The organism is Streptomyces sp. NBC_00631 (assembly GCF_045206895.1).
Classification (GTDB): Bacteria; Actinomycetota; Actinomycetes; order Streptomycetales; family Streptomycetaceae; genus Streptomyces.
In genome coordinates this window covers 8,668,712-9,591,457 of record NZ_CP107734.1, presented here as the reverse complement: position 1 = coordinate 9,591,457, position 922,746 = coordinate 8,668,712, and the positions used below count along the sequence as shown (strand labels likewise).

Below are 922,746 nucleotides of genomic sequence, written 5' to 3'. Positions count from 1 at the left end.
CCGGGCGCCGTACGCGTCGGTGCCCAGCCCCGGTGTGCCGGCGACCAGGAGGGCGTCGAACTCCACGGACCGGGCGGTGGCGTAGGTGCGCTGCACCGGCACCGCACCGTCGCCGCTGCCGCTGCCGCTGCCGCTGCCGCTGCCGTCGAGCATGCCGCCGGCCGGGGCGACGACCAGCGGCACCATGCCCGCCTCGACCACGGCCTCGCGCACGGCGTGCACGCCGTCGAGGTCGCCGTCCGGGCCCGTGACGATGCCGATGACCCGCCCGTCGGTGGGCCAGGTGCGCCCGACCTGGGACAGGGCGGGGCTGGGCTCGACGTCGGCGAGCGGTACGGTCGGCTCCGGCGTGGGCAGCCCGAGGCCGGCCGCGACCTGGGCGCACAGCTCCGGGTCGATGTTGGCGAGCACCTGGAGTCCGCGTTCCTTGACGGCCTGTTCGTAGCACTTGCCGAGTTCGAAGGTGTAGGCGCCGATGATGTGCTCGCGTTCCACCGGGCTCATGCTGAGCCAGAACCGGCGCGGCTGGCTGAAGTGGTCGGCGAACGACTCGGGCGGCTGCCGGGTCTTGTGCGACTCCGGCACCGGGACGGGCGTCTCGACGTACGCGCCGAGGTCGGTGCCCGGGGCGAACGGGCAGCCGCCGTCAAGGGAGTTGGGCCGGTAGGGGGCGACGCCCCGGTGCACGGCCGTCTGGTGCATGCCGTCACGCAGCATGTCGTTGACGGGGGCGTGGGTCCGGTTGATCGGCAACTGGGCGAAGTTGGGGCCGCCGAGTCGGGTGATCTGGGTGTCGAGGTACGAGAAGAGGCGCCCGGCGAGCAACGGGTCGTCGGTGATGTCGATGCCCGGGACCAGGTGGCCGACGTGGAAGGCGACCTGCTCGGTCTCGGCGAAGTAGTTGGACGGGTTGCGGTTGAGGGTGAGCAGCCCGATCGGCTGCACCGGGGCGAGTTCCTCGGGGACGAGGTTGGTGGGGTCGAGCAGGTCGATGCCCTCGAAGGTCTGGTCCTCGGTGTCGGGGAAGGTCTGGATCCCGAACTCCCACTGCGGGTAGGCGCCGGCCTCGATGGCGTCGGCCAGGTCCCGGCGGTGGAAGTCGGGGTCGACACCGCCTGCGATCTGCGCCTCCTCCCACACCAGGGAGTGCACGCCGAGCTTCGGCTTCCAGTGGAACTTCACCAGCGTGCTCGCGCCGTCGGCGTCGACCAGGCGGAAGGTGTGGACGCCGAAGCCCTCCATGGTGCGGAAGGACCGCGGGATGCCCCGGTCGGACATGTTCCACAGGGTGTGGTGGGTCGCCTCGGTGTGCAGGGTGACGAAGTCCCAGAAAGTGTCGTGGGCGCTCTGCGCCTGCGGGATCTCCCGGTCGGGGTGGGGTTTGCCGGCGTGGATGATGTCCGGGAACTTGATGGCGTCCTGGATGAAGAAGACCGGCATGTTGTTGCCGACCAGGTCGAAGACGCCCTCTGTGGTGTAGAACTTGGTCGCGAAGCCGCGGGTGTCGCGGACCGTGTCGGACGATCCCCTGGACCCGAGCACGGTGGAGAACCGCACGAAGACCGGGGTCTCGACGTCGGCGGCGAGGAACGCGGCCCTGGTGACCGTGGCCGCCGTGCCGTAGCTGTGGAAGACCCCGTGCGCGCCGGCGCCCCGGGCGTGCACCACGCGCTCCGGGATCCGTTCGTGGTCGAAGTGCATGACCTTCTCGCGCAGGTGGTGGTCCTGCAGGAGGACGGGCCCGCGCGGCCCCGCCTTGAGCGAGTGGTCGGTGTCGTGGCGGCGATGGCCCTGGGCGTCGGTCAGATAGGGCTCCGCCTGCGCCGTCCGGGCCTGGTCGACGCCCGTCGGCTGTCCGGTCGGCGAGTAGGTGTCCGGGCCGCTCTGGTCCGGCTTCGGGGGCAGCGGCTCGCGGGGCTCGGTCGGTTCCGCGACCGTGGGTGACTCGGGGCCGGGCTTGCCCGGAATCCCGTCGGCGGGTCCCGTGTGGTCACCCCGGACGGTGTCGGCGACCTTGTCTGCCGCTCGCTTGAGGGGATTGGTCTCGCCCATCGGTACCATTCCTTCGCATCTGGCGGGCCGTCGTACGTCGCGGCCTGCTGTTTTCAAGCGCGGACTGCCCCTGCCCTGAACCGGCTGTGCCCGCGTACCCGGGCGGCCGCGGTCCAGGCACGGATCCAGCGATCGGATCGCGTCGGTTCCGTGGCGGCGGGCGGCTCAGCGCCGTACCACGCGCAGTTCGCGCACCGACGGGTCGGAGGCGTCGGGGATGAGGACGCCGTGGTCGGCGCCGCTGCGCAGGTAGTGGAGGATTTCGTCGGTGATCACCTCGCCGGGGGCGATCACGGGCACGCCCGGCGGGTAGGGAGTGACCATCTCCGCGGCGATCCGGCCCGCCGCCCGCTCCGCGGGCACGTGCTCGGCCTCGGCGAAGAAGGCGTCGCGCGGCAGCATGGCCTGCTCCAGTTCCAGCACGGCCGGCTCGGGAAGGTGCACCCACTCCTGGTGTCCGATGGAGCCGGCGTCCACGACCAGAGCGTGCAGGGCGGTGGTCCATCGTTCCTCCCAGGTAGTCCACCGGTCCGGCGCCCCCGGTTCCCGCCGCGTACACCGACCGTGTGCACCGCGCGGCGAGGTCGAAACACCACGAGAGCGAAGCTATTCACTTTGTTGAATAGCCACCCGCTGTTCGAGCCTGCGCAGGACCAGGTCGCCCCACTGGAGGTTCTCGCGCTCGAAGGCCATCCCGCGCAGCAGGGTGAGGTACGGGCCGACGCGCTCGGCCTCGGCGAAGTAGGCCTCCTCGGAGCGGCCGGCGAGCAGGCGCTGCCGGATCCGTTCGTAGCGGGCCAGCTTGGCGGTGGCCCACTCCATGCGCTCGGCGACGGCGGCGCGGACCGCGCCGAGGTCGCCGGCGTCCGCGCACTGCACCTTGACCAGCAGTTCGTCGCGGACCACGGACGGCCGGGCCGGAGGCTCGGCCGTATAGGCGCGCACGGCGTCGCGACCGGCCGGAGTGAGCGAGAACAGCCGTTTGTTGGGGCGGCGTTCCTGCTCGACGACCCGGGCGGTGACCAGCCCCTCGGCCTCCATGCGCTCCAGTTCGCGGTAGAGCTGCTGGGGAGTCGCCGCCCAGAAGTTGGCGACCGTCGCGTCGAATCCCTTGGCGAGGTCGTAACCGGAGGCCTCGCCCTCCAGGAGGGCGGCCATCACCGCATTCCGCAGAGCCATGGGTGCACGCTAGCATCCGCATACTCAACTTTTTGAATAAATGAGGTGGACTCCATGCAGCCCGTGCACCCCTTCCGCGAGGCCGTCGAGAACGGCGACATGGCCGCCGTGGCCGACCTGCTGGCCGACGATGTCGTCTTCACCAGCCCGGTCGCCTTCAAGCCGTATCCGGGCAAGGCGATCACGGCCGCGATCCTGCGTGCGGTGTCGCAGGTCTTCCAGGACTTCGCCTACGTACGGGAGATCGCGAACCCGGACGGCCGCGACCACGCCTTCGTGTTCACGGCGACGGTCGCCGGGAAGAAGCTCCAGGGCTGCGACTTCCTGCACTTCGACGAGGACGGCAGGATCGACGAGTTCACGGTGATGGTGCGCCCGCTGTCGGCCGCGCAGGCGCTGTCCGAGGCGATGGGCGCCCGCTTCGAGCAGATCGCCCAGGAGGCCGCCGCCGCGCGGTGACCCCGGCCGGGGCGACACCGACGCACCGGGTACGGCTCCCCCACCTCACCCCTTGCCGCCGCTGAAGTTCCGCCACTGGGGCCCGATCCGCCGCCATTCCGCGTCCCATTCGGCGAGGCGGCGGCGCATCAGCCGGCGGCGGACCACCCAGCCGCCGCCCCACACCGCGCCGGCGACGAGCGGGCTCAGGAGAGCGGCGGTCGCCAGGGACTCGCACATGACCTCGGCCTGGCTCGGGGGCGCTCCGACCGGCCGTTCCTCGCGATTCACCCAGACCTGGACCCGGCTGCCCGCCCTGGCCGTGGGCAGGGCCTTGGCCAGGCCGGTGCGGGTGGTGCCGGCCGCGTCCGTCCAGCGCACGGTGACCCACGACTTGCCCACGTCGTAACCGGTGAGGACGGGTGAGCCGGCCGCCGCGTTCTCGGTCAGCCGGGCCGACACCGGGTGGATGGCGGCGCGCCGGTCGGCGAAGTTCCGGTGCACGGCGGCGCCGGCCGCTCCTCCGGCGAGCAGCCCGCCGAGGAGGGCCACGGTCCACACGGCGAGCACGATCCAGGCTTCCACGACGTCGCTGTGGCGGCGCAGCGGATTGCGCCGCCAGCGCCAGAGCGGTCTCCTGGTCACGGGTGTGCGACGCGTCCTGGTCATGGTCCGGCGCCTCCTTCCGGGATCCGGAACGTCCGGCCGCGGGGGCCTCAGGCCGGTGGTACGTGCTCCGGGTCGGGAAGATCGGGGTCGAGGTCCGGGCGGCGCGGCGGCCCCGCGAGCGCGCAGTCCACGGCGACCACGCCGTCGACGCCCCGCACCCACCCGGCGGCCACCGGGATCAGCGCGGTGTCCGAGACGCGGCCGGTGAGAGTGGCGACGCCGTCGCGGACCCGCACCCGCACCGGTTCGGCCGAGGCGTGGAAGAGGTGCGGGACGATCTCACGCCGGATCTCCTCGGCGATGTCCTCGTCGTCCCGCAGGAACACCTTCAGCAGGTCGGCACGGCTCACGACGCCCCGCAGCAGGCCGTCCGCGTCGATCACCGGAAGCCGTTTGACGCCGTGCCGGGCCATCGTGCGCGCCGCCTCGGGCAGTGTGGCCTCGGGGTGGACGGTGACGGCCGGTACGGTCATCAGCTCCCCGGCGGTGACGGCCGTCGCCCTGGCCCGGTCGGCCCCGGCCAGACCGCCGGGAGCGTCACCGCGGGCCTGCTCCTTGCGCAGCAGATCGGCCTCCGAGACGACACCGACGACCCGGCCGTCGTCGTCGAGGACGGGGGCCGCGCTCACCTGCCACCGCTGCATGGCTTTCACGATGTCCTTGAAGGGCGCGCCGTGGCGCAGGGCGAGGACGGTGTGCGTCATCACGTCGTTCACGATGTGCGGAGTGCCGGTCATGGCGACCTCCAGGGTTCGGCTGCCGTGGTCCGACACCCTCAGAATCGGTCATCCGGGCCCTGAGGGCATGGGCCGAACGGTCCCGTCTCCCGATTCCGGTCCGTACCGGACCGAGCAGTGGGCGCGCGTCGGGCAGCGCCGGTAGTTCGACGCTACGGCTCCCCCACCGGCACCCGCCACACCAGAGGCCCGCTGCCGCCGATGCCGGGTGCCCTCCGCCCACAGGACCGGGCCGTCACGCGCCGGGGCGAGGAACCCTTGGGGTGCGCGGTTCCGCGTCGGACAGTACGGTGGCGTCCTGGTGTTCGACCGCGGACATCGGATGGCTCCATGGGCAGGTCATCGGGCGGCGGAGGCGGCATGGCCGGCAAGAAGGCGGCGGAGCTGCCGCGCAAGGCGTACGAGGCGGAACTGCTGCGGTTGCAGACCGAGTTGGTGAAGCTGCAGGAGTGGGTGCGGGCCACGGGGGCACGCCTTGTCGTGATCTTCGAGGGGCGGGACGCGGCCGGCAAGGGCGGCACGATCAAACGCGTGACCGAGCACCTCAATCCGCGTATCGCCCGGATCGCGGCGCTGCCGAAACCCACCGAGCGCGAGCGCTCCCAGTGGTACTTCCAGCGGTACGCGGAGCATCTGCCGGCGGCCGGGGAGATCGTGCTGTTCGACCGGTCCTGGTACAATCGGGCCGGCGTCGAGCATGTGATGGGCTTCTGCACGAAGGAGGAGTACCAGCTCTTCCTGCGGCACTGCCCGATCTTCGAGCGGATGCTGGTGGAGTCCGGGATCCTGCTGCGCAAGTACTGGTTCTCGGTGAGCGACACCGAGCAGCAGGACCGTTTCCGCAAGCGCCTCGCCGATCCGCTGCGGCGCTGGAAGCTCTCGCCGATGGACCTGGAGTCGATCACCCACTGGGAGGCCTACTCCCGGGCGAAGGACGAGATGCTGGTCCACACCGACATCAGCGAGGCGCCCTGGTACATCGTGGAGAGCGACGACAAGCGCCGGGCCCGGCTGAACATGATGGCCCACCTGCTGTCGACCGTGCCGTACCACGACGTGCCGCCGCCGGTGCTGGAGCTCCCGAAGCGGCCGTCGTCGACCGGCTACGAGCGCCCCCCGCGGGATCTGCAGACGTACGTCCCGGACCACGCGGCGAGCCTCTGAGCTCCCGGACCGGGCTGCCCCAGGCGGTCGGCGGCGGATCGCCGGGAGAAGGCGCCGCATGCCGCCGCGTGTCCGCCCGTCCCGATGACGAGCCGCCGGTGGACGCCACCGGCGAGGCCTGGGAGGACCGCGCGCCTCCCGGCGCGCAGCGGTGCTCGTCCCGGGGACCGGGCACAGGGGCGGTGCCTGTCGGCACCCCGGAGTTCGGGTGTGGGCGCTCGCTGCCATCATGATCTCCGGGATCACCGGGCGAAAGGCGGCGCATGACCCACGGTGGAGACGGGCATCCGGGGTGGCACCGGCTCGTGCCCGGCCTCGTCTCGCTGCTCGGCTATCGGCGCGCCTGGCTGAAGGGCGACCTGCTGGCCGGGGTGACGGTCGCCGCGTACCTGGTGCCGCAGGTGATGGCGTACGCCGGGGTGGCCGGGCTGCCCCCGGTCGCCGGTCTGTGGGCGATCCTGCCCGCCCTGGCGCTGTACACGGTGTTCGGCTCCTCGCGGCTGCTGTCGGTCGGCCCGGAGTCGACGACAGCCCTGATGACGGCCACCGTGGTCGCCCCGCTCGCCGCCGGCGACCCCGGCCGCTACGCCGTGCTGGCGGCCACCCTCGCCGCCGCGGTCGGCCTGCTCTGCCTGATCGCGCGGGCGGTCCGGCTGGGCTTTCTGGCGGACCTGCTCTCCCGCCCCGTCCTGATCGGCTACCTGGCCGGGGTCGCTCTGATCATGGTGGTGGACCAGCTGCCGAAACTCACCGGCGTACCGGTGACGGGAACCGAGTTCTTCCCCCAGCTCTGGTCGTTCTTCACCCACGTGAGCGAGGCACAGCCGGCGACCGTGGTCTTCTCGGCGGTGGCGCTGGTCTTCCTTCTCGGCGGCACCCGGTACGTGCCGGCGCTGCCCGGCCCGCTGCTGACCGTGGTCCTGGGCACGGCGGCCGTGGTGGCGTTCGACCTCGACGGCCGGTACGGCATCCGGGTCATCGGCACCGTCCCGGCGGGAGTGCCCGGCGTCGCCCTGCCGGACCTGGCCGAGCTGCCGCGCCTGGTACTGCCCGCGCTCGGCGTCCTCCTGGTGGCCTACACGGACTTCATCCTCACCGCCCGCGCGTTCGCGGGCCAGGGCCCCGAGGACGGTCCGGGGCTCGACGCCGACCAGGAGTTCCTGGCCCTCGGCGCGGCCAACCTCGGGGCGAGCGTCGTCCACGGCTTCCCGGTGAGCAGCAGCGCCAGCCGTACCGCGCTGGCCAACTCGTCGGGGGCCCGCAGCCAGGGGTACTCCCTGGTCGCCGGCGCCCTGGTCCTCGCGGTCCTGCTCTTCCTCAGCCCCCTGCTCACCCGGGCACCCGCCGCGGTGCTCGGCGCCCTGGTCGTCTACGCGGCGACCCGCATGACCGACCTCGCCGGCTTCCGCCGCCTGGCCGCCTTCCGCCGCCGCGAGCTGCTCCTCGCGCTCGGCTGCCTGGCGGGGGTCCTCGCCCTGGACATCCTGTACGGCGTGCTGGTCGCCGTCGGCCTGTCGGTGGCCGAACTGCTGACCCGGGTGGCCCGCCCGCACGACGCGATCGAGGGCCTGGTCCCCGGAGTGGCCGGGATGCACGACGTCGACGACTACCCCACCGCCCGCACGGTCCCCGGTCTCCTGGTCTACCGCTATGACTCGCCTCTGTTCTTCGCCAACGCGGAGAACTTCCACCGCCGGGCCCTGGCCGCCGTCGACGAACAGAGCGAGGCCGTCCGCTGGTTCGTCCTCAACACCGAGGCCAACGTGGAGGTCGACATCACCGCGCTCGACGCGGTCGACGCCCTCCGCCGCGAACTGGAGGCGCGCGGCGTCGTGTTCGCCCTCGCCCGTGTGAAGCAGGATCTCCTGGACAGCCTGGAGGCGTACGGCCTCGCGGACCGGGTCGGCCACGACCGCATCTTCCCGACCCTGCCGACGGCGGTGGCGGCGTACCGGGAGTGGCTGGGGGCGCAGCCGGGCGGGTCCGGGACGTGAAGCCGTACCGAAGGTTCCGGACCGGCGGGCCGCTCGGCCCACGGCCGGAACGGGCCCGGAGCCGCACGCTGACAGGAGAAGGCGCGCCCTGACCTGGGCGCCTGTGCTGACACGAGGGCCGATCCGCTCGACGGTCGTCCACCTCGGTCAGGGGCAGGACGAGTTGATCCGCACGCGAGGCGGGCGGCCGGACCGGACGGGTTCGCATGGTCCCACCGGAACAGCCCCGGCAAGGCGCGGGATCACCGACGTCCCCGGCCGAAGCCGGCTGAGGGGAGGACCAGGAGGAAGGTGCAGCCTTCTTCCGGGGCGGTGTCGAGTTGGAGACGACCGCCGTGGCCCTCCGCGATGGCCGCCGTGACGGCGAGACCGAGGCCACTGCCGCCGTGGGGCTCAGCCGCCGCGCCGCACCCGGGCCGCCTCGCGGGCCTCCGCGAGCTTGCGCGCCTCGCTGCTCTTGCGGGACGGCCTGCCGCCGGAGCCACCCCTCGCGTCCTTGGTGCTGCCCATGCCACGGAACGGGGCGTTGTGGTTCTTGGGACGCGGCACGGCCGGCCCGCCGTCGAGGGGCTTTCCGGAGGGGGCCCTGGCTCCGGTGATCCGGCTCAGCTCCGCCTCGCCGGACCGCACCTTGGTGACCCTGGGGGCTACGTCGGCGTCCGTCATGACCTGGCTGGTCTCGCGGCGCTGTCCCGGCAGGACGAGTGTCACGACGGTGCCGGAGCGGCCGGCCCGGGCCGTGCGGCCCGCTCGGTGCAGATAGTCCTTCGGGTCGGTGGCCGGGTCGACATTGACCACGAGGTCGAGGTCGTCGACGTGCAGGCCGCGTGCGGCGACGTTCGTCGCCACCAGCGTGGTGACCTGGCCGTTCTTGAACTGGGCGAGGGTCCGGGTGCGCTGCGGCTGGGACTTCCCGCTGTGCAGGGCGGCGGCGGCCACACCGCTGGCCCGCAGATGCCGCGTGAGCTGGTCGACGCCGTGCTTGGTGTCGAGGAACAGCAGGACGCGGCCGTCCCGGGCGGCGATCTCGGTGGTCACGGCGTACCGGTCGGGACCGTGCACGACGAAGACGTGGTGGTCGATCGCGGAGACCGCGCCGGAGGAGGGGTCCACGGAGTGGACGGCGGGGTCACGCAGGTAGTCGAGCACCAGCTGGTCGACATCGCGGTCGAGGGTGGCGGAGAACAGCATCCGCTGCCCGTCCGGACGCACCTGGTCCAGGATCTCGGTGACCTGCGGCAGGAACCCCATGTCGCACATCTGGTCGGCCTCGTCCAGGACCGCGATGCGTACCCGTCCCAGTCGGCAGCCCTTGCGCTCGACGAGGTCGTGCAGCCGGCCGGGCGTGGCGACGACGATCTCGGCGCCGTCCCGCAGCACGGCGGTCTGCCGTCCGATGGACACTCCGCCGACCACGGTCGCGAGCCGCAGCCGCAGCGCCTCGGCGTACGGGGTGAGCACCTCACCGATCTGCTGCGCCAGCTCCCTGGTGGGCACCAGAACGAGCGCCAGCGGCTCCTTGGGCTGCGCGCGCCGCCCGGCCGTCCGGGCGAGCATCCCCAGGCCGAAGGCGAGCGTCTTGCCGGATCCGGTGCGGCCCCGGCCCAGGACGTCCCGTCCCGCCAGGGCGTTCGGCAGCGCCGCCGCCTGGATGGGGAAGGGCGCGGTCACACCGTGCTCGTCGAGCACCCGCAGGACCTCGGCCGGCAGCCCCAGCTGCGCGAAGGACACCGCCGCGGACGGCGCCGAAGTGGCGCCCGACGCCTCGGACACATGGTCCCGCTGCCGGGCATCGGCACGTGCTGATTCACTCACAGAAAGCCTTCCTCCAAAGGGACCGTACCGAGGAAGGCGCGGCGGGGACGCGGCCACCAGCCAGGGACACCGAACCGGGCACCGACACAGCGACCCTGCAAACACACGACGCTAGCACAGGGCACGCGCTTATCCAGACCAATGCTCTGAACAGGCCTTTCACGTCGAGTTCGGTACACAGGGCGGATTCAGACGGCCACTCCCACCCTCGGCTGCGCTCCTGCCCGGGCACTGCGAGACGTGGCCGAGAAACGGCCTATGCACCGTCGTTGCCATCGCGCAGGGAACGAATCATGCTCCGCAGGCTCCGGAACGCGGCTGACTGCTCGGTCTCGGTCATGCCGGCCAGCATTCTGACCTCGACGGACCGGACCGCCACGGTCGCCTTCTCCAGGCTCCGTCGGCCGCGAGGCGTGAGCCGCGCGGGAAGAACCTTCCCGACGGGCGCCTCCGCGGGCCGGGTCACGTAGCCGTCTCGTTCCAGGGTCTGCAGCAGCACGTTCATCGTCTGCCGTGTCACGAACGCGCCACGCGCGAGCTCCGAGTTCGACAAGCCCGGCCGTTGAGCCAGCAGCTCAAGGCAGGAGTAGTGCGTCACGCTCATCCCGAGTGGCCGCAGCACCTCCTCCATGGCTGCGCGCAGGGCGCTCGAAGCCTCCTTCAGCAGGTAGCCCAGTGATTTGTCCAGGTCAACGCCGGCACCGTTTTGACTCATGTCAGGATTCTGACATACATTGACCTGTGTCAGTAATCTGACACGAAGAGAAGGAGCACCATCATGCCCGCCACCGGCCCCGACTTCATCTCGCTCCAGGCGCGCGACCTCGACGCTTCGCAGGCGTTCTACGAGCAGTACCTCGGCCTCGTCCGCTCGCAGGCGGGACCTCCGCACGCCGTCGTCTTCGAGACGAAGCCGATCGCGTTCGCACTCCGCGACGTCGTTCCCGGCACCGACCTCGCATCCGTTGCCCAGCCCGGCATCGGTGCCGCGATCTGGCTCCACGCCACCGACGTCCAGGCCATCCACGATGCCCTCGCCGCCGACGGTCACACCATCGTCTCCGCACCGATCGACGGCCCCTTCGGCCGGACATTCACCTTCGCCGACCCCGACGGCTACCACGTCACTCTCCACGACCGCGTCTGACAGGCGAACACCACCGACGGTCACCGTTCCCCCGAAGACCGCCGGTCGCGCCCGAGCCGCGAGAATCCGGGCGACATTTACTGCCTCGACGCCGCCGCGGACAATCGGCTGACCGCCTCCACCCCTGCTGCCGGCACGCCGCGCCCGCTGCGTGATCCGGGCGCGCCACCACTGGGCTCGTTGAGCAGGTGCTGCAGTTCGTCCGCGGCGTTCCTGAGGAGGTGGCCGTCGCGGGTGGCGTGAAGGGTTTCGAGGACGAAGGCGTGCTTCGATCTTCACGAGGGGACGACGCCGGCATCCCGTACCAGGTGAACCGCATCGCCCGCAGGGCCCGCTCGAACGCCGCGTCGCGGCCCGGTTCGTACTCGATCCGTGCCGGCTCGGTGTTGCGCGTCAGGGGTGGCCGACGTAGGCGACGAGTCCGCCGACGGTCAGGCCCCATGCGCATCCGCGGCGGAAGGATTCGTGGCGCATGCCCGGGGTGTGCTGCGCGTCGGTCATCGCGTACGGTGCGCGGATCCCCAGTTCCACGCCGCACAGGCACACGACGTATCCGTGACTCAGGGCGGCGGCCTGCCACTCGGGGTCGTGCGGGACCCAGGTGCGGGAGTAGATCTCACCGTCGGGCGTCCGCAGTTCCAGCCGGGAGCAGGTGTATCCGAGGCGCTGCGCCAGTTTTGGCTGTTCATCGGGTATCTCGTGCAGCTCCCATCCGGGGATCGAGCGCAGGTTGGCGTAGCCGGGCGGCCTGCGTCTCATGCCGAAGTAGACCTCGTCGAGGTCGCGTCGCAGTGCCTCGCGCATGCACAGCTCGTCCAATATGGTGGGCCACTTGTTGTCGGGGCGGCCCCCGTCATCGTCGGATCCTGGCGGGTCGGCCAGGCGCAGGTCGGGGAACTCGGGCGGTAGGCGCCGCATGCCGAACAGGATGGCGCCTTCGATCCGCGGTTCCTCGGGTATCCCGTCGAGCGAGGCTCCCTTCGGCACGACGTACCCGAAGTCGCCCACGCCCAAGGCATGCCTGAACTCGAAGAGGGCAACGGGCATGTGGCGTGTCTGTGCGGGATCGAGGGTGACTGTGCCTTCCGCGGTCTCCAGACCCATCAGCACGCCTTTGAGCCGCAGTGCGGGGTCGTCGCTGAACAGGATCTGCCCGTTGTCGTCGACCTGTTCGAACTGATGCCGGCTCATCTCCTGCAGCCCTCCGGTTGGTTGCCGTTCCGCGTCCGCGAAGCAGACGACTCCATGTTGAACCATCCCATTGAAGGATCGTTGAACAATCCATACATTGGAACGCGTGCACCACCAGGCCGGCGGTTCCATCGAGAGCAGGGGTGACGGTGAGCGCGGAGGAAGCAGGCACCGGGCGGACAGGCGTGGCTTGGCGGGTGCTGGTGGGCGCCGTAAGCACCGGCGCAGCGTTGGCGCTGTGTGCGATCGTGCGTCTGATCGGGCACACGGCCTTCGTCGCGCACGCCCAGTGGATCGACTTGCTGTGCGCGCTGGCGATCCTCCTCGGCTGCGTGTTCCTGTGCACGTGCTGGTACTTGGACCTCCGGTGGCTGCTGTGTGCGGTGTGCCTCTTCGGGGTGCTGATCCTGCAGAACCTGGAGCTGGATCAGCAGGCACTGCACCAGCGCGGGCGTACCGAACACGTCAGGGTCCGGCAGATCCAGTGGTCCGCCGGCGACGGCATGGATCCCGGCGTCCACCGCTACACGGTCACCGTCCTCGACGGCCCACCGCTGGCTCCGTTCGAGGAGAACGGGCTCATGGGCTGGAAGTGGGTGGTGGGCGGCACTTACACGGTGACCGTCGATCCCCAGGGCGATGCCCCGCTCAGTCGGGGGGACAAGCCCGGGCCTCCGGTGATCCAGCAGTTCCTGCAGATCCCGCTCGGCCTCGGCCTGGCCTTCGCCCTGTGGCGGCCCGCAGGCCTGCTCCTGCGCCGGCGACGCGTCCCGTCAGCCGGACCCACTCAGCCGTAGAGGGCTGTGATCGAGCGGCGCCGGGGCGCCGACCATCTCACCCGCTCTGCGCGCACCCCGAAGCCGACCGTACGGCGCACCGCGGGGAAATCCTGACCTCGGCGAAACGCCACGTCATGCCTGACCATGCGCGATCAGGGCTGCGTGGGGCAACACCAGCACGTCACCGGGACCGGCGAACTCGCCGCACAGAAGGTCGAAGTGCTCTTTGATCTTTGCGACGACCGCTGGGGTCTGACTCGTGACGATCTGCCCGATCGTCGCCACTCCGGCCGCCGGTCCGCTCCACCACTCTTCGCGAGTCGTCCGATGGTTCCAGACCATGGTGCTGCACACACCGTTCACCAGTCCGGCCCCGTCCAACAACGCAGCGAACCCCTGCTCAGAGCGCGGGAAATCATCTTCGGGCGCAAGAGTCGGCAGGCCGGCGGGACGGGCTGCGCCAGCCGCCTGGACTGCCCTGCCGAGGAGTGCTTGCCCGGCAGCCGGAGGGGCTGCCCAGATGGTGAGGGCTATCCGGCCACCAGGCCGCGTCACCCGGCGCAGCTCCCGCAGGGTCTCACCGGGCCGTCCGACATGGTTGAGAACGAAGTTACCGACCACGACGTCAAACTCGTCGTCGGAGAACGGAAGACGAGGCAGGGACGCAAGTCGTACCTCGGCTTCTGGAACGGCCCGCGCGGCGCGGGCGACCATGCCTGGCTCGGCGTCCACCGCCGTCACCCTCGCTCCCTGCCTGCACGCGGCTGCGGCAACGGTGCCGGTACCCGTCCCCACATCAAGGACCCGGGCCCCCTGTCGGACCGTGGCAGCTCGGAGGAGCTCGGGCACTGGATACGCGCAGAGTCCGGCAAAACTCGCAGCGTAGGCATCGGCCTGTCCTGCCCACGCCCGCCGCTCGGACTCATCAAACGCCGTCTCCGCCATCGGCACCCTCACAAAGGTCAACGGAAGGAACACCCCGGCCGCCATGCCGCAGCCCATCAGCGTCACGCGCTTCCTGACAGGGGAACAGCGAGTAACCGGAGACCTCGGTGCAGCTGTCTCACGTACCGGCGGCCGGGCAGTACACCGCAGTCATCTGGGGGTGTGACTGCCTGGCCCGCCGGTTCGGGAACGGCACAGGCGATGCTGAACCAGCCGACGAAGCACCGCGGAACCGTCCGGCTCAGCCGCCGCTCTTGCGGCGGAACGAGCGCTGGCTCGCGGCAGGACCGTGCGCCCTACGGACCTTCGACGCATCCGCGTTGGCGGCGGGATCGCCGGCCTCCGCCTGTACACCCCGCTTGCGCGCAAGGGCTTCGCGGAACTTGCGCTTCAGGTCGTAGTGGCCGTCGGCATCGGGCACGAGGTCGGACGTGTCGGACACGGTCGGCTCCGATCCTTCTGGTGGTGCGGACTCCGCGGTCATCGTGACCTCCTGGGTTCGGGCGGCGACAAGCACAGCTTGCCATGCCGTGCGCCGTGCTCGCGCGCCATCAACATCGACTCGGCTCCGCGCCAGCTGACAGCCGGGCTCGTGCTGCTTGCCCGTCCGCACCGGCAGAGCGCCTGCGCGTTGGCCGTCAGGGCATCAGTCACGGCCTGTCCGGCACCGCCGAGAACGATACCCGGGCCGCCTTGAGGGACCCGATGTACCAGCCGTATGCCGCCGATGAAGCGCCAGGGGCCCGATCGGCCCTCGCAGGAGTCACCGGACCATCGCTACCGCATGCCGAGCCCACGGACGTACTGGCACGCCCCCAGGGCTGCTCCTGGGGGCGGGTACGTGCCGCAGAACTCAGCCGACGAACTCGCCGACGGCGGTCTTCAGTTCGGTCAGTCCCTTCTTCGCGTCGGTGCAGAACATGCCGGTCTTCGGATCGGTGTAGAGCTCGTTGTCGATGCCCGCGTAGCCGTGGCCCATCGAGCGCTTGATGACGGCGATGCTCTTCGCCTTGTCCACGTCGAGGACCGGCATGCCGGAGATGGCGTTGCCGGGCTTGCGGGCGGCGGGGTTGGTGACGTCGTCGGCTCCGATGACCAGGGCGACGTCCGCCTGCGGGAACTGCGGGTTGACCTCGTCCATCTCCTTCAGCTGGGTGTAGGGCACGTCGGCCTCGGCCAGGAGCACGTTCATGTGGCCGGGCATCCGGCCGGCGACCGGGTGGACGGCGTAGCTGACGTCGACGCCGTTCCAGCGTGGTGCCAGGTGCGTTGGTGCCGGCCTGGCGCTCCGCCCAGTCCGCTCCCTCGGCGAACCGCATCCGCTCGGCCCGCTCCATGGCTCCGGCGTCCCCCTCGGCCCAGAGCAGGGTGCCGTCGGCGTCGCCGACCGCGAAGACATGCCCGTCGTCGGCCGCACCGGAACCCAGCAGTTCGCGGAACAGCGACGTTACGGCGACCAGCGGATGGGTGCGGCGGTAGGCGTCCAACTCGGTGGAGGACCGCCGCAGCGCGGGCGGGACGCCGTTGTCGGGGCGTACTCCGCTCGCCGCGCAGCGCCGCCAGGAGTCGGCCACCAGGGCCCGCACCCCCGGCTCGCGGTCGGCGGAGGTCACGAACCGCTCGTGGGCGGCACGGAGGACGGAGGACGCGGTGGCGCCCGAATCGTCCATGGCACCTCCCCTGTACCGTCCTGGTGGACCGGTCGATCCAAGGCCGGCCTGTGCCCCGGCCGTGCCCACAGGGGCCGAACGGCCCTGCGCGAAGGCGGCCGGCCCCGGGCAGGGGCTGCCGCGGGCGGGGCTGCCGCGGGCGGGGTGCCCGCCGGGCGGCCGGACCCGCGTCGCGGTGCGGAATCGCGTCGTGTTCCGCGCTCCCTTCTACGTGCCCGAGCCCGGCGAGACCGGTGAACGGGTGCGGCCACACACCGGCAGCGGCCACCGGAGTCCGCCGGGATCCGGGAGCCCCCGGCGCCCCGGACCCCGCGCTGCCGGCATCGCGGGACCAATGGCCCTGGCACCCCGCCCACGCCGAGGGTTTGATGGAATCGGCGGCGCTGCTGTCCACGCCGCCGCGGAGGAGGCGAGGACGATGACCGCTCCCACACCGATCAGGAAGACGGACCAGCGCACCCGCCCCGAGGCCACCGGCGCCTCCATGCGTGCCCGCGTGGGCGACGAGATCGTCGTGCGCGGCACCACGGACGGGGTCGTGGCCCGGGACGGCGAGATCGTCGGGCTGCACCATCCGGACGGGACCCCGCCGTACGACGTGCGCTGGGCCGACGACGGACGGGTGACCCTCTACTTCCCGGGACCCGACGCGTACGTCAGGCGTCTGACAGCCGCACCGGCGGACGGAGCCGGCCATGACCAGGGCAGGTGACCGGCGGCCGATCGTGGTGGGGGTCGCCCCGGATCCCGGCCTGCGGACGGCGCTGGCCTGGGCGGCCGACGAGGCCGCCCGCCGTCGGCTGCCGTTGCGCGTGGTGCACGCCGAGGGCGTGCCGACGCGCGGTTACCGGGGGCGGGAGGTCCCGCCCTCCTGGGAGGAATGGAACGCCGCCCTGCACAAGGCGGGGCGGCACCTGCTCGACGAGGCCGTGGACTTCGTCGCGGCGAGGCATCCGGACGTCGAGACGGACACCCTTCTCGCGGAGGGCGATGCCGTCTGGGTGCTGCGCGAGCAGAGCCGCGGGGCCGAGGCCGTCGTCCTGGGTTCGCGGCACCTGAGCCGGGCCCAGGAGGTGTTCGGCTCCGCCTCGGTCGCCGTGCCGGTCATGGCCCACGCGCGCTGTCCCGTGGTCGTCGTACCGGAACCGGAACACATCACGCAGGAACGCGCGTACTTCGTCGTCGGCGTCGACGGCAGCGAGCACTGTGCCCCCGCCGTCGACCTGGCCTTCGAGGAGGCGGCCCTGCGCGGGGCCGAGCTGCGGGCCCTGTACGTGTGGCAGCCGGGGCCGCTGCGGATCTTCGACGAGTACGAACCTCAGCAGGAGGACCGCCGCCTGCTCTCGGAGATCGTGGCCGGGCGCCACGCCCGCTACCCGGAGGTGGACCTGCGTCACGAACTGGTCGTCGGACATCCCGTGCAGGTGCTCACCGAGGCCTCGGCTCACGCGCTGGGCCTGGTGGTCGGCACCCGGGGGCGCGGCGGCTTCGCCGGGATGCTCCTGGGCTCGGTCAGCCAGGGTGTGCTGCACCATGCCCGGTGCCCCGTACTCGTCGTTCCGACGGCGGCAGCGACGGCGACGGCCTGAGCAGCCGTCGCCATGGGTCCACCTGGCCCCTCGCCGGGTCCATGCGGCCCCTGCCGCGCGGCGCCGGTGATCGCCCACGCTGGAAGCGGGGCCCGGCGAAGGGAGTCACCGTGACCGCTCGATTCGTGGACGCGAACACGCTCACCGCACTGGTGGCCGGCGCCACGGCGGCGCCGTCGCTGCACAACGCGCAACCCTGGAGTTTCCGCTACCTGCCCGCCGACGGCGTCCTGCGTCTGTATGCCGACGTGTCGCGTGCGCTGCCGCGCACCGACCCGGACACCCGCGGCCTGCACATGGGCTGCGGGGCCGCGCTGCTCAACCTGCGCGTGGCCGCCACCGCGGCCGGGCGGGCCCCGCTCGTACGGCTGCTGCCGGATCCGGCGGACCCGACGCTGCTCGCCGAAGTGACCCTGGTCGGCACCGACCGGCCCGATCAGATCCTCGCCGGTCTGTGTCCGGCGATCCCGCGGCGCCACTCCAGCCGCCGTCCCTACAGCGAGCGGCCGATACCGGCCGACCTGCGGGACCGGATGTGCGAGGCCGCGAGTGCCGAGGGCGCGCAGCTGGTCTTCCCCGGTGCCTGGCACGTGCAGGAACTGCTGGAACTGGTGCAGGACGCCGAGGGTCGCGAGGCGCTGGACCCGGAGCTGCGCGCCGAGACCGCCCACTGGACGCGGACCGGGCCCTCGGGCAGCGGCCAGGCGTCGGACGGGATACCCGCCGAGGCGTTCGGCCCCGCCCGGTACGGCCGGGCGACCCCGGTGCGCGACTTCGCCGCCGGACGCACGGTGCCCGGACGCGGCTGGGCGGTGTTCGAGCGCGATCCGCACATCGCCCTGCTGGGTACCGGCCACGACGGACCGGCGGACTGGCTGCGCGCCGGTCAGGCCCTGGAGCGGGTCCTGCTGACGGCCACGGCGGGCGGGCTGGTCACGTCGATGACGTCCCAGACCCTGGAATGGCCGGAGCTGCGGTGGGTGACCCGCGACCCGGGCTCCGGAATCGCCCATGTGCAGATGGTGGTCCGGCTCGGCTACGGCCCGGAGGGCCACCCCAGCCCCCGGCGTCCGGTGACCGAGGTGCTGGACGTCGTCCAGGACGCGGTGAACCGGCCGTGATCCGCGTCCTTCCCTCCCACGATCCGCGATGAGGAGTTGTCGTATGAAGGTCTCCGAGGCGATGACCTCGCCGCCGGTCACGGTCGCTCCGGGCGTGCGGATGACAGAGGCGGCCCGGCGGATGGCCGAGGCGGCCGTCGGGTCGCTGGTCGTCGTCGACGACGAGGGGGCACTGGCCGGTATCGTCACCGACCGCGACATCGCCCTGCGTGGTCTGGGCGGCGGCATGGCCCCGGACGCGACGGTGGACGCGGTCATGTCGTCCCGGGTGGTCACCGTCGACGCGGGCGACGACCTCCAGGCGGCCTACCGGGCCTTCCGCCGCACCGGCGTGCGCCGGCTGCCGGTCCTGGAACTGGGCCGGGTGGTGGGTGTGCTCACCACCGACGACCTGTTCCTGGACCTCTTCCGCCGGCTGGCCGACCTGCTGGGGCCGGTCGCCCGGACCGTGCTCCAGGAACCGTCCGAACGCGACTGCGCGGGCGGAGCGTCGCATGAGTTCTGATCCGGCTCCCGGAACGCCCGCGGTACGCGAACGTTCCTCGGCCGTGGGCGGCAGGTCACCAGCGATCCGGCAACCCCACGAACCCGGCCCTGCCCCCTCCGTCCCCTCCCTCCCCGCCACGGACGTCTTCGCCGCCCTGGGCAGCACCCCCCGCGGTCTCACCCCGGCCGAGGCCGCCGCGCGGCAGACCCGGTACGGCGCCAACGAGCTGCCCGGCGCGGCCCACGGCCAGGTGGGGCAGCGACTGCTCGCGCAGTTCACCGACCTGTTCGCGGTGATGCTGCTGGTCGCCTCGGCGATCACCTTCCTCGCCTACCTGCTCGGGCGGCCGCAGGACCCGGCCACGCTCCAGCTGGCCGTGGCGATCCTCGGTGTGGTGCTGCTGAACGCGGGGATCGGCTTCGCGCAGGAGTACTCCGCCGAGCGCACCGCCGAGTCCCTGCAGGCGATGGTGCCGCACACCTGCCGGGCGCTGCGGGACGGGGAGCCCCGGGAACTGCCCGCACGGGATCTGGTCCCCGGTGACGTGGTGCTCCTGGAGGCCGGGGACGCGGTGCCCGCCGACTGCCGGCTGGTCCAGGCGCAGGAGGTCGCCGTCAACAACGCGGCGCTCACCGGCGAGAGCGACGCCGTCGCGCGGGCCGCCGACCCGGTGCCGGCGGGCGCGCTGCTGGAGGCACGCAACTGCGTGTTCATGGGCACCGACGTGGTGGCCGGGACCGCGGAGGCCGTCGTGTTCGCCACCGGTACCGCCACCGAGTTCGGCCGGATCTTCCGGCTCACGGCGGCGGCGCCGAGGCAGCAGACCCCGTTGCAGCGTCAGGTGGCCGCCATGGCCCGGCGGGTGGCCGGTCTGGCGCTGGCGGCGGGGGGCGTGGTGTTCGCGGTGCGGGTGCCCGGCGGGCAGCCGTTCGTGGACACGTTCGTCTTCGCGCTCGGGGTGATGGTGGCGCTGGTGCCGGAGGGGCTGCCGGCGACGCTGTCCGTGTCCCTGGCGATCGGCGTGCGCCGGATGGCCCGGCGGCACGCGCTGGTGAAGCAGTTGCTGGCGGTGGAGGCACTGGGTTCGACCAGCGTGGTGTGCACGGACAAGACGGGCACTCTCACCCAGGCGGAGATGACCGTCGTACGGCTGTGGGCGGACGGTGTGCCGCACGCGGTGACCGGGGTGGGGTACGGGCCGGACGGCGAGGTCGCCGACGCGGAACCCGTCCGGGAGCTGCTGCGGGCGGCGGCGCTGTGCGGCAACGCCAGGCTGGTGCCGCCGACCGGGCGGGGCGGGTGGCGGGTGCTGGGCGACACCACCGAGGGTGCCCTGGTGGTGGCCGCCCGGAAGTCGGGCCTGGACACAGCGGCGGAGGAGGCGCGCACGCCCCGGGTCGCGGAGTATCCCTTCGACTCCGTGCGCAAGCTGATGAGCACCGTGCACCGCGACACGGACGACACGTTCTTCGCGTACGTCAAGGGCGCGCCGCTGGAACTGCTGGCCCGCTGCACCGCCGTCGACCGGGACGGCGGCCGGATCCGCTGACCGACGCCGCCCGCGCCGAAGTGGCCGCCGCCGCGGACGCCATGGCCGGTCAGGGGCTGCGGGTGCTGGCGGTCGCCCGGCGGCGGGTCTCCGGAACCCGTCCGCCGATCGGCGGCGTGGAGTCGGAGCTGACGCTGCTGGGGCTCGCCGGGATGTACGACCCGCCGCGGCCGGAGGTGCTGGACGCGGTGGACGCGTGCCGGCGGGCCGGGATCCGCATCGTGATGGTCACCGGTGACCATCCGCTGACGGCGGAGGCCGTCGCCCGCCGCGTCGGGATCGTGCGCGGGCCCGACCCGACCGTGGTGACCGGCGCTCAGCTGGACGCGCTGGACGACAGCGGTCTGGACGGGCTGCTGGCGGGCTCTACCGAGCTGCTGCTGTGCCGGGTCAGCCCCGAGCACAAGATGCGGGTGGTCACGGCGTTCCAGCGGCGCGGCGAGGTGGTCGCCGTCACCGGTGACGGCGCCAACGACGCCCCCGCGCTCAAGCACGCCGACATCGGGGTCGCCATGGGCGCCTCCGGCACCGACGTCGCCCGGGAGGCGGCGGTGATGGTGCTGCTGGACGACTCCTTCGCGTCCATCACCACCGCGGTGGGCCTGGGCCGTTCGGTCTACCGGAACATCCGCAAGTTCCTGATCTACCTGTTCAGCCACAACATCGCCGAACTCGTGCCGATCCTCGCGGCGACCTTCGCCGGCTTCCCGCTGGTGCCGATCACCGCCGTCCAGGTCCTCGCCATCGACCTGGGCTCGGACGTGCTGCCCGCGCTGGCGCTCGGCGCCGAGCCGACGGAGCCCGACGTGATGGACAGCCCGCCACGGCCCCGCCGGGAACGGCTGTTCTCGGCGTCCGTCATGGGCCGCATCCTCTTCCTGGGCGGCATCCAGGCGCTCGGCGTGTGCGCCGTGTTCTTCTGGCACATCCACGCCTCCGGCATCCCCTACGCGGACTTCACCAAGAACACCCCCGTCTACCGGGAGGCGATCACCATGGTCCAGGCGGGCATCGTCGTCAGCCAGTTCTTCAACGCCCTCGCGGTGCGCACCGACCGGCAGAGCGTCTTCCGGGCCGGTCTGCTGAGCAACCCCTGGCTGCTGGCCGCCGGCGGGTTCGGCATCGCGCTGATGGCCGCGATCAGCTACGCGCCTCCGCTCCAGGCGGTCTTCCACACCGCCCCGCTGACCGCCGCCGACTGGGCGGTCCTGACCGCCTTCGGTGTCCTGCTGCTGGCCGCCGAGGAATGCCGGAAATGGCTGCTCCGCCGCCGTACGGCGGCCACGAAGGGAGGAACACGATGAGAGTCGTCATCGTGGGCTGCGGCCGCGTGGGGGCCACCCTCGCCGCGCAGCTCGCCACCGAGAACCACGACGTGCGGGTGGTGGACCGGCAGCCCACCGCGGAGCGACTGCTGCCGACGGGCTTCCCCGGCTCCTTCCACGTCGGCAACGGCTTCGGCCGCGCCGTGCTGGAAGCCGCCGGCATCGAACACGCCGACGCCTTCGTCGCGGCCACCTCCACCGACAACACCAACATCGTCAGCGCGCGGACGGCCAAGGAGACCTACCGGGTCCCGATCGTCCTGGCCGGTGTCCACGACCCGCGGCGCGCCGACATCTACCGGGACCTGGGCGTCCCGGCCGTCTCCAGCGTCCGCTGGGCCGTGGGCCGCATCCACCAGATGCTGTTGCACCGCCATCTCACCCCGGAACTCGCGTTCGGCAACGGCGAGACCGTGCTGGTCCGCTCCGAGCTGCCGCCCTACCTCACCGGCAGACCGGTGACGGGGTTCGACGTCGATGGCGAGATCAGGGTCGTGGAGGTCACCCGCGTCGGCCGCTCACTGCTGCCCGCCCACGGCCTCCCGGCCGAACCCGGTGACCTGGTCACCTTCGCCGTCGCCGCGACGGCCCTCGGCAGGCTGCGCGGGTTCCTCGACAAGGAGCTGGGAACATGAAGGTCCTGATCGCCGGCGCGGGCCGCCTCGGCACCCAGATCGCCCAAGTGCTCTCCGCCGCGCGCAACGACGTCACCCTCGTCGAACGCGACGACGAGCGGCTGGCCGAACTCGACGACATGCCCCGGGTGCGAGTGCTGGCGGGTGACGCCTCCGAGCCCGGTTTCCTGGCCGGTGCGGGGGCCCGCGCAGCCGACGTCCTCATCGCCGCCACCGGCCGCGACGAGGACAACCTCGTGATCAGCCTGCTCGCCAAGCGGCGGTTCAGTGTGGCGCGGGTGGCCGCGCGGGTCAACGACGCGGAGAACACCTGGCTCTTCGACGGGCGATGGGGCGTGGACGTCGCGGTCCCGGCCGCCACCCCGCTGGTCTCACTTATCGAGGAGGCCACCGGCGCCACGGACACCGTGGCCCTGCTGCGGCTGAGCAAGGCGGGCGTCGAGGTCATCGAGACCGCGATCACAGAGGACTCCAGGGCCGGCGGACACACCCTCGGTGAGATCGCCCTGCCCGCCGGTACCGTCGTCGCCACCGTCGTGCGCGACGGACAGCCCACGGTCCCCGGCCCGGAGATACGGCTCCGGCCGGGCGACGAAATCCTGCTGGTCTCGCACGAGGCCACCGAGCAGGAGATCCACGCGGCCTTCCAGTAGCCGGGCCCCGTGTCACTTCTGTAACCGGACCTCATGTCGCTCCTGTTCGGCGCGCACGACCACGACCGGGCAGGTGACGTGCCGGGACACCTGCCGGTTGACGGCGCCGGGCGAACCGGCGCAGCGCGCCGAACACGCTGCCGCCGGCCAGGCACGGCCGGCGGCCGCCAGGGCCTCACCCGGGGACGGCCGGCCCGGGGACGGGCAGCTCCGTCCGTCGGGCGGCCTCGCCGGTGGTGCCGGCCTGCCGGCGTTCAGGTCGGCGATGTCACCGCGCGCCGTACGTCGGCCCGGCCATCACGCCTTTTGCGGTACGACGGCCACCGGGCAGTGCGCGTGATGCAGCAGGGCGTGGCCGACCCGGCCGAGTTGCAGGCCTCGGTGGCCATGACGCCGTCGGGCGCCCAGGACCACCAGGTCGGCGGCGGCCGAGCGGTTCAGCAGGACGCGGTGGGCCGGGCCCTCGACCGTCACACTGCGTACCCGGACGCCCGGGTACTCGGCCATGGGTTCGCGCGACAGCGTGTCGAGCAGGTCCGAGGCGTGCCGCTCGGGTGCCCTGGCGGATTCCGCCGCCGTCATGGCCCGGCGCCACGCGCGGACGACGTCCAGGGTGCATCCGCGTGCCGCCGCCTCGCGGAAGGCGAACCGCGCCGCCTCGCCGCCGGTGTCCGGAGCACCGGCGGCGAGCAGGATCCGCTCGTGGGTGCCGGCCAGGCCCGCCTTGTCGCCGCGGACCACGATCACCGGGCAGTGCGCCCGGCCTGCGACCGCGAGGCCGACCGAACCGAGGAGCAATCCGTTGATCTCGCCACGGCCGCGCGAGCCGACCACCAGCGCGCAGGCGTTGTCGCCTTCGCGCAGGAGGGTGTCCACCGCGTCCTCGGGGAGGATGTCGGTGGTGACCTTCACGTCCGGGTCGCGGCGGGCCGCACGGTCCGCCGCGGAGGCGACGATGTGCTCGGCCAGCACACGTTCGGAAGGGCGTTCGGGTCCCACCGTGGGGACACCGCTCTCATAGCGCTCCCACAGAGACGCGTACACCAGCCGCAGCGGCACATCGTTGCGGGCGGCCTCGGCCACCGCCCAGTCGACCGCCCGCAGACTCCCGTCCGATCCGTCGACGCCTGCCACCAGGGGAAGTGTCATCGTCCCCACCGCCTTTCCTCGGACTGCCACGGCACGCGGCAGGTGGGTCCTCCCTTCACCCTCGCACCGGTCGCCATGCACAAGCAGGGGCCGAAGGTCCCGGTGCGCGGACCGCCGGGCCCTGCCCGCGGATCAGGACGGGAGGTCCAGCCCGTACATGCTGCGCCCGCCGACGAGTTGCCGTCCGGTGACCAGTTCGGGCTCGATGCGCACGAAGACCTCGTGCGGCGCGGGCGCCCATGAGCGCGGGCCGGTGCGGGCCAGCCGTTCGTGTACGGCGGGGTCGCTCACCACGGTCGCGGGGCCGGTGACGACAACGCTCCAGCCCGACTGCGCGTCGGCGTCGACCGCGTCACCTTCGAACGCGACCACCGCGCCGTCGACGGCACGCAGCAGGTCCGAGGCCGCGGAGATCCGCAGCAGCACCGCGCCGTCGCCGTCCAGCCCGAAGTTGACGGGCAGCACGGCGGGCAGCGCGTGACGGGTGTAGACGATGCGGCCGACAGGCACCGTGGCGAGCAGGCTCAGGCATTCCCGCGGGTCGAGTTCTCGGAATCCGTCGTTGGCGTGCATGGTCCGCCTCCTGCTGCGGTGCTGCGTTCGTTCCGCCCTGCGCCAGGACCGAGGCCCGGACGAGGGCCGTCGGTCCCGCCTCGCATCAGGCAGCTGGTAGGGCGACCTCGTGCTGCTCCCCACCGAGCACGGCCTTGAGCGCGGCGGTCTCGCCGGCCCGGCGGAAGACGTCGTACGCCTCCTCCATGCGGGCGAGCGGGAACGTGTGGGTGACCATCTGCGCGGTGGGCAGTCGGCCGGCGGCGGCCATCCGCAGCAGGGTGGGGGTGGAGAAGGTGTCCACCAGCCCCGTGGTGATGGTGACGTTCTTGATCCACAGGTCTTCGAGGTGCAGGGTCGCCGGCCTGCCGTGCACGCCGACGTTGGCGACGTGGCCGCCGGGCCGCACCATACGGGTGCACAGCTCGAAGCTCTCCGGCACACCCACCGCCTCGATGACGACGTCGGCACCCAGGCCGTCGGTCAGATCGGCCACCAGTTCTGCGGGGGCCTCGTGGACATCGGCGACCGCGTCGGCCCCGAACCGGTGCGCGGCCTCCAGCCGGGCCGGCGTCAGGTCCACCGCGATGATCCGCTCCGGCGAGAACAGCCGGGCCGTGGCGATCGCCGCGAGCCCGATGGGCCCGGCACCGACGACGGCGACGGTGTCGCCGGGCCGTACGTGACCGTTGAGGACGCCCACCTCGTAGGAGGTCGGGAAGATGTCCGCGAGGAGCACGGCGTCCTTGCTGTCCAGCACGCTTGGCAACGGGTGCACGGACAGGTCGGCGAACGGCACACGGACGTACTCGGCCTGGGTGCCGTCGATCAGGTGGCCGAGGATCCAGCCTCCGCCGCCCAGGCACTGGCCGTACATCCGCTCCCGGCAGTAGCGGCAGCGCCCGCAGGAGCTGATGCAGGAGACCAGGACCCGGTCGCCCGGCCGTACGGTCCGTACGTCACTGCCGACCTCGACGATCTCGCCGACGGCCTCGTGACCGAGGACCGTGCCGGGCTGCACCTCGGGGACGTCGCCCTTCAGGATGTGCAGGTCCGTGCCGCAGATGGTGACCGCCTCGACGCGCACGATCACGTCGGTGGGCTCCTTGACGGCCGGGTCCGGGACCTCCTCCCAGGCGGACTGCCCGGGGCTGTGGAAGACGAAGGCTTTCATGGCACGTTCACCGTCCTTGGTCCGCGCGGGGCCGGAGATCGACGGACGCCGGGGATGCACCGGATCTGCCCCACGGATCCATCCTGTCCCTGGCCCGGAGGACGCCGCTTGGGCCGCCCGGCCCCTGTGGCCGCCGACGAGCCCACAGCCCTGCGGACGGCACGGGCCGTTCGGGCCCGCTCCACCAGGGCCGAAGGGACCGAACGGCCCTTCCGCGCGCTCGGCCGACTCGGCTTGTCTGGCGGTATGGCGGACAACCACACGAGGTCCACGGCACGCCACACGACGCACAGCGTCGGCGGCACGGCGGTCGTGACCCTGCACGGCGAGATGGACGTCCTCGCGGTTCTGGCGCTCCGTCCGGCCCTCGACGCTCTGACGGCCGGCCCGGAATCCGATCTGGTCCTCGACCTTCGCACCGTCTCCTTCATCGACTGCTCCGGGCTCGGCATGCTGTGCCGGGTACGCAACCGGATCCGGTCCCGGCACGGCCGTCTCCATCTCGTCCCACCGGACCACGCCTTCCTGCGGCTGCTGCGCCGCACCGGGCTGAACGGCATCTTCGAACTGTCCCACCCGTTACCCGGACCCGGGCCTCGGCAGCGCTGTCCAAGGCGGGCCGGCACCTCGGCGGGGCACGCTCCGGAGGGGCTGAACGGCCCACTCCTGAGCGTGAGCCGAGTCCGAGCGGCCCAACGGTGACACCTGCCCGGCCCATCCCCCGCCGGCGCACGGGCTGACACCTTCGAAAACGTCACGAGGACGACGAGGAGGAACGGTCCGATGCGTGGAGCCAAGAACGCGAAGAAACGGCTGTGGCGGTGGCGGAGCAACCCGCTGCGGCGACACGACGACATCGTGGAGGCCTGGATCGTCCTGGCCGTGTGGGCGTTCGTCGGGGTGGGCGGCGCCGTCGCCGGTACGGTGACGGCCCGGGCCGCCGACGTGGTGTTCGCCCAGCAGCGGGCCGAACGCCGGCCCGTCCGGGCGGTACTCCTCACCAGTGTGCCGAAGAGCGCCGTGACGGGCGGGGCGGCGGACGATCGCAGGCTCGCCACGGTCCGGTACCCGGCGCCCGACGGATCCAGCCGCTCCGGCCTCACCCGGGTGGACTCGGGCCTGAGCGCAGGCACCTCGGTGATGGCCTGGGAAGACGGCCGCGGCCACCTGGTCTCCGAACCACCGAGCGCGGCAGCGGCCGGGGTCGAGGCCGCGGTGCTGGGTACGGCGGCCGCATGCGCCGTCGCGGGCGCCGTGCTGGGTGCCGGAGCCGTCGCCCGGTGGCGCCTGGACGAGCGGCGGACGGCGCTGTGGGGGCGGGAGTGGGATCTCGTCGGACCGCAGTGGGGCCACAGGACGGGCTGAGCGATGGAACCCGTGATCCTTGCCTGTACCGGCCCTGCGGCTCCCGGCCGGGACACGGCCGACTGGGCCGCCCACGAGGCCCGGCTGCGGGGTGTGCCGCTCCGTGTGAGGCGCGGCCCGCTGCCGGCCACGGATCCTGCCACGACGGTCGTCTGCGAGGTGCGGCGAACGGATGCCGTCCCACCGTTCTTCGACGCCCCGGCCGCCGCGGTGTCCGCCCCCGTGGTCCTGGTTCCCGACGGCGTCGGCCCGTCCCGTCACCGGCCGGACGTCGCCCTCGGCGTCGACGCCCGCGATCCCGCCCCGGCCGCGATCCGCTTCGCCTTCGACAGTGCCCGCGTCCGGGGCGGCCGGCTCCACGCGGTGCACGCCTGGCGGCTACCCCCGGAAGCGGCCCTGCTGCCCTTCGGCCTCCCGGAGACGGACCGCGCCACCTGGGAGGACCAGGAGGTCCAGCTTCTCGCGGACGTACTGCGCCCGTGGCGCGCCCGGTATCCCGAGGTACGAGTCCTCGAAGACGTCCGGCTGTTCACCCCGGCCGAGGCTCTGCTCCATTGCTCGGCGAACGCGGCGCTGACCGTGATCGGCCGGCCGTCCTGTGCCGTCGGCTGGGAAACGCTTGTGGGGAGCTTGCTGACCGGGACGACCTGCCCGGTGGCGGTCGTGACGTCGTAGTCTCCTCGCGACTCGCCCATGGCCCGTCGGTCGGCGGTTGCGGACGTCGCGAACGAACGCGACCGTCAAGTCGGCCACTTGGGTCAGCAGTCCGTGGAAGCGGGTCTCCAGGTCACGGAAGGCGGCCCGGACCTGCGGCTCGCCGTGCAGGTCGAGGTGGACCGCGCGCTCCTGCGTCTTGTGAAGGAGGCCCGGCCCGTGGGCCTTCATCACGACCCGGCCGTCGGCACCCCGCAGCCGTTCCGCGGCGCGTACGGCCTCGTCCTCGGTCCCGGCCCAGCCCCGGCGGATCTGCGGGATGCCGTAGCAGCCGAGCAGGTCGGCGCAGAGCCGGGATCCGTCCAGCCGCCGTCGGGGTGGGCGGCCAGGTAGGCGTCGACCAGTGCCCGGTACCCGGGACGGGGGGGGACGCAGGCCCGGTCGGCGGTCATGGCGGCCGAGCGCCTGCTCACCCCGAAGAACCGCAGACGGAGGTTGTCCGGGGACGTGTCGTCGTAGAACCGCTCCAGCCGGTCGGGGTCGGCCGGCACGACAGGGCGGATACGGATGGTGGTGCCGTCCGCGAGCGGTGCGTGGGCGGGGACTCGGTCGATGACGTCCATGACCAGGCGGGAGCGGTCCAGGTCGTTGCGGACGACCATGTCGAAGGGGGTGGTCGTGGTGCCGGACTCCTTGTAGCCGCGCACGTGCAGGTTCTGGTGGCCGTCGTCCTCACCGTCCCGTGGCGAGGTCGAAGACGATCCGGGCCTTGACCTGGCCGCGCAGCACCTCGTCGATGCACTCGTTGACGGATTCCAGCGGGCGGGTCTCGCTGATGACCTGGGTCTGTCCCGCGGCGTGCAACTGGAAGACCTCGGCGAGGTCCTGCCGGGTGCCGACGATGGAGCCGATGACGCTGGTGCCGTTCAGGACGGTGTCGAAGATCGGGACCCGGACCGTGCCGTGCGCGGGCAGCGCCACCATGACCAGCTTGCCGCCGCGCCGCAGGCCGGAGTTGACGGCCTCGAAGGCCGCGTCGTTCACCGCGAGCGCGATCGCCGCGTGGGCGCCGCCGTGCCGCTTGAGGACCTCCCCGACGTCGTCCTTGCGCGCGTCGATCACGAGGTCGGCGCCGAGCCCGGTGGCGAGTTCGAGTTTCTCGTCGGTGACGTCGATCGCCGCGACGGTGGCTCCGGCGATCTTCGCGTACTGCACGGCGAGGTGGCCGAGCCCGCCGATCCCGGAGATGGCGACGAGCTGGGTGGGCCGCACCCCGGCCACCTTGAGGGCCTTGTACGTCGTCACGCCGGCGCAGGTCAGCGGTGCGGCGTCGAGGGCCGTGACGCCCTCGGGCACGGGCTGGGCGAAGTCGGCCCAGGCCAGCATCTTCTCGGCGTACCCGCCGTCGCAGCCGTAGCCGGTGTTGATCTGCTGCTCGCACAGCGTCTCCCAGCCGGACAGGCAGTGCTCGCACCGCCCGCACGCCTTGCCGAGCCACGGGACCGCGACCCGCTGCCCGAGGCTCAGGTGGGTGACGCCCTCGCCGAGCTTCTCGACGAGTCCGACGCCCTCGTGGCCGGGCACGAACGGCGGGTTCGGCTTGACGGGCCAGTCGCCGTGGGCGGCGTGGATGTCGGTGTGGCAGAGCCCGGAGGCCTCGACGCGGATGCGGACCTGGCCGGGGCCGGGCTCGGGGTCGGGGCGGTCTTCGATGACCAGGGGTTCCCCGAAGGCTCGTACGACCGCTGCCTTCATGATCTGTGCTCCTCAGGGGTGGGTCAGTCGTGCGGGACGACGGCGACGGGGGCGGTGGCGTGGTGCAGAACGGTATGGGTGACGGAGCCGAGGTGGGTGCCGAGCGGGCTGCGGCGGGTGCGTCGGCCGACGACCACGAGGCAGGCTTCGCGGGAGGCGTCGACGAGGTGGTTGCCGGGGGTGCCGTAGGGGGACTGCTCGGTGATCTCGACGGCCGGGAACTTCTCCCGCCAGGGGCGCAGGACCTCGCTCAGCGCGGTGCTTTCCTGCCGGGCCAGCTCTTCACGGAGTCCGAGGTCGGCGGCCACGCCGTAGGTGTCGTAGTAGTAGGGCGGGTTCCAGCCGTGCACGACCCGAAGGGACGTACCCCGGCGGCCGGCCGCGGCGACGGCGAACGCGATCAGATCGTCGTCGGGGCTCTCGATGTCGAGGCCCAGGACGACGGGCCGGAACGCTGTCGCCGCGGACGGGACGCCGGCCGGGTCGGTCTCGTGCTCGTCGGCGGCCTGTTCCCCGGCGCGGACCAGGACGACCGGCCGTTCGGCGTGGGCGACGACGGACAGGCCGACGGAGCCGACCATGAACCCGCCGATACCGCCCAGCGCACGAGAGCCGAGGACGAACAGTTCGGCGTCCTTCGCCACGCCCACGAGGATGTCCGCGGGGCGGCCGGACAACTGCTCGATGCTCACGTCGAGGCCGGGGTGGCTCCGCCGCACGCCCTCCGCCGCCTCGCGCGGTATCCTCCGCCAGCCTTCGGGCTCGGGGCCGAGCAGCGGGGCCTGCGCCATGGGCGCCGGTACGGGCTCCCAGACCTGGACCAGCTTCAACGGCAGTTCGAGCAGCTCTGCCTCGCGGGCCGCCCACTCGGCCGCGGCACGGCTCTCGGGAGAGCCGTCGAGGCCGACGGTGACGGTACGGGTCATGATCTCTACCTCCTGAACGGGGGGTGCGGTATGAGCTTCGTCTTCGGACACGGCGTCCGGCAGGGGCCGCAGGTCCCTGCGCGGGGCCGAGCGGCCCTGGCCGGTGCACGATGCGGCACGCCGCGGGTCTGCGGCGCCGCACCGATGCCGAGCAGGCCGGGCATGAACTGTTCGAGGCCGTGGTCGTCCACGCGGCGACCGCGCACGGATTCACCACGGTGAAGCAGGAGTTCAGGAGGCCCGCAGGCCGTGCTCGCGGAACTGCCCACGGACCCGCTCGGTCAATTCGGGCGTCGGCACCGGGCTGTCGCGCAGCGGAAACGGGATGCCGAGGGCCTCGTACTTCGCGGCGCCGAGTCTGTGGAACGGCAGGACGTCCACCCGGTCGACCGAGTCGAGTCCCGCGACGAACCGGGCTCGCCTCGGTGGCTCTCACTTCGGATGGTGGTCGCTCACGGCGATCACGGGCAGTGCCGCCCGGTCCCGTTCGCGGGCCGGACGCCCCCGGCAGCCGCTCACCGGCCCATGTGGTCCGGGCGGACCAGGGTGCCCGAGCGGCCGTGGACGATCTCGTACGCCGCGTCCAGGGCGCCGATGGCGGCCAGACCGCCGGTGCGCTCGACGAACCGGGCGGCGGCCTCCGTCTTGGGGCCCATCGAGCCGTCCGGGAAGCCGCCCCCGCGCAGCAGGCTCGGGGTGGCGTCGTCCAGCGGGCGCTGCCGCGCGGTGCCGTAGCCCGCGTACACGCACGGCACGTCCGTGAGGATGAGCAGGAAGTCGGCCTTGAGCTCCTCGGCGAGGAGTGCCGCGGTGAGGTCCTTGTCGACGACCGCCTCGACGCCGGTGAGGGCTCCGGTGTCGGGGTCTGTGGTGACGGGGACGCCTCCGCCGCCCGCACAGATCACCGGCGTGCCGCCGGCGAGGAGTTCGTGGACGGTGTCCGTCTCGACGATGCCCTCCGGGCTCGGGGAGGGTACGACGCGCCGCCAGCCGTCGCCGTCCCGCCCGATCTGCCAGCCGCGCAGCCGCGCGAGCGTCGGGACGGCCTTGCCCGAGTACACCTGGCCGACGAACTTGGTGGGCCGGCCGAAGGCCGGATCATCGGCCCGTACGAGGGTATGGGTGACCAGCGTGGCGATTCGGGCCGGGCAGCGCGTTGTGCAGGGCGCGGGCCAGCAGGGAGCCGATCATGCCCTGGGTCTCGGCGCCGAGCAGGTGCAGCGGGTAGGGGGTGGTCAGGGCGGGGTCGGCAGCGCTCTCGACGGCGAGCAGGCCGATCTGGGGGCCGTTGCCGTGGGTGATGACCAGTTCGTGGTCGTGGGCGAGGGCGGCGAGAGCGGTGACGACCCGTTCGACGTTCGCCTCCTGGACGGCCGCGTCGGGGTGGTCGCCCCGGCGCAGCAGGGCGTTGCCCCCGAGGGCGGCGACGATGCGCATGGTTCAGTCCTCCAGGGTGGCGACGAGGATCGCCTTGATGGTGTGCAGCCGGTTCTCCGCCTGGTCGAAGACGATGGAGGCAGGCGAGGAGAACACCTCGTCGGTGACCTCCAGGCCGTCCAGGCCGTGGGCGTCGAAGAGTTCCTGGCCCAGGCGGGTGCTGCGGTCGTGCAGCGCGGGCAGGCAGTGCATGTGCTGGCGACGTCGTCCGCGTTGATCACCTTGGCGTTGCTCTCGTTGGCGTCCCAGGTGGCAGTCGACAACGAGCTTACGACTCAAGATCAGCCACATCACGAAGACCTCCGCGCCTGCTGGGCGCGCGAATGCGCGACGCTAACCTCGGATGACCCGCAGCGCGTGCGTGACCGCGCCTGCCATCGCCTGGCGCGCCGCCTTCAGCGCAAGGCGCGGATCGACCGTCGCGGCGTCCGCCGCCAGGGTCTGCCGGACCGCCCCGGTGAACGCGACGTTCAGCGCCGTCCCGATGTTGATCTTCACCATGCCGCCCGCCACGGCCCGTCGGAGCTCAGTGTCCGGGACACCGGTCGAGCCGTGCAGCACCAAGGCCACCGGAACCGTCTTCGCCAGCCGGCGGATCAGCTCGTGGTCCAGCCGGGCGGTCCGGGTGGTCATCGCGTGCGAACTGCCGACGGCCACCGCCAGCGCGTCCACCTCGGTGGCGGCCACGAACTCGCGGGCCTGATCGGGATCCGTGCGGGCGCCCGGCGCATGCACACCGTCCTTGCCGCCGATCTCGCCCAGTTCGGCCTCCAGCCATAGGTTCCTGGCATGTGCCCAGTCCGCCGCGGCCCGAGTGGCGGCGACATTGGCGGCGTGCGGCAGCGCCGAGGCGTCGAACATGACGGAACCGAAGCCGCAGCCGGCGGCGCGGTGCAGCAGTGCCTCGTCAGTGACGTGATCCAGATGCAGGGCGACCGGCACCCCGGCCGCTTCGGCCACCGCGGCCGTGGCCCGGGCGATCGGTTCGAGCCTGCCCCCGCGGAACCGCACCGCGTTCTCGCTGATCTGGCAGATCACCGGGGAGCCTGCGGCTTCGGCGCCCTCGGCGACCGCCTCGGCGTGCTCCAGGGTGATCACATTGAAGGCGCCGACGGCTTGTCCGCCGAGGCGGGCGGAGCGGACCAGTTCGGCGGTGGGAACCAGGGGCATGGGAATCTGCCGATCTCTCATGGGCGATCGTTCGCGACGCATGAAACTGCTCTTGCATGAAATTGCTCGTTTGGCGGCCATAAGATGCTTAAAGACGCCATGCCCTTCATGGCTTCGCACACAGGCGCGCGGTCCGGCGTGCGTTACCTCGGCGTGCGTGGACCCGCGCTCGCCACCGACAGGGGAGCGACGAACATGGCGGCACCGCAAGCCAGATGGAGCGCGCTGCTGGAGTTGCTGACGCGGGACGGGAGGATCGAGGTGGAGCCGGCGGCCGCCGAACTGAGGGTCTCCGCCGCCACGATCCGGCGCGACCTGGACGAGCTGGCCCGTCAGCAGATGGTCACCCGTACGCACGGCGGAGCGGTGATCAACGCGATCGCGTACGACCTCCCGCTCCGCTACAAGGCCGCCCGCAACGCCCCGGAGAAGGAACGCATCGCCCACGCGGCGGCCGGTCTGGTGAAGGCCGGCGCCGTGGTGGGACTGAACGGGGGCACGACCACCACCGAGGTGGCCCGGGCGCTGGCGACCCGTGCCGATCTGAGTTCCGACGGCACGGAGACCGCCGTCACCGTGGTCACCAACGCGCTGAACATCGCCAACGAGCTGGTCGTGCGACGCCACGTCAAGCTCGTGGTGACCGGCGGGGTGGCGCGCCCGGCGTCGTACGAGCTGATCGGACCGCTGGCCACCGAACTCCTGGCGGAGATCGCGCTGGACCAGGTCTTCATCGGTGTGGACGCCATCGACGTGGCCCACGGGGCCACGGCGCACCACGAGGGTGAGGCGAGCATCAACCGCGCGCTGGCCCGCCGCGCCCAGCAGGTCGTCGTGGTCGCCGACTCCTCGAAGCTGGCCCGGCGGGCCTTCGCCCGGATCTGCCCGGTGACGGACATTCATGTGCTCGTGACGGACAAGGCCGCGTCCGACGCGCTCACCGAGCCGTTCTCGGCGGCCGGTGTGGAAGTGATCCGCGCCTGACGCGTCCGTACCCGCGACCGCCCGCGCGGCCGTACGCCTCACCGTCTCATCCCCGGACCCCGCCGGCGGTCAGACCGCTGATGAGGTAGCGCTCCACGAAGACGAAGAGAATCACCACGGGCACGATCGCGATCAGCGAGGTCGCGAAGAGATACTGCCACTGCTCGTGGTACGAGGTGACGAAGCCCGGGATGGCCCTGGTCAGGGTCATCCGGTCACTTGACGACGTGACGGTGAGCGCCACCACGTACTCGTTCCACGCACCGATGAAGGTGTAGACGAGCGCGGTCACCACACCGGGGAGCGCGAGCGGCAGCGTGACGCGGGTCAGTGCGCCGAACCGCCCGGTGCCGTCGAGCCATGCGGCCTCCTCCAGTTCCTTCGGGATGCTCGCGAAGTACGCGTTGAGGATCCAGACGCAGAACGGGAGGTTGAAGGCCGCGTTGACGAGGATGAGCCCCTCTGCGGTGTCGGTCAGGTCGAGACCGACCAGCTCCCGGTAGATGCCGACCAGCAGCGCGGTCGGCGCGAACATCTGGGTGGTCAGCACCAGCACCAGGAACGCGCCCCGGCCGCGGAACCGGTGCCTGGCCGTGTAGTACGCGGCGGGCAGCGCGGCGGCCAGCGTGAGCAGGGTCGCCGCCCCCGCCACGTACAGGGAGAACAGCAGCGCATCGGTGACCGGCGGGTCGGTGAGCGACCACACGGCCGTGAAGTTCGACCACTCCCACCGTACGGGCAGATAGGACGGCGGGGACTTCATCAGCTCCGAGGTCGGCCGCAGGGCGGTGAGCAGCATCTCCGCGTACGGCGCCAGGAAGGCGAGTGCGACGAGCCAGCCGACGGCGGTGAGCAGGACGGTGCGCAGCCTCATCAGGTGTCCTCCCGCGGTCTGACGACGCGCAGATACACCAGCACGACCAACAGGATCAGCGTGAAGTTGACGACGGCCATGGCCGCCGACTCCCCCACGGCCTGGTTGTCGAAGGCGAGTTTGTAGAGGTAGGTGGTGGTCGTGTCGGTGGCGAACCCCGGCCCGCCGCGCGTCATGGCCCAGATGACGGGGAACGAGTTGAACACGTTGATCACGTTGATGATCGCGGCGACGACCAGCGAAGGCCGCAGCAGCGGCAGGGTGATCCCCAGGTAGGCGCGCACCGGTCCCGCGCCGTCCACCCGGGCCGCCTCGTACACCTCGTCCGGGATGCCCTGCACGCCGGCCAGCAGGACGAAGGAGGTGAACGGCAGCGACACGAACACGGCCACGCCCATCATCGCGGCGAACGCCTGACGGGGGTGGGCCAGCCAGTTGACGGGGGCGTCCAGGATGCCCAGGTCCATGAGCACCCGATTGACCACGCCGTAGAAGTAGTTGAGCATCCAGCGCCAGATGAGGGCCGTCATGAGGACGGACGCGGCCCACGGCACGATCAGCGCCCACCGCACCAGCCGGCGCCCCGGGAACCGGGAGTTCAGCAACTGGGCGAGGCCGAGGGAGAGCAGGAGGGTGACCGCGACCACCCCGACGACCCAGATCATGGTGCGCAGCAGCACACCGGGCAGGTCGTCCTCGGCGAACAGGTCGGAGTAGTTGCCCAGGCCCGCGAAGCCCTGGGAGAGGCCGGTGGAGCTGACCCGCGTCAGGGAGGTGCGGATCATCTCGACCACCGGCCAGACGACCATGGCCAGGATGAGGGCGGTCGCGGGACCGAGCCACAGCAGCGGCTCCCACGCCCGCAGGCGCCTGCGCCCGCGGGGGCGTGGCGGCGTTTCCGGCACTGCCGGGGCACCGTGTCCGGCCCCGGCGGCGCTGACGGTGACGTCGTGCACGGCCACCCCGCTCAGCTTCCCTTCTGCGCGGTCTTCTGGATCTCGTCCAGGACCTTCGCCGGATCGCCGCCCGCGACGGCGCCGCCGATGCGCTGCTTCACGGCACCGTCGACCGCGGCCCAGGCGGGATCGTCGGTGGGCGCGAACTGCGCGTCGGACAGGGCGTCGACGAACGGCTTGTAGTACGCGCCGTTCCGGCTGTCGGAGCTGAGCGCGTCGCCGGCGGACGTGGTGACCGGCAGGAAGCCCTCGGTCGAGACGAACTTCGCGGCGTTCTCCTTCTGGTAGAAGAAGTCGAGGAACTTCCTCACCGCCGGTTTGTCCGCCCCGCCGTTCTTCTTGAACGCGACGAGGTAGTCCTGGACGCCGAGCGTCCTGTGGGTGGTGCCGTCCTTGCTCGGCAGCGCCGCGACGCCGTAGTTCAGCTTCGCGTCGACCGGGTCGATGAAGCCCTTGCGCAGGAACACGGCGCCGTTGAGCATGCCGATCCTGCCCTGCGCGAACTCGTTGAAGACGTCCTTGCGGTCGGTGGTCTCCGGGTTGGGCTGGGTGACCCCCTCCTTCGTCAGTTTCCGCAGGTAGGTGAGTGTGTCGACGTTGGCCTGCTGGTCGATCGCCCACTTCCCCGAACTGTCGGTCCAGCCGCCGCCGTTGTTCATCGCCCAGATCTGGAACTCGGCCTGCGCCTCCTCGGACCCGAGCGGTAACCCGAGGCCGATGTAGCCGGCCTGCTTGATCTTCTTCGCGTCGGCCTCGACCTCGGCCCAGGTGGAGGGGGGCCGGGAGATGTGCGCCTTGGCGAAGATGTCCTTGTTGTAGAAGAACAGCCGCGCGCTGGAGATGAACGGCAGTCCGTACTGGGCGCCCTGGTACTCGGCCTTCTCCTTGAACACCGGAAGGAAGTCGGCCAGCACCTGCGGCGAGACGACGTCCTTCGCCCGGTACACCAGCCCGTCACGGGCGAAGTCGGAGAACTTGTTGTAGTTGAGGACGTCGGGCTGCTGCTTGGTCTGAACGTACGTCTTGACCTTGGAGTCCATCTGCTCCCAGTCGACGACTTCAAGGTTCACCCGGTAACCGGGGTTCTTGGCTTCGAAGTCCTTGATGAGCGCCTCCCAGTAGGCCTGGGTGTCGTCGTCGTACTTCGCCGCGACGAACCTGATCGTCCTGCCGTCGGAGCCGCCGCTGTCGGACGCGCTGCCCTTGCCGCATCCGGTGAGGGCCAGAGCCAGGGTCATCCCCCCGGCGACGCCCACGAGGTGCCGTCTCACGGTGTTCCTCCTCTGCGCGCAGCGATGCACGCACTCACGCGCATCGTTCATGCTTGTTTATGCGCGATTTTCAGTGATATCAATCATCAACAGTCACTGCACATCATGTTCGATGAATCGCGCACGGTGTCAAGAGCCGCTCCATCACGTCTCCGTTACGCCGTGCGCCCGAGACGGGAGACCACCCGATGAGTCAGACCGAGATCGAGATCGCCACGCAGCCCGAGTGCTGGGAACGGGCCGCCGCCCTGGGACGCCGTCCGGGCGGCCCCGCCTCGGCCGCGCTGCCCCGGCGCGGCGAGCGGGTGGCCGTCGTCGGCTGCGGGACGTCCTGGTTCATCGCCCAGGCGTACGCGGTACTGCGCGAGTCGGGCGGCCACGGAGAGACCGACGCCTTCCCCGCATCGGAGATGCCGGAAGGGCGGCCCTACGACCGGGTGCTCGCACTGACCCGCTCCGGCACCACGTCGGAGGTGCTGGAACTGCTCGGCCGGCTGCGCGGGAGGACTCCGACGACCGCGATCACCGCCGACCCGCGGACCCCGGTGACACGGCTGGCGGACGCCATCGTCGTGCTCGACTTCGCCGACGAGACCTCGGTGATCCAGACCCGGTTCCCCAGTACCGAACTGACGCTCCTACGTGCCCACCTGGGCGAGGACCTGGGACATCTGCGGGAGCAGGGGCGCTCCGCGGTGGAGGACCCGCTGCCGGCCGAGCTGACGACGGCGGAGCAGTTCACGTTCCTGGGACGCGGCTGGGCGTACGGGATCGCCCAGGAGGCGGCGCTGAAGATGCGCGAGGCGGCGGGCGCCTGGACGGAGGCCTACCCGGTGATGGAATACCGGCACGGTCCGATCAGCATCACCGGTCCGGGCCGCCTGGCGTGGTGGTTCGGGGACCCGGCGGCCGTGCCGTCCGGTCTCGCCGACGAGATCGCCCGCACGGGCGGGCGGTTGGTGGCGCTCGGCCGCGACCCCCTGGCCGACCTGGTCGTGGTGCAGCGGCTGGCCGTCGCCCTCGGAACGGCCCGCGGACTCGACCCGGACAATCCCCGCCATCTGACCCGTTCGGTGATCCTCACCTGACGCTCGTTCACACAGAATTTACCGTCCGCATCGTTCGGTCCCGGGCCCGTCGGATCGCTTCCACCGGCCCGGCGATCGCCCGCCACCAGCGGCGCGGCCGCTCCGTGACACTCCTCGGACACCTTCCGGAACCTTGTGCACCGCCTGTTGACAGCGGGAGCACCCCGCAAGAACATGAGCGAAATCGTTTGGAATCTTGCATTACTGCGCAGCTTCACGCAGTACTGGTAAGCCACCATGCCATCCGCGTACCGCGCGATCCGCACACCCTCCACGCACCGCCGCTCACTGAGCCACCGTCCTGTCCGACAGGAGGACACGAGTGCACGCCCGACCGAGCAGCCCCGGCGGCATCCTGCTCGCCGCCGCCCTGACCACTGCCTTACTGGCGCCCGGCATCGGCCCGGCGGCCGCGGCACCGGCCCTGGCCCGCCCCGCCGGCGTCGCCACCGGCACGGTGCCGAAGGTGACCCGGGGCACGGACGCGGTCACCGTGTCCGTGCCTGCCTCCCCGGGCGCCCCCGGCTATACCCTCCAACTGGCCACCGACGAGCTGTCGCTCACCACGCGCCACGCCGGCACGACCGTGCTCGCCACCGCCTCCGGCGACACCGGCGCCCTGCGCTTCACGTCGGCCGACGGCACCTGGCAGCACGCCACCGACGTCACCGCCTGGACGTGGAAGAACGGCGTCCTGACCGTCACGGCCGACACCACGCTCCAGGGCGCCACGGTGGAGGCCCGGGTCACCCCGCAGCCCGACCGCTACCAACTCGACTGGGACGTAAGGGGAAACAGCAGCCCGAAGCAGCTGGGCCTCGCCTACGACCTGAAGTCGGCGGGCCACTGGTACGGCCACGGCGAGGCCGAGACCCCGGCCGGCGGCCCCGGCACCGACCAGCCATGGCCCCTGGACAGCGGCCAGGTGGAGCACAGCGGCTTCGGCCCCGCCTCGTACAACATGATCGACCCGTTCTGGTACACGTCCTCGTCCACCGGGCTGCGGGTCGACACCGGCGACACCATGGACGTCGGCATCAACGCCGACAAGGACGGCCTCGGCCGCTTCACCGTCGACTCGGCCGACACCTACAAGGCCACCGTCTTCGTCGAGTCGACGCCGCTCGCCGTCTACCGCGACTACATCGGCATCGTCGGCAAGCCGCGGCAGAGCGACGCCACCTACGAGCAGTACGAGAAGCCGCTGTGGAACTCCTGGGCGCAGTTCTACACCAAGGTCGACCAGCAGAAACTGCTCGACTACGCCACCGAGTTGCACAACAGCGGACTCGACGGGCACACCATCCAGCTGGACGACAAGTGGGAGTCCGAGTACGGCAACCTCACCTTCGACTCCACCACCTTCCCCGACCCCAAGGCCATGTCGCAGAAGATCCACGACATGGGATTCGACTTCGGCATCTGGGTCACCCTCTGGATCAACCTGGACTCCGACAACTACCAGTACGCCGCCGACCACGGCTACCTCCTCAAGGACGCCTCCGACACCACCAAGCCCTGCCAGGTGACCTGGTGGAACGGCACCGCCGGGATCGTCGACCTCGCCAACCCCGAGGCCAAGGCCTGGTACGAGGGCAACCTGAAGAAGCTGATGGGCGCCTATGACATCGACGGCCTGAAGTTCGACACCCGTTTCTTCGACGAGAAGTGCGCCCCGCGCGACGGCTACCAGGCCACCGACTACCAGAAGCTGGGCACCGAACTCGCCGACGAGTACGACCTCCAGGGCGCAGGCATCCGGGTGCACTGGAGCTCCACCGCCCACGAGGCCGGTTTCGTCACGCGGCAGGTCGACAAGGGCACCGGCTGGGAGTCGCTGAAGGCGTCGGTCAGCCAGAACCTGGCGATCTCCACCATCGGCTATCCCTTCGTCGAGTCCGACATGATCGGCGGCTCCGGCTCGCAGCCCGCTCCGAGCAAGGACGTCCTGATCCGGTGGGCGCAGTCGGCGTCGCTGATGCCGCTGATGTACTCCTCCACCTCGCCGGTGGAGACCAACGACGTCACCACCGGCCGGAAGGTGACATACGACCAGCAGACCATCGACCTGTACGCGGCGGCGGTCAGGGCGCACGAACGGCTGGCCCCGTACATCTGGGACCAGGTCCAGGCGACCCTGAGGACCGGCGACCCCGTCATGCGCCCGTTGTTCTTCGACTTCCCGAAGGACCGGGCGAGTTACACGGTGGCCGACGAATGGATGCTGGGCCCCGCGGTGCTGGCCGCGCCCAAGCTCGGCTCCGGCACGACCCGGACCGTGTACCTGCCGTCCGGCGACTGGTACGACGTCAACCACGGCACGGTCCTGCACGGCCCGGCGACACTCAAGGGCTACTCCGCCTCCCTCGGGGTGAACCCCGCGTTCGTGAGACTCGGCGCCAAGGGTGCACTCAAGGCGATCAGGGCGCTGAAGCGCGACGACGTCCCCGCCGCGTCCGTCCTGATCGGCCCCGACGCGCCGAGCACCCGCTCCGGCACACCGTTCGAGGTCACGACCACCGCGACCAACTGGAGCGGCCGTGCCATCGGCGGTGTCACCGCCACCCTCGGTGTACCGGCCGGCTGGACCGCCACGGCCACCACCAAGGCCACCGCCACAACCCTGAAGCCGGGCGCCGCGCTCACCACCACCTGGCGGGTCACCCCGGCCGCCGACGCCAAGTGGGGCGGCCACGACCTCACCGGCACGGTGACCTACGACCGCACCGCCGAGGTCGACGACACCGTCCAGGCCACCGTGGCACCCGCACCGGGCGGCGTCGCGGAACCGTACCGGACGACGCAGACCACGGACGACGCCCAATACGCCCAGGGCGGTGACCAGTTCGCCATCTGGGCGGGCGGCCAGGACCTGTCCGGCTGGAAGGACGAGAAGGGCACGGTCTACCTGCCGGACGCCGCCGGCGAACAGGCCACGGTCCGGACCGAGTTGGTCTCACAGACCGGGACGACGCCTGCCGGGAAGGCCGGGATCGCCCTCGCCGACGACCTGACCGACCCGGCCAAGGGCGGCTACGCGGTGCTCACCATGAGCAACAGCTACGGCCTGGAGTTCATGACCGACAGCAACGGCGACGGCGTCCTCGACACCTGGGCCGGCGGCGGCTCCACCTATCACCCCGCCTATCTGAAGCTGGTCCGCGACGGCACCACGTACACCGCGTACGCCAGCAAGGACGGCGACACCTGGACCACCGTCGGCACCGCCGACGTGCCCTCGGCAGCGGGCGCCGAGGACGCCGGCATGGTCGCCAGCGCCGTCAACGCGTACTACCCCGGCGAGACGCTCGAAGCGGTCTTCGACGGCTTCTCCGTCACCTCCTGAGAGGGCCCCACACCATGGCACGCACTCCCCTGGTCGCCGCTGCCGCCTTCGTCGCCGGAACCCTGGTGGCCGCGACCACGACGGCCATCGCGGGCTCCGGCTCCGGCGGCGGCAGCGACGTCAACTCCCGACAGACGACCACCTGGCTGACCGTCAAGGTCGCCGACGCCATGGGCACCAGGGACACGATCACCTGGGTGCCCACCGGATCCTTCGCCTCCTCCGCCGAGGTACGGGTCCCCCGCTACCCGACCACCGCCATCCAGGGCAGGGACACCAAGGACCTCGCCCTGTCCGCCGTCCGTAACGAGCAGGTGTCCGCGCAGCTCGCCATCGCCTCCGGGCACGACCTGCACGGGGTGCGGGCGAGCGCCGGCGACCTCACCGGCCCCGGCGGGGCGAGGATCTCCGGCAGCAGCACCCAGGTGCGGTTCGTGAGATACGTGCCGGTGCAGCGGTCCAAGAGCGAGATGGACTGGTCGGCCACCATCGACCAGGTCAGCTCCGCGACCGAGGTCTCCGGCGACCGGAACCCGGACGTCGTCGGCGACGCCCTGCAGGAAGGCTCGTCGGTCGACGTGCCCGCCTACGCGGCCCAGCCGCTGTGGTTCACCTTCCACATCCCGAAGGCCGCGAAGGCCGGCACCTACACCGGCGCGGTCAGGGTCACCGCCGACGACGGCACGAAGGTCACCTACCCGCTCTCGGTCCAGGTCGCCGACGCCGCCGTACCGGACCCGAAGGACTACGACTTCTTCCTCGACGTCTGGGCGCAACCCGAGACCATGGCGCTGAACAGCGGCGTGGAACTCTGGTCGGACCGGCACTGGAAGCTGATCGAGGCGTACGACAAGGACCTGGCGAGCCGCGGCCAGAAGGTCATCAACACCACGGTCGTCGACGATCCCTGGCACCACCAGTGGTCGCTGGGCACCCGCCGGTCGCAGACCGCCACCCCGTACTCCAGCATGGTCGCCTGGAAGTGGGACGGCAGCCGGTTCTCCTTCGACTTCTCACGCTGGGACAAGTACGTCCGGACGGCGCTGAAGGCCGGCCTCGGACCGGACATCGGGGCCTTCTCGATGCTGGCCTTCCAGGACGGCGAGCACCTCACCTACACCGACACCCGCACCGGGAAGACCGTCTACGAGAACGTCGACCTGGGCGGCGACCGCTGGCGCGAGGCGTGGGGGGAGTTCCTGCCCGCCTTCGAACAGCACGCGAAGGCGAAGGGCTGGCTGGACCACACCTGGCTGTCCTTCGACGAACGCCCGGCGGACACCATGACCGTGGTCAAGGACTTCGTCCACGAGGTGGCGCCGGCGTTCGACGACCGCATCTCGGTCGCCGGGTCGGTCAACACCGAGAGCATCGCCTCCGACCTCTCGGTCGACTGGGGCGGCATCGACCAGATGACCGCCGAGAAGGCCGAGGAACGCCGCAAGGCGGGCAAGATCACCACCTTCTACGTGTACGGCTCGCCGGCCCATCCCAACACGCTGTCCTACTCGCCCGCCGTCGAGGCACGGATGATCCCGTGGATCTCCGCGCAACGCCACCTCGACGGCTTCCTGCGCTGGTCCTACGACAGCTGGACGTCCGACCCCTTCACCCAGCCGGTGTACATCTTCAGCCAGGGCGACGAGTACCTGGTCTACCCCGGCAAGGACGGCCCGATGTCCAGCATCCGCTGGGAGCAGCTCAAGGAGGGCATCGAGGACTTCGAGCTCGTCGGCGAGCTGCGCAGGAAGGAAGGCGGCAGCGACAGCGCGGCCCTGACCGAGGCTCTCGCCACGGCGACGCGTGACCTGGACGGCCGGACGAAGAACGTCACCGACATCGAGACCGCGCGGGCGGCCGTCGTCAAGGAGCTGACGTCATGAGCAGACGCCGGCTGGCCCTGCTGACCGCCGCCCTGCTGACCGCCGGCACGTTGGCGGCGGCACCCGCGCAGGCCGCGGCCCGGGCGGCGGCCCCTCCCCCGGCCGCATCGCAGGCCCACACCGTCACCTACGACCAGTACTCCGTGAAGATCGACGGCAAGCCGCTGTACATCTGGGGCGCCGAGATCCACTACTTCCGGCTGCCCAGCCCGGACGCCTGGCGCGATGTGTTCCAGAAGGTCAAGGCGGCCGGTTTCAACGCCGTCTCGCTGTACTTCGACTGGGGCTACCACTCCGCCACGCCCGGCTCCTACGACTTCACCGGCATCCGGGACGTCGACCGGCTGCTGGACGAGGCGGAGCGGGCGGGTCTGTACGTGATAGCCCGCCCCGGCCCGTACATCAACGCCGAGCTGTCCGGCGGAGGCTTCCCCGCCTGGCGCAAGACCCGGACGGGCGTCAACCGCACCTCCGAGGAGGGCTATCTGGCCGACGCCCGGGAGTGGATGAGCCGGATCAACCCGATCATCGCCCGGCACCAGCTCACCCGCGGCACCGGCAGCGTGATCCTCTACCAGGTCGAGAACGAGTACCAGGGCGGCCGGCACGACGCCGCCTACATGCAGACGCTCATCGACTGGGCGAAGGCCGACGGCGTCGACGTACCCACCTTCGTCAACGACGGCGGAGCCAACCAGAACTGGGTGAGCGGCGAGGGCGCCCCCGACATCTACGGCTTCGACGCCTATCCGCAGGGCTTCGACTGCAAGGACCCGGACGCCTGGAAGGACCTGCCGGACTACTCCTACGTGAAGGCGTGGAAGCCCGAGTCACCGCTGATCATCCCGGAGGCGCAGGGCGGCGCGTTCGACCCCTGGGGCGGCACCGGCTACCAGAGCTGCGCGAAGCTGACCGGCACCGACTTCACCCGGGTGTTCACCAAGATGAACATCGCCGCCGGGGTGACCGGCCAGTCCTTCTACATGACCTACGGCGGCACCAACTGGGGCTGGCAGGCGGACCCCAACGCCGTCTACACGTCGTACGACTACGGTGCCGCGATCAACGAGTCACGGCAACTCACCGAGAAATACCAGGAGTTCAAGCGGCTCGGCTACCTGGTGAACTCCGTGGGCTCGCTGGCCCGCACCGAGAAGGCCGACGCCCCCGCCCCGGCCGACGACGCGGTGCGCGTCGACCGGCGGGTCAACCCCGACGACGGCACACAGTTCTTCACCATCCGCCACGCCGACACCAGGGTGACGAGCACCGACGCCACGACGTTGTCGGTATCCGGCAAGGACGGCGACTACCCGCGGGTGCCGCAACAGGGCTCCGTCACCGTCGCCGGCCATGACGCCAAACTCCTCGTCGCCGGCTACGACCTGGGCGGCGGCCAGCGCCTGGTGTACTCCACGTCGGAGATCATGACGCACGCTCAGATCGATGACCGGCAGGTGGCGTTGCTGTACGGGCGGCGCGGCGAGGACGGCGAGACCGTGCTGCGGTACGCCAAGAAGCCGAGGGTCACCGTCCTTGCCGGGGACGTCAGCGTCCACTGGGACGCCGACCGGGGCGACCTGCGGCTGAACTACACCCACTCCGGCCTGGCGCGGGTTCTTGTGGACGGCCCGAACGGCAGCCTGGAGCTGCTCCTCGCCGACGACGCCGAGACCGGCCACTGGTGGCGCCAGGACACCACCGCCGGGCCGGTCCTGGTCCGCGGTCCGTCGCTGCTGCGCACCGCGGAGGTGACCGCCGGCGGCACGCTGAAGCTCACCGGCGACTCCACCCGAAAGACGGGGATCGAGGTCCTCGCGAACACCTCGAAGGTGACCCGGACGACCTGGAACGGCACCACCACCGACGTCACCCGGGCGCCCCACGCCGTGGAGCTGCCCACGCTCAGCGGCTGGAAGTACCAGGAGGAGGCGCCGGAGGCGGCCCCCGGCTTCGACGACTCGTCCTGGACGACGGCGGCGAACCTCACCTCGAACAACCCCGATCTGAACGGCTCGTCACCCGTCCTGGCCATGGACGAGTACGGTTACCACCAGGGCAACGTCTGGTATCGGGGCCGGTTCACCACCACCGGACAGGCGACCGCGCTCACGCTGGACGCGAACACGGGGCCGACGGGTCAGTACTCGGTATGGCTGAACGGCACCTACCTGGGCAGTTCGGGCGACGGGGCGCACCCCTTCTCCGTCCCACCAGGGACCCTGCACGCCACCGGTGAGAACAACGTGATCTCCGTGCTGGCCGTGAACGCCGGGAACAACGAGGAGTGGGGCCACGACTACTCGAAGGAGCCGCGCGGCCTGATCAGCGCCGAGCTGGTCGGCGGGGCCTCGACCATCACCTGGAAGATCCAGGGCACGCGAGGTGGCGAGGATCCGGTCGACAGCGTGCGCGGTCCCTACAACAACGGCGGACTGTACGGGGAACGGGCCGGCTGGTCGCTGCCCGGCTACCCGGACGGCGGCTGGACCCGCACCACCCTCGCAGACGCCACGGCGGGGACCGAACCCGGGGTGCGCTGGTACCGCACCACCGCCCGTCTCGACCTGCCGCGCGGCCAGGACACCTCCGTCGGGCTGGAACTCGGTGAGGCGGCGGGCGCGAGCACCGCATACCAGGCGCTGGTCTACGTCAACGGCTGGCTGGTCGGCCGCTACCTCCCTGACGTCGGCCCCCAGCACCGTTTCGTGATCCCCCGGGGTCTGCTGCGTGAGCAGGGCGAGAACACCATCGCCCTGGCCGTCTGGTCCACCGCCGCGCACGCCGGTCCGGGCACGGCGAAGCTCGTGAACCTCGGCAGCGTGGCGGGCGGTATCGACGTCGGCTACGTGAGCGCGCCCTCGTACGACGCGGCGACCTACACCGTCCCCCGGGCCACGGCCCAGGTGACCGTGGACGCCGGGCCGTTCCTGAGCACGGGTGAGGCTGCCGAGGTCCCGGTGTCGTTCACCGTCCCGAAGAGCTCCCCCACCGCCCGCGATGTCGAGCTGTCGCTCGCGGTCCCGGACGGCTGGACGGCACAGGCCACCAGCCCGACCGGCTTCGCCCGGGTCGCACCCGGTGCCACGGCGACGACGACGTACACCGTGACCCCACCCGGCCACACGGTCCCCTACGCCCTGCTCACCGCGAGGGCGAAGCTGCGGCAGGCGGGCCGCGCGGCCACCGTCACCGGAGCCCGCGCCGTTCAGGTCCCACCACCCTCCCCGGCCGGCGACTCCTACGTCAGCGACCTGCCGCTGGTCGCCGCGGTGAACGGCTGGGGCCCGGTCGAGAAGAACTCGTCCAACGGCGAGTCGGCGGCCGGCGACGGCCACCCGATCACCATCTCCGGTACCGCGTACGCCAAGGGCCTGGGCGTGCACGCCGACAGCCGGGTCCGGGTCTACCTGGGCGGCGTGTGCACCCGGTTCACCGCCACCGCCGGGGTGGACGACGAGGTGGGCGACGGCGGCAGCGTCTCCTTCTCGGTGGTGGCCGACGGCCGGACGCTGCTCAACACCCCGGTGCGGTACGGCAGCGACGGCGGCACCGCCGTCGACGTGGACGTCACCGGCGCCCGCTGGCTGGACCTGCTGGTCGACGGCGGCGGTGACATCTCCAGCGATCACGCCGACTGGGCCGACGCCAAGGTGACCTGTACCGGAGCGGCCACATGAAGCGCGCACAACGCCTGCGCACCGCGCCGGTCTCGGCCGCGCCTGTCGTCGACGGCGGCGGCAGCGGCAGCCGGAACGTCTTTTCGCCCGCCGGTCTCTGGCGCGACGTCACCCGGGGCACCACCGTCCGGGGCCCGGTGACGCCGAAGGAATGCCCGGCGCCGCTCGGCGTGACCCCGGCGTTCGTGAACCTCACCGCTGCGGGAGCCGCGAAGGTCCTGGCGGCACTGACCCGAGAGGACGCCTCATGAGATGGTCCCGGTGGCCCCACGCCCTCGCCGCGGCCGTGCTGCTCGCCCTGCTGCCGGCGCCCGCTCAGGCTCAGGCGCACCGCGCGCAGGGCTGGACCGGCACCTGGGCGACAGCCCAGCACGCGTCGTACGACCCGGGCACCTCCGAGGTCACGGTGCGCATACCGGTGCACGTCAGCGCGGGCGGGACGAGCGTACGGATCCGCCTCACCAACGGCTTCACCACAGACCCGCTGACGATCGGTCACGCCACCGTCGGCCGGCGGGCGGGCGACGCCGACGTCGTCGTCGCGCCCCGGCGGCTGGCCTTCGGCGGGAAGGACGAGGTGACGATCCCGGCCGGCGGGCAGGCGGCCAGTGATCCGGTCCGGCTCAACGTACCGGTCGGCGGCGACCTCGTGGTCAGCCTGTACTTCCCCGGCCGGCTGACTCACATCAGCCAGCACTGGTACGGGTTGCAGACCGTGTACTGGACGCCGGACGGCGGCGGCGACCATGCCGCCGACCGGGCCGGGGACGCGTTCTCGGTCACCGACTCCACCTTCCCGTTCCTGACCGGTGTCGACGTCCGGGGCGGTCCGGCGCGGGGCGCGGTGGTCGCGCTCGGCGACTCGATCACCGACGGGGCGGCGTCCACGGCGGACGCCGACCGCCGCTGGCCCGACGACCTGGCCGCCCGGCTCGCAGAGTGCAGCACGCCCGCCGGGGTGCTCAACGCGGGCATCAGCGGCAACCAGGTCACCGCGGGCGTCGACGGCAACCCGTCGGCCCTGGACCGGCTGGACCGGGACGTGCTGTCCCAGCCGGGCGCCCGTACGGTGATCGTCGCCGAGGGCGTCAACGACCTCATCCGCGAGACCGCCACCGCCGACCAACTCATCGACGGCCTCACCGAGATCGCCCACCGCGCCCACGCCCGCGGCCTGCGGGTGGTAGGCGCCACGATCGTCCCCTACCGCGGCTACGGCGACCACTGGACCGAGGCCAAGGAGGCCGAACGGGCCGAGGTCAACGCCTTCGTCCGGAACTCCGGCGGGGTCTTCGACGCGGTCGCCGACTTCGACCGGGCGGTCCGGGACCCGGACGACCCCACGCGCTACGACGCGGACTTCGACTCCGGCGACCACCTCCACCCCAACGACACCGGGCTGAAGGCGCTCGCCGACAGCGTCGGTCTCGACACCCTTGGTGTGGCGGCCGGTTGCCCGGCGGCCCGCGTCCGGCTCACCCCGTACCGGCCGGAACTGCGTCCCGGGCAGGGCACGGACGTCACGGCGACCGTCACCGGCACCGGCGGCGCCGCCGTCACGGGCCTGCACACCCGCCTCGACCTGCCGCCCGGCTGGACCGCGCACCCGCTCGGCCAGGGCCGCCGCACCCTCGAACCCGGCGAGAGCACGACCGTGACCTGGACCGTCACCCCGCCGGCCGACGCGACCTGGGGCACCCGACAGATCAGCGTCACATCGTCCTTCCGCCAGGACGGACGCGTCCGGCACACCGCCGACAGCGTGGACGCCGCGGTCGTCCCCGTCCCCACCGGTGTGCGTGCCCCGTATCGGACCGTCTCCACCGCTCCGGACGCTCAATACGCCCAGAACGGCGGCCAGTTCGCCATCTGGGCGGGCGGCCAGGACCTGTCCGGCTGGAAGGACGAGAAGGCGGCGGTCTACCTGCCCGGCGGCGCACCGGCTGCCGGCAGCGTCACCGCCCGCGTCGTCAGCCAGACCGGCAGCGGCCCGGCCGCGAAGGCCGGGATCGCGGTCGCCGACGATCTGACCGATCCGGGCCGGGGCGGCTACGCCGTGCTGACCATGTCGGCCCAGTACGGCGTGGAGTTCATGACCGACAGCGACGGCGACGGCCGGCTCGACACCTGGGCGGGCGGCGGCGCCTCGTACCACCCCGCCTGGCTGAAGCTGACCCGCGACGGCACCAGCTACACCGCCTACGCGAGCACCGACGGCACCCACTGGCAGCGGGTCGGAACCGCTGACGTCCCCTCGGCGTCCGGCACCGAGGACGCCGGCCTGGTCGCCAGCGCGGTCAATCTCGACTACCCCGGCCAGGTCACCTCAGCCGCCTTCGACACCTTCACCGTCTCCTGAGTCTCCCGACGAGAGGCAGCAACCCCCATGGCAGCAAGCCGCAGACAGTTCCTCGGCACGGCGACCGCGCTCGGCGGAGCCGTCCTGCTCGCCCCGCCAGGTGCCGCCCACGCGATCACCAGCGTCATCCCCGACTACCAGCCGACCAAGCAGTCCCTGGACACCCACCCCGTACCCCGCTGGTACAAGGACGCCAAGTTCGGCATCTTCGTCCACTGGGGCGTGTACTCGGTCCCGGCGGGCTCCGCCCGGCAGATGGCCGCGGAGTGGTACCTCTGGTACCAGAGCTACAAGGACAACCAGACGTGGGCCTACCACCGCGACACCTACGGTGCGGACTTCGTCTACGACGACTTCATCCCGCGGTTCACCGCCGAGAACTACGACCCCGACTCCTGGGTACGCCTCTTCGAGCAGGCCGGCGCCGAGTACTTCGCACTCACGAGCAAGCACCATGACGGTTTCGCCCTGTTCCCCAGCGCGGTGACGGACCGCCACGCCGGGAAGTACGGCCCCAAGCGGGACCTGGTCGGCGAGTTGATGACGGCGGCCCGCAGACGCGGCACCGTACGGCCCGGCCTGTACTACTCGCTCGGCGAGTTCTTCAACCCCGCGCTGGGCAGGCCGATGCGGAACTTCTACACCGACGCCGAGATCCCCATGGCGGGCTACAAGGAGGTCTCCGACTACGTCGGGGACTACGAGCTCAGGCAGCTGTACGAGATCATCGATCGGTACGACCCCGAACTGCTGTGGGCCGACGGCCAGTGGTTCCGCAAGACCGACACCACGCCTTGGCGCAGCGAAGAACCCCTGGCCCACTACTACAACCGGGCCAAGAACCGGCACCGGCCGAAGGGCGTCGTCGTCAACGACCGCTTCGACACGCACTACGACTTCGCGACGTACGAGCAGCGCACGAACCCCACCATGGATCCGCAGAAGTGGGAGTGCTGCATCACCATGGGCTACTCCTGGGGCTACAACAAGTTCGAAGTGGACGAGGACTACAAGACCTCGGAGTACCTGATCCACCTCCTCGCGGACGTCGTGAGCAAGAACGGGAACCTGCTGCTGAACATCGGCCCCAAGCCGGACGGCACGATCCCGGCCGTCATGCAGCAGCGGCTGCGGGACATCGGTGCCTGGCTGGACGTCAACGGCCCCGCGATCTACGGGTCGGCACCGTGGCTGCGGGCCGAGGAGGAGGTCGGCACGCTGGGCATCCGCTACACGGTGACGCCCGGCAGGTTCCACGTGATCGTGCTGGGCGCCCCGAGCGGCACGCTGTCGCTGCCCGGCGACATACCCATCGGCTCCGACTCGCGCATCCGGCTGCTGGGCAGCCGGGAACCGGTGCGGTGGACCCGCTCGGACGGCAGGGTCCACCTCACCGTTCCGTCGTCGCTGCCCAGCGACATCGCCAACACGTTCACCGTCGACTGGGTCCGGTGAGCGCCGTGACGGACACCGCCTTCGACACCCTCGGACCCACGCTGCACGTCACCACCGAGCCCGCCGAGCCGACCGGCGGTGACACGGTCACGGCGACCGCCGTCCTCACCAACGACTGTCCCTTCCCGCTCAGGGGCACCGTGCTGTATCTGGCGGACCCGGGCGCCCGGACGGCCACACGGACGATCCCGCTCGGCGACCTGCGGCACGGCGCCACGGTGACCCGCCGCTGGCGGACGACGATGCCCTCCGACGTCGCGGGTGACGTGTCGTTCACCGCCCACGCCGTGTTCGACGTGGGCGGGCGCAGCAGCGACTGCGCGCGGGCCGCGAAGACGATCAGCGTGCCGTACAGGGCGAACGGTGTGCGGGACCCGTACCGGACCGTCTCCACCACCGATGACGCCCAATACGGCCAGTTCGGCAGCCAGTTGGTGGTGTGGGCGGGTGGCCGGGACCTGTCCGGCGGCACGGACGAGAAGGGCGTGATCTACCTTCCCGGCGCCGCTGCCGAGTCCTGCGTCGTCCAAGCCGAGGTGGTGAGCCTGACCGGCGCCGACAATCCGGTCGCCAAGTCCGGCATCGCGATCGCCGACGACCTCACCGACCCGGCGAAGGGCGGCTACGCGGTACTGACCATGTCGCGGAGCTACGGCGTGGAGTTCATGACCGACAGCGACGGCGACGGCCGGCTCGACACCTGGGCGGGCGGCGGCGGCTCCTACTTCCCCGACCGGCTGCGGCTGGTGCGCTCGGGTACCACCGTCACCGCGTACGCCACCGGCAACGGGCTGTCGTGGGACAAGGTCGGCAGCGCCACCGTGCCGTCGGCGGGCGGCACGGGCGACGCCGGCCTCGTGGCGAGCGCCGTCAACCTCAACTACCCCGGCACGAGGGTCCGTTCGGTCTTCGACCACTTCACCGTGGAGGCATCGTGACGTACCGGGCCGACGAGGACTTCCTGAATCCGCCCGTGTCGCTGACGGTGTCGCCAGAGTCCCCGCGCGCGGGGTCCACGGTGACACTGACGGGGACGTTCACCAACAGCACGGCGATCACGCTGGGCGGCACCGTGATGTACCTGGCCGCGGGCGGCGCGAGACGCGCGATCCGCCTGGGTGACCTCAGGTCCGGCACGTCCGTGACCCGTCACTGGAGCACGACGCTGGCCGACGACGCCGAGGGCGAGATCTCGTTCATCGCACACACCCTGTTCGACGTGCACAGGGCGGGCAGCGACTGCGTCCGCGCCGCTTCCTCCGTACTCCTGCCCTACCGGTCGCTGCCCGGCGCCTTCGACAACGCGGGGATCGCCTCCGACGACGCCCTGACGGTCGCCGACATCGACGGCTCGGGCTCCAGCCTGTCCGCACAGGCGCTCGCGTCGGCGGGGCTCTCCCCGGGCGCGGTGGTGACCTGTGACGGGGTGGACTTCACCTGGCCGGACACCGTGCCCGGCAGCCACGACAACGCCGTCTGCTCCGGTCAGACCGTGCTGCTGTCCGGCTCCGGTTCCCGGCTGGTCCTCCTCGGCACCAGCACCTGGGGCCGGGGCGCGGGGGACGGCACGGTGGCATACGCCGACGGGACCGAACAAACGTTCTCCGTCTCTGTTCCCGACTGGTACGGGGCGAACGCCGCGGCCGCCGTGGTGCTGCCGTACCGGCACACCGTCACCGGCCGGGACGGCACCCCGGTCAGCCTCTTCACCTTCGGAGTCGATCTGCACGACAAGGAGCTGGCCTCCCTGGTGCTGCCGCGGGTCAGCGGCGGCCTGGTGGCGGGGACTCCCGCCCTGCACGTGTTCGCCATGACGGTCGTGTGACCGCGCGGCAGGAAGGACGTTGATGAACGACAAACGATTCACCCGCAGACGGGTGCTCACGGGCGCGGTCGCGCTGGGCGGCGCCGCCTGGCTCACCCACCCGCCGACGGCCTACGCCGCAGGCCCCCCGTTCGACACCGCACCCGCGGCCGCCGCGCTGCGGCGACTGGTGCCCGAGCACCACGATCAGGTCGTCCTGCGGGCGGCCGGCACCACCGAAGGCGGCCCCGACCGGTACCGGGTCACCGGCCGGACGGGGCGGATCACCGTCGAGGGCACCAGTCCGGCGGTGCTGCTCACCGGCTTCCACACGTATCTGCGCAAGGCCGCGTCCGCCTCCGTCTCCTGGAACGGCGGGCAACTGGACCTCCCCCGGCTGCTGCCCGCACCCGTCGACGAGATCGACGGCTCCGCCAACGTTCCGCACCGCTTCGCGTTCAACGACACCAACGAGGGCTACACGGGGCCCTACCGGCACTGGGACGCGTGGGAGCGGGAACTCGACGTGCTCGCGCTGCACGGCGTCAACGCGGTGCTGGTCTACATCGGCGGCGACGCGGTCTACTACGACACCTTCCGGCAGTTCGGCTACTCCGACGCCGAACTGCGGGCCTGGATCCCAGCCCCTGCCCACCAGCCCTGGTGGCTGCTGCAGAACATGTCGGGTTTCGGCGGCCCGGTGTCCCGGCGGCTCATCGAGCAGCGCGCCGACCTCGCCCGGAAGATCATCGGCCGGGTGCGCGAACTCGGTATGACGCCGGTACTGCCGGGCTACTACGGCACCGTACCCGACGGCTTCCCGGCCACGTACGGCGGCGACGCGGCGGTCGTCACCCAGGGCACCTGGGGTGCCTTCAAACGCCCGGACTGGCTCGACCCCCGCACCGACGCGTTCGCCGAGGTCGCGGCAGCCTTCTACCGCAACCAGTCACGACGGTTCGGCGACTCCGGCATGTACAAGATGGACCTGCTGCACGAGGGCGGCAACGCCGGCGACGTGCCGGTCGGCGAGGCCGCCAAGGCAGTCGAAACCGCGCTGCGCAGGGCCCACCCAGGAGCCGTCTGGGCGATCCTGGGCTGGCAGAACAACCCCTCCACCGCCCTGCTGAAGGCGGTCGACAGCAGCAAAATGCTCATCGTCGACGGCCTGTCGGACCGCTACACCACCGTCACCGACCGGGAGAGCGACTGGGACGGCACACCGTACGCCTTCGGCAGCATCTGGAACTTCGGCGGACACACCCCGATCGGCGCCAACGCCCCCGACTGGGTGGACCTCTACCCGAAGTGGCGCGACAAGGAGGGCAGCGCGCTCGCCGGGATCGCGGCGATGCCCGAGGGCGCCGACAACAACGCGCCGGCGCTGGCGCTCCTCACCGATCTGGCGTGGACGCCCGGCAGCATCGACCTGGACGAGTGGTTCACCGCGTACGCCGTCTCCCGGTACGGCGCCGCCGACCCGCACGCCGTGGCGGCCTGGCGTACGATCCGCGCCACCGCGTACGGCATGAGCCGCGCCGATTCCTGGAGCGAGGCGCCCGACGGGCTGTTCGGCGCCCGGCCGAGCCTGGGCGCCGACAAGGCCGCCGCCTGGGGGCCGTCGGCCGACCGCTACGACACCACGGCCTTCGACACCTCGCTCACCGAACTGCTGCGCGTCGCGTCCGCGCTGCGTGACAGCTCGGCCTACCGCTTCGACCTGGCGGACGTCGCCCGGCAGGTACTGTCCAACCGGAGCCGGGTGCTGCTGCCGCAGATCAAGGCCGCGTACGAGGCCGGAGACCGCCACCGCTTCGACCGGCTGAGCTCCGTGTGGCTGGACTGGATGCGGCTGATGGACAAGGTGGTGGGCACCTGCGCGCAGCGTCTGCTGGGACGGTGGCTGGCCAACGCCCGCTCCTGGGGGGCGACCAAGGAGGAGAAGGACCGCCTGGAGTACGACGCGCGATCGATCATCACCACCTGGGGCGGGCAGGCGAGCAGCCAGGAGGGGCTGCACGACTACGCCAACCGCGAGTGGTCGGGGCTGGTCGGCGGACTGTACCTGACCCGCTGGCGGACGTACTTCGGCACGCTGTCACAGGCGTTGAAGGAGGGGCGCGAGCCGGACACCGTCGACTGGTTCCGGCTGGAGGACGACTGGGCGCATCAGCACACCGCGTACCCGGAGACCCCGCGCGGGGACGTGTACGGGCTCGCCCGGCTGGTCCGCGACACCCTGGCCGCCGACCCGAACCAGGTGGCCCTCACCGCGTCCGCCGACCGGGGCGCGGTGGCGGACGGGCGGCCTGCCACCGTCACCGTGACGTTCACCAACCGCAACGGCTTCGCCGCCGCGACCGGTGTGACTCTGTCGGTCGATCCGCCGGACGGCATGACGGCGCGGCCGACCGGCGCGGTGACCACGGCATCCGTCTCACCGGGCAAGTCGTTCTCGGCGGACTTCACCGTCGCCCTGACCGGTACGACCGCCGCCGGAGACCTGGTGTCCCGGATACCGGTGACGGCGGCGTACCGGACGGGCGGCACCGCGGGCTCCGCGGTCGCGGCCGTGAAGCTGCTGGCGGCCACGGGCGTCCGGGCGCCGTACCGTACGGCCTCGTTCAACGACGCGGTGTTCGGCGAGTCGGCGGCGGGCGCGCTGGCCGTCGAGGGTGCGGGGGCCGACCTGTGGGGCGGCACCAACGAGTTCGGCACGGCCTACGAAGCGGGTACCTTCGCCGAGAGGTCGGTCGCGACGGTGACGGTCACCTCCCAGGAGGCCGGAGGCGGCTGGGCACGTGCGGGGATCATCGTACGGAACGACCTGTCGGCGAGCGGCTCCGCCGGGTACGTCAACCTGGCGGTGACGCCGTCCAACGGATGCGCGCTGTCCTGGGACTCCGACGGCAACGGCACATTCGACTCGATCGCGCTGTCCGGGTCGTTCACCGCGCCGGTGCGGCTGCGGCTGACGCGGTCGGGCGGCTCGTACACCGGTGAGTGCAGTACGGACGGCGTCACCTGGACAACCGTCGGCACCGCCGTCCCGGGTGGTCCGGCGGCCGGCCAGGACGTGGGCGTCTTCATGACGGCGGCCAACGGCTGGACCGGCGCCCGGGGCCTCGCGACGTTCGAGGGGTTCACGGTCGGCTGACGGTGCCGGTGCCCCCGGGCCGGCATCTCCAGAGCGAGGCGCGGGCCCCCCGCCGCCCCGAGGTCGTGGTGCGTGCCGGATTCGGTGATCCGGCCGCCGCCCGTCACGGCCACCCGGTCGGCGTCGTGAGCCGCGTGCAGGCGGTACGCGACGGCGACGGACCGTGCTGCCCCGAAGGACGGCGGCCAGTGCGCGTTCGATGTGGCGCGCGGTCGCCGCATCCAGAGGGGCACGGTTGCCTCATCCGGCCGCCACGCTCTCCGCCATGGCGCCCCAGCTCTCCTCGATCGGAACCTCGGGGTCCACGCGGTGCAGCTGGTAGAGGTCGACGTGGTCGGTGCCGAGCCGGGCGAGGCTCTCGTCGATGGACTCGCGGATGTGTTCGGGGCGGCCGTCCGGGCCCAGGGTCCGCGAGGCGACGGGAGCCCCGGCCGCACTGGTGACGACGGAGCCGACCTTGGTGGCCGGCACCGCGCGCTCGCGGTGGCCGCCCGCCGGCGCCCGGCCCACCAACTCCTCGTTGGTGTAAGGGCCGTACACGTCGGCGGTGTCGAGCAGCGTCATGCCCAGGTCGAGCGCCGTGGGGGTCCCCCCGGTCGAGCGAAGCCGAGACCGGGGGAGGATGACCGCGATGGACCTGGCCCCGTCGCGAGGGGCTGCCATGTCGTAGCTGAAGCTCATGCGCATGCAGCCCAGGCCGATGGCACCGGTCTCGGGGCCGCGGGGGCCGAGTGTCCTGGTGCGCATGGTGGCGTGCTCCTCCCGGCCGACGTCAGGGGTGGGTGCGGGTACTGACGCGCGGGCCGTTGTAGTCGTTGTCGGTGACGTGCTCCAGCCAGGTGTTCTCCGGGCCGGCGTCCGGGCCCGGGTTCTCCCACAGGGCGAGGTGGATCATGAACTGGTCGGGGGCGGCGCCGTGCCAGTGCTCCTCGCCCGGGGGCGTGTGGACGACGTCGCCGGGGTGGGCTTCCAGCAGTTCGCCGCCGCGGGACTGGATCAGGGCGATGCCCTCGACGATGTAGAGGGTCTGGCCCAGGCCGTGCGAGTGCCAGGCGGTACGAGCGCCGGGCGCGAACTTGACCATGTTCGCGCGGGCCCGCGAGGGCTCCTCCCCGCGGTAGACGACGTCGAACCAGACGTCACCGGCGAACCATTCGGCGGGGCCCTTGCCGGTCGGCGGCTGCTTGAGGAGTTCCATGGTGCTTCCTTCTTCGTGTGCGCTGCTGTCGGGCTGGTGGGGGGATCGGTGTCAGCCGACCTTGGCGGACTCCTCCGCGATGTCCTTGAGCTGGGTGATCGCGGTCATGGCGTTGGGCCACCCGGCGTAGAAGGCCAGGTGGGTGATGGCCTCGACCAGCTCTTCCTGGGTCAGTCCGTTCTCCAGCGCCTTGCGCAGGTGGAAGCCGAGCTGCTCGGTGCGGTAGAGGGCGGCCAGGGTGGTGACGGTGATCAGGCTGCGGTCGCGCGGGGACAGGCCCGGGCGCTCCCAGACGTCGCCGAACAGGACCTTGTCGGTCAGTTCCACGAGCTTGGGCGCGAACTCGCCGAGGGCCTTCGGGGCGACGGCCTTCTCTTCGGGCATGGGGGAAACTCCTTGGCTGTTGCTGGTGCGACGTCGACGTGGTGGGGTCAGGCCGACTCGCCATGGGCGGCCCGGGTGATGCCGAGCGTGTCCTCGAAGATCCGGTAGGCGGTGCTCAGGCCTCTCCTGACGGCGAAGCGCGCGATGGCCTCGCTGGAGAATTCCGTCCCCGGGTCTTCCTTTCTCCTTCGGGTGCGCTGTCAAGACAGCCATAGGCATGGCATTCGGCACCGAATATCAAAATGCCGAGAACAATTGCGCCGACGGCGGTTTCATGGGAGATGTTTTCTGATGGCCGTCATGCCTCCGCTCGTAGTACCAACCCTGCCAGCGTCTCGCGAGCCCTCAGAGGGGAGAATTCCATCCGGGGAGGGCGGTATCCAGGGAGAGATCTCTCCTACCCTGCCGGCGAGCGAACGGTGCCAGACTGGGCAGCATGACCAGCAACGCGCATCTCAACGAGCTGGGCGAATTCCTCAAGGCCCGGCGTGCCGAGCTGAGCCCCCGTACGGTCGGCCTGCCCGACTCCGACGGACGGCGCCGCGTGGCCGGACTCCGCCGAGAGGAGGTGGCCGTGCTCGCCTCTATCAGCACCGACTACTACACCCGTCTGGAGCAGGGCCGCATCCAGCCGTCCGAGTCCGTGCTGGCCGCCCTGGTCCGAGTCCTGCACCTGAACGACGAGCAGCGGGACTACCTGTGCGGGCTGGCGGGCAGGGAACCCGCCCGGCCGCGCCGCCGGGCGGGTCAGAAGGTGCACCCGCAATTGCGTCTGCTGCTCGACGATCTCACCGCGACTCCCGGAATTGTCCTCGGCCGGTGCATGGACATCCTGGCGTGGAATCCGCTGGCCGCCGCCCTGCTCGACACCGATCTGGCACAGGTCCCGGAAAAGCAGCGCAACTATGTCCGGCTGCTCTTCACCGAGCCCTCCAAGAAGTCGCTGTACGCAGACTGGGAGGGCAACGCCCGCTCGTGCGTGGCCCATCTGCGCATGCAGGCCGCCAAGTTTCCCGACGACCCGCGGCTGACCACCCTCGTCGGTGAGCTGTCGGTGCAGGACGACGACTTCCGACGATGGTGGGGTGCCCACCATGTGACGGCCAGCACCGGGGGCACCAAGGTGTTCCACCACCCTGTCGCCGGCGAACTCACCCTTGAATGGGACATGCTCATCCGCAGCACCGACGCCGATCAGCAACTGGTCATCTGGACCGCGCAACCCGGCACGCCGTCCTACGACGGCCTGCGTTTCCTCTCCTCGTGGGCAGCCGCGCCTCACCACGACCAGTCCGCGTCCGACACGGCCAACTGACGGGCCGGGCCGGTTGTTCACCCGGTGGCCGACGTCACCACCGGGGAGGGGACAACACCGTCGGCCACGGACCCCGTGCCGGCCGCCGCCACGGCGCGATGGTGGCGACAGCCCCCGCACCGAGGGGCTGCCCGACTCCGCCGGGGCACCACGTCGGGTGCCGGGTCTGCGCCGGGAGGAAGTGGCCCTGCTGACCGCGATCACCACCGACTGCTAGTCCCGCCTGGAGAAGGGCCGCATCCAGGCATCCGAGCCCGTGCTGACCACCCTCGCCCCTGTCCTGCACCTGGACGAGGACCAGAGCGAGCACATGTTCGAGCCGGCTGGAAAGGCCGGCGGCCGACCGCGCCCGCACGCCGTGCAGCCGCACCGTAGGCACCAAGACGCTCAACCACCCTGTCGCGGCCCGCTCGTCCTCGAATGGGACACCCTCACCGCCAGTACCGACCCCGACCAGCAGCTCGTCATCAGGACCGCGGCACCCGGCACCCCCACCCACGAGGGACTGCGCGTCCTCGCCTCGTGGGCGGCCCGCAGCCCGCAGTCCACCCCCGGCACCACGAGCTGACGAACGAGCGCCGCACGCGGAGCCGGGCGGCCCACTCCACGCTCCCCGGTCTTCGTGCGGAGCCGTGGCTCAGCGGGGGGTGGGCACGGGCGGGACGAGCGGTCCCCGGCGCCCGAGCGCCCACACGACGAGCGCGAAGCCGCACAGGGCCATCCCCGCGACGGTCACGGCGGTCCACCCGCCGGCGGACCAGAGCACCGTCGCCGCGGCGGAGCCGATGGCACCGCCGATGAAGTTGCCCGTCACGAAGGCGGTGTTCAGCCGGGAGCGGGCATCGGCTGCTATGGCGAACATCCGCAGCTGGTTGAGGATGTTCAGCCCCTGTACGCCGATGTCGAGCACGACGGTCGCGACGAGGACGAGCACGACCGAGTGACCGGCGAAGGCCGCCACGACGAAGGCGACCAGCGCCAGCGTCCACGCCACTCCGGTCGCGGGCAGCGACCAGCCCCTGTCGTGGAGACCGCCCGCACGCCGGGCCGCGACGGCTCCGGCCAGACCGGCGAGTCCGAAGAGCCCGATCACGGTCACCGAGTAGTTGAACGGCTCGGCGCTGAGCAGGAACGTCAGGGCCGTCCAGAACATCGTGAACACCGCGAATCCGGTCGCCCCGAGGACCAGCGTCCACCGCGCCGTCCGTTCCCGCCGGATCACCGAACCGACGGAGGCGATGAGCGCGGGATACGACATGCTGGTCTTCGGAGCGAGGGAGGGGATCGCCCGGTACAGCAGGGCCGCGAACACGACCGCGGTGACCGCCGCGACCGCGAAGATCGCGCGCCACCCGGCGATGTCGGCGATGAGCCCGCTGATCGTCCGGGACGCGAGGATGCCCGTGAGAATGCCTGACACGACGGTTCCCACCACGGCGCCGCGGTTGTCGTCGTCGGCGAGATCACCGGCGAGCGGGGCGAGGATCTGCCCGGAGACGGTCGTCAGCCCCAGCAGGGTGATCGCCCCGAGCAGTACACCGAACGACGGCGCCAGCGCACACCCCAGGAGAGCCGCCGCGGAGCAGAGCATCATCACCGGGACGAGCCGGCGCCGGTTCAGCAGGTCGCCGAGCGGCACGATGAGCAGGACCCCGACCGCGTAGCCGATCTGCGTCATGGTCACCAGCAGACCCGCGGTCTCCGTGGACGCGTGCAGATCGTCCGCGATGAGGTCGAGCAGGGGCTGCGCCCAGTACAGATTGCCGACCGCCACACCGCCGGCCACCGCGAACAGGAACGTCAGCCCGCGGGTCATCACCCGCCGCGTCCTCGGTTGTGCTGTCGCGACGGGCAGCTCGCTGGGGGCCGAAGGCGTCGGCCTGTCCGGTGCCATAGTCGGTTTCTCCATTGTATTCGGGGTATGAAATTCGCCCACGGACGACGCGGCATTCTTTGTCAATGGACCTGTTCAACTCTTGTTCAACTTCAACTGTTGTTCAACCGGACCACATCGCCGGCGTTCGCGCTTCGCGCGAGCCTCGTGAATGGGAGCGTCCCATTCTGGGGCGCGTCTATCCAGGGAGATATCTCTCCTACCCACAGGGCGGCCGGCTGGTGCATTCCGGTGCAATGCTGCAAAGGCAGGACCCGAAACGCCTTTTCGAGGAGCAGCACCGATGTCCACCACTCCCTGCCCCACCGTGGCCGTTGCATTCCACTCCGGGTACGGCCACACCGATGGCGAAGATCCTGTTCGTCGTGACGGCGGCCGACCACTGGACGCTGGCCGACGGCACCAAGCAGCCGACCGGCTACTGGGCCGAGGAGGCGATCGGCCCGTACGAGGTGTTCAAGGCCGCCGGCTACGAGATCGAGGCGGCGACCCCGGGCGGGGGTCCCGCCGACGGTCGACGCCCTGAGCCTGACCGCCGACTTCAACGGTGGCCCTGAGGGCGCCCGGAAGATGCAGGACGCGGTACGTGACGCGACCGAGCTGGCGAACCCGATGCGGCTCGAAGACGTACGGCTGGACGACTACGCCGCCGTCTTCGTCCCGGGCGGCTGGGGCCCGATGGAGGACCTCTCCGTCGACACCGAGGCCGGACGCCTGATGGCCGAGCGGCTGGCCTCGGGCAAGGCGCTGGCCCTGGTCTGCCACGGCCCCGCGGCCCTGCTGACCACCGTCGACGCCGATGGCAAGTCGCCGTTCGCGGGCTATCGCCTCACCAGCCTCACCAACGCCGAGGCGATCGCGAACGGCCTGGCGGAGAAGGCCGAGTGGCTGCTGGAGACCCGTCTCGTCGAGCTGGGCGTGGACTACCGCGTCGGCGAGCCCTGGGGCCCGCACGTCGAGGTCGACCGCAACCTCTACACCGGCCAGAACCCCAACTCGGCCGTCCCGCTCGCCCAGGAAGTGGTCAAGGCTCTCGCCTGAAGCCGCGGCCTCGACTGCGCCATTGCTCCGGCTCCGGCCACACGGCCTCGTGCCTGTCTCCGGAGCCGGGCGGGCAGCGGGCAGCCGTCGGCTCATGGCCTTGAACGCCCCTTCACCTCACTGAGTTCTCCGTGCACCGATCAACGGGTTTGACCGGTCGTCTGAAACTGTGGAGCAACGACAATGCTGTTCGGCGACGCACCCGAGTGATCGCCGTTTCCATGCTGCTGTCCCCAGCACTCGCCACCGCCCGGACGGCGAGCGCCGATTCCCGGCAACCGTGGGTCGGTGGCTGGGCGGCCGGAATGACGGCGGGCGGGCCGAGCTTCTCGGACCAGACGGTGCGGATGGTGGTGCACAGCAACACCGCGTGACCAGCCTCTTTACAGAAGCTCTTCCGCCTGGCAGAAGCCGTCTTGCCGAGCCGACGCAAGTCTCACGACTCTGATTCCAACCACGGCACGCGGGGCGACGGAGCCCCGCCGACAGGGACGGAAACTGCCATGCCGCACATCACCGCTTTCGCCAGGAACCAGTGGTACGTCGCCGCCTACAGCCAAGAGGTCGGGCGTGAGCTGCTCGGGCGGACGATTCTCGGGGAACCGCTCGTGTTCTACCGGGCGGAGGAGGACGGTGCGCCGGTCGCCCTCAGCGACCGCTGTGTGCACCGCCGTTACCCGCTGTCGGAGAGCGGTCTCGACGGCGACCGAATCGTGTGCGGGTACCACGGGTTCACCTACGACCGGACCGGCGCGTGCGTGTACGTGCCGGGGCAGAAACGCATCCCGCGTACCGCCCGGGTCGCCTCCTACCCGGTGGTCGAGCAGGACTCGCTGGTGTGGGTGTGGGTCGGCGACCCGGCGCTCGCCGACCCGGACACCATCCCGCGCGCCCGCCACCTCGACTCCCCCGGCTGGCTGACCGTGCGCGGCATGGAGCCCATCGACGCCGACTACGGCCTCCTCGTCGACAACCTCCTCGACCTCTCCCACGAGACCTACCTGCACGGCGGGTACATAGGCACCCCCGAGGTCGCCGAGACGCCCATCACCACCGAGGTCGACGAGGGCGCCGGGATCGTGCGGGTCAGCCGGCACATGGACGACGCCGAGTGTCCGCCGTTCTACGCCCGTTCGACCGGCATCGAGGGCCGGATCACCCGCTGGCAGGACATCGAGTACCACGCGCCGTGCCTCTACCTGCTGCACAGCCGGATCGCCCCGGTCGGCGTGGTGCCGGAGGCGGACGGCAGCGACCCGAACGGCTTCCACACCGAGATCACCTACGCGATCACCCCGTCCGCGGACGGCAAGGTGTACGACTTCTGGATGGTCTCCCGGGACTGGGCGACCGACGACGCCGAGGTCACCGAGTTCCTGCGCGGCAACAACCACACGGTGGTGATGCAGGACGTGGACGCCCTCAACCTCCTCCAGCGGACACTGGGTTCGGAGCGGACCGGTTACCAGGAACTGAGCATCAACATCGACACCGGCGGCCTCGCCGCCCGCCGTATCCTCGCCCGGCTGGTCGAGGAGGGCGACAAGCCCGTGGAGAAGGTCCTGTGACCGCACCGGCCCGCGAGACCGGCGCGACCGGCGAGGTCTACCGCATCGACTGGCTGCCGGGCACCGACGTGCTGCACGGCACCTGTCACTGCGGCGCCGAGCACACCGCCCAGGACCCGGTCGAGATGTGGGAGTGGATGCTCGGCCACCCCGAAGGCCATCAGCCCCCGGAGCGCACGCCATGAGCCTGTACGAAGCCGAACTCGTCGTCACGGAACGCGTGTCGGCGGCCGAGGAAGTCGTCGCCCTGACCCTGCGGCATCCGCTGGGCGAGGAACTGCCCGGCTGGGAGCCCGGTGCACACGTCGACGTCGTGCTCGGGCCCGGACTGGAGCGGCAGTTCTCGCTCTGCGGGGATCCCGGGGACCGCTCAGGCTGGCGGATCGCGGTGCTCAGGGAGCCGGACGGGCGCGGCGGGTCCGCGTACGTCCACGAGCAGTTGGGCGTGGGTGACAAGGTGCGGGTGCGCGGGCCGCGCAACCACTTCCGGCTCGAATCCGCACCCCGCTACCGGTTCGTCGCGGGCGGTATCGGCATCACCCCGATCCTGCCGATGCTGGCCGCCGCCGAGGCCGCGGGCGCCGAGTGGACGCTGCTGTACGGCGGCCGGACCCGCCGGTCCATGGCGTTCACGGGCGAGTTGGCGCGGTACGGGGACGACCGGGTCGGCATCGCCCCGCAGGACGAGACCGGGCTGCTGGACCTGGCGGCCGTGCTCGACGACGTCCCGGACGGCACGCTCGTGTACTGCTGCGGTCCCGGGGCGTTGCTGGATGCGGTGGAGGAACGCTGCCCGGCCGGCGTGCTGCGGGTCGAGCGGTTCCAGCCGAAGGTTCAACAGCAGGCCGAGGAGCGGGAGTTCGAGGTCGTGCTCGCGCAGAGCGGTCGTACCCTCGCCGTCGCGCCCGGCGTCTCCGTGCTCGACACCGTCCGGGCCGCGGGCGTCGAGGTGCTCTACTCCTGCACCGAGGGCACCTGCGGGACGTGTGAGACGGACGTCCTCGAAGGCGAGCCGGACCACCGTGACTCGGTGCTCTCCGAGGAGGAGCGGGCGGCCGGGGAGACCATGCTCATCTGTGTGTCGCGCTGCCGAGGGGCGCGTCTGGTGCTCGATCTGTGATCCGCAGGTCCGCCTCGATCCGCGCCACCGCCGCCAGCAGGTGGGGCAGCAGATCGCGGCGGGCCGCCACGGCGGACGTCCGGCCGGAGTGCATCGCCAAGGTCACCCCGGCCACCGCTTGGCCGCTCCGGTCCCGGACCGGGGCGGCCAGTGTCGTCACACCCTCCTCGGGGTCGCCGTCGACCAGCACGTACGCCTCGGCGCGTTCGGTTTCCGGCGGGCGCCCCAGCATCGCGCGGCCCACGGCCGTACCGCGCGCCGGGAAGCGCGCCCCCACCGCGACGGCCGCCGCCATGATGCGCCGGGCCGGAACCTGGGCCACGCACACGACCACGTCCCCGTCCAGGACGCACAGCGCCGCCGACTCCCCTGCCAGGGCCGCGAGTTGCCCAAGGTGCGGGACGGCGAGGCGGGGCAGGTCGAGCCCGGAGAGATAGGCGTAGCCGAGTTCCAGGACGCGCGGGGTGAGACGGAACAGACGGCCGTCCGAGCGCACGTATCCCAGGTCGGCGAGGGTGAGCAGCAGGCGGCGGGCGGCGGCGCGGGTCAGGTCGCAGGCGCGGGCCACCTCGCTGAGCGTACGCGCCGGATGGTCGGCGTCGAAGGCGCGGATGACGGCCAGGCCGCGCTCGAAGGACCTCACGAAGTGCGGTGCGCGGGCGTTCACGGGCATCATCGCCTCCCGGTCCGACATGGCCGCCGTCCGGAACACGGTGAGAGCGCGGTTCGGTAACTGTCAACAATTTTGTCAGCCAACCCCATTGACCGGGTCCTCCGGCCGGTTCTACCGTCCCGCTCAGCACCCCCCGATCGAGCACCACTGTGCGCGGTGCGCACACCCTGTCGGAACACCGTTGTCTGCACAGGAGGAGCCATGCGTCGTCTGCTCGCCGGTCTCGCGACCGGCACCCTTCTGCTCGCCACGGCGGCCTGCGGCTCCTCCGGGGGCTCGTCGTCCACCTCGTCCTCGTCGGGCGGCACCACCACCGTCAAGGTGGGGATCATCCCCATCGTGGACGTGGCCCCCCTCTACCTCGGGCAGAAGGAGGGCTTCTTCAGCAAGCGCGGCCTCAAGCTGTCGATGACGCTCGCGCAGGGCGGCGCGGCCATCGTGCCGGGCGTGACGAGCGGTCAGTTCCAGTTCGGGTTCTCCAATGTGACCTCGCTGATGATCGCGCAGTCCAACGGCGTACCGGTCAAGGCGATCGCCAACGGCGTGGCGTCGACAGGCGTGGCCGGCGAGGACTTCGGCGGGCTCGTCGTGAAGAAGGGCAGCAGCATCACGTCGGCGAAGCAGCTGGAGGGCAAGAAGGTCGCCGTCAACACCCTGAAGAACATCAACGAGACCGCCGTGCGCGAGTCGGTCCGCAAGGCCGGTGGGGATCCGGACAAGGTGAACTTCGTCGAGCTGGCCTTCGACCAGATGCCGGCCGCGCTCGACAAGGGCCAGATCGACGCGGCGATGGCGGTCGAGCCGGCCCTTGCGACCATGAAGCTCCAGGGCGCCACCGAGATCGCCTCGCCCCTGGTCGACGTGGCGCAGAAGCTCACCGTCGCCATGTACTTCACCTCGACGTCGTACGCGCGGAAGAACCCCGGCGTCGTGTCGAAGTTCCAGCAGGCCGTCGCGGAGTCGCTGTCCTACGCGGACGCGCACCCGGACCAGGTCCGCCAGATCGTCACCACCTACACCAAGACCCCGGCGGACGTCCTGGCCAAGGTGACCCTGCCCAAGTGGCCCGCCGAGGCGAACCGTTCCTCGATCGAGACGCTGGAGAAGCTCAGCGAGCAGGACGGCCTCTTCAAGACGGCACCCGACCTGGACAAGCTGCTGCCGTGACGAAACCCGTGAAGGGGCTGAACACCGTCCTGGGTGCGGCCGGGCTCGCGGCCTTCCTCGTCCTCGGCGAGGCGGTGCCGCGGCTCGGCCTGGTCAAGGCGGACTACTTCCCGCCGACCAGCCGGATAGCCCGCGCCCTCGGCGCCGAACTCGCGGACGGCGCCTTCTGGTCGGCGCTCGGCGACACCCTCACCGGCTGGGCGGTGGGCCTGGCCGTCGCGGTCGGAGCCGGCATCGTGGCCGGGGTGGTCATCTCGATCGTCCCGCACCTGCGCGAGGCCACCGCCTCCACGATCGAGTTCCTCCGCCCGATCCCCTCGGTCGCCCTGATCCCGCTCGCGATCCTCCTCTACGGCACCGAACTCCGCTCCGTCCTCCTCCTCGTCGTCTACGCCTCGTTCTGGCAGGTGCTGATCCAGGTGATGTACGGCGTCCAGGACGTCGACCCGGTCGCCGAGGAGACGGCACGGTCGTACGGTCTCGGCACCTGGGCCCGGGTCCGCCATGTGCTGTGGCCGACCGCGCTGCCGTACGTGATGACCGGCGTCCGGCTGGCCGCCGCGGTCGCGCTGATCCTCACCATCACCGCCGAACTGGTCATCGGAGCACCGGGGTTGGGGCAGCAGATCGCGGTCGCCCAGACCTCGCAGGCGGTGCCGGACATGTACGCCCTGATCGTGGTGACCGGACTGCTGGGGCTGGTCATCAACGTGGGCGCCCGGTCGGTGGAGCGGCGGGCGCTGGCCTGGCACCAGTCGGTACGCGGGGAGGTGACGGTGTGAAGTCCGTCCTGCTGAGAGCCGGTTACGTCGTCGCCCTGCCCGCCGTCCTGGTCGCGCTGTGGTGGCTGGCCTCCGACGGCAGCACGAACGTCTACTGGCCGCCGCTGCGCACGATCCTGAAGACCTTCCCGGACGTCTGGACCGGTCAGCGGCTCCGCGACGATCTGCTGCGCAGTGTGCTGCGGCTGCTCGCCGGATACGCGTCGGCGGCCGTGGCGGGCGTGGCCCTGGGCACGGTCATCGGCTCCTACCGGCGGGTGCGGGCGGTGTGCGAACCGGTCCTTGAGTTCCTGCGGGCGGTGCCGCCGCCCGTCCTGGTCCCGGTCATCATGCTGTTCGCGGGCATCGGCGACACCATGAAGATCGTGGTGATCGCCAGCGGCTGCGTCTGGCCGGTCCTGCTCAACACGGTCGAGGGCGTCCGGGCGGTCGACCCGGTGATGGCGGAGACGGCCCGCTCCTACGGCATCACGGGTGCGGCCCGGCTCCGTACGCTGGTACTGCGTTCGGCGAGTCCGCAGATCTTCGCGGGCCTGCGGCAGGCGCTGTCGATCGGGATCATCCTGATGGTCATCAGCGAGATGTTCGCGGCCAGCAACGGGCTCGGTTTCACCATCGTGCAGTTCCAGCGCGAGTTCGCGATACCCGGCATGTGGACGGGGATCCTGCTGCTGGGCCTGCTCGGCTTCGCGCTGTCGGTGGTCTTCCAGGTGGTCGAGCGGCGGGTGCTCGGCTGGTACCACGGGCTGCGCGCGACAACCCGGCGGTCCTGAATGAACCTCGCGAAGGGGCGGTCCATGCTCGACGTACGCGGCCTGAAGAAGGTCTACGACGGATCCGGCCGCCGCATCGAGGCGGTACGGGACCTCACCTTCACCGTGGAGGCGGGCGAACTCGTCTGTCTGGTCGGCCCGTCGGGCTGCGGCAAGACCACCCTGCTGAAGTGCATGGGCGGGCTGCTCGCCCCGACCGGCGGTGAAGTCCTCCTGGAGGGGCGGAAGGTGACCGGCCCACCGCCGGGGATGGCGTTCGTGTTCCAGGAGTACGGCCGCAGTCTGTTCCCCTGGATGCGGGTCGCCGGGAACGTGGAACTCCCGCTGAAGCAGAAGCGCCTGCCGCGTGAGCGGCGCAAGGAGCTCGTCGCCGACGCACTCGGCTCGGTCGGTCTCGCGGACGCGGCCGGCGCCTACCCGTGGCAGCTCTCCGGCGGCATGCAGCAACGGGTGGCGATCGCACGCGCCCTCGCCTACGAGCCGCACGTCCTGCTGATGGACGAGCCGTTCGCGGCCGTCGACGCCCAGACCCGGGCCGATCTGGAGGACCTGGTCCGGGGTCTGTGGCGGGAGCGCGGGATCACCGTCCTGTTCGTCACGCACGACATCGACGAGGCGGTCTACCTGGGACAGCGGGTCATCGTCCTGTCCGCGTCCCCGACCGTCGTCCAGGAGCAGCTGAAGGTGGATCTGCCGGACGAGCGCGACCAGCTGCACACGCGGGTCGCCCCGCGCTTCGCCGAGCTGCGGACCCATGTGTACGAGCAGATCCAGGCGGCCAAGCGCGGGGGGACCGTTGCCGGTTCCCCCAACAAGAGCGCGTCCTGAGACACGCCGGCTCAGTCGGTCAGCCAGGCCGCCGTGTCCTGCGGCAGCCGGCCGGCGTCGTCCAGGGGGCCGCTGCGAATCAGGAGGTGGGAGTGGGCGGGGAGTTCGGCGGGAGCTGCGGCGAGGTTGACCACGCAGGTCACGTCCGCGCGGGTGAAGGCGAGGACGCCCTCGGGGGCGGGCAGCCAGGTCAGCGGTGAGTCGCCGAGGCGCGGGCGCAAGGCGATGGCGCGCCGGTAGAGGGCGAGCATCGAGTCGGCGTCGTCCTGCTGGCGGTCGACCGCGTACGACTCCCAGCCGGCCGGCTGCGGCAGCCACGGTTCCTCGCGCGAGCCGAAGCCCGCGTACGGCGCCCCGGCCGACCAGGGCAGCGGCACCCGGCAGCCGTCCCGGCCGGGGTCGGCGCCGCCGGACCGGAAGTACATCGGATCCTGGATGCGGTCCACCGGGATCTCGGCCTCCGGCAGCCCCAGCTCCTCGCCCTGGTAGATGTACACCGCGCCGGGCAGGGCCAGCGACAGCAGGGCGGCCGCGCGGGCCCGCCGGGTTCCGAGGGCGAGGTCCGTCGGGACGCCGAAGGCCTTGGCCGCGAAGTCGAAGCCGGTGTCCTCGCGGCCGTACCGGGTGGCCGTGCGGGTCACGTCGTGGTTGCAGAGCACCCAGGTGGCGGGGGCGCCGACCGGGGCGTGTTCGGCGAGGGTGGTGTCGATCGAGGTGCGCAGCCGGGCCGCGTCCCAGGGGCAGGACAGGAAGGAGAAGTTGAAGGCGGTGTGGAGTTCGTCGGGGCGCAGGTAGCGGGCGAAGCGTTCGGCGTCGGGGAGCCAGACCTCGCCGACGAAGACACCGCCGTGGGTGTCGGCCACGGCCCGCCAGGAGCGGTAGATGTCGTGGAGTTCGTCGCGGTCGACGAACGGGTGCGGGTGCGGGTGGGAGGCCAGGTCGGGCAGGTCCGGGTCCTTGGCGAGCAGGGCGGCCGAGTCGATGCGGACGCCGGCGACGCCCCGCTCGAACCAGAAGCGCAGGATGTCCTCGTGTTCCTGGTGGACGGCCGGGTGGGCCCAGTTGAGGTCGGGCTGTTCCGGGGTGAAGAGGTGCAGGTACCACTCGCCGTCGGGCAGCCGGGTCCACACCGGTTCGGTGGAGCCGACGAACTGCGACGGCCAGTCGTTGGGCGGCAGGTCGCCGCCAGGCCCGCGGCCCGGACGGAAGTGGAAGAGGTCTCGTTCCGGGCTGCCCGGTCCGGCGGCCAACGCGGCCTGGAACCAGGGGTGTTGGTCGGACACGTGGTTGGGGACGATGTCGACGATCGTCCGGATGCCCAGCTCTCCTGCTTCCGCGATGAGTTTCTCGGCCTCGGCGAGGGTGCCGAAGGCCGGGTCGATGGCCCGGTAGTCGGCGACGTCGTAACCGCCGTCCTTCATCGGTGACGGGTACCAGGGGCTGAACCACAGTGCGTCCACGCCGAGTTCGGCGAGGTACGGAAGTCTGGCGCGGACGCCCGCGAGGTCGCCGGTGCCGTCGCCGTCGTTGTCGGCGAAGCTGCGGACGTACACCTGGTAGATGACGGCCGAACGCCACCAGTCGTGGTCCTTCGGGGCATGGCTGGGCTGTCCCACTGGGCGAACCTTTCTGTCGGAGGAAGGGCCGTCAGCCCTTGGTGCCGCCCGCGCTGATCCCGGCGATGATGTGCCGCTGGAAGACGAGGAACAGCGCGACCATCGGGATGCTCGCGATCACCATCGCGGCGATGAGGACGGTGAGCTGGATGTTCTGCGACAGCTGGACCAGGGCCACGCTGATGGGCTGCTTGTCGGTGTCGGAGAAGACCATCAGCGGCCACAGGAAGTCCTGCCAGACCGCGACCAGGGCGAAGATCGAGACGACCCCGAGGACCGGCCGGGACATGGGCAGCACGACCGACCACAGGATCCGCAGCTTTCCGGCGCCGTCGATCTCGGCGGCCTCCAGCACGTCGCGGGGCAGCTGGTCGAAGAACCGCTTGAGGAGATAGAGGTTGAAGGCGTTGGCGACGGCCGGCAGCCAGATGCCGAGCGGGTCGTTGAGCAGGCTGGTGTGGATGAACGGCAGGTCGGCGGCGGTCAGGTACTTGGGTACGACCAGGGCCTGGGCCGGGACCATCAGGGTGGCCAGGATGCCGCCGAGGATCACCTTGCCGAAGGCGGGTCGGAGCCTCGACAGGGCGTAGGCGGCTGCCGTGCAGAACACCAGCTGGAAGGCCCAGGCGCCGGCGGCCTGCACCACCGTGTTCCACAGGTGCTCAGGGAGCTGCATCAGGTCCCAGGCGTCGGTGTAGCCGGTCAGGTGCCAGTGCTCGGGGATGACGGTGGGCGGGGTCCGGGCGACCTCGTCCGGTGACTTCATCGCCCCGGTCACCATCCAGTAGACGGGGAAGAGGAAGGCGAGTGCGAAGAGGACCACGACACCGGTGAAGACGGTCCAGTAGACCGCCCGCCCGCGCGGGCGGGCCAGGGTCGCCGGGGAGATCAGGGTGCGGGTGGCGCTGCTCATCCGTCCTCCCCGGAGCGGGTCAGCCGCAGGTACCCGGCCGAGAAGATGCCGAGCAGCACCAGGAGCATCACGCTGAGCGCGCAGGCGCCGCCGAAGTCGTTGTAGAGGAAGGCGTACTTGTAGATCAGGTAGAGCACGGTGACCGTGGCGTTCTCCGGGCCGCCCCCGGTGATGACGAACGGTTCGGTGAACACCTGCATGGTGGCGATGATCTGAAGGAGCATCAGCATGAGGATGACGAACCTGGTCTGCGGGACCGTCACGTGCCGGACGCGCTGAAGGAGGTTCGCGCCGTCGAGCTCGGCGGCCTCGTACAGCTCGCCGGGGATGGACTGGAGCGCGGCCAGGTAGATCAGGACGGTGCCGCCCATGTTGGCCCAGGTCGCCACGATCACCAGCGAAATGAGGGCGGTGTCGGTGCCGTTGGACCAGTTGGAGGTGGGCAGGTGCAGCAGGCGCAGGGTCTCGTTGGCGAGGCCCGCTCCGGGGTCGTAGAACCACTTCCACAGCAGGGCGCTGACCACCGGCGGGATCATCACCGGGAGGTAGACCACGACCCGGAAGAACGCCTTGGCGTGCCGCAGTTCGTTCAGGACCAGGGCGAGGACGAACGGGATGGCGAAGCCGATCAGGAGGGCAAGCAGGGTGAAGGTGAGGGTGTTGCGCCAGGCCGCCGAGAACTCGGGGTCGTGCAGGACGCGGGTGAAGTTGGCGGCGCCGACCCATTCGGGGGACGAGCCGGGCGTGTACTTCTGGAAGGAGATCACGACGGCGCGGATCGCCGGGTACCAGGAGAACAGGGCGAAGCAGATCAGTCCGCCGAGCAGGAAGCCGTAGGCACGGGCCTGGTCGATGAGCCGGCGCCGCCTCCGGTCCCCTGCCGGGGGCGGCGCCGGGACCTGTCGGACGGCGACCGCCGCCGGGGCGGGCCGTCGTGCGGCCGTCTTGGTCATCGCGGTCAGCCCCGGGCCAGGATGCCGTCGATCTTGTCGTCGGCGTCCTTGAGGAGCTGGTCGATGTCGGCGTCCTTCTTGGTGAGGACGGCGGAGACGGTGCCGTCGAGGACGGAGTAGATCTGCTGGGCGTCCGGCGGCTCGATCTTCATCTGCAGGGACTGGTTGCCGTCCAGGAACGCCTGGTAGTTCTCCACCGGCACGTTGGCGTTGGCCTTCTTGACCTGCTGGTCCCTGGCGTCGGCGGCGCCGGTGAACAGGCGCGGCTCGGGCAGGCCGACCGGGGCGTTGTTCTTCTTGGCGCGGGCGTAGTCGCCGAGGAAGCCGTCGCCCGGCGTGAGGAACATGGAGTCGAGCCACTTCAGTCCGGCGCGGATCTGGGCGGGGGTGTCCTTCTTGTTGAACATGTAGCCGTCGCCGCCGATGAGCGTGCCCTGGCCGCCGGGCATCGGGCCGAGGGCGAGGTCCTTGTAGTTGCCGCCCTTCTCCTTGACCAGGATCGGGATGTTGTCCGGGGCGGAGAGGTACATGCCGAGCTTGCCCGAACCCATCATCTGCTGGACGTCGTTGATGATCAGCAGCTGCTTGCTGCCCATCGAGTCGTCGGTCCAGCGCATGTCGTGCAGGTTCTGCAGGACCGCGTGGCCCTCGGGGGTGTCGACGGTCGCCGACCTGCCGTCGGCGGAGACGACGTCACCGCCCTGGGAGTACATCTCGGCGGTGAAGTGCCAGCCGCCCTGGTTCTGCGCGCTGTAGTCGGCGTACCCGACGGTGCCGTTGCCGAGCGCGGCGATCTTCTTGGCGTCGGTGCGGACCTCGTCCCAGGTGGTGGGCGGCTGGTCGGGGTCGAGACCGGCCTGCTGGAAGAGCTTGCGGTTGTAGATCAGGCCCATCGAGTAGCCGGTGCGCGGGATGCCGTAGACCTTGCCGTCGACGGTGTAGATGTCCCGCAGCTGCTTCTGGATGGTGTCGTAGCTCTTCAGCTCCTTGAGGTACGGCGTGAGATCGGCCGCCTGGTTGATGTCCACGACGTGCTCGGCGTCGGTGAAGTACGTGTAGAAGACGTCCTCCATCTGGCCGCCGGCGAGCTTGGCGTCGAAGGTCTTCGGGTCCTGGCAGGGGAACGCGTCGTGTGCGACGACGTCGATGTCCGGGTTCTTCTTCTCGAAGTCGGCGATGTCCTGTTCGAAGAACGACCGGTCGACCTTGGCGCTCTTGGGCGGCTCGCAGTTGACGGTGATGCGCGTCCTGCCGCTGCCCGCGTCGTCGTCACCCGACCCGCAGGCCGAGGCGGAGAGCGCGAGCGAGGAACAGACGCCGAACGCGACGAGAGCACGGTGGAACCCGGTGCTGGACATCGGTGGACCCCCCAGAACAGGAGCGGTTGGGCGCCGCACCAGGACAGGTGGGCGCCGCACACTCAAGCACCGGCGACACGGCAGCGCAAGATGTCACGCAGACTCTGTAATTATTCGACAGCCAATGGACTCTGTTGAGGCTCAGGCTTTCGGCGCTTGCGCGGTGGACCCCCTGACGACCAGCTCGGGCTCGAACAGCAGCTCCTCCGCCGGTACGGCCGTGCCGCCGATCTGCGCGTTCAGCAGCTCCACGGCGGCCCGGCCCATGGCCTCGATGGGCTGGCGGACGGTGGTGAGCGGGGGTTCGGTGCAGTTCATGAACGCCGAGTCGTCGTAGCCGACGACCGAGACCCGGCCGGGAACCTCGTACCCCTTGCGGCGGGCCGCACGCACGGCGCCCAGGGCGAGGGGGTCGCTGGCACAGATGATGCCGGTGACACCCCGGTCGAGGAGCCGGGACGCGGCCGCGTGACCGCCCTCGATGGAGAAGATCGCGCGGGCCACGAACTCGTCGGGCACGTCGCCGGTCGCGCGCGCGGCGGCCAGCTTCCGGGCCGAGGGAACGTGGTCGCCGGGACCGAGGACCAGCCCGATGCGCTCGTGCCCGAGGGAGGCGAGGTGCCGCCAGGCCTGCTCCACCGCCACCGCGTCGTCGCAGGACACACCCGGGAAGCCGAGGTGTTCGATGGCCGCGTTGACCAGCACCACCGGGATGTTGCGGTCCGCGAGCAGCCGGTAGTGGTCGTGCGGTGCCTCGGCCTGGGCATAGAGACCGCCGGCGAACACCACACCGGAGACCTGCTGCTGCAGCAGCAACTCCACGTAGTCCGCTTCCGAGACCCCGCCCTTGGTCTGGGTGCACAGCACCGGCGTGAGGCCGAGCTGGGCCAGGGCGCCGCCGATGACCTCGGCGAAGGCCGGGAAGATCGGGTTCTGCAGCTCGGGCAGGACCAGACCGACGAGCCGGGCGCGCTCACCGCGCAGCTGGGTGGGACGCTCGTAACCGAGCACGTCGAGGGCCGAGAGCACCGCCTGCCGGGTCGCCTCGGAGACTCCCGGCTTGCCGTTGAGCACCCGGCTGACCGTGGCCTCACTGACCCCGACCTTCTTGGCCACTTCCGCAAGTCGTCGCGTCATGACCGCAAGCGTACCGCAAGTTACGCAAGTATTTTGCGTAACCGCTCGGCGGCCGGATCAGACGCGGCTGGTGGTCGCCGTGTCCGCCGACAGCCTCTGCGCGAGGTAGATCGGGACGACCGACAGCAGGACGAGCACGGCCGCCACCACGTTCACCACCGGCGCCTGCTGCGGACGGGTCATGTTGTCGAAGATCCACAGGGGCAGGGTCTGCACCCCCGGTCCCGCGGTGAACGTCGTCACCACGATCTCGTCGAAGGAGAGCGCGAAGGCGAGCAGCCCGCCCGCGAGCAGTGCCGACCGCACCAGCGGGAAGGTGACGTCCGCGAAGGCGCGGAAGGTGTCGGCGCCCAGGTCGGCCGCGGCCTCCTCGTAGCTGCCGGAGGTGCGGCGCAGCCGGGCCACGACGTTGTTGAAGACGATCACGACACAGAAGGTGGCGTGTCCGACGACCACGGTGAACAGGCCGAGCCCGACGCCGAGCGGTTCGAGGACCGTGCTGAACGCCGAGTTGAGGGCGATGCCGGTGACGATGCCGGGCAGCGCGATCGGCAGCACGACCACGAAGGAGAGCGCGTCCCGGCCAAAGAAGCGGTGGCGGGCGACCGCGAAGGCGACCAGCGTGCCCAGCACCAAGGCGATCGCGGTGGCCCCGAGCCCCGCCTTCACGGAGGTCCACAGCGCCTCCCGGGCACCGGAGCTGCGCCAGGCGGCCGACCACCAGTGGGTGGTCAGGCCGGGCGGCGGCCAGCTCGCGCTGCGGTCGGGGTTGAGGGAGTTGACGAGGACGAGGAGGAGGGGGACGTAGATGACGGCGAAACCGAGGGCGGCGGCGACGCGGACGGCGACACGGGCGGACCGGGAGAGTTGCATGGGACATATCACCCGTCGTCAGAGGCTGCTCAACGCCCCCGTCCGCCGCATCGCCAGCAGGTACAGCACGATGACGACGACCGGGACGGTGGCGAGGGCGGCGGCCATGGGCAGGTTGAGTTCGATGTTGGCGTAGACGAGGTTGCCGATGAGCTGGGTCTTGCCGCCGACGATCTGCACGGTGATGTAGTCGCCGAGGCTGAGCGAGAACGTGAACACCGATCCGGCGGCGACCGACGGCAGCACCATCGGCAGCACCACGGACCACAAGGTCCGCCCGGCGCGGGCGCCCAGGTCCGCCGACGCGTCGAGGAGGTTGTCGGGCAGCTGCTCCAGCGCGGTGTGGATCGGCAGGATCATGTAGGGCAGCCACAGGTACGTCAGGGTCAGCACAGTGGCCGGCAGCCCGAAGCCCGGCCCGCTCAGCCCGAGCGGCTTCAGCAGCCAGTCGGCGAGGCCGCCCTCGGACAGGATCAGCCGCCAGGCGTACACCTTGACCAGGTAACTCGCCCACAGCGGCGTGAGGATGGCGACCACGAGGAGCGGGCGCCTGCTGGGCCTGGCGACCCGGGCGGTGTAGAACGCGACCGGAAAGGCGATCACCGCGCACAGGGCGGTCACCGCGAGGGCGACGCCGACGCTGCGCAGGATCACCTGCCGGAACACCGGCGTGGTGAACAGCTCGTGGAAGTTGTCGGTCGACCACGCCTTCACCACCTCGGAGGTGAAGGAGTCCGTCGTCCAGAACGCGGAGACGAACAGCACGGCCAGCGAGCCGAGATAGAGCACGGCCAGCCACAGCAGCGGGGCGGTCAGCAGCAGCGCGAGGCGGAGCCGGGGGCGCCGGTGCAGCGCCCCCGCGGTCCGGGTGAGCAGGGCCATGGGTCAGCCCTTGATCTCGGTCCAGGCCTGCACCCACTTGGCGTACGGCACGCACGTGACGTCCGTGCGGCCGTCCAGGCACTGCTCGATGGGTGTGTTCCAGAAGGCGATGTTCTTCCAGTAGCTCTCGTCGGCCGCGTGGTAGGTCGCGCAGAAGTTCTTGTCGCTGGTCAGGTCGCAGGCCTTGGCGTTGGCCGGGGCCTCGCCGAAGTACTCGGCGACCTCGGCGTTGACCTTCGGGGAGACGATCCAGTTCAGCCACTTGTAGGCGCAGTTGGGATGCTTGGCCTTGGCGGAGACCATCCAGGTGTCCGACCAGCCGGTGGACCCCTCCTTCGGGACGAAGGCCTTCACCTTGGCGCCCTCGTCGGCGGTGAGGTTGGCGATCACCTGCCAGCTGGTGCCGATGACGGAGTCGCCGCTCTTGAAGGCGGAGATCTCCTTGAGGTAGTCGCTCCAGTACTCGCCGATGTCCGCGTTCTGCCGTTTCAGCAGGGCGACGGCCGCCTCGAACTGCTTCTGGTCGAGCGCGTAGGGGTCCTTGATCTTCAACTCGGGCCTGGTCGCCTTGAGGTACAGGGCCGCGTCGGCGATGTAGATCGGCGAGTCGTAGGCGGTGACATGGCCCTTGTACGTCCCGGCGTCGTCGAAGACGGCGGACCAGGAGGTGGGGGCGGGGCTGACCTTCTGGGTGTTGTACATCAGCAGGTTGGCGCCGCGGCCGTGCGGGATGCCGTACATCTGGCCCTTGACCGAGTTCCAGGCGCCGTTCTTCAGGCCGCTGAAGACGTCCTTGTAGTTCGGTACGAGCTTGGTGTTGACCGGGGCCGCGTCGCCGGAGGCGATCAGCCGCAGGGAGGCGTCGCCGGAGGCCGAGACGGCGTCGTACTCGCCGGTCTTCATCAGCTTGACCATCTCGTCGGAGCTGGCGGCGACCTTGGAGTTGACCTGGCAGCCGGTCTGCTTCTCGAAGTCGGTGACCCAGTCCACCTTGGGGTCGTCGGAACCGTCCTCGACATAGCCGGCCCAGGCGATCAGGTTCACCTCGCCCTCGGACCTGCCCAGCTTGGCCAGGGGTTCGAGGTCGGGCGGGTTGAGGCCGGCCGAGGAGCCGGAGCCGGAGGAGCCGCAGGCGGTGGCGGCCAGCAGCAGCGCGGCGACGGCGGCCGCGGTGAGGGGACGGGTGAGGCGCACGGCGTACTCCAGACGTGAGTGACGGCGGGTCCGGACGTGAGGACGGCGGATCAGTCGGGGACGTGGACGGTGTGCCGGCGCTGCCAGCGCAGCCGGACGCGGGTGCCGCGCAGGGCGGCGACGTCCTCGGCGGAGGTGTCGAGGTTCTGCTGGAACGCGGTGAGCCGGCCGCCGCCATCCAGGTCGACCAGGAAGCGGGTGGCGTCGCCGAGGTAGACCACCTCGGCGACGGTGCCGGCGGCGGTGGCATGCCCTTCCTCGTCCGGGTCGGCGGTCTCCCTGAGGACCCGGATCTTCTCGGGCCGGACGCTGTGGGTGCCGCTCTCGCCGAGCACCCGCAGGGCGGCCTCGCCGGAGAGCAGGTTGGAGGTGCCGACGAAGGAGGCGACGAACGCGGTGGCGGGGCGTTCGTAGATCTCGGCGGGGGTGCCGACCTGTTCGACGCGCCCCTGGTGGAAGACGGCGACGCGGTCGCTCATCGTCAGGGCCTCCTCCTGGTCGTGGGTGACGAAGACGAAGGTGATGCCCACCTCGCGTTGCAGGGCCTTGAGTTCCCTCTGCATCTGCTCGCGGAGCTTCAGGTCGAGGGCGCCGAGCGGTTCGTCGAGGAGCAGCACGCGGGGGCGTCCGACGAGGGCGCGGGCGAGGGCGACGCGCTGGCGCTGGCCGCCGGAGAGCTGGGCGGGGCGGCGGCCGCCGTAGCCGTCGAGGCGGACCTCGGCGAGGGCCTTGCGGGCCCGGACCAGGCGTTCGGCCTTGGGGACCCCCCGGACCTTGAGGGAGTAGGCGACGTTCTGCTCGACGCTCATGTGCGGGAACAGGGCGTAGTCCTGGAAGACGGTGTGCACGTCCCGTTCGAAGGGGGCGCGGCGGGTGACGTCCTGCCCGGCGAGTTCGATCGTGCCCGCGGTGGGCGTCTCGAAGCCGGCGATCAGGCGGAGCACGGTGGTCTTGCCGGAGCCGGAGGGGCCGAGCATCGAGAAGAACTCGCCGTCCCGGATCTCCAGGTCGACCCCGGCCACGGCGCTCGTGTCGCCGAACGACTTCCGCAGATCCCGCAACCGGATCGCACTGGCCTCCATGGGCGGGAACCTTTCTGCCGCTGTTCTGCGTTGCATCTGGTGACCGGAAAGATATGAAGTCATAGTTCACAGCTCAAGACCCTTCCGAGGTAAAGGTTGGGTCAACGCATAGGGTGGTGGGCCGTGAGACAGCACCAGACGGTGGGCGGCGCCCGAAAAGCCGTCTTCGCCCCGGTGGACAGCGGGGCCCGGGTCGCCGCCGTCGTACGCCGCATCGGCGACGCCATCGAGCTCGGCCTGCTCGCCGACGGGGAGCAGCTGCCCGGCGAGACGGAGCTGGCCGGACAGCTCGGGGTGTCCACCGTGACCCTGCGGGAGGCCCTGATGGCGCTGCGCCAGCAGGGTCTCGTCGTCACCCGACGGGGCCGGGGCGGCGGCAGCTTCGTGTCCTCCCCCGAGGTGCCCGACCGTGAGCGGCTCACGGAGCGGCTGCGCGGCTGGAGCCCCGAGGAGCTGCGCGACCTCGGCGACCACTGGGCGGCCCTGTCCGGCACCGCGGCCCACCTCGCCGCCGAGCGCACCGAGGACCACGACCTCGACCAGCTCCGCCGGACCACCGAGGAGCTGCGCGGGGCGCCGGACGCGGCGGCGCGCGGCCGGGTGTACGGCCGCTTCCACGTGGAGCTGGCCGCCGCCGCCCAGTCGGCCCGGCTCACCCGGGAACAGGTCGCGCTCCAGACGGAGATCGGGGCGCTGCTCTGCCTTGTGCTCGGCGACGACGAATATCGTGAAGAGGTGGCGGACCGTCACCGGTCCGTGATCTCCGCGGTGCAGGATGGGGCGCACGCATCGGCCAGGGAGCTGGCCGAGCGGTGCGTACGGGACGCGACAGCACGGCTCATCGCCCTGCGGCTGGCCCTGTAGCCGCGCCGCGCCCGCTCCCCCGTCCGCCGGAGGGCACCATGAGCCGCAGCACCGTCCCCTCCCCCGCGGCGGCGGCCACGCTCGACGCCGCCGAGGAGTACGTGGCCGCGCGGGTGGGCCACGCCCTGGAAGCGGTGTTCGACGCCGTCGCGGCCACCCGCGCCGACACCGCCGCGCTGCTGGCCCGGGTGGCCGCCGAGGGCCGCCGGCCCGTGACCGCCGACCTCGCCGCCCTGCGCCCCGGCCTCCATCTGCGCCTGGCCCGGCAGGAGTTGGTCTCCGGTGTCGGGTTCGTGGCGGCGCCCGGGGTGCTGGCCGACGTCCCGGCCTGGCTGGAGTGGTGGCAGAGCGACGCCTCCGGGGACGTGCGGCCGCTGCTCCTCGACCTCGACCCGCGCACCTCGGCCTACTCCGACTACACGCACTGGGACTGGTTCGCGCTGCCCCGGGACACCGGGCGGCGGGCGGTGGCCGGGCCGTACGTCGACTACCTCTGCTCGGACGAGTACAGCCTCACGCTCTCCGCGCCGGTGGAGGTGGGCGGCCGGTTCCTGGGCGTGGCCGCGGCCGACGTGTATCTGCGGCACTTCGAGGCGGCCGCGCTGCCGCTGCTGCGCGGGCTGCCCGGACCCGCGCGGCTGGTCAACGCCCGCGGCCGGGTGGCGGCGTCGGCCGACCCGGCCCAGCTGGCGGGTTCACTGGCCAAGGGACCGGACTTCGCGGCGGTCCTGGAGAGCGGGCGGCCGGGCACGTTCGGCGGGACGCGACTGGTGCCGTGCCGGGGCGTGCCCCTGGTCCTGATGGTGGCGGGTGGATGAGACGGGGTGGAGGCGGGGCCGCAACGGCGCCGTGGCGGGGCCGGGAGGACGCCGGCGTCCGGCCCGGCGCCGTCGGCGACCTGAACGCCGGCGGTGCCGGGTCAGCCTTCGGGAGCCGGGACGACGGTCAGATGGGCGCCCAGACCGCCGGGCCGCCGGGAGCGGCGCGGGGCGGCGGCGGGGCGGGGGGCGGCGCGCAGCACCAGGGTGTAACGCGCGTAGCCCATGTCCTGAAGGGCCTTGGGGGTTTCGCCGACGACGCGGCACTCGGTGGCGCCCAGCAGCGGGTCCGGGTGCACCAGGGACCGGACGGCTCCGTCGAGCTGTGCGCCCACCTCGCCGACGGCGCGCAGCCAGTGCGGCAGGCCCTGCCGGAAGGCGGCCTCCATGATGGGGTCCTGGGCGATCTCCCGGCGGATCGACTGAAGTTCGTGGTCGTGGCCGTAGCGCTCCAGGGTGCTCTTGAACTGCGCCAGCATCGGCAGGCACCAGCCCGCCTCGTGGGCGTCGAGAATCGTTCCGGCATCCGGATGAAACAGGACGAAGCGCAGGAAGTTGTCCCCCGGCATCGCGGTGGGATGCGGGGCGACCGCCCGGAAAAGTGTCTCGAACGCGCCGTTGGCCAGCACCACGTCCCAGCGGTGGTCCACCACCAGGGACGGGAAGGGGACCGCGTCCACCAGTAACGCGTAGTCCTGGAGGTACGCCTGGGCCTCAAGGCCTTCGGGGACGGGCCGCGGCGCCGGCCGCCGCCCACCTGCCTGATATGCCATCGGGAGGTCACCCCTCTTGCCTATGCGGCCTTCTCGCGGCGATGTGATCCTGCTGCCCCACCCTGAGTCATGTCAACTATCGTGGCATTTCATGCCTGTTGACGTCCGAAATTGGCCACAGTTGTGGCGAGACCTGGATGTGAGTTCGAATGACCGGCTAATCTCCGGGGGGTTCATGCCGGGAAGTCCAGACGGCGCTGCTTGTGAGAAGCCCCTGATTCCCCTGAGAGACGTAGGAGTTCTGTCGGTGACGGATGGCTACGAGGATCCGGGCGCCACGGCGACCGCCCAGCTGCCGGCCGCCGTCGCCCGCGTCACCGCGCTCGCCGACCGGCTCGGTGTCCCGCACGCCGAGGTCTTCCACGTCGGACGGCTCTCCTTCGCCTGCGGTGTCCCCGAGCCCGTGGTCCGGGCCCTGCTGACCGGCCGCCCGGCGGGCGAGCCCGACGTCCAGGCCCGCTTCCTGCAACGCCTGGACCTGCTGCGCCGCACCCGGCTCAAGCCGAACGGCCGCAAGCACACCCAGCAGGAGATCGCCGACGGCGCGGGCATGTCACGGCAGCAGGCCGGCGCCCTGATCAACGGTGACCGGCGGCCGACCATGGAGCACTGCGACGCCCTCCAGCGCTTCTTCCGCGTGCACGCCGGCTTCCTCACCGCCGAGGACCCCGAGGCGCTCGCCGGCGCCCTGCAGCGCGTCGAGCAGGAGCTGCTGCAGAAGCTGGCCGACCGGGAGCGGGCCGCCGCCGAGACCGCCGAGGACCCGCTGGAGCGGCTGCTGCAGGACCACGGGGTGCGCGGTATCGCCTGGCGTGCCGCCCAGCTGCCCACCGACCAGCACCGGGACAAGGTCGCGGAATGGCTGGACATGCTCCTGGAGAGCGTCAAGCGGCCCCAGTCGTGAGCCGAGAGTCGTGAGCCGAGGGAGAAGAGTGGGCATCGGCAGGGACATGCGCCGGCTGAGCGGCGAGCTGGTCGGGGAGCTGAGCGTGCCCGCGCCCGCTCCCCCGCAGGAGCTGTACCGGGCACTGTGCGACGCGCTGGGCCGCCGCCGCGGCCGCCCCGTCCAGTTCCGTACGGCCGTCTTCCCGCCCGGCACGGCCAGCGGGCTCTGGCTCGACCTGGCCGACCGCGACCTGGTCGTCGTCGAGGAACGCACCGTGCCCGACCACCAGTTGGTGATCCTCGGCCACGAGCTGTGGCACATGCACGCCGAGCACTGCGGCCATGACGTGGAGGGGGTCGGGGTGGCCGCGCGGCTGCTCGGCGCGGCCACCGGCACCGGCTTTGACGCGGGCCCCCGTACCGAGGCCGACCAGGCCGCGCTCCAGGCCGCCGTCCAGCGGGTGGCCGCCCGCACCCGTTTCGACCGGGCCGAGGAACGGGACGCGGAGACCTTCGGGCTGCTGCTGGCCAGCAAGTGCCGGACCTGGCTCGCGGGTTCGGTCCTGCGCGGGCCGGTGCGCCGGCACGACGTGGCGGGCCGCATCGAGACGTCGCTGGGCTATCTGGGGAAGTGACGCACCCCCGGCCCGTGGCCGGGGTGCGTGGCCGGGGTCGTGACCACCGCGGCACACGCTCAGGTGGCGCTGCGCTCGCTCGCCTCGCGCAGGTCCCGCTGCGCGGGCGCGCCGGGGCCGGTGTCGGGGCGGCCGTCGAGGAGCAGGGTGCGCCAGTGCTCACGGCTCCAGTCCGCCGGAGCGGTGGCGTCGGTGAACTCCCGGATCAGGGATACGAACCGGGCCGGGTCGGAGTGGAACGGGAAGTGCCCGGCACCCTCGAAGATCTCCAGCCGGGCACCGGGCATCGCCTCACGGGCGTGGTGGGCGTGCCGTACCGGGACCACGCTGTCGCGGTCGCCCCACAGCAGCATGGTCGGCATGCCCTCGGTCAGATAGCAGCGGTCCAGCATGGTGACGACCTGGCCGCGCCAGTCGACGACCGCGCGCAGGGTGCGGATGAAGGCGTTGCGGGAGGTCTCGTCGGGGAGCGCGTCGACCAGGGTGAGCAGTTCCGGCGCGTCCTGGCCGAGGCCGGTGTCCAGAAGCCTCAGCAGGCGCACGGCCAGGCCCACCTGGAGTCGCATACCGGGCAGCCGCAGCGCGGACAGCAGCAGATGGGCACCGGGGAGCGAGACGAGCCGGAGTACCGGGTTGACCTCGCGGCCCACCCCGCCCGCGCTGACCAGGACGAGCCGCTCGGTGCGCTCGGGAAACTGGTAGGCGAACTGCATCGCGACTCCCCCGCCCAGCGAGTGCCCGACGAGGGTGGCGGACTCGATGCCCAGGGTCGTCAGCAGATCCCGCACCCCGTTGGCGTAGGCGGCGACCGAGTAGTCGGCGCGGGGCTTGTCCGACTCGCCGTGGCCGAGGAGGTCGGGGGCGATCACGGTGTGGGTGCGGGCGAGGTCGGGGATGAGCTTCGCCCAGGTCGCCGAGGAGTCCCCGATGCCGTGGATGAGGACCAGGGCGGGCCCGTCGCCGGCGATACGGTAGGCACGCCGGTACCCGTGCACGACCCGGTGGCGCGCCACGAATTCCCCTTCGCCCACCGGGCGCAGGTGCGCGGTGCGCCGTGAACGGCTGGGCATCGCTTCCGACACGGCTCGGCCTCCCCCGCTGTCCCGGGCGCTGCCGCCCGGCCGGATCCCTCTCCTTCCAGGGTAGGAAGACATTTCCCCACGGAGTTTCGGTGAGGTTTCGCCTCCGCTAAGCGGGCGAACCGGGGCCGGGCGCGGGGGCGTTGTCAGTGGTGGACGGCAAGCTGGGGGGTGCGCACCGTACACCCGGTGTGCCCGCGCCGTCCGGGCGCGTGACCACGACGACCGACGGGGAGAGCCGACCGATGCACACCGCCGTACTGACCGACCGTGAACGCGCCGCCGTCCAGGCCTATCTGCGGCTCCTGCACACCGTGCGCGCCGCCTTCGACGGACCGCCCGACGCCCCGCGCCCCTTCGTGGTGCCGCCCGCCGTGCTCGCCGAGGCCGAGGAGGCCCTGGCCGGCGCCGGACTGACGGGCAACGAGGACGCGTTCTTCCGGCTCCTGCACGACTGGTGCCCACCCACCTGAGCCGGCGCGGGGCGTCAGGGGTGCGGCACGACCACGGCGGAGGTCAGCATCCCGTGCGCCACGCTCCAGCGGCCCTCGAAGACCTCCAGCGGCCGCCCGCCGACCTCCGGGCCGGGGACCAGGAGGCGGGCGCGCAGGATGCCGTGAGGCCTCTCACCGGGCTCCGGGACGAGCTCTATGTCGGCCTCCATGAAGTCCAGCCACTTCCCGGTGAGGGGGAACCAGGCCTTGTAGACGGACTCCTTGGCGCTGAACAGCAGGCGGTCCCAGTGCACGCCGGGCCGTTCGGCCGCGAGCAGGGCGAGCCGCTGCCGCTCGGCGGGGAGCAGCACGGACTCGGCGACGCCCTCGGGGAGCGCGGCGTGCGGTTCGGCGTCGATGCCGAGGGAGACCAGGTCGGTGGCGCGGACCAGGGCGGCGGCGCAGTAGCCTTCGCAGTGGGTCATGCTGCCGACCAGCCCGTCCGGCCAGCGCGGGGCGCCGCGCTCGCCGCTCACGATCGGCTGCGGCGGGACTCCGAGCTTCTCCATGGCGCGCCGGGCGCAGGCGCGCACAGCGGAGAACTCACGGCGGCGCTTGGGCACGGCCCGGGCGACCAGCGCCGCCTCCTCGGGGTAGAGCGGGGCCTCGCGGATCGCCTCGTCACCGAGCATCTCCACGGCCACCACCGAGTCCGGGAGCAGCTCCTCGATCACCGGTTCCGACCTCCATCGGCAGAATTCGGCGCAGCCGCCCCGGTTCCTCGGAACGCTTGCGCCACTCTCGGGGATATCCCACGGAGACCTCTTCGAAGCGGACCCCGTCGAGCCAGGTGGTCCGCGGAATGTGCAGGTGACCGTAGACCATGGTCTCCACGCGGAAGCGGCGGTGCCAGTCGGCGGTGCGGGTGGTGCCGCACCACATGGCGAACTCCGGGTACCAGAGCACGTCCGTGGGGTGCCGGTCCAGCGGATAGTGCCCGGCCAGCACGGTCGGCAGCTCGGCCGGCAGCTCGGCGAGCCGGCGCTCGGTCGCCTCGACCCGGGCCCGGCACCAGTCCTCGCGGGTCGGGTAGGGATCGGAGTGCAGCAGGTACTCGTCGTTGCAGACGATGCCGGTGCCGTGCGCGTAGGCGAGGCCCTCCTCCTTGGTGGCGCAGCCGGCCGGCAGGAAGGAGTAGTCGTACAGCAGGAACAGCGGGGCCACGACGACCGGGCCGCCCGGGCCCTCCCAGACCGGGTACGGGTCCTCGGGGGTGACCACGCCCAGCTCCCGGCAGAGGTCGACCAGGTGCTCGTAGCGGGCGACTCCGCGCAGGGTGACCGGGTCCTTGGGATGCGTCCACAGGTCGTGGTTGCCGGGCGCCCACAGCACCTTGCGGAAGCGGCCGGCGAGGGTCTGCAGCACCCAGCGGATGTCGGCGACGGTCTCCGCGATGTCACCGGCGACGATCAGCCAGTCCTCGTCCGTTTCCGGACGCATCTTCTCGACGAGCTCGCGGTTCTCCGGGTACGAGATGTGCAGGTCGCTGATGGCCAGCAACTGCCCGGCACCGGCCGTGGACTCCACCCCGTACCCCTTCCGATCATGTCGTCGGCCCCCACCACAACACACTTCGGGGGGCGGGAACAAGACCACCCGTCCGACGGCCCGTCGGCCACCACCCGGCCGGTCCAGGGCCGGTCGCGGGCCGGCGCCGGAGCGGCGCCGGGGCGGTTCCGGGCCGGTAGCGGCCGTCAAGGAAACCGGCGAAGACGGTGCAGGAAAACGCGCGTGGACAGGACGGGGAAATCCGTAACACTCGTGTTGCACGCGAGGCCCCTTGAAAGCCGTATGATCCCCCCAACACCACCGCCACGAACTTCCCTTCGCACAGGGCGGTTTGGTGTCCCTCCAACCACCCTGCCCGGGCACGGGCCCGCTGAGCCCTGCCCGAAAACCCCGAAAGGCGGCTTTAATGCGCTCTCGCGTACGCGTCTGGCTCAACCGCACGTACGCGGAGAACGTGTTCTTCATGGATCAGCTGCGGAGAAATCCCAGCGACCGGGCGGTCGAGATCCATGCGACGCACGGTGACGCCGACTCCCCCGTGCTGGCCGCCGCCGACACCGCCGACCTGGAGCCGGAGGGCCTGTCCCCGGCCGCCTACGTCGAGTACGCCCTGGACCAGTGCCAGCGCCGGGGCATCGATGTCTTCGTGCCCCGGCTGCACCAGTCGGCGATCGTGGCCCACCGGGCCGACTTCGAGGCGATCGGCACGGCCCTGCTGGCGCCGACGCCCGAGGGCACCGCGGTCTTCGAGGACAAGGCGACCGCGTACCAGGCGGTGAGCTCGGTGGGCGTCCCGGTACCACCCTGGTCGCGGGTCCGCACGGCGGACGAACTCGTCGCCGCGGTGGAGGAGTTGGAGGCGGGCGGGCACAGGGCCTGCTTCAAGCCGGCCGCCGGTGCGGGTGGTGTCGGTTTCCGCGTGATCACGCGCTCCCCCTTCTCGCTCTTTCACCTCAACGGGTTCCCCGGGCCGTACGTCCAGTTCGACCTGGTCGTGGACGCGCTGCGGCGGGCCGAAGAGCCGGTGGACTGGCTGGTGATGCCGCGGCTGGAGGAGCCGGAGGTGTCCGTCGACTGCCTCACCGGGCCGGACAACCGGGTCCGGATGGCCGTGGGCCGCACCAAGAAGGGGCGTCGGCGCGGGTTCACCCTCGACGAGCAGTGGCTGAAGCCGGCGCGGATCATCGCCGAGGGCTTCGGGCTGCACTACCTGTCCAACATCCAGTTCCGGATGTACGGCGACCAGCCCGTGCTGCTCGACGTCAACACGCGGCCGGCCGGCGGGCTGCACCAGCTCTCGCTCTGCGGGGTCAACGCGCCCTGGGCGGCTGTGCAGTTGGCGCTGGGCGAGGACCCCGGGGTGATCGAGCCGCCGTTCCTTGGGCAGGACTACGCGGTGGTGTCGGGGCCGAAGCCTGTACTCCCGTCGGTTCCCGTGCATCGGGAGGAGGCGGAAGAGGTGGTGCTGCAGGCCGCGGTGCCTGCGCCTGTTGCCGTTGGGTCGGTGGAGGCGGCGGAGGTGCTGCCGCTCTAGGGTGTCGGCCGGGTGCTGCGCCGTCGTGGTTTCTCGCGCCCACGCGGCGGAGCCGCATATTCAACACAGCCCCGCGCCCCTTTCGGGGCGCTTCACCTCACCGGTATGGACCAATTCACGTTCCTCTCCTTGACAGGTGGATTGGTCCATACCAACTTGGTTGCGCACCTCCTTGCACCTTCGTGCTACTCCCGAACACCCCCATTCCTTCAGGGAGATCGCGTGCGCAACTCGCTCAGACGTTCAAGACGCCGGATATTCGCCCTGCTCGGGTCCGCCGCTCTCGCGCTCGCCGGGGCCGTCGCGCTGCCCGGTACCGCGCAGGCGGCCAACATCCTGTCCAACCCCGGCTTCGAGTCGGGGAGCCTCTCTCCGTGGTCCTGCTCCGGGAACCTCGGCTCGGTCGTGTCCTCGCCCGTGCACGGCGGCTCCAAGGCGCTCGCGGGGGCCGCGAGTTCCAGTGACACCGCCCAGTGCACGCAGACCGTCGCCGTGCAGCCCAGCACGACGTACTCGCTCAGCGGCTGGGTCCGCGGCTCGTACGTCTACCTCGGGGTGACCGGCGGCGCCTCCACCTGGACGACCTCGGCGTCCCAGTACAGCCGGCTGACGGTCTCCTTCACCACCGGGGCCGCGCAGACCAGCGCCCAGATCTATGTCCACGGGTGGTACGCCCAGGGGACGTACTACGCGGACGACATCAGCCTCGACGGGCCCGGCGGCAGCTCCGACACGCAGGCGCCCACCGCGCCCACGAACCTCACCTCCACCGGGAAGACCTCGTCGAGCGTGTCGCTGTCGTGGTCGGCCTCGACGGACAACGTCGGGGTGGCGGCCTATGACGTCTACCGCGGGTCGACCCTGGCGACGAGCGTCTCCGGGACCTCGGCCACGGTGAGCGGGCTGTCGGCCAGTACGGCGTACACGTTCACGGTGAAGGCGCGGGACGCGGCCGGGAACGTGTCGGCGGCCTCCAACTCGGTGTCCGTGACGACGAGCGCGGGCAGCGGCGGCGGGAGCGGCTTCAAGCAGGCGGCGCCCTACCTCTACGAGGGCTGGGGTGATCCGCCGAGCCCGTCCACCGTGATGAGCGCGACCGGCATCAAGAACTTCACCATGGCCTTCGTGCTGGACTCGGGCGGCTGCACCCCGGCGTGGGACGGCAGCCGGGCACTGACCGGCGGCGCCGACCAGACCGCGATCAACCAGATCAAGGCGGCCGGCGGTGACGTCACGCCGTCCTTCGGCGGCTGGCAGGGCAGCAAGCTCGGCGCCAACTGCTCCTCCGCGAGCGCGCTGGCCGGGGCGATCCAGAAGGTGATCGACGCCTACGGCCTCAAGTCCGTCGACATGGACATCGAGAACACGGACGAGTTCGAGAACGAGGCCGTGCAGGCGAAGATCCTGACCGCCCTGAAGACGGTCAAGGCCAACAACGCCGGCCTGAAGACGATCGTCACCTTCGGGACGTCCACCACCGGCCCGACGTACTACGGCAACCGGCTGATCGAGCAGGCTCAGTCGATCGGCGCCGACATCGACGTCTTCACGATCATGCCGTTCGACTTCGGCGGCGGCTCCGACATGTACGGCAACACGGTCGCCGCGGCCGAGGGGCTGAAGACCAAGCTGAAGTCCACGTTCGGCTGGGACGACGCGACGGCCTACGCGCACATCGGGATCTCCGGCATGAACGGGCTGTCCGACCAGCAGGAGACCACGACCCCGGCGATCTGGACGCAGATCCGTGACTGGGGGAACTCGCACCACATCGCCCGGCTCGCGTTCTGGGCGGTCAACCGGGACCGCGGCTGCGCGGGCGGCGGCGTGGTGAGCAACTGCTCCGGGATCAGCCAGAGCAACTGGCAGTTCACCTCGATCACGGCCGGCTTCACCGGCTGAGCACCGGGGACCGTGGCGTGGGGGTGCCTAGACCGGGTATCCCCACGCCTTCGCTATCTCGGCCAGCCGGGGCGGGAGTTCGGCGGAGGGGTCGGCCTGGCGGGCGGCCTGGATGCGTCCGGACCTGATCTCCTTGCTCCAGTCGCCGAGTTTCGGCCGGAACGTGCCGTGGTCCTGCTTGCCGTAGTCGAGCATGCCGCTCTCCCACGGGACGCCGAGGTACTCGCACAGGCCGCGGGTGATCCGCTCCGGGTCGGCGGTGAGGTCCTCATACGTGATCACGTGGGCGTCGGTGAGGTTCTGGCGGGCGTCTTCGAGCTTCTCCGCGTAGCTCAGGACCTCGGCGCGGATCGCCTCGTGGTCGGGGTCGGCGCGGCGGCTGGTCAGGGACTGGACGACGGCACCGGGGTGGCGCAGCAGCAGGATGAACCGGGCCTCGGGCCAACATCGGTGCAGCCGGGGCCAGATGAGGGTGTTCGGCGGGGTCTTGTCGACGATGACGTCCTTGCCGCTGCGGCTGAGCTCCAGGTGCAGCACCCGGTCCCAGAGCACGTGCTCCAGCTCCTCGCGGTCGAGGGCGAGCTCCTTCATCGCGTCCGCCGTGAACTCCCGGGACATGCGGACGTGGACCGTGCGCAGATGCATCTCGTGCGGGGCGCGGATGCGGCTGTGGCTGTTCAGCAGGACCCGCAGCAGTGTCGAGCCGGAGCGCACCGAGGACAGCACGAAGGCCGGGGACCGGACCAGGCGGGGGGCGAGCGGCGCCGCATAGCCGTCCAAGGCCTGCTGCGGCCGCTCGGCGGGGCGCTGGGTCGGGATGGCGTCCAGGGTCTTGCGTGGCGGGCTCACCGCCTGCGCCATGAGCCGGCCCCGGCGCTTCAGCCCCTTGGCGATCGCGGACATTCGCGGGTCTCGCACGGTGATGCCTTTCTGTCGTCCCTGCCGATCGCATCCCAGGGGTGACAGGCGAACTCAAGATGTCCAAGAGGCAAACCGACAGGGTCACGGCGGCCCGAAAAGCCGCCGCGACCTGCCTACTTACCGTTCTCTTAATTCTTCATATGAGAACTTCGGGCATACCTGAGTGAACCGGATCAGAACCGGCCGGATCCCCGGTACAGCTCCAGCTCGCCGTCCAGTTCGACGGCGAGGACGGTGGCGTACGGGTCGAGGTCGGCCGCGGCAGGCGGGTCGATCCACAGCACGCCGACCGCCTCGTGCAGCCCGCCGATCACCCGGTGGTCCAGTTCGGTGCCGGTGCCCAGCACGGTGACCCTGCGGACCGCCGTCGCCAGGCCCCGGACCCCGATCTCGGTGCGCGGGATGTCGAACAGGGTGAGGTAGAGGGTGCGCCGGTCGGCGGAGAGGGTGCTGGGACCGTAGTGGTGCCCGGCCGGGAGCCCGCGCACCGTCCCGTACACCGCCGCCGCGTGCCTGCGGATCCACTCCCCCAGTCCCTCCAGCCGTTCGACCTGCGGCTGCGGGATGGTGCCGTCCTCCATGGGGCCGACGTCGAGCAGCAGGTTGCCGCCGCCCCCGATGGTCTCGGTGAAGTAGCGGATCAGCTGGGCGAGGGACTTGTGGTTGTGGTCGTGGTGCTGGTAACCCCACGAGTCGTTGATCGTCAGGCACAGCTCCCAGGGGCCGTCCGGCGGCACGATGGGGGCGCCCTGCTCGGGCGTCGCGTAGTCGCCCTCGCTGAGCATGCGCGCGTTGAAGACGACATGCGGCGAGTACGAGCGGATCAGCGCGGCGAGTTCGGGGATCCGCCACTGCTCCTCACTGCGGTCCCACTCCCCGTCGAACCACATCAGGTCCGGCCGGTAGCGCGAGGCCAGCTCCGTCATCTGGCCGTCCCGGTAGGCGATGAAGCGTTCCCAGGCGGCCAGGTCCTCGTCCTCGGCCGCGACCTCCGAGTAGCGGTTGTCCTCCAGCTCCGGCGGACGGCCCGGCTTGCGCGTGGAGGCGTAGTCGGGGTGGTTCCAGTCGGAGTGCGAGTAGTAGAGGCCGACCTTGAGGCCGTTCTCGCGCAGGGCCTCGGCATACGGCCCGAGGTAGTCCCTGCCGAGGTTGAGGTCGCCGTACGCCGTGTCCCACAGGGCCACACCGTCGTGGTGACGGCTCGTCAGCACGGCGTACTTCGCGCCGGCGCGGGCGAACAGGTCCGCCCACGCCTTCGGGTCGTACCGGGCGCCGGTGAAGCGGGGCAGCTGGGACATGTACTGCTCGTGCGGCACGATGTCGTCGTAGAAGGACCAGGACTCCTGGACGCCGTCCACGGCGTAGATGCCCCAGTGCACGAAGATCCCCAACTTGGCGTCGGTGAACCAGGGTTGCATCGGCATCCGGTCAGCTCCTCTGCAGTCGGAGGGTGAGGATCTGGAAGGGGCGCAGCGCGACGGAGACGGTGTCACCGTCCACGTCGGCGTCCTCCAGGGGGCGCTCCAGCAGGTCGGTCACCTGGGCGCCGGCCAGCGGGAAGCCGGTGCGCAGGACGCCCTGGGCGCGGCCGCCCCGGGACTCGTAGAGCCGGACCACGACGTCGCCGGAGGCGTCGTCGGCCAGCTTGACCGCCTCGACCGTCACACCCTCGCCCTCCGCGGAGACCACCGGCTGCGGCTCGCCGGCCGCGTCGGCCACCCGGAGCGGCAGGTTGAGGGCGTAGCCCTCGGCCACCGCGTCACCGATCGTGGCGCCCGGCAGCAACGAGTACGTGAAGCGGTGCCGGCCCTGGTCGGCGCCCGGGTCCGGGACGCGCGGGGCGCGGACCAGTGAGAGGCGGACCGTGGTGGTCGTACCCCCGTCCTCGCGGACCGTGCGGGAGACGTCGTGGCCGTACGTGGAGTCGTTGATGACGGCGACGCCGTAGCCGGGCTCCGCGAGGTGCACCCAGCGGTGGCCGGAGACCTCGAAGCGGGCCGCTTCCCAGGTGGTGTTGGTGTGCGTGGGCCGCTGGACGTGGCCGAACTGGATCTCGGCGGAGGAGTGCGCGGCCCGGATGTCCACCGGGAAGCCGGCCTTGAGGAACTTCTCGGCCTCGTGCCAGTCGATGTCCGTCTCGAAGTCGATCCGGGGGCTGCCGGCGCGGACGGTGATCGTCTGGGTGATCGTCGAGCCGTTGCCGAAGGGGCGCGTGACCCGGATCGAGCCGAGCAGCGGGTCCGCGTCGGCGACCGTGATCTCCGAAGGGTCGAGCAGGTCCGTGTAGCGGTTCTTGTAGTGCTTGTCGACGTCCCAGGCGTCCCAGTAGTTCGGGAGGTCGGTGTGCAGGCGGAGCAGGTTGCCCTGGCCGGCGAGGACCTCGCGGTTCGCGCGGAGGTCGCGGACGGACGACAGGGTGCCGTCCTCGGCGATCTCCACCCGGACGAGTCCGTTGTCGATGACCCGGCCCTCGACGGTCACCGGCAGCGGGGCCTCGGCGGCGGCCGTCAGCGGTGCGCTGCCGTTCGCGGGGACCTCGACGTACGCCGGGGTGCCGGCGGCGTCGCGGACGACCTCGGCGCGGGCGTAGGGGCTGGTGTTGAAGACGCGGGCCGAGCCGCCGCCCAGCGCGGTGATCGCCTCGGCGGTCAGCGCCTCCAGTTCCACGGCGACCCGGGCGTACTCGGCCTCGGCCTCGCGGTGCACCCAGGCGATCGAGGAGCCCGGCAGGATGTCGTGGAACTGGTGGAGCAGGACCGTCTTCCAGAGCCGGTCCAGCTTCTCGTGCGGGTAGCGGTAGCCGGGCGCGTGCAGCGCGGCCGTGGTCGCCCACAGCTCGGCCTCGCGCAGCTTGTGCTCGCTGCGCCGGTTGCCCTGCTTGGTGCGGGCCTGCGAGGTGTAGGTGGCGCGGTGCAGCTCCAGGTAGAGCTCGCCGACCCAGACCGGGGCGTCCTCGTACTCGGCGCGGGCCTTGGCGAAGAACGCGTCCGGGTGCTCGACCTCGACGCGCGGCGAGCCCTCCAGGTCCTTCAGGCGGCGGGCGCGCTCCATGATCTCGCGGGTGGGGCCGCCACCGCCGTCGCCCCAGCCGAACGGGGCCAGCGAGCGGGTGGCGCCGCCCTTCTCCGCGTAGTTGCGGACCGCGCGGGACATCTCCTCGCCGCTGAAGCGGGCGTTGTAGGTGTCGACGGGCGGGAAGTGCGTGAAGATGCGGGTGCCGTCGATGCCCTCCCACCAGAAGGTGTGGTGGGGGAACTTGTTGGTCTGGTTCCAGGAGATCTTCTGGGTGAGGAACCACTCGTTGCCGGCCAGCTTGGCGAGCTGCGGGTAGGCCGCGTTGTAGCCGAAGGAGTCGGGCAGCCAGACGCCCTTGGTCTCGATCCCGAAGTGCTCGATGAAGAACCGCTTGCCGTGCACGAGCTGGCGGGCGATCGCCTCGCCGCCGGGGAGATTGCCGTCGGACTCGACCCACATGCCGCCGACCGGCGCCCACTGGCCCTTCTTCACCGACTCCTGGATCCGGGCCCAGACCTGCGGGTAGTTGTCGCGGACCCACTCGTACTGCTGGGCCTGCGAGCAGGCGAAGACGAACTCCTCGTACTCGTCCGCCAACGATGTCACGTTGGAGAAGGTCCGGGAGGTCTTGCGCTTGGTCTCGCGGATCGGCCACAGCCAGGCCGAGTCGATGTGCGCGTGGCCTACGCCGGAGATGTGGTGGGCGCTCGCGTTGGCGGGCTTGGCGAGGACCGGCTTCAGGACCTCGCGGACGGCGGCCGCCGAACCGGAGATGTCGTCCAGGTCCAGCAGGTCCATCGCGTGGTCGAGGGCGTGCATGATCTCGTGGCGGCGCGGGTCGTGCTCGCCGAGTTCCAGCATCAGTTCGCTCAGCACCTGGACGTCGAGGTCGAGGTGCCAGACGTCCTCGTCGAGGACGGCGATGTCGGCGCGCTGGAAGGTGTACAGCGGCTTGTCGCCGGCGGTCAGGACGTCGCCGAGCGGCGTCGGGGCCGCGAAGTTGTTCGCCAGGATGTCCGGGTTGGAGGCGGCCTCGACCAGGTAGTCGATCACCTCGCCGCCGGCCGCCGGGTTCGCGATCCGGACGTACTGGTTGAGCGGGTTGACCGCCTTGAGCGGGGTCCCGTCGGTGAGGTGGACCAGGGCCTCGGCCTGGTTGCCCGGCCAGTCGCCGACGAAGCCGAGGTCGATGACCGCCTCGACGCGGCGGCCCGCGAACTCGGCGGGCACCTGCCCGTGCATCCGGAACCAGGTGGTGCCCCACGGCGGGCCCCACGGGGTGTCCATGGCGAACGGCTCGTACGTGGCTGCCGCGGCCTCCTCGAAGGGCACCGGCTCCCCGGGGGCCTGCCAGGCGGACACCTCGAAGGGGACGGAGGCCGCATAGACCGCGGGCTTGATGCGCTGGGTGTGGAGGCGCTCTACGCGCTCCTCGATCCGGCGGCGTTCGTCGTGCATGGAAGTCTCCAGAAAAGGATGGAAAGCGCTTTCCGGGCGGCTGACTACTTAAGATACGCGAGGCCGGGGTGGACCTCGGTGTACCCCTCGACCAGCCGGCGGGCGACGTTCACCGAGTCGACCAGCGGGTGCAGCGCGAACGCCTTCACCGCCGTCGTCCGGGAGCCGGACTCGGCCGCGGCGAGCACCTCGCGCTCGACCGCCTTGACCGCGCAGACAAGACCGGTGGCGTGGTCGGGCAGCGGGGCGACGGTGACCGGGTGGGCACCGTTGGCGTCGACCAGGCAGGGCACCTCGATGACGGCGTCGCCGTCGAGCACCGAGAGGGTGTCGCGGTTGCGGACGTTGAGGATCAGGGTGGTGCGCTCGTCGCGGGCGATGGCCCGCATCAGGGCCAGGGCGACCTTCTCGTAGCCGCCGGAGAGGTCGTCGGCGTCGCGTTCGCCGGCGCCGGCCGTCTCCCGGTTCTCCGACATGTAGGTGGCCTCGCGCTCGGCGCGGGTGCGGTCCCAGACGTCCAGGGCCTTGGCACCCGGGTCGGTCACCGCCTCGTAGAAGTGCGCCTGCTGGTCGCGCAGGAAGGCGCCGCGGGTCTTCTCGGCCTGCTGGTAGGCGCGGACGGCCTCGCGGTTGAAGTAGTAGTAGTGCAGGTACTCGTTGGGGATCGCACCGAGGGACTGCAGCCAGTCGACGCCGAAGAGCTTGCCCTCCTCGAAGGAGCCGAGCAGGTCGGGGTCGGCGAGCAGGCGCGGGAGCTCGTCGCGGCCGGCGATGTGCAGGCCGCGCACCCAGCCGAGGTGGTTGAGGCCCACGTAGTCGATCCAGGCCTCCTTCGGGTTCCCGCCGAGCACCCGGGCGATCCGGCGGCCGAGGCCGACCGGGGAGTCGCAGATGCCGATGACGCGGTCGCCGAGGTGCCGGGACATGGCCTCGGTGACCAGTCCGGCGGGGTTGGTGAAGTTGATGACCCAGGCGTCGGGGGCGAGCCGGGCCACCCGCCGGGCGATGTCGACGGCGACGGGCACGGTGCGCAGGCCGTAGGCGATGCCTCCGGCGCCGACCGTCTCCTGGCCGAGGACGCCCTGCGCCAGGGCCACCCGCTCGTCGTCCGCCCTGCCCTCCAGGCCGCCGACCCGGATCGCCGAGAAGACGAAGTCGGCGCCGGTGAGGGCCTCGTCCAGGTCGGTCGTGGCGGTCACGGCGGGGGCGTCGGGGACGCCGGCCGCCTGTTCGGCCAGGACCCGGGTGACCGCGGAGAGCCGGCCTGCGTCGAGGTCGTGCAGCACGACCTCGGTGACCCGCCCCTCGGCCCGGTCCGTCAGCAGTGCGCCGTACACGAGCGGCACGCGGAACCCGCCGCCGCCCAGAATCGTCAGTTTCACGCTTGAGCCTTTCCTGCCAGGACCACCTCGACACCGGCCTCCTCCAGGGCGGCTCGGGTCGCCGGATCCACCGGCGCGTTGGTCACCACCTTGTCCAGGTCCCCGGGACCGCAGACCTTCGCCATGCCCGTGCCCGGGAACTTGGCGGCATCGGCGAGCAGCACGACCTTGTCGCTCGCCCCGATCATGGCGCGCTTGACCGGCACCTCCACGACCGTCGTGTCCATCACCTGCCCGCCGGGGCGCACCCCGCTGGTGCCGAGGAACAGCCAGTCGGCGTGCAGCTGGCGCAGGTTGTCCTCGGTGAGGAAACCGACCAGGGAGCGGTACTCGCGGCGGAGCATGCCGCCGAGCAGCACCAGCTCGATGCCCTCGTCGTCGGCGAGTTCCTCGTAGACCACCAGGTTGCTGGTGATGACGGTGAGCCGGCGGCCGTGCAGCTGCCGGGCCAGCCGGAAGGCGGTGGTGCCGATGTCGAGCAGCACCGACTGGCCGTCCTCGACCAGCGCCGCCGCGCACGCGGCTATCGCGTCCTTCTCGGCCACGCGCACCTCGGCCACCTCGGCGAAGGGCTGGTCGCCCTCCTCGACGACGGCGCCGCCGTGGACACGGGTGAGCAGCCCGTCCTCCTCCAGCTTGACCAGGTCGCGCCGGATCGTGGCCGGGCTCACGCTCAGCTGTTCGGAGAGGTCGGTCACAGAAGCGGGGCCGCCGGCGCGCAGGGCCCGCAGGATGAGTTGGTGTCGTCGTTCTGCCAGCACGCGGCGAACACTACTCGTCATCTTCAATCAAATCCATGCTCAGTTCTGCTCGGGTATTGACCAATCTCGCGGAGCGGCGCACGATTCCGGCATCGAAAATGACGAGTTTTGACGAGAGGCTGCGCACGTGGACGACGAAAGGCCCGATGTGCTGCTGACCGGGCTGCTCTTCTACGACCTCGTCCTCACGGGGCTGGGAAAGCCGCCGACGGCGGGCGAGGAGATCTGGACGGCCGGCATGGGCTGCGGCCCCGGCGGCATCGCGAACCTCGCGGTTGCCGCGGCCCGCTTCGGCCTGCGCACCTCGCTGGCCACGGTCTTCGGGGACGACTTCTACGGCGAGTACTGCCGGGACGTCCTGTGCGACCAGGAGGACATCGACCTCTCGCTGTCCCGCACCGCGGACGGCTGGCCCACCCCCGTCACCGTCTCGCTGGCCACCGGCCACGACCGGGCGCTCGTCACCCACGGCCAGGAGCCCCCGTACTCGCAGGACACGCTGATGGGCGACCCGCCCGAGGCGCGCACGGCGCTCGTGCACATCGAGGCCGAGCCGCGCGAGTGGATCGCCAAGGCAGCCGCGAACGGCACCCACGTCTACGCCGACGTCGGCTGGGACCCCACCCAGGAGTGGTCCCGCGACCTGCTCGACCAGCTCGCCCTGTGCCACGCCTTCCTCCCCAACGAGACCGAGGCGATGGCCTACACCCGCACCGACACCGCGGTCGCGGCCCTCGGTACGCTCGCGGAGCTGGTGCCGGTGGCCGTCGTCACCCGCGGCGGGGACGGCGCGGTGGCCGTCGACCAGACCACCGGCGAGTACGCGGAGGTCCCGGCCCTCCCCGTGGACGTCCTGGACGCGACGGGCGCCGGGGACGTGTTCGGAGCGAGCTTCGTCGCGGCCTCCCTCGGCGGCTGGCCGCTGGCCGAGCGGTTGCGCTTCGCGGTCCTCGCGGCCGGGCTGTCCGTCCGGCACCACGGTGGCGCCCTCGCGGCCCCCGGCTGGTACGGCGTCGACCGCTGGTGGCGCTCCCTGACCGACCCCGGCCTGAAGACGGCGTACGGCTTCCTCGCCGACCGCCTGCCGGCGGACGTGGGCTCCCCGGTGCACCACGCCCCCGTCACCCCGCCCGCCCGGCCCCACTGACCCCACCAGATCCACCGCCCAACGCCCCCACAGCCCAACGCCCCTCAGTACCACGAACAGGAACAACAGGAGTGACCCGTGGACCTTTCACGTAGAGGCTTCCTCCAGGCCGCCGCACTCACCGCGGCCGCGTCCGGACTGACCGTCGCCTGCGGCGGCGGCTCGGGGTCGGGCGGCACCAAGAACGGCAAGAACCTCACCCTGTGGTACTGGGGCGGTGCGCTCAGCGACAAGGTGGTCGCGGAGGCCAAGACGCACTTCAGCAGCGCGGTCACGCTGACCGCCTCGTCCATCGGCGGCGACTTCAAGCAGAAGCTCACCACCACCCTCGCCGCGGGCTCCTCCGTGCCCGACATCACCGGCATCAAGGGCGAGGACATCGCGTCGTTCCTGCCGAACGCCTCCCGCTTCCTCGACCTGAACGACCTGGGCTTCAAGAAGATCTCCTCCCAGTACCTGGGCTGGAAGACCAAGCTCGCCCAGACCACCGACGGCAAGCAGATCGGCTTCCCGATCGACATCGGCCCCACCGCGCTCTTCTACCGCGAGGACCTGTTCGCCAAGGCCGGAATCGCCACCGACCCCGACAAGGTCGCCGCCCTGGTCAAGACCTGGGACGACTACTTCACGCTCGGCACCGAGCTGCAGAAGAAGAACCCCGGCACCTTCCTGGTCAACAACATCAGCTCCGTCTTCAACATCGCGGTCGGCCAGGGCACCCAGCGGTTCATCGACAAGAACAACCACTTCATCGGCGACCAGGACCACATCCGCAGCGCGTGGACCACGGCCGTGCGGCCCTACACCCTGGGCATCGACGCCAAGATCAACGACAACAGCTGGAACGCCGCGGTCGGCAAGAACCTCCTCACCGAGCTCGGTGCGGCCTGGCACGCGCTGGACATCGAGCAGGCCGCGCCCCAGACCAAGGGCAAGTGGCGGGTCTGCGCGAACCCGGTGGGACCGGCCAACCAGGGCGGCTCCTACCTGGCGCTGCCCAAGCAGTGCCGGAACCCCGAGGAAGCCTTCAAGATCATCAGCTGGATCCTCAGCCCCGCCAACGACGCCCGTGGCTTCACCGACGCCGCCATCTTCCCGGCCGCACCGGCCGCGTACGCCATGCCGGCCATGACCGGCCCGGACGCCTTCTTCGGCGGCCAGAAGATCATCGAGGTCTTCGGTCCGGCCGCCAAGGCGATACCGGACAGCTACGAGGCCCCGGCCGACGCGGCCGTCATGGCCCCCTACATGACGGAGCTGACCAACATCGAGGCCAAGGGCAAGAAGCCCGACGACGCCTGGAACGACGCGGTCAGCCAGGCCAAGCAGATCGCCCGGCGGCAGGGGGTGAACTGAGGTGACGTCACCTCCGGTCACCGGTCCCGCCGCGGTGCCCGGGCACCGCGGCGGGCCGGGCCCGGCCCGGTTCCGCCCGCGGCGCGCCACGCCCGCGGGCACCACCGCCCGGCCCAGGGGGCGCGGGCCGCTGTCGTACTGGCGGCAGTACCTGGCGATCTCGCCCTTCTACCTGATCTTCGCCGCCTTCTCCTTCTTCCCCGTCTTCTACTCGCTGTACCTGGCCTTCCAGCGCTGGGACGGCATGGGCACCATGCAGTTCGTGGGCCTGCAGCAGTTCAGGTTCCTGTGGGACGACCCGGTCTTCTGGCTGTCGATCCGCAACACCCTGGTGATCTGGGTGCTGTCCACGGTGCCCACCCTCTTCGGCGCCCTGATGCTGGCGACGCTGCTGCACTCGGTGCGCCGCTTCAAGGGCTTCTACCGCATCGCCCTCTACGTGCCGAACGTCACCTCCATCGTCGCGGTGGCGATCTTCTTCGGCGCGGTGTTCAGCAACAACTTCGGTCTGGTCAACGCGATCCTGGGCACGGTCGGCATCTCGCCGGTGCCGTGGCTGAGCAACCCGTGGCTGATCAAGGTGGTCATCGCGCTGCTGATGACCTGGATGTGGACCGGCTACAACATGATCATCTACCTGGCCGGTCTCCAGGCGATCCCGGCCTCGATCTACGAGGCGGCGAAGGTCGACGGCGCCGGCCCGGTCCGCACCTTCTTCCAGATCACCGTCCCGATCATGCGGCCGATCATCCTGTTCACCGTCGTCATCTCGACGATCAACGGTCTGCAGAGCTTCAGCGAACCCCAGGTCCTGTTCGCCAGCAACGCCGCCAACGCCAACCTCGGCGGCCCGGGACAGGCCGGTCTGACCACGCTGCTGTACTTCTACCAGTCGGCCTTCCTCAACAACGACTACGGCTACGGCGCGGCCATCGTCTGGGCCTTCTTCCTGCTGATCATCGTCCTCGTCGCCGTCAACTGGCGCATCACCCAACGAGGGAGGAAGCCGTGACCGCGGCCGACACCACGCGGCCGGCCCCGCGCGCGAGGCGGCTGCGCCGCCCCAAGGGCCTGACCGCGCACATCATCCTCATGGCGGCCGTCCTGCTCTCGGTCTTCCCCTTCGTGTGGACGATCGTCATGGCGACCAACACCACCCAGGACATCTACAAGAGCCCGCCGAAGTTCACCCCCGGCTCCCACCTGCTGGAGAACATCCGGCATGTGCTGAACACCATCGACTTCTTCGGGTCGATGCTCAACACGCTCGTCGTCGCGTGCGTCACCACCGTCCTGGTGCTGTTCGTCGACTCGCTGGCGGCGTTCACCTTCGCCAAGTTCGACTTCCCCGGCCGCAAGCTGCTCTTCGGAACACTGCTGCTGTTCATGATGCTGCCGCTGCAGCTGGCGATCCTGCCGCAGTTCATCCTCATGTCCAAGATCGGCTGGGTCGGTACGCTCCAGGCGCTGGTGCCGCCCGCGCTGGCCAACGCCTTCGGCATCTTCTGGCTGCGCCAGTACATCGAGAACGGTGTGCCCGACGAACTCCTCGACGCCGCGCGCATCGACGGCGCCGGGTTCTTCCGCCAGTACTGGAACATCGCGCTGCCGATGATCCGGCCCGCGCTGTCCTTCCTCGCCATCTACGCCTTCGTCGGCGCCTGGAACGACTACGTCTGGCCGCTCGTCGTGCTCACCAACCCCGACCACGTGACCCTCCAGGTGGAGCTCGCCCAGCTCAACGTCGGCCACACCACCGACTACAGCATGGTCATGGCCGGTGTCCTGATGGCGGCTCTTCCGCTGGTGCTGGTCTTCGCCGTCTTCGCCCGCGGATTCATCGCGGGCGCCACCGAAGGCGCGGTGCAGGGCACCTGATCCGCGCGGGCCGGCCCGGCCCGCGCGCCACGCGCGAGACAGAGGGAGGGATCCGGTGACGGACGCCGACGCCGAGCGGACGCAGGGAGCGGAGGGTAAGGGGCCCTCCGCCCGCCTGCCGTTCGCCCGGCGCCGTGCCATGCCCGCCGGCCCGGACGGCGCCGCGCGTGACAGGGTTCTCGTGGTGGGCATGGACGGGCTGCGCCCCGACCGGCTGCCCCTGCCCCGGCCATCGGCGGGGGGCACCCCCGGCCCGCTTCGCTCGCCGTCCCACGCCCCCGTCCTGCACGGCCTGCTGACCTCGGGCGCCCACGGCACCAGCCTGCTGCCGTACGGCGAGGCCGACGGCCAGGCCGAGGGCGGGCCGTCGACCAGCATGGCCTACACCGACTCCGGCCCCGGCTGGTCGAGTGTGCTGACCGGGGTGTGGCCGGACCGCCACGGGGTGACCGGCAACGACTTCCACGGCGCCGACTACGCCCGCCACCCCGACTTCCTCACCCGCGCGGTCGCCGCCCGCCCCGGACTGCGCACCGCCACCGTGGTCTCCTGGCCGGAGCTGGTCCACCGCGGCACCCTCGGCCCCGCCATCGGCAGCCGGATCCACTACGACGGCGAGAGCGACGGCTACGCCACCGCGGACGACCTCGTCGCGCGCGCCGCCGTACGCCGGCTCGCCGAACACGACCCGGACCTGCTGTTCGTCTACTTCGGCGGCACCGACGAGGCCGGCCACGCCACCGGCCCGCTCTCCACCGCCTACGACGCCGCCCTCCTCGCCCAGGACACCCACCTCGGACGGCTGCTGGCGGCGATCGGCGCCCGGCGCTCCGACGAGCGGTGGACCGTACTGGTCACCACCGACCACGGACACCTCGACACCGGCGGACACGGCGGCGACACGCGCGCCGAACGAGAGGTCTTCGTCATCCTCGCCGAGCCCGGCACACCCGGCACACCCGGCGGCACCCTGCTCGACACCCCCCGCCTCGTCGACATCGCCCCCACCGTCCTGGACCGGCTCGGCATCCCCGTCGACCCCGCCTGGGGCTGGGAAGGACGCGTCCTGCCCAGGCCCGCCACGTCACCCACCTCACCAGACACGTCACCCCCGTCACCAGAAAAGGGAGCCGTCCGCCGATGAACGATCCGTCGATCCCCGGGCCCCGGCCCGCCGATCCCCTGATCGCCCTCCGCCCCTGGGAGGCACCCGAGGTGACCTCCTGGGGACGGCTCCCCATGAACGCCGTCGACCGGCGCACCGGAGCGCTCCCCCTGGACGGCGACTGGCGTTTCCAGTTGCTGCCGGCTCCGGACGCGCCGGTCGGCGGCTCCTGGTCCACGGCGCACGTCCCCGGCGCCTGGACCGTGCAGGACACCGACGACCTGCCGCAGTACACGAACGTCACCATGCCGTTCCGGGAGTTCCCGCCGTACTCCCCCGCCACCAGTCCGACCGGGGTCTACGAGCGCGAGGTGGACGTCCCCGCGCAGTGGGCCGGCCGGCGGATCGTGCTCCAGGTCGGCGCCGCCGAGAGCGTGCTCCTCGTGCACGTGGACGGGCGGCCGGTGGGCGTCTCCAAGGACTCGCACCTGGCCGCCGAGTTCGACCTGACCGGTGCCGTCCGCCCCGGCGAGCGGTCGGTCCTCAGGCTCACCGTCGTCAAGTGGTCGGACGCCTCGCACATCGAGGACCAGGACCACTGGTGGCACGGCGGGATCACCCGCTCGGTGCTGCTCCACGCGACCGACCCGTTCCGGCTCGCGGACGTGACCGTGCGGGCGCGGCGCGACGGCGAGCTGCGCGTGGACTGCCAGGTCCGGAACGCGGCCGGGGACGGGACACTGCCCGGGGGCTGGTACGTCACCGGCGAACTCGACGGTGAACTCCTCGCCCAGGACGCCGAGTTCGACCGGCTCAACATCGAGGACGACCGGGTCTCCGACTTCCTCGGCGAGGCCCGCATCCACGCCACCGTGCCCGGCGTGCGCACCTGGAACGCGGAACAGCCCGAGCTGTACGGGCTGACCGTCCGGCTGCACCGCGCCGACGGCACGGTCGCCGACACGTCGTACCACCGCGTCGGCTTCCGGGACGTCGAGATCTCGGGCCGGGACCTGCTCGTCAACGGCGAGCGGGTCTTCATCCGGGGCGTCAACCGGCACGACTTCCACCCCCTCACCGGGCGGACGGTGACGTACGACGACATGCGTGCCGACCTGGTGCTGCTGAAGCGGTTCGGGTTCAACGCGATCCGCACCTCGCACTACCCGAACGACCCGGCCCTCTACGATCTCGCCGACGAGCTGGGCTTCTACGTCGTGGACGAGGCGGACATCGAGTCCCACGACCACGCCCACGAGATCGCCGACGACCCGCGCTACCTGAACGCCTTCGTGGACCGGGTCGCGCGCATGGTGCTGCGCGACAAGAACCACCCCTCGATCATCATCTGGTCGCTGGGCAACGAGTCCGACTACGGCGCCAACCACGACGCGGCGGCGGGCTGGGTGCGGCGGCACGACCCGACCCGGCCGGTCCAGTACGAGGGGGCCGCCAAGCGCGGCTGGGCGGCCCCGGACGTGGCCTCCGACATCGCCTGCCCGATGTACGCGCCGCTGGAGGACTGCGTGGCGCACGCCCTGTCCGGTGAGCAGACCAAGCCGTTGATCCAGTGCGAGTACTCGCACGCCATGGGCAACAGCAACGGCACGCTGGCCGACCACTGGGCCGCCATCGAGTCAACTCCGGGGCTTCAGGGCGGGTTCATCTGGGAGTTCTGGGACCACGGAATCCTCCAGCGGGTGAGCGACGGAAGACCGGTCGGGCGCGCGGGCGCCGGACTGTATGACAACGGTGTCGCCGCGCCCGGCCACCGCTGGGCGTACGGCGGCGACTTCGGCGAGGCCCTGCACGACGGGGCGTTCGTCGCGGACGGGGTCGTCTTTCCCGACCGCACCCCGAAGCCCGCGATGTTCGAGCACAGGGAGATCGCGGCACCGGTCCGCATCCGGTGCTTCCGGCACGAGGGCATCGTGCTCGCCAACCACCAGCACTTCCGGGGCTTCGACTGGCTGACCGGCACCTGGGAGCTGGCGCTGGCCGACGGCCGTACCCTGTCCGGCCCGGCCGAGCTGCCCGAGCTGTGCCCCGGCGAGACGGCGGTCGTACCGCTGCCGTTCGAGGTGCCGGCGGACGGCGGTGAGGCGTGGCTGACGCTGCGGGTGACGGTCGCCGAGGACCAGGCGTGGGCGCCGGCCGGTACGGAGATCTGCGCGCCGCAGATCCGGATCCGGGCGGCGGACCCGCTCGGGCCGCCGGTGCCTGCTGGGTCTGCCGTCGAGGTGGACGGTGAGGGGCTGCTGCTGCACCCGCTGCTGACGGCCGCGCCCGCGCTGTCGCTGTGGCGGGCACCCACCGACAACGACGAGCTGGGCGGGATGGCGCTGCGCTGGCGCGCCTGGGGCCTGGACCAGCTGGTGCGCAAGGTGGTCTCGGTACGCCGGGACGGCGACCAGGTGACGGTGCTCGCGGAGTACGCCGGCACGGTCGGGGTCGTACGGCACCGGCAGGAGTTCACACCGGTCGAGGGCGGGGTCCGGATCGACGAGTCGGCCGAGCTGCCGGAGGAGTTCGCGGACGTGGCCCGGGTCGGCTCGGTCTTCGAGACGGTCGGCGGGCTCGATCTGCTGGAGTGGTTCGGTCAGGGTCCCTGGGAGTCGTACCCCGACCGCGCCGCCGGAGCCCCGGTCGGACACCACTCGCTGCCCGTCGACGAGCTGTTCACCCCCTATCTGCGGCCCCAGGAGAGCGGGGGCCGGCACGGCGTCCGGCGGTTCACGCTGTCGGCGCCGGACGCCACCGGACTCGCGGTCGAACTGGACGGGCCCCGCCAGGTCTCCGTCAGCCGCTACCGCGCCGCGGACCTCACCGCCGTCACGCACCACGACGAACTCGTGCCGCGGGCCGGCTGTGTGGTCCACATCGACGCCGCACACCGAGGCCTCGGCACGGCGTCGTGCGGTCCCGACACCTTCCCCTCCTACCTCGTCGCACCGGGCGTCCACCGCTGGAGCTGGACCCTGCGCGTCCTCTGACATCCCCCCACGCCCTTCGCCGTCACTTCTGCTTACCCACGGAGCACTCGTGTGTACTTCGCATGACCACATCCAGGGCGAGGCCGCACAGGCCGGAGCCGGAAGACGCAACTTCCTCAGGGCCACCGCGCTGCTCGGCGCCGCCGCCACCGCCGGGGTCGCCCTGCCGGCCGTCGCCGAGGCGTCCGCCGGCTCCGGCCGGCGGCCCGATCCGGAGAGCCGGCGCTTCACCCTCGCGGTGATGCCCGACACCCAGTACCTCTTCGACGGGCCGAACATCGACCCGGCGCCGATCGAGGCGTCGCTGCGGTACCTGCTGGACCAGGCCGAGGAGGACAACATCGTCTTCCTGTCCCACCTGGGCGACCTGACCCAGAACGGGGCCGTCGAGGAGTTCACCGCGATCAGCAGGGCTTTCGGGATCCTCGACCGGCGCCAGGTCGGCTACAGCGTGCTGGCCGGCAACCACGACATCAGGTCGTCCACGGACGACCAGCGTGGCGCGACGCCGTACCTGGACGCGTTCGGCCCGCAGCGTTTCAAGGACAAGCCGACGTTCGGCGGGGCCTCTTCGGACGGCTACAACACCTACCACCTGTTCAGGGCGGCCGGGCGCGAGTGGCTCGTGCTGGCGCTGGACTGGCGGCTGTCGGCCAAGGGCTACGCCTGGGCGAAGGACGTCATCGCCGCCCACCCGAAGGCGCCGGTCATCCTCACCACGCACGAACTGGTCGTGGACGACGACGAGTTGTCGCCGTACGGACAGCAGCTGTGGGACCAGCTGATCGACGAGCACGACCAGATCTTCCTCACCCTGAACGGCCACTACTGGCCGTCCGGCCGCGCGACCCGCAAGAACGCCGCCGGCAACGAGGTGCACCTGCACCTGACGAACTACCAGAACCGCTACTTCGGCGGCGCGGCGATGATCCGCCTCTACCACTTCGACCTGGACCGCGACGTCATCGACGTGGAGACGGTCTCGCCGTGGATCCTCGGCCGGGCCAGGAAGGGCCTCAACGAGCTGGAGCGCCAGGAGATGGAGCTGAGCGGCGACGCGGACCGCTTCTCCGTCGACATCGACTTCGCGGACCGCTTCGCCGGCTTCGCCCCGGTGCCGGTCCGCCCGGCGCGGCCCGCGTCGCAGATGCTGGTCCGGGGCACGGCCGCCTACTGGCGGTTCGACTCGGCCGTCTCGGGCACCGTCCGTGACCTGTCCGGCAACGGCAACGACCTCACCGTGGTCCCGGTGGGCGGCGGCACCCTCGGCTGGTCGGCGGACCACCACCCGGACCAGCCGGGCCACGGCAGCCTGGAGTTCACGGGTTACAAGTCCCCGCTGAAGGGCGCGTACCTGCGGACGGTCGACGGCGCCCCGCTCAACTCGGCGACCTTCGAGGACGGTTACACCATCGAGGCGTTCTACCGGCTGCCCGCCGACTGGGACCCGGACCACAACGCCTGGTCGGGCCTGGTGAGCCGCACCGGCACCGGCGGCGACGCCGGCAAGACCGCCGACGACCCGGACGAGCCGCTGGCCACCCTCTCGCTGTCCAACGACCGCGAGCCGCAGTGGGCGATGCGCCCGCTCAACCAGCAGGGCATCGCGACCAACTGGGGCCAGGAGACGCCGCTGGAGACCTGGTGGCACCTGGCGGTCGTCAACGACGGCCGGCACACCACCCTCTATGTCGAGGGCTGCCCGGTGGTCCGCAACCCGAAGGCCGCCGCCACCGGCATCACCTCCGCCCAACTGCCCTGGCTGCTCGGCGGCTACGAGTACGCCCACAAGATCGACCAGATCCTGTACGGCCGTCTCGGCGACGTCCGCATCGTCTCGCGGGCCCTGCCCGTCTCCTCCTTCATGACCCACTGACCCCCGTGACGAGGATCATCTTCATGACCGAGCAGCAGCTGCCCACCTGGGCCGATCCCTCCGTCTCCACCGCGGAGCTCGACGCCCAGGGCATGTCGAGACGTGGACTCCTGCGCCGTGCGGGCCTGTTCGGCGCCGCGTTCGCGCTCGGGTCGGCCGCGACCCCCGCGTTCGCCGCCACCGGCCGGGGCCTGGGCGGCGAGGACCCCCGCCTCGCCTACCTCGTCGGCGACCACCACGTCCACTCCGTGTACAGCCACGACGCCAAGTACACGTTCTCCCAGCAGGCCCAGGCCGCCGCCAGGTACGGCCTGGACTGGATGGTGTTCAACGAGCACTCCAACTTCGGGCACGCCTACTACGGCGCGAAGATGGAGCACGCGGAGATCCTCAGGGCACGGGCCGAGAACCCGCGCCAGCTGATCTTCCAGGGCCTGGAGTGGTACATCCCGGCCGCCGAGCACTGCACCGTGTTCGCCGCGCCCGGCCCGCACGAGACGGATCTGCTCACGCAGTTCGAGCTGGCCTACGACGGCAAGCTCCTCGGCTACACCGAGGGGTCGGCGGGTGCGGCCGACACCGCCCGCAACGAGGCGCACGCGGTCAAGGCCATCCAGTGGCTGGCCGAGCAGCGCCGCACGGGCTATGTCGACGACGTCCTCGTCCTCGCCAACCACCCGCTGCGCCTCGGCATCGACTCCCCGCACGAGATGCGCAACTGGCGGGACGCAGGGTGGGGTGGCGGGAATGACGAGGCCGCCGAGATCATGATCGGCATGGAGGGCGCGCCCGGCGCCCAGGGTGCCGCGATCCCCGGCTGGCGCGGGGCCACCTCGATCCGCGGTGAGTACGAGAACAAGCCGTCCGCGCAGTCCTGGTCCGGTTACCCGGCGGACGCGTACCTGACGTACGGCGGCTTCGACTGGGCCACCGCGACGGTCGGCGGTCTGTGGGACGCGATGTTGTCCGAGGGACGCCTGTTCACCATCACCACCAACTCCGACAACCACCGCACGGTCTTCGACACCTGGAAGAACGGCGACTGGCCGGCGGGGCAGAACTTCGACAACACCGGCAAGCTGCCCGACCCGGTGAACACCGACACACCGCAGCCCGGCAGCGACTTCTGGCCCGGCGAGTTCAGCCGGACCCACGTCGGCGTCACCCGCTACGGCTACCGCGCGGTGATGGCGGGCCTGCGGGCGGGCCGGGTCTGGCTGGACCACGGGCACCTGCTCGACGGCCTGGACGTCCGGCTGAAGCGGGACTGCGACCACGGCGCCGGTGTCACGCTGGGCGGCCGGCTGCGCGTCCGCAAGGGCGAGCGGATCACCCTGAACGTGACGGTGACGACCGCTTCCCGGGTCAACGCCGAGGGAATCCTCCCCCAGTTGGCCAACGTCGACGTGATCCGGGGCGCGGTGCGCGGTCCGGTCGCCGACCGCGACACCTGGCAGGCGCCCGACACCAGGGTCGTGCAGTCGAAGGACGTGTCCGGCCGCAAGGGCACGTACACGCTGCGGATCCCGCTCACCGCGGGCGACGAGTCGTTCTACGTCCGGCTGCGCGGCAGCGACGGCAAGCGCAACGGCACGGGCTACCTGGGCGCGGCGATCGACCCGCACGGCCCGATCCCGCACGAGCCGGGCAACGGAGACCCGTGGGCGGACACGTGGTTCTACTCGAACCCGATCTTCGTGGACGTGGTGAACTGAGCTGAGCTGAGCGCCCCGAAGGGGCGCGGGGAACTGCGCGACCAGCCACGACGGTCCCGTAGTTCCCCACCTCAGCAGCCCGGGAACTCGGCCCCCCGGGCGAAGCCCTACGCGTAGAACCGCGACAGGCTCTGCAGCACCGCGGCGGGCTTGGTCCCGCCGTCGATCTCGATCGTCCCGTCGACGGCGATCTGCACCCCGCCCGGCACGTCCTCGACCTCCGCCAGCCTCGCGACCAGCCGGATGCGCGAGCCCACCTTCACCGGGGCGGGGAAACGCACCTTGTTGAGGCCGTAGTTGACCTTCGTGGTGACGCCCTGGACGTCCAGCAGCTCCGTGAACAGGGGGATGAACAGCGACAGGGTGAGGTAGCCGTGGGCGATGGGGGCGCCGAAGGGGCCCTCGGCCGCCCGCTCGGGGTCGACGTGGATCCACTGGTGGTCGCCGGTCGCGTCGGCGAAGGTGTCGATGCGGTCCTGGGTGACCTCGATCCACTCGCTGGTGCCCAGGTCGCTGCCCGCGAGCTTCTTCAGTTCGTCGAGGCCGTTGACGGTGACGGTCATGTGGCTGTCCTTAGTTCAGAAGATCAGGAGTCGGTGCCGTAGCGCTTGCGCACCCGGGACTTGAGGAGCTTTCCGGAGGCGGTGCGCGGGAGTTCGTCGGCGAGCACCACCGATTTGGGGAGCTTGTACTTGGCGAGCCGGCCGGAGAGCGAGGCCAGGACCTCGTCGGGGTCGAGGACGGCGCCTTCGCGGGGCACGATCACCGCGCGCGGCACCTCGCCCCACTTGTCGTCCGGTACGCCGATCACCGCGCACTCGGCGATGCCGGGGTGGGCGAGGAGCAGGTCCTCGATCTCGGCGGGGTAGATGTTCTCGCCCCCGGAGATGATCATGTCCTTGAGCCGGTCGACGATGAAGACGTAGCCGTCCTCGTCGACCCGGGCCGCGTCCCCGCTGCGGAACCAGCCGTCCGCGAAGGAGGCCGCGGTCTCCTCCGGCAGTCCCCAGTAGCCGGGCATGACGTGGGGTCCGCGGACGATGACCTCGCCGGTCTCGCCGACGTCGACCGGGGCCAGGTCGGGCCGTACGACCCGCACGTCGCTGAAGAAGTGCGGTACGCCGGCCGAGCCCGCCTTGCCGATCGCGTGCTCGGCGTCGAGGAACAGGGTGCCGGGGGACGCCTCCGTCATGCCGTAGCCCTGGAGGAAGGTCAGGCCCCGCTCCTGGTACGCGGCGATCAGCGGTGTCGAGACCGGGGAGCCGCCGCAGGTCAGGATGCGGAGGGAGGACAGGTCCGCGCCGCCCCAGCGCGGATGCCGGGCCACCTGCTCGAACATCGTCGGAACCCCGAACATGAAGGTGATCCGGTGCTGTTCGATCAGGTCGAGGGTCGAGGCCGGGTCGAAGGCCTCTACCAGGACACAGGTGCCGCCCTTGAGGAGGACCGGCAGGGTGAGCATGTTCAGGCCCGCGGTGTGGAACAACGGGGCCGAGACCAGGGCGCGTTCGTCGGCGATCAGGTCGGTGTCGACCAGGACGTTGAGCGCGTTCCAGGTGAGGTTGCCGTGCGTGAGCATCGCACCCTTGGGGCGGCCGGTCGTCCCCGAGGTGTACATGATGATGCAGGTGTCGTCGGGGGCGACCGGTTCGTCGATCGGGTCCTCGGCCGCCGCGGCCAGCAACTCCTCGTACTCGGGGCCCACTTCGACATACGTCCGGACGTCACTGGTGCCGGGCAGGCCCGCGACCAGACCGGCGTGCGAGGGGCCGTAGAGGAGGGCCTTGGCGCCGGAGTCGGCGAGCTGGTAGGCGATCTCGGGGCCGGCCAGGCGGGTGTTGAGCGGCACGAAGACCGCGCCGAGGGTGCCGGCCGCGAACAGGGTCTCCAGGTAGGCGGGGTGGTTCGGGCCGAGGTAGCCGATGCGGTCGCCGCGGCGGACTCCCCGGGCGCGCAGGGCGTGGGCCAGGCGGGTGGTGCGTGCGTACAGGGTGCGGTAGTCGGCCGACTGCTCGCCGAACACCAAAGCCGTGCGGTGCGGGGTCTTGCGGGCCCGGCGTGCGGGCCACGAGCCCAGTCCCTCGTTGCGCATCTGCGGCCCCTTATGGCGTGGTCAGCCCGAGCAGGCGGGCGGCGTTCTCCTTGAGGATCTTCGGCCGGACCTCGTCCTTGATCGGCAGCTTCTCGAAGTCGGCGAGCCACCGGTCGGGGGTGAGGACGGGGAAGTCGGAGCCGAACAGCACCTTGTCCTTGAGCAGCGTGTTGGCGTACTGCACCAGCTGCGGCGGGAAGTACTTCGGCGACCAGCCGGACAGGTCGATGTGCACGCCCGGCTTGTGGGTGGCGACTGCAAGGGCCTCGTCCTGCCAGGGGAAGGACGGGTGCGCCAGGATGATCTTCAGGTGCGGGAAGTCGGCCGCCACGTCGTCCACGTGGAGCGGGTTGCTGTACTTCAGCCGGATCCCGCCGCCGCCCGGGACACCGGCGCCGATGCCGGTCTGGCCGGTGTGGAAGAGGGCGATGGTGCCGGTCTCCTCGATCACCTCGTAGAGGCCGTACGCCACCGCGCGGTCGTTCGGGAAGAAGCCCTGGATGCTGGGGTGGAACTTGAAGCCCTTCACCCCGTACTCCTCGACCAGGCGGCGGGCCTGCCTGATGCCGGCCCGGCCGCGGAAGGGGTCGACGGAGGCGAAGGGGATGAGCACGTCGGAGTTGGCGGCCGCGGCCTCGGCGACCTCCTCGTTGGGGACGGGCGCGGTGCCGGTCGCGGACTCGGCGTCCACCGTGAAGATCACGGCGGCCATGTTCCGCTCCCGGTAGTAGGCGGCCGTCTCCTCGATCGTCGGCTTCCGCTTGCCCTCGACCTTGAAGTAGGCGGCGGAGGCGTCGTGCAGGTCGTCGTCGAGGGAGGCGTGGCCCTTGGAGGAGACCTCGGCGTGCGTGTGGACGTCGATCGCCGTCAGGGATGCGATGTCCATCATGCCTCCGGAAGCTTGGGCGCCGGGATGCCGACCGTCTGGAGTTCGGCGCCGACCGAGGTGGCGAAGGTGTCGGCCAGGGTGTCGGGGGTCCAGCCGCCGTCGGCGTAGGCCGCCCTGATCTCCTGCGGATGCGACCAGAGTGCCACCTTGTCGCCGCCGATGCCGATGGCCTGGCCGGTGATCGAGCGGGCAGCCTCGGAGGCCAGGAAGGGGACGAGGGCCGCGCAGTCCTCGGCGGTGCCGAAGCCCTCGCCCTTGCGCAGGAAGTCCGGGAGCGGTTCGCCGTTCTTCATCGCCTCGATGTAGGGGGCGAAGGCGGGGATGGTCTCGGTCATCGCGGTGGCGGCCACCGGCACGATCGCGTTGACGGTGATGCCCGCCCGGCCCAGCTCCATCGACCAGGTGCGGGCCATGGCGGCGATGCCCGCCTTCGCGGCGGCGTAGTTGGTCTGGCCGAAGTTGCCACGCTGGCCGGCCGGGGAGCCGACCAGGATCAGGGTGCCGCCCTCGCCCTGCTCGCGCATCCGGACGGCGGCGGCGCGGGCGCAGGTGAAGGTGCCCTTGAGGTGGGTGGTGACGACGGCGTCGAAGTCGTCGTCGGTCATCTTCCACAGCACCTTGTCGCGCAGGATGCCCGCGTTGGTGACCAGGATGTCGAGGCGGCCGAACTCCTGGACGGCCCTGCTCACGAGCCGGTCCGCGGCCTCGGCGGTACCGACCGGGACGACCTCGGCGACGGCGGTGCCACCGGCCGCGGCGATGGACTTCACGGCCTGCTCGGCGACGGTCTCGTCGACGTCGTTGACGACCACTGAGGCGCCGTGGGCGGCCAGGGCGTGGGCGTAGGCGAGGCCGAGGCCCCGGCCGCTGCCGGTGACGACGGCGGCCTTGCCGGTGAGATCGATGGTGGGCACGGTCGGTCCCTTCACAGAGGACGGTGGTGGCCCCCGGGGGCCACCTGCGGCTTCGAGATCGAAGCTAAGAGCAATAATTGTTGACGTCAATAGTTGTTGTCATCCCATGGGTGCCTCATGCTGGAATCTGCGCGACAGACCGCCCCGCCGCCGGGGCCCGTAGCAGGGAGACCGCCATCACCCGCCAGCACACCGAGAACCCGACCTCGATCGACGCGGACGAGCCGTGGATGCGCGGGCTGCACGCGGACACGGGTTACCTGCTGTACCGCCTGGGCCTGCGCTCGGGGCAGCTCTTCAACACGTTCCTGCAGGAGTCCGGGGTGCGGCTGCGCCACTACGCGGTGCTGCGGTTCCTCGCCACTTCGGAGGGCTCGCTCCAGCGGGAGCTCAGCACCCGGCTCGGCTACGACCCGAGCGCGATCGTCGGCCTGGTCGACGACCTGGAGAAGCTGGGCTTCGCCGAGCGGCGCCCCTCCCCCGACGACCGCCGCAGCCGGATCGTCGTCCTGACCGACACCGGCCGGGCGTTCCTGCGGGACACCGACGAGGCGGGCCAGCGCGTGACGAACGATCTGCTGGGCCCGCTCGACCCGGCCGAGCGGGCCACGCTGCACGCCCTGCTGCTGCGCGTCGCCGACCGGCCATGACCGCCGTCGCCCGCTCGGCACCCGACCGGCTGCTGGCGGTCCTGGCCGCCTTCGACCACGGGCACACGGCGCTGAGCCTGTCCGGCATCAGCCGCCGGGCCGGGCTCTCCCTGACCACCGCGCACCGGCTGGTCGGGGCGCTCACCGCATGGGGCGCGCTGGAGCGGGACGCGGACGGCAACTACCACGTGGGGCTGCGGCTCTGGGAGCTGGCCGCGCTGGCGCCACGCGGTCTGGCGCTGCGTCAGGTCGCGCTGCCGTACCTGGAGGACCTGTACGAAGCGACGCACGAGAACGTGCAGTTGGCCGTCCGGGACGGGTCCGAGGTCGTCTACATCGAGTGGCTGTCGGGGCGTTCGGCGGTGGGCGTGCACATCCGGGTGGGCGCCCGCTGGCCACTGCACGCGACCGGGGTGGGGCTCGCCCTGCTGGCGCACGAGACGCCCGGCTTCCAGCAGGACTACTGCGCTGGCCCGTTGGCGTCCTTCACGCCCTACACCGTCACCGATCCGGCCAGGCTGCGCCGTTCGCTGGCCGAGGTCCGGCGCACCGGTGCGGCGGTGAGCAGCCGTCAGGTCACCGACGACGCGCTGTCGGTGGCGGCTCCGGTGCGCGGGGCGACGGGACAGGTGGTGGCGGCGGTCTCGGTGGTGGTGCCCGAGGCCGATGCCCAGGTGCCGGTGCTGGTCCCGGCGGTGCGGCTGGCGGCCCGCGGGATCTCCCGGGCGCTGGGCTGGCAGCCGGACCGGACGCCGGGCCAGGCCGTGTAGCGTGACCGGGTGACGGCGAGCGAGGTGTACCGGGAGCTGGGCGAAGCCGCCTGGACGTGGGTGCTGGGGCTGGTGCGGGACGACGAGGGTCCCTGGCTGCCGGAGTCGGTGCCGGAGGAGGACACCGGGGACCCCGCGCCCGGGGAGGACCGGGACTCGCTGTACTCGGGCATCGCGGGCCTGGCCCCGGTGCTGGCGGAGATCGCGCGGTACCGGGCACTGAGCGAGCCGGAACAGGCCCTGGCGACCGGGATCGTGAACCGCCTGTCGGCACAGGCACCCGCCGTGACGGAATCCTCGCTCTATCTCGGCCTGGCGGGCCATGCCACGGCGCTGCGGCTCCTCGCCCCCGGCAGCGAGGCGGTCGTGCTGCGGCGGCTGGCCGAGCTCGCGACTCCGGAGGGCTGGCGGACCACCACCACGATCGTGCCGGATTCCGACGCGCCCCTCACCGACATCATCATGGGCGTCGCGGGCGTGGTCATGACCGCGGTCTGGGCGGGCGGCGAGTACGCGGAACCGCTCGCGACGACCGGCGGCGAGGCCCTGCTGCGGATGGCCGACCGCACGGAGGCGGGCCTGGACTGGGGGATCTCGCCGAGCCTGGACTGGCGATGCCCGAACTACTCGCACGGCACCGCCGGAGTGGCCGCCGCGCTGGCGGTGGCGGGCGCGGCGCTGCACCGCGAGGACTTCGTCTCGGCCGCCGTGGCGGGGGCCCGGCACGTGCTGGCCATGGGCTCGCTCGCGGACGGCGGCTTCGTCGTCCCGCACACGATCCCGCCGTCGAAACGGGAGGTGGAACCGGTGACGTACACCTGGTGTCACGGCCCGGCGGGCACCTCGCACCTGTTCACGGCACTGGCGCACGCGGGCGTCGACGAGGTGGCGGGGCACGGCGTCGACGAGTTGCGGCAGCGCTGCCTGGCCTCGGTCCTCGCCTCGGGACTCCCGGAGCGCCTGCGCCCCGGGTTCTGGGACAACGACGGCCGCTGCTGCGGCACCGCGGGGGTCGGGGACGTCCTGCTGGACGCGGCCCAGGACTGCGCGGGGACGCCGAGGGCGGACACGCTGGTGAGTGCCGCCCTGCGGATGGGCGACGCGCTGGTGGAGCGCGCGGTGAGGGACGCGGCGGGCGCCCGCTGGCGGTTCGTGGAGTACCGCATCGACACTCCGCTGCTGCCGCCGGGCACGTCGTGGATGCAGGGCGCGGCGGGCATGGCGGCGTACCTGCTGCGCCTCGCCCGGTACCTCGACACCGGTCCGGACGCGCCGGTGGTGGACCGCCCGGACCAGTGGTGGGCGGTGCCGGCCCGGGTGCGCGGTCAGCAGCCGTCGTGACGGGCCCCGCGCGGCAGCTGCCGAGGGGGCGGTGGCGTCAGCCGATCGCCGCCGTCGCCGTGTAGGTCACCTCGCCGCCCCCGTGGTGGGCGGTGCCCCGGCAGGTGAGCGTCGTGGCGGTGGAGACCTGCGGGCGGACGACCCGCCAGCGGACCGTGAGGCGTTCGCCGGGGTCCAGGCGGGGCGCGCCGGCGGCGTCCCGGGCGTGGGCCGCCCAGCCGCTCGGGGTGTCGAGGGTGAGCCGGACGGCGTTCCAAGCGCGGCCGGAGCCGTTGGCGAGCGTGGTGGTGACCGTGAACTCCGTTCCTCGGCCGCCGACTTCGAGGGTCACGCCGAAGGGCCTGCGCGGGTACACCGGCGCCCATGACGCGTGCATCAGCTGCACCAGCGCGTCCGCCCGGGCGGGCCGGGCGGCGGCGAGGTCGTGCTCCTCGCCGGGGTCCCGGGCGAGGTCGTACAGCTCCACGTCCCACTGGTCGTCCGGGGCCCGGCGGTCCTGACCGGGCGCGAACCGGATCGCCTTGAGGTCACCGTGCCGCAGTGCTTCGGCGGCCCGGTCGCCGCGGCCGTGGTCGGCGGCGTCCTGGCGGGCGGTGACGCCGTCGTGGTTGCGGTAGAAGTAGAGGCTGTCGTGGCGGGCGGCATCGGCCGAGCCGCGCAGGAGCGGGGCGATGGAGAGGCCGTCGAGGTCGGCGGGGGCGGGCGCGCCGGCGAGGTCGGCGAGGGTGGGCAGCAGGTCGGTGAGCGGGGTGGGCCGGTCGGTGGTGCCGGCCTTGACGTGCCGCGGCGACCAGGCGATGAACGGGACGCGGATGCCGCCCTCGTACAGGTTCCGCTTGTAGCCGCGCAACGGGCCGTTGCCGTCGAAGAGGTCGGGGTCGGTGCCGGCTTCCTCGTGCGGCCCGTTGTCACTGGAGACGAGGACGACGGTGCGGTCGGCGAGGCCGAGCGCGGTGAGCTTGTCGGTCACGTCGCCGACGAGGGTGTCGAAGGTGGTGACCTGGGCCGCGTGCCGCTTGTCGGGCCCGGTCCAGGGGCGGTCGGCGTACACGCCGACGTGCGGGTCCTTGCTGGGGGCGTGCGGCACGGTCGGGGCGAGGTAGAGCAGGAACGGCTCGTCGCGGTGGGTGTGGAGGAAGCCGAGGGCGCGTTCGGAGATGAGGTCGGGGGCGTAGACCCGCTGGGCACCGTCCTTGTTGGCCGGGATCTCCTCGCGGGTGCCGTTGTGCCACAGGTAGTCGGGGAAGTAGTCGTGGGCGTGGTGGTGGGTGAGGTAGCCGTAGAACTCCTCGAAACCACGCGCGTTGGGGTGGCTCGGCTGGTCCGGGGCGTTGGGGCCGAAGCCCCACTTGCCGAGCAGGCCGGTGCGGTAGCCGAGCGCCCTGAGCGCCTCGGCGAACGTGAAGTCCCGGTCGGTGAGGGCGCCTTGGCCGCCGGGGCCCCAGGGGTTGGTGCGCACGGTCGCGTGTCCGCCGTGCAGGCCGGTGAGGAGCGAGCAGCGCGACGGCGCGCACACCGGGGCGGCCGCGTAGGCCTGGGTGAAGCGCAGGCCCTCGGCGGCGAGGGTGTCCAGGCGCGGGGTGTGCATCAGCTGCTGGCCGTAGGAGCCGAGTTCGCCGTAGCCGAGGTCGTCGGCGATGATCACGACGAAGTTGAGCCGGTCGGACGGGTGCCGCGCGGCCGGTGCCGCCACGGCGGGTGCGACGGTGTGCCGGGACTGCCCGGCGGCCGGCTGTGCCTCGTCCCCGTCCTCGCACCCCGTGACCGCCGCGAGCGCGACGGGCGCGGCGGCGGCCCCGGTGAGGAATCGGCGGCGGCTGGGCATACGGATCCCCCGGTGTGCGCTGCGAACGCTCTGCTTCGACCAGTGAGAGGGAATCCCGGTGTGTGAGGTTCCCGTTCCACGGCATCAGAAGGATCACATGGTGGAGGCTCTCGCACCGGGCCCGGGGTGTCCGTTCCGGGTGGCCGGGCGACTGCGGGTGCGCGCAGTCCGCGCGCCGGTCAGCCGAACACGAACAGCGCGAGCGCCGACATCGCATGGACGACGAGCAGGGGCAGTGCCACGGGCCTGCCCCGGTCCTCGGGGGCGCTTGCCCCGGTGGGGCGCAGCGCGGGGTCGGCCCGCAGCGCCCGGACCCCGTCGACGGCGCGCAGCGCTTCCGGCCTGCGGCGGAAGCGGCGGGTTGAGCCAGGACGGGGCGACGCCGCCATAGACCTCCGCGCCACGGTCGCCGCCACGGGAGTCGTCGGAGCAGACGAGGCCGGGACGCCGGGGCAGGCGGTGTCCAGCGCGGTCGTGAAGCGGTGGCCGGACGCCTGTGACGAGTCCGTGCGCCTCCTCTCCTTCGGCGTCGGGGCGGCCGTGTGCAGCGGTTGCGTCCGCCGCGAAGTCCCGCTCGCGCTGCGGTCCCCGTCGCCGCCTGTTGCCCGGCGGGGACGGGGACCGGGCCGGTGGCTCAGGTGGGCAGCGCCGCGCGCAACCGCCGGTCCCGCGGCGCGGGTTTGCGGTCCAGCCGGGTGTCCAGCAGGCGCCGGGCGGCGTCGCAGCGGCCGGCCGCGACCAGGGCGTACAGCAACGTCTCCTCGACGACCTCCCGCTGGGCCGCGCTGCCGCCGACCCGGCGCAGCACCGGCAGCAGCGCGTCCAGCCCCCGGGCCGCCTCGTGGAAGCGCTCCTCGACGAGCGCGGCGAACGCCTCGCACAGCGGAGCGACGATCTCGCGCTGCACCTCGTCGGCGTCGGCGGCGTGGTCGCGCAGGCGGCGCAGCGCCGCCAGATCCCCGGCGGCGGTGAGGGCGACGGCCGCGTGCAGGGCGGTGAACGCCGTCTGCGGCCGCTCCAGTACGTCGCGTTCCACCGCCTCCAGAACCCCCGCGACGGGGAAGTCCCCCCGCCAGCTGTCGCTCATCCGGGCCCGCCACAGCAGTGATCCGGAGTCGACCAGGGCTCGCACCCCGCTCACCACCCGGCCCGGCGCGAGCTGCGCGAACCACCGTCTGCGGACGGCGGCCGGGTCGTCGAGGGCGAGTTCGTGCAGGGCGATGTGCCAGGAGAAGTGCGCCCGGTGCACCGCGCCCCGGCCGCGTCCGGACACCCACCCGTCGAGCCAGTCCCGGCCCGCCTCGTGCGCCCCCGACTCGTAGTGGACGTGTGCCAGGGCGTGCACCGCGTGTCCGGAGGCCGGCTCGACGGCCAGCGCCCGGTGGGCGAGTTCGCCCGCCTCGTGCAGCCGCCCCTGCTCCTGGCGCAGGAAGGCCAGCAGCGAGGTGTGGAACCAGTGACCGTCGTACGCGGGCGAGGTCAGGTCGAGCAGCCGCAGGGCGTCGTCGTCCTGGAGGTCGCTGACCCCGGAGAACGCGATGGTCGGGACGGCCGCCGCGAGCGCCAGCGCGTCACCGCGGTGCTCCCGCAGATGCCGTACGAGGGCCTCGTCGCCGTCGTCGCCGGTCACCCGGCGGGTGATCACGTCCACGAAGGACCGCTCGCGTTCGTCCGCGCGTTCGCGGGCGCTGCGCTGGGCGTCGGCGAGGGCGCGGGGCACGTCGACCGCGGCGGCGCACTCGTGGCCCAGCAGGGCGAGGGCCGCGTGTCCGAGGGCGAAGCCGGGGTCGAGGGCGACCGCGCGGGCGAAGGCGTCCTCGGCGCCGGAGCGCACCTTGAGGACCCGGTCGAGTCCGCCGCGGTAGGCGGCGGCCGCCTCGGCGTGGGTGGACAGGGGCAGCCCGTGGCCGTCCACCGGCCGCCGCGAGCCCCGCCGCCGCTCCGGGAGCGGCAGCAGCAGCCGGGCCAGCTCGGCCGCCTGGACGCGGATCTCGGGGATCGCCGTGGTCTCCCACAGTTCGCCCCGGCGCGGGGCGCCCAGGGTGAAGAGCGGCAGCGCGGCCCGGCCCCGCGCGTCGAGGAGCCGGCCGTCGTGGGTGGCCGCGCCCATGCCCAGCGGGCCGGGGACGGCGAGACCGGTGGTGAACAGGGCCTGCCACAGGGGCGTGTCGAGGCGGCGGCCCGGGCCGGTGCAGTCGATCACCCAACCGGTGTGCAGCACATGCCCGTTGGACAACTCGACGGTGAGCGAGCCGGTTTCGGCGGCCGTGACGCGCACCACCGAGCCGGTGTGGACGTGCAGGCGTCGCGCGGTGCGGGCGCGGGAGACGTGTTCGGCGGTGGCGGGGGCCATCCGGTGGCGGTGGGTGTTCCACAGGGCGCCCTCACGGGCCAGGAACTCCTCGCGCTCCTCGGGGGGGAGGCTGCGCCACAGCCGGGCGGTGTGCGGGCGGAGGCTGTCCAGGCCGGGGCGCCAGTCGCCGTGGGTGCGCACGGAGCGGCTCACATGGCGGTAGACCGCGCGCCGGAGCCGGCCGAGCGAGGTGTCGTCGAGGTCGTCGGGGGCGGGCATGGCGCCGGCCGGGCCGAGGGCGTGCGGCTGGGGCAGCAGTCCGCTGCGGGAGAGGGCGTGCACGGTGCGGCCGGGGCGGTCGAGGGTGAGGGCGAGGTCGACGGCGGTCAGGCCGGTGCCCACCAGGAGGATGTCCTCGGGGCTGTCCCGTACGGCGTCCAGGGCGCCCGGTGCCCATGGGGCGCCGATGAACCGGGGCGAGGCGCGCAGGGCGGGCGGGGCCCAGCCGGCCCTCGCCCCGGCGGGGCCGGTGGCAAGGACCGCGCTGTCCACCGGCAGGGGTCCCCCCTCGGCGAGGTGGAGTTCCACCCGGCCGTCGGGGGTGCCGGTACAGCTCTCCGCGCTGGTGCGCAGCCGGCGCACGGCGACCGTGCCGTGGGCGCGGACGAGGGCCTGGCCGAAGGTGTCGGCGAGGTACGCGCCGTAGCGGTAGCGGGTGGCGAAGTCGGCGCCGGTGACGGTGGGTTCGCCGTGCCGGCAGAGCCAGCGCACGAAGTGCCCGGGGTCGTCCGGGTAGGCGCTCATGTTGGCGGCGGGCACGTTGAGCCGGTGCCGGGGGTCGCGGGTGGCGTAGGCGGTGCCCCGGCCCGCCTCCGGGGCCGGGTCGATCAGGACGAGGTCGAGCGGAGTCCGGCGGCGGTGCGCCGTCTCGCAGAGCTGGACGGCGGTGAGGGTGCCCGCCGCGCCTGCTCCCACGATGGCCACGCTGTGCCGCTTGCGGACGTCGGTCACGGAATACCTCCGGCGGATTCGGCTTGCTGCTTCTTCACTGTTCCGATCGGGTAGGTGGGGAAGCCAGGCCGGGAAGGCGATCTCACCGGAAACTCAGGCCGCCGGTCGGGCGTTCATACTCTGTTCACGATCGGTGGGCAGGTCAACCGGGGTTCCGGCCGACTCGCCCCGGTCCGCAGGGGATTGACCACGACCGCGCAGGGTGACCTCTCGGCTCCTCATCGGAATCTCAGCGAGCACCCCCGCGATTCAAAGGAACCACCCATACACGGAGCGCAGGATGCCCTGGCACAGGTGGACAAGTCAGGAAGGCGTGTCGTGGGCGTCCAGCACATATCGAACCGGTTCGGACGGCAGTCGGGGAAGTGGTCCCGGCGCGGGATCCTCGCCGCGCTCGGCGCGGTGCCGGCAGGGGCCGCGCTGGCCGGATGCAGTTCCTCCGCGGACGCCTCGGCCGCCACCGACGGCAAAGGTGCCACGGCCTCCGCGAAGTCCGCGACCAAGAAGGCGACGATCTCGGTCAGCCCCGCCTCCGGCACCAAGAAGGCCGACTTCAGCACACCCGTCGAGGTCACGGTGACCGACGGCACACTGGCCTCCGTGACCGTCGCGGGCAACGACGGGTCGACGCTGGCGGGCACCTTCAACGACGCGAAGACGACGTGGACGTCGGCGAAGAACCCGTACTCCGGCACGAAGTACACGGTGACGGCGAAGGCGCAGGGCGCGACCGACGAGACGGTGGCCACCTTCACCACGAAGTCCCCCGGCGAGACGTTCATCGGCTACTTCACGCCCGAGGCGGAGTCCACGTCCGGCGTCGGCATGCCGGTGTCGATCAACTTCACGCACGCGGTCAAGGACCGGGCAGCGGTGCAGAAGGCGATCACCGTGACCGCCGAGCCGGAGGTCGAGATCGTGGGGCACTGGTTCAGCGACACCCGGCTCGACTTCCGCCCGGAGACGTACTGGGCGAAGGGCACCAAGATCACGCTGAGCCTGAAGCTGAAGGACGTGGAGGGCTCGGACGGCGTCTACGGCGTGCAGTCGAAGGACGTCACCTTCCACATCGGCCGCGAGCAGATCTCGACGGTCGACCTGTCGACCAAGCAGATGGTCGTGAAGCGGGACGGCGCCACCTACGCCACCTACCCGGTCTCCGGCGGGAACGCCCAGCACACCACCTGGTCCGGGATCATGGTGATCAGCGAACGGTTCAAGCAGACCCGGATGGAGTCCTCCACGGTCGGCCTCGGCGACGAGTACGACATCTCCGACGTCCCGCACGCCCAGCGCCTGACCACCTCCGGCACCTTCGTGCACGGCAACTACTGGGCGTCCACGTCGGTCTTCGGCCACGAGAACACCAGCCACGGCTGCGTCGGCCTGCACGACGCCAAGGGCGCGAGCGACACCTCGGTCGACGGCTACAAGTTCTACGAGAGCTCGATGATCGGCGACGTGGTGATCGTCAAGAACTCCGGCGAGAAGACCGTCGAGGCCTCCAACGGCCTCAACGGCTGGAACCTGTCCTGGGCGGAGTGGAAGGCCGGCAGCGCGGTCTAGCAAGCGGCCGGCTTCAGAGCGTGAACTCCCGGGGGAAACAAGGAGATTCTTTGTTTTAACTCTTGACGGCCGCAGGCACGGAGAGCACATTGGGCCCACTTTGAGAGCGCTCTCAGCCAGTCTCAGTCAGTCCTGGCGCTCTCAGAGGCACACCCGCGCACCCCCTCCGTACCCGAGAGGCACCCCCATGAGCGAAACCTCCGGTATACCTGCTGCGGATCACAGACGGCGGCGCTCGCTGCGCCGCGCCCTGCTCGCCGCGTTCGCCACCATGGGTCTGGCGGTCGCGGCCGCCACGACCGCGACCCTCCCCGCCAGCGCCTCGGCGCCCAGCGTGCCGTCCGGCTGGAGCCAGGTCTTCCTGGACGACTTCACCGGCTCGGCCGGCACCGGCGTCAACACCTCCAACTGGCAGTACGACACCGGGACGGCGTATCCCGGAGGCCCCGCGAACTGGGGCACCAGCGAGGTCGAGACGATGACCAGCAGCACGAGCAACGTCGCCCTCGACGGCAGTGGCGATCTGAAGATCACCCCGGTCCGCGACTCGTCCGGCAACTGGACCTCGGGCCGTATCGAGACCCAGCGCACCGACTTCCAGCCCCCGGCGGGAGGAAAGCTGCGCGTCGAGGCCCGTATCCAGATGCCCAACGTCACGGGCGACGCGGCGGCGGGCTACTGGCCGGCGTTCTGGATGCTCGGCGCCCCCTACCGCGGCAACTACCAGAACTGGCCGAGCGTCGGCGAGCTGGACATCATGGAGAACGTCAACGGCATCAACAAGACCTGGGCGACCATGCACTGCGGCACGGCGTCGGGCGGCCCCTGCAACGAGACGACGGGCCTGGGCAATTCGACGGCGTGCCCGAACACCACGTGCCAGTCCGGCTTCCACACCTACACCATGGAGTGGGACCGCTCGGTCAGCCCCGAAGCGATCCGCTTCTACGTCGACGGCGTCAACTACCAGACGGTGACCGCCAGTCAGGTGGACGCCACCACCTGGGCCAACGCCACCAACCACGGCTTCTTCGTCATCCTGAACGTGGCGATGGGCGGCGCCTTCCCGGCCGCGTTCGGCGGCGGCCCGACCAGCAGCACGGAGTCAGGGCACCCGATGCTCGTGGACTACGTCCAGGTGCTGTCGTCCAGTGGGAGCGGTACCACGACCCCGCCGTCCGGCAACCGTGACGCCTACAGCGCGATCCAGGCGGAGTCGTACGACAGCCAGTCCGGCGTGACCGCCGAGACCACCACCGACACCGGTGGCGGCCAGGACATCGGGTACGTCACCAACGGCGACTGGGCCCTGTACAAGGGCGTCGACTTCGGTTCCACGGCGGCCACCCAGTTCTACGCGAGGGTGGCGAGCGGCGCGGCCTCAGGGGTGAGCGGCCTGGTCCAGGTCCGGCTGGACAGCCCCTCCAACTCCCCCATCGGCAGCTTCTCGGTGGCCAACACCGGCGGCTGGCAGACCTGGACGACGGTCCCGGCGAACATCAGCTCGGTGACGGGCACCCACGACGTCTATCTGACCTTCAGCAGCGGTCAGTCGGCGGACTTCGTCAACGTGAACTGGTTCGACTTCGGTCACTGACACGCGAGTCGGGCACGCGGCGCCGGAGGGGATCCCCTCCGGCGCCGCCGCCGTGTCAGCGCAGCTCCGCCCGGAACGCCACCGGGGTCTGTCCGGTGTGCAGATGGAAGAACTTGGAGAAGTTCGCCGCGTCCGGGAAGCCGACCGCCGCGCCGACCCGGCCGATCGGGAGGTCCGTGTGGGCGAGGAGCCGTTTGGCCTCCAGGACGACCCGCTTGTCGATGAAGCCCTTCGGGGTCTCGCCGGTCGCGGCGCGGACCGCGCGGACCAGGGTGCGGCGGGAGTAACCGAGGGCGTCGGCATAGGCGCTGACGCTGTGCTCGGTGGCGAAGTCCTTCTCCACCGCGTCCCTGAAAAGGGTGAATGTCGTGTCGGCCTGCCGGCGGACCGCCTCGGCCGAACTGGCCGCGAGGTGGGCGAGGCGCAGGAGAAGTGCCGTGAGGGAGTGCCGTAGAACCGACGTGTGCAGGCTCAGGGGGAGGGTCTCGGTGTCCTCGTACTCGCGCTGCAGGTTGGCGAGCGACGCCTGGAGCGCGGCCAGTTGCGGCGGGTCGGGGCGGAGCAGGGGCGGCAGGTCGTAGCGGTAGAGACCGGTGGCCTCGACGATGGCCCGCGGCAGGAAGCCGGGCTGCATGGTCAGGACGGTTCCGCGGTACTCGCAGGACCGCGAGAAGCGGTGCACCTGGCCCGGGCGGATCCAGAGCAGGTCGCCGGCCCGGGCCTCGTGCTCGGCGAAGTCGATCATGTGGCGGACCGGGCCCTCGCTGAAGAGCATGACGACATGGAAGTCGATGCGGTGGACGCGCTCCAGCGGGGCGTCGGCGTGCCACAGGCGCTCGGTCCCCATCGGGCCGACCTGGATGCCGACGCCGCCGACGCTCAGATCCACCGGGAAGGGGAAGGTCCTGATTCCGTCACCGTCATCTGCGCCGTTGGGCGTTCTGTCCGCCATGTCCTTCTCGTGCCGTCCCTGTCGAAGATCCGTGTCCCACTTTCACCACAGGCTGACACACTCCGACCTTCCTTCTTAAAAGTCAGACTTTTACTTTTGAACGCGTCAGGCCAGCCAGAACGCTTCGAACAAGGACTTCTTGAAGATGAGCACGCAGACATCAGCCGGCTTCGACGACGACTTCGAGTGGACCGACCTCGACCGGCGGGCCGTGGACACCGCGCGGCTTCTCGCGGCCGACGCCGTGCAGCGGGTCGGCAACGGGCACCCCGGCACCGCGATGAGCCTGGCCCCGGCCGCGTACACGATCTTTCAGAAGGTGATGCGACACGACCCGGCCGACCCCGAGTGGACCGGCCGGGACCGTTTCGTCCTCTCTCCCGGGCACACCTCGCTCACCCTCTACACCCAGCTGTTCCTCGCCGGATACGAGCTGGAGCTGGACGACCTCAAGGCCTTCCGCACCCACGGGTCCAGGACGCCCGGCCACCCCGAGTACGGCCACACCGCCGGCGTCGAGACCACCACCGGTCCCCTCGGCCAGGGCGTCGCCAACGCCGTCGGCATGGCGATGGCCGCCCGCTACGAGCGCGGCCTGTTCGACCCGGAGGCCCCCGAGGGCACCTCCCCCTTCGACCACACCATCTGGGCGATCGTCTCCGACGGCGACCTGGAGGAGGGCGTCTCCGCCGAGGCTTCCTCGCTGGCCGGCCACCAGAAGCTCGGCAACCTGGTCTTCGTCTACGACGACAACCACATCTCCATCGAGGGCGACACCGCGACCGCGTTCTCCGAGGACGTGCTGGGGCGGTACGAGGCCTACGGCTGGCACACCCAGCGCATCGAGCCCACCGCCGAGGGCGACGTCGACGTCCACGCCCTGTACGCGGCTCTCAAGGCGGCGCAGGGCGAGACCGAGCGGCCGTCCATCATCGCGATGCGCACGGTCATCGCCTGGCCCGCTCCGAACGCCCGGAACACCGAGGCCTCCCACGGCTCCGCGCTGGGCGCCGACGAGGTCGCCGCCACCAAGCGCGTCCTCGGCTTCGACCCCGAGCAGAGCTTCCAGGTCGACGCCGACGTCCTGGCCCACACCCACCGGGCCCTGGACCGGGGCGCCGAGGCCCACGCCGCCTGGGACAAGCGCATCGCCGAATGGCGCGGCCGGAACGAGGAGCACGCGCGGCTCTTCGACCGGGTCGTCGCCGGCCGGCTCCCCGAGGGCTGGGAATCGGAGCTCCCCGTCTTCGAGGAGGGCAAGGCCGTCGCCACCCGCGCCGCCTCCGGCAAGGTCCTCCAGGCGCTCGGCCCGGTGCTGCCCGAGCTGTGGGGCGGCTCCGCCGACCTCGCGGGCTCCAACAACACCACCATCGACAAGACGTCCTCCTTCCTGCCGAAGGGCAGCCCGCTGCCCGAGGCGAACCCGTACGGCCGTACCGTCCACTTCGGCATCCGTGAGTTCTCGATGGCCGCCGAGATGAACGGCATCGCCCTGCACGGCAACACCCGGATCTACGGCGGCACCTTCCTGGTGTTCTCCGACTACATGCGCAACGCCGTGCGGATGTCGGCGCTGATGCAGCTGCCCGTGACGTACGTCTGGACGCACGACTCCATCGGGCTGGGCGAGGACGGCCCGACCCACCAGCCGGTCGAGCACCTGGCCGCGCTGCGCGCCATCCCGGGCCTGAACGTCGTCCGCCCGGCCGACGCCAACGAGACCGCGACGGCCTGGGCCGAGATCCTGAAGAGGCACGCCACGCATCCCGCCCCGCACGGGCTCGCGCTGACCCGCCAGGGCGTGCCGACGTACGCGCCGAACCCGGACGCGGCCAAGGGCGGCTACGTGCTGCGCGAGTCGTCGACCGAGACCCCGGAGGTGGTCCTGATCGCCACCGGTTCCGAGGTGCACCTGGCCGTCGAGGCCCGTGACCTCCTGGAGGCCGAGGGGATCGGCACCCGGGTGGTGTCGATGCCGTCCGTGGAGTGGTTCGAGGAGCAGCCCCGCGAGTACCGCGAGAGCGTCCTGCCCCCGGCCGTGAAGGCGCGGGTCGCCGTGGAGGCCGGGATCGGCCTGACCTGGTACCGGTTCGTCGGCGACGCCGGCCGGATCGTCTCGCTGGAGCACTTCGGCGCCTCCGCCGACGCCGGCACCCTGTTCGCCGAGTTCGGCTTCACCCCCGGGAACGTGGCGGCCACGGCCCGCGAGTCCCTGGCCGCCGCCCGCACCGCCTGATCGACCAGCCAGAAACAGTTCAGTAGAGGAAGATGATCACTGTGACCGAAGCAACCGCCACCGCGGGAGCACTCAAGCGCCTCTCCGACGAGGGCGTCTCGATCTGGCTGGACGACCTGTCGCGCAAGCGGATCAGCACCGGCAACCTCGCCGAGCTGGTCGCCACGAAGAACGTCGTGGGCGTCACCACCAACCCCTCGATCTTCCAGGCCGCCATCGGCTCCGGCGAGGGCTACGAGGACCAGCTCGCCGACCTCGCCGTGCGGGGCGTCACGGTCGAGGAGGCCGTGCGGATGATGACCACGCAGGACGTGCGGGCCGCCGCCGACGTGCTGCGCCCGGTGTACGACGCGACGGACGGCCGGGACGGCCGGGTCTCCATCGAGGTCGACCCCCGCCTCGCCCACGACACGGCGGCCACGGTCGCCGAGGCCAAGCAGCTCGCCTGGCTGGTCGACCGCCCCAACGTGATGATCAAGATCCCGGCGACCAGGGCCGGTCTGCCCGCCATCACCGCGGTCATCGCCGAGGGCATCAGCGTCAACGTCACGCTGATCTTCTCCCTGGACCGCTACCGCGAGGTCATGGCCGCCTACCTGTCCGGTCTGGAGCAGGCCGCAGCCAAGGGCCTGGACCTGGCCGCCATCCACTCCGTGGCCTCCTTCTTCGTCTCGCGCGTCGACTCCGAGATCGACAAGCGGCTGACCGTCCTCGGCACGGACGAGGCGCTGGCCCTGAAGGGGAAGGCCGCGCTGGCGAACGCGCGGCTGGCCTACGAGGCGTACGAGGAGGTCTTCGCCGGCGACCGCTGGACCGCGCTCGCCGGCGCGCAGGCCAACCGCCAGCGTCCGCTGTGGGCCTCCACCGGTGTGAAGGACCCCGCGTACAAGGACACCCTGTACGTCGACGAGCTGGTGGCACCCGGCACCGTCAACACCATGCCCGAGGGCACGCTGAACGCGACCGCCGACCACGGTGACATCCATGGGGACACGGTGACCGGCGGCTACGCGCAGGCCCACGCGGATCTGGCGGCGGTGGAGCGGCTGGGCGTCTCCTACGACGAGGTCGTGGGCAAGCTGGAGGACGAGGGCGTCGCCAAGTTCGAGGTGGCCTGGCAGGAGCTGCTGGACGCCGTCACGAAGTCCCTGAACAGCAAGGGAGTTGAGGCGTAATGAGCGAGACCGCCAAGGAGGTGCGGGTGCCGGTGGTGCCCGCCGCCGACTGGGACAACCCGTTGCGCGACGCGCGCGACCGGCGGCTGCCGAGGGTCGCGGGCCCGTCGGGCCTGGTCATCTTCGGGGTGACCGGTGACCTGTCCCGCAAGAAGCTGATGCCGGCCGTCTACGACCTGGCCAACCGCGGTCTGCTGCCGCCGGGCTTCTCGCTCGTCGGCTTCGCCCGCCGGGACTGGGAGGACCAGGACTTCGCCCAGGTCGTCCACGACGCGGTGCGCGAGCACGCCCGGACCCCGTTCCAGGAGGAGGTCTGGCAGCAGCTCGCCGAGGGCATGCGCTTCATCCCCGGCGACTTCGACGACGACACCGCGTTCAAGCAGCTCAAGGCGGCCGTCGACGAGCTGGACGGCTCCCGGGGCACCGGCGGCAACTTCGCGTTCTATCTCTCCGTGCCGCCGAAGTTCTTCCCGAAGGTCGTGCAGCAGCTGAAGAAGGTCGGCCTCGCCACCCCGCCGAAGGGGTCCTGGCGGCGGGCGGTCATCGAGAAGCCGTTCGGCCACGACCTGGCGTCGGCGCAGGACCTGAACGCGGTCGTGCACGACGTGTTCGATCCGGACCAGGTGTTCCGGATCGACCACTACCTGGGCAAGGAGACCGTCCAGAACATCCTGGCGCTGCGCTTCGCCAACCAGATGTACGAGCCGATCTGGAACCGGTCGTACGTCGACCACGTGCAGATCACGATGGCCGAGGACATCGGCATCGGCGGCCGCGCCGGCTACTACGACGGCATCGGCTCGGCCCGTGACGTCATCCAGAACCACCTGCTCCAGCTGATGGCCCTCACCGCGATGGAGGAGCCGATCGCGTTCGACGCGGACGCGCTGCTCACCGAGAAGCTGAAGGTCCTGAAGTCGGTGCGGCTGCCGGAGGACCTGGGCCGGCACACCGTGCGCGGCCAGTACGCCGAGGGCTGGCAGGGCGGCGAGAAGGTGATCGGCTACCTCCAGGAGGACGGTATCGACGCCCGGTCGAAGACCGACACCTACGCGGCCGTCAAGCTCGGCATCGACAACCGCCGCTGGGCGGGCGTCCCCTTCTATCTGCGCACCGGCAAGCGGCTGGGCCGCCGGGTCACGGAGATCGCGGTGGTCTTCAAGCGGGCCCCGCACTCCCCGTTCGACTCCACGGCCACCGAGGAACTCGGCGCCAACGCGATCGTCATCCGCGTCCAGCCCGACGAGGGCATGACCGTCCGGTTCGGCTCCAAGGTGCCGGGCACCTCGATGGAGATCCGGGACGTGACGATGGACTTCGCGTACGGCGAGTCGTTCACGGAGTCCAGCCCGGAGGCGTACGAGCGGCTCATCCTGGACGTGCTGCTCGGCGACGCCAATTTGTTCCCTCGTCACCAGGAAGTGGAAGAGTCCTGGAAGATCCTCGACCCGATCGAGACGTACTGGGCAAAGCATGGTAAGCCCGCACAGTACGAGTCGGGCAGCTGGGGACCGCAGGAAGCCGACGAGATGCTCGCACGAGACGGACGGAGCTGGCGCAGGCCATGAAGATCGACCTGACCGACACCACGGCAAGCAAGATCAACAAGGCGCTGGTGCAGGGTCGCCGCGCCATCGGAACCCCTGCCGTGGGCATGGTCCTGACGATGGTGATCGTCACGGACGAGGAGAACGCCTACGACTCGATCAAGGCCGCCGAGGAGGCCTCGCACGAGCACCCCTCGCGCACCCTGGTCGTCATCAAGCGGCACGCCCGGACCCTGCGCGACCGCACCACGTCCCGCCTGGACGCCGAGGTACGGGTCGGTTCCGAGGCCGGCACCGGCGAGACGGTCGTACTGCGCACGTACGGCGAGGTCTCCGACCACGCCGACTCCGTCGTCCTGCCACTGCTGCTGCCGGACGCCCCGGTGGTCGTGTGGTGGCCGGTGGAGGCCCCCGACACCCCGTCCAAGGACCCGCTGGGCGCGCTCGCCCAGCGCCGGATCACCGACCTGTACGCGGTCGATCGGCCGATGCAGGTCCTGGAGACCCGCGCCCGCAACTACGCGCCCGGTGACACCGACCTCGCCTGGACCCGGCTCACCCTGTGGCGGTCCATGCTGGCCGCCGCCCTCGACCAGGCCCGGGCCGACGTGACCTCGGCGGCCGTCGAGGCCGAGGCGGACAACCCCAGCGCCGAACTCCTCGCCCGCTGGCTGGAGGCGCGGCTGAAGGTCAAGGTGGACCGCGTGGTCTCGCCCGGTCCGGTCGTCACGAAGGTACGGCTCGGGACCGCCACCGGTGAGATCGTCATCGACCGGCCCGAAGGCCCGCTCGCGACCCTCACCCTGCCGGGCCAGCCGCCGCGCACCCTCGCTCTGAAGGTCCGCCCCACCTCCGAACTGATCGCCGAGGAGCTGCGCCGCCTCGACGCGGACGAGATGTACGCCATCGCCCTTCGGGGCGAGGGCACCAAGGAGACCGTCGCCCATGTCTGACACCCCCGAGCTCACCCGGCGGCCTGAGTGGGCCGCCCTGGAGGACCACCGGGCCGAGGGCCGGCCGGTCCTGCGTGAGCTGTTCACGGCCGACCCGGCGCGCGCCGAGCGGTACGTCGTACGGGTCGGCGACCTGTACATCGACTACAGCAAGCACCTGATCACGGACGAGACCCTCGCCCTGCTCCAGGAACTGGCCACCGCCACCGACGTGTTCGGGCTGCGGGACGCCATGTTCCGCGGCGAGAAGATCAACATCACCGAGCGGCGGGCGGTCCTGCACACCGCGCTGCGCGCCCCGCGCGACGCGGTGATCGAGGTCGACGGGGTCGATGTGGTCCCGGCCGTGCACGCCGTGCTCGACAAGATGGGCGACTTCGCCGAGCGCGTCCGCTCCGGTGAGTGGACCGGCCACACCGGCAGGCGCATCCGGAACGTCGTCAACATCGGCATCGGCGGCTCGGACCTGGGTCCGGCGATGGCCTACGAGGCCCTGCGGGCGTTCACCGCACGGGAGTTGACGTTCCGTTTCGTGTCCAACGTGGACGGCGCCGACCTGCACGAGGCGACCCGCGACCTGGACCCGGCGGAGACCCTGTTCATCGTCGCGTCGAAGACGTTCACGACGATCGAGACGATCACCAACGCGACCTCGGCGCGCACCTGGCTGCTCGACGGCCTGGGCGGCGACGAGAAGGCGGTGGCCAAGCACTTCGTGGCGCTTTCGACGAACGCCGGCAAGGTCACGGAGTTCGGCATCGACCCGGACAACATGTTCGAGTTCTGGGACTGGGTCGGCGGCCGCTACTCCTACGACTCGGCGATCGGCCTCTCCCTGATGATCGCGATCGGCCCGGACCGGTTCCGCGAGATGCTCGACGGCTTCCACCTGGTCGACGAGCACTTCCGCACCGCCCCCGCCGAGTCCAACGCGCCGTTGCTCCTGGGCCTGCTGGGTGTCTGGTACGGCAACTTCCACGACGCACAGTCGCACGCGGTGCTGCCGTACTCGCACTACCTCTCCAAGTTCACCGCCTACCTCCAGCAGCTGGACATGGAGTCCAACGGCAAGTCGGTGGACCGGGACGGCCGTCCGGTGCGGTGGCAGACCGGCCCCGTCGTGTGGGGCACGCCCGGCACCAACGGGCAGCACGCGTACTACCAGCTGATCCACCAGGGCACCAAGCTGATCCCGGCCGACTTCATCGGCTTCGCCGAGCCCGTCGCCGAGCTGAGCGGTGAACTCAAGGCACAGCACGACCTGCTGATGGCGAACTTCTTCGCCCAGACCCAGGCGCTGGCCTTCGGCAAGACCGCCGACGAGGTCCGCGCGGAGGGCGTCCCCGAGGAGCAGGTGGCGCACCGCACCTTCCAGGGCAACCACCCCACCACCACGATCCTGGCCCGCGAGCTGACCCCGTCGGTCCTCGGCCAGCTCGTCGCCCTCTACGAGCACAAGGTCTTCGTGCAGGGCGCGATCTGGGACATCGACTCCTTCGACCAGTGGGGCGTGGAGCTGGGCAAGGTGCTCGCCAAGCGCATCGAGCCCGCGCTCACCGAGGGCGCTGCCGTCCCCGGCCTCGACCCGTCCACCACCGCTCTCGTCTCGACGTACCGCACGCTTAGGAAGTGAATGACATGCAGCTCGGACTCATCGGCCTCGGCAAGATGGGCGGCAACATGCGCGAGCGGATCCGCCGCGCAGGCCACACCGTCATCGGCTACGACCGCAACCCCGACGTCTCCGACGTCAAGTCCCTTGAGGAACTGGTCGAGAAGCTCGACGCGCCGCGCACGGTGTGGGTGATGGTCCCGGCCGGCCACGCCACCCAGTCCGTCGTCGACGAGCTCAAGGACCTGCTGTCCGAGGGTGACACGGTGGTCGACGGCGGCAACTCCCGCTGGACGGACGACGAGAAGCACGCCGCCGAACTCGGCATCAAGGGCATCGGCTTCGTCGACGCCGGTGTCTCGGGCGGTGTGTGGGGCCTGCAGAACGGCTACGCCCTGATGGTCGGCGGCGACAAGCAGCACGTCGAGCGGCTCCACCCGATCTTCGAGGCGCTCAAGCCGGAAGGCCCCTACGGCTATGTCCACGCCGGCAGGGTCGGCGCCGGGCACTTCTCCAAGATGGTCCACAACGGCATCGAGTACGCCATGATGCAGGCGTACGCCGAGGGCTGGGAGCTCCTGGAGAAGGTCAAGTCCGTGGACAACGTCCGCGAGGTCTTCCGCTCCTGGCAGGAGGGCACCGTCATCCGCTCCTGGCTGCTCGACCTCGCGGTCAGCGCCCTGGACGACGACGAGCACCTGGACAAGCTGAAGGGCTTCGCGCAGGACTCCGGCGAGGGCCGCTGGACCGTCGAGGCGGCCATCGACAACGCGGTGCCGCTGCCCGCGATCACCGCCTCGCTCTTCGCCCGGTTCGCGTCCCGCCAGGACGACTCCCCGCAGATGAAGATGATCGCGGCGCTGCGCAACCAGTTCGGCGGCCACGCCGTCGAGTCGAAGGAGTAGTGCACCGTGGGGGACCTGCTCCTGGTCCGCCACGGTGAGACCGAGTGGAGCCTGTCGGGACAGCACACCAGCTGGACGGACCTGCCCCTCACCCAGCACGGTGAGGAACAGGCCAAGTCCCTCGCCCCGCTCCTCACCGACCGGACCTACGCACTGGCGCTGTCCAGCCCGCTGGACCGCGCGATACGCACGGCCGAACTGGCCGGCCTGACCGGGGTCGTGCCCGACCCGGACCTGCACGAATGGGACTACGGCGGCTACGAGGGCGTCACCACGGCGGAGATCCACCGCGCCCGCCCCGACTGGTACCTGTGGACCGACGGCGTCCCGCCGGGCCCTCAGGGCCACCCCGGCGAGTCGCCGGAGCAGATCGGCGCGCGGGCCGACCGGGTGCTCAGGAAGGTGGAGCGGGCGCTCACCACCGGCTCGGGCGACGTGATCCTGGTGGCCCATGCCCACTTCCTGCGCGTGCTGACCGCGCGCCGCCTGGGGCTGCCGCCCGCCGAGGGCAGGCTGTTCCAGCTGGCGACCGGGACGGTCAGCCGGCTGTCCACCGAGCACGGGTGGCCCGTGATCACCGAGTGGAACAAGCAGCCGTAGTAATCCTCGGGACGGCCCGCCAGTGACAACTGGCGGGCCGTTTCGACGTATTGGCCCCAGGCAGTCGCCGGCAGCCCGCACCGGGAAGTTTCTACGGCCCCTTTCCTAACCCCTTGTCGAAAGTCCCGCGAAGCCCATAGCCTGACGCGGCGCCGGTGCCGTCGTCCGCCCCGGCCCGGCCGTGACGGGATGGGAGGGGCAACTGCGTGAAGCGCACATCGCGTGACATCCGCACCGCGAACCGCTACGAGGTGCTGCGCCAGATCATCGCCCAGTCCCCCACCTCACGGCAGACGCTGGCGGCCGCGACCGGGCTGAGCGTGGCCACGGTCGCCACCCTCGTCGGCGAACTGCTCGACCTGCGGATGATCACGGAGGTCGGCTTCGAGGACTCGGCGGGCGGCCGCCCCCGCGGCCTCGTCGCCGTCAACGCCTCGGGCGGCGCGCTGATCGGCGTCGACATGGCGGAGACGTACGTCCGGGTGGAGCTGTTCGACCTGGGGCTGAACGTGCTGGCCCGCGCGGTGGAGGACATGCGCCCCGGTGAGAGCCGCCCCGAGCAGGCGGTCGCCCATGTGGCCACGGCCGTCGGGTCGGTGGTGGCCCAGGCCGGGATCGAGGGCGCGCGGGTGCTGGGGGTCGGGGTGAGCGTGCCGGGGCAGGTGGACCGGGCCACCGGCATCGCCGAGTACGCGCCCAACTGGGACTGGCACGACGTGCCGCTGCTCGACCTGCTCTCCAGCCACATCGCCTACCCGCTCCACCTGGACAACCCGCTGCGGGCGAGCGCGGTGGCGGAGCTGTGGTTCGGGGCGGCGCGCGGACGCGAGGACGCCGTGGTGGTGAACCTCGGCACCGGGGTCGGCGCCGGTCTGGTGCTGGGCGGCGGGCTGTACCGCGGGGTGAGCAACAGCGCCGGCGAATGGGGCCACACGACGCTCGTGCTGGACGGGCGGCTGTGCCACTGCGGCAACCACGGCTGCGTCGAGACATACGTCGGCGCCCCCGGGATCATGCTCAACCTGCGCGAACTCAGCCCGCGCAGCACGCTGTTGCACCCCGAGGACCAGACGGCGACCATCGACGCCCTGACCCACGGGGTCGCCGCGGGCGACCCCGTGGCGGTCAAGGTGGTCCGCGACACGGCCCGTTACCTGGGGGCGGGCATCGCGGACCTGGTGAACCTGTACAACCCCGAAGTGGTCGTGCTCAGCAGCTGGGTCGCCAGGAAGCTGGGCGCACCGCTGCTCGACGAAGTGCGCGAGGCCGTCCGGCGGCACGCGCTGCGGCGGCCGTTCGCCGCCACCGAGATCGTCCTCTCCCCCGTCCCCACCGACCCGGTCTGCCTGGGCGCGGCCACGTTCGCGCTGGAGGGCGCCCTGCAGGCCGTGGGACAGAGGACACCGAAACGCACCACCCCCGCAAGGAGCCGTACCGCACCGCCTTCATGACGACGGAAGGGTTGCACGTGTCTCACCCCCACCGCAGCAGATCGGTCCTCCTGTCGGCCGCGGCCGCACTGGCCGTCGCCGGACCCCTGATATCAGTCCCGCCCGCCTCGGCGGCCGACGGCGCCGCCGTGGCCGCCGAGGTCTCCCCGCACGCCGCCCAGACCATCGACGACATCGGCGCCTCGGGCGCCTGGTGGGTCAACGACCTCCAGCACTTCTCCCCCAAGGTCCAGGCCCGGGTGGCGAAACTGCTCTTCTCCAAGCAGGGCCTGGACCTCAGCTCGTACCGCTACAACATCGGCGGCGGCGGGGTCGCGGTCACCACCCCGGCCCGCGCCGCCGAGGACTTCCTGAACTCCGACGGCTCCTACGACTGGAGCAGGGACAAGGGCGGTCAGACGTTCCTCAAGTACGCCGCGAAGTACGGTGTCGAGGACCTGATCGGCTTCGTCAACAGCGCGCCCGCCCAGTGGACCACCAACGGGCAGAGCTGCGGCGGCCGGCTGAAGGCGGAGAACGAGTCCGACTACGCCGACTACATCGCCGACGTCACCGACCACTTCGCCGGCCAGGGCGTGCGGCTGGACTACATCAGCCCCTTCAACGAACCGGACAACGACTTCGGTTCGTGCGGTCAGGAGGGCATGCAGGTCACCGTCGACCAACGCGACGACATCGTGCGGGCGCTCGGCGCCGAGCAGCAGGCCAGGCACCAGAAGACGTCGATCATCGCCGACGAGTCCAGCCAGACGACCCAGTTCGTCTCCGAGCTCCCGCAGTGGATCTCGCAGCCGGACACCGCGCAGTACGTCTCCGCGCTGGCGCACCACACCTACAACAACCCCAGCGACGGCCAGCTCGGCAACGTCTACGAGACGTCGAGGACGGTCGGCCAGAAGTCCTGGGCCTCGGAGATCTGCTGCTTCGGCAAGGGCTCGACCGGCTGGAACCAGGAGTACGACCCGACCATCGACAACGCCCTGCTGCTGTCCCGGATCATCTACAAGGACTTCGCGAGCGCCCACGACTCGGCCTTCCAGTGGTGGGTGGCGCTGGCCAGCGGCTACGGCACCGGCCCCTACGCCAGGAACGACGTCGGCTGGAACGACGGCCTGGTCTACTACGACCCCGACTACGCGACCGACGGCAACCAGACGCTGTACTTCACCAAGCGGTACTACGCGCTCGGCCAGTACAGCAAGTTCGTCAGGCCGGGCTCGGTCGCGCACAACGTGACCGGCGCACCGGACGGGGTCGAGGTGTCGGCGTACGACAGCGACGGCAAGTGGGTGGTCGTGGTCAACAACCAGAACACCACCGACACCCCGCTGAGTCTGCACTTCAACAACGCGACACCGGTACGGGCCAGGGAGGCGGTGCGGACATCGGCCACCGAGGACTGGGCCGACGTCGCGAAACCGTCGGTGAGCGCGGGGACGGTCTCCGCGACCCTGGCGGCCCGCTCCATCACGACGTACGTCTTCGACCAGAAGGGACATGGGAGTTCGGCCGTGACCGGCGCGCTGGCGGGCAAGCAGTCCGGCAAGTGCCTGACGGCGGACGCCTCCGGGGCCGCCATAGCCACCTGCACGGGCGCGGCGGACCAGTCGTGGTCGTACGACGCCAAGGGCACCCTGAAGGGCGCGGGCGGCTATCTGACGGCGTCGGGTTCCGGCCTGACGGCCACCGCCGGCTACACCGGTGACGCGAGCCAACGCTGGCTGCTGAACGCCAACGGGCAGATCCTCAGCGAGGCGTCCGGCAAGTGCCTGGACGTCAGCGGGCAGGCCACCGCCGACGGCAGCAAGGTGATCCTCTACAGCTGCAACAGCGGCAGCAACGAGGCCTGGGCCAGGCAGTAACCGCACCGCACCACCCCAACCGAGGGCCGCCGGCCACTCCCTGACCCGGCGGCCCTCAACTCACCCTGCTTTCCTTTCGGTTCGTCATCCCGAACCGGGTACAACGTTTCGCGCAGACTTCGTCCAACCTCTTGCCGAAGTGTTAGCCGAAGGTTAACGTCCCGCTCCGCAACGCAATTTCAGCCATCTGGTTCCGAGGTCCCACGGGCCGTACAGGCACAGCCGCACTCGACAGACAAGGACGTCAGCATGTCGGCACTCAGCAACAACAACTGGTCCCGCCGGTCTCTCTTCCGGGCGGCAGCGGGCATGGCCGCCGCCGGCACGCTGGCCGCGTGCGGCAGCAACAACGGCAGAGGCGGGGGCAGCGGGTCGGGCACCCAGCTCACCCAGATGTTCCACGCCTACGGCGAGGCGGGCGTGGAGCAGGCGGTCAAGAGGTACCCCACCGCCTACAAGTCCGCCGACGTGACCACGCAGTGGATCACCAGCTCGGACTACGAGAGCAAGCTCTTCGCCACGCTGCTCACCAAGTCCGCCCCCGACGTGTTCGAGTTCCACCCGCAGATCCAGATGGTCAAGAGCGGTCAGGTCGCCGACCTGAGCGACATCATCGACCCGGTCAAGGACGACTTCAACCCGGCCGACATCAAGTCGCACACGGTCGACGGGAAGATCTACGGCGTCCGGATGATCGACGACCCGCAGTTCTTCTTCTACCGGCCCTCACTCTTCGAGAAGGCCGGCGTGAAGGTCCCGGAGACCCTCGACGAGCTGATCGAGATCTCGGCCAAGCTCACCACCAGCAAGATGAAGGGCCTGTACCTCGGCAACGACCTGCACGCCATCATCAGCCCGCTGATCTGGTCCGCGGGCGCCGACACCCTCGACGACAAGAACCAGATCGCCTACCACACGCCCGGCGTCGTCGAGGGCCTGAAGAAGATGCGCAAGCTGTTCACCAGCGGCGACCTGCTCCTCGGCGCCCCGACCGACTACTGGGACCCGTCGGCGCTCAACCAGGGCCTGTGCGCCATCCAGTTCTGCGGTATGTGGGCGATGCCGCAGTTCCAGAAGGCACTCGGCGACGACATCGGGGTCTTCCCCTTCCCGAAGACCGTCGACTCCGGCAAGCAGTCCGTCTACAACGGCGGCTGGTCGATGTTCGTCAACGCCAAGGGCGACAACGTCGACGCGGCCAAGGAGTACGTCAAGTGGCTGTGGATCGACCAGAAGAAGGACCAGGAGGACTTCGCGACGTCGTACGGCTTCCACATCCCGCCGCGCACGTCGATCGCCGCGTCGGCCACCAAGCTCAAGTCCGGTCTGCCCGCGGAGGGCGTGAAGCTCTTCAACGAGTTCGGGCACTTCGACAACATCGGCTGGACCCAGGCGATGATCCAGGCGTCGTGGGACCTCCTCGCCAACTGTGTCCGCAAGGCCGGTGACCCGGAGAAGGCGCTCGACCAGTGCGACACGACCGTCAACCGCGAGCTGAAGAAGCTCTTCGGATAAGTCTCGGACGGACCGGACCCATGTCGACGACCACCACGCGCGACCTCGCGAACCCCGCCCCGGCGAAGGCCAGTCCGGCCAAGCCGCGGCGGGGCCTGCGGGGCAGCCGCACCTTCAACTTCTGGCTCTTCATCAGCCCCTTCCTCATCGGGCTGATCGTCTTCGTCTACGTGCCGATCGGCTGGAGTGTCTACCTCAGCTTCTTCGACGCGCGGTTCACCGTCACGCCGAGCAAGTTCATCGGCTTCGACAACTACACCTACATGCTGACGGACCCCAAGTTCACGGGGTCGCTCGTCACCTTCACCGTGTTCGCCGCGTTCATCGTGCCGACCACCTGGGCGGTGTCGCTGGGTCTCGCCCTGCTGGTCGACCGGATCCGGTTCATGCGGGCGTTCTTCCGGTCGGTGTTCTTCCTGCCGACCGCGTGCAGCTACGTCGCCGCGTCGCTGATCTGGAAGATGTCCATCTTCAGCGGGGTCCGCTTCGGCCTGCTGAACACGGTCCTCGGCTGGTTCGGGGTCGACAGCGTGGCCTGGCTGGCCTCCCCCAGCCCGCCCTGGTACTGGCTCGTCATCGTCACGCTCCGGCTGTGGCTGCAGTCCGGCTTCTACATGATCCTGTTCCTGGCGGCCCTGCAGAACATCCCGGGCGAGCTGTACGAGGCCGCCGCCATCGACGGCGCCAAGCGGGGCTGGCAGACCTTCCGGTACATCACCCTGCCGCAGCTGCGCGCCACCTCGACCGCGGTGGTCCTGCTGCTGCTCATCGCCGCGTACCAGGCCTTCGACGAGTTCTACAACCTGCTCGACAAGACCACCTGGGGCCGGCCACCGCTGGTCGAGCTGTACGCCACCGCCCTCGGTACGTCACAGGACTACGGCGCCGGCAGCGCGGGAGCCGTCATCCTGACCCTGCTGATCATCGTCGTCACCCTGTTCCAGGGCAAGATCATGGGCTTCGGAAGGGGGGACGAGTCCAAGTGACCACCACCACGCCCGACATGAACAAGACCGCGCCCACGAAGGCCAGGCGCCGACGCGGCGGCGGAGTGATGGGCAACACCGGCCTGTACATCGCCACCGGTGTCGCCACCTTCCTCTTCCTGGTCCCGTTCTACATCCTGCTCCGCAACGCCCTCACCACGGACACCGCCATCACCGGGCCGAGCTGGCAGTTCTTCCCCACGCACCTGCAGTGGGGCAACGTCAAGGAACTGTTCGACGACCCGCAGGTGGACTTCGCCCGGTCCATGTGGAACTCGCTGGTCGTCGCCGTCTCCATGACCGTCGGCATCCTGCTGGTGTGCTCGCTGGCCGGCTACGCCCTGGCCCGCATCCCCTACAAGCACGCCAACAAGATCTTCTACCTCGTCCTGGGCACCCTGATGGTCCCCACCTCGGTGACGTTCGTGCCCAGCTTCGTGCTGGTCTCCTCGCTCGGCTGGGTGGACACCTACCGGGGTCTGATCATCCCGGGCCTGTTCAGTGGTTTCACCTGCTTCCTGTTCCGGCAGTACTTCCTGGGGTTCCCGAAGGAGCTGGAGGAGGCGGCACGCGTGGACGGCCTGGGCTACTGGGGCTCGTACTGGCGCGTCGTCGTGCCCAACTCGCTGAACTTCTTCGCGGCGATCGCCACCATCACCTTCATCGGCGCCTGGAACGCCTTCCTGTGGCCCCTGGTCATCGGCCAGGACCCCGGGGCATGGACCGTCCAGGTCGTGCTGTCGTCGTACATGACCAACCAGACGGTCGTCTTCCACACCATCTTCATGGCCACCGCCATCTCCATCCTGCCGCTGGTGTTCGTCTTCCTCTTCCTCCAGCGCTGGCTGGTCCAGGGGATCGCGCAGACCGGCATCAAGGGCTGACCCGCCTCGAAAGACCTGGAGACCGATGTCTTTCCGCTCTGCCACGGCTGTCGACTACGTCGAGGACGTCTCACCCGGCTCCGGGGCCCTGCCGCCCCGCGCCTGGTATCCGGCCTCGGACGCCGCGTCCCTCTCCCTGAACGGCAGCTGGCGTTTCCGGCTGTCGCCCACGGCGGACGCCGAGGACGACGCGTTCGCCGAGCCGGGGTACGACGCCGGCGGCTGGGCGGAGGTGTCGGTCCCGGGTCACTGGGTGCTCCAGGGCCATGGCTCACCGATCTACACGAACCACCTCTACCCGTTCCCGGTCGACCCGCCCAGGGTGCCGACCGAGAACCCCACGGGTGACCACCTGCGCGCCTTCGACCTGCCGGCGGACTGGGACCTGACCGACGGCGGGACGGTCCTGCGCTTCGACGGGGTCGAGTCCTGCGCCCGCGTCTGGCTGAACGGCACGGACATCGGCGAGTTCAAGGGCTCCCGGCTGCCGCACGAGTTCGCGGTCGGGCACCTGCTGAAGCCGGCCGGCAACGTGCTCGCCGTCCGCGTCCACCAGTGGTCGGCCGGCTCCTACCTGGAGGACCAGGACCAGTGGTGGCTGCCCGGCATCTTCCGGGACGTGACCCTGCTGCACCGTCCGGCCGGGAGCGCCCTCGACTTCTTCGTGCACGCCTCCTACGACCACGTCACCGGCGCGGGCACGCTGCGCGTCGACTCCGACGTGGACGGCAGGGTCACCGTGCCGGAGCTGGGCGTCGACATCGCGACCGGCGAGCCGGTCACCGTCCCGGTCGAGGCGTGGACGGCCGAGACCCCGAGGCTGTACGACGGGGTGCTGGCCACCGAGGGCGAGCGGGTGCCGTTGCGGATCGGCTTCCGGACCGTCGTCCTCGACGACGGGCTGATCAAGGTCAACGGCAGGCCGGTCCTCTTCAAGGGCGTCAACCGGCACGAGTGGCACCCCGAGAAGGGCCGGGCCCTCGACCCGGAGACCATGCTCGCTGACGTGCTGCTGATGAAGCGGCACAACATCAACGCGGTCCGCACCTCCCACTACCCGCCGCACCCGGCCTTCCTCGACCTGTGCGACGAGTACGGGCTGTGGGTGATCGACGAGTGCGACCTGGAGACCCACGGCTTCACCGAGCAGGCCTGGCGGGACAACCCCGTCGACGACGACCGCTGGACCCCGGCCCTGCTCGACCGGGCCGCCCGGATGGTCGAGCGCGACAAGAACCATCCGTCGGTGGTGATCTGGTCCCTGGGCAACGAGGCCGGCACCGGCCGGGGCCTGACCGCGATGGCCGAGTGGATCCACGGCCGGGACGCCTCCCGGCTCGTGCACTACGAGGGTGACATCGACTGCCGTGACACGGACGTGTACTCACGGATGTACGCCGACCACGCCGAGGTCGAGCGGATCGGCCGGGGCCTGGACGGCGGCACCCACAAACGCCGTGAACTCCCTTTCATCCTCTGCGAGTACGGGCACGCCATGGGCAACGGCCCCGGTGGACTCGCCGACTACCAGCGGATCTTCGAGTCGTACGACCGGCTCCAGGGCGGCTTCATCTGGGAGTGGATCGACCACGGCATCAAGGACGACCGCTACGGCTACGCGTACGGCGGCGACTTCGGCGAGGAGCTGCACGACGCGAACTTCGTCTGCGACGGGCTGGTCTTCCCCGACCGGCGGCCCTCCCCGGGGCTGGTGGAGTACAAGAAGGTGATCGAGCCCGTCCGTATCGAGGGCGACGGCGCCACCGTCCGCGTCACCAACAGGCAGGACTTCGCCGATCTGTCCGCGCTGGACTTCGAGTGGTCGTACCAGGTCGGCGGCGAGACCGTCGAGTCGGGCCGTCTTGCCGTACCGGCCCTGGCGGCCGGTGAGTCGGCGGAGGTGAAGCTGCCGGAGCCGCCCGTCGCCACCGGCAGCGGCGAGGCGCAGTGGACGGTGCGGGCCGTGCTGGCGGCGGACACCTCCTGGGGGCGTGCGGGCCATGTGGTGGCCTGGGGTCAGCTCCCCGTCTCCGGACGGCAGGTGCCGGCCTTCGCCGCCGCCGCGGGACCGGTGGTGTCCGGCGACGGGGTGATCACCCTCGGCCCGGGCGTCTTCGACGCGCGCAGCGGTGCGCTGCGGAGCGTCGGCGCGGTGCCGGTGACCGGACTGCGGCTGGACGTGTGGCGGGCGACGACCGACAACGACGACGGCGCGGCCTGGCAGAGCGACATCCGCTACGGCACGCTGTGGCGGACGTTCGGTCTGCACCGCATGCGGCACCGCCTGGACGCGGTGGAACCGGCCGGCGGCGCCCTGACCGTGCGCACTCGGGTCGCGCCGGCCGCCTGGGAGTTCGGGCTGGTGACCGTCTACCGCTGGACCACGGACGGCGACCGCCTCCGGCTCACCGTCTCCGTCACCCCGGACGGCGACTGGACGGTGCCGCTGCCCCGGCTCGGGGTCCGTTTCGGACTGCAGGACGCCGACCGGGTGCGGTGGTTCGGCGGCGGGCCGGGCGAGGCATATCCGGACACCAGGTCGGCTTCCATGGTGGGCCGTTGGCAGTCGACGGTGGACGAGCTGCAGACGCCGTACGTCCGCCCGCAGGAGAACGGCGCCCGCGCGGACGTCCGTTGGGCGGAGCTCGGCGGGCTGCGGATCGAGGGCGACCCGGAGTTCTGGTTCACCGCCCGCCGCTGGACCACCGAGCAGCTGGACGCGGCCGCTCACCGTACCGACCTCACTCCGTCCGGCACGGTGTGGGTCAACCTGGACCACGGCCAGCACGGCATCGGCTCGCAGTCCTGCGGCCCGGGCGTCCTGCCGCAGTACCAACTGCACGCTCAGCCGGCCGAGTTCTCCTTCGTGTTCACGGACATCGGCTGATCCGCCCCACCCCGAGGGCCCCGGACCGCGCGCGGTCGGGGGCCTTCGGTGTGCTCAACGCCCGTGCCCGGCACCCCCGCAGCGGTACAGGGTGTAGCGCGAGACACGGACCGGCGAGCAGTGGCCGATGGCCCAGCGGACCAGGGCCCGGCCAGGAGTCTTCGCGCCCCGGGCCCGGTGGGTCAGGTCGGCCGCGGAGAGCAGGACGTAGCGGAGCCGGCCGGTGTCGATCAGGTGGTGGAAGGTACCGGCCGTGGGGTACGGCACACGGGCGGTGAAGCCGCCGAGCGGGAGGATGGCGGCGTTGTCCGAGAGGATGTACGGCGCCGCCATCTGCCAGCGGGGCACCGCGGCCAGGTAGCGGGCGCCGTCCCGGTGGGCGGTGAGGTAGGCGAGGACGCGCCGCTGGGGCGGGTCCAGGGCGGAGGCGCCGTTGCGGGTGGCGATGGATCCCGGGCCGATCCGGCCGAAGCCGCCCGGCTGGTTGTAGCGCAGGGAGGTCGCGGACGCGGACCAGACGGTGGGGACGACCAGGACCGCGGCCAGGGCGACGGCCAGCGCGGTCCTGCGCGGACGCGACCCGCCGACGGCGAGGAGGAGCAGCGCCGGCAGGGCCAGGACCACGGCGAGGGAGACCGACCATGTGAAGAAGCGCGGGTAGTACAGGGTGAGGGCCGCGCACCAGCCGACGTTGACGGCCAGGACCGCGCAGAGCGCGCTCCGGCGCCGCACCCGGGTCACGGCGACCGCGGCCAGGGCCGACAGGGCGACCGCCACCACGCCCATGTAGTAGGTGTGTCCGGTCACGCTGCCGAAGCTGAAGACCAGGAAGAACGTCACCAGCCAGACGCCCCACAGCAGGTAGCCCGCCAGGACGGGGTCGGTGCGCTCCGGGCGGTGGCGCCACAGCGTGTGGAGACCGGCGGCCAGGCCCAGCGCCGCCAGCGGGTACAGCCAGCCCGTCTGGCTGGCGAGCCCGGGGCTGAACATCTTCCAGACGCTGTCCCCCAACCCCGCCGACGCCCTGCCGTGCGCCCGGTCGGCGACGATGCTCCCGGTGCCGGCCGCGTCGACGCCGAGCGCGTGGAAGCGGGTCAGGAAGTTGTAGCCGACGACCAGGGCGATCGGCGAGTTGTCGGTCGTGCCGTCGAGGTAGGGGCGAGCGGCGGCCGGGGTGAGGCCGGCGGCCAGCATCCAGGACAGGGAGACCGCCAGCATGACCGTCCCGGACACGGCAAGGTCCCGGATGCGGCGGCGCACCGTGGTCGGCGCGGCCACCAGGTAGGTCACGGCCAGCGCGGGCAGCACCGCCCAGGCCTCCAGCATCTTGCACTGGAAGGCCACCCCGACCCAGACACCGGCCAGGACGAGAGGGCGCAGCCGGGCGCGGGCGGTGGCCCGCTGGGTGGCCTCGGCGGCCAGCAGCAACAGCAGGACGAACGGGGCGTCCTCGGTGACGGAGCGACCGAGGCCCACGGTCACCGGGGTGAGGGTGAGGAAGGCGGCGGCCAGCAGCCCGGCGGGTACGCCGGCCCAGCGTCGTACCACCACGTGCAGCAGGACCACCGAGGCCACGCCCTCCAGGGCCTGCGGGACCACCAGGGACCACGGGTGGAAGCCGAGCACCAGCGCGGCCAGGGCCTGCGGCCACAGGAAGCCGGGCAGCTTGTCCAGGGTGATGGAGTTGCCCGGGTCGAAGGAGCCGTAGAGGAAGGCGACCGGGTTGTCGGTCATGCTGCGGACCGCGCTCGCGTAGAACGAGTGGTACGCGCTGTGCCAGATGCCCCAGAAGAAGAGCAGCGCGGCGACGGCGGCGATGCCGGCGAGGATCGGGCGCTCGTAGCGCTGGATACGGCTCCGCGCCGGGGCCGGCGGTGGTGGCGCCCCCTCGGCACGGACGAGCGGCTCGGCGCTGACAGGGCTCGGCATCGCGGACGGCCTCCAGGACTCCCGGTGTCCAGGGCTTCCAGAACGCCCCGGACTGCTACGGCCTGTAGGACGACTGGATCTCGATGAACGTCACGTCCGGAATGTCAAGGAACATTCAGGATGTTCGTGAGTATCAGCCGTGAAAGCCGTAGGAATCCTGAACCCTGTCTGTGTCTCACCGGCCTCTCACCGCAAGCTCACCCGGCACCGGTTCAGCGGGCCGGCCGCCCGGCGTGCTGGGCCGCGAGGCGCACCGGCGCGTTCTGGGCGCCGTATCCGCGGTACCCCGGTCCCCGCTCGACCAGTTCGAAGAACACCCGTCCCACCGTCCGTGTGTAGCAGTGCCGGAAGACACCGCCCGCGTCCCGGTCATAGAGGATGCCGAGGTCGCGGTACGTGTCCAGCTCGCCGTCGGCGAACTCGTACCGGGCCGCGAGGTCGTCGTGGTAGTTGGCGGGGATGGGCAGCAGACCGCCGCCGGCCGCACGGAAGGCCCGGGCCGCGGCGACCACGTCCTGGACGGCCAGGGCGATGTGCTGGGCGTGCAGGGTGTCGTCGGCCGGGGCCGCGCCGACGCCGAGGGCGATCCGGACGCTGCCGTCGGCGTTGGTGACGGCGCGGGAGCGCAGCAGCCCGTAGGGGTCGGCGACGTCGACGCTGTCCTGGGCGTGCAGGCCGAGAACGCTGTGGTGGAAGAGGGCCGCCTCGTCGTACTGGTGCCAGGGCTGGGTGAGCGCGAGGTGGTCGATGTGCGCCGGACCCGGCGCCGGTTCATGCGGCACCTCGGCGAAGTCGGCCCGCCAGTCGGGGAGTTCGGCGTCGCGGCCGGTGCCGCAGAAGAACAGTTCGGTGCCGTCGGGGGCGGCGACCGCGTCGAGCGGGGCGTCCTCAGGGGCACGGCGGCGAGGCAGTACGGGGGCGAGCAGGGCCTCGGCGCGGCGGGCGGCGGCCCGCGGGTCGGGTGACTCCAGACCGATCGCGGCGAGCCCGGTGCCGTCGCGGCGGACGGCGGGACCGGTGTTGACCAGGATCCGTGCCTCGCCGCGTTCCCACAGGTCGACGGGCTTGCTCCGATGACGCGCGGTCCGGGCGAAGCCCAGGGCGCCGAGCAGCGCCGAGACGGGTTCGGCGTCCGGCGTGACGAGTTCGGCGAACGCGACTCCCGTCGGTACGACCGGCGGGGGCAACTCCGCCGTGCCGACGGCCTCTTGCAGTATCAGCAGCGAGCGGTGCGCGTCGACGGCGGTCGGGCCGGCCTCGGCCTGCCGGAAGACGTCGTTGAAGACCTCCAGGGAGAGCGGCCCGTCGTACCCGGTCCGCAGCACATGGCGGACGAGCCCGGCCACGTCGAAGCCGCCCTGGCCCGGGAAGCAGCGATAGTGCCGGCTCCACTGGAGCACGTCCATGGCGAGCAGCGGGGCGTCGGCCAGCTGCAGGAAGAAGATCTTCTCGCCGGGGATGTCCTCGATGCCCTTCGGATCGGAGCCCCGGGAGAGGATGTGGAAGCTGTCGAGGCAGGTCCCGAGGGCGGGATGCCCGGCCGCCTCGACGATCCGCCAGGCATGGCCGTACGTGCTGACGTGCCGCCCCCAGGCGAGCGCCTCGTAGGCGACACGGATACCGAAGTCCCGGGCGAGCGAGGCCAGCTGGGAGAGCTGCGCGGCTGCGAGATCGTCGTCGTCGATCGCGGCCGGGGAAACGGAGGAACAGACGAGAACGGTGTCGGCCCCCAGGTCCCGCATGAGCTCGAACTTGTGCCGGGCGCGCCGCAGATTGCGCGCGAACTCGTCGGCGGGGACGGATTCGATGTCCCGCATGGGCTGATAGAGGTCGATGGTCAGCCCCAGATCGGCGCACCGAGCCCGTATCTCGCGGGGCGGGAGCGGGCTGGCGAGCAGATCGTTCTCAAAGATCTCGACCCCGTCGAACCCGGCCCGGGAAGCTGCGGTCAGCTTCTCGGTGAGCGACCCACTGAGCGAGACGGTGGCAATAGAAGTACGCATAACCCTTTTCCTCACCTGCACTACAGCGCCCCGTCAGGGGGGCGGGTCTGCATTGACGTGCGGCTGCCGCCGCGTGGGCGCGACAAGCCACATCCGGCCCGCATCCGTCACACGACCTGCCCCGCCGAGCTCTCCGCCAACTCCCCGATGTCGGCAAGCATCCGCGAGGCATCCGCCTCCCTCCCGGTGAACAACCGAAACGCGTCCGCGGCCTGGAACACGGCCATCCCACCCCCGTCCAGCACCGCACACCCCGACGCCCTCGCGGTCCGCACCAGTTCCGTCTCCAGCGGCCGGTACACCACTTCCGCCACCCACAACCCGGGCCGCAGCAACTCCGCGGGCACCGGCAGCCCCGGATGCGCGGCCATCCCCGTCGGCGTCGCGTGCACCAGCCCGTCCGCTCCGGCCAGCAGTTCCGGCAGCCGATCCAGGCCCGCGGCCACCGCGCGCCCCGCGCCGAAGTACCGGTTCAGGGAACCCGCGAGATCGACGGCCCGGTCGGGCACGGCGTCCACGACAGTGACCCGCTCGGCCCCCAGCGTGAGCGTCGCGTGCGCGACGGCGGCCCCGGCGCCCCCGGCACCGAGCTGCACGACGCTCTCCAGCGAAGCGTCCCGCAGCCCCCGCGCGAACGACGCCGCGAACCCGGTCACGTCCGTGTTGTGGCCGACCGCCCTTCCGTCGGCCTCGAAGACCACCGTGTTGACCGCGCCGAGCGCCTCGGCCTGCGGGGCGAGCGCGTCCAGGTGCTCGATGACCAGCTGCTTGCAGGGGTGCGTGATGTTCAGCCCGTCGAAGCCGAGGTCCCGCGCACCCCGCAGCAGGTCCCCCACGGCCTCGGGCGCCACGCCCAGCACGTCGATGTCGATCAGCCGGTACAGGTACCGGAGCCCCTGCCGGCCGGCCTCACGTTCGTGCAGGGCCGGACTGAGCGACGGGCCGATACCGGAACCGATCAGACCGACGAGATACGAGTCCTTGGCCACGTGGCCCTCCAGAGCGGCATCGCTAATGTACGAACTAGTACGTTAGCTATAGCACCCGGGGTGACAGCCTGGGAAGACCTCGCCGGGACCGCCGCCGCCACGGGCTTCTACAATCTCCGGCACCGGCTGTCCCCCGCAGGAAACCCGATAGGAACCCGATGACCAGCGTCGACGAACCGGCACAGACCAACGGGCGGCTCCGCGACGCCGCCCGCACCCAGGCCGAGATCCTCGACGTGGCCACGCAGGAGTTCGCCCGGGCCGGCTACGACGGGGCCCGCGTCGACGAGATCGCGGCCCGCACCCGTACCACGAAGCGGATGATCTACTACTACTTCGGCGGCAAGGAACAGCTGTTCACGGCGGTCCTGGAGCGCGCGTACGGGGTGATCCGCGAGGCCGAGCAGCAGCTGGACGTGGAGCACCTGGACCCGGTCGCGGCCATCCGCCGGCTAGCCGAGCTGACCTTCGACCACCATGAGCAGCACCCGGACTTCATCCGTCTGGTCAGCATCGAGAACATCCACGGCGCCCAGCACATCGCGGCCTCCGCGAAGCTCGGCAGGATCGGCTCGCCGGCGCTCGGGGTCATCCGCCGGATCCTGGCCGCCGGGCAGGAGTCCGGCCTGTTCACGGCCGACGTCGACGCCGTCGACCTGCACGCGATGATCAGTTCGTTCTGCTTCTTCCGGGTGGCGAACCGGCACACCTTCGGCGTCCTCTTCGGCCGCGACCTCGTGGACCCGGCGCAGCGCGCGCACTACCGGGCCATGCTCGGCGACATGGTGATCGCCTACCTGACCGCGGAGCGCACGGCGGACTGAGCGCGCCCGGGGGCGGACACCGAGCGGGTCCGGCCCGACCTCTTGACACCGGGGAAACGCGAGCGCAACATCCGTACCCATCGCTACTAACTATCCAGTGGGTTAATTAGCACTCGACCCCTGGTCCGCCGACCCCGTCATCCCTGGGAAACCGGCCTTCTCCCCCGCCGCTCACTCCGCTTACGTTGGAGTTCCCCGAAGGAGCACCGCCGTGTCCGTCCCCGCCCAGTCCGCCGCCACCGCCGTACCACCCGGTGGCCAGCCGAGGAAGGCCGCCCTGGCCGCCTGGATCGGCAGCGCCCTGGAGTACTACGACTTCTTCATCTACGGCAGCGCGGCCGCGCTGATCTTCCCGAAGGTCTTCTTCGACGAGTCGGACCCGGCCACCGCGACCCTGCTCTCGCTGGCCACCTTCGGTGTCGCGTACGCGGCCCGTCCGGTCGGCGCGCTGTTCCTCGGACACTTCGGGGACCGGATCGGCCGTAAGAAGATCATGGTCTTCACGCTGCTGCTGATGGGCCTGTCGACGTTCCTGATCGGCTGTCTGCCGACCCGTGCCCAGGTCGGCGGCCTGGCCCCGGTGCTGCTGGTGCTGTGCCGGGTGCTCCAGGGCATCTCGGCCGCGGGTGAGCAGGCCAGTGCCAGTTCGATGAGCCTGGAACACGCGCCGCCGAACCGGCGCGGCTTCTTCACCAGTTTCACGCTCAGCGGCACCCAGGGCGGTCAGCTGATCGCCACCCTGGTCTTCATCGCGGTCTCCCAGCTGCCCGAGGACCAGCTGATGTCCTGGGGCTGGCGGGTGCCGTTCTGGCTGAGTGTCGCGGTTGCCGTGGCCGGCTGGTTCATCCGGCGCAGGCTCCAGGAGACCCCGGCCTTCACCCGGCAGGCGGCGAGCGAGGGTGTCGTACGGCTGCCGCTGGTGACGCTGCTGCGGCATCACTGGGCGGACGTGCTGCGGGTGATCGGGGGCGCGCTGATCGCCTCGGTGAGCACGATCTTCACGGTATGGGCGCTGGCGTACGCGACGAGCGACGCGGTCGGGATGTCCAAGACGTCGATGCTCTGGGTGGGCGCGCTGGCGAACCTGGTGGCGCTGGGCGCGATCCCGGCGTGGGCGACGCTCTCGGACCGGATCGGCCGGCGCCCGGTGTACCTGATCGGGGCGGTGGGCAGCGCGCTGGCGATGTTCGGCTACCTGTGGGCGATCTCCACCGGCTCCTATCCGCTGATCATGCTCCTCGGGATCGTCGCCTTCGGTGTCGTCTACAGCGCGGCGAACGGGGTCTGGCCGTCCTTCTACGGAGAGATGTTCTCGACCCGGGTGCGGCTGTCGGGCATGGCGATCGGCACCCAGATCGGGTTCGCGGTGGCCGGGTTCGCGGTGACCTTCGCGGCGCAGATCGCCGGTCCGGGCGGCGACGACTGGTCGGCGGTGGCACTGTTCACGGCCGCGCTGTGCGTGCCGCCGGTGATCGCGGCGCTGTCGGCCCGCGAGACCCACACGGTGGCGACCGAGCTGCTCGGCGAGCGTCCGGGCGCGGAGGCGGCGCGGCCGGAGACGGTGACGGCCTGACCGCTCGCCAAGGGTCCCCCCGGAGCTCCGGGGGGACCCTTGGCGTCAGCCGGACACCAGCAGCTCTGTCCAGTCCTTCGCCACCCGCTCCAGCGAGAACCCCTCCCGCACCTGTTCGCGGGCCGCCGCCCCGGCGGACCGCCAGTCCTCGTGCTCGGCGAGTCCGGCGATGGCGTCGGCCATCGCCTCGGGGGTGTCGTGGATCCAGCGCCGGTCGTAGATCTCGTCCGCGCCGGGCCACGGCAGCAGCGCGGGTACGGCGCGGGAGGCCATGCCCTCGGCCGGGGAGAGGTGGAAGCTCTCGTCGTCGCTGGTGGACAGGACGTGCCCGACGCGGCGCAGCCAGTTGGGCACGTCGGGGCCGAACTGGTCGAAGACGACGGCCCCTTCGAGCAGCGGCGAGGTCTGCATGCGGCGCAGGATCGCGTCGTAGTGCTCGCGTTCCTCGGGCTTGTTCCAGATCCACCAGTACTCCCACGGCGGCTTGGACTTGACCGAGAGGTGCCAGCGGCGGTCGCGGGCGCGCAGGGCTTCGAGGACGTCGAGGCCGAGGTCGAGGCGTTTGCGGCTGGGCGCGATGCCGATCATGCCGAGCCGGTGGGCGGCACCGGGCGCCTTGGGCCGGTCGAGCTGGTCGACGTCGACCCAGTTGCCGATCGTGGTGATCTTCTCGGCGGGCCAGCCGGTGCGGTCCCGGGTGGCCCGGGCGTAGTACGGGCTCACGCACACCACCCGGTCGACGGCGTCGATGTCGACCTGGCGCGGGTATCCGGCGTCGAGTTCGAAGCGGTGCAGGCGCACGATCAGCCTGCTGCCGCGCCGCTTGTGGCGGCTGTACCAGATCGCCGCCGGACCGCACCACTCGACGACCACCACATCGGCCCAGTCGGCGAGTTCACGGCCGGCCGCCGCGTCGTGGCGGGCGAGCGCGGGCCAGGCGTCGATCCGGACGTCGAGACCGGGCAGCGCCCGGAGGTGGTCGAGGAGTCGGGTGAGGAACTTCAGGTCGTGGCCGGCGACGCCGACCCGCAGCGGGCGGGAGCGGGTGGCGACGGCGGCGGGCGCGGCGGGGAAGGCGCGGTCGAGGTGGCCGCGCCAGCGGGCCGCGGCGGCCTCCATGGTGTACTCCCGGGCGGCCGCCGCGCACCGGCCGGCGGCGAGCTGCCGGGCCTCGGCGTCGCGTACGGCGACACAGACGGCGTCCGCCGCGTCCGCGAGGGTGGCCCCGCCCGGTACGAACAGCGGGTAGTCGGCGCCGAGCAGTGCCTCGTGGGCGGGGGTGCGGTTGAGCACGACGGGCAGGCCGAGGGAGCCGAACTCCAGGACCTTGGTGGAGAGTTCGAGGCTTGCGTCGAGGGAGGCGTCGCGCCAGCCGAGGCCGAGGTCGCAGTCGGCGGCGAGGCGCATGGCCTCCTCGCGCGGCACGCCGCCGTGGTGGACGACGTCGGGGGTGGTGCGCAGCGCCTCGGCCATCGCGGTGTCGAAGCCGGGGTGGGCCGCGTCCTTGTGGATCTTGTCGCCCACGGCGTGCAGTTCGGTCCGGATGCCGCGTTCGGCGAGCAGCGCGGGCAGCCGGGTCATGGGCAGGGTGTTCCAGCGGGGCGCGAACTTGCCGGTGTAGACGAGCCGTACGGGATCGTGCAGGCCCTCGCGGGTCGGGACCGGGAAGCCGGGCTCGGGCACCGCGGGCGGGCTGAGCACGGACCGGCCGCAGGCCTCCGGCACCCAGGCCTCCAGGAAGCAGCGCAACTCCTCGGTCTGGCACAGCAGTTGCCGGGAGACGGTGGCGATGCGGGCGAGGTCGGCGCGGGCCTCCTCGGTCATCTCGGCCGGGGACTGCGGGATGTCCGTGAGATAGGCCCAGATCCGGCCGTCGAAGGCGCCGTCGCCGACGATCTGCTTCACCAGCCTGCGGCCGCGCAGCACCAGCAGGTCGCAGGGCTCCTCCGCGTCGAGCCGGGCGAGCAGCCGCGAGGCCTGGAAGGGCGAGAGGGGGCGCGGCCCCTGGCCGGGGACGAGGTGTTCCTCGTACGGCCGCACCACGGTGACGCCGGGCAGTCCGGCCAGCGGGTCGGTCAGCCGGCCGGTCTCGACCGGGGCCTTGAGGACGAGGCGGGTCCGGCAGCCCGCGCGGGACAGTGCCTGGACCGTCGACTGGGCCCAGACGGCGGAGCCGTCGATGAGGTTGAGATCCACGTCGCCGTAGACGAGCGCCCTGAGGGTGCGGGTCATGACGGTTCCTTTCCACGCACGGCGAACAGGCGGTGCCCGGCGCGCGACCAACTGTCCGGCGGGATGCCGGAGTCCAGGAGCGACCGGCGCACGAGCAGCGGACGCAGGGCCGGTACGAAGGCGTAGTCGTCGGCGGTCGGGGTGTGTCCCACCGCGTCGGCACCCGAGAACTCCTGGGCGCAGAGCAGGTCGAGGAGCAGGGTGTCCGGGCGGTCCTCGGACAGGTCCGTCCAGTCGGCGACCCAGGGGGCGGTGGGCGGTCCCGCGTGCACGGCGACCGAGGCGGCGGTGAGTTCGTCGAGGGCGAGGCCCGCCGGGTCGGCCACGATCACCTCGGCCGGCCGGTGCAGCTGGCCGAGCGCCTGGGCGACGAGCCGGGCCACGTCGGTGGCGTCCCGGGGCGCGGCCAGCACGGCGATCCGGCGTTCGGCGAGCGGGTCGGGGGCGCCGGTGAGCGCGGCGAGCCGGGCCAGCCGGACCCGGGTGCTGTCCTGCTGGAAGACGTCCCGGAGCCGGTCCCGGCCGTCGGTGACCGGGTCGAGGCGGAAGAGGGCCGTCCCGGTGTCACCGTCGAGGACGGCGTCCCAGGGCAGTGCGGACAGGCCCGGGGCTGACGACGCCGGGCCGTCCCGCCACAGCACCGCCGTCCGGCCCAGCCCCCTGGCCTGGGCGATCAGTTCGGCCAGTCGCCGGTCCAGGTCGGGGGCGAGCCCGGTGCCGGTGAGCGACCAGGGGCCGTCATCGGCGGCACAGGCGCCGAGCTGGACCAGGAAGACGTCCGGGTCGGTGCGCTCGATCAGCAGCCGCCCGTCGTGCGGCAGCACCCGGCTGACCACCGCGTCCGCCGCGAAGTCCTGGGCGGTGCCGTCGCGGAGCACGCCGGTGATCACCAGCCGGTCGCGGGGCGCCACGGACAGGGCGCGGTGGGAGAGGTGGAAGCGGTCGTCGGTCTGCGGCTCGGGCGCGGAAGCGGGGGCCACGGACAGGGCGCCGGACGGGCCGCCGCCTCTGACCTTCCGCTGCCGCCACAGCCCGTACAGCTCCCCCGGCAGCCGGACCGCGCGGCGCTTGGGCGACCGGGCCGCCGACACCAGCGCCTTGCCGACCCGCAGCGAGGTGGAGCCCTCCAGCATGGCCACCCGCGACTCCAGCACGCCGGTCCGGGCCTGGGCCCGGCGCAGCGCGGAGGAGAGCTGGTCCTTGTCCCGCAGGGCGGCGGCGAGCCGTTCGGCGAGGCCGTCCTCGCGGGCGGTCTCCAGGGCACGGGCGCTCTCCTCGGCGGCCCGCTCCAGGTCGATCAGGCGGGCCCGCTGGGAGCGGGAGACGAAGTCGGCGAGGACGTACTCGTCGGCGATCCGCAGGGCGGTGGCGAAGCCGTCGGCGGGCAGCGGGCGGCCGAACCAGTCGTGCGGCGGCAGGAGTTCCTCGGTGCACGCGAACACCGCGCCGGCGTGCAGGTGCGTGTAGCCGAGCGAGGCGGCGTGCAGCACCTGGCAGCGGTGTGCCACCAGGGCGTCGAGAAGCCGGTGGTAGGGCAGGTCGGTGCCGGGGTGGCCGAAGACGATCAGGCCGCGGCCGCCGGGCCGCATGCGTTCCAGTGCGGCGAGACAGTCCGCCTCGTCGCCGTGCAGGGCGAGGTCGGGGCCGTAGCAGAGGAGCATCAGCTCCCCTTCGCCGACGGGCTGTTCGTGGCGGGTCGGTTCGACGCCGGGCGGCAGGTGCAGATAGGGGCCGAGACGCAGCCCGCCGCTCGTCGCGTCCACGACGGAGGTCACGTCGTCCAGGTGCGGGTGGAGCAGATCGGTCAGGCGCATCAGCGGGTCCTTGTGAAGACATGGAAGCCGACCCGGTTCTCGCGGAAACCGTACGGCCGGAAGAGGGTGTGGCTCAGGCCCAGGGGTTCGAGTTCCTCCCGGTAGGCGGCGATCGGCCGGTGCAGGATGTAGTCGCCGCGCGGGACGGGGTCGTGGCTGTTCTCGTCGGTGACGATCAGCCGGCCGGTGATCCGGACGAGTGAGGCGAGGTTGCGCAGGCCGGCCGCCCACCGCGCGTCGTCCAGGACGTGGAAGAGGACGTCCACGCACATCACCACGTCGTAGAGCCAGGGGCTGCGCCACTCGTCGAGGGCGGCGACGCGGTAGCGGGGGCCGCCGCCCGCGGCCCGCGCGTGCAGGACGGCCTCCGCGCTGGCGTCGAAGGCGTCGACGTGGTGGCCGCAGCGGGCGAGGGAGCGGGCGAAGTGCCCCTTGCCGCAGCCGGCGTCGAGGACGAACAGCGGGGAGGCGGGGCTGGACAGGTCGCCCATCAGCGTGAGGAGCTGGCCGAGCCGGATCGCGTAGAAGATCTCGTTGCCGGGCCGGTCCAGGCCGATGTGGCCGCCGGACGCGAGATCGTCGCGTTCGCGGTGCCGGGTGTCCCAGTAGGTGAGGGGGGCGTCGGTGTACGTGCCGACAGGGGTGCGGACGGCGTCAGTCATGGCGCTCCAGCCACTCGGTGAGAACGCGGGCGATGCGGGGGCCGGCCTTGCCGTCCCACAGCGGCGGACCCTCGGGGTCGGCCACCGGCTGCCCGTCGAGGACCTTGCGCAGGGCCGGCACCAGTTCGCTGTGCCGGACCAGGCGGTTGGTGCCGTGGGTGACGGTGACCGGGCGTTCGGTCGTGGTGCGCAGCGTCAGGCAGGGCACACCCAGCACGGTGGTCTCCTCCTGGACGCCGCCCGAGTCGGTGATCACGGCGGCGGCCCCGCGGACCAGGCCCATGAACTCGACGTAGCCGAGCGGGTCGAGGAGGTGGATGCCGGGCGCGTCGGCGAGGCCGGCCTTGCGCAGCGCCTGACGGCCGCGCGGGTGCAGGGGCACGGCGAGGTCCAGGTGGCCGGCCGCCTCGGTGAGCGCGCGGGCGGCGGCCGCGGCGGCCTCGGGGTCGTCCACGTTGGCCGGGCGGTGCAGGGTGACCACGCCGTACCGTTCGGGCAGTGCGTGGGCGGCGCGGGCGGCGGCCGGGTCGAAATGCTCCATATGGGTGAGCAGGGTGTCGATCATCGGGTTGCCGACGAAGTGCACCCGGCCGGGGTCGACGCCCTCGCGGGCGAGGTGGCCGACGGCTTCCGGACTGGTGACGAACAGCAGCTCGGCCAGCTGGTCGACGAGCCGCCGGTTGACCTCCTCCGGCATCGCCATGTCGAAGCTGCGCAGCCCCGCCTCGACATGGGCCACCGGGATGCCCAGCTTGGCCGCGACCAGGGCCGCGGCCAGGGTGGAGTTCACGTCGCCGTAGACGACGACCAGGGCCGGGGCACGGGCGAGCAGCTCGCCCTCCAGGGCCACCAGCAGGTCGGCGGTCTGCCGGGCATGGCTGCCCGAGCCGACGCCGAGGTCGGTGTCCGGGGCGGGCAGACCCAGCTCCCGGAAGAAGATGTGCGACATCCGTTCGTCGTAGTGCTGACCGGTGTGCACCAGGACCTGGTCGTGCCCGGTCGCGCGCAGCGCGGCGACCACGGGCGCGGCCTTCACGAAGTTCGGCCTGGTCCCTACGACATGGAGTACACGGCCGTTCATGTCGTACGTTCTCCGCTCTGTCGGCCTACCTTGGCGACATGGCCCGACGTCCGTCCCGGCACCTGCCGCGTGGTGTTTCTCGGTTCCCCCGTGCAATCAGCTTGGCCGCATCCGTCGCCTGGGGCGAGTTGCGGCACGACCCCGCCCGGGCCGCGCTGCTCGGCGTCCGGCTGCTGCCGGGGCGGTTGCGGCGCGGGCTGCGACCCGTCGAGAGACGGCTCGCGGCCCGGGCCCGTACGGCCGGGCCCACCGCCTCCGCGTCCGCCGCCCGGGTACCGGCGCCTGCCGGGCGGCCGGTGCGGCCGGAGCCCGGCCGGGTGCTCCATCTGGTCACCAACGGACTTCCGTTCAAGCACGCCGGCTACACCGTGCGCACCCAGGCGCTCGCCGAGGCCCAGCGGGCCGCCGGGCTCGATCCGCATGTGGTGACCCGCATCGGGTTCCCGGTGGCGCAGGGCGTCCTGGACGCCCGCCCGTTGCAGATCGTGAACGGGGTGCCGCAGCACCGGCTGCTGCCCTACGGGCTGCCCTACGGCCAGGGCGCGGTGCTGGCCCGCAATGCCGAGCTGGCCGGGCGGCTGGTGGAGCGGCTGCGGCCGGCCGTGCTGCACGCGGCGACCGACCACGGCAACGGGCGGGTGGCGCTGGCCCTGCGGGAGGCCTACCGGTTGCCGGTCGTCTACGAGGTGCGGGGCTTCCTGGAGGAGACCTGGCTGACCCAGGCGGCCGGCCGCGGCCCGGCCGACGCGTCCTACCGTGCCCGGCGCGCTCTGGAGACGTACTGCATGCGCGGGGCCGATCTGGTGCTGACGCTGGGCGCGGCGATGAAGGCCGAGATCGTGGGCCGCGGGGTGCCCGAGGAGCGGGTCCTGATCGTGCCCAACGCGGTGGACGACGCCTTCCTCGCCGCGCCGCCGGACGGGGCGGAGCTGCGCGCCCGGCTCGGCATCGCGGCGGACGACTACGTGGTGGGCACCGTGAGCAGCCTTACTCCACACGAGGGAATCGGCACATTGCTCCATGCGGGTGCCGAACTGCGCCGCCGGGGTGTCCCGCTGCGGCTGCTGATCGTCGGTGACGGGCCGGAGCGCGGCAGGCTTGAGGCACTGGCCCGGCGGCTCGGCCTCGGCGCCGGCGTCGCCCTGTTCACCGGTCGTGTGCCGCACCACCAAGTGCGCGCCTACCACGCTGTTCTGGACGTCTTCGCGGTGCCGCGCACGGACGAACGGGTCTGCCATCTGGTCACTCCGCTCAAGCCGGTCGAAGCGATGGCGAGCGGTCTTCCCGTGGCGGCCAGTGATCTCCCGGCACTGCGAGAGCTGGTGAAGGACGGGGTGACCGGGCAGCTGATCCCTCCTGAATCTCCGCAGACTTGGGCAGAAGCTCTCGAAGTATTGCTTTACAGTCGAGATCGGCGGCATGAATGGGGAGCATCCGCCCACGCGCTGGTGGCGCGTGAACGCACCTGGAAAAGGGTCGCTGCCACGACCCGAGAGGCGTATCGCACTCTTGGATGTGTCTGAGGCCCCGTGCCCGGAACCGCTCACCGTCCGGGCTCTTCGGATCCATACGGCATCTGCCGTTGCTGCCGTCGAGGGCGGAGTGAATCCCTATGCAGGTCGAAAAGGCCGTACCGCTCGGGGAATCGAGCGCATCGCTCGGGGATGAGGAACAGACCGACAGTTTCGAACTGGCCGTCATCGGACTCGGCTACGTCGGGCTCCCGCTCGCGCGGGAGGCGTCGCTGGTCGGCCTGAGAGTGGCCGGGCTCGACCTCGACCCACGGGTCGTGGAGGGCCTCAACGCCGGCCACTCCCATGTCGACGACGTCTCCGACGAGGACGTCGCCCGGATGCGGGAGGCCGGGTTCACCGCGTACACCGACGACAAGTGGCTGGCCCGGGCGCAGACCGTCGTGATCTGCGTGCCGACCCCGCTCAGCGAGGACGGCGGCCCCGATCTGAGCGCGGTGACCTCCGCCGCGCGGGCGGTGGCGGGCCGGCTGCGCCCCGGACGGCTCGTCGTCCTGGAGTCGACCACCTATCCCGGCACCACCGAGGAGATCGTCAGACCGATCCTTGAGGAGTCGGGACTGCGGGCCGGCGAGGACTTCGCGCTGGCCTTCTCACCGGAGCGCATCGACCCCGGCAACACCACCCACGGGCTGCGCGAGACACCGAAGGTGGTCGGCGGCTGCACCCCGGCGTGCGCGGCGAAGGCCGCCGCCTTCTACGGCAAGCTCGTCGACACGGTCGTGCAGGCCAAGGGCACGCGCGAGGCCGAGATGGCCAAGCTCCTGGAGAACACCTACCGGCACGTCAACATCGCCCTGGTCAACGAACTGGCCATTCTCTGCCGCGAGTTGCAGGTCGACGTGTGGGACGCGATCCGCTGCGCGGGCACCAAGCCGTTCGGTTTCCAGCCCTTCAGGCCGAGCGCCGGGGTGGGCGGGCACTGCATCCCGATCGATCCCAACTACCTCTCCTACAAGGTGCGTTCGATCGGCTACGAGTTCCGGTTCGTGGAACTCGCCCGGGAGATCAACGCGCACATGCCGGAGTACGTGGTGCGGCGCGCCCAGGACCTGCTCAACCACGAGGGCCGCGCGCTGCACGGCTCCCGGGTGCTGCTCCTCGGCGTCACCTACAAGCCGGACGTCGCCGACCAGCGCGAGGCGCCGGCGGTGCCGGTGGCCCGGCTGCTGCGCGAGCGGGAGGCCGAGATCGCCTTCCACGACCCGTTCGTACCGGCCTGGTTCGTGGACGGGGAGGCCGTGCCGCGGGTCACCGACGTCATGGCCGCCGTGCGCTCGCACGACCTGACGATCCTGCTCCAGGACCACTCGGCGTACGACCTTCCGGCCCTCGGCGACGAGGCCCGCCTGCTCTTCGACACCCGAGGGCGGATCTTCCGGCCCGGCGTCGAGGTGCTGTAGCCGAACCCTGCCGATCTCTGCGGCACTCCCCTTCCGCGGCCCGGAGTCGAAGAGCTCCCGGGCCGCGGAGCCGAAAGGCGCTCAGATGCGGATACTCGTCGTCACCGTCGTCCACCACCCCGAGGACGCGCGCATCCTGCACCGGCAGATCACCGCCCTGCGGGACCGCGGGCACCACGTCGTCTACGCGGCGCCGTTCTCGGCCCGCGAGGTGCGGCCCCGCCCGGACCTCGAAGGCATCGACCTGCCCCGCGCGGCCGGCCGCAGCCGCCGCACGGCGGTGCGCGCGGCCCGGACCCTGCTGGCCGAACGCGGCCACGAGGCGGACGTGATCCTGCTCCACGACCCGGAACTGCTGCTGGCGCTTCCCGGCACCCTGCGCCGCTGGCGGCGGTCCGGCACCGGGCCGGTGGTCGTCTGGGACGTCCACGAGGACACCGCGGCCGCGCTCGCCATGAAACGCTGGGTGCCCTGGCCGCTGCGGTCACCGCTGCGGCTCGGCGTGCGCGCGGCCGAACGGCTGGCGGAACGCCATCTGCGGCTGCTGCTCGCCGAGGACGCCTACCAGGAGCGGTTCAGCCGCACCCATCCGGTGGTGCCGAACTTCACCACCGCCCCGACCCTGGCTCCCGAACCGCCGGACAGCGAACGCGTCGTCTACGTCGGTCACCTGTCGCGGGCGCGCGGCGCGCTGGACCTGATCGAGACGGCCCGGCACCTGGGACCCGGCCTGCGCGTCGAGGTGGCAGGCGCCGCCGACCCCGATGTCCGGGACGCGCTCACGGCGGCCGACCGGGACGGGGTCCTGCGCTGGCACGGCTTCCTGCCCAACGACCGCGCCCTCGCCCTGCTCCCCGGCGCCCTGGCCGGGCTGTCCCTCCTCCACGACCAGCCCAACTACCGCCGGTCACGGCCCACCAAGGTCGTCGAGTACATGGCCCACGGTGTCCCCGTCATCACCACGCCCACCCCGCTGGCCGCGGACATGGTCGAGCAGCACGGCTGCGGGCTCGTCGTCCCGTACGAGGATCCGTACGCGGCGGCGGCGGCGATACGGCGGCTGAGCACCGACGCGATCCTGCGCCACACCGCGGCCCAGCACGGCCGGGAGGCGGCTCTCACCCACTTCAACTGGCCGGACAGGGCGACCGAGTTCACGCGGTGGCTGGAGGCGTGGGTGCGCGAGGAGTCCGGGGCTGGGCGCGCGGATGACGCGGCTCGTACAAGGCGACCTCGCCTCCGCCCGGCAACCGGAAGGCCGTCACCCGGCCCCAGGCCGCGTCCTGGACGGGTCGGCTGAACTCGACTCCTCTGGCGGTGAGTTCGGCGATCGTGTCGTCCAGACCGTCGCACATCAGCATCAGTTCGTGCGACGGCTCGCCGTCGGCCGGATGGCAGGCCACCTCGGCCGGCGGCAGCCGGAAGATCAGCCAGCCATGGCCGACGTCGACGTGCGGCCAGTCCAGCACGTCCCGGAGGAAGGCCCGGTCCGCCTCGGCGTCGCGCGTGTAGATCACCACATGTGCCCCATTGATCACGCGCGGAGGCTAGCGGCCGAGGGGACGGGCGGCAAGCATCCGCCACTGCGCGTCCCGGTCCCGCCGCCGCCCCTGTCGTCAGGCGCGCGGAATGCCGTACGCCCGTTCCACGCGCAGCCGCAGTACCAGCCGCCGGTCGCGGACCATCGCGGCGCGGTAGTCGTCCCAGTCGGGGTGCTCGCCGCGGACGTCACGGTAGAGGCGGACGAGCTCCTCGACGGTCGCGTCGTACGGGTCCTCGGCGACCGGCGAGAGCTCCGCGGTGCCCTCGGCGACCGTGTAGGCCCAGCGGTCGGCGCTGGTCACGTGGTAGGAGGCGCGGGGGTCGCGGCGCAGGTTGCGGGTCTTGGCGCGGTCGTCGGTGATCGAGACGCGCACGGTCCGCTCGTCGGGGTGGTACGCGTGGTTGACATTGGAGAGCTGGGGGCGGCCGTCGCTCCTGAGGGTGACCAGCACCCCGTCGTGTCCTTCGGCAAGCAGCTTCAGAAGAGCGTCCTGGGTCATGTCCGGTGCAACCGTGCCCCGCGCGCCGAGCATTCCCGCCTCCGCTTCCCCGTCCCTCTCACCGGGCGACAGTGCGACCGCGCCGGGCGCACGGCTACGCACCGATGAACCGTCGCGGCCCGCCGCACGGCTACGGTCATCGGTCGCGGCGCCTCTTCTATAGCGTCCGTCACACCACACGTGGATGAGCGGGACCATTCCGCTCTTCCTGCGCGACGATGAGGTCCGAGGTCGGACCGCACCACGGACGACACGACCCAAGGAGAGCGATGGCACAGCTGCGACAGGAAGTCGACCCCGGTGAGGTCGGGCTGGACGTGAAGGCGCTGGACCGCCTCGACCAGCACTTCGCCCACTACGTCGACGAAGGGCGGCTGCCCGGTTACCTGGTGGCGGTGGCACGCGGCGGTCGGGTCGCCCACCTCACCGCACAGGGCCACCGCGACCGCGCGGCCGGACTGCCGGTCGAGGCGGACACCATCTGGCGGATCTACTCCATGACCAAGCCCGTCACCGCGGTCGCCGTCCTGCTGCTCGTCGAGGACGGGCTGCTGTCGCTGGACGACCCGGTCGACCGCCTCCTGCCGGAGTTCGCCGCCCCGCGGGTCCACGTGTCCGGTTCCGGCGACGGCATGGTGACGCGGCCGGCCGACGGCCCGATCCTGATCCGTCATCTGCTCACCCACACCGCCGGGCTGACCTTCGCCTTCTACCACGCGCACCCGGTGGACGCCCGGTACCGCGAGGCGGGCCTGGAGTTCTCGGTACCGGCCGGCGCGGACCTCGCCGAGACGATGGCGGTGTACGCCCGCATGCCCCTCCAGTTCGAGCCGGGCACCCAGTGGAACTACTCCGTCGGTTTCAACGTGCTCAGCCGCGTCATCGAGGTGGTCTCCGGGCAGCGACTGGACGAGTTCTTCGCCGAGCGGATCTTCCGGCCGCTCGGCATGCCCGACGCGGGTCTGTACATCGTGCCCGAACAGGCCGACCGGCTTTCGGAGTTGTACGGTGAGACGGAGGGCGGCGCCATCGAGGCCATCCCCGGCCTGCCGTTGCGCGGCCGCCCCCGCTTCCTCTCCGGCAGCGGCGGCCTCGCGGCGACGGCGTACGACTACCACCGCTTCATGGAGATGCTGCGCCGGGGCGGTGAACTGGACGGCGTCCGGCTGCTGTCCCCCGACTCGGTCGGGCTGCTCTCCAGCAACCACCTTCCCGGCGGGGCCGACCTGCGGGCCCACGGCGCCCCGGTCCACCGGGAACCCGGCAACGAAGGGCTCGGTTTCGGCCTCGGCGTCTCCGTGGTGATCGACCCGGAGCGCACCCTCTCGCCGAGCAGCCCCGGCGCCTACGGCTGGACCGGCGCGGCCACCACCGCGTTCTGGATCGACCCCGCCCACGACCTCACCGTGCAGTTCCACACCCAGGTGCGGCCGAAGACCCTGAAGGTCTTCCCGGAGCTGCGCCGGCTGGTCCACGAGGCGATCCTGAACTGAGTGAACCCGGGCGAGGCGGTCCCGCAGGAGGCGCCGGGTCACACCAGATTGGCCTCCGGGCGTGGGGCGTCGGCCGCGAACCGGCCGGCGCCGAGCGGGCGGACGTCCAGGAAGGGCGCCCGGCCCAGGTACAGGTCGCGGATCACCTCGCCGACCGCCGGAGCCTGGAGGAAGCCGTGGCCGGAGAACCCGGTCGCGTACAGGAACCGGGAGACCGAAGTCGCCTCGCCGATCAGGGCGTTGTGGTCGGGGGTGTTCTCGTACAGGCCCGCCCAGCCGCCGGTGCGCCGCAGGTCGGGCAGGGCCGGGGCCCGGCGTTCCATCGCCGCGTACAGGCGCGGGATCCAGCGGTCGTGGGTGTCGGTGGCGAACCCCGGCCGTTCGTCGGGGTCGGACATGCCGAGCAGCAGCCCCGGGCCCTCGGCGTGGAAGTACAGGCTGGTGGTGAAGTCGATCGTCATGGGAAGCGTCGGCGGCAGCCCCGGCACCGGTTCGGTCACCGCGATCTGGCGGCGCAGCGGCTGCACCGGTAAGTCGACGCCGGCCATCGCGCCCACCGCCCGCGACCAGGCGCCGGCCGCGCAGATCACCGTGTCGGTGGCGATCCGGCCGAGGGTGGTGTGCACGGCGGTGAGGTACGCGCCGTCCCGTTCGATGCCGGTGACCTCGGTGTGGCGCAGTACGCGGGCGCCGTGGGCGCGGGCGGCGGCCGCGTAGCCGTGCACGACGGACTCGGGCGTGCAGTGGCCGTCGTCCGGGGAGTACGCGGCGGCCAGCAGTCCGTCGGTGGCGATCAGCGGGGAGAGCCGGGCCGCCTCTTTCGGGGTGAGCATCCGGCTGGGCACGCCGAGGTGGTTCTGCAGCCGGACGCCCGCCTCGAAGGAGGCGACCTCCTCGGGGGTGGAGAGGAGGAAGAGGTAGCCGACGCGGTGCAGCCCGATGTCGTACCCGATCTCCTCGCCGAAGCGGGCGAAGGCCTCCAGACTGCGCGCGCCCAGCTGGATGTTGAGCTCGTCGGAGAACTGGGCGCGCACACCGCCCGCGGCCTTCGAGGTGGATCCGGCGGCCAGCTCGTCGCGTTCCAGGAGGACGATGTCGCGGACCCCCGCGCGCGCGAGGTGGTAGGCGATGCTGGTGCCGATCACGCCGCCGCCGATGATCACGACCTGGGCCCGAAGGTTCACGCGTGTACCTCCTGTCGGTCTCCCCCGATCCTTCCCATGGAGGCCGCCCGGTACCTCAGGACCAGTGCGCCACCGCGTCCAGGTGCGGCAGCACGTGGTCAAGGCGCTCGCGCTTCGTCCGCAGGTACGTGATGTTGTTCTCGCACGGCTCGATCAGCAGCGGGACCGTTTCAGCGACCTCGATGCCGTGGCGCACCAGGGACTCGCGCTTGCGCGGGTTGTTGGACATCAGACGTACCGAACGCACCCCGAGGTCGCGCAGGATGCCGGCGGCGACGCCGTAGTCGCGGGCGTCGACGGGCAGGCCGAGCGCGAGGTTGGCCTCGACGGTGTCCAGGCCCTCCGCCTGCAGGGCCATCGCGCGCAGCTTGGCGAGCAGTCCGATGCCGCGGCCCTCGTGTCCCCGCAGGTAGACGACGATGCCGCTGCCCGCGGCGACGACCGCGCGCAGCGCGGCGGCCAGCTGGTCGCCGCACTCGCAGTGCTGGGAGCCGAACGCGTCGCCCGTCAGGCACTCGGAGTGCAGCCGGGTCAGCACCCGGTCGCTGTCGATGTCCCCGTAGACCAGCGCCACTTGCTCGTCACCGCGGTCGTGGTCCAGGTAGCCGATCGCCTGGAATTTCCCATACACGGTGGGCAGCGGTGCATTGACGACGCGTTCCACGCCCGAACGCCGTGGGGACTTCGTGCCGAGTACGCCGATGTTTTCTGTCATGATCTGATTCCTAAGCAGAGACGAAAGGCCGTGAAAAGATGAGTGGTTCGGGCGCGCGTACGGCGGCATACGGCTTGTTGCCGACGGACACTACGGAAGAGGTACGGACCAGGGGGGCGGGCGTTTCAACACAGGTCGCCGTCCTTCCCGTGGGGAGCTTCGAACAGCACGGCCGCTACCTTCCGCTCGCGACGGACACCCTCGTCGCCTGCGCCGTCGCCCAGGAGATCGCCGCCGCGTATCCGGTGCACCTCCTTCCCCCGGTGACGGTCTCCTGCTCGCACGAGCACGCGGCCTGGCCGGGGACCGTCAGCATCTCCGCGGTGACACTGCACGCGGTGGTGAACGACATCGCCGCCTCGCTGCGCCGCTCGGGCGTCGAGGCGCTGGTCGTGGTCAACGGCCACGGCGGCAACTACGTGCTGGGCAACGTCGTGCAGGAGGCGTCCGCGCGGGGCGAGCGGCTGGCGCTGTACCCGGCCGTGGAGGACTGGGAGACGGCTCTCACCCGGGCCGGGGTGGAGACCTCGGCGCTCACCGACATGCATGCCGGAGAAATCGAGACCTCCATTCTGCTGCACGCTCATCCTGAATTGGTCCGCCCTGGTTACGAGTCCGCCGATTTCATCGCTGACGACCGTCGTCATCTCCTCACCCTGGGAATGTCCGCCTATACCGAGTCGGGCGTCATCGGCCGTCCTTCCCTGGGGTCGGCGGAAAAGGGGAAGGAACTCCTGTCGAGCCTCGCGGATTCCTTCGGCGCGATTTTCGAACTGCTCACCGCCGGGCGCGAGTAGCGCATGTCGGCATACCAGCGGACGACCAGGACCACCAGGCCGGGCAGGGCCGCCACGAAGCTGAGGACGCCGTAGACGACGGCGGTGGCGAACCCGCTGTCCGCGCCGAGGCCGGCCGCGGCGAACGCCCAGGCGGTGACCCCCTCCCGGGGGCCCCAGCCGCCGACGTTCAACGGCAGGCCCATGGCGACCAGGGCGAGGACGGCGATCGGGACGAGGACCGCCACCGAAGCGGCCGAGCCCGCGACCCGGGCGGCCACCACGAACATCCCGACGTGCGCGGCGAGGATGACCGCCGAGGACAGCGCGACGCCCGGCCCGTTCGCGCGCGACAGCAGCGCCCGGCGGGCCTCGCCGAGGGTGGCGCGCAGGGCGCCGCCCCGCTTGCCCGGGGACTTGTTCATACGGATCGCGATCACGATCGCGCACGCGCCGGTCAGGGCGGCCGCCGCCGGCGGCGCGAAGTTGCGCACCTCGTCGCGGACCGGCGAGGGCAGGATCAGCAGCGCGCCCGCGCCGAACACCGTCAACGCGATCTGCCCCGCGGCGCGTTCGAGGACGACCGCGCGGACTCCGCGTCCGATGTCGCCCTCGCTCTGCCCGTGCCTGACCGCCCGGTGCACGTCGCCGAGCACCCCGCCGGGCAGGGCCGCGTTCAGGAACAGCGCCCGGTAGTAGTCGCCGACGGCGGGTCCGAGGGGCAGCCTGAGACCGAGGCTGCGGGCCACCAACTGCCAGCGCCAGGCGCTCAGCACGGTCGTGGCCGCGCCGACCACCAGGCCGATGACCAGCGTCGGGGTGTCGATCCGGCGCAGTCCGTCGAGGAAGACGCCGGTGCCGAGCCGCCACAGCAGCACGACGATGATGGCGGCTCCCGCGAGGGTGCCCAGATGGGTTCGGACGGCGCGGAGGTTGAGCCGGCGGGGCACGGCGAGCGGGGCGACGGGCGCGGTCTCCCGGACCAGGGTCGGGGTGCTCATGCGGTGCCTCCGGTCGGCCGGGCGAGCGCCAGCAGGTCACTGTGGTGGACGACGGCCCGCAGTTCACCGGCCGCGTTGGCGGCGAGCCGCTCGGCCAGGTAGGCCTCGGCGCGCCCGGCCAGTTCGGGGCGCTCCTCGACGGCCGCCCCGACCCAGCCGCGCAGCCACTGCTCGGTGAGCGCCTTCTCGTCCGGGCCGAGCCGCCACGCGCTGGGGTGCACCTTCACGGTGGCGCCCCGGTCGGCGAACGCCTCGCAGGCGGCGGTGACCGCGTCCGGGCCGAGCAGTCCGCCGCGCCGCTGGTGGGCGTTGAACGCCTCGGCGATCTCCGTGTCCAGCGGGTGCGAGGGGGTCAGCTCGACCCGCCCGGCGACCGAGAGGGTGAGCAGCGCGGGACAGCCCGCGCCGGTGCAGGCCTCGGCGAGTATGTCGACCTCCTCCCGGGTGAGGACGTCGAGGAGCGCGGACGCGGTCACCAGGGAGGCGCCGACCAGCGCGTCCGGGGTGAGCCGGGCGACGTCTCCGCGCCGGGTCTCCACCGTGACCCGGCTGCCGTCGGCGGCCGCGCGGGGCGAGGCGACGGCGGCGAAGTGCAGCAGGTAGGGGTCGCGGTCGTGCAGGATCCAGTGCTGGGAGCCGTCCAGGCGGGGCGCGAGCCAGCGGCCCATCGAGCCGGTGCCGCAGCCCAGGTCGTGCACGACGATCCCGCCCGCCCTGCCGGGCAGGTTGGCCAGCCGGATCCGCAGCGGGTCCAGCAGGTCGTCGGCCCGGGCGGCCGCGTCCGCGCTCTCCCGCAGCTCCAGCCACTCGGGGGCGTACCGCGGCGGTTCCTCGGGCCCGGCCTCGCGCAGCCGTACGGTGGCCCGCTCGCCCGGACGGACGACGGGACCGGCCCCGGCGATCACCTCGGAAGGCATCTGTTCGCTCCCTCGTCCCACTCCTGCATCCGTCACATCGGTCGGCCCCGGCTGCGCGGGGATCGCGCCGGCCGGAGCAGTGGTCGTGGTCTCGCTGGTCATGCCGCCCTCCTGGGTTCGTCGGGGAGCCGCAGCAGGACTCCGGCCAGGCTGCGGGCGGTGGTCGCCCAGCCGTCGAGTGCCGCCCGGCGGCCGCGCGCGGCCGCCTTGAGACGGCGGCGTACGTCCGCCTCGCCGAACCAGCCGCGCAGTTCGACGGCGAGCGCGGCGGGGTCCTCCGGCGGCACGAGGATGCCGGGTACCCCGCCGTCGGGGGCCCGGCCGACCGCTTCCGGCAGGCCGCCGACGTCGGTGGCGAGCACCGGGATGCCGCGGGCGAGGGCCTCGGTGACCGCCATGCCGTAGGTCTCGGCGTAGGAGGTGAGGACCATCAGGTCGGCGGCCGCGTAGCTGGCGTCGAGGTCGGCGCCGGCGCGCGGGCCCGCGAGGTGCAGCCGGTCGGTCAGTCCGTGCTCCGCGATCAGCGACCGCAGATGGGCGACGTACTCGGGAGCCTGGTCGAGCCCGCCGACACAGGTGCAGGTCCACGGCAGGTCGCGGACCGCCGCGAGCGCCTCGACCAGCCGGTGCTGGCCCTTGCGCGGGGTGACGGCGGCGACGCACAGCAGGTGCGAGACGCCGTCGGTGCCTGCGGCCAGCGGGGCGATGTCGGCGCCCGGGGCGGCCACATGGACCCGTTCGGGGGCCAGGCCGTGGTGCGAGACCAGCCGGCGTACCGCCCAGTCGCTGGTCGCGATCACGGCGGGTACGGCGCGCAGCACCGCGCGCTCGCGGGCGTCCAGGTCGGCGGCCACGGCCGCGTCAAGGCCGGTCTCGTCACCGAGCGGCAGGTGGACGAGGACGGCGAGCCGCAGCCGCTCCGTCTCCGGTACGACGATCTCCGGGACGCCGCAGGCGACCAGACCGTCGAGGAGGACGGCCGCCCCGTCGGGCAGTTCCCGCAGAGTGCGGGCGAGGGCGTCACGGGCGGCCTGCTCGGGGCGCGGCCAGGAGCCGTCCACGACGTGCCGGGTGACCTGCCAGCCGAAGCCGGGCAGGTCCAGGCAGACCCGCCGGTCGTAGGCGTTGCCGCCGCTCGGCTGGGCCGGGTCGTCGACACCGCCCGGCATGACGAAGTGCACGGTGCGCAGGGACATGGGGAGGATCCCGATGTTCGCGGGGGCGTTGCTGTCGGTGGTGGCCGCGCGCTGCGCGGGCACGTAGGTGAGGGCCGGCGGGCGGCCGATGGCCATGTCGGTCACAGGGCACGCTCGTAACTCGCCCAGGCGACGTGCGACTCGTGGAGGGTGACGGTCAGTCCGGCGAGGCCCCGGGCGCCCTCGCCCAGCGCGCCCTTCTCGATGCGCTCGGCGAGCCGGTCCGCGACGACCTTCGCGAGGAACTCCGTGGAGGTGTTGATCCCGGCGAAGTCGGGCTCGTTGTCCAGGTTGCGATAGTTCAGCTCGCTGACCACGGCACCGAGTTCCTGGGTGGCAAGACCGATGTCGACGACGATGTTGTCGTCGTCCAGCTGCTCGCGGCGGAAGGTGGCGTCCACGAGGAACGTGGCGCCGTGAAGTCGTTGCGCGGGTCCGAACACCTCGCCGCGGAAACTGTGGGCGATCATGATGTGATCGCGGACGGTGATGCTGAACAACGGACGACCCTCCAGGTGCGGCGCGTCTGGTCCCCGGCTGATCCCTGCCGGTGGATGCCCTTAATACGGGTCTTGGCTTCCCCGCGTTCAGTCCACTCTCACCCTTTTCTCAGGTCAGGACCTCTTGGCGAGTCACATCGGACGGTATTGGACGTTCCGTCAGCCGTTGTCGCCGTAGCGGACCCGGTGACAGAGGGCGGGGATCTCGCCCGAGGCGAGTCCCGGAAGCACCTCCGGCAGCTCTTCGAACGCGCTTTCCCCTGTGATGAGGGCGTCCAGCGCCGGGTCGGCCAGCAGGTCCAGGGCCAGGGCGAGCCGGTCGGCGTAGGTGCGGCCGGCGCGGGCGGCCGGGGAGACGGTGCCGACCTGGCTGCTGCGCACGGTGAGCCGGCGGGAGTGGAAGGCCTCGCCGAGCGGGAGGGCGATCCGCCGGTCGCCGTACCAGCTCAGGTCGAGGACCGTGCCCTCGGGCGCGAGGAGTTCCAGCGCGCGGGTGAGGCCCTGCTCGGTGGCGCTGGCGTGTACGACCAGGTCGCACTCGCCGAGAGCGTTCCCGGGGGCCGCGAAGTCCACGCCGAGGGCCTCGGCGGTCCTGGCCCGGGCCGGGTCGGCGTCGACCAGCTGGAGCCGTACGCCGGGGAAGCGGGCGAGCAGGGCGGCCACCGAGCAGCCGACCATGCCGCCGCCGATCACCGCGATCCGGTCGCCGACGAGCGGCGCCGCGTCCCACAGGGCGTTCACGGCGGTCTCGACCGTGCCCGCGAGTACCGCACGTGCCGGGGGTACCCGCTCCGGTACCACCGTCACCGCGCTCACCGGAACGACGTAACGCGTCTGATGCGGATACAGACAGAAGACCGTACGCCCGATCAGCCCATCGGGGCCCTGCTCGACCACGCCGACGCTGAGGTAGCCGTACTTGACCGGGCCGGGGAACTCGCCCTCCTGGAACGGGGCCCGCATCACGGCGTGTTGGCTCTCCGGCACCCCGCCCCGGAACACCAGTGTCTCCGTGCCCCGGCTGACCCCCGAGTACAGCGCGCGCACCAGCACCTCGCCCTCGCCGGGCTCCGCGAGGGTGACGTCGCGGAGCTCTCCGTGGCCCGGAGAGCGGAGCCAGAACGCGCGGGCCGAGGAGTTCATCGGCATCCTCCTGAACGATCGGGAAGTTGTTCACGTACCGAGATGTGCACAGCGATGAAGTGCACAGGCCGCGCACAGTACGCGGCGTTGATCGACTCTGTCACTCGGCCGGAGGACGTGCGGTGGCCCTGAACAACACTTACGAAGCCAGGCTGGTCCAGCAGGAGACCGCTGTGGGAGCGGGCGTGCAGATCCTGCTGCTGGCCCTGCTCGGGACGGCGATCGGCATGGGGCCGGCCGGCTGGCTGACGGGTCTCGCGTTCGCGATAGCCACCTGGGCGGTGCTCTCCCGGGCCCTGCACCGCAGTCGTCCCCGTTCCTTCGGTCCCGCCAACCGGGTGACTCTCGGCCGCGCGATCCTGGTCGGCGGCGTGACCGCCCTGGTCGCCGACTCCTTCGAGAGCTCCCCGCCGGTCACGTTGCTGGTGGGCCTGACGGCCGTGGCCCTCATCCTCGACGGCGTGGACGGCAAGGTGGCCCGCCGCACGGGCACGTCGACGGCCCTGGGCGCCCGCTTCGACATGGAGGTCGACGCGTTCCTGATCCTGGTGCTCAGCGTGTACGTCTCCACGCAGCTCGGGCCCTGGGTCCTCCTGATCGGCGGGATGCGCTACGCGTTCGTCGCGGCGGCGAAGGCCGCGCCCTGGCTCAACGCCCCGCTGCCGCACTCCATGGCCCGCAAGACGGTCGCCGCGATGCAGGGCATCTGCCTGCTGCTGGCCGGCGCGGACCTGCTGCCGCACCTGGCCAACCTGGGCGTGGTGCTGCTGGCGCTCGGTTCCCTGGTGTGGTCCTTCGGACGGGACGTGGTGTGGCTGTGGCGCAACGCGCGGCCGGCGGCGCCGATGCCGCTGCCGATGGAGCTGGAGCCGACGGAGGCGTCCATGGAGGCGTCCGTCGAGGGGATCGAGATGCTGGAGCTGGCGGTGCGCTGAACCGGTTGTGCCGAGGACGGCGGAAGGGGCCCGGACCGAGGGATCGGTCCGGGCCCCTTCCGGTTGGTCACGACCGTGCGCCACGCGTCCGTACGAGGGCGAACGCGGCCGCCGCCAGGCCCAGGACGCCGACGATCAGGCCCGCGATGCCGAGGCCGCGGGCGGTGGAGTCACTGGAGTCGGCGGCGGCGGTGGTCGCCTTGGCGCTGGTCTTGGTGGCCGGCGCGGCCGACGCTTCGGAGTCGTCACCCGCCGTCAGCTTGAGCGTCGGCGCCGGGTTCTCCGGCTCGTCGTCGCCGCTCTGCGCCTGTTCGATCCAGCGGACGACCTTGCCGTCGGAGTAGGTCTGCAGGGTCTTGAAGGCCAGCTGGTCGGTGTCCTCCGGCAGTTGCCCGAAGGCGACGTCGAAGTCCTCGAACTGGCCGGCACCGATCTTGCCACCGGTCCAGGTGATCTCGGACGCGGCCTCCGTGATGGTGCCGTCGTCGGTCTTGACCGGCGTCTTGAGCTTGGCGGTGGTCACCTTGGCGGTCCAGCCGTCGTGCGGGGTGACGAGGACGCCCAGGACCGGGTGGTCGGTGGGCAGGTAGACCTGGACCTTGGTGGTGGAGGCGGTGTCCTCCTCGTTGGGCACGCGGAAGGTCAGCACGCCGTCGGTGGCGCCCTTGGCGTAGCTCTCGGGGTGGACGGTGACGTGCGCGGCGGCGACACCGGCGGCGACGAGGACCGACGCGGCGGTGAGCGCGGTGACGGTGGCGGCGCGGCGGAGGGTGCGGCGAGGCGCGGACATGGCAGGCATGGTGAGTCGATCTCCGTACGAGTGAAGTCTGTCGGTGCGTCTTACGGGTGTGGGACGGTGCACGGGATCGGGTTCGGGGGGCCGCGTCGGCTCACCGCGTGCCGCAGCGCGAGCAGGGGGCGGGGCCTTGCCGGGCCGGCCGGGGCCGGCCGGAGGCCGCGGGCCGGGGCGGCGGGCAGCGGGGCGTCGTGCCACCAGGCGGCCAGGCCGGGGACGAGCCCGGCCGTCCGGCGCAGCAGCGACCACAGCGCGGCCTCGCCACGCCGCAGCCACCAGGAGGCGACGAGTGCGGCGACGACATGGGCGACGGTGGCGTGCGCGGTCAGGACGTGGAGGTGCGGGTACTGCTGCCCCGCACCCCGGACCCCCGCCATACCGGCCATATCCGCCATACCGGTCATGGCGTGACCGTGCACGCGCATGGGGGCCATGGTCATGGTGGACGCGGGTACCGGAGTGACCGCACGGGCCGCGTCGAAGCCGAAGTGCAGACCGGCCTGGGTGAGGAGCATGCCGACGCCGATCTCCGGCAGTCCGCGCTCATGCCCCGCGAGGGCCCGGCCCAGCGCGAACACGACCACGAATCCGGCCGCGTCCGCCCACAAGGGCGGCAGATCGCCCATGGCGAGGCCGTGCCCGGCGGCACCCAGAAGTACGCACACCGCGGCGAACACCGCGGCACGCAGGCTCCGTACCGCCGGTGACGCACTCATGGTGAGCGATCCTCCCACGCTGGGTGGATACGCGGGGCATGGGCGCCCCGTTCACTCGTGGCTGGGGTTTTCCCGTGCGATGGTCGCGGTTCGCTGTGAGACGAGGAGCGTGAACCCCTTGGGCCGTGGCGATCGTCGATCATGCGCTTGCCCGCATGAATCCAAACGACTCACATCGCCGCGGAGCTCCCGAACCGGAATCCTTCACCCGAACGCGTGAACGCCCCGGCCTTCACGCGGACCGGCCCTCGAAACGGACTCACAGCCCGCGTGACCGGCCCCGGCTGTGCAACGCGCCGACCTGACGGGTCCGCGAGGATCAGGCCTCGGCCACGAACGCCACGAACTCCGCCCAACCGTCCCGGCACACGGCGAAGTGCGGTCGGGACACGTCCTTGGAGTCCCGGACGCAGACGGCCCGTTCGGTGACAGCGACTTCGATACAGCTGTCTCCCTGGCTACCGCTGTGGCTGGACTTGAACCAGGCGAGTTCCGTCGTACTCATAGTTCTCCTCGCAGTCGCTCCAACAGGCCCCGTGATTCTTTGGGGTTCAGGGCCTGCGAGCGCAGTGTGTCATAGCGCTGCTGGAGAAGGCTCACCTCTTTCACGTCACCGATCAGCCGCCCGTTCTGCTGCCCTTCCGAGTACCCGAAGCGCCGCCCCTCGGGCGTCTCCAAGAGCTGCACCGGTCCATCCAGACACGCATGCAACCCCGCCTCCACCGGCACGATCTGCAGCGTCACGTTGCGCAGGGCGGCCCGCTCCAGCACATGGTCGTACATCTCGCGCATCCGCTCCGCGCCCCCGAACCGCCGCAGGAACACATGCTCCTCGACGATGAAGCTGAACGGCACCGTCGACCGCTCGTACAGCATGCGCTGCCGCTTCATCCGTACGTCGAGCAGGTTCTCCAGCCCCTCGTCGGTGACCACCGGAATGGTGCCGTCGAACACGGCCCGCGCGTATCCGTCGGACTGCAACAGCCCGGGCACCAGCCTGCACTCGTACGTGCACAGGCTGACCGCGATCCTCTCCAGCCGAGCCCACCGCCGGAACCAGACCGCCAACCCCTTGTCGCCCCGCGTCAGGAACTGAGCGGCCTTCCGTAACGCCCCGGTGTTGCCCAGCACTTCCTCGGCCCGCTCCACCAACGCCCGGTCCGGCATCCGCCTTCCCAACTCCACGGACGCGACCGTGTGTTTGGAGTACCGCACCAGCTCGGCGAACTCCGCCCTGCTGTACCCGGCGTGCTCCCGCAGCGCATGGACGACGGCCCCGAAGGTCCGCAGGCTGTCGGAGGGATCGGGCTCGCGCTCCACCTCGCAGCCCGTCAGGTCGTCGCCGTCGCTCTCGTCCACACCGTTCGTCATACGCGGCCACCTCCAGGTACGTGCGCACTCCGCTCCCCGCGCTCAACTGACCCAGAGTGACGGCAAGATCCACGTACCGTCCACGGATTGCCCTCGTACGCTGACGCAGCGTACGCACCGCGCACCTGGAACGGTGCATGTCGTCGTTCGTATGTATGACGGTCGAAGGTGCGGTGGGCGCGGTACTCCCTGGGCCGCGCCCACCGCGGTCGGTGTCAGGCCGCCCTGCGGGCCTGTCCCCGGTGGTCGCGGATGATGTCCGCGTACCGGCGGCCGCTGCCCTTGATCGTGCGGACCTGGGTGCGGTAGTCGACGTGGACCAGGCCGAAGCGCTTGTCGTAGCCGTACGCCCACTCGAAGTTGTCCAGCAGCGACCAGGCGAAGTAACCGGCCAGTGGGGCCCCCTTGCGGGCCGCCGAGGCGCAGGCCGCGAGGTGGCTGACCAGGTACTCCTGGCGCTCGGGGTCGTCGATCGTGCCGTCGGGGCGGACCACGTCCGGGTACGCGGAGCCGTTCTCGGTGACGTAGAGCTTGCGGGCGCCGTACTCGTCGGTGAGCCGCAGCAGCAGCGTCTCGATGCCGATAGCGTCGATCTCCCAGTCCATGCCGGTGCGCGGGACGTCCAGGCGGTGGACCGAACGGGCGTAGGGCGCGGGGCCGTCGGGGTCGTTCTCCACGTACGCCGGGAAGTAGTAGTTCAGGCCCAGCCAGTCGAGCGGGGCGGCGATGGTCTCCAGGTCGCCCGCCCGCTCGGGGAGTTCGACGCCATAGGTCTCGACCATGTCGGAGGGGAAGCCGCGCCCGTGCACCGGGTCCAGCCACCAGCGGTTGACGTGCCCGTCGTGGCGGCGGACGGCGGCCGCGTCCTCGGGGCGGTCCGAGGCGGCGAACACGGTGGAGAGGTTGTTCACGATGCCGACCTCGGCGCCGGGCGCGACGGCGCGGATCGCCCGGGCGGCCAGGCCGTGGCCGAGGAGCAGGTGGTAGGAGGCGCGGACGGCGGCCGTGAGGTCGGTCAGGCCGGGGGCCATCGTGCCCTCCAGGTGGCCGATCCAGGCCGAGCAGGAGGGCTCGTTGAGGGTCGTCCAGTGCTGGACGCGGTCGCCCAGGCGTTCGGCGACGACGGAGGCGTACGCGGCGAAGTGCTCGGCGGTCGGCCGCTCGGTCCAGCCGCCCCGGTCCTGGAGGGCCTGCGGCAGGTCCCAGTGGTAGAGGGTGACCGACGGGGTGATACCGGCCTCCAGCAGCACATCGATCAACTCGTCGTAGAAGTCCAGGCCCTTGGCGTTGACCGGGCCGTCGCCGCCGGGCCGCACGCGCGGCCACGCGACCGACAAGCGGTAGGCGTTAGTGCCCAGTTGACCCATCAGGCCGATGTCCTCGCGCCAGCGGTGGTAGTGGTCGCAGGCGACGTCGCCGTTGTCGTCGCCTGCGATCTTCCCCGGGGTGTGCGAGAAGGTGTCCCAGATGGAGGGTGCACGGCCGTCCTCGGCGACGGCTCCCTCGATCTGGTACGCCGCGGTTGCCGTGCCCCACAGGAAGTCGTGCGGGAGAGCGGCGAGGTCGATGGTCACGTAAGTCCCTTCGGAACTGGCGGGGTTCACTTGACGGCGCCGGCGGTCAGCCCGGCGACCAGGTAGCGCTGGAGGAGCAGGAAACCGGCCACGACGGGCACGCTCACCACGAGCGAGGCGGCCATGATCTGGTTCCAGTACACGTCGTTGAGCGTGGAGTAGCCCTGGAGCCCGACGGCCAGGGTGCGGGTGGTGTCGTTGGTCATCACCGACGCGAAGAGCACCTCGCTCCAGGCGGTCATGAAGGCGTAGACGGCGACCGCGACGATGCCGGGGACGGCGGCGGGCACGACGATCCGCAGCAGCGCGCCGAGCGGCCCGCAGCCGTCCACCAGCGCCGCCTCGTCCAGGTCCCTGGGCACCGAGTCGAAGTACCCGATCAGCATCCAGATCGAGAACGGCAGCGAGAAGGTCAGGTAGGTGAGGATCAGGCCGCCGCGGGAGCCGAAGAGGGCGATGCCGGTGGCGTTGCCGATGTTGACGTACAGGAGGAACAGCGGCAGCAGGAAGAGGATGCCCGGGAACATCTGCGTGGACAGCACGGTGACCGTGAAGACCCGCTTGCCGCGGAACTCGTAGCGGCTGACCGCGTAGGCGGCGAACACCGCGACGACGACCGAGCACACGGTCGCCGCGACCGACACGATCAGCGAGTTCACGAAGTACCTGGCGAGCGGGACCGTCGACCAGATGTCGATGTACGGGCGGATGGTCAGCCCGCTCGGCAGCCAGCGGAACTTGCCGGTGACGTCCGCGAGCGGCTTGAGCGAGCTGGAGATCATCACGTACACGGGGATCAGCACGAAACCGGTGAGCAGCGTGAGGAAGACGCGCCGGGACCAGAGGAAGGAGCGCGGCGGCGCCATCGGCGAACTGGACGGGCTAGACATCCGCGGTCCTCCGTCCGCGCGAGGTGAACACCAGGTACACGCCGGTCACCACCAGCAGGAAGAGCAGCAGCAGCACGGACATGGCCGAGCCGGTGCCGAAGTTCCAGGTGACGAAGGAGGCCTGGTAGATGTGGACCGAGATGAGGTCGGCGGCCTCCGGGGCGGACCTGCCGAACAGGACGAACGGCGTGTTGAAGTCGTTGAACGTCCAGAGGAACAGGACCAGGACCAGCACCTGGTTGACCGGGCGCAGCGACGGCAGGGTGATCCGGCGGATCTGCTGCCACATGCCGGCGCCGTCCAGGGCGGCCGCCTCGTACAGCTCCCTCGGGATGTTCTGGAGTCCGGCCATCACGATCAGGAAGGCGAACGGCCAGCCCTTCCACACCGACACGGTGAGCAGGGCGTAGAAGCTGTTGTCGCCGATCAGCCAGAAGGACGGCTTGTCGGTGAGGTGCAGCTGGTCGTGCAGGACATGGTTCACCAGGCCGTTGTCGTGCTGGAACATGAACACCCAGGTGATGACGGCCGCGTAGACCGGCAGCGCGTACGGCACCAGGAACAGGGCCCGCAGCAGGCCCCGGCCGCGGAAGGTGTCCTGCATGAACACCGCGGCCGTGGTGCCGATCAGCCAGCACAGGCCCACCGAGAGCAGGGTGAAGCCGACGGTGACGAAGAACGAGTGCAACAGGGCTTTGCCGATCGGGGCGTTGAACTCGACCGACAGCTTGTAGTTGTCGAACCCGGCCCAGGGCGCGGTGGTCCAGTCCCGGATGTAGAACTGGGTGAGTTCCTTGAAGCTCATCACGACGCCGATGACCATCGGGACGAGATGGACGAGGAGTTCGAGCAGCAGGGCGGGCAGGAGCAGCAGGTAGGGCAGTCCGATCCGGCGGATCCGCCCGGGGCGGCGGCCCGAGCCGCCCGCCGCCCCGGGGGAGTTCGCACGCACCGGCTCTTTCACAGCGGTGGTGGTGGTCGTCATCGCGTTCAGGCCGCCGGCATCTGCTGCTGGGCCTTCTCCAGCTCGGCCTTCACGGAGTCGGTGGTGATGGCGCGCCCGGCGGCCGCGTCGGCGAACAGGTTCTTCACGGCCGTGCCGACGGTCGTCTCGAACTGCGACTCCGACGCCACCTGGGGCAGGGCCGCGGCGCTGGTGCCGAGGGTGTTCTTCAGGACGGAGTTGGCGGGGGTGTTGAAGGCCGCGTCCTCCTGGGCGGTCTTCACGGGCGGGATGGAGCTGTAGGCCGTGTTGAGGATCTTCTGCTCGTCGTCACCGGTCATGAACTTCACGAACTTGGTGGCGCCGTCGAGGTTCTTGGTGTTCTTGAAGACCGCCAGGTTGATGCCGGCGACCATCGAGTTGACCTGCGTGCCGGTACCGGGGGTGCCGGACTGCACGGGCACCGGGGCGATGCCGTAGTCGCTGTCGCTCATGCCCTGCGACTTCAGGTTGGAGGAGGCCGACTGCCACAGCAGCATGGCCTGCTTGCCCTTGGCGAAGTCGCTGACCGACTGGTTCTGCGCGTACTCGGCGTCCCCGGTCGGGATGACCTTGTCCTTGGCCATCAGGTCGACGTACTGCTTGACCGCCGCGACGATGTCGTCGTTCGTGAAGTCCGGCTTGCCGTCGGAGGTGAAGAAGTCGGCACCGTGCTGCTTGGCGAAGACGAAGACGTGGTGGATGTTCTCCGAGACGTTGCCGCCCTCGGCGCCGAGCACCGACTTGCCCTTGGCGGATATCTTCTTGCCGTCGGCGACCAACTCGTCCCAGGTGGCCGGGGGCTTGGCGACACCGGCGTCGGCGAGGATCTTCTTGTTGTAGTAGAGCGCGTACGCCATCGAGTACAGCGGCACGGCCGCCGGGTCCTTGCCCGCGGCGCCCGTGGAGCCGAGCGCGGAGTCGACGAACCGGTCCTTGCCGCCGATCCTGGCGAAGTTCTTTGCGTCCCAGGGCAGCAGCGCGCCGGTCGCCTGCAGCGAGGCGCTCCAGGTGTTGCCGATGTTCAGCACGTCGGGGCCCTGGCCGGAGGTGGTCGCGGTCAGGATCCGGTTGAGCAGGTCCGACCAGGGCACGACCTCCAGCTTCACCTTGATGCCGGTCTGCTTCTGGAACTTGTCGAGCTCCGGCTGGAGCACCTTCTTGTCGACCTCGATGCTGGCGCCCTGGTTGGAGGCCCAGTACGTGAGCGTCTTCGGGGAGTCGTCGGACCCGCCCCCGGTGGACGAACCGCCACCGCAGGCCGTGGCCGCGAGGGCGAGAGACATGGTGACGGCGCCTACGGCCGCGGCTCGGATGCTGCGCATGGCTCCTGCTGTGCCTTTCCGGGAGTCGAGAACCCCGAGTGGGCTTCGCGAAGGCCGGCGCCCGTGCGTGCGGACGCCTGGACCGACGTTCGGCTCCTGAAGCCCCTCATGGCTTAATTTAGGACGTGAGTTAATCTCCCGGAGAGTAGCCCGTCAAGGGATCCGGCACGGGTAACCGCCCAGGCGGGCCGGGAACAGCCGGTTCCGGAGCGGCGGCACGCCCACACCCGACGGCGTGACCTGGGCCGAAGCCGGATGACCTGCGTGGAAAGGGGCCGCACGCCGTTCCACAACGGTTCTGTTTCGGCGCCGGGGGTGGGGGGGCGGAGGTGCGGCGACGGGGGTCGGGAAAACGGCGACTCGGAGGGCGGGAACGGCGAGGGGGCGGACGGCGATTGGGGGGCGGGAGCGGCTCCGGAGGGCGAGTCAGCGCGGCTGAGGACGGGTCGGGGCACCGGGCGTCGGCTGCGGCGGTGGGGGGCCGGGGAGGTTGTCCCCGGCCCCCCACCCCCCGCCCGGTGTCAGTGGGCAGGTGCCGCGGTCGGTGCCGGTGCGTGGCCGGACGGGCGGGCCGTGAAGGTGCCGCGGCCCTGGGTGCGGCCGCGCAGCCGGGTCGCGTAGCCGAACAGTTCGGCCAGCGGCACGGTGGCGGTGAGCACCGCCGCGCCGCCCCGTGCCGCGGACCCGGTGACCCGGCCGCGCCGGGCGGCCAGATCGCCGAGCACGCCGCCCACCGCGTCCTCGGGCACGGTCACCGTGACCTCGGCGACCGGCTCCAGGAGCGTCATCGCGCAGGTCCGCAGGGCCTCCCGGAGGCCGAGCCGGCCCGCCGTACGGAACGCCGTGTCGGAGGAGTCCTTCACATGCGTCGAGCCGTCGGTCAGGGTGACCCGCAGCCCGGTGACCGGATGCCCGCCGAGGGGACCCTCGGCGAGGGCGTCCCGGCAGCCGGCCTCGACCGCGCGGACGTACTCCTGCGGCACCCGGCCGCCGACGACCGCCGACCGGAACACGAAGCCGTCCTCGTGTCCGAGGGGCTCGACGTCCAGGACGACGTGCGCGAACTGCCCCGCCCCGCCGGTCTGATGGACGTGCCGGTGGACGAAGCCGGTCACCCCGCGGGCCACCGTCTCCCTCAGAGCGACCCGCGGCCGTCCCACCGTGACCTCGGGGCCGCCGTCCCGCCGGATCTTCTCCACCGCGACCTCCAGGTGCAGTTCGCCCATCCCGGACAGCACGGTCTGCCCGGTCTCGGCGTCGGTGCGCACCACCAGCGAGGGATCCTCCTCGGCCAGCCGGGCCAGCGCCTGCGCCAGCCGTCCGGTGTCGGTACGGCGGCGTGCCTCGACCGCGACCGAGACCACCGGTTCCGCGGCGGCCGGCGGCTCCAGGAGCAACGGCGCGTCCGGAGCGCACAGCGTGGCGCCGGGCCGGGCCGACTTCAGCCCGACGACGGCGACGATGTCACCGGCCACCGCCCGGTCCAGAGGCTGGTGCCGGTCGGCCATGACGCGGACGATCCGCGCCACGCGTTCGGTACGGCGCGTAGCCGGGTCCCACACGGTGTCTCCCTTCTCGATCGTGCCCGAGTAGACCCGGACATGGGTGAGGCGGCCGGTGGCGGTCGCGGTCACCTTGAACGCGAGCGCGGCGAACGGCCCGTCGGGGTCGGCGGCCCGCCGCTGCTCGGCACCCTGATGGGTACCGCGCACGGCGGGGACGTCGAGCGGCGAGGGCAGATACGCCACGGCAGCGTCGAGGAGCGGTTCGATGCCCCGGTTCCGGTAGGCGGAGCCGCACAGGACGACGACGGCCTCGCCGGTCAGGGTGAGGTCGCGCAGGGCACCGGCCAGGGTGCCGGTGGACAGCCGGCCGGGCGGCGCGCAGAACTCCTCCAGCGCGGCCGGGTGCAGCGCGGCCACCGTCTCCTCCAGCGCGTGCCGTCGGCGCTCCGCCTCGGCGCGCAGCTCCTCGGGCACCGGCCCGGCCGTCGGGCCGGTCACCGCCGTACCGCCGTCGTCCGCCCAGACCAGCGCGCGCATGCGCACGAGGTCGACGACGCCGGTGAAGCCCTCCTCCGTGCCGATGGGCAGCTGGACGACGAGCGGGGCCGGGTGCAGGCGGCCGCGGATCGACTCGACGGCTCTGTCGAGGTCGGCGCCCGCGCGGTCCAGCTTGTTGACGAAGGCGATCCTGGGGACGCCGTGCCGGTCGGCCTGCCGCCACACCGACTCGCTCTGCGGCTCGACGCCGGCGACCGCGTCGAACACGGCGATCGCGCCGTCGAGGACGCGGAGGGAGCGTTCGACCTCGTCGGCGAAGTCGACGTGGCCGGGGGTGTCGATGAGGTTGACGCGGTGCCCGTGCCAGGCGCAGCTGACGGCCGCGGCGAAGATGGTGATGCCGCGGTCGCGTTCCTGGGGATCGAAATCGGTGACGGTGGTGCCGTCGTGGACCTCGCCGCGTTTGTGGATGGTGCCGGTGGCGAAGAGGACGCGTTCGGTGACGGTGGTCTTTCCGGCGTCGACGTGGGCGAGGATGCCCAGGTTGCGAACGACGGCAAGAGGGTTGACGGAGTTCGGGTGGAGTTCGGTGCGCATGGCCCGATGCCTTTCGAATGACGTTCCCGGAACGGCTCCCGGAAGGGACTGCGCAATTTCCCGTGCGGCGAAGTTCACCGGTCATGACCGACGGCACGTCAATATGACTGCATATGCCGGTAGTTGATGGATCCGGTCGCGCGTCACGGAGTCCGGTGCCGGCCGCGCAGCGGGCACCGGAGGGACGGGGACACGAGGATCACCTCGTAGCGGGAACGGGGAGAGGCGACGGCGGTGCGGTCCCGCATGGCCCTCTCCCCCTCATTCGTCCGAACTCGTCACGGCAAAGCACCCGGACCGCGTTCTGCGGCTACGGTGCGTGATATCTGGTGAGTGTAGGCAGGGGGCACGGGGAGCGGCACCCGGTTTTCGACCCGCTGCTTCGATCCGGCACTTCGGCGGAGGTCCCGACGGCGCAAAGACCCCGGCGGCCAGGCGGCAAGCCCGTCACGGAGGCCCGGCACCGGCTCGGCACTCCGGTGGGCGGCCTCCGGTGGCCGGGCGGCGTCTCCGGCGCTCACCGGCAAGTACGCTGACCAGGCAGCGTCCCGGATGGCGACCAGATGGCTCCGGCGGCCGGCGGGCAGGCCCGGTTCGCCGGACGGTGACCTCCGTGGCCCTTTCGGGAGATACCGGTTCGTTCGCTTTTCTCCACTCCTCGGAGAATGAGGGGACTCGTTGTCCCGGCATTTTCCGGACATTCATCTGGTCGGCCTCGATAACTCCACGCACAGGGAAGGCGCTTTCCGCAACGGCGGGCGGGAGTGGATCGGTTCACGGGCAGAGACCGCCGCATCTCCAGCGATTGGCCGAAAAGCACGCTTTACGGCTCCCACACGGACATCGGCACGCCGATCTCCCGCACCGGCACCGCCGGGCCCGGAAAGGACGTCCGGAACGCCCCGGATGCACATCATCCCGGGTGAGGCACGGACCGGGCCTTCCGATATCACCACAGCAGGAGTCGATGTGGAACATGTGTGGACATTCGGTGAAGTGCTGCTCGTGGCTGAGAAATTGGGATCCCGCCTCGGGTTCGGGCGGGGCGCACAATGGCCGGGAAGCACTCCGTCCCGGTGGCCGGTGGACGCTCTACCACTGTAGGAGCAGGCCTAATCTGATGCGCGAGCAGGCTGAATGGGCCCGGCAGGCGGACGGATTGGAATCGATTGGACACGGAAAAGACGCGGAGAGCGCCATTCGCCGCGCTGCGCCCGGGTGCCACGATGCCGGTCGCCGCGCAGGTGCTCATCGCGGGGACGCTCTTCTCCCGTCTCGGTGACACGCTCGCCACCCTGGGCCTGGTGCTGCACGCCGCGGACCGGGACATCCGCTTCGGGGTGACCGAGGTGATGCTCGCCGAGCTCGTCCCCACGGTGCTCGCGGCACCGCTGATCGGTTCCGTGGTGGACCGGTTCAGTGCGCGGGCCGTCTGCCTGTGGGCGCTGCTGGTCCAGGCGCTGTCCCTGGGCGCGGCCACCGCGGTCGGCGGGTTCCATGTACGGGTGGCCCTGGTCGCGCTGTCGGCGCTGGCCGGCGTGGCCTCGGTGGCCGCGGGGTTCAAGATGCTGCCCGTCGTGGCCGGCGAGGAGCACACGGGCCGGGCGAACAGCCTGCTGACGGCCGGCCTGTCCGTCGCGGGACTGATCGGCCCTCCCATGGCGGGCTTCCTGAACTCCCTGTGGGGCACCCCCGCGCTGCTCGCGGTGGACGCCGCGTCCTTCCTCGTGCTCGCCGGCTGCACCATGCTGGCGGTGCCCAGCACCGTGGACGTGGCGATCGGCCGCCGCCCCGCCACCAGACTGGCGGACGGCTACCGGGCGCTGCGCGACGCGCCGGTGGTGGGCACGCTGATGCCGGCGCTGGCAGCGGCGATGGTGGCCACCAGCATCGAGAACGTCGCGGGCGTCTACTACCTGCGGGACGTCGTCAACGGCAACGACACCGTGTTCGGTCTCTTCCTGGCGACCTGGGCCCTCGGGTCCGTCCCGGGCGCGTTGCTCGCGGGCCGCGCGGGCTGGTCGGACCGGCACAGCCTGCTGATCGTCGGCGGCGTCCTGGGCATCGGCACGGGCCTGCTCGTCACCGGTCTGGTCCCGGTGACCGCGGTGATCTTCCCGCTGTTCCTGATCGCGGGCTTCGGCAACGGCGCCTGCAACGTCGGTCTGCGCAACGCGGTGCACGCGCGCGTGCCGGCCGAGGTGCACGGCAGCGCCTGGGCCTGCTTCCAGGCGCTGTCCCGCAGTTGCATCGGCGTCGGCTACCTGCTGGGCACGCCCAACAGCGCGGTCTCCAGCCAGGGCCAGGTGATCATCTCCGGCGTCATCCCGCTGGTGGCCATGGTGTGGGCGGCTCTGGTCACCCTCCGCCGCGGCGGGCCCACCGTGACCGAACCCTCCTCCTGACCGGCCGACCGGCTGGTCGGAAAGTAACGGGACCCGGAACGGCCCCCCTGCCGCACCGTCCGACCACTCCGGCGCCCCGCCGATGGCCGCCCCTCGTCGACGTCCCCGACCACCGGCCGGTCGGCCTGCCCCCACCCAGGCGGCGTCCACGAGTACGCGGGCGGCGTCATCGCTGTGCCCCCGGGCGGCATCGACGACATCCGCATCGCGAACCGGCCCCCTGACCGTGCGCATTTCCCCGAGGCCGGGCGAGCCGACCGCCGACGAGCCGGCGCCCGGACAAGGCGACCGTCCCCTCTGCGGGGGCGCGCGCCGGCCCGATCCGAATGGCAGTCAGTTGGTCTAGTCCTCTTGACGGAAGGGCCCGTTCGGCGGTTTGGTATGTACCAAATCCCGGCCCACCCCCCACCACCCCGCCCTAGATGGGCATCCCGAAAGGGCCACTGTCATGCACCTGACACGATTTGCGGCCTCCGCGTGTGCCCTCGCACTCGCGGCCACCGGCGTCACCGTCGCGCTGGCCCCCGCCGGCAACGCCGCGGCGAGCAGCGTCTACTCCGTGGCTCCCTACGTCGACATGTCGAACAGTCAGGAAGGACTGCTCGACACCGCCGTCACCGGACACGGCCTCAAGGCCTACACGGCGGCCTTCGTGCTCGGCGAGGGCTGCACCCAGATCTGGGGCGACACGCTCCCCATAGGCAACGACTCCTACACCGACCCCGAGATCGCCAGGGCGAAGTCCGAGGGCGCCTCCGTCATCGTCTCCTCCGGCGGGGCGAGCGGTGAGCCGCTCGCCTGGACGTGCTCCACCCAGAGCAGCATCGACGCCGGCTACCAGGCCATCATCAACGACTACGGCGTCACCCAGCTCGACTTCGACGTCGAGGGCGCCGCCGTCGCGGACACCGCCGCCGCGGCCCGCCAGATGCAGGCGATGAAGGACCTCAAGGCGTCCAACCCGAACCTGCGGTTCTCCATGACCCTGCCGGTGCTGACGAGCGGGCTCACGAACGACGGCGTCAACATCCTCAAGGCCGCCAAGAACGCGGGCATCAGGATCGACGTGGTCAACATCATGACCATGGACTACTACGCGGGCACCGGCACCGAGATGGGGCAGGCCGCCCTCTCCGCCGCCAGGGCCACGCTGGCGCAGATGCAGTCCGTCGACTCCGGCTACACGTACGCCGACCTCGGCATCACCCCGATGATCGGCAAGAACGACGACGGGTCCACGTTCACGCTCGCGGACGCCCAGACCGTGGAGAGCTTCGCCGCCCAGAACGGTGTCGGACGGCTGGCGTTCTGGTCGGCCAACCGGGACCAGCCGTGCAGCGGCAGCGCCAACTCGCTGTCCACGTGCAGCGAGATCAGCCAGAGCAGCCTCGCGTTCACCGACGCGTTCGTCCCCTACGAGGGCAGCTCGGGCGGCGGCGGAGGCACGACCACCGACTTCTCGCTGTCCCTGTCGCCGGGTTCCGCCTCGGTCACCCAGGGCGGTTCGGCGACCGCGACCGTCGCCACCGCCGTCAGCTCCGGCAGCGCCGAGTCCGTCAGCCTCGCCGCCTCCGGTGCACCCTCGGGCGTCACCGTCACCTTCAGCCCCGGCTCCGTGACGTCCGGCGGAAGTTCGACGCTGACGGCGGCGGTCGGATCGTCCGTCGCCGCGGGCACCTACCCGATCACCGTCACCGGCACGGCCGCGAGTGGCAGCCACAGCGCGACCTTCACGCTCACGGTCACGTCCTCCGGCAGCGGCGGGGGCGGCGGTGGCGGTTCGCTGACCAACGCGGGCTTCGAGACCGGCAGTCTGAGCCCCTGGACCTGCACGGGCGGCAGCGCGGTGGTCTCCGGGCCGGTGCACAGCGGCAGCCACAGCCTCCAGGTGACGCCGAGTTCCAGCAGCACCGGCGAGTGCGACCAGAGCGTCACCCTCGCCGCCAACCACAGCTACACGCTCACCGCCTGGGTGCAGGGCCCGTACGCCTACCTCGGAGTCAGCGGCGGTGCCACCGCGAGCACCTGGTCGAACAGCGGCAGCTGGAACCAGCTCACGGTCGGCTTCACCACCGGCAGCAGCGGTACGGTCACCGTCTACGTCCACGGCTGGTACGGCCAGTCCAACGTCGACGCGGACGACTTCACCCTCGCCTGAGGGCGCCGCGCGTACCGGAGACAGCGGCAGGACGGACATCGGGCCGACGGGCAGTCCGGTCCGTGCGCGCCCCGGCGGCGGCCTCGGGCTTCACCTCCCGGGCGAGTCGACGGGGTGCGTTTCGCGCTCCGGTCCGGACGACGAGGCTCCGCAGCCATATTGACTTGCACTCGTCAACCCTGCTTGCCTGGACCCCACACCCCGATTGGTCTGCACCACTGACGCACTCTCCTTTTGAATCGATTCACATCGTCCCCGCCCCAAGGAGAAGCAGATCACATGCGCACACGCTCAAGACCCGGCACGGCGATCGCCGCCCTCGCACTGATCGGAGCCGCCGCAGCGGCCGGACCGGCCCTGCCCTCACCGGCGTTCGCGTCTTCCAGCCCCAACCCATGGCCGGCCCACGTCTTCGCGCCGTTCGTGGACACCTGGTCGGGCAACGTCACCCTCGCCGACACCGCGAACAGTTACGGCACCAAGTTCTTCACCATCGCCTTCGTCGACGGGCCGGGCTGCCAGTGGACGATCGGCGGACAGGCGGCACTGCAGTCCCAGATCGACAGCCTCCGGGCCCTGGGCGGTGACGTCTCCGTGTCCTTCGGCGGCTACGGAGCGGACACCGCGCTGACCGAACTCGGTGACTCCTGCGGAAGCCCGGCGGCGGCGGCCGCGCAGATCGAGTCGGTCGTCACCACCTTCGATCTGTCGCACATCGACTTCGACGTGGAGTCCGCGTCGCTGACCAACGCCGCCGGCATCGACCGCCGGGACAAGGCGCTGACCCAGGTACGCGACTGGGCCGGTGCCAACGGCCGCTCGCTGTCCATCTCCCTGACCCTTCCGGCGACCTCGGGCGGGCTGAGCGGCGACGACGTCAGCCTGCTGGACAACGCGCGCTCCAACGGCTTCACCCCCGACGTCGTCAACCTGATGACGATGGACTACGGGGCCGCGGGCATCGAGATGGGCACGGCCGCCAACCAGGCCGTGGACGCCGCCGCCGGCCAGGTGGCGAGCGTCTTCGGCATCTCCACGGCCGCCGCGTACGCGAAGCTGGGCAACACGCCGATGATCGGGCAGAACGACAGCGCCGGCGAGGTCTTCACGCTCGCCGACGCGAGCAGCGTCGAGGCCTACGACGCGTCCAAGGGCATCGCCCTGCTGTCGTACTGGTCGCAGAACCGCGACAACGGCGGCTGCCCGGGCCAGACCACGGCCTCGGGCACCTGCAGCGGCATCAGCCAGAACACCGGTGACTTCGCCCGGACCTTCCAGCAGTTCACCGGCGGTGCCGGCACCGGCGGCACCGTGTCGGTGCCGCCGGGGACCTGGGCGCAGTGCGCCGGCGAGGGCGGCACGTGCGCGATCAGCGGGCCGACGACGGTGGCCTACGGGACGGGAGGAAGGTTCAACTACGGCACCGAGACCGCCTCGACCTCCTGCTCGAACACCGTCTTCGAGGATCCGGCCCCCGACGTCGTCAAAGCCTGCTATTCCGAGACCGCGCCACCCGCGGCGAACGTCTGGACCCCCTGCGCCACCGAGGGTGGCACCTGCTCGTACGCCGGCGTGATGACCGTCGCCTACGGCGCGAACGGCACATACACCTATGCCACCGTGCCGAGCACCGCCTGCAGCAACACGGCCTTCCCCGACCCCACCCCCGGCACCGCCAAATCCTGCTATCTGATCGCCCCGCCACCCACGTTCACCACCTGGACCTCCTGCGCGGCCGAGGGCGGGACCTGTTCCTTCAGCGGTCAGCACGAGGTCGCCTACGGCGCCGCCGGACGGTACGTCTACCGGGCCGTCAGCGGCTCGACCGGGTGCAGCAACACCGTCTTCACCGACCCCGTCGTGGGCACCGCGAAGACCTGCTTCGTGCAGTAGCCCCGGCTTCCGGCCGAGCACGCCCCTTCAGGGCTGCTCTGCCGGGCCGGATGAAACGTTCCAATCACCCGGGGCACTTCTGTGCCCCGCCCCCTCCCCGCCCTTCCCCTGCGAGATTGAGGAGAACCATCCCGTGAAAGGCGCGTTCCGTATCGCGCTCGTCGTCGGCCTCGGCCTGGCCTTCGGCGGCGTGGCACCCTTCGAGTCCCCACCCCGGGCGACGGCGGCCACCGCGGCCGCCACCACCCCCGGCGACCAGTACGACCTCGCGCCGACCTCCCGGACGTTGGCACCGGTGTCGGTCCACCGGACCGCCGGGTCGGTGAGCGATCCCACCCATGTGCTGTCGCACCAGGCCACCCGGCTGAACGGCAACGGCTCCGCCGTGACCCTGGACTTCGGCAAAGAGGTCGGCGGCATCGTCACCCTCTCCTTCTCCGGCGCGAGCGGCGCGGGGCAGAGCGTGGGGCTGGCCTTCAGCGAGTCGTCGCTGTACGTCGGCAACAGCAGCGACAACTCCGGCGGCGGTACGGACGGCGCGATCTACGCGATGGTCAACGGCGCCGGCAGCTACACCATGCCCGCCGACAAACTGCGCGGCGGCTTCCGCTATCTGACGCTCTTTCTCAACTCCGGTGGCTGGGTGGACGTCAACGGCGTCTCGCTCGCCTTCTCGGCCGCCCCCGGAGCCACGAACCCGGCCGCCTACCCGGACTACTTCTACTCCAACGACACCCTGCTCAACCGCATTTGGTACGCCGGGGCCTACACCGTCCAGATGGACACCATCGATCCGACCCAGGGGCGGGTGTGGCCCCTGCCCTCCTCCGGGTGGGAGAACAACGGCGTGGTGGGGGTGGGCAGCGAGGTCCTGACCGACGGCGCCAAACGCGACCGCTCCGTATGGCCCGGCGACATGGGCATCTCCCTGCCCACGGCCTATGTCAGCACCGACGACATGACCGCCGCCCGCAACTCGCTGGCCACCGTGTACCAGATGCAGCAGTCGTCGGGCGAACTGCCCTGGGCCGGTCCGGAGTTCAACTTCTTCGGTTCCGACACGTACCACATGTGGACGCTCCTCGGCACCTACACCTACTACCTGGACACCGCCGACCGGACCTGGCTCGACGGCATCTGGGCGCAGTACAAGCGCGGCGTCGACTTCATCACCGCCAAGGTCGACGGGAACGGCCTGCTCGATGTCACCGGAACCCTGGACTGGGCCCGCACCGGCCAGGGCGGGGAGAACATCGCGGCCAACGCGATGCTCTACCGGGTCCTGACCACCGGCGCGTCCCTGGCCCGCACCGAGGGCGACACCACACTGGCGACCAGCTACGGCAACCAGGCCGCGGCACTCAGAACGCAGATCAACTCCAGTCTCTGGGACGCGTCCGCCGGCGCCTACAAGGACAACCCCACCAGCACCGTCCACCCGCAGGACGGGAACTCCCTGGCCGTCTGGTACGGCGTGACCTCCACAGCCGCGCAGGCCGACAGTGTGACCGCCTACCTGCGCACCCGCTGGGGCAGCCGCGGCTCGCAGACCCCGGAGTGGAACAACAACATCTCCCCGTTCACCGGCTCCATGGAGGTCTATGCCCACCTCGCCGCCGGTGACGACACCAACGCCCTGAACCTCATCCGGACCGAGTGGGGCTTCATGCTCGACTCGCCGATCGGCACCAACAGCACGTTCTGGGAGGGCTATTCGAACCAGGGGGATGTCGGCCCCTACGGCGGCTCCTTCACCAGCATGGCGCACGGCTGGTCCACCGGTCCCACCGGAGCGCTCACCTCCGACGTCCTGGGCATCCAGCCGACCAGCGCGGGCGGCACCGCCTACCAGGTGGTCCCGCACCCCGGCGACCTCACCCACGTCGAGGGCACCCTGACCGTCGCCGCCGGAAAGACCGTCCACGTCAGCTACGACCACCCCGCCGCCGGCGGCTTCACCATGCGGGTCGACACGGGCTCCGACACCGGCTCCACCGGGGTGATCGCCGTACCCAGGTTCGGCCAGAGCCACACCGTCACCATCAACGGCACCACCGCCTGGAACGGCACCGCCTTCACCGGCGCCACCGGTGTCGCGAGCGCGGACCAGGACGCCGACTACATCTACTTCCGCGGTGTGCAACCCGGCTCGTACACCGTCGCCTACCCGACCACGGGCACCGTGTCCCCCACCGAGCACACCGCGCTGCCGGGTACCTGGGCGCAGTGCGCGCTGGAGAACGGCACCTGCTCGGTCTCCGGCACGCAGACCCTGGCCTTCGGCGCCCAGGGCCGGTTCAGGTACCTCACCGCCACCGGCGACACCGCCTGCACGAACACGGCGTTCGGCGACGACCCGATCAGCGGCATGGCCAAGGCCTGTTACGTCCAGACGCCACCGTCCACGACGAACGTCTGGGCCCCGTGCGCCACCGAGGGCGGCACCTGCTCGTACGCCGGCGTGATGACCGTCGCCTACGGCGCCAACGGCACATACACCTATGCCACCGTGCCGAGCACCGCCTGCAGCAACACGGCCTTCCCCGACCCCACCCCCGGCACCGCCAAATCCTGCTATCTGATCGCCCCGCCGCCCACGTTCACCACCTGGACCACCTGCGCCGCGGAGAACGGCAGCTGCTCGTTCACCGGCACCCACGAGGTCGCCTACGGGGCCGACGGCCACTACTCCTACGGCAGCTTCACCGGCGGCACGCCCTGTGACAACGCTGTCTTCGACGACCCGGCCGGCGGGACCGTGAAGGCCTGCTACGTCCAGTGACTCCCCCTCGTACATGCCTCGCACTCCGTCATCGAAAGCCCGAAAGACCGGAAGAAGGTGGAACATGGCTGGCTGGAGACCTTTACGCATCCCCGTCCTGGCCCTGATCAGCGCCCTGCTCTGTACCCTCGCGTTCGGCACGAACGCCGGTGCCGCCCAGCCCGGGGCGCCCTCCGGCTGGTCGACCGTCTTCGCCGACGACTTCAACGGGGCGGCCGGTACGGCCCCTTCGGCGGCGAACTGGATGTTCGACACGGGCCCGGGTTCCAGTTTCGGGACCAACGAGATCGAGACGATGACCTCCTCGACCGCCAACACCCGTCTGGACGGCAACGGCAACCTCGCCATCACCGCCCTCAACTCCGGCGGAGCGTGGACGTCGGGCCGCATCCAGACACCGACCGCCGACGTGGGCGCACCGGCCGGCGGCAAGCTCATGGTCACCGCGTCGATCATGCAGCCGAACCCCGCCGTCGGCTCCGGGTACTGGCCGGCGTTCTGGATGCTCGGCCCCGGCCAGTGGCCGGAGAACGGCGAGATCGACATCATGGAGGACGTCAACGCCCTGTCCGAGGTGGCCGGCACCGTCCACTGCGGCGTCTATCCCGACGGACCGTGCAAGGAGGGCACCGGCATCACCAGCGGTCTGCGGGCCTGTGGCGGCTGCCAGACGGGCTACCACACGTACTCGATGATCCTGGACCGCACCAACACCTCGGCCGAGTCCATCACCTTCTACCTGGACGGCAGCGCCTACTTCTCGGTCGGCGAGAGCCAGGTCGGCACCGCCACCTGGCAGGCCGCCTTCGACCACAACCTGTCGATCATCTTCGACCTCGCCATGGGTGGCAACTTCCCGAACGGCGCGTGCGGTTGCACCACGCCCTCCGGTTCGACCACGTCGGGAGCCACCATGAGCGTGGACTACGTCGCCGCGTACACGACCGGCGGCACGGGCACCACCGTCCAGGCCCTGCCGGGCACCTGGAACCCGTGCGCCGGCGAGGGCGGGACGTGCGCGGTCAACGGGAGTTCGGCCGTGGCGTTCGGCGCGGGCGGCAGGTTCGACTACGGCACCGAGAGCGGCCCGACCGTGTGCGGCGTCGACGCCTTCGGCGATCCCGCGACCGGGGTGGTCAAGTCGTGCTACGCCGAACCCGCACCGCCGACGACCAACGTGTGGGCGCGGTGCGCGGGTGAGAACGAGACCTGCTCGTACAGCGGTGTGATGACCGTCGCCTACGGCGCCAACGGCAGTTACTCCTATGCGACTTTGGGCGGCAACACCAGCTGCTCCAACGCGGTGTTCGGCGATCCGGCCGGGGGCACCGTCAAGTCGTGCTACCTCGTCGGTGCGCCGCCGTCCTTCGTCACCTGGACGAACTGCGGTGCCGAAAACGGCAGTTGTTCGTTCACCGGCACTCATGAGGTCGCCTTCGGGGCCGACGGCCAGTACTTCTACGGCAGCTTCACGGGCGGCACACCCTGCAGCAACACGGTCTTCGGCGACCCGGTCTACGGGACGGCCAAGAACTGCTGGGTCCAGTAGGGGCACGCATGAGGAGGGCCGGTTCCCCGGGCACACCGCCCGGGGAACCGGCCCTTTCCATACCGGAGTTACTGGCCGAAGCCGTAGGCGAACAGGTGGTCGGTGCCCGTCGAGCCGGTCACCGGCAACGTCACCGACGCCACCTGCTTGGACGCGTCCAGCGGTACCTTGGTGGCGAAGACGTAGGTCTTCACACCGTCCCGGCCCCCGCTCCCGGTGTTCCGGTAGGCGGTGGTGACAGCCGTCGTGTCACTCGGCAGCGGCTTGCTCGGTCCGCCGTTGAGCGTCCAGTCCGAGAAGCCGACCGTCGCCTGGGTGGTGGTGCCGTCGGTGTAGGTGACGGTCAGCGTCCCCGAGACCCCGCTGGTCGGCGCGTTGACCGCCGCCCCCAGCAACCCCAGCGACGTCCCCGACGTGCCGGCCGGCATCGGGAGGGTCTGGCCGGCCATCTCCACGTTGTCGAGCTGACCGGACGTCACCGTCGGCCAGGTGTAGGAGATTCCGTCGACCGTGAGGGTGGAGCCGCTTGTGACGCCGGCCGCCGACAGCGCGTTCTGCGAGTAGGCCCAGCCGCCGCCGTCGAAGCCGCCCGAGTAGCTGGTGCCGTCGGGGTAGATGCCCTCGTTGGTGGCGTACGGCCACAGCGCGCCGGCCTTGGCGACGGCCACGCGGAGGGTCGCCCCGGACAGTGCCGTACCGGTGCTGTGGTCGGTCAGGGCGAAGGTGACAGGGTACGTTCCCTCGTCCGCGCCCGCGGTGACGTGGACCTTGGCCTCGGCGCTGCCCGAGGCGGGCACGGTCAGTGAGCCGGATGCCGTGTCCAGGGTGACGCCGGAGGGTGCCGTCGCCGTCCAGTCGACCGTGACGGCCTTGCTGCCGAGGTTGGTCAGGTCGAGGGTGGCGTCACCGGCCGCGCCCGGCTGGAGGACCAGACCGTTGCTGGGACCGGTCGCGGCCAGTACCCGGCCGCCGCCCGTGGTGTCCGACGGCGGCACCGCCGACGCACCGGACGCCCAGGCGGTGTTCGGCTGGGTGCCGAGCGTGTAGCCGAGCGTGCCCGCGCCCTCGAACTGCTGGAACGACAGCCAGGAGCTGTTCCACGCCTTGCCCTTGACGTTCAGGGACTGCACGTACGGCGCGTCGGGAGCGGCCTGCGGCGCGTTGATCCGCACCGTCCTGCCGTTGCCGAGGGTCACCTGGGCCACCGGGAACGCCGGGCTGCCGAGCACCAGGGTGTCCGTGCCCGGGGTCTCCGGGTACATGCCGAGCTCGGACCAGACGTACCAGGAGCTCATGGCGCCGAGGTCGTCGTTGCCGAAGGAGCCGACCGGGGCGTTGAAGTACAGGTCCTGCTGGGCCGCGCGGACGGCCGCCTGGGTCTTCCACGGCTGACCGGTGTAGTCGTACTCCCAGGGGATCTCGACGCTGGGCTCGTTGCTCAGGTCGGCGTCCGTGCCGCCGGGGCTGGTGATGTCGTCGAGAAGGCTGTCCAGGTAGGACGAGTACGCCTTGGCGCCACCACGAGCCTGGATGAGCTGCTGCAGGTTGAAGGGGACCATGGGGGTGTACTGGGCGGAGGTGCCCTCCACGAAGCCGTTGGAGGTGCCGGGGGTGAACCCGCCCGCGAACTGGCCGTCCTTGTTCCTGGCCTGCAGATAGCCGCTCTGCGGGTTGAAGACGTTCATCCAGTCCTGGGCGCGGGTGGCGAACTTCTGGTAGACGGCCGTCCTGCCGAGCGACTTCGCGAAGGCGGCGAGGGCGTAGTCGGCGGAGTCGTACTCCAGTTGGGTGGAGACCGGGCCGTAGAAGTTGCAGCAGTTGTAGTCGTTCTCGTCCAGCGGGAGGTAGCCCTTGGTGTCCCGTACCGACTCGCCGGGGCGGTCGTTGTTCGGGACGGTGGCCTCGTGCTGGAGGGCGGCGAGGGCCTTGGCGGTGTCGAAGTCCCGCGCGCCGAAGGCGTAGGCGTCGGTGATGATGCCGGCGGCCGGGTCACCGACCATCACGTAGCTCTCGCCGTTGTTCGAGGCCCACTTGGGCAGCAGGCCCGTCTGGTCGTAGCCGTTGAGCATCGACGTGACGACGTCACTGGCGACCTTGGGCTCGACCATGGCCATCAGCTGGGTCTGGGAGCGGTAGGTGTCCCAGCCCGAGTAGTTGGCGTACTGGGCCTTCTGGCCCTTGGCCAGCTGGTGGATCTGGTTGTCCATGCCCATGTACTGGCCGTTGTCGTCCGAGAAGACGTTCGGGTGCAGCAGGGCGTGGTAGAGCGCGGTGTAGAACTGCGTCTGCTGGTCGGTGGCTCCGCCGCCGACCTGGATCTTCTTCAGTACGGTGTTCCAGGCGTCGTGGTTGGCCTTCTCGACGGCGCCGGTGTTCCAGTTCTTGATCTCCTTGCCGAGGTTGTCCGCCGCGTTGGCGTCACTCGTGTACGAGATGCCGACCTTCGCCGTGACCGTGGGGTTCGCGGAGGTGTCGAAGGTGAGGTACATGCCGTTCGCGCCGGTCGTGGGCGGCTGGGCGGCCTTGGCCGTCCTGGACAACCGTGACGCGGCGGTCTCATGGACCGTCGGGGCCGGCTTCGCCGGGACGGTGAAGTGCTTCTCCTTCAGCGGCTTCGACGTGGACTTCTGGGGAGCCTGCTGGACCTTGCCCGCCTTCAGCGACCGGGCGTCGGGGGTGATGGTGCTGCCGACCCAGGTGCCGCTCGCGGTGAACGGCCGGTCGAACTTGATGTCGAAGTGCAGCGTGTACCGGTTGCTCGCGCCGCAGAAGTGGCCGCTGTCGATCGCGCCGCTGATCTCCTTGCTGTTGACCACCTGGACGCGGGTTCCGTCCACCTGGGTGGCGCCCCCGCTGAGCTTGAACAGCAGGTTCGCCTGCTGGTCCGCGGGGAAGGTGAAGGTGCCGAGACCGGCCCGGGTGGTGTCGGTCAGCTCGGTCTTCACCCCGTTGGCGTCGGTGACCTTGTAGGACCCGATGGCGGCCTGCTCGTCGGCGTGGCTGAAGCCGACGGACGTGCTGCCGAGGTCGCCCGAGAGCGCACCGGTCACCGGCAGGACGGGCAGGTCGCCCGCGACCGGGCAGCCGGGTCCGGAGACGTGGGTGAGGCTGAAGCCGGAGATCTTCTTGTCGGCGTACTCGTAGCCGCCGCCGTCGGGGCGGTCCGGCGTCGTGTCGGGGCCCCACTGCACCATGCCGGCCGGCATGTCGGGGCCGGGGAAGGTGTCCACCGCACCGGAGGTGCCGATGAGGGGGTTGACGAGGGACGCGGGGTCCGCCACGAGGGCCGGTGTCGCGGTGCTCGCGGCATGGGCGCTCGCGACCGCCTGGAGCGGCAGGGCTGCCATGCCCAGAACGCAGACCACAGCCAGGCGTTGGCGGAATCTTCCTCGGGTGGTGCGTGGTGCGGGTGAACGTCGGGGTCTCACCATCGGTTGCCTCCGCAGCAGTTCGTGCTTCGCACATCAGGTGTCGGCGCGCCGAGAAACACCGGAATGCCGGCGACAGGCAACGAGCCCGGTCGCCCCCACGGCGTCCTGACAACGTTGCCATGCACGAGTGTTGAGTGAAACGCCTGTGCTTGCGGCATGTCAACGAGGTCAACAAGACTTTCTGCGCGCGAAGTTCACGGAGGCGGGTGAGCCGGGCTCAACGGTGCGAAGCCTTGCGGGAGTTACGGCTCCCCGGCAACGGCCCCCGTACAGACCCCTACAGCCCCCGGGTGACCGGGCGGAGCGCGTCGGCGAGCTGCTCACGGTGCCGGCGCAGCGCCTCGGCGGTGATGCCCTCCTCGGCCACGGCCCGGGCCAGGTCGTCGGTCGCCACCTTGAGCACGGCGCTCATCGTGGCGGCCTGCATACGGAGGTCGAGCAGGCCGGCGGACCCGCCCGCGCGGTCGGCGAGCACTTCGGTGAACGTCTCCTCCGCGCGTTCCCGCAGGACCAGGTAGGCGGCACGCAGCGCCGGCTCCTCGTGGGTCATCCGGATCACGGTGAGAACCGCCTCGGCGTCCCCGCCGGACGACGCGTCGAGTGCGGGCTGGTAGGCGGCGCGCAGGTGCTCGGTCAGGTCGACGCCGGACGGCCAGGCGTACAGGACCGTCCGGAAGGCCGCGATCGACTGGGTGAGCAGCGGCTCCACGCAGCTTTCCTTGCTGGGGAAGCAGCGCCACAGCGTGCGTTCCGAGACTCCGGCCGCCCGCGCGATCTGCTCACCGGAGGTGGCCGCCACTCCCTGTTCGGCGAACAGCCGGACCGCATGGCGGGAGATGTCGAGGCGCTGTCGCTGCCGCTGCCGGTCGCTCACCGGGGGACGTCCCCGGCGGCGCGCTGTCGGGCCGCTGTCCACCGTCACGTCCTCCATCGGGCGATCCAATCACGCCCGAACCGCGGCGCGACTGGCCGAAAACATTATTGGCAGTGACTGACAATAAAGTGTTACGGTCGAAGTGCCGGAAGATCGCGTTCCGAGGTCCAGGAGGAGGACCATGAACGGTGCCGCCGAGCGTTCCCGACTGCCCTTCGCACGACCCAACGTGCTCGATCTCGCGCCTCTGTACGAGGTGCTGCGCCGGCAGGCGCCGATCACGCCGGTCACCACACCGGCCGGGGATCCGGCCTGGCTGGTCACCCGCTTCGACGAGGTGCGCGACCTCCTGAGCGACAAGCGGCTCGGCCGCTCCCATCCCGAGCCGGAACGGGCGTCCCGGATCACCACCGCCGCGGTGCAGGAGGGCCCCTCGGGCAACTACGCCACCGAGGAGGCCGACCACACCCGGATGCGCCGGCTGCTCACCCCGGCCTTCTCCGCCCGGCGCATGGTGCTGCTCTCCGATCACGTACGGCAGCTCGTGGACGGCTGCATCGACCGGCTGCTCGCCGAGCGGGCCGCCGCCCCCGACGGGGTGGTCGACCTCCATGCCGGGCTGGCCTTCCCGGTGCCGGTCGCGGTCATCTGCCGGCTGCTCGGCGTGCCCGAGAGCGACCGCGCCCACTTCGCCTCGCTGTCGGAGCGGATGGCGAACTACGCCATCGGTGACGGCGCCGAGCGGGCGCGGGAGGAGTTCAACGACTACATGATCACTCTCGCCGAGGCGAAACGCGCCCGGCCGGGCGAGGACGTCATCTCCGACCTGGTGCGCGCCCAGCGTGCCGACGCGGACTTCGACTACTCCGAAATGATCAGGCTCTGCGTCGGGTTGCTGTTCGCCGGGCACGAGACCACCGTCAACCGCATCGGGCTGGGCACGCTCTTCCTGCTCACCCGCCCCGAGCAGTGGCAGGCACTGACCGCCGACCCCGCCGGCCGGGTCAACGCCACCGTCGAGGAGGTCATGCGCCTGGGCGCCCCCGGTGACCTCGGTCTGCTGCGCTACGCCCACACCGACGTCGACATCGCCGGGGTCACCATCCGATGCGGCGACGCCGTGATCCTCTCCATCAACGCCGCCAACCGCGACGCGGCCGTCTACACCGACGCCGAGACGTTCGACCCCGACCGTCCGGAACGGAACCATCTCGGATTCGGCCACGGCCCGCACTTCTGCATCGGCGCGAGCCTGGCCCGTACGGAGCTGCGCATCGTCTTCGCCGCCCTCGCCGAGCGCCTGCCCGGGCTGCGCCTCGCCAAGGATGTCGGCGACCTCACGATGCGCACCACCCTCACCGGCGGGGTCAGCGAGCTTCCCGTGACCTGGTGAAGGCGCCGTCGCCGCCGCGTCACTCCTCGTCGCGCAGCCGGGCCGCCAGGGAGGTCAGCGGTTCGGTCTCCTCGGTGTGGCCCAGGGCGGTGAGGCGCGCGACCGCGCCGTCGAGGCGGGCGAGGGCGGGTTCGGTGCGTTCCAGGTAGCGGCCCTCCACGACCGCCGCGAGCCGGACGCACTCCGCCCACTCGCCGGCCTGGTCCTGGTCGGGTCCCGGTTCTCCGAGCAGGCCGAGGGCCTTGTCCAGGGCGGTCAGGGCGGTCTCGTACTCACGGGCGTAGGCGTTGACCCGCCCGTGTTCGTAGGCGAGGGCGCTGTCCAGGTCGCGGCCGCGGACCTGGTGTCCCGCGGCGCGGGCCTCGTCGGCGATCCGGCCCGCGTCGGCGAGCAGGGCGAGGGCGTCGGCGAGGCCCTCGGCGCCCTGCCGCTCGGCCTGCAGGCGGGCGAGTTCGCGCAGGCAGCTGCTGAGCTGCTCGTAGCGCGGGGCCCGGGCGTGCGCGGCGAGGGCCTGGTCCGCGGCCTCGCGGGCCCGGCCGAACTCGCCGGACTCGGCGAGGAGTACGGCGGTCTCCGCGGCGATCATGGCGTGGCTCGCCGGGTCGTCGTCCCAGCCGGCCGACTCGGCAGCGAGGGCGGCGTACTCGGCGGTCGCGGCCTTGAGGTCCTCCCCCGCGTGCAGCGCGCGGGCCCGGGACAGGCGCAGTTGGGCGACGAGCCGGTCGTCCACCTCTCCGGCCGCGATGTCTGGTTCGGCGAGGAGGGAGTCGAGCAGCGCGATGCAGTCCTCGACGCGGCCCAGGTCGAGGCTGAGCTGGGCCGCGTTGCCGTAGGTGCAGAACGCGTCGGTCCGGCTGCCGTGGCGCAGTTCCAGCTCCGCGGAGCGCGTCAGATGCCGCAGCGCCTCGGCGGGGCGGCCCAGGCGCATGCAGGCCTGGGCCAGATCGCCGTGCAGGTGGGCGGTGCCGCCGGTGCCGGACGGCCAGTCCGCGGCCAGGCGCAGGCTCTCGGTCAGGTCCGCGTGGGCGGCCTCCGCGTCCCCCAGGCCGAGCTGGACGCGGCCGCGCAGGCCGAGCGTGCGGGGCAGGTGCCAGGCCGGGCCCTGCGTCCTCAGCAGGTCGAGGAGGGCGTCGAGCTCCGTGACCGCGGTGGGCAGGTCGCCGGAGACGGCGTACGTGCTGGCCCGCAGCAGGTGGGCACCGGAGACCTGGCCGGCGATGTCGTGCCGGGTGGCGAAGGCGAGCAGCAGCTCCACCTCGGCGAGGACCGGCGCGATGTGCTCCTTGTTCCTCGACTCCTGCAGCCGCATGCCGAGCGCGGTCGCCCGCAGCCGGAGCAGCCGCGCCTCCTGGTACGGGGCGAGGCCGGAGCTCTCCTCGTGCAGCCGGACGAGGGCCGCGTGGGCGGCGGTCAGCGCGTCGGCCCGCGCCTCGGCCCCGGCGGCGGGCTCCCCGGGGAGCCCGCCCGCGGGCAGCAGGGCGCAGGCGCGGGCGAGCGCCGCGTGTCCGGGCGCCCCGGCCTCGTCGTAGCGGCTCGCGGCCTCCTCGTACAGGGCGGCCGCCGTGTCGAACTCCTCCTTCTCGCCCGCCGTGGTCGCCTCGGCGTCCATCAGGTCCGCGCGCAGCCGTACGAGCGGTCCCACGGCCGGGTCGTCGGGGTGGGCGTAGCCGGGGGCAGCGACGAGCGTGCGCAGCCGTGCCCAGCAGGCCACCGCGTCCGGATGGCCCTGCTCGTCCAACGCCCTTGCACGGAGGATGAGTTCGGGCAGCGACTCGGGAACGGCGGCCGACGTGCGGGCGGCGGCGGGTGCGGCTGCCGGGGCCACGTCGTCGAGGCGGCGGGTGCGCAGGGTCAGTTCGAGCGCGTCCAGCAGGGGGGCGCGGTCGAGGCGGGCGGCGCGCCGGTCGGTGTGGGCGGTGGTGCCGTTGCGGGCGTCGAAGCGGGCGGCGAGGTCGTCGGCGCGGCCGCGCACCTCGGCGCGCAGGCCCGCCACCGTCCGGCTGCGGCCCGCGTATCCGGCGGCGGGCAGGTCGCCGTGGCCGAGGGCTTCGACGCGCTGAAGGAGGACCTCCACGCCGGTGAGGAAGCCGAGCAGGTCCAGCGGCGAGTCGACCTCGTCGAACAGGTTCCGGTTCTCGGCGAGGAGTTCCAGGCCGCGCGCCTCGTTGCCGGTGAGCGCGCAGAACTCCAGGTGCCGGCCGACCTCGCCGGACATCGAGGGGTTGCGGCGGCAGGCGCGGTAGCCGGTGAGGTGCAGTGCGCGGGCCTCGTCGGCACGGCCGGTGCGCAGCAGGGGAAGCAGCGCGTACGAGACGGAGCGGGCCGGCTCCTCCTGGCAGGACTCCTTCCCGGCCAGGACGGGCTCCCAGGCGCGCAGCGCCCGCTCGTCGTCGCCGGCCGCGAGGTGGTACAGGGCGCGCTCGCAGATCTCGCAGGCCTCGCAGTCGCTGAGCTGGGTGCGGGGCCGCCCCGCCCACAGTTCGAAGGCCAGGTCGCTGTCCTCGCCGACGTGGGCCGCGAGCCGGTAGGCCTGCCCGTAGCAGGGCTGGAGCGCGAGTTGGGCCTTCTCGTACCGGTCGCGCATCTCGGTCAGCCACTGGCGCAGGCTCGTCAGGGGTATCTCGGGCAGCGCGACCAGCGCGTTGGCCACCCACTTGAAGCGCCAGAAGAGCAGGTGGCGCAGCCGCTCGTCGAACACGTCCGGCTGCTCGTCGAAGAGGGTGAGCAGGCGGGCGAAGACCACGGGCGACTTACGGGGTTCGGAGCCGTAGGTGTACGCCTCCTGGAGTTCCAGGAGGGCGTGGACGAGCGGCCGGGGCTCGGCGAACTGCTCGGCGGCGTCGACGAGTTCCTCGGCCGTGACGGTCCGGGTGCGGCCGAAGGGGCGCCGGTCGTTCTCCTGGAGCGCCTGGTACAGCTCGTCGGTGGTCTGGGGTGCGGTCGGCATCGTCAGCTGTCCTTGCGGAGGGCGTGGGCGAGGAGATCGAGGAACGAGCGGTTGATGAGGCTCGACTCGGCTGGCCTGAGCGGGCGCCGGGACAGCATCGCGGCCTGCCCGTAGAGGGCTTCGGCGCTGGTGCGGGCCAGTTCGGGTTCGTCGATGGTGACGGCGGTGCGGACCAGCGGGTTGAGCTGGTTGAGGATCAGCTGGGCGCGCGGGGCCTCCTGGCGCAGGTGTCCGAGGATGTCGCCCCACACGCCGCCCTGCTGCTCGCGGGCGAGCTGGGAGCGGGTCCGCTCGTGCCGGGCCTCGCGGCTGTCGAGGAGGAGTGCGGGGGCCGAGGCGGGCTGGAAGGTGCGCAGCGCCACGTCGCAGTCGAAGACGGCGAGGGCGTCGCGGGCCTGGGCGAGGTAGGCCGCGGCGGCCAGCTCCGTCTCCCGGTCGACGGGGTCGAGGTGGGCGGTGAGCGTCGCCGGGTCGAGGTCGGCGACGCTGACCTCGGGCCTGATCTCCGGCAGCCGGTGGACCAGTTCCCGGTCGTAGGTGTAGCCGCCGTTGACCACGCCGAGACCGGCGGCCCCGGCGATGGCCGCCACCTGCCGGAACTCCTCCACGCTGGAGGTCACGAGCACGGTGCGGTGGGTGCGCGCGAACTCGTCGAGGGTGGCGTGCCCGTCGGTGGTCTCGAACGGCAGCCACGGCAGCAGCATCCGCAGGATCTCGTCGTCGTGCACGGCCAGGGACTTCACGGCCAGGTGATGGGTCTGGAGGAAGCGGCCGAGGAGGTCCGGGTCGCTGGCGGCGGTCCGGGCGATCCAGGCGCGCAGCCGTTCGGCGAGGGCGTCACGGACCGCGGCGAGGGTGTCGTCCTCGTACAGGGACTCGCGGGACGCGGTCGGGCGCAGGCTCTCGGCGTCGAGGACGCAACGGACGAAGAACGCCCACTCGGGCAGGATCTCCTCGGCCTGCTCGGACAGGAGCATGCCCTTGACGTGCACGCGGTGGCCGTGCCGGCGCCCGACCGGCACCGCCTCGGGGAGCACGCACGCGATGCCCTTCAGGCCCACGGCGGGCAGGTCCAGGTCGATGGTGTCCAGCGGCGTGAACCCGAAGATCTCCTCGCCGTACGCGGCCAGTGCCCGGGACCGCGCGCCGGGCGTGGGGTAGCTACGGGCCCAGGGTGCGGGTTCGGGGTTGACGGCCGAGCCGGGGCCGCCGGTGCCGTCGTCGAAGGTCACCGGGTGGCGCAGCAGGGAGCCGAAGTGCCGGGCGAGCGTGTGCACTTGGCCAGGGCGGGTCCACTCCCCCGCGTCGGCCCGGGGCGTCAGCGTGACGGTGGTGCCGGGCTGTGGGCGGGCGGCCGCGGGCAGGGTGCGGACGGAGTAACTGCCGTCGCCGCGGCCCCGCCACTCCACGACGGGGGCGCCGGGAGTGCGGGCGGACCGGCTGACGACGTGGATCTCGTCGGCGACCAGGAAGCAGGAGAGCAGTCCGATGCCGAACTGCCCGATGAAGTCGGCCCGTTGCTCGGCTATCTTCTCGGCGCGCTTGCTGCTGCGGCCGATGGTGGCGAGGAAGCTGTGCACGTCGGCCTCGGTGAGACCGACGCCGTCGTCCTCCACCCGGACCACCGAACCGTCGGCGTACAGGCGGATGCCGAACGCGTCGGCGGCGGCGCCCGGTTCGAGGCCGTGCCGGGCGGTCAGCGCGTCCACCGCGTTCTGCAGGAGTTCGCGCAGGTAGACCCGCGGGCTGGAGTAGAGGTGGTGGGAGAGGAGGTCGACGAGGCCGCGCAGATCCACCTGGAAGGTGCGGTCGGCGCCGGCCGGGCTCACGGGCGGGTGGGGCAGAGTCATCACGGAGTCCGGGGTGGAGTGATCGAACGGTGGTGTCGGGGCGGTGCGTCGGACGGCGTGGGAGCGGCCGTCCGAGGGCGGCCGGCTCAGGCGCGGCGCCGGAAACGGGCGTACGCGTTCTCCGGCTGCGCCATGTAGACCCAGGGCCACCGGGTGAAGGCGCCGTCCAGTTCGTGGTAGACGCGCGGGGCCACGATGCTCTCGGCGGCCAGCGACAGGGCCATGGCGAAGGTGTTGAAGTCCTCCTGCCAGCCCGGGCGCCGCCGGTAGCCGGGGTGGAGGATGCTGCGCTTGGCGGCGTCCCTCAACTCGGCCTGGATCTCCGGGGTGTCGAGGCACTTCTTGTCGTCCGACTCCACCCAGTACTCGATATGGGCCATGGCGACCGCGCAGCCGAGGCGATGGCCGTCGGGTGCGCCGGCGAACGCGTCGCGCGCGAACTCCAGGGCCTGGCCCGGCTCACCGTGCCACCGCGGCTGAAGGTGCGACACCCACTCGATGTGGGTGGCCAGGTCCAGCGGGTCGCGGCGCAGGGCCGCGTCGAGCCTGGCCTCGTTGACGGCGCCGCCCAGCGACATGCCGCGGCCCGAGGTGAGCAGGCGGCGCCAGGGCGTGATCCACTCCGGCCGCAGCTCGGCGGCTTCGAGGAGGTGCTCCTCGGCGATGTTCAGCCGCTCGTAGAAGACCCGCCACTGCTCCCGCGAGACGTGCGAGGCACGCGCGGAGGTGCGCGCCTCCCAGCCCCAGCTGATGTGGCGCGCCCCGGATATCAGCAGCGCCGTCGCCCGGTGCTCCTTGTCCTCCTCGACGGCCCGGCCGATCCAGTCCTGCAGACCATCCACCTCGGACAGTTCACCCAGCACCTGGTGGTCGCGGCCGAGATCGAAGGGGGCCGACGCCATCTTGACCGCGTCCCAGTCACCCGACTCCGCGGCCACCACCAGCGCCATGACCCGGGTGTCGCCGAGGGACTGCAGCCGGTACACCCCGTTCTGCCGGCGCGGCACGGGAAGGGCGTGCGGATCCGCCGCCGGTCTCTCCCCGCCTCTGCCGAACAGCTTGCCGAACATGCCGCGCCCTCCCCAGGTTCCGCGTGATCGTTCCGGTGCAGCATAAGCGGCCCCACCGACATCGCCTCCACAGGGTTTTCACCGACGGCGCACGGGAACCGGCACGGCGGACGTCCGCGCGGAGGAGCGGGGGCGGTGTGGTGCGCGCCCCGGCCAGGGGGGCAGGGCTCGTCTCGCGCCGGCCGAGAGCGAAGGCCGGCCCTTGTCACCGGCCAGGTCCGCAGACGGGGAAGGTGTCACCGAGGGACTGCGGAAGCTGCGAGCGCAGGCGTCCGGCTCGCCCACACGTTGCGCTCGCCGGCCGGCGGGGATCTACGGCGGCGTCACTCCCCGAGCAACAGCCGCTCCAGCGCCGCCCGGGCCCGGGCGTCGGATCGTGCGCGGGCCGTGACCGCGGCCGCGAGCTCCCGTATCCACTCGTCGAGTGCCACCGGGCGTCGCGAGAGCACCACGCCCCGGACCTCCTTGCACACCTCGCACTCGGGGCGGCCGCCCGGCAGGCCGAGCACCAGACGCTGCTCGCCGAGGAGGACCTCGTCCCGCTCTACACGGCCCTCGCGCCCCGCGAGCCGGTCGGCCACGCCCCGCTTGCGCTCGACGGCGACGGAACCCGGCGGCAGCACCTCGGCGAGGGTTGCCGTGAGCACCCGGGTTCTTGGTGAGCGGGCCACCGACCTGCGAGCCGGACTTGTGGAGCTGACCGCTCGGGCTTCGGGGAAGAGCGATCTCCCCCCCGGGTGTGGTGGAGCACAGTGTGCTGGGGCTGCGTTCTGGATCGTGAGCTTCGTCGGTCGGAAAAGTTGCTGATCGGCGCGTAGGCGGTGGAACACCACCTGGGAAAGACCTACCGGAAACCGGGAGTGCGCACGCGCGGCGATCTCGCGTGCGGATGGCCGAGCCGCCCAGCACATCGAGGACCCCGGCCGTCATAGCGGCTGCGACGACGGCCAAAGCCGAGTTCAGCGGATGACGACTGGTGGTAGCCCCCGAGAGGCCGGGAGGCGTTCCCCCTGCGGATCCGGTGGCTGGCCCGCTGTCGGCGCGGTGCCGCCGTGCCCAGACTCGGCAGCATGACGTTCCCCATCGACGCTCCCGTCGCGGCCGCGCCGCCCGCCGCCCCCGCACAACCTTCCGGTCCCGGCAGCGATTTCGCCAGACTCTCCCAACGGATCGGCGAGGCAGGCCTCTTGGACCGGCGCCCGGGCTACTACACGGTGCGGCTCGGCCTGGTGATCGCGGCTCTGGTGGGCGGCTGGGCGGCCTTCTTCGCGCTCGGCGACACCTGGTGGCAGCTTGCTGTCGCCGCCGCGATGGCCCTCGTCTTCGGTCAAGTGGCGCTCGTGGCACACGATCTGGCGCACCGGCAGGTCTTCCGCCGACGCCGCCCGAGCGAGACCTGGGGCCGCCTCTTCGGCAACCTCGCCATCGGCATGAGCTACGGGTGGTGGATGAACAAGCACACCCGTCACCACGCCAACCCCAACCACGAGGAGCTCGACCCCGACGTCGCTCCCGACATCCTGGTGTGGTCCACGGACCAGGCACGCGACAGCAGCGGCCTGGCCCGGTTCGTCGGCGGGCACCAGGCGTTCCTGTTCTTCCCACTGCTGACCCTGGAGGGTTTCAACCTGCATGTGTCGAGCCTGCGGGCGCTGCGCTCGCCGTCCATGAAGCACCGAGGACTGGAGGGCGTGCTGCTCCTCCTGCACCTGGCGGCCTACCTGTCCGCGCTGTTCCTGGCGCTCTCTCCCGGAAAGGCCGTGGCGTTCCTCGCCGTGCACCAGTGCCTCTTCGGGGTCTGTCTCGGCTGCACGTTCGCCCCGAACCACAAGGGCATGCCCACCTTCACGGGCGACGAGCGACCCGACTTCCTGCGCCGTCAGGTGCTCACCTCGCGGAACGTGCGCGGCGGCCGGTTCAAGGACATGATGCTTGGCGGGCTGAACTACCAGATCGAACACCACCTGTTCCCGAGCATGCCCACACCTCACCTGCGGCGGGCCCGGGTGATCGTGCGGGAGTACTGCGCGGAGATCGGTGTGCCGTACCACGAGACCGGGCTGCTGCAGTCCTACCGTGAGGCCCTCAGGCACCTGCACCGGGTGGGAGAGCCCATCAGGCGGCAGCGAAGGCGACGTGACGGCGCAGCGCGCGGGTGAAGCGACCTGGGCGGCGTCCGGAACGTGCTCGCCGCGCCAAGCCCCGGGGCGAGGCCGGCGTCCAAGAAGCCCGAGGCTCAGCTCGGCCCGCACGGTTACGGTGTGTGTCCGAGGGGGGACTCAAACCGAGACCCCGACGGCACCTCCTGACACGCCGCCAGAACATGCGGGCAGGTCAGCAGCAGTACAGGCCAGGCTCAGGGTGCCACCGGCACGAACGAACGGGCCTGCCGGGAGAGTTCGGTGCTTTCGATGTCCCGCTCCGACCTGCGCCGAAGCCTTCACCAGCTGCACCCCGTGCACAACAGGTGTACACGCGTGAGGCTGTCACCACCTCCTCGTCCGGGCCGTCCGTCCCCGCCGTTCCTGCAGTCCCCGACCTGGTGCCGGATCGGGTCATGACGGCGGAGTCGGGCCGACCGCGGTCTTCGGTACGAGGAGGGCGTGGAGCCGTGCCTGAACTGCGGCCGCGCCGGCTGATCACTCGTCGTTCACCCAGCGCATGAGCCGTTGCAGCGGATAGAAACCGTCGTGGGAGAGGCCGGGTGGCATACCACCCGCCTGGCCCAGGGACACCACGCGTTGCACCCCGGCGCAGGCGAGGGCGTCGCGCAGTTGCGGCTTGCGGGTGTCGGGGTAGACGCCGACGGTCTGGGTGGCGACACCGGCGTGGGTGACCGCCTCGGAGAGGTCGGCGACCGGGACGACGTCGACGATCTTTCCGTCCGGATGGAAATCCACCGGTTCCGGGGAGCGGATGACCAGGCCCCGGCCGTCGTACCCGCCCCATACCCGGTACTCGGGCGCCATGGAGCGCAGGACGTCGATCTCCTCACGCAGGGCGGTGGAGACCCTCGGGCCGGTCGCCGAGCTGAACTCACGGGCGATACCGAGGCGTTCGCGGAGCAGAGCGGCGTACCGGTCGGCCTCCTCCACGGAGCCCTCGACGAACTGGAAGCGGCTGGCCACGCACGCCTGCTGGTTGAAGAACGTGGCATCGGCGGCCCCCGCGTCGGCAGCCTCGGCGAGCGTCCGCGGGGACGCGAAGGCTTCCCGGCCGATCAGCGAGATGGAGGTCTTCGGGTCGAAGGAGACGAGTTCGAATCCGGGACCGACGTAGCGAAGCGCTCCGCGGATCGTCGCCTCGCCACCCCAGGCGACCAGCTTGTCGAAGAACTGCGGGCGGAACAGCACGCTCTCCACGGCGTCGTCGCCGCCGCGCCAGTAGACCGCGGAGAACGACCGGACCACGGGGTGGCCGGGGGCCACCGCGGCCATGGTCCGCAGGATCGCCGTCGCGGTGAACAGGTCGTTCGAGGGCAGCTTCAGCAGGTTGACGCCCTTGGTGAGGGCGCCGCGCACGACGGACATCGCCGCGACGCCGGGGGCGTTCCCGGCGATGACGTGTACCAGACGGGGCGGGAACGCGCGCGTGGCAGCGACCCGGCCCCCGGGCAGCCGCACCTCGCGCCAGCCGTCGAGTACGTCCGCTCCGCCGAGTTCGTGATCGATCTGGGCGTACAGGCCGGTGCGGCCGAAGCTGCGCCAGAGCGCGGCGTAGGCGCGTTCGAGCACCTCGCCGGGGAGCGGGCTGACGCGGACCATGCGGTCCAGGGCTTCGGCGAGGAGGCCGTCGCGGTCCGCCTTCAGCGCCTCGCCCGTCGCCACCAGCACGTCCACGATCTCCGCTGTGGGCACGTGGAAGGCGGGTCCTGGTTCGGTGCGGGGCCACACCAGGCGGTCCAGGTCGAGTGCCGGTGCGGTGAACGCGGCGCCGGGACGGCCGTGGGCGTCGTGCGGACCGTGGTCGACCTCGCCGCGGACGATGTGTACCACGGCCACCGGGGCGTCCGTCTCCGATGCGGGTGCGCTGTGCGGCTTCGTCCCGGTCATCCGTGGATCATCCCCCGCACATAGGAGTCGAGCGTGGCCGCACACGTGATCTTGTCGTCGCCGCCGAGGTCACCGTAGCGCCGGATGTCCGGCAGGACGGCCGGTCCCGGCCTGCCGCAGTCGCAGGGCGAGAAGTCGACGAAGACCCGGTCACCGCTGATCAGCCCGCCCCAGCGGCCCTCCAGCGAGATGTCCAGAAAGGCGAACCGGCCCTCCACGACTCCGTGTTCCGGGTTGAGCAGGGTCTCGCCCTCCTGGTCGAGGACCAGCGGTATCACCCACGGCGGAACATGGTAGTTACCCTTCTCGCAGGCGAGACAGGATCCCTGAAGCTCCGTCATGCCGTAGCTGCGCACCCTGCGGACACCGTCGTAGAAGGCGGCGAACTGCTGCTGGTAGTCGTCGGGCAGGGCTCGGCCCTTGTTGCCGCCGCCACTGAGCACCAGTGTGTCCGGGTGAAGGCCTCCGTCCGGGAGGCCTCGGGCACGCAGTGCCTGGATCAGGGCGAACTGCTGGTTGTTCATGCCGGCGATCAGCAGCGGTTCGTCGCGGTGCGCGGCGATGTCGTCGACGATCCGGGTGACGGCGGCGTCCAGTTCCATCTCGCGGGCCTCGGAGGCGGTTTCGAAGGAGCTGATCTCCCGCGGGGTGGCGGTGCCCTCGGCCATCCGGCGGCGCAGCAGGGCGCTGCTCATCAGCTCGGACACCCTCAGCGGGTCCTCGGTCAGCAGCTGCGTCTCGCCGGGGCGCGCGAAGACCTCCGCGTGCCACCGGAAGCCGTCGATGGAGCGCATCGGGCCGCTCGCCGGTGCCAGGAGGTAGCCGCGGCGGGTGGGTTTCGGCGGCAGGGGGTCGGGCCAGCAGGTGAGGTGCTCCAGGATGTCGTGCAGGAAACCCAGGTCGCTCGCGGAGCAGTTGAGGAAGGAGACCTTTCCCGAGGTGCCGCTGGTGATGTACGGACGGTAGCCGGCGGCCGTGATGCGTTCGGTCCACTCGTCGATGTCGCCCACGCCGTCGACGTCGACGTCTCCCGGTTCGAGAGCCGACACGGTCGTGTACCAACGCAGCAGCCGGTCCCAGCGGCCGGTGGTGATGAGGGAGACGGGATACGACTTGTAGCTGGTGTGCGAGAAGAGGAGGGGGACGAGGTCCTTGAGGGTCGTGACCTCGTGGACGCCGGTCTCCTCCGCCCGCGTGCGCAGCAACGGGATGCGCTCGCGGTGGGCGGCGAAGGCCTCCCGCGCGGCTTCGAGCTGCAACCCCCTCAGGTCTGCGATGGGTTGATCGAACGGATCGCCGGACAGAACCAGGGATCGGATCTGTTCGCGTGCGCTTGCCACGGCACTCACCTCAATCAGTTGCGTACGTTGTCTTCTGAGCGAGATACGACGACTCGATCGCGTCCAGGTTCGCGCGCAGGTCCTTCGGGGTGCCGGCCATGGTGACGCGGCCGCGGTGCAGCACGTACACGCGGTCCGCGATGTCCAGCACCTTGCGCACGTGCTGTTCCACCAGGAGCGCGCCCAGACCCCGGTCGGCCGCCTCGCGCACCGCGCGCAGCAGGCGGTCGACCACCAGCGGGGCGAGACCGAGCGACAGTTCGTCCGCGAGGAGCAGCCTCGGGGCGCGGCACAACGCGCGCGCCAGCGACAGCATCTGCTGCTCGCCGCCGGACAGCATGCCCGCGCCGGTCTTCAGGCGCTTCTCCAACTCGGGGAAGAGTTCCAGGGCCTGCTCGGTCGCCACTCGGCCGACCCGTAGGTTGTCCGTGGTGTCGAGGCGGGTGATGACGGCCCGCTCACCGACGTACGCCAGGCCCTGGCGGGCTCGGCGGTGCAGTGGTGCGCGGCCGGGCTCGCCCAGCCAGCGCACCTCGCCGCCCATCGGGGCCAGGTCGCCCGACAGCGCCCGGAGCGTGGTGGTCTTGCCCGCGCCGTTGGGCCCGAGCAGGGCGACCACCTCGCCGGGGCGGACCTCCATGTCGAGGTCGCGTACGACGGGCCGGCTGCCGTATCCGGCGGTCAGCGCGCGGGCTTCGACCAGGGGCTCGATGCCGTGCACGGATGTCCTCCTTCGGTCAGCCGGCCGTCGTGGCCGTCAGTACCTTGCGGACGTCGACGAAGGTCGATCCCGGCTTGGCCCACTCGATCTTCCCGTCGGTGATGGTCAGTTCGGTGGCGGTGGTGTTGTGGATGCGGTTCAGGCCCTTGATGGGCAGGGCGGTCGACGCCTTCCAGGTCAGCGGCGGGGTCAGGCCGCCGGTGCTGATGCCCTGGGTGGTGTTCAGCTCCTGCACCAGGGCCTTCGCCGAGATCGCCGGCAGCTTGCTGACGGCCTCTGTGAAGACCTTGAACGCCACCCACGTGGTCTCGTTGGCGCCGTTGGAGGTGTCGATGTCCTTGTTGCCGGCGGCGGCCTCGGTGAAGTCCTTCCACGCCTTGTCGGAGACCGGTGGGAAGTAGCCGGTGATCGCGGCGCCCTCCAGCGGGCTGCTGCTTCCGCCGGTGCTCGCGGCCAGCTGCGGGGTGAGGTTGCCGACGACGCTGCCGAGCTTCGTCTTCACGCCCGACTGCATGTACGACGTCACGAACAGGTCAGAGTGCGTGCCCAGGATGACGCTGACGCAGTCGCTGCCCTTGGTCGCGGCGGCGACCTGCGGGGCGAGGTCGGTGGCGGTGACCGGCACCTTGAGGTCCTTGGGCGCGGCCCCTCCGGCGGAGGTCACGCCGAGGGTGAGGAACTGCGAGACGATGGCGGCGGCCGCCAGGTCGTACCGTACGCCGGAGATCTTCCTGCAGCCCTGCTCCACCAGCTGCCGCCCGTGGGCCGCGAACACCACCGGGGTGCCGCCGTTGACCGGGAACGACAGCGGGTTGGAGAACTCCGCCGCCGAGACGCCGGTCCCGCCGAGGTAGGGGATGCCGGCCTTCTGCAGGATGGGCATGTAGCGGTCGCCCGCGAGACTGTAGGAGCCCACCACCGCGACCACCTTGTCGGCGACGGCCTGCTGGGCGCACTTCTCGGCCTCGTCGGGGTCGTTCTTCTCGTTGCAGGTGAGCACCTTCAGCGGGCCGCCCTTGATCCCGCCATGGGCGTTGACCCACTTCTCGTACGCCTGGGCGGTGAGCCGCACCCCCGGCTGGGCGCTGCCCTGGGTGTTCTCCGGCGCCCACACCATCACCTTGACCGGCGTGCCCTTCAGCGACGAGGTCTCGGCCGAGCTGTCGGATGCCTCTCCCCCGCAACCGGCGGCAAGCAGGGTCGCGGTGACCGCGAGACAGGTCGCTGCGGCCCGTCTGCGTCGGGGTGAGTCGTTCATGGTTCCTCCGCGGGACTCGTCGTCGAGTTGGCGAACAGCATGGGGTGCATTTTTGGGTTAGTGAAGTACTCTCGGCACAATTATTTAAATAAATGTGCTGTCTGGCTGGCCTCTGGGAGGTTCCCCCGATGGACGACATCCTGCGTTTCGCCCTGCTCGGCCTGGGGCTCGGCGCGCTCTACGCCCTCACCGCGCACGGCATCGTGCTGGTCTACCGGGGCTCCGGTGTCCTGAACCTCGCGCACGGCGCGCTGGGGATGGCCGGCGCCTACGTGCAGTGGGAACTCGCCGCCAACCACGGCGTGCCGTACTGGCCGGCCGCCGCATGCGGGGTGCTCGCCTCCGCCGTACTGGGCGTACTCACCCATCTGCTGGTGATCCGGCCGCTGCGCAGGGCGTCCTCCCTGGCCCGGCTGGTCGGCACGCTCGCGGTGTTCATCGTGCTCACCGCGGTCGCCGTCAAGCGCTACGGTGACAGCCTGCAGTTGGTGCCCGGCAAACTGCCCACCCGGCTGCTGACCGTCGCCGGGGCCACGGTCTCCGAGGACCGCGTCTGGCTGCTCGGCATCGCGGTCGCCGTCACCGGGCTCCTGCATCTCCTCTACCGGCGCACCCTGTTCGGCCTGGGCACCACCGCGGTCGCGGAGAACGAGCACGCCGCCGCCTCGCTCGGCTGGTCCCCGGACCTGATCGCCACCGGCAACTGGGCCCTGGGCTCGGCACTCGCCGGCCTCACGGGCATCCTGATCGTGCCGGTCATCGGGCTGTCGGTGACCGGGCTGACCACCCTCCTGCTGAGCGCGCTGGCCGCCGCCCTGATCGGCAGGTTCTCGTCGTTCCCGGTCACCCTGGCGGGGGGCCTGGCCATCGGCGTCGTGCAGTCCGAACTGACCCGGTTCGGCACCGGCGTCACGGGGCTCGCTTCCTCGGTGCCCTTCCTTTTCATCGCGCTGGTGCTGGTCGCGCGCGGCCGGGCCCTCCCGCTGCGCGGCACGTTCGTGGACCGGCTGCCGGCTCTGGGCACCGGTCGGGTTCGCCCCCTGCCGCTGACCCTCACCGTCGCGGCCGGGCTGGTGCTGGTGAGCGTGTCGACTCCACTGTGGGCCGACGCGATCACCAGCACCCTGGTGCTCTCGCTGATCCTTCTGTCGATCATCGTGGTCACGGGGTACGCGGGGCAGGTCTCGCTCGCGGCCTACGCCCTCGCCGGCACCGGAGCGTTCATCGCCGGACACGCGGCGGCCGACTGGGGCTGGCCATTCGAACTCACCCTGCTGACAGGCGTGTTGGGTACGGTCCCGGTCGGCCTGCTGTTCGCGCTCCCGGCGGTCCGCACCCGTGGCATCAACCTGGCGATCATCACGCTCGGCCTCGGCACCACTCTGGAGGCGATGGTCTTCCAGAACACGGACCTGTCGACGACCGCCGGCAGCGACGGCATCGCGGTGGGCAGGCAGACGCTCTTCGGCATCAGCATCTCCGGAGTCGATCACCCGCAGCGGTACGCCGCCGTGGTGCTCGTGCTGTTCGTCGCCGCCGCACTCGTGGTCGCCAACGTGCGGCGCGGCAGAACCGGCCGCCGGCTCGTCGCCGTACGGGCGAACGAGCGGGCCGCCGCCGCCCTCGGCATCGACGTCCGCGCGGCCAAGCTCTATGCCTTCGGCCTGTCCGCGGCCATCGCCGCGCTCGCCGGAGTGCTCACCGGCTTCCGTTCGACCTCGGTGGTCTTCTCCGACTTCGACAGCTTCGACTCCATCACCGCGCTCGGTCTCGCCGTCATCGGCGGTGTCGGCTTCCTCGTGGGCCCGCTGTTCGGCGCCACGTTCGCCGCGGGCACGGTGGGGGCCCGGTTCGGGGACTGGTTGCTGCCGGGGCTGAGCGAGTGGATGCCGCTGATCGGCGGGGTCGTCCTGGTGCTGACGCTGGTCGGGAACCAGGACGGCATCGGCAAGGAGGTCGGCAGGCAGGCGGCGGGCGTGCGGCACAGGCTGTTCCCGAAGCGCGGAAGTGCGGTGCCACGAGAGAAGGCGGAAGCCGTCACGCCGGACGCCTCGCGCTGCACGCCGCTGCCCCTCCACGTCCGGGACCTGACCGTCCGCTACGGCGGTGTCGTCGCCGTCGACGGGCTCTCGCTGGACGTCGAGCCGGGCCGGGTCGTCGGTCTCATCGGGCCCAACGGCGCCGGCAAGACCTCCGCCATCGACGCCGTCACCGGTTTCACCCGGGCCGCCCGTGGCAGTGTGTGCCTCGGCGGGCGGGACGTGACCCGGGTGCCGGTGCACCGGAGAGCCTCGGCCGGGCTGAGCCGGTCCTTCCAGTCGCTGGAGCTGTTCGAGGACATGACGGTGCTGGACAACCTGTACGCGGCCTGCGACCGGCCCGGCCGGTGGGCGTACCTGACGGACCTCGTCCGCCCCGGGAGTCGCCCACTGCCGGCCCACGTACTCGTCGCGGTACGGGAGTTCGGCCTTCAGGACAGTCTGGACCGCTCGGTGGGCGACCTGTCGTACGGCGAGCGGCGGCTGCTGGCCATCGCCCGCGCGGTGGCGGCCGCGCCGTCCGTACTGCTCCTGGACGAACCGGCCGCCGGGCTGTCGGAGGACGAGACGCGGGAACTGGCCCGTCTGGTACGGCGACTCGCCGAGGACTGGGGCATGGGCGTCCTGCTCGTCGAGCACGACGTCGACATGGTGATGAGCGTCTGCGACCAGGTCGTGGTGCTGGACTTCGGGCGCCGGATCTGCGCGGGTACGCCGGAGGAGGTGCGCCGCGATCCGGCGGTGCGGGCGGCCTATCTGGGCGACCTGGAGCCGGAGGCGCTCGCGTGAGGAGCCCCTCCGGCGACGGCTTCAGGCGTCCCGCAGGTCCGCGACGTACGGCTGGTGGGACAGCAGGCCGCCGTCCACGCGCAGGGTGTGCCCGGTGATGAACGCGGACTCGTCACTGGCGAGGAAGACGACCGCCGCGGCGACGTCCTCCGGCCGGCCCAGGCGCGGCGTGAGGTGATGGCGCAGCATCGCCTCGCGGATCGCGCCGTGGGCCGAACCGGCGCTCGCCGGAGTGACGATGAACCCCGGGGCGATGGCGTTGCAGCGCACACCCTGCTTGCCGTACTGGGTGGCGACGTACTGCGTGAGGTTGACGATCGCGGCCTTCGAGGCGCCGTACGCGGGATTGCGGAGGTCGCCCGCGAGGCCGGCCCCGGACGAGGTGTTGATGACGGAGCCGCCGCCGCGGGCGATCATGTGCGGGACGGCGGCCTGGATCGCGACCATGGTGCCGCGCAGGTTGATGCGCATCGTGTCGTCCCAGACCGCCGGATCGGCCTCCCCGACAGCGAGATCCCGGCGGGCGGCCAGGTGGGTGGCCGCCGCGTTGTTGTGCAGGACGTCGAGGCCGCCGTACCTCTCCACCGCGGCGGCCACCATGGCCCGTACGCTGTCCACGTCACCGAGGTCGACCGGGACCGCGGTCGCGGAGCCGCCGGCGGCGCGGATCTGCTCCGTCACCTCCTTGGCGCCGTCGAGGTTCAGATCGGCGACCACCGTGTGCGCGCCCTCGGCCGCCACCCGACGTGCCGTGGCGGCGCCGATGCCCGACGCCGCCCCGGTGACGACGGCGATCCTGCCGTCGAGTCGTCCCATGCCTCGACCGCCTTTCCTACTTGGTGAGTTCACTGCCGACGACGGACACGAAGGACACGCATTCACCGGGTCCGCCGCCGAGGTTGTGGGTGAGTGCGAGCGAGCGTCCCTCGGCCACGGACTTCACCGTCCGCTCCGGCGGTGCCTCGCCGCGCAGTTGGAGCCAGGCCTCGAACATCATGCGCAGGCCCGAGGCGCCGATGGGATGGCCGAAGGCCTTGAGGCCGCCGTCCGGGTTGACGGGCAGCGGGCCGTCCAGGTCGAAGGCCCCGCTGGTGACGTCCTTCCAGGCCTGTCCGCGTGCGGAGAAGCCGAGGTCCTCCATCAGCACCAGTTCCGTGGGGGTGAAGCAGTCGTGCACCTCGGCGAGGGCGAGTTCGGCGCGCGGGTCGGTGATGCCCGCCTGCCGGTAGGCCTCCTGGGCGGAGGCGACGACCTCGGGGAAGGTGGTGAAGTCGTACTCCGGGTCGAGCAGCCCGTCCGCCGGGCCGGCGACGAAGGACAGCGCCTTCACGAAGACGGGTTTGTCCGTGTACCTGTGGGCGTCCTCGGCGCGTACGACGATCGCCGCCGCCGAACCGTCCGAGACGCCCGAGCAGTCGAACACGCCGAGCATGCCCGCGACGATCGGCGCCGACCGGATGCGTTCCAGCGGTACCTCCTTGCGGAACTGGGCACGGGGGTTGCGGGCGCCGTTGACGTGGTTCTTCCAGGCGATGCGGGTGATGACGTCCTTCAGTTCCGCTTCCGCGAGGCCGTACTTGGCGGCGTAGGCGGGGGCGAGGAGGGAGAAGTTCGCGGGGGCGGTGATCTCGCCGCGGCTGTCGTCGCCCGCGCCGGGGATGGCGGTGCCGGACAGCCCGGACATGCCGGAGTCCTTGAGCTTCTCCACGCCGACCGCCATCGCCACGTCGTAGGCGCCGGAGGCGACGGCGTAGCAGGCGTTGCGCAGGGCCTCGGAGCCGGTGGCGCACATGTTCTCGACGCGGGTGACCGGCTTGTTCGGCAGGCGCAAGGCCCGGCTCAGGGTCAGGCCGGAGACACCGGAGGCCTGGGTGCCGAACCAGAACGCGTCGATGTCGTCGAGCGTGATGCCGGCCGAGGTCACCGCCTCTCCGACGGCGTCCACCAGCAGATCGTCCGCCGAGCGGGTCCAGTGCTCGCCGAAGGGCGTGCAGCCCATGCCGACGATCGCGACCCGGTCCCGGATTCCGTGCGAGCTCATCCCTGTGTCTCCTCGGTCTCGCCCGTGCGCACCGGCCGGGCCTTCCAGAAGTAGTTGTGGATGCCGGACGCGGTGACCGTGCGCCGGAAGGTCATCTCCACCCGGGCGCCGATGACGGCGTCGGCCTCGGTCGCGTCGGTCAGCTGGCAGCGGAACCGGCCGCCGCCGTCGTAGTCGACGACCACGACGAGCATCGGCGGGCTCGGTGTGTACGCGAGCCGGTCCACGGTGAACGTCGCCACCGTGCCGCGTACCGCGTCCATCGGCTCGTCGGTCATGGCGTCGACGGCGTGGCAGGAGTGGCACACCCGGTCGGGCGGCAGGTGCCGGGTGCCGCACTTCTCGCAACGGGCGGCGACGAAGCCGTACTTCCAGCCGGTGCGGCGGTGCGCGGGCGGGGCGTAGGGCGGTTCGGGGTCCGGCCGGCGGGGCGGCTCGCGGTCGAGCAGGCCGCGCCAGGAGAGGTAGGCGGCGTACGGGATCGGGGGGCTGCCCGCGGCGATCTGGGCGGCGACCGGACGGGGGCTGCGGTGCGCGGGGAGGGCGTCGGTGGTGCGCAGCAGGAGGACTCCGGCGCCGTCACCGAGCACGACGAGGGCGATCAGCTCGCCGGGGCGTGCCCGGTCGAGGACGTCGGCGAGGAGCAGGCCGGGCTGGGCGGTCCCGGCGTTGCCGATCATGCCGGCGAGGTCGGCGGTGACCGCCCCTGGCCGCACCCCCGCCGTGCGCCGGACCGTCGCGCACGCGCGCGCGTGCAGGCCGCTGACGACGAAGTGGTCGATCGCGGCCCGCTCCAGGCCCGCGTGGTCGAGGGCGGCGGTCAGCGCCTTGTCCGCGAGGGACACGTAGATGTCCTCGGCGAACCGCTCCTCCCAGACCCGGGAGGCGGCGGCGCCGGGCAGCCGCCAGCGGTCGAGGATCTCGTCGCTGACGGTGTCGTGCGCGAGCAGTTCGGCGAGCACGGGAGAGCCGTTGCGGTGCCCGCCGAAGACGAACGCCGCGGCCCCGTCGCCGCCGGCGGCCTCGTCGGCGCCGCCGGGCAGGCCGGTGCGCAGGTCGGACAGGACGGCCAGGGTGGGGACCGGGGAGCGGGCGGCCGTGACCAGCGCGCCGAGCCCGGAGCGCACGGAGCCGGCCATGTCGGCGGCGAGGACGTGCGGGTCCAGGCCGAGGGACGCGTGCACGGCGGTCGCGTTCGTCTTGTCCAGGTACGCGGGCGCGGCGGTGGCCAGGAAGAGCTGCCCGACGCGGGGGCGCAGATCGCCGCGGGCCAGGGCCGTGCGGGCGGCCTCCACGGCCATCGACGTGGTGTCCTCGTCGTAGCCCGCGACGGCGCGGGTGCCCTGGGCGGCGGGTGTGCCGAGGGCGGCGGCGACATCCGCCCGGGCCAGTCGGTGGTACGGCACATGGGCGCCGTAGGCGATCAGTCCGGCCATGTCATCGTCCTCCGTGAGCTGTGTGTTCGAAGACCGCGGCGAGGCCCTGGCCGCCGCCGAGGCACATGGTCTCCAGGCCGTAGCGGGCCTGCCGGCGGTCCAGTTCGCGCAGCAGGGTGGCGAGGATGCGGCCGCCGGTGGCGCCGACGGGGTGACCGAGGGAGATGCCGGAGCCGTTGACGTTGAACCGCTCGAAGTCGGCCTCGGTCAGGGCCCATTCGCGGGTGCAGGCCAGGACCTGGGCGGCGAAGGCCTCGTTGAGTTCGATCAGGTCGATGTCGGCGAGCTTCAGGCCCGCGCGGTCCAGGGCCCTGGCCGTGGCGGGCACGGGCCCGATGCCCATCGTCCGGGGCGGCACGCCGACGACGGCCCAGGAGACCAGGCGGGCCAGCGGGCGCAGCCCGAGTTCGGCGGCGCGCTCCGGGTGGGTCACGACGCAGAGCGCGGCCCCGTCGTTCTGTCCGCTGGCGTTGCCCGCCGTGACGGTCGCCTCCGGGTCCTGCCGCCCGAGCACCGGACGCAGTCCGGCGAGCTTCTCCAACGTCGAGTCGGGGCGCGGGTGTTCGTCGGCGTCGACGACGCTCTCGCCTTTTCTGGTCCGTACGGTGACGGGCACGATCTCGTCGGCGAACCGGCCCTCCCGCTGGGCCGCGACGGCCTTCTCGTGCGAGCGCAGGGCGAGTTCGTCCTGTTCCTCGCGGGGGATGGCGTACGCGCGGCGCAGGTTCTCCGCCGTCTCCAGCATGCCGCCGGGGACCGGGTGGTTGACACCGCCGGAGGTGACCCGGCCGCGGGCCAGCCGGTCGTGCAGCGTGGTGCCCGCGCCGCGGACCCCCCAGCGCACGTCGGTGGTGTAGAACTCGGCCTGGCTCATCGACTCGGTGCCGCCGGCCAGGACGAGGTCGCTCGCGCCGGTCTGCACCTGCATCGCGGCGGTGACGACCGCCTGGAGTCCGGAGCCGCAGCGGCGGTCGATCTGGAGTCCGGGCACCTCCACCGGGAGCCCGGCGTCCAGGGCGGCGACGCGGCCGATGGCGGGGGCCTCGCCGTTGGGGTAGCACTGGCCGAGGATCACGTCGTCGACGGCCGTGGGCGGGATGCCGGTGCGCTCCAGGACGGCCCGTACGACGGTGGCCGCGAGTTGGGCCGCGGTCACCTCGCGGAAGACTCCCCCGTAGCCCCCGACCGGGGTCCGTATCGGTTCGCAGATCACCGCGTCACGCATCCGTCATGCCTTTCATCAGCGGGTACGAGGGGGACAGCCGCTCACATGTACCGGCCGCCGGTCACCTCGACCACGGCTCCGGTGACGTAGCTCGCCAGGTCGGAGGCGAGGAAGAGGACGACCTGGGCGACCTCGGCGGGTTCGCCCGCGCGGCCCAGCGGGATCTCGGCGAGCTTCGCGTCCCAGGCGGCCGGGGGCATCGCCTCGGTCATGGCGGTGCGGATCAGGCCCGGCTGGACGGCGTTGACCCGGATACCGGCCTTGGCGAGTTCCTTGGCGGAGGCCTTGGTGAGGCCGACCAGTCCGGCTTTGGCGGCGCTGTAGTTGGTCTGCCCGAAGTTGCCGACCTTGCCGGCGATGGAGGAGATGTTGACGATGCTGCCGCCCCGGCCGTGCGCGCGCATCGCCTCGGCGGCGTACCGGGTGCCGTTCCACGCGCCGGTGAGGTGGACGTCGACGACCGCGCGGAAGTCGGCGAGGGGCATCTTGCGCAGGGTCGCGTCCCGGGTGATCCCGGCGTTGTTGACCATGACGCCGACGGGACCGAAGACGTCGGCGCAGTGAGCCACGAGGGCGGCGACCTCGTCCTCGTCGGTGACGTCGCAGCGCACCGAGGTGGCTTCCACGCCGTTGCGGGCGAGGCTGTCGGCGGCCTCGGCCGCGGCCGCCTCGTTGATGTCGCCGAGGACGACGCGCGCCCCCTCGGCACCGAGCACGCCGGCGATCTCGAACCCGATGCCCTGTGCGCCGCCGGTGACCACGGCGTTCCGGCCGTCCAGCAGTCCCATGTCAGCCCGCCTCCGACGACTCGACACCGTTCCTCTTAAATAGATAACCTATTATGCTGAAACAATCAATACAGCGATCAGCTGTGCGGGCAGGGCCGGACGAGGAGCGGACCACAGGTGGACATCAGCTATCCCCCGGAGACCGAGACATTTCGCACCGAGGTCAGGGCGTTCCTCGCCGAGACGCTGCCGCCGGGCTGGAAGGGCATCGGCGCCCTGGACGAGGACGCCGCACGGGCCTTCGCCCGGGACTGGCGCCGCCGGCTCGTCGAGCGCGGCTACCTCTCGCTCACCTGGCCCGAGCGGTACGGCGGCCGGGGCCTGTCCAAGCTCCACCAGGTCGTACTGATGGAGGAACTCGCCCTGGCCGGTGTGCCGTTCGGGCTTCCGCAGGACACCTTCGGGGTGAAGATGCTGGCGAACACGCTGCTGCGCTGGGGCACGGAGGAGCAGAAGAGCCGTTTCCTCCCCCGCATCCTGAGCGGTGAGGACACCTGGTGCCAGGGGTACTCGGAGCCGGACGCGGGCTCCGACCTGGCGTCGCTGAAGACCCGGGCGGTGCGCGACGGCGAGGAGTGGGTGATCGACGGCCAGAAGGTGTGGACCTCCGGCGCCCACCACAGCGACTGGATCTTCGTCCTCGCCCGCACGAATCCGGACGCCCCCAAGCACCGAGGCATCTCGTTCCTTCTCGTACCGCTCGGCCGGCCCGGCGTCGAGGTGCGGCCGTTCCGCATGATGAGCGGTCAGCTGCACTTCAACGAGGTCTTCTTCGACGGCGCCCGAACCCGCGCCGATCTCGTCGTCGGGGGCGTGGACAACGGCTGGGCGGTCGCCCAGAGCCTGCTGGGTGTGGAACGCGGGGAGGAGGCGGCGACCAACCCGATCCTCTTCCGGGCCGAGGTGGAGCGCCTCGTGGAACTGGCGCGGCTGTACGGCAAGGACCGGGATCCGGTCGTCCGGCAGCGGATCGCCTGGTGCTGGTCCAAGGTGGAGATCATGCGCTGCCTCGGCTACCGGATCCTCACCGGCTGGCTCAAGGGCTCCGAGCCGGGTCCCGAGTCGTCGATCGCCAAGCTGTACTGGAGCGAGTACCACACCGAGGTCACCGATCTGGCGATGGACATCATGGGCCTGCACGGCCAGGTACCGGTCGGGCGAGGACCGCTGCGCACCTACCGCGCGGACGATCCCGGTGCCGCGAACACCTCGGCGTCCTGGTCGACGACGTACCTGATCGCCCGCTCCGGCACGATCTACGCGGGGACGTCCCAGGTGCAGCGGAACATCCTCGCGGAGAAGGTGCTGGGCCTGCCGCGCGAGCCCCGGCTCACGCGTCCGTAGTCCCCTGGAAGTGGCCGAGTTCCGGGACCGGGCGCGGGCCGGGGCCCGGGACCCAGCCCGCGTCGAGCTTGCGCAGGCCCACGCCGTCCGGCGCCCAGATGTGGCAGCTGTTCAGCACCCGCGCGGTGGCACGCGGGTCGTGGGACGCCGGTCCGGCCGCGCGGTTGCGGGCCGAGAGGGCCGACTGGACGACTGCCGGGCCGAGCGCGCGGGACAGTTCGTACAGGTGGGCGCACCCGGACACCCCGCGGAACCGTTCCTGGACGGCCCGGCTGTAGCCGGCGGTGACGCAGAGTCCCACCAGCTGGTCGAAGGCCGGCGTGATCAGCGGGCACTCGGCGTGCGGGAAGTCCTTCATGCCCGCCTCGGCCGCCACGATCACCATGTCCGCGAGGCGCACCCGCACGGCCAGCACCATGCGGTGGACGACCCCGCCCGGCGGCTTCTCCCAGGGGCGCTCGTCGCGCAGTTCCGCCTCGACCGAGATCTCGCCGCCGCCCTCCTCGTAGGCGGTGACGATGATCGTACGACGGTGCAGCGGGAGTTCGGCGCGTGTCATGACGAGGTCTCCTCCAGCTCCGGCACGTCCTCCGGCGCCGATACGCCCTCCCCCAGCGCCGGGAAGACCGGCGGGCGGCGCTCGATGAAGCTGAGCACGCCCTCGCGGTAGTCCGGGGCTCGTTTCGCCGTGGCCAGCAGGCCGGCGGCGTGGTCGCGGCTCTCGGTGAAGGTTCTCGCCTGGTCGTCGGCGAGCTGCCGCTTGATGAGGGACATCGCGTACGGGCTTGCCGAGCGGGCCAGTTCGCCCGCGTAGGCGAGGGCCTGCGGGAGGAGGTCGTCCGGCTCGGCCAGGCGGTTGACGAGGCCCATCGACAGGGCCTCCGTACCGGTGAGGCGGCGCGAGGACAGCAGCAGGTCGGCGGCGTTGCCGTAGCCGACGAGCCGGGGCAGGATCCAGGACACGCCGTCCTCGGCCACCAGCCCGCGCGCGCTGAAGGCGGCGGCGAACCTGGCGTGGGGCACGGCGAACCGGACGTCGCACATCAGGGCCTGGTTGAACCCGATGCCCGCGCACGCCCCGTTGACGGCCGCCACGACGGGCTTCGGGAAGGACATGGGCCGGGTGCGCGGGGGCAGTTGGCCGGTGGGCCACGGGCGGGCGCCGGACGACGCCCCGTCCAGCACGCTCATGTCCATCCCGGGGCAGAAGCTGCGCCCGGCGCCGGTGAGCACCACCGCCCGCACCCGGGGGTCCGCCTCCGCCCGGTCGAACAGCTCGTTGTAGAGCAGCTCCATCTCCAGCGTCCAGGCGTTGTGCCGCTCCGGCCGGTTCAGGGTGAGGAGCATGACACCGTCGTCGGCGAGTTCGGTGAGGATCACCGGGGTCGGGTTCTCGGTCATCGAGGTCACTCCCGCGTGCCTGCTGACTGTTTATAGATAGATGAATCATCTATATACCCATCGCACCCCGGGAGGCCAGACCAGGTCCCGACAAGGGAAGATCAACCGCGTCTTGACCTGGTACCCTCGATACACTAAGACGATTCATTTTGCTATATGAGGAGCCCACCGTGGCCGAGGCAGCCCGCGCAAGTGAAACGGCGGTCGTGCCCGCCCCTTCCCGCGGCCGCGTCGGCCGCCAGGTGCGGGTACCGAAGACCGCCGAACTCGTCGCCGCCCACCTGCGCCGCCAGATCGTCCGGGGCGAGCTGAAGCCGGGCGACGCACTGCCCCCGGAGTCGGGACTGATGGAGCAGTTCGGCATCTCCCGGCCGACCCTGCGCGAGGCCTTCCGCGTCCTGGAGTCGGAGTCCCTGATCACGGTACGCCGCGGGGCGCACGGCGGTGCCCGGGTGAGCGCGCCCGACGCGGATGTCGCCGCCCGCTTCGCCGGCCTGATCCTGGAGTACCGCGGCGCCACCCTGGGCGACCTCTACCGCGCGGCCGCCCTCATCGAGCCGCCCTGTGCCCGCCAGCTGGCCGGCAAGCACACCCCGGCCGACATCAAGCGGCTGCGCGACGCGGTGGCCGCCGAGAAGGCCGTCCTGGAGGACCCCCTGGCCCTGGTCGAGGCACAGGACACCTTCCACGCCCTGCTGGTCGAGCTCACCGGCAACCAGACCCTGATCCTGCTGTGCGGCATGGTGCGCAACATCATCGACCGCGCCAACGCCTCGTACACCGCGGCCACCACGGACGCCGAGACCCAGAAGGCGCAGGCCCTCAAGGGGCACCGCGCACACGTCCGGCTGGTCGGCCTGATCGAGTCCGGCAAGGCCGACGAGGCCGAGAAGCTCTGGCAGCGGCACATCTCCAGCGCCGACGACGTCGTGAACGCCGCCGGGCCCAAGACGGTCCTCGAACTCATCGACTGATCGGCGGCACCGACCGGCGAGCCACTCCGCACGTACCCCTTGCCTCCGAGAAACAGTTAGATAATTATAGAAGGCGTACTGAATAGCTCCTGGGGTCCGGAGGCGACGGCCATGGCCGAACAGCGCAAGCGAATCTTCGACTGCGACCAGCACATGTACGAGGAACGGGACTCCTTCACCCGCTACCTCCCGAAGGAGTTCCTCGGCGCGGCGGTCGCGCCGGTGACGCTGCCGGACGGGCGGGAGGTGATCCTCGCCGGGGACCGGATCGTCGTCTGCCTGGAGCCCGAGTTCGGGCAGGTCTACCGTCCCGGTTCGCTCAAGGAGATGCTCAAGGCGATGGCCTCGGGCAATCCCGAGGAGACGTACCAGTTCGAGCCGATGCACGAGTCGTACCAGAACCGCGAGGCCCGGCTGCGGGTCATGGACGAGCAGGGTCTGGACCAGAGCATCATGTACCCGGGCGGCTGGGCGCTGGTCGCCGAGGAGTACGTGAAGGGCGTCGAGCCGCTCTACGCCAACTACCACTCGTTCAACCGGTACATGAACGAGGTGTGGGGCTTCGACCACCAGGGCCGCATCTACGCCCCCGCCCTGCTCTCACTGCGCGACCTGGATCACGCGGTCAAGGAGCTGGAGTACGTCCTGGAGCAGGGCGCCCGCTTCATCCTGCTGCCCACCGGGCCGGTGTACGGCCGCTCGCCGGGCGACCCGTACTTCGACCCGTTCTGGAAGCTGGTCAACGAGGCCAAAGCCAGTGTGTGTTACCACATCAGCGAGTTCTACTACAACTCGCAGGTGGCCCCGTCCTGGGGCTTCGACCCGCACCCGATCCACTTCCGGATGTCGGCCTGGCAGTGGCAGAACACCTACGGCCAGCGCCCCATCGAGGAGACGCTGTCAGCGCTGATCTTCGACAACCTCTTCGGGCGTTTCCCCGACATCAACGTCCTGGTCTCGGAGTTCGGCTCCGAGTGGGTACCGCACTTCGTACGCCACATGGACAAGAGCCGGGGCATGGGCCGCAACGGCCCGTGGATCGGCGGGCAGTTGGACGAGCGCCCCAGCCAGGTCTTCCGCAAGCACATCCGCGTGGTGCCCTACCCCGAGGACGACATCGTGGACGTCGTCAGGCGTCTCGGCTACCACGAGTCCATCGTCATGGGCTCCGACTTCCCGCACGCGGAGGGCCTGGCCGAGCCGGCCGACTTCCGCAAGCTCATCGCGGAACTCGACGAGTCCGCCCAGGACGACATCATGTTCCACAACGCCCAGCAGCTGATCACGCGCTGAGCCGCGAGTGATCCCGCCTGGCGGCGGCCCCGGTCGGTCAGACCAGGGCCGCCGCCAGGTTCGCGATGTCGGCGAGCAGGGCGGTGCCGCGCGGCGAGTGGTCGTAGCCGGCGAGCGGGTAACCGTTGCTCAGACAGGCGAAGGACAGGCCGGACACCGGGTCCATGAAGCCCAGTTGGTAGGCGGCTCCGGCGCTGCCGAACAGCGCCGGCGAGCCGGTCGCCGGCAGGTTGCTGCCCGCGTCGGGGCCGGCCACGGTCACGAACAGCCCCATGCTGGTACGGCGACCGCCGCCGCCCCCGTAGCTCTGGTCCCCGTACGGATGGTCCGTCAGCCGGATCCGGGTGCCCTCCGCCACCGCCGCAGGCTTCCACAAGCCCGAGTGCACCAGCGCCTGGAAGTACAGGGCGACGTCGGCGGCTGTGGCGACCAGGGCGTGGCTGGGTTCGCCGGCCGCCAGGACCTCCGGTTCGGCCAGGTACCACGGCCCCCACGGGTCGGGCTCCTGGTCCTCGCCGGTGCGATCGGTGGCGAGCATCGGGGCGACGCTGCCCGGTTGCCGGTCCACCGGCACCCCCAGTTCGATCGACGACAGGCCGAGCGGCCGTACGATCCGCTCGCGCAGGTAGTCCGCGAAGGCGAGACCCGTGCGCCGCTCGACGATCTCGGCGATGAGCCAGGCGGCCGAGGTGAGGTGGAACTGGAGGCGGCTGCCCGGCGGGTAGTCCAGCCGCCAGCGCCCGAAGGCGGCGAGCCGCTGCTCTCGGTGGAGCATCTTGGGATGTCCGAGGGGGGCGAAGGGGAATCCGGCGGTGTGCGTGAGCACCTGCTCGACGGTCACCGTCTCCTTCCCGTTCGGCGCGAACTCCGGAATGATCGCGGCGACCCGTTCGCCCACGTCGAGGAGCCCCTCCCCGATCAGCTTCCACACCACGCCGGCCACGATCGAGCGTCCGACGGACTGGAGGACGTACCGGGTGCCGGCGTGTGCGTCGCCGTAGGTCTCGAAGGCCACCAGCCGGCCGTCGTGGGCCACGGCCACCTGTGCGGACGGCAGCGGTCCGTGCTCGACCTCCCGGCGGATGCGGTGGAGAAGGGTGTCGAGTCGCTCCGGGTCGACGGGTTCGGGCACTTGTTCATCCTTCGTTCGGTTCGTACGGCTCGTACGGCTCCCGCAGGCGACGCCGTACGACCTTGCCGTTGGCGTTGCGCGGCAGGTCGTCCACGAACCACCAGCGGACGGGGACCTTGAATCCGGACAGCCGGGCGCGCATGTGGCTCCTGAGGGCCGCCGGTGGTGGCGGGGCGTCGGGGTCGGCCGGTACGACGAAGGCGACGACCGTCTGTCCGAGCCGCTCGTCCGGCACGCCGGCGACCGCCGCGTCCGCTACGCCGGGATGCGCGGCCAGGACCGTCTCCACCTCCAGCGGGTGCACGTTCTCGCCACCACGGATGATCATGTCCGTGCGCCGGCCGAGGAGGTAGAGGTAGCCGTCCTCCGTGATCCGGCCCAGGTCGCCGCTGTGCAGCCAGCCTTCGGCGTCCGTCCGGAAGAAATGACCGGCGCGGGCATGGATCTCGCCGATGCCGTCCGGCCCCGCGTCGGCCACCCTGACCTCGACCCCGGGGGCGGGCCGTCCCACCGACCGCAGCAGCTCGGTGCGCCCCGCGACCGCTTCCCGGTGGTCCTCGGGGGTGAGCACGCTGATCGGCGAGCCCTCGGTCTGGCCGAACATGTTGAGCATGCGGACGCCAGGCATCGCCTCGTACGTCCGCCGCAGGGTGCCGGGGCGTACGGGTGCGCCCCCGTACTGGAGGGTTCGCAGGGTCTCGTGCCGTGCCTCACCCGCGGCCAGCAGGGTCTCCAGCATCGCCGGAACCATGCTGGTGTGCGTGGTGCCGAGCTCTCGCAGCAGAGTCCAGCCCTCGACGGTGAACCGGGGCAGGCCGGTGATGAGCGCGCCGGCGGCGAGGGCGACGGCGATGTTGCCGAGGCCCGCGATGTGGTGGAAGGGGGCGCTGCCGCCGTAGAAGCTGTCGGGGTCGAGCCCGCAGAGGTGCCCGTTGACGCGGGCCCGCGCGGCCAGGCGCCGCTGGGTCATGGGGACGGGTTTGGGCAGGCCGGTCGTCCCCGAGGTGTGCAGCACGGCGGCGAGTTCGTCGGGGCGGGCCACCAACGTCCGGGTAGCGCTGGATAGTTCAGGGACGAGGGCGACCCGTCGGCCGGAGAGCCGGGCGACCTGTCCGGCGAGGTCGTTGAACTCGGGCTGCGCCACCACGACCTGCGCCGGCATCTGCTTGACCACTGCTGCGATCTCGTGCGCGGTCATGCGGACGCCGAGCGGGGCGAGCGGGTGGCCGGATCCGGCTCCGCCGACCACCAGCGCGAGAGCGTCGGCGGAGGTGGCGACCAGGGCCGGGACCGGGACGCCGGGCTCCGGGCCGAGCACGTCCAGCCAGTCGGCCGCGCCGGCCGCCCGGTCGAGGAGTTCTCTTCCTGTCCAGGTCAGGTCTCCGAAGCGGACGGCCGGGCGGGTGTGGTCGTAGGCGCGGCTCACCATGGCGGTCCAGGTCGCCGCCTGCTCCGTCCGCTGGACGGGGGTCACCGGCTCAGGGCTCCAGGCGGGCCGCCGCGGTGCCGGTGACCACCTCGACGCCGTGCTGGTTGACGGTGCGCAGCGTGAAGTGGGCGACCGGGGCGCCGGGCGTGTCGTCGATCGACTCGACGGTGGCCGTGGCGGTGAGGGTGTCGCCGGGCCAGACCTGGGCCTTGAAGCGCACGCCGTAGCGCAGCAGCGACTCGGGGCCGACCCAGTCGGTCAGGATCCGGCCGGTCATGCCCATCGTGAGCATGCCGTGGGCGAAGACGCCGGGGTATCCCGCGGCTTCGACGGCGAACCGTTCGTCGGTGTGCAGCGGGTTGAAGTCACCGGAGGCGCCGGCGTACTGCACGATCCGGGTGCGCTTCAGATCGCCGACGAGGACACGCTCACGGGTCTCGCCGACCTTGATGTCCGCGGTGCTCAGGCTCATCGGGTGTCCTTCGGGGTCGCGGGGCCCTCGGGTACGACGGCCACGGTCACGGCGCTGACCACGGACTCGCCGTCCGCGTCCAGGTACTCGGTGATGCGCTCGCTGAAGAGCAGCCGGCCGCTGCGGCCCTGCTTCTCCCAGCTGCGTCCGGCGACGGTGTGGGCGTAGAGCGTCTCGCCGGCGCGCACCGGGCGGTGGTACTCGAAGTGCTGTTCGGCGTGGAGCCCGCCGCCGCCCTCGGCCATCACCCCGGCTTCGCCGCCGGAGCCGAACCACTCCTGGTCCGGCTTGGGCCGCAGGTGGTAGTCGGGGTCGTAGTGAGCGCTCGACATGGTGAAGGTGGGCGGGGCGACGGCCGTCTCGCCCTGGTACGCGGGGTGTTCGTCGCCGATGGCGCGGGCGAACATCATGATGTGCCCGGCCTCGACGGGGAACGGCTGCCCTGTCATCGTCGTGCTCCTCGCTCGAAACAGCAGGTCGGTGTCGAATCAGCGGGTCAGTACGGCAGGAACGCCTCGCGGGTGGCCTCGTCAGGGTCGAAGTCCGCCGGCAGGCCCTCGAACTTCGGCTCCCGCTTCTCCACGAAGCTCGCCACGCCCTCGCGGAAGTCCGGCGAGCCCGCGAAGAACTCCATGGCGGAGTAGGAGCGGGCGAGGGCGTCGGTGAAGGTGCGGTCCAGGTCGCCGTACACCTGGTGGCGTACGACGGCCATGGCGCGCGGGGAGCAGTTGCGGGCGATGTCCCGGGCGTAGGCGCGGGCGGCGTCCAACAGGTCCTCCGGTTCGACGACGCGGCTGACGAGGCCCAGTTCCCTGGCCTCGTCGGCGTCGAAGACCCGGCCCGACAGCAGCAGGTCGAGGGCGTTCTCCAGGCCGATGACGCGCGGCAGCACGTACGGCAGGTTGTACTCGCCGGCCAGGCCGCGCCGGGTGAACGCGGTGGTGAAGCGGGCGCCGCGGGCGGCGAAGCGGATGTCGCAGATCAGTGCCTGGACCAGGCCGATGCCCGCGCAGGCGCCGTTGACGGCGGCGATCAACGGCTTCGGCAGGTCGCGTCTGCTGTACATGGGGACGCGGGCGTGGAGGTTCAGGGACTGGCCCGGCTGTGCGTTCTGCTCCAGGCGCTGGACGTCCATGCCCGGGCAGAAGGCCCGGCCCGCGCCCGTCACGATCACGACGCGGACGGCCGGGTCCTGCGCGGCCTCGTCGAGGAGCGCGAAGAAGCGGCGCTCCATGGGGATGCTCCAGGCGTTCTTGCGCTCGGGCCGGTTGAGGGTGACGGTGGCGACGCCGTCCTCGTCGACCTCGTACAGCACCAGGTCGTCCTGGGCGGGCTCCTCGGTCATCGCGGTCACTCCTCCGTCAGGGGGTCGGCGGGGTCGTCGGTGGGAGGGATGGAGTCGATCGGGTCGCCGACGCCGGGCCGCTCCCCGGAGATGGTCACCACGACCTGCCCCCTGGCGCAGACGACCCCGTCGGTCATCACGTCGACGTCGGCGAAGTGCAGCCTGTGGCCGCGCCGGACGCAGCGCGCGTAGGCGACGGCCTCGCGGCCACGGGCGGGCGCCAGGTACTGCACCGACATCGACACGGTGCTGAGCCGGCTGCCCTTGGTGAAGTCGTGCCCGGCGATGACGGCTCCGGCGCCCGCGGTGTCGATGAGCGCCGAGATCACCCCGCCGTGGAAGACGTCCTCGTGGGCGGAGAGGGACGGGGCGTAGGGCAGCACGATCTCCACGGCATCCGGGTCCCAGCGGGTCACGCGGATGCGGCAGTGGCGGTTGAAGGCGACCCCGCGCTCCCAGCGGGCCCGGAACCAGACCCGTCGTTCCCGCTGCTCCTGGTCGGTGAGGGTCCTCGCCGCGACGGTCATCCGCATGCCCTCCGATTTCGGTCCCTCGACCGAGCCATATAGTTACATGAATTGGATAGATCAGCAATCAAGCGGGGCGCGATCTCGACGCCAGATGTATTATTTATATAACTCATTGGTTGCTCGTGAACAGAGGGAGACCTCGATGCCGTCGACCGCCCTGGCCGGGATCCGCGTCCTCGATCTGTCCCGCATCCTCGCCGCGCCTCTGGCCACCCAGATGCTGGCCGACCTGGGCGCCGAGGTGATCAAGGTCGAACGGCCCGGCACGGGCGACGACTCACGGACCTACGGACCGCCGTTCGCGCCGGGGACGGACACCGCCGCCTTCTACCTCTCCTGCAACCGCAACAAGCGATCGGTCACCGTCGACCACGCCAGTGCCGAGGGGCAGGAGGTGATCCGCGCCCTCGCCGCCCGCTCGGACGTACTGGTCGAGAACTTCCGCACCGGGACACTGGCCAAGTACGGCCTGGACCACGAGAGCCTGCGGGAGCTCAACCCGCGGCTCGTCTACCTCTCGGTGACGGGCTTCGGCCAGAGCGGGCCGTACGCCCAGCGGCCCGGCTACGACGGCGTCTTCCAGGCCATGTCCGGGATGATGAGCGTCTCCGGGCACCCCGAGGAGCCCATGAAGGTCGGGGTCAGCATGGTCGACATCCTCACCGGCCTGTACGCCGCCACGGCCGTGCTCGCGGCCCTGCGGCACCGGGACGCCACCGGCGAGGGCCAGTTCGTCGACCTGTCCCTGCTGGACTGCGGGCTGGCCTCGCTGTCGCACTTCGCGATGAACTACCTGGTCTCCGGCGAGGTGCCGGCCCGGCGGGGCAACGGGGGATACGGCGGGATCCCGTCCCAGGCGTTCCAGTGCAAGGACAAGCCACTGTTCCTCGTCGCGGGCAACGACAGGCAGTTCGCCGCGTTCTGCACGGCCGCCGACCGCACCGACCTGCTCCGGGACCCCCGGTTCGCCACCACCTCCGCGCGGATCGCCCACCGCGTCGAGATCCTGCCGGTGCTGGAGGCGATCCTGCGCACCCGGACCCGGGACGAGTGGCTGACGGTTCTCGACGAACACGACGTCCCGGCAGGCCCGTTCAACGAGATGCCCGAGGTCTTCGCCGACCCGCAGATACGGCACCGGGGCATGCTCGTCGAGGTCGAGGACCCGGTCTCGGGACGACTGCCGTTGCTCGCCAATCCGATCCGGTTCACGGCGACGCCGATCGAGGGCTACACCCGGCCGCCCGCGCTGGGCGAGCACACCAGCGAAGTCCTCACCGAACTGGGCGGGTTGACGGCAGCCCAGGTCGAGGGACTGCGGGCGCGGGGCATCGTGTGACGCCCCGCCGCCCCTGACGGATCACGGCCTCCGGCTACCCGATCAGGGTCCGGCCGCCCTCCAGCATCAGCGTCGCCCCGGTCAGATAGGCCATGTCGTCGCTGACCAGGGCGGCGACCGCCCGCCCGATGTCCGCCTCCGGGTCGCCCATCCGGCCCAGCGGGATGCCGGCGACCACGCTGTCGGCCCTCTCCGGATGGGCGGCGAAGTACGCCTGTGCCGCCGGGCTCAGCGCGGCCGGGCAGACCACGTTCACCCGGATTCCGTAGGCGCCCCACTCCCTGGCGGCGACGCGCGTCAGCCCCCGGATGGCCTCCTTGGCCATCGCGTAGGCCCCGAAGCCCACTTCGCCCAGTACCGCGGCCGACGAGCCGAGGTTGACGACGCTGCCACGGCCGGCCTTCAGATGAGGAAGGGCCGACTGCATCGCGTGGAATGCCGCCAACGGGCCGCTGCGATAGGTGAGTTCCAGGTCGTCGTACGACGTCTGTTCCAGGCGGTGCTGCACGGAGCTCTGCGCGTTGTTGACGAGCACGTCCAGGCCGCCGAACTCCCGGACCGTCTCGGCCACCATGCGGTCGACGTCGGCCCGTTCGCCCACGTCCCCGACGACGGTGTGCACCCGCCCGCCGCGCTCGGCGATCATCCGCGCGGTCTGCTTGAGTCTGTCCCCGGTACGGCCCGTGATCACCACGGCCGCGCCCTCGGCCGCGAGCGCGAGGGCGATTCCGCGGCCGACGCCCTGCCCGCCGCCGGTGACCAGCGCCGTTTTCCCCGTCAACCGCCGCATCACGTCTCCTTCCAGAAGGGGCCCCAGGTGGGGAAGGCGTCCGGCAGCGCGGGTTCCCCTGCGCCCTCCCAGCCTTCGAAGCCCACCCGCTGCGGGCGTTCGGTCACGTCTGCCGCGTACCAGTGCTGCTCGCGGCGCCGGGAGAAGTACCACTCGCCGTCCACGCGCGCGTAGTCGTCGAGGTAGCGGATCGCCATCACGATCCACCGCTCCCCCACCTCGTGCTCGGCACGGCAGTACACGGAGCCGGTGGCCGTGTCACGGCCGGTGAACTCGATCCGGTGGCCGCAGAGCTGGTGGACCGACCGCTGGAATCCCCGGACCAGTGGCTCGATGTGCGCCAGCAGTGCCGCCCGGCCCCGGCCGCGGCGGCCCATGTCCACGTCGGGCCGGAAGCAGCCCGCCCAGGCGTCGAGGTCGCGGGCGTCCACCGCGAGCGCGTAGCGGACGGGCAGTTGCTGGATGGCCAGGTGCGATTCGACGCGGTCGAGGCGTTCCTCCAGGGGTGTCATGGCCGGGGCTCCTTGGGCAGGCCGAGGAGCTGCTCGCCGATGATGTTGCGCTGGATCTCGCTGGAGCCGCCGTAGATCGTCTCGGCCAGGGACAGCAGGAAGGAGCGCTGCCGCGTGTCCAGGCCGTAGTCGGCGCCGATGATCTGCCCGGCGGGGCCCGCCAGCTCCTGTGCCAGGTGGCCGAGTTGCTGGTGACGGGTGGAGGCGTACAGCTTGGCCGTGCTGGCCTGGGCGCCCGGGGTGCGGCCCGCGGTCAGTTCGGCGAGGGTGCGCAGGTTGGTGGTGCGCATGATGCGCACGGAGATCCAGGCGTCGACGATGCGGCGGCGCAGCATCGGGTCGTCGAGCGCGCCCCGCTCCCGGGCCAGGTCGATCAGCGCCTCGGCCTCCCGTTCGAAGGTGAGCTGCTGGGGCAGGAGCGTGGTACCGCGTTCGATGCCCAGCGTGGCCATCGCGGTGCGCCAGCCCTCGCCGACCTCGCCGACGGCCATGTCCGCGCCGGTCCGGGCGTCGGAGAGGAACACCTCGGCGAACTCGTCCTGGCCGGCGAGATTGCGGATGGGACGGATCTCCACGCCCGGCTGGTCGGTGGGCAGGAGCAGCATGGTGAGCCCCTTGTGCCGGACGGAGTCCGGGTCGGTGCGGGCGAGGACGTAGAGCCAGTCGGCGTGGACGCCGAAGGACGTCCACACCTTCTGGCCGCTCACCACCCACGCCTCGCCGTCGCGCTCGGCGCGGGTGCGCACCGAGGCCAGGTCGGAGCCGGCGCCGGGCTCGCTGAAGCCCTGGCCCCACAGTTCCCGGACGGCGAGGATCGGCGGCAGGAAGCGGCGTTTCTGGCCCTCGTCGCCCATCCTGAGCAGCATCGGACCGAGCAGGTCGAGGGCGTTGCCGGTGGCCCGGTAGGGGGCGTTCGCGCGGGCGTACTCGTACTCGAAGACGATCTCCTCCAGGAGCCCGAGCCCCCGGCCCCCGTACTCCCGTGGCCAGCCCACGCCCAGCCAGCCGCCCGTCGAGAGTTCACGGTCCCAGGCCAGGCGGACCTCCCAGGCCGCGCCGTCGGTGGGCCCGCCGACGCCCCGGTGTGCCGCGAACTCCCCCACGAGATGGTCCGCCAGCCAGTCCCGCAGTTCGTCTCGGAAGTCGCGTACGGCGGGTCCGAAGTCCAGCTCCATGTGTGCCTCTCCCTGATCCCCGGGATTTCTCAGATGCCGAGCCGGGCGGCCAGCAGTTCCCGGTGGTACGACGGTGTGCCGAGCAGCACCTCGGAGCTCTTGGCCCGCTTGAAGTACAGGTGCGCGGGGTGCTCCCAGGTGAAGCCGATCCCGCCGTGGACCTGGATGTTGTCGCCGGCGACGCGGGTGAAGGCCTCCGAGCAGAAGGCCTGCGCCAGGGCCGCCGCGACGGCGATCTCGGTGTCGTCCCCGGCGTCCAGCGCCCACAGTCCCCCGTATGCGGCCGAGCGGGCGGACTCGATCTCCACCAGCATGTCGGCGCACTTGTGCTTGATCCCCTGGAAGGAGCCGATCGGACGCCCGTACTGCACCCGGATCCGCGCGTAGTCCACGGCGGCGTCCAGCGCGGCAGCCGCTCCCCCGACCTGTTCGGCGGCGAGCAGGACGGAGGCGGTGGCGAGGGTGCGTTCGAGTACGGGCCATGCCACGCCCTCGGGACCGATCAGGCGGGCGGGGGTGCCGGCGAACTCCAGGCGGGCCTGTTTGCGGGTCTGGTCGAGGGTGGGGAGAGGGGCGCGGGTGAGGCCCGGTGCGTCGGCGCCGACCGCGAAGAGGCTGATGCCCGCGGGAGTGCGGGCGGCGACCAGGAGCAGGTCGGCAAGGTGGCCGTCGGGGACGTAGGTCTTCGCGCCGGTCAGCCGCCAGCCGTCGGCGGTGTCGCGCGCGGTGAGCCGGATGCCGGGGGCGTCCCAGCGGCCGACGTCCTCGGTGAGCGCCAGCGTGGCCACGGTGTCGCCGGCGGCGATCCCCGGCAGGAGGTCGCGGCGGGCCTGCTCGTCGTCGCAGCGCAGCAGGGCCTCGGCGGCCAGGGCGACGGTGGCGAAGTACGGCTCGCACAGCAGCGCGCGGCCCGCCTCCTCGAAGACGACGCCCAGCTCGGCGTAGCCGAAGCCCGAGCCGCCGTACTCCTCCGGTACGGCGAGCCCCTGCAGGCCCAGTTCGCCGGCCATCCGCCGCCAGACGACAGGGTCGTGGCCTCGCGGGTCGGCGGCCAGCCGGCGCACCGCCGCCTCGTCGGAGTACTTGGCCAGGAAGGACCGTACGACCGTGCGCAGTTCGTCCTGTTCCTGGCTGAAGGTGAGATCCATGCCGAGCTTCCCGTCCTCGGTGCGACGCGTCTGCCGATCGCTTGCCGCTCTCCGCTCGATACAGTTAGATAATTATAGTATCCGCACTGATTACGCCAGGAGCGCGACGTGACCGATCCCTATGCCCCGTTCACGAGCCTGACCTTCGAGCGGCCCGCGCCCGGCGTGCTGCGCATCGTGCTCGACGCCCCGAACCTCAACGCGGTCGATCCGCGGATGCACGGTGAACTGGCCGACGTCTGGCCGGTGATCGACCGGGACGAGCGGACCCGGGCGGTGCTGGTCCAGGGGGCGGGCCGGGCGTTCTCGGCGGGCGGGACCTTCGACTCGATCCAGGCCCTGACCGAGGACCACGCGGTGCGCGCCCGGGTGATGCGCGAGGCGCGGGACATGGTGTACGGGGTGATCAACTGCTCCAAGCCGGTGGTCTCCGCGATCCACGGGCCGGCCGTCGGGGCCGGGCTGGTCATCGGCATGCTGGCGGACGTCTCGATCGCGGCCCGGACGGCGAAGATCGTCGACGGGCACACCCGCCTCGGGGTCGCGGCCGGTGATCACGCTGCCATCTGCTGGCCCCTGCTGTGCGGCATGGCCAAGGCCAAGTACTACCTGCTGACCTGCGAGGCCCTCACGGGCGAGGAGGCCGAGCGGATCGGGCTGGTGTCGAAGTGCGTGGCCGACGAGGAGGTGCACGCCGAGGCGCTGCGCGTGGCGAAGGTCCTGGCCGCCGGTCCCGCGAGCGCCATCAGCTGGACCAAGCGGTCCCTCAACCACTGGTACCGCACCGCCCAGCCGGTCTTCGAGGCCTCGCTCGGCCTGGAGTTCTTCGGGTTCGCGGGTCACGAGGTCGTCGAAGGCCTGGCGGCCCATCGCGACAAGCGCGCCCCGGACTTCGAGGCCGTGGCGGACAAGCACCGGCTCGACCTGTGAGAACACCCCTGGCCCGTACTGAGAGGACCGCACGATGACCGAGCAGCAGACGATGACCGACGTCCCCCCGCTGGTACGGGGGCTGACCTATGAGGAGATGCCGGTCGGGCAGGTCTTCCGGACCGCCCGCCGGACCGTCACCGAGACCGACCTGGTCAACTTCGTCACCTGGGGCGGCTTCACCGAGCCGCTCTTCTGGGACGCCACGCACGCGGCGGAGGGCGGTTACACGGGCCGGCTGGTCCCGGGGGGTCTGACGTACTGTCTCGCCGAGGGACTGGTCCTCCAGACGAACGTCCTGCACGGCACCGGCCTCGCCTTCCTGCACATGGAGCTGGACGTACTGGGTCCGGTGTACGTCGGCGACACCCTGTACGCGGTCGTGGAGACCACGGACTGCCGCCCGTCGAGCAAGCCCGGCCGGGGCGTGGTGACCAGCCGGATCACCGTGCGCAACCAGCGGGACGAGGACGTGCTGGTCTACCGCCCCGTGCGGCTGATCCGCGGCCGGGACTACGAGGCGCCGGCGCCCTGAGCAGGGGACACCAGGGTCAGGCCGGTCCGCGGGCCGGCGGCGGGCGGGGCGGCGAAGGCTCCCCCCTGCACCCAGTCGGACGGCATCGCGGGCCGGGGCGCGAGTTCGTGGTCCGGGACGGCCATCGCGTACAGGCGGGTGTAGCGGAACTTGGCCTCCAGGTTGTCCAGGACCGACCAGTACTCGTAGCCGCACACCTCCACTCCGGCGTCGACGAGCCCCGCCAGCCAGGAGAGCCGGGCGCGCAGCAGAGCCCGGCGCCGGGCGTCGTCGCGGTGTCCGGTGCCGTCGACCAGGTCCAGGTCGCCCATGCCGTTGTCGACGACGGACAGCGGGGGCAGCAGGTCGCCGTACAGGTCGCACAGGCCCGCGACGGCGTCGGCGAGCCCCTCGGGGATGATGGGCCAGCCGTAGGCGGTGGTCTCCACGTCGTCGAAGGGGACGATCGCGAAGCCGAGGCCGACGAGCAGCCGGTTGACCTCGTTGAGGGCGCTGCGGCACTTGGCGCTCGGCAGCACCCGGGGCAGGTTCTCGGGCGCGGTGACGCGGAACGGGGTGTGCCAGGACACGGCCAGCAGGTCCTGGGCGGTGGCGATGACGTCCAGGTCGCCGGGGCGCACGCACCCGGCGGCCGCCACGGGCGCGAGGTCGTCCTCGGTCACCATGTGCTCGCCGAGGAGCAGGGGGTCGAGGAAGATGCGGTTGGTCCAGCTCTCCAGGCGCTCCAGGGCGAGCCGGTCGTAGGGGTCGTCGGTGGCCGGGTAGCCGCCCACGAGGGTGACCGTGGTCCCGATCCGGCCGGTGGCACCCGCGGCCCGCAGGGCCTGGGTGGCGAGTCCGTTGGCGAGGAGGATGTGGTGGACCGCGGGGAGCCCGGCGCGGCCCGCGCCGCGGCCCGGTGAGTACATTCCGGCCACGTGGTCGGCGAGGGTGGGCCCGGCCAGGTCGGTGGAGGTGATCCAGCGTTCCACCCGGTCGCCGAAACGCCGGCCCAGCTCGGCGGCGTACGCCGCGAAGTGCTCGGCGGTGTCGCGGGCGAGCCAGCCGCCGGCGCCGTCCAGCCACGGCGGCAGCGTGCGGTCGACGAGGGTGAGAGCGGGCCGCGTCCCCTGTTCGAGCAGGGCGTCGAGCGTGCGCTCACAGCGGTCCAGTGCCTGCCGGTCCCAGCTGCCGTGGCCGTCGGGCTGGAGTTCGGGCCAGCCGGCGACCATACGGTGCGTGCCCGCGGTGACACCGAGCAGGTCACGGATGTCGTCGGTCCACTGCCTGAAGTGTCCGCCGCGTTCCGGCGGAGGCGGCGGTGCGGCCGCGACGGTGTCAGCGGTGGCGACCCCCCAGTCGACATCGTGGAGGGATTGACGCAGGAAACCATCGCTCATGGTTACCGTCCAGGCGGTGAATGGTTCAGCGCATTCAACTGAATGCCCGCCGACCGGACGCTAACACTTCGAGCAAACTACGACAATGTTTCGGCCAGATCTCCCGGAGGTGGCTCAGGGCACCCGGAGGAGCCGGCGCCCATGACGACGTGGTCGAACGCCGGCATCACGCCTCCCGGCTGCCGGGTGACCGCTCCTCGAAGGGGCGGAACTCCTCGTCCTGCCACCAGGGATAGACGGGGGGCATGTCCTTGCTGACCCGGCCCGGGAAGGCGGGCGACCGCTTGGCGAGGAACGACTCGACGCCCTCGACGGGGTCCGGGCCGCCGCCGATCTGGCTCATGATCCGTGAGTCGAGCCGGTGCGCGGCCATCGGGTGGGGCTCGCCGAGCATCCGCCACATCATCTGGCGGGCGAGGGCGACCGAGACCGCCGAGGTGTTGTCGGCGATCTCCCGGGCGAGTTCGTACGCCGCGGGCAGCAGTTCCTCGGGCGGATGGACGGAGCGCACCAGCCCGGCCCGCAGCGCCTCGTCGGGACCGACGAGGCGGCCCGTCGCCACCCACTCCATCGCCCGCTGCATGCCGACCGCCCGCGGCAGGAACCAGCTCGCCGCCGACTCCGGCACGATGCCGCGGCGCGCGAAGACGAAGCCGAACTTCGCCGCGGTGGAGGCCAGCCGGATGTCCATGGGCAGGATCATGCTCGCCCCGACACCCGCAGCCGGGCCGTTGACCGCCGCGATGACCGGCTTGGTGCAGGAGAAGATCCGCAGGGCGACCCGGCCGCCGGTGTCCCGATGCCAGGCGCCGGCTCTGCGGTGGTCGAAGGAGGATCCGCCGGAGCTGACGTCGGCGCCGGCGCAGAAGCCGCGTCCGGCGCCGGTCACCACGATCACCCGTATCCCGTCGTCGGTGTCGGCATCGGCCAGGACGTCGAGCAGGTCCTGCATCATCCGGGGGTCGAAGGCGTTCAGCCTCTCGGGCCGGTCGAGGGTGACGGTCAGGATCCGGTCCGCCGCCTCGGCCCGAACGGTCTCGTACTTCCGCTCCGGCTCGTACTCCTGCTCCGGCATGCGCGTCCTCCGTCACTCCACGGACCGGCTCACGGGCCGGTTCTCAGAAAGCTAAATTAGTTATAGCATTCAACTCCATTGACTGCTTCCTGGACGTAGGCGGGGAAGATGACGGATCTGGTGGTGACGGCCGTCGGGCCGGTCCGGCTGGTCGAGCTGAACCGGCCGGAGCAGCGCAACGCGATGAGCGACGAGCTGCACACCGGCCTCGCGTCGGTATGGGGCGAGGTCGCCGCCGACCCGGAGGCACGGGTGATCGTGCTCACCGGGCGCGGCCGGGCCTTCAGCGCCGGCGGCAACCTCGACACCATGACCCGGGTCCAGCGCGACAGCGTCTTCCGGCAACGGCAGGTCGACGAGGCCCGCGGGATCATCACGGGCCTGGTCCGCTGCCCGCTCCCCGTGATCGCGGCGGTCAACGGCCCGGCCGTCGGGCTCGGTTGCAGCCTGGCCCTGCTGAGCGACCTGGTGCTGATCGCCGACGACGCCTACGTCGCCGACCCGCACGTCCAGGTGGGTCTGGTCGCGGGCGACGGCGGCGCCTACGTCCTGCCGCTGCTCGTGGGCCTGACCCGGGCGAAGGAACTGCTGTTCCTGGGCGACCGGGTGAGCGCGGGGGACGCGGTCCGGCTGGGCATCGCCAACCGCGCCGTGCCCGGGGAAAAGCTCATGGACGAGGCCATGGACCTGGCCGGACGGCTGGCGGCCCTGCCCGCGCAGGCGCTGCGCGAGACCAAGCGCGCGGTCAACCGGCACCTGGAACAGGCCCTCGACACCGTGATGGAACCGGCTCTGCTCGCCGAACGGGACACGATGCACTCGCCGGACCACATCGCCGCGGTCGAGCGGATCATCGCGTCACGCGGGCGCCGCTGAGCCGGAGAGGAGACCCGGATGGACTTCGCGTTCAGCGAGGAGCAGGAAGAACTGGGGCGCACGGTGCGGGCGTTCCTGGCGGCCACCTCGCCCGAGACCGAGGTGCGGCGCCTGATGGAGACCCCGGAGGGCTTCGACCGGGCACTGTGGCGCCGGATGGGCACGGAGCTGGGCCTGCAGGGGCTGGCCGTCCCCGAGGAGTACGGCGGCGCCGGGTGCGGGCCGGTCGAAGTGGGCGTGGCCATGGAGGAGATGGGCCGCGCGCTGCTGTGCGCGCCCTTCCTGTCCTCGGCCGTCCTGGCCACGACCACACTGCTGTGCTCCGCCGACGAGGAGGCCCGCACACGGCTGCTGCCGGGCCTGGCCGCCGGCGAGCTCGTCGCGACGCTGGCCCTGACCGAGGACTCCGCCCGCTGGGACGCGCCCGGAGTACGGCTCACCGCCCGCGAGTCCGCCGGACGTTGGTGGCTCACCGGACACAAGATGTTCGTCCTCGACGGCGCGGCCGCCGATGTCGTCCTCACCGTGGCCCGGACCGACGACGGAATCGGCGTCTTCCTGGTCGAGGGCGACGCACCCGGGCTGACCCGCGCGCCGCTGCCCACGATGGACCCCACCCGCCGGCAGGCACGCCTCGACTACCACGACGTACCGGCGGCCCGGTTGCGCACGCACGGCGACGGCTGGGACCTGGTCACGCAGGTCCTCGACCGGGCCGCCGTGGCACTGGCCGCCGAGCAGGTCGGGGTGGCCTCCCGGGCGCTCGACATGGCGGTGGAGTACGCCAAGGTGCGGCACCAGTTCGGGCGGCCCATCGGCTCCTTCCAGGCCGTCAAGCACCTCCTGGCCGACGTCCTCCTCGAAGTGGAGTCGGCGCGCGCCGCCGCGCACTACGCGCTGCTCGCGGCCGAGAGCGCGGCCCCGGACCTGCCCGCCGTGGCGAGCCTGGCCAAGGCGTTCTGCTCCGACGCCTGTCTGCAGGCGACGGCGGAGAACATCCAGGTCCACGGCGGCATCGGCTTCACCTGGGAGCACCCGGCCCACCTGTACCTGAAGCGGGCCAAGACATCGCAGCTGCTGTTCGGCGACCCCGCGTACCACCGCGAACTGCTGGCACAGCGCATCGGATTGGACACGGACACCGACACAGTCTCGGTCGAGGGAGCGGTATGAAGGTCGACGGCAAGCTCAACGTGTGGAGCACCGCGAAGGTCGTGGCGGAAGCCCGGCACCACGAGAAGGCCGGCTACGACGGGCTGTGGGCCTCGGAGTCCAAGCACGACCCGTTCCTGCCGCTGCTGCTGGCCGCCGAGCACACCGACCGGCTGGAGGTGGGCACCGCCATCGCGGTGGCCTTCGCGCGCTCCCCCATGCAACTCGCCTACACCGCACATGACCTGCAGGAGTACAGCGGGGGGCGGTTCACGCTCGGCCTCGGCAGTCAGATCAAGCCGCACATCGAGCGGCGTTTCGCCATGCCGTGGGGCAGGCCGGCGGCCCGGATGCGGGAGTACGTCAGCGCGCTGCGCGCGATCTGGGCCGCCTGGAACCAGGGCGAACGGCTCGACTTCCGCGGCGACTTCTACTCGCACACCCTGATGTCCCCGTTCTTCTCCCCGCCGCCCGCGACCGGCGGGGCACCGAGGGTCTTCGTGGCCGCCGTCGGGGAGGGGATGACGCGGGTGGCGGGCGAGGTGGCGGACGGGCTGCTCGCGCACGGCTTCACCACGGAGCGGTATCTGCGCGAGGTCACCCTGCCGACCGTCGAGGCGGGGCTGAAGGCGTCGGGCCGCACCCGCGCGGACTTCTCCGTCTCCCATCTGCTGCTGACCGCGACCGGCCGCACCGAGGAGGAGATGGCCCGCGCGGTGGCCGGCACCCGGCAGCAGATCGCCTTCTACGGCAGCACGCCCGCCTACCGGGGTGTGCTGGAACTGCACGGCTGGGGTGAACTCGGCGACGAGCTGCTCGCGTTGTCGAAGGCGGCCCGCGAGGACAAGTGGGAGGCGATGAGCCGCCTCATCGACGACGAGGTCCTGAACACCTTCGCGGTGGTGGCGGAGCCGGAGCGGGTCGCGGGCGAGATCCGGCGCCGGTACGGCGCACTCGTCGACCGGGTGTCCTTCTACACCGCCTACGAGATCGACGCCGAGGTGTGGGAGCCGATCGTGCGGGAGCTGCGCGAGAGCTGACCGGACGGGCCCGCGCAGGAGCCGGCCGATCAACCCGTGCGAGCGGTGGGCGACGGCTCACCGGTCAGCCGAGCAGGTCCAGGACTGTGGTCATGGACCCGCTCCGCAGCAGATAGTCCTCGGCCTCCTGGAGGTGCAGGCGCCACAGCTGCTCGGCGGCCTCGGCGCTGCGCGCGGCGACCAGGTCGACGAGCGCGCCGTGGGCGCGGAAGCCCCGGCGGTTGGCCCGGATGTTCTCGGGACTGCCGGCGTCCAGGTCGACGTGGGACCAGTTCGCCTGGTCGATGATGTGCCGGACCATGCCGTTGAGGACGCCGAGCGTCTCGTTGCCCGCCAGTTCGACGACGAGGGCGTGGAACTCCATATGGGCGCGGATGAAGGCCGGCGGGTCGTCCATGAGCCGCTCGGCCCCGGCGACGGCGGCCCGCAGCCGCGACAGGTCCTCGTCCGTGCGCCGCTCGGCCAGCAGACCGGCGCACGGCGCCTCGATCACGGTACGGGCGTCGTACACGTCCTTGAGGGTCGTGCCCCGGTACTCCAGCACCACGCCGGCGTAGCGGGCGGCCACGGTGCCTTCCGGGACCTGCACCCGAGCCCCGCCCCGGGCGCCCCGGCGCACGCTGATCAGCGACTCGGACTCCAGCACCCGGAACGCCTCGCGCAGGGTCGGCCTGGACACCGCGAACTCCTCCATGAGCGCGGTCTCGGACGGCAGCGCGTCCCCCTCGGCCAGTTCGCCGCGCACGATCATCCGACGCAGCCGGGCCGCCACCAGCTCGGCCATCTTGGGGACGCGTACCGGCGTGTTCGCCACGGCGCCCACCTCCGCCCTCAGTGGGTGTTCTCCGGTACGAAGTACGGCAGCGCGATCTCGTCGGTGAGGGCGCGGAAGTCCACGCGGACGCGCAGACCGATGACGACGTCGTCGGGGGCGCCCGCGTCGACGTGCGTCAGCAGGGTGCCCCCGTCGTCGAGGTCGACGACGGCCAGTGCGAAGGGGGTCTCGAAGCCGGGGCCGGGCGCGCGGTGCACGACCGTCACCGAGTAGACGGTCCCCCGGCCGGCGCTCGGTGCGTACTGCCAGTCCCGTGACAGGCAGCCGGGACAGGCCGGCTCGGGGACGAAGAAGCGCAGGCCGCAGGCCGGGCAGTGCGGGACGACCAGTTCGCCGCGCCGGGCCGCGTCCCAGAACGGCCGGGACAGCGCGGTGGGGACGGGGACGGGCCTGCTCATCGCTGCCTCCCCAGCACGCTCATCTCGTAGTGCTGCGCTCCTGAGCCGGCGTTGCCGACGACCGCCAGCTCCGCGCCCTCGACCTGGTGCACGGCCGTGCCGCGCAACTGCCGTACCGCCTCGACGACTTTGAGTGTCATCTGCTGGGTTCCGTTCCACGCGTACGACAGACAGCCGCCGTCCGGGTTGACGGGATGCTTGCCGCCGACGGCGATGGCGCCGCCGGCCGCCAGGGGCCCGCCCTCTCCTTCCCCGCACAGCCCGAGGATCTCCAACTGTCTGATGATCTCGAAGGAGTTCGGGTCGTAGAGGGAGAAGACGTCCACGTCGTGCGGGGTCACGCCGGCCATGGCGTACGCGCGTGTGGCGGCGTCCCGGCCGAGTTGGCCGACCTCCCGGTGGAGCGCGGGGTTGGCGTACGCGGCCTGGTGGTACTCCATGCCGCCGCCGAGTACGGCGACGGGCGGCTGCGGCAGGTCCCGGGCCCGTTCGGCGGTGGTGACGACGAGTGCCGCGCCGCCCTCTCCTACGATGCAGCAGTCCAGCAGGTGGAGCGGGGTGGCCACCGGGCGTGAGGCGAGCACGTCCTCGGCGGTGTACGGGCCGCGCCCGTACATCATCGCCTCCGGGTTGGTGGTGCCGTTGTTCCGGATGGTGGCGGCGACCTCCGCGAGCTGGCGGGAGGTGGTTCCGTACTCGTGCATGTGCCTGGCGGCCACCAGCGCGAACTGGGCGACGACGTAGCTGCCCCACACGTCGGCGAACTCCAGCGGTACGCCCGCGCCGACGGGGCCCGTGCCACGCGAGACCAGCTTGCAGCCGCCGACCACGACGGTGTCGGCGAATCCGGCCCGGACCGCCGCAGCCGCTTTCAGCAGGCCCCGCGAGCCCGCGTTGTCGAGCATCGAGTCGCTGGTCCAGCGCAGGTCCCGGCCGAGCATGCGCGCCCAGGAGCTGCCCTCGCCGGGGACGCCCCCCGGGCCGGGCCAGTCGACCTGGGCGCCGTCGACGTCCGCCGGGGTCAGCCCGGCATCGGCGATCGCGCCCTGTACCGCGTCGAGGGCCAGGTCCATGGCGTCGCGGTGCGGAAGTGACAGCGCCTGCTCGGTGGCGTGCACGCCGACGACGACGGGCCGGCGACGGTCCCCGGGGTTCATCGTCCGGCGCCGAGTGTGTCGCCACCGGGATAGCCGCCTCCGCCGAAGCGCCCGTCGAGCGCCTCGTAGTCCTTCGCGTGGTCCTTCGTGCGCGGCAGGGCGTCGATGAACTCCACCGTCTTCGGCTTCTTGTACGAGGCGATCCGCGCCCGGCAGTGCTCGACGATGTCCGCCGCGGTGACCGGCCCGGCGTCCTGGTGCAGTACGACGACCGCCTTGACGTCCTGCGCCCAGCGTTCGTTGGGCACGCCGATCACGGCGGCCTCCTTCACCGCGGGGTGCGCTTCGATGCAGTTCTCGACCTCGGCCGGGAAGATGTTCTCGGCGGCCGACTTGAGCATGCGGGTCGTCGTGCCGAGGAAGCTGATCGTGCCGTCGCTCTCGCGCCGGCCGAGGTCGGTGGTGTGCCACCAGCCGAAGCGGAAGCGTTCCTCATTGGTCTCGGGCCGGTTCCAGTAGCCGAGGTGCACGAGATCGCCGCGGACGCAGATCTCCCCGACCTCGCACTCCTCACCCTGCTCGTCGAGGACGCGTACGGCGGTGAAGGGGCCGGGCCGTCCCGCGTTGCCGAGACCGCTGCCGCCGTAGGCACCGGTCACGGCGAAGCCGGTCACCTCGGTCTGGCCGTATCCGCGGCCCTCGCCACCGCCGTTGCGGGTGAAGCGGCTGGTGTCCGTGGGGACGGTGCCCTGCCACAGTGGGGCGGCGACGCTGGCCCTCAGGTGGGAGAGGTCGTGCCCGGCTTCGTGGTTCAGCGCGACGAGCTGGGCGATGGTGGGCGGCATCAGGTAGGCGTGGGTGCACTGTTCGGCCGCCAGCAGCGGGAGGAGTTCCTCGGCGACGACGCGGCGCACGATCACGTTCTTGCCGCCGTGGACGAAGGCGGGGACCCCCCAGAACTGGTAGTTGCCGATGTGGAACATCGGTCCGGCGCCGAGGAAGGCGGTCTCCGTGCCGATGTCCCCCATCCAGGCGGCGCTCGCGCCCATGGCGAGGAGGTTGCGGTGCGAGAGCATCGAGCCGGACTGCCGTCCGGAGATCGCCGCGGTGTAGATGACCAGGAGTGCGGAGTCGGGGTCGACGTGGGCGGTCGGGGCCTCGGGTGCGGCGGAGGCCAGGAAGGCCTCGTACGAGCCGGGGCCCTCGGTGTCGTGCTGGAGCCACAACGCCCCGTGGTCGGCGCCCAGTTCGGCCCGTGCCTTGCGGACGGTGTCGCCGATCTCCTCGTCCTGCCAGACCACGACCCGGGGGTCGAAGTCCTCCACGGCGAAGGCCATTTCGGGCGCGGCCCAGCGCCAGTATCCCGGGCAGACCATGGCGCCGATCTTGGCTGCGGCGCCGAGCAGCTCCCAGATGCGGAAGGAGTTCTGGCCCAGCCACAGGATGCGGTCGCCGGGTCCGACCCCGGCGTCGGTGAGGGCGTGGGCGAGCCGGTCGGTGCGCTCGTCGAGCTGCGGCCAGGTCAGCCGGATGTCGCCGTCGACGAGGGCGACGCCGTCGGGATAGGACCTGCGGTGCTCACGGATGAGGTCGCCGAACGTCAGGCTGCGGGCGGGATTCACGGTCGATCGCTCCTGTGGGTTCTCGTCAGACGCGGGCAACGCCGACGCCCTTCACGTGGATGAACTCCTCCAGCCCGGCCCTGCCGCCTTCTCGTCCGAACCCGCTGAGGCCGACGCCGCCGAAGGGTGTGGCAGGAGAAGTGATCGGGTTCGGGCCGGGGTTGACGTAGACCGTCCCGGCCCTCAGGCGGGGCACCAGGCGGTTGACGCGGGCGATGTCGCGGGACTGGATGTAGGCGGACAGGCCGTACTCGGTGTCGTTGGCGAGGGCGACGGCCTCGTCCTCCGTGTCGAACGGCATGATGGCGAGGACCGGGCCGAAGATCTCCCGCTGGGCGAGGCCGCTGCGGTTGTCGACATCGGCGAAGACGGCCGGGGAGACGAAGTAGCCGTCGGACTCGATGCGTTCACCGCCGAGGACGAGGCGTCCGGCGCCGCCCTCGACCGCCTGCTCGATCACGTCCTGGACGCGGTCGCGGGCTGCTGCGTTGACGAGAGGGCCGATGTAGGTCGACGGGTCGAGCGGGTCGCCCACGGGCAGGTGGGCGACGACTCCGGTGACGCGCGCGACGACCTCGTCGTAGACCGGGCGCTCGACCAGCAGGCGGGTGGGCAGCGCACAGCCCTGGCCGGTGTTGCTCAGGGCGAAGGCCGCGCAGTAGGGCACGACGGTGTCGAGGTCGGTGTCGGCGAAGAGCAGGTTGGCGGACTTGCCGCCCAGCTCGAACAGGACGGGTTTGAGGCTCTGGGCGGCGGCCGCCATGATGCGGCGCGCGGTGGCGGGCCCGCCGGTGAAGGAGATCTTGTCCACGCCGGGGTGGGTCACGAGGGCGGCTCCGGCGTCACCGAGTCCGGTGACGACGTTGATCACACCGTCGGGGATGCCCGCCTCGCGCGCCAGGTCGGCGAAGAGCAGGGCGGAGTACGGCGTCGTCTCGGCCGGCTTGATCACCACGGTGTTCCCGGCGGCGAGCGACGGCGGGACCTTCATCGCCAGGGAGAGCGCCGGCGAGTTCCAGGTGATGATGTGGCCGATGACGCCGTAGGGCTCGGCGAGGGTGTACTCGACGTTCTCGTGCGGGCTGTAGGCGGCGCCGACCACGCCCTCGATCTTGTCGGCCCAGCCGGCGTAGTACTCGGTCCACTCGGCGACGTGCGGTCCGACGTTCTCCGCCCAGCCGCCGATGCAGACGCCGTTCTCCAGCGGGCAGATCGCCGCGAAGTCCTCGATGTGGTCGCGGATGAGCTGTGCGAAGCGGGTGAGCAGGCGGCGCCGCTCGGCGGGCCGCATGGGCCCCCAGACCTCGAAGGCCTGCCGTGCGGCGGCCACGGCCCGGTCCACCTCGGCGGGCCCGGCGAGCGGGACGAGCGCCTGGACGAGTCCGGTGGCGGGGTTGACGTGCTCGTACAGGCCGCCGCTGGTGTCGTGGAGGTCCTTGCCGCCGATGACGAGCCGGGGGCGCGGCAGATCCCGTTCGGCGCGTTCCTGGTGCAGCTTCACGTCGACCGTGACCACGGTGCCTCCTGGAGCCCACTACGCTGCAGTCCGTACAGCTTAAATAGATAACCTATTTAGCCGAACCAATCAATGGCCCCCGCTCCCGGGAACGCTCCTCACAGCCCCAGCGACCGCCCGACGATCTCCTGCATGATCTCCGAGGTGCCGCCGAACACCCGCTGCACCCGGCTGTCGCGCCAGATGCGGGCGATCTCGTACTCGTTGACGTAGCCGTAGCCGCCGAAGAGCTGCATACAGCGGTCGATGACCGCCCAGCCGGTCTCCGTGGTCCAGTACTTGGCCGCGGCGGCCTCCTCGGCCGTCAACTCGCCCTGGACCAGGGCCATGATGCAGCCGTCGACATAGACCCGCGCGGCACTGAGCCTGGCCTTGATGTCGGCGAGGGCGAACCGGTTGGCCTGGAACCCACCGATCGGCTGCCCGAAGGCGGTGCGGGTCCTGGCGTACTCAAGGGTCACGTCGAAGGCCCGCTGCGCGGAGGCGAGCGCGGCGACGGCGATGGCGAGCCGCTCGGTGGGGAGGTTGCCCATCATGTGGTAGAAACCGCTCCCCTCCTGGCCGATCAGGTTCTCGGCGGGGACGCGGACCTCGTGGAAGAAGAGCTCGGCGGTGTCCTGGGCCTTCATCCCGACCTTGTCGAGCTTGCGTCCGCGCTCGAAGCCCTCGGCGCCGCGCTCGACGACGATCAGGCTGATGCCCTTGTGCCCGGCCGCCGGGTCGGTCTTGCAGGCGACGATGACGAGGTCGGCCAGGATGCCGTTGGTGATGAAGGTCTTGGAGCCGTCGATCACCCACTCGTCGCCGTCCCGGCGGGCGGTGGTGCGCATGCCCTTGAGGTCTGACCCGGCAGCCGGCTCCGACAGGGCGAGCGCGCAGATGGTCTCGCCGGCGATCACTCCGGGCAGCCAGCGGGCCTTCTGCTCCGGGGTGGTCAGGTTCATGAGGTAGGGCGGGATCACGTCGTTCTGGAGGCCGAGCCCGATACCGACGGCGCCGGTGGCGGCCATCTCCTCCGCCATGACGGCGTTGTAGCGGAAGTCCCGGACACCCTGCCCGCCGTACTCCTCCGGGAACTCCCAGCCGATCAGCCCGGCCTTCCCCGCCGCCGCCCAGGCGGCGCGGCCGACCTGCCCGTCGCGCTCCCACTCCGCGCTGTACGGGACGCATTCCCGCAGGTAGTAGGAGCGGGCGGTCTCGCGGAACAGGTCGTGCTCCTCGGCGAAGATCGTACGGCGCATCTCGACTCCACTCCTGCGTCTCACATACTCTGCATCTCGCTTATTTAGCTGAAGTAGTTATACGATAGCGCTGTTTTTGGTGCCGGGACAGGGAGGGCGCGTGAGCGTACGGGACAAGGTGGCGCTCGTCACCGGAGCGGGGCGCGGCATCGGCGAGGCGATCGCCGACCGGCTCGCCGGCCGGGGAGCCGCGGTCGCCGTCTGCGACCTGGACCCCGAAGCCGCGGACAAGGTGGCGGCACGGCTCGCGGAGCGGTACGGGGTGCGCGCGGCCGGTGTCGGCGCGGACATCTCCGACCGCGCGGCCGTGCATGCGGCCGTGGAGCGGGTGGCGGCCGAACTCGGCCCGGTGGACGTACTGGTGAACAACGCGGCCGTCGATGTCATCGGCCGGTTCGTCGACAGCGACGAGGAGACCTGGGACCGGATCATCGCCGTCAACCTGCGCGGGACGATCACGATGACCCGGGCGGTGCTCGACCCGATGATCGAGCGCGGCTTCGGCAGGATCGTCCACATCGCCTCGGACGCAGGCCGCGTCGGCTCCTCCGGCGAGGTCGTCTACTCCGCGACGAAGGGCGGCGTCATCGCCTTCGGCAAGGCCCTCGCCCGCGAGGTCGCCCGGCACGGCATCACCGTGAACAGCGTCTGTCCCGGTCCGACCGACACCGCGCTGCTCGGCCAGGTCGCCGAGTACAGCCAGAAGATGTACGACGCGACCGTCCGGGCCATCCCGCTGCGCCGGGTCGCGCAGCCCGGCGAGATCGCCGGTGCGGTGGCCTTCCTCGTGTCCGACGACGCCGCCTACCTGACCGGGCAGACGCTCTCGGTCAGCGGCGGCCTGACGATGGTCTGAGGTGGGCACCGTGCTGCGTGTCGAACTCCGGGACCGGATCGCCGTGTTGACCCTCGACCGGCCGGAGCGGCTCAACGCCGTCGGCTCGGAGACCGTGGACCTGCTCGCCCAGGCGCTGGACGACGTCCGTGACGACGACGACGTACGCGCGCTGGTCGTGGCCGGAGCGGGCCGTGCCTTCTCGGCCGGCGCCGACCTGGGCGAGATCGAGTCGTTCACCTCCCCCGGGCAGTTCCGGGCCTTCGTGGGGCGGCTGACCGAGGCGTACGCACTGCTGGAGGAGTTCCCCAAACCGTCGGTCGCGGCCGTTCACGGGTTCGCCTTCGGCGGCGGACTGGAGCTGGCGCTCGCCTGTGACCTGCGGGTGGCGGAGCGCGGCGCCAAGCTCGGTCTGCCCGAGATGAAGCTGGGCGTCCTGCCCGGCGCGGGCGGTACCCAGCGGCTCCCGCGCCTGCTGCCACCGGCGATCGCCAGGCAGATGATCCTCACCGGCGAACCGATCGACGCGGAACGCGCCTGGCGGCTCGGGCTGGTCAACGAACTGGCCGAACCCGGCGGCGCACTCGCCGCCGCCGAGAAACTGGCCGGCGCGCTCACGGCCGGGGCACCCCTCGCAATCGCCGCGGGCAAGCGGCTGATCCACCACGGGCCCGGCATGGACCTGGAGACGGCGATCGCCTACGAGCGGGAGACCGTCACCGTGCTGTTCTCCACCGAGGACCGGGCCGAGGGGCTCAGGGCCTTCCGGGAACGGCGCCCGGGCGAGTTCCGCGGCGCGTAGCCGACCGACCCGACAGATCTGGAGGTGGGCCGTGCGGCCCCTGGAAGGCATTTCCGTCGTCGAGCTGGGCATGTGGGTGGCCGCCCCGGCCGCGGCCACCATGCTCGCGGACTGGGGCGCCGACGTCGTGAAGGTGGAGGCACCCACCGGGGACCCCAACCGGTACACGCTCAAGCACGTCGGCCAGGACATCGACAGCGCACCCCCGTTCGAGACCGACAACCGCGGCAAGCGCGGAATCGTCCTCGACCTGCGCTCGCCGGACGGCAAGCACGTTCTGGAACGGCTGCTCGCACGCGCCGACGTCTTCGTCACCAACCTCCGCCCCGGCGCCCTGGAGCGGCTGGGCCTGGCCCCGGACGAGCTGCGCGCCCGCCATCCCCATCTGGTCGTGGGCACGCTGACGGGTTACGGCTGGTCGGGGGCCGAACGCGACCGGGCCGGATACGACGTCTCCGCCTTCTGGGCCCGGCCCGGCATCGCCGCCATGCTCAACCCGGCCGGCGAGCCGCCGCCAGGCATCCGGCCCGGACTCGGCGACCGCACGGCCGCCGCCAACCTGGTGGCTGGCGTGCTGGCCGCGCTGCTGCGCCGGGCGCGCACCGGCGAGGGCGGCGTGGTGGACGTCTCGCTGCTGCGCTCCGGTACGTACGCCAACGGCAACGACCTCGCCCTGCAGAACTTCTTCGGCAGACGCGGCCGCACCCGCCCCCGCACCGAGCACGAGTCCCCGCTCTACAACTGCTACCGGGCCGCCGACGACCGGTGGTTCTGGCTGGTGGGCCTGGAGGGCAACCGGCACTGGCCCGGCGTCGTCGACGCGCTCGGCCGCCCGGACCTGGCGACGGACGAGCGGTTCGCGACGGGCAGGGCCCGCCGGGGCCACGTGCGCGAGCTCATCGCCGTGTTCGACGAGGAGTTCGCGAAACGTCCGTTGGAGGAGTGGGCGGCCCGGTTCAACGCCGAAGGCGTGTGGTGGGCGCCGGTGCAGACCCTGGCGGAGGTCTCCGCGGACCCGCAGGCCGAGGCCGTCGGGGCGTTCGTCGAGCAGCCCGGCATGGGCGACGGGCCACCGCTCAGGACGGTGGCGACCCCGGTGAGCTTCTGGGGCGTGGACGACAAGCCGCGCTCCGGCGCTCCCGCCCTCGGCGAGCACACCGACGACGTACTCCGTGAACTCGACTGACCCGACTCAATCGCAAAGGAGGCAGGACGTGGGCATTCTCGACGACAAGGTCGCCATCGTGACCGGCGGCGGCAGAGGCCTCGGCCGGGCGCACTGTCTGGCGCTCGCCGAGGCCGGCGCGACCGTGGTGGTGAACGACCTCGGCTCGGGCGTGCACGGCGAGCGGACCGGTGACTCCCCCGCCGACGAGGTGGTGGCGGAGATCACCGAGCTGGGCGGCAGGGCGGTCGCCAACCACGGGTCGGTCACGGACTGGGCGGCCACGGAGGCGATGGTGGCGGACACGGTCGCCGAGTTCGGACGGCTGGACGTCGTCGTCAACAACGCCGGGATCGTGCGCGACCGCATGCTGTTCTCGATGACCGAGGCCGAGTTCGACGCCGTGATCGCGGTGCATCTGAAGGGCACCTTCGCCCTCACCCGGCACGCCTGCGCATACTGGCGCGAGGCGTCCAAGCGTGGTGAGCGGGTCGCCGGACGGGTCATCAACACGACGTCCGGGACGGGCCTGTTCGGCAATCAGGGGCAGTCCAACTACGGTGCCGCGAAGGCCGGGATAGCCGGGCTCACCGTCCTCACCTCCCTGGAGATGCGCCGTTACGGCGTCACCGCGAACGCCATCTCGCCGATCGCGGCCACCCGGATGACGGACGGACTGGACGTCGGCGCGTCCCTGCTGCCCGCCGACGGCTTCGATCCGCGCGACCCCGCCAACGCCTCCGGCGTCGTCGTCTACCTCGCCTCCGACGACGCGGCCTGGCTGACCGGGCAGGTCCTGCGCATCGAGGGCAACCGGCTGAACCGGCTCCAGGGCTGGACCGTGGCCGCGGTCCACCCCAGCGAGTCAGGCAAGGCCCTCACCTACGACGAACTCGTCGAGGCGGTACCGCAGTTGTACGGTGCCGCGCCCGCCGGCCGGGCCACCGGAGCGGGCCAGTGAGGACCGCGGGGCATGACCTCGCCGCCCTCGTGCTGCGGGCCACGCTCGGCCCGATGCTCGTCGCCCACGGCTGGAACAAGGTCGCCGGACCGGGCGGGCTCAAGGGCACCACGGGCTGGTTCGAGGCGCTCGGACTGCGACCGGCCGAGGTGCACGCCCGGATGGCGGCCGGGACGGAGCTGGCGGCGGGCGTCGGCATCGCCCTGGGCGTGGCCGGTCCCCTCCCCGCGGCGGCCGCCGTCGGTCTGATGACCGTGGCGGCGCGCACCGACCACCGGGGCAAGGGCTTCTTCGTCTTCAAGGGCGGCTGGGAGTACGTCGGCGTCGTGGGCGGTGCGGCCGTCGCCCTGGCGGGCCTGGGCAACGGCAGGTACTCCCTCGACGGGCTGCTGCGCAGGCAACGCGCGGGCGTGGGCCCCGCGTTGCTGGCGGCAGGACTCGGCACGGCGAGCGCGGCAGCGCTGCTGGCCCTCTGCTACCGGCCGGCGCGCGAGCCGGACGGGACACAGGCGGATCACTAGGCATCACTGGGCATCACTAGGCAAGGGAGTCGATATGGACGCCGCTGACTTCAGCGCGGTGCTGTCCGAGGTCCGGCGTTTCGTCCGGGAACGCGTCATGCCGCTTGAGGCAGAGATAGACGAGAAGGACGAGATGCCCGCGGACGTCCGCGAGGCGGCCAGGAAGATGGGGCTGTTCGGCTTCGCACTGCCCGAGGAGTACGGCGGGCTGGGTCTGTCGATGTACGAAGAGGCCCAGTTGATGTTCGAACTCGGATACACGACACCGTCGTTGCGCTCGATGTTCGGCACGAACAACGGCATCGCCGGACACGTCCTGATGGTCGGCGGCACGGCGGAGCAGAAGGCCGAGTGGCTGCCGAGGATCGCCTCCGGTGACGTACTGGCGTCGTTCGCGCTCACCGAACCCGAGGCCGGTTCGGACCCCTCCACGCTGACGACACGCGCCCACCCGGACGGGGACGAGTGGGTGATCAACGGCGCCAAGCGGTACATCACCAACGCCCCGGTCGCCGACGTCTTCATGGTCTTCGCCCGCACCGACCCCGACGCGCCGCGCACTCGCGGCATCTCGACCTTCCTGGTCCCGGCCGGCACCAAGGGGCTGACCGTGGCGCCCCGGGACCACAAGATGGGCCAGTTCGGCGCCTGGACCGCGGACGTGTACTTCGACGACGTACGTGTACCGGCCACTGCCCTCGTCGGCGGTGAGGACGGCCTGAACCGCGGCTTCGCCACCGCGATGGGCTGTATCGCGCACGGCAGGGTGCACATCTCCTCCCTCTGCGTGGGCATGGCGGAACGCCTGGTCGACGAGTCGGTCGCATACGCCCGCACGCGCCGCCAGTCCGGCAGGCTCATCGGTTCGTTCCAGCTCGTCCAGGGTCTGATCGCCGACTCGATGACCGACTACTACGCGGGCCGGGCCACGGTCCTGGAGGCCGCACGGGCCTTCGACGCCGGTACCGACACCAAGATCGGCCCGTCCTGTACGAAGTACTTCGCCAGCGAGATGGTCTGGCGCGTGGCGGACCGCGCCGTGCAGATCCACGGCGGGGCGGGCTACATGCGCGGGGTCGCCGTCGAGCGCTTCTACCGTGACGCCCGGCTGTTCCGCATCTACGAGGGCACCAGCCAGATCCAGCAGGTCATCATCGCGAAGGCGCTGCTGGGCGACGCGGCACGCGGCTGAGCCGGAGCCGACGCCCCGGCCCACAGCCCGACCTCGCCGCCCAGCACCTCGTCCACGGCGAGCGCCAATCCGACCGCCTCTGCGATCCCGGCTTCGCACCGCGGGGCGGAGCCGGCGACCAACGCGCCCACGCGCAGACCACGGTCTCGGACATCCGGTCCGCGGCCTGCCCCGACCAGATCGCCTCGGGGTCCCGGGGCGCTTGCGTCACGGCCCTGCAGAACCTTCTCAACGGCTACGGCCTGTACGTCACGGTCGACGGACGCTTCGGCGCGGCGGCCCTCGCCGCGGTCCGGGCCTTCCAGACCGAGGCCGGGATCACCGTGACCGGCAAGGTCGACTCAGGGACCGAGAAGCTCCTGTACAGCGTGGCCCGCGGTCCGCTGCGGCCCGGCGCGGTCACCGTGACCGAGAGCGTCAACGCCGTCGACATCGCCAGGTGCCTCACCGCCGGTGCGAACAGCTCGGACATCCAGGTCTGGGGGTGCACCGGCGCCGCCGGGCAGAAGTGGGCGCTGTACCCCGTGCCGGCGCAGCCCGCCCAGTACTCCGCCGTCAGCCAGGGAAGTCACCTCTGCCTGGGCGCCGACAGCGCCACCAGCGGCCAGAACGGCCGGCGCATCCGCGGCCGGAGCTGTGACGGACTGCCCGCGCAGCGGTGGAGGTTCGGCGCCGCGGGCCCGAACGGCGGCCGGACGCTGGTCAGCGTCCCGGACGGCTTCTGCCTGGACGCGGGGGGCGGCCGCCTCCGGCCAGGACGGCCAGCGGGTGCAGGGGTTCGGATGCGCGGGGAGCAGCAACCAGGTGTGGGCCTTCCTGACACCGGTCCCGTCGCAGCCGCCGTCAGATCCCGAGCCGGTCCAGCAGCCGCTCGTGGTACACGGCCGGCCCGCCGAACAGCAGTTGCGAGGCCTTGGCGCGCCGGAAGTACAGATGGGCCGGATGCTCCCAGGTGAAGCCGATGCCGCCGTGGACCTGGATGTTCTCCATGGCCGCGAACATGTACGCCCGTGAGCAGCACGCGTGTGCAACAGCCGCGGCGACCGGGAAGTTGGTGGCGTCCTGTGCAGCCAGCAGCGCCGCCTCCCGTGACGCGGCCTCGGCGAGTGAGACCTGGACGAGCATGTCCGCGCACTTGTGTTTGACCGCCTGGAAGCTGCCGATCGGCCGGCCGAACTGGTGCCGGGTGCGCGCGTACTCCGCGCTCGTCTCCAGGCAACGGCGGGCCCCGCCGGTCTGCTCGGCGGCCAGTCCGACGGAGGCCACGTCCAGGACCCGGGCCATGACGCGTCCGCCCGCGCCGTCCGTGCCGACCAGGGTCGCGGGCGTGGAGTCGAACGCCAGCCGGGCCATGGCCCGCGTGGCGTCAAGGGTTTCGAGCGGCTCGGCCGACAGTCCGGCAGCCGACCGGTCGACGGCGAACAGCGACGGACCGGCGACGGTACGGGCGACGACCAGGACCAGATCCGCCGTCGTGCCGTCGATGACGAAGCACTTGCGGCCGGTCAGCCGCCAGCCGCCGTCCCCGTCCGGCACCGCGCGCACGGTGATCAGCGCGGGGTCCCAGGAGCCGTCGTCCTCGGCGACGGCGAGGGTGGCCGTGGTACGTCCGGCGGCAATGCCGGGCAGGTGACGCGCGCAGGCGTCCTTGTCGCCCGAGGCCAGCAGGGCCTGGGCGGCCAGAAGGACGGTGGCGAAGAAGGGTGCGCAGAACAGGGCGCGGCCCATCTCCTCCAGGACCACGCCGAGTTCGACGAGGCCGAAGCCGTCGCCGCCGTACTCCTCGGGGATGGCCAGGCCCGGCAGCCGTAGCTGGTCGGCCGCCTGCGCCCACACCTCGGGGTCGAAGTGCGGCTCACTCTCCATGAGCTTGCGCACGGCCTCTTCCGGTGCTTTGGCCTCCATGAACTCCCTGACGGATGACCGGAGTTCTCTCAACTCGCGCTCGTCGGCGATCATGCGCGTGCCTCCTTCGGCAGGCTGAGGACGCGTTCCGCGAGGATGTTCTTCATGATCTCCTCGGTACCGCCGAGGATGCGCAACGCCGGTGTGGCCAGCAGGAGTTCGGACCAGGAATAGGTGCCCCAGCGGCCGGTGTCGGCGATGATGCGGGGGCCGAGGCACTCGGACACGAAGTGGGCGGCCCGGGTGAGGTTCTGTCCGTACATCAGCTTGGCGACGGACCTCTCGGGGCCGGGTGTGATCCCCGCCCGCAGAGTGCGCTGCGCACGCTCGTTGAGGTAGCCGGTGGCCATCGTGTCCACGAGGATCTCGGCGAGGCGTCCGCGCAGGGCGCGGTCGTCCCAGGTCCAGGTGGCGCGCATGAGCGCCGAGAGGTGATCGGGGGACAGGGCTGCGTCCACCGGCCCCGCGCCCTCGCTGCCGACGGTGTCGCGCTCGTTCATCAGAGTGGTCAGGGCGACGGTCCAGCCGCCGTCGACCTCGCCGACGCGGTGGTCGTCGGGGATGCGGACGTCGGTGAGGAAGACCTCGTTGAAGTCGGCGCCGCCGGTCATCTGCCGCAGCGGGCGGACCTCGACGCCGGGGGCGTCCATGGGGACGAGGAAGGCCGTGATGCCGTGGTGCTTGGGCGCGTCGGGGTTCGTCCGGGTCAGCGCGAGGCCGATCTCGCTGTGCTGGGCGACGGACGTCCACACCTTCTGCCCGTTCAGCACCCAGTCCTCGCCCTCACGGACGGCCCGGGTCGCCACACTCGCCAGGTCGGATCCGGCGCCGGGCTCGCTGAACAGCTGGCAGGCGATGGCGTCCCCACGGTACATCGCGGGCAACCAGCGTTCCTTGATGCCGGGTTGGGCGTGGGCGAGGATCGTCGGCCCGATCATGCCGAGGCCGATCACGCCGAGCACGCCGGTGTCCGGGACGTCGTACTCGGCCTCGATACTGTCGTAGAGCAGGTCATGGACGGAGGTCAGGCCCCGGCCGCCGTACTCGGGCGGGCCGGTGATCCAGCCGAAGCCGTTCTCGTGGCGGATCCGCTGCCAGGCACGCGCCCGCCGCACCTGCTCCGCCTCCTCCTCGGGCGGGAGGCTGCTGAAGTACGCCATCGAGTCGTCGCCCTCGCCCCAGGGGGCGGCGGCACGGTCGAGGGACTTCGCCGCGTGCGCGTCGAGGAAGCGGCGCACCTCGGCGGCGAAGTCCTGCGTGTCCTGCGTTTCGTGGAGCGAACCCATTGCGAAGTCCCCAGTGCTTTCAGGTCGAGAGGATCGTCACCGCCGACACGCCCGGCGCGCCGTACAGGTGGGTGTAGCCGACGCGGGGGGTGCCCGGGATCTGCCGGGTGCCGGCCGCGCCGCGTAGTTGGAGGACGACCTCGTGGATCTGGCGCAGTCCGGACGCGCCGATGGGCTCCCCGTTGCCGAGCAGGCCGCCGTCGGTGTTGACCGGGAGCGGGCCGCCGATCTCGGTGGCGCCCTCGGCGATGAGACGCTCCTGTTCGCCGTCCTTGCAGAGGCCGTTCTCCGCCATGTGGATGATCTCCGACCCGGCGTCGGTGTCCTGGAGCTGTGCGACGTCGACGTCCTCCGGGCCGACACCCGCGAGTTCGTATGCCGCGCGTGAGGCGTCCACGGTCGGGCTCGCCACCGGTTCGCCCACCGGGAACGACGGGCTCTGCACCTCGAAGGCACCGAGCCTGCGGCTGCGCAGAGCGGTGGAGCGGATCCGTACGGGCTTTCCGGTGTACTTGTGCGCCTGGTCGGCCCGGCACAGCACGATCGCCGCCGCGCCCTCGTCCGGGCCGCAGTACATGTACTGGCGAAGCGGGTAGTTGAGGACCGGCGAGGCGAGGATCTCGGCCACCGAGAGCGGGGTACGGCGCCAGGCCTTGTCGTTGACGGCCGCGTTGGCGAAGTTCTTGGCGGCCACGCGGGCGAGCGTCTCGTGGGAGATGCCGTACTCGTGCATATAGCGGTTGATCTTCATGCCGAAGAAGTGCGTGGTCAGGAAAAGGCCGGTCTGCCCGTACCAGGAGGGGATGCCGGCCACGGACGGATCGGCCGCGAAGGCGCCGCGCGGGTGCTTGTCCAGGCCGATGGCGATGGTCAGGTCGTGCTCGCCGGTCTCGATGGCACGGGCCGCGAGCGCGATCGCCGTACCGGCCGTGGCGCAGCCGTTGAACACGCCGCGCAGCGGCACACCGGTCAGGCCGAGCCGTCCCACGATGGCGTCAGGATTGGCGACCTCGTAGCTGCCGATGTAACCGCCCTGTATCTGCGGCCAGTTCACGCCCGCGTCGGCGAGCGCGAGCCGTACCGCGTCCGCGCCCATGTCCAGTGCGGGCTTTCCGGGGAACCGCCCGAAGGGGTGGAGCCCCACGCCGATGATGACGGCCTCGGTCACGGTGTCGCCTCCTCGTCCGGGGTGAACGCGAACGTGAGGACCTCGGTGCCGTCGTCCTGCACGGTGTAGGGCACGAGCGTCAGCCGCATGGGCCGGCCGATACGGAGCTTGCGCGGGTCGGGTTCGGTGAGGCGGGCCTCGACCAGCAGTTCGCCGGGGAGTTCGACGTAGCCGACCGCGTAGGGCTCGAAGGCCTCGGGGCCGTCGTACGGCGGGGACGGCGGCCGGAAGTCCTGGGTGGTGTACGTCCACAGCGTCCCGCGGTCGGCGAGCAGGCGTTCCTTCGACTCCGTGCTCGCACACCGCACGCAGTCGGGGGCGGCCGGGAAGCTCACCAGGCCGCAGTCGGCGCACTCGGAGCCGATGAGGCGGGGCGGGTTGTCGGCGTCGGGCGGCCAGGTGAACAGGCCCTCGGCGACCGGGCGTCGTGCCGTCGTCATGTCACGCCCCGTTCCGGTTGCCGAGGACGTCGGCGTTCGGTGCCGCCTTGGCGACCAGGTTCGGGACCACGGAGGACAGCTCCTGGGGCGTCCACCGGGTCTCGGCGCTCGCACCGGGGCCGTTGACCCAGCCCTCCAGTACGGTGATCCGGTTGCCGACGACGCCGAAGACCCGGCCGGTGACCTCTCGCGACGCCGCCGAGCCCAGCCACACCACCAGCGGCGAGATGGCTTCGGGGGTGAGGTCCTGCTGCTGCGCGGCCTGCCGCATCATCTCGATGTCCTCGGTCAGCCGGGTGAGTGCGGTGGGAGCGATGGCGTTCACCGTCACCCCGTAGCGGGCGAGTTCGGCGGCGGCGATGACCGTGAGGCTTGCGATGCCGGCCTTGGCCGAGCCGTAGTTGGACTGTCCCGGGTTGCCGAAGATGCCGGACGGGGAGGTCGTGTTGATCACCCGGGCGTCGTTGGCGTGACCGGCCTTGGCACGCTCCCGCCAGTAGGCGGCCGCGTGGTGCAGGGTGGCGAAGCTGCCCTTGAGGTGGACGGCGAGCACGCTGTCCCAGTCCTGCTCGGTCATCGACACGATCATCCGGTCGCGCAGGATGCCGGCGTTGTTGACCAGTACGTCCAGGCCGCCGTAGGTGTCCACGGTCTGACGGACGAGCCGGCCGGCGCCGTCCCAGGCGGAGATGTCGTCCGTGTTGGCGACGGCCTCGCCGCCGGCCGCGACGATCTCGTCCACCACGGCCTGGGCGGGTCCGGCCGAGGCGCCCCCGCCGTCGCGCGCGCCGCCGAGGTCGTTGACCACGACCTTCGCTCCGTGCGCGGCGAAGGCCAGGGCATGTGCCCGGCCGATGCCGTTGCCGGCTCCGGTGACGACCACGACCCGGCCGTCCACCACTCCTTCGGACATCCTCAGCTCCTCGATGACAGTGGTTGGCGGGCCTCGGCGAACAGCACGCGCGGATCCTCGCTGCCGCAGCCGCAGCGACCGGCTACGACCCGGCCCGGGATGCCGAGCGGGGTCTCAGGCAGGGGTGACGTGCGCTGTTCCCCCGCCGCGATGGACAACTCCCCTTCGCGGTCGTTGATCCGCCATTCGGCGGCGTTGACATGTGCCCCGCCACGCTCGGGACACTCCAGGGCGAGGGCCGGTCCGACGGCCGAGAACAGGCAGGCGGACACGCCCACCGCACGCAGCATCGGCACGGCGGCGGGCCGGGCCAGGACGACCCGCGTCGGCCGGAACATCTCGCCGATGTCGGCGGCCCCGGACAGTCCCTCCAGGGTCTCGGCGGACAGCCCGATCACCGCGTGCGGCCGCAGTTCGCGGTGGAAGACGGAGGTGCGGCGGTGGTCCCAGCCCATCGCCTCGGCGATGCCGTACGTCACCCTCAGGTCCTTCAGAGCCCGGATCACCGCATGTCCCCAGAAGCCCTCGAAGCCGGAGGCGGTCAGCAGGGCCCGCTGCCCGGCGGTGAGGCCGTGCTCCCGCAGCCGTGCGGTGGCCCAGTCGGTGTCCCGGGCGAGTTCGGCCCAGGTCAGTTCGGTCTCCCGCATGCCGTCGGCGGTGCGGAAGGGCACCAGATAGGCGAGTTCGGGGCGGTCGAGTTCCCCGGCCCGGGCCAGGGTGTCGGCGCGGGCCATCAGCTCTTCACCACCCGGGGGAACTTGGCGACGCTGGTCATGGTCTTCAACAGGTCCTCCTCGGTGCGCATGTCGAGCACCGGCTTGACCCCGGTGCGTTCGCGCACGGCCTCGCCCAGCCGGCCGGCCAGGGCGTCGACGTCGCCGGTGAGCGCGGGGTCGTAGCCGACGCGCAGCCGCAGTTCGTCGACCTCGCGGCGGTCCCGGACGATCTGGAACACCCCGGCCACCGTCTCCGGCTGGTCCTCCACGGCCTGCCAGACGTCCCGCAGCACCACGGAGCGCCCCTGCACCAGCGTTTCGTCGCCGCGCCGACCGGCCACCCACATGCGGGCATGGGTACGGCCGCAGCCGCAGGTGTCGCCGGACAGCCGGACGAGGTCCTCGCTGCGGTAGCGGATCAGCGGTGCGGCCCGGTTGTCCAGGTCGGTGGCGACCAGTTCGCCGAGGTCGCCCTCGCGGACGTCACGCCAGCCGTCCTCCCCGACCTCCACGCACTCGGCGAAGACGGTGTCCTCCCAGAGGTGGAAGCCGTCGTGCTCGCGGCACTCCCAGGCGGTACCGGTGTCGGCGGCGCTGGTGTACTCGTAGACGTCGATGCCCCAGTCGTCACGGATCCGCTCGCGCATCTTCCGGCTGAGCGGCTGACCGGCGCACGAGGCGCCCTTGAGTGAGGAGAACGCCTCCCTCAGGTCCGTCCTCTCCGCCAGGTGCTCCAGCTCCACCATCTGCGGATACATCATCTGCAGGTAGGCCGGCCGGTAGGTGCGCAGCGCCTCGACGACCTGGTCCATCTTCCCGATCCAGGTGTCGACCTCGATCACCACGGCGCCCAGCGCCTGGTAGCCGCCGTCCATGAGGTTGCGGAAGGTTCCGGGCGGACTGAGCACCCGGTCGCCGGGCCGCAGTCCCAGTTCCCACAGGTCGCGCACCTGTGCCGTGACCAGGGGCGGGGCGTCCTGCCAGATCTCGGCGAAGAACTCCGGGTCACCGGTGGTGCCGGAGCTCGACGACACGGAGGTCAGCTCCTCGGTCGGCACACAGAGCAGACCGCCGAAGGGATCGCCGGTGCGGGCCCGGTAGGCGCGCACCATGTCCTTGGTGATGAACGGCACGCGTGCGCGGAAGTCCGCCAGGGACCGGACGTGCCGGGGGTGGACTCCGTGCCCGTCCCAGAGCTCACGGTAGAAAGCCGAGTTGGCGTAGGCGTACTCGACGAGCTCCAGGACCTGTTCTTCCTGCCGTGCCCGCAGTTCCTCGCGGGGCATGGTCTCCACCTGGGGCTCGAAGTACCTGTCAGCGGTGTCCCTGTCACCGACCATGGCGCCTCCTTGCGGCTCAGTTCCCAGATCTTCCAGCTATCAGCGCAATCAGTCAACCAATTCTACGGATTCAAGAGTCAGACCCAACACCCGAGCCGATCCTCCGGCCGCCTGGCCTTCCCTTTCCGCGGCCATACAACTAAAATCGCTAACTGATTACATCCATTGACCCGAAGGAGCGTCATGTCGAAGATCTGGGTCAACTCGGGGGACTCCCATGTGATGGAACCCGCCGACGTGTGGACCGAGCGGCTGCCGGCACGGCTCGGTGCCCGGGCCCCACGCAGCGAGCGTGGTGAGAAGTACGAGATGCTCTACATCGACGGCGAGCGCATCGACCGCCAGCTCGGCGACTTCATGGACGCCATGCGCCCGCCGGGCGCCTGGGACCTGAACGTCCGGCTCAAGGACCTCGACCAGGAGGGCGTGTGGTCCCAACTGGCCTTCCCCTCCATGGGGTTCTGGCTCGTGTCGATCACCGACCGGGAGCTCGCCCGGGAGACCGTACGGGCCTGGAACGACTGGGCGCACGAGGAGATCCTCAGCAAGAACAAGCGCGTGATCACCACTGCCTGCGTCTCGACGGCCGACATCGACGACGCGGTCGCCGAGCTGGAGCGGGCGGCCGAGCTCGGCTTCAAGGCGATCTTCCTGCCGTGCTCGACACGGCAGGGCGAGGAGTACGCCCTCGACCGCTGGGAACCGCTGTGGACCGCGGCCGAGCGGGCGGGCATGGTGCTCGGGTTCCACATCGGCACCGGCGCCCAGAACGTCGTCTTCCGTGGGCCCGGCGGCGCGGTCGTCAACTACATGGAGACGACCTATCCGGGCATGCGGGTGGTGTCCCACATGGTCGCGGGAGGTGCCCTCGACCGCCACCCGGACCTGAAGATCCTGATCGCGGAGGGCGGCGCGGGCTGGGTACCCGCCATCGGCGACCGGATGGACGAGGCGTACCGCCAGCACGGCATGTTCGTCCGCCCCAAGCTGAGCCGGCTGCCCAGCGAGATCATCCGGCATCAGGTGTACGCGTCCTTCCAGCACGACAGGAGCTCGGTGGAGATCGTCGAGTCGACGGGCTACCGCAACGTGATGTGGGGCGACGACTATCCCCACCTGGAGGGCACCTACGGCCACACCCAGGCCACGCTGCACGACCTGTTCGACGGCGTGCCGGTCGACATCCGCGAACGCGTCACACGCGGCACCTTCAACGAGCTGTTCGACCTGCCCGAGCAGACTCCGCAGGAGGCGGCCGTCTGACCGGCGGCGTACCACCGTGACCACTCCCCCCTACCCCGAGGACCTGGAGCGGCCCGGGCTGGTCCGGACCGGACGGTCGACCTTCGTCCGGCCGGTCCGGCCCGAGGACGCGGACCGTCTGGTCGCCTTCGTCGGCAGCCTGTCCCGGGCCACCCTCGCCTACCGGTCCCTCGGTCCGGTGGTCCGCGTCCGCGACGACGTCATCCGGCGCGGCGCGCACGTGGACTACCTCAACGAGCTGGCACTCGTCGCCCTGGCCGGCGACGAGATCGCCGGCCTGGTCCGCTACGTCCGCGACACCGGGGAACCGGAGCACGCCGAGGTCACGTTCACCATCCGGGACGACCACCAGAGCGAGGGGTTCGGCAGGCTGCTCCTGGAGCACATCGCGGCTGCCGCCCGGGCCCGGGGCATCAGGGTGCTGGAGGCCGACGTCCTCGCCGACAACACCCGGATGATCAACGTGTTCCTCGGCTCCGGCTACCGGGTGGAGGCCGGGCCGCCCGGCCAGATCCTCCACTTCGAGATCGCCGTCGACCCGCAGGCCCAGGCCGTGGCCCGGGCGGAGCGCCGTGAACACACGGCGGTACGACGATCCCTCAGACCCCTGCTCGAACCGCGGTCGGTCGCCGTGATCGGCGCCAACCGCAGCCCCCTGACGATCGGCCACGAGATCGTGGCGAACCTGCTGCGGGGCGGGTACGGCGGCAGCGTGTTCCCGGTCAATCCGCGGGCCGAGCAGATCGCCGGGGTTCGGGCGTACCCCCGGGTCCGTGACCTTCCCGAGCCACCGGATCTGGCAGTGGTGGCAGTGCGGGCCGAGGGGGTGCCCGACGTCGTACGCGAGTGTGCCGAGGCCGGGGCCAGAGCGGTGGTCGTCGTCTCGACGGGCTTCGGGGAGACCGGGGCCGAAGGCCGGTCGACCGAGCTGGAGCTGGCCCGTTTCGCCCGCGCGTCCGGAATGCGGCTGGTGGGCCCGAACTGCATGGGCGTGGTCAACACGACCCCCGCGGCCCGGCTGGCGGCGACGTTCTCGCCCGCCCTGCCGACGCCGGGCCGGGTCGCGATGTCCAGCCAGTCCGGGCCGCTGGGGCTCGCGGTGCTGGACTTCGCGAAGCGGCTGCGCCTCGGCTTCTCCGGCTTCGTGTCGGTGGGCCATGCCGTCGACGTGTCCACCAACGACCTCCTCCAGTGGTGGGAGGAGGACCCGGCGACCTCGGTGATCCTGCTGCACGTCGAGACCTTCGGCAATCCGCGCCGGTTCGCCCGCGTCGCCCGCCGGGTCGCGCCGCGCAAACCGATCGTCGCGGTCCACCCGGGCCCCGCGGACTCGGCGGTGAATTCGCTGTTCGCCCAATCCGGCGTGATCCGCACCCGCAGTCTCCAGGAACTGTTCGACGTCGCCCTGCTGCTGGCCCACCAGCCTCCCCCACCCGGCAACCGGGTCGCCGTGATCACCAACGCGGGCGGTCCGGCGGCGCTGACGGCCGGGGCGTGCACGGCGAACGGCCTGCTCGTGCCCGCACTCGGCGAGCGCACGAGGCTCGCACTCCGTTCGGCCCTCGCGCCCCATGCGGACGTCTCCAACCCGGTCGACCTGACCCCCATGGCCACCGCCGCGCACTACCGGGCGGCGCTGGACGCGGTCCTGGCCGACGACGGCGTCGACGCGGCCGTCGTCCTGTTCATGCCGCCGCTGGCGGACAAGCCCGACGAGGTGGCGTCGGCGATCCTCGACGCGGCCGCGAGCCGTCCCGACAAGCCGGTGGTGACCAGCTTCCTCGGCGGAGCGGGCGTCGCCGATCTGCTCCACCGGGACGAACTCGTCGTACCGACCTACACGTTCCCCGAAGCGGCGGCCACCTCGCTCGGACACGCGGCGGCCTACCAGGTCTGGCGCAGCACCCCCGCGGGCGTCGTTCCGGAGCTCGCGGGAGTCGACAGCGAGCGCGCCCGGTCGCTGGTCGCCGCCTGCGCCCCCGGCCCGGCGACGGCGGCGGTCGCCGCCGAGTTGCTCGGCGCGTACGGAATCGCCGTACGGGACACCGGACCGGACGCGGGCCCGGACGCGTTCCTCTCCGTCGGCGCGGACCCGGTCTTCGGTCCGGTGGTCTCCTTCGGCCTCACCGGGGACTACGCCGACCTCATGGCGGACGTCGCGCATCGCGTCACCCCGCTGAGCGACCGCGACGCCCGCGAGATGGTCCGCTCGCTGCGCGCGGCCCCGTTGCTGGACGGCCGGGCGGGGGGCCGTGGTGTCGATCTGGCGGCCCTTGAGGAGACGGTCCTGCGGATCTCGGCGATGGTCGAGGACCTTCCGGAGATCGAGGCCTTGGAACTGCGCCCGGTGCGGCTGCTGCCGCCCGGGGAGGGGGTCGCCGTCGCACGCGCGACGATCCGGCTCGCGGGCGACACGACAGGAGGCGTTCCGGCGTGAAGGTGGGCATCTACTTCGACCTGCGCAACCCGCCGCCGTGGCGGCAGAGTTGGCCGCGGGTGTACGGCTTCGCCCTGGAGATGTGCGAGGAGGCGGACCGGCTGGGCATCGATTCGGTCTGGTTCTCCGAACACCACGGCTTCGAGGACGGGTACCTCCCCCAGCCGCTCACCATGGCGGCCGCGGCCGCGGCCCGCACGCGACGGGTGCGGCTGGGCACCGCCGTCATCCCCGCACCGCTGCACGCGGCACCCGAACTGGCCGAACAGGCGGCGGTCGTCGACATCATCAGCGACGGCCGCCTGGACCTCGGCCTCGGCACCGGCTACCGGGTGCCCGAGTACCGGCTGTTCGGTGCCGACCTCGCGAAGCGCTACACCACGACCGACCAACGGGTCAGGGAGATCCGGGGCCTGTGGGCCGAGTCCCTGGTCACCCCATGCCCCGTCCAGGATCCGCTGCCGATCTGGCTCGGCTACCAGGGCCCGCAGGGTGCCCGCCGCGCCGGCCGGCTCGGCACGGGGTTGCTGTCGCTCAACCCGGCACTGCTAACGCCGTACCGGGACGGGCTCGCCGAGAGCGGCCACGACGTGTCGACGGCCCGGATGCAGGGCTCGTTCACGACGTTCGTCACCGAGGATCCCGAGGGCGACTGGCCGGTGGTGCGCAGGCACCTGGCGTACCAGTGGGACAGCTACCGCCGTTACATGGTGGAGGGAACGGACCAGCCGGCCCCCCGCCCCATCGACCCCGAGAAGTGGCGGGCGACCGGGCTGCGCGCGACCGGCGTCGGCCAGTTCCTCTACGGCACCCCGCAGGAGACCGCCGAGGCCATCAGGGCGTATGTTGCGGGTCTGCCGGTGGAAGGGGTGTTCCTGTGGGCCTCGCTGGCCGGGATGCCCGAGGAGATGGTGGCCCGCCAGGTCCAGCTGATCGCCGGGAAGCTGCGCCCGCTGCTTGTCGACGCCTGACCCAGGATGACCCAGGATGCCTTCGGATACGAGGAGTTGCGCCATGTCTACGCGAGCGGGTTCCTTCCCCGGTGACAGGGGGGATACGACAGCGGCCGCGCACTGGGCGGGAGCCGACTTCCAGGAACCGCCCCGGACCCCCGGCGGGGTGGCGCTGTGCGGCGCCTGCCGCGGTGCCGGTTCCTGCCGGCTCGGCGTGGAGCGCGAGCGGCTCGACGCGAACGGCGAGGCGTGGTTCGAACTCTCCTGCCCCCGGGACCAGGAGGGCGGGCCCGATGTGGCGCACGGCGGCTGGACGGCTGCCGTACTCGACGACTGCCTCGGCCATCTCCCTTTGCTGCACCGGGTGTTGAGTGTCACAGCGGAACTGACCGTGAGCTTCGTCAAGCCGGTACCGGTGCAGCACCCGCTCCAGGTCCGCGCCTGGGTGGAGCGCCGGGAGGGCTCGCGCTGGTACATCGCGGGCGAGATGGTCCTGCTGCCGGGCCGAGCCGTGCTGGCCCGGGCCTCCGGGATCTGGGTGACCCGGGACCGGGGCCACTTCGCACGGCACGAGCGCTGGCTCGCCGAGCAGAACGGCGACGCCCGGGATCAGTAGGACCGCAGGCCCATGCTGCGGGCTATCCCGTTGCGCTGGATCTGACTGGTGCCCCCGGAGATGGTGGCCACGATCGACTCCCGGTAGCGGAAGCTCATCACGCTCTCCGTCGAGAAGCCGTGGCCCGCGCAGACCTGCATCCCCAGCCGGGCGGCCGCCACATAGGTCTCCGAGCCCTTCAGCTTCGCCATCGAGCCCTCGCGGGTGCACGGTCTGCCCTGGGCGAGCAGCCAGGCGGCGCGGTACGCGAGCAGCCGCGCGGAGTCGATCTCGGTCTGCAGGTCGGCCATGGCATGGGCGAGCGCCTGGAAGTTGCCGATCGGGCGGCCGAAGGCCTGCCGGGTGCGCGCGTACTCCAGCATCTCGTCCAGGGTGGCCTGGGCCGCCCCCAGATATCCACCACTGATGATCACCTTCTCCAGCTCGATGTTGGAGAGCATGACCTTCCAGCCCTCGTCGCGCGGGCCGACGAGGTTGTCCTTGGGAACGGAGACGTCGTTGAAGAAGACCTCGTTGGTGCCCAGGATGTGCCGGGCGAGCGTCGGGGTCCGGCGCACCTCGACACCCTGCGTCGCCGGGTCGACGAGCAGCAGGCTGATCCCGCCGTGCTTGGGCTCGCGGGGGCCCGTGCGGACATAGGTCGCGATGGTGGTGTCGGGGAGTCCGGCGCCGGTGCACCACGCCTTCTGCCCGCGCACCAGAAAGCAGTCGCCGTGATCCTCGGCGGTGGTGCGCAGGGCGGCGGCGTCCGAACCGCTGTCCGGCTCACTGAGGCCGACCGCGAGCCGGTGGCGTCCCGTCATGACCTGCTCGCGGATGAAGTCGCGCTGCGCCTCGCTGCCCCACCGGAACACCGTGATGCCGGGAATGAGCACGCCGACGTAGCACATGGCGACGTCGAAACTGGCCCGCCCCAGCTCTTCGGCGATCAGGATCAGTTCGAGCGGCCCGCCGCCGTCACCGCCCTCCTCCTCGCTGAACGGCAGGGAGAACCACCCCAGATCGGCCATGCCACGGAACAGCTCGGGCGGCACGACGCCCTCCTCGTCCCATTTCTTGGCCTTCTCGGCGGGACACACATCGGCGACGAACTGCCGTGCCGTCGCGCGCAACAGGTCCTGCTCGTCAGTCAGCCCGAAGTCCACGACCACCCCTCGCCTTCTAGTAGCTCATTTATCTACCTAATAATTCTATGTTAGCGGATAGAGAGGGCAGGGCGGCCCCGTGGGAGCAGCTGGGGCGACAGCATTTTGATCGTGAGACGACGGCGACAGGCAACGATCCTGGTGATCGCACGCACCGACCGTCAGGGCAGGGCCGTTTCGGTGGGCCGGAGCCGCCTCCCGCAGGGGGCCGGCGGCGTACAGCCCACCGCCGTCGTCAGCGGTGAACGGAAGCCCGGCGTGATCCCCTGGCCCGTCGGACTCATCCTGTCCAGCGCGTCGTTCAGGGACAGTGGAGTGGTGCGGCTGCCCGCGACGCTGCTCACCGTCTCCGGGGCCGGCAGGAAACCGACATGGTCACCGCGCTCGCCACGGGACCCGACTGCGCTGGAACCAGCCGGACGCCTGGATCCGGTCCACCGGCCAAGCACTGCGGGCTGGCTCGGCGAAGTCGAAGGGCTCTCCTCCCAGCCGTGCTGCAGGCAAGGAGTGGATTGGCCGTCACCGCGGCCGGCTGTAGCTGATCCTTTGCACCACCGCACCGACCGGAAGGAACACCATGCCCCAGCCTTGTGCGTGCCGGAAATGCACCAACGGATCGCAGGCGACACCGTATGAGGCGTCTGGGCCACCACGGCCGCGAACTGGCGCCTCGACAGCGGATTGATCAACTCCGCGGGTCTGGTCAAGGATGGAATCACCGCCGGCTGCGCCAACAACAGCCAGACCGTGTGGAGTTGCAACCAAGGCCTGGCCATCGGCGCCTTCACCCAACTGTGGTGCTCCACCGGCGAGAGCCGCATCCCCTGCTCCTCCGCCCACGACGCCGCCCGCCACCCGCACCGCAAGAAGACCGCGGGGCAGCAGGGCGCCGGTGCGCGCCATTCTCATCAGCCCCCGCTACACGGGCTACGAGATCTGGGACAAGCAACGCGAGCAAGAACGCCTCCTCGACGTCGACGACGTCACCCTCGGCCACCGCACCAGCATGACCCACAACCCGGTCGAGGAGTGGATCCGCTCCAACGAACCCGCCCACGACGCGATCATCAGCCCACCCGGTTCGACACTGTCCAGATCCGCAGACAGCGTGCCCGCGACCACGGACGGCAGGAACGAGCCGGAAAACAAGGCGCGCGCCCCTACGCCCTCCGCGGACGGATCCGATGCACGCTGTGCGAGCGCAAGATGCAGCCCGCCACCATCCGCGACCGCGTCCGCTACCGCTTCGAACCGGCATCCAGCGGGCGCAATTTTCGGGCCTCCGCCATCCAACGAGATCACCCCGCGCAGTCAAGCCAGTGGGCGAGCGGAGGCCGGTTCACGCACGACCACCGCGTCACCCGGCTTACGGGGCGCTTCTCAAGGGCCGTAGGGCAGCGGCGCCGGCCCGCACCACCACGGACACCGTTGACCCTGCCCATTGCACGAGGTCACGCGGCAGGCCGGCGTCGAGCTCGATGGTCACACGCATGTATGGGATGCGCAGCTGAGTGACTTTGACGGGACGCGGTACGACAGCGTCCGGTCCGCGCTGCAGTGCGGCTCGGTAGGTGTCCTTCCGCTGGTTCATGCCTTGTCCTGTCGCTTGATGAGTTCGTCTGCCAGGTCCATGTACGCCGAGGCTTTGACTGCCACCGGACTTCCGAATGACTGCGCGTACAGGTCGAGCCGCGGAATGTGCGTGGACAACACGTCGAATCCCCGCTCGCTGAGAGCTTCGCGGGCGTCGGCGTCGGGACCGGTACGCGTGGCCTCGGCACGATTCGTTCGGTTCAGCAGGACGGTGGCGCGGGCCGGCTGGACGCGCAAGGACTGTACCTCGCCCATCTCGCCACCGATGGGCGCCATGCGATCCAGCTCGATGGGAGCCGGAGTCACCGGCACGATCCATTCGCCCGCATACCTCATGATGCTGCGGGAGATATGCGCGTGGTCCTCCATCTGCGGAGCGTCGAATACGACGGCCTGCCGATCGCCCAGGAAGTCGTCCACGCGCCGGTGCACATCGCCCACCGGAAGAGCGACCACAGGAAACGGGAAGCCGCCCGCCAATTCGCTCCAGCGCAGCGCGGAGGAGGCGGGGTCGCTGTCGACCAGTAGCAGTGGGATACCCGACTCGTGGAGTGCGTGGGCCAACCAGACTGCGCTGGTCGTCTTTCCCACCCCGGGCTTCAGGTTCACAAAGGCGTAGCTCAGCGGCACATGGGTCAACGTATGGTCGCGAGCGGCCGCCCGGCCGTCGACTCGGGACACAAGGTGCCATTGTTCACCCTGCGGCGCCGGTGAATCATTCGTATGGGCCAGTACGGAAGTCGCAGGGCCCGGGGGGATCGACAGTGAGACGGCAGCTCTCGCCGGGACGATGGTCAGCTCGTCAGACGGCTTCGTGGGGGATGTGGGGGCCGGAGTCGTATCGCTGGTCCTCTTGGCGTTGGCGACGCTCACGATGACCGGGTCGACGGGCTTTGTCTGCTGCTCAATTCCGTGCGGACGGCGGTGAGCGGGGGATGATCGTCCTTACGGACGTCGTCCTGTCTGCGGCCGTGGCGGTGATGTGGTTGTCGATGCAGGCGGTGGGGTTGCCGGAGGTTCCGGCGTGGACCGTGGTGGTGGCCCGGGCGGCGTTCCCGAACGGGAGTTTGCCGATACGGGTGCGGAATCGCCTCTGGGAAGTCTTCGTCGATGAGCCGGTCACGGAGGCGCTCGGGGTGCGGGGTGCTCCGAGTCAGTCACCTGGTGTGTTGACGCTGGTGACGGTGTTGCAGTTCGCCGACGACCTGACCGACCGGCAGGCGGCGGCGATGGCGGTGCGGGCGATCGACTGGAAGTACGCGCTCGGGGTCGAACTGACGGACACGGGCTTCGACGCCCTCGACGACCGCGTCGGCGTCGGCGTACGCCGCTGCCTCGCAGGTGTCGCAGTACAGGGCACTGGCCGGCCTGCAACCGATCCAAAACACAACACATGCACACATTGCGGGATGCGTGAGAGACCAGCCCCTAACGAACCGCATCCGCCCTGATCGGGCGCCGCAGCTCACCAAAGAGCAGACATGAGTCGTGAACTCCCGGTAGGGCGGCGGCATCCGGCGGCCGAGGGGCTCCTCCATGGCCGTGATCCGCTGCTCGGGCGCGGGCGGGACCCCCAGCCATCGCCGGCCATCGCGCCTGCCGGGCCGCCTCGTCGACGGGGCTCGGAGCACCGTCGTCCGAGAGGGAGTCCGCCCACTCCCCGCTCCACCTGGGCAGGAAGGACCGCCAGTCGAAGGCCGTGGTCTCTGTCATACGTCCGACGCTGGCACCCGCCACTGACAACGCCTCATCGCACGGCACGGCGAATGAACCGGCAACGTCCCCCGCCCCGCCACATGGAAGAAGTGCCTCCGCAACCTTGACGAGATTGGTCTGATCCAATACCGTCCCCGCGCAGAACCTCACGCGTTTTCAACAATTTAACCCCCCACTGCCGTCACATAGTTGACGGACAGTCACCCCCTCCGGGGAGGGCCTCTGTGGTTTCCCGACGTTCCTTCCTGACCGCGGTCGGCGCGCTCACCGGTGCGGCCGGGGTGAGCCCTCTCTCGCCGGTCTCGCCGCTGACCTCCTCCGCGGCGGCGGCGGGAGTCTCGCTCCCCATCAAGCTGGCGAACAACTCCGGCTCCAACACCGTCTACGCCTACATATCAGGCACGGACAGCAGCGGCTGGCCGGTCTTCGTCTCGGCGAACGGCACCCTGAACCGGCTGCCCAACCCGTCGTCCACGGTCACCCCCATCGCCGACTACTCCATCGCGCTGGGCGCCTCCGGCTCGGCCGCCACCACCGTCAACCTGACCGACTACGTCATCGGCGGACGCGTCTGGTTCTCGGTCGGCCAAAAACTCCAGTTCTTCGTCAACCCGGGCACCGTGCCGGGCGTCGTGCAGCCCGCGCTCGTCAGCTCGGACCCCAACTGGTCCACGAACTGGACGTTCTGCGAGTTCACGTTCAACAGCGCGAACCTCTACGCCAACATCTCCTACGTCGACATGGTCGCACTCCCCATCTCGATGAGCAGCACCGGCAGCGGCGGCACCCAGACGGTCAGCCCTCTGCCCTCCGGCGCCCTCGCCTCGATCGCCTCCGGCCTCCAGAGCCAGCACGCCTCCGACGGAGCCCCCTGGGACAAGCTGGTGGTCACCGACACCTCGGGCGGGGTACTGCGCGTCATGGCGCCCTCGCACTCGCCGGTGGACTTCGGCACCTACTGGGACGACTACCTGAACCGGGTCTGGAGCCACTACGCCTCCACGCCGCTGACCATCAACGGCCAGGGCAGCATCGGTTCCTACACCGGCACCGTCTCCGGTAACGCCATCGTCTTCTCCGGCCTCAACACCAACGGCGTGCCGTTCACCAAGCCGAGCGCCGTCGACATCTTCGGCTGCGCGTCCGGTCCTCTCTACAACTCCGGCGGGGACGCCCGCGGCGCGATCGCCGCCCGGCTCGCCGCCGCGCTCAACCGCAGTTCGCTCCTGGTCTCGGGCGGGAACAACCAGCCCGACGGCGTGACACCGTCGCAGTACTACACGGACTCGATCACCAACCACTACGCGCGGCTGGTCCACAAGTACGCCAGCATCGGCTACGCCTTCCCCTACGACGACGTCGGCCCGACCGGCGCGGCCCCCGTCGACGGGCACATCCAGGACGGGGCACCCACCTCCTGGAGCATCGCCCTGGGCGCCGGCGGCTCCAGCGGGAGTTCGGGGGGCGGCTCGACCACCGTGAGTGCCTACAGCACCATCCAGGCCGAGTCGTACTCGGCCCAGAGCGGGACCACCACCGAGAGCTGCTCCGACACGGGCGGCGGCAGCGACGTAGGCTACATCTCGAACGGCGACTGGCTGAAGTTCTCCTCCGTTGACTTCGGTTCGACCTCCCCAGCGCAGTTCGAGGCCCGGCTGGCGTCGGGCGCGGCCTCCGGTGTCAGCGGCGCCGTCCAAGTGCGGCTCGACAGCACCACGGGCACGAAAATCGCGGAGATCGACTTCGCCAACAACGGCGGCTGGCAGGCCTGGCAGACCGTCCCCGCGAACATCGTCGCCTCCGCCACGGGAGTCCACGACGTCTATCTGGTCTTCTCAGGCAGCACGTCGGACTTCACCAACATCAACTGGTTCACCTTCTCCAGCTGACCGCCGCCTGGGGGATGGGCGCCCGGCGGGTGAGAACCCCGGTCGGGCGACTCTCCCGCGCACCGCGTGGACGCACTCGGGCCGGTGCATCATAGGTGGCGCAAGCGGAAGGTGGCACATTGCCGACATTGGATCTGCACCCGATCCTCCGGAACGACCGCGACATGGACCTCGCTCTGCGGCAGGTCATCTTCCAGGCGAAACGCGCGGGAGAGCCCGTCGTGCAGATCATCCACGGCAAGGCTACCGGGCAGCTCAATGGGCGCGTCCTGGCGTTCCTCAGCCAGAGGCGCGTCCGGAGCCTGTACTACCGCGTGGAGAAATCGCCCGCTGGCGCCCCCGCGAGGAGGACCCTGCCGCCGCCACAGCCCGCGCCAAGGCGGTCCGGCCGGCCAAGAGGATCCTCGCCCTTGACACCGGTGATCACGAACAACATGACCGGTACCCGAAACGAAACGGGCTCACAGTGGAAACGGTCACGTCGAAGGAGCATGTAGTCATCGAGCTCGATGGCATGCGGCTCTCGGGGCGCTACGCCGCTTCGGCCGGTCCCCCGCGCGCACTCATCGTCGCCCTGCACGGAGGGTCGGTCACCCTCGGCGATTCACGACGAGACAATCCCCGGCGAGGCGCCGTTCCTTGACATCGCGGCCCAACTCGGTTTCGCGACACCTGCGCTCGACCGGCCCGGTTACGGGGCGGCCGCAGCCCTCGACCCCGGTGACGCCCCGTTCGACCGCCAGGTGCCGGTACTGCGGGCGGCCGTGGAGCGCGCGTGGGAACGGTACGGCGCCGGCTCGGCGGGCCTCTTCCTGACGGGCAATTCGATCGGCGGGATGCTCGCACTGTGTCTCGCTGCCACAACACCTGAGGTCCCGCTCCTGGGTGTGGCCGCGCATGCCGCCGGCCTGCAGTGGATTCCCGGCTTCTTCGAGTGGCTGCAAACGGCGATGGCCGAAGCCCGAGCGTCGGCCATGGACCCGCGTGGGCGCTCCACGGCCGTCCATGGCCCCGACTGGAGCTGGGAACGCACAGTGCTGGCCCATCTCGAGGCGGCCTCCGCACCTGCTCCGGTGATGGAACTGCGCGACGCGCTCACATGGCCAGAGCGGCTGCGTCGGATCGCTCCTGGGATTCCGGTCCCGGTCCTCATGACCATCGCCGAATACGACGGCCGCTGGTTCTCGGCACCGGAGGTGCTCGAGGAACTGCGCAAGCTGTTCACCACAGCGCCGTTCGTCGACGTCCGGCGCCAGCGGTTCGCAGGACCCCAGCTGACCGCAAGCTTCGTCGCCCGGGGTTACCACCTGCGCGAACCGTGGCACTTGCACGCGTCGAGCGTCACCGACTTCGCCCCGGACACCGACACGACCTGCGCGCCGATGATGTCCGTCCCCAGGCCGTTCATGGCGCTCTCGTAGATGTCGGTCATCACGATGTACCGCCCCGTCAGCAGGCTGATCCGCTTGCCGGACCTGACGGTGCGCATCTCGTCCGACGACGCGTTGACGACGGTGACCGTCGTCAACAACCCCCCGTGCCGCCCCTGCGTGGTGACGGCCAGTGAGCCCGACGCCGCCTGGGCGGACGCGGCCGGAACGACCAGCGGCGTCGGCACGGCCATGCCGGCGAAAGCGAGCGGCATCCGTCACACAGTCAGCGACCCCCCTCCAGCCCCCCCGGAGCCAGCCCTTCGAAAACCTTCTCGACTACCCCTTCGTCTAAGGGGTTCAGGATCGCGACGGCAAGTTGTTACCGAGTCGTAGCGGATGTCCATCCAGCTCCTCTAAGCTCTGCGCGTCCCGAGCACCACGAAAGGATCTGGCATGCTCATGATCCGCAGAAGAATCCAGGCCGTGTTTCTGACGGCCTCGGCCCTGCTGCTCGGTGCGGTGGCGATGCCCGCCGCGCACGCCGACGATGTCGGCGGGCAGACGCTGGCCGGGGTCTCCGGCACGGGCATCCACAACACGTACGACGACAAGTCCACGTACACCTACCTGGCCAACGCCCTGGACACCGGCACCTCCCTGGTCGAACTCGACACCTGGCACAACGTGTCCAACGGCAAGTGGGACGTGAGCCACAGCAACCCGCTGGGCAGTGACAACAACTGCGTGCAGGCGAGCACGGCCGCCGACCTCTACACCGGTGACCGCAACCAGAACCTCGACAGTTGCCTCGACGACATCCGGATCTGGCTCCAGGCTCACCCCACGAGCCACCCGGTCATGGTCAAGATCGAGATGAAGAACGGGTTCTACAGCACCCTCGGTATGACGCCGACCACGTTCGACAGCTACGTCAAGACGCACCTCGGCAGCGTCCTCTACACGCCCGCCGACCTGCTCACCAAGAGCGACGGCTCGCAGTACGCGGATCTCGACACCGCCGCGAAGGCGAACAACTGGGCGAGCTACGGCTCACTCGCCGGCCGGGCGATCGTGGAGATCATCCCCGGCACCTTCGAGCAGGCCGTCAGCCCCGCCTCCTCGTGGTCGGACGTGGTCTACGCCCAGCACCTCAAGGACCTCGCCGCCGCGGGGAACATCAGCCAGGCGGCGGTCTTCCCGAGCGTCCTCGGCGCCCAGGCCGTCGACCCGCGCACCCGCTACAGCGACACCACGCTGCGCCCCTGGTTCGTGGTGTTCGACGCGGACGCGGGCGCCTGGGTCGGCGACGGCAACACCGAGTGGTACAACACCAACCACTATCTGACGGTCGTCACCGACGCCTATGACGTCTCGCCCGCGCTGAGTTCCTCCGCGCCGTCGCTGGCCGACGCCCAGGCCCGGGTCACCCTGCTCGCCGCCGACGGGGCCTCGTACATCTCCTCGGACTGGATCACCGCCCCGGCCGACGGCGTCCTCAGCGACGTACTGCTCCGTGGCTGACGCCCGCCGCCCGCGGGCGCTCCTGCGTGTCCTCACCACGGGTGCCGCGGCCCTCGCGCTCGCCGTGTCCGGCCAACTGGCCGGCGCGGCGGGGGCGGTGGCCGCGACCGCCCCCGTGTCTCTGGTCAACCCGTACATCGGCACCGGCGGCAACGGCGACTTCAGCGCCGGGAACGCCTTCCCTGGCGCCGACGCGCCGCACGGCATGCTCCAGTGGTCGCCCGACACCTCGTCACGCCCCAAGGGCGGCGGCTACAACTACTCCGACTCGGCCGTCTCGGGCTTCAGCCTCACTCATGTCTCCGGCGTCGGCTGCGACGCAGCCGGGGACCTGCCGATCCTGCCCGTGGTCGGTTCGCTCGGCTCGGACCCCGCCTCGACGACCGAGTCCTTCGCGCACTCCGACGAGACGGCCTCGCCCGGCTCCTACTCCGTCAGCCTGGGCAACAGCACCAGCGTCGCGCTGACCACCAGCACGCGTGCAGGCGTCGGCCAGTTCACCTTCCCGTCCTCCACCCAGGCGAGCCTGCTCCTCAAGGTGCAGGACACCCAGACGCCGTACGCCTCCTCGACGCTCGGCCTGTCCGGCGGCGACACGGTGACCGGGTCGATCACCAGCACCGGCTTCTGCGAGGACACCACCCCGATCACGCTCTACTACGCGATCACCTTCGACCACCCGTTCACCGCCACCGGCACCTTCACCGGCGGCGAGTACCTGACGTTCGACACCACGAGCAGCAGGACGGTCGAGGCCCGGGTCGGCATCTCCTACACCTCGGTGGCGGAGGCCGCGGCCAACCGGGACGCCGAGGTGACCGGGAAGACCTTCGCGGCCGTCAAGGCGGCGGCGTCGTCGGCGTGGAGCGCCGAGCTGTCAAAGATCGCCGTCACCGGAGGCACCCCGGACCAGCAGAACGTCTTCTACACCGCGCTCTACCACGCCTCGCTCTTCCCCGCCGTCATCAGCGACGCGGACGGCTCCTACCGGGGCTTCGACGGCGCGGTGCACACGGTGGGCAGCGGTCACTCGGCGAAGTACGCCGACTTCTCCACCTGGGACACCTACCGCTCACAGGCCCAACTCACCGCACTGCTCGACCCATCGGCCGCGTCCGACATGGCGCAGTCGGTCGTCGACGACTACCAGCAGGGCGGCACGCTCACCAAGTGGGGCATGGAGACCGCCGAGACGCACATCATGGTCGGCGACTCCGCCGTACCGCTGCTCGCCGGCTACCACGCCTTCGGCGCACGGAACTTCGACACGTCGACGGCCCTGTCCGCCATGGTCAGGGAACAGACGACCAACACGGACGTCACACCCGGCGTGACCTACCTGGACTCCTTCGGCTACCTACCCACCAACTCGCTCTACGGCTGCTGCCACGAGTACGCCACGACGTCCACCCAACTCGAGTACGACACCGACGACTTCGCGATCTCGGCGTTCGCGGGCGCGCTCGGTGACACCGCCACGCAGAAGAAGTTCCAGGACCGGGCGCAGGACTGGGAAAACATCTACAACTCGTCCTCCGGCTACATCCAGCCCCAGCACTCCAACGGCCGCTGGATGGACGGCTTCAACGCCAAGCTGATCACCGGCACCTCGTCCAACGACTTCGCCGAGGGCGACGCCTTCACCTACACCCCGATGATCCCCTTCAACCTCGCCAAGCTGGCGTCCCTGGAGGGCGGCACCTCGTCCCTGGCGTCGTACCTGGACGGCGTGCTCGGCGGCTTCCAGGGCCTGGGCAGCGTCATCGGCACCCAGTCCAACATGGGCAACGAGCCCAGCATCGGGCTTCCCTGGGAGTACGACTGGGTGGGGGAACCGTACAAGACGCAGTCCACCGTGCGGGCGGTCCAGGACCAGCTGTGGACCAACACAGCGGGCGGGCTGCCCGGCAACGACGACCTCGGCGAGATGAGCGCCTGGTACGTGTGGTCCGCCCTCGGCCTCTACCCGGAGATCCCGGGCACCGCCGACCTGGCCATCGGCAGCCCGATGTTCACCTCGGCGGTGGTCACGACCGGCGCACACACGCTCACGGTCAACGCCCCAGCGGCAGCAGACGGTTCGCCGTATGTCCAGTCGCTGAGCCTCAACGGCGGCTCCTGGAACAAGGCGTACGTACCGGCCTCGTACCTCAGCAGCTCCGCAGAGCTGGACTTCACCCTCTCCTCGTCCGCCAACACCTCCTGGGCCGCAGCCGGTTCCGCCGCTCCGCCGTCCTACGACGGCACCCCGGGCACCGGAGTGGCGCAGCCCAGCGGCACGCTCACCGAGACCGCCTCCGGCAAGTGTGTCGACGACGCCGGCGCGGGCACCTCGAACGGCACCGCCATCCAGATCTACACCTGCAACGGCACCAGCGCGCAGACCTGGAAGGTCGTCCCGGACGGCACCCTCCAGGTGCTCAACGACTGCATGGACGTGACAGACGGCGCGACCACCTCCGGCGCGAAGGTCCAACTGCACACCTGCAACGGCACCCAGGCCGAGCAGTGGCAGGCGAACCCGTCCGGCGAGATCGTCAACCCGGCCTCCGGCCTCTGCCTCACCGAGGCGAGCAACGGTGCCACCGACAAGACCCAGCTGACCATCGCCACCTGCACGGGCAGCGTCGGCCAGCGCTGGACGGTTCCGTCGTCCGGGTGACGCATGTTGAAGAAGTGCCAAAGAAACAACCGCCGTGGTGTCAGCGGTTCCGGCGTTGTGCTGCGATGGCCGACGTCGGAACCCAGGGGTCTGTCGTTCTCGGACGTTCTCCTGGATAGCCGAACCAGATATGTCAGTAAATGCTGTGACCTGGGACAATGCTCCGCGGTGTCCGGCGGTCCGACGACGCTGATGGCCAGGCCGCCGGGCTTCAGCACGGTCAGCCACTTCTCCAGGTTCGCCCCGCCCACGGAGTCCAACACCAGGGGACGGCCGAGGTCAGGATCAGCGCCCGGAACCGGGGCTCGTGCTTCTGCCCGTAGCGGTCGATACGGCCGTTGCGCTGCTCGATGCGTATCAGCGACCACGGGATGTCGTAGTGGATCAGGTGGTGGCACTGGCGGTGCAGGTTGACGCCCTCGGAGGCGACGTCGCCGGTGAACAGCAGCCGAACCGGGCTGTCGGCCAGGCCGAACGCCTCCAGGACCTTGGCCTGTTCGTCGTCGCTGAGGCCGCCGTGCATGACGGTGACGGCCTTCGTCGTGCCGTCGGCCGCGACCAGGACGAACTCGGACACGCCGACGGCTTCGATCCGCTCCCCGTCGTGGTCGGTCGTGGTGGTGTTGCGGACCAGCCACTCCTCGTCCCGGACGAGGATCTGCGCCCCCGGCGGGAACCTGGTCCCGTCCTCAGTCGCCCCCTGGTCGTTCACCTGCGGCCCCTTTTGAGACGGAAGGCTTGATGACCTTCACGGCGGCCTGGTGACCGGCCGCGGACTCGCCGAGGAACACCTTCCCCGTGCCGCCGGCCCCGATCCGGCAGACGAGGGCAAAACCCCCGACCTCCTTCGGGTCCTCGTCCCTCAGTGGTTCCACGGTGCTGTGCCTTCCCCATGTGGCCTGTACACGCCGCTGCGGACGACAGCCGACCTGGACCGGAATCGGTGTGGGCAAGGCCCGGGTTTCACCCCGCCGTCCGCTTGTGCCCTCTGCTGTCTTGCCACCCGATTTCATGGATCACGCCAGCCGACCGTGGTGGTGATCGCTACGGTGTTAACCGCAGAGCGAAGAGGGGACTTCGATCCATGAGAGCAGACACTGTCGACCTCCGTCGGATCTTCGGCAGGGACATCCGTTACACCGTGCCGCTGTTCCAGAGGCCGTACGTGTGGAACCGGGACGACAACTGGTCAGCTCTGTGGGAGGACATTCGCCGCACCGTCGAGCGTACCGAGCAGGCGGCCCCGACCGGCGATACGGTGGCTCCGCATTTTCTCGGCGCGGTTGTCTTCGACGAGACACCGTACCTTTCGTCAAGTCTGGAGACACGGCAGGTCATTGACGGCCAGCAGCGTCTCACAACTCTGCAGTTGTTCCTGTTCGCTGCCCGCCTGTCGGCGGCGGCTCTCAACCACGAACGGTCCGTGCGGCTGCTGAGCAAGTTCCTGGAGAACGACGAGGACCTGTTCGACCGCGTCCAGCACCCCGACCACCTGTACAAGGTGTGGCCGACCAACGCGGACCGTGACGAGTTCCGCACCGTCATGCTCGGACAGGGCGGGACAGGGCGGTTCGCCGAAGCCGTCACCTACTTCCAGCAGGAGATCGATGCTTGGCTGGCAGAAGCCGCCGAGCCCGAGGAGCGGCTGGGGACGCTGGTACAGACCTTACGCGAACAGCTGCGCCTGGTCATCATCGACCTGGAAAAGCATGACGACGCCCAGGTCGTCTTCGAGACGCTGAACAGCCGCGGTACACCGCTGGAGCACGCGGATCTGATCAAGAACCTTCTGTTCCGTGACGCGGAACGCACCGGCGCGGACATCGACCGGCTCTACAAAACGTACTGGGCGCCCTTCGACCAGGCCGAATGGCGCACCGAACAGACGACTGGCCGCATCACGCGAAGCCGCCTCGACGTGTTCCTGACGTATTGGCTCACGATGCGAACACAGCGGGAGTTCACCGCCTCCGCCCTGTTCAAGGAGTTCGAGCGCTGGCTGCTCTCGACCGCCGTCCCTACGGAGGACGTCTTCGCCGAACTGGCGCGATACGCCGAGATCTACGACCTGATCGACGATTACCCACAGCACGGCGTCGAGGGCCGGTTCCTGTACCGGATGAAGGTCCTTCAGACCTCCACTCCGATGCCCCTGCTTCTTCTCCTCTACGGCCTGGACGAGTCCGTACTGACACCGCAGCGTCGTCGACGGGCGATCCGCGCCATCGACAGCTACCTCGTTCGCCGCGCGCTGCTCAATCTCAGCAACCGCGACCACAACAACGTCTTCCGTGACCTGGTCGCAGCTGCGGCCCGGCAGCCCCACCGCGCGGACGAAGCCGTCATCAAGGCCCTCTCGGCCATGCAGGGAGCTCACCGTCATTGGCCGAGCGACCATGAGTTCCGTGCCTCGTTGGAACAGGACCCCATCTACACCCGCCTGTACCGCCGCGGTGTGCGCATCCTCCTGGAAGCGCTGGAGGACGAACTGCGCACCGACCACACCGAACAGCTCGTAGTCCCCCTCGGCGAGCAGGCCGGCGCGAAGTTGACCATCGAGCACGTCATGCCGCAGAGCTGGCGCGACAACTGGCCGCCCCTCGCAGACGATCCGTCAGAAGGGTCCGACCGCGACGAGCTGGTCCATACCCTCGGCAACCTGACCCTGGTCACCGCTCGCCTGAACCCCACCTTGGGGAACATGGCCTGGGAGGACAAGCGGCAATGGCTCAGCCAGCACAGCCTGCTGCGCCTCACTCACGGCACCCTGCTCAGCGCGCCGCCGAACGCTGACATCAGCGACTGGACCGCCACCTGGGACGAGCACCGGATCCGCGCACGTGGTTGCTACCTTGGCTCGCTGTCCTTGAACATCTGGCCGCAAGCCGACGACCTACTCGCAGCGCCGTTGTCCGCCGACCGCGATGACAAGTAAGAGCCCGCGCAGATAGGTGTGACAGGTACCCAGGCAGCGAGGTGGGCACAGGTCTCCGTGATCACGGAGTGCACTTGGCCGCCGGCTACGACTCGGACACGAACCGCACCGAACTCACCGCCCGCAACCTGCACACTCGTATCGCGCACAAGGGAGTGACCGAGGCGGCACTGAGTTCCAACCTCGGGTGAGAGGGTGCAACTCGCTATACCTAGACTGATGGACATGCTCAGTGCCTGGCGAGGTGCCGCTGTCTCGTTCCGTCCGAGCCGGAATAGCGTGGAGAGGGCCGCACTCTTCTCGGTTCTCTCCAGCGTGGTGATTGTGGTGGCAGGAGGTGCCGTCCGGCTGAGCAGTTCGGGACTCGGCTGCCCCACCTGGCCCAAGTGCACCGACGCAAGCCTGACGCCGACGCCGGCAATGGGCGTCCACGGCGAGATCGAGTTCGCCAACCGGACACTGATCTATCTGCTTTGCGCGGCGGTGGGCTGGCTCATCGTCGCATCGACCAGACAGCGCGACCGCCGTCCAGGGCTGATTGTGCTGGCTTGGGTGCAGTTCGCGCTCGTGGTCGCTGAGGCGGTGCTGGGAGGCATGTCCGTGCTCACCGGACTGAACCCCTTCATGGTGGCTGCCCACTTCGTACTAGCGATGGTCTTCATCGTGGTGACGGTGGCCGCTTGGGAACGTAGCCGCGAGGGCGACGGTGTGCCCCGGCTACTGGTCCCCCGGGCGATCCGGTACCTCAGCGTGAACCGCCCCGGGTTCGGTAGAGATCTCAGATTGTGGTGATGACCTGGGGTTTCGCGAGTTCGGTGTAGTAATTGGCTTCGTATTCGACGGGCGGGATGTGCCCTATCTCACCGTGAAGTCGGCGGTGGTTGTACCAGTCGATCCACTCGGCGGTGGCGAGCTCGACCTGGGAGAGCGTCTTCCAGGGCCGCTGGGGCTTGATCAGCTCGGTTTTGAACAGGCCGATCGTGGACTCCATCAGGGCGTTGTCGTACGCGTCACCGACGGATCCGATGCTCGCCGCGATGCCGGCGGCGTCCAGGTGCTTGGCGAGGCGGTAGCTCGTGTACTGCGACCCGGCGTCCGAATGATGTATCAACTCGCCCGGCTGGATGGGGCGTTGGTCGCGGTCGCGCTGCCAGATGGCCATCTCCAGGGCGTCCAGCACGAACACCGTCTCCTTCACCGTGGCCGCGGACCAGCCCACGATCCGGCGCGAGAAGGTGTCCACGACGAACGCGACGTAGACGACGCCGGCGAAGGTCTTCACGTGCGTGAAGTCGGCTACCCAGCAGCGGTTCGGGGCGCTGGCGACGAAGTCGCGGTCGACAAGGTCGGGGGCCCGCTCAGCCTGCCCGCCGGGGATCGTGGTGATGACGCGTTTCCCGCGCACCGCTCCCTGGATACCGAGCTCGCGCATCAGGCGCTCGACGGTGCAGCGGGCCACCGCATGCCCCTGCCGGTTCAGCTCGCGCCAGATCTTCCGGGCTCCGTAGACACGGTAGTTGGACGTGTAGACCTCCTGGATCCTCTCCTTGAGCTCCTCGTCGCGCACGGAACGGGCAGAGGGAGTGTCGAGGCGTTTCCTGTGGGCGTAGTACGTGGAAGGGGCGATCTTGCAGTCGTGTGCGGTGAGCGTCCTGCAGATCGGCTCGACCCCGCCGAAGCGGTCCCGGTGCTCGTCGATGAACGCTACGAGCGCGTGTGTGGCCGGTCGAGCTCGGCCGCGAAGAAACTCGCCGCGGCCTTCAGGATCTCGTTCGCCCGCTTCAGCTCGGCGTTCTCCTTCTTCAATGCCTTGAGCTGGGCGGACTCCTCCGTCGTCGTCCCCGGACGCTGCCCCGTGTCGATCTCGTGCTGCTTCACCCAGTTCCGCAGCGTCTCGCGGGAGCCGATGTCGAGCTTGTCCGCGACCGCCTGCAGGGCGGCCGTCTCGTTCGGGTAGTCGTCGCGCACTTCGGCGACCATGCGCACCGCACGACGGCGCAGCTCAAGCGGGTAACGGGAGGGTCGTGCCATGACTCAATCCTTACATGGAATCGAGCCTCCACCCGACCCGGGGCGGTTCAGTACCGGTCCCGGTGGAGGTCGCGGAGGAGACGGGCCGGCCCGTCTCCTCCGCGAGGAGGGCGTCGAGGAGTTGGTCGTCGGCGCCGGTGTCCTCCTGGATCATCGAGCGGAAGACCCCGGCCCGCGGCGAGTCAGCCCCTCTGCACAGCGACACCCACAGATCGTGCCCGCGCACCCGCGCGGCGAGCGCCTCGTCGGTGACGGCCGGTGCGTCGGTCTCGGGGATGTCGAGCGCCGAATACACGATCGGGTAGTACAGGTTTCCCGCGGTGCGCTGCACCACCTGCACCGGCTTCTCGCACTCCACGGCCTCGCTCGCCCGCTGCCAGGGGTTGCGTCCTGAGCAGTGCATGCCGTGCGTACCGAGGATGTCGAGCAGGTCCCGGGCCGCTCCGCAGCCCTTCGCGGTGCAGGCCACGGAGAGCGCTTCGAGTCCTGAGGCGCGTTCGGAGACCAGGAAGCGCAGCTTGTCGCGGTCGCCGCACTGCCGGCGCTCGCCCGCGTCCTGCCGGGAGTGGGCCCAGAACCACCAGTCGACGTCGCTGAGGTGTCCGGCCTGACAGATCTGCACGAATCGCATGGGCGCGAGTGCCCGCCCCGGCGAGCAGGACGGGCAGCGCGGCGGATGCCCGGGCTTCTCGTCCGCGATGCGCCACCTGGTCATGCGCCGGCAGGAGCCGCAGAAGAGCCAGGACGGGAAGCGGATGTACGGCGCCCCGGGCGCGTCCGGTGTGTCGAACCGGTCGTTGGCCGTCGCCGGGGCGGCGTAGAAACCGGTCACCCCGAGCCGGGAGGCCAGCCGGGGCGAGTCGACCCGCTGCCTGCCGCGACCCGGCCAGTCGCCGATTCCGGTCGCGACGAACGACTCGCCCTGGATGTCGAAGACGGCTCCGACCCCGAAGGGCACCACCGTCTGGGACTGGCGTACCCGCAGTGTGCGGCTCACAGGTCGGCTCCCTTCACCATCACCTGGCACTCCCGGTCGACGTTGCGCATCGAGTTGGGTGTCTCCCAGAGCCCGTATCTCTGCTCGAAACTCTTGATGAGGTTGGACTGGCCTTTGCCCTGACTGCGGTAGTACAGCTCGCGGCCGTCCTTGCGTGCTGTGCGCGCTGCTTCCTCCCACTCGGCGAGGAGGTCCGACAGTTCCTTGCGGACGGCGTCGCCCGCTGCGGGTTCGCAGGCCTCGGCGCGCGCCGCCAGTTCCGCCACGAGGGCCTCCGCGTCGGGCAGGTGGTGCAGGATCGCCCCCGCCTGGTTCTCCGCGGCGAGGCCGAGGCGGTGCCGGACGAGAATGACGAGAGCGGCGTGCAGGGCGCGGCGCCGCGAGGGTACGGACCACGGAGTGACACTGGTCGGTTCGACATGCCGGTACAGCGAGCGGTGGTACACGTCGAAGGTCTCGTAGTGCGAACGGTCCCGCGGCCTGGTGGCGTTGAAGAAGGTGACGACGAGGCCGGGCACGGCATGCCGGCCGACACGGCTGGTGGCCTGGATGTACTCGGCCGTCGTCTTTGGCTGTCCCTGCATGAGCATCAGTGCCAGCCGCTTCACGTCGACGCCGACGGACAGCATGTTGGTGCAGGGCAGGAAGGACACCGACTCCGGATCGCCCCACGGCCTCTCCAGCCGGTCGAGCAGGACGGGTTGTTCCGCACGCGGCAGGTTGCTGGTCAGCTCCTGTACTTGGTGATCCGCCAACTTTCTCGTCCCCGTACCGGAATCAAGTCCGGCGAGCTGGGCGGGAATGTCATCGGCCGCGGCGGTGACGGTCCGGCCGAGTTCGCGCAGGCTGTGGTGGTAGGCGACGAGCGTCCAGTAGGCGTCCCGGTGTTCCTCGGGCAGCTCCCACGCGCCCTGCAGCAGGGCGGCGGCCACGGCGACGGCGGCGCGGCCCGCCGTGTGTCCCTGGGCCATGACGCCGAGGTAGCGGCGGCCGGGCCGGGAGGTGTCCGGTTCCGCGAAGTACGAGTGGCGGGCGTCGAGCCCGGCGGGCGGGAAGAGCTGGACGCCACCGCCGTAGAGGGCGCGGATCTGTTCCCCTGAGCGGCGGATGGTGGCTGTCGACGCCACGACCTTGGGTCCGATGCCGTCGGCCCTGGTGCACAGCCCCAGCACGGCGGACTCGTACAAGCCGACGGTGGTACCGAGGGGGCCGGTGAGCAGGTGCAGCTCGTCCTGGATGACGAGGGACGGCGGCAGCTGCGTGCCGCCCGCCGCGAAGAGCCGTCCGGCGCGGGGTTCCCATGCCAGTCGGGCGAACTTGTCGACGGTGCCCAGGACGAACGTGGGCGGCCGGTCGTACAGGTGCTCGTCCACCACGGCGACGGGCAACTCGTCGTGGAAGACGCACTCCTCGCGCGGGCAGAAGAAGGCGAAGGAATCCGCTCCGGCGCGCACGCCGTAGTCACCGATGTCGGGTGACTTGTGGGCGGGCAGGATGCGGGTGCCGCACCAGGGGCAGCGGTCGAGGATGAACACGTCGTCGGGTCGGGCGGCGGCGCGCACGTCGTCGAAGGCCGCACGGGCTCGTTCGTACGTGTTCGGGGTGGTCGTCTCGCCCACCCACAGGCCGATCGAGAAGGGCTCCTCACCGTAGACGGCAGGGTCCGCCCGGCGGAGGGTTTCGAGGGCGCAGACGGTGGTGGCCGCGCGCTGGAACTGTTGCGTGGTGAGCAGGCTCAGGGTGTAGCGGCTGAGGACCGCTGTGCCGCCGCCGTCGGGTTCGCGTCTGCGCAGTGCCATGTTGAAGGCCGCGAGCAACAGGTACGCCTCGGTCTTGCCGCCGCCGGTCGGGAACCAGATCAAGTCGGTGACGGTCCGGTCCCGGTGCCGGGGGTCGGCCACTCCGTCCAGGGCCAGCAGGAAGAACGCCAGCTGGAAGGGGCGCCAGGCGGCGTCCGGAGCCGGTGCCGGGTCCGGGGGTACGGCGTCGCGGCGGGACCGGCGCGTTCCCGCCAGATCCGGGGCGGAGTGGCGCATCTGAAGCGCCATGACGTGGTTGGCGGTGCGGAAGGCACGCAGCAGTTCGGGCCGGGACGGATCGCAGAGGGTGCGCACGCCGGACTCGATGCGGGTGACGGCGGCGGCGATACGGTCCAGGACGCGGTCTGCGGCCGCGCGTCCCCACTCAGGGATGTCAGCGTTCAACTGCCCCACGTACCAGGCCCGGTAGTCGGCAGCGAACTCCCAGAGTTCCTCACGAAGTTGATCGACAGAGACGGCAGCGTCGGCAAGGTGTCCGAGGTTCAGCACCGGGGTGCCGCTGAGTCCCGCTGCCCGTACACCGGTGACTTCCGCCTCCGGCATGACGGCCGCGCGCAGCGTCGTGACCTGCTCTTCCGCGTCGTCGTACCGCTCCTCTACCGCGCAGCCGTGTCCGACGGCGTGGGTGCGCACGTGCCGGTACTGCAAGCGCAGTTCCTGCTCCTCCGGGTCGCGGCTGGCGAGACGGACACTCGGGTACTGGAGCACCCTGCCGTCCACGGGCCGTACCTCCAGCTCCACTTGGAACAGCATGCGGTCCCACTGGGCGGCCTTGCCGAGGGCCGGCTCGTGCCGGGCCGCGTTGACCAGCGCCACGGTCACCAGCTGACCGGTTCCGAACGTGCGCCGCCTGACGCGGAGTTCGGCACGCGCGTCAAGGACGGTGACCTCGACGCGGTCAGGGCCGAGGGTGTGCGTCTCGGCCGGCAGCGGGATGCGCTGCCAGCTCCGGCCTCGTTCGCTCGTACCGGAGCGGGTCTCGTAGCGGGCACCGGAACAGCGGATTTCCACGGTGGTGGCGTCGGTGTAGAAGCTGAGGCCGAGCGAGGAGGGCAGCCAGGAATTCACCTCCGGAACCGGGTCGGTGGCGGGAGCGGTGTCCTCGGCCGCCCGCTCCGTGCCGGCACCGTCCGGTTCCTCGGCGGCCAGGTCCAACTGGCGCCGCAGATCGGCGTCCTGGGGATACAGGGTGCCCATCAGGTACTGCCGGTCCGGCGGGGCGTCGAGCGTCTCCTCGGCGCCCCCCGCCGGGCCGACGAGCTGTCTGTGCAGGTAGGCGACGAGTTCCTGTCTGGGGTCCATGCTGTTCCTTCAGAGGTACGGGGATGTGGGGCGCGCGCTTCAGGTCCGGCGCCAGCGGTCCCGGAACGTGGTGCGGGCGGTGTCGGCTGCCTGCGCCGCGGCCAGCTGTTGCTCCAGTTCGTTGATGCGGGCCCAGGCGTTGTGCTCGCTCTGGGCGATGCGCTGGGCGGCCTGCTGCTCGACGTTCTCCGCGTGCCGGCGGGCCGCCTCGACGGCCTGGTTCCGCCCGGCGAGTGCGGCCTCCGCCTGCCGAAGTGCGGCCTCGAGGTCGGAGATACGGGTCTCGGCTCCTTCGCGGTACTCCCGCAGACGGCGATCCGCCTCCCCGGCCCGTTTTCGGTGGAAGTCCGCGTCCTGGGTGGCGGCCCGGGCGGACGCCTCCGCCTCTTCCACCTGGCGGACGAGTCCCTGCCGCACCTCGTGCTGTTCCTGTTTCAGCAGCGCGATCCGCGCTCCGGCCTCGGCCCGCAGAAACCGCTCGCGGCGAGCCACTGTTCTGTCCATCCGCCGCAGCAGGGCGTCCTCAAGGGCGTCGAGCTGCCGCTCGGTGTCCGCCGCCACGGCGGCGGCACGTGCCTCGACGGCCTGCCGCGCCCGGCGCTCCTCGCCGAGGCGCTCCTCGTGTTCGAGCCGCACACGCTCCAGCTCGGCCTCGTGCTCACGGCGGAGTCCGATGACGAGCTGCCCGTCGGCAGTGCTTCCCTGCCCCTCTTCCTGGACGGCACCGGGCTGCGTTCTCTCGTTCCTGTCCTCAGCGGACAGCCCTGCGTCCGCTGCCGGGGAACCTCCTGTGACGTCCACGACCGCAGCGTGTCCTGGCACGTGGTGGCTCTCCTCGCGCTCAGCGGGGAGTGCGTCACGGCAGGAGACCGTCTCGACACGGCCCGCCTCGTCGGCCGGGCCGGGTGCAGACGACGGCGCATCGCCCGGCGCCCCCTCCGGGATCGCGGGTTCACGGTCCGAGGCACCCGCGGACGCGCCGCCCGAGTGCGCACCGGACGCAGGCGGTGGTTCCTCGGTCTCCCGTCGGTTCGGGAGGCCCGCAGCGAGTTCCCGCAGGGCGTCACGCACAGCGAGCCGGGACTCCGTGTTCACCAGCGGCTTCCTGGCCAGGTATGCCGAGGGGGTCAGCCCGACCAGTGCCTCGCACGGCCGCTCGAAGAAGTCCTCGGGCCGAAGCCGGGCCCTTCTCAGCGTGTCGAAGACGCGCTGCAGGACTTCCAGAGCAGCGAGCACCTGGCGGTCCGGCATCCTGCGCTCCCGCGCGGCGCGTACGACGTCCGCTGTGGCCCGGGGACCGAGGATCACCGTCAGCTGCGCCTGCCCCAACGCCACCAGCGCGTACCGGGCCAGCCAGTCGATGCCGCCCTCGAACCTCGCCCCCAGCCGCAAGGCCGTCTCCCAATCCGCGGTGGGCGACACCGACTCGACTGGGCCGGGCTGCTCGGACTGCTCGGACTGGTCGGGCTGCTCGGACTGGTCGGGATCTTCCCGCTCGGCGTCCCCGACGGCCGCGGTCGGAGGCGGGGGTTCCATGGCTCCGTCGGACGTGTCCGTCCCCGTACCCCTCTGGCTGTCCTCCACCGCCGCGGCCGCCTCCTCGTCGTTCCCGTACGACGGCTCGTCGGCCTGGGGTGCGCTGTCGTCGGCTCGGGACGACGACTCGTCCACCGCGGCGACAGGCTGCGGCTGGCCAAGGGCACGTCGTTTCATCGGCCGGGCCTGCTTTCCGTCCTCCGTGGCATCCTGCGCAGTCCCGCCCTCGTTCGCGCCGAAGACCCCGACCGTCCTCAGGCGCGCCCTGAACACCGGGAGGGCCTTGCTCTCCACCTGCCGGATGCGCTCGCGGGTCACGCCGAACTCCCGCCCCAGCTCATCGAGCGTCGAGGGCTCATCGCCGTCGAGGCTCAGGCGACGGACCAGGACCCGGGCGTCGCGCTCGGGGAAGGTGTCCACCACCGCCATGACGTCTTCCATCAGGAGTGCGCTCACCACACCTTGCTCCACCGACGGCAGAGCCTGGCGCTCCCCGACGAAGTCGCCGAGGGTGGCGCCGTCGCCGATGACCCGGTCGAGCGAATCGGTGCGCCGGCTCAGCTTTCGGATCTCCGCCACCTTCGGCACGCTCAGGTCACAGAGAACCGCCACGTCGACGACCCCGGCAGGCCGACCCTGCGCGGCGAGCGTGCGTTCCGCAGCCGCCACCTTGCGCATCTGCTCGTGCATATGGACCGGGACGCGGATGAGGGCGCCCTCGTCCGCGATGGCCCGGCCGATCTGCTGCCGCACCCACCAGGTCGCGTACGTCGAGAACTTGTTGCCCATCGTCGGGTCGAACTTGCGGGCCGCCCGCATCAGTCCGAGCACCCCTACCTGGAACAGGTCTTCGTAGTCCAGCCCCTGCTCCAGGTAGGAACGGACGAGCGAGTGCACCAGCCGCAGGTTGTGCAGGACGAGGCAGTCCCGGGCCCGGATCCTGAGGTCGCCGGGCGGCAGCGCGCACAGTTCCGCCTCCTCGGGCTCCTGTGCGACGCGGTCCGTCCCCCCCCCACGAGTACGGCCAGCCCGACCTCGGCCTCCGCGCTGAGGAGGCGGTTCTCGGGCCGCGGCTGAACGCGGTCCACGCGCAGTACGGACATGGCGGCCGCCACGGCGTCGGCGAATTCCCCGGTTTCCGGCAGGGCCTCCTGCTCCGCCGCCCCCGGCCCACTTCCCGCCGCCCCCGGTTCGCCCTCCGGCAACGACGAGAGCACCTCCGCTGTGGGCTCTTCGGCCGGGGTTTCGGCATCCCTCACCCTTGCCTCGGACCGAAGCTCGTCCGCTTCACGTGCGGTCAGCCCGGCCAGCCGGATCACTCCGTCGAGCGTCTGGGACGTCACATATCCGTCGGCGTCCGCGTAGCGCATCAGGAGCGCTCGCACCCGCCCGACACGGGCCGACACATTTTCTTCACGGAATCTTGCAACCTTTTCCGCATCTGGCGAGTCCGCGTCTACATGCACACGTGCGTCACGGACATGCAGCCCCAGTCGGGCCAGCTCGCTTCGCAGCCGGTCCTGCTCGACCTGACCGAGCCCCAGCGGGCGCACGTGCTGCGCGAAGGCCGACTCCGGCACGACGCCGTCCACGGCCGCATGCCTCAATCGAGCCAGCAGCTCCCCGATCGCGACCTTCAAGCCGGGCCCGCCCGCCCCACCGGCGACTCGATCCTGCACGCCACCCACCCCCCGTTCGCTTCACGGTGAGATTAAGGCTGTCGTGTTGACGATGTCAACGGATGAATGCTCTGTGCAACGCAAAGCGATTCGTGTACTGTGACGGCTGTCTCACTGTCCGTTCTGACACGATGGGCCGTGCGGCAGCAAACCAGGGGGCGCGTTCCGTTCCGGAACCGCGAGAACGCGAGCAGTAGGCAGAGGAGCGGCAGGTGAGCCACGAGCTCGTCGACGGCAGATTCCGCATCGGGCGCGTCATCGGCAGGGGCAACATGGGGGAGGTCCACCGGGCCGAGGACCTGCGCGCTCCCGAGGGCTCGCCCGAGCGCACCGTCGCAGTGAAGACGATCCTGCGTCGCCGCACCGGAGGCCGGATAGACACCGGCGGCGACACCAAGGCCGTGGAGCGCTTCGCCCGCGAAGTGAACATCATGCGCCTGCTGGAGCACCCCAACCTCACCCGGCTCGTCGCGGGCGGCATCGCCACGGACTGCGACGACCTGCCGTATCTCGCCATGGAGTACCTGGACGGCGAGTCGCTGCGCGACCTCATCGAGGAGGAGTCACAGCTCCCGGTCGTCTGGGCCGCCGCCATCGGCGCCCAGATCGCCGCCGGCCTCGCCGCCGCGCACGCGAAGGGCGTGGTCCACCGGGACCTGAAGCCCGCCAACGTCATGCTCACGCGGGGCGGCACGGTCAAGGTGCTCGACTTCGGCATGGGCAGCATCGTCGACGACCCGGACCAGACCCGCCTGACCAGCACCGGTGTCAGCGTGGGCACCGCCCGCTACATGGCCCCTGAGCAGTGCCAGGCCAAGCAGGTGACCCAGGCCGCCGACCTGTACGCGCTGGGCTGTGTGCTGTACGAGATGCTGGTCGGCGTTCCTCCGTTCACGAGCGAGTCGGCGTACGAGCTCGCCGAGCGCCATGTCCACCAGGAGCCCAGCCCCGTCCGCGCGATCCGCGGTGACGTCCCCGCCGAACTCGCCCGCCTCGTCGACCGGCTGCTGGCCAAGGACCCGGCGAACCGCCCCGCCGACGCCGTGACCGTACGGGACGTCCTGCTTCCCCTCACCGTATCGACGGACGAGACCTGCCTCGTCCCCTCGTGGAGCGAGCAGGACCCGACGCTCTCCCTGCGCGAGGGCGCACCGGCCCCGGTGACCGTCCCGCTGAAGCAGCCCGCCCCGGTGACCGGCTCCGGCGCCGGCATGGAAGTCTTCGGGGTCCACCAGAATCTGATCCGCGACTACCGCTCCTTCACCGAGGGCGGCACCGTCATCCGCGACGAACGCATCAAGGCCTACGTCGAGAAGGACCTGGACGACAAGTCCCAGTGGCCGAACCCCTGGCTGTCGCTCAACCCTTTCTTCCAGGGCGGCGGCACGGTGGTCGAGCTCGCCCAGCAGAAGGTGCTGCACCCCGAGTGCGCCCGCATCTTCCAGGCCAAGAAGACCGAGGGCGGCACCGTCTGCGACGGTAGGCCGCTGCTCCTGCACCGGCACCAGCGCGACGCCATCGACGCCGCCGCCTCCGGGGCGTCGTACGTCCTGACGACCGGCACCGGCTCCGGCAAGTCGCTCTCCTACATCGTCCCGATCGTCAACAAGGTGCTGCACGAGCGCGACGAGGAGGGCTCGGACGCACCGAAGCGCGTGCGGGCGATCATCGTGTATCCGATGAACGCGCTCGCCAACAGCCAGTTGCGGGAACTGGAGAAGTACCTCCGTGACGGCTACGGCGCGGGCCGCGAGCCGGTCACCTTCGCCCGCTACACCGGCCAGGAGGACGACGAGAAACGCAAGGAGATCCGCGACAACCCGCCGGACATCCTGCTCACCAACTACGTGATGCTGGAGCTGATGCTGACCCGCCCGGCCGACCGGGCGAGCCTCATCAGGATGGCGCGTGGCCTGGAGTTCCTCGTCTTCGACGAACTGCACACCTACCGCGGCCGCCAGGGCGCCGACGTCGCCCTGCTGATCCGCCGGGTCCGCGAGGCCTGCCAGGCGGAGAACCTGCAGTGCATCGGTACGTCGGCCACCATGTCGACCGAGGGCACGCTGGAGGACCAGCGTCAGGTGGTCGCCGGTGTGGCGAGCACGCTGTTCGGCACCACGGTCCGCCCCGAACACGTCATCGGCGAGACGCTGGTCCGTGCGACGGGCGAGGCGCCCGACATCGTACCGGCCGAGCGCCTGACCTCTCCCGCCCCGCGCGCCTACGACGACCTGGCGCGCGACCCGCTGGCCCGCTGGATCGAGGACCGCTTCGGCCTCGTCGCGGACGACGCCACGGGCCGCCTGGTACGCCGGCCGCCGACCCAGATCGAGGTCGCGGCACGCGAGCTGCACGAGATGTCGGGCGTCGACGAGGAGAGGTGCGCGAAGGCGATCCGAGCCACCCTGGAGGCCGGCTCGCAGGCGCTCAACCCGCGCAACGAACGGCCGCTGTTCGCGTTCCGCCTGCACCAGTTCCTCTCCAAGGGCGACACCGTCTACGTCACCCTGGAGGACAAGTCCTCCCGTCACCTGACCCGCTCCTACCAGCTCGAACAGCCCGGCAGCGGCGGCAAGTTGCTGATGCCGCTGGCCTTCTGCCGGGAGTGCGGCCAGGAGTACCTGACCGTGTGGCGCACGGAGAAGGACGGCGAGGTCCGCTACGAGGCGCGCCGCGACACCTCGGCGACCGGCAGCCGTCAGGGTGACGGCTACCTCTACGTCGACCACGAGCGCGAGTGGCCGTCCAACGTGCAGTACGCGGTGGACGACCGTCGAATGCCCGAATCCTGGCTGGAGTTGGACGACAAGGGCCAGGAGGTCGTCAAGCGCGCCTACCGCGACCGGGTGCCGAGGGCCGTCACCGTCGACACGTTCGGATGCGAGGGCCAGGGCGAGCTGAAGGCCGCGTTCATCCCGTCGCCGTTCCTGTTCTGCCTGCACTGCGGTGTGGCGTACGAGCAGACGCGCGGCCGGGACTTCGCCAAGCTGGCGACACTGGACCAGGAGGGCCGCTCCTCCGCGACCTCGCTGGTGTCGGCGTCGATCGTCCGTTCGCTGAAGTCGGTGCCGGAAGAAGCCCTCGACCCGAGGGCGCGCAAGCTCCTCACCTTCGTCGACAACCGGCAGGACGCCTCCCTCCAGGCGGGCCACTTCAACGACTTCGTGCAGATCACCCAGCTGCGCGGGGCCCTGTACCGGGCGGCCCTGGACGCCGGCGACGACGGCCTGCACCACGAGGAACTGGCCTCGGAGGTGACCAACGCGCTCGCCATCGCCCCCGCCGACTACACCGGCGAGACCGAGCTGCCGCCGTCGCTGGCCCGCAACGCGGCCCGCACGCTGCGGGACGTGATCGCCTTCCGGCTCTACCTGGACCTGGAGCGCGGCTGGCGCATCACCATGCCCAACCTGGAACAGACGGGCCTGCTGGAGATCGACTACGAGGACCTGGACTGGGTCGCCGCCAAACAGGACCGCTGGGAGGGCACGCACCAGGCGCTGCGGGACGCCGACCCGGCACTGCGGGCCGAGGTCATGAAGGCCCTGCTGGACGACATGCGCCGCTCCCTCGCCATCGACGTGTCGTACTTCCGCGACGACGCCTTCGACTCCCTCCAGCGCGCCAGCGAGGAGCGGCTGGTCGACCCGTGGGTGCTGTCCTCCGCCGACAAGCCCCGGGTCGGCACCGCCTACCCGCACCCCTCCAGTCGGGGCACGGACCGTTCGAGCCTGTTCCTGTCGGCGCGGGGCAGGTTCGGCAAGTTCCTGCGGCGCACCGACCGTACCTTCCGCGATCTGGACCAGGACGACCTACAGCTGATCATCGCGGAGCTGCTGAAGGTGCTGACCAAAGCGGGCCTGGTCAAGGAGGTGGAAGTCGCCCCGCAGCGCGCCGGTCGTTACCGCAGGGCGTCTTCCGCGGCCATGGCCGGCTACCGGGTGGCCGCCCAGTCGCTGGTGTGGCGCGCCGGCAAGGGCGAGTCGGGTGCGCACGACCCGCTGACCCGCACCTACCAGAGCGGCGACGGCCCGCGCATCAACACGTTCTTCCTCAAGCTGTACCGGGAGACCGCCGACGCCCTGTCCGGCCTGTACGCCCGCGAGCACACCGCCCAGGTGTCCCCGGAAGACCGCGAGGCGCGCGAGGAAGCCTTCCGCAAGGCGGAGCTGAAGCTCCTGTACTGCTCTCCCACGATGGAGCTCGGCGTCGACATCTCCGAGCTCAACGCCGTGATGATGCGCAACGTGCCGCCCACGCCCGCCAACTACGCTCAGCGTTCGGGCCGCGCGGGCCGCAGCGGCCAGCCCGCGCTGGTGACGACGTACTGCGCGACGGGCAACAGCCACGACCAGTACTACTTCCGCCAGCCCTGGCGCATGGTGGCGGGCGCGGTGGCCCCGCCCCGTCTGGACCTGGCCAACGAGGACCTGGTCCTCTCCCACCTCCAGGGCATCTGGATCGCCGAGGCCGGCCTGCGCCTGGGCCGCTCCATCCCGGACGTGCTCGACGTGTCGTACCCGGATTCCGGCGACCGCCCGGACCCGGCCCTGCACCTGCTCCCGGACATCCGGGACGCGGCCCACGACGACGGTGCCCAGCGGCGCACGGTCAACGCGGCACTGCGCGTCCTCGGCCCGCTGTTCAGGGACTTCGCGGACACCACCTGGTGGCACGACGACTGGATCGACGACAAGGTCCGCACCGTCGCCGAGCGCTTCGACCGCGCCTTCGACCGCTGGCGCAGCCTGTTCCGGGCCGCCCTGGACGACCAGTACGTCCAGAACAAGCGCCGCCTCGACTACAGCCTCACCGAAGGCGACCGCAACCGCGCCAACGCCCGCCGCCGCGAAGCCGAGACCCAGCTCAACCTCCTCATGAACGAGAGCGTCGACAGCAAGTCGGTCCTCTCCGACTTCAACCCCTACCGCTACCTGGCCTCCGAGGGCTTCCTGCCCGGCTACAGCTTCCCGCGCCTGCCGCTCGCCGCGTACATCCCGACGATCGGCCGCCGCCGCGGCGACGGCGACTACCTCCAGCGCCCCCGCTTCCTCGCCATCCGCGAGTTCGGCCCCGGCTCACTGATCTACCACGAGGGCGCCCGCTACCAGGTCACCCGCATCCAGCTGCCCCCGGACTCCTCCGGCGAGCTGACCACGGGCGAAGCCCGCCGCTGCGCGAACTGCGGCTACCACCACGAGCCCAAGGAACGCGAGGACCGCTGCGGCTTCTGCAACGAGCCCCTCGGCGCCGCGACCTACGGCCTGCTGCACCTGCACACCGTCTACACCACCCGCCGCGAGCGGATCTCCTCGGACGAGGAGGAACGGCGCCGGGCCGGCTTCCGGCTGGAGACCTCGTACCGCTTCCACGACCACGGCATCCGCAAGGGCCGCCTCAACGCGACGATTGCCGCCCCGGACGGTCAGCTGGCGCAGGTCACCTACGGCGACTCCGCGACCGTCCGCATCACCAACACCGGCCGGGTGCGCGCCCGTACGGACGAGCCGCCGGGCTACTGGCTGGACCTGGCCGACGGCCGCTGGATGAAGGACAAGGACGCGGCCGAAGCCGTGGGCGACTTCAGCGAGTTGCCGCCGGTCGACGAGGACGGCAACGAACGGCGCCGCAAGAAGCGCGTCATCCCGTTCGTGGAGGACCGCCGCAACATCCTCGTCGTCACCCTCGACGAGGCGCTGCCGGAGCCGATCGCGCTCACGCTCATGTACGCGCTGGAGCGCGGCATCGAGGCCGCCTTCGAGCTGGAGGACGCCGAACTGTCCAGCGAGCTGCTGCCGCCGGACGACGGCCCCAGGCGCCGCATCCTCTTCATGGAGGCGGCGGAGGGCGGCGCCGGCGTGCTGCGCCGCCTCCAGGCCGAGGACGACGCCCTCGCCAAGGCGGCCGGCCGCGCCCTGGAGATCTGCCACTTCTCGGCGGACGGCAAGGACGAGGGCGGCGAGGAACACCGCCCGGGACGGGCCTGTGCGCGCGGCTGCTACGAGTGCCTCCTCACCTACGGCAACCAGCTCGACCACGCCCAGATCGACCGGCACACGGTGGCGGCGCTGCTGGTGCGGTTCGCGTCGGCGACGGCGGAGCGGGAGTCGCGGGGTGAGTCCCGGTCGGAGCAGTACCGGCGGCTGCTGGCCGAATCCCCGGCGGCCGGGGGCGCCGCTCCCACGGCCGTCGAGGCGTCGGCGTCCGAACTGGCCGCGCAGGGCGACTTCCTGGGCTGGGCAAGGGCACGCGGCCTGCGGCTTCCCGACGAGAAGGACGTCTTCCTGACCGACGCGAACGCGGCACCGGACTTCGTCTACCGGCTCCCGGGCGCCAACGTCGCGGTGTTCGTCGACGGCCCCGGCACCGAGGCGAGCGCGTTGCGGGACGCCGACGCCGAGGAGCGACTGTTCGACGCCACCTGGGACGTGGTCCGCTTCCCGCACGGCGGCGACTGGGACGCCATCGCCGCCGCCAACACCCGCTACTTCGGCTCCCCGGCCGCCCACTAGTCACCCACCCAGAGGATTTGAAGATCGCTATGGCATTCACGTACTCCGCCGGATCCCTGGTGAAGGCCCGTGGCCGCGAGTGGGTGGTACTCCCCGAGAGCGAGCCCGACCTGCTCGTCCTGCGCCCGCTCGGCGGCTCCGACGACGACATTGCGGCGGTGTTCCCCTTCGAGCCCGTCGAGGAGGCCCGCTTCGCCCGGCCGGAGCCGACCGACCCCGGTGACCAGCGGGCGGCGGGCCTGCTGCGCACGGCCCTGCGGGTGGGCTTCCGCTCGGGCGCGGGCCCGTTCCGCTCGTTGGCCGGCATCGCGGTGGAGCCGCGCGCGTACCAGCTGGTGCCGCTGCTCATGGCCCTGCGCCAGAAGACCGTCCGCATGCTGATCTCCGACGACGTCGGTATCGGCAAGACCATCGAGGCGGGCCTGATCGCGAGCGAGCTCCTGGCGCAGGGCGAGGCGAGCGGCCTGGCCGTGCTCTGCTCCCCGGCCCTGGCCGAGCAGTGGCAGCAAGAGCTGCGCGGCAAGTTCGGCATCGACGCGGAGCTGGTGCTGTCCTCGACGGTGTCGCGCCTGGAGCGGGGCCTGGACCTCGGCCAGTCCCTCTTCGACCGCTACCCCAACGTGATCGTCTCCACGGACTTCATCAAGTCCACCCGCCACCGCGACGACTTCGTACGCCACTGCCCCGACCTGGTGATCGTCGACGAGGCGCACACGTGCGTGGCGGCCGACGACACCTCGGTGAGCGCCCAGAGCCAGCTCCGCTACGAGCTGCTGCGCCGGGTGGCGCAGGACGCCGAGCGCCATCTGCTCCTGGTGACGGCGACCCCGCACAGCGGCAAGGAGTCGGCGTTCCGGAACCTGCTCGGCCTGGCCAAGCCGGACCTGGCGCACGTGAACCTGGAGTCGGAGACGGGCCGGAAGCTGCTCGCCCAGCACTTCGTGGCCCGCAAGCGGGCGGACGTACGCCAGTACCTCACGAAGGAGGACGGCCTGGCGGACGACTCCCTCGCCGAACGCACCGCCTTCCCCTCGGACCGCTTCTTCAAGGACGAGACGTACAAGCTGTCCCCCGAGTACCGGGCCCTGCTGGACGACGCGATCGCCTACGCGAGCGAGCGAGTCGAGGAGGCGGGCGGCCAGGGCAAGCGTGAGGCCCGTATCGCCTGGTGGTCGGCGATCGCCCTGCTGCGCTCACTGGTGTCGTCCCCGGCGGCAGCCGCGCAGACCCTCACCACCCGTTCGGCGGCGGCGATCGCGGCGTCGGCGGAGGAGGCCGACAAGCTGGGCGCCCCGCTGAACAGCGACGCGGCGGACAGCGACGCGCTGGAGGGCATGGACGTGGCGCCGGGCGCGGAGACGGACGAGGGCCCGGTGAAGTCGCAGCTCGCCGGCCTGGCCGAACTGGCAGCGCAGTTGAAGGGCCCGGAGAAGGACCTCAAACTGAAGTCGCTCATCAAGCACCTCAAGGCGCTGCTGGCCGACGGCTACAACCCGATCGTCTTCTGCCGCTACATCCCGACGGCCAAGTACCTGGCCGAACAGCTCGCGAACGACCCGGAGACCAAGAAGCGCGGCCCCCTGGGCGCGAAGACGGTCGTCAAGGCGGTCACCGGCGAGCTGTCCCCGCAGCAGCGCATCGAGCGGATCGAGGCGCTGGCGGCGGAGGCCGGCGAGGACGCGACGGCCCGCCGCGTCCTGATCGCCACGGACTGCCTCTCGGAGGGCGTCAACCTCCAGCACTACTTCGACGCCGTCGTCCACTACGACCTGGCCTGGAACCCGACCCGCCACGACCAGCGCGAGGGCCGCGTCGACCGCTACGGCCAGCGCCGCGACGAGGTCCGCGTCATCACCCTCTACGGCGACGACAACGGCATCGACGGCAAGGTCCTGGAGGTGCTGATCAAGAAGCACCGCCAGATCAAGAAGGACCTCGGCATCTCGGTCTCCGTCCCCGACGAGCTGTCGACGGGCGTGACGGACGCGATCGTGGAGTGGCTGCTGATGCGCGGCCGGGAGAACGAGGACGCGCTGTTCAGCGCGGACGCGTTCAAGGTGAGCACGGCGAAGCTGGACAGCGACTGGAACTCGGCGGCGGAACGCGAGCGGCAGTCCCGCTCCCGGTTCGCCCAGCGTTCCATCCACCCGGAGGAGGTGGCCCGCGAGGTCGCGTCGATCCGGGAGGCGCTGGGCGGTGCGGGGGAGATCCGGACGTTCGTACGCGAGGCGCTGGGCGCGCTGGGCGCCGTGCTGCGGGGCGCCGACGGTGGTGGCCGCGAGTCCGGGGACTTCACCGCCCAGGTCGGCGGCACTCCCGCGGGCCTGCGGGACGCCCTGGCGCCGGTGGTGGGCGCGGAGGTGGTGGAGAAGGACCGCGAGATCCCGTTCCGCGGCGACCCGGCGGTGGCACGCGGCGAGGCGGCCCTGGTCCGCACGGACCCGGTGGTCGGCGCACTCGCGTCCCACGTCCTCAACGCCGCGCTGGACACCCAGGCGGAGGGCGCCCGCCCGGCCCGACGCTGCGGCGTCATCACGACGGACGCGGTCAGCACGAGGACGACACTGCTGCTGGTCCGCTACCGCTTCCACCTCACGCTGCCGTCCCGGAGCGGCGAACGGCAGCTGGTGGCGGAGGACGCCCGCCTGCTGGCCTTCGAGGGCGCGCCGAAGAACGGGGCGTGGCTGACACCGGAGCAGGCGGCGGCCCTGCTGGAGGCGACGGCGTCGGAGAACACCGACCCGCACTTCGGGGAGCGCACGATGACCCGCATCCTCGGTCAACTGTCGGATGCGAATGGGTACTTGGAGTCGTACGGCGATGAGCTGGCCGCCGAACTGGACGCGGCCCACCGCCGCGTGCGGGCCGCCTCCGGCGAGATCGTCCGAGGCCTGTCGGTCACCGCCCAGAAGCCCGCCGACATCCTCGGCGCCTACGTCTACCTGCCCGCCGCCGCTTCTGCTTCTGCTTCTGTTCCGGTTGGAGTGTCCGCCTGATGTCCGCCACCACCCGCAACCAGGTGTTCACCGCCGTCCACACGGTCGGGGGGCTGCTGCCGGCTGACATGCTGGTACGGATCTCCGAGGGCAAGGACGTCCCCGGTTCCAAGCCCGCCGACTACGGCCTGCCGTCGTCCCGTTCGGTACGGGACGAGGCCGAGCGCAGCTGGGAGTACCTCAAGCCGCTGTGGCGCGAGCTGCGCAAGCGCCTGCCGGAGGACCGGGAGACGGGCGTACCGGCGAGTGACCCCACCGGGCTCGCGGACAACGACTGGCTGACCCCGCTCTGGCGAGAACTGGGCTTCGGCCGCCTCACGCACATCGGTGCGGCAGGCATCACCGCCGACTCCGACGCGGAGAAGAAGTTCCCGGTCTCCCACCGCTGGCACCACGCCCTCATCCACCAGGCGGCCTGGAACGCCGAGCTGGACAAGCGGCCGGGCGGCGCCGGCACGGTCCCGCCGCAGTCGATGCTCCAGGAGTGCCTGAACCGCACCGAGGCCCACCTGTGGGGCGTCCTGGCCAACGGCCGCCAGGTCCGCCTGCTCCGCGACTCCAGCGCGCTCGCCACGGCGTCGTACGTCGAGTTCGACCTCGAAGCGATCTTCGACGGCGAGCTGTTCAGCGAGTTCGTGCTGCTGTACCGGCTGCTGCACGCGTCGCGGTTCGAGGTGGCGGAGGGGGCGGCGCCGTCGTCCTGCTGGCTGGAGAAGTGGCGCACTGAGGCCATCGCCTCGGGCACGCGCGCCCTGGACCAGCTCCGCAAGGGCGTCCAGCAGGCGATCACCGCGCTGGGCACCGGCTTCCTACGGCACCCGGAGAACACGGCGCTGCGGGAGGACGTCCGCCCGAAGCCGTTGCAGGCCGCCCTGCTGCGCATGGTGTACCGCCTGCTCTTCGTCTTCGTCGCCGAGGACCGCGACGCGTTGCTGTCGCCGGGGGCGGACGGTATTGCGCGCGAGAGGTATGAGACGTACTTCTCGTCGGCGAGGCTGCGGGCGCATGCGCGGAAGCGCCGGGGCACGGCGCACGGTGACCTGTACGAGGCCCTGCGGATCGTCCTCACGGCACTCGGCGACGAGAAGGGCCGCCCCGAGCTTGGCCTGCCCGGCCTCGGCGGCCTGTTCAACGACACGGAGGCGGACGCCCCGCTGCGCGACCTGAAGCTCTCCAACGAGGCCCTGCTGACGGCCGTACGCCACCTGTCCCAGGTCCGCGACGGCAGCTCGGGCCGCTGGCGGGCGGTGGACTACCGGCACCTGGACGCGGAGGAACTGGGCTCGGTCTACGAGTCCCTGCTGGAGCTGGAGCCGAAGTACAGCGCGGCCGAGCGTACGTTCACGCTCGTCGAGGTGGCGGGCAACACCCGCAAGACGACGGGTAGTTACTACACGCCGTCTTCGCTGATCGAGTGCCTGCTGAACTCCACGCTGGACCCGGTGATCGAGGATGCCGTACGGCGTGGTGAGGAGGAGGCGGCGCGATCGGGCGCGGCCGATCCGGCCGATGCGATCGTCAAGGAGCTGCTGTCTTTGACGGTTTGCGACCCGGCGTGCGGCTCCGGGCACTTCCTGGTGGCGGCGGCCCGCCGCATCGCCAAGCAGGTCGCGGCTGTCCGGGAACGCAACCCGGAGCCCACCCTGGACGCGGTGCGCCACGCCCTGCACGAGGTCGTCGCCCGCTGCATCTACGGCGTAGACCTCAACCCCATGGCCGTGGACTTGGCCAAGGTGTCCTTGTGGCTGGAGGCGCTGGAGCCGGGCAAGCCGTTGAGCTTCCTGGACGCGCACGTCAAGCACGGAAACGGCTTGATCGGCGCCACGCCCAAGCTGCTCCGCGACGGCATCCCCGACGAGGCGTTCATCGCGACTGAGGGCGACGACAAGAAGCACGCGAAGGCCCTGGAGAAGATCAACCAGCAGGAGCGGGTGGGCCAGGGCAGCCTGTTCGACCTGGGCGGGGAGGCGGTCAGCGTTGCCAACACCGTGTTCGCCAGCGGCCTGCGCTCCATCACGCTGGCCCAGGCGGAGGAACTGACCGACGTCCGCCGGCAGGAGGACGCGTACGAGAAGTGGACCGGCTCGTCGGACTACCGGCGGGCGCTGCGGGTCGCTGACGCGTGGTGTGCGGCGTTCGTGTGGCTGAAGACGCCGGAGGCGCCTCGGCCGGTGACGTACGCGGTGTTCAAGGCGCTGGAGGATCCGAGCGGCCAGGGGGTGGTTGAGGAGACCAAGGCCGAGATCAAGCGACTGCGTAAGCAGTTCTCCTTCTTCCACTGGCACTTGGAGTTCCCAGAGGTGTTCTCCGTCCCGGAGGACGGCCGTGGCGTGTCGCCGGACACCGGTTGGGCCGGGGGCTTCGACTGTGTCGTGGGGAACCCGCCGTGGGACAGCGTTGACTTCCGCGAACAGGAGTTCTTTGCGCAGCGGGCACCCGAGATCGCGGAGGCGTCGAGGACTTCCGTACGCAAGAAGATGATCGAGGCGCTCAAGGACTCGCCGGACACGCTTCCGCTGTACGAGGAGTTCGAGGCGGGCAAGCGGAAGGTGTACGCCGAGAGCCACTTCCTGCGGCGGTCGGGCCGGGTCCCGCTGACAGGGCAGGGGAATCTCAACACGTACGCGGTCTTCACGGAGACGGATCGCATACTGCTCGGACCCACGGGACGGGCGGGGGTGATCGTTCCGACGGGAATCGCGACGGACGCACGGACGCAGCACTTCTCCGGGGACCTGGTGCGGCGTGGGGCGATTGCGGCGCTGTACGACTTCGAGAACGCAGCGCCCCTCTTCCCTGGCGTGCACCGCTCGTTCAAGTTCAGCATCCTGTCCATGGTCGGCCGTTCCCTGCGCGAACCGGCGGCTCGATTCGCCTTCTTCCTCCACGACCCGGCTGAATTGGACGATGCGGAGAAGGCGTTCACACTGGCGCCGGACGAAATTGCGCTGCTCAATCCCAACACGGGCACGCTTCCGGTGTTCAGGTCGAGGCGGGATGCCGAAATCACTCTGGGTATGTACCGACGACTCCCCGTGCTCCTGAAGGAACGCTCGCCCGACGGAAACCCGTGGAACGTAGTGCTCTATGCCATGTTGCACATGAGTCATGACTCGGCGCTCCTGCATCCGCGTGATGAACTTGAGGCGTCTGGCTGGCGACTTGAGAGCAACGTCTTTGTCAAGAATGGGGAACAGATGCTTCCCCTGTATGAGGCGAAGATGCTCCACCACTACGACCATCGGTGGGCCACCTATGACGCCGGGGGCGAGGTTCGCGCTTTCACATTGGACGAGAAGGACGACCGCGATGCTCTGGCTCTGCCCCAATACTGGGTAGCGGCGAAAGATTTCCCGTCTGGCAAATACGACAAGGGCGGCGGAGAGATCACCATTCCGGGAGTCCTCACTCGCCTCGCAGGAAAGGGGTGGAAAGAGGGCTTCCTGCTCGGATGGCGTGACATCTGCCGCGCCACAGATGAGAGAAGTATGATCAGTTCTCTGATGCCAGCGACAGGCGTTGGAAACAAGTTCCCTCTGGCCCTTACACGCTCAGCGGAATTGCTGTGCGCCGCCTGGTCATCATTTGCCTTCGACTTTGCTGCTCGCCAGAACATCAGCGGCGCCAATCTGAACTTCTTCATTGTCAAGCAACTCCCCGTTCCCTCTCCCGTGCAGCTTGCGCCTCACGCACCCTTCATCGCTCCCCGAGTCGTTGAACTGGCTTACACCACCAGCGACATGGCAGGCCTCGCCACCCACCTCGGCGACAAGGGCGCGCCCTACCGGTGGGACGAAAAGCGTCGTCGGAGTATCCGCGCCGAACTCGACGCCCTTTTCTTCCACCTCTATGGCGTCTCCCGCGAAGACGTCGACTACATCCTCGACACCTTCCCAATCGTCCGCCGCAAGGACGAAGCGAAGTACGGCACGTACCGCACCAAGGAACTGATCCTCTCAGAGTACGACCGCATGGCCGCCGCCGGCCTCACCGTGGAAAACCCGCTCGTCGAAGACGAAAACTACACCTCCACCCTCACCCCGCCCCCGGGCCACGGCCCGCGCCACCCCGCCTGACCACTCGCCCCAGCGACAGGAGCGCCACGGACCATGAGTAACCCGCAGGACTCGCAGCAGCCCAGACCGCTGCCCTCGGACTACGAGCTCGACGCATGGCGTGCCATCCAGCAGTTCAAGGGCCGCCCGCTGTCACGGGCGATGACTAACGCCGGCGAGCAGGTTGCGAACGGTGTCTCGGCGCTCGGCAAGCGTGCCGCGAAGCAACTGGAGAACCACCCCCGGGCGAAGTCGGCGCTATCGCGTGGACAGGACATCGTCGCCAAGGGCGCTCAGAAGGTCGGCGCTGGGGCGCGCGGAGCCGCCGACGCTCTGCCGGACTGGAGCGGCACTGCCTTTCAGTCCGTACGCCAGACGGTGGGGCGCGTCTCCCGAGCAGGACTCTCCTCCAAACGCGTGGTGGCGCTGCACACGAAGCGTGGGCACGACGTCGCGTCGCTCTCCGACCTGCGCCGCCTCGACCTCAAGCAGATCGACGCTGTCCGTGGGCGCGGGGCGAGTTGGTACTACCCGGCCGCCGCAGCGCTTTCGGGAGCGGGCGCGGGGCTGGTGATCTCCGGAGGAGAGTTCGTCATCGCCGCCTCGGCCGGTGCCGCGTCAGCGCCTTCGGGAGGTGCGATCGCGGGCGCTTTCGCCGCCGACACCGCGGCCGTCCTCGGACTCGCGTCCCGCGCCGTCGGCCATGTCTCACTGTTCTACGGCTACGACCCCGAAGAGCCTGTCGAGAAGCTTTTCGTGATGTCTGTCGTCAACGTCGGGACGGCGAGTTCGGCCACCGCCAAGAACGCCGCGATGGCCGACATCTCGCGGCTCACTCAAGCACTCTTCCGCGGCAAGGCGTGGGACGTCCTGAACGACGCGTTTGTCACCAAGGTCTCCCAGCAGTTCGCGAAGGCGTTCGGCTTCCGGCTCACCAAGAAGGGACTGGGCAAGGCCGTACCCGCCTTCGGGATCGTCGTGGGAGGCACCCTCAACTGGACCACTCTGGAGGGAGTCGTCGACGCCGCCGACATGGCATACCGGCGGCGGTTCCTGCTGGAGAAGTACCCGCATCTCGCTGACGATGAGGCATCCGCGTCGTTCCCCGACACCGACCCGGACGTCCCGGACGACGCCGACGAAGCGATCAGCCTGCTCGATGAGATAGCCGAGGCGGGCGGACCCGACCTCCACTGACTCGGTGTCCCGGCGGTGGACGTCACCATGTGACCGCCGGACGAACACGATTCAGGCCGCCACCGCAAACCCCACGAACCGTGAACACTCCTCACGCCACCGTAAGGACTGGGCCCAGTACGGTGCGTACCCCACCAAGGAACTGATCCTCGCCGAGCAAGACCGCATGACCGCTGTCGGCCTCACGCTGGTGTCCCGCCCGTCGAAAGCGAGAACTACACCTCTCCCGCGCACCCCACTCCCGAGCCACGGGCCCCGCCACCCCGAAAGCCGATCCACAGCCTCTCCAAGTAGCAACCAGGCGGTCGGTCAGCGTTGACCGGCCGTGTCGAAGGGACCGCCGATGGAACCTCGCGGCTACCGCATGGTCGTGTCGACCCTGCAGGACTACGTGACCACCACCGCCCTCACCGAACGCCAGCTGTACGCCTGGCTGGAACAGAAGCGCTACGACACGTCCGCGCTGGACGAGGGCCGCAACGACATAGCCGCTAACGTCACGCTCGACCGTGACTCGGCATCAGGCCTGCGAGGCGCATACACCCGCTGGCGCATGCGCGAGACTCCGTCCCCGCAAGTCGGGACCTGGCAGTCCACGCTCACCATCCGCCGGGACCATCGGGACACCGAGGACCGCACCTGGCTACAGGTTGACATCGAGCACATGCCGCTGTCTTCCGACATGCCGCCGACCCGCGCCAACACGCCCGGTATCGCACGCCTCCTCCTCGATTCCCTCGATGCCAGGGACGGCCTCGCCGAGGTGAAGGCGAAGCCCACCTTCATCGAGCCGGAGGACGTCCAGGAGGTCATCGAGGAACTCTGCGACGAGCAGCGCCGCCTCCCCGTCGTCGTCGCCACCGTCCCATATGGTGCCGACGCCGACAGCTACGCCGAATCCACAGTGGAGACCGCCTGCAAGTACCTCCTCGGCCTCGCCATCCTTTACGTTCTCTCGCCCGAGGCCCAGCCCGCCTTCAACAGGGCTCTCGAATTCCACCCTGTGTTCGGCGGTGGTATCCGCACCTACCTCCCCGGCATAGACCCTGCCTGGAAACCGGACGCCCAACGCCACCCGGTGATGTCACGGCGAACCCTTGAAGCGGACGTACACCGAGCCGCAAAAACCCTCGCTCTCCTCCCTCAACGCCTAGCATTGCGGCAGCAGTTGCCCGGCGCGCTCGCATCGCTGCCCATCCAGCGAACCAGGCCGCGTCAGCAAGCCCACGGTTCCGACCTCGACAAGCTGACCGTCGAGAACAAGACCCTCAACGCACTCCTTGATGAGGCCGAACATATCGAGGCGACCCGGACGCAGGAGATCAGCGGACTCAACGCGGACCTGGAGAAGGCGGACCGTGCCGCAGATGAACTCCGCGGCGAGAACGAGGAGTTGTACGAGCAGTTCCAGGCCGTCCAGCGCCGCGCCCGCTTCCTGCAGGAACAGCTCAGAAACGCCGGCGAGTTCGGAGCCGCCAACGCCGAGCCCCCGGCTCCCGACATCGTCTACCCGGAAACCTTCTCCGACCTGCTCGACCGCCTCGGCGAACTCCCGCACCTCTCCTTCACCGGCAAGCAGAAGACCACCCGCGACCTCGACAGCCAGTCGGTGGACAACTGGCTCCACGTCGCCTGGGACGCTCTCCTCGCCCTGAACCACTTCGCCAAGGCCTCGGCGGACGGTACCGCGAGCGGCGACTTCCTCAGCTGGTGCAAGAGCGAGAAGTCACACGCCTACCCGTTCCCGGCGGCCAAGGTCGCGATGCGAGAGTCGGACACCGTCGCCCGCAAGGACAAGCTCCGTCGGGAACGCATGCTTCCCGTTCCCACGTCGGTGGACCCCGCCGGCGAGGTCTTCATGCAGGCGCACCTGCGCATCGGCTCGGGCAACACCATCGCTCCGCGCCTGCACTTCTACGACGCCGGACCGGCGACAGGCCTTGTGTACGTGGGGTACCTCGGCCCGCACCTGCGCAACACCCTGACCTGACGGCGCGGTAGGGATCAGGCCTCGGTCACGAACCCACGAATGCCACGAACTCCGTCCAGCGATCTCGCCCCACGGCGAAGTGCGGGCGCGCCACATCCTTGGAGTCCCGGACGCATATGGCCTGTTCGGTGACGGCGATCTCAATGCAGTCGTCACCCGAGCTGCCGCTGTAACTGGACTTGAACCAGACGAGTTCCGTCGTGCTCATAGCTCTCCTCGCAGTCGCTCCAGCAGACCCCGCGAGTCTTGGGGGTTCAGGGCCTGCGAGCGCAGTGTGTCATAGCGCTGCTGGAGGAGGCGCACCTCTTTACGGTCGGAGATCAACCGACCGTTCTCCTGACCTTCGGAGTACGCCAGCCGTCGCCCTTCCGGCGTCTCCAACAGCCGTACCGGACCGTCCATGCAGGCATGGAACTCGATCTCGGTCGGCATGACTTGGAGCATCACGTTGGGGGGTGCCGTCAGCTCCAACAAGAGGTCCAACTGCCCCCGCTGCACGTCACGACCCCCCAGCCTGCGCCGGAAGACGGACTCCTCCACGATGAAGTGAAACGGCACCGTCGGCCGGTCGTGCAGCATCCGCTGCCGCTCCAGTCGCGCCTCGATCTGGGCCTCCATCTGCTCCTCGGTCAGCAGCGGCAGCCGGTTCTCGAACAGGGCCCGCGCGTACCCCTCCGACTGCAACAACCCCGGCATCAACCGGCACTCGTACGTGTACAGACTCACCGCCACCCGCTCCAGCCGAGCCCACTGCCGGAACCAAGCCGCAAGCCCCACATCCCCCCGCCCCCGCGTCACGTACTTCGACGACTTCCGTAAGGCCCCGGTGTTCCCCAGCAGCTCTTCGGACCGCTCGACATACGCCTCGTCGGCCAGCCGCCGCCCCAACTCCACAGAGGCCACCGTGTGTTTGGAGTACCGCACCAGCTCCGCGAACTCGGCCCTGCTGTACCCCGCGTGCTCGCGCAGCGCCTGGGCCACCGCCCCGAACGTCCGCAGACTGTCCGAGGGGTCGGGCTCACGATCCGGCTCGCCGCCGGTCGACTCCCTGTCGCCGCCATCGGCCATGATGTCGATGCCGCCCGTCATACGCGGCCACCTCCCGTTCCGTACACGCACTGTCCGTTAGCCCCACGCCGACAGTCCTCAGAGTGGCGGAAGTCCCCGCGCACCGTCCACAGAGCGTGTTCGTACGATGACCCAGCGTACGAATCGCACTCCTTGAGTGCCCCTCGCAAGGCCCCGAAGATTTCCGGACCACCAGGGCCCGGTGCACGCAGCCTGTGGGCTCCTCAGAGCCTGGGGCAGCGGCAGGCCGGGCAAGTGTGGGTCCCGTAGATGCTGCCCGCCGTCGTACACGTGCAGGGTGAAGGTCTCCGGCCCCGGAGCGCCGGCCGCGTCGCAGTCGTCCAGGACCCGCTCAACCCGCTTCCACAGCCGTACCGGTCCGCCCTCACGCACAGCCGAGCCCCTCCGCCAGGGGGCAAGAATGGCGGCGGAACCGGTGACGACGTTCACCAAGTGCGCCGCTTCACCGACGGCGGCCATCCGCGCATCGGGGCAACGTACTTTGGGCGAGGAACCGCACGTGGAACACCTATTCGGTCGCCCCGTGATCCGTGCCGGGCCACGCCAGACCCTACGGCCGTTCTCAGACGGGCGTCCGCGCGGGCAGAACGACACGGCGCCGACCAGCAGTCGACTTCCGGCGGTGCCCTCCTCACGAGCGTGAGCAGGACACGGGCGTATCTGACGGATTCCCCTGAGCCGACAAGCGGTCGCAAACCTTTTCCGAACCCTGCGGCGAGCTGAGCAGAAGGCCACCGCACCGCGGGGCCGGGGACAAGGACGAACCACACCTGTAACTCGTAGAGTTCTCGCATGACTAACGACCTCAACGTTGTGCTCGACCGCCTCGACGCATGGCTGGAGGAAAACGCACCCGCTGACCATTCCGCCCTGAACTCACCGGCAACGCGGGAGGACATCGAGGCCATCGCCGACCGTCGGTTCCCTCTGCACCCTGATCTGGCGGCGTGGCTGGAACGTCACAACGGCGTCACGGCCGCGAAGGGTCACAACGGCCCCGGCGTCATTCTCCCCGAAGGGCTTATATTGCACGACGCGATGGGAATGCGTGCAGGTCAACGAGCCCTGGAACAAGCGATTGCGGAGTGGGTCGACGAGAACGAGTCGGAAGATCCCGACTTGCGCGATATCTATGACGGGATGTATGGATACGCCTTCCACGTCCGATGGGTTCCGATTGCCACGGACATCACCGGAGGCAAGCTCATCGTCGATCACCGCGACGGAGAACGGTTCGGAAACGTGCTCTACGGCCTGCAAGCCGGGGACACGGAGGGCCCGGTGAAGGTGTGGGACAGCCTGTCGCACATGTTCCAGGATCTCCTCTCCGCCCTGACCGATGGGACGGAAATCCGCCTGCCCGGCTATGCCGATCCGGTAACACCTCGTCTCTCCGACAGCGATGACCACGCCTTCGTAAGGTGGGAGTAGGAGAGAGCGGTGGTCCGAAGCGCGGACGCGTCGGACCACCGCTCTGCCCAGCGGATCAGGAATTACGGGGTGACCACGCAAATCTCATCGGGACGGCAGCCCTCAACTGATGGCGCCTTGATGTAGAAAGCGTCATCGTCGGCCATGCGTGCCTTCGTATAGAAGGCTGAGAGGCCTCGCCCCGCGGCCTCGTTCTGTTTCGCCGACATCGAAGCCCGGCCACAGACTTCCTTCCACGTCGGCGGCGGGTATCCTCCGTCCGGGTACAAGCGCCACTTCCCGTCGCTGTCGCTCTTCTGGGCGTACAGCTGGACGCACTCATCTCCGTTGGTTACGGACTGGCCACCGCTCTCCTTCGTCGCGGCGAACGGAAACTCGTCACACTGCCGGCCGTCGGGACTGTTTGTCGTCGCTTCAGGCGTCGCCTTGGTGTTGGGGGTGTAAGACGTGGGACACACCTTCCGCCTGTTTGCTTCCCGCACCGTCTGGTTCCTCTCCCGGTGGAGCGGCGTCCCGTGTTCCTCACTACCCGGGTGCGACGGCAGCTCCTCCCTCAGCAGCCAGTAGTAGGCGGCAGCAGCGGGGTATTTCGCGGTGTTCAGGGTGAACGTCGGAATGTGCTTGGCGAAGATGCAACCGGTTGAGTTCGGGACTGATACCCCGTTGTCACAGCGGACCTGATCAAACAGGGATACCTCTGGCTTGTCGACCGGAACGAGGCCCTTCCATTCGGGACCGTCGGCCTTGAAGCTCAGATACACTCCACGATCGAACTCCTGGGACGTGCCATCTGTCGGCGTGTTCCACGTGTTCGCCTTCGTCGCACTGGCCCAGTGGTTGTCAACCACGCTGGCCCACGTCGCGTTACTCCAGTTCGTCGTGTATGCCGTATCGCAGTCAGGGGTACACGGGGTGTCCCAGTAGTCCACTGATACGGCGCCGAGAACGGCATCCATATCAACGGGAACGATCGACATGCGTTCCGTGAACGTCGCCGAGTTCGCCGTCTTGGTTTCGACGAACACGTTGAATGCGGCCGAAGCGGTCTCCACGGCTCCGTCGGCGTCCTTCTTCGTCCAGTGGACCACCGTGGTGAACGCCAGGCACCCCTCACGGCGTTCAATCGTGTAGGTCTGTGTCAGACCTACCTGAGCGCACCATGTGACCAGGGTCGTGGAGGGAACACTGACGGCAGGGGTGACTCCCACCGTTGTCGTCGGCTTGGCCAACGGCCTGAAAGTGACGCATTGACGACCCTGACCGTTTTCCAGGCTCCCAGAGCACGAGTCGTCCCCTGTGAGCGAGCGGAACAGCGGATTGGACTCCAGACCGACGGGGGTGGGCTGCTTCTGCTGGTCGTCATCGACGAAGTCGACGTCCGGTGCGTTGTCGTCCGGATCAGGTAGTTCCAGACCTGCAATCCTGCCCCCGGGCACGTCGAAGTCGCCGGGTACGAAGGCGACTGCACCCCAGGCTATGTCCTTGTCTGCGGTTCCATTGCTGGTAGTGTTCGAAAGCCTTACCTCAGGGGTCATGCCGTTGAACCGGAAAGCGCCGAGGGGGACCCACTTGTTGGACGAGTTCGCGGACTGATCGATCGTCACCTTCTCGATGCCCAAGGCGGTGACGACCTCGTAGACCGCTCCCTGGGTCTGCGCTCCCGTATCCGGGATGTTCACGTAGACCATGGCCTGGTTCTTGTCGAGAGGCCCGCTCAGCTTCCATGAGCCGTCGACGGTCATCTTTCCGTGCTCCCCGCCCAGTTGATCGGGGGAACGTTCATGGGCATACCAGAAGTGGCCGTCGTAGCCGCCACCGATCTGGTGCAGGTCGGCCTTCGCAGCGTACTGCCCCAGCCCCGGCCCAGTCGCGTTCGGGTCGGGATAGAAGGTGAACTGAAACGAGCCGTCTGTCGCCGTCGTTCCGCAGTCGCTCCAGGTATCGGTTCCCGCCGCAACGGACTCGACGACCTTCGCCCCCGAGGGGGCGCCGGAGCACACGGGCGTGCCGTACTGCAGGCGGTAGCCGCGGCCGGGCTCACTGACCAGAGTCAGGTACTTGATGTGCTCGAAGCCGCAGCTGGTGGCACAGTCTGACTTCCACGTGACGTTGGACTCGTGCCACCAGTACTGGGCGTAGCAGGCAGCGTCGGGGCAGTCGGGCGGGTTGGCCGCGTCGCAGTCGTTCTTGGTGTTGCAGAACGCGTCGAGCGGCGGTGAGATGTGTGCCCGGCGGTATTTCCCGCTTGCCGGGTCGATGACGGTCCCGGTGGTGCCGTTCCAGGTGGCAGGGTAGAAGCCGGCGGAGGAGAAGCCGGACTCGCCGGGCCAGTCCTGGCGGCCCGAGGTGCCATAGGAGTGGCCTGTGTCCTGCGACCAGGCGGCCCACCCCATCACCTTTTCCTCGTAGGGCCAATTCTGGGGATGCGCGGCGTCCCTGGCGGCCAGCGGGTCGAGGTCGGTGTTCAGGAAGGCAAGCCGGGAGGCGGGATAGACGGGGTTGGCGGGGTTGTTGTACCAGCCCAGGCCCCAGTTGCCGTTGGTTCCGGCGTCCGCCTTCTTGTTGAAGCCGAGGTTGTAGTTCCACACCGCGGTGAACCAGTTTTCGGGCTTGGCCGGGTCGTCGTTGTTGACGGCGATCGTCTGGCCGGACTGGTGCACTTCGTTCCACTTGTCGGCGAGGATGTAGAGGGAGGCCGCGATGTTGGTGGTGTAGTCGATGGCGATCGCGCGCTGCGTACTGACCGGGCGGGAGGTCTCGCCCGGCTTCTCGTATCCGGCCTTGCGCATGCCGTCGGTGACCTGGCCGACACCGTAGCCGCAGTCGGACTTGTCCCAGTGGATGGTCCAGAAGCCGTCGAGGGTTCCCCCGGTCTGATGGCCGTAGTAGCCGTCGACGGCCGCGAGCGGGCTGCCCATCTGTCCTGGAATGGCACCGGATTCGGCCTGCCACAGGTTGGACTCCTGTGCAAGGACGCCCAGTTCGACCTGGGCGGGTATGCGCTGTCCGCTGCCGGTGTTCAGCGTAGGAGCGGGAAACAGGCCCTGGGGATCGATGGTGGAGAGCCCCGTCTGCGAGCGCCAGCCGCCCTGAGTGAGGTAGCCGGAGCGCAGATCGTTCCGGACGGCCATGTCCACGGCCCATTCGACCTGGTTCGGTGTCGGCTGGAGGGCCTGCGTCTTGAGGTCATTGCGGGGTACGGAGCACCAGGCATCGGTGTCGATGGGGTCGTGTGCCCTGGTGTCGTCGTCGGCCGTGGTCAGCATGCTCATCGTGGACAGCTGCGGCTTCGCGGAGCCGGTCAGTGCCGGTGACGGCCTACCGCCTGCAGTGGCGCCGGGTTCGGCGATCTGCTGTTTCGTGTGCCGGCCCGTGCTCGCAACCGTGCCCGTGATGGTCAGAGCATGGCTGCTGTGGCCCGTCGTCGTCTCGGCCGCGGGTTCCTTGGTTGCGGTGCCGGTGTAGTCGCGACCGGCGTTCTTGACGTTGTCGACGCCCGCCCGCACAGCCGGGGAGACGACCGGGTCGACGGCGAGGCGACCGCGGGTGGAGAGTTCCGCGTCGGGTGAGACGTTCAGTGCCTTGATGCCGCCGGCCGCGTAGTTCTTGCCGTGGCGGGCTTTTCCTATGAGGTAGACCGTGCCGTCGGTGCCCTGGCGCAGGTTCATCGCGGTGAGTTTGCCGCTCGCGACGGTCGTCTTCTTGCCGTGCGCGTAGGTCTGCATGTTGGCGTCGGTGTCGCCGGTGCGGTCGATGTAGTTGACCGTGCCGTCTCCGGTCACATGTATGTCGTACGGAGCATGTTTCGTGGAGGCGAGCTGTGCTGTCCTGCCTTTGCGGTCGACGTGCACGAGCCGGTTCCCGGCGGCGGCGACTACACCGTCCCTGGTGGGGACGGCGGATGTTATCTCACCCGTGGCGGTGGTGTCCGCGACCGTGGTGCCCTTGGTGTTGACGGTGATCAGGCGCGTCTTGGTGTCGCGCAGCGCGGTGAAGACGGCGGTGTGCGTGACCGGGCTGCACGTGGGATCGAAGTAGGCCAGGGACGCGGTGAACGGCAGCTTGGTGACATTGCCGTTGTCGAGGTTGACGATCGCGGTGAACGCGCCGCCCATCATCAGGTCGGGCTTGTTGGTGAAGGTCCGGGGAGCGTAGACGACGGCCGCGTGATGGTCGTCCATGACGCAACTGTTGCCGATCCAGGTGTCAGCTGGCAGTTGGGGCTCGCTCAGCACGGCAGCCGTCTTCCAGCTGTAGCCGTTCCTGCTGTCGGCAACTAAGAGATGGAGGCCGTCGCTGTCGGCGACGGCGGTCACGGCCCGGTCTGCGGAGGTTTTCCAGCCTCTTCCGAGAACGGTGTCACGATCCTTCAGGGGGACCGCCGACACGGGTTCCTTCTCTGGTGTGACGGCCTGTTTCTGCGCCGACTTGTTCGGTGGGTTCGGTATCGCCGCCTGTGCGGCGTTCGTGGTGAAGGTGGAAGCGATCAACGTGGTTGCTACGGCGATAACCAGCGCGGATGACTGTCCCCTCCTCCTTCTTCTTCTCTGTGATGGAGAGCGCATTATCTGACGTTTTATCCTTTCAGACGGTCAGCACAGCTGTTGCAGTGGGTGGCTTCTGCGCAACGGACGGGGTGGTCACCGCACCGTGCGTTCCACCGCCACCTGTCTGGCGTGCGAGCCGCGCGTCCCTGCGGCCGATCCGGGCCCGAGGAAGCCGTCGCCCGCACCTTCAGTAGGTATCCGGCGCGCTGATGTAGATCTTCGATTGCTGCGGAATGGGGCGAGATGTGGTCCGCCTGCAGTACTGGCCTGGCTCTTGACGCCGCGGGTGGCCGTGCCTTCGATGCGAAACTCGTTTAAGGCGGTCCAGTCGACACCGTCGCCGATGCTGACATCGATGTCGTATGGGACAGGTTTGCCGACGCCGTCGAGGGTCGTGACGGTCGTGAACACGCCGTCGCCCTCGGGCATGGCATCCACTTCCGTACTGCCGTAGTACAGGACCCAGGTCTTACCGTTCTGCGAGAACGAGACTGGCGGCTCCGACGCCTGCGACGGCTCCCTGGATGCAGCCGAGGGCAATGACGCACTCGGCTGCAAGCGTTCCTTTACCGGTTGCGGAACTGCAAAGGGGTGGAGCGCCCGTGGCAGCCCGCACCACGTGCGAGGCGCGCATGACGAGTCATTGGGCGTTGCCGAACGGGTCGTCCTTGACGACTTTCAAGCTGATCTTCGAACCCTTCGCCGCCTCCTTGAGGCCGGAAGCCGTGATGTCCACCGTGGTCGGCCACGTGGTTTCCGGCCAAACACCGTCGGCCTTCACGGTCACGGAGAAGGGGGATGTCCGCCGGCCGCCCACGACTGTCACGGTGACTGTGTAAGTCATCCGTTTGTCGCCGGTGTTTTGAATGGTCAGCGGTACAACGACCCGTCCCGACTCCAGGCGCGGTGTGTACGCGATGACCTCGCCTCCCACTGCCGTGGCCGCGGCCTTGCCGAACCCGTAGTCACCGGGGTCCGGGACAGTGGTGTTCGTCGGGCTGACGGGATCTCCGCTGGGGGCGGCGGCCGCGCGCTGGGCAGCTGCCTTCTGTGCTGCCTTGCTGAGGTTGTCGGCCGTGCCCGACGGCTTGGGTGCTGCCCCGGCAGTTACCGAGGACCGCAGCGAGGTAGAGGCGTCGGGCCGGTGGCTCGTCTGGGTGCCGCAGGCGGTCAGAGCAAGTGGTGCCGCTGCCAAGGCTATTAACAGGAAGTGCGCGGAGACCCGGTTCTTGCCGGGCAGGTGGTCAGTCACAGCTGAACATATACTCGGACGTGAAGTTGATGTACAAACTGCTGGAGCTCTGGCCCATTTTCGCTGTCACGGGCGCACAGACAGAGCTGGCAACGTTGACGGGGCCGGCGTACTCGCTGAAGCTTCCGGAGTCCGTGTCGCAACCGGTGCCGTCCACCTTGCACACGTGCAGGTACATGTACTGCGACTTCCCGACGTTGTTGTCGAGGATGGCGCACCCTTTGCCGGCGTTGTCGTAGGAGTACAGCGTTGCCAGCCGCAGGCTGGGGTCCACATCCTGAGGAAGAGCAACAGCTCGGAACAGCGTGTAACCGGATCCGCAGACGGTAGCCGCCGCGACCGCGGCTTGTGGGTCGGCCTGGACAAGGGCCCGTGTGGCCGCGTCGGCTCTCTGCGAGACCGAAACGGCGGGTTGGCTGATGGCCACCGCCTGCGGCGCGGCCATCGCACCTAAGGTCAGGACCGCAGCAGCCGTGACAACACGCAGGCTTGCTCTCAGCTTCGACATGTGTGAAACCCCCTTGGAAAAGCACGTCACAGGTGGGTAGATGGCGCCGTTCCAGCACGAACTCCCCCCACCGCTGGCAGCGCGATCCAAGCCGGTCGCGGAGTGCCGGGAGAGGGGCCACCGCCCACCGATCCGCTCACACGTTCGGAACGCCGACGCCAAGGTAGTCACGGCGTGGAACTTTTCGCAGGGATTAGCCGTGAGCCGACGACCGCATGACCGAAAGTCATCGACTAAAGAAAACGCCAAGGGAAAGTCGAGAGGCGGCATATAAACCGCACATGAGCAATCTGCAGCCAAAGAGATACTCAAGTGACGGAAAAGTGAGGCTGATCAGTTGCGCATCAACGACCTTCATCCAGTACCGCGACACGAACCACACCTCAAGAGGACGACTGAAAACAGGAGCCCCAAAGGTGCCCCTGAACCCACGATGTCCCAGCACGCAACGGTTGCTTGCGGCGCGGAGTTCAACTCGCACCCGGTGCACTGCTCCCTGACACAGGCGGACGCACGACGCCCGTGAGCGGATCAACGCCGTCACCGGCGCGGTATCGGGAATCGGCGGGTCCAGGAACTCGTTGTAAGTGTCGGAGCGGACATCGACGCGTCCAACGACGCCCTCGTGCGCACTCCTGAGCCGACGCCACACCGCTGCAGCGGCCTGACACAAATGCCCCCCGGTACACCTGTAGCGGGCCGCCTGAGGGCTTCTGCAGCGCCGGGGTCAGCTCAGGGCGTGACCTTACCGAGCAGGGCCCGCGCAGCAGCCCCTGCGGATGCCCCGAAAGCCGGGTACATCGGAGCGCTCATCCTCCAGGACCGCGCCTGACAGCCCCGTCACGGCGCCGGTCGGCATCATCCGTAGCCGGTCGGGGATTGTGAGACTGCTGACACTGGCTGTCGGCCCCGCGCCGGACTCCAGCCGCTAAGCCCCGCCCCCCACCACCATTTCATGGGGTCCGACCGTGGATCGCGGCCGCAGCCCGTGCCCTTACCAGAACGGGTTCGCGAAGAGCCCACCGCAACGGATCAAGAACCCTCCGCCGGTACCAGGCCGCCCTCCGACTCGATCAGGTCCCCGGCGGCGGTCAACGCGTCGATGTCGGCGGTCAGTGCGTCGCGGATGTCGGCTCCGAGCCGCGCCCACCCGAAGAAGCGGGCGGCTTCCCGCAGCAGGTCCTCGCGGTGCACGCCGGGTCCTTCGTCGACCACGTTCCTGAGCACCAACTGCCGCTCCGCGACGGGCACCTCCGCCACGCGTCGGGTGCACCGCTGCGTCGGCGTGCGGGCGAACTCCGTTTCGTGTCCGGGCACGTCGTAGGCCGTACCGACGTGGACGATCTTGCCCTGCTTCAGCAGGCGGCGAAGAGCCCGGTCGATGCGGTCGCGGACCACCTGGCCGGCTCGTCCGATGCCCCACGCGAGCCGGACCCGGGTGTAGATGACCTCCTTCTCGACGGGTCCTTCCACCTCCACGACGCACAGCGCCACGTCCGCCACCACGTCGAGGGCGTCCGGGTCCTGCAACTCCACGCCCCACAGGCCCAGTCGGCTGCTGGACCGGTCGCGTACCTCTGCCAGCAGGTCGGGGTCGACGTCCTGGTAGGGACGGCTCCAGGGCGCAGGGCCGGCGTCGACCGTCACGAACTCGACGCGCGGGACCGCCGGACCGCTCGCCGCTTCCGCCGGTTCCGCGGGTTCTCCGCCCCACGCCCGCATCGCGCTTTCCACGGCCTGAGCCGTACGGCCGTCACCGTTGCCGCGGTCGCCGCCGCTCTCGTCCTGCCCCACGGGTGGCGGCACCCGCACCGTGTGCGGATCCTCCGCACACGCCGCCTCCACCGCGGCCCGCAGCCGCGCCATCGCGTCCCGGCGGTTGCGGTACCAGTCTGTACCCCAGATCCGGTGCAGCCGCCAGCCCAGGTCGCGCAGGACAGCTTCCCTGAGCCGGTCGCGGTCGCGAGCCGCACGCGAGGAGTGGTACATGGCGCCGTCGCACTCGATGCCCAGCGCGTACGTGCCGGGCGCGCCCGGGTGCCGTACCGCCATGTCGATGCGGAAACCGGCGACCCCCACCTGCGGCTGGACGTCGTACCCCCAGCCGCGCAGGACGTCGACGACCTCCTCCTCGAAGGGGCTCTCCGGAGCCGCGTCCGGATCGGCGGCCTGCGTCTGAAGGATCGCGGGACCCAGCTGGGCGTACTGCAGGTACCGCTTGAGGTGCTGCACGCTCTTGTTGGCGCTGTCCGGCAGGTCGCCTCCGTGGAAGGAGGCGACGATCTCCATGCGGCGCCGGGCGCGGGTCACGGCGACGTTGAGGCGTCGCCAGCCGCCCTCCCTGTTGATGGGGCCGAACGTCGACAGCAGCTTGCCGCGGTGGTCGGGACCGTAGCCGATGGAGAGGATGATGACGTCGCGCTCGTCGCCCTGGACGGTTTCGAGGTTCTTGACGAAGAAACCGTCGAGGCGGCCCTCCGTGAAGTGGTGGTCGAGGTCCGGGCGCGCCGCCCTCGCCTTCTGCACCGCCTCCTCGATCGCCTCCGCCTGTGCCTTCGACAGCGCGACGACGCCGAGGGTGTGCGCGGGGCGGGTGTCGAAGTGGTGGATGACGCGCTGGGCGACCTTGGCGGCCTCAAGGGGGTTGTCGCTGTTACCGCCGCGGTCGTAGACGCCGTCCGCCTTGATGAACTCCACGCCGATGTCCGGGCCCTGTTCCAGGGCGCCCGGGAACGTGACCATGGAGTTGTCGTAGAAGTCGTGGTTGCTGAAGGCGATCAGGTTCTCGTGCCGGCTGCGGTAGTGCCAGCGCAGGGGCAGCCCGCGCAGGACTCCGCTGGCCTTGCACATGTCGAGGATGGACTCGAAGCCGTCGGTGGCGTCCTCGTCCCACTCGTCGCCGTCGTCGCCGTCGCCGGCCGCGGCGAAGAACGAGGTCGGCGGCAGCTGCTTCTGGTCACCCGCCACGATGAGGGCCTTGCCCCGGTAGACGGAGTTCACCGCGTCCTGGGGCAGCACCTGGGACGCCTCGTCGAAGACGACGACATCGAACTCGAAATCCGGCGGCAGGAACTGGCTGACCGTCAACGGGCTCATCATGAAACAGGGCTTGACCAGCCGTACGACGTCGCGGGTCTGCGTCAGCAGATGCCGTACGGGCATGTGGCGGCGCTGTTTCTCCGCCTCGCGGCGGATCACCGCGGCCTGCCCGACCGAAGTCCGGCGAGGACGGCGGGCGTTGCAGGCGGCGATGACCGCGGCGTGCGCCGCCGCCACCAGGTCCTGGTCCGTCCTCTGGAACCGCTCCACCAACTGGTCCCGTTCCACCGCCCGCATCGGCTTCAGCCTCTGGTCCGTGCCCAGCTGGTGCTCGACCCAGGCGGTGAGCACCGCACGCTCCATCGCGGCGGGGAAGTCCTCGGCGGAGACCTCTCGGCGTGCGAGCTGGTCGGGCAGCCCGTCGAGGTGGTAGCGGCGCAGCAAGGTCAGTGCCTCGGCGCAGCTGATCCACGCCTCCGGGCCGAAGGGGTCGCGGTCCAGGCGGGTCAGGACTGACTCGGCCGCGGAGAGGAAGCCGGCGAGTTCGCGTCGCAGCTCCTCCGCACGCTCGGGCTCGAAGTACCCGGTGAGTGCCTCGCGCTGGCGGCTCCAGTCGTCGGCGCGGGCCGCGACCGATGGGTCGGCGGGCGCGGTCAGCATCAGCCGGGCCGCCGCTTGCGGCAGGGGTGCCGAGTGACCGCTATGTGCGGCACGGCGGACCTTCTGGGACCAGTCCAGAGCGTCCAGGACCGCGTCACGGTCTGTGTCGATACCCCGGTAGAGGCTGCCGAGAAGGCTCCGGTTCGTGGCGTCGTTCTCGGCGAAAGCGGACTCGGCGGCACGGGCGGAGACGACGGCGGCCACCGCTTCCCTGGCCCGGGACAGGGTCAGACCCTCGTCCCGCTCCATGACGCGGGCGGTGGAGCGGATGAGGTCGGCCGCGTCCTCGAAGGGTTCCACGTGTGCCCTCAGCCAGCTCGCCGCCCGGTCGAGCGGGCCACCGGCGAGTACCGTGCCGACCGCGGCGACCTGCGGCTGCTGGGTGTACTCCTGCCAGAGGTCCAGGTCACGGCGGATCTGTTCGGTCTGGGCGAGGAGTTCGCGCGGTTCGGGCCTGCCGTCGGCCAGCACATGGACGAGGCTGCTTCGGCGCGCGGGGTCGGTGAGCGTGTCGGGCGCGAGGCGGGCGATCAGCCGGGCGGAGTCCAAGGCGGCCCGCAGCGCCTCGGTGGCGGGGCGCCCTTGCGGAAGGTAGCGGCCCAGCAGCGCGCGTTGCTGCTCCGTCGCGTACGGTCCCGGTCGCTGTCGCGTCAGGTCCAGACCGCGACGCAGGAGTTCTCCCACAGGTTCGTATCCCGTTACGCCGTTGGGCGCCTCTTCGCGCAGGTCGTCCGTCTGCGTGTCGAGTCCCCCGTACCACGGGCCGAGAAGGCCGCGGTCGGATACGGCCTGGGCGTCGAAGGCGGCTGTCTCCCTCTGGGCCGCGTGCGCGGCCGTGACCGCAGCGCGCGCGGCGGCGAGCGTGTGGGCGGAACCGGGGCCGTTGTCGCGGCGGCCGACCGAGGCCACGGTGTCCAGCAGCGCGACGGCCTGTCGCAACGGGGCGAGGTGGGCGCGCAGCCAGCGGGCGGCAGCGTCGAGTGGCAGCTTGGTGAGGTCGGCCGCCTGCGGCGCCAGCGACGGACTGTCCAAGTACGCTCGCCACGAGGCGAGTTCACCGCGCAGCGCCGTGCCCTGCTCGACGAGTGCCGGCTGCGGCTCTCGGCCATCGGCCAGGTGAGCGGCCAGCAGGCTCCGGCGGTGGGGGTCGGCGACGGTTTCCGGCGCGAGTGCGTGGACCGCCTCGGCGTGCACGAGTGCCTTGCGCAGGGCCGGGACGTCGGGCAGAGCCGTGCCCCGATGGCGTCCGAGCAGCTCGGCGTGGGTCGAGGTCAGCGACCGTAGCTTCCGGTGCGCGGTGTACCAGGCGTCGGCCAGGGGCAGCTTGTCGTACAGCTCGCCACGCCATGAGCCGCCGTGAGTCAGCCGGGCCACCAGCTTCCGGTCGGCCCGGATGCCGCTGGACAGCATGCCGGTGAATCCCTGGCGGCCCGCCATGAGCCGGTGGACGGCTTCGGGCAGTTCGGGTGTGGAGACGACCTCGGGCAGGAAGGTCCCGTGTGCCGCCTCCGCCGCAGCAGCCAGTTCCTCGGCGGCCGAGGAGATCTCCGCGACGGCTACCTGGACCCCGGGATGTACCCGGGGGTCGAGCCACGCGTCGAGCGTGCGGTCCGAGGCGATGGCCAGTTCCACGAGCGTGGCCAGGTCCTCGGCCTCGGACATTGCTTTCGGCCGAGCGCACCCGAGGCGGTCGGCCACCGAGTCGGCGTGCTCGGCGGCCGTCTCAAGGGTGCCGGCGAGCGTGTCGAACCGCTCGGCCAGTTCGGCGGCCTCCCGGCCGGTCAGCGCCGCGATGTCGGCGCCGGGCGGTTCCAGCGCGGCGAGGGCCTGCTCGTTGGCCGGTCGCTCCGCGCTCACTTCCGGACGCAGTTCGGCCCATCCGGGGCCCGCGTTGTCCGTGGCGAGGGCCTGGGCGGAAAGCACCTGGTCCCGTCGGGTGAAGAAGTCACCGAGTGCGTCGGCGACGGCTCCGACCGCCGCCTCCTCCGCGTGCGCGGGGCCGTCGGGGACCAGCCACTGCTCAAGAGGGCGGTGTTCGGTGGCGGCCACGGCGACCACGTCACACAGATGACGTGCTTCCGCGGGGCTGCCGGGATTCGTGAGCCCGGTGAGGTGGCTGACGCGGGTGAGGCTCTGCAGAGTCCGCTCCAGCACACCAGCGGTCTCGTCGAACTCCCCGGCGAGCTGTCGCGCTCGCTCTTCCCTGAGTCCGGAGAGGTCGAGACCGCGCGGCGCGATCGTCGAGAGCGCCTTCTCGGCCTCTCCCGGCTCAGCCGTCAGCCTGGTGGACAGCTCCTGCCAGCGCTCGCCCACCGTCGCTCGGACGGCGGTGCGCGTGCGCTGCGCCTTGCGCAGTTCTGCCAGGAAGGCGTCGACCCGGTCGTCCACCTCGTCGGCGAAGGCATCCGTGGTCAGCCATGCTTCCGGCACGGGACTGCGCACGTCGAGCAGTCGTAGGAGCCCGATCAGACGGTCGATTCCGCTCTGGTCCGTGACGGGTACTCCTTCGGATGCGAGATCCCGGTACCGGTCGACCGCCGTCGCGAGCGCGTCCCGCGCCGCCTGGGCCTGCTCCAGCACAGGTCGGGGATGCGGCAGGCCGGCCCGCAGGCCACGCCAGGGGAACGTCGGATCGGCGACCGCCTCCCAGGCGTCGGAGATGGCATTCGTCGCCTCGACGATCAGGCGCAGGTCCTCGCCGCTGAGCGTCTCGGCGCGAAACGTCGCCTGCGCACCCGCAGGGGTGTCGTCCCCATGGCTCAGGTACGCCACCGGCGCCTCGGACAGTCGACCCACCTGACCGAGCACGTCGTGCAGGGTCCGTCCCAGCGGGTCGCGGACCTCGTTCATCGCTTCGGCGTAGGAGCTGAGCGCCAGGCGCAGTTCTCTGGCCTGCGCCAGGGTCTGCTGCGACAGCTGCGGTGCGCGCGGCTCCTCCCCGAGCGCCCGGCCCAGTTCCTGGGCCACCGCCTTGCGGCTGGTGTTGTGACTGTGGAGGGCCAGAGCGTACGAGTCGAGTCCGACCGACTTCAGCCGGTCGAGGACGACGTCGAGGGCCGCCGCCTTCTCACTGACGAACAGCACGCTGCGGCCCGCGTGCATCAGACCGGCGATCATGTTCGTGATCGTCTGGCTCTTCCCGGTGCCGGGCGGGCCGTCGAGGACGAACGACCGTCCGGCCACGGCCGCGGCGACGGCCTGCCGCTGAGAGGCGTCGGCGTCGAGCACCAGCGGGCTGTCCTCGGGCGGGCTCAGTTCGTCGATCCGGTCGAGCGCGATCTCCTCGAAGTCGAAACGGTCGGAAGCGAGTCCGGATTGCGGGCCGAGCGCCATCGCCCGTACGAGGTCGCTGCCGAGGACCCGGCCCTCGTTGTCCAGCAGGTCCTGGTACATCGACTCCTTGTGGGAGGCGAAGAGCGCGAGTACGACGCGGTCGGAGATCTGCCATCCCGGCTTGCCCGCCACCGCGCGGGCCGCGGCGGAGAGCACCGCCTGCAGATCCGAAGGGTCCTGTTCGGCGACCGGCGTCCAGTCGATGTGGAACTGCTGCAGCTTCACTCTCAGGGCCGGGTTGAGACGTGGTTCCTCGTCGTCGCTCGCCCTGAGGCGGATCCGGCCGTTGCGGGTGCGCTCGATGACCGCCGGGATCAGGACCAGGGGGGCGTCGCTGCCCGTCTCGGCTCCGTCCTCACACCAGCGGAGCATGCCGACGCCGAGGCTGAGGGTCCACAGGCCGTAGTCGTTGAAGACCTGCGTCGCCTTGGTGCGCAAGCTGTGCAACGCGCGCAGGAGAGAGGGCGCGGTGGTCTTCTGGGTGACGATTCCGTCGGTGCGGTCGCCCTTCTTCGCCAGAACCACGTCGCCGGGTCCCATGCCCTCGCCGGCCACCGGCTCCTCGTCCGGGAGCGGCGCGAAGTCCCAGCCCCGGACCAGGCCTTCGACGAGCTCCCGGGCGGACGGAGTCGAGATCTCTAGTGTCGCTGACTTGGTGTGGCGGAAATTGAGCAGCCGGTTGCGGCCGCTCAGGTCCACCAAAGAGGTGCGCCAGTTCTCTAGCATCGCCTTGAGGCGGTCGAGTTCCTGGCTGCCCCCGAAGTCACCCGAGTTCGTCACGCTGGTCCCTGATGTCGTCGCCTCCGGGCCAACGGAGCACCGGCCTCGACGGCAGTGCCCCATGCCGCCAACGCAAAGCGCGGCCACGGACGTCCTTACTGTCCTGGTGGCCGCACAAGTCCCGTTGATCCCCCCTGGAGGTGGAATTCTACGGTCAGCGCACCAATGCGTGAAGCGCTAACTACGAACAGTTCTCCAGCGCGCACGAAACCCGGTGCGCCCGGCGCGCAGCTCCTTCGGGAACAGCGACGGATCAGCGAGCGAAGGAAGCACCACCCACTCCCTCGGTCGGTACACGACCTCGACAGGCCCGCCCGTTCAGTGCGGGTGCCTGCTTCGGGTACTTCTCAGCCCCGCATGTTCCCGCAGAAGCCGGACGACGGCGCCGAATGCCCGCAGACTGTCGGACGGATCAAGCTCCCGCTCCGCCCAGCGTGACTGCAAGATACCCGTACCGTCCACAGAATGTGTCCGTACGCTGACGCACCGTACGGGCGTCACTCCTGGAACGCGCCCCCGCGCGCCCGCCACGGTGGCCCCATGAGCGCAACCCTTCCCCAACCGCCCGGCACCGTTGCGACGTTCGCGCAGCTCCTGTCCTCCACCCGCCGAGGAGCCCGCCTCGCACGCCTCCTCGCCACCACTCAGCTCCGCGCCTGGGACCTGTCACTAGACGTGACCGAGCGAGCCGAGCAGATCGTCGCCGAACTCGCCGCCAACGCGGCCCTGCACGGCCGTGTCCAGGGCCGCGACTTCCGGCTCGCCCTCACCCTCGACATCACGACCGGCCTGCTCCGCATCGCGGTCACCGACGCCAAGGGCGGACAACTCCCCCTCGTACCGACCGACTCGGCGACCGACGACGAGACGGGCCGCGGTCTGCTCATGGTCGGCGCGCTGGCCGACCGCTGGGGCACCGAACCGCATCCGCCGGGCGGCAAGACCGTCTGGGCCGAGGTGTGCCACCGGTCTAGCTGACATGGGACGCCCGCCCCGGCCAACACACCGGCGAGAGTTCCCCGTTCGCTTCCAACGGTCGTCTTCGTCGCGCTACCGTCCCCACAGGTGAACCCGAGGGGACGTGACGTACGGAAAGCCCCTCGGACGCGGCATACGGCGACGGCGGGGGCGCAGTGGCAGAGGACACGACGGCCGGGGCGGACAGCCGAGGCCTCTTCGACGACTTCGGCGCCTTTCGGACCCCGACCACCGACGACTTCACCTCCGTACTGACCCACGGTCTCGTCGCCCCCGACGCCAACGTCCTGCTGAACCTCTACCGCTACACCGAGCAGGCGCGCGGCGACCTGCTGCGCGCGCTCGGCGCCGTGGAGGATCGGTTGTGGGTGCCTCACCAGGTCCTCGTGGAGTTCTGGCGCAACCGTGAGGGCACCCTGAGCGACGCACGGTCGTCCGGTGCGCAGGCCGCCGACGACATGGCCGGTCACGCGGCCCAGGCGGAACGCACCATGCGCACCTGGGCCAATCGTGTGGCCCTCCCGGAGGAGGAGACCGACCGTCTGCGGAGTCAGCTGAACGAGGTCTTCGACGACGTGCAAGAGGCGATCGTCAAGGTCGGCGAGGGTGAGTGGCAGAACATCACCCACGACACGAGCACCGATCCGGTCATCGCGGAACTGGAACCCACGCTCGACGGCCGGGTCGGCGCTCCACTGGGTCAGCAGGACTACGACAAAGCGATCGCGGAAGGCATGCGCCGCGTCGAGAAACGGCTGCCTCCGGGCTACATGGACAAAACCAAGGAAGGCGTGGGAGCCGCCGCCGACTATCTCGTGTGGGAGCAGATCCTCCGGGAGGCCGGCCGCCGCCACTGCGACGTGCTGTTCGTGACCGCGGACGTCAAGGAGGACTGGTGGCGCAAGGAACAGGGTTTCAACCGCGGCCCCCGGCCAGAACTGACCGAGGAGCTCAGGGCCAGGGGCGGCGGGCGGCTCTTCATGCTGACGCCCAAGCGGTTCCTGGAGGTCGCCGCGCCGATCCTGGAGTTCGGTCTCCGCGAGGGGTCCGTCGAGGACATCGAACGCGTCGAGCGGATCGGGACCGACGACGGAGCCTACGGCGGCTGGAACATCGACGCGCTCCAGGAACTCTTCGACCGGTTGACCTACGAGAACTACGAGGACCGGGTCGCCGTCATCAAGTACGCCGCCGAGATGGACGGTGTCGCGGACGCCAAGAGTGTCTACGACATCTGTCACTACCCCTCGGGCCGCTCCCTCAGAGGCTTCACCAAACCGGTCACCCGCATCACTGGCCTGCTGCGCAACCTGGGCAAGATCCCGGAATCAGCCGTCCAGGTCCTGAAGGCCGAATACGACGCGGACCCCGGCGGCCGCGCGTCCGGCTTCTCCGTCCACCCGCTCCTCGTACCGCTCGTCAACGAGCTGGGAGACGAGGACGAGTCGTGACCACCGACCGGACATCGCACGGCGCGCAAGCGGCCGGCGAGGACGCGCTGCTACCCTCCGCGCCATGTCCCATGGAGTAACGCGGGAGATGCGCTCTCCGATCCTGTCGATCCACCCGTACATACCAGCGTTCGAGCAACACGACAAGGTCATCTGTTCCATGGCCACGAGCGGCGAGTGCGACAAGAAGCTCGTCGCAGAAGTGCACACCAAGTTCCGCGACGGCAGCGTTCATCACTGGCGAGTGTGCGGCGAGTGGCTGACCACCCATCCGTCAGCCATTGCCCACATCGAAACGAACGGCTTCCAGGAGCCCGTCGCCCCTTGACGGCGGCGTCAGAGCGCCGCGGTGATGTTTACGCCAGCCGGTAAACGGCCTGGTCCGGCTCCGGCCTCACGATCAGACCGTCGTCGGCGAGCTCGCGCAGGTTGCGGCGGGCTTCCTTGCCCGCGGCTTCGTCGTTGGCCGGCCGGTACCCCGAGACCCGTAGGGCCAGTACGGCACGTTCGGTGTCCCAGGTGCCCCCCAGCGCCTGGATCACTGCGGCGAGCGCCTGCTTGTGCGTCAGCGGCTTCTCGGTCATATCACCCTCCCCCTCGAAGACCGCCACAGCATGACACGCGGCGGCAGGGCTCCTGCCGGCCGGTGCGACGGACGCGGCCAACGCAGACCCCAAACGCCCTCCACTCGCTGCGCCCACCACCGTTCCGGCATCATGACCCCCATGACCGACGGCGTGGACATATGGGACGCAGCGGCCCGGTTCGACCGGAGCACCGCCGCCAAGGACGAAGCTGGCGCAGAGCAGGAGCGCAAGCAGGTGCTGGCCCAGTTCCCCCTGGAGGAGTGGCCCAGGCTGCCCCTGGAACGCTACGCGTTGGGCTTGGAACAGTCCGGGCCGGGGATTACGTACTGCCGACTCATGGAGTTCGGCACCCAGTCCTTGGGCAGCATCAAGGGCGGCAGCGCCGCGAAGCACATCATGTACCGTCACAATTCCGGTGAGTGGCGGCTGGCGGCGCCCCTGCGCGGGATGGAGCCCCAGGACGCGTGGGAACGTCTTCGGGCCGAATTTCTCCGGGCATTGACCGCCGTGTCCGTGGGTGACTTCGCGGCCGTGGACGAACTCGAGATCCTTCGGTTCGGGCCGGCGCTGGTGACCAAGACTCTCGCCACCTACTACCCCGAGTACTTCCTCCCGGTCTACTCCGCGGGGCACCTGCGGAAGTTCCTCGCCTTGCTGGGCGGCACCTCGGGTGCCGACTCACCGACCTGGCGCAGCAACCGGCAACTCCTCGAACTCGTGCGGTCGCGGTCGGAGTTCGCGGGCTGGTCCGGGAACGAGGTGATGACCTTCCTCTACCAGGACTTCGACCCGCGTCCGCAGACGCGCACGATCTGGAAGATCGCCCCCGGTGAGCGTGCCCGCCTGTGGGAGGAGTGCCGTGACGGCGGGTTCATCTGCGTAGGGTGGGACGAGCTTCGTGACCTGGGTGAGTATCAGACCGACACCGAGCTGAAAGAGGCTCTCGACGCGAACTGGCCCAGCGGCAGCGCTCGCAGTCTCACCACCGCGCGTAGACTCCTCGCCTTCCGGGACCTGGAGGCCGGAGACCGGGTGGTGGCCAACCGTGGGATGGACGAGGTGCTCGCCACGGGTACCGTCACCGGGGGCTATCGGTTCGATCCCGAACGGCCGGAGTTCCGGCACGTGGTCCCGGTCGACTGGGACGTCTCCCACGCGCAGAAGCTGTCAGGACCCCAGCACGGCTGGCGGTCCACGTTCGCCAAGGTCGACCCGACGCTCTTCGCCAGGCTCACCGCACACCGGACGGCTGGCTCCCCCGTGCTGGCTGCCTCGTCGTCCACCGATCTGGCGCCCGAGGATGTCCGGGCCGTACTGGACGCGCTGGAACGGAAGGGGCAGGTGATCCTCCATGGGCCTCCCGGCACCGGCAAGACCCGGCTCGCGCTCAGTGCCGCCCTCTTCATGGCCGGCCGCGCGGACGTGATCAACACCGACCCCGTCCGACGTTCCGCGGCCCAGGCCGAGATGCTGGGCGGCGAGCAGGTCCATCTGGTGACCTTCCATCCCTCCTACGGCTACGAGGACTTCGTCGAGGGCTTCAAACCGGATCTGAGCGCCACGGGCCCCGGGCTCACACTCGCCCTCACCGACGGAGTGTTCCACGCCCTGTGCGACCGGGCCTCGGCACATCCCGAGCAGACGTACCTCCTGATCATCGACGAGATCAACCGCGGTGACCTGCCCAGGATCTTCGGCGAGTTGATCACGCTTCTCGAACTCGACAAGCGCGGCCTGCCCCTCGCCCTGTCCGTCAGCGGTCGGAGCTTCTCCGTTCCGCCGAACATCCGGATCATCGGCACGATGAACACCGCCGACCGGAGCATCAGCCACCTCGACGCGGCCGTACGCCGCCGCTTCGCCTTCGTATCCGTCGGCCCCGATCCGGACGCCGTCTCTGGCACGGTCGGCCCGCTGGACCTCGCGGAGTTCTTCGAATCCCTCAACACCCGCATCACCCGGCACCTCGACGCCGACCACCAGATAGGACACGCCTACCTGCTGCGTGACGGCGCGCCGATCGCCACGGAGGACGACCTCGCCGCGGCCTTCCACCACGAGGTGATCCCGCTGCTGGAGGACTACTGCCTCGGCCGGGCCGACCTGCTCCACCGCATCCTCGGCAGCCTGGTCGACGCGGACACCGGCCGCACGGCGCTCATGTCTCCTCAGGACCTCGCCACCGCCCTGGCCGCCGAGTTCAGCGGCGGTGAGCCGAGCCCCGATGCCTGAGCGCACCCAGGTCCGCCTCGGCGAGTACGAGTTCGTTCCGTTGGACATCGAACAGCTCACGTCCCGGGACATCGATCGCCTGCACGCCCTCCAGGCAGGAGGTCACCTCACCCTGCGTCCCGACCGCTCCGGATGGCGGCTGCGGGCGGACTCGAGCGTAGGAGTCGTGATCCTCGACCGTGTCCGCATCGTCATCGAGCCCAAGTTCGCCATCCCGGGCGACCGGCTCATGAACTGGCTCGCCTACGCCCTGGACGCGCCCACGCCCGTCCGGGCGACGTCACGACGCTGGGCCACCGGCCCGGAAGGTTACGCCGATCTCGTGGCCGCGGCCCTCCTGGAGCAGTGCGAGCAACTGGTGCGCGAGGGACTGCGCCGCGACTACGTACGTCACCAGAGCGTGGAACCGGTGTTGCGGGGGCGACTGGACTTCGCCGCCCAGGCCACGCGTCGTTACGGACAACTGGACCAGCTGCACATACGCACCTTCGACCGCGAGAACGACATCTGGGACAACCGCGTCCTGGGGACCGCCCTGAGTGTCGCGCTCAAGCTAACGAGCCGCTCCGGCCTGGCCCGCGACCTGCACGGGATCGCCGGCGCGTTCCCGCGAGCCGCCACCCCGGACGCGGCACTGCGCGCCCTGGACCGCATCAGGTACACGCGTCTGAACGCCCGCTACCGTCCAGCCCACACCTGGGCACGCCTGCTGCTGCGCGGCGGAGGCGTCACCGACCTGCTCACCGACCTGGGCAGTACGGCGGACGGCCTCCTGCTGCCCATGCCCGCGCTCTGGGAAGCCGTCGTACGACGTCTGGGCGCCGAGGCCGCCGCCCCGTGCGGCGGACACGCCGTCCCCAGCAGCGGCGAGACGGGCATCACCGTCCGCGGAGACCTCGGCAACGCCTCGACCTTCCGCCCCGACCTGCTCCTGAGCCTCCCGACGCCTGACCGGTCTCACCGCGCACTGCTGCCTGTGGACGCCAAGTACAAGCGCTACGACCGTCACGGCGTCAGCGCCGCCGACGTCCACCAACTCCTCACCTACAGCGCCGGCTACGCCCCCGCAGACACTCCCAACGCCATGATCGTCCATCCCCACCCGGGCGGCCACGCTCATCGCGTCCTCCGGGTCGACGGCTCGCGGGGCAGGCTCGGCACTATTCACGTCATCGGCGTCGACACGTACGCGCCTCCCCGACAAGCGGTCGCGTGGCTCAACGAGCGGGTCCTCTCCGCCTGCTGACCATCGCCGCCAGCGCCGAGGCATGATCCGGTCACCGGGTCACCAGGTCACCGGTCGGCGAGCAGCGAATCACGCTGCACAGAAGGACGGCGCTCCGGGCTGACGAGTCAGGCCGCCAACGGCTCCCAGCGGTACCCCCCGCGCGTTTCACCGTACGGCTACAGCAGTGGTTCCAGCTCCGTGCGCACGAGTTCGGCATCGGCCGGCGGGAGGGTCAGTGACGCCCGCCGCATGCGGACACTCCAGGTCGCGAGGTCAGGGAAGACGGACAGTCGGGGCACCAGATCCCGCAGGACCAAGCCCTCACGGAACGGAGCCAGGCCCGCCACCTTTAGCAACCTTCGGATTAGGAACGCTCGTCGAAGACCACCGGCTCGTCCAGAACGTGTACGGCGCTGGCGATCGTCGCCCAGTCGATGACCCGTCCCAGGTCCCGCGTCGGATTCCGGAAGCATCCGCACGTGGTGTAGAGGAAGACCTCTTCCCCCTCCTCCAACGCGCGCCGCCTTTGACCGGCCCGCCGGAAACGCCATCCGCTGCTCGGTGATCACCCAGCTCAGTGCGGTGCGGTCTCCGATGATCAGTAGGTGCGCGGGGACATGCGGTCACTTTAGCGGCCTCGATCGACCGGTCCGGGACTCCCAACGCGTACACAGTTTCGAATAACGGGAATCTCGCAAATGCGTTGACAGTGCTAACAGGGAATCCTCATGCTTGAGGTGCCAACAAGGCGCATCAGCAGCCCGCGTGGCCCCTCCTGCCGCGCCCATACACCGGGGAATGACCATGACCCATCAGCCTTCCGCGTCCCTGCACGATCTCCTCCTCGACCGCCTGCACCACTCCGGCCTCGCACCTGAGGTACAGGAGCTGCTGCACGAGTTGGTCCCCGACGAGGCGGGCAGGAGCAGCGGAGGGCGAGCCGGGCCCGTGCAGCTCCGGTCCATCACCGCGGCGGGCTGGCGCGGGCATCGGTCCGCGGACCACCCTCGAACTGCCGCCCGGGCCCGGCCTGGTCGTCGTGGCGGGGCCGAACGGCTCCGGCAAGTCGAGCTTCGCCGAGGCCGCCGAGACCGCGCTGACCGGCCGCAACTCCCGGTGGGACGGGCGGCGGGCCAGCGACTGGCAGAAGGGCTGGCGCAACCTGCACAGTCCCGACGTCACCCCCGAGGTCTCCGTCGTGCTGTCCGTCGGCGAGCGGGGTGAAGCCGTCACCTTGCGGCGGACCTGGCATGGGCCCAAGGTCGACGAGGCCCGCACGCGGGTCGAGGGGGCGGACGGCTCGGAGCGGAAGCTGGAGGAGGTCGTCGACGCCGAGGCGCTGGATCTCGCCCGGCCCTTCCTGCCGTACAGCGAACTCGGTTCGATGATCAACGGCACGCTCGGCGGGCTGCACGACGCCTTCTTCAAACTCCTCGGGCTCGAACTGCTCGCCGAGCTCGACGGCCGGGTCAAGGACGCCGTCAGTGAGTGCAAGCAGACGGTCGATCGCACGGACGCGCTCACCGCGCGGCTCCTCGGCGATCTGGGCGCGCTCGACGACCCCAGGGCCCGCGAGGCGGTCCAGGCGCTGTCGGGAGCGAAGCCCGATCTCGGCCGGGTGCGTGCGCTGCTGGAGAGCCGTGCTCCCGCCGCGGAGGCGGAGCTGGCCCGGCTGCGGCGGCATGCGACTCTCACCGGGCCGGACCTGGCGGAGGTCGGTGGTGCTGTCGCCCGACTGCGGGAGGCTGCCGCGCGTGCGGAGGAGGCCCGGTACGGCACCGCCGACGAGGCCCGCCGCATGGCCCGGTTGCTGGAGGCCGCGATCGAGCACCAGCGGCGCTCCCGGAACACGGACTGCCCGGTCTGCGGAGCCGAGAACCGGCTCGACCGGGAGTGGGCCGAGCAGGCACGGGGGGAGGTGGAGCGACTCCAGACGGCCGCCGCGGACGCCGAGGCCGCCCGGCAGGAGGTGGCGGTCTCGCTTCGGGCCGGACACGGCCTCGTACAACCGGTCCCGGTGTGGCTGCGGAGCGAGCCCTCCCCGCTTGCGGCGGTGTGGCAGGAGTGGACCCGGTGCCGGGACATCACCCACCCCAGGGAGCTGGCGGACCGCCTCGAGCATGCCGCTGCCGCGCTGGACGACGCGTGCCGGCAGGTGCGGGAGGAGGCGGCCCGGCGGCTCGCCGAGCACGACGGTGCCTGGCAGCCGTTCGCCGTACGGCTCGCCGAATGGCTGGGCGCTGCGGAGGCGAAGGAGGCCGCACTCGACCGGGGCAGGCACGCGCGCAAGGCGCGGACCTGGCTGCGGCCGATCATCGACGAACTGCGGGACGCACGGCTGCGACCCTTCGCCCGGCGGTCCCAGGAGGTGTGGCAACTGCTGTGCGAGCACAGCAGCGTCACGCTCGGATCCGTCACCCTCGCCGGCACCCCCGGCCGTGGCAAGGTCGTCCTCGACGTCTCCGTGGACGACATGTCCGCGCCCGCCTACAGCGTGATGAGCCAGGGCGAGCTGCACTCCCTGGCGCTCTCCCTGTTCCTGCCGCGCGCCACGCACGCCGACAGCCCGTTCGGCTTCCTCGTCATCGACGACCCCGTGCAGTCCATGGACCCCGAGAAGGTCGAGGGTCTGGCCCGGGTGCTCGACGCCTGTGCCCGGGACAGGCAGGTGATCGTCTTCACCCATGACACCCGGCTCCAGCAGGCTGTCGCACACCTCGGCATCAAGGCGACCATCCTGCGCGTGAGCCGCCAGACCGACTCGGTGGTGGGCGTGGAGACTCTCACCGACCCGGTGGAACAGGCTCTCGCGGAGGCGCGGGCCATCTCCCTGGACCCCAACCTGCCGCAGGCCGTGGCCGATCACGTGCTGCCCGCCATGTGCCGGGTGGCGGTGGAGGCCGCCTGCCTGGAGACGGCGCGACGCAGGCTCCGCGACGAGCAGGGACTCGGGCTGCGGGCGGTCGAGGAACGCGTCCAGTCCCTCGATCGCACCAAGTCGTACGTGTCCCTCGCCCTGCTCGGCGACGAGCAGCAGCACGCCCGTGCGGCCGTCGAGCGGATCTGTCCCGGCGGCTGGACGCTGATCGAGACCTTCAACTCAGGTGCTCACACGTCCCTGCCGACCGTCGACGACCGCAGGAGTCTCGTCCGCCGGACCAAGGCGCTCGCGACGGCCATCCGGAGCGGCACCGGGAGTCAGAACGCCGGGGGTGCCCGATGAAGGCATCCCCGGAGACCCTCGTGACCGCCGCCGCCCGTCTCCTGCTCTGCGAGCCCAGCACCGTGAACACCCTTGCCCCCGGCCTGCGCGCCCGTGCCGCCGCGGTCCTGCTCCGCATGGCGCTCGACCAGGCCCTGGACGCCTACTGGCAGCGGGTCACTCCGTCGATGACGCGGATCGGCAAGCACCGGATGCTGTGCCTGGAGTGGTACGCGGGACACGACACCGCCCGCCGGTGCCGTACCACCTGGTCGGCGCTGAGCGCGGCATGCCACTACCGCACGTACGAGCTGCCCCCGGCACCGGCGGAGATCCACACCCGGTTGCTGGAGGTCACCGCCCTCCTCGCGGCCCTGCGCGCCAGACCGGACACGGCTTCCGTCCCGACGTCGGCAGAGACCTGAGTGCGGGTGCCGCACCTCAGTACACGGCCCGCCCGGGGAGTCCACTGTCAGCGGCGCCCCCTATCGTTCTGGTCAACGCACGGTGCATGAATGGGGAAAATGTGACCATGGCCGACGACGGCACGCCGTACCCGGAGTTCCGGCTGAGGCTGCCCAACGGCGGCCCCGAAGCCCGGGGACGGCTGCTGACCGAGAAGGGGACGAACGGGAGCCAGAAGTTCGTCGTCCTGGCCAGCTCTCCCGGCCGGTCCGAGGCGGTGCCCTCGTTCCCCGAGCGCATGCCGTCGTCCCACCGGCTGAGGCAGCGGCTGATCGACGAAGGGGTCCTGGCGGAATCGGCCGACTGGCCCGGCTGGCTGGAGACGACGCGGGACGTCGAGTGCAACTCACCTACGGCCGCCGCCGAGATCCTGGTCGGTCGCAGTGCCAACGGATGGCTGGAGTGGAAGACCGCCGACGGCCATCCGCTCTCCGACTATCTCGACCAGGTGTGGTGGGGACCCAGCCGGGCCTGGCTGGTACGCGGCTCCAATGTCTCCGGCCTCGATCTGGTCCGGCGTGTGTGGCTGCCCGAAGGGCTGGTGACCCTGCGAGCACGTCACCTGCGACAACGTGTCGAGCAGGGCATCAGCAAGGACCGGCTGCGCGCCGCCGTCGAGGAGGACTACGCCTCCACCGCGACGTACAACCAGAAAGTGCAGCTGGTCGAGGAACTGCACATGTTCCTCTCCCGGATGCGGCCCGGCGACACCATGTGCACCATCTCGGGCGGCCGGCTGTACATCGGCAAGATCACCGGAGACGCCGCACAGCACACTCCCGAGGACGGCCCGTCGGATCTGCAAAGGGCAGTGGACTGGGCGGAGGACGGGCACGCGTACGAGGACCTGCCCGAGGCGCTCCAGCAGAAGCTCTCCGCACAGCATGACGTCGTCGATCTGACCGCGGTGAAGGATCTCATCGACGGTCTGGGGATGAGCGACGAGGACCTGATCGAGGAGGCCGAGGCCGCCGATCGCGACCCGAGCGTGGAGATCCCCGCGCTCACCGCCCGGCGCGAGCTGGAGCTGCCCGAGCCCACGGACGAGTTGGCCGGTGAACTCCTCGTGCACGACGCCGCCTGGCTGCGTGAGGTGCGTGATCTGCTGTGGGACGAAAGGCAGTTGGTGCTGTACGGCCCGCCCGGGACCGGCAAGACGTATCTTGCCCTGAAGCTGGCCGAGTTCCTCGGCGGCGGGCCCGAGCAGGTCAAGCTCGTGCAGTTCCACCCCTCGTACGCGTACGAGGACTTCTTCGAGGGCTTCCGGCCGCAGGAGGACCCGCAGAGCCGGGAGGTCGCCTTCCGGCTCACCGCCGGCCCGCTGCGTGAACTCGCCGATCTGGCCTCGCGCGAGGGCAACCGGCACATCCCGCACTTCCTGATCATCGACGAGATCAACCGCGCCAACCTGGCGAAGGTCTTCGGCGAGCTGTACTTCCTGCTGGAGTACCGCAACAAGTCGGTCCGGCTGACGTACTCCGGTGACGACTTCGCGCTGCCGCCCAATCTCTTCGTGATCGGCACCATGAACACCGCCGACCGGTCGATCGCCCTCGTCGACGCGGCGATGCGCCGTCGCTTCGCCTTCGTCGAACTGTCCCCGCGCACCGAGCCGACGAGCGGGCTGCTGCGCCGCTGGCTCGCACGCGAGGGTCGCGCTGCCGAGCCGGCCGACCTGCTCGACGCGCTCAACTCCCGTATCGACGCCACCGATTTCCGTATCGGGCCCTCGTATCTGATGAAGGCCGGTGTCTATCGGGAAGGCGGCCTCGAGCGGACGTGGCGGACCAAGATCCTGCCGCTGCTGGAGGAGTACCACTACGGGGAGGGCGTGGACATCGAGAAGCGGTACGGTCTGGCGGCTCTGCGGGACTCGCTCGGATGACGCACGTCATCGAACTCGTCGAGCACGCACCGGCGGTAGGCGTCGCGCTGCCGGACGCGGTCGGACGGGCACTGGCGGCCGGGGACGTCGTGGACGCGGCCCCTGATCCGTACGTCCCGGGGCACTGGTCCCTGCGGGCCGGCAGCAAGGTCGGTGCCGTGGCGGTCGCGGTACCGGGCGGCGACGGGCCGGTGACTGTACGCGTCGCCCCCAAGGTCTCCATCGCCCGGCTGTTCTTCCTGCTCGGGTACAGCCTCGCCCCTTGGGGCGGCTGGCGAGAGGGGGAAGTCGATGTCACCGAGCATCGCGATCTGCTGCCCGCGCTCGCCCATGCCGTGGAACGGCAGATCGACCGGGCCCTGCGGCAGGGGCTCCTCCAGGGGTACCGGGTGACCGAGGAGACATCCCTGGTCGTCCGGGGCCGCATCCGGGAAGCCGAGCAGATACGGCGGCGGTTCGGGGCGACGCTGCCGGTGGAGGTGGAGTACGACGAGTTCACCACCGACATCGAGGAGAACCGCCTGCTGCGCGCCGCCGTCGAGCGCCTCCTGCGGTTGCCCGGCGTACCCCACGACGTGCGTCGCGGACTGCTCCACCAGCGCGCCCGCCTGGCCGATGTCACGGTGCTCGTGCGCGGTCGGCCGCTGCCCGCCTGGCAACCGAACCGGCTCAACGCGCGCTACCAGCACGCCCTGCGTCTCGCCCGAGCCGTCCTGGAGAACGCCTCCGTCGAGCACGCGCCCGGCGGACTGCACGTCGACGGGTTCCTGTTCGACATGAACAAGCTCTTCGAGGACTTCGTGACGGTGGCGCTGCGGGAGGCATGCCGTGGTCTCGGGCACTCGGCGCGGCTCCAGGATCCGCATCACCTCGACGAGGCGGCGGCGATCCGCATGAGGCCCGATTTCGTGCTGTACGAGCCGGGCGGTGCCCCGTGCGCCGTGGTGGACGCCAAATACAAGGCCGAGAAACGGGACGGTTTCCCGGACGCCGACCTCTACCAGATGCTGGCCTACTGCACGGCCCTGGGCCTGCGCGAAGGCCACCTGGTATACGCCAAGGGCAACGCGCCGCACGCGGCCCACACGGTGCGGCACGCGGGCATCGTCATCCACCAGCACGCCCTCGACCTCGACCAGGAACCCTCCGGGCTGCTCTCGGACGTGGAAAAGGTGGCCGCCCGGCTGGTGAATACTCAGCGCGTATGATCGACTGCCGAGTGTCCGTTCAGGGTGGGGAGGGCGCCTCGTGCCGCAGCTTGCTTTCGCGAACAGCTTCTGGGAGAGCTACGACGTCCTGGAGCGGCCCGTCAAAGCCGGCGTGCGCAAGGCGATGCAGAAGTTCCAGCAGCTCACGGTCCCCGAACTGCAGGCGGACAAGGGCCTGCACCTGGAGTCCGTGGAGAACGCCCGCGACCGTCGCATGCGGACCATCCGCATCAACGACTTCTGGCGAGGCGTCGTCCTCGCCCCTGACGACGGCAGCGACGTCTTCCTGCTCGTCAACGTCGTCCCGCACGACGACGCCTACACCTGGGCCGCGAAGCGGCTGTACACGACGAACTCCGCGACGCGGGCCCTGGAGGTCCGCAACGTCGCGGCGATCGAGCAGCTGACCCCGGCCCTGGAGAAAGCCGCCGCGGCCGCCGACTCACTGCTGTTCGCGAAGTACTCCGACACGGTGCTGCGCGAACTCGGCATCGACGACCAGGTGCTGAGGGCGGTGCGGACCATCGTCGACAAGGCGCAGCTGAGGGCCTTCGAGACGCTGCTGCCGGAGGACCAGTGCGAGGTGCTGCAGTACCTGGCCGAGGGGTTCAGCCCCGAAGAGGTGTACCGGGACGTGGTCGCCGTCCGGCGGCCCGTGGACGCGGGGCCCGACCCGGACGAGAGCCTGGCCGCCGTCATCGCCAACACCACGAGCCGCATCACCCTGGTCACCGGCCCCGAGGAACTCGCCGACATCCTGGAGAAGCCGTTCGCGGCCTGGCGGGTGTTCCTGCACCCCTCGCAGCGCCGCGTCGCCTACCGGGTGTCGTACGGCGGCCCGGTACAGGTCACCGGCGGCCCGGGGACCGGCAAGACGGTCGCGGCACTGCACAGGGTCAAGCACCTGCTCACCCGCACCCCGGACGCCCGCGTCCTGCTCACCACCTTCACCAACGCCCTGGCCGCATCGCTGCGGGAGAACCTGTCCGTCCTCCTGGACGACGACGAGTCGCTGCTCGCCCGCGTCGAGGTGACCACGGTCAACGCCTACGCACACGGCATCGTGACCCGCCTCGACGGCCGGGCGCCCTCCCCGATCGGCGACCGGGAGGAACGACAGGTGTGGCAGCGGATCGTCAAGAAGCTCGGCCTGCCATGGACGGAGCAGTTCCTGGCCCAGGAGTACCGCCACGTCGTCCTCGCCCAGGACCTGCGCACCCTGGACGACTACCGCGCGGCCTCCCGGCGCGGTCGCGGCAGCGCGCTGTCGCCGACCAGGCGGGAGCAGCTGTGGCCAGCCGTCGAGCTGTTCGAGTCCCTGCTGCGCGACCAGAAGGCCACCACCCACCTCAAGGTGTGCGCCCGTGCGGCCGAGCTCCTGGCGGCTTCCTCACCCACGCACGACCACGTCGTCGTCGACGAAGCGCAGGACCTGCACCCGGCCCAGTGGCGCGTCCTGCGCGGCGCGGTGGCGCCTGGCAGCGACGACCTGTTCATCACCGGCGACCCGCACCAGCGGATCTACGACTCGAAGGTCTCACTCGGTTCGCTCGGCATATCGGTGGCGGGGCGCACGCATCGCCTGCGCATCAACTACCGCAGTACGGAGGAGATCCTCGCCTGGTCGACGGGCATCCTCACTCCGGTGTCGGTCGACGACCTGGGCGGCGAGGGCAGCGACACCCTGGCGGGCTACCGGTCGCTGCTGCACGGCCGCAGGCCGCACGTGGACGGGTACGGGTCGGAGCAGGCGGAGATCGCGGCGCTCGTCGAGCGCGTCGAGAACTGGATCACGCAGGGCATCCGGCCGTCGGAGATCGGCGTGTGTGCCCGCTTCAACGTGCTGCTCGACAAGGCGTACGACAGGCTGGCCGCGGCCCGGGTACCGGTGGTCCGGGTCAGAGACAATCCGGGGCCGGGTACGGACGGCGTACGGCTGGCCACCATGCACGCCATGAAGGGGCTGGAGTTCCGCTGCGCCGCCGTACTCGGTGCGACGGCGAGCGCGCTTCCCTTCGCCCGCGAAGTGACGCCGGCCTCCGTGGACGCGCTGCAGCACGACTCGGACCTGCTCCGGGAGCGATGCCTGCTGTTCGTGGCGTGCACACGGGCGCGGGAGGCGTTGGCGGTGTCGTGGAGCGGGGCAGCCAGTCCGTTCGTTCCGCAGCCGTAGTGACAGCGCTGTCCTGGTGATACGACGGAAAATCACTCTTCGGGTGAGAGGGCCCCGTTGCCGAGCCCGTCCCTGGCGAGTGCAGCCGCCTGCTTGCTGAGTTCGACCACCCTTCGCGCCCGCTCCTCGAACTCCTGCAGGGCTCGGAACGCCGCCCCGTACCGGCGTTGCTCGGCGATGTCCATCTGTGGGATGCGGGCACCCTTGCCGTCGAGCCGGTAGGTTCCGCTGGCGCTCGTGGACCGCCGGGTGTTCGCCGCACTGCGCAGAAAGCCCTGGAGGTAATCGGTGTCGAGCTGATCGCTCACCGAGACCGGCTCCGGAGCGCCGTACTCGATCAGCCCGGCTCGCGCGAGGTCGGCGACACTGACGGACGGACCGTCGAGGGCACTTGGACCGGCGCCCGCCGTCAAAGCAGGCAACAGGTCGGCCAGCAGCCGCACCTGCTCCGCCAACTCCTGCCGCAGAGCCTGGTACTCCGTCGTGTAGTCGCGGTGGGACTCCTCGACGTGACGGCCGGGAGTGAGATCCACGGCGTCGTCGAGCAGTTCGATCAGAGGTACGTCCGCCATCTGGTCGGGCCCTGGCTCCAATGGGCCGTCCGGATCGTTCGCCGTCAGATCCACCATGCGCACCTTGGCCACGGCGTCGTCCGGGGACTTCGGGCGACGCAGACGCCAGAGATGCACGGGGAGCGCATGCGAGGCAGCGGTACCGGGTGGGAGGGCGATGACGTCTGTGAGGATGCCGCGTCGCACGAGCTCGGCCCGGATACGGCGACCGGCCTTGCGGTAGGCGACGGAGGCGGGCATGACCATGAGGACGCGGCCGCCCGGCGCGGTGTGCGCGTAGGCGTGCTGCAGCCAGGCGAGTTCGCCTTCGGCACGCGAAGGCGTACCGAGCTCCCACCGGGGATCGAGGAGCAGGTCTTCGCGTCCCCAGTCGGTGGTACCGACGGGCGGATCACAGACGACGAGATCGGCCTTGAGGTCCGGCCAGTGGTCGTCGCGCAGGGAATCTCCGATGCGGACGTCGACGCCGGAGCGTCCCGTGAGATCGGCTCGCAGCTGCGCGAATCGAGCACTGCGGGCGTCGACCTCCTGACCACACCGTGTCGGCCCCCGTTCGGGTCCGACGGTCAACAGGAGCGTTCCGATACCGCACGCCGGGTCGACGAGGGTCGCATCAGTGGGCACCTCGCCGGCGAAGTGCCGCACCGCCTGGACGACACGTGGCGAGGTAACCTGGTCGGACCCCGCCCGGCGCACGGAGTCGGTGAAGCGTTCGGTAAGCGCGTTCACCACGTCACCCGGTGATCCACTCTCACCGAGTTGTCTGGCCAGTCGTACGGCATCCGTCGGCAGTGCTTGCGGGGCCTCGCCCTCGACACCGGCGAGCAACTGGGCGACATCGGCGAGCCCGCCGACCATCTCGTCGCCGTAGGCAGCTCGCAGGGCCTGCCACAGCTGCACCTCCACGGAGATGTCCTGGCCCTTGCGTTGCTTGTCCAGCCACATCTGTACTGCGGCCAGGTCGAACAGCGGACTGTTCACACCGCCGCCTGCAGGTGCCGGAAAGTCCTCATACCTCCGCCGCCAGTTGGAGACTGCGGCACGCGTGACACCGGCGAGCCTGGCGATCTCAGAGCCGGTGACAAGCGGTCCACCGACTGGCGGGGTGGGATGGTCTGCCATGCGCGTCACCGTACACGGATCCCATGACTCAATCAATCATGAGAGCACGTTGACGATGTACACGTACCTACTCCAGTCGCCTGGGCATACAACGTGGGGTTCCGCAAAAGCAGAAGCCACCCACGCCAAGAGCTCGCTACTCACTCCAACCCACACCCAGCCTGGGCGGCCCCCTCTGCCCCCTCCCCACCCGCTCGAAGATCCGGCCCAGGCGGGCGGAGGAAGTCAGCCATGCGCGCATGTCCACGAGCTCGCTCACGGTGCGGGCGAGAGGGTCCACCCCCGATGGAGCGCGGCCGGGCCGACGCATCGCGGCTGCCCCGTGCCGCCTCCCCCGAGCGGCACGGGGCAGCCGCTCGCCCGCAGCAATAGATTCGAACGCCACTCGGCTGGCCACTGTCGGATCCCAGCCAGTGCCTGACGTTCTGATCCCAGGTGATGCTTGACGGCGGACCTCCGCCCTCGACGCCGGCCTGACGCACCCGCGCACCATCTACCTGCGGGAAGACACCGTGTGCCAGGCCCTGGATCAGTGGATCGCCCGGGCCTTCGCCCCCGACCGGCTCTCCGGCACCATCGAAGCCCTCACTCACGCGAGCGCCGCAGCAAGCACCGCCGAGCCCCACACCCCCGAGCAGGCCCAAGCACGCCAGGCGATCAAGGAATGCGAACGCCGGCTCGCCCGTTACCAGGCAGCCCTCGACGCTGGAGCCGACCCAACCGTCGTCACCCAGTGGATCAACGAGGCCCAGCGAGACAAGGACGCGGCGCAGAAGAAGCTCGACACGCACCCCGCAGCCCCCCGGAAGAAACAATCCCCGCTCGATGCGCGCCAGATCCGGCAGATCACTGAAAGCCTTGGAGACATTGCACAGCGCATCCAAACCGCCGCCCTCGAGAAGAAAGGCCAGCTTTACGACGCCCTGGGCATCACTATCAGCTACGAACACGCAACGAGGGCCGCAACCGTAAGGTCGAGGCCCTCATCACCGTATCGTCAGTGATTGTGTCCGAGGGGGGACTTGAACCCCCACGCCCGATAAAGGGCACTAGCACCTCAAGCTAGCGCGTCTGCCATTCCGCCACCCGGACCAGGTGTCCGCCGCCTGACCGGAGGTGTTCCCCGCGGCGACAGGGACAACAATACCAAGCTTTCGGAGTGCCTTTCACCTGCGTTTGTGTCGGCATACCCGCAGGTGGGCGCCGTCTCACCGTGCGTGCCCAGCCCACTACCGTCCGGGCAGCAGCGCACGCAGAGCCCGGACCAGGGTGGCGGCCGTCTCGTCGTCCAGCGGCGCGAGGAAGCGTCGCTCGGCCGCCACCCGCGCCTCCTCGGCCCGCCCCATCCGCTCACGCCCGGCATCGGTCAGCTCGACGATGTTGCGCCGCCGGTCCCGCGGACTGCGACGGCGCTCGACCCACCCCCGCCGCTCCAGCCCGTCGAGGAGCGCCACCATGGTCGTCCGGTCCACCCCCAGCCGCCCCGCCACCTCGATCTGCGACAGCGGCTCGGCCCCGGCGAGCACCACCAGCACGGCCAGGTCATGCCCGTCCATGTCGTAGGGCGCGAGTGCCTCGGCCGACGTCCGCGCCAGCTCGGCCTGGACGTGCTTGAGCAGGTAGCCCAGCCGGGATTCGAGGGGATCACTGACCATGCGACAGACGATATCGAAAACTGATCGTCAGCCTTGCTGACGATCCACTACGCTGACAGTCATGACGACTGGGACAGCTGTGCGCTTCGGCATCAAGACCACCCCCATGCACGTCCCCTACGACGACATCCGCCGCGTCTGGCAGGAGGCCGACGGGATACCCGAGATCTCCGACGCCTGGCTCTGGGACCACCTGCTGCCCGTGGCGGGGCCGAAGGGCGGAGCCGTCCACGAGGGCTGGACCCTGCTCGCCGCGCTGGCCGCGCAGACCGGTCGGCTGCGCCTCGGGCTGCTGGTGACCAGCAACCGGATCAGGCCGCCCGCGCTCCTCGGCAAGATGGCGTCCACCGTGGACGTGGTCTCGGGCGGGCGGCTGATCCTGGGTCTGGGCGTGGGCGGGACGCACCAGCCGCCCGGGGCCGGCGGGATCCGCGGAGAGAATCCGGCGGTCGCGGAGTACGCGGCCTACGGCCTCACGCTCGTGCCGCCCGCCGAGGGCATCGCCCGGCTCGCGGAGACGGTACGGATCCTGAAGCTGATGTGGACCAGGGACGTCTTCGACTTCGAGGGCGAGTACTACCGGCTCACCGGAACGCGCAACGAGCCAAAGCCGGTGCAGCGTCCGGGGCCCCCGCTGCTGATCGGCGGCTGGGGCACCCGCCTGCTGCGGCTGGTCGCCGAGCACGCCGACGTCTGGAACGTGCCCGGGCCGCCGCACAACACCGTGGAGTTCGTCGCCGGACGCGCCCGCGTACTGGACGCGCACTGCGCCGAACTGGGCCGGGACCCCGCGGAGATCGTCCGCTCGGTCCAGGTCCTGGTGTCGTACGACGACCCGGCCGCGACCCGGGCCACGGTCACCGCTCTGGTCCGCGCCGGGATGAACCACATCGTGCTGAGCCTGCCGCGCCCCTATCCGCGGGGAGTGGCCCGACGGCTCGCCGAGGAGGTGATCGCCCCCGTCCTCGCCGTCACGGCATGAGCTGGTAGCCCGGGAAGTTCCCCGGCAGCCGCTCCCCCGCCGGACCCTGCGTCACCGCCCGCACCAGCAGGGCCCCGCCAACGAAGGCTCCCCGCCAGGACGCGCCGAAGCCGCCGAAGAGCTCGTCGCGGTCGCCGCGGGAGCGTGGGGTGCCGTGGCCGATCTTGAAGGCGCGGATCTGCGGGGCCAGCCGGGCGAAGGTGGCCTCGTCGTCGGTGGAGAGCGTGGCGACCAGCGCGCCGTTGGAGGCGTTCATGGCGGCCAGCAGCTCGGCCTCCGTGTCGACCAGGACGATCGTGTCGACCGGGCCGAAGGGTTCCGCGTGGTGGAGCGGGGAGGAGGGGGGCGGGTTGAGGAGGGTGACCGGGTGGACGTACGACGACGTGTCCTGGCCGGGCAGGAAGCGGGCGTCGGCCGGGCTGCCGCGGTGCAGCGGGACGGCGCCGCGGTCCACGGCCTCGGCGACCTGGTCGGTCAGGTCCTTGGCCTTGGCCGCGTTGATCACCGGCCCGAAGTCCAGCTCCGGCAGCGGGTCGGCGGGGTCGGCGACCGCGAGGGGGTGGCCGATCCGCAGCCCGCGCACGGCCGGGAGGTAGGCGGTGAGGAACTCGTCGAACAGCTCGCGCTGGACGACGAAGCGCGGGTAGGCGGTGCAGCGCTGTTTGCCGTAGTCGAAGAGCTTGGGGACGACGGCGGTGAACGCGGCCCAGTCGGTGAAGTTCCAGATGCCCCAGGTGTTGAGTCCCTCCTGTTCCAGTACGTGCCGCTTGCCGAGGTCGGTGACGGCCGTGGCCACCGCGGCTCCCGTGTCCCGGCCGCCGACGAAGGAGACGCAGCCGATCTCGGGCGCCCGCACCAGCGCCTGGGAGAGCTCGCCCCCGCTGCCGCTGAGCAGGGTGACGGGCAGGCCCTCCCGGGCGGCCAGCGCACAGGCGAGGGTGAGACAGCCGACCCCGCCGTCGGTCGGGGTCTTCGCCACCACCGCGTTGCCCGCCAGAGCCTGGACCAGTACCGCGTGAACGAGCACGCTCATCGGGTAGTTCCAGCTGGCGATGTTGGACACCGGCCCGTCCAGCGGGCCCCGTCCCGCGAGCATCGGCTCGATGCCGTCGACGTACCAGCGCACCCCGTCGATCGCCCGGTCGACGTCCGCCTGGGCGAGCCGCCAGGGCTTGCCGATCTCCCAGACGAGCAGCAGGGCGAGGAGTTCGCGGTGTTCGGTCAGGGCGTCGAGGGTGGCGGCCACCCTGGCCCGGCGCTCCGCCAGCGGGACGTGCCGCCAGGCGCGGTGCTGGTCGAGGCAGGCGCGGACGGCCCGGTGCGCGGTGTCACGGTCGAGCCGTGGGGCGCCGGCGATCGGGCTGCCGTCGACGGGGCTGGTCGCGGGCAGCGGCCGGCCGTCGGGCTGCCAGGTGGCGGCCCAGAGGTTGAGGACCCGGTCGTCGCGGAAGGCCTCGGGGGCGACGGCGAGACAGCGCGCCCAGGCGTCGCGCCAGCCGGTGCCCGGCTTCTGCACGAGGGAGGCAGAGGACATGGGTCAACTCCCCTCCGGCTGACGGGCGTCGAGCAGCTCCAGGACCAGCCGGGCGGTCTCGCTCGGAGTGCTCCCCACCCGCACCCCGGCCGCCTCCAGCGCCTCCTGCTTGGCCCGCGCGGTACCGGCCGAACCGGACACGATGGCGCCCGCGTGGCCCATGGTGCGGCCCTCGGGTGCGGTGAACCCGGCGATGTAGCCGACGACCGGCTTGCTGACGTGCTCCCGGATGTAGGCGGCGGCCCGCTCCTCCGCGTCGCCTCCGATCTCCCCGATGAGCACGACGAGTTCGGTGTCGGGGTCCTCCTGGAAGGCGCCCAGGCAGTCGATGTGGCTGGTCCCGACGACCGGGTCGCCGCCGATGCCCACGCAGGTGGAGAAGCCGATGTCCCGCAGCTCGTACATGAGTTGGTAGGTCAGCGTGCCCGACTTGGAGACGAGACCGATCCGGCCGGGCTTGGTGATGTCCGGGGGGATGATGCCCGCGTTGGACTGGCCGGGGGTGATCAGCCCCGGGCAGTTGGGACCGATGATCCGCGTGCCCCTGCCCCGGGCGTACGAGGTGAAGGCGACCGAGTCGTGGACCGGGATGCCCTCGGTGATCACCACCGCGAGGCCGATGCCGGCGTCGGCTGCCTCCAGTACCGCCGCCTTGGCGAAGGCGGGCGGCACGAAGACGACGGTGACGTCGGCGCCGGTCGCCGCCATGCCCTCGGCCACCGTGCCGAAGACCGGGACGGCACGTTCGCCGAAGTCGACGGTCCGGCAGGCCTTGCGCGGGTTGACGCCGCCGACGACGTCGGTCCCGGCGGCGAGCATCCGCCGCGTGTGCTTCATGCCCTCGGCGCCGGTCATGCCCTGGACGAGGACTTTGCTCTCCTTGGTGAGGTAGATCGCCATGACAGGACTCCTCAGGCGGTGGTGGCGAGTCGGGCCGCGCGGCGGGCGGCGCCGTCCATGGTGGTGGCCTGTTCGACCAGGGGGTGTGCGCGGCCGTCGAGGATCGCCCGGCCGCGTGCCGCGTTGTTGCCGTCGAGGCGGACCACCAGCGGCTTGGTCAGGCGGACGGTCTCCAGAGCCCGGACGATGCCGTCGGCGACCGCGTCGCATGCCGTGATCCCGCCGAAGACGTTGACGAAGACCGACTTCACCGACGGGTCGGAGAGGATCACCGCCAGCCCGTCGGCCATGACCTGCGCGGACGCCCCGCCCCCGATGTCCAGGAAGTCGGCGGGCCGTGCGCCACAGCCGGCCACCGCGTCCAGGGTGGACATCACCAGGCCCGCGCCGTTGCCGATGATGCCGACCTCGCCGTCGAGCCTGACGTAGTTGAGCCCCTTCGCGGCGGCCGCCACCTCCAGCGGGTCGTTCTGCGCGGTCTCGTCGGCGCCCCAACGGGCCTGCCGGAAGCGCGCGTTGTCGTCCAGGGTGACCTTGCCGTCGAGGGCCAGGATCCGGCCCTCCGCGGTACGCACGAGCGGGTTCACCTCGACGAGCAGCGCGTCCTCGCGGACCAGCACCTGCCACAGCCGTACGAGGACGTCGACGGTCTGCGGCGGCAGTCCGGCGGCCGTGGCGATCTCCTGGGCCTTGGCGGAGGTGACACCGACCGCGGGGTCGACGGGGACCCGTGCCACCGCCTCGGGCCGGGCCGCGGCCACCTCCTCGATCTCCGTGCCGCCCTCGGCGGAGGCGATCGCCAGGAACCCGCCGGCTGTCCGGTCCAGGACGTAGGAGACGTAGAACTCCCTGTCGATGGCGACCGGTTGGGCCAGCATCACCTTGCGGACCGTGTGCCCCTTGATGTCCATGCCGAGGATCTGACGTGCCGTGAGCTCTGCCGCGGCCGGGTCGGCGGCGATCTTCACGCCACCCGCCTTGCCTCGGCCACCGGTCTTGACCTGCGCCTTCACGACGACCTTTCCGCCGAGCCGGCGGGCGATCCCCCGGGCCTCCTTGGGCGAGTCGGTCACCTCTGCCCTCGGTACCACGATGCCGTGTTCCTCGAAGAGTTCCCTTGCCTGGTGTTCGTACAGGTCCATTTCGGCTCCTGTCTTGAAAGTGCCGCACGCCCCCTGGACACCACCCACCGGATGCGGGATAACAAGGTTCATACAGTATTCGTCGACTGTATGCAATGTACCGCGAGAGCGTTCCCACCCCTACGAAGGGACAGGACTCCGCCATGCCCGACGACACCCAGGACCTGATTTCCGGTGGTCATCTCGTTGCCAAGGCGCTGAAGGCAGAGGGGGTCGACCGCATCTACACGCTGTGCGGCGGCCACATCATCGACATCTACGACGGCTGCGTCGACGAGGGCATAGAAGTCGTCGACGTCCGCCACGAACAGGTGGCCGCCCACGCCGCCGACGGCTACGCGCGGATCACCGGCAGGCCCGGATGCGCGGTCGTGACCGCCGGTCCGGGGACGACCGACGCCGTCACCGGCGTCGCCAACGCCTTCCGCGCGGAGTCCCCGATGCTGCTGATCGGCGGCCAGGGGGCGCTCGCCCAGCACAAGATGGGATCCCTGCAGGACCTGCCGCACGTCGACATGATGGCGCCGATCACCAAGTTCGCGGCGACCGTCCCGGACACCGCCCGCGCCGCCGACATGGTCTCCATGGCGTTCCGCGAGTGCTACCACGGCGCGCCCGGCCCCTCCTTCCTGGAGATACCCCGCGACGTCCTCGACGCCAAGGTCCCGACGGAGAGGGCCCGCATACCCAGGGCGGGCGCCTACCGCGCCGCCACCCGCTCGGCCGGCGACCCGGACGCCGTCGAGAAGCTCGCCGACCTCCTGGTACACGCCGAGAAACCGGCCATCCTGCTCGGCAGCCAGGTCTGGACGACCCGCGGCACCGCCGCCGCCATCGAACTCGTCCGCACCCTCGACATCCCGGCGTACATGAACGGCGCGGGCCGCGGCACCCTGCCGCCCGGCGACCCGCACCACTTCCAGCTCTCCCGCCGGTACGCCTTCTCCAACGCCGACGTCATCGTGATCGTCGGCACCCCCTTCGACTTCCGGATGGGCTACGGCAAGCGCCTCTCCCCCACCGCGACCGTCGTCCAGATCGACCTCGACTACCGAACGGTCGGCAAGAACCGGGACATCGACCTCGGGATCGTCGGGGACGCGGGGCTCATCCTCAAGTCCGTGACCGAGGCCGCCTCGGGGCGCGTCAACGGCGGCGCCTCCAGGCGCAAGGAGTGGCTCGACGAACTGCGCGCCGCCGAACAGACCGCGATCGAGAAGCGGTTGCCGCAACTGCGCTCGGACGCCTCACCCATCCACCCCTACCGCCTGGTCAGCGAGATCAACGACTTCCTCACCGAGGACTCGATCTACATCGGCGACGGCGGAGACATCGTCACCTTCTCCGGACAGGTCGTGCAGCCCAAGTCGCCGGGCCACTGGATGGATCCGGGTCCGCTGGGCACCCTCGGCGTCGGCGTCCCCTTCGTGCTCGCAGCCAAACAGGCCCGCCCCGACAACGAGGTGGTCGCCCTCTTCGGCGACGGCGCCTTCTCCCTCACCGGCTGGGACTTCGAGACCCTGGTCCGCTACGACCTCCCCTTCGTCGGCATCGTCGGCAACAACTCCTCGATGAACCAGATCCGTTACGGCCAGGCCGCCAAGTACGGCACGGAGCGCGAGCGGGTCGGCAACACCCTCGGGGACGTCCACTACGACAAGTTCGCCCAGATGCTGGGCGGTTACGGCGAAGAGGTCCGGGACCCCGCCGACATCGGCCCCGCGCTGCGCCGGGCCCGGGAGTCGGGCAGGCCGTCGCTGATCAACGTCTGGGTCGACCCGGACGCGTACGCCCCCGGAACCATGAACCAGACCATGTACAAGTGAGGTGAACGTCGATGACCGCCAAGGCACTTGAGGGCATTCGCGTCCTCGACATGACCCACGTCCAGTCGGGCCCCTCGGCCACCCAGCTGCTCGCCTGGCTCGGTGCGGACGTCGTCAAACTGGAGGCGCCGACCGGTGACATCACGCGCAGGCAGCTGCGCGACCTCCCGGACGTCGACTCCCTCTACTTCACGATGCTCAACTGCAACAAGCGGAGCATCACCCTCAACACCAAGACCGAGCGGGGCAGGGAACTGCTGACCGAGCTGATCCGCCGCTCGGATGTGATGGTGGAGAACTTCGGTCCGGGCGCGGTCGACCGGATGGGGTTCACCTGGGATCGTATCAAGGAGATCAACCCCCGGATCGTCTACGCCTCCATCAAGGGGTTCGGGGACGGCCCGTACACCAACTTCAAGGCGTACGAGGTGGTCGCGCAGGCGATGGGCGGGTCGATGGCGACCACCGGCTTCGAGGACGGTCCGCCGCTGGCCACGGGCGCGCAGATCGGTGACTCGGGCACCGGAGTGCATGCGGTGGCCGGAATACTGGCGGCACTCTTCCAGCGGGAGCGCACCGGCCGCGGTCAGCGCGTCAACGTCGCCATGCAGCACGCCGTGCTGAACCTCTGCCGGGTCAAGCTCCGCGACCAGCAGCGGCTCACCCACGGCCGGCTCGCCGAGTACCCCAACGAGGACTTCGGCGACGAGGTGCCCCGCTCCGGCAACGCCTCCGGCGGCGGCCAGCCCGGCTGGGCGGTCAAATGCGCGCCGGGCGGCCCGAACGACTACGTGTACGTCATCGTGCAGCCCGTCGGCTGGCAGCCGATCACCCGGCTGATCGGCCGGCCGGAGCTCGCGGACGACCCCGAGTGGGCGACCCCGGAGACCCGCCTGCCCAAGCTCAACAAGATGTTCCAGCTGATCGAGGAGTGGTCCTCGACCCTCCCCAAGTGGGAGGTCCTGGAGCAGCTCAACGCCCACAACATCCCGTGCGGACCGATCCTCTCCACCAAGGAGATCATCGAGGACGAGTCTCTGGTCGCCAACGAGATGGTGGTCACCGTCCCGCACCCCGAGCGCGGCGAGTTCGTCACGGTCGGCAGCCCCCTCAAGCTCTCCGACTCCCCCGTCGAGGTCACCGGTTCACCGCTGCTCGGCGAGCACAACGAAGCGGTCTACGTGGGTGAACTCGGGCTCGGCGACGAGGAGTTGCGCCTGCTCAAGTCGAACGGAGTGATCTGACGTGATGGCAGAGGACCGGGAGCTGCGGGTCCGCGCGCTCCTCGACTCGGTGCGGGCTCAGGGCCGTACGGCACTCACCGCGCCGGAGGGCAGGGTGATCGCCGACGCGTACGGGATCGCCGTACCGGGCGAGGAGCTGGCCACCGACGTGGACGAGGCGGTGGCGTACGCGGCACGCTTCGACGGGCCGGTGGTGATGAAGATCGTGTCGCCGGACATCCTGCACAAGACCGACGCCGGCGGGGTCGTCGTCGGGGTGGAAGGCGCGACGGACGTGCGGGCGGCCTTCCACCGGATCGTGGCGAACGCGCGCGCCTACGACGCCGAGGCCCGGATCGAGGGCGTCCAGGTCCAGGAGCTGCTGCCGCGGGGTACGGAGGTCATCGTCGGCGCGGTCACCGACCCCACCTTCGGCAAGGTCGTCGCCTTCGGGCTCGGCGGAGTGCTGGTCGAGGTGCTGAAGGACGTGACCTTCCGGCTCGCACCTGTCACTGCCGACGAGGCGCTGTCGATGCTGGACTCCGTCAAGGCGGCCGAGGTGCTGCGCGGGGTGCGCGGGCAGCCGGGGGTGGACCGGTGGGCGGTCGCCGAGCAGATCCGCCGGGTCTCCCAACTGGTCGCGGACTTCCCGGAGATCGCCGAGGTGGACCTCAACCCGGTGATCGCGACCGCAGAGGGCGCGGTCGCCGCCGACATCAGGATCCTCCTCGCGGAGCAACAGCCGCCGCCGCGCAGGAAGTACTCCCGCGAGGAGATCCTGGAGAGCATGCGCCGGCTGATGCAGCCCCGCTCCGTCGCCGTGATCGGCGCCTCCAACGAACAGGGCAAGATCGGCAACTCGGTGATGCGCAACCTCGTGGACGGCGGGTTCGCCGGGGAGATCCACCCGGTGAACCCCAAGGCCGATGACATTCTCGGCCGCAAGGCGTACAAGAGTGTCACGGACGTTCCCGGTGAGGTGGATGTGGCCGTCTTCGCCATCCCCGCCAAGTTCGTGGCAGCGGCGCTGGAGGAGGTGGGCCGGAAGCGGATCCCCAACGCCGTCCTGATCCCCTCCGGTTTCGCGGAGACCGGCGAGGACGAACTCCAGGCCGAGATCGTCGCGATCGGCGAACGCCACGGCATCCGCCTCCTCGGCCCGAACATCTACGGCTACTACTCCACCTGGCAGGACCTGTGCGCGACGTTCTGCACACCGTACGACGTGAAGGGCGGCGTGGCGCTGACGTCCCAGTCGGGCGGGATCGGCATGGCGATCCTGGGTTTCGCGCGCACCACGAAGACGGGAGTGTCGGCGATCGTCGGCCTCGGCAACAAGTCGGACCTGGACGAGGACGACCTGCTGACCTGGTTCGGCGAGGACCCGCACACCGAGTGCATCGCGATGCACCTGGAGGACCTCAAGGACGGCCGCGCCTTCGTCGAGGCGGCGCGTGACACCGTACCCAGGAAGCCTGTCGTGGTCCTCAAGGCGGGCCGCACGGCAGCCGGGGCCAAGGCCGCCGGTTCGCACACGGGCGCGCTCGCGGGCGACGACGCGGTGTACGACGACATCCTGCGGCAGGCGGGTGTCATCCGGGCGCCGGGCCTGAACGACATGCTGGAGTACGCGCGCGGCCTGCCGGTGCTGCCGACCCCGCGGGGCGACAACGTGGTGATCATCACCGGCGCGGGCGGCAGCGGCGTGCTGTTGTCCGACGCGGTGACCGACAACGGACTCTCCCTGATGGCGATTCCGGCCGACCTGGACGAGGCGTTCCGCCGCTTCATCCCGCCCTTCGGGGCCGCCGGCAACCCGGTGGACATCACGGGCGGCGAGCCGCCGTCGACGTACGAGGCGACGATCCGGCTCGGACTTGAGGACCCGCGGATCCACGCGCTCGTCCTCGGCTACTGGCACACCATCGTCACCCCGCCGATGGTGTTCGCGGAGCTCACCGCACGGGTGGTCGCGGAGTTCCGGGAGCGGGGCATCGAGAAACCGGTCGTCGCCTCGCTCGCGGGGGACGTCGAGGTCGAGGAGGCCTGCCAGTACCTGTACGAGCGTGGGGTCGTGGCATACCCGTACACGACCGAACGGCCGGTGGCCGTGCTCGGCGCCAAGTACCGCTGGGCGCGGGCGGCCGGGCTGCTGAAGAGCGGACTGCCGAGGGGCGGAGTGCCGGGGAGCGGAGTGTCGGGGGGCGGGTCATGACGTAGCCGAGGAAGGGGCCGGCCGGCGGAGCGCGTCCCCGGTCGGCCCCGGGACCCGTGCGCGCACGAAAGGCATTGGACAGGGGGCGCTGGCCAGAACTTTCGACGCAAGGGGTGCTGAGCGAACATGTCATCCATCGATCTATCGGCGTCCGTCCCCTTCAGGGAGGTGACGGACCGCAACGGCCGCAGGTACCGGATCGGCGAGACCGACGTCGATCTCATGGGCCGGCCACGGAAATGGATGGTCATCCTGCCCTGGGTGGGCATGATGGGCATCAGCTCCGCCGAGTACGCGTTCACGTCGGCGGAGGACACGCTGCACGAGGCGCAGCTGTGGAGCAGCGGGCACATCTTCTGGCTGATGGGCGTCTGGGTGTTCTTCCAGGCGGCCGTGGCCTTCCCGGCCGGGCAACTGCGCGAGACCGGACGGCTCCCCGCGCGTACGGCCATGCTGATCGGCGCGGCCGGCACGCTGGTGGGCTATCTGGCGCTGGCGTTCGCGCCGAACGTGGTCGTCGCCTATCTCGGCTTCGGCATGTGCAGCGGTATCGGCGCCGGTCTCGTCTACGCGACCTGCGTGAACATGGTGGGCAAGTGGTATCCGGAGCGCAAGGGCGGCAAGACGGGCTTCGTGAACGGCGGTTTCGCCTACGGGTCCGTGCCGTTCGTGTTCCTCTTCACCTCGGTGCTCGACCTGGGCAACTACCGGGTTCTGCTGTCGTCGGTCGGCATCGGTCTGTGTCTGGTGGTGGCGTCGGCGGGCTGGTTCTTCAAGGACCCGCCGAAGAACTGGTGGCCGCCGCACGTGGACCCGCTGAAAGCCACTCAGGACCCCCGAACACGACGGGCGTTGGAGAAGAACCCGCCGGCGATCAAGCAGTACACCCCGAAGGAGGCCGCCCGTACACCCGTCCTGTGGATGATGTGGTTCTGCCTGCTCTGCACGGCCGGGATCAATATCTTCGGCATCGCCTTCCAGGTGCCGTTCGGCAAGGACATGGGGTTCGCGGGCGGGATCGTGGCCACGGCCATGTCGTTGAAGGCCATCGTCAACGGCACCGGGCGCGGGGTCATCGGCTGGATCTCGGACCGCTACGGCCGCCGCAACACGCTCATCATCGTCTGCATCGTGCTCGGCACCGCACAGTTCGGCGTACTGGTCTCCGGCCAGGTGCACAGCATGCCGTTCTTCCTGTTCTGCTCCATGGTCTCCGGGTTCGGCGGCGGGGCGGTCTTCCCGCTCTTCGCGGCCATGACGGCGGACTACTTCGGTGAGAACAACAACGCCACCAACTACGGAATGGTCTACAGCTCCAAGCTGATCTCCGGCCTGGTGGGCTCCGGTCTGGGCGCGGTCGTCGTCGGTGAGTGGGACTACCACGGCGCGTTCGTGCTCGCGGGCTCCGTCGGCCTGGCCTCCGCAGTGCTGGCTCTCTTCCTCAAGGCACCGGGCAGGCCCAGCGCCCGGCGCATCGTCCCCAACCCGCATCCGCTCGGCGAGGAGATGGCGTGACATGTCGGCAGACCCTGTAGCGACGAACAGCACCGACGCCGGACGACGGCCGTACCGCGAGGTCACGGACGCCCGCGGCCGGGTGTACCGGATCGGCGAGACCGACCGGGACATCCTCGGCCACTCCCGCAACATCATGGTGTACCTGCCGTGGATCGCCATGATGGCCATCAGCGTCTTCGAGTACGCGTACGGCTCCGCGGAGGACACCCTCTCCCACGCGCACGGCTGGACGCAGTCCAACACCTTCTGGATCCTCAGCATCTGGGTGTTCTTCCAGGCCGGCATCGCCTTCCCGGCGGGCTGGCTGCGCGAGAGGGGCATCCTGACCGCGCGCCGCGCCATGTACGCGGGTTCTGTGATGTGCCTCGTGGGCTTTTTGGCCCTGTCCCACATCAGCGAGATCTGGCTGGCGATCATCGGCTTCGGAGTGATCGGCGGCCTCGGCTCCGGCCTGGTCTACGCGACCTGCATCAACATGGTCGGCAAGTGGTTCCCCGAACGCCGGGGCGCCCGCACCGGGTTCGTGAACGGCGGCTTCGCGTACGGCTCCCTCCCCTTCATCTTCATCTTCAACTACGCCTTCGACACGGCCAACTACCACCGCGTCCTGGACCTGATCGGCGTCTACGTCATGGTCGTGGTCCTGGTCTCAGCGTTCTTCTTCAAGGACCCGCCGAAGAACTGGTGGCCGGCCGACATCGACCCGCTCACCCACTCGGGCGGCGCCAGGACCGCGACGGCACTCGCCAAGAACCCGCCCGCGGTACGCCAGTTCACCCCGAAGGAGGCGATCCGCACGGGCATGCTCCCCCTGATGTGGATCTCGATCGTGATGACGGCCGGCGTCTCGATCTTCGGCATCTCCTTCCAGGTGGACTTCGCGAAGGACGTCGGCTTCGGTCCCCTGGTCGCGGCCTCCTCCATGGGCGTGATGGCGGTCATCAACGGCGTGGGCCGCGGCGTGGTGGGCTGGCTCTCCGACCGCCTCGGCCGAAAGCCGACGCTCGTCTTCGTCATCGTCGTCCTCGGTCTCGCCCAGTTCGGCGTGATCTGGGCCGGTGGCATCAAGAGCGAATGGCTGTTCCTGTTCTTCGCCTTCCTCTCCGGTTTCGGCGGCGGCGCCTTCTACCCGCTCTTCGCCGCCCTCACCCCGGACTACTTCGGCGAGAACTACAACGCCACCAACTACGGCCTCGTCTACAGCGGCAAGCTCATCAGCGGCCTCTTCGGCGGCGGCCTGGGCTCCATGGTGGTCGGCGCCTGGGGCTACAACGGGGCGTACGCCCTCGCCGGCGGCATCTCGATGCTGGCGGCGGGGGTGGCACTGCTGCTGCGGCAGCCGGGGCGGGGGGCGGCCACGACGGTGGGGGCCGTACAGGCACAGACGGCTACCTGACGGTTTCCGCCGAACCGTGGTACGAGGTCTTTCCAGTGCTGAGTCCCGGCCCCGTGTCCGGGACTCAGCCGTTTACAGAACACGGCATGCGCCGCCCTCCCGGACAGCGCTGTACCCGGATCCGGAGGGCAGCGGACCGCTCCTCGGAGAACGTGGCGCTGAGATGAGTCCACAGGGCCACCGAGGAGGCGGTACGTATTCGGCGGCTTCGACCGGTCCACGGGCGGCGGGAGCGGACAGGGGCTGGGGCCGGCCTGCGTGCGCTGAATGGACGGCGTGGTCGTCCCGGCGGCCATCAGCCGGGCCTCCCACGGGCGTGCGCACCGGGCCGAGCCGTGGCCCCCCGCCTTGCGAGGGGATCCGCCTGTCTCCGCGCTGTGCCACTGACGATCTTCCCTCCCGCCGGTCACCCCTTCCGCCTGTGCCGCGACGACGGGTAGCCGCAGGGGCCGCCCTGTCCCGTAGATTTCCGGCGAGGGGCCTCGCAGCGGGGCACCCGAGTGGGGGGTGGTCATCGATGACCGTGGAGTCGATACCGGTGAAGTCGGCGCCGAAGTCGCTGCTGTGGGACGGCGACGAGCTGGTCTCCGGAGTCGGGGGCGGCCGACGCTGGGGCCGCGACAGGGTGGAGCGCACGGCGCCCTTCGCTTGGAGCTTTCCGTTCGACACCGGGGTCGCCTCGGCCTCCGGGCGCTACTCCGCGGTGTACCAGGAGCGCGGCACCAAGGGCGTGCTGCTCGAAGGCGAACGGGTCGTGCGGGAGCTGAACCGCAGCTACTACCGCGCGCCGGACTACGACTACCCGCTCGCCCTGGGCGCGTTGACCGACGGACGCGAGGTCGTCGTGCACTGCCCCGACGAATACAACGTGCTCCAGATCGAGGACGCGGCGAGCGGCGAGCGGCTGACCGGCGGCGGGCGGGAGCCGCAGGACGTCTTCCACTCCAGGCTTGGCCTGAGCCCGGACGGCCGGTACCTGCTCTCGGTCGGCTGGTTCTGGCACCCCTTCGGGACGGCCCTGGTCTACGACACGGCGCTCGCGCTCAGCGAGCCCGGCAGTCTGGACGGCGAGGGTCTGCTGCCGTCGGCGGCGGTCATGAGCGGGGAGGTGACGGCGGGCTGCTGGCTCGACGCCGACCGGCTGGTGCTGGCGGCGGGGGCGGAGGAGTGGGACGACGAGGAGGCAGCCGGGCTGCCGCCGCGCCATCTCGGTGTGTGGTCGGTGTCCGCAGGACGTTGGCTCCACCGCAGCCCCGTCGCCGGTGCCGAACCGGGTGTCCTGCTCCTGCCCCGCGGTGATCAGGTGATCTCGTTCCCCGGCCACCCGCGACTGCTCGACCCGGCCACCGGGCGCGTCGTCGCGGAGTGGCCCGAGGTCGGCGTACCCGCAAAATCCGCGTGCTTCGGCCGCCACGTCCCGACCCCCGTCGCCGCCCTCCACCCCGACGGCACCCGGCTGGCTGTCGCGACGGCGGAAGGCATCGCCCTCATCACGCTGCCCTGAGCCCGGACCGGGGTCAGGACCTCGCCCGCTCGTGGTACGAGCGCCGGGTGTGCTCCGTGTGTTCGCGCATCAAGGTGGTCGCCAGCTGCTCGTCGCGGGCCGTGATCGCCGCGATCAGTTCGCGGTGCTCGATCCAGGACTCGTGGCCACGCTGGCGGGCCACCGGGGTGTAGTACCAGCGGACCCGGCGGTCGACCTGGGCGGCGAGTTCGGCGAGGACCGTGTTGCCGGCCAGGTCCATGATCTTGGCGTGGAACGCGGCGTTGAGGGCGACGGCCCGGTCCACGTCGTCCGCGGTGACCGCCTTCTCGCCCTCGGCGCAGAGGGATTCGAGGGCGGCCACTCCCGCGCTGCCCGCGTTGGCCGCGGCGAGCCGTGCCGCCTCCGCCTCCAACAGGGTGCGGACGGTGAGGAGCTGGTCGGCCTCCGCCTCCGTCGGCTCGTGGACGAACGCGCCCTGTGCGGGGCGCAGGTCCACCCAGCCCTCGGTGTTCAGCCGCTGGAGTGCCTCGCGCACCGGCTGCCGGGAGACGCCGAGGTGGCCGGCGAGTTCGCTCTCGACGAGGTGCTGGCCGGGCTGGAGGGCACGGGTGGTGATGAGTTCCAGCAGCGCCTCGTAGACGCGGTCGCGCAGCGGGCCGGGGCGTTCCAGCTTCGGCACCGCGCCCTGCGGCAGTCCGGCAGACAACATCGGTCTCCCCCTCCTCGGCAGACGCGCAGAGAGTCCATCCCAGTATCGATTGGCTTTCGTCTACAGTCTACGGTGCACAAAGGCCGGGTGGAGCGGGAGTCGGGCGCGTCACCTCGCGGTGCGCGCCCCGGGGAGGGACATCAGGGACAGCGGACGACCTGACCGGCGTACGACAGGTTGCCGCCGAAGCCGAACAGCAGGATCGGGTCGCCGCCCGACACCCGCCCCTGTTCGACCAGCTTGGAGAGGGCGAGCGGAATGCTCGCGGCCGAGGTGTTGCCGGATTCGGTGACGTCCCGCGCGACGACCGCGTCGACCGCACCGATCCTCTGGGCGAGCGGCTCGATGATCCGCAGGTTCGCCTGGTGCAGGACGACCGCCGCGAGGTCGGCGGGGGCGATCCCGGCCTTCTCACAGGCGCGCCGGGCGATGGGCGGCAGCTGGGTGGTGGCCCAGCGGTAGACGCTCTGCCCCTCCTGCGCGAACCGGGGCGGGGTGCCCTCGATCCGTACGGCGTGGCTCATCTCGGGGACCGAGCCCCACAGCACCGGGCCGATACCGGGCTCCTCGCCGGGGCCGCACGCCTCGACCACGGCGGCGCCCGCGCCGTCGCCGACCAGGACGCACGTCGTACGGTCGGTCCAGTCCGTCACCTCGGACATCTTGTCGGCCCCGATGACGAGCGCGCGGGTGGCCGCGCCCGCCCGGACGGTGTGGTCGGCGGTGGCGAGCGCGTGGGTGAAGCCGGCGCAGACGACGTTGACGTCCATCGCTGCGGGATGCGGGATGCCGAGCCGGGCGGCGACGCGCGCGGCCATGTTCGGGGAGCGGTCGATCGCGGTGGAGGTGGCGACCAGGACCAGGTCGATGTCCGCGGGGGTGAGGCCGGCCGCGGCGAGGGCCTTGGCCGCGGCGTGGGCGGCCAGCTCGTCGACGGGTTCGTCGGGGCCGGCGATGTGCCGGGTGTTGATGCCCACCCGGCTGCGGATCCACTCGTCACTGGTGTCGACCATGCCCGCCAGGTCCTCGTTGGTGAGTACCTTCGCGGGCTGGTAGTGGCCGACGGCGGCGATGCGCGAGCCGTTCATGGGTGGTGGGTCCCCCTCGTTGCCTCGGTGTGGGCCCACCAGTCTGTTCAGTGACTCACGGGTACGAGGGCACGTGAGGCCACAGGAAACGGGCGGCCGAGTTGTCGGCTTCTTGCAGACCCTCGGACGCCCGAGCATTCCCGGCGGTCACCCGTTGAACAGCTGTGTCGCTTTCTGTACGAGTTCATACACCCCGTAGGCGAACGGCGCGCCCACCCAGATCCAGGCGACCGCGATCAGCCAGCGGCGGTCGGGCTCATGCAGGCTGCTGTCGTTCGACATCGACGGCCTCCCTCGGGGCGGGGATGTGATGGCGGGCATGGACGGGCCGGACCAGTTCGTTGGCGACGAAACCGACGACGAGCAGGCCGATCATGATGCCGAAGGACACGGTGTACAGGTCGGAGCCGTGCTTGCCGGCGTCCTTCTGGTGGTCGGCGATCCAGTTGACGATCAGGGGTCCGAGCACCCCGGCGAGGGACCAGGCGGTGAGCAGCCGGCCGTGGATCGCGCCGACCTGGTAGGTGCCGAAGAGGTCCTTGAGGTAGGCGGGGACGGTCGCGAAGCCGCCGCCGTAGAAGGAGAGGATCACCAGTGCGCAGAGGATGAAAAGCGGCTTGGACGAGTCACCGAAAAGGGTGATGAGCAGGTACATCAGGGCGCCGACGCCGAGGTAGACGCGGTAGATGTTCTTGCGGCCGATCAGGTCGGAGGTGGACGACCAGCCGATCCGGCCCGCCATGTTGGCCGCGGACAGCAGGGCGACGAACCCGGCGGCGGCGGACGCCGACACCGGGGTGGAGCTGTCGGCGAAGAAGTCCGTGATCATCGGGGCGGCCTTCTCCAGGATGCCGATGCCGGCGGTCACGTTCATGCAGAGCACGACCCACAGGCACCAGAACTGCGGGGTGCGGATCGCGCTGTTCGCGGAGACCTGCACGCCCTCGAAGGCGCTCGGCGCGTCCTCGACCGGCCGCTCCGTGCGCGGGACGCGGATCAGGAGCACGCCGAGGGTCATGAAGACGGCGTACGACAGCCCGTGCACCAGGAAGGCGAGCGCGATGCCGTCGTTGTCACTGCCGAACGACGAGAGCATCTGCGCGGACCACGGCGAGGCGATCAGCGCGCCGCCGCCGAAGCCCATGATGGCGATGCCGGTGGCCATGCCGGGCCGGTCCGGGAACCACTTGATCAGCGTGGAGACCGGCGAGATGTAGCCGATGCCGAGGCCGATGCCGCCGACGAAGCCGTAGCCGAGGACGATCAGCCAGAACTGCTCGGTCTCGGCGCCGAGCGCGGAGATCAGGAAGCCCGAGGAGAAACAGATCAGGGCGACCGTCATGGCCCAGCGCGGTCCGTTGCGCTCGACGAGGGTGCCGCCGAACGCGGCCGACAGACCCAGCATCACGATCGCGAGCTGGAAGGGCAGCGCGCTCTCGGTGCCGCTCAGGTTCAGCGCGGATTCGAGCGGCGGCTTGAACACGCTCCAGGCATAGGCCTGGCCGATGGAGAGGTGGATGGAGAGGGCGGCGGGCGGGACGAGCCAGCGGCTCCAGCCCGGCGGTGCTACAGGGGGGCTGCTCATGAGTCCCGAACGGTAGGGCCAGGCGGGGTAGTTGAGAACCCAACAGATCATCATCTGCGGTGAGCGGTATCCAGGATGCGCCGAACGGTCACTGCCGGAACCCTTGTCGTCCAGGAATCCATACTGTAGACAATATTTCGTCGACACGATTCGGCCGACGCTCCGCACCACCGGCCCACGAGAGGCCGAAGACCACCTCCGCGGTATCCCTCAAACCGAACGGAGTGTTCCGTGAAAGTCGCAGTCCTCGGCGCCGGTGCGATCGGCGCCTACGTCGGTGCCGCGCTCCACCGCGCGGGCGCCGATGTGCACCTCATCGCCCGTGGACCCCATCTGGCGGCCATGAGGCACTACGGAGTACGGGTGCTGAGCCCGCGCGGCGACTTCACCGCGCATGCCCACGCCACCGACGACCCGGCCGAAGTGGGCCCGGTCGACTATGTCTTCCTGGGCCTGAAGGCCAACTCGTACGCGGCGTGCGGGCCGCTGCTGGACGAGCGGACGGCGGTGGTCGCCGCCCAGAACGGCATCCCCTGGTGGTACTTCCACCGCCACGGCGGCCCCTACGACGGCCACCGCGTCGAGAGCGTCGACCCGGGCGGTACCGTCAGCGCCGTACTCGCCCCCGAACGCGCCCTCGGCTGCGTGGTCTACGCGGCCACCGAGCTCGAAGCCCCCGGTGTGGTGCGGCACTTGGAGGGCACCAGGTTCTCGATCGGCGAGCCCGGCCGCAGCGTGTCCCAGCGCTGTCTGCGGTTCAGCGAGGCCATGCAGGCCGGCGGGCTGAAGTGCCCGGTGGAGCCGGACCTGCGCAACGACATCTGGCTCAAGCTGCTCGGCAACATCTCCTTCAACCCGATCAGCGCGCTCGCCCGCGCCACCATGCGGCAGATGTGCCTGCACGGCGGCACCCGACGGGTCATAGAGATCATGATGCGCGAGACGCTCGACGTCGCCGAGGCGCTGGGCTGCGAGGTCGGGGTCTCCATCGAACGCCGGCTGGCGGGCGCCGAGAAGGTCGGCGACCACCGCACCTCCACGCTGCAGGACCTGGAGCGCGGCAAGCCGCTGGAGCTCGACGTGCTGCTCGCGGCCGTGGTCGAGCTGGCGGAGATCACCGGCGTGGCGGTGCCCACCCTGCGCACCGTGCACGCCATATCGGACCTGCTCGCGCTGAGGAGCGCCGCATGAGGAAGAGGCAGCAGAAGACCTACACCCGGCTCACCCACCCGTTGATCCGGGACTCCCGCGACGAGCCGTTCCGGCAGGCGAGCTGGGAGGAGGCCCTGGACCGCGCGGCCCGCGGTCTGGAGCGCAACCGGGACGCGTTCGGGATGTTCTCCTGTGCCCGCGCCACCAACGAGATGAACTACGTGGCCCAGAAGTTCGCCCGGGTGGTGATGGGCACCAACAACGTCGACTCCTGCAACCGGACCTGTCACGCGCCGAGTGTCGCCGGTCTGACGGCCGCCTTCGGCTCCGGCGGCGGCACCTCCTCGTACGAGGAGATCGAGCACACCGACGTCATCGTGATGTGGGGCTCCAACGCCCGCTTCGCGCACCCGATCTTCTTCCAGCACGTGCTGAAGGGGATCCGGGGCGGCGCCCGGATGTACGCCGTCGATCCGCGCCGCACCTCGACCGCCGAGTGGGCGGAGAGCTGGCTCGGGCCGAACGTCGGCACGGACATCCCGATGGCGCACGCGATCGGCCGGGAGATCATCCGCGCGGGGCTGGCCAACGAGGCGTTCATCGAGCGGGCGACGAGCGGCTTCGAGGAGTACAGGGCCCTGGTGGAGCCCTGGACGCTGTCGCTGGCCGAGAAGGTGACCGGCGTTCCGGCCCGCGCGATACGGGAGTTGGCGCACGCCTACGCCCGCGCCGAGCGCGCCCAGCTGTGCTGGACCCTCGGCATCACCGAGCACCACAACGGCACCGACAACGTCCGCGCCCTGATCAACCTCTCCCTGCTCACCGGCCAGGTCGGCCGGTACGGCGCCGGGTTGCAGCCGCTGCGCGGCCAGAACAACGTGCAGGGCGGCGGCGACATGGGCGCGATCCCCAACCGCCTGCCCGGCTTCCAGGACATCCTCGACCCGCCGACGCGGCTGAAGTTCGAGTCGGCCTGGGACACGGTCATCCAGCCGCACTACGGGCTGAACCTCACCGAGATGTTCGAGGCGATGGCGGAGGGCACGCTCAGGGCGGTCTACTGCATCGGCGAGAACCCGGCCCAGTCGGAGGCCGACAGCGAGCAGGCCGTACGTCGGCTCCAGGCCCTCGATTTCCTCGTCGTCCAGGACATCTTCCTCACCAAGACGGCGGAACTGGCGGACGTGGTGCTGCCCGCGACCGCCGGCTGGGCGGAGACCGAGGGCACGACCACCAACAGCGAACGCCGGGTCCAGCGGGTACGCCGTGCGGTCACGCCGCCCGGCGAGGCCCGTGAGGACATCGAGATCATCTGCGCGCTGGCGGCCCGGCTCGGCCACGACTGGAAGTACCCGGACGCGGAGGCCGTCTGGAACGAGCTCAGGTCGCTCTCCCCCGACCACTACGGGATGACCTACGACCGTCTCGTCGAGCACCAGGGCATCCAGTGGCCGTGTCCGAGCACCGAGCGCCTCGAACCGACGTATCTGCACGGCCGGTTGTGGGAGACGGACCCGAAGAGGCGCGGCATGCCGGCGCCCTTCGGGCTGGTCCGGCACGATCCGCCGGTCGACCTCACCGACGAGGCCTACCCCATCCGGCTCACCACCGGGCGACGGCTCGACTCCTACAACACCGGTGTGCAGAGCGGCGGTTACGCCTCGCCGCTGCGGCGAGGCGAGTACATCGAGCTGTGCCCGGAGGACGCCGAGCGGTACGGGGTGGCCGTCGGCGATGAGGTCCAGGTGTCCTCGCGGCGGGGCTCGGTGGTGGCGCCGGTCTGGATCGACACGGCGCTGCGCCCCGGCCTCGCCTTCATGACCATGCACTTTCCCGACGAGGTGGACACCAACCAGCTGACCATCGAGGCCAACTGCCCGATCGCGGGGACGGCCGAGTTCAAGGCGTCGGCGATCCGTGTCGAGAAGCTTCCGGTCGCGACCATCGTGAGGTGACGCAGGTGGACCTGCACTTCGGCGACAGCAAACCGACGGACGAGGAACGAGCCGCAGTCGACGCCCTGTTGGGCCCTCCGGAGTCCTCCTGGGAGGGCGCCGACCGCACCGACGCCGATCTGCGGTGGGCGCGCGGCGGCCGCGCGGCCCGGGACCGCCGCGACCTGCTGCTGCCGGGGCTGCACGCGATCAACGACCGGATCGGCTGGATCAGCGAGGGCGCCCTCGGCTACCTCTGCCGCCGTCTGACGGTCCCGCCGGCCGAGGCCTACGGGGTCGCCACCTTCTACGCGATGTTCTCCGTCCGGCCCCGTCCCTCGACCGTCCTGCACGTCTGCACCGACCTGGCGTGCACGGCGGCCGGGGCGTCGGCACTCTGCGACCGCGTGGAGGCGGGGCTCGGCCCGGGGGTGCACGTCGAGCGCAGCCCCTGCCTGGGTCTGTGCGAGCGTGCCCCGGCCGCCCTCGCGATCCGGGCCGGGGATCCGGTGCGTACGGCGGTGGCGGCACCGGCGACGGCCGAAACCGCCGTGCTCGCGGCCACCGCCCCCGACTCGGCACCGCAGGAGCCGCCGGCGGCGCTCGCCGTACCCCAGGCGGGACAGGAAGGTCTGACCCTGTTGGGGCGGGTGGGCGTGGTCGACCCGTCCTCGCTCGACGACTACCGGGCGCACGGCGGCTACACCGCCCTGCGGCACGCCTTCGCGCTCGGCCCCGCCGGGGTCATCCGCGAGGTCGCCGACTCGGGCCTGGTGGGGCGCGGTGGCGCCGCCTTCCCCACCGGCCGCAAGTGGCAGGCGACCGCCTCCCAGCCCGACCGCCCGCACTACCTGGTCTGCAACGCCGACGAATCGGAGCCGGGCACCTTCAAGGACCGCGTGATCATGGAGGGGGATCCGTACTCGCTCGTGGAGGCGATGACGATCGCGGCGTACGCGATCGGGGCGCACCGGGGCTTCGTCTACCTCCGCGGCGAGTATCCACGGGCGGCCCGCCGTCTTGGGCACGCGGTCGACCAGGCGCGCGCCCGTGGGCTGCTGGGCGACGACGTCCTCGGCCAGGGCTTCGCCTTCGACATCGAGATCCGGCGCGGCGCCGGGGCGTACATCTGCGGCGAGGAGACGGCCCTGTTCAACTCCATCGAGGGGTACCGGGGCGAACCGCGCTCGAAGCCGCCGTTCCCGGTGGAGAAAGGGCTGTTCGGCAGCCCGACGGTCGAGAACAACGTGGAGACGCTGGTCAACGTCCTGCCGATCCTGACCATGGGCGCCCCGGCCTACGCCGCGATCGGGACGGAGAGGTCCACCGGCCCGAAGCTCTTCTGCGTGTCCGGGAGCGTGGCCCGCCCCGGCGTCTACGAGCTGCCCTTCGGCGCCACGCTCGGCGGACTCCTCCGCCTCGCCGGAGTGCGCGAGAACCTGCGGGCGGTCCTGCTCGGCGGCGCCGCCGGTGGCTTCGTACGGCCGGACGAACTCGGCATCCCGCTCACCTTCGAGGGCACCCGCGAGGCGGGCACCACGCTCGGCTCCGGTGTGGTCATGGCCTTCGACGACACCGTGCCCCTCCCCCGGCTCCTGCTCCGGATAGCCCGGTTCTTCCGGGACGAGTCCTGCGGGCAGTGCGTGCCCTGCCGGGTGGGGACGGTCCGGCAGGAGGAGGCGCTGCACCGGATCGTCGCGCGCACCGGCGCCGAGGCGGCCGGGGACGTCGCGCTGCTGCGCGAGGTGGGCCGGGCGATGCGGGACGCCTCGATCTGCGGTCTCGGCCAGACCGCGTGGAACGCCGTGGAATCCGCCATCGACCGTCTGGGGGCGTACGAATGACCGTGACACCGCTGGGAATCCCGCGCCGGCTGCTGGAGTTCACGCTCGACGGCCAGGAGGCACGGGTCCCGGAGGGCTCGACGATCCTGGACGCCTGCCGGGCGGCCGGGAAGGACGTGCCGACCCTGTGCGAGGGCGACACCCTGCGTCCGAAGAACGCCTGCCGGGTGTGTGTGGTGGAGGTGGAGGGGTCGCGGACCCTCGTGCCCGCCTGCTCCCGGAAGGCCGAGCCGGGGATGACCGTGAAGACCGACGGCGAACGCGTCCGGCACAGCCGGAAGATCGTCCTGGAACTTCTCGCCTCCTCGGTGGACCTGTCGACGACCCCGCGCACCGCCGAGTGGATCAAGGAGTACGAGGCGAGACCGGACCGCTTCGGCCCCGACGCGGCCCGCCTGGGCGAGGAGCCCAGGGTCGACAACGATCTGTACGTGCGCGACTACGACAAGTGCATCCTGTGCTACAAGTGCGTGGACGCCTGCGGCGACCAGTGGCAGAACAGTTTCGCAATCTCTGTTTCCGGCCGTGGCTTCGACGCCCGGATCGCCGTCGAGCACGACGCCCCGCTGACCGACTCGGCCTGTGTCTACTGCGGGAACTGTGTGGAGGTATGTCCCACCGGGGCGCTGTCGTTCAAGTCGGAGTTCGACATGCGGGCGGCGGGTACCTGGGACGAGTCGCGGCAGTCGGAGACGACCACCGTGTGCGCGTACTGCGGTGTGGGCTGCAACCTCACGCTCCACGTGCAGGACAATGAGATAGTCAAGGTCACCTCGCCGCACGACAACCCGGTGACCCACGGCAACCTCTGCATCAAGGGCCGTTTCGGCTACCAGCACGTACAGAACCGGGGCTGATCAGACCATGGGACGAGTCACGGAACGACGCAAGGTCATCCGCATCCGCGACGGAGCGGTCTCCGCCCGGCCGGACACGCTCGTCGCCGAGGAACCGCTGGAGATCAGGCTCAACGGGAAACCCCTCGCCATCACCATGCGCACGCCCGGCGACGACTTCGCGCTGGCGGCCGGGTTCCTGGTGAGCGAGGGGGTGCTGGCGGCCGCCGGCGACCTGCAGAACATCGTCTACTGCGCGGGCGCCACGGCCGACGGCTCCAACACCTACAACGTGGTCGACGTGCGGACCACGCCGGGCGTCACGCTCCCCGACTTCACCCTGGAGCGGAACGTCTACACCTCCTCGTCCTGCGGGCTGTGCGGCAAGGCGAGCCTCGACGCGGTGCGTACGACGGCTCGCTGGCCGATAGCCGACACTCCCCCGGTCCGCGTCGGCCCCGAGCTGCTCGCGAGCCTCCCCGACCGGCTCCGCGCGGCGCAGCGAGTGTTCGACCGGACCGGGGGGCTGCACGCGGCGGCCCTGTTCACGCAGGACGGCGAGCTGCTGGACATCCGTGAGGACGTGGGGCGGCACAACGCGGTGGACAAGCTGGTCGGCCGGGCCCTGCAGAACGGCGACCTGCCGCTGTCCCGCACCATCCTGCTGGTCTCCGGGCGGGCCTCCTTCGAGCTGGCGCAGAAGGCGGTGATGGCGGGCATCCCGGTGCTCGCGGCGGTCTCAGCGCCGTCCTCGCTGGCGGTGGACCTGGCGGTGGAGACCGGGCTGACCCTCGTCGGTTTCCTGCGGGGCAGCAACATGAACGTGTACGCGGGCGAGGACCGCATCGCTCTGCGGGCCGCGGCCGCCCAGGGCTGACCGGTTCCCCGCGGCACGGCGGCGGGGCCCCGACCGGCGGGGAGCGCCCCCTGCGCCGCAGGGGCCCCGCCTCAGTCCGGTGTCCCCCGGCGCCGCAGGACCCGCCTCAGTCGGAGTCGGCCCCGTTCGCCGGCCGTGGAGCCGGCGCCGCTGTGGGTCAGCGTGGTCTCGCCGGGAGTGGTGCGGACCGAACTGTGGCGGAGGCCGCCGGAGTCGGTCCGCGAGGAGCTCTTCCGGTCGTCCGCCGAATCGCTGCCGGTGGGGCGGACGGGCGAGCCGGCGGATGTGGCGGAGGCGTACCTGTGCCTGATGCCTGGGGGGTGACAGCACCGGGTCGGTGGTGGTCGTGGACGGCGGCCGGACGCTGGTCTGAGCGGCCGGCCGGTCAGGCGGGGCCGAGGCGGACGTCGGCGGCCGTGACGACCGTGCCGAGGCGCGGGAAGTCGAGCCGGACGGACGCATCGTGCTCGGCGCCGGTGAGGGCGGCCATGGCGTCCTCGACGAAGACCAGGTCGTAGCCGAGGTCGGCGGCGGCGCGGGCGGTGGACTCGACGCCGAGGTTGGTGGCGATGCCGCCGAACACCAGCCGGGTGACGCCGAGCCGGCGCAGCCGGGCGTCGAGATCCGTGCCCTGGAAGCCGCCGATCGTCCGCTTGACGATCTCCAGGTCCCCTTCCTTCCTGAGCCCGGCGACGAGTCCGCTGCCCGGCGGCTGCTCGGCGAGGGAGGGCCGTTCCACGCGGATCAGCACCACGGGCGCGCCGGCGGCACGGAAGGTCCGGGCCAGTTCCTCGGCGGCGTGCAGGACTTCGGTGCCTTTGCGGGGTTCCAGGGGCAGCGCGACGATGCGGTCCATCAGGTCGACGAGGACGAGGGCGGTGCGCGCCGAATCGAGCGCCAGGGGTGCGGTCATGACGGAACGTTAGCCGTCATGAGCCGTCCGTACCGGAAATCCGGATCAACAGGCCCGTGAACTGGTCGCGTTCGGCAGCCGACAACGGGGCGAGCAGCGTGTCGTTGGCCTCGCGCGCCGCCTGTTCGCAGCGGCCGAGGAGAAGGTCGCCCTCGGCCGTGAGGGAGACCGCGTTCTTGCGGCGGTCGGCGGGATCGGGTGCGCGGACGACAAGTCCGGCGGCCTGGAGGTCGTTGAGGACGCCGACCAGGTCCTTGGGGTCGAGGGACACGGACCGGCCGAGGTCGGCCTGGGCGACCGGGGCGAGGTCGCGGACGGCGGAGAGGACCACGTGGTGCCACATCCGCATGCCGTGTTCCGCGAGCGCCTCGGCGACGAGGGCCCGGCCACGGGCGGCGGCCCGCCCGAGCAGCCAGCTGGGCAGGGAGCGGATGGCGGGGAGGGGGGCTTCTGCCATGAGGGAAGCGTAACCAAGGATCCATTGGCTTCACCAACGAAAAATCGTTGGACTCACCCACGATCTCGCCTTATCGTTGGTAATCCCAATGAATCTCCTGCCCCGTGGAGGTGCGATGCGTCGCGTCCGGTACGAGTCCGCCGGCGGCCCCCTGCTTCTGGAGGAGGCCCCGGTCCCCGAGCCCGGCCCCGGTGAGCTGCTCGTCCGCTGCGAGGCGGTCGGGGTCACGCTGCCCGTGGTCCGCAAGGTCACCGAGGCGGCGAAGCCGATCGCGCTGGGGGGCGAGATCGCCGGTGCGGTGGTGGCCGTCGGCGCGGGAGTCACCCGCTTCCGCACCGGCGACCGGGTCACGGGCCTGTGCTTCGGCCACGGCTACGCCGACTTCGCCGTCCTGCACGAGGCGATGACCTCCCCCGTCCCCGGGACCGCGTCCGCCGTCGAGGCGGTCGCCCTGGTCCGCAGCGGCCTGGTCGCCCTCGGCGCCTTGGCCGCGGCCCGCCCCGAACCGGGCGAGACGGCCCTCGTCACCGCAGCGGCGAGCGGGGTCGGCCACCTCGGCGTCCAGCTGGCCCGCGCCCGGGGAGCGGGCCGTGTCGTGGCCGCCGTCTCCGACCCGGCCAAGGCCCCCTTCGTCCGCTCCCTGGGTGCCGACGCGGTGGTGACGTACACAGACGAGGACTGGGGCACTCCGGCCAACTACGCCCTGGACGCGGTCGGCGGCGACCTGCTCACCCCGGCCCTCGCCGCCCTGGCCCCCGGCGGCCGGCTGGTGGCGTACAGCTCGGGAGGGGGCACGGTCCAGGCGTACGACCTGCTGGTCGGTGCCAAGTCGGTGACCGGATTCCAGCTGGCCCGGATCGCCCGCGAGCGGCCGGCGCTGTACGAGGAATGGCGTCAGGAGCTGTGGCGCCTGTTCGCGGAAGGGGCCGTACGGCCCGCCGTGCACGGGGAGTTCGCACTGACGGCGGCGGCGCAGGCGCACCGGGTGATCGAGACCCGGGCCAACCTGGGGAAGGTCGTACTGATCCCCTGAGAGGTGGCTCAGCGGCCGGTCGTCCCCGTGCCGACCGCCGGACGCGACTGCGCCGCCGGGCCGGGCGGCGCTGCGGCCTCCTCCTGGGCCTCGGGGTCGTGCGCTCGGCGCTTGGCGATGACCGCGCACACCATGAGCTGCATCTGGTGGAAGAGCATCAGCGGCAGCACGGCCAGCGAGGCGTGGGCGCCGAACAGGACGCTGGCCATGGGGAGCCCGGAGGCGAGGGACTTCTTCGACCCGGCGAACTGGATGGCGATGCGGTCCCCGCGGCCGAAGCCGAGCGCCTTGGCGCCGTACCAGGTCAGCAGGAGCATCACGGCGAGCAGCACGGCCTCGACGGCGAGCAGCCCGCCCAGCCGGACCGCGCTGACCTGGTGCCAGATGCCCCGGACCATGCCCTCGCTGAACGCGGTGTAGACGACGAGCAGGATGGAACCGCGGTCGACCAGACCGAGGATCTTCTTGTGCCGGGCGACGAACTCCCCGATCCAGGGGCGCAGCAGCTGCCCGGCGACGAACGGCACCAGCAGCTGGAGCACGATCTTCACGATCGAGTCCGCGGAGAACCCGCCCCCGCTGTTGCCGAGCAGCCCGGTGGCGAGCAGCGGGGTGAGCACGATGCCGACGAGCGAGGAGAAGGAACCGGCGCAGATCGCGGCGGGCACGTTGCCGCGGGCGATGGAGGTGAAGGCGATCGACGACTGGATGGTGGAGGGCACCAGGGTCAGGAAGAGGAAGCCCTGGTAGAGCGGATGGGTGAGCAGGACCGGCACCAGCCCGCGGGCCGCCATGCCGAGCACCGGGAAGATCACGAAGGTGCAGACGAGGACGGTGACATGGAGCCGCCAGTGGCGCAGTCCGTCGACGGCCTCACGGGTGGACAGGCGGGCGCCGTAGAGGAAGAAGAGGAAGGCGATCGCGGCCGTGGAGGCACCGGAGGCCACATCGGCGGCCGTACCCCGGGCCGGGAGGAGCGCGGCGAGGCACACCGTCCCGAGCAACAGCAGGACGTACGGGTCGATCGGCATCCAGCGGGGCCGGCTCAGGCGTTTCACGGTGCTCCACTTGCGGGTCGGTCAAGGTGTCGGGCCGGCGGACGGCCGGGTTCTCGCCGGGGCCGGGAGGCCCCTCTCCATCGTCCTCCTCCCCCCGGCGATCGAGAATCCGGTATACCGCTCTGACTGCCATCGCGTTCCGCGATAACATGTTCGAGTGTACGACCCCTCGCACCTGCGCACCTTCCTGGCGGTGGCCCAGACGCTCAGCTTCACCCAGGCCGCCCGGCGGCTCGGGCTGCGCCAGTCCACGGTGAGCCAGCACGTGCGCCGGCTGGAGGACGCGACCGGCCGCCGGCTGTTCTCCCGGGACACGCACTCCGTGGAGCTGACCGAGGACGGCGAGGCGATGCTCGGGTTCGCCCGCCGGATCCTGGAGGTGCACGAGCAGGCGGCGGCCTTCTTCACCGGCACCCGGGTGCGCGGCCGGCTCCGCTTCGGCGCGTCGGAGGACTTCGTCCTCACCCGGCTGCCGGAGATCCTGGAGGGCTTCCGCTACGACCACCCCGAGGTCGACCTCGAACTGACGGTGGAGCTCTCGGGGACCCTGCACGAGCAGCTGGCCGCCGGAAAGCTGGACCTGGTGCTGGCCAAACGGCGCGCCGAGGACCCGCTCGGCGAGCTGGTCTGGCACGACGACCTGGTGTGGATCGGCGCGGAACGGCTCCGCCTGGACCCCGCCCGTCCGGTCCCGCTGATCGTCTACCCCCCGCCGGGCATCACCCGCGCCCTGGCCCTGGAGGCCCTGGAGCACCAGGGCCGCGACTGGCGCATCGTCTGCACGAGCGGCAGCCTCAACGGTCTGATCGCGGCGGCGAGAGCGGGCCTCGGCGTGATGGCGCATTCAAGGGGCCTGATCCCCCCGGGCCTGTTCCGCGTCCCGGACCGCGCGGGCCTGCCCGAACTGGGCAAGGTCGACTTCGTCCTGGTGCACGGACCGAGACGATCACCGGCTCAGTCGGCGGCGGACGCGCTGGCGGCGGCGATCCTGGCCAGCGGAGCCCGCTTGAGACGTCCCTGACCGCAGCGCCCCGAAAGGGGCGCGGGGCTGAATCGATGTGCGGCTGCCGCCGCGTGGGCGCTACCAGCCCCCACCGACCCGCACTCTCAATACGACCCCACATACGTCAACTGCTTCACCCTCCGCAAAAACGGCATGGCCTCCACATGCTGCACCCCCTCCAAGCGCCCCACCGGCCCGCTCAGGTACGCATACAGATGCGCCGTGTCGCGCAGCACCGCCGTCACGACGATGTGCGACGGTCCGGCGGTAGCCGCAGCAAACGCCACCTCGTCATGGACGGCCAGCGCCTGACCCACGGAGTGCATCGCGGCCGGCGTGGTGGTGATCCACAACACCGCGGACTTCGAGAAGCCCAGCACCTCGGAGCGGTACTCGACATCGATGTACACCGCTCCGGAGGCGATCAGCGCGGCCAGCCGACGCTTCACCGACGACTCGGACCGCCCCGTTGCCCGCTGCAACTCCGGGTAGGTCGCCCGCCCGTCCCGTTCCAGCGCGGCGAGCAGCGGCGCGTCCTCGGGCTCCAGCCGCGCAGGACCGTCGGCTTCCGGCGGCGGCACCCGCAGCGCCGCCACCTCCTCCTCGGTCAGCGCCCTGAACTTGCGCACCCACCCGGCCGGTCCCCCGTAGAACCGGTGCAGCAGCTGCTGCGCGCGGATCTCGACCACGCTCGGCGTGCGCGGCAGTCTGCCGAGGAGCAGGTCGTCGTGGTCGCCGGGGTGGCGCGGCCGGGTCATGCAGGCGATCTCCGTACCTCCGGAGGCCAGTCCGATCCAGGCGGTGTCGGGGCGCTTGGCGAGGGCGTCGGCGATGACGGTGGCGCCGTCGGGCGCGCAGCGCAGCCGGAGCATCCACTGGTCCTGGCCGAGCCGTTCGGCGTCCCGGACCGCGACGACCCGCAGCCCGGCCTCGGCGCACAGCCGCCGGTAGCGGCGGGCGACGGTCTGGTCGGAGACACCGAGCACGGCCGCGATCCGGCTGAAGGAGGCGCGGCCGTCGACCTCCAGCGCGGAGAGCAGGCGGACGTCCAGCGCGTCCAGGATGTCGGATTCCAGCTCCAGCATGCCAACCCCCGTCGGACTCCCGCCATACGGCCGCTTCCGGCGACCGGGATCGGCCACGATGCCGCCATCCTACGGAACGAAGGGCACCCGATCGCGGGCTGCGGGCTGGAGTGACGAAATCGGCCACGTCGGCGCAGTTTTCAGAGGGTGCTGCGGCATCCCCGACCGACCGACGGGTAACCGGCCGGGAGCCGTAATCGGGTCGTACAGATTCAGTGGAGATTACGGAGCCGGAACTTACTGAACCGTAAGGATTCTGTCCGGCCCTTCCCCATGTGGGCGTATTTTCCAGACGTGAGCGTGGTCATACGAGAGCAATGCTCGTTTTCGCACCCCCTCCCGAACGGTCTTCCGGTGGGGTAGCTTTCACGGCGCTGTGCTGAGCGTCACTACCGTCACTGTGGAGCGAGGAGCGGGGAGCGGGGTTTGCGCGAGTTCACCAACCCGCCGTTGGCGTCGGCACCGCCGGTCGGCGGTCTGGCCGACTGCGTGTTCGAGCGTGCCCAGACGGACCCGCTGCATGTCGCACTGGGCCGCAAGGACGACCTCGGCCAGTGGCGTGACGTGACCTCCGCCGAGTTCCGCGACGAGGTCCTCGCCCTCGCCAAGGGGCTCCTCGCCCGTGGCATCCGGTTCGGCGACCGGGTCGCGGTCATGTCCCGCACCCGCTACGAGTGGACCCTGTTCGACTTCGCGTTGTGGACGATCGGTGCCCAGGTGGTGCCGGTCTACCCGACCTCGTCGGCGGAGCAGTGCTTCTGGATGCTGTACGACGCGGAGTGCACGGCGGCGATCGTGGAGCACGAGGACCACGCGATGACGATCGCGACCGTCATCGACCGGCTGCCGCAACTGCGCCAGCTGTGGCAGCTGGACTCGGGCGCGGTGCAGGAGCTGTACGACGCGGGCGCGCACCTCGACGACGAGGTGGTGCACCGGCACCGGCAGGCGGTCACCCCCGACTCGGTCGCCACGATCATCTACACCTCGGGCACCACGGGCCGCCCCAAGGGCTGTGTGCTGTCGCACGGGAACTTCATGTACGAGGCGGACACGGTCGTCTCGCGCTGGGAGTCGGTGTTCCGCGCGAAGAAGGGCGAGGAGGTCTCCACTCTGCTCTTCCTGCCGCTGGCGCATGTCTTCGGCCGCATGGTGGAGGTGGCGGCGATCCGGCACGGGGTGCGCTTCGGCCACCAGCCGCAGCTGCACGCGGCGGCGCTGCTGCCCGACCTGGCCGCGTTCCGGCCGACGTTCATCCTGGCCGTGCCGTACATCTTCGAGAAGGTGTTCAACGCGGCCCGGCGCAAGGCGGAGAAGGAGGGCAAGGGCGGCCCGTTCGAGAAGGCGGTCGAGATCGCGGTGAAGTACGCGGACGCCGTCGAGGCGAAGGCGTGGGGCACCGGTCCCGGCCCGTCGGCGTCGCTGCGCATGCAGCACCAGCTCTTCGACAAGCTCGTCTACGGCAAGGTGCGCTCCGCGATGGGTGGCCGCATCCGCAACGCCATGTCCGGCGGCTCGGGGATGGACCGCAGGCTCGGCCTGTTCTTCGCCGGCGCGGGGGTGCACGTCTACGAGGGCTACGGCCTGACCGAGTCGACGGCGGCGGCGACCGCCAACCCGCCCGAGCGCACCCGCTACGGCACGGTCGGCCAGGCCATTCCGGGCACCACCGTGCACATCGCGGACGACGGCGAGATCTGGCTGCACGGCGGCAACGTCTTCCAGGGCTACCTCAACAACCAGAAGGCCACCGACGCCACCCTGCACGACGGCTGGCTGGCCACCGGTGACCTGGGCTCCCTCGACGAGGACGGCTATCTGACCATCACCGGCCGCAAGAAGGAGATCCTGGTGACCTCCGGCGGCAAGAGCGTCTCCCCGGGTGTCCTGGAGGAGCGGGTCCGGGACCATCCGCTGGTCAACCAGTGCATCGTGGTCGGCAACGACCGCCCCTACATCGCCGCCCTGGTCACCCTCGACACCGAGGCGGTCGAGCACTGGCTGACCATGCGCGGCAAGCCCCAGATGTCCGCGGCCCAGCTGGTACGGGACGCCGACCTGGAGACCGAGGTGCGGCGCGCGGTGGTGGCCGCCAACACCCTGGTCTCGCAGGCCGAGTCGATCCGTACGTTCCGTATCCTCGCGCAGCCGTTCACCGAGGAACACGGCTTGCTGACCCCGTCGTTGAAGCTGAAGCGCAAGGCGATCGAGAACGCCTACGCCAACGAGGTCGAGGCCCTGTACCGGGCCTGATCACCCGTCAGCTGATACTGACCCGGAAGATCTTGTCGGATCCGTCCGGCTCGTTGCCGTTGTTGTCGCAGTTGGTGGTGGAGAGCCACAGCTGGTCGGCGCCCGGCACCTTGGTCACGGTCCGCAGCCGGCCGTACGTTCCCACGTAGTACGCCGTCGGGGTGCCGACGCTCTCGGTGTCGCCGTTGATGGGGATGCGCCAGAGCCGTTCGCCGCGCAGCGAGGCCATGTAGACGACGTTGCGGACGATGGCGATACCGCTCGGGGAGGCCTCGGAGACGTTCCAGGTGGCCTTGGGATTGGTCATCCCGGCGACCGAGCAGGTGCCCTCGCAGGTCGGCCAGCCGTAGTTGGCGCCGGGCTTGATCAGGTTCAGCTCGTCCTTGGAGCTGTTGCCGAACTCCGCTTCCCACAGGCGCCCGTTGCGGTCGAAGGCGAGGCCCTGCGGGTTGCGGTGGCCGAGGCTGTAGACGTAGTTGCCGAACGGGTTGCCGGGGGCCGGCTTGCCGTCCGTCGTCATCCGCAGGATCTTGCCGTTCAGGGAGTTCTTGTCCTGTGCCAGGTCCGGTGTCTGGGCCTCCCCTGTCGAGACGTACAGGTAGCCGTCGGGGCCGAAGAGGAGCCGTCCGCCGTTGTGGTAGCGGTTCTTCTTGATGCCCTGGAGGAGGATCTTGTAGTCGCTGAGCTTGGTGCCGTCGTAGGTCATGCGCACGACCCGGTTGCCCTCGTCCGCGGTGTGCATGAAGTAGACGTAGTGGTTGGTCTCCCACTTGGGGTCGACGGCGACGCCGAGCAGGCCACCCTCGCCGTTGGTGGTGACGGCGTTCGGGACGGTCCCGACCTGGGTGCGGGTGCCGTCCTTGGTCGTCTTCCAGACCCGGAAGTCGTCCCGCTCGGTGACCAGTGCGGTCTTGCCGTCGGGCATCCAGTAGGTGCCCCAGGGGATGGTCCAGCCGGTGGAGAGCGTGGCGATGGAGGAGGGGACACCGCCGTCGGTGGCGCAGGCCTTGGTGGTGAAGGTGACGGCGTTGCTCGGCTGGGAGACGTTCCCGGCCGCGTCCCGGGCGACCACGTCCAGGGTGTACGGGCTGTCGCAGGCGAGGCCGGTGAGGGTCGTGGACGTCCCACTGGTGACCGTCTTGTAGACGGTGGTCCCGCTGCGGATGTCGTACCCGGTCACGGCCCGGTCGTCGGTGGACGCGCCCCAGGTGAGGTCGGCCGTGTTCGCGGTGATGCCGGTCGCGGTCAGGGTGCCGGGTGCGGTGGGCGGTGTGCTGTCGCTGCTCGGTTCGGTGGTGCAGTCGACGACGGGACTGGCCGGCGAGGTGTTGCCGGCCGCGTCGCGGGCGATGACGGTGAGGTCGTAAGTGGTGTTCGGGGCGAGCCCGGTGAGGGTCTTCGACGTCGAACTCCCGGGCGCCTCACCGATCTTGTTGCCGTGTTCGTAGAGGTCGTACGCCGTCACACCCACGTTGTCCGTGGCGGCACCCCAGGCGAGGGTGAGCGCGTCCTCGCCGATGTCCGAGCAGGAGGGCTGGCCGGGGCGGGTGGGGGCCTGGGTGTCGGCCGCCGTGCCGACGCCGACCTTGTCGAGGTTGGGGCCGCCGTTCGCGGTGGTGGCGGTGGCGCGGATCTTGTTGCTGCCCGCGGTCAGCGGGACGTTCACCGTCTTCGTCGCCCAGGTGTTCCAGTCGGCGGTGGCCGGGAAGGAGACGCCGGAGGCGACGACGGTGCCGTTGACGGAGATGTCCAGCGGCCGGTCGGTGTCGGTGCCGTTGGCGAAGCGCAGGGCGAGCGCGGAGGTGCCGGCGGTTGCCGCGCTGACCGTGAACTCCACGTACGAGCCCTTGATGTTGGTGTAGTCGACGAAGCCGGTGCCGGTGTACCCGGTGTGGTTGGTGGCGACGGCGCCCTGGGAGATGGTGGCGTCCTCGGCCTGGTAGTCGGTGGCCGCGACGGCGGTGCCCTGGCTGAGGCCGGCCAGTGGCAGCGCGAGCGCCGCGGCCAGGCCGTAGGGAAGAACTCTCCTGAGATTCATGGCTGTTGTTCCCCTCAGCCCGTGTACTGGGCGAAGACCTTGAGATAGTCGTAGGGCTGCTGCGACACTCCGCTGCACGCGTCGCCGTCGCCGCCGGAGCCGCAGGCCCGGTCGCGGTTGACGGACCAGTAGGTGAGGCGGCCGATGTGGTGCTGCTGGGCGTAGGCGAGCATGGTCTTGAAGTCGGCGACGCGGACCCGCTCCCCGGAGTCGTCGGTCCTGCCGTTCATCGAGGACAGACCGATGTGGGCGTAGGCGGTGGCGTCGCTGTAGCCGTACGCCGACTTCACCTGGGCCTTGAGGCCTTCCATGGCCTTGGTGGTGAGGCTGCCCATGGTGGTGGAGCCGCCGCCGAAGTCGAACGGCATGATGCACCAGACGTCGTTGGCGAGCCCGGAGTTCGCGGCCCGCTTGATCATGTCGACGCCGGTGGAGTCGGGGCCGCTGCTGGTGGTGCCGAAGGTGATGACGGTCTTCAGACCGGGGTTGTCGGCCTTGACCGTCTTCAGGGCGTCCACGACCCGCTGGCGGACGGTGGCGTTGGACCACTCGGTGTTCTCGATGTCGATGTCGAGGGCCTTGAGCTTGTAGGCGTTGATGACCTTCTGGTACGCCCCGGCGAGGGCGCTCGCGCTGGAGCACTTCTCGCCGAGTTTGTTCCCGCTCCAGCCGCCCACGGAGACGATCACATCGCCGCCGGCCGCCCGGATCGCGTTGATCTTCGACTGGTCGTCGCCGCCGGTGAGCGCGCGGGACCCGTCCCACTTGGGGTTGCAGGTGCCGTCGGAGAGCACGAAGGCGAGGGTGAACCACTTGACGCCCGTCGCCGACATCACCGAGGTCGGGTTCTGCGGGGAGCCCCAGCCCAGGTATTCGTAGGGGGCGACCGCGAAGCCCGGTGAGGCCGCCGCCGCGGTGAGGGAGCCGACCGGCCTGACGCGGATCAGCCGGGTCTCGCCGGGGCGCAGGGTCGCGCTGTAGGTGCCGGCGACCGTGCCTTTGTGGGAGCCGGACCACAGGTCGGTGACGTCACCGGAGCCGGAGAAGCCGACCTGGGACCAGTCCACGCTCACCGTGGAGTTGCCGGAGGTGCCGGTGTTGAAGAGGGCCACGACGTACTGTCCGTCGCTCTCCTTCTTGCTCCACACCTGTTTGACGCCGCTGTTCACGATCCGTTTCGCCGCCACCCCGTCCTGGTCGACGCCGATCAGCCGGTCGTTGGTGAGCATCGCCTTGTCGACGGAGTCCAGATGGGTGAGGTCGGTGCCGAGCAGCAGCGGGGCGGCCGCCATCGACCACAGGGTGAAGTGGGAGCGCCGCTGGTCGGCGGTGAGGCCCACCTGGTCGCCGTTGCCGATCTCCAGGGAGTCCAGGTCGTTCCAGCCGCCGGGGCCCGCGTACTGCTGCCAGTTCGCGGCCGTGTTGAAGCGGGCGGAGACGTGCGACCAGTCGGTGAGCGGATAGCCGCTGCCGTTGTCGCCGGGACCGCAGTAGCACTCGACGTCACCCTGGGTGCGCCAGCTGTTGGCCAGGGACTTCCAGGTGGGGGCGTCGGCGATGGGCAGGTTGTTGGAGAGCGCGAAGTTGATGGGCCGTCCGCTGGCGCGCAGCGCCTTGGACCAGGCCTGGACGTCGGGGATGTCCTGGCTGCCCACTCCGTCGATCTTCAGGTAGTCGACCCCCCAGGAGGCGAACTGCCTGGCCCAGGAGTTGACGAATTCCTGGGCGCCCGGCTTGGAGTAGTCGATGTAGTACATGTTCTTGCAGTTGTAGTTCTTCTCGGTCTTCGAGGTGTCCGCGATGTCCTTCGCGTGGTACGACGTGCCCTCGATCGGGGTGTTCTTGGTGACGGCGTTCTTGGCGATGCCGGGGGTGACGTAGAAGCCGAACTTCAGGCCCTTGGCGTGGACGTAGTCGGCGACCGCCTTGATGCCGTCGGGGAACTTGGCGGGGTCGACGGCCCAGCGGCCGTAGGAGTCGACGGTGAAGCCGTTGGAGTCGCACTTCTGGTAGAAGTCGTCGAGGTTGACGTAGACGAAGCCGTGGTCCTTGAGCCCACTGGCGACCAGGGCGTCGGCCTGGGCCTCGATCTTGGCCGCGGTGGGCTGGCGGCGGACATAGCTCCAGCTGCTCCAGCCCATGGCGGGCCGGACGGACAGGCCGTTGTCGGAGGCGGCGGCCGGGTGGGCGGTGCCCACGAGCGGCACCGCGGAGGCGGCCAGCAGTGCGGCGGCGGCCACCGTGAGGGTTCTGATCCGGGTCACGGGCGTACTCCGTTCGCGGGTGTCGCGTACGACGTGCCGATCCAGGCCTCGTCGATGCGCAGCCGCTTGTAGCGGGTGGTGTCGGTCGAGGCGGCCCAGGTGGAGTCCACCTCCACGCGGACGTAGCGGGCGGTGGCGGCGGTGAGGTCGATGCCCTGGATGCCGCGCCTGCTGGGCAGTTCGCCGCTCTTGACGGCGCTCCCCCAGGTGGTGCCGTCGTTGCTGAGGAAGATCTTGTACGCCTTGATGCGGGCCGACTGCTCGGTGTCGGAGCGGGCGTAGGCGACCGAGTCCTCGCGCTGGTTGACGCCGATGTACTGGACCTTCTTGGCCGAGCCGAGGTCGAAGGTCAGGTTCACGGGCAGCGTCTTGTTGTTGTCCCAGTAGGTGAGGTAGTCGCCGTCGCCGGCGGCCGAGCCCGCGTGCCCGCTCGCGGCGGCGCTCGCGGTGACCTTGACACCGCTGAGGATGCCCTGACGGCCGGCCGTGGTGACCTTGAAGACGGTGTCGTACGGGTCCCAGGAGCCGAGTCCGGTGAGGGTCAGCACTCCGCCGGACTGCGACCAGGAGACCGCCTTGCCGGTGCGCAGGTCGGTGACGGCGGCGATGCGGTATCCGTTGTCGCGGACGCGCAGGGTGCTGGTGGTGGGCGGGGTGAGGACGTGGATGTACTGCCGGTTCGGGTCGTCCTTGGCGATCGTGGTGACGCCGTGCGCCCCGTCGTTCCAGAAGCCCGGTTTGAGGCCGCCGTACATGTAGCCGCCGCCCTCGGTGCCGTGCAGGGACTCCCAGATCTGGTCGAGATAGGTGTTCGCGAAGGTGTTGAAGGCGGCCTGGTTGGCCGGGAACTTGCCGTTGACCTGGGCGGTCTCGGCCATCAGGGCCTTCACGGAGGAGCCCACGTTGGTGACGAGACGGCCGAGGGTGAGCTTCTTGTCGACGGCCGGGTCGGAGCCGTCGTACCACCAGGCGCCGGTGGAGGGCAGTTTGAAGTCGGCCTCGGTCAGGCGGGGCTGGGCGGTGTAGACGGCCTGCGGATAGTCGTAGTCGGGCGTCATCCCCGTCTTCTGCTCATTGCTGATCATGTCCATGATCGGCGTGTCTTCGTTGTTGTTGCTCAGCGTGTAGTTCGGCCGCTTGTCGTAGATCTGCTGGTAGAGGTCGTGGCTCTCCCAGTACGCGTTGTCGTTGTCGATCCAGAAGCCACCGAGGTCGGGATAGCGGTCCATGACCTCGAAGAAGTTGTCGTAACTGAACTGCCCGAAGCCGTCGTTGGTGGTCAGGTCGACGTTCTTGCCCTTGTAGGCGGAGTAGGCGGCCGAGTCGAGCCACTCGTGGCCGCCCTCGTCGTGCCACTGGGGGTCGTTGGTCATGTAGAGGATGACCTTCATGCCCTTGGCCTTGGCGGCGGTGATCAGCTCACCGAGGAAGTCCCGCTTGGTGGAGCAGGATCCGGGGATCTTGGACGGCCAGGGGCGGGCGTAGCCGAGGCGGCTGTGGAAGGTGGCGAGGACCAGGTACTGGGTGTGCAGCTTCTGGGCCTCGTTCACCCAGTAGTCGGGTGTCCAGCCGCCGTTGGTGACGTCGTTCTCCCAGGCGGTGCAGCTGGGGTGGGCGGGGGCGGTGCGCAGGCCCCAGTGCAGGAAGAGGCCGCCGGCGGAGGCGCGGAGGAAGTCCTGGCGGGGGTTCTCCAGGTCGAGCGGTTTCACGGCCGTACCGGAGCAGTCCTGGCCGCCGGAGACCCGGAGCGCGCCGCCCGAGGTGTTGTGACTGTCCGTCAGGCAGGCTCCTGTCACGTCCTGGAGGCCGACGTCGTACGGCGAGCCGCTGCCCTTCTGTGCGGTGAAGCGGGTGAGGCGGATGTCACTGGCGGCGTTGGCGATGACCGCCGGCCGGCCGTCGCCGGCGGCGAACTTCACGCTGCTGTCGGTGAACTGGACGTGGTCGGCGTTGTGCAGGTACCAGCCGTAGGCGGGCCGGGTGCCGATGGCCTTCGGGTTGTAGTCGGTGGGGTCGTTGGCGGGCACGCCCGTGGACATGGTGCCGTTGCCGCCGGGCACCGTGATGTTGACGTTGTCGAAGGTGATCCCGCTGATGCGGTGGCCGTTCTCGCCCCACAGGGTCGGGCTGAAGGAGGGGCTGTTGCCGGTGGCGGTGATGTCGTCGTACGTGACGTCGCTGATCGACCCGACTCCGGGGCTGTTGCCGCATCGTTTCCGGGTGCCGATCTTCTCCATGATCGGCGAGTGGACGTTCGTCATGGTGATGTCGCGGTAGTGGACGTCGGAGATCTTCGCGCCGTCCATGGAGACCATGCCGAGGCCGGACTTGTCGGCGCCGTCGATGCGGATGTTCTCGAACTGGTAGTCCGAGAAGTCACCGCAGGTCTCGGAGCCGAACATCAGGGCGTTGCAGCACTTCGCGCCCAGGGTCGAACCGCTCACCCGCACATGCCCGTTGGGCAGCTTGGCGCCGAGCGCGTAGTCGCTCTTGAAGACCAGCGCGTCGTCGTTGGCATGGATGGTGGCGTTGGTGATCGTGGCGTTCGTGGTGGAGATGACGTTCCAGCCGTCGCGGTCGCTCGCGGTGTCGATGGTCAGGTGGTCGGACGTCACGTTGGTGCAGCCGTTGATCAGAGCCGCGAAGTGGCCGCCGCGGCGCAGGGTGAGGCCGTCGCCGAGGCGGAGGCCGTCGCACCGGGTCAGCGAGATGATCTTGTCGGCCTCGCCGGTCTTCGGGTTGCCGGTGATCAGGTTGCCGGCGCCGTCGATGACGCCCTGGCCGACGAAGCCGATGTCGGTGAGCTTGTCGCCGTAGATCATCGCGTCGTGGAAGTGGCTGTGGCCGTAGTCCTGGTACGCGTCGTACGGGTTGGACTCGGCCTTGTCGTAGGTGTCCGCGCTGGAGCCCTGGAGGGTGGCGCCCTTGTCGAGCTGGAGCGTCACATGGCTCTTCATGTGGATGGTGTTCTTGGACTTGTAGGTGCCGGCGGTGAAGCGGACGGTGCCGCCGCCCGCCGAGTTCGCGGCCGTGATGGCCTTGTCGACGGCCGGGCTGTCGTTGGTGGAGCCGTCGCCCTTGGCGCCGTAGTCCCGCACGTCGTAGACGGCGGCGGCGCGGGGTGCGGTGGGCTGCGGGGCGGCGAGGGCCACGGGGTGGGAGAGCCCCAGGACGACGGCGAGGACGAAGAGGACGATCGCGGCAGCACTGTGCCGGTCAGCGGTGGGGGGTTTCATGGTGACGGTTCCTCACACCTGTTGATAGCCACGGAGATTGGTGAGCAGCAGGTAGGTGTCCTGGAGCGAGCCCGAGGTGTCGCCGAGGGAGCGGTAGATGCCCCACTTCGGTCGGACCCGGTCGGCCAGGAAGGTGTCCACGCCGGTCTTCGAGGCGTCGATCACGGTGGCTCCGCCGGACTTGAGGATCCAGCGGACCGAACCCGCCGAGCCGTTGCCGACCTTGATCTGGAAGTCGACGTCGGTCCATTTGTCGTGCAGCGGGTCGAGGTCGGTGCGGCCGACGAGGATGTCGTCGACCGCGAGCTTCAGTTCGATGGTCTGCTTGCCGTTCACCCGCCGCAGCGACTGCACGACGATCGGCGAGGTGCCGGTGCCGGGCTGCTTCATCTGCATGATGTGGGTGAAGGTGGTGGTCGCCTTCAGCGAGCTCGGGATGTACATCGAGTACGTCACCCGCCAGGTCTGGCCCTCGTTCCACTTGAGGTAGCTGCTGGAACTCGTGCGCAGGCCGGTGACCTCCTGGCGCTGGCGGTCGGTCGAGGTGTCCCGGTCGACCATGTGCATGTTGAAGCGCCAGTTGTCTCCGGTGGCGTAGATGTGCGGCTGTCCGGCCGGGTGGGAGTCGGCGCGGTCGTCCTCGACGGTCTCGAACGCGCGGAGTCCGTCACCGCTCGCCGACGGCTGCCACTTGAGCTGCCAGGACGCCGCGTGCGCGGCGGTCGCGGGCAGTCCGACAGCGGCCGTGGCGGCTCCGGCGAGCGCGGCCCCGAGAACCGCCCTTCTGGATGTTGTGCTCATGACACTTGACCTCGCAGTTGCTCGTTCATGATCAGGAAGGCCCCGAGACCGTGGAAGTCGTTCACGGCCCGGGTACGGGCGACGTAGTACGCGTAGTCGCCGACGTTGGTGCCGACGGAGATGTCGGCGAGGTCCGTACGGCCGTCCGCGCCGACCGACAGCTCGGCGAGGACGCCCTGGTAGCCACGGCGCGCGACGTCCGCGTAGTGCGGGTCGAGGTAGTGCTGCTGGGCGCCGCGCGAGAGCGCGTAGGTGAACATGCTGGAGCAGGAGGTCTCGGTCCAGTTGTCGCTCCGGCCGCCCTTGTCGATCACCTGGAACCAGCGTCCGGTCGCCGGGTCCTGGTACTTCTCCAGGCCGGCCGCCAGCTTCCGGAAGATGGTGAGGAGCTGTGGGCGGCGGGGCTGGTTCGCCGGGATCGCGTCCAGCACGTTGACGATCGCCATCGCGTACCAGCCGACGGCGCGGCACCAGTGCTCGGGCGCCAGGCCGGTCTGCGGATCCGCCCAACTCGCGCTCTTCGACTCGTCGTAGGCGTGCCGGAGCAGGCCGTTCGCGACCTGGAGGTGGCCGCCGTAGACGGCGAGCTGCCTGGCCGCCTCGTCGTCGGTGTACGCGCTGTCGCCGAACTCCTTGCCGTACTCGACGAGGAACGGGTTCACCATGTAGACGCCGTCCGACCAGAGTTGATGGGCGCGGCTGCTGGTGTCGGCGTGCCAGAAGCCGCCGTCGCTCGTGCGCGGGTAGGTGTTCAGGCGGTCGCGGATCTTCTTGGCCGCCTTGCGGTAGCGGTCCTGGCCCGTCTCGTGGTGCAGGATCACCAGGAGCCGGCCCGCCTGCATGCTGTCCAGGCTGTCGAAGGACTGGCCGATCGAGCCGTCGCTCTTCACGAACCGGTCGACGTAGTTCTTGATGTAGGTGAGGTAGCGGGCGTCGTGGGTGCGCTGGTAGGTGAGGTACTGGCCGTAGAGGTAGAGGCCGACCGGGTAGGACCAGCCGCCGATGGTGGCCGGGGTGTAGCGCGCCATGGTGGAGTCCACGACCGCCGTCGACCAGTCGGTGGCGGCGGCCGGCGGCCTGGCCGGGGCGGCGGCCGCGGCAAGGGCGGGCGCGGGTACGGCCGCCGGGAGCGCGGCAAGGGTGGCGGTGGTGAGCGCCACTGCCGCCAGGGCGGCTCGCAGGCGTTTCATGGTCCTCCTTCTCGGTGGGCGGCGGCAGCCGAGGTCCGCCGCAGGGACAGGCGGTGGTGGTCGGGGGCGTGTCGGCAGGCCGGGTCGGTGTTGCGGGCGTCTCCGGTGAGCGCGTACGCCTGGCAGCGGCAGCCGCCGAAGTCGGTGGTGCGCAGGGCACAGCCACGGCACGGCTCGCGCATCCAGGACTCGCCCCGGTAGGCGTTGAAGGCGTGGGACTCCCGCCAGATCCAGTCGAGTCGACGCTCCTTGACGTCGGGCGGGTCGAGGCCGGGCAGGGTGGCCGCGGCCGGACAGGGCAGGACGGTGCCGTCAGGGGTGACGGTGAGGGAGATCCGGCCCCAGCCACCCATGCAGGGTTTCGCCGTGCCGGTGAGGAGATCGGGGGTGACCCAGACCAGTTCCGGTTCTCCACCCAGGAGTTCGCGCCGGCGGAGGACCGTCTCGCGGGCCCGCTCGACCTGGCCGGGCAGCGGCAGCAGGGCGGCGCGGTTGCGGGCCGCCCAGCCGTGGTACTGGGCGTTGGCCAGCTCGATCCGGTCCGCGCCCCAGGCCACGCCGAGCGCGATCAGGTCCTCGACGGCGTCCAGGTTGCCCCGGTGCAGGACGACGTTCAGCCCGAAGGGCAGGGCCGCCGCCCGGATCAGCCGGGCCGCGCGTTCCTTGGCCGCGAACGAACGGGCCCCGGCGATGCGTTCGGCGGCCGTCGGCTCCGCGTGCTGCACGGACAGCTGCACCCCGCGCAGCCCGGCGCCGACCAGCCCGGCCAGCCGCCGCTCGCTCAGCCCGACCCCGCTGGTGACGAGCTGGGTGTACAGGCCGGCGGCGTCGGCGGCGGCGACCAGCTCGGGCAGATCACGCCTGAGCAGCGGCTCGCCGCCGGACAGATGGGTCTGGACGACGCCCAGCTCACCGGCCTGCCGGAACACCTCCGCCCACTGCCCGGACGTCAACTCCGCTGACCGACCGATCAGTCCGACCGGATTGGAGCAGTACCCGCAGCGCAGCGGACAGGCATGGGTGAGTTCGGCGAGCAGCGCCCAGGGCGGTTCGACCCCGGCCGACGGGTCCGACCCCGCGTCGGTCATCGCAGCCACCCCCTTCTCCGTAACGCCGTCAGGAACTCCGGGACCTCGGCCGCGACCGGGGCGCCCGGGAACGCCGTGGCGAGTTCGGCGACGATCTCCGTCACCGACCGGCTGCCGTCGCACAGCCGGAGCACGCCGCCCGCCCGGCCGTGCAGCACGACCACGCGTTCGGGCAACAGCAGCAGATCGATGGAGCGCACCCGGTCGTGGCGCAGCACGACCGTGCGGGCGAGCACCGGCCGCCAGGTCACCACCCGCCTCCGTCCTGGACGTCGCCCCAGCCCGCGGTGTCCCCCCGGTCCACCGCGTCCAGCAGCGCCCACAGCACCTCGCACTTGTAGGCGAGCGCGGCCAGGGCGCGTTGCTGGTCCTCACGGGTGCGGGCCCAGGCCAGGACCAGCGCGAGAGCTTCCGCGCCGTCCCGGGCGCCCTGGTCGACGCGGGTACGGAAGTAGGCGAGCCCGGCCGGGTCGATCCACGGGTAGTGGCGTTCGAAGGCGGCGATGCGGGTGCGCATCAGGCCGGGTGCGGACAGTTCGGTGAGGGAGGCGGCGACCGCGTCCAGTGCGGGGCGCAGGCGGCAGAAGGTGACGTACCCCTCGACCGCGAAGCGCACCCCTGGCAGGACCCGGGAGCTGTCCCACAGGTGTTCGCGAGGGATGCCGGCCGCCTCGCCGAGGCGCAGCCAGCGCTCGATGCCGCCCTCGCCGTCGGCGGTGCCGTCGTGGTCGCGGATGCGGCGCAGCCACGGACGGCGCAGTGCGGGACGGTCGAGTTTGGCGAGGATCAGGGCGTCCTTGACGGGGATGTGCCGCTGGTAGTGGAAGCGGTTGGTGATCCAGCGGCGCAGTTCGGCCGGGGTCAACTCGCCACGGTGCATGCGCCGGTTGAAGGGATGCCGGTCGTGGTAGCGGTCGGCGGTGACGGCGCGCAGCCGTTCGGTGAACTCCGCGACCGGCCAGGGGCCGGCGGCCGTCCCGGCATGGACGGGGGTGACGGTCATGGCGGGCCGCCCGGGCGGATCAGCGGTCGCCGAGGGCGTAGCCGGTCACTTCCAGGGCGGTCTCCACGACCTGGTAACCAGGGCTTCGCCAGACCTTTTCATCCGATGTCTGCGGTGCGGTGGGCTCCGGTTGACGGTCCTCGGAGGTCGTCTCGTTCATGGGATGGGTACCTGCTTTCCTGAGGTTGGGGGGTCTCAGAGCGCAGAGAGAGGTTTCTCTTCCACAGGGATCCGCCGGAAACCCCACAGAGAAGTTCACATCTCTGCACCAGGTTCAGCGATACGTCCGACGATGCGCACCAGAGTCCCGGCAGAAACCGACCGCGGTCAATGGTCCGGACCCATAACGTCGGATGCATTTCCGGCCAATCTCCGCCCACGGCGGCTGACCCGCCGGTCACTTCCGGCGGATTCCGCGGTCAGGAATGCATCCGGGCCGGTGATCGTTGACGATGGGAGTACCACTTGTCGACAACCTAAGGATCGAGAGCTCGTGAGCAAGGTCCCCCCGAAAATCCTCAACAACGGCGTGGAGATGCCCCAGCTGGGCTTCGGCGTGTGGCAGGTGCCGGACGACGAGGCCGAGCGGGCCGTCGTCACGGCGCTGGAGGCCGGGTACCGCAGCATCGACACAGCGGCGATCTACGGCAACGAGGCGGGCACCGGCAAGGCGATCGCCGCCTCCGGCGTACCGCGTGAGGACATCTTCGTCACCACCAAGCTCTGGAACGCCGACCAGGGATACGACGCCACGCTGCGCGCCTTCGACGCCTCGCTGGCCAAGCTGGGCCTGGACTACCTGGACCTGTACCTCATCCACTGGCCGCTGCCGGCCCGGGGCAAGTACATCGACTCGTACAAGGCGTTCGAGAAGCTGCACGCCGACGGCCGCATCAAGGCGATCGGCGTCTCCAACTTCCTTCCGGAGCACCTGGAGCGGCTGATCGCGGAGACCTCGGTCATCCCGGCGGTCAACCAGATCGAGCTGCACCCGCATCTGCAGCAGCACGCGTCCCGGGAGTTCCACGAGGAGCAGGGCATCGCCACCGAGGCCTGGTCGCCGCTCGGCCAGGGCAAGGGGCTGCTGGAGGTGCCGGCCATCGTCGCGATCGCGCAGAAGCACAACCGCACCCCGGCCCAGGTCGTGCTCCGCTGGCACATCCAGCTGGGCAACGTGGTGATCCCGAAGTCCGTGACGCCCTCCCGGATCAAGGAGAACATCCAGGTGTTCGACTTCAGCCTGGACACCGAGGACCTCGCGGCGATCAGCGCGCTCAACGAGGACCGGCGCATCGGCCCGGACCCGGCCACCTTCGACATGGGCTGAGCGGAGTCGCAGCACGGGCCGGGCGAGAGTCCGGTCCACCCCGGCCGTCCCCCCGTACGCAGGGCGGGACGGCCGTTCGCGTTCCCGACTCCGGTGCGGGGCTGGTCAGTCGGGGTGTACGTCCGCGTGGACGACCTCGAACTCCTCCAGTCCGACCACGGCGACATGCGCCTTGGCGGCATCCGCGCGCCGGGCCGCCGCCTGCCCGGCGCGCGAGGCGGCCATCGAGGCGCGGTCGACGAAGAGCGAGCCGACCATGCCCCGGCCGCGCTGCCGGTCGACGAACAGGGAGCACCGGGCGAAGCCGGGCAGCGCTTCGAGCCGCGGTATCGCCGAGGAGCGGAACGTCTCGGCGAACAGGTCCGTGTCGGCGGGGTCGAACTCCACCCGGGTGGAGCGCATACCGCCGCCCGCCCTCGGCGGCTGCACCGAGTGGAAGACGGCCACCTCGTAGTTCTCGACGGCCACGGTGCCCGCGAACGGCTCCAGCATCGGCCCGCGCCGCTCACGCATCACCTGGTCGCTGTTGCGCCGGGCAGCCTCGGAGCCCCACCAGCTCACCGCGAGCAGTTTGCCGAGCTCCCGGTCGACGAAGACGCCCGCACCCCGGTACTCGGGGCGTTCTTCGAGCAGTTCGCGTCCCTCGCTGTTCAGCGCCCTGACGGCCGCTTCGACCTTCGCCGGATCGCCGGTGACGTACACCGCGCGTACGAACATGACCCCTCGCCTCCCAGGAGCCACCACCGGAGCCACCGCTCAACCCCCGCACGGCTCCTGCGCAAATATCCGGAATGTCCTGCCACACCAGTGTTCCCCGGCCCTGATATCACCGCAATGCGCAACAAATCACCGAGTTGACATCCAGGGGTTGACGCGGACATGCAGGCGGGTCCACCTTGTACGACACCCGGTCAGGAAACTTTCCTAACAGAAGGGGACCCCCCACAGTGCGCATCCGAACACTGACCCTTGCCGCGGCCTCCGGGGCCGCACTGCTCGCCGCCGGAGTGCTTCCCGCGAGCGCGTCCGGCGCCGCCGTACCGAAGTCCGCCCAGGAGGGCTCGGTCAGCGCGGCGGACCTGCTCGCCAAGGTGAAGTCCTGTTCCCAGATCTCCAGCGGCAAGTACAAGACCGACGACGAGACCTCGGCCACCATCCCCGTCTGCGGCAAGAACGGCGCCGTCTTCTGGAAGGCCGACATGGACATCGACTGCGACGGGCAGCGCACCACCAACTGCAACGAGGACCGCGACCCCTGGTACCAGGACGACACCGCCTTCCACCAGTCCGACGGCAAGCCGCTGAAGGCCGAGTCGCTGCCGTACATCGTGGTCCCCAGCTCCAGCAGCATCTGGAACTACTCCAGTGCCGGCATCAAGGGCGGCGGCGTGGTCGCCGTGATCTACAACAACAAGGTCGAGTACGCGGTGGTCGGCGACACCGGCCCCACGAAGATCATCGGCGAGGCGTCGTACGCCACCGCCAAGGCGCTCGGCATCGACCCCGACCCGGCGACCGGCGGCGCCGACTCCGGCGTGACGTACATCTTGTTCAAGAACTCCAAGGTGTCCCCCATAGAGAGCCACAGCGCCGCGGTCTCCCTCGGCGACCAGCTGGCCAAGCAGTTCCTCGCCAACAACTGACCGAGGCGCTTTCGCGCCGCCACCGGCCCGGGGAGGGCGGGCGGCCCGGTACCGGGCACGGTACCGGGCCGTCGTGGCGCGGCACTGCGAGCGTTCCCGGTGAACGTTCGCGAGGTCAGGTGCCACAGGTGGCGCGGTACGGCACGGACGGCAGGTACTGCCGCCACTGCGCCCGCGACGCACCGCCGCCCGCCCGGACGCACAGGTCGGCCGCGCCCTCCCGCGGCCGCGACGGGACGCTCCGGTCGGCGAGATGAGGGTGGCGATGTGCAACTCCCGGGCCCCCGCGGGGAATCCGAGGGCGAGGACCCGGCCGTCGCCGGCCGGTACGGTCGCCGGGGCCGGCCCGGTCAGCCGGTGCGGGGAGAGGGTGTGCACGACGCTGGTCCGGCCGTCCTCCCGGCAGCGCGGGACGCCCGCCGCACGGCACCGCCTCGCGCCCCCTGCAGGGCGCGAATCGGCAGCCCGCTCAGGCGGGCCGTACCGCGGTGTGCACGGTGCGGACGCCGAGGACGAACAGGTCGGACCTGCGGTGCAGGCTCGCCGGGTCGGCCGGGTCGAGGAGGCGGTCCAGGGTGGCGCGGTCGTCGGCGGGGAGCTCGTCGGTGAGGGTGTCGCGGAAGCGGGAGAAGATCTCGACCGCGTAGGCGCGGGCCCGGTCGGAGGCGGGGGCGGGCAGGTCGAGCAGGAAGCTGCGGGTGCGGGCGTACTTGAGGCCGGCAAGGGACAGCAGCGTCGGCCAGTCCTCGGCCTCGGCGACCGAGCCGGGCAGTTCGGCGCGCATCCGGGTGAACCAGTCCTCCTGCAGCGCGTCCAGCCGGGCCTGGAGCCCGGGGCGGCCGATGCCGATGTCGCGGGGCAGGAACCGGGTGGGCAGTCCGCCTTCGAGGACGGCCAGGGTGCCGCCGGGGGCCAGCCGCTCGCCGAACGCGGTGAGCGCGGCCTGCTGGTCGCCGAGGTGGTGCAGGCTGTGCCCGGCCCACAGCAGGTCCGCCGGGTAGTCCGACTCGTCCAGCACACCGGGGAGTTCTCCGGCGAGCACGCCGAAGCGGTCGGCCAGTCCCTGCCGCTCGGCACGGGCGCGGGCCCGGTCGAGGAGCGGCTCGCTGCCGTCCACGGCCAGCACCCGCGCGCCCGGGAACATCTCGGCGAACAGACAGGACACCACCCCCGGCCCGCTGCCGAGGTCGACGATCAGCCCAGGCTCGGTGACCTCCTTTCCGAGCCAGCTCAGCGCGGTCTCGTAGAGGGGCGCGAAGAGCTCCGCCTGCGACTCCAGGTGACCGGCCATCTCGGCCCAGTCGATGTCGGTGTCCGAGTGGGCGTGGTGGTGGTCGTGGGTGTGGCTGGGCTTGTGGGTGTCCGTGTGGTGGTGGTCGTGCGCCATGGGATCAGCCTCTCGTCCGGGTGCCGCCAGAGTGCGACGACGCACCGCCCGGAGGCCACTCCTGTTGCCGGTGCGGCAAAAAACCGGATGCGGACGGCAAGGCGGACGGGCCACGATGACCGGGTGGACGACGAGTTGGCGGCACGCTTCCTGACCGACGGGCTCACATCTCGACGGGTACCGCCGCTGCTGGAGCCGTACGGAGAGGACGGCGTGTCCGGTCTGGAGATCGCCCCACGGCTGGTCGAGGCCTCCGCGCACCGCCCCCTCGCGTACGCCACCGGCCGCCCCGGCGACGTCTCCCTGTGCCACCCGTTCCTGGTGCACGCGGCCCAGCCGCACCACGGCACCCGCCCCCGCTTCATGGCCCAGCCACCCCTGATGCCGGCCGCTCCCTGCGAGTGGGAGCGGCCGGACGGGGACTACGCGCCGGTGGAGATCGCCATCCGCCGGGGCCTGACCCTCAAGACCTGACCCCGGCGACAACCGCGCCCCCGAAGGGGCGCGGGGCTGCTCCCCTGTGCGGCTGCGCCGCGCGGGCGCGACCAGCCACACACGGCCCGCAGCTTCGATCTCACCTCACCCGGCACTCACGACAACGGCGGGTACGCGTTGGCCATGAGCTGCTGGAACTGCGCGGAGAACCAGTGCCCGGACAGCGGCGCGTTCGGCAGGGCGCCGGACATGTTGTTCCCGTTGCGGGCGTTGCCCGTGTACGTCGGGTCGCACATCTGGTCGAAGCCCTTGCCCTCGTCGTTCGGGATGGCGGTGCTGGAGCCGTCGGACTCGCCCGGAGGCTTCATCCAGACGTAGGCGTCGATGCCGGCGGCCGGGCTGGCCTGCGGGCGCTCGCCGAGGCCGGCTCCGGACTGGTTGCACCAGTTGCCGACGTGGATCCGGCGGTCGTAGCGGCCGCCGTCGACGTACGCGTCCACGCTGGTCGTCGGGCCGGGGCCGGCCGGGCGCGCGCTGCCTCCCCAGCCGTTGCGGGAGGTGTCGATCAGCATGCCGATGCCGGAGTTGAAGCCGACCGAGACCAGTTCGGTGCGGAAGGCCTGCGCGAAGGAGAGCTCGTCGACGTAGCGGTTCCAGTCGACCCACTTGGACTGGCGGACGGAGGTGCCGTTCACCGAGTCGTTGATGGTGAAGTTGTTCTCCTTCAGGGCGCTGTAGTTGGCCGTGTTGGTGATGAAGCCCTGGACGTCGTCGACGGTCGCGCCCTCGCTGGTGGCCGCCTGCTTGAACACGTTGGCCGCCGGGGCGAAGTTGTCGTCCCAGCCGAGCCAGCCGTGGTGGCCGGCGTCGAGGTAGTTGTAGACGTTGGGGATGGCACCGAGCTTGGCGAGGGCGTAGCCGACGCCCTTCACGTAGTTGCCGTTGGCCAGCATGGTGTTGCAGTTGGCGGTGGCGGTGGCCCGGCTGCCGGTGTTGGTGACGAGGTTGGGCAGCGAGTCGATCTCGATGGTGGTGACGATCCGCAGCGAGGCGTACTTGCTGTCGGAGAGGATCGCCGCGATCGGGTCGATGAACTGCGTCTTGTACTTGTCGATCTCCGTCGGACCGAGCTCGCCGTTGGAGGCGAGGGCGGCGCAGTCGCGTCCGGGCAGGTCGTAGATGACCAGCTGGACGACTTCCTCGCCGCTGCCCTTCTGGGCCAGGGCCGCGTCGAGGTGGTCGCGCAGGCCCATGCCGCCGTTCACGCCGTTGATCGCGGCGATGCGGTCGAGCCAGACGCCGGTGGGCTGGTTGGAGACGCGGGTGCCGCCCGGTTCGGCGGCGGCCTTCGCGGACCACTCCGGGTTCACGTACACCTTGGCGCCGGAGTACGGGTTGTCGACGCGGGTGCCGGAGCCACCGCTGTTGCCGCCACCGCCACCGCTGCCGGTGCCGTCGTCGACGTTGCAGGTGACACCGTCGAGAGTGAAGGAGGTGGGGATCGCGTTCGTGCCGCTGTAGGACCCGTTGAGGCCGAAGCTGACCGAACCGCCGGTCGCCAGCGTGCCGTTGTAGGTCTCGTTGCCGGCGGTCACCGCGGTGCCGCTCTGGGCGACCTTGGCGTTCCAGTAGCTGGTCACCTGCTGGTTACCGGCGTACGACCACTTCACCGCCCAACTCGACTTGGCGGCCGAGTTGTTGGTGACGGTGACGGCGGCGGTGAAGCCGGCGCCCCAGTCGTTCTGGATCTTGTAGTCGACGGTGCAGGGAATCGCGGAGATCGCCGACTCGGCGGCCGGGGTCACGGCGACCGCCGGCCCGGACACCCCGGCGACGAGCGCCAGGGCGGCGAACACCGCTGTTCTGGTACGACTCATGAGTGCGGGTTCCTTCTTGTTCGGTGGACGTGCTTCTTCGGTGGACGTGCTTCTTCGGTGGACGTGCTTCTTCGGTGGACGTGCTTCTTCGGTGGACGTGGCTACGGGTTGATGGCCCGCAGGTGGTCGCGCAGCCCGACGCCGTACGCCGTGGGCGTACCGCTGTAGTCGGAGATCAGGGACGGGCCGGAGGAGCAGTCCCAGGTGTTCCAGGTCCAGCCCAGGTAGGACAGGCCGCGGTCGTCGAACCACTTCATGACCTGGTCGACGAAGGCGTGCGAGCAGGTGTTCTCGCCGATCTCCCCGGCGACCAGGGGGACCTGGGCCGCGACCGGGGCAAGGGTGGAGTTCCAGCAGCTCTCACTGGCACAGGTGTTGAAGTTGTAGCCGTGGTACGCGGCGACGAGGTTGCCGGCCGGGTCGGTGGGCTTGTACGTCAGCCACTGGCTGAGGTCGTTGGAGTACGCGAGCCCGCCGATCATGATGACGTTCCTGGCGCCGGCGCCCCGGATGCTGTCCACCAGGTCCTGCATCCCGGCGACCTCGTAGCCGATCCCCGGGCAGGTGCCGCCGTCCCGCCAGCACTGCCAGGCCTGGGTGGCCGTCGAGGTCGCCCGGTCCGGGTAGGGCTCGTTGAACAGGTCGAAGACGGCCGCCTGGTCGTCCTTGAAGGTGCCGGCCACCGAGGACCAGAAGGACGGGGCGTACTGGGCGTCCGGCATCGGCTTCTGGCAGGTGGCGTGCACGTCGGAGCAGCCGGAGGAGTTGCCGGTGTACTGGCCGTAGGACCAGTGCAGTTCGAGGATCGGCGTCAGGCCGTACGACTCGACGCGGGCCACCAGGTCCTTCACGGCGTTGATGTAGTTGGCTCCCGCGTACTCGGGTTTGACGTTGGACAGGCCGAGCCAGCACTCCTCGTTGAGCGGGATGCGGATGGCGTCGGCCTTCCAGTCGGCGATCGCCTTGATGGCCGCGTCGTCCACCGGGCCGTCCCAGATGCCGTAGCCCTGCACGCACATGAACTCGCCGCCGGAGCGGTTCACCCCCAGGAGGCGGTGGGCCGTGCCGCCGGCGTCCACGAGCTTGGTGCCGGAGACGTGCAGGGCCGGTGCCGACCCGCCGGTGGGCGGCTCGGTCGGCGTCGGAGTCGGCGTGGGTGTGGGCTCGGAATCGACGTTGCACGTCGTGCCGTTGAGCCTGAACGCCGTCGGTACGGCGTTGCTCCCCGACCAGGAGGCGAGGAACCCGGCGCTGACACTGGCGCCGGTGGCGAGGGAGCCGTTCCAGCTCTCGTTCGTGGCGGTGACCGTCGTACCGGACTGGGACCACTTGGCGCTCCAGCCCTGGGTGACCTTCTGGCCGCCTCCGAAGTCGAAGCCCAGGCTCCAACTGCTCACGGCGGCCATGTTGTTGGTGATGGTCACCGAACCCTGGAAGCCGGTGTCCCACTGACTGGTGACCGTGTACTGGACCGTGCACGCGGGTGTGGCGCCGGACGCCGACACCACCGGCACCAGTGCGGCCCCGACGAGGGCGACCGCACCGGTGACGGCTAAAAGAACTGAACGCGGGGGGTGTCGCATGAGCGACTCCTTGCAGCTCGGGCGCGTCGTGACGGACGCGTCGACTGAACGGAATCGCTCCCACTGGTGCGAAGGAAGGTAGCGCCAAGTGGGGGCAAAGAACAGAGGAGTCGCTTGACTTTTCCTCAGTGACGTCCGTCGAATCTTTTCGACTCTTCAACAGCCTTGACCGCACCATGCCGCGTCCCCACTATGGGAGCGCTCCCACTGGTTCAAGCCTTGACTTCTCCCCGAGCCGCAAGCGCAAGGAGGAACCAGCACATGCAACCCGGATATGCCATGCACCCCGGGAGGAGACGCAGAGCCGTACGGCGGTTGTGGACCGCTGTCGTCGCGGCCCTCGCCCTGCCGCTGTCGATGCTCGCCACAGGCACGACTCCCGCTCAGGCGGCCACCGTCCAGTGCAGCGTGGACTACAAGACCAACGACTGGGGCACCGGCTTCACCGCCGACCTCACCCTCACCAACCGCGGTACCGACGCGATCAACGGCTGGACCCTGACCTACGCGTACACCGGCAACCAGAAGCTGGTGAGCGGCTGGAACGGCACCTGGTCCCAGTCCGGCGCCTCGGTCACCGTGCAGAACGCGTCGTACAACGGCACGATCGCGGCCGGCGCGGCGGTGTCGACCGGCGCCCAGTTCTCGTACACGGGCAGCAACGCGGCGCCGACCGCCTTCGCGATCAACGGTACGACCTGCGCCGGCGCCCACCAGCCGCCCATCGCCGTGCTGACCAGCCCGAGCGCGGGCGCGGTCTACACGCAGGGCGACGCGATCCCCCTGGCGGCCACCGCGGCGGCGGCCGACGGCGCCACGATCAGCAAGGTGGAGTTCTACGACGACACCACGCTGCTGGGCACCGACACGACTTCGCCGTACTCGCTCTCGGTCTCAAGTTTGACCGTGGGCAGTCATTCTCTGGTGGCGAAGGCGTACGACAGCCTGGGCGCGTCGGCGTCCTCGACACCGGTCGGCATCACGGTCGCCTCGGGCCCGGCGGTGGTCGCCTCGCCCACCCAGCTGGGCATCCAGCAGGGCGCGACGGGCGTGATCGGGGTGAGTCTGTCGAAGCAGCCGAGCGCCAACGTGACCGTGTCCGTGGCCCGCACGGCCGGCAACACCGGGCTGTCGGTGAGCGCCGGATCGTCGCTCACGTTCACGCCGTCCAACTGGAGCACCGCGCAGAACGTGACGGTGGCCGCGGACTCCGCCGGCACCGGCACCGCGACGTTCACGGCTTCGGCGACCGGCTACACCGGCGCCACGGTCACCGTGACCGAGCTGGCCGCGTCGAGCGCGTACGACGCGCGGTTCCTGGACCTCTACGGGAAGATCACCGACCCGGCGAACGGCTACTTCTCCCCCGAGGGCATCCCGTACCACTCGGTCGAGACGCTGATCGTCGAGGCCCCCGACCAGGGCCACGAGACCACGTCGGAGGCGTACAGCTACCTTCTCTGGCTGCAGGCCATGTACGGCAAGGTCACCGGTGACTGGTCCAAGTTCAACGGCGCGTGGGCCCTCATGGAGAAGTACATGATCCCGACCCACGCGGACCAGCCGACCAACTCCTTCTACAACGCGTCCAAACCGGCCACCTACGCACCGGAGTTGGACACGCCGAACGAGTACCCGGCGAAGCTGGACACGTCGGTGTCGGTGGGCTCGGACCCGATCGCCGGTGAACTGAAGACCGCCTACGGCACGGACGACGTGTACGGCATGCACTGGCTGGAGGACGTCGACAACGTCTACGGCTACGGCGACACACCGGGCGGTTCCTGCGAGGCGGGTCCGACGGCCGACGGCCCCTCCTACATCAACACCTTCCAGCGCGGTCCGCAGGAGTCGGTGTGGGAGACGGTTCCACAACCGACCTGCGACGCCTTCAAGTTCGGCGGCACGAACGGGTACCTGGACCTGTTCACCGGTGACTCGTCCTACGCGAAGCAGTGGAAGTACACGGACGCCCCGGACGCCGACGCGCGTGCCGTGCAGGCCGCGTACTGGGCGGACGTGTGGGCGAAGCAGCAGGGCAAGGGCAGTGACGTCTCCGCCACCGTGGGCAAGGCGGCGAAGATGGGCGACTACCTGCGCTACGCGATGTACGACAAGTACTTCAAGAAGATCGGCAACTGTGTGGGCCCGACGACCTGCGCGGCCGGCACCGGCAAGGACGCCTCGGACTACCTGCTCTCCTGGTACTACGCCTGGGGCGGCGCGACGGACTCCAGCGCGGGCTGGGCGTGGCGGATCGGTTCGAGCCATGTGCACGGGGGCTACCAGAACCCGCTGGCCGCCTATGCGTTGAGCTCGTACGCCGACCTGAAGCCCAAGTCGGCGACCGGGGCCTCGGACTGGGGCACATCGCTGACCCGGCAGCTGGAGTTCTACCGCTGGCTGCAGTCGTCCGAGGGGGCCATCGCCGGTGGTGCGACGAACAGTTGGCAGGGGCGGTACGCGAGCCCGCCGTCCGGTACGTCGACGTTCTACGGCATGTACTACGACTGGGAGCCGGTGTACCACGACCCGCCGTCCAACCAGTGGTTCGGTTTCCAGGCCTGGTCGATGGAGCGGGTCGCCGAGTACTACCAGCAGACCGGCAACGCCACGGCGAAGACGATCCTGGACAAGTGGGTGGCGTGGGCGCTGTCCAAGACCACGATCAACCCGGACGGCACGTATCTGATCCCGTCGACGCTCCAGTGGTCGGGGCAGCCCGACACCTGGAACGCGGCGAGTCCGGGGTCGAACAGCGGACTTCACGTCACGGTCTCCGACTACACCAACGACGTGGGTGTCGCTGCCGCGTACGCCAAGACGCTGACGTACTACGCCGCCAAGTCCGGTGACGCGACGGCGAAGTCCACGGCCAAGGCGCTGCTCGACGGCATGTGGAACAACTACCAGGACAGCCTGGGGATCGCGGTGCCGGAGACACGGGCCGACTACAACCGCTTCGACGACAGCGTGTACGTGCCGAGCGGGTGGAGCGGGAAGATGCCGAACGGGGACGCGATCAACTCGTCGTCGACGTTCGCGTCGCTGCGGTCCTTCTACCAGAGCGACCCGGCGTGGTCGAAGATCCAGAGCTATCTGGCGGGCGGGGCCGCGCCTGTCTTCACGTATCACCGGTTCTGGGCCCAGGCGGACATCGCGCTGGCCATGGGGTCGTACGCGGAGCTGCTGGAGTAGTTCCGGTGACTGCGGTGGCCGGCTGCGGGTTTCGTCGTGGCTGGTCGCGCAGTTCCTCCCCCGGCCTTCGGCCGGGGGTGCCCCAGCGCCCCTGACGGGGCGCTGCGCCCGACGCGCACTGTGACAGAACCGCTTGCCGGGTCGTCCTCACCCGCACTGGGGACGGCCCGGCAACTCTCACACCATCGAGAAAGCGCTTACCCCTCATCCCCCTCCGGAAGGGACCCCCGTGCGAAGAACCCGCATCCTCACCGCCGTGCTGGCCCTCGCCGCCGGTCTGCTCGTGGGCACCCCGCCCGCACTCGCCGCTCATGACACGCAACCGGTGACCCTGGCCGCCGACACCTACACCTGGCACAACGCCCGGATCGACGGCGGCGGATTCGTGCCCGGGATCATCTTCAACCGCACCGAGAAGAACCTCGCCTACGCCCGTACCGACATCGGGGGTGCCTACCGCTGGTCGGAGGCGACGAAGACCTGGACGCCGTTGCTGGACTCGGTCGGCTGGGACGAGTGGGGGCACACGGGGGTCGTCAGCCTCGCCTCCGACTCGGTGGACCCGGACAAGGTGTACGCGGCCGTCGGGACGTACACCAACAGCTGGGACCCGACCAACGGTGCGGTGCTGCGCTCCTCCGACCGGGGTGCCAGCTGGCAGAAGGCCGATCTGCCGTTCAAGCTCGGCGGGAACATGCCCGGCCGGGGCATGGGCGAGCGGCTGGCGATCGACCCGAACAAGGACAGCGTGCTGTACCTGGGCGCGCCCAGCGGCAAGGGGCTGTGGCGGTCGACGGACTCCGGGGTGACCTGGTCGCAGGTGACGAACTTCCCCGACGCCGGCAACTACGCGCAGGATCCCACCGACACCACCGGCTACGCCTCCGACAACCAGGGCATCGTGTGGGTCACCTTCGACGAGTCGACCGGTACGGCCGGTGCGGCGACGAAGACGATCTACGTCGGGGTCGCCGACAAGGACAACGCGGTGTACCGCTCGACGGACGCGGGCGCGACCTGGACGAGGCTCGCCGGTCAGCCGACCGGGTACCTCGCCCACAAAGGGGTGCTGGACGCGAAGAACGGCTACCTCTACCTCGCCTACAGCGACAAGGGCGGCCCGTACGACGGCGGCAAGGGCCAGCTGTGGCGCTACGCGACGGCGACCGGCACGTGGACGAACATCAGCCCGGTCGCGGAGGCCGACACGTACTACGGCTTCTCCGGGCTGACGGTCGACCGGCAGCACCCCGGCACGGTGATGGCGACGGCGTACAGCTCCTGGTGGCCGGACACCCAGATCTTCCGCTCCACGGACAGCGGGGCGACCTGGACGAAGGCCTGGGACTACACGTCGTACCCGAACCGCTCGAACCGCTACGCGATCGACGTCTCGTCCTCCCCCTGGCTGACCTTCGGCGCGAACCCGTCGCCGCCCGAACAGACGCCGAAACTCGGGTGGATGACGGAGTCCCTGGAGATCGACCCGTTCGACTCGGACCGGATGATGTACGGGACGGGAGCGACGCTGTACGGCACGGAGGACCTGACGAAGTGGGACAGCGGCGGGCAGTTCACGGTCAGGCCGATGGTGCAGGGCCTGGAGGAGACCTCGGTCGACGACCTGGCCGCTCCCCCGTCGGGCGGCGCCCAGCTCTTCAGCGCGCTGGGTGACATCGGCGGCTTCCGCCACACGGACCTCACCAAGGTCCCGTCGATGATGTACACGTCCCCGACGTTCACGACGACCACGAGCCTGGACTTCGCCGAGTCGAACCCGAACACCGTGGTCCGGGTCGGCGACCTGGACTCGGGCCCGCACATCGCGTTCTCGACGGACAACGGAGCCAACTGGTTCGCCGGGACGGACCCTTCGGGGGTGAGCGGCGGCGGCACCGTCGCGGCCGCCGCCGACGGGAGCCGGTTCGTGTGGAGCCCGGCCGGTGCCGGCGTGCAGTACACGACGGGCTTCGGCTCGTCCTGGTCGGCGTCGAGCGGGATCCCGGCGGGCGCGATCGTCGAGTCCGACCGCGTCGACACGAAGACCTTCTACGGTTTCAAGTCCGGCAGGTTCTACGTCAGTACGGACGGCGGGGCGACCTTCGCGGCGTCCGCCGCGGCCGGACTGCCGAGCGGTGACAGCGTGCGGTTCAAGGCCCTGCCCGGGACGAAGGGCGACGTATGGCTGGCCGGTGGCGCGACGGACGGCGCGTACGGCCTGTGGCACTCCACCGACGGCGGCACGAGCTTCACCAAGCTCGCGAACGTCGGCCAGGCCGACACGATCGGCTTCGGCAAGGCGGCGCCGGGAGCCTCGTACCAGACCCTCTACACCAGCGCGAAGATCGGCGGAGTGCGCGGCATCTTCCGCTCCACCGACAGGGGTTCGACCTGGACACGCATCAACGACGACGCGCACCAGTGGGGTTGGACGGGCGCCGCGATCACGGGCGACCCGCGGGTGTACGGGCGGGTGTACGTCTCGACGAACGGGCGGGGCGTGATCTACGGCGACACGTCCGACACCGGCGGGGGCGGCGGGGGCGATGACGGTGGCGGTGATCCCACCCCGTCCGGCGCCTGCACGGTCGGCTACACCATCACCAACCAGTGGACGGGCGGCTTCCAGGCGGACGTCCGGCTCACCAACACCGGCTCGACGGCGTGGAGCGGCTGGTCCCTCGGCTGGTCCTTCCCGGACGGGCAGACCGTCGGCCAGCTCTGGAACGCCGACTGGACCCAGTCCGGCACGGCCGTGACGGCCAAGAACGTCAGCTGGAACGGCACGGTGGCGTCCGGCTCCTCGGTGTCCTTCGGCTTCACGGGCACATGGACCGGCACCAACACCGAGCCCACCGCCTTCAAGCTCGGCGACCAGACCTGCACGGTCACCTGAGCCACCGGTGGGTGCGCACCGCACGGGGCGCGCACCCACCGTCTGACGTACAGGACGTACAGGCGCCCGGCCGCGGGGCCGTGCACCCAGCACCCGCTTCTCGCGAGTCGAAGGCGTCGGTTTCCTTGCCGTGGTCGAGCACGCCGGTCAGTGTGCGCCGTGGCCCGGGGCGATGGCCTCCACCCGGTGGGCGAGTTCGAAGTCCTTGCCGGTGACCGCACCGCCCACGCTGTGGGTGTTCACGGTGAGGGTGACGGTGTTGTAGCCGAGGGTGAGGTCGGAGTGGTGGTCGAGTTCGTCCTGGATGCGGGCGATGTGCACGACCAGGGCGACGGCGGCGAAGTGCGAGTCGAGGTGGTAGGCGCGGGCGAGCCGGTCACCCTCCAGCGACCAGCCGGGCAGCTCGGCCAGCCGGTCCTCGATCTCCTTCTGCGACAGTGGTGCGACGGCCATGGTGCGGCTTCCTTCCCGGGGACCGGCGAGGGGCGTATGTGCGCTCAGCCTGCCATGGCCGGGCCCTCCGGGCGGCGACCGCTCGCCGCCGTCAGCGCGTCGCCTGCGCGTCGCCTGCCCGTTGGTCGACGCGTCGCCGAGGGGGCCGCTCCTCGATCACGGTCGTACGCCTTTCGGCACGCGGTCATCAAATACCCGAACCCGTTGGTAAGTTGATGGAAGTTGTTCCCTCGACCAGGTGTGCGACGCGGCATCGCGTGACACACTGCTCCCCGTACTTGTGCACGTAGGGGAGGCGTGGCGTGAGTGAGCGGCGTGCTGCGCCCACGGTAGGACAGGTCGTGCTCGGCAAGCGGCTGCAGGAGCTGCGCGAGGCGGCCGGCCTGGGCCGGGACGAGGCGGCGCGGGTGCTGCGGGTGGCGCAGGCGACCGTACGGCGGATGGAGATGGCCGAGGTCGCCCTGAAAATCCCGTACATCCAGGTGCTGCTGGAGACGTACGGGGTGGCCGAGGAGGAGCAGGCCGCGTTCGTGCGGCTGGCCGAGGAGGCCAACCAGCCGGGCTGGTGGCAGCGGTTCCACGACGTGCTGCCGGACTGGTTCAGCCTGTACGTGAGCCTGGAGGGCGCCGCCCGGGTCGTCCGCTCCTACGAACCGCACTTCGTTCCCGGCCTGTTGCAGACCGAGGCGTACGCGCGGGCCGTGATGGAGGCCGGGACGATCGGCCACAGCGATCCCACGGCCGTCGAGCGGCATGTGGCGCTGCGCATGACCCGGCAGCGGCTGCTGGAGCAGGACGATCCGCCCCACCTGTGGGTGATCATGGACGAGACGGTGCTGCGTCGCCAGGTCAGCAACGACTGCGGAGTCATGCGCGACCAGGTCGACAAGCTCCTCGCCTACATCGAGCGGGACCGGATAACCCTCCAGATCGCCGAGTTCGCGAGCGGCCCGCACCCGGGGACGTACGCGCCGTTCACGCTGTTCCGGTTCGCCGAGCCCGAGCTGCCCGACATGGTCTTCACGGAGTACCTGACCGGCGCCCTGTACCTGGACTCCCGCGACGAGGTCGGGGCGCATCTGGAGGTCCTGGACCACATGACGGCCCGGGCGGCCTCGGCACAGCGGACCGAGGAACTGCTGCGGGAGTACCGCGACCGGATCTGATCTGAGGAGTACGGACTGTGACCGCACCCGAGCCCGCCCCGACCGCGATCGACACGAGCCGGCCGCATCCGGCGCGGGTGTACGACTGGTGGCTGGGCGGCAAGGACAACTACCCGGTGGACGAGGAGCTGGCCCGGCGGATCCTCGCCGTGGACGGCACCGTGCTGCGCGGGGCACGCGCCAACCGCCGGTTCATGCAGCGGGCCGTACGGACCGTCGCCGAGTCCGGCACCCGGCAGTTCCTGGACATCGGCACGGGCATCCCGACCGAGCCGAACCTGCACCAGGTGGCGCAGGGCGTGGCAGCGGAGTCGAAGGTGGTGTACGCGGACAACGACCCGATCGTGCTGCGCCACGCGGAGGCGCTGCTGCGGGGCACGGACGAGGGCAGCACGGAGTACGTGCACGCCGACGTCCGTGACGCCGACACCCTGCTGGCCCGGGCCGCCGAGACCCTGGACTTCAAGGAGCCCGTCTCGCTGTCACTGGTGGCACTGACCCACTACCTCGACGACGACGTGGACGGCGACGACGTGTACGGCCTGCTGCGCAGGTACGTGGCGGCGCTCGCCCCGGGCAGCCATCTGATCCTCTCCCAGGTCACCCCGGACCTCAGCCCGGAGGCGATCGAGCAGGCGGCCGCGAACTTCCGGCGCAGCGGGACGCCGTTCCACCCGCGTACGCTCCCCGAGTTCTCCCGCTTCTTCGACGGCCTGGAGCTGCTCGGCCCCGGCGTGATCCCGGTCTCCGGCTGGCGTCCGGAGCCGGTGGACGTGGCCGTCCAGGCGGAGGGCATCGTGCCGGTGTACGGCGGTGTCGCCCGGAAGGTCTGACCCGTCCGGCTGCCCTGAACAGGTGCGTTCCCGTGCCCGCCCCTAGCGTCGAAGCGACGGGTGAGCGAGGGAGCCAACGTGACGGACACGCGGACACCGCCGAAGGAGCCGGGTGCGGCGCTGCTGAGCGCCGCCCGGTTCTTCCGGCCCGGCACGCCCGCCCCCGACCTGCACAGCGTGGCCCTGACCGGCGGCCGGGAGGCCGACGCCTTCTACCGGGACCGGTGGAGCCACGACAAGGTGGTGCGCTCCACGCACGGGGTGAACTGCACCGGCTCGTGCCGCTGGAAGGTGTACGTCAAGGACGGGATCATCACCTGGGAGACCCAGGAGACGGACTACCCGTCGGTCGGCCCCGACCGCCCCGAGTACGAGCCCCGCGGCTGCCCGCGCGGCGCCGCGTTCTCCTGGTACACGTATTCGCCGACGCGGGTGCGTCATCCCTACGTCCGGGGCGTGCTCCTGGAGATGTACCGGGAGGCGAAGCAGCGGCTCACGGACCCGGTGCTCGCGTGGGCGGACATCCAGAACGATCCGGAGCGCCGCCGCCGTTACCAGCGGGCCCGCGGCAAGGGCGGCCTGGTGCGGGCGAGCTGGGACGAGGCGGTGGAGATCGCCGCCGCCGCGCAGGTGCACACGATCAGGACGTACGGCCCGGACCGGATCGCGGGCTTCTCCCCCATCCCCGCGATGTCGATGGTGTCGCACGCGGCCGGCGCCCGCTACCACTCCCTGATCGGCGCCCCGATGCTGTCGTTCTACGACTGGTACGCGGACCTGCCGGTGGCCTCCCCGCAGGTCTTCGGCGACCAGACGGACGTGCCGGAGTCAGGTGACTGGTGGGACGCGGCCTATCTGATGATGTGGGGCTCGAACGTCCCGGTGACCCGCACCCCGGACGCGCACTGGATGGCGGAGGCCCGCTACCGCGGCCAGAAGGTCGTGGTCGTCTCTCCCGACTACGCGGACAACGCGAAGTTCGCCGACGAGTGGCTGCACCCGCACCCCGGCACCGACGGCGCGCTCGCCCTCGCCATGGGCCACGTGATCCTCAAGGAGTTCTTCGTCGACCGCGAGACCCCGTTCTTCGCGGACTACGTACGGAAGTTCACCGACCTGCCGTTCCTGGTGACGCTCACCGAACGGGACGGCGCCTACGTGCCGGGCAAGTTCCTGCGCGCCACCGACCTCGGACAGGACGGCGAGGGCGCCGAGTGGAAGACGGTCGTCCTGGACGCCGTGTCCGGCCGCGCGGTGGTCCCGAACGGCTCCCTCGGTTTCCGCTGGACGGACTCCGGCAAGGGCCGCTGGAACCTGGAACTCGGGTCCGTCGAACCGCAGCTGACGTTGTACGGCAGTGAGGTCGCGGCCGCGGTCGAGGTCCTGCTCCCGCGCTTCGACACGGACGGCGGCGCGCACGGGCAGGGGCGCGGGGACGTGCTGCGGCGAGGGGTCCCGGCGACGCGGCTGGGCGGGGCGAGCGGCCCCCTCGTCACGACCGTCCACGACCTCCTGCTCGCCCAGTACGGCGTGTGGCGGCACGGGCTGCCGGGCCGCTGGCCCACCCACTACGACGACGCCGACGCCCCCGGCACCCCCGCCTGGCAGGAGCGGCACACCTCGGTCCCGGCCGCCAAGTGCGTGAAGATCGCCCGGGAGTTCGCGCGGACCGCCGAACGCTCCAAGGGCCGCTGCATGATCCTGATGGGCGCCGGCACCAACCACTGGTTCCACTCCGAGACCATCTACCGCGCGTTCCTGGCCCTGCTCCAGCTCACCGGCTGCCAGGGCCGCAACGGCGGCGGCTGGGCGCACTACGTGGGACAGGAGAAGTGCCGCCCGGTCACCGGCTGGGCCTGCCTGGCCTCCGCCAACGACTGGTCCCGGCCGCCGCGCCAGATGATCGGCACGGCCTACTGGTTCCTCAACACGGACCAGTGGCGCTACGACGGGTTCGGCGCCGACGCCCTGGCCTCGCCCCTGGGCGCGGGCAGGTTCACCGGGATGACCGGCGCCGACTGCCTCGCGCTGTCGGCCCGTTCGGGCTGGATGCCGTCGTACCCGACCTTCGACCGCAACCCCCTCGAACTCGGTGAGGTGTCCGGCGACCCGGTGGCCGGGGCGGTCGCCGAACTGAGGGCGGGAACCCTGAAGTTCGCGTGCGAGGATCCGGACGCCCCGGAGAACTGGCCGCGCGTCCTGACCCTCTGGCGGGCCAACCTGCTCGGTTCGTCGGCGAAGGGCGCCGAGTACTTCACCAAGCACCTCCTCGGGACGCACTCCTCCCTGCGCGCCGAGGAGGCGGCCCCGGGACGGCGCCCCCGGGACGTGACCTGGCGGGACGAGGCACCCGAGGGCAAGCTCGACCTCCTGCTCTGCCTGGACTTCCGGCAGACCTCCTCCACCCTGCTGTCGGACGTCGTCCTGCCCGCCGCCACCTGGTACGAGAAGCACGACCTGTCGTCGACCGACATGCATCCGTACGTGCACTCCTTCACGCCGGCCGTGGACCCGCCCTGGCAGGCCCGCACCGACTTCGACACCTTCAAGGCGCTCGCGGAGCGGCTGAGCGAGCTGGCCGTCGAACACCTCGGGGTGCGCAGGGACCTGGTGGCCACGCCGCTCCAGCACGACACCCCGGGCGAGACGGCCCAGCCCGGCGGGGTGGTCCGGGACTGGCAGCGCGGGGAGTGCGAGCCGGTGCCCGGCCGGACCATGCCGAACCTGACCGTGGTGGAGCGGGACTACACGGCGATCGGCGCCAAGTTCGCGGCTCTCGGACCTCTGGTGGAGCAACTCGGTCTGCCCGCCAAGGGGATCGTTCTCGAACCTGATCAAGAGGTCGCCCGACTGGCCGAGTTGAACGGCAGGGGATACCGGGGCCGCCCGTCACTCGACACGGCCGTGAAGGCGGCCAACGCCGTCCTCGCGCTCTCCGGCACCACCAACGGCCGCCTCGCCACGCAGGGTTTCCGCACCCTGGAGCAGCGCACGGGGCAGGAGATGGCCCACCTGGCCGCCGAGCACGAGGGCAAGCGGATCACGTACGCCGACACGCAGGCGGCTCCGGTCCCGGTGATCACCTCACCGGAGTGGTCGGGCAGCGAGTCCGGCGGCCGGCGCTACACCGCGTTCACCCTCAACACCGAGCACCTCAAGCCCTGGCACACGCTCACCGGCCGCCAGCACTTCTTCCTCGACCACGACTGGATGCACGAGCTCGGCGAGACGCTGCCCGTGTACCGCCCCCCGCTGGACATGAACAAGCTGTTCGGCGAACCGCGCCTGGGCCCCGACGGCCAGCGTGAGGTGACGGTCCGTTACCTCACCCCGCACAACAAGTGGTCGATCCACTCCGAGTACCAGGACAACCTGTTCATGCTCGCGCTCTCCCGGGGCGGCCAGAACATCTGGATGTCGCCGCAGGACGCGGACGCCATCGGAGTGGGGGACAACGACTGGGTGGAGGCGGTCAACCGCAACGGCGTGGTGGTGGCGCGGGCGGTCGTCTCGCACCGGATGCCGGCCGGCACGGTGTACATGCACCACGCCCAGGAACGCACGGTGGCCGTCCCGAAGACCGAGACCACCGGCAGGCGCGGCGGCATCCACAACTCGCTCACCCGGCTCATCCTCAAGCCCTCGCACCTGATCGGCGGTTACGCCCAGCTGTCCTGGGCCTTCAACTACCTGGGCCCGACGGGCAGCCAGCGCGACGAGGTGACGGTCATCCGGCGCCGCGCCCAGGAGGTCGAGTACTGATGCGTCCGATGGCCCAGATCGCGATGGTGATGAACCTCGACAAGTGCATCGGCTGCCACACCTGTTCGGTCACCTGCAAGCAGGCGTGGACCAACCGGCGGGGCATGGAGTACGTCTGGTTCAACAACGTCGAGACCCGGCCGGGCCAGGGGTATCCGCGCCGCTACGAGGACCAGGAGAGGTGGCGCGGTGGCTGGGAACTGAACCGGCGGGGCGCCCTGAAGCTGAAGGCGGGCGGCCGTCTGCACAAGCTCGCCGGGATCTTCGCCAACCCCAGGCTCCCGGAGATCAAGGACTACTACGAGCCCTGGACGTACGACTACCGGAACCTCACCGACGCCCCGCTCGGCGACGACTACCCGGTGGCCCGCCCGGTCTCCCAGCTCGACGGCAAACCCACGAAGATCGAGTGGTCGTCGAACTGGGACGACAACCTGGCCGGCGCCCCCGCCCACGGCGACCTGGACCCGATGATCGAGCGCACCCGCCAACACGCTTCGGACAAGGTGCGGTTCGAGTTCGAGCAGACCTTCATGTTCTACCTCCCCCGCATCTGCGAGCACTGCCTCAACCCGTCGTGCGTGGCCTCCTGTCCGTCCGGGGCGATGTACAAGCGCGCCGAGGACGGCATCGTGCTGGTCGACCAGGACCGCTGCCGGGGCTGGCGGATGTGCGTGACCGGATGCCCGTACAAGAAGGTGTACTTCAACCACGCCACCGGCAAGGCCGAGAAGTGCACCCTGTGCTATCCGCGGATCGAGGTCGGCCTGCCGACGGTCTGCTCGGAGACCTGCGTGGGCCGGCTGCGCTACCTCGGGGTGGTCCTCTACGACGCCGACAAGGTGACGGCGGCGGCCGAGACCGAGGACGAGAAGGCGCTGTACGAAGCCCAGTTGGGCGTCTTCCTCGACCCGGAGGATCCGGCGGTGCGGCTGGCCTGCGCGGCGGCGGGCATCCCGGACGACTGGACGGAGGCGGCCCGCCGCTCCCCGGTCCACGCGCTGATCAGCAGGTACCGGGTGGCGCTGCCCCTGCATCCGGAGTACCGCACGCTGCCCATGGTCTGGTACATCCCGCCGCTGTCCCCGGTCGTGGACGCGCTCTCCGAGACCGGCCACGACGGCGAGGACGCCGACAACCTGTTCGCCGCGATCGACACCCTGCGCATCCCCCTCGCCTACCTGGCCGAGTTGTTCACCGCGGGCGACCCCGCCCCGGTCCGCGCCTGTCTGGAGAAGCTCGCGGCGATGCGCTCCCACATGCGGGCGCTCAACCTGGGCGAGGAGCCGGACGCGGCGATCGCCACCGCGGTCGGGATGCGGCCGGAGGAGATCGAGGCCATGTACCGGCTGCTGGCGATCGCCAAGTACGAGGACCGGTACGTGATCCCGACGGCGGCCGTCGGTGACGCCCGCCGCCTGGAGGAGTCCGCGCTGCCCGACGGCTGCAGCCTCGACTTCGACGGCGGCCCCGGCATGGGCGGTGACGGCCCCTTCGGCCAGGACTCGGGCCGCAAACTGCTCCCTCTGGTGTCGGTGGAGAACTTCCACATCCTGCGCAGACGGCAGACCGCCGACACTCCCGACGAGGCGAAGGAGGACTGATGCCCTCGGACGCGGTGTTCTACCAGGCGGCGGCGCTCTGCCTCACCTACCCGGACGACGACTTCATCGCCCGGCTGCCGCTGCTGCGCGAAGCCGCCCCGCAACTGCGGGAGTTCACCGACCACGCGACGGTGACCCCACCGCAGGAGCTGGCCGCGCACTACGTGCAGGTCTTCGACTTCAAGAACCGGCACAGCCTCTACCTCAGCTGGTGGCGGGACGGCGACACCCGCCGCCGCGGCATGTCCCTGGTCCGGTTCCAGGACATCTACAAGGCGTACGGCATGGAGTTCACCGGTGAGGAGCTGCCGGACTTCCTCCCCGCCGTCCTGGAGTTCACGGCCCGCACCGGCAACACCGACCTGCTCATGGAGCACCGCGACTGCCTGGCACAACTCCGGTGCAGGCTCTCCGACTTCGGCACCCCGTACGCGTCCGTCCTGGACGCGGTCTGCGCCACCCTGCCGACGGCGCCGACCGGAGCGCGCCCATGACCACACTGCTGTGGGGCGCCCTGCCCTACATCACCTGCGCCCTGCTGGTCGCCGGCCTCGTCTGGCGCCACCGCTACGACAAGTACGGCTGGACCAGCCGCTCCTCCCAGGTCTACGAGTCGCGGCTGCTGAACATCGCCTCCCCCGTCTTCCACTACGGCATCCTGTTCGTCCTGGCCGGCCACCTCGTCGGCCTGTTCGTCCCGGCGTCCTGGACCCGGTCGCTCGGCGTCAGCGAGCACACCTACCACCTGCTCTCCCTCTACGGCGGCACGCTCGCGGGCGTCCTCGCGGTGGCCGGCCTGGCCCTCCTCCTCTTCCGCCGCCGCACCCGGGCCCCGGTCCTGCGCGCGACGACGACGAACGACAAGGTCATGTACCTGGTCCTGGTCGCCGCGACCGTGCTGGGCATGACCGCGAAACTGACCCATGCCTCCGGCGACGGCTACGACTACCGCGGCACCATCGCCCCCTGGGCCCGCAGCCTGTTCACCCTCCAGCCGAAGACGGCACTGATGTCGGACGTCCCGGTCCTCTACCAGATCCACGCGGTCATCGGCATGATCCTCATCGCCCTGGTCCCCTACACCCGCCTGGTCCACATGTTCAGCGCCCCGGTCCAGTACCTGTTCCGCCCGTACGTGGTGTACCGGTCGAGAGACCCCAGGCAGCTGGGCCCCCGCCCGGAGCGGCGGGGCTGGGAGACCACCCGCGACTGAGCTCCTTCCAGTCTCCGGTGTTTCTCCCGCCGCAACGGCGATCAGCCACGACGGCGGAACCCGGCGGTGCCTCACCCACCCGCACCCCTCTCGTCGTCCACGATCTCGGCGTCGACCACTCCTTCCTCCTCGGCTTCAGGCGCCCGCTGTTCCTCGGCCGAACCGCCGGAGGCGGAGGCGGAGGCCGCCGCATACATGGCCTGCCCCATCTGCTGGCTCACGCCCGCCAGTTTCTCCACCCCGCGCCGAAGCTCGGCGGTGTCGGCGTCCCGCTCCAGCAGCGCCTTGAGCTCGGTGACCGCCGCCTCCACATCGGTCTTTGTGCCGCCAGGCACCCGCTCCTCGTTCTCCCGGAGGAACTTCTCCGTCTGGTAGACGAGTTGCTCGGCCTGGTTCCGGGTCTCCGCGGCCTCCCGGCGTTTGCGGTCCTCCTCGGCGTACTGCTCGGCCTCCCGCATCATGCGGTCGATGTCGTCCTTGGGAAGGGCGGAACCCCCGGTCACGGTCATCTTCTGCTCGCGGCCGGTCGCCAGGTCCTTCGCCGAGACGTGCATGATCCCGTTCGCGTCGATGTCGAAGGCCACCTCGATCTGGGGCACCCCGCGCGGGGCGGGCGGCAGACCGGTGAGGTCGAAGACGCCCAGCTTCTTGTTGTACGCGGCGATCTCCCGCTCGCCCTGGTAGACCTGGATCCCCACCGAGGGCTGGTTGTCGGCCGCGGTGGTGAAGATCTCCGAACGCCGGGTCGGAATCGTGGTGTTGCGCTCGATGAGCCTGGTCATGATGCCGCCCTTGGTCTCGATCCCCAGGGACAGCGGGGTGACGTCGAGCAGGAGCACGTCCTTGACGTCACCGCGGATGACACCCGCCTGGAGGGCGGCGCCGACCGCGACCACCTCGTCCGGGTTGACGCCCTTGTGCGGGTCCTTGCCGGTGAGTTCCCGGACCAGGTCGGTGACGGCGGGCATCCGGGTCGAGCCGCCGACCAGGATGACGTGGTCGATCGCCGCCAGCTTCACGCCCGCGTCCTTGACGGCCTGGTGGAAGGGTTTCTTGCAGCGGTCCAGCAAGTCGGCGGTGAGCTCCTGGAACTGAGCCCGAGTCAGTTTCTCCTCCAGATGCAGCGGCCCCTCGGCGGACGCGGTGATGTACGGCAGGTTGATCGACGTCTCCGTGGACGACGACAGCTCGATCTTCGCCTTCTCGGCGCCCTCGCGCAGCCGCTGCACTGCCATCTTGTCGTTGCCGAGGTCGATGCCGTACTGCCCCTTGAAACGCTGCACGAGATGCTCGACGATCCGCTGGTCCCAGTCGTCGCCGCCCAGGTGCGTGTCGCCGTTGGTGGCCTTGACCTCGATCACCCCGTCGCCGATCTCAAGGAGCGACACGTCGAAGGTGCCGCCCCCGAGGTCGAAGACGAGGACCGTCTGCTCCTCACCCCGGTCCAGGCCGTAGGCCAGCGCCGCGGCGGTCGGCTCGTTGATGATCCGCAGCACCTTCAGGCCGGCGATCTCCCCGGCCTCCTTGGTGGCCTGCCGCTGCGAGTCGTCGAAGTACGCGGGTACGGTGATCACCGCGTCGGTGACGTCCTCGCCGAGGTAGGCCTCGGCGTCCCGCTTCAGCTTCTGCAGTACCCGTGCCGACAGCTCCTGTGCCCGGAACCGGGTGCCGTCGACGCTCCCGCTCTCCGGGAACCGCCAGCCCGCGTCGCCCATGTGCCGCTTCACCGAGCGCGCGGTGCGCTCCACGTTGGTCACCGCCTGCCGCTTGGCGACCTCGCCGACCAGCACATCGCCGTTCTTCGCGAAGGCCACGACCGACGGGGTGGTGCGCGCCCCCTCGGCATTGGCGACGACGGTGGGCTCACCGCCCTCCAGCAGGGCCACCACCGAGTTCGTCGTACCGAGGTCGATACCGACCGCACGTGCCATGTCCGTCCCCTTCCGCCCAGGGCGCTTCCCCGACTCCAGCACAAAACTTGAGCGAGCCGTTGTCAATGCCGGGTACCCCGTGAACGACGATGCCGCGCCCCGGGAAGGAGGGGCGCGGCATCGCGGCGGATACGGTGCTCAGGCGAGCTTCGCGTCCAGGGTGATGGTGGTGCCGGCCAGGGCCTGGCTGACCGGGCAGTTCTTCTTGGCGTCCTCGGCGGCGGCGGCGAAGCCCTCCGCGTCCAGGCCCGGGACCGTGCCCTCGACGGTCAGGTGGATGCCGGTGATGCCGGTGCCCGGCTGGAAGGTCACGTCGGCGTTGGTGACCAGCTTGGCGGGCGGGGTGCCGGCACCGGTCAGGGCGTGCGAGAGCGCCATGGAGAAGCAGCTGGAGTGGGCGGCCGCGATCAGCTCCTCGGGGCTGGTCCTGCCGTTGGCCTCCTGGGAGCGCGAGGCCCACGTGACGGGCTGCTCGCCGATACCGGAGGAGTCGAAGGTGATAACGCCGTTGCCCTCGGTAAGGCTGCCTTCCCAGACGGTGTGTGCGGTGCGCGTGGTAGCCACGGTTGTTCCTTTCGGTGATGAAGGCGAACGAACCGGTTCGCTCGCCCCCATCCGATCACATCAGCGCTCACCGCACCCGGAAGACCGGCCCACGGGGAGTGAACGGCAGGCGACGTCCGTCCGGGATCAGATAGGCGTGCTCACGGCGGACCCGCAGCACGTCGCACCAGCCGTCGGTGATCACCAGGACCGGCGCGGCGGGCGGGAAGTCGTCGGCGCGCTGGAGCAGGTCGATGCCGGGCTGCAGGACCGTGCCGCCGCGGCCGTGCACCCGGACCCGGCCGGCGATCTCGGTGGTCGGGAGATAGCCGGCGTCGTGCGGAGCCGCGTCGCAGAAGACGACGCGCGCGGCCGGGACGTCGCGGGCCTCGGCGTAGGAGGCGATCGCGCCGAGGGCCTTGCCGAGCAGGGCGCGGTCCATGGAGCCGGAGGTGTCGAGGACCACGCCGAAGGTGCAGCGGGCGACCTCCTCGGGCGGGAAGTACCGGCCCGCGCGCGGAATGTCCGGGGTCGACGACTGCCGGCGCGAGGGGCGGGCGTAGGACCGTACGGCCTCCGGGCGTGGCACGAACTCGTCGAACCACCTGGCCAGCCGGGCGTCCCAGGGCAGCGGTGGATGGCTGAGCGCGCGGATCTCCTCGACCAGGCCGCCGGGCAGCAGGCCCCGGTCCTGCGTCTGGTGCAGGTCGAGCCCCTGGCACAGCCCCCGGCGGTAGAACTCGTCGAGGTCCACGTAGGCGCCGGGCGGCCCGAGCGGCGCGCCGAGCACATCACCGCGTCCTTTGCCGCGCAGCGTGGCGAGCCGCCGCATCCTTCTGAGGTCGACGGCGATCCGGTCGTACACCTCCTCGGCCGAGAGATCCGTCAACTCGGCGTCGTACAGCAGCCCTTCGGGCATCGTGCCGACGCGCATGCCGACCAGCCAGCCGTTGATGACGTAGTCGCAGGCGATGTTGAAGAGGTAGGGGTCGCGGCTGCCGAGGCGGTCGCCGTGGCGCAGGGCGGCGTGCAGCATCTCGTGGGCGAGGACGAACCGCCACTCCTCGTCGTCCATGGTCCGCAGCGGGTTGACGTAGATCTCGCCGGCCTCGGGGTTGACCGCGGCGACGGCGATGTCGTGGGCGCGGGCCAGTTCGGCGTCGGCGACGAGTCTGATGCCGGCCGCGATGCCGCCGAGCAGCGGGTAGGAGGAGACGAACCAGCTCAGTGCCTGTTCCCAGGGGCGCAGCGGGGTGGGCGGGCCGGTCATGGAGGTGCGGCGGCCGCCGGCCAGGTCCATCGCCCGGGACATGGTGCGGGTCAGCGCGTGCGCGAATCCCACCTGCCAGTCGGGCACCCGTCCGGCCCACTGGTTCCAGGAGAGCAGGAGCTGGTCGGGCTCACCGCCGCTGGTCCCGCCGTGCTCGTAGGCGGCCGGGATGCCACCGGTGCGCCGCCAGCCGGCGGCGAGCCGCTCCTCGTCGCCCTCCGGGTAGGAGGCGGGCAGGTGGCCGGGGGCCTCGCCGACCGGGAAGGTCTGCAGGAAGCGGTTGACGACCGTGCAGCGGGCGGCCAGGTCGTAGCGGTCGGGCTGGGTGCGCGGCCCGGTGGCGGCGGGCAGGTGGCCGAAGCCGAGATGGATGGTGCAGTGCGCCAACGCCCAGGCCCACTCGCCCGGTTCGGCACGCCGGGTGGCGTGCGCGTGCAGGACACCGTCGGAATCCGCCCGTACCAGCCCTTCCCGGGGGCCGAGTTCGCACTTCTCGTGCCGGCAGATGGTGAACTCCACGGCGCGAAGCGCGGGGTTGGCCCGGAGCAGCTCGACGCCGGCCGCGAAGTTCTCGGCGGCCGGGTCCTGCTTCCTGCGGGCGGCGGCTCGGCTCATCGCCGGGCCTCCACCAGCCGGGGCATGTCCCGGGCCGCCTCGATCAGGAACCAGGCGGGCAGCACCGGGTTGCCGTCGGGGTCGGAGGCGATGACGGTCTGGGCGACCTCGACGGAGATCTCGGCGAGCTGCACCAGCAGCGACTTGGCGCGGTACGCGGTCTGCCGCCCGTTCGCCGACATGTGCTCCTTGTCGGCGGGCAGTTCCTTGACCAGCCGCCCCCGGAACGACTCCGCGAGGTAGTACAGCAGGTCGCGGTCCTCGATCCGGGGCGGCCACCCCGCGTCCCCCTTCAGGATCGCCTCGATCCCGAACCGGCTGCGCACGATCTTGACGTATCCGCAGAAGGCGGTGGCGTGCGCGGGTGTCAGCGTGCCGTGCGCCAGGACCTTCAGCGTCCCCTCGTCCAGATCGGTTCCGAAGGAGTGCAGGGCGTCGGAGAGCATGTGCCAGGAGCGCGGGGTGGAGAACGGCTCCTCGGTCTTCGGCGGCCTGGACCACAGGTGGTCGGGCCGGTCGGTGAGGTGGTCCAGGATCCACGGATGGATGCCGTTGGCCGCGGCCCAGGCGAGCCAGTCGTGCGCGGAGGCCTCCAGGTGGACGTGGGCCAGCCGGTTGACGAGCGCGGAGGCGATGGGCCGGGCGAGGGCGTTGTCGGTGGCCCGGTTGCCGGCCCCGATCACGATCGAGCCCCTGGGCAGCTCGTAGTTCCCGATCCGCCGGTCCAGGATCAGCGAATAGAACGCCTTCTGCACATCAGGGGTGGCCGCGTTCAGCTCGTCCAGGAACAGGCAGTACGGCTCGTCCCGGGCGATCGACTCGGGGGGACAGAACACGGACCGTCCGTCCCGGATCTGCGGGACACCGATCAGATCCTCCGGAGCGAGCTGCGTTCCGAGCAGACTCACACACTCCAGCCCGAGCGACTCGGCGAACTCCCGCACCAGGGAGGACTTCCCGATGCCGGGGGCGCCCCAGATGAACACGGGCCGGACGGTGGCGAGGCCGAGGAGGAGTTCGGGGATGCGGGCCGGGGTGACGGATACGGCTGCCTGCAAAGGGAAGGCTCCTGAGGAGTGTTCGGGAAAGCTCGGTTGGGACCGACTCGAACAGTGTGTGTCGGGAGCCAAGCGAACGCAGCCGATTTTTCGCCGGTGGGGACGCGCCCCGACAGGGGCGCGCGGCTGTGTCGACGTGCGGCTCCGCCGCGTGGGCGCGAGCAACCCCCACCGGCCCGCAGTGAGCCGACTACGCGGCCCTCTCCCCCTCCGCCGGCAACGGAACCTGCGGCCCGTCCGCCTCCCGAAGCCACCGCCGCAGCACCCCGTGCACGGCCTCGGCCCCCACCAGCTCCTCGCCCTCCCCCACCGGTGCGGACACACAGACCGGCGACAACAGGAACGGCCGCCCCTGCGCACCCCCCAGCCCCCCGTGCGACCCGATCTGCTCCTCGAACGCGAGGACTTCGCCGCTCTGCGGGTCGTAGCACGAATTCACCATGATGTCGGCGGTGTGCGGAAACGCGTGCGTGCGCCGTACGGCCTCCCCGGCCCCCGGCCCGAAGGCGCCGAGCGGCCCCGCGTGGCTGTCGAGCCGGTCGAGCGGGATCTCCGCGCCGTACGCGCCGAGCACCACCCCGCCGTGTGCCTCGCTGCGCACCAGCAGGAAGCCGATGCCGGGATGGTTGGCGAGGGTGGTGAGCAGGGCCGGGTGGCGGGCGTCCAGCTCCTCCTTGGTCATGCGGTGCGGCACGTCCGGGAAGGAGATCAGGCCGAGGTTGCCGGAGGCGAGCACGATCGGCTCCGAGCCCCGGGGCGGCCGGTGCTTCCCGCCGCCCTCCTCGACCGGCCTGCGCAGCGCCGCGCGGACGGCGGCCCGCGCCTCCGTACCGCTGTGGGTGCGCTCGGCCCGCCGCGGCACGTGCAGTCCGCAGCCGGCCCGTACCAGATCGCCGAGGGTGAGCCCGTAGCGGGAGTGGAAGGTCTCGCCGGGGCTCTGCCCGTGGTCGGACAGGACGACGATCCGGTACTGCCGGGGGGCGTGTTCGGCGGCCTTCTCGATCAGCGCGAGGGAGCGGTCCAGGCGTTGCAGCACCTTCTCGGTGTCACGGCTGTGCGGGCCGGAGTGGTGGGCGACCTCGTCGTAGGCGACGAGGTCGGCGTAGACGGCGGTGCGGCCGCCGAGCAGGTCTCCCATGACCGCGGCGACGACGACGTCCCGCTCGACGACGGTCGCGAAGGCGCGGACGAAGGGGTAGAGGCCGCCGCGCTTGACGCGCGGGCGCTGTCTGCGCAGCCGGGCCCTGCCGGCCTGGCCGATCTCGCGGGCGGCCTCGGCGAAGAAGGAGAGCGCGGTGCGGACGGCGTTGGCGGGGTCGGCGAAGTACGCGAAGTAACCGGCGCGGGAACGGTTCTCCCGGCCGCGGCGGCGGGTGGCTATCGACAGGACGAGGGCCTGTTCGCCGGCGCCGCCGCTGAAGAGGTTGCCTCGGCTGGCGCCGTCCAGAGTGAGCAGTCCCCCGTCGGCGGTGCGCTCGATCGCCCGGCGCTGGAGTTCGGCGGCGCTGGTCGGCCGGTTGCAGACCATCACCTCACGGTGCTCCTTCTCGTACCAGCGGAAGGCGGGCACGTCGAAGGTGGAGCCGTGCAGGATGCCGAGCTGGCTGGCGCCGGTCTGGCTGGACCAGTCGGTGCGCCACGGGGTGAGCCGGTGGGTGGCGGCGAGCCATCCCGCCACGGTCGGCATCAGGCCCTTGGCCACCGCGGCCGTGAGGACGTCGTGGCCGACGCCGTCGAGCTGGAGGAAGACGGTGCCGGGGGTGGCCGGGCAGGGCGGGTGGGATCGGCGGCGGCGGGTGGCGAGGCGGGAGAGCCGGTGCCGGTAGGCGTCGTCGTCGCGGACGGCGAGGGCGCCGCCGGTGGCGGAGGCGACGGCCGACATCACGGCGGCCACGATCACGGCGGTCTCCGGCGCGGCCTCGCTCTGCCCGGAGGGGTTGATGCGCAGCGCGACGAGGAGGAGGGAGCCGTTGAGGAAGAAGACGAGCAGGCCGAGGACGAGGGCGGGTACGAGCAGCAGGAGCCGTACGAGCAGGGGCCAGACGACGGCCGACAGCACACCGAAGGCGCCGGCGCCGAGGGCGGCGGTCATGGCGATGCGGGTGGCGCTGTCACCGTCGGGGGACTGGAGCTGGAAGTCGGGCAGGATGCCGGCGAGGACCAGCATGGTGGCGGTGGAGACCGCCCACACCGTGACGCTCCGCCCGATCTGACTGACGACCCGCCGCCACCGCACGCCCCACCGACCTCACGCCCGCGACCCGCGCCGGCCGCGGGTCTGCCGCCGCCCACCCTGTCACACGGCTGATTGCCGGATGCGGGTGAACGCCGATCACAGCGGTACCGGGCGGGGTCCTACCTGCCGTCGTAGCCCGCCGTCGGCATCGACAGGCGGCGGTGGACCACGGCCTTCATCCGGGCGTCGTAGCGGGGTTCCGCGCGGCCCACCGTCTCCACCCGCACCCCGCGTCTCGCGCACTCCGCCATGAAGTCGTCGACCGACGACAGCGCGCTCTCCAGGACCCGTCTGCTCGGGGCGACGAAGACGTCGAGGCCCGGCCGGACGCCCGTCCACAGGGCGCTGTGGTCGTGGCGCAGGCCGCGGACCAGGAGTTCGCGGGCGATGACGTATCCGTGTTCCACGGCCCAGCGCGCGCACATCGCGTGCTGGCTGCGGGAGTCGACCAGGAAGGGGTCGATCTCCAGTTCCTCCAGGGGTGTAAGACTCGCGATCGCGGTCACCCGCACCGGCGCGAGCCCGCCGGAGGCACCCCGCACCTGTCCCATGGCGTCCCCCTCACCTCCGGGTTTCGCCGCCGACCCTACTCCTGCACGTAGGCTTCGGGGAGTCGCGCGAAGGAGGCAAAGAGGTGCCGGTGGAGATCACCTGGTGGGGTCACGCCACCTGCACGATCGAGGATTCGGGCGTACGACTGCTCACCGATCCTCTGTTCGCGCGCCGGCTCGCTCATCTGCGCCGCCGCCGGGGCGCCCCGCCCCCGCCCGAGGCCCGCCGCGCGGACCTCGCGCTCGTCTCCCACCTGCACGCGGACCACCTGCACGTCCCCTCACTGGCCGGGCTCGCCCCGGGCACGCGCCTGCTTGTGCCCCGGGGCGCACGACGGGCGGTGCCCGCGCTCCGTCGGCTCCGGCACCTGCGCATCACCGAGGTCGGTGTCGGCGACGAGATACACGTCGGCCACCTCGTCGTACGCGCCGTACCCGCGCTGCACGACGGCCGCCGGCTGCCCGTCGGCCCGCATCGCTCCCCCGCCCTCGGATACGTCGTCGAGGGGGCGGCGCGGACGTACTTCGCCGGGGACACCGGGCTGTTCGACGAGATGGCCGAGGTGGTGGGCCCGGTGGACGTGGCACTGCTGCCGGTCGGCGGCTGGGGGCCGTACCTCGGCGAGGGGCACCTGGACGCCGGGCGGGCGGCGCGCGCGCTGGCCCTGCTGGCGCCGCGCAGCGCGGTGCCGGTGCACTACGGCACGTACTGGCCGATCGGCATGGATGCTGTGCGCCCCCATGAATTCCATGCGCCCGGTGATGAGTTCGTGCGCCTCGCGGCCGAGTACGCGCCGGGGGTGGCGGTGCACAAGCTCGGCCACGGGGAGGGCGTGCGGCTGGAGGTCGCACGGTGAGACTGCTGCTGGTCGTGGCGGCCGCCGCCGGGTCCACGGCGGCGACCTCGTCGTCCACCGAGTCCGCGCAGCAGGCGATCGGGTATCCGACGCTGTTCCTGCTGGTGCTGATCGGGGCGCTGGTGCCGGTGGTGCCGACGGGGGCGCTGGTGAGTTCGGCGGCGGTGGTGGCGTTCCATCAGACGGCGCCATTCGCGCTGGCGCTGGTGTTCGTGACGGCGTCGCTGGCGGCCTTCCTGGGGGATGCGGCGCTGTACTGGCTGGGGCGGCGGGGGCTGCGGTCGAAGAACGGGTCCCGGTGGCTGGAGGCGATACGGTCGCGGGCGCCGGAGGAGCGGTTGGAGCAGGCGCAGTCGAAACTGGCCGAGCACGGGGTCGCGGTGCTGGTGCTGTCACGGCTGGTGCCGGCTGGTCGGATTCCCGTGATGCTGGCGTGTCTGCTGGCGGAGTGGCCGCTGCGGCGGTTCGCGCGGGGCAACGCGCCCGCCTGTCTGGCGTGGGCGGCGACGTATCAGGTGGTCGGGATTCTGGGTGGGTCGCTGTTTCCGGAGCCGTGGGAAGGGGTGGTGGCGGCGGTGGGGCTGACCGTGGTCATCGGTATGGCGCCGACCGCGTGGCGGCGGGTTCGATCTGCCGGGTGACGGTGCGTGGCGGGGCGCGGGTGCGTCTTGGCTGGTCGCGCTCACGCGGCGGCAGCCGCACAGGGACACGGCCCCGCGCCCCTGAAGGGCGCTCTAGCTGACGGCGTTGTCAGCTGAAGCACGCTCCAGAATCCTCGAACCGCCCACCGGCAGGTCCCAGAGGTCCTCCCGCGCCAGCCCCGCTCTCTCCCAGGCCGCCCGCACCCGCGTCAGCGGCTCCAGGACCGGTTCTGCCGACAGGATGAACGTGCCCCAGTGCATGGGTGCCATCCGCCGCGCCCCCAGGTCCTGCGTCGCCCGGACCGCCTCCTCCGGGTCGAGGTGGACGTCGCTGAGCCACCAGCGTGGGTCGTAGGCGCCGATGGGCATCAGGGCGAGGTCGATGCCGGGGTGGCGGCGGCCGATGCGGGAGAACCAGTGGCCGTAGCCGGTGTCGCCGGCGAAGTAGACGCGGCCGCCGTCGGGCGCCGTGAGGACCCAGCCGCCCCACAGGCTGCGGCAGGTGTCGGTGAGGGTGCGCTTGGACCAGTGGTGGGCGGGGACGAAGTCGAGGCGGATCCCGGACAGTTCGGCCGCCTCCCACCAGTCCAGCTCGGTGACGGTGGTGAAACGGCGGCGCCTGAACCAGCCGCCGAGCCCGGCCGGCACGAACATCGGGGTGTCGCGCGGCAGGCGGCGCAGCGTGGGGGCGTCCAGGTGGTCGTAGTGGTTGTGGCTGATGACGACCGCGTCGACGCGTGGCAGGGTCTCCCAGGGGACACCGATCGGGGTGACTCGGGCGGGGGTGCCGAGGATACGGCGGGACCAGACCGGGTCGGTGAGGACGGTCAGGCCGCCGATCCGGAGGACCCAACTGGCGTGTCCCGCCCAGGTGACGGCAACGGTGTCGGCGTCCACGCGGGGCAGCGGGCCGGGTTCACAGGGCAGCAGGCCGACGTCGGCGAGGCCCTCGCGGCCGGGGCGGACCGAGCCCTCGCGGGCGAAGCGCGCCATGGCCTTGAGGCCGGGCAGCGGGGCGGTCAGGCGATCGTGGAAGGTCCGCGGCCAGACCCGGAGTTCGCCCAGCGGGCGGGGTTCGGCGAGCGGCGGGGACGGAGGCGCGTAGGGACCGGCGTCTCTGGTCGTCGTGGCGGTCGTCGTGGAGGCGGTCTTCGTGGGGGCAGGCGTCGTGGAGGCGGTCTTCGTAGGGGCAGGCGTCGTGGGGGCAGTCGTCGTGGACCCTGGCTCATGCGTCTGCTGCGTCATCGAGGAGGCTCCCATCGCTGAGCGTCGTCGCGGAGATCGCCGAGTACCGACCTCAAGGACATCAACGCGCGTTGCACGTGTGGCAGTTCCAACGGCGTGGGTGAGGTGAGGCATTCCTGGCGTTCCGCGTCGGTGCCGCCCAGCAGTGGCCCGGTGGCGAGCCGGACGCGCAGCGCGCCGAGGTCGTCGCCGAAGCGGTGCCCGCCGGGCGCCGGCATGCCCAGCCGGGTGGTGAGGAAGTCCTCCAACTCCTGTGCGTCACCGACCCCGTGGGCGCCGAGCGCGGCGCGCAGCGGTTCCAGGTCGGCGTACAGGTGACGGCCGGCCTGCGGCGGCCGGGCCAGAGCGCCGCCGGCGACGACCGCGGTGTGCGCGGCGGCCGCCACGCGCGCGTGCAGCCGTACGGCGGCCTCCCGGCGGGCGGTGACGGGCTCGGGCTCGTCGAGCGCGTGGCGCGCGGCGACCGCGACCGGTTGGGCGAGGCGGGCGCCCAGCGCCGTGAGGATGTCGAGGACGCGCGCGTGCAGGGCCGTGCCGGTGGCGCCCGCCGGGAACCGGGCGACGGCGGCGGGCCAGCCGGCCGGCAGCAGGGCGCCGGCCAGGTCGGTGACCACGGTGACCCGGTCCGGGAGCATCTCGGCGGGGCTGAGCAGCACGGTGGCGTCCGGGGCGTGCAGGGTGTCGCGCCAGGTCTCGTCGCTGACCAGGTGCAGTCCCGCGCCGGTCGCGGCCTCCACGGTCTCGTGCAGCAGTTCGGGCGGGGCGACCGTGGCGGTGGGGTCGTCGGCGACGGAGAGCACGAGCAGCCGGGGGTCGCCGCCCTCCTCCCGGACCCGGCGCACGGTCTCCAGCAGCGCGTACGGATCGGGCGCGCCTCCCGACTCGGCCGGGGTGGCCACGTGGAAGACCGGCCGGCCGAGGAGCCTGGCGTACGGCGCCCACCAGGCGGCGCAGGGGCGCGGCACCAGGACGTCGCCGCCCAGCGCGGCGGTGAACGCCAGCAGCAGGGCGGGGGCACCGGGTCCGGCGGCCACCCGGCCGAGCGGGGTGGGCAGTCCGCGGCGGTCCCAGTAGCCGCGGGCCGCGTCCAGCAGCGCCGGTCCGCCGCCGACGGGCTCCTCAGCGCCCCGGTTCGCGGCGGCGGCCAGGACGGCGGCGAGCTCGGGCAGGACGGGCAGCCCGTCGTCGGGCAGCGGCGGGCCGTAGCGGACGGGGCCGTGGCCTTCGGGCGGCGTCGGCGCGCCCTCCTGCGTGGGGCTGCCGTTCGCCGGTCCGTGGGACCCGGGATCCGTTCGCCGCATGTCGCCTCCGCGCAGTCCGTGGTGCCGTGTGCTGTCCGGTCCGGGTCGTGCGTACGGTGCCGGAGCGGTCGCTCCGGGGTACCCGGTGGCGGCCCGGTCACCCGTCCGCGCCGGCCCTCCCGCCCCACAGCCGCCCGCCCCACAGCCGCCCGCCCCACAGCCGGTACGCGGCGCCGCAGCAGGCGGCCACGATCAGCATCCCGCCCGCGACCAGCGCCGGTACGGACGTGCTGTAGGCGCCGCCGTCGCCTGCGGCCACCCCGTGCTGCACGCCCGCCGCGGCGCAGAGGCCGCCGTCACCGCCGCGTGTCCCCTGGCACTCCCGCCCGTCGCCGCCATCGCACGACTGCTGGGCCCCGGCGCACGGCCGCTCGCCGTCGCCCCGGGGGACGGCGCCGTCCTCGCCCCGAGGATCCGCGGCGTCCCCGTCACCGCGAGGCCCGCGAGAGGCCGCACCTTCGTCGCCGGGAGAGACCATTCCCTCGTCACCACGGCCGGCGATGTCTCCGTCACCACGGCCGGCGATGTTCTCGTCACCACGGTCGGTGGTGCCCACGTCACCGTGAGGAGCCGTTCCCTCGTCACCGCGGCCGAACGTGCCGTCGTCTCCGCGTGGAGCTGTCGCGTCGTCCCCGCCGCCGACCGCCGCCCCGTCGTCCCCGTGCGGGGCCGCCGCTCCCCCGTCCCCCGGGGGCAGTGCGCCACCGCCGACCTGCGGCATCGCGCCATCGCCGCCCTGGACAAGCGTGCCGCCGACTCCCGCGGAAGCGGTGCCGGCGCCGTCGCCCCGTGCCAGGGCCAGGTGCGTGCTCCAGGGCCGCCCCTGCTGTCCGCTCGCCGCCGGGCAGGTCCCGCCGACGGTCCAGGTGCCGTCCGGCCCGGACCCCGCCGCGTCCCTCTCCGTGTAGGTCAGCGGCGTGTCCCCGGAGACGACCCGCGCGGTGCCCCGATAGGTGAGCCCGCCGCTCTGTTCGACCCTGGCCAGCCGGACGGTGTGCCCGGCGAACGCCGACGACGTGGCGTCGATGGCCACGGGCTCGTGTCCGCCGGCCTTCTCGCAGGTGACGGAGACGATGACGGTGGCACCCGGCCGGGCGCTGCCGGGGCTGACCTCGGCGGCGGGGTCGGCGGCCGCGACGGCCGTGCCGGTGGCGCCGCACGCGGCACCCGCCAGGACGGCGACGGACAGGGCGCGAACGGTGCGGCGCATGGGAGGAGCTCCTTGCACGGACGACTCGGAGGCACGGGGCCCGTACCCCCGCAGCCATCACAGCCCGCCGCACGCGCCGCCGCGCGCGGCCGGACCCCATTCGCGGGACACGCGCCCTCTTTCGGGTGACGCCGCGGCCCGGTTCAGGCGGGGCGGGAACAGCCGGGTGGATCCCTGTGTCGGCCCCCTGTCCCCGGGTACGCGGTCCGCACCCCTGATGTACCTGGAGGGAGAACATGCAGCGAGGCAGTGCCCGGCTGAACGTGCACCGGGACGACGAGATGAAGCACGAGCTCCAGGGCCTGCTCAGGTCCGGGCATCCGACACGCACCGAGGACTGGAACGACCCCGAGCCGCCGGCGGAGGACGATCCGGAGGTGTACCGCGGTCCGAGGGTGCCGGGGACCAGCGAGCGGCCGTCCCCGGAGAGCGTACGGCTGGAGCTGGCCAGGTCCCTGACCCGGCACGACTTCCCGGCGACGGCGCGGGAGCTGGCCGGCGCGCTGCGGCGCGGGAACGCCCACGACGACCTGGTCGAGCGGGTTTCCCGGCTGCCGCGCTCGGCGCGCTACCGCAACCTGCTGGCGCTGGCCGAGGCGGTGACCGCCGGGGAGTGAGCGGGGGCGCAGGAGGACCAGACCGCGCGTCGGCGGGCCGCCCGTCCGCCGGCGCGCCTCGGAAAGGAGTGAACATCATGCGTATCGCGTTTCTGGCCGCGCCCGAGGGCGTCGAGCAGGTGGAGCTGACCGAGCCGTGGAAGGCGGCCTCCGACGCCGGGCACGAACCGGTGCTGGTGTCGACGGAGCCGGGGAAGATCCAGGCTTTCGATCACCTGGACAAGGCGGACACGTTCCCGGTGCACGAGGTGGTCGGCGAGACGTCGGCGGAGTCGTTCGGGGCGCTGGTGCTGCCGGGCGGGGTGGCCAATCCGGACTTCCTGCGGATGGACGAGAAGGCCGTCGCGTTCGTGAAGGCCTTCTTCGACAGCGGGCGGCCGGTCGCGGCGATCTGCCACGCGCCCTGGACGCTGGTCGAGGCCGATGTCCTGCGCGGCCGGACGCTGACGTCCTGGCCGAGCCTGCGGACCGACATCCGCAACGCGGGCGGCACCTGGGTCGACGAGCAGGTCAAGGTCTGCGACGGCGGCCCGAACAAGCTGGTCACCAGCCGTAAGCCGGACGACCTCAAGGCGTTCTGCGAGGCCTTCCTCGACGCGTTCGCCGAGTAGTCCGGGACCGCAGGCCGCGCCGGGGGGCCCGCGGCCTCAGCTCGCGGAGGCGCCCGGTGTCGCCGTCTCGGCGCAGTTCCGCTCCCGGGCGCCCTCCCGGGTGCGGCCGGAGGCGACGAGACGGCGCGGATTGCGCCGCAGGTACTCGCCCTCCAGCTGCGCCATCCGCTCGTTGTGAGCCCGCAGCGCGTCGTTCGAGCCGTACAGCAGGGTGTCGTGGCGCGTCCGGTGGATGGTCTCCAGCTCCTTCATGAGCTGCTGGTCGTCCAGCCGGCTGGGGTCGACTCCGGTCATGGTGGTACCCCGCTCGTCGTGTGGGTCCCGGCGGTCCGGATTCCTGCCTCCACTGTACGAACATCCGGGCGCGCGGGCCTCCCTGGGGCACCGGCCTACCGCACCCGCTCCACCCGGCGCTCGTCCCACACCGGCGCCGGGGTCTCACGGACCCGGCCGTCGCTGCCGAAGACCAGGTAGCGGTCGAAGGAGCGGGCGAACCAGCGGTCGTGGGTGACGGCGAGCACCGTGCCGTCGAAGGCCTCAAGACCCTCCTGGAGGGCCTCGGCGGACTCCAGGTCGAGGTTGTCGGTCGGCTCGTCCAGGAGCAGTGCCGTCACGCCCTGCAGCTCCAGCAACAGGATCTGGAAGCGGGCCTGCTGGCCGCCCGACAGCCGCTCGAAGTTCTGTTCCGACTGCTGGGTGAGTTCGTAGCGGCGCAGCCGGGACATGGCCGCGCCGCGGTCCTGGGAGTGCTCCGTCCACAGGATGTCCAGCAGGGTGCGGCCCTCCAGCTCGGGGTGGGCGTGGGTCTGCGCGAAGTGCCCGGGCACCACCCGCGCGCCCAGCTTCCACTGCCCCGTGTGCGCCACGTCCTCGCCGGCCAGCAGCCGCAGGAAGTGGGACTTGCCGGAGCCGTTGGAGCCGAGGACGGCGACCCGCTCGCCGTAGAAGACCTCCAGGTCGAAGGGTTTCATCAGGCCGGTGAGTTCGAGCTGGGCGCAGGTGACGGCCCGTACGCCGGTACGGCCGCCCTTGATGCGCATCCTGATGTCCTGCTCGCGCGGCGGCTCGGGCGGCGGGCCGGCCTCCTCGAACTTGCGCAGCCGGGTCTGGGCGGCCGCGTACCGGGACGCCATCTCGTGGGAGACGGAGGCGGCCTGGCGGAGGTTGAGCACCAGCTTCTTCAGCTGGGCGTGCTTCTCGTCCCAGCGGCGGCGCAACTCCTCGAAGCGGGCGAAGCGCTCGCGCCGGGCCTCGTGGTAGGTGGCGAAGCCGCCACCGTGCACCCAGGCGTCGGCGCCGGTCGGCGAGGGCTCCACGGAGACGATCTTCTCGGCGGCGCGGGCGAGGAGTTCACGGTCGTGGGAGACGAACAGGACCGTCTTGCGGGTCTCCTTCAGCTGCTGTTCCAGCCAGCGTTTGCCGGGCACGTCGAGGTAGTTGTCCGGCTCGTCGAGCAGCAGCACCTCGTCGGTGCCGCGGAACAGCGCCTCCAGCACCAGCCGCTTCTGCTCTCCGCCGGAGAGGGTGCGCACCTGCCGCCACTGGGCCTTCTCGTACGGCACCCCGAGCGCGGCCGTGGTGCACATGTCCCAGAGGGTCTCGTGCTCGTAGCCGCGCACCTCGGCCCAGTCGGCGAGGGCCTGCGCGTACCGCAGCTGGGCCGCCTCGTCGTCGACGGTCATGAGGGCGTGCTCGGCCTTGTCGACGGCCCGCGCGGCCTCCCGGATCCCCGGCGGGGCGACGGACACCAGCAGGTCGCGCACGGTCGTCTCGTCCCGCACGGAACCCACGAACTGGCGCATCACGCCGAGACCGCCGCCCACGGCCACGGTGCCGCCGTGCGGCTTCAGCTCGCCGGAGATCAGCCGCAGGAGCGTGGTCTTGCCGGCGCCGTTGGGCCCGACGAGGGCGACGGCGGCACCCTCGCCGACCCTGAAGGAGACATCGCCGAGCAGCGCCCTCCCGTCGGGGAGGTAGTACTCAAGGTGCGCGGCTTCGAGGTGTCCCATGGTGAGGGATTCTGCGGGGCACCCGTGGCCGGGGGCAAACCGTTATCGGGGCGACATCTTCGGGTGCGGGTCCGGTGGGGGCTGGTCGCGCAGTTTCGCGCGCCCCTGACGGGGCGCTGCAGCGAGGGGCGCCACAGACGCGCCCCAAAGGGGCGCGGGACTGAGTCACTATGCGGCTTCCGCCGCGGGGGCGCGAGCAACCACGACGCACCCGCACCCGAAAGTCCTCGGCGGCCCCCCTACCCCACCGGCTCCCCCGTCGGCCCGCTCGCCCCCGTCGGCGCCACCACTGCACCCTCCCAGGACAGCGCCTTCCAGCCGTCCGCCGGAGAACCCTCCAGAATCACCACGCCCGTGTTGCCGAGCGGCCGGGACGCCGCGAAGGGCACGTCGACATTGTCGGCGCGGGCCGCCGTCCACATGCGGATCGCGGCGCCGTGGCTGACCATCGCGACCGTCCCGGCGCCGCTCGCGGCGGCCTCCGCGATCACGGCGTCGTAGCGGCCCAGGGCCTCGTCCCCGGTCTCCCCGCCGGGCATGCGCAGCGCGGTGTCCCCGGCCGCCCAGGCGAACACGGTCCGCATGTACCGCTCGCCCTGCTCGGAGTGGCCGGGCAGCATTTCCAGGTCGCCGGCGAAGACCTCCCGGATGCCGTCGCGGACGACCGGGTCGAGACCGCGGGCGGCGGCCAGCGGGGCGGCGGTGAGCTGGGTGCGGGTGAGGGTGGAGACGTAGAGGGCCTCGATGTCCTCGTCGGCGAGGGCCCCGGGGAGGGCCGCCGCCTGCTGCTCGCCGAGGGCGGTCAGACCGGGGCCTGGTACGGCGGTGTCGAGGAGGTAGTCGACGTTGGTCGGGGTCTGCCCATGACGTATGAGGAGCAGGCGCATCCACGGGTTCCTCTCACTCGACCGCACCAGGTACGGCAGAAAAGTGCCACTTCAGGGTAACCGCACCCGCATGAGCCCAGACGTCGACCTGACCGTCCCGAAGCCCGGCCGGCACGCCCTGCGCGACCGGCTCCTCGCCCTTGACAGCCGGCTGTTCGAGATCGCCGCCGAGCGGAACTGGCCGTTCGCCGAGCCGGTGCTGCCCCGGCTGAGCCGGAGCGCCAACCACGGAGTGCTGTGGTTCGCGACCGCGGCCGCGGTGGCCGCGACCCGCACGCCCCGGGCCCGCCGGGCCGCCGCCCGCGGCCTGGCCTCGCTCGCCTTGGCCTCCCTGACCATCAACACCCTCGGCAAGCGCTCGGTGCGGCGCCCCCGGCCGCTCCTGGACCCGGTGCCGGCGGTACGGCTCCTGAAGCGGCAGCCGATCACCACCTCGTTCCCCTCCGGGCACGCCGCGTCGGCGGCGGCCTTCGCGGCCGGGGTCGCCCTGGAGTCCCCGGCGTGGGGTGCGGTGGTGGCGCCGGTGGCGTTCTCCGTGGCGATGTCCCGGGTCTACACGGGCGTGCACTTCCCGAGCGACGTACTCGCGGGCGCGGCGCTGGGCGTCGGCGCCGCGTTCGCCGTACGGCGGCTGGTGCCGACCCTGGCGCAGACCGGCCCGCCGCCCCGGCCGCGCGCCGAGGCCCCGGCGCTGCCCGGCGGGGAGGGTCTGGTGGTGGTGGCCAACCGGGCCTCCGGAACGGCCGACCGGATGCGGGTGCTGCGCCACGAGTTGCCGGAGGCGGAGCTGGTGGAGTGCGAACCGGGCGAGGTGAAGGAGGAGTTGGCGAAGGCGGCGCTGCGGGCGCGGGCTCTCGGGGTGTGCGGCGGCGACGGCACCGTGAACGCGGCGGCCCGCATCGCCCTGCGCCATGGGCTGCCGCTCGCGGTGCTGCCCGGTGGCACCCTCAACCACTTCGCCCACGACCTGAGCGTGGAGGACGGCCGGGGTCTCGGCCAGGCGGTGCGCGAGGGCGAGGCGGTCCGGGTGGACGTGGGCCGCTTCACCTCCGGCGACCGGCAGGGCGTCTTCCTCAACACCCTGAGCCTGGGCGTCTATCCGGAACTGGTCCGGGAGCGGGAGCACTGGGCGCACCGGATCGGCAGCTGGCCCGCCGAGGTGCTGGCCGCGGTGCGCGTGCTGCGCACGGACCGGCATCCGATGAAGGTCGAACTGCGCGGGGAGACACATCCGTTGTGGCTGCTGTTCGTCGGCAACTGCCACTACCGCCGGATGGGGCTGGCCCCGGGCCGCCGCACCGACCTGGCCGACGGGCAGCTCGACGTGCGGGTGGTGCACGGCGGCCGGCACCCCGCGCTGCAGCTGCTCTCCGCCGCCCTCGCCGGCCCGCTGACCCGCTCTCCCGCGCATGCCGAGGCACGGGTGAGCCGGCTGCGCCTGACCGGTATCGCGGCCGGGACACCACTCGCGTACGACGGTGAAGTCATCGATGTGGCAGGTGAGATGACCGTCGACAAGCTGCCGGAGGCGCTGACCGTGTACCGGCCGCTGCCCTGATCCGCGGACCCGCCTGATGAACAGTCAGTCCATATAGTAAAACGCGGGTCTCATTATTCGGCATGCGGGCGTAGCGTCGTGGATACCGCGGGACGGGGTCGTCCGGCCCCGTCCGCCGGTGTGACGCGAAGGGGTCGAGCCATGTCGAAACCGCAGGAGACCGCTGTCTACACGCACGGGCACCACGAGTCGGTGCTGCGTTCCCACACGTGGCGCACCGCCGCCAACTCGGCCGGCTATCTGCTCGGTTCGCTCAAGCCGCACATGCGGATCCTGGACATCGGGTGCGGCCCCGGGACGATCACGGCCGACCTGGCGGAACTGGTTCCGGACGGACAGGTCACCGGTGTCGACCGGGCGCCGGGCATCCTGGAGCAGGCCCGGGCGACCGCCGCCTCGCGCGGCCTGGCGAACGTGGACTTCGCGGTCGCCGACGTGCATGCGCTGGACTACCCGGACGACACCTTCTGCGTGGTCCACGCCCACCAGGTGCTCCAGCACGTGGGCGACCCGGTGCAGGCCCTGCGCGAGATGCGCCGGGTCACCAGGCCCGGCGGTTTCATCGCCGTACGCGACGGGGACTACGCGGCGATGACCTGGTACCCGGCGGTGCCCGGTCTGGACGACTGGCTGGAGCTGTACCGGCGGGTCGCCCGGGCCAACGGCGGCGAGCCGGACGCCGGACGGCGGCTGAGGTCCTGGGCGCTGGCGGCCGGGCTCACCGACATCACGGCCACGTCCAGCACGTGGACGTACAGCACGGCCGAGGAGCGGGCCTGGTGGGGCCGGCTGTGGGGGGACCGCACCGTCGCCTCGGCCTACGCCGAGCTGGCCACGGAGGGCGGCCACGCGACCACGGAGCAGCTGGCGGGGATCGCGGCCGCCTGGCGGGAGTGGGCGGGGCGCGAGGACGGCTGGTTCGCCGTACTGCACGGAGAAATTCTGTGCCGTAAGTGAGCCTGATCCGCGGATTTCGGGAAACCCGCTTTGCAGGAGGTTCACACTATGGTTCCCATCCTGCTGGTACTGCTTCTGGTTCTGATTCTCTTCGGTGCCGGATTCGCGCTGAAACTGCTCTGGTGGATCGCGCTCGCCGTACTCGTGATATGGCTTCTCGGATTCGTGATGCGCGGCACGACGGGCGCCGGCGGCAGGGGCCGCTGGTACAGGTGGTGACACCTCCACCGACCGGTGGCGGAATCAGTCGCGCGGCAGCAGCGGTCCCAGCGGCCCGAGGTCCAGGTTCAGGTCCTCGGGCCGCAGTCCGTAGCGGTCCCGCAGCTCGGCCATGCGGTCCTCCAGCAGCATCAGGGTGAGCCCGATGCGCTCCTCCTGCTGTTCGGTGAGGTCACCGGTGTCGAAGCGGCGCAGCGCCTGCCGTTCCATCAGCTGGCGCAGCAGCTCCACGACGGTCAGCACGAGCTTCACCAGGTCGCGCTCCACCGTGTCCGGTTCGAGGTCCAGCCGGTTGCGGTGTTCGCTCACGTCGACTCCCCCCAGGGTGCGGGCACTTGTGCGTTGACCGAGCTGATCAGCGCGTTGAGGTCGATGCGGACGAGGTCGACGTCCGCGATGCGCAGGGTGACGTCGCCGGTGATGACCACCCCGCCGGCCAGCAGCCGGTCGAGGAGGTCGACCAGGGCGACCTCACGGCGTTCGACGACGGTCACCGCTGCTCCCCCGCTTCCGCCGGCTCCGTCGGCTCCGTCGGCTCGGCCGGACCGGTGGTCGGCTCGGTGGTCGGCTCGGTGAAGGAATAGGCCGCCCAGGGTCCGGTGAGTTCCACCCGCATTTCGGGTGCCTCGTCCTTCGTGCGGTCGACGAGTTCCACGAATTCCTCGGAATCCGCGCGCGACACCAGATAAGCCGCGTTGAGCAGGTTCTGCCCGGACACTCCGGAAAGCGCCGCGTTCTGCGGAGGGTGCAGCCGGGAATCCTCGGCACGCCGGGAGAGCCGCTCGTGCAGAATGCGGGCGAATTCCTCGGCGGCCCGCCATTTCTCTTCGTGCGCACGCGTGCTCGTCCGCCGCTGCCGCAGGTAGTCCCGCCCGCTGGTGGGCCGGCCGGTGGGGGCGGGCGCCGGCTCGGGCGGGTCGGCGTAGAGCTTCACGCCCCACTCGACCCGCCCGTCCAGCCGGTCGAGGGTCCGCAGGAAGTCGGCCTCGCGGGCCTCCATCATGGTCCGCACGCCGCTGTCGTCCCGGAAGACCGTGGCCAGCCGGAGCGGCAGCGGCGTGGTGACCGTGGTGAGCGCGTCGATCACGCCCTGATGGGCACGGGCGGTCGCGGCCAGCCAGTCCAGGTCCTCCAGATGGTCCCGCAGCGGCTCCTCGGCGAAGTCGCCCTCCGGAACCGTACTGACGACGGCGACCAGGCCGTGGTGCCTGACCAGCCCCGGCGGGGCGCCCGCCACACCGGTGAGCTGGGCCTGCAGGGCCGCCGCGAACGGACGGCAGACGGCGTACACGTACCGGAGTCCGCCCTGTCCGGTCATCTGTCCTCCTCCTGGCGCTCGTGGCGCTGTCCGCGGCCGGCCTCCAGGGCCTCCAGGGCGGCCAGCCGCTCCCGCAGCTCGTGGTTCTCCCGGGTGAGCTGATCGCGCCGGGCGCGGGTGGACAGCTCGGGGTCGTGCTCCCACCAGTCGATGCCCATCTCCTTCGCCCGGTCGACGGAGGCGACGACCAGGCGGAGTTTGATGGTGAGCAGTTCGATGTCGAGCAGGTTGATCCTGATGTCACCAGCGATGACGATGCCCTTGTCCAGGACGCGCTCCAGAATGTCGGCGAGGTTGGCACCCCCGCCGTCCCGTCCGTAGGGCTCGGGCAGCCGGCCGGCCATCGTCATCGACGGCTCCGGGAACCGGCGTACTCTTCCTCGTCCTCCGGCTCCACCTCGTCCTCGGTCTCCTCCGTGTCGGTGTCCTCCGTGTCCTCGTACTCGCCCTCGGGCTCCTCCTCGCCCTCGGCCTCGTACTCCTCATCCTCCCCCTGCTCGGCGTCCTCCGCCTCGTCGTACGGCTCCTCGGCCTCGTCCTCGTACGCCTCGTCCTCCGGCGCCTCGTTCTCGGCCTCGTTCTCAACCTCGTTCTCGTCCTCGGCCCCGTTCTCGTCGCGGTCCTCGTTCTCCTCCTCCTCGGCCACCGCGTCCTCGTGGCTGCGGACGACCTCGCCGTCGCGGATCTCGCCGCGCCAGCCGTCGTCCACCTCTCCCTTGAGGGTGATGTGGCGGGCGTAGTGCTTGAGGTCGAGACGGGCCCGGCGGCCCGAGGCGCGCCAGACGTTGGCGGTCTTCTCGAAGAACCCGCTGGGGTAGTACTCGATCACCAGCAGCACCCGGGTGAGGTTGTCGTCGAGCCGGTGGAAGGTGACGACGCCCTTGTGGGTGCCCTTGGCGCCCTCAGTCGACCACTGGATGCGGTAGTCCGGGATCTGCTCGACGGTGCTGCCCTTCCAGCTGCGGCTGGACCACCAGATCTTTCCCTGCCAGTCCGACGAGGTGTCGTCGGACCGGCCGGCGCTCTTGACGCCCTTGGCGAAGGTGCTGAAGTCCTGGTAGCGGGTCCACTGGTCGTAGGCGGTGCGCACGGGCACGCCGACGTCGACCGACTCCATGATGACGGTCGGCTTCTGGCCGCTGCCCTTGCCCTTGCCCTTGCCCTTGCCGCCCCCCAGGTTCTTCACCTTGTCCATGACGGTGTCCTTGGCGTGGGTCAGGCCGAGCTCCAGCGCGGAGCGCACCGGGCCCTTGCCCTCGGCGACCTTGCGGCCGGCATCGAGTGCGAGCTTGCCGAAGCCGGGGCTGTTGCCCTCGGCGATGTCGTTGAGCTTCCCCGTGGCCTCGCCGAGCTTGTGCCCGGCGCCCACCAGCAGGCGTTCGGCCTGCGCGGCGAGGTACTCCTGCACCTCTGCCTTCAGGCGTTCCGCGGCCTCGGAGTGGGCCGCGTCCGTGAGCGGTCCGCTGTTCATCGGTCACCGCCTCCCTTCGGCCGGGCACGGCCGGCCGTCTTCTTGGCGACCGCCCGGCCCTGCGCGGCGGCCTTCTTCGCAGGCGCCTTCTTGGCGGGCGGCTTGGCGGAGGCCTTCTTCGCCGCCGGCTTCTCGGCCGCCTTCTTCGCGGGTGCCTTGCGGGCCGGCGCCTTCCGGCCGGGCCGCTCGTCACGCTCGTCCTCGGCCGCGTCACTGCCTGCCTCGTCGCTCCCGGTCCTCTCCTCCGGCTCCTCGTCCTCCTCCGGCTCCTCGTCGTCGTCCCGGCTGCCGCCGAGGCCGAGGTCGCCGGTGTCGGGCACGACACCGGCCAGCTGGTCGCGTACCTCGGCGGTACGGCCGTGCAGCCGGTCGGCGAGCGCGCCGATCTGGCGTTCGACCATGGCACCGGAGGCGGCCTTGCCGACCCCGCGCAGATCGTGGCGCAGCTGCTCCCCGATCTCCTTGAACTGCGGGTTGTCACGCAGCTGCTGGTTGGCCAGGTCGAGCACCGCCTTCGGGGTCAGGTTCAGCCGCTTGCCGGCCACCACCGACCCCACGGCGACGGCCATTTTCAGCTTCTTGGTCCGGCCCAGCAGGTATCCGGCCCCGATCGCGAGGCCCAGTCCCATGCGGTTCATGTATGCGTCCCATTGCCGGGCCCCGCGCCTTTGCGCAGGGCGATCTCCAGCCGGTCGAGAAGCTCGTCCTCGGCCCGGTCGAACTCCTCCTCGTCGATCTCGCCGGCTTCCAACCTCTCTTCCAGCCGGGCCAGTTCGGCCCGGACCGTGGCGGGGTCGTAGTAGATCCGCTCCGCCTCCTGCACCACCTGCTCGACGACCCAGGCGCTGCCGCGCACGGGCGCGAAGGGCAGTAGCAGCAGCTCCTTGATCAGTCCCATGGGTGCGAGCTCCTTCTGCTTCTTCCTACTTCTCGGCCGCGCCGGCCGTGCTGCCCGCCGGCTCGGCGGGCCCCGGTTCGACGAAGCTGTACGGCGGGAGCGGCCCGTTGACGCTCAGGTCCAGATGCGGATGGCTCTTGCGCAGCCGCTCGACGCCGGCCAGGAAGGTCTCGGCGGAGTGCCGGTCCAGGAGGAAGGAGAGGTTGACGATCCAGCCGGTGGAGTCGGGCCCCGCGCTGACGGCGGCCGCCTCGGGCTCCAGCGCCTGCCGCACCTCCGCCGCGTCCTCGACCTCCCGGGCCTTGACGGCGGCCGCCACCATCTCGCCGAGCTGCAGCTTGCTCTCGTAGCTCCCGCCGCCCGCCTTCCGGTTGGCCTCGGCCATGGCGCGCAGCTCGGGGCTCTCGGACATCACGCGGTGCAGCACGGCCTCTTCGACGTGGCTGGCCTTGACGTTGTACTCGACCCTGCCGTCGAGGGTGCGCAGCCGCTCCAGGTAGTGGTCGGCACGTTCGGCGAGGACCCCGGTGACGGCGTTGTCGTCCGGGGCGACGCTGCCGAACCGCATGGGCAGCACGCAGCCCCCGCCTCCGGCCTCCGCGAGGACGTTCTGGTGGGCGAGCAGGTCGCGGCGCTTGGGCCGGAGCCCTTCGGGGGCCTCACTGACGATGGCGGCCAGTTCACCCTCCGTGAGCACGCGCACCGGGCGCGGCGGGTCCCCGACCCCGCCCATACCGTCGGGCAGAGCGGAATGCGCGGCGGACGTGATGCCGTAGACGTACGTACTCACTCCTGTTCCTCCCTCTCCTTGCGACGCGCCGGGGCCGTCCTACGGGGACGTGGCCTGGACTCGGTCTCGCCCGAGTCCGAGTGCTCGTCGCGGGCCTGCTTGAAGGCGTCCGAGATCGTCTCGGCGGCGCCGGAGAGCGCGCCCTTCGACTTGCCCCGGGCGCCGGACTCGGTGACTTCGCCGACGATCTCCGGCAAGCCGGGGCTCTTGCGCGGTCCCGCCTCCAGGTCGAGCCGGTTGCAGGCCTCCGCGAAGCGCAGATAGGTGTCGACGCTGGCGACGACGACCCGTATGTCGATCTTCAGGATCTCGATGCCGACCAGGGAAACCCGCACGAACGCGTCGATGACGAGCCCCCTGTCGAGGACGAGTTCGAGCACGTCGTAGAGGCCACTGCTGCCGCCTCCGCCGGTCTGCTGTGCCGGAACAACGGTCATGCCTGTCCAACCTCTTCCATCTCGTGGGACCTGTCCGTGGGCACGGGCGGGCGGCCTAGCGGCCGCCGGGCCTGTGTGCGTCGGCGCGTCCGCGTTCGTAGCGGCTCACGCGCCGGTAGCCGGTGAGCTGTCCTTGCGGGTCGAGTTCGACCTGGTAGCTCGCCATCAGGCTCATGGTGTCGGGCACCCTGGGCAGTTCCAGGACTTCGACCTCCAACTCCCAGCCGTCCTCGGTCTGTTCGAAGGACGACACGGACTCGGCGGCCATACCGGTGAGCTCCGCGAGCTGGGCGCGGGCCTGGCGCAGCACCTCCATGGGGCTCGGCCGGTCCGGTGCCGTGTCGGGTCCGTCGTCACGTTTGCGTTCTTTGCGTGAATCCTGCGTCTGAGACGTGTCGTTTGTGTTCGTCATGGCCACCTCTTGGTTCGAGTGGCCGGAGGTCTCAGGATCAAACCTTCACAACCGGTCGGTGACGAAGTGTGGTCAGCCGGACCCGCCCCGCAACGCGTCGAGCCGCCGCCGGGCCGGCCCGAGCGCCCGGCCCCGGGCCGGAATGCCGGCCCAGGGCTTGGTGCGCGCCTGGTCGACTGCGTCGGCGATGGTCCAGCGGCGGGCGTCCAGGGCGGGATCGGCGAGCTGGTCCCAGGTGATCGGCACGGCGACGGGGGCGCCGGGCCTGGCCCGTACGGTGTAGGGGGCCACCGCGGTCTGGGCGTAGGCGTTGCGCCCCATGTCCAGGAAGAGCCGGTCGCCGCGGTCGGCCTTGCGGACGGCGGTGGTGAGCCGGTCGGGGTGCTCGGCGGCGAGCAGCCCGGCCAGGTCCCGGGCGAAGGCGCGGACCTCGTCGAAGGCGTCCCGGCCGGTCAGCGGTACGACGAGGTGGAGTCCCCGGGACCCGGTGGTCATCGGTGCCGGCGGCAGCCCTAGCCGGTCGAGCAGGTCACCGGCCCAGCCGGCGGCCTCCCGGACCGGGGCGAAGTCGTCTCCGGGCGGGTCCAGGTCGAGGACCAGCCGGTCGGGACAGTCGGGCGCGGTCGCGCGGGAGAGCCAGCGGTGCAGGGTGAGACAGGCCTGGTCGGCCAGGTGGACCAGGGTGGCGGTGTCGCCGCAGACCACATGGGTGACGGTCCCGCCTTCCTTGGCGACCTCGGCCCGCTCGATCCAGTCCGGATAGTGGTCCGGGGTGTTCTTCTGCATGAAGCGGGGCCCGTCGATACCGTCCGGGTACCGCTCCAGCATCAGCGGACGCCCGCGCAGGTGCGGCAGCAGGTACCGCGCGACGGACTTGTAGTAGTCGACGAGGTCGGCCTTGGTGTACTCCTTCGCGGCTTCGGCACCGCCCCCGTCGCCGGGGAAGAGCACCTTGTCGGGCCGGTGCACCAGCACCGTGCGGCGGCCCGCCCGTACCGGCCGTGCCTCGTCCCGGCTCATCGCACGACCGCCTCCTCGACCAGCAGCCGCCCGGCCGCCGCGATCGCGTCTGCGTCGATCCCGGCGGCGTGCAGCTGCTGGTCGGGGGCGGCCGAACCCGGCATGGTCCGCACCGCGAGCCGGACCAGCCGCGGCATGGGCCTGCCGTCGGCGAACGCCTCCGCGACCGCGTCGCCGAGCCCGCCCTCCTCGTGGTGGTCCTCGACGGTGAGCAGACAGCCGGTCTCCTCGGCGGCGACGCGGAGCGTCTGCCGGTCCACGGGCCTGACGGAGTACAGGTCGACGACCCGGATCCGGATGCCGTCCTCGGCGAGCGCGTCCGCGGCCTTCAGCGCCTCGTGCAGGGTGACCCCGGCGGCGACCACGGTCAGCCGGTCCTCCTCCGAGGAGCGCAGCACCTTGCTGCCGCCGACCGGGAACTCCTCGTCCGGGCCGTAGATCACCGGGCTCGCCCCGCGCGAGGTGCGCAGATAGCGGATGCCGTCGAGCCCGGCCATGGTGGCGACGAGCTTGGCGGTCTGGTTGGCGTCGCACGGGTAGAGCACGGTCGAGCCGTACACCGCGCGGAACATCGCCAGGTCCTCCAGGCCCATCTGGGAGGGCCCGTCCTGCCCGATGGCCACGCCCGCGTGCGAGCCGACCAGGTTGATCCCGCTGCCGCTGATCGAGGCCATGCGCACGAAGTCGTAGGCCCGGCTGAGGAAGGCGGCGAAGGTGGAGGCGTACGGCACCCAGCCGCGCGCGGCCATGCCGACGGCGCCGGCGACGAGTTGCTGTTCGGCGATGTAGAACTCGAAGTAGCGGTCGGGGTGTTCCTTGCCGAAGAGCTCGGTGCGGGTGGAGTCTCCGACCTCGCCGTCCAGCGCGACGACGTCGGCGCGGGCATGGCCGAGCGCGACGAGCGCCTTGCCGAAGGCGTCGCGGGTCGGAACCTTCTCTCCCTTTTCGTAGCGCGGGAGTTCGAGTGCGCCCGTGGGCACGGAGTGCAGGGCGCGGGCCGCCGGCGGCTCCTGCACGTGAACCCGCAGGTCCCGTACTCCGCCGAGTTCGGCGATGGCCTCCTCGGCGTCCGGCAGCGGCTTGCCGTGCATGCCCTCGCGGTCCTCGACGGCGGCGACGCCCCGGCCCTTGTGGGTACGGGCGAGGATCACGGTGGGCTGTCCGGCGGTGGACGCGGCCTCGCCGCAGGCCCGGTCGACGGCGTCCACGTCATGGCCGTCGATCTCCACGGTGTGCCAGCCGAAGGCCTGGAAGCGGCGGGCGTAGGCGTCGAGGTCGTGGCCGTGCCGGGTGGGGCCGCGCTGGCCGAGCCGGTTGACGTCCACGATCACGGTGAGGTTGTCGAGGTGCTCGTACCCGGCGTGCTCGGCGGCCTCCCACACGGAGCCCTCCGCCAGCTCGCTGTCCCCGCACAGCACCCAGACCCGGTAGCGGCCGTGTTCCAGCCGCTTCCCGGACAGCGCGATGCCGACCCCGACCGGCAGGCCCTGGCCGAGGGAGCCGGTGGCGGTCTCCACCCACGGCAGCCGGCGCGGGGTGGGGTGGCCCTCCAGATGGCTGCCGAGCTTGCGGAAGGTGAGCAGCTCGGCGTCGTCGAGGGCGCCGGCCGCCTTGTAGGCGGCGTACAGCAGCGGCGAGGCATGGCCCTTGGAGAGGATGAAGCGGTCGTTGCCGGGGTGGTCGGGCCGCTCGAAGTCGTAGCGCAGGTGGTGGGCGAGCAGGACCGCCATCAGATCGGCGGCGGACATCGACGAGGTCGGATGCCCGGACTCGGCGGCGGCCGACGCACGTACGCTGTCCACACGCAGCTGCTGGGCGAGCTCGACGAGTTCGGCGGTGTTCATGTGGCTCCTTCCGGGGGATGGTCGGTGACGGATACGGGGGCTTTCGGCAGCTCGGGCGAGGCCGTGTCCAAGGGCACCGACCAGGACCGGACGAGGCCCAGCTGAACGCCCTGGCGCGGCAGTACGGCGTCCAGCAGCCAGTCGGCGGCGACCCGGGCCCGGCCCGTGGGCATCGCCGCGAGGTGGTAGCCGCGGGTCACCAGCCCGGCGGGCGGCCCGGACAGCGACACCCCGAGCGGGTCGGCGGCGGCCTGGACGCCGCCGAGGTCGACGACGAATCCGAGGTCGCGGTGGCGATAGGGGCGCCGTCGCCGTCCGACGCCGAGCGAGGCGGCCACGTTCTCGCCGGCCACCCGGCCCTGTCGCCAGGCGTGCTGCGCGGTCATCGGCGTGAACGCGCCGGGATTGGCCAGGTCGGGCACGGCGGCCGCGTCCCCGCAAGCGAACACGTCGGCGCAGCCGGGCACTTGGAGGTACGGGTCGACGACCAGCCGCCCCTTCTCCAGCGGCTGGCCGGTGCCCTCCACGAGCGGGTCGGGCCGGACGCCCACGCACCACACGAGGGTCCGGGACGCGACGAACTCCCCGTCGGAGAGCAGCACCCCGTCCGGGGTGGCCTCTTTCACGGAGGTCCCCATCCGCACCTCGACCCCCCGCCGGCGCAGCACCCGGTCGGCCGTACGGGACAGCTTCTCGTCCATCCCCGGCAGTACCCGGGGCGCCACGTCCAGCAGCAGCCAGCGCGGCCGTACCCCCTCCGGCAGACGGTTGCGGCGGGCCAGCTCGGCGGTGAGCATCCGCATGTGGGCGGCGACCTCGGTCCCGGTGTACCCGGCGCCGACGACGACGAAGGTGCACCGGGCCGCGGCCAGAGCGGGATCGCCGGCCACGGCGGCCAGTTCGATCTGCCGGATCACATGGTCCCGCAGATAGAGCGCCTCGGGCAGCCCGCGGAACCCGTGCGCGTGCTCGGCGACACCCGGGATGGGCAACAGCTTGTTGACACTGCCGACGGTCAGCACCAGCCGCTCGTAGCCGAGACTGCCGCCGACGCCCTCGGGGTCGGTGTAGTGCACCCGCTGCCCGTCGAGATCGACGTGGTCCGCCTCCCCGAGCACCGTGCGCACCCCGCGAAGGGCACCGGGCAGCGGGAGGGCGATCCGCCGCGGATCGAGGATCCCGGCGGCGACCTGGGGCAGCAGGGGCAGATACAGGAAGTAGTCGGTGGGGTTGAGCAGGGTGATCTCGGCACGGCCCCGGGCAAGCCGCGCAAGCGTGCGAGCCGCGCGGTACCCGGCGAACCCGGCGCCGACGATCACGATCCGGGGTCGACGACTCACGGTGTGCCTCCGGCAGTACGACAGGGTCCAGGGCCTCCCACGTAACCGTAGGCAGGACTCCGAAACCCCGCGCGTCGAAGCGCCGCCGCGGCCCCGCGCCCCCGAAGGGGCGCGGGGCTGTCATCCATATGCGGCTGCCGCCGCGTGGGCGCGAGCAACCACCCACGGCCGGTGGGCGACCGCGCACCGCCACCGCGCTCTACGTCAACCCCGGTGATGAGGCGACTCCGGGTCCGTACCCGGCTCGACCGGCGGAGCCGCCGGCATGGGCGGATACGGCAACCCCATCCCGCTGGGCGGACTTCCGGGCGCCGTCCCCCCGACCACCCGGTGCGGAGCATGCGGCCGCTTCGGCCGCCCCGCCTCCCGCAGCCCGTAGGCGACCGCCCCCAGGATCACGGCGGTGACCAGCGCCGCGGCCCACGCCGGCAGCAGGATCGCCCACGCCAGCCCCACGGCCAGCGCCACCGCCGCCCCCGCGTAGAGGGCGACCGCGCCGGACGCGCCGTACAGCATGGCGGCCCGCCGCCGCTTCCGGCCCTGCTCGCGCAGCTCCTCCCGCACGGTTTCGCGCGCGACCTGTGCCAGCTCGTCGACGAGACCCTTGTCCAGATGTTCGAGATGATCCAGGTGTTCCATACCCGTGCGGGTACCCGGCCCGGAAATCCCGTAACAGGGGATCACCGGAGGTGACGCCATCCCGGCCCACGGCAACTAGGCTCGTGCGCATGGAGATTCTGGGCGCCTCCCTGCGCATCTGCGTCGACGACCTCGATACCGCGATCCCCTTCTACGAACGCCTCTCCGGCGGCAGAGCACTCCGGTTCGAACGCGGTGGCGTCCAGGTCGCCGCGATCGGCTCCTTCCTCCTGATGAGCGGCCCGGAGTCGGAGCTGGAGGTGCTGCGCAAGGTGACGGCGACGATCGCGGTGAAGGACGTCGACGAGGCCCACCGGCTGCTCGACGGCCTCGGCGCCCACATCCTCGCGGGGCCGGTGCCCACCCCCGTCGGCCACAACCTGCTCGCGATGCACCCGGACGGCTCGATCTTCGAGTACGTCGACCAGAACCACGACTGATCAGAGGCTCTGCGGCCGCATCCGGAAGTCGTACCGCGCCGGCAGCGGCTCGTCACCCCCGAGCCGCGCCCACAGCCGGCCGAGCGCCTCCGACCCCTCCCGCAGGTCGGCGACCTCGAACCCGGCGTCGAACACGGCCCGGGCCGCCGTCGGCCGCCCCTCCGCGAGCAGCAGCTCCGCCTCCAGGAGACGGAAGCGGCCGCGCTCCCGGGTCGCGGGCAGCAGGGCCTCCCACAGGGCCCGGGCGTCCGCGACCCGCCATACCCGCAGCAGTGCCTCGATGGCCTCGCGGCCCAGCGCCGCGCAGGCCGCGGTCCACGCCTCACCGTCGTCGCGGCGTTCCCGGCACAGGTCGTCGAAGGCGTCGGCGTACCGTTCGGCGGCCCGCTCGTGGTGCCCGGCCTCCTGGTCGGCGACGGCGAGACAGCGCAGCAGCGGCCAGAGCGACGGGGCGAGCGGGAGGGCGCGCTCCCAGCTGCGGACGGCCTGGGCTCGGTCGCCGGCATGCCACTGGGCGACGCCGAGGTGGTACTCGGTGTGCGGGGTGGCGGGGGCGGTCTCCAGCATGTCCCGCCAGTGCGGGGCGACCAGGGTCGGCCCGGGCGGCCGTACCCGACGGGGTTCGGGCAGGGTGCCGGTGCGCAGCAGCTCCCGCCAGGGAGCCTGTTCCTCGGTCAGCGTCGACTCGGCGAACGGCGTGCCGGGCAGCTTCCGGTCGGTGCGCAGCACTTCGAGGGCGCCCCAGCCGGAGCCGGTGGCCAGGGGTTCGCCGGGTTCGGTGTCGGCGTACGGTTTCCAGGCGGCGTGGGCGGCGTCGAACTCGGCGCGTGGCAGAGCCAGTTCCAGTCGTTCCGCGACGTCGTGCGGTGCTGCCGGCAGTGGGCCGTAGGCCTCCAGCCAGGAGATCTCGCTCTCCGCGTCGAGGCGGACGTGTTCCAGCTGGGTGCGGGCCAGTCCGGCCTGGATCTCGCGGTAGCCGCCGGTGCCGGAGCCACCGAGCCACTCCTGCCAGCGCCGGCCGCCGGGTCCCGAGCCCCACACGAACTGTTTCCGGCCGCGCAGTTCGTCGGTGGAGGCCTGCACCAGGCCGTGGCCGTCGGCGTCGAGCGCGGCGATCCAGCGGCGCCGCCCGTCGGGGATGTCGTAGAACCAGTCGGTGGCGTACCGAGGTGGGGCGCCGTGCGCCGATGCGGGCACCCGGTGCAGTCGGCGCTCAGGCCCGAACTCCCAGGCCTGTTCGGCCGGGACGACGACTCGGCGGTCCTCGGGCACGGCCGTGTTGGACCACCAGTAGACCGGCACGGGGTGTTCGTGCGGGTTGCGGACGCGGACGCCGACGTACAGGAAGTCGGAGCCGTCCGGCAGCCACAGGTCGATCTGGAAGGGCAGGTCGCGCAGCCGCTCCCACTCCCACAGCCGGAGCATCTCTCCACCGTCGGGGGCGGGAACGCGGGCCGCGTGCAGCGGGGCACAGGAGAGGGTGGTGCGGCCGGTGGCACCGATGTTCCACTCGATGCCGCCGGCGTACCAGGCGCCGTTGAGGGCGAGGTTGGCGGGCTGGAACACCGGGTTGCGGTACAGGAGTTCACGGCCGGTGCGCAGGTGGACGAGGGAGACGACGCGGCCGCCGAGACCGGGCAGCACGGTGGCGCGCAGCCGGTCGTTCTCGATCACCAGGGCGTCGAGGTCACGGATCGGGCGCGCTCTGCCGTATCCGTCGCGGATCCGTACCGGAAGAAGGCCGCGCAGCGGTTCGTAGCCGAGCTGCCGGGCCATGTCGCGCGGCAGGTCCTCCCGGTCACGCTCGTCGACGCGGTGCTCCCCCACCGCCTGAAGGGCGTGGACGGTGCCCCCGCCTTCGAGGGGGCGGAGCGGCGGCAGCGGGTTGTCCGGGCCCAACTCCGCCGCGGGCAGGGTCAGTACCTCACGTCGGATCCTCGTCACGATCACCATGGAACCCGGCACCGGGTGAGCTGACCAGGGGAGCCGCCGGTCAGGATTGCGCAAAGGTCAGCCGGCCGTGCGCATCTCCGCCGTGATCGCCCAGCGTTCGTGGTCCCGCCAGGCGCCGTCGATGTAGATCATGTTCGGCGAGAATCCCTCCAGGCGGAACCCGGCACCGCGCGCGAGCGCGATGGACGCGGCGTTGCCGGGCTGCGCGTTGATCTCCAGCCGGTGCAGCCGCATGGGCCCGAAGGCGTAGTCCACGACGAGGCCCATCGCCTCCCGCATCAGCCCCCGCCCGGCCGCGTGCGCGAACACGCCGTAACCGAGCGCACCGCACTGGAAGCCGCCCTCGACGATGTTGTTGATGTTGATGAATCCTGCGATCGCCCCGCCGTGCTCCCCGCCCTCCTTCTCGCCCTCCTTCTCGCACACCAGGAAACCGGCCTTGCTGCGGTCCTCGATCAGCCGTCCCGCGTAGCCGGCGTAGGCCGCGTCCGTGGTGGGCGGGAAGAGCCAGGGCTGGTGGAGGTCCTTGCTCTCCCGGGCACGGGCGATGAACTCGGCGCCGTCCTCGTAGGTGAAGTGGCGGATGCCCACGCGGGGGCCCTCGGCGAGGTAGCGGGAAGCGGTGTGCGGCATCCCGTCACCCTATGCGGAGGCGCCGGTGCCGGACATCGGTTCTCAGCACAGCGCCGGCTCCAGCAGGGTCAGGGTGCCCGCGTCCGCGTCCAGCTCGGCGGGGACCCCGAGCGGGATGGTCAGGGCCGCCTCGCAGTGCCCGAAGCCGAACTCCTCCAGCACCGGCACGCCCAGCCCGCCCAGCCGGTCGAGGAGCATCGGCCGTACCTCCTCGTAGGGCCCGCACCGGTCCCAGGAGCCGAGCAGGATGCCGGCGACGCCGTCGAGCCAGCCGGCCCGCAGCAGCTGGGTGATGCTCCGGTCGAGGCTGTACGGCCGCTCGCCGACGTCCTCCAGGACGAGCAGTCCGCCGCGGGCTCCGGTGTGGGTGTGCGGGGTGCCGAGGCCGGCCGCGAGCAGCCGCAGGCAGCCGCCGACGGTGACGCCCCTGGCTCGGCCGCCCACCAGCGTGGCGCCCCGGGAGGGGATGGTGCGGACCGTCTCCGGGGCGAAGAGGGTGGCCCGCAGATGGTCCTGTGCCTCGGCGCTCTTGACGAAGTCGGCGCCGGCGGCCACCGGCCCGTACAGGGTGGCCAGCCCGAGCCGGGCGGCGAACGCCTCGTGCAGCACGGTCGCGTCGCTGAAGCCGACGAACGCCTTCGGCCCGGCCGCCCGCATCGCCTCCCAGTCGAGCAGGTCGACCAGGCGCTGTGCGCCGTAGCCGCCGCGCGCGCAGAGCACGGCGGACACGGACGGGTCGCACCAGGCCTGCTGGAGGTCGGCCGCGCGGTCCGCGTCGGAGCCCGCGAGGTACCCCAGCTCACCGTCGGTGGCGAGCACATGGGGCGCCACGACCGGGTCGAGGTCCCAGCCTCGCAGGATGTCCAGGCCCGCCTGGAGCCGCTCCTCGACCACCGGCCCGCTCGGCGCCACGACCGCGACCCGTGCCCCGGCGGCGAGCCTCGGCGGCCTCGCGAGTCCGGCCACCGAGGCCACCCGGGTCACGGCGGTCACTGCGGTCGCAGAGATCTCAGAGTTCTCAGAGGTCGCTCCGGTCACGTCGCTCACTTCACCAGCTTCAGCTCGGGGATGCCGGGCACATCCAGCCCGAACACCTGAGCGTAAAGGGCGAGCTCGGACTCCAGGGCGCGGACCAGCGTCTCGGCACGCCGGAAGCCGTGGCCCTCGCCCGCGAAGGTGAGGTAGGCGTGCGGCACCGGGCGGCCGTCGAGCCGGGCGAGGAAGCGTTCGCACTGCGCGGGCGGGCAGATCACGTCGTCCAGTCCCTGGAGCAGCAGGAAGGGCGCGGTGAGCCGGTCGGCGTGCTCGCTGGGCGACCGCTCGACGTACCGCTCGGGCACCTCGGCCAGCGGGCCGATCAGGGATTCCAGGTACTGGGACTCGAAGTCGTGGGTCTCCCCCGCGCCCCAGCTGGTGAGGTCGAGGACGGGGTAGGAGATGGTGCCGCAGGCGTAGACGTCGGTGCCGGTCAGGGAGGCGGCGGCGGTCCAGCCGCCGGCGCTGCCGCCGCGGATCGCGAGCCGGGCGCGGTCGGCGGTGCCCTCCGCGGCCAGGGCGAGCGCGACGGCCGCGCAGTCCTCGACGTCCACCACGCCCCACTGCTCGCGCAGCCGCTCCCGGTACGCGCGCCCGTATCCGGTGGAGCCGCCGTAGTTGACCTCGGCGACGCCGATGCCCCGGGAGGTGAAGTAGGCGATCGCGAGGTCGAGGACGAGCGGTGTCCTGCTGGTGGGGCCGCCGTGCGCCCAGACGACGTACGGCGGCAGCTCGCCCTCGGGGGCGGTGTGGCCGGGGTGGTGGGGCGGGTACACGTGGGCGTGCACCTCGCGGCCGCCGGGGCCGGCGAAGGTGCGGACCTGCGGCTCCGGGTAGTAAGCCGGGTCGACCGGGTCCTGGTGCGGGGTGCCGACGACCCGGGTGCGGCCGGAGGCGATGTCGAGTTCGACGACCTCGTGGGCGGTGCGCGGTCCGGCGCCGACCGCGAGGACGCGGGTGCCGTGCACGGCGAGGGTGGCGGAGAACTCGGTCCACGGTCCGACGGCGTCGGCGATGTCGCCCGTTTCCGGGTCGAGTATCCCGAGGGCCATCGCCCCGCGGCCGTGCAGGACGGCGACCAGCCCGTTGTCGAGCGGCGCGAACCAGTTCTGGCCGAGCCGCCAGAGCGGCCCCGCGAACTCCTCCTCGCGTGGACACAGCGGTTCGTCGTCGCGGTACAGGTTCCACCAGCCACCGCGGTCGCTCGTGTACAGCAGCCGGTCGTCCGCGGACCACTCCACCTGCGCGACGGCCTCCGCGGGACCGCCGGCCACGGTGCGTACCGCGTGCAGGACGCCGTCCGCGCCGACCTCGCCGACCAGCAGTTCCGTGCCGTCCCACGGCATCCGCGGATGGTCCCAGGCGAGCCAGGCGGCCCGGCGCCCGTCGTGCGTCAGGCGCGGCCCGGTGACGAACCGGTGGCTGCCGTCGGTGAGTTCGCGTACGGCGGTCCGGTCGTCGGCGGCCGAGCCGTCCAGCGGTACGGCGGCGAGCACCCGCCGTACGTCGGTGGGCGAGTCTCCGGTGAACTCCTCAAGGACACACCAGACTTCGCCGCGGTCGAGCAGCAACTGCGGGTCTGCCCACCGGGGTCCGGGCGGGGTCAGCGGCCGGGGCGCCTCGCCGGGCTGGTACCGGTACAGCCGCTGGTCGTCGAAGTGGACGAAGACCAACAGTGGTTGACCGCCGCCGTCGGGAACGGCACCCGCCCACGGCCGTCCGCCGTACTCGATGACCCGGCTGCGGACGTTCCACGGCGCGGGCAGCACGGACTCGCCGGTGGAGCCGCGTACCAGGGTCCTGCGGCCCCCCTCCGCCGGCCGGGGTTCGGTCCACCAGGGCTCGTCGCCGACGAAGCCCACCCACTCGGCGAAGCCGTCGTGCGCCGCGGCCAGGGCCGCGTCGACGGGTGAGGGCCACGAGCCGTACGCCTTGGTCTCCACGTGCTCTCCTACTCTCCTATGCCGTGCGCAGGAAGCGGTCCAGGACCTGGACGCCGAAGTGCAGGGCCTCGACGGGGACGCGTTCGTCGACGCCGTGGAACAGGGCCTGGTAGTCCAGGTCCTCCGGGAGCTTGAGCGGGGCGAAACCGTAGCCGGTGATGCCGAGCCGGGAGAACTGCTTGGCGTCGGTGCCGCCCGACATGCAGTACGGCACCACGTGCCCGTCGGGGGCGAACTCCTCGACGGCGGCACGCATCCGGGCGTACGTCGGCGAGTCCAGCGGTGCCTGGAGGGCGACCTCGCGGTGGTGGAACTCCCAGTCGACGTCGGGGCCGGTGAGGTGGTCGAGGGTGGCGCGGAACTCGTCCTCGGTGCCGTACAGATAACGTCCGTCGACGAAGGCGACGGCCTCGCCGGGAATGACGTTGATCTTGTAACCGGCGTTCAGCATGGTCGGGTTGGCGCTGTTGCGGACGGTGGCCTCGACCAGCCTGGCGGCCGGGCCGAGCTTGTCGAGGAGGACGTCGACCTGGGTGAGGTCGGGTTCGATGCCGTAGAGGACGGCGAGTTCGGTCAGGGCGGCGCTGACCGTGGGAGTGAGCCGGAGCGGCCACTGGTGTTCGCCGATGCGGGTGACGGCGGCGGCGAGGCGGGTGACCGCGTTCTCCTTGTTGACCTTGGAGCCGTGTCCGGCCCGGCCGCGCGCGGTGAGCTTGAGCCAGGCCGTGCCGCGCTCACCGGCGGCGACGGGGTAGAGGTGCCGGCCGGTGCCGTCGTGGAAGGTGAAGGCGCCCGACTCGCCGACGCCCTCGGTGCAGCCCTCGAACAGCTCGGGGTGGTGGTCGGCGAGGAACCCGGAACCGTCCTCGGCGCTGGCCTCCTCGTCGGCGGTGAAGGCGACGACGATGTCCCGACGCGGCCGCACCCCCTCCCGGGCCCAGCCCCGCACCACCGCGAGGATCATCGCGTCCATGTTCTTCATGTCGACGGCACCCCGCCCCCACACGATGCCGTCGCGGATCTCCCCGGCGAACGGGTCGACGCTCCAGTCGGCGGCCTGGGCGGGTACGACGTCGAGGTGGCCGTGGACCAGGAGCGCGTCCGCGGTCGCGTCCGTCCCCTCGATGCGGGCGACGACGTTGGTGCGCCCCGCGGTCCGTTCGAGCAGGATCGGCTCCAGACCCGCTCCGGCGAGCCGCTCGGCCGCGTACTCGGCGGCGGGCCGCTCCCGGCAGTCGCCGCCGCCGAAGTTGCTGGTGTCGATCCGGATCAGCTCGGAGGTGAACCGGACGACCTCGTCCAGTGCCTGCTGGTCAGCCATACTGCTCCTCCACCGCGGCGGAGACGATCGTGGTGACCGCCTTGAAGGTACGGATGCCGTCGTACATGCTGCCTTCGGTGTACGCCACCTTCCGCTCGCCGACCCGGTCCACGCCGGGGACGACGGTGGCGGCCAGGGCGAGGTGCTCGGCGTCGAACTCCAGGGCGATGGTGAACGGCCCACCGGTCACGGGCTCGTGCCGTACCGCGAGCCGGGCCGCCTCCTTGGCTGCGGCGCGGATGTCGGCGGCGGTCCGCGCGGGCGTCCGGCAGACGGCCGCATACCTCGACACGTGGTCCTTGACGGCGACCTTGAGCGCCTCGGGCGCGTAGCCGAGGGCGTCCTCGCAGGCCAGGTCGTCGCCGGTGACGAGGACGACGGGGACGCCGTACTCGGCGACGACGTGCGCGTTGAGCAGACCCTCACTGGCGCGGACGTCGTTCAGCCAGACGCCGGTGATGGAGTTGGCGAGGTAGGTGTGGGCGAGGACGCCCTCCATGCCGGCGCCGGTGTGGTAGCCGACGAAGGCGACACCGTCGACGTCGCCGTGCTGGACGCCCTCGACCATGGAGAGCGACTTGTGGCGGCCGGTCAGCATCTCGGCGCGGTCGTCGAGCTGCTCCAGGAGCAGGTTGCGCATGCTCCAGTGGGCCTCGTTGATGAGGACCTCGTCGGCGCCGCCGTCGTGGAAGCCGAGGACGGCGGCGTTGACGTCGGAGGTGAACATCGGCCGGCACCGCTCCCACTGCGGCGTGCCCGGCAGCACGTCGCCGGGCCAGGTCACCCCGGTGGCGCCCTCCATGTCGGCGCTGATGAGGATCTTCATACCGCTTCACGTTACGCGTCGGGGGGAGAACTTCCTACGAGGCCGAGTCATCGGCGTCCGGCGAAGCGGCCGACGTCGACAGCGTCAGGACGAGGATGCCGACACCTGTGACGGCGAGACCGCCGGCCAGGACATCAGACGTCCGGCTCAGTCGCCCTTGCCCCTCGACCGCCGGTCAGCTCGGCCGCCCGGCCAGCAGCCACTTCGAGGGCAGCACGATCCTTTCCCCGTCGGCGGTGAACTCGACGGTGGTCAGGGGTAGTTCGCCGCTCGCCAGAACCGTGAGGCCCGCGCTGCGCAGGTACTCGGGGACCGCGGCGTCGGCGACCTCGCCGGGGGCGATGCCGTGCCGGAAGATCGGCGCGAGCTTGGGCGGCGGTCCCGACGGGCTCTGGGCTAGGCCGCCGAGGACAGGGCGGGCGGCCTCGGAGAGCTCGACGAGGAAGACCCGGCCACGGCTGCCCACGAGCGTGGCGATCGCGTCGATCACCGGCTGCCGGTCGTCGGGCTCGCACTGGTGCAGGACGCCCCGCATGTAGACGTTGGCGTCGCCGAGCTCCGCGTGCAGCGCCTCGACCTCGCTCTTCTCTGCCGCGTCGAGGAGCCGGTAGCCGGCCTGCCCGGCAGGGTCGGCGTGCCGGGCGTGGTCCAGGGCGGCCTCGGAGATGTCGGCGCCCAGGACCTGCGGAAAGCGTTCGGCGAGGAAGCGGGTCTGGGTGCCGTTGCCGCAGCCGAGGTCGACCAGGGGCAGGCCGGGATCGGTCAGGTGGGGTTCGAAGAGCGGGACGTGGACAGCCGCGGTCACGGCCGGGTCGGCGTCCCAGAACACCGCCCCCGGCTCGTCGGGCGCCTCACGCCAGAAGCCCTCCCAGGCACTCCGGTACCCACTCGTCACGCTCATGCCCAACTCCCCAGGACGCGGCCGCGTATGACCCGCCGTGAGTGACGGGCCAGTACGGTTTACCCTGCGCTGGTTTCGGCCACAAGCGCCTGGCGCGTACCTTCACGCCCCGTTCGGCAGACGTGCGCCCCCTGGATCTTCGGAGCTCGGGTCAGCGGCGCCGTGCGGTGAGTTCGAACCAGACGGTCTTCCCGGCGGCCGTACGGCTGGTGCCCCACTCCCGGGCGAGGGTCGAGACCACCCGCAGTCCGCGTCCCGCCTCGTCGCCGGGTTCGGCGCTGAGCAGGGTGGGCAGGGTGTGGTCGTCGTCGTCGACCTCGCAGAGCAGGGTCTCGCCGCGGATCAGCCGGAGCTGGACCGGGCGGCCGTGGGAGTGCCGCACTGCGTTGGTGACGAGTTCGCTGACCATCAGTTCGGCGGGGTCGGCGAGCCGGGCCAGGCCCCAGTCGTGGAGCTGCTCGCGAACCACGGCGCGGGCGCGGCGCACCTCGGCCGGGTCCAGGGCGAGCCGCCATTCGGCGACGTCCTCCGGCTCGATGCCGTTGAGGCGGGCCATCAGCAGGGCGACGTCGTCCTTGCGGCCGCCGCGGGTGTTGAGGGCGCGGATGATGGTGTCGCAGGCGTCGTCCATGGAGGCGGCCGGGTGGGCGGCGGACTCACAGAGGGTGGCGAGGCCGACACCGATGTCCTCGCCGCGCATCTCGACCAGTCCGTCGGTGCACATGACCAGCCGGTCGCCGGGGTCGACGCGCACCCGCAGCGACTGGAAGGCGACCCCGCCGACGCCGATGGGCGCCCCGGTGGGCAGGTCGAGGAGTTCGCTGCGCCCGTCGACCGCCCGCACCAGAACCGGTGGGATGTGCCCGGCGTTGGCGAGATGCAGTTCACTCTCGATCGGGTCGTAGACGGCGTAGAGGCAGGTGGCGAGATAGCTGTCGCCGAGGCGTTGTGCCAGGTCGTCGAGGTTGCGCAGGAGTTGGGCGGGCGGCAGGTCCATGGCCGCCATCGTCTGCACGGCGGTCCGCAACTGGCCCATCATCGCGGCCGAGTTGAGGCCGTGGCCCATCACGTCGCCGACGACCAGGGCGGTGCGGGCGCCGGGGAGCTTCACCGAGTCGAACCAGTCGCCGCCGACGCGGCCGAGCAGGGTGCCCGGCAGATAGCGGGTGGCGATGTCGCAGCCCGCCATGCGCGGCGGGATGTGCGGCAGCATGCTGTCCTGGAGGGTCTCGGCGACGCTCTCCTGGTAGGTGTACATGCGCGCGTTGTCGAGCACGAGCCCGGCGCGGGCGGCGAGTTCGGCACCGGTGACCCGGTCCATGTCGTTGAACATCTCGCGCTCGGGGTGGCGCAGCAGGATCATGAAACCGAGCACGACCGTGCGCGCCTTGAGCGGGACGACCAGCATCGAGCGGCCGGTGATCAGCGGCCGGATGTCCCGCTTCTCGAACTGGGAGGCGATGGCGTGGCCCATCTCCTCACTGATCCGCGGCACCAGGACCGGTTCGCCGGTGGTCATGCACTGGAAGAACGGGGTGTGCGCCGGGAACGGCATGGCCTCGCCGACGGGGACCACGTCGTCCCAGCGGCCGGGTTCGTCGGTGTGCTCCAGGGCGACCCGGTGCCACATGGTGGTGGTGTCGGGCACGCCGTCCGGGAACTCCTCGCCGGCGACGACCTGTTCGCGCAGATAGGTGCCGGCGACATCGGTGAAGCGGGGTACGACGGCTCTGCTGACCTCGATGATGGTGCGGGACAGGTCGAGCGAGGTGCCGATCTTCCCGCTGACCTCGTTGAGGAATTCGAGGCGTTCGCGGACGGCCGCGTACTCCAGGTCCTCGCCCTCGTCGTCGGCGAGTTCGGCGGGCACCGGCAGCCCCTGGGCGGCCGCCCGGGCGGCGCGCTCCCGGCGGGCGATGCGCTCGGTGCGCCGGGCGACGCCCCAGTCGGGGGTGACGGGCACCCGGTCGTTCTGGCTGAACTCCAGGATGGGGTAGCCGAGTTCGAGGACCTGGGCGACGATCCGGGCGCTCTCGTCGACGCTCATGCTGGGCAGGATCTCGGGCAGCCGGCGGGCGAGCTGCTCCGCGCCGGGGAAGTCGGTGTGCAGGGCGAAGCCGGGCGCGATGCGCTCGACGGCGATGCCCTCGTCCCGCTCGGCCCGGCGCAGCCGCTCGGCGTCCGCGGCGAGCACCAGCAGCCGCTCGTTGCCCGGCCCGACCAGCGGGTAGGCCCACCAGAGCACATCGGCGCGGTCGCGGTCGGGCACGGTGAGCCGGGCGCGGCCCGCGGCCGGGAAGTTCAGCCGCCCGTCGAGGGAGGACTCCAGGTCGGGGCCGAGGCCGTCGTACGCCGCGTAGGCGCCGTACGGGGTGATCTCGTCGTCGGGGAACGCGCCGGAGACGGGCAGCAGGTCGAGGACGGAGCGGCCGATCGCGTCCTCCTTGGCGGCGCCGAACAGCCGCCGGGCGCCGGTGCTCCAGTGCGAGACCCGGCCCTCGCGGTCGACGACGACCACGGCCAGGGGGATGCGGCCCGCCGTGCCGTCCCCAGCACCGAGGCTGGGATATGTGTCCCGCTCGCTGCCATGGTCCATGGCCCAGGCCCTCTCTCCCCACGGCTCCGCAAAAGATCTGTGCCGCCCGCCACTACCGTACGGTGGCCGCCGGTCGCGATGTGTGGCAATCCTGGAATTTGTTTCACCGGACCGCGCCGGCGCGCAGGTCCGCGCCCCGGTGCGGTGCGCACCCGCTCCCGGTCCGGTCCTCTTCAGTCCTCGTGGCCGAGCTGGAGATCGCGTTCGGTGCGGCCGCCGCCCGCGACCTGGAGGACCGTGGCGACCGGCGGGTAACCGGCGGCGATGACGGTGTACTCGCCGGAGGACAGGTCCACGAACCGGAACGTTCCGTCGGCGCCGGTGGTGAGGGTGTCCACGACGTTCCCGGCGGCGTCGAGCAGAGTCACCCGGGCGTCCTCCACGGGCCTTCCGCCGCCGGCCCGTACGGTCCCCTTCAGCACGGCCCCGCCCGCGAGTTCGACGTTCTGCCGGGTCTCCCGGGAGGCCTGGACGGTCACCGGGAGGGCGGCCGGGCGGAAGGCGGGGGCGCTGGCGGCGAGGGTGTACTCGCCGGCCACCAGCTCGGTGATCACATAGCCGCCCTCACGGCCGCTGCGGACGCCGGCGACGACCTCGCCGTGCACGTTGGTGAGGGTGACCGTGGCGTCCCGTACCGGTGTGCCGTCGGCGGTGAGCACGCTGCCCGCGAGCCGCCCGGCGCCGCCGAGGACGACGTCCAGCTCGACGGGCCGCTCGCCGACCGTCACGGTGACGGCCTGCGGCTGGTGGCCGCCGGCGGCGGCGATCAGGACATACGCCCCCGAGCCGGGCGTGGCCAGGGCGTACCGGCCGTCCTCGCCACTGGCGCCCCGGCCGATCTGCCGGCCGACGGCGTCGATGAGGGTGAGCGCGGCGCGCGGCACCGCGGTCCCGTCGGGGTGCTGCACCGTGCCGCAGACGGGGATCCCGGCGCCGGTGTACCGCGACCGGGCCTGCGGGATCGGGGCGTTCACGGCTTCGGTCTCCGTTTCGGCGGTGGGATGGGACACCAGCGGTTTCTCCTTGAGGAAGCAGGCGACGACCAGGCCGAGGACGAGCACCGGGACCAGGTAGAGGAAGATCCGGGGCATGGCGTCGGCGTAGGCGCGGATGTAGGCGTCACGCAGGGGCGGAGGCAGCGTGTGGACCAGCTGCGGGGTGAGGGACTCGGGGTCGGGCAGGCGGGCGCCGGCGTGGGCGGGGAGACGTCTGTGCAGGGCGTCGGTGAGCCGGTCGGCGAAGAGGGTGCCGAAGACGGCGGCACCGACGCTGCCGCCGATCTGCCGGAAGTAGTTGCTGGCGCTGGTGGCGGTGCCGAGGTCGGCGGGCCGTACGGAGTTCTGCACGGCGAGGACCAGCACCGGCATCACCAGGCCGATCCCGGCGCCGAGGACGGCCATCCAGATGCTGTACTGCCAGCGCGGGGTGCCGGCTTCGAGGCGGGACAGCAGCCACATGCCGACGACGGACAGCGCTCCGCCGAGCACCGGGTGGACCCGGTAGCGCCCGGTGTGACTGATGAGCTGTCCCGCGACGACCGACGCGCCGACGATGCCGCCCATCATGGGCAGCATCAGCAGGCCTGACTCGGTCGCCGAGGCGCCGTCGACCATCTGCAGGAAGGTCGGCAGGTAGCTGGCGGCGCCGAACAGGGCCACCCCGACGACCAGACCGACCAGGCCGGTGACGTTGAAGACGGAGTCCCGGAACAGCCGTGGCGGGATGAGGGGTTCGACCGCGTGGTGCTCGACGACGAGGAACAGTCCGGTGGCGGCCACCGCCCCCGCGCCGAGCCCGAGGATGACGTGCGAGCCCCACTCGTACTCCGTTCCGCCCCAACTGGTCAGCAGTACCAGGCAGGTGGAGGCGGCGGCGAGCAACAGGGCGCCCAGCACGTCGAAACGGGCGCGGGGCCGGGGCTTGGGCAGTTTCAGCACGACGGTGATGACGGCCAGGGTGACCAGCCCGAAGGGGACGTTGACGTAGAAGCACCAGCGCCAGGAGAGGTGGTCGGTGAAGTAGCCGCCGAGCAGCGGTCCGGCGACCGAGGCGAGGCCGAAGGCGGCGCCGATCAGGCCCATGAAACGGCCGCGCCGCCGGGGCGGCACGATGTCGGCGATGATCGCCTGCACCCCGATCATCAGCCCGCCCGCGCCGATGCCCTGGACGGCGCGGCAGGCGATCAGCTGGTCCATGCTCTGCGCCCGTCCGGCCAGCGCGGAGCCGACGGTGAAGACGAGGATCGCGAACTGGAAGACGCCCTTGCGGCCGATGAGGTCGCCGAGCTTGCCGTAGACGGGGAGGCCGACGGTGGCGGTGAGCAGATAGGCGGTGATCGCCCAGGACATCCGGTCCAGGCCGTGCAGCTCGCCGACGATCCTCGGCAGCGCGGTGGACACGATCATCTGGTCCAGCGCGGCGAGGAGCAGGGCGAGCATCAGCCCGCAGAACACCAACCAGGTGCGGCGCGGCCCGAGTCCGGGCGCCGGGACGGGTTCCGGCACGGGGGCGTCCGAAGGCGCCGCGACCGGTTCCTCGTACTGCACCAGCGTCGTTCCGCCCACGTACCGCTCCCCTCGTCGCGCCTGCGCACATGTGCCGCCTTATGTCCCGTAGGGCGACAACTGCGAGCAAGCGCGACGAGTTACGGCACGAGTCCGGTCGGCCCGGAGATCCACTCGAACCGGTGAGGAGCCAACAGGCCCGGTTTCCCGGGAGGTTACTTCTCGACCTCGGCGGCGAGCTTGTCGAGCACGGCGTCGTAGATCCGGCCGAGGCCCTTGGGCGCGAAGGTCTTCTCGAAGAAGCCGCCGATGCCGCCGGCGCCCTGCCAGGTGGTGTGCACGACGACCCTGGCCCTGCCCTCGCCGGCCGGGGTGACCCGCCAGGTGGTGACCATGGAGGAGTTGCGGTCCTTCTCGACCAGCTCGCCGTCGGTGGGCTCACTGACCTCCAGGAGGCAGTCCCGGACCCGCTTGCTGGTGGCCTGGAGCTTCCAGTGGACGAGGCTGCCCTCGCCGTCGCCGCCCTCGCGCACCTCGTACTCGCTGAAGTGCTCGGTCAGCAGCTTCGCGCGCGTGCCGCTGTAGTCGGCGAGCGCGTCGAACACCGTCTCCGCATCCGCGCCGACGACCCGCTCCGTAGTCGCCTCGACCTGCGCCATCGCTTTCCTCCAGCACCTGAGTTCTCGGGGTTGCGCCAAGCCAACCACCCCGGCGCCCGGCCACCCAAATCGGGGTGCCGTAAGCGATCGGAAACGCGGTCGGAAACGTCGTCCGCGCGGTCTCCACAGATCGTTCGCACGATCATGGGAACAGATGTTCTATTCTGTGGGCAGTGCTACCGAGGAGGCGTCATGCGCTGGGAGAACCTCACCGAGGAGGCCGGACACGGCCGGGCCGGGGCCGCGCTGTTCGGCGCGGACGCGGTCACGACCCGGACCTTCGACACGCCTGAGTTCCGGGGGCCTCGCGGATGCCGTTCGAATGGACGGTGAACCCGTACCGGGGCTGCACGCACGCGTGCTCGTACTTCACTGCATGACCCTATTGAGCCCGGGAGGGCCGATGCTCAACACTCCGAACGCGGACAAGGCCTGGAAAGGCATGACGAGGTCATTCCCGACCCCGGAGGCGCCAGGCCAGTATGCCGCCCCGAGCAAGGCGGAGAGGACGGCTTACGCCGTGCTGCTGCACGGACCGGCTGCACGCTCAGACGGCGCCGACGCGAGTCAGTGGCTGCTGCTGCGCGACCGCACAGCGAAGCGCCAGTAACCGGCGCACCGGCAGCAGCCACACTTCAGGAACGCGTCAGACGCCCAAGACGCCCTCGAGGTAGTCCTGCACCGGCCCGTACAGGCCACGCGGAACCAGCCCGCGGACGATCGCCCTGCGAGGCCCAGACGACCCCTGTGACTTCCCTGGCGCTCGCCGGGGCGTTTCCCTGTGTGCGCTCAGGTCAGCACAGGCCGTCTTTAGACAGGTAGCTCTTGGCCACACCCACGTGAAGAACCCCCGGGGTGGAGAGCTGATGGCGTCAGATATCGGAGAGGTCACCGGAGTTGGTGCAGGCGGTGATGGACAGTTCCTCGCCGATGACCCGGCACCGCACTCTCGCGCCGGTATAGCCCGGCGGGGTCGAGTGGCGCACCGCGTTGAAGCTGATGGTGCGGTCGGAGCCGACGAGGCGTTCCTCGCCCAGGGCGAGCGCGAGCGGCTCGACGGGCAGAACGTGCAGGGTGGTGCGTTCGATGTCCAGGCGGTCGGCGGGTATCTGCCCGGTCGCCCGATGACGGCGGGAGTTCACCTGCTCGCACCATTTACGACAGGCATCGGCGAGTTCGGCGAAGGAGTCGTAGACGGGCAGCAGATTCGCGCTGGTGGGCACCAGGTCGGCCTTCGCGATGCGGACCGTGGCCTCCGCGCCGCCCTTCGATTCGGGGTCGTAGGGCGCGCAACTGACGACCTGGCAGCCGTTACGGCAGTGTTTGCGGCAGTGTTCAGCGGGCGGCGCAGGCCCGGACGAAGGCGTCGGCGAGTTCGGCTGGGCGGGTGAAGAGGGCCTCGTGGCTGCCGGGGGTCTCGATCATCAGCGGGTTCTTCAGTCGCTGGGGGAAGCGCTCGGCCCAGTGCCACTCGCCGGGCAGGGAGATGTCGTCCTCCGACAGGACGTAGGCGGTGGGGATGTCGAGGGCGTAGAACGCGCTCGTGTCCGGCTTCTCGGTGAACGTGCCGAGCGGCTGCGGGACCAGCACGGAGTGGACGATCCGCTGCGTCTCCTCGTCCGCGTCCTGCATGAACGCCTGCTGGAACACCTCGAACGGGAACGTCACCCCGTTGTTGCCGGAGGCGGCCGCCACGGCACGGAACATCTCGCCGTAGTGCGGCGGGCACGCGTCGATCAGCGACTCGCCATCGTTCGGCACGAACGCGCTCCAGAAGACGAGCCGGCTGAGGCGGGACGCGAGCCGAGGCGCGGCGCCCGTCAGCACGTAGCCGCCCCAGCTGTGGCCGACCAGCGTCACGTCGTTGAGGCCGGCGCGCTCGACGTAGTCCACGAGGCTGTTCACACAGTCGGTGAGGGTCACGTCGCGCGGGTCGTCGTCCTCGCCCAGTCCGGCCAGGGTCGGGGTGTACACCTGGTGTCCGGCGGCTCGCAGCTCGTTCGCGACGGGGCGCCACGCCCAACCGCCGTGGCAGGCTCCGGTCACCAGGACGAAGGTCTCGCCGGTCTCTCGGGTCTCGCTCATGTCGATCTCCTTTGATCGGGTCACAGCTGATCGGTCAGCCCTGATCGGGGTCAGAGCCAGCGCGGGAGCTTCGGGAACTCGCCCGTGCCGCGCAGGTCGTCGGTGCCGCTCCGGCCGGTGAGCCAGGCGGCGAGGGCGTACGGCGGTCCGGAGACCGTCGTACGGGGTGTGGCGGAGCCGAGTACGACGGTGCCGTGACCGCCGTCCGCCGACAGTTCGGCACCGGTGTCGGCGCCCACCCGGGACGTCATCCACCCGGCGACGTCCTCGACCAGGGCCCAGGCCAGTTCGGGAGGCAGCGCCTCCATGCCGACGCCCACGTCGAGGTCGACCAGGTGGAGCCAGACCTCGCGGACCCGCAGCCAGGGCACCTCGGAGGCCTGGATCTCGCGGCCCTGGCCGCTGGTGACCGTGGCCTGCCAGGCGTCGTCGGACAGCATCCGGGCGGCCTTGGCGAATTGTTCGCCGGACGCACGCAGATCGGCCCGCTGCTCGGCGAGCGCACGGCCGGCGCCCGCCTCGATATCGGCTCCCCGCTGGTCCGGCGAGTCGTACATGGGTGTACGGACGTCGGTCGCGGCCCAGGTCAGCAGGTTGACCAGGGCGTCGGCGTTGCGGGCCAGGTGGGTGAGGAGGTGGCCGCGGGTCCAGCCGGGCAGGGCCGAGGGCTCGGCGACGGCGGGGGCGGGCAGTACGTCGACCGCGTCCTCCAGGCGCCGTTGGCCCTCCTCGGCCCAGCCGAGAAGGGTCCCCACAGGGATCACGGCTTCTCCTCGACGATCGTGTTCACGCACTCGCCGACGCCCTCGACCACTGTCCGTACGACCTGGCCGGGCTTCAGGAACACCTTCGGATCACGGGCCGCACCGACCCCTCCCGGCGTACCGGTGAGCACGAGGTCGCCCGGCTCCAGTGTCGTGAACGTGCTGAGGTAGGCGGCGATGTCGGCCGGCGTGAAGAGCAGGTCGGAGGTGCGCGAGCGCTGCATGACCTCGCCGTCCACCTCGAGGCGGATCTCCAGGTCGGCCGCGTCGTCGATCTCGTCGCCGGTGACCAGCCAGGGCCCGGCCGGGGTGCTGGCCTCCCAGGCCTTGCCCTGCAGCCACTGCGGGGTGCGCCACTGCCAGTCCCGCATGGAGATGTCGTTGACGACGGTGTAGCCGGCGATCGCGGCCGCCGCCTCCTCCCGTGTGGCCCGGCGGCGCAGCCGGGAGCCGACGACGAAGCCGAGTTCGGCCTCCCAGTCCAGCTGCTCCGTCTCGCCCGGGTGGACGATGTCGTCGCGGGCGCCGAGCAGGACGTTGGCGAACTTGCCGAACAGGGCCGGGTACGACGGCATCTCGCGGCCCATCTCCGCTATGTGGGTGCGGTAGTTGTGGCCCACACAGAAGATCTTGGCCGGGGTGGTGACGACCGGGGCGAGGTCGAGGGCCGCGGTGTCGTGGGCCGGGCCGTCGGCGGCGGCCGCGTGCGTGCGCCAGTCGGGGCGGCGCAGCAGGGCGGCGACATCGGGGGCGCCGGTCTCCACGGCCTTCTCGCCGTCGATACGGACGGCGGCGGTGCCGTCGGCGGTGCGGATGGTGGCGAGCTTCATGAGGCGGAACTCCGGGTCTCGGTACGGGCCAGGTTGAGCGCCTCGTAGAGCGGCGCGTCGTTGAAGGTGAAGAGGTCGAGGCCGCTGCCGGCTGCCGCGATGGTCAGCTCGCACCAGGACGGCACGGCGATCAGGTCTCCCTGGGTGACCTCGGTGACCCGGTCGTCGAGCGTGACGGTGCCGCTGCCGCGGAACACCTGCCAGACCGACGAACCCACGGTCCGGCGGGCGGCCGTCGCCGCACCCGGGCGCAGCCGGTGCATCTCGGTGCGCAGGCTGGCGAGGGCGTCGCGGCCGGTGGCGGGGTTGGTGAAGCGGATGCCGGCGTGACCAGGCTCGATGACACCGGGCAGGCCCTCGTCCGCCAGCTCCAGCTGGGCGGTGAGCGCGTCGTCGGTGTCCGCCCAGCGGTAGGCCATCAGCGGGGAATGGGGGGTGTCCCCGGCCGCGATCGGCCGCAGCCCCGGGTGACCCCACAGCCGCTCCGAACGCGAGCGCGACGGGGTCGACCGGTCCGATACCCCGTCCTCGCCGAACTCGAAGAACCCGGCGTCGAGTCGGTGCACGAGCGGGATGTCGAGGCCGTCCAGCCAGACCATCGGCGCGTCGCCGACGTGGTGGTGGCCGTGCCAGTGCATGGACGGGGTGAGCAGCAGGTCACCGGGGCGCATCTCGACGGCGTCGCCGTTGACGACCGTCCACACGCCCTCGCCCTCCAGGACGAACCGGAAAGCGCCCTGCGAGTGCCGGTGCGCGGGGGCGACCTCGCGGGGGCCAAGGTACTGAATCGCCGCCCAGAGATTGGGAGTTGCGTACGGCCGACCGGGCAGACCCGGGTTGGCGAGCGCGATCGCCCGCCGCTCACCGCCCCGCCCGACCGGCACCAGATCGCCGGAGCGGCGAGCCAGCGGCAGCAGCGTGTCCCACGGCCAGATGTGCGGTACCGCTTCCGGCTGCGGGGTGAGCGGCATCAGGTCGCCGATCTCGGTCCACAGCGGGATGAGCCCGGCCGCGGCGAAGCCGTCGTACAGCTTGCGGAGTTCGGGGTCGGTCTCCTGAGGGGCTATGACGGTGTCGGTGGTCATCAGGCGTCTCCTTCGGCTTCGGCTTCGAGGCGGCGTGCGATGTCGGCGCGCAGTGACTTCTTGTCGATCTTCCCGACCTTGGTGGCGGTGAGTTCCGGGACCGTGACCAGCCGGTCGGGGAGCTTGAAGCGCGCGGTGCCGGCGTGCTCCATGACCTGGTGGACGTCGGCGAGGGTCACCGTTCGGCCGGGTTCGGGGACGACGTAGAGGCAGATGCGCTCGCCGAGGTCGGCGTCGGGCATCGCCACGGCGGCGGCGCGGGCCACGCCCGGGGTCTGGTAGGCGAAGTTCTCGATCTCCTCGGCGGAGATGTTCTCCCCGCCCCGGATGATCATGTCCTTGTCGCGGCCCTCGACGACGAGGTTGCGGTCAGGCAGCAGGCGCACGATGTCGCCGGTGCGGTACCAGCCGTCCTCGGTGAAGGCGCGGGCGTTCTGCTCCTCGGCGCGGTAGTAGCCGCGCGGGGTGTAGGGGCCGCGGGTGAGCAGCACGCCCGGGGTTCCTTCCGGGACCGGGTTGCCCAGTTCGTCGACGACGAGGAGTTCGTCGTCCTCGCACATGGGGCGGCCCTGGGTCGTGCAGATGATGTCCTCGGAGTCGTCCAGGCGGGTGTAGTTGAGGAGGCCCTCGGCCATCCCGAACACCTGCTGGAGGGTGCAGCCGAGCTCCGGGCGGACGCGGCGGGCGACGTGGTCGGCCAGGCGCGAGCCGCCGACCTGGAGGACGCGCAGCGAACTCAGGTCCGCTTCCAGGTGGTCCTCTCGGTACTCCAGCCAGCGCTGGGCGATGGCCGGGACCACGGCGGTCGCGGTGACGCCCTCGCGCTCGATCAGCGCGAAGGCCTTCTCCGGGCTGGGCGAGCCCAGGACCACGCGTCCGCCGACCAGCAGCGTGCCGAGCAGGCCCGGGCAGGCGAGCGGGAAGTTGTGCGCGAGGGGCAGGGCCGCGAAGTAGACCGTGTCGGGGCCGAAGTCGCAGACCTCGGCGCTGCGGCGGGCATTGTAGACGTAGTCGTCGTGGGTGCGGGCGATGAGCTTGGGCAGTCCGGTGGTGCCGCCGGAGAGCAGGAAGACGGCGATGGAGCGGCTGTCGGGCCGGTACGCGTCCACGGCGGCCCGGTCCTTTGGTGTGCCGGGCGCGGCGCACAGCTCCCGCAGGTCGACGCCCCCGTCGCCGATCTTGTCGCCGAGGACGAGGAGGTGCCGCAGGGTCTCGGAACGCTCCGCGATCTGGGCCGCCATGGCCTGGTGGTCGTGGTCCTTCAGGAAGTCCGGCACCGCGATCGCCACCGCCTCGCTGTGCTCGACGAGATGGCCGATCTCGTGCGTGCGGTGGCCGGGCAGGGCCATCACCGGGATCACACCGAGCCGCAGGCAGGCGTACGTCAGGATCACGGACTCGGCGGAGTTGGGCAGTTGCACCACGAGCCGGTCGTCCGGGCCGAGGCCCAGCGCGGCCAGCCGCAGCGCGGCGGCGTCCGCCCGCTCGGCGAGCTGCCGATGTGTCAGCCGTTGGGTGCCGTCGAAGACCGCGACCGCCTCGGGGTTCGCGTCGGCGACGGCCAGGAGCCGGTCACCGATGGCGTGGCCCTCCCAGTAGCCCTTCGCCGTGTAGCGCTCGGCGTACTCCGCGGGCCAGGGCACAGCGCCGTTGCTGGTGGGCCTGGGCATGGTCGTTCTCCTTACCGGTGGGGTCGATCGACGATCACAGCGTCGAGCGCGATCAGGCCGTCGGCGGTGAGGCGCAGCGGGTTGATCTCGATCTCGGCGGTGTCCGGGCTGGCGGCCAGGGCGGCGGCGAGCGTGGCGGCGACCCGGCCGAACTCGGCGCGGTCGAGCACCGGCCCGCCGCGCCAGCCGTCGAGCAGCGCACGGGCGGCCAGCTCGTCCGGCATGGCCGCGGCCTCGGCCTCGGACAGCGGGGCGAGCCGGATCGCCACGTCGGCGAGCGCCTCGGCAGCCGTGCCGCCCAGCCCGGCCAGCACGACCGGCCCGAAGACCGGGTCCCGCCGCGCCCCGAGGACGAGGTCGACGCCGGACGGGGCCATCGACTCGACGAGGTAGCGGCGGTCGGAACCGATGGCGTCCAGCGCCGCGTCGAGCTCCGCGGGGGTGCGGACACCGAGGTGCACCCCGCCGATCTCCGTCTTGTGCAGAATCCCGGCGTCGAGGACCTTCACCGCCACCGGCCCGCCCAGCACGCGCAGCGCGTGGTGCGCCTCGGCACGGTCACGGCAGGCGACCCGGTCGGGGGTGCGGATCCCGAGGTCGGCCAGGAAGGTCTTGGCGGCATCCTCGTCGAGGGGACCTCCGGGCACTCGGTGGCCCGCGCGAAGCTCCCCCTCGGGGACCGACAAGGCTCCCTGCCGGGCATGCGTCACCAGCGCCCGTACAGCGTTGGCGGCGGAGGAAGGCCCCGTGAGCGCCGGGATGCCCGCCTTGTGCAGCCGCGCCCGCTGCTCGGCGACGTCCTCGTGGAGGCCGCCGACGACCACCACGGCCGGGAAGTCCGCGCCGAGGCCGGCGTCCTGGGCGGCGGACGCCACGTCCACGCTGTCGGGCTCGGCGAGGGCGTAGACGGCGAGCAGGTCCACTGCCGGGTCGGCAGCCGTCGCGCCCAGCACACGGGCGAAGGTCTCGCCGGGCCGGCCGGTGTCGACCGGATTGCGCTGGTAGGTCAGCGGGGGCAGAAGCCCGCCCAGGATCTCCTGCGTGGACTCGGCGAGTATCGGCGTGCGTACGCCGTCGGCGCCCGCCCGGTCCGCCAGCAGGAGACCCGGACCCGCCTGGGCGGTCACGATACCGAGCCCCGGGTCCTGGTTCGGGCGGAGCCGCACGCGGGAGAGCGCGGTGAGCGCGTCCACCAGCTCCCGTTCGTCGTCCACGACCACCGCCCCGGCCTGCCGCAGCGCGGCTCGCGTCGTACGCCAGCCGGTGGCCAGCGCGCCGGTGTGCGACCGGGCGAAGTCACCGACGTCGCTGCGGCCGACCACCAGCGCCACGACGGGCTTGACGGCGGCGACCCGGCGTACGGCGGCCACCAGGCGCGGTCCGTCGGGCACCGTCTCCACATGCAGGGCCACAGCTGTCGTACGACCGTCTCCCGCGAGGTGCTCCAGGACGTCCGCGGAGGTGACGTCGAGGCCCGCTCCGATGCCCACGCCGAGGCTGATCCCGTTGCCCGCGTCGGCCAGGTCGAAGGCGAGCGCGTGGTTGACGCCGCCGCTGGCCGCGACCACCGCGATCTCCCCGGCCGGCAGCTGCCCCGCCGCGGGGACGAAACTGGCCGTCAGCCCCAGGTGGGGCGCGAAGTAGCCGGAGGTGTTGGGGCCGAGCAGCCGGATCCCGGTCTCCGCTGCGACCCGGCGCAGGGCGTCGGCGTACCGCTCGCCCTCCGGGCCCGCCTCGCCGAAGCCGCCGGCGCAGACCAGCGCCGCACGGCAGCCCGAGGCGGCCGCCTCGGCCAGCGCGTCCGCGCAGCCGGAGGCCGGCACGCACAGCACGGCCAGGTCGAGCCTTGCAGCGGTGTGCGCGGCGGCTTCGGCGACCGAGGCGTACACGCCCGCGTCGGGGTCGGGGCGGCGTGCGTTGACGAGGGCTCGCGCGCCGGGGAAGGCGGCCAGGGAACGGGCCATGGCGGCGCCGAGCTTGCCGGCCTGCCGCGAGGCGCCGATCACGACGACGCCCTCGGGAGCGAAGAGTGGGGTCAGGTCAGTGGTCATGCGCCGGCCTCCAGGTTCGTAGAGCCCACCAGGTCGGCCCGCCCCGACAACAGGAGTGTCTCGGCGCGGTCGTCGTCCATGCCGTCCTCCACGATCAGCGCGGGCACTCCGTGCACCAGCCGGGCCTGCTCCGCGACCAGTGACCGGGTGAGCGGGGTTCCGCCATGGACGGCGACCAGTTCCGCGGGCACCTCGTCGGCCAGGCGGCCGTACACCTCGGCCAGGCCCGCCTCCGCGTCCGGCGCGGTGAGCCACCGGCAGCCCCCGGCCTTTCGCAGGCCCTCGATCTCCTGCGCCCTCAGGCGACGCCCGGCGAAGCTCCGCCCACCGACCGTCAGCGGCGTGTCCAGGGGCGCCAGCCCCTCGTGCCCCGCCCGCCAGTCGTCCTCCACGCGCGCCACGAACGCCGGATCACGGCGCGCGATCCGTTCCTTGCCGATGCTGCGCGAGATGAAGTGGAAGGCGAACCGGGTCGGCTCGAACGCGTCGTGGTAGCGCCCGAAGTGCTCCCACCAGGACAGGCTCGGCCGCGCGGAGCCCTGGATCTTCGCCACCGAGGGCTGCCGCGCCGCCTCGTACGCCTCCAGTGCGGTCGGCAGGTCGTCCGGGTGCGCGATCAGGCTGTCGGCGAGCGCGATGGCGTCCTCCAGGGCCATCTTGGTGCCGGAGCCGACGGAGAAGTGCGCGGTGTGCGCGGCGTCGCCGAGCAGGACGACATAGCCGCTGTGCCAGCGCCGGGTGCGCCGGGTACGGAAGTTGCCCCAGCGCGAGTTGTTGACCAGCAGTTCGTGACCGTCGATCTGCTCGGCGAACAGCTTCTCCAGGTACTGCTTGCTCTTCTCGTCGCTCGGGCCGGGCGGCTGCGCGGTGTCGAACTCGTCGAGGCCCGCCCGCCGCCAGGACTCCTCGTCGGTCTCCACGATGAAGGTGCTGACCTCGTCGCTGATCGGGTAGCCGTGCACGGCGAAGGTGCCGTGCGGGCCCTGCTCGTGCACGAAGGTGAGCCCGTCGAAGAGGTAACTGGTCCCGAACCAGATGAACTTGGCGGTCGCGACCTCGGCCTCCGGGACGAGCACATCCGCGAACCGGTCGCGGAAGCGGGAGTTCGCGCCGTCGGCGGCCACGATCAGGTCGTAGTCCGCGAGCTCGGCGGGGTCCGCCGGGATCTCGGTGCTGAAGCGCAGCTCGACCCCGACCTCCTCGGCCCGCCGGTGCAGCAGTTGGAGCAGGGTCTTGCGGGTGATGGCGGCCATGCCGTTGCCGCCGCAGTGGAGGCGCTGCCCCTTCAGCCGGACCTCGATGTCGTCCCAGTGCCGGCCGTGCTCCGCCAGACCAGTACGCAGGACCGGGTCGGCCGCGTGGATGGCGGCCAGGGTCGCGTCCGAGAACACCACGCCGAAGCCGAAGGTGTCCTCCGCCCGGTTCCGCTCGAAGACCGTCACCTCGACCGACGGATCGGCCTGCTTGATGAGCGCCGCGAAGAACAGCCCACCGGGGCCGCCTCCCACGCAAGCGATCCGAGAAACCATGGCTCCTGCCTCCACGTCGAGAACAAGCGACGGGCTCACGCCCACCAGCAGTATGTGTCACTCCACATACGGGCGTCAATGGTTTGAAACATGAAGAGCACTACCCCCCACCACTCGCTCACCTGCGGGTAAGGCAGAAATCAGAATCAGCCAGATCCAGACAGCGCATCTTCTGCACGACCGTCCGTGTGACATAGTCGGTTCCGTGAAGCCTCGTTCCATCGTCTTCGACCTCTTCGGCGACTACGTCCGCTACCGCGGCGGCGCCGCCCGGCTACGCACCCTCAGCACGCTGATGGGGAGCTTCGGCGTGGGCGACAGCACCGTGCGGGTGGTGCTGGCGCGGCTGCGCAAGGAAGGCTGGTTCGACGTCCGGCGCGAGGGCAGGGAGACGCTGTACGCGCTGAACACGCGCAGCCTCCAGGTGCTGGACGAGGGCCGCTCGCGCATCTTCGACCGGGCGCCGGGCGAGTGGGACCGGCACTGGCACATGGTCATCTACTCGGTGCCGGAGACCGAGCGCGGAGTGCGCGACCGCATCCGCAAGGAGCTGGCCTGGCTGGGCTTCGGCCCGCTCGCCCCCTCCACGTACGTCGCGCCGCACGACCGGATCCGGCAGGTGCGCGAGAAGTTCGCCGACGAGCCGGCCGTACGCCTTGACACCCTGCGCTGCGAGTCGTCCGGGCTGCCGGTCGACCGCGCGATGGCTGCGCGGTGCTGGGACCTGGACGCGCTCAACGAGGACTATCGGGAGCTGCTGCGCACCTACCGCGTCCGGATGCCGTCGTACCGGGGCGGGCACCTCAGCCCCGAGGAAGCGCTGGTCGAGCGCATGAAACTCACCTACGACTACCGCAAGTTCCCCTTCCGCGACCCCGACCTGCCGACCGAACTCCTCCCGGCGGGCTGGGTGGGCCACGAGGCGCACGAGATGTTCCTGGAGGCTCACGAACTCCTCGGGCCCGCCGCCGAGCGGTTCTACGACGAGGTGGCGGACGGGCGCCCAGCCGGCCGCACCTGACGACATGCTTGGGGCCCGCCACCGTGTCACGCGGCGGCGGGCCCCAAGCATGTGCGCGCTACAGCAGCGGCAGGTCCACCAGGTCCAGGACGGTCGTCCCGGCCTCGAACTCCCGTGCCGCACCGCACCGCACCGCACCGCACCGCACCGCACCGCACCCGGTGAGCGTGACCTTCACCGGGCCGTCGCTCGTCACCCGCAGCTTGGCCGTGCAGTCGACCTTGGCCGGCTTCGGGTCGATGGTCACGGCGCCGACGTTCTTCGCGTCGATGACCAGCTCGTCCGCCTTCGGGACATGATCAGGGAGGCGGGTCCGTACAGAGCGGTTCCCAGCGTCACCACACCGATGGAGCGGGTGCGCCCGGAGGACAGGGCGCGGGCGGCGTTGTTCATGCGGTAGCCGAGCTCCTCGCCGGCTTCCAGGACGCGGCGGCGTACCGCGGCCGAGACGTACGGCTCGTCGTTGTAGACCCGGGAAACCGTCTTCTGCGAGAGGCCGGCCAGCCGGGCGACATCCACACTGCGCGGGGCAGCGGAACTCCCGCCCCGCCCTGCGCCTCGCCTCATGGTGACTCCGGATGCTCGTGACCGCTGGTGGCCCCGGGACCCTCTGACTGCGCTGTCATGCCTACGCAGTCAGAAGACGGAAGTCAAGCATCTGACCCAAATTCGTAACCCGGTGCGGATGCCGGTCAGAGAGCACGCAACCTCGCAGTCGAGCCTTTCCGACCAGGTCAGGGCATGCCCAAGACGTTCTTACTGCAGCGCCAACCAGCACCGGCAGGCCGTACTGCGGCCGCGACATAGTGGGGCCGTACCGCGGCCTCGTACAGCCCCCTCCTGCGAGTCCTGACTGCCGGTCAGCCGAACAGGCGCCGCTGGATTTCCCGCCGGTAGTCCTCCAGGGTGCGGTCGAGGTGTACGGCGGCGGCCTCGGCGGCCTCGGCGGGTCGGCCGTCTCGAATGGCGCGGTAGATCGCCTCGTGTTCCTCGACCGCTGCCGCGGTGCCGTCACCGAAGGAGTCGTGGATGCCGATCGCGCTGGACTGGCGTTGCAGCCGACGGGCGTCACGCACCGCGCTGCCGAGGAAGGTGTTGTGCGAAGCGGCGGCCACCGCCGCATGGAAATCGTCGTCGGCCTGGTTGAAGACCGCGACCTCGCCGTGGATGTACCCGTGCCGGCACTGCTGCATGGCGACCTCGATCGTGCGCAGTTCGGCGGGCGTGGCACGGGTGGCCGCGAGCCGGACGGCGGCCATCTCCTGGACCCTGCGGAACTCGAACAGCATGAGCACGTGATCGAGGTCCACGGGCCGGAAGAAGCCGCCCCAGCGGCTGGTGACCAGCATGCCCTCGTCGTCCGCGACGAACAGCCCGCGCCCCTTGTGCGCCCGGACCCGGCCGAGCGCCGAGAGGATCTTCACGGCTTCCCGGACCACCGCCCGGCTGGTGCCCAACTGCTGGGCCAGGTCGTTCTCCGTGGGCATCCGGTCTCCGGGGACCAGGCGCGACTCGGCGATGAACTCGAGGATCCGCTCCGCCACGAGCTCGTATCCGGGGCGGTAGTCCCGTCGCTCATCCGATCCGTTCATCACTGCCGCCACGGCGGGCGTGTCCTTCATGGGTCCTGCCTCCGGGTGACTGCGACGACGGCGACTGATCGGCCTTGGAGCCGAGCTCATCGTACCCCAGGCCAATATAAGTAGTACTCATCTGTCACACACCTGGTCGCATCTCGACATAAGAAACAACCACTAAGTGCCTATTTGCGCATTTACGGGACCCGAAGGAGCTGATCTCGCGCGCGACTCCGCCTCCCGAAAAGCCGTACATACCCCTTGACTCGACCTTCGATATGGCGGCTAATTTCTTCCGCGGCGGTACCGACAGAGCCGTCAGCAGCCTCACGCACACCCAGTGGAGTCGCTCATGTCCGTCTACAAGCCATCGGCCAACCAGGAGACAGGGACCAACGGGAGGCGTACCGCGTTGCTGGCCGGATGTGCCGCCACCGTGCTGCTCACCGTGGCCGCCTGCGGCAGCGGTGGCGGCACCGGCGGTACGACCAACAAGGACGGGTTCGCCCAGGCCGCGCAGAACGGCGGGGCGTTGACCGTGTGGGTGGACGCGACCCGTATGGACGCCGCGAAGCAGTACCAGGCGCTGCACCCGGGCGTGAAGATGGACATCGTCAGTTACGACGGCGACGCCAACGGGTCCAACTACCTCCAGACGAAGGTCCAGCTGTTCAACCGCACCGGCAAGGGCTGGCCGGACGTCGTCTTCAGCTCCCAGAACAACGAGGCGAGCTGGGCCGTCGACGCGGGCTTCGCGGCGCCGCTGAACAAGGGACTGATCCCGGACACGACGCTCAGCGGGTTCGCCAAGGGCGCAAACGACGTCTGCACGGTCGACGGAACCCTCTACTGCCTGCGCAACGACCTCTCCCAGGCGGTGCTCTGGTACAACGCGCCGCTGCTGAAGAAGTTCGGCTACTCGGTGCCGACGACCTGGGAGGAGTACCAGGCGCTCGGCGAGAAGGTCGCCAAGGAGCACCCCGGCTACCTCGTGGGCGACGCGGGAGACTCCTTCACCCCCGAGATCTACCTGTGGGCGAGCAAGTGCGGCGCCAACCACATCACCGGCCCCAAGTCCGTGTCGGTCAACACCACCAGCGAGGCCTGCACCAAGATGGCCAAGCTGCTGGACGTACTGATCAAGAACAAGTCCATGTCCATCAGCGGCGTCTTCAGCACCGACTTCGCCAAGAACGAGGCCGACAAGGTCCTGCTCATGCCCGGCCCGGCGTGGTACGGCGGCGCGGTCTTCAAGGACGGCCTCAAGACCCCGGCCAAGCAGACAGCGGTGGCCCCCATCCCGCAGTGGCAGGGCGACACCTCGCCGTCCACCGGCAACGTCGGCGGCGGTACCTGGCTGCTGTCCAAGCACTCCAGCCACCTCAAGGCGGCCACCGACTTCCTGAAGTGGGTCACCACCGACAACGCCTACCAGGGAGAGAAGGCCCCCGGCTTCCCGGCGTACGCGCCCGCCGCCGAGAACTGGCTCAAGGCGCAGGCCGCCTCCGGGTACTTCGCCGGCGACCTCACCGCCCTCAAGGACGCCTCCTCGCAGGTGTGGTCCGACTGGGGCTCGGGCCAGTTCAGCCAGGAGGCCGTCTGGGCCGCCACCGTCAAGCCCGGCATCACGCAGGGCAAGACCATCGAATCACTGCTGCCCGCCTGGCAGGACTCGATCGTCAAGTACGCCGAGGCCGACGGATACAAGGTCTCCAAGTGACCGTCGCGCGCTCCTCGGCCGGCTCTGTCCGGGGGCGCCCTCGCGGCACCTCCCGGCAGAGCCGGGCCGGCGTGGCATTCGTCGCCGGCTACGTACTGCTGCTGATCGCCTTCGGCGTCCTTCCGACCTGTTACGCGATCTATTTCGCGTTCACCGACGCCGGAGGCGCCTTCACCGGCCTCTCCAACTTCGTCACCACGGCACAGGACTTCCGCTTCGTCGACTCCCTGGGCCACGTGGCCCTGTACCTGGTCTTCTGGCTCCTGTCCCTCGTGGTGTTCGTGGTGGTCCTGGCGCTCCTCCTGCACAAGCTGTCCTCCGGGCCGCTCAGTCAGGCACTGCGCTTCCTCTACTACATCCCCGGCGCCCTCGCCGGCGCGGCGAGCGTCCTGGTGTGGCTGTTCATGCTCGACCCGACGGTCAGCCCGGTCAGCTCCCTGCTGGGGACGCTGGGCTTCCACACCTTCGGCGAGGTCATCGCCCCCGGCAACCTGGCGCTGCTGTTCACGATCATCGCGTTCTGGACCGGCGCGGGCGGCTGGATCGTCGTCATGTACGGCGCTCTCAACAACATCCCCAAGGACGTGATGGAGGCCGCGCGCATCGACGGCGCGAACGGCTGGCAGACCGCCTGGCGGGTGCAGATCCCCATGCTCCGCAAGTGGATCGTCTACATGGTGATCCTGGCCTTCGCGGGCGGCGCGCAGCTCTTCGTCGAGCCGCAGCTGCTCTCCCTCGCCAGCACCGGCGTGGCCGGCCGCGACTACTCGCTCAACCAGCTGACGTACGACTTCGCCTTCCAGATGAACAACATCAACGGCGCCGCCGCGGTCTCGGTGGAACTCCTGGTCGTCAGTGTGTCGGTCGCCGGTGTCTTCGTCGCACGATCGGGGTTCTTCGATGCCGACTGACACACGGTCCACCCCTCTGGCCGCCGCTTCTCACACCAAAGGGGATGTCAGAAGCCGGCACGGGGAACCACGGCCGCGCCACCGTCCACCGCAACACATGACGTCACGGCTGCTGGCGGGCTCGGTGCTCACCGTGTTCGTGGTGTTCTTCGTGCTGCCCGTGCTGTGGCTGCTGCTCGCGGCGACCAAGACCGACCAGCAGCTGGTCCACGACAACCCGCTGTCCTTCGGGTCCTGGCACGCGCTGTCGGCCAACTGGCACGCGCTCACCGCCTTCCAGGACGACGCCATCCTGGTCTGGCTGCGCAACTCCGCCGTCTACGCCGCGATCTCGCTGGTCATCACGCTCTGCCTGGCGGTACCGGCCGGGTACGCGCTGGCGATGACCGAGTTCCGCGGCCGGCACGCGCTGCTGATCGCGACCCTGGTCGTGATGCTCATGCCGAACGCCACGCTGGTGGTGCCGCTGTTCCTGGAGATCAACGCGGTGCACCTGATCGGCACGATGTGGTCGATCATCCTGCCGTACTCGTTCTACCCGTTCGGGGTGTACCTGACGTACATCTACTTCACCACCGCCGTGCCCAGGGACCTTCTGGCCGCGGCACGGATGGACGGCTGCTCGGAGTTCGGTGTCTTCCGCCATGTGGCCCTGCCACTGGCGACCCCCGTCATCGCGCTCGTCGGGTTCTTCAGTTTCGTCGCCAACTGGACGAACTACTTCCTGCCCTACGTGATGCTCCCCGAGAGCGACCAGATGCCCATCCAGGTGGGCGTCGGCAGTCTGCTCAGCAATGTGCCGTCGTTCAACCCGACCGTCGGCGACCTCGCGATCCAACGCCCGCAACTGGCACTGGCGACGCTGGTGGCCATCACACCGGTGCTCGTCGTGTTCCTCTTCGCCCAGCGCTTCCTGGTCAGCGGAATGCTCGCCGGCGCCACCAAGGAGTGACCGCTCTCATGCCCTTGAGCCCCCACCCCCACACCCACGCCTCCGGCGACGACAGACCCACCGCCGCCGAGCTCCCCGAGATCCAAGCCGCGGTGCCATTGCTCGAACCCCCCGGCTGGGCCGTGGCCCAGCGCGCGCTCTTCGACCTGCTCGACCACGCCTGGCGCCGCTTCGAAGACGCCTTCACCGGCCCCGACGGCCGGCTGAACTACCACGGCCCACTCACCAGCCGCGACGGTGTGGACGACTTCTACGAGGTCTTCTTCAACTGGCCCCAGCTCTACCTCCTCGGCGGCGCCGACGACCTGCTGCCCGCCAGCGAGCGGCACTGGGAGGGCGTGACCAGGCAGCTGACCGAACTGGACATGCTGCGCGAGGAGTTCGAGCGTGGCTACGACTGGTTCCACCAGGGCGAGAGCCTGCTCCTGCTCTACTTCCTGTGCATGGCCGCACCCGACCGCTGGGCCGAACGCGCGCTGCGCTTCGCCGAGTTGTACGTCGACCCCGCCAAGGGCAACTACGACCCCGAGCACCGCATCATCACCCGCCCGCACAACGGCAGCGACCTCGGGCGCACCGGCCTGTTCGACGGCGACGTGTATCCCTGGCTGCTGAAGGAGGCGGAGACCTACGGTTTCCCCCTCGACTGGCTGCCCGAAGCCGCCGACGGCTCCTTCCCGCTGTCGGCGGACCCGCGGCTGGGCGACCAGATGCGGGACCGGATGGGCGTCGGCGACACCGCGGTCAACCTCGCCGCGGCCGGCCTCGTCCTCAACGCCTGGATCCTGTCGGGCGAGGAGCGCTACCGGGACTGGATCGTCGAGTACGTGGGCGCCTGGCGCGAGCGCACCCGGGAACAGGGCGGCCTGATCCCGGACAACGTCGGCCCGGACGGGGTCGTCGGCAGCCTGCTGGAAGGGCGCTGGTACGGCGGCCACTACGGCTGGTCCTGGCCGCACGGCTGGCACAGCGTGGGTCACGCGGCCTGCGTGGCGGCGCTGGCGGCGGCGACGGCCACCGGGGACGACGACTACCTGTCCATGGTCGCGACCTCACTCGACGCCCTCATCGACCGCGGCAAGGTCATGCCCCACACGGAGGCCGACTCCAGCCTGCCCTCCAAGTGGGCGGTGGAACTCGGTCCGGACCGTCACACGCCCACGGTGCACCTTCCGTTCCGCCACAACGACTCCGGCTGGTTCGACTACAACCCGGCAACACCCCCGGTGCCGGTGGCCCTCTGGCACCACACCTCCTCGGAGGCCGACCGCGCCCGGCTGGAACGGCTGCGCGAGGCCGACGGCATCGACTGGCGCACCGTGCGGCCGTTCCGGGCCAAGGAGGAGTCCGGTCACGAGAAGGCGTGGTTCGCCTTCCTCGCCGGCGACGACCCCGGCTACCCGGAACGGATCCTCGCGACCGCCCAGGCCCAGGTCCGCCACCGGCTGCGGCGCATCGACCGTTACCGCGACCTGGACGTGCCCGAAGCCGACATCCACGTCTGGCAACAGTGCAACCCCGTCGCCACCGAGGCCCTGGTGCAGCTGACCTGGGGTGGCCCTCAGGTGATGTACCAGGGCGGTCTGCAGCAGGCACGGCTGCGCTACCACGACGCCGACGCCCGCCGGGCCGGCCTGCCGGCGGACGTCGCCGCCCTGGTCACCTCGATCGACCCCGAGGCGACCAACGTCGAACTGGTCAACCTCTCCCCCGGCACCGACCGGACCGTCATCGTCCAGGCGGGCGCGTTCGCCGAGCACACCATCACCGGCGTCCGGTACACGACCTGCGCGGACGACGGCTGGATCGGGGACATGTACGACTACGGCCACACCGAGCCGATGGTCTCCGAAGAACAACTCCCTTGCGACGGACCTTTCCTGATGGTTCGTCTGCCTGCCTCCACGCGCGTCCGGCTCACGCTGCGGCTGGGGCTGCGCACCCGTACTCCCAGCTACCGCACGCCGTTCGACACGGTGGCCGACGGTCCCAACTCCACCGACACGACAGGGGAATCGGCATGAAGCGCATCGCCCAGACCATCAGGCTCCGCCCCGAACACCGCGAGGAATACCTGCGGCTCCACTCCGCCGTGTGGCCCGGTGTCGAAGCCGCCCTGCACCGGGCGAACATCCGCAACTACAGCATCTTCCTCCACGGTGACGTGCTGTTCGCCTACTTGGAGTACCACGGCGAGAACTTCGAGGCCGACATGGCCTCCGTCGAGGCCGACCCCGAGACCCAGCGCTGGTGGAAGCTGACCGACCCGTGCCAGGAGCCCTGGCCCGACCGGGGCGAGGACCGCCAGTGGACCGAACTCCCCGAGATCTGGCACCTGAGCCCGCCCGCCGACGACGCCACCGCCTGACCCGGCCCGCGCCCGCCCGACCCGACTTGGATCAGCCCGTGAACACATCCGTGCTCGTCGACGCCCACCACCACCTGTGGGACCTCTCCCACCGACCGCAACCCTGGCTCGACGACCCCGACGTGGCGTCGATCCGCCGCACCTTCACCCCCGAGGACCTGCGCACCACCGCCACTCGCCCCATCGCGGGCCGGCGGCTGCACGCCACGGTGGTCGTCCAGTGCGTCGCGGAGGTCGCCGAGACCGAGGACCTGCTGGCACTCGCCGAACAGGAGCCGCTGATCCGGGCCGTGGTCGGCTGGGCGGATCTGACGTCCCCGGCGATCGGGGACGTGCTCGACAGGCTGATCGGCGGGCCGGGCGGCGTGTACTTGCGCTCCCTGCGGCACCTCGTCCAGGGCGAGACGGACCCCGACTGGCTGCAGCGCCCCGACGTGGAAAACGGATTGGGGGCGGCCCGGGACCGCGGACTGCGCTACGACGTGCTGGTGCGCGACCATCAGCTCGATCAGGCGATCCGGCTCGCGGAACGCTTCCCCGACCTGCCCCAAGTGCTCGACCACGCGGGCAAGCCGGACATCGCCCGACAGGACATCGCCGACTGGGAACGCCGGATACGGCAACTGGCCGGGCACCCGCAGGTGATGTGCAAGGTCTCGGGTCTGATCACCGAGGCCGACCACACCCGCTGGACCACCGCCGACATCCGTCCCGTCTGGGACGTGCTGCTCTCCGCCTTCGGCCCGGACCGGCTGATGTTCGGCTCCGACTGGCCGGTCGCCAACCTGGCGGGCGGCTGGAACCGGTGGGCCGCCACCGTGGACGAACTGCTCACCGGCTGGAGCGAGGGCGATGTCCACGCCCTCCTGGCCGGCACCGCCGGCGCGTTCTACGGCCTTGCCCCCGTCGCCGGAGAAGGGCACACCTCCGCCCCGACGACCTGACCCGCTCCCTCCCGCGGCGAGAGCCACCACCGCAGGCCACACCCACCGCACGAACCCGTACGAACCCACGCCGGGCTCACCGCCACGGATGCCGAGCCACTCGCCATCCGTCGGCACCGGTCCGCACCGAAGGGACCCCGCCCCCCCCATGACACTAGCCGCCCGATACCTCTCCGCCCGCACCCTCGACACCGCTGCGGTCCACAGCGCACCACCGGGCCCCGGAGAGGTGGAACTGGCCCCCGCCTATGTCGGCATCTGCGGTACCGACCTGCACATCTTCCACGGCGACATGGACGCCCGAGTCGCCGCACCGGCCGTCCTGGGGCACGAGATGGCCGGGCGGATCGTCCGCGTCGGGCCCGGCGTCGAGGGCTGGCAGCCCGGCGACGCGGTCACCGTGATGCCCCTGCGCTGGGACGACACCTGTCCCGCCTGCCGCGCCGGTCACCAGCACATCTGCCAGCACCTGGACTTCATCGGCATCGACTCCCCCGGCGCCATGCAGCAGCGCTGGACCGTGCCCGCCGCCACCCTCATCCGCCTGCCCGGCACCCTGCCCCTGGACCGGGCCGCACTCGTCGAACCGACCGCGGTCGCGGTGCACGACGTCGGCCGGGCCGGGGTGCGCGACGGCGAGCGGGTCGTAGTGGTCGGCGGCGGCCCGGTCGGCGTCCTGATCGCGCTGGTGGCTCAGGCTGCGGGGGCGGACGTCCGGGTGGTGGAGCTGAGCCCCCACCGGCGCCTGATCGCCGAGGAGTTGGGGCTGACCGTCTGGGACCCGGCCACCGAGGACCTGGCCGAGCTGGTCCGGCAGTGGACCGGGGACGCGGGGGTGGACGTCGCCTTCGAGGTGTCCGGCGCGGCAGCAGGCGTGGACACCGCGGTCGACGTGCTCGGCGTACGCGGCCGGCTGTGCCTGGTCGCGATCCACTCCCGCCCCCGCGAGGTGACCCTGCACCGCTTCTTCTGGCGCGAACTCACCCTCGTCGGCGCCCGGTTGTACGACCGCTCCGACTTCGAGAAGGCGGTGGCACTGGTGGCCGACGGCACCGTTCCCGCCCAGCGGCTGATCAGCAAGGTCGTGCCGCTCACGCAGGCGCCCGCCGCCTTCGAGGCACTGGAGGGCGGCGGGGACGTGATGAAGATCCTCGTGGACTGCACCGACGAGGCCCAGGAGGCCGCCGTATGAACGCCTTCGACCTCACCGGAAGGCTCGCCGTCGTCACCGGCGCCCGGCGCGGTATCGGCCGGGCCATGGCCCGCGCGCTCGCCGAGGCCGGCGCGGACATCATCGGTGTGAGCGCCTCGCTGGAGGAGTCCGGCAGCACGGTGGAGAAGGACGTCACCGCCGCCGGCCGCACCTTTGAGGCGATCCGCACCGACTTCGCCGACCCCGAGGCCGTCCGGGCACTGGGCGCGGACCTCGGGGGCCGTGAGCGCCCGGTGGACATCCTGGTCAACAACGCAGGCACGATCCGCCGGGCTCCCGCAGCGGAACACACCGACGAGGACTGGGAGTTGGTCCTCCAGGTCAATCTGAGCGCGCAGTTCGCGCTGGCCCGCGCCGTCGGCCGGTCGATGGTGGCGCGCGGCCGGGGGAAGGTCATTTTCACGGCCTCCCTTCTCAGCTTCCAGGGCGGCATCACCGTTCCTGGATACACCGCCGCCAAGCACGGCGTAGCTGGTCTCACCAAGGCGTTGGCCAACGAGTGGGCGCCGCACGGCGTGAACGTCAACGCGATCGCGCCGGGCTATATCGCCACCGACAACACCCAAGCGCTGCAGGACGATCCGGTGCGCAGCAAGGCGATCCTGGACCGCATCCCGGCCGCCCGCTGGGGCAGCGCCGACGACCTCGCGGGCGCCACCGTGTTCCTCGCCTCCGACGCCGCCGCCTACGTGCACGGCACCGTCCTGCCGGTCGACGGCGGCTGGCTGGGCCGGTGACCGCCGACCTCTCCGACACAGTCCCCGAGGCGCGGATCGTGCCGGTCCTGACCGCGCCCGACCCCGCCACGGGTGTCCCGCCCGGCCCGCGCCCTGCCCGCGGGCGGCGCGCGTGGCGCGGAGGTCACCTTCCGCAGCCCGGACGCCGGGCAGGTCGTGAAAGCGATGGCCGATCAGGGCGGTGTGGTCGTCGGCGACGGTACGGTGCTCACCGCCGAGCAGACGGAGCAGGCGGTTGCGGCCGGGGCGCGCTTTGTCGCCTCCCCCGGCCTGGACCACGAGGTCGACGCCAGGTGCCACGAGCCGGGGGCATCCGTCGTCCCCGAGGTGGCCACCGCGACGCAGGTGATGAGCGCGCTGCGGACTGGCCTCGACACGGTCAAGCTGTTCCTCGCCGAGCCGCTCGTCGCAAGGGCGACGTTCCGTCCCTCGCGGTGCCCTTCCCCGGGGTGCGGTTCATGCCGACCGGCGGGATCAACGCCGCCGGTCCATGCCCGGCCTGCACGTCGTGGACCGCATCGGCTCCGGCGACGGCTTCACCGCCGGACTGATCCACGGCCTGCTCGCCGGACGTTCCCCGGAACGTGCCCTCGCCTACGGCTCACGGCCCACGGCGCCCTGGTCATGACGACTCCCGGCGATGTCTTCAGGGCCGCTATCGCCGAGTTCGAGGCGCTCGTCGCCGGCGGCTCGGCCCACCTACGACGCTGACCGGTGGTCCCCCACCTCTGTCCCCAGGAGCACGTCTTGCTTCACCGGAAGATCCAGAACACGCCGGTCACCGTCACCGAGCTCGGCTTCGGTGCCTCCGTCATCGGCAACCTCTACCGCACCACCAGCGCCGAGGACGCGGCGGCCGCCCTCGACACCGCCTGGGACGCGGGCATCCGCTACTACGACACCGCCCCCCACTACGGCCTCGGCCTCTCCGAGCACCGCCTGGGCGCCGCCCTGCGCGACCGGCCCCGCGATCAGTACGTCATCTCCTCCAAGGTCGGCAGACTCCTCGTCCCCAACGAACACCCCCAAGGCGTCGACACCGAAGGCTTCGTCGTCCGCGACGACCTGCGCCGCCAATGGGACTTCAGCCGCGACGGCGTGCTGCACTCCATCGAGGAGACACTGCAGCGCACCGGCCTGGACCGCCTCGACATCGTCTACCTCCACGACCCCGACCACCACTGGCAACAGGCAGCCGACGAGGCCATGCCCGCCCTCGCCGAACTACGCGACCAAGGCGTCATCGGAGCCATCGGCGCCGGCATGAACCAGTCCGCCATGCTCGCCCGCTTCCTGCGCGAGACCGCCGCCGACCTCGTGATGCTCGCCGGGCGCTACACCCTCCTCGACCAGTCCGCCCTCGACGACGTCCTGCCCACCGCCCAGGAACACGGCAAGGCCGTCATCGCCGTCGGCGTCTTCAACTCCGGCCTCCTCTCCCAGGACCGCCCCACCGAAGGCATGAAGTACGACTACCAGGCCGCCCCACCCGAACTCCTCGACCGCGCCCGCACCATCGCCGACGTCTGCGAGGCCCACGGCACCACCCTGCCCGCCGCCGCCATCGCCTTCCCCCTCACCCACCCCCACGTCATCAACGTCACCCTCGGCATGCGCGACCCCGGACAGGTCCGCCGCAACGTGGAGCTCCACGCCCGGCGTATCCCCGACGGCCTGTGGGACGAACTGCGAACGCGGGGCCTGATCAGGGCCGATGCGCCCATCCCGAGCGGTGACGGCCGCCTGCCCTCGCGGCCCTCGGAGTCAGCAGGCTGAGCAGCCGACGCGCTGAGTAGCCGCACCGTCCGGACCGACAACCCCTGGATCGCATGAAACCGCACCCCTGGAGCCGCCGCCCGATGTAAACCAGTCCGAACCACCAGAACAACCAGGAGAGGCAAACGTCCGTCCTCCTGTGTCCGCCGTCTCCTGCCGACAGCACTCGCCACGGCGGTCTCTGTCCTCCTGCTCACCTCCCTCACGACACCGACTCTGTCCGCGGCCGCGGCCGCCACTCAGGCGACCTACTACGTCCTCCCCCCCAACGGTGACGACTCCAATGCCGGCACCACGGAACCGTGCTCGACGCCGCGCCGCGCGATGACCGGGGTGATCCACAGGGCCCGCACCTGCTTGCGGTACTTGTCGTGGTCGTAGCCACGGTCGGCGTAGAGCGCGACCGGTCGTTCGTTGTCGGGGTCGTCCGCGCCCGCCGCGTACGGGCGGGACGGCCTGGATCAGGGGGATGAACTGGGTGACGTCGTTGCGGTTTCCGCCGGTCAGCGATACCGCCAGCAGGATGCCGTGCCCTTCAGTGATCAAATGGTGCTTGGAGCCTGTTCGGACATGGTCGACCGGGCTCGGTCCTGTTTCGGGCCGCCTTTGAGCGCCCTCACGTGCGAGCCGTCGATCACCGCCCTCGACCAGTCCAGCGCGCCGGCGGCGTTCAGCTCGGCCAGGAGTGACTCGTGCAGACCTGCCAGACTCCCGCGTCGTTCCAGTCACGCAGACGCCGCCAACAGGTCATGCCGGAGCCGAAGCCCAGCTCCTGGGGCAGGAACTCCCACGGAATGCCGGTGTACAGCACGAACAGGATGCCCGACAGCGCCCTCCGGTCGTCCAGACGCTTACTCACCCTTTCTCGGGCGCAGGCTGACAACCCATCAGACGCCAACACTTCAAGGTGAGTTGTCGCATCCTGTCAGGAATTCCGAGAGACGGCGCCGACGTCGGTCCGGGCGACGGACCACGGGTACGGGGTCGAGCGATAAGTACTACTCATTTACTGAGGTTGGCTCGCCAGGCTTGGCGGATCGCACACCGTTCAGTGATCTTTGATCGAAGGTGAGTAATCGCTCTAGCTGCGGTGATCGGGCTCTGCGGGGCGAGACCTGGCGATTCCTTGTGTCGACAGTGTTGCGATCGAGAAAAATAAGTATGCCTATCACCTTGACGCGGCCGCCCTCTTGCATCGATAAATGCCACTTATAAGTAGCGGGGTTCGGAGGAGGAACACCACAGATGAGACCCCTACGCATCGGAGCGGGGGCAGTGAAGGCGCTCGCAGCGGCGGCCGTCGTCTTCGCAGCCGTACTTCCTGCCCAACCTGCCTACGCGGCGACGACGAACTTCTATGTCGACCCGGTCAACGGCAGCGACAGCAACTCTGGAACCAGCACTGCCGCAGCGTTCAGGACCGTACAGGCCGCCCAGGCCGCGGTCCGGGCCGTCAACGCGAACATGTCCGACGACATCGTCGTGAACCTGCGCGGCGGCACCTACTCCCTCACGGCCCCCATCGCCTTCGGCACCAGCGACTCGGGCACGAACGGCCACACGGTCGTCTACCAGGCCTACAACGGGGAGACGCCCGTCATCACCGGTGGCAACGCGATCACCGGGTGGACCGCGTCGGCCAACGGCGAGTACAAGGCGTCCGTGGGCAGCCTCAACTTCCGGCAGCTGTACGTCAACGGGGTCCGCGCCACCCGGGCCCGCTTCCCCGACGTCGGCACGGACTTCCAGCTCCAGGGCAGCGACAAGCCCAACAAGCTGCTGAAGGTACTCAGCTCTCAGGTCTCCAACTGGGACCACCTCAGCCAGGTCGAGATGATGCTGGAAACGCAGTGGGGCGAGAGCTACCTGCGGCTGAAGTCGTTCAGCTCCGCCAACGGCATCGCCAACGTGTCGATCCAGGACCACGAGGCGGGCATCCTCTTCCCGCGACCCTGGCCCCAGCTCTCCGACGGCTCTCCCCTGCACTTCGAGAACGCCCACGAGTTCCTCAACGAACCGGGCGAGTTCTACGTCGACACGGCCGCGCAGACCGTCTACTACAAGCCCCGCCCCGGCGAGGACATGTCCACGGCCTCCGTGCAGGCGCCCACGATCAAGACACTCTTCGACATCAAGGGCACCAGCCTCGACAGTCCCGTCCATGACCTGCGCTTCTCGGGGATCAGCTTCACCGGGACCACCTGGATGGAAGCGACCGACAACGGCTACCTCAACGGCCAGGGCGGCAACTACAACCTCTCCGCCGACACGTCCAACCACCAGTACGTGGGCCGTCCTCCGGCCGGGGTCCAGGCGGCGGACGCCGACCGTGTCTCCTTCACCGGGAACACCTTCACGCAGATGGGGGCCACGGCCCTCGATCTGTCCCACGGTGTGCACGACAGCACCGTGACGGGCAACCTCGTCTACGACATCGCCGGCAACGGAATCATGGTCGGCAAGTTCTCCGACCCGACCGTGGAGATGCACACCATCTACAACCCGCCCACCTCACCGGCAGGTGAGGACACCCGGGAGGTGGTCAAGAACGTCACGGTGAAGGACAACCTGATCACCCAGATCGGTGAGGACTATCCGGGAACCGCGGGCATCGACGCGGGCTTCGTCAACAGCACCACCATCGACCACAACGACATCTCCGACGCTCCATGGGCCGGGATCTCGCTGGGCTGGGGCTGGCAGTCGGCGGCCAACGCCGAAGGCAACAACAGCGTCAGCTACAACCGGATCGGCAACGTGATGAACCGGCTCTGCGACTCCGGCGGCATCTACCACCTCTCCAACGACCCCGGCACGGTCATCAACGGCAACTACATCCACGACGTGCTGCGGACGCCGGCCGCCTGCGCCTCGGCCGTGCACGGCCTCTACACGGACGAGGGGTCGAACAACATGACCCTTTCGAACAACGTGCTGTCGCAGACGGACGGTTTCATCAACCAGAACGCCAACGGCTCCAACGTCACACTCACCAACAACACGACGTCCGGCGACTCGGTCATCAAGGCCTCCGGTCTCGAGTCCGCCTACCAGGGGCTGGCGGCGAAGCTCAACCTCGCCTACAACAAGCCGGCGTCCGCGTCGTCGGTCTACGGTTCGAACACGCCGGCCTCCAAGGCCGTCGACAACGACGGTACGACCGGCTGGTCGCCGACCGGCAGCGACACCTCGGCCTGGTGGCAGGTCGACCTGGGGCAGGCCTACCAGCTCGGACAGTTCTCCCTGACCACCCGTCAGGACCTGGACCAGTCCTCGACCCGGGGCAACTTCGAGGTCCGGGTGTCCAACGACCCGTCCTTCGCCACGTACACCGTCGTGGGACGCCAGACCAGCACCCTGCCGTTCGCCGCCACCCTCACCGGTGACATCAACGTCCGCCAGGCCTTCCGCTACGTCCGCGTCGCCAAGACCGACGGGGCGTACTTCTTCATCACGGACTTCGCCGTGCAGCGGGCGGGCGGGGCACTGGAGGACTCGACCGGCACGCCGAACACCAACCCGTCGACCTACTACGCGATCAAGAACGTCAACAGCGGCCTGGTGATGGACGTCAACGGCGGGTCCACCGCCGACGGCGCGAGCGTCATCCAGTGGCCGAACGCGGGCTCCGCCAACCAGCAGTGGACCATCGTTCCGGTCAGCGGGCAGCTCTGCAAGATCGTGAACAGGAACAGCGGCAAGGTCCTCGACCTGGGCTGGGCCAGCCACTGGAGGGGTACCGCGCTGCAGCAGAGCACCTACAACGGCAGCAACAACCAGCTGTGGTACTTCGAGCCGACCAGCGGTGGATACCTGATCCGCAACTTCGAGAGCAAGCAGGTCCTGGAGGTGAGCAACGGCTCGACCGCGAACGGGGCCACCATCGATCAGTACATGCCCCTGAACCAGTCCAACCAGGCTTGGACGATCCAGTGACAGGGTGACCGACGCAGGACTGCAGACGGTGGGGCAGGGGGCGACGGCCTCCCTGCCCCACCGTCCCCACGCACCGGCCACGCCGCACGGCGGGCGGTACCTGGGACATATCTGCGGCCCCCTGACCTCGCCGTTTCACTTGGGTACGGCCGGCTTTGAGGCGGAAACACGAAAGTGCCTTCCTGACCTGGGACGATGAACCTTGCTGAGGGGTTCTGTCGGTCCAGGCGGAGGGCACTTTCTACGTGCAGGCTATCGGGCTGCGTCCCAAGGTTCGTGTCAGCGCCGATGGTTCGGGGGTGGCCGGGCATGCCGGGGCACGGTTGCTGGCGGATCTTGCTGCTGCCACCGGGCTGACCGCCGCGTACTCCGCCGCTCTCAGGCCGAGGCTGCGCGCTCAGGCGGCGCCGACGCGAGCCAGTGGCTGCTGCTGCGCGACCGCACAGCGAAGCGCCAGTAACCGACGCACCAGCAGCAGCCACACTTCAGGAACGCGTCAGTCGCCCAAGACGCCCTCGAGGTAGTCCTGCACCGGCCCGTACAGGCCACGCGGAACCAGCCTGCGGCAATCGCCCTGCGAGGCCCAGACGACCCCTGTGACGGGAGTGTCTGATCAACGGCGGATCTGATGATCAAGGAGACGCGTCTGATGACGGAGACCGCCGTGGAGAACGAACTCTTGATTCCACACCGTGTCCTGCTGCGCGCGGGCGAGAACGGCGATCGCCCGGACCAGTTCAGAATCGGCGGGCAGCGGCCGGTGCACGTCGGCGTCCGGGACCCACCACATGGCTTCCGCAGCTGCCCCGTCGATAAGCTCTCTCGCGCCGCGACGATGTCCATCCGAGAGCACATGGCGCTGCCCACCGCACAGCGGAAACAGGGCTTCCCACCCGTAATATCGCTGAGTCGGAGCATACTGCGGCCAGAGCGTCCTTTCTGACGCGCCGCAACTGACCCAGCGAGGCTTCGCCAAGGCCAGGAACCCGAGGAGCGAGCGATGTCCGAAAGCACCACCCACACCACCGAGTTGACTTCGCACTACGTCAGCCAGATAACCAGCGACCTCGAACGCAACGCCAAGGAGCAGGAACGCATCACAACGGAACTCGCAGCGCTGCAAGAGCAGTTGGCCACGCTGCAGCGAGACCACACCGTCCTGCTCAACATGCGGCAGGCACTTGGTGCCCCGGCCTCCCCGCCCGAGCCGACCAGCGCCGGCAGCGCCACAGTGCCTTCCCCCAGGAAGAAGCCGGCGTCTGCGTCCGGCACACGCCCGTCGGCCAAGGAGGCACCGTCGCAACGCTCCCAGGGCAAGACGGAGGTCGCGAAGACGGCGCAGCCCACTCTGGTCGACCTCATCCACCAGCATGTGGCCGAGCAGAGCGAGCCCCGTTCCGCGGCGGAAATCGCCGAGGTACTCAGGCAGGCCCACACCGAGCGCACCATCGACACCAAGGTCGTGCGCACCACCCTCGAAAACCTGGTGGCCAAGAGCCGCATCCAGCGGACCAAGCAAGGCTCCTCGGTGTTCTACACCGCCGCCGGTACACCGGAACCGACGGCAGCATCCAAGGACGAGGTACAGCCCGAAACTACCGCATGAGCCTGATCCACGGCCGATCCCGGCGATGACGCCACGGCCTTGGTTCAGCGTCCCTGGCCACGGCGCTGGGCGGGACGCGCGGTGCGGCGCGGCCGGCGGGGCCGGTGCATTTGGCCGTCGGCCGGCTGGGCGGTGGGTGAGGAGAACCCGCCAGGGACAGCAGGCCGTGCAAGCACCGGCACCTGCGCCGCCGGCACCTGCCCGTCTTGCCGCTGATTCGCGCGTGAGGGCCGGGTGACGCGTGCCAGGACCCGGGCGTTGGGGATCAACGGGGCACACGCCTCGCAGACCTCTTCCAGCGTCCAGACGCGTCCTACAAGCAGATCGTGCTGGAGGACGAGGGCCACGCCGCCCGCGCAGTGGACAGCCGTGTCGGGGTGGGCGGCGCACTGCGAAGAGCCGCAGTGGCACCAGGCGTTGGCATGAACGGTAGCCACCCGCGCATGGGCGGCGGCGTGCTGAGCGGCGAACACCCGCAGCCCCGCCACGTCCTTGGAGCGGGGCGGCATCCGGCATGCCGCGGTGCTGCAGGTGACCGTGGCGGTCCGGTCGGCGTGCCCGGTCAAGCGGATCGTCCACACCCGGCCGGGGACACGCTCGCTAGAAGGCTCACTGGCAGCAGTCGTCACAGGCATCCGTTCCTGAAGGGATCAACGGCGGTGAAGCAGTCCACTATGAGCTACCCACCACCGGTGCGGCACCACCTTTGCACCGGCGCTTGGGGGCGCATTCAGCGTCGTGGGGATGCCGGGCACTACTACGGAAGCCGAGACCGACCGGGGTTCCGGAGCGTGGGAGCATGCCTGAACCCGGCCGAAAAGCCGGGGTCACAGGACGTGCTCGTGATCGTGAAGGGGCGGTCTGTCGGCGACGCTTGAAATGTGAGCCGATTCCGGCGGGTGAAAAATGACCCCCGCTGCGTCAGTTGATGCTGGTCATTCCCCGCTGTTGGCCGCGGGAACCCGTCCGAGGTCGCGGCCCCGCATGCGGTAGCTGTCGCCCTTCAGCGAGATCATCTCGGCGTGGTGGACGAGTCGGTCGATCATCGCGGCGGCGACGGTGTCGTCGCCGAAGAGCTCACCCCAGCGCCCGAAGGGCTTGTTTCTGGTCACGATCACCGAGGCTCGTTCGTAGCGGCCCGAGATGAACTGGAAGAACAGGTTCGCCGCCTCGGGCTCGAAGGGGATGTAGCCCACTTCGTCGACCACGATCAGCGGGATCCGTCCCAGCGGGGTCAACTCGTCACTCAGACGACCTGCTTGATGGGCCTCGGCGAGGCGGGTGACCCACTGGGCGGCGGTGCCGAAAGCGACCCGGTGGCCGGCCTGGCAGGCCCGGATGCCGAGTCCGGTGGCGAGGTGGGTCTTGCCCGTGCCGAGTGGCCCCAGATCTGGGTGATCCGGTCGTGCTTGCTGCCGCTGTAGAACGGGGCGCACTGGCGGTCGTCTCCCACGACGATGATGCGCGGCGCGAGCCAGAGCAACAGGAGGCCGTCCAGGCCCACTTGGCTTGCTTCATCAACGATGACGACGTCGAAGGAGTCCGGTTCGGGGCTGATCGTTTCCGCCACACGGCTCAACGGCATGATCCACGCCGGTACTGCTCCTTGCGCTGTCTGCATGGCTGAGCGTGCGTGGCGCTGGTGGCGTTTGCCGTACCCGGTGGTTCCCTGGCCTGCGTTGGCTACAGCGCTGGCGTAGGCGGCCAGGGCTTGTTTGTGTTTGGTGGTCATGCGGCTGACGCAGTGATGTGCCGCGTGGTCGCAGACCAGTTGTTCCACTAGGCCGTGCAGCCGGGCTTCGATCTGGGCCAGTTCGCCTTCCAGTTGTTCTTCGCGTCCGTGGAGCAGATGGGTTTCCAGGAAACCCTGGGCCTGGCGCCAGGCCCAGGCCTGGGGCAGGACTGCGAATGGGGAGCGCCAGTGGGAGGCGAGGGGATCGCCGGCGAAGTCCTTGGCGAGGTCGGGGTGGGCCTCGGCAAGGCACTGGAAGAGTTTCCCGGTCTCGCGCCGGTCTGCCTCACGCTGGTACGCCGAGGCCAGGGCATCGATCGGGCGGGCCTGGATGGTGGCCTGGCGGATGTCTCGCCACTGCTCGGTGGTGGTGACCGGTGTCCGGATGCCGTCGGCCAGCAGGGCTGTGTGGACCTGACGGATGACCTGTACGCAGGTGTCGATGACCTGCAGAACGACGGCCCGGTCCAGGAGTTCGGACGTAAGCAGTTCGGCGGTGTCCTGTCCGACGGCCGATCCGGCTTCGGTCCACCGCCCGCGCAGGGTGCGGGCGTGTGCGCGCATCTCCAGATGGCGTACGACCGCGGTGATGTGCTCTCTGCCTGCGGGTTCCATGCCTTCCACCCGGCACTGTTCGAGAAGGAAACGGGCTTGTTTGACGACAGTCGGCCGCGGCCATCACGTAGTTCAGTTTTCCGGTGCGCAGGACGTGCTGTTCGAGATTACGGCCCGCGGTCAGGAGCTCCTTCTACTCGCTTCCGGAGAGGCGGGGGATCTCCGCCTTCAGGAAGGAGGCGGCGGCTATCTCGTCATGGGTCTGCTGCGCACGCTGCGGCCGACCTTCTTCAGGTCCGCGACCCCGGCGATGCCGCGGATGATCGTCAGGAAGACGATCGGTCCGATCAGCATCTTCATCGCGGTAATGAACGTCGTACCGATCGGCTCCATGCCGGTGGCCAGATCCGGCCACCGCCAGCCCAGCACGATGCCGATCACGATCGCCACCAGCACCTGCACGTACAACTGCCGGTACCACGGCTTCGCCGCGATACGCGCGGCCTGCTCGGCTCGTCCGTTGCCCGGGGCATGCGTCATTGCAGCCTCCCTGATCGCGCGGCATCGAGCCCGATCGGTCCGCGCAGCTTGCGCCACAGTGATGTGGTGGTCGGCGCGAGTCCGGCGTAGGAGGCCAGGTGGGCGACGGTGGGGAAGCTGGTGCCGTCGCCAGCGGTGACCAGCAGGACGGCAGCGGCCCTGAGCCTCCTCCCCCGTCAGCTGACCGCGACGGCGCGCCGCCACCCGACGCCCGGCCGCCGGAGCGTCCTGTTGGTTGCGACCTCGCCTGCCGGGCCCGGGGGCACGACCGGGCGCCAGCGCCCCGGACGCGGATGTGGACTCCGGGCGGGCCGCGGTGCGTGGCCCGCCCGGAGTCCCCGCCGGCCGGCGGTTGCCCTGCGCGTCAGACGACCATCCACTGCTGGTTGGCGCCGGCGGTGCATGTTGCCTGGTCCAGGGCGGCGCCGTTGGCGGTCGACGCCCCGGCGACCTCCAGGCACTTGCCGCTGCCCACGTTGGTGAAGCTGACGTAGCCGCCGATCACCGCCGTCCTCGTCCACAGCTGGTGCGAGGCCCCGGAGCACGTCGACTGGACGGCCACCGCACCGTCCGCGGTGGAGGCGCCGGAGATCTGCAGACACTTGCCGCTGTTGACGTTGACGAGCTCGTAGTTGGAGCCCACGGCGGTGGGCACCCACTGCTGGTTGGCCCCGGAGTTGCAGTTGCCGGAGTTCACCGCCGCCCCGTCTGCCGTGCTCAGGGACCAGACATCCGCGCACTTGGCACTGTTGCGGTTCAGCAGGTGGTTGTTCGAGGCCTCGAGCGGACTGGCGAGGAGCGGCCAGCCGCCCGCGAAGGTCACCTGCCGGATGTCGAGGGTCTCCTGCCCGGAGTTGTCGCCGTCGTAGTAGTGGTAGGCGAGGAACTTGGACGTGCCGTCGTCGTAGGCGTCGGCGCCACCGGCGGCCACCCTGGGGTAGGCGCCGGTCAGGACGGTGGTCCCGCCGCCGGAGGCCATGTCGGTGCCGTTCTGGTCCAGGTACGGCCCGGTGATGCTGCTGGAGCGGCCGACCACGGTGTAGTAGGTGCTGTTGACGCCGCTGCAGCAGGTGCCCTTGGAGCCGAAGAGGTAGTAGTAGCCGCCGTTGAGAATGATCGTCGGGTTCTCTATGCCGACGGCGATGTGCCACAGGTTGTTGTCGGTGGTGGACAGCTTGCCCGTGGTCTGGTCCAGGACGTGCATGTACGTGCCGCTGCCGGTCCAGGAGCCCCAGGAAATGTACAGCCGGCCGTCCGGTCCCCAGTCGACGTTGGGGTCGATCGGGTAGTTGACGTCCGTGACCGTGCCCTGGTCGGTCCAGGGGCCCTCGATGTTCGTGGCGGTGGCCAGGCCCATCACCGCGTAGTTCGAGCCCCAGAGCGAACCGGCGTAGTACAGGTGGTAGACGCCGTTGAAGTACTTGATGTCCGGGGCCCAGATGTTCGGCGGGGTCGAACCGAGCTTGGCGGTGATCCAGGACGGGGTCGACGACCAGACGTTGCCGACCTTGGTCCATCCGGAGGCCGCGGTGCCGGCGCACGTCTTGCGAAGGGTGATGGATCCGCTGGGGTTGAGCGGGTCGTTCTCGAATCCGGTGGAGAAGCCGTAGTAGCAGCTGCCCACCTTGATGACGCTCGGGTCGTGCATGCGGAGATCACCGCTGAGTGCCTGTGCGGGGGAGGCGGTGTTCAAGCCGAGAACCGTCAGGAGGGTGACGACGATCGTGGCGAGGACGGAGCGCTGTCGATGTCCGCCTCTTCCGGGGCGGGACTCATCGGCGGCGTGATGGCTGCTCATGCGAGACTCCTTTGTTTCGCTGGGGTGTTGGCGCGAACCGACCGGGATCATGGACCGGTCAGTGTGAGTCGGAGCCGGGATACGGCCGTCGGGTGGTGGTGGTCCCGGTCGGCAGGGTGCTCACGCCTCCGTCAGGCCACTCGATCCGTCCGGTGGCCCCCGTGGGCACGGTCGTTTCGACGGTGAGATGCGCTTCCTGCAGCTCCCATCGGATCGCCGTGCGGCCGTACGGTGACTCGTGGGCGGCGCTCGCCCACGTGAGGCCGCCGCCCGGTCGCGGGCGGAAGACGATGTCCCGGTAGCCCGGCGCACCCATGGTCAGCCCGGCGACGGTGGTGTGCAGCCACTGGGCGACGGCGCCGAGGGCGTAGTGGTTGAACGAGGTCATCTCGCCGGGATTGACGGTGCCGTCGGGCAGCATGCTGTCCCAGCGTTCCCAGATGGTGGTGGCGTCGTGTTTCAGCGCGTACAGCCACGAGGGGCACTCCTGCTGGAGGAGCAGGGCGTAGGCGGTGTCGTCATGGTGCGTGGCGCTCAGCGCGGGTGCCACGAGCGGAGTACCGATGAAGCCGGTCTGGATGGTGTGCCCGCCCGCCGCGACCAGTTCGGCCAGGCGGTGTCCCGCGGCGGCCCGGGACTCCGCGTCGGGGAGAAGCTCGAACTGTAGGGCGACGGCGTACGCGGTCTGGGTGTCGCTGGTCATGCGGCCGTCGGGCAGCAGGTACGCGTCGGCGAACGCCTGTTGGACGCGTCGCGCGAGTTCCCCGTAGTGGTCCCGGTCGTCCTCGCGCCCCAAGACGTCGGCGGTCCATGCCACATGCCGCAGGGACCAGGCGTAGTACGCCGTGGCGATGAGGTGGCGGTCGGTGCGGCCGGCGCTGGGATCCTCGGGGGGTGCGAACGGGTCCAACCAGTCGCCGAGTTGGTAGCCGCGGTCCCACAGGCCTGACGCACCGGCGAGTTCGGTGATGAGGTCGACCCATCGCCGTGCGCTCTCGTACTGGGCGGCGAGCAGAGCGGTGTCGCCCGAGGCGCGGTAGAGATCCCACGGAGTGAGTGCCACGACGTCGCCCCAGCCGGCGCCCGGTCTGGCGGGGGTCCACTGCTCACCGCCCGGGATCTCGGGTACGTACCAGGGGACGGTCCCGTCGTCGTGCTGTTCCACGGCGACGTCTCGCAGCCAGGAGGCGAGCATGCCGTGGCAGTCGTACAGGAAGGCGGCCGTGGGCGCGAAGACCTGGATGTCACCGGTCCAGCCGAGCCGCTCGTCGCGTTGCGGGCAGTCGGTGGGAAGGTCGACGAAGTTGCCGCGCAGGCTCCACACCACGTTCTCGTGCAGGCGGTTGACCTGCTCGTTGGAGCATTCGAACCAGCCGGTGCGGGCCATGTCGGTGTGGTGGACGCGGGCGGTGACGTCGCGGTGAGGATCGCCGCCGCGCCAGCCGGTGATCTCCGCGTAGCGGAAGCCGTGGAGGGTGAAGCGCGGCTCCCAGGTCTCGGGGGCGCTGCCGCGCAGGGTGTACCGGTCGGTGGACACCGCATCGCGCAGCGGGCGCACGCACAGCTCTCCGTCCTGGAGGACCTCGGCGTGGCGGATGACGACGGTGTGCCCGGCCGGACCTGACACGGTGATGCAAACCCTGCCGACCAGGTTCTGTCCGAAGTCCACCAGGAACCGGTCGCCGTCGAGGGCGGTCACCAGCACAGGGCTGATCTCCTGTGTGCAGCGCACCGGCGGGCCGGTGGGGGCGACCAGAGTCGCCGGGTCCCGGTCGACGATGTCCACCGGCGACCAGTCGCCGTCGTCGAACCCCGGACTCGACCAGCCGGGCACTTCCTCGCGCGCGTCGTAGGTCTCGCCGTCGAGCAGTCCCGAGGAGAGGACGGGGCCCTGGCCGGTGCGCCAGGAGGTGTCGGTGGCGACGACGGTGACGGTTCCGTCGCGGTGGACGATCTCCAGCTGGGCGATGAGTGCGACCCGGTCGCCGTAGAGGTCGTCGTGGCCGCCGCCGAAGCCCAGCCGTCCCCGGTACCAGCCGTCGGCCAGCCACGCGCCGATGGCGTTGCCGCCGGCGCGCAGGTGGTCGGTGACGTCATGGGTCTGATAGCGCAGCCGATGGTGGTAGCTGGTCCAGCCGGGCGCGAGGGCGTGGTCGCCGACCCGTCGGCCGTTGATCTCGATCTCGTACAGGCCGTGGGCGGTAACGTACAGCCGTGCGCGCTCGACGTCCGCGGCGACGGCGAACTCCTTGCGCAGCAGGGGCGGTCGGCGCTGGGCGCCCGGTCTCTCCGGCATCTCCGGCCGGTGTGGCTCGTGCGGCGAGACCGCGCGGGCCGTCCAGTCCTTCGGTGTCAGCAGACCCGTCTCGATCCGCAGCGGTTGACTCCAGTCGCTGGTCACCTGGTCGGTTCCGCGGACCCGCACCCTGACCTCGCAGGCTTCCCTGGACGCCAGTGGCCGCAGGGGCCAGGGGACGAGCACGGAGTCCCGGGAGGTCAGCCAGTCCGTGCGGCACGTCCCGTCGGCGCGGGTGGCCTCGATCTGGTGCGCCTGCTGCGTCCAGCCGGCGGGTGCTGTGGTCTTCCAGGAGATCCGGGGCGACGACTCGCCGATGCCGAACGGCTCCCGATGATGTTCCGCGGTCGGGACATCCACCGCGGGGGTCCGCGCGTCGCTCATCCTTTCACCGCCCCGGCGGTCAGGCCCTTGATGATGCGCTGGTTGATCAGCAGGTAGAGCACCAGGGCGCCGACCACGTTGATGCTGATCGCGGCGAACAGCGGTCCGTAGGCCGTCTCGCCGTACTGCCCGGTGAAGTTGAGCAGCCCCACCTGGATGGTGCGCAGGCTGTCGTCGGTGGTGAAAGTGAGCGAGACGAGCAGGTCGTTCCAGATGAAGAAGAACTGCACCAGCGCGACCGTGAAGACGGCGTTGCGGACGACGGGGAATCCGATCCGCCAGAACGCGGTGAGCATGCTCGCCCCGTCGAGGGTGGCGGCTTCGAACATCTCGCGCGGGACGGCCCGGAAGTAGGTGGCCATCATGAAGACGGTGAGCGGGAGGCCGACCGCGGTGTAGGTGATGATCAGCGGCCACATCGTGCCGGAGAGCCCGCTCTGGAAGTACACCCTGAACAGGGGCAGCAGGATCATCTGGCTGGGCACCATGATGCCCAGCAGGAAGACGAGGAGGACCTGGTGGCGTCCACGCCAGATCATGACCTCCAGGGCGAAGCCGGCGGCGGTGCCGAGGACGATGATGAGGACGAGCGAGGGCGCGGTGGCCATCAGGCTGTTGCGGATGTAGAGGCCGACGTGCCCGCTCGTCCAGGCGTCGGCGTAGTTGTGCAGGTCCCACTTGCCCGGCAGCGACCAGGCGGGGTCGTTGACGAACTCGGACTGGGTCTTGAAGGAGCTCAGCAGCAGCCACAGCAGCGGCGCCACCTCGACGACGACCAGCAGGGCGACGAGCAAGTTCCGCGTCAGGCGCCGGGCGTACGCTCCCCCTCGGTCGGTACCCGGCCGGGGACGGGCCAGTTTTTCCCGCGGCGGTGCCGTCAGGGTGTCGGTCATGGAGGTTCAGCCCTTGGTCAGGTCGCGGCGCGAGAAGCGGAAGATGATGAGGGTGACCCCGAGGCATACGACGGTGAGCAGCGAGGCGAGGGTGCTGCCGTAGCCGTAGTCGCCGTAGGAGAACGCGGTGCGGAACATGTAGAGGGTCAGGGGCGTCGTGTCGCTGCCCGGTCCGCCGTTGGTCAGGGCGAGGACCGAGTCGAAGACCTTGAGGGTGCCGTTGATGCTGAACACGACCGAGGACAGCAGAACGGGCGCGGACAACGGCAGGACGATGTGCCGGATCAGCCGCCATCCGGTCGCGCCGTCCATCCGCGCCGACTCGAGGGTCTCGTCGGGGATGTCGAGGAGCCCGGCGAAGATGAGGACGCCGTAGAAGCCCATGGAGCGCCATACGTCCATGACGACCAGGACGATGAAGGAGCCGCCCGCGCCGGCGAACCAGTCGCCGTGGTGGAGGCCGAGCCCTTCGAGAGCGACGTTGGCCAGGCCGTTCTGCGGCGCCACGGCGAAGAGCTTCTGGAACATCAGGGCCACGGCGACCGTCGGAAGGATCACCGGGAAGAACACCAGGGTACGGACGACCGCGGACGACTTGCGCAGGACGAACACGTAGAGCAGTGCGAGCAGGTACCCGCAGAGGACCTGCCCGGCACTGACCACGATCGCGTACTTGAACGTGAACCACAGCGCCGAGTGCGCCTGCGGGTCGTGCCAGAGCTTGTCGAAGTTGCCGAGCCCTCCGAAGGTGAAGCCCTCGATGACGTTGCCCTTGAAGAAGGTGTAGCCGAGGGACCAGCCCATCGGTACCAGCATGACCAGGGTGTACACCAGCAGCGCCGGGCCCAGCAGGACGGCGATGGCACGGCGGTCTCCCAGAACGGAACGCATGTCGGCTCTCTCACGAAGGGGGGTTGGCGCGGATCACGGTGGTGCGGACGGGTCAGCCGTTGTCGAGATCCGCCTGGATCTTCTGCATGAAGTCCTTGGCCGAGAGGGATCCGTTGACGAGCGGCGCGGCGTTCGTCTGGCTGGTCTCTGTCGCCTTGGTGTTGAAGAGCGCCTCGAACCACAGGGTGCTGGTCTTGGTCTTGGTGATGGTGTCCTGGACGGTCTGGGTGAGCGGCGGCAGCGTGCCGGTGTCGCCGCCCGGCTTGAACCCGGAGACCGTGCCCTGGTCCTTCAGCGAGGCGGCGCCGTAGTTCTTGCTGATGCAGGAGAGCCAGTCGCCGACCTCGGCGTTGTAGGACTTCGCGGAGACGGCGACCGGGAGGCCGACGTTGGCCGGGATCTGGTCCGCGCTGCCCTTGCCGCCCGCGACGGTCGGGAACGGCATGAAGCCGACGTTGTCCGCGCCGATCTTGTTCTTGGCCGGGTCGTTGAAGTCGCCGAGCGCCCAGCTGCCCATGTAGTACATGGCGGCCTTGCCGGTCAGGAACTGCTGTGATGCCGTGTCGTAGTCGATCGATCCGACGCCCTTGCCGAAGTAGCCCGCCTTGCCCAGGTCGGCGATGGCCTGTGCGGCCTTCACATAGGCGGGGTCGGTCAGCTTGGCCTTGCCGTCCGCAACCGCCTGCAGGGCGTCCGGGCCGAGTTCGCGGTAGATGTAGCCGCTGATCAGACGGGTGAGGGGCCAGCCTTCCTTGCCGTCCGCGGAGAACGCGGTGACACCGGTGCCCTTGAGCTTGGCCGCCGCCGCGACCAACTGGTCGTACGTGGCCGGGACGGCGATGCCGTGGTCGGCGAAGAGCTTCTTGTTGTACCAGATGCCCTCGATGTTGAACTGGTAGGGCATCACGTTGAACTTGCCATAGAGGTTCTCGACGGTCTTGACGGCGGCCGGCTGGATGTCGTTCCAGACGCCGAGGCCCTTGAGCGTCTTCTCCAGGTCGAGGACCTGCCCGGCCTTGTCCAGCGTCTTGGTGAGCTGCGGGGTCCCTCCCGCCGCGAACTGCACCGGCAGGGCGTTCTGGCCGGCGAGAAGCTGCACCTTCTGGTCGACGTTGCCGATGGGCAACGTCTGGATCTTCAGCGGCAGAGCCTTGTTCTGCGAGGCGCACGAGCCCTTACCCAGGGTCGTGAGCTCCTGCTGCACGATGTGGTTGTCGTCATTGATGGTGAGGGTGAACGCCTTGACGTCGCTGCCCGAGGCGCTTCCGCCGCCGCAGGCGCTGAGCAGCAGACTCACGGTGGCAGCGGTCACCGGCAGGGCGATACGACGGGTTCTGAGGGTCTTGTGCACAGGTGCTCCTCGGCGCGCAGTGCGTTGAAACGCTTCAATGGAGGGATGCCGGGAACCTATGACCCGTTTCTGCGTGTGTCAAGGATCTGTCGGGGATGTTTCCGAACCGCACCTGCGGGGCGACCGGCTGGACTGCCGCGAGCGCGAGGTGACGAACCGCTGATCAGCGCGGCAGGCTGATGCGGGCGATCAGAGCTGCGGACGGGCACAGTTCGGGCGAAGTCCACTGCGGTTCGGCAGCAATCCGAAGAGCGCAGGGAGTGACTGCCCGCCCGATCGCATGGTGCCGCGGAGTGCCGACAGCACGTCGCGGCCCTGCCGGCGGAGCGCTTGGAGCGATGTCAGGGCGCCGGCGCGGACGATCAGCTCGGCGCGCTGGCGCGGACGATCAGCTCGGCGCGCTGGCGCGGACGATCAGCTCGGCGCGCTGGCGCGGACGATCAGCTCGGGCTCCAGCACGACGGTGGCATGACGGTGCTGGCCGCCCGAAGCCACCTCGTCCATCAGCAGCCGGATCGCTTCCTGCCCCATCATCCGGCCCGGCATGTCCACCGCGGTCAGCGGTACCGCCGCAGTGCCGGCCGCGCGGTTGTTCTCGCAGCCGACGACCGCGATCCTGTCGGGCACGCGGATCCCCGCCACGGTGTGCAACTCATGAATGATGGCGTTGGCCAGCTCATCGGTGACGGCGATCAGGCCGTCCGGCAGATCTCCGGGGGTTCGTCGCGCGAGATCCTGCCCGACCACATGTCCGTGGGGCGCGGTCAGGCCGACGCTGTCGATCTCCTCCAGCGTGACACCAGGGCCCGCTTCCTCGACCGCCGCACGCACCCCCCGGCGCCGGTCGCGCACGGGCTGGTAATCGTCGTGCGCGACCACATAGGCCAGTCGCGTGCGCCCCGTGTCGATGAGATGGCGGGCCGCGAGATACCCGACGTGCTCGTTGTTGACCAGCACCGAACAACAGTTGCCCGGTTTCGGAGCGTAGTTGAGGAGCACGACCTGGCGCCCGTGCGAACGGATGCGGGCGATGCCGGCCGAGGAGTCCTCCATCGGGGCCAGCAGCACGCCGGTGACCCGGGACTCGTCGAAGAGGTCCAGGTAGTCGTCCTGAAGCGTCATGTCGCACGCCGTGTTCGCGAGCAGCAGGTTCTGGCCGACCGCGCGAGCGGCGCCCTGCGCGCCGTGCGCCATGTCGATGAACAGGGAGTTCTCGATGTCGGCGAGCACCATGCCGACACTGTTGGTCGATCCCGACACCAGTGACCGGGCGGCGTCATTGCGCACGAAACCCAGTCGGCCGATGGCTTGGCGGACGCGTTGCGCCGTCGCCGGACTCACCTTCGCCGGATGGTTGAGGACGTTGGAGACCGTGCCGACCGAGACGCCCGCGGCGTCGGCGACGTCCTGCATGCTCGGACCGGCATGCCCCTGTGCTCGCGGACGGGCGGTTGCCACAGCGCTCCTCGACTTCCGGTCTCATCGAACCCCGGACCGCACGGCACTCACAGTGACCAAGCTGTCGCGGACAAGTCGCAGAATACATGACGCGCGTTGAAGCGTTCCAATTCTACGAGTCCCATCAGACACCAAGGACGGATAGGGATATCGAATAACAGCAAGTCACAGCGCAGCGCCGACGTCTTCCGGCGCGATCACCGGCCAGTGTCCGCCGGCCGAAACAAGACGGCTTCCAGGGAATGTGTGAGTCTGCTCCGCCAGTCTAATTAAAGCGCATCAATCCAGTGGGACACCGCACGCGGCAGCCCGAGGCGCCGCACCACCCCGCGGCGTCCGCCCAGGTGTGCCATCACTACCGCTCGGTTTCTGCCTGCCGAGTGGTGGGGCGGGCTGCCGGATCGTCGGCCTCAGGACATCGCGACCGCCCCCTACGGTTGCCGCGCAGCACGGACCACGAGCCGCCGCACATCCGTCAGGCCGCGCTCACCGGTACGGTGGCAGGCTTTTGACACCAGATGAGGGGGCGTCATATCTGCCCGCTCCTGTACGGCAGAGGCGTCGCGGTGGGCCGCCTCCGCCGTACGTCGTCGTGAGCGTGCCGGGCGCCGTACGCCGCCCGGTGCGGGGTCGGCCCCCGTGGGCGGAGGCCGCGGTCAGCCCATGTGGACGGGCGCCGTGCCCTCGGTGTGCTCCTGCTTGCCCGCGTTGATGGCCGGGAACGTGACCGCCAGTCCGCCCAGGAACATGGCGCCCGAGGCGATGAAGGCCGTGGTGTAGCCGCGCGTCAGAGCCTCACCCGCCTTCGCGACCAAGGGCAGGTCCTGGGTGGCGAGGCCCCTGAAGAGGGACGAGGCGGCATCGGGCAGCTTGTCGTTCGCGGCCGAGGTGGAGATGGTCGACAGGACCGCGAGCCCGAGTGCCCCGCCGATCTGCTGGGCGGTGTTCAGGAGCGCCGAGGCCACACCGGTGTCCTGGTGGCCGACCCCGCTCACCGCGCCCAGCGTCATCGGGACGAAGCTCAGGCCGAGCCGCCAGGAGTACGAGGGCCGTCGCGAAGAACGCCAGTGTCAGACCGTTCGTCCAGCCGTGCTCGCCGCCGCGTGTGATGCCGTAGACGAGGGCGATCAGACCGCCGGTGCCGGTGATGGCGCCGGGGACGTCCAGACGGCCGGGGTGCCGCTCGGCCTCGACGAGGGACTTCGTGCCGGCGAGGACGGCCAGGCCGTGGGGATGTTGACGAAGAACACCCAGCGCCAGTCGAGGCGTCGGTCAGCGTGCCGCCCAGCAGCAGGCCGACGGTGGCGCCGACGCCCGCCATGGCCGCGTACAAGCCCATGGCGGTGTTGCGTGACTTGCCGGCCGGGAAGGTCGTGGTGATTAGGGCATCAACAGGCCCTCGTTCGGGGCGAGTCCGCCCAGCAGGGAGGCAACGGTGAAGAGGGCGATGCCCATCCGAAAGATGCGCCGCCGGCCGAAGAGGTCACCCGCTTTGCCGCCGAGGAGCATCAGTCCGCCGAAGGCGAGGGCGTAGGAGTTGACGATCCACGCCAGGTTCTCGTTGCTGACACCCAGGTCGGTCTGGATGGCGGGCAGGGCGATGTTGGTGATCGTGGCGTCGAGGATCACCATCAGCTGGGCCGTGGCGATCACGAAGAGCGCCAAGCCCAGACGCCGCCCGCCCGGGGAAGCCCCGGACGCGTCGGTGCCTGACCGGCTGGGGGCCATGGTGGTTCTGTCGGCAGACAAGGGAGTACTCCAAAGGGTGGGCGAGGGGCTCGGAAAGGCAGTTCACCCGGACAGGGAAGAGACGTGGGATGCCGGATCCGCTTCCGGCCGGATGGAATGGGCACACAGGGTGGGCGGCACGGCGTCGAGTGCCGTATGGGGAGGAAGCGTCGCTCGCGGTGGCACGCGGGAGGCGCCCATTCGAGGGGGGGGTGACACCTCTCAGCCGTGGCTGCTCTTGCCGTGCTTCCAGTAGCCGAGGAAGGAGATGTCGGACTTCGGGACGCCCTGTTCCTTCATCAGGTGGCGCCGCAGTCCGGTGGGCAGGTCGCTTTCGCCCGCCACCCAGCAGTAGACGCGCTGGTCCGGGGGGAGCTTCCAGGAGGACGTGACCGCCTTGAGAGCCAGCTGTCCCGGGACGGCGGTGTGGTCGTCGCGGGGAGCCAGTGGACGGTGACGCCGTCGTACCGGGTCGCCGGGTCGGGCGCGCAGGGCGAACGCGGAGGCGGGGCCCTCGTCGCCGTGATCTCCGTCGTCAGCGTGATCGCCCTGATCGCCGTGGTCGCCGTGGTCGCCGTGGAGGACGAACTCGATGTCCATCTCGCATGCGCCAGGGCGGAATGCGCGCACGGTGTAGAGGCGCACCCAGGGGCGGACGGCCGGCCGCATGAGCATGAACTGGGCCAGCCAGCCGTTGTGCGAGGCGGTCGGCATGGCGAGTTCCCGCTGGCCGTCGCGGCGGAAGAACAACCGGCATGGCTGGTCGGCGCCCATGGGGTCGAAGTCCGCCAGGTCGGAGCCCTGGAGGGTGAGGGTGACGAAGCTCGGGCTGGTGCGTTCGGTGCGGGAGACGGTGGCGCGGAGCATCCTGCGCCGGGTCGGTGACTTGTGTCGCACGCCGACGTTCTCCAGCCCTCACGGCCCGCCGGAGCCGACGCGCCCCGGCCGCCCGTCGAATCCGCGCGCTACCTGGAACGCGTCGACGGCATCCTGCCGCTGCTGAAGGCGAACACACACAAGGCTGCCGACCTCCGGCGCGTAACCGACGAGAGCATCTGGGCCATGGAGGAAGCCGGCGTCTTCCGCGCCGTGCAGCCCCGCCAGTGGGGCGGGCTCGAGGTCGACCCGTCCACCTGGGAGGAAGGGCTGGTCCGGATCGCCACGGCGTGTCCGGCCGGCGGCCGGGTCGGCGCGCTCCTGGGCGGCCACGCCTGGTACCTCGGGCTGTTCTCCCAGCAGGCCCAACAGGACATCTGGAGTGAGAACCAGGGTGCCCGTGCGGCCTCGTCCCTCGCTCCCACCGGCAAGGTGGAGCGCGTCGGCGACGGGTTCCGTCTCACGGGGCGGTGGAAGTTCCTCAGCGGCGTCGACCACGCCCAGTGGATCCTCCTGGGCGGCGTCATCCCGGACGAAGGAGAGGGCCCCGAGTTCCGGGTGTTCCTCCTGCCGGCCTCCGACTAGGAGATCGACCAGGACAGCTGGCGGGTCGCGGGGCTCCAGGGGTCCGGCAGCAAGGACGTCACGGTCGATGCCGTCGTCCCCGAGTACCGGACCCTGACCGTCGACGCGCTCTACCACCACACCGAGCCGGGCAAGGCCGTCAACACCGGCCCTGTCCTCGACCTTCCCTGGGTGTCGATGTGGGCCTTCAACATCGCGTCCTGCGCGATCGGTGCCGCAACCGGGGCGCTCGACGCCTTCATCGACGACAACAGGCGCCGCGTGTCGGCCACGACCGGCGCGCCGGCCGCGCAGAACGCGGCCCTCCACACCCGGCTGGCCGAGGCCGTGACCCTGGTCAGGGACGCGCGTGCGCGCATCCCGCGCACCTGGGACCCCATCTACGCCGACGTCGTCGCGGGCGTGCCGATCTCCGCCGAGAGGCGCATTCAGTCCCGGTTCGAGGCCTCCCAGGCTGTCGGGCAGTGCCTCGGCGCGGTCACCAAGGTGTTCGAGATCAGCGGTGGCGCCGTCATGGGCAGCGAAAAGCTGTCCCAGCACTACTTGCGCGACCTGATGGGCATGCGTAACCAGCCCATCGCGATCTATGAGAACCAGGCCGGCCTGTACGCCACCACGCTGTTCGGCGCCCCGGTGGAACTGCCGTTCACCAAGGCGCACATCGGCTGCGTGCTCTGAGGCAGTCCCGGTCTCCGCACGGCGGTCGACCGGAGCCGGCACGGGGTGGGTCACCACCCCGGCAGCATCACAAGGACGTGCTCACCCAGCCCGTCGAGCCCGGCCGGTTGGCCGGGCTCCCTTCGGCCGGAGCACCGCGGAAGTCATCGACAACGTCGCCGTCCCGAGCCACCGGCCGTGCCCGCGCCCCCAACCCTCTTGCCTTCCCGCGCACCACGCGCAAGAGGCCCGATCTCCATCACGCACTCGGTGGGAGTGAAAGCTCGTAAACATGCCGACCTCGAACCAGCGGTACGGCCGCACGCGTTGCCGAAACCTGTCGACTGAGCAGCGCGAAGCAATCGTCGGGCCCACTTCGAGGTGGAAGAGAGCCGCTTCCGGAGGCCCGTGCCGACAGGTTGATCATCGACAGCGTCGACGCAAGCCCGCTCGCCCCAGCGTGTGACGCACGCCATATTCAGTGCGGGAAATAAACGGGACGGTCGGCCCACTTATTTAGGTCAACAAGAAGAGCCAGTCGGCGCGCCTCCGGATGACGCGCCCGTGACTGATCAGGAGGCTGCCGTGATCCAGCCCGTATCGCCGCAGAATTCCGCATGCTCGTCGCCGAACATGTCGAAGCAGAAGACCGCGCGTGTCATGCCACTGTGGGAAGCGGCCAGTACGCAGCGTCCGAGCAGCCCCGCGCGCAATGCCGGAGAGACCCGGTGAGTTGCGTGGCCGCCTGCGGCCTTCGCACCCGCGGTACCCGGCGGACGGCGCTTCTCAGCCGGACCCGGCCGATGGAGGCCCCCGTCCGGCGCAACCTACGGCGCGCGATGGCAGGCCTGGCCGTGACCCTGCTCGTGTACACCGGGCTCCTCGCCACGTCCGTCCGTGAAGAGGGTTCCGTGGTCGAGGCCGGCTGGACATCATCCGCCGCCGAACGTCTCCGCCCCTATGGGACCGTCGCAGCGGAGAGAGCAATGGCGTTCGTCCACGATGTGGCACAGGTACTGACCTGGATTCTCGCCCTCGCCCCGGTGCCCCTGGCCGTGCTGAGCCTGCTCTGGCTGGCCCGGCGGGATCAGCGGGTCTACATGCGGCTTGCCGTCGCGTTGTTGTTGTCCGGTACGGCCGGGCTCGTTGTCTTCGCCGAGGTGCGGGGGGCGCGCGAGGCGTCCCTGTTCGGTGACTACCTGGCGCTGCCCACTGTCCGTGCCGGCTGGTACGTGCTGATGGCGCTGGCGGTGGTCGCCACCACCTCGAAGACCTGGCCGCGGGCGGCCGCACTGCTGATCGCGGTGCTCGCGGCGGTGACGGGGACGTCGACCGGGGGCGACCTGTGGCTCGCACCGCTGCCAAGCGTGGTCGTACCCCTTCTGGCGTGGTGGGCCGCAGGGCACCTCCCGGAGGACAAGGAGAAGCCATCACGCGGGGGCGCGGACGCTTTGCCTACCGGGGAGTCGCGGGGGCGGGTGCTGTCGTTCCGGCCCCGCACCCGGGCGTCTGAGCCGACGGGTACCCCGGGACCCGCCCCGCTGCGAGAAGCGGGCTGACGGCCATGGACGTCGGTGCTCTGGTCGAGGCTGCCGGATGGTGGTCGTACGTCCTCGTGTTCGCCCTGACGGCTGGTGAGACCAGCGCCTTCGTCGGTGTGCTGCTGCCCGGCGAGACCGTCATCCTCCTCGCGTCCGCGATCGCGGGCCGAGGCGACCTCAACCCCGTGCTCCTCGCCACCCTCGTCGTGACCGGTGGGATCACCGGCGACAGCCTCGGCTATGCCCTGGGCCATTGGTACGGGCGACGCCCGAACGCACGTCTGACCCGCTGGGTACGGGACAACAGCCGGATCAGCCGGGCTCATGACTTCCTGACGCGTCATGGCGGGGCGGCGGTCGTCGGGGGCCGGTTCATCGGCTTCGGCGTTGGCGACCACCACGTCCACCTGTCCGTCGCGTTCGGCGAGTGTGGCGTAGAGCCGGTCGAGATCGTCATTGACGGTCACGTCGGCGCGGACCGCGACCGCGGCAGGACCCAGCCGGGCGACCGCGACGTCGAGCTCGGACTGTCGGCGGCCGACGAGGTAGACGGTGGCGCCCTCGGCGACGAAACGCTCGGCGGCGCCGAGCCCCACGCCGGTGGAGCCCCCGGTGACGACCACCGTGCGCCCCTCGAATCGCTTCATCGCGACAAGGCCTGCCTCATTCATGGTCCGGGACCAGTACGATCCGGCCCCGGAGCCCGCCTTCGGCGAGGGCTCGGTGGGCATCCGCGATCTGCTCCAGGGGATAGGTCTTTGCCACCCGCAGGCTGATCAGACCGGCGCCCGCATATGCCGCCAGCTTGGCCAGGCGCGCGGCGTCGGTGTGCCACGCAAGATTGGTCATCCGCACCTGGCGGCGCGCCATGGGCGCGGAGTTGAGCAGCGACACGAACGCACCGCCGTGCCGTACGGCGTCCGCCGCCCCGGCGGCCAGGTTGGCCGCGTCGACCGCCCCGTCCACACCGCCGGGCACCAGCCGGCGCACCGTGGGCACCAGGTCGTCGTCGCGCGAGACGAAAAGCTGCGCGCCGGCCTCCAGGACGAGCTTCTCGTCGGCCGGTCCGGCCTGGGCGATCACGTTCAGCCCCCGCAGCCGCGCAAGCTCGACCGTGAAGAGCCCCACGCCGCCGGCAGCGCCCGACACCAGCAGCCACTGCCCCGGCTCCAGAGCCAGCGCGTCCAGCGCCTGGTCGGCGGTGGTCGCGTTCAGCCCGACCGTGGCCAGCTGCACCAGGTCTGTGCCACTCGGCGCGGGGGCGAGTTCCCAGTCTTCGAGTGCGACGTACTCGGCCTGAGTGCCCAGCGGCCGGTCCAGTCGCTCCTGAGTACCGAGGACGGCGTCCCCGACGGCGAACCTGGTGACACCCTCGCCGAGCGCGGCGACCGTGCCGGCCACATCCGTGCCGAGGCCGAACTGCGGGCGCGCCCCGGTGGCGCCGTACTGAACGTTGAGCCCCGTGCGCACCATGATGTCGGCGAAGTTGACCGTAGCGCCGGCCACCTTGACCAGTACCTCTCCGGGCCCCGGATCGGGCGTCGCCACCTCGACGACCTCAATCGCCTCGGGGCCGCCGGACTCTCGAACTACTGCTGCACGCATCTGTCCTGTCTTCCTCTCCGCGCGTCCCGTGTGGAAGGCGCAGGTCTGACGCTCGTCCACCGGTGAGCCGCGAGGAAGGTCCGCTGTTACCTGGGTCCAGCAGGGCCAGGCAGGGCTGTCGGCGGCGGCGTACCGTCGCTGGGGTGGAGACGACCATCGGTGAGTTCCTGCGCACCCGACGCGAGCGCATCACGCCTGAGCAGGCGGGGCTGCCCCCCAGCCTCACGCGGCGGCGGGTGCCCGGGCTGCGACGCGAGGAGGTCGCCCTGCTCGCCGGTGTCAGCCCGGACTACTACCAACGCCTGGAGCAGGGGCGTACCGCGCAGGTCTCCGACCAGGTGCTCGACGCCGTCGCACAGGCGCTCGCCCTCTCGGACGTGGAGAGCGAGCACCTGCGCAACCTGGCCCGCCCGCGACGAGCCGACACCCAGGCGGGAACCACGCGGCGGGCATCGAGAGCGGTACCCGACGAGCCGCTGGTCCGGCTGCTGGAAGCCATGGGGGACGCGCCCGCAATGCTGCTCGGCGCCCGCCTCGACATCGTGGCGGCCAACGCCGCGGCCGAGGCCGTGTTCGACGTGAGTGGCATGCCGCAGCCCCGCAACGCGGCACGAGAGCTCTTCCTGCACCCTGAAGCCCGCTCCCGGTACGCGAACTGGGAGGCGATGGCCGCGGAGACGGTCGCCCAGCTGCGCCTGCTGACGGGGCGCCGGCCCGACGATGCCAAGCTGGCAGCGCTGGTCGGTGAGCTGGCCATCCGCAGCGAGCCGTTTCGGCAGCTGTGGGCGACCGGCGACGTACGGGAGAAGCGGTTGGGCGTCGCCCGCATCGTGCACCCCGTCGTCGGTGCACTCGAGTTCGACTACCACATGCTGACCGTGCCCGCACGTCCCGATCGCTCACTGCTCACCTACCTGCCCCGGCTCGGCTCACCGACTGCTGAGGCCCTCGGGATGCTGCTGAGCTGGGTTGCCGACCGACCCGACCCGACCGGTCGGGAAGTTCCCGCCGCAGCACCGGAGTCCGACGGAGATGCGAGCTCGGCGACCGCCTGAGCGTCCTTGTAATAGACGTCGATGTGACGGATGCGTCCGTCTGCGAAGCGATAGAGCTCGACGTTGCCGCAGATCGCCCGTTGCCCGGTCTTTCGGGAGTGAACTCGACATCGAAAGTGACGATCACGCCGATCTCGGCATTTCCGGTGTCGTGGAACACCTGGTCAAGCCGTCGGAAAACGTCAAAGTGCTGCCGGAGTGCTAGCCGTCGCGCTCTGTCGATCGGATGAGGAAGTCCGGTGTCTGCCGGACGGCGCGGCGGCCGTACACGTCCTCGATGATGGACTCGAAGTGCCCGAGGTGGCGGAGCACGGGTCAATCCTCACTGTCAGGCGTTGAAGACGGCCTCGGAGCGGTCACGGTTTTCGTGCAGGTCCCAGTACAGGGGGGCGATCTGCTCGGGGGCCGCCGTCGGGAAACCCTCCGGGCCGCCGTCGCCGATCCAGACGTTGATCGCCACGTGCGCGGCATGCACACCGCTGCCGGCCAGTTCCTTGCCCAGGTTGATGACCCAGTTGCGCAGGGCCGCGCCGGCGGCGTTGACGTTGCCGAGCATGGGGACGGGATCCACCGAACCGCCGCCGCTGGTGAACAGCAGGGTGCCGGCGCCCGCCTCGCGCATCGCGGGCAGCACCGAGCGGGCGGCGGCGACGGCACCGTAGAAGATGTACTCGATCTGCGGCTGCAGATTCTCCACGGCGGCCTCCGAGGGGGCGGCCAGGGTGTGGCCGGGCAGCGGGGAGTGTGCGGCCGGCGAGTACTCCAGTACGTCGATGCCGCCGAAGCGGGCCTTGACGGCGTCCAGGGCGGCGGTCAGGGAGGGCCGGTCCAGGACATCGGCGGTGAACGCCTCCCCAGTGATGCCTTCCTGGCCGAGTTGGCCGACCAGCGTCTGAAGCTTCTCCTTGGTGCGGGAGATCAGGGCGATGTCGAAGCCGCGGCTGCCGAAGGTACGGGCGATGGCCAGGCCCATACCAGGGCCGGCACCGACGATGGCAATGGTGGGCACGGTCGTTTCTCTTCCGTTTGAGGGGTGTCAGGAGCAGGAGATGGCGATCTTGCCCGGGGTGCTGGCGCCGAACGCGGCGAACGCCTCGGTGGCCTGCTCCAACGTGTAGGTGGCCGTGACCGGCACACGCAGCGCCCCGGAGGCGACCTGCTCTGCCAGGAAGGTCAGGGCTTTCGGACCGGGGGTGGCCATGATCGTGTGGACGGTGACGTCGTGCCCCTTGACGTCGTCCTGAGTCAGGCCGGTGGCGGAGGCGAGCCGGCCGCCCGGTCGCAGCAGACCCGCCAGCGCCACGCCGTCACCCGCCAGGTGCAGCACCACGTCCACACCCTCCGGAGCGATCGCGCGGACCTGTCCCTTGAGGTCACCGGTGAAGTCGACCACGTGCACCTCCGCGCCGGTCAGCCCGGTGACGAAATCGGTCTGCGCACCGGGGCGGGCGGTCGCGATCACCTTCGCGCCCCGGGCGGCGGCAAGCTGTACCGCCAGCGCACCCACCCCGCCGGCCGCCCCGGAGATCAGCACCGTCTCACCCTCGGCCAGAGCCACCGCGTCCAGGCTCACCACGGCAGTCAACCCGGCCACTGCCAGCGCGCCCGCGTCCCCCACCGTCAGACCCTCCGGGATACGGGCGACGCCGTGTCCGGCGGACACGGTCACGTACTCGGCCAGCGACCCGGCGCCCAGATACGGCTTCAGCACCACACCGAAGACCGCGTCACCGACCCCGAAGCCATCCACACCCTCACCGAGCGCCTCGACGGTGCCCGCGAAGTCCCCTCCGAGCACCAGCGGGAACCGGTGCTCCATAAACGCCTGCGTGTATCCGGCGGCGGCGGCGATGTCGATGCCGTTCAACGAGGCGGCGGCCACCTTCACCAGCAGTTCCCCGGCCTGCGGGCGAGGAGTGTCCACGTCGGTCACGGCCGGGGTCGAGGGGACGGATTCGAGCGCGACAGCACGCATGACAACACCCTTTCCAAAGCAAGTGGGCCAGGCGTCCCACTTTCATGCCCTCACCGTACAACAGAAACGGCCCTCCCGTTCCACTTGGGTAGAGTGGGGGGATGACCTCGCCACCTTCCGACCAGACGCCGGACCTGCAGCCCGGCAAGGGACTGCGCGCCGACGCCGAACGCAACCGCTGCCGCATCCTGGCCGCCGCCCGCCGTCTCTACGCCGCCGAAGGGCTCGGCGTCTCCATGGCCTCCGTCGCCCGCGAGGCAGGCGTCGGCAAAGCCACGCTCGGCCGGCGCTTCGCCACCCGGGAGGAACTCGTCAACGCGGTCTTCGCCGACCGCATGGACGCCTACGCCGACGCCGTCACCAAGGCACTCGCCGACCCCGACCCCTGGCGCGGCTTCACCGGCTACCTCCACGCCGTCTGCGCCATGCAGGCCGCCGACCGCGGCTTCGCCGACGTCCTGGCCATGACCTTCCCCTCCGCCAAGGCGCTGGAAGCCCGCCGCGCCGAGTCGTACAACCGGCTGCTCGAACTCATCACCCGCGCCAAGAACACCGGCCACCTGCGCGAGGACTTCACCTCCCAGGACGTCGTCATCCTGCTCATCGCCAACGCCGGCGTCGTCACCGCCACCGGCGACGCCGCCCCCGACACCTGGCGCCGCCTCGTCGGCCACATGATCCGCTCCTACGCCACGCCCGGCGCACCGATACCCCCACTGCCCGAAGCACCGGCGCCCACCGCCCTCTACCGCGCCATGGTCCGCCTTTCACAAACCCGCCCGGACACCGCCTGAGGCGGCGTCCTTGACGGAGATCCGCCTGGCGGCTGCCCATGGATGCAGGCCGACCGAGACTCGAATCCACCAACGAAGGCTGACCCATGCCGTGCTCATCCCCGGCAATGACGGCTTCGCACATTCGCCCCCACGTGCGAGATCACCTGCATGCAGTCGTTCCCCGGCCTTCCCGCCCCTCGTCCACGTGTGCTACTTCGTCGCCTCCGCGCGGGCCTCGCTCGGGGTGAGGCCGAATCTGGAGCGGAAGAGGCGGGCGAAGTGGGCCTGGCTAGAGAACCCCCATCGGTGCGCGACATCGGCGATCCTGATGTCCCGCGCGCCTGGTCCGGTCAGTTCCTGATGTGCCCTGACCAGGCGCCGCTCCACGATGTGCCGTGCCGGAGTCGCGCCCGTCGATGCGAAGATCCGCCCCAGGTGGCGTACCGAGATGCCCATCACGTCGGCCACCTGCGCGGCCCCGAGACGGGGTTCGTGCAGATGCCGGTCGATGTAGTCCGCGGCCACCATGAGCTGCGACCGGTAGGCGTCGGGTGCCGGCCGCCCTCCCGTGCGCTCCTCGGCGAGTCGCCTCAGCAGGTCGAGCACGGCCTCCTCGCCGTCGGCGGGACCCGGCGGCCCGCCACGCAAAGCGGCCAACCCGCCGAGCAGGGAGCTCAGCGCGCCCACGAGCGCGCCCTCCCGCGCCGTACCCCGTCCGAACAGCATCGGTCCCGGCAACCCGCCTCCCACGCCCGCCTGCCCGAACAGCTCATGCGGCACGTCCACCAGGATCTGGCGCATGGAGGAGGAGAACCCGAAGAGATACGGCCTTCGGGTGTCGTAGACGATCAGCTCGCCCGCGGTGGCCGCGAGGCAGCCGTTCTCGTGCAGGAACACCGCCTCTCCCTTGAGCAGGAGAGTCGCGAACACCGAGTCCTTGGGCGCCGATCTGACCGTCTGCGGGCTGCGCTCGATGGCGTGGGCGTTGCCGACGATGTCGGCGAGGCGCAGACCGCCCAGCTCGATGTTGGTCTGCCTGGCCAGTAGGCCCTGCTCGGAGTAGGAGGTGCAGGACAGCCCCACCAGCGCCCTGTGGTTGTAGTCCTCCCAGTAGTGGATGCGCTCGGCGGGTGCGATGTGTTCGGTGGTGGCCCGGGAGATCACGGAGGGGACGGGCACGTGACCTCCCACGGTCATGCGGTCAGGGTGTGCCTGAGCCTAGGCGACGTGTCATACGGCCAGATAGCCTCCGTCCACGGGCACGACCGCGCCGGTGACGTAGGAGGCCGCCGCCGAGCACAGGAACGCCACCACCGGGGCGACCTCGTGCGGCTGCCCGAGGCGCCCGGCCGGAATGCGGTCCAGCACCCTTGCCGTGGCCTCGGGGTCGTCGAGGACGCCCCTGGCCAGCGGCGTGAGTACGAATCCGGGCGCGACGGCGTTGACCCTGATGCCGTCGGACGCGTACTCGGCGGCCAGTGACTTCGTGAGCTGGGACACGCCGCCCTTGCTCGCGCTGTAGGCGGGCCGGTCTCTGCTGCCGAAGAAGGCGAACATGGAGGAGACATTCACGATGGCGCCGCCGTTTTCGGCCAGGGCAGGGCGGGCGGCCTGGCAGGCGGCCATGGTGGCGGTGAGGTTGATGTCGATGACCCGCTGCCGGCGGGCGAAGTCGTACTCCTCGCGGTCGTGGCTGACGCCCGCACAGTTCACCAGGGCGTCCAGCGGCTGTTCCGCGGACAGCAGGGCGGTCAGCCCGGCGCGGTCCAGCACGTCGTGTTCCACGACGTGGACGCGGGGGTGGTCGGGCAGTTCGGCAGGGTCGGCGGGTGCCAGGCCGAGAGCGGTAACGTCGGCACCCAGGTCGGCCAGGAGGACGGCGGTGGCCGCGCCGATCCCCGAGGTACCACCGGTCACGAACGCCCGCCGCCCCGCGAACTCGCCGCTCACGGACGCTGCTCCCCCGGTCGTACCAGCACTTTGACCTGCTCCTCTCCGCGCAACAGCGCCTCGAATCCGTCCCGTACGACGTGCTCCAGAGAGATGGTGGACGTGACGATCCCCGCCAGGTCCATGCCTTCCTCCGCCACCAGGCGCACCAGCTCGGGATAGGCGTCGCGATATCCCACGCTGGTCGTGATCGTCTGCTCGTTGTTCACCAGGGCGAAGGCGTCCAGACGGACCGTGCCGGTCAGGCCGAGGAACATCACCCGCCCGCCGCGTCGGGTGGCGGCCAGGCAGGCGCGCAGGGTGTCCTCCGAGCCGACCGCCTCGAACGCCACGTCCGCTCCTTCGCCGCCGACCACGTCGGCGAGGTCCGCCCCGGTCTCGGTGGCTCCCAGGCGCAGTGCCAGCTCGCGGCGGACCGAGGACCGGTCGACCGCGACGATGCACCCGGCGCCGTGGCGGGCCGCGAGCTGGGTCACGAGCAGCCCGATCGGGCCCAGGCCGAGGACGGCGACGGTCTCGCCGGGGCGGATCCGGGCCCGCCGCACCGCGTGCAGGGCGACGGCGGCCGGCTCGAACACCGCCGCCTGTTCGAGGGAGACCGACTCGGGCAGCCGGTGCAGCATGTACGCGGGCACCGTGGCGTACTCGGCCAGCCCGCCATGTCCCATGAGCCCGGCGAACCCGAAATGCCGGCAGATGTTGTACTCCCCGGCGAGACACCGTGGGCAGTTGCCGCAGCGGTAGTGCGGCTCCACCGCCACCCGGTCGCCCGGGACGACAGCGGTGACACCGTCGCCCACCTCGGCGACTGTGCCGCAGAACTCGTGCCCCAGGACGATCGGAGCCGCCACGCCGGACTCCGGGTGCGGGTCGCCCACAGGAATGGCGTGTGGCCCATCGGTGTACTCGTGCAGGTCGCTGCCGCAGATCCCGCAGTAGGCGACCTCGATCGTCACCTCGCCAGGGCCGGGTGGTGTCACCTGCACGTCTTCTACGCGGACGTCCAGGGCCCCGTACCAGACGGCCGCCCTCGTGCGGATGTCCGGCGCGACGGTGGTGTCGGTCATGGCGTCTCGACCGGTCGGGGTGCGCCGCAGCTCAGCGGAACAGGGAGTTGACGTAGTCGGCGCCGATCCCGGCCTTCTCGTAGTGCTCGCGGCACATCTTGATGTAGTCGTGTACGTCGAAGAAGCCATCGGGCTCGCCGTTCTCGTCCAGCCAGATGAGCGGGCCCTTGACGATGAAGAACGCCTTCATCGGCTCGGCGCTGTCGTAGGCGACCAGAGTGTGCCCCTCGCCCGGGGCCTCGTAGACGAAGTCACCCGCGGTCGCCGTCCAGGGCCGCTCCAGGTAGCCCCACTTGCCGGAGATCGTGTACGCGAACACCTCGTGCGGGTGGTAGTGCCGGTTGACCAGGCCCGCCTCCTTGGCCCGCAGGATGTCGGCCCAGCTGTTGTCCTTGACGTTGATCCACAGCGGGCGCGAGCTGACGGTCTCGGTGAAGGGCACGTAATAGCGGTCGTCGTCCGTGGCCACCTTGGACAGATAGACCTCGGGGAGGGCGTCGGGGCGGAAGGAGTTCTCGATCGGCCTGAGGTCCTTCCAGAACTCCCGGGTGGGCTTGTCGGGCATGTGAAGCCTCTTTCGTCGCGGACTTCCCGGAGTGAATCCCGCAGGGTCCGGTGACGTCTTTCGCTTGGCAGACCTCAGCGCTTGCAGATTCCGGACATTCGCCGGTGGCGGACACGATCAGGCGGGAAGAGGCGGTTGTCGTCGGGGACAGGCACCCGGGAGGGGTGGACAGGATCGGTCACGGGTGTGAAGCAGGCGGCCGCCATCGCAGCCGTCCTCATCGACAACGCCATCCCCGCCACGGCCGGCAACGACCGGCGGCGGGAGGAAGCGTCAGACTGACTCGGCACTCCGCGGCCGGGCCGGACGCGCTGCCGGTCGCGCGGCTGCACCCGCTGGTACGCGACATCAGCCGCCCGGCATCTGGCCCGGACCTGCTGGCTTTTCGGCACTGGCCGCCCGCCCGCTGAAGGCGGCAGCGGAAGCCGCAGGGGAGACCGGCGCCCCCGAGAACGCGCCGACGTGGTCGGCCTGGTCCATGAGGTCGGGATCGACCTGCAGACCCTTCGGGGCAACGATCCATTGCCACGCCTGGGTGATGTCGGCGCAACTGCCCGGCCGAACCGGACTGCAGAACAGCACGCGCCCCTCGGGATCGGTGAGGAGCATGAACTGCACGGCGTCGGCCGTCCTCCCTTCCTCCCACCGCCGCGCTCCGGCTGGTGGGACGAAGCGCTCCCTGTCCGCACACCAACCCCTTGCGTGGTGCGCGCCACGGTGAGATCGTCGGTGACCGGGCGGAGCTGGCGTTCCAGCGCAGCACCGACGGGCCGGCCGCCCAAGGCCATCGTCGGCACCGTCAGGCGGGTAGTGGCGACCGCCTGCTCGATCTGTACCGCGCTCTCGGGCAGCGCCCGGTAGTACGAGAACGCGCGGCTCAACGCCTGGCGGCCGGTGTATGCGCGGACGAAGGCGTCCCGGAGGGCAGGGCGCACCCCGTCGCCGAGCGTGCCGGTGCGCAGAAACCAGTCGACGTAGGCAGCCTCGTGGCCCTCCAACACCGTCTCGGCAGGGCCGGGCGCGGCGGAATGGAAGCCGAACCACCAGGGCGGCCCGTCGGCGAGGAAGTCCTCGGCGACAGGCAGCCTGCCCAGAAGGGACTCCATGACGACCAGGCGCCGGACCCGACCGGGGCGACGCAGCGCGAGAAGGAACGCCGGTGCGGTACCCGCGTCGATGCCCCCACGGCGGCCGAGGACACGCCGAGCGTGGTGAGAAGCGCCGCGGCGTCCTCGGCCAGGGTGCCCGCGTCGTACCCGGAGGCGGCCCGGCTGCTCGCGCCGATCCCGCGCAGGTCCGGCGCGATGACGCGGTAGCGGTCGGGCAGGTCGGCCATGACGTCCGTCCACAGCTCCCAGGTGTGCGGGAAACCGTGCAGCAGCAGTACAGCCGGGCCGGATGCTGGAAGTACTTGCTGAAGTTGGTGGCGCTGGTGAAGCCCAGTTGCGCCGCGATCCGGGAGGCCGACTGGTCGCCGTGTGCCAGGAGGCGTTTGGCCTCCAGGATCACCCGTCGGTCGATGAACTCCTTCGCTCCACCCATCGGAGCACAAGGACAGGAGTCCCAGGCGACAGCCTCGGGGCTCCACCGCGTCGGCCTCGGTGACCCCGTCCACTGGTTCCACGTGTTTGCCGGCTGGGTATGGCAGCCGCGCCCGCCGTGAAACGCGGCAGACGCGTACCTGCTCAGCCGGTGTGGGCCGCCACGGCATCGATGATCATGGGCCACAGTTCGCGCGGGCGATCGTGGCCCATGCCGGGGATCAGCAGGAGTTCGGCCCCAGGCACCAGGTCCGCGGTGCGTTTCCCGCCGCTGGGGTCGATCAGTGTGTCGTCCAGCCCGTGGATCACCAGCGTGGGCACCCGCAGTTCCCGCAGTTCGTCCGCGCGTGATCCACTGAGGATCATCGCACCGAGCTGTCGGGCGATGCCCGCGGGGTAGTAGGCGCGGTCGTATTGGGCGGCGGCCAACTCGCGCAACACCGCAGTGTCTCCGTATCGCTTGGAGGCCCACACCAGCTCCTTCTCCGCCGCCGCGACGTACCCCTCGCGATCTGCGGGCTTCGGGCTGAGCAGCGCCGCCTGGGCCTCTGGGCTGGGCCGGCCGTATTCACTCTCGCCGGTCGAGGACATCATCGACGTCAAGGTCAGCACCCGCTCCGGGGAGGAGAGGGCCATGGTCTGAGCGATCATTCCGCCCATCGAGGCACCGACCACGTGGGCGCGCGCAACACCCAGCGCGGTGAGCAGGCCAAGGCCGTCGTCGGCCATGTCCAGAAGCCGGTAAGGAACCATCGCGCGGGCGGCGGGAATGTCACCCGAGCTCACGGTGGCGATGAGCTTCCCCATGTCTACGGGGTGACTGTCGAATGTGGTGGACAGACCGCAGTCACGGTTGTCATACCGGATCACGTAACGGCCGCGATCTGCCAGCGCCCGGCAGAAGTCCTCGTGCCAGGCGAGCATCTGCGCCCCGAAGCCCATCACGAGCAGGACAGGAGGGTCCCCGGGGTCACCGAAGCTCTCGTACGCGATGGAGACTTCGGGAGACACATCAACGATCGGCATGCGTGGAGCCTGCCACGGCCAACTCCGAAGCGCACCCAGAATACGGGCGGTGACCTGCGCATCCGCCTCCAGGGCCGCCCGCGATCCGCCGGACAGGTCGGCAGGTTCAGGGGTAGAGGCCGGCCCGGAAGGTGAAGGAGACCAGTTGGGCGCGGTCGCGGGCGCCGACCTTTGTCATGGCTCGGACCGCGTGTGTCTTCACGGTGTACGGGGACACGGACATCCGGGCCGCGATCTCGTCGTTGCCGAGACCGCTCGCGACCAGAACGACCACGTCCCGCTCCCTGGGGGTCAGAGCGCTGAAGCGCCGCAGCAGTTCCTTGTCGATCAGCGGGGGCGGACTGTCGGCCATGTGACCGATGAGCGCGGCCGTCGCGGCGGCCGACAGCGCACCGCCACCGCGCACGACCTCGGTGATTCCGGCGACGAGTTCAGCAGGGCTCACGGTCTTGCTCAGGAAGCCGTTGGCGCCCGCGCGCAGGGCGGCGAGGACGATGTCGTCCTGGTCGAAAGTGGTCAGTACGATCACCCGGGTCTTCTCGGGTGGATGTTCTGCGCGGATCCGGCGGGTGGCTTCGACGCCGTCGATGCCGGGCATCCGGATGTCCATCAGCACCAGGTCGACGGGGTGGTCCCGGAGGAAGGGGACGACCTGGAGTCCGTCGGAGAGATCCCCCGCGACGACGAGGCTCGGGTCGAGCCGGAGCATCACCCGGATCCCGGCCCTGATCTCCTCCTGGTCGTCGACGATCAGAATCCGTGTCATCGGACGACCTCTCCCAGCCGGCCGAACTCCGCCTGGACCCGGAATCGCCCGTCGTGACGGTCGATCGTCAGCCGCCCGCTGGAGGATTCGACGCGTTCGCGCATCCCCACGAGTCCGAGTCCGCTGCCCGGGGCGGAGTCGTGGGGTGAGTGACCGACGCTGTTCTCCACGGTGACGTGGATCCTGCCGTCGCGCTCGCGCACGTCTACCGTTGCCGTCCCTTCTCCGTGCCGGTAGGCATTCGTGAGCGCTTCCTGGACGACCCGGTAGACCGTCACGCCGACGCTCGGCTCCACGAAACCGGCCGGGATGTCGATGGAGGGCCGGACGTCGAGGCCGATGCTTTCGAAAGACGCGATGAGCCCTTCCAGGCCGTTCAGCGCCGGCGTCGGTCGGAGCGCCTCGTCGCCGAAGACGTCGTCCCCGAGGCGGAGGAGCGCGAGGATGCGTTGCGTCTCGACGACGACGGTACGGGCGCTGGACCTGGCCGAGTGGAGGGCCTGCCGGGAGGACTCGGCGTCCTCGGGCAGCCCTATTTCCGCGGCACCGAGGTGCATGCTCAGCATCGCGACCTGGTGGCCGATGACGTCGTGGAGGTCCCGGGCGATACGGAGACGTTCCTCGGTCACTCGCCGGGTGGCTTCGATCTCGCGGGTGGCGATGGCGAGCTCGGCCCGTTCCTCCAGTATCCACCAGTGCTCCCGATGGATACGGAGCGCGGCCCCCGTCGCGCCTCCCGCCACGGCCGAGAAGAGGGCGGCGGCTCCCACGACCGCACCCCCACGGAATCCTCCGACCGTCATGAACGCCCCCAGGAAGGACACCGCCACGATGCCGGTCCCGACCAGTGGCTGCTTTCCCCGGAGGGTGACCGAGAACAGCACGAGCACCGCCATCATCCACACCGACAGGGGATCGTCACCCACCGCTGTGACGGCGAAGGACGCCGCACTCGTCACGACCAGTCCTGCCCACGGCTTCCACCACGAGAGGGCGACGCCGCCGCCGGCGAGGAGCACGGACAGGGCCGTCGGCCACTCCGCCCCCCGCACTGCCGCCGCCGCGATCTGCCCGGTGAACACCAGCCCTGCTACCACATAGGCGACCCGGTGCAGCACCTCGGGGTGGCGGACCCACAGCGGTGCGGCCGGCCCGTCCTGACTGTTCTGCGCCTTGGCCATGAGCCGATTCTCGTTCACGTGTGCGGCGGTCGTGTACTTCGAACGACGTAGACGACGAACGATGGGGGCGACGAATGATGTGCGCGGCCGGGACGCTTCGGTCGGCGGAGTCCGCAGAACCCATTCCGTCGAAGGTGGACGGCGAAAGTACTTCGTTCGAAGTACTCGGCCCCTCCCGAGGCCGCGGAGACTCCTCATCGAGGCGACCGTCTCACACCGTCACGATCACAACGGGACACCCGATGACTCAGACCACCGTAACTTCGACCCCTTCGGCCACGGCCGCGGCCACGTCCTCCGGGCTCCGATCGCTCCACCTGATCCGAGTCGCCTTCTCCCTGATCTGGGTGGCGCTCGTCTTCACGACGTCCGCCTCGCTCGTGTCGACGGACGAGCCCACGGTGATCGCGGCCGTGCTGCTCGTCGTCTACCCCCTGTGGGACGCCATCGCCACGCTCATCGAGCGCCGCCTCACCGGCACCGGCTCCACGAACACCGTCAGCACCGTCAACATGGGGCTCGGCCTCGCCGCCACCGCCGGGATGATCGTCGCCGCCTTCTCCACCATCGGCAGGGCCCTGCTCGTGTTCGGCGTCTGGGCCCTTCTCTCCGGAGCCCTCCAGCTCGTCGTGGCGCTCCGGCGCCGACGCACCGTCGGCGCCCAGTGGCCCATGGCCATCAGCGGCGGACAGTCCGTCCTCGCCGGTGCCACCATCGCCGCCATGTCCGCCTCAGCGACGAGCAACCTGTCCACCGTGGCCGGATACTCGGCGTTCGGCGCCTTCTGGTTCCTCGTCTCCGTCATCGCCCTGAGCATCCGTGGCCGACACGAGAAGGTTCTGCCTGCCGCGCCAGCAGGCCGGAGGCGGTGACTCGCGTCGTGCGGCGGACCAGGACGGTGAAGTCCAGGCGCATGGCCGCCAGTGCGGGGTCGGAGGCGTAGGCAGCATCGCTTCCGAGGGGCGACGGCACTGCCAGGCCGTCATGGCCATCAGCGGCGTCGACTCCGCCAGAGCGGCAGCGCCCATCTGCGCCATGGGCCGGCTGCCGGTCGAGGAGGCGTGGCGGGCCCTGCGGGACGTGTCGCAGCGCACCAATACCAGGCTTCGCACCGTGGCCGAGCACATCCTCACCTTCGCCCAGGGCGGCGACCTGCCGCAGGACGAACTCGGCGAGTTCCATCAGGCGATCCGCCGGTACACCGCACGGACCGACGCGGCGGCGGCCCTACCACCGCGTCGGGACTGACCTGCCGCACCGACGTCACGCCTCCCGGCGCACCAACATCACACACCGCAGCATGGCCAGACTGATCCTCACCCGGGGACGTACCGGCGATCTCCCGGCAGACCGCCGCGAAGAACTGGACGACGCCTTCGACCGGCACACCGCAGCCAGATCCCCGAGCCCCCAGTGATCACCGCCGTGGAGCACTGTCTCGGCCGGCGTGGGCTCAAGGCGCGACCGTCGCCGACGTGAGGGTGGGGTGGCTGCGCGGCCGAGTGAGGAGATAGCCCAGGTGGCGGCAGGTGGTCTGTTCGCATGTTGTGGTCGATCAGGCGAACGGAGTGCTGATGGCGGCGTGGCAGGTGCCGGCGGCCTAGGGGTGGGATGTGCTGGCGGGAGGTGTCCCTGCACCGCACCCTCAGGCTTCATGCCGCGGCGGTGTAGTGGTCGGCAGTCGGCGGAAGCGTGATGTTGCCCCGTTGGTTGCCTCGAGTGGGAGGCAACCACGGCGTGGCGCGTGGCGCCCGGGGATTGTGCCGGTGGTGACTTCATGTCGAGCGCGTACTCGCAGCGCACCTTCTGGGTGTACTTGTCGCCGCCTTGTGTGCAGTTCCCGCGGCAGCCGCTGAGGTACTTCTTGATGCGCCCGACAATCTTGGCCTTGACCATGAAATAGGAGTCACCGCTGCCATGACGACTCCCTATTACAGGCGTACGGAGGTGATCCGGAGCGTCGTCTTCGAATTGCTGGCGAAAAGGGGGTGGGTGAATCTCCACGTGGTGCCGATTTTGGCGTTTCTCGCCGAACTCGCGCAGGAGCCAGGCAGATGCGGGCTCTGCATCGCAGCCCACTCGGCGAGTTCGTCGGTGCCCCCTGCGCCGGAAACGACCGCGCAGGCACACGGCGGCAGGATCGCCGTCATCGAGTACCACCGGCCCCGCCGCGAGTCGCATCAGGCACGGGACACTCTCGTGACCATCAGGCGTGGGACACCCGCAACGATCACCGAGCCCGTCCCCGCACTGCTACCTGTCCCTGACGTCAAGTACCCGCACAACCATGGAACTTGAGGCCGCCTGGTTTCAGTCTGCGAATGTTTTCGACCCGCGAATCATGCGCGAGGTATTGACGCCGGTCAGGGGTTCCCTATGATCCGGTTGCTCGACACTTCGATCCTTGTTCGGTATAGCGAACACGCAAGTCTGCACCGCATCGACAGTCCGTACACCCCTGTCGGGGCCAACCGGAACCGCTTGCTCGAAGATGACGAGGTCTCCATGCGCAGAAGACATTTCAGCCGCGGACATCTGTCGGTGGTACTCGCCGCCGCGGTTGCGGCCCTGGTCTCGTTGGCGGCGTTGCTCGTCGCCGGTCCGGCTCAGGCGGCCACCAGCGGCGCCTTACGCGGTACCGGTTCCGGCCGGTGTCTCGATGTGCCGGGCGCCAGCCAGACCGACGGCACGTTCCTGCAGATCTGGGACTGCACGGGCGGGACCAACCAGCAGTGGACGTTGACGGACGGCAATCAGCTGACCGTGTTCGGCAACAAGTGCCTGGATGTCCCGGGCCACGCCACCACGGCTGGCACCAAGGTGCAGATCTGGGCCTGCAACGGCGGTACGAACCAGCAGTGGCGGGTGAACGCCGACAGCACGATCGTCGCCGTGGAGGCCGGGCTGTGCCTGGACGTCTCGGGCGGCGCCACGGCCAGCGGCACGGCGGTACAGCTCTGGAACTGCAACGGCGGCAGCAACCAGAAGTGGACCGGCCTTTCCGGGACCTCCGCCTCATGTTCTCTTCCGTCGACGTACCGGTGGAGCTCGACGGGCCCGTTGGCGCAACCGGCGAACGGCTGGGTCTCACTGAAGGACTTCACCACCGTGACGTACAACGGCAAGCACCTGGTCTACGGTTCGACCGTCAACCAGTCCGGGACGTACGGCTCGATGGCCTTCGCCCCCTTCACGAACTGGTCGGACATGGCGACGGCCACCCAGACAGGGATGAACCAGGGCACGGTGGCGCCCCAAGTGTTCTACTTCGCGCCCAAGAACATCTGGGTGCTGGTGTCCCAGTGGGGTCAGTGGCCCCTGTTCTACCGCACCTCCAGCGACCCCACCAACCCCAACGGCTGGTCCGCCCCGCAGCCGCTGTTCACCGGCAGCATCCCAAGCGCCGCCCCGATCGATCCGACCATGATCGGTGACGGCCAGAACATGTACCTGTTCTTCGCCGGTGACAACGGCAGCATCTACAAAGCGACCATGCCGATCGGGAATTTCCCGGCCAGCTTCGGCTCGTCGTACACCACGGTCATGAGCGACACGACGAAGAACCTGTTCGAGGCGCCGCAGGTCTACAAGGTGCAGGGGCAGAACCAGTACCTCATGATCGTCGAGGCTCGGGGGGCGACCGAGCAGCGCTTCTTCCGCTCGTTCACCGCCTCCAGCCTGAACGGCCCGTGGACCCCGCAGGCCGCCACCGAGTCCAACCCCTTCGCGGGCAAGGCCAACACCAACCAAACCTGGACCAACGACATCAGCCACGGTGACCTGGTCCGCAACAACCCCGACCAGACCATGACCGTCGACCCCTGCAACCTGCAGTTCCTGTACCAGGGCAGGTCCCCCAGCTCGGACGGCACCCCCTACAACCTGCTGCCGTGGCGGCCGGGACTGCTCACCCTGCAGCACTGACCCGCCTGATCCACGGTGAATCCGATGTGGTGCGGTCCGCCGACGCGCAGACGAGCGGTTCATGACGTGGGCGGCTCCACCTGCTGACCGATACTCACCGCCTTGAGGGCACCCCCAGCCGCGCGTCGGCTGGGGTGTGCGGTGAATTGCGCAAGCATCATCCGGGTCACCGGTCCGTGTCGCCCTCGTCGTCGTCCTCCTCGACCCTCGTCTTCCTGCTGCGGCCACGCGAGCACATCCTGACCATGAGCGAACGACCTGGACACCTGGACGTCTGTGCCGTTGTACAGACGTCTGAGGCGTCTTCGCATCCGGTGGGCAGGTCTGGGAGGATCTCGCGGTGGAAGCACTGATGACGCCGCCCGCCGGACACTTGTCCGCCGCGGCTTGGCTCTGGAGTACGTCACCCTGGGCTGGAACGTGATCGGCATCGTGGTGCTCGCCGTCGCCGCGCTCTCGGCCAGGTCCGTCGCGCTGGCCGGGTTCGGACTGGACTCCCTGATCGAGATCGGCGCCTCCACCGTGGTCTGAATTCCCTGGCCGGCCTCTGGTGGGCCGACCCGGCCACCGGCTACGTGCTGGTCCACTACGCACTGCGCGAGGCCAAGGAGATCTTCTTCAGCGAGTACTGACCGCCTGCACCAGCCGGCAGACGCCCTTCTCCGGCAGTGTCCGGACGGGGGCCACGAAGGAGCGAGCACCACCCCGGGCCCAGGTGCTGTCGCCTCTCGTGACCAGCGATGGAAACCGGCCGCCGTCCTGGGGCCGCTGCTACGACGGCGGGTTCGGCTCCTGCTGTGCGGACTGGAGGTCGGCGAGGAGTTCCGCCTGCCCGGCCAGCACGCCGGACAGGATGGACCGCGCCACCCGCAGCAGCTCGGCCAGTTGCGGGCTGGCCAACGAGTAGTACACGTTGGAGCCCTCCTTCCGGGTCCTGACCAGGTTTGCGCGCCGCAGCACGGCGAGTTGCTGGGACAGGTGCGCAGCCTCGATGCCCACCTCGGGCAGCATCTCGGCGACCGCATGCTCACGCTCGCTCAGCAGTTCCAGGACCCGGATGCGGGCCGGGTGGCCGAGCGTCTTGAAGAACTCGGCCTTCAGTTGGTACAGCGGCGTACTCATGGAGTCGCCTCCCCCATACAGCCGCACGGCCCCACCGGCCGGCGTTCGGCGCATCGCATCCATCCACTCGTCAGCAACATGCGGCCATCCTCGCCTGCTGCGCCTGCCAGATCGAATCCGCACCGAAACAGCGAGGCAAGCCCCCGTTTCCATCTCATTGGATCGAAGGAAAGCGGGGAAGATTCGGCGAAGCGCTCCGGGAAGGCAAGCAGCGATATACGGAACGGCGAAATGCATGACACGTAATACGGTCCGCCGTCATGGATTCAGCCGCAGGGACACATCCTCAACAAGTAAGTCAAGACTTATCCTTGGGGAGCTGTGACCGTATGGTGTGGCTCGAATCGAAGGAGCCCCCTGTTGTCGGAAGCGAACGACCCCGCTGTGCGTGCGGTTGAATCGGAGCAGGATTATGTGTCCTCCTTGTACGAGTTGCTCACCGAGCGGCTTTCCGAGGCGCGAGTACACCGAGCGAGCGTGCTGAAGGCCCCGGCGGGCAGCGCCGGTCAGGCATACGAGAGAGAAATCACCGCCGAGCGTCTGACCAGGGAAATAGGCCGCCTGGAAGGCGCCGAGAAGGGGCTGGTCTTCGGACGCATCGACTGGACGGACGGCACGGCCCTGCGCATCGGGCGGATCGGACTGCAGAGAGAGGAGGATGACCTGCCGCTGCTCGTGGACTGGCGCGCGAACGCGGCGCGGCCTTTCTACGAGGCGACACCGGTCCAGCCGATGGACCTGCGGCGGCGCAGGCACCTGCGCCTCGAGGAGCGCACGGTCATCTCGGTGAGCGACGAACTGCTGGACGGGACCGCCCCGACCGACGAGGACGTCGTGGGGGACGGCCCGTTGACCGAGGCTCTGTCGGCACGGCGTACGGGCAGGATGCACGCGGCCGTCGCGACGCTGCAGGCCGAGCAGGACGAGATCGTCCGCTCCGCCCACCGCGGGGTGACCGTGGTGCAGGGCGGGCCCGGCACCGGCAAGACGGTGGTCGCCCTGCACCGGGCGGCCTTCGTCCTGTACGCGTTCCCCCGCGCCGCGGAGGAGGGTGTCCTGGTGGTGGGCCCGAACGCCCGGTTCCTCGACTACATCTCCCAGGTCCTTCCCTCGCTCGGCGAGAACGACGTCGTCCTGGCGACCTGCCGGGAACTGGCCGGAGTGTCCACGGACGCGGCGGGCCCGCTCGACACAACGCGTCTGAAGGGCAGTTCCGACCTCGCTGACGCCTTGGCCGGCCTGCTGCGCGTCCACCGAGCCCCGGCCGGGGACTTCAGCGTGCGGGTCGGACAGGAACTGGTTCGCCTCTCCTGCGAGGAAGTCGCCGTGGCGCGCGAGGCCGCCGTGACCGCCGTACCGGGGCACAACCCCGCGCGCCAGGTGTTCAAGGAGCTCTTGGTCGATGCCGTCGCCGATGCGATGCAACGAGACATGGGCGACCTCCTGGATCAGATCGACGCCGATACCGAGAAGATGACGGGCCTGAACCTCGACCGGTTCACGGGAGTCGCCCAGCGCCGTGCCGAAGGTGGGGACGACTCAGGTCCGGTCCACGCGTTGGACCTGGACGCCATCCGGGCCGATCTTCTCGACGATGCCGGCGTCGACCGAGCGGTCGAGGCGTTGTGGCCGGGGCTGGTACCCGGTGACCTCGTCAAGGCGCTCCTGACGAGCGCCGACGCTCTCGCCGAACACCTGCCCCGCCTGACCGCGCAGGAGAGGTCCCTTCTGCTGCGTGGTCCGGACGACCCGTGGACCGATGCCGATGTGCCGTTGCTGGACGAGGCGGCGAGCCTGGTCGACGGCCCTCCCGAGCGGACGTACGGGCACGTCGTCGTCGACGAGGCGCAGGAACTGACCGCGATGCAGTGGCGGATGATCGCCCGCCGCTGCCCGGCGAGGTCGATGACGCTGGTGGGTGACTTCGCCCAGGCAGGGCCGGTCACGACAGCACGCGACTGGAAGGAAGCGCTGAGCCCGCACGTGGGACCGCGGTTCAAACTGCACAACCTGACCGTCAGCTACCGCACCACGCAGGAGATCCTGGAAAGCGTCCGGGACCTGCTCACGCATATCGCTCCGGACCAGCAGCCCGCACGGTCGCTGCGAAGCGGTGAGAGCCCTCGCGCCGTGACCACACCCGCGACCGGGTTGATCACCGCCGTCGTTCAGGCACTCCGCGCCCAGAGCACCGCGCACCCGGGCGAGCTTCTGGGAGTGATCTGCGCGGACACCCGGGTCAGCGGGCTGACGGCCCAGGGCATCGCTCACCACGCACGCATCGTGCCGGCGTCCGAAGCGCGCGGCCTGGAATTCGACGGGGTCGTCGTCGTGGGTCCCGAGGAGATCATCACGGCCCGTCCCGGTGGGGAAAGGGACTTGTACGTAGCCCTGACCCGGGCCACCAAGCGCCTCTGCACCATCACCGTCCAGCCCGCCTGACGGCCGGGCGCCCGCGTCACCGCTCGTGGCGGCACCCGGTATCACGCGGTCTGGTCCGCGTCGGGTTCGATGCCGAGTTCGTGCGTGCTGTACTCGCCGAACCGTTTGACGTGCTCGGTCGGGTACGGCGAGGTATGGGCCAGGTCCTCAGGATTCATTGGGCGGGGCCGGGTCCGCTGACGGTCAGTCGGCCCTGCCCCCACGCCTGTCAGGCGGGCCGGATCATGGTCAAGTGCTGGAGGTTCGAGGCTGCTGCGCGGGAAGGGCGGGCAGGACTCCGGCCGTCTCCAGATGGGCGCGGGCGGCCGCGATCGCCTCGGGTGTGGTGGTGTACTCCCGGCCCTCGTCACGCAGCAGGTCCAGCACGCCGAGGGAGTCCAGGACCCGGCGCTGGCCGGGGCGAATGCCGGAGGCGAGGACGGTGATGCCGCGTCGGCGCAGTTTCTGGACGGCGTCCTTGAGGACGAGGGCACCGGTGGCGTCCATGGTCGACACCCGGGACATCCGCAGGATGACGACCCTGACGTCGGCCACCTCGGCCAGTACCAGCAGGAAACGGTGGGCGGCGGCGAAGAACAGCGGGCCGTCGATGCGGTAGGCCACGATGTGCTCGGCCAGCAGGGCGTGTTCCTCGGCGCCGTGGTCGCCCCGGTCGAGCGGCACCTTGTCGACGCGCGCCTGCTTCGCGACCGCGCGCAGGGCGAGGGCACCCGCGACGGCCAGGCCGAGGACGACCGCGTACACGAGGTCGAGAGCGAGGGTCGCGGCGGCGGTCAGGACAAGGATCAGCGCATCGGAGCGGGTGGCCCGCGCCAGGGCCCTGAGCGAGCCCACCTCGACCATGCGGACCGCGGTGGCGAGCAGCACGCCGGCGAGCGCGGCGAGCGGGATCCTCGAGACCAGCGGTGCGGCGGCGAAGACGATCACGGCGAGAACGGCGGCGTGGGTGAGGGCGGCGAGCCGTGAGCTCGCGCCGGTGCGGACGTTGACCGCGGTACGGGCGATCGCGCCGGTCGCCGGGACACCGCCGAAGAGCGGAGCAGCGATGTTCGCCAGGCCCTGGCCGAACAGCTCCCGGTCGGGGTCGTGCCTCTGGCCGACCGTCATGCCGTCGGCGACCGACGCCGACAGGAGGGACTCCAGGGCGGCGAGCGCGGCCACCGCGACGGCCGGGGCGAGCAGGGAACCCAGCGAGCCGAGATCGAGGAAGGCGAGCGAGGGCGCGGGCAGTCCGGAGGGCAGGTCACCGATCGGCTTGGCGGCATCCAGGTGGGCGGCCTGCGCGACCACGGTCGCGGCGGTCACGGCCAGGATGGAGAACGGTACGGCTGGCCGCAGGCGCGCGCCGGCCAGCATGACGGCGGCCACCGCGGCGGCGAGGCCGACGGCCGTCCAGTTCGGGGACCCGGTGAACTCCTCGACCGCCCGCCAGGTCACCACCAGCACCCGGTCGCCCTCCGGCTTGGGCACGCCGAGGGCGTTCGGGATCTGCTGGAGACCGATCACGCAGGCGATGCCGAGAGTGAAGCCCTCGACCACGGGCGCGGGAATGTACTGCATGTACCGCCCGGCCTTCAGTACGGCGAGCGCCACCAGCATCACGCCGGCCAGCAGGCCGACCGTGAGGACACCCGTCCGGCCGTACCGGCCGACGATGGGGACGAGGACCACGGTCATGGCGCCGGTCGGCCCCGACACCTGGAGGTTGGATCCGCCGAAGAGGGCGGCGAGGGCGCCCGCCACGACAGCGGTCGCCAGACCCGCCTCCGCGCCCAGCCCGGAGGAGACACCGAAACCGAGGGCCAGGGGAAGCGCCACGATGGCCACGGTCAGCCCGGCGAGCAGGTCCCGTCGCGGGTTGCGGCATGCCTGAGCCAGGTCGGTACGGGCGGGCAGCAGTGAGGTGATCCGGGAGCCGGCCCGGCCGATCCACCGTGTCATTGCTTGGCGACCTCCGCGTCCCGCAACTCGACCAGTAGTTCGTTCCGTCCGGCGAGCATCTCGGTCAGGATTCGCCGCGCGGCCGTCATCAGGTCCGCGACGTCGCCCCCGGCCAGCTCGTAGACGACGGTCGAGCCCTCGCGGGCCGAGGTGACGATCCCCGAGCGGCGCAGCACCGCCAGGTGCTGCGACAGGCCGGAGGGCTCCACCTCGATCGCGGCCAGCAGGTCCCGCACCGGCATCGGCCCGTCCTGCAGCAGCTCCAGGACCCGGATCCGCACGGGATGCCCAAGCATCCGGAAGAACTCCGCCTTCGCCTGGTACAGCGGAACGGACACGACCCCTCACCTTCGCCTGCGAGCCCCGCCCCACAAGACGGACAGGGAAAAGCTGCATCCGCAGCAACTTGCGATCACGATGAACTAAGCATCTAGGCAATTGCGAAAATTTGCAATTCCTCATCAGGATGCCGTCCCGAACCCTGCCGTCGGAGGGGGGAGACTCCGACGGCAACGAGGGTGGACGGCCATGCCGAAGCGGAGGCGGGTGGGGCCGTCGCGGGGCGGTCACGGCCGGTGGAGAGCCGGCGCCGCGACATCGGTGCCGTCAGCGCTCGGCCGTTGCTGATGACCGTGCCCGGTGAGTACGTGCTTCCGCAGGGGCGTCCGGCGTGGGCCCGCCAGTCGCCGGCGCGCACGGGGGCCGAGGGCTGACCGGCCTCCGAGCGGGTCGGCCGCCGGGTGCCGGGCGCCGCCCCCGCCCGGACGCCGCCATCGAGCGATCTGATGCAAGAGACATCCCATCACAGGTTCACAACATTGATGGGATGGATCTCTTGTCGACATCCCATGATGGGAACCCCCAGTCGAGCGATCAGGCGGAATTCTCCAGCTTCTTCTTCCCGCCTCTAGACAACCCCTCCGGGCCCACCCTATAAACATCCCATCTCTCTGTTAGCGACACCCAACCGTCGCATCGGTGTAACAACCCCGCTCCGGGACCAGCGCGAGGAAGTACCCATGAGAATCAGAACCGCACTCAGCTCCACCGCGTCCGTCGTCTGTGCGCTGACGCTGCTCAGCGCGTGCAGCAGCGGCTCCGGCACGTCCGCCTCGTCGAGCGACAAGCCGCTCGTGGGCGTCGACTACCCGCGGTCCGACACCGACTTCTGGAACTCCTACATCAAGTACACGCCCGACTCCGCGAAGCAGCTCGGCCTGTCCCTGAAGACCACGAACTCCCAGAACGACGTCGCCAAGCTCACCGCCAACGCGCAGACGTTCATCAGCCAGGGCGTCAAGGGCATAGCGATGGCGCCGCAGGACACCGCCGCCATCGCGCCGACCCTGGCGCAGCTGGAGGCGAAGAAGATCCCCGTCGTCACCGTCGACACCCGTCCCGACACCGGCAAGGTGTTCATGGTGGTGCGGGCCGACAACCGCGCGTACGGCGAGAAGGCCTGTCAGTTCCTCGGCACGAAACTCGGCGGCAAGGGCAAGGTCGTCATGCTCGAGGGCGGCCTCGACTCGATCAACGGCCGTGACCGCACCGAGGCGTTCAACGACTGCATGAAGAAGAACTACCCCGGCATCAAGGTGTTCGGCGAGGCCACGAACTGGGACGGCGCGGTCGCCGCGCAGAAACTGCAGACGGACCTGACCGCCAACCCGGACATCAAGGGCGTCTACATGGAATCCAGCTTCGGCCTGTCCGGCACGCTGCAGGTGCTCAAGCAGAAGGGCCTGCTGGTGGATCCGAAGGACAAGAAGCACGTCTTCATCGTGTCCAACGACGGCATCCCCGAGGAGCTCAAGGACATCGCCGCGGGCAAGATCGACGCCACCGTCTCCCAGCCCGCCGACCTGTACGCCAAGTACGCGCTGTACTACCTCAAGGCCGCGATCGACGGGAAGACGTTCAAGCCGGGCAAGACCGACCACGACAGCACGATCATCCAGGTCCGTGACGGTCTGCTGGAGGACCAGCTCTCCGCTCCCCTGGTCACCGCCGACGGCGGCACCTACGGCGGCGTTCCCAGCGTCAAGAGCGACGACACGTCGCTGTGGGGCAACCACCTCGGCTGACCTGCCCGGTCAGGGACCAACGGCTATCCAGAACAAGGCGGTTGAGATGAGCGACGGGGAGCGTACTGTCACCCCCGCGCCCGCCCCGGCGGACGACGGGCGGGCCTCCGCGGCCCCGCCCGTCGTCGAGGCGACGGGCATAGTCAAACGATTCGGTCCGACGGTGGCCCTGAACGGCGCCCGGATCACCATCCGGCCCGGCGAGACCCACGCACTCGTCGGCCGCAACGGGGCCGGCAAGTCGACCCTCGTGTCCGTCCTGACGGGCCTGCACGCCCCCGACGAGGGGACGGTCACCTTCGGTGGCGACCCCGCGCCGCGGCTCAGCGACCGCGACGCCTGGCGCCGGCGCGTCGCCTGCGTCTACCAGAAGTCGACGATCATCCCCACACTGACCGTCGCCGAGAACCTGTTCCTGAACCGGCACCACCACGGCCCCCACCGGCTCATCAGCTGGACCGGCGTACGCCGCCGGGCCCAGGAGCTGCTGTCGGCCTGGTCGGTGGAGGTCGACCCGCAGTCCCCGGCCGGCGACCTCAGCGTCGAGCAGCGGCAGTTCGTCGAGATCGCCCGGGCGCTGTCCTTCGGGGCCCGGTTCATCATCCTCGACGAGCCCACCGCGCAGCTCGACGCGGCGGCGATCAACCGGCTCTTCGACCGCATCCGCGACCTGCAACGCCAGGGCGTGACCTTCCTGTTCATCAGTCATCACCTGCAGGAGGTCTACGAGATCTGCGACATGGTGACGGTGTTCCGCGACGCGGCGCACATCGTGACCGCGCCGGTCGCGGAACTGCCCCGCACCGAGCTGGTCGCCGCCATGACCGGTGAGGCCGCGGCAGACCGGCGCCAGGAGCGCACCGCCAGACTGGACAAGAGCAGCGTGCCCGCGCTGACCGTGCACGGTCTGAGCAGCGACGACACCTACACCGACGTCACTTTCCAGGTGGGCGCCGGGGAGATCGTCGGCCTCGCGGGCGCCGCCGCCAGCGGACGTACGGAGGTCGCCGAGACCGTCGTAGGCCTGCGCGCCGCCGCGAGGGGGGACCTGGAGATCTCCGGGCGCCGGCCCCGGCCGGGCAGCGTGCCCGACGCGCTCGCGGCCGGCGCCGGGTTCGTTCCGCAGGACCGGCACCACCAGGGCTTCGTGCCGGACATGTCGATCGCCGACAACGCGACCCTGTCCGTGCCCAGGCGGCTCGGCAGGAACGGCTTCCTCAGCCGCGGACGGCGCGACCGGCTGGCCGAGGGCATGATCGAGAACCTGGCCATCAAGACCCCCGGACCGGAGCTGCCCGTCTCCGCCCTGTCCGGCGGCAACCAGCAGAAGGTCGTCATGGCGCGCGCCCTGGCCGACGACCCGCGGCTGCTGGTCCTGATCAACCCGACCGCCGGCGTGGACGTGCGCTCCAAGGAGTTCCTCCTCGGCAAGGTCGAGGAGACCGCCGAGTCCGGCACCGGAGTGCTCATCGCCTCCGACGAACTCGACGACCTGCGCATGTGCGACCGGATCCTGGTGATGTTCCAGGGCCGGGTCACGACCGAGATACCACGCGGCTGGCACGACCACGACCTCGTGGCCGCGATGGAAGGAGTGGACCTGCATGCCTGAAGCAATGCCTGAAACCGTCCTCGCGGACGCCGCCGCCCAGGCCGTGGAGACCGGGCAGAGGCGCACCGCGCTGCTCGGCGGCCGGATCCCCCTCGCCCGGCTGCGCGACCTGGCGCTCGTTCCGGCGATCGTCGTCATCGCGATCGTCGGACAGATCGTCAACCCGGTCTTCCTGCAGGCCGACAACCTCATCAACGTCCTGCAGACCATGTCCGAGATGGCCCTGCTGGTCCTCGCCCAGACGATGATCCTGATCGTCAAGAAGATGGACCTGTCCCTGGAGTCCACCATGGGTCTGGCGCCGGGCGTCGCGGCCTGGCTGGTCGTCCCGGCCGGCGCCGGGCACGGACTCGGTCTGCTCCCCGGCGCCTGGTCGGTCCCCCTCACCCTCGCCGTGGGCGCGCTCGTCGGCGTGATCAACTCGCTGCTGATCATCCGCTTCGGCCTCAACGGCTTCATCGTCACGCTCGGCATGCTGATCGTGCTGCGCGGCATCCTCACCGGCATCTCCGGCGGTCAGACCTTCTTCCAGCTGCCGCAGTCGATGCTCTACACCGGCACCGCCGAATGGTTCGGCATGCCCGCCTCGATCTGGATCTGCCTGGCCCTGTTCGCCGTCGCGATCGTGGTGCTCGGCTGGACCAGCTTCGGCCGCTCCCTGTACGCCATCGGCGGCAACGTCGACGCGGCGAAGGCGGCCGGCATCCGCACCGACCGGGTGCTGTGGATCGTCATCGTCACCGGCAGCGTGCTCGCCGCCCTCGCGGGGCTGATGCTCTCCGGACGCCTGGCCTCGGTCGCCTCCGCGCAGGGCAACGGCTACATCTTCACCGTCTTCGCCGCCGCCGTCATCGGGGGCATCAGTCTCAACGGCGGCAGGGGCACCATGTTCGGCGCGTTCTGCGGCATCCTGCTGCTCTTCATGATCCAGAACGTGCTGACGCTGGCCGGTGTCCCCGCCCAGTGGATCGGCGCCCTCAACGGCCTGATCATCCTGGTCGCCCTCGCCATCTCCCGCATCACCGGCGGCAAGGTCCAGGAGTGACCCGGGCGGCCCACCGGCCGCCCTGCCTCCGCCGCGTTCACGTCTCGTCGCAGGGGGACCCGTCTCCCCTGCCCCTCACAGGAGTTGCCGCCATGTCCTCCCCCGTGCCCCCGTCAGCCCGCATCATCGCCCTGGACGTCCTGGACGTGCGGTTCCCGACCTCCGAACACCTCGACGGCTCGGACGCCATGAACCCCGAGCCCGACTACTCGGCCGCCTACGTGGTCCTGCGCACCGACGCGGGCGACGGGCTGGAGGGCCACGCCCTGGCCTTCACCACCGGACGCGGCAACGACGCCCAGGCCGCCGCCATCGCCACCCTCGCCCCGCACGTGGTCGGCCTGTCCGTGGAACAGGTCTGCTCCGACCTCGGCGCCTTCGCCCGCTCCCTGGTCCACGACCCCCAACTGCGCTGGCTGGGGCCGGAGAAGGGCGCCATCCACATGGCGACCGGCGCGGTCGTCAACGCCGCCTGGGACCTGGCCGCCAAGCGGGCGGGCAAGCCGGTGTGGCGCTTGCTGGGCGAGATGTCGCCGGAGGAGCTGGTCGCCCAGGTCGACTTCCGCTGGCTGTCCGACGCCCTCACGCCGGAGGATGCGCTCGACATCCTGCGCCGGGCCGAGCCCGGCCGTGAGCGGCGCATCGCCCGCCTCCTCGAGCAGGGCTACCCCGCCTACACCACCACCCCCGGCTGGCTCGGCTACTCCGACGAGAAGCTGGCCCGGCTGTCCCGTGAGGCCGTCGCGGACGGCTTCACGCAGATCAAGCTGAAGGTGGGCGCCGACCTGCAGGACGACATACGGCGCCTGCGCACCGCCCGCGAGACCGTCGGCCCGGACATCCGGATCGCCGTGGACGCCAACCAGAGATGGGACGTCCAGCCCGCCATCGACTGGATGCGGGCCCTGGCCCCCTACGACCCGTACTGGATCGAGGAGCCCACCTCCCCCGACGACATCCTCGGCCACGCCGCCGTCCGCAGGGCACTCAGCCCCATCAAGGTCGCCACCGGCGAACACATCGCCAACCGGGTCGTGTTCAAGCAGCTGCTGCAGGCCGGCGCGGTCGACATCGTGCAGATCGACTCCGCCCGCGTCGGCGGCGTCAACGAGAACATCGCCATCCTGCTGCTGGCCGCGAAGTTCGGCGTGCCCGTCTGCCCGCACGCCGGCGGCGTCGGCCTGTGCGAGATGGTGCAGCACCTGTCGATGTTCGACTACGTCGCCGTCTCCGGCACCACCGAGGACCGGGTCATCGAGTACGTCGACCACCTGCACGAGCACTTCGTCGACCCGGTCCGCATCGTCGACGGCCACTACCTCGCCCCGACTCTGCCCGGACTGAGCGCGCAGATGCACCCCGCCTCCCTCAAGGAGTACAGCTACCCCGACGGCCCGGTCTGGTCCGCCCGTGTCTGAACCGCTGCCCCTGGTCGACGCCCACCACCACGTGTGGGACCTGGACCGCCGGCCCCAGGCCTGGCTCGACGCACCGGGCCACGAGCCGATCCGCCGCAGCCACGGCATCGAGGACCTGCGACGGGCCGCCGACCGGCCCCTGGCGGGACGCCGGCTGACGAGCACGGTGGTCGTGCAGTGCGTCACCTCCGTGGCGGAGACGGCGGAGCTGCTCGACCTCGCCGCCCAGGACCCGCTGGTCGGCGCGGTGGTCGGCTGGGCGGACCTGACCTCCCCCGCGGTCGGCGACGTACTCGACGAACTGCGCTCCGGGCCCGGGGGCGGGTATCTGCGGGCCCTGCGCCACCTGGTCCAGGGCGAGTCCGACCCGGAGTGGCTGCAGCAGCCGTCCGTCGAGCGGGGCCTGCGCGCCGTACGGGACCGGGGCCTCGGCTACGACGTGCTCATCCGCAGCCACCAGTTCGACCAGGCGATCCGCCTCGCCCAGCGCTTCCCGGACCTCCCGCTCGTGCTGGACCACGCGGGCAAACCGCCCATCGGACAGCCCACGCTCCCCGACTGGATGCGCACGGTGCGCGTGCTGGCGGGCCACCCGCAGGTGCGGTGCAAGGTCTCCGGACTGATCACCGAGGCCGACCACGCCAGGTGGACGCTCGAGGACATCCGCCCGGTGTGGGACACCCTGCTGGCCGCTTTCGGCCCCGAGCGGCTGATGTTCGGCTCCGACTGGCCCGTCTGCGTCCTCGCCGGGGGCTGGGCCCGCTGGGCGGCCGCCGCCGAACAACTGCTGAACGACTGCTCACCGCACGAGAGGCAGGCGGTGCTCTGCGACACGGCGACCGCCTTCTACCGGCTGTCCGACCACGAGAACGACACGTAAGGAGAGCACTGCGTGCTGCTGACCGAACTGCTGCACCCCGGCATCCTCGAAGCACTGGCCGGAGCCGGACACGGCGCCCGTGTCCTGCTCGCCGACGGCCACTACCCCGCCAGCACCGCCGTCGGCGAACGAGCCAGGAGCGTCCACCTCAACCTGGCACCCGGCACCCTCGACGTCACCACCGTCCTGGACGTGCTGCTGCGCGCCCTGCCCGTGGAGGCGGCGCAGGTGATGGTGCCGCCCGAGGGCGAGCCGGAGCCGGCGGCCATCGCCGAGTACCGGTCCCGACTGGCGCCGGTGCCCGTCGACACGCTCGGCCGCTTCGCGTTCTACGACGCCGCCCGCTCCCCCGACCTGGCACTCGCCGTCGTCACCGGCGACACCCGTACCTACGCCAACCTGCTGCTGACCATCGGCGTCCGCGCGGAAGGGACCCTGACCCCACGATGACTCTCGCCGTCCGCTACATCGCGGCCCGCACCCTGGACACCGCGCCCGCCGCCGCCTCCGAGCCCGGCCCCGGCGAAGTGGAACTCGCCCCCGCCTACGTCGGCATCTGCGGAACCGACCTGCACATCTTCCACGGCGACATGGACGCCCGCGTCGCCGCGCCCGCCGTCCTCGGACACGAGATGGCCGGCCGGGTCGTCCGCGTCGGGCCCGGCGTCGAGGGCTGGCAGCCCGGCGACGCGGTCACCGTGATGCCCCTGCGCTGGGACGACACCTGTCCCGCCTGCCGCGCCGGTCACCAGCACATCTGCCAGCACCTGGACTTCATCGGCATCGACTCCCCCGGCGCCATGCAGCAGCGCTGGACCGTGCCCGCCGCCACCCTCATCCGCCTGCCCGGCACCCTGCCCCTGGACCGGGCCGCACTCGTCGAACCGACCGCGGTCGCGGTGCACGACGTGGGCCGGGCGGCGGTGAAGGACGGCGAGAAGGTCGTCGTGGTCGGCGGCGGCCCCGTCGGCATGCTCATCGCCCTGGTCGCGCGCGCCGCCGGCGCCGAGGTACGGGTGGTCGAACTCAACGCCCACCGCAGGCTGCTCGCCGAGGAGTTGGGCCTGAGCACGTGGGACCCGGCCGCAGCCGACATCACCGAACTCGTCCAGCGGTGGACGGGCGAGGCCGGAGCGGACGTCGCCTTCGAGGTCTCCGGCGCGGCGGGCGGCGTGGACACCGCCGTCGACGTCCTCGGCGTGCGCGGCCGGCTGTGCCTGGTCGCCATCCACCCACGGCCCCGCGAGATCAACCTGCACCGCTTCTTCTGGCGTGAACTCACCCTCGTCGGGGCCCGGTTGTACGAACGCGGCGACTTCGAGCGGGCCGTCGCCCTGGTCGCCGACGGCACGATCCCCGCCCAGCGCCTGATCACCAAGATCGTGCCGCTGGCCGAGGCACCGGCCGCCTTCGAGGCGCTGGAGAGCGGCGGAGACGTGATGAAGATCCTCGTGGACTGCACCGACGACACCCGGGGAGCCACCGTATGAGCGCCTTCGACCTCACCGGGAAGCTCGCCGTCGTCACCGGCGCCCGCCGCGGCATCGGGCACGCGATGGCCCGCGCCCTCGCCCAGGCCGGTGCCGACATCATCGGTGTCAGCGCCCACCTGGAGGAGTCCGGCAGCCAGGTGGAGAAGGACGTGCTGGCCGCCGGGCGCTCGTTCGAAGCGATCCGCACCGACTTCGCCGACCCCGCAGCCGTACGCGCCCTGGGCGACGACCTCGCCGGGCGCGAGCGCCCGGTGGACATCCTCATCAACAACGCGGGCACCATCCGCCGCACGCCGGCCGCCCGGCACAGCGACGCGGACTGGGAGTTGGTGCTGCAGGTCAACCTCACCGCGCAGTTCGCGCTCACCCGGGCCGTGGGCGCCACCATGGTGGCCCGCGGACACGGCAAGGTCGTCTTCACCGCCTCCCTGCTCAGCTACCAGGGCGGCATCACCGTTCCCGGCTACACCGCCGCCAAGCACGGCATCGCCGGACTGACCAAGGCACTGGCCAACGAGTGGGCGCCGCACGGCGTCAACGTCAACGCCATCGCCCCCGGCTACATCGCCACCGACAACACCCAGGCCCTCCAGGACGATCCGGCCCGCAGCAGGGCCATCCTGGAGCGCATCCCCGCCGGACGCTGGGGCACCGCCGACGACCTCGGCGGCGCCGCCGTCTTCCTCGCCTCCCCCGCCTCCGACTACGTCCACGGCACCACCCTGCCCGTCGACGGCGGATGGCTCGGCCGATGACCGCCGGCCTGGCCTCCGTACTGGCGGGGTCGCGGCTGCTGCCCGTGCTCACCGTGGCGTCCGCCGCGAGTGCCGGCCCCCTGGCCGACGCACTCGCGGCGGGCGGCGCCCGCTGCGCGGAGGTCACCTTCCGCACGCCGGACGCCGAGCGGGTCGTGAGGGCGATGGCGGCGCACGGCGCTCTGACCGTCGGAGCCGGCACCGTGCTCAACGCCGAGCAGGCGGAACGGGCCGTGGCGGCCGGGGCCCAGTTCCTCGTCTCGCCAGGTCTCGACGATGAAGTCATCGTCAAAGCAGGCGAATTGGGGGTGCCGGTCGTGCCGGGCGTGGCGACGGCGAGCGAGTTGATGCGCGCGTTGAAGGCGGGCCTCGACACGGTCAAGCTGTTCCCCGCCGAACCGCTCGGCGGCACCGCAATGCTCCGCGCCTTGGCCGCCCCCTTCCCGCAGGCGCGCTTCGTCCCGACCGGTGGCATCGGGCCCGACCAGCTGCCCGCCTACCTCGGCCACCCCTCGGTCCTCGCCGTGGGCGGCAGCTGGATCGCCACGCCCGGCCATCTCGAACGCCGCGCGCACGACGAGATCCGCCGGCTGACCGCCGAGGCGGTGGAGAGGACGGCACCGTGACCGACGTGATCGCCCTGGGCGAGGTGATGCTGCGATTCGACCCCGGGGAGGGCCGGATCCGTACCGCCCGCACCTTCCAGGTCTGGGAGGGCGGCGGCGAGTACAACGTCGTCCGCGGACTGCGCCGCTGCTTCGGACTGCGCACCGCCGTCGTCACCGCCCTCGCCGACAACGCGGTGGGCCGACTCGTGGAGGACCTGATCCTCCAGGGCGGCGTCGACACCTCGCACATTCGCTGGGTCGCGGCGGACGGCATGGGACGCACGGCCCGCAACGGCCTGAACTTCGTCGAGCGCGGCTTCGGCATCCGCGGGGCGCTGGGCGTCAGCGACCGCGCGAACACCGCCGTCTCCCAGCTGCGCAAGGGGGACGTCGACTGGGACGCGGTGTTCTCGGCCGGAGTGCGCTGGTTCCACACCGGCGGGATCTTCGCCGGGCTGTCCGACACCACCGCCGACGTCGCCGACGAGGCCATGGCGGCCGCCCGCCGCCACGGCGTCACCGTCTCCTACGACCCCAACTACCGGCCCAGCCTCTGGGACGGCCGGGGTGGCGCCGAACGCGCCCGCGAGACCGACCTGCGCCTGGCCCGGCACGCCGACGTCGTCGTGGGTGCCCTAGGACTCGCGGGCCCACATCCGGGCGCCGTGCGGTTGACCGACGACGAGGTACCCGAGGCGCTCGCCTCGGTCGCGCCCCTGCTGCCGCAGGCGAGAGTGCTGGCGACGACTCTGCGCGAAGTGCCCTCGGCCGGGGTCAACGACTGGTCCTCGCTCGCCTGGTCATCCGAGACGGGTCTGGTCAGCGGCCCCCGCATGCCCGGTCTGCACGTCCTGGACCGCATCGGCTCCGGCGACGGCTTCGCCGCGGGACTCGTCTACGGCCTGCTCACCGGTGCGGGCCTGGAGCGCGCCCTCGCCTACGGCACCGCGCACGGCGCCCTCACCATGACCACGCCCGGTGACGTCTCCATGGCCACCCTCGCCGAGGTCGAGGCGCTCCTCGCGGGCGCCTCGGCACACGTCCGACGCTGAACCACCCCTCCCGGGAGCACCCCTTGCGCCGCCGTACGATCCCCACCACCGCCGTCCAGGTCACCGAGCTCGGCTTCGGTGCCTCCGTCATCGGCAACCTCTTCCGCACCACCAGCGCCGAGGACGCGGCGGCCGCCCTCGACACCGCCTGGGACGCGGGCATCCGCTACTACGACACCGCCCCCCACTACGGCCTCGGCCTCTCCGAGCACCGCCTGGGCGCCGCCCTGCGCGACCGGCCCCGCGATCAGTACGTCATCTCCTCCAAGGTCGGCAGACTCCTCGTCCCCAACGAACACCCCCAAGGCGTCGACACCGAAGGCTTCGTCGTCCGCGACGACCTGCGCCGCCAATGGGACTTCAGCCGCGACGGCGTGCTGCACTCCATCGAGGAGACACTGCAGCGCACCGGCCTGGACCGCCTCGACATCGTCTACCTCCACGACCCCGACCACCACTGGCAACAGGCAGCCGACGAGGCCATGCCCGCCCTCGCCGAACTACGCGACCAAGGCGTCATCGGAGCCATCGGCGCCGGCATGAACCAGTCCGCCATGCTCGCCCGCTTCCTGCGCGAGACCGCCGCCGACCTCGTGATGCTCGCCGGGCGCTACACCCTCCTCGACCAGTCCGCCCTCGACGACGTCCTGCCCACCGCCCAGGAACACGGCAAGGCCGTCATCGCCGTCGGCGTCTTCAACTCCGGCCTCCTCTCCCAGGACCGCCCCACCGAAGGCATGAAGTACGACTACCAGGCCGCCCCACCCGAACTCCTCGACCGCGCCCGCACCATCGCCGACGTCTGCGAGGCCCACGGCACCACCCTGCCCGCCGCCGCCATCGCCTTCCCCCTCACCCACCCCCACGTCATCAACGTCACCCTCGGCATGCGCGACCCCGAGCAGGTCCGCCGCAACGCGCTGCTGCACCAACAGCCCGTCCCCCAGGAGCTCTGGCACGACCTGCGCGACCAAGGGCTCCTCCGCGCCGAGGCCCCCTTCGCGACCGAGGAGAGGAGTCGGCCGTGTCCCTGACCGACAAGGCGATCACCCAGATCCGCCAACTCATCGCCTCCGGGGCGCTGCCTCCGGGCGCGAAGCTGCCTCCCGAGCCCGAGCTGGCCGCCCAGCTCGGGCTCTCCCGCAACCTCGCACGCGAGGCGGTGAAGGCGCTGGCCGTGGCGCGCGTGCTGGAGATCCGGCGAGGCGACGGCACGTACGTCACCAGCCTGCAGCCGAGCCTGCTTCTTGAGGGCCTCGGTGGCGCGGTGGAACTGCTCCAGGGCGACCCCGGTGCCGTACTGGACCTCATGGAGGTGCGGCGGCTGCTCGAACCCGCCGCCACCGCCCTGGCCGTCGCCCGGCTGTCGGACGAAAGACTGGCGGAGGTGAAGCGGCATCTGGACGCCATGCGCGCGGCGCGCGACGACGTCGAGCGGCTCAACGCGCACGATGTGGCGTTCCACCGCGCGATCGTGGACGTCACCGGGAACGAAACACTGATCACCCTGCTGGAGGGCATCTCGGGCCGCACCCTGCGCGCGCGGATCTGGCGTGGTCTGGTGGACACCCGCGCGGCGGCCCGTACGCTCGCGGAACACGAGGCGATCTACGCGGCCCTGGCCGCGCGTGACGCCGTGCTGTGCCATGCCGCGGCCCTGGTGCACGTCAACAACACCGAGCAGTGGCTGCGGAAGCACCTGGAGTCCACGGAGGCCTTGCGGGTGACGGGATCCCTTGGATGAGACCGAGGCGTCCGCGCCGCCGCAACCGTGAGTGAGGGACTGCCCGGACGGTTCTCCGTCCGGGCAGTCCCTCAGTTCGCCGCCTTCACGCCCGTGTCACTGGGCGGTGAAGGTCCACAGCAGGTTGGTGCTGCTGCCGTAGCCCCACTGCTTGGTGACGGAGCCGGAGGCCACGTTCCCGCCGCCGTCCAGGACCAGTCCGGTGGCCCGGTTGGCGATGGTGCACATGCCCTCTCCGCGGTGGGTGACCGTCCACTGCTGGTTGTTGCTGCCGTTCCAGGCCGCCTGCTGGGCCGGGGAGCCGTCGGAGGTGGCGCCCCAGCCGTCGGCGACCATGCCGTTGGTGCGGTTGACCAGCTTGTAGTAGCCGCCGCCGACCTCCACGAGCTGCCACTGGAGGTTGGGGCTGCCGTCCCAGGTGTACTGCTTGAGGTTGGATCCCGACGCGACGTTTCCCCCGCTGTCCAGGGCCAGACCGTCGGTGACGTTGGTGATGCGGAAGTAGGCGGCCGGATCGAACTGCACCTTCAGGGAGGTGATCTGGTCGTTCTGGCCGGTGACCCTGAGGTCGGGGTTGTCGGCGGTGAAGGTCCAGGAGGTGCCGGTGAAGTTGTCGCCGCTGTAGGCGATGATCTGGTTGCCGGCCGCCAGCTTCAGGGAGGAGATGCTCTGGGGGTCCACGCCGGCCAGCTGCAGCTGCTCGGCCGTGTAGGTGCCGGGGTCGAGCACCGCGTAGTTCGCGGAGTAGTTGACGTCCTGGTAGACCACGGCACCGACCGCCGGCCGCAGCGGGGGGATCTGGCCGGAGAAGCTGAGCCTCAGGACGTAGGCGCCCGCGGTGTACGGCGCCGAGGAGGGCAGCGTCACGGTCAGCCCGGAGGAGTCCTGCGTCGGCGCGGCGAGGTTGATGTAGCTGCCGGCGGTCGAGTCGAGCAGCTTCACCGAGGTGAGCGAGGAGACGTTGATGCGGTCCGAGCTCAGGGTCCTGATCTTCAGTGAACTGCCGGGCCAGCCCAGCACGGTGGCGTACAGCACCGTGTTGCCCTTGCTGCGGGTGAAGCGGATGTCCTGTGCGGTGCCGACGAGCGGGGCGGTGAACGCGCCCCCGCCCATCCGGGTCGGCCCCTCTCCGTACTGCGTCCAGGCACGCGTCGCGTACATCGACTCCCCGAAACGCTTCAGGTAGTCGCCGATGCCGAGCAGCACGTCCTTCTGCCCCTGGGGGATCGTGCCGTCGGCCATCGGCGCGATGTTCAGCAGCATGTTGCCGTTCTTGCTGACCCGGTCGATCAGGGAGTGCAGCATCTGCTGGGTGCTGTAGTAGCCGATCCCCTGCGTGTAGCACCAGCTGGAGCTGGAGATGCTGTCGTCGGTGAGCCAGTAGGGCGCGGTCCGGTCGGCCGGGCCGCCGCGCTCGTAGTCGAAGACCTCGCCGTGGCCGTTGAAGCCGTCCTTGTAGGTGGCGACGACCTCTTTGCCCCAGGCATTGGCCTGGTTGTAGTAGTACGACAGGAAGTTCAGGCGCTGCGTCTCGTCGACCTTGGTCAGGTCGAAGTCCTCCCAGAGGATGTCCGGTTGGGCGCGGTCGACGACCTCCTTGAGTTTGTCGTACCAGAGCTGGTTCTCGGCGGTGGAGCCCAGTTGCCCGTAGAGCTTCTTCAGGCTGGGGTCGGTCTGGGCGGGCACGTGGTCGTAGTAGCCGTTGAAGTTGTAGGCGTGGTGCATGGCCACCAGCAGCTTGAGGTTCTTGGCGCGGATCGCCGTGGTGAACAGCTTCAGCAGGTCCAGCCTGGGACCCTTGGCGACCGAGTTCCACTCGTTGACCTGCGAGTCCCACATGGAGAATCCGTCGTGGTGCTCCGCGACCGGTCCCGCGAACTTCGCCCCGGCGTCGACGAACAGCTGGGCCCACTCGTCGGGGTCGAAGTTCCCTCCGGCGGACTTGAGTCTGGGCGCGAACTGGGTGAAGTGGCCCGCCTTGTCGTTCGCCCCGTTGATGAAGTTGTGGTACGGCCACACGGAGGGGTCGCCGTAGGTCGCGACGTGGTGCGTGTTGGCGTTGCTCCCGCTGATGTACATGTTGCGGGGGTACCACTCGCTGTCGTACGCGGGGACGCTGAAGACGCCCCAGTGGAAGTAGATGCCGAACTTGGCGTCCTGGAACCACTCCGGGGCGGGCGGGTGCTGGTTCACCGAAGCCCACGTGGGTGTGTAGGTGCTGGGCGCGGCCTGTGCGGTGCCGGCGCCGAGCACTCCCCCCGTGACGGCTGCCGCGGCCACGCAGGTGGCACCGGCGAGGAACTGACGTCTGTTGATCGAACTGGGCATGGGCCATCCCTGTGACGGACGAAGGCAGACGGGAGAGGTGGAACCGGCGCGACGGCCACCACCCGTTGCGCCGGCCGTTACGGAAGAAGGTCCGCCATGTGTCATCGCCATGTCAACGGGCGTGCAGGGATGAAAACAGCTTCTCACCGTGAGTTTTTTAGCTTTATGTCGCTTTTGCTGGTATTTATTTACCGGCAAACATACAATGTTTCGGGTAGAGAGCTGCTCCACCGACAGCCCGCCACGGCCCCCGGTATCATCGGCGGCACACACTCGACGCGCCGCCCCGGTCACTCGCGCACCGGACCACACCGCGCGCTCACGGAAGGAGCTCACGTTGTCCCTGACAGACAGGGCCATCGGGCAGATCCGTGAGCTCATCCGCTCCGGCGCACTGCCGCCGGGCGCGAAGCTGCCCCCGGAGCCGGAGCTCGCCGCCCAGCTGGGCCTCTCCCGCAACCTCGCCCGCGAGGCGGTCAAGGCACTGGCCGTGGCCCGGGTGCTCGAGGTACGGCGAGGCGACGGCACGTATGTGACCAGTCTCCAGCCCAGCCTGCTGCTGGAGGGACTCGGCGGCGCCGTGGAGCTCCTCCAGAGCGACACGGGCGCCCTGCTGGATCTCATGGAGGTCCGGCGACTGCTCGAACCGCTCGCCACCGGACTGGCCGCCGCCAGGATCACCGACGACCAACTGGCCGAGGTCAAGGGCCACTTGGACGCGATGCGGGAGGCGAGTGACGACGTCGAGCGGCTCAACGTCCATGATGCGGCCTTCCACCGCTCGGTCGTGGCGGCCACCGGCAACGAGAGCCTGCTCACCCTGCTCGAGGGCATCTCGGGCCGTACCCTGCGCGCCCGGATCTGGCGGGGCCAGTTGGACGACCAGTCCGCCGGGCGGACCCTCGCCGAACACGAGGCGATCTACAACGCCCTCCGCACCCGCGACGCCGCGGTGAGCCAGGCCGCGGCCCTGCTGCACGTCAGCAACACCGAGCACTGGCTCCGCGAGCACCTGCGATCAAGCACCCCACAGGCGTAGCGAACGGGGGCTGGTTTCCGGCCGGGCCCGGCGCCGTGTCCGGGCGCGCCCGTCAGTTCTGCAGGCGCCAGTGCTGGTTGGCGCCGCCCGTGCAGGTCCACAGCTGGACCTTCGTCCCGTTGCCGGTTGCCTGGCCGTTGGCGTCCAGGCACAGTCCCGACCGCACTGCTGTGATCGTGCCGTCCGGATTGACGTTCCATTGCTGGTCCGCCTGCCCGCTGCAGTCCCAGATCGCCGCCGGGCTGCCGCTGCCGGCGGACGGGCCTGCACCCAGGCACTTGCTTCCGTAGACGACCAGTTGCTTTCCGCCGGAGTAGCTCCACCGCTGGTTGGAGCCGCCGTTGCAGTCCCACAGTTGTGCCTGTGTGCCGTTGGCGGTCGTGGAGTTGTCGATGTCGAGGCAGCGTCCCGACTGCTGACCGATGATCTGCTGGTCGCCGGTGGACGGCGGAGGCGGCGGCTGGTTCGAGTCGAACTGGGTGAAGAACTGCCACACCGCGGCAGAGGTCCAGGTGCGCCAGCCGTCACCGGTGGAGCCGTCGACGGGGCCGGGGTCGTGGCCTGCTCCGTCGAACGCGGCCCAGACGACGGGATATCCGGACCTGCATCCTGAGTAGGTGGTGATGATGTGTGTCAGGCTTCCGTAGGCCGGTTCGGGCGGATTCTGCGGGGTGCAGCCGTTCGTCCGCACGAAGGTGTCGCGCAGGTCCCGTCCCGACTGGATGGGCAGCACGTCGTCCCTGAGGCCGTGCAGTCCCATGTAGGCGATGGGCTGGTTGCCGCCGTTGCAGCCACTGAGGTTCGCGCCGGAGTACACCGCGACGGCGCGGAAGACGGTCGCCCGGGAGCAGGCGAGGGCGTACGACATGGCACCGCCGTAGCTGAAGCCCGCGGAGAACAACTGGGTGGTGTCGACGCACAGGCCCGCTTCGATCTGGCTGACCATGGTGTCGACGAAGGCCACGTCCTGACCGCCGGAGTTGGCCCAGCCGTTGCCGATGCCCTGCGGGGCGACGAAGATCGTGCCGTTGTTCGCGCTGTCCGCCAGGCGCCGCAGGCCGTAGTAGGACCAGTTGTATCCGTCCGTTCCGCCCGAGTCGACGTCGGCCGCCGTGCCGCCGCGCCAGTGGAAGCCGAAGATCAGCCGGTAGGGGTGGTTGCTGTCGTAGCCGGCGGGGACCCTCAGGATGTAACTGCGTGTCTGGCCGCCGCTCTGGATGGTGTGGGTACCGCTCGTCAGTGTGGGGGCCTTGCCGCAGCCGGCGGTGGCCGCGGCGGCTGCGGCCGGCCTGAGGGCTCCGAGGCCGTTGCCGATCGAGGTGCCGGCAGCTGACAGGACGAGGAGTATCGCAGCCGCGATGGACAGTAAGAGTGGTGTGCGTTTCATGCGCGCTCCTTCTTCCGTGGTCGAGGGAGGGGCTTCGGTCGCGCGGACGGTTCACACGCCGGTGATGGTCCATTCGTTGTTGGTGCTGGAGTTCGGCGTCCACAGCACCGTGGTCGAGCCCACCGTGGTGCTGCCGCTGCCGTCCAGGGCGGTGCCGGTGCCGCGGTTGATGATCTGGTAGCGGTTGTCGCCCAGGCTGTTCAGCGACCACTGCTGGTTGTTGCCGCCGTTCCACGCCTCCTGGCGGGCGGGAGCGCCGTTGGCGGCGTTGCCCCAGCTGTCGGCGGCCATGCCGTTGGCGCGGTTCATGAGGCGGCAGTACCCGTTGCCGAGGTCGACGAGCTGCCATTGCAGGTTGGCGCTTCCGTCGTAGTTCCACTGCTTGAGGTTGGAGCCGGAGGCGACGTTGCCCCCGCTGTCGAGCACCAGTCCGCTGGTCACGTTGGCGATCTTCACCCAGGTCGTGGAACCGCCCGGTGCGCCGAGGACGGGGATGTCGCCGGAGAAGGTGAGCTTGACCGTGTACGCCAGGGCGGTGAACGGCGGGTTCGTCGAGGGCATGGTCAGGTGCAGGCCGGAGGCGTCCTGCGTCGGTGCGGGCAGGTTGACGTAGGTGCCGGCGGCGTTGTTCAGCAGTTGGGCGCCGGTCAGACTGCTGAGGTTGATCTGGTTGGAGTTCAGCGTGGTGATGGTGGTGGTCGCGCCCTGCCAGCCCAGCGTGGTGGCGTAGAGGACCTTGTTGTCCTGACTGCGGGTGAAGCGGACGTCCTGCGGTTTGCCTGCCACCGGTCCGCTGAAGGAGCCCCCGCCCATCTTGGTGGGGCCCTCGCCGTAAGCGGACCAGGAGCGGGTGCCGTAGACCGCCTCTCCGAAGCGGCCGAGCCAGTCCCCCATGGCGAGCAGGATCGACTGCTGTGCGGAGGGGATGGTGCCGTCGGCCGTCGGGGCGATGTTCAGCAGCATGGTGCCGCCCTTGCTGACCCGGTCGATCAGCGAGTGCAGCAGCGCCTGCGTCGTGTAGTAGCCGATGCCCACCGTGTAGCACCAGCTGGAGGAGGAGATGCTGTCGTCGGTCAGCCAGTAGGGCGTGAGCAGTCCTGCCGGGCCGCCGCGCTCGAAGTCGAAGACCTCGCCCTTGTTGTCGAGGCCGTCCTTGTAGGTCGCGACCACGTCCTTGTTCCAGGCGACCGCCTGGTTGTAGTAGTGCGCGAGGAACTGCAGCCGGTAGGACTCCTGCACCAGGTTCAGGTCGAAGTCCTGCCAGAGCAGGTCGGGCTGGTAACCGTCGATGACCTCGACCAGCTTGTCGTACCAGAGCTTGTTCTCGGCCGCTGAGCCCTGTTGTCCGTAGAGGATGCGCAGGGCCGGGTCGGACTGGGCCGGCACGTGGTCGTAGTAGCCGTTGAAGTGGTAGGCGTGGTGGAGCGAGGCCATGAACTTCAGGCCCTGGGCGCGGATGGCCTGGGCGTGCAGGGCGACCAGGTCGAGCCGGGGGCCGTGCTGGACGGAGTTCCACGGGTTGGCGCGGCTGTTCCACATCGAGAAGCCGTCGTGGTGCTCGGCGACCGGGCCGGCGAACCGGGCGCCCGCGGACCTGAACAGCCGGGCCCAGGCGTCCGGGTCCCAATTGCCGCCCTGGGAGGCGAGTCTGGGGGCGAACTGCACGTAGTTGCCCGCCTTGTCGCGGGCGCCGTCGATGAAGTTGTGGTACGGCCACACCGAGGGGTCGCCGTAGGTGGCGATGTGGTGCTGGTTCTCGCTTGAGCCGCCGATGTACATGTTGCGCGGATACCACTCGTTGCCGAACGCCGGGACGCTGAAGGCGCCCCAGTGGTAGTAGATGCCGAACTTGGCGTCCTTGAACCAGGCCGGCGCCGGGGGGTGCTGGTCCACGGAGGACCAGCTCGCGGTGTAACTCGCGGGGCCGTCGGTGGCGGCGGCCTGAGGTGCGAACCGCAGCAGGCCGAGGGCCGTGGCCGCGCCGGTCGCCGCGAGCATGCGGCGGCGGCTGATCGGGCGGGGGGAGGAAGTCATGTGGGGGTCCTTCCAAGTCCGTTGACGGGGTGGGCGTTCCCGGCCGGCACCGGTCACTCGCGCGTCCACGTCTGGTTGCCGGCGCCGGTGCACGTCCACAGCTCCAGCAGGGTGCCGTTGGCCGTTCCCGCGCCGGTGGCGTCCAGGCACAGGCCGGACTGGGCGCCGGTGATCGTGCCGTCGGCGTTGAGCGTCCACTTCTGGTTGCTGCCGCCGGTGCACCCGGAGATGTCGACCTTGGTGCCGGGGCTGGTGCCGCTGCCCGCCGCGTCCAGGCAGGCGTTGCCGTAGACCCGGATCTCACCGGCCGGTGTGCTGGTCCACTGCTGGTTGCTGCCGCCGTTGCAGTCCCACAGCTCCACCTTGGTTCCGGGGGTCTGTGACTGGTTGGGCACGTCCACGCACCGGCCGGAGGCGGCTCCGACGATCGGGCCGGTCGTACCTCCTCCGCCGCCGCTGCCGGGGGTGACGGAGAGGTTGTCGAACTGTGCCGTCTCGCCCTGGCCGGTCGCGTAGCCGACCTGTCCGCCGGCCCAGGTGCGGTCGTCGGCGGAGCCGACCGTGGAACCGTCGATGGCGGCGCTGATGGTGGTCCCGGAGAAGGTGAGGGCGAGAGTGTGCCACCGGTTGGTGCCCAGTGCCGTGGTCGTGCCGTGGGCGAGGGGGGAGACGGTGCCGTTGGTGCCCGAGTTCAGGATCGACCAGGCACCGGTGTCGCTCACCCGCAGGTGGTAGGCGTCGAGTCCGCCGGTGCTGCTGTAGTCCTGGCCGTTCGCGCGGCCGATCAGCTCGGCGTATCCCGGCTGTTCGAGCAGCACGTCGGAGGAGACGGTGTAGTTGCTCCAGCCCACGTCGCCGAGCAGGGCGTGCGGATCGGACAGCGCGTCCCAGGTGATCGGTTTCTGGGGACTCATCTGGCGCACGCACTTGCCGCCGCGGCCGCCGCCGCAGGCCGTCACCTCGAAGGCGCCCTGCCAGTCCATGAGGTACTTCGCCTCGGTACCGGTGGCGTAGTCGTCGAAGGTGTCCTCGTACGGCAGGCTCATGGCGCCCTGGGCGGGGCCGGTGGCGGTGCCCTTGCCCTGCCCGGTCGTGGTGGTCAGGGTGTAGACGCGATGGGGCTGCACGGTCAGGCTGAAGCCTCCGCCGGAGGGGGTGACGTCGGCGGTGTGCACGAAGTAGTCGGCCGGGTTCGATGAGTTCACGTCGGTCGACCAGACGTGGACGGTTCCGCTGGACAGGCCTCCGGCGACGTCGAAGTTCAGGGTCTGTGCGCTGGCGGCGTCCATCGTCTCGATGACGGTGGAGTAGTCGGAGTTGCCGGGGGACTTCAGCGAGACGTAGCTGCCGTTGTTCCGGTTGCCGCCGATGTAGCCGCTGGAGGAGTCGAGGTACTTCCAGCCCGGGGCGGTGAACTGGCTGGTGTGCGCCATGACCCAGGTGTTCTTGCCGATCGCGTAGTGGCCGGACCAGGGCTGGGAGGCCAGGGCGAGGCCCATGGTGGGGTACGGCAGGTTCGGCGTGATCGCCGCGACCACCGGCCAGTTGAGATACGCGGTCATCCGGCCGTCGATGTATCCGCGGTTGATGCCGCGGGCCATGGCGGGTGCTCCCCCGTTGTAGTCGTCCGAGCCGTTCTCGCTGGCCCACAGGGGCTTGCCGGAGGACGTGGCGGCCGACGGCACCGAGCAGTTGGACTGGGAGGAGCGGTAACCGCAGGGGTAGTGCGTGCCGATGACGCTCACCGCTGCGGCGAACGACGAGTTCGAGTTGACGTCGTTGGCCACGGACCAGTCCGAGTCGGCCGCGACGATCTTGACACTGCCGTAGCCGTTGGAGTTGAGCGCGCTGCGCAGTTGCTCGTACCAGGAGACGTTGTAGCCTCGCTCGTTCCATCCGCCGAGGTAGTCGATGGCGAGGCCGTGCTGTTTGGCGCAGCCCAGCCATGAGACCAGGTAGTTGACCATGTCGGTGGACCAGAAGTTCCCGCCGCCGATCCAGCCCGGCGCGCCCCAGGCGAGCCCGTAGAGCTTGATGTCCGGGTTGCGGGCCTTGGCCTGCTCCATGAGCCACCATTCGTAGCCCCGGTCGCAGTTCAGGTCGGAGCGGGTGTGCTGGTGGCTCGGCTCGGCGCCGGAGGTGGAGTTGGTGTCCCCGCCGATCTCGGCCTTGAGGATCTGCAGGGAGGCCCCGTAGCCGGGCTTGAAGAGGTAGTCGAGGATCTGGCCGCGCTGGGGCTCGGGGTAGTCGATCAGGAGTCTGCTGTTGCCGCCGCCCCCACTGATCGCGCCGACGCCGTCGAAGGTCCGTCCGCCGGACGCCCCGTTGATGGTGATCGAGGTGGCGGCGTGCGCCGGGGCGGCGACGGTGCCGACAAGGCCGCCGACGGCCAGGAGGAGGCCCGTGAGCACGGCGGTCGAGGCGCGCAGGCGCCGCAGCAGCCGTCTGATTGCTGACACGGTGGGTTCCTTTCGCAGGTCGGTGGGGTCCGCGTCGGGTGCGGTATCAGCGGACGACGAAGTCCTGGTTGGTGCCCGGCGCGTTCTTGCACTGCCATTGGTCCAGTTGCTGGCCAGGGGTGCTGCCGGCGCCGTAGACGTCCAGGCACAGGCCGCTGTTGCGGTTCTGGAAGGCGTAGGAGCCGTCTGACTGGCGCACGGGCAGCCAGAGGGCGCCGGCGGCCGTGCCGGGGGCCTGCTGGACGATGTCCGGGGTGCCCGGCGTCGTGGAGGCGCCGGCGACCGCCACGTCCTGGCCGGAGTGCCGGGCGCGCAGTTCGCCGTAACCGCCCGCGGCCGGCAGGAACCGGAACTGCTGGTTGCCCTGGCCGTTGCAGGTCCACTGGTCGACCGCGGCGCCCGCGGCGGTGGAGTCGCCGTACACGTCCAGGCACAGGTTGTCGCCGGCGACGACGAGTTGGTGGTAGCCGTCCGGGAAGCCCGTGCCGCCGGCGGAGGCCGGGGTCAGGTAGACGGCGAACGCGTCGTGCGTTGCCTGGAAGGTGAGCGGCACGGTGAGCGAGCCACCGGATGCGCTCACGTTCTGGTCGTACACGGTCTGCGGCGCACCGAGCGGCGCCTGGTCCGGGATGCGGTGCACGGTGACGTGGACGCTGCCCGCGTTCGTCAGCCACGGCACGAAGGACAGCTCGTCGAAGGTCACGGACGCGGCGCCGGTGTACCCGTTGGAGTCACCGATGAGCGCCACGGCGCGTTCGGCGGCGGAGTCCTTGGAAGCGGCGATGGCCGTGGAGCCGACCTGCCCGGAGGTGCCGACGAGGGTTCCCGTCATGTCGGCGTAGTCCCGAAGCGCCCACCAGTTGCCGGTCGGCTGCCAGGTGCCCCCGCTCTGGGTGAGCACTCCCGTCAGGTTCGGGGTGGTGCAGCACACCCAGTTGCCGCGCATGGCGTTGGTGTACCCGGACTGCGCGAACCGGGCCAGGTACCAGGCCGTCACTCCGGCGGTCTGCCGGTCGGCGGGCTGGTACTCGTTCGAGGAGAGCGGCAGCGGGCCGATGCCCGCCGCGCTGAGGGAGGTGCGCAGGGTCTGGGCGACGGTGACGGGGTCGTCGACGTCGCCCTCGTTGTGGTTGCTGATCATGTCGGGGACGGTCCCGGCCGCTTTCACGTGTGCGAGCCAGGTCTGCCACTCCCCCGGGTTGCGCTGCGGGGTGAAGGCGAGGGACGGCCCCACGATCTGCGCCCCGGGGGCGAGGCGCCGGATCTCCCGGTAGGCGGTGTCCCACATCTGGAAGTACTGCGCGCTGTTGACGCCCCGGGTCCAGAACACGGAGATGTCCGGCTCGTTCCAGATGTCGTAGGAGAACGTGAGTCCCGTCGCCTGCAGGGCCCCCACCGTGGCGTCGACGAAGCTGATCCAGTTCGAGCAGTCGCCGTTGTCGCACGGATACCTGGTGTTCGAGGGCTGGCCGCCGTTGGCGCCGTAGATGTCGCTGACCAGCACCTGGTACTGCGCGTGGTAGGGCGGCCGGGTGAGCCGCCGGGCCTGCGCGGTGATCGAGTCGAGGTCGGCCCGGGTCGCCGACCCGTACTGGTAGCCGTCCCTGATCCAACCGCCGGAGAACCATCCGCCGCCGCGGAACGCGTTGATCCCCAGCGGCTGCAGGAACTGGTCGGCGGGCTGGGTGCCGTCCTGGCTGATGCCGTAGAGGAACCCCTCCCCCACGCCGGTAGACGGTCCCCGGGTCGAGGCCAGGTCGACGCTCAGCGACGTGCCCGAGGCGGCCCGGCTCGGGGCCGTCGTCAGCAGCGCCAGCACGAGTGTCAGGACGATGCCGGTCACCAGGGCCGGAAGGCCGGGTCGCGCGTTCATCCTCATCCGATCCTCCTGGGTCGGGGCGGCGGCGGGATGCCCCCGCCCCGGAGCCGGGGGCGGGGGCTCACCGGTCAGCTCAGCGTCCATTTCTGGTTGGACTGGCCGTTGCAGGTCCACAGCTGTACGGGGCTTCCGTTGGCGGTGGCGGCGCCCGACACGTCCAGGCAGAGCCCGGACTGGGCGCTGGTGACGGTACCGTTGCTGTTGAGCGTCCATTGCTGGTTGCTCTGGCCGTTGCAGGTCCAGGTGATGACCTTCGTGCCGGGGCTGGTGCCCTGCCCGGAGGCGTCCAGGCACAGGCGGCTGCCTCCGAGGGAGACGCTCAGCTCACCGGAGGTGCTCTCGGACCAGGTCTGGTTGGCCCCGCCGGAGCAGTCCCGGATCTGCGTCTGGATGCCCGGTGTCGTGGAACTGCCCGGTACCTCCAGGCACTTGCCGGCGCCCACCGCGTGCAGCGCACCGGTGGTGCCGCCCCCGCCGCCCGACGTCCCGTACCCGGCGGCGGTGATGCCGGCCTGGACGGCGTTCTCGGTGGCGTCGGAGGGGTAACCCGCTGTCATCGCGCCCTCGAAGAACTCGCCCTGTCCCGAGACGCTGTTGTCGCCGCCGGTCCCCAGGAGGACGGAGCTGTCGACCTTCATCGGTGAGTAGCCGTTGGGCAGCGGGCCGGAGAAGGTGGTGGTCAGTCCACCGCTCGCACCATCGCCGTACTTGAGGGTGAAGTTGCTGGTGCCGTTGTTCTTCAGCCACGCGCTGACGAACGGGTGGTGCACGCCCTGGTTGTTCGGGTCCTTGTTGGAGCCGGTGTTGGTGTGGAACATGCCGTTCTCCAGGTCGGCCTCGACCCAGGGGCCGGTGCCGGTGCAGCCGCCGAACCAGCAGGCGTTGCCCCAGTAGATGGCGTTCATGGTGGCGTTGCCGGTGTCGGTGTGGGAGTTCTCGCCGCTGCCGTAGTCGAAGCAGCACCACTGGTTGGTGAAGTTCGACGAGGTCACCATGTAGATGCCTTCGGGCTGGGAGCCGGTGGCGACGCCGCTCGCGTGGTCGATGCGGTAACCGACACCGGGGGTGACCTTGACGCCGAAGACCTGGTGGCCGCCCGCGGTCACCGGCAGGGCCATGGCGTCCGCTCCCACGTCGGATCCGCTCGGACCGGGCCCTTTCCAGTAGCCGCCCCAGGAGATCGGCAGGTCGTTGTGGCGGGTGGTCTGGTCGTAGATCTTCGTGATCGTGCACGAGGTGCCCGCGCAGAACGACACCTGGGAGGCGGCGTCGGCGTACCCTCCTGGGGCGAGCAGCCCGATGTCACGGTAGGCGTGGTCGGAGGACCGCTGGATCTGGTACAGCGGTCCGTCGTACGCCGCGAAGAGCGCCCTGGTCGTGGAGTGGGCCGTCACGCACGGGGTGCCGCCGGCGGCATAGATGTCGCACGGCAGCGACGCGGCGGCCGCGGGGCCGGGGGCCGAGTCGTGGACGGCGATGGTGGCTCCGGTCGGCGGGGACGTGGCGAAGGCCGGGGTGCCCCACGCGGCCAGGGCCATCGCCAGGGCGATCAGGAACGAGGCGATCGGGAACGGGGCGATCAGGAACGGGGCCGGGAAGCGCCTTCGCCGGTGGTCGGCTGTTGATCCGGGCAAGGAGTCCTCCTCCGTGGCGGTGCCGCCGCACGGCGGCACCGAAGCTGCCGGTGCCGAGGGGCAGGGGGAGTCAGCCGAGCGTCCACTGCTGGCCGCTGCTCCCGTTGCAGGTCCACAGCTCGGCGAGGGTTCCGTCCGCCGTGGCCCCGCCGGTGACGTCCAGGCACAGGCCGGACTGGACGCCGGTGATCGTGCCGTTGGAGTTCAGCGTCCACTGCTGGTTGCTCTGGCCGTTGCACGGCCAGATCTCCACCTTCGTCCCCGGCGTGGTCTGGTTGTCGTAGGCGTCCAGGCACGTCTGGGCGTTGCCGGAGTAGACGGTGAGCTGGTCGGACGTGGTGTGTGTCCAGGTCTGGTTGGCGCCGCCGTTGCAGCTCCAGATCTCCACCTGGGTGCCCGCGGTAGTAGTGGAGTTGGGTACGTCCAGGCACTTGCCGGCACCGACCGCGTGCAGTTCCCCTGTCACGCCGGTGCCTCCGCCGCTGCTGGTGCCGCCCGCGACCCGGTACATGACCGTGCCGTGGGCCGGTACCGAGGCGCTGATGGTGCCGGAGGTGGTCGAGGACCCGCCCGACCACAGGTCGGTGAGGGTGTAGGCGGACGCCCCGGTCTTCCCGATGGCGGCCGCGGTGGTGGTGATGGTCGCCGTGGAGCCCGTCTCGTTGAACAGCGCGACCGACACGTCCCCGTTCGCGAGCGGCTTGGCCAGCACGTCCAGGCCGCCGGCGGACGACACCATGGTGCCCTGCTTGCCGAGGGGGTCCTGGTCGACCGCGATCACCCGGGAGTTGGTCAGCGTGGACAGGGTGGAGGCGCTCGCCTGGGGGATGTTGGTGCCGGCGATGAGCGGCGCGGCCATCTCCGCCCAGAGGCTGAACTCGCTGCGGTTCTCGGTGGCCGTCATCGAGCCGTTGCCGACCTCCAGCATGTCCGGGTCGTTCCAGTGGCCGGGTCCGGCGTAGGAGGCCAGCCCCACGTTGCTGTGGAAGATCGACAGCATGCTGGAGTAGGTCGGGCTGATGTCTCCCGTGGTGCGCCAGCTGTTGCCCACGTCGGCGCCCCAGGTCCACACGTTCTCCTGGCCCCAGTTGCACAGGCTGTACAGGATCGGTCGGCCGGTTGCCGCGAGCGCGTCCCGCATCGCGGTGTACCGGGTCCGTGCCGGCACGCCGGTGTTGTTGCAGTTGTCGTACTTCAGGTAGTCCACGCCCCACGACGCGAACGACTGCGCGTCCGTGCTCTCGTGGCCGAGGCTGCCCGGGTATCCCGCGCAGGTCGCGGTGCCCGCGTCCTCGTAGATCCCCAGCTTCAGGCCCAACGAGTGGACGTAGTCGGCGGTGCCCTTGATGCCGTCGGGGAACTTCGCCGGGTCCGGCACCAGGTGACCGCCGGAGTCGCGGCTGTGCGTCATCCAGCAGTCGTCGATGTTGACGTACGCATAGCCCGCGGCCTGCATGCCGTTGGTGTGCATCGCCTGGGCGGTGGCCTTGATCAGCGCTTCGGAGACGTCGCAGCCGTAGGCGTTCCAGTCGTTGAAGCCCATCTGCGGAGTCGGCGCGAGTCCGTTGCCGAGGGCGGCGGCGGGTGGTGCGGTCCCGAGGGCGATCAGGGGTGCGGCCACGGCGAGCAGCACGGCCGAGAGGGCGAGCGCCAGGGTTCTGCGCAGCGACAGCAGTGGGGGCGGCGGAGTGGTCGTGGGCATGGGGCATCTACTCCTGGACCGGGTCGGGGAAACTGACGGGCGTTCAGCGATAGTCGGCGGCGGTGACGTTGGCCTGCACCGCGTTGTCGGTCGCGTCGGAGGGATAGCCTGCGACGACGGCTCCCTCGTAGAAGGTGCCGGCACTCAGGTTGGCGCCGCCGCCGGGCTTGCAGCAGTCGCCGCCGCTGCCCAGGACGATGGCCCCTTGTTTCCTCATGGGGCTGTATCCGCCGGGCAGCGCGCCGTCCCACAGGGTGGTCAGGCCGCCTGACTGGGCATTGCCGCCCTTGAGGGCGAACCTGGACGTGCCGTTGTTCTTCAGCATCGCCGTGACGAACTTGCCGGCGAACGCCCGCTGGTTGGGGTTCCAGGACTTGCTGCCGCCTGGGTACAGCCCCCATTCGAGGTCGGCCTGCACCCAGGGACCGCTTCCCGAACAGCCGCCGAACCAGCACTCGGTACCGAAGTTGATCGCGTCCATCGCCCCGGCCGCGTCGGCTTTCCTGGTCGTCTCGCTGTTGCCGTAGTCGAAGCAGCAGCCGCCGTTGACGTGGGTGCCGCTGGTCACCATGTACGCCCCTTCGGGTGCGGCACCGGTCGGCACGCCAGTCAGGTGGCCGTCCCGCCAGTAGCTGTTCCCGGGGTTGATGTACAGCGAGTACGCCTTGGTGCCCCCGGCGGTCAGCGACTCGGACGTCGCCTTCGCGGGGCTGCTCTGACTCGATCCCGGGACCTGGGCCGAGCCCTGGTACCACAGGTCGTTGCCGTGTCCGGACTGGTCGCGGACGACCGTGATCACGCAACTGGTGCCCGCGCAGAAGGCGTCCTGGGCCGCGGCGTCGGCGAAGCCGCCGGGTGCCAGGACGCCGATGTCCCGGGTCGCGCTGTCCGAGGCGCGCCTGACCTGGTACAGGGGGCCGTTGTACGAGCGGTAGAGGGCGCGCACCGTGCTGTGCGCGGCGACGCACGGGGTACCGCCCGTAGCGTAGATGTCGCACGGGCCGGACCCCTGGGGCGCCGAACTCACCCGGGGTGCCGCCGACGCCGGCGCAGACCATGTCGGCCCGGTCGCCAGCAGCATGGCCAGCAGCCCCATCACGATCACGGCGGCCGCCGCGGACAGGCGCGACGCATGAGCGGTGGGGCGACAGGGCGGAGCGGATGGAGGCTGCATTCTGTGTCCTCGCATGGGCGGGGGAAGGGGACGGAGAGTGCCGTGCCTGTCCGAGAAGGTGTGCAAGGGGTGTCGACCGCTCCCGTCAGCGTGCCCGAGGCACTCACAGGGAACGCTCATACATCCCATGTCGCATAGTGATCCCACAGGCTCAACGCCCTGTCAATAGACGGCTCTTGGCAATTTGCCGCTCGATACATCCCATGTCTGGCTCATGATGAGAGCGCCTGAGGGCATGCCTGAACCCGCGCCCGGCGACCACTGCCGTACCGAGCGCGGGTTTCGCTTTCCGGCCCTACCTCGCGCCGATCACCTCACCCGAGGTTCCAGTGCTGATGAGCGCCGCCGTTGGAGTCCCAGACCTGGACGGGGCTTCCGTTGGCGGTCTGCCCTGCGGGTACCTCCAGCGCCCTGCCGGAGGCGACGTTGGTCAGGGTGTACGAACCGTCGCCGTTCCGGCTCGCCCGCCAGTGCTGGTTGGCACCGCCGTTGGCGTCCCAGATCTCCATCCGCGTGCCGTTGCCCGTCTGACCACCCGGCTCGTCGAGAACCCGCCCGCTGCCGACATTCGTCAGCGTGAACGAACCATCGCTGTTCTGGCTCGCCCGCCACTGCTGGTTCGCAGCGCCGTTGGCGTCCCAGACCTGCAGGGTCGTGCCGTTGGCCGTCTGCCCGCCCGGCACGTCCAGCGCCCGGCCCGCGGCAGCGTCGGTCAAGGAGTACACCGTCCCCGGGACGATGTCGCCCGGGCTGCCGCCCCCACTGCCGCCCAAAGCGCTCAGGACCGAGCCGTAGGCGGGCTTCTTGTTGCCTGCGCCGTCGAACAGCAGGGGGTTGTCCCCACTCCGCCAGGAGTCGCTGTCCCGGATGCCCCAGACGGTGATGCCGGTGCAGCGGGCCACGTTCATACAGGCCTTGACGGTGTTCGCGTACGCCGTGGTCGGTGCCTGCGCGATGTCGAGTTCGGTGATCTGTACGTCGACGCCGAGCGCGGCGAAGTTCGACAGGGTGGTCTGGAAGCTCGACGGCGGGCCGCCGGTGCCGAAGTGGGACTGGAAGCCGACGCAGTCGATGGGCACGCCACGGGACTTGAAGTCGCGCACCATGGCGTAGACGCCCTGGGTCTTGGCGTCCGACCAGTTCTCGATGTTGTAGTCGTTGTAGCAGAGCTTGGCCGACGGGTCGGCTGCCCGGGCGGTGCGGAAGGCCTCTTCGATGAAGCCGTTGCCCAGCACGTTCTGGAACACCGAGCTGCGGTGCTGGCTGCTGCCGTCCGCGAACGCCTCGTTGACCACGTCCCAGGCGTAGATCTTGCCCTTGAAGTGGGTCATCTCGGTGGTGATGTGGTTGTCCATCACGGTGCGCAGGGTGTTCGCGTCCGTGAGGGAGCTGACCCAGCCGGGCAGCTGGGAGTGCCAGACGAGGGTGTGGCCGCGCATCCGCTGTCCGTGGGCGGTGGCGTGGTTGACGATCTGGTCGGCGGGGCCGAAATTGAACGAACCGCGGGAGGGTTCGGTGGTGTCCCACTTCATCTCGTTCTCGGGCGTGATCATGCTGAACTCGCGGTCCAGGATTCCCGAGTAGGTCGCGTCACCGAGCTTCCCGGCGGCCACGGCCGTGCCGAAGTAGCGGCCGCTGCCGGCCGCTGCCGCGCCCAGTGTGCCGGAGGCTGCGTGCGCGGCGGCAGGACCGGCAAGAGCCAGTGCCGTGCCGGCCGTCAGTACGGCGGCCAGGGCCAGGACCTTGCGCGGTCGGGGCTCTTCGTTGAGCCAGGACATGAAGGATCAGTCTCCTTGTGTGGGGGATGGCACCGGCCGAGATTCTGTGCCCCGGCCGGGTGGGGTCACTGGGCCGAGGTGACCGGCAGCGCGGTCCACTGCTGGTTGGCGCCGCCGTTGCAGTCCCACAGGACCAGTTGCGTTCCGTCGGTGGTGGACGAGCCGGGGTCGTCGAGGCAGCGGCCGGAGGCAGGATTGCGGTAGCCGCCGTCGTACGCCTGCCACTGCTGGTTGCCGCCGCCGTTGCAGTCCCAGATCTCGATCCCCGTGCCGTTGGCGGTACCGCGGCCCGTTGCGTCGAGGCACTTGCCGAGCGCTCGCAGCGTGCCGTCGGAGAGCGCGGACCACTGCTGTGCGTTCGAACCGTTGCATGCCGCGATGTCCGCGGCGGTCCCGCTGACGGCGCTGCCGTTGTTGACGTCGAGGCACTTCCCCGCGATTCCGGAGCGCACCTCACCGCCCGCCGATACCGGCGGCCTGATCCAGCCGGCCGCGTCCGCGGCCTGGACCCCGGCGTTGAAGGCGTCCGCCATCTTGCGGAAGCCGTTGTCGTTGGGGTGCAGGGCGTCGGAGAGATCCGCACTGGTCAGAGCGCTCATGTCCACCAGCCGTACATGTTTGCCGGCGGCCTGCTCGGCCTGCACGATCCCAGGGAGCTTGGCGTTGAACGCGGGACGGACGGCCTCCTCGGTGCCGCTGGTGGAGACGATCACGGTGCCGACGAGGACGGTCGCGTCGGGGGCGTCGCGGGTGATCTGGTCGATGAGCGCGCGGAGCCGGTCGGGGGCGGTCGGGACCTGGTAACTGCCGTTCAGGTCATTGGTGCCGATCTCCAGGGTGACCACGTTGGGGCGGTAACGGGCCAGCACGGAGTCGGCGATGCCGGCGATCTGGTCGATCCGCCAGCCGGAGTGGCCTTCGTTTTCCGGGTCGGGCATGGTGCCGTTGCGGCCCGAGCCGACGAAGTCCAGAGCATGCCCCTCGGCCGACAGCTGGTTCCCCAGGAAATCGCGGTAGCTGTTCCCGGACGGGCTGCCGACGCCCCAGGTGATCGAGTCGCCCAACGGCATCAGCCGCAGTGGGGCGGGCGCGGCGGCGGCACCTTCGGCGGAGGGCGGCGCCCCGGTGGCGGTGGCGGACGCCGCGGGTGGTGCGGCGCCGATGGCGAGCGCGGCCGTCAGCGCGACGGCAAGGGATACCGAGCACTTCTTCATGAGCGTTCCTCACTGGTGCGGGACAGTGGGTGGGGAGAACGAGCACACGAATCGAACGGTCAGCTGGGGTGAAGTCCTGGTTGGTGCCGGCTGTGTTCTTGCAGGGCCATTGGTGCAACCGCCGGCCGGGGCCGCGGGCGCCGCCGTAGGCGTCCAGGCGCTTCCGGCCTCCGCCGCGGGAGCCGAAGCCCAGCGGCTCGGACAACCGGCAGGCTGCGCCTACCAGGTGGACCACGGTGTCCGAATCGGCCGACAGCCGGTGCGCGGGCTGCCGCGCCTGGTCGATGCCGGCGAACGGCTGCTCGGCGGTGCCGTTCCCGCCAGGTGCCGTGTCCGGGGGGCCGGTGTCCGCATCTCGTGACGCGTCGCCCGCGGCCGGTGGTGGGCCGGCCGCAGACCGGAGCCCGTCAGGTCAGTTGAGGCTCCACCGCTGGTTGGATCCGCCGTTGCACGGCCAGAGTTCTGCCAAGGCGCCGTTGGCCGTGGAAGCACCGGTGACGTCGAGGCACAGCCCGGACTGGACGCCGGTGACGGTGCCGTCCGAGTTCACCTGCCACTGCTGGTTGGCGCCCCCGTTGCACGGCCAGGTCACCACCTTGGTGCCGGCGGACGTCTGGTTGTCGTACGCGTCCAGGCACATCTGGCTGCTGCCGCTGTAGACGGTCAGCTGGCCCGAGGAGGTACGGGTCCACGTCTGGTTGGCGCCGCCGCTGCAGTCCCAGATCTGCAGTTGGGTGCCGGCCGTGGTGGAGGAGTTCGGCACGTCCAGGCACTTGCCCGCGCCCACCGCGTGCAGCGCGCCGGTACTCGTCCCGCCCCCCGCGGAGTTGCCGTACCCGACGGCGGTGATGTTGGCCTGGACGGCGTTCTCCGTGGCGTCCGACGGGTAGCCGGAGGTCATCACGCCCTCGTAGAAGGTGCCTTGGGCACCCTTGCTGTTGTCGCCGCCGGTGCCCAGGATGATGGCGCCCTGCTTGCGCATCGGGTTGTATCCCGAGACGTTGGGGCGTACTCCGTCGTAGAACGTGGACAGTCCGCCGGACTGCGCGTTGCCACCACGGATCGCCCAGTGGTTCGGGCCGCCCTTGATGATGGCGGTCGTGTAGCGGTAGTTGATGGTCGGGTCGTTGGCGTTGTAGTGCTGGTTCACCCCGGAGAAGAGGCCGTTCTCCAGGTCGGCCATGATCCACGGACCGTTGCCCGAACCGTAGCCCCACACCTTGATGTTGCCGAAGTAGATGGCCTCCATCGTGCCGTTGCCGTCGTCGTTGCTGTCCGTCTCGGCGTTGCCGTAGTCGAAGCAGCAGCCGCCGTTGTAGTGCGTGCCGTCGAAGATCGCGTACATGCCCTCGGCGTTGTCCCCGGTGGCGATGCCGTTCGTGTGGTTGTTCCGGTAGCCCGTACCGGGCGCCACGAAGACGCCGTAGGCCTTGTGTCCGCCCACCGTGGTGGGCGCGGCGGTCGCGTTCGCGAGGTTGTCGGGGCCGCCCGCGGCACCGCCGCCGGGTGCCTGGGTGAGGTTGTTGCTGCGGCCGGACTGGTCGTAGATGACCGTGATCAGGCAGGACGTCCCCGAGCAGAACGAGTCCTGGGCGGCGGCGTCGGCGTACCCGCCCGCGCTCAGAACCCCGATGTCACGGGTGGAGTTGTCGGAGGCGCGCCGGACCTGGTACAGCGGCCCGTTGTACGAGGCGTACAGCGCTCGTGTGGTGCTGTGCGCCGCCACGCAGGGCGTGCCGCCTGCCGCGTAGATGTCACAGGGCCCGGACGTGGCGGCCCGAGCTGTGCCGGCCGTGGCCGTGGCGCCGACGAGAGCGCCGGCGACGAGCGCGGCTGCGGCCCCCGCCCGGGCGAACGTCTTCCACCGGGAACGGGCCGGGCCCGCCGACGGAGGGAGATGTGTCCGAGGCGACGCGGTTCGTGGCGCGCCGCGGTGGCGTACCGCCGCGAGTAACCGCTCGACGCTGTCGCGCCTGGGCAGCAGACGGCGTCTTGTACGTGTGGTTCCCATCTGGACTCCCTACCGTGCCGGTGCAACCCGGTCGGGTTGCGGTGGTGGCGGTGACACATGCCGAAGCGCCTGAACGTGCCGTTGTGCAGTGGGATTGCCGAGAGGTGTCGGGGGGACACGGTGCTGCCGGTCTCGCAGAGCGGCCAAGGGTGGGCAGCCACTTCCCGCGGACCTTGTTGCGGAATCGATTCGACTGCTGATTGCCGCGGTTCGCAAGCTCTTGGGAAGCACGAAAAGTTGCGATGGAACGGGCCCGGACCGCGGCCCGACCTACTGCCGCGATGGTGCTGGAGGCCGCGCGAGGGTGACCGTCGGCCGTCCACCGAACTTACGGATGACCCTCCATCGGGCCACTGAACAGGAATATCTCCGAGTGGGCCCAGATCACGGAGCACCGGAGCGCAGGCCACTCACCGAAGCGGACGCCCCTGAACGGGGGTTGGCACCGTTTGCGCTTCGCACTACGCGACTGGCCTGCGCAACGCCGGTCGTGAAACCCCGTCGAATCGCTTGCGTCGAATCGGTTCGCCCTGATCTCGGAACGTCGTGAGACGCGAAACGGGCCCACAACCCCAACCCGACGAAGGCGAGACCGTACTTGCTGCGCTGTCCGAAACCGTACGAGTCCTCCGTCATCGCTTGCTGGGCCACCAGGTACCTCGACGGTCGGTCGGCCAGCCACCATGCAGGCCTCAACCGACAGCCTCGGACGCTTCCTTACCGGGGAGACCGCGGAGCCCTTCGCCCGACCGCACCGGACGAACGCCAGGGCCGATGCGCGGACGACAACGCCGACGCAGACATCCACGGATCGCCTTGGAACTGTAGCCCTTGTCGCCAATGACGTGAGACGGCCTGGTCCGCGGCCGGTCCAGGCCGATCATCGGACCTCCCGCGCATCGACTGGTGGTGGCGTCCCCTCGCCCGTCCCGCGACCCGCCCATCAGCACGGGTCACAGCCGACGTCGGCAGCGAGCCACGACAACGACCCCACTCCGTGCCACAGGCCGCCGAAGCCGCGGGCCCATGCCATTCCGGGCTGCACCACCCCGAGCCCGGGCTCAGCGTGCCGCCGCCCCGGTCCGGAGAAGCCACCACGCCGTAGCTGATCGCACCCGACCACATACTCCTGGGCACCGCAGACCGCCATCGCACCCCGACCCCTCCCACGCAACCGCCCCCTCGCCGCACGGAACGGTCGCCGACCTGCACTGACCAGCCGCGGCCGCCTGAGGGCACGGTCACCGCAGTGCGTGAGCATCGGCTCGATCGGAGGCATGAGGGCCACACCCACACGTATGCGCCGTGCCAGCTCACCACGCGCGCTGTTGTTGCGGCTGGCTTGATCGGCACGCCGACGAATCCGCCCGATCCGGGGGCCTGGCTCGTCAGCAAAGAGCGGATCGAGTAATGCATACATAAGTGATGTATAGGTGCAATTTTGGGTGGTACTCCGACAGGACACACACAGAACGGAGAACTCCATGGTGATCAAGAAGATGCACGACATGGGCATCCGCAGTGAACACGCCTACATCGCCGGAGTGGCGTCCATCGGTCTCAGCTTCGCGTCCTGGCTGACCAGCCTCAAAGCCGAGCAGGCCGGCGTCGAGCGAGCCGACCGATGGGGGATCTTCGTCGGTGAATGGGCCCCGACGTTCATAGGGCTCGGCCTGGCACTCTCCCACTACGAACAGCAGGAGGGCACCCTCAGCGGGTCCCTGCACGCCGTGAGGCAAGCCAGCTGATTCCGGGCCACCGCCCGGTCCGCACCTGCTACGGGGAGGAGGCCAGAAGCCTGGTCGCGGTCGGGAGGTAGGAGTGGATCTGGAAGAAGTTGCCGATGAGCTGTACGCCCTGGCACCGGCTGATTTCACGGCCGTCCGGGACGAGCGCGCCAAGGCCGCCCGCGCTGCCGGGGACCGGGAGCTGGCCGGACAGATCCGCCGGCCGTCGGCCCACCCTGGCGGCGTGGGCGAGCAACCTGCTCGTGCGCGAGCAGCCGGAGGAGAGCCATCAGCTGCTGCGGCTCGGCGAGGCACTGCGGCGGGCCCGCGAGGATCTCGACGGTGAGCAGCTGCGGGAGCTGTCGGCGCAGCAGCACCAGCTCACCTTCGCCCTGGGGCGTCTCGGTGCTTTGCTGAAACCAGTTCGCCGTCGTCGCCGACCACGACTGCCCAGTCCTCGTGACGCTCGCGGACGATGCGGCAGGTGTTGTCCGCTGCGAGGAGGTCATCGCTATCGAGGGCCGTTTCGTAGAGGGACAGCCATTCAGCGGTGGCCATCGCTGCTTGCCAATCAAACAAGTCGGCTGTCTGCGCGCCTGCGTCGTCCGGCTGCGGCACCGTCCAGAACAGCTCAACAGCAGTCGGGCCCGTTACCTTCGCGTCCAATTACACCCCCTGAATCACAGGGGTAACCGTGTGTGTTCGCGAGCTAACGGTCAAGTCCTGCTGCACGACCGGAAGGCCATGAATCTTGGGTCTGCGACGCGTTGGACCGCAGGCGGTCGGCACGTCCTGGCTGGTCGTAGCGGGTGAGATCTGGGCGAGGCTGTCGACGAGGTTCATGCGGACACCCTGGCGCGACCGGAGGGGGAATCGATGGGAAGCGCCCACAGCCTGCACCTCAATGGGCCGTCCACACACGGTAGAGCGGCAACGGCCGGGCGCTTCGACGCGTTCCTACACAGTCCCGACACACACCACACGCGCGGGCCTCAGGTACCGGGTAGTTCACTGTGCAGGCGCCAGGAATCGGCAACGCCCGGGGGCCTCACAGCCGGTATGGCTGATCTTGGCGCGGTGCCGGACGTGGTGACAGGTACTGCGTTCACGGTGACAACTGTCGTGCTCAGTCACAGCAACCGCCCCAATGTCTCCAGCTGATCCGGACATGTCGGTGCCCAGTGAAATGATGGGCACCGAGGTCAACCAACGCCCTGGGAGCCATCAGTGGATCAGGAACTCGAACGCTCTTGACACCGGGTGATGCTCTGGCAACGCGGGTTCCTGCTGGTGGTGCTTGCCATCGGTGTCGTGGGCGGCGTGATCGCGGCCCGCTCCGGTAACGGCCTCCCCGCCGGGCAGTTCGCCGGGGTTGGTCGTCGCATTGGCCGGCTTGACCTGGAACGTCGCCCATGTTCGACGGCGGAGTGCTCGGCATTCACCGAGATCCTGAAGCCGAGAGCGTCGCACTCAGGTCCGGGCACCGCAGGTGGGAGGGCCGCTGCACCCGGAGATACCTGAGAAGGGACAGCAGCGTCAGAAGCTGTGCTGAGTGCTGCGTAACTGCCCGTACCGGTTTTCCAGTTGTGGTTGATGACCTGGTCCGTCTGGCGCGAGAACCGCTTGGCTGGTGGGACACTCAGTCGGGACGTGACGATCTAGGGAGTTCAGAGCATGGTGGCAGGTGCCCTCGACGGACCGGTTCCAGAAGCAGCCCCACGTGGGCAACAGGTCCTCGACGGCCTGAACCAGGCAATCGACGCCCAGCTCCCACTGGCGCGCAGGAGCATCGCGCGGGCCCGTCGGCGGAACCCGGAGGCGACACCAGCACAGGTCATCCGCGACCTGGAGTGGAAGTACGTCAGGGCCCTTGCTGGGAGAGGCGCCGTAACTGGAGCAGCTGCGGCCGCGCCCGGCCTCGGCACGGGATCCGTCTCGGCAGGTGAGGCTCTCTCGTCTCTTCAGCTGAACACCCTCTTCGTGGTCTCGATCGCCGAAGTCCACGGAGTCGACGACGAGGACGAGCGCCTGCGAACGATCGTGAGGGGAATGGTGCTCGACGGGATCGGCTCAGCCACCATTCCGAGGATCGCCGCGCGTACCGGACCACACTGGGGACGGCAGGTGGTCGCCAAGGTTTCTGGCGCGAGGCTGCATCAGCTCAACGGCGTGCTGGGACCGAACTTCTTCACGAAGTACGGGACCAAAGAGGGAATTGTTGTGCTCGGCCACGTTGCGCCGCTCGGTTTCGGTGCCGTGATTGGTGGTAGCGCCAACGCTGCCCTTGCCGCTCTGCACGTCGGGGCAGCTCGTCGCGCATTCGGCCCTCCCCCGGCGTCGTGGCCTACGCCGAGGCTCGGTACGCCGCTCACGTCCGAGGACTCGCTCGGCTGACCCCCCGGAGTGCTTGAAGCGCACTGGGGCCGACTCTGGTGGCGGAGCCGGCCACGACGCCGAACGCACTGGCGCCCCGGCGTCGGAGGGCGGGCGTCGTATCCGAACGACTCCGGCATGCCGCAACAGATCTGGACGACCGGGGCTGACGTGCCGGGCGTGAGTCGTGAACCCTACGGCTGGTGGTGCTCCCGCCAGGCGCGGCACAGTGCGTTGAACTCCTCCTGACGTTCGGCAAGAAGGTCCTGGGGCCGCTGCAGGTGGCAGTCCAGGATGCGCACGCCGTCCTGGAACGGTGCGAAGCCGATCCGCTCCCATACGCGGCTCAACTTGGCGGCGGCTTCGCGATGCTGGCCTTCGGTCGACTCGCGGCCGTCGGCCGATCCGGGCTCGTACGCCACCGCGACACAGTCTTGCGAGAGGCGGCGGATGGCGGCACCTGCCAGGACCGGGCCCAGGCCCAGGCCCAGGCCCAGGCCGCGCCACGGTGGTTCCAGGATGACCCGCTCCATGACGAGCAGGTCACCGACGGGGTGCGCGAGCGAGGCCTCGAAGGCCGGCTCCCATCGGCCGTCAACGACGTCCAGCACAACCTCGCCGATACGGGAGACGTCCCCGGTGTAGGAGTCCATCGCCTCGAACGGATGGTCCGGGCCGAACATCCGCACCCGCACGAACGACATGCGGCCCACCGTGACGTCCTGGACCGCGTCCAGCGACTCCTGATCCATGTCGCTTTAGGCGGCCAGCTCCTCCGCCAGGACGTCCGCGTCGATCCGAGCGGACACCTTCCACACCTCCAGCGTGTTCTCGAACTCGTACGTCTGGACAGGGTGTTCGTGATCGTAAGCGAGGCTAATCAGCGACGGATCGACGGGCAGCTGGGCAATCTGGGGAGCCATGAGGGGCACCGTGCCAGCGTAGTTCTGTCCGGCCGGCACGTGCCGGGGAACAGCGGCGACCGCCGCCTCAGCGCCGTAAAGCCGGGGAGCGAGCCGTGCGAGAGCCGAGTGAAACGATCCTGGTGATCCAGGAGACATACCTCTGCAGGCAGAGGTGAATCAGTTCGACGCTTCGCTGGTCGCGGACTTCGACGGGCATCCGGTGTCGGACGTGGACGACGTCATCCACGACGCGCTCGACGATCCCCGGCACCGCGAGCGCATGCCGGGTTTGGCGGGCCCCTTGAACGATGACTCGGCCGTGGCCCGGGAGCGGTTCCTGGCCTGCGTCGCACTGACGACCTGGGCGGAACTGGCGGGGTTCGACGCTGTGGTCGCCGCCGCGCGCGATCCCGAACGGGCGCCCTGGTACGACATCCTCATCGACCGCAAGTCCTCCGTCGACAACACCTTCGCGCAACTGTCGTTGGCCGTTGGTGACAGCGACGACCTCGCACTGGAGAAGGACACCTGGGAGCAACGGACAGAGGCCTTCTGGGCGTTGGTAAGGATCGCGGACACGGATACTTCGAGGGACGCCGAGCCTGATCACCGGCGGCACGCCGTGGTGGAACAAGTGAACGCGGACATCAAGAACAGCACGTTCGTACACGCGCCGTCCGGGCACTTCCAGGCGAATGCCGCCTGGCTCACCCTCGCCGCCCTGGCCCACAACCTCACCCGCGCCACCGACCGCCCGACACGCTCTGCCCAACCCGCCCGAAGGGGCCCGAGACGTGTGGACATGTGGAAGAGCTGGGCAGACCAGCGGAGACTGCCTGCCCAAACCACAGATCAACCGCCAGACACTCGAACGACCCCGGAACGATCGCTCCTGAATCAAGCCGGTGGATCCGGGCTCAGTGGGTGCAGAGCCCTTGCCGTCGCCCCGTTCCGCCGTGTATCTATTACAACCGTAAGAAGAACGATCGTAATGTAACTGCACGGAGCCGCGGTCCTCGCGCCGTATCCGGGGAGGCCAGATGAAGACGACAAAGAGCATGAAGTGGATCGACGTGCCCACGCGCACGATCGATGTCGGCGGGGTGCCGTTCGCCTACCGCGAGCTCGGTCCGACCGGTGGTGTTCCGGTGGTGTTCCTGCACCACCTGATGGCTGTCCTTGACGACTGGGACCCGAGGATCATCGACGGCATCGCTGCCCGCCACCGGGTGATCACGTTCGACAACCGCGGGGTCGGCGGGTCCGGAGGATCCGTACCGCCCGACGTCGAGGAGATGGGCCGCGACGCCGTCGCCTTGATCCGTGCGATGGGACTCGAGAAGGTCGACCTCTTCGGGTTCTCGCTCGGCGGCGGAGTCGCACAGATGGTGGCCCTGCAGGCACCCGAGCTCGTGCGCCGGATCATCCTGGCCGGGACCGGTCCCCGCGGAGGCGGCGGCATCAAGGAGATCAACAAGGTCGCGGTCAAGGCGTACGTCAAGTCCGCGCTCACCCTGAAAGACGCCAGGACATTCCTGTTCTTCCCGCGCGACGCCGAGGGCAAGCGGGCCGCGAAGGACTACCTCGCCCGGCTCAAGGAACGCACCCAGAATCGCGACGAGAAAATCTCCCTGCAGGCTCGACGCGCGCAGCTGAAGGCCATCCGCGCGGCCGGACTGCACGCACCCGACGACCTCTCGGTGATCACCCAGCCGGTCTTCGTCGCCAACGGTGATCACGACCTCATGGTGGCCAGCAGCAACTCGGCCGACATGGCCCGCCGGATCCCGAACGCCCGGCTGAAGATCTATCCGAACTCCGGGCACGGCGGCGTCTTCCAGTACCACCGGGAGTTCGTCCCCGAGGCTCTGGAGTTCCTCAATGGCTGAGAGATCCGACCGGTCGATCGCCGGAAAGGTCGCCCTCGTCACTGGCGGCGGCCGGGGCCTGGGCGCGGCGACCGCGCGGTCCCTGACCGCCGCCGGTGCCCGGGTCTTCGTGGTCGATCTGCACCGTCCGGCCGCGGGCGAGGCGATCGACGAGCGGGTCACCTACCTGGTCGGTGATGTGACCGACCTCGGCGACATGACCCGAGCGGTCGAGACCGTCGTCAGGGACGCCGGCCGCCTGGACATCGTGATCGCGAACGCAGGTGTGGTTGCGCGGGGCGTAACCCTCCGGGCGTCATCGCCTCCGGTGGTCGACCGACTCTTCGACGTGAACGTCGGAGGGGCACTCAACACGGTCCGTGCTGCCCTTCCGGGCCTCATCGAGAACCGTGGCCGGCTCGTCCTGATCTCGTCGGTGTTCGCCTTCGTCAACGGGGCCGGCACGATCCCGTACGCGATGAGCAAGGCAGCGGTCGAGCAGCTCGGCCGTGGACTGAGGGTCGAGCTCGCCGCCCATGGCGTCAGCGTCACGACCGCGTACTTCGCGATGATCAACACGGACATGATCCGGCAGAGCATCGACGAGGATCCAACAGCCCAGGCGCTGCTCGACACCCAACCGAGGTTCCTGCGCAAGCGCATCAGCCCCGAGCAAGCGGCGCAAGCCATCGTCGAGGGCCTGTGCCGCCGCGATGTGCGGGTCTTCCGTCCGCGCAGATGGACAGTGGTCTCGAGGGTCCGCGGCATCATCGCACCCGCCCTGGACTCCGGCCTGGCGCGGGATCGCACCGTCCAGAGCATCCTCGGACGCCTCGACGGACGTGCGGGCGAGGACTTTCTCACCACCTGATGTCAGCAACAACGCGGTGCCTCGACTACGCACAGACCAGGAGCCATTGATGACGAGTTCGACCCGGAACGTGTCCGGTCTACTGACCCGCACCGCGTCGGAATACCCGGCGCGCACGGCGATCGTCTTCGGTGGAGACCGGATCTCCTACGCGGAACTCGACGCGGCGTCGAACCGGGTGGCGAACCTGCTGACCGAGCGCGGCATCCGCCCTGGCGAGAAGGTTGCCCTGTCCTGCGCGAACATCCCGCAGTTCACGACGATCTACTTCGGGATCCTCAAGGCCGGCGCGGTCGTCCTGCCGTTGAACGTACTCCTCAAGGCGCGGGAGATCGCCTACCACCTCAACGACTCGGACGCGAGGGCGTACTTCGCCTTCGAAGGCAGTCCAGAACTCCCGATCGGGCGCGAGGCATGGTCGGCCTTTCAGGCCGCCGACCAGGCCGCGCACTTCTTCCTCATCGGCAGCGGCGCGTCTGTGGACGGCGTCACCCCGGACCAGATCTTTGCCGCCGCTGTCGCCGGGCGGCCAGAGACGTTCGAGACGGTCGAGCGTGCCGACGACGACACCGCGGTCATCCTCTACACATCCGGTACCACCGGGCAGCCCAAGGGCGCAGAACTCAGACACCGGAACGTGTACGACATCGCCCGAGCCGGTGCCCAGCTCTTCGAGTCGGACCCCGCGACACCCGACGTCTACCTGTGCGTTCTTCCGCTCTTCCATGCCTTCGGCCAGATGGTCATCCAGAACGGCGCCGTCGGGTTCGGCGGCACACTCGTCCTGCAGGCAAGGTTCTCCGCCCATGAGGCGCTGGAGCTCATGCTCGACCATGCCGTGACGTTCTTCGGCGGCGTACCGACCATGTACTGGGGCCTGCTCGAGGCACTCGACGACAGCGTCGACGTCGCCCGGCTGGCCGCAAATCTGCGCATCGCCGTGTCCGGTGGTTCCGCGCTTCCCGCGAAGATCCACCAAGAGTTCAAGAAACGCTTTGGTGTGACGATCCTCGAGGGCTACGGGCTCTCGGAGACGGTGGCCATCGCGTCATTCGCCACGTACGGCGAGGAGCCCAGAGTCGGATCGATCGGCCGGCCCATCGCCGGGGTCCAGATGAAGCTCATCGACGACGACTGGTCGGATGTGGAGGACGACCCCGGCGCGGTCGGGGAGATCGCGATCAAGGGCTACAACATCATGAAGGGCTACTACAAGCGCCCCGAGGCCACCTCGGAGGCCATCAACCAAGGATGGTTCCGCACCGGAGATCTGGCTCGCAAGGACGCGGACGGCTTCTACTTCGTCGTCGACCGGTCCAAGGACATGATCATTCGCGGCGGGTTCAACGTCTACCCGCGCGAGCTCGAGGAGGTGTTCATGGAGCACCCCGCAGTCTCTCTGGTCGCCGTCATCGGAGTTCCGCACCCAAGTCACGGGGAAGAGATCAAGGCCGTCGTCGTCAAGAACGCCGGCGACAGGACGACTGAGGCTGAGCTGACAGCCTGGGGAAAAGAGCAATTCGCCGGCTACAAATACCCGCGCATCGTCGAGTTCGTCGACGCCCTGCCCATGACCGCCACCGGGAAGATCCTCAAGCGCGAACTGTCCTAGTGGGCTCGCTCCGACTCCAGCATCGCAGAAATCGAACGGAAGGCTATGAAAAAGAGAGCTATTAACTATGATTTCTTAATCTACAGTGGTCGATGAGCCGCCTCGGCCGACCGGCGACGGGGCTCATCCGTACTTCCGGTCGCGAGAACTCCGTACTTCCGGTGGTGGGCGGCCATCGCCGCGAGATCGGTGTGCCCCCTGGATTCGATGACCTCCGTCAGTGGCTGTGTCAGTCTCTGTGGGCTCTGGTCCACCTCCTGGGCTCGGTCGCTGATTTGGGGGTGGTGACGATCAAGGACGGGTGGGCATCACCTTGGCGTGGGGGATGTGGTTCGCCTCGCTGACCTCCTTTTTCAGGGGGCCGGAGTCGAGGCAGAAGAGGTTGTTCTTGGGGACACTGAGGTCCGTCTTGCCGTGCGGTCCATGGTGGGGTCGGCCGCCTGTCCGGGGTGTGGATGGAGATCCTCCCGAGTGCACTCCTACTACCAGCGGTGTCTGGCGGACCGTCGCGTTGCTGGTCGGCAGGTACGACTCGACCTGCGGGCGCTCTCCCCACCCACCATCCTGGGCGAACTGGACGTGCACGGACGGCAGCGGCCGCTGGTCGCCCGCACCCGCGAACGCCACCAGCAGATCCACGAACGCATCGAACGCGGCGACAGCCTGCGAGCCATCGCCCGCGAACTCCGATTCAGCCGCGGCACCGTCCTACGCTTCGCCCGAGCCGCCGATGTCGAGCAGCTCCTCGTCGCGGCAACCCACCGCCCCAGCGTGATCGACGGCTACCGGCTCTACCTGCATCACCGCTGGATGGAGGGCTGCACCAACGCCGCCGCGCTCACCCGGGAGATCCAGCAGCTGGGCTACCGCGGCGACATGAACACCGTCCGCCGCCACCTGCGGCCCTACCGCACCGGAACGATCCCGGTGGACGCTCCGCTTCCCCACCTGACCGTCCGCCGGGTCACCAACTGGATCATGCGCCGGCCCGAACACCTCACCGACACAGAGTCCAAGTGCCTCGACGAACTGTGCGAACGCAGCCCCGCACTGACCACAACCACCGAATACGCCCGGCGCGCTTGATCAACCGGCTGACACCCCCAGCCATAGCGGGAGCTGGGGATGTGGTGCGTCAGACGCGCTGCCCGGCGTCCAGCAGGGCGAGGGCGTTGTTGATCCCCTGATCGAGGAGCTCATCGGCCAGTTGGCTGTCGGTCAAGGCGCGGGCAAGCTGGAGGGTCCCGGCCATCAGGCCGAGGAGGCTCAGCGCCTTCACACGTGCGGAGGACGGGGCCTCGGGCGCCATGCGGGCGGCAATGCCCTCTATGAGGACCAGCACGCCGTCGGTGTACGCCTGCCTGGTTGTGTCGGTGCAGCGCCCGAGTTCGTCGAGCAGAGCGGCGTTGGGGCAGCCGTCGCCGAGGCTGTCGCGGTGCCAGGGCGACAGGTACCCGCGCACGATCTGCTCGATTCCGGCACGGCCAGGCGCGGCCAGCGCGACGACGCTCTCGGCCTGCGCCTTCAACTGGTCGGCGATTGCCGTGGCGACGAGGTCGTCCTTGGATTCGAAGTGTGCGTAGAAGGCCCCGTTGGTCAGCCCCGCGTCCTTCATGAGCGTCGAGACCCCGGAGCCGTCGATACCGTCTTGCTTGAACCGGCGGCCCGCAGTCTCGATGATCCGCCGCCTCGTCTCCTGCTTGTGCTCCTTTGCGTACCGCACCACAGCACATGCTCCTTCGCCGGCCGGAAGAGCCGGTTGCCCTTCTCCGACTCGCCAGTCTATGGTATTGCGGACGTACTCCAAAGAGTTGGCGGCGGCGCCGGTCGACAGGAGGACGATGGGCAAGCGTCGGGCTTTCATCAACGAGGGCAGGCAACCACGGACCCAGCATCTGGACTCGCCACCCAGCCGTGGCCGACACCGCTCCTCAACCGGGCGGACACGGACACCGCCACCCGCGCCAAACACATCGAAGACGACCTCGCCGACGTCATCACCGCCGGCACCGTGGCCCTCGCCACCCCCGACCTCGTCGAGCGCGTACGCGCCAACGCCCCCCTGCGAAGGCCGCGCTGAGTTCACCTGTCACTTCGTTCATGGTGAAGGGCTCGCCGCAGCCTTCGCACACGGTGCCGCTCAGGCCCACCTAGCGACCGCATGTCTTGTGGACGTGGTGGACGGCAACGCCTTCCCCGGGTTCCTTGTGCCAAATCTCGCCCCACGCCCGTAGGGCGAGCGGCACCGAGGCGAAGGCTTCGCCCTTGTCGGTCAGGTGGCACTCGTAGCGGACTCCTTGGCGCTTCTGGAGGGACGACTCATCCCACGCCTCCCGCTCCGACGCCGATGCCTCCACTCCCCCGCGGATCCTGGGCGGTCGACGGGACGGCGGCCCACTCCGCGCAGAGCGCTTGCAATCACCGAGGCAATCACATAGCATTACGATAGTAATTTAAACGCCTGCCTCACGGCCGACACCGCTCACTGGCGGCGTGGTTGCTGCGAGCAGCGAGCCTTTCTTATTTCACCAGGAACTTTCCATGGACCTCTCCACCAGCACCGCCCTTGTCACCGGAGCCAACCGCGGCCTCGGCCGTGCCCTCGCCGCCGAACTGCTCAGCCGCGGCGCCACCGTCTACGCCGGCGCCCGCAACCCCGACCAGGTCGACCTGCCCGGCGCCAAGCCGATCGCACTCGACATCACCGACCCCGCCTCCATCGCGGCCGCCGCGAAGGCCACCGGCGACGTGACCATCCTGGTCAACAACGCGGGGTCCTCCACCGGCGCCGACCTGCTCACCGCCGACCTGGACGACATCCGCCTCGAGATGGACACCCACTACCTCGGCACCCTCTCCGTCGTCCGCGCCTTCGCACCCCAGATCGCGGCCAACGGCGGCGGATCGATCCTGAACATCCTGTCTGTCCTGTCCTGGGTCAGCTTCCCGCAGTCCGGTGCCTACTGCGCCGCCAAGTCCGCGGAGTGGTCGCTGACCAACGCCCTGCGCGTGCAACTCGCCGACCAGCACATCCGCGTGGCCGGCCTGCACGTCGGCTACATGGACACCGACATGGTCCGGACCATCGACGCAGCCAAGTCCGACCCCGCCGACATCGCCCGGATCGCCGTCGACGGCATCGCCGCCGGCGCCTACGAGATCCTCGCGGACAACGCCTCCCGCCAGACACAGGCCGCCCTGGCCGGAGGCGTCCCCGCGCTCTACCCGCAACTCCCCTGAGAAGCGACCGCCCAAGAATCCGCACCGCGCTGCGTGCCGATGCCCGGTGTCCCGCTCCCGCGCCGTCGCGCCATCGACGTGAGGGCGGCGGCACAGGACGGTGAGGACAACTCAACCGTCGACAGGGCAGTCGTCGCGGTAACCACCGACCCAAGCCGTGACCGCGCCGGCCGTCGGCTGCCCTGTCGTCACCCCTCCGCGCGATGCGCCGCGCCGATTCACGGACGGGTCCTCGCCAAGAGATCCGCAAGCCGACAAGGCGGCCGGCTGGCGCCCGCCCCAACAGACCCCATTTCTCAGGCGCACCGGCAAAAGGGAGAAGCACCCTTTATGAGTACCTATCTGGCGGACAAGGCCGAGGACCTGTCCGTGGAAGGCGCTTCCGCAACGTTCACTTACCGGCGGATCGGGCCACGGGGCGGCGTCCCCCTGGTCCTGGTGAGCGGCTTCCGCGGGACCATCGACTGGTGGGACCCGGAATTCCTGGATCTCCTGGCCGCCGACCACGACGTGATCGTCTTCGACAACGTCGGGATCGGCTACACGCCCGGCGAACCGCGCGATTCCGTCGAAGGATTCGCCGACGGCGCCATCGAATTCATCGTGGCCCTCGGCCTGGCGCAGGTCGATCTGCTCGGCTGGTCCATGGGCGGCTTCGTGGCCCAGCACGTGACGCTGCGGCGGCCCGGCCTCGTCCGCAAACTGGTCGTGGCGGGCAGCAGTCCGGGCCGGGTGCCCGGGGCGCCGCCCTTGGCGGAGAAGGTGCAGGGCATCATGGCCAAGCCCGACGCCGGCGCGGAGGACATGCTCTACCTGTTCTTCCCCGAGACCGACGCGGGCCGCGCCGCCGGGATCGAGCACCTGACCAACGTCTCGACACGACTGGCCGCCGGGGGCCCCGCCGTGTCCGAGACAGCGGCGATGCGCCAACGCGATGCCATCGCCAAGTACATGGCGGTTCCCTTCGAGCAGGTACGGGCGAACCTGGAGGCCATCAAGCAGCCCGTCCTGTACGCCAACGGCGTCCGCGACGTGATAGCCCCCGCCCTTGCCTCCTACATCGCCGTCCAGCACCTCCACTCGGCCACCCTGGTCCTTTACAGCGACGCCGGCCACGCCTTCCTGTTCCAGCACGTCAAGGCCTTCACCACCGAGGTGGCCAACTTCCTCGCCATCTGACCGCGCCGACCGAAACGTCGGCACGCGACTCGGAGGTGGAGAGCGCGGAACTTCGCCGGACGGCCGGTAGCCGACATCTTGTGACTGCCGAGCAGGGTCGGTCAGATGTTCGTCTTCTCGCGGACCCACGCGCCTATCTGTGCGATGGCGGCGTCGGCCTCGGGAACGCGGCCGGCACCGTAGACGTACGAGTGCTGGCCTCCGGGGACGACCACGGTGGTCGTGTCGATTCCGGCGTCCTTGACGCGGGCGCCGAACTCCTCGTCCTCGCCGGCCAGGACCTCGTACGTGCCCCAGGAGACGAGGGTCGGGGGCAGACCTCTCAGGTCCGCCCGGTTCAGGTTGATCCGGGTGTCCGTGAACTCGATGCCGGTGCCGCCGACCCAGGCATCCCGGAAGAAGGCCAGCAGATCCTTGCTCAGGATCTTGTCCGTCCCGGCGTTGGTCTCCATGGTCTCGTTGGCGATCTCGAGGTCGCACCAGGGTGAGATCGACACGATGGCGCCGGGCAGGGGCAGCTTCTTGTCGCGGAGGCGAAGGGCCAGGGCGACGGCGATGAACCCGCCGATCGAGTGGCCGATCGTGATGATGTTACCCGGCGCATACCCTTCGGACAGCAGCCAGTTGAAGGCCGCCTCCGCGTCGTCCACCTGAGCCGGGTACTTGTGTTCCGGTGCCCGCCTGAAGTCCAGGACCAGTACCGGGGCCCCGGCGGCCTTGGCGATGTGGCCGGCGAGCTTCCGGTCGACGACCGCCGACGAAAATACGGAACCCCCGGCGTGACCGTGCAGGAGGACGTAGTCGGTGTTGGCGTCGACGGGTTCGCACCAGATACCCGGCACGCCACCCGCGTCCACCTCCCGGTAGGTGACACCTTCCGGTTCCCGCGCCATGAGATGGGAGCTCTCCACCCGGGTGCGAAGCGCGTCCAGTTCGGACTCGGGAATCACCATTGCGGCGAAGAAATCCGCGAACGCGGTTGCTTCCGGGCTCAGTTCAACTGCAGCGTGATCAGACACGTGGCACCTCCATGGGGCCATCTGGGCATACCGGCCCGCCAGGACCGGTATCGCCGTGGTTTGTCAGGCAGTGAGGGTGGGGTAGTCGGTGTAGCCGGTCGCGTCGCCGCCGTAGAAGGTGACGGGGTCGGGGTCGTTCAGCGGCGCGCCGGCGCGTACGCGCTCGACGAGGTCGGGGTTGGCGAGCGCCATGGTGCCGACGGTGACGATGTCGGCGACGCCGTCTTCGACGTCCTTGGCGCGGGTGGCGATGTCGGTGCCGGCCCGGTTGAGGACCAGGGTGTTCGGCCACAGCTTGCGCAGGGTGTGCAGGGGTTCGTCGTCGCCGCCGTGGAGGATGTGCAGGTAGGCGAGGTCGAGCGGGGCGAGGGCGCGCACGAGGGCGGGGTACAGCTCGTGGGTGTCGCTCTCGGCGATGTCGTTGTAGGGGTTGCCGGGGGAGATCCGGATGCCGGTGCGGCCGGCGCCGATCTCGTCGGCCACGGCGGTGGCGATCTCGACGGCGAAGCGGATGCGGTTGTCGATGGAGCCGCCGTACTGGTCGGTGCGCTGGTTGGTGTTGGTGGCGAGGAACTGGTGCACCAGGTAGCCGTTGGCGCCGTGGATCTCGACGCCGTCGGCGCCGGCCGCGATGGCGGCCGCGGCGGCGCGGCGGTAGTCGTCGACCGTGGCGGCGACTTCCTCGGTGGACAGTTCGCGCGGGACCGGCATCTCCTGGAGCCCGGACGCGGTGAACATCTCGCCCGACGGCCGGACAGCGGAGGGGGCGACCGGCTGCCGGTGGTGGGGGGTGTTGTCGGGGTGGGCGATGCGGCCGGCGTGCATGAGCTGGATGACGATGCGTCCATCGGCCTTGTGTACGGCGTCGGTGACCTTGCGCCAGCCGGCGATGTGCTCCTCGGTGTAGATGCCGGGCGTCACCGGGTAGCCCTGGCCGTCGGCGGAGGGCTGGGTGCCCTCGGTGACGATGAGGGCGTGCGAGGCGCGCTGGGCGTAGTACTCGGCGTTCAGGTCGGTCGGCACGCCGTCCGGGGTGGACCGGTTCCGCGTCAGGGGGGCCATCGCCAGGCGGTGCGGCAGGGAGATCTCCCCGGCGACGATCGGGTTCCACAGGGCGTTCAACATGGATGTTTCCTCAAATGAAAGGGTGAGAGAGAACTGCGGGTGGTGGGCTGTCGCGAGTAGCGCCTACGCGGCAACCGGCCGGATGGGCCCGGTGACCATCCACCGTGAAAGGCAGACCGCGTGGCGCGGTGGTCAAGCGCGTGGACGGGCTTGCCGCACACATGACCGCCACCATTGCGGTGTTGAGCCCCGGCTGTTCGTACGGGGCGAGGGCGCCGAGCGCGTTGTCGCAGAGGGACTCACGTACCGGAATCGGAGCGGCGGTCAGCCGCGGTAGCGATCGGCCGGGACCCGCCGCGACAGGTTCGGGACGAGCGCCTGACGGGCCTTCTCGAACGACTCCCAGTCACTGATCTGGGGCAGTGACGGGATGGTGACGGGCTCACCGGCGTCGAGGCCCGCGAGCGCCGCGTCGACGGCGTCGTCCACGCTCATGATCCACTCGTCGGGAAACGCCTCAAGGTCGGCGCCGGAGCCGTCCCAGAACTCCGAACGGACAGCGCCCGGCAGCACGGCCTGCACCGTCACGGGGCTCTCGGCGAGCTCCTGCTGCAGGGCCTGGGTGAACGTCAGCACGTAGCTCTTGGTGCCGCTGTAGACAGCGCTGACGGGCAGGATGTTGAGAGCCAGGGCAGAGGAGACGTTCACCACGGTGCCGTGCCCGCGGGCTGTCAGGCCCGGCAGGACCGCGGTGGTCAGCCTGGTCAGCGAGGTCACGTTGAGGTTGATCAGCGCCTCGGAGGCCGCGGCGTCGGAGGTCGCGAGCGGCGTGAACAGCCCCCCGCCGGCGTTGTTGATCAGCACCTCGATGCTCTCGTCGGTCCGTAGACGTTCCTCGACCACGGAGATCTGTGCCGCATCGGTGAGGTCGGCGGTGACGATGTCCACCGCGCGGCCCGTGCGGCTGCGGATGTCCGACGCCAGCGTTTCCAGCCGCGCGGTGTTCCGCGCCACCAGGATCAGGTCGTAGCCCCGGTCGGCAAGCCGCTGCGCGTAGGCGGCACCCAGGCCGGCGGACGCGCCGGTGACGACGGCGGTCTTGTTCTGCGTGGTCATGGGGGTGGATCTCATTTCTGGTGGCTGATGAGTAGGGGGCCCATGCGTCGAACCCGCTTTAGATTACGATAGGTATCTAAAGCCGTCCAGTCAACGGTCTCCCGATGCAGTCACCCACGCCCACGGCCGGAGACTGCTCGACGTACACGCAGGTACCAGGGCCGGCCGCCGGTCAGGTTCGGATGGACGACCTTTCTGGCGCATGGTCACCCTGGACGCGTTTCATGTACTGCCGCCGACGCGGGCACGGCGAACGACACCCCTGCGCAGACCCGCACCCCGCACACACGCCCGGTGCAACGCGAGCCGCCTCCAGCCGGCGTCACCCCCCGGCTGCTCGACGAAGGCATCGCGCGATCGGAAGCCGCTTCCGGTCCGGGTGCGGGTTCACGAGCTCCTCGCCTTGCGGCAGCGAGAAAGAGCCGTACGGAAAGAGTCCACGTACGGAAAGCGGAGGCGACGGCCGGCCGGTACTTCACGTATGATAGATGCGCTTCAGTATCTAACGTGGGCAGGTGACTAATGAGTCGCGTTTCGCAGGCTCAAGCGCTCGAGAACCGCAGGCGCGCGGTCGCCGCGGCCTCCCAGCTCTTCCGGGAGCGCGGCGTGAACGGCATCAGCGTCGCCGATCTGATGAAGTCCATCGGGCTCACCACGGGCGGCTTCTACAAGCAGTTCCCGTCCAAGGAGGCCCTGATCGCCGAGGCGGCTCAAGCCGCTTTCGGGGACCTCGACCAACTCCTGGCGTCGTTCGACACGGCTCACGGCGATCACGACACCGCGCGCGCCGCCCTCGTCGACTTCTACCTGTCGGCCGAGCACCGTGACCAGCCCGGCACCGGTTGTCCCACTGCGGGATTCGCAGGGGACATGGCTCGCGAGCCCACGGCTGGGGAGGTGCGCGAAACGTTCGCGGCCGGAGTCGAGGAATTCGCCGCGTGGATGTCCACCGACGCCGAAGACGGCCTTCCCGTCGTGGCCACTCTGGTCGGCGCGATCCTGCTCGCCCGGGCCACGGCGGGCACAGAACTGTCGGAACAGATCCTGGAGTCGACCCACAAAGCCCTGACCGCACCACTAGGGCCTTGACCGAAGGCCGGGTAGTTAAAGGGCTTGCAGGCTTGCAGATCAATAACTCGCGGTCTTGATCTCTGGTGTGATGGTGATGCCTGCCTCGCGCGCCAGGTGGAACAGGTCGTTCAGGGTGACGAGTTGGCGATCGGCGGGGTCGAGAGCGTGGCCTGCGGTTGCCAGCAGTTCCCGGATGTCCCTCAGGCGCCGGTTGATTGGCTCGGGGCAGACGCTGAAGAGGGTGGCGATGGCGACCTGGGGCAGGCCGTGCCGGTAGCGGAGGACGGTGGCCAGGACCCGGTCGGCGAGGGTGAGGATCGGGCGCCGCCCGGTGCTCCCGTCGCCCTTCGCGCGTGGGCGGTGGCCGCGTGGTGTGCCCAGGTGCGTCTCACGCTGAGCCTCATGGAGGGCGGTCAGAGCCACAGCAACTCGTGCAGTGCGGCGAACGCCAGCCGCGATTCCAGACGAGTGCCCCGGCATCTCACGACGGTGAAGTCCGCAGCGGCGGACTCGGCCACGTGGTCGAGCAGGGCGGTCTTGCCGATACCGGGTTCGCCCCACAGCATCAGGGCTGCCCCCTCACCTTGACGAGCGCCGTCAAGGATCCGGCCTAGGGCTGCCTGCTCCTGCAGCCGTCCGTACAGGTCCATTGCGTGGAACCTTAGTGGTCTGCTGGCGCCGGAGCGGCGCGGTTGCCCGTGATCCTCCAGACTTGGCAGCTTCTTACAGATGCGGTGACAGATCCGCTTCCAGCCTTCCCTCCGTAGCGTCGGGCGTGATGAGTGCACTCGCACCGCACTGCAGGAGACGACGTGGCGACGGCGTACATCGGAGTCGGAAGCATCGGCAGGACAGGGGTTCGGCCCCGTGCGCGGAAGTTCGCGATCGCCACGGCGGCCACCGACACGTCGGGCCGCGCTACGCCGCCAGGCCGGCCACCGGCCTGTTCGGCACGCTGCTGGCCTGACCCACGCCGCCGAGGCGGCCGCTTGGATCCGGTCGCTCTCTCCCCACACACATGGAAGACACAAGGACATGACAAACAACTCCGACGGCGACGCCTCCGTGCGCCCGTTCCGTACAGACATCCCGCAGGCCGACCTGGACGACCTATGAGAGCGCCTCGGCCGCGTCCGGCTGCCCGACTCGATTCCCCGCACAGAATGGGAGATGGGCGTCCCGGTCGACTACCTGAGCGAGCTGGCCGAATGCTGGCGCACCACCCACGACTGGCGCGCCTGGGAGAAGCGGCTGAACGAACTGCCGCAGTTCACCACCACGACCGACGGTCAGAACATCCACTTCCTGCACGTCCGCTCACCCGAGCCCGGGCCACCCCGCTGGTCCTCACCCACGGCTGGCCCGGCTCGTTCCTCGAGTTCCTGCAGGTGATCGGCCCCCTGAGTGACCCGCGTGCACACGGCGGCGACCCTGCCGACGCCTTCCACCTGGTCATCCCGTCCATCCCCGGGTACGGGTTCTCGGGCCCGGTCACCGAACGCGGCTGGGACCCCACGCGGGTGGCCGGCGCCTGGGCACAGCTGATGGCCCGCCTCGGCAATGAGCGCTACGGCGCTCAGGGCGGCGACTGGGGCTCGTTCGTCTCCCAGGAAATCGGCCGCGTCGACGCCGACCATGCCATCGGCGTACACGTCAACTTCCTGGCGACCGACCCCACCGGCGCCCCTGGCGAGCTCGACGACGTCAGCCCGGAAGACAAGGCCAAGCTCGAGCGCAACCTGCAGATCCGGGCCGAGGGCAGCGCCTACTTCGCCCTCCGGGCGAGCCGGCCGCAGACCATCGGATTCGCCCTGGCCGACTCTCCGGCCGGGCAACTCGCCTGGATCGCCGAGAAATTCAAGGAGTGGGCCGACCCCAACGAGGGGACAGTCGACCGCGACCACATGCTCACGAACATCACGTTGTACTGGCTGACCAACACCGCCGCGTCATCGGCCCGCTTCTACTACGAGGTCACCCACCCAGCGAACCGCCTGCAGCAGTCGGCCGACCCGGTCGGAGCCCGGCCAGAGCGGTCACCCACCCCGCTGGGCGTCGCGGTCTTCCCGTACGACGCCCTGCCCATCCGCGCCCTCGCGGAACGCATCGCCAACGTCGTGCACTGGACCGAGTTCGACCGCGGCGGCCACTTCGCCGCCATGGAACAACCCGAACTGCTCGTCGGCGACATCCGCACCTTCTTCCGGGAACTGACCCACTGAGTCGTCACGCCGTCGCACGCCGCGCTCTCCAAGCCGGGGTCGGAGGCGACCGGGACGTCGTGGCTTGGCCTAGCCGTCGCCCGTTCCATCGAGCCGCTCGAGGCCGGTACGAGGCTCGCCCGGCTGCACTTCCTGCCGAGACATTCGCCAAGCGGCACGCTTGCAAACCTCTCGACGACAGCATAGCATTATGATCATAATGCAAATTCGCCGAAGGGACTCGATCCTCATGTCCGAGCAGCCTCTACCCACCACCGGTCGCGCCTGGCACCTGGAGAACCGCCCCACGGGCACGCCGGTGCCGTCCGACTTCGCGCTGCGCGAGGTGGAGATCCCCGCCATCGACGCGGGCCAGCTCCTGGTCGCCAACGAATACCTTTCGGTCGACCCCTACATGCGCGGCCGGATGAGCGACAAGAAGTCCTACATCGAGCCGTTCGAGGTGGGCGCACCGATGGACGGCACCGCGGTCGGCCGCGTCCTGGCGTCCAATGCCGAGGGCTTCGCTCCCGGCGACTACGTGACCCACTTCCTCGGCATGCGCGACTACGCGGTCGTCGACGCGCCGACCGCCCAGAAGGTGGACCCGAACCTCGCGCCGCTCTCCACGTACCTGGGCGTGCTCGGCGCCACCGGCCTCACCGCCTACATCGGGCTGACACGCTTCGCGAAGATCAAGGAGGGCGACACGGTCTTCGTCTCCGGCGCGGCGGGTGCAGTCGGCAGCGCGGTCGGCCAGATCGCCAAGCTGCAGGGCGCCGGCCGGGTGATCGGCAGCGCGGGCTCGGACGAGAAGGTCAAACTGCTCACCGAGGAGTACGGTTACGACGCGGCGTTCAACTACAGGAACGGGCCGGTCGCCGAGCAACTGGCCCAGGCCGCGCCGGACGGCATCGACGTCTACTTCGACAACGTCGGCGGCGAACACCTGGAGGCTGCGATCGGCGCGCTCAAGCTCCACGCCCGTATCGTGCTGAGCGGAATGGTCTCGCAGTACAACGACGAGAAGGTCGTCGGGCCGCGCAACCTGTGGAACCTGGCCGTCACACGCTCGGACCTGCTCACCTTCATGGTGACCGAAGAGCTCGACCTCCAGCCCGACTTCGTCCGCGATGTCGGCGGCTGGATCGGCGCCGGCAAGTTGCACTTCCAGGAGACCGTCGTGGAGGGCCTCGAGAACACCATGGAGGCCTACCTCGCACTCATGCGGGGCGAGAGCGTCGGCAAGATGATCGTCAAGCTCTGAATCGGCCGTCACCAGACTCAGCGAGGGACCTGGGCCTGTGCTTGGGTTCTAGTGGTCGTCGCAACACCCCAGTTCGAGGGGTGCGATGGACTTGGAGGTCCGAGGGGACCGGTCTCCAGGGGCGTAAGAAGTTGTCCCGGGAGCGGGAGGCATACTCCCGGCTCGTGCAGCAGGGACACAGCAACACCGAAGCGTGCCGGACCGTCGGCGTAGATCGCCGGACGGGCAACAAGTGGCGTAACGGCCGCTCCGGATACCGGAACCGGATGCCGGTACCACCGATCCATGCGGTGGTACCGGCATCCGGCCCGTCCCGGTATCCGCGTGCGGACGAGCGGATCCACATCGCCGACCGGCTGCGGGAGAAGGCCACCGTTCCGGGCGATCGCCGCGGAACTGGGCCGCAGTCCCTCCACGATCAGCCGGGAGATCCGCCGCAACCGCACCGGCGGCACGCGTGGCCAGTGGCACTACCTCCCGCACGCCGCCCAGGCCCGGGCCAACGCCCGTCGGCCCCGCCCCAAGCACCGCAAGACCAGCCAGAACCCCGAGCTGCGGGACGCTGTCCAGGCGATGCCGGACGAGAAGTGGAGCCCGGAGCAGATATTCCACGCGCTACGGCAGGAGTTTCCCGACCGGCCGGAGATCCACGTGGTCCACGAGACCGTCACCAGGCCCCCTACGTCCAGGGCAGGGGCCAGCTGCGGCGCGAGCTCGCCGGTGCCCCTGCGCTCCGGTCGTGCCCGCCGCAGGCTCCAGCGGCAGGCCAACTGCCGTCAGCCGCGCTTCACCACGCCGATGGTGATGACCAGCGAGCGGCCCGCCGAGGCCGCGGACCGGGCCGTGCGAGACTTCACCGCCCCGGCGCCCGGGAAGTACATGGGCGACATCACCTATCTCCCCACCGGGGACGGCCAGTTCCTCTACCTGGCCACTGTCCTGGACTGCTTCAGCCGCCGGGTGGTCGGCTGGTCCATCGCCGCCCACATGCGCACCGAACTCGTCGCCGACGCCCTGCGGATAGCAGCCGCCACCCGCGGCGGTCTGAGCGGCGCGGTCTTCCATTCGGATCACGGTGCCCAGTACACATCGCGTGAATTCGCCGACCTGTGCGGCGAGTTGGACGTCATCCAGTCCATGGGCGCGGTCGGCACCTCCGCCGACAACGCCGCCTGCGAGAGCTTCCACGCCACCCTCAAGCGGGAAACCCTGCGTGGCGCCCACCGCTACCCGGGAACGGAACTCTGCCGACGTACCGTCTTCCGGTGACTCACCCGCTACAACACCCGCCGCAGGCACTCCGCCAACGGACACCTCAGCCCTGTCGACTACGAACACCAGCACCAGCAGGAGTCCGATAAGGTCACGCTGGCCGCACAACCACCCGAACGCGTGTCCACTTTCGCCGGGGAAGGCCCGTCCGACCGCTGGTCGACAGTGAGGACATCTTGGCTGAGGTGTTCACAGAAGGGCCGGGCGAAGATCCCAAATACCTCTTGCTGCCGGACGGCCCTCTCACGGCTGGTCCTGAGCCGCACGAGGTGCGGCTGGCCGAGGCAACGTGCACCGAAGGGTGCTGCGGCGCTCTCCGCCCGCGAGCAGTCAATCGGCGAGCAGATCCCGCTGCGGTGATACCGCCACCAGCACGCCATCACCCCACCATGCGGCGCCCATCTCCGACGCCGCCACCCGTGGCGTGGCGTCACCGGCGCATGGTGGCACACCTCGGCCATGCGCTTCCACGACTCACATTCGATGCGCACACGCGAGCGAGCTCCGTTGTCTGTAAGTCGCACCGCAGGTGCATCGTGATCCGCCAACTCACAACCGGGTCAGGATCCGGGTCCGGAGAAGCGCCGCCGCCGCGGCTGGGACCGGGCGAGTGGCCGGCTCTCTCCGCCGACGTGCTGTCCGTGCCGGGCGACTACACCAAGGCCCTCCGGGGCGGCACCGCGGCGCCGCGTCCGCGCGCCGAGCACATCCCAACGGCCGGAGCCGCCGCCTACCGAATCCTGGGGGCCCGCGCACCAACAGGGGTCGGTTTGGTGCGCGGGCGTGGATGGCGTGGTTTCAGAATCGGCCGGGGGTGCGGCCGAGGGTGTTCTGGGGGTCGGCGGGGTTGGGGCCTTGTACTGCTCCGACGTACAGCTCGACCTGGGACTTGAACCGGTCGACGGCGGCGCGGTCGCTCATGAACTTCGGAAAGTCGAGGGGGTCGGTGGTGCGGTAGTCGGCGAGGGGCTTCAGCCCCGCGGGCGGGGCGACATCGGCGCGTACCGACCAGGTGAAGCCGGCGATGACGTCCTGCTGAGCCTGCTGGGAGAGCAGCCAGCTCAGGAACAGTTTGGCGGTGGCCTGGTGCGGGGACCGCCGGAAGATGGCGGCGCGCTGCGCCCAGGACGGGAACCGATCGTGGGCGGGCAGCACCTGAACGCTGTTGGGGCCCGTGCCCCCGGCCCCGGCCGGGCTGGCAAGGTAGCTGCCGTCAGTCACGCCGCCGATTGATCCCCCCAGGCCGCGGACGTATGTGGGCCGCTGCGCGGCGAACTTCTCCAGCCAGCCCCAGCCGTACTGGTCGACGAACAGCTTGTACTGGAAGAGCACCGCGTCGTCGTCGTTGGGCCAGGTGGAGATGATCTTGTCGGTGAAGACGGGGCTGAGCAGGTCGGTGGCACGGAAGTCGTTCGGGTCGGCCGGCGCCTGATGGATGCCGACGATCGGGGCGAACGCCCCGTAGTAGGCGCTCGCCCAGTAGCCGTCGGGGTCCTTGGCGTTGTCGAACACTTTGTCCCAGCCGACAGGGCGGTACCGCAGGAGTTCGCCCATGGCCTTCCAGCGGTCGAAGTCTTGTGTGGTCTGCAGGATGGCGATGTCGGCGACCAGGTTGCCGGTGGCGAGTTGATTGTCGATGCGCGCGTCGTGGTACTTGCTCAGGTCGGTGATCGTTTTGACCTGGATGCCGGGGAACTGCGCAAGGAAGGCCTGCGGGATGAAGTCGAAGAATCCGGGCGCGTCGCCGCCCATGTAGAGGGTCGCCCGTCCACCCTCGTCCTTGGCCGCGCGGTACAGGGCCTGCAGCTGTTCCTGTTCGCCGGCCGTCGTTCGGCCGGCGGGCGCGGCGGAGGCCGCGTTCGATGTCATGGCCTGAAGACCGGCCGCGGCCGTGCCGAGCGCCGCGGTCCGCAGGAGCGTCCTTCTGGTGAATCCCATCGTGGGTACCTCTCGCTACGGGCATCGACTTCAAATTTGAAGTCGATGGCCAAGGTACCCTCCACTTAAAATTTGAACAAGGAGGTGGCGACGTGGGTCACACACGATGGTTGACCGGCGAGGAGATGCGGGCCTGGACGGCGTTCTTCAGCGCCGCCGCGCTGCTGAACCGGCGCCTTGACCAGCAGCTGAAGGACGACGCCGACCTGACGCACGTGCAGTACGAAATCCTGTCCAGGCTCTCCGGAGCCGCGGGCCACGAGCTGCGCATGACGGAACTCGCCGAGTCGGTGTACGCCTCCCAGAGCGGTGTGACGTACCAGATCAGCCAACTGGAGAAGGCGGGGCTGGTGCGGCGTCGGATCTGTCCGAGCGGCCCTCGTGCCGTGTATGCCGTCCTTACCGACGACGGTTTCGCCACGCTCGAGCGGGCGGCCCCGGGCCACGTGACCGCGGTCCGCGAGCTGCTCATCGACGTCCTGACCCCCGAGCAGCTCACTGCCTTGGCCGACGGTCTGGGCAGGGCTCGCGACCGCATGCTTGGGCAGTGAGCCGGTACTCGGCACAGCATCTGGATGTGGAGGTCAGGCAGGCCCGATACTTTCGTCGCCGTCGCCGAGAAGCTGCGCTTCGGCCGGGCGGCGGCGCGCCTGCACGTGTCGCAGCCACCGCTGCCGCAGGCAATCCTGGCGCTGGAGCGGGAGTTGGGCGTGCAACGATTGCATCGCAACAGCCGGCAGGTGAGCCTGACCCAGACCGGCGACGTGCTGCTGCGCCACTGCCGGCACCGGGTCCGGGACGCCGACCGGGCCCCGCGCCGCGGCGCAGCCGAGGTCTGCGGCGGATCTCCGGAGTACGCCAGACAGCTCGGCTACCCGTGGCCGCAGCGGCGGAGGGTCGGAACGCGAGGACACCGCACGTCAGCAAGAACAGCGCAGGGTTGGAACACTGCCTCTTCACCAGTCGGCCCGATCTTCTCGCCGTCAGCCCAGGCGCTGAATCTCGTGTGGCCGGGTGTGCTGCCCGGCCTGCCGCCCGTGCACGTCTTCGCAGTGGCCGGCCGGCGGCCGCCGGTCGACGGCGAACCCCCGCAAGCGGTGCGGCTGCGGCGCCGCATGACCGAGCAGATCCCCCGGCGCGGCTACAGCCTGTCGGCACCGGTCCTCGAAGCAATGCGGAGCGTGCCCCGCCACCGGTATGCGCCCGAGGTTCCCCTGGAGACGGCGTACGACGACGACCTCGCCGTCGTCGCTCTCAGGAACGAGGAGGGGCGGGCAGTCAGCAGCGTCTCGGCCTCGTGGTTGCAGGGCATCATGATCGGCGGTCTGTGCCCGCAGCCCGGGATGACGATGCTGGAGGTCGGCTCGGGCGGCTTCAACGCCGAGCTCCTCGCCCACGTCGTCGGCCGGCGCGGGCGCGTGGTCACGGTCGACCTCGACCCGTATGTGGTGCACCGTACCCAGCAGTTGACGGCCGAGGCGGGCAGCGGCCGCGTCACCGCGATCCTCGGCGACGGGACCCTCGGCGCATCGGACCACATCCCCGCGGACGGCTTCGACGGCACTGTGATCACCTACAACGTGTGGGACGTCTCAACCGCGCGGCACGAGCAGCTCGCCGAGGGCGGCTACCTCGTCCTGCCGCTGGAAATGCACGGTTACCCGGCGAACGCCGGGCCAGGCTCGGAACCGACACCGCGCGCGCTGATCGGCGTGGGGGGACTACGAGGGTGCGCTCACGGCTCTGCACGCAGTGGAGGAAGCAGCCTCGGAAGAGGCTTCCCGACCGTCGCTGGTCGGCGACAGGGCGATGCGATGAACGGGATGGCGGAGCTGATCGAGCGGCAGATCGCCTTCGCCGAGGCGGGCAGCGCGCCGTCGCCCCCGGATGTCGGCCGGGGCGCACTCGTGTGAGCGCCGGCTCCCATCGGCCTGCAGATCTTCATACGCGTGCGCGTTCGCTCGGCTACCCTGAGTGGCGCATAGCAGATCCCGGAGGGGAGGGCGCATTGCGGGAAGGCGGGCGTCCCGGTCTACCCGATCCTGGACATGCAGGAGGAGAAGGCGACCGCGCCGCAGGCCCCGTCCGCCGAGGCTTACACGTCCTGCCTCACCGAACCGTTCGGCGAGAAGATCGAGATCCCCGCGCCGTTCGACTGCACACTCGACACCGCTGGTTTCCAGGCACCCGAGGCCCCCGAAGCGTGACACGCAGGCGTGTGCCGTCGGCAGACGGGATCCCCCATGGCTGACGACTCCGCGGCCGTCGTGACCCCGAGGGGGTAGGTCAGGTTCGGCGGGCCTCGGCGTCCCGTCTGGCGGCTGCGCTCCTGCCCTCGCGTTCCCGTGCGAAGGCCGCGCTGAGTTCACCCGTCACTTCGTTCATGGTGAAGGGCTCGCCGCACCCTTCGCACACGGTGCCGCTCAGACCCACCTCGCGACCGCATGTCTTGTGAATGTGGTGGACGGCGACCCCTTCCCCGGGCTCCTTGCACCAGGTCTCGCCCCAATTACGGAGGGCGAGCAGTACCGAGGCGAAGGCTTCGCCCTTGTCGGTGAGGTGGTACTCGTAGCGGCGGGGCCTCTCGCTGTAGGCGCGGCGTTCGAGCATGCCGTCGGCCTCCAGCCGCTTGAGGCGGTTGGTCAGCATCTGCGGCGAAGCCAGGGTCTGGACCTGCAATGTGTCGAAGCGGCGGTTGCCCATCGTCAGTTCCCGCATGATCACGAGCGTCCAGCGGTCCCCGATCACCGCGCTCGACCGCGCGACGGGGCACTGCGTGCTCGTGATCTCTGACCAGCCACCCATACCGACGTCCTCCTCGTGAACTCGTTCCGCCCCCATCATCGCAGAGATCGAACGAGTTCCTATGGAAAATAGAGTTGGTGGCTATGTTTTTTTGAGTTAATCTGCGGATGAGCCGAGAGAGCGTCCAGGTGACAAGGCGTGGACTCCTCGGCGCGTCTGGAGGCACCACTCATGACCGATACGCAGTACGACCCGGCGCACACGGGGCTGCTCCTGATGGACCCGTACAACGACTTCCTCTCCGAAGGGGGGAAGCTGTGGCCTCTGGTCGAAGAGGTCGCCACGGAGGTCGGCCTGCTCGACAACCTGCGCGCGGTGGTGGCCGCCGCGCGTGCGGCCGGCATCCAGGTCTTCGTCGTCCCGCACCGTCGCTGGCGCGAGGGCAACTACGCGAACTGGAACTACCTCACCGCGGACCAGGCCGGCGGCAACCAGAACCGGGTCTTCGAAGACGGAGCCTGGGGCGGCGACTGGCACCCGGACTTCGTTCCCCAGGCGAACGATGTCGTGGTCCACGAGCACTGGGCGCAGAGCGGCTTCGCCAACACCGATCTCGACCTCCAGCTCAAGAAGCACGGCATCACCCACGTGGTGACCGTCGGCATGCTGGCCAACACCTGCATCGAGTCGACCAGCCGCTACGCCATGGAGCTGGGCTACCACGTGACCCTGGTACGCGGAGCGACCGCCGCGTGGACCCGGGAAATGCTGCACGCGGCCCACGAGCTGAACGGCCCGTCCTACGCCCACGCCATCGTGACCGCCGACGAGATCGTCACCGCCTTCAAGGGCGCACACGTCTGACGCTCACCACAGAACCGTCCAACGGGGGCGACGTTTCCCGATTGCAGATGCACAGGTGACTCACTGCTCATGCGGTGCGGTGCGGTGCGTTGCGCTGAGAAAGGATCAGATCTTGTCGAAAGACCAGGTGTTGGACAGTGCGGTGATCAGTGAGACAGCGGAGACGGCGACCGTCGACGCGCCGATCGAGGCCGTCGACATCGCTGACTGGGTGCTGAACCTGCCCGACGCGGAGTACCGGCGCTGCGCGCCGGGCGAGCACATCGCTGCGGGCCGGACCACCACGGATGACGGGCGCCCGATGTCCATCAACGTGGAGAACATCGGCGGCACCCTCGTCATCCAGCACTACGTGGCCGAGGTGCACGAGCCGCACCACTGCCACCTGGTGTCACTGTCCGATGCACAGACAGAACAAGGCTGGATCAAGGTCCAGGCCACCTGGGACATGCGGGTGGAGCCGAACGACAACGGAACCTGCCGTCTGACCAACACCGTGACCACCCATGCCACCCAGGGGTTCCTGGACGCCCTCGCTGAGGTCGGCGTGAGCTTTGACGACGCGGCCGCGCAATATCATCCCGCGATCGTCGCCCACAACCAGCACGAGACTCCGCTCTTCGCGGCCAGCATGGCACGCAAGGCACTGGCCAAGCCGGCCGCGAGCTGATCTCTCCGTCTCGGCGGCCACTGCTGCGCCGGCACGGCGCAGCAGTGGCCATGACGCGGCCGACCTCACGTGGTCGCCGACTCGTTTTTCATCCTTCGAGGCCGAGCACGTTCTTCACTCAGGTTCACACGTTGGTAACGAGCACCCTGCGCACCGTGCGCAGTGCGTCTTTCCCCGGCGACGGGGCCCAGAAGGAGTCGACCCTCATGTCCCAGCAAGCCGCTGCCCAGCCACGCATCAAGATCGAGGAGCTCGAGGGCGGGGTGATCATCGCCTGGCTCGCCCCTGATGAGCTGGGACTCTTCGGGCGCGATGACGCTCCGGAGTTCATCGAGCTCGTCCGGCGCGCAGACCAGGATCCGGCCATTCGCGCCGTGGTGTTCACCGGGTCACATCCCAGCCGCTTCATCAGCCACGCGGATATCAGCTGGCTGCAGGAGGACGGATCGGTGATTCCCCCCGTGAGTACTCGGGTCACGAGCGCGGTGGCGAAGATCGCCCATTGGGCGGCCCGGTACCGGCTCACCCGGTGGGTGGCGGGCAAAACGCCGTTGATGGGGGGCATCCAGGCCGATGACCTGCACACGGCGCTTCTCCGCATGGCCACCAGCTCCACGATCTTCGTGGCGGCCCTCAACGGGTCTGTGCTGGGTGTCGGCGCCGAGATCGCGTGGGCCTGCGACCTGCGGCTGATGGCCGAGGGCGACTATTTCATCGGTCATCTGGAGATCCTGATGGGCATCATTCCCGGCGCCGGTGGCACCCAGCGCATGCCCCGGCTCATCGGTTCCCACCGCGCGCTGTTGGCGATCCTGGAAGGCAGGCCGCTCCCCGCGGAGGAAGCACTCGCCGTCGGGGCCATCGACGAGATCGTGCCGGCCGGTCAGCTCCTGTCCCGGGCCGTCGAACGAGCCGCTCATCTCGCGGCGCGGCCGACCGAGGCGATCGGGGCCGTCAAGCGGGCGGTGAACCTGGGCAGCTCGCTGTCGCTCGCCGACGGTCTGCACCTCGAACGCTCCGAGATGCTCGCCTCCCTGCCGCGGCCGAAGGCGCAGGAACTCATGAAGGCCTACCTGCGCGACACCGCGGCGAACGGTGAGCTGCCGCTGTACCAGCCCGGCGGCTATGCCGCCGCCCTCCTACGCGGAACCACCGCGACAGGCGGCAAAGAGGAAGTGACGGCATGACACACAAGCTGACCACGAAGTTCGGCCGGCGCACCGTGCAGTTCGCCTCGGGCGACTCCTACTGCTCGGCCTGGCTGAACCTGCCGGACACCGCCTCCGGCACGCCCGTGCCGGTCGTCGTGATGGGGCACGGCCTCGGCGCCACCCGGGAGATGGGGCTGGCGCCCTACGCCGAACGATTCGCCGCCACCGGGTTGGCGGTGCTGGTATTCACGTACCGCAATCTCGGCGACAGCGGCGGCCGACCGCGCCAGGTGTTGTCCATGACCAAACAACTGGCCGACTGGGACGCCGCCCTCGCGTACGCGGCCGGGCTCCCCGAAGTCGACCGGCAACGGGTCGCGGTGTGGGGCAGTTCGCTGGGCGGGGGCCACGCCATCGCCGTCGCCGCCCGGCATCCGGAACTGTGTGCCGCGGTCGCCCAGTGCCCCTTCACCGACGGGCCGGCTTCAGCCGGCGCGCTCGGAATACGGGAGACCCTGGTCCTGGGGGGCGTCCTGGCCCGCGACTTCCTGGCAGCGGCGCGCGGGAAGGAACCGGTCACCGTTCCGGTTGCGGCAGCGCCCGGTCAACTCGGTCTGATGACCGCACCCGACGCGCTGCCCGGAATGCTGAAGTTGGTGCCCGACGGCTACGAGTGGGTAAACCGCGCAGCGGCCCGCAGCTTGATCAACATCGTCCGGTATCGGCCCGGCCGAGCGGCCAAGGACATCGCCGCGCCGATCCTCGTCTGCATCAGCAGAACCGATTCGGTCGCCCCGCCCGTGCCGACCGAACGCTACGTCCGTAAGGCACCGCGCGGCGACATCCGTCACTATGACGCCGGGCATTTCGACTTCTACTTCGGAAAGGCATTCGAGCAACTGGTCGCCGATCAGACCGAGTTCCTGGTCAGCCACCTGAAACCCGCGCAGGTCACGAGCGGCTGAGCCGACCACTCGCCCTGTCCAACTTCCCCGCGTGGCGCGTCTCCCGCGCCGCCACCCTCGCGGACCTGAAGAACTGGGCGCCGGTGGCGGGCATCCAGATCGAGTACAGCCTCGTCGAGAGGACTCCCGACCGCGAACTGCTGCCGATGGCCGAAAGCTTGGGTCTCGGCGCAGTCCTGTGGTCTCCGCTCGGCGGCGGACTGCTGACCGGCAAGTACCGCCGCAGCACCTAGGGACGGCTGAGCGACTTGAAGACGCTCGTGCACACCGAGAGCACCGACCAGAAGACCGCCGTCGACACCGTCCTGGCCATCGCCGAGGAGACCGGCGCAACGCCCGCCCAGGTGTCGGTGGCCTGGCTGCGTGAGCGTGCCGCCCAGGCGTCCACCTCGTTCGTGCCGATCATCGGCCCGCGCAGCCTCACCCAGCTCGACGACTACCTGGGCGCGCTGGACGTCCAGCTCACCCCGAAGCAGTTCGCGCGCCTGCCGGACGTCAGCGCAATCCCCCTCGGAGTGCCCCACGAGGCGACCGCTGGTGCCCGAGACGCCGTCCAGGGCGGTGACGCCTCCCTCGTCACCCAACCCGCGGTGCCCGCGGCCTGAGCTGCGGATCCTGCCGCTGGCGGCCCTATGCCGTCGACGCCCTTCCGTCCCGCATCGTGCGCACCATACGGGGCGGAGCCGTTCGCCTGGCCGCGCCACGTCACTACCAGGTGTCACAGCCCCATCGTGGCGATCGATAAACAACGGTGTCCCGGCCATACCGAGCAGGCTCCACGACCGGGATGAGGCTCGCGAGGCATCGTCCCCGGGTGGGCGGCGCACCGCCGTGCGGCGGTCGCGGCGCCCCGACGGCTCTCAGACATCGTGTTGTCGTCGGCGGAGGTCTCCGGCACGTCCTGCGCCCTATCCCAGTGCTCGACGATCTCTCCGCCCCGTGCCCGGAAGAGGTCCACGATGGCCCGGCCGCAATGGCTGAAGCGGCACATGCGAGTTGAGTTTCTCGAACGCCCCGAGGACCACCTACCTCGGATCTCCCCAACAGGGGATCAGGGCCCGTGGCCACTCGAGGTCCCGAAACCGATCCGAGCACCCACGGGCCCTGTTGCCGCTGCGCCGAGCGCCCTGCTACATGTTGATCATGTGGCCTGCGAGGCCGTGGACGGCTTCCTTGACTGCCTCGCCCAGGGTGGGGTGGGCGTGGACGTTGCGGGCGACCTCGTGGACCGTGAGGTCCCACTGCTGGGCCAGGGTCAGCTCGGGGAGGAGTTCGGTGACGTCGGGGCCGATGAGATGGGCTCCGAGGAGCTCGCCGTACCTGGCGTCGCTGATCAGCTTCACGAAGCCGGTCGCGTCGCCCAGGCCGTGGGCCTTGGCGTTCGCGGTGAACGGGAACTTGGCGACCTGGACGTCGAAGCCCTTCTCCCTCGCCTGCGCCTCGGTGTAGCCGAAGCTGGCGATCTGCGGCTGGCAGAAGGTGGACCGCGGGATCATCACGTAGTCCAGCTCCATGGTCTCCGCGTCCGCGATCGTCTCGGCGGCGACCACGCCCATGGCCTCGGCGGCGTGCGCGAGCATCAGCTTCGCGGTGACGTCGCCGATGGCGTAGATGTGCGGGACCGACGTGCGGCAGCGGCCGTCGACGTCGATCGCGCCGCGCTCGGTGACGCGCACGCCGGTCTTCTCCAGGCCGTAACCGGTGACGTTCGGCGCGAAGCCGATCGCCTGCAGGACCTTGTCGGCCTCCAGGACCTGCTGGGCTCCGTCCTTGCCGGTGACGGTGACACGGACCTGCGGGCCGGACTCGTCGATCGACTCGACGCGCGTCGAGGTGAGCACGTCGATGCCCAGCTTGCGGTACTGCTTGGCCAGTTCGGCGGAGACCTCGGCGTCCTCCAGCGGGGCGATCCGGTCCAGGAACTCGACGATGGTGACCTTGACGCCGTAGTTGTGCAGCACGTAGGCGAACTCGACGCCGATGGCCCCGGCGCCCGCGATGACGATCGACTGCGGCAGGTCCTCGGCGAGGATCTGTTCCTCGAACGTGACTACGCGTGACGTACGGCGGGTGCCGGGCAGCAGCTTGGGGCTCGCCCCGGCGGCGATGATGCAGTGCTCGAAGCCGATGGTGCGGGTGTTGCCGTCGTAGTCGGCCACCTGGAGTGTGTGCGGGTCGAGGAAGGTGCCGCGGCCGCTGATTTCCGTGATCTTGTTCTTCTTCATCAGGTAGTGGACGCCCTTGACCCGGCCGTCTGCGACCTTCCGGCTGCGGCGGAACGCCTCCCCGTAGTCGAAGGAGACCTCACCGTCGACCTTGATGCCGAAGGTCTTCGCCTCGCGCGTGAAGATGTGTGCGAGCTCGGCGTTGCGCAGCAGGGCCTTGGTGGGGATGCAGCCGACGTTCAGGCAGACGCCGCCCCAGTACTTCTCCTCGACGACCGCGACCCGCTTGCCCAACTGGGCGGCCCGGATGGCGGCTACGTATCCGCCGGGGCCCGCGCCGAGTACGACGACGTCGAAGTGCTCACCCTGCTCGTCCATGGACGGCTTCCTTTCCACTGGGGCGGGCCACCCCCGCGAAGGGCGGACTCACTCCCGATCGAACGATCTGTTCACCAACACGCCGGCAAAGGCATCCGCCACCGCCCGCCACAGGGAACCCGTGGAGGCGACCGTATGGTCCACCATCCAGGCAGCGGCTTCCCGGACGTCGGCTTCAACGCAGCGGGGCGGTGATCCATGCCCGCTCAGCCGTCATCGACGGCGGGCCGACGCCCCGTCGACTTCGTGCACTCCGGCCTCGGCGGCACCAAGCCTCAGGGTGTCGAGGCCGAAGGCGTCGAGCGGGCCGTGCGCACCGGGCTTGAGGACGGCATCCGGCTGGGCCGCGTGGACGGCGACCCATGCCAGGAGGGATCCCGTCACCTCGTACGGATCGGGTCCGGTGAGGGCCGTCGCGGCCAGGGGCCGACCGTGGCCGTCGCGGGCGACTGCGATCACCAGGGAACGGCCATCGGGGTCCGGCTCGCGCTGCGAGCCCGGGAGCCGCTCGGACCACCGCGCCAGAGCGGCCCGCACCTTCGCCGAGCGCAGCAGGGGTGCCTGGAGTGTGGCGGCGATCTGCACCGGGCGCGTCCACCGTCCGAGCCACCCCAGGCCCACCTCGACGCTCCCCAACTGGGGGAAGACCTCCGGCAGTCCGAGATGTTCCGTGCCCGGGACGGTCAACACCGTACGTTTCACACCGCCGTAGTGGAAGGTACGCACACGCTTGGCCGCGCGCTCGTCGACCACGCGGGCGGAAGCCCAGGGCCGCGGTCTGCGGTAGGCGAACCCGTCCTCGGCCGCCGCACCGACCAGCGTCTGCCGCGTACCCCCCGTGGTCAGGGTGCAGGCGTCGCGCAGGGTGCTCCGGTAGAGCAGCTCGTCCCCATGTCCCGAACGGGTGATGAAGTACCCGATCTCCACGTGGCGCGCCCGCTCGCCCACCCTCGTCAGGGCAAGCGCGCCGGCGAGGTTGCCGGGCACGTAGTCGTAGCCGAACGCGGGCACGAGGGTAGCTCCCCGGACGGCCGCGACGGCATCCAGCTCGAGGAGGACGCGGCGGGCGAAGGGCCCCTCCCCCGTGGAGTCGAAGTAGTGTGCGCCCGCCCGCGCAGCAGCCGCGACGACGGCCATACCCAGCCGCATGAACGGCCCGACCGTGGAGACGACCACATCGCTGGGCTCCAAGAGACGCGTCAGGTCGGTCGCCGAGGTGACGTCGGCCTCGGCCACCGGCAGCTCCGCCTCGTAGCGGTCGGCCACGGTCAGCATTCTGTCCGCCGCGACGGACCGGGAGTCCGCCCTGGCCAGGACGTTCCGTGCGATCATCCTGCTGATGTCGGGCCTGGCGGCCGACACCATCAGCGCCCGCGGTTGACCCGGACCAAGGCCTGATGGGCTGCGTCGGCGCATGGCGACCCGCTTCGGTCGCCATGGCTTGTCGCTATCGTGCCGCCCCGGCCGCCATGGCCTGTCGTTACAGTGCCACCTCGTCCTCGATGTCGCGGACCAGGTCGACGGCCCGGCCCAGGGTCGCGAGTCGGGCGTCGAGGGTCTCGCCGGCGGGGTAGAAGCGAACAGTGTCGACCCGGCGTCGCGCCACACGCGAAGCCGCTCGCGCACCATGCCCTCGGTTCCGATCAGCGTGGTCGCCAACACCATCTCGTCGGGGACCAGGCCGGCCGCGCCGTCCCGTTCCCCGGCCTGCCAGCGTGCCCGGACGTCGGCCGCCACCTCGGCCCATCCCTGGCGGCTGTAGGCGTTGTTGTAGAAGTTCGTGGTCGCGGAGCCCATGCCGCCGAGGCTGAAGGCCAGCTCCTTCTTGCGTCCGGCCACCATCGCGCGCAGCGCGTTTTCGTCGTCCGCGAAGGCGACCTCGGCACCCTGGCAGATGTCGAGATCGGCACGCGTACGACCGGCGGTGGCCAGGCCCCGGTCCAGGTGGTCGAAGTACGCCTCCTTGGCGCCCTCGGGTACGAAGCTGGTGCCCAGCCAGCCGTCGGCGATCCACCGGTCAGGTGCAGCATCTTCGGCGAGAGGGTCGCCAGGTAGACGGGGATGTCGTGCTCCCCGCGCATCGACAGAGGCATGGGCTTGCCCTCCCCGCCCGGCAGGGGGATCTGGAACTCCCGCCCGGGGTAAGCGACTTTCTCCCCCGAGGCGGCCTGCCGCACGATCTCGACGGTCTCGCGCATCCGTGACAGCGGCCGGGCGAAGGGCACGCCGTGCAGCCCTTCGATCACCTGCGGTCGCGAGGGGCCGAGCCCGAGGAGGAAGCGCCCCACCAGTCCCCGAGCAGGTCCATGGTCCGCGCGATCGAACATGGCCACTGCGCAAAGGATGTCCGTCTCATGGCAGCCAGCATAGGTTCGTCCAGTGGTGAGACCCAGCAGGTGAACCGAGCGGTGGCCGGTGCGCAGTCTCTTGTGTTCCATCAATAACGAAGTTATGTTGCCGCCATGAAACGTGACCTGCTGGGCAAGAAGCTGGTTGTCACCGGAGCGGCACGCGGTATCGGCGAGAAGGTGGCCCGCCTGGCCGCCGCCCGAGGGGCCCGGGTGACCGTGATAGGCCTCGAAGCCGATCGGTTGCGCGCCCTCGCCGACGAGCTGGGCCCCACCGCTGTCTGGCGTGAGGCCGATGTGCGCGACGGGGCCGCTCTACGGTCGGCGATCGACGAGGCCGCTGACGTCATGGGCGGCATCGACCTCGTCGTCGCCAACGCCGGCGTCGTGGCGTACGGGACGGTGCGGCAGACGGACGAGACGTCGTTCGAGCGGGTCCTGGACATCAACCTGAACGGCGTGTTCCGCACCCTCAAGTACGCGACGCCCCATCTCGAGCGCAGCCGAGGCCACGTGCTGGTCGTGGCGTCCGCGCTGTCGTTCATGCCGCTCGCCGCGATGGCCTCCTACGGCGCGAGCAAGGCCGCAGCCGAGCTGCTCGCCCTGACCTACCGCCAGGAGGTGGCGCATCTCGGGGTCACGGTCGGCCTGGTGCACCCCTCCTGGATCGACACGGACCTCGTCCGGGGCGCCGAGGCGGATCTCCCCTCCTTCCAGGGGCTGCGCGGGCGGCTGCCCTATCCGGGCAACGTCACCACGAGCGCCGACCGGGCGGCCGCCGCGATCGTCGACGGGCTCGTGCGCCGACGCAGCCGCGTGTACGTGCCGCGCGCGGTCCTCGTGGCCAACTGGGCGAAGGGAGCGCTGAATTCGCCCTTGGCCTGGCCCTGGGCAAGGCGTTTCGCGGCCCGTGCGGTTCCCTCCCTCGAACGGGAGGTCGCGGCGTTGGGGAGGCACGACCAGCTCACGCCCGGCACCGACACCCCTGCTGCCGAGAGCAGGTCGTCGTAGCCGTGCAGGGATGTACCCGACCACCCAGCCTCTCAGGCGCCTCGGGTGATCGAGTCGTACAGGCGCGCGCCGGCCTCGTGGGAGGCCTCGGCACGTTCCCGGCTGTCACCCAGCCCGACGGAGAAGTTCACGCCCATCGGCCGGAGCACCTTCGTCACGGCGTCCTCGAACTCGACGAAATGCTCGGCCAGTTCGAGGGTGATGTACCCATGCACGAAACTCCACAACTGGGCGGCGACGACTTCGGGTTCCTGCCGCTCGACCCTGCCGGAGCGCACGAGCCGGTCGCACGCGGCAGTGACATGAGCGTGGGCTTCACGAAAGGCCGGGGAATGCCCGCTCAGGCGAAGGTCCGCATCCGAAAGAGGCCGGTACGTCGCCCGAGTGGACAGGCCGAACATCAAGTCGTAGAGGTGAGGGTTCTCGTGGGCCAGCCGACGACAGGTCAAGGCCATGGCGAAGAGATCCGCGATCGGGTCCTCCGTCACCGGTACGTGGGCGAACGCTCTGCCGAGTTCCTTGAACCCGTGATCGGCGACAGCACTCATGAGCTCGGGAATGCCACCGAAGTGGCTGTAGACCACCATCGTCGACAGTCCGCTGGCGGAAGCCACCGTGCGCGCCTTCAAAGCCGACGGCCCCTGCTCGGCCAGCAGACCGATGGCCGCCTGCACAAGCCGTTCCGGTGCGTCATCAAGCCTCGCCCGCCCTGCCATGTCTCGCACGCCTCCATCGTTGACACATCTCAAATAACTTGGTTATGTAAATCTTCGCGGCAATAGTACACATCGCGCGTGACATGCCGCCCCGGATCCACGGGTCCATGCCGGACACGACATCACGCGCTGTTCCAGTCTCCTGCCGCCTGTGCAGACCCAGCCCCCGTCGGGGCAGGCACGCCCACATCGCTGCACCCGCATCCGCGGCTGTCCTCCACGCACTCGCACTTTCATCCCATGGACTGAACACGGGAGAAGAAGCCATGCCATACAAAGACAAAGGACATCTGGAGATCGAGGAGCGCGGAGCCGTCCTCGTCGTACGGGTGGACGGCGGTCCACACCAGGTGTTCGGCCTCGACATCGCCAACCAGCTGGCCAAACTGGTAACCCGGGCCGACCGCGATCCGCGCATCCGCGCCGTCGTCTTCACCGGAGCGCACCCGGAACGGTTCGTCAGCCATGCCGCGGTCCGGTGGCTCCAGGAAGAGGGCGCCGCGAGCCCCACGGTCGGCCGACGCGCTGCCGCCGCCGTCGTACGCGCGGCCAAGCATGTGGACCGGTCCCGTCTCCTCGGGCCCGTGCTGCGCAGGACCCCGATGCGGGGAGCCCTCCAACTGGAGCGCCTGCACACGACCTTCCTCCGGATGAACGCCAGCGGTGTCCTCTTCGTCGCCGCCCTCAACGGTTCGGCTCTCGGCCTCGGCGCTGAGTTCGCCTGGGCGTGCGATCTGCGGGTCATGGCCGACGGGGACTTCTTCATCGGCCAGCCTGAAATCCTCCTCGGCATCATCCCGGGTGGCGGCGGCACCCAGCGGCTGACCCGCCTGATCGGCACCCACCGGTCCCTGGCCGCGATCCTCGAAGGCAAGCCGTTCACGCCCGCGGAGGCTCTCGCCAACGGGGCGGTCGACCAGGTCGTTCCGCAGCACAAGGTGCTCGCGCAGGCGGTCGAACTCGCTGAGCGCTTCGGCAAGCGGTCGAAGGGTTCGGTGGCGGCCGCCAAGAGGTCGGTGTACTTCGGCGGCTCGATGCCGCTGGAGGACGGCCTGCATGTCGAACGCGCCGAGTTCTTCACCAGAGTCATGTCGGAGGAAGGGCAGGAACTGATGCTCGACTACATGGAGGCGACGGACGCCACCGGCGAGCTCCCGCTCTACCGGCCGGACACCTACGCGCAGGCGCTCGCCTCGGGCAGCGTGCCCGGGCGCCGCTCGGCGAACGGACGGTGAGCCGACGATGACCACCGCGCACTCCTTCACCCGTCACGACATCACCTTCCCCTCCGGCGACAGCTCCTGCGCCGGGTGGCTCTACCTCCCCACAGGCGTCGTATCGCCGCCCGTCGTCGTCCTGGGGCACGGCCTGGGCGCAACCCGCGAAATGCGCCTGGACGCGTTCGCCGAGCGTTTCGCGCAGGCCGGCATCGCCGCAGTGGCGTTCACCTACCGGCATTTCGGCGACAGCGGCGGCCACCCGCGCCAGCTCCTGTCGATCAGGCGGCAGCTCGCCGACTGGGACGCCGCCCTCGCCTACGTCAAGGCCCGCCCCGACATCGACCGCTCCCGCGTCGCGGTCTGGGGCAGCTCCTTCGGCGGCGGCCACGCCATCACCGTCGCCTCACGCCACCCCGAACTGCGCGCGGCCGTGGCCCAGTGCCCGTTCACCGACGGTCTCGCCTCCGCGCTCGCGCTGGGCCCGCTCGGCTCACTCAGGGTGACCCCCGTACTCGCCCAGGATCTGGCAGCCAGAGTACGCGGCAAGGCACCCGCGATGGTTCCCATCGCCGCCGCCCCCGGCTCGCCGGCCCTCATGAACGCCCCGGACGCCCTCCCCGGATACCTGGCACTGCAGCCGCCCGGGACGACGTTCCGCAACGAGGTGGCGGCACGGGTGATCCCGACCATCGCCGCCTACCGGCCCGGGCGTGCGGCGAGGAAGGTCACCATGCCGATCCTCTTCTGCGTCAGCAACACCGACTCCGTCACGCCCCCCGCCCAGACCCTTAGGTACGCGGACACCGCACCCCGGGGAGAGACCAAGAGGTACGACGCCGGCCACTTCGACTTCTACACCGGCGAGACCTTCGAGGAACTGGTACGCGACCAGATCGAGTTCCTCACCCGCCAGCTCCACCCGGCGCCCGTCGCACCGACTCCCTGACCTGCCCGCCGAACGGACCGCATCACACCGAGACAGGTACGCCTCGCCATGAATGTCGCTTCTCTGCCCGACCGCCGCGCCGAGCTCGACCCCCACGGAGCCGCGGTCTCCGACCGACACCAGTCCCTCACCAACACGCAGCTGCTCAGCCGGGTCCGAACGGCAGCGCGTCAGCTCCAGGACCTCGGAATCGGTCCCGGGGACGTCGTCGCCCTCAAGCTGACGAATCGCGTCGAGTTCGTCGTACTGCTGTTCGCCGCCTGGCGGCTCGGCGCCACCATCACACCGGTCAACCCGAGCATGACCGACGTCGAAGTGGTGCGACAGCTCCAGGACTCCGGTGCGTGCCTGCTGGTGGTCGAGGACGGCGCGGCCGTAGCGGCGCACGGTGTTGCCGTACTCGCCGTCGGCGGACTGCACGAAGGAACGGTGGAGCCGGATCAAGCACCGCTTCTGGACCCGGCCACGCTGGCCCTGCTCATCTACACCAGCGGTACGACCGGGGTACCCAAAGGCGTGATGCTCGACCACGCCAACATCGACGCCATGGTGGAGATGGGGCGCCGGGCGCTGGAGTTGGGGCCGGCGGACCGCTGTCTGCTGATCCTGCCGCTCTTCCACGTCAACGGCATCGTGGTCAGCGTCCTGACGCCGCTGCTCGCCGGAGCCAGTGTCGTCATCGCGGGCCGCCGCTTCGATCCCCGCAGCTTCTTCGACCTCGTCGAGCAGGAGCGCCCCACCTTCTTCAGTGCCGTGCCCACGATCTACAGCATGCTCGCGGCGCTCCCGGACGACGTTCAACCCGACACATCGTCCCTGCGGTTCGCGGTCTGCGGCGCCGCACCCGCCTCCGCCGAGCTGCTGGCCCGCTTCGAGGCACGGTACGGATTTCCACTGGTCGAGGGATACGGCCTGTCCGAGGGAACCTGCGGCTCCACCATCAACCCCGTCGGCGGCCCTCGACGCGCCGGAACCGTGGGGCTTCCCTTCCCCGGCCAGGAGATCCGGATCATCGACGCCGACGGCAGCGAGGTGGCGCCGGGCACGGACGGTGAAGTCGTCGTGAGGGGCCCCAACGTCATGCGTGGCTATCTCGGCCGTCCGGACGAAACCGCCAGAGTCGTAGTCGACGGCTGGTTGCACACAGGCGATGTGGGCCACCTCGACGCCGAGGGCTATCTGACCCTGGTCGGGCGCTCGAAAGACATGATCATCCGCGGTGGGGAGAACATCTACCCCAAGGAGATCGAGGACGTGCTGACAGGCGACCCGTCGGTGCTCGAGGCCGCGGTGATCGGCGTACCCGACGAAAAGTGGGGAGAGGTGGTCGTCGCCTACGTCCAGCCGTCACCGGGCGCAAGCGTCGATCCGACGGCACTGAACGCACTTTGTGCACGCGGCCTCACCGGCTACAAGCGCCCGACCGCGTTCTTCGTGGTGGAAGTCCTCCCGAAGAACGCGGTCGGCAAGATCGACAAAGCCTCGTTGCGTGCCGATCACGCCGCCCTCCCTGCCCGGTCCTGATCAACCCAGATGACTTTGTGGGCTGCCTCGGCTGACGGCGCGCAGCCCGCCAGTCCGGGGCGAGTCCAGTTCCCGAGGCGACCCACAGCATCGGAAGTCCGCGCACGCCCAACTCGCGCGGACACGATGGGATGCTCGGCCCGGCGTGACCGATCAGCTGTTCCGCCGCCCGGATGACCTTCTCCTCGCGGGGTTGTGGCGCGTAACCCGGCGCGGCACGACATGGCACCTCTCCGCCACCGGCACGCAGATCTCCCAGATCGCGACCATGCTCGGCTACCGGAATTCAATCGCAGTGCATCGGCCTTCGGGCCGGTGGTGAAGCGATTCTGATGGTCGCGACGGGGAGCGTCGCGGATTCGTATCCGGCCGAGCCGGACACCGCAGTTCTTTGCCTGCGGCGCGGAGCACCGGGGGCCTGGTCCCCGCGGAGCTGGGCGGTGCTCACCCGGGCCGGTTGTGCCGTTCGATGTACTGCCGGAGCACGGAGAACGGGGCGCCGCCGACGGTTTGGCGAAGGAGGTCCCGGACCAGAGCTTGTTGGCGCGCCAGGAGTGGCGCACCGGGTCGGGGATCTCTCCCCCAGCCTCCGGCCGGAAGGTCCCCCCAGGCGGCGGGAGGAGACACCCGTTGAGGGAGTTGACCAGCTTGGGTCACGGCGGCCTTGGGCGGGAAGTTCACCAGCAGGTGGACGGGGTTGTCCGCACCGTTGAACTCCACCAGGTCGCACTCGAAGTCCGGGCACACCGGCCGCATCATCTCCTCCATCCGCCTCAAGTAGACACCGGTCAACACCTTGTGCCGAACTTTGGTAACGAAGACCCAGTGCACATGCATCACGACAGTGCCGATTAGTTCTGATCTTCTGCATCTCAACCCATAACCCACGTAGGTGGGGTGACGGTCATGCAGCTCGGGTACGGCTTCCGCCTGTACCCGGGCACCGGCCAGCAGACCGCGTTGGCGAAAGCGTTCGGGTGCGCCCGCGTCGTGTTCAACGACGCGGTCCGCGCCCGTGAAGACGCCCGCAAGGCCGGGCAGCCGTTCCCCAAGGCCGCACAGCTGTCCACCCGCCTGATCACCGAGGCCAAGCGGACAGCCCAGCGGTCCTGGCTGGGCGAGGTCTCCGCGGTCGTCCTGCAGCAGTCCCTGCGGGACGCCGAGACCGAGTACCGCAACTTCTTCGCCTCCCTCAAGGGCAACCGCGAGGGCCCCCGGACCGGCCCGCCCCGCTTCACATCCCGCAAGGACGCCCGGCACTCGATCCGGTTCACCGCCAACGCCCGCTGGAACATCACCGACAGCGGCCGCCTGAACCTGCCGAAGATCGGCGCGGTGAAGGTGAAGTGGTCCCGCACGCTGCCCGCCACCCCCTCCTCCGTCACCGTCATCAAGGACGCGGCCGGCCGGTACTTCGCCTCCTTCGTCATCACCACCGACCCCATCGCCGACCAGGCGCGGATGCCAGAGACCGACCGCACCATCGGCCTCGATCTGGGTCTCACTCACTTCGCGGTCCTGTCCGACGGCACGAAGATCGACTCCCCGCGCTTTCTACGGCGCGCGGAGAAGAAGCTGAAGAAGGCCCAGCGGGAGCTGTCCCGCAAACAGAAGGGAAGCAAGAACCGGGCCAAGGCCCGCCTCAAGGTCGCCCGCGCCCACGCCCAGGTGGCCGACGCGCGCCGCGAGTTCCACCACCAGCTCTCCACGAAGCTGATCTCCGAAAACCAAGGGATCGCTGTGGAAGACCTGCCGGTGAAGGCGCTGGCCCGCACGAGGCTGGCCAAGTCCGTGCACGACGCCGGATGGTCATCGTTCCTCGGCATGCTGCAATACGAGGCAGAACGGTACGGCCGCACCCTGGTCACGATCGGCCGCTTCACACCGACCTCCCAGACCTGCTCCACCTGCGGCGTCAAGGACGGACCCAAACCCCTGAACGTGAGGGAATGGACCTGCAGTGCCTGCGGCACCGTCCACGACCGGGACCACAATGCCGCGATCAACGTCAAACAGGCCGCCGGACTGGCGGTATCAGCCTGCGGAGCACCGGTAAGACCGGGAGCAATCCCGGCACAGCGCGAAGAAACAGGAAGCCACGGAATCCCGACCGAACCCCGTGCCGGATAGCGGCACAGCAACGATCGAGAAGGCCAGAATCCTCGCGCTTCAGCCCGAGGAGCAAGTCAATGCGTTCCGAACTTCGCCATCTCCGTGACCGATCCGATGACAGATCAGATGACAGATCCGCTTGCAGCTCGCTGTCCGTAGCGTCGGGCGTGGCCAGCGCACTCGCGTGCGCACCGCGGGAGGCGGCATGGCGACCGCGATCATCGAAACCGGAAGCAAGGACAGGACGTTGGCGGAGCTGGTGGGTGCGGGGGTCAAAAGCACCGCTCTTCAGCATCACATGTCTCCGCGACCGGTCCAGGGCCTCGTACGATCGCCATCCAGCTGGCGAAGCATCTCGGTGCGAGCGTGGCCACGACCGCGAGCGCGACCAAGACCGACCTGGAGAAGAACCTCGGCGCGGACGTCGTCATCGACTACCGGAAGCAGGCATTCGAGACGGCTCTGCACGACTACGACGTCGTCATCGACACGGTTGGGGGCGAAACCCTCGACGAGTCCCTGTGGGTACTGAAGCCGGACGGGACCGTCATCAGCACCACCGGGCCACCCGACCCCACCCTCGCCCGCTCACCGCCGGACACAAGCGCGCCGTACGCGCCTGGGTGCGCGACCCGGCCGCCGCGGCCGGTGCCCCGGACCCCGACGCGCTCGCCCGAAACCCCCTGGTGTCGCACGCAACCCGACCTCGACGGCAGCACAGAAGAAGCGGTTGCGATCACCGACTCACTCAGCTTAATATTATGATCGTAATTCAATGGTTCGACCCTCTCGGCCACGCCATTGGCGCTCTGATCTTCACCCTCTTGCTTCACCAGGAACTCTCCATGGACCTCTCCACCAGCACCGCCCTTGTCACCGGAGCCAACCGGGGCTTCGGCCGCGCACTCGCCGCAGAACTGCTCGCCCGCGGCGCCACCGTCTACGCCGGCGCCCGCAACCCCGACCACGTCGACCTGCCCGGCGCCAAACCGATCGCACTCGACATCACCGACCCCGCCTCCATCGCGGCCGCCGCGAAGGCCACCGGCGACGTGACCATCCTGGTCAACAACGCGGGGTCCTCCACCGGCGCCGACCTGCTCACCGCCGACCTGGACGACATCCGCCTCGAGATGGACACCCACTACCTCGGCACCCTCTCCGTCGTCCGCGCCTTCGCACCCCAGATCGCGGCGGGCGGCGGCGGATCGATCCTGAACATCCTGTCCGGCCTTTCCTGGGTCAGCTTCCCGGACCTCGGCGCCTACTGCGCCGCCAAGTCCGCGGAGTGGTCGCTCACCAACGCCCTGCGCCTGCAACTCGCCGACCAGCACATCCGCGTGGCCGGCCTGCACGTCGGCTACATGGACACCGACATGGTCCGGACCATCGACGCAGCCAAGTCCGACCCCGCCGACATCGCCCGGATCGCCGTCGACGGCATCGCCGCCGGCACCTACGAGATCCTCGCGGACAACGCCGCCCGCCAGACACAGGCCGCCCTGGCCGGAGGCGTCCCCGCGCTCTACCCGCAACTCCCCTGAGAAGCGACCGCCCAGGAACCCGCACCGAGCCGACTCGATACCGATGCCCGCCGTCGCACTCCATGCCGTCACCCGCCGGCGTCCACGTCCATTGATCCGTCACCAAGTATCTGCTGAGGGAATGTAAGGAACGCCATGAAACAGCAAGGCAAGCAGCGGGTTCGGGGCGGCAGCGCCGTCTGGGCCGTGGCCATCACCAGCATGGCCGGATTCATCACCGCGCTCGACAACCTGATCGTCACCACCGCCCTCCCCTCCATCCGCAAGGACCTCGGCGGCGGCCTCGAAGACCTCGAATGGACGGTGAGCGCCTACACCCTCACGTTCGCGGTGTTGCTCATGTTCGGTGCTTCCCTCGGCGACCGCTTCGGCCGCCGGAGGCTGTTCGCCATCGGGCTCGCGATCTTCACCACGGCCTCGGCCGCCGCAGCCCTCGCACCGGGGATGGGTGAACTGATCGCCGCGCGTGCGGCGCAGGGCGTGGGGGCCGCGATCGTGACACCGTTGACGCTCACCCTGCTGTCGGCCGCCGTCCCCGCCGCACGGCGCGGCGCGGCCCTGGGTGTCTGGGGCGCGGCCAGCGGCATCGCCGTCGCCACCGGACCGCTCATCGGCGGCACACTCACCGAGCATCTGTCCTGGCAGTGGATCTTCTGGGTGAACGTCCCGATCGGCCTGGCACTGATCCCGCTCGCCCTGCTGCGGCTGGACGAGAGCCACGGCCCGAACCCGACTCTCGACCTCGTCGGCACGGCCCTTGCCAGCGCCGGTCTGTTCGGCATCGTCTACGCCCTGGTGCGCGGAAACACCGACGGCTGGACCAGCACCCCGGTGCTGGGCGGCTTCATCGCGGGTGCGGCTCTGCTCGTCGGCTTCGTCCTGTACGAACTGCGCGCCGAGCACCCGATGCTGCCGATGCGCCTCTTCCGCCACCGCTCCTTCAGCGCCGTCAACGCCGCCAGCCTGCTGATGTTCCTGGGCATGTTCGGGTCGATCTTCCTGCTCAGCCAGTACCTGCAGACCGTCGGCGGCTACTCGCCGATGGAAGCCGGCGTACGGATGCTGCCCTGGACCGCCATGCCCATGGTCGCCGGACCGCTGGCCGGGGCACTGTCCGACCGCATCGGCGGCGCACCCGTCGTCACCGTGGGCATGGCCCTGAACGCCGTCGGTCTCGGGCTCTGGGCCATCACCGTCGAGCCGCACGTCGCCTACACCCACCTGCTGCCCGCCCTGATCGTCTGCGGCATCGGCATGGGCATGTTCTTCGCACCCAGCGCCAACCTCGTCATGAGCACCGTCCGCCCGGAGGAGCAGGGCATCGCCTCCGGCGCCAACAACGCGATCCGCGAGGTCGGCGGCGCCATCGGCGTGGCGTCGCTGGCCGCGGTCTTCTCCGCCCAGGGCGGCTACGGATCCGCCTCACAGTTCGTGGACGGACTGATCCCGGCCCTCTGGGTCGGAGCCGGTGCCGTCGCCCTGGCAGCGGCTGTGGCGTTGCTGATGCGCCGTCAGCGCAAGGCCGACAGCTCGGCTGCCGGCCTTGCTGCAAGGAGTGCTCCGGCCGACGCGGTCGCGACCTGAAGCCCGGACCGAGGGGCGGCCCAGCCGGTTACGGCGGGGCCGCCCCTCAACTGCCCTGCCCTGCCCTGCCCTGCCCTACAGGTGCGTTCGTCGTGCGGGGTCATCACACCCTGGTCGAGGCCCTCGGACAGCGCGCCTTTCGGGTCGGCGCTCGATCGGCTGAGGGGCAGTGTTTCCCTCACCGTGGGGGTCACCGGTTCGTCTTGCCGGCCAGGAAAGGCCACAGATGTGCCAACAGTGCCTTCGGTTGCTCCTCCGGGATGAAGTGGCCGCACTCCGCGATCTCGGCACCGGTGACGTCGTCCGCATAGTCCCGCCAGATCTCCAGCGTCGGCAAGCGCGCAGGCAGCCCCTCGGAACCCCACAGGGCCAGCAGTGGCATGGTGAGGCGGCGGCCTTCGGCGGCGTCGATGTCGTCGAGCGCGGTGTCTTCCTCCATGGCGCGGTAGTCGTCCAGGCTCGCGCGCAGGGCCCCCGGGCGGGAGAACGCGCGGACGTAGCCGTCGACCGCATCGACTGTGAGTCCGTGGCGGTTGTAGGTCCACCGTTCGAAGAAGTACTCGAGATACCCGCGGATGTCGCGCCCCACGAGGCGTTCGGGCAGATCGGGCTGCATGTGGAACAGCCAGTGCCAGTACCCGGAGGCGAGCGAGGCGTCCAGGCGGCGGAACATCTCCCGGGTGGGAACGATGTCGAGCACGGCCAGCCGCTCCACCTGGTCCGGACGGTCCAGCGCCCAGCGGTGCCCCACGCGAGCGCCGCGGTCGTGGCCCACGACCAGGGCCCGCTCGAAGCCGAGAGCCTCGACGAGGCCGGCCATGTCGGCGGCCATACGCCGCTTGCCGTAACCCGTGGTGGGCTTGTCGCTCAGGCCGTATCCGCGCAGGTCCGGCGCCACAACCGTGTGCTCGGCGGCGAGATCCGCCAACACCGGCCGCCAGCAGTCGGAGGTCTGCGGCCAGCCATGGAGCAGGACAAGCAGAGGTCCAGCCCCGGCTTGGACGTAATGCAGGCGGACCCCGTCCACCTGCGTCACTCCGGTCGTCACCGTCGGCTGTCCCATGGAGCGCGCCTTCCCGATCCGAGCTAACCCTCTTAGACGGTTAGGCTAGCGGGCAGAATGGAGGCGTGGCAACAGACGACGTGTGGATCTGGGACGGTGGACGGGTCTGCCTGGACTTCGCCAACACCCTCCGGAGCCGGTGGAGGACCACTCCCGAGGAGACACTCCGGGGACCGGACGACCTGATGGGCTGGCTCCGGCAGGCCCGTCTGCTCGCACCGGGGACCACCGACGCCGCCACTGCAGCCATTCTCCTGTCCGCCCGACGGCTGCGCGAGAGCGTCGACCGGGCCGTACTGGCGGTCGCCGCCGGCCGACTGCCCGCATCCGGCGACGTGACGCTGCTCAACCGATCGGCAGCGGCGGCCCCCAGACCCGCCCTGCAACTCGTCATCACCGAGGACCGCCTGGAGCCTGCCGGCACCGCACCCCTCGCGGCCGACCCCACACTCGCGCTGGCGCTCATCGCCCAGGACGCCGTCGACCTGCTTCTGTCCGCCGAGATCCGGCGCGTACGCGTCTGCGGGGCGGACCGCTGCGCGCTGCGCTTCCTGGACCGCTCCCCGGCCCGCAACCGCCGCTGGTGCTCCATGTCCCGCTGCGGAAACCGCACCAAGGTCCGCCTCCACCAGGCGCGTACACGGCAGAGCGGCCGGATCACGGAAAGCTGACGGAGGAGTCCTCAGTTCATTCGGGCGACCTCATACGAATGGCCGGGCCGGGGACGCTCTCGGTGTCCTTGGCCTACACCGGGTGGCCTCGTTCGCAGCGGATCCGGACGTCGACGTGCGCACCGCAGTCGCGGTGTCGCGCCACCACCGCCGGCCTTGCGGCGCGGCTTCGGATGCTGGTGGCGCGAACGCGCCGGGGAATGCGGGCGGAGTCCATGTCACACCCCGGCACCATTGAATTACGTTCGACATGACATAGAGTGAACAGAGCAGCCGGAGGGCGAGCGGCCCTTCTGGGGAGCGAAGGAGCATGGGGTGCGATACGAGAAAGAGCACAAACCGGTGACCCGGCAGCGCATCATCGAGACGGCCGGACGCCGGCTCAAGCGGGACGGCATCGACGGCTCGAGCGTCGCGACGCTCATGAAGGACGCGGGGCTGACCAACGGCGCCTTCTACACCCACTTCACTTCAAAGGACGAGCTCGTCGCCACTGCCGTCGCCGACCAACTGCACGCACAGAACGCGAACATCGTCGCGCACGCGGCACCCGGCCGCGACGGACTCGAACAGATCGTGCGGTGGTACATGTCCGCTCGGCACCGCAACAGCCCTGACGACGGCTGCCCGTCCGCTGCCCTGCTCGACGAGATAGGGCGCTGCGCAGACCCCATCAAACAGGCCTACACAGACGGTGTACTTGCGGTCATCGACGGCATCGCCGCCCGCCTGGCGCCCGGCCATCCGCGCTCGGCCCGCACCAGGGCGCTGAGCGCCTACGCCATGATGGCCGGGACACTGCAGCTCTCCCGGGCCCTCGCCGACCGGCAACTTGCCGATGAACTCCTCGAACAGGGCATCCACAACGCCCTCGATCTGCTGGGCGCAGGCAATGGGCCCCACGAGGAGGACCTCGAACTGCCGCACCCACCCTCGCGGCAGCAGTCGCTCCCCCGCAAGCACGATCATCCGCGCCCGATGGCACCCGCCGCCACCGACCGGCACGTTGCCTGACCCCACGGCTCGTCACCCTTCACGGCAGGAGTCGAGCGTCTTCACGGGGAGCCGCGAGCGCCGCTCGATCGGTCACCCACGTCGCTGACGGGCGCCGCATCCGCAACGGGACATGACACACGGGAGAAAGGTTCCCCTTGCGGGCCGCCGACCAGCCCCTTAGAATTATGAATGTAATTCAAATGGCGGAAGACTGGCGCCAGTCACGCCGGCGTCCATGACGCGAGGTAAGGCCACTCCGAAGAGCGCTGCCCGCGAGGTGAGCGACAAGCACCGCACCAACGCGCCTGGCCACGGGGCTGCTGCCCCCTGTCGGCAGCCCTGCCGAGACAGAGCACTTTTCAGCGTCGGGAAGCCTGAAACGAACAGCACACGCGATCCACGTGCCGACATCGGAAACAACCATGAGGGCCTTCACCCGGATCCAGGCCGCGAGCAACGTCGCCAACTCCTCCTGTTGATGACGTGAGGGACCCCTTTCATCCGGTGACGAGACCGGCCTGACACTCCTACCAGAAGGACCCGGACATGAGCGCATCGCGAAACTCCTCACCCCCCTCACGAACGTCGTACAAGTTCGCGGCGACGCGCTCCTTGCCCGTGGACGGGGTGGACTTCGTCCATCGGCAGCTCGGCCCCGAGGACGGCGTGCCGCTGATCCTCCTGATTCACATGGCCGGAAACCTGGACAACTGGGATCCGCGCGTCGTCGACGGACTCGCCGCCCGACGCCGGGTGATCACCTTCGGAAACCGCGGGGTGGGCGGGTCGGGCGGCTCCACGCCGGACACGATCGAAAAGATGGCCGACGACGGGGTGCGGTTCATCCGTGCCCTCGGCTTCGACCAGGTCGATCTGCTCGGCCTGTCGATGGGCGGCTTCATCGCACAGGTCATCGCGGCGGAGGAACCGCGCCTTGTCCGCAAGGTCGTCCTCGCGGGCACCGGCCCCGCCGGAGGGCCCGGCATCGACAAGGTCCCGGCGCTGGCCATCCAGGCCACGGTCAAGGGCGCCCTGACCCGCCAGGACCCGCTGCTCTCCCTCTTCTTCACCGACACCGCCGGCGGCCGGCAGGCCGGGCGCGCCCTGGTGGAACGGCTGAAGGAGCGCACGGACGATCGCGACAGGAACGTCTCGCCGCCGTCGCTGCGCGCCCAGCTGAAAGCCGTCAGACGATGGGGCCGCCAGGCACCGTCGGACCTTTCGGCCATCCGCCAACCGGTCCTCGTGGCCAACGGTGAGAACGACCGGATGGTGCCCAGCCAGAACACGATCGACCTGGCCGCCCGTCTGCCCAACAGCGAACTTGTCCCTCTCTACCGTGACTCCGGCCACGGGGGGATCTTCCAGCACCACGAGGACTTCGTCGCGAGGGCGCTCGGCTTCCTCGGGTCCTGAGCTTGATCGGATGCCGTTGGAGCGGGCCTCACCTTCGCCGGCCGCGTCTCACGTGCACCGGGATTCGCTCCTCAACCCGTCATGCACGCTCGGCGCACCTTCCCGTCATGCTCCGGGCGCAATCGAAACAGCAGGCCGAGTGATGTCCCGCCACGGCACCGCACGAGGGGCACCAGCCCCTCTCGGCTTCCGGGCCCGCCACATCAGCACCTACAGAAACGAGGCTCTCCGTGCGTGACCTCCCGTTCCAGTCAGCCGTGGACCAGTTGAGTGCGCTGGCCTCGGGCGAGGTATCGAGTGGGGAACTGCTCGAGGTCTACCTGAGCCGCATCGACGCCCACAACCAGACGCTCAACGCGATCGTCACCCTCGATGTCGAACGGGCGCGGAGCGCGGCCAGGAAGGCCGACGCGAGACGCGCGAGCGGGGCGGAACTCGGCCCGCTGCACGGTCTGCCGATCACACTGAAGGACAGCTACGAGACCGCTGGTCTGCGGACCGTCTGCGGCCGGCCCGACCTCAGGGACTACGTGCCCGAACAGGACGCCGAGGCGGTGCGACGGCTGCGTGCCGCGGGTGCGGTGATCATCGGCAAGACCAACATGCCCGCGGGGAACCAGGACGTCCAGGCGGACAACCCGGTCTTCGGACCAACGCTCAACCCGTGGAACACCGCACGCACGTCCGGAGGCTCCGCGGGGGGCGGCGCCGTGGCTACCGCCGCAGGGCTGACCGCTTTCGACTTCGGCTCGGAGATCGGCGGATCCACCCGGATCCCGGCACACTTCAACGGCCTCTACGGGCACAAGGCGACCTGGCGGTCCATCCCGCTCATCGGCCACGTGCCGGGCGGACCCGGAGTCGGGCGGTGGGGGGAGATCGACCTCGCCTGTGCGGGCGCCCAGGTGCGTGAGGCGCGTGACCTTGTCCCCGTCCTCCACGCCACGGTAGGACCGCCCGAGCGTGACGGCGGATTCAGCTACACCCTCGCAGCACCCAGGGCGAGCGCACTGGGCGGCTTCCGGGTCGCGGTGTGGCCCGAGGACCCCTCGTGCCCCGTCGATCACGACGTCGCCACAGCGATGGACGACGCCCTGAACGCCCTCAAGGCGGCCGGCGCGAAGGTCGAGTTGCGGCCGCCCGGCCTCCCCGGTGACATGGCGAGCAGCCATGACATCTTCCTGCGCCTGCTCTTCGGCGCGTTCACCTACGACCGATCCGGGCTGACAGCCGCCTCCAACACGGCGCTCCTCGCGCGTCTGGTCCAGCATCCTCGTGGAGAGGCGCTGTACGCCCTGCGAGGGACCTTCCAGTCCCATTACAGCTGGCTCCAGGCGGACGTGGCACGCCATGAGCTGCGCCAGCGGTGGACCGAGTTCTTCCGGGACTTCGATGTCCTCCTCATGCCGGTCACACCGACCACGGCACCCCCTCATCACAACAAACCGATCGACCGATTCGGACGCCGGATCCAGGTCGACGAGCGGCCTCGCCCCTACTGGGACCAGGTCATGTGGAGCGCCATCGCCAACGTGGCCGGCTCTCCCGCGACGACCATCCCCGTGCGAACCGGCCGAGACGGTCTGCCGGTCGGGCTCCAGGCGATGGGTCCGAGCGGCGGCGACCTCACCACCATCAAGTTCGCCGAGCTCCTCGGCCGAGAACTCAAGGGCTACCAGCCCCCTCCGGCCTTCCTGTGACGATCCGCCGACCCGCACCGCCGACGAACCGGCCCCAGGCAGCCCTGGCTGGCGCCGACCACACCGAAGAAGGCCCCGATGAACACGCTGGACACCCCCCTCACTCTCCCCAACGGCCAGAAACTGACCAACCGCCTGATGAAGTCGGCGCTCAGCGAGTCGCTCGGGGACAAGAGCAACGCCCCCGACGAGCGCCTGGGCCGTCTGTACTCCACATGGAGCCGAGGCGGCTACGGCCTGATGATCACCGGCAACGTCATGGTCGATCGCGCACAGCTCGGTGAACCGGGCAACATCGTCATCGAGGACGAGCGTGATCTCGACGCGCTCTCGCGCTGGGCCAAGTCGGCCCAGGACTCGGGCGGTGCGATCTGGGCACAGCTCAACCACCCCGGCCGCCAGGCCAATCCCTTGGCACTCGGACACACACCGGTGGCACCCAGCCCGATCCCGACGAAACTGCCCGGAGCCACGACGCCGCGCGAACTGCGACCGGCCGAGATCGAGGAGATCATCGAGCGCTTCGCCACGGCCGCGGCCGTGTGCGAGACAGCCGGCTTCAACGGCGTACAGGTGCAAGCAGCCCACGGGTATCTCATCTCGCAGTTCCTGTCGCCGCTGTCGAACCGGCGCGACGACGGCTGGGGCGGCGATCCCGAGCGGCGGATGCGTTTCGCTCTCGAGGTCGTCCGCCGCATCCGCGGCCGCGTCCGGCCCGGCTTCGCGGTGGGCGTCAAACTCAACTCGGCGGACTTCCAGCGGGGCGGATTCACCGAGGACGAGTCCCAGGCCGTGCTGGCCGCGCTCGCCCACGAAGGCGTCGACCTCATCGAGGTCAGCGGCGGTAGTTACGAGTCCATGGCGATGAGCGGCTCGGCGGCCCCCAGCACCAGGGCACGCGAGGCGTACTTCCTGGAATACGCCCGCACCGTTCGCAAGGTGGTGGGCGACATCCCACTCGCCGTCACAGGCGGATTCCGCACCCGCGATGCCATGCAGCGAGCCGTGCAGGCCGGCGAATGCGACGTGGTCGGCATCGGCCGGCCGGCGATCACCACCCCGGACGCGGCCCGGCTCATCCTCGAAGGGCAGGCCGAGACACTCACGGCACACCAGGCGCGCTACGGCATGAGAACCCTGCTGGGCAAATTCACCGACCTCAAGGTCCTGGACGGGGTACTGGACATCAGCTGGCACACCGACCAGATACATCGCCTCGGTAACGGCCTGCACCCCGACCTGAACCGCGGCAGCCTTGCCGCCACCATCGCGATGGTGCGGCGAAACGGCCGCACCTCGTTCCGCGCCAGGCGAGGCGGGTCGTGAATCGCTGCGGCCGCAACGGTCGGAGCCCCCGCTGAGCCCCTCGGGGTTCAGGCAACAGACTGCGCCGGCCGACGGAGCATCTCGCCGTCGGCTCCGACAACGGCGCCTGCCTGTCACCTGAACCCCGCTGAGACCGACGCGACCTCACCGATCCACGATGACGGTCGTGCCGCCTCCACCAGACCCGGGCCAGACGCAGCGAGCACATCTCGGCAGACTGAGCCCACCACGAGCCCCCGGCGCAACCGCGCTCAGTCACTCGGCGGGCCTCATCCGAAATGCCGGGCCGGGGATGCTCTCGATGTCTTCCGCCTGCACGGCGTGGCCCCGTTCACAGCGGATCTGGGCGTCGACGTGCGCACCGCATCCACGGTGCCGTGCCAGCATGGCCGGGCCCTCCGGGTCGGCGCGGTAACGGTCACCCCACTGCAGGAGGCCCATCACAGCCGGGACCAGGTCCATGCCCTTGGGGGTGATCACGTACTTCGGCCGGCTCCGCGAGCCCGGCTCCCTGTAGGCCTCGGTGGCCAGGATCCCTTCCTCCACCAGCATCTTGAGCCGCGCCGCCAGGAGGTTGCGAGGACAGCCCAGGACGCGTTCGAACTCACTGAAACGGGACGAGCCGTACCAGACCTCGCGCAGGATCAGGATCGTCCACTTCTCCCCCACGACCTCAAGGGTCCGGGCGATCGAGCAGTTCGAAATGTCCCGGTCCAGACGGGGGTCCTTGCCGGCGTCCTGAAGAGTTTCGGTCCTCGCATCCATGCAGCGATACTAACCTCTCCTGAGTTTACTTTTCCATACCCAGCCAGTAGCGTCATGACCAGCAGCTCTCCCGGCCGCACGCGAGAAACGGGCGCGCAGGGGACCTGCCCGAAGAGTCATCGACCACGGAAACACGCACGCAGAAAGGCGGCCGACATGAAGGCCTTCGTCGTCGAGAAGTACGGCAAGGACGGCGCGCGCGCCACGGAGGTGCCCGAGCCCGCCGTCGGGGACCGGGACGTCCTGGTCAGAGTGAGCGCCGCCAGCATCAACCCGCTGGACAAGATGGTCCGCAACGGGGAGTTCAAGCAGCTCCTGAAGTACAAGACCCCATTCGTGCTCGGCCACGACGTGGCCGGCGTCGTGATCCGGGTCGGCTCCGCCGTACACGGTCTCAAAGTCGGCGACGAGGTCTACGCCCGCCCGCGCGACCTGCGGATCGGAGGCTTCGCGGAGTTCATCGCGATGGACATGGACGATGTCGCGCCCAAGCCGGCCTCCCTCACCCTCGAAGAGGCAGCCGCAGTGCCGCTGGTGGCCCTGGCCGCCTGGCAGATCCTCGTCGACCGTGCCCACGTGAAGCCGGGCCAGAAGGTGCTCATCCACGCCGGTGCCGGCGGCCTCGGCTCGACGGTCATCCAGCTCGCCAAGCACCTCGGTGCCACCGTGGCGACGACCACGAACACCGACACCGAGAAACTGGCCAGGAGCCTCGGTGCCGACGTCGTCGTCGACTACACCAAGGAGGACTTCTCGCAGGTGCTGTCCGGCTACGACCTGGTGCTGGACTCCCTGGGCGGGGCGAACCTCGAGAAGTCGCTGACCGTGCTGAAGCCCGGCGGCCTGGCCATCAGTGTCGTCGGCCCGCCGGACGCCGCCTTCGCCAAGCAGCTCGGCGCCCCCTCCTTCCTGGGCCTGGTCATGAACACGCTCAGCCGCAAGATCCGCAAGCAGGCCAAGGCGCTGGGCGTGCGCTACCAGTTCTTCTTCATGCAGGCCGACGGCTCCCAGCTGCGCAAGCTCGGCGCCCTCTACGACAGCGGGAAGCTCCGCCCGGTCATCGACAGCACCTTCCCGTTCGACCGGACAATCGAGGCGATGGCGCACGTCGAGCAGGGCCGCACCAAGGCCGGCAAGGTCGTGGTGTCGATGGTGCCCGGCAACGACTGAGACGCGGCCGGCCACAGACCCTCCGTTCCGGCGCGGTCACCGGAGGGGGCGATACATCGCGAAGAGCCGCAGCTGTGGACGTTCGGTGCCATTCCGCACGCCGTATGCTCGCGGCACAGCACGCCGCGCAACTCCAGACGGCCGCGCAGACTGTGCCCGGCCGCGCCAAACAATCCGGCAGACCTTTCCCGGTTACCACTCGGTCCAGAACGCGGCAACCGCGACGAACGGTCGCATGCTATCGCCGTGGTCGACGAGATCGGACGCGGCCAGACACGCTTGCACCGACGGCGTACCGGCTGTCGTGGACAGCATCCGCCCGCATGGCTCCCGAGGGTCCGCTCGCGGTAAGCGCGAGGGCGCTCCGGATTCCTCCCGGCCCCGTCAAACGTCTGCCGCGGCAGTCTGCGGGGCCCGGCGCTCTCTCTCGTTGACGCGCGCGCCCCTCTTGCACGACCGGCCCCTTGCGCAAGGCGATGTCCTGCTCACCAGCACAGTAAGCACTCGCGCGGGAGGCGCAGTACCAGACCTCGCGCAGGACAAGGTTCGTCCTCGCCGCGCCCACGATCTCAGGGGCCCGGGCGATCGAGCCGTTCGACGTTTCCCCGGTCGAGACGGGGCCCATCCCGACGCCCTGAAGAGCCTCCTCGCGTCCATGGGTGTGACTCCAACCTCACCTGAGTTTACTTTCCAATACCCAGCCAGTAGCGTCATGGCCATCACATCGGCCCGGCTGCCGCGAGCACCCGGTACGGCACCCGCCTGAGAAGGAGCCCCACCATGGGAGTAAGCCCAGAGGCACACGAGTTCGCGCAGTTCCTCGCGAGTGTGAGCGCGAAGTCGGCGACACCCGGCCTCGATCTGGCCGTCATCCGTGACATCGTCGACTCGAACCACAAGGCGTCGACCGAGCCGGAAGGCGTCACCTACGCCGAGGTGGACGCGAACGGCGTCCCCGCCCTGTGGGCCATCCCCGAAGGCGCCGACCCCGACCGGGCCCTGCTCCACTTCCACTTCGGCGGATCCGTCACCGCCTCCATGCACTCCGACCGCAAGGCCGCCGGCCACATCGCCAAGGCAGCCGGAGCCCGCTCGCTCGTCGTGGACTTCCGCCTGGCGCCCGAACATCCCCACCCGGCGCAGCTCGACGACGCCGAGACGGCCTACCGGTGGCTGCTCTCGCAGGGCTACGAGCCGCGGAACATCGGCAGCACCGGCCACTCGATCGGCGGCACCCTGGCGGTGATGCTGCCGCTGCGCCTGCTCGCCAAGGGGGAACCGACCCCGGGCGCGATCGTCAGCGTCTCCCCGTGGACCGACCTCACCATCCGGAACGCGTCGGTGGACGAGAACGAGGACAACGACAAGATGCTCAGCAGGGGCACGCTCGAACTCTTCCGGGGAGCCTGGCTGCAGGAGCCCGGAGTGGACTTCGCCGACCCGCAGATCAGCCTCGTGAACGCCGATCTGACCGGCCTGCCGCCCACGACCGTCCACTACGGTGAGTACGAGACCCTCGCCGACGACGGCGCCCAGCTCGGCCGCCGACTCGCGGAATTCAAGGTCACCTCCGAAGTCCACCCGCTGCCCGAAGGCCAGCACTCGTTCGTCCTCGGCGCCGGTCGGGTACCCGAGGTGGATCAGGCAATCCAGCAGATGGGCCAGTGGCTCCGTAAGCACCTCGGCGCGTGAGCAGAAGCTGCACCTGACGGCCAGGCCGCCGCACCACCGACATTGCCGGTGACAGGTCGCCGATCTCCGGCATCCTGCTCCGCATACCGGCCGGCATGCGGTACTTGTGTCCGACACTGTTCCGCACGCAGCCCCACCACCGTCCCTCGATGCCACAAAGGAGTGCGCGATGGGAACATACGAGGATGTCTTCCGCGCCAGTACCGAGGACCGGGAGAGCTTCTGGCTGAAGGCGGCAGAGGGCATCGACTGGGATGTCACTCCGCGACGCGCCCTGAACTCCTCGGGCGCCCCGTTCTACCGCTGGTTTCCCGACGGACGGCTCAACGTCTGTTTCAACGCACTCGACCGGCACGTCGAAGCCGGCCGGGGCGAACAGCCCGCACTCGTCTACGACTCCCCCGTGACAGGCACCCGCCGCACCTACACCTACGCGCAGCTGAGGCACGAGGTGGCGGCCTTCGCCGGAGCGCTCGCACAGCTCGGCGTGGGGCACGGCGACCGTGTGGTGATCTACATGCCGATGGTCCCCGAAGCCGTGGTCGCGATGCTGGCCTGCGCACGGATCGGCGCGGTCCACTCGGTCGTCTTCGGCGGCTTCGCCCCGCACGAACTCGCCCTACGCATCGACGACGCCGCCCCCAAAGTGGTGGTTTCCGCCTCCTGCGGCATCGAGGGCAAGCGTGTCATCGCATACAAGCCCCTGCTCGACCGGGCGATCGAACTCGCTGCCCACAAGCCCCAGAAGAGCGTGATCCTGCAACGCCCCCAGGAGCGGGCCGAGTTGGGGTCCGACGATCTCGACTGGGCCGATCTGGTCGCCGCCGCCGCGCCGGCCGACTGCATTCCCGTCCCCGCCACCGATCCCCTCTACATCCTCTACACGTCCGGAACGACCGGAAAACCCAAGGGAGTCGTACGCGACTGCGGCGGCTACGCGGTCGCCCTCCACTGGTCGATGGGCGCCGTCTACGACGTGGGCCCCGGCGAGACGATGTTCACCGGCTCCGACGTGGGCTGGGTCGTCGGGCACTCGTACATCGTCTACGGTCCGCTCCTGGCCGGCGCCACCACCGTGCTGTACGAGGGCAAGCCGGTCGGCACCCCGGACGCCGGCCAGTTCTGGCGCGTGGCAGCCGAGTACCGGGTCAAGACCATGTTCACGGCGCCCACCGCCTTCCGCGCGATCCGCAAGGAGGATCCGAAGGGCACGCTCACCGCGGGCTACGACCTCTCCGGCCTGCGTTATCTCTTCCTCGCCGGCGAGCGCCTCGACCCCGAGACCTATCACTGGGCGAGCGGCCTGCTGGGTGTGCCGGTGATCGACCACTGGTGGCAGACCGAGACCGGCTGGCCCATCGTCGCCAACCCGGTCGGAATCGAGGCCGCGCCCGTCAAGCCCGGCTCCCCCACCCGCCCGCTGCCCGGATGGGACGTCCGCGTCCTCGACCCCACCGGGCAGCCCGTGCCACCCGGCGTCGACGGCGCGATCGTCGTCAAGCTCCCCCTGCCACCCGGCGCGCTGCCCACCCTCTGGAACGACGACGCCCGCTACATCGCCTCCTACCTGTCCGCCTACGACGGCTACTACCTCACCGGCGACAGCGGACACATCGACCAGGACGGCTACGTCTTCGTCATGGGCCGCACCGACGACGTCATCAACGTCGCCGGACACCGCCTGTCCACCGGCAGCATGGAAGAGGCCCTGGCCACCCACCCCGACGTCGCCGAATGCGCCGTCATCGGCGTCGCCGACGCCCTCAAGGGACAGGTGCCGCGCGGCCTCGTCGTCCTCAAGGCGGGCACCACCCGCGAACCGTCCGAGGTCGAGGCCGAACTCGTCCAACTCGTCCGCGAGCGGATCGGCGCCGTCGCCTCCCTCAAGGACGTCACGGTCGTCGCCGCCCTGCCCAAGACCCGCTCGGGCAAGATCCTGCGCAGGACGATGCGCGGCATCGCCGACGGCCGTGACGAACCCATCCCCTCCACGGTGGACGACCCCAGCGTCATCGAAACCCTGCGCCCCGTTCTCCGCCGCGCCGGCCACACACCGTGAACGCCCGGCTCTCGGCCCGGACGGCGTCAGCGCGTCCACCGGACTGGCCTCGGCACGGCTCGTCGACAGGCTGGGGGTTGGAACTGCTGCCGGTTTGCTGAGCATGAGTGACTTCTGGTGAGCGTGAGTGAGTGCCGGGGCTGGATGCGGTTGTTCCGCTGGCGTCAGGGCTCCACCGGCCTGGGCTGTGCTGTGGTCCTTCGCACTCGGCAGGGGAACGGGAGTTCTCAGGTCGAATGAGTGACCTTTGCGGGGGCGGCTCGTTGACTTCGGTGACGGGGATCTTCGGCCGGACGGGGGTGAACGGGTGAGCGCGCTGCGGGAGGTGGCGGCGTCGTTCGTGGTGCCGGGCCCGGCCGGGGTGGCGATCCGGGACCGGCTGCGGGTGTCGGAGTCGGACGCGGCGGTGCTCGCCGAGGTCGGGGTGTTCCTGGGGTCGCTGGCCGCCGGTCATCTCGCGGAACGCTCCCGGCAGGGTCTGGCACATGATGCGGCGGGGTGGGCGGCGCGCAAGCGGGCGCTGACGGGGAGGTCGTCGGCGCGCTGGGCGGGCAGCATCACCAAGGCCACCCACGACCAGTGGGCGCTGGCCCGCCGCGGCCAGGCCGCCCATCTGGGCTGGCTGCGCGGGCAGATCGCCTCCATCGAGGCGCGGCTGGCCCGGCCGCTGGGCGCCAAGGCTGACAGGCGGGAGGGGCTGGTGCGCGGGTATGCCTCGCGGGGCGAGTGGCATGCCAAGTCCCGCCGCCTGCACGGCCTGAAGGACCGCCTCGCGGTGGTGGAGGCGGATCGGGCGGCGGGCCGGGTGCGGGTGGTGCGCGGCGGCAAGCGCCTCGCCAACACCCGTCACCACCTTGAGGCGGCCGGACTGGACGAGCAGGCGTGGCGTCGGCGGTGGCGGGCGGAGCGGATGTTCCTGGCCGCCGACGGGGAGTCCGGCAAGCGGTTCGGTAACGAGACGATCCGCATCACTGACACCGGCCGGCTCTCGGTCAGGCTCCCGGCCCCGCTGGTCCACCTGGCCAACGCCCCGCACGGCCGCTACCTCCTCGACGCGACCGTGGCGTTCCGCCATCGCGGACAGGAGTGGCGTGACCGGGTCACCGCGGACCGGGCGGTGGCCTACCGCATCCACCACGACACGGAACGTGGCCGCTGGTATGTGACCGCGTCCTGGCAGCGGGCCGCCGCCCCCGTCCTGTCGCTTCAGGCGGCGCTGGCGCGGGGGGTGGTGGGGGTGGACATGAACGACGACCACCTGGCCGCCTGGCAGTTGGATGTGCACGGCAACCCGGTCGGCGAACCACAACGGTTCTTCTACGACCTCACCGGCACCGCCGGGCATCGGGACGCGCAGATCCGGCACGCCCTGACCCGGCTGCTGCACCACACCCGCCGGTGCGGGGCCGCCGCGATCGCCATCGAAGACCTCGACTTCACCGACGGCACCAGCCGCGAGAAGCACGGCCGCAGCAAACGCTTCCGCCGCCTCATCTCACGTTTCCCCACCGCGAAGCTCAGGGCCCGGCTGGTGTCAATGGCCGCCGAACAGAACGTGGCGGTCGTGGCGGTGGACCCGGCGTACACCTCCCGTTGGGGCGCCCAGCACTGGCAGAAGCCGCTGACCACCCCACGACGCACAACGTCCCGGCACGATGCAGCGAGCATCGCGGTCGGGAGACGCGCCCTCGGGCACCCGATCAGGCGACGGACGGCACCGCCCCCGCATCACCAGAGTGATGGTGCGGGGCATCGGACCGCCCAGGCCCGACCGGACACCCGCAGGCGTGAGGAAGCCCGCCCCCACATTCCCGGACCGCGCACCAGATGCGCGCCGCCCGGTAGTGGAGCGAAAGCGGGCGACCAGGGTGCCCAACACCGTTCGGGGCACCCGGCTGGGCAAGAGTCCTGGCAACAGGACTCACTCCCGCTCAGTCTTTAGGAACGGTACATTTCCAGTGTGGGAGCCAATACCCACGCCTTCCTCAGCGACCTCGCTCGAGGGCTCGCCCCCCGAGCGGATCACGTGGTCGACGTGGTGCTGCAACGCTTGCGCGGCGAACTTCCTGAGGTTTGGGAGTACGAGGACATCGCCGCTCTGCCGCCTGTGGCGTTGTCCGAACACGTCGCCGCCGTTCTGGACTTCCTCGAGCGCGACCTTGACATGACCGAGGTCGGGACGCCACCCGCCGCCATCGAGTTCGCCTGCCGACTCGCCGAGCACAGGGTGCCGATAAGTCAGCTTCTTCGCATCTATCGGCTCGTCCACGCGGGTGTGCTTCATGAGCTCTACACGGAGACAGCCCGTGTCACCACGTCCCAGGAGCTGGTCAACGCGACGACGGTCACGCTGAGCGCGATCGGCTTCGAGTACGTTGATCGCACGGCGGAACAGGCTGTCGCGGCGTACCAGAGGGAACGCGACCGCCGACTGCAGCGGCGGCTGATCATGATCAACGAGGCCGGGAGGCGGATCGGGACCACCCTGGACACCATCCGCACCGCCCAGGAACTGGCGGACGTCGGTGCCGACCACTTCGCAGACCTCGTCACCGTCGACCTGCTGTCCTCCGCCCTCCAGGAGGAGAGCACGTACTCGGAAGCCGGTCCCCCGACGCTCCGCCGAATCGCCCAGGCGGGCTCGGACGGCTGTCCGGACCCGGAAATCGTCACAGGGCAGACGAGCGCTTATCCGGAAGGCTCGGAGCCGGCTCGCGTACTGGCCAGCGGACAGCCTCTCCGGTTCAGCATCACCGCGGACGGCATCCCCGCATGGCTTGCGACGTCGGCGGACCCCGAACCGGCCCTGCGCGCTTTGGGCCCGCGCTCTCTGCTCCTGGTCCCGCTGTGGGCCCACGGAAGCCCGCTGGGACTCGCGCAGTTCGTCCGGCGTCACACGGCGGACCCCTTCGACGACGACGAGCTCCTGCTGGCCCAGGAGATCGTGTCCAGAGCAGCGGTGAACATCGACAACGCCCGTCGCTACACCCAGGAGCGTTCCACCGCGCTCACCCTCCAACGCAGCCTGCTGCCGCAGCACGTGCCGGAGGATTCCGCCGTCGAGTCGGCATCGCGCTACCTGCCCAGCGGATCCAGAGCGGGCGTGGGCGGTGACTGGTTCGACGTGATACCGCTCTCCGGTGCCCGCGTCGCCCTCGTCGTGGGCGATGTGATCGGTCATGGCCTCCATGCCGCGGCCACCATGGGTCGGCTGCGGACGGCCGTCCGCACTCTCGCGGACATCGACCTGCCACCCGACGAGCTGCTGACACACCTTGATGACGTGGTCATCCGCATGCAGCGCGAGGAGGAACGGGGTACGGACGAGATCAGCGCCACCTGCCTGTACGCGGTCTACGACCCTGTCTCCCGTGTGCGCTCCCTGGCCAGTGCCGGACACCTTCCGCCGGCCGTCGTGACTCCCCCGACCACCGACGACAACGCCACCGCGGCCCACCCGGACGACGTCCCGGAGCTGCCGGTCGGGCCGCCCCTGGGCCTGGGCGGCCTCCCCTTCGAAACCACCCAGTTCGAACTGCCACAAGGCAGTCGGCTGGTGTTGTACACCGACGGCCTCGTCCAGAGCCGCTCTCGCGACGTCGAGACCGCCCTCGCGCTGCTGCGCGACGTGCTCGCCCGAGCACCGGCGTCGCTCGAGGAGACCTGCGACGAACTGCTCTCCGCGCTGCTGCCCAGCCGTCCCGCGGACGACGTCGCCCTCCTTGTGGCACGAACAGGGGTGCTCGACGCCGACCACGTCGCCACATGGGATCTCCCCAGCGACCCGGCAGTGGTCTCGAAGGCCCGCGTCCAGGCAGCCGATCAGCTGGCCGCCTGGAGTCTGGACGAGATGGCCTTTCCCACAGAGCTGGTCGTCAGCGAACTGGTCACGAACGCCATCCGCCACGGCAAGAGCCCCATCCGACTGCGGATGATCCTTCAGTCCGCGCTGACGTGCGAAGTTTCCGACGCCAGCAGCACCGCCCCGCACCTGCGCCGCGCCCGGGACTTCGACGAGGGCGGTCGCGGCTTGTTCCTGGTCTCCCAGCTCACCCAACGCTGGGGCACTCGCCACGGCCGCGAAGGCAAGGTCATCTGGGCGGAGCAGCTGATTCCAGCATCCCCTGCCGAAGTCCCGTCCGCTCTGCGGTGAGAAGCTGCTGTCTTTCCGGGGTTGAGGACTGCATTTCCACTGGTCAGGTATGGGGGCGACGGTTCAGTCGCGGTGACGAACCGTCGAGTTGTCGTTCCGGTGGAGGCCGGAGATGCCGTCGGTTGTGGGACTGCTGGAACAGCGCGAGTGCGCCGCTCGCCGTCGTGTGGATGAACTGCGGGAGAAGGCTGATCAATTCCAGGCCGAGCTGGCCGCGGTCGAGCGGGATGAAAACGAGTGGGTGATTACTTGCTCGCGTGTCGGCAAGGTACCGGGCCCAGGCGACGGTGGGGCTCCCACCAAAGATCATCCTTGCGGGGGCGGCACCGGGAAAAGCAGACAGCTGCTGGTGGCGTGAGCGAGCAGGCGATCTGTCGCGTCGACCAACTGCGCCTGGGCGAGGGCGGTTTGGCGGCCCCTGCTGACAACTGTGCCAATGGCACGCACCATGCCCGTGTCCACGGTGATCCGCCGCAGGAATTTCACCGTCAGGTCGAGCGAGGTGTACGCCATTCCTTGCGGGAGGGTGGACTGGACGGCACAGCCCGCCGCCGAATCGAGCAGAGTGGCGAAGATTCCGCCGTGCACGCTGCCGATCGGGTTGTAGTGCTCCTCCCCCGGCGTCAGGGAGAAGACCGCCCTGCCGGGCTCCACCTCGTCCAGGGTGAAGTCGATGGAGTAGTTGATGGGCGGCCCCGGCAGTCGCCCCGCCTTCAGCTCGCGCAGGAAGTCGATGCCGGCCATGCGTCCGGCGGCTTCCGCCAGGATCGCGGGATCTTCCCATGCATACGTACGTGTTCGTCCCACGGTCGAGCGCCTCCGTCTGACTTTTTCAAGTGAAGCTAGCTGCCGATTCACCTGACTGTCAATTACGAAGTCAGACCCCTAAGATGGCGGGATGGAGTGGCTTGAGGCGAGCACGGACAACTGCCCCGTCCAGCGCACGCTCGACGTGGTCGGAGAGAAATGGACGCTGCTGATCCTGCGTGACGCCGTCAACGGAGTCCGCCGCTTCGACGACTTCCACCGCCACATCGGCCTGTCGGAGGCCGTCCTCAGCGATCGCCTCCGGAAGCTGATCGCGGCCGGCGTCCTGAAGACCGTCGCCTACCAGGAGCCGGGCAGCCGCTCCCGCAACGAGTACCGTCTGACCCGCAAGGGCTGGGATTTGTGGCCCATCCTGATGGCCTTGAGCCAGTGGGGCGAGGCCTACGTCCTCGACTCCGAGGGCCCCGTACTGGACGTTCGCCACACCGAATGCGGCGCTCCGGTCCGCGTCGTCGTCGAGTGCTCCGCGGAACACTCCGCCCTCACTCCATGCGAAGTCACCGCCCGGCTGGGACCAGGGGCCCGCCTCCGGGCATGAATCATCAAACCTGGTCTCGCCACCGTCTCGTCGTGGCTGCCTTCTCCCCCCTTGCCGGCACCTCAGCAACCGGATCGGGATGAGCGCCAGCGACGACGTGTTCGACGGCACCGCCCACAGCATCGCCGCATTGGCTGCTCTCCCGGCGAGGGCGACGTCTCACCAGGAACGCGATGGCCCGGCCGCGACACCCGGACCGCGAACAGTGTTGCAGCACCACCGGAGCCCGGCACCGGCAGTCCATAGATCGACAAGCGACATATCGCGAGGCCGTCGAGCCCAGGCCATGACATCTGGCGGTCGTGCCCAAGGAGGTGCTGCCGCCACCGGCCGCGGCATCACCGCATAGTGGGACGCCCCGGGTGTGAACGGCGACGAACTCCACCCAGCGCAGCGCTGGGCATCAGCGGAGCCCCGGTCCAGCCCCGAAGGCGGTCCGTCAGCCGATCAGGTGCAACCCGTCCCCGAAGTCGATGCGGGCGAGGTCGGCGCGCGAGACGATACCGAGCTTGGGGAACACGTTGGCCAGGTGATGGGCCACGGTGCGGGGACTGATCAGCAGCTGTGCCCCGATCTCCCGGTTGGTGAGCCCCTGCGCGGCCAGCCGTGCGACTCTCAGCTCCTGCGGGGTGAGGATGGCTGCGGTGTCCCGGGCCGGTGCGAGGTCGCGGTGCAGGTGCTGCCCGGTCAGTTCCTGTTCGGCCCGGGTGCGGGCGAGCAGGGGCGCCGCGTGCAGTCGCCGGAAGATCTCCGCGGCTTCGGCGAGCTGGGTCCGGGCGTCGGTACGGCGGCGGGCCCGCCGCAGCCACTCGCCGTACAGCAGGCGGGTGCGGGCGTGGTTGAAGGGCCGCGACCGGGCTCCGGGAACATCCAGCGCGAGCCGGAACTGCTCCTCCGCGTCCGCCCCCGACGCCAGCAGGGCATTCACCAGGTGCGTCGCGGAGATCGCCCACGCCGCCCCGGTCCGCTCGGCCCACCGCCGCAGCAGCCGCGCCTGTTCCTCGGCCGTCGCCCGCTGCCCGCTCTGGAGGGCGGCCTCGGCGGTGTCCGGCGCGGCGAGCACCGCGATGGTGGGGTGCGCCGCGTGGTGTCCGCCCTCGGTCAGGCGGACCAGGTAGTCCAGGGCTTCTTCGGCCCGGCCGGCGAAGAGCGCCGACATGCCGAGGGTCCACTGCGCGGCGGCGCTGAGCAGGCGCACACTGCGCGGCACGGAAACCTCGAAGGCCCGGGCGGCGTAGTCCGCGACGGCCGGCTCCTCGCCTCGGACGGCTGCCAGCCACCCCAGACAGTTGTGGCACTGCGACGCCAGGTGGTCGTCACCGATCTCCCCGGCCACCTGAAGCCCCTCCAGGGCGTCCGCCGCGGTCGACGCCCAGGAACCCTGCGCGATGCCCAGCGCAGCCGCCTGTGCCAGCGCCTGGGTCAGGGCGGTCACTTGATCCGTGGGCCGCAGCCGGTCGATCTCGCCGCGCAGGGCCTCCTCCAGGGCGGACTCGATTCCCCAGGCCATCGCCACCGGCGCCGGCGGCATCAGGAACCAGGAACTGCCGCTGAGCCGGCTGAGGACCTCGGCGTCGGGGGCCACGGCCTGGTGGCTGTCGTCGGCTCCGTCGCTCAGGTCCTGCGTCCACCACTGGCGCAGCAACGGCAGCAGATCGGCGTTCGGGAAGTTCCCCTGCGGAAGCCGCCGCTCGAGCCGCTCGAGCGCCTCGCGCTGCAGCTCGCCGTGCCCGGCCGCCCACGCCGCCCGCAGCGCCATGCTGCCGAGCTGGAACGCCTGCCCGGCGTCGGCCACCCGCTCCATGTCCCGCAGCAGCCGACGGCAGGCGATTTTCAGATCTCCGTGCGCGAACTCGATCAGGCCGCTCAGCCCTTCGCTGAGCTCCCCGACCGTGGCTTCGGAGGACATCCCCTCCGCCCGCTCCAGCATGCCCCGCGCCGCATCGACCTGTCCGGCCTCCCAGGCCGCCCTCGCCCCGTAGGACAGTAGGCGTGCCGCGTCGTCCGCGGCGGGTGACAGCCTCGCCGCACGCTGCAGGGCACGGGCAGCCGTGGCACAGCCGCCGCGCGACCAGGCACGGCGGGCCGACTCCTCCAGCAGCCGGGCCACCTCCTCGTCGGTTCCGCCCGTGGCTTCCACAGCTGCGGCGAGATGCCAGGGCCGCAACTCGCCGGCGTGCTCGCCGCTCAGCACGGAGGCGAGAGCGTGATGCACCGCCTGCCGGTCCACGGGCGGCGCCACGTCGTAGACCACCGCCCCCATGAGCGGGTGGCGGAAGCGGATCCGCCCGCCCGAGCCCGTGGTGAGCAGGCCCGAGTGCTGGGCCTCGTCCCACGCGGCCACGTCGAGGCCGAGCACGCCACCGGCCTGGCGCACGGTGTCCCGGTCACTGCGGTCGTCGGCGGCGGCGAGGAGAAGCGCGGTGCGGGCAGGCGCCGACAACCTCTCGATCCGGGCGTGGAAGGAACGACGCAGGCGGGGCCCGACGGAGATCTGGTCGTCGCCCAGCGGATACGCCGAGAGGTCGCCGGCCGCTTCGGACGTGGGCAGCTCCTGGAGTGCGAGCGGATTGCCGGCCGCCGCGCGGACCGTGCGGCGGATCACCGTCTCGTCCGCGTGCGGAGCGAGGGCACGGGCGAGGAGCCGTGCGTTGTCGTCGTCCAGCCCGCGGACCTCCATCGCCGCCAGTTTCTCCCAGGGGCCCTCGACGGGATCGTCGTGGCCGGTGAGGAGCATGACCACGGCCTCGTCGCGCAGCCGGCGAGCGACGAAGGCCAGGCACTGGGCGGACGGCTCGTCCAGCCACTGGGAGTCGTCGGCGACGATCAGAACCGGCCGCTTGTCGGCCAGCTCGCCGACGAGCGTCAGTACGGCCACGCCGATCAGAAACCGGTCCGCCGCATCGTTGCTGGTACCGAGCGCCCCGTTCAAGGCGTTGGCCTGCGGCTCCGGGAGCGTGCTGATCCGCTCCGTCACCGGCCACAGCAGTTCGTGCAGTGCGGCGAAGGCCAGCTGCGACTCAAGGCGAGTGCCCCCGCATCGCAGGACGGTGAAGTCCCCGGCGGCCGACTCAGTCGCGTATTCGAGCAGGGCGGTCTTACCGATGCCGGGGTCACCCCACAACATCACGCTCGCTCCCAATCCCTGACGGGCACCGTCAAGGATCCGGTCAAGGGCTGCCTGCTCCTGGCGCCGTCCGTACAGGTCCATTTGCTTGAAAGCCTAATGGGCTGCGGTCGCCCGGAGCCACTGCCGCAACCCGAGTTCAATGACACCAGGCCATATGTGACGGACACGGTGACGGACACGGTGACGGATCCGCTTGCCGCGCTTCCTTCGTAGCGTCGGGCGTGATCAGTGAACTCGCACCTCACCGCAGGAGAAGGACATGGCGACAAGGACATGGCGACGGTGATCCGGGGTCGGGAGCGTCGGCAGGACAGTGGCTCAGCTCGTTGTGACGGACGCCGATATCGCCGCGGCGGCCACGGACTCGAAACCGAGGCTGCGCTACACCGCCGTCCCGACCGCCGAACGCGTCAGCACGTTGCGCCACGTCTCCCTGCCCGGCCCTCGGCCAGCAGCCCGGCGCACCCAGCCGGCCGGCTGACACCCCCTCGTCCGTCGAGCCGATCGGGGCATCGAGGCAACAGCAAGGAGAAGCACGACATGGCCACGCGTCTGCGAGACCTGGTCCTGGGCGTCGCCTCTGCCAGGTCAGGGCGCCCTGACGAACACGTATCCCGGACGAACCGTCAGGGTCACCCCTGGAGCGAACGATGACGCAGCCCAGCACGATCAGCGTGGAGCGGTCGGCACCAGGAATCCGCACGATCACATTCTCGAATCCTCCGGTGAATCTCATCGTCGGGGAGACCGTGTCCCGACTGGTTGAGGTCGTCACGGAGCTGAGCGAGGACCCGCAGGTTCACGTTGCCATCTTCACCAGCAGTACACCCGGCTACTTCTTCAACCACTTCGATCTCGACCGGGTTGCCGACTTCATGCCGTCCGATCCGGAGGCGACGCCGGCGTGGATCGATCTCGTGGTACGGCTGTCCACAGCTTCGTTCATCAGCATCGCGTCCATCCGCGGACGGACCCGGGGCGGCGGGGACGAACTGGCCCTGGCCTGCGATCTGCGCTACGCCAGCCGCGAGCACGCGGTGTTCGGCCAGCCCGAGGTCGGCGGCGGGATTCTTCCCGGCGGCGGGGGCACGGAACGCCTGCCCCGACTCACGGGACGGGATCGGGCACTCGAAGCCATCCTCAGCAGCAACGACTACGACGCCGACACGGCAGAACGCTACGGATGGGTGACCCGCGCCGTCGCCGACGCCGAACTGGACGGCTTCGTGGACGGTGTGGCAAAGCGGCTGGCGTCCTTCGACAAGACAGCGCTGGCAGCCGCCAAGGCTCAGGTCAACCGGGCGACGCTCCCGCCCGACGCCGACCTGCGAGCGGCCTACACCGCATTCCTGGGCTCCCTGACCTGGCCAGGGGTCCAGGCATCCCTGCCCCGGTTCGAGAAGCTCCTTGCCGAAAAGGGTCCCGAAGAGGTGGAACTCCGCCTGGGCGACTACCTCGGCATCGCACGTCAGGAAAGCCGGTGAACACCGACTGCGAAGCGCCGCTCGCGACCAGTGGACGACGCCTCCGGGATCCCCTCCAGCGCCACGATCACAACAGCCTCCACCTGTTCGACACCGACGACCGGCGGGCGGCCGGGCCGGAGGCTCGTCGACCGGACCGTCCAGCAAGACCCGTAGCCACGGACGGACCGTGTCCGCCGACATGCGCAGGCGCCTGGCGACCCCGACGACGGAGGGAACATCAAAGGGCAGGCCCATACACGCCGGCACACCGCGCACCCGCACCCCGAGCGCCCGGGCGCGGTTCACCGGCCCGGACCAGTGCTCCACCACAGGCCGCCCGCCCTCACCCACCGCCCGTCACCAGCGGTTCCCAGCTTCGGACCGCGACACCGCACGAGCACCCGGCACAAGAACTCGTACAAGGCCCGACAACGGCCCGGCTGCGCAGGACACCAGAAGGAGTGGACCAATGAGGGGCACCGTCACCATCATCGACAAGGGCGACGTGCGGGTGCACAGTTACATGGCTCCCGACGACAGCATCAACGTCACCACCCAGCTGATCGAGACCCCGGGCCGGCTGGTCGCGGTGGACGGCCAGATCACGATCGCGGGCGCCGACGAGGTCGTCGCATACGCCAAGGAACTCGGCAAACCGCTGGACCGGCTCATCATCACCCATGAGCACCCGGACCACTTCCAGGGCGCGGCCCGCTTCAACGCACCCATTCACGCCCTGGCCGTCACGCGCGATCAGATGGCGGCGCGAGGCGACCTCAAGGACCCCACCGGCATCCCGGTCCCCGCGGCAGAGGTGGCCCCCACCGTCCTGATCACCCCGGGTACCGAGGTCATCGACGGCGTTCCCTTCGTCTTCGAAGCCCTTTCCGGCGGTGAGACCTCCGACCAGCTGCTGATCCGGCTGCCCGAACACGGGGTGCTGGTGGCGCAGGACGTCGTCTACCACAAGACCCATGTGTTCGTCGGAAACCACGACCTCGACCGCTGGCAGATCATCCTCCAGGAACTCGCCGACCCGGCTTACGACACGATCCTGCCCGGACACGGACTGCCCGCGGGACAGGCCGTTCTCGCGGAGATGGCCGAGTACCTGAAGGTCGCCGGTGAGCTCCTCGGCGACGACGGTCAGGCCTACAAGCAGGCCATCATCGAACGCTTCCCCACCTATGCGGCTCCCCTGGTGATCGACATCAGCAACTTCTACCTGTTCGGCACCCCGATCGTCATCCCGTCCGCCTGACCGCCTGGCCTTACAGATCGGTGCCGGTCGCGGGCCGACGGGTTCACCCGCGGGCGGTGGCTCTTGCCCGCCGAGTGATTCCCGGTCTATTGTATGATGATCGTAAGTTAAACGCTCGGGGAACGAGTGACAGCAACTCGGCCGGCGGCCTACATGGCCCACGCGGCCTCGGCAGGCAAGGCGGCCGCTCCAGCGCTCGTCATCAGCCCGAACGGCGCGCACGGCATGCCACGCAATGCATGCGGGCCCACCGCAGCCGATGCCGCCGCGACGGACAAGACGGCAGCACCGCACCCCCTCCAGGCGCAATCGCTCCGTGATCGTCGGACGCGATCACGGCCCCGAAAGCCACCCAACGAAACGGAACCACGCCATGAGCCAGCCCAGCACGATCCGCCTGGAGCGGACGACCCCGCGGACCGCCAGGATCACGTTCGCGAATCCGCCCGCGAACCTGGTGATTCCCGAGTCCGCCGTGACGCTGCTCAAGATCGTCAAGGAGCTCGAGAACGACCCGGACATCCAGGTCGTCGTCTTCAGCAGCGACCTCCCCGACTTCTTCGTCAACCACTACGACGGCGCCGCAGCCGCCGACCTCCCCCAGCCCGAGCACGAGGACGACAACCCGGTCTGGACCGACATGGTCCTGCGGCTGACCAAGGCTCCGTTCATCAGCATCGCGGCCATCCGGGGCCGCACCCGCGGCGCGGGCAACGAGCTGGCCCTCGCCTGCGACCTGCGCTACGCCAGCCGCGAGAAGGCGATCTTCGGCCAGCCCGAGGTCGGCATCGGCATCGTCCCCGGCGGAGGCGGCGGCGAGCGGCTGCCGCGCTCCATCGGCCGCGACCGCGCACTGGAGGCGATCCTGACCAGTGCCGACTACGACGCCGACCTGGCCGAGCGCTGGGGATGGGTCACCCGGACCCTGCCCGACGCGGAACTCGACGCCTTCGTCGACGCGACGGTCGCCCGCCTCGCCTCCTTCGACCGGCAGGCACTGGCGACCGCGAAGTCCCAGGTCAACCGGGCGACACTGCCGCCGGACGCCCACCTGGTCGCCTCCTTCGGCGAGTTCGCGGCCACACTGACGCAGCCGGGATTCGCCGCGCGTGCGGTCGGGCTCGGCGCGCTGGTCGCCGAGAAGGGCATCGACGTCGAGTACTCGCTGGGCGAGTACATCGGCCGCGTCAACGAGAACCTCTGATCACCTCCTGCCGAAGCACGACCGGCCCCGGCGACCGACAGGGACCCCAGTCGGCGCCGCGGCACCCTGGTGGGTTCCGGCCCCGGCCCACCAGGTTCCCAGCGGTGGTCGGGCATGCCTCGACGGCAGCCCGGCCCCCCACGGAGCGGACGCCATCGCGAAACCGTGCACGGCGGCTTCGTCGGGCCCTGAGCTCCTCTCCTCGGCTGCACGAACTGCCGCACTTCACCACCAGGCAAGTCCGCCAGCCAGGACATCCCCCCTTCCCTACGCGTCCGCCCACCCGAGCCGGGCGCCACCCCACTGATCCTCACCCACGACGGGCCGGGCTCCCCGGGCGGATTCCCGCACACGCTCGCCCCCTGAGCGACCCGCATGCACGGCGACACCCCGCTGCCCGTTCCACAGTTCCAGCAAGGCGCAGGCGCTGCCGCCTCGCAGCACCATGACCAAAGGCCTCCGCATCATGTCGAGCCACGACACGCCCAAACCCATCCGCGCGGACGCAGCACGTAACCGCACCCGCCTGCTCGACACGGCGCACCACGCGTTCACGTCCGGACAAGTACCGGTGTCCATGAAGCAGATCGCGCGGGACACGGGGGTCGGCATCGGCACGCTCTACCGGCACTTCCCCACCCGGGAAGCACTCGTCGAAGCGATCTACCGGCACGAACTGGCCCAGCTGTGCAACGACGCCGAGGCGCTCCTCCACACGAGGGATCCAGCCCACGCCCTGCGTAGCTGGATGGACCACTTCGCCGACTATGTGATGCCCCGACGAGAGACCGCAGACGCCCTACGGGCAGTGCTCGCGTCCGGCTCCGGGACCGTGTCGCCAGCACGTGAAAAGCTCTCCGCTGCGGTCCAAACCATCCTTGCCGCCGGAATCGCCACCGAGACTCTGCGTGACGACGTCCACGCCGAGGACATCGTCATCACCCTCGTCGGCATGCTCACAACTGCACCGCCGGCAGCTGGGAGCGACCAACTGGGCCGCATGTTCGACCTGCTCACGGACGCCGTCCGACGCCCCAGTACCCCACCGACCCGAACGCACCCCCCGCCCGGCGCGCCTATGACTCCCTCCGGGTCGGAAACCCCCTGACACCATGGACCCACCTTGCTCTTGTCGACCGCGCCCTATTGGCATTATGTACGTAATATAAGTGTCCTTGCGGGCGAGGTCGCCGGATCGGAACCAGCCCTCCTGGATCGCCTCGGCCGTCGCTCGGGCCGCTTGTAGTAGCCCTTCATGACGTTGTGCCCCTTGATCGCGATCTCCCCGATCTCGTCGGGGCCGCCCTCGACCTCGGACCAGTCGTCGCGGATGAGCCTCATCTCCACACCCGGGACGGGCACCCCGATGGAGCCAACGCGGGGTTCCTCGCCGAAGCGGGAGAAGGACGCGATCGGCGAGGTCTCGGACAGCCCGTAGCCCTCGAGGATCGTGACGCCGAAGCGGTCCTTGAACTGCTTGTGGATCTCGGCGGGCAGGGCCGCGCCACCGGCCACGGCCACGCGGAGGTTCGCCGCCAGGCGGGCGACGTCGACCGTCTCGTCGAGTGCGGCGAGCAGACCCCGGTACATCGTGGAGACCCCGGCGAAGAACGTCACGTCGTGGGCGAGCATGAGCCGCAGGGCCGCCCGTGCCTCGAACCTCGGCTGCATCACGATCGTGCCGCCGAACCCGAAGGCGCCGTTCTGGATCACGGTCTGGCCGAAGGCGTGGAACAACGGCAGCACACACAGGTACGTGTCGGGTCGCCCGGGATCGGACGCGAACAGGTCCCTGCCGATGAGCGCGTTGTCGTACACGTTGCGGTGCCGCAGCTCCGCGCCCTTGGGATGGCCGGTCGTGCCGGAGGTGTAGAGGACCACGGCGGTGTCGTCCTCGTCGCGCTCGACCGTCCGGAACGTCGCGGGCTGCTCGGCGACGGCCACGGCGTAGGACTCCGGGGTCCCGTCGCCGACCCCCTCCCCGCCCGGGGCTGCGGCACCGCTCTCGATCAGGAAGAACTCGGTGCAGCCCTCGGTCGCCCCAAACCCCTCCCACGCGGCTTGCGCGATCGGCAGCTCCGGCGTGCCCTCGAACGCGAAGTACGCCTTCGCGTCGGAGTCGGCGAGGTGGTAGGCGATCTCGCGGTGTGGGCGGTCGACCGGGCGAAGACCTGAGGCGGTGCGAAGCCCTCCGCTTTCCGGGCCGGCGGGCGGCGGACTCGGCGGTGGTGAGATCGCTGCCGCTCGGGCCCATGACGTGCCGTCCGGTGGGCGGTCCGCTCCCCGGCGTTGCGCCGAACGCCGCGTGGTGTCCGCGGTGGCGACGGTGCCGCTGCGGCGCACCCGCCCGGGGCCGAGGTGCGGTGGTGTCCCGGGCGCGGCGGATCGGCCGCAAAGTCGTCTGTCGATCGTAATATTACATGCGTCAGACCATGGATTAGGATGGGATGCAAGGCAATGGCCCGGCTGAGTTGATGGAGGAACCCTGTGGCGCGCTACACCAAGGAGCACAAGCAGGTGACCCGGCAACGGATCATCGAACGGGCCGGCCACCGGTTCAAGCAGGACGGCATAGACGGCTCCGGCATCTCCACCCTGATGTCGGACGCCGGACTCACCAACGGAGCCTTCTACGCCCACTTCGAGTCCAAGGACGACCTCGTCGCCAACGTCGTCGCCGACCAGCTGCGCACGCAGGTGAAGCAGTACGGCACGCTGCGACCCGGCCGCGAGGGACTCGAGGATTTCGTTCGCGAGTATCTGTCACCCCAGCACCGGGACAACCCCGGCGACGGATGCCCGTCCGCGGCCCTGCTCGACGAGATCGGCCGCTGCGGTGACGGGGCCAAGGGGGCCTACACCGACGGCGCCAAGGCCATCGTGGAAGAACTCGCCGCCCGCCTGGCACCCGAGGATCCACAGTCCGCCCGCGGTCAGGCCATCGGGCTCTTCACCATGGCGGTGGGAACGTTGCAGCTGTCCCGCGCCCTCTCCGACCGAAAGTTCTCCGACGAGGTCCTTGAGCAGGGAATCGAGAACGCCCTCACCTTCATCCGCTGAGGCGGACGGTCAATCCCCGGGCGGGTGACCGCCTGCCCCTGCCGCGCCCTGCGTGATGAGGTTGCCTCCGCACGCGAAAGCGATTCCATGCACGCCGACAATCCGGCCAGCGGGACGGCTCCAGGCCGCCTCACCACTCAGCGGGAGCTCGCCCGACCCCGCCTCGCACCGAGCAGCCAGCACTGGCTCAGCCCCCTGGAGGCTCCCGCCGCGTCACTGACGGGGCGTCCACCACGCCGTTCTCCGCATCGCCGTCCCGCACGACGACCACCTCGCCGGCGCCGCACGGCCGGGAAACGGCCAGGTCAGTGATGCCGGACAGACGCCTCGAGTCGCCCGCCCACCGGGCGTCACGACTCTGAGGCAACGTCCTCGGTTTGAGCGCCGACCGGACCGCGGACCTACGGCCGTTCGAGGAACTCGAGAGCGGTCGGCACGAACTGCTCATGGAACTGGAAGATGCCGCCGTGGCCGGCGTCGGGGTAGATCACCAGCTCGGCGTTCGGCAGTCGCCGGGCCAAGTCGACCGAGTTCTGCGTCGGAACCATCCTGTCGTCGTCACCGTTGGCGACGAGCACGGGCTGCTGGATCACGGAGAGATCCTGCGGACGTGCCAGCCCCCAGCGGTGGATGGCCTTGAGCTGAGAGAGGTAGGAGACGAGGGAGATCGCCTTGTCCCGGTCCTTCGTGCGCTCCTTCAGACGAGCCAGGAACTCCTTGCCGGCCCGACGCCCGTTCGCGGTGCGGGTGAAGAAGAGGAACTGCTTCGGATCCTGAAGGGTGATCAGCGCTCGGAGCGTGTCGAAGTGGGAGATCCGGGTCACGTTCTTGATGCCCTCACCGCCGGCAGGACCGGTGCCCGCAAGGATCAGTCTGCGGATGAGTTGCGGGTCGGTCTGCGCGATCACCTGGGCGATCATGCCGCCCATCGAGAAACTGAGGATGTCCACCTGCTTGAGTCCGAGCGCCCGGATGAAGGTGACGGCGTCCTTGGCCATCTCCTCGATGGTCTTCGGCGTCGAACCGGTGGAGGCGCCGACGCCCCTGCTGTCGAACGTAATCACCCGGTGCCCGGCGGCGATGCCGTCGACGACCCGGGGATCCCAGTTGTCGAGCACTGCGGCGAGGTGGGTGAGGAAGACCACCGGGACACCCGACCGGGGACCGAGCTCACGGTAGGCGAAGGTCACTCCGCCGGCGGTGACGGTGCGGGTCGGTGCGTTCTTGTACGACGTCACCACGTCGCCTCGTACTTCATGTGCGTCGTTCACGGTCGTGCCCTTCGATGTGAGGGTTGGCGCCAGTGTGCGCCGCCCCCTTCTTCCTTGCAGGGTGGGCGCAGGGCGGTAACCCGGTCTCCCGACTGCGGCTGCAGTCGGCGGCCAGAGGCCTCGGGCGGGGCCGCTCTGGGTCAGATCCCTGAGGTTCCCGCGACCTTTAAAGTATGACCGTAATTCCATGAGGGGGCAAGAGGGTAAGCGGAACGAGATGGGATAGCGACAGGGATCGCGGGTTCCGCCGAACGTCGGGATGCAGGCCATGCCCTGCCACCAGAACAGGACAGGCCCGTACATCAAGGTGCGTGCAGCCCAGCCACCGCAGTTGAGCTCTGTAGCTCTGGCCCGGCGCCGACAAACGGCGCAGGGCCCCCAGGACGGTTCACCGAAGGAATGGCTCAGAGCCCCGACTGGCCTCGTCCACCGAAGGGCACGCTCAGCGCCACGATCCGCAGAAGGCGTCGGCCCGGGCCCAGGTCGAGGCTCACGCCACCGGAGCCCCGTGGTCGTGGCCCACGATCACGGGCGCTCGACTCCCAGATCGCCGCCATGCTCGGGCGTATCGAGACCAGCAGCGCACGATCAGCTCAGCCGCAAGTCGCGCGATGACGCCGCCGCCAACCCGGCCCGGCGGACCGATACCGACTCGGCCGTCGTCGCCGTGCTCGTTCCGGTCGCGCTCATGCTGCTGCGGACCTTCGCCGAGACGGTTCTCGACGAGTCCGACGAATGCGCCGCGCTCTCACGCGGACCGCGGGCATCCCTGCTGTACGCAGGCCGGCCAACCGGCAAGACGCTGGACAGCGACGTAGGAGTTGCGAGCGGGGACCATCACATCGTGCAGGCCATTGGCGCAAGGGACCGGGGGCTTGATGGCCTCCAGTTCCGCCCGCACCTGATCGAAGGGGACTGCCAGGAGCTGGCCCGCCATAGCGATCATGCCCCTGCGCGGCCGTCTCGGAGACCGCGGGGCCGTCGGCTGCGAGACGTGGCACAGCGAAGCGCCTGGCAGGGCTTCTTCGAAAAGAATTCCTGGATCTTCGGATACGGTCTCACCTTCGTTGCCTGTGACCCCTACGACGACGGCAAGCTGGAGCGCATCACGACCGGCGCGAACATCTTCGCGGGGGCGGGAAAGCGCAGTGACGCCGTCATGCGTCCCAGGGGCTTCATCAGCAGCCTGCTGTTCTGCGAGATCAAGACCCATCTGACATCCCTGCTGGCCAGCGCACCGTACCGGGCGCCGGACGTCTATCAGGTCTCCAAGGAAGTCGTCGGCGCCGTGGCGCAGGTACAGAAGACCGCCTACAAGGCCCAACAACTGGTCAGCGGTCAACTGCACAGGCAGTTCCGGGACGACGGTGCCCCGACCGGCATCGAGGTCTCCACCGTCCGACCGCGACAGGTGCTCGTGATCGGAAGCCTCAACGAGTTCACCGACGGCGGCGCGGCGAACCCCGAGAAGATGACTTCCTTCAGCAGTACAGGCGATCCATCCAGGACGTCGAAGTCATCACGTTCGACGAGCTCTACTAACGGGCCTGCTTCATCGTGCAGGACAGATGAAGCACGAACGAACCGAGCCGGAAACTCCCGAGCTGAGAGCAGCCAGTCCGAACATCCCGGCTGGCTGCTCCCCCTCGCCAGCCGTCAGCGAGCGTCTCGGGCGATCCGCCGACCGACCGCGGCCCACGTCAGCTCAGTGCTTCTCTCGGGCACGGCTCCCGTCAGGCCATCGAGATGATCAACGGCCTCCCCAGTGATATAGCGGTCGGGATGACCTGCACGATCACCCGCAACCCGGACTTTGGAAACGACCCTGCCTCATGCCTCCCGTGTCCGGCACGAGAAGACACCGCGCGAGAAGCAGTACCTGCGTGTACTGCTTCGCCCGCAAGACGCACAGCTACCTGGACCTGGACACCGGGATCGGCTTCGACACCCAGATCGTGGCCAAGGTGAACGCGCCGGAGCTGCTCCGCCGCCAGCTGGGCCCACGCCGCTGGCTCGGCGACCACATCGCGATGGGCACCAACGTCGACTGCTACCAGCGCGCCGAGGGCCGCTACCGGCTGATGCCCGGGATCATCTCCGCCCTCACCGAGCAGGCGAACCCGTTCTCGATCCTCACCAAGGGCACCCTGATCCTGCGCGACCTGGACCTGCTGCGCCGGGCGGCGGACGTCACGGAGGTCGGCATCTCTGGAGGAGCCGGCACTGCCGGAGCCGACCCGGCTCACGCTGCTCTGAGCGCGTGGGTGACCGGGGCGTTCGGGCGCAACCCTCGGGCCAATTGGGTCATTAATCGTCAGAATGCGTTCTTTCGGGTCCTGTTTCCGGGACGATGCGGCGAGGACCGTGACACGTGCGGTCCGCGACCCTCCGTCCTGGGAGGACCCCATGCGAACACGCGCAGCCGTGCTGTGCGCCGCCGCCGCTGCCGTGGCCGGTTCGTTCACCGCCCCGCCCGCGACCGCCGTCACCCGAGCCCCCGTCCAGGTGTCCCCGGTGGCCTGGAAGAAGTGCGGCACCACCGACTACCCGACGCTCCAGTGCGGCTCGGTCAAGGTGCCGCTCGACCACCGGAACCCGCGCGGAAAGCAGATCGCCCTCGCCCTCACCCGGGTCCCGCACACCGCGCCGGCCTCTCAGGGTCCACTGCTGGTCAACCCCGGCGGCCCCGGCGGCAGCGGGCTGAGTCTCGCGGGCTTCGTGGCGTCCACACTGCCCAAGAAGGTGGCGGCCCGGTACGACGTCATCGGCTTCGACCCGCGCGGGGTCGGCAGGAGCAGCCCGGCGGTCGACTGCGCGCCCGGCCACTTCAAGCCGGTGCGCCCCGACCCGGTCCCGGCCACCCCCGCCCTCGAACAGGCGAACCTCAAGCGGGCGCAGTCGTTCGCGGCGGCCTGCGGCAGGAAGTACGCGAACCTGCTGCCCCACCTCGACACGGTCAGCGCCGCCGAGGACCTGGACTCGATCCGCCAGGCCCTCGGCGCGCGTCGGATCAGCTACTTCGGCTACTCGTACGGCACCTACCTGGGCGCGGTCTACGCGAAGCTGCACCCGGACCGGATCCGCCGCCTGGTCCTGGACTCGATCGTCGACCCCACGGGCGTCTGGTACGACGACAACCTGAGCCAGGACTACGCGTTCAACAGCCGCCAGCGCGCCCTGATGGCGTGGATCGCGAAGTACGACTCCACCTACAAGCTCGGCACCGACCCGGAGAAGGTCGAGGCCAAGTGGTACGCCATGCGGGCCGCGCTGGCGAAGGAGCCTGCGGGCGGCAAGGTGGGCGCCGCCGAGTTGGAGGACACCTTCATCCCGGGCGGCTACTACAACGGCTACTGGCCCTATCTGGCCGAGGCGTTCTCCGCCTACGCCAACGGCAGGAAGACGGCCGCGCTGGTCGAGGCGTACGAGAACTTCGCCGCCGTCGACGCCTCCGGCGACAACGGCTACAGCGTCTACGCGGCCGTCCAGTGCCGGGACTCCTCCTGGCCGCGGGACTGGAACCAGTGGCGCAAGGACACCTGGGCGGCATACGAGAAAGCGCCGTTCATGGCCTGGAACAACGCCTGGTACAACGCGGCGTGCGCGTACTGGCCCACGAAGACGCTCACCCCCCTGAACATCGCGAACGGCAAGCTCCCGCCGGTCCTCCTCTTCCAGGCGACGGACGACGCGGCCACCCCCTACCAGGGCGGCGTCACGGTCCACCGGCTGCTGGCCGGCTCCAGCCTGGTCGTGGAGCAGGGCGGCGGCAACCACGGCATCACGCTCAGCGGCAACACCTGCCTGGACGCCTACCTCGCCGCCTACCTGGCCGACGGCACGGTCCCGCGCGGCGAGGGCACCGCCGACGCGGTCTGCCGCAAGACCCCCGACCCCAAACCCCTGACCACCAAGGCCGCCTCGACGTCGTCCCGCGGCTCCACCCTGCACACCCTGCTGGGCTTCCGCGGCTGAGCCGATTCTGACGGCCCGTCGCGAATCATGGGCGGACGGAGCCGTCCGATCCCTAAGGTGCCGCCATGAACGACGACTCGCTCCACGGCTCCTCTGCCCATGACGCCGCCCTTCATGTCCGCCCGATGACGCTCGACGACTGCTGCCGGGTCTCGGAGATACGCGTCCGGGGCTGGCAGTACGCCTACCGGGGCCTCATGCCGCAGCCGTTCCTGGACGGGCTCAGTGCCGAGCGGGACGCCGAGCGGCGGCGGGCCAGGTTCCGCGACGGCCGGGACGGAGTGACGGAGCTGGTGGCGGTGCGCGACGGCACGATCGTGGGCTGGGCCGCGCACGGGCCCTACCGGGAGGGTGAAACACGCACCGGGGACGCCGAGTTGTACGCCATCTACCTGGACGAGGCGCACCTCGGCACCGGCGCCGGGCGGGCGCTGCTCGCGACGGTTCTTGAGCAGTGCGCCGGGTACGCGCGCGTGTATCTGTGGGTGCTGAAGGAGAACGCGCGCGCCCGGCGGTTCTACGAGATCGCGGGCTTCGTCGCCGACGGCGCCGAGGAGCCGTACGAGGTCGACGGGGTGCCGGTGCCCGAGGTGCGGTACGTCAAGGAGCCCGGCGTCACCTCTGCCTAGGGATGCGGGCGAGGGCCTGCACCGCCGCCTCGGCGAGGGTGGGGTGCGCCAGGGCCTCGGTCAGGACGCGGCGGGCGCGGTTGTCGCCGAGGACACCGAGGCCGTCCACACAGGCGAGGGCGACCCTGCGGTAGGGGTCGTGCGGGCGCAGCCGGCGTTCCAGGGTGGTGATCAGCGCGGGGACGGACTCCGGGGCGCCCAGTTCGACCAGCAGGCGGACGGGGTGCAGGGCATAGGCGACGCGCAGTTCGTTGGTGGCGAGGGCGGCGGCCGCGCGGGCGGTACGCGGGTCCCGCAGGCGGGCGAGGGCGTAGGCGGCGGAGGCGCAGCGGGGTGGGTCGCGGTGATTGAGCAGGAGCACCAGGGTCTCGAAGGCCCGCCGGTCGCCGGCCGTCCCCAGCCGGAAGGCCGCCAGCTCCCTGGCCCACAGGGGCTGTCCGGCGGCGGTCAGCACCTCCGCCAGTTCGTGGTGGTCCTCGGTGGCCAGAAGCCGGTCGTAGGCGGCCGTTCCCTGCGACTCCTGCCGCAAACGCTCCGTGAGTGATCGCAACTCTTCGTCCACGAAGCCCAGCGTAGAGGGGTCGCGGGGATGGAGGGACGTACATCACAAAGTCGGGGGGCTGGCGCGCTCGTTACCCGCCGGTTAAGCTCAATCGAGCGAGTCACCCACTCGCCATCGCTCACGTCGGTTTGGTGACGCAGCCGCGTGAGTGTCAGGTCGGTTCGGTACCTCGGTACCGCAGTACGACTCGGCTCCGGGACAGGGCCGGTCGGAATCCGCCGCTCCCGGGCGTGTGCGCGCCCGCGGCAGCAGCACCGGGCGTGTGCGCTCGCAGCCCGGCGACACCCGCATTCACGCAGCTCTCTCCGCACCCGGTGCGCCCCCTCGGCGCACCCGGGCGCGTTTCCAGTCGTCACCCTCATTCCTGGAGTCCCGCGATGGCCACTCCCCAGTCCGACCCTTCCCTGTCCCCGCTCAGGACGATCGCCGTCATCGGCCTCGGCACCATGGGCACCGGTATCACCGAGGTCCTCGCGAGGGCCGGCCGCGAGGTGATCGGCATCGACGTCAGCGAGGCCCAGGCCGCCAGGTCCCTCGCCGCCCTGGAGGCCTCGACGGCCCGGGCCGTGGCGCGCGGCAGGCTCACCGAGCAGGAGCGCGCCGACCTGCTGGCCCGGGTCCGTACCGGCACCGACCTGACGGCCGCGGCCGACGCCGGCCTCGTCATCGAGGTGGTCCCGGAGTCGTACGACATCAAGCACCAGGTCTTCCGGGAGCTGGACGGCATCGTCGGCCCCGAGACCGTCCTCGCGACCGGCACCAACGCGCTCTCCGTGACCCGGCTGGCCGCCGACTCGGCCCGTCCCGAGCGCGTCCTCGGCCTGCACTTCTTCAACCCGGCCCCGGCGATGAAGCTGGTCGAGGTGGTCTCCTCGGTCCTCACCGCGCCGAGCGCCGTCGCCGCCGTCACCGACCTGGCCATCGAGCTGGGCAAGGAGCCGGTCGCGGTCGGCGACCGCCCCGGGTTCGTCGCGGACGGCCTGCTGTTCGGCTACCTCAACCAGGCCGCCGCGATGTACGAGGCGAAGTACGCCTCCCGCGAGGACATCGACGCGGCCATGCGGCTCGGCTGCGGCCTGCCGATGGGCCCCCTCGCCCTGCTCGACCTGATCGGCATCGACACCGCGCGTACGGTCCTGGAGGCCATGTACGCCGAGTCCCGCGACCGGCTGCACGCCCCGGCCCCGATCCTCAAGCAGCTCAGCGAGGCGGGCCTGACCGGCCGCAAGTCGGGCCGCGGCTTCTACACGTACGAGACCCCGGGCAGCACCACCGTCGTCCGTGACGCGCTCACCCCGCTGGACGGCGCCGCGCTCACCCCGGGCCGTACGGTCCGCTCGGTCGGCGTCGCCGGCTCCGGCACCATGGCCTCCGGGATAGCCGAGGTCTTCGCCAAGGCCGGGTACGAGGTCGTCCTCGCCGCCCGCAGCGAGGAGAAGGCGCAGGCGGCGAAGGCCCGTATCGGCAAGTCCCTGGACCGCTCCGTCGGCAAGGGCCGGATGACCGCCGAGGCCGCCGCCCAGACCCTGGACCTGATCACCCCGGTGGGTTCGTACGACGCCTTCTCGGACGTGGACCTGGCCGTCGAGGCGGTCGCCGAGGACCTGGAGGTCAAGCAGCAGCTGTTCGCGACCCTGGACAAGGTCTGCAAGCCGGGCGCGGTCCTGGCCACCACGACCTCCTCGCTGCCGGTCGTCGCCTGCGCCCGCGCCACCTCACGTCCGCAGGACGTGATCGGCATGCACTTCTTCAACCCGGCGCCGGCCATGAAGCTGGTCGAGGTCGTCCGGACCGTGCTGACCGCCGAGGACGTCCACGCCACGGTCCGCGAGGTCTGCGCGAAGATCCGCAAGCACGCGGTCGACTGCGGTGACCGGGCCGGATTCATCGTGAACGCGCTGCTGTTCCCCTACCTCAACAACGCGATCAAGATGGTCGAGGAGCACTACGCGTCCCTCGACGACATCGACGCGGCGATGAAGCTGGGCGGCGGCTACCCGATGGGCCCGTTCGAGCTGCTCGACGTGGTCGGCCTGGACGTCTCGCTCGCCATCGAGAAGGTGCTGCACCGGGAGTTCCGCGACCCGGGCCTCGCGCCCGCGCCGCTCCTGGAGCACCTGGTGGCCGCAGGCTGCCTCGGCCGCAAGACCGGCCGCGGCTTCCGCGAATATGCCCGCCGCTGACGGCGTCGGCGACTGGTTCCGGGACGAGAAGGAATGGGGCGGACTGCTCGACCCCGGCAGCCATCTCGCGCCCATCCAGCCCGGCGGTCCCCCGCCCTTCACGGGCGGGGGAAACCCCGGACATGCGCATCAAGCTGCGCACATGCAGTACGTTCGGGTCATGCCCCAGCCCGCCAAGTCCTCACGTACCCCCGCCACGCCCGATGCGCCGGAGAGTGCCGCGGGCAGCCGCGCGGCGGCCCAGCGGCTCAAGATGCGCCGCGAACTGGCGGCCGCCGCGATGGAGCTCTTCGCGACGAAGGGGTACGAGGCGACCACCGTCGACGAGATCGCGGCGGCGGCCGGGGTCGCCCGCCGCACCTTCTTCCGTCACTTCCGTTCCAAGGAAGAGGCGATCTTCCCGGACCACGACGACACGCTGATCCGTGCCGAGGCCGTGCTGAACGCGGCCCCGGCCCACGAGCACCCGCTCGACACGGTGTGCCGCGGCATCAAGGAAGTCATGAAGATGTACGCGGGCCGGCCGGAGATCTCGGTCGCCCGCTACAAGCTCACCCGCGAGGTGCCGACGCTGCGTGAGGCGGAGATCGCGTCGGTGGCCCGGTACGAGCGGCTCTTCACCCGCTACCTCCTCGGCCACTTCGACGAGCACGCCCACGCGGACGACGCGAACGACGACCCCTTGCTTGCCGAGGTCGCGGCGTCGGCGGTGGTCACCGCCCACAACCACGTGCTGCGCCGCTGGCTGCGGGCCGGCGGCCAGGGAGACGTGGAGACCCAGCTGGACCACGCCTTCGCGATCGTGCGGAAGACGTTCGGGACGGGGATCGGGGCGGGCCGGGACACGACGGCGCACCGGCCGGCCGCCGCGAGCACCCTCGCCTCGCAGGGCGAGGTGCTGGTCACGGTGGCCCGCACCGACGCTCCCCTGGACGAGGTCATGCGGACCATCGAGCAGGCGCTCAAGGAACGCTGAGCCTCCGTCCGGGAGTGCCCTTGGCCACCCTGCCGCTGTGATGACGGCCACCCGCCCGGGTGGCCGTTTTGGCATGTCAGGGCAGCTTTTCAGGCATCTTTCAGCGGCCGTTCGATCGATCATCGCTCATTTGTTACGTAAAGATTTCATCTGAGGCGAAGTGCTGGCACTCAGTGCCTTGCGGCCTGACACGCGGTGTCATACGTTGATGGTGTCCGGCCTGTCCCGGTGAGCCCATCGGCCCGCCCGCCGGACGCCTGCGTCACAGGCAACCTCCCGCGCCACAAAGCGCTGCCGAAGCACCACCCCGCCGAACCGACGGCACCCTTTCCCGAAACCCTCAGCAGCACCGACGTAACCCTCAGCACCCCTTCCCTCAGGGGCGCACACCGCCGGAGGCAACACCGTGACCACTCAGGACATTCTGGACGCGATCCAGTCGCCGGAATCGACGCCGGCCGACTTCGCCGCCCTTCCGCTTCCCGAGTCGTACCGCGCGATCACCGTGCACAAGGACGAGACGGACATGTTCGCGGGCCTGGAGACCCGCGACAAGGACCCGCGCAAGTCGATCCACCTCGACGAGGTCCCCCTGCCCGAGCTCGGCCCGGGCGAGGCCCTGGTCGCCGTCATGGCATCGAGTGTCAACTACAACTCGGTGTGGACCTCGATCTTCGAGCCGCTGTCGACCTTCGGCTTCCTGGAGCGCTACGGCCGCCTCAGCGAGCTGACCAAGCGGCACGACCTGCCCTACCACATCATCGGCTCCGACCTCGCGGGCGTGGTCCTGCGCACCGGCCCCGGCGTCAACGCCTGGAAGCCCGGTGACGAGGTCGTCGCGCACTGCCTCTCCGTGGAGCTGGAGTCGTCCGACGGCCACAACGACACCATGCTCGACCCCGAGCAGCGCATCTGGGGCTTCGAGACCAACTTCGGCGGGCTCGCCGAGGTCGCGCTGGTCAAGTCCAACCAGCTGATGCCGAAGCCGGACCACCTCAGCTGGGAGGAGGCCGCCGCCCCTGGTCTGGTCAACTCCACCGCCTACCGGCAGCTGGTCTCCCGCAACGGCGCCGGCATGAAGCAGGGCGACAACGTGCTGATCTGGGGCGCGAGCGGCGGTCTCGGCTCGTACGCCACGCAGTTCGCGCTGGCCGGCGGCGCCAACCCCATCTGCGTCGTGTCCTCGCCGCAGAAGGCGGAGATCTGCCGGGCGATGGGCGCCGAGGCGATCATCGACCGCAACGCCGAGGGCTACAAGTTCTGGAAGAACGAGCAGGAGCAGGACCCGAGGGAGTGGAAGCGCTTCGGCAAGCGCATCCGCGAGCTCACCGGCGGGGAGGACGTCGACATCGTCTTCGAGCACCCGGGCCGCGAGACCTTCGGTGCCTCGGTCTACGTCACCCGCAAGGGCGGCACGATCGTCACCTGTGCCTCCACCTCCGGCTACAACCACGAGTACGACAACCGCTACCTGTGGATGTCCCTGAAGCGGATCATCGGCTCGCACTTCGCCAACTACCGCGAGGCCTGGGAGGCCAACCGGCTGATCGCGAAGGGCAAGATCCACCCCACCCTGTCGAAGGTCTACTCCCTGGAGGAGACCGGCCAGGCCGCCTACGACGTGCACCGCAACCTCCACCAGGGCAAGGTCGGTGTGCTGTGCCTCGCCCCCGAGGAGGGCCTCGGCGTGCGCGACGAGGAGATGCGGGCCAAGCACCTCGACGCCATCAACCGCTTCCGCAACATCTGAGACACCCGAGGTCATAGATGACTGAGCGTCAGATCGCCGACGGGGCTCGTGTGAAGGACCGGCCGTGGCTTATGCGCACGTACGCCGGGCACTCCACGGCCGAGGCGTCCAACGAGCTGTACCGGCGCAACCTCGCCAAGGGCCAGACGGGCCTGTCGGTGGCGTTCGACCTGCCGACGCAGACCGGCTACGACCCCGACCACATCCTCGCCCGCGGCGAGGTCGGCCGGGTGGGCGTGCCCGTCTCGCACCTCGGTGACATGCGCCGGCTGTTCCAGGACATCCCCCTGGAGCAGATGAACACCTCGATGACGATCAACGCCACCGCCATGTGGCTGCTGGCGCTCTACCAGGTCGTCGCCGAGGAGCAGGGCGCGGACATCACCAAGCTCCAGGGCACGACCCAGAACGACATCGTCAAGGAGTACCTGTCCCGGGGGACGCACGTCTTCCCCCCGGGGCCGAGCCTCCGGCTGACTACGGACATGATCGCGTACACGGTCTCCCACCTCCCGAAGTGGAACCCGATCAACATCTGCAGCTACCACCTGCAGGAGGCGGGCGCCACGCCGGTCCAGGAGATCGCGTACGCGATGTCCACCGCCGTCGCCGTCCTGGACGCGGTGCGCGACAGCGGCCAGGTGCCGCAGGAACGGATGGGTGACGTCGTCGCCCGTATCTCCTTCTTCGTGAACGCGGGCGTCCGCTTCGTCGAGGAGATGTGCAAGATGCGCGCGTTCGGCCGCATCTGGGACAAGGTCACCCGTGAGCGGTACGGCATCGAGGACGCCAAGCAGCGCCGCTTCCGGTACGGCGTGCAGGTCAACTCCCTGGGGCTGACCGAGGCGCAGCCGGAGAACAACGTCCAGCGCATCGTCCTGGAGATGCTCGCCGTGACGCTGTCGAAGGACGCACGCGCGCGTGCCGTGCAGCTTCCCGCGTGGAACGAGGCCCTCGGCCTGCCCCGGCCCTGGGACCAGCAGTGGTCGCTGCGCATCCAGCAGGTGCTCGCCCATGAGAGCGACCTGCTGGAGTACGACGACATCTTCGAGGGTTCGCACGTCATCGAGGCGAAGGTCGCCCAGCTGGTCGAGGACTCCCTCGCCGAGATGGACCGGATCCAGGAGATGGGCGGCGCGATGGCCGCCGTCGAGTCCGGCTACCTGAAGTCCCAGCTGGTGGCGTCGCACGCCGAGCGGCGGGGCCGGATCGAGTCCGGCCAGGAGAAGATCGTCGGTGTCAACATCTTCGAGACCACCGAGCCGAATCCGCTCACCGCCGACCTGGACACGGCCATCCAGACCGTCGACCCGGCGGTCGAGGCGAGGGTCGTTGCGGCGATCGGTCGCTGGCGCGACACGCGCTACCAGCCGCCGTTCAACCACCCGCGGCCCTGCAAGGCCCTGGAGCGGCTGAAGGAGGCCGCCAAGGGCACCGACAACCTCATGGCGGCCACCCTGGAGTGCGCCCGCGCGGGCGTGACGACCGGCGAGTGGGCCGGGGCCCTGCGTGAGGTGTTCGGCGAGTTCCGGGCGCCCACCGGGGTCTCCTCGGCTCCGACAGCGGTCCCCGTCGAGGCGGGCTCGGCGCTCGCCGAGGTGCGGGCCAAGGTGGACGCCACCGCCCGCGACCTGGGCAGCGGCAAGCTGCGGTTCCTGGTCGGCAAGCCCGGTCTGGACGGGCATTCCAACGGCGCCGAGCAGATCGCGGTGCGGGCCAGGGACGCCGGCTTCGAGGTGGTCTACCAGGGCATCCGGCTCACTCCCGAGCAGATCGTGGACGCGGCCCTGGCCGAGGACGTGCACGCGGTGGGCCTGTCGATCCTCTCCGGGTCGCACACCCAGCTGGTCCCCGACGTCCTGGAACGACTCCGTGTGGCCGGTGCCACAGATATACCGGTGATCGCCGGTGGCATCATCCCGAACGGGGATGCCGAGCAGCTCAGGGAAGCCGGAGTGGCGGCGGTCTTCACCCCGAAGGACTTCGACATCACCGGAATCATCGGCCGCATCGTCGACGAGATCCGCAAAGCGAACAAGCTCGACCCTCTGGAGGTCCCCGCATGACGACGCCCGTCAACCGTCTCCGCCCGCGGCGCTCGTGCCTGGCAGTACCCGGTTCGAACCCGCGCTTCCTGGAGAAGGCGCAGGGTCTCCCGGCGGACCAGGTCTTCCTCGACCTGGAGGACGCGTGCGCGCCGCTCGCCAAGCCCGAGGCGCGGCACACCATCGTCAAGTTCCTCAACGAGGGCGACTGGACCGGCAAGACGCGCGTGGTCCGCGTCAACGACTGGACGACCGAGTGGACGTACCGTGACGTCGTGACCGTGGTCGAGGGCGCCGGGCAGAACCTGGACTGCATCATGCTGCCGAAGGTGCAGACGGCCCAGCAGGTCGTCGCGCTGGACCTGCTGCTGACCCAGATCGAGAAGACCATGGGCTTCGAGGTCGGCAAGATCGGCATCGAGGCGCAGATCGAGAACGCGCAGGGCCTCAACAACGTCAACGAGATCGCCACCGCGTCCCAGCGCGTGGAGACGATCATCTTCGGCCCGGCCGACTTCATGGCCTCCATCAACATGAAGTCGCTGGTCGTGGGCGAGCAGCCGCCCGGCTACCCGGCGGACGCCTACCACTACATCCTGATGAAGATCCTGATGGCCGCCCGCGCCAACAACCTCCAGGCGATCGACGGCCCCTACCTCCAGATCCGCAACATCGACGGCTACCGCGAGGTCGCCCGGCGCGCCGCCGCGCTCGGCTTCGACGGCAAGTGGGTGCTGCACCCGGGGCAGGTCGAGGCGTCCAACGAGATCTTCTCGCCGTCGCAGGAGGACTACGACCACGCCGAGCTGATCCTGGACGCGTACGACTACTACACATCCGAGGCGGGCGGCAAGAAGGGCTCCGCGATGCTCGGCGACGAGATGATCGACGAGGCCAGCCGCAAGATGGCCCTGGTCATCTCCGGCAAGGGCCGGGCCGCCGGCATGCAGCGCACGTCGAAGTTCGAGATCCCGGAGGCCTGAGGGCGATGCAGTTCGGACGCACGTACGAGGAGTTCGAGGTCGGTGCGACGTACAAGCACTGGCCCGGGAAGACGGTCACGGAGTACGACGACCACCTGTTCTGTCTCCTCACCATGAACCACCACCCACTCCACATGGACACGAACTACGCCGAGAAGACGACGGACTTCGGCAAGAACGTGGTGGTCGGGAACTACATCTACTCGCTGCTGCTCGGCATGTCCGTCCCGGACATCTCGGGCAAGGCGATCGCGAACCTGGAGATCGAGTCGCTCAAGCACGTGGCGCCGACCTTCCACGGCGACACGATCTACGGCCAGACGACCGTGCTCGACAAGTGGCCCTCCAAGTCGAAGAACGACCGCGGGATCGTCTACGTCGAGACCAAGGGCTACAAGCAGGACGGCACGCTGGTGTGCGTGTTCCGCCGCAAGGTGATGGTGCCGACCGAGACGTACATCAAGGAGCGCGGCGGCGAGCAGCCGGGCCGCCCCGAGCTCAAGGAACAGGGGAAGTAAGCGATGGCCCGTCTCGCCCAGACCGCCGGTCTGACCGACGTCCAGCAGGAGATCCTCTCCACTGTCCGCGACTTCGTGGACAAGGAGATCATCCCGGTCGCCACCGAGCTGGAGCACCGCGACGAGTATCCGCAGCAGATCGTCGACGGCCTCAAGGAGCTCGGCCTCTTCGGCCTGATGATCCCCGAGGAGTACGGCGGCCTGGGCGAGTCCCTTCTGACGTACGCGCTGTGCGTCGAGGAGATCGCCCGGGGCTGGATGTCCGTCTCCGGGATCATCAACACGCACTTCATCGTGGCGTACATGCTCAAGCAGCACGGCACGCAGGAGCAGAAGGAGCACTTCCTGCCGCGGATGGCGGCCGGCGACATCCGCGGCGCGTTCTCGATGTCGGAGCCGGGCCTCGGCTCGGACGTGTCGGCGATCACCTCGAAGGCGGTGCGGGACGGCGACGAGTACGTCCTGAACGGCCAGAAGATGTGGCTGACGAACGGCGGTACGTCGTCCCTCGTGGCCGTCCTCGTACGAAGTGACGAAGGACACCCCGAGGGCACGGCTCCCCACAAGTCGATGACGACCTTCCTGGTGGAGAAGGAGCCGGGCTTCGGCGAGGTGCGCCCCGGCCTCACCATTCCCGGCAAGATCGACAAGATGGGCTACAAGGGTGTCGACACCACCGAGCTGATCATGGACGGGCTGCGGATTCCCGCCGATCGGGTGCTCGGCGGCGTCACCGGCCGAGGTTTTTACCAAATGATGGACGGGGTCGAGGTCGGCCGCGTCAACGTGGCGGCGCGTGGCTGCGGCGTCGCACAGCGTGCGTTCGAACTGGGCGTCCGGTACGCCCAGCAGCGTCACACGTTCGGCAAGGCGATCGCCCAGCACCAGGCCATCCAGTTCAAGCTCGCGGAGATGGCCACCAAGGTCGAGGCCGCGCATGCCATGATGGTCAACGCCGCACGCAAAAAGGACTCCGGGGAACGAAACGACCTTGAGGCAGGGATGGCGAAGTACCTCGCCTCCGAGTACTGCAAGGAGGTCGTGGAGGACGCCTTCCGGATCCACGGCGGCTACGGCTTCTCCAAGGAGTACGAGATCGAACGTCTCTACCGTGAGGCGCCGATGCTGCTGATCGGCGAAGGCACCGCCGAGATCCAGAAAATGATCATCGGGCGGAGACTGCTCGAAGAGTATCGATTCCAGGGCTGATTGTCCTGATACGGGGTGTTTTCTTCGAGAAGAAGATCACACCCCGTCAACGGTCTTCAGCCGCCGACTCGTCTTCCTGGCTTGCCCAGTTGTGGCCCCCGACCGGTACGATCCCGGAAAGCCGCCGTCCCCGTTTCCCGCGCGGCATCATCCGCTACGAAGGTCATCCATGCCCCACAGCCAAACCTCTGCACATCGAGACAGCCTGGCCGGCGTACGCCTCGCGCGCGGAGCATCGCCGTGGCTTCTCCCGACCGTCGCCACCGCAGCCGTCAGCCTGCTCCGCGCCCGTCGCTCCGGCGCGGCCAAGGCCGTCGCCGTGCCCGCCACCGCGCTGGCGGCGGGCATGCTGTGGTTCTTCCGCGACCCCGAGCGTGAGATCGCCCAGGGCCGTGTCATCTCCCCCGCCGACGGTGTGGTGCAGAGCATCATGCCCTGGAAGGACGGCCGCACCCGCGTCGCCATCTTCATGAGCCCGCTCAACGTCCACGTCAACCGAGCGCCCCTCTCGGGCCAGGTGACGTCGGTGGAGCACATCCCCGGTGGCTTCGTTCCCGCCTTCAACAAGGAGAGCGAGAACAACGAGCGCGTAGTCTGGCATTTCGACACCGAACTCGGCGACATCGAGATGATCCAGATCGCCGGCGCGGTGGCCCGCCGTATCGTCCCCTACGTCCCTCAGGGTACGAAGGTCGAGCAGGGCGACCGCATCGGGCTGATCCGCTTCGGCTCGCGCGTCGACATCTACCTGCCGGAGGGCGTGGAGGTGGCGGTCGAGGTCGGCCAGAAGACCGTGGCTGGGGTGACTCGCATTGACCGTGATTGATCCAGAGACCCAGGCGGGCTGGGTGCCCGAGGCCGACGAGATCGGCGAGGACGAGGAGGAGATGCCGCTCTCTCTCCGCCTCTCGATAGCGGACACCCTCACGCTCGGCAACGCGACGTGCGGCTTCATGGCGGTGTACTTCACCACCACCGGCATCCTGATCCCGCACCTCACCGGGGACGACCAGTCGGCGGGCATGGCACGCCACAGCGCCGCGACCGCGGTCATCCTGATGCTCTGCGCGGCGATCTTCGACCTGTTCGACGGCCTGGTGGCGCGCAAGCTGCGCTCCTCCCCCATGGGCGCCGAGCTGGACAACCTCTCCGACCTGATCAGCTTCGGCCTGGCCCCGGCGTACTTCGTCCTCGTCTACGGCATGGTGGCGGACGACGCGTACCAGAAGGTGGCCGCGGTCGGAGCGGTCGTGGTGCTGCTGGCCGTGGTGCTGAGACTCGCGCGCTTCTCGTGCGTGACGCCGCCGAACGGCATGTTCCAGGGCATGCCGTCGCCGTTCGGCGCCCTCACGGTCGTCTCTATCGTGCTCCTGGAGCTGCCGTTCTTCGCGACGCTGCTCGCGATCCTCGGCACGGCGTGGCTGATGGTGAGCCGGGTCGAGTACCCGAAGCCGCGCGGCCGCCTCGCGGTCGCGATGCTGTCGTGGATCGTGCTCGGCGTGGGCCTCCTGGCGGCCTGGGCGTTCGACGCCCCGGGCGGCCAGCTGCTCCTCCAGACCGGCTGCGCGCTGCAGCTGGTGACGGGTGCGGTGATCCCGCTGTTCGCCACGGCCCGCCGGGTGAACAACTTCCGCGACAACCGGCGCGAGGCGCGGGCGGCACAGCTGCCCTGACCCTCGTCACGACGCGAAACGGGTGTGGCCCGAGCCTCGCAGGCTCGGGCCACACCCGTTTCGCGTTCAAGGGCGTAGGACGTCGGCCCTTGACGGGTCAACTACCGCTGGCCAGTGCGGAGTTGCGCAGCGCGAGACAGAGGAGGACGGTGGAATTGAGCCGAACTTTACGGGGATTTGTCCCCATTCGGGGAGGGGGATTGCTCCCCACTTACGGATGGGAGGACAGCCATGACGGCACCCACGTACAAGGACTACTCGGTCCCGCACGTCTCGAAGCTGCCGGCGAACGAGGGCGACACCGTGAACCTCTTCGTCCGGGAGTACGACGGCACCGAGGGCAACCAGCCGCACGAGGTGGTGCTGATGCTCCACGGCCGGAGCGTCCCGGTTCTCGCCGGGTACGACCTCACGGTTCCCGGGTCCACCATCGACTACAACTGGGCGCAGGACCTGGCCAAGCACCACTACGACGTCTTCCTGATGGACCTGCAGGGCAACGGGCGGTCGCCCCGCCCGAAGATGGACGAGCCCCGCAACGCCAGCCCCGCACAGCGCAGCGTCCTCTCCCCCAATCCGCTGTCGCCCCCGTACACCGGCCTGCCTCTGTACCCGCACCAGCTGGGCAACACGGAGAGCGAGTGCGCGGAGCTGGCCACCGTGGCCGACTTCATCAGGTCGCTTCCCCACCGGGACAAGCCCATGGACTTCATCGGCTGGTCCGCGGCGGCGGCGTCCATGGGGCCGTACACCCTCCAGCACCCCGAGGTCGTCAAGAGCCTGTTCCTGCTCGCTCCCATCTTCCCGCCCGGCGGGCGGTGGTCGGGCGATCCCGCGGATCCCTTCGCCCTTCCGGCGGGCACCTTGCTGCCGGTCTCCGACCCGCCCACCCTGTACGGCTTCCCCATGTTCGTCAGCGACAAGAAGGGCTTCGTGGGCGCGTGGAACAACGAGCAGGGCACCCCGCCCCAGCGCGAGCCGGGCATGGAGGACAAGGCGTGGGCCGCCATGATGGCGAACGACCCCGTCGGCAGCACCTGGGGCAAGGAGCTGTCACCCGGCGTGTACGAGGGCATCCACCGGTTCCGCAACTCCTACTTCTGGGGCTGGACCAACGAGACGGTGCCCTACCAGGACGCGCTGGGCAACTACGTCCTCGGTGACCGGGTCCCCGTCGTCATCGTCTACGGCGCGCTGGACAAGACGGCCAACACCGCGCCGAACGTGCCCGTGCCCCCGCCCCTGCGCTTCTCCGTGCCGGCCCTCTACAAGGCCGTCGGCGGGCCCGAGAAGCTGATGTTCGAGCTGGAGGGCGCGGGACACTCCGTGGTCTGGGAGCGCCCCGCCGAGATCGTGCACGACATCGCGTTCCAGTGGCTCCACAACAAGCACAAGGTGTGGGGCCTCACGAGCGGCAGCTACTACCGTGACTCGGCGGGTGTGCTGACGCCGGTCTAGGGCGCCCTCAGCAGAGAAAGTCCCGCGCGATCTGCTCGGCGACCCGCTCCAGGATCGGCCCGGCGTCCGCGATGCACTTCACCACGTCCGGTTCGACCTCGGTGAGCGGGTAGGCACGGCGGATCCCGGCCCGCCCGATCGCCTCCGGCGCCAGGGCGAGGCGGCCGCACACCGCGATCACCTCCTTGTCGGCGGCGCGCGCCGCGGCCGCCACCCCGGCCGGGGCCTTCCCGTGCAGGGTCTGCTCGTCCAGCGAGCCCTCGCCGGTGATGACGAGCGACGCCCGCTCCAGCGCCGGCGCGAAGCCCAGGACGTCGAGCATGACCTCGATGCCGGGCCGGAAGCGGGCGCCGAGCAGCAGGACGCCGTACCCGATGCCCCCGGCGGCCCCGGCACCCGGCGCCGCCGCGTACTCGACGGCGCGTGGGCCGACCTCGGCCTCCAGGACCTTCGCGAAGTGGCCGAGCGCCTCGTCGAGGGCGGCCACGTCGTCCGGCGAGGCCCCCTTCTGCGGGCCGTAGACCGCGGGCGCGCCCTTCGGACCGGTGAGCGGGTTGTCGACGTCGCTGGCGAGGATCAGGTCGACGGAGGCCAGGCGCGGGTCCAGCCCGGACAGGTCCGCGCGGGCCAGCTCCGCGAGGCCGCCGCCGCCCGGCGGCACCGGGCCGCCGTCCTCGTCCAGGAACCGCGCCCCGAGGGCCGACAGCATCCCGGCGCCACCGTCGGTCGTGGCGCTCCCGCCGACACCGAAGACGATCGTGCGCGCACCCGCGTCGAGTGCGGCCCGCAGCAGCTCTCCGGAGCCGTAGGTGGAGGCCGTCAGGGGCGCGAAGACCCCGCGGGGCAGCCGCTGCAGCCCGCTCGCCTCGGCCATCTCCACGACCGCGGTGTCGCCGCGCAGCGCGAACGCGGCGGTGACCTCCTGGCCCAGCGGCCCGGCGACCTCCCGCTCGTGCCGGTCGAACCCGGCCGCGACCGCCGCGGCGACCGTGCCGTCCCCGCCGTCCGCGACGGGCAGCGCCTCGACGTCGAGGCCGGGCACGATGCGCCTGAGCCCCGCCGTGACCCGCTCGGCGACCTGCACGGCCGTCAGCGAGCCCTTGAACTTGTCCGCGGCGATGAGCACGCGCTGTGTCACCTGTATCCCCTTGCTCTCCGGGCCTCACGCACGTCAAGGCCAGTCGCGCCGCTGTGACCTTAACCGGAGGACACCCTTGCCGTCATGCCGTGCCCGAAGCCTGGGAAGAGGCCGGCAACCGCCCGGGAAGGCAGGACCCCGGAAAACGGGTAGACCACTGCCATGAGCGGTGTGAGCAGTCCGGGACCCGGGTTCGCCGACCGTGTGCTCGGCGGCTGGCTCGGCCGGATCGCGGGCAACATGCTCGGCAAACCGGTCGAGCGGGGCGACCTGTGGACCCGGGAGCGCATCGACGGCTATCTGCGGCGGGCCGCCGCCCTGCCGCTCACCGACTACCTGCCCGAGCCCGCCGACGAGACCGACGCCCTCGCACTGCGCCCCGAGTGGCGCCAGTGCGTGCGCGGCCGGATCCACGGCAGCTGCCGCGACGACGACGTGGACTACGCGATCCTCGGCCTCGACCTCCTGGAGACCCACGGCTTCGGCTTCAGCACCGAGCAGGTCGGCGAGCGGTGGCTGCAAAGGCTGCCGTACCTCCAGACCTTCACGGCGGAACGGGCCGCCTACCGCAACCTCACCAACGGGCTGAAACCGCCCCTCACCGCCACCTACGACAACCCGTACCAGGAGTGGATCGGCGCCCTGATCCGCGCCGACGTCTTCGGCTGGACCTGCCCCGGCGCCCCGCACCGGGCCGCCGCCCTGGCCCGCCGCGACGCGGTGCTGTCGCACTCCGGGAACGGGGTGCCAAACCGATGTGCGACAGCAGCACTACGGGGGTCGTGTCGAGCGCACAGGAGATCGCGACGAGGTCGTCGACGGTCACAGGACGAGCGTATCGCTCCATCTCCGCGAAGGGCGTCGGCCGAGATCGGGTGATGAGCATCCGGAGCACATAGGCCAGCTCGTCGACGGTCAGCTCGCGCAGCTGGCGGTCGTGGGTGATGGCGTCGGAACCAGCAACGCCATCCTGCATCGATCATAGGCACGCTCCAATCCAGCTCGGCTCTTCGTCTCAGCGGCACACTCAGCATGCCAAGGCCCCCTCGACTGGCGACCCTGGAGAGCAGCAGGGCTCCTCCGCGTACAGCGGGACGTTCTGGTCGCGCTGCTGTCAGGCGACGGCACCGCTGTCCTGTTGCCACCGTCGCCCGCGTCCTCAACGGTGACGGACAGGCCGTTCTCAGACCTCCCGGGGATCTTGCTGGTCGAGCGCAGCCAGCACGCGAGCCGGATCGTCGATCAGATAGAACAGGCCGCTGGTCCGTCGCGCCCACTGCTCTGGATCCTCTCCCTCCGCGAACGCCGCGGCCGACGCGAACTGGCCCCGGAGGTTGACCGGCAGCCTGCCAGCCAGCAACGCACCGAGCTCTCGGCCCAGGACGGCTCGCGACGATGACGGCCGCATGAGGCGGGCCGGCTTGCCGGTCGTCGGGACGGCGGTGTCGCTCACGCCCCCAAGAGCCGCGACGGCATCGCGCACCCAGCCGCCATCCCAGGTGTCGGGGAGCGGAACAGCGATCCGCTGAACGCTGGCGATCGCGTTCCTCCCCAGTGCGAGCGAGAGTCCTCCCGGATCCTCGTGGTAGTTCAGGTAGCGGGCGAGGTCGACGCCTGGCGGGCAGACCTCGTCGAGCCCGACGTCGCCGACGAAGTTGCTGGGGTCGACGAGCCACTCCTTCCGCACCACGACGGATGGTTTCAGGCGGACCCGATACAGAGAGAACTGGCTGCGCTGGTCGGCCTGGTTGCGGATCCGACGCAGCATGTTGTGGACAGCGGCCTCGTACGTGCCGACGTGGAGGGCCTTCGCCCGCTGGCGCGCGGCCCACTCAGCGACCCGCTGCTCTCCGCCCATCATCCTGCGGGTCTTGGGAGTCAGGACGGCTGCCGGGTCGAAGTCCCGCGTCGGCCAGTCCGGTTGCGTGCTCGTGTGGTACCAGGAGAACTGCGCGACCCTGTCGTCGTCGAGCGCCGGGTCGCCGGAGTCGAGCGTCACCCGGGGCGAGTCCTCGTGCTCGCAGGTCATGCCGCAGCCGGGGCAGGTCTCTTTCGCCTGCTCCCACCGGTCGACCCAGTTCAGATCGACGCGCCACCGATGATCGCAGCGCCCACAGAGCATCTGCCGCTCTCGCGAGAAGTCGATCCGCCGTTCCACGGCACCATTCTCCGGAAGCATCCGACGGAGAACCAGCCTCAGCCGAGGTCTCGAACCCGCCGGAACTCCGCTCCCGCCGCATCTGCTTCGTCGCGGAGCAGGTCGACGATCTGCTCTGCGGACCTGCTGGGATCCTCGGAGCGCAGCTCAGCCGCGCGGCGGGCAGCGTACCGCTCCCGCGAAGGCCATCTCGGCGTTGAGCAGGGACTCGGACATGGCAGCGAGAGAACTGCTCATGCTTCGACCCCACGGGCGGATGCGTCTGATGCGACGAGACCCCGGCAGATTCGTCGGGGCCTCGTCGCGCTCCGGGGATCGGTTCCCTACGAGACGTTCGCCGTCTTGACGCTCGTGTTGCTGATCGGCACGTCGATCCGGTCCCGAGCGACGACGACCCCGTCCTTGATGACGTAGCACTCGATGACGTGCTCGCCTTTGAAGTCCGAGTGCTCGGTGCGGACTCCCGGCTTGCTCGAGTCGACGATCTGGCCGCGGATCTTGTCCCGCCGCTCGGCTTCCGGGCCACGATTGAGCACCTTCCACTTCAGCGTGTAGGGCTCCTCGACCGAGCAGTTGGTGACCACGAACCTCAAGTTCTTGTCGGCCTTGAGTAGGATCCCGCCGCGACGCATCGCGCGGAGCCAGGTCGGACGCCATCCGGCCTGCGTGACCTCGCAGTCGATGGAGACGGTCTCGGAGACGTCGACCGGGAACTCGTCCTCGATGAACTCCTCGGTGTCCCTGAACGACCGGGACGACTCGCTCGCGCTCTTCGCCAGCGGCACCGACGTGCCGAAGACCTCGCGCCACTTCTTGTTGGCGGACGTCTTGCCTTCGTCCGCGATCGCCTCGAGGCATCGGTTGTACGCCTTCTTCGCCTTCGGCTGGAACTGCGCCTTGACGTGGACCCGCTGCCGACTGCCCAGCGCCAGGTAGTACTCCTGCTCTGGCTGATCTTTGAGGAATTCGAAGAAGTCGCGTGCCATGAGGTCGAACGAGCCTGTGCCCGCTGCGTCGTAGTCGTCGGTCTGGTCGAAGAAGCTGTAGACGAGGGTGTCGATGAGCAGGCCGCCCATGTTTACGCCGTTCGCGTTCTTCCATGCCCGTGCCATCCGGGCGAGGTGGCGCATGTTCGTCGAGGTGCGGTCGTTGCACTCCTTGGTCGCGGCGATCTCCTCGCGCGGCTTGGTGACCTTCCAGCCCTCAGCCTTCGTGTCCGGGTAGTCGAAGCTGCCGTCGGCGTTCTCGAATGCCGGCTGGACCTCGAACTTGAAGGCGTTGGACGTGAACCGCACGCGGACGACGCACTGGTCGACGCGGATCTCCGTGTTCTTGTACCGCGCCTTGAGGTCGTCGCGGACCCTCTCGAGAATCCTCCGCGGGCCGGTGTCCCCGTCGTAGCTCGACCGGATCCCGGGCGGGAGGATGAAGATCATGTCGAGGTCGGACACGCCCTTGATCGCGGTGTGCCGGCCGAACGATCCGACCATCAGCTTGTATTCGGTGCAGCCGTCCTTGTCGCGGAAGTCCTTGTTGAGCGCCTTCGTGATCTCGTCCCGGCGCGAGGCGACCGTCGTGGCCGTCTCCCCGACCTTCAGGTTCTCGAGCAGCGTTTCGAAGATCTCTGAGGTCTTCATCGTCATGCCTCGCCTTCGCTGAGCCGGAGCGCCTCGGGGAGGAAGAGGTCGATCTCGTGCGAGGTGAACGTCATCTCCTCGTTGTTCTGCAGCCCGCCCTGGGCGCGCTCGAACGCCCTGTTGCTCGTCCTGGGCGCGTCGGCGTACGCGTCGCGCGCGGCCTGCTGCAGCTCGTTCCGCCGCTCTCGGCCCTCCCCGTTGGAGACGGTGCCGGACATCAGGTCGGCGATGAGGGAGATGTAGGACTCCCGGACGTCCCACAGCCGAGAGGCGATACCGCGGTGGGCCTCGGACTCCTCCTCGAACTTGAAGGTCTTCGTCCCAAGGCTCATCCAGCTGACCAGGAGCGCGATAGAAGAGGTCGCGAGGCTCGTCAGCACTGCGTTGCCGAGCAGGCCGACCACCGCGGCGAGGAAGGTGCCCGAGCTGATCGCGGTGAGACCGATGAGGACGCCCTGCTGCCAGCGGTGCTTGGTGAAGCAGATGTCCGCCTGCTTCTCATGGGTCTTGTGGCTGTAGACCACGCGCCCGAAGGCCTCTCGCATCTGCGCCAGAAGGTACGGGTCGCGGTCGGGCACCGCGTCGCTCTCGGGTGTCAATTCGTTCCTACTCGGTCGAGGACTCCTGGACATGCGCCTGAAAGTCAGGTGCACGTCTTCTGAGTATGGCGGCGACCACTGACACTCCGACCGACTTGAGCTACCGCCCGTAAAGGCTTCGTTCGTGCCTGGACCCATGTCGACGAACTGCGCACGGGACAGGGCCGCCCGGTGCGCGGTTGGCTGCTGAAGGTGACTCGCGACCCGGTCATCGATCTCACCCCCCATGCGCTCGCGCGGCATGAGATCTTCACCGCCGAGAAGCGTGATGTCCCGAAGGCCGAGTACACGGAGGGCCTGCTCATGTGAGAGGAGGCCCACGGGTCATTGCGGGTCCACAGCGACGAGCACCGGGAGGTCGTCGTCCACACCTGTATGTACGGCTTCATCATCCATGAGACCGCTCAACACCTCAGTGTTCCTGCCGGCCTGGGGATCCCGTTGTTCCTGGTGCGGCCGAGTTGTCAAGGGCCCGCCGAGCGGTTACCTACGTCTTCATACGGATCAGGGCATCGACCGTCCCGCCGCGAGAGGGGCTCATACGGGCTCCCATCCCGCGCAAAATGGAGAGCATTCGTTGATTGCCGCTCCCCGTGGTGGCTGTGATGACCTGACAGTCGAGGGCTCGCGTGCGAGTGAGGGCCGCCATGTGACGGGTCAAGATGCTGCCCAGGCCTTTTCCTTGCCAGGCGTCCTCGACGAGAATCCCGAGTTCTCGCATATGTAAGGCCGAAGTCCGCATCAGACAGGCGACGGCGATCACACGAGACGGGTTATGGAGCGGGGCGGCGACCACGGTGATTCCGTTGGCCTGGTCACACAGGCGCCGCCACTCACGGGGGGTCAGGGCTTGACGTGCGGCGCCGTAGCGGGCGTAGCGTGAATCCAGCGAACATCTGGCGTGCATCTCGTTGACATGATCGAGGTCGTCGAAGAGTGCCTCCCGGACCAACTGGAAATGAGGCGCACTCAGAGTCGTTTGAGACGCCAGGAAGTCGTCGAGCGGGTAGCCGACGACGGACTCCACTGCGACTGCGGACCGTCCCGCGACTGCCGCGCCACCTGTTGCGACGGTGTCGGCAGCCACGGCCGATGCGACAGTTCGGTGGAGCATTTCCATGATCGATGACTCTTCCTGGGTCGCTGAGTTTCCGGCGGTGCGAGCACGGCCACCGGGCCGGATGCGGCGGGTCGCAACGCACCAGTCGCTACGCGATAGCGGTCAGGGCATTGTGCGGGCATCCGTGAAGCCGTCGGTTCGCCCGTCCGGCCATGTACCCGTCCTACATCACTCGCCGACAAAGTCGCGCTGTGTCCGGAATTTCATGTCTGTACGCGCACTCGCGGGTGCTCACGAGTGCACTGCGGACGGCTCCGAGTATTGCGAGGCTCGCGAGAACGGCAGACTGATGCGTGCACAGTTCCTCGAACTGCGAACCCTTTCCGAAAAAGTCAGGAGAACGGGAAAGCGAACTCGCCCGTCCAGCACTGACGCCGGCACCGTCAGTGGGTTGATCACCCCTCTCCTGATGGGCCCAATGACCGTCAGGAGAGTGGCTTTCGTACTCTGCTGACCGAAAGCCCGCAGCCCGGCTGGCTTCGATGCGAAACACCGACCACCCAGTTCCGGCAACACCGACACCACTGACAGCGAGAATGCGATGAGCAACCCCCTCGAACTGCCTGCGCAGTCGGACCGACCCGAGATTCCCGAGCCGCCGGAGGAAGTCCGCGTGGCAGCCGAGAGCACACCCGGCCACTGGATCGGCAAGGTGGACCCCGCCTGGCGAGGCGAGGGCCCGCCGCCCTCATGGGCCGTGGTCGGCAGATGGCGTTCCGGCCCGGACGGCGCCATTCAGGAGTGGCAGGAGAACACGGAGTACCGCCCATCGCCCGAGACCCTGGGTTGGCCCGAGCCCACCGACCCTGTCGACGCCGCGGTCCAGCTCGCCAGTACCGGATACGGCCCGGCCGAAGACGTCTACCGCAGCCTCGTAGCCGCCGAAGTGGCCTTCTGGGTCACCGGCGACGGCACCCCCCTGACCGGCGTCGCCCCCGACGGCACCCCCGTCCTCCCCGTCTACACATCGGCCGACCAGCTTCGACACGCGGGGCGGCTGCTGGCCGAGGTCCGGCCGGTGGTCGATCTCCTTCCCCGGTTGCCCGAGGCGCACCTGCTCTACATCAATCCGGCCAGCGCGGTCAGCATGCTCGTGCAGACCGAGCCGCTGCGGGAAGCGATCGCCACACACGCACCCGCTCCTAATGACACCCCGGCCGCCGAGGCGACCACGGAAGCCGAGGCGACCACGGAAGCCGAGGCAACCACGGAAGCCGAAGCGACCACGGAACTGGCCGAGGCAACCACGGAAGCCGAGGCGACCACGGAAGCCCACGATGTACTGGCCGAGGCAAGCGCGGAGGCCGTGGAGTTCGTGTCGATCCCTGGGATGGACGAGTCGCCCCGCACACCGGCGGACGGGGCGGAAACCCCCGGCGCCACGGCCGGCGCCGGGGCTTGACGATCGACGGTCCGTCAGTGCTGGGTGCCGGCCGACCAGAGGGTGGTGCCCTGGTAGACCACGCTGACGTCGCCATCGGTACCGAAGTAGAGATAGGCGCCGTCGTGGCCGGACGTGACGGAGCTCCAGACACCGAAGGTGTCCCTGTTGTAGACGACGAGGTTGCCGTCGGCCTGCATGATGGCGCGATATCCGGTGCCGGAGGTGCCCGAGGACCAGCGCCGGTGGTGGTCCTCGTCGTAGATGACGAGCTCGCCGTCGGTCTGCATCGTCATGGTCGTCCGGTTGGTCTGCCAGGACTCGCCCGGCATCAGCTGCTGGTCATGTCGCACGGTCAACGTGGTCCATTCGGGCGAGGTCGCTGCCGTCTCGCTCGGGTGCGGGTCCGCCGCCTTGCCGGACGGACCCGTCGTCTTCGTCGCTTCGGCGCCGAGCCCGGCGGAGGGGCTTGATGACGGCGCGGCGGACCGTGTGGGTGAGGCCGACGAAGCCCGCACGGGGGATGCTCGGTGCGGTGACGGTGATGTCGAAGCCGTAGAGGTCGCGTGCGGCTCGGCAGTCGCGGTGCCACCGGCCACCGCGCCGGGTTTCGCGTCCACCGCGGAGTCCGCTTCGAAGGCCGCGTGTGTGGCCCACCCCGCGGTGACCAGGACGGCGGCCCCGGCGAGAATCGCCCCCACTCTCCGTCCGCCGGTGCCCTTGCCGGTTGCGGCAGTTCGGAACAGGCGGCTGCGGAGGGGCGCGACACCGGCGGTTTCGAGTGCGTCGGCGAACTCGGCGGCGTCGGCCCAGCGCCGCTTCCGCTCGGGATCGAGGGCGCGTCGCGTCACGCGCCGGACCGCCGCCGGCACCTGCGGCCGCGGCGGTCCGGGCCAGTCGAGTTGTTCGGTCGAGGCCGGCAGGCTCCCGGTCAGCAGCTCGTAGGTGAGTACGCCCAGGCCGTAGACGTCGGCGCGCTCGTCGACATCGACCAAGACGTCCTCGGGGAGCTGCTCGGGGGCCATGTAGCCGGGTGATCCCACGCCCTGCGTCAGTCCCGAGGCGTGCGCCAGACTCTTGGCCAGGCCGAGATCGGCCACCAGCAGCCGCTCACGGCCGCCCGACAGCGTCTGGAGCAGGATGTTGGAGGGCTTGATGTCACGGTGCACGATGCCGGCCGCGTGCAGGTCGGCCACACCTCGTGCGGCCTGCACCGCGAACCGCAGCGCCTGGTCGACGGTCAGGGGCCCCTGTGCCAGCCGGTCGGCCAGCGTTCCGCTGTCGGCGTAGGTCATGACGAAGTACGGTCGCCCGTCGGGCAGTTCACCGATGTCGTGGACCTGCACCACGCGGTCCGACGCGGCCTGGCGCAGCAGCCGGGCCTCGTCCAGGAAACGCTCCCGGAGGTCGGACCGGTGAACCCACTTCTCCGCCATGACCTTTACCGCGACCGGGGCGTCCAGCAGGTCGTCATAGGCGAGCCAGACCATGCCGAAACCTCCGCAGCCCAAAAGGCGTTGCAGGCGGTGACGTCCGACAGTGACAAGTGTTGACATGAGAGCGGAACTCCAGCGCAGTCGCCGTTCGACATTCGACCGGCCCAGGGATGCGGCGCAGTCGGCGCCCGCCCGTCGTGCCGCACACCAGCGACACTCGGTACCGGTCACCGCCTCACACCGCCGAGACGGTGAGGGCACCTCACCCGGCGCCCGTCCGGCATGCCGGGTCCTATGCCCGAAGATGCCTATGCGCCAGTCTCGACGCGCGACACAGCCCAGCACAACGTGCACAGGACCAACATGATCCCCATTTTTTGGGCACCAGCACAACGAACTTTTCTTCGGGCGCCGGCACAACAACTGTGCCGATAGCGTGCAATCACCGATCACGGTCCTACATGCGGGGGACAGGCACTTTGCCGCCCTGATCCGTCCGACGCCCTGAACACAAGGGAGTACTCCCGTGCCACTCCCCCCTGACGCCGAAAGCCTCGCCGCCCTGGCCGCGAGTGGGGATTCGGGCTCCCTGAACCTCCTGCTGCAGGCGATCCGCCCCGAAGTACTCCGCCGCTGCGGACGGTTCCTGCCCAACCGCCAGGACGCCGAGGAAGCGGCCCAGGACGTGCTTCTGCAAGTGGCCCGCAACATCACCCTGTTCGAGCAGCGCAGCCTCTTCAGCACCTGGCTGCACGCCGTGGTCACCAACTGCGCTCGCCAGAAGTACCGCGAGCTGAAACGCCGACGGACCGAACTGCCGGTGTCCATGGAGGCGATGTACCCGCCGGAACCGCGCACCACCAGCGTGATCGCCGGCCACCGCGTCGACCTGCTGGACGCGCTCGATCGTCTCGAGCGTGACTACCCCTCTCTGGCTCTGCCGCTGATCTACCGGGACATCTGCCACATGAGCTACGCGGAAATCGCCGAGCGCACGGAGCTGCCCTTGGGCACCGTCAAGTCCCGTATCAGCGCCGCGCGTCGCCATGTGCGCCAGTGGCTCGCCTGACCCGGGCGCAGCACAGAGGTGTTCATACCACCCTCGTGCCGGCGTTCCAGATGGCGTGTCCTTGGTAGACGACCATCACGTTGCCGTCGTGGCCGAGGCGGAAGTACGCACCGGAGTGGCCGCTCGTACCGGTGTCCCAGATGTCGTTCCCCGCCTTGTCGTAGATGACGAAGTTGCCGTCGCTGTTCATCTTCGCCCGATAGCCGTAGCCGTTGGTCCGCGTCGACCACAGGCCCTTGTGCGCCGCGTTGTAGACGACGAAGTTGCCGTCCGTCTGCATGGTCACGGTGAGGCGGTCGGTCTTCCAGGACTGGCCCTGACCGAGGGACTGGCCCGCGGGGATGTTCAGCGAGGTCGGCACGGCGGTAGCGGTCGGCTTGGTGGTCGACTTGGTGGTCGACTTGCTCGTCGGCTTCGAGGACTTGGCCGCCGCGGCGTGCGTTGCCGTTGCCTCGTGACCGGTCTTGTCGGTTTCCCCTGGGGGATAATGCTTAGGGGACTCCTCGACAAATTTCTTCGCCGCGTCCTCTGCCGCCTTCGCCGACGGATGGCTGGCAGTGGCTTTGCCGGACGGCGCGGACGGACGCTCCGGAACGGTGGGCGTCGTCGGGATGCCGGGCGACGCGAGGCCGTCCTGTCCGACCGCGTCGTCCGGGCGGGCGCCTGCGGCGTTCCGTGCGGTGTGGTCCGCGTCGCCGCTCTGTGTCAGGAGGAACGGGGTCGTGAGCAGTGCGGCGCCCAGCAGGGCCGCCGTCCCGGCGACCTTCACGTTGACACGCGGCCGGGAACCGCGGGCCGTCATGCTGTCGTCCGGATCCCCGTCCGGGTCATCGGCCTCCTCCTCGACCCTGGCGCCGTGTCCCTCACCGGGCGTGGGCAGGGCCTCCTCCTCGGCCGTGGGTCCGGCCTCCTCCTCGGCCGTGGGTCCGGCCTCCTCCTCGGCCTGGGCGTCGGAGTCGTGTCCGCCGCGTCGGCGGCGTCCGAACCACAGGCTCAAACCTGCCGGCACTGTACGACGGTGCGTCTCGTCCGCCTCCCGCGCGCCCCGTTCGGGCTCCTCGCTCTCGTCCTGGTGCGCCGGGCGCCGCCCCGCCGCGGGTTCCCGGACGGCCGTGGTCGCCCGGCCCGCCCGGGAACGTGACCAAGGAAGCGGCTGGTGCCACACGGCAGCCGGCTCGTCCGGTGCGTCCGGCGCGTCGGACCGGGGACTCGTGTCTGACTGCGCTGCTGACATATTCGAATCCTGTTCTCGTCACCTGTCCGTGCGGTACGACGCGGGGCGCCCGCACCTGTCGCCTACCGCAGGCACAAGCCACCGTACGCAGTCGGGAAGACGTCTGCTGCTTTCAAGGGACAGGGGGTAAGGAAAGGCACCCGCACTGCACTTCCTTACACCCTGTGGCCGCCCGGTGACTCCTGCCGCGGGTCGGTCTACTTGACCGACCCCGCCATCACGCCCTGGACGAAGTGCCGTTGGAAGGCGAAGAACACCACCACGGGCACCACCAGCGACAGGAACGCGCCCGGTGCAAGCACATCGATGTTGCTGCCGAACTGCCGGATCTGGGACTGGAGTTCGACGGTCAGCGGCTGGGAGGAGCTGTCCGCGAACAGCAGGGCCACCAGCATGTCGTTCCACACCCACAGGAACTGGAAGATGGCGAGGCTGGCGATGGCCGGCCGGCCCACCGGCAGAACCAGCTGGACGAAGATCCGCCACTCGCCGCCGCCGTCCACGCGCGCCGCCTCCAGCATCTCCTTCGGCATCTCGGCGAAGTAGTTCCGCAACAGGAACACCGCGAAGGGGAGGCCGTAGGCCACGTGGAACAGCACCACACCGGGGATGGTGCCGAACAGGCCCAGTTCTCCGAAGAGTTTGGCGACCGGCAGCAGGCCGATCTGTACCGGCACCACCAGAAGGGCCACCACGAGCAGGAAGACGCCGTCCCGGCCCGGGAAGTCGAGCCAGGCGAAGGCGTAGCCCGCGAGTGCCGCGATGACCACGACCAGGAACGTCGCCGGTACCGAGATGAGCACCGTGTTCCAGAGGGACCGCGTCATGCCGGAGTTCTTCAGCAATGCCGTGTAGTTGTCGAAGGAGAGCTGGCCGGGGCTGGCGAACACCGTCCACCAGCCGCCCTTCGCCGTGTCCTGGGCCGACCGCAGGGATGACAGCAGGAGCCCTGCCAGCGGGGTGAGCCACACCAGACCGGTCACCACGAGGAAGGCCTGCACCAGGCCGTTGCCCAGCCCACGCCGTATCGCGTTCATCGCTGACTCCTTCGGAAACGGCGGACGTTGAAGACCATGGCCGGGATGACCAGCAGCAGCAGGAGCACGCCCAGGGCGCTGCCCAGACCCTGGTTGTTGCCGCCGCCGAACGACACCAGCCACATCTGGGTGGCGAGGACGGTCGCGTCCTCCTGCACCGGGCCGGGGGCGATGACATAGACGAGGTCGAAGACCTTCATCACGTTGATGACCAGGGTCACGAAGACGACGGTCAGCACGGGGGCCAGCAGCGGCACCGTGATCCGCCGGAAGATCTGCCATTCGTTGGCGCCGTCCATCCGCGCGGCCTCCAGCGCGTCCCGCGGCAGGGCCGCGAGCCCCGCCCCGATCAGGACCATGGCGAATCCGGTCCAGATCCACAGGTACGCGCCGATGATGGCCGGGGTCACGAGGGTCGGTCCCAGCCATGACACGCCCTGGTAGGGCTGGGCGAAGTTCGAGGCGGGCAGCTTGAGCGTGTACGTGCCGGACGTCAGGCCGGAGAAGCGGAACGAACCGTCGGCGGCCGTGGTGGTGCTCGCGACCGTCCTGCCGTCGGCGGTGACCGCTTCGACGCGCATCTTCGGCAGTCCGCTCTCCTTCCGGTCGACCTTGCCCTGGACTCCTCCCCCGCCGGGGGTGAAGTCCAGGTAGACGACCCCGTTCACCTCGTCGGGTGCGGCCTTTCGGCCGGTGGCCGGGTACGCGAGTCGCGCGTCGCCGGGCACATCGCCGGGGGCGATGCCCACCATCCCGAAGTCCACGGACGTGCCGGGCGGTATGCGCTCGCTCGTCCGGTACGAGCCGTCCGGGCTCGACGTGATCCCGTGGCCGTCGCGGGCCCTGGCGGTCGGGTACGCGGAGGTGCCCTTGAAGGCGTCGTGCACGCTGACGGCGGCCGCGTTGAGGACGCCCTTGGAGGGGTCCTGATCGTAGGCGAGGCGGAAGATGATGCCGGCGGCCAGGAAGGACACGGCCATCGGCATGAACAGCAGCAGCTTGAAGGCCGTCGCCCAGCGGACCTTCTCCACCAGCACGGCGAGGACCAGGCCGAGGCCGGTCAGCAGGGTCGGTGCCACGACGACCCAGATGGCCGTGTTGCGGACGGCCTTGAGGGTCGCCGGGTCGCGGAACATCTCCGTGTAGTTGCCGGCGCCCACGAAGCGGGTGCCGGAGGCGTCGAAGAAGCTGCGGCCGACGGAGAACAGCACGGGGTAGACGACGAGCGCGCCCAGCAGGAGCAGCGCCGGGAAGACGAACAGCACGGCGCCGAGCCGTGCCCGCCGCCGCGAGCGGCGAGCACGTTCGACGGGTCCGGCTGACGGCGGGCTCGCCGCCTCCTTGACCAAGGTGGATGTCATGGTCCGTCAGCCCTTGTAGGCCTTGGCCGCGGCGGTCTCCAGCTCGGCCGCGATGCCCTTGGGGTCGGAGGGGTCGCGCAGGAAGTCCTGGAGCAGCTTCCACTCACCGGCGCCCTTGGTGCCGCCGAAGGCCGCGGGGGCCTGGTCGGACATGTCGAAACGGACGGAGTCGCCCGCCTCGACGAGGGACTCGGCGGTGGCGCGGGTGACGTCGTCGCTGTAGGAGTCGAGGGGGAGGTTCTTGTTCGGGGACAGGTAGCCGCCCGCCTTCGCCCACACGGCCGATGCCTCGGGGGTGGCGAGGTATTCGAGGAGCTTCATGCCGGCCTTGGCGTTCTTGCCCGCCTTGAGGACCACCGCGGCGTCGCCGCCGCTGACGACCGGGGCCTTGCCGCCGTCGACCGCCGGGAAGGGGAAGAAGTTCGCGTCCTTGCCGATGGTCCTGCCGAACTGGTCGTGAGCGACACCGGCGACGAAGTCGCCCTCGTAGACCATGGCCGCGTCGGGCTTGGGCCCGAACACCTTCTCCACCGAGCTCGGGAAATCGGTGTTGAGGGCCTCCTTCTGGCCACCGGCGATCAGCTCCTTGTCCTTGAAGAGCTTGCCGAGGGTGATGAGGGCCTGGACGACCGAGGGGTCGGTCCACTTCAGCTTGTGGGCGGCCAGGGCGTCGTACTTCTCGGGGCCGGCCTGGGAGAGGTAGATGTTCTCGAACCAGTCGGTCAGGGTCCAGCCGTCCTGGCCGCCGACCGAGAACGCCGCGAGGCCGGAGTCGGAGATCGTGTGCCCGACCTTGAGCATGTCGTCGTAGGAGGTGGGTGGCTTGACGCCGGCCTGGCTGAAGGCGTCGGGGCTGTACCAGACCGTCGACTTGTGGGCGGCCTTGAAGTAGAGGGCGTAGAGGGTTCCGTCGACGCTGCCGTACTTCTTCCAGACGGGCGCGTAGCCGGCGTCGACGGACTTCTCGGTGGTGGTCGACAGCGGGGTGAGCCAGCCCTGCTTGGCGAACTGCTGAACCACCCCGACCTGCGGGACCATGACGACATCCGGTGCGTTGCCGCCCTCGATCTTGCTGCCGATGACGGTGGATACGTTGTCCCCGGTGGACACGAACTGCGTCTTGGCTCCGGTCTTCGCGCTGAACGCGTCCAGCACCTTCTGGAAGTTCTTCTGCTCGGTGCCGGACCAGACCCCGGCCACGGTGACCGTCTGGCCGCTGAGCGCCTTGTCGCCGCCGCCCGCGGTGACGGGGCCGCTGCCGCCGCAGGCGGTCGCGCCGAGTGCGAGGGAGAGGGCGGTACAGCTCATGATCAGGGTGGTACGTCGTCGCATCATCGTTGATGTCCCTTCGAATGCTGTTGGCTGCGGAAAAGGTCAGAGGTCGTTGATCCACCAGGCGGCCGTCGAGCCGGGGAGCATCCCGGCCGGGCAGGGGCCGCTGGAGAGCAGAGGGGTGCCGGAGACCGGCGCGGGGGTGGGTGCCGTACCGAAGTTGACGGCGCAGACGAGGCCGTCGCCGCGGGCGAAGGCGAGCACGCCGGGCGGGGTGTCCAGCCAGTGCAGGGTTCCCTCGCCCAACTGGGCGAGAGACGCGCGCAGTTGGAGTCCGTCGCGGTACAGGTGCCAGAAGGAGCGGGTGTCGGCGAGGGCGCGGTCGGTGGCGTATTCGGCGAAGTACTCCGGCTGCGGCAGCCAGGGCTTGGCGCTCTCGGCTCCGGAGGTGAAGCCGAACGGGGAGGCCTGTCCGGACCAGGGCAGCGGCACCCGGCAGCCGTCGCGGATGCGGGCGCGGCTGCCGGTGCGGCGGAAGATCGGGTCGGTGAGGACGTCGTCGGGCAGGTCGACGACCTCGGGCAGGCCCAGCTCCTCGCCCTGGTAGATGTAGGCGGCTCCGGGCAGCGCGAGCATCAGCAGTGCGGCGGCGCGGGCTCGGGCCGGGCCGAGGCCGCTGCCCTCGGGGGTGGGTTCGCCGTAGCGGGTGACGGTGCGGATCTGGTCGTGGTTGTTGAGGACCCAGGTGACCGTGGAGCCGGTGCCGGCGATGTCCTGCATGGCCTCGGCGATGACCTTGCGGAAGGCGTCCGCGTTCCACGGGGCGCTCAGGAGGTCGAAGAAGAAGGCCTGGTGGAGTTCGTCGGGGCGGACGTAACGGGCGTGTTCGCGGGCGGTGGGGACGGAGACCTCGCCGACGAGGAGGCGTTCGGAGCCGTCGCGTGCCGCGTACTCCTCGCAGATCGCCCGCCAGTGCCGCCAGACGTCATGCACCTCGGGCTGGTTCCAGGCGAGGGGGTTGACCGAGTCGCGGGTGCGGGCGTCGGCCTCGGGGTCCGGGGAATCGGGCAACTCGGGATGCTTGAAGAGGCCGGCGGCCACGTCGATGCGGAAGCCGTCGACGCCCCGGTCCAGCCAGAAGCGGAGTACGCGGTCGAATTCGGCGCCGGTCTCGGGGGCGCGCCAGTTCCAGTCGGGCTGCTCGGGCGTGAACATGTGCAGGTACCACTGGCCGGGGCGTCCGTCCGGTTCGGTGATCCTGGTCCAGGCCGGGCCGCCGAACATGGCGTGCCAGTTGTTGGGTGGTTCGGAGCCGTCGGGGCCGCGGCCGTCGGCGAAGTGGAAGCGGGCCCGGGCGGGGCTGCCCGGCCCCGCGGCGAGCGCCTCCTTGAACCAACGGTGCTCGGTGGAACAGTGGTTGGGCACGATGTCGAGCAGGACGCGGATGCCGAGCCGGCGGGCGGCCGCCGTCAGCCGGTCGAACTCGGCGAGGTCGCCGAAGGTCGGGTCGACGTCGCAGTAGTCGGCCACGTCGTAGCCGTGGTCGTGCTGCGGCGAGGGATAGAAGGGACTCAGCCAGATCCCGTCGACGCCCAGCTTCTTCAAGTACGGCAGTCCGGCCCTGACTCCGGCGAGATCGCCGATGCCGTCGCCGGTGCTGTCGAGGAAGCTGCGGACGTACACCTGGTAGATGACCGCGTCGCGCCACCAACGGTGCATGTTCACCCATTGCCTGTCTCTGGTGCCGGGTAGTTATGCATGCATGTTAAGTAGGCGTGATCGGCGGGTGTCAACGGCAATCACATGACCACCAGAGAAGACCGGGCTTTTATGCTGATAAATTGCCCTAGAAGAGCCAAACCTTGAGGCCCAGCTTTACCTAACAAGAAACTATCGAGGAGAGATGGCGGCGAGCTCCCGCGCCAGCCGCCCGACCGCCGCCCGGGGCGTGTCGTGTCCAGTCATCGCGTCGTGCACCACCGCCTGCACCACCAGGCTGACCTGGTCGTAGCGCGGGCTCTTCGGCCGCGGCACGGCGGTGAGGACGCTGGAGCGCAGCGTGGGCAGGTAGGGGAACCTCTTCACCAGGTCCGGATCCTCGTACAGGTCCGCCCGCACGGGCGGCAGCGCGCCAAGTGTGAGCACCTGACGCTGAACCGCCTCGCTGGTCAGGTACGCGATGAGGCGAGCAGCCGAATCAGGGTGCCGCGCATGTGTGTTGACGGCCAGGTCGGAACCGCCGAGCACACTGGTGCCCGGCCCGTCGGGTCCCGGCAGCCGCACGGCACCGATCTTCCCGGCGACCGGGGACCCCGGAGCAGACGCCACGGCGTACGCGTACGACCAGTTGCGCAGGAAGAGCAGCCGGCCGTCCTGGAACGCCTGCTTGGACTCCTCCTCCTTGTACGACAGGGCCGACTTCGGAATCCAGCCCTCCCGGACACCCCGCGCGAGGAAGCCGATCCCCTCGCGGGCCGCCGCGGAGTTCACCGTGACCCGGTCACCCTCGTCCCCGAGGATGGTGCCACCCGCCGAGTAGACCGCTTCGGCGGCGTTCACCGTCAGGCCCTCGTAGGGAAGGAACTGGCCCGCGTAGCCCTCAAGTCCGTACTTCGGCGCGATGGTCTTCGCATCTCGCTCCAGCTCCGCCCAGGTCCGTGGCGGCGGAACGCCCTCCTTGTCGAGGACGTCCTTGCGATACAGCAGCAGTCCGGCGTTGGTGACGTACGGGACGGCGTACAGCCGTCCCTCATAGGTCGCGGTGTCCACGACCGGCCGCAGGAAGGACCGGAGTGCGAAGCGGCTGCGATCGAGCGGGCGGACCCATCCCGCGGCCGCGAACTCCGCGGTCCAGGTGACGTCGATGTTGAGGACGTCGAACCGGCTTCGGTCTCCGCCGCGCAAGTCCGTGACCATCTGCGCGTGCGTCTCGTCAGCGGAGTCGGGCAACTCGACCAGCGTCACCCGCTCGCCCGGGTGCGTGCGGTTCCACCCCGCCAGCACGGTGCCCAGATATCCGGTGAGATCTCCGGCGGTGGCCAGTGTGAGCGGCCCCCGGCCTCCGCCGTCGCCCTCGGCGACCGGCCCGTTCGACGAGACACAGGCGGTCAGTACGAGCCCGAGAGCGAGGAGGCACCTACCCGCGGCTTTCATCCACCGCATAGGTTCCTCCCTGCGCACCGGTGAGCACCGGCGTCGTCGCCACGGCTCGGGCCATGTATACCCGTTAGGTATGGGCGATACTAGAGCCAGGAACCACACGGTGAGGACAGGAGGACCACGGTAGTGCGCCTGCCCCTCCTGGCGCTCCTGGCCCGGGGACCCGCCCACGGCTACGAGCTCAAACAAGACCTTGAGCAACTGCTGGGCTCCGCGTACCCTCAGCCGAACGTCGGTCAGATCTACGTGACCCTCGGCCGCCTCGAGAAGCAGGGACTCATCGAGGGCGAGGACATCGAGCAGTCCAGCCGACCCAACAAGAAGGTCTACCGCCTGACCGCGTCCGGGCAGGCAGAGCTCCGTGCCTGGTTCGACAGGCCCGAGGACGAGCCGCGGGTGCGGGACGACTTCTTCATGAAGTTGGCCCTCGCCCCGCAGACCGGCATCGCCGATCAGATCGCCCTGATCAACAGACAGCGACGCCAGTACCTCAACTCCATGCGTGGCCTGTCGAAGCTGGCCGCCGCAGAAAGCCGGGACAACCGAATCGCGCACCTGTTGATCGAGGGCGCGATGCTGCACCTCCAGGCCGATCTCGACTGGCTGGAACGGTGCCAGGAAGAGCTGGAGGAGCTGGAGTGAGCGATGGCCCCGCTCCGGTGCTGCGCGCCGAGGGCCTGGTCCGGACGTACCACGGTGAGAGCGGGCCGGCCCACGCCGTCCGCGGTGTCGACCTGTGCGTCCGACGCGGCGAGTTCGTGGCGATAACCGGCCCGTCCGGGGCCGGCAAATCCACTCTGCTGCATCTGCTCAGCGGACTGCAGCAGCCGAACAGCGGCAGCATCTGGCTGGACGGCGAATGCACGGACACATGGCGGGAGGCCCGCTGGGCGGTGGAGCGCCGCAGACGGATCGGCATCGTCTTCCAGTTCTTCAACCTCGTCTCCAACCTGTCGGTCGCCGACAACGTGGAACTGCCGGCCCTCCTCGCAGGTGTCCCACCCAAGCGGGCCCGCGCCGAACGCGAAGTCCTCCTGGCCGAACTGGGCATGACGGGCAAGGAACGCGGCATGCCGGGCGAGCTGTCCGGCGGCGAACAGCAGCGAGTCGCCCTGGCACGGGCTCTGGTCAACCATCCGCGGCTGCTGCTGGCCGATGAACCGGCGGGCAGCCTGGACAGCAAGGGCACCCGTGAGGTGATGCGCCTGCTGTCCCGGTTCCACCAGCGTGGGCAGACGATCGTCCTGGTCACCCATGACGCCCGGCTGGCGAGTGCCGCGGACAGGGTGATCAGCTTTTTCGACGGCCGGATCGCTGACGACGCGGAACTCGACACCACGTCGTCGCGCCGGCCGGGGGCCTCCGGAGTGCTGAGACTCAAGGACTGACCCGCGGACGTACGACGACCCCGAAAGGGCTGGATCTCATGCGCGCCACCTTGCGCTGGGCACAATCCGACCTGCGCACGCACCGCGGAGAGGCACTCTTCCTGGTGCTCGCCACCGCCGGCATCGTCATGTCGCTGCTGCTGGCCGCCGGGCTGTTCGGCTACGCCACCAACCCCTGGCAGCGCACCTTCTCCCAGGCCCGCGGCGCGCATGTCTGGATCCACACCGGCACTTCCACCGACCTCGCGAAGCTCACGGCCGTAACCGGGATCGAAGCCGTCGCCGGCCCCTACGACACGGCTGCCACCACCCTCACCTCACGCGGAACCCACGCCGGCGTGGAACTGCGAGCGACCCCCTCGCTCCCCTCCGTGGGCCGCCCTCTGCTCACCGCCGGCCACTGGCTGGACCCCACGACACCCGACGGCGTGGTCCTGGAGAGCAGCCTCGCCCGCGCCCTGCTCGCCGGACCCGGCGACACCCTCTTTCTGCCGGACGGCACCGCAACGGTCACGGTCGTGGGTGTGGCCGACACCGCTGAAGCCCGCTACCGCCCGGGGGAGCAACCGGGCATCGTCTGGGCCCTCCCCTCCGCCGTGCGCCACCCCACCGGCCAGATCATCGGGCTGCGCCTGCTCGACCCCGCCGAGACCGACTACGCCGTCCAGCGGGCCGTCACCGTTCTGGGCGCCGGCGCCATCGGTGAAGTCTCGACTTGGCAGCAGGCACGCGCCGAGGCCCAGGACGACAACCGGCTTCTGGGCCAGGTGCTGGGCCTGTTCGGCTTCGGCGCGCTGGTCGCCGCCGGGTTCGCCGTGCACGGGGCGATCGCCACCCGGATCCGCGGCCACCTGCGCGACATATCCGTCCTGAAGGCCGTCGGTTTCACCCCCGGCCAGGTCGTACGCGTCTTCCTCTCGCAGCACATCGCGTACGCCCTTCTCGGAGCCGCCGCGGCGGTCGCGGTGACGGATGCGCTGGGCGACCAGGTCCCGGGCCGGCTGGGAGACGCCGTCCGCCTGTGGCAGGTGCTGCCCGGCCACTCGGTGACACAGTTCGTCATCCCGGCGGGAGCGGTGCTGTTCATCGCCGCGACCACAGGGCTCGCGGCCTGGCGTGCGGGTCGCGTCCCCGCGGTACCCGGCGCACGGCCGACCGTCGCACACGCCGGACACGAACCGATAGCGGCCCGCGTCCGGCCGGGACGCCGTCTCCCGGCACCGATGCGGCGAGCCCTCGAGATCAAAGTGCCGGCCCCCTTGGTCCTGGGCCTGCACACCACCCTCACCCGCCCGGCGCGCTCCCTGGCCACCGTCGTCCGCCTCACACTGCCGTTGCTGCTGATCGTCGTGGCCATGAGCGCCTGGACGACCCTCGACAGCGTCCACGACCACCCCGAACGGATCGGCGTACCCACCGCTCTGACCGTCCATACCCGCAGCGAACTCGGCTACCAGGATGTCCGCGCCCTGCTGGAACACGACCCGCAGGTGGCGGCCGCGTACCCGGGCGTCGAAATGGCCGCGCTGGTCCCGGGGCAGACGGCCACGATCGCCCTCCGCGGCCTGGGCACCCGCCGCTCCCCCTACCCCTACACCCTCGCCGAGGGCCGCACAGCGCGCCAGAGCGACGAGGCGGTCGCCGGCCAGGGCCTCCTCGACCTGCTGCAGGTGCGCGTCGGCGACTGGGTCCGCATGACCGTCGGCGACCAGCCCCAGGTCCTGCACATCGTGGGGCGCAGCATCGAACCGGAGAACGCCGGCCGCGTCATCTCCACCTCGCTCGACACTCTCCGCGAGAACGACCCCCGTCTCACGCCGACCCTGTACGAGGTCCGGCTGCGCCCCGGCGCCGACCCGAGCACAGTCGCCCGCCGGCTTGTCGCCGCCGGGCACGACCGACTGGACGTGCGGGCCGTGACGAACCCCGCCGACGAGCTCTCTCCGCTGCGCGGGGTCGTGGCGGGCCTCATCCTCGTACTGGCCCTCATCGGACTCGTCGAGCTGCTCACGGCGATCGGCGGCATCGTTCGCGAGGGCGAACGCGACCTGTTGGCGTGGAAGGCCATCGGCCTGTCCCCGCGTCAGATCACCGCGGTGACCGTGACCGCCATGGGCTGCACCGCCCTGGCCGCCTTCGCCGCCGCGGCGGCGCTCGGCGCTCCTCTCGCCCACTGGCTGATCGACGCGGAGGGCCGGTCGAGCGGTATCGGGGCGGGCATCGCCCAAGACCCGCCGGTGCTGCTCCTGGTGGTCTTCGGGGCGGCCACCATGCTGGGCGCGGCCGGGCTCGCGGCGCTGCCGGCGTCGCGTGCGGCCCGGCGCCGACTGGCCGACACGCTGGCGGCGGTGGCGTGAGAGCGGCGGGCGCCGGTCGGCCCGCGGTCCCGGCGACGGTCGGAGCGACTTCTCCGGTCGCCGGTGCCGACCGGGGCGGGGCCGAAGTCGTCGGACGGCGGGCCCGGAACGGGTGACCCTGCCTTCTCGGCCTGCCCGCCGCAGCCTCGGTCGTCCGGCAGGAACGCCTCCCCCCGGAACCCATCGCGAAGTCGCAGATCGCCATTTGCGGAACCCTCGAGCGCGTATCGCAGAATTCTCGCACGGTCATTTATGAGAGCCCGTCACCAAGACTACGACGAGTCGCCGAGACCTCGCCCGTGGGCCACAGTTGACGCCCGGTGCCTTAAATGCCAATGCAATGAGCACTTTTGACCATGGCACGTTCCGGCATGAACATCGAGCACCCCGGCTCTGTTTGAATGAATTCCGCAGGGCAGTCGGCCAACCCATGGGGGATACGCATTCGACCGTGATCGACCGAACACAACTGCTGTGCACGCCATGGACAATCGAGAATAGGGGAATTGCGCCATGAAGTCTCGCATCAAGACCAAGGTCATGATGGGTACCGCTGTCGCCGCGACGGCGGCTGCCTTGCTCATTCCGACCTCCGCGCAAGCCGCCACGCAGAGCGGCCACGTCAGTGTGTGCAACTCGTCCAGCAGCGACGAGTACGGTGTTTTCCCGTACCGCGGTGATGCTGCGACGACCATCATCAATCCCGGTCACTGCTGGTCCGGCGGCGTGTTCACCGGGATCAGCTCCGACGAGGTGGTCGGCTACCGCCACGTGAACGGCGTCTGGCAGGCCGTCGCGTACAAGTACTTCAACGACGCCGACGGCGTCACCTTCACCTTCTGACGCTCGCTCGGAGGGGTGGTCCTGGGCGCTCGCTCCGGGCGGTCCTGATTGACCTCAGCACTGCCCGGACAGCCGCCTGACGAGCCCACCCCCGGCGACCCCGTACCTGCCTGACATCCAAGACAGCCCGATGCATCCCGCCCCGGAGCTCGGGCCCCGGGCCCCAGCCGGTCCGCCACGCATCCGATCCGGCTGGGGCCCTCCGCTTTCCGCCGTCCTCCCGTCGGCCCGACCGGAGGCCCCGACGGCGACGACGCGCATCCCGTCGAGGGCGGCCAGGCGCGGCCCGCCTGGCAGTTCGAGCGCATGCCGGTCAGCCCGGAACATCCCTTTCCGGTGAGTGGCGAAGGTAGTTCGGGCTCTCGGCCTTGGACCCCATGGGACGACGTCTCGCTCCGTGGTGCAGCCCCTCAAGGCGCCGGAAGCAGCAGGCCGCGCCGGTGGCCCCGACGAAGCGGCGCTTCGACTCGCCCCCGCGGGGCGCCTCATGGACTGCCGCGCCGGGCGAAGATCGTCATGGTCCTCGAACCGGAACGCGTAACGGTTGATCCCCTGCACCACGACGCGGAACACGACCTCCCATGGCTCGTCACCATTGCCCTGACCACGGTGTTGATCAGGTCCGCCGGGTTGTTCTTCGGCGCCGCCTCCGCTCGCATGGCCTCCTCACCGAGCGTGCGCGCCGCCGGGCCGTCGTCACGCACCCCGCACCGCTCCCGCGCCCAGGACCGCTACCGCTCGGCTGTCCGCCCGGAGGCGTACGCCGACGGCGTGCTCTCGGGCAGCTCCACCGCCCGGCACACGCACTTCATCATCTGGTCCGGCACGTCGCACACCTTCGGGAAGCACCCCGTCCGGGGCCGGTACCTACGATTCCTCTCCCGGAGGCGGTGGGAATCGGACCTCCACGGTCGCGGTACGCCGTGGGTCGGCGTGACCGCCCGTCTTGTTCCCGTCGGTCGGCGTCGGCGCCCCGAGGCCACGGCTCTCCGCCTTGAACGTGACCCCCTCAACACGACGCAGCTGCTCGGCGAGGTACGCTCCCAGGGCCGTGGCCCGCTCCAGCCCGGCTTCGCGTGACGTCCTCTCACGGTTGTTCCAGGGCAGGCGGCTACCGTTGCCGCCCGCTTTGATCGTGACCACGATGTCGGGCAACTTTCGCTGCCGCCGCACCCTGATGACTTCCCCCAGCCGTAACGCCAGCGCTTGCGCCTTATCCGCCTGTTCTCTGCCCAGTACCCTTCGCGACTTCCCGAACCGGTACGTCAGCAGTTCCTCAGGCAGTTCGGGCGCTGCCGGAGGATCGGCCGTCGGCGGCGGTCCCGGCGGTTGGGCGGCCGGGACGGGGACGGACGGGCCGTGGCTTTGCAGCAGCTCGGAGAGCGACAGAGCGTGCGCTTGTGCGTCGTGCTCTCGAAGCCAAGCCTCGACCTTCAGCAACTCCTTTCGTATGCCGAGCACATCGCTCTCTGACCCAGGTGTGATGTCAGCGTTCGACACCAGGCCGTAGAGCTGCCTCCGGGCGGACTCGGTGCGGACGCGCATCTCACCGATCTGAGCGGCGGCGTTCAGCTGGGTTTCCACACCGAGGTAGTTCAAGGCCTGCAGCGTGGTCGTGGCCCGTTCGAGGAGTTCCGCCGACCGGTCCCTGATGCTCCGCGTTCGGCGGACGTCTATTTCCTGTCGGACCGCCTGGTCGAGCGTCAGATCACGGCTGTAGGAGGTGCTTTCCAGCTTGCCCAGGAGTTCGGCGCTCAGCCTCCAGCGGTTCGCGAGGCGAGCTGTCTCTGGCGTCAGCACGCCCGCCCGCAGGGCCTCGGCAGTGGTCAGGGGGGAGCCATCGGAACGCTGCTCCGGATCGAAGGCGTGAATTCTGCCCCCGGGATGGAACCACCACGTATGCTTGTGACCGCCTTGACGCAACCGCAGTTCCACGTAGGAGTCGAGCTCCACCGCCACGCGGCTTGCGAGGTGCAGGATGTTGGCGCCGAGCGCCGGCTGGTCGTGGCGCTGTACGCCCTCTTCGGGTTCTTGGAAAGTCGTCACCGGCCGTACCCCCGGATCCGTCATCGCGTCGATCCGGTCGGCGTCGAACGCCGCGTCGATCCGGTCGGCGTCGAAGTCCAGGACGAGCCTTCGGCTGTCGGTGATGAGATGCCGCGCTCGGCTGCGTGCCTTCAACAGCACTCGGGGCCCACCGACTTGCAATCGGCCGTGGTCCATCCGGTCGCCGATCGCGCGGGCCACCAGCGCGGGCGCCACCTCGGCCGTCACCCGTGTGTCCCGTGCCACGTACAGGAAGATCTCGGTGAGATCGAAATGCTGGATCGACTTGGGTTCCCTTTCCCAGCCGAGTACACGATCGGCCTGATCTGCGCGCGCCTTGTCCACTGCGCCCTGCATCGCCTTGTAGTCGTCCTCGTTGACAAGCGCGTAGAACTCGCCCGAGATCTTCTGGCTGTGGAACCTACCCACGTCGTACGGACCGACGAAGGGGATGAGCTGGTGCTGCCTCGCCATCGTGGGCAATCGGATCGCGGCGTTGGCGACGACGAGGTACACCCGTTTACGCTCCTTGGTGAACGACTCGGTGCGCGGTTGCTGCTGCGCGCCTTCCGCGGCGTCGGTGGAGCCGGCGATACCCGTGTTCCCCCCCGCGCTGTCCAGGGGGCTGCCATGACCGGCGTTCAGCCCGGGTGCCGCGCCGTTGTTCGTCTTCCAGGCCGGGGTGACGGATGTGATGTGCTTGAAATAGGTGCCGAATCCTCCTTCGCCGTCGAAGACGTTGAGTACCCGCAGATCGGTGTACTCGACCCGTTTCGTCACCATGGCTCGTCTCAGCGGCTCGCTCGGCATCGCCCAGCTGTTGGTGAGTCGGGTGCCCTCGGGCTGTTCTCGCAGTGCCTGCGCCGTGAGCAGCGAGTTCGCCATCATCGCCGGCAGGAAGGTGTCCGGGCGGACGCCGGGGGCCACATAGGAGCCGCCGAAGAGCGCGTTGAGCAGGCTCCGGACCTGCCGCTTGTAGCCGCCGACCGAGACGAATCCCACGGGGTGCGTGTTGAGCGGGAACTTCACTGGGATCGTGGACGGCGGTGTGTACTGGAACGGCTCCTCCGGACCTAGCATCGCGGCGGGCACACCGAGCTGGATCTTTCCCGTCAAACGGTCTGCGGACGAAGAGCGGCCGGTGAGTTTTCGCTGCTGGGCCATGGCGAAGTTGTTCACCTGGGCATTCGGCGCGTCGCCGAGACGGACCTGCAGCGTCACCTTCAGATCGGCTTCGAAGTCGACGGTCTTGTCGTAGCCTCCGAACACACTCTCCCAGTACTGCGTCCGGACGTAGTCGACCTGCGTTCCGGTGCCGAGTGACATTCCCAGGGCCCCGCCCCCGTTCCCACCGTGACCGCTGCCGCCGGCCCTCATGGAGCCGCTCAGGGCTATCGAGCGGCTGGCCGATCTGCTCCGCTCGGACTGGCCGTGCAGGAAGAATTCCTGGCCGTCCATCCGCTCGTCCAAGGGCTTGAGCTGCCCCACCAGCTCTGCCGACAGCACCACCGAGACAGTTTCGTGCAGCGGGCCCCAAGTGTTCGCGAACTGAATTTCCACCTCCCCGCCCACCATGTCCATGTAGAGGATCGTGGACAGCTTGGAGAAAAGGACCTCCGCGGTCATCAGACCACCGTGCACCTTGCCCAGGGCCTGGCCGCCCCGACTCACCTCGAGCAGAGGTGACGAACTGAGCAGGCCGGGGGCCGATTCCTGGACCAAGTCCCGGATCTTCCCCCACAGCGTCATGCCGTCCTCGAACCGCACCTCGTTCACGGTCGTGGGCCCGATTCGCCGATGCGGTTCGTAGGGATTCGCCAGATAGCGAGGTAGATGCAGAGTGACCGGCGTGAGTGTGTGTCCGGGGAAGGCCGCGTTGAACCGGCGCAGCACTTCTTCGTCCACCACTCTGAGACCGCCCATCTGGTGCAGTTCGCGCAGTCGAGCGGCCAACACCGTCAGATCGGTGCCCTCTGGCAACTCGTCAGACCGGTCGCGCCAGTGCAGCAGCAGCCGAGCCATCAGGACAGCGCCGAGTTTGAGCTGCGCCCAGTCTCCGTTGCCCCACAGGTCCACCACCTTCACCAGCGCTTCCTTGGGCACTGGAAGGTCACCCTTCAGGTAGGCCCGCAGCGCGGCGTCTCGTGGGACCATGAACACCATCTGCCGGTTGTCGACGATCGCGGTGCCGGAACCGCGATCGGACGGCAGCAGCGCGGCGTTCTTGTACCAGTCCACACCGAGGTCGAATCTCGTGTTCGCGCCGTAAACGAGCACCGGGCTCACCGAGAGCGCGATCGTCTCGAATCCGCCCACCTTCTTCAGCGCTTCGGACATACCCCAGGTGAAGGACATGTCGGCGCCGAAAGTGCCGGTCGCAGCCGCGTCGCCGGCCTCTCCGCCGAAAGTCGCGCCGAGCGTGCCCAAACCGAAGCGGTAGTTCGCGAACTGCCCGCTGAACACCTGGTTCTGCAGCAACGCGATCAGCGCCAGGACCACCGGCTCCTCGGTGGACCCGATATACGTCGCCTTTTTGACCGCCAGGGAACTGGACATCACGGTGTACGCGTTCTTCCAGAGGCCGTAGGCAGCGCCGTTGTCCATGTCGTAGTGGCCTGGCCCCTGGAGCATATGAGGTGCCTGAGCCACCATCGTGTGGTGCGTGGTCAGCTGCCGGACCGCATGCTCCACCGGTGAAGCCGCCCCACGCAGGTCCGGCGGCAGTTGGCGCAGCAGCCCGCTCGTCACGCCACTTGTGTCCAGCGACAGAATCACTGCTCGTTCGAAGACCTCGGAGGACGTGTGTCCGGTCGTGCTCATGACAGCGGGGACGTCTGCCGGCAGATTCGGGACGAGTAGCTCGGCGCTGCCGGTGAACGTCTTGGTGGCCACGACCTTGTCGCCGCCGACGCGGTGGCCGGGAACCCTGCCCGTGTCGCCCTGGGCGACGGTCACCTCAAGCCGCAGATTCTTTATCCGGTGCTTGCGAAGGTCACTGGTCGGCTCGAAGAGGATGGGGTGGTTGAAGACCTGGATCTCGCCGCGATTCGAGCCGGCTGTGTAACCTCCCCCGAGATTGACGCCGGTGTTCTTCAGAGCATCGTGCGAAAAGCCGAAGTTCAGGTTGGCCGACACGTTCTCGCTTCCGCCGTGTGACTGTCCGGCGATACGCAGGGCCATGAGCAGGATCGCTATGCGCTCATGGCTCGCGGGGCCGAGATCCTCGGCGTCGTCGAGGTCGTACGTCACTTTCAGGTTGACGGTCGCGGCCTCTTCCGTCCAGGGGACCGGGCCGAAGCCAGACCTGCGCGTCAGCCGCAGTTGGGCGCCCTCCTCCGTCATGGCGCTGTTGAAGTGGTCCCCGATCCCCATCAGCCAGTTCTCCAGCGCCCGGCCATTCTCGATCTTGCCGTCGTGACTCTCGTGAGGGGACAGCCTCGCCACGTCGGCGAACGGGCCCTCGGCAGAGGGGAGGTAGTCGATCTCCCGGAGTTTCGAGCGGATGTGTGCGCCCAGTGCGTCGATGGTGGCCGTGTCCAACCGGACCGGGCTCAGTCCCGCCGTCTTCTTCATGTAGGTGGGCAGGGGTTTGCGGTCCGAACCGGTGATCGGTTCGGGGTTGCTCTCCCGGACGATGCGTGCGACCGACGTCTCGTCCACGGGGAAGCCGTTGTCGTAGGCCGCCGCGTCCGGCAGGGTCAGGGACGCGATGCCGACGCCGCGCAGGTCCTCGTCCATCGATGTCTTGATGCCTCCCGACGGCTCACGGACCTCGATCTCCAGCCTGTACTCCATGGGTACCGAATAGAACGGGGTCGGGCCCACCCATCGGCTCACAGTCACCTTGAGACCGTCGTAGCTCGCCGAGCTGCCCTGCGAGTGCGAGACACCCATGGACGCGGAGGCGGAGACCCCCAGGTCGAACTGCGGAACCGGCGGTGTCCCCCGTACGGCGAGGCCCGCCGCCCGGCGCTGCTCGACTCCGTTGCTCGCTCCGGCGGCGTTCAGCAGGGTCTGCACCCGCTCGATGTTGGCATTGCCCTCCTCAGCGGCGTCGGAGAACATCCTGACCTTGGGTAGACCATCCAGCGCGGCCTGAGTCTCGTCGAGAACCCTGGTGAGGACACGGACTGTGGCGATCGTCTTCGCCGTGCCCGGTTCGTGCAGGTCGATGACGTAGCCTTTCTCGGCCTGCCCGGGCAGGCCGCCCCCGACCTGCGACCGGCGCAGATTGGTCGCCAGCTTGTCGATCCCGTTCCGCAACTCCTCCCGGACGCCGCTGTCACCCCGGAGGTAGGTGTCGCTCCTGCCTTTCGGCCAACGGGCGCGCAGCCCGCGCAGTGCTTCGTCGTACAGTTCGGGCAAGCCCGTCATACCGAGTGCCGCGTACCTCTCCGGGATGATCGGCGGGCCTGCCGTCGCTTTGGTGGCCACCTTCGCGTGCTGCCCCATCAGAAAGCGATCGGGGATCCACAGCGCGAGCCGGTCGTCGCCTTCCGTCGGCGTCCGGTCGGACGGCGGCTGCCTGTTCTCCTGTACCCGCTTCCAGTCGGTGGTGTGACCGTCGAATCTGATCCTGTACGACAGGCTCATGTCGACCGTGAGCAGTGAGTTGGCGGTGCGGTGGTTGCTGACCTGCCCGTCCTCCACGAACTGTGCGGTGTTCATCCCGCGGTGCTTGGCGTTGGCGGTCGCCGAGAAGTTCAGGGACGGGGTCACAGGGCCCACCGGCACGCCGACGGCTCCGCCCGCGGAGTAGGGCATGGTGCTGACGGTCGAGCTCTGCCAGAAGGAACCCGTGTTGAACATGGCGGCGTTCGCCTCGGTTCCGAACGGAGCGCGCTCGTCGTCGGCCAGAGTGCTCAGCTCCAGACGCGCGTTCTGCGGGCGGGCGGTGAACAGCACCTCGGCGCGGCCCAGGCGCATCAGGTATCCGCCGAGCCGCGGGCCGCCGGGTGACACCATCTGCCGGAAGTTCTGCTCCAGCGTTACCGGCAGCGCCTCAAGGTCGTCTTCGCTCACCCCGGGGATCCTCGTACGCAGATCGTCGACCACCCGTTCCATACCGGGCAGGCCCGCTCGCGGCGTGGCGGAAAAATACACCAGAGGGTCCAGGTCCATCCGCTGGCCCAGGGTGAACCGCGGCGGTGGCCCGTCACCCGCCCCCGGGTCGGGCTCCGGGTCCTCGGCCGGCTGCCTGCCGGTAGCGTCGTCGGCCTGGTCGGCGTCGCTCACCGCGAACTTGATGTCACGAAGGCCGGGGCCGGCAGCGTCATGCGCGAGTGCGGGCTTCTGTGCGTCCTGCTCTGCTTTTGCTGCCTCTTTCTCCGAGTGAGCTTCTTGTGTCTTCTGCGGCCCGGGAACCTGGGAGGTCTGGGAATCCTGGGAACCCGGTGCGCGGGCATCGTCCCCAGGGAGGGCGGGCAAGGGGGCGGACCGGTCGGGGTCCGTCTGCGGCGTCGAGGTCTCCGGGCGTGCTGGCCGGGGGTGGGAAGCGCGAGGAGGCGGTGTGCCCGGGGACGGGGTCTGGGCGGGTGTGGTCTGAGTTCCTGACACCCCGACAGGGGTGACGGACGGCGGATCGAGCAGAGAGCCCTCGATCGCGAGGGGGCGGTAGGCGGGTGGTGGTGTGGTCCAAGGTGAGTCGGTCGCGTCGCGACCAACCCCACCCGAAAGCCCAGCCTCAACCGAAGCCGGCGACTCCGGAACCCACGACACGTCATTCGCACCACGACCAACCCCACCCGAAAGCCCAGCCTCAACCGAAGCCGGCGATGGTGGGGCGAGGACGTCGGTGGTGGCGGTGTCGACCTGCTCGGCAGGCAGCGGCGGCCGGGGCGGGGTGGACGCGGACAGGGCGCGCATGGACGGGGCGTCCTCAGTCTCACCGCCCGCGGGTGCCCGCGGTGCCGCGGGGGAGGAGTCGCCGGTCCGGTCACCGGGCGCCGACGGCAGGTCAGGTCCGGCGGGTTCGCCGGCCGGACCTGGATCCGAAGGGGGCGTGCCGGGTCCGGGGCTGCCGGGTCGCCGGCGTTCGAAGGTCACCTCGATCGTCGCACCGCTGCCGTCGGCGGGAGCCGGTGGAGCGGCGGACGTGTGCTGCAGGGGGGAATAGGCCTCGTAGTCGATGGGAACCTGCGGCAGGCGGCCCGCCAGCGTGTCCTTCCACTCGGTCAGCACCGCGTGCGCACGCCGCTCGGCGGTCGCCGCCGCGGCCTCGTTCCCGTCCCCGCCACGGATGTCGGCGTGCCCGGTGACCCGTACCTCGACCCGCGCCAGTACTCCCTCCCACCATTCCTGTTCGGCTCGCGCGACAACCTGCTCGACGAACACCCCCAGCTTCTCGGCGCCCTCGGTATCGACGTTCTCGGAATCAGGGGCGAAGCGCACGACATGGCGGTCCCGGGCGGATCGGTGCTCCGGCGGACCCGTCGGAGGCGCCGGAGAGGTGGAGCCTGCCGCCTGCGCCGGGTCCGTCGTACGGCGTTCCGCATCGTCGGCTTCGAGGCGCACGGTCTCGGGGAACGCCGCCTCGAAGGCGTCGCCGCCCTCCGGCGGGGCCGCGTGGGCGCCCGAGTCTTCGCCCGGTGTCGCGGCGAGTTCGTCGGCGATGTCCCTGGCCAGCTGCGGCATGGGCAGGCCGCGCCGGATGCCCTTCAGGCGCTGCCACGCGGAGAGGACCTCTTCGGGAGACGCCCCGCGGCCCTCACCCGCCGCCTTCACCCCGCTCTCCGCGTCCATCCCTGCTTGCGCGACGTCCCGAATGTCAGGCAATCGCTCCCCACGGTCGCGTTGTTCCAGCCGCACTTCCTCAGGATCGATCTCGTCAATCACCTTTGTCGCTGGAGCCATCCACGCGGGGTGCACCCATCTCAGCTCGGGCTGCTCGGCTATGGTCCCGGCGTCAGCGGTCGGATCCGGCAGCGCCGGCGCTCGGTCACCGTCGCTGCCGAAACCCTCCGCCCATCCGTGCGCCGTCCCTTCGCTCAGCTCTTGACGGACTTCCTGCGGATAGAGCTCCGGGCGTTCTCCCGCGTCCACCGGCGAAACGGGCTTCGCCGCGGCCTTCTTCTTCCTACTACCACCCGGAAGACCGGCGAGTCCGCCGCCCTCGCTCCGCCGGCGCGCCGCGATCTCGGCTGCCAGTTTCCTGGCGGCCTCCGGGGCGGGATCCCCACCGCCGTTGTAGTACGCCCTGATCACCGCCTCCCTGTCCGCATGGTAGGGGGCCCGCGCGGCCTCATCGGCGGGCTCCGTGCCGATGATGACGGGCTCCGTCATATAACCCGAATAGATCTCAAACCCCTCCATCACCACGCTCTCGGGCACGCCGGCGACCACGTCACCCCCCGCACCGGCCTCTTCGGCCGTCCCGGCCGCCGACTGGGGCGGGACCTGCCGAGATGAGGGGCCGTGGCTGCTTTCGCCACCGGAGACCGGACCGTCGGCGGCGGCCGGACGGTGTCCTCCCCGCAGTCCCGCACGCACCGGCCGCACCGGCCGCGACGGCCCCGCACCACCAGGCCCCGCACCACCAGGCCCCGCACCAGGCCCCGAACGATTCGCCCTCAGCAAGGCGACCACAGCTCGCGCCGCCACCAGGCCACCCCGCCCCCACGCGACCGCGATGGCCCCGCGTTCCTGATCCACCTCCAACCGCCATGGCCGCTCACCGACCTTGACCGTCGGCTCCGGCAGGGTTTCGTGCAGCTTCCCGACCTCATCCCGCACCGCGTTGTCCGGCAGGTCCTCCCACGCCAGCCCGAAGACATCCGCACCCGCCCCGCGCAAAAGCTCACCCGCCTCCAGCACAGAACGCGCCCATGCCTGCGCCTGCGTCGTCTTCGAAGCCGGCTTCTCCAGCGCCCCGCGATACTCCAGCACGGCCTGCGACAGACGCGCGGCCCCCTCGACCGTCTCCCCTTCCAACCCCGACACCGGAGGCAGCACCCACTTCTCAGAACTGTCCGCGGCAAGCACCCCCGCACCCCGCGTCTCCACCAGCTCCCGAGACGTCACCAACAGCTCATGGTTCGCAATCACCTCCCCCAGCTCCGGCGGCTTACTCACAAAACCCCCTTTGACATCATCCCAGCGATATTTCCCGTCTCTTGACCGCGACCCGCTCTTCGCGTAAACCACCACATCTACCCGGCCATCAGGAGCCAGGACATAAACGAACGCCACCCCACCGGCGCCGCCGTCCAGATGCGCATGCAACGGCTGATTGACGGCGAGATTGCCCTCACGCACGCCCTCCCCCACCGCCACCTTCTTCTTGAGAACCTCAAGCTGCGCATCAGTGAAATCGCTCTTTTTGGCCTTCCCCGCAAAGTGAATATGCTTCCCGAAGTCCCAGCGTCCGAGGCTCCTCACGACATTGAAAGCAGCGAACCTTTCCGCACGCAGACGCGCCTTCTCCGACCGATCAGCCCATCGCTTGCCGGCCACATCCCGCCACGCGTGCAAAGCCGCCGCCCGAAACGCCGGATAAAGCCCGCGCCCCACACCCATATCCGCGTGGAGCTGACCGAGAGAACGCTCGAAAGCCTCAACCCCGAACTTCTCCGCACCCAACCCGAGCAACTCCCCCTCCACCCCACGCAACTCCTCCGCGAACACCCTCTCGAACGACGGCCTCGCCAGCCCACCCGGCGAATTCACGATCTCCAACGCCCCACGCGGCCACATCAGCAACACAGGCAACAACTCAGGACTCTCCGCCAAAACACGACCAACCACCTCCCCCTCAGGCCCCACCAGAAGATCCACCACCTCACCGGACACCACCTCACCCAGCACCCGCACCTCACCCACCGCCACGGACCCGGCCGCGCCGGAAGCGTCACCAGTCCGGCTCAGTGAACCCGCCCCGGACCGGCCCCCGCCCACCCCACGCACACCCCCACCACCACCCGCCACCCCAGTACCCCGCACCACCCCCGCATGCCCCCGCAGCACATCGCGCAAAGTACCCGGATCGCCAAAAGCCCCGGACGCCGCCTCCGGCGCCCGCTCCAGCAACGACCGCACGTCCTCGGCGAAGCGCGGCTCCGCAGCCATCCGCTGCCATTCCGGCGTCGAAACAAAAGCACGCGCGAAACCCTCGTCGGACTCCAGCAGCGCAACCACCTCACGGCGCGACAACGCCTGCCCCAGCGCATCGGCGTCGAAGAGCCCAGCATGCCCCGTCAAGAACTCCACAGCCTTCGGCTTACCACGAAGCGACCTGAGAGCCTTCCCACTCACCCGCAACTCGGGATGAGCAACCCACAGCTTCCAGACATCACTCTGCTCTTCCGCCTCACGCAGAAGCGCAACGTTGCCGCGCACAGCGTCCAGCAACCCCTCCTTCTCACGGAACTGCACACGCGCATTACCGTTCAGCCGAAGAAGCTCTGCCAGCCGCGGTATCTCCGCCACAGCACCACGCAGCGCCCTGCTCCGGATCAAATCATCAACAATATCCGGATGCGCGTCCACCAGGAGCAGCACCTGCCGCCTAGTCAGCTGCGCCCTCTCCCCCTCCGAAAGCGCCACACTCAACAAATCGACAAACTTAGGATTTTTCCGCGCCACCACCAGCACATCCGGGTCCCGAAGAACAGAACCGATCACTTCCGGAGAATCGTCAAGTGTGTGCAACAGCGCCAAGGTCCTCACATGCTCCAACTGGGTCAGACTGAAGTCGAAAAGAAGCCTCCACTGCGTTTCGGTCGCCACCACCCCGGTATGAGCCGCGAGGAACTCAGCCACACTCGGCACATCATCCAGCACCTTCACTACGATGGGCTCAGCCGCAGCTGCAGCCAGCCGTTCGTCCGTACCGGTAACAGCTTGCCGCGCCACTTCAGTGGCTCGACTCAATTCATCTACCAGCCCCCTGTTTTTCTCGTCCAGAATAATGTTCTCCACTGCCGGGCGTTCCATCATGGCAGTGGTCACCGAGGGGCTATACCACAGGCTGTAGAGGGATGCATTATGATCGAAACTAAAAATGTGATAGTAGCGATGAAACCAGCCGAAGTAATGAGACACGTCACCGAATGCATTATTTATAAATTCAGCCGTAATGTGTGACCGCATCTCCGACATCTCCCTGTACCACAAGTAGGCGTCATCTTTATGGGCCAACAGTTCAGGCAACCTGTCCAGCCGTTTCAGATCACGCAATACCGATGGCTCCGAGGTGACCAGGCGCAGCATACCGGGCCGCGTTCGGAGAAGGTCGAGCATATAGGGCACAGACAAAACGCGCTCGGCAAGAACATGGTTCGTGATAACAGCCGGACGGAGTCGCTTATCGTCGAGCAGAATCCCATACCTCCCCATCTCCTCATCGGTGACCTTGAGGCCGGCCGGAACCGCCCTCCTGACGGAATCGACGTCCCGCCCGGCCTTCAGCGCCTCAGTCAGGTAGCGGACGATTCCCACGCGGGCCATTTCAATTTCGTGACCTTCGGGGGTGATCTCAGCGGGGCGATTTTCTTGCACAGCCTCCAAAAAATCTCGCAGCTCGGCGGATCCTGCGGAAAGCCGCCGCTCCAGCAGAGGCGTTGCCAATCTGTCGAAACGCTCTTTATCAGCCTTCCAAGCATCCGCAAAACCGGATCGTGAGATGGCCTCTCGCAACGCTTCAGGATACCGGACAAATACCTTGCCGGCCGGGCTCTCGCGAAATTCGTTGAGCCTCAGATACAGGGATTCATTGCCGAGAAGCCTCTGCCAGTGGGGGAGCGGCAGCTTTCCAAATGAGCCAGAAAGCATGTCCAGCAAGTCGGGCGCTGCCAAGATATTCTTAGCCCACCGGGCAAAATTATCCATCAGGTAAATACTCACCTCTGGATGGCGGATCATCAGTCGCAGCAGCGCCGAATCACCCTCATACAGAGCACGCAGCAGATTTTCGGGGTCCTCTCTCTTGACGAGTTGCAGAGCCATCGGAGCCTTCCTGAAGCCGGCCATCGCCCATGGACCTCGGAACTGCTCCGGACTCAGATTTTTAATACGACTTTCTATGATAATCGTCCAAGTGAGACCGGCACTCCTCAGCATCGCTTCAAATCGAGCCGAATCCTTCACCATATCCACGATATGGACCCGCTGCTGCCTGCTCATTTCGTTCTGCCATGCGGCCTCATATATTCGTGCCAGGTCAGGGTGCTCCAGGACAAGCCGCAGGACGCGCGACCTCGTCTCGTCGTCATTCTGCGGGACATCCTCCAGGAGAAAATCCAAAGAATAACGGCGGGAAAAAAGTCGACGCAGCTCATGCGGCTCAGTGATGGCTTTCGGCCACTTCACCAACACCTGCAGGGAATTCGAGTGCACCTCGTCCGTCATTATTTCGATCCATCGCGCAGCGTCCTCCTTCAGCAGCCAGTCAATACCTTTATTGACCGTTCGCAAATAGGCCAGCATGCCATTTTTCGGTTCAACCACCGAAGGCGGTTCCGCTTGCGGACCCGACGCCCAACGGATCGTTTGCAGAAGGTCATCGCCATAGAGGGGGTCGAGCATAGTGGGATAATGCGAAAGAGCTGCGGGGAGATTGCTATTCGCGATCGCCGCTTTCAGCAGCTCGGGGTTCTCCAAGAGGCGCAGGGTCACATCGGGCAGACCCCGGAGAACCCGGGTCAGTTCCCGTGCGGGGGCCAGCCGCTCCAGAAGGGTCGGGTCTTTCGCTATGGCGGACAATACATCGGACGAGGACAGTGCAAGATGGCCGAGCTCCGGGTGACGATGCAAAGCCGAGAGCAGCTTTGTGTTCGTGAGCAGAGTCCGATAAAAAGACGTCGGACGCGATTCTCGTTCGATGACCCAAGTGCCGATCACCTGTTGGACCAGGCTCGTGTCTCCATGGAACCGATACAGAATGTCAGACCATTCGTCAGAGCTGAGGCTGAGTACCGCAGCAGCGAACCCCTCGGTATATTGGACCAAATAATTGATGCCAGCGGATACATGGGCCGCCGTCTGCGCGATGTCAAGTCGTCCGTCCAGATGACGGAGAACGTTGTAATAATCACGGTCCAGCACAATATCGCGAATTTCCTCGTCGTCTTCCAGACGGGAAATCACTTTTTTGCGGGCAAGGATTTCGAATGTCTGCTTGGGCTGTGCTTCGAGCCACTCAGATTGCTCCGGCTCTGACAGGCTCGTGAGAACCGCGGGATGGCTCGCCAGAACGCCCGCCAGGCGTGGGTACGCCGCGATCCCCTTCGTGAGCAGTAGCTTCTGCCGGACCACCGCGTAGGCCACGATCGGGTTGTCGGACAGCGCCTTCGTCAACTCGGGATTCTCAACCTGCGCCCAGACCATCCGCTTCACGAGGACGTCCAGCGTGATGTCGGGCGGCTTCGGCATGCCCGTGAGCACCTGCTTGACCGCGGTGAGGACCGCGCTCTTGCTCTCGGCGCCGATGCTCGCATGCCGCATGACCGCGACTTTCAGGCTATTGAGAGTCTCCGGTGACACTTCCACGGTGTCGTGCCCGTGGGCGTGCTCCCGGCCGGCCCCCGAACCGCCGGCACCCGGGCGTTCTCCCGCGTCCACCGACGAAACGGGCTTCGCCGCGGCCTTCTTCTTCCTACTACCACCCGGAAGACCGGCGAGTCCGCCGCCCTCGCTCCGGAGGCGCGCCGCGATCTCGGCAGCCAGCCTCTCGGCGGCCACCGGGGCGGGATCCCCACCACCGTTGTAGTACGCCATGATCACCGCATCGGCGTCGGCACCGTAGCTGTCCCGCGCGGCCTCATCGGCGGGCTCCCTGCCGATGATGACAGGCACCCTCGCATAACGCGAATAGATCTCCCTCCCCTTACGCACCACGCTCCCGGGCACGCCGACGGGCCCGTCGCCCGCCGCCGAAACACCGGTCGCATTCGCGTTCTGAGAGATTTCCTGCGGATAGAGCTCCGGGTGCCGGATGAGGCGTTTGAGCCCGGAGGCCGCCAGAACACCGGTCGTATTCGTATTCTGAGAAAATTCCTGCGAATACGGATAGAGCTCCGGGAGCCGGATGAGGCGCCCGGGGGCCGCCGGAACCCTGCCTTCGGCGTCCGCATAGAACCGCCAGGCCAGCCGGGCCCGGTCCGCGTAGCCGAGTATGAGGTCTCTGACCTGGACAACGGTACTGCTCTCCGCCAGCTGCTGCCGCACGCGCGACGCGTCCGTCAGTCCGTTGATGTCGTCGAGGGACACGGCATGGTTCAGGAAGTCCTTCGACTCGAGCAGGCGAACCACCTCCACCTCTTGTATCAGCTTTTCCGCAAAGCTCATGTCGAAAACTGCTCTAACGGCGCCTGCTCCCTCTGCCCTGTAAAACAATATTTGGTCTCGGCGTATCCGCCACGGATCCAGGTATTTACGACCGGCGGCCCGCAGTTTATGGAAGGACTCGGGATCGACTGCGGGATCGCCTCCCGTGTATCCGGCCAGGAACGTGGCCATGCCGTCTTTGGTGACGGGATCGTCGAAGCTTCCTTTAGCTCTGAGATGCTGGCCGTGGAGCCGCGCCAACTCACTTATGGTCCGCAGATGCTTTTCAGCGTCCACTCCCTCCGCATCTCTTTTGAGGAAGTACCGGTCAAGACGTACCAATTTTAGAGTGTCAGCCTCGGACCGCCCAGTGATGGTCGCAAGGTCACCCAGATCTTTACCTTCCGGGTCCGGCAGGTACTCGTTCCAGTCGTTTCCTGGTTGGAGCCTCGCAGCCACGAAAAGGCTATCGGTATGGAGCGTCATGTGATCAGTGGCGTATACTTTTATGCCCGTCACATTGGCCATTTGCTGCGCGAGCGAACTTCCGTCCAATTCCCCCGTGTCGGCACCGCCAAAACATGCCATGAGCACGATGGCATCCGGCTTTTTCTCGCCGCTCACAGACGGCAACGCGTCCAGCACAAGATGCGCAAACGATGACCCGTCCAGATAAAGATGGTTACCGGTCTCTGTCGAATACACCACGGCATCCCCCGGAAGGCCATGCACATTGATGTACGTGACCGTTTCATTCCGCCAGGGTACTTCTATAAAATGTTGCGGCTCGTCACCGAATCGGTAGACATTCTGCATGTACTGATACGGAGCACTAGGAAAAGCTTCAATCCTGGTTTCGACTTCTACTATCTCCTGGGAGGTCCAAAACGTACGACCGACCACGACGCCGCGAGAGTACATTAGGGGTCGCGTCTCATAGTTTCGCGCGATCTCGGCGCCGATAGGAGAAAGCACGTAACCTGGTTCGATCAGCACCCATTGGCCGACGCGGCCGGCCGTACCGGTAAGAGGCGTCGTCCGGTCTTGGTATGGGAATTCGAGCTCCCCTGTATAGGCCCACACATTGCGATTCGTTTGAGTGGCGATCGCACGAACCGTCTGCAGGTAGCGCTCGGCAGCAAAAGAGGCGACGTAGACTATGGGATCATTGGCATCGTGCAAGAGCAATGACACATCCCGCCCCAGTAGCGAAGCCATCTCGCCTGCGCTCAGTTCATGGGTATTATTCTGGGCATCTATGACAGTGGTGGTTTCGGATCGGGAATCGAATGAATGCGGGAAGACCCAGAATGCCTGGCCGATGAATAACTGGTTAATGAGATCTTTGATCTGTTTAATGAGATCTTTGATCTGTGGAGGAAGGCGTCTTGCCTTCGCGCCATGACCGTCCCAGATACGGCCGGAGGCCTTGCGGGTCGAGCCGACGAACAGTGTGCTGTTGGCCAGCAGTGCCTTGTCCCGCGCCTCGCCGGCACGCGGTGGTTCGGCGGGCAGCACCTTCCCGAGGGCGCCTGCCCGGAGCGGATTCGCCGGTTGTGAGACGGGGTCGACCCAGACGTGCCGCCGAGTGACCGGGATCGCCGCCTTACGCGCGCCTTCCCAGCTCCATGTGCCTTCGAGCGCGCCCTGGCGCTCGAAGGAGTCCGCGATTCCTTCCGCCGTCTTGTCGCTGGGACCGGCCGACGCCTTGGAGGATGGGGTGTCCGGAGGACCGATCAGAGGTGTCAGCAGACGGAGATACCGCTCGGGCAGCAGGTATGCGCCAGGATCCACTTGGTCCAGATTGCTCAGCCCCGGGGACACCACGGAACTGCGCCCCATCAGGCTGCCGGGCACATCGGCACGCTGTTCCGCGCCCGGTTCCGCGTATTCGTCCCGCAGGCCTAGTTGATGACCGATCTCATGCGCGAAGAAAGCAGGGCTCGCGCCCACCCACCACGTTCCCTGATCACCCCTCACCTCGTTCCGGACCACTCGCGCGACAAGATGGGGGTGGTCTTCCTCAGGCACCCGCTCGACGCTCACGTGCAGCAATTCATCAATGCCCTTTTCACCACTGCCCGGCAATTTGTTCGCGGGATTGCCGTTGAAGAAGGTGTGAATCCCCTTCTCCAGTGATCCCCACATGGAGTTCAGGTCTTCTTCGGAGATGCCCTCCTCCACTACCAACGCCAGCCGAACGGTGAGGTCCACGATCGACTCGTTCTCGTACCGGAACCGGCGCACATCGAAACCGGAATTCACCACGAAACGAGGCTTCTTGTCCCATTTCCCGCCAGTAGTGCCAGTGCTCCTCGCCGACAGCCTGTCGCGCCTGTCATCACCGGAAGGCACCCTTTCCGGAGCCTGCCCCCCGTCCTCGCTCACCCGCGGAACCTCGGCCTGGTATCCGTCCCCCGTCCGGTACAGGGTCACCTCGGCAGGGGGTTCGGTGGAGCCGCCGAGGAATCGCAGGCGGGAGCCGTCCTCGTCGACCACCGTCAGATTCACGCCGAGGGCGTGCGCAGCGGCGGACGCTACGAGGTCGGCCGTGCCGTCGTCCCAGCCCCGGGTGCGCAAACCGGCCAGGCCGGCGAGCGCTTCGGAGTGGACGCGTTCCGCAGCGCCCTCGGTTCTCATCTCGGGAGCGTCGGGGGCGTCCGATGTGCCGGCCGGCGACTCCAGGTGGTCGAAGGTCAGCTCCGCGAGGACCGCGGCCGGGAGAGCGTCGTCGAGGGCATCGGCGAGGGCCGTGAAGAAGCCGTCGGGGTCGGTGTGGGGGGCGTCCTTTTCGGACCCGCCGTCCCGATCCTCCGCTCCGGCGGACACGTCCGTATCCGGCCGTGCGAGCGCCGCCGCCGCGGAGCTCGGAGGTGCCGAGGGGGCGGGCGGGGTCTCGGTGGTGCGCAGCAGGATGTCGCCGGTGACCCAGCGGGTGCCCTTCGGGCCCTTGATCTCGAGCAGGCCGAGGACGCGGACGAGGTGGCCGGGGTGACCGTCGCCCGTGGCGCTCTCCTCCGCGGTGCCGACCCGCAAAACCTCGCGTCGCATACTCGCCCCGGTGAAGGACTGGCCGTCCGTCATGCCGGCGCCGCCCAGTGGAATGCCGACAGCGCCGGCGCCACCGGGGCCATAGGAGGAGGCGAGGTTGAACGACGCCGCTGAGGTCGTCGTGCCGCCCACCTGGTGAATGAAACCGTCCGTCGATATGTGCATGCCGTCCACGGCGGCGTTTCGGCTGCCGGGCACGATGTGCGGGCTGTGGAAGGTGAGTGTCATCTCGACGCCGCTGACGGCCTTGCGGCCCAGGAGCGGAGCGACGGCCGCGGCACTCAGTTCGGTCCTGCGGGAGTTGGCCAGCGAGTTCAGCCGGACGACCACATCGTTCTCGGACCAGTTGGTGAGCGGTTCCGTGTCAGCGCCCGAGGCCGCGCCGACCGCGATGAGCGCCTCGCCCAGTTGTCCGGTTCCGGCGAAGCCGAGGAACTGAACAGGCCGGGTGGGCATCCACATGCGGCCGTTCAGTGCTTCCCGCACCTCCGGGGCGACCTGCATCTCGACGGCGGCGGCGCCCTGCGGCGGTTCGGGACGGACCATGGGGTCGGCGTCGACGACGGCCGGTACCGTCAGTGCGGTCCGGGCCTGACCGGAAGCCTCGTGATCCGCGGCGTACGCATCGCTGAACCGAAGGTTCACCTCGGCCTTGGCCGAATCGCTGATGACGCTGGTCCAGCTCGGCCGGGCAACGGCCCGCGGGACGCCGACCGGGTCCGTCATCCGGTCGTACACCTGTCGGAGGGCCTCCCAGATGGACAGCATGCCACTCTGCACCTGGTGGACGAGGCGGACGAGCAGTGCCTCGTCCAAGGGCCTCGCGGTCACCTCCGCCGTGAACACATAGGGAACCTTGAACTTGGCCGTCCCTCCCGACGTGCGCTGGTAGGTCCGCACCTCACGGGCAGAGCTGTGACCGTGGACGGTCTGCCGTGTCCGGTCGATCCCCACCGTCCCCGTCGGTCCTTGCTTCCCGGCCTGTCCGCCGAGGCCGAATCCCAGGCCCTGGCTGTGCAGTTGCGTCCGGCCTACGTACGTCCTCCCCGGCACGGGGAGAGCACCGCCCGCGCCGTTGGACCGGCCAGACATGTTCTCCAGACCGCTCGTCCGGGCTGCGACCCGCCTGCCGCGGACTTGGCTCAGGTCGTGGTCCGCATCGGGTTTCGCGGACACCCTCACCTGTATGAACCGGGGACCGAGGAAGCTGTCGCGGCTGATGTAGTGGATAACGGCGCTGCTGTCGGGCCCGTCACCGGCCAGTGAGGACTGGCCGAACGAGGTGGTGAGATCGTTGATGCGGGTGAGCACTCCTGGCGTGTAATTCGGACTGCCGATCTTCGTGACGCCGGGAGTCGCCTGTTCCACCAGAACGCCCACCAGGTCCTGGAGGGCGTTACGACGTCCCTTCTTCGACTCGATGTCGACGCCGAGGACGGTGCCGAAGCCGACGCTCCCCTTCCCTTCGACGAACCAGGAGGGCAGCCGCGGCCGCTCGTTCTCGTCCGCGGGGCGCGCCAGGTCGCCTTCGGACACCAGGGCGGCCCACTCGGGGTGGTCGTGCAGGTCGTCGTCGGTCAGCAGGATCTCCGCGCCGTCGTAGATCAGCACCTGCCTCTCCAGATGCCGGCCAGTGCCCCCGGTGATCGTGTTGGCGGCGGAGTTGTCGCCGCCGGCGCTCACCTTGATGCGGTATCCAAGATCGGCCGTGAAGGTGTGGTATCGGCCGCCTTCGCCGTCGCCGTCGCCGTCCTGGGTGGCCACGCGGAAGGTGACGGTGTTGTCCCCCTCGCTCTCGGTGTCCACCGTGCTGACGCCGTGCCGGATCGCGCCGCTGGGCAGGAAGCCCGCGTAGCGGCCGGTGATGCCCGCCGCGAGGCGGTAGCCGGTGGCTTCGCTCTCGGAGGTGGACGAGCGGCCTCCGGAGACCCGCCAGTCCTCCCGGTGCGGCTCGGGTGTCTGCGGCTGCGGCGTGTGCTTGACGTCGACGAGCTGTCCGGTGATCTCCACCACGAAGTTCTCGCCCGCCAGGGCACCGTTGGTGCTGACCTCGAAGATGTACGAGTCGCGCAGGACACGCGGCGCGTTGGCCACGAGGTGGGACTGCGAGAGAGCCGTGCGGATCTGCTCCTGCGCCTTCGACGGAGCGGCGTCGGCCTGCTCGCCGAAGGCGGTCCGCCACGCCCAGCGCACGGCGTCGGCGCCGCGGTCGACCAACCAACTCACCGGCGCGAGGACGTTCCACCCGGCGCCGGGCGACGCTGGATCTGCCGCCTCGTCGATCCAGCCACCGGGCAGAACCGGCACATCGTCCGCCGCCCCGGCCCCATCCCCAGCAGGCGGAGTCGGCAGACCATCCGCCACCCCGGCCCCAGCCCCACCCGGCAAGACCGGCACACCATCGGCCGCCCCGGCAGACAAGTCCGGCACGTCGTCCGCCTCGTCGATCCAGCGACCCGGCAGAACCGGAACATCGTCCGCCACGCCGGCCTCACGCTCAGCGGACAGGACCGCCAGGTGGTCCGACGTCCCTTCGGCTTCTCCCCTGAGTTCTCTGATGAGGCGGTTGATGACCTCGACCAGTGTCCGGTCGCCCTCCACCGGTTCGGACCAGGCCGTCTCCATCCGTTCGAACCAGGCCGTCTCCGGCGGCCGCAGGTCGGCGTTCGCACTCCCGGACGCCACAGCCGGACCACGGACGTCTCCGTCGGTGATCTTGGTGATCTTGGCGGGTCGGGGACTCCAGTTGTCCGCTTTGGCCAGGGTGCGGTAAGTCTGGACAGCCAGCTTGATCTCGCCGTCCGGTGCACTGGCCGGGGGTTCGATCGTGCGGTTGTGGCCCTCGGTGTCCGAGATCTCCACCCGATAACGGACCGGGACCGTGAAGACTTCGTGTCCCTGCGAGCCGAACAAGTAGTTCTCCTGGCCCGTGCTGAAGCCGGAGCCCGTGCTCTCTGTCTCCTGATAGTTGTACGACGCCTGCCCGCTCAGACTGTAGAGCGGCTCGGCGCTGTCGCTGACGCCGCCGGCCGGATCGCTCACCGAGCCGCCCAGCCCGCCCTGCACGGCCAGCTTGCTGACATCGAACCGGTCGTCGTCGTTGATGTAGAGCGCGTAGAACGCGAACGACTGGATGGCCGGTACCGAAAGATCGTGTGTCACGCGTCGGCCGTCATCGCCTGCACCGTTGTCGGCGGGGTCGGACCGCTCGGCGAAGAGAGTGACGGTGGCACGCCGGGTACCGGCGGCGGTGACGACCGAGAAGACGGTGGCCAAGCCGCCGGCGACCATGTCGTCGACCTGCGCCCGCAGATGCGAACGGCTGCGCATCTGGTCGACTTTCCGCGCATTGAGCAGCAGCATCTCCTTTTCGGCGTCGCCGAGGACGCCCCGGAGAACGGACGGCGCTCCCGCGGACGGGAGGACCTCGTCGGGCGGGAGGAAGCCGTTCACGACCAGCCACTTCTCGACCTCGTCGAAGAGAGACCCGGTGTGGGCGACGTGGAGTGGAACGGTGGACGTTCCGAGCTGCTGCGACCTCAGCATCGCGGCGGGGAGGAAGCGATCCTTCTCAGGGACCTGGCCCAGGTGCGCCATGGACGGAACCAGCATGTTCATCTTGTGCGAGGCTCCGTCGGCCATGGGCGTGTCGGGAGCGGGGGTGTCCCTTCCCTGGGGGCGGACCAGCGTGGCCTTGACGGTCATGTCCGCGGTGACGGGCAGCAGACGCCCGCCGCCGCTCAGCCCACGGACGTTCCACCCGCGGCTGCCGTGGTTGAACACATGATTGAACCTGTGCTGAAAGGCGAGGTTCGCGGTGAGCTGCCCGGCGACGGGCCAGTTGGGGGCGGAGAACCTGAAACCCAGGAGCCCCCTGATGCCGAGCGCGTTGAGGACCGACGTACTGCCCTGTACATACCGCGTGGCGGTGGTGAAGGCCTCGATGGACGTGTCAGTGGTACTGGGGCCGGTGCTGCGGTCGCCACCGGACAGGCCGACGGTCAGCCGCAGGTGGCCGACGACGTGACCGTCCTTGTCGTACAAGGTGGGGGAACTCAGAGAGCCGTCCCACAGCTGATCGATGTTGGCACGGATATGACCTTCCTTGAAGAAGTCCCACAGGTCCGTCACGGAATAGTCGGCGAGACCGCCGAGCAGCCGCTCGAAGGAACGCATGACCTCGTCGCGGAGCCGGTCGTGGTGGGGGAAGGACACCGGTGAGTAGAGGGGTAGCTTGTCGCGTAGGTCGCTGACCGGCACCGGCACGTCCCACAGGCCGTCGCCGGTGACGGCGGCGGCCTCGTCGGGGGCGGCGAGGTGGTTGGGGATCGAGACCGTCAGTCGGTCCGGCACGGGACCACGCGCGCGGACCCAGTCGGTGTCGAGCGCCTCGGACGGCAGCAGATTCCGCTGGTGGTGTTCGCGGAGTTGCCAGTTCATCTCGTAGTCGACGGACTGAGAGCGCTCGTTGCTGCGAATGAGGTTCAGCCCCGAAGTGTTCTCGCCGGCACCTGCCGACATGGTGAGCGCGTTGTAGGTCAGGGTCAGTCCACCGCCCAGCGTGACGCCCCGGAAACGTTTGACAAGCCGGTCGATGCCTTTGGCGTAGTCGTAACTTCCCGAGCGCACATTGCCGACCGCGGAGATTCCGCTCGTGTCAGCGCCATCGGCGATCCAACGCTGGAGGCCGACCGGCGGGCCGGCAGGCACCTCGTCGACCCGCTGCGGGGAGGGACCGACGGCTTCGAGCGACACCCGCAGCGCGACCGGGTGGCTGTTCCCCCGGTAGGCGGCCGGGACGGGCCAGCCCGTAGCGCTGATCAACTGGGCCCACTCGTACTGGAGTCGCTCGGAGGTGACGACGCGGCGCACCGACTCGTGGAAGGTGTCGTCCGTTACTCCGTCCTTCTCGACCGAACGGAAGATCTCCTCGTGCAGCCACTCCACCGTCACCTGTGAAACAGGCTTGACGTGCATCAGGTCGGTCGCGCCGTCGCGGGCCGTGCCGTCATCCGTTACCGACGCGGGCAGTCCGTCGGGCCGGACGCCGCTCGGCTCGTGGACGACATCGGCGGTATTCGCCACCTCGGATGGGGAAGCCGCGCGATCGGCGCGTGGGCCGGCCAGGGGCAGATTCGCGTCCGCACGCACCGGAACCGCGTCCAAGCGGGCCCGCGGCGACTCCTCGCCCCGACCTGCTGCCTCACGAAAATCGTTCCCGACCGCACTGGACACAGCCGAGTTCGGAACGATGCCGTTAACCGCAGGTTCGTAAGCTGGCGGTGTAGTCGGCGACACCGCCTGTTCTTCTCCCAGAGCCACCCAGCTCTTGAAAGGCGCTTTACTGATATCAAACGAATTGACGGTATCTATCAGCTGGCGGTATGTCCGCCCGTTGATGTGCATCGGTTGCCGCACATCTGCACTCTTCAAGAATTCGTACATTGCTTCGAAGGAGATGGAATCGGAACCGTACTGACCCGAGCGATCGCGGTTCCGAAGCTGCTGATTCATCTCCGCAAAAAGACGCAACAATTGACGATAGTTCTGCTGGTCGTCCACGCGCACACCGAAGAGCATACGCAGCATGCGCACCATACTCCGGGTTTCCGCCTCTGACACGGCGGTAATCCTGACCAGGGCGGCAAGTTTCTCGCCGGTCGGCATCGCCCGGTATTCCGCCCACTGCGGCTCCGGAATTGTGGCTTCCTGAACCAGACGCACTTTCGTGGTGAGCTCGGACGCGTCTGCCGTGGCTACGTGACCGACGCGCGTAATGGGAGCGGTGACGAAGTCCACGATGCCGTCGAGCTCATCGGCCAATTTCTGCGCGATCGGTTGCTCTTCGTCTCCCAGGACATTCAGTGGCATCTTTTCCTTCGCGAAGGCCCCGGTATTGCACGAGAGCAACACCAGCCTTTGGGGCTTCAGCTTTCGGAAACTCGCACGACGCCGCAGCATGCCGGCCGTCTCACTAGCGGTGGCCTGTTTCTCCTTGCCGTCACGTAGTGCGATCTCAATGGAATGCGGGGTGCCGTGTGCGTTCATGATGTAAACGGTCTCACCCAGCCAGGGCACCGACTTCTCGGACCCTGGCAGATCCTTCTCGGACCCTGCATTATTGACCTGTTCATGAAAGTACTCCCACGTCCCGAATACTTTCAGATTGGGCAGCCCCCTATTCCTGTAAGATCCATAGGTCGGGTCGTCCAAGGCTTCCTGCGACATGAAGACACGGCCTGCCGACTCACCTTCGTCATCCAGGATGGGTGCCGAAGAATAATCTTCCAAGCCCTGCCAAGGATAAGGATCCGCGCCTTCCTCGGATTTTATTGACTTCGCCCATCGCCCGTGATGCACACCAACCGTGGAATCGGTCCGCAGGGCGGGGGAAAGGATCTGCAGGTCGTCCTGATCGTCTACGACGAAATCAGCATCGACACGCTCCACGTTGGCGAATACATCCTCCTCGATTTCATTTCCCATGAGACGTTCCATCTGCCCGGCACCCATGAAGTCCCCGACCAGTACCACCGGGACACCGGGAACACGTTTGCCGTCATGCTTCACCAGATCCACGAATTCAAGCGGTGTCAGCCGTATGTCCTGTTCCCCGTGGGACACCTTGACGGTCCACGTTCCCCGATCGAAATGAGCAACCACCGGATACGCTTTCCCGTGCCACGGCGCCTCCCGCACCCGAGACTCGAACGAAGGGGTGTCTGTGTCCGTGCGCTGCCACCCCTCGTCTATACGACTGAGGTCAAGGTTCGAGACATCGAAATCATCCTTCTCTGCCAGCCAGTTACGTCCGGTAAGCGGGGCACCCCCGGCCCCCTGGGCGTGAAGGATCGTGTCATCGCCGAGCAGATGCTGCTGCAGATAGGCGCGGCGTGCGGAATGCAAAATGTCGCGAGACGACGGATCGCCGAGATCGAGACCGGGATGAGCCCGCAGGATCCGCTCCAGTTCCGCAAGGTGGACATCGCCGACCGGCTCGCCCTCGAAGCCGTGGCTGTCGAGACGCAGCACGTACCGTGCGATGTCCTCGCGCAACTTGGGGTCCTGGACACCGAATCGGTCTAGGGGGCCGGCTTCCGCCAGTGGGTCGTCCAGTTCGGCACGTGTCGAACGCAGCGGGCCGCTGAGCACCGGGGCGCCGACGGAGGAGGAGACCGCGTTGAGGCCAACGACTTCCGGCCTGCTGACCTCACCCACCGGACGGCCCTGCTCCGGAGCGAGCGGCGGAGTGGGAAGGTCGGCTTGTGCGCCGGTCAGGACCGTGACCTCGTCGCGGCCGGGCCCGTTCGGACCGGGCGACTCGGAACGCACAGCATCCTCGGCGACGCCCCCCGCCTCCGGTACACGGCCGGGACGTCCGGCGGCATGCTGAGCGTACGGGTCTTCGAAGCGCTGCTGCCGGGCGGCGTCGTCCTGGGCCTGCGCCAGATCAGCCTCCCGCAGGGAGACCATACGGACCTGCTCCGCATGCCACTGCCGGGCCGATGCCCGAACTCTGTCCAGATCCGCCCAGTCCGGCGCAGCGGTGGAATGCTCGTCTCCGGCGACCGCGGAGGAGGACGGGCCGATCTCCTCGCCCTGCCCACGCAGCAACTGCGCCGCCTCGGCGCGAGCTTGTCGCCCCGCCTCGGTGTCCGCATCCGTCAGATCCGCGTCCGACCGGGCCGCCGCCTGGCTCTCGATCCGCTCCTGCTGTTCCCGGCGGGTCATGGGCCGCGACGGCGCCTCACCTCCAGCAGTGGCCGGGCGAGAGGGGCGCGGGCCCGGATCCGGATCGGGGCCGGCGGAGGCAGAAGCCGCCGAAGGCAGCCGGTCCCTTTCCACCACCATCCGGTCCACATGACCCCGCACAGCCGCAGTCGAGGACGCCTCAACCCGCACAGGCGCCTCCCCACCCGACCCACGAACAGGACCGGCCGGCCCACCACCAGCACCCTGCACCGCCCCCGACAGCCCCCCAGCACCCGCGACCACACCACCGGCACCACCCCGACCGGGCACAACCGTGTCCACACCCGGCAGCCCCGTCGACCCACCCGACACCCCCACCGGCGCCCCGCCAGAAGACACGCCGCCACCAGAACCACCCCCCGCAGCAGACACCCCAACCACACCACCAACCGCACCCACGACAGCCGACGAACCAGCCCCCGCAGAACCCTCCACCACCGGCAAGACACCCGCACCGGGACCGGTCACATCGGCAGCCACACCCGCAGCACCCGCCTCTGCACCCCCGGCTGCATCCGCGGCAGCGGCAGCCGCCTGCACATCCGCCGCAGTCACCTCCAACGCACGCACACCCGCAGCCGACGCCCGCACCTGCGCCCCAGACCTCTGCGCCACATAGTCCTTCACCAGACCAGCATCAGCCGCACCCAGCACACCCGACCCAAAAGCCTCACCCAGATCCGCACTCTGACTCTGACCCGGCGGCAAACCCTCCATGTCCTCAGCCACCTTCGCAGCCACCACACCCGACACACCCCACGCCCCAGCAGCCGTCACCGGAGAAACAACCACCGAACCCGAACCCCGACCCCCCACCCCACGTCCCTCACCCTCCACCACCCCAGAACCGACACCCTCCTCAAAACCCCCAGCAACCCCCACCTCAGACTTCTCACCACCACCCGACTTCACATCACCCCCACCCAGAACAGACCCGCCCTTCTCACCCTCCACACCCAACCCACCACCACCCGACTCCGCATCACCACCACCCCGCTTCACATCACCACCCAGAACGGCCCCCCCCTTCTCACCACCCGACGACACCGACCCACCCCGCACCCCACCACCACCAGCACCCGGAAGCTTCTTCCCCAGAGCCAGAACACCCCCCGCCACCGCACCGCCCACCGCACCCAACGCAAGATCCGTAAGCAGCATCTCCCCGTCGATACCATCCCGGGACCCCTCCGCCACCTGCGACAACTGAATCACCAGATCCAGCCCCGCATTCATCGCCCCACCCACAGCCGCATACTGAGCCGCATCCACCGCCACAGCGACCAGAAGCTCCCGAAGACTGACCATCGCAGCCTCAATACCCCCCGTCATCGCCCCGGCCCTCCCGGCAGCAATCGCCAGAATACGAGCCGACAACCCCGACAAAAACTTCTGAATAACCCCCCGACCCGCCACCAAAAGAGCCTCGACAAGCTCCGGCGCATAAATAGCGGCATGCACCACCTCCGCCGCCACCACCACCATCATCCCCACCGTCATACGCTTACCGAACTGCACCGACACCGCCGCATCCCGCAGCATCGCACCCATATTCCCACTCGACGAAGCAAGCTCAGGAATACTCTCCTCAAGCTGACGCAGATAAGCATCCATCGCATCCGCAGCCCACCCCGACGCACTCCCACGAAGCCGCTCACGCGCCCCCCTCACCGCCCCCTGCGCAAACAACAACTCCCGCGCCGACCGCTCATGAGCAACACCCAACCCAAAAAGCCCCGACTCACGCGCCTTCGGCCACGCACTACCCACCAACGCAGGCGCAATCCACTGCAAAAACTTCGGCACATTCAAATCACGCACAACGACGCCCCACACACACCACAAACAACAGCACGCGAGCCCCGCCCGCACACCACAGCACTCACGACGACCCGCCCCCTCACGCCGGCAGCTTCCACTCCACCAACCAAACTACGAACAGCACCCCCACCCCCACGACCCCACACCCCCACACCAGGACCCCGAAGACCCCACCCAGTACCCGTCCATACCCACCCGGCCAAACGGACAGGGCTCCCGCGCCGTCGAGAGAGGTGTCTAGGCCTCAACTCTCCAGCTCAGGAGCCCTGTTGGTCACCGGGAGGGTGACTGGCGCTGCAAGCCCCGGCCGTCCGCACGTGCGGTATTGCCGTCGGCACCGCCCAAAATCGAGGTGGCGGGCGCCGCGCAGGGAGGCGTGCAGGGGAAGTACCGGCTACAAGTGATTCAACCCCGAGGCGATACTCGCAGTATCGTCACCTGTGTTGGTCACGAGGCTTGCGGCGTCGCTCAGTTTGCCCGCGGTCGTCCCGCTGACATGGAGGACACCCTGGCTCACCTCGTGGATCTGCTCCGCCAGCGTCTTGGTCATTTTCTCAAGGTCTCCCAGAGACTCATCGCCATTGAAGGCATGGGAGATATCGGCCGCTGGATCCAACGCGGCCTTGCTGATCGCGTGCGCGACTCCATGCAGGGCGGCGCCTCCCCCGTTCACCCCGTCGGCGCTGTAACCGGTGATCTCGCCCATCACTCGCTCCGCTCGCCGTCAACGAGCCCGATGGTCTCGCCGAACCCCGCGGCCTCGAACGGATCCTCGGGAAGCAGGGACGCCGGGTCGATCTTGCCCTGGAACAGGTCGGAGGCGTTGACGCCTTCGAACATGCCGCCGAGGCGGATACTCGCGACCTCGGCGAGTGCCTTCGTCCGGGCCTTGGCCAGGGTGTCGAGGATGATCTCCGCCAGTTCCGCGGAGGCCATCCTGCGGTAGGCGGTGGTCGGGAACTCCAACGCGCTGATGTCACCACGCGCTCCGACGGTCACCTTCACGGTCTCCCGGCGGGACACCTCGGTCACGGAGATCGAGTTGATCCGCTGAAACGCCTCGGTCGCCGCCGCCCGCTTCGTGCGATAGTGCTCGAACAGTTCTTCCAGCTGCTGGTCCTCCACGCTGCCCTCCATGTTCTGGCCGCCCGGTCTGCTCAGGTCGAGTCGGGCGGCTGTGATCGACGTGCACGGGTCGGCGCGTCGTTACACCGCTCAGGTGAAGAGGTTGGACCTCGTAGGGCTCCCCCATGCGCCGTCGTCCTGTCTCAGCAGGGCGGCGATGTCCCGGCGTTGATCCGGGCCCTCCTCCGGGGGCGTGGCTTCGCCGCTCGAAGAGTCGGCGTCGGTGTGCTGCCCGCCTTCCGGCTCCTCGGACTCCGCCCGGTCGATGGCCTCCTGCATCCGGGTCACGGCTTGTGCCATCGTCATGCCACCGGTCTCCTGGGTGATCCGGTCCGGGGCAAGCGTCGTGGAAGACTGCTCAGGTCGCCAGATCGCCCGCCCCGAGCCGCCGTCCGGAACGTCCTGCTCCGCCCGCGCACCGCCGGCCGCCGCGGATCCCGGCTCGGGACTTCCCTGTTCCCGCTCGGCCTGTCCGCGTCCGTACCGCCCCTGCCACAGCAGGGGCAGCAGAGCCCCCGGGGCGACCGCCCACGCCGCCGTTTCGTCGTCCGGCACACCGTCGTGCGCCGCGGCGCTCGCCGTATGCCTTGGTGGTGCCGTGGCAGCGGCAGCGGCCGTGGCAGGCGCGGCGGAAGCATCGGCAGGGGACGGTTGCGGGACGACGGCCTCCGCGGAGCCGGCGACGGCCGCGGACGTGGCCTGTGCGGCAGGTACGGCGGTCCCGACGGCACCTGCCGCCGCGGTCGCGGTCGTTTCGGTCTGCGGGAGATCCGGAGCAGCCGTCCCCGGCTCGGTCCCGGAGTCGGCCGCCGCGGCCGTTACCGCCCCGTCGCCCTCCCGTGCCGCGGTGGGCATCGCCGATCCGCCGACGTCGGCGGCCGGCTCCGCTGTCCGCGGGAGGTCCAAGGCCGCCGCCCCCGGCTCGGCACCGGCGGCGAACTGTGCGTCCGCCGCCAGTAGTTCCTCCTCCGACGCGGTCCAGGGTTCCTGCCGTGCGGCGGACACTCCGGCCTCGCCGGGGCGTTCCGTCGAGCTGCTGCCCGGCCCCTGGCCGGCGTGGGCGGCGCCCGCCGCCATCCCGCCCATCGGCAGATACGGCATACCGACCGCCGGGGCGACGGGTGCCGCCTCGTCAGCGGCGGAGTCGGCCGTGCCCGCCCCGGCGCCGCTCAGCGTCAGGACGGCGCCACCGGCCGACACACCGATCGCGCTGTCGAGGCCGTCCTCGCCGAGGTCGAGCCCCGCGTCCCAGGCGTCGGAGGCGCGCGACATCAGGCCGGACGCCTCACTGCGTTCCCCGGCGCCCTGGGCCCCGGCGGCCGCGCCGGCCCCGCCCATGCCGCCCATCGGCATGTACGGCATGCCACCCGAGGCGCTCGTGCCGGCGCTGCCCGCTGTCACGGTTCCCGTGATCGGTGCCGAGGACGCGGCCAGACCCCCGTCACCGAGCGACATCGCGGTGGAGCCGGTGCCGGTACTCGTCCCCGCACCGCCGAGCGCTGCCAGGTCGGTGTCCGACGCGGCTCCGCCGACCGTGGGGATACCGCCGGTGTCCAGTGCGCTCTCCGACGGAGAAAGTTTCGAAGCCGCGTCGTCGAGACCCGTCAGCCCCGAAGCCGACGCCGAGGGTATGCCCACCTGGTCGGAGAGATCCGTGCCGGCATCGGAGAGCCCCGACAGACCGGAGAGGCCGGCCGAGCCGACGCTCTTGTCCTTGCCCGTGGAAGAGGAACCGGCCTTGCCCAGGCCGCTGAGACCGTTGAGGCCGCTGATCCCCGAGGCCACGGGGGAAATACCGGAGTCGGAAAGCGACGCGTCGCCCGTTCCCAGGCCCTCGCCACTGCCGACGGCACCGGAGGTGTCCGTGCCGCCGCTGTCTCCGAGGCCGGAGAGTCCGTCGAGGCCGCTGATCCCCGAGGCCACGGGGGAAATACCGGAGTCGGAAAGCGACGCGTCGCCCGTTCCCAGGCCCTCGCCGCTGCCCGCCGAATCGGAGGTGTCCGCGCCGCCACTGCCTCCGAGGCCGGAGAGCTCGGACAGTCCGTTCAGCGCACTCGACGCGTCCGGAAGGGCCGCGCCGGCCCCGTCATCCGCGCCACCCGCACCACCTGGGTCCCCCGCATCCGCGCCACTGCCACCCGCACCGCCCAGGTTCCCCAGAAGCGCACCGAGGCCGCCGAGATTGTTCAGTTCGTCGGGCAAGCCGGTGGAAGTGGTGTTGCTGCCGCCTGTGCTGTCGGTTCCACCGTCCAACCCGACGAACGGATTTTTGACGTCGGTGGGCGGGACCACGGTCGCCACGGTGGGCTGGTAGTGACTGTTGACGGCGTAAATGATGGTGATGAGGTCTTGCTTGAGGAGCCGTTCAAGCTGCTCGAGGAAGGCGGCGAAGCGGCCGTGCGTCTGCTTCCCCGATGAATCACCTATGACGATCCCGCTGACCGCCGCCAACTGTTTTCCGTAGAACTCGTCCACTTTGATGGTCATGTCGATCGCGGCTTGCAGGGTGGCCCCGCTGTCGGCCACTTGCTGTGCCAGCGATGGACGAAAGGGGGTGGCAGCCATCGCGTCCGCGTTCGCCAGGAGCTGGTCGCCGGCCACTTTCATCATCGCGTCGAACGACCGCGCAGCCGGCCCCTGCCAAATACCGTTGTCGCCGGTCAGCGCCTCCGTCACCTTGTGCATAGAATTGCCGACAGCGCGGTAGGTCTTCTCCGCCTGATCAAACGCAGTGGCAAGCTGACTGAGGGTCGCCGGATTGGAGGTATCGGCGGCAAGTCTCTGATTGGTGTCATTGCTTATCAGAACCGGCTGCCCCAGATATTGGCCCGAACCGCCGACGATCATCGTCTCAAGCCCTTGCCACGGTGAATCGTTGAGTTTCTTATGCTCGTCCGCGGTATCTGCAAGCGTGTTCTGCGCAGCAAGAACATACTCGCCGCCGGCCCCTCTGGCCAGGTAATCAGGCAGGTTATCCTGGTCGGCGTTCGCGTCAAGGTATGGATCTTTTTTTTTGCCCATGTGCGCCGCGCTCCTGAGTCGCCGCTTGCTTGATCGTCTCCGGGTTCAACTCCGCAGGATTCGGCTGCGGCGGCCGGCCCTGTTCGGGCTACGCGTCGGACTTTGCGCCGGATTCCTCCGCCGAGCTGTTGATTCCCTGTATCTGTGCTACCGAAGGAGCCAACGCGTCCTGGATCTGCGCCGCCGTCACTTCGGTCGCCTCACCGGCATCCGAATATTTGCCTTTGATGCTGCCGCCCGTCTGAGCCAGGCTTCCCATAAGATCCCTGGCTTTCCCCGTCGTCGCCGCATGCGCATCGCGATGCTTCGTGAGAAGAAGTCCCGTGGCAGCGGCAGTCGGCCAGCCACCCGCCGCGGCGTTGAGCGCCGCTGCAAGCGTATTATGCGAGTCGTCCAAGAGTCGGCCGCAATCCAGAAAGTACTGGATGAGGAGGTCGAATTCAGCGGCGCTCGGCGCACTCACTACATTCCCATTCCCCCCGGAGAAGTTCGGCGAATTGATTTCCGCCACGTTACTGGCGGTCAGCGCACCTGTACCCGCGGAGACGCTGGGATCGAGCGGACCGTCGTAGCTGACCGCCGTGTCCTTGACGTCCTCCTGCGGGGCCTCCGGGCCGTGGAGATCCTCACGTCCGTCCATGACTCCCTCTTTCCTGGTTCTCCGCTTCGGCTTGGCCTTTTCTGTCCCCGCAGGACGGGTGGTGCCTCTCCCTCAAGGGCCAGGCACCACTCGTGCCGCCGCGAGTGCCGCGGTGATCATCCGCCGAAAGCGGCGGCATTGGTCCTCTCGGTCTGCTCCATCAGCCCGAGGATGTCACGCAGCCCGTCGGCGGCCTCTCCTGCCTTCCTGGCCATGTCATCGGCCGTAGCGTTCCAGGTCAGCCTGCGCCTTTCGTACTCAAACTTGCTGCTGTCGGACCAGCCCGCCAGCGCCTTCTGGTCGTGGCTGTAGAGCCCACGGACGTGATCGATCACGATCTGGGCGAAAGCCAGCAACTGGTCCGGAGCATCTCCCAGACTGTTGGGGTTGTAGGCGTAGGTGACATCCGACATGTGATTTCCTTTCCGGGGCAATGTGAGTTGAAGGGTTCGGAGTGCGGGCCGTCACAGCAGGTTCAGGCCGCCGCCCGGGGTGGAGGGGCCGTTCACCACGCCGCCACCGGGGGTTCCCAACGAGACACCGGCGGTGGCGGCGGTGCTGCCGGGAGTCGCCATTACGCCTTGGGCGGGCACGTCGGACCCGAGGGGGAGCCCGGGGGTCTGCGGGCTCATGCCGTCCCCCATGAGGCCGGACAGTTGACTGGCGGTGGCTTCCGTCGCGTCATCGGCGCTGATGGTGGCACCATGGGCCTTCTCGACCGCGTACCTGATGTCATTGAGATCTTTCAGGACTTGGCCGAAATCCGCGTAGAACTGGGCCATGGCTGTGGCGAATTTCGTGGACGCATTGCCCACCCACTGCAGCTGTGAGAGGAAGTCATCCAGCTGCGCGCTCGATTGCTGCAGACTCTCGTGCGCCTCCTCCAGGTAGTTTTCGGCCGTCTGCAGGCCCTGCACAGTGGTTGACTTCATCCCAGCCATGTGATCCTCCTGGTCGCCGTTTTGAGTGACGGTCAGATCGCTCGCCGATTGCCAGTCACTTCGTTCCTGTCTCCATACTGAGGATCCGTCGAGTCGATGCCGAGAATCCACTGCCCTCGGTGTCCGGTCGTTCCCATGAATGGGTCTTATCGGTCCCCTGCCGTACTCGCCGCGCCCGCCGCCGCGCGTACGTCCTTGGGCTCTACCGTGAGCCCGTTGCAGTGTGCTTCGACGAGGTCGGCGAACCGGTGCGCTCCATAGGCTCCGAAGCCGGGGAAACCGGCGGCGAGCACCGTGTCGAGTTCCTGACGCACGTCCTCCCCGACGACGTGACCGAGGTCGCGCAGGCGGCGGCAGACCAACTCCGTGATCTCCGGGACGCCGTAGGGGCGCAGGCGCAGGTACTCGGCGAAGCAGCGGGTGAGGTCGCCGTGGCCGCGCAGAAGGGCCAGCAGCCGGCTGTCGGTGCCGGTCAGGACCATGGCGGTGTCCGGTCCGGCGGCCTGCGCGCCCACCGCGACCGCGTCGGCGATCGCCGCTCGGTACGGCGGGGGCAAGGTGTCGAACATGTCGTCCAGCTCCAGCAGGAGCACCCCGCCCGCCGCCGCCCGGAACATCGCTTCCGTCCACGCCGTCGCCTGTCGGGGCGTGCGGGCGGGGAACTGCGAGAGTGCTTCCGCGCGCATGGCGCCGTGCGGAAGAAAGCCGTTCTCAGCGAGACACCGGGCGTACAGACCCGCCACCGCCTGCCGTCCGCTGCCGCGCTCTCCGGCGAGCACCACGTTCGCCATACCCCGCACCTCCCCACCGGAACGGCCCAGCGCGGCGAGGTCGGTCAACCGCCGGGACAGGGCGGCTTTGACGTCGTCGAGGCCGGTCAGGGTCTCGAGGGGCTGTGCCGAAGGTACGGACACGGCTGCCCGGCCGGGGTGCCGGGCGGCCGGCAGCGGTGAGGCGGGCGGGGCGTGGAGCTTGTCGTCGTCCTCCGGCTCCGGTGCCTTCTCGATGTCCTCGGCCGTCAGACGGCTCAGTTCGCTGTTGCGGGCCGGCGGCCGGTCGGCGAGGCGGGACGCCTGTCTGCTGATCATGGTCTCGAAGATCTGCCGGGCGACCCGGCCGTTGCCGAAGGTCGGCCCCTTGGGCACCTGCTCGAAGTACTGGGTCAGCGCGTCGAGGGCGTCGTCTCCCAGCTCGTAGTAGTGCTTGTCGCACAGGTTGCGGACGATGGTGACGAGTTCGTCCACGGAGTAGTTGGGGAACTCGACCGTGCGCGCGAAACGGGAGGCCAGTCCCGGGTTGGAGGCCAGGAACTGCTCCATCTGCTGGGAGTAGCCGGCGACGATGACGACGATGTCGTCCCGGTGGTCCTCCATCAGCTTCATCAGCGTCTCGACGGCCTCCTGGCCGAAGTCGGGGCCGGTGCCCTTGGACTGGTTGGTCAGGGTGTAGGCCTCGTCGATGAACAGCACGCCGCCCAGCGCGCGTTGGAAGACCTCGGTGGTCTTGATGGCGGTACCGCCGATGATCTGTGCGACCAGGTCGGCGCGGGCCACCTCCACGCTGTGACCCTTGGCGAGGATGCCCAGTTCGGCGAGGACTGCGCCGTACAGCCTGGCCACGGTGGTCTTTCCGGTGCCGGGCGGTCCCGCGAAGATCAGGTGGCGGCTGATGGGAGGCATGGGCAGCCCCATCTCCGCTCGGCGTTGCGCCATCTTGTTGAGGTTGATCAGGCCGTTGACCTCGCGTTTGACACTCTCCAGGCCCACCAGGGCGTCGAGTTCCGCCAACGGCCCGGTGCCGGTCGGGCTCATGTCCTCGCCGGACGGGGCGTCCTGCCCCGGGGATCCTTCGCGCCGGGCGGCCGAGGCGGTCGTCCGCGCGCCGGAGTTCGGCCGCGGAGCGGCGGCGGGCCGGTCGCCGGGGCGCGTACGGTTCAGGTCCGTGCCGGCGTTGCCCACGACCTCACAGTCCTCGACCGTGACGGGTTCGCCCAGGACACAGCGGACGCCGTCCCCCGCGTTGTCCATGACGGTGCAGTGGCTGAGCGCCACACGCGCCGACGGCTCGACGACCACTCCGTGGCCGCCGGCTCCGTGCACCCGGCAGCCTGTGACCTCGGCGGTGGCACCCTCGCGCACCCTGATCCCGTCGGCGGTGGCGTCGCCGACCTCGCTGTCCCGCATGGTCAGTTCGCTCTCGGCGCCGACCACCGCGCCGGTGCCGCAGTCGCGCAGGGTGGCGGAGTCGACGGTCACCGAGGAGGCGCCGATGACGGAGATGCCACAGCCTCCCACGGCCCGCAACAGCAGCTCGGACACCTGGCCGCTGCTGCCCCCGGCCACTTCCAGGCCGTCCCCGTCGCTGGTGGTGATCTCACCGCCGCGGACGGTGAGACGGGCCCCGTCCAGCGCGCGCAGCCCGCCGGTCCCCCCGGTGACCGTCAGCCGTTCGAACTCGGCGGTGGCCTCGGCTCCGGTGACGACCGCGGCCTGGGCGGCGCCGCGGACCGTCAGGCCGCCGAAGACCGCCGCGCCGCCGTCCTCCACCACTACGCCCAGCGGTGTCCGGGCGATCTCGCAGTCGTCCGCGCGGACCTTGGCGCCGTCCGTCACCCGCAGCCCGTGGCCCGCCGCGTCGCTGACCACCACACCGCGCAGTACCGGCGCCGCGCCGGTGCCGATGTGCACCGCGGGGCCCGCGGACCCGGTGAACGTACTGTCGCTGACGGTGACTTTGCCGCTGCTGGTCAGGTAGGCGTCGCACATCTCGCTGCCGGTGACGGCGAGCCCGATCAGCTCCGCGCGCGCCTCCTGTTCCACCACCACCGCGGGCTTGGCGGTCCGGGAGATCCTGGTCTTCTCCACCAGCGCGTTCCCTTGGCCGTTGACGCACACGCCGTTGCCGCGGGCGCCCGTCAGGTCGCAGTCGCGGAGGGTGAGCCGGCCCCGTTCGGCGACCACGACGGCGGAGGAACCGGTGTCGGTGACGGTCGTGTTCTCCACCGTGCCGGCCTCCGGCGAGGTCACGACGATGCCCGCGCCGAGGGTGTTGGTCATGCGGCAGTCTCGGACCGCCAGCCGTCCCTGGTTCCAGGCGAGTACGGCGGCCCAGGCGTGACCGGTCACCGAGCAGCCGTCGAGGGCCGCCTGTCCCTGCCGGACCTCGAGGACGGGGGCGTCCGGGTCATCGCCCGACAGGATCAGACCGGTCAGCTGGACGGCCTCGGCCTCCACCGTGACGGTGCTGCCCTCGCCGGCGTGCACCCGTACCTCGCCGGCCGCGGTGGCGTCGGCGCTCAGGGTGATGGCCCGGGTGATGAGGAGCGACTCCTCGTAACGCCCTGGGTCGAGGAGGACCAGGGCCCCGTCGCGGGCGTCGGCCAGCGCCTGCGAGATGGTGCGGTAGGCACCCGGCCGGTCCGGTGAAACGGTCAGCGTCTGTCGTCTCACCGTGGTGTCTCCTCGCCCCGGGGGGGCTGCTGTGTCGGGATCGCGGATTCATGCGGTGGTGACGAGACGATCAGACCGGGCGGGTTGGTGAACGCGGTCGTGAACTGCTCGGGCACCGGTTGCGCCCGGCGGCCGTCGCCCGCGCCCGCGGCCGCCCGCACGGCCTCGTCGGCGGACTCCAGCCCGGTGGACGCGAGATCGTCCAGCCTCCCGCGCTCGGCCGGGTCGTCGGAGGACGCGGCCAGTTCCGGTTCGGTCAGCTCCCGGAGCAGCACCACCCGGCGCCCCTCGCCACTGGTGGCCCGCAGCACCTTGAAAGCGGTGCCCGGCAGGAAGATCACCCGGTCGGGCAGTTCCGGCTGCAGCAGAGCGGTGCGACGGGCGGTCAGCGACCAGAGCAGGATGTCGGTGTCACCGGGAAGGCCGGGCCTGGCGGTGGTGAGCGCGCTGCAGAATCCCCATTCGGTGACCGGGCCGCCCTGCCGGGCCGCCTCCTCGTACCAGGCCAGTTCCGCGTCGGAGAGCGCGGCCCGCAGCAGTGCCACCCCTCGGTAGGAGGGCAGCCGCCGCAGCCCTGCCGCCATACAGCGGGCCAGCGGCACATGCGGTCCGATGCCGGCGCCGCGTACCGCGTCGTCCACCTGTTCGCTGGGGCCGGCCGACAGGTACAGGCGGACGGCGGTCAAATCGTTGAGGGCGGCCTTCGCCGTCGCCTTGGAGACACCGCGCAGTCCGGGGTTCTGCGACATCACGCGGGCCACGAAGCCCGCGGCCTCCTCGTACCGGGTGCCGCCCGCCCGGCGCAGCCACGAGCGTTCCCGGTCGAGATCCTGTGCCGGAGCCAGCGCGATCCTCGCGCCGGGCGCGGGTACCGGCTGGACCCGTACCCCCGGAGCGTCGGCCGAGGGGGAGGTCGTCGCGGACACCGTGTCGCCGGATGACGTCTCCGTAGGGCCGGGAGCGGCGGAAGCCGGGACGCCGGCCAGCGGACCGGTCGCGGCGGGAGCGGCGGAAGCCGGGACGCCGGCCAGCGGACCGGTCGTGGTGGGGGCGGCGGCCTGGTCGCGGTTCTCGTCGCCGTCGGCCGCCTGCGCGGTCCGGTTCACGGCGGGGGCGGCGGGAACGGCTGACGGCGCGGACTCCAGACGGATCCGCAGGGCGGGCCCCGGCCGGACAGGGCCCGGACTGCCCGTGCCCGCCGGTGAGCCCGGCCCGGCCGGGTCCCGCTCGTCCGCCGCTCCGGCACGCGGCGTGTGCTCCGCGGCCGGCGTCGCGTCGGGGGCGTACGCGGCCGGCGCGTCCCCGGTCCCCGCGGGAGCGGGCAGGCCCGCGGCCGGTTCCGGAGCGGCGTCCGGCGCCCGAACCGGCTCACCGGCGGACGGATTGGGCGGCGCCGACCGCACGGCCGCCGCGTAGGAGGCGGCACCGGCCTCGTCCGGCCCCGCCGTTGCCCGCGCAGCGCCGTCAGTGCTGCCGGTCGTTCCCGGCCCCGCCGGACCGCGCGCCGTCGTGCCCGGTGGCAAGGCGCGGAGTGCCGCGGCGTCGGCATCCGCGGGATCCGCCGCCCGCGGGCCCGCGGGCGACGGGTCCTGGAGGTCCCGGTCCTTGCCGGGGTGTTTCCCGGCCCCCGGGATCCGCCGCGGAAGTACGGGAAGCTCTTCGACCGCCCGTGGCGAAACGTTCGCGTGCGGTGCGGCGACCGGCCTGGGGCCGGTCGTGGCCGGGGCGGGCTCTGCCGGAGAGGCGGCCGGCACCACGGCCCGTCCGCTGGGCCGTCGTCCGGCGCCGATCGCGTAACCGGCGGGCAGTACGACACTGCGCAGGCGTTCGGCCATCGGCAGGCGCTCCAGGATTTCATGGGCGAGGGCGCGCAGTCGGGTCGCGACGGAGGGGGTGCTCTCGTCGAAGAGGACGGCGGCGTGGGCGGGGTCCGCCGGCGAGGCCCGCACGGTGTCCGCGCCGGGCGGATCGTGGGGCGGGCGTACCCACAGGCCGGACTGCACGATCTCGACCACGGCGTCGGGCGCGTACTGATACGCGCCCCGGCCGAGCGGCTGCAGTCCCGGCAACGGGCTGCGGGCTCGGCGTGGAATGGGCGCCGCAACCCCGGGGGTGTAGGCGAGTTCGCCCGCGTACGGCCGCCATCCGAGCCGGCCGTCCGGGCCCAGAGTGTGCACCTCCGGTACGGTGCCGGCGTCGCCGACGGCCGGGAAGCCGTTGCTCAGCACGATCTCGTGGTCGAGCAGCTCGGCGAGTACCCGGCCGAGCACGGTGCCGGGGGGCACGTCGACCGGTCCGTAGGGCACGAAAAGCATCTGCCGGCGACCGGTGGGCACCTGGGCGCGCCAGAAGGCGGCGATGTCCGTCAGCGACAGCGCCGGACCGCCCGGTACGCCGAGCACCACGGCGGCGAGGTCGGGGTCGGCGACGATCCGGTCGGCCAGCACCTGCCGAGGGAGTTCAAGTCCGCTGTCGTCTCTGGGGCGAAGCCACACACCGCCGGGAATCGGTTCGGCGAGAGCGTGCAGCCCGACGGGGACGGGCGCGTCGGGGACGAAGAACTCCCACTGCGGCTTGGGGAAGCGCTGCGAGTCGGGAAGGGCGGAACGGCCAGGCTGGTAACGCAGCCAGCCGCGGCCGTTGCCGGCGGGGATGAAGAGCGCGCCGCCCGCGGCGGCGAGTTGGTGTCCGTCGGGAGCCAGCACCGCGATGTCGAGCCGGTCGGCGAGCCACTGGGCCAGCCGCGCCGTCTGGGAGCGGGAGCCGCGACCCGGGACCAGCCGGAAGGTGCCCGCGCGCCGCTCCAGTATCCGGGCCGTCGACTCCAGGAGCACCGGTGAGGGATCGGCGGGCAGATCCAGCACCACCAGGGTGTGCTGACTGTCCGGGGCCAGCCCACGGGCGAAGAGCTGGGCCCGGTCGTCGGCCGCCGCGCGGGGACGGACCAGCAGGGCGTTGTTCAGGGTCTGGGCCACGAGGGGGCGGCGCGGCCGTTCCGCGGCGAGTCTCACCGCTGTCCCCCGGTCACGCCGGTACCGCCGAGTGCCGGGCCTGCCGGTATCGACTCCAGCAGGACGCGTGGCAGCGTCCGCGCGACGGCGGAGTCGTAGCCGAGTGCGGTGGCTGCGCGGTCGTCGGCCAGCGGGTATCTCCGTCCCTGATCGGTGATCAGGTACAGCTGTGCGGACGTGGACTCGCCCTGGGCCGGTGGCGTGGCGAGCACCCCGCTTCCGGCGGGCAACAGGATGCTGGAGCCGTGGGCGGCGGCCGTGCCGCTCTCCGTCACCAGCGCGCTGTTCAGCGTGGAGCCGTGCATCCGCTGCCGCAGGCAGAGCGCGCCCGCGCCGGTGCCCGCGTCGCGGGTGCGCACGACGTCGGGGAGCCGGGTGAGCAGGGAGCGGTCGGCCGACTCCGGCAGGGCGGCGACGGCGTCGGGGGTCACCTCACGCGGCTGGCCGTGGCCGGCGGAGAGCAGGGCCGCCTCGGTGGCGGTGACCGGGGCTACGCCGTCGCCCCGCAGGACGTAGAAGTGGACGCCACCGGCGACGCCGGTACGGAGCAGGTCGCCCGTGTGTGTCGCGCGCCCGGCGACACGCGGCCCGGCTGAGCCGCTGCCGGGAACGGTGGCGGGGGTCAGGGCGGGGCCCGTGGGCAGGTCGGCGAGCCAGGCCGCGGGGGCCGTCACCGGGTCGTCGGTGTCCAGGCCCAGCGCGACCAGCGCGGCCCGGTCGGGGACGCGGTACTTGGTGTCGCGCAGGACCACGTAGTGGGTGCCGTGCGGATCGACGACCAGGACGTGCGCGTCCGCGGGCACCGCCGTGGCGGCGTGCCCGGCGGGCTGGAAGTCGATGACCAGGTCACCGGGCCGGCGGGGGTGCAGGCACTGCGACCAGGCTCCCGTGAGCAGGTCCTCGGCCGACGGGATGGCGTCGGGGGCCCCGGCGATACCGAGGGGCGTGCCCCGGGGCACGCCGTTCAGCTCGGAGCGGGGGACCTGGTGCGGCTGAGCGGGCTTGCCGAGTGCGAGCAGCGCGGAGGCGTAGTTGAGAACCGGGTGCAGTACGCCGTCCGTGTAGAGGTAGCGGGTGCCGCTCTCCTTTTCGGCGACGAAGGGCCCGGCGGCGCGCCAGTCGTCGGGCTGCGGCTTGACCAGTCCGTACACCGCGAAGCCGCCGATGAGCAGCGCCGCCAGGACGATGCCGAACACCGCCCCGAGACGGGCGCGGTGCAGGGGGCCGGCGCCGGTCCGGATGTCCCCGGTGACCAGGGCGGAGGCGAGTCTGCCGGTGGCGAAGCGGTAGGCCTGGAGATGATCTCGACGGGTCTGCACGGTCGCGGTGTTCCCTTCAGCCGGTCATCGACCGGACGCTGGCGTAGGCACCCAGCACTTCCAGCAGCAGGGGAAGGAGGGCGAGGGCCACGACCAGTTCCAGGATCTCGCCGAGCCGTCCCCACACCGGCAGCAGACGGGCCGTCGGCGGTCGGCGGGCCGCGTTGAGCAGCGCGACGGCGGCGGCGAGCAGCAGCACGGTCGAGGCGATGTGCCAGAACAGGCTTACCGGCCCGTAGACCGCCACCAGTGTCAGGCTCGCCGCCCCGCCGACCAGGCTGGGACCGCGCTGCCATGCCCCGAGCTGGCTCCACGCGCGCAACAGCATCGCTGCGCCGAGCACGACGGCCAGCGTCGTGGCGCTCCAGCCGTCCTGGTGCGCCAGCAGGCCGCTCGCCACCGTGGCGACGGCGGCCGTGCCGATCGCGGTGACGCCGAGCCACACCTCGGCGACGGCGACCCGTCGGACGATGCGTTCCGCCGGCTCGGCGGCGATGTCCCGCTGCAACTCCTCGCTGTCGTGCGGCAGTTGGGGCACGCGCAGCCGGGCGGCCCGCAACGCCATCCACGGCATCCAGTGGCCGAGGAGGACGGCGGAGACGGCCACGACGGCCACGGCCTGTGCCACGGTCCAGTCGCGTGCCATGAGCAGGCCCGCGCAGCCGGCGGAGAGGGCCGCGACCGTGCAGACGGCGGCCGGCAGCAGGGCCGGCAGCCGACCGCCGAACAGCAGCAGGGCGATCACCACCGCGTAGGCGGAGCCGAGGAGCACATCCTCGTGGTCCGGTGACAGCAGGGCGTCGGAACCGTGCAGAGCGGTGATCCCGCCGAGCGCGGCGAACAGGCAGGCCGCCGATCCGGCGACGATCCGGGCGGCGCGGTCCGGGGGGATCCGGTGGTCCTGGACGCAGGCGAGGGCGAGCAGGACGGCGACACAGCCGGCGACCACCGACGGTGCCCGGCCGGCGCCCGTGCGCAGTACCGCCGCGGCCAGGCCGCCGAGAGCCAGGCAGGCCACCACGAGGGTGATGGCGCGGGTCAGCTCCGGCCGCCACCGGTCGGACCGGCCCTGCACGGTCCGGGCGATCCCGTCGGCCGCGTCGTCGAAGGCGAAGCCGGGCAGCGGGTCGTGGGCCGGCCGCAGCTGGAGCACCTCGCCGTGGCGCAGCCCCGCGCTGTACGGCGTGTCGTCGGGGGCGAGCGGTTCCTCGCCCAGGCGTTGCAGTGTCCAGGTGGTGGAGCCGTCGCCCTGCTCGTCGGGCAGCTTCGGGCCGAGGGCGAGCAGCAGCGCGGAGACGGTCGTGGCCACCGGGACGGCGAGGTCGGCACGGCCGCGAGGTCCTTCGACGGTGAGCCGCACGACGCCTGTGCCGGGGACGAACGGCGGGCGTGAGGCGGACGCGGCGGCGGTCATGGTGCTCCTGATGCGAGGAGAGGAGAGGTGGAGGGGTGGGCCGCGGTGGCGTGGACGGCGGAGGACGCACTCACCGCGGTGACACAGGAGTGCCCTGGTCCAGCGGCGCGGTGTGGTCCGGCGCGATATGGTCCGGCGCGGCGAGTGACCCGCTCATGGTGAGGGCACGTGCCCGGTGTGGACGAGTCCGAGGCCGCGGCGGGTGACGAGTTGGGCGCGGCCCGGCGGCAGGGTCCGGGGCTTGGCCTCGCCGAGGAACTTGCCTTCCTCCTTGGGATAGGAGAAGAGCAGGGCCGGTGTGCCCAGTTCCCACAGCCGGCGGATGACGGGGTCGCTCGTCGCCCGCATGGCGCCGGAGGTGCTGCGCGCGATGATCAGGTGCATGCCGATGGCGCGGCCTTGGGCCAGCAGCGGGACGAGAGCGGCCAGGGGCGACTGGGAACCGAAGCCGCCGCCGGCGAAGAGGTCGTAGTCGTCGACGACCACGAACACCCTCGGGCCGCTCCACCAGTCGCGCCGGGCGATCCGCTCGGGGGTGACGTCCGGGCCGGGCAGCCGCTGGTTCATGGACACCACGGTGTTCGCCGCGAGGCCGGTCAGGGCCTCGGACTCCACGGCGTAGCCCACCCGGTACTCGTCGGGCACGGAGGTGAGCAGTTCACGGTTCGGGTCGGCGAGGACGATCTTCGCCTGGGTGGGCTGGTAGCGGGTGGTGATGGCGTTCAGGACCAGTCGCAGGGCGTTGGTCTTGCCGGTGGAGCCGTCGCCGAAGACCATCAGGTTCGGCACGGTGTCGAAGTCGTGCCAGACGGGTTCGAGGCGGCGTTCGTCCAGGCCGATGCAGACACGCAGGTCGCCGTCGGGCGCGGGGAGCTGCCGGACGGGGAGGTCGGCGGGCAGCAGCCGTACCGGCGGGGCGGGCCGGCCGGGCCAGAAGGCGGCGATCTCGGCGACGGCGGACTTGGTGGCGGCGGTGAGGTCCTCGGTGCGCGAGGAGCTGTCCAGTCGGGGAAGTGCGGCGAGGAAGTGCTGGCCGGCGCTGGTCAGGCCGCGGCCGGGCAGCTCCGGCACCAAGCGGGCCGTGCGGGCCCCGACCTCGGACTCCATGGCGTCGCCCAGGCGCAGTTCGAGCTTGGTGCCGAGCAGGTCGCGCAGCCGTGGCCGGATCTCCGACCAGCGCATGGCGGAGACGATGACATGGATACCGAAGGCCAGTCCGCGGGCGGCGAGTTCGGAGACGCGCGCTTCGAGGTCCTCGAAGTCCTGGCGCAGCGTGGACCAGCCGTCGACCACCAGGAACACATCACCGTGCGGATCGTCGATCGTGCTCTCGGCTCGTCGCCGGCGGTAGGCGGCCATGGATTCCAGGCTCTGCTCGGTGAAGGTCCGCTCACGGCGTTCGAGGAGCTGGAAGAGTTCCTCGACGGTGCGCTGGACCCGGTCGCGGTCGAGCCGGGTGGCCAGCGAGCCGATGTGCGGCAGACCGGTGGTCGAGACGATGCCGCCGCCGCCGAAGTCCAGGCAGTAGAACTGGATCTCCTCGGGCGTGTGGGTGAGCGCCAGGGAGAGGATCAGCGTGCGCAGCAGGGTCGACTTGCCGGTCTGCGGGGCGCCGACGATGCCCACGTGTCCGGCGGCGCCGGACAGGTCGGCCTCCAGCAGTTCGCGCACCTGCTCGCGGGGGCGGTCCACGGTGCCCAGCGGTACCTTCAGCGCGCCCAGTGCCGGGTGTCCGATGGCGTTCATACCGCGGGCCGAGTCGGGCACGATGCCGGGGAGCATCTGGTCGAGGCTGGGAGAGGCGGCCAGCGGCGGCAGCCACACCTGGCGGGCCGGCGGGCCGGCGTTCTCCAGCCGGTTCACCAGCACCTCCAGCAGGAGCTCGTCGCTCTCGGCCTGCTCGGGCGCCGCGGGGTCACCGCCCGTGCCGCCGTTCGGATCCGGGACCGTGGCGTCGTCCTCGGGCGGCAGTTCGGGCAGGCGCCGGTTCAGGTCGAAGGCGAGTACTTCCCGGGCGGCCCGCTCCGGTTCCGGCTCGGCGGTGACCGCGCGCACGGGGCCGGAGACATAGGCGGCCTTGAACCGGACCAGGTTGGTCGTGTCGATCTTCAGGTAGCCGTTGCCGGGCGCCGACGGCAGCTCGTACGCGGCGGTGACGCCGATCACGCTGCGGGACTCCATCGAGGAGAACGTGCGCAGCGCCAGCCGGTAGGAGAGGTGTCCCTCGACCTTGCTGATCCGGCCCTCGTCCAGCCGCTGGGAGGCGAGCAGCAGATGGACGCCGAGGCTGCGCCCGAGCCGTCCGATGGAGACGAACAGATCGACGAACTCCGGCTTCGAGGCGAGCAGTTCGGAGAACTCGTCGACGATGACGAGCAGCGAGGGCAGCGGGGACAGCGGTGCGCCGGCCAGCCTGGCCTTCTCGTACTCCAGCTGTGAGGCGAAGCCGCTCTCCCGCAGCAGTTCCTGGCGGCGGACCATCTCGCCGTCGAGCGAGTCCCGCATGCGGTCGACGAGGTGCAGTTCGTCGGCCAGGTTGGTGATCACGGCCGCGGTGTGCGGGAGCCGGTCGGTGTGGAGGAACGTCGCGCCGCCCTTGAAGTCGACCAGGACGAAGTTGAGCACCTCGGAGGAGTGGGTGGCGGCCAAGCCGATGACCAGGGTTCGCAGCAGTTCGCTCTTGCCGGAGCCGGTGGCGCCGATCAGCAGGCCGTGCGGCCCCATGCCGCCCTGCGCCGACTCCTTGAGGTCGAGTTCGATGACCTCGCCGTCGGCGGAGACTCCGATCGGCACCCGCAGCCGGGCACTCTGCACGCTTCGGGGGCGCCACAGCGCGGCCACCTCGAAGTGGCGCGGATCGCGGATGCCCAGCAGGGTGGTCAGTTCGAAGTCGGACTCCAGCGGACGGTCCACGTCCACCGTGCCGGCGGTACGCAGGGGTGCCAGCACCCGGGCCAGGGTGTCGGCCTCGACGGCGCTCAGCGCGTCGGCGTCGGCGCTGACCTGCTCCGCGCCCCGCTGGTACTCCAGTCGGCCCTCGCTGCTGGTCAGCCGCAGCACGGCGGGTCCGCCGGGCATGTCGCCGGTGAGGTCGAGCAGCACCGCGTTGCGCAGCCCGGCGCCGCGCAGCCGGGAGCCGTCCGGGATGCGCACCCCCTGCGCGACGACGACGACGAACGGCTCGGTGGTGCTCGGCGCCGCGTCCGGGTCGTGCTCCGGCCGGTCGCTCACCTCGGGACCGAGCAGGTCGAGCAGTAGCCCGGCGTCGGCGGCGGCCAGCCGCAGCGGCCCGACCGCGTCCTGCGCGGTCGGATGCGCATTGTGCGGCAGCCACTTCAGCCACTGCCACTCGGCCCGGGCCTCCGCGTCGGCGAGCAGGGCGATGCGCAGGTCGTCCGGCGAGTGCAGGACCGCGAGTTGTCCGATGATCGCGCGGGCCAGGCCGAGTGCGGCCGCGCCGTCCCCGGCGAACTCCACGGCGGTGAACCGGCGCAGGGGCAGGGGCAGGGGCAGATGGCTCACGGTCTGGTAGGCGTTGAGGAAGCGGCGCAGGGAGATCGCGCAGAGCGGTTCGAGGTCCTCGACCGGCTTGGTCTGCGGCGGCACCAGTTCCAGGGCGGCGCGCCGGGTGCCGAGCCCGATCCGGACGGCGGCGAAGTCGTCGTGGCTGGGCCTGCGCTCCCAGGTCCGCGGACCGGCTGCCAGGCGCCACAGGTCGTGCGGGTGCGGGTGAACGAAGTGCGCGGCCGCCCGCTGGGCCGCCGCGGCCTGCCGGGCCTGCCGGCGCACCTGGTCGAGGTAGCGCAGGTAGTCCCGGCGCTCGGCGCGCATCTGGGATTTGCGCTGACTGCCGTTGCGGCCCAGCTGTCCCAGGCCCATGGCCATCATGGAAGCGCCCATCATCCCGGACATGAGGTAGCTGCCGGTGCCGCGGCTGCCGGTGGAGTACATCAGCGTCATCGTCGCGCCACCCAGCCCCATCGGCAGATAGGTGAGCAGCGAGCTGACATCGGCTGTCGCGAGTTCCCCCAGCACCGGCGGTTCGGCGAGTTCGAGGTTTCCCTCGGGCATTTCGGGACCGGCGACGCGCGGACCCCGTTTGAACACCACCTCGCTCATCTCGGTCCGGTCCCCCTCTGCTGTTCGGTACGTGCGGTCTCGACAGCCACGTTAGGAACAGCAGACCCGCGAACTCGCCCGTTGCGGACGGACAGGGGACGGGTGGACCCCGCTCAGTGCCCGTTCATGCCGGTCGAGCGGGCACAGCCGGACGGCCGGCTCCCGGGCGTCAGTCGGGACCAGGGCCGAGCATCCGGCGGGAGAGCTCGGCGAACTGGTTCAGCTCCGGCATGGTCCGGTGCTTGGTATAGGCCAGAGCGACCATACGCGGAGCAACACCCTCCAGCGTCAGGTAAGCGACATCCTCACGCCGATAGAAACCGGCCATACCCGCCGGCATGACATAACACCCGGCCCCGGAGGCAACACCCTCCAGACACTCCTCGATCGTCACAGGAAACCGTGCCGCCTCCGGCTCCGGCACCAGCGGACGGCCCGGCACCCGCCCACGCCACTCCGGAACATCCCGCGGATCCTGCAACAAGGTCATGTCACGCAGGTCCTCGACATGCACCGCCTTCAACTCCGCGAACCGATGCCCACTGGACAACGCCACCACACGAGGCTCCGGGAAGAGCGGAACCACCTCGAACATCCCCTCCGGCAGAGGCAACCGGACATAACAGACATCGACCCGCCCGTCGACCAAAAAGTCGACCTGGTCGGTGACCGTGGTGTGCACGACATCGATATCGAGCTGCGGCGCCAGCCGCGCGAACTCCCGCACGATAGGAGTGACGACAATCCCCGGCATGAAACCGATAGCGAAACGGTTCACCTCACGATTCGCCATCCGCACCCGCTGCTGCACCGCCTGCGACATCGCCAGCATCGGCCGGGCATCCTCCAGCAACTGACGACCCGCCCGCGTCAGCACCGTGCCCTGCCGGTCCCGCTGGAAGAGAACCAGACCCAAGTCCTCCTCCAACGCCCGGATCTGACGACTGAGCGCCGGCTGAGTCATGTACAGACGGCTCGCCGCCCGCACGAAGCTGCACTCCTCGGCCACGGCCACGAAGTAGCGCACCCGGCGCATGTCGAGATCCATGCCGCTCATGCTAACCGCGACCACGACGGCATATGCCGAAACGGCTTCAGAATCGAACAGATAGGCATTGGCCTCCTCACCCCCCAACGATCCACCATGGTCAGACCGATGCGAAAAGCAGGAACGGCCGCCGCCGGCTGAGCAGTTGTGCGCGAAGCCCAGTACGCGGAGACAGCCGGCAAGCGCAGGGAACCGGGTATGCACACCGTCAGCCTTATGTCATATACACACCATCCACAACCAAACCGCCGCCGATCGGGAACGGCCGCGGTGCGAAAGGGCCTTACGCGCATCAAACACGGACACGGTCACACGACTGTCCAGGCACGGGAGCACACCCGCGTCGCCGGGTATCGGCTCCCCGTGACCGCCGGCCCGATCTGCTGCACGAAGGGAACCACCATGGGATTAGGCCGGCAGCGGGGTAGGGCCACACCCTCCACCGCACACGCCCCTACCGCCACGGCATGCGACGGCACGGCAGCGGGCGCGCTTCTCTCGCCGGTTGGCGCCTGTCCATCATGACCGACGGATCCGCACGTGCCGCCGTCGGGGCAGCGGCTTTGCGCGACGTCCTGGAACACCTCGACGCCGATGCCTTGGTCCAGCGCATGGAACCCGAACTTCGCCACATGCCCGAATACGTGCGCCTGGCGCGCAATCGCGAGGCTTCCGCTCTTCGGCCCGCACTGCGCCGGCACGCCCGGCTGCTCCTGCACTGGATGGTGAACGGCACGCCCCCGGACGCATACGTCTTGTCGGAGACGTACGAGCGGGCGCGGGAGTACGCTGCCGCAGGCCAGCCACTGGACGCCGGACTGCTCCTCCATCACCGGGGTGTGCGCGTCTTCTGGGACGCCGTGCTCGGCCTGGCCGCCGAGAAGGAACCCGCGAGGCCGGCGGACTGGCCCGACCAAGGGCGGCGTCTCCTCGACAGCTACCTCGACATGGTCACGCGGATATTCGCCCAGGCCTACGCGGACCAGGCCGACCTGCCGTCCGCTCAGGGCGACCGCCGGGCCCACACCCTCTTCGAGCGCCTCTGCGGCCGCCTGCCCATCACAGTGGAGGACCAAGAGCGTGCTGCCCGGCTCGGCTTCGATCTGACACCTCCGTACGTGCCGTTCGTTCTGCTGCTCGACAAGTCCGCCCCCGCCGAGCGCTCCGATCTGGCGGCCCGCCTGCGCACCGCCGGGGTTCTGGCCTTCGTCGAGGACGTCCACATCACCGGACTCAGCCGTCCCGCGTTCGAATGGTCCGCGTTCCTGACCGACCGACGCCTGCTGCTGGCCCAGGACCTGCCGACCGGCCGGACCGGTCTTCGAACCGCGGTCGACAACCTGCGCATGCTGGTCGCCGTCGCATCGCGGTCCCATCGGCGCGGTCGCGTCCGGACCGAGGATTTTCTGCCGCAGCTGCTCCTCGCGAAGTCTCCCGAACTCGCCGACGCGCTGACCCGCCGTGTCTTCGGCCCGCTGACAGGCGGGGACGGCGAACTGACGGCAACTCTCGCCTGCCTGGCCGAGAACCAGTTCGACAGCGCCGCTACCGCAGCCGCCCTCCACATGCACCGCAACACCCTGCTGTACCGGATCAAGCAGATCGAGAAGCTCACCGACCTCGACCTGCAAAGGCACAGCGACCGGACGTTGGTGTGGCTCGCCGTGCTGTGGGCCCAGCTCTCCCCCCGGCCCGGCCACACCAAAATCCATGCGAACCAAATGGCCGCCGGCTGCATCCAAGGGCGCTGACCCACAGGCACGATCACCTCAGAAAGCGAGCAGCGATGAGCAGTCATCCGATGGAAGCCCCCGCACGGCCGATACCCACGCAGCGCCAGGCCGAAGCGGACCGACACCTCCCCACCGGCCCGACGACCACCACCCCCTCCCCCAACAGGCATCCCCAGGACCCACACGGGCCCGCACCCTGGCCCTACACCGACGCCGCCAGGCAACTCGCCCCCGTCTCCGTCGCCGTCGACGCCGCGGACCCCCTCACACACGCCGGACTCGCAGCCGGCCTGAGCCGCGGACCCAAAGTGACACTCACCACGATGGCCGAGGCCGACGTCGTGGTGATGGCGATCCAGACCGCCGACAACTCCACACTGGAAACCCTGCGGACACTGCCCCTCCCACCCCCGGCACGCATCGTCCTCGTCGTCAACGACGGCTGGTACGCCGACCTGACCCTCGCGGCCGAAAGCGGAGTACGCGCCGTCCTCTGGCGCGCCGACGCACAACCACACACCCTCATCCGCGCCGTACTCGCGGTCGCCGCCGGCGAAGCACTCCTGCCCTCCGCCGTACAGGGCGAACTCCTCGACCAGGCCGACCGCCTCCAGCGCAACGTACTCATCCCCAAAGGCCTGACACCCTCCGGCCTCAGCACACGCGAGATCGACGTCCTCCGACTCGTCGCACAAGGCCTGGACCTCGCCGAGATAGCCGACACCATGTGCTACTCCGAACGCAACATCAAAAAGATCCTCTACGGCGTCATCAACCGCCTCGGCCTACGCAACCGCGTCCACGCCGTCTCCTACGCCATCCGCCACAAACTCATATGAACCCGCCCAAGTGATCCGATTTCAGCCGGGAGTTGAAGGTCGCGGGTCCGGTGTCCGCGAGGCTGGGAGTGCTTCGTTAGGTTCTGGTATGTCTACGGATGCTCCGAGGGCTGGGCAGGGGGCGTCCGCAGGTGGTGCAGGTACCGGTCCAGCACCTCAGCAGGTCCTGAAGAGCGTCGAGGACCTGGTAGAGGGTCAGGCCGGTGTACGGACTTTGGGGTCGAGCCGCCTGAGGGCGAGGAAGGCCTGTGCGGCGGTAACGAGAGTGACGTGGTGGTGCCAGCCACGCCAGGTGCGGCCCTCGAAGTGGTCCAGTCCGAGGCCATGCTTGAGTTCGCGGTGATCGTGCTTGATCCGCCCGCGCATCCTGGCCCACCGCACCAGGTCAGGGGCCGGTGTGGTGGCGGGCAGGTTCGATATCCAGTAGTCCGTCGGCGCTGCGGCCAGGGACTGCTTGCCCGCGGGCCGCACGGTCATCACCGCGAACCGCGACGTCATCACGCCTTTGCTGCCCTGCCTCCAGGCCACCTCGGTGAACCGCTCCGCACCCGCCTCCGCTGCGAGGACGCAGACGGCTCGCGGCGGAGTACGGTAGCGGGGAAGGGCAGGCGGTCCGAGTCCGCCATGAGCAGGCTGGTGCGGCTCGACATCCTCCGGGTGGGCGACTTCCTTCCCGTTCAGGGCCAGGACATAGGACAGCCCTCGCTCCTCGAGAGCGAGCCGTAACGGGGTGCTGACGCCGTAGCCGGCGTCGGCGACCACGACCGGCGCCTTCAACTGCCACTCGGCGAGTGTGTCCAGGAGACCGAGCGCAAGACGCTACTTTTCCCGGTGCACCACGTCGTCGGGGACTCCTTGCCGGCGGCATCGGTCCGGCTCGTCCGTCCACTCACGCGGCAGATACAACTGCCACTCCAACGGGCACGAGGCGGTGTCGGTGGCGGCATGGACACTGACCGCGACCTGGCAGTTCGCTCCGCGAGGTACGGACAGCTGGTACGTCTACACCTTCATCGCTGACCGGCCCATCCGGTCGTTGAAGGACAAGATTCGTGCCCTTGACACCCAGGTTGTCGCAACAGCCACCCAGGGACGTGCCGAGACGGCTCAACCGGATCATGCGCGGCTGGTCCAACTACTTCAGATATGCAGTCGCCAAGAGCACCATGCAAACCCTCGCCATTTTCGTCTAGCGGCGGGTTGCCCGGTGGTGGATGCGGCTGCACCACTGGAGCTGGGCCGATCTGCGAAGGCACCTCACCGACCACAACGGCAGGTGGCGGATGCCTTCATCAGACGGGGTCGAACTGTTCAACCTCGGCCAGGTGCCAACTCAGCGATACCGGTACTGCGGCAACAAGATCCCAAATCCCTGGAATCTGGCCAACCACGCCTGACGGCAGAGACCGTGGAGAGCCCGGTGCGGTGAGAGCCGCACGCCGGGTGTGCGCCGTGAGGCGCTTCGTTGTATCCCCGACGCAGTCGGGAGGAACTCGGAGGGAGGTTCTTGGGTCGCCTGACTCACCTGGACGCGAAAGCGCGAGGGGAAAAGAGCATGTCAGGGAAGCGGTGGCCGTCCGGAGGTGTCCGGGGTCGGGGTGCCGCGAGACCCGCGCGATATGGCCAAGGCTGGATTGCTTGAAGCCCAATCTCCAGTGGTGAGAGTGCGCACCCGTCGGAATGACACCTGTAACCGATGCCGCGTCATGTCGGGCCTTGAACCTGTGGGGTCGGGCAACCTCCGTGACGCGGAGCGTCGCCCAGCGAGGGCGGTCAAGGAGATGAGTGGGCGGCCTACGTCGTGCTTGATACGTACAGCGAAGACGTACCACGGGATCGCCTACGGGGCGCGAGCCCTATGGCGACGGAGTGCCCGTAGTAGTCGCAGGAGTCACGACCTGCCGTGAGGTCCGGGAGAGCCGGAACAAGGGCGAAGGGGCACAGGTGATCGAGAAGTTCAGCGAAGGGAGGCATGCGTAATGCAGACCGCCGAAACGGTGCTGGACATCATCCGCAAGCGCGGAGTGAGAGGACTGCCGATCGAGAGGCTGTATCGGCAACTGTTCAACCCACAGCTGTACTTGATGGCCTACGGGCGGATCTACGCCAACAAGGGCGCGATGACGCCGGGGGTCACCGAGGAAACCGCGGACGGCATGTCGCTGGAGAAGATCGGCAGCATCGTCGACGCTCTGCGCGCCGAACGCTATCGATGGTCTCCGGCCCGGCGGGTCTACATCGAGAAGAAGGGATCAACGAAGAAGCGCCCGTTGGGTCTGCCGCCCTGGTCGGACAAGCTGGTCGCGGAGGTGGTCCGCCTGCTGCTTGAGGCGTACTACGACGTCCAGTTCTCCGACCGGTCCCACGGTTTCCGTCCCCACCGGGGCTGCCACACTGCGCTCAGCGAGGTTGTGGAGGTCTGGAAGGGGACGCACTGGTTCATCGAGGGGGACATCTCCGACTGCTTCGGCAGCCTTGATCACGAGGTGATGCTGTCGATCCTGGCGGAGAAGATCCACGACGGCCGGTTCCTGCGGCTGATCAGCCACATGCTCAAGGCCGGGTATCTGGAGGACTGGCGATGGAATGCCACGCTCAGCGGTGCGCCTCAGGGCGGGGTGGCCTCCCCTGTCCTGTCGAACATCTACCTTGACCGGCTTGACCAGTTCATCGAACAGTCTCTGCTGCCTGAGTACAACCATGGCCGGCGTCGTCGCCCCAACCGGGCGTATCAGATCGTCGAGTACGCGACCAGCGGGCCAAGCGGCACGGTGACCGGGAAGCGGTGCGCGAGCTTCGGCTCCGGCGCCGCACCCTGCCGAGCCAGGACCCCAATGATCCGGACTACCGGCGATTACGTTACGTCCGGTATGCCGACGACTGGCTGCTGGGATTCGCCGGTCCCAAGCGCGAGGCCGAGGAGATCAAGTCGAGGATACGGACGTTCTTGCGCGACGAGCTCGAGCTCGAACTGTCCGAGTCCAAGACGCTGATCACCCACGCCGCCAGCCAGGCGGCGCACTTCCTCGGCTACGAGATCCGAGTCCAGCACGCCGACACCAAGATCACGCGGCAGCGCCGGGCGGTCAACGGTGCCATCGGGCTCTTCGTGCCCCGACAGGTGATCAGGCAGAAATGTGCGCTCTACATGAGCAAGGGGAAGCCCGCCCAACGAGGCCCGCTGCTTCACGACGACGACTTCACCATCGTCGCGAAGTACCAGGCCGAGTTCCGTGGGCTGGTCCAGTACTACCTCCTCGCCCAGGACGTGTTCCGCCTGGGCCGTCTCCAGTGGGTCATGGAGACGTCGATGCTGAAGACTCTGGCCGGGAAGCACCGGTCGACGGTCCCGAAGATGTCCCGGAAGTACAAGAGCACCATCGAGACACCTGACGGACCGCGTCGCTGCATCCAGGTCACCGTCCCCCGCGACGAGGGGAAGAAGCCGCTGGTCGCCCGCTTCGGCGGGATCTCGCTCAAGCGGCAGCGCACAGCAGTCCTCACCGACATCCGGCCGGTCATGGCCAGCATGAAGCGCAACGAGCTGATCCACAGGCTCCTCGCCGAGTGCTGCGAGATCTGCGAGGCGCGGACGAACCTTGAGGTTCACCACATCCGCAGGCTCGCTGATCTCAACCGGCCCGGGCGCCGGGAAAAGCCCGCGTGGGTCCATCTGATGGCGATGCGGCGGCGCAAGACGCTGGTGATCTGCCGCCGCTGCCATGAAGACATTCACGCGGAACGTCCTACCGCAGCACCACGGAAGTGATCACTGGAGAGCCGGATGCCTGGAAATCGGGCCCGTCCGGTTCGGGAAGGGGCCGTCGGAAAAGGACACGAGCCACGGGCACCTCGTCGGCGGCCTACTTCACTCGGCGAGCGGCCCGCAGAAACGGACCGGTGGCGACACCGGCACCGCGCTGCGGGCCGACTCAACCACCCCGGTGCCCAGCTACGATTCACCGACGCCGACGGCATGCGGATCACCTGCTTCGCCACGAACACGACCGGCATCCCGATCGCCCAGCTGGAACTGCGGCACCGCCAGCGGGCCCGCGCCGAGGACCGCATCCGGGCGGCCGCGACACCGGTCTGCGCAACCTTCCCCTGCACGACACCACCCAGAACCAGGCCGGGCTGGAGGTCGTCCAGCTCGCCCTGGACCCGCTGGCCTGGATGTCGATGCTTGCCCTGAACGGCGAAACCCGCAGGTGGGAACCCAAACGTCTGCGGCTGCGACTGTTCTCCGCCGCCGCCCGGCTCGTCACCTCCGGCCGCCGCCGGCTCCACCTCGGCCGTCACCGACCCTGGACCCCGGTCATCACCACCGCGTTCAACCGCCTCCAAGCACTGCCAAACCCGGGCTGAAAGGCAACAGCCCACCACCCCGACGAGCCGCCCGCCCCCGGAACCGTGGAACCCGGCGCCCACCCGACACGACAGCCGGGCCCCAACCACACCCACCACCAAGCTGCTCAACCGAAACGGCCTGCCGCGAGAACCGACAGACCGTCACGAAACTTCGAGGGTAGTGTCGCAGTAAATGCGTACACCTCGCGCCGACGGCCGGAATCGTCCACCGCAGGTCGCGGTGATCACGGGAGAGGGTTCGCCGTAGTAAATTCGGTATTTACTGCGGCCACAGTCGGCAAGGGGAGCTGTTAATTGCACAGCCGTCTGGATGCCACCTTCGTAATGAACAGACGTTGCCTCGCTGCGGTGACCTGTACGGCATGCCCCTTGAATCCGATGACGACATCCGGTGGTACCTGGACACCGACCTGGCGGAGCTGAGCGCGAGGGCGCAGCGGGCCGCCGAGGCTGTGGCTGGGCACTCCGTCACACAGGTGGCGCCCGACCGGTCAGTGACGGTGACAGTGGGCCCGGGCGGCAACCTGATCGACATCGCGTTCGGCAGGAACGCCGGGGCCATGTCACCCCAGCGGCTGGCCACGTTGGTGATGAAACTCGTCGATGAGGCAACCCAGCGCGCGAGTGGTGACGTTCGCGCTGCCTTCGCCGACCTGGTCGGCGAGAACCAGACGGCGATGGATGTGCTGGCGCCGTTCATAGGCCCCACTGACGACTCGCCGTCCAGCGGGTTGAATCCGAAGACGGTGGCACCTGGGTTCCGCACGGTCGTCCCCCGTCGTCCGTGACACCGGGCACACAGAGGCGAGGGGCAGGATGGCGCACAACGACATGAACGGCACCGTCAGCGTCGACACCGATGGCTTGGAACAGTTCGCTGACTACCTCCAGAACGACACCGTCTACGCGATTAGAAGAGCGTCCGAGGGGGTTCACGCCCTCAACGACGGGGGCGTCAACGCGTTCGGTGTACTCCTAGCGCAGGTCCTCGGGGTGCCCGCCCGCATCGCGATGGCAGTGACTGCCGATCACCTCGACGACTTGGCACACACCATGGCCGACGTGGCTAAATCGGTATACGATACTGCGTCCGTCTACGAAGACATCGAACAGGCCAACGTGCTGCGCATCCGTAAGGCGCTCCAGTGGTGATTTCATGTCACAGCTAGATCTCACCTCGGCCGACTGGTCCTCGGGAGCGGGCATCGTCGATAGCTTCCACGGGCTGATCGAGGGCGTGCGTAGCGCTCACGACGGCGATGTGGCGGCCACCGCGGCGGAAATCGGTATCGGCGTGGTGTCCTCGGTGCTCGACGTGATTGCGGTCGGTCTCGATCCGCTGAGCAAATTGACCGCTGTGGGGCTGGGCTGGCTCATCGAGCACCTGGCCTTCCTGCGCAAGCCGCTCGACCTGCTCGCGGGCTACCCACAGGCCGTAGCAGGAATAGCGGAGTCCCTGCACACATACGCGCAGGACCTCCGCAATGCCGCTGAGGGAATGCTCTCGTCAGCGCGTACGCACACCACCGATTGGCAGGGCCCGGCATCCGACGGCTTCCGTGACAGCATCACCGCCCACGCGCAGAAGATGCACGCCGCCGGCCAGGCCGTGGACACCACCGGATACGTGGTCGAGACCACGATGGCGTTGATCACGGCGGTCCGCGCCCTGATCCGCGACATGATCACCTCCGTGCTCGGCGACATCGTCGCGACCATGCTCGTCGCGGTGGCCGCCGCTGCTTGGACTTTCGGCGCTTCGCTCGTCGTCGGTGTGAGCCGCTGCGTTGCCCTCGCGGTCGTCCAGGTGACGCGCATGATGAAGAAGATCAGCCAACTGGTCGGCCTGTCGGCTCGCTCCGCCCAGCGACTCGACTCACTGGTCGACGTCCTCGGCAGACTGGCGGCCGACGCCCGGGTCAGCGGTGGAATTCGCCGCGCCGCTGCGCCGCGGCACAATGAGGGCACAGCCGGACATGAACTGGACGTTAATCTCGCACCAGCACCTCACTCCCTCAGCCCAGATAGCGCCTGGCATGACGATGGGCAAGGCTTCGACGTTTTCCGGGACTGGCTCAACGCCGACCGGCAGATGAACCCGCCCCCCGCGCGGGAAACCGCCTCCGCGGAGGAGCACGGCCCCGCACGCGAACCTGCGGAGAATCCCGTCCGCGAACCCGCCGAAGGATCCGTCCACGAGCTGCCCGTGTCCTCAGAGCATGAGAGCGCCGATAGCGGGCTGCCGGCTGCTTCCCCGGCTCCCGCGGTCCGGGCAGCTAAGGATTCGCCGCTGAAGAGGTTCGACGTCGCCGCGCTGAAGAAGCACGAGAGTTGGCTGCAGAGCCCAAGGTTCAACGGCGCCTTCAACCGGGTGAAATTTTTTGACAGGTGGACGAAGTCCCACTTTCCCGCCGCTTATCCCTACATCAAAACGCTCAGCGATGCGAAGAGCTCGAAGAACTATATTGGCCTGGCTGACAAATTCGCCCTGACGTTGGGAAAGTCCCTCACCGACATACAGCAGCAAGCCGAGCGAGCTTGGTCCGCGTCCGACCAGCAAAGCCAACAGCCCGCCAAGCCGTGACCCAAAATCCAACCGGCGCGGCGCCACCGCCTGAGGATGGTGGCGTCATTCCGTTGAGGAACACCTGACCCTGTCGGTAAACGATCGTTTGACGACAGGCGGCACCCTGCGCGACGCCCTCCGCAAACTCGGCGTCCCGGCCGAGAAGGGCCGCACCTCGGCCATCCGCCAGCTCGTCCTCCAGGCCCCGGCGCCCGTCATCGCCCAGGCACTGGGCTACCACGACAAGAGCACCACCCGCATCGCCACTGAGGCCGGAGCCCCCTGGAAGAGCTACGCACCCGGCGACCACACACGCTGAACGGCCCCCTCGAACTACGCGCCCGGCGAAAGATCACACCACTCGGCTGCCTTCGCCCCACAGTGGTGACCATGCTGAACCGAGTAGCCGTCCTGTCCGACATTCACGGAGTCCTGCCGGCCCTGGAGGCAGTACTCGCCGAACCAGACATCGGCACCGCCGATCACATCGTGCTCACCGGCGACATCACCGCCGGCCCGCAACCGGCCCAGGTCCTCGACCTGCTGACCAGCCTCGGCGACAACGTCATCTGGATCAGCGGCAACGCCGACCGCGAACTCCTCGAATACCGCCGGGGGCAACGCGACACGATCCCCGACCCGATCGCCCCCTGGGCCGCCGAACAGCTCCGCGAGGACCATCTCGACCTTCTCAGCTCGCTTCCGCGATCACTTTCCCTGTCCGTGAACGGGCTGGGAAAGGTGCTGTTCTGCCATGCCACCCCTCGTGATGACGAGGAGGTCGTCCTGGTCGACTCCCGCCTCGACCGCTGGGAGGAAGTCTTTGACGGACTCGATGCCGACATTCGCACCGTGGTCTGCGGCCACACCCATATGCCGTTCGTCCGCCTCGCCCACGGCCGGCTCGTGATCAACCCCGGCAGCATCGGCATGCCCTACGGACGAACCGGAGCACACTGGGCCCTGCTGGGACCGGGCGTCGAACTCCGCACCACGCACTTCGACCTCGAAGCCGCAGCCACCCAGCTCGGCCAGGAATCGTCCTACCCTGAAATTACCGAGTGGGCCGACTACTTCCTGCACGCTCGCGTGACCGACGGCGACGCCCTCACAGCCTTCGCCCCACGGGACGGACGCGACCACAGCCCGTGACACCCGCTTCCCATCCACAACAGCGGGCAGCCAAACAGCGACTACACGATTAACGACGCCTACCAATCCCGAGGCCGGTCCAGCACTCATGCGGGCCGCCGCCGGACCGATGTCTTCCCGCACCGACCGAGGATGGGAAGCTGATCGAGCAGTCAGCCAGGGCGTCCCGTCCCGCGCGTCGCATTCCGCCGGCTCGTCAACTGCATCGCCGGATCCGTGCCGGAACCGGCGGCTTCGGGCCACGACTACATGCCGAATTGTGAAGAGCCACTGTGGGCGACATCGAGGTCGAGACTCATCACGATGTCAAAGCCGATGGCCTCAAGGGTCACTCCGGCCGTAAGCGAGCGGCCCAGAGCCCGGGCTGCCGGAGCGGAGCAGGTGCCGGCGGCTGCTGGAACGGCTGATCCGAAGAGCAGCGCCGCGACCAGTACCGTGACCACGACGGACCGGATCGCGGTCGATCTGTCCTGATCACGGCGGCAGATTACCGGGGAGGCGGAGCTCATCCGGATTTCACCTGGTGGGGACAGAGGGGGGGCACCCAGGAAGAAATGAAGTTCCGGTTTCACTTTAGAGGAGCCCCCTTACGAGATTGGTCGCACCGCTTCGGCCGCTCATGGCTGGTGCCGACTAACGGCAGAATTCTTCCCATTCTGTGCCGCGCTGCCAGCTGCCCGCCAGTTGGCTCGACCAGGGTGCGAGGGGCCGACGATTGCGACAGGAAGCCGGCATCCGCAGACATCAACGGTTGACAGCCGGCAAAGGGGATCCCGGCGTTAATGCGCGAGCGCGGTGGCGTTTTCCGGCTGTTCCGACAGGTCGCCTTCACCGCGGAACGACAGCAGGCGTGAGGGAAGAAGCCAAAGGCAGGCAAGTGTTCCGCCGATCGCACCGACCCACAGCGCCACGGGGATTCCGGCTGTCGCGGCGATGAGGGCACCGGCGACCGCGCCCAGCGGCCGGAGGCCGAAACTCACCGTCTGGTACGCACCCCGGGTCTGCGACCGGAGGTGAGGGGGAACCACCAGCGCGAACACTGAGCCGACCGAGATGTCCTGAACAGACTCACCGCCGCCGCCCAGCAGTGTCGAGACCAGGACCAGGGCGAAGACGAGGCTGCCGGTGGCACCGACGGCGGGGATCACGAGGAGCGGAGCATGCGACAGCACGCAACCGACCAGGAGCATCCGGCCCAGGCCGATGCGGCGGGCGAGGCGCGGAGCCAGGGCCGCGCCGATGAGTCCGCCGATGGCCTGCGCGCTGAATACGAACCCGATCTCGGCGCTGGTGAGGGACAGCTTATGGACGTAGTACCAGACGAGCACCGACAAGAAGAGCATGTTGAAGAAGTTGCCGGTGGCGGTGACCGAGAGAGCCGTCCTGATCAACGGATTTCCCCGGATGAAGGCCAAACCCGGCCGCCGGTCGCGGCTCTGCGGGGAGCCGAGTTCATGACTGTTACCGACCGGGCGCAGCCGGAGGAGAAACACGGCGGCCGCGACGGCGGTGGCCGCGTCCACGCCGATCGCCGCTGGTACACCCGCGATCTGGACCAACAACCCGCCCACCGAAGGTCCGGCCAGGGCCGCGGCGGTCAGGCCCGTATAGGAGGCCGCCTGCCCTGCCACGTAGAGCTCGGACGGCAGGGTGGTGGCGAACAGGCCGCTCTCGCTGACATTCGACAGCACCGAGCACAGGCCGATGACGACCAGGATGACGGCCAGCTGGGTGAGCGAGAGCAAGCCGGCGGCTGTTGCGATCGGGACGCTGCTCAGAGCGGCGACCCGCAGGAGATTGGCGCCGGCCAGGAGCCGACGATGGTATCCCGTCCGGTCGGCGAAGGAGCCGGCCGGTATGGCCAGGAACAGGCTCGGGAGCCAGATCACGGCGGACAGGACGGCACTTTGGACCGCGTCGGCGCGCAGGACTTCGACGGCGGCCAGTGGCAGGGCCACCGAGGAGATGGCGTCACCCAGGGCGGCCAGAGTGGTGGCGGACCAAAGATTTCTGAATGCGGAATGGTGCAGCGGCGCCGGCACCGAAGGACGAGGAACCCGCAAGGTGATGGAGCCTGTTTCTCGCGATGGTGGATATTGTGTGAGGTGTGTGACCGCTCCGGTGCCAAAAGAATGGCACCGGAGCGGTCGGTCAATTTACCAAGAGTGCTGCTTCTTCATTTTTTTCACCTCCACTGCTCACGGGCTCCCTTCCATAAGGGAGTCCCTCGAAAAAAGTATTCAGGAGATCTTCGAATATCGCAAATGCCGATATTGTCGCCGCTGATGCCGAATGGGCATTGACCGACCCGTGAGAGCGCGTTCCAGTGGGCCGGACAAAGCGGACGTCGGGCCCGGCGCTGGACGCGACGATTCCAGGCTCTTCTTGAAGTAAATCAGTGCCTGCCGGAGGATCCGCCCGTGCTCGCGCTGGACAGCTGAGAATTACTACTTCAGATTTGCGGACCCTCACCAGTCCACGTCGGGCCATGCACAAGACCCTTCAGAGGATCAGGTAGAGAGCGAGCAGAGTGGCACCCGTGACCACGACATAGACCTCGAAGGCGCCGCGAAGGGCCGCCGGGGCGTTGCGCAACTCCATGAAATGCAGACCGACCAGGCGTACCTTGATCAGCGCGATCGCCACGACCGCGCAGCCGATCGGTGTCGACGTGCTGCCTTCGATGCCCAGCAGCCAGCTCGACAGCGTGGCCAGGACGAGTGCCGGAAAGACCCACATGTGTCATGCCACCAGGTAGAAGAGCGGGAAGAGGACGAGCCAGAGCAGGTCCACCATGTGCCAGTACGCGGCCGCCCCCTCGGCGACCAGCAGTTGGCCCCGGCTCAGGGCCTGCCGACGGGACAGGACGATGAGGACCGTCAACGCGCCCAGCCCGATCGCCAGGTGCGCCAGGTGGATGCCGGTGAACACGAAGTAGTACATGAAGAAGTCGTTGCTGGTCGGTGTATGTCCGCCGTGAATCACGAGCGCGTATTCGGAGCCTTTGACGGCAGCGAACCCGAGCGCGCACAAGAGCGCCCACGGCAGTGTCCGTGTGGGGCTGCCGGATCGCAACTGCCGCAGCCCGCGCGCCACCAGCGCCGACGCGGTCAGCAGGAGCAGTGTGTTCAGCAGCCCCAGGTCTGGATGGAGGGCCCGCTGGGAAGCCCGGAACATCATCGGGTGCCGGCCGTGCAGCACCGCGATGAAGCCGAAGAACACCGAGAACATGATCATGTCGCCGAAGAGGAAGATCCAGAGACCTGGCTCGCCGGGGACATGGCGGTGGTGCTGGGGTGCCGAGTGCTCGGTCTCGGCGGCGGTGGCGGTCATACCGCGGGGTCGAGGACGGCCGGGGCTCGGTCGTCGTCCAGCCGGCTCGCAGCCCGCACCATCAGGAAGGTCATGACGAGGAACCAGGCACCGAAGGCGCCAGCCGCGACCCAGAACGAGAGGATGCCGTTCCAGGCGAAGGGGCCGGTCTTGAAGAAGGTCAGCAGGATGCTCGGCAGGAAGAGGAAGGCCATCCAGAAGTTCAGGTACGCGGACCAGCGGGGCAGGAGCGGCGTGGGGCGCTTGTCGGCCAGGATCGCCACTCCGACCACGGTGGCCTGCCCGATCGCCGGGAAGGCGTTCATGACCAAGGTGATCCAGGCCGTGTCGTTGAGCGCCATCGTGATGTCGGGCGAGCGGTCGGGCCGGTAGGCCGTCGCGGTGAAGATCAGGACCGGTACGAAGATCGCGGCTACGTTCGCGGCGCCGCAGACGAGCTGGGTGGCGGCCAGCGGCGCCAGCCGCGAGTCGATACGCCGGATAAGGCTCGACAGCGCCGCGACGAAAGGTGCGGTCGTCACCGCGCCGACGAGCATGACCACGAGGCCGGCACGGATCGAGTTGGCGTGGTCCGTATAGAAGGCCGCCACCCGCTCCGCCGACCAGCTCGGCGCCATCGGCGGTATCCAGTGGGCGATCAGCAGGGCAGCGAAGAACAGTGCGATGAACAGATAACCGAAGCTCGCGCAGGCGATCAGGATTCGGCGGGACATGGTGGAATCTCCTGGTCCGGAAGGGACGGGTACTGAGCGGGCTCCGCTGCCCGGCTATGAGGACGTGCGGGTGGAAGCGCCGACCCGGCGATCGACCTGGGGAAGGCCGCCGGGTCAGGCTGTTCTGGTGCGTCGGACATGGGAAATGCGAATGGAGTTCCGTTTGTGTTGCGGGGTTCGGGTTCGACGTCCGGCCCATGCCCGGGTGGCGTCAGGCCGGTTCGCTCAGGTAGGGGAACTCGGCGCGCAGCGTCCCGGTGGCGTCGCCGGCGTCCAGGCCCATGGTGACAGGAGCGTTCAGCACGATCTCGAACATCGCCTCGGGGGCCGACTCGGTGAGTCCCCTGCCGTTGCGCACCTTCGCGCCGAAGCCGGCTTCGGTGCCCACCTGGTAGCGCAGGACGTCCGGGAAGAGGATGTCCCGCGTCGCGGCGCCGTAGCCCTCCGGGTCGGAGTGCGTGTCGTTGGCGGACACGAGGCTCGCGACCTTCCGGCGTACGAGGTCTCCATAGTTGGCGAGGTCATCATGGGGATCAGTGGCGTTGTAGTCGTCGAAGCCGGCCTCGGTGACATCGAACAGCGTGCTGACGAGCGGTGTCGCGCACCGGTTGATCTGCAGCCAGCCGCCGTGGTGGTCGTCCAGCGCGGTGGTGGCCCAGAGGCCGATCGTCTCCGATCCGATGAGCTCGTCCGGTACTTCGAGGACGATGGCGGTGACGTTGGTGCCGGCGAAGATGTTCGAGGCTCGCTGCGGGTCGAACTCGGACAGGTCCACCGGCGCGCCGCTTTGGAGCGCGGTCAGAACCGCCGTGATAACGGTGCCGTCGAGGTAGAACGGGTCGCCAGCCCGGCCCACGAAGGCCTTGACGCCGCCCGGCGTGGTGACGATCTCTTCCGTCCTGCCGCTTGCCAGGAGAGCGCCCGAGGCGTTGCGGTCGGTGGCCTCGGCGCCGGTGAGCCGCTCCAGCACCCAAGCCTGCCGGCCGTCCGGTTCGGCTGCGAGGAACCCGAACCGGAACGTCAGATCCTGCACGGCGTCGTCGTCGGTGTCGATGTGGAACTCGTACAGCGCCTCGGGGTGGAAACCCTTGTCGGCTGAGACCGGATTGGTGTTCATGACGAGGACGGTGCCGTTCTGTCCCTTGAACAGGTAGACATCGCTGATGTCCAGGCGAGGGTCTTGCTTTGCCGCAGCTGAATCCTGGTGGTGAGACATGGATCGGCCTTCCGTGTGGGCTGAGCGGGACAAGGCGTGGCGATGCCTTGCCGACTTGACAGTTGTTGTGTGCACAGCAATTCGACGATCGGTTCTGCGAACCCAAGCCGCTGCGGCACCGGCCGCCTCGATCGGTCGAGCGCGGTGCCCGTTCGAGGCCTGCGCCAAGCCGGTTGCGGCTTGATGCGGCCTCCGTTGACGCACGTGCCGCCTGAGCTCTCCGGCTCGACGGACGCCGGGCTCAGGTGCTCTCAAGGTCGTGGCCAAGCAGTGTGTTACCGCTGCTGCGCTGGGCACCCCGATGTCGAAGTGCGTGACACCGAACATCCTGACCCGAACCGATCACGCGTCGCCAATGCCTATCCGGTGGCTCTGTATGCCGGTTCGGCATCAACCCTCCCTCCTGCGGGAAGTCTTGGGATGGATCACGCGGGACCATGCCCCAAGGTGACGAGCCGCGGTTCCGCAGATCGCTCCGGATGGGCACCCAGCAGGACGATCGCGGTGAGCGCCCCCGATGAGTCCGAGCCGCTAGGCACGGCCGGGGTGTTGACGGACCGGAACTCTCATCATGGATCCGTCAACCAGGACGCCCAAGTCATCCGCAGAGCGGATGCCGCGCCAGTCCGCGCGGCCGTCAAGACGATGGTGTGCTCCCCGGCCCCTGGTGGACGTCCTTTCGGTGTCCCTCGCGATCGCAGGCCTTCGCGTGTCGCTACGGCTGCATCGGGATTCCACAGCACCAGGAGGTCGTTCAGGTCGTTCCTTTCGGGCCAGGCCCGCCTGCGCAGGCGGCGGACTGCGAGGCGGGCATGACGGTAAAGAAAGGGCGGGGGCGCACGGTGGCCGGCTCCCAGAGGGGCAGGGACTGTTCATGGGAGCTGGCCGGATGGTGGGCCGACTCCCATGACGGGAGGATGTCGGGAGCCGGCCTCGTCCGAGCGCCGACTTCGGGAACGCGCCGACCGTCGACCGGACACTCGAAACTCTAGGACCGACACCGAGCTGGACGAGCCGCCCTACGGGGTAACGGGTCCGAACAGACCATCTGATCGCCCCTTTCGTACCTGGCCCGCCCCGATCACCATGCGGTCAACAAGCCTGGGCTTCATCGGCGTCCGGTGGCGGACGGAGAGCCGAGCGCAGTGCTCGTGCCGTCACGCCGGACCGCTCGACAGCCCGTGTGAACCAGGGCGGGGGCTTCGTCGAGCCGTTCGGCCTCAGTCAACCCCTGTGCGAACACGCGCAAGGCCTTGTGTCGCCTCGGTCCAGAGACCTCAAGACTGAGTCAGCCGCACGGCCGTCCTTGCCGGCCGCTTCCTGATCCGGCCGTCGGCCGGCCTGCGCAGATGCCCTGCTGCTGCGCCCGGACCGCTGAGTGATTTTCGGATAGGGCTCTACGAACAAGATGTCAGGGAGTGACGTCCCGGTTCCGCCAGCTGAGTGAATAGGCCGCTAGGCGAGCACGCATCAATTCTCCGAGAGGTCGATGCTCCGTTGCCGCGGTCCAAGGGTTGAAGCTGCTTTTTTCGATGGTCTCGGCCAACGCCGCGTCCGGTGCCTGCCGAGGCAGGCGCAGTCGTGCCACGGTGAGCCACGGGGCGTCCCATCGGACCGAGGAGTCTTCGATGGGCGTACGAGTCTCGTCCTCGAAGAACTGGGCTTGGAAACGGAACTCCAGGTCGTCGTCCGTGAGTCGCGTGAAGATGTCGGCGGCCAGATCTCTGCGGGCCGCTTTGTTGATCTTCGTCGAAGCGGCGCACACCTTCAACCGGGCCGCGTAGTCGCCGAACGCGATCGGCATGATGCTGAAAAAATCGTGCGTGGCGAATCCGGTGAACGGTTTCGTCATGTCGCGGAAGTTCGCGACAGCGCTGCGTGTGAGCTGGGGATTCATCGCGGCTTTACGGAGCGCGGCGCCGGGCGCGCTCGTGGAGAGATCGACGATGCGGACAACGTCCGCGCTGCCCCTGACCGCTAGCGTCTCCTGACTGACCAGGGTGAAGTTCTGCTCGACAGCGACGGACGATGGCGTCGAGGCCCCGAGCACCTTGATCGCGAACCCGCGGATGTCAGGAGCCCGGTCGACGGAGAAGTTTCCGTTGGACAGCCGAACGTGCGCCTCGAAGGCAGCGGGAGCGGCAAAAATTCCCTGCCTCGCATAATCAGGGAGATCTTCTTCCACTACTAGGACGGCCTTCAGGGCAGCAACCTGATTGCGGTGCAGCGCTCTGCCGTGGCCATGTTTCTTCAGACGCTTACGTTGCAGTTCACTGAAAACGTGTGCCTGTTCCGTATGCTGGGTATTCTCGTCGGGCAGAAACACTTCGCGCCATTGAGTGCTCGGCATGTGAGACCTTCTCGATGTTCGGCCCCCTGTCGGACAGAGGGCGGTTACAGCCTGGCGTCGTGATCGGCGCCCATGGACTTCAGCCCCGACGCGCCGGCGTTCGGGGGTGTTGTGTGTTCGCGCCGATGGCGCCCGTACGAGGCAATCCGCGGGGCAGCCGGCACGTAAGTGCATAAATCACTGCTCCGACGAGCGTTTCATCCACCATCCGCCACAAGAACTTCACTGTTACCGTTCCTTCGTATTCAAGGGCCGCTGTCCGGCCATCGTCCAGCGAGTACTCAAGGCCGTCTCGCGTCACGTCGGATGCTGTCGGCAGCCCGTTCGGCGACGGCCAAGACCGTCGCGTTGACTCCGGTATTGGGGATGGACGGCATCACCGAGGCGTCCGCGACACGCAGACCGTCGACGCCGCGCACTTTCAGGTCCGGGTCGACGACGGCAAGGTCGTCCGTCCCGGTGCGACAGGTGCCGACGGGGTTGTAGAAGGTCGTCGCGTTCCTGCGGATGTAGGTGACGAGGTCGTCTCCCTTTCCCGGAGCGGCCTCCCGGGTGCCCCACTGACGCCAGGCGGGCATGCGGCCGATCTCGCGCGCGATGCCTAGGCCCGCGAGCATGGCGGACACATCAGCGCCGTCGGCGAGGTAGTTCGGGTCGATCAACGGGAGCCGACCCGGGTCCGGGCTCCTGAGCCGGACCGTACCCCGGCTCGCGGGCGCCGTGTGAGCGAAGGCGACCGTGTGTCCGGGTTCGGACGTCCCGACCTCCGCGGTGTCTGCCGGAGCGCCGAGCAGCATCACCTGAATGTCTGGAACGACTGTCGCGCCACTGTGCACCAGGGCGCCGACCGTACTGAAACCGTGACTGGTGGTCAGTTGCCTCCCCGCCGCATAGATCACAGGACATTGCAGGTGATCGTGCAGATTGGCGCCGACACCGGGGACATCGGCCAGCACCGGAATTCCGACATCACGCAGGTGCGTCGCGGGGCCGATACCGGAGAGCAACAGTAAGTGGGCGGAGCCTACGGTCCCGGCCGTCAGTATCACCTCGCCGCGCGCTTCGGCACGATCCACCGTGCCGAAGGACTCGTATTCCACGCCGATGCAGCGTCCGCCCTCGACCAGCAGGCGGCTGACGCTCGCCTGTGTGGCCAGATGCAGATTGGGCCGATCGAGCGCCGGGACCAGATAGGCGTCCGCGGCGCTTTGCCTGCGGCCACCCGCCCCCGCCAGGTCGCACCAGAAGGCACCATGCTGCCGTTCACCGTTGATGTCGTCCGTGAGATCGTGACCGGCCTCGGTGAGCGCATCGAGGAAAGTCAACGACGCGTCGTCGAGCCGGGTCGTCGGCGCCGCCCACACCGGCCCGATGACTCCGCGCAGGGCGGGGTCGCGGCCTATCGCCGTCTCGGTCCGACGGAAGAACGGCAGTAGTTCGGCGTAGCTCCAGCCCTTCGCACCGTTGTCCGCCCATCCGTCGTAAACGGCGCGATGCCCGCGGACGTGCATCATCGCGTTGATCGAGGTCGATCCCCCGAGGACCCGTCCGCTGGGCCAGCGGTGAATGCGTGACAGCGTCCCGGACTGCGGCGTCGTCCAACGTGACCAGATGATCTCCTTGGCCGGAATGAGCGGGAACGCCACCGGAAGATGCATGGCCGGCGGCCCGATCGCGGAGCCGGTCTCCACGAGAAGCACCTCCGCCGCCGCGTCTTCCGACAGGCGCGCCGCGACGACGCAGCCGGCCGTCCCGCCACCGACCACCACATAGTCGTAGGCAGTCATCTCGTCCCCGCCTACCGGTGCCCGGACGCCCGACCCGGCAGATCAGGCGCCGAGTGGGTGGCTGTCCGCGTGAACAGGCCGGTAGCCGTGGGTTCGTCGTCCGCCCATCGGCTGGTCAGTCCGAGGGGGCTCCGTCGCATTGCGGCATGGGACAGAGGTGCATGGACACCTGTTCCGGCATCATGCACGAGTGAGCCGCGACAACACATTGACACATGTCTTTTCTGTTAAGCCGAGTTCCGTGTCCGGTCAAGCATTGCGGCCCACGACTCGTCATACCAATGCCGATTACCGGACCCGTCATGCCGATCAGGCATGGCGCTTGCAGTGAAGTTCTGCCTCCCCTCTCCGCCGCCGCGGTGGTGACGCCCACCGGTCCGTCCGCATTGCGCTGGGCCCGCCCCGCCACGTTCAGCCTGAGAGACGCCCGCGGCTTGCCAGAGGGCCATGGCGACGACTCGCTCGTCTGGTTCCCCACCGCACACGGTGTCGGAGATCAGGGCAATCCCGACGAAGACGCGGTTCTTCAGCACCAGACGCGGCCAACCGCCGGCCAGGGTGCTTCTATGTCGAACCAAGCGCCGCTATCACGATTTTCGCGAACTGGTCGATGGACGGCATCTTCCGATTCTTGGCGTACGCCAGCGCCACCATGCGCGGGGCAACCCCCGTGAGCTGGACGTAACGGATGTCGGGGCGACGGTAGAAATCAGCGAGTCCGGCCGCGACAACGATGAACCCGGTGCCGGACGCGACGGCTTCCAGGCTCTGTTCGATCGAGGTGGGCCGATGGACTTCCGGGTGACTGCGCGCCGCTGTCGCGTCAAGGTCGGTGCCGCGCCACTCCGGTACGTCACCCGGGTCCTGCAGCAAGCTGTACGGCGTCAGCTCCGCGATGTCGACGATCTGCGCCTGCGCCAGCGGGTGTTCGTCGGAGAGTGCCGCGACGCGCGGCTCGGGGAACAGGGGCACGATCTCGAAGGTATCGACCGGCAGGGGCAGCCGGACGAAGCAGACATCAACACGACCATCGAGCAGATAGTCGACCTGGTCGGTGGGCGCCGTGTGCAGCACCTGCACATTGACCTCCGGCGCCAGCGCTCGGAACTGCCTGACGATCGGTGTGACTATCACCCCTGGCATGAAGCCGATGGTGAAGTGGTGGCCCTCACGGCTGGCGAGACGGACTCGCCGCTGCAAAGCCAGTGATGCCGCGAGCAGCGGCCGCGCGTCCTCCAGCAACTGACCACCGGCCGGTGTGAGCGCCGTACCCAGCGGGCCGCGCTGGAGCAGCGACGCTCCAAGATCGTCCTCGAGGGCACGAATCTGCCGACTCAGTGCGGGCTGCGTCATGTTCAGTCGCTCGGCGGCACGCACAAAGCTGAGCTCTTCGGCAACCGTCACGAAATAGCGGAGACGCCGGAGGTCGATATCCATGACGCCATGTTAACCACGCTGCTTTTCCTGTCGAACTGCGAGCCGAAGAAGCATGCTGGGCTTTGACGATGCCCAACCGGCATGACTTCTTCGCAAATCGGCATTGGCGTCACTCGGCATCCATGACCATGATTGGCTGATGCAGAGCGGCCACAGATGGGCCGAGGATGCTCAGACCATGCATTACATCGATGCGGTCACACTTGGCACCTACCATCCGATCGCCTTCCGCCCATCGGAATTATCCGCCTGACCTTCGAGGCGGTGGCCGTGGGAGAAGCCAGGAACTGGCGTCTACTGAGCGAACCACAGGCCGGTCGCCGTCTGTTCCCGCACGGCGCTCCCCTAAAGCCGTTCCCGAGTATGCGCAGGGACCTGTCCAGCGATATTCGACTCACGGCCAATGAAGTCATCGCCTCTGACGACGACCCAGGCATTCGAGTCGGCCTCTTTCGGCACAAAAGGCCGGGCGAATCCTGCACGGCCCTGCCGGAAAGAGATGGGACGCCGTTCAGTACTCGGCATTCCCTTGGACAGCATGACGGCCTGGCCCGATCCCTCAGCGGGGCTGCTCACCCAGGCGGTCAGGCCGGCACGGCCGGTGAAGCCATTGCCGCATGGGTGCGCCACGATGCCGATCGGCGTCATGGCGGCACAAGGACTCTTCCCCTGACGCGCCTGCCGTGCACATGTGTCCGTGGGAGTCCCGCAACCAACCGGCCGTGACCGCCCGCAGAGGGGCGCACGCGTCAGGTCGAGGCAGCGGAGGCGTCGCCGCCTGCGCCGGCTCCGCCCAGACCGGCTTGCCGCCCGGCTCGTGGGGCGCGTGCCCCCGGCGGCCGGCCAGAGATGTCACGAGCAGGCCTCCCGGTCCGACTCGGCGAGACGCTGGTTCCCACCCCGGCCCTAAGCCCCACGGCATCCCAGAGCTTGCCGGAGGGACGGCGGAGACAATGAGCACGAGGGAAATTCACCTGACTGCCTACCGGCTACCGGCTACCGGCTACCGGGATGCTTGGCCACGGACACCGTTGACGTCCCTGTCCACCCAACAGGCCGTGAGCTTACGAGATGGCGTCCCGCCGAGTGGTGTAACCGATCAAGCTGACGGAATCACCAGGTCACGGCGTGAATGGCCGTCGTGGGAGGCCCTGTTGAGGCTCGCGGGGCCGGGATCAGCGGTGATCGCACGCGCGCCCAGCAGCGGCCCGCACCGGACGGCTCCGAAGCGGAGGCGGCGGACCGTGATCGGCTACACCACGACGGGGGACACGACCGCTTACGAGACTCCGGCTTGAAGCGCCCCACTTCTCGGTCGCGCGTGAGCGCCGGGCGCGGTCCGTGGGGTGCGCGGCGGGAGCCGCGGTCTTCCGGGGGGACCCACCGCTGGCGGCGTGGCCGCCGGCACGCCCTCCCGGAAGGCGGCGAGGCGATGGGCTCGGCTCACCTGAGCCTGGTGGTCCGCCGCAGGGCCGCCTGAAGCAGACGGTCCACCAGGTCCCCGTACCCGATGCCAGAGGCCTGCCACATCTGCGGGTACATCGAGACGGGGGTGAAGCCGGGCATGGTGTTGATCTCGTTGATCACGAATTGCCCCTCCTCGGTGAGGAAGAAGTCCGCACGGACCAGGCCCTCGCAGGAGGCCGCCTCGAACGCCTTGAGGGCCAGTCGGCGCACCTCACCGGTCTGACTCTCGGTCAGCGCCGCGGGCACCATCCCCGGGGTGGATTCGAGGTACTTCGCCTCGAAGTCGTAGTACGCGCGCGCGTCGGGCACCGGGATCTCGGCCGGCACGCTGGCCCGCGGTCCCTCGGGGAACTCGAGCACGCCGCACTCGATTTCGCGGCCCCGCACCAGGGCCTCCACGATGATCTTCGCGTCGTGCCGGTGCGCCTCCGCGATCGCGTCCTCCAGCCCCTCGCGGCCGTCGACCCGGGTGATGCCGATCGACGAGCCGGCGCGTGCGGGCTTCACGAACAGCGGCCAGCCGTACCCGTCGGCGAAGCCGACGATTCTCGCGACGGCACCGGCCGGGTCGGAGTGCCACTCCCTGGGTCTGATCACCAGGTACGGCCCGACCGCCAGACCGAACGAGCTGAACACCCTCTTCATGTACTCCTTGTCCTGGCCGATCGCCGAGGCAAGAACGCCCGCGCCTACGTAGGGGATGCCGGACAGCTCCAGCAGGCCCTGCACAGTGCCGTCCTCTCCGTACGGTCCGTGCAGTACAGGGAAGACCACGTCCACTTCGCCGAGGACCTTGGGCTCCGCGCCTCGCTCGCTGCGGACGACAGTCCGATCGGTCGGGTCGACGGACACGACGATGTTGCCCCGGTCCGAATCCGTGAGCTGCTCGACCGTGGGGTGCCGCCGGTCGACCATCGCCATGCGCTCGGGATCGTCCGCCGTCAGGACCCAGCGCCCGTCCCGGTTGATGCCGACAGGCAGGACGTCGTATTTCGTCCGGTCGATGGCTCGCAGCACCGCCCCCGCGGTCACTACGGAGATGCCGTGCTCTGAACTCCGGCCGCCGAAGAGGACCACCACCAGCGGCCTGCGGTGCGATCCGGACGAAGGGGAGGTGGATTGTTCGGTCATGGTTTCTGCTTCCTTCGCTGCGCGACGCAGTAAATTACCCGGGGCGTGGCATGAGAATTCGAGTGTTCGGCCCGGACAGGGGGCTTTTTCGCCGACGGCAGGCGTGCGGCGCCGGCCTTCCGGGCGGAAAGACGACGCCGCACGCCGATGGACCGAAGTCCGCGGTTGTCCGGTCAGCTGGTCAGTGAGGAACGGGAGACGGGGAAGTTGAAGTACGTGTCCGGGTAGGGCTCGGCGGCGAGGGTGAAGTGCCACCATTCCTCGGCGAGATTCACGAATCCGACAGACTCGAGCTCGTTCTTGAGCAGCAGTCTGTTGCTGTGCTGAACTCCCACGATGCGCGGGTCGAGAGTGTGCGCAAGCGTGTCGAAGCAGTCGAATCCGGTGCCCATGTCGATCGAGTTGTCCGGGAACCTCTGCGCCTGCGGCGCGTAGCACGGCTCAAGCTTTTCCCCGGGAACGTAGGGGCGGGTCGAGTGGGCCGGCAGCTTCACCAGCGTGAGGTCGATCGTGCTGCCACGGCTGTGTCCCGACTTCGCGGCGATGTACCCGTCGGAGAAGAGGTTGGCCTTGTCCACCTGCGGGTAGAATTCGTCCTTCATCTTCAGGTCGGTCAGGTCCTGCGCCCAGTCGACGAACTGGTCCACCGCGCGCTGCGGCCGGTAGCAGTCGTACACCTTCAGCGTGTAGCCCTGTGCCAGGAAGTAGTGCTCAGCCTTGGCCAGGGCCTTTGCCGTCGGGGCGGTGACGATGCACAGCGGTTCGACATAGCCGTTTATCGGCGTGCCGATGAAATTGTGGGGCGTGCTGTAGCGCATGTCCTGCAGAATCGCGGGGGCCACATCGTGGAGCGCCACGAAATCGGCGGGCGCCTTGCTTTCCGTGTCGGCGGCCTGCGCGGTGACGGAGGTGTTTGTCACCGCGACGAGGATGGCCGCCAGAAATGCCAGCAGCGCCGGGATGCGCATGCGCGCGTTGTTGATTATCACGATGCCGTACTGAACATGATGAGGAACACAATGTCACCTGTCTTTTACAGAACTTTGCTTGGCATGTGGGCGGAGAATTTCCCCAGGGCCGCGAACGGCGCCAGCGAGAGCGCCATCACGAAAAGGCCGAAGAACAGGGTGCAGTGCAGGAGGCCGTATTCGCCCACGAGCAGTCCCGTGACGAGTACCGGAACGCACATCGACGTGTAAGTGATGGTGTAGATGGCGGCCATCAGACCCGCCCGTTCCGTCGCGAGTACGTTCGCTGTCACCAGACGGACGCCGCCCTGGAAAGCCGGGCCGAATCCCGCTCCGGCCACCGCGGTCCCCACGTACAGGATGGTGCGGGAGTCCTGGTGCGCGGCAAGCAACGTGACGGCCACTCCCGACGTCAGAAGCAGGGAGCCCCCCAAAGCCGTGCGGCCGGCGTCGGCACCCCGGGTCAGCAGGACGGCGGGGACCGCACTGGCCGTCAGCAGGGACACGATCAGTCCGTCGGCGGTCGCCGACCCCGATCCTGTGATGCCCTGGACCAGGTCGGGCCCCAGGGACAGATAGAAGCCGCCCAAGGCCCAGACAGCCACGAATACGGGTGCGGTGACGAGGAGGGCTCGGCGACTCGATTCGGGGGCGCGGATTCGTGGTCGCACCGAGGGCCACGCTCCCGGCTGTGGCGACCTCGACTCCGGTAAGAAGGCCAGGCCGAGCGTCTGCAGGGCCATCGCGCTGAACAGCAGTGTGTACACGCTGCCGAGATGAGCCGGGATCAGATCCATGAGCAGGCTCGTGCCGAGTGTCCCCAACGCCATGCCGATGAGCGGAGCGATGCTGACGAACAGGGGGCCCCACCGCTTGGTCACGTCGAGCAGGGCAGCACCCAGCGCACTCGTCGCGGCACCTGTCGCGAGCCCCTGGAGCGTCCGGGCGAGGATCAGCGAGGTCACGCCGCCGGCCTGCAGGAACAGCAGCATGGACAGTGCTTCGAGGGCGAGAGCCGCGCCGATGACCGGCCGTCGGCCGACGTGGTCGGAGAGCGAACCGACGGTCAGGAGCGCGACCAGGACACTCAGGCAGTACACGCCGTAGACCACGGTGACGGTGCCGGAGGAAAGGTGCCAACTCGACTGGTACACGCGGTAAAGCGGGGTGGGTGCGCTGGAGGCGACGAGGAACGTGGTGAGCACGGTGGATAAGAAGACAGCCGCCCCCCGGCGGGTGACCGCGTCGTCGGCCGACCTGTTGGGCCGCATGACCCTTGCCTCGGACTTGAGATGGAGCTCTTGGAGCATGGCTGTTCGACTCTCTGTACGGGAAGGGCGAAGTGGGGCCCGCGAGCGGCCCGCGCCACGGTCCCCCGCTGAGCGCGGTAGGCACTGGCGGGCCGCGCTCTTCATGGCTCCGACGCGGCAGACAATGCGACGGGCGACAGCGCGGCCTCCCGCCGAGGAGGGCCGGGGGAGGCCGACGTCGACCACCGTAGAGGTCCGGGTGGTGTGCTCACGGTTGCCGTGACGCATCGGGCACCAACGGGACCCTGACAGGGGCCGAGCGGACACCTCGGCACGGCAGGATCCCCGGCCAGGCGGCTCGCAGGGTGCCCGAGCACGTCTTCGGCGAGCCGCCCCCGGTGAGCGATCAGGTGGGGATGTTCCACCGCTGGTTGACGGCGGTGGTGCAGCTCGAGATCTGGAGCTGGGTGAGAGCGGTGGTGTAATTGGCGGTGCCGTCAAGGCACTTGCCGGACTGCGGGTTGTAGATCGTGCCGTCGGTACGCGCCTGCCAGTTCTGGCCGCCGGAGCCGTCGCAGTCGTACAGCTCGACGAGGGTGCCGTTGGCCGTGCCCCCGCCCTTGACCGCCATGCACTTGTTCTCGGCCATGATCGTGCCGTTGAGTTGCAGCGTCCACTGCTGCGAGTTGGTGTCGTTGCACCAGTACAGCTGGATCGGGTTGCCGTTCGCGGTGTTCCCCAACTGGTTGTCCACACACATTCCGGCGGAGTTGCTGATGGGGCCCGTCGGGTTCTTCTGGTTGGTCAGGGAGAACCCGCTGTTCGCCGTCAGCACGGCGTAGGACAGATCCGAGCAACCGAGCTCGGACGACTTCACTGTGGTCGCCACTTTCGAGTTGGCCGTCGTGGCCGCCGCCCAGCCACCGCCGAAGGAGCTCTGGTACTTGAGTCCCGTGGTCTGGAACACCGCGCCCTTGGTGCCCGCGCAGTACTGGCCCTCACCGGTCGCGGGATCGTAGTTCGTGTAGGCCTCCATCATGTCCCAGCCGCCGCCGGAATTGCTCAGCTTGCTGGTGTTCGCGCTCCTGAAGTAGAGCTCCCACTCATGCGTGTCGTAGTTGTAGAGGTACGAGGTCCACTCGTTGGTCGTCGCATTGGTCTGAAAATCCTGTACCGAGTACGACGGCCGGCCGTTCACCTTCTTGGTGTAGGTGTCCAGGAAGGCGGAGTCGACGACCGTGTACTTCGCCCAGCCCGGGCTTGCCGCACACCAGTCCCACGCCCCGACCCAGATGGTGCCGCCGTTGTAGATCGTGGTCATCTCGATGCAGCTGACGGCGCTCGGGTCCAGGGTCGGCGCGTAGACGGTGTCGTCCCCGACCTGGATCGAGAGGTTCACGCTGTGGGTGGCCTGCGCACCACGCATGGTCCCGCCGGTGGGGAAGACGCCCCAGGCGACGTGGGACTCCCCCGTCCAGGGGGATATGGCGTTGGTGGTGGCGTCCGTGGCGGACAGCGCTGGGGCGGACGACGCCGGACCGGACGGCGCGTCCTCGTGGACGCCGACCGAGCCGAGGTGCCGGGAGGCGTTGAGCTCGGAGAACCGCCGGGTGACCTCGGCGGGCAGTGTCTTTTGGACCTCCGCCCCCGTTGTGCCGGGAACCACGCGCTCGCTGTGCCGGGCATCCGGTGCAGGTGAGCCGGAGTCCGGCTGGGCGGGAGCCGCCGCTTCGGTAGGCCGGTCGGGGGCCGCCGCTTCGGAAGCAGGTGTCCCGGTGGTCAGCGCCAGCACGGCGACAACCCCCACCAGGGCAGCGCCCAGCTTGTGTATGCGCACTACTTTTCCTATCTGGATGTACACATGTCGGTGCCCGAGTACGGGCTATGACGTGACCGTTGTGTCCGGTGAGGCGGGCCGTCGCTCAAGCCGACACACCGTCGTCGCCCGCACTCAAGCGTTCAGGAGTTGAGAGATCCGGCACGGCGGTCCGCTGCTCGGTGACGTACGGCGTGCCGGCGGCGGCGGGGGAAGACGCGACGTCACGATGGTCCCCGTTACGCTTGTTACGGGCGGTTCGGAGCTCGCTCACCCGATGATGAAGGATGCGGCCGACAGCCCGCGGGACACCGGCGCCTCAGTGCTCGTGCAGGTCGTTCGTCGCCTCGATCTGCTTCCACGACTTGGGCTCGGCCGGCAGGGAAGACCCGCGGGCCGCGGCGGGCCGCGTCGGCTTGGTCGGAGGGGTCGGCGGGGTCTTGGTCGGCGGGGTCTTGGTCGGCGGGATCGACTTGGCCGCCGGCTCGGTCGGCTCGGCCGGCTTGGCCGGCTCGAAGAGCCAGGTGTCGAACAGCGCGCCCAGGTCCTTGCCGGACATCTTCTCGGCGTACCGCTGGAAGTCCGCGACCGACGCGTTGCCGTAGGAGTGCTCGCGCGGCCACTTCTTGAGCACGGCGAAGAACGCCTCGTCTCCGATCTCGTTGCGCAGTGCCTGAATCGCCAGCGCGCCGCGGTCGTAGACGGCGATGTCGAACTGGTTGTCCGGCCCCGGATCCCCCGGCTTCACCGTCCAGAACGCGTCGTCGGCCGGATGGGAGGCGTACACCTGGTCGGCGAGCTCCTGCGTCGTACCCTGGCCCTCGTGCTCGGACCACAGCCACTGGGCGTAGCGCGCGAAGCCCTCGCTGATCCAGATGTCCTTCCAGCCCTTGACGGAGACGTCGTCCCCGTACCACTGGTGGGCCAGCTCGTGCACGACCACCGACGGGTTGGGCCCGCTCGCGAACTGCCGGGGGCTGTAGAAGGGCCGGGTCTGGGTCTCCAGCGCGAACCCGGTGGGCACGTCCGGCACGTAGCCGCCGAGCGCGTCATACGGATAAGGCCCGAAGTACCCGCTCAGCCAGTCGGCGATCTCCCCGGTGCGCTCCACGCTGGCCCGGGCCGCCCCGTCCCTGTCGCCGAGGTTCTTGCTGTAGGCGTTGACGATGGGAATGCCACTCTCGCTCTTGCCGGTCGTGATGTCGAACTTCCCGACCGCGAGCGTGGCGAGGTAGGTGGCCTGCGGCTTGTCCGAGCGCCAGTGATAGGTCGACCAGCCGCCCCCGGAACGCGTCGACCGGAGCCTGCCGTTGGAGATGGCCTGGGTGCCTTCCGGCACACGCACCGACACGTCGTAGGTGGCCTTGTCCAGGGGGTGGTCGTTGCTGGGGAACCACCACCACGCCGACTCCGGCTCGTTGGCCGCGACGGCGCCGTCCGCCGTGCGCAGCCAGGTGGTGAAGCCGTAAGCCTTCTTCGACGACGGTATCCCGCTGTAGCGCACCACGACGGTGATGTCCGTGCCCTTGGCCAGCCCGGTCCTGGGGGTGATCACCAGCTCGTGCTCGCCGGAGGTCGTGAACGCCGCCTCGACGCCGTTGACCCGTACCTCGCTCACATCCAGCAGGAAGTCCAGGTCGAACTGGGAGAGGTCCTGGGTGGTGCGGGCCCGCAAAGTGGCCGTGCCCTCCAGCTCGTCCGTGGCCGGCTGGTACTTCAGCCGCAGGTCGTAGTGGGAGACGTCGTATCCGCCGTTGCCGTAGGCGGGGTAGTAGGGGTCGCCGATGCCCGCGGCGCCGGGCGTGTAGGTCGCCGCGGATGCCGGGACGGCGAGCAGGAGGGAGGCGGTGGCAAGGGCGCCCGGAGCGATGACTCTGTAGTGCACTGAAGCTCCAAGTCATGGACGAAAGACAGGGGTTGGAGACCTGCGACATCAGATGTCGGCGTGCTGACGTCGCCGTCGTCATATGGTCGTCGTCCGGCCACCGGGACAACGGTCTCTCCGCCACGACTGTGCCTGTTCGTACCCGCCGAGGTGCCCTCGCCGCTGCTCAGGAGCTTGCCTCTCACCCTCCGGGACGAGGTCCCCGCGGACGCCCCGGCCTCTGCACCGGCGCAGGAGGTACCACCAGCGGACGAGGTCCTTGCAGACGGCCCCGGGGCGGCCGGGGCGCAGCAGCGGCAGCAGCGGCCTGGACCGCCTGCTGGAGGACTCCATCGAGGGCGTTCAGTGCGTCGTCGGCGCGCTCACCCGGAATGACGCCGTCCGTCTTCGCCCAGAGGACCGCGGAGTACGCCTCTTGCAGGGCCTTGCGGATACCGACGACATCGGCGGAAGCCGCGTCCGGACCGTCCAGTACGGGGACTTGGCCGATCAGCAGGGCCAACGTCTCGGACGACAGCACCCGGGGCCGATCTCTGGCGATCAGATAGCGGTCGGCCACCCCTTGGGCTGTGAGTGCCCGCTGGAGAGCTGCCGTCGCACGGCCTGTCGCCGGTTGCGTAGCGAGGCGAATCAGTTCGTCCGTGGTGTTCCACGCATCGGCAAGGGCCTGCTCATCCGTAGCGGCCCTCGCGCTCGCGTAGGCGTCGCCGGCGAGCCTCGCCAACCGGTCGTAGTTTCTTTCCGCCTCGGCTACGGAGACATGACGCGCCCCGTACGCGCGCACCTCCCCGACGACCAATGGCAGCCCTTCCTCTTCGCCTTCTCCCCTGTCGAGTTCAGGCAGACTGGTGCAGCCGAAGTACTTGCTCTGTAGGGGCTTGGCACTGACAGGCACCAAGCCCGCGCGAACGAACTCCCTTACGGACACCAGCTTCGGGGGCGCAATATCCATAAAGCTGTCCAATACTGGGTAATCGGGGTTCAGTCGGCGCACATCTTCCCAGTAGTTCGGCAGCCGCCTCTCGATCAGCACCTCGACAGTCTGCAGGATCGCCTCTTGATCGTCGGCCAGGTACGCCTGAACATCGGCACTGAGGGCTTCACGAATATCGGCGTGGTCATTACGGGAAAGCACCGCTATATTGACTTTACTCAGACCGCTATAGGAATGCTTCTGAACTATCCCGACTGTGCTCTCGTACAGCAGTGCCGCATGCCCACGAAGCGCTGCGACCGCTGGATCTGCGGGAATGATCTCGGCAATCCAGTTCCCGGCCGCCACAACGTCATTCAAGCGCACCTCCCGGTGGGCGCGCCACAATGCGTAGCGCACGGCGAGTTCATTACCGAATTCCAACGCGTCAGACAAATGCAGGCGGGTCAGGAAGCCCTGAGAAACGGTACGCCACGTATTGTCCCGCACATGACCGAGGAATTCATGCAATCCAGCCAACGGCACGCCGAACGAGTAGTGGACGTTCATACCCTCCCCGTCACCGACGGCACGGGGCCGGATGACAGCACCCCGGGCCAACTCGCTGTGCTTCCATCCATCCTCGAGACGGAAAACCTCCTCAAAAGCCTGACTACCTGAATGAAATTGCTCCAGCCGCTGCTCCACCGCGCGCAGCGCGAAGAACGCGCCTCGTTTGTCTTTCCTTGCCGTCTCGTGAGGTAGGACCTTTTGGACTTCGCTGACAATCTCGGGGATGAAGGGATGAGCAGGGGTCGCCCTTCCAGTCCTCCGCGCGGCTGATTCATCCCGGTAGAACCGACCGTCAGCACCCCGGAAGAGAACTTCGTTCTCCACCTCCAGCACGACCTTCATGTCATCACGGGAGGCCAACTCCATACCCAGATAATCCCAAGCATCTTCCCACTCCGGCGCAAGCTCCAGAATCTCGGTGAATTCCGCCTCGAATCCTCCGCCGCCGCCCCGCAGGCCCGCACGAACACCCGGGCCCGTGCCCGTGGACGTGGCGAGGACGTCGGCAACGGCACGGGCCAACTGGAACGGGGGCAGGCTGCGCTGGCTGCGCGGCAGGCGCTGCCAGGCGGTGAGGATCTGTTCGTGGGACGCGTTGCGGAGCTCGCCCGCCGTTTTCGACAGGGCTCCGTCGACCCACAGCTTCACGTCATCGCGGAACGAACCGGGCTCGGAGAGTTCAGCGTAGCGCCGGATGTCGGCGGGATCGCCGTCCTCGGTGCCGACCCTGCGCCACCGCTGCTGGGCGAGGTTCCCGGCCCGGTCTTCCATGGCACGCCTCACCGTGTCCTTGTGGTCTTGGCCCGTGCGTTGCCCCAGCTGCGCGCCGCTCTCGGCTTCCATCCCCGCCCGTGCCACCTCCTGCACGTCATGCCAGTACCGGGCGGATTCCCGTGCCTCCGCACTGCCCGGGCGCCGCTCCAGCCACACCTCGGGGGGAGAGATCGCGCTGTACAACTTGTACGCCCGGTTCGCCCACTCGGGCGGCACCCCGGGCAACTCCGGCTGCACGGCGACAGCTTCCGCAGGCAGGGGAAGCCGGCCTCCCGCCCGCGCGGCCGGACCCGCTCCGGGCAGCCCGGACCGCCCCGGCCCGACCGGGAACCCGGACCGGCCCGGCGCACCAGACCCCTGCCGCCCCTGTCCACCGGCAACAGAGTGCGCCGGCAAGGGCCCGGACACGGCAGCGGGCTCGGTGACCTGGACCGCCGCGGCGGGCTGCCTGCCAAATTTGGTCAACACATACCCCCCGCCGCTGGTGCGCTTCAGCAATCCTTCGCCCACCAATCCCGCCAACACGCCCTCCACTAGTACCGTGAAGTCGTCTACCTCGGTGCCGGCCTCCTTGATTCTCCGGGCGATAGCCGCCGCCGTCGCTCGAGTGTGTTGCCTCCTCAGGTCCTCGACGGCCGTGCACACCAGCCGCCGCATGCCGCTGGGCCCGACCGCCTGGGCACGCGAAGACCGGCCCGCCTGAAAATCTCCGCCTCCCGCGGGATTCCGCCCGCCGCCGCCCTCACCAAGACTCGACCCCCCGATGGCGAGCTCACCCACCGGCAGCTCCGACGCCCCAGCCGCCATCAGCTCGATCACCGCCAAACCGTCATGCGTCGCCTCCCACCCCTTCGTACGACCGAAACCAAATTCGCGACTCAAACACCCCAGGATCTGCAGCTCCCTCAGCTGCCACCTAAGGCGATTAGTGTGCCTAAGGTTGAGGGATTGCTTGAGGTTGAGGGATTCCTTGATCTCGACGGCTGTCGGCAGTCCCGACTTCTGCTGCCGCTCTCGCTCCTGCGTCAACTCCTGGTTGACCTTGAGCACCTGGAGGAGCCCATTTTCGTCGAGTCTTCGTTTGAGCCGGAACGCGTCCGACGCGACGGCGCCCGTGGGCTGCACAGTCGCCGCCTCGCCCTGGGGGGTCAACGCCAACTCGCGCGGCAGGTATGCGCGGCTCAGAAAGCCCATGATCTCCAACCATTGCACGCGGTCACCCACATGCTCCTTGAGTTTCTTGTCGACGGCCGTATGGATCTCAGAGAGCGTTGGCCATCTCCTTTCCTGCTGTGTCAAATTCCAGACGGTCTGGAGTATGAGGCGCTCCTGGTCATGCCATGATCTTTCCTCCCCCACATCTGGATTTCCGTTCGGCAAAGACTCCCCGGACGGGCCGACGGGCTCACCCTGCGCATCCGCGGGCCGGATCTCCGCCCAGCCCTCCTTGGTCAACCTCAGCACAGTCCGAGGCTTCCCTTTGTCGGTCAGGTAGCCGCTCTGCCGCAGTGCCCCCAGCACACCCAGCACAAGGGTGGGTTTCTTTTTGACGGCCCTGGCGATCTCCTCATCCGTCGGCGGCTCGCCCAACTGGAACGTCAAGTCCCGGACAGCCTGGAGCACTGAGCGCTGCTCGTCTATGGCTGCGTCGGCGGGTAAACCTCCCGGCTGCACGGCCACCGCCGAACCCCCCTCCACCCCGGCAGCCCCCCCGCCGAACTCCCCGCCCGCCGCAGCAGGCCCGCCCGGTCCAGCGGGCTCGCCGGTCCCGCCCGGAGACTCCTCGACCCACTTCTCGCCCAACAGGGTCAACCGATACCCCGACTTCATTGTCCTTGCGTCACCTTCCTCCACCAAGCCGTATTTCCTCAGACGCGATATTGCGCCACTTGCAGTGCCTATCTTCACGTCGGCTTCCTCGAGGACGGCACTCAGGGACGCCCCTTTATTCGGCCCCTTCCTTTTGTTGATGGCCGTGAGTATTTTGCGCTCAGCGGGGCTGAGGTGCCACCAGGAATCCACCTGTTTACTAACGCCCCCGCGTGGCCGGGAGTTCCGGTCCCCCCCGGGGTTCCGCCCGCCCAGCACCCCACCGACCACGGCATGCCCGGCCGGCCCAGCAGGCTCACCGGCCGCATCCGCGGGCTGCACTACCTCCAGGCCGTCGTCGGTCATATTCAGCCCCCGCATACCCGGCCCACCCCACAAAAACCGCCCCACCCCCGGAACCAACGGCCCCTCCGCACCCACCACACCCTCCATACCACCGACCAGGCCGAACTCCTCAAACATCGGCGCCTCACCCCCCAACTGCATGCCCCCCACAGCCGGAACCATCCCGAACTGCTCACCGGCAAACCCAGAACCCTCCGCCTCCATATCTGAAGGCCAGCCCGGCAGGAAACCCCCCTCCACCCCGGCAGCCCCCCCGCCGAACTCCCCGCCCGCCGCAGCAGGCCCGCCCGGTCCAGCGGGCTCGCCGGTCCCGCCCGGAGACTCCTTGACCACCTTCTCGCCCAACAGGGTCAACCGATACCCCAACCCCTCTATCCTTGGGTCATCTTCCTCCACCAAGCCGTAGCCCCTCAGACGCCATATCACGTTACTTGCAGTGCCTGTCGGCACGTCGGCTTCCTCGAAGACGTCACTCCTGGATGCCCCTTTATTCGGCCCCTTCCTTTTGTTGATGGCCTTGAGTATTTTGCCCTCAGCGGGGCTGAGGTCCCCCCAGGAATTCACCTGTTTCCGAAAGCGCCCGCGTCGCCGGGAGTTCCGGTCCCCCCCGGGGGCCCGCCCGCCCAGCACCCCACCGACCACGGCATGCCCGGCCGGCCCAGCAGGCTCACCGGCCGCATCCGCGGGCTGCACTACCTCCAGGCCGTCGTCGGTCATATTCAGCCCCCGCATACCCGGCCCACCCCACAAAAACCGCCCCACCCCCGGAACCAACGGCCCCTCCGCACCCACCACACCCTCCATACCACCGACCAGGCCGAACTCCTCAAACATCGGCGCCTCACCCCCCAACTGCATGCCCCCCACAGCCGGAACCATCCCGAACTGCTCACCGGCAAACCCAGAACCCTCCGCCTCCATATCTGAAGGCCAGCCCGGCAGGAAACCCCCCTCCACCCCGGCAGCCCCCCCGCCGAACTCCCCGCCCGCCGCAGCAGGCCCGCCCGGTCCAGCGGGCTCGCCGGTCCCGCCCGGAGACTCCTTGACCACCTTCTCGCCCAACAGGGTCAACCGATACCCCAACCCCTCTATCCTTGGGTCATCTTCCTCCACCAAGCCGTAGCCCCTCAGACGCCATATCACGTTACTTGCAGTGCCTGTCGGCACGTCGGCTTCCTCGAAGACGTCACTCCTGGATGCCCCTTTATTCGGCCCCTTCCTTTTGTTGATGGCCTTGAGTATTTTGCCCTCAGCGGGGCTGAGGTCCCCCCAGGAATTCACCTGTTTCCGAAAGCGCCCGCGTCGCCGGGAGTTCCGGTCCCCCCCGGGGGCCCGCCCGCCCAGCACCCCACCGACCACGGCATGCCCGGCCGGCCCAGCAGGCTCACCGGCCGCATCCGCGGGCTGCACTACCTCCAGGCCGTCGTCGGTCATATTCAGCCCCCGCATACCCGGCCCACCCCACAAAAACTGCCCCACCCCCGGAACCAACGGCCCCTCCGCACCCACCACACCCTCCATACCACCGACCCGACCCAACCCCGCAAACGCCGACGACCCGCCCCCCAACTGCCCACCCTCCACAGGCGGAACCACCCAGAACTGTCCATCGGCGAACCTCAAAGCCGCCGCCCCCACACCTGAAGGCTCACCCCACACGGCACCCCCCTCTACCCCGGGATTCCGCCCACCACGACTCGACCCACCCACAGCAAGCTCTCCCACCGACAGCCCCGACGCCCCACCGGCTTCGCTACTCGAGCCCACGGGCCCGCCCTCCGACTGCCCGGCCCCCTCAGACGCCCTCACCCCCCTCACCACACCCTGCAGAGCTTCCGCGGCCTCCCAACCCCTGCTGGACAGGCTATATACCCCGTAGGTGCCGGCGGTCAGCAATTCTTTGCCTTTCAGGCGAGCCGCCGCATTCATCACCTTTTGCTTTTCCCATTCCTCGCCGAGGCGGCGCTCCTTGAGTTCCTCGACAACGGCACCCACCCTCGGAGCTTGGCGGTTCCGCTCTGTGAGGCTCACAATGGCTTCAAACACGGGTTGCTCGAGGTCGCCGAGTGATTCGAGGATCTCGCCAGCCAGGGGACCGGACGGCCCAGAGGCCAGGCCGACCGCATCCGCCCGAGCCAGGGAACGCGCCGGGGGCACATCGAGCGCCCGCGTACCTTGCCCACCCCCCAGGAGCTGCCGCGCCCAATCCAACAGCCCGTCCCCCGTACCCTCCACACCCTCGATACCACGGACCAGACTCAACTCGTCAGAGGGTGACAACCCACCCTCCAACTGCACACCCCACTCAGCCGGAACCGTCCCGAACTGCCCACCAGCGGACCCGGAATCCTCCGCCCCCACGCCTGAAGGCTCACCCCCCAGAATTTGCAGCAGCAGGTCGGTGAGATCTGAGCTGTCCGCGGGGATACCGGGAGATCCGGGCGGCAGGGCAGGCTCGGCTTCCTCCGGGTTCTGCCCGCCTGGCTCCCCGCCGTGAAGAGCATGGAGGAACGGCGAAAGCGGCAAATCCTGCGGATAGGCCACCCCCTGGAACCACATTCCCCCGCCGTCGGCCCCGGCAATCGCAGATTCCTCTGGCGGCAAGGCGTTTTTCGTCCACTCCAGCAACTCCCCGAACACCTGCCGAAGCTCGGGAGACTCGGGAGACGGGAACGCAGGCTCGGGATCCGTCCGAGCGAAGTCGACGACCTCGCGCAGACTGAACGGGTATGGGAAGTCCCCTAGAAGATCTTTGTTTTCTCGCAGCTGTCGGAACAACTCAAAAGCTGCATCCGTCCATTCCTGGACTCGCCCGTCTGCAGCCGCCATGAACATCTTCACCAGACGCACCGCCTGACGAACATTGATTTCAGGCAACGACGAGATCAACATATTCACCAACAGCAGCGACTCATCACTTATCTCCGGCTCGAAAGTCCACAACCCGGCACCCGTGTCGCCGGCCGGTAGCAAGAGCTCCAGATATTCACCTGCCGGCTCTCGCTTCCACGTCATGCCTACGGACACGTGCACCGCTGTGAACCGCCTGTTGGCCACCGCCTGCGGCACCAACACGTTCAACAATGGATCCCAGTCGCCCGAAGCGGCATCGGACCCCCGGAAAATCAACAGCAAGCGGGGAATGACACCCTCGGGCACCTCCGCCGTCTCCACCGCCTCCTGCACCGCACTCGCGAACTCCTCCGCGGAAAGCCAGCGTTCACCGCCCGAATCATTCACATAGTCCGGGCCGCCACCGACCGCATCGATTATGTAGAGCCTCTCGCCCTCAGGCACCGCAGGCCAAGGCTGCCAGCGAAATTCCCCCGTGTCGGACGACCGCGTCATATACCCGCCGGCCCGGCGCAACATGTCCAGATAACCGCTGTACGCCATATCGTGTGCAGCGCGCTCCCAGACCGGCCTGAACGACCAGACGGTCGGACCGCCGTCGAAACCCGGCAAAACCAACGGCCGATGCCGAGGTGTAGCCAACTCCCAATCCATCGGACCTTTTTCCCCTTGGGTCACCACACGAAAACCGTCCCGCACGGTTCCCGCCAGCTCCAATTCCCCCCGGTAAGCAATAACCGCACGTCCCACGGCATCCGCTACTGATCGGAGCTCCGGCACCAAAAGCCCCAAGTATTTGTCGATCAAAACAATCTTTTTCACCTGGCGTCGGCTTTGCAGTTCCGTGTCCGCGCCGAGCAGTGCCGCCAATTCCCCGAACGACACAAAATGACCCTGCCCCTGGCCGTCAACGGCATGCACCATCTTGCTTTCGTGATCGTGCCGTACAGCAAGCACATAAACATCCCGCGCTTCCCATATCACGTCCGCGGGCCATTTCGTCTCGTTGTGCTCGACAATATCGAGATCCAATAAGGGCAAAACGGCCCCATCCTGCCGCCCCAGCCAGTTACGGCCCGCCGCCACACCGCCCCCGACGGAAACACGAGTGCCATCCGCCAGCAGAGCCTTTGCAAGGTTCTCCAATCGGGCCTCCCGTACATCAGCCATGGATGCCGACGGGTTCTGCGCCCGCAATTCGATCACCGATTTTGCAAAAACCCGCAGATGCGTGTCGGAGGTCTTCTCCTCCCCAGGAAGCGACAGCACGAGACGAACATCCCTGTCCAACATGAAACGTCCCCACCGAGTCCACCACTGAAGGGCACCCATCTCGTCCAGCGACTCCGCCACCTCCAACGACGGCAACTCCGGCGCCTCGGGCCGCACCCCACCCCCCTGCCACTCGGCATCCAGGTCGCCGGCCATGGAAAACCCCGACATCGGCCCCTCGTTCGGGCCGGGTCCACGGACGGTGCCGGCCGGCTCCGCGAACCTGTAGGCCCATGCCTGCCCATCCGCCGAACGACCCCGCCCCCTCTCACCACCCCCGGGGGATACCGCCGTCGCCTCCTCAGCCGCAGCCTCAGCCGCCGCACCGACTCCGCCCGACTCGGCCACCGCCACCTCACCGGCACCGTTCTCGGACGGCTCCGACGAGAACCACCGCCACCCCCCCTTCTCAACCGACAACGACACCGCGACACGCTTACCGCCCACCACCTGATCCGCCCCGAGCGTCACATCCCCCACAGGCGCCCACACTCCCCTCACCACGCCCTGCAGAGCGACCGCGACCTCCCGCCCCACCACACCCGCACCCGCACCCGCCTTACAGACCGCCAACACCAGATCCACATCAGGACCGGCCACCTCCCCACGCGGCAACCGAGGACCCACGAAACGCCGAGCGAACTCCCCCGCATCCATGCGGACCCGCTCCCCATCCGCCCCCACCGGATACACCGCACCCTCATCACCGTGCACCGCGACGAACACCGCCCGGCCACGCTCCGCTGCCTCAGTCCACCCCACCGGCTGCTCAGACCCCGCCGTCAACCGCACAACCCCATCCACCACCCCCTCATCACGCCAAAAAGTCCCCAAACCTGGCAACTGCTCGACCAATCCGCCCAAACGCCCCTGACTCAGATCATCCGCAACAGAAGCCCACACACCACCCACACGCTGCACCACCACATCAGCGTCGGCACCCCCACGCCCCACCCCACCAAAACGCACACCAAAAGGCCTCCCAGCCGGCGCTATGCCGGACGGGCCGACCGACGGAGGGACCTGCCTGGAGGCTGACGGCGGGAACGATGGCCTCGCCAGCTTGCCTTTCATGTCCAACCAACTGCTGAACCACTGGTCTTCAGGATCGTAGGTCCGCATGTGGGCCATCAACAGATAAAATGCGTCCTCGTCAACGCCCGATGGCGGTTTCTTCCAAAAAGTGGACTCTGGGACGTCTTTTAGAACCGCTCCCTTGCTAGTCCCGGCCTCCGGGCCCTGCTCGCTTCGCCTCTGGTGTTTTGGATCTCGAACGTGTGCCGCATAGTCCTGCATGAAATTGACGATGTCTTCGAACATCATGTCGCCGGCGACGGAACCGGACCAGCCTGGATCAGTCTTCCTCAACCCGTCCAGCACCGCGACGACTTGTACCAGAGCATCGAACGATTCCCGACTGTCCACGCCCGACCCGAACAACAACCGCAGCAGACGCACGATCCGCCTTGCTACCCGTTCTTCGATATTGTTGGCCTGGGCCAGTGCGCTGATCCGACGCTCATCCGGCATCGGCCGGAAATCCACCCACATTGCACGCTTGACTTGCTGATCCGGCCGAAGGTAGAGGGGGGGATACTCTGAATTCGACCTCGACCCACCATAACAGTTCCATTGGGACGTTATCGCGTTGGCCCCCCACATTACGGCGAATCCGGCTCGACCATCGACCAGCACTTGAGCCACCGGTTGAAATTCCCCTAGAACATCCCAGAGCATTCCGAACGGAAAAGAAGCGGAATTACATATCAAGGCCACGCCATTGACTTCACGGCGACTGGGAGACGCCCCGTCCTCCGGTAGGAGGGCGTCGCCTTCAGCTTCTGTGTCGGCAGGCCTGCTCCGGCTGATCAGCGCTTCCAGACTTGGCCGCCTTTTTAGCTCCTTCACCAGGTCACGAATACCCCCCTGTGGCCCTCCGGAACGCGACGGTAAACCTACCCTCAGCGGATTACCATGCGCGCCGACGAAGTATGTGGGCTTGCCGAGCCAGGGAACGTCACCAGCATCGACATATTTCCCGTCTGGCGTCTGGACCGAAAAATTCGAAACCGATCCGACTTCTCTCCTCGGCCCTATTTCCTGGTAATCCTCCGGCCAGAAAAACCGGCCTCTCGGCTGGCCATCCTTATCAACGTAAACGGTGGAGACGAACTCGGACGGGGAGCTCCAGGTGATTTCTCCTGAATCTACCCATCGCCCTTGAGGGTGGACGAAACCACTAGGACCGAGAGCACCAGGACCGAGATAACCTAGCTCGATCTGGAGCTGGCCAGTGAACCCGAAAGCCTTCCCACCAACGAGGCGCTCCAAATTCTCGGCTGCCGTATAGTGTCCGACCAGCACCACCTCGCGACGAGGCAAAGGATCCATCTGGATCAGCCAAGCGAACTCAAACGGTGTCAGTACGACGTCGTGCCCGACAAGACCAGCGTCCACAGTGATGGTCCAGTCGGCCGGGTTAACGTCAGCCACCACTGGAAGAACACTGTCACCCCACGGCACCGGCTTCCGGACGTCCGGGATGTACCTAATTGGACTATCTAAGCCTTTTGCCCAATGATACCCGTGATCTATATAGCTGAGGTCAAGCACATGCTGGGCCAGATACGCGCTGCGGTTCCACACACGGGCAGTAATCGATTGGCCGTTCAAAGTGGCCGGACGGCGCGTATTATCCGCCAGCAGCACCTCTTGCAGAAACTCCAAACGCAAACCACGCAGTTGCAGGACATACATATCCCAATCCGCACCGCGGTACGGCATGACCTCCTTTGCGTGTTGTGCCGTGAACAGCAGTTGCCAGTAATGCTTGTTGGTGACCGCTACGTTTTCGAAGCCGTGGCTATCGAGTTGAAGTACGAACCTGGCAAGTTGTTCCGCAGCTGATTTGTCCGTCGGCAGCCACTCAACAGCCCGCCACTGCGCAGCCAGGTCGCCGGCCATGGAAAACCTCCGGCGTGCCGCCGGGGGGCGCCCGGAGAGCCAGTGCACGTCCCCGGGGGGGACGCGTACCGGGCCGCCACTGTCACCCGGGGAGACTGCCGAAGCCTCGGTCGTGCCCGAGTTCCATACGGCGGTGAGCTGCTCGGGCAGCCAGCTGCGGAACCACGCCTCCGCCAGCCCGCCGAGACTCTTCACCAGTACTCGGGCTGCCGGCACCAGGTCGTCGCCCACCCAGCGCAAGAGCGGTTCATGACCAGGTGACTGACGAGCTAGGCCGAGACGCTTGCGGAGCCGAGCTCGTCGCTCTTCGATGCTCTTCTGATGGTCCAGATAGTCACCGATGCCCGTCAGATAGCCGACGATGTCTTCGAACATCAGGTCGTCGGAGTCGTGCGAGCCCGACGACTCGGATCTACGTTTCCCATCCATCGTCGCCACAGCGCGCACCAGCGACTCGTAGTCCGCCCTGTCGTCCACGTCCGCCGTCAACAGCAGACGCAGCAGCCGCACCACGCGCCGCGCGGCCTCCACCGATATCCCTGCGATACCGGCCAGCTCCGCGAGACGCTGCTCATCCGGCATCGGCCGGAACTTCACATACGCCGCATTCGCCCGCGAGCTGTCGAGGAGGACCGAGTCGCGAGCCCGGTCTCCGTTGCCGCCGATGGGAGCGGGCCCGACACCGACTCTTTCGGTGGGCGCGTGCACCGCGTGCGCCACGCGGACGGCGTCGACGAACTCCTGTGCCGTCGGCTGTTTATTGCCCAGCAGGTCCGGATGTTCTTCGAGGAAGGCAGCGGATTCACATATGTCCAATACAAACTGGAGCGGCTGCCCTGCTTCCTCGTGTCGGTTGCTCAACTGCCGCAGAATTCTCTGGAGCACGTGCCCCAGGTGGCTACCCGACACCAACCGCGCATGCCCCTTGGTCGACGTCAGCTCGACCTGATGAGGCACACCGTGCGCTACCACGTGGTAAGTGTTCATGCCGTCCCAGGCCATCCTCCGGGACGACGATGCCTCAGAGTCCCCGATGACGTGATAAACCCGCGCCCGGGGCAGAACAGCGTGAGCACGCAGGGAGGTCTCGCCGTCCGGCAGGAACGAAACACCCGCCGGCTTCCCCCTCGCATCCGTCAGCGCCACAGTCCGGTACTCATCCCCACCCCGCCAGAGAACCCGCTCCGGCCCGGGAATACCACCCCCCTCCGCCCCAGCAGAACCGGAATGAACGAACACCTCCCCACGCGCCGTGTCGCCCTTGCCCGCCGTGTCGCCCTTGCCGGGGAGTACCGGATAGCCCGGGGGTATCTGGAGATGCGCCGTCGTGTTCAGGGCCGGGTCGAGGCGGACCTCGGTGGTGTCCGGCGGGGTCATGAACCGGCCGGCGTGTTCCTCCTCATGAGCCAGCCACTGTTCGGCATCAAGGTCCCCGGGCCCCCACAGACGGTGGTAGGCGGTGAACCAGTCATCACGGTCCTGCCCGCCGACACGGGCCAGGTCCTCCTCCGGCAGGCCCCGGCCGGCCGCCGTGGCACGGTAGCCCTCGGCCCACGCCTCAAGACCGCCGGTGGCACTGAGTTCGAAACGCAGGTGCGCCGGCAGGTCCCGGCTCAGACTCCGGCGGCCGTCACGCCAGCGGTCCGGCTGTCCGGAGCCGGCCGGACCGTCCCCGAGGGAGGCGAAGACACCGTCGAAGAGACCGGTCACACGCTCGGCATGGCCCTGCACGAAACGGTCCCGGGCATCCGACGGCGCCAGCGGTGCCTGTTCCCGGACCAGGTCGGCCGCCTCGGCCCTGGCCCCGGTCTCGGCCAGGCTGCGGGCCACCGACAGCACGACGTGCCGGTGCACGGCGTCGGGCGCCGTGTGCTCCGCGATGATGCGCCCGACAGCGTCGGGGCCGGACCCGCCCGCCGCCGCCCACCGGTCCAGTTCCTCGTGGACGCGGTGTCCCAGGGCCAGGGCGGCCCGCTGCTGGACCTCCCGGCCGGCGTCGTGCTCATGAACCGGGAACGCGTCACGGAAGTGCTCCCCAAGGCCCTTCACAGCCGTCTTCCACTCACCGGACACGGCCGACCCGCGCACAGCCTCGACCGCCTCGCGGGCAGCCCTCTCCTTGCCTATGTGCACTTCGATACGGGCCGGCAGCTCCCCGGCCCGGGCCTGCCGCAGCTCTCGCCAGCGCCGCTCGGCACCCTCACGCTCGCCGCCGTACCGCCGCACATCACCCGCAGGACCGAAGATGTCGAGGCGGTCCTGCTCGAACTGCGCCAGCCACTGCCCCAGCAAACGCTCCCGGCCACCCGCGGACAACCGCGACGCGAACACCTCACGCATGACAAGCGCGCCATAGTGCCCTGACACCGCGGGGTCCGCGGCGCCACCGTCGGCGACATGCCGGTCCACAGCGTCCGCCGCGTCCACGGCCGCCGTGAAACGCTGTCGCGCCTCCTGACGGGCGGCCTCGTCGGCCACAGCATGTTCGAAGAGATCATGCAACTGCGGCAACGCGGACGCCAGCCGCCCCACCACCCGTTGGACACTCCGGGCCAGCCGCGAGGACGCAGCGGACGCATCCGGCCGGTCCGGCACAGGCGTTCCGGCCGCACGGGAGCGTGCGTCGTCGGACCGGGTACCGTCGGCCTCCGCGGCACCGGCCCCGACGTCACCGGTCCCGACACCTTCGGGCCCCGCGTCAACAGGCCGGGCGCCGTCGAGCCGGGCGTCGCCGGGCGTCGTGTCGGAGCCGGCGAGTCGGGTGTCCATCGCGCGTGTCATCTCGGCGACCAGCCGGTCCGGTCCCAGCCGCAGGACCGCGGGTGTTGCCAGGCTCTCGACAGCGGAGCGGACCCGGCCTTCGAACACCTCCCGGGCATCGCGCAGGACACGCCGTACGGGCGTCTCCGCCTCGGCCTCGGGCTCGGCCGTGTCCCGGCGCCCCCTGTCACCCGCCGACGGCTCCTGCGCCGGATCCGGCCGCAGCAGCCATTCCCGCCGCTCGGCCGGCAGTGCGCGCTGCCAGGCACCGTAGACCTGCTCGACCCAGCGGTCGGTCTGCGCGACACCGTGCTCGACGACCAGCTGCCGGTCCAGATGGGCCGTCAGCCCCGACGGTGTGTCGAGTGCGTCCGCCGTGCCGTCGTCCAGCCGACGCCGCACCCGGGCCCCGGCCTCGTCGTGGACACGGCTCAGTAGCCGGTCCCGCAGGCCGTCGTCATGCGTCGATCCATGCCGACTCTCCGTCCCGGGACCTGCGCCCTGCGGCTCGTCCGGCGTACCGTCCGGCTCACCGGCGGCATGGCCCGTGGCCCACTGGGCGAACCGGTCTTCGAAGCGCTGCTGCCGGGCGGCGTCGTCCTGGGCCTGCGCCAGTTCCGCCTCCCGCAGGGAGACCATACGGACCTGCTCCGCATGCCACTGCCGGGCCGATGCCCGAACTCTGTCCAGATCCGCCCAGTCCGGCGCAGCGGTGAAATGCTCCTGCCCGGCGGTGGGCGCAAGCGACGGGCCGACCTCATCATGCAACTCACGCAAGAACCGCACGGCCTCGGCACGAACCTGCTGCTCCCCCTCCCCACCGGCGGCCGACCAGTCCGCCGCTTGACTCTCCACCCACTCCTGCTGCTCCCGGCGGGTCATCGCCCGCAACGGCGCCTCACCCCCAGCCGGACGCGACGCACGCGAGACCGGATCCCCACCAGAACCCGGACCCGAGCCCGGATCGGAGCCCGGATCAGGGGAGACGGAGACCGCCGAACGGAGCCGGTCGCGTTCCACCACCAGCCGCCCCACAAGCTCCCGCGCCGCCGCAGTCGAAGACGCCTCACTCCCCACCAGCGAACCCGCCCCCGGAACACGCATCACACCCGCCGGCACGGCAGCGCCCCGCGCCGTCCTCAGCCCCGCTTCACCACCCGCCGACGCATCAGCACCACCCCGACCGGGCACAACCGTCTCCACACCCGGCAACCCCACCGACCCACCCGACACCCCCACCGGCACCCCACCAACACCAGAACCACCCCCCGCACCAGACACCGCGACCACACCACCAACCGCACCCACGACAGCCGACGAACCAGCCCCCGCAGAACCCTCCACCACCGGCAAGACACCCGCACCGGGACCGGTCACATCGGCAGCCACACCCGCAGCACCCGCCTCTGCACCCCCGGCTGCATCCGCGGCAGCGGCAGCCGCCTGCACATCCGCCGCAGCCACCTCCAACGCACGCACACCCGCAGCCGACGCCCGCACCTGCGCCCCAGACCTCTGCGCCACATAGTCCTTCACCAGACCAGCATCAGCCGCACCCAGCACACCCGACCCAAAAGCCTCACCCAGATCCGCACTCTGACTCTGACCCGGCGGCAAACCCTCCATGTCCTCAGCCACCTTCGCAGCCACCACACCCGACACACCCCACGCCCCAGCAGCCGTCACCGGAGAAACAACCACCGAACCCGAACCCCGACCCCCCACCCCACGTCCCTCACCCTCCACCACCCCAGAACCGACACCCTCCTCAAAACCCCCAGCAACCCCCACCTCAGACTTCTCACCACCACCCGACTTCACATCACCCCCACCCAGAACAGACCCGCCCTTCTCACCCTCCACACCCAACCCACCACCACCCGACTCCGCATCACCACCACCCCGCTTCACATCACCACCCAGAACGGCCCCCCCCTTCTCACCACCCGACGACACCGACCCACCCCGCACCCCACCACCACCAGCACCCGGAAGCTTCTTCCCCAGAGCCAGAACACCCCCCGCCACCGCACCGCCCACCGCACCCAACGCAAGATCCGTAAGCAGCATCTCCCCGTCGATACCATCCCGGGACCCCTCCGCCACCTGCGACAACTGAATCACCAGATCCAGCCCCGCATTCATCGCCCCACCCACAGCCGCATACTGAGCCGCATCCACCGCCACAGCGACCAGAAGCTCCCGAAGACTGACCATCGCAGCCTCAATACTCCCCGTCATCGCCCCGGCCCTCCCGGCAGCAATCGCCAGAATACGAGCCGACAACCCCGACAAAAACTTCTGAATAACCCCCCGACCCGCCACCAAAAGAGCCTCGACAAGCTCCGGCGCATAAATAGCGGCATGCACCACCTCCGCCGCCACCACCACCATCATCCCCACCGTCATACGCTTACCGAACTGCACCGACACCGCCGCATCCCGCAGCATCGCACCCATATTCCCACTCGACGAAGCAAGCTCAGGAATACTCTCCTCAAGCTGACGCAGATAAGCATCCATCGCATCCGCAGCCCACCCCGACGCACTCCCACGAAGCCGCTCACGCGCCCCCCGCACCGCCCCCCGCGCAAACAACAACTCCCGCGCCGACCGCTCATGAGCAACACCCAACCCAAAAAGCCCCGACTCACGCGCCTTCGGCCACGCACTACCAACCAACGCAGGCGCAATCCACTGCAAAAACTTCGGCACATTCAAATCACGCATAACGACGCCCCACACCACGCCCCAACCAACCGGACCTCCCCACACCACAGGAACACACCAGCACCACCACCACACCGCCCAACCCCACCAACACGCACACGAACAACAAACCAAAACCCGCAGTCCCGGACCCGCCCACCACCAGCCACCCGCCCAGCCCGATCCCCCGCGCAAACGCCTCACAACCGGCGACGCGCAAGCCTCGCCCGAACACCACAGCGCGCATGACGACCCGATCTCTCATACAGTTCGGCAGCTTCCACTCCACCAGCCAAACTACGAACAGCCGACCCTCGGCCTGACCTCTCACCCACACACCAGGACCCCGAAGACCCCACCCAGTACCCATCCATACCCCTCACCGGACCAACGCGCCGCCCACCACCAGACCAGCGCCGCCCGACGCCGCCACCCCGCCGCAGCCGCACCCACAGCCTCAGCGTCGAACGGCGAGCCCTACTACCGCACCGGGTTCTGACTCCTGCCCACCGGCAACTCATAGCCCCCGCAACTGCCTTACGCCCCGTCGCCGGATTCGAGATGCGCTTCCGCCCGCTTCGAGCGTCAGGATTCGGCGCTCGAAGAAATCCGGCGTCTCGGGGCTTGTGGAACGCCGGCACGGCTGCTGTACCCATGAAGAACGAAGGGAGCGCCCGACGGCTCATGCCCGACCGGCATGAACGGAAGCAGGATCGGCATTTGCGGACCGCAGATCCGGCCGCCATAGTCGATTTTGCGAAGCGCTGCGGACCGCAGAAAATTCGGATTCCCTCTCATGCGGACCGCACCGCTTCCCCATGCCGATTCGGCTGAAAAATCCGAGAGGAACAACGCCACATGAAGTCCACCGTTCGAATCAAGGCGCTGGCGACTGCCGCGTTGGTGAGTGGCGCGGTCGTAGCGTCGCTGGGCGTGACGAACGCGAGCGCCGTCACGACCACCACGAACGATCACGCCGTCGCCTCGCAGACGGGGCACCACGCGAAGCCGACGGTGGTCCTGGTCCACGGCGCGTTCGCCGACTCATCCAGCTGGAACAACGAGATCGGCTACCTGCGACGTCAGGGCTACCCGGTCTACGCGATCGACACCCCGCTGCGCGGTCTGGCCTTCGACAGCGCCTATGTCGAGGCACAGATCAAGACCATCAAGGGGCCCGTGGTGCTGGTCGGCCACTCCTACGCGGGAGAGGTGATCAGCCAGGTCGCCGCGAAGACGTCGAAGGTCAAGGCCCTCGTATATGTGGCGGCTCTCATCCCCAAGGCGGGAGACACGGCCGGCTCCCTGATCGGGCAGTTCCCTGGATCGCAGCTCGTTTCGGAGAACTTCCGCACCGTTCCCCTGCCCGGTGGTGACACCGACGTGTACCTCAAGGCCGACAAGTTCGGGACCGTGTACGGCAACGGGCTGTCGAAGTCGGACATCCGTGTCGCCTCGGTGACTCAGGAGCCGGTGGCCCTGTCGGCGTTCACCGACAAGGCCACCGTGAATCCGCCGGCGAAGACGCCGAAGTGGGCGGTCATCTCGACCGAGGACCACGCCGTGCCGACGGCTGCCCAGAAGTTCGAGGCCAAGCGAGTGGGCGCCCACATCAGCTACACACGCTCCGGTCATGACGTTCCTGCGATCAGCCCGGGGGCAGTCGACCGCGCCATCGTCGCCGCTGCCAACTCCGTGCACTGATCGACCCCTGCGGCGGGGCGTCCGTCTCGGGGCGCCCCGCCTCGGCGTCGCACACCCCGCTCCCGCCGGGCAAAGGCCGAGCGGTTGCAAGTGAAGCTCCTTCATCCTGCTTCCGCGCAGATCGCAAGGAGGCTTCCGCCTTGATCGCGGGCATCGGTGTCATGCAGTGGCGGGCACGGTAGTTGATCTCAGTTCGAAGGCTAACGGCACGAGGTCCTGGACTGCCTGCGCCAGGCGCGAACAAGGCGTCGGGCTGTTGGGGCAGGCACAGCATTTCTCCGCCGGAAAGCATGACGGGTTCGGCAAACGCTTCCCGCGGGACATCCCGCTACGGCAGACTCATCGCTACGGCCTTCGTCGGTCAAGTGCTTCTGTGACGGAGCACTGGATCAGACGAAGGCCGGTCTCATGTCAGACACTCGGACGAAAATGTCAGCAAGTTCGAGGCCATGTTGGGCCATGCACGATAAACGCCAAGCTTAGCTACGAATATGACCTCGTCCTCGAGGACTGAACCACAAAAGGAAATTGCAGGCCACCTGCGGCCCGTGGCTCGTGGCTCGTAGAGGTCAGCGGTCACGCCCCTGTGAACTTCCTTGCCGATCGCCGTCGAGGCGGCGCGCAGTTTCAATCGGGCCGCATAGTCACCGAAGACAATCGACATGATGTTGAACAATCCGCACATGACGCATTAATGTCGCGGAAGTTCGCAGTGGCGCTACGAGTCTGATGCGGCTTCGTGACGACTTGACGACGTGCAGCGCGGGGCGCACGCGTGGAAATTTCGACAGCGCGGAGCAGAGCAACCCGGTGCTGTGCAGGTGTGCTTGCCTCACCGCAGATCTCGATCGGCGAAGAACTTCGGTCACGATGGGCTGCCCGTCACAGCGCCAGCAGCGCTTGTTCGACCACTTCGGTGAGAGCGGGATGGATGTAGAGGACCTCACGGGCGATCTGGTCCACGGTCAGGCCCAGCGTCATCGCCTGGATCAAAGGCTGGATCAGTGTCGCGGCCTGCGGGCCGATGATGTGCGCACCGATCAGCGTCCGGTCGCGGGGATCCGCCAATACCTTGACGAAGCCTGTGGTGTCCTCCAGTGCCCATCCATAAGCGGTGTCGGCGTAGTCACGAACACTGATCAGGCAGTCGATTCCGCGTTCCCGCGCCTGCCGTTCAGTCAGGCCGACGCTGGCCACCTGAGGGTTGGAGAAGACCGCGTGCGGAACCAGGCGGGGGGCAAGCGTGCGGATGTCGTCGGTGTGCAGGAGGTTGTGACGCACCACGCGTACTTCGGCGTTGGCCATGTGCTTGAGCTGGAAGTGGTTCGTGGCGTCGCCGAGCGACCAGATACCCGGGACCGAAGTCCGGTAGGCGTCGTCGGTCACGATGTGGCCGTGCTCGTCGAGTTCCAGCCCGGCGGCCGCGGCGTCAAGGCGGTCGGTGTTGGGCCGGCGCCCCACAGCGATGAGCAGCGCGGCTGCTTCGACCGTCTCACGCGGTACGCGCCCAGCGGCTCCGGCGACGTGGACCGCGACGCCCTGCCCCCGGGCCTCGACGGACATGACCTCGGTGTTCAGCAGGAGCCGGTGGCGCTCGGCGGCAAGTTCGGTGAACCGGGCCGACACCTGCTCGTCCTCCTGCGGCAGCAGCCGCGGCCCCCGCTGCACAATCGTGACGCTCGATCCCAGCGCACCGAAGACGTAACCCAGTTCGGCCGCGATGAAGCCGCCTCCGACGATCACCAGGGACTCGGGGACTTCGTCGATCCGCATGATCGTATCGGAGGTGTGGAAGGGGACGTCCTCCAGACCCGGGATCGCCGGCACCACCGGACGTGCCCCTACCGCGACGACGAACGCTTCGGAGCTGATCCTTTGTGATCCGACCTCCACCACCGTCGGCGAGACGAAGCGCGCCGGTTCGGTGTAGACATCCGTCGCAAGGCTGCGGTAGGCGACCGCGCTGTCGTGGAGCGGGTCGATGCGGCCGAACACCCGGTCGCGGATGGCCTTCCAGTCGACGTGATCGACTGTGGCGTGTACGCCCAACCGCTTCGCCGACCGGGCCGCGGTCGCCGCATCGGCGGCCACGACGAACATCTTGGACGGGATGCACCCGCGGTTCAGGCAGGTCCCCCCGAACCGGTCGGGCTCCACGATGGCGGTCCGCAGATGCGACGTCTCTGGGCCGAGCAGCATGTTTCCGCTGCCTGCCCCGAGCACGACGAGGTCGTAGTGTTTCATCTCTTCCCAACTTCCCGACCGCGAGCCCCGCTGCGGTCGCGGTCGGCAACGACGGTCCCGGAGCGGCGCCGCAGACCCAATGCCGTTCACCGACCATTCCATGGTGGACCCGCGGCTTCCGACACCGCCAATGCCGATTCCCCCGTCCGTGATGCCGGTCCGGCATGGGCGGTTACCTGTCCGCCGTGGATCTCGGCATCGGGCGACTCCCCTACTTCGTCGCCGAAGCCGAAGAGAGCAGAAGTCGATAGCCTGGTCTTCGAGGGGGGACGATCAGGGGCCATCTGCCATGACAGGGCCGCGCAAAATGTAGTCACACTGGCGTCAGCCTCCGCTGCATCGTACGACTGGGATGGATGCCCGTCACCACACAGGTGTATGCGAAGAGGTCTCGCCGTCCGTCACGGCGAGACCCGACTCCCTGGCGGTCTCAGCTGACCGACCGGGAACTCGGCCGGGAACTACGCGCTCTACAGGGCGCGGTGTACTGCTTCGTCGCCCTGAACTGCGGAAATGAAGAGCGGCAGACGAGTCGGGCTGTACGCCGGATTCTGTCGCCCGGTCGCCTCGCGGCGGCCGGGGAGACGGCCATCCATCTAGGGCTGACGTTGCCGCCAGCCTCGTGCGGTCTACCCGCGGACTCGGGCGAGCAGCCCTCGAACGTCCGCGCAGAAACACCGGGGTGCTCCCTCTTGACCTTGCTCCGGGTGGGGTTTACCTAGCTGCCCAGGTCACCCTGGGCACTGGTGGTCTCTTACACCACCGTTTCACCCTTACCCAGCGCCTGAACACTGGGCGGTCTGTTTTCTGTGGCACTGTCCCGCGGGTCACCCCGGGTGGCCGTTAGCCACCACCCTGCCCTGTGGAGTCCGGACGTTCCTCGGGAAGCCCCCGTCAAGGGGACTCCACGCGGCCGTCCGCCCGGCTCGTCTGCCGTGTCGACCATGGTAGCCCACCAGGCGCGGCTCCCTGTTTCATCGATCAGCGACCGACGAGCGGATCCGGCGTCTCCTTGATCTGCGGCCCAGCCGCAAGCTCCTTCGTGGAGTAGCCGAGCCAGAGCTCTCCGGTCACCCTGCCCCTCGCGCCCAGCTGACGCCCTGCGGACACTGCCCACTCGCGAACCCGTGCCTCGTCCAGCACCCCGTCCGGGCCGAGCAGGTCATCGCGCCCGGCTTGGTCGAGCCGGAAGGAAGCCGTCACCTGGTCCGGGACCCATCCGCTGCCGCCGAGGGCTATCGCCCGCTGCTGAGCCCAGGTCCGGACAGCGTGCGTCTCAGCCTTGGAGACAGCTGGTCGCGGACGCTGCCCGGCCTGTGTGGCCAGACATCCGCAACTACGGGTGTTTCCGGAAGTGACCTGGGACTAGGCAACGGCGAAGATCTCGGGATTGCCGCAATTGCACCGGTGGTCGCGGACGATCTCATCTGGGTTTTCCGGATTCCGGTAGGGCTCGGAAAGAGGTGACTGCAGGCTGTCTACTGGCGGAGCAGTTGGTGAGAGGCGGCGCGGTGTCGGCGGGCCCGCCTTCGTCGCCTTTCGGCGCGGAGGACGCAGCTCGCCCCAAACCGCAATGACGTAGGCATCGGCAGCGGCCTGGTGCCGGGCCGTGCCACCGTAGAGGTACGCGTCCAGGCCCGGCACAGCCCCCGGATAGCGCGCCGACAGGACCGAGGCCACCGCGCTGGCCTGCTGGTAGGCCGTGGCTCGTTCGGGCACGGCCACGACCAGAACGTGGGGAGCCTCCATCTCTGGCAGATCGCCGATTCTCACGTGAATGAGCAGGTCCAGGAGCCCTGCTTCAACCAGGACCCGGCTCTTCTTGTTCTCGTACCGGCGGCGGTCCCGCTGTCGTGCCGAGTGGTGGAAAGCGCCGTCGTACTTGAGGCCTACGCTGACACCGTGAGGCAGATGGAAGACCGCGTCGACCTCGACGTCCTTGTAGCGCCAGTGGGCGGGCTTGTGATCGGGCGGGACGGTGAGGAGCTGCGAGGCGAAGTCGGGCACACCGTCGGGCAGCCTGGGATCCCGGCTCTCCGGCGGTACGAGGTCGATGAGTCCCGCGAGTTCAGCGACCAGGCGGACCTGCTCTTTCGATATCCCGGAAGTCGAGCAGTCGCCGCAGCCCGTGCCCTGGACACGGTTGAGGATCGTGGCCTTCCAGCTGTGGCCGTGACGGCACCTGCAGGGCAGGGTTGCGTACGAGCCCGCGCTACCCGCTTCGGCAGCGTGCTTCCGCGAAATGTTGTGCTGGCTCGTAGGCAGCCGACGCGGGTCAAGGTCCGGAGCATCCAGCTCGTCCGCGATTTCCGGAAACCAGGTGAACAGCGAGTTCGTATCGTCGATCACGTACCCCGCACACACCAGACAGCCGTCCCCCTGAAGCGCCCGCTCCTTGATCACCGCTTCGAAACGGCGCTCAACCGGCTGCCACACTCTGGTACTTGGGTCGCCCCCCATGTCCGGCAGATCCACGGCACACTCTGGTGTGAAGCGTGGGTAATGTCGCTCGCTGGTTTCTGCCGCCGGTACTGAGCAGCCAGCGGCGGAAGGTCCGCGAGCCGGATCAAGCGCCGGCACCCGGGACACCCCGGGCCCTTCTGAATACGGTCCTTGGGCCAGGCCCGCCACGGCTCATGACCGAAGCCAAGGGGGCAGGCATTGCCACAGGAAGGGACTGGCCTCACCGCGTCTTTGAGCAGTCGCCAAGACGTTCTCGGGACGGACGAGGTTGTCTCGGTTCCATTGTGCTGCGACCTCCGGGATGTCCACCACGGTCATTTCTCCACGACCACCAGTACGGCTGTCCCACCGCTCCATGACCATGATCTTGTGCCGATTCCAGTAAGCGGCGACCTCGGCCTGCCGGGCCCGGGCCACTGCGAGTTCCTTCTTGATCAGCTCGCAGCGAGTCCCGTTACGGACCGCATCTGCCGAAGCATCCGTAACCGGTCCTCGCGCCCACCGCTCCCGATGTCGAGAGGCGTCGGCTGAGGTGGCCAGGCGGCGAGTGCTGCCGCGTCATTCCCGGGTGCGTCTGAACCTTGAGTTGCGATCACGGCGTGAACATACGAGCGAGGCCTGACAGAGCCGTACCGATGTCCAGGTCATCCGCATTTAACCGAGCCGGATGCTTTTCCGCAGGTCACAGCACTTTCGCCGTTTGGCGCCTCAGTCCGCGGACGTCGCTCTGCGCTCGCACGGCGAAATTCGACCCGGATTCGACCCGGCCTGCCAATCTTGGCTTGCCGCACATGCTCTGACCTGGGCTTATGCCGGACGGGAACGACACTCGGATGTTACGCCGGGTTCAGTCCGGGACGACACTTACGCACCAGCGGCGTCAGTGAAGTGCGCCCGAGGACGACCGTCGCGATGCACCGCGTTATCGTCGGCGCGGTCGGCTCCATCGTGATGACCGCGATCTTCGCCACCCGCGCCACCCACCAGACGACCGACTACTACACCTTCGCCTGGCTGTTCGTCGGCATCGGCGTCTTCAGTGGTATCGCCTACGCGCCCTGGATGGCGCGCTTCACCGAGACGGTGGAGAAGCAGGGCGTGACCAGTCGTGGAGCCGGCCGGCCGTATACGGCCGGCTCCTCCGCGTGCTGCTGCTCGGGGCTGCGCTCGGTGCCCGACTTGTCGACGCTGACGCGGAGGCACTCGCGGACGGTGAGCGCTGCTGTGGCGGTGGTCGCCGGTCGACGGTCACCTCGCGCAGCTGGCGGTAGTGGGTGATGGCATCGGCCCCAGCAAGGGACGTGGGAAGAGACGACGGCATGCGTCGATCACAGGCACGCTCGGCGCGGCCTCCAGGTTGGTTGTCACATCGCTCTCGGTCGTCGTCACACAGACCCGTGACAGGTCCCGGGAGCGGCACCATCCGCGCGCTTTCGGGCTGAGGCTGAGCGCCAGAGGAGGCGCACCTCCACGAAGAAGTTCAGGTCAGCCTCGCCATCGCAGCCAGTACAGCGCCCGCTCCGTGCAGTGGCACTCATCAGGTCGGAGCCGACTGGCTAAGCGTTGTCCCGTAAATGATCTATGGCATGGCGGGTGACCTGCCCGTTTTCCGTCACCCGGCGAGGGTGAGGTTGTGCAGGCGTGCGATGCCGAGCATGGCGTGCTGTACGCCGTCTCCCTTGAGACGGCAATCGCGAAGGATCTTCCAGGTCTTCATGCGGGCGAAGGCGTGCTCGACGCGGGCGCGGACTTTGCGGTGGGAGGAGTTGTGCCCCTCTTTCCAGGCCGGGAGTTCGACCTGGCCGCGTTCGCGGCGGTGTGGGATGACCAGGCCGGTGCCCCGGTAGCCGCCGTCCGCGATCACCGTGGTCTTGCCGACGGCGTCCTTTGCACCGGACATCTCCCACGCCTTGCAGTCGTTGCGGTTGCCGGGCACGGGCCGGCCCACCACGACGACGAGTCGGGTGTCGGCGTCGATCACCACTTGGTGGTTGGTGGAGTATCGGTAGTTTTTCGACTGCTCGGCGACCGTGTGATCGCGGGTCGGCACGAGCGTTCCGTCCACGATCAGCACGGTGTCTTTGCTGAACCGCTTGCGGGGCTGGAGTGCGAGTGACGGCCCGAGGTGGTTGATGATGCGGTCGGCAGCCGACTTGGACACTCCGAAGAGGGGCGCGAGCTGCCGCACCGTGAGGTTCGTCCGCCAGTACGCGGTGACCAGCAGGACCCGGTCCTCCAGCGGCAGACTCCACGGCCGGCCCTTGCGCACAGGATCCACTCCCTCACGCCTCATCGCGGTGATGAGCTTGCTGAACTGACGCGGGCTCAGACCCGTGAAAGGGGTTATCCAAGACGGTTCCGACGCCGTGATCACACCAGCCACGTCAAGATCATCTCAGCTGCGGCCGGCAGAGATCACCGGTCCAGCAGCCGGGTGTCCGACCATCGACCTACTATGCCCCGATGCAGCCACACTTCACTGGCACCTCCCTGATCACCGACGATGTTCCGTCCCTCGCCGCCTTCTACGCCGCGGTCCTGGACGCAGAGGTCGAGGGCGGCGATCCCTTCGCCCGGGTGACTGTCGCCGGTGCCGTCCTGTCGTTCTTCTCCACCCAGGGCATGGAGTTGATGGTGCCCGGATCGATGTCCGCCGCCGCGAGCGGAGGCTTCACTCTGGAGTTCCGGATCACCGACGTGGACGCACACCATGAGCGTCTGCTGGCCCGGGGAGTTGAGATCCTCAAGCCGCCGACTACGCAGCCGTGGGGGCGCCGGTCGGTATGGCTGCGTGACCCCGACGGCAACATCGTCAACGTCTACCAGGAGACGTGACGGCCGGTCCCGCAGACCTCACTTCGGTCATTGCGGGACAGCCCTAAGGGTGGAGGGTATTCAAAGGGCTTCTACACCTCGCTCTCGCAAGGCTTGACTTGTCACGCGACGGCCGCTCAGCGGCTCGACGGGGTCACGTCGCGGCCGTTGGCGTCCACCCACCTGAGCCGGTCCGTGACGTCCGGCGTGGCGCTGGCGGACACCTGCTTGACTCGCACCTGCCCGAGGACGTCAGGCGCCAGCAGCATGCGGACAATGGAGCGCTGCGCCTCCACGGGCGTGGCATCCCAGCGCTTCTCCACGTCGGGCCCGTAGTCGGACAGGGCGGCCAGCGGCGACGGGCCGGGCGTCAACTCCGTCTCGCCTTTCTCCAGCTCACGGATCTCGCCGGTCAGCCTCTCGATCTTGCGGCCGATGAGCCGCGCCTCGCCCGGAGTCTCCGGGTCTTCGGACTCGTACGCCTCCAACTGGCTCCGCTTCAGCATTAGTTCAGCCTGCATGGGAACTAGCTCCGCGCCGAGGTACGCGAGCACCACCGTGCGGAGAAGGCAGTCCGTCTTCTCCTTGTTGATGCGGGTGCAGCCCCGGCCATGGCACTGGTAGGCAGGGGGCTGGGCCCTACCGGCCGCATTGCGGTAGGTGACGGTCATGGGGGCGTCGCAGACGTCGCACACCAGCGTGCGGCTGAAGGCGTGCCGGACGCCACCGGAGAAGTTGGTGCGCCGGTCGCCATCCTTGAGGATGCCCTGCACCTCATAGAACACCTTGACGAACTCCGCCACGCTGACGGGCTTGCCGTCGTACGAGGCACCTTCGAAGTCAGCGACGCAGGGCCACGAGGCAGGCAGCTCCTTACCCTTGTGGGTACGCCTGCCGATGTAGGCGACCCGCCGCGCCATGCCGCTCATGGTCCGCGCACTCAGGGGCTTGCCCTGTCGACCCACGAGGCCACGCGCCCTGAAGTCCCGCTCAATGGCGGCCATGGAGTGCCCGGCCCGGATGCGGAAGAACAGCTCGATGACGGCCTGCGCCTCCTCCCGCTTGGGCCTCTGCTCGGTGGAGCGCATGACCCGGCGGCCACTGGCGTCCCGAACACGCTCGTAGCCACGCTCGTACCCGAAGGGGCACACGCCATGGCCCCTGGCTCCGCCGGTCTTCACGCCGCGCGTCACCCTTTTGTGGGTCTTGTAGGATTCGTACTCGGAGTCGACCGCGTCCAGCAGCAGCGTCCGCCGGTCGTTGCCGTTGCGGGGGTCCAGGATGCGCTCGTGGGTCTGTACGTAGAAGCGCACGCCCTTCTCCTCGCACAGGTCGAGCAGCGACACCCACTCGCCTGTCTTCCGGCTGCCGCGCGAGGACTCCCACAGCCACAGCAGGTCGGCGCCGAACCGGTCGTTGCGCAGGTCGGCGAGCAGCCGCTCGAAGTCGTCACGGGCCTTCTTGGCATACCGGCTGGCAGAGCCGATGTCCTTGTAGGGCTTGCCCAGGATGACGCCGAGTTCGGCAGCCGTCTCAGAGTGCTCCGCGTGCTGCTGCTCGAGGCTGCGCTCCGTGCCCGACTTATCTACACTGACGCGAAGGTACTCGCGGGCGGTAAGCGCTGCTGTGGCAGTGGTCATCCGTCCTCCCCTGGGTCACTGAGCCCATTCAGCATGGCCACTAATCGGGTGACGACGCCGACGTCCGCAACAGACAAGGCTCCTGTGCCGTTGGGGGGGGTGCTCGACGTCTCAACTCATCGGCCCAGAAGTCCCATTGCTTCCCTATCCTGCCGCACTCGACCTGCCGCATGCCCTGCTCGAGGGGGTCACCCTGCTCATCGTCACCCGGGAGGGTGACCGCCGCTGCAACCCCCTGCCGCACCAGCGTGCGCTGGTCGGCCTGGTGTACCTCCGCTGACATGACACCCTCGCGCAGCTCACCACCGGCTTTTCCCGTCGGCACCGCCCACGCTTACGTAGCAGCCGGAGTCGACCTGCGGGCCAACCGCCCGTCTGCGCGCCCTGCACGAGGCCGATCCCGACTTCGTCCTGCTGGACGGCACTCCCGCGGAGTGTGACCGGGTCGGCGACAGCCGAGCCGACTTTTCCCACAAACACCGCAGGCACGGGGTGAACGTGCAAGTCGTGACCGCCCCGGGCCGGGCAACTGCTGTGGATCTCGCCTACACTGCCCGGCCACGCGCGCGGCCTCACTTCGGCCCGCACCCACCGGACCATCCGGATCTGCGAGCGCCAGAGCGTCTCGGTCCTCGCCGACACCGAGCAAGATCGACAAGAGTGGGGGCCGTCCGAACCACAGTCCCCGCTGTGGGTCACACCGCGGGGTCGATGCTGCCCCATCGTCCGGGGGCAGAGGCGTGCAGGATTTGGCGTGCAGCGGGCGGAAGTGCGTGGGGGCAGCCGTTGTTCAGATGGATGGCCGACTGCCACAAACGGTGGCCGAGTTCGAGGTGGAGGCGCCAGTGATTCTGCCGCCCCGTGATGAGCTGGCTCTCTTTTTGGATTTCAAGGAGGCTCGCTGCGAGGAGGAGACCGGCGGTGGCCGAGAGGAACGGTAGAGCCGCATCCGGGCTGCCCGGATTAGTGGGGTTCGCGGGGCCGGTACCGCAGAGGAAGCTGCTGGTCTGGGCGGTGGGTATGCGGCACGCCGGGCAATCGTCGCGGTCGGGGATGTGGCGGTGGAGCTCAGCAGTCCAGTTGGACGAGGTTGAGGCGTGGAGGAGCACCGGCTGTCCGAGGGCCGCGATCTGTGCGCGAACGTCGCGCTCGTTGGCAAGGGGAAGGACGATGTCGTAGCGGGGACCGTCGGCCAAGTTGGGCCAGGTGTCGTACCAGTGGGGGTGCGGTTGGGCACCGGTGAGCTCGGCGGTGATGATCGCCTTGTGCCGGGGTTCTCCGTGTGGCAGCGCGTTCGGCCAGCCTGCGTCGTCCGCTGTCATGCCCAGGCAGCGGTTCGTGTTGTGCAGCTCGGCGAGATCACCGTCGACTACGTCCCATTGGCCAACGACGCCGATCTCGCGCAGCCAGTAGAACAGTGCCTGACTGACCGCTCCGGCTCCGACAACGAGAACGTTCCCGACATCGACGGGGCCGGTCCGGCTGGTGGTGCCGGCGTCTGCATCAGCGGTGCGTTCGAGTGGGTTCAGACGTGTGGGACGGACCGCGTTGCCGTGAGCTGCGCGGAAGGCCATGGTGGCGGCCAGGCATGCTGCGGTGGCGGCGCCGAGGAGGTGCTCCTCCTCAGTCGTCGAGGATGCGGGGCAGGGCGCCGTGGCGATTTCTCCGCGGCCGCCGTGCCAGCCCAGGTAGAAGTCGAGCTGTTGTGGCAGCTCCGTGCCGATGCCGATGGTGATCGCATCGGCCGGGATAGAGGTAGGGGTTCGGGCGGTCGTGAGCGCCAGGACCGGGTTGATGCTGGTGACCGTGGCGACCATGGCGTCAGCCAGTGTGGGGGCGTCCACGAGCGCCCGGGCCCTCAAGTCGTCCGTCGGCACGACGAGGTGGATCCGACGGTGCACCCGGGCGAGCATGTTCACCAGGGCGAGGGCCGCAACCTGCGCCGGGCGGCTTGTTGCGTCGGTGGCAACGAGGACAGCGATAGGGCGGGCCAGGGCAGTTGCGTTCGCGCCGTATTGGAGGGTGCGGGCATCACGCTCGGCGTAGAAGCGTCTGGCGGTGTCGTTCACCGGAGCTCCTGGATGCTGAGGTGGGCGGGGATGATGATCATCGCGGCCGGGTCGGTGATGTGGACCCAGCGTCCGTCTTGGTACTGGTGGAGTCCCGCGACTTGTTCAGGGTGGAGCGCCCCGGTGCCATAGGCGGCGGCGACAAGGGAGAACATGCCCTCGAAGGGCATGAGGACGAGCTGGTCATCGCCATCGGAGTGGCGGGTGTCTTGGCCAGGGTGTGAGTGCACCTGGGCGATGACGCCGAGACCTCGCGCACGAGCGGTGCGGGCGACGGCTCCTACGGCGTTCTCATCGAGGTGGACACGGCCAGAGCTGGTGACAGCGGGCGGTGTGGCGGCGGCAAGCACCAGGGTCGTAGTGTCCTGGACGCGACCAAGCCACAGGACCACTCCTTCGTGGCGGCGCCCGTCGGAGCCGCTGCTCGCCTGGAGGGCTGCACGGGTCGGAGCGAGAACGCCTTCCGCCACCAGGAGCCGTCCGCGGGCCGGGCCAGTGGGCAGCGGAGTCCGGCGGTGGACCGTCATGACGCCATCCCAGGGCTGACAGCGAGGTGCAGACACAGCGTGTTGAGCATGTCGGCGAGCGTGTGGGCCCGGGTGTAGGCGGAAGCTGCCGTCTTCCAGTGGCCGGGGCCACCCCAGTCACCGTGCGGGCCGCTGTGCTCGCTGTACGCGAGCCGGTTCCAGGGGGCGCAGATGACCAGGTTCGAATGGAAGACCGATCCGGCGATCATCGGGCCAGTGCCTGCGAGCGGAAAGGCGCTGCGGGGGTTGGCACCCTGGTCGTCGCGACAGGTCCAGGCAGGTGGGAAGGCCGGGTAATCGGTGAGGTCTGCCTGGAAGCGCACCTGCGTATCCGTGACCGGGTGGCGGGTTTCCGCGGTCAGCGTCTGGTTGTCGGGGTCAACACAGACTGTCCAACGGTGGCGTTCGGCCCAGGCGGTGATGGCCGGAGTCTCGCTGACCATCACCGCGCGGGTCACCTGCTCGGGGAGCACGTCAGACCCCGCCGCCGATGTCGACGACTTCCAGGGTGTCACCGTTGTGGACGTGGGCGGCGACCAGACTGAGGTCGCGGTTGAGGACCTCACCCTCACTGTTCTGGAACGAGGGCGTGCCGCCGGCGTAGCCGAACTGCTGGGCTGCGTACGCGGCAGCGGCACCGACGGTCTGGGTCCGCGGGAAGTGGAAGGTCCTCGGGTCCGGGTCGCGGGGAGCGTAGACGATGACGGTGAGCTGGCTGTGCTGCGATCCGGCCTCGGCATGTTCGGGAGTGGTGACGTGCTCGGTCATGAAGTGCTCCTTACAGGAGACGGCAGAGCGGAGTCGCGCTCCATGCGGGCTCCGAGCGGCTGCCGCCGTGGTGCGGTTCGCGCCTCGGCAGTTGTCGCCTATCCCAGGATGCACACCACAGACTAGTTTCGCAAACATACCCACCATGTCAGCCAAACTATCCTCACAGGGAGTAGTACTGCGAGCCACCCCGAGGACCTCAAGGTCGAGGCGGAATGTCCGCGCGGAGGTGCTAGCGACCCGAGCCGGAGATGATGCCGAGGTTCATCAGGCGGAAGCTCATCGCCTGCGCGCTGATCTCGAACTCACGAGCCAGTGCATCCACGAGGTCGTCGGCGGATGGCGCCGACACTCTGGCCGCGCTTGCCCGGACCATGGCCTCCGGCGCGAGCAGTGCTGCGGCGAAGCGGTTGGCCTCGATCTCTTCCCGATCGGTCGCCATACTCGAGACGGAGTCGCGATAGTTGATGCGCAGGTCGGAATCCAGAATCAGCGGACGACCGCGATGCAGCAAGAGATGGCCGAGTTCGTGCGCCACCGTGAACTTCCGGCGGTTCTTCGTATGAGTCTGGTTGATGCCGATCACCTGTTGACCGTCGTTGCGCAGCAGCATGCCGGAGACATCGGACGCCAGATTCTGTGGGACAACTGTCGCCCCGAGTTGCTTGGCCAGCCCGTAAGGATCGATCGGCGGCTTGTCGAGACTGAACTTCTCCAGCAGCGCCTTGGCCGCAGCATCAGCCCTTGCCATGATTCGCCTCCATGACTTGCTGGGCGGCCTGCGTAACGGCGGCAACAGCGTCCGCCATGTGAGCGGGGAGGTCGCTCGCAGTCGGAGCCTGGGCCAGATCCGGGATGAGTTCCGCTGACTGCACTCGCACCGCCGCCGCGATCTTGGCCAACCGGAACAGCGAGGTGGACTGGGTGCCGGACTCGATATTTGTGATCGATCCCCGCGTCAGCCCGGCCAGACGCGCCAGCGCGCTCTGAGTCAGTTCTGCCTCCTCGCGAGCAGCACGCACCCGCGCCCCCACTTCCCTGTTGAACGCCTGCTCGTCCATCCCGAAGCCCCCAGTAAGGTCAGTCACGCTGACATCTCTACCACGCTACTACCGGGCGCCATTCAATCGGCCTCCCCTTTCAGCTGCATTTTGGACTGGTTGAATCAGTCAGCCTTTCGCTGGTTTGGGGCCACACTGGCGGCCGCTTCGTACTCACCTCAGTGCTCCGATGGCAGGACGGCAAGATCACGTGGGCCGGCCCCTTTGCCCATGCAGCAGTTCATGGGAACCAGCCGCCGCGGGATTGGCCGACCATACGACGCCGGATCTCCGAGCGGCAGTACGAGGCGATCTGGGTCGAATTGTATTCAGCGGCTCGGCGTACCCCCGGTCGATCCGCTCCCGCACCCGGCGCAGCCGCGCCAGGTCGCTCAGCCTCGTCCCGCCACTACTCGGGCGGGCCGTACGTGATCTCCAGCGAATGCTCCTCCAGGCTGCGAAGCATCACATGGTCGTCCCAGGCCTCATTGAGCAAAAAGAGCTCTCGGGTCCGACACTCCTCGCACAGGCTGACGACGGTGAAGAAGATCCAGTACCGGCCTCACCTGATCGACGGCTGCCTGCTGCCCACCGGCCCGATCATGGACGGCGTCGTGATCAGTTCACCGGACTCCGTGAGTTCGACCTGAGTACTGGCCGATGCGCTGGGGGCGCGGTTTGGGGCCGCTGTTCCCGGACCGGTCGACGACGGAGCAGTGGACGTACCCTTCCGGGCTACCGGTGGGCCCAAGGGAGCCATTGGTTGAGGCTGGCGGAGGCGGGCTGGCATCCGTTGGCGGCTTCGCACGCGAACGGCCACGACCAGCCAGCTCGCACCGTAGAGGATCAAGAGGAATGCCGGGATCGCCTCCGCCCTCGGCCACGCTGGCCACATCAGCCACTCCGGCATGGACGGCAGCGCCGGGCCCCTGTACGGGTCGCCCGCGGGCGCCGTGCGCTGGAGCGCGCCGCCGACCACGAAGCCGATGGAGGTCAGAATGCCCGCGATCACGGCGGCAATCGCAGCACGCAGCAGGGTCAGGGCGCGCGCGCAATGCCGTGCAACCGTGCCAGGATGCTTGTCCATCAGGACAGCTGCCTCGGCCCGGGTGTAGCCCAGGCCATGGGTAGCCCACACCGCGGTGCGCTGTGGGATCGACAGGCCCTGAGCCGCCCGACATACCGCATCCCGATTGTCTACCAGCGCGCTGAAGTCAGCGACAACCGGGGACAGCCGGCACAGCGGATCAGCGTCTCGTTTCTCGTCTAGGCGGCGGTGCTCCCCAAGACGCGTAGCCAGGTGCACGACCTCAGTGTGGATCAGCTTGTGCAGGTAGGCGCGTGGCTGCCGCACAGCGCCCGACTTGCGCAGTGCCGTGGCGAAAGCGCTGCTGACGATGTCATCGGCATCCGCCACCGAATCCGGCACGCCTGCGTCACCAAGGAGTCTGCCGGCCCTACGCGTCAACTCCCCGTGGTACTGCGCAAACGCCTGCGCCAGCACATCGGCGGTCATCGCCTCTGGCTGAGTCACCGCATCCTGCCCTTCCCGCGCTTTGCCTGCTTCTCCTCGCCGGACGGCGCGCGCCTCGCGGGCTCGCCGCCACGCTCGGCGCGGATGATCTCGGCCTTGCCTCGCGCTCGGACCCGGTACGCCACGCTGTTCAAGAGCTTGCTCAAACTCGGGACCAGCAGCAAGAGCACCAACGCCACGGTGCCAGCGACCTCCACGGCCCACCTCCTTTTCAGTGCGCGGCCGTTGAGGGCTCAGGTACACGAGCGGCGGCCGTTCATGCTGAAGGGCCGCGAGGGCGCAGTTCTGATGACACCGACCCCAAGATTCTTTTCGGAGTGGCCGGTGCCTAGTGCTCTGACCGCATAGGTTCGCCGGGTCGGTAGTTGTGTCGGTTGGATGTGGGGTGACGTCCGATCCGAACCGCTGGAGGTGCGGTGGCCGAGCCTGTCCATGTGCGCAGACTGACCGACCAGGAGGGGCAGAGGCTGCAGCAGATCGTGCGCCGGGGCAGCACCAGCACGGTGCGCTATCGGCGCGCGATGATGCTGCTGGCGTCGGCCGGCGGGAACCGGGTTCCGGTGATCGCCCGGCTGGTGCAGGCTGATGAGGACACCGTCCGGGACGTGATCCACCGGTTCAACGAGATCGGCCTGGCCTGCCTGGACCCTCGGTGGGCGGGAGGCCGTCCCCGCCAACTCAAGCCTGACGACGAGGACTTCGTCGTGGCGACGGCCACCACCCGCCCGACCAAGCTCGGCCAGCCCTTCACCCGCTGGTCCCTGCGCAAGCTCGTCGCCTACCTGCGCACAGTCCACGGCCGCGTGATCAGGATCGGCCGCGAGGCGTTACGCAGCCTGCTCGCCCGCCGCGGCGTGACCTTCCAGCGCACCAAGACATGGAAGGAATCCCCGGACCCCGACCGCGAGGTGAAGCTGGATCGGATCGAGGAGATCCTTGACCGCTTCCCGGACCGGATCTTCGCCTTCGACGAGTTCGGCCCGCTCGGGATCCGGCCCACCGGGGGCTCGGGCTGGGCCGAGCGGGGGCACCCCGACCGTGTGCCGGCCACCTACCACCGAACTCATGGCGTGCGGTACTTCCACGGCTGCTACTCGGTCGGCGACGATCGCTTGTGGGGCGTCAACCGCCGCAGGAAGGGCGCCGCCCACACGTTGGCCGCGCTGAAGTCGATCCGTGCCGCCCGGCCCGACGGCGCTCCGATCTACGTGATCATGGACAACTTGTCCGCCCACAAGGGCGCTGACATCCGCCGCTGGGCGACGATGAACAAGGTCGAGTTGTGCTTCACCCCGACCTACGCCTCGTGGGCGAACCCGATCGAGGCGCACTTCGGACCGCTGCGGCAATTCACCATCGCCAACTCCCACCACCTCAACCACACGGTACAGACCCGGACCCTGCACGCCTACCTGCGCTGGCGCAACGCCAACGCCCGCCACCGCGACGTCCTGGCCGCCGAACGCAGGGAACGCGCCCGCATCCGAAGCGAGAAGGGCGTCCGCTGGGGCGGACGCCCCCTCCAAGCGGCCTGAACGACCCGGCGACCATGCGGTCAGAGCACCTAATGGGCGCCACGGGGCAGTAGATGCGGCGCCCGCGCCCCGAGGATGCCGAAGACCTCCTCCTTCGCCAAACTCCGCAGTTCCGCCAGGAAGGCGGGGTCGACGTGGCCCTCCCTGGCCCAGATTCCGGCGAGGGACTCGGCGCAGAGCTGGGCCAGGTCGCTGTGGAAGTCCCCCGCCCGGATGGCCCGGATCAGGGCCGCCTCGACAATCGGACCGCAGAGGTACTCCAGAGACGATGCGGCGTCCTCCCGCTCGTCCTCACGCGCCGTGGAGTCTTCGAGGAGGCGCACGAGCAGAACCGCGCGCTCCTCGTCCGGGATCTCCGGATCGAGCCACACAGGGCCCGGGGACGGGATCGCCGCCGAGTCTTCACCCGCACTGCGGCGCTGCTCTTTCCCGAACAGCCTCGCCAGCCAGCCCCTCATCTAAAACAGCTCCTCGATCCCGTCCGCGATACCCCTCGCTGATCCCGGAACCGCCGGCGACGGTCCCGACCGGCCTGCCGAAGGAGCCGACCTCAGCACCACCGCCACAGCGTAGATGCCGTCCGCGACGGCCGCAGCGATCAGCAGCCTGCCGCCGACCTTGGTGGTCGGCCTGGCCAGGTCGATAGCTCCGCTCGGGGCCCACGGCCCGCCCAGGGGATGTACTTGAGGTTCGCGCCCGGCGTGCCCGGCTGCGGAGCAGGGCGGACCTCGCCCCCGTCACCCGGCGGACGTGCGCGGTCAACGCACTAGCCGACGACGCTTGCGGCGATCGGCGCCGCCCCCTGGCCACGCACCCATCCGACCCGGCTCCGCTACGAGCCGTTTTCCAGCACGAAGCGCAGATACCGTTCCGCGGAACGCCGGACCGCGGCCGCCCCGTCGGCGCTGACCACGCGCCCCCAGAACGCCCCGTAGATGCGTTCAAAAGCGAAAGGCTCGACCAGCGTAAGAGCGCGGCGGATGGTGCTCGGTCGCTCCGGAATGAAGTTGGGGATGCTGTACATGAAGCTGACCCACCGCCGGTCCATCACGACCATGAAGATATCGCCGCTGAACAGCGCGCCGCGCCTCTCCGGGTCGTCAGCCCAGTGCAGCACGGTGCCTCCGGCGAAGTGCGTGCCTGCGTTGATCAGCGTCATGCCAGGCGCGATCTGGTGGGTGTCGCCCGTCCAGTACTCGATCACCGGATCGGGCCGCCCGACCCAGTCACGGTCCGCGGCATGGACGTACACCGGAACGTCGAAGGCCCGGCCCCACTCGGTCATCACGCCGTAGAAGTGCGGATGACTGACGGCGATCGCGCTGATCCCACCGAGATCCTCAATTTCGGCGGCAAGGTCGTCATCGAGGTAGCCCACGCAGTCCCACAGCACGTTGCCGGACGGTGAGCGGATCAGGAGCGCGCGCTGGCCGACGGCCACCGACGGCACCGCACCGACCCCGATCACACCGGGTCCCTCCTCACCGAGCCGACCGCGGCGGCCACTGGCGCGCAACTCGGCGAGCGTCGTCCACTGTTGGCCATCCCAACCGACGTACTGTCGCTCGTCCAGGCAGATCGGGCAATCAGCCCGTGGTGCCCCGTACTGCACGCCGCAGGTACTGCAGATCGGAAGCTGCACACCCGTGACCGACGCGGCCCGCTTCGAAAACGACACCAGAACCTACCCCTCCACGAACTCACCACTTGACGATGCCGACATCAACAGCCGGCCGTGCTGGCCCCTTCCCGAAGCGGACGCGCCCCGATGAGGTAAGCCGCTGAGGCAGTTCACCCACGCTGCTACATGCGCAGGCGCAACGCCAACGCCCGCCACTCCGATGTCCTCACCGCTCAACGCGAGGAACGCGCTTGCCTCCGCAGTGAAAAGGGCATCCGCCGGGGCGGACGCACCGTCGCACCCGCAGCCTGGCCAACCCGGCGAACCTATGTGGTCACAGCACTAGCGACGGCGGCGAGTCGGCCGACGGGCCAGGCGGCAGGGCGAGCTGCAGCCCGCTCTCCTCCGCCATCTCCACGACCGCCGTGCCCGCGCGCAGCGCGAAGGCCGCCGTCACCTCGTGGCCCAGCGGCCCCGCGACACGCACCTCGCGCCGCTCGAAACCGGCCGCGACCGCCGCGTCCACGGTCCCGTCGCCGCCGTCGGCCACGGGCAGCGACTCCACCTGGAGCTCCGGCACGACCCGGCGCAGCCCGGCCGTCACCCGCTCGGCGGCCTGCACGGCCGTCAGCGACCCCTTGAACTTGTCCGCGGCGATGAGCACGCGCTGTGTCACCGTTTCCCCTTGCTCTCCGGGCCGCGCGCACGTCAAGGCCAGTCGCGCCGCTGCGGCTTTAACCGGGGGAGGCCCCGCCGTCATTCCGTGACCTCAGCCTGGACGCGCATGGCGCCCCGCGGAATGGGCCGGCGATTTGCCGTCAGTCGCCCTCAGGCACGTCGTGGCCGATCGCGCCCACGCGGCGGAACCGCACATCGATACAGCCCCGCGCCCTTTCGGGGCGCGGCCACTGTGCGCCCCTTGTCTAACCCCGCGCAGCCTGCGGCCAAATTGGGTAAACCTTCTCCTATGACCCCTGTGGGCACTGAGCCAGAGCTCGCGGACCGCATCCTCGGGGGCTGGCTCGGCCGGATCTCGGGCAACATGCTCGGCAAGCCGGTCGAGCAGGGCGACCTGTGGACGCGGGACCGTATCGACCGCTATCTGCGGCAGGCCGCAGCCCTGCCCCTCACCGACTACCTTCCCGAGCCCGCCGACGGGAGCGACGGCTTCGAGCTGCGCCCCGAGTGGCGCCAGTGCGTGCGCGGCCGTATCCACGGCAGCTGCCGCGACGACGACGTCGACTACGCGATCCTCGGCCTGGACCTCCTGGAGACGCACGGCTTCGGCTTCAGCACCGAGCAGGTCGGCGAGCTGTGGCTGCTGCGGCTGCCGTATCTGCAGACCTTCACGGCGGAGCGGGCCACCTACCGCAATCTCGCCAACGGGCTGAAGCCGCCGGTGACGGCCACGTACGACAACCCGTACCAGGAGTGGATCGGCGCCCTGATCCGCGCCGACATCTACGGCTGGACCTGCCCGGGCGTGCCGCGCCGCGCCGCCTCCCTGGCCCGCCGGGACGCCGTGCTGTCACATACAGGCAACGGCGTGTACGGCGCGATGTTTGCGGCGGGGCTGATCGCGGCCGCGTTCACCGCGCCCACCGTGCGGCACGCGGTGGACCAGGCCCTCGCCGTGATCCCGGCCGGCAGCCGGCTCGCCCGTACCGTGCGGCGGGTCGTGTCCCTCCACGACACGCGGATGACCTGGGAGGACACGCTCACGACGGTGGCCGAGGAGACCGCGGGCCTCGGCTGGATCCACACCATCCCGAACGCCGCCGTACTCACCGCAGGACTTCTGTACGGCGACGGCGACTTCACCCGCACCATCACGCTCACCGTCCGCGGCGGCCTGGACACCGACTCCAACGGAGCGACGGCCGGCTCGGTGGCCGGGGTGCTGACCGGGGCGGACGCGATTCCGGCGCAGTGGAAGGAGCCGCTGGAGGACACCGTCCGCAGCGCGGTGTTCGGCTTCGACGGGGTGCGGATCAGCGAGCTGGCGGAGCGGACGGTGCAACTGGCGGAGGCGGAGCCATAGAGGCCGAGCTGGTTACCCTTCCTGGATGACCTCCACGCCAGACTTCGCCACGTACCTCGCCGGTCTCCCTCGCATTCTCGCCAGGGCCGCCGCCCTCTTCCGCGACACCGCGGGCCGGGTGCTGCTCGTCGAGCCCAACTACCGTGAGGGCTGGGCGCAGCTTTGTGGGTGGAGCGGTCCGACACGGGATGCCGCTAGCGGGTGAATCTCTCTTGTTCGCGTACCGCGAGGGACAGTTCTTGCATGGCCTCGCGGGCGCGGTCGCGCTCTTCCTCGTCGAGCGCAGCAAGCACGCGTGCCGCCTGGAGGCGAATGGTCTCGGGCAAGGCGTCCTGGGCCGCGATCCGGTAGGCGTAGGTGCGGCGGGCGGCCCGCTCCTCGGCGGTAACGCCATCGGGGCTCGACGGGAAGACCGCGGCTTCGTATTGGGCCACACCGAGAAGCAGGCCGTGGGACAGCCCTTCGGCGAAGCCGCGGTCGTGAGCGGCCTGGTGGGCTGCGTTGAACTTGGCCATGCTGCGGCGGCGGGCCAGGAAGGCTCCGAGAGCCGCTGCACATCCGCCGGTCAGCGCGGAGAGCCCTGCTGTGCTGGGCCCGCCCAGGAACGCGCCAATGAGCCCGCCTATCGAGGCCATGAGACAACACGGGGAGCGGGACAGCGCGGATGACGTACTCGCACAACTGGCGAAGTTCGAGGACGAGTTCGTACCCCGGGGGCTCAGGATGAGCGTCATCGATCCTCCCCTGGGTCACTTCCTGACCCCTTCCAGGGGTAGCGCTAAGAACGGGGTTTCAGCGTGTACGGCGCCATGTGGGCCGCCGCGCTGATCTCCGCGGCGTTCACCGCGCCGACGGTGCGGCATGCCGTCGACACCGCGCTCACCGTCGTACCGGCGAGCTGCCGTCTGGCCCGGACCGTGCGCCGGGTGGTCTCCCTGTACGAGACCCGGCTGAGCTGGGAGGACACCCTCACCACCGTCACCGACGAGACATCCGGCCTCGGCTGGATCCACACCGTCCCCAACGCGGCCGTGCTCACCGCCGGGCTGCTCCACGGCGACGGCGACTTCACCCGGACCATCGCCCTCACCGTGCGCGGCGGCCTCGACACCGACTCCAACGGCGCGACGGCGGGCTCGGTGGCCGGGGTGCTGACCGGCGCGGCGGCCGTCCCGGACCAGTGGAAGGCGCCCCTTGAGGACACGGTCCGCAGCGCCGTCTTCGGCTTCGACGGCGCCCGCATCAGCGACCTGGCGGGGCGCACGGTGCGGCTGGCCCGGACGAACACGGCCTCCGGGCTGGCTACCCTGCCGGAGTGACCACCACCGACACGTACGCCGCGTACATCGCGAGCCTCCCCCGGATCCTCGCCGGGGCCGCCGCGCTCTTCCGGGACGCCGAAGGACGGGTGCTGCTCGTCGAGCCCAACTACCGGGAGGGCTGGGCGCTGCCGGGCGGGACCGTCGAGTCCGACGACGGAGAGACCCCGCGCCAGGGCGCCCGCCGGGAGACCCTGGAGGAGATCGGCCTGGACCGCGAGATGGGCCGGCTGCTGGCCGTGGACTGGGTGCACGGCACCGGCCGACCGCCCATCGTGGCGTACGTGTACGACGGCGGTGTCCTCGCCGACACGGACCTCGGGGCGATCAGGCTCCAGGAGGAGGAACTGCTGTCCTGGCGGCTCGTGCCCCGCGAGGAGATCACCGCCCATCTCCCTGGTGCCCTGGGCCGGCGCGTCCTGACCGCGCTGGACGTACTGGCCGAGGGCTCGGGCACCGCCGAGCTGGAGAACGGCGACCGGGTGGGGTGAGCGGGCAGGCCGGGCGGGCGGGCGAGCGGGCGCGGCGATATCCGCTCGCCGCCCGCGCCCGGGCCGCCCTACCCTCGAACACATGACCAAGCCCCTCGTCGCCATCCTCAGCGGCGCCGCTATCTCGACGGACTCCGGGATCCCCGACTACCGCGGCCCGAACGGGCTGTGGCGGAAGGATCCCGAGGCCGAGAAGCTGGTGACCTACGAGTACTACATGGGTGACCCGGAGATCCGGCGCCGGTCCTGGCAGATGCGGCGGAAGAACCGGACGCTGAAGGCCGAGCCGAACGCGGCGCACCGCGCCGTCGCCGAGCTGGAGCAGTCGGGGACACCCGTTCGGGTGATCACGCAGAACGTGGACGGGCTGCACCAGCTCGCCGGGATGCCCGCCCGCAAGGTGCTCGAACTGCACGGCACCGCCCGGCAGGTGGTGTGCACCAAGTGCGGTGCGCGGGGGCCGATGGCGGACGCGATCGCCCGGGTCGAGGCCGGTGAGGAGGATCCGCCGTGCCTGGAGTGCGGGGGCATCCTCAAGTCGGCGACCGTCATGTTCGGCGAGCGACTCGACCCGGACGTCCTCGCTGAGGCCCTCGCCATCAGCAAGGCGTGCACGGTGTTCGTCGCCGTCGGCAGCAGCCTCCAGGTGCAGCCGGCCGCCGGCCTCGCGGGCGTGGCCGCGGACCACGGCGCCCGCCTGGTCATCGTCAACGCGGAACCGACGCCGTACGACGCCCGTGCCGACGAGATCGTGCGCGAGCCGATCGGCGCTGCCCTGCCGAAGTTGCTCGCCGCGCTTCAGGACGGTTAGAAGAGCCCCGCCCCGCGTTCGAAGTCCAGCAGTCGCTGCTTGCGGGGCAGGCCGCCGCCGTAACCGGTGAGGCTGCCGCCGGCGCCGATCACGCGGTGGCAGGGGACGATGATGCCGATGGGGTTGCGGCCGTTGGCGAGGCCGACCGCGCGGGAGGCCTGCGGATTGCCCAGGGCTTCGGCCAGTTCGCCGTAGGAGCGGGTCTCTCCGTAGGGGATCAGGGACAGCTGCTCCCAGACGCTGCGCTGGAACGGGGTGCCGTTCAGGCGCAGTTCGAGGGTGAACTCCGTCAACTCGCCGTCGAAGTAGGCGGCCAGCTGGTCCTTCACCTCGGCGAAGGGTTCGTCGTCGGGGTCGCCGAAGGTCTCCTCGGGCGGGCGGTGGCGCTGGTCGGCCATGTAGAGGCCGCAGAGGGTGCCGTCCTCGGCGACCAGGGTGAGCGGGCCGTAGGGGCTGTCGGTCACGGTGTGGTTCTTCATGGCAGGGTCCTTGAACGTCCTTATACGGGCAGGAAGTTGATCGGGTGACTGTCGGTCGCCCACAGGTACTGGACGGCGTAGGCCCGCCAGGGGCGCCAGGCGGCCGCGCGTGCGGTGAGGGCGGCCGGAGTGCCGGGCAGGCCCGACTCCTGGGCGGCGCGCCGGATTCCGAGGTCGGTGGGGAGGAAGGCGTCCGGGTCGCCGAGGGCGCGCATGGCGATGACGTCGACGGTCCAGGGGCCGAAGCCGGGAAGGGCGAGGAGCCGGGCGCGCGCCTCGGCCCAGTCGCTCTCGACGCCCAGGTGGAGGGTGCCGTCGGCCAGTTGACCGACCAGCGTGGTGAAGGTGGTGCGGCGGGTGCGGGGCATCGCCAGGGAGTCCGGCGGCACGTCCGCGAGCGCCTCGGGGGACGGGAAGAGGTGGGTGAGGCCGCCCTCGGGGTCGGCCACCGGGGTGCCGTGGGCGGTCACCAGGCGGGCCGCGTGGGTGCGGGCGGCGGCCGTGGAGACCTGCTGGCCGAGCACGGCCCGGACGGCGAACTCCGCCTCGTCGACGGTGCGCGGCACCCGGCGTCCCGGCGCCTTGTCGACCAGCGGCGCCAGGACGGGGTCGGTGCGCAGCCGCTCGTCGACGGCGACCGGGTCGGCGTCCAGGTCGAGCAGCCGCCGGCAGCGGCTGATGGCGACGGGCAGGTCCCGCAGGTCGCTGAGGGTGAGCCGGCAGGCGATGTGGTCGGGCTTCGGGGTGAGGGCGGCGATGCCGTGGCCGTAAGGCAGCCGCAGGGTCCGCCGGTAGGCGCCGTCCCGCCACTCCTCGACGCCGGGTACGGCGGTGGCCGCGAGGTGCCCGAAGAGGTTGTCGGGGTTGAGGGGGGCGCGGAAGGGCAGCCGCAGGGAGAGCGCTCCGGGCGTGTTCGAGGTGCTCTTCTTCGGGGCCCTGGCGCGCAGGTCGCTCGGGGACAGGGCGAAGACCTCGCGGACGGTGTCGTTGAAGGTGCGGATCGAGGAGAAACCGGCCGCGAAGGCGATCTCCGCCATCGGCAGCGGGGTCGTCTCGATCAACAGACGGGCGGTCTGGGCGCGTTGGGCTCTGGCGAGGGCCAGCGGGCCGGCGCCGAGTTCGGCGAGCAGCTGGCGCTCGACCTGCCGGGGGCTGTAGCCGAGGCGGGCGGCGAGGCCGGGTACGCCCTCGCGGTCCACGACCCCGTCGGCGATCAGCCGCATGGCGCGGGCGACCAGGTCGGCCCGCTGGTTCCACTCCGGGGAACCGGGGCTGGTGTCGGGACGGCAGCGCTTGCAGGCCCGGAACCCGGCCTGCTGGCAGGCGGCCGCGCTCGGGTAGAAGGTCATGTTCTCGGGTTTGGGCGGTACCACCGGGCAGCTGGGCCGGCAGTAGATGCGGGTGGTCAGGACGGCCGTGAAGAACCACCCGTCGAACCGCGCGTCCTTCGACTGCACGGCCCGTACGCAGTGCTCACGGTCGAGGTGCATCCCTTTCTGCATGGGTCCAGCATCGGCCACCGGGGTGGCCGATGCTGGCGGAAATCCGACACGAAGGTGCGCTGACCTTCGGGACCCCGAGGACCAGGAGGTGCTACGGCCGTCAGGCGAAGTAGTGGTCCTGGTCGAGGTCGGCCAGCAGCCCCGGCTGCGCGGGCCGCCAGTCGTACCGCTCGCGGGTCGCGGCGCTGGACGTGGGGTTGTCGTTGCCGACGAAGCCCGCCATCCAGCCGAAGTGACCGGCCGCCTCCTCCCGGGCGAGGGACACGACCGGCAGGTCGAGGCGGCGGCCGATGACCTCGGTGATGTCGCGGACCGGGACGCTCCCCTCGGCGCTCGCGTGCAGCACGGCACCGGCCGGGGCCGTCTCCAGGGCCTTGCGGTAGAGGGTGGCGGCGTCGAAACGGTGCACGGACGACCAGCGGTTGGTGCCGTCACCCACGTAGGCGGCGACACCCTTGTCGCGGGCGACACCGATCAGGTACGGGACGAAGGCGTGGTCGCCGGCCCCGTGCACCTGCGGGAGCCGGATCGCCGAGACCCGTACCCCGCGGTCGGCAAGGGCCAGGGCGGCCCGCTCCGACTCGCCCCGGTGCGCGCCGGGCGCCGCCGGGTCGGGGCCGTCGGTCTCGGTGCCGACGCGGCCCGGGGTGAGCAGGCCGGTCACGGAGCTGATGACCAGGGGGCGGCCGGAGCCGGCGAGCGCGTCGCCGAAGGCGGCGAGGACCGCGAGTTCGGTGCGCAGGGCACCCGGCATGTCGGAGAAGTCGTGGTTGAAGCCCGTGTGGACCACCCCGTCCGTCGCGTCCGCCGCGACCCGCAGGCCGTCGACGTCGTTCAGGTCGCCGCGGTGTGCCTCCGCTCCGGCCTCCTTCAGGGCCGCCTCGGCCGCGTCCGAACGGGCGAGGCCGAGCACCTGGTGGCCGGCGCCGAGCAGTTCGCGGACCACCGCGCTGCCGATGAACCCGGTGGCCCCGGTGACGAACACACGCATGACAAATCACCTCACGGAGAGCAACTGCTGGAACGACCTCAGCGTGCGCCCGGCCCCTGGCCCGGGTCCAAGACCTGTTCCGCACCCGGTGATGCCTTTCCGGTCATGACCGCAGCTCACCAACCGGACGCGGGGGCGCCGGGAGTAGAGTCGAGGGGTGCCCGAATCCTTCGTACCGCCGGTGGACCTGGAGCTGCGCCTGGTGCGCTACTTCACCGTGGTCGCCGAGGAGCTGCACTTCGGCCGCGCGGCCGACGCACTGCATCTCGCCCAGCCGTCGTTGAGCCGTCAGATCCGGCGCCTGGAGCGGGAGTTGGGTGTGCGACTGCTCGACCGCACGCCGCGCGGCACCCGGCTCACCGAGGCCGGGGAGGCCTTCCTGCCGCAGGCCAGGGAGCTGCTGCGGAGCGCCGCCCGGGCCACCGCCAGCGCCCGTTCGGCCGCCGCGCACGGCCCGTTCACCGTCGGGTACACCACCCACCAGATCGTCACCCCGGCCGTACGCGAGCTGCGCCACCGCCATCCGCAGGCCGACGTCCGCACCCTGCACGTGGACTGGAGCGAACCGCGCTCCGCGCTGCTGGACCACCGGGTCGACGTGGTGGTGACCCGGTTCCTGTTCATCGCCGAGGGCCTGGACATCACGGTCCTCTACGACGAGCCGCGCGTCCTCCTGGTACCGCTCGGCCACCGGCTGGCCGGCAGGGATTCGGTCACCCTCGCCGACTTCGCCGACGAACCGCTCCCCCGCTTCACCGGCGCCGACCGGATCGGCGCGAATCCCCCCGGCCACACCAACCTGGGCGCCCTGGTGGACACACTGGAGGACAAGCTGGAACTGGTCGCGAGCGGTGAGGTCGTGTCCCTGGCGCCGGCCGGGTTCCGCGGCAGCCTGCGGGCGGACATCGCCGCCGTCCCGATCGAGGACGCGGACCCCGTCCAGGTGGTCCTCGCCACCAGGGCCGGTGACCGGCATCCGCTGTTCCCGGCGTTCCGCCGTGCGGCGGAGGCCCATCTGGTCCCGTCCGGCGCCACCCGGACCGAACGACCGTATGCGGTAACCGGGGCCGGCCGATGAGCGGGTCCGGGAGAGTCACCCTGAACGACGTGGCGGCCGCCAGCGGTGTCTCGCGCGCCACGGTCAGCTTCGTCCTGAACGACGACCCGCGCCAGACCATCTCGGCCGCCACCCGCGACCGGGTACGGCAGGCCGCGCGCGACCTCGGCTACGTCCCGCACGGGGTGGCCCGCGCGCTGCGCGAGGGCAGCTCCCGGGTGGTGGTCCTGGACCTGGACCGGGGTCTGGAGGGCAACTACTCGCGCAGCTACGTCCGCGGCCTGGACGACGAACTCGCCGCGCACGGGTACGTCCTGCTGGTCCGGCACGGCCGGCACTCGGCGGAGGCGACCCAGCAGGTGCTGGACGCGATCACCCCGCGGGCCGTGATCCGGTTCGCCGAGCCGTATCTGACCGGTCACGACCTGGAGGACCGGGGCGGCGGCTGGAAGGACGGCCTCGCCGCGCACGCGGCCCTGCAGATCCGGCACCTCACGGAGCACGGGCACCGCCGGATCGCGCTGGCGCTGCCGGAGGAGGACTCCCCGCTGGCGGGGGCCCGGCGGCGGTTCGCCGAGCAGACCCTGCACGGCCTGGGCCTGCCGCCGCTGGTGCCGTTCACGGTGCCCCGGCCGCGTTCGGCGGGCACCGCGGCCGTGGCCGCTCTGCGCGCGGCGTACCCGGACGTCACGGCGGTCGCCGCCTTCGACGACGACCTCGCCCTGCGCACCCTGACCGCCCTGCACGACCTCGGCCTGGCCGCCCCCGGCGACCTGGCGGTGATCGGCTACGACGACACCGAGTACGGCGAGCTGAGCACCCCCGCCCTCACCACCGTGCACATCGACGCGGAGGCCCACGGCCGGCTGGCCGCGCGCACCGCGCTGGGGCTGGACACGGCGGGGCTGGTGCCGGTGCCGGCGCAGATCATCGTGCGGGACTCGGTGTGAGGGGAGTCCCGCACACCGAGTCCCGCACGCCGCGGTCCCGCACACCGGGTGCGGAACGGCCCGTCAGCCCACGCGGGTGTCCGCGGTGTCCGCCGAGTCGTCGCCGCGCACCACGCACAGCGCCCAGATGATGAATCCGGACAGCGCGATCATCACGACGGACCACACCGGGTAGTACGGCAGGGACAGGAAGTTGGCGATGATCACCAGCGCGGCGATGGCGACACCGGCGCCGCGTGCCCAGGCGGCCGGCTGGAAGAGGCCGATGCTGACGGCCACCGCGATCACGCCCAGGACCAGGTGGATCCAGCCCCAGCTGGTGAGGTCGAACTTGAACACGTAGTTGGGGGTCGTGACGAAGACGTCGTCCTGGGCGATCGCCATGATGCCCCGGAACACCGCGAGCAGTCCGGCGATCATGAGCATGACGGCGGCGAAGGCGGTCAGTCCTCCGGCCCACGCCATCCTGGCGGTGTGCTGGTGCGGCTGGTGTGCGGGATGTGTGGCGGTCATACGGCTGCCTCGATTCGTTCTCGGTTGGGGTGCTCAGCGCCCGTGGGCGGTGGGCACCGAGCCGGAGCCGGAGCGCTCGGCCGGCGGGTAGTCGCTCAGGACCAGCGCCTTGGCCTTGCGGAACTCCTCGTCCGAGATGTGACCGCGGGACTTCATCTCGGAGAGCTTGGCCAGTTCGTCGACGCTGCTGGTCTGCCCGGGGCCGCTCCGGGCGGTCTGCCGGATGTACGACTCGAACGCCTTCTGCTGGTCGCGGGCCTGGCTGATCTCCCGCTGCCCCATGCCCTTGCCCCGGGCGATCACGTAGACGAGGACCCCCAGGAAGGGGACCACGATGCAGAGGGCCAGCCAGCCGGCCTTGGCCCAGCCGCCCATCGAGTCGTCGCGGAAGATGTCCACGATGACCCGGAACAGCAGGACGAGCCACATGATCCACAGGAAGAGCCACAACATCGTCCAGAAGGCGCTCAGCAGCGGATAGTCGTATGCGAGGTAGGTCTGCGCGCTCATGTACGTCCTCCGTCCACGGCGCCGGCCGGTCGGCCGCGCCCTGCCCTCCCAGCGTGCGCACGGCAGGTGCCGGGGTTCCTCACCCGGTGCGGGTGATCGTGCGCGGTGCGGTACCCGCGGCGACCGGCGACCGCAGGTTGGGCGGCAGGGGGTGGCAGGCGGGATTCGGGCGAGCAGGCCACATGCCCGGGGCCGCCCCGTGTGCGAGGACCTTGCCGGCTCACCCACGGCGGGTGAGCCCGGCGTTCCGGGGCCGCTGGGGGCCGGACCGGCGTGCGCCCGGCCCCCGCGTTCGGGTCACCCGCGGCTGAGCCGGTCCGCCGTCGGGGCCTCGGCGGGCGCCGTCACTCCGGTTCGGGCAGCTGCCGCATCTCCACGACCCGCAGTCCCAGCGACAGACAGCGGTCCAGCAGACCGTAGAGCTGTGCCTCGTCGATGACGGGACCGAACAGGACCGTCTGGCCGGACATCGTCACATGCTCCAGCTCCGGGAAGGCCCGCGTGAGCACGTCCGACATGGTCCCTTCGACGCGGATCTCGCAGTGCATGAGCCGTCTCCCGCCGCCGGCGTGCTGCGGTCTACCTGGCGATCCTGCGCCATACGAGGACCGCAGGCCTCACCCGGCGCAGGTGAGTCTCGCGCCGTGTCCGGTTTCCGCGCGGGCTGACCGCTGACGCCCCGGCGGGGCTGCTCAGGGCGGGCCGACACGGCGGCGGGCAGGGCGCGGGCGGCCAGAGGACGGAGGCGGGAGCGGCCCGGCGGCCGCCTCGGGCTCACAGCAGTCCGCGCTCCCGGGCCCGGCGCACCGCGTCGCCGCGCCGGTTCACGCCGAGTTTCCGGTACACGCTCTTGAGGTGCGTCTTCACCGTGTTCACGGAGATGTACAGGTCGGCGGCCATCTCCTGGGTGGACATCAGCTGCACCAGTCGGGTCAGCACCTCGCGCTCGCGGCCGCTGAGCTCCTCGACGACCAGTACCGGTGGGCCGGTGCCGGTGCCCGGGCCGTCGTGCGGCGCGGGGACCTCGCCGAGCAGCCAGCCGGCGGCCAGGCCGTGCAGGTACGGGGTCTCAAGGAGACGCCGGATGCCGGGCCCGGCGTCCAGGAACGGGCGCCGCAGCCGGTCCTCGCGGGCGTCCAGCAGGGCCCGGGCGAGCAGCTTGGCGGCGGCGGTGGTGTCCCCCGCCTCGGCCGCGGCCCGGGCCCGCACCAGCGTGGCCCGGACGGTGATCCCGGGGCCGGTGCGGTCGCTCACGCGGAGCCGCTCGACCGTCTCGACGGCCTCCGCGCGACGGCCGGCGGCGAGCCGGACCCAGGCCACGTCCGCCGCGTAGGCGGGCTCCCCGGAACCGGGCATCGCGGCCAGCATCTCGGCGGCCGCGTCGGGACGGCCCTCGGCGAGATGGACGGCCGAGGCGGTGAGCGCCGCGTGCGCCTCGGCCCAGGGCGAGGTCGTCAGGGCCGCGACGGCCGGGGTCGCGGCGTTCGCGGCCGCCTGCGCGTCACCGAGGGCCAGCAGCAGCCTGGTCGTCGCCAGCGCCCGGCACGCCTCGGTCACCGGGTCGGCCCCGACGGCGCCACAGGCGGCCGCTTCGTCCAGCAGGGACCGGGCCCGCTCCAGTTCGTCGCGGTCGACGGCCACGGCGGCCAGCACCAGCTGCCCGAGACCGGCCCCCGGGAACGGGCACCCGCCGGCGTCGCGGCTCGCCTCCGCCGCGGCCAGGGCCTCGCTCTCCGCCTTGCCGCCCCAGCCGTCGAGGTAGTCGACGAGTGCCAGATGGCCGAGGCAGTCCTCCCGTGGCAGTGCCGTGGCGGCGTCGCCGGGGCCGTCGAGCACCTCGGCCAGGGCGGCGCGCGCCGCGTCGAAGCACCCGGCCCACACCCGTGCCGAGCCCAGATGGGTGAGCAGCAGGGCGCCGAGTTCGGGGTGCTTCGCCAGGAGGTGGGCGGGCATCTCACGGCGCAGTCGTGCGGCCGTGGCCATCGCCTGCTCGGCTCTGGCAGGGGCACCGGTCAGCCGGGCGGCCAGGGATTCCAGGAGCGCGCAGCTCAGCCGGCTCGCGTCGGCGGCCGCACCGGCGGGCAGCTGCTCCTCGGCGTGGCCGAGGTGGGCCAGGCCGTGGTCGATATCGTGCTCGGACAGTGCTCGGGCCGCCCTGACCAGGTCCGCTGCCGCGCCCGTGGCCTGCGGGTCCATCCGGGAGAAGAAGTCGCAGAGGTGGTCCGCGCGCAGGCCGGTGAAGAGCCGGCCGATCGCCAGGTCGTCGACGAACACGCCGGCCGTGAACTCCCAGTCGCCCGCGGCGGCGCCGTGCGCCAGCGCCTCCGGCACCGCGCCGAAGTCCCGCAGCCACCGGGCGGCGCGCCGGTGCAGCTCCGGTTCGAGGCCCGGCAGCCGCGCCCGCAGATGCACCCGGAGGATCTCCCTGAACAACGGGTGCAGCCGGTACCAGGAGTGGCCGAGGTCCTCGACGAACGAGTTCTGGCGGCACAGCCCGGCCAGGAGCGACTCGGCACCGGGGCGGCCCGTCAGCGCCTCCGCCAGCTCGGGGCGGAACCGCTCCAGGACGCTGACGCGCAGGAGCAGGTCCTGCGTCTGGGCCGGTTGCAGTCCGAGGACCTCGGCGAGGAGGAAGTCGGCGATGGTGCTGCGTCCGGCCTCGAACTCCTTCAGGTACGTCTCCGGGTCGGTGCTCTGCCGGGCGGCGAGGGCGCTCAGCCGCAGTCCGGCGGCCCAGCCTCCGGTGCGGTCCACCAGGGCACGGGTGGCCGGGGCGGGCAGTCGCAGGCCGTGCCGGGCCAGGAGGTCGGTGGCCTCCTCGGGGGTGAAGGCGAGTTCGTCGTTCCTGATCTCGGTGATGGCCGCGGACGCCCGGTAGCGGTGCAGGGGCAACAGCGGTTCGGTGCGGCTGACGAGGACCAGCCGCAGTCCGTTTCCGGCGTGGTGCAGGACGAACTCCAGCTGTTCGGCGTTGTCCCGGGTGGTCAGCCGGTGGAACTCGTCGACCACCAGGACCACCGGCCGGTCGCGTCCGCTCAGCTCGGCGGCGAGGCAGGCCAGCAGCCGGTGGTCCACCCGGGCCGCCTTCCCGGGGCCGGGGCCCGCTCCGGCGGGCAGCGGGACGCCGGCGGAGTGCAGCGCGTGCAGTACATAGGCCCAGAACACGCCCGGCTGCTGGTCTCCCGTCTCACCGGTGAGCCAGGCCACGGGCTGCCCGAGTCCTGCCGCCCAGTCGGCGACGAGCAGTGTCTTGCCCGCGCCGGCCGCGCCGTTGACCAGGGTCAGCGGGGTGTCGAGGGCCTGGTCGAGGTGGTCGGTCAGGCGGGGCCTGCGCACGAAGGTGGCGGGCCTGGCCGGCAGGGCGAACCGGGTGCACAGGAACGGCTCCCCCAGCGGATCTGCGTACGGGACGGCTTCCCGTGCGCTGTCGTCCCTCGCGGCCACAGAGATCACCTCCCGTGTCCGGCGGGCAGTGGTCGGCGCTCCACTCGATCAGCATCCCAGTCCTGCCGCCACCGTGCAGGGCGCAGCGCCCCCGGCCCGTCCCTCGGGCCCCTTCGCCACGGGCGGCCGCCGTCAGGAGGCCGGCGTGTCCTGGTCCCGGCGCGGCGGCGGGCTGCCCAGCGGGCCCGCGAGAGCCGGTTCCTGGGCGAGGACCGCACCACAGCTGATGCTGAGGGTGGCGGCCAGGCACACCACGATCAGCCAGGACAGGAGCACGAACACCGACCCCAGGGAGCCGTATCCGGCCAGTGCGCGGTTGAGCGCCCGCGGCATGTAGAGCTTCGCGGTCACCGTCAGGGCGGTGAGCGCCAGGGCCGTGATCAGCGCACCGGGCAGCAGGGGTTTCCAGCCGATGCCGCCGCCGAGCAGCAGGTGCTGCGTCCACCACCACAGGCCCGCCTGGGCGACGAAGGTGACCGGAAGGCCCAGCCAGGCGCCCAGCCCGAAGCCGTCGTGCAGCGCGCCCTGAAGGATCAGCGCGACGATCCACAGCGCGAGCCAGGCCACCCAGCGCCACGGTACGAGCCGGATGCCGCCCCGGGGGATCTCCCAGGCCCGTCGGCACAGCCGTTGCACGGCCCGGCTGACCGCGGTGGCCGAGATCAGCACCATCAGCCCGCCGATCACGCCGGTGGTCTGCCGCAGGCTCTCGCCCTGGGGCTGCATCAGCTGCTGGAGCTGGGCGTCGGCCGGACCGGTCAGTCCGAACACCGAGCGCAGCGAGCGGACGAGCTGGTCCCGGACCGCCGGTGGGGCATAGGCGGCGAACACGAAGAGCAGCGGAACGGCGGCGAGGAAGCACTGGGCGGCCAGCCGGGTGGCGGTGTCGAAGATGTTCACGGACACCATGCGGTCCGCGAGATGGGTGACGACGGGGAACCGGACCTCGGCCCGCCGGTGCACCGCCTTCGCCCGGGCGACCAGCCGCGCGGTCCGCCGGCGCCACCGGGACGGCACGGGCCGGGAGCCGGTGCGCCGCACCCGCCCGCTGGTCGGCATGGCATCGCTCCTCTCCTGCGTCCAGAGTGCGGTGCGGGCGCGCCGGTGGCACTCCGGGGATCCCGTGCCGGGAGCGGGCCGGGATGTCGTCCGGACACCATGTGCCTACGCTCGTGGTCTCCGAGACGCCGGGGGTCTGCATGGTCCTCGACCTGATGCTCATCGCTCTGGCGATCACGCTCGACCCGCTGCCGCTGATGGCGTTCGTCCTGGTGCTGGCGTCGGACCGGGGGATCTGGAAGGGCCTGGTCTTCATCCTCAGCTGGCTGGCGTGCCTGACCGTGGTGATCGCGGCCGTCCTGGTGGCGACCGGGGGCCGGCCGCCGCCGCCGAAGTCTGCGCCCTCCACCGCCGCCCTCGCGGCCAAGCTCTTCATCGGGGTGGCGCTCGTCCTGTACGGCGAGCGGCGGCGCCGGCGGCTCGGCGGGCTCCGCGGCCGGGGTGCCGCGGGTCCGGACCGGCCCGCGGCACCCTCGTCGCCGGCCCCGGAGACCGACCAGGCCACCGTCTGGGGCGCGGCCGGCCTGGCGGTGCTCCTGCAACCCTGGGGCCTCGTCGCGGCCGGGGCGACGACGGTCGTGGAGGCGGACACCTCGCGCTTCACGACCTGGCTCGCCCTCTTCGGTTTCTGTTCCCTGGCCACCGCGAGCCTGCTGGTCCTTGAGCTGTACGGGGTGTTCGCCCCGGCGGCGGCGCGGGCCCGCCTGCTGCGGCTGCGCGCCTGGCTGGTGCGTCACCAGGACCAGGCCCTGGTGACGCTCTGCCTTCTCCTGGGCTTCTGGCTGATGGGCAAGAGCCTTTACCAGCTGACGGGATGCCCCGGGGCGGTGGCCGCGCCCGGCCGCAGAAGTGCGGTGGTCCGGTACGGGTGCTGAAATGAAGGTGCGGTCGTAGGACCGCCCCACACTGCCGTGTCGCTCAGGAGGAGTGGTCATGGACAGCGTCGAAGACATGGGCCCCGTCGACTACCTGGTGATCGAGTTCCCGGGCAGCCGCCTGACCGGCGAGGCCCTGCCCCTGCTGGTCGATCTCGCCGACCGCCGCGTCGTACGGATCCTCGACCTCGCCTTCGTCCGCAAGGACGCCGACGGCTCGGTCGCCGCGCTGGAGCTGCGGGATCTCGGCGACGACACCGCCGATCTGACCGTCTTCGAGGGAGCCTCGTCCGGGCTGCTGGACGAGGGTGATCTCGCCGAGGCGGCGAACGCGCTGGAGCCGGGCAACTCCGCCGCGGTCCTGGTGTACGAGAACCTGTGGGCCGCGCCGCTGGCCCGTGCGCTGCGGCGCACCGGGGCCGAGCTGGTCGCGAGCGGCCGGATCCCGGTGCAGGCCCTGCTGGCGTCGCTCGACGCCGTGGAGGGGACGACCACGCCACCCGGCGGCTCCGCGGCCGCGTGAACGGAGATGATCGACCATGCCCGGACTGCTGCGTGGAGTCGCGCGTACCGCCGTCGTCGCCGGCACCGCCACGGCGGTGTCCAACCGGGTCTCGCGCCGCCAGGCGGGCCGGTGGGCCCAGCAGGACTACGACCAGCAACAGCAAGCCGCCCCTGCTGGGCCGCCGCCTGCCGCGCAGCCCGTCGCCGACGAGATGACCGTCAAGATGGACCAGCTCAAACAGCTGGCCGATCTGAAGGCGCAGGGCGTCCTCACCGAGGAGGAGTTCGCGGAGCAGAAGCAGCGGATCCTGAGCTGACGCGCAGGTCCGGTCAGGGGAGCTGCCGGGCGAAGGCCTCGTAGGCCCGCTCGTCGAAGAGCACGAAGCGCACCTCCTCGACGGCCGTGTCCGTCTCCCGGACCGTCGTCACGGCGATCCGGGCGCCGTCGTCCATCGGCCAGCCGTAGATGCCGGTGGAGACGGCGGGGAACGCGACCGTGCGGGCGCCGAGTTCGTCGGCGCGCTTGAGGGACTCGCGGTAGCAGGAGGCCAGCAGGTCGGAGCGGTCCTCGCTCGTGGAGTGCACGGGGCCGACGGTGTGGATGACCCATCGGGCGTCGAGGTCGCCGGCCGTGGTGGCGACGGCCTGGCCGGTGGGGAGGCCCTTGCCGTACTGGGAGGCGCGCAGCTTGCGGCACTCCGCCAGGACGGCGGGGCCGCCGCGCCGGTGGATGGCGCCGTCGACGCCTCCGCCGCCGAGCAGGGAGGAGTTGGCCGCGTTGACGATGGCGTCGACGCTCTGCCGGGTGATGTCGCCCTGGACGAGGGTGATGCGGGTCATGACTGTCGCAGCCTCCTCCACACGGCCTTCGCCGCGTTGTGCCCCGACATGCCGTGCACACCCGGACCGGGCGGGGTGGCCGAGGAGCAGATGAAGACGGCGGGGTGCGGGGTGCGGTACGGGTGCAGGGACAGTTTGGGGCGCAGCATGATCTGCAGGCCGGTGACCGCGCCGGTGCCGATGTCGCCGCCGACGTAGTTGGCGTTGCGGGCGGCGAGTTCGGCGGGGCCGGCGGTGGCGCGGGCCAGCACGCGGTCACGGAACCCCGGAGCGAAGCGCTCCAGTTGACGCTCCATCACCTCGGTCAGGTCACCTGTCCAGCCGCTCGGCACATGGGCGTACGCCCAGAACACCTGCTTGCCCTCGGGCGCGCGGCTCGGGTCCACCACACTGGGCTGCACGGTGATCATGAACGGGCGGTCGGGGGCGCGGCCCTCGCGGGCGGCGGCGCGCAGGGCGGTGCCGATCTCCGCGCTGTCCGCGCCGATCTGCACGGTCCCGGCGCGGCGGGCCTCCGGCGCCGTCCAGGGGACCGGCCCGTCCAGCGCGTAGTCGATCTTGAAGACGCCCGGGCCGTACCGGTAGGCCTGGTAGTAGTTGCCGAGGCCGGCGATCCGGGCGAGGGCGGTGGGCGAGGTGTCGAAGACGTACGACCGCGCGGGCGGCAGGTCGTCGAGCCGCTTGACCTCGTAGTCGGTGTGGATCGCGCCGCCGAGGTCCTTGAGGTACGCGGCGAGGGCGTCGGAGATGGCCTGGGAGCCGCCCCGGGCCACCGGCCAGCCGCGGGCGTGCGCGGCGAGCGCGAAGACCAGGCCGATGGCGCCGGTGGCGAAGCCGCTGAGCGGGGCCATGACGTGGGCGACGAGACCGGCGATGAGAGTGCGGGCCCGCTCGTCGCGGAAGCGGCGCAGCAGCAGGGTGGCGGGCGGCAGCCCGGCCAGGCCGAACCGGGCGAGGGTGACCGGGTCGCGCGGCAGCGCGGTCAGCGGCAGGGACATGAAGTCCCTGGCCAGGATGTCCCACCTGGGCAGGAACGGCTCGACCAGCCTGCGGTAGGTGCCGGCGTCACGCGGTCCGAAGGAGGCCGCGGTCTCCGCGACGGAGCGGGCCAGCACGGCCGCGCGGCCGTCGGGGAACGGGTGCGCCATCGGCAGGCCGGCGTGCAGCCACTCCAGGCCGTACCGCTCCAGGGGCAGGGCGCGGAACGCCGGCGAGTTGATGCCGAGCGGGTGGGCCGCCGAGCACGGGTCGTGCCGGAAGCCGGGGAGGGTGAGCTCCTCGGTGCGGGCGCCGCCGCCCACGGTGTCCCGTGCCTCGAAGAGAGCCACGGAGAACCCGCGCCGGGCCAGCTCCACGGCGGCCGTCAGGCCGTTCGGCCCCGCCCCCACCACGACCGCATCGAGCATCGACGGCACCTTCGGACCCCTTCGTCAGCCGATGGCCACTCGGCTTCAGGATATGCCGGGGGACTGACACTCCCCTCGCTCGGGTTACCAGTGCGGGTTCAGCAGCAGGTCCACGATCCGGTGCGCGGTGGCGGCGTCACGGGCCGCGGTGAACGGCAGCGTGTTGCCGCCCGTGACGTGGAACGGCTCGCCGGCCAGGGTGAGGTGGGCGCCGCCCGCCTCCTCGACCAGCAGCAGCCCGGCCGCGTGGTCCCAGGCGGCCTCCCACGAGAACGCGGTGGCGTCCAACTCGCCCCGGGCGACGGCGAGATACTCCAGGCCTGCCGAGCCGCAGGCGCGCGGGGCGAACCCGTCGCTCCACAGCGGGAACAGCGCGCGCTTCTGCTCGTCGGTCGTGTAGTCCGGGTGGGAGGTGGCCACGCGCAGGTCCCGGCCCGCCTCGGGGGCACCGGAGAGCAGGCGCTCGCCGTCGAGGAAGGCGCCCTTGCCCCGTATCGCCGTGGCGAGTTGCTCACGGGCCGGGACGTAGGTCCAGGAGGCGAGCAGGACGCCCCGGTGGGCGAGCGCCACCAGGGTGCAGAAGCCGTCCTCGCCGCGCACGAACTGGCGGGTGCCGTCGACCGGGTCGACGATCCACACCGGCGCGTCGTCCTGGAGCGCGTCGTAGGTCTCCGGATCGGCGTGCACCGCCTCCTCGCCGACCACGACGGAGCCGGGCAGGAGGGGGCCGAGGGCCGCGGTGAGGTACCGCTCGGCGAGCCGGTCGGCGTCCGTCACCAGGTCGTGCGGGCCGCTCTTCTGGTCGACCTCGTGGTCGGCGAGCCGGCGCCAGCGGGGCAGGATCTCGGTCCGGGCGGCCTTGCGGATGGCGTCCTCGACGTCACCGGCGTGCTGGAGGAGAAACTCGTCGATGGTCTCCGTTGCTTCGATCATGCCTCCATGAGAGCACGCGGCACTGACAATCCCCGCCGCCCGGATGTACGGAACATGGAATACGGACGAACAACCGGTACCGGTGATCAGCGGTCCGTCGGCGGACGCACCAGGTCGGCGCGCCGGCGTCAGCGCCCCACCGCGTAGCCCTGCATCCCGCGCGGGTTCGCCGCCGCCGACAGGATCCCGGTCCGCGGGTCCCGCGCCACCGCGCACAGCCGCCCCTCCGACCAGCCCGGCCCGACCGTCACGTCGTGGCCTCGCCGCCGCAGCTCCGCCACCGTCTCCGGGTCCGTGCGGGACTCGACGGTCACGCTCCCGGGGCGGCGTGCACGCGGGTAGAACGAGCTGGGGAAGCTGTCGTTGTGCCAGTTCGGGGCGTCGATCGCGCCCTGGAGGTCCAGGCCGCCGCGGACCTCGCCGCGCAGCGCGACGGCGAGGAGGAAGTGCAGCTGCCACTGGTCCTGCTGGTCGCCGCCGGGCGTGCCGAAGGCCAGCACCGGGACGCCGTCGCGCAGGGCGATCGACGGGGTGAGGGTGGTGCGGGGGCGGCGGCCGGGCGTGAGGGAGTTGGGCAGACCCTCCTCAAGCCAGGCCATCTGGAGCCGGGTGCCCAGCGGGAAACCCAGTTCGGGGACGACGGGGTTGGACTGGAGCCAGCCGCCGCTCGGCGTGGCCGCGACCATGTTGCCCCAGCGGTCGACGACGTCCAGGTGGCAGGTGTCGCCCCGGGTACGGCCGTCCTCCGCCACCTGCGGGTCTCCTGGCACCTGCGCGACGGTCGGCTCACCGGCGCCGAGCGGGTCGAAGGCCGTGTCCGGCCGGGTCCCCAGGCGCGCGTACCCGGGCAGCCGGGGCTCGCGTCCGCCGGGGCTGCCCGGCCGCAGCTCGTCGGAGGCCTTGGTGCCGATCAGCTCCCGCCGCCCGGCGTTGTACGCGGCCGAGAGCAGTTCGCTCAGCGGCACCTCGGCCGCGTCCCCGTACCAGGCCTCGCGGTCGGCCATGGCCAGCTTGCAGCCCTCGATGAGGAGGTGGACGTAGTCGGCGGAGCCGTACGCGGGCAGGTCGGCCGGCAGCAGGGCGAGCTGCTGGAGGAGGGCCGGGCCCTGACTCCACGGGCCCGCCTTGCACACGGTCCAGCCGTTCCAGTCGTACGAGACCGGGCTCTCGTAGTGCGCGGACCAGTCGGCCAGGTCGGCGGCGGTGAGGGTGCCGGTGTGCCGGGCGCCGCTGGTGTCCATGATCGGGCGGCCCGCCTGCCGGACCAGGGCCTCGGCGATGAAGCCGGTGCGCCACACCTCGCGGGCCGCGTCGATCCGGGCCTCGCGGTCCCCGGCGCCCGCGGTCTCGGCGAGCAGCCGCTTCCAGGTGGCGGCGAGGGCGGGGTTGCGGAAGAGCTCACCGGGACGGGGTGCCCGGCCGCCGGGCAGGTAGAGCTCGGCCGATGACGTCCACTCGGTCTCGAACAGCTTTCGGACGCTCTCCACCGTGGCGCCGACGTTCTCCACGGGCGGGTGCCCGTGTTCGGCGTACCCGATGGCGTACTTCAGGACCTCCTCCAGCGGCTGGGTGCCGTGGTCGCGCAGCAGGAGCAGCCAGGCGTCGAAGGCGCCGGGGACGGCGGCGGCCAGCGGGCCGGTGCCGGGGACGAGGTCCAGGCCGAGACCCCGGTAGTGGGCGACGGTGGCGGCGGCCGGGGCCACGCCCTGCCCGCACAGCACCCGTACCCCGCCGCCGGCCGGGGCGAGCAGGATCGGCACCTCACCGGCGGGTCCGTTGAGGTGCGGCTCGACCACGTGCAGGACGAAGGCCCCGGCGACGGCCGCGTCGTAGGCGTTGCCGCCGTTCTCCAGGACCGCCATCGCCGACTGGGAGGCCAGCCAGTGCGTGGACGACACCATGCCGAAGGTGCCCTGGAGGGTGGGACGGGTGGTGAACTGCATCTGTCACCTCGCTGCGCGCACGGCCGGGGCAGGTGTCTGGCAGTTACATGCTTTCACGGCCGTGGCGAGGCGAACCCCGTCGTGGGGTCCGCCTCTCCCGTCACTCGTCCGAGTCGGACTTGTTCGACGCCGCCGCGTACGCCTGGGCCGGTGTCATCGCGATCCCGTTGAGGCTGACCGTCTTGTAGGGGCTGACCTTGGCGCAGGTCTTGGAATCGCTGGCGGTCGAGGCGTTGGCGTTGGCGACGGCCGCCTTGGTGTCGCCGGCGCTCGCCGGGTAGGAGGTGCCGCTGGTCCAGTCGCTGCCGATCACCAGGGTGACGCCCGTGCCGCTGCCCGCCTTGAGATGCGCGCTGGGCAGGTCGAGAGCCTTGGCGACGGTCTGCGCCTCGGCCTTGTCGCCGCTGCCGTAGGTCAGGGTGGTCGTGGTGGCGGAGTTCGGGGCGTTGGCCGTGCTGGTGCCGGTGCTGAAGCCCTGGGAGATCAGGGAGTTCGCGATGGCGGAGGCGCGGCCCGTGATGTCGGTGCCGTTCTCCACCGTCACGGCGATCTGGGCCGCGGGGACGGTCGCGGTGGCGGTCGGCTTCGCGCTCGCGGCCGCCGAGGCCGCCGCCGACTTCTTGCCCGAACCGGTGGTCAGCGACTGGTCGTTGGCCATGGTGGCGAAGAGGTCCTTGGCGCCCTCGCCCACCACCACACGGTTGCTGTTGTTCGGGTCGGGCGCCGTCTGCATGGTGGTGAACGTCATCCGCTTGGTGGGGACCTTGTTCACGTCGGCCGCGAGCGAGATCAGCTTCTTGACGGTGCCGAGCCCGTCGTCCACGGTGAGCGCCTTGGTCGCCGCGTCGGCGAGGTTGTAGACCGCGGTGGGGTCGGTGAGCGTGCCCGCGCTCTTGAACTTGCGGATCATCGCGCTGAGGAAGATGTGCTGCGAGACGGTACGGCCGAGGTCGCTGCCGTCGCCGAAGCCGTGCCGGGAGCGGACGAACTCCAGGGCGGCCTGGCCCTTGAGGGTGTGGGACCCCTTGGACAGCTTGAGGTGCGAGTAGGTGTCGTACACGTTGGAGCTGACGCACACGGAGACACCTCCGACCGCGTCGGACATCTTGACCACGCCGGAGAAGTCCAGCTTGACGAAGTGGTCGATGGGGATGCCGGTGAGCTGGTGAATGGTGGCGACCTGGCAGGAGGGGCCGTACTGGAGTGCGCTGTTGACCTGGCCGTAGTAGCCGGACGTGGCGGTCTTGTCGGCGGTGTCCTTGCAGGCCGGGACGTCGACCATGGTGTCGCGGGGGATGCTCATGACGGTGGCGTTGGAACGGTCGGCGGATATGTGGACGACCATCTCCACGTCCGCGTTGCCGTTGCCGGTCTGCACCCCGGTCTGGGAGCAGCCGCCGCCGAGCTTGCAGTCGGTCTTGCTGGTACGGGCGTCCGAGCCGATCACCAGGATGTTGATCGGGGTCCGGCCGAACGCGTCGGCCTTCTCGGTGCCGCCCTTGCCGTCGAGGGAGACGCTGTTGATGTTGCCGTTGAGGTGCTGGTAGAACCACCAGCCGGCGCCGGCCGTGACCAGGACCAGGACGGCCGTGCACAGGCCGATGATCTTCAGGACCCGCTTGCCGCGGCCCGCCGGTCTGGCCCGCCGGGACCGCCTGCCGCCGCGGGTCTTGGCCGCCTGCCGGGCGGCGGCCCGGCCACCGGTCGGCCGCGTCCCGTCAGGCAGGGACCCACGCTGGCCGGGCACCCGGTCGGTGCGGCTGCGCGTGGCCTGGCCTCCCGGGCCGTCCCACGGGTCGGTCATCTTCCACTCCCATGAACGGTCGGGTCCGTCTGCGGGTACGGTCGGGCGTATGCGGCTGGATACGGGCAGCCGCGAGCTGGGCCCATTTGGGTTGCGTGATTGCGCAATCTAACAAACCCATAGCCCCCACAGCACAGACCCCACCAGAATTCACAGGTGAGGGATCTCATGAAACCTCCAGGACGCACCCGCCGTCCGCCCCCGTGCACCGGCCCCGGTCGGCGCGGTCAGACACCGGCCTCGTACAACCGGCGCACCCGTGCCGGGGCCTGGTGCGAGCGCGCGGTGAGTTGCCCGACGGTCACCCGCACCACGGTCACGATGTCCGGATCGTCCACGTAGTAGACCTGCCGCCGGCCCTCCCGCCGGGACCGCACCAGGCCGGCCAGCCTGAGCTTGGCCAGGTGCTGGCTGACCGCCGGCAGGGCGCCGCCGACCCGGTCGGCCAGGCACGTCACGTCGCTCTCGCCCTGGGACAGCGCCCACATGATGTGCAGCCGGGCCGGCGAGGCGAGCAGCCCGAACACCGCGGCCGCCTCCGTCAGCACCCCGTCGGAGGGGTCCGTGAAGCCTTCGGCACTCTCCCCCACAGCCCGCTCCCTCCCCGCACAGTCCCGGCACAGACGCCCACTCAGTGTAGCCGTGCGATCACCCCTCCCCGGGCGGCGTCCCCGCAATGTCCGCCACACGTTCCCCGCATTGTCATGAGCGGGTGACAGATCATCGACGGCTCGACGTCAGGCATCGCCCCCGCCCGCCTGCCGTTCCTAAGCTTGCGCAACAACGCAACTCAGCAAGGCACACCCGTACTGAAAGGCACAGAACGTGGGCATCATCGGCTGGATCGTCCTGGGTCTCCTCGCCGGAGCCATCGCCAAGGTCCTGCTGCCCGGCCGCGACCCGGGTGGCCTGATCGGCACCACCCTCATCGGCATCGCGGGCGCCTTCGTGGGCGGCTGGCTCTCCGCCCGCTTCCTCGACCGTCCGGTGGAGAAGCACTTCTTCGACCTCTACACCTGGGGCGCGGCGATCGCCGGCTCCCTGGTCCTCCTCGTGGGCTTCCGGCTGCTGTTCGGAAACTCGCGCGACTGACGGCCGGACGGGCGTCACGGTGACTCCGGTCACCCTCGGAGGCCGGATGCAGTCACGACATTCCGGATGTACAGGGACCGCGGAGGCACGACATTCCGGATGTAGGGGGACGGCCGGCGGCGGCTGTCAACGGGGCGCCGTGCCGGGCCCACAGGCAAGGCACGGATTCCGCTTCCACCCCACAGGGACTCGTGTGAAACTGGCGTCCCGTCCGCAGTGTGGACTCCTCCGCACACCGTCCCCCAGCGAGAAGTGCGACTTGCGTTCTCTTCCACTGCCGCTCGCCCTCACCGCGCGCCTGACGCCGGTCGCCGTGCTCGCCTGTGCGGGCTGGGTGATGGCGTCGGGCCCGGACAAGACGACGGCCACCGGCTCAGGTGACACCTCGGCCCGGCAGACGGCCGGCCAGTCGGCGGACGACGCCCCGTCGTCCACCGCGTCGACGGCGGCCACCAAGGCGTACTCCGCCTCCCCCGCCCCCTGCGGCAGCATCCCCGTCGCCACCGTCAAGTCCCTGGTGCCCGGCGCGAAGACGGCCGGCAAGGAGATCCCCTCCACCGACACCAAGCTGCGCCGCACCTGCTCCTGGAACGCGCTCAAGGGGTACGACTACCGCTGGCTCGACGTCTCCTTCGAGATCATGGACACCGACGCGGCGGCCGCGAAGGAGTACAAGGACCGGGTCGCGGAGAAGAGCGGCGGCGGGGCCGTGCCGGGGCTCGGCGACAACGGCTACTCGGTCGTGAACCTCACCACCGAGGACAAGCAGCAGACCCGCGAGGGCGTGGTGATGGCCCAGGTCTCCAACGCGCTGGTGGTCGTCACCTACAACGGCAGCGACTTCGAGTCCAAGAAGGCGCCCAGCACGGACGTGATCAACAAGGGTGCCATCCAGGCGGCGAAGGCCGCGGTGACCGCGCTGAAGGGCAGCCAGTAGCCGGCCTGGCCGCCCTTCGTGCGCACGCCTCCTCCTGTCATGCCTCCTTGGGCCGCACCAGCAGGGTCAGCCCCAGGTACAGCACCAGGGAGGTGCCGAGGCCGACCGCCCAGCCGTAGTCGGCGAGCGAGGACAGGGCCGGGACGGGGCGGCCGTCGATCAGCGGTTTGAAGCTGGCGCCGCCGATCGCGAGGATGCCGCCGGACAGGAAGGCGACGACCGCCCGCCAGTTCCAGCCGCCGTCGTACCAGTAACGGCCGCCCGTGCGGTACAGGTCGGCCAGGTCGAGCCGGGTGCGGCGCAGGATCCAGTAGTCGGCGATGAGGATGCCGGCGACCGTGCCGAGCAGACCGCCGACCAGGCCGAGCCAGGTGAAGATGTAGCCCTGCGGGTCGGAGTACAGCTTCCACGGGAAGATCAGCACCGCGAGCACCGAGGTGATCAGGGCGCCGGTACGGAAACTGATCTTCCGGGGCGCGATGTTGGAGAAGTCGAAGGCGGGCGAGACCAGGTTGGCCGCGATGTTCACGGAGAGCGTCGCGACGAGGACGGTGACCAGGGCGTAGAGCAGGCCGACCACGTTGTCCGTCTTCGCGGCCAGTTGGACCGGGTCCCAGATCGGCTGCCCGTACACGGCCTGCGAGCCGGAGGTCACCAGGACGGAGAGGAAGGCGAAGAGGGTCATGGTGGTGGGCAGGCCCAGTGCCTGGCCCCAGGTCTGCGCCTTCTGGCTCTTGCCGTACCGGGTGAAGTCGGGGATGTTCAGCGACAGCGTCGACCAGAAGCCGATCATGCCCATCAGGGACGGCCAGAAGATCTTCCAGAAGCTCCCGCCCCAGCCGAGCTTGGAGGGCTGGTCGAAGAGCGGGCCGAGGCCACCGGCCTTGTTGCTCATCCAGATCAGCATCACGACGGCGCCGACCAGGACGAAGGGCGCGGCCCAGTTCTCGAAGCGGCGGATCGTCTCCATGCCCCGGTAGATGATCGCGACCTGGAGCACCCAGAAGAGCGCGAACGACAGCCACATGGTCCAGGGGTGGCCGCCGATCTCTCCCGTGTCGGACCAGCCGCTGCCGATCAGCTTGCCGGCGAGGAAGAAGATCGCCTCGCCGCCGATCCAGGTCTGGATGCCGAACCAGCCGCAGGCGACCAACGCCCGTACGACGGCGGGGAGGTTGGCACCGCGCACGCCGAAGGAGGCGCGGGCGAAGACCGGGAAGGGGATGCCGTACTTGGGTCCGGCGTGCCCGGTGAGCAGCATCGGAACGAGGACGATCAGGTTGGCGAGGGCGATGGTGAACACGGCCTGTTTCCAGTCCATGCCGACCGCGATGAGCCCGGAGGCCAGGGTCCAGGACGCCGTGTTGTGGGCCATGCCGACCCAGAGCGCGGAGAAGTTGTACGTGGTCCAGGTGCGCTTGGCGACGGGGACCGGCAGCAGGTCCTCGTTGGCGTACGGACCGCTCGGCGGCGGGGAGCCCGGGGTGAGCTCGACGCGCCCGTCGGGGAGGGCGACTTGACCGGACAGGGGTATGGCGGAGGGAGCGGTGTCGGTCATGGGCAGGCCAATCGGGGTGAGGTGGGACGGGAAAGGCCGTGCGGGCGGGGGCGGGGGGGTACGCGTGTGGGGTGCGCCCTGACCCCCTTCCCGGGACGGCGGGAAGGGGGAGACCAACTGTCAGGAGGGAGCTAGCCGTTGACGGCCGGGATGATCTTCGTCCCGTACGCGTCGATGGTGGCCTCCTGCGCGTCGTGCATGTCGTAGACGGCGAACTGGTCGACGCCCAGCTCACGCAGGGCGTTCAGCTTCTCGATGTGCTTCTCCGCCGGGCCGATGACGCAGAAGCGGTCGACGATCTCGTCGGGTACGAACTCGGTGTCGGGGTTCCCGCTGCGTCCGTGGTGCGAGTAGTCGTAGCCCTGGCGGGCCTTGATGTAGTCGGTGAGTTCGTCGGGTACGGCGGCGGAGTGCTCGCCGTACTTGGCGACCAGGTCGGCGACGTGGTTGCCGACCATGCCGCCGAACCAGCGGCACTGGTCACGGGCGTGGGCGAGGGCCTCGGGCGAGTCGTCCTCGGTCACGTAGGCGGGGGCGGCGACGCAGATGGTCACCTCGGACGGGTCTCGGCCGGCGGCCACGGCCGCGTCCTTGACCGCCTTGACCATGTACTCGGTGAGGTACAGGTCGGAGAGCTGCAGGATGAACCCGTCGGCCTCCTCCCCGGTCATCTTCAGGGCCTTCGGGCCGTACGCTGCCATCCACACGGGGAGTTCGGCGCCCGGCCTGATCCACGGGAAGCTGATGACGGTGCCGCCCAGATCGGCCTCCTCTCCCCGGCCCAGGGCGCGGATGACCTTCATGGCCTCGCTTATGCGGGCGAGGGTGTTGGGCTTGCGCCCGGCCACCCGCATCGCGGAGTCGCCGCGGCCGATGCCGCAGACCGTGCGGTTGCCGAACATGTCGTTGAGGGTGGCGAAGGTGGAGGCGGTGACCTCCCAGGTGCGGGTGCCCGGGTTGGTGACCATCGGCCCGACCGTCAGCTTGCTGGTGTTCGCCAGGATCTGACTGTAGATCACGAAGGGCTCCTGCCAGAGCACGGCGGAGTCGAAGGTCCAGCCGTACCGGAAGCCGTTGCGTTCGGCCCGTTTCATCAGGCTGATGACCCGGGAGGCCGGCGGGTCGGTCTGCAGGACGAGTCCGAAGTCCATGGGCGCGTCTCCTAGTTGAGGTACTGGCAGGTGGAGCGCGGGGTGTAGACACCGTGCCCGGCGTGTCCGGTGTACTCCCGCTCGGTGATGACGAGTTCGCCGCGCGAGAGGACCGTCTCCACGCGGCCGGTGAGGCGCTTGCCCTCGTACGCCGAGTAGTCGACGTTCATGTGGTGGGTCTCGGCGGAGACGACCTGCTCGGCGTGCGGGTCGTAGATGACGACGTCGGCGTCGGCGCCCGGGGTGATGGTGCCCTTCTTCGGATACATGCCGAACATCCGGGCCGGGGTGGCGCAGGCGATCTCGATCCAGCGGCGGCGCGTGATGTGCCCGTCGACGACGGCCTGGTGGAGCAGGTCCATCCGGTTCTCGACGCCGGGCAGCCCGTTGGGGATCTTCGAGAAGTCGCCGCGGCCGAGTTCCTTCTGGCCGACGAAGCAGAAGGGGCAGTGGTCGGTGGAGACGACCTGGAGGTCGTTGGTCCGAAGACCCTGCCAGAGCTTGGCCTGGTGCTCCTTGGGGCGCAGCGGCGTCGAGCACACGTACTTCGAGCCCTCGAAGTCCGGTTCCGCGAGGTTGTCGGTGGAGAGGAAAAGGTACTGCGGGCAGGTCTCGCCGAAGACCGGGAGCCCCTCGTCGCGGGCCCGCGCCAGCTCGGCGACGGCCTCCATCGCCGAGACGTGCACGACGTAGAGGGGGGCGCCGGCGACCTGGGCCAGCCTGATGGCCCGGTGCGTGGCCTCGGCTTCGAGCAGCGCCTTGCGGACCTCGCCGTGGTAGCGGGGGTCGGTCTCGCCACGGGCCAGCGCCTGTTCCACCAGGACGTCGATGGCGATGCCGTTCTCGGCGTGCATCATGATGAGGCCGCCGTTCTCGGCGGAGCGCTGCATGGCGCGCAGGATCTGGCCGTCGTCCGAGTAGAAGACGCCCGGGTAGGCCATGAACTGCTTGAAGGAGGTCACGCCCTCCTCGACCAGCAGGTCCATCTCCTTGAGCGTCTCCTGGTTCACATCGGAGACGATCATGTGGAAGCCGTAGTCGATGGCGCAGTTGCCCTCGGCCTTGGCGTGCCAGGCGTCGAGTCCCTCGCGAAGGCTGTGGCCGACGCTCTGCACGGCGAAGTCGACGATGGTGGTCGTACCGCCCCAGGCGGCGGCCCGGGTGCCGGTCTCGAAGGTGTCGGAGGCGAAGGTGCCGCCGAACGGCAGCTCCATGTGGGTGTGGGCGTCGACACCGCCAGGGATGACGTACTTGCCGGTGGCGTCGATCGTCCTCTCGGCGGTGAAGGCCTCGGCGGCCGGGGTGCCGGAGGCGGCGAGGGCGGCGATGCGGCCGTCCTCGATCAGGACGTCGGCGTGGATCTCGTCGGACGCGGTGATGACGAGTCCGCCGCGGATGAGGGTGCGGCCGGTGGTCATGGGGTCCTCTCGTTCGTGGTCACGTGCCGGTCCGATGTGACTGGGCGCGCCCCTGACGGGGCGCTTTTACGACGGGGCGCTGTTACGGCGCCGTCAGCGGGCCGTACGCGTCCGGGCGGCGGTCGCGGAAGAACTGCCAGCGGTCGCGGACCTCGCGGAGCTTGGCCAGGTCCAGGTCGCGGACGACGAGTTCGGTCTCCTTGTCTGAGGCCGGCTCGCCTGCGAACTGGCCTTCCGGGTCCACGAAGTAGGACGTGCCGTAGAAGTCGTTGTCGCCCAGGTCCTCCACACCGACCCGGTTGATCGCGCCGACGAAGTACTCGTTGGCGACGGCCGCCGCCGGCTGCTCCAACTGCCAGAGGTAGCGCGAGAGTCCGCGCGAGGTGGCCGACGGGTTGAAGACGATCTCGGCACCGGCGAGGCCCAGCGCCCGCCAGCCCTCCGGGAAGTGGCGGTCGTAGCAGATGTAGACACCGATCTTCCCGACGGCCGTCTCGAAGACCGGCCAGCCTGCGTTCCCCGGGCGGAAGTAGAACTTCTCCCAGAATCCCGGGACCTGCGGGATGTGGTGCTTGCGGTACTTGCCGAGGTAGGAACCGTCGGCGTCGATCACGGCGGCGGTGTTGTAGAGGACGCCGGGCTGCTCCTCCTCGTACACCGGCAGGATCAGGACGAGGCCCAGTTCGCGGGCGAGGGCCTGGAAACGCTGGACGATCGGGCCGTCCGGGACCTGCTCGGCGTACTCGTAGAACGCCTTGTCCTGGACCTGGCAGAAGTAGGGCCCGTAGAACAGCTCCTGGAAGCACAGGACCTGGGCGCCCTGCGCGGCCGCGTCGCGGGCCGCCTGCTCGTGGACCTGGATCATCGATTCCTTGTCGCCGGTCCAGGCGGTCTGGAAGAGGGCGGCACGAATCACTCGGCTCATCGGGACCTCCGGTCGCTCGGGCGTGTGTCGCTCGATGTGCGAGGAGCCTAGAAAGTCCGAAAGCGGGCTTCGATTGCCATCGTGTCACGTCTGCGGGCGCCCGGCGTGCCACGGTGTCACGCTGCCGTTGGCCCATGTTTCACCGCCGTTTTCCCAGGTAGTCGCAGGTTTCACTGCTGTTGCGCGTCATGCGCGAGGAGTGCGATGTGCACGGAGGCGGCCTGCTCGAAGTCGTCGAGATCGACGCCGAGCCGGGTCTGTATCGCCTCCAGGCGGCGGTACAGCGCGGGCCGGGAGACATGGTGGAGCTGGGCGGTGCGGGACTTGTTGCGGCCGGTCGCGAGGTAGGTCCGCAGAACGCCGAGCAGGTCCTGGCCGGTGCCGTTCGGGCACAGCAGGCCGTCCAGCTCCCGCTCGGCGAAGGACTGGACGTGCGGGTCGTCCCGCAGCAGCCGGATCAGGCCGCGCAGGTGGACGTCCCTGAGGCGGACGACGGCCGGGAGGCCGAGGGCGGCGGCGGTGTCGGCGACCGCGTCGGCGACGTGCTGGGCCTCGCGCAGACCGACGGGCACGTCGTCCCAGACGGTACGGGCTCCCGCGGCGGCGACCACCGCGCGGGGCCCCGCCGACTCGTCGTGCAGCCGGGCGGCGAAGTGCGCGGCGAGGGCGTCGGCGTCCTGGTCGCGGGCCAGGCTGAGGAGCACGGCGGTGGTGCGCTCGGTGAGTTCGGCGACGAGTCCGGGCAGGCCCAGCAGGCGCAGGATCCGCTCCAGTTGGGCCGGTTCGGCGTCCCGTACGACGAGCGGGACGAAGCTCCGCCGGTTGACCGGGAGACCGGCCGCCCGGGCTCTGGGCAGCAGTTGGCGTGCCGGTACGACCCCGGAGACCAGGTCGGTCAGCAGGCTCTGCGCGGACTGCTCCTCCCAGGTGTGGGCGGAGCCGCCGCCGAGCATGCGGTGCAGCACGAGGGCCTCGGCGGCACGGTCCGCGAGCAGCCGGCCGGTGGCGGTGTCGCCGCGGTGGCCGCAGAGCACGATCTGGCCCCAGCGCTCGCCTCGGCCGCCGAGTTCGGCGCGGATCCAGCCGTCGCCGGCGCTGCCGCCGGCCTGCCGGGCGATGCGCTCCCAGTCGCGCAGCACGTCGTCCACGGCCGACCGCTCCCCCGCGGTGGCGAGGACCCGGTGCGCGAGGTTGGTGACGACGACCGGGCAGGCGCTGTGCACGGCGACTTCGTCGAGGAGCCGTTGGAGGGGGGCACCGGCCGTGATGAGGCCGGTGAGGGCGGTACGGACCGACTCGGAGAGGCTGACGGCGGCGAACTTCCGCCGTACCAGGCGGGACTGGACCTCCTCCGTCAGTTCGGCGAAGGGGAAGGGGCGGTGCAGGACCACCAGGGGGAGGCCGCATCTGTTCGCCGCACGGCGCATGGCGTCGGGCGGGGCGGGGAAGGCGCGGCCGAGGCCGAGGACCACGGCGGCGGCCTCGGCCCGGTGCAGGGACTGGATGTACTCGGCCTGTTTCTGCTCGTCGCCGGCGAGCAGGACGCCGGTGGTGAGGACCATCTCACCGCCGGTGAGCATGACGCCGACGTCCGGGGCCTCGGCGACGTGCACCCAGCGGACGGGGCGGTCGAGGTGGGCGGCGCCGGCGACCACCTCCGGGTCGCCGGCGAGGACCCTTTCCAGGGCGAGGATCTGGCGGACCGACAGTATGGGGTCTGTGATGTACGGGGGATCCCAGGTGGCGGTCATCTTGCGTGGTCCCTTGGTCGGGTTCGGTGCGTTCGGAGACTGCGGGCCGGTGGGGGCTGGTCGCGCAGTTCCCCGCGCCCCTGAAGGGGCGCCGTGCAGCCCCCTGTTTTCAGGGGCGCTGGGGGTCCCCCCGGCCGAAGGCTGGGGGAGGAACTGCGCGACCAGCCACGACGGCGCCGCAGCCGGCACAGGCAGGTCACGGCACCTCCGGCGGAGCGCCTAGTAGGCACTCCTCAACGCCTGTTCGAGGATCGCCGCGCCCTCCTCCGCCTCCGCCACCGTCAACGACAGTGGCGGCGCGATGCGCAGGGCGCTGGTGTTGTGGCCGCCGCCCTTGCCGATCAGGAGGCCGCCTTCCCTGGCCGCTTCCAGGACGGCCGAGGCGGACTTGGGGTCGGCTTCGTCGGTGCCGGGCTTGACCAGTTCGACGCCGATCATCAGACCGCGGCCCCGGACCTCGCGGACGCCGGGCAGTTGGGCGGCGGCCGCGCGGAGGCGTTCGATGAGGAGGCCGCCGACGCGGCGGGCGTTGCCCTGGAGGTCGTGGTCCAGGAGGTACGACAGGTTGGCGAGGCCCGCCGCCATGGTGATCTGGGTGCCTCCGAACGTCGAGATGCTGTTGGAGTCCAGGCAGTTCATGATCTCGGCGCGGGCCACCACACCGCCGATGGAACTGCCGTTGCCGATGCCCTTGGCGAAGGTGAGGATGTCCGGCGGGCCGCTCTGGCCGTGTGCCTGCCAGCCCCAGAAGTGCTCGCCGGTGCGGCCCCAGCCGGTCTGCACCTCGTCGGCGATCCAGAGGATGTTCTGCTCCTGGAGCACCTTGCGGAAGGCCGCGTAAAGCCCGTCGGGCGGGGAGGTGAAGCCGCCGACGCCCTGGATCGGTTCGGCGATCAGCGCGGCCGGCGGGCGGGTGTGGCCGAGGAGGTCGCGCAGGTCGGCGACGCAGGCCGCGATGAAGTCACGGTCGTTCAGCTCGGCGAACGGGCCTCGGGTGCGGACGCCGCCGTGGACGTACAGCGTCTGGAGCGGGGACAGCGAGGTCGGGGACCAGCCCTTGTTGCCGGTGATGCCGACCGAGCTGAAGGAGCGGCCGTGGTAGCTGTTGCGCATCGCCAGGATCGTGTTGGTCCGGCGGTAGGTCGTCGCCAGCAGCAGCGCCGTGTCGTTGGCCTCCGTGCCGGAGGTGGTGAAGAAGACGCGGGCGTCCGGGATGCCGCTCAACTGCGCGATGCGCTCGGCGAGTTCGACCATCGGGCGGTTGAGGTAGAGCGTGGAGGAGTGGATGATCCGGCCGGCCTGCTCGCTCACCGCCTTCGTCACCTCGGGGAGCGCGTGCGCGGTCATCGTGGTGAGGATGCCGCCGAAGAAGTCGAGGTAGCGGTTGCCGTCCGCGTCCCAGACGTGCCGCCCCTCGCCGTGCGTGATTTCGAGCGGCTCGTCGTAGTAGAGGGCCAGCCAGTCGGGCAGGACCTGACGGTGGCGGGCGAAGAGGTCGTTCACGGCTGTACCAGCCCTTCGTAGGCGTCGGGACGGCGGTCGCGGTAGAAGGCCCACTGCTGCCGCACTTCTTCGATCAGGTCGAAGTCGAGGTCACGCACGACGAGTTCCTCGCCCTTGTCGCTCGCCACCTCCCCCACGAACTGCCCACGTGGATCGACGAAGTAGCTCGTCCCGTAGAAATCGTTGTCCCCGTACTCCTCCTGGCCCACCCGGTTGATGGCGGCGACGAAGTACTCGTTGGCGACGGCGGCGGCCGGCTGCTCCAGCTGCCAGAGGTAGGCGGACAGGCCGCGCGAGGTGGCCGACGGGTTGTAGACCAGCTGTGCGCCGTTGAGCCCGAGCTGCCGCCAGCCCTCGGGGAAGTGGCGGTCGTAGCAGATGTACACGCCGACCTTGCCCACGGCGGTGTCGAAGACCGGCCAGCCGATGTTCCCGGGTTTGAAGTAGTACTTCTCCCAGAAGCCCCTGACCTGCGGGATGTGGTGCTTGCGGTACTTGCCGAGGACGGTGCCGTCGGCGTCGATCACGGCGGCGGTGTTGTAGTAGAAGCCGGACTGCTCGACCTCGAAGACCGGGACGACGATCACCATTCCGGTCTCGCGCGCGAGTTCCCGCATACGACTGACCGTCGGCCCGTCGGGGACCGGCTCGGCCCAGCGGTAGTGCTCGGGTTCCTGGACCTGGCAGAAGTAGGGGGCGTTGAAGACTTCCTGAAATCCGATGATCTTCGCACCTTGGCGGGCCGCCTCGCGGGCGTACACCTCGTGTTTCGCCACCATGGACTCGGTGTCGCCGGTCCAGGTGGCCTGGACCAGAGCGGCGCGTACGACGTTGGCCATGAGCTGCTCCTTCTACGCCCGTAGAGGGTCGAAAGTAAGCTTCCTCGGAGTCCTTGCCAAGACCATCGTCGTTAAGCGGCCGAGTCCATCGCGTTTCTTACCCCGGTGGACGAGTCAGGGGCTCCGCCGTGAGGGTTCGGTCGAGTGCGGAGTGCCGGTGCCCGTAGGGTGATCGCGCAGTTCCCCGCGCCCCTGTCGGGGCACTCCAGCACGGGTCGGTCAAGCCGCGAGGCCCGCCACCCGCAGCGCGTGCAGCAGATCCCAGTGGCACTGGTCCGAGACCGCCTGTGCCGAGCTGAGGAGCAGCGGCACCAGGCGCTGCGGATCCGGCTCCGCGCTCTGTGCCGCCTCTTCCGGGGCGCGGACCTGGACGTAGGTGTCCAGCAGGGCGCGGGCCTCGCGGTGGCGGCCCTCCGTGTCCAGGGCGAGGACCGCCTCGCCGATCTCCGTCGCGGGGCGGACGACACCCTGGCGCAGGATCTGCCGGCTGTCGGCGACCCTGCCCGCGGCGGACAGCGCGTCGGCGGCCGCCACCAGCCGGGCGGGCGGCAGTGAGGCCGCCTCCCAGAGCAGTGTGGCCCAGTCGGCGCCGAGCCCGGCGCGCTGGAGGGACTCGGCGAGCAGGGGGAAGCGGGCGGCCGGCCACTGCACGACCTCGGCCAGGAGCGCGTGCGCCTCGCCTGTGCGGCCCTGCGCCCGCAGCCGAACGAGCCTTTCCGTGGCCTGGGCCGCGGCCTGCCCCGCCTCGGCGTCGGGCGCCTGCTCCGCACTCGGTTCCGTCCGCGCCGGTGCCTCGGCGGCTCCGGCGAACCGGGCCCCGCGCGGGATGCCACGGCCGCTGGGAGCCGTGGACACCTGCGGAGTCTGCGGTACGACGGTCGGCGCGGCCTCGTCCTCGGCCATGCCGGCGAACCGGGCGCTGCCCCGCCGCCGCTTGCGCTGTTTGGCCGGGGCGGGGGCGGAGTCCGAGACAGGTGCGGGGGCGGGGGCCGGGGCAGGTGCGGGTACCGGGGCAGAGGCTGCAGAGGCCGGTGAGGGGGCGGGGTCCGGCTGGGGGGCTGCGGCGGGGGTCCGGCTCCGCAGGTGGCCGCCGAGTTCGGCGCGGTGCTGGAGCCGCGCCATCCGGGCCCGGAGTTCGGCGCACCGGGCGGTCGCCCGTTCGTGGTCGTCGCGGGCCCAGGCGAGGTCGACGTGCAGGGCCTCGGCCTCCTCGCGGGAGTGCGCGGAGTCGAGGGCACGTCCGAGTTGGGCCAGGCGTTCGGTGGCGTACCGCTGTTCGCGGAGGGTGCCGTCGAGGCGGTCGCTCAGGTCCTCGCGGGCGCCCGGCCGGGAGTCGTACGCGGTGAGCGCGTCCGCGTGCAGCCGGCGGGCCTGCCCGGTCTCGTGGGCGGCGATCTCGGGGCCGTAGCCGGTCGCGAGGTCCTGGAGCAGCGCCTCCACGACGTCCCAGGGCGGCACCTCGCGCCCGCCGAGGCAGGCCTGCATACCGTCGGGGTCGCGCAGCCAGAAGACGGCACACCAGCCGCCGCCCTGGTCCAGGCGCGCCAGCAGGCCGTTCAGGTAGTTCGCAAACTCCCGCACCCGGCCGGGGAGCTGATCCACAGTCATCGCTCGACTCCCGCCAGACCGGAACACTCCGGTTCCGTAGGCAACACCAGTCGTGTTACGAGGTTGCTACGGGGAGTTTTCCGTGGGAGTGCGGAGACCTCATTGCCCGATCTTGACCGACGCGCGTCAGACGACGACCAGGGCGCAGCGCTCCACGAGGTCGTCCATCGACAGGCCGAGCGCGCGGGCCAGCGCGGCGACGGTGAAGAAGGCGGGGGTCGGCGCCCGCCCGGTCTCGATCTTGCGGAGGGTCTCGGCCGAGATGCCCGCCGCGGCCGCCACCTCCGTCATGCTCCGGCCGCCGCGCGCCTCGCGCAGCAACCGCCCGAGCCGCTCGCCGCGTTCACGCTCTTCCGGGGTGAGAGGGGTGCGTACCATGCCGTCATTCTAACCCGGTCGAGAAAACCGGTATATTAATTGGCATGGTGGAACTGAAGACAGACACATCGATCGACGCCATGTACGCCTCGGGGCAGGTCGTGGGGCGAGCCCTGACAGCCGTACGGGAGGCCGCCGACATCGGCGTCTCCCTGCTCGAACTGGACGAGGTGGCGCGCGGGGTGCTGCGTGAGGCCGGGGCCTCCTCCCCCTTCCTCGGCTACCGGCCCTCGTTCGCGCCCACTCCGTTCCCCGCCGTCATCTGCGCGTCCGTGAACGACGCGATCGTGCACGGCATCCCGACCGGCTACCGGCTGCGCGACGGCGACCTGGTCTCCATCGACTGCGGTGCGGTGCTGGACGGCTGGGCGGGCGACTCGGCGATCAGCTTCACGGTCGGCAGGCCGCGCCCGGCGGACGTACGACTCGTCGAAACGGCCGAGCGGGCGCTCGCGGCGGGCATCGCGGCGGCGGTCGTCGGCAACCGCATCGGCGACATCGCACACGCGGTCGGCCGGGTGTGCCGGGACGCCGGCTACGGCATCCCGCAGGACTTCGGCGGCCACGGCATCGGCCGCCGTATGCACGAGGACCCCGGGGTACCGAACGAGGGCCGCCCCGGCCGCGGTCTCCCGCTCCGGCACGGCATGGTCCTCGCGATCGAACCCATGCTGATCGGCGGCGGCCAGGACGGTTACCACGCGGCCGCGGACGGCTGGACCCTGCGGACGAACGACGGCTCCCGGGCCGCTCACGCTGAGCACACGGTGGCGATCACGGAGTCGGGCCCGCGGATCCTCACGGCCAGGAACTCAGAGAACTGACACAGGATATTCCTGGGTATTTCTCATCGCGATATGCGGGCCGGCGCCACACCAATGAATTCTCCAGAACGCTGAACAACGACGGACGGGCCCCCGTACGCATATCCGTGACGGGCGGATAAAAAGCCGCCAAATCAGCGAAGGAGTTCTCATGGAAAACGCGCGCATGCGGGTCCCGTTCCCCCGGCCCACGCAGCGGCAGCCGGTACCCCCGCCGCCCCCGCCCCAGGGTCGGCGACGGCCCCGGCCGAATACCAACGGCCGTTGATCACGTGACATAGCGCTCACGTGAAGCACCGGCCGGATTGCGGGTCCGGCCGGTGCTGAATTCTTCTGGGGAATTCTCCCCGGCCGGGTGGGCGGCAGCGGCCGGCGAAATACGGTGGCGCACGTCGGGCCGCCGCCCGAACGGCTGAACGTGCCCCCCTCCGGCGGGCGTGCGAAGGTGGTGTGACCGGGCCCTGCAGGGGCACCCGCGTGGACCGGCACGTCGACCAGCGAGCGCGTCCCGCCAGGCGCCGGGACGCCGGAACGGAACGAACGCTCATGACCAGCGGTTACCCCGGACCGGACAATTTCGGACAGGATCCTTTCGGAGAGTTCCTCGCACGCTTCTTCGGGGGCGGCGGAGCCCGCCAGGGTCCCCGGCAGATCGACATCGGCAGGCTGCTGAGCCAGCCGGCCAGGGAACTGGTCAAGGGCGCCGCCCAGTACGCCGCCGAACACGGCAGCCGGGACCTCGACACCGAGCATCTGCTGCGCGCGGCGCTCACGGCGGAACCCACCCGCTCGCTGCTCAGCAGGTCCGGCGCCGATCCCGACTCGCTGGCGACGGAGATCGACGGCCGCGCCGGCCCGGTCCAGCACCCACCGGGCGAGGCACCCCCGCCGACCTCGCTGTCCCTCACCCCGGCCGTGAAGCGGGCCCTGCTGGACGCGCACGACCTGGCCAGGGCCAGCGGCGCCGGGTACATCGGCCCCGAACACGTGCTGGGCGCGCTCGCCGCCAACCCGGACTCGGCCGCCGGGCACATCCTGAACGCCGCCCGGTTCGCCGCCGCCGGCCTGCCGCCGGACGCCCCGGAGACGGACCGCTCGCTCGCCGGCCCGGACACCCGGCGCCGTAGCGGCGGCACGCCGACGCTCGACAAGTACGGCCGCGATCTGACCGAGCTGGCGGGTCAGGGCCGGATCGATCCGGTCATCGGCCGTGACGACGAGATCGAGCAGACCATCGAGGTGCTCTCCCGGCGCGGCAAGAACAACCCCGTACTGATCGGTGACGCCGGGGTCGGCAAGACGGCGATCGTCGAGGGGCTGGCCCAGCGGATCGCCGACGCGGATGTGCCGGACGGGCTCGCCGGGCGCCGGGTGGTCGCTCTCGACCTGCCGGGCGTGGTGGCCGGCACCCGTTTCCGGGGCGACTTCGAGGAGCGGCTCAACAACATCGTCGGCGAGATCCGCTCGCACTCGGACCAGCTGATCGTCTTCATCGACGAGCTGCACACCGTGGTCGGTGCCGGGGGCGGCGGCGAGGGCGGCTCGATGGACGCGGGCAACATCCTCAAGCCCGCGCTGGCCCGGGGCGAGCTGCATGTCGTGGGCGCGACCACGCTTGAGGAGTTCCGCAAGATCGAGAAGGACGCGGCGCTGGCCCGCCGCTTCCAGCCGATCCTGGTGCCCGAGCCGACGGTCCCGGACGCCATCGAGATCCTGCGCGGCCTGCGCGACCGTTACGAGGCCCACCACCAGGTCCGCTACACCGACGAGGCCCTGGTGGCCGCCGTCGAGCTCTCCGACCGCTACCTCACCGAGCGGCGGCTGCCCGACAAGGCGATCGACCTGATCGACCAGGCCGGCGCCCGGGTCCGCCTCGGCTCCCGCGCCAAGGGCAGCGACGTGCGCGCCATGGAGCGCGAGATCGAACAGCTCACCCGGGACAAGGACCAGGCGGTCGCCGACGAGCAGTACGAACGCGCCACCCAACTACGCGACCGCATCTGCGAGTTGAAGACCCGCATCAGCGAACTCTCCGGCGAGGAAGAGGCGGACGAGGGGCTGAACCTGGAGGTGACGGCCGAGGCCGTCGCCGAGGTGGTCTCCCGCCAGACCGGCATCCCGGTCAGCAGCCTCACCCAGGAGGAGAAGGAACGGCTGCTCGGCCTTGAGGCGCATCTGCACGAGCGGGTCGTCGGCCAGGAAGAGGCGGTCGCCGTCGTCTCCGAGGCGGTCATGCGCTCCCGCGCCGGACTGGCGAGCCCGAACCGCCCGATCGGCAGCTTCCTGTTCCTCGGCCCCACCGGCGTCGGCAAGACCGAACTGGCCCGCGCGCTCGCCGAGGCCCTGTTCGGCAGCGAGGACCGGATGGTCCGGCTGGACATGAGCGAGTACCAGGAACGCCACACCGTCTCCCGCCTGGTGGGCGCCCCGCCCGGTTACGTCGGCCACGAGGAGGCCGGCCAGCTCACCGAGGTGGTCCGCCGCCACCCCTACTCGCTCCTCCTCCTGGACGAGGTGGAGAAGGCCCACCCCGACGTCTTCAACATCCTCCTCCAGGTCCTGGACGACGGCCGCCTGACCGACTCCCAGGGCCGCACGGTGGACTTCACCAACACGGTCATCGTGATGACGAGCAACCTGGGCTCGGACGTGATCATCAGGCGCGGCGCCGGCATCGGCTTCGGCCCCGGCGGCGAGGAGGCGACCGAGGAGGCCCGCCGCGAACAGGTCCTGCGCCCGCTCCGCGACCACTTCCGCCCGGAGTTCCTGAACCGCATCGACGAGGTGGTCGTCTTCCGCCAGCTCACCGGCGACCAGCTGCGCCGGATCACCGAACTCCTCCTGGAACACACCCGCCGCATGCTGCGCTCCCAGGGCATCACGGCCCACTTCACGGACGCGGCGGTCAACTGGCTGGCAGAACACGGCTACCAGCCGGAGTACGGCGCCCGACCACTGCGCCGCACCATCCAGCGAGAGGTGGACAACCAGCTGTCCCGGCTGCTCCTGGACGGCACGATCACGGAGGGCAGTGAGGTGACGGTGGATGTCGAGGGCGGGAGGCTGGTGTTTCAGAAGCGGGACCTTTCAGGCACCCCCGTCTGAGGCGCCCCTTAGGGGCGCGGGACTGCTTCCGACATGCGGCTGCCGCCGCGTGGGCGCGACCAGCCCCCACGCACCGGCAGCCCGCGAACTACGGAGCCGGATCCACCACCTGCGCGGACCCACCGCCCCGCCGCACGGTCTCAGCCGCCGCCAGCCACTTCCCACCCGGCAACCGCTGCACACCGGTCGCCGCCCCGATCTCCGGATTCAACGAGAACGAGTGCCCGATGGCCTCCAACTTCCCCCTCAGCTCCGAGTCGTTGTACAGCGCCGGCTCCAACTCGGTCTTCGCGGCGTTCCGCTGCGACGCCCGAGGCGCGGCGATCGCGTCCACCAACGGCAGATGCCGGTCGAGGAACTCGGTGAGCACCTGGAGGACCGTCGTGATGATGGTCGCCCCGCCGGGCGAACCCACCGCGACCACCGGCCGGTTCGCCTTGTCCAGCACGATCGTCGGCGAAATGGACGACCGCGGCCGCTTCCCGGGCCCCGGCAGGTTGGGGTCGTGCACCGCGGGATTCGCCGGCGTGAACGAGAAGTCGGTCAGCTCGTTGTTGAGCAGGAATCCCCGCCCCGGAACGGTGATCGCACTGCCACCGGTCTGCTCGATGGTCAGCGTGTAGGAGACGACGTTCCCCCACTTGTCGGCGACCGTGAGGTGCGTCGTGTTCTCCCCCTCGTACGTGGTCGGCGCCGCCGTACCCGTCGAGCCGGGGTCGTTGGGGTCGCCGGGCGCGACCGGGCTGGTCAGCACCGCGTCGTCGCTGATCAGCTTCGCCCGCTCGTCGGCGTACCGCTGCGACAGCAGCCCCTTCGTCGGCACGTCCTCGAACGCGGGGTCACCGACCCAGCGCCCGCGGTCGGCGAAGGAGATCCGGCTCGCCTCGATGAAGTGGTGCAGGTACTGCACCTCGCCGGCCTTGGAGAGGTCGGTGTTCTCAAGGATGTTGAGCGCCTCCCCGACGGTCGTCCCGCCGGACGACGAAGGTGCGATGGAGTACACCTTCAGTCCGCGGTACCCCGTCTCGGTGGGCGCCTGGGACTTGGCGCGGTAGGCGGCCAGATCCTTCACGGACAGCTTGCCCGCTCGCGCCTTCCACCCCGAACCCGGATCCACCGGCGGATTGTCGACCGTCGAGACGATGTCCTTGCCGAGGTCGCCCTTGTAGACGAGCCCGATCCCCTTCTTCCCCAGCTCCTCGTAGGTCCGGGCCAGTTCGGGGTTCTTGAAGGTGGAGCCCACCACCGGCAGCTTCCCGCCCGGCAGGAACAGCTTCGCCGTGTCGGGGAAGTACCGGAACCGGGTCTCGTTCGCGGCGGTCTGCGACTGGAAGGTGTCGTCGACGGCGAATCCGTTGCGGGCGATCCGCTCGGCCGGTTTCAGCACGCTGCCGAGCCGCCGCGTCCCCCACTGGCTGAGCGCCGTCTGCCAGGTGGCCGGCGTCCCAGGGGTGCCGACACTCAGTCCGCTGCTGACGGCGTCGGCGAAGGCGAGCGGCTTGCCGTTCTCCACGAACAGGTCGGAGTCGGCGGTCAGCGGCGCGGTCTCACGGCCGTCGATGGTGTGCACCGTACGGGACTTGGCGTCGTAGTAGACGAAGTAGCCGCCGCCCCCGATACCGGAGGAGTAGGGCTCGGTGACGCCGAGCGCGGCGGCGGTCGCGACGGCCGCGTCGACCGCGTTGCCGCCCTTGCGGAGCACCTCGATACCGGCGGCGGTGGCATCCGCGTCGACGCTGGCGACCGCACCGCCGTAGCCGACGGCCACCGGGGTCTTCGCGGCGGTCGCGGCGCCGGAGGCGGGAGGCGCTGCCGCCCCCACCGACACCACGGCGGCCGAGACCGCCAGGACCGTCAGTTTCCGCGCGACAGGGCGACGCATCCGCACCTCCAGTTCCGGAACGTCCGCGCAGCGTATCGGCGGGGCCACGACCCCGACAGCCACATTCAGGGCACTGTCATACGACCGCCACACTTCGAACACGGGTACGTTCCGGCCACCTGTGACCGCTAGCATGCGCGCCCATGAATGACGACCTGCGCAACATTATCCTCGGCGTCGTGGCGGCCGGCATCAGTGCGGCGCTCGGCTGGCTGGCCCGTACTTCGCTGTGGCGCCGGAGCCTGCGCCGCAAGCAGGCCTTTTTCGGGCTGCCGGAGAACTCGGAGTCGCTGCTGGTCGTCAACCGCGATCCGGCCACGTCCGAACCGGCGGTCCACCGTTTGGACGTGTTCGCGCTCCTGGAGCTGGCCGCGCTGATCAAGGACTGCGGCGCGAACCTCCAGATGGTGACCCAGGACAACGTCCAGCAGGGCTTCGGCGAGCGTACGGAGTTCTGCGTGGGCGGACCCGGGTCGAACCGGCGGATGCTGGCCCACATGTCGGCGATGCTGCCCGGCGTCCGCGTCAACATCGCCCCGGAGCCGGGCCCGGACCGCGGCGCCTTCCAGATCGGCACCGAGCGCTACCGCCTCGACCCGGGCATCACGGAGTACGTACTGCTGGCCCGTCTGACGGCCGGCCAGCGCCCGGACGCCCGCCCGGTGTTCCTCTTCTGCGGGCAGCGCGCGATCACCAACCAGGCGGCCACCCGCTACCTGGCCCGCAACCACGAACGGCTCGCCCGCAAGCACGGCAACAACTCCTTCGTCCTGCTCCTCAAGGTCGTCAACTCCCAGGCGTACGGCCCTGACGTGGTCGAACTCGTCTCGGACGTCACCCGTGCCGCCCAGGCGCCGCTGCCGCCCGCCGCCACCGAGACGCCGCAGTCCTCACACCGGGCCTCCTGAATACCTGCACCATTCAACAATCGTTACCCGCACGTAACTTACCGACGGGTTACTTACGGTAAGGGCCCGCGGTTACCGTCTGGTCACTTTGCACTGACACGAGTGAGGAGTGACCCATGGGACCTGGTCGCGCCACCACGAGCCGCCACCCGGCTCGCCGCCCCGCCCGCCGCGCCACCGCCGTGCGCACGACCGCCGCAGGCGCCGTCTCCGCGGTCCTGCTCGCCGGCACCCTCGTCGGCCTGGCCCCGGCCGCCCAGGCCGCCACCTCCGTCCGCTTCGTCGACATCACCGGCGACGGCGGCACGGTCCTGAAGGCGAACGTCGTCACACCCGCGGGCGCCGATGCCGACGCCGCGCGGCGCTACCCGCTCATCGTGCTGCCCACGAGCTGGTCGCTGCCCCAGGTCGAGTATCTGGCCCAGGCCCAGAAGCTCGCGGACTCGGGCTACATCGTGCTCAGTTACAACGTGCGCGGGTTCTACCAGTCGGGCGGCCAGATAGACGTGGCAGGCCCTCAGGACGTCGCGGACGCGTCCAAGGTGATCGACTGGGCGCTCGCCAACACCACCGCCGATCCACAGCACATCGGCATCGCGGGGGTGTCGTACGGCGCCGGGATCAGCCTGCTGGCCGCCGCGCACGACAAGCGGATCAAGGCGGTCGGCGCGCTCAGCGGCTGGGCGGACCTGATCCAGTCGATCTACTCCGGCCGTACGCAGCACGTCGAGGCGGCCGCCCTGCTCGACGGCACGGCGACCCTCACCGGGCGCGAGAGCCCCGAAGTCCGTCAGGTCTTCGACGACTTGTACGCGTCGAACCTGGCCAAGGAGCAGGACATGATCGCCTGGGGGGCGAAACGTTCCCCCACGACCTATGTCGACCAGCTCAACAAGAACGGCGCGGCCGTCTTCATGGCAAACGCCTGGAGCGACTCCATCTTCCCGGCCAACCAGTACGCCGACTTCTACGGCAAGCTGACCGTCCCGAAGCGCCTGGAGCTGCGCCCCGGCGACCACGCCACCGCCGAGCTGTCCGGCCTGCTGGGGCTGCCCAACGACGTGTGGACCGACACCGAGCGCTGGTTCGACCACTATCTCAAGGGCACGGACAACGGCATCGACCGCGAGCAGCCGGTGCAGCTCAAGTCCCGTACCAGCGGCGGCTACGAGGGCTACCCGGACTGGAAGTCGGTGGGCGCCACCCGCAGGAAGCTCGCCCTCGCCGGCTCGACCACCATCCACACGAACGTCGACTCGGGCGCGGACGGCGGGGTCGTCCTGCTCTCCGGCCTGCTCGACCAGGTCGCCCAGCTGCCGCCGGTCGCCTCGATCCCGCTGCTGCCCCGGCGCTGGGCCGCCGTCTGGCAGTCGGAGCGGTACGGCAGTGCCCAACAGGTACGGGGCACGGCCAGGTTGCACACCACCCTCACCCCGACCGCGGAGAGCGGCACCCTCGTCGCCTACCTCTACGACGTGGGGCCGCTCGGCCTCGGCAAACTGGTCACCCACGCGCCCTACACCTGGCACGGCCGGACGCCCGGCACGGCGTTCGACGTGGACCTGGACCTGTTCTCCACGGCCTACGACGTGCCCGCCGGGCACCGGCTCGCGCTGGTGATCGACACGGTGGACCCGCTCTACACCGAGCACAACCCGTCCGGCGCGCAGCTGACCTTCTCCTCGCCGGTGGACGACCCGTCGTACGTGTCCGTTCCGCTGCGCGAGCAGTGATCTCCGGCTGCCGCCGGCCGGGCCTGGCCCTTGGCTGCTGCCCCCTACGGCAGCAGCGTCCCCGGTTCGGCCGGGGCCGCCGAGGTGACCCCTGTCCTGGGACTGTGCCGCTCCCGCCCCGCCACCCAGCCGGCGAACCACGAGAGCAACATGCACACCCCGGTGCGGATCGGCGAGACCACCATCACCACAGGGATGAAGGGCAAATCGTAGTCGAGGTTCGACACGATCGGGTTCCCGGCATGGCCCGTACGGCCTGCGGCACGAGTACGTACGACATGACCTGCGACTTGCGCACGCCGAGCGCGAACTCGGCCTCCCGTCAACCGCGTTCGCCGCCGCTCACCCGACGCGGGCGCGTACGGTCAGAGGATCGACGGCCATCCGCGGCCTGCCCACTGCCAGCTGTGTCACGGCCGCCGCTCAGGCCTCGGCGACCTCCGCGTAGAGCTGTGAGAGTTCGGGGACCCCGCTCGCGGCCCAGTCGTGGCCGGACTCGACGACCTCGAACTCCCGCCCGGACGCGAGCCGTACCACCGGCTCCCCGTCCGCCCTGATCTCCCACTCGGCGCCGGACACGGTCCGGGTCAGGACGGTGCCCAGATACAGGCCGGCGTCGGTGCCGAGCCAGGTCATGGTCTCCTCGTCGTCCCGCCAGCGCGGGAGCAACTGGTCGAGGGCCTCCAGCGAGGCCGGGGTGTCGTCGAGCGCGACACCTTCCTCGGCCGCCTGGGCGCGCAGGAACTCGCACTCGGCGAGCAGATCGGGGTCGGCGGTGTGGGGGACGTCACCTGTCTTGCCGTGCCTGTTACCCAGAAAGGGGATGTTCATGGTCCCAGGTTGACACTCACACCTCCAGGTCCACCACCACCGGGGCATGATCGGACGCGCCTTTGCCCTTGCGCTCCTCGCGGTCGACGTAGGCGTCCTTCACAGCCTTGGCAAAGGGTTCGTTGCCGTACACCAGGTCGATGCGCATGCCGCGGTTCTTGGGGAAGCAGAGCTGGCGGTAGTCCCAGTAGGTGTAGGGGCGGTCGTACTTGAGCGGGCGCGGCACGACGTCGGTCAGGCCCGTCTCGCGCAGGGCGGCGAGGGCGGCGCGCTCGGCGGGGGTGACGTGGGTGAGGCCCTCGAAGGCGGCCACGTCGTAGACGTCGTCGTCCGTCGGCGCCACGTTGTAGTCGCCGAGGACCGCGAAGGGGCGGCTGCCGCCCGCGTCCCCGGCGACGGACGCCTTCAGCGCCTCGAACCACTGGAGCTTGTAGGCGTAGTGCGCGTGGGCCACCTCGCGGCCGTTGGGCACGTACACGGACCAGACGCGGACCGGGCCGCAGGTCGCCGAGATCGCGCGCGGCTCCGCACCGCCGTCGTAGCCGGGGTCGCCGGGCAGGCCCTTGACGACGTCCTCCAGACCGACCCTGGAGAGCACCGCCACGCCGTTCCACCGGCCGGTCGCGTGGACCGCCGCCTCGTAGCCCAGCTCGCGCAGTTGCCCGAAGGGGAACTGCTCCTCGGCGACCTTGGCCTCCTGGAGGCAGAGCACGTCGGTGCCGCTGCTCTCCAGCCAGGCGAGGAGCCTCGGCAGGCGGGCGGTGATCGAGTTCACGTTCCAGGTCGCGATGCGCATGCTCCACAACCTACCGGGCCCCTCTGACAACCGGCCTCAGACGTCGGGCGGCCTCAGACGTCGGGCGGCCTCAGACGTCGGGCGGCCTCAGACGTCGGCCGAGGCCCCCGGCGCCAGCCGCTGGTGGTCCGCGCCGCCCAGGGCGCCGATCTGGCGGTCGTAGATCGGCCGGGCCAGGTCGGTGAGGAGGGCGTCGTGGATGTCGTAGGCGCGCTGCGGCTTCACCTCGCGGACGTAGTCGATGACCTCGGAGATCTTGTTCCAGGGCGCCATCACGGGGAGCATCAGCGTCTCGACCGGGTGGTCGGGGACGGTGAGCGCGTCGCCGGGATGGAAGACCCTGCCGCCGTCGATGAGGTAGCCGACGTTGGTGATGCGCGGGATGTCCGGGTGGATCACCGCGTGCAGTTCGCCGTGGACCTGGACGTCGAAGCCGGCGGCGGTGAAGGTGTCGCCGTGGCCGACGGTGTGGACCCGGCCCGGGAAGGCGGCCGCGAGCTGGTCGGCGACGGACTTCAGTGTCCAGATCTCGGCGGCCGGGTCGGCGTCCAGCGCGGCCCGCAGCCGGTCCTCGTCGAAGTGGTCGGCGTGCTCGTGGGTGATCAGGATCGCCTCGGCGCCGACGGCCGCGTCCTGCTCGCTGAACCCGCCGGGGTCGAGGACCAGCACCCGCCCGTCCTTCTCCAGACGCACACACGCATGGGACTTCTTGGTGAGCTTCATGGTCACCATCCTGCCCCCGAGACGCCCTGCGTTCCTCGGGACTCCCCCGGTCCCGCCGGACTCCCTCAGCCCTCGGGAGTGGTCTCCTCGCGAATGACCTGCTGGGCGACCCGGAACGCGCTGTTCGCGGCCGGCATCCCGCAGTACACCGCCGCCTGGAGCAGCACCTCCTTGATCTCGCCCGGGGTGAGGCCGTTGCGCAGGGCCGCGCGCACGTGGAAGCCCAGCTCCTCCAGGTGGCCGCCGGCGACCAGCGCGGTGATCGTCACACAGCTGCGAGAGCGCCGGTCGAGGCCCGGCCGGTCCCAGATCTCGCCCCACGCGTAGCGGGTGACGAACTCCTGGAAGTCGCCGGAGAACTCGTCGGCCTGCGCCAGCGCCCGGTCCACGTGCGCGTCCCCGAGCACCTCCCGGCGGACCTTCAGCCCCGCGTCGTACGGGTCGGGCCGCCCGAGCGGCTGCGGCGCCACGACCGCCGGGGCGATCTCGGCGATCGGCGCGACCTGGGGAGCGACCTGCGGCACGGCCTGGGGAGCGGCCGTCAGGACCGGCTTGAGGGGGGCGGCCGGGATGGCCATCTGGCCGGTCGTCGAGTCGTACGCGGGCTGCCAGGCGGTGGAGAAGTGCCGGACCAGCAGGTCGGTGACGGCGGCGGGCTGTTCGACCGGGACGAGGTGGGAGGCGCCGGGTACGACCGCGAGCCGGGCGTCCGGGATCCCGGCGACCAGGGTGCGGGCCTCGGCGGGGCCGGTGATCTGGTCGTCCGAGCCGACCAGGACGAGCGTGGGGACGCCGACCCGGGCGAGTTCGTGCCGCACGTCGAAGCCGGCCAGTGCCTCGCAGGCGGCGATGTAGCAGCCGGGGTCGGTGGTGCGGACCATCTGGACGGCCCACTCGGTGATCGCGGGCTGGGCGGCCGCGAACCCGCCGGTGAACCAGCGGTCGGGCGAGGTACGGGCGATCGGGTCGAGACCGTTCGACCGTACGATCACGCCCCGCTGGCGGAACTCGTCCGCCGTCCCGAACCGGGGTGAGGTGGCGACCAGCGCCAGCGAGGCGATCCGCTCCGGGTGCCGCAGAGCCAGTTCGACGCCGACGGCGCCGCCGAGCGCGCAGCCCGCGTAGCCGAAGCGCTGCACGCCGAAGGAGTCCAGCGTGGCCAGCAGCCTGGCGGTCAGCTCGGCCACGGAAACCGCAGGGTGCGCCGGGGCGCCGCCGTGCCCGGGCATGTCGTAGCGGAAGACCCGCCACTGCTGGATGAGCTCCGGGATCTGCCGGTCCCACATGTGCCATGTGGTACCCAGTGAGGGACCCAAGATCAGGACCGGAGCGTCTTCTGGCCCGTCAAAGCGGTATTGCAGGGTGTTCGGTGGTGTCTCACTCACGCCCCAGACCCTCTCACGTCTCACGGACGCCCCTATAACGCGGGGGTGCTGGCAACCGGTCTGACCAGGTTGAATACCTCGCGGGCTGCGTATCGCTTGAGGCACCGAATGATCTCACGGCGAGTCTTGCCCTCCTGGGTGCGGCGTTCGTAGTACGCCTCGGTGCGCGGGTCGTGGCGCAGGCGGGTGAACACGATGCGGTGCAGGGCCGCGTTCGCCTGGCGGTCGCCGCCGTAATTGAGCCGACGCGTGCTCCGACGGCCCGAGGAATATTCGACGGGGCTGACTCCGCAAAGGGCAGCAAAGGACGCCTCGGTGTTCAGCCGCTCGGGGTTGTCTCCCATGGTGATCAGGAGAGTGACGGCGCTGTCCGGACCGATGCCCACCGGTTCGAGTAACTGTGGGGCGTGGCGTTCCACGAGCCGGGTCAGGCGTTGGTTCAGCTCGTCGATCTGAGCGGTGAGCTGTTCGATGCGCTCGGCGAGCATGCACAACGTCAGGTGGGTGGCCTGGGCCACCGGGTCCTCGTCTACCCCACCGTCGGGGAGGCCGAGGCGCGCGCAGGTGCGGAACAGCTCGGCGTTGCCGAGGCCCGACAGCCGTTCCCGCAGGGCGGGATCGGCTATGACCAGGACGGCCTTGAGCTGGTTGATCGCCTGGGTACGGGCCTTGACCGCGGAGTCCTTGGCGAGCTTGAACAACCGGGCACTATGCACCGGACCGTCGCCGGACTTGGCCCGGGCCCGGGCGCGGCCACTGAGCACGGCCCGCGCGGCGGCCTGAGCGTCGAGCGGGTCCGACTTCCCGAGCAGCCGGCGGGCCGAGCGGTCGGGTCGGTTCACCTCATACACCTCGACCTGCTGCCCAAGCAGGTAGCGGGACACGCGCGCGCCGAAAGTGCCGGTGCCCTCCACACCGGCACGGCGCACCGTCCCCCGCCTGCGGGCCCAGACCAGCAATTGACGGTAGCCAGCCGCCGTCGCCGGAAAGGACTCGGTCCCCAGGACCTTCCCCAAGAGGGAGACCACGGCGGCGACATGCACCTCGCCGTGCGTGTCCACGCCCAGGACGACCTCCCGCCGAACGGGAGGATCTGTGTTCGAGGAGGTGCTGCGCTGTCGGCTCGTCATGATGGTTCGCCTCCCACGTGATGACGTGCTGGATCGACGGCACCGGCCCGCTCGGGCGGTCTGAACCGTGATGGCGCCTGGAAGTCGGCAAGGCCCCTATAGGGACACGCCCTGTGGCTCGGTACCAGCAGGCGCCATCCCGCAACGGCAGTCGACAAGCCCGTGACTGGACACTTCGGTCATAGATCTCATGAGTCAGACCTTCGTCCGGGACGGCATTGCGCAACCGTCCCACTGATCCCGGCGCAACGACACGACTCGATCACTGCCGGATGACTTCGTCCGAACCCGCGCACAACCTGGCCTAGACTGGCTGACAATGCGTTGACTCTTCGCCCACTCGTGACCGGCAATGACGGGCAGCCGCGTAGCCCGCTTTACAGGGCGGTGGACACCGCTGACGGTGAGCCGAAATGTCAGGAGGGTCAGCTCGCGCAGCTGCCGACGGAACCCAGCGAAGAAAGTCCGTACCCGCCGGCGCCGACGAGGACCGCAACCGCGTACTCGTCGAAGCGAACCTTCTGCCAGGTTCGCTCCGGGCTCCGCGGACCCGTGTCACGGTCTGCAAGAAATCGGCGTCGGTGCGGACGATGGCCCAGCGTGTTGGACCGATGGCGAGGCTGAGCGAGTTTTCGGGGATGTCTGCGCCGCGCCACGCAGAGACGCCGGCCAGGCAATCGGCACCGGCCGCACGGTAGATCTGCGCGGCCTGGTCAGCGCGCGCAACGACTTCGGCGACGCCGGTCACCTGGTATCCGATCTCCACCTGGCCGGCCGACTGCCAGTAGCAGAGGCGGAGGTAGAAGGCTACTGCGGCTCCTCGCTCGGTCATGCCGCCTCCGTTCAGGGCTCGGGCTTCCGAGGAGGGGACATCTCCGGGCGTGCGCTGCTATTGGAGCACGACTCCGTGCAGTCGCGACCAGGAGATCAGGGGTCCGGCAACAGGCCGGTGCCCGTCAGGCAGCTGTCGATGACTTCCGGACGGTACTGGAGGGCCTTGAGTTTGCGTTTCACGGCGCGGGTGACTTCGCCGAGGCTCGCTGCGGCGAGGTTGCCGATGTCGCGCTTGACCAGCGACCAGACACCTTCGGTCAGGTTGAGGTCCGGCGCGTAGGTGGGCAACTGGAAGGCCGTGAGCCAGTCGGCGTTCGCGTCCATGAACTCGCGAAGCTGCTTGGTCAGGTGCAGGCGGACGTTGTCCCAGACCAGCAGGATGGGACCACCGAGCTGGATGCGGGCGCGGACAATCAGGGCCCGGAAGTCGCGCCAGCCGAAGCCTTTCGGCTGGTCCTTGCGTTCGGTGTATTCCCCATCGCCCATCGGTCCTGCCTGACCCCACCGTCGTCAGAGCAACACGAGCCCACGTCGGCTCAACCCGGACACCGGTGCCGAGAAGTGGCTGGTCACTCGCACGCGGGAGCGCTACCGGGCGGTCCAGGACCTGCTGGCGAAGGGATGGACGATCAGCGCGATCGGACGTGAACTGGGACTGGCCCGCCGCTACGCGCGCACCCGGCGGGCCGGCTGCTGCCAACTCCAGCCGTGCCGCTTCAGCAACCGCCAGGTGCCCTCCACCGTGTAGGAGACGTGGAACAGCCGACCGATCAGCGTCTTGATCCGTGCCAGTGTCCACCGCTGGTCCGCCCAGCCGTGAGCCAGCGGCCCGCGCTCCAAATCCCGCGCCAGCCTGACGATCTGGACTTCACTGAGCCGAGGTCTCCCCGGCGAGCCCTTCGACAGCAGCCCCGCCTCGCCACCGCTCGACCGACCGCACGCTGATCCGCAGGACAACGGCAATCTCCGCGTTCTTCTGCCCGCTCTCGAAGCGCTCCACAGCCTGGAGCCGCAACCGCTCCCGCGCTGTTCTCTCCACGTCCGTCAGCCCGCCACCCTGCGCGTACCTCACATCCCTAGGGCTACCGGTACCAAACGCTGGCTGTCAGACGAACGCCACCGACATCACCCAATCAAGTTCAGTAGCCGCTATCGAGGCAACGCTCTCGCAATCTCTCGCGCCACATCCACTAGCTCTCGAGAATTAGATGGAAACGCATCCGGACTGCTAAGGGGAAGGTATTTCACAAGATAATGCCGAAGCATCAAGTTATCATTTCTGACAAACTCGCGGAGCGCAGCCGCACGCCATTCAGCCGTAAGGTCACCCGAACTATTTAATTCAGCCCCGGCTGTCCCCTCAGCCGCGCGCATATCAGATCGTCGCAGTTGCGTATAGTACCAGGCTTGAGCTGCTCCGATCCGTTCCCGATCTGACCCAGTCTTGAGATATTCAAGCAATGCGCGACGGACTCGAAGGCGCCCAAAGGCTTCAATTGCCGGCTTAGCGAACCAGCGCGTAAAACTAGGGTCCGGTTCATAGATCGCCGCTGCCACCAGTGGCGTGAAGAAATCATCCGAGAGGCTCGACCTCGCCGCGAGGGGTCCACGCACCGCCCCCCACACGTCACGCGCCGCACGCGTGTCGTGTGAGGTAGGGCTGACCTCAAGGCCGAGCAGTTGAGCCAGCTCCAGCACAGACGCGAGGTAAGTCTCGGAAGCCTCGCTCGCCTGCGACAGCGTCGAACCAGCGCCTACGACGTTTTCCGGATCGCTTGCGCCGCTCTGTTCATGCACAGCAGACTCCTCTCTTCCTCCGGATCCCCATGACTATGGTACGTACGGATCCCAAGCATCCGCCCCTGGCGCCGGAAGCCCAAATCGCTCAAATGCCTTACGCGCCACGTCCTCAAGCGGCATATATGCTTCAGGATCATATTTCCAATCATCGTACCCAGGGTGATAGTGGCCCGAATCATTGTCGAACATCGTAATGCGGCCATTCTCGTCGGCAGTGAACCTTCCGGCCATGAGCACCGGTGCTGGGCTCTCGCCTGCTCCAAGGTCCGCCGAAAGACTAGTGTGGCCTCCGTTCAGCCGCGGCGACCCGAAATTAACGACATTATCCTCGAGCGCTGCCGCGAGGGATCCGTCCCGCTTGACCACGTAGACGTAGTCTCCGGCCGCAAGCGGTTCACCCGGCTTGATCAAGGCATCCGCGGAGACTGGATCCTGAGGATGATCGTTTACAAATGGGCGGTTGGGCCGCCACACATAGGCTGGCTTACAGGCATCACCGGTGTTGTGGACCAAGATCGAGACGCCGCCCGCCAGCACATAGTACGTGTGGAGTTGCTGGACGGTGAGGTTCCAGCGGTTTGCGGTACCGGATGTGGGCTGGGTGGCGACGACGTAGGCGTGGCCGTTGGTGGCGGTGTTGAGGGCGTCGCCAGGGTGGAGCTTGCCGGCGGCGACCCAGGTGTGGGTTGTGTCGTCCCAGAAGGGATGGTTGGCGGTGGTGTGGAGGGTGGCGGTGTGGCCGTCTTTGGTGCGGATGGTGAGGTCGAGCAAATCGTGATCGTGGTTGATCCACACGTGCTGGACAGTGCGAGTGCCTTGATGCTTGCCAGTCTCGGGGTTGGCGGATTCGACCTTGTCGCCGGTTTTGATTTCGCCGATCGGTTTGGTCTTGCCACCGTCCATGAGGACCGGGGTGTCAGGGGAGAAGCTGCAACGGCTCGAGGGCTTCGTTCCGCCCTTTGACGTGCCGGACGATGGCTCGTCGGGTTTGGTGGCGGCGGCGTCCGCTTCTTTGGCCCGTTCCTGGGCGTTCGCGCGTTTGAGGGATGCCAGGTCCTCGACGTCGGATGCCGCCTCGTCGACGGCCTTAGCCCCTGCACCGGCAGCGCCGGCCGCAACACCACTGACGTCTCCATCGGCAGCGCCCTCCCCTTCGCCGAGGAGTCCGCCTTCGCCGGCACCCGTGACGCCGCTGCCCTCAAGGCCGCCGCCCGAGATGACACCGCCGGCTACCTGGCAGGCTTGGTCGTGGTCGGCGCCGCCTCCAGTAATCCAGAACTCGCATTTGAAAACGTCGTAGAGCGGTACGACGACAGCCACCACAACCTTGGAGACCACGTCATGGGAAGTGGACGGGGAAGAGCCGAGGGTGGGGGGTGTGCCTGGTGAAGGTGAGGGAGTCGGAGACGAGTTGCCAGAGGTGTTGCCGTTCGAGTTGTCAGTGTTGGCAGTGTGGCCGCCGCCGCCCGAGCCCGCCTGCCCGCTGCACTTGCTCCAGCCGCCGCTGCACTGTGTGCCGTCATTGTTGACCAGGACGGTTCCGGTCGGGTCGCTTCCCGACGCCGGGTTGTCGCCGGCGTAGGTGTAGCCACCCATCTGGTTGGGGTCGCCCGACTCAAAGAGGGGGTCCGGGGTGAGGAAGCGGCCCTGGGCGGGGTCGTAGTTGCGGGCGCCGAGGAGGTCCAGGCCGGTGGTGGCGTCGGTGGGCTTGCCGAGGTAGCCGTGGTTCTCGTCGGCGGCCACCCAGGTGGTGGGCTTGGTGCCGCGGGTGTTGCCGTAGGGGTCGTAGTAGCGGCGAGTGACTGCCAGGGTGCTGGCATTGATGGCGGTGGTGGCGGTGCCCTGGGCGTTGGCCACCTCATAGGTGACGGTCCCGCTGCTGGAGCGGCAGATGGTGGTGCCATCCGGGCCGTGGTAGTAGCGCAGGCCGGTCCAGGTCTTGGCGGAGATATTCAGGGTGATCTGCTCGGTGCCGCCGAACAGATACAGGACACGGGCCTTGGCGGTGCCGTCGAGGCTGCTGGTCTGTTCCAGCAGGTTGCCGTCGGCGTCGTAGAGGTAGCTGCTGGTGTTGGTGTCGGTGCCCGAGCCGGTGGTGACGGTGGCGGTGCGGCCCTCGGCGTCATAGGTGAAGGTCTGGGTCTGGCCGGGCGGCAGGGCTCCGGTGCCGACGGTGGTCCAGGTCTGGCCCGCGCTGCCGCAGGTGGCGAGGGTGAGCTGGGTGCGGATGGTGGCACTGGCGCCCGGGTCGGTCACGCACATCGCGCTGTTGGCGCTGCTGACCAGTGTGCCGGTGCTGGTGACCTTCCACTTCTGGGTGGCGTCGCTGTTGCAGGTGTCGATGACCAGGAGGGTGGCGGCGGTGGTGGCGTTACCGGTGGTGTCCAGGCACATGGTGCCAAGCACCTTCACAGTGCCGTCGGTGCCGATCGTCCAGTTCTGGGCTGCGGATGCGTTGCAGGTGTAGGTGCGGACCACGGCGCCGGGAGTGGTGGAGGCGCCTGCATCGTCGATGCAGAGCTTGCCGCCCCCGGAGAGGGCGAAGCCGGTGTTGAGCGGGCCGGTGGTGGTGGTCTTCCGGCTGATGGTGTCGCCGGCGTTCTTGTTGCTGTAGGCCGGGTCCGTGTAGGAGGGGGTCCAGGTCGCGGTGCCGGTGGTCGGGTTGCTACTGGTCGTGGTGCCCGCCTGGTCGGGCAGGGTCGCGGCGGCGGTGCCGTCGGTTCCGGTGTAGGCGGTGGTCTGTGTGGTGTTGTTGGCCGCGGTGCCGGTGGTGTCGTGGTTGACCATGCTGGTGCGGTCGCCGAGCAGGTCGTAGCTGTAGGTCTGCCAGTACGCTGCCGGGCCACCGACCGTGCCGGCCGTGACCGGGGCCGTGGTGGTGGTCTGCACGGAGCCGGTGGTGCAGCCGCCGACGGCTCCGACCGGGGCGCTGGTGGAGTTGGTGATACCTGCGGTGTCCGTCCAGGCGGCGGTCAGGCGCTGGAAGGAGTCGTAGGTGAAGCACTGGGTGTCGTGGGTGGTGTTGTTCTGCAGGTCGTCGACAGCGGTGATCTCGCCGGCCTGGTTGTAGCGGTAGTTGGTCAAGTCCAGGGGGGTGGTGGACGTCTGCAGTTGGCTTTCCGTCTGGGTGACCCGGCCGGTGGTGACGTCGTACTGGGCGAGGTTGACCAGTTCCTTGCCGGTGGGGCCGTAGTTGGTCTGCAGGACCCGGCCGAAGGGGTCGTGGACGGTGGTGTCCAGGTAGGCGGGTGTGTTGGACGAGCTGATGAAGCCGCCGATGCCGTCGAGGTTTCCTTGCTGGGTGTAGCCGTAGTCGACGTCCTCGGCGGGCAGGTTGCCGTCGGCCTGGTAGTGCACGGTGGAAAGCAGGCCGACAGCAGGTGTGTAGATCGCCGTGCTGGTGTAGGTGACGGTGCCGCTGCTGGGGGCGGTGGACTGCCCGGCCGCGGCGAAGCCGTCTGAGGCCGGGACGGTCAGGGTGCTGCCGGTCGGCTGATAGGCCGTGTTGTAGCCGGTGACTGCCTGGATATACGCCGATCCCGACTTCCCGCCGACGTACCGGGTGGATGAGGTCGGGTAGCCCTTCGCAAGCGTGTCGTACTCCCAGGAAGCAAGTTCCTTGGTGGGATCCGGCGTGGCCGACCACGCGCCCTTGTACTCGGCTGTGGGGCGGTTGTCCCAGTCGTAGCTGTAGGACACAGCCTGCCCGCGCGAGTCGGTGGTCTGTTGCAGGTTGCCCGCGACGTCGTACTGGTCGTAGCTGGTGGTGCCGGTGTTCGGGTCGGTCTGGGACGTCTTCTGGCCCAGAAGGTTGTAGTGGTAGGACCAGGTGTTGCCGGCGCTGTCCTTGATCGTGTCGACCTGACCGGCGGGGGTGTAGGTGTAGGTGGTGGCGGTGTCGGCCTCGCTCGCCAGGTGCCAGGTGTCGGTCTTCCAGATCGCGGCACCGGTGCTGTCGTAAAGCACCATGTTGGCGTCGTTCTGGATCTGCATGACGGTGCCGGTGGTGGTTCCGGTCGACCACAGCGTGGTGGTGGCGCCCGCGTTGGAGACGACGAAGTTGCCGTCGCTCCGCAAGGTGGCAAAGGCTCCCGGGTTACCGGAGGTGCTGGTCGACCACAGGGTCTTGCCCGTCGCGAGGGAGGTCAGTACCAGGTTGCCGTCAGCCTGCATGGCCAGCCGGGTGCTGTCCGAGGTCAGCGATGTGCCTGATGGGATGACCTGGCCCTGGGTGAGTTTGACCGTGCTGCCGGTGTTCTTGACGACGCTTTCGGTGGTCTGTCCCAGTGCGTTGGTGTAGGTCGCGGTGGAGCGGCCGCCGGCCGGGGCGGTGGTGTCGGTCTCGTCGGCCCCGGGGTAGCTCGTGGTGGTGTGCCACTGCGGAATCGCCGTATGCCACAGCGTGCTGGTGGTCGCGCGGCCCTCGCCGTCGTACCCGGTGGTGGTCTCCGACGGGACCTGGTTCTCGTTCGCTGCGTACAGGGTGGTGGAGGGGGAGTTGTTCGGATCGGAGTAGGGCGCGAACGAGACGGTCTGCCAGCCGTGTGAGTCGTAGAAGTTGTCGGAGATGATCCGGCCGGAGTTGGTGTCGCCGTCGGCCGTGGCCTGGGTCTGGCGGGGCTGGAGCATGCCGTCGTAGATGGTGATGGACGAGGCGTAGGTGCCGTCCTCGCGCAGTGTCTTCGTGGTCACCGTGGAGGGGTCGCCCGGCGAGGTGATGCTGCCGCTAGGCCCGATGACCACCCCGGGATTGATCGCGTAGGTGAACGTCTCGTCCGCGCTCTGGCCCGACGCCTTGTCCCGGCCGGGTAGCCAGACGGCTGTACGTCGGCCGAGCGCGTCGTAGGTGATGTCGGTCTTGCGCTTGTTGGCGTCGCCGTTCTCGGTGGCCAGGCCACGCAGCGGGTCGAGGGTGGAGGTGATCGTCCAGTTCTGGGAGTTGGTGGTCGTGATGCTGGTCGGGTTGGTGTTGCCGCCGAACGGGCTCCAGGCGGGGCTGAAGTCGGTGTGGGTGTTCTGCCCGGTGGCGTCCAGGGCATCGGTGACCCGGCCGGCCCCGTCGTACTTCATGGCCGAGCTGGTCTGCCAGTTCTCCGTGGTCCCGGTGTAACCGGTGGCGGTGCGTACGGCGGTGGCCTGGCCAATGGCGGTGCTGCTGGTCTGATCAAGCTGCCCGAACGTGCCCAGGTTGGTGAGGGTGCCGTCACCGTCGTAGTAGATCTTCTTGTCCGCCAGCAGCGTGCTCGCAGAGGCCGCCGTGCCGCAGGGGCCGCTGACGGAGGTGACCTGGTCCGGGTAGGACAGGGTCATGGTGTTGCTGGACGACGGCGCCGCATACGTGGTGGTGGCGCACTTCTCCTGCGCAGCCACGCTCACGTCCCCGTGGGCGTCGATGGTTGAGACGCGGCCCTGGCTGTCGTAGGTGGTGTCGGTGCGGGTGTGGCGCCATGTCCCGTTGGCGAGCAGCGCGTAGCCGTGCGACTGTGTGGTCTTGATCCGCAGAGCGATCAGATCGGGGAGGGTCGACAGGTCTGGTTCGGTCTGGCCGGGGTTGTCGTCCTGGGTCCAGCCCGTCCACGGGGTCTGGGCGGCGTGGGCGGTGGTGGTGAAGGTGAACGGGCCGTTGACGGTTACGGCATTGACGGTGCCGCCCGCCGCCGTGTAGGTGTCGCTCTGAAGGGCTTGGCCGGCGAGTTGGTTGGCGTCGGCGACGGTCTGGACCGTGGAGCCTCCGACCTTGGCGTCCACGCTGACCGAGCGGCGGGTGCCGTCGGCCTTGTAGTCGCCGTCCATGCCCTGCAGGTAGGTGGTGGTCTGCTGGGTCACCGGCTCGGGAGCCTGACCGGTCTGCACCGTGACCGTGCGGAAGCCTCGGAACTGGTCCCACGTGCGGTACTGGTCGTCCGTCTGGGCCGAGTCGTCCCGGTGCCAGGCGGGGCCGGCGTAGCTGTAGGTGGAGACCTGTATCTCCGAGCCCGCGGCGTTGCTGTTCGTGGAGTTCGGCTTGTACTGGGAGGCGATCGTCCGGTCGGATGCCGTGACGGTGTGCACGGTGGTCTTGTTGAACCAGTCCGCGATCGGCTTCGATGCGCCCGGCACCGTCCAGTAGACCGGATAGCAGGAGTTGGTGTTGCTGTCCGCGGCCGAGATCGACAGCGTCTTGTTCGCGCACGGGTTGGTGTTGTAGTCGACGGCGATGGACTCGCCGGTCTCGGTCTGGATCGAGGAGATCCTCGGCCGGTACAGCGGCGGCGCGGACGGGGAGGTGTCGTCGACCCGGTTGTCGATCTCGGTACCGGTGAAGGAGACCTGGTTGAGCTTGATGGCGCTGTTGCCGTTGCCGTAGGTGTCCTTGCCGGTGTGCTGGATCGACTGCAGCCACGTCACTGCCTGCAGTGAACCCGCGTCCTTGGGGTCGATGGTGGTACCGGTGACCGGGTCGACCGTTCCGCCGGCGTCCGAGTACACCTGCCCCAGCTGGTAGCTGTCTACGTCGACGAGGTCGTCCGTCGAGGAATCCTTGACGTGGACCTTGGTCGTGATGCTGTCCAGCCGGGTGGTGGACCAGAACGTCGGTCCGGCGGTGATGCACACGTTCGTGGGCACGGAGGTGGACCCGGACGGCAGGGTGGTGCTGTCGGTGGAGTCGCAGTGCAGGTCCCACGGCACATCAGGCCAGTGCGGGGCCGTGTTGTCGTTGAGGTTTCCGGCCGAGCAGTCGGTGAAGGTGTCGGTGGTCTGGCAGCGCTGCTTGGAGGTGAAGACCACCTGGCCGGCGGGCTTGTGGCCGGTCTGCTCATCGGTGAGCTTGTAGCCGTAGGAGACGGAGTCGAGCTTGCCACCGCGGACGTACGAGGTCAGGGTGCCCGAGTCACCGGTCGTGGCCTGGCCGCCGCCCAGGTCGTAGTAGTTGGTCTCGGTCGTGTAGTCGTATCGCTGGAGGAACCCGCTCGGCGAGACGACGAAGTCAAGGTTCCAGCGCCAGCCCTCATGCTTGTCGCACTGCGACGCCTTACCCTTGGCCGAGTCGTAGCACGGGTCGCTCGATTCCGGGTGCAGTGCCGGCACACCCCAGGCGGAATCGGTCGAGGAGTCGCTCGGAGTACCGGACTGCATCGCCCCGGAGGGTCCGGGGCCAGTCGGGGAGTGGTCGGCACCGAAGTACGCGGCAGTGCCGTCCGTGGTCAGCAGCCGGAAGTAGACGCCGTCGTGCAGGCCGTTGGCGGCTCCGGACAGCTCCTGGATCAGGGTGCCGTCGTCGCCCTGCAGCCGCCACTGCTTGATCTCGCCCGGCACGCTGGAGTCGACGCCGTCGGGCACCAGCTGCCCGGAGTGCGATCCGAAGGAGATCGTGGCGTTGTCACCGGCCCAGCACTGGTCCCCGGATCCCTTGAGGATCTTCTTGCCGCTGCTGTCCAGCAGGGTGCCGCAGGAACGATACGTCCGCTCGACGAAGCCCGGCTGGTAGTCCCAGCCGTCACCGATCCAGGACGCCTGGGAGTTCCGGGCCGAGGTCTCCCCGTCCTCGGACTGCGAGTCGTAGGACAGCGCCACCGACGGGGCGTTCCCGCCGACTACGGACGGGACGTCGATCGGGTAGGAGTAGGTGAATGCGCCGGTACCGGAGGTCTGCCAGCTCCCCGAAGGGTTCAGGGAAGTTGCCGCGTAGGTGCCCTGGGAGCCGGAGCTGCCGGAGGTGACCTCCACGGTCGTCGTGTTCGCCGTGGTGGTGTTCGCCGACAACGACATCGGCTCGGCCGTACCGCTCGCGGCACGTGACGTCGCGGCGCGGGAGGAGCCGAGGGAGAGCGTGGCGGTCAGCTGGTCCGCTGCCGCTCTGTTGGTGAAGGTGATGGGGGTCCGCGTCCCACACTGCTTCAGCTGAGGCGTGGTCATCGCACAGGCCGGAACCTGGAACAGCCGCAGCCGTGAACCGAACCCACCGCCGTACGCCTTGGCAAGCGAGGAATAGTCGATGACCACGCGCACCCGGCCGCCACCGGACTTCGCATCGGCGCGAGTGAAGGCGAGCAGCATGCCGTCGGCGCCTGCCCGCAAGGTCTGGGCGTGCGACGCGACCTTAACCTTGACCGCCGCCGGGCCGAATGCCTTGACGGACCCTGACTTGTGCTTGGCGGCAGGTGCCGGTGACACCCACACGGGTAGGGCACCGGCCTTGACGGGCTTCGTCACCGGAAGGACGGGAGTGCTCGGGGAAGGCGTGGATTCCGCTTTGGAGGGTGCACTGGAAGCACTGGCGGGGCTGGACGGCAGACCCGGCGTCCCCGCGATACTGGAGGCGGTGTTGCCAGGTCCGGTGGTGTGCGTCAGGGAGACGGTTTTCGTGCCGGCTTTCGGCCACACGGGCTTGACGGCCTGATAACGGCCCGCCGCCTTGTAGCCCTTGGGGTGGACGGTGGCGGGTTGGCGGAGGGTATGACTGCCAACTGCCGGGGTCTTCGGCAGGGCTTTCGGGTTCCACACCGTGCCCTTGAAGCGGTAGGGCCCCACGACCACGCCGGCGGCCACCGCAGCGGGCACGAGAAGAGTCAGCAACGCGACGGCTGTCGTCGCGAGAGTCAGCGCTCTGCCCCAGATCCGGTACTGGACGCTCGCATACCAACGCCGCTTGCCGCTCACTGAAATCCCCCCACGACCAGCGGTCCTGACAGACCGTCGTCCCCCCACCACGCCCGCTGCGTGATCGTCGGGAGGCTATTGATAGGGGGCGGGCAACTCAATACCCTGTGCCGGCGATGTGACCATGACGTACGCCAACTGAGTGCCTGATGTGCCCTTTCCGTGAAATCGCGAACATCAACACCTGATGGCAAACCGGACACCACGCACACCGCTCGCCACAGCTTTAACATCCGTCGATGTGGCGAATATCACGAATGCAAAGCATTTGCAAAAAGAGGGGGAGTTGCCAAGTGTTGTCCGGATATACCCGAAAGCAGCGCAGAAGAAGGGAACTGACGCGCCGTCTGGCGCTGATCCCCGTGCTGGCAGCGCTGTTGCTCACAATTCCCGCTACGCCGGCAAGCGCCGACGAGTCGTCCCCGAGTGATCCGATGCTGGCCGCCCAGGCCGAGGCCGTCGCCAGCGGTCACGATGTGCCCGTCGATTCCCTCACGACGGAGACCTCCACCGTCACCGCCAACCCCGACGGCACGTTCACCTCCACCATCAACGTCATGCCGGTAAGAGTCCTCAAGGACGGCGCCTGGACACCCGTCGACGCCACTCTGGCTACGAATGCGGACGGAACCCTCTCGCCGAAGGCCACGCCGAACGACGTCACCCTGTCGGGCGGCGGCAGTGGCCCTCTGGTCACACAGACCAACGAAGACGGGCACAGCATGGCTCTGACCATGCCCTTCACGCTGCCCGCGCCCGTCGTCAGCGACGACACCGCCGTCTACAAGTCCGTACTGCCCGGCGTGGACCTGTCCGTATCGGTCACCGACCAGGGCGGCTTCAGCGACGTACTGATCGTCCACGACGCCGCAGCCGCAGCCGACCCGCACATCAAGACGCTCACCGAGGCCGCCTCCACCCACGGCCTGATCCTCTCCTCCACGGATTCAGGCGGCATGAACGCCACCACCGCGGACGGCACCGTCGCCTACACCAGCCCACGCCCGCTGATGTGGGACTCCAGCACCACTTCGGACGCACCGGCGACAACCACACCCGCCTCGGACACCACGACGGCCGGCGATGCCCCTACGGCATCCTCCGCCGACGGCCCCGGTGAGGGAGCCAACGTCAACACGGTGCCGATGAGCACCACGTCCAGCGGCATCACACTGACACCGGACACAAGCGTCCTCAACGCCCCGGACACCACCTACCCGGTGTACATCGACCCGTTCGACAACCCGGTCAGCGCGGGCTCCGGCCACTACGACGAGGTGTACTCCAGCTCCACCTGCTCCGACAGCCCGCAGTACGACAAACTCCAGACCCTCGGTGAGGGCGTGGGCTACCAGCGCTGGGGCGGCGCCTGCGGCACCGGCCTGGAACGCTCCTACTACGCCATCCCCACCAAAGACCTCGACCCTTCCATGCACGTCTACGACGCCCTCATCACCGTGAACTCCACCTACGCGGCAAGCTACAACTGCTCGCAGAACCAGCCGATCACCCTTCACACCACAGGGCCAATCGACTCTGGCACCGACTGGAACAACAAGCCCGCCCCTGTCGACGACAGCTACGCCCCCGTCACAACTACGATTCCCAGTGGGGCCAACTCCGGCAGCAGTTGCAGCAACAACCCCGCGACCTTCAAGGTCCCGACGCAGGCCCAGCGAATAGCGAAGTACCACAGCGCCAGCAGCGACTACTGGACGATCGGTCTATTCGGCAACGAGAGCATCTCCTCGGGCAACGACGACTACCTGCGGATGTCCAGCAAACTTGCGCTGACCGTGACATTCGACATCCCCCCGGACGTCCCGGCGAGCCTGCAGACCACGCCGCCCGCGACCGGAGCCGCCGGTTCCTGTGTCACCAGCGGTGACGGCTGGATCGGTGCTACCACTTACTCCGGTGCCGGAAGCAACATCCAACTGCACGCCAAGGTCAAGTCGAACGTCTCCGGTGAGAACGTCAGGGCGATCTTTCACGTCTGGGACCGCACCGTCCTCGACTCCAGCGGCAACGCCCAGGACAAGGGAAACCCCACCACCGGCTACGTCGCAGCGGACACCGCCAGAGACGTCAATTTGCCCATCGGGTTCACCCTCAAAGACGGCCACGAGTACGGCTGGGACGCCTACGCGCAGGACAACAACGCAAAGCCCCTGTCCTCCGACATCAGCGACCACTGCTGGTTCAAGACCGACTTCACCCCACCGGACACACCCGACATCGCCACGAACAAGTCCTTCCCACCCGCCGGCACCGGGCCAGCCAACCCTCTGGTGTACGCCGGCCCCGGCACCACCCCCTTCACCGTGACCGCAACCGACGCTGCTCCCGCCGACACCAGCTGCACCCCGAACGCCTGCCTGTCCAGCGGCGTCGACCACTTCCTGTGGCAATTGGACAGCCAGCCCACCGCCAACACAGGCACACCGGCCGCCGTCACCAGCAGCGACAGCTCCGGCATCGCGACCGGAACAATCCCCGTCCCGATCACCCACTGGGGCATCCACACCCTCTACGTCGCCGCAGTCGACGCAGCCGGGAACATCTCCCAGGCCCCCGCTAGCTACACCTTCACCATCCCCTGGAATCCGAACACCAAAATCACCCCAGGAGACATCAGCGGCGACGGCATACCCGACCTGCTGGCCACCACGAAGACCGGCGACCTCGAACTGATCCCCGGCGACACCGACCCCGCCCAGAGCCCCACCCCCGCCCAGACCGGACCCATCGCCACCACACCAGCACCCGCGATCAACGGTCCGGTACTCGTCTCGACTCCGGACGACTCGCCCGACCAATCCAGCTGGAACAACTACCTGATCGCTCACCGAGGCAACCTGCACGGCGCGGAATTCGACGATTTGTTCGCCTATAACAAGCAGACCAAACAGCTCTATATTATCAAAAACGACCACGACCCGGTGGACAGTTCTACTCCGGGTGAGGAGTACTCGACTTTCCCCGGCTACGTGGACAAGCGCTTCAACACCGTCGCGAAGGAAAACTGCGCGTCCTCCGGCATAGTCGCCGACGATACACGTTGCCGTACGGCCGGATACAACAATGCGGGCTGGGAAATCACCCAACTGCTGACACCGGGCAATGTCTACGGCAATCCCGACAACTACCCGGCCGTCATCACCGTCGAGAACAAGAAGCTGTGGCTCTATCAATCCGACAGTATCGGCCATTTGAAGAACCCGATTCTCCTCGGTGACGGCGACTGGTCCGGCCTCACCCTCATCGCACCCGGTACCGTCGGCGGAACCTTCAGCTCCGACTCCAACGGCGATGGCAAAGTCACCGGTGGCACCCCCACCCTGTGGGCCCGCGACAACACCACCGGAGCCCTGTACACCTACTCGCTCACCCTCGGCTCCGACGGCCTGCCCCCGCTCCTGCACGCCACCACCCACACCGCGCTGCCCCTCACCCTGCCTCCGACGACCTACCCCCAGATCGCAGCGTCCGGCGACGTGAACAGCCTCTCCGGCGGCCCGGACGGCAACCCCGATCTCTACGTAACCGACACCCACGGCGAACTGATCGAGTACCCAGGGACCGCACCGACCAGCACCACTGCCAACTTCGCCGCCCCTGTCTCGCTGGGCACCGCCGCCAACGCCGCGACTCACTGGTGGAACCTTGACGACGGCACCGGCAACACCGCCGCCGACTGCGCCACCGCGACAGACGCCGGCTGCAGCGGTGGGCTCCCAACCTCACTCAGCGGCGCCTATACCTGGAGCAGCGACTCGACACGAAGCAAGTACATCAACCTCAACGGCACCACCGGCCATGCCAATACCTCCGGGGCTGCCGTCGACACCTCGCGGGGCTTCACCGTCTCCGCCTGGATCAAGCTCAATTCGTCGTCCGCCAATTCGACATTCGTCTCGCAGGACGGGGCCGTCAACAACGGCTTTCAGCTGTACTACTCCTCGGGCGCCCAGGCGTGGGCCTTCGGCAGACACAGCACCGACGCGAGCGGTGCCGTCTGGCAGGCCACCTACGGCAGCAAGCCCGTCATAGGCAAATGGACACACCTGGTAGGCGTCTTCGACGCCACCAACCAGGAAATCCGGCTCTACGTCGACGGCAAGCTCACCGCCGCCAGGGACTGGACCTACACTCCCTGGAACGCGACCGGCTCCCTCCAGATCGGCCGCAAACTCTCCTCCGGCGCCTACGGCGAGTACGCCAACGCAGGCATCAGCGACATCCACATCTACAACACCGTCCTGCCTCCCGCCGACGCAGCCGCTACCGGTGACAACCCCGCCATCAGCCAACTCGACTGAACACTGAGGTACGTTCAGGCGCTCGACCGAGACACTTCGGTCGAGCGCCTGCCGAGTCCGCGGGGCGATCGCGCAGCAGACCTACGTACCGAACTGTCCGAGCACACCACTACAGTTCTCGATCACTTGACCGATCCGGGAGCGCCGAGGGACGCAGTCCGGGCCTCGCGCTCTCGCTTGCGCAGTCGACCGATCCTCTGGGGGGACCATCATGAGACGCAGCGCCTTCTTGGCAGCGGCTACGGCAACCGCACTGACCGCCAGCCTGTTCACGGGCCTCGCCCCGGCGTGGGCGGACGGCGCCAGCGGCGGCCCGGTCCTGGTCGACGCCAACGGCTGGAACGAGCCGGGGCTGGTCTTCGTGACCGCGCACTCCGACAGCCCGATCACCCACATCACGGCCCACTTCTATCCGCTGGACGCACCGGACGGAGCCCCGGAGGCCGGATCGACCGAGGACTTCGCCCAGTACTCCGGACAGGACGCCACAGCCGGCACCTGGCGGGCGCCGGTCCACCTGGCGGACCTAGGTGACTACCGGGTCACCGTCGACCTCCAGGACGCCTCCGGCGCCACCGTCACCGGCGCCCTCTCCCCCGACCCCCTGCAGTACCGGACCATCGTCATGGTCTCCGGTCTGACCGCCACCCCGAGTGTGCCCGACTACCTCCACCAGCAGGTCTCCGTCAGCGGCACCGTCATCGCCCGGGATCCCCGCACCCCCGACACCCCGACCCCCGCCGCCGGCACCCCCGTCGACGTCGTCGCCGACACCGGACTCGGCCGGACGATCACGACCGCGACCGCCGGCCCCGACGGCCGCTTCACCGCCGCCTACGTCCCCACCGAGCAGTCCTTCCGGCTGTCCGCCGCACCCCAGGCCTCCAGCAGCTACCCGGGAGCGATCGACCTGTCGACATACCCCACCCAGTGGCTGCACACCACCCAGGCACCGGTCCGCTTCACGGCAAGCACCCACGCCCTGAACCTGAAACAGGGCGCCACCGGCACCGTCACCGGCCACGCCGAGATCCAGACCACAGCCGGCTGGCAACCACTGCCGCACACCGCGATCACCCTCTACGGCCTTGACGCGGACGGTCTTCCCAAATTCCTGGTCGGCCAGACCACCACCGACAGCAAGGGCGCCTACACACTGCCCGTCTCCTCGTACAACGCCGCCCCGAGCGCCGAACTCATGGCGGGCACCGCCAACATGCCCTTCCAGCAGATCGCCACCGAACCCTTCAGCCTCCACGTCGCCTACACCACCCACATCGACCTGACCGCGTCCCTCAAAGACGACGGGTCCATGCCGACCTACGGCTACGTCTACTACGAAGACGCACGCGCCCACTGGCCCGCCAAGCCCACCGTCACCCTGCAGTACTCCAAGGACGGCAAGACCGGCTGGAAGAACGCCGCCACCGTTCCGCTCCCGATCCGCTACAACAAACCCCTGTTCCAGGAGTGGTTCGCCCGCACCCTCAACGCGCCGAACACCGACGCCTACTGGCGCGCCCGCTTCAACGGCAACCCCGACCTCGGTACCAGCACCACCAAGCCCGTCCACCTTTACCGCTACGCCACCCGCATCACCGGCTTCCACGCCTCCCCCGACCCGGTCCGCAAGGGACAGCCGATCAGATTCGCCGGCACCCTGCAGTACAAGAAGGGCACCACCTGGAAGCCGCTCTACGGCGGCTCCCCCAGCCTCTACTTCAAACCCCGCGGCTCCAGCACCTACCACTACGTCTACGACCTGGACACCGACAAGCACGGCCACCTCATCGGCATGGCAACCGCCGAGAAGGACGGCACCTGGGCCCTCGTTGTCAACCGCCAGGCCGGAGACCACTACCTCAGAAGCGCCCGGGTCACCGATTACGTCGACGTCCGCTAGCCGTTGCCCGTGGTGACGGCACCTGGACCCACCTCGTCGCCACCTTCCGAGCACCAGTCCCGGGAGGCTCCACCACCGGCAACATGGCCCTGTACCAGCACGGCACCCTCATTCGGACCGCCACCAACCTCAGCCCCCAGTACGACTCCTCCATGCGCCTCACCATCGGCGGCTGCATCAACAGCGCCTCCGCCACCACCCCCAACCTTACTTTCCCCGGCTCCGTCGCCGACGTCCACGTCTACCCCCGCACACTCTCGGCGACCGAGGTCAGCGCACTGCACTGACCCACCGCCGATCCAGGGCCCGCGCCGACTCCGACGGGAGCAGCGGGGGCCCGCCCACGTCCGCGGCAGCCGCCAGCCCACACCCAGTCGGCGAACGGACCGACACCGTCGAAGGCTCCACTGAGGACCAGCTTGCGGGCCCACCCAAGAAATCATGCCTGCCAGCGCAACCTCCGAGCACAGGCGCGTTGCAGACATCGAAGCGGCAAACCACAGGTGCATCCACCGGGAAGCCGCCACAGAAGAGGCTCGCGTCAAGTACGTCTAGGCTCAGCGCGCGCGATATCCACCACCGCGCCAGCCATGCCGACGAGCCAGACCAAAACACAACCAGCCGACGGGCGATTCGTCACGCTGGACGCCCCTATAACGGGGGGTTGGTAGACGCCTTCCTGACCAGGTTGAAGACCTCGCGGGCGGCATATCGCTTGAGGCAACGGACGATCTCACGACGGGTTTGCCCTCCTGGGTGCGGCGTTCGTAGTACGCCTGGGTACGCGGGTCGTGGCGCAGCCGGGTGAACACGATGCGGTGCAGGGCGGCATTCGCCTGCCGGTCGCCGCCGCGGTTGAGGCGACGCGAGTTCTGCCGGCCCGAGGAGTACTCGAAGGGACTGACTCCACACAGAGCGGCGAAGGACGCCTCGGTGTTCAGCCGCTCGGGGTTGTCGCCCATGGTGATCAGGAGCGTGACAGCGGAGTCCGGGCCGATACCCACCGGTACGAGCAGCTGCGGGGCATGGCGTTCGACGAGCCCGGTCAGACGCTGATTCAGCTCATCGACCTGCGCCGTGAGCTGCTCGATGCGCTCGGCCAGCAGCCTCAGGGTAATGCGAGTGCTCTGGGCGACGGCGTCCTCGTCGCCCCCGCCGTCTTCGCCGTCGCGCGGGCTGAGGCGCGCGCAGGTGCGGAACAGCTCGCGGTTACCCAGGCCCGACAGCCGCTCCCGCAGAGCCGGGTCGGCTACGACAAGGACGGCCTTGAGCTGGTTGATCGCCTGGGTACGGGTCTTGACCGCGGAGTCCTTGGCGATTTTGAACATCCGGGCGCTCTGCACCGGACCGTCGCCGGTTTTGGCCCGCGACCGGGCGCGACCACTCAGCACCGCCCGCGCAGCAGCCTGCGCATCGAGCGGGTCCGACTTCCCGAGCAGACGACGGGCCGACCGGTCAGGCCGGTTCACCTCGAACACCTGAACATGCTGCGCGAGCAGGTAGCGGGACAGACCCGCACCGAAGCTGCCGGTGCCCTCCACACCGGCCCGGCGCACCGTCCCCAACTTGCGGGCCCAGGCAAGCAGCCGCCCGTATCCGACCGCCGTGGCCGGAAAGGACTTCGTAGCCAGGACCTGCCCCAGCGGGCAGACCACTGCGGCGACGTGGACCTCGCCGTGCGTGTCCACCCCCAGGACGACCTCGCCCCAAGGCGGCGGGCCTGTGCTGGTGGAGTGGGTGCCGCGCTGTCTGGGTGTCATGGTGGTCCGCCTCCCGCATGGTGACGTGCTGGGCGGCTGGCACCGGTCTCGCCGGGCGGTCTGAACCGTGATGGCGCCTGATTGACGGCAAGGCCCCTATGGGGACACGCCCTGTGGCTCGGTGACAGCAGGCACCATCCCGCAACGGCAGTCGACACGTCCAGCACAAGACACTTCGGTCAAAGATGTCATGAGTCAGACCCCCGTCCAGCACAGCGCTGCGCAACCGTCCCACCAATCCGGCGCAACGGCACGGCCCGATCACTCCTGGAAGGCTTCGCCCGAACCGGCACTCAACCTGATCTGGACGGTCTGACAATGAGTTGGCTCTCCGTCTACTCGTGACCGGCATTGACGGGCAGCCGTGTAGGCCGCCTTACCAGACGGCGGACACCCCTAGCGGTGAGCCGGTCCGGTTTGTCGAAGTGCAAAAATCGGCTGGTCGTGCTGCAGCCCCCCGTACTCCCTGCCGAGGTGGACGCGCCCACTACCCGGTCACCGTGGGCGTCGAAAGTGACCTCTCGCAGGCGCTGGACGCACTCGCGGCAGCGCTCCCTGAGGGGCTCACCTACGATTCGGGAAACAGCGAGAAGATCCGTACGCTGCTCGACGAAGAACTGCAGTACCGACGTGACAGCGACGCCTTCCCCCTGGTGCCGCAGCGCGTCGTGAGCGATGTGCGCACCGCGCTGGACCGCCACGACGATGGGCGACGGCTCCTTCCTGATGAACTCCCAGGAACTGGAGACCGCCGTCCGTGAACACGTTCCGATGGTCGTCCTGGTCCTGGTGGACGAGGAAAACGGCCTGATCACCTGGAAGATGGAACTCGAACTCGGCCGCCACAGCCACACCCGGTTCACCAACCCGGACCTGGTCGCCTACGCCGAGAGCTTCGGCGCACGCGGCTACCGGATCGAGTCCGCCGACCAGCTCTTGCCTGTGTTGGGCAGGGGCCTCGACGACGAAGGGGTCTCCGTGATCGCCTGCCCCGTGGACTACTCCGAGAACCTTCGCCTGACCGACAGACTGGGCAGTCTCCACGGCCCGTTCTGAACTGATGGATCCAGAACCCGGATCTTGCGGTCTTCATTCTGCTGAGGGGCGATTTGGATTGCCCGCCTTGTACACCCCGGCCGAGGTCTGTCACCCACCGGCTGTGGCGTCAGCGCTTCCCAGCCGCACTAACCACGGCAGGCTCGGCCATCAGTCGGCGACGGCTGCGATGCTTATGGCAAGGAGGGCAGCATAGGCGTCCGCGCGACGGCCGGCCTATCCGGATCCTCCTGGCTGGTCCTTGGCCCACCACAGGAACGCGGCGGAGTGCTGCTGGTTGGCGAAACCCTCGCCGACGAGGGTGTGCAGGAGGTCGTTGCTCCAGAAGATGAGCCGCCCGAGGGTCCAGTTCACCGACTCCGGTGCCGGCAGTTCGAGTCCGTACACGGCCCGGGCTATTTCACGCTTGCCGCCCGCCAGCGTCGTGTACTTGAGGATCGACAGGAACCGCTCGGGCTGCACCACGCACAGAACCCTGGTGAGAAGTGCCTCCTTGAAACCGGTCATCGCGAACGGCTTCACACCAGACAGCAGGTGCTGGAGCCGGTCTTCCAGCGGTACCTCGTCGGGCCCGTACAGGAGGTACTCGATCGTGCTGCGGGTCGACTCTCCCGCCGCGGCGTCGCCCATGAGGTTCCAGGCGGAGTTGAAGGTGGCCTGGTTGCCGGGGTGGGCTCCGACATCGGAGTTGGCGAAGTCCTTGAGGACCCTGGGGTCACAGGTGCTCAGCCCGTCCGGGGAGAAGACCTGCTGGTACTTCTCCCAGTAGGCGGCGACCTGCGGGTCGAAGTCGGGCCTGGTGGCCAGGTACTCGGCCTTGAGCCGGGCCGCCCGTTCCAGCCACCGGGGCTCGACGTCCTCGGGTTTCGGGAAGCGGGCCTTGAGGTCACCGAAGGAGCGGCCCCAGTCCTTCTCCGGGAGGACAGGCTCGCCGTGCTCCCATTCGAAGCCGCACCGGTGCTTCACGACCCGCCGTCCGTCGCCCAGGGTACGGACCAGTTCGATGTCCTCGTCGTCACTGCACAACGGGCACATGGCCAGTCCCATGGCACCCCCCACTCCGTCGGTGTCCGTGCCGCCCGGCGGCCTATGCGTCTTTTGGCCCGAGAACCGCATTCTGGCATCCGGCTCGGACAGCCGGGGCAGCGGCCGAGCCTCGAACCAATATTGGCATACTGCAAAGATGACAGGCACATCATCGCCTAGCCGCAACCTCCTCGTCGCATCCCTGTCCGTGGCACTCGCCATCCTGACCGCGGGCTGCGCGAACAACTCCTCCCTCCACACCACCGACACCGCTTCCCCGAGCACCGGCGGTACGGCCACTCCCGGCAGCGTCCATGTGGCCGTCGCCGGCGAGGTCGACCTGGCAGTCACGGACGCCGTCGCGCGTCTCGACCGCTTCGGTGACGGCTCGCTCGCCATGACCGTCCGGAACGACGACGGCGTCCCCGAACACCTCGGCATGGTCGCGACACCCGACGGCGGACGCGGGGAACTCGTCGGAGGGAAGTCGGCCGAGGGCGACGGCTCACTGTCCACCGCCGGGATCCTGGTGACGAGCGGGACCAGCGTCACGTTCGGCGGCACCGGCGGACCGCGTGTCCTGCTGCATCACGTGCGGGGCGTCACCGCGCGGCATCCCCTGCCGGTGGCCCTTCAGTTCGGCGTGGCCGGACTGATCCGGTTCCAGGCCAGGGTCTCCTCAGCCTGACCAGCCGGCGGTGCCGGCGACGGCGACATCGAGCGCCTGGGCCCGGTCGGTGTAGCTCGTGATACGCGTGACCAGGCCGCCGGTGACGTCGAAGACGTGGTACGCCACGCTGTCCGGGTCGGCCGGCGGGACGGTGCCGTGGATACGAAGGCCGAGGACGACAGCCGCCGGGTAGGTGAAGGTCTCCTCGACCTCGGCCCGCAGCCCGAGCGTGTGCAGGCGGGAGCAGCGGCTGAGAACATGGGAGCGGGCGTGGCAGCCGGTGTCCCCGCCGCCGGGCGGGCTCCAGTGCACGTTCGGGTGCAGCACCTCGGCGAGCAGTCGGCAGTCGACTCTCCGCAGTGCTTCGCGTAGGTGTGCCGCGACGGCGCTCGGGCCGGGCCGTGGGCTGGATGGCATCTGGACCTCTCCGCGTGACGGGGGCTGCCCGCCCCAACTCACCATCATTTGAGCGGACTTATCCCTCCATGGCTGATGTCCGGCACGTCCGCGGCACTCGCCCGGGCCGGTACGGCGGCGAGCCGGCTCAGTGGGGGTCGCTGTCCGCCGACGAGCCCCGCGCCGGCGATGCGGCTGCATCCGGGCAGGCCGGCGAGGTGCAGGGCGGCCCGGCGCAGCCGTTGCTTCCGGGGCGATTCGGGAACGAACCAGCGGGCGATCCGGCGGGCGGTGCGCTGTCTGCGGGCCGCGACCGGCCGCCAGAGCCGTTCGTATCCGGCGAGCGCGTCCTCGATGCGGCGGGTACCGGCGAGTTGGTCGGCCAGGACGTAGGCTCCGGCGATCGCCAGGGATGCGCCCTGTGCGGCGACCAGGGACACGGCCTGGCAGGCGTCGCCCACCAGTACGACGCGTCCGCGGCTCCAGGACCGCAGAACAGCCTGGGCGACCTGGTCGTAGTAGATCTGTGCGGGCGGTGGGCAGTTGGCCAGCGCGCGGGGCACGAGCCAGCCCAGTGAGCCGTACTCTCGGCGCAGCGCGGCCCGGGAGTCGTCGGGCAGGCCGGGATCCGGGGCGCGGTGTACGGCGAAGGCGGCGACCCTGCCGTCCCGCAGGGCGTACAGGCCCATCTGCCGGTCGATGGTGTCGGTGAGGCAGAACCGGTCGCCGAGTTCCGCGTGCGTCTCAGGGTCGTCAAAGGTGAACGCGGCCGTATGGTAGCCGAGGTGGCGGACATACCGCTGTTCGTCGCCGAAGACCAGGGCGCGGACGGTGGAGTGGATGCCGTCGGCGCCTACGAGGAGATCGGCGTCGAGGGTGCTGCCGTCCGTGAGGGTGACGCGGACCCCGTGGGGGTTCTGGTCGATCCGTGCCGGGCCGACGCCGAAGCGCAGGCCGACGGCGAAGGACAAACGTTCCCGCAGGGCGAGTTCGAGGTCCGGCCGCATGATGCTCAGCAGACGTCCGCCCAGGGGGCGGGCGAACGAGTCGTAGCGCAGCCGGGCCCGGCACTCTCCGTGGTCGTCGAGGAAGGCCGCTTCGGAGATCGGGTAGCCGAGTTCCTCCAGCCAGGGCAGCATGCCCATGGCCTCGGCGGCGTCGTAGCCCGGCCCGAAGAAGTCGATCATGTATCCCTCGGTCCGCGGTCCCGGAGCCTTCTCCAGGACGACGACCTCCCAGCCGAGCCTGTTGTGCAGCCGTCCGGCCAGCGCCAGACCGGCGATACCGGCCCCGCAGATCACTGCCCTCATCGGTGCATCGCCTCCTCCACTCCGCGGTGCCCGGGGCACAAGCCCGGCGCTACCCCCTCCCACTTTTGCACTATGCAAAGCTAGGGTGTCAAGAAGGCCCGATGACGGCGTGTCCGGACGCGAAGGAAATCCTGATGGACCCTTAACACCCCACTGGCGGCTTCTTGACGTAGCTTCGTACCTGGTGTGCCGGGAAGACGGGTCGGCGAAGTATCCCCTGTGGTGAATCGCTCGTACGGACATCCCGTGCGGGCCCCGAGGAAGGTCTTCGCGTGACCCAGTCGAAGCCGGCCGCTGCTGCCGTCGCGACCGCACCCCCCGCCGCCGCGGGCGCCCGTGGCCCGCGCCGTTCCGTGCTCTTCTTCGCGTTCGCCTTCGCGGTGATCGCCGACCCGGTCTCCTCGGTGGCCTACGCGATCGAGGCCGCGCTGCGCGCCCTGCACGGCGACCTCGCACTGCTGCTGCCCACGATGAGCCTGGTCATCGCACTCGTCGTCCTCGTCACCGCGAACTACTGGCAGCTCGTCCGGCGCTTCCCCAAGGGGGGCGGCGCGGCGGCTGCGGCCGGGCGGGCCTTCGGGGCACGCTGGACGTTCCTGCCCATCGGGGCCCTGGTCGTCGACTTCGTGCTGACCATCGGGATCTCGATCGCGGCCGCGGCCAGCGCTGTGATCGCCCTCTTCCCGGGCCTGGCCGCCTGGCGCATCCCGCTCGCACTGCTGCTGCTCGTGGTGGTGGCCGGGCTGACCTGGTTCGGACACGGCGGGCGTCTGCTGTTCGCCGTCATGACCGTCGCCTTCGTCCTGATCTCCATCGCGGTCCTCGTGTTGGGGTTCACCGCACCGCACACCACCGGCCACGCCGCCGCGACGACGGATCCCGGCCGCTCCGCCGTGCTCGCCGTCGTCCTGGCCTTCCCGGTCGCCATGGCACTGGCCACCGGGATCGAGGCGCCGTCCACCGCGATCGCCCAGCTCGGCCAGCTCGACGACACCCACCGGCGGCGCTTCGGCCGCGGCACGCTCGCGTTGCTGCTGGTCATCGTGGGCGGCCTCACCCTGGCCCTGACGGCACTGGCCGTCCGACTGCACATCGGCATCCCGGGTACGGACTCCACGCAGATCGCCGACATCGCGCACGCCGCCGCTGGACCCGGCTGGCTGTACGGCACCTTCCAGCTCACCAGCTCACTGCTGCTGCTCGCCGCGGCCAGCTCCTCCTTCCAGGCCGGACCCGGCCTGCTCAAAGCACTGTCCGGCACGGCCGAGCGGCCCGGCGTCCTACCGCCGGTCCTCGGCCGGACCAACCACCACCACACCCCGTACTGGTCCGTCGTGGTCTACCTCGCCGCCGCCGCGCTGATCATCCTGGCGGCCGCCGGCCAGGAGCAGGAGCTGGTCCTGTTCTACGCCGTCGCCGTGTTCGTAAGCTTCCTGGTCGGCCTGCTCGCCATGGCCCGCTTCGCCCACCGGGAACGGAAGACGGCCCTGGCCTGGCTGAACGGCCTGGCCGCCGTAGCGGTAGCTTTCACCCTCGCGGTGAACCTACTGCGCGGCTGGCCCATGCTGTCCCTGGCCGCGACCCTGCTCATCGCGGTCGGCCTCTACGCCCGGTGGACACGAGCCGGCCGCCCGACCGGCATCGAGGACATCGAAGCACGCGCCGAAGCGGACTGACCCTGTGCGCCGTCGAACCGGCCGCACAGATCAGCCGCCGCCGTCGCGGACGACCAGGTCGGTCCGGGGCGGCCTGCCGCGCACAGTGCTGACCGACTGAACCCGGGAGCATCCTGGCGAGGGCGCCATGCCGGAGAACGCCGCGACAAGCGGGCCGGTGATCCGGGCCGCCTCGGTCAGCACCTGTCGGGTGCCCCTGCTCGGCCTGAGGTCCACCTCCGCGGTTCACTCATTCACCCAGGCCGAACTCGCGCGAGCATGGTCGCGCACCACGTGCCCCTTCGCCCCGGCCGGGCGGGCAACCGGACCGGGTTTCCGACGGAGGCAGGCAGCCCCCCTGTGACGTACCCCCTTGACTCGTTTTGCATAATGCAAAAGTGGGGGAGGTCGACGCGATGGCCGCCACACCGGCAGCAAGGGACAGGAACCAGGTGACCAGCACGACGGAGATGGGTTTCACACTCAGACCAGCACAAGCGGAGCTGCGCACCGCCCCATGGGGCCTGATGGCCCTGGCTGTCATGGTCGGAGCCGGAGCCGGGGCCGGCTCGGTCGTCTTCCGCTGGTGCATCAAGACCTTCACTCACTTCTTCTCCGGCCACGCCGACTACTCGGCTTCCCCCGGCGCGAGCAATCCGCACGCGCTCTGGCTGGGCCCGTACTTCGTGCTGCTCGCCCCGGTCGTCGGCGGGCTGCTCTACGGGCCGTTGGTGAATCGGTTCGCCAAGGAAGCGCGCGGGCACGGCGTGCCCGAGGTGATGCTGGCCGTAGCCCAGCGCGGCGGGCGGATCAGCCCGAAGGTCGCTGTCGTCAAGACGCTCGCCTCCGCCCTGTGCATCGGCTCGGGTGGCTCGGTGGGCCGCGAGGGCCCGATCGTGCAGATCGGCTCGGCGCTCGGCTCCACCCTCGGCCGCCTGACCAAGGTGACCGAGAACCGCATGAAGCTCCTGGTCGCCTGCGGCGCTGCGGGCGGCATCGCCGCCACCTTCAATGCCCCGCTGGCCGGCGTCTTCTTCGCCATGGAGCTGATCCTGGGCACCTTCAGCGCGGAAGCCTTCGGCGCCACCGTGCTCGCCAGCGTGACCGCGAGCGTCATCGGTCGCGCCACCTTCGGCGACGTCGCCTTCCTGACCCTCCCCGGCTTCCACGTCGACCACCTCGTCCAGTACGGCCTGTTCGCAGCTCTGGGCGTGCTCGCGGCCGGGGTGGGCGTGGGCTTCTCCCGCGTCCTGTACCTGATCGAGGACGTCTGCGACTGGCTCTGGCGCGGACCGGAGTGGCTGCGTCCGACAGTCGGCGGACTCGCGCTCGGTGCCGTGCTGCTGGCCCTGCCGCAGATGTACGGCGTCGGGTACCCCGTGCTGCAGAAGGCGACCGAGGGCGGCTACGCTGTCGGTTTCCTGCTCCTGCTCCTTGTGGGGAAGATGCTGGCGACCAGCCTGACGATAGGCATCGGCGGCTCGGGCGGAGTGTTCGCGCCCAGCCTGTTCATCGGGGCGATGCTGGGTTCGGCGTACGGGATCGGCGTCCACCACCTGCTGCCCGCCTCCGCCGGCGCGGTCGGTGCGTACGCGCTGGTCGGCATGGGTGCCGTCTTCGCCGGTGCGGCGCGGGCGCCGATCACCGCGGTGGTGATCCTCTTCGAGCTCACCGGCGAGTACTCGATCATTCTGCCGCTGATGCTGGCCATCGTGCTGGCCACCGCCACCAGTCACCTGCTGACCCGCGACACCGTCTACACCCTCAAGCTGCGCCGCCGCGGCATCGACCTCGAAGGCCCTGCCCCCGGCGCGCGGATCGGCACGCAGCACGTCGGTGCCGTGATGGAGCCCCTGCCGCCCCCGCTGCCCTCGTCGACGGCGCTCGCCGACTCCGCCGACCTGCTGAGCCTCTCGGGCCATGGCGCGCTCCCGGTCGTCGACGACACCGGGCGCTATGTCGGCGTGGTTACCGCGCAGGCCGTGGCCGAGGCCCTGACGGAGGAACCGGAAGGCGCTCCGACGCTGGTGGGGCAGCTCGCCGAGCCGCCCGCGCCCGTCACCGCCGACGAGCCCCTCACTCAGGCCCTGCACGCCCTGCTGTCCGCCGCCGGCACCGGGGTACCCGTACTCGACACCGACCACGGCAAACCGGTCGGATGGCTCAGCCACCAGAGCGCCCTGCGCGCTGTACACGCGACGCCCTGAGTACTCGTTGACCGGTGTTCGACAACAGAAACACCTCCCAGTTTGCACTGTGCAAAAATGGATACCGGGGGCCTCGAAGGACGACACGCACCACTCCAGGGAGGTGGCCATGCACACCGAGTACACCCGGCGCGCCTACTCGTTCGTCTGCCTCGACTGCGGACACGGCTGGGAGGCGGAATACGACATCCACGTGACCGTGGACGACGAGACGCGGATCATCGCCACGTACCACCTCGACGGGAGGGCCGTGCCGTCACCCCTGCAGTCACCCCGCTGCCCCGCCTGCGAGAGCCGCAAGATCCGCATCATGCGGCCGGGACGGGTGACGACGGCACACCGGTACGTCTTCGCGCCAGGACTGGCCAAGACCACGGCTGCATACTGGCTACTGATGCAGGTCGCCATGATCGTCGGATTCTTCACGGCCTGGCCGGTCAACGGGTGGCTGATCCGGGCGGGCTGGAAGGAGCGGATGTGACCGCCCACCACCCCCACCGAGGACCGAGGCCCCTCGGCCCCTATTTGGCATCATGCAATCTTTACCTGCCGCAAAGGTTCTCTTGTATCGCGGGGCCGTACCTCCAGGCGACGACCACTCCGCCCCACCACGGGAGGCCCTGTGCCCTTCTCGCGCAACACGATCGGATCCCTCGCCGTCGGCGGGGCGCTCACCGCCACCCTCGCGGCCCTCGTCTACCCGAGCATGCTGGGCATCCAGACCACCTCTTCGAACGCGTCCCGGATCCTCGCCAACACCCAGTGGGGGCCGCTCACCGAGTCCGACCGCAACTTCGTCGTCTTCGTACGCTCCGCCGGGCTCTGGGAGGGGCCCTCGGGGGACCTGGCCATGAAGAAGGGGACGACCGCGGCGGTGCGTGAGGCCGGGCGGCACCTGGTCATCGGGCATGCTGCGCTCGACGCCAGCTGCCGGAAGATCGCACCCATGCTGAACATCACGATCCCCAACCAGCCGACACCACAGCAGGCGGGCTTTCTTGCGACGTTCCAGTCGGACAGCGGCAAGCAGTTCGACACCGACTTCGCCAACATCCTGCGTGTCACCCACGGCTCGATCTTCAACACCATCGCGAAGGTCCGCTCCACCACCGAGAACACCCTCGTGCGCGCCCTCGCCGACCAGGCCAACGACGTGGTCCTGGACCACATCACGCAGATGGAGAAGACCGGCCTGGTCAACTACGACCAGGTCAACTTCCAGATAACGACCCCGCCGAAGCTTCCGTCCGCCCAGGTGACGCCGCCGGTGCCGCAGGCGGGCGCACCTCAGGTCGTCCTCACGGTGCCCCCCGGCCTGTCGACCGAGGGCGTACCGACGGGTCCGGCCGTCACCTCGGAGGGCTCCTCTGTGACGTCCCCGACGCCGTCGCCGACCGCGGGATGACTCGGCCCCATCGACCGGGGCATGGCAGCGTGCAAGTTTTACCCAGCGCAATGATCGGCCGAGGTGAATCGCGCGTACTTCTTGACGAACCCTTTGCTCGCATCAGGAGGCGCCATGGCCATGGCCCGCAACACGTTCGGCACTCTCGTCGTCGGCGGGGCACTCACCGCCACTCTCGCCGCCCTTGTCTACCCCAGCATGCTCGGCGTCCAGGCCACGTCCTCCGATCCGTCGCGGATCATCGCCAACACCCAGTGGGGACCGCTGACCGAAGGGGACCGCGACTTCGTCGTCAAGGTCCGGTCGGCAGGGCTGTGGGAGTACCCCCTGGGAGAACTCGCGCTGGAGAAGGGCTCGACTCCGGAGATGAAGGAAGCCGGCAAGCACCTGATCGTGGGGCATGCCGGGCTGGACGAGCTGTGCCGCAAGATCGCGCCCATGCTGAACATCACGCTGCCCAACCAGGCGACTCCGCAACAGCAGCAGTTCGTCGCGACCTCGGCGGCGCAGTCCGGCCTGCAGTTCGACTCCACCGCGGCGAACATCCTGCGCGTCACCCACGGCCAGATCTTCCCGACCATCGCCAAGATGCGCGCCAGCACCACCAACACCCTGGTGCGTCAGCTCGCCGACCTGGCCAACGACACCGTCCTGAACCACATCACGGTCCTGGAGAACACCGGCGTGGTCAACTTCGACCAGGTCAACTTCCAGCAGACCACCCCGCCCAAGCTCCCCAAGGACCAACTCACCCCACCCGCCGCACAGCCCGGCGCCCTCACCCCGCGCCCGGACCTCGGCATCAACACCGCGTCCCCCACGCCCAGTCCGACCGCGAGCTGATCAGCAGCGGGCGGCACCGCCCCGCCCGGGGAACCCGAGGCTCACGAAGGAGCGGAGAGCCGGCAGGAGCGGACGACCGCGACCAGGCCCGTGGCTGCCAAGGCGGCCGCCCAGGGGGCCAGGTCACGGGCCGCGCCCCGCACCCCGGCCCCCCGCTCCACACCGCGCGGCGGCACGCGCCCGGCCGGGTCGTAGACGACGGCCAGCGCGTCCCCGGGCCTGGTCGTGCTCTCGCAGCCGCGCCAGATGCGGGTCTTGAGGGGCATACCGCCGGCGTCCACCACCGAGCACAGGTAACGGGCCTGCCCGCCGTGCGCGGCCCGGCCGGTCTCCACCGACGTCACCACCGCGGACTCCAGGCGTCCCCGTTCCGCCAGCACCACGCCGGCGGCAGCCTGCGGAGCCTGCAGGGCGAGGCACACACCGAGCACCGCGACGGCACCGACCAGCGCGCGCCCGGCCCCCACGAAGGAGAGGTACAGAGGCAGGGACAGCGCGCACCCCAGGCCGGCCTCGCCGTCGGCCAGCGCGGGCCTTCCCGTCCAGGCCCCGACGACCACCGTGGCGACGATCGCCCCGACGGTCACAGTTCCGGCCAGGAGCCCCTCCCCCACCAGCCGCCAGGGCGGCAGCCCGACGAACTCCGCCGGTCCCCACACCGTCGTCCGCAGATGCGCCATGAGGCGCGGCTCGGCGGCAGGCGCAGCCCGACGTCTTCGGTGCACGCGTGTCACATCCCTCACTGCTGCCGCCCACCGGTGGCATGCCCCTGCCGGTGCCGACGGCAAAGCCGGCGTTCCCATTTCCCTTGCATTATGCAAAACTCGACGGCGGGGGGAAACGGCCGACCGTACGGTGGTGCCGACCAGTCGGGATAGGGGGGTCAGGCGTCGTGCGCCAGCGCACCGTCCATGATCCAGCCGAGCGGGTGCGGTTCCTGGTCGCCGGCGGCCAGGGTGGCCGGCGGCTCTCCGCCGGCCCGGTTGAAGGCACCCAGGGCCTCGATGAGCGCCAGCCGCTGCGTCGGGCCGAGCCGTGCCACGATCGCGGCGATCTCGGCGCGGCGCCGGGCGGTGACGTCCTCGACCGTGCGCCTGCCCTCCTCGGTGAGCTGGAGCAGGGTCTCGCGGCGGTTGTCGGGATTGGTCTGCCGGTCCGCGAGCCCGGCCGCGATCAGCCGGTCCACCATCCGCATCGCCGTCGACGGCGCGACCTGGAGCAGGTCGGCGAGCACCACCAGCTTGGTGGCACCCCGGGTAGCCAGTACGACCAGCATCCGGAACTGCGGCAGGGTCACCCGCTCCTCGACCTCGCCGAGGGAACGGGCTGAGACCGCCACCAGCAGACGGGAGGCGGTCAGCACCGCCCTGGTGACCGCGTCGACATCGTCCATGGCCCCCGCAGGGTTCTCGCGCTCCGGCATACGTCCTTTCTACCGTGCCGAAGTCGGTGCTCCCTCACGCGATGGGAACAGATTTTCCTTCCCCATGACCGTGATACCGGAGCAGCAGCATCGCCGCGTCGTCATGGAGAGGTCCGTCGGCATGCCGCACCAGATCCTCACGCAGCACCTCCAGGGCGCGATCGGCGTCGGGCTCCTTGAGCAGGTCCGCCCGGTCGCCGAGGGGGTAGAAGGAGCCGGTCGCGTCCCTGGCCTCGGTGACGCCGTCGGTGTAGAGCAGAAGCTGCTCACCCGGCCCGAAGTCCACCCGGTAGGGCTTGGGGCCCTCGCCACCGTGCGCCAGCCCCAGGGGAAGCGCGTACGAAGGCGGCTGCGGGAAGTCGACCGTGCCGTCCCGGCGCACGACCATCGGGGCGGGATGACCGTAGTTGAGGAAGACGACCCCCTCGTCCGAGCCGATCTCCGCCAGCACGGCGGTGACGAACTTCTCCCCCTCCAGCTCCCGCGCCACGCTGCGCTCCAGCCGCTCACCCAGCCCCACCAGATCGGGTTCGTCGTGGGCCGCCTCCCGGAAGGCTCCGAGCACCACGGCCGCCGTCTCCACCGCGGCCAGCCCCTTGCCCTGCACGTCCCCCACGATCACCCGGATACCGTGCGGCGAGGCGACCACCTCGTACAGATCCCCGCCGATCCGCGCCTCCGCGACCGCCGAGGTGTACGACACCGCCGCCTGCAACGGCCCCGCGGTCCGCGGCACCGGACGCAGCAGCACCCGCTGCGCCACCTCCGCGATCGACCGCACACTCGCCAGCTCCGCCTCCCGGCGCGAACGCATCACCGCGGCCGCGACACCCGCACCCGTGACCCCTGCCACCGACACCATCGCCGTGAACCCGCGACGCTCCTCGAACAGCCCGTCGTACATCCCAAGCCCCACGCACAGCAGCAGCGCCACCGCACCAGTCAGCGCCGTACGCCGCCACCCTCCCACCAGCCCGGAGAACGCCGGCCCCAGCGACACCAGCGGCAGGAATCCGACTCCCGGCCCCGCGACCACATCCGCGACGGCCACCACGGCCATCGCCGCCACCGGCATCCAGAACAGCAGCACCGGAGTCGACGCCTGCTCGTGCTCGGTCATGACGCCCTCCAGTAGTACGGCAGGGCCCGCCGCCCACCTCCATCACCTCTGCATGGTTCCGGCACGGACACTTCCTCCCGCCCCCGTCTTTAGACTATGCAAAAGTTTTCCGTGCCGAAGCCGCTCTCGTCTCACCCTTTACCCAACAGAGGAGGAGGCGACCACCGATCCCCGGGAGGCGACCATGCGCCACAGCCGGACCATGCCGGACCGACCGCCACTCCCGGTGGGCTGGCGGCGCTTCGCCGCACGCCTGCCGATACTCCTCTTCCGCTGCGGGCTGGGCTGGGTCTTCGGCAGGCGCCTGCTTCTGCTGCACCACACCGGCCGCATCAGCGGACTCCATCGCCGGGTCGTCCTCGAAGTGGTCGAGCACGACCCAGCGGGCTCCGGCTGGATCGTCGCGTCCGGCTTCGGACCGAGGGCGGCCTGGTACCGCAACCTGCGCGCCGAGCCGAAAACCGTCATCGAGGTCGGCACCCACCACCACGCCGTCACGGCCCATTTCCTGCCGCCCGAGGACGGCGCCGACATCATGGCACGCCATGCCCCGCGACATCCCCGGACGGCTCACCGCCTGTGCCGGTTCATGGGCCTTCCCTCGGACGGAACCGACGCCGGGTTCCGGCAGGCAGGCCGGGCCATTCCCTTCGTACGCCTGAAGGACGGCCCCGGGCTTCGCCGGACATGACCTGCCCCGGCAACCGAGATCTGGGGAAACTCGCCGGAAGCGCTGGCAATCTATTTTGCATCATGCAAAAATCCCTCTCGGGGGCCGAGTCGGCGGTCGGGGTCGCCCGGTGCCCAGGAGTGACCCGGCAGATTATCGGGGTTTGGGCGACATACCGGCCGCCGACGGCCCCCGGGGTCGGCTGGGCCCTGAAGCGATCCCGACCACCTCCGCCGATCCCCGCGGTTGGCCCCTCCGGCAGGATGCAAGCCGGTCGAGGAACACTCACGGAGATGAGGGCCAGTGGTCGCTGAGCAGCCGGAGGGCAGCGGGAGACCAGGCGACGGGGGCGGCACCGCGCCCGTCCCGGATGCTGTGTGGCGCATGTTCCTCGATGACACCGAGCAGGCCGTCCAAGCCTCCGCCCCGCGGGAGCCCTCCGCACACGAGCGGGCTGCAGGGGCGGGTCTCCGTCGGCGGTGGCCTCGCCGGAGGCGATCACCGTCCCCTGGTTCACGGTCGAGAGGACCGTACCGACCACCTGCATTCTCGACGCCCAAGGGCGTTGAGCCAGTAAGTCGGCGCAGCAGGAGGGCTTGGCAACGTCGTAGGGATGATCGGTGGCGAGTTTCAAGAACTCGGCCATGGTCGGGGCCCCAGCGGGGACCTCCCGCACGGATCTTGTCCGTCGCTCTCTGTCCGTACTCGGACCGTCGGCACACGGGCGCCCTGCCCGGCGTGGACCGATGGCGCGTGCTTGCCGGCGATCACATCCTGGAGCCGATACAGCACCGGCTGAGGCGGAGCCCGGGGCACGAGCACAAGGCGGCGAGGCGATGACGATCGACGTGACGGTGCGGCGCGTGATCCCGCTGCCGCCCGAGCGAGTGGCCGCGTACGCCGTGAACTGGCGCCACGACGCCGAGTGGACGCGGGGCATCCGTACGGCGGAGCTGACCCTGCAGGCGGACGGCGGCGGATTCGGGACGGGTGCAGTCACCCGCACGGCGTACTTCCTGGGCCAACGCATCCACTACGTCCTGCGCGTGGCCGCGTACGAGCCCCCTCGTCTGCTGGACGTGGCCTCCGTGGCTGCTCCCATGCCGATGCACCTCACGTACTCCTTCGCCCGGCACCCGCGCGGTACCCTCGCCGCAATCCGCGTCCAGGGAGGACCCGGCGGCCTCCTCCGCCTGGCCGCACCCCTGTTCGCCCGCCGGGTCCGCTCCTCCCTCGCCAAGGACCTGCGCGACCGCAAGCGGAGGCTCACCGAGCAGCAAGGAGGCGAGTGATGGCGTACGACCAGGGACTGGCCGAGCGGATCCGCGAGCGGCTCGGTGCTGATGCCGACGTCGCCGAGAAGCGCATGTTCGGCGGGATCGCCTTCCTGTACCGGGGCAACATGGCCGTCGGCGTGACCGGTGACGACCTCATGGTCCGCGTCGGCCCGGACGCCACCGACGCGGCCCTGGCCCGCCCGGGGGCGCGGATCTTCGACATGACGGGCCGCCCGATGCGCGGCTGGGTCGTGGTCGCGGGCTCCGCCGTCACCGAGGATGACGCCCTTGGCGCGTGGATCGACGAGGGACACGCCTTCGCGGCGAGCCTGCCGCCCAAGTAGAAGCCGCTTCGCCGCGCCGAACCCCTCGTTTTGACGGTCCGCTGGCAAACGCACGCGGCCGCGAGGCGGCCAAGGTCTGCGCCAGGCCGATCCCTGGGCGCTCCCCTGGACTCCTCGGCCGCCGGGAAGAGAAAACTGGCGACGTCGCGTAATCGGCTGTCGTGTATTCCTCTGCGTGAGCGGACCTGTCGTCACTGTGTGCGACCGCTAGGAGATGAGTGACCAGGGCCCTCCGCTGGTGATCTTGAGGGCGAGGCCATCGACGGGGTGCGCGCGGGACCACGGGCTAAGGCTGGGTAGGGTCAGCGCCATGGCTGCTCTTCCGTACCTCCAGTTGCTGCGCCAGGAGTCCGCTGCATTCAGCGCCTGCCTTGGGTACGACCTGAGTTTGCCCGTCGTCCATTGCGGGGATTGGACGCTGCGCGACCTCGCCGAGCACATGGGCCGGGGCAACCGCTGGGCCGCCGCGGCGGTCACCGACAAGCGCGGCGACTACGAGGCCCCGCCCGCACCGCGAGAGGACGCCGAGGTGCGGGGTTGGTTCAACGTTTCGGCAGACGAGTTGCTGGTCGTGCTGGACACTGATCCGGCCATCGAGGCGTGGACCTTCTACCCGCCACACACCGTGGGCTTCTGGCAGCGGCGGCTCGCTCAGGAGATGCTGATCCACCGCTGGGATGCGCAGAACGCCCTTGGAGATGCTCTCCCCTTCAGCCCGGAGTTCGCGGCAGACGGCGTAGCGGAGATCTTCGACACCATGGCACCGCGTCAGATTGCGCGCGGACGGGCTGAACCGCCTCGCCATGCACTCCGGCTGCGGGCCACGGACACCAGCCAGTCCTGGACTTACGGTCCCGGCGAGCCTGTGGCCGAGATCTCCGGAACGGCGGAGCGGCTACTGCTCATGCTTTGGGGCCGACTGCCTGCTGACGATGCGTCGATCTCGTGGTCCGGAGATCGCGCGGCGGGAGCGGCGGCTCTTGCCGGCCCGCTGACGCCCTGACCGCCACAGAACCCGCTGGGGCCGATCAGATCGGACCCGGGGATGGCGAGCATGGGTCGCGTGGATTCGTCAGTCAGGTCCCTGGTCGTCACGGCGCATGGTCGCCGGGGCATAGAGCCGCCAGGTTCCTCCGACCTCTTCGGCGAGGCGGGCGGCGGTGTCGCCGTGGTAGCCGAGCATGCGGGCGACCACCGGAGCCGGGGTTTGGAGGACGAGGTGGCGGATGGCTGCGGGGCGTCCCCGCTGAGTCGGAAATCCCAGGTACCGGAGACGGAGTTCGAGAGTGACCGGAGTCATGGGCTGTCCAGCCCGGCGGCCGGGGAAGAGCCAGCGGGCGTCCGGATTGGTCGCGGTCATGGTGTTCGGTCGTTGCTCCAGGTAGTCCAGCAGCATCCCGACGACGGGGGCCGGGACAGGCGACGGCGGGTCGCCGAGCCGGACGAGGACCTGACCGTCCGGCCGCAGCAGCGGCACCCGTCGGCGAGGTGTAGCCGCGCGGCCCCCGGTGCAGTCCCGTCCTTGCCCGCCAAATCCGTCACGCTCCGTAAATCGCATCCGCCGCGAGAATCTCGCGTCAGATGCAAAGGGGAGATCGGAACAGCAGGTCAGCCATCCGGTCGAGTGAAGCGCAAGGACGCATACCCGGCCTGTCGGCTACCGTCTCGACAGACACATGCCGCTTTCCGATGCCCGCTCGGCCAGCGCGACGCGGGATGCGTCCAGTTCTCATCAGATGCGATTCGCGCCGGTTCACCGAGACGCCGCACAAGGGCCGGGAACTGTAAGCGCGCTCAATCCCCGGCACCGGCCCGTGCCCTGCCCTGCCCTCCTTGACGATTACATCCGTACGGCAGTGAACCGGCTGCTGGTGGGACTGGCGAGGGCCTGGGACGCCACGGCTGCGGCCATCAGGGCCACCCCGCGGCGCCTGCAGGCCGCCCTCGCCGTGGCCGCCACAGCAGGACAGCCCTGATCGCCGCTGCCGTCGTGCTGGTGGCGTACCTCTTCTCCATCGGCGACATCGCGGTCTCGGCCTCGGGCCGGTTCGCCGGCGTCCCGGTGTTCCAGACCGCCTGGGAGCGGGTTTTCCAGGTGCGGGCGCCCTACCTGTTCGAGCCGGTGATCGCGGTACGTCCCACGGCATACCTGCGGTGTTCGTCAGCCCGCTCAACGTGCTGCTCGGAGGGATCGTCGCCGCCTTGGTCGGCTGCAATGTCGCGGTCGCCGGGCTCACGGCCCTGCAGGCAGCGGCCTGCCGGGCGACGCGCCGTCGGAGGGGGTACGCACGGCTCCTCGGAATGCTCCCGGCGTTCCTGCTCGGCTTCGCCTGGTGCGTACCGACCGTCCTGCTCCTCCTCGGCACCGGCACCGCCGCCGCGCTGTTGCCGGTGCTCACTCCGTTGCGGCCGGTTTTCTACCCGCTCACGCTGATGCTGCTGACCGCCGCCCTGGTGGGTCAGTGCAAGGCGTCGAGGGCGTCGAGGGCGGCGAGGATGTCGGCGGGTTCGGCGCGGGTGGTGTAGTCGGTGTTCACGAAGGCCCAGCGGATCACGCCCTCGCGGTCGATGACGTACGTGGCGGGCAGCGGGAGCGTGCGCGGGTGGCCGGCGTTGACGCGCTGAAGGTCGAAGCCGAGCTTGTCGTAGACGGCGGCGAGGTCGTCGGGGAGGTCGAAGGCGAGGCCGTACTGCTTGGCGATATCGGAGCCGAGGTCGCTGAGGACGTCGAAGGCGAGGTCGTGCTTCTCGGTCAGAGACAGGGACTCGTCGGGGATTTGAGGGGAGACGGCCACCAGGCAGGCGCCGCGTGCGGTGATGGCGTCGTGGTGCTGCTGGAGGGAGCGCAGGGCGAGGTTGCAATAGGGGCACCAGGCGCCCCGGTAGAAGGTCAGGACCACCGGGCCCTCGGCGAGCAGGGCGTCCAGGGCCACGGTCTGCCCGGCCGCGGAGGGGAGGGTGAAGCGCGGGGTCTGGTCGCCGACGGCCAAGGCGCGGGCAGCCTGACCCGAGTCGGCGAGATCCTGCCCGGCACGGCGCATGATCTCGCGTATCTCGGCGGGGATCTGCTGCTGACGGGACTCGTAGAAGGCGCGCAGCTCGGTGTTGAAGGTCATGGGAACGGTCCTCCTGAGGCACGGATCGATCGACTCGGAACGACCGTTCCAAGATAGTCGGAGCGGACGTATCCTGGAACCCTCATTTCAGGATGGCGGGTGAGGGAGGGCGGGGAGTGGCATGCCGGACATCAAGCACTTCGACCCGGACGCGGCACTGGAGACCGTGGTGCGGCTGTTCTGGCGGCAGGGCGTGGCCTCGACCGGGATCCAGGACGTCGTGACGGCGACGGGGCTGAACCGCTCCAGCCTGTACGCCACCTTCGGCGGCAAACAGGAGCTCTACCGCGCCGCCCTGCGCCGCTACATGGACGAGCGCTCCCAGCCGACGTTGCACCGCCTCGCCGAAGACGAGCGGGGCCTGCCCGCCATCGCCGAGTTCTTCACCGGGCTGATCGAGGCACGGTGCTCGGGTGAATTCGCCCGCTGGGGTTGCATGGTCTCCAACGCGTACGCCGGCGTCGAGAACGGCGATCCCGACGTCTGTGCCCTTCTCGACCGACACCACCAGGAGCTGCGTGCCGCGATGCGTGCCGCGCTGGTCGCTGCCGAGGAGCAGGGACAGCTCGGCCCGGACACCGACCTCGATGCCGCAGCGGATCTACTGGCCCTGCTCGCGTACGGCGTCAACCTCCGCTCCCGCGCAGGAGCCGACGCGAGCGAACTCGGCAGCACGGTGACGACGGCACTCTCCTCGCTCGGCCGCCGAGCAGAGCCCTAGCACCACTCACCGATGAGCCCTGCGCTCCGTCTCCTCCTTCGCCGAAGCCAGCGACCCTGCGACGGCCGCCTCCCAGCGAACGGCCACCTTCTCGCCCCACCAGGCCCCGGCCCGCCTCAGGTCGGTGCCCAGCTCTCCCTCGTACATCAGGCGCGTCCCCGACCCGTGCTCGCCGAGCACGAAAGACTCGGTCACCTGCGGCACCGGACCTCGAACCAACCGGAAGTCGATGCGCTCGGGCCGGGTGAAGCGCACCGTCTCCACGGTGACCGCTGTCAGCCGCCCGCCGGCGATCGGGGTGAAGTGCTCAGCCAGCACCAGGTCGCTGCCGCGCTCCAGCACGTTCAGCTTCTCCCGCATCGCCCGCGGGGTGCTTCGTCACGGAGCTGTTGTCGCCCAGCCAGATGGGACCGGCCAGTACGAGGATGTCGGCCGCCAAGACCTGCTGGTACAACTCCGGCCAGGCGTCCGTCTCCCAGCCGTGCTCCCTCATGTCGGGCCACACCCCGGTCGCGATGTCGTGGTCCACCGCCCTTACGACGTCGACGCGCACTCCCTGCGCGTCCATGACGGCGGTACTGCGGTCGATCAGCCCCTGGGTGTTGCTCGTCTCCGGCGAGCGTTTGAGGGTGCAGTTGATCACCAGGGCCCGCAGGTCGTCGTACCGGGCCGGCGGTGCGTCGGTGGCGGGCGACGAAGCAGTCACGCGATCCTCCCAGAAGCGCTGCCGCCGCGTGGTGGGGTGGCGAGCCGTCCATGTCCGTCCGGGTCCAGCGAGCCAGCCACCCGCGCCAGGCGCCAACGCAGCACCTCCGAACGGCCCTGCCCGCCGCCTGCCTCGTCCACCGCACCGACGGCGGGACTCGCCAGAGTTGCGGCCTGAAACGATCACCGGGTGGTGGTCGTGGCGGTTGGATGTGCGGTGACGTCTGGTCCGACCGCCCACTCGCCTCGGCAGCACGACCGCACCGCCCCACCCCGCTGCCGCGCAACGTCAGGGGCGGAGCGCCACCAGGAGATCAACCACGTAGGTCTCTTCCACCTCCTCGTGAGGAAAAAGCCTGCCCAGCCGCTCGCGCTCCTCGGCGAAAAACGCATGACGGGCAGCCTCTTCAAGGACGAGGAATGCCGAGCGGCTGCCAATGTTGGCGAGATGCATGTCCAGAGAGACGGTGCGACTCCAGCGCACTTGACGGCGCGTAACCCGCAAACCAGTCAGACCCGCCAGCCGGATGGCATCGCTGTCCGAAGGGCGCACCGCAGACCTTGGCTTCACCCCGCAGTGGTGGGCGATACGCCCGTGCTGCTCGCGGATCCACGGCACGTCGAAGGCCGTGGTGTTCCACCAGATCGCCAGCGCACCGCCCGCCCGCAGGACACGCAACGCCTCCGGGACAGACCGGGCGGGATCGGTCCACTGCCAGGACTGCGCATACGTGATGAGGTCGCAGGAAGCCTCTGCCAGCGGCAGGGCATTACCGTCACCCCTCACGATCGGCACGCCCGGGAACGCCTGGTGGAACTCACCCGCCATGGCCTCACCCGGCTCCACGGCGATCACATCGGCACCCCGCTCCCGCAGCAGCAGGCTGGCGATTCCGGTACCCGCACCGACATCGGCGACCCGGGCACCGGCCAGACGACAGCCCGCGAACTTCTCGATGAAGTCAAAGAGGGCGGCTGGATAAGATGGCCGACTCGCCGCGTACTGAGCCGCGGCCACATCGAACGACTGGGCGCGAGAGCTTGCGATCATCTCCTCATCTTCGCCTCCCCGCGCCAAACATTCGACCACCACCAGCCCGGTGATCATTTCCGGTCACAGCGCCTAGGGCACGCGCACCCACAGCGCTTTGGACGGGGTGCCCTGGTCGTCGGTCACGAAGAGCATGTACCAGCCGGCCGGGACCAGGTCGCGGTTGTCCGGAACGGTGACCTGGATGCTCTTGCCGTCCTTGGTTTTCTTCAACGCCAGGGCGATGGAACGTTGTTCGATGTCGGTGACGTGGGTGGTGGTGCTGGGGTGGATCAGCCAAGCCGCTTTGATGGCCGGGGCGTATGTGGTGGTGAAGTTCGCTCTCTCGCCGAGCCGGCACGGTGCTCGGGCCGCCGGTAAGAGACGTCGTGGCGACGTCCTCGACGCGTGTGGGTATGGCCGCACCCCCGTTTCGACCGGCCGGTCGGCGGCCCGCTTCGCCGACGTCACGGCCGCGCTGTGCGGACGTCTCGGTATCACGAGGGTCGCGGCGGTGGTCGGCGTCTCCGGCGGAGGCCCCACTGCGGTCGCGATGGCCGCACGCCATCCCGAGACCGTCGAACGGCTCATCCTGCAGAGCGCCGTGGGACCGCTGCCCTGGCCCGATCGCCGGACCTACCTCGGCGCCCAGGTGATCTTCGTACCCGGCCGGGAGCGGGCAACCTGGGCCCTCGTACGCGCGCTCGTCCGGCGTGCACCGGCCACGGCTCTGCGGCTGCTGCCGCGCGACCTCACGACTCTTCCGGCCGCCGAGGTGGTGGCGGACCTCCGGCCCGAGGACCGGGCGCAGTTGATCGCGCTGTTCTCACGGATGAGATCGGGCCACGGGTTCCTGAACGACCTCAGGGACCTCAGAGCCGACGCCGATCCAGGGCTCCTGCTGGCCGACGCCACCCAGCCGAGCCTGGTCATCGCGAGCCGTCGCGACGGCGCCGTGCCGTTCGCTCATGCCGAGGCGCTGACGGCGGGGCTGCGGCGAGCGGAACTGCTGGAGAGCTCCGCGGACACCCACTTCGTCTGGTTCGGGGAGGACTGGCCGGAGGTCGCGGCACGCATGCGGGGCTTCCTGTCGGCCGGACCGCCGTCGGCGTGAGCTGGAGGAGAGGCAGTATTGGGATCGTGCGTAATGGCTCGCGTTCGAGTTCTGCCACCTGAGCCGCTGCGGGCTCGGGTGGCCGGGCGGGTAGCCGCACCGCGACCCGATAGGCGGGGAACGTGAAGACGGATGTCCAGGCGAAGGTGTGAGCGAAGAAACGAACGCAGAAAAGCGGTGGGTCCACAAGGCGGATGGATCCAACGCCGGCCGACGTGCCCCACGATGAACCCGCCGAGCATGCGAGGTGTGACACACCGCAGACGGCGTGGTGGCATGGGGGAATGGAGTTGCGGGAGTTGCGGGCGTTCGTGGCGGTGGTGGAGGAGGGCGGGCTGTCGGCGGCGGCGCGGCGGCTGCACGTGAGTCAGCCGGCCCTGTCTCAGACGGTCGGCGGACTTGAGCGGCAGCTGGGGGTGAAGCTGTTGGTGCGCGGCAGCGCCGGGGTGCGGGCCACCGAGGCGGGCACGGCCCTGCTGGGGGGGGAGGCGCGTGCGGTGCTGGTGGCCCGGCATGATCAGGCCCTGCGGGCGATGGCCCAGTACACCGGCCCGGGCGGCGGGGCGCTGCGGATCGGGATCCCTCTGGAGCTGCCCTCCGGGCTGCTCGATCCGGCCTTGGCCGAGCTGGCCGAGGCGCATCCGGACACGCGGGTGCAGGCCCGGCACCTGTCCACGGCGGAGCAGCTGGCTGCGCTGCAATCCGGTGAGCTCGATGTCGGCCTTCTGCGGGAGCGGCCCTCGGGTCCGGAATTCGACGCACTGCTCGTGGTGCGGGAGAGGCTGGGAGTACTACTGGCCGCGGAGCAGGCCGACGAACTCGCCGGACCCGACGGCATCGCGCTCGACGCGCTCGTCGGACTGCAGTGGGTCGGATTCCCGCGCTCCGGCAGCCCCGCCTGGTACGACGAGCTGACCGCGACCCTGCGCGGCCACGGCCTCGACCTCGGCCCGGAGGCCCCGCAGGGGCAGGCGTTGATCGCCGACGTGAAGCTGGCAGCGGTTGCTTCCGGACGGGCCTTCGCACTGGCTCCGCCCGGCTGGCAGCAGCCGCTGCCCGACCGCGTGACCTGGTCACCGCTGGTCGGGCATCCTCTGGTGCGGCGCACCTGGGCGGTGTGGCCGGCCGACTCGCGCCGCCGTGACCTCGGCCGGTTCATCGCCGCACTCGACCGGTCGGCGAGCGACTGAGTCCCGACCTGAGCACGGTATGCGCTACGGGGAGGGCGCCGGACAGTAGAGGCCGGCGCCCCCCGTAGGACGGTCGGTGCGCGTCAAACGGCGGTACGACCGCCGTCGACGGGCAGGACCGCTCCGTGGATGAAGCCCGCCGCGTCGCTGGCCAGGTAGGCGATCGCCTCGGCGATCTCCTCCGGTGCGGCCGGCCGTCCTGCGGGCGCCTGGGCGGCGAGGGTGTCGAGGCCGTCGCCCATGCCGGCGGCGCCCTCCGTGCGGGCCGGGCCGGGTTCCACGGCGTTGACCCGCACCCCGCGCGGGCCGAACTCGGCTGCCCACGCCTTGGTCAGGAGGTTCAGCGCCGCCTTGCTGGAGCCGTACAGCGCCATCCCCGCGACGCCGTACTCGGCGACCATGGTGCTGACGTTCACGATCGCGCCGTGGCCGCGCTCGGCCATCGCCGGGGCCTGAACGCTTCGGGCCGCGCCTGTCCCAGGCCCACGCCGTCGCCGTCGCGCAGGGCCCCGCCGCCTACGAAGAAGGCGCTCCGGTGCCCCGGCAGGTGGAGCACGCGCTCATCACCCGCTTCGGCAACCGCAACGTGCTGCTCACCACCAAGGCCGGACGACTGCTGTGCGTCGCGCCCGGCCACGAGGACGAGGTGCTCCCCTACTTCGCCAAACAGGCGCACGCCGCCACCGAAGGCGGCCGGGTCGCGATCGGCCGCCCGCAACGGGCCCCGGCGCAGTCGTCCAGTCCTACGAGGAGGCCCTCAGCGCCCTGGAGATGGCCGAGCGACTCGACCTCGACGACCCCGTGCTGCGCGCCACCGACCTGCTCGTCTACCCCGTCCTCACCCGCAACCGCCAGGCCATGGCCGACCTTGTGGCGAACACGCTCGGCCCACTCACCAACGCCCGGGTCGGCGCCCGGCCCCTCCTCGACACCCTCACCGCGTACTTCGACACCTGCTGCGGCGCCACCGAAGCCGCCCGCCGTCTCTCCCTGAGCGTGCGGGCCCTGGCCTACCGCCTGGAACGCATCCACCAGCTCACCGGCGCCAACCCCGCCGACCCCGCGCACCGCTACATGCTCCAGACCGCCGTCATCGGCGCCCGGCACCCGGACCGGCCGGTCGGCCGAGGAGCTGTGAGGGCGGCACCTCTTGGGACGGACGGCAGGGCGAAGTCGACTATGAAGGCGCGCAACGACAGGATCTGCGCCGGCGCGAGCCGCCGGCATGCAACGGCCGGCGGCGATCCGACGTCACTGGCAGGGGCTGCCCATCTCCGCGGCGAACAGCACCGGGTCGGCGTCGAACCCCCGGACCATCTCACGGAATTGCCACGCTCCGGACGCATCTCTGCTGAACTCCGCGACCGTCGCCGCCGTCGCATCGGCGACCTGCGAGAAATCGTCGACCAGCAGCTGCTGGTACCCCTCGACGACGACCACCCCGGCATTCGATATGTCGGCGAAGGTGCGAGGACCGCGATCCTGATGGATGGCCACGCCGACCACCACCCGCCCATAGACGGGCGCCAGCCGGTCGAACTCCAGCACCATCGCCTCGACAAACCCGAAGCCCATCCCGGTCTCGCTGTGCCGGCTCATGTTGATCGTGCCGTCCGGCGACCGGCTCTCGTAGTGCACGACGTACACAGGCCGCCCGTGGGGATCGTCCGCCGCGTAGGTCGCGGCGATGATGTCGAGATGCCGAGGCGGCTCCCCGTACGGACTCGGGTCCCACCGGAGCTTCACCTCGACCTTGCCCAGCCCCTCACCGACACCGCTCACCATGCCACTCCCCGTCAGACCACCGCGAGACGCCCCCGCACCCTCAAGTATGTGCTCCGACCAGGCTCTTGATGCCTCCTTAGCTCGCCCCTCCCCGACATATCCCCGTCGAGCCGCCGCCGACGGCAGCCAAGTCGCTATCGGCCGCCCCAGCCCGGCCCCGGAGGCGTCGTCCAGTCCTACGAGGAGGCGCTCAACGCCCTCGAACTGGCCGAACGGCTCCACCCTGACGACCCGGCCCTGCACGCCCCGACCGGAACGACTCGGGGCGCCGCCGCCCCGCCGGCATGAGCCGATACAGCGACGCCCCGCCCCGCGACAGCGGCCCATATGTGGACAGTCCCACCATGATCCGATCAACACGTTCGACCTCGATGGCAGGTGCTTCTTCTGCTGGCACCATCGCTGGATATACCAGTCGCTGAGAGTGGTTGCCGTGGCGCCCTACACGTACTACTACGCCGGCTACGGTTCAAGCACAGCAGGTACGGCAGGTGGGCATTGCCATTGCATCCATATGGTTGGATTACGTAGGGAGAAGATATCGCAGGCGACGCTGCAGTGGACTGGATGAAGCACCGGACCGGCTACGCCAAACATGAGAGCATCTGGCTTGAACACCAGAAGGGCTTCCTCAATCCGCTGCGCGGGAAAGGCCGTGGGAACGTCTGACTGCCGGGACTGTACAGGAATCGGCACCATCATCGGCGCCTGGATCGGTCGTGGTGAACGCGTCGCATGAAGAGAAATGGAATAATCATCGCTCTGGCGGTCACCCCCATCGCGGCGTTTTCGTGCTTCGGTGCCTGGCTCATCCTGTTCTCGAAAGATGACCCAGGGTTCAGAGTGGTGAATGACACGGGTCGCGAGGTGCAAGTGGTGGCATGCTCCTAAAATCGCCCCGACTTTACGGGACCTTTCGGGGTCTTCACAATCGAGGGTGTAGTCGGGGCCTGAACCCGCCGGACTCGAGCAGGGATCTGGCGATGTAATTGGTGAGGTTGCGAAACCCGAGGGCTGAGCCGCGTAGGTGCTCGAGCCGTCCATTGATGGCCTCCGTCGGTCCGTTGCTTGTGCCGGGCCGGTCGAAGTAGGCCAGAACATCGTCGGCACGCTGCTTGAGGGTCCGTCCAAGGGTGATCAGTTCGCTCAGCACCGTTGGGACGCCGTCGCTGACGGACTCGATGAGCTTGACCATCAGCTCGCGACCCTTGACGCGGTCGGGTTCGCGGTAGGCGGCGATCATCCGTTGGTAGATTCCCCAGGTCGCCTCGACCTGGACGTGGTCCTCGCCGTCGAACAACGCGACGAGGCGGTCCTTCTGCCTCTTGGTGAGGAGATCGGCGCCGGTGTGCAGGGTCCGACGGGCCCGGTAGAGCGGGTCGTCCTTTCTACCGCGGTGACCATGGGTGATCTGCTGGATCCGTCGCATCACTTCGCCCGCGGTCGGTCTGATCCGGTCTTCCGTACGAAACCGCAGCTGGCTGCTGCTCTCGCGGCCCGCGGGAAGGAGGCGGGCTTCGGCTGCCGGGCGGTGGTCGCCGACTGCGCCTACTCCGTCAGCGACGACTGGTATCTCGCGCTGCGCGAGGCCGGCCTGGCCTACGTGGTGGCGCTCAAGCCGCACCGCGGCACCTGGGCCCGGGCCGACCAGCCGCACACCCCCATCGAAGCCGCGCAGGCTCTGACCTGGCGCGATGCCAGGCGTCCCGGTGACTGGACAGCTGTGGAGCGTCACTTCCGTGACGGGCATACCGAGACCTGGTGGGCCGCTGATGCCCGTCTGGGCGGCTACGGACCCAACTTGCCCTGCCGGCTGGTCGTGGCCACCACCGACCCGGCCCGGCTGCCGGAAAAGGCCACGTGGTATCTGGCCACCAACCTGCCCCACCCCGACGCACCCCACGCCATGGCCAGTCCGCACCCGCCGGCCGACCTCACCGAGATCGTCCGCCTCTACGGACTGCGGCCCTGGATCGAGCAGAGCTACAAACAGATCAAGGACGAACTCGGCTGGGCCGACTTCCAGGTCCGCTCCGACCGCGCCATCCGCCGCCACCAGACCCTGGTCAACTGCGCCTTCTCCTTCTGCTGGGATCAATGGTTCGCCCCACCCGGACCGCTGGATGCCACCGCACCGGACCCATGCCCCGACGAGGGGCCAGAGAGGGGGACCAGACACACCCCACCAGGCCCAACAGCCTTACTGGCCCAGGGCCTTACGCGCCATCCGGTCCTGGCTCACCCCAGCCATCACCCTCACCCGATGGTGGCAAGCATGGACGGACACGGATCCACCCCATGAGCTCCAGGCCCTGATCGACGCGGTCACCACCGGACACGGCATCGACCTCTACCTCCGGATTTAACGAACTACCGGTAGGAACGACGTCCTTGAACACCGGTCGCCCTCGAATCACAGAGGCCGTACCAGTCACACATCCGCCCATCTACCTCACCCGATCAGCACGGGGCAGCCGAGACAGCCATGTGTTCAGTTGACTTCTGCGCCGAGGGCGATGTCGAAGCCCGCGCCGTGGCGGGCCAGCCCCATTAGCAGGAGGCCGGTCCATTCGAGGACCGACGCCATCTGGAGCCCTCCGGCGTCGAGAGGCCGCAAGCCGATGCTCTTCAGAAACGCAGCGACTTGGGCCTTCGCCTCGGCGTCGTCGCCGGCAAGAAACGCGTCCAGGGGCTTGTCGTGAGCGAGGACGTGGCCGAATATCGAGTTCAGCGCCTTCACGACCGGTGTGCCCTCGGGGGCGGCAGCGGCGATCTCCTGGGCCGCCGAGCGGCCTGAGTTAGTCGCGAGCCCGTCGGCGTCGGTGTTGAAGGGATTGGAGATGTCGACGAGGATCTTGCCGGCCAACGCGCCGTCGTAGCGAATGACCGCGTCGACTGCGCCGGTGTACGGGACGGCCACGATGACGATGTCACCTGCCGGCGTTGCACCGAACACGCCGACGGTGGCTCCATTGCCGATCTGGTCGGCTAGCGCCTGAGCTTTGACGGTGTTGCGGCTCATGAGCTCGATGGTGTGGCCGTGCTTCGCCGCCCGGGTGCCGATGGCGGTGGCCATATTGCCCGAGCCGATGATGCTGATGGTGGTCATGACGTTTTCCTTTGCTGTCTATCGATCAACTGCTGGGTGATAGGGGTCTTGCCGGTGTGGTGGGCTGCGTCGAGAGCACTGGCCGCGCAGGGCGGAGTGCTAAGAGCGTTCGCGGGCGACGTGTTCGCGTACGGCGGGGATGGTTTCCGCGGCGAAGCGTTCGAGTACGTCCGGGCCGTCACTGGCCAGGATGAAGACGCTGACACCGTCCTCGACGGCCATCTGGGCCAGTGCCTCCGCAGTCTGCTGACTCGGGAAGATGTTCAGCAGCCGGGTGATCTCGCGGGGGTCGCGGTTAGCGGCCCGCGCGGCGTCGTCGATGATCGCGTTTCCCTTTTGGAGGCCGCCTGGCTCCATGACCGGCAGCGACGGCAACCAGCCATCGGCCTTACGTCCCACCAGGCCCTGCATCTTCGGCTTGTGGGCTCCGAGCCAGATCGGGATCTCGTGTGCGGGCGCGGGTCCGCGCTCGGTGCCGTGGACCGAATAGAACTCCCCGTCGACATCCAGTCGTCCGGGCCCGTCGGCGTCCCACACCCCGCGGATCACGTCGATCGCCTCGCTCAACGCCGCCACTGACTGCAACGGGGTCAATCGACGTCCGCCGATCGCCTGCACCGCATCCCAGTAGAAGCCGGCCCCGAGCCCGAGGCTGATCCGAGCACCGGAGAGCAGGTCGAGGCTGGCGGCCGCGCGGGCGAGCACGGCGGGGGGCTGACGCAGCGGCAAGTTGAGCACATTGCCAGACAGACCGATGCGCTCGGTCCGCGCGGCCACCCAGCTCAGCAGAGTCCAGGTATCGAGAAAGCTCGACTGGTAGGGATGATCCTGGAAGGTCACGAAGTCGAAACCGAGACGCTCACTGAGCTGCGCCAACTCGACCGGACGGGTCGCCGGGGAGTTCGTGGGACCAATGAATGTTGCGAAACGCAGGGGATGACCATAGTCAGGCATCGACGTCTCCTTCAGTCGTTCGTGTGTGGTCAGCCGCGACGCGCGACGTCGTCGCCCACGGCGTGTTGTCAGATCAGGGCACTGACGATTCCGTCGAGAGGCTCGGGCTGGCCGGCCTCGTGGTGAAGGCTGGTGCCGCCGCGGATCAGGGCGCCGCAGATGACAGCGGCGGCCCAGAAAAGGCCCGCGGCCCACCAGAATCCGATGGCGAACCCGTGCACGGTGGCACCGACAACGGCCGTGCTGCCATGCTCGGTCAGGTAGTGGTTGGTTGCGGTGGCGACGAAGGTGCTGATCAAGGCGACGCCGAGCGCCGAGCCGAGCTGCTGAGAGACATTGTTGAGCGCCCCGGCGGTGCCGGCGTCGCGCAGTTCGACGCCCATCTGCCCGACCGCGACGGCCACGACGGCGGCCGAGCCGATACCCGTTCCGATCAGCACCAGCCCGGGCAGCACCCAGGCCGCGTACGGGCTGCCCGCATCGGCCTGGGTCAGCAAGGCGGCCCCAGCACCGGAGGCGATCAAGCCGGCGGCGACGATGAACCGCATGGTCAGGCGCTGCAGCAGCACGCCCTGGGTCAGCGTGGCTACCACGCCAATTGTCACCATCAGCGGCAGGAACGCGACGCCAGTCGTGATCGGCGAGTAGCGCAGCACGCCCTGGAAGCAGTACGTCAGGAACAGGAACACTGCGAATACCGCCGCGTTCGCCAGGAAGAGCGTCAGGTAGGCCGCACTGCGATTGCGGTCGGCGAGTACGCGCAGCGGGATGAGCGGGTGACTGTCGACCTTCTGAAGCACGACGAAGCCGACCAGCAGGAGACCACCGACGACGAGCGGGGTCAGCGTGACTGCTGAGCCCCAGCCGTCCGTCTGGGCCCTGGCCGAGCCGAAGACCAACCCGAAAATCGCCGCCGAGCCGACGACCGTGCTAGGCACGGAGAGTTTGGGCTTGTCGGATTCGGTGGAGTTGTGCAGCAATGTAAGTCCGCCGATGAGTCCCACGACCGCGAGGACGATGTTCACATACATGCACCAGCGCCAGCTCACATAGTCGGCCAGCAAACCACCCAGCAGCAGGCCGATGGCGCCGGCGCTGCCCGACACCGCACCGAAGATCCCGAACGCCTTGTTCAGCTCCCTGAGATCGGTGAAGATCACGGTGATCAGCGACAACGCCGCCGGCGCGAGAATCGCGGCGAACCCACCCTGGACGGCCCGGGCAGTGACCAACGTGCCGATGTTCGGGGCCGCGCCGCCGACGGCGGAGGCAATCGCGAACCCAAGCAGCCCCACGATGAACATGGCTTTGCGGCCGTACGCGTCGGCAAGCCGACCGCCCAGCGGTAGCAAACTGCCGAACGCCAGCACGTAAGCAGTGACGACCCACTGCCGGTTGGCGTCAGAGAAGCCCAGGTCGGCCTGCGCCGAAGGCAACGCCACGTTCACGACAGTTGCGTCCAGCAGAATCATGATCTGGGCGGTGACGACGACGCCCAGAGCCATCCACCGTCGCTCGTGGTACGGATTGTGTGGAACCGTCGATTGCGCTGCGTCGGCTTTCGCGACAACTGAGACACGGGGGGCCCTGGAGGGCTCGTCACTGCTCATCTTCTCTGCCCCTGGTGCGGTTAGGTCGGAGCGCCGACATGAGGCGCTTCTCTGGTCGTCGCTCGCTGTTAGATCTGGCTGAACCCGCCGTCGACGACTAGGTTTGCGCCGGTGATGAAGCTGGCGTCCGAGGAGGCCAGGAACAGCGCAGCAGCCCCGATTTCCTCGCTGCTTCCCAGCCGTCCCAGCGGGATGGCGGCGGTGATCTGCTCCCGAATCTCGGGGGATACGGTGCTGAAGAGCGCGGTGTCGATCGAACCGGGACTGACGACATTCACCCGGATGCCGCGGACCTTCAGCTCCGCGGCCCAGGTGCGAGCGAGTGAACGCACGGCGGCCTTGCTCGCCGAGTAGACCCCGGCACCGGGAATGCCCTTGGTCGCGCTGGTCGTGCCGTTCAGGATGATCGACGCACCGTCGCTCATCAGCGGCAGCAGGTACTGAACGGTGAACACAGTGCCGCGGAAGTTCACGCCCACCAGCGCATCGAACGCATCGGGGGTGATGCTTCCCAGCGGGTCCGAAACCGATCCGAGGCCGGCGCTGGCGAATAGGACGTCGACTCGTCCGCGACGCTCCCGCACGGTCTCGGCCAAGCGAGCCAGGTCGTCGAGATTTCCCGAGTCCGCCTGTACGCCCGTCACGTTGTGGCCGATGGAGGCGACCGCCTCATCCAGCCTGCGCCTGTCTCGTCCGGTGATGAACACGTCGGCGCCTTCGGCCACGAACAACTTGGCCGTCGCCAACCCCATCCCAGAGGTTGCTCCAGTGATCACGGCGACCTTGCCATCAAGCTTGGGCATGTTGACCTTCATCCTTCTGTCGGCCGAACGGCCGAACGGTGCGCGGACCCTGCCGGGCACGCGGGCCGACGAGTACGCGCCGGTTGTGCGAAGCGCTCCGCACACGGGACTGTTCTCCCGTTCGTGACTACACGCTCACCGTACCAGATGCGTGCGCACGCACCTAACTGGGAGGGCACTCAGTTTCCGGTATGCTGCTGGGTGTGAAGGCACCCGTGTCGCAACCGCGAATCATTTCCCCGGACCAAGTCAAGGGCTGGTTTGCGCTGCTGCTCACCCACTCCACAGTTACCGGGCGGATCGACGCCGCGCTGATGGACCAGCACAAGATCTCGTTCAGCACCGTCGAGATCCTGTGCTGGCTCCTGGAAACCGAGCCTCAGTCGGTTCGAGTTCTGTCTGGCGAACTTGTCAGCGTGAGCCCCACTCGAGCATCACGGTTGGTCCAGAATCTGATCGATGCCGGGCACCTCCAGCGTGGCGCCGACCAAGGCGACGGGCGGGTGTCGCTCATCAGCTTCACCAAAAGCGGACGGCACTTCGCCGAGTCGGTCAGACGAACTTTCGAGGATTCGGTCAAGAAATACTTTGTCGATCCCCTCGACGACGATGACATTGCTGCCATCACCCGGATTTGGGCCAAGCTCGAAAACGCAGAAGGTCCTAGCTGAGGGAAATCCGGATCGCTGTGATCGCCGTCCTCGTCCGGCGACACGAGACCGGTCAGCGACTGTCATCCGCTGTCGGGACTTCGAGCGACAGGGACCACGCGATGCAGCGGCGGCTCGTGACCGCCAACGTCGTGGGCCGCCAGCCGAGCGGCTCGTGTGCGAGCCGCCTGGTCACCGTGTCACGCACGGTCCCCTCGCCACCGCAGCGGCTGCACCACTGGTCGGGTTCGAGGCCCGACAGGCGAGCACGGCCCGGTCGGCTGCGAGACGCTGGCCGGTCACCTCGAGTCCGAGCTCATCGAGACGGCAGAACGTGGTCGGATCAGCGCGCGTGAACCCATGATCGGGGCGCGCCGCGACGGTAGCGTCGGGCATGTCGAGAGCGTCCAGACGGGCAGTGTGAGAACGACCATCCTCGGGAGACCTCGACGACTATCCCGTCACCGACGCGCCGGTCCCAGCGGCGAGGACCACACTCTCATCTGTGAAGAGCCCCTTTCGGCATCAAGCCGCGTGGTTCCGTCCTCATGGGCGGGGATTGGCTGCCAGCCGATGACCCGGGTGCCTCGTGCTTCATCTCCAGTCCCGCGACCGCCGGAAGTGCCGCCTTCCACGGTTGCCTGAAGATGCCCACCAGGGATGACACTCGCGATAAGTTCAACGTCTCCGAAGCCGACCAATCGATGAGCCAGCGACAGTGTCTTGACTTGTCGAATCCCGGAGTCCCGTAACTGACGTGGACCATTTTCGCGAAGGCGACGTCTTCCGCGATCAGCGGCTCGCGGACCCGCCGAACGGGAGAAACCGGCAGCGGCCCCGTCGCACGGTGTGAAAGCCCTCGCCCGCGTAGGCCCCGAACCGGTTGCCCCATTCACCGTCTCGCCGGGTCTGACCGGGCCGCGCCTGACCGGACCACACCGTGCGGGTCGGCCGGCCCGCTTGCTAACGGGCGACGTAGCCGCCGTCCACCGGCAGCGCGACGCCGACGACGAAGCCGGCGCCGGGGCTGCACAGCCACAGGACGGCTTGGGCAATCTCCTCGGTGGTGCCGAGGCGGTTGATGGGCTGGTTGGCTTCGGCCTCGGCGCGGTCGAGTTCCCCCTTGGCGATCATGTCGCTGACCATGGGTGTGTCGATGGTGCCGGGGCAGACGGCGTTGATCCGGATGCCGCGCGGGGCGTATTCAAGGGCGGCGCTGGTGGTCAGGCCGATGACCCCGTGCTTGGAGGCGTGGTAGGAGGCGCGTCCTGGCAGGCCGACCAGACCCCCGAGCGAAGAGCAGTTCACGATGGCGCCGCTGCCCTGCGTGCGCATGTGCCGCAGCTCGTGCTTCATGCAGGCCCACACACCGCGCAGGTTGGTAGCGTTGACGCGGTCGAACCGTTCGGCGGGCTCGTCGGCGGCGTCGCTCGGCGGGATCTGGATGCCGGCGTTGTTGTAGGCCATGTCCAGGCGGCCGAAGGTCTCCACGGTGTGGTCGACCGCGGCGGCGACCTGGTCCTCGTCGGTTACGTCGCAGGGCAGGCCGAGAACCCGGTGCCCGGCTGCGGCGAGTTCGTCTGTCGCTGTCTTCAGCGCGTCCACGTCGAGGTCGGTGAGGGCGACCGCGGCACCTGAGGTGGCGAAGGCGCGGGCCGCGGCCAGGCCCATTCCGGAGGCGGCTCCGGTGACGAGGGCGACCTGGCCGGTGAAGTCGTAAGTGGGGTTCATCGGGGGCTCCTTGCAGGGTGAATTGCAGGTCGAGCGGTCTGGCCGCTGAACGACGAGTGCCCACCTGGTGGTGAAGACGGCGTCGTAGCAGCAGCCGGAGCACGGCGGTCGTGATCCCTTCGGGTTTGCCGAGGCGGCCGGGCTGGTCAGCGATGAGTCCTCCGCGTCAACGAGGCAGCAAGCAGGCCCAACGGCACCAGGGCGGCCAGAGCGGGGACGAACCCGGCCAGGGAGGTGGGGGTCAGCGCCGGCACGGCACCGGTGCGGTGGTGCCTGCGTCTGCGGAGGCCGGGGCGGTGCCCTGGATCACCATCCGTGCCGGGTTGCGGGCGCCGCTGAGGGCCAGGGCGATGAGCGGCACAAGGGTGAGGGCGGCGGAGACGGTGCCGACCAGGGGCGGGCCGGTCAGGCCGAGGGAGGTGTCCAGGGCCTGGCCTGCCAGGGCTGAGCCGACGGCGATGCCGGTGTTGTAGGCGGAGGTGGTCAGCGCCGAGGTGAGGGTGGGGGCGTCGCCTGCGAAGCGGACGGCGAGCGACGTGACGACGGGGTTGACGGTGAACCCGGCCAGGGCCATGAGGAAGACCAGGGCGACGGCGGTGACGGGGCCGGTCGACAGCGGGATCAGCAGGAGCAGTGCCAGGGCGGTGATCGCCGCGGCGGTGATGGTGGTGAGCACCGGGCGGTGGTCGCCGAGCCGGCCGCCGATGGCGGTGCCGCCCAGGGCGCCGAGGCCGAATACCATGAGGACGAGCGGGACGGCGCCTGCCGGGATGCCGGCGCGGTCGGTCAGCAGCGGGGTGATGTAGCTGTAGGTGGCCAGGACGCCGCCCATGATCAGGACGGCGGCGGCCAGGGCCAGCCACAGCCGCCCCTGCCGCAGGGCACGGACCTCGGCCCGTACCGACACCTCGGCCCGCTGTTCCGTCCGGGGAATGAACCGGCCGACGAACACGGCGGCCAGGGTGGCGAGGACGGCCAGTGCCCAGTAGGGGCCGCGCCAGCCGGTGTAGTGGCCGACGAAGGAGCCGATCGGCACGCCGACGACGTTGGCCAGGGTCAGGCCGCCCATCATGACGCCGACGGCCCGGGTGGCCCGCGCGGGCCCCGCGGTGGCGGTGGCGATGACGAACCCGACGGCCCAGAACGCGCCGGTGGCCAGCGCGGTCACGAACCGAGCGGCCAGGACGACTGCGAAGGAGGAGCTCACGGCCGCGACGACGTGCCCGAGAGCGAAGACCGCCAGGGCCAGGACGAGGGTCAGGCGCCTGGGCAGACGCAGTGTGACCAGCGCCATGGTCGGCCCGCCGACGATCATGCCGACGGCGAAGGCGGTGATCAGCAGACCGGCATGGGAGACGCCGACGCCGAGGTCACCGGCGATCTGCGGAAGGAGCCCGGCGACGACGAACTCGGTGGTGCCCATCAGGAACGTGCCGGCGGCGAGCACCCAGACGACGAAGGGCAGCTTGCCCGTGGGGGTGTCGACTGCGGAAGGCATGCAGATACTTCTCTTCCTCTCAGGTGTCAAGATCAGGAGTCGGCTTCGATGGTGATGCGGTCGGCGCCGCCGAGCTGATCGGCGCTGACGTCGAGGTGGCCGAGGATGAGCAGGCCGGCGGAGGCGGCCGGCCCGTTGCGGTAGAAGAGGGCCAGGTTGCCCCACGGCGCGTAGTAGGCGATGTCGCCGACCTTGGCCGCGGCCGGTGCGGGAGCACCGGAGGTGTCCAGCTTGCGCGGCAGGTCGGCGATCCGCTCCGTGCCGTGGAAGTCCTGCAGGTCCAGGGTGAGCGGGAGCAGCCTGGCGAAGTCGCGGGCGGCGGGGCTGTCGTTCAAGGTGGCATCGACGCGGCGGCCGTCGAGGGTGACCCGGATGTTCATGGCGGTGCTCCTGTCGGAGAGGGACAGTGCGGCGGAGGGTGCCGCCTCATGCCGCCCCGGGGAGGAAGAGGCGGGAGACGGCGTGGCCTGAGGTGAGCCGCTGGAGCAGGCGCTCACGGCCAGCAGCACAGTGGCCGCTGGAGCGACGCGGACCAGTCGGCGGCGGATGGCGGAGTTCATACGAGTCTCCGGTGTCGTTACGTCGGCATGGGCTGGGAGTAGTGCCGGAAGGCGCCGCGCTCGGCGTGGAGGGCGTACAGACGCTCGGCCAGGGCCGCGGGGCTGGAGTGCTCGGAGTCGGGCCTGATCGCCCCGGGGACGATCAGCTGCGCCACGTGGATGTTCTCTCCGGCGAGGGCGTCGTGGAGCATCGCCGCGTAGGCGCTCCCGGCGGCGAACGCGATCGAGGTGCCCGCGCGCTCGGGATGCGGGCGTACGGCGCTGCCGCCGTTGACGAACAGCACCGTGCCCCGGCCCAGGTTCCGCATGCCGGGAAGGGCCGCGTTCACCGCCGTGACCGGGCCCTTGACGGAGAAGGCCAGCGGGTCGTCGAGGTCGGTGGCGGCGGTGTCGAGGACCGGCTTCATGAAGTCGCCGCGGGGCACCGGGCTGTACTGGAGGATCTCGACGGGCCCCAGCGTGTCCGCGGCCGCGTACAGGGCCGCGGTGAGGGAGGCGGGATCGAGGACGTCGGCGGCGAAACCGCGTGCCTTGATGCCGTCGCGCGCCAGCTCGGCCGCGAGGCCGTCCAGGCGTTCGGTGCTGCGCGCGATCAGGGCGACGGTGTGGCCGGCGGTGCCGAAGCGGCGGGCTGCGGCCAGACCGAGGCCGGGGCCGGCGCCGATGAGGGCGAAGGTGGTCACGGTGAGTCCTTGAAAGGGGGGCGGTCCTGTCTTGCGGGCCCGGAGGAAGAGGGGCCGGTCCTGCTGTTGCGGGCCCGGACGGGTTCACCGTCCAAGCCGGCGCGTTCAGGGCAGGACGTGCGTGGTCACGGCTTGAGCAGGGCCTTGATGGCGCGGCGTTCGTCCATGGCCCTGTAGCCCTCGGCGACCTGGTCCAGGGGCAGGGTGAGGTCGAAGACCTTCCCCGGGTTGATGCGGCCGTCCAGGACCCGCTGGATGAGGTCGGGCAGGTAGCCGCGCACGGGGGCGGGCCCGCCGCGCAGGCCGACGTGGGAGAAGAACAGCTCCTGGCCGTCGATCTCCACGCCGTGCGGGACGCCGACGAAGCCGACGTTGCCGCCCGGGCGGGTGGAGTGCAGCGCCTGCCGCATGGCCTCGGGGGTGCCGACGCACTCCAGCACGCTGTCGGCGCCGACGCCGCCGGTCAGGTCCTTGATGCGGGCGACGCCTTCCTCGCCGCGTTCAGTGACGATGTCGGTGGCACCGAACTCCCGGGCCAGCTTCTGCCGGGACTCGTGGCGGCTCATGGCGATGATCCGCTCGGCACCCATCTCCTTGGCGGCGATGACGCCGCACAGGCCGACCGCGCCGTCGCCGACGACCACGGCGGTGGAGCCGGGCTTGACCTCGGCGGCCTGGGCCGCGTACCAGCCGGTGCCCATGACGTCGGACAGGGTGAGCAGGCTGGGCAGGAGCTCCTCGGCGGGCGTCTCGTCGGTGGCGACGAGGGTGCCCTGGGCGTTGGGGATGCGGACGTAGTCGGCCTGGCAGGTGGACATGAACTCGCGGTGCACGCAGCTGGACTGGTAGCCCGCCCGGCAGTTCGGACAGGTGTTGTCGGAGGTGGCGAAGGATCCGATGACGAACTGGCCCGGCTTGACGTGGGTGACCTCGGCTCCGACCTCCTCGACGATGCCGACGTACTCGTGGCCCATCGGATGGGGCTCGTCGACGGGCTCCGCACCTCGGTAGGGCCACAGGTCCGAGCCGCACACGCAGGTGACGACGGTGCGGATGATGGCGTCGGTGGGGTGGGTGATCCTCGGGTCGTCCAGCTCTTCGAAGCGGATGTCGCCGGGGGCGTGGATGACTGCTCCGCGCATGATGGTCTTTCCTTCGCTGCCGGGAGTGACTGTCGGCCGGCCTCGGACGGCAGACGGGTGACGTGCTTCGTCCGGGTGCCTGGCATCGAGAGTCACACGCGTGGGTGGGTGCGAAAAGCGGAGAAATCCATCCGGGGAGAGCCGCATCCTGGGAGGAAACTCTCCCCCCTTGCTGAGGTGCGATCGGTGTCATCCTGGGCAGCATGACCAGCAACGCACCTCTCAACGAGCTGGGCGAATTTCTCAAGAAGCGCCGGTCCGAACTGAGCCCGCGCACGGTCGGGCTGCCGGAGACGGGCGGTCCCCGCCGGGTCGCCGGGCTGCGCCGGGAGGAGGTCGCCCGGCTGGCCTCGATCAGCACCGACTACTACACCCGGCTGGAGCAGGGACGCATGCAGGCGTCCGCCCCCGTGCTCGACACCCTTGCAGGGGTGCTGCACCTGGACGACGACGAGCGGGGCTACCTCTTCCGGCTCGCGGGCAAGCCCACCACCCACACGCGGCGTCGTGGCCGGCAGACGGTCCAGCCGCAGTTGCAGCGCGTCCTCGACGACCTCACCGCCACGCCGGCCATCGTGCAGGGCCGGCGCGGGGACGTCCTTGCCTGGAACACGCTGGCCTCCGCGATGGTCACCGACTTCGCCGCCCTTCCGGAGAAGCACCGCAACTATCCGCGGCTCATTTTCGTCGAGCCGGCCATGCGCACCTTGTACGCGGACTGGGAGAACGCGGCGCGCACCGCCGTGGCGCAATTGCGCATGGAGGCCGCCAACTATCCCGAGGACTCCCGGCTGAGCACGCTGGTCGGTGAACTCTCCACGCGGGACCAGCAGTTCGCCCGGTGGTGGGGAGATCACCGGGTGGCCGCCCGGACCGTCGGCACGAAGACCCTCAACCATCCGGTCGTGGGCGAACTGGTCCTCGACTGGGACACCTACACCGCCAACACGGATCCCGACCAGCACCTGACCGTCTGGACGGCCGAGCCCGGCTCCCCCACCCACGAACGGCTGCGGATCCTCGCCTCCTGGGCCGCCGACCAGCACCTGGCCCCCTCCTCCGCCCTCGCCTGAGCGTCGGGCGGCCGAACAGCGCCTACAGCCAGGCGCCGCCGTCCGTGGCCGCGTCTGCTCAGACGACGGTCCGCGGCGCGGGCGCCCGGTCACGGTGGATCGGACCGGACAGCCCGGACAAGGGGCGACCGGTGGCGTGGTTTCCGGCGGCGATGATCTCCGCGGTGATGGAGACCGCCGTCTCCTCGGGGGTACGGGCACCGAGGTCGAGGCCGATCGGGGAGCGCAGCCGACTCAGTCGCTCCTGCGGCACGCCTGCCTCGGTCAGCAGGCGCATCCGCTCCTCGTGGGTGCGCCGGGAGCCCATCGCTCCCACATAGCTCACCGGCAGGGTCAGAGCGTGGCGCAACAGCGGGATGTCGAACTTGGCGTCGTGGGTGAGGACGCAGACAGCCGTCCGGGCGTCTTGTTCTTGCTGGCCATCGGGCATGCTTTTTTGTCTTCTAACGTGGTGCCAGGTGCGTAGTGACCGCTCGTGCGACCGCGTCGCGCACCTCGGTGTGGGTTGGGGTCGACAGGCCGCGTTCGGCGGAGAGTTCGGCCAGGGAGGTCATCCGGACGCCGGGCAGGGCACAGGCGGTGAAGGCGGTGTAGACGCTCAGGTCGGGGTCGATGTTGAGGGCGAAGCCGTGGCTGGAGACGCTCCCGCTGATGCGCATGCCGATCGAGGCGAGTTTGCGGTGATCGGGGGTCCACACGCCCACCAGGCTCTGCGACCCCGGCGGCGTCTCACGGCGAATCGCCGGGAAACCGAGGGTGTCCAGTGCGTCGATCAGCGCCTGCTCGACACGGCGGATCAGACCACGGGGACCGAACTCCCGCACGTTGAGCACGAGGTAGCCGATGAGCTGGCCGGGACCGTGATAGGTGGCATGGCCGCCGCGGTCAGTCTGCACCAGGGCGATGGCTGAGTCCGCGTCGGGCAGTTGGTCGTTCGGCGTACGGGCGGTGTAGGTGATCACCGCAGGGTGCGTGAGCAGGAAGAGGCGGTTGGCCGCGAGGCCCTGTTTGCGCTCCTCGACCCAGCGGACCATGTCCGCCTGCGCCGCCGCGTAGGGTACTTCTCCCAAGTCGACGCGCTCCAACCGACAGTGTGGAGTTTGTTCCTCCACGGGTCCTGGCAACCTCATCGCTCGCCTCCTCACTCATGACCACAATTCATTACAGTCCGTGCGCAACCGCGTACCGACCGTGGCACCAGTACGTGATCAGTCGGCCACAGCCACTCCGCACGAGCGCCTTGCCCACAGCGTTGCTCCGCACCGCGCACTGCCCGTTCGCCGTCTCCTCCAGCGGTGAGCGGCGGAGCGGAAGGCCGGCTTCCTCTCTGGGCCGTTCAGTGGCTCAGAGCAGCCGCCAGTTCCTGGATGCGCGGATGGTTCTCCAGCGCCCACCGCACGGTCTTCGGCGGGCGCCCGAGCAGGGTTTCCATCTGGCCGGTGACGCCGCGGTACCCTCCGCCGCCGATCAGCCGGGTCAAGGTCCTCATAGTTGTTTGAAAATCACCGGCAGCCATGGGGAGCGATGACCTCACCCGGGAGTCCGGCGGAGAGACCGAGGAGCGCCCTCTCGTAGGCCCGGCGCCGCCGGGATGCCCAGCCAGCGGCATTACAGGCCCACCCGGGGCGCGAGCCACCGCTGCAGGGATCGGTTCACCGGTTTTCCACCGCGACAGGTAACTGATCAGTGAAGCAGCCGTGCGTCCCAGACCGTTGTCCAGTCCGCACGCGGTCAATGGGCAGGACATGTGCGGTCAGGCCGGCCGGCGCATCAACGTGTCGGCGCCCTGCATGAGCGACCAGGGCGCGGTGATGCCGAGCTCGGTCGCACCGCCGCGCGTCCACAGCCCGTCGTCCGGATCCGACCACGTGATCAACGGCGCGGTCGCCTTCAGCTCCGGCGGCTTCGACAGCGCACCCATCCACTGGGTGTTGCCGAAGCAACTGCCGCCGATCATGCCGACGGAGTCGTTGGAGCCGGGCAGAGCGGCGGCCCACCGTACGGTGTCGTCACCATCGCTCTCCTCGTACGCCCACGGCTCCCACTCCCCCTCTGAGGCGAACCGGCCGGGGGTGTCCTGGGTCACGACCATGAAGCCGCGCCTGGCCGCAGCCAACGGATCGAGCATCATGGCCGCCATGGGCGACTGCTTGCCCTACGGCAGCCGGCCCAGCAGCACCGGCCACGGTCCGCTGCCGCCGGGCCGGTAGACATCCGCGCGCAGCACCATGCCGTCACGCATGCTGGCCGGTACGTCGAATTCGATCCGGACCTGCGCCATGTGCCGCTCCCTGGGCGTCTTGGTCTCGTGGGTGCGCTTGGGGCGGGCAGATGTCAGCCGGCCAGCTGGTTGAGCTTGCGGATCTGCTTGTCGAAGATCCCGGCAGGAGCGAGGCGGCGCAGGGTGCTGGCGCGTCCGGCCAGGGGACCGGCGGTGTAGCGCAGCTTCGGCTTCGGGTCGGTCGCTGCCGCGACGATCACCTTTGCGACGGCGGCGGGGTCGTCGCCGTCCTTGATCGCTGCCTCCATCATGCGGTCGAAGGCGCGCCGCTGGTTCGCGTAGATCTGCAGGGGCATGTCGGGTCGCGGGCTGTTGGCCTCGAATCCGGTGTTGGTGTAGGCGGGTTGGACGAGCAGCGCCCGTACGCCGTACTCACGGATCTCATGGTCCAGGGACTCCGTGTACCCCTCGATCGCATGCTTGGAGGCGGAGTAGACGGCCATGTAGGGCGAGGGGAGGAAGCCGACCACGGAGGAGAGGTTGATGATGCGACCGCGCCTCCTGGCGCGCATGTGGGGCAGTACTTCCTTCACCATGCGCATCACGCCGAAGACGTTGACGTCGAAGACGACCTGGGCCTGGGCGAGGGAGTTCTCCTCTGCAGCACCCATCAAGCCCGTACCGGCGTTGTTGACCAGGATGTCGATCTGCCCGAACTGATCGATCACCTGCTGGACCACGGCGGTGGCCGACGCGCCGCCGGTCACGTCGAGGTCGAGGAGGGTGACGCCGTCGGGCGGGGTGGCGCGGGATGTGTCGCGGCTTGTGCCGACCACGTCGAATCCCGCTTGGACCAGCGCGAGCGAGGCCGCCTTCCCGATGCCGGACGACGCGCCCGTCACGAGTGCCACCGGCCGATGTGTGCCCATCATGGACTCCCGGACTCATTGAGAAACCGATCGGTTTCGCTCACCGTAAACCGATCGGTTTACGCGCGCAAGTCCCAGGGTGCTTTTCCGTCCGGGCCTGCCAGAACGGCCGCATGGGGAGGAGAGGATCAGTGCGCGGGAGAGACGTGAGAGCGTCATCCGTGCGGCGATCGACGAGTTCGCACTCCAGGGCTACGGCACCTCCACCGAGGCGATCGCCAGGCGTGTCGGGGTCACGCAGCCGTGCCTCTTCCGGCTCTTTCCCGGCAAGAAGGCGATCTTCGCCGCCGCCTTGACGCGGAGCATGGAGGACACCCGTCCGGCTTTCGAGCGGGCGGCCGACGGGGCGGAGGGCGGCGAGGACGCCCTCCACGCCATGGCGAGCGCTTACACGCGGCTGCTCTCGGCACACCCGGAAACACTTCTGATGCAGATGCAGGGTTACGCCCTCGTGGCAGCGGCTGAGGCGCAGGACGATGACCGTATTGGCGAACGCGTCCGGGCCGGCTGGACGAGGCTCTGGGAGACTGTGCGCCTGTCGCTGGGTGGCGGTGAGGGCGAGGTCGCGGCCTTCCTCGCGCGCGGCACGCTGATCAATACCCTTACAGCCATCGGGCTTCCCTCCGACCGCCGGGAAGCGGGGCCGTGAAGCCAGCGGAGCCGCTCAGGGCGCCGATGCCGGGCGCCAACCCGGAGGGCGCCTCGCTCACCGGGCCCCGTCGACAAGCGGTGCGTCAGCCCATCCCTGCCGCATCGAGCAGGGTGACCACCGTGGGAGCGATGAACCCTGTGAGCTTGTCGACTCCGATCCCAGCGCGGGCGCTGGCGCCGTCGAAGACGAGGCTGAGCTGCCGAGCCAGCAGGTCTGGGTCGCTCGCGCCGCCCTGTTCGGCCTCGGCGCGGAAGAAGCCCGTCAAGTTCCCCTTGACCCGGCGGGCCACCTGGCTCGCGGGGTGGCTCTGGTCCTTGAGCTCGATCTGCACAGCCAGGTACCGGCAGCCCCGGAACTCCGGCGCGCCGGCCTGCCGTTCCACCTGCTCGAAGACGTGCAGGATCCGCTCGCGGGGTGAACGGCCATCGTCCGCCGCGGGCAGAAGCGTGGCGACGAAGGCGGAAACGCGTTGCTCCAGGCTCGCCGCCAGCAGCTCGTCCTTGCTCTCGAACAGCTGGTACATGGACCGCTTCGACACCCCCGCCGCCTTGCACAGCGCCTCGATGCCGATGCCGACGCCATCGCGGTAGGTGAGCGTGGCCGCCGCCTCCAGCAGCCGTTCTCGGGGGCTTTGCTTCACTTCAGTGCCCATACCGTGAGGGTAACTCGTTTCGGGCAAAATATAAACCGATCGGTTTCCTGCTGTTGGTCGTGGGGCACTGCCTGCGCATCCGGGCGACACCCCGGAGGACGGGAAGAGGCTCGGCGACGGCCTCGGGCAACTTTCCCTTGCCGATTCACCTCCTTCTCGCCCATCGCCTTCCAGCCGATCCGGTCCCCGCTCGCAGTGGAGTTCTTGATCGACTCGGTGACCTGCGCGCCCAGGTAGACCTGCCGACCGCCGACGGATGCTCCCTTGTCGACGTTGACCAGGCCGACGGGCAGCACGAAGCCGCCCGACTTCAGGTGGACGGCATTGCGGTGCAGGCCCATCACACCGAGCCCCGCGGCCGCCGCGACCGTCGCGTGCGCCACCACCCAGCGGACTGCACTTCGCCGCCGCGAGCGATGGTCATCCGATGCCCCCAGCAGGTCCAGGCTTCTCGGTCGCCTACGCGATGAGAAACCGATCAGCTTCACCAAGGTAAACCGATCAGTTTTTGTCGCAAGACCAGCGGCCCAGGCCCCCCTGGGGCCCACCCCCTCCGTCCGGCCCCGCATCAGGAGGTGAATTTTGCCCTCACCGGCACCGGCCGCAGTGGCCCCATGCCGGTCGACTCGGACAGGCCGGCGCACTGCTGTCATGTGTGCGGTACGGCGCACAGGGCCGACGCCGCCCTGCCGCTCCTCACTCACTCCGGCGACGACTCGACCCGAGTGCACGCGCGGCGATCGTGACGACGATGGTTCGCGTCCTCCTGGGCCAGTCGCCGTAGAAGTCGGACCACCGGCTCGAACAGCACAGTGAGGACCACAGCTCGCTCGGCGAGGGCGATGCGGTCTTCGATTCCGTCGAGCTGCGCGAAATCCAGGTCTGCGGTGGATGTGGCGAGCCGTGCGTAGGGGAGGAGGTCGCCGGCTGTGTAGTCGGCACCAACCTGCCCCAGGGCGGCGAGACTTGCCGCGAGCGCCGGGCGATGCGGTGACTCGTCGGAGATCTGCCAGCCCATGCTCTCGATGAGAGCCTCGACCCTCGCCGCGGCCACTTCGCCCGACACCGCCTCGTCAGCAGTGACATCCGGCCCGGCATCACCCTTGCCGCCCCTCCCGTCACCGTCCGCGGAGGGTACGGGCAGTGCGTGATGGACGACGCCCAGGGTCTCGAACGCATCCAGCGGACGGTCGACGGCATCGAGCACTTCGCGGGTACGAGCCACGGACAGCCCGCCGAGCTGGATGAGGGAGCGGATCAGGCGGAGTCGCTGGACGTGTTCCTCGCCGTACTCGACCGCCGTCGGGTTCAGTGCGCGGCCCTCGGGGAGCAGTCCTTCCCGCCGGTAGTACTTGATGGTCGCCACCGGCACCCCGGACCGGCGACTGAGCTCTGAAATCCTCATCTGCTCCCTCACGCTCAACCGTCCCGTCCAGTATCGCGTTACCGGGGGTTGCCCAGCCGACTCGATAGTGCCACTATCGGGTACTCGGCAGTAACACTATCGAGTGCTTTTTCGGCATGCCCGCTTTCCCCGGCGCGCGTGGACAACACGCCCCTGCGGAAGCCCCGGGCACCGCCACGGCCGTACCCAGCCGTCGTTCTTCCCCAGCCCGGACCCGGGCCAGGCAGCCCCGGTCCGTGATCTCGTACGCCACGACAACGGAGGACCGCGTCATGTCCCAGCGAATCGGCAAGACCCACTGGAAGCGTTTTGCCGTCGGCGCGGTGCCGACGGTGGCCGCCACGGCGGCTGTCGGCATCTCCATGGCCCAGGGTGCGCTGGCCGCTTCGTTCAGCATCTCCGGCTCCGAGTTCCAGGTCTCGGCCGGTTCCCTGAGCGGTACCGGATTCGGCAACTACGCCACGGTGGACGTCGCCAAGAACGGCAAGCACGTGCCCGTCTCCGTCTCGTCCATCAAGGACGCGACGGTCACCGATATGTGCCAGTCCGTCCCGGTGAACATCCCTGTGCTCGGGACCTACACGATGACGCTCAAGGCCGGCGGGTCGGGAACACCGGTCAAGGCCAAGAACCTGTACATCGACATGACCGACCTCCAGGCCAAGTCCGGCACCTTCACCAACGTCGACATCGGCGTCGCCACCGGTTCCATGACCAAGGGCCAGGTCAACCCCAAGGACCGCGTCGACCCCAACGGCTATGCCCAGCAGGCCGACTCGGTCAAGATCCTCGATGCCCACCAGAAGGTCTGGGCCACGACTGCGGGAACGTTCGAACTGGCGGGACTGCACATGAACATCGCGGCCGGCCGCCACGACTGCTTCTGACCTCGCTTGCGCCTTGTCGTCTCAGCGCGGAAGCGGCCTACGACGGCCCGGCGGCCCTCCACCTCCCCCGCGGACACCCTCACCCACTCACGACCTGGGAGCTGCCATATGACGAGCACCAGTGCACCCGCACATCCCCACATTGACAGGGGCCTCACCCGCGCCCGCCGGGATTTCCGGGCCTGGCGGCGCACGCGTCCCTTCTGGGCGGGCCTGCTGGTGCTCCTGGCTGCCGCACCCATCATCTACTTCCCGTACTTCAACCTTTCCCTGGGCGGCTTGTCCGTGGCGATGTCCACGACTGCGGGGGCGGGATCGCTGGTCATCGGCCTGACGTTGATCGTCCTTGGCGCACTCCTCTGGTTCCAGCCGATCATCAGAATCCTCGCCGGCTGCGTCGCGGTCTTCCTCGGCGTGCTGTCCCTTCCCATCTCGAACTTCGGCGGATTCCTCGCCGGCACGCTGCTCGCGGCCACTGGCGGACTCCTCGCCTTGGCGTGGGGGCCGGTGGACGCGCATCCGGCGGACAAGGCTGAAAGCACCGAAGGGCCGTCACCCACCGTCGGTCCGGAGGGAGGCCCGGGAAATGAATGACCAGTCACCCGACACACGGGGCCCGGCCGGAGAACCCCGCTTCGCCAGGCCACCGAGAGGCCGGCACGCCATCCCCCGCGCCTCCGCGCTGACGCGCCTGCGTCTGCCCGTGGGAAAGGCCCTCGCGCTGACCGCCCTCCCGACTGCGCTGGTCTTCGGGAGCCAACGCCTGCCCCAGGTCGCCGATACAGGCGCCACCGCAGCTCTCTCCGCTCCCGAAGAGCGGCCGGGCGGACAAACCAGCAGGGTCGACTGCGCCCGCCCCGACGACACACCCACCCCTGCCAAACCGGCTCCCACAAGCCCCACTCCGTCCGCCAATCTCAGCACGTCCAGTGCCCAACCGAGCGGTGAGCCCGCCAAGCGGCCGGAGCACACGGCAGACGCGGGAACGGCGCGCACTCCGGCACCGACCACCGCCCACTCCCCCGCGCCGAGCGCAGCTTCCTCCGCCAGCCTTGCCGACCTCCTGGACCCCCTCCTCCACGACAGCACATACCAGCAAACGGCCTCGCCCCAGGTGAGTCCCTCGCCGAGCCCAGACACTCCGACGCCAAAGGCCACAGCACCATTCGACCCATGGCCGCCCAGGCCGCACGCCTCACCTGCACCCAGCCACCGGAGCGCGGAGACATCGCCCCAACCGGAGTCCGCCCAGGGAACCGCCCGTACCTGCGACCTCAGCGATCTCAAGGCCCCCGAGGACAAGCGGGCCGGCCGATTCTCCGCAGAGCCCTGGAACATGAAGGGGAGCCGCCTCGAACTGCACGACCTCGTCTTCCACGGCGTGGTGACCGTGGACACGGCCGCCGGACCCAAGCGGGTGCTCAAGTTCTCCGCCACGGCTGTCACGATCCGCAAACTGAGAATGGCGGTGCCCGTCGGCCCGCAGATCCAGCACATCGACGGAGCGCCCGGCTCCACGTCCACGCTCCAGGGCGACAACATCACCATGTATGTCGAACGTCTGACCGGCACCCTCTCCGGCGTCGAGAACATTCCCACGCCGCCCGTCCTCCGCCTGAACCTCACCCCAGACACCGTGCCGGAGTGGCTCTACGACACGATCGGGAAGCTCGAACTCAAGCTCCAACTCAGCCTGAGCGACGCCGACATCGACCAGGCCGGACAGACGGGCGGAAAGCTCACCATCCCGGGGATTCACGGGTACGGAACGCCACGCTGAAGCCGGTCGAAGGCGGCTGGTCGTGTGGAGCCTGGTTGCTGCGCTCAACAACGGTACTGGCGCCCCGCGTTCGCCGGCTTCCGCGGGTGCCGAAACCCCACGACGTTACAAGCTGCCCGCGTCGTTCGTGCAGAACCAGCTGGTCACCAAGGCCGACTACGTCAAGGCGCCGACCGAGGACAAGGGCCAGTTCCTGCCGGAGGGCATCATGCCGGCCGGCGGCCCGAAGACCGCGCCGGCCACCGAGAAGCTGGTCGGGAACATGACCGGATCCGTGGACCTGAGCGAGACGTTCACCAACGAGTTCGCCCTCGCCGCCAACGAGAAGGAGGGCCTCACCACCACGACGACCCCGGCCGGCACCGACGGCTGAGTGCCGGGGAGCCATGACCGAGGGGGCCGCCCCGACGCGCCGACGCGGTGGGGTGGCCCCTCGCGGCCCCCTCGGCTCAGGCGCACATCCCCGCCGCGAGGACGGCCCCGGGTGGTGTCCGGGGCCTGCGCGCTGGGGGCGATGAGGTCGCCGCGGGAGATGTCCAGGTCGTCGGCGAGCAGCACGGTGACGGACTGCGGGGCCCAGGCCATGTCCACGGGCTTGCCGAGGGCGTCGATGGCGGTGATGGTGCTGGTGAGTCCGGACGGCAGGACGGTGACCCGGTCGCCAGCAGCTCCCGTACTACGAGGCGCTGCACCGGCACCGCCTGTCCGTGCGCCCGTGAGGGGGACGTTGACACTCATGCATGAGTCATGCATGGTGGATTTCATGGGTATGGACTCCATGGCCGGAGACGGCCGGACGGGGAACCTGCTGGGTGCCCTGGTCACCGCGCTGGGTGACGCGCAGCGGACGGCGAGCGAGGGCGCGTCGGGGCAGAGCGGGGCCACCCCGGCCGCCCTCACTTACCTGTTGCAGGAGCCCGGCGCCGGCATCGACCAGATCTCCGGCCCGCTCGGCCTGACCCAGTCCGCCGCCACCCGGCTGGTGGACCGGCTGGAGCGCGACGGCAAGGCGCGACGGGAGCCGGGCGCCACCGGCAGGAAGGTGTCCGTCTTCCTCACTCCGGAGGGCACACGTGAGGCCGAGCGGCTGCTGGAGCTGCGGCGCAGTCTCATGAGCGACGCGATGTCCGTGCTCCGGCCGGACGAGAGAACCGTACTGACCGGCTTCCTCGGGCGGATGCTGGCCCATCTGACCACCGACGCCGCTCACGGACAGCGCATCTGCCGCATGTGCGCCCTGGACGAGTGCCCCAAGCAGTCGTGCCCGGTCGACACCGCGGCCGCCGCCCGGACGAAAGGACCCTCATGAACAGGACCTTCCGGCTGCGGCCGGGCCACAGCAGGTTACGGACAGGCGCCGTGGTCGGGCTGCTGCTCGTCACCGCCGTCTGGGGCGCCACGTTCCTGGTCGTCAAGGACGCCACCGTCGGTATGCCCGTCTTCTCCTTCCTGACCTGGCGGTTCGCCATAGCCGCCGTGGTGATGGCCGCGATCCGCCCGTCGGTCGTCCGCCGTGTCGACCGCGGCACACTGGGGCGCGGAGCGGCGGCCGGTTTCCTGCTGGGCATGGCGTTCATCCTGCAGACCCTGGGCCTGCAGCACACGTCGGCGGCCGTCAGCGGGTTCCTCACCGGCCTCTTCGTCGTCCTCACCCCGCTCCTGGCCTGGCTGCTGTTCCGCCAGCGCCTCTCCCCGCTCGCGTGGACGGCGGCACTGACCGCGACCGCCGGCCTGGCGCTCATCACGCTCAGCGGTGTCTCGTTCGGTTCGGGGGAGGCGCTCACCCTGCTGTGTGCCGTCTGCTTCGCGCTGCATCTGCTGGCATTGGGACGCTGGTCCCCGGGACGGGACGCCTACGCGCTCACCGTGGTCCAACTGGCCACCGCCGCGCTGATGTGCCTGATCGGCACCGTCCCGCACGGTGTGCGGATCCCGCACGACGCCGGCGCCTGGACGGCGGTCCTGGTCACGGCGGTGCTGGCCTCGGCCTTCGCCTACATGGTGCAGACCTGGGCGCAGAAGCATGTGACGGCGACCCAGGCCGCGGTGATCCTCACCATGGAACCGGTCTTCGCGGGCCTGTTCGCCGTGCTCGCCGGCGGCGAGCGCCTCACACTCTCCACCCTGGCCGGCGGCGCCCTCGTGGTGACGGCGATGTTCCTGGTCGAGGTCCCCGGCTCGACGTCCGGGACCTCCGCGGCCGACGAGCCGTCAGCCGGATCCGGCGCGGCACGTCCGCAGGGCGGGGAGGCTCAGAGCAACCCGCAACTGTGGGCGAAGGAGACGGCCTGAGCCCGGTCGCGCACATTGAGCTTGTGCCTCAGCCGGTAGATGTGCGTACGTACGGTCGCCGCGCCGATGACGAGTTTCGACGCTATCTCGTCTATCGGCAGCCCCTCACCCACGAGCACGAGGATCTCCCGTTCGCGCGGGGTCAGTGACTCGACCTGCGGGTCGAGGACCGGATCCGGCCCGAACTCCTGGTTCCTGAACCAGCTGACCAGTTTCCCGGTCACTTGGGGAGCGAGCATGACCTCACCCCGCGCCGCCGCCCTGACCGCGGTGAGAAGCTGTTCACGCCCCGTCTCCTTTTCGAGGAGAGTCATCGTCCCGGCCCGTAACAGGGTCTCTATGGTCCGGTCCGTCATTTCGCTCGTGAATACGACGATCCCGGTCGACCGATCACGTTCCTGCGTATTCTCCTTGATCACCCGGTGGACGAAATCAATCCCGTCCATTCCCGCCGGGTTGAGGTCGGTTATCAGAACGTCGGGCTGTAATTTACGGACCATGACGAGGCATTCGACAGCGTACCTGTGACTGAAACGCTCGTCACGTCCGGCGCTGAGGAAAGGAGCGACTTGAGGCCGTCCCGAACCACTGGGACAGAATCGCACACGAGCACCTTCAGTGCCACTTCTCCGCACCTCCCGAAATGATTTGTCAACGAGCGCATGAGTCAAAGTTACACGACCGCAATCAGGTGCATGTAAAGGCGTACCCCCGGCACCACCCGTGTCACCCCCGCTGAATTGCCGCGTTTGCGCGGAAGCGCAATGGCAATCCCGAAACACCGATCACCCCGCCGGCCATTGCGGACGGCCGCCGAATCTCTGGTTCCCCCTTGCCACCAGGGCACGCCACCCGTTCCCCGCACCACAGCTTTTCGGCCATCGAAAGATCGAAAAGGACTGTCTCTCGTGATGCGGTCATCCAGGCGGGTAGTCATGCCCACATGCCTTTACCTCGCTTATCTCGCTTGCCTCGCTCAAGGCGATCACGTGGAGCACGTCGACCGGGCCGGCCAGGTCCGGGAAGCAGACGCCTCACCGCACCCGGCCGACGGCAGCTGACCGTGGCGGCGTTCCCGCTCACCGACTCCGCCGCCCTCTACCTGGCCCGGGACCGCGGGCTGTTCGCCAAGGAGGGCCTGGACGTGCGCAGCCGGCCCGTGCAGCAGAGCGTCCAGGCGCTGCCCGGGCTGCTCAAGGGCCAGGTGGACGTCGTCGCGAGCGCGAACTACGTCACCTGCCTCCAGGCGTACGAGAAGGGCACCCTGGACCTGTGCATCCTCGCCGAGGGCGGGCGGATCGCCCGGCACATGACGGACGTCCTGGTAGCCAAGGACTCCGCCCTGAAGTCGCCCGCGGACCTCGCCGGCAAGTAGGTCGCCGTCGCCGTCCTGAACAACATCCAGTCCCTGACCCTGAACGCGATCCTCGACGCCCAGCACACCGGACGGCCCGTCTACCGGCAGATCCTCTTGCCGCAGATGGTCCCCGCTCTGCAGAGGGGCCAGGTGGACGCCGCACCCGCGGTCGAGCCCTTCGGCGCGGCCATCCAGGGCGAAACTGGGCGCGGGGGTGCTGCTCGACGGGGGTTCGGGCCCGGCGAGGGGCCCGCCCGCCACCGGGGTGCTGTACCGGCTGTGGGTCGAGGCCGGACGGCCACGTGGTATCCGCGACGTGGCCGCGGAAGCCGAAGCCGACCACTGACCCGCCAAGGAACGGTGCCGATGTGCCCACCGTTCCGCCCGCTCTACCATGCAGCCCCTCCGGCCACTCCACACAACAGTCATGGGCAGCTGCCACGGGAGCCCCGCGCTGGTGGAAGGGGCAGGCCGCCCTCTTGGGCGGCGGGCAGGCGCCAGCGTCGGGCCGCGGCCTGTGCTGCTGGCGTCAGTCCTCTCGCCGAGACGGCCCGGCAGTGAAAGACCACGGTTGATACGTCATCGTGGTCCCACGTCGGGGCGTTCCGGGGCTGATCTCCGGTGAGCCAGGGTGGCAAAGCGCCGGTGCTCGCTCGTCCACTGGTCGGTGACGCTGAGGGCGAGGTCCTCGGCAACCCGGTGGAGCGCTTGTCGTCCGAGCCGCGCCCAGGGGAAAAGTGGCCCGCTGCGGCCATGAAGGTCCTCGAACCGGGCTGTGCAGAGCTCTTCGACGTCGTGGGGGTCGAGCTCGATGACAAGGCGCCCCAGGGGCGCGATGAGCCCGCGACAGCGGTACAGCAGACCGCGAGGGTTGCCTCCGATGCCGATGTTGCCGTCGATGAGCAGGATGGTCTGCCAGCCTCTCTCGGTCGGCAGCCGGTCGAACACCGAACGGCAGAGTGCGAGCCCGCCCAGAGCGGTGGTCAGGGCGACCGCGCGGGGCGCGATGTCGATCCCGAGAGCGAAGACCCCCCGGCTCAGGAGTTCCCTGCACAGCCGGCCCGGCCCGCAGCCGACATCGAGCACGGGGCCGACGCAGTGTTCCAGGACCGTCTCGTCGGCCACGGTGGGCCGCTCGTGCCAGCGGTGGACCGGCATCCGGATCCGGCGCCCGTCGGCCAACCGCAGATAGACCGGGCCGCGGCCGGGCCGCAGAGCCAACGCGAAGGGATCCTCGCCGGCTCCGTACAGCTCGTCCTTGTCGGTCGTCACGATGTGGTGCCATCGCCGGTGTCGAGCCGGCTCTCGTCGCCGCGGCCGGCCCGCCGTACGCGGCGGAGTCTGAGCGCGAAGGCCACCGCGGAGGCGGCGAAGAGCACGCCGGTGACAGCCAGCCACCGGCCCAGGTACACGCTGTCGGACAGCCCCGTGTCACCGGGGTAGGGGACCGCGAGACGGAAGACGAGGGGGAACCAGACCAGCAGGAGCAGACCCGACAGGAAGGCAGGAACGCGCAGGTAGTTGATCCACGGCACCGCCGGGCCGTCCGTGGCCCGGTGCCGCAGCACGGAGAGGGCCGACAGATCGGCCAGCGAGTACAGGGGCAGCAGGATCAGGTCGTGGAGGACCGCCGCGCCGACGAACCAGATCGCCACCTCCGGCGGGCGGACGGCGAACAGGCGCACCATGGCGTAGCCGGTGAGGGCGAACGAGGCGATCAGGACGAGAAGGTGCAGGGGTCCGGAGCCGTACCAGCGGAGGGATCGTGCCATGGTCACGCCCTGAAGGTGAGCCGGTGGACCCATTTGGTGTTGTTCACGCCGGGGTTGGCCGGGACGATGGTGCGGGCCGGGTAGCCGTGGTCGAGTGAGAGGTCCGCGCCGTTGACGCGGAGGGCGAGCAGTGCTCGGGGGTCGTGGATCTGGTTGCCCCCCAGCACCACCCTGGTGAACGGGCCGGGCGGTTGGAGGGATTCGACCAGGACGCTTCCGGCGCCGGGCATGCCGGCCATGGCGGCGAGGTCGGCCAGCCGGAGGCCGCTCCAGTGCTGGTCGTCGGTGGACCATCCCTCCACGCAGGCGATCGGCAGGGCGGCGGTGTGCTGGGGCATCGTCAGGAGTTGCTCGCGGGTGAATGTCCGTACCGGTCCCCGGCCGTGGATCTCCAGCCGCCAGTCGGGGCCGACGAACTCGGGGAGGACGCCGACGGCTGCCGCCGTCTTGTTGATCTGGAAGCCGTTCGGGCCCTCGCCCGGATCGCGGTTGTGCGGTGCGAGGAGCGCGGTGCCGCGCAGCCGGCCGCCGATGCTCTGGCCGGCGGTCACGACGAGGAGGAGCAGCGATCCCGCGCCCACCATGCCCACCGCGCCGCGGCGGGTCATGGTGGGCGGAGCAGGGGCCGCGGCCACCAGACCGTCGGGGTCGGGCGGTTCGGGCAGGGTGTGGGCGAGGTCGGTGCGCAGTTCGGCGCCCAGGCCGCGAGAGCGCAGGGCGCGGGTCATCCGGCCCAGCCTGAGGCACACGTGGACCACGAAGGCGGCGATGAACACCCAGGCGCCGTAGAAGTGCAGGCGGTAGAACGAGCCCGGAAAGACGTAGTAGAGCTGGATGTTGAGGATGCCGGTGACGAACTCGAAGATGACCCCGCCGACCAGCATCAGCAGGGACAGCCGCTCCAGCCCGTGGGCGACGGAGCGCACCGGAAGCCACTCGAACAGCTTGGGGATCACCGACCACAACTTGGCCAGCAGCACCGGGACGAGGATCACGCCCAGCGTCACGTGCACGCCCTGGTTGAGCCGGTACAGCCAGTACGGGTGCGTCGGCCAGCTGAAGAGGTAGAAACCCAGCACCCCCTTGTCGGGGGTCTCGTCGTTGTGGGGACTCAGCCCGGGGTTGTACGAGGCGTAGGACAGCAGCCCGGTCACGAACAGCAGCGGGATACCGACCAGCAGCACCAGGCCGAACACGGAGGTCAGCCAGGGCCCGCGGATCGGACTGCGCCAGAAGCCGGGACGGAACGGACCAGGAGGCGGGGGCGTCTGTCCGATGCGCCGCGCCCCCGCCCGGGTGCGCGCGGTCGCGGCCGCCGCCGCGGCCTCCACGCGCTCACGCCACACCCGCGTGCGCTCTCCGTCCTTTCCCCGGCGTTGCGGCCCACCGGAGGGAGCCGGCCCCGACGGCCGTCCGCCACTTGTCATCGGCCGTCTCCTCCGGTCGCCGACCAGCCCCACCACGGGGCGACGCCTCGACCCGTGCCTGACGGACGAGACATTCGCAAGCTGGGACAAGCCAGGGCGGGCTGTCGGCCATGCGGTGCATGCGGGTGTCCGTCACCAGCCGAACGGTCGAACAACTGCTTCACGTGGTCCGCCAGACTCCGCGCCCCGCTCATGATGGAAGGGTGCGACGCCTCGACGCACGGCACAGCGCCCCCGACCGACCCGGCCGCGCCACGCTGACCGGACAGGTCGGCTGGTTCGCCGTGATCGGTGTCGCCTCCACAGCCGGTCAGGCCCTGCTGTACTGGGTGCTGCGCCACTGGTCGCCTCCTCTCGTGGCCGATCTGGCCTCCCTCGGCGTCGTCACCGTCCTCAACACCGAGGCGAACCGGCGACTGACCTTCCGTGGCTCTCCGGTTCGTGCCGCCCGGGCTCATCTCGCGGCAGGCGTCCTGTTCGTCCTGGCGTACGTGGTCACCTCCGGGGCACTCCTGCTCTTCCTCCACTACCGGCCCACCGCCTCGCCTGCACAGGAGGCCCTGGTGCTGGTACCGGGCTTCGCCCTGGTGACGGTGGTGCGCTTCACCCTGCTGCGGCTTGTCGTCTTCGGCGGCCACGGCCGCTGAGTCGACCCCACCGACCTGCCCGGCACACCGTCCCGACAGCGATCACGTGCATCTCTAGCGGTGCTCGGGGTTCTCGTAGTCGCGGCGGCAGCCGGCGTCCCAGGCGGTGCGCTGGTTGCCGTAGGCGGGGATGCCACCGAGGTCCTTCAGCGCCCGGGCCAGGTGCAGCAGGTTCCAGGTCATGAAGGTGGTGTTGCGGTTGGTGAAGTCGTTCTCCGGGCCGCCCGAACCGACGTCGAGGTAGGAGGGGCCAGGGCCCGCCTCGCCGATCCATCCGGCGTCCGCCTGCGGCGGGATGGTGTAGCCAAGGTGCTGCAGGCTGTAGAGGACGTTCATGGCGCAGTGCTTCACGCCGTCCTCGTTGCCGGTGATCAGGCAACCTCCGACGCGGCCGTAATAGGCGTACTGACCGGCTTCGTTGAGGAGGCTGGAGCAGGCGTAGAGGCGTTCGATCACCTGCTTCGTCACGGAGCTGTTGTCGCCCAGCCAGATGGGACCGGCCAGTACGAGGATGTCGGCCGCCAAGACCTGCTGGTACAACTCCGGCCAGGCGTCCGTCTCCCAGCCGTGCTCCCTCATGTCGGGCCACACCCCGGTCGCGATGTCGTGGTCCACCGCCCTTACGACGTCGACGCGCACTCCTTGCGCGTCCATGACGGCGGTACTGCGGTCGATCAGCCCCTGGGTGTTGCTCGTCTCCGGCGAGCGTTTGAGGGTGCAGTTGATCACCAGGGCCCGCAGGTCGTCGTACCGGGCCGGCGGTGCGTCGGTGGCGGGCGACGAAGCAGTCACGCGATCCTCCCAGAAGCGCTGCCGCCGCACGGCGCACGGCGGTGTACCCGGGTCCAGCGTGCCTGCCGCCACCGGCAGCCGCCACCACAGCTCATCCGAATGGCTCGGGCGAGCTCGGGACTTCGGTGCCCATGGCTGCCCCGGTCGGCGGCCGCCGAGTGGCCGGGGCAGGTCGGCGTACCTACTTTCGTCTCATGGGCACCGAAGGCGCGACCGGGTCGCGGAACACGGCAGTCGTGGAGGACGTCGCGCATCTGTTGGTGCGTTGTCTGCAGGCCGAGGGCGTGGAGTACGTCTTCGGGATCCCCGGTGAGGAGAACATCCGCTTCGTCGACGCCCTGAACGGCTCCGGGATCCGGTATGTCCTGGTGCGGCACGAGCAGGCCGCCTCTTTCATGGCCGAGATCTACGGACGGCTGACCGGCCGGGCCGGGGTGTGTTCGGCCACACTGGGCCCCGGCGCGATCAATCTGCTGCTCGGCACCGCGGACGCGACGACCAACAGCGCGCCGCTGGTGGCCCTGGCCGCCCAGGGCTCTCTGCGCCGTATCCACAAGGAGTCGCACCAGGTCATCGACCTGGTGTCGATGTTCGCTCCCGTCACCCGGTGGGCGGCCCGTATCGAGTGTCCGGACGCGGTGCCCGAGATGACGCGCACGGCGTTCAAGACCGCGCAGAGCGAGCGGCCCGGCGCCGTGTTCCTGGCGGTGCCGGAGGACATCGAGGCCGAACGTCCCGCCGAGCCGCTCGCCCCCCTGCAGATCGACGCGGTGCGGGCGGACGCGGCGTCACCCTCCCAGATCGCACGAGCCGCCGAAGTACTCACCGCAGCGCGTCACCCTGTCGTGCTGGCAGGCCACGGCGCCGCCAGGGCCGGAGCCTCGGCCGCCCTGGTGCGGTTCGCCGAACGGCTGAACCTTCCGGTCGCGACCACCTTCCACGGCAAGGGCGTCTTCCCCGACGACCACCCGAACGCCCTCGGCGCGGTCGGCTTCATGCGCCACGACTACGGCAACTTCGGCTTCGACACCGCCGACGTACTGGTCTGCGTGGGCTACGAGATCCAGGAGTTCGACCCCGCCAAGATCAACCCGAACGGCGACAAACGCATCGTGCACGTGCATCGTTTCCCCGCCGAGGTCGACGCCCACTACCCGGTCACCGTGGGCGTCGAGGGCGACCTCTCGCAGGTGCTCGACGCACTCGCGGCGGCACTGCCCGACGGCCTCACCTACGACTCGGCGGGCAGCGCGAAGATCCGTACGCTGCTCGACGAAGAACTCCAGTACGGACGGGACAACGACGCGTTCCCCCTGGTGCCGCAACGCGTGGTGTCCGACGTCCGCACCGCGCTGGACCGCCGGGACATCGTGCTCGCCGACACCGGCGCCGGAAAGATGTGGATGTCCCGTCTCTACCCCACCTACGAACCGGACACCTGCCTGGTCTCCAACGGCCTGTCCACCATGGGCTTCGCGTTGCCGGGCGCCATCGCCGCCAAACTGGCCCGGCCGGACCGACGCGTCCTGGCCATGATGGGCGACGGCTCCTTCCTGATGAACTCCCAGGAACTGGAGACCGCCGTCCGCGAACACATCCCCCTGGTCGTCCTCGTCCTCGTGGACGAGGAATACGGCCTGATCACCTGGAAGATGGAACTCGAACTCGGCCGCCACAGCCACACCCGGTTCACCAACCCGGACCTGGTCGCCTACGCCGAGAGCTTCGGCGCACGCGGCTACCGGGTCGAGTCCGCCGACCAGCTGCTGCCCACACTGCGCCGCGCCCTCGACGACGACACAGTCTCCGTGATCGCTTGTGCCGTCGACTACTCCGAGAATCTGCGGCTGACCGACAGACTGGGCAACCTCCACGGCCCGTTCTGACACGAGACCACGTGCAGTCGTCACCCTTGGTCGTCTTGCCACTGATTCTGGCAGGTCCATTCAGCCAACTGACTGCCCTGGACCGGCGCTCCGCAGCGGATCCGACGGTCGGCCGGGAGACCGAGAGGACCTTGGCTTCGGCCCGGCCATGGATGGGGGTCGACGGCGATGGACGCAAGAAGTGTTTCGCCACGCTGGAAAGCGTCGTGGCCAACCGGCGCACGTTGATCATGAAGGCTGAGGCGGCTGGCTGGCCTCCTTCGTCATCATTGAGGCCGACCGAGGCTCACTCGATGGCCAGGAGGCGATCGGCGACGCGACTCGATCGGGTGGAGGCGGGCCTTGGCCAGCAGGTCGAGTCCCATGGAGCGGCGGGCCTCGGTCCACTCGCCGTTCTGCTCGGCGAGGACGGCGCCGACCAGGCGGATCACGGCGGTACGGTCGGGGAAGACGGCGTACGTCGCCACCTGGCGAGGCGGGCGTGACCAAGCCGGTCAACGCTCCGTAGAAGTCTGAGGCGGCCGAGGAGGAAGGGCCGGCTGTGCCTCTGCCCTGGTCCCGCCGGGCCCAGGCTCGTGGCACCGGCAGGGGAGGCCGTCATGCACTACGGCCCCCGGCTCATGCCCTGATCATCAATACGTCGGCCAGGCTGAGCCCGTCATCGCGGGCACGGGCCCTCTGGCAGGAACGGGGCGGGCTGGACCGGCCCTCGCGTCATTCGGGTCCGCGGCCACCATGCGGCCTCCCCGAGAGCGGTCGCGGTCATGGATCCTTCGTACGGGCGGCTGAGGCCTGCCTGGTGTCCGCGCCGGAGCTGACGTGTCGCTGAGTGTGCTGGGGGCCGTGCCAGTCCAGGCACATCACGGTGGCGTCGTCCTCGAGGCGGCCGCCTGCCGCGTCGAGGACTGCGGAGGTCAACAGCAGCGCGGTCTCCCTCGGGTGCAGATCCCGGGTCCTCTCCAGCAGGTCGGCAAGGTCGACCTTGTCTCCGTGATGTTCGAGCATGCCGTCGGTCAGCATGAGCAGACGGTCACCGGGGCGCAGATCGATGTCCTGGGCGCGGTAGGGGTGGGGTACGCGCACGGACAGCCCGAAGGGATGGTCCACCTCGCAGGTGATCGTCTCCGTGATCCCGTCGCGCATGCGCAGGGGCCAGGGGTGGCCGGCGTTGACGAGCTGGGCCCGCCCGGTGCGGAGGTTGATGCGCAGCAGCTGCCCGGTGGCGTGGCCGCGGTCGTGGTCGGCCAGGGCCTGGTCGGCCAGGTGGGCCTGCTCCGCGAGACCGGCTCCTGCGCGGCGGGCGCCGCGCAGGGCGCCCACCAGGACCGTGGCGGCCAGGGCGGCGTCGATGTCGTGGCCCATGGGATCGGTCACCGATATGTGCAGGGTGTCGCGGTCCAGGGCGTAGTCGAAGGTGTCGCCGCTGAGGGCTGCGGAGGGCTCCAGGCTCCCGCACAGAGTGAACTGGGCGGCCTCGCACGAGAGCGACGGCGGCAGCAGCTGGTACTGGATCTCCGCTGCCAGGGTGGGTGGCCGGGAGCGTTTGCCCCAGGTGTACAGATCGGTGAAGCGCCCGTTGGCGATCACGACGTACGCCAGCACGTGGGCGGCTTCCCCGACCGCTTCCAGGACGTCCGGGTCGGGGCTGGCCTGCAGGAGCAGTTCCAGCAGTCCGATGGCGTCTCCGCGGTTGGTGATCGGAAGGATCACCTGCTGCCCCTGGTCGGTCGCCTTTTGATACGGCCGCTGGGTCCGGATCACGACCTCGTAGACGCTGCCGAAGAGAGGGATCCGCTCCGCCTCCCGCCCGTCCCCCACCGCCCCGGCTGTGGACAGCCGCGCCACTGCCTTCCCCGTCAGATCGACGATGAGGAATGACACCTTCGTGGCGCCGAAGCGCCGCCGCAGCTCCTCCGCGAACACGTCGACGGCCTCCACCGGCGCCGCCCTCTCCGCAGCTGTCAGGAGCTCGGGATACCCACTGCGCCCACCACTCACGACCGCGGTCCTTTCACCGCCCCCTATCAGGGTGGAAGCTGCCACGCCGAGCGTCAACCGCGGCCGATCACGGGCCATGCTTCGACTGCACCGCCTCGATCGGGCGACGGCCTCGTTCGCTGACGGTCAGGATTCGGCCGACAGCCGTGCGTGCTCAAGTCACGCAGAGGTCTTCGCTGCGCCCCGCCCTGGGTGCGCATCTGCTCGTTGATGCGCTGGGCGTCTTCGAGCTGGTCTTCGAGAACGACGATGCGGCAGGCGGCCTCTATGGGCGCGCCCCCGTCGACGAGTTGCGGGCGCGGGCCGCGATGCGCAGCTGGTAGCGGGAGTAGCGGCGGTGTCCGCCTTCCGAGCGCGGAGGTGTGATCAGGCGATTTCGCCGAGGACGCGCAGGAAGGCGGGGGTGGTGCCGAGCATCTCGGCGGCCCGGCCCATGGTGTAGGCGGGGTAGTCGTCGTCGAGATTGTCGACGGGACGGGGACCGGCAGGGGGCATAGACCTCTTCTTCCGCAGACGCGTCGGGGGGCCCGGGTGCCGTGCCGGCACCCTGGCCCCGACCTTGCAACGCCATCTGCCGGCACACTGCGCCGGCCTGTTTCGTCCACAGGGGCCTGGGAGGGCGGGGCTGCGGGAGCGCGCATGCGTGACCGGGGACCACCTTCCAATCCGGGGCCTGCGGTACTGCTCACGACCTCTCGGGGGTCGTGTCCTTCTTGACCTGCTCGCACGCAGTTCATGTCTGCCGCGCCCACTGCGACTTCCTGTGTACGACAAACAGTAACCCTACAATGAGCAAATTTCTACTCTGACCACAAGAGATTTCCTTCTGGGCTGATGCATGCACCTCTAACCGTATGCGCACTCGGAAGAGCGCTGCCTTTGGTGACATCGCCGACCCGAAGGGCGTCCAGGCCGGGGGGCGGCGCCGAAGACCGCCTGCCGCACATCGCGCCCCGGCACAGTGCTCCCCGAGGCCGTCGCCGAGACCGTCGACCGGAGCATCACCGGCGTCCGGGGGCGTACTCCGATGAAGAGGACGGGCGCTCTCCGTCGGATGGCGCCAACCATCAGCCGCGCATCGCCGCCGTCGCCAAGGCCCGAACCGGTGGTGGACGACGGAGAGCAGCCGGCTTGCGGACCGGACGGCGGGCGGCGTACGAACAGGGGGATGCCTCGGCGACGGCCCGACCGTCGCCGAGCAGCACGCGGCAACGTGTGTGACGAGCGGCGCGAGCCCGAGCCTGTCGCGGTCAGTAGGTGGCGAGGGAGATGGCGGCGTAGTGCGCGGTGAACGCTGCCACGGTCAGGGCATGGAAAACCTCGTGATAGCCGAACCAGCGGGGTGAGGGGTCGGGCCGCTGCAGGGCGTAGACGACCGCGCCCGCGCTGTACAGGAGACCGCCGACCACGATCAGGACGACTACGGCTGCTCCGCCGGTGCGCAGGAAGTCGGGCAGATAGCTCACCGGCGCCCACCCCAGCGCCAGATAGCACGGGGTGTACAGCCAGCGCGGAGCTCCCACCCACAGGACCCGGAACGCGATGCCCGCCAACGCTCCCGTCCAGACGATCCACAGCAGCACGGACCGCTGGTCCGGCGGGAGGAGGAGCACGGCCAGGGGGGTGCAGGTGCCCGCGATGATCAGGAAGATGTTGGCGTGGTCGAGGCGTCGCAGGAGAGCCTCGCCGAGCGCTCCCCAGGTGCCGCGGTGATAGATGGCGCTCGTCGCGAACAGCAGGCAGGCGGTCACCGAGTACACGGCGCAGGCCAGGACCGCCTGCGGAGTACGGGCCAGGCAGATGAGTACGACGCCCGCGATCAGTGCGGCGGGGACCATTCCGGCATGGAGCCAGCCACGCAACCTCGGCTTGATCGGTTCGGCCAGGTCGGCCACCCGCTCCACCAGAGCAGCAACCGGGTGAGCCCCCTCCCCCGCATGGTCGCCTTGTGATCCGCCGGGCAGCCCGTCTTCGCGGCGTTCTCCACGCCCTGGGCCGACGTGACCGGATTCACCTTTGGCGGCGTCGCGGGACACAGCTTCTCGTCCTCCCTCGGGCAACTGGGCGTCACTTGCAGCAGTGCGGTAATGCTAAAAGATCTCAGTCCGACAGCATCATGTGAGGTCAGTCCAGCGCCCCAGAGCCACATCGCCGGGCATGGGTCGGCTCGCCGCCGTGTGAACTCCAGCCCCGTGGACGCTGCCGCCGATCGGGCTTGTCCAAGCCGAGTAGATCGGCCGGTCGTGAGAACGATCAGGGCTTACGAACGGGCATCTCCGCTCGCCTACGCGCAAGGATCGCCGATGCTTCCTGATTCCGCCCCCTCGTATCCGCTGCCCTGGCAAGCCTGGAGGGCGTCGCCGGCATCGCAGCAGGAGAACGCTTCTGGTCGGAGCTGTGGAGGTCTTCGGGCACCGCTTACCTGCTGCCCGTCAACGTCAAGGCTCTGGTGCTGCGTTCTCTGGCAGGAGAGGGGACCGCCCTGGCCCGGCAGATCCTCTCGGCCGTCGATGAGATGACGCCGCCCCAGCGCGTCGCGGCCGGGGAGGTGATCGGTCAAGCCCTCGCCGAGTCCGACCATTTACCCGACCTCAGGACACAGGTGCTGGACGGCAAGCCTTCGTCGACGCCTGGACGGACGCCTGACCGGCCACCTCTCCAAGCTGCACGAACAGCCGCGCAGGGCATGCGACCCCCGAGCCCGCCGCCTGAAGCGACTGAGGTGAGGTGTTCCGGTCCCAGGTCCCACCGGTCCACGCGCCGCAACAGCAGGGCCGCGCAGCAACGGCTGCGCGGCCCCTGATCCTGTGCACGCCTGGCACGACAGCAGTCGCCTTCGTCCAGGTCTGCGAGGTCAGGCCAGGTTGATGTTCTCGGCCTGCGGGCCCTTCTGGCCCTGGGTGACGTCGAACGTCACGGCCTGGCCCTCCTGGAGCTCACGAAAGCCTGTGGAGTTGATCGCGGAGTAGTGCGCGAAGACATCCGGGCCGCCGCCGTCCTGGGCGATGAAGCCGAAGCCCTTCTCCGCGTTGAACCACTTCACTGTTCCTGTTGCCATGTCTTATGCCTTCCAGTCGATGAACGTCTCCCACTCCCCGTGGCAGACGGAGGTGATCGCCCTGGTCCCTGCGGCACAGCACAGCAAAACGCCCACACCAGAGGCGTGGGCAAGAGGGAATTCCGAACCACGACAGCTGACCTAGAGGCTACACGCCCACACACCGCGTCACCATAGGAATGATCACGCTGCACACCGAGACCGTGCGTGCGATGCCCGCCGACGCGGACGGGCACGCTCATCTCATGCTGCTGCTGTTGGGTTCGCTGATTCGGCGGCGCGGCGATATTCGGCGTTGATGCGCTGGGCTTCCTCAAGCTGATCTTCGAGGATGACGATCCGGCAGGCGGCCTCGATGGGGGTCCCGTGGTCGACGAGTTCCCGGGCGCGGGCGGCGATGCGCAGTTGGTAGCGGGAGTAGCGGCGGTGGCCGCCTGCGGAGCGGAGTGG

716 protein-coding genes, 1 tRNA gene, 1 other RNA gene and 51 pseudogenes (2 of these 769 only partly in view) are annotated in these 922,746 nt (G+C 70.0%); 343 read left to right on the top strand and 426 right to left on the bottom strand.

Annotated features, from left to right (window positions below; translation table 11 throughout):
* The 3 genes from OHB00_RS43465 to OHB00_RS43455 all read right to left on the bottom strand — a co-directional run.
* On the bottom strand, nt 1-2,052 hold the 5' portion of the coding sequence (locus OHB00_RS43465; protein WP_406443442.1) for a catalase. It extends 255 nt beyond the left edge of the window; the window shows 2,052 of its 2,307 coding nt (coding positions 1-2,052); it begins with the start codon at nt 2,050-2,052; its stop codon lies beyond the left edge, outside the window.
* Nucleotides 2,053-2,217: 165 nt separating this feature from the next.
* A complete protein-coding gene (locus tag OHB00_RS43460) occupies nt 2,218-2,529 on the bottom strand; it encodes an amino acid decarboxylase (RefSeq protein WP_406443440.1) in 312 nt (103 codons plus the stop codon).
* A gap of 129 nt (nt 2,530-2,658) precedes the next feature.
* On the bottom strand, nt 2,659-3,231 hold the full coding sequence (locus tag OHB00_RS43455; protein ID WP_406443438.1) for a PadR family transcriptional regulator: 573 nt from the start codon (nt 3,229-3,231) through the stop codon (nt 2,659-2,661).
* 63 nt (nt 3,232-3,294) lie between these two features.
* Between OHB00_RS43455 and OHB00_RS43450 the strand changes: the two genes are divergently transcribed.
* A complete protein-coding gene (locus tag OHB00_RS43450) occupies nt 3,295-3,690 on the top strand; it encodes a nuclear transport factor 2 family protein (protein ID WP_406446242.1) in 396 nt (131 codons plus the stop codon).
* Between the two features lie 45 nt (nt 3,691-3,735).
* Here OHB00_RS43450 and OHB00_RS43445 read toward each other — a convergent pair whose 3' ends face one another.
* On the bottom strand, nt 3,736-4,338 hold the full coding sequence (locus OHB00_RS43445) for a hypothetical protein (protein ID WP_406443436.1): 603 nt from the start codon (nt 4,336-4,338) through the stop codon (nt 3,736-3,738).
* 47 nt (nt 4,339-4,385) lie between these two features.
* Nucleotides 4,386-5,075, bottom strand: coding sequence for a CBS domain-containing protein (locus OHB00_RS43440; protein ID WP_406443434.1), 690 nt, complete (start codon nt 5,073-5,075; stop codon nt 4,386-4,388).
* Between the two features lie 360 nt (nt 5,076-5,435).
* On the opposite strand from OHB00_RS43440, the gene ppk2 reads away from it, so the two are divergent.
* Both ppk2 and OHB00_RS43430 read left to right on the top strand, forming a co-directional pair.
* Complete coding sequence (ppk2, locus tag OHB00_RS43435; RefSeq protein ID WP_406443433.1) at nt 5,436-6,239, top strand: polyphosphate kinase 2; 804 nt, start codon at nt 5,436-5,438, stop codon at nt 6,237-6,239.
* Between the two features lie 263 nt (nt 6,240-6,502).
* A complete protein-coding gene (locus OHB00_RS43430; RefSeq protein WP_406443431.1) occupies nt 6,503-8,233 on the top strand; it encodes a SulP family inorganic anion transporter in 1,731 nt (576 codons plus the stop codon).
* A gap of 242 nt (nt 8,234-8,475) precedes the next feature.
* Here OHB00_RS43430 and OHB00_RS43425 read toward each other — a convergent pair whose 3' ends face one another.
* The 3 genes from OHB00_RS43425 to OHB00_RS43415 all read right to left on the bottom strand — a co-directional run bounded on the left by OHB00_RS43425 (nt 8,476) and on the right by OHB00_RS43415 (nt 10,763).
* Complete coding sequence (locus OHB00_RS43425; RefSeq protein WP_406443430.1) at nt 8,476-8,718, bottom strand: ATP-binding protein; 243 nt, start codon at nt 8,716-8,718, stop codon at nt 8,476-8,478.
* Complete coding sequence (locus tag OHB00_RS43420; protein WP_406443428.1) at nt 8,627-10,048, bottom strand: DEAD/DEAH box helicase; 1,422 nt, start codon at nt 10,046-10,048, stop codon at nt 8,627-8,629. Before OHB00_RS43420 ends, OHB00_RS43425 begins: the two co-directional genes overlap by 92 nt.
* A 256-nt stretch (nt 10,049-10,304) precedes the next feature.
* Complete coding sequence (locus OHB00_RS43415) at nt 10,305-10,763, bottom strand: MarR family winged helix-turn-helix transcriptional regulator (RefSeq protein ID WP_406443427.1); 459 nt, start codon at nt 10,761-10,763, stop codon at nt 10,305-10,307.
* 63 nt (nt 10,764-10,826) lie between these two features.
* Between OHB00_RS43415 and OHB00_RS43410 the strand changes: the two genes are divergently transcribed.
* A complete protein-coding gene (locus OHB00_RS43410) occupies nt 10,827-11,195 on the top strand; it encodes a VOC family protein (RefSeq protein WP_406443425.1) in 369 nt (122 codons plus the stop codon).
* A 77-nt stretch (nt 11,196-11,272) separates the two neighbouring features.
* On the opposite strand, the pseudogene OHB00_RS43405 reads toward OHB00_RS43410, so the two are convergent.
* Nucleotides 11,273-11,458, bottom strand: a pseudogene (locus tag OHB00_RS43405) (hypothetical protein); the annotation flags it as partial.
* A 130-nt stretch (nt 11,459-11,588) separates the two neighbouring features.
* A complete protein-coding gene (locus OHB00_RS43400; RefSeq protein WP_406443423.1) occupies nt 11,589-12,386 on the bottom strand; it encodes a hypothetical protein in 798 nt (265 codons plus the stop codon).
* A 149-nt stretch (nt 12,387-12,535) separates the two neighbouring features.
* Between OHB00_RS43400 and OHB00_RS43395 the strand changes: the two genes are divergently transcribed.
* The gene (locus OHB00_RS43395) at nt 12,536-13,183 is read left to right on the top strand and encodes a hypothetical protein (RefSeq protein ID WP_406443421.1); all 648 of its coding nucleotides are present in this window, start codon (nt 12,536-12,538) and stop codon (nt 13,181-13,183) included.
* Between the two features lie 114 nt (nt 13,184-13,297).
* Here the strand turns inward: OHB00_RS43395 and OHB00_RS43390 are convergent, their stop codons facing one another.
* The 3 genes from OHB00_RS43390 to OHB00_RS43380 form a co-directional block, all read right to left on the bottom strand.
* A complete protein-coding gene (locus tag OHB00_RS43390) occupies nt 13,298-14,110 on the bottom strand; it encodes a class I SAM-dependent methyltransferase (RefSeq protein WP_406446241.1) in 813 nt (270 codons plus the stop codon).
* Nucleotides 14,111-14,351: 241 nt separating this feature from the next.
* Complete coding sequence (locus OHB00_RS43385; protein ID WP_406443419.1) at nt 14,352-14,594, bottom strand: DUF5302 domain-containing protein; 243 nt, start codon at nt 14,592-14,594, stop codon at nt 14,352-14,354.
* Between the two features lie 369 nt (nt 14,595-14,963).
* Nucleotides 14,964-15,302, bottom strand: coding sequence for an NAD(P)(+) transhydrogenase (Re/Si-specific) subunit beta (locus tag OHB00_RS43380; RefSeq protein WP_406443417.1), 339 nt, complete (start codon nt 15,300-15,302; stop codon nt 14,964-14,966).
* Between the two features lie 896 nt (nt 15,303-16,198).
* Between OHB00_RS43380 and OHB00_RS43375 the strand changes: the two genes are divergently transcribed.
* From OHB00_RS43375 to OHB00_RS43340, 8 genes are all read left to right on the top strand, one after another.
* Complete coding sequence (locus tag OHB00_RS43375) at nt 16,199-16,492, top strand: DUF1918 domain-containing protein (RefSeq protein ID WP_406443415.1); 294 nt, start codon at nt 16,199-16,201, stop codon at nt 16,490-16,492.
* Complete coding sequence (locus OHB00_RS43370) at nt 16,476-17,369, top strand: universal stress protein (protein WP_406443413.1); 894 nt, start codon at nt 16,476-16,478, stop codon at nt 17,367-17,369. The genes OHB00_RS43375 and OHB00_RS43370 overlap by 17 nt, the downstream gene beginning before the upstream one ends.
* 110 nt (nt 17,370-17,479) lie before the next feature.
* Nucleotides 17,480-18,490: an Acg family FMN-binding oxidoreductase gene (locus OHB00_RS43365; RefSeq protein ID WP_406443412.1), complete on the top strand. Its 1,011-nt coding sequence runs from the start codon at nt 17,480-17,482 to the stop codon at nt 18,488-18,490.
* 43 nt (nt 18,491-18,533) lie between these two features.
* Nucleotides 18,534-18,995, top strand: a complete 462-nt coding sequence (locus tag OHB00_RS43360; RefSeq protein ID WP_406443410.1) for a cyclic nucleotide-binding/CBS domain-containing protein — start codon at nt 18,534-18,536, stop codon at nt 18,993-18,995.
* Nucleotides 18,985-20,526: a cation-translocating P-type ATPase gene (locus tag OHB00_RS43355; protein ID WP_406443409.1), complete on the top strand. Its 1,542-nt coding sequence runs from the start codon at nt 18,985-18,987 to the stop codon at nt 20,524-20,526. The genes OHB00_RS43360 and OHB00_RS43355 overlap by 11 nt, the downstream gene beginning before the upstream one ends.
* A gap of 20 nt (nt 20,527-20,546) precedes the next feature.
* Complete coding sequence (locus OHB00_RS43350) at nt 20,547-21,830, top strand: cation-translocating P-type ATPase (RefSeq protein ID WP_406443407.1); 1,284 nt, start codon at nt 20,547-20,549, stop codon at nt 21,828-21,830.
* Nucleotides 21,827-22,486 (top strand): potassium channel family protein, encoded by a 660-nt coding sequence (locus OHB00_RS43345; RefSeq protein WP_406443406.1) that lies wholly within the window; start codon nt 21,827-21,829, stop codon nt 22,484-22,486. The genes OHB00_RS43350 and OHB00_RS43345 overlap by 4 nt, the downstream gene beginning before the upstream one ends.
* Nucleotides 22,483-23,139, top strand: a complete 657-nt coding sequence (locus OHB00_RS43340) for a potassium channel family protein (RefSeq protein WP_406443405.1) — start codon at nt 22,483-22,485, stop codon at nt 23,137-23,139. Before OHB00_RS43345 ends, OHB00_RS43340 begins: the two co-directional genes overlap by 4 nt.
* A gap of 297 nt (nt 23,140-23,436) precedes the next feature.
* Here OHB00_RS43340 and OHB00_RS43335 read toward each other — a convergent pair whose 3' ends face one another.
* From OHB00_RS43335 to OHB00_RS43325, 3 genes are all read right to left on the bottom strand, one after another.
* Nucleotides 23,437-24,288, bottom strand: a complete 852-nt coding sequence (locus OHB00_RS43335) for a universal stress protein (protein WP_406443403.1) — start codon at nt 24,286-24,288, stop codon at nt 23,437-23,439.
* Nucleotides 24,289-24,420: 132 nt separating this feature from the next.
* The gene (locus OHB00_RS43330) at nt 24,421-24,861 is read right to left on the bottom strand and encodes a pyridoxamine 5'-phosphate oxidase family protein (protein WP_406443402.1); all 441 of its coding nucleotides are present in this window, start codon (nt 24,859-24,861) and stop codon (nt 24,421-24,423) included.
* Between the two features lie 85 nt (nt 24,862-24,946).
* Nucleotides 24,947-26,014 (bottom strand): zinc-dependent alcohol dehydrogenase family protein, encoded by a 1,068-nt coding sequence (locus OHB00_RS43325; RefSeq protein WP_406443400.1) that lies wholly within the window; start codon nt 26,012-26,014, stop codon nt 24,947-24,949.
* Nucleotides 26,015-26,260: 246 nt separating this feature from the next.
* On the opposite strand from OHB00_RS43325, the gene OHB00_RS43320 reads away from it, so the two are divergent.
* The 3 genes from OHB00_RS43320 (at nt 26,261) to OHB00_RS43310 (ending at nt 28,054) form a co-directional block, all read left to right on the top strand.
* Complete coding sequence (locus OHB00_RS43320) at nt 26,261-26,716, top strand: STAS domain-containing protein (protein WP_406443398.1); 456 nt, start codon at nt 26,261-26,263, stop codon at nt 26,714-26,716.
* An 81-nt stretch (nt 26,717-26,797) separates the two neighbouring features.
* A complete protein-coding gene (locus OHB00_RS43315) occupies nt 26,798-27,379 on the top strand; it encodes a hypothetical protein (RefSeq protein ID WP_406443396.1) in 582 nt (193 codons plus the stop codon).
* 3 nt (nt 27,380-27,382) lie between these two features.
* The gene (locus OHB00_RS43310; protein ID WP_406443394.1) at nt 27,383-28,054 is read left to right on the top strand and encodes a universal stress protein; all 672 of its coding nucleotides are present in this window, start codon (nt 27,383-27,385) and stop codon (nt 28,052-28,054) included.
* Nucleotides 28,055-28,129: 75 nt separating this feature from the next.
* On the opposite strand, the pseudogene OHB00_RS43305 reads toward OHB00_RS43310, so the two are convergent.
* The 8 genes and pseudogenes from OHB00_RS43305 to OHB00_RS43270 form a co-directional block, all read right to left on the bottom strand.
* Nucleotides 28,130-28,434, bottom strand: a pseudogene (locus OHB00_RS43305) (acetate--CoA ligase family protein); the annotation flags it as partial.
* A 189-nt stretch (nt 28,435-28,623) separates the two neighbouring features.
* Nucleotides 28,624-28,758, bottom strand: a pseudogene (locus OHB00_RS43300) (hypothetical protein); the annotation flags it as partial.
* Between the two features lie 7 nt (nt 28,759-28,765).
* Complete coding sequence (adhP, locus tag OHB00_RS43295; protein WP_406443393.1) at nt 28,766-29,788, bottom strand: alcohol dehydrogenase AdhP; 1,023 nt, start codon at nt 29,786-29,788, stop codon at nt 28,766-28,768.
* Between the two features lie 23 nt (nt 29,789-29,811).
* A complete protein-coding gene (locus tag OHB00_RS43290) occupies nt 29,812-30,714 on the bottom strand; it encodes a universal stress protein (RefSeq protein WP_406443391.1) in 903 nt (300 codons plus the stop codon).
* Between the two features lie 231 nt (nt 30,715-30,945).
* Nucleotides 30,946-31,125: pseudogene (locus OHB00_RS43285) on the bottom strand (pyruvate formate-lyase 1-activating enzyme); the annotation flags it as partial.
* Between the two features lie 104 nt (nt 31,126-31,229).
* Nucleotides 31,230-32,151, bottom strand: a pseudogene (locus OHB00_RS43280) (carbamate kinase).
* A 3-nt stretch (nt 32,152-32,154) separates the two neighbouring features.
* A pseudogene (locus tag OHB00_RS43275) lies at nt 32,155-32,343 on the bottom strand (ornithine carbamoyltransferase subunit F); the annotation flags it as partial.
* A 141-nt stretch (nt 32,344-32,484) separates the two neighbouring features.
* Nucleotides 32,485-33,321, bottom strand: coding sequence for a ketose-bisphosphate aldolase (locus OHB00_RS43270; RefSeq protein WP_406443389.1), 837 nt, complete (start codon nt 33,319-33,321; stop codon nt 32,485-32,487).
* 195 nt (nt 33,322-33,516) lie between these two features.
* Between OHB00_RS43270 and OHB00_RS43265 the strand changes: the two genes are divergently transcribed.
* Nucleotides 33,517-34,305: a DeoR/GlpR family DNA-binding transcription regulator gene (locus OHB00_RS43265; protein ID WP_406446239.1), complete on the top strand. Its 789-nt coding sequence runs from the start codon at nt 33,517-33,519 to the stop codon at nt 34,303-34,305.
* A 46-nt stretch (nt 34,306-34,351) separates the two neighbouring features.
* Here OHB00_RS43265 and OHB00_RS43260 read toward each other — a convergent pair whose 3' ends face one another.
* The 3 genes from OHB00_RS43260 to OHB00_RS43250 are packed head-to-tail and all read right to left on the bottom strand — an operon-like array spanning nt 34,352 to nt 37,406.
* Nucleotides 34,352-35,179, bottom strand: coding sequence for a carbohydrate ABC transporter permease (locus OHB00_RS43260; protein WP_406443388.1), 828 nt, complete (start codon nt 35,177-35,179; stop codon nt 34,352-34,354).
* Nucleotides 35,179-36,141 (bottom strand): carbohydrate ABC transporter permease, encoded by a 963-nt coding sequence (locus tag OHB00_RS43255; RefSeq protein ID WP_406443386.1) that lies wholly within the window; start codon nt 36,139-36,141, stop codon nt 35,179-35,181. The genes OHB00_RS43260 and OHB00_RS43255 overlap by 1 nt, the downstream gene beginning before the upstream one ends.
* A gap of 5 nt (nt 36,142-36,146) precedes the next feature.
* Entirely contained in the window at nt 36,147-37,406 is a 1,260-nt protein-coding gene (locus OHB00_RS43250; protein WP_406443384.1) for an extracellular solute-binding protein, read from the bottom strand.
* A 188-nt stretch (nt 37,407-37,594) separates the two neighbouring features.
* Here OHB00_RS43250 and OHB00_RS43245 point away from each other — a divergent pair, with 188 nt between their 5' ends.
* From OHB00_RS43245 to OHB00_RS43200, 10 genes are all read left to right on the top strand, one after another.
* Nucleotides 37,595-38,494 carry an SIS domain-containing protein gene (locus OHB00_RS43245; RefSeq protein ID WP_406443382.1) on the top strand — a complete coding sequence of 300 codons (900 nt, stop codon included), beginning with the start codon at nt 37,595-37,597 and terminating at the stop codon, nt 38,492-38,494.
* A gap of 322 nt (nt 38,495-38,816) precedes the next feature.
* Nucleotides 38,817-41,840 (top strand): TIM-barrel domain-containing protein, encoded by a 3,024-nt coding sequence (locus tag OHB00_RS43240; RefSeq protein WP_406443381.1) that lies wholly within the window; start codon nt 38,817-38,819, stop codon nt 41,838-41,840.
* A gap of 14 nt (nt 41,841-41,854) precedes the next feature.
* On the top strand, nt 41,855-43,723 hold the full coding sequence (locus tag OHB00_RS43235) for a glycoside hydrolase domain-containing protein (RefSeq protein WP_406443380.1): 1,869 nt from the start codon (nt 41,855-41,857) through the stop codon (nt 43,721-43,723).
* On the top strand, nt 43,720-47,403 hold the full coding sequence (locus tag OHB00_RS43230; protein WP_406443379.1) for a beta-galactosidase: 3,684 nt from the start codon (nt 43,720-43,722) through the stop codon (nt 47,401-47,403). The genes OHB00_RS43235 and OHB00_RS43230 overlap by 4 nt, the downstream gene beginning before the upstream one ends.
* Nucleotides 47,400-47,654 (top strand): hypothetical protein, encoded by a 255-nt coding sequence (locus OHB00_RS43225; protein WP_406443378.1) that lies wholly within the window; start codon nt 47,400-47,402, stop codon nt 47,652-47,654. The genes OHB00_RS43230 and OHB00_RS43225 overlap by 4 nt, the downstream gene beginning before the upstream one ends.
* Nucleotides 47,651-49,762 (top strand): GDSL-type esterase/lipase family protein, encoded by a 2,112-nt coding sequence (locus OHB00_RS43220; RefSeq protein ID WP_406443377.1) that lies wholly within the window; start codon nt 47,651-47,653, stop codon nt 49,760-49,762. Before OHB00_RS43225 ends, OHB00_RS43220 begins: the two co-directional genes overlap by 4 nt.
* Nucleotides 49,763-49,789: 27 nt before the next feature.
* Nucleotides 49,790-51,217, top strand: a complete 1,428-nt coding sequence (locus OHB00_RS43215; RefSeq protein WP_406443376.1) for an alpha-L-fucosidase — start codon at nt 49,790-49,792, stop codon at nt 51,215-51,217.
* Nucleotides 51,214-52,155, top strand: a complete 942-nt coding sequence (locus tag OHB00_RS43210) for a hypothetical protein (protein WP_406443374.1) — start codon at nt 51,214-51,216, stop codon at nt 52,153-52,155. The genes OHB00_RS43215 and OHB00_RS43210 overlap by 4 nt, the downstream gene beginning before the upstream one ends.
* Entirely contained in the window at nt 52,152-53,042 is an 891-nt protein-coding gene (locus OHB00_RS43205; protein ID WP_406443372.1) for a beta-glucosidase, read from the top strand. The genes OHB00_RS43210 and OHB00_RS43205 overlap by 4 nt, the downstream gene beginning before the upstream one ends.
* Before the next feature lie 22 nt (nt 53,043-53,064).
* On the top strand, nt 53,065-56,178 hold the full coding sequence (locus tag OHB00_RS43200) for an alpha-N-acetylglucosaminidase TIM-barrel domain-containing protein (RefSeq protein ID WP_406443371.1): 3,114 nt from the start codon (nt 53,065-53,067) through the stop codon (nt 56,176-56,178).
* A 240-nt stretch (nt 56,179-56,418) separates the two neighbouring features.
* Here OHB00_RS43200 and OHB00_RS43195 read toward each other — a convergent pair whose 3' ends face one another.
* The 3 genes from OHB00_RS43195 to OHB00_RS43185 are packed head-to-tail and all read right to left on the bottom strand — an operon-like array spanning nt 56,419 to nt 57,760.
* Nucleotides 56,419-56,925: an aldo/keto reductase gene (locus tag OHB00_RS43195; RefSeq protein WP_406443369.1), complete on the bottom strand. Its 507-nt coding sequence runs from the start codon at nt 56,923-56,925 to the stop codon at nt 56,419-56,421.
* A gap of 25 nt (nt 56,926-56,950) precedes the next feature.
* Nucleotides 56,951-57,376 (bottom strand): cupin domain-containing protein, encoded by a 426-nt coding sequence (locus OHB00_RS43190; RefSeq protein ID WP_406443368.1) that lies wholly within the window; start codon nt 57,374-57,376, stop codon nt 56,951-56,953.
* Nucleotides 57,377-57,427: 51 nt separating this feature from the next.
* The gene (locus OHB00_RS43185; RefSeq protein WP_406443366.1) at nt 57,428-57,760 is read right to left on the bottom strand and encodes a carboxymuconolactone decarboxylase family protein; all 333 of its coding nucleotides are present in this window, start codon (nt 57,758-57,760) and stop codon (nt 57,428-57,430) included.
* 436 nt (nt 57,761-58,196) lie between these two features.
* Here OHB00_RS43185 and OHB00_RS43180 point away from each other — a divergent pair, with 436 nt between their 5' ends.
* Both OHB00_RS43180 and OHB00_RS43175 read left to right on the top strand, forming a co-directional pair.
* Nucleotides 58,197-59,075, top strand: coding sequence for a helix-turn-helix transcriptional regulator (locus tag OHB00_RS43180; protein WP_406443364.1), 879 nt, complete (start codon nt 58,197-58,199; stop codon nt 59,073-59,075).
* Nucleotides 59,076-59,190: 115 nt separating this feature from the next.
* Nucleotides 59,191-59,643, top strand: a pseudogene (locus OHB00_RS43175) (transcriptional regulator); the annotation flags it as partial.
* A 69-nt stretch (nt 59,644-59,712) separates the two neighbouring features.
* Here the strand turns inward: OHB00_RS43175 and OHB00_RS43170 are convergent.
* Nucleotides 59,713-60,891, bottom strand: coding sequence for an MFS transporter (locus tag OHB00_RS43170; RefSeq protein WP_406443362.1), 1,179 nt, complete (start codon nt 60,889-60,891; stop codon nt 59,713-59,715).
* Between the two features lie 422 nt (nt 60,892-61,313).
* Between OHB00_RS43170 and OHB00_RS43165 the strand changes: the two are divergent.
* The 5 genes and pseudogenes from OHB00_RS43165 to OHB00_RS43145 all read left to right on the top strand — a co-directional run bounded on the left by OHB00_RS43165 (nt 61,314) and on the right by OHB00_RS43145 (nt 64,698).
* Nucleotides 61,314-62,010, top strand: a pseudogene (locus OHB00_RS43165) (type 1 glutamine amidotransferase domain-containing protein).
* Between the two features lie 221 nt (nt 62,011-62,231).
* Complete coding sequence (locus tag OHB00_RS43160) at nt 62,232-62,384, top strand: hypothetical protein (RefSeq protein WP_406443361.1); 153 nt, start codon at nt 62,232-62,234, stop codon at nt 62,382-62,384.
* A 129-nt stretch (nt 62,385-62,513) separates the two neighbouring features.
* Complete coding sequence (locus OHB00_RS43155) at nt 62,514-63,578, top strand: Rieske 2Fe-2S domain-containing protein (protein ID WP_406443359.1); 1,065 nt, start codon at nt 62,514-62,516, stop codon at nt 63,576-63,578.
* Complete coding sequence (locus tag OHB00_RS43150; RefSeq protein WP_406443358.1) at nt 63,575-63,763, top strand: hypothetical protein; 189 nt, start codon at nt 63,575-63,577, stop codon at nt 63,761-63,763. Before OHB00_RS43155 ends, OHB00_RS43150 begins: the two co-directional genes overlap by 4 nt.
* Complete coding sequence (locus OHB00_RS43145) at nt 63,760-64,698, top strand: PDR/VanB family oxidoreductase (protein ID WP_406443356.1); 939 nt, start codon at nt 63,760-63,762, stop codon at nt 64,696-64,698. Before OHB00_RS43150 ends, OHB00_RS43145 begins: the two co-directional genes overlap by 4 nt.
* On the opposite strand, the gene OHB00_RS43140 is transcribed toward OHB00_RS43145, so the two are convergent.
* Complete coding sequence (locus tag OHB00_RS43140) at nt 64,649-65,371, bottom strand: helix-turn-helix domain-containing protein (protein WP_406446237.1); 723 nt, start codon at nt 65,369-65,371, stop codon at nt 64,649-64,651. The two genes, OHB00_RS43145 and OHB00_RS43140, sit on opposite strands and share 50 nt — an antisense overlap.
* 201 nt (nt 65,372-65,572) lie before the next feature.
* On the opposite strand from OHB00_RS43140, the gene OHB00_RS43135 reads away from it, so the two are divergent.
* From OHB00_RS43135 to OHB00_RS43120, 4 genes are read left to right on the top strand one after another with little or no spacing between them, the layout of a single operon-like run.
* Complete coding sequence (locus OHB00_RS43135) at nt 65,573-66,538, top strand: ABC transporter substrate-binding protein (RefSeq protein WP_406443354.1); 966 nt, start codon at nt 65,573-65,575, stop codon at nt 66,536-66,538.
* Nucleotides 66,539-66,546: 8 nt separating this feature from the next.
* Nucleotides 66,547-67,320: an ABC transporter permease gene (locus OHB00_RS43130; protein ID WP_406446235.1), complete on the top strand. Its 774-nt coding sequence runs from the start codon at nt 66,547-66,549 to the stop codon at nt 67,318-67,320.
* Nucleotides 67,317-68,093: an ABC transporter permease gene (locus OHB00_RS43125; RefSeq protein ID WP_406443353.1), complete on the top strand. Its 777-nt coding sequence runs from the start codon at nt 67,317-67,319 to the stop codon at nt 68,091-68,093. The genes OHB00_RS43130 and OHB00_RS43125 overlap by 4 nt, the downstream gene beginning before the upstream one ends.
* A 24-nt stretch (nt 68,094-68,117) precedes the next feature.
* On the top strand, nt 68,118-68,921 hold the full coding sequence (locus OHB00_RS43120) for an ABC transporter ATP-binding protein (protein ID WP_406443351.1): 804 nt from the start codon (nt 68,118-68,120) through the stop codon (nt 68,919-68,921).
* 11 nt (nt 68,922-68,932) lie between these two features.
* Here OHB00_RS43120 and OHB00_RS43115 read toward each other — a convergent pair whose 3' ends face one another.
* The 9 genes from OHB00_RS43115 to OHB00_RS43075 all read right to left on the bottom strand — a co-directional run bounded on the left by OHB00_RS43115 (nt 68,933) and on the right by OHB00_RS43075 (nt 78,929).
* Nucleotides 68,933-70,537: a glycoside hydrolase family 13 protein gene (locus tag OHB00_RS43115; RefSeq protein ID WP_406443349.1), complete on the bottom strand. Its 1,605-nt coding sequence runs from the start codon at nt 70,535-70,537 to the stop codon at nt 68,933-68,935.
* Nucleotides 70,538-70,568: 31 nt separating this feature from the next.
* Complete coding sequence (locus OHB00_RS43110) at nt 70,569-71,450, bottom strand: carbohydrate ABC transporter permease (RefSeq protein ID WP_406443347.1); 882 nt, start codon at nt 71,448-71,450, stop codon at nt 70,569-70,571.
* On the bottom strand, nt 71,447-72,403 hold the full coding sequence (locus OHB00_RS43105) for a carbohydrate ABC transporter permease (protein ID WP_406443345.1): 957 nt from the start codon (nt 72,401-72,403) through the stop codon (nt 71,447-71,449). The genes OHB00_RS43110 and OHB00_RS43105 overlap by 4 nt, the downstream gene beginning before the upstream one ends.
* Before the next feature lie 5 nt (nt 72,404-72,408).
* Nucleotides 72,409-73,761: an ABC transporter substrate-binding protein gene (locus OHB00_RS43100; protein ID WP_406443344.1), complete on the bottom strand. Its 1,353-nt coding sequence runs from the start codon at nt 73,759-73,761 to the stop codon at nt 72,409-72,411.
* Nucleotides 73,762-73,902: 141 nt separating this feature from the next.
* Nucleotides 73,903-74,898 (bottom strand): LacI family DNA-binding transcriptional regulator, encoded by a 996-nt coding sequence (locus OHB00_RS43095; protein WP_406443343.1) that lies wholly within the window; start codon nt 74,896-74,898, stop codon nt 73,903-73,905.
* A 57-nt stretch (nt 74,899-74,955) separates the two neighbouring features.
* Nucleotides 74,956-75,771, bottom strand: coding sequence for an ABC transporter permease (locus tag OHB00_RS43090; protein ID WP_406443341.1), 816 nt, complete (start codon nt 75,769-75,771; stop codon nt 74,956-74,958).
* Nucleotides 75,772-75,789: 18 nt separating this feature from the next.
* Complete coding sequence (locus tag OHB00_RS43085) at nt 75,790-76,653, bottom strand: ABC transporter permease (RefSeq protein WP_406443340.1); 864 nt, start codon at nt 76,651-76,653, stop codon at nt 75,790-75,792.
* Nucleotides 76,654-76,656: 3 nt separating this feature from the next.
* Nucleotides 76,657-77,847, bottom strand: a complete 1,191-nt coding sequence (locus OHB00_RS43080; protein ID WP_406443339.1) for an ABC transporter substrate-binding protein — start codon at nt 77,845-77,847, stop codon at nt 76,657-76,659.
* A 50-nt stretch (nt 77,848-77,897) separates the two neighbouring features.
* Entirely contained in the window at nt 77,898-78,929 is a 1,032-nt protein-coding gene (locus tag OHB00_RS43075) for an ABC transporter ATP-binding protein (protein WP_406443338.1), read from the bottom strand.
* A 123-nt stretch (nt 78,930-79,052) separates the two neighbouring features.
* Between OHB00_RS43075 and OHB00_RS43070 the strand changes: the two genes are divergently transcribed.
* Entirely contained in the window at nt 79,053-79,793 is a 741-nt protein-coding gene (locus OHB00_RS43070; RefSeq protein WP_406443336.1) for a FadR/GntR family transcriptional regulator, read from the top strand.
* 38 nt (nt 79,794-79,831) lie between these two features.
* Nucleotides 79,832-80,611 carry a cache domain-containing protein gene (locus tag OHB00_RS43065; RefSeq protein WP_406443334.1) on the top strand — a complete coding sequence of 260 codons (780 nt, stop codon included), beginning with the start codon at nt 79,832-79,834 and terminating at the stop codon, nt 80,609-80,611.
* Between the two features lie 101 nt (nt 80,612-80,712).
* Here the strand turns inward: OHB00_RS43065 and OHB00_RS43060 are convergent, their stop codons facing one another.
* Nucleotides 80,713-81,384, bottom strand: coding sequence for a hypothetical protein (locus OHB00_RS43060; protein WP_406443333.1), 672 nt, complete (start codon nt 81,382-81,384; stop codon nt 80,713-80,715).
* 247 nt (nt 81,385-81,631) lie between these two features.
* Between OHB00_RS43060 and OHB00_RS43055 the strand changes: the two genes are divergently transcribed.
* Both OHB00_RS43055 and OHB00_RS43050 read left to right on the top strand, forming a co-directional pair.
* Entirely contained in the window at nt 81,632-82,288 is a 657-nt protein-coding gene (locus tag OHB00_RS43055; protein WP_406443331.1) for a helix-turn-helix domain-containing protein, read from the top strand.
* 46 nt (nt 82,289-82,334) lie between these two features.
* The gene (locus OHB00_RS43050) at nt 82,335-82,904 is read left to right on the top strand and encodes a toxin-antitoxin system, toxin component (protein ID WP_406446233.1); all 570 of its coding nucleotides are present in this window, start codon (nt 82,335-82,337) and stop codon (nt 82,902-82,904) included.
* Nucleotides 82,905-82,963: 59 nt separating this feature from the next.
* Here OHB00_RS43050 and OHB00_RS43045 read toward each other — a convergent pair whose 3' ends face one another.
* Nucleotides 82,964-83,974 (bottom strand): alpha/beta fold hydrolase, encoded by a 1,011-nt coding sequence (locus OHB00_RS43045; RefSeq protein ID WP_406446232.1) that lies wholly within the window; start codon nt 83,972-83,974, stop codon nt 82,964-82,966.
* A 254-nt stretch (nt 83,975-84,228) separates the two neighbouring features.
* Here OHB00_RS43045 and OHB00_RS43040 point away from each other — a divergent pair, with 254 nt between their 5' ends.
* Nucleotides 84,229-84,456, top strand: coding sequence for a hypothetical protein (locus OHB00_RS43040; RefSeq protein WP_406446230.1), 228 nt, complete (start codon nt 84,229-84,231; stop codon nt 84,454-84,456).
* A gap of 14 nt (nt 84,457-84,470) precedes the next feature.
* Here OHB00_RS43040 and OHB00_RS43035 read toward each other — a convergent pair whose 3' ends face one another.
* Nucleotides 84,471-85,151 carry a 4'-phosphopantetheinyl transferase gene (locus tag OHB00_RS43035; RefSeq protein ID WP_406443329.1) on the bottom strand — a complete coding sequence of 227 codons (681 nt, stop codon included), beginning with the start codon at nt 85,149-85,151 and terminating at the stop codon, nt 84,471-84,473.
* Nucleotides 85,099-86,004 carry a metallophosphoesterase family protein gene (locus tag OHB00_RS43030; protein ID WP_406443327.1) on the bottom strand — a complete coding sequence of 302 codons (906 nt, stop codon included), beginning with the start codon at nt 86,002-86,004 and terminating at the stop codon, nt 85,099-85,101. Before OHB00_RS43030 ends, OHB00_RS43035 begins: the two co-directional genes overlap by 53 nt.
* Nucleotides 86,005-86,392: 388 nt before the next feature.
* Here OHB00_RS43030 and OHB00_RS43025 point away from each other — a divergent pair, with 388 nt between their 5' ends.
* Nucleotides 86,393-87,520 (top strand): ATP-grasp domain-containing protein, encoded by a 1,128-nt coding sequence (locus OHB00_RS43025; protein ID WP_406443325.1) that lies wholly within the window; start codon nt 86,393-86,395, stop codon nt 87,518-87,520.
* A gap of 222 nt (nt 87,521-87,742) precedes the next feature.
* Nucleotides 87,743-89,422: a carbohydrate binding domain-containing protein gene (locus tag OHB00_RS43020; RefSeq protein ID WP_406443323.1), complete on the top strand. Its 1,680-nt coding sequence runs from the start codon at nt 87,743-87,745 to the stop codon at nt 89,420-89,422.
* Between the two features lie 27 nt (nt 89,423-89,449).
* Here OHB00_RS43020 and OHB00_RS43015 read toward each other — a convergent pair whose 3' ends face one another.
* The 5 genes from OHB00_RS43015 to OHB00_RS42995 form a co-directional block, all read right to left on the bottom strand.
* On the bottom strand, nt 89,450-90,325 hold the full coding sequence (locus tag OHB00_RS43015) for a sulfotransferase family protein (RefSeq protein ID WP_406446228.1): 876 nt from the start codon (nt 90,323-90,325) through the stop codon (nt 89,450-89,452).
* Nucleotides 90,326-90,516: 191 nt separating this feature from the next.
* Nucleotides 90,517-91,767 (bottom strand): alpha-L-fucosidase, encoded by a 1,251-nt coding sequence (locus OHB00_RS43010; protein ID WP_406443322.1) that lies wholly within the window; start codon nt 91,765-91,767, stop codon nt 90,517-90,519.
* Between the two features lie 4 nt (nt 91,768-91,771).
* Nucleotides 91,772-94,816, bottom strand: coding sequence for an alpha-mannosidase (locus tag OHB00_RS43005; protein ID WP_406443320.1), 3,045 nt, complete (start codon nt 94,814-94,816; stop codon nt 91,772-91,774).
* A 44-nt stretch (nt 94,817-94,860) separates the two neighbouring features.
* Complete coding sequence (locus OHB00_RS43000) at nt 94,861-96,198, bottom strand: 6-phospho-beta-glucosidase (RefSeq protein WP_406443319.1); 1,338 nt, start codon at nt 96,196-96,198, stop codon at nt 94,861-94,863.
* Entirely contained in the window at nt 96,195-96,959 is a 765-nt protein-coding gene (locus tag OHB00_RS42995) for a DeoR/GlpR family DNA-binding transcription regulator (RefSeq protein ID WP_406443317.1), read from the bottom strand. Before OHB00_RS42995 ends, OHB00_RS43000 begins: the two co-directional genes overlap by 4 nt.
* Before the next feature lie 127 nt (nt 96,960-97,086).
* Between OHB00_RS42995 and OHB00_RS42990 the strand changes: the two genes are divergently transcribed.
* From OHB00_RS42990 to OHB00_RS42955, 8 genes are all read left to right on the top strand, one after another.
* The gene (locus tag OHB00_RS42990) at nt 97,087-98,106 is read left to right on the top strand and encodes a carbohydrate kinase family protein (protein ID WP_406443315.1); all 1,020 of its coding nucleotides are present in this window, start codon (nt 97,087-97,089) and stop codon (nt 98,104-98,106) included.
* 78 nt (nt 98,107-98,184) lie between these two features.
* The gene (locus OHB00_RS42985) at nt 98,185-99,462 is read left to right on the top strand and encodes an ABC transporter substrate-binding protein (protein WP_406443313.1); all 1,278 of its coding nucleotides are present in this window, start codon (nt 98,185-98,187) and stop codon (nt 99,460-99,462) included.
* A 34-nt stretch (nt 99,463-99,496) separates the two neighbouring features.
* Nucleotides 99,497-100,474 carry a carbohydrate ABC transporter permease gene (locus OHB00_RS42980; RefSeq protein WP_406446226.1) on the top strand — a complete coding sequence of 326 codons (978 nt, stop codon included), beginning with the start codon at nt 99,497-99,499 and terminating at the stop codon, nt 100,472-100,474.
* Complete coding sequence (locus tag OHB00_RS42975; protein ID WP_406443311.1) at nt 100,471-101,340, top strand: carbohydrate ABC transporter permease; 870 nt, start codon at nt 100,471-100,473, stop codon at nt 101,338-101,340. The genes OHB00_RS42980 and OHB00_RS42975 overlap by 4 nt, the downstream gene beginning before the upstream one ends.
* 139 nt (nt 101,341-101,479) lie before the next feature.
* Nucleotides 101,480-102,484 (top strand): alkaline phosphatase family protein, encoded by a 1,005-nt coding sequence (locus OHB00_RS42970; RefSeq protein ID WP_406446224.1) that lies wholly within the window; start codon nt 101,480-101,482, stop codon nt 102,482-102,484.
* Nucleotides 102,481-105,438 (top strand): glycoside hydrolase family 2 TIM barrel-domain containing protein, encoded by a 2,958-nt coding sequence (locus OHB00_RS42965; RefSeq protein ID WP_406443310.1) that lies wholly within the window; start codon nt 102,481-102,483, stop codon nt 105,436-105,438. Before OHB00_RS42970 ends, OHB00_RS42965 begins: the two co-directional genes overlap by 4 nt.
* A 49-nt stretch (nt 105,439-105,487) precedes the next feature.
* On the top strand, nt 105,488-107,314 hold the full coding sequence (locus OHB00_RS42960) for a LamG-like jellyroll fold domain-containing protein (RefSeq protein WP_406443308.1): 1,827 nt from the start codon (nt 105,488-105,490) through the stop codon (nt 107,312-107,314).
* A 23-nt stretch (nt 107,315-107,337) separates the two neighbouring features.
* Nucleotides 107,338-109,029 carry a histidinol-phosphatase gene (locus tag OHB00_RS42955; protein ID WP_406443306.1) on the top strand — a complete coding sequence of 564 codons (1,692 nt, stop codon included), beginning with the start codon at nt 107,338-107,340 and terminating at the stop codon, nt 109,027-109,029.
* Nucleotides 109,030-109,136: 107 nt separating this feature from the next.
* Here the strand turns inward: OHB00_RS42955 and OHB00_RS42950 are convergent, their stop codons facing one another.
* From OHB00_RS42950 to OHB00_RS42935, 4 genes are read right to left on the bottom strand one after another with little or no spacing between them, the layout of a single operon-like run.
* Nucleotides 109,137-109,592, bottom strand: a complete 456-nt coding sequence (locus tag OHB00_RS42950; RefSeq protein WP_406443304.1) for a MaoC family dehydratase — start codon at nt 109,590-109,592, stop codon at nt 109,137-109,139.
* A gap of 23 nt (nt 109,593-109,615) precedes the next feature.
* Nucleotides 109,616-111,121 (bottom strand): acyl-CoA synthetase, encoded by a 1,506-nt coding sequence (locus OHB00_RS42945; protein WP_406443303.1) that lies wholly within the window; start codon nt 111,119-111,121, stop codon nt 109,616-109,618.
* A gap of 10 nt (nt 111,122-111,131) precedes the next feature.
* Nucleotides 111,132-112,007, bottom strand: coding sequence for an amidohydrolase family protein (locus tag OHB00_RS42940; RefSeq protein WP_406446223.1), 876 nt, complete (start codon nt 112,005-112,007; stop codon nt 111,132-111,134).
* Nucleotides 112,007-112,924, bottom strand: coding sequence for an SDR family NAD(P)-dependent oxidoreductase (locus OHB00_RS42935; protein WP_406443301.1), 918 nt, complete (start codon nt 112,922-112,924; stop codon nt 112,007-112,009). The genes OHB00_RS42940 and OHB00_RS42935 overlap by 1 nt, the downstream gene beginning before the upstream one ends.
* Before the next feature lie 230 nt (nt 112,925-113,154).
* On the opposite strand from OHB00_RS42935, the gene OHB00_RS42930 reads away from it, so the two are divergent.
* From OHB00_RS42930 to OHB00_RS42920, 3 genes are read left to right on the top strand one after another with little or no spacing between them, the layout of a single operon-like run.
* Nucleotides 113,155-113,574, top strand: a complete 420-nt coding sequence (locus OHB00_RS42930) for a MarR family winged helix-turn-helix transcriptional regulator (protein WP_406446221.1) — start codon at nt 113,155-113,157, stop codon at nt 113,572-113,574.
* Entirely contained in the window at nt 113,571-114,344 is a 774-nt protein-coding gene (locus OHB00_RS42925; protein WP_406443299.1) for an IclR family transcriptional regulator, read from the top strand. The genes OHB00_RS42930 and OHB00_RS42925 overlap by 4 nt, the downstream gene beginning before the upstream one ends.
* 9 nt (nt 114,345-114,353) lie before the next feature.
* Nucleotides 114,354-115,685 carry a lanthionine synthetase LanC family protein gene (locus OHB00_RS42920; protein ID WP_406443298.1) on the top strand — a complete coding sequence of 444 codons (1,332 nt, stop codon included), beginning with the start codon at nt 114,354-114,356 and terminating at the stop codon, nt 115,683-115,685.
* A gap of 37 nt (nt 115,686-115,722) precedes the next feature.
* Here the strand turns inward: OHB00_RS42920 and OHB00_RS42915 are convergent, their stop codons facing one another.
* The 3 genes from OHB00_RS42915 to OHB00_RS42905 all read right to left on the bottom strand — a co-directional run bounded on the left by OHB00_RS42915 (nt 115,723) and on the right by OHB00_RS42905 (nt 120,814).
* Nucleotides 115,723-117,510, bottom strand: coding sequence for a sulfatase-like hydrolase/transferase (locus OHB00_RS42915; RefSeq protein WP_406443296.1), 1,788 nt, complete (start codon nt 117,508-117,510; stop codon nt 115,723-115,725).
* A gap of 179 nt (nt 117,511-117,689) precedes the next feature.
* Nucleotides 117,690-117,899: a hypothetical protein gene (locus OHB00_RS42910; RefSeq protein ID WP_406443295.1), complete on the bottom strand. Its 210-nt coding sequence runs from the start codon at nt 117,897-117,899 to the stop codon at nt 117,690-117,692.
* Nucleotides 117,900-118,144: 245 nt separating this feature from the next.
* Nucleotides 118,145-120,814 carry an FAD/NAD(P)-binding protein gene (locus tag OHB00_RS42905; protein ID WP_406443293.1) on the bottom strand — a complete coding sequence of 890 codons (2,670 nt, stop codon included), beginning with the start codon at nt 120,812-120,814 and terminating at the stop codon, nt 118,145-118,147.
* 318 nt (nt 120,815-121,132) lie between these two features.
* On the opposite strand from OHB00_RS42905, the gene OHB00_RS42900 reads away from it, so the two are divergent.
* Together OHB00_RS42900 and OHB00_RS42895 are read left to right on the top strand one after the other, a co-directional pair.
* Complete coding sequence (locus tag OHB00_RS42900) at nt 121,133-122,380, top strand: Ig-like domain-containing protein (protein ID WP_406443291.1); 1,248 nt, start codon at nt 121,133-121,135, stop codon at nt 122,378-122,380.
* 187 nt (nt 122,381-122,567) lie between these two features.
* Nucleotides 122,568-123,977 (top strand): glycoside hydrolase family 16 protein, encoded by a 1,410-nt coding sequence (locus OHB00_RS42895; protein ID WP_406443289.1) that lies wholly within the window; start codon nt 122,568-122,570, stop codon nt 123,975-123,977.
* A gap of 55 nt (nt 123,978-124,032) precedes the next feature.
* Here OHB00_RS42895 and OHB00_RS42890 read toward each other — a convergent pair whose 3' ends face one another.
* A complete protein-coding gene (locus OHB00_RS42890; protein ID WP_406443287.1) occupies nt 124,033-124,929 on the bottom strand; it encodes a helix-turn-helix domain-containing protein in 897 nt (298 codons plus the stop codon).
* A gap of 145 nt (nt 124,930-125,074) precedes the next feature.
* Between OHB00_RS42890 and tkt the strand changes: the two genes are divergently transcribed.
* The 13 genes from tkt to OHB00_RS42825 all read left to right on the top strand — a co-directional run bounded on the left by tkt (nt 125,075) and on the right by OHB00_RS42825 (nt 143,542).
* On the top strand, nt 125,075-127,165 hold the full coding sequence (gene tkt, locus OHB00_RS42885) for a transketolase (RefSeq protein WP_406443285.1): 2,091 nt from the start codon (nt 125,075-125,077) through the stop codon (nt 127,163-127,165).
* A 32-nt stretch (nt 127,166-127,197) separates the two neighbouring features.
* Complete coding sequence (tal, locus tag OHB00_RS42880) at nt 127,198-128,340, top strand: transaldolase (protein ID WP_406443283.1); 1,143 nt, start codon at nt 127,198-127,200, stop codon at nt 128,338-128,340.
* A complete protein-coding gene (zwf, locus tag OHB00_RS42875; RefSeq protein WP_406443281.1) occupies nt 128,340-129,908 on the top strand; it encodes a glucose-6-phosphate dehydrogenase in 1,569 nt (522 codons plus the stop codon). The genes tal and zwf overlap by 1 nt, the downstream gene beginning before the upstream one ends.
* On the top strand, nt 129,905-130,840 hold the full coding sequence (gene opcA, locus OHB00_RS42870; RefSeq protein ID WP_406443279.1) for a glucose-6-phosphate dehydrogenase assembly protein OpcA: 936 nt from the start codon (nt 129,905-129,907) through the stop codon (nt 130,838-130,840). Before zwf ends, opcA begins: the two co-directional genes overlap by 4 nt.
* Entirely contained in the window at nt 130,833-132,473 is a 1,641-nt protein-coding gene (pgi, locus tag OHB00_RS42865) for a glucose-6-phosphate isomerase (RefSeq protein ID WP_406443277.1), read from the top strand. The genes opcA and pgi overlap by 8 nt, the downstream gene beginning before the upstream one ends.
* A gap of 5 nt (nt 132,474-132,478) precedes the next feature.
* Nucleotides 132,479-133,357 carry a phosphogluconate dehydrogenase (NAD(+)-dependent, decarboxylating) gene (gene gnd / locus OHB00_RS42860; protein ID WP_406443276.1) on the top strand — a complete coding sequence of 293 codons (879 nt, stop codon included), beginning with the start codon at nt 132,479-132,481 and terminating at the stop codon, nt 133,355-133,357.
* 6 nt (nt 133,358-133,363) lie between these two features.
* Nucleotides 133,364-133,957: a histidine phosphatase family protein gene (locus OHB00_RS42855; RefSeq protein ID WP_406443274.1), complete on the top strand. Its 594-nt coding sequence runs from the start codon at nt 133,364-133,366 to the stop codon at nt 133,955-133,957.
* Nucleotides 133,958-134,163: 206 nt separating this feature from the next.
* Nucleotides 134,164-135,408: an ROK family protein gene (locus tag OHB00_RS42850; RefSeq protein ID WP_406443273.1), complete on the top strand. Its 1,245-nt coding sequence runs from the start codon at nt 134,164-134,166 to the stop codon at nt 135,406-135,408.
* Nucleotides 135,405-137,270: a glycoside hydrolase gene (locus tag OHB00_RS42845; protein ID WP_406443271.1), complete on the top strand. Its 1,866-nt coding sequence runs from the start codon at nt 135,405-135,407 to the stop codon at nt 137,268-137,270. Before OHB00_RS42850 ends, OHB00_RS42845 begins: the two co-directional genes overlap by 4 nt.
* A gap of 249 nt (nt 137,271-137,519) precedes the next feature.
* Complete coding sequence (locus OHB00_RS42840; protein WP_406443270.1) at nt 137,520-138,785, top strand: ABC transporter substrate-binding protein; 1,266 nt, start codon at nt 137,520-137,522, stop codon at nt 138,783-138,785.
* A gap of 20 nt (nt 138,786-138,805) precedes the next feature.
* Nucleotides 138,806-139,771, top strand: a complete 966-nt coding sequence (locus OHB00_RS42835) for a carbohydrate ABC transporter permease (RefSeq protein WP_406443268.1) — start codon at nt 138,806-138,808, stop codon at nt 139,769-139,771.
* Nucleotides 139,768-140,655, top strand: coding sequence for a carbohydrate ABC transporter permease (locus OHB00_RS42830; protein ID WP_406443266.1), 888 nt, complete (start codon nt 139,768-139,770; stop codon nt 140,653-140,655). Before OHB00_RS42835 ends, OHB00_RS42830 begins: the two co-directional genes overlap by 4 nt.
* Before the next feature lie 25 nt (nt 140,656-140,680).
* Nucleotides 140,681-143,542, top strand: a complete 2,862-nt coding sequence (locus tag OHB00_RS42825) for a glycoside hydrolase family 2 TIM barrel-domain containing protein (RefSeq protein WP_406443264.1) — start codon at nt 140,681-140,683, stop codon at nt 143,540-143,542.
* 54 nt (nt 143,543-143,596) lie between these two features.
* Here the strand turns inward: OHB00_RS42825 and OHB00_RS42820 are convergent, their stop codons facing one another.
* The 3 genes from OHB00_RS42820 to OHB00_RS42810 all read right to left on the bottom strand — a co-directional run bounded on the left by OHB00_RS42820 (nt 143,597) and on the right by OHB00_RS42810 (nt 148,463).
* Nucleotides 143,597-145,471, bottom strand: coding sequence for an ArnT family glycosyltransferase (locus OHB00_RS42820; protein WP_406443262.1), 1,875 nt, complete (start codon nt 145,469-145,471; stop codon nt 143,597-143,599).
* 212 nt (nt 145,472-145,683) lie between these two features.
* The gene (locus OHB00_RS42815; protein WP_406443261.1) at nt 145,684-147,474 is read right to left on the bottom strand and encodes a bifunctional sugar phosphate isomerase/epimerase/4-hydroxyphenylpyruvate dioxygenase family protein; all 1,791 of its coding nucleotides are present in this window, start codon (nt 147,472-147,474) and stop codon (nt 145,684-145,686) included.
* A gap of 107 nt (nt 147,475-147,581) precedes the next feature.
* Nucleotides 147,582-148,463, bottom strand: coding sequence for a shikimate dehydrogenase (locus OHB00_RS42810; protein WP_406443260.1), 882 nt, complete (start codon nt 148,461-148,463; stop codon nt 147,582-147,584).
* A 158-nt stretch (nt 148,464-148,621) separates the two neighbouring features.
* On the opposite strand from OHB00_RS42810, the gene OHB00_RS42805 reads away from it, so the two are divergent.
* Both OHB00_RS42805 and OHB00_RS42800 read left to right on the top strand, forming a co-directional pair.
* Nucleotides 148,622-149,287, top strand: a complete 666-nt coding sequence (locus OHB00_RS42805) for a TetR/AcrR family transcriptional regulator (protein ID WP_406443258.1) — start codon at nt 148,622-148,624, stop codon at nt 149,285-149,287.
* A gap of 211 nt (nt 149,288-149,498) precedes the next feature.
* Nucleotides 149,499-150,860, top strand: coding sequence for an MFS transporter (locus OHB00_RS42800; protein ID WP_406443256.1), 1,362 nt, complete (start codon nt 149,499-149,501; stop codon nt 150,858-150,860).
* A gap of 45 nt (nt 150,861-150,905) precedes the next feature.
* Here the strand turns inward: OHB00_RS42800 and OHB00_RS42795 are convergent, their stop codons facing one another.
* Genes OHB00_RS42795 through wecB form a run of 4 tightly spaced genes read right to left on the bottom strand, consistent with a single transcriptional unit; the run spans nt 150,906 to nt 156,649 of the window.
* Nucleotides 150,906-153,092, bottom strand: coding sequence for a glycosyltransferase (locus OHB00_RS42795; RefSeq protein ID WP_406443254.1), 2,187 nt, complete (start codon nt 153,090-153,092; stop codon nt 150,906-150,908).
* Nucleotides 153,089-154,906: a hypothetical protein gene (locus tag OHB00_RS42790; protein WP_406443253.1), complete on the bottom strand. Its 1,818-nt coding sequence runs from the start codon at nt 154,904-154,906 to the stop codon at nt 153,089-153,091. Before OHB00_RS42790 ends, OHB00_RS42795 begins: the two co-directional genes overlap by 4 nt.
* Nucleotides 154,906-155,568, bottom strand: a complete 663-nt coding sequence (locus OHB00_RS42785) for a class I SAM-dependent methyltransferase (protein WP_406443251.1) — start codon at nt 155,566-155,568, stop codon at nt 154,906-154,908. The genes OHB00_RS42790 and OHB00_RS42785 overlap by 1 nt, the downstream gene beginning before the upstream one ends.
* Nucleotides 155,561-156,649: a non-hydrolyzing UDP-N-acetylglucosamine 2-epimerase gene (wecB, locus tag OHB00_RS42780; RefSeq protein ID WP_406443249.1), complete on the bottom strand. Its 1,089-nt coding sequence runs from the start codon at nt 156,647-156,649 to the stop codon at nt 155,561-155,563. The genes OHB00_RS42785 and wecB overlap by 8 nt, the downstream gene beginning before the upstream one ends.
* A 101-nt stretch (nt 156,650-156,750) precedes the next feature.
* On the opposite strand from wecB, the gene OHB00_RS42775 reads away from it, so the two are divergent.
* The 3 genes from OHB00_RS42775 to OHB00_RS42765 all read left to right on the top strand — a co-directional run bounded on the left by OHB00_RS42775 (nt 156,751) and on the right by OHB00_RS42765 (nt 160,884).
* On the top strand, nt 156,751-158,172 hold the full coding sequence (locus OHB00_RS42775; protein ID WP_406443247.1) for a glycosyltransferase family 4 protein: 1,422 nt from the start codon (nt 156,751-156,753) through the stop codon (nt 158,170-158,172).
* 89 nt (nt 158,173-158,261) lie between these two features.
* Nucleotides 158,262-159,584, top strand: coding sequence for a nucleotide sugar dehydrogenase (locus OHB00_RS42770; protein WP_406443245.1), 1,323 nt, complete (start codon nt 158,262-158,264; stop codon nt 159,582-159,584).
* 85 nt (nt 159,585-159,669) lie between these two features.
* The gene (locus OHB00_RS42765) at nt 159,670-160,884 is read left to right on the top strand and encodes a glycosyltransferase (RefSeq protein WP_406443243.1); all 1,215 of its coding nucleotides are present in this window, start codon (nt 159,670-159,672) and stop codon (nt 160,882-160,884) included.
* Here the strand turns inward: OHB00_RS42765 and OHB00_RS42760 are convergent.
* Nucleotides 160,883-161,053 (bottom strand): annotated as a pseudogene (locus tag OHB00_RS42760) (extradiol dioxygenase); the annotation flags it as partial. The gene OHB00_RS42765 and the pseudogene OHB00_RS42760 overlap by 2 nt on opposite strands.
* A 147-nt stretch (nt 161,054-161,200) precedes the next feature.
* Complete coding sequence (locus OHB00_RS42755) at nt 161,201-161,626, bottom strand: PPOX class F420-dependent oxidoreductase (RefSeq protein ID WP_406443241.1); 426 nt, start codon at nt 161,624-161,626, stop codon at nt 161,201-161,203.
* A gap of 269 nt (nt 161,627-161,895) precedes the next feature.
* Here OHB00_RS42755 and OHB00_RS42750 point away from each other — a divergent pair, with 269 nt between their 5' ends.
* A complete protein-coding gene (locus OHB00_RS42750) occupies nt 161,896-163,119 on the top strand; it encodes a serine hydrolase domain-containing protein (protein ID WP_406443239.1) in 1,224 nt (407 codons plus the stop codon).
* A 38-nt stretch (nt 163,120-163,157) separates the two neighbouring features.
* Here the strand turns inward: OHB00_RS42750 and OHB00_RS42745 are convergent, their stop codons facing one another.
* Both OHB00_RS42745 and ribA read right to left on the bottom strand, forming a co-directional pair.
* Nucleotides 163,158-164,303: an NAD(P)/FAD-dependent oxidoreductase gene (locus tag OHB00_RS42745; RefSeq protein ID WP_406443237.1), complete on the bottom strand. Its 1,146-nt coding sequence runs from the start codon at nt 164,301-164,303 to the stop codon at nt 163,158-163,160.
* A gap of 55 nt (nt 164,304-164,358) precedes the next feature.
* Nucleotides 164,359-165,018 carry a GTP cyclohydrolase II gene (ribA, locus tag OHB00_RS42740; RefSeq protein WP_406443235.1) on the bottom strand — a complete coding sequence of 220 codons (660 nt, stop codon included), beginning with the start codon at nt 165,016-165,018 and terminating at the stop codon, nt 164,359-164,361.
* A gap of 38 nt (nt 165,019-165,056) precedes the next feature.
* On the opposite strand from ribA, the gene OHB00_RS42735 reads away from it, so the two are divergent.
* Nucleotides 165,057-165,815, top strand: a complete 759-nt coding sequence (locus OHB00_RS42735) for a creatininase family protein (RefSeq protein ID WP_406443233.1) — start codon at nt 165,057-165,059, stop codon at nt 165,813-165,815.
* Nucleotides 165,816-165,913: 98 nt separating this feature from the next.
* Here OHB00_RS42735 and OHB00_RS42730 read toward each other — a convergent pair.
* From OHB00_RS42730 to OHB00_RS42710, 5 genes and pseudogenes are all read right to left on the bottom strand, one after another.
* Nucleotides 165,914-166,795: pseudogene (locus tag OHB00_RS42730) on the bottom strand (YbhN family protein); the annotation flags it as partial.
* Nucleotides 166,792-167,814 (bottom strand): trans-aconitate methyltransferase, encoded by a 1,023-nt coding sequence (locus OHB00_RS42725; protein WP_406443231.1) that lies wholly within the window; start codon nt 167,812-167,814, stop codon nt 166,792-166,794. The pseudogene OHB00_RS42730 and the gene OHB00_RS42725, both read right to left, overlap by 4 nt.
* Nucleotides 167,811-169,004, bottom strand: coding sequence for a glycosyltransferase family 4 protein (locus OHB00_RS42720; RefSeq protein ID WP_406446219.1), 1,194 nt, complete (start codon nt 169,002-169,004; stop codon nt 167,811-167,813). Before OHB00_RS42720 ends, OHB00_RS42725 begins: the two co-directional genes overlap by 4 nt.
* A gap of 5 nt (nt 169,005-169,009) precedes the next feature.
* On the bottom strand, nt 169,010-169,408 hold the full coding sequence (locus OHB00_RS42715; RefSeq protein ID WP_391368963.1) for a 6-carboxytetrahydropterin synthase: 399 nt from the start codon (nt 169,406-169,408) through the stop codon (nt 169,010-169,012).
* A 159-nt stretch (nt 169,409-169,567) separates the two neighbouring features.
* Entirely contained in the window at nt 169,568-170,551 is a 984-nt protein-coding gene (locus tag OHB00_RS42710; protein WP_406443229.1) for a dehydrogenase, read from the bottom strand.
* Nucleotides 170,552-170,673: 122 nt separating this feature from the next.
* Between OHB00_RS42710 and OHB00_RS42705 the strand changes: the two genes are divergently transcribed.
* Nucleotides 170,674-171,486 (top strand): CDP-alcohol phosphatidyltransferase family protein, encoded by an 813-nt coding sequence (locus tag OHB00_RS42705; RefSeq protein WP_406443227.1) that lies wholly within the window; start codon nt 170,674-170,676, stop codon nt 171,484-171,486.
* Between the two features lie 67 nt (nt 171,487-171,553).
* Here OHB00_RS42705 and OHB00_RS42700 read toward each other — a convergent pair whose 3' ends face one another.
* The 9 genes from OHB00_RS42700 to fusA all read right to left on the bottom strand — a co-directional run bounded on the left by OHB00_RS42700 (nt 171,554) and on the right by fusA (nt 181,740).
* Nucleotides 171,554-172,276, bottom strand: coding sequence for a YcnI family protein (locus tag OHB00_RS42700; protein WP_406443225.1), 723 nt, complete (start codon nt 172,274-172,276; stop codon nt 171,554-171,556).
* A gap of 50 nt (nt 172,277-172,326) precedes the next feature.
* A complete protein-coding gene (locus tag OHB00_RS42695; protein ID WP_406443223.1) occupies nt 172,327-172,998 on the bottom strand; it encodes a hypothetical protein in 672 nt (223 codons plus the stop codon).
* A 319-nt stretch (nt 172,999-173,317) separates the two neighbouring features.
* On the bottom strand, nt 173,318-173,503 hold the full coding sequence (locus tag OHB00_RS42690) for a DUF397 domain-containing protein (protein WP_406443221.1): 186 nt from the start codon (nt 173,501-173,503) through the stop codon (nt 173,318-173,320).
* Complete coding sequence (locus tag OHB00_RS42685; RefSeq protein WP_406443219.1) at nt 173,500-174,369, bottom strand: Scr1 family TA system antitoxin-like transcriptional regulator; 870 nt, start codon at nt 174,367-174,369, stop codon at nt 173,500-173,502. Before OHB00_RS42685 ends, OHB00_RS42690 begins: the two co-directional genes overlap by 4 nt.
* 215 nt (nt 174,370-174,584) lie before the next feature.
* Nucleotides 174,585-175,943 (bottom strand): GH1 family beta-glucosidase, encoded by a 1,359-nt coding sequence (locus tag OHB00_RS42680; protein ID WP_406443217.1) that lies wholly within the window; start codon nt 175,941-175,943, stop codon nt 174,585-174,587.
* 26 nt (nt 175,944-175,969) lie between these two features.
* Nucleotides 175,970-176,809 (bottom strand): carbohydrate ABC transporter permease, encoded by an 840-nt coding sequence (locus OHB00_RS42675; RefSeq protein WP_406446217.1) that lies wholly within the window; start codon nt 176,807-176,809, stop codon nt 175,970-175,972.
* A gap of 16 nt (nt 176,810-176,825) precedes the next feature.
* Nucleotides 176,826-177,818, bottom strand: a complete 993-nt coding sequence (locus tag OHB00_RS42670) for a carbohydrate ABC transporter permease (RefSeq protein WP_406443215.1) — start codon at nt 177,816-177,818, stop codon at nt 176,826-176,828.
* A gap of 5 nt (nt 177,819-177,823) precedes the next feature.
* Nucleotides 177,824-179,140: an ABC transporter substrate-binding protein gene (locus tag OHB00_RS42665; RefSeq protein ID WP_406443213.1), complete on the bottom strand. Its 1,317-nt coding sequence runs from the start codon at nt 179,138-179,140 to the stop codon at nt 177,824-177,826.
* A gap of 521 nt (nt 179,141-179,661) precedes the next feature.
* The gene (fusA, locus tag OHB00_RS42660; protein ID WP_406443211.1) at nt 179,662-181,740 is read right to left on the bottom strand and encodes an elongation factor G; all 2,079 of its coding nucleotides are present in this window, start codon (nt 181,738-181,740) and stop codon (nt 179,662-179,664) included.
* A gap of 1,226 nt (nt 181,741-182,966) precedes the next feature.
* Here fusA and OHB00_RS42655 point away from each other — a divergent pair.
* The 5 genes from OHB00_RS42655 to OHB00_RS42635 all read left to right on the top strand — a co-directional run bounded on the left by OHB00_RS42655 (nt 182,967) and on the right by OHB00_RS42635 (nt 192,527).
* The gene (locus OHB00_RS42655) at nt 182,967-184,145 is read left to right on the top strand and encodes an MFS transporter (RefSeq protein ID WP_406443209.1); all 1,179 of its coding nucleotides are present in this window, start codon (nt 182,967-182,969) and stop codon (nt 184,143-184,145) included.
* 448 nt (nt 184,146-184,593) lie between these two features.
* Nucleotides 184,594-186,303 carry a carbohydrate binding domain-containing protein gene (locus tag OHB00_RS42650; RefSeq protein WP_406443207.1) on the top strand — a complete coding sequence of 570 codons (1,710 nt, stop codon included), beginning with the start codon at nt 184,594-184,596 and terminating at the stop codon, nt 186,301-186,303.
* Between the two features lie 279 nt (nt 186,304-186,582).
* Nucleotides 186,583-188,196, top strand: coding sequence for a hypothetical protein (locus tag OHB00_RS42645; protein ID WP_406443205.1), 1,614 nt, complete (start codon nt 186,583-186,585; stop codon nt 188,194-188,196).
* Between the two features lie 133 nt (nt 188,197-188,329).
* Nucleotides 188,330-190,978, top strand: a complete 2,649-nt coding sequence (locus OHB00_RS42640; RefSeq protein ID WP_406443203.1) for an MGH1-like glycoside hydrolase domain-containing protein — start codon at nt 188,330-188,332, stop codon at nt 190,976-190,978.
* A gap of 64 nt (nt 190,979-191,042) precedes the next feature.
* Nucleotides 191,043-192,527, top strand: a complete 1,485-nt coding sequence (locus tag OHB00_RS42635) for a hypothetical protein (protein ID WP_406443201.1) — start codon at nt 191,043-191,045, stop codon at nt 192,525-192,527.
* 68 nt (nt 192,528-192,595) lie between these two features.
* Here the strand turns inward: OHB00_RS42635 and OHB00_RS42630 are convergent, their stop codons facing one another.
* Together OHB00_RS42630 and OHB00_RS42625 are read right to left on the bottom strand one after the other, a co-directional pair.
* Nucleotides 192,596-195,874: a lectin gene (locus OHB00_RS42630; protein WP_406443200.1), complete on the bottom strand. Its 3,279-nt coding sequence runs from the start codon at nt 195,872-195,874 to the stop codon at nt 192,596-192,598.
* A 361-nt stretch (nt 195,875-196,235) separates the two neighbouring features.
* Nucleotides 196,236-196,889: a TetR/AcrR family transcriptional regulator gene (locus tag OHB00_RS42625; protein ID WP_406443198.1), complete on the bottom strand. Its 654-nt coding sequence runs from the start codon at nt 196,887-196,889 to the stop codon at nt 196,236-196,238.
* Between the two features lie 124 nt (nt 196,890-197,013).
* On the opposite strand from OHB00_RS42625, the gene OHB00_RS42620 reads away from it, so the two are divergent.
* A complete protein-coding gene (locus tag OHB00_RS42620; protein WP_406443196.1) occupies nt 197,014-198,225 on the top strand; it encodes a cytochrome P450 in 1,212 nt (403 codons plus the stop codon).
* 19 nt (nt 198,226-198,244) lie between these two features.
* On the opposite strand, the gene OHB00_RS42615 is transcribed toward OHB00_RS42620, so the two are convergent.
* From OHB00_RS42615 to OHB00_RS42600, 4 genes are all read right to left on the bottom strand, one after another.
* The gene (locus OHB00_RS42615) at nt 198,245-201,172 is read right to left on the bottom strand and encodes a tetratricopeptide repeat protein (RefSeq protein ID WP_406443194.1); all 2,928 of its coding nucleotides are present in this window, start codon (nt 201,170-201,172) and stop codon (nt 198,245-198,247) included.
* Nucleotides 201,173-201,174: 2 nt separating this feature from the next.
* On the bottom strand, nt 201,175-203,022 hold the full coding sequence (locus tag OHB00_RS42610) for an HSP90 family protein (protein WP_406443192.1): 1,848 nt from the start codon (nt 203,020-203,022) through the stop codon (nt 201,175-201,177).
* 86 nt (nt 203,023-203,108) lie between these two features.
* Nucleotides 203,109-204,092, bottom strand: coding sequence for a hypothetical protein (locus OHB00_RS42605; RefSeq protein WP_406443191.1), 984 nt, complete (start codon nt 204,090-204,092; stop codon nt 203,109-203,111).
* 323 nt (nt 204,093-204,415) lie between these two features.
* Nucleotides 204,416-204,739, bottom strand: coding sequence for a hypothetical protein (locus tag OHB00_RS42600; RefSeq protein WP_406443190.1), 324 nt, complete (start codon nt 204,737-204,739; stop codon nt 204,416-204,418).
* A gap of 423 nt (nt 204,740-205,162) precedes the next feature.
* Between OHB00_RS42600 and OHB00_RS42595 the strand changes: the two genes are divergently transcribed.
* Complete coding sequence (locus OHB00_RS42595) at nt 205,163-206,251, top strand: fatty acid desaturase family protein (RefSeq protein WP_406443188.1); 1,089 nt, start codon at nt 205,163-205,165, stop codon at nt 206,249-206,251.
* A gap of 480 nt (nt 206,252-206,731) precedes the next feature.
* On the opposite strand, the gene OHB00_RS42590 is transcribed toward OHB00_RS42595, so the two are convergent.
* From OHB00_RS42590 to OHB00_RS42575, 4 genes are read right to left on the bottom strand one after another with little or no spacing between them, the layout of a single operon-like run.
* Nucleotides 206,732-208,144 (bottom strand): acyl-CoA reductase, encoded by a 1,413-nt coding sequence (locus tag OHB00_RS42590; protein WP_406443187.1) that lies wholly within the window; start codon nt 208,142-208,144, stop codon nt 206,732-206,734.
* Entirely contained in the window at nt 208,141-209,484 is a 1,344-nt protein-coding gene (locus OHB00_RS42585; protein ID WP_406443185.1) for a hypothetical protein, read from the bottom strand. The genes OHB00_RS42590 and OHB00_RS42585 overlap by 4 nt, the downstream gene beginning before the upstream one ends.
* 10 nt (nt 209,485-209,494) lie before the next feature.
* Nucleotides 209,495-210,205: an ABC transporter ATP-binding protein gene (locus OHB00_RS42580; RefSeq protein WP_406443183.1), complete on the bottom strand. Its 711-nt coding sequence runs from the start codon at nt 210,203-210,205 to the stop codon at nt 209,495-209,497.
* Nucleotides 210,206-210,221: 16 nt separating this feature from the next.
* Nucleotides 210,222-211,463: an ABC transporter substrate-binding protein gene (locus OHB00_RS42575; protein ID WP_406443181.1), complete on the bottom strand. Its 1,242-nt coding sequence runs from the start codon at nt 211,461-211,463 to the stop codon at nt 210,222-210,224.
* 128 nt (nt 211,464-211,591) lie between these two features.
* Here OHB00_RS42575 and OHB00_RS42570 point away from each other — a divergent pair, with 128 nt between their 5' ends.
* The gene (locus OHB00_RS42570) at nt 211,592-214,291 is read left to right on the top strand and encodes an ABC transporter permease subunit (protein ID WP_406443180.1); all 2,700 of its coding nucleotides are present in this window, start codon (nt 211,592-211,594) and stop codon (nt 214,289-214,291) included.
* Between the two features lie 21 nt (nt 214,292-214,312).
* On the opposite strand, the gene OHB00_RS42565 is transcribed toward OHB00_RS42570, so the two are convergent.
* The 5 genes from OHB00_RS42565 to fabG are packed head-to-tail and all read right to left on the bottom strand — an operon-like array spanning nt 214,313 to nt 219,781.
* Complete coding sequence (locus OHB00_RS42565) at nt 214,313-215,107, bottom strand: SDR family NAD(P)-dependent oxidoreductase (RefSeq protein WP_406443178.1); 795 nt, start codon at nt 215,105-215,107, stop codon at nt 214,313-214,315.
* A gap of 16 nt (nt 215,108-215,123) precedes the next feature.
* Complete coding sequence (locus tag OHB00_RS42560) at nt 215,124-216,332, bottom strand: acetyl-CoA acetyltransferase (protein WP_406443176.1); 1,209 nt, start codon at nt 216,330-216,332, stop codon at nt 215,124-215,126.
* Nucleotides 216,329-217,768 (bottom strand): OB-fold domain-containing protein, encoded by a 1,440-nt coding sequence (locus OHB00_RS42555; protein WP_406443174.1) that lies wholly within the window; start codon nt 217,766-217,768, stop codon nt 216,329-216,331. Before OHB00_RS42555 ends, OHB00_RS42560 begins: the two co-directional genes overlap by 4 nt.
* 1 nt (nt 217,769) lies before the next feature.
* Nucleotides 217,770-218,993: an acetyl-CoA C-acetyltransferase gene (locus tag OHB00_RS42550; RefSeq protein ID WP_406443172.1), complete on the bottom strand. Its 1,224-nt coding sequence runs from the start codon at nt 218,991-218,993 to the stop codon at nt 217,770-217,772.
* 41 nt (nt 218,994-219,034) lie between these two features.
* Nucleotides 219,035-219,781, bottom strand: coding sequence for a 3-oxoacyl-ACP reductase FabG (gene fabG, locus OHB00_RS42545; protein WP_406443171.1), 747 nt, complete (start codon nt 219,779-219,781; stop codon nt 219,035-219,037).
* A gap of 117 nt (nt 219,782-219,898) precedes the next feature.
* Here fabG and OHB00_RS42540 point away from each other — a divergent pair, with 117 nt between their 5' ends.
* Nucleotides 219,899-221,125 (top strand): acyl-CoA dehydrogenase family protein, encoded by a 1,227-nt coding sequence (locus OHB00_RS42540; protein ID WP_406443169.1) that lies wholly within the window; start codon nt 219,899-219,901, stop codon nt 221,123-221,125.
* Here the strand turns inward: OHB00_RS42540 and OHB00_RS42535 are convergent.
* Together OHB00_RS42535 and OHB00_RS42530 are read right to left on the bottom strand one after the other, a co-directional pair.
* The gene (locus OHB00_RS42535) at nt 221,112-221,684 is read right to left on the bottom strand and encodes a DUF2889 domain-containing protein (protein WP_406443167.1); all 573 of its coding nucleotides are present in this window, start codon (nt 221,682-221,684) and stop codon (nt 221,112-221,114) included. The two genes, OHB00_RS42540 and OHB00_RS42535, sit on opposite strands and share 14 nt — an antisense overlap.
* Entirely contained in the window at nt 221,681-222,526 is an 846-nt protein-coding gene (locus OHB00_RS42530; RefSeq protein WP_406443165.1) for an enoyl-CoA hydratase-related protein, read from the bottom strand. The genes OHB00_RS42535 and OHB00_RS42530 overlap by 4 nt, the downstream gene beginning before the upstream one ends.
* Nucleotides 222,527-222,696: 170 nt before the next feature.
* Between OHB00_RS42530 and OHB00_RS42525 the strand changes: the two genes are divergently transcribed.
* Complete coding sequence (locus tag OHB00_RS42525; protein ID WP_406443164.1) at nt 222,697-223,500, top strand: FadR/GntR family transcriptional regulator; 804 nt, start codon at nt 222,697-222,699, stop codon at nt 223,498-223,500.
* Between the two features lie 111 nt (nt 223,501-223,611).
* Complete coding sequence (locus OHB00_RS42520; protein WP_293990992.1) at nt 223,612-224,793, top strand: amidohydrolase family protein; 1,182 nt, start codon at nt 223,612-223,614, stop codon at nt 224,791-224,793.
* Nucleotides 224,794-224,830: 37 nt separating this feature from the next.
* Here the strand turns inward: OHB00_RS42520 and OHB00_RS42515 are convergent, their stop codons facing one another.
* The 6 genes from OHB00_RS42515 to OHB00_RS42490 are packed head-to-tail and all read right to left on the bottom strand — an operon-like array spanning nt 224,831 to nt 229,704.
* Nucleotides 224,831-225,925 (bottom strand): serine hydrolase domain-containing protein, encoded by a 1,095-nt coding sequence (locus OHB00_RS42515; RefSeq protein ID WP_406443162.1) that lies wholly within the window; start codon nt 225,923-225,925, stop codon nt 224,831-224,833.
* 4 nt (nt 225,926-225,929) lie between these two features.
* Entirely contained in the window at nt 225,930-227,399 is a 1,470-nt protein-coding gene (locus OHB00_RS42510; protein ID WP_406443160.1) for a class I adenylate-forming enzyme family protein, read from the bottom strand.
* A 4-nt stretch (nt 227,400-227,403) separates the two neighbouring features.
* On the bottom strand, nt 227,404-227,826 hold the full coding sequence (locus tag OHB00_RS42505; protein WP_406443159.1) for a MaoC/PaaZ C-terminal domain-containing protein: 423 nt from the start codon (nt 227,824-227,826) through the stop codon (nt 227,404-227,406).
* A complete protein-coding gene (locus tag OHB00_RS42500) occupies nt 227,823-228,275 on the bottom strand; it encodes a MaoC family dehydratase N-terminal domain-containing protein (RefSeq protein ID WP_406443158.1) in 453 nt (150 codons plus the stop codon). Before OHB00_RS42500 ends, OHB00_RS42505 begins: the two co-directional genes overlap by 4 nt.
* A 47-nt stretch (nt 228,276-228,322) precedes the next feature.
* Entirely contained in the window at nt 228,323-229,171 is an 849-nt protein-coding gene (locus tag OHB00_RS42495; RefSeq protein WP_406443156.1) for an enoyl-CoA hydratase-related protein, read from the bottom strand.
* Nucleotides 229,172-229,176: 5 nt separating this feature from the next.
* Entirely contained in the window at nt 229,177-229,704 is a 528-nt protein-coding gene (locus OHB00_RS42490) for a PaaI family thioesterase (protein ID WP_406443155.1), read from the bottom strand.
* 139 nt (nt 229,705-229,843) lie between these two features.
* Here OHB00_RS42490 and OHB00_RS42485 point away from each other — a divergent pair, with 139 nt between their 5' ends.
* The gene (locus OHB00_RS42485) at nt 229,844-231,040 is read left to right on the top strand and encodes a CaiB/BaiF CoA transferase family protein (RefSeq protein ID WP_406443153.1); all 1,197 of its coding nucleotides are present in this window, start codon (nt 229,844-229,846) and stop codon (nt 231,038-231,040) included.
* Between the two features lie 34 nt (nt 231,041-231,074).
* On the opposite strand, the gene OHB00_RS42480 is transcribed toward OHB00_RS42485, so the two are convergent.
* The 4 genes from OHB00_RS42480 to OHB00_RS42465 are packed head-to-tail and all read right to left on the bottom strand — an operon-like array spanning nt 231,075 to nt 234,665.
* A complete protein-coding gene (locus OHB00_RS42480; protein ID WP_406443151.1) occupies nt 231,075-231,830 on the bottom strand; it encodes an SDR family NAD(P)-dependent oxidoreductase in 756 nt (251 codons plus the stop codon).
* Entirely contained in the window at nt 231,830-232,342 is a 513-nt protein-coding gene (locus OHB00_RS42475) for a nuclear transport factor 2 family protein (RefSeq protein ID WP_406443150.1), read from the bottom strand. The genes OHB00_RS42480 and OHB00_RS42475 overlap by 1 nt, the downstream gene beginning before the upstream one ends.
* The gene (locus OHB00_RS42470) at nt 232,339-233,517 is read right to left on the bottom strand and encodes an acyl-CoA dehydrogenase family protein (protein ID WP_406443148.1); all 1,179 of its coding nucleotides are present in this window, start codon (nt 233,515-233,517) and stop codon (nt 232,339-232,341) included. The genes OHB00_RS42475 and OHB00_RS42470 overlap by 4 nt, the downstream gene beginning before the upstream one ends.
* Nucleotides 233,518-233,546: 29 nt before the next feature.
* The gene (locus tag OHB00_RS42465; protein WP_406443147.1) at nt 233,547-234,665 is read right to left on the bottom strand and encodes an acyl-CoA dehydrogenase family protein; all 1,119 of its coding nucleotides are present in this window, start codon (nt 234,663-234,665) and stop codon (nt 233,547-233,549) included.
* Between the two features lie 108 nt (nt 234,666-234,773).
* Here OHB00_RS42465 and OHB00_RS42460 point away from each other — a divergent pair, with 108 nt between their 5' ends.
* Together OHB00_RS42460 and OHB00_RS42455 are read left to right on the top strand one after the other, a co-directional pair.
* Entirely contained in the window at nt 234,774-235,595 is an 822-nt protein-coding gene (locus OHB00_RS42460) for an enoyl-CoA hydratase/isomerase family protein (RefSeq protein WP_406443145.1), read from the top strand.
* Between the two features lie 34 nt (nt 235,596-235,629).
* Nucleotides 235,630-236,130, top strand: coding sequence for a MaoC family dehydratase (locus OHB00_RS42455; protein WP_406443143.1), 501 nt, complete (start codon nt 235,630-235,632; stop codon nt 236,128-236,130).
* On the opposite strand, the gene OHB00_RS42450 is transcribed toward OHB00_RS42455, so the two are convergent.
* On the bottom strand, nt 236,109-237,509 hold the full coding sequence (locus tag OHB00_RS42450; protein WP_406443141.1) for a family 1 glycosylhydrolase: 1,401 nt from the start codon (nt 237,507-237,509) through the stop codon (nt 236,109-236,111). The genes OHB00_RS42455 and OHB00_RS42450 overlap by 22 nt on opposite strands.
* Before the next feature lie 166 nt (nt 237,510-237,675).
* Nucleotides 237,676-238,584: a crotonase/enoyl-CoA hydratase family protein gene (locus OHB00_RS42445; RefSeq protein WP_406443139.1), complete on the bottom strand. Its 909-nt coding sequence runs from the start codon at nt 238,582-238,584 to the stop codon at nt 237,676-237,678.
* A 108-nt stretch (nt 238,585-238,692) separates the two neighbouring features.
* Here OHB00_RS42445 and OHB00_RS42440 point away from each other — a divergent pair, with 108 nt between their 5' ends.
* From OHB00_RS42440 to OHB00_RS42430, 3 genes are read left to right on the top strand one after another with little or no spacing between them, the layout of a single operon-like run.
* Complete coding sequence (locus OHB00_RS42440) at nt 238,693-239,460, top strand: enoyl-CoA hydratase/isomerase family protein (protein WP_406443138.1); 768 nt, start codon at nt 238,693-238,695, stop codon at nt 239,458-239,460.
* An 18-nt stretch (nt 239,461-239,478) separates the two neighbouring features.
* A complete protein-coding gene (locus OHB00_RS42435; RefSeq protein WP_406443136.1) occupies nt 239,479-240,633 on the top strand; it encodes an acyl-CoA dehydrogenase family protein in 1,155 nt (384 codons plus the stop codon).
* On the top strand, nt 240,630-241,652 hold the full coding sequence (locus OHB00_RS42430) for an LLM class F420-dependent oxidoreductase (RefSeq protein WP_406443135.1): 1,023 nt from the start codon (nt 240,630-240,632) through the stop codon (nt 241,650-241,652). The genes OHB00_RS42435 and OHB00_RS42430 overlap by 4 nt, the downstream gene beginning before the upstream one ends.
* A gap of 64 nt (nt 241,653-241,716) precedes the next feature.
* Here the strand turns inward: OHB00_RS42430 and OHB00_RS42425 are convergent, their stop codons facing one another.
* The 6 genes from OHB00_RS42425 to OHB00_RS42400 all read right to left on the bottom strand — a co-directional run bounded on the left by OHB00_RS42425 (nt 241,717) and on the right by OHB00_RS42400 (nt 248,361).
* Nucleotides 241,717-242,466 (bottom strand): FadR/GntR family transcriptional regulator, encoded by a 750-nt coding sequence (locus OHB00_RS42425; RefSeq protein ID WP_406443133.1) that lies wholly within the window; start codon nt 242,464-242,466, stop codon nt 241,717-241,719.
* A gap of 17 nt (nt 242,467-242,483) precedes the next feature.
* On the bottom strand, nt 242,484-242,885 hold the full coding sequence (locus OHB00_RS42420) for a Zn-ribbon domain-containing OB-fold protein (RefSeq protein WP_406443131.1): 402 nt from the start codon (nt 242,883-242,885) through the stop codon (nt 242,484-242,486).
* Nucleotides 242,882-244,042, bottom strand: coding sequence for a thiolase family protein (locus tag OHB00_RS42415; RefSeq protein ID WP_406443129.1), 1,161 nt, complete (start codon nt 244,040-244,042; stop codon nt 242,882-242,884). The genes OHB00_RS42420 and OHB00_RS42415 overlap by 4 nt, the downstream gene beginning before the upstream one ends.
* On the bottom strand, nt 244,039-245,604 hold the full coding sequence (locus tag OHB00_RS42410) for an AMP-binding protein (protein WP_406443128.1): 1,566 nt from the start codon (nt 245,602-245,604) through the stop codon (nt 244,039-244,041). Before OHB00_RS42410 ends, OHB00_RS42415 begins: the two co-directional genes overlap by 4 nt.
* Nucleotides 245,605-245,629: 25 nt before the next feature.
* Nucleotides 245,630-247,120 (bottom strand): aldehyde dehydrogenase family protein, encoded by a 1,491-nt coding sequence (locus OHB00_RS42405; RefSeq protein WP_406443127.1) that lies wholly within the window; start codon nt 247,118-247,120, stop codon nt 245,630-245,632.
* A 98-nt stretch (nt 247,121-247,218) separates the two neighbouring features.
* Nucleotides 247,219-248,361, bottom strand: a complete 1,143-nt coding sequence (locus OHB00_RS42400) for an acyl-CoA dehydrogenase family protein (protein WP_406443125.1) — start codon at nt 248,359-248,361, stop codon at nt 247,219-247,221.
* Nucleotides 248,362-248,461: 100 nt separating this feature from the next.
* Here OHB00_RS42400 and OHB00_RS42395 point away from each other — a divergent pair, with 100 nt between their 5' ends.
* Genes OHB00_RS42395 through OHB00_RS42365 form a run of 7 tightly spaced genes read left to right on the top strand, consistent with a single transcriptional unit; the run spans nt 248,462 to nt 254,793 of the window.
* Nucleotides 248,462-249,217 carry an SDR family NAD(P)-dependent oxidoreductase gene (locus OHB00_RS42395; protein WP_406443123.1) on the top strand — a complete coding sequence of 252 codons (756 nt, stop codon included), beginning with the start codon at nt 248,462-248,464 and terminating at the stop codon, nt 249,215-249,217.
* Nucleotides 249,218-249,227: 10 nt separating this feature from the next.
* Nucleotides 249,228-249,998 carry an enoyl-CoA hydratase/isomerase family protein gene (locus tag OHB00_RS42390; RefSeq protein WP_406443121.1) on the top strand — a complete coding sequence of 257 codons (771 nt, stop codon included), beginning with the start codon at nt 249,228-249,230 and terminating at the stop codon, nt 249,996-249,998.
* Between the two features lie 31 nt (nt 249,999-250,029).
* Entirely contained in the window at nt 250,030-251,184 is a 1,155-nt protein-coding gene (locus OHB00_RS42385) for a CaiB/BaiF CoA transferase family protein (protein WP_406443119.1), read from the top strand.
* 28 nt (nt 251,185-251,212) lie between these two features.
* Entirely contained in the window at nt 251,213-252,124 is a 912-nt protein-coding gene (locus OHB00_RS42380) for an SDR family NAD(P)-dependent oxidoreductase (protein ID WP_406443117.1), read from the top strand.
* Nucleotides 252,121-252,645: a DoxX family protein gene (locus OHB00_RS42375; protein WP_406443115.1), complete on the top strand. Its 525-nt coding sequence runs from the start codon at nt 252,121-252,123 to the stop codon at nt 252,643-252,645. The genes OHB00_RS42380 and OHB00_RS42375 overlap by 4 nt, the downstream gene beginning before the upstream one ends.
* Before the next feature lie 34 nt (nt 252,646-252,679).
* On the top strand, nt 252,680-253,837 hold the full coding sequence (locus tag OHB00_RS42370; RefSeq protein ID WP_406443113.1) for an acyl-CoA dehydrogenase family protein: 1,158 nt from the start codon (nt 252,680-252,682) through the stop codon (nt 253,835-253,837).
* Nucleotides 253,834-254,793, top strand: coding sequence for a peptidoglycan-binding protein (locus OHB00_RS42365; protein ID WP_406446216.1), 960 nt, complete (start codon nt 253,834-253,836; stop codon nt 254,791-254,793). Before OHB00_RS42370 ends, OHB00_RS42365 begins: the two co-directional genes overlap by 4 nt.
* Here the strand turns inward: OHB00_RS42365 and OHB00_RS42360 are convergent.
* Genes OHB00_RS42360 through OHB00_RS42330 form a run of 7 tightly spaced genes read right to left on the bottom strand, consistent with a single transcriptional unit; the run spans nt 254,681 to nt 261,605 of the window.
* The gene (locus OHB00_RS42360; protein ID WP_406443111.1) at nt 254,681-255,796 is read right to left on the bottom strand and encodes an acyl-CoA dehydrogenase family protein; all 1,116 of its coding nucleotides are present in this window, start codon (nt 255,794-255,796) and stop codon (nt 254,681-254,683) included. The genes OHB00_RS42365 and OHB00_RS42360 overlap by 113 nt on opposite strands.
* On the bottom strand, nt 255,793-257,028 hold the full coding sequence (locus tag OHB00_RS42355; protein ID WP_406443110.1) for an acyl-CoA dehydrogenase family protein: 1,236 nt from the start codon (nt 257,026-257,028) through the stop codon (nt 255,793-255,795). The genes OHB00_RS42360 and OHB00_RS42355 overlap by 4 nt, the downstream gene beginning before the upstream one ends.
* Nucleotides 257,029-257,047: 19 nt before the next feature.
* Complete coding sequence (locus OHB00_RS42350) at nt 257,048-258,196, bottom strand: thiolase family protein (RefSeq protein ID WP_406443109.1); 1,149 nt, start codon at nt 258,194-258,196, stop codon at nt 257,048-257,050.
* Entirely contained in the window at nt 258,193-258,636 is a 444-nt protein-coding gene (locus tag OHB00_RS42345) for a Zn-ribbon domain-containing OB-fold protein (protein ID WP_406443107.1), read from the bottom strand. Before OHB00_RS42345 ends, OHB00_RS42350 begins: the two co-directional genes overlap by 4 nt.
* Nucleotide 258,637: 1 nt before the next feature.
* Nucleotides 258,638-259,549 (bottom strand): SDR family oxidoreductase, encoded by a 912-nt coding sequence (locus tag OHB00_RS42340; protein ID WP_406443105.1) that lies wholly within the window; start codon nt 259,547-259,549, stop codon nt 258,638-258,640.
* A gap of 2 nt (nt 259,550-259,551) precedes the next feature.
* Nucleotides 259,552-260,283, bottom strand: coding sequence for a hypothetical protein (locus tag OHB00_RS42335; RefSeq protein ID WP_406443103.1), 732 nt, complete (start codon nt 260,281-260,283; stop codon nt 259,552-259,554).
* Nucleotides 260,283-261,605, bottom strand: coding sequence for a phenylacetate--CoA ligase family protein (locus OHB00_RS42330; protein WP_406443101.1), 1,323 nt, complete (start codon nt 261,603-261,605; stop codon nt 260,283-260,285). The genes OHB00_RS42335 and OHB00_RS42330 overlap by 1 nt, the downstream gene beginning before the upstream one ends.
* 183 nt (nt 261,606-261,788) lie before the next feature.
* On the opposite strand from OHB00_RS42330, the gene OHB00_RS42325 reads away from it, so the two are divergent.
* The 4 genes from OHB00_RS42325 to OHB00_RS42310 are packed head-to-tail and all read left to right on the top strand — an operon-like array spanning nt 261,789 to nt 266,874.
* Nucleotides 261,789-262,868, top strand: coding sequence for an amidohydrolase family protein (locus tag OHB00_RS42325; protein WP_406443099.1), 1,080 nt, complete (start codon nt 261,789-261,791; stop codon nt 262,866-262,868).
* 16 nt (nt 262,869-262,884) lie between these two features.
* On the top strand, nt 262,885-265,305 hold the full coding sequence (locus OHB00_RS42320) for a GNAT family N-acetyltransferase (protein WP_406443097.1): 2,421 nt from the start codon (nt 262,885-262,887) through the stop codon (nt 265,303-265,305).
* Nucleotides 265,302-266,276: an LLM class flavin-dependent oxidoreductase gene (locus tag OHB00_RS42315; RefSeq protein ID WP_406443095.1), complete on the top strand. Its 975-nt coding sequence runs from the start codon at nt 265,302-265,304 to the stop codon at nt 266,274-266,276. Before OHB00_RS42320 ends, OHB00_RS42315 begins: the two co-directional genes overlap by 4 nt.
* A 43-nt stretch (nt 266,277-266,319) precedes the next feature.
* The gene (locus OHB00_RS42310; protein ID WP_406443093.1) at nt 266,320-266,874 is read left to right on the top strand and encodes a PaaI family thioesterase; all 555 of its coding nucleotides are present in this window, start codon (nt 266,320-266,322) and stop codon (nt 266,872-266,874) included.
* On the opposite strand, the gene OHB00_RS42305 is transcribed toward OHB00_RS42310, so the two are convergent.
* Nucleotides 266,868-268,019, bottom strand: a complete 1,152-nt coding sequence (locus OHB00_RS42305) for an acyl-CoA dehydrogenase family protein (protein WP_406443091.1) — start codon at nt 268,017-268,019, stop codon at nt 266,868-266,870. The two genes, OHB00_RS42310 and OHB00_RS42305, sit on opposite strands and share 7 nt — an antisense overlap.
* 681 nt (nt 268,020-268,700) lie before the next feature.
* On the opposite strand from OHB00_RS42305, the gene OHB00_RS42300 reads away from it, so the two are divergent.
* Nucleotides 268,701-269,534, top strand: coding sequence for a hypothetical protein (locus tag OHB00_RS42300; protein ID WP_406443089.1), 834 nt, complete (start codon nt 268,701-268,703; stop codon nt 269,532-269,534).
* 72 nt (nt 269,535-269,606) lie between these two features.
* On the opposite strand, the gene OHB00_RS42295 is transcribed toward OHB00_RS42300, so the two are convergent.
* Nucleotides 269,607-270,242, bottom strand: a complete 636-nt coding sequence (locus OHB00_RS42295) for an AAA family ATPase (RefSeq protein WP_406443087.1) — start codon at nt 270,240-270,242, stop codon at nt 269,607-269,609.
* A 305-nt stretch (nt 270,243-270,547) separates the two neighbouring features.
* Here OHB00_RS42295 and OHB00_RS42290 point away from each other — a divergent pair, with 305 nt between their 5' ends.
* From OHB00_RS42290 to OHB00_RS42265, 6 genes are all read left to right on the top strand, one after another.
* Complete coding sequence (locus OHB00_RS42290) at nt 270,548-271,063, top strand: transposase (RefSeq protein WP_406443086.1); 516 nt, start codon at nt 270,548-270,550, stop codon at nt 271,061-271,063.
* A 489-nt stretch (nt 271,064-271,552) separates the two neighbouring features.
* Nucleotides 271,553-273,217: a beta-1,3-glucanase family protein gene (locus OHB00_RS42285; protein WP_406443084.1), complete on the top strand. Its 1,665-nt coding sequence runs from the start codon at nt 271,553-271,555 to the stop codon at nt 273,215-273,217.
* Between the two features lie 95 nt (nt 273,218-273,312).
* Nucleotides 273,313-273,714, top strand: a complete 402-nt coding sequence (locus OHB00_RS42280) for a Smr/MutS family protein (RefSeq protein WP_406443082.1) — start codon at nt 273,313-273,315, stop codon at nt 273,712-273,714.
* Nucleotides 273,715-273,960: 246 nt separating this feature from the next.
* The gene (locus OHB00_RS42275) at nt 273,961-274,638 is read left to right on the top strand and encodes a hypothetical protein (protein WP_406443080.1); all 678 of its coding nucleotides are present in this window, start codon (nt 273,961-273,963) and stop codon (nt 274,636-274,638) included.
* A 411-nt stretch (nt 274,639-275,049) separates the two neighbouring features.
* On the top strand, nt 275,050-276,111 hold the full coding sequence (locus OHB00_RS42270) for a hypothetical protein (RefSeq protein WP_406443078.1): 1,062 nt from the start codon (nt 275,050-275,052) through the stop codon (nt 276,109-276,111).
* The gene (locus OHB00_RS42265) at nt 276,104-278,773 is read left to right on the top strand and encodes a lectin (RefSeq protein WP_406443076.1); all 2,670 of its coding nucleotides are present in this window, start codon (nt 276,104-276,106) and stop codon (nt 278,771-278,773) included. Before OHB00_RS42270 ends, OHB00_RS42265 begins: the two co-directional genes overlap by 8 nt.
* A gap of 268 nt (nt 278,774-279,041) precedes the next feature.
* On the opposite strand, the pseudogene OHB00_RS42260 reads toward OHB00_RS42265, so the two are convergent.
* Nucleotides 279,042-279,311, bottom strand: a pseudogene (locus OHB00_RS42260) (helicase-related protein); the annotation flags it as partial.
* 546 nt (nt 279,312-279,857) lie between these two features.
* Between OHB00_RS42260 and OHB00_RS42255 the strand changes: the two are divergent.
* Nucleotides 279,858-281,708, top strand: a complete 1,851-nt coding sequence (locus OHB00_RS42255) for a DUF262 domain-containing protein (RefSeq protein ID WP_406443074.1) — start codon at nt 279,858-279,860, stop codon at nt 281,706-281,708.
* Between the two features lie 219 nt (nt 281,709-281,927).
* Entirely contained in the window at nt 281,928-282,500 is a 573-nt protein-coding gene (locus tag OHB00_RS42250) for a COX15/CtaA family protein (RefSeq protein WP_406443072.1), read from the top strand.
* Here the strand turns inward: OHB00_RS42250 and OHB00_RS42245 are convergent.
* The 4 genes from OHB00_RS42245 to OHB00_RS42230 form a co-directional block, all read right to left on the bottom strand.
* Nucleotides 282,487-283,739, bottom strand: a protein-coding gene (locus OHB00_RS42245) for an IS3 family transposase (RefSeq protein WP_406443070.1) whose coding sequence is annotated in 2 segments (ribosomal slippage) — nt 282,487-283,457 and nt 283,457-283,739 — 1,254 coding nt in all. Because the reading frame shifts where the segments join, the coding sequence is not laid out codon by codon here. The two genes, OHB00_RS42250 and OHB00_RS42245, sit on opposite strands and share 14 nt — an antisense overlap.
* A gap of 10 nt (nt 283,740-283,749) precedes the next feature.
* Entirely contained in the window at nt 283,750-284,736 is a 987-nt protein-coding gene (locus OHB00_RS42240; protein ID WP_406443068.1) for a hypothetical protein, read from the bottom strand.
* The gene (locus tag OHB00_RS42235) at nt 284,733-287,858 is read right to left on the bottom strand and encodes a helicase-related protein (protein WP_406443066.1); all 3,126 of its coding nucleotides are present in this window, start codon (nt 287,856-287,858) and stop codon (nt 284,733-284,735) included. Before OHB00_RS42235 ends, OHB00_RS42240 begins: the two co-directional genes overlap by 4 nt.
* 39 nt (nt 287,859-287,897) lie before the next feature.
* A complete protein-coding gene (locus OHB00_RS42230; protein ID WP_406446214.1) occupies nt 287,898-290,333 on the bottom strand; it encodes a sigma-70 family RNA polymerase sigma factor in 2,436 nt (811 codons plus the stop codon).
* Between the two features lie 542 nt (nt 290,334-290,875).
* Between OHB00_RS42230 and OHB00_RS42225 the strand changes: the two genes are divergently transcribed.
* The 6 genes from OHB00_RS42225 (at nt 290,876) to OHB00_RS42200 (ending at nt 307,823) form a co-directional block, all read left to right on the top strand.
* Nucleotides 290,876-291,103: a hypothetical protein gene (locus OHB00_RS42225; protein ID WP_406443064.1), complete on the top strand. Its 228-nt coding sequence runs from the start codon at nt 290,876-290,878 to the stop codon at nt 291,101-291,103.
* A 182-nt stretch (nt 291,104-291,285) separates the two neighbouring features.
* Entirely contained in the window at nt 291,286-297,585 is a 6,300-nt protein-coding gene (locus OHB00_RS42220) for a protein kinase domain-containing protein (protein ID WP_406443062.1), read from the top strand.
* A gap of 29 nt (nt 297,586-297,614) precedes the next feature.
* Complete coding sequence (locus tag OHB00_RS42215; RefSeq protein ID WP_406443060.1) at nt 297,615-300,581, top strand: helicase-related protein; 2,967 nt, start codon at nt 297,615-297,617, stop codon at nt 300,579-300,581.
* Nucleotides 300,581-304,657 carry an Eco57I restriction-modification methylase domain-containing protein gene (locus tag OHB00_RS42210; RefSeq protein WP_406443058.1) on the top strand — a complete coding sequence of 1,359 codons (4,077 nt, stop codon included), beginning with the start codon at nt 300,581-300,583 and terminating at the stop codon, nt 304,655-304,657. The genes OHB00_RS42215 and OHB00_RS42210 overlap by 1 nt, the downstream gene beginning before the upstream one ends.
* 33 nt (nt 304,658-304,690) lie before the next feature.
* Entirely contained in the window at nt 304,691-305,833 is a 1,143-nt protein-coding gene (locus tag OHB00_RS42205; RefSeq protein ID WP_406443056.1) for an EcsC family protein, read from the top strand.
* A 343-nt stretch (nt 305,834-306,176) separates the two neighbouring features.
* Nucleotides 306,177-307,823 carry a hypothetical protein gene (locus OHB00_RS42200; RefSeq protein WP_406443054.1) on the top strand — a complete coding sequence of 549 codons (1,647 nt, stop codon included), beginning with the start codon at nt 306,177-306,179 and terminating at the stop codon, nt 307,821-307,823.
* A 25-nt stretch (nt 307,824-307,848) separates the two neighbouring features.
* Here the strand turns inward: OHB00_RS42200 and OHB00_RS42195 are convergent, their stop codons facing one another.
* A complete protein-coding gene (locus OHB00_RS42195) occupies nt 307,849-308,031 on the bottom strand; it encodes a DUF397 domain-containing protein (protein ID WP_406443052.1) in 183 nt (60 codons plus the stop codon).
* Nucleotides 308,028-308,912 carry a helix-turn-helix domain-containing protein gene (locus tag OHB00_RS42190; protein WP_406443050.1) on the bottom strand — a complete coding sequence of 295 codons (885 nt, stop codon included), beginning with the start codon at nt 308,910-308,912 and terminating at the stop codon, nt 308,028-308,030. Before OHB00_RS42190 ends, OHB00_RS42195 begins: the two co-directional genes overlap by 4 nt.
* A 792-nt stretch (nt 308,913-309,704) precedes the next feature.
* Between OHB00_RS42190 and OHB00_RS42185 the strand changes: the two genes are divergently transcribed.
* Nucleotides 309,705-310,343, top strand: a complete 639-nt coding sequence (locus OHB00_RS42185; protein ID WP_406443048.1) for an SMI1/KNR4 family protein — start codon at nt 309,705-309,707, stop codon at nt 310,341-310,343.
* A 62-nt stretch (nt 310,344-310,405) separates the two neighbouring features.
* Here the strand turns inward: OHB00_RS42185 and OHB00_RS42180 are convergent, their stop codons facing one another.
* From OHB00_RS42180 to OHB00_RS42155, 6 genes and pseudogenes are all read right to left on the bottom strand, one after another.
* Complete coding sequence (locus tag OHB00_RS42180; protein WP_406443046.1) at nt 310,406-314,833, bottom strand: Tat pathway signal protein; 4,428 nt, start codon at nt 314,831-314,833, stop codon at nt 310,406-310,408.
* Nucleotides 314,834-314,983: 150 nt separating this feature from the next.
* Nucleotides 314,984-315,319, bottom strand: coding sequence for a hypothetical protein (locus OHB00_RS42175; protein WP_406443044.1), 336 nt, complete (start codon nt 315,317-315,319; stop codon nt 314,984-314,986).
* Between the two features lie 211 nt (nt 315,320-315,530).
* The gene (locus tag OHB00_RS42170; protein WP_406443042.1) at nt 315,531-316,142 is read right to left on the bottom strand and encodes a hypothetical protein; all 612 of its coding nucleotides are present in this window, start codon (nt 316,140-316,142) and stop codon (nt 315,531-315,533) included.
* Nucleotides 316,135-316,650, bottom strand: a complete 516-nt coding sequence (locus OHB00_RS42165) for a hypothetical protein (protein ID WP_406443040.1) — start codon at nt 316,648-316,650, stop codon at nt 316,135-316,137. The genes OHB00_RS42170 and OHB00_RS42165 overlap by 8 nt, the downstream gene beginning before the upstream one ends.
* Nucleotides 316,651-317,682: 1,032 nt before the next feature.
* Complete coding sequence (locus OHB00_RS42160) at nt 317,683-324,462, bottom strand: DUF3320 domain-containing protein (protein ID WP_406443038.1); 6,780 nt, start codon at nt 324,460-324,462, stop codon at nt 317,683-317,685.
* Between the two features lie 348 nt (nt 324,463-324,810).
* Nucleotides 324,811-324,924 (bottom strand): annotated as a pseudogene (locus tag OHB00_RS42155) (transcriptional regulator); the annotation flags it as partial.
* Nucleotides 324,925-325,002: 78 nt separating this feature from the next.
* Between OHB00_RS42155 and OHB00_RS42150 the strand changes: the two are divergent.
* The 3 genes from OHB00_RS42150 to OHB00_RS42140 all read left to right on the top strand — a co-directional run bounded on the left by OHB00_RS42150 (nt 325,003) and on the right by OHB00_RS42140 (nt 327,219).
* The gene (locus OHB00_RS42150) at nt 325,003-325,440 is read left to right on the top strand and encodes an ATP-binding protein (RefSeq protein WP_406443036.1); all 438 of its coding nucleotides are present in this window, start codon (nt 325,003-325,005) and stop codon (nt 325,438-325,440) included.
* Nucleotides 325,441-325,595: 155 nt separating this feature from the next.
* Nucleotides 325,596-326,891, top strand: a complete 1,296-nt coding sequence (locus OHB00_RS42145; RefSeq protein WP_406443034.1) for a PIN-like domain-containing protein — start codon at nt 325,596-325,598, stop codon at nt 326,889-326,891.
* Nucleotides 326,892-326,979: 88 nt separating this feature from the next.
* A complete protein-coding gene (locus tag OHB00_RS42140) occupies nt 326,980-327,219 on the top strand; it encodes a hypothetical protein (RefSeq protein ID WP_406443032.1) in 240 nt (79 codons plus the stop codon).
* 28 nt (nt 327,220-327,247) lie between these two features.
* On the opposite strand, the gene OHB00_RS42135 is transcribed toward OHB00_RS42140, so the two are convergent.
* Nucleotides 327,248-327,475 carry a hypothetical protein gene (locus tag OHB00_RS42135; RefSeq protein ID WP_406443031.1) on the bottom strand — a complete coding sequence of 76 codons (228 nt, stop codon included), beginning with the start codon at nt 327,473-327,475 and terminating at the stop codon, nt 327,248-327,250.
* A gap of 141 nt (nt 327,476-327,616) precedes the next feature.
* On the opposite strand from OHB00_RS42135, the gene OHB00_RS42130 reads away from it, so the two are divergent.
* Entirely contained in the window at nt 327,617-329,710 is a 2,094-nt protein-coding gene (locus OHB00_RS42130) for an AAA family ATPase (protein WP_406443029.1), read from the top strand.
* Nucleotides 329,703-330,956 carry an McrC family protein gene (locus tag OHB00_RS42125; protein ID WP_406443028.1) on the top strand — a complete coding sequence of 418 codons (1,254 nt, stop codon included), beginning with the start codon at nt 329,703-329,705 and terminating at the stop codon, nt 330,954-330,956. The genes OHB00_RS42130 and OHB00_RS42125 overlap by 8 nt, the downstream gene beginning before the upstream one ends.
* A gap of 346 nt (nt 330,957-331,302) precedes the next feature.
* Here the strand turns inward: OHB00_RS42125 and OHB00_RS42120 are convergent, their stop codons facing one another.
* Entirely contained in the window at nt 331,303-331,452 is a 150-nt protein-coding gene (locus OHB00_RS42120) for a hypothetical protein (protein ID WP_406443027.1), read from the bottom strand.
* A 525-nt stretch (nt 331,453-331,977) separates the two neighbouring features.
* On the opposite strand from OHB00_RS42120, the gene OHB00_RS42115 reads away from it, so the two are divergent.
* From OHB00_RS42115 to OHB00_RS42095, 5 genes are all read left to right on the top strand, one after another.
* The gene (locus OHB00_RS42115; protein ID WP_406443026.1) at nt 331,978-334,161 is read left to right on the top strand and encodes an AAA family ATPase; all 2,184 of its coding nucleotides are present in this window, start codon (nt 331,978-331,980) and stop codon (nt 334,159-334,161) included.
* The gene (locus tag OHB00_RS42110; RefSeq protein ID WP_406443024.1) at nt 334,158-334,565 is read left to right on the top strand and encodes a hypothetical protein; all 408 of its coding nucleotides are present in this window, start codon (nt 334,158-334,160) and stop codon (nt 334,563-334,565) included. The genes OHB00_RS42115 and OHB00_RS42110 overlap by 4 nt, the downstream gene beginning before the upstream one ends.
* Before the next feature lie 107 nt (nt 334,566-334,672).
* Entirely contained in the window at nt 334,673-336,490 is a 1,818-nt protein-coding gene (locus tag OHB00_RS42105; RefSeq protein WP_406443023.1) for a DUF4357 domain-containing protein, read from the top strand.
* A complete protein-coding gene (locus OHB00_RS42100; RefSeq protein WP_406443022.1) occupies nt 336,487-337,698 on the top strand; it encodes an McrC family protein in 1,212 nt (403 codons plus the stop codon). Before OHB00_RS42105 ends, OHB00_RS42100 begins: the two co-directional genes overlap by 4 nt.
* Before the next feature lie 40 nt (nt 337,699-337,738).
* Complete coding sequence (locus OHB00_RS42095) at nt 337,739-339,871, top strand: UvrD-helicase domain-containing protein (RefSeq protein WP_406443020.1); 2,133 nt, start codon at nt 337,739-337,741, stop codon at nt 339,869-339,871.
* Between the two features lie 32 nt (nt 339,872-339,903).
* On the opposite strand, the gene OHB00_RS42090 is transcribed toward OHB00_RS42095, so the two are convergent.
* The gene (locus tag OHB00_RS42090) at nt 339,904-341,565 is read right to left on the bottom strand and encodes an N-6 DNA methylase (protein ID WP_406443019.1); all 1,662 of its coding nucleotides are present in this window, start codon (nt 341,563-341,565) and stop codon (nt 339,904-339,906) included.
* Nucleotides 341,566-342,077: 512 nt separating this feature from the next.
* Here OHB00_RS42090 and OHB00_RS42085 point away from each other — a divergent pair.
* Nucleotides 342,078-342,569, top strand: a complete 492-nt coding sequence (locus OHB00_RS42085; RefSeq protein ID WP_406443018.1) for a hypothetical protein — start codon at nt 342,078-342,080, stop codon at nt 342,567-342,569.
* A gap of 3 nt (nt 342,570-342,572) precedes the next feature.
* Here OHB00_RS42085 and OHB00_RS42080 read toward each other — a convergent pair.
* A tRNA-Leu gene (locus tag OHB00_RS42080) sits at nt 342,573-342,657 on the bottom strand.
* A 137-nt stretch (nt 342,658-342,794) separates the two neighbouring features.
* Nucleotides 342,795-343,220 carry a MarR family winged helix-turn-helix transcriptional regulator gene (locus OHB00_RS42075; protein WP_406443017.1) on the bottom strand — a complete coding sequence of 142 codons (426 nt, stop codon included), beginning with the start codon at nt 343,218-343,220 and terminating at the stop codon, nt 342,795-342,797.
* Between the two features lie 61 nt (nt 343,221-343,281).
* On the opposite strand from OHB00_RS42075, the gene OHB00_RS42070 reads away from it, so the two are divergent.
* Nucleotides 343,282-344,202, top strand: coding sequence for an LLM class flavin-dependent oxidoreductase (locus OHB00_RS42070; protein WP_406443016.1), 921 nt, complete (start codon nt 343,282-343,284; stop codon nt 344,200-344,202).
* Here the strand turns inward: OHB00_RS42070 and OHB00_RS42065 are convergent.
* From OHB00_RS42065 to sucC, 3 genes are read right to left on the bottom strand one after another with little or no spacing between them, the layout of a single operon-like run.
* Nucleotides 344,192-345,736 (bottom strand): aldehyde dehydrogenase family protein, encoded by a 1,545-nt coding sequence (locus OHB00_RS42065; RefSeq protein ID WP_406443015.1) that lies wholly within the window; start codon nt 345,734-345,736, stop codon nt 344,192-344,194. The genes OHB00_RS42070 and OHB00_RS42065 overlap by 11 nt on opposite strands.
* Before the next feature lie 3 nt (nt 345,737-345,739).
* On the bottom strand, nt 345,740-346,636 hold the full coding sequence (gene sucD / locus OHB00_RS42060) for a succinate--CoA ligase subunit alpha (protein ID WP_406443014.1): 897 nt from the start codon (nt 346,634-346,636) through the stop codon (nt 345,740-345,742).
* An 11-nt stretch (nt 346,637-346,647) separates the two neighbouring features.
* Nucleotides 346,648-347,778, bottom strand: a complete 1,131-nt coding sequence (sucC, locus tag OHB00_RS42055; RefSeq protein WP_406443013.1) for an ADP-forming succinate--CoA ligase subunit beta — start codon at nt 347,776-347,778, stop codon at nt 346,648-346,650.
* Nucleotides 347,779-347,921: 143 nt separating this feature from the next.
* Here sucC and OHB00_RS42050 point away from each other — a divergent pair, with 143 nt between their 5' ends.
* The 6 genes from OHB00_RS42050 (at nt 347,922) to OHB00_RS42025 (ending at nt 357,460) form a co-directional block, all read left to right on the top strand.
* Entirely contained in the window at nt 347,922-349,604 is a 1,683-nt protein-coding gene (locus OHB00_RS42050; RefSeq protein ID WP_406443012.1) for a thiamine pyrophosphate-binding protein, read from the top strand.
* An 11-nt stretch (nt 349,605-349,615) separates the two neighbouring features.
* Nucleotides 349,616-350,848, top strand: a complete 1,233-nt coding sequence (gene frc, locus OHB00_RS42045) for a formyl-CoA transferase (protein ID WP_406443010.1) — start codon at nt 349,616-349,618, stop codon at nt 350,846-350,848.
* Nucleotides 350,849-350,852: 4 nt separating this feature from the next.
* Nucleotides 350,853-353,042: an acetate--CoA ligase family protein gene (locus tag OHB00_RS42040; protein WP_406443008.1), complete on the top strand. Its 2,190-nt coding sequence runs from the start codon at nt 350,853-350,855 to the stop codon at nt 353,040-353,042.
* Nucleotides 353,043-353,168: 126 nt separating this feature from the next.
* On the top strand, nt 353,169-354,557 hold the full coding sequence (locus tag OHB00_RS42035; RefSeq protein WP_406443006.1) for an OFA family MFS transporter: 1,389 nt from the start codon (nt 353,169-353,171) through the stop codon (nt 354,555-354,557).
* A 1-nt stretch (nt 354,558) separates the two neighbouring features.
* On the top strand, nt 354,559-355,956 hold the full coding sequence (locus tag OHB00_RS42030; protein WP_406443004.1) for an OFA family MFS transporter: 1,398 nt from the start codon (nt 354,559-354,561) through the stop codon (nt 355,954-355,956).
* 517 nt (nt 355,957-356,473) lie between these two features.
* Nucleotides 356,474-357,460 carry a hypothetical protein gene (locus tag OHB00_RS42025; protein ID WP_406443002.1) on the top strand — a complete coding sequence of 329 codons (987 nt, stop codon included), beginning with the start codon at nt 356,474-356,476 and terminating at the stop codon, nt 357,458-357,460.
* A 13-nt stretch (nt 357,461-357,473) separates the two neighbouring features.
* Here OHB00_RS42025 and OHB00_RS42020 read toward each other — a convergent pair whose 3' ends face one another.
* From OHB00_RS42020 to OHB00_RS42005, 4 genes are all read right to left on the bottom strand, one after another.
* Nucleotides 357,474-358,151, bottom strand: a complete 678-nt coding sequence (locus OHB00_RS42020) for a GntR family transcriptional regulator (protein ID WP_406443001.1) — start codon at nt 358,149-358,151, stop codon at nt 357,474-357,476.
* A 140-nt stretch (nt 358,152-358,291) separates the two neighbouring features.
* Nucleotides 358,292-359,239, bottom strand: coding sequence for a beta-ketoacyl-ACP synthase III (locus tag OHB00_RS42015; RefSeq protein WP_406442999.1), 948 nt, complete (start codon nt 359,237-359,239; stop codon nt 358,292-358,294).
* A 147-nt stretch (nt 359,240-359,386) separates the two neighbouring features.
* Entirely contained in the window at nt 359,387-359,521 is a 135-nt protein-coding gene (locus tag OHB00_RS42010; RefSeq protein ID WP_406442998.1) for a hypothetical protein, read from the bottom strand.
* The gene (locus OHB00_RS42005) at nt 359,496-360,824 is read right to left on the bottom strand and encodes an OFA family MFS transporter (protein ID WP_406442996.1); all 1,329 of its coding nucleotides are present in this window, start codon (nt 360,822-360,824) and stop codon (nt 359,496-359,498) included. Before OHB00_RS42005 ends, OHB00_RS42010 begins: the two co-directional genes overlap by 26 nt.
* A gap of 231 nt (nt 360,825-361,055) precedes the next feature.
* On the opposite strand from OHB00_RS42005, the gene OHB00_RS42000 reads away from it, so the two are divergent.
* The 5 genes from OHB00_RS42000 to fdhD are packed head-to-tail and all read left to right on the top strand — an operon-like array spanning nt 361,056 to nt 367,467.
* Complete coding sequence (locus OHB00_RS42000) at nt 361,056-362,015, top strand: 2-dehydropantoate 2-reductase (RefSeq protein WP_406442994.1); 960 nt, start codon at nt 361,056-361,058, stop codon at nt 362,013-362,015.
* Nucleotides 362,012-363,931 (top strand): molybdopterin oxidoreductase family protein, encoded by a 1,920-nt coding sequence (locus OHB00_RS41995; protein ID WP_406442992.1) that lies wholly within the window; start codon nt 362,012-362,014, stop codon nt 363,929-363,931. The genes OHB00_RS42000 and OHB00_RS41995 overlap by 4 nt, the downstream gene beginning before the upstream one ends.
* Nucleotides 363,932-363,936: 5 nt before the next feature.
* Nucleotides 363,937-365,754: an NADH-ubiquinone oxidoreductase-F iron-sulfur binding region domain-containing protein gene (locus tag OHB00_RS41990; RefSeq protein WP_406446212.1), complete on the top strand. Its 1,818-nt coding sequence runs from the start codon at nt 363,937-363,939 to the stop codon at nt 365,752-365,754.
* Entirely contained in the window at nt 365,751-366,611 is an 861-nt protein-coding gene (locus OHB00_RS41985; protein WP_406442990.1) for a 2Fe-2S iron-sulfur cluster-binding protein, read from the top strand. Before OHB00_RS41990 ends, OHB00_RS41985 begins: the two co-directional genes overlap by 4 nt.
* A 7-nt stretch (nt 366,612-366,618) precedes the next feature.
* Nucleotides 366,619-367,467: a formate dehydrogenase accessory sulfurtransferase FdhD gene (gene fdhD, locus OHB00_RS41980; protein ID WP_406442988.1), complete on the top strand. Its 849-nt coding sequence runs from the start codon at nt 366,619-366,621 to the stop codon at nt 367,465-367,467.
* Between the two features lie 385 nt (nt 367,468-367,852).
* Here fdhD and OHB00_RS41975 read toward each other — a convergent pair whose 3' ends face one another.
* Nucleotides 367,853-368,380, bottom strand: a complete 528-nt coding sequence (locus OHB00_RS41975; RefSeq protein ID WP_406442987.1) for an isochorismatase family protein — start codon at nt 368,378-368,380, stop codon at nt 367,853-367,855.
* A 16-nt stretch (nt 368,381-368,396) separates the two neighbouring features.
* The gene (locus tag OHB00_RS41970) at nt 368,397-368,837 is read right to left on the bottom strand and encodes a MarR family winged helix-turn-helix transcriptional regulator (RefSeq protein WP_406442985.1); all 441 of its coding nucleotides are present in this window, start codon (nt 368,835-368,837) and stop codon (nt 368,397-368,399) included.
* 115 nt (nt 368,838-368,952) lie between these two features.
* On the opposite strand from OHB00_RS41970, the gene OHB00_RS41965 reads away from it, so the two are divergent.
* Nucleotides 368,953-369,870, top strand: a complete 918-nt coding sequence (locus OHB00_RS41965; protein WP_406442983.1) for a zinc-binding alcohol dehydrogenase family protein — start codon at nt 368,953-368,955, stop codon at nt 369,868-369,870.
* An 8-nt stretch (nt 369,871-369,878) separates the two neighbouring features.
* On the opposite strand, the gene OHB00_RS41960 is transcribed toward OHB00_RS41965, so the two are convergent.
* Entirely contained in the window at nt 369,879-370,928 is a 1,050-nt protein-coding gene (locus OHB00_RS41960) for a bile acid:sodium symporter family protein (protein WP_406442982.1), read from the bottom strand.
* A 157-nt stretch (nt 370,929-371,085) separates the two neighbouring features.
* On the opposite strand from OHB00_RS41960, the gene OHB00_RS41955 reads away from it, so the two are divergent.
* Complete coding sequence (locus OHB00_RS41955; protein ID WP_406442980.1) at nt 371,086-371,949, top strand: LysR substrate-binding domain-containing protein; 864 nt, start codon at nt 371,086-371,088, stop codon at nt 371,947-371,949.
* A gap of 86 nt (nt 371,950-372,035) precedes the next feature.
* Here the strand turns inward: OHB00_RS41955 and OHB00_RS41950 are convergent, their stop codons facing one another.
* Nucleotides 372,036-373,016: an Lrp/AsnC family transcriptional regulator gene (locus tag OHB00_RS41950; protein WP_406442978.1), complete on the bottom strand. Its 981-nt coding sequence runs from the start codon at nt 373,014-373,016 to the stop codon at nt 372,036-372,038.
* Nucleotides 373,017-373,442: 426 nt separating this feature from the next.
* On the opposite strand from OHB00_RS41950, the gene OHB00_RS41945 reads away from it, so the two are divergent.
* Nucleotides 373,443-375,269, top strand: a complete 1,827-nt coding sequence (locus tag OHB00_RS41945; protein WP_406442976.1) for an AMP-dependent synthetase/ligase — start codon at nt 373,443-373,445, stop codon at nt 375,267-375,269.
* A 7-nt stretch (nt 375,270-375,276) separates the two neighbouring features.
* On the opposite strand, the gene OHB00_RS41940 is transcribed toward OHB00_RS41945, so the two are convergent.
* From OHB00_RS41940 to OHB00_RS41900, 9 genes are read right to left on the bottom strand one after another with little or no spacing between them, the layout of a single operon-like run.
* Nucleotides 375,277-377,307, bottom strand: a complete 2,031-nt coding sequence (locus tag OHB00_RS41940; protein WP_406442974.1) for a PQQ-dependent sugar dehydrogenase — start codon at nt 377,305-377,307, stop codon at nt 375,277-375,279.
* A 14-nt stretch (nt 377,308-377,321) separates the two neighbouring features.
* A complete protein-coding gene (locus OHB00_RS41935) occupies nt 377,322-379,571 on the bottom strand; it encodes an alpha-galactosidase (RefSeq protein WP_406442973.1) in 2,250 nt (749 codons plus the stop codon).
* Nucleotides 379,568-382,807, bottom strand: coding sequence for a glycosyl hydrolase family 28 protein (locus OHB00_RS41930; RefSeq protein ID WP_406442971.1), 3,240 nt, complete (start codon nt 382,805-382,807; stop codon nt 379,568-379,570). The genes OHB00_RS41935 and OHB00_RS41930 overlap by 4 nt, the downstream gene beginning before the upstream one ends.
* Nucleotides 382,808-382,819: 12 nt before the next feature.
* A complete protein-coding gene (locus OHB00_RS41925) occupies nt 382,820-383,608 on the bottom strand; it encodes a heparin lyase I family protein (RefSeq protein WP_406442969.1) in 789 nt (262 codons plus the stop codon).
* Nucleotides 383,605-384,798, bottom strand: a complete 1,194-nt coding sequence (locus OHB00_RS41920) for a glycoside hydrolase family 105 protein (RefSeq protein WP_406442967.1) — start codon at nt 384,796-384,798, stop codon at nt 383,605-383,607. The genes OHB00_RS41925 and OHB00_RS41920 overlap by 4 nt, the downstream gene beginning before the upstream one ends.
* Nucleotides 384,795-385,886 carry a pyrroloquinoline quinone biosynthesis protein PqqE gene (gene pqqE, locus OHB00_RS41915; RefSeq protein ID WP_406446210.1) on the bottom strand — a complete coding sequence of 364 codons (1,092 nt, stop codon included), beginning with the start codon at nt 385,884-385,886 and terminating at the stop codon, nt 384,795-384,797. Before pqqE ends, OHB00_RS41920 begins: the two co-directional genes overlap by 4 nt.
* Nucleotides 385,883-386,137 (bottom strand): pyrroloquinoline quinone biosynthesis peptide chaperone PqqD, encoded by a 255-nt coding sequence (gene pqqD / locus OHB00_RS41910; RefSeq protein ID WP_406442965.1) that lies wholly within the window; start codon nt 386,135-386,137, stop codon nt 385,883-385,885. Before pqqD ends, pqqE begins: the two co-directional genes overlap by 4 nt.
* A complete protein-coding gene (gene pqqC, locus OHB00_RS41905; RefSeq protein ID WP_406442964.1) occupies nt 386,134-386,889 on the bottom strand; it encodes a pyrroloquinoline-quinone synthase PqqC in 756 nt (251 codons plus the stop codon). Before pqqC ends, pqqD begins: the two co-directional genes overlap by 4 nt.
* Nucleotides 386,890-386,908: 19 nt before the next feature.
* Nucleotides 386,909-387,049 (bottom strand): pyrroloquinoline quinone precursor peptide PqqA, encoded by a 141-nt coding sequence (locus OHB00_RS41900; RefSeq protein ID WP_406442962.1) that lies wholly within the window; start codon nt 387,047-387,049, stop codon nt 386,909-386,911.
* A 375-nt stretch (nt 387,050-387,424) separates the two neighbouring features.
* Here OHB00_RS41900 and OHB00_RS41895 point away from each other — a divergent pair, with 375 nt between their 5' ends.
* Nucleotides 387,425-388,216 (top strand): aldo/keto reductase, encoded by a 792-nt coding sequence (locus OHB00_RS41895; protein ID WP_406446208.1) that lies wholly within the window; start codon nt 387,425-387,427, stop codon nt 388,214-388,216.
* A 105-nt stretch (nt 388,217-388,321) separates the two neighbouring features.
* Here OHB00_RS41895 and OHB00_RS41890 read toward each other — a convergent pair whose 3' ends face one another.
* Nucleotides 388,322-388,933 (bottom strand): hypothetical protein, encoded by a 612-nt coding sequence (locus OHB00_RS41890; protein WP_406442960.1) that lies wholly within the window; start codon nt 388,931-388,933, stop codon nt 388,322-388,324.
* A 230-nt stretch (nt 388,934-389,163) separates the two neighbouring features.
* On the opposite strand from OHB00_RS41890, the gene OHB00_RS41885 reads away from it, so the two are divergent.
* Nucleotides 389,164-389,859, top strand: coding sequence for a glycoside hydrolase family 75 protein (locus OHB00_RS41885; protein ID WP_406442959.1), 696 nt, complete (start codon nt 389,164-389,166; stop codon nt 389,857-389,859).
* Nucleotides 389,860-390,328: 469 nt separating this feature from the next.
* Here the strand turns inward: OHB00_RS41885 and OHB00_RS41880 are convergent, their stop codons facing one another.
* The gene (locus OHB00_RS41880; RefSeq protein WP_406442957.1) at nt 390,329-391,246 is read right to left on the bottom strand and encodes a class I SAM-dependent methyltransferase; all 918 of its coding nucleotides are present in this window, start codon (nt 391,244-391,246) and stop codon (nt 390,329-390,331) included.
* Nucleotides 391,247-391,406: 160 nt separating this feature from the next.
* On the opposite strand from OHB00_RS41880, the pseudogene OHB00_RS41875 reads away from it, so the two are divergent.
* Nucleotides 391,407-391,720, top strand: a pseudogene (locus OHB00_RS41875) (phytanoyl-CoA dioxygenase); the annotation flags it as partial.
* A 116-nt stretch (nt 391,721-391,836) separates the two neighbouring features.
* Here OHB00_RS41875 and OHB00_RS41870 read toward each other — a convergent pair.
* Nucleotides 391,837-393,558, bottom strand: a complete 1,722-nt coding sequence (locus OHB00_RS41870; RefSeq protein ID WP_406442956.1) for a glycoside hydrolase family 6 protein — start codon at nt 393,556-393,558, stop codon at nt 391,837-391,839.
* A gap of 101 nt (nt 393,559-393,659) precedes the next feature.
* The gene (locus OHB00_RS41865) at nt 393,660-395,141 is read right to left on the bottom strand and encodes a cellulose binding domain-containing protein (RefSeq protein ID WP_406442954.1); all 1,482 of its coding nucleotides are present in this window, start codon (nt 395,139-395,141) and stop codon (nt 393,660-393,662) included.
* Between the two features lie 279 nt (nt 395,142-395,420).
* Here OHB00_RS41865 and OHB00_RS41860 point away from each other — a divergent pair, with 279 nt between their 5' ends.
* Nucleotides 395,421-398,339 carry a glycoside hydrolase family 48 protein gene (locus OHB00_RS41860; protein WP_406446206.1) on the top strand — a complete coding sequence of 973 codons (2,919 nt, stop codon included), beginning with the start codon at nt 395,421-395,423 and terminating at the stop codon, nt 398,337-398,339.
* 229 nt (nt 398,340-398,568) lie between these two features.
* Nucleotides 398,569-401,235: a cellulose binding domain-containing protein gene (locus tag OHB00_RS41855; RefSeq protein ID WP_406442952.1), complete on the top strand. Its 2,667-nt coding sequence runs from the start codon at nt 398,569-398,571 to the stop codon at nt 401,233-401,235.
* Between the two features lie 147 nt (nt 401,236-401,382).
* On the opposite strand, the gene OHB00_RS41850 is transcribed toward OHB00_RS41855, so the two are convergent.
* Nucleotides 401,383-401,688: a 4a-hydroxytetrahydrobiopterin dehydratase gene (locus tag OHB00_RS41850; RefSeq protein ID WP_406442951.1), complete on the bottom strand. Its 306-nt coding sequence runs from the start codon at nt 401,686-401,688 to the stop codon at nt 401,383-401,385.
* A gap of 302 nt (nt 401,689-401,990) precedes the next feature.
* Here OHB00_RS41850 and OHB00_RS41845 point away from each other — a divergent pair, with 302 nt between their 5' ends.
* From OHB00_RS41845 to narI, 6 genes are all read left to right on the top strand, one after another.
* The gene (locus OHB00_RS41845) at nt 401,991-402,854 is read left to right on the top strand and encodes a helix-turn-helix domain-containing protein (RefSeq protein ID WP_406442950.1); all 864 of its coding nucleotides are present in this window, start codon (nt 401,991-401,993) and stop codon (nt 402,852-402,854) included.
* Nucleotides 402,855-402,871: 17 nt separating this feature from the next.
* Nucleotides 402,872-403,687 (top strand): SAM-dependent methyltransferase, encoded by an 816-nt coding sequence (locus OHB00_RS41840; RefSeq protein ID WP_406442948.1) that lies wholly within the window; start codon nt 402,872-402,874, stop codon nt 403,685-403,687.
* A gap of 78 nt (nt 403,688-403,765) precedes the next feature.
* A complete protein-coding gene (locus OHB00_RS41835; protein WP_406442946.1) occupies nt 403,766-407,449 on the top strand; it encodes a nitrate reductase subunit alpha in 3,684 nt (1,227 codons plus the stop codon).
* Nucleotides 407,449-409,053 (top strand): nitrate reductase subunit beta, encoded by a 1,605-nt coding sequence (gene narH / locus OHB00_RS41830; protein ID WP_406442944.1) that lies wholly within the window; start codon nt 407,449-407,451, stop codon nt 409,051-409,053. Before OHB00_RS41835 ends, narH begins: the two co-directional genes overlap by 1 nt.
* Entirely contained in the window at nt 409,053-409,547 is a 495-nt protein-coding gene (gene narJ, locus OHB00_RS41825; RefSeq protein WP_406442942.1) for a nitrate reductase molybdenum cofactor assembly chaperone, read from the top strand. Before narH ends, narJ begins: the two co-directional genes overlap by 1 nt.
* Nucleotides 409,544-410,266: a respiratory nitrate reductase subunit gamma gene (gene narI / locus OHB00_RS41820; protein ID WP_406442940.1), complete on the top strand. Its 723-nt coding sequence runs from the start codon at nt 409,544-409,546 to the stop codon at nt 410,264-410,266. Before narJ ends, narI begins: the two co-directional genes overlap by 4 nt.
* Nucleotides 410,267-410,337: 71 nt before the next feature.
* Here the strand turns inward: narI and dnaK are convergent, their stop codons facing one another.
* The 6 genes from dnaK to OHB00_RS41790 form a co-directional block, all read right to left on the bottom strand.
* Nucleotides 410,338-412,197: a molecular chaperone DnaK gene (dnaK, locus tag OHB00_RS41815; RefSeq protein WP_406442938.1), complete on the bottom strand. Its 1,860-nt coding sequence runs from the start codon at nt 412,195-412,197 to the stop codon at nt 410,338-410,340.
* A 138-nt stretch (nt 412,198-412,335) separates the two neighbouring features.
* On the bottom strand, nt 412,336-412,761 hold the full coding sequence (locus OHB00_RS41810) for an OsmC family protein (RefSeq protein ID WP_406442936.1): 426 nt from the start codon (nt 412,759-412,761) through the stop codon (nt 412,336-412,338).
* A gap of 67 nt (nt 412,762-412,828) precedes the next feature.
* Nucleotides 412,829-414,625 carry a DUF2201 family putative metallopeptidase gene (locus OHB00_RS41805; RefSeq protein WP_406442934.1) on the bottom strand — a complete coding sequence of 599 codons (1,797 nt, stop codon included), beginning with the start codon at nt 414,623-414,625 and terminating at the stop codon, nt 412,829-412,831.
* Nucleotides 414,622-415,683, bottom strand: a complete 1,062-nt coding sequence (locus OHB00_RS41800; RefSeq protein ID WP_406442932.1) for an ATP-binding protein — start codon at nt 415,681-415,683, stop codon at nt 414,622-414,624. The genes OHB00_RS41805 and OHB00_RS41800 overlap by 4 nt, the downstream gene beginning before the upstream one ends.
* Before the next feature lie 190 nt (nt 415,684-415,873).
* On the bottom strand, nt 415,874-417,919 hold the full coding sequence (locus OHB00_RS41795) for a phage holin family protein (RefSeq protein ID WP_406442930.1): 2,046 nt from the start codon (nt 417,917-417,919) through the stop codon (nt 415,874-415,876).
* Between the two features lie 119 nt (nt 417,920-418,038).
* The gene (locus OHB00_RS41790; protein WP_406442928.1) at nt 418,039-418,470 is read right to left on the bottom strand and encodes a hypothetical protein; all 432 of its coding nucleotides are present in this window, start codon (nt 418,468-418,470) and stop codon (nt 418,039-418,041) included.
* An 83-nt stretch (nt 418,471-418,553) separates the two neighbouring features.
* Between OHB00_RS41790 and OHB00_RS41785 the strand changes: the two genes are divergently transcribed.
* Both OHB00_RS41785 and OHB00_RS41780 read left to right on the top strand, forming a co-directional pair.
* The gene (locus OHB00_RS41785; protein WP_406442927.1) at nt 418,554-419,327 is read left to right on the top strand and encodes an MBL fold metallo-hydrolase; all 774 of its coding nucleotides are present in this window, start codon (nt 418,554-418,556) and stop codon (nt 419,325-419,327) included.
* Nucleotides 419,328-419,329: 2 nt separating this feature from the next.
* On the top strand, nt 419,330-419,968 hold the full coding sequence (locus OHB00_RS41780; RefSeq protein ID WP_406446205.1) for a DedA family protein: 639 nt from the start codon (nt 419,330-419,332) through the stop codon (nt 419,966-419,968).
* Between the two features lie 93 nt (nt 419,969-420,061).
* Here the strand turns inward: OHB00_RS41780 and OHB00_RS41775 are convergent, their stop codons facing one another.
* The 3 genes from OHB00_RS41775 to OHB00_RS41765 form a co-directional block, all read right to left on the bottom strand.
* A complete protein-coding gene (locus tag OHB00_RS41775; protein WP_406442925.1) occupies nt 420,062-421,213 on the bottom strand; it encodes an MBL fold metallo-hydrolase in 1,152 nt (383 codons plus the stop codon).
* Nucleotides 421,210-422,514 carry an aminotransferase class I/II-fold pyridoxal phosphate-dependent enzyme gene (locus OHB00_RS41770; protein WP_406442924.1) on the bottom strand — a complete coding sequence of 435 codons (1,305 nt, stop codon included), beginning with the start codon at nt 422,512-422,514 and terminating at the stop codon, nt 421,210-421,212. Before OHB00_RS41770 ends, OHB00_RS41775 begins: the two co-directional genes overlap by 4 nt.
* Before the next feature lie 97 nt (nt 422,515-422,611).
* On the bottom strand, nt 422,612-423,724 hold the full coding sequence (locus tag OHB00_RS41765; protein ID WP_406442922.1) for a hypothetical protein: 1,113 nt from the start codon (nt 423,722-423,724) through the stop codon (nt 422,612-422,614).
* A gap of 236 nt (nt 423,725-423,960) precedes the next feature.
* Between OHB00_RS41765 and OHB00_RS41760 the strand changes: the two genes are divergently transcribed.
* Both OHB00_RS41760 and OHB00_RS41755 read left to right on the top strand, forming a co-directional pair.
* A complete protein-coding gene (locus OHB00_RS41760; protein WP_406442920.1) occupies nt 423,961-424,341 on the top strand; it encodes a DUF2795 domain-containing protein in 381 nt (126 codons plus the stop codon).
* 77 nt (nt 424,342-424,418) lie between these two features.
* Nucleotides 424,419-424,952 carry a type 1 glutamine amidotransferase domain-containing protein gene (locus tag OHB00_RS41755; RefSeq protein WP_406442918.1) on the top strand — a complete coding sequence of 178 codons (534 nt, stop codon included), beginning with the start codon at nt 424,419-424,421 and terminating at the stop codon, nt 424,950-424,952.
* A 36-nt stretch (nt 424,953-424,988) separates the two neighbouring features.
* Here OHB00_RS41755 and OHB00_RS41750 read toward each other — a convergent pair whose 3' ends face one another.
* The 3 genes from OHB00_RS41750 to OHB00_RS41740 form a co-directional block, all read right to left on the bottom strand.
* Complete coding sequence (locus tag OHB00_RS41750; RefSeq protein ID WP_406442917.1) at nt 424,989-425,246, bottom strand: DUF6158 family protein; 258 nt, start codon at nt 425,244-425,246, stop codon at nt 424,989-424,991.
* Nucleotides 425,247-425,341: 95 nt separating this feature from the next.
* Nucleotides 425,342-426,961 carry an ABC-F family ATP-binding cassette domain-containing protein gene (locus OHB00_RS41745; RefSeq protein WP_406442915.1) on the bottom strand — a complete coding sequence of 540 codons (1,620 nt, stop codon included), beginning with the start codon at nt 426,959-426,961 and terminating at the stop codon, nt 425,342-425,344.
* A 239-nt stretch (nt 426,962-427,200) separates the two neighbouring features.
* Nucleotides 427,201-427,848 (bottom strand): histidine phosphatase family protein, encoded by a 648-nt coding sequence (locus tag OHB00_RS41740; RefSeq protein ID WP_406442913.1) that lies wholly within the window; start codon nt 427,846-427,848, stop codon nt 427,201-427,203.
* 70 nt (nt 427,849-427,918) lie between these two features.
* Here OHB00_RS41740 and OHB00_RS41735 point away from each other — a divergent pair, with 70 nt between their 5' ends.
* From OHB00_RS41735 to OHB00_RS41725, 3 genes are all read left to right on the top strand, one after another.
* On the top strand, nt 427,919-429,406 hold the full coding sequence (locus OHB00_RS41735; protein ID WP_406442911.1) for a bifunctional phosphatase PAP2/diacylglycerol kinase family protein: 1,488 nt from the start codon (nt 427,919-427,921) through the stop codon (nt 429,404-429,406).
* Nucleotides 429,407-429,547: 141 nt separating this feature from the next.
* Entirely contained in the window at nt 429,548-430,363 is an 816-nt protein-coding gene (locus OHB00_RS41730; protein WP_406442909.1) for a class I SAM-dependent methyltransferase, read from the top strand.
* A gap of 48 nt (nt 430,364-430,411) precedes the next feature.
* Nucleotides 430,412-430,582, top strand: coding sequence for a hydrophobic protein (locus OHB00_RS41725; protein WP_406442907.1), 171 nt, complete (start codon nt 430,412-430,414; stop codon nt 430,580-430,582).
* A 24-nt stretch (nt 430,583-430,606) separates the two neighbouring features.
* Here the strand turns inward: OHB00_RS41725 and OHB00_RS41720 are convergent, their stop codons facing one another.
* The 14 genes from OHB00_RS41720 to OHB00_RS41655 all read right to left on the bottom strand — a co-directional run bounded on the left by OHB00_RS41720 (nt 430,607) and on the right by OHB00_RS41655 (nt 440,751).
* Nucleotides 430,607-430,891 (bottom strand): gas vesicle protein K, encoded by a 285-nt coding sequence (locus tag OHB00_RS41720; protein ID WP_093498107.1) that lies wholly within the window; start codon nt 430,889-430,891, stop codon nt 430,607-430,609.
* Complete coding sequence (locus OHB00_RS41715; RefSeq protein WP_406442906.1) at nt 430,888-431,076, bottom strand: gas vesicle protein; 189 nt, start codon at nt 431,074-431,076, stop codon at nt 430,888-430,890. Before OHB00_RS41715 ends, OHB00_RS41720 begins: the two co-directional genes overlap by 4 nt.
* Nucleotides 431,073-431,900 carry a GvpL/GvpF family gas vesicle protein gene (locus OHB00_RS41710; protein WP_406442904.1) on the bottom strand — a complete coding sequence of 276 codons (828 nt, stop codon included), beginning with the start codon at nt 431,898-431,900 and terminating at the stop codon, nt 431,073-431,075. Before OHB00_RS41710 ends, OHB00_RS41715 begins: the two co-directional genes overlap by 4 nt.
* Nucleotides 431,897-432,250, bottom strand: a complete 354-nt coding sequence (locus OHB00_RS41705; RefSeq protein WP_406442903.1) for a gas vesicle protein — start codon at nt 432,248-432,250, stop codon at nt 431,897-431,899. The genes OHB00_RS41710 and OHB00_RS41705 overlap by 4 nt, the downstream gene beginning before the upstream one ends.
* Nucleotides 432,247-433,371, bottom strand: coding sequence for an SRPBCC family protein (locus tag OHB00_RS41700; protein ID WP_406442901.1), 1,125 nt, complete (start codon nt 433,369-433,371; stop codon nt 432,247-432,249). Before OHB00_RS41700 ends, OHB00_RS41705 begins: the two co-directional genes overlap by 4 nt.
* Nucleotides 433,368-434,009 (bottom strand): DNA primase, encoded by a 642-nt coding sequence (locus OHB00_RS41695; protein WP_406442899.1) that lies wholly within the window; start codon nt 434,007-434,009, stop codon nt 433,368-433,370. The genes OHB00_RS41700 and OHB00_RS41695 overlap by 4 nt, the downstream gene beginning before the upstream one ends.
* Nucleotides 434,006-434,269 carry a gas vesicle protein GvpG gene (locus tag OHB00_RS41690; RefSeq protein ID WP_406442898.1) on the bottom strand — a complete coding sequence of 88 codons (264 nt, stop codon included), beginning with the start codon at nt 434,267-434,269 and terminating at the stop codon, nt 434,006-434,008. Before OHB00_RS41690 ends, OHB00_RS41695 begins: the two co-directional genes overlap by 4 nt.
* 25 nt (nt 434,270-434,294) lie before the next feature.
* Nucleotides 434,295-435,059, bottom strand: a complete 765-nt coding sequence (locus OHB00_RS41685) for a GvpL/GvpF family gas vesicle protein (protein ID WP_406442896.1) — start codon at nt 435,057-435,059, stop codon at nt 434,295-434,297.
* Entirely contained in the window at nt 435,056-435,496 is a 441-nt protein-coding gene (locus tag OHB00_RS41680; protein ID WP_406442894.1) for a gas vesicle structural protein GvpA, read from the bottom strand. The genes OHB00_RS41685 and OHB00_RS41680 overlap by 4 nt, the downstream gene beginning before the upstream one ends.
* 55 nt (nt 435,497-435,551) lie before the next feature.
* A complete protein-coding gene (locus tag OHB00_RS41675; RefSeq protein WP_293994520.1) occupies nt 435,552-435,908 on the bottom strand; it encodes a gas vesicle protein in 357 nt (118 codons plus the stop codon).
* Nucleotides 435,909-435,980: 72 nt separating this feature from the next.
* A complete protein-coding gene (gene ligD / locus OHB00_RS41670; protein WP_406442893.1) occupies nt 435,981-436,928 on the bottom strand; it encodes a non-homologous end-joining DNA ligase in 948 nt (315 codons plus the stop codon).
* Complete coding sequence (locus tag OHB00_RS41665) at nt 436,925-438,772, bottom strand: transketolase (RefSeq protein WP_406442891.1); 1,848 nt, start codon at nt 438,770-438,772, stop codon at nt 436,925-436,927. The genes ligD and OHB00_RS41665 overlap by 4 nt, the downstream gene beginning before the upstream one ends.
* Nucleotides 438,769-440,112: an NAD(P)/FAD-dependent oxidoreductase gene (locus OHB00_RS41660; protein ID WP_406442889.1), complete on the bottom strand. Its 1,344-nt coding sequence runs from the start codon at nt 440,110-440,112 to the stop codon at nt 438,769-438,771. The genes OHB00_RS41665 and OHB00_RS41660 overlap by 4 nt, the downstream gene beginning before the upstream one ends.
* A 204-nt stretch (nt 440,113-440,316) precedes the next feature.
* A complete protein-coding gene (locus OHB00_RS41655; protein WP_406442887.1) occupies nt 440,317-440,751 on the bottom strand; it encodes a phage holin family protein in 435 nt (144 codons plus the stop codon).
* Nucleotides 440,752-440,840: 89 nt separating this feature from the next.
* Between OHB00_RS41655 and OHB00_RS41650 the strand changes: the two genes are divergently transcribed.
* Nucleotides 440,841-441,191, top strand: a complete 351-nt coding sequence (locus OHB00_RS41650) for a VOC family protein (RefSeq protein WP_406442886.1) — start codon at nt 440,841-440,843, stop codon at nt 441,189-441,191.
* Here the strand turns inward: OHB00_RS41650 and OHB00_RS41645 are convergent, their stop codons facing one another.
* The 10 genes from OHB00_RS41645 to OHB00_RS41600 form a co-directional block, all read right to left on the bottom strand.
* The gene (locus tag OHB00_RS41645) at nt 441,192-443,144 is read right to left on the bottom strand and encodes a DUF5107 domain-containing protein (protein ID WP_406442884.1); all 1,953 of its coding nucleotides are present in this window, start codon (nt 443,142-443,144) and stop codon (nt 441,192-441,194) included. It lies immediately after the preceding gene.
* A 57-nt stretch (nt 443,145-443,201) separates the two neighbouring features.
* Entirely contained in the window at nt 443,202-443,777 is a 576-nt protein-coding gene (locus OHB00_RS41640) for a GNAT family N-acetyltransferase (RefSeq protein WP_406442882.1), read from the bottom strand.
* A gap of 42 nt (nt 443,778-443,819) precedes the next feature.
* The gene (locus tag OHB00_RS41635; RefSeq protein ID WP_406446203.1) at nt 443,820-444,743 is read right to left on the bottom strand and encodes an LD-carboxypeptidase; all 924 of its coding nucleotides are present in this window, start codon (nt 444,741-444,743) and stop codon (nt 443,820-443,822) included.
* A gap of 77 nt (nt 444,744-444,820) precedes the next feature.
* The gene (locus tag OHB00_RS41630) at nt 444,821-446,755 is read right to left on the bottom strand and encodes a prolyl oligopeptidase family serine peptidase (protein WP_406442880.1); all 1,935 of its coding nucleotides are present in this window, start codon (nt 446,753-446,755) and stop codon (nt 444,821-444,823) included.
* Nucleotides 446,756-446,771: 16 nt separating this feature from the next.
* Nucleotides 446,772-448,076: a M20/M25/M40 family metallo-hydrolase gene (locus tag OHB00_RS41625; RefSeq protein ID WP_406442878.1), complete on the bottom strand. Its 1,305-nt coding sequence runs from the start codon at nt 448,074-448,076 to the stop codon at nt 446,772-446,774.
* Complete coding sequence (locus tag OHB00_RS41620) at nt 448,069-448,902, bottom strand: M55 family metallopeptidase (protein ID WP_406442876.1); 834 nt, start codon at nt 448,900-448,902, stop codon at nt 448,069-448,071. The genes OHB00_RS41625 and OHB00_RS41620 overlap by 8 nt, the downstream gene beginning before the upstream one ends.
* Nucleotides 448,903-449,077: 175 nt before the next feature.
* Nucleotides 449,078-449,803 (bottom strand): class I SAM-dependent methyltransferase, encoded by a 726-nt coding sequence (locus tag OHB00_RS41615; RefSeq protein WP_406442874.1) that lies wholly within the window; start codon nt 449,801-449,803, stop codon nt 449,078-449,080.
* Nucleotides 449,804-449,954: 151 nt separating this feature from the next.
* A complete protein-coding gene (locus OHB00_RS41610; RefSeq protein ID WP_406442872.1) occupies nt 449,955-452,399 on the bottom strand; it encodes a SpoIIE family protein phosphatase in 2,445 nt (814 codons plus the stop codon).
* 173 nt (nt 452,400-452,572) lie between these two features.
* Nucleotides 452,573-454,963: an MFS transporter gene (locus OHB00_RS41605; protein WP_406442871.1), complete on the bottom strand. Its 2,391-nt coding sequence runs from the start codon at nt 454,961-454,963 to the stop codon at nt 452,573-452,575.
* A 155-nt stretch (nt 454,964-455,118) separates the two neighbouring features.
* On the bottom strand, nt 455,119-455,562 hold the full coding sequence (locus OHB00_RS41600) for an SRPBCC family protein (RefSeq protein ID WP_406442869.1): 444 nt from the start codon (nt 455,560-455,562) through the stop codon (nt 455,119-455,121).
* A gap of 192 nt (nt 455,563-455,754) precedes the next feature.
* On the opposite strand from OHB00_RS41600, the pseudogene OHB00_RS41595 reads away from it, so the two are divergent.
* A pseudogene (locus OHB00_RS41595) lies at nt 455,755-455,930 on the top strand (radical SAM protein); the annotation flags it as partial.
* A 504-nt stretch (nt 455,931-456,434) separates the two neighbouring features.
* Here the strand turns inward: OHB00_RS41595 and OHB00_RS41590 are convergent.
* The 8 genes from OHB00_RS41590 to OHB00_RS41555 all read right to left on the bottom strand — a co-directional run bounded on the left by OHB00_RS41590 (nt 456,435) and on the right by OHB00_RS41555 (nt 465,576).
* Complete coding sequence (locus OHB00_RS41590; protein ID WP_406442867.1) at nt 456,435-456,785, bottom strand: hypothetical protein; 351 nt, start codon at nt 456,783-456,785, stop codon at nt 456,435-456,437.
* A 112-nt stretch (nt 456,786-456,897) separates the two neighbouring features.
* Entirely contained in the window at nt 456,898-457,647 is a 750-nt protein-coding gene (locus OHB00_RS41585; protein WP_406442866.1) for an alpha/beta fold hydrolase, read from the bottom strand.
* 50 nt (nt 457,648-457,697) lie between these two features.
* Nucleotides 457,698-458,411, bottom strand: coding sequence for a maleylpyruvate isomerase family mycothiol-dependent enzyme (locus OHB00_RS41580; protein WP_406442864.1), 714 nt, complete (start codon nt 458,409-458,411; stop codon nt 457,698-457,700).
* Entirely contained in the window at nt 458,408-459,241 is an 834-nt protein-coding gene (locus OHB00_RS41575) for a fumarylacetoacetate hydrolase family protein (protein WP_406442862.1), read from the bottom strand. Before OHB00_RS41575 ends, OHB00_RS41580 begins: the two co-directional genes overlap by 4 nt.
* Nucleotides 459,238-460,326, bottom strand: a complete 1,089-nt coding sequence (locus OHB00_RS41570) for a cupin domain-containing protein (RefSeq protein WP_406442860.1) — start codon at nt 460,324-460,326, stop codon at nt 459,238-459,240. The genes OHB00_RS41575 and OHB00_RS41570 overlap by 4 nt, the downstream gene beginning before the upstream one ends.
* Complete coding sequence (locus tag OHB00_RS41565; protein ID WP_406442858.1) at nt 460,326-461,996, bottom strand: (2,3-dihydroxybenzoyl)adenylate synthase; 1,671 nt, start codon at nt 461,994-461,996, stop codon at nt 460,326-460,328. The genes OHB00_RS41570 and OHB00_RS41565 overlap by 1 nt, the downstream gene beginning before the upstream one ends.
* Before the next feature lie 11 nt (nt 461,997-462,007).
* The gene (locus OHB00_RS41560) at nt 462,008-464,047 is read right to left on the bottom strand and encodes an acetate--CoA ligase family protein (protein ID WP_406442856.1); all 2,040 of its coding nucleotides are present in this window, start codon (nt 464,045-464,047) and stop codon (nt 462,008-462,010) included.
* On the bottom strand, nt 464,044-465,576 hold the full coding sequence (locus tag OHB00_RS41555; RefSeq protein ID WP_406442855.1) for an FAD-dependent monooxygenase: 1,533 nt from the start codon (nt 465,574-465,576) through the stop codon (nt 464,044-464,046). The genes OHB00_RS41560 and OHB00_RS41555 overlap by 4 nt, the downstream gene beginning before the upstream one ends.
* Before the next feature lie 205 nt (nt 465,577-465,781).
* On the opposite strand from OHB00_RS41555, the gene OHB00_RS41550 reads away from it, so the two are divergent.
* Nucleotides 465,782-466,597 (top strand): PaaX family transcriptional regulator C-terminal domain-containing protein, encoded by an 816-nt coding sequence (locus tag OHB00_RS41550; RefSeq protein ID WP_406442853.1) that lies wholly within the window; start codon nt 465,782-465,784, stop codon nt 466,595-466,597.
* A 58-nt stretch (nt 466,598-466,655) separates the two neighbouring features.
* Here the strand turns inward: OHB00_RS41550 and OHB00_RS41545 are convergent, their stop codons facing one another.
* The 3 genes and pseudogenes from OHB00_RS41545 to OHB00_RS41535 form a co-directional block, all read right to left on the bottom strand.
* The gene (locus OHB00_RS41545; protein WP_406442851.1) at nt 466,656-466,844 is read right to left on the bottom strand and encodes a hypothetical protein; all 189 of its coding nucleotides are present in this window, start codon (nt 466,842-466,844) and stop codon (nt 466,656-466,658) included.
* Between the two features lie 35 nt (nt 466,845-466,879).
* A pseudogene (locus OHB00_RS41540) lies at nt 466,880-467,164 on the bottom strand (LacI family DNA-binding transcriptional regulator); the annotation flags it as partial.
* A 293-nt stretch (nt 467,165-467,457) separates the two neighbouring features.
* Nucleotides 467,458-468,219 carry a FadR/GntR family transcriptional regulator gene (locus tag OHB00_RS41535; RefSeq protein WP_406442849.1) on the bottom strand — a complete coding sequence of 254 codons (762 nt, stop codon included), beginning with the start codon at nt 468,217-468,219 and terminating at the stop codon, nt 467,458-467,460.
* A gap of 307 nt (nt 468,220-468,526) precedes the next feature.
* Between OHB00_RS41535 and OHB00_RS41530 the strand changes: the two genes are divergently transcribed.
* The 11 genes and pseudogenes from OHB00_RS41530 to OHB00_RS41480 all read left to right on the top strand — a co-directional run bounded on the left by OHB00_RS41530 (nt 468,527) and on the right by OHB00_RS41480 (nt 478,795).
* On the top strand, nt 468,527-469,894 hold the full coding sequence (locus OHB00_RS41530; RefSeq protein ID WP_406442847.1) for an ABC transporter substrate-binding protein: 1,368 nt from the start codon (nt 468,527-468,529) through the stop codon (nt 469,892-469,894).
* Nucleotides 469,891-470,805, top strand: coding sequence for a carbohydrate ABC transporter permease (locus OHB00_RS41525; RefSeq protein WP_406442845.1), 915 nt, complete (start codon nt 469,891-469,893; stop codon nt 470,803-470,805). The genes OHB00_RS41530 and OHB00_RS41525 overlap by 4 nt, the downstream gene beginning before the upstream one ends.
* A gap of 97 nt (nt 470,806-470,902) precedes the next feature.
* The gene (locus tag OHB00_RS41520) at nt 470,903-471,757 is read left to right on the top strand and encodes a carbohydrate ABC transporter permease (protein WP_406442843.1); all 855 of its coding nucleotides are present in this window, start codon (nt 470,903-470,905) and stop codon (nt 471,755-471,757) included.
* An 8-nt stretch (nt 471,758-471,765) separates the two neighbouring features.
* The gene (locus OHB00_RS41515) at nt 471,766-473,781 is read left to right on the top strand and encodes a hypothetical protein (protein WP_406442841.1); all 2,016 of its coding nucleotides are present in this window, start codon (nt 471,766-471,768) and stop codon (nt 473,779-473,781) included.
* A complete protein-coding gene (locus OHB00_RS41510; protein WP_406442839.1) occupies nt 473,778-474,125 on the top strand; it encodes an L-rhamnose mutarotase in 348 nt (115 codons plus the stop codon). The genes OHB00_RS41515 and OHB00_RS41510 overlap by 4 nt, the downstream gene beginning before the upstream one ends.
* Before the next feature lie 38 nt (nt 474,126-474,163).
* Entirely contained in the window at nt 474,164-475,069 is a 906-nt protein-coding gene (locus OHB00_RS41505; protein ID WP_406442838.1) for an amidohydrolase family protein, read from the top strand.
* A gap of 148 nt (nt 475,070-475,217) precedes the next feature.
* A complete protein-coding gene (locus OHB00_RS41500) occupies nt 475,218-476,261 on the top strand; it encodes a zinc-binding dehydrogenase (RefSeq protein WP_406442836.1) in 1,044 nt (347 codons plus the stop codon).
* Nucleotides 476,258-477,019 (top strand): SDR family oxidoreductase, encoded by a 762-nt coding sequence (locus OHB00_RS41495; RefSeq protein ID WP_406442834.1) that lies wholly within the window; start codon nt 476,258-476,260, stop codon nt 477,017-477,019. Before OHB00_RS41500 ends, OHB00_RS41495 begins: the two co-directional genes overlap by 4 nt.
* 72 nt (nt 477,020-477,091) lie before the next feature.
* Nucleotides 477,092-477,358 (top strand): annotated as a pseudogene (locus OHB00_RS41490) (keto-deoxy-phosphogluconate aldolase); the annotation flags it as partial.
* A gap of 151 nt (nt 477,359-477,509) precedes the next feature.
* Nucleotides 477,510-477,730, top strand: a pseudogene (locus OHB00_RS41485) (PfkB family carbohydrate kinase); the annotation flags it as partial.
* Between the two features lie 36 nt (nt 477,731-477,766).
* Complete coding sequence (locus tag OHB00_RS41480) at nt 477,767-478,795, top strand: aldo/keto reductase (protein ID WP_406442832.1); 1,029 nt, start codon at nt 477,767-477,769, stop codon at nt 478,793-478,795.
* A gap of 296 nt (nt 478,796-479,091) precedes the next feature.
* Here the strand turns inward: OHB00_RS41480 and OHB00_RS41475 are convergent.
* Nucleotides 479,092-479,642: pseudogene (locus OHB00_RS41475) on the bottom strand (IS5 family transposase); the annotation flags it as partial.
* A gap of 398 nt (nt 479,643-480,040) precedes the next feature.
* Here OHB00_RS41475 and OHB00_RS41470 point away from each other — a divergent pair.
* The 4 genes and pseudogenes from OHB00_RS41470 (at nt 480,041) to OHB00_RS41455 (ending at nt 484,337) form a co-directional block, all read left to right on the top strand.
* On the top strand, nt 480,041-482,731 hold the full coding sequence (locus OHB00_RS41470; protein WP_406442831.1) for an RICIN domain-containing protein: 2,691 nt from the start codon (nt 480,041-480,043) through the stop codon (nt 482,729-482,731).
* 215 nt (nt 482,732-482,946) lie between these two features.
* Nucleotides 482,947-483,111 (top strand): annotated as a pseudogene (locus OHB00_RS41465) (IS1380 family transposase); the annotation flags it as partial.
* A 269-nt stretch (nt 483,112-483,380) separates the two neighbouring features.
* On the top strand, nt 483,381-483,674 hold the full coding sequence (locus OHB00_RS41460; RefSeq protein WP_406446392.1) for a hypothetical protein: 294 nt from the start codon (nt 483,381-483,383) through the stop codon (nt 483,672-483,674).
* Between the two features lie 57 nt (nt 483,675-483,731).
* On the top strand, nt 483,732-484,337 hold the full coding sequence (locus OHB00_RS41455) for a hypothetical protein (RefSeq protein ID WP_406442830.1): 606 nt from the start codon (nt 483,732-483,734) through the stop codon (nt 484,335-484,337).
* Nucleotides 484,338-485,272: 935 nt separating this feature from the next.
* Here OHB00_RS41455 and OHB00_RS41450 read toward each other — a convergent pair.
* The 13 genes and pseudogenes from OHB00_RS41450 to OHB00_RS41390 all read right to left on the bottom strand — a co-directional run bounded on the left by OHB00_RS41450 (nt 485,273) and on the right by OHB00_RS41390 (nt 498,860).
* Nucleotides 485,273-485,677 (bottom strand): ATP-binding protein, encoded by a 405-nt coding sequence (locus tag OHB00_RS41450; protein WP_406446202.1) that lies wholly within the window; start codon nt 485,675-485,677, stop codon nt 485,273-485,275.
* A complete protein-coding gene (locus OHB00_RS41445; protein ID WP_406442828.1) occupies nt 485,584-486,684 on the bottom strand; it encodes a hypothetical protein in 1,101 nt (366 codons plus the stop codon). The genes OHB00_RS41450 and OHB00_RS41445 overlap by 94 nt, the downstream gene beginning before the upstream one ends.
* 186 nt (nt 486,685-486,870) lie before the next feature.
* Nucleotides 486,871-487,164, bottom strand: coding sequence for a cation:dicarboxylate symporter family transporter (locus OHB00_RS41440; protein WP_406442827.1), 294 nt, complete (start codon nt 487,162-487,164; stop codon nt 486,871-486,873).
* Nucleotides 487,164-487,337, bottom strand: a pseudogene (locus OHB00_RS41435) (transposase); the annotation flags it as partial. The gene OHB00_RS41440 and the pseudogene OHB00_RS41435, both read right to left, overlap by 1 nt.
* Before the next feature lie 191 nt (nt 487,338-487,528).
* Entirely contained in the window at nt 487,529-488,962 is a 1,434-nt protein-coding gene (locus OHB00_RS41430; RefSeq protein WP_406442826.1) for a family 43 glycosylhydrolase, read from the bottom strand.
* A gap of 58 nt (nt 488,963-489,020) precedes the next feature.
* On the bottom strand, nt 489,021-491,642 hold the full coding sequence (locus OHB00_RS41425; RefSeq protein ID WP_406442825.1) for a family 78 glycoside hydrolase catalytic domain: 2,622 nt from the start codon (nt 491,640-491,642) through the stop codon (nt 489,021-489,023).
* A complete protein-coding gene (locus tag OHB00_RS41420; protein WP_406442823.1) occupies nt 491,639-492,535 on the bottom strand; it encodes a carbohydrate ABC transporter permease in 897 nt (298 codons plus the stop codon). The genes OHB00_RS41425 and OHB00_RS41420 overlap by 4 nt, the downstream gene beginning before the upstream one ends.
* Nucleotides 492,536-492,541: 6 nt before the next feature.
* Nucleotides 492,542-493,426, bottom strand: coding sequence for a carbohydrate ABC transporter permease (locus OHB00_RS41415; RefSeq protein ID WP_406442822.1), 885 nt, complete (start codon nt 493,424-493,426; stop codon nt 492,542-492,544).
* A 52-nt stretch (nt 493,427-493,478) separates the two neighbouring features.
* Nucleotides 493,479-494,777, bottom strand: coding sequence for an ABC transporter substrate-binding protein (locus tag OHB00_RS41410; protein ID WP_406442820.1), 1,299 nt, complete (start codon nt 494,775-494,777; stop codon nt 493,479-493,481).
* A gap of 414 nt (nt 494,778-495,191) precedes the next feature.
* Nucleotides 495,192-496,190 carry a LacI family DNA-binding transcriptional regulator gene (locus OHB00_RS41405; RefSeq protein ID WP_406442818.1) on the bottom strand — a complete coding sequence of 333 codons (999 nt, stop codon included), beginning with the start codon at nt 496,188-496,190 and terminating at the stop codon, nt 495,192-495,194.
* A gap of 701 nt (nt 496,191-496,891) precedes the next feature.
* Complete coding sequence (locus tag OHB00_RS41400; RefSeq protein ID WP_406442817.1) at nt 496,892-497,245, bottom strand: hypothetical protein; 354 nt, start codon at nt 497,243-497,245, stop codon at nt 496,892-496,894.
* A gap of 370 nt (nt 497,246-497,615) precedes the next feature.
* Nucleotides 497,616-497,984: an MFS transporter gene (locus OHB00_RS41395; RefSeq protein WP_406442815.1), complete on the bottom strand. Its 369-nt coding sequence runs from the start codon at nt 497,982-497,984 to the stop codon at nt 497,616-497,618.
* A 201-nt stretch (nt 497,985-498,185) separates the two neighbouring features.
* Nucleotides 498,186-498,860, bottom strand: coding sequence for a siderophore-interacting protein (locus OHB00_RS41390; protein WP_406442813.1), 675 nt, complete (start codon nt 498,858-498,860; stop codon nt 498,186-498,188).
* Between OHB00_RS41390 and OHB00_RS41385 the strand changes: the two genes are divergently transcribed.
* The 3 genes from OHB00_RS41385 (at nt 498,852) to OHB00_RS41375 (ending at nt 501,640) form a co-directional block, all read left to right on the top strand.
* Nucleotides 498,852-499,424 (top strand): hypothetical protein, encoded by a 573-nt coding sequence (locus tag OHB00_RS41385; RefSeq protein WP_406442812.1) that lies wholly within the window; start codon nt 498,852-498,854, stop codon nt 499,422-499,424. The genes OHB00_RS41390 and OHB00_RS41385 overlap by 9 nt on opposite strands.
* 177 nt (nt 499,425-499,601) lie before the next feature.
* Nucleotides 499,602-500,102, top strand: a complete 501-nt coding sequence (locus OHB00_RS41380; RefSeq protein WP_406442811.1) for a hypothetical protein — start codon at nt 499,602-499,604, stop codon at nt 500,100-500,102.
* Between the two features lie 782 nt (nt 500,103-500,884).
* Nucleotides 500,885-501,640 (top strand): hypothetical protein, encoded by a 756-nt coding sequence (locus OHB00_RS41375; RefSeq protein ID WP_406446390.1) that lies wholly within the window; start codon nt 500,885-500,887, stop codon nt 501,638-501,640.
* A 404-nt stretch (nt 501,641-502,044) separates the two neighbouring features.
* Here the strand turns inward: OHB00_RS41375 and OHB00_RS41370 are convergent.
* Together OHB00_RS41370 and OHB00_RS41365 are read right to left on the bottom strand one after the other, a co-directional pair.
* Nucleotides 502,045-502,269, bottom strand: a pseudogene (locus OHB00_RS41370) (SDR family NAD(P)-dependent oxidoreductase); the annotation flags it as partial.
* 16 nt (nt 502,270-502,285) lie between these two features.
* Nucleotides 502,286-503,227, bottom strand: a complete 942-nt coding sequence (locus OHB00_RS41365) for a zinc-binding alcohol dehydrogenase family protein (protein WP_406442809.1) — start codon at nt 503,225-503,227, stop codon at nt 502,286-502,288.
* Between the two features lie 143 nt (nt 503,228-503,370).
* On the opposite strand from OHB00_RS41365, the gene OHB00_RS41360 reads away from it, so the two are divergent.
* Complete coding sequence (locus tag OHB00_RS41360; protein WP_406442807.1) at nt 503,371-504,282, top strand: helix-turn-helix transcriptional regulator; 912 nt, start codon at nt 503,371-503,373, stop codon at nt 504,280-504,282.
* Between the two features lie 328 nt (nt 504,283-504,610).
* Here OHB00_RS41360 and OHB00_RS41355 read toward each other — a convergent pair whose 3' ends face one another.
* Nucleotides 504,611-505,291, bottom strand: coding sequence for an SDR family NAD(P)-dependent oxidoreductase (locus OHB00_RS41355; protein ID WP_406442805.1), 681 nt, complete (start codon nt 505,289-505,291; stop codon nt 504,611-504,613).
* 27 nt (nt 505,292-505,318) lie between these two features.
* Nucleotides 505,319-506,257 (bottom strand): NADP-dependent oxidoreductase, encoded by a 939-nt coding sequence (locus OHB00_RS41350; protein ID WP_406442803.1) that lies wholly within the window; start codon nt 506,255-506,257, stop codon nt 505,319-505,321.
* Between the two features lie 101 nt (nt 506,258-506,358).
* Between OHB00_RS41350 and OHB00_RS41345 the strand changes: the two genes are divergently transcribed.
* Nucleotides 506,359-507,051: a TetR/AcrR family transcriptional regulator gene (locus OHB00_RS41345; protein WP_406442802.1), complete on the top strand. Its 693-nt coding sequence runs from the start codon at nt 506,359-506,361 to the stop codon at nt 507,049-507,051.
* Nucleotides 507,052-507,243: 192 nt separating this feature from the next.
* Here OHB00_RS41345 and OHB00_RS41340 read toward each other — a convergent pair whose 3' ends face one another.
* The 10 genes and pseudogenes from OHB00_RS41340 to OHB00_RS41295 form a co-directional block, all read right to left on the bottom strand.
* Nucleotides 507,244-508,230, bottom strand: coding sequence for a helix-turn-helix domain-containing protein (locus OHB00_RS41340; RefSeq protein ID WP_406442800.1), 987 nt, complete (start codon nt 508,228-508,230; stop codon nt 507,244-507,246).
* Between the two features lie 33 nt (nt 508,231-508,263).
* Nucleotides 508,264-508,983, bottom strand: coding sequence for an SDR family NAD(P)-dependent oxidoreductase (locus tag OHB00_RS41335; RefSeq protein ID WP_406442799.1), 720 nt, complete (start codon nt 508,981-508,983; stop codon nt 508,264-508,266).
* Nucleotides 508,980-510,050, bottom strand: a complete 1,071-nt coding sequence (locus tag OHB00_RS41330; protein WP_406442797.1) for a 2,3-butanediol dehydrogenase — start codon at nt 510,048-510,050, stop codon at nt 508,980-508,982. The genes OHB00_RS41335 and OHB00_RS41330 overlap by 4 nt, the downstream gene beginning before the upstream one ends.
* A gap of 31 nt (nt 510,051-510,081) precedes the next feature.
* Complete coding sequence (locus OHB00_RS41325; RefSeq protein WP_406442796.1) at nt 510,082-510,615, bottom strand: 2,4'-dihydroxyacetophenone dioxygenase family protein; 534 nt, start codon at nt 510,613-510,615, stop codon at nt 510,082-510,084.
* 348 nt (nt 510,616-510,963) lie between these two features.
* Complete coding sequence (locus tag OHB00_RS41320) at nt 510,964-511,233, bottom strand: hypothetical protein (protein ID WP_406446388.1); 270 nt, start codon at nt 511,231-511,233, stop codon at nt 510,964-510,966.
* A gap of 259 nt (nt 511,234-511,492) precedes the next feature.
* Nucleotides 511,493-511,951: an alpha/beta fold hydrolase gene (locus tag OHB00_RS41315; RefSeq protein ID WP_406442794.1), complete on the bottom strand. Its 459-nt coding sequence runs from the start codon at nt 511,949-511,951 to the stop codon at nt 511,493-511,495.
* A 68-nt stretch (nt 511,952-512,019) separates the two neighbouring features.
* A pseudogene (locus OHB00_RS41310) lies at nt 512,020-512,151 on the bottom strand (helix-turn-helix domain-containing protein); the annotation flags it as partial.
* Nucleotides 512,152-512,300: 149 nt separating this feature from the next.
* Nucleotides 512,301-513,182, bottom strand: a complete 882-nt coding sequence (locus OHB00_RS41305; RefSeq protein ID WP_406442792.1) for an alpha/beta fold hydrolase — start codon at nt 513,180-513,182, stop codon at nt 512,301-512,303.
* Between the two features lie 106 nt (nt 513,183-513,288).
* Entirely contained in the window at nt 513,289-513,948 is a 660-nt protein-coding gene (locus OHB00_RS41300; RefSeq protein ID WP_293989955.1) for a response regulator transcription factor, read from the bottom strand.
* Nucleotides 513,945-515,129: a sensor histidine kinase gene (locus OHB00_RS41295; RefSeq protein ID WP_406442790.1), complete on the bottom strand. Its 1,185-nt coding sequence runs from the start codon at nt 515,127-515,129 to the stop codon at nt 513,945-513,947. Before OHB00_RS41295 ends, OHB00_RS41300 begins: the two co-directional genes overlap by 4 nt.
* 242 nt (nt 515,130-515,371) lie before the next feature.
* On the opposite strand from OHB00_RS41295, the gene OHB00_RS41290 reads away from it, so the two are divergent.
* From OHB00_RS41290 to OHB00_RS41270, 5 genes are all read left to right on the top strand, one after another.
* Nucleotides 515,372-516,001 (top strand): hypothetical protein, encoded by a 630-nt coding sequence (locus OHB00_RS41290; RefSeq protein WP_406442789.1) that lies wholly within the window; start codon nt 515,372-515,374, stop codon nt 515,999-516,001.
* Between the two features lie 112 nt (nt 516,002-516,113).
* The gene (locus OHB00_RS41285) at nt 516,114-516,377 is read left to right on the top strand and encodes an ANTAR domain-containing protein (protein WP_406442787.1); all 264 of its coding nucleotides are present in this window, start codon (nt 516,114-516,116) and stop codon (nt 516,375-516,377) included.
* 669 nt (nt 516,378-517,046) lie between these two features.
* Nucleotides 517,047-517,427, top strand: coding sequence for a hypothetical protein (locus tag OHB00_RS41280; protein ID WP_406442785.1), 381 nt, complete (start codon nt 517,047-517,049; stop codon nt 517,425-517,427).
* A 207-nt stretch (nt 517,428-517,634) separates the two neighbouring features.
* On the top strand, nt 517,635-519,053 hold the full coding sequence (locus OHB00_RS41275; protein WP_406442784.1) for a non-reducing end alpha-L-arabinofuranosidase family hydrolase: 1,419 nt from the start codon (nt 517,635-517,637) through the stop codon (nt 519,051-519,053).
* A 387-nt stretch (nt 519,054-519,440) separates the two neighbouring features.
* Nucleotides 519,441-519,584 carry a hypothetical protein gene (locus tag OHB00_RS41270; RefSeq protein WP_406442782.1) on the top strand — a complete coding sequence of 48 codons (144 nt, stop codon included), beginning with the start codon at nt 519,441-519,443 and terminating at the stop codon, nt 519,582-519,584.
* A 240-nt stretch (nt 519,585-519,824) separates the two neighbouring features.
* Here OHB00_RS41270 and OHB00_RS41265 read toward each other — a convergent pair whose 3' ends face one another.
* Nucleotides 519,825-520,175 carry a helix-turn-helix transcriptional regulator gene (locus tag OHB00_RS41265; protein WP_294002216.1) on the bottom strand — a complete coding sequence of 117 codons (351 nt, stop codon included), beginning with the start codon at nt 520,173-520,175 and terminating at the stop codon, nt 519,825-519,827.
* Between the two features lie 414 nt (nt 520,176-520,589).
* On the opposite strand from OHB00_RS41265, the gene OHB00_RS41260 reads away from it, so the two are divergent.
* Entirely contained in the window at nt 520,590-522,617 is a 2,028-nt protein-coding gene (locus OHB00_RS41260) for a HelD family protein (protein ID WP_406442781.1), read from the top strand.
* 228 nt (nt 522,618-522,845) lie between these two features.
* Here the strand turns inward: OHB00_RS41260 and OHB00_RS41255 are convergent, their stop codons facing one another.
* Together OHB00_RS41255 and OHB00_RS41250 are read right to left on the bottom strand one after the other, a co-directional pair.
* Nucleotides 522,846-524,558 carry a SulP family inorganic anion transporter gene (locus OHB00_RS41255; RefSeq protein WP_406442780.1) on the bottom strand — a complete coding sequence of 571 codons (1,713 nt, stop codon included), beginning with the start codon at nt 524,556-524,558 and terminating at the stop codon, nt 522,846-522,848.
* The gene (locus tag OHB00_RS41250; protein WP_294002219.1) at nt 524,555-524,896 is read right to left on the bottom strand and encodes a metalloregulator ArsR/SmtB family transcription factor; all 342 of its coding nucleotides are present in this window, start codon (nt 524,894-524,896) and stop codon (nt 524,555-524,557) included. The genes OHB00_RS41255 and OHB00_RS41250 overlap by 4 nt, the downstream gene beginning before the upstream one ends.
* Nucleotides 524,897-525,577: 681 nt before the next feature.
* On the opposite strand from OHB00_RS41250, the gene OHB00_RS41245 reads away from it, so the two are divergent.
* From OHB00_RS41245 to OHB00_RS41190, 12 genes are all read left to right on the top strand, one after another.
* Nucleotides 525,578-526,642: a sugar ABC transporter substrate-binding protein gene (locus OHB00_RS41245; protein ID WP_133024447.1), complete on the top strand. Its 1,065-nt coding sequence runs from the start codon at nt 525,578-525,580 to the stop codon at nt 526,640-526,642.
* 46 nt (nt 526,643-526,688) lie between these two features.
* Nucleotides 526,689-528,254 carry a sugar ABC transporter ATP-binding protein gene (locus OHB00_RS41240; protein WP_406442778.1) on the top strand — a complete coding sequence of 522 codons (1,566 nt, stop codon included), beginning with the start codon at nt 526,689-526,691 and terminating at the stop codon, nt 528,252-528,254.
* A gap of 4 nt (nt 528,255-528,258) precedes the next feature.
* Entirely contained in the window at nt 528,259-529,299 is a 1,041-nt protein-coding gene (locus OHB00_RS41235; RefSeq protein ID WP_294002259.1) for an ABC transporter permease, read from the top strand.
* A 92-nt stretch (nt 529,300-529,391) separates the two neighbouring features.
* The gene (locus tag OHB00_RS41230; RefSeq protein ID WP_406442776.1) at nt 529,392-530,717 is read left to right on the top strand and encodes an L-fuconate dehydratase; all 1,326 of its coding nucleotides are present in this window, start codon (nt 529,392-529,394) and stop codon (nt 530,715-530,717) included.
* On the top strand, nt 530,710-531,597 hold the full coding sequence (locus OHB00_RS41225) for an amidohydrolase family protein (protein WP_406442775.1): 888 nt from the start codon (nt 530,710-530,712) through the stop codon (nt 531,595-531,597). Before OHB00_RS41230 ends, OHB00_RS41225 begins: the two co-directional genes overlap by 8 nt.
* A gap of 12 nt (nt 531,598-531,609) precedes the next feature.
* Complete coding sequence (locus tag OHB00_RS41220; RefSeq protein ID WP_406442774.1) at nt 531,610-532,047, top strand: RbsD/FucU family protein; 438 nt, start codon at nt 531,610-531,612, stop codon at nt 532,045-532,047.
* Nucleotides 532,044-533,087: a zinc-binding dehydrogenase gene (locus OHB00_RS41215; protein ID WP_406442772.1), complete on the top strand. Its 1,044-nt coding sequence runs from the start codon at nt 532,044-532,046 to the stop codon at nt 533,085-533,087. The genes OHB00_RS41220 and OHB00_RS41215 overlap by 4 nt, the downstream gene beginning before the upstream one ends.
* Complete coding sequence (locus tag OHB00_RS41210) at nt 533,084-533,845, top strand: SDR family oxidoreductase (RefSeq protein ID WP_406442770.1); 762 nt, start codon at nt 533,084-533,086, stop codon at nt 533,843-533,845. Before OHB00_RS41215 ends, OHB00_RS41210 begins: the two co-directional genes overlap by 4 nt.
* Nucleotides 533,842-534,471 (top strand): bifunctional 4-hydroxy-2-oxoglutarate aldolase/2-dehydro-3-deoxy-phosphogluconate aldolase, encoded by a 630-nt coding sequence (gene eda, locus OHB00_RS41205; protein WP_406442768.1) that lies wholly within the window; start codon nt 533,842-533,844, stop codon nt 534,469-534,471. Before OHB00_RS41210 ends, eda begins: the two co-directional genes overlap by 4 nt.
* Nucleotides 534,468-535,505 (top strand): PfkB family carbohydrate kinase, encoded by a 1,038-nt coding sequence (locus OHB00_RS41200; protein WP_406442767.1) that lies wholly within the window; start codon nt 534,468-534,470, stop codon nt 535,503-535,505. Before eda ends, OHB00_RS41200 begins: the two co-directional genes overlap by 4 nt.
* Before the next feature lie 23 nt (nt 535,506-535,528).
* A complete protein-coding gene (locus tag OHB00_RS41195; RefSeq protein ID WP_406442765.1) occupies nt 535,529-536,539 on the top strand; it encodes an aldo/keto reductase in 1,011 nt (336 codons plus the stop codon).
* On the top strand, nt 536,530-537,249 hold the full coding sequence (locus tag OHB00_RS41190; RefSeq protein WP_406442763.1) for a FadR/GntR family transcriptional regulator: 720 nt from the start codon (nt 536,530-536,532) through the stop codon (nt 537,247-537,249). Before OHB00_RS41195 ends, OHB00_RS41190 begins: the two co-directional genes overlap by 10 nt.
* 96 nt (nt 537,250-537,345) lie before the next feature.
* On the opposite strand, the gene OHB00_RS41185 is transcribed toward OHB00_RS41190, so the two are convergent.
* Nucleotides 537,346-539,577: an alpha-L-fucosidase gene (locus OHB00_RS41185; RefSeq protein WP_406442761.1), complete on the bottom strand. Its 2,232-nt coding sequence runs from the start codon at nt 539,575-539,577 to the stop codon at nt 537,346-537,348.
* A gap of 337 nt (nt 539,578-539,914) precedes the next feature.
* On the opposite strand from OHB00_RS41185, the gene OHB00_RS41180 reads away from it, so the two are divergent.
* Nucleotides 539,915-540,616 (top strand): FadR/GntR family transcriptional regulator, encoded by a 702-nt coding sequence (locus OHB00_RS41180; RefSeq protein ID WP_406442760.1) that lies wholly within the window; start codon nt 539,915-539,917, stop codon nt 540,614-540,616.
* Between the two features lie 52 nt (nt 540,617-540,668).
* On the opposite strand, the gene OHB00_RS41175 is transcribed toward OHB00_RS41180, so the two are convergent.
* From OHB00_RS41175 to OHB00_RS41125, 11 genes and pseudogenes are all read right to left on the bottom strand, one after another.
* Nucleotides 540,669-542,003, bottom strand: coding sequence for a ricin-type beta-trefoil lectin domain protein (locus tag OHB00_RS41175; RefSeq protein WP_406442758.1), 1,335 nt, complete (start codon nt 542,001-542,003; stop codon nt 540,669-540,671).
* 51 nt (nt 542,004-542,054) lie between these two features.
* Entirely contained in the window at nt 542,055-544,037 is a 1,983-nt protein-coding gene (locus tag OHB00_RS41170) for an alpha-L-fucosidase (protein WP_406442756.1), read from the bottom strand.
* Nucleotides 544,038-544,090: 53 nt separating this feature from the next.
* Complete coding sequence (locus OHB00_RS41165; protein WP_406442754.1) at nt 544,091-546,496, bottom strand: ricin-type beta-trefoil lectin domain protein; 2,406 nt, start codon at nt 546,494-546,496, stop codon at nt 544,091-544,093.
* Between the two features lie 46 nt (nt 546,497-546,542).
* On the bottom strand, nt 546,543-548,375 hold the full coding sequence (locus OHB00_RS41160; RefSeq protein WP_406442752.1) for an RICIN domain-containing protein: 1,833 nt from the start codon (nt 548,373-548,375) through the stop codon (nt 546,543-546,545).
* A gap of 68 nt (nt 548,376-548,443) precedes the next feature.
* Nucleotides 548,444-550,009 (bottom strand): arabinofuranosidase catalytic domain-containing protein, encoded by a 1,566-nt coding sequence (locus OHB00_RS41155; RefSeq protein WP_406442751.1) that lies wholly within the window; start codon nt 550,007-550,009, stop codon nt 548,444-548,446.
* A 70-nt stretch (nt 550,010-550,079) separates the two neighbouring features.
* Nucleotides 550,080-551,711, bottom strand: a complete 1,632-nt coding sequence (locus OHB00_RS41150) for a glycoside hydrolase family 27 protein (RefSeq protein ID WP_406442750.1) — start codon at nt 551,709-551,711, stop codon at nt 550,080-550,082.
* A gap of 43 nt (nt 551,712-551,754) precedes the next feature.
* Nucleotides 551,755-552,729: pseudogene (locus tag OHB00_RS41145) on the bottom strand (arabinofuranosidase catalytic domain-containing protein); the annotation flags it as partial.
* Between the two features lie 479 nt (nt 552,730-553,208).
* Nucleotides 553,209-554,663, bottom strand: a pseudogene (locus tag OHB00_RS41140) (endo-1,4-beta-xylanase); the annotation flags it as partial.
* 65 nt (nt 554,664-554,728) lie between these two features.
* Nucleotides 554,729-555,877, bottom strand: a complete 1,149-nt coding sequence (locus OHB00_RS41135) for a ricin-type beta-trefoil lectin domain protein (protein ID WP_406442749.1) — start codon at nt 555,875-555,877, stop codon at nt 554,729-554,731.
* A gap of 412 nt (nt 555,878-556,289) precedes the next feature.
* Complete coding sequence (locus tag OHB00_RS41130; protein ID WP_406442747.1) at nt 556,290-557,888, bottom strand: arabinofuranosidase catalytic domain-containing protein; 1,599 nt, start codon at nt 557,886-557,888, stop codon at nt 556,290-556,292.
* Between the two features lie 788 nt (nt 557,889-558,676).
* A pseudogene (locus OHB00_RS41125) lies at nt 558,677-558,775 on the bottom strand (IS5/IS1182 family transposase); the annotation flags it as partial.
* Nucleotides 558,776-559,372: 597 nt separating this feature from the next.
* Between OHB00_RS41125 and OHB00_RS41120 the strand changes: the two are divergent.
* Nucleotides 559,373-559,636: a hypothetical protein gene (locus OHB00_RS41120; protein WP_406442745.1), complete on the top strand. Its 264-nt coding sequence runs from the start codon at nt 559,373-559,375 to the stop codon at nt 559,634-559,636.
* 28 nt (nt 559,637-559,664) lie between these two features.
* On the opposite strand, the gene OHB00_RS41115 is transcribed toward OHB00_RS41120, so the two are convergent.
* Complete coding sequence (locus OHB00_RS41115; protein WP_406442743.1) at nt 559,665-559,850, bottom strand: hypothetical protein; 186 nt, start codon at nt 559,848-559,850, stop codon at nt 559,665-559,667.
* A 146-nt stretch (nt 559,851-559,996) separates the two neighbouring features.
* Nucleotides 559,997-560,281 (bottom strand): hypothetical protein, encoded by a 285-nt coding sequence (locus OHB00_RS41110; protein ID WP_406442741.1) that lies wholly within the window; start codon nt 560,279-560,281, stop codon nt 559,997-559,999.
* A 1,008-nt stretch (nt 560,282-561,289) separates the two neighbouring features.
* Between OHB00_RS41110 and OHB00_RS41105 the strand changes: the two genes are divergently transcribed.
* Nucleotides 561,290-562,009 (top strand): hypothetical protein, encoded by a 720-nt coding sequence (locus tag OHB00_RS41105; RefSeq protein WP_406442739.1) that lies wholly within the window; start codon nt 561,290-561,292, stop codon nt 562,007-562,009.
* 173 nt (nt 562,010-562,182) lie between these two features.
* Here OHB00_RS41105 and OHB00_RS41100 read toward each other — a convergent pair whose 3' ends face one another.
* Nucleotides 562,183-562,740, bottom strand: coding sequence for a hypothetical protein (locus OHB00_RS41100; protein ID WP_406442738.1), 558 nt, complete (start codon nt 562,738-562,740; stop codon nt 562,183-562,185).
* A gap of 6 nt (nt 562,741-562,746) precedes the next feature.
* On the bottom strand, nt 562,747-562,911 hold the full coding sequence (locus OHB00_RS41095; protein WP_406442736.1) for a hypothetical protein: 165 nt from the start codon (nt 562,909-562,911) through the stop codon (nt 562,747-562,749).
* Between the two features lie 577 nt (nt 562,912-563,488).
* Between OHB00_RS41095 and OHB00_RS41090 the strand changes: the two are divergent.
* From OHB00_RS41090 to OHB00_RS41070, 5 genes and pseudogenes are all read left to right on the top strand, one after another.
* Nucleotides 563,489-563,638 (top strand): annotated as a pseudogene (locus OHB00_RS41090) (IS1380 family transposase); the annotation flags it as partial.
* 295 nt (nt 563,639-563,933) lie between these two features.
* Nucleotides 563,934-564,782 (top strand): alpha/beta fold hydrolase, encoded by an 849-nt coding sequence (locus OHB00_RS41085; protein ID WP_406442734.1) that lies wholly within the window; start codon nt 563,934-563,936, stop codon nt 564,780-564,782.
* Complete coding sequence (locus OHB00_RS41080; protein WP_406442732.1) at nt 564,775-565,632, top strand: SDR family NAD(P)-dependent oxidoreductase; 858 nt, start codon at nt 564,775-564,777, stop codon at nt 565,630-565,632. Before OHB00_RS41085 ends, OHB00_RS41080 begins: the two co-directional genes overlap by 8 nt.
* 49 nt (nt 565,633-565,681) lie before the next feature.
* Nucleotides 565,682-567,244, top strand: coding sequence for a long-chain-fatty-acid--CoA ligase (locus tag OHB00_RS41075; protein WP_406442731.1), 1,563 nt, complete (start codon nt 565,682-565,684; stop codon nt 567,242-567,244).
* Nucleotides 567,245-567,715: 471 nt separating this feature from the next.
* Entirely contained in the window at nt 567,716-568,330 is a 615-nt protein-coding gene (locus tag OHB00_RS41070; RefSeq protein WP_406442729.1) for a hypothetical protein, read from the top strand.
* A gap of 49 nt (nt 568,331-568,379) precedes the next feature.
* Here OHB00_RS41070 and OHB00_RS41065 read toward each other — a convergent pair whose 3' ends face one another.
* Nucleotides 568,380-568,970 (bottom strand): TetR/AcrR family transcriptional regulator, encoded by a 591-nt coding sequence (locus tag OHB00_RS41065; RefSeq protein ID WP_406446199.1) that lies wholly within the window; start codon nt 568,968-568,970, stop codon nt 568,380-568,382.
* 815 nt (nt 568,971-569,785) lie between these two features.
* On the opposite strand from OHB00_RS41065, the gene OHB00_RS41060 reads away from it, so the two are divergent.
* Complete coding sequence (locus OHB00_RS41060; protein ID WP_406442727.1) at nt 569,786-570,484, top strand: SDR family oxidoreductase; 699 nt, start codon at nt 569,786-569,788, stop codon at nt 570,482-570,484.
* 330 nt (nt 570,485-570,814) lie between these two features.
* Nucleotides 570,815-571,663 carry an alpha/beta fold hydrolase gene (locus tag OHB00_RS41055; protein ID WP_406442725.1) on the top strand — a complete coding sequence of 283 codons (849 nt, stop codon included), beginning with the start codon at nt 570,815-570,817 and terminating at the stop codon, nt 571,661-571,663.
* 101 nt (nt 571,664-571,764) lie between these two features.
* Here the strand turns inward: OHB00_RS41055 and OHB00_RS41050 are convergent, their stop codons facing one another.
* The 3 genes from OHB00_RS41050 to OHB00_RS41040 form a co-directional block, all read right to left on the bottom strand.
* The gene (locus tag OHB00_RS41050) at nt 571,765-572,682 is read right to left on the bottom strand and encodes an alpha/beta hydrolase (protein WP_406442723.1); all 918 of its coding nucleotides are present in this window, start codon (nt 572,680-572,682) and stop codon (nt 571,765-571,767) included.
* A 63-nt stretch (nt 572,683-572,745) separates the two neighbouring features.
* Nucleotides 572,746-573,807 carry an alkene reductase gene (locus OHB00_RS41045; RefSeq protein WP_406442721.1) on the bottom strand — a complete coding sequence of 354 codons (1,062 nt, stop codon included), beginning with the start codon at nt 573,805-573,807 and terminating at the stop codon, nt 572,746-572,748.
* Nucleotides 573,808-574,071: 264 nt separating this feature from the next.
* Nucleotides 574,072-574,863, bottom strand: coding sequence for an SDR family NAD(P)-dependent oxidoreductase (locus OHB00_RS41040; RefSeq protein ID WP_406442719.1), 792 nt, complete (start codon nt 574,861-574,863; stop codon nt 574,072-574,074).
* A 522-nt stretch (nt 574,864-575,385) separates the two neighbouring features.
* Between OHB00_RS41040 and OHB00_RS41035 the strand changes: the two genes are divergently transcribed.
* Complete coding sequence (locus tag OHB00_RS41035; protein ID WP_406442717.1) at nt 575,386-575,952, top strand: TetR/AcrR family transcriptional regulator; 567 nt, start codon at nt 575,386-575,388, stop codon at nt 575,950-575,952.
* Nucleotides 575,953-575,991: 39 nt separating this feature from the next.
* Here the strand turns inward: OHB00_RS41035 and OHB00_RS41030 are convergent, their stop codons facing one another.
* Entirely contained in the window at nt 575,992-576,357 is a 366-nt protein-coding gene (locus OHB00_RS41030) for a hypothetical protein (RefSeq protein ID WP_406442715.1), read from the bottom strand.
* Entirely contained in the window at nt 576,348-576,584 is a 237-nt protein-coding gene (locus tag OHB00_RS41025) for an ATP-binding protein (RefSeq protein WP_406442713.1), read from the bottom strand. The genes OHB00_RS41030 and OHB00_RS41025 overlap by 10 nt, the downstream gene beginning before the upstream one ends.
* A gap of 385 nt (nt 576,585-576,969) precedes the next feature.
* Here OHB00_RS41025 and OHB00_RS41020 point away from each other — a divergent pair.
* From OHB00_RS41020 to OHB00_RS41005, 4 genes and pseudogenes are all read left to right on the top strand, one after another.
* Nucleotides 576,970-578,156: pseudogene (locus OHB00_RS41020) on the top strand (epoxide hydrolase family protein).
* Nucleotides 578,157-578,385: 229 nt separating this feature from the next.
* Nucleotides 578,386-579,402: an NADP-dependent oxidoreductase gene (locus OHB00_RS41015; protein WP_406442711.1), complete on the top strand. Its 1,017-nt coding sequence runs from the start codon at nt 578,386-578,388 to the stop codon at nt 579,400-579,402.
* Between the two features lie 285 nt (nt 579,403-579,687).
* Nucleotides 579,688-579,813: pseudogene (locus tag OHB00_RS41010) on the top strand (hypothetical protein); the annotation flags it as partial.
* Between the two features lie 339 nt (nt 579,814-580,152).
* Nucleotides 580,153-580,743, top strand: a pseudogene (locus tag OHB00_RS41005) (IS3 family transposase); the annotation flags it as partial.
* 729 nt (nt 580,744-581,472) lie between these two features.
* On the opposite strand, the gene OHB00_RS41000 reads toward OHB00_RS41005, so the two are convergent.
* Nucleotides 581,473-582,612, bottom strand: coding sequence for an ABC transporter substrate-binding protein (locus OHB00_RS41000; protein ID WP_406442709.1), 1,140 nt, complete (start codon nt 582,610-582,612; stop codon nt 581,473-581,475).
* Between the two features lie 92 nt (nt 582,613-582,704).
* On the opposite strand from OHB00_RS41000, the gene OHB00_RS40995 reads away from it, so the two are divergent.
* The 3 genes from OHB00_RS40995 (at nt 582,705) to OHB00_RS40985 (ending at nt 584,819) form a co-directional block, all read left to right on the top strand.
* The gene (locus OHB00_RS40995) at nt 582,705-583,163 is read left to right on the top strand and encodes a MarR family winged helix-turn-helix transcriptional regulator (protein WP_406442707.1); all 459 of its coding nucleotides are present in this window, start codon (nt 582,705-582,707) and stop codon (nt 583,161-583,163) included.
* A 24-nt stretch (nt 583,164-583,187) separates the two neighbouring features.
* Complete coding sequence (locus tag OHB00_RS40990; RefSeq protein WP_406442705.1) at nt 583,188-584,525, top strand: LysR family transcriptional regulator; 1,338 nt, start codon at nt 583,188-583,190, stop codon at nt 584,523-584,525.
* A gap of 135 nt (nt 584,526-584,660) precedes the next feature.
* On the top strand, nt 584,661-584,819 hold the full coding sequence (locus OHB00_RS40985) for a hypothetical protein (protein ID WP_406442703.1): 159 nt from the start codon (nt 584,661-584,663) through the stop codon (nt 584,817-584,819).
* Nucleotides 584,820-584,898: 79 nt separating this feature from the next.
* Here OHB00_RS40985 and OHB00_RS40980 read toward each other — a convergent pair whose 3' ends face one another.
* Nucleotides 584,899-585,417: a winged helix-turn-helix transcriptional regulator gene (locus OHB00_RS40980; RefSeq protein WP_406442701.1), complete on the bottom strand. Its 519-nt coding sequence runs from the start codon at nt 585,415-585,417 to the stop codon at nt 584,899-584,901.
* A 171-nt stretch (nt 585,418-585,588) separates the two neighbouring features.
* Here OHB00_RS40980 and OHB00_RS40975 point away from each other — a divergent pair, with 171 nt between their 5' ends.
* From OHB00_RS40975 to OHB00_RS40955, 5 genes and pseudogenes are all read left to right on the top strand, one after another.
* On the top strand, nt 585,589-586,221 hold the full coding sequence (locus tag OHB00_RS40975) for a cysteine hydrolase family protein (protein ID WP_406442700.1): 633 nt from the start codon (nt 585,589-585,591) through the stop codon (nt 586,219-586,221).
* A gap of 112 nt (nt 586,222-586,333) precedes the next feature.
* The gene (locus OHB00_RS40970; protein WP_406442699.1) at nt 586,334-586,891 is read left to right on the top strand and encodes a hypothetical protein; all 558 of its coding nucleotides are present in this window, start codon (nt 586,334-586,336) and stop codon (nt 586,889-586,891) included.
* 206 nt (nt 586,892-587,097) lie between these two features.
* On the top strand, nt 587,098-588,078 hold the full coding sequence (locus tag OHB00_RS40965) for an enoyl-CoA hydratase/isomerase family protein (RefSeq protein WP_406442698.1): 981 nt from the start codon (nt 587,098-587,100) through the stop codon (nt 588,076-588,078).
* Nucleotides 588,075-589,007, top strand: coding sequence for an alpha/beta hydrolase (locus OHB00_RS40960; RefSeq protein ID WP_406442697.1), 933 nt, complete (start codon nt 588,075-588,077; stop codon nt 589,005-589,007). The genes OHB00_RS40965 and OHB00_RS40960 overlap by 4 nt, the downstream gene beginning before the upstream one ends.
* Nucleotides 588,932-589,612 (top strand): annotated as a pseudogene (locus OHB00_RS40955) (aldo/keto reductase). The gene OHB00_RS40960 and the pseudogene OHB00_RS40955 overlap by 76 nt, the downstream one beginning before the upstream one ends.
* A gap of 525 nt (nt 589,613-590,137) precedes the next feature.
* On the opposite strand, the gene lpdA reads toward OHB00_RS40955, so the two are convergent.
* The 3 genes and pseudogenes from lpdA to OHB00_RS40940 all read right to left on the bottom strand — a co-directional run.
* Nucleotides 590,138-591,550 carry a dihydrolipoyl dehydrogenase gene (gene lpdA, locus OHB00_RS40950; protein WP_406442695.1) on the bottom strand — a complete coding sequence of 471 codons (1,413 nt, stop codon included), beginning with the start codon at nt 591,548-591,550 and terminating at the stop codon, nt 590,138-590,140.
* A gap of 213 nt (nt 591,551-591,763) precedes the next feature.
* Nucleotides 591,764-592,882 carry a saccharopine dehydrogenase NADP-binding domain-containing protein gene (locus OHB00_RS40945; RefSeq protein ID WP_406442693.1) on the bottom strand — a complete coding sequence of 373 codons (1,119 nt, stop codon included), beginning with the start codon at nt 592,880-592,882 and terminating at the stop codon, nt 591,764-591,766.
* A 148-nt stretch (nt 592,883-593,030) separates the two neighbouring features.
* Nucleotides 593,031-593,835: pseudogene (locus OHB00_RS40940) on the bottom strand (LLM class flavin-dependent oxidoreductase); the annotation flags it as partial.
* A gap of 177 nt (nt 593,836-594,012) precedes the next feature.
* Between OHB00_RS40940 and OHB00_RS40935 the strand changes: the two are divergent.
* The gene (locus OHB00_RS40935) at nt 594,013-594,909 is read left to right on the top strand and encodes a short-chain dehydrogenase/reductase (protein WP_406442691.1); all 897 of its coding nucleotides are present in this window, start codon (nt 594,013-594,015) and stop codon (nt 594,907-594,909) included.
* A gap of 32 nt (nt 594,910-594,941) precedes the next feature.
* Here OHB00_RS40935 and OHB00_RS40930 read toward each other — a convergent pair whose 3' ends face one another.
* Nucleotides 594,942-595,625 carry a TetR/AcrR family transcriptional regulator gene (locus OHB00_RS40930; protein WP_406442689.1) on the bottom strand — a complete coding sequence of 228 codons (684 nt, stop codon included), beginning with the start codon at nt 595,623-595,625 and terminating at the stop codon, nt 594,942-594,944.
* A gap of 266 nt (nt 595,626-595,891) precedes the next feature.
* On the opposite strand from OHB00_RS40930, the gene OHB00_RS40925 reads away from it, so the two are divergent.
* From OHB00_RS40925 to OHB00_RS40910, 4 genes are all read left to right on the top strand, one after another.
* A complete protein-coding gene (locus OHB00_RS40925; protein ID WP_406442687.1) occupies nt 595,892-596,860 on the top strand; it encodes an enoyl-CoA hydratase/isomerase family protein in 969 nt (322 codons plus the stop codon).
* Nucleotides 596,861-596,867: 7 nt separating this feature from the next.
* A complete protein-coding gene (locus tag OHB00_RS40920; protein ID WP_406442685.1) occupies nt 596,868-597,791 on the top strand; it encodes an alpha/beta hydrolase in 924 nt (307 codons plus the stop codon).
* Nucleotides 597,792-597,839: 48 nt separating this feature from the next.
* The gene (locus OHB00_RS40915; protein ID WP_406442683.1) at nt 597,840-599,315 is read left to right on the top strand and encodes a class I adenylate-forming enzyme family protein; all 1,476 of its coding nucleotides are present in this window, start codon (nt 597,840-597,842) and stop codon (nt 599,313-599,315) included.
* A gap of 145 nt (nt 599,316-599,460) precedes the next feature.
* Nucleotides 599,461-599,637: a hypothetical protein gene (locus OHB00_RS40910; RefSeq protein WP_390982484.1), complete on the top strand. Its 177-nt coding sequence runs from the start codon at nt 599,461-599,463 to the stop codon at nt 599,635-599,637.
* A 122-nt stretch (nt 599,638-599,759) separates the two neighbouring features.
* Here OHB00_RS40910 and OHB00_RS40905 read toward each other — a convergent pair whose 3' ends face one another.
* Nucleotides 599,760-600,152: a transposase gene (locus OHB00_RS40905; RefSeq protein ID WP_406442681.1), complete on the bottom strand. Its 393-nt coding sequence runs from the start codon at nt 600,150-600,152 to the stop codon at nt 599,760-599,762.
* Between the two features lie 69 nt (nt 600,153-600,221).
* Here OHB00_RS40905 and OHB00_RS40900 point away from each other — a divergent pair, with 69 nt between their 5' ends.
* The 4 genes from OHB00_RS40900 (at nt 600,222) to OHB00_RS40885 (ending at nt 604,555) form a co-directional block, all read left to right on the top strand.
* Nucleotides 600,222-601,445: an RNA-guided endonuclease InsQ/TnpB family protein gene (locus OHB00_RS40900; protein ID WP_406442679.1), complete on the top strand. Its 1,224-nt coding sequence runs from the start codon at nt 600,222-600,224 to the stop codon at nt 601,443-601,445.
* Between the two features lie 312 nt (nt 601,446-601,757).
* Nucleotides 601,758-602,192: a zinc-binding dehydrogenase gene (locus tag OHB00_RS40895; protein ID WP_406446197.1), complete on the top strand. Its 435-nt coding sequence runs from the start codon at nt 601,758-601,760 to the stop codon at nt 602,190-602,192.
* A gap of 80 nt (nt 602,193-602,272) precedes the next feature.
* Complete coding sequence (locus OHB00_RS40890) at nt 602,273-602,971, top strand: SDR family oxidoreductase (RefSeq protein ID WP_406442678.1); 699 nt, start codon at nt 602,273-602,275, stop codon at nt 602,969-602,971.
* A gap of 135 nt (nt 602,972-603,106) precedes the next feature.
* Complete coding sequence (locus tag OHB00_RS40885; RefSeq protein ID WP_406442676.1) at nt 603,107-604,555, top strand: DHA2 family efflux MFS transporter permease subunit; 1,449 nt, start codon at nt 603,107-603,109, stop codon at nt 604,553-604,555.
* Nucleotides 604,556-604,745: 190 nt separating this feature from the next.
* Here the strand turns inward: OHB00_RS40885 and OHB00_RS40880 are convergent, their stop codons facing one another.
* A complete protein-coding gene (locus tag OHB00_RS40880; RefSeq protein ID WP_406442674.1) occupies nt 604,746-605,618 on the bottom strand; it encodes an alpha/beta fold hydrolase in 873 nt (290 codons plus the stop codon).
* 65 nt (nt 605,619-605,683) lie between these two features.
* Between OHB00_RS40880 and OHB00_RS40875 the strand changes: the two genes are divergently transcribed.
* The 5 genes and pseudogenes from OHB00_RS40875 (at nt 605,684) to OHB00_RS40855 (ending at nt 611,727) form a co-directional block, all read left to right on the top strand.
* Entirely contained in the window at nt 605,684-606,289 is a 606-nt protein-coding gene (locus OHB00_RS40875; protein WP_406442672.1) for a CGNR zinc finger domain-containing protein, read from the top strand.
* Nucleotides 606,290-606,604: 315 nt separating this feature from the next.
* Nucleotides 606,605-607,174 (top strand): annotated as a pseudogene (locus OHB00_RS40870) (TetR/AcrR family transcriptional regulator); the annotation flags it as partial.
* 657 nt (nt 607,175-607,831) lie between these two features.
* Entirely contained in the window at nt 607,832-608,701 is an 870-nt protein-coding gene (locus OHB00_RS40865; protein ID WP_406442670.1) for an alpha/beta fold hydrolase, read from the top strand.
* 230 nt (nt 608,702-608,931) lie between these two features.
* On the top strand, nt 608,932-610,401 hold the full coding sequence (locus OHB00_RS40860; protein ID WP_406442669.1) for an amidase: 1,470 nt from the start codon (nt 608,932-608,934) through the stop codon (nt 610,399-610,401).
* A 78-nt stretch (nt 610,402-610,479) separates the two neighbouring features.
* Nucleotides 610,480-611,727 (top strand): NADH:flavin oxidoreductase/NADH oxidase family protein, encoded by a 1,248-nt coding sequence (locus tag OHB00_RS40855; protein WP_406442667.1) that lies wholly within the window; start codon nt 610,480-610,482, stop codon nt 611,725-611,727.
* A gap of 255 nt (nt 611,728-611,982) precedes the next feature.
* On the opposite strand, the gene OHB00_RS40850 is transcribed toward OHB00_RS40855, so the two are convergent.
* Entirely contained in the window at nt 611,983-612,492 is a 510-nt protein-coding gene (locus tag OHB00_RS40850) for a winged helix-turn-helix transcriptional regulator (protein ID WP_406442665.1), read from the bottom strand.
* Between the two features lie 156 nt (nt 612,493-612,648).
* Between OHB00_RS40850 and OHB00_RS40845 the strand changes: the two genes are divergently transcribed.
* The 4 genes from OHB00_RS40845 to OHB00_RS40830 all read left to right on the top strand — a co-directional run bounded on the left by OHB00_RS40845 (nt 612,649) and on the right by OHB00_RS40830 (nt 619,355).
* A complete protein-coding gene (locus OHB00_RS40845; RefSeq protein WP_406442663.1) occupies nt 612,649-613,662 on the top strand; it encodes an NADP-dependent oxidoreductase in 1,014 nt (337 codons plus the stop codon).
* A gap of 780 nt (nt 613,663-614,442) precedes the next feature.
* Nucleotides 614,443-615,354: an alpha/beta hydrolase gene (locus tag OHB00_RS40840; RefSeq protein WP_406442661.1), complete on the top strand. Its 912-nt coding sequence runs from the start codon at nt 614,443-614,445 to the stop codon at nt 615,352-615,354.
* Nucleotides 615,355-615,523: 169 nt separating this feature from the next.
* The gene (locus OHB00_RS40835) at nt 615,524-617,413 is read left to right on the top strand and encodes a propionyl-CoA synthetase (protein WP_406442659.1); all 1,890 of its coding nucleotides are present in this window, start codon (nt 615,524-615,526) and stop codon (nt 617,411-617,413) included.
* Nucleotides 617,414-617,720: 307 nt separating this feature from the next.
* A complete protein-coding gene (locus OHB00_RS40830) occupies nt 617,721-619,355 on the top strand; it encodes an IS200/IS605 family accessory protein TnpB-related protein (RefSeq protein WP_406442657.1) in 1,635 nt (544 codons plus the stop codon).
* Here OHB00_RS40830 and OHB00_RS40825 read toward each other — a convergent pair.
* Nucleotides 619,335-619,682, bottom strand: a complete 348-nt coding sequence (locus OHB00_RS40825; RefSeq protein ID WP_406442656.1) for a hypothetical protein — start codon at nt 619,680-619,682, stop codon at nt 619,335-619,337. The genes OHB00_RS40830 and OHB00_RS40825 overlap by 21 nt on opposite strands.
* 6 nt (nt 619,683-619,688) lie before the next feature.
* Here OHB00_RS40825 and OHB00_RS40820 point away from each other — a divergent pair, with 6 nt between their 5' ends.
* Nucleotides 619,689-621,566, top strand: a complete 1,878-nt coding sequence (locus OHB00_RS40820; RefSeq protein WP_406442654.1) for a SpoIIE family protein phosphatase — start codon at nt 619,689-619,691, stop codon at nt 621,564-621,566.
* A 306-nt stretch (nt 621,567-621,872) separates the two neighbouring features.
* Here the strand turns inward: OHB00_RS40820 and OHB00_RS40815 are convergent, their stop codons facing one another.
* Nucleotides 621,873-622,373, bottom strand: a complete 501-nt coding sequence (locus tag OHB00_RS40815) for a PaaI family thioesterase (RefSeq protein WP_406442652.1) — start codon at nt 622,371-622,373, stop codon at nt 621,873-621,875.
* 91 nt (nt 622,374-622,464) lie between these two features.
* On the opposite strand from OHB00_RS40815, the gene OHB00_RS40810 reads away from it, so the two are divergent.
* Complete coding sequence (locus OHB00_RS40810; RefSeq protein WP_406442651.1) at nt 622,465-622,932, top strand: winged helix-turn-helix transcriptional regulator; 468 nt, start codon at nt 622,465-622,467, stop codon at nt 622,930-622,932.
* A gap of 439 nt (nt 622,933-623,371) precedes the next feature.
* Here the strand turns inward: OHB00_RS40810 and OHB00_RS40805 are convergent, their stop codons facing one another.
* Entirely contained in the window at nt 623,372-626,143 is a 2,772-nt protein-coding gene (locus OHB00_RS40805; RefSeq protein WP_406442649.1) for an AAA family ATPase, read from the bottom strand.
* Nucleotides 626,144-626,375: 232 nt separating this feature from the next.
* Here OHB00_RS40805 and OHB00_RS40800 point away from each other — a divergent pair, with 232 nt between their 5' ends.
* From OHB00_RS40800 to OHB00_RS40780, 5 genes are all read left to right on the top strand, one after another.
* On the top strand, nt 626,376-626,543 hold the full coding sequence (locus OHB00_RS40800) for a hypothetical protein (protein ID WP_406442648.1): 168 nt from the start codon (nt 626,376-626,378) through the stop codon (nt 626,541-626,543).
* Between the two features lie 193 nt (nt 626,544-626,736).
* On the top strand, nt 626,737-627,546 hold the full coding sequence (locus OHB00_RS40795; protein ID WP_406442647.1) for an enoyl-CoA hydratase/isomerase family protein: 810 nt from the start codon (nt 626,737-626,739) through the stop codon (nt 627,544-627,546).
* 451 nt (nt 627,547-627,997) lie between these two features.
* Nucleotides 627,998-628,789: an MBL fold metallo-hydrolase gene (locus OHB00_RS40790; RefSeq protein WP_406442645.1), complete on the top strand. Its 792-nt coding sequence runs from the start codon at nt 627,998-628,000 to the stop codon at nt 628,787-628,789.
* 373 nt (nt 628,790-629,162) lie between these two features.
* A complete protein-coding gene (locus tag OHB00_RS40785) occupies nt 629,163-629,993 on the top strand; it encodes an enoyl-CoA hydratase/isomerase family protein (protein ID WP_406442644.1) in 831 nt (276 codons plus the stop codon).
* Between the two features lie 445 nt (nt 629,994-630,438).
* Entirely contained in the window at nt 630,439-631,101 is a 663-nt protein-coding gene (locus OHB00_RS40780; protein WP_406442643.1) for a TetR/AcrR family transcriptional regulator, read from the top strand.
* Between the two features lie 44 nt (nt 631,102-631,145).
* Here OHB00_RS40780 and OHB00_RS40775 read toward each other — a convergent pair whose 3' ends face one another.
* Nucleotides 631,146-632,336, bottom strand: a complete 1,191-nt coding sequence (locus OHB00_RS40775) for an AMP-binding protein (protein ID WP_406442641.1) — start codon at nt 632,334-632,336, stop codon at nt 631,146-631,148.
* 144 nt (nt 632,337-632,480) lie between these two features.
* Here OHB00_RS40775 and OHB00_RS40770 point away from each other — a divergent pair, with 144 nt between their 5' ends.
* Entirely contained in the window at nt 632,481-633,053 is a 573-nt protein-coding gene (locus OHB00_RS40770; protein ID WP_406442640.1) for a TetR/AcrR family transcriptional regulator, read from the top strand.
* Nucleotides 633,054-633,454: 401 nt separating this feature from the next.
* Here OHB00_RS40770 and OHB00_RS40765 read toward each other — a convergent pair whose 3' ends face one another.
* Nucleotides 633,455-634,324: an alpha/beta fold hydrolase gene (locus OHB00_RS40765; protein ID WP_406442638.1), complete on the bottom strand. Its 870-nt coding sequence runs from the start codon at nt 634,322-634,324 to the stop codon at nt 633,455-633,457.
* Between the two features lie 514 nt (nt 634,325-634,838).
* Between OHB00_RS40765 and OHB00_RS40760 the strand changes: the two genes are divergently transcribed.
* The 4 genes and pseudogenes from OHB00_RS40760 to OHB00_RS40745 all read left to right on the top strand — a co-directional run bounded on the left by OHB00_RS40760 (nt 634,839) and on the right by OHB00_RS40745 (nt 638,928).
* A complete protein-coding gene (locus tag OHB00_RS40760; protein WP_406442636.1) occupies nt 634,839-636,074 on the top strand; it encodes a Shedu immune nuclease family protein in 1,236 nt (411 codons plus the stop codon).
* Between the two features lie 127 nt (nt 636,075-636,201).
* Nucleotides 636,202-636,546: pseudogene (locus tag OHB00_RS40755) on the top strand (radical SAM protein); the annotation flags it as partial.
* Between the two features lie 184 nt (nt 636,547-636,730).
* On the top strand, nt 636,731-638,299 hold the full coding sequence (locus tag OHB00_RS40750) for an alpha/beta hydrolase (RefSeq protein WP_406442634.1): 1,569 nt from the start codon (nt 636,731-636,733) through the stop codon (nt 638,297-638,299).
* Nucleotides 638,300-638,364: 65 nt separating this feature from the next.
* Nucleotides 638,365-638,928 carry a GNAT family N-acetyltransferase gene (locus OHB00_RS40745; RefSeq protein WP_406442632.1) on the top strand — a complete coding sequence of 188 codons (564 nt, stop codon included), beginning with the start codon at nt 638,365-638,367 and terminating at the stop codon, nt 638,926-638,928.
* On the opposite strand, the gene OHB00_RS40740 is transcribed toward OHB00_RS40745, so the two are convergent.
* Entirely contained in the window at nt 638,915-639,490 is a 576-nt protein-coding gene (locus tag OHB00_RS40740; RefSeq protein ID WP_406442630.1) for an adenylosuccinate lyase, read from the bottom strand. The two genes, OHB00_RS40745 and OHB00_RS40740, sit on opposite strands and share 14 nt — an antisense overlap.
* Before the next feature lie 377 nt (nt 639,491-639,867).
* Between OHB00_RS40740 and OHB00_RS40735 the strand changes: the two genes are divergently transcribed.
* The 10 genes from OHB00_RS40735 to OHB00_RS40690 all read left to right on the top strand — a co-directional run bounded on the left by OHB00_RS40735 (nt 639,868) and on the right by OHB00_RS40690 (nt 652,285).
* Nucleotides 639,868-641,673 carry a 3-hydroxyacyl-CoA dehydrogenase family protein gene (locus tag OHB00_RS40735; protein ID WP_406442628.1) on the top strand — a complete coding sequence of 602 codons (1,806 nt, stop codon included), beginning with the start codon at nt 639,868-639,870 and terminating at the stop codon, nt 641,671-641,673.
* A 160-nt stretch (nt 641,674-641,833) separates the two neighbouring features.
* The gene (locus OHB00_RS40730) at nt 641,834-642,649 is read left to right on the top strand and encodes a TetR family transcriptional regulator (RefSeq protein ID WP_406446195.1); all 816 of its coding nucleotides are present in this window, start codon (nt 641,834-641,836) and stop codon (nt 642,647-642,649) included.
* Between the two features lie 406 nt (nt 642,650-643,055).
* On the top strand, nt 643,056-644,399 hold the full coding sequence (gene ccrA, locus OHB00_RS40725; RefSeq protein WP_406442626.1) for a crotonyl-CoA carboxylase/reductase: 1,344 nt from the start codon (nt 643,056-643,058) through the stop codon (nt 644,397-644,399).
* Nucleotides 644,400-644,416: 17 nt separating this feature from the next.
* On the top strand, nt 644,417-646,465 hold the full coding sequence (locus tag OHB00_RS40720) for a protein meaA (protein WP_406442624.1): 2,049 nt from the start codon (nt 644,417-644,419) through the stop codon (nt 646,463-646,465).
* Complete coding sequence (locus OHB00_RS40715; RefSeq protein ID WP_123972515.1) at nt 646,462-647,427, top strand: CoA ester lyase; 966 nt, start codon at nt 646,462-646,464, stop codon at nt 647,425-647,427. Before OHB00_RS40720 ends, OHB00_RS40715 begins: the two co-directional genes overlap by 4 nt.
* Before the next feature lie 5 nt (nt 647,428-647,432).
* Nucleotides 647,433-647,945 (top strand): MaoC family dehydratase, encoded by a 513-nt coding sequence (locus tag OHB00_RS40710; protein WP_062667068.1) that lies wholly within the window; start codon nt 647,433-647,435, stop codon nt 647,943-647,945.
* A gap of 3 nt (nt 647,946-647,948) precedes the next feature.
* Nucleotides 647,949-649,154, top strand: a complete 1,206-nt coding sequence (locus tag OHB00_RS40705) for an acyl-CoA dehydrogenase family protein (protein WP_406442622.1) — start codon at nt 647,949-647,951, stop codon at nt 649,152-649,154.
* A 169-nt stretch (nt 649,155-649,323) separates the two neighbouring features.
* Nucleotides 649,324-649,980 (top strand): phosphatidylserine decarboxylase, encoded by a 657-nt coding sequence (locus tag OHB00_RS40700; RefSeq protein WP_189266580.1) that lies wholly within the window; start codon nt 649,324-649,326, stop codon nt 649,978-649,980.
* Complete coding sequence (gene pssA, locus OHB00_RS40695) at nt 649,967-650,827, top strand: CDP-diacylglycerol--serine O-phosphatidyltransferase (protein WP_406442619.1); 861 nt, start codon at nt 649,967-649,969, stop codon at nt 650,825-650,827. The genes OHB00_RS40700 and pssA overlap by 14 nt, the downstream gene beginning before the upstream one ends.
* A 231-nt stretch (nt 650,828-651,058) precedes the next feature.
* Entirely contained in the window at nt 651,059-652,285 is a 1,227-nt protein-coding gene (locus OHB00_RS40690; protein WP_406442617.1) for an alpha/beta fold hydrolase, read from the top strand.
* A 7-nt stretch (nt 652,286-652,292) separates the two neighbouring features.
* Here the strand turns inward: OHB00_RS40690 and OHB00_RS40685 are convergent, their stop codons facing one another.
* A complete protein-coding gene (locus OHB00_RS40685; protein WP_406446193.1) occupies nt 652,293-653,411 on the bottom strand; it encodes a glycerate kinase in 1,119 nt (372 codons plus the stop codon).
* A gap of 174 nt (nt 653,412-653,585) precedes the next feature.
* Between OHB00_RS40685 and OHB00_RS40680 the strand changes: the two are divergent.
* Nucleotides 653,586-654,197: pseudogene (locus tag OHB00_RS40680) on the top strand (ADP-ribosylglycohydrolase family protein); the annotation flags it as partial.
* Nucleotides 654,198-654,606: 409 nt separating this feature from the next.
* Here OHB00_RS40680 and OHB00_RS40675 read toward each other — a convergent pair.
* From OHB00_RS40675 to OHB00_RS40660, 4 genes are all read right to left on the bottom strand, one after another.
* Entirely contained in the window at nt 654,607-655,581 is a 975-nt protein-coding gene (locus OHB00_RS40675) for a hypothetical protein (RefSeq protein WP_406442616.1), read from the bottom strand.
* Nucleotides 655,582-655,904: 323 nt separating this feature from the next.
* The gene (locus tag OHB00_RS40670; RefSeq protein ID WP_406442614.1) at nt 655,905-657,224 is read right to left on the bottom strand and encodes an SMODS domain-containing nucleotidyltransferase; all 1,320 of its coding nucleotides are present in this window, start codon (nt 657,222-657,224) and stop codon (nt 655,905-655,907) included.
* Nucleotides 657,221-657,817, bottom strand: a complete 597-nt coding sequence (locus OHB00_RS40665; protein WP_406442612.1) for an SLATT domain-containing protein — start codon at nt 657,815-657,817, stop codon at nt 657,221-657,223. The genes OHB00_RS40670 and OHB00_RS40665 overlap by 4 nt, the downstream gene beginning before the upstream one ends.
* A 487-nt stretch (nt 657,818-658,304) precedes the next feature.
* A complete protein-coding gene (locus OHB00_RS40660) occupies nt 658,305-658,844 on the bottom strand; it encodes a GNAT family N-acetyltransferase (protein WP_406442611.1) in 540 nt (179 codons plus the stop codon).
* Nucleotides 658,845-659,550: 706 nt separating this feature from the next.
* Between OHB00_RS40660 and OHB00_RS40655 the strand changes: the two genes are divergently transcribed.
* Nucleotides 659,551-660,339 (top strand): type VII secretion system-associated protein, encoded by a 789-nt coding sequence (locus OHB00_RS40655; protein WP_406442609.1) that lies wholly within the window; start codon nt 659,551-659,553, stop codon nt 660,337-660,339.
* 14 nt (nt 660,340-660,353) lie between these two features.
* Here the strand turns inward: OHB00_RS40655 and OHB00_RS40650 are convergent, their stop codons facing one another.
* On the bottom strand, nt 660,354-661,874 hold the full coding sequence (locus OHB00_RS40650; RefSeq protein ID WP_406442607.1) for a protein kinase domain-containing protein: 1,521 nt from the start codon (nt 661,872-661,874) through the stop codon (nt 660,354-660,356).
* A 406-nt stretch (nt 661,875-662,280) separates the two neighbouring features.
* On the opposite strand from OHB00_RS40650, the gene OHB00_RS40645 reads away from it, so the two are divergent.
* A complete protein-coding gene (locus OHB00_RS40645; RefSeq protein ID WP_406442605.1) occupies nt 662,281-662,823 on the top strand; it encodes an RNA polymerase sigma factor in 543 nt (180 codons plus the stop codon).
* 22 nt (nt 662,824-662,845) lie between these two features.
* On the opposite strand, the gene OHB00_RS40640 is transcribed toward OHB00_RS40645, so the two are convergent.
* From OHB00_RS40640 to OHB00_RS40615, 6 genes are all read right to left on the bottom strand, one after another.
* Entirely contained in the window at nt 662,846-663,820 is a 975-nt protein-coding gene (locus OHB00_RS40640) for a hypothetical protein (protein WP_406442603.1), read from the bottom strand.
* A gap of 434 nt (nt 663,821-664,254) precedes the next feature.
* On the bottom strand, nt 664,255-665,094 hold the full coding sequence (locus OHB00_RS40635) for a carbohydrate ABC transporter permease (protein WP_406442601.1): 840 nt from the start codon (nt 665,092-665,094) through the stop codon (nt 664,255-664,257).
* A complete protein-coding gene (locus OHB00_RS40630) occupies nt 665,091-666,455 on the bottom strand; it encodes an ABC transporter permease subunit (RefSeq protein WP_406442599.1) in 1,365 nt (454 codons plus the stop codon). The genes OHB00_RS40635 and OHB00_RS40630 overlap by 4 nt, the downstream gene beginning before the upstream one ends.
* Before the next feature lie 6 nt (nt 666,456-666,461).
* The gene (locus tag OHB00_RS40625) at nt 666,462-667,790 is read right to left on the bottom strand and encodes an ABC transporter substrate-binding protein (RefSeq protein WP_406442597.1); all 1,329 of its coding nucleotides are present in this window, start codon (nt 667,788-667,790) and stop codon (nt 666,462-666,464) included.
* A 39-nt stretch (nt 667,791-667,829) separates the two neighbouring features.
* Nucleotides 667,830-669,446: a glycoside hydrolase family 13 protein gene (locus OHB00_RS40620; protein ID WP_406446191.1), complete on the bottom strand. Its 1,617-nt coding sequence runs from the start codon at nt 669,444-669,446 to the stop codon at nt 667,830-667,832.
* Nucleotides 669,447-669,617: 171 nt separating this feature from the next.
* Entirely contained in the window at nt 669,618-670,889 is a 1,272-nt protein-coding gene (locus OHB00_RS40615) for an ABC transporter substrate-binding protein (protein ID WP_406442595.1), read from the bottom strand.
* A 123-nt stretch (nt 670,890-671,012) separates the two neighbouring features.
* Between OHB00_RS40615 and OHB00_RS40610 the strand changes: the two genes are divergently transcribed.
* The 4 genes from OHB00_RS40610 (at nt 671,013) to OHB00_RS40595 (ending at nt 675,474) form a co-directional block, all read left to right on the top strand.
* The gene (locus tag OHB00_RS40610; protein ID WP_406442594.1) at nt 671,013-671,528 is read left to right on the top strand and encodes a PadR family transcriptional regulator; all 516 of its coding nucleotides are present in this window, start codon (nt 671,013-671,015) and stop codon (nt 671,526-671,528) included.
* Entirely contained in the window at nt 671,525-672,274 is a 750-nt protein-coding gene (locus OHB00_RS40605) for an ABC transporter ATP-binding protein (RefSeq protein WP_406442593.1), read from the top strand. Before OHB00_RS40610 ends, OHB00_RS40605 begins: the two co-directional genes overlap by 4 nt.
* A gap of 38 nt (nt 672,275-672,312) precedes the next feature.
* Complete coding sequence (locus OHB00_RS40600) at nt 672,313-674,631, top strand: ABC transporter permease (protein WP_406442591.1); 2,319 nt, start codon at nt 672,313-672,315, stop codon at nt 674,629-674,631.
* A 513-nt stretch (nt 674,632-675,144) separates the two neighbouring features.
* Nucleotides 675,145-675,474 carry a hypothetical protein gene (locus tag OHB00_RS40595; protein WP_406442589.1) on the top strand — a complete coding sequence of 110 codons (330 nt, stop codon included), beginning with the start codon at nt 675,145-675,147 and terminating at the stop codon, nt 675,472-675,474.
* Nucleotides 675,475-676,341: 867 nt separating this feature from the next.
* Here OHB00_RS40595 and OHB00_RS40590 read toward each other — a convergent pair.
* The 13 genes from OHB00_RS40590 to OHB00_RS40530 form a co-directional block, all read right to left on the bottom strand.
* The gene (locus tag OHB00_RS40590; protein WP_406442587.1) at nt 676,342-703,134 is read right to left on the bottom strand and encodes a hypothetical protein; all 26,793 of its coding nucleotides are present in this window, start codon (nt 703,132-703,134) and stop codon (nt 676,342-676,344) included.
* Between the two features lie 664 nt (nt 703,135-703,798).
* Nucleotides 703,799-704,110 (bottom strand): hypothetical protein, encoded by a 312-nt coding sequence (locus OHB00_RS40585; RefSeq protein WP_406442585.1) that lies wholly within the window; start codon nt 704,108-704,110, stop codon nt 703,799-703,801.
* Entirely contained in the window at nt 704,110-704,529 is a 420-nt protein-coding gene (locus OHB00_RS40580; RefSeq protein WP_406442583.1) for a YbaB/EbfC family nucleoid-associated protein, read from the bottom strand. Before OHB00_RS40580 ends, OHB00_RS40585 begins: the two co-directional genes overlap by 1 nt.
* 90 nt (nt 704,530-704,619) lie before the next feature.
* The gene (locus tag OHB00_RS40575) at nt 704,620-707,550 is read right to left on the bottom strand and encodes a hypothetical protein (protein WP_406442582.1); all 2,931 of its coding nucleotides are present in this window, start codon (nt 707,548-707,550) and stop codon (nt 704,620-704,622) included.
* An 88-nt stretch (nt 707,551-707,638) separates the two neighbouring features.
* Nucleotides 707,639-708,190: a hypothetical protein gene (locus tag OHB00_RS40570; protein ID WP_406442580.1), complete on the bottom strand. Its 552-nt coding sequence runs from the start codon at nt 708,188-708,190 to the stop codon at nt 707,639-707,641.
* 116 nt (nt 708,191-708,306) lie between these two features.
* Nucleotides 708,307-708,603 (bottom strand): WXG100 family type VII secretion target, encoded by a 297-nt coding sequence (locus OHB00_RS40565; RefSeq protein ID WP_406442578.1) that lies wholly within the window; start codon nt 708,601-708,603, stop codon nt 708,307-708,309.
* A 51-nt stretch (nt 708,604-708,654) separates the two neighbouring features.
* Complete coding sequence (locus OHB00_RS40560) at nt 708,655-709,131, bottom strand: WXG100 family type VII secretion target (protein ID WP_406442576.1); 477 nt, start codon at nt 709,129-709,131, stop codon at nt 708,655-708,657.
* 146 nt (nt 709,132-709,277) lie between these two features.
* Nucleotides 709,278-712,580: a right-handed parallel beta-helix repeat-containing protein gene (locus OHB00_RS40555; protein WP_406442575.1), complete on the bottom strand. Its 3,303-nt coding sequence runs from the start codon at nt 712,578-712,580 to the stop codon at nt 709,278-709,280.
* Nucleotides 712,577-715,591: a hypothetical protein gene (locus tag OHB00_RS40550; protein ID WP_406442573.1), complete on the bottom strand. Its 3,015-nt coding sequence runs from the start codon at nt 715,589-715,591 to the stop codon at nt 712,577-712,579. The genes OHB00_RS40555 and OHB00_RS40550 overlap by 4 nt, the downstream gene beginning before the upstream one ends.
* The gene (gene eccB, locus OHB00_RS40545; RefSeq protein WP_406442572.1) at nt 715,588-716,910 is read right to left on the bottom strand and encodes a type VII secretion protein EccB; all 1,323 of its coding nucleotides are present in this window, start codon (nt 716,908-716,910) and stop codon (nt 715,588-715,590) included. The genes OHB00_RS40550 and eccB overlap by 4 nt, the downstream gene beginning before the upstream one ends.
* Before the next feature lie 16 nt (nt 716,911-716,926).
* A complete protein-coding gene (gene eccD, locus OHB00_RS40540; RefSeq protein ID WP_406442570.1) occupies nt 716,927-718,324 on the bottom strand; it encodes a type VII secretion integral membrane protein EccD in 1,398 nt (465 codons plus the stop codon).
* Between the two features lie 153 nt (nt 718,325-718,477).
* Nucleotides 718,478-722,443, bottom strand: coding sequence for a type VII secretion protein EccCa (gene eccCa, locus OHB00_RS40535; RefSeq protein ID WP_406442568.1), 3,966 nt, complete (start codon nt 722,441-722,443; stop codon nt 718,478-718,480).
* 169 nt (nt 722,444-722,612) lie between these two features.
* A complete protein-coding gene (locus OHB00_RS40530) occupies nt 722,613-723,491 on the bottom strand; it encodes a LysR family transcriptional regulator (protein WP_406442566.1) in 879 nt (292 codons plus the stop codon).
* A gap of 521 nt (nt 723,492-724,012) precedes the next feature.
* Here OHB00_RS40530 and OHB00_RS40525 point away from each other — a divergent pair.
* Nucleotides 724,013-725,242, top strand: coding sequence for a PucR family transcriptional regulator (locus tag OHB00_RS40525; RefSeq protein WP_406442565.1), 1,230 nt, complete (start codon nt 724,013-724,015; stop codon nt 725,240-725,242).
* 35 nt (nt 725,243-725,277) lie between these two features.
* Nucleotides 725,278-726,063 carry a response regulator transcription factor gene (locus OHB00_RS40520; protein WP_406442563.1) on the top strand — a complete coding sequence of 262 codons (786 nt, stop codon included), beginning with the start codon at nt 725,278-725,280 and terminating at the stop codon, nt 726,061-726,063.
* A 195-nt stretch (nt 726,064-726,258) separates the two neighbouring features.
* Here OHB00_RS40520 and OHB00_RS40515 read toward each other — a convergent pair.
* Nucleotides 726,259-727,053 (bottom strand): annotated as a pseudogene (locus OHB00_RS40515) (IS701 family transposase); the annotation flags it as partial.
* Between the two features lie 62 nt (nt 727,054-727,115).
* On the opposite strand from OHB00_RS40515, the gene OHB00_RS40510 reads away from it, so the two are divergent.
* From OHB00_RS40510 to OHB00_RS40475, 8 genes and pseudogenes are all read left to right on the top strand, one after another.
* The gene (locus OHB00_RS40510; RefSeq protein ID WP_406442561.1) at nt 727,116-727,256 is read left to right on the top strand and encodes a group II intron maturase-specific domain-containing protein; all 141 of its coding nucleotides are present in this window, start codon (nt 727,116-727,118) and stop codon (nt 727,254-727,256) included.
* Between the two features lie 786 nt (nt 727,257-728,042).
* A pseudogene (locus OHB00_RS40505) lies at nt 728,043-729,832 on the top strand (reverse transcriptase domain-containing protein).
* Nucleotides 729,833-730,000: 168 nt separating this feature from the next.
* Nucleotides 730,001-730,431: pseudogene (locus tag OHB00_RS40500) on the top strand (transposase); the annotation flags it as partial.
* A gap of 365 nt (nt 730,432-730,796) precedes the next feature.
* Nucleotides 730,797-731,222: a YbaB/EbfC family nucleoid-associated protein gene (locus OHB00_RS40495; protein WP_406442559.1), complete on the top strand. Its 426-nt coding sequence runs from the start codon at nt 730,797-730,799 to the stop codon at nt 731,220-731,222.
* Nucleotides 731,223-731,250: 28 nt separating this feature from the next.
* Complete coding sequence (locus OHB00_RS40490) at nt 731,251-731,586, top strand: hypothetical protein (protein ID WP_406442557.1); 336 nt, start codon at nt 731,251-731,253, stop codon at nt 731,584-731,586.
* A gap of 4 nt (nt 731,587-731,590) precedes the next feature.
* Nucleotides 731,591-733,018: a WXG100 family type VII secretion target gene (locus tag OHB00_RS40485; protein WP_406442555.1), complete on the top strand. Its 1,428-nt coding sequence runs from the start codon at nt 731,591-731,593 to the stop codon at nt 733,016-733,018.
* An 88-nt stretch (nt 733,019-733,106) separates the two neighbouring features.
* Entirely contained in the window at nt 733,107-733,319 is a 213-nt protein-coding gene (locus OHB00_RS40480; RefSeq protein ID WP_406442553.1) for a hypothetical protein, read from the top strand.
* Between the two features lie 71 nt (nt 733,320-733,390).
* Complete coding sequence (locus OHB00_RS40475; RefSeq protein WP_406442552.1) at nt 733,391-734,152, top strand: metallophosphoesterase family protein; 762 nt, start codon at nt 733,391-733,393, stop codon at nt 734,150-734,152.
* 245 nt (nt 734,153-734,397) lie between these two features.
* On the opposite strand, the gene OHB00_RS40470 is transcribed toward OHB00_RS40475, so the two are convergent.
* The 15 genes from OHB00_RS40470 to OHB00_RS40400 form a co-directional block, all read right to left on the bottom strand.
* Nucleotides 734,398-734,661, bottom strand: coding sequence for a hypothetical protein (locus tag OHB00_RS40470; RefSeq protein WP_406442550.1), 264 nt, complete (start codon nt 734,659-734,661; stop codon nt 734,398-734,400).
* A 270-nt stretch (nt 734,662-734,931) separates the two neighbouring features.
* Entirely contained in the window at nt 734,932-736,194 is a 1,263-nt protein-coding gene (locus tag OHB00_RS40465; protein WP_406442549.1) for an MFS transporter, read from the bottom strand.
* A 460-nt stretch (nt 736,195-736,654) separates the two neighbouring features.
* On the bottom strand, nt 736,655-736,891 hold the full coding sequence (locus OHB00_RS40460) for a cytochrome C oxidase subunit IV family protein (protein WP_406442547.1): 237 nt from the start codon (nt 736,889-736,891) through the stop codon (nt 736,655-736,657).
* A gap of 3 nt (nt 736,892-736,894) precedes the next feature.
* Nucleotides 736,895-737,485: a cytochrome c oxidase subunit 3 gene (locus OHB00_RS40455; RefSeq protein ID WP_406442545.1), complete on the bottom strand. Its 591-nt coding sequence runs from the start codon at nt 737,483-737,485 to the stop codon at nt 736,895-736,897.
* Nucleotides 737,482-738,198, bottom strand: coding sequence for a hypothetical protein (locus OHB00_RS40450; RefSeq protein ID WP_406442543.1), 717 nt, complete (start codon nt 738,196-738,198; stop codon nt 737,482-737,484). Before OHB00_RS40450 ends, OHB00_RS40455 begins: the two co-directional genes overlap by 4 nt.
* A gap of 211 nt (nt 738,199-738,409) precedes the next feature.
* Nucleotides 738,410-739,414 carry a DUF4331 family protein gene (locus OHB00_RS40445; RefSeq protein ID WP_406442541.1) on the bottom strand — a complete coding sequence of 335 codons (1,005 nt, stop codon included), beginning with the start codon at nt 739,412-739,414 and terminating at the stop codon, nt 738,410-738,412.
* A 1,411-nt stretch (nt 739,415-740,825) separates the two neighbouring features.
* Nucleotides 740,826-741,764 carry a hypothetical protein gene (locus tag OHB00_RS40440; RefSeq protein WP_406442539.1) on the bottom strand — a complete coding sequence of 313 codons (939 nt, stop codon included), beginning with the start codon at nt 741,762-741,764 and terminating at the stop codon, nt 740,826-740,828.
* Between the two features lie 281 nt (nt 741,765-742,045).
* A complete protein-coding gene (locus OHB00_RS40435; RefSeq protein ID WP_406442537.1) occupies nt 742,046-743,551 on the bottom strand; it encodes a GMC family oxidoreductase in 1,506 nt (501 codons plus the stop codon).
* A gap of 564 nt (nt 743,552-744,115) precedes the next feature.
* Nucleotides 744,116-744,988 carry a LysR family transcriptional regulator gene (locus OHB00_RS40430; RefSeq protein WP_406442535.1) on the bottom strand — a complete coding sequence of 291 codons (873 nt, stop codon included), beginning with the start codon at nt 744,986-744,988 and terminating at the stop codon, nt 744,116-744,118.
* A 1,443-nt stretch (nt 744,989-746,431) separates the two neighbouring features.
* Nucleotides 746,432-747,586, bottom strand: a complete 1,155-nt coding sequence (locus OHB00_RS40425; RefSeq protein ID WP_406442533.1) for a D-alanine--D-alanine ligase family protein — start codon at nt 747,584-747,586, stop codon at nt 746,432-746,434.
* A 173-nt stretch (nt 747,587-747,759) separates the two neighbouring features.
* On the bottom strand, nt 747,760-748,554 hold the full coding sequence (locus OHB00_RS40420; RefSeq protein WP_406446190.1) for a M15 family metallopeptidase: 795 nt from the start codon (nt 748,552-748,554) through the stop codon (nt 747,760-747,762).
* Nucleotides 748,555-748,619: 65 nt separating this feature from the next.
* Complete coding sequence (locus OHB00_RS40415) at nt 748,620-749,825, bottom strand: MFS transporter (protein WP_406442531.1); 1,206 nt, start codon at nt 749,823-749,825, stop codon at nt 748,620-748,622.
* A gap of 385 nt (nt 749,826-750,210) precedes the next feature.
* Nucleotides 750,211-751,641: a ricin-type beta-trefoil lectin domain protein gene (locus OHB00_RS40410; RefSeq protein ID WP_406442529.1), complete on the bottom strand. Its 1,431-nt coding sequence runs from the start codon at nt 751,639-751,641 to the stop codon at nt 750,211-750,213.
* 298 nt (nt 751,642-751,939) lie between these two features.
* Nucleotides 751,940-753,505 (bottom strand): M1 family metallopeptidase, encoded by a 1,566-nt coding sequence (locus tag OHB00_RS40405; RefSeq protein WP_406442527.1) that lies wholly within the window; start codon nt 753,503-753,505, stop codon nt 751,940-751,942.
* A 181-nt stretch (nt 753,506-753,686) separates the two neighbouring features.
* Complete coding sequence (locus OHB00_RS40400; protein WP_406442526.1) at nt 753,687-770,249, bottom strand: hypothetical protein; 16,563 nt, start codon at nt 770,247-770,249, stop codon at nt 753,687-753,689.
* A gap of 1,107 nt (nt 770,250-771,356) precedes the next feature.
* Between OHB00_RS40400 and OHB00_RS40395 the strand changes: the two genes are divergently transcribed.
* Complete coding sequence (locus tag OHB00_RS40395; protein ID WP_406442524.1) at nt 771,357-772,202, top strand: alpha/beta fold hydrolase; 846 nt, start codon at nt 771,357-771,359, stop codon at nt 772,200-772,202.
* An 882-nt stretch (nt 772,203-773,084) separates the two neighbouring features.
* Here OHB00_RS40395 and OHB00_RS40390 read toward each other — a convergent pair.
* From OHB00_RS40390 to OHB00_RS40375, 4 genes are all read right to left on the bottom strand, one after another.
* Entirely contained in the window at nt 773,085-774,446 is a 1,362-nt protein-coding gene (locus tag OHB00_RS40390; protein ID WP_406446189.1) for a mycothione reductase, read from the bottom strand.
* A 524-nt stretch (nt 774,447-774,970) separates the two neighbouring features.
* Nucleotides 774,971-775,375: RNase P RNA component class A (gene rnpB, locus OHB00_RS40385), an RNA gene on the bottom strand.
* Between the two features lie 52 nt (nt 775,376-775,427).
* On the bottom strand, nt 775,428-775,649 hold the full coding sequence (locus OHB00_RS40380; RefSeq protein ID WP_406442522.1) for a hypothetical protein: 222 nt from the start codon (nt 775,647-775,649) through the stop codon (nt 775,428-775,430).
* Between the two features lie 162 nt (nt 775,650-775,811).
* Complete coding sequence (locus OHB00_RS40375; protein WP_406442520.1) at nt 775,812-776,921, bottom strand: hypothetical protein; 1,110 nt, start codon at nt 776,919-776,921, stop codon at nt 775,812-775,814.
* A gap of 900 nt (nt 776,922-777,821) precedes the next feature.
* Between OHB00_RS40375 and OHB00_RS40370 the strand changes: the two genes are divergently transcribed.
* Nucleotides 777,822-778,187: a hypothetical protein gene (locus tag OHB00_RS40370; protein WP_406442518.1), complete on the top strand. Its 366-nt coding sequence runs from the start codon at nt 777,822-777,824 to the stop codon at nt 778,185-778,187.
* 334 nt (nt 778,188-778,521) lie between these two features.
* Here OHB00_RS40370 and OHB00_RS40365 read toward each other — a convergent pair whose 3' ends face one another.
* A complete protein-coding gene (locus tag OHB00_RS40365; protein ID WP_406442517.1) occupies nt 778,522-779,292 on the bottom strand; it encodes a transposase in 771 nt (256 codons plus the stop codon).
* 80 nt (nt 779,293-779,372) lie between these two features.
* Here OHB00_RS40365 and OHB00_RS40360 point away from each other — a divergent pair, with 80 nt between their 5' ends.
* Nucleotides 779,373-779,744 (top strand): VOC family protein, encoded by a 372-nt coding sequence (locus OHB00_RS40360; protein WP_406442515.1) that lies wholly within the window; start codon nt 779,373-779,375, stop codon nt 779,742-779,744.
* 116 nt (nt 779,745-779,860) lie between these two features.
* Here OHB00_RS40360 and OHB00_RS40355 read toward each other — a convergent pair whose 3' ends face one another.
* The gene (locus tag OHB00_RS40355; protein ID WP_406442513.1) at nt 779,861-781,363 is read right to left on the bottom strand and encodes a recombinase family protein; all 1,503 of its coding nucleotides are present in this window, start codon (nt 781,361-781,363) and stop codon (nt 779,861-779,863) included.
* 136 nt (nt 781,364-781,499) lie between these two features.
* Here OHB00_RS40355 and OHB00_RS40350 point away from each other — a divergent pair.
* Nucleotides 781,500-782,003: pseudogene (locus OHB00_RS40350) on the top strand (transposase family protein); the annotation flags it as partial.
* 55 nt (nt 782,004-782,058) lie between these two features.
* Here OHB00_RS40350 and OHB00_RS40345 read toward each other — a convergent pair.
* The 8 genes from OHB00_RS40345 to OHB00_RS40310 form a co-directional block, all read right to left on the bottom strand.
* Nucleotides 782,059-783,432 carry a hypothetical protein gene (locus OHB00_RS40345; protein WP_406442512.1) on the bottom strand — a complete coding sequence of 458 codons (1,374 nt, stop codon included), beginning with the start codon at nt 783,430-783,432 and terminating at the stop codon, nt 782,059-782,061.
* On the bottom strand, nt 783,429-783,959 hold the full coding sequence (locus OHB00_RS40340) for a Mov34/MPN/PAD-1 family protein (RefSeq protein WP_406442510.1): 531 nt from the start codon (nt 783,957-783,959) through the stop codon (nt 783,429-783,431). The genes OHB00_RS40345 and OHB00_RS40340 overlap by 4 nt, the downstream gene beginning before the upstream one ends.
* Nucleotides 783,956-784,432, bottom strand: a complete 477-nt coding sequence (locus OHB00_RS40335) for a hypothetical protein (RefSeq protein ID WP_406442508.1) — start codon at nt 784,430-784,432, stop codon at nt 783,956-783,958. Before OHB00_RS40335 ends, OHB00_RS40340 begins: the two co-directional genes overlap by 4 nt.
* Before the next feature lies 1 nt (nt 784,433).
* Nucleotides 784,434-784,727, bottom strand: a complete 294-nt coding sequence (locus tag OHB00_RS40330; protein ID WP_406442506.1) for a hypothetical protein — start codon at nt 784,725-784,727, stop codon at nt 784,434-784,436.
* 232 nt (nt 784,728-784,959) lie between these two features.
* On the bottom strand, nt 784,960-785,478 hold the full coding sequence (locus OHB00_RS40325) for an ImmA/IrrE family metallo-endopeptidase (protein WP_406442505.1): 519 nt from the start codon (nt 785,476-785,478) through the stop codon (nt 784,960-784,962).
* Entirely contained in the window at nt 785,465-785,788 is a 324-nt protein-coding gene (locus OHB00_RS40320) for a helix-turn-helix domain-containing protein (RefSeq protein ID WP_406442503.1), read from the bottom strand. Before OHB00_RS40320 ends, OHB00_RS40325 begins: the two co-directional genes overlap by 14 nt.
* 541 nt (nt 785,789-786,329) lie before the next feature.
* Nucleotides 786,330-787,283 carry an RNA polymerase sigma factor gene (locus tag OHB00_RS40315; protein WP_406442501.1) on the bottom strand — a complete coding sequence of 318 codons (954 nt, stop codon included), beginning with the start codon at nt 787,281-787,283 and terminating at the stop codon, nt 786,330-786,332.
* A 14-nt stretch (nt 787,284-787,297) separates the two neighbouring features.
* Nucleotides 787,298-787,498 carry a hypothetical protein gene (locus tag OHB00_RS40310; RefSeq protein WP_406442499.1) on the bottom strand — a complete coding sequence of 67 codons (201 nt, stop codon included), beginning with the start codon at nt 787,496-787,498 and terminating at the stop codon, nt 787,298-787,300.
* 219 nt (nt 787,499-787,717) lie between these two features.
* On the opposite strand from OHB00_RS40310, the gene OHB00_RS40305 reads away from it, so the two are divergent.
* Nucleotides 787,718-788,836 (top strand): IS630 family transposase, encoded by a 1,119-nt coding sequence (locus OHB00_RS40305; protein ID WP_406442498.1) that lies wholly within the window; start codon nt 787,718-787,720, stop codon nt 788,834-788,836.
* 29 nt (nt 788,837-788,865) lie between these two features.
* Here the strand turns inward: OHB00_RS40305 and OHB00_RS40300 are convergent, their stop codons facing one another.
* The 3 genes and pseudogenes from OHB00_RS40300 to OHB00_RS40290 form a co-directional block, all read right to left on the bottom strand.
* Nucleotides 788,866-789,294, bottom strand: coding sequence for a hypothetical protein (locus OHB00_RS40300; protein WP_406442497.1), 429 nt, complete (start codon nt 789,292-789,294; stop codon nt 788,866-788,868).
* A gap of 374 nt (nt 789,295-789,668) precedes the next feature.
* Nucleotides 789,669-790,514 (bottom strand): MBL fold metallo-hydrolase, encoded by an 846-nt coding sequence (locus tag OHB00_RS40295; protein ID WP_406442495.1) that lies wholly within the window; start codon nt 790,512-790,514, stop codon nt 789,669-789,671.
* Nucleotides 790,515-790,827: 313 nt separating this feature from the next.
* Nucleotides 790,828-791,121, bottom strand: a pseudogene (locus OHB00_RS40290) (glycerate kinase); the annotation flags it as partial.
* 303 nt (nt 791,122-791,424) lie between these two features.
* Between OHB00_RS40290 and OHB00_RS40285 the strand changes: the two are divergent.
* Together OHB00_RS40285 and OHB00_RS40280 are read left to right on the top strand one after the other, a co-directional pair.
* Entirely contained in the window at nt 791,425-792,498 is a 1,074-nt protein-coding gene (locus tag OHB00_RS40285) for an ADP-ribosylglycohydrolase family protein (RefSeq protein WP_406442493.1), read from the top strand.
* Nucleotides 792,499-792,523: 25 nt separating this feature from the next.
* Nucleotides 792,524-792,655 (top strand): annotated as a pseudogene (locus OHB00_RS40280) (NUDIX hydrolase); the annotation flags it as partial.
* 37 nt (nt 792,656-792,692) lie between these two features.
* Here the strand turns inward: OHB00_RS40280 and OHB00_RS40275 are convergent.
* Nucleotides 792,693-793,013, bottom strand: coding sequence for a hypothetical protein (locus OHB00_RS40275; protein ID WP_406442491.1), 321 nt, complete (start codon nt 793,011-793,013; stop codon nt 792,693-792,695).
* A gap of 273 nt (nt 793,014-793,286) precedes the next feature.
* On the opposite strand from OHB00_RS40275, the pseudogene OHB00_RS40270 reads away from it, so the two are divergent.
* From OHB00_RS40270 to OHB00_RS40260, 3 genes and pseudogenes are all read left to right on the top strand, one after another.
* A pseudogene (locus tag OHB00_RS40270) lies at nt 793,287-793,817 on the top strand (ADP-ribosylglycohydrolase family protein); the annotation flags it as partial.
* On the top strand, nt 793,814-794,308 hold the full coding sequence (locus tag OHB00_RS40265) for an NUDIX domain-containing protein (protein ID WP_406442490.1): 495 nt from the start codon (nt 793,814-793,816) through the stop codon (nt 794,306-794,308). The pseudogene OHB00_RS40270 and the gene OHB00_RS40265, both read left to right, overlap by 4 nt.
* 82 nt (nt 794,309-794,390) lie before the next feature.
* On the top strand, nt 794,391-795,119 hold the full coding sequence (locus OHB00_RS40260) for a Sir2 family NAD-dependent protein deacetylase (RefSeq protein WP_406442488.1): 729 nt from the start codon (nt 794,391-794,393) through the stop codon (nt 795,117-795,119).
* Here the strand turns inward: OHB00_RS40260 and OHB00_RS40255 are convergent.
* From OHB00_RS40255 to OHB00_RS40245, 3 genes are all read right to left on the bottom strand, one after another.
* Nucleotides 795,116-795,598 carry a methylated-DNA--[protein]-cysteine S-methyltransferase gene (locus tag OHB00_RS40255; RefSeq protein ID WP_406442487.1) on the bottom strand — a complete coding sequence of 161 codons (483 nt, stop codon included), beginning with the start codon at nt 795,596-795,598 and terminating at the stop codon, nt 795,116-795,118. The genes OHB00_RS40260 and OHB00_RS40255 overlap by 4 nt on opposite strands.
* A 20-nt stretch (nt 795,599-795,618) precedes the next feature.
* Nucleotides 795,619-797,088, bottom strand: a complete 1,470-nt coding sequence (locus tag OHB00_RS40250; protein ID WP_406446187.1) for an AlkA N-terminal domain-containing protein — start codon at nt 797,086-797,088, stop codon at nt 795,619-795,621.
* 112 nt (nt 797,089-797,200) lie between these two features.
* A complete protein-coding gene (locus tag OHB00_RS40245; RefSeq protein WP_406442485.1) occupies nt 797,201-798,091 on the bottom strand; it encodes an SDR family oxidoreductase in 891 nt (296 codons plus the stop codon).
* A gap of 157 nt (nt 798,092-798,248) precedes the next feature.
* On the opposite strand from OHB00_RS40245, the gene OHB00_RS40240 reads away from it, so the two are divergent.
* Entirely contained in the window at nt 798,249-799,169 is a 921-nt protein-coding gene (locus OHB00_RS40240) for a LysR family transcriptional regulator (RefSeq protein WP_406442483.1), read from the top strand.
* Nucleotides 799,170-799,198: 29 nt separating this feature from the next.
* Entirely contained in the window at nt 799,199-800,098 is a 900-nt protein-coding gene (locus OHB00_RS40235; protein WP_406442482.1) for a LacI family DNA-binding transcriptional regulator, read from the top strand.
* A gap of 63 nt (nt 800,099-800,161) precedes the next feature.
* On the opposite strand, the gene OHB00_RS40230 is transcribed toward OHB00_RS40235, so the two are convergent.
* The 5 genes from OHB00_RS40230 to OHB00_RS40210 form a co-directional block, all read right to left on the bottom strand.
* Entirely contained in the window at nt 800,162-800,611 is a 450-nt protein-coding gene (locus OHB00_RS40230; protein WP_406442480.1) for a hypothetical protein, read from the bottom strand.
* A 33-nt stretch (nt 800,612-800,644) separates the two neighbouring features.
* The gene (locus OHB00_RS40225) at nt 800,645-801,121 is read right to left on the bottom strand and encodes an SHOCT domain-containing protein (RefSeq protein WP_406442478.1); all 477 of its coding nucleotides are present in this window, start codon (nt 801,119-801,121) and stop codon (nt 800,645-800,647) included.
* A gap of 344 nt (nt 801,122-801,465) precedes the next feature.
* Entirely contained in the window at nt 801,466-801,669 is a 204-nt protein-coding gene (locus OHB00_RS40220; RefSeq protein WP_406442476.1) for a hypothetical protein, read from the bottom strand.
* A 226-nt stretch (nt 801,670-801,895) separates the two neighbouring features.
* Nucleotides 801,896-804,574, bottom strand: coding sequence for a LuxR C-terminal-related transcriptional regulator (locus tag OHB00_RS40215; protein WP_406442475.1), 2,679 nt, complete (start codon nt 804,572-804,574; stop codon nt 801,896-801,898).
* A gap of 123 nt (nt 804,575-804,697) precedes the next feature.
* Nucleotides 804,698-805,624 carry a YihY/virulence factor BrkB family protein gene (locus tag OHB00_RS40210; protein WP_406442473.1) on the bottom strand — a complete coding sequence of 309 codons (927 nt, stop codon included), beginning with the start codon at nt 805,622-805,624 and terminating at the stop codon, nt 804,698-804,700.
* Between the two features lie 101 nt (nt 805,625-805,725).
* Between OHB00_RS40210 and OHB00_RS40205 the strand changes: the two genes are divergently transcribed.
* From OHB00_RS40205 to OHB00_RS40195, 3 genes are read left to right on the top strand one after another with little or no spacing between them, the layout of a single operon-like run.
* Nucleotides 805,726-806,499: a GAP family protein gene (locus OHB00_RS40205; protein ID WP_406442471.1), complete on the top strand. Its 774-nt coding sequence runs from the start codon at nt 805,726-805,728 to the stop codon at nt 806,497-806,499.
* Nucleotides 806,500-806,557: 58 nt separating this feature from the next.
* Entirely contained in the window at nt 806,558-807,022 is a 465-nt protein-coding gene (locus OHB00_RS40200; protein WP_406442469.1) for a DUF6325 family protein, read from the top strand.
* 16 nt (nt 807,023-807,038) lie between these two features.
* Nucleotides 807,039-807,320 (top strand): SHOCT domain-containing protein, encoded by a 282-nt coding sequence (locus OHB00_RS40195; RefSeq protein ID WP_406442467.1) that lies wholly within the window; start codon nt 807,039-807,041, stop codon nt 807,318-807,320.
* A gap of 13 nt (nt 807,321-807,333) precedes the next feature.
* Here OHB00_RS40195 and OHB00_RS40190 read toward each other — a convergent pair whose 3' ends face one another.
* The 6 genes from OHB00_RS40190 to OHB00_RS40165 all read right to left on the bottom strand — a co-directional run bounded on the left by OHB00_RS40190 (nt 807,334) and on the right by OHB00_RS40165 (nt 814,519).
* Nucleotides 807,334-807,843: an O-acetyl-ADP-ribose deacetylase gene (locus tag OHB00_RS40190; protein ID WP_406442465.1), complete on the bottom strand. Its 510-nt coding sequence runs from the start codon at nt 807,841-807,843 to the stop codon at nt 807,334-807,336.
* Nucleotides 807,840-809,249 (bottom strand): phytoene desaturase family protein, encoded by a 1,410-nt coding sequence (locus tag OHB00_RS40185; protein WP_406442463.1) that lies wholly within the window; start codon nt 809,247-809,249, stop codon nt 807,840-807,842. Before OHB00_RS40185 ends, OHB00_RS40190 begins: the two co-directional genes overlap by 4 nt.
* Before the next feature lie 84 nt (nt 809,250-809,333).
* Complete coding sequence (locus tag OHB00_RS40180; RefSeq protein WP_406442461.1) at nt 809,334-810,182, bottom strand: inositol monophosphatase family protein; 849 nt, start codon at nt 810,180-810,182, stop codon at nt 809,334-809,336.
* 128 nt (nt 810,183-810,310) lie between these two features.
* Entirely contained in the window at nt 810,311-812,125 is a 1,815-nt protein-coding gene (locus OHB00_RS40175) for a gamma-glutamyltransferase family protein (RefSeq protein WP_406442459.1), read from the bottom strand.
* A 100-nt stretch (nt 812,126-812,225) separates the two neighbouring features.
* Nucleotides 812,226-813,929: an LCP family protein gene (locus OHB00_RS40170; RefSeq protein WP_406442458.1), complete on the bottom strand. Its 1,704-nt coding sequence runs from the start codon at nt 813,927-813,929 to the stop codon at nt 812,226-812,228.
* Between the two features lie 227 nt (nt 813,930-814,156).
* Nucleotides 814,157-814,519, bottom strand: coding sequence for an ArsR/SmtB family transcription factor (locus tag OHB00_RS40165; RefSeq protein WP_406442457.1), 363 nt, complete (start codon nt 814,517-814,519; stop codon nt 814,157-814,159).
* Nucleotides 814,520-814,754: 235 nt separating this feature from the next.
* Between OHB00_RS40165 and OHB00_RS40160 the strand changes: the two genes are divergently transcribed.
* Together OHB00_RS40160 and OHB00_RS40155 are read left to right on the top strand one after the other, a co-directional pair.
* A complete protein-coding gene (locus tag OHB00_RS40160) occupies nt 814,755-815,021 on the top strand; it encodes a GlsB/YeaQ/YmgE family stress response membrane protein (RefSeq protein ID WP_406442456.1) in 267 nt (88 codons plus the stop codon).
* A 259-nt stretch (nt 815,022-815,280) separates the two neighbouring features.
* Nucleotides 815,281-815,958, top strand: coding sequence for a hypothetical protein (locus OHB00_RS40155; protein WP_406442455.1), 678 nt, complete (start codon nt 815,281-815,283; stop codon nt 815,956-815,958).
* 37 nt (nt 815,959-815,995) lie between these two features.
* Here OHB00_RS40155 and OHB00_RS40150 read toward each other — a convergent pair whose 3' ends face one another.
* The 9 genes from OHB00_RS40150 to OHB00_RS40110 form a co-directional block, all read right to left on the bottom strand.
* Nucleotides 815,996-817,516, bottom strand: coding sequence for an NCS1 family nucleobase:cation symporter-1 (locus tag OHB00_RS40150; RefSeq protein ID WP_406442453.1), 1,521 nt, complete (start codon nt 817,514-817,516; stop codon nt 815,996-815,998).
* A gap of 131 nt (nt 817,517-817,647) precedes the next feature.
* Nucleotides 817,648-818,667, bottom strand: a complete 1,020-nt coding sequence (locus OHB00_RS40145; RefSeq protein ID WP_406442452.1) for a TIGR03842 family LLM class F420-dependent oxidoreductase — start codon at nt 818,665-818,667, stop codon at nt 817,648-817,650.
* Nucleotides 818,668-818,678: 11 nt separating this feature from the next.
* Entirely contained in the window at nt 818,679-820,085 is a 1,407-nt protein-coding gene (gene hydA / locus OHB00_RS40140) for a dihydropyrimidinase (RefSeq protein ID WP_406442450.1), read from the bottom strand.
* 82 nt (nt 820,086-820,167) lie between these two features.
* Nucleotides 820,168-821,010, bottom strand: coding sequence for a nitrilase-related carbon-nitrogen hydrolase (locus tag OHB00_RS40135; protein WP_406442448.1), 843 nt, complete (start codon nt 821,008-821,010; stop codon nt 820,168-820,170).
* A 170-nt stretch (nt 821,011-821,180) separates the two neighbouring features.
* Nucleotides 821,181-822,761, bottom strand: a complete 1,581-nt coding sequence (locus tag OHB00_RS40130; RefSeq protein WP_406442446.1) for a PucR family transcriptional regulator — start codon at nt 822,759-822,761, stop codon at nt 821,181-821,183.
* 219 nt (nt 822,762-822,980) lie between these two features.
* Nucleotides 822,981-824,264 (bottom strand): aspartate aminotransferase family protein, encoded by a 1,284-nt coding sequence (locus OHB00_RS40125; RefSeq protein ID WP_406442445.1) that lies wholly within the window; start codon nt 824,262-824,264, stop codon nt 822,981-822,983.
* A complete protein-coding gene (locus tag OHB00_RS40120; RefSeq protein ID WP_406442443.1) occupies nt 824,261-825,103 on the bottom strand; it encodes a nitrilase-related carbon-nitrogen hydrolase in 843 nt (280 codons plus the stop codon). The genes OHB00_RS40125 and OHB00_RS40120 overlap by 4 nt, the downstream gene beginning before the upstream one ends.
* A gap of 219 nt (nt 825,104-825,322) precedes the next feature.
* On the bottom strand, nt 825,323-826,711 hold the full coding sequence (locus tag OHB00_RS40115) for a hypothetical protein (RefSeq protein ID WP_406442441.1): 1,389 nt from the start codon (nt 826,709-826,711) through the stop codon (nt 825,323-825,325).
* 126 nt (nt 826,712-826,837) lie between these two features.
* Nucleotides 826,838-827,089 (bottom strand): helix-turn-helix transcriptional regulator, encoded by a 252-nt coding sequence (locus OHB00_RS40110; RefSeq protein ID WP_351707725.1) that lies wholly within the window; start codon nt 827,087-827,089, stop codon nt 826,838-826,840.
* A gap of 44 nt (nt 827,090-827,133) precedes the next feature.
* On the opposite strand from OHB00_RS40110, the gene map reads away from it, so the two are divergent.
* Complete coding sequence (map, locus tag OHB00_RS40105; RefSeq protein ID WP_406442439.1) at nt 827,134-827,913, top strand: type I methionyl aminopeptidase; 780 nt, start codon at nt 827,134-827,136, stop codon at nt 827,911-827,913.
* Nucleotides 827,914-828,459: 546 nt separating this feature from the next.
* On the top strand, nt 828,460-831,018 hold the full coding sequence (locus OHB00_RS40100) for an ATP-dependent Clp protease ATP-binding subunit (protein WP_406442437.1): 2,559 nt from the start codon (nt 828,460-828,462) through the stop codon (nt 831,016-831,018).
* A gap of 88 nt (nt 831,019-831,106) precedes the next feature.
* Here the strand turns inward: OHB00_RS40100 and ggt are convergent, their stop codons facing one another.
* The gene (ggt, locus tag OHB00_RS40095) at nt 831,107-832,900 is read right to left on the bottom strand and encodes a gamma-glutamyltransferase (protein ID WP_406442436.1); all 1,794 of its coding nucleotides are present in this window, start codon (nt 832,898-832,900) and stop codon (nt 831,107-831,109) included.
* A 143-nt stretch (nt 832,901-833,043) separates the two neighbouring features.
* Here ggt and OHB00_RS40090 point away from each other — a divergent pair, with 143 nt between their 5' ends.
* Together OHB00_RS40090 and OHB00_RS40085 are read left to right on the top strand one after the other, a co-directional pair.
* Complete coding sequence (locus OHB00_RS40090; protein ID WP_406442435.1) at nt 833,044-833,808, top strand: hypothetical protein; 765 nt, start codon at nt 833,044-833,046, stop codon at nt 833,806-833,808.
* Between the two features lie 116 nt (nt 833,809-833,924).
* Nucleotides 833,925-835,541 (top strand): CocE/NonD family hydrolase, encoded by a 1,617-nt coding sequence (locus OHB00_RS40085; protein ID WP_406442434.1) that lies wholly within the window; start codon nt 833,925-833,927, stop codon nt 835,539-835,541.
* A 44-nt stretch (nt 835,542-835,585) separates the two neighbouring features.
* Here OHB00_RS40085 and OHB00_RS40080 read toward each other — a convergent pair.
* From OHB00_RS40080 to OHB00_RS40035, 10 genes and pseudogenes are all read right to left on the bottom strand, one after another.
* Nucleotides 835,586-835,863, bottom strand: a pseudogene (locus tag OHB00_RS40080) (amino acid ABC transporter permease); the annotation flags it as partial.
* 101 nt (nt 835,864-835,964) lie between these two features.
* On the bottom strand, nt 835,965-836,372 hold the full coding sequence (locus tag OHB00_RS40075) for a DUF6278 family protein (RefSeq protein ID WP_406442433.1): 408 nt from the start codon (nt 836,370-836,372) through the stop codon (nt 835,965-835,967).
* A gap of 16 nt (nt 836,373-836,388) precedes the next feature.
* Nucleotides 836,389-837,168 (bottom strand): exodeoxyribonuclease III, encoded by a 780-nt coding sequence (locus OHB00_RS40070; RefSeq protein ID WP_406442431.1) that lies wholly within the window; start codon nt 837,166-837,168, stop codon nt 836,389-836,391.
* Between the two features lie 87 nt (nt 837,169-837,255).
* On the bottom strand, nt 837,256-837,891 hold the full coding sequence (locus tag OHB00_RS40065) for an MBL fold metallo-hydrolase (protein WP_406442430.1): 636 nt from the start codon (nt 837,889-837,891) through the stop codon (nt 837,256-837,258).
* A gap of 65 nt (nt 837,892-837,956) precedes the next feature.
* Nucleotides 837,957-839,276: a 4-carboxymuconolactone decarboxylase gene (pcaC, locus tag OHB00_RS40060; RefSeq protein WP_406442429.1), complete on the bottom strand. Its 1,320-nt coding sequence runs from the start codon at nt 839,274-839,276 to the stop codon at nt 837,957-837,959.
* Between the two features lie 32 nt (nt 839,277-839,308).
* Entirely contained in the window at nt 839,309-840,337 is a 1,029-nt protein-coding gene (locus OHB00_RS40055; RefSeq protein WP_406442427.1) for an IS110 family transposase, read from the bottom strand.
* Nucleotides 840,338-841,333: 996 nt separating this feature from the next.
* Nucleotides 841,334-841,726: a transposase gene (locus OHB00_RS40050; RefSeq protein ID WP_406442425.1), complete on the bottom strand. Its 393-nt coding sequence runs from the start codon at nt 841,724-841,726 to the stop codon at nt 841,334-841,336.
* A 180-nt stretch (nt 841,727-841,906) separates the two neighbouring features.
* Complete coding sequence (locus tag OHB00_RS40045) at nt 841,907-842,080, bottom strand: winged helix-turn-helix domain-containing protein (RefSeq protein ID WP_406442423.1); 174 nt, start codon at nt 842,078-842,080, stop codon at nt 841,907-841,909.
* A 28-nt stretch (nt 842,081-842,108) separates the two neighbouring features.
* Complete coding sequence (locus OHB00_RS40040; RefSeq protein ID WP_406442422.1) at nt 842,109-842,312, bottom strand: helix-turn-helix domain-containing protein; 204 nt, start codon at nt 842,310-842,312, stop codon at nt 842,109-842,111.
* 758 nt (nt 842,313-843,070) lie between these two features.
* Nucleotides 843,071-851,680, bottom strand: coding sequence for a ricin-type beta-trefoil lectin domain protein (locus OHB00_RS40035; protein WP_406442420.1), 8,610 nt, complete (start codon nt 851,678-851,680; stop codon nt 843,071-843,073).
* A gap of 434 nt (nt 851,681-852,114) precedes the next feature.
* Between OHB00_RS40035 and OHB00_RS40030 the strand changes: the two genes are divergently transcribed.
* From OHB00_RS40030 to OHB00_RS40020, 3 genes are all read left to right on the top strand, one after another.
* Entirely contained in the window at nt 852,115-856,002 is a 3,888-nt protein-coding gene (locus OHB00_RS40030; protein WP_406442419.1) for a LamG domain-containing protein, read from the top strand.
* Between the two features lie 211 nt (nt 856,003-856,213).
* On the top strand, nt 856,214-857,905 hold the full coding sequence (locus OHB00_RS40025) for a hypothetical protein (RefSeq protein WP_406442417.1): 1,692 nt from the start codon (nt 856,214-856,216) through the stop codon (nt 857,903-857,905).
* Nucleotides 857,824-858,192, top strand: coding sequence for a LamG-like jellyroll fold domain-containing protein (locus tag OHB00_RS40020; RefSeq protein ID WP_406446186.1), 369 nt, complete (start codon nt 857,824-857,826; stop codon nt 858,190-858,192). The genes OHB00_RS40025 and OHB00_RS40020 overlap by 82 nt, the downstream gene beginning before the upstream one ends.
* Before the next feature lie 270 nt (nt 858,193-858,462).
* Here the strand turns inward: OHB00_RS40020 and OHB00_RS40015 are convergent, their stop codons facing one another.
* Nucleotides 858,463-859,665 (bottom strand): IS110 family transposase, encoded by a 1,203-nt coding sequence (locus tag OHB00_RS40015; RefSeq protein ID WP_406442415.1) that lies wholly within the window; start codon nt 859,663-859,665, stop codon nt 858,463-858,465.
* A gap of 500 nt (nt 859,666-860,165) precedes the next feature.
* On the opposite strand from OHB00_RS40015, the gene OHB00_RS40010 reads away from it, so the two are divergent.
* Nucleotides 860,166-860,426 (top strand): hypothetical protein, encoded by a 261-nt coding sequence (locus tag OHB00_RS40010; RefSeq protein WP_406442413.1) that lies wholly within the window; start codon nt 860,166-860,168, stop codon nt 860,424-860,426.
* On the top strand, nt 860,392-860,721 hold the full coding sequence (locus OHB00_RS40005; protein ID WP_406442411.1) for a thiamine pyrophosphate-dependent enzyme: 330 nt from the start codon (nt 860,392-860,394) through the stop codon (nt 860,719-860,721). Before OHB00_RS40010 ends, OHB00_RS40005 begins: the two co-directional genes overlap by 35 nt.
* A gap of 216 nt (nt 860,722-860,937) precedes the next feature.
* Here OHB00_RS40005 and OHB00_RS40000 read toward each other — a convergent pair whose 3' ends face one another.
* Nucleotides 860,938-861,768, bottom strand: coding sequence for a hypothetical protein (locus OHB00_RS40000; protein ID WP_406442409.1), 831 nt, complete (start codon nt 861,766-861,768; stop codon nt 860,938-860,940).
* 136 nt (nt 861,769-861,904) lie between these two features.
* Between OHB00_RS40000 and OHB00_RS39995 the strand changes: the two genes are divergently transcribed.
* Nucleotides 861,905-862,435: a hypothetical protein gene (locus OHB00_RS39995; RefSeq protein WP_406442407.1), complete on the top strand. Its 531-nt coding sequence runs from the start codon at nt 861,905-861,907 to the stop codon at nt 862,433-862,435.
* Here the strand turns inward: OHB00_RS39995 and OHB00_RS39990 are convergent.
* Together OHB00_RS39990 and OHB00_RS39985 are read right to left on the bottom strand one after the other, a co-directional pair.
* Nucleotides 862,427-862,834, bottom strand: a complete 408-nt coding sequence (locus OHB00_RS39990) for a nuclear transport factor 2 family protein (protein ID WP_406442405.1) — start codon at nt 862,832-862,834, stop codon at nt 862,427-862,429. The two genes, OHB00_RS39995 and OHB00_RS39990, sit on opposite strands and share 9 nt — an antisense overlap.
* 44 nt (nt 862,835-862,878) lie before the next feature.
* On the bottom strand, nt 862,879-864,123 hold the full coding sequence (locus OHB00_RS39985) for an FAD-dependent monooxygenase (protein ID WP_406442403.1): 1,245 nt from the start codon (nt 864,121-864,123) through the stop codon (nt 862,879-862,881).
* Between the two features lie 272 nt (nt 864,124-864,395).
* Here OHB00_RS39985 and OHB00_RS39980 point away from each other — a divergent pair, with 272 nt between their 5' ends.
* Complete coding sequence (locus OHB00_RS39980; protein WP_406442401.1) at nt 864,396-865,799, top strand: amino acid permease; 1,404 nt, start codon at nt 864,396-864,398, stop codon at nt 865,797-865,799.
* A 30-nt stretch (nt 865,800-865,829) separates the two neighbouring features.
* Here the strand turns inward: OHB00_RS39980 and OHB00_RS39975 are convergent, their stop codons facing one another.
* A complete protein-coding gene (locus tag OHB00_RS39975) occupies nt 865,830-866,015 on the bottom strand; it encodes a hypothetical protein (protein WP_406442400.1) in 186 nt (61 codons plus the stop codon).
* A gap of 290 nt (nt 866,016-866,305) precedes the next feature.
* On the opposite strand from OHB00_RS39975, the gene OHB00_RS39970 reads away from it, so the two are divergent.
* The 4 genes from OHB00_RS39970 to OHB00_RS39955 all read left to right on the top strand — a co-directional run bounded on the left by OHB00_RS39970 (nt 866,306) and on the right by OHB00_RS39955 (nt 870,233).
* On the top strand, nt 866,306-867,985 hold the full coding sequence (locus OHB00_RS39970) for a chloride channel protein (protein ID WP_406446184.1): 1,680 nt from the start codon (nt 866,306-866,308) through the stop codon (nt 867,983-867,985).
* 109 nt (nt 867,986-868,094) lie between these two features.
* Nucleotides 868,095-868,466, top strand: coding sequence for a DUF4396 domain-containing protein (locus tag OHB00_RS39965; protein ID WP_406442398.1), 372 nt, complete (start codon nt 868,095-868,097; stop codon nt 868,464-868,466).
* 141 nt (nt 868,467-868,607) lie between these two features.
* Nucleotides 868,608-869,390 (top strand): DUF4142 domain-containing protein, encoded by a 783-nt coding sequence (locus OHB00_RS39960; RefSeq protein WP_406442396.1) that lies wholly within the window; start codon nt 868,608-868,610, stop codon nt 869,388-869,390.
* Between the two features lie 114 nt (nt 869,391-869,504).
* The gene (locus tag OHB00_RS39955; protein ID WP_406442395.1) at nt 869,505-870,233 is read left to right on the top strand and encodes a DUF4142 domain-containing protein; all 729 of its coding nucleotides are present in this window, start codon (nt 869,505-869,507) and stop codon (nt 870,231-870,233) included.
* Nucleotides 870,234-870,274: 41 nt separating this feature from the next.
* On the opposite strand, the gene OHB00_RS39950 is transcribed toward OHB00_RS39955, so the two are convergent.
* The 3 genes from OHB00_RS39950 to OHB00_RS39940 all read right to left on the bottom strand — a co-directional run bounded on the left by OHB00_RS39950 (nt 870,275) and on the right by OHB00_RS39940 (nt 872,776).
* Nucleotides 870,275-870,913: a hypothetical protein gene (locus tag OHB00_RS39950; RefSeq protein ID WP_406442393.1), complete on the bottom strand. Its 639-nt coding sequence runs from the start codon at nt 870,911-870,913 to the stop codon at nt 870,275-870,277.
* Nucleotides 870,914-871,116: 203 nt separating this feature from the next.
* Nucleotides 871,117-871,656, bottom strand: coding sequence for a MarR family winged helix-turn-helix transcriptional regulator (locus tag OHB00_RS39945; protein ID WP_406442391.1), 540 nt, complete (start codon nt 871,654-871,656; stop codon nt 871,117-871,119).
* A 34-nt stretch (nt 871,657-871,690) separates the two neighbouring features.
* A complete protein-coding gene (locus OHB00_RS39940) occupies nt 871,691-872,776 on the bottom strand; it encodes a PP2C family protein-serine/threonine phosphatase (protein ID WP_406442390.1) in 1,086 nt (361 codons plus the stop codon).
* A gap of 184 nt (nt 872,777-872,960) precedes the next feature.
* Here OHB00_RS39940 and OHB00_RS39935 point away from each other — a divergent pair, with 184 nt between their 5' ends.
* From OHB00_RS39935 to OHB00_RS39920, 4 genes are all read left to right on the top strand, one after another.
* Nucleotides 872,961-873,467 carry a nitroreductase family deazaflavin-dependent oxidoreductase gene (locus tag OHB00_RS39935; protein ID WP_406442388.1) on the top strand — a complete coding sequence of 169 codons (507 nt, stop codon included), beginning with the start codon at nt 872,961-872,963 and terminating at the stop codon, nt 873,465-873,467.
* An 815-nt stretch (nt 873,468-874,282) separates the two neighbouring features.
* Nucleotides 874,283-874,738, top strand: a complete 456-nt coding sequence (locus OHB00_RS39930; RefSeq protein WP_406442386.1) for an SRPBCC family protein — start codon at nt 874,283-874,285, stop codon at nt 874,736-874,738.
* A complete protein-coding gene (locus tag OHB00_RS39925; protein WP_406442384.1) occupies nt 874,738-875,067 on the top strand; it encodes a TfoX/Sxy family protein in 330 nt (109 codons plus the stop codon). The genes OHB00_RS39930 and OHB00_RS39925 overlap by 1 nt, the downstream gene beginning before the upstream one ends.
* Nucleotides 875,068-875,377: 310 nt before the next feature.
* A complete protein-coding gene (locus tag OHB00_RS39920; protein WP_406442382.1) occupies nt 875,378-876,070 on the top strand; it encodes a maleylpyruvate isomerase family mycothiol-dependent enzyme in 693 nt (230 codons plus the stop codon).
* 69 nt (nt 876,071-876,139) lie between these two features.
* Here the strand turns inward: OHB00_RS39920 and OHB00_RS39915 are convergent, their stop codons facing one another.
* Complete coding sequence (locus tag OHB00_RS39915) at nt 876,140-876,544, bottom strand: hypothetical protein (protein WP_406442380.1); 405 nt, start codon at nt 876,542-876,544, stop codon at nt 876,140-876,142.
* 677 nt (nt 876,545-877,221) lie between these two features.
* Between OHB00_RS39915 and OHB00_RS39910 the strand changes: the two genes are divergently transcribed.
* Complete coding sequence (locus tag OHB00_RS39910) at nt 877,222-877,593, top strand: hypothetical protein (RefSeq protein WP_406442378.1); 372 nt, start codon at nt 877,222-877,224, stop codon at nt 877,591-877,593.
* Here OHB00_RS39910 and OHB00_RS39905 read toward each other — a convergent pair.
* Nucleotides 877,527-878,183 carry a peroxiredoxin-like family protein gene (locus tag OHB00_RS39905; protein WP_406442377.1) on the bottom strand — a complete coding sequence of 219 codons (657 nt, stop codon included), beginning with the start codon at nt 878,181-878,183 and terminating at the stop codon, nt 877,527-877,529. The two genes, OHB00_RS39910 and OHB00_RS39905, sit on opposite strands and share 67 nt — an antisense overlap.
* A gap of 121 nt (nt 878,184-878,304) precedes the next feature.
* On the opposite strand from OHB00_RS39905, the gene OHB00_RS39900 reads away from it, so the two are divergent.
* Nucleotides 878,305-878,904 carry a TetR/AcrR family transcriptional regulator gene (locus OHB00_RS39900; protein WP_406442375.1) on the top strand — a complete coding sequence of 200 codons (600 nt, stop codon included), beginning with the start codon at nt 878,305-878,307 and terminating at the stop codon, nt 878,902-878,904.
* Between the two features lie 6 nt (nt 878,905-878,910).
* Here the strand turns inward: OHB00_RS39900 and OHB00_RS39895 are convergent, their stop codons facing one another.
* From OHB00_RS39895 to OHB00_RS39880, 4 genes and pseudogenes are all read right to left on the bottom strand, one after another.
* Nucleotides 878,911-879,264: a hypothetical protein gene (locus OHB00_RS39895; protein WP_406442373.1), complete on the bottom strand. Its 354-nt coding sequence runs from the start codon at nt 879,262-879,264 to the stop codon at nt 878,911-878,913.
* Nucleotides 879,265-879,277: 13 nt separating this feature from the next.
* A pseudogene (locus OHB00_RS39890) lies at nt 879,278-879,610 on the bottom strand (NAD(P)H-dependent oxidoreductase); the annotation flags it as partial.
* Nucleotides 879,611-879,898: 288 nt separating this feature from the next.
* Nucleotides 879,899-880,660: a class I SAM-dependent methyltransferase gene (locus tag OHB00_RS39885; protein ID WP_406446182.1), complete on the bottom strand. Its 762-nt coding sequence runs from the start codon at nt 880,658-880,660 to the stop codon at nt 879,899-879,901.
* A gap of 72 nt (nt 880,661-880,732) precedes the next feature.
* A pseudogene (locus tag OHB00_RS39880) lies at nt 880,733-880,960 on the bottom strand (galactose oxidase early set domain-containing protein); the annotation flags it as partial.
* Here OHB00_RS39880 and OHB00_RS39875 point away from each other — a divergent pair.
* Together OHB00_RS39875 and OHB00_RS39870 are read left to right on the top strand one after the other, a co-directional pair.
* Nucleotides 880,899-881,753, top strand: a complete 855-nt coding sequence (locus tag OHB00_RS39875; RefSeq protein ID WP_406442371.1) for an alpha/beta fold hydrolase — start codon at nt 880,899-880,901, stop codon at nt 881,751-881,753. The pseudogene OHB00_RS39880 and the gene OHB00_RS39875 sit on opposite strands and share 62 nt — an antisense overlap.
* Nucleotides 881,754-882,037: 284 nt before the next feature.
* A complete protein-coding gene (locus OHB00_RS39870) occupies nt 882,038-882,943 on the top strand; it encodes a LysR family transcriptional regulator (RefSeq protein ID WP_406442369.1) in 906 nt (301 codons plus the stop codon).
* An 83-nt stretch (nt 882,944-883,026) separates the two neighbouring features.
* Here the strand turns inward: OHB00_RS39870 and OHB00_RS39865 are convergent, their stop codons facing one another.
* Nucleotides 883,027-883,386 carry an SDR family NAD(P)-dependent oxidoreductase gene (locus OHB00_RS39865; RefSeq protein WP_406442367.1) on the bottom strand — a complete coding sequence of 120 codons (360 nt, stop codon included), beginning with the start codon at nt 883,384-883,386 and terminating at the stop codon, nt 883,027-883,029.
* Between the two features lie 11 nt (nt 883,387-883,397).
* On the opposite strand from OHB00_RS39865, the pseudogene OHB00_RS39860 reads away from it, so the two are divergent.
* Nucleotides 883,398-884,062 (top strand): annotated as a pseudogene (locus OHB00_RS39860) (PucR family transcriptional regulator); the annotation flags it as partial.
* A 132-nt stretch (nt 884,063-884,194) separates the two neighbouring features.
* Here OHB00_RS39860 and OHB00_RS39855 read toward each other — a convergent pair.
* Nucleotides 884,195-884,728: a TerD family protein gene (locus OHB00_RS39855; protein WP_406442365.1), complete on the bottom strand. Its 534-nt coding sequence runs from the start codon at nt 884,726-884,728 to the stop codon at nt 884,195-884,197.
* A gap of 109 nt (nt 884,729-884,837) precedes the next feature.
* Here OHB00_RS39855 and OHB00_RS39850 point away from each other — a divergent pair.
* Nucleotides 884,838-884,974 (top strand): annotated as a pseudogene (locus tag OHB00_RS39850) (PucR family transcriptional regulator); the annotation flags it as partial.
* A gap of 679 nt (nt 884,975-885,653) precedes the next feature.
* Here the strand turns inward: OHB00_RS39850 and OHB00_RS39845 are convergent.
* Nucleotides 885,654-886,154 (bottom strand): annotated as a pseudogene (locus OHB00_RS39845) (transposase); the annotation flags it as partial.
* Between OHB00_RS39845 and OHB00_RS39840 the strand changes: the two are divergent.
* On the top strand, nt 886,131-887,030 hold the full coding sequence (locus OHB00_RS39840; protein WP_406442363.1) for a transposase: 900 nt from the start codon (nt 886,131-886,133) through the stop codon (nt 887,028-887,030). The pseudogene OHB00_RS39845 and the gene OHB00_RS39840 overlap by 24 nt on opposite strands.
* Before the next feature lie 189 nt (nt 887,031-887,219).
* Here the strand turns inward: OHB00_RS39840 and OHB00_RS39835 are convergent, their stop codons facing one another.
* The 4 genes from OHB00_RS39835 to OHB00_RS39820 all read right to left on the bottom strand — a co-directional run bounded on the left by OHB00_RS39835 (nt 887,220) and on the right by OHB00_RS39820 (nt 891,204).
* Complete coding sequence (locus OHB00_RS39835; RefSeq protein WP_399095344.1) at nt 887,220-887,837, bottom strand: NADPH-dependent F420 reductase; 618 nt, start codon at nt 887,835-887,837, stop codon at nt 887,220-887,222.
* Nucleotides 887,838-887,936: 99 nt separating this feature from the next.
* On the bottom strand, nt 887,937-888,791 hold the full coding sequence (locus tag OHB00_RS39830; RefSeq protein ID WP_406442362.1) for an LLM class flavin-dependent oxidoreductase: 855 nt from the start codon (nt 888,789-888,791) through the stop codon (nt 887,937-887,939).
* A gap of 68 nt (nt 888,792-888,859) precedes the next feature.
* Nucleotides 888,860-890,296 (bottom strand): MFS transporter, encoded by a 1,437-nt coding sequence (locus OHB00_RS39825; protein ID WP_406442360.1) that lies wholly within the window; start codon nt 890,294-890,296, stop codon nt 888,860-888,862.
* A gap of 173 nt (nt 890,297-890,469) precedes the next feature.
* On the bottom strand, nt 890,470-891,204 hold the full coding sequence (locus OHB00_RS39820) for an SDR family NAD(P)-dependent oxidoreductase (protein ID WP_406442358.1): 735 nt from the start codon (nt 891,202-891,204) through the stop codon (nt 890,470-890,472).
* 203 nt (nt 891,205-891,407) lie between these two features.
* Here OHB00_RS39820 and OHB00_RS39815 point away from each other — a divergent pair, with 203 nt between their 5' ends.
* Nucleotides 891,408-891,875: a MarR family winged helix-turn-helix transcriptional regulator gene (locus OHB00_RS39815; RefSeq protein ID WP_256258230.1), complete on the top strand. Its 468-nt coding sequence runs from the start codon at nt 891,408-891,410 to the stop codon at nt 891,873-891,875.
* Between the two features lie 106 nt (nt 891,876-891,981).
* Here the strand turns inward: OHB00_RS39815 and OHB00_RS39810 are convergent.
* From OHB00_RS39810 to OHB00_RS39785, 6 genes and pseudogenes are all read right to left on the bottom strand, one after another.
* A pseudogene (locus tag OHB00_RS39810) lies at nt 891,982-892,250 on the bottom strand (ISL3 family transposase); the annotation flags it as partial.
* Nucleotides 892,251-892,817: 567 nt separating this feature from the next.
* A complete protein-coding gene (locus OHB00_RS39805) occupies nt 892,818-893,585 on the bottom strand; it encodes an SDR family NAD(P)-dependent oxidoreductase (protein WP_406442356.1) in 768 nt (255 codons plus the stop codon).
* Between the two features lie 241 nt (nt 893,586-893,826).
* Nucleotides 893,827-895,083: an MFS transporter gene (locus OHB00_RS39800; protein WP_406442354.1), complete on the bottom strand. Its 1,257-nt coding sequence runs from the start codon at nt 895,081-895,083 to the stop codon at nt 893,827-893,829.
* A gap of 32 nt (nt 895,084-895,115) precedes the next feature.
* A complete protein-coding gene (locus tag OHB00_RS39795) occupies nt 895,116-895,643 on the bottom strand; it encodes a cyclophilin-like fold protein (protein ID WP_406442352.1) in 528 nt (175 codons plus the stop codon).
* 17 nt (nt 895,644-895,660) lie between these two features.
* Nucleotides 895,661-896,326 (bottom strand): SDR family NAD(P)-dependent oxidoreductase, encoded by a 666-nt coding sequence (locus OHB00_RS39790; protein ID WP_406442350.1) that lies wholly within the window; start codon nt 896,324-896,326, stop codon nt 895,661-895,663.
* A 125-nt stretch (nt 896,327-896,451) separates the two neighbouring features.
* Entirely contained in the window at nt 896,452-897,468 is a 1,017-nt protein-coding gene (locus tag OHB00_RS39785) for a zinc-dependent alcohol dehydrogenase family protein (RefSeq protein WP_406442349.1), read from the bottom strand.
* 203 nt (nt 897,469-897,671) lie between these two features.
* Here OHB00_RS39785 and OHB00_RS39780 point away from each other — a divergent pair, with 203 nt between their 5' ends.
* A complete protein-coding gene (locus OHB00_RS39780; RefSeq protein ID WP_406442348.1) occupies nt 897,672-898,541 on the top strand; it encodes a helix-turn-helix domain-containing protein in 870 nt (289 codons plus the stop codon).
* Between the two features lie 58 nt (nt 898,542-898,599).
* Here the strand turns inward: OHB00_RS39780 and OHB00_RS39775 are convergent.
* From OHB00_RS39775 to OHB00_RS39750, 6 genes and pseudogenes are all read right to left on the bottom strand, one after another.
* Nucleotides 898,600-898,998: pseudogene (locus OHB00_RS39775) on the bottom strand (XdhC family protein); the annotation flags it as partial.
* Nucleotides 898,985-899,611 carry a lipoyl(octanoyl) transferase LipB gene (gene lipB / locus OHB00_RS39770; RefSeq protein WP_406442346.1) on the bottom strand — a complete coding sequence of 209 codons (627 nt, stop codon included), beginning with the start codon at nt 899,609-899,611 and terminating at the stop codon, nt 898,985-898,987. The gene lipB and the pseudogene OHB00_RS39775, both read right to left, overlap by 14 nt.
* Nucleotides 899,612-899,877: 266 nt before the next feature.
* On the bottom strand, nt 899,878-900,030 hold the full coding sequence (locus OHB00_RS39765) for a hypothetical protein (protein ID WP_406442345.1): 153 nt from the start codon (nt 900,028-900,030) through the stop codon (nt 899,878-899,880).
* A gap of 264 nt (nt 900,031-900,294) precedes the next feature.
* Entirely contained in the window at nt 900,295-900,681 is a 387-nt protein-coding gene (locus OHB00_RS39760; RefSeq protein ID WP_406442344.1) for a CocE/NonD family hydrolase, read from the bottom strand.
* Between the two features lie 15 nt (nt 900,682-900,696).
* A complete protein-coding gene (locus OHB00_RS39755) occupies nt 900,697-900,822 on the bottom strand; it encodes a hypothetical protein (RefSeq protein ID WP_406442343.1) in 126 nt (41 codons plus the stop codon).
* A gap of 53 nt (nt 900,823-900,875) precedes the next feature.
* On the bottom strand, nt 900,876-901,691 hold the full coding sequence (locus OHB00_RS39750) for an oxidoreductase (protein ID WP_406446180.1): 816 nt from the start codon (nt 901,689-901,691) through the stop codon (nt 900,876-900,878).
* Between the two features lie 79 nt (nt 901,692-901,770).
* On the opposite strand from OHB00_RS39750, the gene OHB00_RS39745 reads away from it, so the two are divergent.
* The gene (locus OHB00_RS39745) at nt 901,771-902,340 is read left to right on the top strand and encodes a TetR/AcrR family transcriptional regulator (RefSeq protein ID WP_406442341.1); all 570 of its coding nucleotides are present in this window, start codon (nt 901,771-901,773) and stop codon (nt 902,338-902,340) included.
* An 85-nt stretch (nt 902,341-902,425) separates the two neighbouring features.
* On the opposite strand, the gene OHB00_RS39740 is transcribed toward OHB00_RS39745, so the two are convergent.
* From OHB00_RS39740 to OHB00_RS39730, 3 genes are all read right to left on the bottom strand, one after another.
* A complete protein-coding gene (locus OHB00_RS39740) occupies nt 902,426-902,995 on the bottom strand; it encodes a TetR/AcrR family transcriptional regulator (RefSeq protein WP_406442339.1) in 570 nt (189 codons plus the stop codon).
* Nucleotides 902,980-903,381, bottom strand: a complete 402-nt coding sequence (locus OHB00_RS39735; RefSeq protein ID WP_406442337.1) for a hypothetical protein — start codon at nt 903,379-903,381, stop codon at nt 902,980-902,982. The genes OHB00_RS39740 and OHB00_RS39735 overlap by 16 nt, the downstream gene beginning before the upstream one ends.
* A 314-nt stretch (nt 903,382-903,695) precedes the next feature.
* Nucleotides 903,696-904,400: a MerR family transcriptional regulator gene (locus OHB00_RS39730; RefSeq protein WP_406446178.1), complete on the bottom strand. Its 705-nt coding sequence runs from the start codon at nt 904,398-904,400 to the stop codon at nt 903,696-903,698.
* Nucleotides 904,401-904,672: 272 nt separating this feature from the next.
* Here OHB00_RS39730 and OHB00_RS39725 point away from each other — a divergent pair, with 272 nt between their 5' ends.
* The 4 genes from OHB00_RS39725 (at nt 904,673) to OHB00_RS39710 (ending at nt 907,440) form a co-directional block, all read left to right on the top strand.
* Nucleotides 904,673-905,287: a DUF6230 family protein gene (locus OHB00_RS39725; RefSeq protein WP_406442336.1), complete on the top strand. Its 615-nt coding sequence runs from the start codon at nt 904,673-904,675 to the stop codon at nt 905,285-905,287.
* A 108-nt stretch (nt 905,288-905,395) separates the two neighbouring features.
* The gene (locus OHB00_RS39720; RefSeq protein ID WP_406442334.1) at nt 905,396-905,881 is read left to right on the top strand and encodes a DUF6114 domain-containing protein; all 486 of its coding nucleotides are present in this window, start codon (nt 905,396-905,398) and stop codon (nt 905,879-905,881) included.
* Between the two features lie 742 nt (nt 905,882-906,623).
* Entirely contained in the window at nt 906,624-907,067 is a 444-nt protein-coding gene (locus OHB00_RS39715; RefSeq protein WP_406442332.1) for a hypothetical protein, read from the top strand.
* Between the two features lie 127 nt (nt 907,068-907,194).
* Nucleotides 907,195-907,440 carry a hypothetical protein gene (locus OHB00_RS39710; protein ID WP_406446386.1) on the top strand — a complete coding sequence of 82 codons (246 nt, stop codon included), beginning with the start codon at nt 907,195-907,197 and terminating at the stop codon, nt 907,438-907,440.
* Between the two features lie 107 nt (nt 907,441-907,547).
* Here the strand turns inward: OHB00_RS39710 and OHB00_RS39705 are convergent.
* Nucleotides 907,548-907,769: pseudogene (locus OHB00_RS39705) on the bottom strand (hypothetical protein); the annotation flags it as partial.
* Between the two features lie 61 nt (nt 907,770-907,830).
* On the opposite strand from OHB00_RS39705, the gene OHB00_RS39700 reads away from it, so the two are divergent.
* Nucleotides 907,831-908,376, top strand: a complete 546-nt coding sequence (locus OHB00_RS39700; RefSeq protein WP_406442331.1) for a MarR family winged helix-turn-helix transcriptional regulator — start codon at nt 907,831-907,833, stop codon at nt 908,374-908,376.
* A complete protein-coding gene (locus OHB00_RS39695) occupies nt 908,373-909,359 on the top strand; it encodes a DMT family transporter (protein WP_406442329.1) in 987 nt (328 codons plus the stop codon). The genes OHB00_RS39700 and OHB00_RS39695 overlap by 4 nt, the downstream gene beginning before the upstream one ends.
* Here the strand turns inward: OHB00_RS39695 and OHB00_RS39690 are convergent.
* Nucleotides 909,320-909,964 carry a LuxR C-terminal-related transcriptional regulator gene (locus tag OHB00_RS39690; RefSeq protein WP_406442327.1) on the bottom strand — a complete coding sequence of 215 codons (645 nt, stop codon included), beginning with the start codon at nt 909,962-909,964 and terminating at the stop codon, nt 909,320-909,322. The two genes, OHB00_RS39695 and OHB00_RS39690, sit on opposite strands and share 40 nt — an antisense overlap.
* A 458-nt stretch (nt 909,965-910,422) precedes the next feature.
* On the opposite strand from OHB00_RS39690, the gene OHB00_RS39685 reads away from it, so the two are divergent.
* Complete coding sequence (locus OHB00_RS39685) at nt 910,423-910,734, top strand: ABC transporter substrate-binding protein (RefSeq protein ID WP_406442325.1); 312 nt, start codon at nt 910,423-910,425, stop codon at nt 910,732-910,734.
* A gap of 561 nt (nt 910,735-911,295) precedes the next feature.
* Here the strand turns inward: OHB00_RS39685 and OHB00_RS39680 are convergent.
* The 3 genes from OHB00_RS39680 to OHB00_RS39670 are packed head-to-tail and all read right to left on the bottom strand — an operon-like array spanning nt 911,296 to nt 913,915.
* Nucleotides 911,296-911,988 carry a class I SAM-dependent methyltransferase gene (locus tag OHB00_RS39680; RefSeq protein ID WP_406442323.1) on the bottom strand — a complete coding sequence of 231 codons (693 nt, stop codon included), beginning with the start codon at nt 911,986-911,988 and terminating at the stop codon, nt 911,296-911,298.
* Complete coding sequence (locus tag OHB00_RS39675) at nt 911,985-912,488, bottom strand: hypothetical protein (protein WP_406442321.1); 504 nt, start codon at nt 912,486-912,488, stop codon at nt 911,985-911,987. Before OHB00_RS39675 ends, OHB00_RS39680 begins: the two co-directional genes overlap by 4 nt.
* Before the next feature lie 2 nt (nt 912,489-912,490).
* Nucleotides 912,491-913,915 carry a molybdopterin-dependent oxidoreductase gene (locus tag OHB00_RS39670; protein ID WP_406442319.1) on the bottom strand — a complete coding sequence of 475 codons (1,425 nt, stop codon included), beginning with the start codon at nt 913,913-913,915 and terminating at the stop codon, nt 912,491-912,493.
* Nucleotides 913,916-914,118: 203 nt separating this feature from the next.
* Between OHB00_RS39670 and OHB00_RS39665 the strand changes: the two genes are divergently transcribed.
* The gene (locus OHB00_RS39665) at nt 914,119-914,562 is read left to right on the top strand and encodes a GtrA family protein (RefSeq protein ID WP_406442318.1); all 444 of its coding nucleotides are present in this window, start codon (nt 914,119-914,121) and stop codon (nt 914,560-914,562) included.
* Nucleotides 914,563-914,616: 54 nt separating this feature from the next.
* Here the strand turns inward: OHB00_RS39665 and OHB00_RS39660 are convergent, their stop codons facing one another.
* Nucleotides 914,617-915,354 carry a flavodoxin family protein gene (locus OHB00_RS39660; RefSeq protein ID WP_406442316.1) on the bottom strand — a complete coding sequence of 246 codons (738 nt, stop codon included), beginning with the start codon at nt 915,352-915,354 and terminating at the stop codon, nt 914,617-914,619.
* Between the two features lie 194 nt (nt 915,355-915,548).
* Between OHB00_RS39660 and OHB00_RS39655 the strand changes: the two genes are divergently transcribed.
* A complete protein-coding gene (locus tag OHB00_RS39655) occupies nt 915,549-917,240 on the top strand; it encodes an acetolactate synthase large subunit (protein ID WP_406442314.1) in 1,692 nt (563 codons plus the stop codon).
* A 266-nt stretch (nt 917,241-917,506) separates the two neighbouring features.
* On the opposite strand, the gene OHB00_RS39650 is transcribed toward OHB00_RS39655, so the two are convergent.
* The 6 genes and pseudogenes from OHB00_RS39650 to OHB00_RS39625 form a co-directional block, all read right to left on the bottom strand.
* Nucleotides 917,507-917,707, bottom strand: coding sequence for a hypothetical protein (locus OHB00_RS39650; RefSeq protein WP_406442312.1), 201 nt, complete (start codon nt 917,705-917,707; stop codon nt 917,507-917,509).
* Between the two features lie 295 nt (nt 917,708-918,002).
* The gene (locus tag OHB00_RS39645) at nt 918,003-919,178 is read right to left on the bottom strand and encodes a PP2C family protein-serine/threonine phosphatase (protein WP_406446176.1); all 1,176 of its coding nucleotides are present in this window, start codon (nt 919,176-919,178) and stop codon (nt 918,003-918,005) included.
* A gap of 236 nt (nt 919,179-919,414) precedes the next feature.
* Nucleotides 919,415-919,733, bottom strand: a pseudogene (locus tag OHB00_RS39640) (MerR family transcriptional regulator); the annotation flags it as partial.
* Nucleotides 919,734-920,488: 755 nt separating this feature from the next.
* On the bottom strand, nt 920,489-921,274 hold the full coding sequence (locus OHB00_RS39635; protein ID WP_406442310.1) for a hemolysin III family protein: 786 nt from the start codon (nt 921,272-921,274) through the stop codon (nt 920,489-920,491).
* 818 nt (nt 921,275-922,092) lie between these two features.
* Nucleotides 922,093-922,296: a cold-shock protein gene (locus tag OHB00_RS39630; protein ID WP_030052720.1), complete on the bottom strand. Its 204-nt coding sequence runs from the start codon at nt 922,294-922,296 to the stop codon at nt 922,093-922,095.
* Nucleotides 922,297-922,539: 243 nt separating this feature from the next.
* Nucleotides 922,540-922,746: the 3' portion of a MerR family transcriptional regulator gene (locus tag OHB00_RS39625; RefSeq protein WP_189593232.1), read on the bottom strand. 132 nt of this gene lie beyond the right edge of the window; 207 of the gene's 339 nt are visible here — the last part of the coding sequence; the start codon falls outside the window, past its right edge; the stop codon is at nt 922,540-922,542.

What these genes read in the sequence shown, in the direction of transcription:
- OHB00_RS43455 (WP_406443438.1), bottom strand. Translation starts at nt 3,231, where the DNA reads ATGGCTCTGCGGAATGCGGTGATGGCCGCCCTCCTGGAGGGCGAGGCC.
- OHB00_RS43445 (WP_406443436.1), bottom strand. Translation starts at nt 4,338, where the DNA reads ATGACCAGGACGCGTCGCACACCCGTGACCAGGAGACCGCTCTGGCGC.
- OHB00_RS43440 (WP_406443434.1), bottom strand. Translation starts at nt 5,075, where the DNA reads ATGACCGGCACTCCGCACATCGTGAACGACGTGATGACGCACACCGTC.
- ppk2 (WP_406443433.1), top strand. Translation starts at nt 5,436, where the DNA reads ATGGCCGGCAAGAAGGCGGCGGAGCTGCCGCGCAAGGCGTACGAGGCG.
- OHB00_RS43430 (WP_406443431.1), top strand. Translation starts at nt 6,503, where the DNA reads ATGACCCACGGTGGAGACGGGCATCCGGGGTGGCACCGGCTCGTGCCC.
- OHB00_RS43415 (WP_406443427.1), bottom strand. Translation starts at nt 10,763, where the DNA reads ATGAGTCAAAACGGTGCCGGCGTTGACCTGGACAAATCACTGGGCTAC.
- OHB00_RS43410 (WP_406443425.1), top strand. Translation starts at nt 10,827, where the DNA reads ATGCCCGCCACCGGCCCCGACTTCATCTCGCTCCAGGCGCGCGACCTC.
- OHB00_RS43400 (WP_406443423.1), bottom strand. Translation starts at nt 12,386, where the DNA reads ATGAGCCGGCATCAGTTCGAACAGGTCGACGACAACGGGCAGATCCTG.
- OHB00_RS43390 (WP_406446241.1), bottom strand. Translation starts at nt 14,110, where the DNA reads ATGGCGGAGACGGCGTTTGATGAGTCCGAGCGGCGGGCGTGGGCAGGA.
- OHB00_RS43385 (WP_406443419.1), bottom strand. Translation starts at nt 14,594, where the DNA reads ATGACCGCGGAGTCCGCACCACCAGAAGGATCGGAGCCGACCGTGTCC.
- OHB00_RS43380 (WP_406443417.1), bottom strand. Translation starts at nt 15,302, where the DNA reads ATGAACGTGCTCCTGGCCGAGGCCGACGTGCCCTACACCCAGCTGAAG.
- OHB00_RS43375 (WP_406443415.1), top strand. Translation starts at nt 16,199, where the DNA reads ATGACCGCTCCCACACCGATCAGGAAGACGGACCAGCGCACCCGCCCC.
- OHB00_RS43370 (WP_406443413.1), top strand. Translation starts at nt 16,476, where the DNA reads ATGACCAGGGCAGGTGACCGGCGGCCGATCGTGGTGGGGGTCGCCCCG.
- OHB00_RS43360 (WP_406443410.1), top strand. Translation starts at nt 18,534, where the DNA reads ATGAAGGTCTCCGAGGCGATGACCTCGCCGCCGGTCACGGTCGCTCCG.
- OHB00_RS43355 (WP_406443409.1), top strand. Translation starts at nt 18,985, where the DNA reads ATGAGTTCTGATCCGGCTCCCGGAACGCCCGCGGTACGCGAACGTTCC.
- OHB00_RS43345 (WP_406443406.1), top strand. Translation starts at nt 21,827, where the DNA reads ATGAGAGTCGTCATCGTGGGCTGCGGCCGCGTGGGGGCCACCCTCGCC.
- OHB00_RS43340 (WP_406443405.1), top strand. Translation starts at nt 22,483, where the DNA reads ATGAAGGTCCTGATCGCCGGCGCGGGCCGCCTCGGCACCCAGATCGCC.
- OHB00_RS43335 (WP_406443403.1), bottom strand. Translation starts at nt 24,288, where the DNA reads ATGACACTTCCCCTGGTGGCAGGCGTCGACGGATCGGACGGGAGTCTG.
- OHB00_RS43330 (WP_406443402.1), bottom strand. Translation starts at nt 24,861, where the DNA reads ATGCACGCCAACGACGGATTCCGAGAACTCGACCCGCGGGAATGCCTG.
- OHB00_RS43325 (WP_406443400.1), bottom strand. Translation starts at nt 26,014, where the DNA reads ATGAAAGCCTTCGTCTTCCACAGCCCCGGGCAGTCCGCCTGGGAGGAG.
- OHB00_RS43320 (WP_406443398.1), top strand. Translation starts at nt 26,261, where the DNA reads ATGGCGGACAACCACACGAGGTCCACGGCACGCCACACGACGCACAGC.
- OHB00_RS43315 (WP_406443396.1), top strand. Translation starts at nt 26,798, where the DNA reads ATGCGTGGAGCCAAGAACGCGAAGAAACGGCTGTGGCGGTGGCGGAGC.
- OHB00_RS43310 (WP_406443394.1), top strand. Translation starts at nt 27,383, where the DNA reads ATGGAACCCGTGATCCTTGCCTGTACCGGCCCTGCGGCTCCCGGCCGG.
- adhP (WP_406443393.1), bottom strand. Translation starts at nt 29,788, where the DNA reads ATGAAGGCAGCGGTCGTACGAGCCTTCGGGGAACCCCTGGTCATCGAA.
- OHB00_RS43290 (WP_406443391.1), bottom strand. Translation starts at nt 30,714, where the DNA reads ATGACCCGTACCGTCACCGTCGGCCTCGACGGCTCTCCCGAGAGCCGT.
- OHB00_RS43270 (WP_406443389.1), bottom strand. Translation starts at nt 33,321, where the DNA reads ATGCCCCTGGTTCCCACCGCCGAACTGGTCCGCTCCGCCCGCCTCGGC.
- OHB00_RS43265 (WP_406446239.1), top strand. Translation starts at nt 33,517, where the DNA reads ATGGCGGCACCGCAAGCCAGATGGAGCGCGCTGCTGGAGTTGCTGACG.
- OHB00_RS43260 (WP_406443388.1), bottom strand. Translation starts at nt 35,179, where the DNA reads ATGAGGCTGCGCACCGTCCTGCTCACCGCCGTCGGCTGGCTCGTCGCA.
- OHB00_RS43245 (WP_406443382.1), top strand. Translation starts at nt 37,595, where the DNA reads ATGAGTCAGACCGAGATCGAGATCGCCACGCAGCCCGAGTGCTGGGAA.
- OHB00_RS43235 (WP_406443380.1), top strand. Translation starts at nt 41,855, where the DNA reads ATGGCACGCACTCCCCTGGTCGCCGCTGCCGCCTTCGTCGCCGGAACC.
- OHB00_RS43230 (WP_406443379.1), top strand. Translation starts at nt 43,720, where the DNA reads ATGAGCAGACGCCGGCTGGCCCTGCTGACCGCCGCCCTGCTGACCGCC.
- OHB00_RS43225 (WP_406443378.1), top strand. Translation starts at nt 47,400, where the DNA reads ATGAAGCGCGCACAACGCCTGCGCACCGCGCCGGTCTCGGCCGCGCCT.
- OHB00_RS43220 (WP_406443377.1), top strand. Translation starts at nt 47,651, where the DNA reads ATGAGATGGTCCCGGTGGCCCCACGCCCTCGCCGCGGCCGTGCTGCTC.
- OHB00_RS43215 (WP_406443376.1), top strand. Translation starts at nt 49,790, where the DNA reads ATGGCAGCAAGCCGCAGACAGTTCCTCGGCACGGCGACCGCGCTCGGC.
- OHB00_RS43200 (WP_406443371.1), top strand. Translation starts at nt 53,065, where the DNA reads ATGAACGACAAACGATTCACCCGCAGACGGGTGCTCACGGGCGCGGTC.
- OHB00_RS43195 (WP_406443369.1), bottom strand. Translation starts at nt 56,925, where the DNA reads ATGCGCACCAGGACACTCGGCCCCCGCGGCCCCGAGACCGGTGCCATC.
- OHB00_RS43190 (WP_406443368.1), bottom strand. Translation starts at nt 57,376, where the DNA reads ATGGAACTCCTCAAGCAGCCGCCGACCGGCAAGGGCCCCGCCGAATGG.
- OHB00_RS43185 (WP_406443366.1), bottom strand. Translation starts at nt 57,760, where the DNA reads ATGCCCGAAGAGAAGGCCGTCGCCCCGAAGGCCCTCGGCGAGTTCGCG.
- OHB00_RS43180 (WP_406443364.1), top strand. Translation starts at nt 58,197, where the DNA reads ATGACCAGCAACGCGCATCTCAACGAGCTGGGCGAATTCCTCAAGGCC.
- OHB00_RS43170 (WP_406443362.1), bottom strand. Translation starts at nt 60,891, where the DNA reads ATGACCCGCGGGCTGACGTTCCTGTTCGCGGTGGCCGGCGGTGTGGCG.
- OHB00_RS43160 (WP_406443361.1), top strand. Translation starts at nt 62,232, where the DNA reads ATGCTGCTGTCCCCAGCACTCGCCACCGCCCGGACGGCGAGCGCCGAT.
- OHB00_RS43155 (WP_406443359.1), top strand. Translation starts at nt 62,514, where the DNA reads ATGCCGCACATCACCGCTTTCGCCAGGAACCAGTGGTACGTCGCCGCC.
- OHB00_RS43145 (WP_406443356.1), top strand. Translation starts at nt 63,760, where the DNA reads ATGAGCCTGTACGAAGCCGAACTCGTCGTCACGGAACGCGTGTCGGCG.
- OHB00_RS43140 (WP_406446237.1), bottom strand. Translation starts at nt 65,371, where the DNA reads ATGCCCGTGAACGCCCGCGCACCGCACTTCGTGAGGTCCTTCGAGCGC.
- OHB00_RS43135 (WP_406443354.1), top strand. Translation starts at nt 65,573, where the DNA reads ATGCGTCGTCTGCTCGCCGGTCTCGCGACCGGCACCCTTCTGCTCGCC.
- OHB00_RS43120 (WP_406443351.1), top strand. Translation starts at nt 68,118, where the DNA reads ATGCTCGACGTACGCGGCCTGAAGAAGGTCTACGACGGATCCGGCCGC.
- OHB00_RS43110 (WP_406443347.1), bottom strand. Translation starts at nt 71,450, where the DNA reads ATGAGCAGCGCCACCCGCACCCTGATCTCCCCGGCGACCCTGGCCCGC.
- OHB00_RS43105 (WP_406443345.1), bottom strand. Translation starts at nt 72,403, where the DNA reads ATGACCAAGACGGCCGCACGACGGCCCGCCCCGGCGGCGGTCGCCGTC.
- OHB00_RS43100 (WP_406443344.1), bottom strand. Translation starts at nt 73,761, where the DNA reads ATGTCCAGCACCGGGTTCCACCGTGCTCTCGTCGCGTTCGGCGTCTGT.
- OHB00_RS43095 (WP_406443343.1), bottom strand. Translation starts at nt 74,898, where the DNA reads ATGACGCGACGACTTGCGGAAGTGGCCAAGAAGGTCGGGGTCAGTGAG.
- OHB00_RS43090 (WP_406443341.1), bottom strand. Translation starts at nt 75,771, where the DNA reads ATGCAACTCTCCCGGTCCGCCCGTGTCGCCGTCCGCGTCGCCGCCGCC.
- OHB00_RS43085 (WP_406443340.1), bottom strand. Translation starts at nt 76,653, where the DNA reads ATGGCCCTGCTCACCCGGACCGCGGGGGCGCTGCACCGGCGCCCCCGG.
- OHB00_RS43075 (WP_406443338.1), bottom strand. Translation starts at nt 78,929, where the DNA reads ATGGAGGCCAGTGCGATCCGGTTGCGGGATCTGCGGAAGTCGTTCGGC.
- OHB00_RS43065 (WP_406443334.1), top strand. Translation starts at nt 79,832, where the DNA reads ATGAGCCGCAGCACCGTCCCCTCCCCCGCGGCGGCGGCCACGCTCGAC.
- OHB00_RS43060 (WP_406443333.1), bottom strand. Translation starts at nt 81,384, where the DNA reads ATGGCATATCAGGCAGGTGGGCGGCGGCCGGCGCCGCGGCCCGTCCCC.
- OHB00_RS43050 (WP_406446233.1), top strand. Translation starts at nt 82,335, where the DNA reads ATGCGCCGGCTGAGCGGCGAGCTGGTCGGGGAGCTGAGCGTGCCCGCG.
- OHB00_RS43045 (WP_406446232.1), bottom strand. Translation starts at nt 83,974, where the DNA reads ATGCCCAGCCGTTCACGGCGCACCGCGCACCTGCGCCCGGTGGGCGAA.
- OHB00_RS43040 (WP_406446230.1), top strand. Translation starts at nt 84,229, where the DNA reads ATGCACACCGCCGTACTGACCGACCGTGAACGCGCCGCCGTCCAGGCC.
- OHB00_RS43025 (WP_406443325.1), top strand. Translation starts at nt 86,393, where the DNA reads ATGCGCTCTCGCGTACGCGTCTGGCTCAACCGCACGTACGCGGAGAAC.
- OHB00_RS43015 (WP_406446228.1), bottom strand. Translation starts at nt 90,325, where the DNA reads ATGTCCGCGATCGCCAAGGGGCTGAAGCGCCGGGGCCGGCTCATGGCG.
- OHB00_RS43010 (WP_406443322.1), bottom strand. Translation starts at nt 91,767, where the DNA reads ATGCCGATGCAACCCTGGTTCACCGACGCCAAGTTGGGGATCTTCGTG.
- OHB00_RS43005 (WP_406443320.1), bottom strand. Translation starts at nt 94,816, where the DNA reads ATGCACGACGAACGCCGCCGGATCGAGGAGCGCGTAGAGCGCCTCCAC.
- OHB00_RS42970 (WP_406446224.1), top strand. Translation starts at nt 101,480, where the DNA reads ATGCCCGCCGGCCCGGACGGCGCCGCGCGTGACAGGGTTCTCGTGGTG.
- OHB00_RS42965 (WP_406443310.1), top strand. Translation starts at nt 102,481, where the DNA reads ATGAACGATCCGTCGATCCCCGGGCCCCGGCCCGCCGATCCCCTGATC.
- OHB00_RS42955 (WP_406443306.1), top strand. Translation starts at nt 107,338, where the DNA reads ATGACCGAGCAGCAGCTGCCCACCTGGGCCGATCCCTCCGTCTCCACC.
- OHB00_RS42950 (WP_406443304.1), bottom strand. Translation starts at nt 109,592, where the DNA reads ATGACCGTCACCGTCAACGGCCTCGACGAACTGAAGAAGCTCGCGGGC.
- OHB00_RS42945 (WP_406443303.1), bottom strand. Translation starts at nt 111,121, where the DNA reads ATGCGCAACGAGGGACTGGGCTCGTGGCCCGCACGCCGGGCCCGCAAG.
- OHB00_RS42940 (WP_406446223.1), bottom strand. Translation starts at nt 112,007, where the DNA reads ATGGACATCGCATCCCTGACGGCGATCGACGTCCACACGCACGCCGAG.
- OHB00_RS42930 (WP_406446221.1), top strand. Translation starts at nt 113,155, where the DNA reads ATGCGCGGGCTGCACGCGGACACGGGTTACCTGCTGTACCGCCTGGGC.
- OHB00_RS42925 (WP_406443299.1), top strand. Translation starts at nt 113,571, where the DNA reads ATGACCGCCGTCGCCCGCTCGGCACCCGACCGGCTGCTGGCGGTCCTG.
- OHB00_RS42915 (WP_406443296.1), bottom strand. Translation starts at nt 117,510, where the DNA reads ATGCCCAGCCGCCGCCGATTCCTCACCGGGGCCGCCGCCGCGCCCGTC.
- OHB00_RS42910 (WP_406443295.1), bottom strand. Translation starts at nt 117,899, where the DNA reads ATGGCGGCGTCGCCCCGTCCTGGCTCAACCCGCCGCTTCCGCCGCAGG.
- OHB00_RS42895 (WP_406443289.1), top strand. Translation starts at nt 122,568, where the DNA reads ATGAGCGAAACCTCCGGTATACCTGCTGCGGATCACAGACGGCGGCGC.
- OHB00_RS42890 (WP_406443287.1), bottom strand. Translation starts at nt 124,929, where the DNA reads ATGGCGGACAGAACGCCCAACGGCGCAGATGACGGTGACGGAATCAGG.
- tkt (WP_406443285.1), top strand. Translation starts at nt 125,075, where the DNA reads ATGAGCACGCAGACATCAGCCGGCTTCGACGACGACTTCGAGTGGACC.
- tal (WP_406443283.1), top strand. Translation starts at nt 127,198, where the DNA reads ATGATCACTGTGACCGAAGCAACCGCCACCGCGGGAGCACTCAAGCGC.
- zwf (WP_406443281.1), top strand. Translation starts at nt 128,340, where the DNA reads ATGAGCGAGACCGCCAAGGAGGTGCGGGTGCCGGTGGTGCCCGCCGCC.
- opcA (WP_406443279.1), top strand. Translation starts at nt 129,905, where the DNA reads ATGAAGATCGACCTGACCGACACCACGGCAAGCAAGATCAACAAGGCG.
- pgi (WP_406443277.1), top strand. Translation starts at nt 130,833, where the DNA reads ATGTCTGACACCCCCGAGCTCACCCGGCGGCCTGAGTGGGCCGCCCTG.
- gnd (WP_406443276.1), top strand. Translation starts at nt 132,479, where the DNA reads ATGCAGCTCGGACTCATCGGCCTCGGCAAGATGGGCGGCAACATGCGC.
- OHB00_RS42845 (WP_406443271.1), top strand. Translation starts at nt 135,405, where the DNA reads ATGACGACGGAAGGGTTGCACGTGTCTCACCCCCACCGCAGCAGATCG.
- OHB00_RS42840 (WP_406443270.1), top strand. Translation starts at nt 137,520, where the DNA reads ATGTCGGCACTCAGCAACAACAACTGGTCCCGCCGGTCTCTCTTCCGG.
- OHB00_RS42835 (WP_406443268.1), top strand. Translation starts at nt 138,806, where the DNA reads ATGTCGACGACCACCACGCGCGACCTCGCGAACCCCGCCCCGGCGAAG.
- OHB00_RS42825 (WP_406443264.1), top strand. Translation starts at nt 140,681, where the DNA reads ATGTCTTTCCGCTCTGCCACGGCTGTCGACTACGTCGAGGACGTCTCA.
- OHB00_RS42820 (WP_406443262.1), bottom strand. Translation starts at nt 145,471, where the DNA reads ATGCCGAGCCCTGTCAGCGCCGAGCCGCTCGTCCGTGCCGAGGGGGCG.
- OHB00_RS42815 (WP_406443261.1), bottom strand. Translation starts at nt 147,474, where the DNA reads ATGCGTACTTCTATTGCCACCGTCTCGCTCAGTGGGTCGCTCACCGAG.
- OHB00_RS42805 (WP_406443258.1), top strand. Translation starts at nt 148,622, where the DNA reads ATGACCAGCGTCGACGAACCGGCACAGACCAACGGGCGGCTCCGCGAC.
- OHB00_RS42795 (WP_406443254.1), bottom strand. Translation starts at nt 153,092, where the DNA reads ATGACCCGCACCCTCAGGGCGCTCGTCTACGGCGACGTGGATCTCAAC.
- OHB00_RS42790 (WP_406443253.1), bottom strand. Translation starts at nt 154,906, where the DNA reads ATGCGCCTGACCGATCTGCTCCACCCGCACCTGGACGACGTGACCTCC.
- OHB00_RS42785 (WP_406443251.1), bottom strand. Translation starts at nt 155,568, where the DNA reads ATGACTGACGCCGTCCGCACCCCTGTCGGCACGTACACCGACGCCCCC.
- wecB (WP_406443249.1), bottom strand. Translation starts at nt 156,649, where the DNA reads ATGAACGGCCGTGTACTCCATGTCGTAGGGACCAGGCCGAACTTCGTG.
- OHB00_RS42770 (WP_406443245.1), top strand. Translation starts at nt 158,262, where the DNA reads ATGCAGGTCGAAAAGGCCGTACCGCTCGGGGAATCGAGCGCATCGCTC.
- OHB00_RS42765 (WP_406443243.1), top strand. Translation starts at nt 159,670, where the DNA reads ATGCGGATACTCGTCGTCACCGTCGTCCACCACCCCGAGGACGCGCGC.
- OHB00_RS42755 (WP_406443241.1), bottom strand. Translation starts at nt 161,626, where the DNA reads ATGACCCAGGACGCTCTTCTGAAGCTGCTTGCCGAAGGACACGACGGG.
- OHB00_RS42750 (WP_406443239.1), top strand. Translation starts at nt 161,896, where the DNA reads ATGGCACAGCTGCGACAGGAAGTCGACCCCGGTGAGGTCGGGCTGGAC.
- ribA (WP_406443235.1), bottom strand. Translation starts at nt 165,018, where the DNA reads ATGACAGAAAACATCGGCGTACTCGGCACGAAGTCCCCACGGCGTTCG.
- OHB00_RS42735 (WP_406443233.1), top strand. Translation starts at nt 165,057, where the DNA reads ATGAGTGGTTCGGGCGCGCGTACGGCGGCATACGGCTTGTTGCCGACG.
- OHB00_RS42725 (WP_406443231.1), bottom strand. Translation starts at nt 167,814, where the DNA reads ATGACCAGCGAGACCACGACCACTGCTCCGGCCGGCGCGATCCCCGCG.
- OHB00_RS42720 (WP_406446219.1), bottom strand. Translation starts at nt 169,004, where the DNA reads ATGGCCATCGGCCGCCCGCCGGCCCTCACCTACGTGCCCGCGCAGCGC.
- OHB00_RS42710 (WP_406443229.1), bottom strand. Translation starts at nt 170,551, where the DNA reads ATGAACTCCTCGGCCCGCGCGTTCTGGCTCCGCTCTCCGGGCCACGGA.
- OHB00_RS42700 (WP_406443225.1), bottom strand. Translation starts at nt 172,276, where the DNA reads ATGTCCGCGCCTCGCCGCACCCTCCGCCGCGCCGCCACCGTCACCGCG.
- OHB00_RS42695 (WP_406443223.1), bottom strand. Translation starts at nt 172,998, where the DNA reads ATGAGTGCGTCACCGGCGGTACGGAGCCTGCGTGCCGCGGTGTTCGCC.
- OHB00_RS42690 (WP_406443221.1), bottom strand. Translation starts at nt 173,503, where the DNA reads ATGAGTACGACGGAACTCGCCTGGTTCAAGTCCAGCCACAGCGGTAGC.
- OHB00_RS42685 (WP_406443219.1), bottom strand. Translation starts at nt 174,369, where the DNA reads ATGACGAACGGTGTGGACGAGAGCGACGGCGACGACCTGACGGGCTGC.
- OHB00_RS42675 (WP_406446217.1), bottom strand. Translation starts at nt 176,809, where the DNA reads ATGGCGCCGCCGCGCTCCTTCCTCTGGTCCCGGCGCGTCTTCCTCACG.
- OHB00_RS42670 (WP_406443215.1), bottom strand. Translation starts at nt 177,818, where the DNA reads ATGACGACCACCACCACCGCTGTGAAAGAGCCGGTGCGTGCGAACTCC.
- OHB00_RS42665 (WP_406443213.1), bottom strand. Translation starts at nt 179,140, where the DNA reads ATGCGCAGCATCCGAGCCGCGGCCGTAGGCGCCGTCACCATGTCTCTC.
- fusA (WP_406443211.1), bottom strand. Translation starts at nt 181,740, where the DNA reads ATGCGCACCGAACTCCACCCGAACTCCGTCAACCCTCTTGCCGTCGTT.
- OHB00_RS42655 (WP_406443209.1), top strand. Translation starts at nt 182,967, where the DNA reads ATGCCGGTCGCCGCGCAGGTGCTCATCGCGGGGACGCTCTTCTCCCGT.
- OHB00_RS42650 (WP_406443207.1), top strand. Translation starts at nt 184,594, where the DNA reads ATGCACCTGACACGATTTGCGGCCTCCGCGTGTGCCCTCGCACTCGCG.
- OHB00_RS42645 (WP_406443205.1), top strand. Translation starts at nt 186,583, where the DNA reads ATGCGCACACGCTCAAGACCCGGCACGGCGATCGCCGCCCTCGCACTG.
- OHB00_RS42635 (WP_406443201.1), top strand. Translation starts at nt 191,043, where the DNA reads ATGGCTGGCTGGAGACCTTTACGCATCCCCGTCCTGGCCCTGATCAGC.
- OHB00_RS42630 (WP_406443200.1), bottom strand. Translation starts at nt 195,874, where the DNA reads ATGGCAGCCCTGCCGCTCCAGGCGGTCGCGAGCGCCCATGCCGCGAGC.
- OHB00_RS42625 (WP_406443198.1), bottom strand. Translation starts at nt 196,889, where the DNA reads ATGGAGGACGTGACGGTGGACAGCGGCCCGACAGCGCGCCGCCGGGGA.
- OHB00_RS42620 (WP_406443196.1), top strand. Translation starts at nt 197,014, where the DNA reads ATGAACGGTGCCGCCGAGCGTTCCCGACTGCCCTTCGCACGACCCAAC.
- OHB00_RS42615 (WP_406443194.1), bottom strand. Translation starts at nt 201,172, where the DNA reads ATGCCGACCGCACCCCAGACCACCGACGAGCTGTACCAGGCGCTCCAG.
- OHB00_RS42610 (WP_406443192.1), bottom strand. Translation starts at nt 203,022, where the DNA reads ATGACTCTGCCCCACCCGCCCGTGAGCCCGGCCGGCGCCGACCGCACC.
- OHB00_RS42605 (WP_406443191.1), bottom strand. Translation starts at nt 204,092, where the DNA reads ATGTTCGGCAAGCTGTTCGGCAGAGGCGGGGAGAGACCGGCGGCGGAT.
- OHB00_RS42595 (WP_406443188.1), top strand. Translation starts at nt 205,163, where the DNA reads ATGACGTTCCCCATCGACGCTCCCGTCGCGGCCGCGCCGCCCGCCGCC.
- OHB00_RS42590 (WP_406443187.1), bottom strand. Translation starts at nt 208,144, where the DNA reads ATGACCGGGACGAAGCCGCACAGCGCACCCGCATCGGAGACGGACGCC.
- OHB00_RS42575 (WP_406443181.1), bottom strand. Translation starts at nt 211,463, where the DNA reads ATGAACGACTCACCCCGACGCAGACGGGCCGCAGCGACCTGTCTCGCG.
- OHB00_RS42570 (WP_406443180.1), top strand. Translation starts at nt 211,592, where the DNA reads ATGGACGACATCCTGCGTTTCGCCCTGCTCGGCCTGGGGCTCGGCGCG.
- OHB00_RS42565 (WP_406443178.1), bottom strand. Translation starts at nt 215,107, where the DNA reads ATGGGACGACTCGACGGCAGGATCGCCGTCGTCACCGGGGCGGCGTCG.
- OHB00_RS42560 (WP_406443176.1), bottom strand. Translation starts at nt 216,332, where the DNA reads ATGAGCTCGCACGGAATCCGGGACCGGGTCGCGATCGTCGGCATGGGC.
- OHB00_RS42555 (WP_406443174.1), bottom strand. Translation starts at nt 217,768, where the DNA reads ATGGCCGGACTGATCGCCTACGGCGCCCATGTGCCGTACCACCGACTG.
- OHB00_RS42550 (WP_406443172.1), bottom strand. Translation starts at nt 218,993, where the DNA reads ATGCGTGACGCGGTGATCTGCGAACCGATACGGACCCCGGTCGGGGGC.
- fabG (WP_406443171.1), bottom strand. Translation starts at nt 219,781, where the DNA reads ATGGGACTGCTGGACGGCCGGAACGCCGTGGTCACCGGCGGCGCACAG.
- OHB00_RS42535 (WP_406443167.1), bottom strand. Translation starts at nt 221,684, where the DNA reads ATGACACGCGCCGAACTCCCGCTGCACCGTCGTACGATCATCGTCACC.
- OHB00_RS42530 (WP_406443165.1), bottom strand. Translation starts at nt 222,526, where the DNA reads ATGACCGAGAACCCGACCCCGGTGATCCTCACCGAACTCGCCGACGAC.
- OHB00_RS42520 (WP_293990992.1), top strand. Translation starts at nt 223,612, where the DNA reads ATGGCCGAACAGCGCAAGCGAATCTTCGACTGCGACCAGCACATGTAC.
- OHB00_RS42505 (WP_406443159.1), bottom strand. Translation starts at nt 227,826, where the DNA reads ATGAGCCTGAGCACCGCGGACATCAAGGTCGGCGAGACCCGTGAGCGT.
- OHB00_RS42500 (WP_406443158.1), bottom strand. Translation starts at nt 228,275, where the DNA reads ATGACAGGGCAGCCGTTCCCCGTCGAGGCCGGGCACATCATGATGTTC.
- OHB00_RS42495 (WP_406443156.1), bottom strand. Translation starts at nt 229,171, where the DNA reads ATGACCGAGGAGCCCGCCCAGGACGACCTGGTGCTGTACGAGGTCGAC.
- OHB00_RS42490 (WP_406443155.1), bottom strand. Translation starts at nt 229,704, where the DNA reads ATGCGGATGACCGTCGCGGCGAGGACCCTCACCGACCAGGAGCAGCGG.
- OHB00_RS42485 (WP_406443153.1), top strand. Translation starts at nt 229,844, where the DNA reads ATGCCGTCGACCGCCCTGGCCGGGATCCGCGTCCTCGATCTGTCCCGC.
- OHB00_RS42480 (WP_406443151.1), bottom strand. Translation starts at nt 231,830, where the DNA reads ATGCGGCGGTTGACGGGGAAAACGGCGCTGGTCACCGGCGGCGGGCAG.
- OHB00_RS42475 (WP_406443150.1), bottom strand. Translation starts at nt 232,342, where the DNA reads ATGACACCCCTGGAGGAACGCCTCGACCGCGTCGAATCGCACCTGGCC.
- OHB00_RS42470 (WP_406443148.1), bottom strand. Translation starts at nt 233,517, where the DNA reads ATGGAGCTGGACTTCGGACCCGCCGTACGCGACTTCCGAGACGAACTG.
- OHB00_RS42465 (WP_406443147.1), bottom strand. Translation starts at nt 234,665, where the DNA reads ATGGATCTCACCTTCAGCCAGGAACAGGACGAACTGCGCACGGTCGTA.
- OHB00_RS42455 (WP_406443143.1), top strand. Translation starts at nt 235,630, where the DNA reads ATGACCGAGCAGCAGACGATGACCGACGTCCCCCCGCTGGTACGGGGG.
- OHB00_RS42450 (WP_406443141.1), bottom strand. Translation starts at nt 237,509, where the DNA reads ATGAGCGATGGTTTCCTGCGTCAATCCCTCCACGATGTCGACTGGGGG.
- OHB00_RS42445 (WP_406443139.1), bottom strand. Translation starts at nt 238,584, where the DNA reads ATGCCGGAGCAGGAGTACGAGCCGGAGCGGAAGTACGAGACCGTTCGG.
- OHB00_RS42440 (WP_406443138.1), top strand. Translation starts at nt 238,693, where the DNA reads ATGACGGATCTGGTGGTGACGGCCGTCGGGCCGGTCCGGCTGGTCGAG.
- OHB00_RS42435 (WP_406443136.1), top strand. Translation starts at nt 239,479, where the DNA reads ATGGACTTCGCGTTCAGCGAGGAGCAGGAAGAACTGGGGCGCACGGTG.
- OHB00_RS42430 (WP_406443135.1), top strand. Translation starts at nt 240,630, where the DNA reads ATGAAGGTCGACGGCAAGCTCAACGTGTGGAGCACCGCGAAGGTCGTG.
- OHB00_RS42420 (WP_406443131.1), bottom strand. Translation starts at nt 242,885, where the DNA reads ATGAGCAGGCCCGTCCCCGTCCCCACCGCGCTGTCCCGGCCGTTCTGG.
- OHB00_RS42415 (WP_406443129.1), bottom strand. Translation starts at nt 244,042, where the DNA reads ATGAACCCCGGGGACCGTCGCCGGCCCGTCGTCGTCGGCGTGCACGCC.
- OHB00_RS42400 (WP_406443125.1), bottom strand. Translation starts at nt 248,361, where the DNA reads ATGCGCCGTACGATCTTCGCCGAGGAGCACGACCTGTTCCGCGAGACC.
- OHB00_RS42370 (WP_406443113.1), top strand. Translation starts at nt 252,680, where the DNA reads ATGGACGCCGCTGACTTCAGCGCGGTGCTGTCCGAGGTCCGGCGTTTC.
- OHB00_RS42360 (WP_406443111.1), bottom strand. Translation starts at nt 255,796, where the DNA reads ATGATCGCCGACGAGCGCGAGTTGAGAGAACTCCGGTCATCCGTCAGG.
- OHB00_RS42355 (WP_406443110.1), bottom strand. Translation starts at nt 257,028, where the DNA reads ATGGGTTCGCTCCACGAAACGCAGGACACGCAGGACTTCGCCGCCGAG.
- OHB00_RS42345 (WP_406443107.1), bottom strand. Translation starts at nt 258,636, where the DNA reads ATGACGACGGCACGACGCCCGGTCGCCGAGGGCCTGTTCACCTGGCCG.
- OHB00_RS42340 (WP_406443105.1), bottom strand. Translation starts at nt 259,549, where the DNA reads ATGTCCGAAGGAGTGGTGGACGGCCGGGTCGTGGTCGTCACCGGAGCC.
- OHB00_RS42335 (WP_406443103.1), bottom strand. Translation starts at nt 260,283, where the DNA reads ATGGCCCGCGCCGACACCCTGGCCCGGGCCGGGGAACTCGACCGCCCC.
- OHB00_RS42330 (WP_406443101.1), bottom strand. Translation starts at nt 261,605, where the DNA reads ATGGTCGGTGACAGGGACACCGCTGACAGGTACTTCGAGCCCCAGGTG.
- OHB00_RS42325 (WP_406443099.1), top strand. Translation starts at nt 261,789, where the DNA reads ATGTCGAAGATCTGGGTCAACTCGGGGGACTCCCATGTGATGGAACCC.
- OHB00_RS42310 (WP_406443093.1), top strand. Translation starts at nt 266,320, where the DNA reads ATGTCTACGCGAGCGGGTTCCTTCCCCGGTGACAGGGGGGATACGACA.
- OHB00_RS42290 (WP_406443086.1), top strand. Translation starts at nt 270,548, where the DNA reads ATGATCGTCCTTACGGACGTCGTCCTGTCTGCGGCCGTGGCGGTGATG.
- OHB00_RS42270 (WP_406443078.1), top strand. Translation starts at nt 275,050, where the DNA reads ATGATCCGCAGAAGAATCCAGGCCGTGTTTCTGACGGCCTCGGCCCTG.
- OHB00_RS42255 (WP_406443074.1), top strand. Translation starts at nt 279,858, where the DNA reads ATGAGAGCAGACACTGTCGACCTCCGTCGGATCTTCGGCAGGGACATC.
- OHB00_RS42250 (WP_406443072.1), top strand. Translation starts at nt 281,928, where the DNA reads ATGGACATGCTCAGTGCCTGGCGAGGTGCCGCTGTCTCGTTCCGTCCG.
- OHB00_RS42235 (WP_406443066.1), bottom strand. Translation starts at nt 287,858, where the DNA reads ATGGACCCCAGACAGGAACTCGTCGCCTACCTGCACAGACAGCTCGTC.
- OHB00_RS42225 (WP_406443064.1), top strand. Translation starts at nt 290,876, where the DNA reads ATGCAGCCCCAGTCGGGCCAGCTCGCTTCGCAGCCGGTCCTGCTCGAC.
- OHB00_RS42215 (WP_406443060.1), top strand. Translation starts at nt 297,615, where the DNA reads ATGGCATTCACGTACTCCGCCGGATCCCTGGTGAAGGCCCGTGGCCGC.
- OHB00_RS42210 (WP_406443058.1), top strand. Translation starts at nt 300,581, where the DNA reads ATGTCCGCCACCACCCGCAACCAGGTGTTCACCGCCGTCCACACGGTC.
- OHB00_RS42205 (WP_406443056.1), top strand. Translation starts at nt 304,691, where the DNA reads ATGAGTAACCCGCAGGACTCGCAGCAGCCCAGACCGCTGCCCTCGGAC.
- OHB00_RS42200 (WP_406443054.1), top strand. Translation starts at nt 306,177, where the DNA reads ATGGAACCTCGCGGCTACCGCATGGTCGTGTCGACCCTGCAGGACTAC.
- OHB00_RS42195 (WP_406443052.1), bottom strand. Translation starts at nt 308,031, where the DNA reads ATGAGCACGACGGAACTCGTCTGGTTCAAGTCCAGTTACAGCGGCAGC.
- OHB00_RS42190 (WP_406443050.1), bottom strand. Translation starts at nt 308,912, where the DNA reads ATGACGGGCGGCATCGACATCATGGCCGATGGCGGCGACAGGGAGTCG.
- OHB00_RS42185 (WP_406443048.1), top strand. Translation starts at nt 309,705, where the DNA reads ATGACTAACGACCTCAACGTTGTGCTCGACCGCCTCGACGCATGGCTG.
- OHB00_RS42175 (WP_406443044.1), bottom strand. Translation starts at nt 315,319, where the DNA reads ATGCCCGAGGGCGACGGCGTGTTCACGACCGTCACGACCCTCGACGGC.
- OHB00_RS42165 (WP_406443040.1), bottom strand. Translation starts at nt 316,650, where the DNA reads ATGTCGAAGCTGAGAGCAAGCCTGCGTGTTGTCACGGCTGCTGCGGTC.
- OHB00_RS42150 (WP_406443036.1), top strand. Translation starts at nt 325,003, where the DNA reads ATGAGCGCAACCCTTCCCCAACCGCCCGGCACCGTTGCGACGTTCGCG.
- OHB00_RS42140 (WP_406443032.1), top strand. Translation starts at nt 326,980, where the DNA reads ATGCGCTCTCCGATCCTGTCGATCCACCCGTACATACCAGCGTTCGAG.
- OHB00_RS42135 (WP_406443031.1), bottom strand. Translation starts at nt 327,475, where the DNA reads ATGACCGAGAAGCCGCTGACGCACAAGCAGGCGCTCGCCGCAGTGATC.
- OHB00_RS42130 (WP_406443029.1), top strand. Translation starts at nt 327,617, where the DNA reads ATGACCGACGGCGTGGACATATGGGACGCAGCGGCCCGGTTCGACCGG.
- OHB00_RS42125 (WP_406443028.1), top strand. Translation starts at nt 329,703, where the DNA reads ATGCCTGAGCGCACCCAGGTCCGCCTCGGCGAGTACGAGTTCGTTCCG.
- OHB00_RS42110 (WP_406443024.1), top strand. Translation starts at nt 334,158, where the DNA reads ATGAAGGCATCCCCGGAGACCCTCGTGACCGCCGCCGCCCGTCTCCTG.
- OHB00_RS42105 (WP_406443023.1), top strand. Translation starts at nt 334,673, where the DNA reads ATGGCCGACGACGGCACGCCGTACCCGGAGTTCCGGCTGAGGCTGCCC.
- OHB00_RS42100 (WP_406443022.1), top strand. Translation starts at nt 336,487, where the DNA reads ATGACGCACGTCATCGAACTCGTCGAGCACGCACCGGCGGTAGGCGTC.
- OHB00_RS42090 (WP_406443019.1), bottom strand. Translation starts at nt 341,565, where the DNA reads ATGGCAGACCATCCCACCCCGCCAGTCGGTGGACCGCTTGTCACCGGC.
- OHB00_RS42075 (WP_406443017.1), bottom strand. Translation starts at nt 343,220, where the DNA reads ATGGTCAGTGATCCCCTCGAATCCCGGCTGGGCTACCTGCTCAAGCAC.
- OHB00_RS42070 (WP_406443016.1), top strand. Translation starts at nt 343,282, where the DNA reads ATGACGACTGGGACAGCTGTGCGCTTCGGCATCAAGACCACCCCCATG.
- OHB00_RS42065 (WP_406443015.1), bottom strand. Translation starts at nt 345,736, where the DNA reads ATGTCCTCTGCCTCCCTCGTGCAGAAGCCGGGCACCGGCTGGCGCGAC.
- sucD (WP_406443014.1), bottom strand. Translation starts at nt 346,636, where the DNA reads ATGGCGATCTACCTCACCAAGGAGAGCAAAGTCCTCGTCCAGGGCATG.
- sucC (WP_406443013.1), bottom strand. Translation starts at nt 347,778, where the DNA reads ATGGACCTGTACGAACACCAGGCAAGGGAACTCTTCGAGGAACACGGC.
- OHB00_RS42050 (WP_406443012.1), top strand. Translation starts at nt 347,922, where the DNA reads ATGCCCGACGACACCCAGGACCTGATTTCCGGTGGTCATCTCGTTGCC.
- frc (WP_406443010.1), top strand. Translation starts at nt 349,616, where the DNA reads ATGACCGCCAAGGCACTTGAGGGCATTCGCGTCCTCGACATGACCCAC.
- OHB00_RS42040 (WP_406443008.1), top strand. Translation starts at nt 350,853, where the DNA reads ATGGCAGAGGACCGGGAGCTGCGGGTCCGCGCGCTCCTCGACTCGGTG.
- OHB00_RS42035 (WP_406443006.1), top strand. Translation starts at nt 353,169, where the DNA reads ATGTCATCCATCGATCTATCGGCGTCCGTCCCCTTCAGGGAGGTGACG.
- OHB00_RS42030 (WP_406443004.1), top strand. Translation starts at nt 354,559, where the DNA reads ATGTCGGCAGACCCTGTAGCGACGAACAGCACCGACGCCGGACGACGG.
- OHB00_RS42025 (WP_406443002.1), top strand. Translation starts at nt 356,474, where the DNA reads ATGACCGTGGAGTCGATACCGGTGAAGTCGGCGCCGAAGTCGCTGCTG.
- OHB00_RS42020 (WP_406443001.1), bottom strand. Translation starts at nt 358,151, where the DNA reads ATGTTGTCTGCCGGACTGCCGCAGGGCGCGGTGCCGAAGCTGGAACGC.
- OHB00_RS42015 (WP_406442999.1), bottom strand. Translation starts at nt 359,239, where the DNA reads ATGAACGGCTCGCGCATCGCCGCCGTCGGCCACTACCAGCCCGCGAAG.
- OHB00_RS42010 (WP_406442998.1), bottom strand. Translation starts at nt 359,521, where the DNA reads ATGTCGAACGACAGCAGCCTGCATGAGCCCGACCGCCGCTGGCTGATC.
- OHB00_RS42005 (WP_406442996.1), bottom strand. Translation starts at nt 360,824, where the DNA reads ATGAGCAGCCCCCCTGTAGCACCGCCGGGCTGGAGCCGCTGGCTCGTC.
- OHB00_RS41995 (WP_406442992.1), top strand. Translation starts at nt 362,012, where the DNA reads ATGAGGAAGAGGCAGCAGAAGACCTACACCCGGCTCACCCACCCGTTG.
- OHB00_RS41985 (WP_406442990.1), top strand. Translation starts at nt 365,751, where the DNA reads ATGACCGTGACACCGCTGGGAATCCCGCGCCGGCTGCTGGAGTTCACG.
- fdhD (WP_406442988.1), top strand. Translation starts at nt 366,619, where the DNA reads ATGGGACGAGTCACGGAACGACGCAAGGTCATCCGCATCCGCGACGGA.
- OHB00_RS41975 (WP_406442987.1), bottom strand. Translation starts at nt 368,380, where the DNA reads ATGACCGCACCCCTGGCGCTCGATTCGGCGCGCACCGCCCTCGTCCTC.
- OHB00_RS41970 (WP_406442985.1), bottom strand. Translation starts at nt 368,837, where the DNA reads ATGGCAGAAGCCCCCCTCCCCGCCATCCGCTCCCTGCCCAGCTGGCTG.
- OHB00_RS41965 (WP_406442983.1), top strand. Translation starts at nt 368,953, where the DNA reads ATGCGTCGCGTCCGGTACGAGTCCGCCGGCGGCCCCCTGCTTCTGGAG.
- OHB00_RS41950 (WP_406442978.1), bottom strand. Translation starts at nt 373,016, where the DNA reads ATGCTGGAGCTGGAATCCGACATCCTGGACGCGCTGGACGTCCGCCTG.
- OHB00_RS41940 (WP_406442974.1), bottom strand. Translation starts at nt 377,307, where the DNA reads ATGAATCTCAGGAGAGTTCTTCCCTACGGCCTGGCCGCGGCGCTCGCG.
- OHB00_RS41930 (WP_406442971.1), bottom strand. Translation starts at nt 382,807, where the DNA reads ATGAAACCCCCCACCGCTGACCGGCACAGTGCTGCCGCGATCGTCCTC.
- OHB00_RS41925 (WP_406442969.1), bottom strand. Translation starts at nt 383,608, where the DNA reads ATGAGCACAACATCCAGAAGGGCGGTTCTCGGGGCCGCGCTCGCCGGA.
- OHB00_RS41920 (WP_406442967.1), bottom strand. Translation starts at nt 384,798, where the DNA reads ATGAAACGCCTGCGAGCCGCCCTGGCGGCAGTGGCGCTCACCACCGCC.
- pqqE (WP_406446210.1), bottom strand. Translation starts at nt 385,886, where the DNA reads ATGACCGACGCGGGGTCGGACCCGTCGGCCGGGGTCGAACCGCCCTGG.
- pqqC (WP_406442964.1), bottom strand. Translation starts at nt 386,889, where the DNA reads ATGACCGTCACCCCCGTCCATGCCGGGACGGCCGCCGGCCCCTGGCCG.
- OHB00_RS41900 (WP_406442962.1), bottom strand. Translation starts at nt 387,049, where the DNA reads ATGAACGAGACGACCTCCGAGGACCGTCAACCGGAGCCCACCGCACCG.
- OHB00_RS41895 (WP_406446208.1), top strand. Translation starts at nt 387,425, where the DNA reads ATGCCCCAGCTGGGCTTCGGCGTGTGGCAGGTGCCGGACGACGAGGCC.
- OHB00_RS41890 (WP_406442960.1), bottom strand. Translation starts at nt 388,933, where the DNA reads ATGTTCGTACGCGCGGTGTACGTCACCGGCGATCCGGCGAAGGTCGAA.
- OHB00_RS41880 (WP_406442957.1), bottom strand. Translation starts at nt 391,246, where the DNA reads ATGGCGCACGACCACCACCACACGGACACCCACAAGCCCAGCCACACC.
- OHB00_RS41870 (WP_406442956.1), bottom strand. Translation starts at nt 393,558, where the DNA reads ATGAGTCGTACCAGAACAGCGGTGTTCGCCGCCCTGGCGCTCGTCGCC.
- OHB00_RS41865 (WP_406442954.1), bottom strand. Translation starts at nt 395,141, where the DNA reads ATGCGACACCCCCCGCGTTCAGTTCTTTTAGCCGTCACCGGTGCGGTC.
- OHB00_RS41860 (WP_406446206.1), top strand. Translation starts at nt 395,421, where the DNA reads ATGCACCCCGGGAGGAGACGCAGAGCCGTACGGCGGTTGTGGACCGCT.
- OHB00_RS41850 (WP_406442951.1), bottom strand. Translation starts at nt 401,688, where the DNA reads ATGGCCGTCGCACCACTGTCGCAGAAGGAGATCGAGGACCGGCTGGCC.
- narH (WP_406442944.1), top strand. Translation starts at nt 407,449, where the DNA reads ATGCGTCCGATGGCCCAGATCGCGATGGTGATGAACCTCGACAAGTGC.
- narJ (WP_406442942.1), top strand. Translation starts at nt 409,053, where the DNA reads ATGCCCTCGGACGCGGTGTTCTACCAGGCGGCGGCGCTCTGCCTCACC.
- narI (WP_406442940.1), top strand. Translation starts at nt 409,544, where the DNA reads ATGACCACACTGCTGTGGGGCGCCCTGCCCTACATCACCTGCGCCCTG.
- dnaK (WP_406442938.1), bottom strand. Translation starts at nt 412,197, where the DNA reads ATGGCACGTGCGGTCGGTATCGACCTCGGTACGACGAACTCGGTGGTG.
- OHB00_RS41805 (WP_406442934.1), bottom strand. Translation starts at nt 414,625, where the DNA reads ATGAGCCGAGCCGCCGCCCGCAGGAAGCAGGACCCGGCCGCCGAGAAC.
- OHB00_RS41790 (WP_406442928.1), bottom strand. Translation starts at nt 418,470, where the DNA reads ATGGGACAGGTGCGGGGTGCCTCCGGCGGGCTCGCGCCGGTGCGGGTG.
- OHB00_RS41775 (WP_406442925.1), bottom strand. Translation starts at nt 421,213, where the DNA reads ATGACGCAGCAGACGCATGAGCCAGGGTCCACGACGACTGCCCCCACG.
- OHB00_RS41770 (WP_406442924.1), bottom strand. Translation starts at nt 422,514, where the DNA reads ATGCGGCGAACGGATCCCGGGTCCCACGGACCGGCGAACGGCAGCCCC.
- OHB00_RS41765 (WP_406442922.1), bottom strand. Translation starts at nt 423,724, where the DNA reads ATGCGCCGCACCGTTCGCGCCCTGTCCGTCGCCGTCCTGGCGGGTGCC.
- OHB00_RS41760 (WP_406442920.1), top strand. Translation starts at nt 423,961, where the DNA reads ATGCAGCGAGGCAGTGCCCGGCTGAACGTGCACCGGGACGACGAGATG.
- OHB00_RS41755 (WP_406442918.1), top strand. Translation starts at nt 424,419, where the DNA reads ATGCGTATCGCGTTTCTGGCCGCGCCCGAGGGCGTCGAGCAGGTGGAG.
- OHB00_RS41750 (WP_406442917.1), bottom strand. Translation starts at nt 425,246, where the DNA reads ATGACCGGAGTCGACCCCAGCCGGCTGGACGACCAGCAGCTCATGAAG.
- OHB00_RS41745 (WP_406442915.1), bottom strand. Translation starts at nt 426,961, where the DNA reads ATGGGACACCTCGAAGCCGCGCACCTTGAGTACTACCTCCCCGACGGG.
- OHB00_RS41740 (WP_406442913.1), bottom strand. Translation starts at nt 427,848, where the DNA reads ATGCGCCTGCTCCTCATACGTCATGGGCAGACCCCGACCAACGTCGAC.
- OHB00_RS41735 (WP_406442911.1), top strand. Translation starts at nt 427,919, where the DNA reads ATGAGCCCAGACGTCGACCTGACCGTCCCGAAGCCCGGCCGGCACGCC.
- OHB00_RS41730 (WP_406442909.1), top strand. Translation starts at nt 429,548, where the DNA reads ATGTCGAAACCGCAGGAGACCGCTGTCTACACGCACGGGCACCACGAG.
- OHB00_RS41725 (WP_406442907.1), top strand. Translation starts at nt 430,412, where the DNA reads ATGGTTCCCATCCTGCTGGTACTGCTTCTGGTTCTGATTCTCTTCGGT.
- OHB00_RS41710 (WP_406442904.1), bottom strand. Translation starts at nt 431,900, where the DNA reads ATGACCGGACAGGGCGGACTCCGGTACGTGTACGCCGTCTGCCGTCCG.
- OHB00_RS41705 (WP_406442903.1), bottom strand. Translation starts at nt 432,250, where the DNA reads ATGACGATGGCCGGCCGGCTGCCCGAGCCCTACGGACGGGACGGCGGG.
- OHB00_RS41700 (WP_406442901.1), bottom strand. Translation starts at nt 433,371, where the DNA reads ATGAACAGCGGACCGCTCACGGACGCGGCCCACTCCGAGGCCGCGGAA.
- OHB00_RS41695 (WP_406442899.1), bottom strand. Translation starts at nt 434,009, where the DNA reads ATGAACCGCATGGGACTGGGCCTCGCGATCGGGGCCGGATACCTGCTG.
- OHB00_RS41690 (WP_406442898.1), bottom strand. Translation starts at nt 434,269, where the DNA reads ATGGGACTGATCAAGGAGCTGCTGCTACTGCCCTTCGCGCCCGTGCGC.
- OHB00_RS41680 (WP_406442894.1), bottom strand. Translation starts at nt 435,496, where the DNA reads ATGACCGTTGTTCCGGCACAGCAGACCGGCGGAGGCGGCAGCAGTGGC.
- OHB00_RS41675 (WP_293994520.1), bottom strand. Translation starts at nt 435,908, where the DNA reads ATGACGAACACAAACGACACGTCTCAGACGCAGGATTCACGCAAAGAA.
- ligD (WP_406442893.1), bottom strand. Translation starts at nt 436,928, where the DNA reads ATGAGCCGGGACGAGGCACGGCCGGTACGGGCGGGCCGCCGCACGGTG.
- OHB00_RS41665 (WP_406442891.1), bottom strand. Translation starts at nt 438,772, where the DNA reads ATGAACACCGCCGAACTCGTCGAGCTCGCCCAGCAGCTGCGTGTGGAC.
- OHB00_RS41655 (WP_406442887.1), bottom strand. Translation starts at nt 440,751, where the DNA reads ATGGAACACCTGGATCATCTCGAACATCTGGACAAGGGTCTCGTCGAC.
- OHB00_RS41650 (WP_406442886.1), top strand. Translation starts at nt 440,841, where the DNA reads ATGGAGATTCTGGGCGCCTCCCTGCGCATCTGCGTCGACGACCTCGAT.
- OHB00_RS41645 (WP_406442884.1), bottom strand. Translation starts at nt 443,144, where the DNA reads ATGGTGATCGTGACGAGGATCCGACGTGAGGTACTGACCCTGCCCGCG.
- OHB00_RS41640 (WP_406442882.1), bottom strand. Translation starts at nt 443,777, where the DNA reads ATGCCGCACACCGCTTCCCGCTACCTCGCCGAGGGCCCCCGCGTGGGC.
- OHB00_RS41625 (WP_406442878.1), bottom strand. Translation starts at nt 448,076, where the DNA reads ATGGCTGACCAGCAGGCACTGGACGAGGTCGTCCGGTTCACCTCCGAG.
- OHB00_RS41620 (WP_406442876.1), bottom strand. Translation starts at nt 448,902, where the DNA reads ATGAAGATCCTCATCAGCGCCGACATGGAGGGCGCCACCGGGGTGACC.
- OHB00_RS41615 (WP_406442874.1), bottom strand. Translation starts at nt 449,803, where the DNA reads ATGAGCGTGACGAGTGGGTACCGGAGTGCCTGGGAGGGCTTCTGGCGT.
- OHB00_RS41610 (WP_406442872.1), bottom strand. Translation starts at nt 452,399, where the DNA reads ATGGACCATGGCAGCGAGCGGGACACATATCCCAGCCTCGGTGCTGGG.
- OHB00_RS41600 (WP_406442869.1), bottom strand. Translation starts at nt 455,562, where the DNA reads ATGGCGCAGGTCGAGGCGACTACGGAGCGGGTCGTCGGCGCGGATGCG.
- OHB00_RS41585 (WP_406442866.1), bottom strand. Translation starts at nt 457,647, where the DNA reads ATGAGCGAGACCCGAGAGACCGGCGAGACCTTCGTCCTGGTGACCGGA.
- OHB00_RS41575 (WP_406442862.1), bottom strand. Translation starts at nt 459,241, where the DNA reads ATGAAGCTCGCCACCATCCGCACCGCCGACGGCACCGCCGCCGTCCGT.
- OHB00_RS41570 (WP_406442860.1), bottom strand. Translation starts at nt 460,326, where the DNA reads ATGACCACCGACACCGTCATAGCCCCTCAGGAGACCGACCCCGAACTC.
- OHB00_RS41565 (WP_406442858.1), bottom strand. Translation starts at nt 461,996, where the DNA reads ATGCCCAGGCCCACCAGCAACGGCGCTGTGCCCTGGCCCGCGGAGTAC.
- OHB00_RS41560 (WP_406442856.1), bottom strand. Translation starts at nt 464,047, where the DNA reads ATGACCACTGACCTGACCCCACTCTTCGCTCCCGAGGGCGTCGTCGTG.
- OHB00_RS41555 (WP_406442855.1), bottom strand. Translation starts at nt 465,576, where the DNA reads ATGGTTTCTCGGATCGCTTGCGTGGGAGGCGGCCCCGGTGGGCTGTTC.
- OHB00_RS41535 (WP_406442849.1), bottom strand. Translation starts at nt 468,219, where the DNA reads ATGAAGGACACGCCCGCCGTGGCGGCAGTGATGAACGGATCGGATGAG.
- OHB00_RS41530 (WP_406442847.1), top strand. Translation starts at nt 468,527, where the DNA reads ATGTCCGTCTACAAGCCATCGGCCAACCAGGAGACAGGGACCAACGGG.
- OHB00_RS41520 (WP_406442843.1), top strand. Translation starts at nt 470,903, where the DNA reads ATGACGTCACGGCTGCTGGCGGGCTCGGTGCTCACCGTGTTCGTGGTG.
- OHB00_RS41515 (WP_406442841.1), top strand. Translation starts at nt 471,766, where the DNA reads ATGCCCTTGAGCCCCCACCCCCACACCCACGCCTCCGGCGACGACAGA.
- OHB00_RS41510 (WP_406442839.1), top strand. Translation starts at nt 473,778, where the DNA reads ATGAAGCGCATCGCCCAGACCATCAGGCTCCGCCCCGAACACCGCGAG.
- OHB00_RS41500 (WP_406442836.1), top strand. Translation starts at nt 475,218, where the DNA reads ATGACACTAGCCGCCCGATACCTCTCCGCCCGCACCCTCGACACCGCT.
- OHB00_RS41495 (WP_406442834.1), top strand. Translation starts at nt 476,258, where the DNA reads ATGAACGCCTTCGACCTCACCGGAAGGCTCGCCGTCGTCACCGGCGCC.
- OHB00_RS41470 (WP_406442831.1), top strand. Translation starts at nt 480,041, where the DNA reads ATGAGACCCCTACGCATCGGAGCGGGGGCAGTGAAGGCGCTCGCAGCG.
- OHB00_RS41460 (WP_406446392.1), top strand. Translation starts at nt 483,381, where the DNA reads ATGACGGAGACCGCCGTGGAGAACGAACTCTTGATTCCACACCGTGTC.
- OHB00_RS41455 (WP_406442830.1), top strand. Translation starts at nt 483,732, where the DNA reads ATGTCCGAAAGCACCACCCACACCACCGAGTTGACTTCGCACTACGTC.
- OHB00_RS41445 (WP_406442828.1), bottom strand. Translation starts at nt 486,684, where the DNA reads ATGGAACCCGCAGGCAGAGAGCACATCACCGCGGTCGTACGCCATCTG.
- OHB00_RS41440 (WP_406442827.1), bottom strand. Translation starts at nt 487,164, where the DNA reads ATGACGCATGCCCCGGGCAACGGACGAGCCGAGCAGGCCGCGCGTATC.
- OHB00_RS41430 (WP_406442826.1), bottom strand. Translation starts at nt 488,962, where the DNA reads ATGAGCAGCCATCACGCCGCCGATGAGTCCCGCCCCGGAAGAGGCGGA.
- OHB00_RS41425 (WP_406442825.1), bottom strand. Translation starts at nt 491,642, where the DNA reads ATGAGCGACGCGCGGACCCCCGCGGTGGATGTCCCGACCGCGGAACAT.
- OHB00_RS41420 (WP_406442823.1), bottom strand. Translation starts at nt 492,535, where the DNA reads ATGACCGACACCCTGACGGCACCGCCGCGGGAAAAACTGGCCCGTCCC.
- OHB00_RS41415 (WP_406442822.1), bottom strand. Translation starts at nt 493,426, where the DNA reads ATGCGTTCCGTTCTGGGAGACCGCCGTGCCATCGCCGTCCTGCTGGGC.
- OHB00_RS41405 (WP_406442818.1), bottom strand. Translation starts at nt 496,190, where the DNA reads ATGCAGGACGTCGCCGACGCCGCGGGCGTCTCGGTCGGCACGGTCTCC.
- OHB00_RS41400 (WP_406442817.1), bottom strand. Translation starts at nt 497,245, where the DNA reads ATGACGCTGGGCGCGGTGAGCGGGGTCGGCCACCAGGACACCGGTGTG.
- OHB00_RS41380 (WP_406442811.1), top strand. Translation starts at nt 499,602, where the DNA reads ATGTGGGCCTTCAACATCGCGTCCTGCGCGATCGGTGCCGCAACCGGG.
- OHB00_RS41375 (WP_406446390.1), top strand. Translation starts at nt 500,885, where the DNA reads ATGGAGGCCCCCGTCCGGCGCAACCTACGGCGCGCGATGGCAGGCCTG.
- OHB00_RS41365 (WP_406442809.1), bottom strand. Translation starts at nt 503,227, where the DNA reads ATGCGTGCAGCAGTAGTTCGAGAGTCCGGCGGCCCCGAGGCGATTGAG.
- OHB00_RS41350 (WP_406442803.1), bottom strand. Translation starts at nt 506,257, where the DNA reads ATGCGTGCTGTCGCGCTCGAATCCGTCCCCTCGACCCCGGCCGTGACC.
- OHB00_RS41345 (WP_406442802.1), top strand. Translation starts at nt 506,359, where the DNA reads ATGACCTCGCCACCTTCCGACCAGACGCCGGACCTGCAGCCCGGCAAG.
- OHB00_RS41340 (WP_406442800.1), bottom strand. Translation starts at nt 508,230, where the DNA reads ATGACCGTGGGAGGTCACGTGCCCGTCCCCTCCGTGATCTCCCGGGCC.
- OHB00_RS41330 (WP_406442797.1), bottom strand. Translation starts at nt 510,050, where the DNA reads ATGACCGACACCACCGTCGCGCCGGACATCCGCACGAGGGCGGCCGTC.
- OHB00_RS41325 (WP_406442796.1), bottom strand. Translation starts at nt 510,615, where the DNA reads ATGCCCGACAAGCCCACCCGGGAGTTCTGGAAGGACCTCAGGCCGATC.
- OHB00_RS41315 (WP_406442794.1), bottom strand. Translation starts at nt 511,951, where the DNA reads ATGGCCGACCTGCCCGACCGCTACCGCGTCATCGCGCCGGACCTGCGC.
- OHB00_RS41305 (WP_406442792.1), bottom strand. Translation starts at nt 513,182, where the DNA reads ATGCCGATCGTTGATGTGTCTCCCGAAGTCTCCATCGCGTACGAGAGC.
- OHB00_RS41300 (WP_293989955.1), bottom strand. Translation starts at nt 513,948, where the DNA reads ATGACACGGATTCTGATCGTCGACGACCAGGAGGAGATCAGGGCCGGG.
- OHB00_RS41295 (WP_406442790.1), bottom strand. Translation starts at nt 515,129, where the DNA reads ATGGCCAAGGCGCAGAACAGTCAGGACGGGCCGGCCGCACCGCTGTGG.
- OHB00_RS41290 (WP_406442789.1), top strand. Translation starts at nt 515,372, where the DNA reads ATGACTCAGACCACCGTAACTTCGACCCCTTCGGCCACGGCCGCGGCC.
- OHB00_RS41285 (WP_406442787.1), top strand. Translation starts at nt 516,114, where the DNA reads ATGGCCATCAGCGGCGTCGACTCCGCCAGAGCGGCAGCGCCCATCTGC.
- OHB00_RS41280 (WP_406442785.1), top strand. Translation starts at nt 517,047, where the DNA reads ATGACGACTCCCTATTACAGGCGTACGGAGGTGATCCGGAGCGTCGTC.
- OHB00_RS41275 (WP_406442784.1), top strand. Translation starts at nt 517,635, where the DNA reads ATGCGCAGAAGACATTTCAGCCGCGGACATCTGTCGGTGGTACTCGCC.
- OHB00_RS41265 (WP_294002216.1), bottom strand. Translation starts at nt 520,175, where the DNA reads ATGAGTACGCCGCTGTACCAACTGAAGGCCGAGTTCTTCAAGACGCTC.
- OHB00_RS41255 (WP_406442780.1), bottom strand. Translation starts at nt 524,558, where the DNA reads ATGACACGGTGGATCGGCCGGGCCGGCTCCCGGATCACCTCACTGCTG.
- OHB00_RS41245 (WP_133024447.1), top strand. Translation starts at nt 525,578, where the DNA reads ATGAGAATCAGAACCGCACTCAGCTCCACCGCGTCCGTCGTCTGTGCG.
- OHB00_RS41240 (WP_406442778.1), top strand. Translation starts at nt 526,689, where the DNA reads ATGAGCGACGGGGAGCGTACTGTCACCCCCGCGCCCGCCCCGGCGGAC.
- OHB00_RS41235 (WP_294002259.1), top strand. Translation starts at nt 528,259, where the DNA reads ATGCCTGAAACCGTCCTCGCGGACGCCGCCGCCCAGGCCGTGGAGACC.
- OHB00_RS41230 (WP_406442776.1), top strand. Translation starts at nt 529,392, where the DNA reads ATGTCCTCCCCCGTGCCCCCGTCAGCCCGCATCATCGCCCTGGACGTC.
- OHB00_RS41215 (WP_406442772.1), top strand. Translation starts at nt 532,044, where the DNA reads ATGACTCTCGCCGTCCGCTACATCGCGGCCCGCACCCTGGACACCGCG.
- OHB00_RS41210 (WP_406442770.1), top strand. Translation starts at nt 533,084, where the DNA reads ATGAGCGCCTTCGACCTCACCGGGAAGCTCGCCGTCGTCACCGGCGCC.
- eda (WP_406442768.1), top strand. Translation starts at nt 533,842, where the DNA reads ATGACCGCCGGCCTGGCCTCCGTACTGGCGGGGTCGCGGCTGCTGCCC.
- OHB00_RS41185 (WP_406442761.1), bottom strand. Translation starts at nt 539,577, where the DNA reads ATGCCCAGTTCGATCAACAGACGTCAGTTCCTCGCCGGTGCCACCTGC.
- OHB00_RS41175 (WP_406442758.1), bottom strand. Translation starts at nt 542,003, where the DNA reads ATGAAACGCACACCACTCTTACTGTCCATCGCGGCTGCGATACTCCTC.
- OHB00_RS41170 (WP_406442756.1), bottom strand. Translation starts at nt 544,037, where the DNA reads ATGACTTCCTCCCCCCGCCCGATCAGCCGCCGCCGCATGCTCGCGGCG.
- OHB00_RS41160 (WP_406442752.1), bottom strand. Translation starts at nt 548,375, where the DNA reads ATGAGGATGAACGCGCGACCCGGCCTTCCGGCCCTGGTGACCGGCATC.
- OHB00_RS41150 (WP_406442750.1), bottom strand. Translation starts at nt 551,711, where the DNA reads ATGCCCACGACCACTCCGCCGCCCCCACTGCTGTCGCTGCGCAGAACC.
- OHB00_RS41135 (WP_406442749.1), bottom strand. Translation starts at nt 555,877, where the DNA reads ATGAAGAAGTGCTCGGTATCCCTTGCCGTCGCGCTGACGGCCGCGCTC.
- OHB00_RS41130 (WP_406442747.1), bottom strand. Translation starts at nt 557,888, where the DNA reads ATGGGAACCACACGTACAAGACGCCGTCTGCTGCCCAGGCGCGACAGC.
- OHB00_RS41120 (WP_406442745.1), top strand. Translation starts at nt 559,373, where the DNA reads ATGGTGATCAAGAAGATGCACGACATGGGCATCCGCAGTGAACACGCC.
- OHB00_RS41105 (WP_406442739.1), top strand. Translation starts at nt 561,290, where the DNA reads ATGGTGGCAGGTGCCCTCGACGGACCGGTTCCAGAAGCAGCCCCACGT.
- OHB00_RS41100 (WP_406442738.1), bottom strand. Translation starts at nt 562,740, where the DNA reads ATGGATCAGGAGTCGCTGGACGCGGTCCAGGACGTCACGGTGGGCCGC.
- OHB00_RS41095 (WP_406442736.1), bottom strand. Translation starts at nt 562,911, where the DNA reads ATGGCTCCCCAGATTGCCCAGCTGCCCGTCGATCCGTCGCTGATTAGC.
- OHB00_RS41085 (WP_406442734.1), top strand. Translation starts at nt 563,934, where the DNA reads ATGAAGACGACAAAGAGCATGAAGTGGATCGACGTGCCCACGCGCACG.
- OHB00_RS41080 (WP_406442732.1), top strand. Translation starts at nt 564,775, where the DNA reads ATGGCTGAGAGATCCGACCGGTCGATCGCCGGAAAGGTCGCCCTCGTC.
- OHB00_RS41075 (WP_406442731.1), top strand. Translation starts at nt 565,682, where the DNA reads ATGACGAGTTCGACCCGGAACGTGTCCGGTCTACTGACCCGCACCGCG.
- OHB00_RS41060 (WP_406442727.1), top strand. Translation starts at nt 569,786, where the DNA reads ATGGACCTCTCCACCAGCACCGCCCTTGTCACCGGAGCCAACCGCGGC.
- OHB00_RS41055 (WP_406442725.1), top strand. Translation starts at nt 570,815, where the DNA reads ATGAGTACCTATCTGGCGGACAAGGCCGAGGACCTGTCCGTGGAAGGC.
- OHB00_RS41045 (WP_406442721.1), bottom strand. Translation starts at nt 573,807, where the DNA reads ATGTTGAACGCCCTGTGGAACCCGATCGTCGCCGGGGAGATCTCCCTG.
- OHB00_RS41040 (WP_406442719.1), bottom strand. Translation starts at nt 574,863, where the DNA reads ATGACCACGCAGAACAAGACCGCCGTCGTCACCGGCGCGTCCGCCGGC.
- OHB00_RS41035 (WP_406442717.1), top strand. Translation starts at nt 575,386, where the DNA reads ATGAGTCGCGTTTCGCAGGCTCAAGCGCTCGAGAACCGCAGGCGCGCG.
- OHB00_RS41025 (WP_406442713.1), bottom strand. Translation starts at nt 576,584, where the DNA reads ATGGACCTGTACGGACGGCTGCAGGAGCAGGCAGCCCTAGGCCGGATC.
- OHB00_RS41015 (WP_406442711.1), top strand. Translation starts at nt 578,386, where the DNA reads ATGTCCGAGCAGCCTCTACCCACCACCGGTCGCGCCTGGCACCTGGAG.
- OHB00_RS41000 (WP_406442709.1), bottom strand. Translation starts at nt 582,612, where the DNA reads ATGGGATTCACCAGAAGGACGCTCCTGCGGACCGCGGCGCTCGGCACG.
- OHB00_RS40990 (WP_406442705.1), top strand. Translation starts at nt 583,188, where the DNA reads ATGTGGAGGTCAGGCAGGCCCGATACTTTCGTCGCCGTCGCCGAGAAG.
- OHB00_RS40985 (WP_406442703.1), top strand. Translation starts at nt 584,661, where the DNA reads ATGCAGGAGGAGAAGGCGACCGCGCCGCAGGCCCCGTCCGCCGAGGCT.
- OHB00_RS40980 (WP_406442701.1), bottom strand. Translation starts at nt 585,417, where the DNA reads ATGGGTGGCTGGTCAGAGATCACGAGCACGCAGTGCCCCGTCGCGCGG.
- OHB00_RS40975 (WP_406442700.1), top strand. Translation starts at nt 585,589, where the DNA reads ATGACCGATACGCAGTACGACCCGGCGCACACGGGGCTGCTCCTGATG.
- OHB00_RS40965 (WP_406442698.1), top strand. Translation starts at nt 587,098, where the DNA reads ATGTCCCAGCAAGCCGCTGCCCAGCCACGCATCAAGATCGAGGAGCTC.
- OHB00_RS40960 (WP_406442697.1), top strand. Translation starts at nt 588,075, where the DNA reads ATGACACACAAGCTGACCACGAAGTTCGGCCGGCGCACCGTGCAGTTC.
- lpdA (WP_406442695.1), bottom strand. Translation starts at nt 591,550, where the DNA reads ATGGACGAGCAGGGTGAGCACTTCGACGTCGTCGTACTCGGCGCGGGC.
- OHB00_RS40945 (WP_406442693.1), bottom strand. Translation starts at nt 592,882, where the DNA reads ATGATCGCACGGAACGTCCTGGCCAGGGCGGACTCCCGGTCCGTCGCG.
- OHB00_RS40935 (WP_406442691.1), top strand. Translation starts at nt 594,013, where the DNA reads ATGAAACGTGACCTGCTGGGCAAGAAGCTGGTTGTCACCGGAGCGGCA.
- OHB00_RS40930 (WP_406442689.1), bottom strand. Translation starts at nt 595,625, where the DNA reads ATGGCAGGGCGGGCGAGGCTTGATGACGCACCGGAACGGCTTGTGCAG.
- OHB00_RS40925 (WP_406442687.1), top strand. Translation starts at nt 595,892, where the DNA reads ATGCCATACAAAGACAAAGGACATCTGGAGATCGAGGAGCGCGGAGCC.
- OHB00_RS40920 (WP_406442685.1), top strand. Translation starts at nt 596,868, where the DNA reads ATGACCACCGCGCACTCCTTCACCCGTCACGACATCACCTTCCCCTCC.
- OHB00_RS40915 (WP_406442683.1), top strand. Translation starts at nt 597,840, where the DNA reads ATGAATGTCGCTTCTCTGCCCGACCGCCGCGCCGAGCTCGACCCCCAC.
- OHB00_RS40905 (WP_406442681.1), bottom strand. Translation starts at nt 600,152, where the DNA reads ATGCATGTGCACTGGGTCTTCGTTACCAAAGTTCGGCACAAGGTGTTG.
- OHB00_RS40900 (WP_406442679.1), top strand. Translation starts at nt 600,222, where the DNA reads ATGCAGCTCGGGTACGGCTTCCGCCTGTACCCGGGCACCGGCCAGCAG.
- OHB00_RS40890 (WP_406442678.1), top strand. Translation starts at nt 602,273, where the DNA reads ATGGACCTCTCCACCAGCACCGCCCTTGTCACCGGAGCCAACCGGGGC.
- OHB00_RS40885 (WP_406442676.1), top strand. Translation starts at nt 603,107, where the DNA reads ATGAAACAGCAAGGCAAGCAGCGGGTTCGGGGCGGCAGCGCCGTCTGG.
- OHB00_RS40880 (WP_406442674.1), bottom strand. Translation starts at nt 605,618, where the DNA reads ATGGGACAGCCGACGGTGACGACCGGAGTGACGCAGGTGGACGGGGTC.
- OHB00_RS40865 (WP_406442670.1), top strand. Translation starts at nt 607,832, where the DNA reads ATGAGCGCATCGCGAAACTCCTCACCCCCCTCACGAACGTCGTACAAG.
- OHB00_RS40855 (WP_406442667.1), top strand. Translation starts at nt 610,480, where the DNA reads ATGAACACGCTGGACACCCCCCTCACTCTCCCCAACGGCCAGAAACTG.
- OHB00_RS40850 (WP_406442665.1), bottom strand. Translation starts at nt 612,492, where the DNA reads ATGGATGCGAGGACCGAAACTCTTCAGGACGCCGGCAAGGACCCCCGT.
- OHB00_RS40845 (WP_406442663.1), top strand. Translation starts at nt 612,649, where the DNA reads ATGAAGGCCTTCGTCGTCGAGAAGTACGGCAAGGACGGCGCGCGCGCC.
- OHB00_RS40840 (WP_406442661.1), top strand. Translation starts at nt 614,443, where the DNA reads ATGGGAGTAAGCCCAGAGGCACACGAGTTCGCGCAGTTCCTCGCGAGT.
- OHB00_RS40835 (WP_406442659.1), top strand. Translation starts at nt 615,524, where the DNA reads ATGGGAACATACGAGGATGTCTTCCGCGCCAGTACCGAGGACCGGGAG.
- OHB00_RS40810 (WP_406442651.1), top strand. Translation starts at nt 622,465, where the DNA reads ATGGAGTGGCTTGAGGCGAGCACGGACAACTGCCCCGTCCAGCGCACG.
- OHB00_RS40805 (WP_406442649.1), bottom strand. Translation starts at nt 626,143, where the DNA reads ATGGACCTGTACGGACGGCGCCAGGAGCAGGCAGCCCTTGACCGGATC.
- OHB00_RS40790 (WP_406442645.1), top strand. Translation starts at nt 627,998, where the DNA reads ATGAGGGGCACCGTCACCATCATCGACAAGGGCGACGTGCGGGTGCAC.
- OHB00_RS40785 (WP_406442644.1), top strand. Translation starts at nt 629,163, where the DNA reads ATGAGCCAGCCCAGCACGATCCGCCTGGAGCGGACGACCCCGCGGACC.
- OHB00_RS40780 (WP_406442643.1), top strand. Translation starts at nt 630,439, where the DNA reads ATGACCAAAGGCCTCCGCATCATGTCGAGCCACGACACGCCCAAACCC.
- OHB00_RS40750 (WP_406442634.1), top strand. Translation starts at nt 636,731, where the DNA reads ATGCGAACACGCGCAGCCGTGCTGTGCGCCGCCGCCGCTGCCGTGGCC.
- OHB00_RS40745 (WP_406442632.1), top strand. Translation starts at nt 638,365, where the DNA reads ATGAACGACGACTCGCTCCACGGCTCCTCTGCCCATGACGCCGCCCTT.
- OHB00_RS40735 (WP_406442628.1), top strand. Translation starts at nt 639,868, where the DNA reads ATGGCCACTCCCCAGTCCGACCCTTCCCTGTCCCCGCTCAGGACGATC.
- OHB00_RS40730 (WP_406446195.1), top strand. Translation starts at nt 641,834, where the DNA reads ATGCCCCAGCCCGCCAAGTCCTCACGTACCCCCGCCACGCCCGATGCG.
- OHB00_RS40720 (WP_406442624.1), top strand. Translation starts at nt 644,417, where the DNA reads ATGACTGAGCGTCAGATCGCCGACGGGGCTCGTGTGAAGGACCGGCCG.
- OHB00_RS40715 (WP_123972515.1), top strand. Translation starts at nt 646,462, where the DNA reads ATGACGACGCCCGTCAACCGTCTCCGCCCGCGGCGCTCGTGCCTGGCA.
- OHB00_RS40710 (WP_062667068.1), top strand. Translation starts at nt 647,433, where the DNA reads ATGCAGTTCGGACGCACGTACGAGGAGTTCGAGGTCGGTGCGACGTAC.
- OHB00_RS40705 (WP_406442622.1), top strand. Translation starts at nt 647,949, where the DNA reads ATGGCCCGTCTCGCCCAGACCGCCGGTCTGACCGACGTCCAGCAGGAG.
- OHB00_RS40700 (WP_189266580.1), top strand. Translation starts at nt 649,324, where the DNA reads ATGCCCCACAGCCAAACCTCTGCACATCGAGACAGCCTGGCCGGCGTA.
- OHB00_RS40690 (WP_406442617.1), top strand. Translation starts at nt 651,059, where the DNA reads ATGACGGCACCCACGTACAAGGACTACTCGGTCCCGCACGTCTCGAAG.
- OHB00_RS40670 (WP_406442614.1), bottom strand. Translation starts at nt 657,224, where the DNA reads ATGACGATGAAGACCTCAGAGATCTTCGAAACGCTGCTCGAGAACCTG.
- OHB00_RS40650 (WP_406442607.1), bottom strand. Translation starts at nt 661,874, where the DNA reads ATGTCAACACTTGTCACTGTCGGACGTCACCGCCTGCAACGCCTTTTG.
- OHB00_RS40635 (WP_406442601.1), bottom strand. Translation starts at nt 665,094, where the DNA reads ATGAACGCGATACGGCGTGGGCTGGGCAACGGCCTGGTGCAGGCCTTC.
- OHB00_RS40630 (WP_406442599.1), bottom strand. Translation starts at nt 666,455, where the DNA reads ATGACATCCACCTTGGTCAAGGAGGCGGCGAGCCCGCCGTCAGCCGGA.
- OHB00_RS40625 (WP_406442597.1), bottom strand. Translation starts at nt 667,790, where the DNA reads ATGATGCGACGACGTACCACCCTGATCATGAGCTGTACCGCCCTCTCC.
- OHB00_RS40620 (WP_406446191.1), bottom strand. Translation starts at nt 669,446, where the DNA reads ATGCACCGTTGGTGGCGCGACGCGGTCATCTACCAGGTGTACGTCCGC.
- OHB00_RS40615 (WP_406442595.1), bottom strand. Translation starts at nt 670,889, where the DNA reads ATGCGGTGGATGAAAGCCGCGGGTAGGTGCCTCCTCGCTCTCGGGCTC.
- OHB00_RS40600 (WP_406442591.1), top strand. Translation starts at nt 672,313, where the DNA reads ATGCGCGCCACCTTGCGCTGGGCACAATCCGACCTGCGCACGCACCGC.
- OHB00_RS40595 (WP_406442589.1), top strand. Translation starts at nt 675,145, where the DNA reads ATGAAGTCTCGCATCAAGACCAAGGTCATGATGGGTACCGCTGTCGCC.
- OHB00_RS40590 (WP_406442587.1), bottom strand. Translation starts at nt 703,134, where the DNA reads ATGGGTGCGATGCTGCGGGATGCGGCGGTGTCGGTGCAGTTCGGTAAG.
- OHB00_RS40585 (WP_406442585.1), bottom strand. Translation starts at nt 704,110, where the DNA reads ATGGGCGAGATCACCGGTTACAGCGCCGACGGGGTGAACGGGGGAGGC.
- OHB00_RS40575 (WP_406442582.1), bottom strand. Translation starts at nt 707,550, where the DNA reads ATGGGCAAAAAAAAAGATCCATACCTTGACGCGAACGCCGACCAGGAT.
- OHB00_RS40570 (WP_406442580.1), bottom strand. Translation starts at nt 708,190, where the DNA reads ATGGACGGACGTGAGGATCTCCACGGCCCGGAGGCCCCGCAGGAGGAC.
- OHB00_RS40565 (WP_406442578.1), bottom strand. Translation starts at nt 708,603, where the DNA reads ATGTCGGATGTCACCTACGCCTACAACCCCAACAGTCTGGGAGATGCT.
- OHB00_RS40560 (WP_406442576.1), bottom strand. Translation starts at nt 709,131, where the DNA reads ATGGCTGGGATGAAGTCAACCACTGTGCAGGGCCTGCAGACGGCCGAA.
- eccD (WP_406442570.1), bottom strand. Translation starts at nt 718,324, where the DNA reads ATGACCGCCGCCGCGTCCGCCTCACGCCCGCCGTTCGTCCCCGGCACA.
- eccCa (WP_406442568.1), bottom strand. Translation starts at nt 722,443, where the DNA reads ATGAGCGAGGTGGTGTTCAAACGGGGTCCGCGCGTCGCCGGTCCCGAA.
- OHB00_RS40530 (WP_406442566.1), bottom strand. Translation starts at nt 723,491, where the DNA reads ATGGATCTCGACATGCGCCGGGTGCGCTACTTCGTGGCCGTGGCCGAG.
- OHB00_RS40525 (WP_406442565.1), top strand. Translation starts at nt 724,013, where the DNA reads ATGACCGACGGATCCGCACGTGCCGCCGTCGGGGCAGCGGCTTTGCGC.
- OHB00_RS40520 (WP_406442563.1), top strand. Translation starts at nt 725,278, where the DNA reads ATGAGCAGTCATCCGATGGAAGCCCCCGCACGGCCGATACCCACGCAG.
- OHB00_RS40495 (WP_406442559.1), top strand. Translation starts at nt 730,797, where the DNA reads ATGCCCCTTGAATCCGATGACGACATCCGGTGGTACCTGGACACCGAC.
- OHB00_RS40490 (WP_406442557.1), top strand. Translation starts at nt 731,251, where the DNA reads ATGGCGCACAACGACATGAACGGCACCGTCAGCGTCGACACCGATGGC.
- OHB00_RS40485 (WP_406442555.1), top strand. Translation starts at nt 731,591, where the DNA reads ATGTCACAGCTAGATCTCACCTCGGCCGACTGGTCCTCGGGAGCGGGC.
- OHB00_RS40475 (WP_406442552.1), top strand. Translation starts at nt 733,391, where the DNA reads ATGCTGAACCGAGTAGCCGTCCTGTCCGACATTCACGGAGTCCTGCCG.
- OHB00_RS40470 (WP_406442550.1), bottom strand. Translation starts at nt 734,661, where the DNA reads ATGAGCTCCGCCTCCCCGGTAATCTGCCGCCGTGATCAGGACAGATCG.
- OHB00_RS40460 (WP_406442547.1), bottom strand. Translation starts at nt 736,891, where the DNA reads ATGTGGGTCTTTCCGGCACTCGTCCTGGCCACGCTGTCGAGCTGGCTG.
- OHB00_RS40455 (WP_406442545.1), bottom strand. Translation starts at nt 737,485, where the DNA reads ATGACCGCCACCGCCGCCGAGACCGAGCACTCGGCACCCCAGCACCAC.
- OHB00_RS40450 (WP_406442543.1), bottom strand. Translation starts at nt 738,198, where the DNA reads ATGTCCCGCCGAATCCTGATCGCCTGCGCGAGCTTCGGTTATCTGTTC.
- OHB00_RS40445 (WP_406442541.1), bottom strand. Translation starts at nt 739,414, where the DNA reads ATGTCTCACCACCAGGATTCAGCTGCGGCAAAGCAAGACCCTCGCCTG.
- OHB00_RS40440 (WP_406442539.1), bottom strand. Translation starts at nt 741,764, where the DNA reads ATGCCGAGCACTCAATGGCGCGAAGTGTTTCTGCCCGACGAGAATACC.
- OHB00_RS40435 (WP_406442537.1), bottom strand. Translation starts at nt 743,551, where the DNA reads ATGACTGCCTACGACTATGTGGTGGTCGGTGGCGGGACGGCCGGCTGC.
- OHB00_RS40430 (WP_406442535.1), bottom strand. Translation starts at nt 744,988, where the DNA reads ATGGATATCGACCTCCGGCGTCTCCGCTATTTCGTGACGGTTGCCGAA.
- OHB00_RS40425 (WP_406442533.1), bottom strand. Translation starts at nt 747,586, where the DNA reads ATGACCGAACAATCCACCTCCCCTTCGTCCGGATCGCACCGCAGGCCG.
- OHB00_RS40420 (WP_406446190.1), bottom strand. Translation starts at nt 748,554, where the DNA reads ATGCGCATCCCGGCGCTGCTGGCATTTCTGGCGGCCATCCTCGTCGCG.
- OHB00_RS40415 (WP_406442531.1), bottom strand. Translation starts at nt 749,825, where the DNA reads ATGCGGCCCAACAGGTCGGCCGACGACGCGGTCACCCGCCGGGGGGCG.
- OHB00_RS40400 (WP_406442526.1), bottom strand. Translation starts at nt 770,249, where the DNA reads ATGGGTGCGATGCTGCGGGATGCGGCGGTGTCGGTGCAGTTCGGTAAG.
- OHB00_RS40395 (WP_406442524.1), top strand. Translation starts at nt 771,357, where the DNA reads ATGAAGTCCACCGTTCGAATCAAGGCGCTGGCGACTGCCGCGTTGGTG.
- OHB00_RS40390 (WP_406446189.1), bottom strand. Translation starts at nt 774,446, where the DNA reads ATGAAACACTACGACCTCGTCGTGCTCGGGGCAGGCAGCGGAAACATG.
- OHB00_RS40370 (WP_406442518.1), top strand. Translation starts at nt 777,822, where the DNA reads ATGCACCGCGTTATCGTCGGCGCGGTCGGCTCCATCGTGATGACCGCG.
- OHB00_RS40360 (WP_406442515.1), top strand. Translation starts at nt 779,373, where the DNA reads ATGCAGCCACACTTCACTGGCACCTCCCTGATCACCGACGATGTTCCG.
- OHB00_RS40355 (WP_406442513.1), bottom strand. Translation starts at nt 781,363, where the DNA reads ATGACCACTGCCACAGCAGCGCTTACCGCCCGCGAGTACCTTCGCGTC.
- OHB00_RS40340 (WP_406442510.1), bottom strand. Translation starts at nt 783,959, where the DNA reads ATGACGGTCCACCGCCGGACTCCGCTGCCCACTGGCCCGGCCCGCGGA.
- OHB00_RS40330 (WP_406442506.1), bottom strand. Translation starts at nt 784,727, where the DNA reads ATGACCGAGCACGTCACCACTCCCGAACATGCCGAGGCCGGATCGCAG.
- OHB00_RS40325 (WP_406442505.1), bottom strand. Translation starts at nt 785,478, where the DNA reads ATGGCAAGGGCTGATGCTGCGGCCAAGGCGCTGCTGGAGAAGTTCAGT.
- OHB00_RS40320 (WP_406442503.1), bottom strand. Translation starts at nt 785,788, where the DNA reads ATGGACGAGCAGGCGTTCAACAGGGAAGTGGGGGCGCGGGTGCGTGCT.
- OHB00_RS40315 (WP_406442501.1), bottom strand. Translation starts at nt 787,283, where the DNA reads ATGACCGCCGATGTGCTGGCGCAGGCGTTTGCGCAGTACCACGGGGAG.
- OHB00_RS40300 (WP_406442497.1), bottom strand. Translation starts at nt 789,294, where the DNA reads ATGAGGGGCTGGCTGGCGAGGCTGTTCGGGAAAGAGCAGCGCCGCAGT.
- OHB00_RS40285 (WP_406442493.1), top strand. Translation starts at nt 791,425, where the DNA reads ATGACCCCTGTGGGCACTGAGCCAGAGCTCGCGGACCGCATCCTCGGG.
- OHB00_RS40275 (WP_406442491.1), bottom strand. Translation starts at nt 793,013, where the DNA reads ATGGCCAAGTTCAACGCAGCCCACCAGGCCGCTCACGACCGCGGCTTC.
- OHB00_RS40260 (WP_406442488.1), top strand. Translation starts at nt 794,391, where the DNA reads ATGACCAAGCCCCTCGTCGCCATCCTCAGCGGCGCCGCTATCTCGACG.
- OHB00_RS40255 (WP_406442487.1), bottom strand. Translation starts at nt 795,598, where the DNA reads ATGAAGAACCACACCGTGACCGACAGCCCCTACGGCCCGCTCACCCTG.
- OHB00_RS40250 (WP_406446187.1), bottom strand. Translation starts at nt 797,088, where the DNA reads ATGCACCTCGACCGTGAGCACTGCGTACGGGCCGTGCAGTCGAAGGAC.
- OHB00_RS40245 (WP_406442485.1), bottom strand. Translation starts at nt 798,091, where the DNA reads ATGCGTGTGTTCGTCACCGGGGCCACCGGGTTCATCGGCAGCGCGGTG.
- OHB00_RS40230 (WP_406442480.1), bottom strand. Translation starts at nt 800,611, where the DNA reads ATGACCGCCACACATCCCGCACACCAGCCGCACCAGCACACCGCCAGG.
- OHB00_RS40225 (WP_406442478.1), bottom strand. Translation starts at nt 801,121, where the DNA reads ATGAGCGCGCAGACCTACCTCGCATACGACTATCCGCTGCTGAGCGCC.
- OHB00_RS40220 (WP_406442476.1), bottom strand. Translation starts at nt 801,669, where the DNA reads ATGCACTGCGAGATCCGCGTCGAAGGGACCATGTCGGACGTGCTCACG.
- OHB00_RS40210 (WP_406442473.1), bottom strand. Translation starts at nt 805,624, where the DNA reads ATGCCGACCAGCGGGCGGGTGCGGCGCACCGGCTCCCGGCCCGTGCCG.
- OHB00_RS40200 (WP_406442469.1), top strand. Translation starts at nt 806,558, where the DNA reads ATGGACAGCGTCGAAGACATGGGCCCCGTCGACTACCTGGTGATCGAG.
- OHB00_RS40195 (WP_406442467.1), top strand. Translation starts at nt 807,039, where the DNA reads ATGCCCGGACTGCTGCGTGGAGTCGCGCGTACCGCCGTCGTCGCCGGC.
- OHB00_RS40190 (WP_406442465.1), bottom strand. Translation starts at nt 807,843, where the DNA reads ATGACCCGCATCACCCTCGTCCAGGGCGACATCACCCGGCAGAGCGTC.
- OHB00_RS40185 (WP_406442463.1), bottom strand. Translation starts at nt 809,249, where the DNA reads ATGCTCGATGCGGTCGTGGTGGGGGCGGGGCCGAACGGCCTGACGGCC.
- OHB00_RS40180 (WP_406442461.1), bottom strand. Translation starts at nt 810,182, where the DNA reads ATGATCGAAGCAACGGAGACCATCGACGAGTTTCTCCTCCAGCACGCC.
- OHB00_RS40175 (WP_406442459.1), bottom strand. Translation starts at nt 812,125, where the DNA reads ATGCAGTTCACCACCCGTCCCACCCTCCAGGGCACCTTCGGCATGGTG.
- OHB00_RS40170 (WP_406442458.1), bottom strand. Translation starts at nt 813,929, where the DNA reads ATGACCGACCCGTGGGACGGCCCGGGAGGCCAGGCCACGCGCAGCCGC.
- OHB00_RS40150 (WP_406442453.1), bottom strand. Translation starts at nt 817,516, where the DNA reads ATGACCGACACCGCTCCCTCCGCCATACCCCTGTCCGGTCAAGTCGCC.
- OHB00_RS40145 (WP_406442452.1), bottom strand. Translation starts at nt 818,667, where the DNA reads ATGGACTTCGGACTCGTCCTGCAGACCGACCCGCCGGCCTCCCGGGTC.
- hydA (WP_406442450.1), bottom strand. Translation starts at nt 820,085, where the DNA reads ATGACCACCGGCCGCACCCTCATCCGCGGCGGACTCGTCATCACCGCG.
- OHB00_RS40135 (WP_406442448.1), bottom strand. Translation starts at nt 821,010, where the DNA reads ATGAGCCGAGTGATTCGTGCCGCCCTCTTCCAGACCGCCTGGACCGGC.
- OHB00_RS40130 (WP_406442446.1), bottom strand. Translation starts at nt 822,761, where the DNA reads ATGACCGCCACCTGGGATCCCCCGTACATCACAGACCCCATACTGTCG.
- OHB00_RS40120 (WP_406442443.1), bottom strand. Translation starts at nt 825,103, where the DNA reads ATGGCCAACGTCGTACGCGCCGCTCTGGTCCAGGCCACCTGGACCGGC.
- OHB00_RS40115 (WP_406442441.1), bottom strand. Translation starts at nt 826,711, where the DNA reads ATGACTGTGGATCAGCTCCCCGGCCGGGTGCGGGAGTTTGCGAACTAC.
- OHB00_RS40110 (WP_351707725.1), bottom strand. Translation starts at nt 827,089, where the DNA reads ATGGTACGCACCCCTCTCACCCCGGAAGAGCGTGAACGCGGCGAGCGG.
- map (WP_406442439.1), top strand. Translation starts at nt 827,134, where the DNA reads ATGGTGGAACTGAAGACAGACACATCGATCGACGCCATGTACGCCTCG.
- OHB00_RS40100 (WP_406442437.1), top strand. Translation starts at nt 828,460, where the DNA reads ATGACCAGCGGTTACCCCGGACCGGACAATTTCGGACAGGATCCTTTC.
- ggt (WP_406442436.1), bottom strand. Translation starts at nt 832,900, where the DNA reads ATGCGTCGCCCTGTCGCGCGGAAACTGACGGTCCTGGCGGTCTCGGCC.
- OHB00_RS40090 (WP_406442435.1), top strand. Translation starts at nt 833,044, where the DNA reads ATGAATGACGACCTGCGCAACATTATCCTCGGCGTCGTGGCGGCCGGC.
- OHB00_RS40085 (WP_406442434.1), top strand. Translation starts at nt 833,925, where the DNA reads ATGGGACCTGGTCGCGCCACCACGAGCCGCCACCCGGCTCGCCGCCCC.
- OHB00_RS40075 (WP_406442433.1), bottom strand. Translation starts at nt 836,372, where the DNA reads ATGAACATCCCCTTTCTGGGTAACAGGCACGGCAAGACAGGTGACGTC.
- OHB00_RS40070 (WP_406442431.1), bottom strand. Translation starts at nt 837,168, where the DNA reads ATGCGCATCGCGACCTGGAACGTGAACTCGATCACCGCCCGCCTGCCG.
- OHB00_RS40065 (WP_406442430.1), bottom strand. Translation starts at nt 837,891, where the DNA reads ATGAAGCTCACCAAGAAGTCCCATGCGTGTGTGCGTCTGGAGAAGGAC.
- OHB00_RS40050 (WP_406442425.1), bottom strand. Translation starts at nt 841,726, where the DNA reads ATGGGCGATGGGGAATACACCGAACGCAAGGACCAGCCGAAAGGCTTC.
- OHB00_RS40030 (WP_406442419.1), top strand. Translation starts at nt 852,115, where the DNA reads ATGCTGGCCGCCCAGGCCGAGGCCGTCGCCAGCGGTCACGATGTGCCC.
- OHB00_RS40025 (WP_406442417.1), top strand. Translation starts at nt 856,214, where the DNA reads ATGAGACGCAGCGCCTTCTTGGCAGCGGCTACGGCAACCGCACTGACC.
- OHB00_RS40015 (WP_406442415.1), bottom strand. Translation starts at nt 859,665, where the DNA reads ATGACACCCAGACAGCGCGGCACCCACTCCACCAGCACAGGCCCGCCG.
- OHB00_RS40005 (WP_406442411.1), top strand. Translation starts at nt 860,392, where the DNA reads ATGAACTCCCAGGAACTGGAGACCGCCGTCCGTGAACACGTTCCGATG.
- OHB00_RS40000 (WP_406442409.1), bottom strand. Translation starts at nt 861,768, where the DNA reads ATGGGACTGGCCATGTGCCCGTTGTGCAGTGACGACGAGGACATCGAA.
- OHB00_RS39995 (WP_406442407.1), top strand. Translation starts at nt 861,905, where the DNA reads ATGACAGGCACATCATCGCCTAGCCGCAACCTCCTCGTCGCATCCCTG.
- OHB00_RS39990 (WP_406442405.1), bottom strand. Translation starts at nt 862,834, where the DNA reads ATGCCATCCAGCCCACGGCCCGGCCCGAGCGCCGTCGCGGCACACCTA.
- OHB00_RS39985 (WP_406442403.1), bottom strand. Translation starts at nt 864,123, where the DNA reads ATGAGGGCAGTGATCTGCGGGGCCGGTATCGCCGGTCTGGCGCTGGCC.
- OHB00_RS39970 (WP_406446184.1), top strand. Translation starts at nt 866,306, where the DNA reads ATGGCCCTGGCTGTCATGGTCGGAGCCGGAGCCGGGGCCGGCTCGGTC.
- OHB00_RS39965 (WP_406442398.1), top strand. Translation starts at nt 868,095, where the DNA reads ATGCACACCGAGTACACCCGGCGCGCCTACTCGTTCGTCTGCCTCGAC.
- OHB00_RS39955 (WP_406442395.1), top strand. Translation starts at nt 869,505, where the DNA reads ATGGCCATGGCCCGCAACACGTTCGGCACTCTCGTCGTCGGCGGGGCA.
- OHB00_RS39950 (WP_406442393.1), bottom strand. Translation starts at nt 870,913, where the DNA reads ATGGCGCATCTGCGGACGACGGTGTGGGGACCGGCGGAGTTCGTCGGG.
- OHB00_RS39945 (WP_406442391.1), bottom strand. Translation starts at nt 871,656, where the DNA reads ATGCCGGAGCGCGAGAACCCTGCGGGGGCCATGGACGATGTCGACGCG.
- OHB00_RS39940 (WP_406442390.1), bottom strand. Translation starts at nt 872,776, where the DNA reads ATGACCGAGCACGAGCAGGCGTCGACTCCGGTGCTGCTGTTCTGGATG.
- OHB00_RS39935 (WP_406442388.1), top strand. Translation starts at nt 872,961, where the DNA reads ATGCGCCACAGCCGGACCATGCCGGACCGACCGCCACTCCCGGTGGGC.
- OHB00_RS39930 (WP_406442386.1), top strand. Translation starts at nt 874,283, where the DNA reads ATGACGATCGACGTGACGGTGCGGCGCGTGATCCCGCTGCCGCCCGAG.
- OHB00_RS39925 (WP_406442384.1), top strand. Translation starts at nt 874,738, where the DNA reads ATGGCGTACGACCAGGGACTGGCCGAGCGGATCCGCGAGCGGCTCGGT.
- OHB00_RS39920 (WP_406442382.1), top strand. Translation starts at nt 875,378, where the DNA reads ATGGCTGCTCTTCCGTACCTCCAGTTGCTGCGCCAGGAGTCCGCTGCA.
- OHB00_RS39905 (WP_406442377.1), bottom strand. Translation starts at nt 878,183, where the DNA reads ATGACCTTCAACACCGAGCTGCGCGCCTTCTACGAGTCCCGTCAGCAG.
- OHB00_RS39900 (WP_406442375.1), top strand. Translation starts at nt 878,305, where the DNA reads ATGCCGGACATCAAGCACTTCGACCCGGACGCGGCACTGGAGACCGTG.
- OHB00_RS39895 (WP_406442373.1), bottom strand. Translation starts at nt 879,264, where the DNA reads ATGCGGGAGAAGCTGAACGTGCTGGAGCGCGGCAGCGACCTGGTGCTG.
- OHB00_RS39885 (WP_406446182.1), bottom strand. Translation starts at nt 880,660, where the DNA reads ATGATCGCAAGCTCTCGCGCCCAGTCGTTCGATGTGGCCGCGGCTCAG.
- OHB00_RS39875 (WP_406442371.1), top strand. Translation starts at nt 880,899, where the DNA reads ATGTCGGTGACGTGGGTGGTGGTGCTGGGGTGGATCAGCCAAGCCGCT.
- OHB00_RS39870 (WP_406442369.1), top strand. Translation starts at nt 882,038, where the DNA reads ATGGAGTTGCGGGAGTTGCGGGCGTTCGTGGCGGTGGTGGAGGAGGGC.
- OHB00_RS39865 (WP_406442367.1), bottom strand. Translation starts at nt 883,386, where the DNA reads ATGGCCGAGCGCGGCCACGGCGCGATCGTGAACGTCAGCACCATGGTC.
- OHB00_RS39855 (WP_406442365.1), bottom strand. Translation starts at nt 884,728, where the DNA reads ATGGTGAGCGGTGTCGGTGAGGGGCTGGGCAAGGTCGAGGTGAAGCTC.
- OHB00_RS39840 (WP_406442363.1), top strand. Translation starts at nt 886,131, where the DNA reads ATGGGTGATCTGCTGGATCCGTCGCATCACTTCGCCCGCGGTCGGTCT.
- OHB00_RS39835 (WP_399095344.1), bottom strand. Translation starts at nt 887,837, where the DNA reads ATGACCACCATCAGCATCATCGGCTCGGGCAATATGGCCACCGCCATC.
- OHB00_RS39830 (WP_406442362.1), bottom strand. Translation starts at nt 888,791, where the DNA reads ATGCCTGACTATGGTCATCCCCTGCGTTTCGCAACATTCATTGGTCCC.
- OHB00_RS39825 (WP_406442360.1), bottom strand. Translation starts at nt 890,296, where the DNA reads ATGGCTCTGGGCGTCGTCGTCACCGCCCAGATCATGATTCTGCTGGAC.
- OHB00_RS39820 (WP_406442358.1), bottom strand. Translation starts at nt 891,204, where the DNA reads ATGCCCAAGCTTGATGGCAAGGTCGCCGTGATCACTGGAGCAACCTCT.
- OHB00_RS39805 (WP_406442356.1), bottom strand. Translation starts at nt 893,585, where the DNA reads ATGAACCCCACTTACGACTTCACCGGCCAGGTCGCCCTCGTCACCGGA.
- OHB00_RS39800 (WP_406442354.1), bottom strand. Translation starts at nt 895,083, where the DNA reads ATGCCTTCCGCAGTCGACACCCCCACGGGCAAGCTGCCCTTCGTCGTC.
- OHB00_RS39795 (WP_406442352.1), bottom strand. Translation starts at nt 895,643, where the DNA reads ATGAACTCCGCCATCCGCCGCCGACTGGTCCGCGTCGCTCCAGCGGCC.
- OHB00_RS39785 (WP_406442349.1), bottom strand. Translation starts at nt 897,468, where the DNA reads ATGCGCGGAGCAGTCATCCACGCCCCCGGCGACATCCGCTTCGAAGAG.
- OHB00_RS39780 (WP_406442348.1), top strand. Translation starts at nt 897,672, where the DNA reads ATGACCAGCAACGCACCTCTCAACGAGCTGGGCGAATTTCTCAAGAAG.
- OHB00_RS39765 (WP_406442345.1), bottom strand. Translation starts at nt 900,030, where the DNA reads ATGAGGACCTTGACCCGGCTGATCGGCGGCGGAGGGTACCGCGGCGTC.
- OHB00_RS39760 (WP_406442344.1), bottom strand. Translation starts at nt 900,681, where the DNA reads ATGGCGGCCATGATGCTCGATCCGTTGGCTGCGGCCAGGCGCGGCTTC.
- OHB00_RS39755 (WP_406442343.1), bottom strand. Translation starts at nt 900,822, where the DNA reads ATGGCGCAGGTCCGGATCGAATTCGACGTACCGGCCAGCATGCGTGAC.
- OHB00_RS39750 (WP_406446180.1), bottom strand. Translation starts at nt 901,691, where the DNA reads ATGGGCACACATCGGCCGGTGGCACTCGTGACGGGCGCGTCGTCCGGC.
- OHB00_RS39740 (WP_406442339.1), bottom strand. Translation starts at nt 902,995, where the DNA reads ATGGGCACTGAAGTGAAGCAAAGCCCCCGAGAACGGCTGCTGGAGGCG.
- OHB00_RS39730 (WP_406446178.1), bottom strand. Translation starts at nt 904,400, where the DNA reads ATGAGGATTTCAGAGCTCAGTCGCCGGTCCGGGGTGCCGGTGGCGACC.
- OHB00_RS39725 (WP_406442336.1), top strand. Translation starts at nt 904,673, where the DNA reads ATGTCCCAGCGAATCGGCAAGACCCACTGGAAGCGTTTTGCCGTCGGC.
- OHB00_RS39720 (WP_406442334.1), top strand. Translation starts at nt 905,396, where the DNA reads ATGACGAGCACCAGTGCACCCGCACATCCCCACATTGACAGGGGCCTC.
- OHB00_RS39715 (WP_406442332.1), top strand. Translation starts at nt 906,624, where the DNA reads ATGAAGGGGAGCCGCCTCGAACTGCACGACCTCGTCTTCCACGGCGTG.
- OHB00_RS39700 (WP_406442331.1), top strand. Translation starts at nt 907,831, where the DNA reads ATGGGTATGGACTCCATGGCCGGAGACGGCCGGACGGGGAACCTGCTG.
- OHB00_RS39695 (WP_406442329.1), top strand. Translation starts at nt 908,373, where the DNA reads ATGAACAGGACCTTCCGGCTGCGGCCGGGCCACAGCAGGTTACGGACA.
- OHB00_RS39675 (WP_406442321.1), bottom strand. Translation starts at nt 912,488, where the DNA reads ATGGCACGATCCCTCCGCTGGTACGGCTCCGGACCCCTGCACCTTCTC.
- OHB00_RS39670 (WP_406442319.1), bottom strand. Translation starts at nt 913,915, where the DNA reads ATGACAAGTGGCGGACGGCCGTCGGGGCCGGCTCCCTCCGGTGGGCCG.
- OHB00_RS39655 (WP_406442314.1), top strand. Translation starts at nt 915,549, where the DNA reads ATGGGCACCGAAGGCGCGACCGGGTCGCGGAACACGGCAGTCGTGGAG.
- OHB00_RS39630 (WP_030052720.1), bottom strand. Translation starts at nt 922,296, where the DNA reads ATGGCAACAGGAACAGTGAAGTGGTTCAACGCGGAGAAGGGCTTCGGC.